This window comes from Pedobacter sp. AW31-3R, assembly GCF_052180285.1.
In the GTDB taxonomy this organism is placed as follows: domain Bacteria; phylum Bacteroidota; class Bacteroidia; order Sphingobacteriales; family Sphingobacteriaceae; genus Pedobacter.
Genome location: NZ_CP197475.1, coordinates 5,536,461 through 6,459,206 on the forward strand (window position 1 = coordinate 5,536,461; position 922,746 = coordinate 6,459,206).

General features: G+C 42.3%; 701 protein-coding genes, 23 tRNA genes, 12 rRNA genes and 1 riboswitch (1 of these 737 cut by a window edge). Of the genes, 308 read left to right on the forward strand and 428 right to left on the reverse strand.

Annotation, left to right across the window (positions count from 1 at the left end):
- Both hxlA and ACSBL2_RS22640 read left to right on the forward strand, forming a co-directional pair.
- On the forward strand, positions 1-129 hold the end of the coding sequence (gene hxlA / locus ACSBL2_RS22635; RefSeq protein WP_442588836.1) for a 3-hexulose-6-phosphate synthase. The gene continues 504 nt to the left of window position 1, outside the view; the window shows 129 of its 633 coding nt (coding positions 505-633); its start codon lies beyond the left edge, outside the window; the stop codon is at positions 127-129.
- Between the two features lie 223 nt (positions 130-352).
- Positions 353-724: a response regulator transcription factor gene (locus ACSBL2_RS22640; protein WP_442588837.1), complete on the forward strand. Its 372-nt coding sequence runs from the start codon at positions 353-355 to the stop codon at positions 722-724.
- A gap of 39 nt (positions 725-763) precedes the next feature.
- On the opposite strand, the gene lpxB is transcribed toward ACSBL2_RS22640, so the two are convergent.
- From lpxB to surE, 3 genes are read right to left on the reverse strand one after another with little or no spacing between them, the layout of a single operon-like run.
- Positions 764-1,882 carry a lipid-A-disaccharide synthase gene (gene lpxB / locus ACSBL2_RS22645; RefSeq protein ID WP_442588838.1) on the reverse strand — a complete coding sequence of 373 codons (1,119 nt, stop codon included), beginning with the start codon at positions 1,880-1,882 and terminating at the stop codon, positions 764-766.
- Positions 1,882-2,148, reverse strand: coding sequence for a stationary phase survival protein SurE (locus ACSBL2_RS22650; RefSeq protein WP_442588839.1), 267 nt, complete (start codon positions 2,146-2,148; stop codon positions 1,882-1,884). The genes lpxB and ACSBL2_RS22650 overlap by 1 nt, the downstream gene beginning before the upstream one ends.
- A gap of 10 nt (positions 2,149-2,158) precedes the next feature.
- A complete protein-coding gene (gene surE / locus ACSBL2_RS22655; protein ID WP_442588840.1) occupies positions 2,159-2,938 on the reverse strand; it encodes a 5'/3'-nucleotidase SurE in 780 nt (259 codons plus the stop codon).
- Between the two features lie 147 nt (positions 2,939-3,085).
- On the opposite strand from surE, the gene ACSBL2_RS22660 reads away from it, so the two are divergent.
- Positions 3,086-6,019 carry a M16 family metallopeptidase gene (locus tag ACSBL2_RS22660; protein WP_442588841.1) on the forward strand — a complete coding sequence of 978 codons (2,934 nt, stop codon included), beginning with the start codon at positions 3,086-3,088 and terminating at the stop codon, positions 6,017-6,019.
- Between the two features lie 148 nt (positions 6,020-6,167).
- Here the strand turns inward: ACSBL2_RS22660 and ACSBL2_RS22665 are convergent, their stop codons facing one another.
- Positions 6,168-6,353 (reverse strand): CsbD family protein, encoded by a 186-nt coding sequence (locus ACSBL2_RS22665; RefSeq protein WP_265833915.1) that lies wholly within the window; start codon positions 6,351-6,353, stop codon positions 6,168-6,170.
- A 324-nt stretch (positions 6,354-6,677) separates the two neighbouring features.
- Positions 6,678-8,573, reverse strand: coding sequence for an acetate--CoA ligase (acs, locus tag ACSBL2_RS22670; RefSeq protein ID WP_442588842.1), 1,896 nt, complete (start codon positions 8,571-8,573; stop codon positions 6,678-6,680).
- Positions 8,574-8,890: 317 nt separating this feature from the next.
- Here acs and rpmB point away from each other — a divergent pair, with 317 nt between their 5' ends.
- The 7 genes from rpmB to ACSBL2_RS22705 all read left to right on the forward strand — a co-directional run bounded on the left by rpmB (position 8,891) and on the right by ACSBL2_RS22705 (position 14,683).
- Positions 8,891-9,124, forward strand: a complete 234-nt coding sequence (rpmB, locus tag ACSBL2_RS22675) for a 50S ribosomal protein L28 (RefSeq protein ID WP_442588843.1) — start codon at positions 8,891-8,893, stop codon at positions 9,122-9,124.
- Positions 9,125-9,162: 38 nt separating this feature from the next.
- A complete protein-coding gene (gene rpmG / locus ACSBL2_RS22680; RefSeq protein WP_008242799.1) occupies positions 9,163-9,345 on the forward strand; it encodes a 50S ribosomal protein L33 in 183 nt (60 codons plus the stop codon).
- Between the two features lie 43 nt (positions 9,346-9,388).
- Positions 9,389-9,556: a DUF4295 domain-containing protein gene (locus ACSBL2_RS22685; protein WP_442588844.1), complete on the forward strand. Its 168-nt coding sequence runs from the start codon at positions 9,389-9,391 to the stop codon at positions 9,554-9,556.
- Positions 9,557-9,628: 72 nt separating this feature from the next.
- Complete coding sequence (ftsY, locus tag ACSBL2_RS22690; RefSeq protein WP_442588845.1) at positions 9,629-10,591, forward strand: signal recognition particle-docking protein FtsY; 963 nt, start codon at positions 9,629-9,631, stop codon at positions 10,589-10,591.
- Between the two features lie 31 nt (positions 10,592-10,622).
- Positions 10,623-11,957 (forward strand): 30S ribosomal protein S12 methylthiotransferase RimO, encoded by a 1,335-nt coding sequence (gene rimO / locus ACSBL2_RS22695; protein WP_442588846.1) that lies wholly within the window; start codon positions 10,623-10,625, stop codon positions 11,955-11,957.
- A gap of 47 nt (positions 11,958-12,004) precedes the next feature.
- Entirely contained in the window at positions 12,005-13,591 is a 1,587-nt protein-coding gene (gene bshC, locus ACSBL2_RS22700) for a bacillithiol biosynthesis cysteine-adding enzyme BshC (protein ID WP_442588847.1), read from the forward strand.
- Positions 13,592-13,600: 9 nt separating this feature from the next.
- Positions 13,601-14,683, forward strand: a complete 1,083-nt coding sequence (locus ACSBL2_RS22705; RefSeq protein ID WP_442588848.1) for an Ldh family oxidoreductase — start codon at positions 13,601-13,603, stop codon at positions 14,681-14,683.
- A 72-nt stretch (positions 14,684-14,755) separates the two neighbouring features.
- On the opposite strand, the gene lepB is transcribed toward ACSBL2_RS22705, so the two are convergent.
- From lepB to ACSBL2_RS22730, 5 genes are all read right to left on the reverse strand, one after another.
- Positions 14,756-15,946, reverse strand: coding sequence for a signal peptidase I (lepB, locus tag ACSBL2_RS22710; RefSeq protein WP_442588849.1), 1,191 nt, complete (start codon positions 15,944-15,946; stop codon positions 14,756-14,758).
- Between the two features lie 8 nt (positions 15,947-15,954).
- Entirely contained in the window at positions 15,955-16,695 is a 741-nt protein-coding gene (dapB, locus tag ACSBL2_RS22715) for a 4-hydroxy-tetrahydrodipicolinate reductase (RefSeq protein WP_442588850.1), read from the reverse strand.
- Between the two features lie 90 nt (positions 16,696-16,785).
- Complete coding sequence (locus ACSBL2_RS22720; RefSeq protein WP_442588851.1) at positions 16,786-17,361, reverse strand: DUF5683 domain-containing protein; 576 nt, start codon at positions 17,359-17,361, stop codon at positions 16,786-16,788.
- Positions 17,362-17,402: 41 nt separating this feature from the next.
- The gene (locus ACSBL2_RS22725) at positions 17,403-18,344 is read right to left on the reverse strand and encodes a ParB/RepB/Spo0J family partition protein (protein ID WP_442588852.1); all 942 of its coding nucleotides are present in this window, start codon (positions 18,342-18,344) and stop codon (positions 17,403-17,405) included.
- A gap of 10 nt (positions 18,345-18,354) precedes the next feature.
- Positions 18,355-19,158: a ParA family protein gene (locus ACSBL2_RS22730; protein ID WP_442588853.1), complete on the reverse strand. Its 804-nt coding sequence runs from the start codon at positions 19,156-19,158 to the stop codon at positions 18,355-18,357.
- A 181-nt stretch (positions 19,159-19,339) separates the two neighbouring features.
- On the opposite strand from ACSBL2_RS22730, the gene ACSBL2_RS22735 reads away from it, so the two are divergent.
- Positions 19,340-19,861, forward strand: a complete 522-nt coding sequence (locus ACSBL2_RS22735; protein WP_442588854.1) for an NADPH-dependent FMN reductase — start codon at positions 19,340-19,342, stop codon at positions 19,859-19,861.
- A 37-nt stretch (positions 19,862-19,898) separates the two neighbouring features.
- Here the strand turns inward: ACSBL2_RS22735 and ACSBL2_RS22740 are convergent, their stop codons facing one another.
- Complete coding sequence (locus ACSBL2_RS22740) at positions 19,899-20,354, reverse strand: hypothetical protein (RefSeq protein ID WP_442588855.1); 456 nt, start codon at positions 20,352-20,354, stop codon at positions 19,899-19,901.
- A 46-nt stretch (positions 20,355-20,400) separates the two neighbouring features.
- Here ACSBL2_RS22740 and ACSBL2_RS22745 point away from each other — a divergent pair, with 46 nt between their 5' ends.
- On the forward strand, positions 20,401-22,032 hold the full coding sequence (locus ACSBL2_RS22745) for an ABC transporter substrate-binding protein (RefSeq protein ID WP_442588856.1): 1,632 nt from the start codon (positions 20,401-20,403) through the stop codon (positions 22,030-22,032).
- Positions 22,033-22,068: 36 nt separating this feature from the next.
- On the opposite strand, the gene ACSBL2_RS22750 is transcribed toward ACSBL2_RS22745, so the two are convergent.
- From ACSBL2_RS22750 to ACSBL2_RS22785, 8 genes are all read right to left on the reverse strand, one after another.
- Positions 22,069-24,492: a TonB-dependent receptor domain-containing protein gene (locus ACSBL2_RS22750; RefSeq protein WP_442588857.1), complete on the reverse strand. Its 2,424-nt coding sequence runs from the start codon at positions 24,490-24,492 to the stop codon at positions 22,069-22,071.
- A 241-nt stretch (positions 24,493-24,733) separates the two neighbouring features.
- The gene (gene leuS / locus ACSBL2_RS22755) at positions 24,734-27,538 is read right to left on the reverse strand and encodes a leucine--tRNA ligase (protein ID WP_442588858.1); all 2,805 of its coding nucleotides are present in this window, start codon (positions 27,536-27,538) and stop codon (positions 24,734-24,736) included.
- Positions 27,539-27,696: 158 nt separating this feature from the next.
- On the reverse strand, positions 27,697-28,263 hold the full coding sequence (locus tag ACSBL2_RS22760) for an RNA polymerase sigma factor (RefSeq protein WP_442588859.1): 567 nt from the start codon (positions 28,261-28,263) through the stop codon (positions 27,697-27,699).
- Between the two features lie 159 nt (positions 28,264-28,422).
- Positions 28,423-30,681 carry a HEAT repeat domain-containing protein gene (locus tag ACSBL2_RS22765; protein ID WP_442588860.1) on the reverse strand — a complete coding sequence of 753 codons (2,259 nt, stop codon included), beginning with the start codon at positions 30,679-30,681 and terminating at the stop codon, positions 28,423-28,425.
- A gap of 25 nt (positions 30,682-30,706) precedes the next feature.
- Complete coding sequence (locus tag ACSBL2_RS22770; RefSeq protein WP_442588861.1) at positions 30,707-32,290, reverse strand: DUF6850 family outer membrane beta-barrel protein; 1,584 nt, start codon at positions 32,288-32,290, stop codon at positions 30,707-30,709.
- A complete protein-coding gene (locus ACSBL2_RS22775) occupies positions 32,281-33,483 on the reverse strand; it encodes a DUF4876 domain-containing protein (protein ID WP_442588862.1) in 1,203 nt (400 codons plus the stop codon). Before ACSBL2_RS22775 ends, ACSBL2_RS22770 begins: the two co-directional genes overlap by 10 nt.
- A 54-nt stretch (positions 33,484-33,537) precedes the next feature.
- Positions 33,538-36,573 carry a TonB-dependent receptor gene (locus ACSBL2_RS22780; RefSeq protein WP_442588863.1) on the reverse strand — a complete coding sequence of 1,012 codons (3,036 nt, stop codon included), beginning with the start codon at positions 36,571-36,573 and terminating at the stop codon, positions 33,538-33,540.
- Between the two features lies 1 nt (position 36,574).
- Positions 36,575-37,609 (reverse strand): FecR family protein, encoded by a 1,035-nt coding sequence (locus ACSBL2_RS22785; protein WP_442588864.1) that lies wholly within the window; start codon positions 37,607-37,609, stop codon positions 36,575-36,577.
- 361 nt (positions 37,610-37,970) lie between these two features.
- Between ACSBL2_RS22785 and ACSBL2_RS22790 the strand changes: the two genes are divergently transcribed.
- The 9 genes from ACSBL2_RS22790 to ACSBL2_RS22830 all read left to right on the forward strand — a co-directional run bounded on the left by ACSBL2_RS22790 (position 37,971) and on the right by ACSBL2_RS22830 (position 46,228).
- Positions 37,971-38,849: a cell division protein FtsX gene (locus ACSBL2_RS22790; protein ID WP_442588865.1), complete on the forward strand. Its 879-nt coding sequence runs from the start codon at positions 37,971-37,973 to the stop codon at positions 38,847-38,849.
- On the forward strand, positions 38,849-39,073 hold the full coding sequence (locus ACSBL2_RS22795; RefSeq protein WP_442588866.1) for a DUF3098 domain-containing protein: 225 nt from the start codon (positions 38,849-38,851) through the stop codon (positions 39,071-39,073). Before ACSBL2_RS22790 ends, ACSBL2_RS22795 begins: the two co-directional genes overlap by 1 nt.
- 6 nt (positions 39,074-39,079) lie before the next feature.
- Positions 39,080-39,874 carry an undecaprenyl-diphosphate phosphatase gene (locus ACSBL2_RS22800; protein WP_442588867.1) on the forward strand — a complete coding sequence of 265 codons (795 nt, stop codon included), beginning with the start codon at positions 39,080-39,082 and terminating at the stop codon, positions 39,872-39,874.
- Positions 39,875-39,922: 48 nt separating this feature from the next.
- Positions 39,923-40,672 carry a tRNA pseudouridine(55) synthase TruB gene (truB, locus tag ACSBL2_RS22805; RefSeq protein ID WP_442588868.1) on the forward strand — a complete coding sequence of 250 codons (750 nt, stop codon included), beginning with the start codon at positions 39,923-39,925 and terminating at the stop codon, positions 40,670-40,672.
- Complete coding sequence (locus ACSBL2_RS22810; protein ID WP_442588869.1) at positions 40,665-41,528, forward strand: YitT family protein; 864 nt, start codon at positions 40,665-40,667, stop codon at positions 41,526-41,528. The genes truB and ACSBL2_RS22810 overlap by 8 nt, the downstream gene beginning before the upstream one ends.
- A 10-nt stretch (positions 41,529-41,538) precedes the next feature.
- Entirely contained in the window at positions 41,539-42,474 is a 936-nt protein-coding gene (locus ACSBL2_RS22815) for a bifunctional riboflavin kinase/FAD synthetase (protein ID WP_442588870.1), read from the forward strand.
- 96 nt (positions 42,475-42,570) lie between these two features.
- Positions 42,571-42,888: a hypothetical protein gene (locus tag ACSBL2_RS22820; protein ID WP_442588871.1), complete on the forward strand. Its 318-nt coding sequence runs from the start codon at positions 42,571-42,573 to the stop codon at positions 42,886-42,888.
- A 57-nt stretch (positions 42,889-42,945) separates the two neighbouring features.
- A complete protein-coding gene (locus tag ACSBL2_RS22825; protein WP_442588872.1) occupies positions 42,946-45,174 on the forward strand; it encodes a cation:proton antiporter domain-containing protein in 2,229 nt (742 codons plus the stop codon).
- A gap of 16 nt (positions 45,175-45,190) precedes the next feature.
- Positions 45,191-46,228, forward strand: a complete 1,038-nt coding sequence (locus tag ACSBL2_RS22830) for a DUF2157 domain-containing protein (RefSeq protein ID WP_442588873.1) — start codon at positions 45,191-45,193, stop codon at positions 46,226-46,228.
- Positions 46,229-46,271: 43 nt separating this feature from the next.
- On the opposite strand, the gene ACSBL2_RS22835 is transcribed toward ACSBL2_RS22830, so the two are convergent.
- Together ACSBL2_RS22835 and uvrA are read right to left on the reverse strand one after the other, a co-directional pair.
- Positions 46,272-46,898, reverse strand: a complete 627-nt coding sequence (locus ACSBL2_RS22835; RefSeq protein ID WP_442588874.1) for a LysE family transporter — start codon at positions 46,896-46,898, stop codon at positions 46,272-46,274.
- 16 nt (positions 46,899-46,914) lie between these two features.
- Positions 46,915-49,716, reverse strand: a complete 2,802-nt coding sequence (uvrA, locus tag ACSBL2_RS22840) for an excinuclease ABC subunit UvrA (RefSeq protein WP_442588875.1) — start codon at positions 49,714-49,716, stop codon at positions 46,915-46,917.
- 266 nt (positions 49,717-49,982) lie between these two features.
- Here uvrA and ACSBL2_RS22845 point away from each other — a divergent pair, with 266 nt between their 5' ends.
- From ACSBL2_RS22845 to recA, 4 genes are all read left to right on the forward strand, one after another.
- The gene (locus tag ACSBL2_RS22845; RefSeq protein WP_442588876.1) at positions 49,983-50,558 is read left to right on the forward strand and encodes an RNA polymerase sigma factor; all 576 of its coding nucleotides are present in this window, start codon (positions 49,983-49,985) and stop codon (positions 50,556-50,558) included.
- A gap of 94 nt (positions 50,559-50,652) precedes the next feature.
- A complete protein-coding gene (locus tag ACSBL2_RS22850; protein WP_442588877.1) occupies positions 50,653-50,850 on the forward strand; it encodes a hypothetical protein in 198 nt (65 codons plus the stop codon).
- 68 nt (positions 50,851-50,918) lie between these two features.
- Entirely contained in the window at positions 50,919-51,581 is a 663-nt protein-coding gene (gene nth / locus ACSBL2_RS22855) for an endonuclease III (RefSeq protein WP_442588878.1), read from the forward strand.
- 139 nt (positions 51,582-51,720) lie between these two features.
- Entirely contained in the window at positions 51,721-52,734 is a 1,014-nt protein-coding gene (gene recA / locus ACSBL2_RS22860) for a recombinase RecA (RefSeq protein ID WP_442588879.1), read from the forward strand.
- Between the two features lie 169 nt (positions 52,735-52,903).
- Here the strand turns inward: recA and ACSBL2_RS22865 are convergent, their stop codons facing one another.
- Positions 52,904-53,077 (reverse strand): hypothetical protein, encoded by a 174-nt coding sequence (locus ACSBL2_RS22865; RefSeq protein ID WP_442588880.1) that lies wholly within the window; start codon positions 53,075-53,077, stop codon positions 52,904-52,906.
- Between the two features lie 27 nt (positions 53,078-53,104).
- Entirely contained in the window at positions 53,105-54,106 is a 1,002-nt protein-coding gene (tsaD, locus tag ACSBL2_RS22870; RefSeq protein WP_442588881.1) for a tRNA (adenosine(37)-N6)-threonylcarbamoyltransferase complex transferase subunit TsaD, read from the reverse strand.
- A gap of 116 nt (positions 54,107-54,222) precedes the next feature.
- On the opposite strand from tsaD, the gene ACSBL2_RS22875 reads away from it, so the two are divergent.
- Entirely contained in the window at positions 54,223-58,611 is a 4,389-nt protein-coding gene (locus tag ACSBL2_RS22875; RefSeq protein ID WP_442588882.1) for a translocation/assembly module TamB domain-containing protein, read from the forward strand.
- Between the two features lie 68 nt (positions 58,612-58,679).
- On the opposite strand, the gene ACSBL2_RS22880 is transcribed toward ACSBL2_RS22875, so the two are convergent.
- The 3 genes from ACSBL2_RS22880 to ACSBL2_RS22890 all read right to left on the reverse strand — a co-directional run bounded on the left by ACSBL2_RS22880 (position 58,680) and on the right by ACSBL2_RS22890 (position 61,997).
- On the reverse strand, positions 58,680-59,891 hold the full coding sequence (locus tag ACSBL2_RS22880) for a bifunctional 3,4-dihydroxy-2-butanone-4-phosphate synthase/GTP cyclohydrolase II (RefSeq protein WP_442588883.1): 1,212 nt from the start codon (positions 59,889-59,891) through the stop codon (positions 58,680-58,682).
- A gap of 182 nt (positions 59,892-60,073) precedes the next feature.
- Entirely contained in the window at positions 60,074-61,507 is a 1,434-nt protein-coding gene (locus ACSBL2_RS22885; RefSeq protein ID WP_442588884.1) for an LptF/LptG family permease, read from the reverse strand.
- Between the two features lie 109 nt (positions 61,508-61,616).
- Entirely contained in the window at positions 61,617-61,997 is a 381-nt protein-coding gene (locus ACSBL2_RS22890; protein WP_442588885.1) for an START-like domain-containing protein, read from the reverse strand.
- 104 nt (positions 61,998-62,101) lie between these two features.
- Here ACSBL2_RS22890 and ACSBL2_RS22895 point away from each other — a divergent pair.
- A tRNA-Met gene (locus ACSBL2_RS22895) sits at positions 62,102-62,175 on the forward strand.
- Between the two features lie 432 nt (positions 62,176-62,607).
- Here ACSBL2_RS22895 and ACSBL2_RS22900 read toward each other — a convergent pair.
- Both ACSBL2_RS22900 and ACSBL2_RS22905 read right to left on the reverse strand, forming a co-directional pair.
- Positions 62,608-63,003 carry a hypothetical protein gene (locus ACSBL2_RS22900; RefSeq protein ID WP_442588886.1) on the reverse strand — a complete coding sequence of 132 codons (396 nt, stop codon included), beginning with the start codon at positions 63,001-63,003 and terminating at the stop codon, positions 62,608-62,610.
- Between the two features lie 312 nt (positions 63,004-63,315).
- Positions 63,316-63,564 carry a recombinase family protein gene (locus ACSBL2_RS22905; protein ID WP_442588887.1) on the reverse strand — a complete coding sequence of 83 codons (249 nt, stop codon included), beginning with the start codon at positions 63,562-63,564 and terminating at the stop codon, positions 63,316-63,318.
- Positions 63,565-63,840: 276 nt separating this feature from the next.
- Between ACSBL2_RS22905 and ACSBL2_RS22910 the strand changes: the two genes are divergently transcribed.
- Entirely contained in the window at positions 63,841-64,839 is a 999-nt protein-coding gene (locus ACSBL2_RS22910) for a Hachiman antiphage defense system protein HamA (RefSeq protein ID WP_442588888.1), read from the forward strand.
- Positions 64,839-67,478: a DEAD/DEAH box helicase gene (locus ACSBL2_RS22915; protein WP_442588889.1), complete on the forward strand. Its 2,640-nt coding sequence runs from the start codon at positions 64,839-64,841 to the stop codon at positions 67,476-67,478. The genes ACSBL2_RS22910 and ACSBL2_RS22915 overlap by 1 nt, the downstream gene beginning before the upstream one ends.
- Before the next feature lie 105 nt (positions 67,479-67,583).
- Here ACSBL2_RS22915 and ACSBL2_RS22920 read toward each other — a convergent pair whose 3' ends face one another.
- The 3 genes from ACSBL2_RS22920 to ACSBL2_RS22930 are packed head-to-tail and all read right to left on the reverse strand — an operon-like array spanning position 67,584 to position 72,393.
- Positions 67,584-69,533 (reverse strand): response regulator, encoded by a 1,950-nt coding sequence (locus tag ACSBL2_RS22920; protein WP_442588890.1) that lies wholly within the window; start codon positions 69,531-69,533, stop codon positions 67,584-67,586.
- Positions 69,534-70,196, reverse strand: coding sequence for a hypothetical protein (locus ACSBL2_RS22925; protein WP_442588891.1), 663 nt, complete (start codon positions 70,194-70,196; stop codon positions 69,534-69,536).
- On the reverse strand, positions 70,186-72,393 hold the full coding sequence (locus ACSBL2_RS22930) for a reverse transcriptase domain-containing protein (protein WP_442588892.1): 2,208 nt from the start codon (positions 72,391-72,393) through the stop codon (positions 70,186-70,188). Before ACSBL2_RS22930 ends, ACSBL2_RS22925 begins: the two co-directional genes overlap by 11 nt.
- A gap of 1,046 nt (positions 72,394-73,439) precedes the next feature.
- Between ACSBL2_RS22930 and ACSBL2_RS22935 the strand changes: the two genes are divergently transcribed.
- From ACSBL2_RS22935 to ACSBL2_RS23000, 14 genes are all read left to right on the forward strand, one after another.
- Positions 73,440-73,991, forward strand: a complete 552-nt coding sequence (locus ACSBL2_RS22935) for a Panacea domain-containing protein (RefSeq protein WP_442588893.1) — start codon at positions 73,440-73,442, stop codon at positions 73,989-73,991.
- 11 nt (positions 73,992-74,002) lie between these two features.
- Positions 74,003-74,458, forward strand: coding sequence for a hypothetical protein (locus tag ACSBL2_RS22940; protein WP_442588894.1), 456 nt, complete (start codon positions 74,003-74,005; stop codon positions 74,456-74,458).
- A gap of 393 nt (positions 74,459-74,851) precedes the next feature.
- Positions 74,852-76,084: an acyltransferase family protein gene (locus tag ACSBL2_RS22945; RefSeq protein WP_442588895.1), complete on the forward strand. Its 1,233-nt coding sequence runs from the start codon at positions 74,852-74,854 to the stop codon at positions 76,082-76,084.
- 104 nt (positions 76,085-76,188) lie between these two features.
- The gene (locus ACSBL2_RS22950) at positions 76,189-76,956 is read left to right on the forward strand and encodes a polysaccharide biosynthesis/export family protein (protein ID WP_442588896.1); all 768 of its coding nucleotides are present in this window, start codon (positions 76,189-76,191) and stop codon (positions 76,954-76,956) included.
- 8 nt (positions 76,957-76,964) lie between these two features.
- The gene (locus ACSBL2_RS22955; protein ID WP_442588897.1) at positions 76,965-79,325 is read left to right on the forward strand and encodes a GumC family protein; all 2,361 of its coding nucleotides are present in this window, start codon (positions 76,965-76,967) and stop codon (positions 79,323-79,325) included.
- Complete coding sequence (locus ACSBL2_RS22960) at positions 79,318-80,664, forward strand: flippase (protein WP_442588898.1); 1,347 nt, start codon at positions 79,318-79,320, stop codon at positions 80,662-80,664. The genes ACSBL2_RS22955 and ACSBL2_RS22960 overlap by 8 nt, the downstream gene beginning before the upstream one ends.
- The gene (locus tag ACSBL2_RS22965; protein WP_442588899.1) at positions 80,661-81,587 is read left to right on the forward strand and encodes a nucleotide-diphospho-sugar transferase; all 927 of its coding nucleotides are present in this window, start codon (positions 80,661-80,663) and stop codon (positions 81,585-81,587) included. Before ACSBL2_RS22960 ends, ACSBL2_RS22965 begins: the two co-directional genes overlap by 4 nt.
- A gap of 1 nt (position 81,588) precedes the next feature.
- Entirely contained in the window at positions 81,589-83,016 is a 1,428-nt protein-coding gene (locus ACSBL2_RS22970) for a hypothetical protein (RefSeq protein WP_442588900.1), read from the forward strand.
- Positions 83,000-83,869, forward strand: coding sequence for an FkbM family methyltransferase (locus ACSBL2_RS22975; protein ID WP_442588901.1), 870 nt, complete (start codon positions 83,000-83,002; stop codon positions 83,867-83,869). The genes ACSBL2_RS22970 and ACSBL2_RS22975 overlap by 17 nt, the downstream gene beginning before the upstream one ends.
- Before the next feature lie 12 nt (positions 83,870-83,881).
- Entirely contained in the window at positions 83,882-84,982 is a 1,101-nt protein-coding gene (locus tag ACSBL2_RS22980) for a glycosyltransferase family 4 protein (protein WP_442588902.1), read from the forward strand.
- Entirely contained in the window at positions 84,979-85,716 is a 738-nt protein-coding gene (locus tag ACSBL2_RS22985) for an FkbM family methyltransferase (protein WP_442588903.1), read from the forward strand. Before ACSBL2_RS22980 ends, ACSBL2_RS22985 begins: the two co-directional genes overlap by 4 nt.
- Before the next feature lie 34 nt (positions 85,717-85,750).
- Positions 85,751-86,947: a glycosyltransferase family 4 protein gene (locus ACSBL2_RS22990; RefSeq protein WP_442588904.1), complete on the forward strand. Its 1,197-nt coding sequence runs from the start codon at positions 85,751-85,753 to the stop codon at positions 86,945-86,947.
- Positions 86,948-86,991: 44 nt separating this feature from the next.
- Positions 86,992-88,395 carry an undecaprenyl-phosphate glucose phosphotransferase gene (locus ACSBL2_RS22995; protein ID WP_442588905.1) on the forward strand — a complete coding sequence of 468 codons (1,404 nt, stop codon included), beginning with the start codon at positions 86,992-86,994 and terminating at the stop codon, positions 88,393-88,395.
- Positions 88,396-88,537: 142 nt separating this feature from the next.
- Entirely contained in the window at positions 88,538-89,161 is a 624-nt protein-coding gene (locus ACSBL2_RS23000; RefSeq protein ID WP_442588906.1) for a methylated-DNA--[protein]-cysteine S-methyltransferase, read from the forward strand.
- 127 nt (positions 89,162-89,288) lie between these two features.
- Here the strand turns inward: ACSBL2_RS23000 and ACSBL2_RS23005 are convergent, their stop codons facing one another.
- From ACSBL2_RS23005 to ACSBL2_RS23025, 5 genes are all read right to left on the reverse strand, one after another.
- Complete coding sequence (locus ACSBL2_RS23005; RefSeq protein ID WP_442588907.1) at positions 89,289-90,338, reverse strand: DUF5013 domain-containing protein; 1,050 nt, start codon at positions 90,336-90,338, stop codon at positions 89,289-89,291.
- Between the two features lie 25 nt (positions 90,339-90,363).
- Positions 90,364-92,136 (reverse strand): RagB/SusD family nutrient uptake outer membrane protein, encoded by a 1,773-nt coding sequence (locus tag ACSBL2_RS23010; protein ID WP_442588908.1) that lies wholly within the window; start codon positions 92,134-92,136, stop codon positions 90,364-90,366.
- Positions 92,137-92,147: 11 nt separating this feature from the next.
- The gene (locus ACSBL2_RS23015; RefSeq protein ID WP_442588909.1) at positions 92,148-95,498 is read right to left on the reverse strand and encodes a SusC/RagA family TonB-linked outer membrane protein; all 3,351 of its coding nucleotides are present in this window, start codon (positions 95,496-95,498) and stop codon (positions 92,148-92,150) included.
- A gap of 199 nt (positions 95,499-95,697) precedes the next feature.
- Positions 95,698-96,795 (reverse strand): FecR family protein, encoded by a 1,098-nt coding sequence (locus ACSBL2_RS23020; protein WP_442588910.1) that lies wholly within the window; start codon positions 96,793-96,795, stop codon positions 95,698-95,700.
- Positions 96,796-96,872: 77 nt separating this feature from the next.
- Complete coding sequence (locus ACSBL2_RS23025) at positions 96,873-97,436, reverse strand: sigma-70 family RNA polymerase sigma factor (protein ID WP_442588911.1); 564 nt, start codon at positions 97,434-97,436, stop codon at positions 96,873-96,875.
- A gap of 287 nt (positions 97,437-97,723) precedes the next feature.
- Here ACSBL2_RS23025 and ACSBL2_RS23030 point away from each other — a divergent pair, with 287 nt between their 5' ends.
- Together ACSBL2_RS23030 and ACSBL2_RS23035 are read left to right on the forward strand one after the other, a co-directional pair.
- Complete coding sequence (locus ACSBL2_RS23030; protein ID WP_442588912.1) at positions 97,724-98,197, forward strand: hypothetical protein; 474 nt, start codon at positions 97,724-97,726, stop codon at positions 98,195-98,197.
- The gene (locus tag ACSBL2_RS23035) at positions 98,181-98,696 is read left to right on the forward strand and encodes a hypothetical protein (RefSeq protein ID WP_442588913.1); all 516 of its coding nucleotides are present in this window, start codon (positions 98,181-98,183) and stop codon (positions 98,694-98,696) included. The genes ACSBL2_RS23030 and ACSBL2_RS23035 overlap by 17 nt, the downstream gene beginning before the upstream one ends.
- 395 nt (positions 98,697-99,091) lie before the next feature.
- Here the strand turns inward: ACSBL2_RS23035 and ACSBL2_RS23040 are convergent, their stop codons facing one another.
- Positions 99,092-100,096: a CsgG/HfaB family protein gene (locus ACSBL2_RS23040; protein ID WP_442588914.1), complete on the reverse strand. Its 1,005-nt coding sequence runs from the start codon at positions 100,094-100,096 to the stop codon at positions 99,092-99,094.
- Positions 100,097-100,385: 289 nt separating this feature from the next.
- On the opposite strand from ACSBL2_RS23040, the gene ACSBL2_RS23045 reads away from it, so the two are divergent.
- Complete coding sequence (locus ACSBL2_RS23045; protein ID WP_442588915.1) at positions 100,386-101,183, forward strand: response regulator transcription factor; 798 nt, start codon at positions 100,386-100,388, stop codon at positions 101,181-101,183.
- Here the strand turns inward: ACSBL2_RS23045 and ACSBL2_RS23050 are convergent.
- From ACSBL2_RS23050 to ACSBL2_RS23115, 14 genes are all read right to left on the reverse strand, one after another.
- Positions 101,174-102,004 carry an alpha/beta fold hydrolase gene (locus ACSBL2_RS23050; RefSeq protein WP_442588916.1) on the reverse strand — a complete coding sequence of 277 codons (831 nt, stop codon included), beginning with the start codon at positions 102,002-102,004 and terminating at the stop codon, positions 101,174-101,176. The genes ACSBL2_RS23045 and ACSBL2_RS23050 overlap by 10 nt on opposite strands.
- 202 nt (positions 102,005-102,206) lie before the next feature.
- Positions 102,207-102,318, reverse strand: a 5S ribosomal RNA gene (gene rrf / locus ACSBL2_RS23055).
- 170 nt (positions 102,319-102,488) lie between these two features.
- Positions 102,489-105,367: ribosomal RNA gene (locus ACSBL2_RS23060) — 23S ribosomal RNA — on the reverse strand.
- A gap of 234 nt (positions 105,368-105,601) precedes the next feature.
- Positions 105,602-105,678: transfer RNA gene (locus ACSBL2_RS23065), tRNA-Ala, on the reverse strand.
- A gap of 17 nt (positions 105,679-105,695) precedes the next feature.
- Positions 105,696-105,769: transfer RNA gene (locus tag ACSBL2_RS23070), tRNA-Ile, on the reverse strand.
- Positions 105,770-105,951: 182 nt separating this feature from the next.
- Positions 105,952-107,474, reverse strand: a 16S ribosomal RNA gene (locus ACSBL2_RS23075).
- The 16S, 23S and 5S rRNA genes sit together here with 2 tRNA genes alongside, the layout of an rRNA operon.
- 827 nt (positions 107,475-108,301) lie before the next feature.
- Positions 108,302-108,787, reverse strand: a complete 486-nt coding sequence (locus ACSBL2_RS23080; protein WP_442588917.1) for a hypothetical protein — start codon at positions 108,785-108,787, stop codon at positions 108,302-108,304.
- A 3-nt stretch (positions 108,788-108,790) separates the two neighbouring features.
- Entirely contained in the window at positions 108,791-108,958 is a 168-nt protein-coding gene (locus ACSBL2_RS23085) for a hypothetical protein (protein WP_442588918.1), read from the reverse strand.
- Positions 108,959-109,210: 252 nt separating this feature from the next.
- Complete coding sequence (locus tag ACSBL2_RS23090; RefSeq protein ID WP_442588919.1) at positions 109,211-109,408, reverse strand: hypothetical protein; 198 nt, start codon at positions 109,406-109,408, stop codon at positions 109,211-109,213.
- Between the two features lie 235 nt (positions 109,409-109,643).
- Positions 109,644-109,755, reverse strand: a 5S ribosomal RNA gene (rrf, locus tag ACSBL2_RS23095).
- 170 nt (positions 109,756-109,925) lie between these two features.
- Positions 109,926-112,804: ribosomal RNA gene (locus tag ACSBL2_RS23100) — 23S ribosomal RNA — on the reverse strand.
- Between the two features lie 234 nt (positions 112,805-113,038).
- Positions 113,039-113,115: transfer RNA gene (locus ACSBL2_RS23105), tRNA-Ala, on the reverse strand.
- Positions 113,116-113,132: 17 nt separating this feature from the next.
- A tRNA-Ile gene (locus tag ACSBL2_RS23110) sits at positions 113,133-113,206 on the reverse strand.
- Between the two features lie 182 nt (positions 113,207-113,388).
- Positions 113,389-114,911, reverse strand: a 16S ribosomal RNA gene (locus ACSBL2_RS23115).
- A gap of 1,796 nt (positions 114,912-116,707) precedes the next feature.
- On the opposite strand from ACSBL2_RS23115, the gene ACSBL2_RS23120 reads away from it, so the two are divergent.
- Positions 116,708-117,097 (forward strand): hypothetical protein, encoded by a 390-nt coding sequence (locus tag ACSBL2_RS23120; RefSeq protein ID WP_442588920.1) that lies wholly within the window; start codon positions 116,708-116,710, stop codon positions 117,095-117,097.
- A 147-nt stretch (positions 117,098-117,244) separates the two neighbouring features.
- Positions 117,245-117,595: a helix-turn-helix domain-containing protein gene (locus ACSBL2_RS23125; RefSeq protein ID WP_442588921.1), complete on the forward strand. Its 351-nt coding sequence runs from the start codon at positions 117,245-117,247 to the stop codon at positions 117,593-117,595.
- 450 nt (positions 117,596-118,045) lie between these two features.
- Here ACSBL2_RS23125 and ACSBL2_RS23130 read toward each other — a convergent pair whose 3' ends face one another.
- Entirely contained in the window at positions 118,046-118,618 is a 573-nt protein-coding gene (locus tag ACSBL2_RS23130) for a hypothetical protein (RefSeq protein ID WP_442588922.1), read from the reverse strand.
- 225 nt (positions 118,619-118,843) lie between these two features.
- Between ACSBL2_RS23130 and queD the strand changes: the two genes are divergently transcribed.
- From queD to ACSBL2_RS23185, 11 genes are all read left to right on the forward strand, one after another.
- Complete coding sequence (gene queD / locus ACSBL2_RS23135) at positions 118,844-119,197, forward strand: 6-carboxytetrahydropterin synthase QueD (protein ID WP_442588923.1); 354 nt, start codon at positions 118,844-118,846, stop codon at positions 119,195-119,197.
- Positions 119,187-120,233 (forward strand): COX15/CtaA family protein, encoded by a 1,047-nt coding sequence (locus ACSBL2_RS23140; protein ID WP_442588924.1) that lies wholly within the window; start codon positions 119,187-119,189, stop codon positions 120,231-120,233. The genes queD and ACSBL2_RS23140 overlap by 11 nt, the downstream gene beginning before the upstream one ends.
- A gap of 94 nt (positions 120,234-120,327) precedes the next feature.
- Positions 120,328-121,266 (forward strand): oxygen-dependent tRNA uridine(34) hydroxylase TrhO, encoded by a 939-nt coding sequence (gene trhO, locus ACSBL2_RS23145; protein WP_442588925.1) that lies wholly within the window; start codon positions 120,328-120,330, stop codon positions 121,264-121,266.
- Positions 121,267-121,392: 126 nt separating this feature from the next.
- A complete protein-coding gene (locus tag ACSBL2_RS23150; protein WP_442588926.1) occupies positions 121,393-124,293 on the forward strand; it encodes a triple tyrosine motif-containing protein in 2,901 nt (966 codons plus the stop codon).
- 390 nt (positions 124,294-124,683) lie between these two features.
- Entirely contained in the window at positions 124,684-127,731 is a 3,048-nt protein-coding gene (locus ACSBL2_RS23155) for a SusC/RagA family TonB-linked outer membrane protein (RefSeq protein WP_442588927.1), read from the forward strand.
- 11 nt (positions 127,732-127,742) lie between these two features.
- On the forward strand, positions 127,743-129,221 hold the full coding sequence (locus ACSBL2_RS23160; protein WP_442588928.1) for a RagB/SusD family nutrient uptake outer membrane protein: 1,479 nt from the start codon (positions 127,743-127,745) through the stop codon (positions 129,219-129,221).
- A 114-nt stretch (positions 129,222-129,335) separates the two neighbouring features.
- Positions 129,336-130,697, forward strand: a complete 1,362-nt coding sequence (locus ACSBL2_RS23165; RefSeq protein ID WP_442588929.1) for a glucoamylase family protein — start codon at positions 129,336-129,338, stop codon at positions 130,695-130,697.
- A gap of 137 nt (positions 130,698-130,834) precedes the next feature.
- Entirely contained in the window at positions 130,835-133,129 is a 2,295-nt protein-coding gene (gene bglX, locus ACSBL2_RS23170) for a beta-glucosidase BglX (protein ID WP_442588930.1), read from the forward strand.
- An 815-nt stretch (positions 133,130-133,944) separates the two neighbouring features.
- Positions 133,945-137,172: a SusC/RagA family TonB-linked outer membrane protein gene (locus ACSBL2_RS23175; protein ID WP_442588931.1), complete on the forward strand. Its 3,228-nt coding sequence runs from the start codon at positions 133,945-133,947 to the stop codon at positions 137,170-137,172.
- A gap of 89 nt (positions 137,173-137,261) precedes the next feature.
- The gene (locus ACSBL2_RS23180) at positions 137,262-138,968 is read left to right on the forward strand and encodes a RagB/SusD family nutrient uptake outer membrane protein (RefSeq protein ID WP_442588932.1); all 1,707 of its coding nucleotides are present in this window, start codon (positions 137,262-137,264) and stop codon (positions 138,966-138,968) included.
- A 375-nt stretch (positions 138,969-139,343) separates the two neighbouring features.
- The gene (locus ACSBL2_RS23185; RefSeq protein ID WP_442588933.1) at positions 139,344-140,141 is read left to right on the forward strand and encodes a dienelactone hydrolase family protein; all 798 of its coding nucleotides are present in this window, start codon (positions 139,344-139,346) and stop codon (positions 140,139-140,141) included.
- Positions 140,142-141,427: 1,286 nt separating this feature from the next.
- On the opposite strand, the gene ACSBL2_RS23190 is transcribed toward ACSBL2_RS23185, so the two are convergent.
- Positions 141,428-142,153: a YebC/PmpR family DNA-binding transcriptional regulator gene (locus ACSBL2_RS23190; RefSeq protein WP_442588934.1), complete on the reverse strand. Its 726-nt coding sequence runs from the start codon at positions 142,151-142,153 to the stop codon at positions 141,428-141,430.
- A gap of 42 nt (positions 142,154-142,195) precedes the next feature.
- On the reverse strand, positions 142,196-143,146 hold the full coding sequence (locus ACSBL2_RS23195) for an NAD-dependent epimerase/dehydratase family protein (protein WP_442588935.1): 951 nt from the start codon (positions 143,144-143,146) through the stop codon (positions 142,196-142,198).
- Positions 143,147-143,239: 93 nt separating this feature from the next.
- Between ACSBL2_RS23195 and ACSBL2_RS23200 the strand changes: the two genes are divergently transcribed.
- From ACSBL2_RS23200 to ACSBL2_RS23265, 14 genes are all read left to right on the forward strand, one after another.
- Positions 143,240-143,812, forward strand: a complete 573-nt coding sequence (locus tag ACSBL2_RS23200) for an RNA polymerase sigma-70 factor (protein WP_442588936.1) — start codon at positions 143,240-143,242, stop codon at positions 143,810-143,812.
- A gap of 161 nt (positions 143,813-143,973) precedes the next feature.
- Entirely contained in the window at positions 143,974-145,035 is a 1,062-nt protein-coding gene (locus tag ACSBL2_RS23205) for a FecR family protein (protein ID WP_442588937.1), read from the forward strand.
- Between the two features lie 402 nt (positions 145,036-145,437).
- Entirely contained in the window at positions 145,438-148,374 is a 2,937-nt protein-coding gene (locus ACSBL2_RS23210) for a TonB-dependent receptor domain-containing protein (RefSeq protein ID WP_442588938.1), read from the forward strand.
- 65 nt (positions 148,375-148,439) lie between these two features.
- The gene (locus ACSBL2_RS23215; RefSeq protein ID WP_442588939.1) at positions 148,440-149,360 is read left to right on the forward strand and encodes a sugar phosphate isomerase/epimerase family protein; all 921 of its coding nucleotides are present in this window, start codon (positions 148,440-148,442) and stop codon (positions 149,358-149,360) included.
- A 194-nt stretch (positions 149,361-149,554) separates the two neighbouring features.
- Positions 149,555-150,166: a gluconate 2-dehydrogenase subunit 3 family protein gene (locus tag ACSBL2_RS23220; RefSeq protein WP_442588940.1), complete on the forward strand. Its 612-nt coding sequence runs from the start codon at positions 149,555-149,557 to the stop codon at positions 150,164-150,166.
- 19 nt (positions 150,167-150,185) lie between these two features.
- On the forward strand, positions 150,186-151,889 hold the full coding sequence (locus ACSBL2_RS23225; RefSeq protein ID WP_442588941.1) for a GMC oxidoreductase: 1,704 nt from the start codon (positions 150,186-150,188) through the stop codon (positions 151,887-151,889).
- On the forward strand, positions 151,889-153,049 hold the full coding sequence (locus tag ACSBL2_RS23230; RefSeq protein ID WP_442588942.1) for a Gfo/Idh/MocA family protein: 1,161 nt from the start codon (positions 151,889-151,891) through the stop codon (positions 153,047-153,049). The genes ACSBL2_RS23225 and ACSBL2_RS23230 overlap by 1 nt, the downstream gene beginning before the upstream one ends.
- 5 nt (positions 153,050-153,054) lie before the next feature.
- Entirely contained in the window at positions 153,055-154,113 is a 1,059-nt protein-coding gene (locus ACSBL2_RS23235) for a sugar phosphate isomerase/epimerase family protein (RefSeq protein ID WP_442588943.1), read from the forward strand.
- Positions 154,114-154,206: 93 nt separating this feature from the next.
- The gene (locus ACSBL2_RS23240; RefSeq protein ID WP_442588944.1) at positions 154,207-154,608 is read left to right on the forward strand and encodes a c-type cytochrome; all 402 of its coding nucleotides are present in this window, start codon (positions 154,207-154,209) and stop codon (positions 154,606-154,608) included.
- Between the two features lie 52 nt (positions 154,609-154,660).
- Positions 154,661-156,109 (forward strand): Gfo/Idh/MocA family protein, encoded by a 1,449-nt coding sequence (locus tag ACSBL2_RS23245; protein WP_442588945.1) that lies wholly within the window; start codon positions 154,661-154,663, stop codon positions 156,107-156,109.
- Between the two features lie 98 nt (positions 156,110-156,207).
- Positions 156,208-156,909 carry a 3-keto-disaccharide hydrolase gene (locus tag ACSBL2_RS23250; RefSeq protein WP_442588946.1) on the forward strand — a complete coding sequence of 234 codons (702 nt, stop codon included), beginning with the start codon at positions 156,208-156,210 and terminating at the stop codon, positions 156,907-156,909.
- 50 nt (positions 156,910-156,959) lie between these two features.
- Positions 156,960-158,207 (forward strand): nucleoside permease, encoded by a 1,248-nt coding sequence (locus ACSBL2_RS23255; RefSeq protein WP_442588947.1) that lies wholly within the window; start codon positions 156,960-156,962, stop codon positions 158,205-158,207.
- A complete protein-coding gene (locus ACSBL2_RS23260; protein ID WP_442588948.1) occupies positions 158,207-159,091 on the forward strand; it encodes a hydroxypyruvate isomerase family protein in 885 nt (294 codons plus the stop codon). Before ACSBL2_RS23255 ends, ACSBL2_RS23260 begins: the two co-directional genes overlap by 1 nt.
- Before the next feature lie 16 nt (positions 159,092-159,107).
- On the forward strand, positions 159,108-159,977 hold the full coding sequence (locus tag ACSBL2_RS23265; protein WP_442588949.1) for a sugar phosphate isomerase/epimerase family protein: 870 nt from the start codon (positions 159,108-159,110) through the stop codon (positions 159,975-159,977).
- 57 nt (positions 159,978-160,034) lie between these two features.
- Here ACSBL2_RS23265 and ACSBL2_RS23270 read toward each other — a convergent pair whose 3' ends face one another.
- Positions 160,035-160,964: a lamin tail domain-containing protein gene (locus ACSBL2_RS23270; RefSeq protein WP_442588950.1), complete on the reverse strand. Its 930-nt coding sequence runs from the start codon at positions 160,962-160,964 to the stop codon at positions 160,035-160,037.
- Between the two features lie 129 nt (positions 160,965-161,093).
- On the opposite strand from ACSBL2_RS23270, the gene ACSBL2_RS23275 reads away from it, so the two are divergent.
- From ACSBL2_RS23275 to ACSBL2_RS23295, 5 genes are all read left to right on the forward strand, one after another.
- Entirely contained in the window at positions 161,094-162,086 is a 993-nt protein-coding gene (locus ACSBL2_RS23275) for an aspartate-semialdehyde dehydrogenase (protein ID WP_442588951.1), read from the forward strand.
- Positions 162,087-162,171: 85 nt separating this feature from the next.
- A complete protein-coding gene (gene dacB / locus ACSBL2_RS23280) occupies positions 162,172-163,578 on the forward strand; it encodes a D-alanyl-D-alanine carboxypeptidase/D-alanyl-D-alanine endopeptidase (protein WP_442588952.1) in 1,407 nt (468 codons plus the stop codon).
- A gap of 175 nt (positions 163,579-163,753) precedes the next feature.
- Entirely contained in the window at positions 163,754-165,697 is a 1,944-nt protein-coding gene (locus ACSBL2_RS23285; protein ID WP_442588953.1) for a beta-N-acetylhexosaminidase, read from the forward strand.
- Positions 165,698-165,767: 70 nt separating this feature from the next.
- Positions 165,768-166,508, forward strand: coding sequence for a tRNA pseudouridine synthase A (locus tag ACSBL2_RS23290; RefSeq protein ID WP_442588954.1), 741 nt, complete (start codon positions 165,768-165,770; stop codon positions 166,506-166,508).
- 70 nt (positions 166,509-166,578) lie between these two features.
- A complete protein-coding gene (locus ACSBL2_RS23295; protein WP_442588955.1) occupies positions 166,579-166,977 on the forward strand; it encodes an acyl-CoA thioesterase in 399 nt (132 codons plus the stop codon).
- Here the strand turns inward: ACSBL2_RS23295 and ACSBL2_RS23300 are convergent.
- Genes ACSBL2_RS23300 through ACSBL2_RS23315 form a run of 4 tightly spaced genes read right to left on the reverse strand, consistent with a single transcriptional unit; the run spans position 166,974 to position 170,245 of the window.
- The gene (locus tag ACSBL2_RS23300; protein ID WP_442588956.1) at positions 166,974-167,480 is read right to left on the reverse strand and encodes a shikimate kinase; all 507 of its coding nucleotides are present in this window, start codon (positions 167,478-167,480) and stop codon (positions 166,974-166,976) included. The genes ACSBL2_RS23295 and ACSBL2_RS23300 overlap by 4 nt on opposite strands.
- A gap of 1 nt (position 167,481) precedes the next feature.
- Positions 167,482-168,537: an ABC transporter permease gene (locus ACSBL2_RS23305; RefSeq protein ID WP_442588957.1), complete on the reverse strand. Its 1,056-nt coding sequence runs from the start codon at positions 168,535-168,537 to the stop codon at positions 167,482-167,484.
- A gap of 2 nt (positions 168,538-168,539) precedes the next feature.
- Entirely contained in the window at positions 168,540-169,691 is a 1,152-nt protein-coding gene (locus ACSBL2_RS23310) for a BT_3928 family protein (protein WP_442588958.1), read from the reverse strand.
- Between the two features lie 17 nt (positions 169,692-169,708).
- Positions 169,709-170,245, reverse strand: coding sequence for a DUF1599 domain-containing protein (locus ACSBL2_RS23315; protein WP_442592250.1), 537 nt, complete (start codon positions 170,243-170,245; stop codon positions 169,709-169,711).
- A 65-nt stretch (positions 170,246-170,310) separates the two neighbouring features.
- On the opposite strand from ACSBL2_RS23315, the gene folP reads away from it, so the two are divergent.
- Positions 170,311-171,171, forward strand: a complete 861-nt coding sequence (folP, locus tag ACSBL2_RS23320) for a dihydropteroate synthase (RefSeq protein WP_442592251.1) — start codon at positions 170,311-170,313, stop codon at positions 171,169-171,171.
- Positions 171,172-171,199: 28 nt separating this feature from the next.
- Positions 171,200-171,991, forward strand: a complete 792-nt coding sequence (cdaA, locus tag ACSBL2_RS23325; RefSeq protein WP_442588959.1) for a diadenylate cyclase CdaA — start codon at positions 171,200-171,202, stop codon at positions 171,989-171,991.
- A 97-nt stretch (positions 171,992-172,088) separates the two neighbouring features.
- On the opposite strand, the gene ACSBL2_RS23330 is transcribed toward cdaA, so the two are convergent.
- A complete protein-coding gene (locus ACSBL2_RS23330) occupies positions 172,089-172,499 on the reverse strand; it encodes a BrxA/BrxB family bacilliredoxin (protein WP_442588960.1) in 411 nt (136 codons plus the stop codon).
- A gap of 241 nt (positions 172,500-172,740) precedes the next feature.
- Between ACSBL2_RS23330 and ACSBL2_RS23335 the strand changes: the two genes are divergently transcribed.
- Entirely contained in the window at positions 172,741-173,178 is a 438-nt protein-coding gene (locus tag ACSBL2_RS23335; RefSeq protein WP_442588961.1) for a DoxX family protein, read from the forward strand.
- 475 nt (positions 173,179-173,653) lie between these two features.
- Here ACSBL2_RS23335 and ACSBL2_RS23340 read toward each other — a convergent pair whose 3' ends face one another.
- Complete coding sequence (locus ACSBL2_RS23340; protein ID WP_442588962.1) at positions 173,654-175,105, reverse strand: ATP-binding protein; 1,452 nt, start codon at positions 175,103-175,105, stop codon at positions 173,654-173,656.
- Positions 175,106-175,391: 286 nt separating this feature from the next.
- On the opposite strand from ACSBL2_RS23340, the gene ahcY reads away from it, so the two are divergent.
- From ahcY to ACSBL2_RS23365, 5 genes are all read left to right on the forward strand, one after another.
- Positions 175,392-176,708: an adenosylhomocysteinase gene (ahcY, locus tag ACSBL2_RS23345; protein ID WP_442588963.1), complete on the forward strand. Its 1,317-nt coding sequence runs from the start codon at positions 175,392-175,394 to the stop codon at positions 176,706-176,708.
- Positions 176,709-176,935: 227 nt separating this feature from the next.
- Positions 176,936-177,655 (forward strand): pyridoxine 5'-phosphate synthase, encoded by a 720-nt coding sequence (locus tag ACSBL2_RS23350; RefSeq protein ID WP_442588964.1) that lies wholly within the window; start codon positions 176,936-176,938, stop codon positions 177,653-177,655.
- A 76-nt stretch (positions 177,656-177,731) separates the two neighbouring features.
- A complete protein-coding gene (gene gcvP / locus ACSBL2_RS23355) occupies positions 177,732-180,620 on the forward strand; it encodes an aminomethyl-transferring glycine dehydrogenase (protein WP_442588965.1) in 2,889 nt (962 codons plus the stop codon).
- Between the two features lie 108 nt (positions 180,621-180,728).
- Positions 180,729-181,322, forward strand: coding sequence for a YceI family protein (locus tag ACSBL2_RS23360; RefSeq protein ID WP_442588966.1), 594 nt, complete (start codon positions 180,729-180,731; stop codon positions 181,320-181,322).
- 151 nt (positions 181,323-181,473) lie between these two features.
- A complete protein-coding gene (locus ACSBL2_RS23365) occupies positions 181,474-181,872 on the forward strand; it encodes a response regulator (RefSeq protein WP_442588967.1) in 399 nt (132 codons plus the stop codon).
- A 1-nt stretch (position 181,873) separates the two neighbouring features.
- On the opposite strand, the gene ACSBL2_RS23370 is transcribed toward ACSBL2_RS23365, so the two are convergent.
- Complete coding sequence (locus ACSBL2_RS23370) at positions 181,874-182,638, reverse strand: MBL fold metallo-hydrolase (RefSeq protein ID WP_442592252.1); 765 nt, start codon at positions 182,636-182,638, stop codon at positions 181,874-181,876.
- Between the two features lie 347 nt (positions 182,639-182,985).
- Between ACSBL2_RS23370 and recJ the strand changes: the two genes are divergently transcribed.
- From recJ to ACSBL2_RS23390, 4 genes are read left to right on the forward strand one after another with little or no spacing between them, the layout of a single operon-like run.
- A complete protein-coding gene (gene recJ, locus ACSBL2_RS23375; protein ID WP_442588968.1) occupies positions 182,986-184,689 on the forward strand; it encodes a single-stranded-DNA-specific exonuclease RecJ in 1,704 nt (567 codons plus the stop codon).
- Positions 184,690-184,697: 8 nt separating this feature from the next.
- Positions 184,698-185,432 (forward strand): LPS export ABC transporter ATP-binding protein, encoded by a 735-nt coding sequence (lptB, locus tag ACSBL2_RS23380; RefSeq protein ID WP_442588969.1) that lies wholly within the window; start codon positions 184,698-184,700, stop codon positions 185,430-185,432.
- Between the two features lie 14 nt (positions 185,433-185,446).
- Complete coding sequence (locus tag ACSBL2_RS23385) at positions 185,447-186,976, forward strand: GH3 auxin-responsive promoter family protein (protein ID WP_442588970.1); 1,530 nt, start codon at positions 185,447-185,449, stop codon at positions 186,974-186,976.
- An 11-nt stretch (positions 186,977-186,987) separates the two neighbouring features.
- On the forward strand, positions 186,988-187,704 hold the full coding sequence (locus ACSBL2_RS23390; RefSeq protein ID WP_442588971.1) for a GAF domain-containing protein: 717 nt from the start codon (positions 186,988-186,990) through the stop codon (positions 187,702-187,704).
- Between the two features lie 16 nt (positions 187,705-187,720).
- Here the strand turns inward: ACSBL2_RS23390 and ACSBL2_RS23395 are convergent, their stop codons facing one another.
- The 5 genes from ACSBL2_RS23395 to ACSBL2_RS23415 form a co-directional block, all read right to left on the reverse strand.
- Complete coding sequence (locus ACSBL2_RS23395) at positions 187,721-189,382, reverse strand: FAD-dependent oxidoreductase (RefSeq protein ID WP_442588972.1); 1,662 nt, start codon at positions 189,380-189,382, stop codon at positions 187,721-187,723.
- Positions 189,383-189,430: 48 nt separating this feature from the next.
- Complete coding sequence (locus tag ACSBL2_RS23400) at positions 189,431-190,831, reverse strand: ATP-binding protein (RefSeq protein WP_442588973.1); 1,401 nt, start codon at positions 190,829-190,831, stop codon at positions 189,431-189,433.
- Between the two features lie 209 nt (positions 190,832-191,040).
- On the reverse strand, positions 191,041-191,535 hold the full coding sequence (locus ACSBL2_RS23405) for a hypothetical protein (protein WP_442588974.1): 495 nt from the start codon (positions 191,533-191,535) through the stop codon (positions 191,041-191,043).
- Between the two features lie 126 nt (positions 191,536-191,661).
- A complete protein-coding gene (locus ACSBL2_RS23410; RefSeq protein ID WP_442588975.1) occupies positions 191,662-192,063 on the reverse strand; it encodes a Dabb family protein in 402 nt (133 codons plus the stop codon).
- Between the two features lie 64 nt (positions 192,064-192,127).
- Positions 192,128-193,450 (reverse strand): hypothetical protein, encoded by a 1,323-nt coding sequence (locus ACSBL2_RS23415; RefSeq protein WP_442588976.1) that lies wholly within the window; start codon positions 193,448-193,450, stop codon positions 192,128-192,130.
- Positions 193,451-193,601: 151 nt separating this feature from the next.
- Here ACSBL2_RS23415 and ACSBL2_RS23420 point away from each other — a divergent pair, with 151 nt between their 5' ends.
- Genes ACSBL2_RS23420 through ACSBL2_RS23430 form a run of 3 tightly spaced genes read left to right on the forward strand, consistent with a single transcriptional unit; the run spans position 193,602 to position 198,299 of the window.
- Positions 193,602-194,273: an RNA polymerase sigma factor gene (locus tag ACSBL2_RS23420; protein ID WP_442588977.1), complete on the forward strand. Its 672-nt coding sequence runs from the start codon at positions 193,602-193,604 to the stop codon at positions 194,271-194,273.
- A 7-nt stretch (positions 194,274-194,280) separates the two neighbouring features.
- Complete coding sequence (locus ACSBL2_RS23425) at positions 194,281-195,291, forward strand: FecR family protein (RefSeq protein WP_442588978.1); 1,011 nt, start codon at positions 194,281-194,283, stop codon at positions 195,289-195,291.
- A 5-nt stretch (positions 195,292-195,296) separates the two neighbouring features.
- Positions 195,297-198,299, forward strand: a complete 3,003-nt coding sequence (locus ACSBL2_RS23430; protein ID WP_442588979.1) for a TonB-dependent receptor domain-containing protein — start codon at positions 195,297-195,299, stop codon at positions 198,297-198,299.
- 22 nt (positions 198,300-198,321) lie between these two features.
- Here ACSBL2_RS23430 and ACSBL2_RS23435 read toward each other — a convergent pair whose 3' ends face one another.
- Complete coding sequence (locus ACSBL2_RS23435) at positions 198,322-199,182, reverse strand: AraC family transcriptional regulator (RefSeq protein WP_442588980.1); 861 nt, start codon at positions 199,180-199,182, stop codon at positions 198,322-198,324.
- Positions 199,183-199,266: 84 nt separating this feature from the next.
- Here ACSBL2_RS23435 and ACSBL2_RS23440 point away from each other — a divergent pair, with 84 nt between their 5' ends.
- A complete protein-coding gene (locus tag ACSBL2_RS23440) occupies positions 199,267-199,986 on the forward strand; it encodes a siderophore-interacting protein (protein ID WP_442588981.1) in 720 nt (239 codons plus the stop codon).
- A gap of 95 nt (positions 199,987-200,081) precedes the next feature.
- Here the strand turns inward: ACSBL2_RS23440 and ACSBL2_RS23445 are convergent, their stop codons facing one another.
- Positions 200,082-201,317, reverse strand: coding sequence for a helix-turn-helix domain-containing protein (locus ACSBL2_RS23445; protein WP_442588982.1), 1,236 nt, complete (start codon positions 201,315-201,317; stop codon positions 200,082-200,084).
- Positions 201,318-201,537: 220 nt separating this feature from the next.
- Here ACSBL2_RS23445 and ACSBL2_RS23450 point away from each other — a divergent pair, with 220 nt between their 5' ends.
- The gene (locus ACSBL2_RS23450) at positions 201,538-204,441 is read left to right on the forward strand and encodes a TonB-dependent receptor (protein WP_442588983.1); all 2,904 of its coding nucleotides are present in this window, start codon (positions 201,538-201,540) and stop codon (positions 204,439-204,441) included.
- 79 nt (positions 204,442-204,520) lie between these two features.
- Positions 204,521-205,333, forward strand: a complete 813-nt coding sequence (locus ACSBL2_RS23455) for a tyrosine-protein phosphatase (RefSeq protein WP_442588984.1) — start codon at positions 204,521-204,523, stop codon at positions 205,331-205,333.
- 176 nt (positions 205,334-205,509) lie between these two features.
- Here the strand turns inward: ACSBL2_RS23455 and ACSBL2_RS23460 are convergent, their stop codons facing one another.
- The 11 genes from ACSBL2_RS23460 to ACSBL2_RS23510 form a co-directional block, all read right to left on the reverse strand.
- Positions 205,510-207,585: a glycoside hydrolase domain-containing protein gene (locus tag ACSBL2_RS23460; protein ID WP_442588985.1), complete on the reverse strand. Its 2,076-nt coding sequence runs from the start codon at positions 207,583-207,585 to the stop codon at positions 205,510-205,512.
- Between the two features lie 192 nt (positions 207,586-207,777).
- On the reverse strand, positions 207,778-209,184 hold the full coding sequence (locus ACSBL2_RS23465; protein ID WP_442588986.1) for an alkaline phosphatase: 1,407 nt from the start codon (positions 209,182-209,184) through the stop codon (positions 207,778-207,780).
- Between the two features lie 212 nt (positions 209,185-209,396).
- Positions 209,397-210,941: a RagB/SusD family nutrient uptake outer membrane protein gene (locus ACSBL2_RS23470; protein WP_442588987.1), complete on the reverse strand. Its 1,545-nt coding sequence runs from the start codon at positions 210,939-210,941 to the stop codon at positions 209,397-209,399.
- A 17-nt stretch (positions 210,942-210,958) separates the two neighbouring features.
- The gene (locus ACSBL2_RS23475; RefSeq protein ID WP_442588988.1) at positions 210,959-214,090 is read right to left on the reverse strand and encodes a SusC/RagA family TonB-linked outer membrane protein; all 3,132 of its coding nucleotides are present in this window, start codon (positions 214,088-214,090) and stop codon (positions 210,959-210,961) included.
- An 87-nt stretch (positions 214,091-214,177) separates the two neighbouring features.
- Positions 214,178-215,197: a FecR family protein gene (locus ACSBL2_RS23480; protein ID WP_442588989.1), complete on the reverse strand. Its 1,020-nt coding sequence runs from the start codon at positions 215,195-215,197 to the stop codon at positions 214,178-214,180.
- Positions 215,198-215,254: 57 nt separating this feature from the next.
- Positions 215,255-215,863, reverse strand: coding sequence for an RNA polymerase sigma factor (locus ACSBL2_RS23485; protein WP_442588990.1), 609 nt, complete (start codon positions 215,861-215,863; stop codon positions 215,255-215,257).
- A 529-nt stretch (positions 215,864-216,392) separates the two neighbouring features.
- Positions 216,393-217,061 (reverse strand): hypothetical protein, encoded by a 669-nt coding sequence (locus tag ACSBL2_RS23490; RefSeq protein WP_442588991.1) that lies wholly within the window; start codon positions 217,059-217,061, stop codon positions 216,393-216,395.
- A 34-nt stretch (positions 217,062-217,095) separates the two neighbouring features.
- Positions 217,096-218,328, reverse strand: a complete 1,233-nt coding sequence (locus ACSBL2_RS23495; protein ID WP_442588992.1) for a hypothetical protein — start codon at positions 218,326-218,328, stop codon at positions 217,096-217,098.
- A 485-nt stretch (positions 218,329-218,813) separates the two neighbouring features.
- Positions 218,814-219,878: a nucleotidyl transferase AbiEii/AbiGii toxin family protein gene (locus tag ACSBL2_RS23500; protein ID WP_442588993.1), complete on the reverse strand. Its 1,065-nt coding sequence runs from the start codon at positions 219,876-219,878 to the stop codon at positions 218,814-218,816.
- Complete coding sequence (locus ACSBL2_RS23505; protein ID WP_442588994.1) at positions 219,875-220,603, reverse strand: DUF6577 family protein; 729 nt, start codon at positions 220,601-220,603, stop codon at positions 219,875-219,877. Before ACSBL2_RS23505 ends, ACSBL2_RS23500 begins: the two co-directional genes overlap by 4 nt.
- 247 nt (positions 220,604-220,850) lie before the next feature.
- Positions 220,851-221,072 carry a DUF4138 domain-containing protein gene (locus tag ACSBL2_RS23510; protein WP_442588995.1) on the reverse strand — a complete coding sequence of 74 codons (222 nt, stop codon included), beginning with the start codon at positions 221,070-221,072 and terminating at the stop codon, positions 220,851-220,853.
- Positions 221,073-221,113: 41 nt separating this feature from the next.
- Between ACSBL2_RS23510 and ACSBL2_RS23515 the strand changes: the two genes are divergently transcribed.
- Both ACSBL2_RS23515 and ACSBL2_RS23520 read left to right on the forward strand, forming a co-directional pair.
- A complete protein-coding gene (locus ACSBL2_RS23515; protein ID WP_442588996.1) occupies positions 221,114-221,383 on the forward strand; it encodes a transposase in 270 nt (89 codons plus the stop codon).
- Between the two features lie 38 nt (positions 221,384-221,421).
- Positions 221,422-222,561 carry a transposase gene (locus ACSBL2_RS23520; RefSeq protein WP_442588997.1) on the forward strand — a complete coding sequence of 380 codons (1,140 nt, stop codon included), beginning with the start codon at positions 221,422-221,424 and terminating at the stop codon, positions 222,559-222,561.
- A gap of 170 nt (positions 222,562-222,731) precedes the next feature.
- Here ACSBL2_RS23520 and ACSBL2_RS23525 read toward each other — a convergent pair.
- Together ACSBL2_RS23525 and ACSBL2_RS23530 are read right to left on the reverse strand one after the other, a co-directional pair.
- Positions 222,732-222,808: transfer RNA gene (locus ACSBL2_RS23525), tRNA-Asn, on the reverse strand.
- Positions 222,809-222,929: 121 nt separating this feature from the next.
- Positions 222,930-223,003 (reverse strand) — tRNA-Asn (locus tag ACSBL2_RS23530).
- 145 nt (positions 223,004-223,148) lie between these two features.
- On the opposite strand from ACSBL2_RS23530, the gene ACSBL2_RS23535 reads away from it, so the two are divergent.
- Entirely contained in the window at positions 223,149-224,069 is a 921-nt protein-coding gene (locus tag ACSBL2_RS23535) for a PfkB family carbohydrate kinase (RefSeq protein ID WP_442588998.1), read from the forward strand.
- A gap of 47 nt (positions 224,070-224,116) precedes the next feature.
- On the opposite strand, the gene ACSBL2_RS23540 is transcribed toward ACSBL2_RS23535, so the two are convergent.
- The 4 genes from ACSBL2_RS23540 to murB form a co-directional block, all read right to left on the reverse strand.
- Positions 224,117-224,353 (reverse strand): cytochrome b5 domain-containing protein, encoded by a 237-nt coding sequence (locus tag ACSBL2_RS23540; RefSeq protein WP_442588999.1) that lies wholly within the window; start codon positions 224,351-224,353, stop codon positions 224,117-224,119.
- Complete coding sequence (locus ACSBL2_RS23545) at positions 224,353-225,036, reverse strand: lycopene cyclase domain-containing protein (RefSeq protein ID WP_442589000.1); 684 nt, start codon at positions 225,034-225,036, stop codon at positions 224,353-224,355. Before ACSBL2_RS23545 ends, ACSBL2_RS23540 begins: the two co-directional genes overlap by 1 nt.
- Positions 225,037-225,191: 155 nt before the next feature.
- Positions 225,192-225,722 (reverse strand): RNA polymerase sigma factor, encoded by a 531-nt coding sequence (locus ACSBL2_RS23550; RefSeq protein ID WP_442589001.1) that lies wholly within the window; start codon positions 225,720-225,722, stop codon positions 225,192-225,194.
- A 172-nt stretch (positions 225,723-225,894) separates the two neighbouring features.
- Positions 225,895-226,911 carry a UDP-N-acetylmuramate dehydrogenase gene (gene murB, locus ACSBL2_RS23555; RefSeq protein ID WP_442589002.1) on the reverse strand — a complete coding sequence of 339 codons (1,017 nt, stop codon included), beginning with the start codon at positions 226,909-226,911 and terminating at the stop codon, positions 225,895-225,897.
- Positions 226,912-227,065: 154 nt separating this feature from the next.
- Between murB and ACSBL2_RS23560 the strand changes: the two genes are divergently transcribed.
- The 6 genes from ACSBL2_RS23560 to ACSBL2_RS23585 all read left to right on the forward strand — a co-directional run bounded on the left by ACSBL2_RS23560 (position 227,066) and on the right by ACSBL2_RS23585 (position 234,968).
- Positions 227,066-227,674 (forward strand): TetR/AcrR family transcriptional regulator, encoded by a 609-nt coding sequence (locus tag ACSBL2_RS23560; protein ID WP_442589003.1) that lies wholly within the window; start codon positions 227,066-227,068, stop codon positions 227,672-227,674.
- 145 nt (positions 227,675-227,819) lie between these two features.
- A complete protein-coding gene (locus ACSBL2_RS23565) occupies positions 227,820-228,431 on the forward strand; it encodes a TetR/AcrR family transcriptional regulator (protein ID WP_442589004.1) in 612 nt (203 codons plus the stop codon).
- A gap of 31 nt (positions 228,432-228,462) precedes the next feature.
- Entirely contained in the window at positions 228,463-229,788 is a 1,326-nt protein-coding gene (locus tag ACSBL2_RS23570) for a TolC family protein (RefSeq protein WP_442589005.1), read from the forward strand.
- Positions 229,785-230,849 (forward strand): efflux RND transporter periplasmic adaptor subunit, encoded by a 1,065-nt coding sequence (locus ACSBL2_RS23575; RefSeq protein WP_442589006.1) that lies wholly within the window; start codon positions 229,785-229,787, stop codon positions 230,847-230,849. Before ACSBL2_RS23570 ends, ACSBL2_RS23575 begins: the two co-directional genes overlap by 4 nt.
- 15 nt (positions 230,850-230,864) lie before the next feature.
- Entirely contained in the window at positions 230,865-234,056 is a 3,192-nt protein-coding gene (locus ACSBL2_RS23580; RefSeq protein WP_442589007.1) for an efflux RND transporter permease subunit, read from the forward strand.
- A 123-nt stretch (positions 234,057-234,179) separates the two neighbouring features.
- Positions 234,180-234,968, forward strand: a complete 789-nt coding sequence (locus ACSBL2_RS23585; RefSeq protein WP_442589008.1) for a hypothetical protein — start codon at positions 234,180-234,182, stop codon at positions 234,966-234,968.
- Between the two features lie 141 nt (positions 234,969-235,109).
- Here ACSBL2_RS23585 and lpdA read toward each other — a convergent pair whose 3' ends face one another.
- The 3 genes from lpdA to ACSBL2_RS23600 form a co-directional block, all read right to left on the reverse strand.
- Entirely contained in the window at positions 235,110-236,516 is a 1,407-nt protein-coding gene (lpdA, locus tag ACSBL2_RS23590; protein WP_442589009.1) for a dihydrolipoyl dehydrogenase, read from the reverse strand.
- Positions 236,517-236,646: 130 nt separating this feature from the next.
- Entirely contained in the window at positions 236,647-238,317 is a 1,671-nt protein-coding gene (locus tag ACSBL2_RS23595) for an ArnT family glycosyltransferase (protein WP_442589010.1), read from the reverse strand.
- A 31-nt stretch (positions 238,318-238,348) separates the two neighbouring features.
- Positions 238,349-238,795 carry a GtrA family protein gene (locus ACSBL2_RS23600; RefSeq protein ID WP_442589011.1) on the reverse strand — a complete coding sequence of 149 codons (447 nt, stop codon included), beginning with the start codon at positions 238,793-238,795 and terminating at the stop codon, positions 238,349-238,351.
- A gap of 150 nt (positions 238,796-238,945) precedes the next feature.
- Between ACSBL2_RS23600 and ACSBL2_RS23605 the strand changes: the two genes are divergently transcribed.
- The 3 genes from ACSBL2_RS23605 (at position 238,946) to ACSBL2_RS23615 (ending at position 243,511) form a co-directional block, all read left to right on the forward strand.
- Positions 238,946-240,823, forward strand: coding sequence for a CocE/NonD family hydrolase (locus ACSBL2_RS23605; RefSeq protein WP_442589012.1), 1,878 nt, complete (start codon positions 238,946-238,948; stop codon positions 240,821-240,823).
- A 76-nt stretch (positions 240,824-240,899) separates the two neighbouring features.
- A complete protein-coding gene (locus ACSBL2_RS23610) occupies positions 240,900-242,561 on the forward strand; it encodes a M1 family metallopeptidase (protein ID WP_442589013.1) in 1,662 nt (553 codons plus the stop codon).
- 215 nt (positions 242,562-242,776) lie between these two features.
- Positions 242,777-243,511 carry a head GIN domain-containing protein gene (locus ACSBL2_RS23615; RefSeq protein WP_442589014.1) on the forward strand — a complete coding sequence of 245 codons (735 nt, stop codon included), beginning with the start codon at positions 242,777-242,779 and terminating at the stop codon, positions 243,509-243,511.
- A gap of 128 nt (positions 243,512-243,639) precedes the next feature.
- On the opposite strand, the gene ACSBL2_RS23620 is transcribed toward ACSBL2_RS23615, so the two are convergent.
- The 5 genes from ACSBL2_RS23620 to ACSBL2_RS23640 all read right to left on the reverse strand — a co-directional run bounded on the left by ACSBL2_RS23620 (position 243,640) and on the right by ACSBL2_RS23640 (position 251,097).
- Positions 243,640-244,497: a hypothetical protein gene (locus ACSBL2_RS23620; protein ID WP_442589015.1), complete on the reverse strand. Its 858-nt coding sequence runs from the start codon at positions 244,495-244,497 to the stop codon at positions 243,640-243,642.
- A gap of 245 nt (positions 244,498-244,742) precedes the next feature.
- Positions 244,743-245,972, reverse strand: a complete 1,230-nt coding sequence (gene odhB / locus ACSBL2_RS23625; protein WP_442589016.1) for a 2-oxoglutarate dehydrogenase complex dihydrolipoyllysine-residue succinyltransferase — start codon at positions 245,970-245,972, stop codon at positions 244,743-244,745.
- 24 nt (positions 245,973-245,996) lie between these two features.
- Entirely contained in the window at positions 245,997-248,792 is a 2,796-nt protein-coding gene (locus ACSBL2_RS23630) for a 2-oxoglutarate dehydrogenase E1 component (RefSeq protein WP_442589017.1), read from the reverse strand.
- 54 nt (positions 248,793-248,846) lie between these two features.
- A complete protein-coding gene (locus ACSBL2_RS23635) occupies positions 248,847-249,725 on the reverse strand; it encodes a MerR family transcriptional regulator (RefSeq protein ID WP_442589018.1) in 879 nt (292 codons plus the stop codon).
- A gap of 103 nt (positions 249,726-249,828) precedes the next feature.
- Positions 249,829-251,097: a DASH family cryptochrome gene (locus tag ACSBL2_RS23640; RefSeq protein WP_442589019.1), complete on the reverse strand. Its 1,269-nt coding sequence runs from the start codon at positions 251,095-251,097 to the stop codon at positions 249,829-249,831.
- Between the two features lie 159 nt (positions 251,098-251,256).
- On the opposite strand from ACSBL2_RS23640, the gene ACSBL2_RS23645 reads away from it, so the two are divergent.
- Together ACSBL2_RS23645 and ACSBL2_RS23650 are read left to right on the forward strand one after the other, a co-directional pair.
- On the forward strand, positions 251,257-252,165 hold the full coding sequence (locus tag ACSBL2_RS23645) for a TIGR01777 family oxidoreductase (protein WP_442589020.1): 909 nt from the start codon (positions 251,257-251,259) through the stop codon (positions 252,163-252,165).
- Positions 252,162-253,463, forward strand: a complete 1,302-nt coding sequence (locus ACSBL2_RS23650; protein WP_442589021.1) for a cryptochrome/photolyase family protein — start codon at positions 252,162-252,164, stop codon at positions 253,461-253,463. The genes ACSBL2_RS23645 and ACSBL2_RS23650 overlap by 4 nt, the downstream gene beginning before the upstream one ends.
- 131 nt (positions 253,464-253,594) lie before the next feature.
- Here ACSBL2_RS23650 and ACSBL2_RS23655 read toward each other — a convergent pair whose 3' ends face one another.
- The 7 genes from ACSBL2_RS23655 to ACSBL2_RS23685 all read right to left on the reverse strand — a co-directional run bounded on the left by ACSBL2_RS23655 (position 253,595) and on the right by ACSBL2_RS23685 (position 263,089).
- Positions 253,595-254,497 carry an FKBP-type peptidyl-prolyl cis-trans isomerase gene (locus tag ACSBL2_RS23655; RefSeq protein WP_442589022.1) on the reverse strand — a complete coding sequence of 301 codons (903 nt, stop codon included), beginning with the start codon at positions 254,495-254,497 and terminating at the stop codon, positions 253,595-253,597.
- A gap of 8 nt (positions 254,498-254,505) precedes the next feature.
- On the reverse strand, positions 254,506-254,985 hold the full coding sequence (locus tag ACSBL2_RS23660) for an FKBP-type peptidyl-prolyl cis-trans isomerase (protein WP_442589023.1): 480 nt from the start codon (positions 254,983-254,985) through the stop codon (positions 254,506-254,508).
- A gap of 245 nt (positions 254,986-255,230) precedes the next feature.
- Complete coding sequence (locus ACSBL2_RS23665) at positions 255,231-257,021, reverse strand: acyl-CoA dehydrogenase family protein (protein WP_442589024.1); 1,791 nt, start codon at positions 257,019-257,021, stop codon at positions 255,231-255,233.
- A gap of 25 nt (positions 257,022-257,046) precedes the next feature.
- On the reverse strand, positions 257,047-258,225 hold the full coding sequence (locus ACSBL2_RS23670; RefSeq protein WP_442589025.1) for an acetyl-CoA C-acyltransferase: 1,179 nt from the start codon (positions 258,223-258,225) through the stop codon (positions 257,047-257,049).
- Positions 258,226-258,314: 89 nt separating this feature from the next.
- Positions 258,315-260,720 (reverse strand): 3-hydroxyacyl-CoA dehydrogenase NAD-binding domain-containing protein, encoded by a 2,406-nt coding sequence (locus tag ACSBL2_RS23675; protein WP_442589026.1) that lies wholly within the window; start codon positions 260,718-260,720, stop codon positions 258,315-258,317.
- A complete protein-coding gene (locus ACSBL2_RS23680; protein WP_442589027.1) occupies positions 260,701-261,159 on the reverse strand; it encodes a MarR family winged helix-turn-helix transcriptional regulator in 459 nt (152 codons plus the stop codon). The genes ACSBL2_RS23675 and ACSBL2_RS23680 overlap by 20 nt, the downstream gene beginning before the upstream one ends.
- Positions 261,160-261,304: 145 nt before the next feature.
- Positions 261,305-263,089 carry an AMP-dependent synthetase/ligase gene (locus ACSBL2_RS23685; RefSeq protein WP_442589028.1) on the reverse strand — a complete coding sequence of 595 codons (1,785 nt, stop codon included), beginning with the start codon at positions 263,087-263,089 and terminating at the stop codon, positions 261,305-261,307.
- 504 nt (positions 263,090-263,593) lie between these two features.
- Between ACSBL2_RS23685 and ACSBL2_RS23690 the strand changes: the two genes are divergently transcribed.
- A complete protein-coding gene (locus ACSBL2_RS23690; protein WP_442589029.1) occupies positions 263,594-264,079 on the forward strand; it encodes a hypothetical protein in 486 nt (161 codons plus the stop codon).
- A gap of 72 nt (positions 264,080-264,151) precedes the next feature.
- Here ACSBL2_RS23690 and ACSBL2_RS23695 read toward each other — a convergent pair whose 3' ends face one another.
- Positions 264,152-265,939: a M61 family metallopeptidase gene (locus tag ACSBL2_RS23695; RefSeq protein ID WP_442589030.1), complete on the reverse strand. Its 1,788-nt coding sequence runs from the start codon at positions 265,937-265,939 to the stop codon at positions 264,152-264,154.
- Positions 265,940-266,113: 174 nt separating this feature from the next.
- Here ACSBL2_RS23695 and ACSBL2_RS23700 point away from each other — a divergent pair, with 174 nt between their 5' ends.
- From ACSBL2_RS23700 to ACSBL2_RS23715, 4 genes are read left to right on the forward strand one after another with little or no spacing between them, the layout of a single operon-like run.
- Positions 266,114-267,187 (forward strand): efflux RND transporter periplasmic adaptor subunit, encoded by a 1,074-nt coding sequence (locus ACSBL2_RS23700; protein ID WP_442589031.1) that lies wholly within the window; start codon positions 266,114-266,116, stop codon positions 267,185-267,187.
- Between the two features lie 10 nt (positions 267,188-267,197).
- A complete protein-coding gene (locus tag ACSBL2_RS23705) occupies positions 267,198-270,302 on the forward strand; it encodes an efflux RND transporter permease subunit (protein ID WP_442589032.1) in 3,105 nt (1,034 codons plus the stop codon).
- Positions 270,303-270,320: 18 nt separating this feature from the next.
- The gene (locus tag ACSBL2_RS23710; protein WP_442589033.1) at positions 270,321-271,634 is read left to right on the forward strand and encodes a TolC family protein; all 1,314 of its coding nucleotides are present in this window, start codon (positions 270,321-270,323) and stop codon (positions 271,632-271,634) included.
- 20 nt (positions 271,635-271,654) lie between these two features.
- A complete protein-coding gene (locus tag ACSBL2_RS23715; RefSeq protein ID WP_442589034.1) occupies positions 271,655-272,509 on the forward strand; it encodes an N-acetylglucosamine kinase in 855 nt (284 codons plus the stop codon).
- 15 nt (positions 272,510-272,524) lie between these two features.
- Here the strand turns inward: ACSBL2_RS23715 and ACSBL2_RS23720 are convergent, their stop codons facing one another.
- Complete coding sequence (locus ACSBL2_RS23720) at positions 272,525-273,028, reverse strand: GAF domain-containing protein (protein ID WP_442589035.1); 504 nt, start codon at positions 273,026-273,028, stop codon at positions 272,525-272,527.
- Positions 273,029-273,405: 377 nt separating this feature from the next.
- A complete protein-coding gene (locus ACSBL2_RS23725; RefSeq protein WP_442589036.1) occupies positions 273,406-273,597 on the reverse strand; it encodes a hypothetical protein in 192 nt (63 codons plus the stop codon).
- An 87-nt stretch (positions 273,598-273,684) separates the two neighbouring features.
- On the opposite strand from ACSBL2_RS23725, the gene ACSBL2_RS23730 reads away from it, so the two are divergent.
- Complete coding sequence (locus tag ACSBL2_RS23730; RefSeq protein WP_442589037.1) at positions 273,685-274,041, forward strand: response regulator; 357 nt, start codon at positions 273,685-273,687, stop codon at positions 274,039-274,041.
- Between the two features lie 78 nt (positions 274,042-274,119).
- Here ACSBL2_RS23730 and ACSBL2_RS23735 read toward each other — a convergent pair whose 3' ends face one another.
- From ACSBL2_RS23735 to ACSBL2_RS23745, 3 genes are read right to left on the reverse strand one after another with little or no spacing between them, the layout of a single operon-like run.
- Positions 274,120-276,141 carry an OmpA family protein gene (locus tag ACSBL2_RS23735; RefSeq protein WP_442589038.1) on the reverse strand — a complete coding sequence of 674 codons (2,022 nt, stop codon included), beginning with the start codon at positions 276,139-276,141 and terminating at the stop codon, positions 274,120-274,122.
- Between the two features lie 11 nt (positions 276,142-276,152).
- Positions 276,153-277,148: a PorP/SprF family type IX secretion system membrane protein gene (locus tag ACSBL2_RS23740; RefSeq protein ID WP_442589039.1), complete on the reverse strand. Its 996-nt coding sequence runs from the start codon at positions 277,146-277,148 to the stop codon at positions 276,153-276,155.
- Positions 277,149-277,175: 27 nt separating this feature from the next.
- Positions 277,176-287,351 carry a putative Ig domain-containing protein gene (locus ACSBL2_RS23745; protein WP_442589040.1) on the reverse strand — a complete coding sequence of 3,392 codons (10,176 nt, stop codon included), beginning with the start codon at positions 287,349-287,351 and terminating at the stop codon, positions 277,176-277,178.
- A gap of 359 nt (positions 287,352-287,710) precedes the next feature.
- Here ACSBL2_RS23745 and ACSBL2_RS23750 point away from each other — a divergent pair, with 359 nt between their 5' ends.
- Entirely contained in the window at positions 287,711-290,221 is a 2,511-nt protein-coding gene (locus tag ACSBL2_RS23750) for an NACHT domain-containing protein (RefSeq protein WP_442589041.1), read from the forward strand.
- 18 nt (positions 290,222-290,239) lie between these two features.
- Here ACSBL2_RS23750 and ACSBL2_RS23755 read toward each other — a convergent pair whose 3' ends face one another.
- The 6 genes from ACSBL2_RS23755 to ACSBL2_RS23780 all read right to left on the reverse strand — a co-directional run bounded on the left by ACSBL2_RS23755 (position 290,240) and on the right by ACSBL2_RS23780 (position 297,031).
- Positions 290,240-291,481 carry a PAS domain-containing protein gene (locus ACSBL2_RS23755; protein ID WP_442589042.1) on the reverse strand — a complete coding sequence of 414 codons (1,242 nt, stop codon included), beginning with the start codon at positions 291,479-291,481 and terminating at the stop codon, positions 290,240-290,242.
- 195 nt (positions 291,482-291,676) lie between these two features.
- A complete protein-coding gene (locus tag ACSBL2_RS23760; RefSeq protein ID WP_442589043.1) occupies positions 291,677-293,275 on the reverse strand; it encodes a S8 family peptidase in 1,599 nt (532 codons plus the stop codon).
- A gap of 61 nt (positions 293,276-293,336) precedes the next feature.
- Entirely contained in the window at positions 293,337-295,109 is a 1,773-nt protein-coding gene (locus ACSBL2_RS23765) for a tetratricopeptide repeat-containing sensor histidine kinase (RefSeq protein WP_442589044.1), read from the reverse strand.
- Positions 295,110-295,415: 306 nt separating this feature from the next.
- The gene (cobA, locus tag ACSBL2_RS23770; protein WP_442589045.1) at positions 295,416-296,207 is read right to left on the reverse strand and encodes a uroporphyrinogen-III C-methyltransferase; all 792 of its coding nucleotides are present in this window, start codon (positions 296,205-296,207) and stop codon (positions 295,416-295,418) included.
- An 89-nt stretch (positions 296,208-296,296) separates the two neighbouring features.
- The gene (locus ACSBL2_RS23775) at positions 296,297-296,734 is read right to left on the reverse strand and encodes an RrF2 family transcriptional regulator (protein ID WP_442589046.1); all 438 of its coding nucleotides are present in this window, start codon (positions 296,732-296,734) and stop codon (positions 296,297-296,299) included.
- Positions 296,735-296,785: 51 nt separating this feature from the next.
- Entirely contained in the window at positions 296,786-297,031 is a 246-nt protein-coding gene (locus ACSBL2_RS23780; protein WP_442589047.1) for a hypothetical protein, read from the reverse strand.
- A gap of 161 nt (positions 297,032-297,192) precedes the next feature.
- On the opposite strand from ACSBL2_RS23780, the gene ACSBL2_RS23785 reads away from it, so the two are divergent.
- Entirely contained in the window at positions 297,193-298,521 is a 1,329-nt protein-coding gene (locus ACSBL2_RS23785; RefSeq protein WP_442589048.1) for a sigma-54-dependent transcriptional regulator, read from the forward strand.
- Positions 298,522-298,557: 36 nt separating this feature from the next.
- Here the strand turns inward: ACSBL2_RS23785 and ACSBL2_RS23790 are convergent, their stop codons facing one another.
- Positions 298,558-301,110, reverse strand: a complete 2,553-nt coding sequence (locus ACSBL2_RS23790) for an ATP-binding response regulator (RefSeq protein ID WP_442589049.1) — start codon at positions 301,108-301,110, stop codon at positions 298,558-298,560.
- A 199-nt stretch (positions 301,111-301,309) separates the two neighbouring features.
- Between ACSBL2_RS23790 and ACSBL2_RS23795 the strand changes: the two genes are divergently transcribed.
- Both ACSBL2_RS23795 and ACSBL2_RS23800 read left to right on the forward strand, forming a co-directional pair.
- Positions 301,310-301,897 (forward strand): GDSL-type esterase/lipase family protein, encoded by a 588-nt coding sequence (locus ACSBL2_RS23795; RefSeq protein WP_442589050.1) that lies wholly within the window; start codon positions 301,310-301,312, stop codon positions 301,895-301,897.
- Between the two features lie 64 nt (positions 301,898-301,961).
- A complete protein-coding gene (locus ACSBL2_RS23800) occupies positions 301,962-302,690 on the forward strand; it encodes an esterase family protein (protein ID WP_442589051.1) in 729 nt (242 codons plus the stop codon).
- Between the two features lie 2 nt (positions 302,691-302,692).
- Here the strand turns inward: ACSBL2_RS23800 and ACSBL2_RS23805 are convergent, their stop codons facing one another.
- On the reverse strand, positions 302,693-303,199 hold the full coding sequence (locus ACSBL2_RS23805; protein WP_442589052.1) for a hypothetical protein: 507 nt from the start codon (positions 303,197-303,199) through the stop codon (positions 302,693-302,695).
- A 394-nt stretch (positions 303,200-303,593) separates the two neighbouring features.
- On the opposite strand from ACSBL2_RS23805, the gene ACSBL2_RS23810 reads away from it, so the two are divergent.
- From ACSBL2_RS23810 to ACSBL2_RS23835, 6 genes are all read left to right on the forward strand, one after another.
- Positions 303,594-304,535 (forward strand): nucleoside hydrolase, encoded by a 942-nt coding sequence (locus ACSBL2_RS23810; RefSeq protein WP_442589053.1) that lies wholly within the window; start codon positions 303,594-303,596, stop codon positions 304,533-304,535.
- Between the two features lie 287 nt (positions 304,536-304,822).
- Complete coding sequence (locus ACSBL2_RS23815) at positions 304,823-306,952, forward strand: ribonucleoside triphosphate reductase (RefSeq protein ID WP_442589054.1); 2,130 nt, start codon at positions 304,823-304,825, stop codon at positions 306,950-306,952.
- Positions 306,930-307,115: an anaerobic ribonucleoside-triphosphate reductase gene (nrdD, locus tag ACSBL2_RS23820; RefSeq protein WP_442589055.1), complete on the forward strand. Its 186-nt coding sequence runs from the start codon at positions 306,930-306,932 to the stop codon at positions 307,113-307,115. The genes ACSBL2_RS23815 and nrdD overlap by 23 nt, the downstream gene beginning before the upstream one ends.
- Positions 307,057-307,773, forward strand: coding sequence for an anaerobic ribonucleoside-triphosphate reductase activating protein (locus ACSBL2_RS23825; RefSeq protein ID WP_442589056.1), 717 nt, complete (start codon positions 307,057-307,059; stop codon positions 307,771-307,773). Before nrdD ends, ACSBL2_RS23825 begins: the two co-directional genes overlap by 59 nt.
- Before the next feature lie 35 nt (positions 307,774-307,808).
- Positions 307,809-308,519, forward strand: a complete 711-nt coding sequence (locus ACSBL2_RS23830; RefSeq protein WP_442589057.1) for a class I SAM-dependent methyltransferase — start codon at positions 307,809-307,811, stop codon at positions 308,517-308,519.
- 194 nt (positions 308,520-308,713) lie between these two features.
- On the forward strand, positions 308,714-308,983 hold the full coding sequence (locus tag ACSBL2_RS23835; RefSeq protein WP_442589058.1) for a hypothetical protein: 270 nt from the start codon (positions 308,714-308,716) through the stop codon (positions 308,981-308,983).
- A 91-nt stretch (positions 308,984-309,074) separates the two neighbouring features.
- On the opposite strand, the gene ACSBL2_RS23840 is transcribed toward ACSBL2_RS23835, so the two are convergent.
- From ACSBL2_RS23840 to ACSBL2_RS23855, 4 genes are all read right to left on the reverse strand, one after another.
- Positions 309,075-309,146, reverse strand: a tRNA-Glu gene (locus ACSBL2_RS23840).
- A 37-nt stretch (positions 309,147-309,183) separates the two neighbouring features.
- A tRNA-Met gene (locus ACSBL2_RS23845) sits at positions 309,184-309,260 on the reverse strand.
- 46 nt (positions 309,261-309,306) lie between these two features.
- Positions 309,307-309,378, reverse strand: a tRNA-Glu gene (locus tag ACSBL2_RS23850).
- Positions 309,379-309,411: 33 nt separating this feature from the next.
- Positions 309,412-309,484: transfer RNA gene (locus ACSBL2_RS23855), tRNA-Met, on the reverse strand.
- 289 nt (positions 309,485-309,773) lie between these two features.
- Here ACSBL2_RS23855 and ACSBL2_RS23860 point away from each other — a divergent pair.
- The 4 genes from ACSBL2_RS23860 (at position 309,774) to ACSBL2_RS23875 (ending at position 315,992) form a co-directional block, all read left to right on the forward strand.
- A complete protein-coding gene (locus tag ACSBL2_RS23860; protein WP_442589059.1) occupies positions 309,774-310,181 on the forward strand; it encodes a hypothetical protein in 408 nt (135 codons plus the stop codon).
- A gap of 106 nt (positions 310,182-310,287) precedes the next feature.
- Entirely contained in the window at positions 310,288-311,370 is a 1,083-nt protein-coding gene (locus tag ACSBL2_RS23865; RefSeq protein WP_442589060.1) for an efflux RND transporter periplasmic adaptor subunit, read from the forward strand.
- Positions 311,371-311,395: 25 nt separating this feature from the next.
- Positions 311,396-314,581, forward strand: coding sequence for an efflux RND transporter permease subunit (locus tag ACSBL2_RS23870; RefSeq protein WP_442589061.1), 3,186 nt, complete (start codon positions 311,396-311,398; stop codon positions 314,579-314,581).
- A complete protein-coding gene (locus tag ACSBL2_RS23875; protein WP_442589062.1) occupies positions 314,556-315,992 on the forward strand; it encodes a TolC family protein in 1,437 nt (478 codons plus the stop codon). Before ACSBL2_RS23870 ends, ACSBL2_RS23875 begins: the two co-directional genes overlap by 26 nt.
- A gap of 301 nt (positions 315,993-316,293) precedes the next feature.
- Here ACSBL2_RS23875 and ACSBL2_RS23880 read toward each other — a convergent pair whose 3' ends face one another.
- The 8 genes from ACSBL2_RS23880 to ACSBL2_RS23915 all read right to left on the reverse strand — a co-directional run bounded on the left by ACSBL2_RS23880 (position 316,294) and on the right by ACSBL2_RS23915 (position 324,074).
- On the reverse strand, positions 316,294-317,097 hold the full coding sequence (locus ACSBL2_RS23880) for a hypothetical protein (RefSeq protein WP_442589063.1): 804 nt from the start codon (positions 317,095-317,097) through the stop codon (positions 316,294-316,296).
- A gap of 10 nt (positions 317,098-317,107) precedes the next feature.
- Positions 317,108-320,290 carry a TonB-dependent receptor domain-containing protein gene (locus ACSBL2_RS23885; protein WP_442589064.1) on the reverse strand — a complete coding sequence of 1,061 codons (3,183 nt, stop codon included), beginning with the start codon at positions 320,288-320,290 and terminating at the stop codon, positions 317,108-317,110.
- A gap of 214 nt (positions 320,291-320,504) precedes the next feature.
- Positions 320,505-321,515: a FecR family protein gene (locus tag ACSBL2_RS23890; protein ID WP_442589065.1), complete on the reverse strand. Its 1,011-nt coding sequence runs from the start codon at positions 321,513-321,515 to the stop codon at positions 320,505-320,507.
- A 181-nt stretch (positions 321,516-321,696) separates the two neighbouring features.
- Entirely contained in the window at positions 321,697-322,284 is a 588-nt protein-coding gene (locus tag ACSBL2_RS23895) for an RNA polymerase sigma factor (protein WP_442589066.1), read from the reverse strand.
- A gap of 1,335 nt (positions 322,285-323,619) precedes the next feature.
- Positions 323,620-323,691, reverse strand: a tRNA-Glu gene (locus tag ACSBL2_RS23900).
- A gap of 37 nt (positions 323,692-323,728) precedes the next feature.
- Positions 323,729-323,805 (reverse strand) — tRNA-Met (locus ACSBL2_RS23905).
- 83 nt (positions 323,806-323,888) lie between these two features.
- Positions 323,889-323,960 (reverse strand) — tRNA-Glu (locus tag ACSBL2_RS23910).
- A gap of 41 nt (positions 323,961-324,001) precedes the next feature.
- Positions 324,002-324,074: transfer RNA gene (locus ACSBL2_RS23915), tRNA-Met, on the reverse strand.
- Positions 324,075-324,184: 110 nt separating this feature from the next.
- Here ACSBL2_RS23915 and era point away from each other — a divergent pair.
- Both era and der read left to right on the forward strand, forming a co-directional pair.
- On the forward strand, positions 324,185-325,063 hold the full coding sequence (gene era, locus ACSBL2_RS23920; protein ID WP_442589067.1) for a GTPase Era: 879 nt from the start codon (positions 324,185-324,187) through the stop codon (positions 325,061-325,063).
- Positions 325,064-325,109: 46 nt separating this feature from the next.
- Entirely contained in the window at positions 325,110-326,411 is a 1,302-nt protein-coding gene (gene der / locus ACSBL2_RS23925) for a ribosome biogenesis GTPase Der (RefSeq protein ID WP_442589068.1), read from the forward strand.
- Positions 326,412-326,469: 58 nt separating this feature from the next.
- Here der and ACSBL2_RS23930 read toward each other — a convergent pair whose 3' ends face one another.
- Positions 326,470-328,077 (reverse strand): S41 family peptidase, encoded by a 1,608-nt coding sequence (locus tag ACSBL2_RS23930; protein WP_442589069.1) that lies wholly within the window; start codon positions 328,075-328,077, stop codon positions 326,470-326,472.
- Positions 328,078-328,318: 241 nt separating this feature from the next.
- Between ACSBL2_RS23930 and murQ the strand changes: the two genes are divergently transcribed.
- The 6 genes from murQ (at position 328,319) to ACSBL2_RS23960 (ending at position 336,092) form a co-directional block, all read left to right on the forward strand.
- Complete coding sequence (gene murQ, locus ACSBL2_RS23935) at positions 328,319-329,134, forward strand: N-acetylmuramic acid 6-phosphate etherase (RefSeq protein ID WP_442589070.1); 816 nt, start codon at positions 328,319-328,321, stop codon at positions 329,132-329,134.
- Positions 329,134-329,706 carry a hypothetical protein gene (locus ACSBL2_RS23940; RefSeq protein WP_442589071.1) on the forward strand — a complete coding sequence of 191 codons (573 nt, stop codon included), beginning with the start codon at positions 329,134-329,136 and terminating at the stop codon, positions 329,704-329,706. Before murQ ends, ACSBL2_RS23940 begins: the two co-directional genes overlap by 1 nt.
- Positions 329,707-329,758: 52 nt before the next feature.
- Positions 329,759-330,508, forward strand: coding sequence for a Bax inhibitor-1/YccA family protein (locus ACSBL2_RS23945; RefSeq protein ID WP_442589072.1), 750 nt, complete (start codon positions 329,759-329,761; stop codon positions 330,506-330,508).
- A 122-nt stretch (positions 330,509-330,630) separates the two neighbouring features.
- Positions 330,631-330,739, forward strand: a riboswitch (SAM riboswitch).
- Positions 330,740-330,862: 123 nt separating this feature from the next.
- Positions 330,863-334,522: a methionine synthase gene (gene metH, locus ACSBL2_RS23950; RefSeq protein WP_442589073.1), complete on the forward strand. Its 3,660-nt coding sequence runs from the start codon at positions 330,863-330,865 to the stop codon at positions 334,520-334,522.
- A gap of 93 nt (positions 334,523-334,615) precedes the next feature.
- Complete coding sequence (metF, locus tag ACSBL2_RS23955) at positions 334,616-335,572, forward strand: methylenetetrahydrofolate reductase [NAD(P)H] (protein WP_442589074.1); 957 nt, start codon at positions 334,616-334,618, stop codon at positions 335,570-335,572.
- 82 nt (positions 335,573-335,654) lie between these two features.
- The gene (locus ACSBL2_RS23960) at positions 335,655-336,092 is read left to right on the forward strand and encodes an META domain-containing protein (RefSeq protein ID WP_442589075.1); all 438 of its coding nucleotides are present in this window, start codon (positions 335,655-335,657) and stop codon (positions 336,090-336,092) included.
- A 169-nt stretch (positions 336,093-336,261) separates the two neighbouring features.
- On the opposite strand, the gene thrC is transcribed toward ACSBL2_RS23960, so the two are convergent.
- From thrC to thrA, 3 genes are all read right to left on the reverse strand, one after another.
- Positions 336,262-337,584: a threonine synthase gene (gene thrC / locus ACSBL2_RS23965; RefSeq protein WP_442589076.1), complete on the reverse strand. Its 1,323-nt coding sequence runs from the start codon at positions 337,582-337,584 to the stop codon at positions 336,262-336,264.
- 12 nt (positions 337,585-337,596) lie between these two features.
- Entirely contained in the window at positions 337,597-338,532 is a 936-nt protein-coding gene (locus tag ACSBL2_RS23970) for a homoserine kinase (protein WP_442589077.1), read from the reverse strand.
- Positions 338,533-338,735: 203 nt separating this feature from the next.
- On the reverse strand, positions 338,736-341,183 hold the full coding sequence (gene thrA / locus ACSBL2_RS23975; protein ID WP_442589078.1) for a bifunctional aspartate kinase/homoserine dehydrogenase I: 2,448 nt from the start codon (positions 341,181-341,183) through the stop codon (positions 338,736-338,738).
- A 385-nt stretch (positions 341,184-341,568) separates the two neighbouring features.
- Here thrA and rsgA point away from each other — a divergent pair, with 385 nt between their 5' ends.
- Genes rsgA through ACSBL2_RS23990 form a run of 3 tightly spaced genes read left to right on the forward strand, consistent with a single transcriptional unit; the run spans position 341,569 to position 343,343 of the window.
- The gene (gene rsgA, locus ACSBL2_RS23980) at positions 341,569-342,489 is read left to right on the forward strand and encodes a ribosome small subunit-dependent GTPase A (RefSeq protein ID WP_442589079.1); all 921 of its coding nucleotides are present in this window, start codon (positions 341,569-341,571) and stop codon (positions 342,487-342,489) included.
- 37 nt (positions 342,490-342,526) lie between these two features.
- Positions 342,527-342,979 carry a D-aminoacyl-tRNA deacylase gene (gene dtd / locus ACSBL2_RS23985; protein ID WP_442589080.1) on the forward strand — a complete coding sequence of 151 codons (453 nt, stop codon included), beginning with the start codon at positions 342,527-342,529 and terminating at the stop codon, positions 342,977-342,979.
- Between the two features lie 37 nt (positions 342,980-343,016).
- Positions 343,017-343,343: a nucleotide pyrophosphohydrolase gene (locus tag ACSBL2_RS23990; RefSeq protein ID WP_442589081.1), complete on the forward strand. Its 327-nt coding sequence runs from the start codon at positions 343,017-343,019 to the stop codon at positions 343,341-343,343.
- Positions 343,344-343,368: 25 nt separating this feature from the next.
- Here ACSBL2_RS23990 and ACSBL2_RS23995 read toward each other — a convergent pair whose 3' ends face one another.
- Together ACSBL2_RS23995 and greA are read right to left on the reverse strand one after the other, a co-directional pair.
- Positions 343,369-343,761, reverse strand: coding sequence for an HIT family protein (locus ACSBL2_RS23995; protein WP_442589082.1), 393 nt, complete (start codon positions 343,759-343,761; stop codon positions 343,369-343,371).
- Between the two features lie 3 nt (positions 343,762-343,764).
- Positions 343,765-344,238 carry a transcription elongation factor GreA gene (gene greA / locus ACSBL2_RS24000; RefSeq protein ID WP_442589083.1) on the reverse strand — a complete coding sequence of 158 codons (474 nt, stop codon included), beginning with the start codon at positions 344,236-344,238 and terminating at the stop codon, positions 343,765-343,767.
- Between the two features lie 265 nt (positions 344,239-344,503).
- On the opposite strand from greA, the gene ACSBL2_RS24005 reads away from it, so the two are divergent.
- Positions 344,504-346,381 carry a M1 family metallopeptidase gene (locus ACSBL2_RS24005; RefSeq protein ID WP_442589084.1) on the forward strand — a complete coding sequence of 626 codons (1,878 nt, stop codon included), beginning with the start codon at positions 344,504-344,506 and terminating at the stop codon, positions 346,379-346,381.
- A 95-nt stretch (positions 346,382-346,476) separates the two neighbouring features.
- Here the strand turns inward: ACSBL2_RS24005 and ACSBL2_RS24010 are convergent, their stop codons facing one another.
- Together ACSBL2_RS24010 and rsmA are read right to left on the reverse strand one after the other, a co-directional pair.
- Entirely contained in the window at positions 346,477-347,400 is a 924-nt protein-coding gene (locus ACSBL2_RS24010) for a 2-hydroxyacid dehydrogenase (RefSeq protein ID WP_442592253.1), read from the reverse strand.
- 70 nt (positions 347,401-347,470) lie between these two features.
- On the reverse strand, positions 347,471-348,256 hold the full coding sequence (rsmA, locus tag ACSBL2_RS24015; RefSeq protein ID WP_442589085.1) for a 16S rRNA (adenine(1518)-N(6)/adenine(1519)-N(6))-dimethyltransferase RsmA: 786 nt from the start codon (positions 348,254-348,256) through the stop codon (positions 347,471-347,473).
- Between the two features lie 363 nt (positions 348,257-348,619).
- Between rsmA and pdxA the strand changes: the two genes are divergently transcribed.
- The 13 genes from pdxA to ACSBL2_RS24080 all read left to right on the forward strand — a co-directional run bounded on the left by pdxA (position 348,620) and on the right by ACSBL2_RS24080 (position 361,937).
- Positions 348,620-349,699, forward strand: a complete 1,080-nt coding sequence (gene pdxA / locus ACSBL2_RS24020) for a 4-hydroxythreonine-4-phosphate dehydrogenase PdxA (protein ID WP_442589086.1) — start codon at positions 348,620-348,622, stop codon at positions 349,697-349,699.
- Positions 349,700-349,765: 66 nt separating this feature from the next.
- Positions 349,766-350,299, forward strand: coding sequence for a YceD family protein (locus ACSBL2_RS24025; RefSeq protein ID WP_442589087.1), 534 nt, complete (start codon positions 349,766-349,768; stop codon positions 350,297-350,299).
- 18 nt (positions 350,300-350,317) lie between these two features.
- The gene (gene rpmF, locus ACSBL2_RS24030; RefSeq protein ID WP_442589088.1) at positions 350,318-350,509 is read left to right on the forward strand and encodes a 50S ribosomal protein L32; all 192 of its coding nucleotides are present in this window, start codon (positions 350,318-350,320) and stop codon (positions 350,507-350,509) included.
- A 100-nt stretch (positions 350,510-350,609) separates the two neighbouring features.
- Positions 350,610-351,548 (forward strand): phosphate acyltransferase PlsX, encoded by a 939-nt coding sequence (gene plsX, locus ACSBL2_RS24035; protein ID WP_442589089.1) that lies wholly within the window; start codon positions 350,610-350,612, stop codon positions 351,546-351,548.
- An 11-nt stretch (positions 351,549-351,559) separates the two neighbouring features.
- The gene (locus tag ACSBL2_RS24040; protein ID WP_442589090.1) at positions 351,560-352,549 is read left to right on the forward strand and encodes a beta-ketoacyl-ACP synthase III; all 990 of its coding nucleotides are present in this window, start codon (positions 351,560-351,562) and stop codon (positions 352,547-352,549) included.
- 69 nt (positions 352,550-352,618) lie between these two features.
- The gene (accB, locus tag ACSBL2_RS24045; protein ID WP_442589091.1) at positions 352,619-353,098 is read left to right on the forward strand and encodes an acetyl-CoA carboxylase biotin carboxyl carrier protein; all 480 of its coding nucleotides are present in this window, start codon (positions 352,619-352,621) and stop codon (positions 353,096-353,098) included.
- Between the two features lie 37 nt (positions 353,099-353,135).
- Positions 353,136-354,476, forward strand: coding sequence for an acetyl-CoA carboxylase biotin carboxylase subunit (gene accC, locus ACSBL2_RS24050; protein ID WP_442589092.1), 1,341 nt, complete (start codon positions 353,136-353,138; stop codon positions 354,474-354,476).
- An 80-nt stretch (positions 354,477-354,556) separates the two neighbouring features.
- Entirely contained in the window at positions 354,557-355,432 is an 876-nt protein-coding gene (tatC, locus tag ACSBL2_RS24055) for a twin-arginine translocase subunit TatC (protein WP_442589093.1), read from the forward strand.
- On the forward strand, positions 355,419-355,856 hold the full coding sequence (rpiB, locus tag ACSBL2_RS24060) for a ribose 5-phosphate isomerase B (RefSeq protein ID WP_442589094.1): 438 nt from the start codon (positions 355,419-355,421) through the stop codon (positions 355,854-355,856). Before tatC ends, rpiB begins: the two co-directional genes overlap by 14 nt.
- 50 nt (positions 355,857-355,906) lie before the next feature.
- The gene (locus tag ACSBL2_RS24065) at positions 355,907-357,526 is read left to right on the forward strand and encodes a M28 family peptidase (protein WP_442589095.1); all 1,620 of its coding nucleotides are present in this window, start codon (positions 355,907-355,909) and stop codon (positions 357,524-357,526) included.
- An 85-nt stretch (positions 357,527-357,611) separates the two neighbouring features.
- Positions 357,612-359,003 carry a LutB/LldF family L-lactate oxidation iron-sulfur protein gene (locus ACSBL2_RS24070; protein WP_442589096.1) on the forward strand — a complete coding sequence of 464 codons (1,392 nt, stop codon included), beginning with the start codon at positions 357,612-357,614 and terminating at the stop codon, positions 359,001-359,003.
- A 6-nt stretch (positions 359,004-359,009) separates the two neighbouring features.
- A complete protein-coding gene (locus ACSBL2_RS24075; protein WP_442589097.1) occupies positions 359,010-360,986 on the forward strand; it encodes an alpha-ketoacid dehydrogenase subunit alpha/beta in 1,977 nt (658 codons plus the stop codon).
- 132 nt (positions 360,987-361,118) lie between these two features.
- A complete protein-coding gene (locus tag ACSBL2_RS24080; RefSeq protein ID WP_442589098.1) occupies positions 361,119-361,937 on the forward strand; it encodes a hypothetical protein in 819 nt (272 codons plus the stop codon).
- Here ACSBL2_RS24080 and ACSBL2_RS24085 read toward each other — a convergent pair.
- The 21 genes from ACSBL2_RS24085 to ACSBL2_RS24185 form a co-directional block, all read right to left on the reverse strand.
- Positions 361,886-362,500 carry a sprT domain-containing protein gene (locus tag ACSBL2_RS24085; protein WP_442589099.1) on the reverse strand — a complete coding sequence of 205 codons (615 nt, stop codon included), beginning with the start codon at positions 362,498-362,500 and terminating at the stop codon, positions 361,886-361,888. The genes ACSBL2_RS24080 and ACSBL2_RS24085 overlap by 52 nt on opposite strands.
- 18 nt (positions 362,501-362,518) lie before the next feature.
- A complete protein-coding gene (feoB, locus tag ACSBL2_RS24090; protein WP_442589100.1) occupies positions 362,519-364,636 on the reverse strand; it encodes a ferrous iron transport protein B in 2,118 nt (705 codons plus the stop codon).
- Between the two features lie 5 nt (positions 364,637-364,641).
- Positions 364,642-364,857 (reverse strand): FeoA family protein, encoded by a 216-nt coding sequence (locus tag ACSBL2_RS24095; protein ID WP_442589101.1) that lies wholly within the window; start codon positions 364,855-364,857, stop codon positions 364,642-364,644.
- A 72-nt stretch (positions 364,858-364,929) separates the two neighbouring features.
- A complete protein-coding gene (locus ACSBL2_RS24100; RefSeq protein WP_442589102.1) occupies positions 364,930-367,740 on the reverse strand; it encodes an outer membrane beta-barrel protein in 2,811 nt (936 codons plus the stop codon).
- Positions 367,741-368,016: 276 nt separating this feature from the next.
- A complete protein-coding gene (locus tag ACSBL2_RS24105; RefSeq protein ID WP_442589103.1) occupies positions 368,017-368,427 on the reverse strand; it encodes a VanZ family protein in 411 nt (136 codons plus the stop codon).
- Positions 368,428-368,430: 3 nt separating this feature from the next.
- The gene (gene gcvH / locus ACSBL2_RS24110) at positions 368,431-368,811 is read right to left on the reverse strand and encodes a glycine cleavage system protein GcvH (RefSeq protein ID WP_442589104.1); all 381 of its coding nucleotides are present in this window, start codon (positions 368,809-368,811) and stop codon (positions 368,431-368,433) included.
- A gap of 53 nt (positions 368,812-368,864) precedes the next feature.
- The gene (gene sprA, locus ACSBL2_RS24115) at positions 368,865-376,028 is read right to left on the reverse strand and encodes a cell surface protein SprA (RefSeq protein WP_442589105.1); all 7,164 of its coding nucleotides are present in this window, start codon (positions 376,026-376,028) and stop codon (positions 368,865-368,867) included.
- Between the two features lie 32 nt (positions 376,029-376,060).
- Complete coding sequence (ruvA, locus tag ACSBL2_RS24120; protein ID WP_442589106.1) at positions 376,061-376,645, reverse strand: Holliday junction branch migration protein RuvA; 585 nt, start codon at positions 376,643-376,645, stop codon at positions 376,061-376,063.
- Positions 376,646-376,994: 349 nt separating this feature from the next.
- The gene (locus ACSBL2_RS24125; RefSeq protein WP_442589107.1) at positions 376,995-378,332 is read right to left on the reverse strand and encodes a transglycosylase SLT domain-containing protein; all 1,338 of its coding nucleotides are present in this window, start codon (positions 378,330-378,332) and stop codon (positions 376,995-376,997) included.
- Positions 378,333-378,374: 42 nt separating this feature from the next.
- The gene (gatA, locus tag ACSBL2_RS24130) at positions 378,375-379,811 is read right to left on the reverse strand and encodes an Asp-tRNA(Asn)/Glu-tRNA(Gln) amidotransferase subunit GatA (RefSeq protein ID WP_442589108.1); all 1,437 of its coding nucleotides are present in this window, start codon (positions 379,809-379,811) and stop codon (positions 378,375-378,377) included.
- Between the two features lie 46 nt (positions 379,812-379,857).
- Entirely contained in the window at positions 379,858-380,067 is a 210-nt protein-coding gene (locus ACSBL2_RS24135; protein ID WP_442589109.1) for a Sec-independent protein translocase subunit TatA/TatB, read from the reverse strand.
- 6 nt (positions 380,068-380,073) lie between these two features.
- Positions 380,074-380,478 carry a Sec-independent protein translocase subunit TatA/TatB gene (locus tag ACSBL2_RS24140; protein ID WP_442589110.1) on the reverse strand — a complete coding sequence of 135 codons (405 nt, stop codon included), beginning with the start codon at positions 380,476-380,478 and terminating at the stop codon, positions 380,074-380,076.
- A 48-nt stretch (positions 380,479-380,526) separates the two neighbouring features.
- Positions 380,527-381,780: a murein hydrolase activator EnvC family protein gene (locus ACSBL2_RS24145; protein ID WP_442589111.1), complete on the reverse strand. Its 1,254-nt coding sequence runs from the start codon at positions 381,778-381,780 to the stop codon at positions 380,527-380,529.
- Positions 381,781-381,801: 21 nt separating this feature from the next.
- Entirely contained in the window at positions 381,802-382,593 is a 792-nt protein-coding gene (locus ACSBL2_RS24150) for a DUF4292 domain-containing protein (RefSeq protein ID WP_442589112.1), read from the reverse strand.
- Positions 382,571-384,022 (reverse strand): tetratricopeptide repeat protein, encoded by a 1,452-nt coding sequence (locus ACSBL2_RS24155; RefSeq protein ID WP_442589113.1) that lies wholly within the window; start codon positions 384,020-384,022, stop codon positions 382,571-382,573. Before ACSBL2_RS24155 ends, ACSBL2_RS24150 begins: the two co-directional genes overlap by 23 nt.
- A gap of 10 nt (positions 384,023-384,032) precedes the next feature.
- On the reverse strand, positions 384,033-384,464 hold the full coding sequence (gene dut, locus ACSBL2_RS24160) for a dUTP diphosphatase (protein WP_442589114.1): 432 nt from the start codon (positions 384,462-384,464) through the stop codon (positions 384,033-384,035).
- A gap of 86 nt (positions 384,465-384,550) precedes the next feature.
- Positions 384,551-386,050 (reverse strand): oligosaccharide flippase family protein, encoded by a 1,500-nt coding sequence (locus ACSBL2_RS24165; RefSeq protein ID WP_442589115.1) that lies wholly within the window; start codon positions 386,048-386,050, stop codon positions 384,551-384,553.
- Between the two features lie 30 nt (positions 386,051-386,080).
- Complete coding sequence (locus ACSBL2_RS24170) at positions 386,081-386,353, reverse strand: acylphosphatase (RefSeq protein WP_442589116.1); 273 nt, start codon at positions 386,351-386,353, stop codon at positions 386,081-386,083.
- Between the two features lie 125 nt (positions 386,354-386,478).
- A complete protein-coding gene (locus ACSBL2_RS24175) occupies positions 386,479-387,654 on the reverse strand; it encodes an amidohydrolase family protein (protein WP_442589117.1) in 1,176 nt (391 codons plus the stop codon).
- A gap of 51 nt (positions 387,655-387,705) precedes the next feature.
- Positions 387,706-388,329: a cupin domain-containing protein gene (locus ACSBL2_RS24180; RefSeq protein ID WP_442589118.1), complete on the reverse strand. Its 624-nt coding sequence runs from the start codon at positions 388,327-388,329 to the stop codon at positions 387,706-387,708.
- On the reverse strand, positions 388,317-388,868 hold the full coding sequence (locus ACSBL2_RS24185) for an RNA polymerase sigma factor (protein ID WP_442589119.1): 552 nt from the start codon (positions 388,866-388,868) through the stop codon (positions 388,317-388,319). The genes ACSBL2_RS24180 and ACSBL2_RS24185 overlap by 13 nt, the downstream gene beginning before the upstream one ends.
- A 253-nt stretch (positions 388,869-389,121) precedes the next feature.
- Between ACSBL2_RS24185 and rluF the strand changes: the two genes are divergently transcribed.
- The 3 genes from rluF (at position 389,122) to ACSBL2_RS24200 (ending at position 392,154) form a co-directional block, all read left to right on the forward strand.
- Complete coding sequence (gene rluF / locus ACSBL2_RS24190) at positions 389,122-390,180, forward strand: 23S rRNA pseudouridine(2604) synthase RluF (protein ID WP_442589120.1); 1,059 nt, start codon at positions 389,122-389,124, stop codon at positions 390,178-390,180.
- A gap of 149 nt (positions 390,181-390,329) precedes the next feature.
- On the forward strand, positions 390,330-391,379 hold the full coding sequence (gene rlmN, locus ACSBL2_RS24195; RefSeq protein WP_442589121.1) for a 23S rRNA (adenine(2503)-C(2))-methyltransferase RlmN: 1,050 nt from the start codon (positions 390,330-390,332) through the stop codon (positions 391,377-391,379).
- Between the two features lie 76 nt (positions 391,380-391,455).
- Complete coding sequence (locus ACSBL2_RS24200; protein ID WP_442589122.1) at positions 391,456-392,154, forward strand: ComF family protein; 699 nt, start codon at positions 391,456-391,458, stop codon at positions 392,152-392,154.
- A 194-nt stretch (positions 392,155-392,348) separates the two neighbouring features.
- Here the strand turns inward: ACSBL2_RS24200 and ACSBL2_RS24205 are convergent, their stop codons facing one another.
- Positions 392,349-394,439: a response regulator gene (locus tag ACSBL2_RS24205; protein WP_442589123.1), complete on the reverse strand. Its 2,091-nt coding sequence runs from the start codon at positions 394,437-394,439 to the stop codon at positions 392,349-392,351.
- Between the two features lie 16 nt (positions 394,440-394,455).
- Complete coding sequence (glyA, locus tag ACSBL2_RS24210; protein ID WP_442589124.1) at positions 394,456-395,727, reverse strand: serine hydroxymethyltransferase; 1,272 nt, start codon at positions 395,725-395,727, stop codon at positions 394,456-394,458.
- Positions 395,728-395,894: 167 nt separating this feature from the next.
- Here glyA and dxs point away from each other — a divergent pair, with 167 nt between their 5' ends.
- Positions 395,895-397,823 (forward strand): 1-deoxy-D-xylulose-5-phosphate synthase, encoded by a 1,929-nt coding sequence (gene dxs / locus ACSBL2_RS24215; RefSeq protein ID WP_442589125.1) that lies wholly within the window; start codon positions 395,895-395,897, stop codon positions 397,821-397,823.
- Positions 397,824-397,894: 71 nt separating this feature from the next.
- On the opposite strand, the gene glmS is transcribed toward dxs, so the two are convergent.
- The 6 genes from glmS to ACSBL2_RS24245 form a co-directional block, all read right to left on the reverse strand.
- Positions 397,895-399,733 carry a glutamine--fructose-6-phosphate transaminase (isomerizing) gene (gene glmS / locus ACSBL2_RS24220; protein ID WP_442589126.1) on the reverse strand — a complete coding sequence of 613 codons (1,839 nt, stop codon included), beginning with the start codon at positions 399,731-399,733 and terminating at the stop codon, positions 397,895-397,897.
- A 271-nt stretch (positions 399,734-400,004) separates the two neighbouring features.
- Positions 400,005-404,012: a malto-oligosyltrehalose synthase gene (treY, locus tag ACSBL2_RS24225; RefSeq protein WP_442589127.1), complete on the reverse strand. Its 4,008-nt coding sequence runs from the start codon at positions 404,010-404,012 to the stop codon at positions 400,005-400,007.
- On the reverse strand, positions 404,005-405,846 hold the full coding sequence (treZ, locus tag ACSBL2_RS24230) for a malto-oligosyltrehalose trehalohydrolase (RefSeq protein ID WP_442589128.1): 1,842 nt from the start codon (positions 405,844-405,846) through the stop codon (positions 404,005-404,007). The genes treY and treZ overlap by 8 nt, the downstream gene beginning before the upstream one ends.
- Positions 405,847-405,872: 26 nt before the next feature.
- Positions 405,873-407,999, reverse strand: coding sequence for a glycogen debranching protein GlgX (gene glgX / locus ACSBL2_RS24235; protein ID WP_442589129.1), 2,127 nt, complete (start codon positions 407,997-407,999; stop codon positions 405,873-405,875).
- A gap of 76 nt (positions 408,000-408,075) precedes the next feature.
- Positions 408,076-408,435: a response regulator gene (locus tag ACSBL2_RS24240; protein WP_442589130.1), complete on the reverse strand. Its 360-nt coding sequence runs from the start codon at positions 408,433-408,435 to the stop codon at positions 408,076-408,078.
- A gap of 5 nt (positions 408,436-408,440) precedes the next feature.
- Positions 408,441-410,903: an ATP-binding protein gene (locus ACSBL2_RS24245; protein WP_442589131.1), complete on the reverse strand. Its 2,463-nt coding sequence runs from the start codon at positions 410,901-410,903 to the stop codon at positions 408,441-408,443.
- A gap of 596 nt (positions 410,904-411,499) precedes the next feature.
- Here ACSBL2_RS24245 and ACSBL2_RS24250 point away from each other — a divergent pair.
- The 4 genes from ACSBL2_RS24250 to ACSBL2_RS24265 all read left to right on the forward strand — a co-directional run bounded on the left by ACSBL2_RS24250 (position 411,500) and on the right by ACSBL2_RS24265 (position 415,153).
- Positions 411,500-412,300 (forward strand): sensor histidine kinase, encoded by an 801-nt coding sequence (locus tag ACSBL2_RS24250; protein WP_442589132.1) that lies wholly within the window; start codon positions 411,500-411,502, stop codon positions 412,298-412,300.
- 98 nt (positions 412,301-412,398) lie between these two features.
- Positions 412,399-412,932, forward strand: coding sequence for a hypothetical protein (locus ACSBL2_RS24255; protein ID WP_442589133.1), 534 nt, complete (start codon positions 412,399-412,401; stop codon positions 412,930-412,932).
- A gap of 3 nt (positions 412,933-412,935) precedes the next feature.
- Positions 412,936-413,760, forward strand: coding sequence for a COG1470 family protein (locus tag ACSBL2_RS24260; protein WP_442589134.1), 825 nt, complete (start codon positions 412,936-412,938; stop codon positions 413,758-413,760).
- A complete protein-coding gene (locus tag ACSBL2_RS24265) occupies positions 413,702-415,153 on the forward strand; it encodes a hypothetical protein (RefSeq protein ID WP_442589135.1) in 1,452 nt (483 codons plus the stop codon). Before ACSBL2_RS24260 ends, ACSBL2_RS24265 begins: the two co-directional genes overlap by 59 nt.
- On the opposite strand, the gene ACSBL2_RS24270 is transcribed toward ACSBL2_RS24265, so the two are convergent.
- The 7 genes from ACSBL2_RS24270 to ACSBL2_RS24300 all read right to left on the reverse strand — a co-directional run bounded on the left by ACSBL2_RS24270 (position 415,154) and on the right by ACSBL2_RS24300 (position 424,520).
- Complete coding sequence (locus ACSBL2_RS24270) at positions 415,154-418,015, reverse strand: SdrD B-like domain-containing protein (protein WP_442589136.1); 2,862 nt, start codon at positions 418,013-418,015, stop codon at positions 415,154-415,156.
- A gap of 105 nt (positions 418,016-418,120) precedes the next feature.
- The gene (locus ACSBL2_RS24275; RefSeq protein WP_442589137.1) at positions 418,121-418,726 is read right to left on the reverse strand and encodes a LuxR C-terminal-related transcriptional regulator; all 606 of its coding nucleotides are present in this window, start codon (positions 418,724-418,726) and stop codon (positions 418,121-418,123) included.
- A 192-nt stretch (positions 418,727-418,918) separates the two neighbouring features.
- Complete coding sequence (locus ACSBL2_RS24280) at positions 418,919-420,004, reverse strand: FAD-dependent oxidoreductase (RefSeq protein ID WP_442589138.1); 1,086 nt, start codon at positions 420,002-420,004, stop codon at positions 418,919-418,921.
- A 2-nt stretch (positions 420,005-420,006) separates the two neighbouring features.
- Complete coding sequence (locus tag ACSBL2_RS24285; protein ID WP_442589139.1) at positions 420,007-421,170, reverse strand: pyridoxal phosphate-dependent aminotransferase; 1,164 nt, start codon at positions 421,168-421,170, stop codon at positions 420,007-420,009.
- 45 nt (positions 421,171-421,215) lie between these two features.
- Complete coding sequence (locus ACSBL2_RS24290; protein ID WP_442589140.1) at positions 421,216-421,605, reverse strand: response regulator; 390 nt, start codon at positions 421,603-421,605, stop codon at positions 421,216-421,218.
- Positions 421,606-421,607: 2 nt separating this feature from the next.
- Entirely contained in the window at positions 421,608-423,113 is a 1,506-nt protein-coding gene (locus tag ACSBL2_RS24295; RefSeq protein ID WP_442589141.1) for a sensor histidine kinase, read from the reverse strand.
- A gap of 183 nt (positions 423,114-423,296) precedes the next feature.
- Positions 423,297-424,520 carry a PAS domain S-box protein gene (locus ACSBL2_RS24300; RefSeq protein WP_442589142.1) on the reverse strand — a complete coding sequence of 408 codons (1,224 nt, stop codon included), beginning with the start codon at positions 424,518-424,520 and terminating at the stop codon, positions 423,297-423,299.
- A 96-nt stretch (positions 424,521-424,616) separates the two neighbouring features.
- On the opposite strand from ACSBL2_RS24300, the gene ACSBL2_RS24305 reads away from it, so the two are divergent.
- On the forward strand, positions 424,617-425,198 hold the full coding sequence (locus ACSBL2_RS24305; protein ID WP_442589143.1) for a methyltransferase domain-containing protein: 582 nt from the start codon (positions 424,617-424,619) through the stop codon (positions 425,196-425,198).
- 107 nt (positions 425,199-425,305) lie between these two features.
- Here the strand turns inward: ACSBL2_RS24305 and ACSBL2_RS24310 are convergent, their stop codons facing one another.
- The 29 genes from ACSBL2_RS24310 to ACSBL2_RS24450 all read right to left on the reverse strand — a co-directional run bounded on the left by ACSBL2_RS24310 (position 425,306) and on the right by ACSBL2_RS24450 (position 469,090).
- The gene (locus tag ACSBL2_RS24310; protein ID WP_442589144.1) at positions 425,306-426,214 is read right to left on the reverse strand and encodes a sugar phosphate nucleotidyltransferase; all 909 of its coding nucleotides are present in this window, start codon (positions 426,212-426,214) and stop codon (positions 425,306-425,308) included.
- 666 nt (positions 426,215-426,880) lie between these two features.
- Complete coding sequence (locus ACSBL2_RS24315; RefSeq protein WP_442589145.1) at positions 426,881-428,572, reverse strand: capsule assembly Wzi family protein; 1,692 nt, start codon at positions 428,570-428,572, stop codon at positions 426,881-426,883.
- Between the two features lie 11 nt (positions 428,573-428,583).
- Positions 428,584-430,200, reverse strand: coding sequence for a gliding motility protein RemB (locus ACSBL2_RS24320; protein WP_442589146.1), 1,617 nt, complete (start codon positions 430,198-430,200; stop codon positions 428,584-428,586).
- A 21-nt stretch (positions 430,201-430,221) separates the two neighbouring features.
- Positions 430,222-432,159, reverse strand: coding sequence for a polysaccharide biosynthesis protein (locus ACSBL2_RS24325; RefSeq protein WP_442589147.1), 1,938 nt, complete (start codon positions 432,157-432,159; stop codon positions 430,222-430,224).
- 23 nt (positions 432,160-432,182) lie between these two features.
- Positions 432,183-433,109, reverse strand: coding sequence for a UDP-GlcNAc--UDP-phosphate GlcNAc-1-phosphate transferase (locus ACSBL2_RS24330; RefSeq protein ID WP_442589148.1), 927 nt, complete (start codon positions 433,107-433,109; stop codon positions 432,183-432,185).
- A 47-nt stretch (positions 433,110-433,156) separates the two neighbouring features.
- Complete coding sequence (locus tag ACSBL2_RS24335) at positions 433,157-434,050, reverse strand: NAD-dependent epimerase/dehydratase family protein (protein ID WP_442589149.1); 894 nt, start codon at positions 434,048-434,050, stop codon at positions 433,157-433,159.
- A complete protein-coding gene (locus ACSBL2_RS24340) occupies positions 434,040-434,837 on the reverse strand; it encodes a glycosyltransferase family 2 protein (RefSeq protein ID WP_442589150.1) in 798 nt (265 codons plus the stop codon). Before ACSBL2_RS24340 ends, ACSBL2_RS24335 begins: the two co-directional genes overlap by 11 nt.
- Positions 434,827-435,891 (reverse strand): glycosyltransferase family 4 protein, encoded by a 1,065-nt coding sequence (locus ACSBL2_RS24345; RefSeq protein WP_442589151.1) that lies wholly within the window; start codon positions 435,889-435,891, stop codon positions 434,827-434,829. The genes ACSBL2_RS24340 and ACSBL2_RS24345 overlap by 11 nt, the downstream gene beginning before the upstream one ends.
- A complete protein-coding gene (locus ACSBL2_RS24350; RefSeq protein ID WP_442589152.1) occupies positions 435,884-436,840 on the reverse strand; it encodes a glycosyltransferase in 957 nt (318 codons plus the stop codon). Before ACSBL2_RS24350 ends, ACSBL2_RS24345 begins: the two co-directional genes overlap by 8 nt.
- A complete protein-coding gene (locus tag ACSBL2_RS24355) occupies positions 436,837-437,961 on the reverse strand; it encodes an O-antigen polymerase (protein ID WP_442589153.1) in 1,125 nt (374 codons plus the stop codon). Before ACSBL2_RS24355 ends, ACSBL2_RS24350 begins: the two co-directional genes overlap by 4 nt.
- A 173-nt stretch (positions 437,962-438,134) precedes the next feature.
- Positions 438,135-439,133 (reverse strand): glycosyltransferase family 2 protein, encoded by a 999-nt coding sequence (locus ACSBL2_RS24360; RefSeq protein WP_442589154.1) that lies wholly within the window; start codon positions 439,131-439,133, stop codon positions 438,135-438,137.
- Positions 439,079-440,074 (reverse strand): glycosyltransferase, encoded by a 996-nt coding sequence (locus tag ACSBL2_RS24365; protein ID WP_442589155.1) that lies wholly within the window; start codon positions 440,072-440,074, stop codon positions 439,079-439,081. Before ACSBL2_RS24365 ends, ACSBL2_RS24360 begins: the two co-directional genes overlap by 55 nt.
- On the reverse strand, positions 440,064-440,882 hold the full coding sequence (locus ACSBL2_RS24370; protein WP_442589156.1) for a DUF5672 family protein: 819 nt from the start codon (positions 440,880-440,882) through the stop codon (positions 440,064-440,066). The genes ACSBL2_RS24365 and ACSBL2_RS24370 overlap by 11 nt, the downstream gene beginning before the upstream one ends.
- Positions 440,872-442,335 carry a flippase gene (locus tag ACSBL2_RS24375; RefSeq protein ID WP_442589157.1) on the reverse strand — a complete coding sequence of 488 codons (1,464 nt, stop codon included), beginning with the start codon at positions 442,333-442,335 and terminating at the stop codon, positions 440,872-440,874. Before ACSBL2_RS24375 ends, ACSBL2_RS24370 begins: the two co-directional genes overlap by 11 nt.
- A gap of 2 nt (positions 442,336-442,337) precedes the next feature.
- A complete protein-coding gene (locus ACSBL2_RS24380) occupies positions 442,338-443,414 on the reverse strand; it encodes a Wzz/FepE/Etk N-terminal domain-containing protein (RefSeq protein ID WP_442589158.1) in 1,077 nt (358 codons plus the stop codon).
- 2 nt (positions 443,415-443,416) lie between these two features.
- Positions 443,417-445,912, reverse strand: a complete 2,496-nt coding sequence (locus ACSBL2_RS24385) for an SLBB domain-containing protein (RefSeq protein WP_442589159.1) — start codon at positions 445,910-445,912, stop codon at positions 443,417-443,419.
- A 41-nt stretch (positions 445,913-445,953) separates the two neighbouring features.
- Positions 445,954-447,090: a GDP-mannose 4,6-dehydratase gene (gene gmd / locus ACSBL2_RS24390; protein ID WP_442589160.1), complete on the reverse strand. Its 1,137-nt coding sequence runs from the start codon at positions 447,088-447,090 to the stop codon at positions 445,954-445,956.
- 145 nt (positions 447,091-447,235) lie between these two features.
- Positions 447,236-448,633, reverse strand: coding sequence for an undecaprenyl-phosphate glucose phosphotransferase (locus tag ACSBL2_RS24395; RefSeq protein ID WP_442589161.1), 1,398 nt, complete (start codon positions 448,631-448,633; stop codon positions 447,236-447,238).
- Between the two features lie 435 nt (positions 448,634-449,068).
- Positions 449,069-449,800: a tyrosine-protein phosphatase gene (locus tag ACSBL2_RS24400; protein WP_442589162.1), complete on the reverse strand. Its 732-nt coding sequence runs from the start codon at positions 449,798-449,800 to the stop codon at positions 449,069-449,071.
- 79 nt (positions 449,801-449,879) lie between these two features.
- The gene (locus ACSBL2_RS24405; protein ID WP_442589163.1) at positions 449,880-451,277 is read right to left on the reverse strand and encodes an undecaprenyl-phosphate glucose phosphotransferase; all 1,398 of its coding nucleotides are present in this window, start codon (positions 451,275-451,277) and stop codon (positions 449,880-449,882) included.
- An 851-nt stretch (positions 451,278-452,128) separates the two neighbouring features.
- Positions 452,129-454,480, reverse strand: coding sequence for a DPP IV N-terminal domain-containing protein (locus ACSBL2_RS24410; RefSeq protein ID WP_442589164.1), 2,352 nt, complete (start codon positions 454,478-454,480; stop codon positions 452,129-452,131).
- 2 nt (positions 454,481-454,482) lie between these two features.
- Complete coding sequence (locus ACSBL2_RS24415) at positions 454,483-455,619, reverse strand: thioredoxin family protein (RefSeq protein ID WP_442589165.1); 1,137 nt, start codon at positions 455,617-455,619, stop codon at positions 454,483-454,485.
- Positions 455,620-455,735: 116 nt separating this feature from the next.
- A complete protein-coding gene (locus ACSBL2_RS24420; RefSeq protein WP_442589166.1) occupies positions 455,736-458,159 on the reverse strand; it encodes a zinc-dependent metalloprotease in 2,424 nt (807 codons plus the stop codon).
- Positions 458,160-458,224: 65 nt separating this feature from the next.
- Positions 458,225-460,672: a zinc-dependent metalloprotease gene (locus ACSBL2_RS24425; RefSeq protein ID WP_442589167.1), complete on the reverse strand. Its 2,448-nt coding sequence runs from the start codon at positions 460,670-460,672 to the stop codon at positions 458,225-458,227.
- Positions 460,673-460,801: 129 nt separating this feature from the next.
- Positions 460,802-461,758, reverse strand: coding sequence for a hypothetical protein (locus tag ACSBL2_RS24430; RefSeq protein ID WP_442589168.1), 957 nt, complete (start codon positions 461,756-461,758; stop codon positions 460,802-460,804).
- 47 nt (positions 461,759-461,805) lie between these two features.
- Positions 461,806-463,329, reverse strand: coding sequence for a RagB/SusD family nutrient uptake outer membrane protein (locus ACSBL2_RS24435; protein ID WP_442589169.1), 1,524 nt, complete (start codon positions 463,327-463,329; stop codon positions 461,806-461,808).
- A gap of 12 nt (positions 463,330-463,341) precedes the next feature.
- On the reverse strand, positions 463,342-466,959 hold the full coding sequence (locus ACSBL2_RS24440) for a SusC/RagA family TonB-linked outer membrane protein (RefSeq protein WP_442589170.1): 3,618 nt from the start codon (positions 466,957-466,959) through the stop codon (positions 463,342-463,344).
- A 135-nt stretch (positions 466,960-467,094) separates the two neighbouring features.
- Positions 467,095-468,291: a FecR family protein gene (locus tag ACSBL2_RS24445; protein WP_442589171.1), complete on the reverse strand. Its 1,197-nt coding sequence runs from the start codon at positions 468,289-468,291 to the stop codon at positions 467,095-467,097.
- 205 nt (positions 468,292-468,496) lie between these two features.
- On the reverse strand, positions 468,497-469,090 hold the full coding sequence (locus ACSBL2_RS24450) for an RNA polymerase sigma factor (RefSeq protein ID WP_442589172.1): 594 nt from the start codon (positions 469,088-469,090) through the stop codon (positions 468,497-468,499).
- A gap of 392 nt (positions 469,091-469,482) precedes the next feature.
- On the opposite strand from ACSBL2_RS24450, the gene ACSBL2_RS24455 reads away from it, so the two are divergent.
- Positions 469,483-469,821, forward strand: a complete 339-nt coding sequence (locus ACSBL2_RS24455; protein WP_442589173.1) for a helix-turn-helix domain-containing protein — start codon at positions 469,483-469,485, stop codon at positions 469,819-469,821.
- 128 nt (positions 469,822-469,949) lie between these two features.
- Positions 469,950-470,810: an OmpA family protein gene (locus tag ACSBL2_RS24460; RefSeq protein ID WP_442589174.1), complete on the forward strand. Its 861-nt coding sequence runs from the start codon at positions 469,950-469,952 to the stop codon at positions 470,808-470,810.
- 457 nt (positions 470,811-471,267) lie between these two features.
- On the opposite strand, the gene ACSBL2_RS24465 is transcribed toward ACSBL2_RS24460, so the two are convergent.
- The 12 genes from ACSBL2_RS24465 to ACSBL2_RS24520 form a co-directional block, all read right to left on the reverse strand.
- Positions 471,268-472,518, reverse strand: coding sequence for a helix-turn-helix domain-containing protein (locus ACSBL2_RS24465; RefSeq protein ID WP_442589175.1), 1,251 nt, complete (start codon positions 472,516-472,518; stop codon positions 471,268-471,270).
- 305 nt (positions 472,519-472,823) lie between these two features.
- The gene (locus ACSBL2_RS24470; RefSeq protein WP_442589176.1) at positions 472,824-473,450 is read right to left on the reverse strand and encodes a hypothetical protein; all 627 of its coding nucleotides are present in this window, start codon (positions 473,448-473,450) and stop codon (positions 472,824-472,826) included.
- 108 nt (positions 473,451-473,558) lie between these two features.
- Positions 473,559-473,921, reverse strand: a complete 363-nt coding sequence (locus ACSBL2_RS24475) for a hypothetical protein (protein ID WP_442589177.1) — start codon at positions 473,919-473,921, stop codon at positions 473,559-473,561.
- A 387-nt stretch (positions 473,922-474,308) separates the two neighbouring features.
- The gene (soxC, locus tag ACSBL2_RS24480) at positions 474,309-475,520 is read right to left on the reverse strand and encodes a sulfite dehydrogenase (protein ID WP_442589178.1); all 1,212 of its coding nucleotides are present in this window, start codon (positions 475,518-475,520) and stop codon (positions 474,309-474,311) included.
- Between the two features lie 25 nt (positions 475,521-475,545).
- The gene (locus ACSBL2_RS24485; RefSeq protein ID WP_442589179.1) at positions 475,546-476,148 is read right to left on the reverse strand and encodes a c-type cytochrome; all 603 of its coding nucleotides are present in this window, start codon (positions 476,146-476,148) and stop codon (positions 475,546-475,548) included.
- Positions 476,149-477,480 carry a RagB/SusD family nutrient uptake outer membrane protein gene (locus tag ACSBL2_RS24490; RefSeq protein WP_442589180.1) on the reverse strand — a complete coding sequence of 444 codons (1,332 nt, stop codon included), beginning with the start codon at positions 477,478-477,480 and terminating at the stop codon, positions 476,149-476,151. It abuts the gene before it with no gap.
- 18 nt (positions 477,481-477,498) lie between these two features.
- Positions 477,499-480,498: a SusC/RagA family TonB-linked outer membrane protein gene (locus ACSBL2_RS24495; protein WP_442589181.1), complete on the reverse strand. Its 3,000-nt coding sequence runs from the start codon at positions 480,496-480,498 to the stop codon at positions 477,499-477,501.
- Between the two features lie 268 nt (positions 480,499-480,766).
- Positions 480,767-482,029: a YeiH family protein gene (locus ACSBL2_RS24500; protein ID WP_442589182.1), complete on the reverse strand. Its 1,263-nt coding sequence runs from the start codon at positions 482,027-482,029 to the stop codon at positions 480,767-480,769.
- 5 nt (positions 482,030-482,034) lie between these two features.
- The gene (locus ACSBL2_RS24505; RefSeq protein WP_442589183.1) at positions 482,035-483,480 is read right to left on the reverse strand and encodes a phytoene desaturase family protein; all 1,446 of its coding nucleotides are present in this window, start codon (positions 483,478-483,480) and stop codon (positions 482,035-482,037) included.
- Positions 483,481-483,579: 99 nt separating this feature from the next.
- On the reverse strand, positions 483,580-485,076 hold the full coding sequence (locus ACSBL2_RS24510) for a hypothetical protein (RefSeq protein WP_442589184.1): 1,497 nt from the start codon (positions 485,074-485,076) through the stop codon (positions 483,580-483,582).
- A gap of 113 nt (positions 485,077-485,189) precedes the next feature.
- A complete protein-coding gene (locus ACSBL2_RS24515; RefSeq protein WP_442589185.1) occupies positions 485,190-486,533 on the reverse strand; it encodes a DoxX family protein in 1,344 nt (447 codons plus the stop codon).
- Positions 486,534-486,974: 441 nt separating this feature from the next.
- The gene (locus ACSBL2_RS24520; protein WP_442589186.1) at positions 486,975-487,607 is read right to left on the reverse strand and encodes a LexA family transcriptional regulator; all 633 of its coding nucleotides are present in this window, start codon (positions 487,605-487,607) and stop codon (positions 486,975-486,977) included.
- A 320-nt stretch (positions 487,608-487,927) separates the two neighbouring features.
- Between ACSBL2_RS24520 and ACSBL2_RS24525 the strand changes: the two genes are divergently transcribed.
- Entirely contained in the window at positions 487,928-488,116 is a 189-nt protein-coding gene (locus tag ACSBL2_RS24525; protein ID WP_442589187.1) for a hypothetical protein, read from the forward strand.
- Between the two features lie 56 nt (positions 488,117-488,172).
- Here the strand turns inward: ACSBL2_RS24525 and ACSBL2_RS24530 are convergent, their stop codons facing one another.
- The 3 genes from ACSBL2_RS24530 to ACSBL2_RS24540 form a co-directional block, all read right to left on the reverse strand.
- Positions 488,173-488,775, reverse strand: coding sequence for a hypothetical protein (locus ACSBL2_RS24530; RefSeq protein ID WP_442589188.1), 603 nt, complete (start codon positions 488,773-488,775; stop codon positions 488,173-488,175).
- Positions 488,776-488,836: 61 nt separating this feature from the next.
- Complete coding sequence (locus ACSBL2_RS24535) at positions 488,837-490,474, reverse strand: hypothetical protein (protein WP_442589189.1); 1,638 nt, start codon at positions 490,472-490,474, stop codon at positions 488,837-488,839.
- An 87-nt stretch (positions 490,475-490,561) separates the two neighbouring features.
- Positions 490,562-490,870, reverse strand: a complete 309-nt coding sequence (locus tag ACSBL2_RS24540; RefSeq protein ID WP_442589190.1) for a hypothetical protein — start codon at positions 490,868-490,870, stop codon at positions 490,562-490,564.
- Positions 490,871-491,099: 229 nt separating this feature from the next.
- Here ACSBL2_RS24540 and ACSBL2_RS24545 point away from each other — a divergent pair, with 229 nt between their 5' ends.
- The 22 genes from ACSBL2_RS24545 (at position 491,100) to ACSBL2_RS24650 (ending at position 508,032) form a co-directional block, all read left to right on the forward strand.
- Positions 491,100-491,618: a CHAP domain-containing protein gene (locus tag ACSBL2_RS24545; protein WP_442589191.1), complete on the forward strand. Its 519-nt coding sequence runs from the start codon at positions 491,100-491,102 to the stop codon at positions 491,616-491,618.
- A gap of 3 nt (positions 491,619-491,621) precedes the next feature.
- A complete protein-coding gene (locus ACSBL2_RS24550; RefSeq protein WP_442589192.1) occupies positions 491,622-492,164 on the forward strand; it encodes a hypothetical protein in 543 nt (180 codons plus the stop codon).
- A 2-nt stretch (positions 492,165-492,166) separates the two neighbouring features.
- Entirely contained in the window at positions 492,167-493,408 is a 1,242-nt protein-coding gene (locus tag ACSBL2_RS24555; protein WP_442589193.1) for a DUF2586 family protein, read from the forward strand.
- Positions 493,409-493,411: 3 nt separating this feature from the next.
- Complete coding sequence (locus ACSBL2_RS24560) at positions 493,412-493,840, forward strand: hypothetical protein (protein WP_442589194.1); 429 nt, start codon at positions 493,412-493,414, stop codon at positions 493,838-493,840.
- A gap of 22 nt (positions 493,841-493,862) precedes the next feature.
- Positions 493,863-494,219 carry a hypothetical protein gene (locus ACSBL2_RS24565; RefSeq protein ID WP_442589195.1) on the forward strand — a complete coding sequence of 119 codons (357 nt, stop codon included), beginning with the start codon at positions 493,863-493,865 and terminating at the stop codon, positions 494,217-494,219.
- A gap of 205 nt (positions 494,220-494,424) precedes the next feature.
- A complete protein-coding gene (locus ACSBL2_RS24570; RefSeq protein ID WP_442589196.1) occupies positions 494,425-494,988 on the forward strand; it encodes a DUF6046 domain-containing protein in 564 nt (187 codons plus the stop codon).
- A 12-nt stretch (positions 494,989-495,000) separates the two neighbouring features.
- Positions 495,001-495,312 carry a LysM peptidoglycan-binding domain-containing protein gene (locus tag ACSBL2_RS24575; protein WP_442589197.1) on the forward strand — a complete coding sequence of 104 codons (312 nt, stop codon included), beginning with the start codon at positions 495,001-495,003 and terminating at the stop codon, positions 495,310-495,312.
- On the forward strand, positions 495,312-496,406 hold the full coding sequence (locus ACSBL2_RS24580) for a hypothetical protein (protein WP_442589198.1): 1,095 nt from the start codon (positions 495,312-495,314) through the stop codon (positions 496,404-496,406). Before ACSBL2_RS24575 ends, ACSBL2_RS24580 begins: the two co-directional genes overlap by 1 nt.
- A 5-nt stretch (positions 496,407-496,411) precedes the next feature.
- Positions 496,412-497,719, forward strand: a complete 1,308-nt coding sequence (locus ACSBL2_RS24585; protein WP_442589199.1) for a hypothetical protein — start codon at positions 496,412-496,414, stop codon at positions 497,717-497,719.
- A 92-nt stretch (positions 497,720-497,811) separates the two neighbouring features.
- Positions 497,812-497,988, forward strand: coding sequence for a hypothetical protein (locus ACSBL2_RS24590; RefSeq protein WP_442589200.1), 177 nt, complete (start codon positions 497,812-497,814; stop codon positions 497,986-497,988).
- A 1-nt stretch (position 497,989) separates the two neighbouring features.
- Positions 497,990-498,376 (forward strand): hypothetical protein, encoded by a 387-nt coding sequence (locus ACSBL2_RS24595; protein ID WP_442589201.1) that lies wholly within the window; start codon positions 497,990-497,992, stop codon positions 498,374-498,376.
- Complete coding sequence (locus tag ACSBL2_RS24600) at positions 498,369-499,334, forward strand: hypothetical protein (protein WP_442589202.1); 966 nt, start codon at positions 498,369-498,371, stop codon at positions 499,332-499,334. Before ACSBL2_RS24595 ends, ACSBL2_RS24600 begins: the two co-directional genes overlap by 8 nt.
- Positions 499,331-499,939, forward strand: a complete 609-nt coding sequence (locus tag ACSBL2_RS24605) for a hypothetical protein (RefSeq protein WP_442589203.1) — start codon at positions 499,331-499,333, stop codon at positions 499,937-499,939. Before ACSBL2_RS24600 ends, ACSBL2_RS24605 begins: the two co-directional genes overlap by 4 nt.
- Positions 499,936-500,232 carry a hypothetical protein gene (locus ACSBL2_RS24610; RefSeq protein ID WP_442589204.1) on the forward strand — a complete coding sequence of 99 codons (297 nt, stop codon included), beginning with the start codon at positions 499,936-499,938 and terminating at the stop codon, positions 500,230-500,232. Before ACSBL2_RS24605 ends, ACSBL2_RS24610 begins: the two co-directional genes overlap by 4 nt.
- A complete protein-coding gene (locus ACSBL2_RS24615) occupies positions 500,232-501,035 on the forward strand; it encodes a baseplate J/gp47 family protein (RefSeq protein ID WP_442589205.1) in 804 nt (267 codons plus the stop codon). The genes ACSBL2_RS24610 and ACSBL2_RS24615 overlap by 1 nt, the downstream gene beginning before the upstream one ends.
- Positions 501,032-501,514 (forward strand): hypothetical protein, encoded by a 483-nt coding sequence (locus ACSBL2_RS24620; protein WP_442589206.1) that lies wholly within the window; start codon positions 501,032-501,034, stop codon positions 501,512-501,514. The genes ACSBL2_RS24615 and ACSBL2_RS24620 overlap by 4 nt, the downstream gene beginning before the upstream one ends.
- Complete coding sequence (locus tag ACSBL2_RS24625) at positions 501,514-502,380, forward strand: hypothetical protein (RefSeq protein WP_442589207.1); 867 nt, start codon at positions 501,514-501,516, stop codon at positions 502,378-502,380. Before ACSBL2_RS24620 ends, ACSBL2_RS24625 begins: the two co-directional genes overlap by 1 nt.
- A gap of 761 nt (positions 502,381-503,141) precedes the next feature.
- Positions 503,142-504,134, forward strand: a complete 993-nt coding sequence (locus ACSBL2_RS24630; RefSeq protein WP_442589208.1) for a hypothetical protein — start codon at positions 503,142-503,144, stop codon at positions 504,132-504,134.
- Entirely contained in the window at positions 504,124-504,372 is a 249-nt protein-coding gene (locus ACSBL2_RS24635; RefSeq protein ID WP_442589209.1) for a hypothetical protein, read from the forward strand. Before ACSBL2_RS24630 ends, ACSBL2_RS24635 begins: the two co-directional genes overlap by 11 nt.
- The gene (locus ACSBL2_RS24640; protein ID WP_442589210.1) at positions 504,362-504,610 is read left to right on the forward strand and encodes a hypothetical protein; all 249 of its coding nucleotides are present in this window, start codon (positions 504,362-504,364) and stop codon (positions 504,608-504,610) included. The genes ACSBL2_RS24635 and ACSBL2_RS24640 overlap by 11 nt, the downstream gene beginning before the upstream one ends.
- Positions 504,611-505,077: 467 nt before the next feature.
- Positions 505,078-507,366, forward strand: a complete 2,289-nt coding sequence (locus tag ACSBL2_RS24645; RefSeq protein WP_442589211.1) for a hypothetical protein — start codon at positions 505,078-505,080, stop codon at positions 507,364-507,366.
- Between the two features lie 147 nt (positions 507,367-507,513).
- On the forward strand, positions 507,514-508,032 hold the full coding sequence (locus tag ACSBL2_RS24650; RefSeq protein WP_442589212.1) for an ankyrin repeat domain-containing protein: 519 nt from the start codon (positions 507,514-507,516) through the stop codon (positions 508,030-508,032).
- Between the two features lie 60 nt (positions 508,033-508,092).
- Here ACSBL2_RS24650 and ACSBL2_RS24655 read toward each other — a convergent pair whose 3' ends face one another.
- Complete coding sequence (locus ACSBL2_RS24655; RefSeq protein WP_442592254.1) at positions 508,093-510,312, reverse strand: catalase; 2,220 nt, start codon at positions 510,310-510,312, stop codon at positions 508,093-508,095.
- A gap of 12 nt (positions 510,313-510,324) precedes the next feature.
- Entirely contained in the window at positions 510,325-510,876 is a 552-nt protein-coding gene (locus ACSBL2_RS24660) for a YciE/YciF ferroxidase family protein (RefSeq protein WP_442589213.1), read from the reverse strand.
- Positions 510,877-511,154: 278 nt separating this feature from the next.
- Here ACSBL2_RS24660 and gmd (ACSBL2_RS24665) point away from each other — a divergent pair, with 278 nt between their 5' ends.
- From gmd (ACSBL2_RS24665) to ACSBL2_RS24675, 3 genes are all read left to right on the forward strand, one after another.
- Positions 511,155-512,267: a GDP-mannose 4,6-dehydratase gene (gene gmd, locus ACSBL2_RS24665; protein WP_442589214.1), complete on the forward strand. Its 1,113-nt coding sequence runs from the start codon at positions 511,155-511,157 to the stop codon at positions 512,265-512,267.
- Between the two features lie 127 nt (positions 512,268-512,394).
- On the forward strand, positions 512,395-513,408 hold the full coding sequence (locus ACSBL2_RS24670) for an acyltransferase family protein (RefSeq protein ID WP_442589215.1): 1,014 nt from the start codon (positions 512,395-512,397) through the stop codon (positions 513,406-513,408).
- 235 nt (positions 513,409-513,643) lie between these two features.
- Complete coding sequence (locus ACSBL2_RS24675) at positions 513,644-514,630, forward strand: DUF5050 domain-containing protein (protein ID WP_442589216.1); 987 nt, start codon at positions 513,644-513,646, stop codon at positions 514,628-514,630.
- 874 nt (positions 514,631-515,504) lie between these two features.
- Here the strand turns inward: ACSBL2_RS24675 and ACSBL2_RS24680 are convergent.
- The 3 genes from ACSBL2_RS24680 to ACSBL2_RS24690 form a co-directional block, all read right to left on the reverse strand.
- Positions 515,505-516,317, reverse strand: coding sequence for a hypothetical protein (locus ACSBL2_RS24680; RefSeq protein ID WP_442589217.1), 813 nt, complete (start codon positions 516,315-516,317; stop codon positions 515,505-515,507).
- 3 nt (positions 516,318-516,320) lie between these two features.
- Positions 516,321-517,169, reverse strand: coding sequence for a hypothetical protein (locus ACSBL2_RS24685; protein ID WP_442589218.1), 849 nt, complete (start codon positions 517,167-517,169; stop codon positions 516,321-516,323).
- Positions 517,170-517,996: 827 nt separating this feature from the next.
- Complete coding sequence (locus ACSBL2_RS24690; protein WP_442589219.1) at positions 517,997-519,178, reverse strand: hypothetical protein; 1,182 nt, start codon at positions 519,176-519,178, stop codon at positions 517,997-517,999.
- A 278-nt stretch (positions 519,179-519,456) separates the two neighbouring features.
- Here ACSBL2_RS24690 and ACSBL2_RS24695 point away from each other — a divergent pair, with 278 nt between their 5' ends.
- Both ACSBL2_RS24695 and ACSBL2_RS24700 read left to right on the forward strand, forming a co-directional pair.
- On the forward strand, positions 519,457-520,899 hold the full coding sequence (locus ACSBL2_RS24695; RefSeq protein ID WP_442589220.1) for a YihY/virulence factor BrkB family protein: 1,443 nt from the start codon (positions 519,457-519,459) through the stop codon (positions 520,897-520,899).
- A gap of 31 nt (positions 520,900-520,930) precedes the next feature.
- The gene (locus ACSBL2_RS24700; RefSeq protein WP_442589221.1) at positions 520,931-521,263 is read left to right on the forward strand and encodes a hypothetical protein; all 333 of its coding nucleotides are present in this window, start codon (positions 520,931-520,933) and stop codon (positions 521,261-521,263) included.
- A 41-nt stretch (positions 521,264-521,304) separates the two neighbouring features.
- Here ACSBL2_RS24700 and ACSBL2_RS24705 read toward each other — a convergent pair whose 3' ends face one another.
- From ACSBL2_RS24705 to ACSBL2_RS24755, 11 genes are all read right to left on the reverse strand, one after another.
- Positions 521,305-522,486, reverse strand: a complete 1,182-nt coding sequence (locus tag ACSBL2_RS24705) for an endo-1,4-beta-xylanase (protein WP_442589222.1) — start codon at positions 522,484-522,486, stop codon at positions 521,305-521,307.
- An 88-nt stretch (positions 522,487-522,574) separates the two neighbouring features.
- Positions 522,575-524,368 carry an ABC transporter ATP-binding protein gene (locus ACSBL2_RS24710; RefSeq protein ID WP_442589223.1) on the reverse strand — a complete coding sequence of 598 codons (1,794 nt, stop codon included), beginning with the start codon at positions 524,366-524,368 and terminating at the stop codon, positions 522,575-522,577.
- Between the two features lie 148 nt (positions 524,369-524,516).
- Positions 524,517-525,728, reverse strand: coding sequence for a hypothetical protein (locus ACSBL2_RS24715; RefSeq protein ID WP_442589224.1), 1,212 nt, complete (start codon positions 525,726-525,728; stop codon positions 524,517-524,519).
- Positions 525,729-525,762: 34 nt separating this feature from the next.
- Positions 525,763-526,647 (reverse strand): glycosyltransferase family 2 protein, encoded by an 885-nt coding sequence (locus tag ACSBL2_RS24720; RefSeq protein WP_442589225.1) that lies wholly within the window; start codon positions 526,645-526,647, stop codon positions 525,763-525,765.
- Positions 526,648-526,736: 89 nt separating this feature from the next.
- On the reverse strand, positions 526,737-527,834 hold the full coding sequence (locus ACSBL2_RS24725; RefSeq protein ID WP_442589226.1) for a glycosyltransferase: 1,098 nt from the start codon (positions 527,832-527,834) through the stop codon (positions 526,737-526,739).
- A 67-nt stretch (positions 527,835-527,901) separates the two neighbouring features.
- A complete protein-coding gene (locus tag ACSBL2_RS24730) occupies positions 527,902-528,855 on the reverse strand; it encodes a glycosyltransferase family 2 protein (RefSeq protein ID WP_442589227.1) in 954 nt (317 codons plus the stop codon).
- Between the two features lie 103 nt (positions 528,856-528,958).
- Positions 528,959-531,301 carry a GumC family protein gene (locus ACSBL2_RS24735; RefSeq protein ID WP_442589228.1) on the reverse strand — a complete coding sequence of 781 codons (2,343 nt, stop codon included), beginning with the start codon at positions 531,299-531,301 and terminating at the stop codon, positions 528,959-528,961.
- A gap of 53 nt (positions 531,302-531,354) precedes the next feature.
- Positions 531,355-532,179 carry a polysaccharide biosynthesis/export family protein gene (locus ACSBL2_RS24740; protein WP_442589229.1) on the reverse strand — a complete coding sequence of 275 codons (825 nt, stop codon included), beginning with the start codon at positions 532,177-532,179 and terminating at the stop codon, positions 531,355-531,357.
- A 29-nt stretch (positions 532,180-532,208) separates the two neighbouring features.
- Entirely contained in the window at positions 532,209-533,312 is a 1,104-nt protein-coding gene (locus ACSBL2_RS24745; RefSeq protein WP_442589230.1) for a hypothetical protein, read from the reverse strand.
- A 136-nt stretch (positions 533,313-533,448) separates the two neighbouring features.
- A complete protein-coding gene (locus tag ACSBL2_RS24750; RefSeq protein WP_442589231.1) occupies positions 533,449-533,931 on the reverse strand; it encodes a glycosyltransferase in 483 nt (160 codons plus the stop codon).
- Positions 533,928-534,374 (reverse strand): oligosaccharide biosynthesis protein Alg14, encoded by a 447-nt coding sequence (locus ACSBL2_RS24755; RefSeq protein ID WP_442589232.1) that lies wholly within the window; start codon positions 534,372-534,374, stop codon positions 533,928-533,930. Before ACSBL2_RS24755 ends, ACSBL2_RS24750 begins: the two co-directional genes overlap by 4 nt.
- A gap of 581 nt (positions 534,375-534,955) precedes the next feature.
- On the opposite strand from ACSBL2_RS24755, the gene ACSBL2_RS24760 reads away from it, so the two are divergent.
- On the forward strand, positions 534,956-535,489 hold the full coding sequence (locus ACSBL2_RS24760) for an RNA polymerase sigma factor (protein ID WP_442589233.1): 534 nt from the start codon (positions 534,956-534,958) through the stop codon (positions 535,487-535,489).
- Positions 535,490-535,623: 134 nt separating this feature from the next.
- On the opposite strand, the gene ACSBL2_RS24765 is transcribed toward ACSBL2_RS24760, so the two are convergent.
- A complete protein-coding gene (locus tag ACSBL2_RS24765) occupies positions 535,624-537,024 on the reverse strand; it encodes a UDP-glucose 6-dehydrogenase (protein ID WP_442589234.1) in 1,401 nt (466 codons plus the stop codon).
- A 449-nt stretch (positions 537,025-537,473) separates the two neighbouring features.
- Between ACSBL2_RS24765 and ACSBL2_RS24770 the strand changes: the two genes are divergently transcribed.
- Positions 537,474-539,003, forward strand: coding sequence for a capsule assembly Wzi family protein (locus ACSBL2_RS24770; protein ID WP_442589235.1), 1,530 nt, complete (start codon positions 537,474-537,476; stop codon positions 539,001-539,003).
- Between the two features lie 70 nt (positions 539,004-539,073).
- On the opposite strand, the gene ACSBL2_RS24775 is transcribed toward ACSBL2_RS24770, so the two are convergent.
- Positions 539,074-540,471 carry a UDP-glucose 6-dehydrogenase gene (locus ACSBL2_RS24775; RefSeq protein WP_442589236.1) on the reverse strand — a complete coding sequence of 466 codons (1,398 nt, stop codon included), beginning with the start codon at positions 540,469-540,471 and terminating at the stop codon, positions 539,074-539,076.
- Positions 540,472-540,793: 322 nt separating this feature from the next.
- On the opposite strand from ACSBL2_RS24775, the gene gmd (ACSBL2_RS24780) reads away from it, so the two are divergent.
- Positions 540,794-541,906 carry a GDP-mannose 4,6-dehydratase gene (gene gmd / locus ACSBL2_RS24780; protein WP_442589237.1) on the forward strand — a complete coding sequence of 371 codons (1,113 nt, stop codon included), beginning with the start codon at positions 540,794-540,796 and terminating at the stop codon, positions 541,904-541,906.
- Positions 541,907-541,933: 27 nt separating this feature from the next.
- The gene (fcl, locus tag ACSBL2_RS24785) at positions 541,934-542,866 is read left to right on the forward strand and encodes a GDP-L-fucose synthase (protein WP_442589238.1); all 933 of its coding nucleotides are present in this window, start codon (positions 541,934-541,936) and stop codon (positions 542,864-542,866) included.
- A gap of 61 nt (positions 542,867-542,927) precedes the next feature.
- Here fcl and rfbA read toward each other — a convergent pair whose 3' ends face one another.
- The 19 genes from rfbA to ACSBL2_RS24880 all read right to left on the reverse strand — a co-directional run bounded on the left by rfbA (position 542,928) and on the right by ACSBL2_RS24880 (position 564,638).
- The gene (gene rfbA / locus ACSBL2_RS24790; protein WP_442589239.1) at positions 542,928-543,788 is read right to left on the reverse strand and encodes a glucose-1-phosphate thymidylyltransferase RfbA; all 861 of its coding nucleotides are present in this window, start codon (positions 543,786-543,788) and stop codon (positions 542,928-542,930) included.
- A 9-nt stretch (positions 543,789-543,797) separates the two neighbouring features.
- Positions 543,798-544,658 carry a dTDP-4-dehydrorhamnose reductase gene (rfbD, locus tag ACSBL2_RS24795; RefSeq protein ID WP_442589240.1) on the reverse strand — a complete coding sequence of 287 codons (861 nt, stop codon included), beginning with the start codon at positions 544,656-544,658 and terminating at the stop codon, positions 543,798-543,800.
- Between the two features lie 30 nt (positions 544,659-544,688).
- Positions 544,689-545,225 (reverse strand): dTDP-4-dehydrorhamnose 3,5-epimerase, encoded by a 537-nt coding sequence (gene rfbC, locus ACSBL2_RS24800; protein WP_442589241.1) that lies wholly within the window; start codon positions 545,223-545,225, stop codon positions 544,689-544,691.
- The gene (gene rfbB, locus ACSBL2_RS24805) at positions 545,226-546,278 is read right to left on the reverse strand and encodes a dTDP-glucose 4,6-dehydratase (RefSeq protein ID WP_442589242.1); all 1,053 of its coding nucleotides are present in this window, start codon (positions 546,276-546,278) and stop codon (positions 545,226-545,228) included.
- Positions 546,279-546,288: 10 nt separating this feature from the next.
- Positions 546,289-547,395 carry a DUF1972 domain-containing protein gene (locus tag ACSBL2_RS24810; protein WP_442589243.1) on the reverse strand — a complete coding sequence of 369 codons (1,107 nt, stop codon included), beginning with the start codon at positions 547,393-547,395 and terminating at the stop codon, positions 546,289-546,291.
- A gap of 159 nt (positions 547,396-547,554) precedes the next feature.
- The gene (locus ACSBL2_RS24815) at positions 547,555-548,568 is read right to left on the reverse strand and encodes an acyltransferase family protein (RefSeq protein ID WP_442589244.1); all 1,014 of its coding nucleotides are present in this window, start codon (positions 548,566-548,568) and stop codon (positions 547,555-547,557) included.
- Between the two features lie 44 nt (positions 548,569-548,612).
- Positions 548,613-549,722 carry a glycosyltransferase family 4 protein gene (locus tag ACSBL2_RS24820; RefSeq protein WP_442589245.1) on the reverse strand — a complete coding sequence of 370 codons (1,110 nt, stop codon included), beginning with the start codon at positions 549,720-549,722 and terminating at the stop codon, positions 548,613-548,615.
- Positions 549,712-550,302, reverse strand: coding sequence for an acyltransferase (locus tag ACSBL2_RS24825; protein WP_442589246.1), 591 nt, complete (start codon positions 550,300-550,302; stop codon positions 549,712-549,714). Before ACSBL2_RS24825 ends, ACSBL2_RS24820 begins: the two co-directional genes overlap by 11 nt.
- A gap of 26 nt (positions 550,303-550,328) precedes the next feature.
- Positions 550,329-551,381 carry a glycoside hydrolase family 99-like domain-containing protein gene (locus ACSBL2_RS24830; protein ID WP_442589247.1) on the reverse strand — a complete coding sequence of 351 codons (1,053 nt, stop codon included), beginning with the start codon at positions 551,379-551,381 and terminating at the stop codon, positions 550,329-550,331.
- Between the two features lie 14 nt (positions 551,382-551,395).
- Positions 551,396-552,166: a glycosyltransferase family 2 protein gene (locus ACSBL2_RS24835; protein ID WP_442589248.1), complete on the reverse strand. Its 771-nt coding sequence runs from the start codon at positions 552,164-552,166 to the stop codon at positions 551,396-551,398.
- Positions 552,163-553,392, reverse strand: a complete 1,230-nt coding sequence (locus ACSBL2_RS24840) for an O-antigen ligase family protein (RefSeq protein WP_442589249.1) — start codon at positions 553,390-553,392, stop codon at positions 552,163-552,165. The genes ACSBL2_RS24835 and ACSBL2_RS24840 overlap by 4 nt, the downstream gene beginning before the upstream one ends.
- A 28-nt stretch (positions 553,393-553,420) precedes the next feature.
- Positions 553,421-554,548 (reverse strand): glycosyltransferase, encoded by a 1,128-nt coding sequence (locus ACSBL2_RS24845; protein WP_442589250.1) that lies wholly within the window; start codon positions 554,546-554,548, stop codon positions 553,421-553,423.
- Positions 554,549-554,577: 29 nt separating this feature from the next.
- On the reverse strand, positions 554,578-555,468 hold the full coding sequence (locus ACSBL2_RS24850) for a glycosyltransferase (protein ID WP_442589251.1): 891 nt from the start codon (positions 555,466-555,468) through the stop codon (positions 554,578-554,580).
- A gap of 14 nt (positions 555,469-555,482) precedes the next feature.
- A complete protein-coding gene (locus ACSBL2_RS24855) occupies positions 555,483-556,637 on the reverse strand; it encodes a polysaccharide pyruvyl transferase family protein (protein ID WP_442589252.1) in 1,155 nt (384 codons plus the stop codon).
- Positions 556,638-556,642: 5 nt separating this feature from the next.
- The gene (locus ACSBL2_RS24860) at positions 556,643-557,422 is read right to left on the reverse strand and encodes a nitroreductase family protein (protein WP_442589253.1); all 780 of its coding nucleotides are present in this window, start codon (positions 557,420-557,422) and stop codon (positions 556,643-556,645) included.
- A 278-nt stretch (positions 557,423-557,700) separates the two neighbouring features.
- Complete coding sequence (locus ACSBL2_RS24865) at positions 557,701-559,155, reverse strand: lipopolysaccharide biosynthesis protein (protein ID WP_442589254.1); 1,455 nt, start codon at positions 559,153-559,155, stop codon at positions 557,701-557,703.
- A gap of 92 nt (positions 559,156-559,247) precedes the next feature.
- Positions 559,248-561,620 carry a GumC family protein gene (locus ACSBL2_RS24870; protein WP_442589255.1) on the reverse strand — a complete coding sequence of 791 codons (2,373 nt, stop codon included), beginning with the start codon at positions 561,618-561,620 and terminating at the stop codon, positions 559,248-559,250.
- 47 nt (positions 561,621-561,667) lie between these two features.
- Positions 561,668-562,471: a polysaccharide biosynthesis/export family protein gene (locus tag ACSBL2_RS24875; protein ID WP_442589256.1), complete on the reverse strand. Its 804-nt coding sequence runs from the start codon at positions 562,469-562,471 to the stop codon at positions 561,668-561,670.
- A 220-nt stretch (positions 562,472-562,691) separates the two neighbouring features.
- Positions 562,692-564,638: an acyltransferase family protein gene (locus ACSBL2_RS24880; RefSeq protein WP_442589257.1), complete on the reverse strand. Its 1,947-nt coding sequence runs from the start codon at positions 564,636-564,638 to the stop codon at positions 562,692-562,694.
- A gap of 368 nt (positions 564,639-565,006) precedes the next feature.
- On the opposite strand from ACSBL2_RS24880, the gene ACSBL2_RS24885 reads away from it, so the two are divergent.
- The 3 genes from ACSBL2_RS24885 to ACSBL2_RS24895 all read left to right on the forward strand — a co-directional run bounded on the left by ACSBL2_RS24885 (position 565,007) and on the right by ACSBL2_RS24895 (position 569,769).
- A complete protein-coding gene (locus tag ACSBL2_RS24885) occupies positions 565,007-566,086 on the forward strand; it encodes a mannose-1-phosphate guanylyltransferase (RefSeq protein ID WP_442589258.1) in 1,080 nt (359 codons plus the stop codon).
- 507 nt (positions 566,087-566,593) lie between these two features.
- Positions 566,594-568,060 (forward strand): phytoene desaturase family protein, encoded by a 1,467-nt coding sequence (locus ACSBL2_RS24890; RefSeq protein ID WP_442589259.1) that lies wholly within the window; start codon positions 566,594-566,596, stop codon positions 568,058-568,060.
- A gap of 563 nt (positions 568,061-568,623) precedes the next feature.
- Positions 568,624-569,769: a hypothetical protein gene (locus ACSBL2_RS24895; RefSeq protein WP_442589260.1), complete on the forward strand. Its 1,146-nt coding sequence runs from the start codon at positions 568,624-568,626 to the stop codon at positions 569,767-569,769.
- Positions 569,770-570,402: 633 nt separating this feature from the next.
- Here the strand turns inward: ACSBL2_RS24895 and ACSBL2_RS24900 are convergent.
- The 5 genes from ACSBL2_RS24900 to ACSBL2_RS24920 all read right to left on the reverse strand — a co-directional run bounded on the left by ACSBL2_RS24900 (position 570,403) and on the right by ACSBL2_RS24920 (position 574,586).
- Positions 570,403-570,765: a zinc finger domain-containing protein gene (locus tag ACSBL2_RS24900; RefSeq protein ID WP_442589261.1), complete on the reverse strand. Its 363-nt coding sequence runs from the start codon at positions 570,763-570,765 to the stop codon at positions 570,403-570,405.
- A gap of 57 nt (positions 570,766-570,822) precedes the next feature.
- Complete coding sequence (locus ACSBL2_RS24905; RefSeq protein ID WP_442589262.1) at positions 570,823-571,323, reverse strand: zinc finger domain-containing protein; 501 nt, start codon at positions 571,321-571,323, stop codon at positions 570,823-570,825.
- 27 nt (positions 571,324-571,350) lie between these two features.
- Positions 571,351-572,469 (reverse strand): SPFH domain-containing protein, encoded by a 1,119-nt coding sequence (locus ACSBL2_RS24910; RefSeq protein ID WP_442589263.1) that lies wholly within the window; start codon positions 572,467-572,469, stop codon positions 571,351-571,353.
- 282 nt (positions 572,470-572,751) lie between these two features.
- Positions 572,752-574,380, reverse strand: a complete 1,629-nt coding sequence (locus tag ACSBL2_RS24915; protein ID WP_442589264.1) for a hypothetical protein — start codon at positions 574,378-574,380, stop codon at positions 572,752-572,754.
- Entirely contained in the window at positions 574,377-574,586 is a 210-nt protein-coding gene (locus ACSBL2_RS24920; RefSeq protein ID WP_442589265.1) for a hypothetical protein, read from the reverse strand. The genes ACSBL2_RS24915 and ACSBL2_RS24920 overlap by 4 nt, the downstream gene beginning before the upstream one ends.
- A gap of 664 nt (positions 574,587-575,250) precedes the next feature.
- Here ACSBL2_RS24920 and ACSBL2_RS24925 point away from each other — a divergent pair.
- Positions 575,251-576,300: a glycosyltransferase gene (locus ACSBL2_RS24925; protein ID WP_442589266.1), complete on the forward strand. Its 1,050-nt coding sequence runs from the start codon at positions 575,251-575,253 to the stop codon at positions 576,298-576,300.
- A gap of 35 nt (positions 576,301-576,335) precedes the next feature.
- On the opposite strand, the gene ACSBL2_RS24930 is transcribed toward ACSBL2_RS24925, so the two are convergent.
- Positions 576,336-577,241 carry a polysaccharide pyruvyl transferase family protein gene (locus tag ACSBL2_RS24930; protein WP_442589267.1) on the reverse strand — a complete coding sequence of 302 codons (906 nt, stop codon included), beginning with the start codon at positions 577,239-577,241 and terminating at the stop codon, positions 576,336-576,338.
- A 588-nt stretch (positions 577,242-577,829) separates the two neighbouring features.
- Between ACSBL2_RS24930 and ACSBL2_RS24935 the strand changes: the two genes are divergently transcribed.
- Positions 577,830-578,069, forward strand: coding sequence for a hypothetical protein (locus ACSBL2_RS24935; protein WP_442589268.1), 240 nt, complete (start codon positions 577,830-577,832; stop codon positions 578,067-578,069).
- Positions 578,070-578,186: 117 nt separating this feature from the next.
- Here the strand turns inward: ACSBL2_RS24935 and ACSBL2_RS24940 are convergent, their stop codons facing one another.
- Entirely contained in the window at positions 578,187-578,789 is a 603-nt protein-coding gene (locus ACSBL2_RS24940) for an FMN-dependent NADH-azoreductase (RefSeq protein WP_442589269.1), read from the reverse strand.
- 109 nt (positions 578,790-578,898) lie between these two features.
- On the opposite strand from ACSBL2_RS24940, the gene ACSBL2_RS24945 reads away from it, so the two are divergent.
- The 11 genes from ACSBL2_RS24945 (at position 578,899) to ACSBL2_RS24995 (ending at position 589,387) form a co-directional block, all read left to right on the forward strand.
- Entirely contained in the window at positions 578,899-579,276 is a 378-nt protein-coding gene (locus tag ACSBL2_RS24945; RefSeq protein WP_442589270.1) for a winged helix-turn-helix transcriptional regulator, read from the forward strand.
- 1,235 nt (positions 579,277-580,511) lie between these two features.
- Positions 580,512-580,793: a hypothetical protein gene (locus tag ACSBL2_RS24950; RefSeq protein WP_442589271.1), complete on the forward strand. Its 282-nt coding sequence runs from the start codon at positions 580,512-580,514 to the stop codon at positions 580,791-580,793.
- A 23-nt stretch (positions 580,794-580,816) separates the two neighbouring features.
- Positions 580,817-581,371, forward strand: a complete 555-nt coding sequence (locus tag ACSBL2_RS24955) for an RNA polymerase sigma-70 factor (protein ID WP_442589272.1) — start codon at positions 580,817-580,819, stop codon at positions 581,369-581,371.
- A 3-nt stretch (positions 581,372-581,374) separates the two neighbouring features.
- Complete coding sequence (locus ACSBL2_RS24960) at positions 581,375-582,346, forward strand: FecR domain-containing protein (RefSeq protein ID WP_442589273.1); 972 nt, start codon at positions 581,375-581,377, stop codon at positions 582,344-582,346.
- 8 nt (positions 582,347-582,354) lie between these two features.
- Entirely contained in the window at positions 582,355-584,499 is a 2,145-nt protein-coding gene (locus ACSBL2_RS24965; protein ID WP_442589274.1) for a hypothetical protein, read from the forward strand.
- A 116-nt stretch (positions 584,500-584,615) separates the two neighbouring features.
- Positions 584,616-586,034, forward strand: a complete 1,419-nt coding sequence (locus tag ACSBL2_RS24970) for an alkaline phosphatase family protein (RefSeq protein WP_442589275.1) — start codon at positions 584,616-584,618, stop codon at positions 586,032-586,034.
- A gap of 180 nt (positions 586,035-586,214) precedes the next feature.
- Complete coding sequence (locus ACSBL2_RS24975; RefSeq protein ID WP_442589276.1) at positions 586,215-587,309, forward strand: lysylphosphatidylglycerol synthase transmembrane domain-containing protein; 1,095 nt, start codon at positions 586,215-586,217, stop codon at positions 587,307-587,309.
- 236 nt (positions 587,310-587,545) lie between these two features.
- Positions 587,546-588,469, forward strand: a complete 924-nt coding sequence (locus ACSBL2_RS24980) for a hypothetical protein (RefSeq protein ID WP_442589277.1) — start codon at positions 587,546-587,548, stop codon at positions 588,467-588,469.
- Positions 588,470-588,519: 50 nt separating this feature from the next.
- On the forward strand, positions 588,520-588,771 hold the full coding sequence (locus tag ACSBL2_RS24985; protein ID WP_442589278.1) for a hypothetical protein: 252 nt from the start codon (positions 588,520-588,522) through the stop codon (positions 588,769-588,771).
- Between the two features lie 51 nt (positions 588,772-588,822).
- Positions 588,823-589,014: a hypothetical protein gene (locus ACSBL2_RS24990; protein WP_442589279.1), complete on the forward strand. Its 192-nt coding sequence runs from the start codon at positions 588,823-588,825 to the stop codon at positions 589,012-589,014.
- A 52-nt stretch (positions 589,015-589,066) separates the two neighbouring features.
- Positions 589,067-589,387 (forward strand): hypothetical protein, encoded by a 321-nt coding sequence (locus ACSBL2_RS24995; protein WP_442589280.1) that lies wholly within the window; start codon positions 589,067-589,069, stop codon positions 589,385-589,387.
- Here the strand turns inward: ACSBL2_RS24995 and ACSBL2_RS25000 are convergent.
- The gene (locus ACSBL2_RS25000; RefSeq protein ID WP_442589281.1) at positions 589,338-592,145 is read right to left on the reverse strand and encodes an ATP-binding protein; all 2,808 of its coding nucleotides are present in this window, start codon (positions 592,143-592,145) and stop codon (positions 589,338-589,340) included. The two genes, ACSBL2_RS24995 and ACSBL2_RS25000, sit on opposite strands and share 50 nt — an antisense overlap.
- Positions 592,146-592,497: 352 nt before the next feature.
- Here ACSBL2_RS25000 and ACSBL2_RS25005 point away from each other — a divergent pair, with 352 nt between their 5' ends.
- From ACSBL2_RS25005 to ACSBL2_RS25055, 11 genes are all read left to right on the forward strand, one after another.
- On the forward strand, positions 592,498-593,082 hold the full coding sequence (locus ACSBL2_RS25005) for an RNA polymerase sigma-70 factor (RefSeq protein ID WP_442589282.1): 585 nt from the start codon (positions 592,498-592,500) through the stop codon (positions 593,080-593,082).
- A 132-nt stretch (positions 593,083-593,214) separates the two neighbouring features.
- On the forward strand, positions 593,215-594,210 hold the full coding sequence (locus ACSBL2_RS25010) for a FecR family protein (protein WP_442589283.1): 996 nt from the start codon (positions 593,215-593,217) through the stop codon (positions 594,208-594,210).
- Positions 594,211-594,530: 320 nt separating this feature from the next.
- Positions 594,531-598,088 (forward strand): SusC/RagA family TonB-linked outer membrane protein, encoded by a 3,558-nt coding sequence (locus tag ACSBL2_RS25015; RefSeq protein ID WP_442589284.1) that lies wholly within the window; start codon positions 594,531-594,533, stop codon positions 598,086-598,088.
- Between the two features lie 3 nt (positions 598,089-598,091).
- On the forward strand, positions 598,092-599,570 hold the full coding sequence (locus tag ACSBL2_RS25020) for a RagB/SusD family nutrient uptake outer membrane protein (RefSeq protein ID WP_442589285.1): 1,479 nt from the start codon (positions 598,092-598,094) through the stop codon (positions 599,568-599,570).
- A 4-nt stretch (positions 599,571-599,574) separates the two neighbouring features.
- Positions 599,575-602,145 (forward strand): redoxin domain-containing protein, encoded by a 2,571-nt coding sequence (locus ACSBL2_RS25025; RefSeq protein ID WP_442589286.1) that lies wholly within the window; start codon positions 599,575-599,577, stop codon positions 602,143-602,145.
- Between the two features lie 397 nt (positions 602,146-602,542).
- Entirely contained in the window at positions 602,543-603,088 is a 546-nt protein-coding gene (locus ACSBL2_RS25030; RefSeq protein ID WP_442589287.1) for an RNA polymerase sigma-70 factor, read from the forward strand.
- 108 nt (positions 603,089-603,196) lie between these two features.
- A complete protein-coding gene (locus ACSBL2_RS25035) occupies positions 603,197-603,868 on the forward strand; it encodes a hypothetical protein (protein WP_442589288.1) in 672 nt (223 codons plus the stop codon).
- Positions 603,852-605,072, forward strand: a complete 1,221-nt coding sequence (locus ACSBL2_RS25040; protein WP_442589289.1) for a DUF4374 domain-containing protein — start codon at positions 603,852-603,854, stop codon at positions 605,070-605,072. Before ACSBL2_RS25035 ends, ACSBL2_RS25040 begins: the two co-directional genes overlap by 17 nt.
- Before the next feature lie 78 nt (positions 605,073-605,150).
- Entirely contained in the window at positions 605,151-607,550 is a 2,400-nt protein-coding gene (locus ACSBL2_RS25045; RefSeq protein WP_442589290.1) for a TonB-dependent receptor, read from the forward strand.
- A gap of 83 nt (positions 607,551-607,633) precedes the next feature.
- On the forward strand, positions 607,634-608,845 hold the full coding sequence (locus ACSBL2_RS25050) for a hypothetical protein (RefSeq protein WP_442589291.1): 1,212 nt from the start codon (positions 607,634-607,636) through the stop codon (positions 608,843-608,845).
- A gap of 63 nt (positions 608,846-608,908) precedes the next feature.
- Complete coding sequence (locus ACSBL2_RS25055) at positions 608,909-610,063, forward strand: PepSY-associated TM helix domain-containing protein (protein ID WP_442589292.1); 1,155 nt, start codon at positions 608,909-608,911, stop codon at positions 610,061-610,063.
- Positions 610,064-610,110: 47 nt separating this feature from the next.
- On the opposite strand, the gene ACSBL2_RS25060 is transcribed toward ACSBL2_RS25055, so the two are convergent.
- Positions 610,111-611,139 carry a glycerophosphodiester phosphodiesterase gene (locus ACSBL2_RS25060; protein ID WP_442589293.1) on the reverse strand — a complete coding sequence of 343 codons (1,029 nt, stop codon included), beginning with the start codon at positions 611,137-611,139 and terminating at the stop codon, positions 610,111-610,113.
- A gap of 511 nt (positions 611,140-611,650) precedes the next feature.
- Between ACSBL2_RS25060 and ACSBL2_RS25065 the strand changes: the two genes are divergently transcribed.
- Complete coding sequence (locus ACSBL2_RS25065; RefSeq protein ID WP_442589294.1) at positions 611,651-612,007, forward strand: helix-turn-helix domain-containing protein; 357 nt, start codon at positions 611,651-611,653, stop codon at positions 612,005-612,007.
- Between the two features lie 4 nt (positions 612,008-612,011).
- Here ACSBL2_RS25065 and ACSBL2_RS25070 read toward each other — a convergent pair whose 3' ends face one another.
- Positions 612,012-612,713, reverse strand: coding sequence for a CpsB/CapC family capsule biosynthesis tyrosine phosphatase (locus tag ACSBL2_RS25070; RefSeq protein WP_442589295.1), 702 nt, complete (start codon positions 612,711-612,713; stop codon positions 612,012-612,014).
- A gap of 333 nt (positions 612,714-613,046) precedes the next feature.
- On the reverse strand, positions 613,047-614,135 hold the full coding sequence (locus ACSBL2_RS25075; RefSeq protein WP_442589296.1) for a GAF domain-containing protein: 1,089 nt from the start codon (positions 614,133-614,135) through the stop codon (positions 613,047-613,049).
- Between the two features lie 274 nt (positions 614,136-614,409).
- Between ACSBL2_RS25075 and ACSBL2_RS25080 the strand changes: the two genes are divergently transcribed.
- Positions 614,410-614,616 carry a hypothetical protein gene (locus tag ACSBL2_RS25080; RefSeq protein ID WP_442589297.1) on the forward strand — a complete coding sequence of 69 codons (207 nt, stop codon included), beginning with the start codon at positions 614,410-614,412 and terminating at the stop codon, positions 614,614-614,616.
- 275 nt (positions 614,617-614,891) lie between these two features.
- On the opposite strand, the gene ACSBL2_RS25085 is transcribed toward ACSBL2_RS25080, so the two are convergent.
- Complete coding sequence (locus ACSBL2_RS25085; RefSeq protein WP_442589298.1) at positions 614,892-615,071, reverse strand: hypothetical protein; 180 nt, start codon at positions 615,069-615,071, stop codon at positions 614,892-614,894.
- 947 nt (positions 615,072-616,018) lie between these two features.
- On the opposite strand from ACSBL2_RS25085, the gene ACSBL2_RS25090 reads away from it, so the two are divergent.
- Positions 616,019-617,053: a PAS domain S-box protein gene (locus tag ACSBL2_RS25090; protein WP_442589299.1), complete on the forward strand. Its 1,035-nt coding sequence runs from the start codon at positions 616,019-616,021 to the stop codon at positions 617,051-617,053.
- Between the two features lie 50 nt (positions 617,054-617,103).
- Positions 617,104-619,575 carry a response regulator gene (locus ACSBL2_RS25095; protein WP_442589300.1) on the forward strand — a complete coding sequence of 824 codons (2,472 nt, stop codon included), beginning with the start codon at positions 617,104-617,106 and terminating at the stop codon, positions 619,573-619,575.
- An 80-nt stretch (positions 619,576-619,655) separates the two neighbouring features.
- Here ACSBL2_RS25095 and ACSBL2_RS25100 read toward each other — a convergent pair whose 3' ends face one another.
- The 6 genes from ACSBL2_RS25100 to ACSBL2_RS25125 all read right to left on the reverse strand — a co-directional run bounded on the left by ACSBL2_RS25100 (position 619,656) and on the right by ACSBL2_RS25125 (position 629,842).
- Positions 619,656-620,147: a DUF3347 domain-containing protein gene (locus tag ACSBL2_RS25100; protein ID WP_442589301.1), complete on the reverse strand. Its 492-nt coding sequence runs from the start codon at positions 620,145-620,147 to the stop codon at positions 619,656-619,658.
- Position 620,148: 1 nt separating this feature from the next.
- Complete coding sequence (locus ACSBL2_RS25105; protein WP_442589302.1) at positions 620,149-622,605, reverse strand: zinc-dependent metalloprotease; 2,457 nt, start codon at positions 622,603-622,605, stop codon at positions 620,149-620,151.
- A 91-nt stretch (positions 622,606-622,696) separates the two neighbouring features.
- Positions 622,697-624,130 carry a RagB/SusD family nutrient uptake outer membrane protein gene (locus ACSBL2_RS25110; RefSeq protein ID WP_442589303.1) on the reverse strand — a complete coding sequence of 478 codons (1,434 nt, stop codon included), beginning with the start codon at positions 624,128-624,130 and terminating at the stop codon, positions 622,697-622,699.
- A 35-nt stretch (positions 624,131-624,165) separates the two neighbouring features.
- Positions 624,166-627,624 carry a SusC/RagA family TonB-linked outer membrane protein gene (locus ACSBL2_RS25115; protein ID WP_442589304.1) on the reverse strand — a complete coding sequence of 1,153 codons (3,459 nt, stop codon included), beginning with the start codon at positions 627,622-627,624 and terminating at the stop codon, positions 624,166-624,168.
- 215 nt (positions 627,625-627,839) lie between these two features.
- Positions 627,840-629,006 carry a FecR family protein gene (locus ACSBL2_RS25120; RefSeq protein ID WP_442589305.1) on the reverse strand — a complete coding sequence of 389 codons (1,167 nt, stop codon included), beginning with the start codon at positions 629,004-629,006 and terminating at the stop codon, positions 627,840-627,842.
- 233 nt (positions 629,007-629,239) lie between these two features.
- Complete coding sequence (locus ACSBL2_RS25125) at positions 629,240-629,842, reverse strand: RNA polymerase sigma factor (protein ID WP_442589306.1); 603 nt, start codon at positions 629,840-629,842, stop codon at positions 629,240-629,242.
- 162 nt (positions 629,843-630,004) lie between these two features.
- On the opposite strand from ACSBL2_RS25125, the gene ACSBL2_RS25130 reads away from it, so the two are divergent.
- From ACSBL2_RS25130 to ACSBL2_RS25140, 3 genes are all read left to right on the forward strand, one after another.
- Positions 630,005-630,799, forward strand: a complete 795-nt coding sequence (locus tag ACSBL2_RS25130) for a DUF4142 domain-containing protein (RefSeq protein ID WP_442589307.1) — start codon at positions 630,005-630,007, stop codon at positions 630,797-630,799.
- Positions 630,800-630,920: 121 nt separating this feature from the next.
- Positions 630,921-631,289 carry a DUF1304 domain-containing protein gene (locus tag ACSBL2_RS25135; protein WP_442589308.1) on the forward strand — a complete coding sequence of 123 codons (369 nt, stop codon included), beginning with the start codon at positions 630,921-630,923 and terminating at the stop codon, positions 631,287-631,289.
- Between the two features lie 180 nt (positions 631,290-631,469).
- Positions 631,470-631,658 carry a hypothetical protein gene (locus tag ACSBL2_RS25140; protein WP_442589309.1) on the forward strand — a complete coding sequence of 63 codons (189 nt, stop codon included), beginning with the start codon at positions 631,470-631,472 and terminating at the stop codon, positions 631,656-631,658.
- Here the strand turns inward: ACSBL2_RS25140 and ACSBL2_RS25145 are convergent.
- Positions 631,655-632,377 (reverse strand): hypothetical protein, encoded by a 723-nt coding sequence (locus tag ACSBL2_RS25145; RefSeq protein ID WP_442589310.1) that lies wholly within the window; start codon positions 632,375-632,377, stop codon positions 631,655-631,657. The two genes, ACSBL2_RS25140 and ACSBL2_RS25145, sit on opposite strands and share 4 nt — an antisense overlap.
- A 322-nt stretch (positions 632,378-632,699) precedes the next feature.
- Between ACSBL2_RS25145 and ACSBL2_RS25150 the strand changes: the two genes are divergently transcribed.
- Entirely contained in the window at positions 632,700-633,770 is a 1,071-nt protein-coding gene (locus ACSBL2_RS25150; RefSeq protein ID WP_442589311.1) for a hypothetical protein, read from the forward strand.
- A gap of 67 nt (positions 633,771-633,837) precedes the next feature.
- Here ACSBL2_RS25150 and purL read toward each other — a convergent pair whose 3' ends face one another.
- The 8 genes from purL to ACSBL2_RS25190 form a co-directional block, all read right to left on the reverse strand.
- A complete protein-coding gene (gene purL, locus ACSBL2_RS25155) occupies positions 633,838-637,494 on the reverse strand; it encodes a phosphoribosylformylglycinamidine synthase (protein WP_442589312.1) in 3,657 nt (1,218 codons plus the stop codon).
- Positions 637,495-637,665: 171 nt separating this feature from the next.
- Entirely contained in the window at positions 637,666-638,673 is a 1,008-nt protein-coding gene (locus tag ACSBL2_RS25160) for a purple acid phosphatase family protein (RefSeq protein ID WP_442589313.1), read from the reverse strand.
- A gap of 21 nt (positions 638,674-638,694) precedes the next feature.
- Entirely contained in the window at positions 638,695-640,212 is a 1,518-nt protein-coding gene (locus ACSBL2_RS25165) for a RagB/SusD family nutrient uptake outer membrane protein (RefSeq protein WP_442589314.1), read from the reverse strand.
- 18 nt (positions 640,213-640,230) lie between these two features.
- Positions 640,231-643,227, reverse strand: coding sequence for a SusC/RagA family TonB-linked outer membrane protein (locus ACSBL2_RS25170; RefSeq protein ID WP_442589315.1), 2,997 nt, complete (start codon positions 643,225-643,227; stop codon positions 640,231-640,233).
- 17 nt (positions 643,228-643,244) lie between these two features.
- Positions 643,245-644,303, reverse strand: a complete 1,059-nt coding sequence (locus tag ACSBL2_RS25175; RefSeq protein WP_442589316.1) for a FecR family protein — start codon at positions 644,301-644,303, stop codon at positions 643,245-643,247.
- 57 nt (positions 644,304-644,360) lie between these two features.
- Entirely contained in the window at positions 644,361-644,891 is a 531-nt protein-coding gene (locus tag ACSBL2_RS25180) for an RNA polymerase sigma factor (RefSeq protein ID WP_442589317.1), read from the reverse strand.
- 159 nt (positions 644,892-645,050) lie between these two features.
- The gene (locus ACSBL2_RS25185) at positions 645,051-646,244 is read right to left on the reverse strand and encodes an inositol-3-phosphate synthase (protein WP_442589318.1); all 1,194 of its coding nucleotides are present in this window, start codon (positions 646,242-646,244) and stop codon (positions 645,051-645,053) included.
- Between the two features lie 256 nt (positions 646,245-646,500).
- Positions 646,501-647,781, reverse strand: a complete 1,281-nt coding sequence (locus tag ACSBL2_RS25190) for a nucleotide sugar dehydrogenase (protein WP_442589319.1) — start codon at positions 647,779-647,781, stop codon at positions 646,501-646,503.
- Positions 647,782-648,032: 251 nt separating this feature from the next.
- Between ACSBL2_RS25190 and ACSBL2_RS25195 the strand changes: the two genes are divergently transcribed.
- Positions 648,033-649,802 carry an ATP-binding protein gene (locus ACSBL2_RS25195; RefSeq protein WP_442589320.1) on the forward strand — a complete coding sequence of 590 codons (1,770 nt, stop codon included), beginning with the start codon at positions 648,033-648,035 and terminating at the stop codon, positions 649,800-649,802.
- Here the strand turns inward: ACSBL2_RS25195 and ACSBL2_RS25200 are convergent, their stop codons facing one another.
- From ACSBL2_RS25200 to ACSBL2_RS25210, 3 genes are all read right to left on the reverse strand, one after another.
- Positions 649,803-650,558: a hypothetical protein gene (locus tag ACSBL2_RS25200; RefSeq protein WP_442589321.1), complete on the reverse strand. Its 756-nt coding sequence runs from the start codon at positions 650,556-650,558 to the stop codon at positions 649,803-649,805.
- A gap of 1,318 nt (positions 650,559-651,876) precedes the next feature.
- Entirely contained in the window at positions 651,877-652,611 is a 735-nt protein-coding gene (locus tag ACSBL2_RS25205; RefSeq protein ID WP_442589322.1) for a LytR/AlgR family response regulator transcription factor, read from the reverse strand.
- Positions 652,604-653,677, reverse strand: coding sequence for a sensor histidine kinase (locus tag ACSBL2_RS25210; protein WP_442589323.1), 1,074 nt, complete (start codon positions 653,675-653,677; stop codon positions 652,604-652,606). The genes ACSBL2_RS25205 and ACSBL2_RS25210 overlap by 8 nt, the downstream gene beginning before the upstream one ends.
- A gap of 186 nt (positions 653,678-653,863) precedes the next feature.
- On the opposite strand from ACSBL2_RS25210, the gene ACSBL2_RS25215 reads away from it, so the two are divergent.
- The 4 genes from ACSBL2_RS25215 to ACSBL2_RS25230 are packed head-to-tail and all read left to right on the forward strand — an operon-like array spanning position 653,864 to position 658,391.
- A complete protein-coding gene (locus ACSBL2_RS25215) occupies positions 653,864-655,195 on the forward strand; it encodes a TolC family protein (protein ID WP_442589324.1) in 1,332 nt (443 codons plus the stop codon).
- Between the two features lie 3 nt (positions 655,196-655,198).
- The gene (locus ACSBL2_RS25220) at positions 655,199-656,416 is read left to right on the forward strand and encodes an efflux RND transporter periplasmic adaptor subunit (RefSeq protein ID WP_442589325.1); all 1,218 of its coding nucleotides are present in this window, start codon (positions 655,199-655,201) and stop codon (positions 656,414-656,416) included.
- Positions 656,416-657,159 carry an ABC transporter ATP-binding protein gene (locus tag ACSBL2_RS25225; protein WP_442589326.1) on the forward strand — a complete coding sequence of 248 codons (744 nt, stop codon included), beginning with the start codon at positions 656,416-656,418 and terminating at the stop codon, positions 657,157-657,159. The genes ACSBL2_RS25220 and ACSBL2_RS25225 overlap by 1 nt, the downstream gene beginning before the upstream one ends.
- 11 nt (positions 657,160-657,170) lie before the next feature.
- A complete protein-coding gene (locus ACSBL2_RS25230; protein WP_442589327.1) occupies positions 657,171-658,391 on the forward strand; it encodes an ABC transporter permease in 1,221 nt (406 codons plus the stop codon).
- A 68-nt stretch (positions 658,392-658,459) separates the two neighbouring features.
- On the opposite strand, the gene moaCB is transcribed toward ACSBL2_RS25230, so the two are convergent.
- The 9 genes from moaCB to ACSBL2_RS25275 form a co-directional block, all read right to left on the reverse strand.
- The gene (gene moaCB / locus ACSBL2_RS25235) at positions 658,460-659,371 is read right to left on the reverse strand and encodes a bifunctional molybdenum cofactor biosynthesis protein MoaC/MoaB (protein WP_442589328.1); all 912 of its coding nucleotides are present in this window, start codon (positions 659,369-659,371) and stop codon (positions 658,460-658,462) included.
- Positions 659,371-659,814 (reverse strand): molybdenum cofactor biosynthesis protein MoaE, encoded by a 444-nt coding sequence (locus tag ACSBL2_RS25240; protein ID WP_442589329.1) that lies wholly within the window; start codon positions 659,812-659,814, stop codon positions 659,371-659,373. Before ACSBL2_RS25240 ends, moaCB begins: the two co-directional genes overlap by 1 nt.
- Before the next feature lie 33 nt (positions 659,815-659,847).
- Complete coding sequence (locus ACSBL2_RS25245) at positions 659,848-660,969, reverse strand: ThiF family adenylyltransferase (RefSeq protein WP_442589330.1); 1,122 nt, start codon at positions 660,967-660,969, stop codon at positions 659,848-659,850.
- 1 nt (position 660,970) lies between these two features.
- Positions 660,971-661,204: a MoaD/ThiS family protein gene (locus ACSBL2_RS25250; protein WP_442589331.1), complete on the reverse strand. Its 234-nt coding sequence runs from the start codon at positions 661,202-661,204 to the stop codon at positions 660,971-660,973.
- Between the two features lie 110 nt (positions 661,205-661,314).
- A complete protein-coding gene (locus ACSBL2_RS25255) occupies positions 661,315-662,523 on the reverse strand; it encodes a molybdopterin molybdotransferase MoeA (protein ID WP_442589332.1) in 1,209 nt (402 codons plus the stop codon).
- Positions 662,524-662,543: 20 nt separating this feature from the next.
- Positions 662,544-663,524 (reverse strand): GTP 3',8-cyclase MoaA, encoded by a 981-nt coding sequence (gene moaA / locus ACSBL2_RS25260; protein ID WP_442589333.1) that lies wholly within the window; start codon positions 663,522-663,524, stop codon positions 662,544-662,546.
- A gap of 81 nt (positions 663,525-663,605) precedes the next feature.
- A complete protein-coding gene (locus ACSBL2_RS25265) occupies positions 663,606-664,214 on the reverse strand; it encodes a nucleotidyltransferase family protein (protein ID WP_442589334.1) in 609 nt (202 codons plus the stop codon).
- Positions 664,211-665,389: an XdhC family protein gene (locus ACSBL2_RS25270; protein ID WP_442589335.1), complete on the reverse strand. Its 1,179-nt coding sequence runs from the start codon at positions 665,387-665,389 to the stop codon at positions 664,211-664,213. The genes ACSBL2_RS25265 and ACSBL2_RS25270 overlap by 4 nt, the downstream gene beginning before the upstream one ends.
- Positions 665,390-665,541: 152 nt before the next feature.
- Entirely contained in the window at positions 665,542-665,757 is a 216-nt protein-coding gene (locus ACSBL2_RS25275; RefSeq protein ID WP_442589336.1) for a hypothetical protein, read from the reverse strand.
- A 302-nt stretch (positions 665,758-666,059) separates the two neighbouring features.
- Here ACSBL2_RS25275 and ACSBL2_RS25280 point away from each other — a divergent pair, with 302 nt between their 5' ends.
- Positions 666,060-667,838: an aminopeptidase P family N-terminal domain-containing protein gene (locus ACSBL2_RS25280; RefSeq protein WP_442589337.1), complete on the forward strand. Its 1,779-nt coding sequence runs from the start codon at positions 666,060-666,062 to the stop codon at positions 667,836-667,838.
- Between the two features lie 79 nt (positions 667,839-667,917).
- Here ACSBL2_RS25280 and ACSBL2_RS25285 read toward each other — a convergent pair whose 3' ends face one another.
- The 15 genes from ACSBL2_RS25285 to uvrB all read right to left on the reverse strand — a co-directional run bounded on the left by ACSBL2_RS25285 (position 667,918) and on the right by uvrB (position 684,304).
- Positions 667,918-668,790, reverse strand: a complete 873-nt coding sequence (locus ACSBL2_RS25285; protein WP_442589338.1) for an ROK family protein — start codon at positions 668,788-668,790, stop codon at positions 667,918-667,920.
- Between the two features lie 132 nt (positions 668,791-668,922).
- A complete protein-coding gene (locus tag ACSBL2_RS25290; protein WP_442589339.1) occupies positions 668,923-669,492 on the reverse strand; it encodes a DUF3109 family protein in 570 nt (189 codons plus the stop codon).
- A gap of 4 nt (positions 669,493-669,496) precedes the next feature.
- Positions 669,497-670,273, reverse strand: a complete 777-nt coding sequence (locus ACSBL2_RS25295) for a DUF3108 domain-containing protein (RefSeq protein ID WP_442589340.1) — start codon at positions 670,271-670,273, stop codon at positions 669,497-669,499.
- Between the two features lie 30 nt (positions 670,274-670,303).
- Positions 670,304-670,819 (reverse strand): DUF2480 family protein, encoded by a 516-nt coding sequence (locus ACSBL2_RS25300; protein ID WP_442589341.1) that lies wholly within the window; start codon positions 670,817-670,819, stop codon positions 670,304-670,306.
- A 169-nt stretch (positions 670,820-670,988) separates the two neighbouring features.
- Complete coding sequence (locus tag ACSBL2_RS25305) at positions 670,989-673,079, reverse strand: peptidylprolyl isomerase (protein ID WP_442589342.1); 2,091 nt, start codon at positions 673,077-673,079, stop codon at positions 670,989-670,991.
- 128 nt (positions 673,080-673,207) lie between these two features.
- Entirely contained in the window at positions 673,208-673,732 is a 525-nt protein-coding gene (locus ACSBL2_RS25310; protein WP_442589343.1) for a hypothetical protein, read from the reverse strand.
- Between the two features lie 47 nt (positions 673,733-673,779).
- On the reverse strand, positions 673,780-675,099 hold the full coding sequence (locus ACSBL2_RS25315) for a hypothetical protein (RefSeq protein WP_442589344.1): 1,320 nt from the start codon (positions 675,097-675,099) through the stop codon (positions 673,780-673,782).
- Positions 675,083-675,838, reverse strand: coding sequence for a type III pantothenate kinase (locus tag ACSBL2_RS25320; protein ID WP_442589345.1), 756 nt, complete (start codon positions 675,836-675,838; stop codon positions 675,083-675,085). Before ACSBL2_RS25320 ends, ACSBL2_RS25315 begins: the two co-directional genes overlap by 17 nt.
- Positions 675,839-675,927: 89 nt before the next feature.
- Positions 675,928-676,842: a DUF6427 family protein gene (locus ACSBL2_RS25325; RefSeq protein ID WP_442589346.1), complete on the reverse strand. Its 915-nt coding sequence runs from the start codon at positions 676,840-676,842 to the stop codon at positions 675,928-675,930.
- 96 nt (positions 676,843-676,938) lie between these two features.
- Positions 676,939-677,925 (reverse strand): glycosyltransferase family protein, encoded by a 987-nt coding sequence (locus ACSBL2_RS25330; RefSeq protein ID WP_442589347.1) that lies wholly within the window; start codon positions 677,923-677,925, stop codon positions 676,939-676,941.
- Positions 677,926-677,954: 29 nt separating this feature from the next.
- Positions 677,955-678,809, reverse strand: a complete 855-nt coding sequence (locus ACSBL2_RS25335; protein WP_442589348.1) for a UDP-2,3-diacylglucosamine diphosphatase — start codon at positions 678,807-678,809, stop codon at positions 677,955-677,957.
- Between the two features lie 269 nt (positions 678,810-679,078).
- Positions 679,079-681,559, reverse strand: a complete 2,481-nt coding sequence (locus ACSBL2_RS25340) for a YfhO family protein (RefSeq protein WP_442589349.1) — start codon at positions 681,557-681,559, stop codon at positions 679,079-679,081.
- A gap of 86 nt (positions 681,560-681,645) precedes the next feature.
- Positions 681,646-681,906 (reverse strand): DUF4834 domain-containing protein, encoded by a 261-nt coding sequence (locus ACSBL2_RS25345; RefSeq protein WP_442589350.1) that lies wholly within the window; start codon positions 681,904-681,906, stop codon positions 681,646-681,648.
- Between the two features lie 99 nt (positions 681,907-682,005).
- Entirely contained in the window at positions 682,006-682,209 is a 204-nt protein-coding gene (locus tag ACSBL2_RS25350; RefSeq protein ID WP_442589351.1) for a YwbE family protein, read from the reverse strand.
- Positions 682,210-682,252: 43 nt separating this feature from the next.
- On the reverse strand, positions 682,253-684,304 hold the full coding sequence (uvrB, locus tag ACSBL2_RS25355; protein WP_442589352.1) for an excinuclease ABC subunit UvrB: 2,052 nt from the start codon (positions 684,302-684,304) through the stop codon (positions 682,253-682,255).
- 68 nt (positions 684,305-684,372) lie between these two features.
- Between uvrB and ACSBL2_RS25360 the strand changes: the two genes are divergently transcribed.
- The 10 genes from ACSBL2_RS25360 (at position 684,373) to ACSBL2_RS25405 (ending at position 693,031) form a co-directional block, all read left to right on the forward strand.
- Entirely contained in the window at positions 684,373-685,500 is a 1,128-nt protein-coding gene (locus ACSBL2_RS25360) for a DUF7033 domain-containing protein (RefSeq protein WP_442589353.1), read from the forward strand.
- Positions 685,481-686,125, forward strand: a complete 645-nt coding sequence (upp, locus tag ACSBL2_RS25365; RefSeq protein ID WP_442589354.1) for a uracil phosphoribosyltransferase — start codon at positions 685,481-685,483, stop codon at positions 686,123-686,125. The genes ACSBL2_RS25360 and upp overlap by 20 nt, the downstream gene beginning before the upstream one ends.
- 44 nt (positions 686,126-686,169) lie before the next feature.
- Complete coding sequence (locus ACSBL2_RS25370; protein WP_442589355.1) at positions 686,170-686,859, forward strand: YjjG family noncanonical pyrimidine nucleotidase; 690 nt, start codon at positions 686,170-686,172, stop codon at positions 686,857-686,859.
- Between the two features lie 39 nt (positions 686,860-686,898).
- The gene (locus ACSBL2_RS25375) at positions 686,899-687,408 is read left to right on the forward strand and encodes a DinB family protein (protein ID WP_442589356.1); all 510 of its coding nucleotides are present in this window, start codon (positions 686,899-686,901) and stop codon (positions 687,406-687,408) included.
- A gap of 18 nt (positions 687,409-687,426) precedes the next feature.
- Positions 687,427-688,746 (forward strand): flippase, encoded by a 1,320-nt coding sequence (locus ACSBL2_RS25380; RefSeq protein WP_442589357.1) that lies wholly within the window; start codon positions 687,427-687,429, stop codon positions 688,744-688,746.
- Positions 688,743-689,390, forward strand: a complete 648-nt coding sequence (locus tag ACSBL2_RS25385) for an FkbM family methyltransferase (RefSeq protein ID WP_442589358.1) — start codon at positions 688,743-688,745, stop codon at positions 689,388-689,390. Before ACSBL2_RS25380 ends, ACSBL2_RS25385 begins: the two co-directional genes overlap by 4 nt.
- Before the next feature lie 4 nt (positions 689,391-689,394).
- Entirely contained in the window at positions 689,395-690,306 is a 912-nt protein-coding gene (locus ACSBL2_RS25390) for a glycosyltransferase (RefSeq protein WP_442589359.1), read from the forward strand.
- 48 nt (positions 690,307-690,354) lie between these two features.
- Positions 690,355-691,635, forward strand: a complete 1,281-nt coding sequence (locus tag ACSBL2_RS25395; RefSeq protein WP_442589360.1) for a glycosyltransferase — start codon at positions 690,355-690,357, stop codon at positions 691,633-691,635.
- Between the two features lie 12 nt (positions 691,636-691,647).
- Complete coding sequence (locus tag ACSBL2_RS25400; RefSeq protein ID WP_442589361.1) at positions 691,648-692,397, forward strand: glycosyltransferase family 2 protein; 750 nt, start codon at positions 691,648-691,650, stop codon at positions 692,395-692,397.
- A 70-nt stretch (positions 692,398-692,467) separates the two neighbouring features.
- Positions 692,468-693,031: a type 1 glutamine amidotransferase domain-containing protein gene (locus tag ACSBL2_RS25405; protein ID WP_442589362.1), complete on the forward strand. Its 564-nt coding sequence runs from the start codon at positions 692,468-692,470 to the stop codon at positions 693,029-693,031.
- Positions 693,032-693,105: 74 nt separating this feature from the next.
- Here ACSBL2_RS25405 and ACSBL2_RS25410 read toward each other — a convergent pair whose 3' ends face one another.
- The 3 genes from ACSBL2_RS25410 to typA all read right to left on the reverse strand — a co-directional run bounded on the left by ACSBL2_RS25410 (position 693,106) and on the right by typA (position 697,055).
- A complete protein-coding gene (locus ACSBL2_RS25410) occupies positions 693,106-694,296 on the reverse strand; it encodes a serine hydrolase domain-containing protein (protein ID WP_442589363.1) in 1,191 nt (396 codons plus the stop codon).
- 13 nt (positions 694,297-694,309) lie between these two features.
- Positions 694,310-695,026: a 3-ketoacyl-ACP reductase gene (locus ACSBL2_RS25415; protein ID WP_442589364.1), complete on the reverse strand. Its 717-nt coding sequence runs from the start codon at positions 695,024-695,026 to the stop codon at positions 694,310-694,312.
- A 223-nt stretch (positions 695,027-695,249) separates the two neighbouring features.
- The gene (gene typA, locus ACSBL2_RS25420; protein WP_442589365.1) at positions 695,250-697,055 is read right to left on the reverse strand and encodes a translational GTPase TypA; all 1,806 of its coding nucleotides are present in this window, start codon (positions 697,053-697,055) and stop codon (positions 695,250-695,252) included.
- A gap of 225 nt (positions 697,056-697,280) precedes the next feature.
- Here typA and ACSBL2_RS25425 point away from each other — a divergent pair, with 225 nt between their 5' ends.
- The 5 genes from ACSBL2_RS25425 (at position 697,281) to ACSBL2_RS25445 (ending at position 700,356) form a co-directional block, all read left to right on the forward strand.
- Positions 697,281-697,943 (forward strand): nucleoside-diphosphate sugar epimerase, encoded by a 663-nt coding sequence (locus tag ACSBL2_RS25425; protein ID WP_442589366.1) that lies wholly within the window; start codon positions 697,281-697,283, stop codon positions 697,941-697,943.
- 113 nt (positions 697,944-698,056) lie between these two features.
- A complete protein-coding gene (locus tag ACSBL2_RS25430) occupies positions 698,057-698,215 on the forward strand; it encodes a FeoB-associated Cys-rich membrane protein (protein ID WP_442589367.1) in 159 nt (52 codons plus the stop codon).
- 11 nt (positions 698,216-698,226) lie between these two features.
- Positions 698,227-698,820: a Crp/Fnr family transcriptional regulator gene (locus tag ACSBL2_RS25435; RefSeq protein ID WP_442589368.1), complete on the forward strand. Its 594-nt coding sequence runs from the start codon at positions 698,227-698,229 to the stop codon at positions 698,818-698,820.
- An 85-nt stretch (positions 698,821-698,905) separates the two neighbouring features.
- Positions 698,906-699,436: a YceI family protein gene (locus ACSBL2_RS25440; RefSeq protein WP_442589369.1), complete on the forward strand. Its 531-nt coding sequence runs from the start codon at positions 698,906-698,908 to the stop codon at positions 699,434-699,436.
- 44 nt (positions 699,437-699,480) lie between these two features.
- Positions 699,481-700,356 carry a pirin family protein gene (locus ACSBL2_RS25445; RefSeq protein WP_442589370.1) on the forward strand — a complete coding sequence of 292 codons (876 nt, stop codon included), beginning with the start codon at positions 699,481-699,483 and terminating at the stop codon, positions 700,354-700,356.
- A gap of 99 nt (positions 700,357-700,455) precedes the next feature.
- On the opposite strand, the gene ACSBL2_RS25450 is transcribed toward ACSBL2_RS25445, so the two are convergent.
- Together ACSBL2_RS25450 and ispF are read right to left on the reverse strand one after the other, a co-directional pair.
- A complete protein-coding gene (locus ACSBL2_RS25450) occupies positions 700,456-700,668 on the reverse strand; it encodes a hypothetical protein (RefSeq protein ID WP_442589371.1) in 213 nt (70 codons plus the stop codon).
- Positions 700,669-700,785: 117 nt separating this feature from the next.
- Positions 700,786-701,265, reverse strand: a complete 480-nt coding sequence (gene ispF, locus ACSBL2_RS25455) for a 2-C-methyl-D-erythritol 2,4-cyclodiphosphate synthase (RefSeq protein WP_442589372.1) — start codon at positions 701,263-701,265, stop codon at positions 700,786-700,788.
- Between the two features lie 209 nt (positions 701,266-701,474).
- Here ispF and ACSBL2_RS25460 point away from each other — a divergent pair, with 209 nt between their 5' ends.
- Positions 701,475-703,064 (forward strand): SUMF1/EgtB/PvdO family nonheme iron enzyme, encoded by a 1,590-nt coding sequence (locus ACSBL2_RS25460; protein WP_442589373.1) that lies wholly within the window; start codon positions 701,475-701,477, stop codon positions 703,062-703,064.
- 101 nt (positions 703,065-703,165) lie between these two features.
- On the opposite strand, the gene ACSBL2_RS25465 is transcribed toward ACSBL2_RS25460, so the two are convergent.
- The 29 genes from ACSBL2_RS25465 to ACSBL2_RS25605 all read right to left on the reverse strand — a co-directional run bounded on the left by ACSBL2_RS25465 (position 703,166) and on the right by ACSBL2_RS25605 (position 729,289).
- On the reverse strand, positions 703,166-703,825 hold the full coding sequence (locus ACSBL2_RS25465; RefSeq protein ID WP_442589374.1) for a DUF4159 domain-containing protein: 660 nt from the start codon (positions 703,823-703,825) through the stop codon (positions 703,166-703,168).
- Positions 703,822-704,526 (reverse strand): 16S rRNA (uracil(1498)-N(3))-methyltransferase, encoded by a 705-nt coding sequence (locus tag ACSBL2_RS25470; RefSeq protein ID WP_442589375.1) that lies wholly within the window; start codon positions 704,524-704,526, stop codon positions 703,822-703,824. Before ACSBL2_RS25470 ends, ACSBL2_RS25465 begins: the two co-directional genes overlap by 4 nt.
- Before the next feature lie 20 nt (positions 704,527-704,546).
- The gene (locus ACSBL2_RS25475) at positions 704,547-705,872 is read right to left on the reverse strand and encodes a hemolysin family protein (protein ID WP_442589376.1); all 1,326 of its coding nucleotides are present in this window, start codon (positions 705,870-705,872) and stop codon (positions 704,547-704,549) included.
- Positions 705,872-706,423 carry an inorganic diphosphatase gene (locus ACSBL2_RS25480; RefSeq protein WP_442589377.1) on the reverse strand — a complete coding sequence of 184 codons (552 nt, stop codon included), beginning with the start codon at positions 706,421-706,423 and terminating at the stop codon, positions 705,872-705,874. Before ACSBL2_RS25480 ends, ACSBL2_RS25475 begins: the two co-directional genes overlap by 1 nt.
- 15 nt (positions 706,424-706,438) lie before the next feature.
- Entirely contained in the window at positions 706,439-707,101 is a 663-nt protein-coding gene (locus ACSBL2_RS25485; RefSeq protein ID WP_442589378.1) for a DedA family protein, read from the reverse strand.
- A gap of 44 nt (positions 707,102-707,145) precedes the next feature.
- Positions 707,146-708,519: an NADH-quinone oxidoreductase subunit N gene (locus ACSBL2_RS25490; protein ID WP_442589379.1), complete on the reverse strand. Its 1,374-nt coding sequence runs from the start codon at positions 708,517-708,519 to the stop codon at positions 707,146-707,148.
- 4 nt (positions 708,520-708,523) lie between these two features.
- On the reverse strand, positions 708,524-709,990 hold the full coding sequence (locus ACSBL2_RS25495; protein ID WP_442589380.1) for a complex I subunit 4 family protein: 1,467 nt from the start codon (positions 709,988-709,990) through the stop codon (positions 708,524-708,526).
- Positions 709,991-710,011: 21 nt separating this feature from the next.
- On the reverse strand, positions 710,012-711,904 hold the full coding sequence (nuoL, locus tag ACSBL2_RS25500; protein ID WP_442589381.1) for an NADH-quinone oxidoreductase subunit L: 1,893 nt from the start codon (positions 711,902-711,904) through the stop codon (positions 710,012-710,014).
- A gap of 19 nt (positions 711,905-711,923) precedes the next feature.
- Complete coding sequence (nuoK, locus tag ACSBL2_RS25505) at positions 711,924-712,253, reverse strand: NADH-quinone oxidoreductase subunit NuoK (protein ID WP_442589382.1); 330 nt, start codon at positions 712,251-712,253, stop codon at positions 711,924-711,926.
- Complete coding sequence (locus tag ACSBL2_RS25510) at positions 712,253-712,750, reverse strand: NADH-quinone oxidoreductase subunit J family protein (protein ID WP_442589383.1); 498 nt, start codon at positions 712,748-712,750, stop codon at positions 712,253-712,255. Before ACSBL2_RS25510 ends, nuoK begins: the two co-directional genes overlap by 1 nt.
- Positions 712,751-712,800: 50 nt before the next feature.
- Positions 712,801-713,301, reverse strand: a complete 501-nt coding sequence (locus ACSBL2_RS25515; protein WP_442589384.1) for a NuoI/complex I 23 kDa subunit family protein — start codon at positions 713,299-713,301, stop codon at positions 712,801-712,803.
- 34 nt (positions 713,302-713,335) lie between these two features.
- Entirely contained in the window at positions 713,336-714,373 is a 1,038-nt protein-coding gene (gene nuoH / locus ACSBL2_RS25520; RefSeq protein WP_442589385.1) for an NADH-quinone oxidoreductase subunit NuoH, read from the reverse strand.
- A complete protein-coding gene (locus ACSBL2_RS25525; RefSeq protein WP_442589386.1) occupies positions 714,373-715,377 on the reverse strand; it encodes a 2Fe-2S iron-sulfur cluster-binding protein in 1,005 nt (334 codons plus the stop codon). Before ACSBL2_RS25525 ends, nuoH begins: the two co-directional genes overlap by 1 nt.
- Before the next feature lie 11 nt (positions 715,378-715,388).
- Positions 715,389-716,762 carry an NADH-quinone oxidoreductase subunit NuoF gene (gene nuoF / locus ACSBL2_RS25530; RefSeq protein ID WP_442589387.1) on the reverse strand — a complete coding sequence of 458 codons (1,374 nt, stop codon included), beginning with the start codon at positions 716,760-716,762 and terminating at the stop codon, positions 715,389-715,391.
- On the reverse strand, positions 716,762-717,274 hold the full coding sequence (locus ACSBL2_RS25535; protein WP_442589388.1) for an NADH-quinone oxidoreductase subunit NuoE family protein: 513 nt from the start codon (positions 717,272-717,274) through the stop codon (positions 716,762-716,764). Before ACSBL2_RS25535 ends, nuoF begins: the two co-directional genes overlap by 1 nt.
- The gene (locus tag ACSBL2_RS25540) at positions 717,267-718,481 is read right to left on the reverse strand and encodes an NADH-quinone oxidoreductase subunit D (protein WP_442589389.1); all 1,215 of its coding nucleotides are present in this window, start codon (positions 718,479-718,481) and stop codon (positions 717,267-717,269) included. Before ACSBL2_RS25540 ends, ACSBL2_RS25535 begins: the two co-directional genes overlap by 8 nt.
- A gap of 4 nt (positions 718,482-718,485) precedes the next feature.
- Complete coding sequence (locus ACSBL2_RS25545) at positions 718,486-718,986, reverse strand: NADH-quinone oxidoreductase subunit C (RefSeq protein ID WP_442589390.1); 501 nt, start codon at positions 718,984-718,986, stop codon at positions 718,486-718,488.
- Positions 718,986-719,528 carry an NADH-quinone oxidoreductase subunit B gene (locus ACSBL2_RS25550; RefSeq protein WP_442589391.1) on the reverse strand — a complete coding sequence of 181 codons (543 nt, stop codon included), beginning with the start codon at positions 719,526-719,528 and terminating at the stop codon, positions 718,986-718,988. Before ACSBL2_RS25550 ends, ACSBL2_RS25545 begins: the two co-directional genes overlap by 1 nt.
- 107 nt (positions 719,529-719,635) lie before the next feature.
- Positions 719,636-720,007 (reverse strand): NADH-quinone oxidoreductase subunit A, encoded by a 372-nt coding sequence (locus ACSBL2_RS25555; protein ID WP_442589392.1) that lies wholly within the window; start codon positions 720,005-720,007, stop codon positions 719,636-719,638.
- A gap of 77 nt (positions 720,008-720,084) precedes the next feature.
- Positions 720,085-721,812 carry a tetratricopeptide repeat protein gene (locus ACSBL2_RS25560; RefSeq protein ID WP_442589393.1) on the reverse strand — a complete coding sequence of 576 codons (1,728 nt, stop codon included), beginning with the start codon at positions 721,810-721,812 and terminating at the stop codon, positions 720,085-720,087.
- A 100-nt stretch (positions 721,813-721,912) separates the two neighbouring features.
- The gene (locus tag ACSBL2_RS25565; protein WP_442589394.1) at positions 721,913-722,818 is read right to left on the reverse strand and encodes a PstS family phosphate ABC transporter substrate-binding protein; all 906 of its coding nucleotides are present in this window, start codon (positions 722,816-722,818) and stop codon (positions 721,913-721,915) included.
- Positions 722,819-722,820: 2 nt separating this feature from the next.
- A complete protein-coding gene (locus ACSBL2_RS25570; RefSeq protein WP_442589395.1) occupies positions 722,821-723,048 on the reverse strand; it encodes a hypothetical protein in 228 nt (75 codons plus the stop codon).
- Positions 723,049-723,057: 9 nt separating this feature from the next.
- Positions 723,058-723,873, reverse strand: a complete 816-nt coding sequence (locus ACSBL2_RS25575; RefSeq protein WP_442589396.1) for an energy transducer TonB — start codon at positions 723,871-723,873, stop codon at positions 723,058-723,060.
- A gap of 28 nt (positions 723,874-723,901) precedes the next feature.
- Positions 723,902-724,438 (reverse strand): ExbD/TolR family protein, encoded by a 537-nt coding sequence (locus ACSBL2_RS25580; RefSeq protein ID WP_442589397.1) that lies wholly within the window; start codon positions 724,436-724,438, stop codon positions 723,902-723,904.
- An 11-nt stretch (positions 724,439-724,449) separates the two neighbouring features.
- Positions 724,450-725,058, reverse strand: a complete 609-nt coding sequence (locus tag ACSBL2_RS25585) for an ExbD/TolR family protein (protein ID WP_442589398.1) — start codon at positions 725,056-725,058, stop codon at positions 724,450-724,452.
- 87 nt (positions 725,059-725,145) lie between these two features.
- Positions 725,146-725,976, reverse strand: coding sequence for a MotA/TolQ/ExbB proton channel family protein (locus tag ACSBL2_RS25590; RefSeq protein WP_442589399.1), 831 nt, complete (start codon positions 725,974-725,976; stop codon positions 725,146-725,148).
- Positions 725,977-726,249: 273 nt separating this feature from the next.
- Complete coding sequence (gene pckA / locus ACSBL2_RS25595; protein ID WP_442589400.1) at positions 726,250-727,854, reverse strand: phosphoenolpyruvate carboxykinase (ATP); 1,605 nt, start codon at positions 727,852-727,854, stop codon at positions 726,250-726,252.
- Between the two features lie 132 nt (positions 727,855-727,986).
- Entirely contained in the window at positions 727,987-728,340 is a 354-nt protein-coding gene (locus ACSBL2_RS25600; protein WP_442589401.1) for a translation initiation factor, read from the reverse strand.
- Between the two features lie 52 nt (positions 728,341-728,392).
- Entirely contained in the window at positions 728,393-729,289 is an 897-nt protein-coding gene (locus ACSBL2_RS25605; protein ID WP_442589402.1) for a diacylglycerol/lipid kinase family protein, read from the reverse strand.
- 234 nt (positions 729,290-729,523) lie between these two features.
- Between ACSBL2_RS25605 and metK the strand changes: the two genes are divergently transcribed.
- From metK to ACSBL2_RS25620, 3 genes are all read left to right on the forward strand, one after another.
- Positions 729,524-730,792, forward strand: coding sequence for a methionine adenosyltransferase (gene metK, locus ACSBL2_RS25610; RefSeq protein ID WP_442589403.1), 1,269 nt, complete (start codon positions 729,524-729,526; stop codon positions 730,790-730,792).
- Positions 730,793-731,506: 714 nt separating this feature from the next.
- Complete coding sequence (gene treA / locus ACSBL2_RS25615) at positions 731,507-733,114, forward strand: alpha,alpha-trehalase TreA (RefSeq protein ID WP_442589404.1); 1,608 nt, start codon at positions 731,507-731,509, stop codon at positions 733,112-733,114.
- A gap of 74 nt (positions 733,115-733,188) precedes the next feature.
- Positions 733,189-733,536 carry a hypothetical protein gene (locus ACSBL2_RS25620; protein ID WP_442589405.1) on the forward strand — a complete coding sequence of 116 codons (348 nt, stop codon included), beginning with the start codon at positions 733,189-733,191 and terminating at the stop codon, positions 733,534-733,536.
- A gap of 189 nt (positions 733,537-733,725) precedes the next feature.
- Here ACSBL2_RS25620 and ACSBL2_RS25625 read toward each other — a convergent pair whose 3' ends face one another.
- The 4 genes from ACSBL2_RS25625 to ACSBL2_RS25640 all read right to left on the reverse strand — a co-directional run bounded on the left by ACSBL2_RS25625 (position 733,726) and on the right by ACSBL2_RS25640 (position 739,307).
- Entirely contained in the window at positions 733,726-735,855 is a 2,130-nt protein-coding gene (locus tag ACSBL2_RS25625; protein WP_442589406.1) for a DPP IV N-terminal domain-containing protein, read from the reverse strand.
- Positions 735,856-735,989: 134 nt separating this feature from the next.
- Positions 735,990-736,370: a DUF779 domain-containing protein gene (locus ACSBL2_RS25630; protein ID WP_442589407.1), complete on the reverse strand. Its 381-nt coding sequence runs from the start codon at positions 736,368-736,370 to the stop codon at positions 735,990-735,992.
- Between the two features lie 214 nt (positions 736,371-736,584).
- The gene (locus tag ACSBL2_RS25635; protein ID WP_442589408.1) at positions 736,585-737,652 is read right to left on the reverse strand and encodes a 2,3-butanediol dehydrogenase; all 1,068 of its coding nucleotides are present in this window, start codon (positions 737,650-737,652) and stop codon (positions 736,585-736,587) included.
- 149 nt (positions 737,653-737,801) lie between these two features.
- Complete coding sequence (locus tag ACSBL2_RS25640) at positions 737,802-739,307, reverse strand: aldehyde dehydrogenase family protein (RefSeq protein WP_442589409.1); 1,506 nt, start codon at positions 739,305-739,307, stop codon at positions 737,802-737,804.
- A gap of 162 nt (positions 739,308-739,469) precedes the next feature.
- Here ACSBL2_RS25640 and ACSBL2_RS25645 point away from each other — a divergent pair, with 162 nt between their 5' ends.
- The 8 genes from ACSBL2_RS25645 to ACSBL2_RS25680 all read left to right on the forward strand — a co-directional run bounded on the left by ACSBL2_RS25645 (position 739,470) and on the right by ACSBL2_RS25680 (position 748,647).
- A complete protein-coding gene (locus ACSBL2_RS25645) occupies positions 739,470-740,405 on the forward strand; it encodes an AraC family transcriptional regulator (protein WP_442589410.1) in 936 nt (311 codons plus the stop codon).
- Positions 740,406-740,462: 57 nt separating this feature from the next.
- A complete protein-coding gene (locus ACSBL2_RS25650) occupies positions 740,463-740,861 on the forward strand; it encodes an HYC_CC_PP family protein (protein ID WP_442589411.1) in 399 nt (132 codons plus the stop codon).
- Between the two features lie 176 nt (positions 740,862-741,037).
- Positions 741,038-742,333: an efflux RND transporter permease subunit gene (locus ACSBL2_RS25655; RefSeq protein WP_442589412.1), complete on the forward strand. Its 1,296-nt coding sequence runs from the start codon at positions 741,038-741,040 to the stop codon at positions 742,331-742,333.
- Between the two features lie 44 nt (positions 742,334-742,377).
- Positions 742,378-744,312, forward strand: coding sequence for an efflux RND transporter permease subunit (locus ACSBL2_RS25660; RefSeq protein WP_442589413.1), 1,935 nt, complete (start codon positions 742,378-742,380; stop codon positions 744,310-744,312).
- Complete coding sequence (locus ACSBL2_RS25665) at positions 744,299-745,582, forward strand: TolC family protein (RefSeq protein WP_442589414.1); 1,284 nt, start codon at positions 744,299-744,301, stop codon at positions 745,580-745,582. The genes ACSBL2_RS25660 and ACSBL2_RS25665 overlap by 14 nt, the downstream gene beginning before the upstream one ends.
- Complete coding sequence (locus ACSBL2_RS25670; RefSeq protein ID WP_442589415.1) at positions 745,560-746,825, forward strand: efflux RND transporter periplasmic adaptor subunit; 1,266 nt, start codon at positions 745,560-745,562, stop codon at positions 746,823-746,825. Before ACSBL2_RS25665 ends, ACSBL2_RS25670 begins: the two co-directional genes overlap by 23 nt.
- Positions 746,812-748,029: an efflux RND transporter periplasmic adaptor subunit gene (locus tag ACSBL2_RS25675; RefSeq protein ID WP_442589416.1), complete on the forward strand. Its 1,218-nt coding sequence runs from the start codon at positions 746,812-746,814 to the stop codon at positions 748,027-748,029. Before ACSBL2_RS25670 ends, ACSBL2_RS25675 begins: the two co-directional genes overlap by 14 nt.
- Before the next feature lie 60 nt (positions 748,030-748,089).
- Complete coding sequence (locus ACSBL2_RS25680) at positions 748,090-748,647, forward strand: DUF3347 domain-containing protein (protein WP_442589417.1); 558 nt, start codon at positions 748,090-748,092, stop codon at positions 748,645-748,647.
- Between the two features lie 74 nt (positions 748,648-748,721).
- Here ACSBL2_RS25680 and ACSBL2_RS25685 read toward each other — a convergent pair whose 3' ends face one another.
- From ACSBL2_RS25685 to ACSBL2_RS25790, 22 genes are all read right to left on the reverse strand, one after another.
- Positions 748,722-750,893 (reverse strand): IPT/TIG domain-containing protein, encoded by a 2,172-nt coding sequence (locus ACSBL2_RS25685; protein ID WP_442589418.1) that lies wholly within the window; start codon positions 750,891-750,893, stop codon positions 748,722-748,724.
- Between the two features lie 33 nt (positions 750,894-750,926).
- Positions 750,927-754,169, reverse strand: a complete 3,243-nt coding sequence (locus ACSBL2_RS25690) for a TonB-dependent receptor (RefSeq protein WP_442589419.1) — start codon at positions 754,167-754,169, stop codon at positions 750,927-750,929.
- 20 nt (positions 754,170-754,189) lie between these two features.
- The gene (locus tag ACSBL2_RS25695) at positions 754,190-755,200 is read right to left on the reverse strand and encodes a fasciclin domain-containing protein (protein WP_442589420.1); all 1,011 of its coding nucleotides are present in this window, start codon (positions 755,198-755,200) and stop codon (positions 754,190-754,192) included.
- A gap of 33 nt (positions 755,201-755,233) precedes the next feature.
- Entirely contained in the window at positions 755,234-756,511 is a 1,278-nt protein-coding gene (locus ACSBL2_RS25700) for a fasciclin domain-containing protein (protein ID WP_442589421.1), read from the reverse strand.
- A 16-nt stretch (positions 756,512-756,527) separates the two neighbouring features.
- Positions 756,528-757,649, reverse strand: coding sequence for a fasciclin domain-containing protein (locus ACSBL2_RS25705; protein WP_442589422.1), 1,122 nt, complete (start codon positions 757,647-757,649; stop codon positions 756,528-756,530).
- Complete coding sequence (locus ACSBL2_RS25710; RefSeq protein ID WP_442589423.1) at positions 757,646-758,848, reverse strand: hypothetical protein; 1,203 nt, start codon at positions 758,846-758,848, stop codon at positions 757,646-757,648. The genes ACSBL2_RS25705 and ACSBL2_RS25710 overlap by 4 nt, the downstream gene beginning before the upstream one ends.
- 8 nt (positions 758,849-758,856) lie before the next feature.
- The gene (locus tag ACSBL2_RS25715; protein ID WP_442589424.1) at positions 758,857-760,545 is read right to left on the reverse strand and encodes a DUF4397 domain-containing protein; all 1,689 of its coding nucleotides are present in this window, start codon (positions 760,543-760,545) and stop codon (positions 758,857-758,859) included.
- Positions 760,546-760,547: 2 nt separating this feature from the next.
- A complete protein-coding gene (locus ACSBL2_RS25720) occupies positions 760,548-763,976 on the reverse strand; it encodes a carboxypeptidase-like regulatory domain-containing protein (RefSeq protein WP_442589425.1) in 3,429 nt (1,142 codons plus the stop codon).
- Between the two features lie 290 nt (positions 763,977-764,266).
- Positions 764,267-765,337, reverse strand: a complete 1,071-nt coding sequence (locus tag ACSBL2_RS25725) for a FecR family protein (RefSeq protein WP_442589426.1) — start codon at positions 765,335-765,337, stop codon at positions 764,267-764,269.
- Positions 765,338-765,402: 65 nt separating this feature from the next.
- A complete protein-coding gene (locus tag ACSBL2_RS25730; protein ID WP_442589427.1) occupies positions 765,403-765,681 on the reverse strand; it encodes a hypothetical protein in 279 nt (92 codons plus the stop codon).
- A complete protein-coding gene (locus tag ACSBL2_RS25735) occupies positions 765,671-765,880 on the reverse strand; it encodes a hypothetical protein (protein WP_442589428.1) in 210 nt (69 codons plus the stop codon). Before ACSBL2_RS25735 ends, ACSBL2_RS25730 begins: the two co-directional genes overlap by 11 nt.
- 96 nt (positions 765,881-765,976) lie before the next feature.
- Positions 765,977-766,534, reverse strand: coding sequence for an RNA polymerase sigma factor (locus tag ACSBL2_RS25740; RefSeq protein WP_442589429.1), 558 nt, complete (start codon positions 766,532-766,534; stop codon positions 765,977-765,979).
- A 256-nt stretch (positions 766,535-766,790) separates the two neighbouring features.
- The gene (locus ACSBL2_RS25745) at positions 766,791-768,968 is read right to left on the reverse strand and encodes an IPT/TIG domain-containing protein (RefSeq protein WP_442589430.1); all 2,178 of its coding nucleotides are present in this window, start codon (positions 768,966-768,968) and stop codon (positions 766,791-766,793) included.
- Between the two features lie 51 nt (positions 768,969-769,019).
- Positions 769,020-772,262: a TonB-dependent receptor gene (locus tag ACSBL2_RS25750; protein ID WP_442589431.1), complete on the reverse strand. Its 3,243-nt coding sequence runs from the start codon at positions 772,260-772,262 to the stop codon at positions 769,020-769,022.
- A 17-nt stretch (positions 772,263-772,279) separates the two neighbouring features.
- Positions 772,280-773,284: a fasciclin domain-containing protein gene (locus tag ACSBL2_RS25755; protein ID WP_442589432.1), complete on the reverse strand. Its 1,005-nt coding sequence runs from the start codon at positions 773,282-773,284 to the stop codon at positions 772,280-772,282.
- Between the two features lie 7 nt (positions 773,285-773,291).
- A complete protein-coding gene (locus ACSBL2_RS25760) occupies positions 773,292-774,554 on the reverse strand; it encodes a fasciclin domain-containing protein (protein ID WP_442589433.1) in 1,263 nt (420 codons plus the stop codon).
- Between the two features lie 10 nt (positions 774,555-774,564).
- On the reverse strand, positions 774,565-775,653 hold the full coding sequence (locus tag ACSBL2_RS25765; protein ID WP_442589434.1) for a fasciclin domain-containing protein: 1,089 nt from the start codon (positions 775,651-775,653) through the stop codon (positions 774,565-774,567).
- 62 nt (positions 775,654-775,715) lie between these two features.
- On the reverse strand, positions 775,716-776,918 hold the full coding sequence (locus ACSBL2_RS25770) for a hypothetical protein (RefSeq protein WP_442589435.1): 1,203 nt from the start codon (positions 776,916-776,918) through the stop codon (positions 775,716-775,718).
- Positions 776,919-776,924: 6 nt separating this feature from the next.
- Positions 776,925-778,661: a DUF4397 domain-containing protein gene (locus ACSBL2_RS25775; RefSeq protein WP_442589436.1), complete on the reverse strand. Its 1,737-nt coding sequence runs from the start codon at positions 778,659-778,661 to the stop codon at positions 776,925-776,927.
- Complete coding sequence (locus tag ACSBL2_RS25780; protein WP_442589437.1) at positions 778,661-782,098, reverse strand: TonB-dependent receptor domain-containing protein; 3,438 nt, start codon at positions 782,096-782,098, stop codon at positions 778,661-778,663. Before ACSBL2_RS25780 ends, ACSBL2_RS25775 begins: the two co-directional genes overlap by 1 nt.
- Before the next feature lie 213 nt (positions 782,099-782,311).
- Entirely contained in the window at positions 782,312-783,340 is a 1,029-nt protein-coding gene (locus tag ACSBL2_RS25785; RefSeq protein WP_442589438.1) for a FecR family protein, read from the reverse strand.
- 151 nt (positions 783,341-783,491) lie between these two features.
- A complete protein-coding gene (locus ACSBL2_RS25790; protein ID WP_442589439.1) occupies positions 783,492-784,088 on the reverse strand; it encodes an RNA polymerase sigma-70 factor in 597 nt (198 codons plus the stop codon).
- 208 nt (positions 784,089-784,296) lie between these two features.
- Between ACSBL2_RS25790 and ACSBL2_RS25795 the strand changes: the two genes are divergently transcribed.
- The 14 genes from ACSBL2_RS25795 (at position 784,297) to ACSBL2_RS25860 (ending at position 810,467) form a co-directional block, all read left to right on the forward strand.
- The gene (locus ACSBL2_RS25795; protein ID WP_442589440.1) at positions 784,297-785,298 is read left to right on the forward strand and encodes a polysaccharide deacetylase family protein; all 1,002 of its coding nucleotides are present in this window, start codon (positions 784,297-784,299) and stop codon (positions 785,296-785,298) included.
- Positions 785,299-785,301: 3 nt separating this feature from the next.
- Positions 785,302-785,601: a hypothetical protein gene (locus ACSBL2_RS25800; protein WP_442589441.1), complete on the forward strand. Its 300-nt coding sequence runs from the start codon at positions 785,302-785,304 to the stop codon at positions 785,599-785,601.
- Between the two features lie 179 nt (positions 785,602-785,780).
- Positions 785,781-789,839, forward strand: a complete 4,059-nt coding sequence (locus ACSBL2_RS25805) for a hybrid sensor histidine kinase/response regulator transcription factor (protein ID WP_442589442.1) — start codon at positions 785,781-785,783, stop codon at positions 789,837-789,839.
- Positions 789,840-790,026: 187 nt separating this feature from the next.
- A complete protein-coding gene (locus ACSBL2_RS25810) occupies positions 790,027-793,053 on the forward strand; it encodes a SusC/RagA family TonB-linked outer membrane protein (protein ID WP_442589443.1) in 3,027 nt (1,008 codons plus the stop codon).
- Positions 793,054-793,064: 11 nt separating this feature from the next.
- On the forward strand, positions 793,065-794,717 hold the full coding sequence (locus ACSBL2_RS25815; protein WP_442589444.1) for a RagB/SusD family nutrient uptake outer membrane protein: 1,653 nt from the start codon (positions 793,065-793,067) through the stop codon (positions 794,715-794,717).
- Positions 794,718-794,768: 51 nt separating this feature from the next.
- Entirely contained in the window at positions 794,769-795,962 is a 1,194-nt protein-coding gene (locus ACSBL2_RS25820; RefSeq protein WP_442589445.1) for a SusE domain-containing protein, read from the forward strand.
- A gap of 39 nt (positions 795,963-796,001) precedes the next feature.
- Entirely contained in the window at positions 796,002-797,579 is a 1,578-nt protein-coding gene (locus tag ACSBL2_RS25825; RefSeq protein WP_442589446.1) for a DUF4832 domain-containing protein, read from the forward strand.
- Between the two features lie 13 nt (positions 797,580-797,592).
- The gene (locus ACSBL2_RS25830; RefSeq protein WP_442589447.1) at positions 797,593-799,683 is read left to right on the forward strand and encodes an alpha-galactosidase; all 2,091 of its coding nucleotides are present in this window, start codon (positions 797,593-797,595) and stop codon (positions 799,681-799,683) included.
- 8 nt (positions 799,684-799,691) lie between these two features.
- Positions 799,692-801,680 (forward strand): glycoside hydrolase family 97 protein, encoded by a 1,989-nt coding sequence (locus ACSBL2_RS25835; RefSeq protein ID WP_442589448.1) that lies wholly within the window; start codon positions 799,692-799,694, stop codon positions 801,678-801,680.
- A 14-nt stretch (positions 801,681-801,694) separates the two neighbouring features.
- Positions 801,695-803,482 (forward strand): glycoside hydrolase family 2 protein, encoded by a 1,788-nt coding sequence (locus tag ACSBL2_RS25840; protein WP_442589449.1) that lies wholly within the window; start codon positions 801,695-801,697, stop codon positions 803,480-803,482.
- 29 nt (positions 803,483-803,511) lie between these two features.
- On the forward strand, positions 803,512-804,717 hold the full coding sequence (locus tag ACSBL2_RS25845; protein WP_442589450.1) for a glycoside hydrolase family 88 protein: 1,206 nt from the start codon (positions 803,512-803,514) through the stop codon (positions 804,715-804,717).
- A gap of 5 nt (positions 804,718-804,722) precedes the next feature.
- Positions 804,723-807,467, forward strand: a complete 2,745-nt coding sequence (locus ACSBL2_RS25850; protein ID WP_442589451.1) for a sugar-binding domain-containing protein — start codon at positions 804,723-804,725, stop codon at positions 807,465-807,467.
- 12 nt (positions 807,468-807,479) lie between these two features.
- Positions 807,480-808,247, forward strand: a complete 768-nt coding sequence (locus tag ACSBL2_RS25855; protein ID WP_442589452.1) for a hypothetical protein — start codon at positions 807,480-807,482, stop codon at positions 808,245-808,247.
- 15 nt (positions 808,248-808,262) lie between these two features.
- Positions 808,263-810,467, forward strand: coding sequence for a glycoside hydrolase family 3 N-terminal domain-containing protein (locus tag ACSBL2_RS25860; RefSeq protein WP_442589453.1), 2,205 nt, complete (start codon positions 808,263-808,265; stop codon positions 810,465-810,467).
- Positions 810,468-810,542: 75 nt separating this feature from the next.
- Here ACSBL2_RS25860 and galB read toward each other — a convergent pair whose 3' ends face one another.
- The 6 genes from galB to ACSBL2_RS25890 all read right to left on the reverse strand — a co-directional run bounded on the left by galB (position 810,543) and on the right by ACSBL2_RS25890 (position 822,147).
- A complete protein-coding gene (galB, locus tag ACSBL2_RS25865) occupies positions 810,543-812,975 on the reverse strand; it encodes a beta-galactosidase GalB (protein ID WP_442589454.1) in 2,433 nt (810 codons plus the stop codon).
- 27 nt (positions 812,976-813,002) lie between these two features.
- Positions 813,003-815,150: a membrane or secreted protein gene (locus ACSBL2_RS25870; RefSeq protein ID WP_442589455.1), complete on the reverse strand. Its 2,148-nt coding sequence runs from the start codon at positions 815,148-815,150 to the stop codon at positions 813,003-813,005.
- A gap of 46 nt (positions 815,151-815,196) precedes the next feature.
- A complete protein-coding gene (locus ACSBL2_RS25875; protein ID WP_442589456.1) occupies positions 815,197-816,237 on the reverse strand; it encodes a glycoside hydrolase family 53 protein in 1,041 nt (346 codons plus the stop codon).
- An 11-nt stretch (positions 816,238-816,248) separates the two neighbouring features.
- Positions 816,249-817,370, reverse strand: a complete 1,122-nt coding sequence (locus ACSBL2_RS25880; protein WP_442589457.1) for a SusE domain-containing protein — start codon at positions 817,368-817,370, stop codon at positions 816,249-816,251.
- A gap of 213 nt (positions 817,371-817,583) precedes the next feature.
- Positions 817,584-819,185: a RagB/SusD family nutrient uptake outer membrane protein gene (locus ACSBL2_RS25885; RefSeq protein ID WP_442589458.1), complete on the reverse strand. Its 1,602-nt coding sequence runs from the start codon at positions 819,183-819,185 to the stop codon at positions 817,584-817,586.
- A 4-nt stretch (positions 819,186-819,189) separates the two neighbouring features.
- Entirely contained in the window at positions 819,190-822,147 is a 2,958-nt protein-coding gene (locus ACSBL2_RS25890) for a SusC/RagA family TonB-linked outer membrane protein (protein ID WP_442589459.1), read from the reverse strand.
- 210 nt (positions 822,148-822,357) lie between these two features.
- Here ACSBL2_RS25890 and ACSBL2_RS25895 point away from each other — a divergent pair, with 210 nt between their 5' ends.
- On the forward strand, positions 822,358-826,428 hold the full coding sequence (locus ACSBL2_RS25895; protein ID WP_442589460.1) for a hybrid sensor histidine kinase/response regulator transcription factor: 4,071 nt from the start codon (positions 822,358-822,360) through the stop codon (positions 826,426-826,428).
- Between the two features lie 106 nt (positions 826,429-826,534).
- Here ACSBL2_RS25895 and ACSBL2_RS25900 read toward each other — a convergent pair.
- The 3 genes from ACSBL2_RS25900 to ACSBL2_RS25910 form a co-directional block, all read right to left on the reverse strand.
- Positions 826,535-826,608: transfer RNA gene (locus ACSBL2_RS25900), tRNA-Asp, on the reverse strand.
- An 88-nt stretch (positions 826,609-826,696) separates the two neighbouring features.
- A complete protein-coding gene (gene prfA, locus ACSBL2_RS25905) occupies positions 826,697-827,770 on the reverse strand; it encodes a peptide chain release factor 1 (RefSeq protein WP_442589461.1) in 1,074 nt (357 codons plus the stop codon).
- 258 nt (positions 827,771-828,028) lie between these two features.
- Positions 828,029-828,784 (reverse strand): UDP-2,3-diacylglucosamine diphosphatase, encoded by a 756-nt coding sequence (locus ACSBL2_RS25910; protein WP_442589462.1) that lies wholly within the window; start codon positions 828,782-828,784, stop codon positions 828,029-828,031.
- Between the two features lie 349 nt (positions 828,785-829,133).
- On the opposite strand from ACSBL2_RS25910, the gene ACSBL2_RS25915 reads away from it, so the two are divergent.
- Together ACSBL2_RS25915 and ACSBL2_RS25920 are read left to right on the forward strand one after the other, a co-directional pair.
- Positions 829,134-830,144 carry an NAD(P)/FAD-dependent oxidoreductase gene (locus ACSBL2_RS25915; protein ID WP_442589463.1) on the forward strand — a complete coding sequence of 337 codons (1,011 nt, stop codon included), beginning with the start codon at positions 829,134-829,136 and terminating at the stop codon, positions 830,142-830,144.
- A 2-nt stretch (positions 830,145-830,146) separates the two neighbouring features.
- Entirely contained in the window at positions 830,147-830,473 is a 327-nt protein-coding gene (locus tag ACSBL2_RS25920; protein WP_442589464.1) for a 2Fe-2S iron-sulfur cluster-binding protein, read from the forward strand.
- A gap of 8 nt (positions 830,474-830,481) precedes the next feature.
- Here ACSBL2_RS25920 and ACSBL2_RS25925 read toward each other — a convergent pair whose 3' ends face one another.
- Together ACSBL2_RS25925 and ACSBL2_RS25930 are read right to left on the reverse strand one after the other, a co-directional pair.
- Positions 830,482-832,179, reverse strand: a complete 1,698-nt coding sequence (locus ACSBL2_RS25925) for a S41 family peptidase (protein ID WP_442589465.1) — start codon at positions 832,177-832,179, stop codon at positions 830,482-830,484.
- Between the two features lie 49 nt (positions 832,180-832,228).
- A complete protein-coding gene (locus tag ACSBL2_RS25930; protein ID WP_442589466.1) occupies positions 832,229-832,444 on the reverse strand; it encodes a hypothetical protein in 216 nt (71 codons plus the stop codon).
- A 200-nt stretch (positions 832,445-832,644) separates the two neighbouring features.
- Between ACSBL2_RS25930 and nagB the strand changes: the two genes are divergently transcribed.
- Genes nagB through ACSBL2_RS25945 form a run of 3 tightly spaced genes read left to right on the forward strand, consistent with a single transcriptional unit; the run spans position 832,645 to position 838,643 of the window.
- Entirely contained in the window at positions 832,645-834,564 is a 1,920-nt protein-coding gene (nagB, locus tag ACSBL2_RS25935) for a glucosamine-6-phosphate deaminase (RefSeq protein WP_442589467.1), read from the forward strand.
- Between the two features lie 26 nt (positions 834,565-834,590).
- Positions 834,591-835,733 carry an acyltransferase family protein gene (locus ACSBL2_RS25940; protein ID WP_442589468.1) on the forward strand — a complete coding sequence of 381 codons (1,143 nt, stop codon included), beginning with the start codon at positions 834,591-834,593 and terminating at the stop codon, positions 835,731-835,733.
- A gap of 54 nt (positions 835,734-835,787) precedes the next feature.
- Positions 835,788-838,643 carry a M16 family metallopeptidase gene (locus ACSBL2_RS25945; RefSeq protein WP_442589469.1) on the forward strand — a complete coding sequence of 952 codons (2,856 nt, stop codon included), beginning with the start codon at positions 835,788-835,790 and terminating at the stop codon, positions 838,641-838,643.
- A gap of 133 nt (positions 838,644-838,776) precedes the next feature.
- On the opposite strand, the gene ACSBL2_RS25950 is transcribed toward ACSBL2_RS25945, so the two are convergent.
- Complete coding sequence (locus ACSBL2_RS25950) at positions 838,777-840,309, reverse strand: glycoside hydrolase family 10 protein (protein WP_442589470.1); 1,533 nt, start codon at positions 840,307-840,309, stop codon at positions 838,777-838,779.
- Positions 840,310-840,525: 216 nt separating this feature from the next.
- Between ACSBL2_RS25950 and ACSBL2_RS25955 the strand changes: the two genes are divergently transcribed.
- The gene (locus ACSBL2_RS25955) at positions 840,526-841,434 is read left to right on the forward strand and encodes a hypothetical protein (RefSeq protein ID WP_442589471.1); all 909 of its coding nucleotides are present in this window, start codon (positions 840,526-840,528) and stop codon (positions 841,432-841,434) included.
- A gap of 4 nt (positions 841,435-841,438) precedes the next feature.
- Here the strand turns inward: ACSBL2_RS25955 and ACSBL2_RS25960 are convergent, their stop codons facing one another.
- The 4 genes from ACSBL2_RS25960 to ACSBL2_RS25975 are packed head-to-tail and all read right to left on the reverse strand — an operon-like array spanning position 841,439 to position 847,183.
- Positions 841,439-845,155 (reverse strand): ATP-binding protein, encoded by a 3,717-nt coding sequence (locus tag ACSBL2_RS25960; protein ID WP_442589472.1) that lies wholly within the window; start codon positions 845,153-845,155, stop codon positions 841,439-841,441.
- Positions 845,156-845,178: 23 nt separating this feature from the next.
- Positions 845,179-846,063 carry an ACP S-malonyltransferase gene (gene fabD, locus ACSBL2_RS25965; RefSeq protein WP_442589473.1) on the reverse strand — a complete coding sequence of 295 codons (885 nt, stop codon included), beginning with the start codon at positions 846,061-846,063 and terminating at the stop codon, positions 845,179-845,181.
- Positions 846,064-846,122: 59 nt separating this feature from the next.
- Positions 846,123-846,761, reverse strand: a complete 639-nt coding sequence (gene folE / locus ACSBL2_RS25970) for a GTP cyclohydrolase I FolE (RefSeq protein ID WP_442589474.1) — start codon at positions 846,759-846,761, stop codon at positions 846,123-846,125.
- A gap of 11 nt (positions 846,762-846,772) precedes the next feature.
- Complete coding sequence (locus ACSBL2_RS25975) at positions 846,773-847,183, reverse strand: 6-pyruvoyl trahydropterin synthase family protein (RefSeq protein WP_442589475.1); 411 nt, start codon at positions 847,181-847,183, stop codon at positions 846,773-846,775.
- 139 nt (positions 847,184-847,322) lie between these two features.
- Here ACSBL2_RS25975 and mqnB point away from each other — a divergent pair, with 139 nt between their 5' ends.
- Positions 847,323-847,955 carry a futalosine hydrolase gene (gene mqnB / locus ACSBL2_RS25980; RefSeq protein ID WP_442589476.1) on the forward strand — a complete coding sequence of 211 codons (633 nt, stop codon included), beginning with the start codon at positions 847,323-847,325 and terminating at the stop codon, positions 847,953-847,955.
- 34 nt (positions 847,956-847,989) lie between these two features.
- Positions 847,990-848,841: a menaquinone biosynthesis family protein gene (locus tag ACSBL2_RS25985; RefSeq protein WP_442589477.1), complete on the forward strand. Its 852-nt coding sequence runs from the start codon at positions 847,990-847,992 to the stop codon at positions 848,839-848,841.
- 25 nt (positions 848,842-848,866) lie between these two features.
- Here ACSBL2_RS25985 and ACSBL2_RS25990 read toward each other — a convergent pair whose 3' ends face one another.
- The 7 genes from ACSBL2_RS25990 to ACSBL2_RS26020 form a co-directional block, all read right to left on the reverse strand.
- Positions 848,867-849,247, reverse strand: coding sequence for a hypothetical protein (locus ACSBL2_RS25990; RefSeq protein WP_442589478.1), 381 nt, complete (start codon positions 849,245-849,247; stop codon positions 848,867-848,869).
- A 1-nt stretch (position 849,248) separates the two neighbouring features.
- Positions 849,249-850,481 carry an ABC transporter permease gene (locus ACSBL2_RS25995; protein ID WP_442589479.1) on the reverse strand — a complete coding sequence of 411 codons (1,233 nt, stop codon included), beginning with the start codon at positions 850,479-850,481 and terminating at the stop codon, positions 849,249-849,251.
- Between the two features lie 39 nt (positions 850,482-850,520).
- Positions 850,521-851,159 carry an MBL fold metallo-hydrolase gene (locus ACSBL2_RS26000; protein ID WP_442592255.1) on the reverse strand — a complete coding sequence of 213 codons (639 nt, stop codon included), beginning with the start codon at positions 851,157-851,159 and terminating at the stop codon, positions 850,521-850,523.
- A 14-nt stretch (positions 851,160-851,173) separates the two neighbouring features.
- Positions 851,174-851,761, reverse strand: a complete 588-nt coding sequence (gldD, locus tag ACSBL2_RS26005; RefSeq protein ID WP_442589480.1) for a gliding motility lipoprotein GldD — start codon at positions 851,759-851,761, stop codon at positions 851,174-851,176.
- A 1-nt stretch (position 851,762) separates the two neighbouring features.
- Positions 851,763-852,503 (reverse strand): shikimate dehydrogenase family protein, encoded by a 741-nt coding sequence (locus ACSBL2_RS26010; protein WP_442589481.1) that lies wholly within the window; start codon positions 852,501-852,503, stop codon positions 851,763-851,765.
- A gap of 18 nt (positions 852,504-852,521) precedes the next feature.
- Positions 852,522-853,289, reverse strand: coding sequence for a phosphosulfolactate synthase (locus ACSBL2_RS26015; protein ID WP_442589482.1), 768 nt, complete (start codon positions 853,287-853,289; stop codon positions 852,522-852,524).
- A 92-nt stretch (positions 853,290-853,381) separates the two neighbouring features.
- Entirely contained in the window at positions 853,382-854,785 is a 1,404-nt protein-coding gene (locus ACSBL2_RS26020) for a tetratricopeptide repeat protein (protein ID WP_442589483.1), read from the reverse strand.
- Positions 854,786-855,106: 321 nt separating this feature from the next.
- Here ACSBL2_RS26020 and amaB point away from each other — a divergent pair, with 321 nt between their 5' ends.
- A complete protein-coding gene (gene amaB / locus ACSBL2_RS26025; RefSeq protein ID WP_442589484.1) occupies positions 855,107-856,642 on the forward strand; it encodes an L-piperidine-6-carboxylate dehydrogenase in 1,536 nt (511 codons plus the stop codon).
- Between the two features lie 75 nt (positions 856,643-856,717).
- Here the strand turns inward: amaB and ACSBL2_RS26030 are convergent, their stop codons facing one another.
- On the reverse strand, positions 856,718-857,353 hold the full coding sequence (locus ACSBL2_RS26030) for a GIN domain-containing protein (RefSeq protein ID WP_442589485.1): 636 nt from the start codon (positions 857,351-857,353) through the stop codon (positions 856,718-856,720).
- Positions 857,354-857,879: 526 nt separating this feature from the next.
- Between ACSBL2_RS26030 and ACSBL2_RS26035 the strand changes: the two genes are divergently transcribed.
- A complete protein-coding gene (locus tag ACSBL2_RS26035; RefSeq protein WP_442589486.1) occupies positions 857,880-860,777 on the forward strand; it encodes an SNF2-related protein in 2,898 nt (965 codons plus the stop codon).
- A gap of 14 nt (positions 860,778-860,791) precedes the next feature.
- Here the strand turns inward: ACSBL2_RS26035 and aat are convergent, their stop codons facing one another.
- Positions 860,792-861,427, reverse strand: coding sequence for a leucyl/phenylalanyl-tRNA--protein transferase (gene aat, locus ACSBL2_RS26040; protein ID WP_442589487.1), 636 nt, complete (start codon positions 861,425-861,427; stop codon positions 860,792-860,794).
- 77 nt (positions 861,428-861,504) lie between these two features.
- The gene (locus ACSBL2_RS26045; protein WP_442589488.1) at positions 861,505-862,482 is read right to left on the reverse strand and encodes an App1 family protein; all 978 of its coding nucleotides are present in this window, start codon (positions 862,480-862,482) and stop codon (positions 861,505-861,507) included.
- Positions 862,483-862,533: 51 nt separating this feature from the next.
- Between ACSBL2_RS26045 and ACSBL2_RS26050 the strand changes: the two genes are divergently transcribed.
- Complete coding sequence (locus ACSBL2_RS26050; protein WP_442589489.1) at positions 862,534-863,409, forward strand: diacylglycerol/lipid kinase family protein; 876 nt, start codon at positions 862,534-862,536, stop codon at positions 863,407-863,409.
- A gap of 18 nt (positions 863,410-863,427) precedes the next feature.
- Here the strand turns inward: ACSBL2_RS26050 and ACSBL2_RS26055 are convergent, their stop codons facing one another.
- The 11 genes from ACSBL2_RS26055 to ACSBL2_RS26105 form a co-directional block, all read right to left on the reverse strand.
- Positions 863,428-863,823 (reverse strand): hypothetical protein, encoded by a 396-nt coding sequence (locus ACSBL2_RS26055; protein WP_442589490.1) that lies wholly within the window; start codon positions 863,821-863,823, stop codon positions 863,428-863,430.
- A 1-nt stretch (position 863,824) separates the two neighbouring features.
- Entirely contained in the window at positions 863,825-864,475 is a 651-nt protein-coding gene (locus tag ACSBL2_RS26060; RefSeq protein ID WP_442589491.1) for an energy transducer TonB, read from the reverse strand.
- Positions 864,476-864,478: 3 nt separating this feature from the next.
- On the reverse strand, positions 864,479-865,189 hold the full coding sequence (locus ACSBL2_RS26065) for a peptidoglycan DD-metalloendopeptidase family protein (RefSeq protein WP_442589492.1): 711 nt from the start codon (positions 865,187-865,189) through the stop codon (positions 864,479-864,481).
- Positions 865,190-865,192: 3 nt separating this feature from the next.
- Positions 865,193-865,576, reverse strand: a complete 384-nt coding sequence (rbfA, locus tag ACSBL2_RS26070; RefSeq protein WP_442589493.1) for a 30S ribosome-binding factor RbfA — start codon at positions 865,574-865,576, stop codon at positions 865,193-865,195.
- 20 nt (positions 865,577-865,596) lie between these two features.
- Positions 865,597-866,790 carry a GTPase HflX gene (hflX, locus tag ACSBL2_RS26075; RefSeq protein WP_442589494.1) on the reverse strand — a complete coding sequence of 398 codons (1,194 nt, stop codon included), beginning with the start codon at positions 866,788-866,790 and terminating at the stop codon, positions 865,597-865,599.
- Between the two features lie 22 nt (positions 866,791-866,812).
- On the reverse strand, positions 866,813-867,604 hold the full coding sequence (trpC, locus tag ACSBL2_RS26080; protein ID WP_442589495.1) for an indole-3-glycerol phosphate synthase TrpC: 792 nt from the start codon (positions 867,602-867,604) through the stop codon (positions 866,813-866,815).
- Positions 867,605-867,622: 18 nt separating this feature from the next.
- The gene (locus ACSBL2_RS26085) at positions 867,623-868,195 is read right to left on the reverse strand and encodes an anthranilate synthase component II (RefSeq protein WP_442589496.1); all 573 of its coding nucleotides are present in this window, start codon (positions 868,193-868,195) and stop codon (positions 867,623-867,625) included.
- 11 nt (positions 868,196-868,206) lie between these two features.
- Entirely contained in the window at positions 868,207-869,619 is a 1,413-nt protein-coding gene (locus ACSBL2_RS26090; protein WP_442589497.1) for an anthranilate synthase component I family protein, read from the reverse strand.
- Between the two features lie 220 nt (positions 869,620-869,839).
- Entirely contained in the window at positions 869,840-870,196 is a 357-nt protein-coding gene (locus ACSBL2_RS26095; RefSeq protein WP_442589498.1) for a cytochrome B, read from the reverse strand.
- A 408-nt stretch (positions 870,197-870,604) separates the two neighbouring features.
- Positions 870,605-870,748: transfer RNA gene (locus ACSBL2_RS26100), tRNA-Asp, on the reverse strand.
- A gap of 21 nt (positions 870,749-870,769) precedes the next feature.
- Positions 870,770-870,880: transfer RNA gene (locus tag ACSBL2_RS26105), tRNA-Asp, on the reverse strand.
- Positions 870,881-871,032: 152 nt separating this feature from the next.
- Between ACSBL2_RS26105 and ACSBL2_RS26110 the strand changes: the two genes are divergently transcribed.
- Positions 871,033-871,509, forward strand: a complete 477-nt coding sequence (locus ACSBL2_RS26110; RefSeq protein ID WP_090560120.1) for an Lrp/AsnC ligand binding domain-containing protein — start codon at positions 871,033-871,035, stop codon at positions 871,507-871,509.
- Between the two features lie 194 nt (positions 871,510-871,703).
- On the opposite strand, the gene ACSBL2_RS26115 is transcribed toward ACSBL2_RS26110, so the two are convergent.
- From ACSBL2_RS26115 to ACSBL2_RS26175, 13 genes are all read right to left on the reverse strand, one after another.
- A complete protein-coding gene (locus ACSBL2_RS26115) occupies positions 871,704-874,142 on the reverse strand; it encodes a glycoside hydrolase family 3 N-terminal domain-containing protein (RefSeq protein ID WP_442589499.1) in 2,439 nt (812 codons plus the stop codon).
- A gap of 18 nt (positions 874,143-874,160) precedes the next feature.
- A complete protein-coding gene (locus tag ACSBL2_RS26120; RefSeq protein ID WP_442589500.1) occupies positions 874,161-875,042 on the reverse strand; it encodes an alpha/beta hydrolase in 882 nt (293 codons plus the stop codon).
- 715 nt (positions 875,043-875,757) lie between these two features.
- Positions 875,758-875,869 (reverse strand): 5S ribosomal RNA (rrf, locus tag ACSBL2_RS26125).
- A 170-nt stretch (positions 875,870-876,039) separates the two neighbouring features.
- Positions 876,040-878,918, reverse strand: a 23S ribosomal RNA gene (locus tag ACSBL2_RS26130).
- A 234-nt stretch (positions 878,919-879,152) separates the two neighbouring features.
- A tRNA-Ala gene (locus tag ACSBL2_RS26135) sits at positions 879,153-879,229 on the reverse strand.
- A 17-nt stretch (positions 879,230-879,246) separates the two neighbouring features.
- Positions 879,247-879,320 (reverse strand) — tRNA-Ile (locus tag ACSBL2_RS26140).
- A gap of 182 nt (positions 879,321-879,502) precedes the next feature.
- A 16S ribosomal RNA gene (locus tag ACSBL2_RS26145) occupies positions 879,503-881,025 on the reverse strand.
- A 723-nt stretch (positions 881,026-881,748) separates the two neighbouring features.
- Positions 881,749-882,882, reverse strand: a complete 1,134-nt coding sequence (locus ACSBL2_RS26150; protein WP_442589501.1) for an ATP-binding protein — start codon at positions 882,880-882,882, stop codon at positions 881,749-881,751.
- Between the two features lie 639 nt (positions 882,883-883,521).
- Positions 883,522-883,633, reverse strand: a 5S ribosomal RNA gene (gene rrf / locus ACSBL2_RS26155).
- Positions 883,634-883,803: 170 nt separating this feature from the next.
- Positions 883,804-886,682 (reverse strand): 23S ribosomal RNA (locus ACSBL2_RS26160).
- Positions 886,683-886,916: 234 nt separating this feature from the next.
- A tRNA-Ala gene (locus ACSBL2_RS26165) sits at positions 886,917-886,993 on the reverse strand.
- 17 nt (positions 886,994-887,010) lie between these two features.
- Positions 887,011-887,084: transfer RNA gene (locus tag ACSBL2_RS26170), tRNA-Ile, on the reverse strand.
- A 182-nt stretch (positions 887,085-887,266) separates the two neighbouring features.
- A 16S ribosomal RNA gene (locus ACSBL2_RS26175) occupies positions 887,267-888,789 on the reverse strand.
- 1,810 nt (positions 888,790-890,599) lie between these two features.
- Here ACSBL2_RS26175 and ACSBL2_RS26180 point away from each other — a divergent pair.
- From ACSBL2_RS26180 to ACSBL2_RS26190, 3 genes are all read left to right on the forward strand, one after another.
- Positions 890,600-890,989: a hypothetical protein gene (locus tag ACSBL2_RS26180; protein ID WP_442589502.1), complete on the forward strand. Its 390-nt coding sequence runs from the start codon at positions 890,600-890,602 to the stop codon at positions 890,987-890,989.
- 143 nt (positions 890,990-891,132) lie between these two features.
- Positions 891,133-891,483 carry a helix-turn-helix domain-containing protein gene (locus ACSBL2_RS26185; RefSeq protein ID WP_442589503.1) on the forward strand — a complete coding sequence of 117 codons (351 nt, stop codon included), beginning with the start codon at positions 891,133-891,135 and terminating at the stop codon, positions 891,481-891,483.
- A 922-nt stretch (positions 891,484-892,405) separates the two neighbouring features.
- Positions 892,406-893,806 carry an RtcB family protein gene (locus ACSBL2_RS26190; protein WP_442589504.1) on the forward strand — a complete coding sequence of 467 codons (1,401 nt, stop codon included), beginning with the start codon at positions 892,406-892,408 and terminating at the stop codon, positions 893,804-893,806.
- Positions 893,807-894,057: 251 nt separating this feature from the next.
- On the opposite strand, the gene ACSBL2_RS26195 is transcribed toward ACSBL2_RS26190, so the two are convergent.
- The 4 genes from ACSBL2_RS26195 to ACSBL2_RS26210 form a co-directional block, all read right to left on the reverse strand.
- The gene (locus ACSBL2_RS26195) at positions 894,058-896,340 is read right to left on the reverse strand and encodes a Tex family protein (RefSeq protein WP_442589505.1); all 2,283 of its coding nucleotides are present in this window, start codon (positions 896,338-896,340) and stop codon (positions 894,058-894,060) included.
- A 172-nt stretch (positions 896,341-896,512) separates the two neighbouring features.
- Complete coding sequence (locus ACSBL2_RS26200) at positions 896,513-897,499, reverse strand: pyruvate dehydrogenase complex E1 component subunit beta (RefSeq protein WP_442589506.1); 987 nt, start codon at positions 897,497-897,499, stop codon at positions 896,513-896,515.
- A gap of 137 nt (positions 897,500-897,636) precedes the next feature.
- Positions 897,637-900,651: a PD-(D/E)XK nuclease family protein gene (locus ACSBL2_RS26205; RefSeq protein ID WP_442589507.1), complete on the reverse strand. Its 3,015-nt coding sequence runs from the start codon at positions 900,649-900,651 to the stop codon at positions 897,637-897,639.
- A gap of 2 nt (positions 900,652-900,653) precedes the next feature.
- Positions 900,654-903,890 carry a UvrD-helicase domain-containing protein gene (locus tag ACSBL2_RS26210; RefSeq protein ID WP_442589508.1) on the reverse strand — a complete coding sequence of 1,079 codons (3,237 nt, stop codon included), beginning with the start codon at positions 903,888-903,890 and terminating at the stop codon, positions 900,654-900,656.
- Positions 903,891-904,151: 261 nt separating this feature from the next.
- Between ACSBL2_RS26210 and ACSBL2_RS26215 the strand changes: the two genes are divergently transcribed.
- The gene (locus ACSBL2_RS26215) at positions 904,152-904,685 is read left to right on the forward strand and encodes a thioredoxin family protein (RefSeq protein ID WP_442589509.1); all 534 of its coding nucleotides are present in this window, start codon (positions 904,152-904,154) and stop codon (positions 904,683-904,685) included.
- Positions 904,686-904,777: 92 nt separating this feature from the next.
- Here the strand turns inward: ACSBL2_RS26215 and ACSBL2_RS26220 are convergent, their stop codons facing one another.
- Positions 904,778-906,484: a glycoside hydrolase family 3 protein gene (locus ACSBL2_RS26220; protein WP_442589510.1), complete on the reverse strand. Its 1,707-nt coding sequence runs from the start codon at positions 906,482-906,484 to the stop codon at positions 904,778-904,780.
- 354 nt (positions 906,485-906,838) lie between these two features.
- On the opposite strand from ACSBL2_RS26220, the gene ACSBL2_RS26225 reads away from it, so the two are divergent.
- Together ACSBL2_RS26225 and ACSBL2_RS26230 are read left to right on the forward strand one after the other, a co-directional pair.
- The gene (locus ACSBL2_RS26225) at positions 906,839-907,447 is read left to right on the forward strand and encodes a porin family protein (protein WP_442589511.1); all 609 of its coding nucleotides are present in this window, start codon (positions 906,839-906,841) and stop codon (positions 907,445-907,447) included.
- 127 nt (positions 907,448-907,574) lie between these two features.
- A complete protein-coding gene (locus ACSBL2_RS26230; RefSeq protein ID WP_442589512.1) occupies positions 907,575-907,745 on the forward strand; it encodes a hypothetical protein in 171 nt (56 codons plus the stop codon).
- A 75-nt stretch (positions 907,746-907,820) separates the two neighbouring features.
- On the opposite strand, the gene ACSBL2_RS26235 is transcribed toward ACSBL2_RS26230, so the two are convergent.
- The 5 genes from ACSBL2_RS26235 to ACSBL2_RS26255 all read right to left on the reverse strand — a co-directional run bounded on the left by ACSBL2_RS26235 (position 907,821) and on the right by ACSBL2_RS26255 (position 911,695).
- On the reverse strand, positions 907,821-908,717 hold the full coding sequence (locus tag ACSBL2_RS26235; RefSeq protein ID WP_442589513.1) for a sulfotransferase: 897 nt from the start codon (positions 908,715-908,717) through the stop codon (positions 907,821-907,823).
- Positions 908,695-909,240: an adenylyl-sulfate kinase gene (locus ACSBL2_RS26240; RefSeq protein WP_442589514.1), complete on the reverse strand. Its 546-nt coding sequence runs from the start codon at positions 909,238-909,240 to the stop codon at positions 908,695-908,697. Before ACSBL2_RS26240 ends, ACSBL2_RS26235 begins: the two co-directional genes overlap by 23 nt.
- A gap of 309 nt (positions 909,241-909,549) precedes the next feature.
- A tRNA-Ser gene (locus tag ACSBL2_RS26245) sits at positions 909,550-909,637 on the reverse strand.
- A gap of 44 nt (positions 909,638-909,681) precedes the next feature.
- The gene (pyk, locus tag ACSBL2_RS26250; protein ID WP_442589515.1) at positions 909,682-911,112 is read right to left on the reverse strand and encodes a pyruvate kinase; all 1,431 of its coding nucleotides are present in this window, start codon (positions 911,110-911,112) and stop codon (positions 909,682-909,684) included.
- A 163-nt stretch (positions 911,113-911,275) separates the two neighbouring features.
- Positions 911,276-911,695 (reverse strand): IPExxxVDY family protein, encoded by a 420-nt coding sequence (locus ACSBL2_RS26255; protein ID WP_442589516.1) that lies wholly within the window; start codon positions 911,693-911,695, stop codon positions 911,276-911,278.
- Positions 911,696-911,859: 164 nt separating this feature from the next.
- On the opposite strand from ACSBL2_RS26255, the gene ACSBL2_RS26260 reads away from it, so the two are divergent.
- Genes ACSBL2_RS26260 through rnc form a run of 3 tightly spaced genes read left to right on the forward strand, consistent with a single transcriptional unit; the run spans position 911,860 to position 914,139 of the window.
- Entirely contained in the window at positions 911,860-912,096 is a 237-nt protein-coding gene (locus ACSBL2_RS26260) for an acyl carrier protein (RefSeq protein WP_008508386.1), read from the forward strand.
- A gap of 29 nt (positions 912,097-912,125) precedes the next feature.
- Positions 912,126-913,379, forward strand: a complete 1,254-nt coding sequence (gene fabF / locus ACSBL2_RS26265) for a beta-ketoacyl-ACP synthase II (protein WP_442589517.1) — start codon at positions 912,126-912,128, stop codon at positions 913,377-913,379.
- 31 nt (positions 913,380-913,410) lie between these two features.
- A complete protein-coding gene (gene rnc / locus ACSBL2_RS26270) occupies positions 913,411-914,139 on the forward strand; it encodes a ribonuclease III (protein ID WP_442589518.1) in 729 nt (242 codons plus the stop codon).
- Positions 914,140-914,313: 174 nt separating this feature from the next.
- Here rnc and ACSBL2_RS26275 read toward each other — a convergent pair whose 3' ends face one another.
- A complete protein-coding gene (locus ACSBL2_RS26275) occupies positions 914,314-915,027 on the reverse strand; it encodes a hypothetical protein (RefSeq protein ID WP_442589519.1) in 714 nt (237 codons plus the stop codon).
- Between the two features lie 158 nt (positions 915,028-915,185).
- On the opposite strand from ACSBL2_RS26275, the gene ACSBL2_RS26280 reads away from it, so the two are divergent.
- The 3 genes from ACSBL2_RS26280 (at position 915,186) to nadD (ending at position 917,288) form a co-directional block, all read left to right on the forward strand.
- Positions 915,186-916,049: a YicC/YloC family endoribonuclease gene (locus ACSBL2_RS26280; protein WP_442592256.1), complete on the forward strand. Its 864-nt coding sequence runs from the start codon at positions 915,186-915,188 to the stop codon at positions 916,047-916,049.
- Between the two features lie 79 nt (positions 916,050-916,128).
- Positions 916,129-916,698 carry a guanylate kinase gene (gene gmk / locus ACSBL2_RS26285; protein WP_442589520.1) on the forward strand — a complete coding sequence of 190 codons (570 nt, stop codon included), beginning with the start codon at positions 916,129-916,131 and terminating at the stop codon, positions 916,696-916,698.
- A gap of 14 nt (positions 916,699-916,712) precedes the next feature.
- On the forward strand, positions 916,713-917,288 hold the full coding sequence (nadD, locus tag ACSBL2_RS26290; protein ID WP_442589521.1) for a nicotinate (nicotinamide) nucleotide adenylyltransferase: 576 nt from the start codon (positions 916,713-916,715) through the stop codon (positions 917,286-917,288).
- A gap of 21 nt (positions 917,289-917,309) precedes the next feature.
- Here the strand turns inward: nadD and ACSBL2_RS26295 are convergent, their stop codons facing one another.
- Positions 917,310-918,017 carry an SAM-dependent methyltransferase gene (locus ACSBL2_RS26295; RefSeq protein WP_442589522.1) on the reverse strand — a complete coding sequence of 236 codons (708 nt, stop codon included), beginning with the start codon at positions 918,015-918,017 and terminating at the stop codon, positions 917,310-917,312.
- Positions 918,018-918,678: 661 nt separating this feature from the next.
- On the opposite strand from ACSBL2_RS26295, the gene ACSBL2_RS26300 reads away from it, so the two are divergent.
- From ACSBL2_RS26300 to ACSBL2_RS26310, 3 genes are all read left to right on the forward strand, one after another.
- Complete coding sequence (locus tag ACSBL2_RS26300) at positions 918,679-920,301, forward strand: DUF6600 domain-containing protein (protein WP_442589523.1); 1,623 nt, start codon at positions 918,679-918,681, stop codon at positions 920,299-920,301.
- Positions 920,302-920,397: 96 nt separating this feature from the next.
- Complete coding sequence (locus ACSBL2_RS26305; protein ID WP_442589524.1) at positions 920,398-921,978, forward strand: peptide chain release factor 3; 1,581 nt, start codon at positions 920,398-920,400, stop codon at positions 921,976-921,978.
- 174 nt (positions 921,979-922,152) lie between these two features.
- Positions 922,153-922,731: a sigma-70 family RNA polymerase sigma factor gene (locus ACSBL2_RS26310; RefSeq protein ID WP_442589525.1), complete on the forward strand. Its 579-nt coding sequence runs from the start codon at positions 922,153-922,155 to the stop codon at positions 922,729-922,731.
- Positions 922,732-922,746 lie beyond the last annotated feature (15 nt).

The window sequence follows — 922,746 nt, forward strand, 5'->3', positions numbered from 1 at the left end:
AACCTGAACAATGTACAGGCGGTGATTAAGGCGGGTGCAATTGTTGCTGTTGCCGGTGCTGCGATCTACGGTGCAGAAGATCCTGCTGCAGCTGCAAAAGCATTGCGTGAAGCAATTGATGCAGTTTAATCAATGCTGATGTTACAGTATAGGAAATAAAAATTTCAATATACGGAATAAAAAACGGGCGATTCCTCTTCAGGTGATCGCCCGTTTTTTTACAGGTAAATTCATACGGATTTTTTTCTTTTTCCGGAAATAAGTTTAATTTTATAGGTAACTGCTAATGACCTCATTTGGAACAAATTTTGCTGTTGAAATATAAACACTATTTAACCCAATATAACTAGCTATGACCAAACGGATACACGTACTTGAAGACGACAATGATATCAGTTTTATCATTGAATATCTTTTGAAAAACGAAGGGTATGAATTACAGATTTCGTCTACGGTAAGCGAACTGAAAAGTAAATTACGGGACTCACTGCCTGACCTATTTATTATTGATGTGATGCTTCCTGATGGCAACGGCATAGAAATCTGTGACGATCTTAAGAATGATCTGTTTACGAAACACATTCCGGTTATTGTCATGTCTGCCAATCCACGCAGCAAACAGATGAGTACACAGGCTTGTGCAGATGATTACATCAGCAAACCCTTTGACGTGGATGACGTCGTCAAAAGAATCAATAACCTCCTGGTAAAGAAGACAGCATAAGTAAAGGCTTTGCAGGAGAACCTGTAAAACCCTTTCTTTTTATACCTTTTCTTTTTTCAGGTAAGCTACAATTAATTTAGCCGTTTTACCAGAGGCACCGGGATTGCCCATCAATTCCGCTAATACGTTATAGCTTTCCAGCATTTCTGCCCTTTTACTGCCGCTTAACAATCCTTTCAGCTGGTCTGCGATCTTATCGGTCGTACAATCTTCCTGTATCAGCTCAGTCACCACAGCACGGTTCATGATCAGGTTGACCAGTGAGATAAACTTTATTTTCACCAGTAAACGTGCAATGGCAATACTAATTTTCCCTCCCTTGTAGACCACTACCTGCGGAACTTTAAACAGTGCCGTTTCTAAAGTGGCCGTTCCGGAAGCGACCACTGCAGCCTTTGCGACATGCAACAAGTCATAGGTCTGCGAGAACACCAGCTTTACGTTTGCCGAAGATCCCATAAATTGCCGGTAATAATCCGCACTGAAACTTGGTGCGGCTGCAATGACAAACTGCTGATCGGGAAACCGGGCAGTCACACTTAACATATCGGGTAGTAAACGCTCTATTTCCTGCTTGCGGCTGCCAGGGAGCAAAGCGATGAGATCGGCTGCAGACAGCTTATTCTTCTGGCGGAAATCCGGCTGGGGAACAAACAACGCCTTTTCATCCAGCAAAGGGTTTCCAACATAATCCACTTCCATTCCCCATTCCTTATAGAAATCCACTTCAAATGGCAGAATACAGAACATCTTGTCGACCACCTTCCTGATTTTAAGTACCCGTTTCTGGTTCCAGGCCCAAACCTTTGGGGAGATATAATAACATACCCTTATCCCCTTTTCCTTCGCAAAACCGGCTATCTTCAAATTGAATCCGGGAAAATCTATGAGGACCAGCACATCGGGTTGCCAAGCCTGTATATCAGCCTTACAGGCCTTCATGTTTTTTAAGATCGTACGCAGGTTCAGGATGACTTCCGTGAAGCCCATAAAAGCCATTTCAGCATAATGCTTCACTAAAGTTCCTCCTTCAGACTGCATTTTATCGCCGCCATAATACCTGAACTCTGCTTCGGGATCTTCTGCCTTCAATGCTTTGATCAGGTTGGCCCCATGGAGATCTCCCGAGGCTTCACCGGCTACAAGGTAATACTTCATTACTGCGATATTTTATAGATAAAAAACAGGAAAGCCCAGATAAAGGTGGCACTCAGCACACCCCTCCCTGTATGCTCTTTATTGATTTTAAAAAAGTATTTCAATAGCAGGGCATTGACACCTATACATCCGATCAGAAGTAAATCTGCCTTGGCCAGAAAAGCAAACCGGTGCATGATCAGCCAAACGATGGATACCAGTACCCCCGGAATCGCGACACCTATTCCAAAACCTGCCCAAACTGTATTTCTAATCCGCTTTATCATCAATGTAGATTTAGTCATTAAATGTCCAGGTATTCAGGACAGGAATAGCATGGTGTGCTGTCAAATCAAATTGTACAGGGACAACGGAAACATATCCGTTTTCCAGCGCCCAAACATCTGTATCTTCCCCTTTATCGTTGTTCTGGAAAACCCCGGTTAACCAGTAATAAGGTCTTCCGTAAGGATCCTTGCGCTCATCAAATTCTTCTGCCCATTTTGCATTTGCCTGCCTGCATATCTTAATTCCTTTCAATTCGGCGCCATTCGGGAAGTTCACGTTCAGCAGTGTAGCCGGAGGAAGTCCATGTTCCAGTACCTGCTTTACAATCGTGCTGATATATTTTTTGCAATGACTGAAATCGGCATCTTCATTAAAGTCATCGAGAGAAAAACCTATAGAAGGAATGTTTTCAATAGCACCCTCCACGGCAGCCGACATGGTACCGGAGTAGATCACATTGATGGAATTATTCAACCCATGATTGATGCCGGACACACAGATATCAGGTTTTTTGCCTTTAAAGATCCTGTTCACCGCAAGCTTCACACAATCTACCGGTGTGCCAGAGCATTTATACATTTCCACGCCTTCATATAAATCGACTTTTACAAAACGTAAGGGTTTTCCGATAGTAATTGCATGTCCCATACCCGACTGAGGGCCATCAGGGGCAACCACCACCACTTTTCCTATTTCCTTAACAACGTCAATCAGGTTTTTGATCCCCGGTGCGGTAATTCCATCGTCATTTACCACTAAAATATTGGGTCTGGACTGGTCTTTTTTCATGTGTATCTTATTTGATTTTATAGTTGGGGAGCTGCTCTGCAAAATAAACCCCACCAGGTTACATATCGGTTAAAAGTAAAGAATATCGTATAATAATGAACGATAAATTCGCATTTCAGATTATATTTGACACCAAACTCATACATTATGAAAAAGACTTTACGCCTCTTATCCTGTTTACTGATCACGGGGTCAAGCCTCATGGCCCAAACCGGATATCAATGGAAAACGGCATCCTCAGGTGGATACACCTACAAATATGTTACAAACGACCCGAATAAGGCAAGGTTCTACCAGCTTAAAAATGGCCTAACGGTAATCCTTTCTGAAAACTCAAAATCGCCAAGCATAGAATACCGAATGGCAGTAAGAGCGGGTAGTAATACCGATCCGCGTACCAACACGGGACTGGCACATTACCTGGAGCATCTTTTATTTAAAGGAACGGATAAGTTCGGCACCATGGATTTTGCCAAAGAAAAACCCTTACTGGATAAAATTGAAAAACTGTACGAACAATACCATGCCACCAAAGACCCGGCAAAACGTAAAGAAATTTATGCGGAGATTGATCAAACATCCGGTGAAGCTTCCAACTATTCTATCGCCAATGAATACGATAAGATGATGAAGTCGCTTGGCGGACAATCGACCAATGCCCATACCTGGTATGAGGAAACCGTATACAATGAGGATTTCCCATCCAATGCCACTGACAAATTTTTAGCCCTGCAGGCTGAACGTTTCCGCAGTCCGGTCTTCCGTATTTTCCATACAGAGCTTGAAGCGGTGTATGAAGAGAAAAACCGGGGACTGGATGATGATTCATGGAAAGTGAGTGAAACCTTGTCGGCATTGCTTTACCCTACGCACAATTATGGTCAGCAGACTACCATCGGTACGATAGAAGATTTAAAAAACCCTTCCCTGGTTGAAATCCGCAAGTATTACAACACCTATTATGTACCCAATAATATGGCCATTATCCTTGCTGGTGATTTTAAGGCAGATGAGATGATCAAAAAGGTAGATCAGCATTTCTCGTACATGAAAAACAAACCGGTAGCCTTGTACAATCCTGCTCCTGAAAAACCACTGACAAAAATACAGGTAGCCCATATCAATGGACCAAGTGCGGAAAGTGTACGTATTGGTTACAGGGGGTATGCGGAAAGCACTAAAGAGAGTATGTTCTTGGACCTGATTTCAAGCATTCTTGCCAATGGAAAAGCAGGTCTGTTGGATATCAACCTGAATAAAGAGCAAAAAGTGCTTCGTTCCGGTGCCTATTACCAGCAAATGAAAGACTATGGCGACTTTATATTGGTGGCCACACCGAAACAGGGTCAGACCCTCGAAGATGCGCAGCAACTGTTAATGGGACAAATTGAACTGCTGAAAAAAGGCGAATTTGATGAAAGCCTGATCCGCGCCACAGTAGCGAATAATAAATTGGAAAACCTGCAGGCCTTAGATGATAACGGTGCCCGCGTAGAAGACATCACTACTGCATTTATCCTGAACCGTGCAGAAAAATGGGATACCCATTTAAATAAAAATGATGCCATGGCTGCGGTGACCAAAAAGGAAGTGGTAGACTTTGCAAATAAGTTCTTTAAGGACAATTATGTAGTTATCCAGAAACACCAGGGCGAAGATACCAGTATTGTAAAGGTAGAAAAACCGGCTATTACACCAGTGAAAACCAATACAAATGAAGTATCGGTCTTTACTAAAAACTTGCTGGCTACTCCATCAAAAGCTATTGAAGCGAAATTTCTTGATTACAATAAAGACCTTTCATTCGGTAAGGCCGGCATTGCTGAGGTAATTACTGTGCAAAATAAAGAAAACAGCTTGTTTAATTTGTCGTACCGTTTTGATATGGGTGCCTGGAATTATAAAAAAGCGCCTTATGCAGCACAGTACCTTGCCTTTCTGAGTACTGATAAATATACTGCCCAACAGATCAGTGCAGAGTTCTATAACATTGCCTGCACCTATTCCTTCAATGTGACCAATGAGGTGACTACCATAAATATTTCCGGTTTACAGGAAAACTTTGATAAGGCAGTGAAACTGGTGGAACATATTTTCGCCAATTGCAAAGCGAATGAAGCGGCCCTGGCACAGTTAAAAAGTAACCTGCTGAAGGCAAGGGAAAACAATAAACTGAACAAAGCGTCTATTCTTTCCGGCCTTACTTCTTACGCACAATATGGTGCGGTGAACCCGGCTAATTTCGGACTCAGCAATGATGAAATCAAAAATATGACTTCAAAAGAGTTGCTGTATATTTTGCATAACATCAACAACTACAAACATACCATTACCTATTACGGCCCACAGACAACAGCTGCATTTACAGCCGATATTGTAAAGACACATGCTTTGCCAAAGGAATTCACCCCTGCTGCACCTGCCCAAAAATTCAATTATGCGGAGGCGACAGGCAACCAGGTGTATTTTGCGAATTATGATATGGTGCAGTCGGAAGTACGCTGGGTGAGAAATGGCGGACTGTATCATCCTGAAGAAGCAGCAAAAATCACTTTATTCAACAGTTATTTTGGAGGCGGAATGGGTTCTATTGTATTCCAGACCATCAGGGAATCAAAAGCACTCGCTTATTCTACTTTTGCGGTATTCGCCAGTCCGGATAGCAAAGAGAAACAATACAGCATGATTGCCTATGTAGGCAGCCAGGCCGATAAAATGAATGAAGCAGTGGCAGGCATGAATGAATTGCTGAATGTTTTACCGGAATCGGACAAAAACTTTGCATCGTCAAAATATAGCGCAATGAATGCCATAGAGACTTCAAGGATTACCAAGAATGATATCATTGCAGCCTATTTCGCAGATAAGAAACGTGGAATTGACCATGATTCAAGAATGGATGAGTACCAAGCCCTGAAACCGCTTACGTTTGCTCAGATCCAGGATTTCCATGCAAGCAATGTGGCCAATAAGCCTTATAACTATTGTATTGTGGCTTCCGACAAAAAGGTTAAAATGGAAGATTTACAGAAGTTCGGTACGTTGAATACCCTCACTTTAGAACAGGTATTCGGGTATTAAAATGACCTTCCCGAATACCTGCGCATCAGGTACCAAATGAGCATTAAAAAGCCCGTCTCCATAAACAGAGACGGGCTTTTTAATGCTCATTTTAATTTTTGGCTGACTATATTTTTATATCCTGCCCTTTATAAACGGCAGGAACTGATTAGAGTGATTTCAACCAATCAACCACTTCATCACGGGTTTTACCTGTTTTCTGTTGTATCCTTCCATACAACTCATCATCTTTACCCTCTTCATGTTTCAAATCATCATCAGTAAGATCTCCGTAAGCCTGTTTCACTTTTCCCTTGATCTCGTTCCATTTTCCTTTTAATTCTAACTTATCCATGGTGTATGTTTTTAGGTATTCGTATTCATTTGAATTACCTTAACAACAACAGGAGGGCCAAATTGTTTTTAAACCGGATGCAGGATGCCTGTAGAACACTGCAAATGCTCCGGAGAATGGAAGGGCATCACAAATGCAACTGGACAGGAGACCTATAGGGAAAGAACAATTGCCAGGTGGTTGGCAGGCCATTGATAGGATATTGGTAGGGTCAGGAGACCTTACAATGACCTATCAACGACCTACCAACCTCAGGTCTGACTCAGGTGAGCTATAGCTTTACCCTTGTTCTGCCCCATACTGTCTTATCGTTTAGTGGGTGGTTTAAGATTCTTTAGACTTTTCGATAATCTCATCCACCACTCCCGGATCAAGCAGCGTACTTGTGTCCCCTAAATTGCTGATATCACCCTCTGCTATTTTTCTAAGAATACGGCGCATGATTTTGCCCGACCTCGTCTTAGGGAGACCGGTCACAAATAAAATCTTATCGGGCTTGGCGATGGCACCAATCACACGGGTTACCGTCTGCAGGATATCACGTTTGGTTAGATCCGCTTCACTGTGCAGGTTTGGAAAAATGACAAAGGCATAGATCCCCTGGCCTTTTACCTCATGGGGGAAGCCTACAACCGCACTTTCCACTACACCAGCGTGCATATTGATCGCATTTTCCACCTCTGCAGTCCCAATCCTGTGTCCCGATACATTGATCACATCATCCACACGTCCGGTAATTTTATAATACCCATCCTCATCACGCATACAGCCATCCCCTGTAAAATACAGGTTTGGATACGTAGAAAAATAGGTCTGCTTGCAACGCTCATGATCGCCATAAGTCGTGCGCAGCATTCCCGGCCATGGAAACTTGATACAGAGGTTCCCGTTTACGCCATTCCCCTCAATTTCATTCCCCTGTTCATCCACTAGTATAGGTTGTACACCCGGCAAAGGCAACGTCGCACATGCAGGTTTTAAAGGCGTCACAAAAGCAATCGGAGAGATCATCAGTCCCCCTGTTTCCGTCTGCCACCAGGTATCCACAATCGGGCAATTCTTCTTGCCCACTTCTTCATCAAACCAGTGCCAGGCCTCCTCATTGATCGGCTCACCCACAGAACCCAATACGCGGAGGCTGCTCAGGTCTGCCCCCTGAACAGGTTCCTTTCCAAAACTCATCAGGGAACGTATAGCCGTTGGGGCGGTATAAAGAATATTGACCTTATGTTTATCCACTACTTCCCATAACCTGGAAGGGCTGGGATAAGTAGGTATACCTTCAAACATGAGCGTGGTCGCACCCTGCGATAAAGGGCCGTATACAATATAAGAATGCCCTGTAATCCAGCCAATATCTGCCGTACAGAAGAAAACTTCATCCGGCTGGTAATTGAAAGCATTCGAGAAGGTATAACCGGCATACACCATATAACCCCCTACCGTATGGACTACCCCTTTAGGTTTCCCTGTAGAGCCTGAAGTATACAAAATGAACAGCATATCTTCCGCATCCATCTCTTCTGCAGGACAATTGGTATCCACCATTTTTATTTCATCCTCATACCATAGATCGCGTCCCTTCAGCATGGAAACCGGGGTACGGGTATGCGTCAACACAATCACTTTCTCCACTGTCGGACAGCCAATGAGCGCATCGTCAATCACTTCCTTCAATTGGATCTGTTTATTGCCGCGGAAAGATCCATCTGCCGTCAGCACCAGTTTACAGGCAGAATCATTGATCCGGTCGGCAATCGATTTGGCAGAAAACCCTCCAAAAATCACCGAGTGTACGGCACCAATACGTGCGCAGGCCAGTACGGCAACAGCAAGCTCGGGAACCATGGGCATATAAATACAGATCCGGTCGCCTTTCAGCACCCCATTTTTCTTCAGCACATTGGCAAAGCGGCATACCTGTTCGTGCAAAACGGTATAGGATAAAGTAACGCTGGGTTTCTCCGGATCATTCGACTCCCAGATAATCGCAGGCTTATCCCCATTTTTTGCCAGATGCCTGTCGAGACAGTTTTCTGTAATATTAAGCTTTGCTCCTTCAAACCATTTGATTTCAGGATCTTTAAAATTCCAGGACAATACATTATCCCATTTCTTTCTCCATTGGAAATTCTCGGCAATTCCTGCCCAGAACTCTTCTGGGTAGTCTAAACTGAACTGGTAAGTTTTTTTGTACTCGGCTAAAGATTTAATTTGCATAACGCTGTTCGATTTATAAAATATTTGGTTCGTGTCTGTAATACCCAAATATATAGTATTTGAAATAGGATAAAAACAATCCAGACGTGAAATTGTGATATAAATCATCTTTTATCTGTATTCCCATAAATCCCTGTCCGTTTGTATTTTGGCGGCAATTCTGTATATTCGCCCCACAATAAGAAAAGGGACTTCAGGTTTCTGCATAATATTTTGAAAATAATCACATGTACTCTTGATGGTTACAATTATTTTAGTGATATTTGCACACTCTTAAAAAATTAAGCGAATAACAATTAAAAATATATATTAAAGGCATGTCTAGAGTTTGTGATTTAACCGGAAAAATGGCAATGAGTGGTTTTAATGTTTCTCACTCAAACGTTAAAACTAAACGTAAGTTTTATCCCAACTTACAACTTCAGAAATTTTATATTCCTGATGAAGACCGTTGGATAACACTGAAAGTTTCTACTTCAGCTATCAAAACCATCAATAAAATTGGTATTACTGAAGCGATCAACCGTTTCGTGAAAAAAGGATTTTTGTAAAAACATTGTTGATGTGAATCAACTAAATAATTAATAAAATGGCTAAAAAAGGTAACAGAGTACAAGTTATTCTAGAGTGTACAGAACATAAAACTAGCGGCATGCCTGGTATGTCTAGATATATCTCTACAAAAAACCGTAAAAACACTACTGAGCGTTTAGAATTGAAAAAATTCAACCCTGTATTGAAAAAGGTAACTGTACATAAAGAAATTAAGTAATACATTACATTTAGTATTTAACTAAATACAATCTATTTAAATCATGGCAAAAAAGGTAGTTGCAACCCTTAAAACGGGTAAAGGTAAAGAATATTCAAAAGTTGTTACGATGACTAAATCACCTAAAACAGGTGCATATTCTTTCAAAGAAGTTATCGTTCACAACGATCACGTTAAAGATGCTATTGCTGGTATTCAACAAAGCAAGTAATTTTAATATTTAATCATATTAAAGCCGTCCCTTCTAATTGGGAGGGCTTTTTTTGTTTTCATCTACAGTACTATGGGATTATTTGATTTCTTCAAGAAAAAAGAAACTGCACCTGAAGCTCAGGAAGCACTGAATAAAGGACTAGAGAAAACTAAAGAGGGGTTCCTTAGCAAGATAACAAAAGCTGTTGCCGGTAAAACAACAGTAGATGATGATGTGCTGGACAATCTGGAGGAAGTACTGGTCACTTCTGATGTAGGCGTATCTACTACCCTCAAAATTATTGACCGTATACAGGACAGGGTTGCCCGTGATAAATATTTATCGACAAATGAGCTGAATCTCCTGCTCAGGGATGAGATCCAGCTCCTGCTTTCTGAAAATAACAGCAATGATTTCAGAAGCTTTGAATACGGAAACCACAAGCCTTATGTGATCATGGTAGTCGGGGTAAATGGCGTAGGTAAGACCACCACCATCGGTAAACTGGCGAATAAGCTGAAAGGCGAAGGCCTTAAAGTGGTATTGGGTGCAGCTGATACGTTCAGGGCTGCTGCAGTGGATCAGATTAAACTCTGGGCAGAACGCATCGGAGTGAGAATTGTTGCACAGGCCATGGGTTCCGACCCTGCATCGGTGGCTTTTGATACCATCCAGTCTGCCGTAGCCAATGGTGAAGATGTGGTGATTATCGATACCGCCGGACGTTTACACAATAAAATCGGCCTGATGAATGAATTGGGCAAGATTAAAAAGGTCATGGAAAAGGTAGTGCCCGGTGCACCGCATGAAATCCTGCTGGTACTGGACGGATCTACCGGCCAGAATGCATTTGAACAATGCAAACAGTTTACCGAAGCGACCGACGTGAACGCACTGGCCATTACCAAACTCGATGGTACCGCCAAGGGTGGTGTCGTTATTGGGATCTCCGACCAGTTTAAAATCCCTGTTAAATATATCGGGGTAGGTGAAGGAATCAACGACCTTCAATTATTTGATAAAAAAGCTTTTGTCGACGGCCTGTTTAAATAAGCCCTTCGCAAATAGTAAAATATACAACCATATGAATACAAAAACTGTCCCCAAGATTATCCCCCTTAAAAAACCAAAAATCAATGTCATTACATTGGGTTGTTCAAAGAATATCTATGATTCTGAGGTTTTAATGGGGCAATTGAGAGGGAATAACCTGAATGTTGTTCATGAGGCCAATGAGGTGAATAAAGATGATATCATTGTGATCAACACCTGTGGATTCATTGACAATGCAAAACAGGAATCTATTGATACCATCCTTCAGTACAGTCAGCTGAAAGATGAGGGAAAGATCAGTAAGGTCATCGTTACCGGATGTCTTTCCGAACGTTACAAACCGGAACTGGAAGCTGAAATTACCAGTGTTGATGCTTTTTTCGGTACCAATGACCTGCAAAATATTCTTCATTCCCTGGGTGCCAATTACCGGCATGAACTGATTGGGGAGCGTTTGCTGACCACCCCTTCTCACTTTGCCTATTTCAAAATTGCAGAAGGCTGTAACCGTCCCTGCTCTTTCTGTGCCATTCCCCTGATGCGTGGTAAACACGTTTCCACGGAAATGGATGCCCTGGTCAATGAAGCGAAGATCCTGGCCGCAAATGGCACCAAAGAACTGATCCTCATTGCACAGGACCTGACCTATTATGGCCTGGACATTTATGGTAAACGTAACCTTGATGAATTATTGAGACGCTTATCTGATGTGAACGGTATTGAATGGATCAGGTTGCAGTATGCCTACCCTTCAGGTTTCCCTATGGAGATCCTGGATGCCATGAATGAGCGCGACAACATCTGTAAATACCTGGATATGCCATTGCAGCACATTACAGACAATATGCTGAAATCGATGCGCCGTGGGATTACCAAGCAAAAAACGATTGATATCGTGAATCAGATCAGGGATAAAGTTCCTGGAATTGCCATGCGTACCACATTGATCTGCGGTTATCCCGGTGAAACGGAAAGGGATTTTGAAGAAATGCTGCGCTGGGTAGAAGATACACGCTTCGACAGACTGGGTTGCTTTACCTATTCCCATGAAGAAAAAACACATGCACACAGCCTGGTAGATGATGTGCCTGAGGAAGTGAAACAGGCAAGGGTGGATGCAATTATGGAAGTTCAACAAGGAATATCATTTGATATTAACCAGGAAAAAGTAGGGCAGACTTACAAAGTGCTGGTCGATCGCAAAGAGGGTGATTTCTTCATTGGACGTACAGAATTTGACTCTCCTGAGGTGGATAATGAAGTGCTGATTGATGCTTCAACAGGTTATGCGGCTAACGGTAGCTTTGTAAAGGTGAAGATCGACCGGGCAGAAGATTTTGACCTATATGGACAGATTGTAAAATAAAAGCCGGTGTTTGAAGAATTGAAGTTTATTAACTTAAATTCGTGGCAATGCAAGCCAAGTACATCTCTTATCAGCAAACAAATGCTTTTTCACCTGTTGTATTAGATTACATCGACGGAAAAGATACACTGGAGTCTTTTTATAAGTACTCCCCTACTATTCAGGGTTTTGAAAAAGCAATCACGGAACGTAAGGTTTCTGCTGATCGTGAGTTGCTACTGAGCAGCCTTAACAGACAATACGCACATTTACAGCCCTCCGCGCTGGTGCAATCCAATATCAATTTATTAGCCGATGACCGGACGTTTACCATAACGACCGGCCATCAGCTCAATATCTTTACAGGCCCCCTGTATTTTATTTACAAGATCATCACGGCCATTAACCTGGCGCGCGACCTTAAGCAACAGTTTCCTGACTTTAATTTCGTTCCGGTGTACTGGATGGCGACGGAGGACCATGATTTTGAAGAAATCAACCATGTGAAGGTAGAAGACAGGAAATTAAGCTGGGAAACAGATGAAACCGGTGCAACGGGCAGGATCAATACGGCCAGTATCGCCGAAACACTGGCGGCCTACAGGGGTTACCTTGGGATCAGCGAAAATGGCAGTGCACTTTCTAAAAAAGTAGAACAGGCCTATACCCGTAACCATAAGCTTTCGGATGCGACACGTGAACTCGTGGATGCACTGTTTGGCGACCAGGGGCTGATTTGTATTGATGCAGACGATGCTGCATTGAAAGCCCAGTTTGCCCCCCTGATGTACAAGGATATTACCGGACAGCATAGCTTTGAACTGATCAACCAAACCAACACTGCCCTGGAAGAAAAAGGGTACAAGGCACAGGTAAATCCGAGAGAGATCAACTTCTTTTATATGGATGATCAGCTGCGTGAACGTATTGTAGAGGAAGACGGCCTGTATAAAGTCATGAACACTTCCATTAGCTTTACACGCGAGACCCTAAAGGAAGAAATAGATACCCATCCCGAACGCTTTAGTCCCAATGTAGTCATGCGCCCTGTATACCAAGAAATTATCCTGCCCAACCTGGCCTATATAGGTGGTGGTGCAGAGGTGACCTACTGGCTGCAGCTCAAGGCAAATTTCGATTTTTATGGTATTCCCTACCCTGTACTGATACTGAGAAACTCAGCCCTGGTGATTGATGAGCGCAGTGCACGCAAAATGCAGATCCTGGGCATCAACCAGATCAGTCTATTCAGTGCCGATGAACAGCTGAAAAACCTGTGGGTAAAAGACCATGTAGGTGATTCCCTCTGTCTCGATGACGAGCAAAGGGCAATCAGGGCGGTGTTCGACCAGATTAAACTCAATTCCTATAAAGTAGACAAGACATTGTCCCTTTCTGCTGAAGCCGCCAAAATGAAAGCGTTGAAGCTGGTGACCAACCTGGAGAAGAAACTCCTTCGTGCGGAAAAGAGAAAACACACCACTTCCTTAACACAGATCGAGAACCTTAAACATAAATTATTCCCTTCAGGGGTATTGCAGGAACGGGTACTGAATATTGCACCGATGTATGTATTGTACGGCAGCGATTTTATCCAGAGTTTGTACCTGCATTTCAAGCCTCTTGACCATAAATTCACCGTATTGTACGCTTAATTATTTCCAATGACTTTCCATACTTTTCCCGAAGCGCATCTCAGAAAATTTACCACCGATGTTTTTCTTAAAATGGGCTGTACACCTACACATGCAGACCTTGCTGCCGATGTGTTACTGCGTTCCGATTTAAGAGGCATTGACTCCCATGGGGTAGCCAGATTGAGTGGCTACATCCGTTTATGGGAAAAAGAAAGGATAAATGCCACCCCGGATATCAGGGTGGTCCATGAGACGGCCACCACAGCTACTGTCGATGGTGACGCTGGCCTCGGATTGGTGGTTGCCCCATTTGCCATGAAAATTGCAATGGAAAAGGCAGCAATATATGGAAGTGGCTGGGTATCCGTTAAAAATTCCAACCATTTCGGCATTGCGGGCTATCATGCACTAATGGCTGTTGAAAAAGACATGATTGGGATCAGCATGACCAATGCCAGTCCCCTGGTGGCTCCAACTTATGCAAATGAAAGATTGCTGGGGACTAACCCGATGTGTTATGCTTTTCCGGCAGGGAAATATCCACCGGTTGTAGTGGATATGGCCACATCTGCAGCGGCAAATGGAAAACTGGAAATTGCCAGCAGGGCAAATAAACCTATTCCTGATGGATGGGTACAGAATAAGGATGGAAAAGGGTCTACTGATCCCAACGAGCTGAAAACAGGGGGCTCCTTATTGCCACTGGGTAGCGATAAAGACCATGGCAGCCATAAAGGATATGGATTGAGTGCAACAGTAGACATTTTATCTGCAGTGCTCTCCGGTGCCAATTATGGCCCCTGGGTCCCTCCTTTCGTTGCTTTCCTTGATCCTCCTTCAGATCCTGTTGGTGAAGGAATAGGTCACTTTTTGGGTGCCATGCGTATAGACGGTTTTCGTCCCGCAGCAGATTTCAAAAGTCATTTGGATAACTGGATTGAACGTTTTAAAAGTGCGGGAACGGTAGACCCCAATAAACAGGTGATTATCCCCGGAGAACCGGAATATGGTTTTGAACAGGAACGCGTACTGAAAGGCATTCCTTTAATTGATGCTGTGGTACAGGACTTGAATACCCTGGCAGATAAACTACAGATCGACAGGTTATAAAAAATAAAAAGGATACCAGTCGACCTGGTATCCTTTTTATTTTAGCTTCTGATTATCAGTTGACGGTTATCCTTAGTGAATACCTTTAAATATCCTGCTCCATCTGATCTTTCCAAAGAATGAAGCGTTGGTATCATAGCTCATCCAGATGAACAAAGCTTTACCCACCACATGGTCTTCAGGGACAAAACCCCAATATCTTGAATCCAGGGAATTGTGCCTGTTATCCCCCATCATCCAGAAATAATCCATTTTGAAGGTATAACTATCTGCTGGCTGACCATTGATCGTCCAGCCCTTACCTGCTTTCTCTATCTTATTCCCTTCGTAAATTGAAATGGCCCGCTGGTACATCGGCATAGTCAGGCTGTCAAGTTTCACCGTCCATCCTTTTTTAGGCACCTGAACAGGGCCCCAGTTATCTACATTCCATTTTCTGTTCGGATCCTGAGGAAAGATATTGGACTCATCCGCTTCCAGAGGAGAAGTCCTTGGTTTTACAGAAACCACAAAGTCAAGTTTTTTCACTTCTTCCATCATTTCCGGGGTTCCCAGGAAATCAAATGTATTTCCGCCTATACCCTGGATATCACTGATCACAAACCCCATATCTTTAAAGACCTCGAAATTGAAATCACTATTTTTCAATTCGACAAGATAATTGATCTGTCCTGTGTTTTCCATAGGTACCGCCTTGCCATTCACCGTCACCAGTCCGTCTTTCATACTCAAGACATCACCGGCAATACCGATACAGCGTTTGATGTAATTTTCCCTTTTGTCGACAGGACGGCTGACAATCGTATATTGGTTATGGATAGCCTCGCGTCCGTAGGAGCGTACCATTTCATAATAGTCCCTGTCCTGAGCTTCCAGGGCCACCGTATCCCCGTCGGGAAAGTTAAACACCACCACATCATTTCTCTTGATGTCCTGAATTCCAGGTAACCTGCGGTATTTCCACTGTATCCCATCATAATAGGCTTTTGTACCTGTCACAGGCATGGTATGGTGCGCAAAAGGAAAAGCTACTGGAGTCATAGGAATCCTTGCTCCATAATTTACCTTACTGACAAAAAGAAAATCACCGATAAGGAGTGACTTTTCCATTGATCCGGTTGGAATCGTATATGCTTCGATAAAAAATACTCTGATTACTGTCGCAGCGATGACAGCAAAAATAATTGCATCAAACCACTCTCTGCTTTTAGTTTTTTTCTTTGGCTGGGCATTTTTTTCTTTCTGCCAGAACTTCCAATTCATATGTTATGTTATTTAAAATTAAATATATCGGCAATATTATAAAATCCTTGCCTGTGTTCAAGCCATTCAGCTGCTACCACAGCCCCCAGTGCAAATCCGGCACGGTTATGCGCCGTGTGTTTCAGCTCTATTTCATCTACCTCAGAACTATATACTACCGTATGTGTCCCCGGTACATTTTCTATCCTGTCAGATGAGATCAATACCTGGTCCTTTTTCAGCACCTCTGTAGGCTCGATACCCTCTACCTCATTCACCCATTCCGATTTGCGATCCAGCTGGTCAATGATTCCTTCAGCCAGTGTCATTGCAGTACCACTTGGAGAATCCAGTTTCTGGGTATGGTGGATTTCTTCTACCTGTACGTCATAAGCAGGATAGTTGTTCATCAATTTCGCCAGCACTTCATTGATATGGAAAAACAAATTTACGCCTATACTAAAGTTTGACCCGTACAGGAGTGAATTGTTACTGCTGATACATTCATTTTTAATTTCCTGCAGTTGTCCGTACCAGCCCGTAGTCCCCACAACAAGCGGGACATTTGCATCAAAGCAGGCATGTATATTTTTAATGGCAGCATCCGGTGCACTGAAATCTATGGCTACATCTGCCTTCTTTAAATTAGCTGTAGTGAGCTCATCCAGGTTATCTGCGCTTATTTTAAGCACAATTTCGTGGCCTCTTTCCATAGCAAAACGCTCAATAATCTGACCCATTTTACCGTAACCGATTAAAGCTATATTCATTTTTATGTGTTTTTGATGTTCAAATTTATTTGTCTGATCCGGTATTGGTTGATTCGGTGTATGTTGATCTGCATGAAAGACCGTCTTTTCTCACAGTTTTATCGCCAGTTTTATTCCCGGGGAAAACGAATAATAACCATACATGTTACTGGAATTAATCACTGTCGGGCTAAGCTTAAGGACATTTTCATTGCCCACATCAAAATACTTCAGCCTGGCATCAACATAAGCCTCAATAATATTCACCGCATACAACGCGGCCATAGAGAAGATAATCACCTCCCGGTTCCTTCTGAAGATATCCTTTGCTGTAATCAGTCCGGCAGTATTGCTATACTGCTCCAGGCCATTTCCGGGCATAGGTACGTTATTGAGTGCACGGTATTGGATTTCCCTGAGGTACTGTTTGTAATTCCCGTTGTTCTGTATGTACGACAATGCGAGCAAGGTACCACCGGTATAAATGGCAGCCACCTTAATCCCGCGGTACACCGTAAGGCCATTTCCGATCTGTCCCCAGCCAGGAATGATTGCCGATCTCAGGATCGCTTTTTTAGCCGCTACTTTCCCCGGATTGACATAGACAGCAGTATCTGCCTTTTTTGGAGTTCTGACAGCGCTATCGCGCTGTATAGTAATAGGTTCCTGTCCTTTAACTATCTGCATAGAAAAAAACAATACAACCGATAACAATAATATTTTCGGCATTACCAGTCTAATAATTCTAATATTCTGCTCAGGTCATCATCAGAAACAAAAGGGATTTCAATTGCTCCTTTTCCATTTGCCCCGACTTTCAGCTTTACCTTGGTGGCAAACCTTGAAGCCAGGTCTTTTTGTAATTTCTGGTACTCGAAGGAAACACCTGCCGGCTGCTGTGCAGACTGAGGTTTCAGTTGCAGGCTATTGATACTTCTCACCAACTCCTCCACTTTACGTACCGACAAGCCTTTATCAATAATTTCCTGATGGATAAACAGCTGTTTCTCTACATCATCCACATTAACTAATGCACGGGCATGTCCCATAGATATTTTCTGGTCCCGGATAGAGACCTGGATGGCAGGTGGAAGTTTCAGCAAGCGCAGATAATTGGTTACCGTTGACCGGTTTTTTCCGACACGTTCGCCCAACTGTTCCTGTTTCAGGTTGCATTCATCCAGCATTCGCTGAAAACTCAGGGCCACCTCTATGGCATTCAGGTTTTCACGCTGGATATTTTCTATCAAGGCCATTTCCAGCATTTGCTGGTCATTCGCAGTACGGATATATGCAGGGATCTCATTTAGTCCTGCCAGTCTTGAAGCCCGTAAACGACGTTCTCCTGAGATCAGTTGGTACGTTCCCTTATCCGTTTTCCTCACCGTTATCGGCTGGATCAGTCCCTGTACACGAATGGAATCGGCAAGTTCATTTAAGGCTACCTGGTCGAATTCAGTCCTTGGTTGGTAAGGATTGGTTTCCACATCGTTGATACTGATATGACCTATAGGGGTGGTTCCGTTTCCGGCCTGGGTACCCTGACGTGGCTTCTGCTCGGTTTCACTTACCGGATTTATGGCATTTTTAGCAGGATAAGTAGAATCAGTGTCATCTAAAAGCGCACTTAAACCTCTCCCTAAACCTGTTTTTCGCTGAAAAGATGTCATCTAATTAATTTTAAATAGTTGCAGTAGTTAAACCTTCAATCTCTTTTACCAATCCATTTTTACGGACAATCTCGCGGGCAAGGTTCAGGTAATTGATTGCACCTTTACAGTTGGCATCATGCATGATGACAGATACCCCGTAACTCGGCGCTTCACTTAACCTGGTATTTCTTTGGATAATGGTTTCGAAAACCAAATCCTGGAAATGGGTCTTTACTTCTTCCACCACCTGATTGGACAGACGTAAACGTACATCGTACATGGTCAGTAAAATACCTTCGATCTCCAGGTCTGTATTCAACCTGTTCTGAACAATCTTGATGGTATTCAACAACTTACCCAGTCCTTCAAGTGCAAAATACTCACACTGTACAGGGATAATGACTGAATCTGCAGCCGTTAAGGCATTAATAGTGATCAGACCCAATGATGGGGAGCAATCTACAATAATGAAATCATACTGGTCTTTGATTTTCTCCAGAACAGCTTTCATTTTATATTCCCTGTTGGGAAGGTTGATCATCTCGATCTCTGCACCCACCAGATCAATATGTGCGGGCAACAGGTCAAGATTAGGTGTTTCTGTTTTCTGAATTGCTTCCGAAGGCTCCACATCATTAATGATACACTCATAAATGCTGTTTTTTATACTCCGCGGATCAAAACCAATACCTGATGTTGAATTTGCCTGAGGATCGGCATCTACTAATAAAGTTCTGTATTCCAATACGGCCAGACTGGCGGCTAAGTTTATAGATGAAGTCGTTTTACCTACACCACCCTTTTGGTTTGCCAATGCAATAATTTTACTCATTTAACCTGTTTAATAATTATTAATTATTTTCCTGAGAATTTGTGAACTAGATTTCTTTATCAAAAAATACTACTTTTACCTATATTTAGGGGCTTTTTAACAATTAGCTAAGATACAAACTAAATGACAATATTTGCGTTAAACACCTAAGTGTTTTAAACATCTTACTAACAATTTACACATGGTCACCATCATTTCCGGAACGAACAGACCCAATAGCAATACGCTTAAAGTCGCGAAATATTATCAGGATAACTTAGCGGTAAAAGGACTGCATACCCATCTGCTCGATTTAAGGAATCTTCCTGCTGATCTGATTGTATCTGATCTTTACGGCAAGCGATCAGCTCAATTCACAGCAATCCAGGAAATGGTCAGTCAGACCACCAAATTCCTCTTTATCATTCCGGAATACAACGGAAGCTTTCCTGGCGTATTGAAGACGTTTATTGATGCCTGTGGTTTTCCGGGAAGCTTTTATGAGAAAAAAGCCTGCCTGGTCGGTTTATCTTCAGGAAAATATGGGAACATCAGGGGCGTAGAACATTTTGGTGGGGTATGTGCGTATTTACACCTGCATGTCATGCCCTTGCGTTTGCACATTCCAGACATCAGGTCTGAATTGAACGAGCAACACCATTTTTATAAAGAAGACACCCTGAAATTCACCTCAGAACAAATGGACAAGTTCATCGTGTTTTAGCTTCAGGGCAGCCGCTATTTTAAATCCCAATGCACTGTTAAACCACAAAACCTGTCCAGCCTGAACCTTCATTACCGAATACAAAAAATCCCTGGTGCAGAATTTCAGCAACATCTTCCAGCGTATCCACAAAATGGAGGGGGTCACTGAGATAGGCCGACTGGTCGTCCATGATAAATACTTTCTTGTATTTCATTGCAGGCCATTCCGGGTTCAGCAGGGAAGGGATAATGCCCATCATTTCCAGCATCCCTACCCTTGGCTCATGGTAAATGACAATCTGTGCTTCCATCGGATCCTCTTTTCTTTCGCCCCCGGCAGATTCAACAACGACATCAAGCAGGCTGCTGGGATCATTATAACTGTCAAGTATAGCTACAGGCACCTTGTCCATAAACTTGATTTTATGCAGAATGATATCCACCCTTTCCTGAAGGGCTTCACGGAGTTCTTCATCCTCAACATTACTTAACACCGCATTTACAAAAGACATAACAATATTATTTATTATTTTGTGCAAAAATAGTATTCCTTAACTGATGCCTCTAATTATTAAAAATATTTTTTTCACTTTATGCATCATCAGTCTCTGGGGATGCCGCAGCAATACTGCCCCTCAGGATAAAAAAGTGTTCAACATCAATTTCGACCAGAGCCTGACCAGTATGGATCCTGCTTTTGCCAGGAACCAGCAGGCCATCTGGATGATCAACCAGATTTTTAACGGATTGGTACAGATCGATTCCAGCCTTAATGCTGTTCCCTGCATTGCAAAAAGCTGGGAAGTTTCTGCAAACGGACTGAATTATACCTTCCACCTGCGTAATGATGTGTTTTTCCAGGACGACCCCTTATTTAAAAATGGGAAAGGCAGGAAAGTCGTGGCGAAAGACTTCGTCTACAGCTTCTACCGCTTAATCGATCCTAAAGTAGCTTCCTCCGGAGGCTGGATATTCAGCGATAAGGTGAAGGACATCCATAACTTCGTGGCTTTAAATGACACAACGCTATCCATCAGCCTCATTAAACCCTTCCCGGCTTTTCTTACGCTATTGTGCACGCAATATTGCAGCGTGGTACCAAAAGAGGTGGTGGAACATTATGGCAAGGACTTCCGCAGCCACCCTGTAGGCACTGGGCCGTTTAGGTTCAAATACTGGAAGGAAGAAGAGATCCTCGTCTTGCTGAAAAATGAACACTATTGGGAAAAGGAAAACAATGTGCAGCTCCCTTACCTGGATGCTGTGAAAGTCACTTTCATCAGCGATAAGCAAAGTGCATTTATGAATTTCCTTAAAAAGGACCTCGATTTCTTTTACGGTGTTGATGGCAGCTACAGGGATGATATTTTAACTAAAAGCGGGAACAGGACCAAAAAGTATGCAGGTAAATTTCAGCTGATCAAAGGGGCTTACCTTTGCACGGAATACCTCGGAATATTGGTGGATACCTCTAAATCCATCGCAAAGAATTCAGCGCTGATCAATAAAAAGATACGTCAGGCCATCAACTATGGGATTGACAAAGAAAAACTGATCAAATACCTGCGCAATAGTATAGGCACACCGGCAACGTCCGGTTTTGTCCCCAAGGGAATGCCGGGATTTGACAGCACAAAAGTGAAAGGCTATCATTACAACCCGGTTAAGGCTGCAGCTTTACTGGTGGAAGCAGGGTTCCCCAATGGAAAGGGCTTACCGGAGATCAAACTGACAACTTCCACGACCTATAAAGATTTGATTGAATTCATTCAGGGGGAATTGAATTCACTGGGAATCAGGGTGAAGGTAGATGTTGCCCCCAGTGCAAGCTTACGTGAACTGATGGCCAAAAATGAGGTCAACTTCTTCAGGGGCTCCTGGATTGCAGATTATTCTGATGCGGAGAACTATCTTTCTGTATTCTATTCCAAAAACAAAGTTCCTTTCGGACCAAATTATACCGGTTATTTCAATAAAGAATTCGACCGTTTATTCGACCTCAGCTATTATGAGACTGACCGGGAAAAACGTTTTGCCCTGAATCAGAAGATGGACAATATGGTCATAGAAAATGCCAATATTGTCCCCATTCTTTACGATCAGTCGGTGACCATGTTGCAGAACAACATCAGTGGGTATTCCATTAACGGGTTAAGCTGGATGATCTTAAAAACGGTTAAAAAGAAATAGGGGGCAGCTCCCGTAAAGCTGCCCCCGGTTTTCCTGTTATTTTTCTTTTGGCATGCCACCGCCTAAACCTCCGGCATTATTTTCATCCTGTTTTAAGTCGTCATTGTTTACCCCTCTTTTCTTCTTCGGCTGCGGATTGAAATTCATTTTACCGAATTTATAGCTAAAGCTTACACCGAAGGAACGGAGCGGATAATAGATATTGGTGCGTTGTACGAAATCAGCCCCCTGGTTATTGTTTTCGATATGCAAATCGCGCGAGAACATGTTCAGCGTATTGACCCCTACGGTCGCCTTTTTCTTCATGATGTCTTTCTTGAAGGCCGCGCCATAAAAGGACATTGGTCCGCTGGTTCCCTGGAACGTTCTGTTAGACCCACGATACACACCGAACAATTCGGTATTCCATCCTCCTTTAAAGGCAATCGCCGAACGCATGAAGATATTGTAATTCGCATATACACCTGTCCTTACATTGGTGATTTCATTCCTGACATCATAGGTATTGATACTGAAGTTCCCCATCAGTGTCCATTTCGGCAATGGGTTGTAGGAAGCAAACACATTACCGCCGAAAGATTTATTGGTACCGATGTTCGTGTAGGTTGTCAGTTTCTGCTCCCTATAGAACAGGTTTTCAATCACATCCTGTGTTTCCCGGTAAAATATGGAAGCATTGATAATGGATCCCTTGATGAAAGTGGAATATCCGAGTTCAATCACATTACTGATTTCCGGTTTCAGGTTAGGATTACCCTGGGTCTGGTTCTGCGGATCGGCATTGTTCAGAAAGGGATTCAGGAAGGTTAAACTTGGGCGCTGTACACGCTTGTTATAACTTAACTTCAAGGTTGCCCCACCTTTCATTGTTTTGGAGAGTATAGCACTGGGGAACAGATTAAAATAATCATTCTTAAAGTTCAGCGAAGTACCTGATACCCCATTGATATTCGTATATTCAGCTCTTAGGCCTCCTTTTAAATCTATTGTCTTAGCCAGCTTGAAACTTAACACCCCATACGCGGCACCTACATCCTGGGTATAGTCAAAATCCTGTTCACTGCTTTCATACTTACTCTTGATCTCTCTGGAAATGCCTTTCAGTCCTGTTTCCAGGATAACATCCTTTGTAAAAGGATAGGTATAGTCGGCCTGCAAAGTGTATTCATTATTTTTCCCTGTATTGTCACCTTCAAAGGTTACCGGGTTCTCGGTATCCGGCGAAACCGTGTTGGTGAGGAAATCCGTATTGTTCCTTCCAAAACTTGCCTGTCCGGAAACTGAAAACTCCTCTCCCTGTTTCTTTGTCGTGTGCCTGTAATCGGCACTCCAATCCACATTGTTATTGCCAAAATTATTCTTTGAAGAGCGCAGGAATTTGGTCGTCTCGTCCTGTAATCTGCTGGTGACATTGAAGGTACCGTCAGATCCGTTAGAGAAATTGGTATATTTCACATTTGTGGAGAAACTATTATAGGCATTGACATCATAATCAAGACCAAGACCTCCATTGTAACTGTATCTTTTTGCTTTCGTTGTACCCGATTGCAGGAAAGTCGTACCGGCAGTGAAGTCCTCATTTAAAGCTTCAAAACGGGTATCCTGCGGAATGGCATATTGTCCGCCAAAATTGGCATTGATACCTAACCGGCCTTTTTTGGCATTAATGCTGAAATTACCGTTATTCTGCCTTGTTCCTGCAGATACCGTTGCATTTCCATTGATTCCCTGCGCCGTTTTTTTCTTGGTGATGATATTGATAATTCCTCCTGCACCTTCCGCATCATATTTTGCGGATGGACTGGTGATTACCTCTACGCTTTTGATCTCTTCTGCCGGAATCATTTTTAAGGCATCTGCCACACTGTTAGACATTGTTCCGGAGGGCTTTCCATTGATCAGTACGCGTACTGCGGCACCCTTTAAACTGGGATTACCATCAATATCTACGGTGACCATAGGCACCTTACGCATGAGATCACTCGCATTCATCCCTGCCGTGGTCACATCCTGGTCTGCATTATACACCATTTTATCAATCTTGCTTTCTACCAGTGGAGTTGTTCCTACAATAGCAACCTCTTTCAGGTTACTTTCTGTAGCCACCAGGTAAATCGTTCCATAATTAAGGTCGGGTTTTTCAGGGCTGGTTTTTACCAGTATTGATTTTGATTTGTAGCCCATAAAACCAATCGATAACTTGTACTGGTCGGGAGCCACATTCTGTAAATTGATCTTGCCTTTGCTGTCGGTTACGGCACCGTTCACCGATTTATTGTCTTTGACCCTCAGGAGCGATACTGAAGCATAATCGATCGGAGCCTTGGTGGCGGAATCCAGGATCACTGCCGTAATGCGTCCGGTGACTGTCACCTTTGGCGCCCCACCCCCCAGAGGGAACTGGGCCTTCGCCTGAAATACGGCACCAAAAAAAAGATATAATAGTAAAAAACGTTTCATCGATGTAGTTTTAATAGTTAATTAGTTTGGGATATTCCATCTTCGTTTAGTAAAACGAGGATTCACCCCGGTATTTTGAATTAGTACCCGCAAAATTAGTTTTGTTACAGCATTGCGAAAGCAAATTCTGTTAAAAGGGTTGGAATAGCCGGCGAGACCAGGAATTTTACCGGTAAAAAAAATGCCCTGGCAATATCCTGCCAGGGTATTCGTATAGAAACTGAAGAAATATATAGTTGAATTATATCACAATATTTACAATTCTCCCTTTCACCACAATCATCTTCTTCGGTGTTTTTCCTTCAAGGTATTTTTGTACCTGTTCATCGGCCAGCACTAAAACTTCAATAGCTGCTGTTTCCAGTGCCAGGCTCATATTCAGGTTCAACCTTGTCTTTCCGTTTATGGAAACCGGATAACTGAATTCATCTTCCACCATATAACCTGGATTGAATACCGGATAAGCTGCAGCTGATATACTTCCTGTATTCCCTAACAGGGCCCACAATTCTTCTGTAATATGGGGGGCATATGGGGAAAGGACAACAACAAGGTCCTGCAGAATGCTTTTCTTGTTACATTTCAGCTCTGTCAGCTCATTCACTGCAATCATAAAACTGGATACAGACGTATTGAAAGAGAAACGTTCAATGTCATCCTGTACTTTTTTGATGATCTTATGCAATGCCTTTAATTCTGCTTTGGTCGGCTCAGTATCAGCAACCTTAAATTCCCATTGGTCGTTATGGAATAAACGCCAGAATTTGCGCAGGAATTTAAACACGCCTTCAATACCATTGGTATTCCATGGCTTACTTTGTTCCAGCGGACCCAAGAACATTTCATACATCCGCAGCGTATCTGCGCCATAACTACCAATCAGCACATCAGGGTTGACCACGTTAAACTTCGACTTGGACATTTTTTCAACTTCCACACCGCAGATATATTTACCATTTTCCAGGATAAATTCCGCCTCAGCGAACTCTGGTCTGAAAGCCTTGAATTTATCGACATGTAGGATCTCATTTTCTACAATGTTTACATCCACATGCAAAGCCATGGTTTTATAATTACCTTTTAAGCCATGGGACACCAATGTGTTCGTACCTCTTCCCTCTTCATCAACTACGCGGTATACAAAATTACTGCGTCCCTGGATCATCCCCTGGTTGATCAGTTTTTTGAAAGGTTCTTCCTCGTTCACATAGCCCAGATCTTTCAGGAACTTATTCCAGAAGCGGCTGTACAATAAGTGTCCGGTAGCATGTTCTGAACCGCCGATATACAAATCGACATCCTGCCAGTAGGCTATCGCTTCTTTGGAAGCAAAAGAACCTTCATTCTGCGCATCCATATAGCGGTACCAGTACCAGCTTGATCCCGCCCAGCCCGGCATTGTGCTCAACTCATAGGTATACTGGTCTTCATAGCTCCAGTTTTCAGCCCTTCCCAAAGGAGGCTCTCCACTTTCTGTAGGCAAATATTTATCAATTTCCGGCAATACCAATGGCAGCTCTTCCTCTTGAATTAAATAAGGCAAGCCATTTTTAAAATAAACAGGAATAGGTTCTCCCCAATAGCGCTGGCGACCAAAAATAGCATCACGCATACGGTAATTGATTTTTGCTTTACCTACCTTTTGATCTTCCAGCCATTTATTCAATGTTTCTACAGCTTCTTTGTACTGCATTCCATTGATAAATCCTGAATTGATATATAATCCTTCCTTGGTCGGATCAGCCTGTACCTCAATATCTTTTTGTCCGTCCAAGATCTGTACGATAGGAAGGTTGAAGTGTCTGGCAAATAACCAGTCGCGCTGATCGCCGCTTGGTACCCCCATGACAGCACCGGTTCCATATCCGGCAAGGACATAGTCGGCAATCCATAACTGTACACGTTCACCGCTCACCGGATTGATTACATAGGTACCCGTAAAAGCACCTGATACTGTTTTTGTATCTGCCATGCGGTCCAGTTCAGATTTCTTTTTCGTCTGGTCGATATAATTTTTGATGTCATTTGCCTGCTCAGGAGTGGTCAACGCAGCGACCAGTTCATGCTCAGGAGCCAAAACCAGATAGGAAACACCAAATATAGTATCCACACGGGTAGTAAAGACTTCAATATCCTCTGCCGGCAAAACCGCAGCACCCGGTACCGTCTCAATCTTGAAACGTACACTGGCCCCTACGCTCTTACCAATCCAGTTGCGCTGCATTTCTTTTACGGGTTCAGGCCAGTCTATGGTTTTCAGGCCCTGAAGTAAACGCTCTGCATAAGCAGATATACGCATACTCCACTGCATCATTTTCTTCTGCTCCACAGGATGGCCACCACGCTCAGAAAAGCCATCTTTCACCTCATCGTTAGCCAATACTGTTCCCAGTGCAGCGCACCAGTTTACTGTACTTTCTCTCAGATAGGTTAACCTGTATTTGATCAGCTCTACCTGTTTTTCTTCGTCTGTCATCGCCGCCCAGTCGGATGGCATGAATGATTTGACTTCCTCATCACATACCGCCTTTACATCGGCTGTACCTGCAGCATTGAATTTCTCTATTAAGGTAGAAATGTCTTCTGCTTTATCGGTTTCCAGGTTATACCAGGAATTGAACAGCTGCATAAAGATCCACTGTGTCCATTTATAATAACCGGGTTCTGAAGTACGGACTTCCCTGCTCCAGTCGAATGAAAAACCGATCTGATCCAGCTGACGACGGTAGGTATTGATATTGACTTCAGTGGTCAGCGCAGGGTGCTGGCCGGTCTGGATAGCGTATTGTTCTGCAGGAAGTCCGAATGAATCGTAACCCATAGGATGCAAAACATTGAAGCCTTTTAATCTTTTGTATCTTGAAAATATATCTGATGCGATGTAGCCAAGAGGGTGCCCAACATGCAGCCCCGCTCCTGAAGGATAAGGAAACATATCCAGCACATAAAACTTAGGTTTATCAGAATCCTGTTCTGCTTTAAACGTTTGATGTGCGGCCCAAAACTCTTGCCACTTCTGCTCTATTTCTTTAAATTGGTAATCCATTACAGCTATTCCTTTGTATACGGCGAAAATAAAGAAATAAAGGGTGTTTCAGAAAGGTTATGAAAAGAAATTAGGGAAACACGCTGATTTCTGCCCTTTAAAATACCGCACACGATGTCAATGCCATACAAATAAAACTACGGTTTAACAGCTCCGTATCATTCGCAAACAATTTTCCCATGCTTTTCAAACTCTTTCACCTGCACTTTTATGCCAGACATAGCGCGGTAAAGCAGTTTATACGTCCCCCCAATTTTGATATTCAGTAGGTCTGCAATTTCTTTATAATTCATGTCTTCTACATAAAACAGGTAAACCGCCTCTTTCTGGTGGTCTGTTAATTTATACATGAATTTTTTAGACAGGTAATCCCATTGCTCCGTGCTGTCATCAGCAGAAGTGGATTCCATTTGTAAATCGAATGCCAGCATATCTGCTTCAGCACCGACATATACCTCTTTGGCGGATAATTTGATTTTATTGAGGATGGTATTTCTGAGCGCCTTGAACAGGTAATATTTTATATTTTCCGGCTGCTTGAGGTTACTTTTATTCTGCCAGAGTTTCACAAAAAGATCCTGGACGGATTCTTCAATAAATGAAATGTCTGCACTAAACTTTTTGGCATAATTCATCAAAGATTCATAGTGTAAGTCATACAGTAAAGAGAAGCACTTTCTGTCTCCCTTTACAAATGAATTCCAGTAATCCTGTTGATTATCCATTTACCCTTATCATTATTTAGATTTATTATTAATAGGTGCAATAATAGGGGTTTAAACTTAGTAAGAAGAAGATGCAACACATAAGTTGCATTTATATGACACAAAAAATTGTTAAATGAGATGTTTAAAAAATCTGTAAACATCTCATTTAAGCAAAGTTTATTCCGCAGCGAGGGAAGCCCCGGCTCCGCTGTTAAAAGCCAGCAGGTATGTTTTGGTACGCAATGCTTCATCGCGTAAGGTTACAGCGTTATTTTTATCAGCAATAATCTGATCACACATTTTTATGATCTCATTTTTCTGGTAAGAATACGGGAACCAACCCAGTGCTTCTACAGCCGACAATCTTAATTTCAACGCTTCGGCATGATCACCCGCAATCCGGATAGCTTCAGGCACCAGCTGGTGGTAGGTATAAGTCCGCAGCATGTTGACCGTGAAAGCGCGTTCTTTTGCCGATGCCTTGGTACTGGTATCAGACATCACTTTAGTTTCTTTTTCTATTTTGGCCATGGTGGCTTCCTGTCTTCTGATCATCCGCAGGATGTCCGTATCATTTGCATAACCAGGTTTTTGAAGTACCTGATGAAAGGCAGCGATGACTTGTTTCGAATCCATAAATGATAGGGAATTGCCGGAGTTATAGGACACACGTTTGGAGGCCCAGTCCTCTACGGCCGACTGTACCAGGGCAGGCACAAGGTCGTCCGTACCGAAATCTCCTATCATATTTACCGAACGGCGGCGCAGGTATTCATAAGGATCATTCACGGCATCTTTTAACACCGCTTTAAAAGCTGCATTATTCAGCTGACTTAATAATTTCCATGCCTGCATCCGGGTGCTTGAGAATGGCGAATTGTAATACGTCTGTTTCAGCAATTCACTCAGTTGTTCTGGTTTGGCAGCATATATTTTTGTTAAGGCGAGCGACTGTAAATCGGCATCATTTTGCTGTAGTAACTGCTGCCATATTTTGTCGCCACCAGCTTTATTGACGATAAGATCATTATAATCCACCTGATCCGCAGTGGCAAAAGCAAAAGCAGGATCGCCAATCAGATGCGTTTCCAGATAAGCCTGTTGTTTAAACCAATTTCCTGCACGGAGACCATGTTGCAGGAGACCAATCATATCTGTCGTCCATACATCCTGCAACACATTGATCGAATTTCCCATGGCCAGCACCGTTTTTCCTGCGCCGAAAACATAGTGCCCGCTCATATAGTCATCTTTATGAAAAGAGCCATTGTAACAGTTGTCGAGAATCAGCATACGGGCATTGGGCTGAATCAGGTCGATATCTTCCATCATGATATTCCCATTGGCCTCGAACAAAGAATCTGCCTTTACCACAGAATCTGTAAGTGCATCATCCATCCAGGCCATAGGCACCCCCAATGTCTTTTCAAAACGTTTTTTTGTCTCTTCTACATCTTGTTTTTTACGGTGAGCCATTTGCAGCTTACTCCGCAGGTAACGGCGTACATTCTCAATCGACGGCTGAGGAAAAGAAACGTTCGGATAACCACTGATCACCTGTACATCCGACTCTCCATGCTGGTGAAAAATAGCGATATCCAGTTCCGGCCGCTGTAATTCTGCCAGCAACCGCTGTTTCAGGTCGCCCTGCATTCTGGAATTCACAAATTTCACAGACGATCCCGGTTTAAACAGATCGGGCAGCTGTTCTCTCAATGCCACCTGCTCACTCGCCCAGGTGGTCTGGGATTCCGATGCATAACCCATTCCACTGTACACCATTAGGGTATTCAGGCGATTTTGTTCTGCTTTCAGCGCCACGACCTTCCTCAGGTAAGCTTTTAACATTTCATACTTATCTTTCCCTTTCACCAGCGGGGCTTTGATCCTGCTGGTATAAATCTCCATATCGATCATGACCGGAGAATCTGGTGCCAGACTGTAATAAAACTGGTTAGTTTTGGCAGAATCCCGTTTAATGAAGTTGAACTTCAGCCCAAAATCATCATAGAAACGATCGGATGGCACTGCAGCTCTCAGTCCGAATCTGGCCTGATCAAACTTATAGGCAGAGGTTAAGCGCTGTGCATCCATCACCATCGGAATGGGAATGTCCCCAATAAAGACTGCACCTTCCAGTGCCGGTTTCTGCGAATGGAGCTGTTGAAGGATAACTTTGATCTCTTCAGGTTTATTCCACTGCTGCGATACAATATAGGTACCCATTCCCTGTTTTTCCAGAGCAGCTTTATAGGCGTCGATTTCTTTCCGCGTTTTGCTTAGCGTAACCTTATCTACCACTATAGCAAAGGTTGTTGCAGTGCCTTTCCTTTGCGGTTTTTCTATCTGTTGTGCCTGAACTGAACTTCCGGTAAAAAGTCCCAGCACTATTCCTGCTGCTGAAAAGGCTAACTTATATTGATTAATAATATTCATGATTGATTCAATTTTTGTTCGGTATTTAATAATAGGCACCAATGCTCAGACTGAAATAACTGCGGTTCCCCGCTGCTGCAGGATAAAACAGGTCATCTTTAAGCGACTGCAATACATGAATTACAGTCCCCATAAAAAACTGGGTGCCTTTCACTTTTTTCATGTTGAAATTATACTGTCCCTCCCAGGTCATCATGAGGCGGTCGCCCGTCAGATAAGCATGGTCGGGATAAAGAACCTCCCGTGCAATCAGGTTTCTGTCGCTAGTGACCGGGATAAAAGATAAACCGTCGCTCAGCGACTTGGAATATCCAAGGCTAAGGCTGGTTTGCAAACTTGCATTTTTGCCTACCAGAAAATTCTTCCCGCCTTTCACACTGAAGTCCAAACGTTCGGTACGTGCTGAAGATGCGGGTACGGTATACGTTTTATCTGCCGACTGGTAATTGAGCGCAGCTGCTGCCAGCCAGTTGTAGACCATTTCATCCGACTGTTGAACAAACGTATAACTTAAGTCCGCCCGTCTTGTTTCTGCCAGATAAAACGGGGCTTCCAATATCGTCTGCCATTGATTGGCTGCTGAATTAAAATATTCGTGAAACTCTATACCGGTATCTTCCAGCAGCTGTCCCTCAAATTTAAGTTGCTGAAAAGTCTGTCCCCCATCAAAATGGAGCACACTGGTCACCTGATAACCTTTTTGCTTCCAGGTGCCCGCCTTTCGGGGAACGGAATTCCCATCGGATACTTCTTCACTATAAGTACGGTATCCCGCGGTGCTGAGCCAGTTCATCCGGTCTGTTTTCAGTCCGTACTGCAGATCAGCCCCATACTTGCTGCCTGCATAATTTCTGGAAGCACCGACTGAAAATATACCGGGCAATTCATACTGTCCGACCCCCAAAAGCTTGTACAGAAAATGGTTGATATAGGTATTCTTCACCTCTAAGGAAACTTCCTCCCGGTATTTCCCATACAAACCATTGATCCCCAAATGGCTATGGCTACCTGATTTCCAGATCAGCCCCGGCGTAATATTGATTTCATTGGACCTGTTTAAAGGCCGGGGGTCATTCTGTCTTGCCCCGGTTGCTACATTTAATTCCGCACCAATCCCGGCCATCAGCCTGCCCCCTGCTAGTGGCGGTGCCGCAGCTTTCAGTTTTAACGCATAAAGCTGTTTTTTCCAGTTACCCCCAATAGAATCTGCCAGTATATACGGCGTTCCCCGGTAAGGATCAAGGACATCCGAAAGCCGGATATTCCTGTCATCCTGCCCGGTATAGGAAAAACTGCCATAAAATATTGCTTTCCCCAAAGGCTGGTAGCGTTCTGAAATAAACTGTAATCGGTCTGTACTTTCAGACTGTTGTGCCAGTTTCATTCCGCCAGACAAATTGTTATACAGCAATGCCGTTTTTCCTGTCGGCCATAACCTGCTCAGCTGCATTCCCGCAGCATTCTCCGTCTGCAGCCAGTTATTTCGAAGGTTGAGCAATGCCAGGTTCATGGGCATGCTGCGCAACGAATCTGCCTGTTCCTCCTGTGCAACGGCACAGAAAGAAACCAGCAGTATCCCTGCGAACAACAGTATGCGTTTTATTGCCATCCCTTAGGTAAGATTGTTTTGGTCATCGTGAAATCGGCAGTCGAATTATTGGTATCCTGAAGTATCCTTCTTCCATTGATGGTAGAAGCTACCTTGCGTACAAAGGCCTCACCTGCATAAGTAGTTGAGCAGAACACAAATCCAGCATCCAGTGATGCAGGAATACGTTTGAAGTTTACGGCTGTTGCATTTGCCAGGCCTTCAAAAGCATCGATGATATCAGTTCCCGGAACTTCGATATACAGACGTGCATTGGTACTTCCCGGCTCCTGGAGTTTTTGTAAAACATCGATATCTTTTGTCTTGAAGATCACCATACCCGGGCCATACACAGAAGTGATCCAGCTGAAAGTAGAAGACGCAAAATAAACAAGGTCCATATTCGCTACCGCCGGATTGTCAACATCTCTTCCGGTAGAAGCCACATATCCTTCAAAATCAGCAATGCCTGCACCAAGGTCTACCGAATTTGGATTTCCATCCGTTTTATGATTTGCTGCATTGCTGGCAACCACAATCGACTCACCAGGCTGGATAGGGTGTGATTTCCCTGTACCCGGAATCATCCACACATTGGCCAGGTATACATTTCCTGCTGTTTTTGAAAATCCAAAAGGTGCTGAACTCGCAGAAATTCCCGGTGTACCACCGCTCTCTCCAATATAAAGGCTATCTGCATAAATCACATCGGTAGAGTTGTTATAGATTTCATAAAACTGGTCGGTCAGGTAAGTGCCCCCGGCAGCGGTTCTCGTGCAGTTGTAAAAAACCTGCTTAAATACCAGTCCACCCACGGTACCGCCCTGTAACTTCACCTCAAGGCTCGCATCGGTGCTGATCAGCAAGTTTGTTGCGGCAGCATTCAGAAAAACTTCCGTCTGAAAGCCCGTTAATGTCAGCGCTTCTGCAGCAGTCAGCGTCCTGCTCGCAGCCAGCTGATAATTTCCCGGCAATAAACCGGTGAATGATGCCACTCCCTCCGCATTGGTGACTACGGTAACCTTTGCATTGGTCGTGGAATTGGTCAGGACCACAGTGCTGTTGGTCGCCTTGCTATCCGCATAATTATCCGGATAAGCCACTTTAACAGTATAAGTTACGGTAGGGGTTTCAGTCCCGGATTTTTTACAGCCCTGAATGCCTGCAGCCAAGATGACCAGTAAGACAATGGAAGTGTAGATTGATTTTCTCATGATGTGTATGGATTAAAAATGATGTGTATTAAATTGGTGTGTGTGCATTTTAAATTAAAATTTGATGCTCAGTTCCGTTCCGAAAAATAAGGTGGGGTTTCTTCTGCTATACGTACCCGTCCATCGCGTACTTTCCTGAAGCGGCCTGTCCATCAATACATTATTGGCAAAAAACGAAAACCCTATTGCCCTGCCCAGCTCTTTGGTTAAGCGAAGATTAAACAGCCACAGGGGTTTCCAGCTTTCTGTCACGTAGTACTGGGGGGATACATTGAGGTTAAACTCGGCATTATTGACTACAGCCGGACTATTTCTTTCCGCCTCAGACAACCAGGTGATCTGGTTGTTGCTGGTACTTACATAGCCCACAGGGAGTGATTCGTACCCGATGTACTTATTCTTATCACTCCACACGGTCTGGGCAGAAAGGGTAATAATGAACCTCAGCTGCGGAATATGGTGGATCATCCGCAAGGTCGTGCTCATGCGGCTGTATTCATTTCCCCTGCCAGGTGCATAAAAAGGGATCTGTTCAGGTTCCTTATTGCTCAGTTGCCTTTTCAGGATATAATAAGAGGTATTTGTCGTGCGTGTATCCATCCAGGCACCATTGAAAACAAATGAAGTCCGCAAGGCTTCAAAACGGCCCAGGTCAAGATCAAACTCTACTCCTTTATTACGGGTCGACAGGTTATTGTCCGGGGTATTAAAAGGCAAAGCATAAATGGTAGTACTTACTGGAACAGGATTCAGGACTGGCTGTTGTCCCACAGGGGCGGAAAGGACACTATAGTTGTCCACCGCCACCATCTTCAGGCTCTCAAAAGTGGTATTAAAACTATATCCGTTTTTTAACTGCTCCTGATAAGCAGTTACCGTTAAGCGCTTATTTTCCAGAAATGTATAATCAAATCCGAATTCTGTTTTCCTGTTGGTCGCAATTTTAAGGTTTTCATTTTTGCTGTTAAATACCCTTGTCGTAACCACCACGAGTCGCTCTGCCGGATTATCCGCATAATAATTAAGGTTCAGCAGATCAAAATAAGCATCCTGAGGATACAGGTACAACAAGGTCGGTGCCTTGGCCGTCATCCCATAACCTGCCCGGATATGCAGTTGTGGTGCAATCTCATAGGAGAAATTAACCCGCGGAGCGAGAATCCTGCCCATATTAGAAGCAAACAAGCCTTTAGGCTGTACATTATCATATCGGAGTCCCGCCTGGATGTAGAGTGTTCTGTTGAAAATCTTTCCCGAGATATTGTCCTCCACATAAGCGGAAAGCTGATGAAGTGCCGGAATGTCCTTGTAAGAGAACAGCCTGGTCGAAGCATAGTTTGAAGTACGTGGCGGAAGATTGACATCATAGGATTTGCCGGCTCCAAAATTCACGTCGGTACGCCACTCGGCCCCCATCAGGAAACGGTGGTTAAAGCTGCCCGATTTCAGGTAAAAACTATTGGTCACCTTGGCAAAGACATTCATGGGTTTCCCTTCAATCCATACCTTACTCAGGTATTCATTCGGCACATACTGACCGGCCATGGTGGTATCCTTTGTCGCGGTAGACATAGGATAAGTATAATTGCTGAGCAGTTCCTGCTGGTAGCCCTTCTGTACAGCATAATTGACGCTGAAGTTATAGTTCAGCATTCTGGCGAAAACCTGATTCAGGCTCCATTTCCCTGAAGTATGGAAACGATACGCATAATCCTTTGCCCGGTGTTGTGTCTGTGTCGCGACATCATCCGGATCCTGCTTCTGTTCATCCAGGTTCATGGCATAAGAAAAACCTGTCGTTGTTGACAAGGGTTTCTCTTTAAATACGGTTTTGGAATAGAGCAAACCTCCTGTCACCCTGTTATAGGCATCAAAAGAATAGCGCTGATCACTGTATGCTTTGGTATAATCGATATCTGCATACAAACTCCCGCCCTTTTTCCCGAGATCAAAGCCCTGTCCGGCCCATAATTGCGTTAACACGGGGTTGATACGCGCCTTCAGCTGTAATGGCGATATCCCCGCTTTCGTTTTTACCAGTATGGCACCATTGGTCAGATCGCCATATTCTACCGAAGGTACCCCGCGGATCACCTGTACAGATTCAATATTATCAGCAGAGATCTGCCTCAGGTCTGTTCCGCTACCGGTACTCGTGGAAAAAGAAGCATTGGCACCAGCCCTGGCCGGATTGATGACCTGCAGGTTCGCATTGTTAGATACCGGAATCTCATTGATCAGGACTGCCGTACCCAGGCTTCCCATATTATCCGTATTCAACTGGCGGATGGAAGCTTTGTTGACGTTGGAGAAATCTGGATTACCTGCCAGCGCACCAGGGAGCAGCTGGAGCACATCGTTCAGGTTTGTCGCCTGTAAATGCTCTATCGCTTTCTGGGAAATCAGGGAGGCCGTGGCTGATCCTGCCTTGCTTTCCGAGGCAACAACTACTACTTCTTTCAGGTTAAGGACGTTTTCCTGCATCACGAAATCAAGCGTATAACTTTTCCCCTTTTCCAGCAGGAGTTCTTTTTCCTGTAAAACCATCGTCAGGAATTGCGCCTTTACGGTAACTTTTCCGGGAATGAGATCGGAGAAAAAATAAAACCCCTTTTCATCCGTGGTACGGCTGATCCCCAACTGACTGATCCCTACTGTAGCACTTTCAATGGGTTTTCCATCCTTATGTCTAAGGGTTCCCATGATGCCGATCTTCCCACCCGGAACCTGCGCAATGACTGCGACTGGATCATTCGCTGCAGCCAGTTCCGCTATCCCTGTCTGGCGGACTTCTTCCCTGACCGCACCGGCTTTCAGGATCGTAAAGAAATCTTTCCCGATAGATTGATAACTGAGTCCGGTATTTTGCAGCAAAACTGCCAGTGCAGCGGCCGTAGTTCCCGATTTCATGCCCACAGGGTCATAATTCACATAGATGTTAGCCACCAGCTTATGCTCATAGGCAAACTTCACCTTTCTGCTTTTCCCGAAAATTTCAAGGGCCTGTTTAAGACTACGCCTGGCTTGTGCATTTACCGCAAGGCTATGTAACAATAAAATTCCGCTCAGGAGACAAAGTATTTTCCTCATCTTAATTCGGAATTAAAGTAAGGGTATCCAGTTGCCTGCTGCTTTGCGTTCCGGTGATACTGTTCAGGATCAGCAGCGCACGCTGCTCATCATTCAGTGGAATACTCCCATCCAGCTGTTTGTCCAATATGGACTTCACAGCGACATTGATCTTAATTCCATAATTATCTTCCAGCACAGCAATGACTTCTTTTACGGAAGTCTTGTCCATCAGCAAAGTCTGGTTGTGCCATTGATGAACCAGTGTAGCTTGTTGAACTGTTTTCATCACGGTCACTTTTTTCCGGGCCATAACGGCAGATTCACCAGGTTTCAGCAGCAGCTGATTCTGAGGAGTGATCACCTTCACTGCACCAGACTCCAGGTTGACCATTGCCTTCCCACGGCGATCGTTCACGCTAAAGACAGTCCCCAGGACTTCGACATCAAAAGCGTGTTTCAGGTGTACCACAAACCGTTCTCCTGCATGGATTTGAGATGGGTTTTTATTGATATGCCGCACTTTAAACCATGCCTCCCCACTCACATATACTTCCCTGATCTTTTTCGAACCGGCTTTTTTAGCATAAGTAAGCGATGAATTCGCCGCCAGTTGTACCACAGAACTATCGGGTAACACTATGGTCTGACTTTCTCCGTTACCGGTATTTACCGAAACCATCCCTGAATCCTGTCTCAACCAAAAAGCCAATGATACCCCCACAACAAGCAGGGCTGCAGCAGCATATTTATATAATCTTTTTACCACTCCCCTTTTTTCTGCTGAAGGAAGGTCAGGCAGTTCATCAATCTCATTTTCAATATGGTCCCAAATTGCTTTTTTCCTGTCTGCAGCCGAAGGATTTTCCTTTTTTAAGGAAATGACAATCCGTTTGGCTTCCAGTATGAGCTGTTTTTTTTCAGGATAAGTGTGCATTACTGCCGACCAATAGTCGGCCGCATCATTGTCTTCCGTTAATGCCCAGTACTTAAAGTCCTGATCCATTAAAAAGTCGTAGAGGTCGTACCCGGAATAATCGTTAATATGTTGTGCCATAATCATGCTGTACACCTACTATACAGTTTCAAAAGGCTGTTTTATCCCATGCTTCAATTATTTTTGAAAAAAAATTACTTGCTCCCGGTTTGTCCCTCAATCACCGGGTTACAGCCCATGAAGCCGGCACTTCCAAGCCCGTTTCTCCGAAGTCTGAAGTTGAATGTAATTTTACCCTCCTTCCAAATCCAGACAAACAAACAAACAAACAAACACGATGCACCTTCAAAAACTATTTCCTTCAAACAGACGTTCTTACCTAGAAGAGAAATGAATCGACTATATTATCATTTATAAATGCCATATAATTTATATATAGTTGCTTATATTTTTTATTTTCGCAGAACATAAACACAATTACATGGAAGAATTTGAAGTTAGCGATGCTTCTAAAAAGACAAAAACCATATACATTTCTACTATATTCAGTATAACATTGGTTTTGTTAATGCTTGGGATACTGGGTTTAATACTGGTACATGCAAAGAACCTTTCTAACTACGTGAAAGAGAATATTGTATTGAATATCATTGTCGATGAAGGTGCCAAGGAAGCAGAAGTCTTGCAGTTCCAGAAAGAACTGAATGCAAATCCGGCGATCAAGCAGACACAATATGTGAATAAGGAGCTGGCGGCGAAAAACTTGACTCAGGACCTGGGGGAAGATTTCGTAGACTTTCTGGGATACAATCCCCTGCTCTCTACTGTTGACGTCTATATGAAGGCTGATTATGCCAACAATAAAAGTATTGATACACTGAAAGCACAGATCAGCAAAAACCCTGTAGTGAAAGAGGTGATTTATCAAAGTTCTTTAATTGATATGGTCAACAATAACATCAATACCATTGGTTTGATCATTCTGGGCTTTGCGGTTATCCTGCTGATCATTTCTGTAGCCTTAATCAATAACACGATTCACCTTGCCATCTATTCACAGCGCTTCCTCATCAAGAGTATGCAGCTCGTAGGGGCAACAAAAGGGTTCATCCGCAGGCCCTTTGTCCTGATTGCCATGCTGCACGGACTGATTGCTTCGATTATTGCCGTTATTCTGTTATTGGCCCTGCTTTATTATGCACAGCAGGAAATGCCTGAGATAATTATTCTAAGAAATTATACCGAGTTTGGCTTTGTCCTGCTCTTCCTGCTTGGTACGGGTATATTTATTACCGCTATCAGCACTTCATTTGCAGTGAGCAAATATTTACGATTGAAAATTTACGACCTTTATAGATAATGACAGAAAAGAAAGCAACTCCTGTAAACAGGGATCCGAAAAACGAATTGGTTTTTACCAAAAAGAATTATCAGCTGTTATTGATCAGCATCGCCATTGTTATCCTAGGATTTATTCTGATGATAGGAACAACAGATATTTATGATGTCAGGAAGACATTGGTTGCTCCAATGTTAGTCTTATTTGGTTTCGGTTTTGGCGTGTATGCAATACTAAAAAAGTAATTTTTAATGGATTTCTTACAAGCAATTATTCTCGCTGTTATAGAGGGACTTACCGAGTTTTTGCCTGTTTCTTCAACAGGACACATGATTGTAGCCTCGTCTGTTATGGGCATAGCTTCCGATCCTTTTGTTAAATTATTTACGATCGTTATCCAGCTGGGAGCAATCCTGTCCGTGATCGTATTGTATTTTAAACGTTTCTTCCAGAGCTTCAATTTCTACCTTAAACTTATTGTGGCTTTTATCCCTGCTGCGGTTTTCGGCCTCTTGCTGAGTGATAAAATTGACCAGATGCTGGAAAGCCCGATGACGGTAGCGATCTCGCTGGTGATAGGTGGAGTAATCCTGCTTTTTGTCGACAAATGGTTTAGCCATACAACGATTCATGAAGAGAAAGAGATCAACTACCTGACCGCCTTGAAAATAGGTTTTTTTCAATGTCTGGCCATGATCCCGGGTACTTCAAGATCCGGCGCAAGTATCGTTGGAGGGATGTCCATCGGATTGAGCAGAAAAGTTGCCGCCGAATTCTCCTTTTTCTTAGCTGTACCTACCATGTTCGCTGCTACGGCCAAAAAACTACTGGACTTTTACCAGGAAGGCCATACGATTACCAGTCAGCAGGTACAGGTACTGGCTGTCGGAAATATTGTGGCCTTTATTGTTGCCCTGCTGGCCATCAAAAGTTTTATCGGCTACCTGAACAAGAATGGATTCAGAATGTTTGGCTGGTATCGCATTATTGCAGGACTCATTATCATCGCCCTGTTACAAAGCGGTCATAATCTTCAGATTATATAGAAAATCTGAAAAATAACACCATATTTACCGCTTATTTAGATTAACGTTTTGAGTGTAGAAAAGTTACAGGAAAGAATCTTCGATTTTGCCGGGGGAGAGTTGTTACTCATCAACAAACCCTATAAATGGACAAGTTTCGACGTTGTGGGAAAGATTAGAAACTCCTTAAAGCCGCAAAAATTAAAAGTAGGTCATGCCGGAACCTTGGATCCCCTGGCAACAGGGTTACTGATCCTTTGTACGGGAAAAATGACCAAACAGATCGACACCTTTCAGGCAGAAGATAAAGAATACACCGGGACAATGGTCCTTGGTGCCACTACCCCTTCATTCGATATGGAGACCGCGGTGGATGCAGAGTTCCCTTTTGGTCACCTGAATGAGGAGGAAATTCATGCCGCAGCAATCCCCTTCACAGGAGATATCCAGCAATATCCGCCTGCACATTCCGCAGTGAAAGTCAATGGGGAGCGTTTGTATGTGAAAGCCCGCAGAGGGGAAGAACAGGAACTGAGACTTCGTTCCGTTACGGTATCGACATTTGAAATTACCAGAATTGCCCTTCCGGAGGTCGATTTCAGAATCGTATGCAGCAAAGGGACTTATATCAGGTCGCTGGTTTCCGACTTCGGGAAACACCTGAACAACGGGGCTTACCTGTCGAAGTTAACACGGACCAGAAGTGGTGATTTTCATTTGGCTGACGCTATTGAAGTAACCGATCTGGTTACTTATCTTCGTCAGAAGAGAGAAGAAGCTGCAATAGAACGACAGACCCTAAAAGACGAGAATGCATAACCACTTGAGCAACCAGTACCTGCGACACCTGAGGGAGTTCATCCTGATCGGCTGTGGGATTGTTTCCGCCTGTTTCGGACTGGAAGGATTTTTAATGCCCAATGGTTTTATTGATGGCGGGGTAACCGGAATTTCCCTTCTGATCAGTACCTTGACAGGCTTTAAACTCTCCTACCTGATCGTCCTGATCAACATCCCCTTTGTCCTTCTGGGTTACCGGCAAATAGGCAAAGTATTTGCGTTTAAAACGGCCTTTGCCATCGGTGTGCTTTCCTTGGTACTCGTTACCATCCCTTTTAAACCTGTTACCCATGACCCGCTGCTGGTGGCCTTTTTCGGGGGACTCTTTCTCGGCGGGGGTATCGGTCTCGCTATGCGGGGAGGATGTGTAATTGACGGGACAGAAGTCCTGGCCCTCTACCTCAGTAAAAACAGCATGTTTACCGTAGGCAATATCATCCTGATTTTAAACATCCTCATATTTGGGGTGGCGGCCATATTTCTGGGCACAGAAATCGCGATGTATGCCATACTCACCTATTTATCGGCTTCCAAAACCATCGATTTTGTGGTGAACGGGCTGGAGCAATATATTGGGGTAACCATTATCTCAGAATACAGGGAAGACATCAAACAATTCCTGATCAACGACATGAAGCGCGGAGTAACCGTATATAAAGGCGAAGGTGGTTATGGAGAAAAGAAAGATATCGACATTTTATATACTGTATTAACGAAGCTCGAAATAGGTAAATTACAAAGCGAGATCAGACAGATTGACCCTGATGCATTTATCGTGCAGCAGCAGATCTCTGATATCAAGGGTGGTGTGGTCAAACGCCAGTCTCTACATTAAATTTAAAGTTTTGAAAATATATCATCACCTGTCTGAATTTAAAAGGCTAAACAATGCCGTAGCCACTATTGGTACGTTTGACGGGGTTCATTTCGGACACCAGAAGATTATTAAACGCCTTTGTGAACTTGCAAAAGCCAGCGGGGGAGAAAGTGTGATCCTTACATTTTTTCCGCACCCGCGACTGATCATCGATCCGGAGAACCAGGACTTGAAAATGATCAACACCATTGAGGAAAAAGCAGAAATACTGGCCTCCCTTGGAGTTGACCACCTCATCATTACTCCATTTACACGGGATTTCTCGAACATGAGTCCGGCAGATTATATTGAACATATCCTGGTGCAAACGATTGGCATCAAACAGCTGATTGTGGGTTATGACCACCGTTTTGGTAAAGACAGGAAAGGAGGAACGACAGACCTGCTTGCCTATTCCGGGATTTACAATTATACGATCGAAGAAATTGGTGAACAGGATATCAATGACGTTGCCGTGAGTTCTACCAAAATCAGGGAATCCCTTTTAAACGGTAATGTAGCTTTGGCAGCAGCCTACCTGGGTTATCATTTTTCACTGACCGGCCCGGTCGTAAAAGGCGATAAAATTGGCCGTACCATTGGCTACCCTACCGCAAATATCTTTATTGAGCAGCCGTATAAACTTATTCCCTCAGATGGGATATATGCCGTTACAGTGGAAATGGAAAACGAAGTTTTCAAAGGCATGGCTTATATCGGTCAGCGCCCTACCATCAATGGCATGACCAGAAATATTGAGGTCAATATCTTCGACTTTAACCGGGAAATTTACGGGCAAAGCATAAAAATGAATTTCCTTGAATTTTTAAGGCATGATGTAAAATTCGAGGGACTGGAAGCACTTCAGCTCCAGCTGAGTAAAGACAAGGAAAATACACTGGCTTTCTTCGACAAACACCTATAGGACAAATTAGCCCCTGTTTTATAAAAAAAGGCACCTTATTTTTGTATATTTACAACAATGAGATGCTTTTTAACGATTGTTTGTTTACTTTTTATTATGCATTCATCCTTTGCGGCAAGGCCCGCGGATAAAAAGGCTGCCTATAGCGCTGCAATAAAAAAAAGATCAGGCCTCTTTCATTGCTTATTCAAGACCAGTCCCGATGACCACTCCAATGTCAGCAAGGATTATTTTGAACTCCCTACCTTAAACCGTCAGGACATCAAAAAAGTCATCGTTCCCTGTATCTTCCTATTTCATAGCCAGGAATATAAGGCAGAGCGTTCTGCACCTGTTAAGATTTATACGGCACAACCGCGGCTAAACTATAAGTTTATACAACAGTGTTTATATCCTAAACATGTATTCTGGTAATGTACAGCGATATATACCAGTTAACATGATTTTTTATATTTAAATAGCAATGCTTTTATGCTTCACCTACCCGTATTAATAACTGATTTAGGTTTAATACTCGCAGCCGCAGGAATAACCACGCTCCTGTTCAAAAAAATTAAACAGCCCCTTGTACTGGGTTATATTCTCGCAGGACTTCTTGTAGGTCCCCATATCAAATTCGTTCCTACTGTTACCGACAATGAAAGTGTTCATATCTGGGCAGAAATAGGGGTTATCTTTTTACTCTTCAGCCTCGGACTGGAATTCAGTTTTAAAAAACTCGTTAAAGTAGGAGGCTCTGCTTCGATTACGGCCATTGTGGAAGTTGTCTTTATGCTCATCATCGGCTTCGTAGCTGGTAAGGCCATGGGATGGGCGACGATGGACAGTATCTTCCTCGGAGGGATTCTATCCGTTTCGTCAACAACCATCATCATCCGGGCTTTTGAAGAACTTGGGGTAAAACACAAGAAATTCGCAGGACTCGTTTTTGGGGTCCTCATTGTGGAAGATCTGGTGGCCATCTTATTATTGGTACTCCTTTCCACGCTGGCGGTGAGTCAGCAGTTTGCCGGATCAGAAATGGTGTTTTCGATCCTCAAGCTCTGTTTCTTCCTGGTCCTGTGGTTTATTGGAGGGATCTTCCTGGTGCCTACCTTTTTAAAGGCCACACGCAAGCTCATGAATGATGAGACCATGCTCGTTGTTTCTATTGCCTTGTGTTTATTAATGGTGATGCTTGCCGTACAGGTTGGCTTCTCACCTGCATTGGGTGCCTTTATCATGGGTTCTATCCTTGCAGAAACTACGCAGGCAGAGAAAATTGAACACCTCACGAAGTCTGTGAAAGATCTGTTTGCTGCTATATTCTTTGTTTCTGTAGGTATGCTCATCGATCCGGGAATCCTCATCGATTATGCCCTTCCGATCCTGGTGATCACCCTGGCTACCGTAGCCGGAAAATTCCTGAGTTCAGGCCTCGGCGCCCTCCTCTCTGGCCAGCCCTTAAAAACAGCCGTGCAAACCGGATTAAGCCTGGCCCAAATCGGGGAGTTTTCTTTTATTATCGCCACCCTGGGACTAACTTTAAAAGTAACGAGTGATTTCCTTTACCCCATTGCCGTGGCTGTTTCAGCAATTACCACCTTTACCACCCCTTATCTGATCAAGGCATCAGAGCCTTTTTACCTCTTCCTGGAACGTACACTCCCTAAAAAGTGGGTTGCTGCAATCAGCAGGTACAGCTCAAGTACTGCGGGAATTACCACTTTAAGCGACTGGAAGATCTTGTTGAAAGCGTATACTTTTAATACCATTATCCACTCTGTGATCCTGATAGGGATTATATTTTTAAGTTCAAGGTACCTGCATCCTTTGATCACAAAAAACCTGATCAATGGCAACAAAGGGATCATCATCACCCTGGTGCTTTCATTGATTATTATGGCTCCGTTCTTATGGGCATTGGCAATCAGGAGAATTGAAAGGAAGGCCTATTCCCATTTATGGCTGAATAAAAAATATACAAGGGGACCATTGATCTCGCTGGAAGTACTCCGGATTGGCCTCGCTGTTTTTTCTGTCGGTTTCCTGCTTTTCCAATTTTACAATACCTGGATTGCAGTGACCATTGCACTGGCCTTAATTGTCTCCGTTATGACTATTTTCTCCAGAAAACTACAGCGTTTTTACGATACCCTGGAAAACCGTTTCCTCTATAACCTGAATGCCCGGGAGACCCAGAATGCACAGCCGGAAATCCTTCCCTGGGATACCCACCTTGCGGAGCTGAGTGTGGCACCGGAATCAAGCCTGGTAGGTAAGTCGCTCATAGAACTTGCTGTACGCGAAAAATACGGCGTAAATATTGCTATGATTGAGCGTGGAAAAATAATGATCCCTACGCCCAGCCGTGATGAACGCCTGTATCCGAACGATAAGGTATTACTAATCGGAACGGACGACCAGTTAGCCGCAGTGAAGGATCTTTTTGAAGGAAGTACTGAAGAAAACAAAGAAAATAACTTCCCTAAAAAAGATATGACGCTGCAGAAAATAGTGATCAACAGCAGTTCACCTGTGTTTGCGCAGACCATAAGGGATTCGGGAATAAGGGAAAAAACGCAGGGCCTTGTCGTAGGTATAGAACGCAATGGAAAAAGAATCCTTAACCCGGATTCTAACCTGGTATTTGAAAACGAAGATATTGTATGGATTGTGGGGAACAATAAAAAAATTCCTGATTTACTAAAGAAACTCTAATATAAATCGGCAATAAATGAAGATAGATCAGGAGAAAAGTGATTTTCTGGATGAAATGCTGGAACACTGGAAAGACGAAAAGCTGCTTACTGAAGCCGACCTGGTCCGGTTGAAAGGAAGTTATGAGGCGAAATCTTTCGACTGGCGCCGGCTTGCCCAGTATTCCTTCTGGATCGCTATGGCATGCGGTGTCATCTCCCTGGGCGCATTGCTGGTCGACAATAAAATGCTCGATTACCTGAAGAAGCTGTATGATACCCCGGACGGGATCATCAGCCTGCTTTCTGCTGCTGTTGCCGCCTTATTGTACTGGTTAAGCTTCCGCCGGAAGAAATCACTGCCCATGGAAGTGTTCAGCAATGATGCGATTATTTTCACCGCTGTCATGCTCACCGCCAATGCCATTGCCTACCTTGGTAAGGCAATTAATAGTAGTGGCACACACTTTTCCCTGCTCATCCTGTTCTCTGTCTTCATTTATGGTATTCTTGCCCATGTGTTCAAATCACGGCTCATATGGGTATTTGTATTGATTTCCCTGGGTACCTGGTTCGGCACCGAAACAGGGTATCTATCCAGGGGGAACCTCTACTTTCTGGGCATGAATTATCCTTTGAGGTTTGTGGTATTCGGCCTGGCCCTCACCTTGATTTCCCTTTTCCTTAAAAAGGTAAAATCCTTCCAGTTCTTTTTCCTGACGACTTACATCAGCGGAATGATTTATCTTTTCGTCTCCCTGTGGCTGATCTCCGTGTTCGGGAATTTCGTCACACTGGATGACTGGTATGGCATTAAACAGATCAGCCTGTTTTACTGGGCGATTATTTCTGCTGTTGCCTGTGTGATCAGCATTTTTGTGGGATTGAAATACCGTGATGATGTGGCAAGAGAGTTTGGTATTACCTTCCTCTTCCTGAATTTATATACCCGCTATTTCGAATATTTCTGGGACAGCTGGCATAAAGCCCTGTTCTTTTCTGTACTCGCCGCTTCCTTCTGGGTGATTGGCCGCAGGGCGGAAAAGATATGGAACGTGGAGTTTCTCAAAAAATAAGCGTACGGGCTTGCGGTTAACAGGACAGGGGGCCTCCAGCAGATCAATGGTGTTTGATCAGGAAGGTATAGCCCAGTTTAAATACATGATAACTGGACAGACAAAAGAATAACAAGGCAATTGCCCTGTTCAGGGTATAGTTATTCAGTGTAAACTTATCTTTAATATAGGCAGAAAAACGGGCGAAGCCATAGAGGGCAACTCCGGCACCTATGGCAGAACCTACACTAAATACAGACAGGGAGAGATAGCCGATATCTATCCATTCATGAGAGATCAGGTAGGTACCCACAAACAGCCAGTAAGGAACCTGCATAGGATTGAGTACCCCTAACAATAAACCATATTTAATACTGTCTTTATTCGAATAATCCTGCTTGGGCATTTGCTTCCTTGATCTCCAGGTGATGATGCCCAGTACAAGAAAAACAACAATCATGGCCGCATCAATGACACCTCCCAGGTCAATCTCACTGTCCAGCCAGCGGACAAAACGCATCACTCCGAACGTAAACAGCAGCTCTACAGATGCAAAAGCAAAAATAAAGTTCAAAGCCTGCTTAATCCCCCTGTTGATAGTGATCTGAACAACTGTAAGATTAATGTTTCCCGGTGGAATATAACCTATTGCATTTAAGATCAAACCCAGGAAGAATGTGAGAAAAAGCATGGGCGAATATATGTAATTATTTCAAATGCAATTTCAAATACTTTGCTGTATAAGAATCCTTTGATTGTACAAGCTCTTCAGGTGTCCCCTCAAAAACTAAATTCCCGCCTTTGTCGCCACCCTCAGGACCAATGTCAATGACCCAGTCGGCCGACTTGATCATGTCCATGTTATGTTCAATCACCAGTATCGTATTTCCCTGTTCAATTAATGTATTCAGCGCAATCAGCAATTTTTTAATATCATGGAAGTGCAAACCTGTTGTCGGCTCATCAAAGATAAACAGCGTCTTGCTCGCATTATTTCCCTTAATTAAGAACGAAGCCAGCTTGATACGCTGTGCTTCACCTCCTGAAAGGGTATTGGACGACTGGCCGAGGTGAACATATCCCAAGCCTACATCTACCAGCGGTTGAAGTTTATTTAATATTTTAGGTTCATTTTTAAAGAAGGCTACAGCCTCATCGATGGTAAGGTCAAGAATATCGGCTACGTTCTTATCCTGGTAAGTCACATCCAGTACCTGCTGCTTAAACCTTCTGCCACCACAGGCTTCACAAGGGAGATAAATATCAGCCATAAACTGCATCTCAATTTTCACTTCCCCCTCTCCCTGGCAAACATCGCACCTTCCGCCTTCCACATTGAAAGAGAATGCCGCCGGTTTTAACCCCGAAGCTTTAGCAGCCGGCAAGGCAGAAAACAGGGCACGTACATCATCCCAGGCTTTAACGTAGGTTACAGGATTAGATCTGGAAGAGCGTCCGATAGGATTCTGGTCGACCATTTCTACCTGACTGATCAAATCATAATTTCCAAAAATACCATCGTACAAACCTGTTTGCTCACCTGCATAATTACCAATTGCCTTTTGAAGGGCAGGGTACATAATCTTTTTTACCAGACTTGTTTTTCCAGATCCGGAAACCCCACTCACCACAGTAAATACACCCAGAGGGAATTTTACATCTATATTTTTAAGGTTATTCTCCCTTGCCCCCTTAATTAAAATATGATCGGCCCAGGCCCTTCGTTTTTTAGGGACAACAATCTGTTCCTTACCGGAAAGATACATTCCTGTCAGGCTCTTTTTATCTTTAATGATCTGGTCATAGGTACCGCTGAACACCAGGTTCCCTCCATGGGTTCCCGCTTCAGGACCAATATCTATGATATGGTCCGCGGCTCTCATCATCTCCTCTTCATGTTCCACCACCAGGACTGTATTTCCGACATTCCGCAACGACTCCAGTACTTCAATCAGTTTATTCGTATCACGGGGGTGCAGGCCGATGCTGGGTTCATCCAATACATAGATAGAACCAACCAGACTGCTGCCAAGAGAGGTGGCGAGGTTGATACGCTGTGATTCTCCACCAGACAGCGTATTGGATAGCCTGTTCAGCGTTAAATAACCCAACCCAACATTATTCAGGTAAAGCACACGGCTGACCACTTCGGCCAGCAAACGCCGCGATATTTTCTGATCGGTTTCCGACAGGTCGAGCTCATCAAAAAATTGCTGAATAGAAGACAGGGGCATCAGGACAATATCAATAATCGATTTCCCCCCTATCTTTACATAGGATGCATCTTTCCGCAAACGTGATCCCTTACAGTCCGGGCAGATGGTTTTACCACGGTAACGTGACAACATGACCCTGTACTGAATTTTATAGGTTTGTTCTTCCAGTTCTTTAAAAAAGGCATCCAGCCCTTCGAAATACTTATTACCTGTCCACACCAGGCGCTGTTCCTTTTCGGTCAGTTCACTGTAGGAACGGTGGATAGGGAAATCAAATTTAGCGGCATTTTTAATCAGCTTATTCAGCCATTCACGCATTTTCTCTCCGCGCCAGGGCGCAATAGCATTGTCATACAAGCTTTTGCTTTTATCCGGAATCACCAGGTCTTCATCAATACCAATCACATTTCCATATCCTTCACAGCGCTTACAGGCACCATATGGATTATTGAAGCTGAAAAAGTTTGGCGTAGGTTCTTCGAAACGGATATCATCCAGTTCAAAGCGGTCACTGAAATGACTGGTAGATCCTTCATGTTCGACAAAGCAATCCCCCTTACCCTCAAAAAAGGCAGTCTGCACCGAATCGGCCAGCCTGCTTAGTGTTTCTTCATCCTCATGGAAAACAATCCGGTCAATCAGGATCTTAATGGTAAACTCATCTTTCAGTTCCCTGTCTTTAAAGCCTTCATCTTCCAGGATAGATTCAATTTTATAGATCTTTTCGTCCAGGAAAATTCTCAGGAAGCCCTTTTGCAGTAAAATAGCAAGTTCCTCTTTAATGGACCTGTTGTTATGTGGAAAAAGGGGACAAAAGATCGTCGCCACGCTGTCCTCTCCAAGGCTGGAAACAAAATCCACCACGGTGCTCACGGTATCTTTCTTGACAAGATTTCCGGAAACCGGGGAATAGGTTTTTCCGATCCTTGAAAACAGCAACTTCAGGTAATCATAAATCTCGGTGGAAGTACCTACAGTTGAGCGTGGATTAGAGGTAATCACTTTCTGCTCAATCGCAATGGCAGGGGCGATACCTTTGATATAATCCACATCGGGCTTATTCATCCTGCCCATAAACTGCCTGGCATAGGAGGACAGACTCTCCACATATCTCCGCTGGCCTTCAGCATAAAGGGTATCAAAAGCCAGCGATGATTTGCCTGAACCTGACATTCCGGTAATCACTACCAACTTATTTTTAGGTATGGCAACATCAATATTTTTAAGGTTATGTACCCTGGCACCCTTTATGATTATGTTTTTATGTGAATCTTTCTCGATTTCCTTGCTCATTTATTTGCTGATAGATAGTCCTAATATAACTGAAAAAACCATGGATTGGTTTTCATAGCGGATGCAAAAATACTTCTCTTTAACTACTTTTAATTTTTTTTAGTACTTTTATTCTTTATTTATGATAAAAAAATGGTTCTTTTGAATTATCAACTCATTAGAACATCAATCCATCTTAAAACAACATAGGAGAAACGCTATCGATTAAAACCTCTACTAAGCATTTTTAGCACCGAAAAAGCAAGAATTTAGTATAAGATAATCCTATGAAATTACAATCATATAGTGATCAGGACTTGGTAAAGTTATATTTAGCCGGAGACGAGTCTGTGTTGGAAGAACTTTTAAGAAGACATAAATCAAAAATATACACCTCTATTTATTTACTGGTAAAAGATCAGTACCTGGCTGAAGACATCTTTCAGGATGCTTTCATCAAAGTCATCAATACGCTCAGATCCGGAAGATACAACGAAGAAGGCAAGTTTTTACCATGGGTAATGCGTATCGCGCACAATCTGGTGATCGATTACTTCAGAAGGGAAAAACGTGCACCGGTGATTACCAGTGCAGATGGAACAGACGTTCTCAATATGCTGCAGATTCATGAAGAAAGTGCAGAAGAAAGGATATTGAGAGATCAGACACACACTGACCTGAGGACACTGATCCAGTTACTTCCTGATGAGCAGAAAGAAGTTTTAATTATGCGTCACTATGCAGATCTGAGCTTTAAGGAGATTGCGGACCTGACGGAGGTCAGTATCAATACAGCTCTGGGAAGAATGAGATATGCCCTGAGCAATCTGCGTAAGATGATGAAGGTGAAAGAAGTAACCTAATCATTTCATAAAAAGATCAATAATAATATTGTTGGTGGGTTTGAAATAAATGTTAAATTGTTTCGTTAAATTAGGAAAAACAAACAGTTTTTATATGCTTATGATAACAACCTCTACTCCTATCAACAACTTAAATTACTTAAATCAGACTCCGGAGAACTTAAGTAATGAGACTTTCAACGACCTGGATTTAATGTTTTATGAAAGTTTAAAACCACAGTTGGAACAACTGCACAAGAACCCGGAAGAAGAAACGATAAGAAAGATCCTTGCCTATTCAAGGTCTTTATAATTCCTTCAGAAAAAATTTAAGCCGCCATAACCAGGCGGCTTTTTGTTTTTCCCGTATTATCTTTGCACATGCTAAAAAAAGAAAGATATAAACAGTTCGTCGCCCATTTTTCTGCTAAACAGCCTGATGCTGAGACAGAACTCCATTACAACAACCCTTTTCAGCTGCTGGTAGCGGTCATTCTTTCCGCACAATGCACAGATAAACGCATCAACCAGGTTACCCCCGCACTTTTTCAGCGCTTTCCGAATGCCAGGGCACTGGCAGAGGTGACCCCTGATATTGTTTTTGATTATATCCGTAGCGTGAGTTACCCGAACAATAAAGCCAAACATCTTGTCGGCATGGCCAATATGTTACTGAACGATTTTAACAATGAAGTCCCTTCAGATATAGACCAGCTTCAAAAAATGCCAGGGGTAGGCAGGAAGACGGCAAATGTAATTGCTTCTGTCATTTATAACGCACCTGCAATGGCAGTAGACACGCATGTTTTCCGGGTAGCCAACAGAATTGGGCTCACCAACGGAAAAACGCCGCTGGCAGTAGAAAAAGACCTGGTGAAGTATTTGCCGAAAGAAACGATACATATTGCGCACCATTGGCTGATCCTCCATGGAAGGTACGTATGTGTTGCACGCTCTCCAAAATGCACGGTTTGCGAGATTACGTCAATCTGCAGGTATTATGATAAGCTCAGCAAGCAAACTAATAATCTTAGTGTTATTTAATGATAATATTAAAATTTTATCCACATTATGCAGAAATACAAAAACATTGACTACTTTTGCTAAGTAATTTAGTTAAGGCTTTAATAAACAGACTTTATACAGATTAAATATTTTATATTTACTCCATCAATTTAATAAAATGAATCCAAACGCAGATAAATTAAAAGCATTACAACTGACTCTTGATAAGTTAGAAAAGTCTTATGGTAAAGGTGCCGTCATGAAATTGGGCGATTCTCCGGTAGAGTCAATTGAATCCATTTCAACAGGTTCCATCAGTCTCGATATCGCTTTAGGTATTGGTGGGGTTCCAAAAGGCCGTGTCATTGAAATTTATGGCCCTGAGTCATCCGGTAAAACTACTTTAGCGACGCATATTATTGCTGAAGCACAGAAACAAGGTGGTGTAGCTGCATTTATTGACGCGGAACATGCCTTCGATAAATTCTATGCGAAGAAATTAGGTGTTGATGTGGACAACCTGCTGATCTCACAACCAGACAATGGTGAACAGGCATTGGAAATCGCGGATAACCTGATCCGTTCAGGTGCAATTGATGTGATTGTAATTGACTCTGTTGCAGCCCTGGTTCCAAAAGCAGAGATTGAAGGTGAAATGGGAGATTCTAAAATGGGTCTGCAGGCACGTTTAATGTCACAGGCATTGAGAAAGCTTACCGGTACGATTGCCAAAACTGGCTGCTGCTGTATCTTCATCAACCAGTTACGTGAAAAGATTGGTGTGATGTTCGGTAACCCGGAAACAACTACCGGTGGTAATGCCCTTAAATTTTATGCTTCTGTACGTTTGGATATCCGCAGGACCTCACAGATCAAAGATTCTGATGAAGTATCGGGTAACAGGGTAAAAGTGAAAATCGTTAAGAATAAAGTTGCCCCTCCTTTCCGTATCGCGGAATTTGACATCATGTTCGGTCAGGGGATCTCTAAAGTCGGAGAAATTATTGACCTCGGTGTAGATTTCAATATCGTGAAAAAAGCAGGCTCATGGTTCTCTTACGGAGATACGAAATTAGGACAAGGCCGTGATGCAGTGAAACAATTGTTATTGGATAATCCGGAGTTGGCTGAAGAAATCGAGAAAAAAATCAGACAGGAAGTCACTGGTGAAAAACTGGAAGAACTGTTGTAATTCTTTCTTACAGATAGATTAAACTTCTAGATATATTAAAATGGCCCATAATGCTTGTCTTTATGGGCCATTTTATTTGAATAAATATAATTACTTGATATACCTCTGTTTAATGTAGGGCCATTAAAAGCAGATCAGCTTTTCTGTGTGCCAATACCAGTGCTCTGCACTATTGAGGGTTCATATATTTCATATCCACATTAATAGCCACATAAGCTGCAATGATAATCGCAACCACAAGGATGGCCAGCCCTATATAATTCTTTTTTTTATCCTGTTTGATGATCCATAGAATGAACAGTACAAAAGGGATTAACATTAAACCGAAAAAGAGAAAACTCATCGAATTCATAAAAGCTGATTATTATAATTAAAATTCCATTCTTGATGTTGGTGCAATTTCCTGCCCGACAAATTCTTTTTTGATATACTTATAATGTCCTGCAATAGCAATCATCGCCGCATTATCCGTACAATATTCAAATGCGGGAATATAGACATTCCATCCCAGTCTCTCTGCAAACTGTGCAAGTGTATTCCTCAGACCAGTATTTGCAGAAACACCACCGGCAATAGCAATATCTTTAATCTGATACTCCTGGGCAGCTTTCTTTACCTTATTCAGCAGGATATTGACAATACTATACTGTACAGAAGCACAAATATCATCCAGGTTTTCACTGATGAAATTAGGATTTACTTTTTCGTTGTCCCTTATAAAATATAGAATCGCCGTTTTCAATCCGCTAAAACTATAGTTCAGCCCTTTGATCTGTGGTTCCGGAAACTTGAAAGCCAGGGGATTTCCCGTTCTTGCGTGTACATCAATTAGCGGTCCCCCGGGATAAGGCAGATTCAGGATCTTTGCTGTTTTGTCAAAAGCCTCCCCTGCTGCATCATCCAGTGTTGAGCCCACAATTTCCATATCGAAATAATCCTTTACGAGCACAATCTGTGTATGTCCCCCGGAAACGGTAAGACATAAAAATGGAAATGAAGGTTTAGGGTCTTCAATAAAATGTGCAAGAATATGCGCATGCATATGGTTAATCGCAATTAATGGAAGGTCAAGTGCTAAGGCAAAGGACTTGGCAAAAGAAACACCAACCAATAAAGAGCCCAATAATCCAGGTCCGCGGGTAAAAGCTACCGCAGTTAGCTCCTTTTTGCTTACTTTAGCATCAATTAACGCTTGCTGTATTACGGGTACAATATTTTGCTGATGTACCCTTGAGGCCAACTCAGGGATTACACCGCCATAATTTTGATGAATTGTTTGGTTTGCGATAACATTGGCAGTAATTTTGCCGTTGTCACATATAGCAACTGAAGTTTCATCACAGGAAGATTCGATAGCAAGTATTACAGACACGTTGAATATTATTAAGCTACAAAAATATCAAAAAACTATTAAAAATACTCCTTTGGTTTGTCACATCAATCTTATTGCTGATTGCGATCATTCTTTTTTCGCTCCAGTTCAAACCTGTGCAAACTTATGTAGCTAAAAAAGCAGCTGATTATCTATCAAAAGAGCTCCATACGAAAATCTCTCTTAGTAGTATTTATATCAGGCCTTTTAAATATGTAATCATTGAAGACCTGCTGGTGCTCGACCAGCAAAAAGATACCCTGCTGAATACCCCTAAATTCATTGTAGACCTGAATAAACTCTCCTTAAAAGAGCGTATATTGGATGTAAATACCGTACAGCTCAATGATGGTGCTTTCTTTCTTAAATCCTATAAAGGGAAAGACAGTGGAACCAACATCGACTTTATTATCGATTATTTTGATTCCGGTACAACTCCGGTAAAAAAGAAGAAGAAAAAACCATTCCTGGTATCATTTGATAGGGTTATCCTCAACAACCTGCGTTTCAGGTATAAGAATTATGAAAAGGATACGGTCATCAAGGGGGTCAATTTTGATGATATAGAACTTACCCGCCTGAACGGGATCTTTCAACAGCTGAACACCAAAGACCACCTCATGCAGGCTGACATCAAAAATCTGACTTTCCATGAGAAAAGTGGTTTTAACCTGAAAAACCTGAGTGCATTTACCACGATAGATACCAACCAGATTGAGTTGAAAAAACTCTCGCTGATCACCAATAACAGCAGACTGTCTGATTACTTCAGGATGAAATTCAGCAGTTTCAACGACTTTAATGATTACATCAATAAGGTACGCATGAAAGCTGTCTTCAAAAACGGCCACCTGGCATCGAAAGATATTTCCTATTTCACTTCAGGGCTGGGGAAAATGAACCTTGATATTGATGTAGACGGAGAAATCACAGGGCTGGTCAATAACCTGAGGGCTAAAAAACTGGCAGTTAAAGCAGGGAAGGCGACCTATGTCAAGGGAGATTTTGCAGTGAAAGGACTTCCGTCACTCAAAGAAACCTTTATGGACATGAAAGTAGAAATGCTTTCCACCAATAAACATGACCTCGATGAGATTCTTGGCAATACCACCGGAAATAAGAAAAAGATCATCCCTGTTATCGTAGAAAAATTCGGCAATATCTATTTCAACGGAAACTTTACCGGTTTTATGAACGACTTCATTGCCTTTGGTGAATTTAAAACAAAACTTGGCCGGGTTGTTTCTGATGTGAATATGAAAATCAGTGCACAGGGTATCCCTTCCTATTCTGGAAATGTAAAAACATACGATTTCTATATTGGTGACCTCGTTGGTGAAAAAAGTGTGGGGAGGGTTACAGCTGCTGTATATATCAAAGGTAGGGGAACGGAGATCAAAGACCTGTCAGAACAGATCAATGGAGATATAAAATATATAGAATTTAATAACTACAGGTATTCCAATGTCAAAATAGACGGAACTTTTGATAAAAGGTATTTCGATGGCAGCCTGAGTATAAATGACAAGAATGTTCAGCTTGCTTTTGAAGGTGGTGTCAACCTGAATCCAAAACTGCCGGAGTTTAATTTCCAGGCAGTGATAAAAAATGCAAAGCTCAAAAAACTCAACCTGTTTAAAGACTCGCTGAAAGTTGATGCGATCTTCAGCACCAACTTCTCCGGAACCAACCTCAATAACATCCAGGGAAACCTCCTGATTCAAAAAATAAGGCTGGACAATGTGAAGGGCATTTATAACATTGATTCCGTACAGTTGCAGGCTCAGGGAATAGGTACTGAAAGAACACTGAGAATCAATTCTGATGTTTTTGATGCAAGTATCACAGGGCAATACGACCTGAATACCATCCCTTCCTATTACAAAGCACTGGCGAAAACATACATTCCTTCCCTGAAGGCCGATATTGTCAAATACAAGGATCAGATTTTTCAGTTTAACCTGAAAATCAAACGCTTTGAACCGGTAGCAGAGCTGTTGGTCCCGGGATTGGAAATTGAAGACCAGGCTGTTTTGATCGGAAACTTCGATTCCCGGAAAAATATTGCGACCCTCAACGGGTTCGTAAAAAAACTGACATATAAGGGGGTTATCGCAAACAATATTATTATTGATGAAAATACGACAGCCAATCAGCTACAAGCCATCATTACCTCTGATCGGGTTGACCTGAATGATAGTTTATTTATCAAAAACGTCAATATTTCAAATATCCTGAGGAACGACAGCCTCGCGCTGAACGTGAAACTGTCGAATGCTGACGATGCCAACCAGCTCGACTTAAACGGACTGGTGGAATTTGGTAAAGACACCACGGCAAGGATCAGTATCCTTCCTTCTTTGTTAAAGATCAATAATGAGGATTGGGCTATCCAAGAGAAAGTGCGGATCAACTTCAACAATGGGAAGACTGAAATTACCAACTTCGACCTCAGTAATGGCAGACAGTCATTGAGTATAGACGGTGTATTGTCTGCCGAACAGGATGATGTCATGGAGGTGGGCTTCAAAGACTTCAGCCTCAAAACGCTTAATCCATTCGTGAAAACATTAGGAATAAACCTGTCGGGTAACTTAAATGGCAAAACCAGGCTGTACAGTCTCCTGAAATCACCACGGGTGAATGATGATATCAAAATAGATTCCCTCACCTTCAATGAGACCTATATAGGGACACTGATCGACACCTCTTCCTTTAATCAGGACGCGAAACTGGCAAATGTATACATGCGTATCAATGCTGCAGACAAAGAGACTTTTAAAGTAGATGGCAGTCTCAATCTTGCTGAAAAAAATATGGATATCGCAGTAAAGATGGATGAGAGTGAACTAACGGTATTGTCTCCTTTTGTAAGCACCCTTGTATCCGATCTTAAAGGAAAGATTTCCGCAGATATCAGTATAAAAGGTCCCTTCAGCAAACCGGAAATTAACGGGGATATTACTTTGGATAAAGCGCAACTGACAGTAAATTATCTGAAGACCGCCTATACCCTATCCGATGACGTACATGTAGAAAACAGTATCATACAAATCAATGACCTTGGATTAAAAGATATTGGTAACAATGATGCCGTAGCAAATGGAACTGTAGACCTCAATGAGATCAATACCCCGACGCTGGATATCACCATCAAGGCCAAAAACTTTATGGCCTTAAATACCACGACAAAAGACAATCCGCTATACTTCGGGGTGGCCTATGCTACAGGAACCTTTATTTTCAAAGGACCAACCAATAAGATGTTTATTGGTATAGATGCCAAAACTGAAAAAGGAACAGTATTTAATTTGCCACTGAACAGTTCTGAGACCGTATCCAGTAAAGACTTCATCACTTTTGTAAGCAAGGATACGACCTTAAACAAAATCAAGAAGGCCACCAGCTTTGATGGTTTGACCATGAGTTTTAAGCTCCAGGTAGATCCCAACAGTACGGCGAACCTGTTCACCAACCTGGGAAACCTGAGTGGCAAAGGTAATGCAGACCTGAATTTGAATATCAATAGTCTGGGTGACTTTGAGATGTCGGGCGACTATATCATTGAATCCGGTAGTTTCGACTTTACTGCCCAGGAGGTAATTAACAAGAAATTCAATATCAGGCAGGGAGGTACTATCCGGTGGACAGGTAATCCCGTTCAGGCACAGATACAGTTAAAGGCTATTTATGAGTTAAGGGCAGGTTTAAGTGACCTGTACTCCGCCGCTAACAGGGACCTCAGCAGTAACAGTAATTTACGTGTTCCTGTGGAAGTGGAAATGGGACTCAGTGGGTTATTGATGCAACCGGACATTAAACTGGATATCTTTTTCCCCTCCAACCCCTCCATTAAAGAAGAGCTCCAGGCCTATTTCAACGATTCGAACAACCTGAACCTGCAAGCCTTCAGTTTGATCATTCGCCGCAGCTTTGCACCCGGAAATGGCAAACAGAACCTTGGGGAACAATTGTCCTCTGGCGTGACCAGTACCGCAACAGAGCTGTTATTTAACCAGTTCAACAATGTACTCTCTTCCCTGAATCTTGACTTTGTGGATATCAATATCCGCTCCCTGAGTGAGGCCAGTGCCTCCTTTAAGTTTTTCAACGAAAGGGTGATTGTGAATGCCGGAGTAGTCGACAACAGGAGTTCGAGCGACCTCTCCCTTGGCTTTACGAAAAGTAATGTCGGTGGGGAGTTTGAGCTTTTGGGATTAATTAAAAAAGACGGTACCCTCATTGGTAAGATTGCGAACAAACCGCCGACGCAACAGAGTATCTTCGTCAATGCAGGGGTGAGTGCGAATACAAATGTGACTTCACTGGGATTAATTTACTCGCAACAGTTTGACAACTTCCGTGAGTTTGTACAGAAAGTAACAGGAAAATACCGCAGGGATCAGCAAAAGAAAGCTGCTGAACAAGAACAAAAACCTAAAAAAGCGGTGCAATCGATGAACAAAGAAGCGGTACTAAACGAACAAAAGACGCCTAAAAAATAGCGTCTTTCGTTCCTTAATAGCAGTAAAACCCAGATCTCTGGTTTATTTTTATACTGTGTTTCTTTACTTTATCCTTTCATAATGGTATGGCCCATCTTATCCCGTTTGGTTTTCAGATAGGTTTCATTATGGGTATTGCTGACAATTTCGATAGGTATGTTTTCGATCACCTCCAGGCCGTACCCGATTAATCCTGCTCTTTTGGTTGGATTATTCGACATCAGGCGCATTTTAGTCACCCCTTGTGCCCTTAAAATCTGTGCACCAACCCCATAGTCGCGTTCATCACCTTTGAATCCCAGTTTAATATTGGCTTCAACCGTATCAAATCCGGCATCCTGCAGGTTATAAGACCTTAATTTATTGACCAGACCAATACCCCGGCCTTCCTGGTTCATGTAAATCACAATTCCTTTCCCTTCTTTCTCAATCATCTCCATTGCCTTGTGTAATTGCGGCCCGCAGTCACAACGGCAGGAACCAAAAATATCACCGGTAATGCAGGAACTATGTACCCTCACCAATACAGGCTCATCTTCATCCCATTCCCCTTTTACCAGCGCCAGGTGAGTTGCATTATCAGATAACTGGGTGTAGGCTGTCATTTTAAAATCGCCCCACTCTGTCGGCAAATTGATAGTCACTTCCTGTTTAATCAGGCTTTCCTTATTCAGGCGATAAGAGATCAAATCTTTAATCGATACTATTTTCAGCTGGTGTTGCGCTGCAATTTTCATCAAATCAGGCAAACGCGCCATTTCGCCATCATCCTTCATAATTTCTACGATCACTCCCGCAGGTTCCATACCAGCAAGTTTGGCCAGGTCCACTGCTGCTTCCGTGTGACCGGAACGGCGTAAAACACCTCCATTTTTAGCACGAAGCGGAAAGATATGTCCGGGACGTCCCAATTCTTCAGGACTAATGGTTGGATCAATCAGGGCTTTAATGGTCTTGGAGCGATCAGATGCCGAAATTCCGGTAGTACAACCATGGCCAATCAGGTCTACAGAAACAGTAAAATTGGTTTCATAAGCTGCCGTATTTTTACCGACCATGAGCTCCAGTCCCAGCTCATCACATCTTTCTTCGGTAATGGCTGCACAGATCAGTCCCCGGCCATAAGTAGCCATGAAATTAATAACTTCAGGAGTAGCATTTGCTGCTGCAGTTAAAAAGTCGCCCTCATTCTCCCTATCCTCATCGTCGACCACAATAATAACTTTTCCAGCTTTGATATCTGCTATAGCTTCCTCTATTGCATTCAGTTTAATTTCCATTTTTCAAGTATATGCTCAGCGATCAAAGCAATCCAGATTTTATCCTGTGAAGGACCTTCAAACGATCACCCTGAAAGCAGTAAACAAAGTTACAACCTTCCCCGATAATATATGGTGTAAAAATATCATGGATAAGTAATGAACGCAACAAATGGTATGGCGGTGATCAGCTCTTCGCCTGTCTATAAACCCGGTTTCTTTTTCTTGAACAGACCGACGATAAGCGATTTATAATAAGTAATATCAAACAAGGCGGAATCTGCTGTGGCCTTATAGGTTAAAAATGCACCTACAGGACTCAGGACAATGATGGCCAGCCATATTCCAAGTATAGGATTCAGCGTACCCTGGGTAGCCGATTTCTCGGATACAGTGGAAATAATATGGTAAATCAGGAAAAATACGATCGCCATAACCACGGGTAAGCCCAGTCCGCCTTTCCGGATAATTGCACCCAAAGGTGCCCCGATAAAGAACAAGAGGATACAGGAAACTGCCAGGGTAAACTTGCGCTGGTACTCAATCTGGATTTTGATCAGCATTTTTACACGCTCGGCATGGTCAGGAATACGGCCTTCGGTCATTTGTTTCACAGAAGTAGCCTGATCCAGTGCTGCCTGTAAGGCCGTAGTTTCCCGTTCTTTCGGCAGGGTTTTGATAATAGGGCCACTGATCTTCTGTTCAGGGACTTTCAATTTTGTATATCCTTTGGTATAATTATTAATCTTAAAATAGCTTCCTGTAGATACTGCTGCAAAACGATCTATACTGTCCAGTTCTTTTGTCAGAGAGTCGCCTTTATGCGTAAGGCCTTTTAGGTTCAGCATCGCATTATTGGAACGGAAACTGTTCTCATCAGTACGGTTCATCTTAAAACTGGAAAGATCGAACTTCTGTTCCGTTTGCACAAACCGCATCCTGGTGAGTTGCTGTCTGGGATTATATCCCCCTCCCTGTCCGCTGGATTCCTCATACCTGACCCCATCATTCAGTTTCAATACCAGGTATTGCTTATCCTTGGTGCTGTTCATCGTTCCATTCTTGGCAATAATGATCTTCGCTACACCACTTGTTCCGGTATGGTCGTAAATCATCACCCCCGTCAGGGAAACACCGTCCTTGCCCTTCTTTTCCACCCTGATGGAATAACCGGGGATACTATTATTAAATATTCCCTCTTTAATCAGGAAGGACAGTTTTTTATTTCTTACATCCCAGAGCAATGAGCCGAATTTAAGGTTAGCCTTGGGCAGCATGTATTCCGAGAAGAGGAAAGAGGCAAAGGCAATCCCGACAATCAACACCATCAGGGGTCTCATGGCTTTCTGTAGGGATATTCCTGCAGATTTTATGGCCACGAGCTCATAATTCTCCCCCAGGGTTCCAAAGGTCATGATGGAGGATAACAAGATGGCGAGTGGCAGTGCCATTGATACATTCGCTGCTGATGCATATAACATCAGTTCCAGAATAGTATACCATTCAAATCCTTTTCCGATCAGGTCATCCACATATTTGAAGAGGAAAAGCATCAACAGAATGAACATCACAATAAAGAATGTGACGAAAAAAGGCTTAATAAATGCTTTGAGCAGAAGTAAATGAATCTTTTTCAATATACAAATGTAGACAAAGCATCTGAAAAATTAAGTACTAAACATGCTGATAAATGTCAATATTACCGACACCTATCAAACATGGTTAAATACTAATCAAGATTAACTGTTAGGCTCCGATGACACTATGTAAATAGGTAATTGAATTATCCCAGATCTGCTTTTTCTCTTTCAGGGTATCTTCAGTTGCAAAATCCGTAATGGACAGGGCAACATCGTTGGTCAACTCGTCCTGGATAATCTCCATTTCAAAGTAACAATGTGGTTCGTCATCGATCCACTTAAATTTTACCAGCTTATTTTCTTTGATGCTAAGCATCTTTGCTTTCTGAACCTCACCATCCCATGTGAAAGTATACACCTGATCACGAAAAATAACATCGTCCGCAAACCACTGTGAAAGGCCATTTGGCTCACTTAGGAAGCTAAACAAAATACGTGGAGACGATTTTAACTCATATTCTAGGGTAAACTTTTTCTTTTCTGACATTTTAAACCGCTTATATCTTGTTGTTTGTAAATTATTTCAATTTATTTTTCTAAAGAAAAGTATTTTATTCTATATTTGCAACTCTTAAAAAAAGAACCTCACCCGGCGGGGTAGCTCAGATGGTTAGAGCGCAGGATTCATAACCCTGAGGTCGGCAGTTCGATCCTGCTCCCCGCTACTAGAAGAAAGCTCACAGAAATGTGAGCTTTCTTCATTTATAACATTCTCATTGTCTGATATTTGCATTTTATCATTGTTTATTTAAAAGAACTTATTTCACTTAGATTCTAATATATTTTAAGATCTCAAAAACATAAATTAAAAAATAATCAAACACTGTAATACAACAAGTTACATTCAAAAACACCGTTATAATTCTAGTAGTTCGACTTTTCGCAGACTTTAACCAGGGAAGGATCGAACTACAGAAACAGAACACAATACACTGATCATCAGTGATTTATAAAGTGTTTAAATTTGTATTCAGAAAAAGTACAGCTTATTCTTTTAATTTTAGCAATATTTGCCTCATTAAATTAGCATCAATATCCCTATTTTGCTCAGATTTTAACCTGGTAATTAGCAGGTTTTCAAATTTTGTTGTACTATCTTACTCATCATCAAAAACAAACGTTTCATCTGTTATTGTCATCTCACTATGAATACACGAATCAATATTGAATAAAATTTTCAGGGCTGGGTCAAACATCAACTTAATCTGCTCTTTATAAATAGTGCTATGAGAAAACATAAGAACAACAATTTGTCTTTTTGAGATAAGATCAGTTTTATCGTATAAACAAGCCATTTCATATATATTTTTTGACAGCTTCCTCAAATGATCCGTTTTAGTTAATTTTAAAGTGATTAGTTGTTGTAACTGAATACCTAATGTATTAATTCTTTTTTCGCAATTGTCTTTTATTGCTACAAAATCTTCGCTGTCAATCGCACCAGAATATAATGATTCTCTAGCTCTAACTACACGATCTATAAGTTGTTCCATAGCTTTAATTTTATGGGCTTGATCTATAGTTTTTTCTCAAACAATTCAAAATAAGTGTCCTGTAAGATCAGACTGAATATCTCACTATAAATTGGAAGAGGTGATAAGTGACTCAATGCATCTAAAAACCCTGTATTTACTTTATCAGCCCTTGTTCTGAAACGCCCCCTCGAACAATGATAATAGAAATACCATTCATCATATTCATGGCACGCCACGTGTTTTCAGCTTCGGGAACGGAAAGGTAGATGGCCAGCATCACCGAGCTCTCGGGAATGGGGAGAGGTCTATTTATTGATCGATGGCCATTGTCTATACATTGTGCTTTCTGAGGATGCCCAACATTTCGTACGCATACTGGATATTATGGCTGAACCTGTCCCATTTAATAAAAAGGATATTATTTTCCTCCTTAGCCCTACTCTTTCTCAATTCGAACACTAGCTTCTTCCATTCTGGTCGATTGAAGTCTTTTGCGAAGAATTCCTCCCGATAAATCACTTTTATATGAATATTGTTCGATTCACAGTATCTGATCAATCGATCTTCTTGCTCGGGCAATGATTAGCCCTTTCTTTTTTGTTCGTCAGTTCTAACACGGACGTATAGATAAGCTGATTTCATAACGTTCAAAAGCTAAGAATATTTATTCTTGAAAATTTGGAACAACATGCTATAGCAGGACAAGACACTTTATTATTGCATTTTCTTCTTTCAATAAAGTCGTTTAGCCATAAGACATTTCTCCATATCAGTGGAGATATGAGACTGATTGGCAAGCTGGAAAGTTAAATCATTAAGAATAATTATTATGTTTGCTATAAATCATTCTTCTAAATGACTCTTCTCAACTTAATAAACATTAACAAAAGCTGGATTGACCGTGAGCTCACGCATCATTATTCAAAAAATGCAAATAATAAGCTAAAGGTCAGGCTTTTCACCATTAAAGCCACCGGCACTACTATATCACCGAATTCGCTTGCGAACGCATTGCTGGATTTTCTACCCGACTATTTTAAGACCAAAGTTGAAATTAATGCAGAAATCAGGCGACAAATGGATGATTTTGTCGCTGAGGGGTCCACCGCCACTGAAATTGAGATGCACGAAAAAAGCATTGCTCTGGTCCAGAACCGCACCTATCGTCAGGCGTCGAAATTTTTTAATAAAAAATCAGCTAAAAATAAAACCGGAAAATATGGGGAACTATTGTTGTTCGCCTGTGCGGAGGCGCTCTTCGAGTGCAAAATGATAGCCCATAAGATTACCAATTTGACCAACTATCATGATGAGGTGAAAGGCGGGGACGGCATTTTCCTGGGCAACTATCTGCTGAGTGATTTCACAAAGAAAGCGGCTTACTTTATCGGCGAATCCAAGGTATGGAAACAATATGCTTCTGCCCAGAAAGATGCATTGGATTCGATAAATCGATTTTATGACGATGATGTACAGGCCACTTTTACAGGCCTTGAATTTTTTATTGCCAAAAAGGACATTAGTAAATTCGATGATGGCCAGATCGATATCAACCAGATTTATGACCGGCTAAACCCTACTTCGAGCGCTTTTAAAGATCAGATTGCCGTGCACCCTATCTTAATCATGTATGATTCTCCGAGTTATACCAAGCTGATGACGGCAGCTGTCGATAATGTTGCCTTGGAAGAATTGATTGCGGAATCGGTCAAAGCTAAACTGCTTAAGACACTTGAAGGCATTTCCTCAAAGGTCGGTGCTTACAAGCACCTCAATAAGGTTTATCTGGACTTAATTCTCATTCCTACCGAAAGCGTAGATGCGTTTAACAAAACCATGGACAGTCTCATTTGATGGAAGAAAATAGTTTATGTACGCAGGCTTTTAATCATCCGGATTTAAATGCAATCATCTCCGATTTATCTTTAAATCTGTTATCGGAACGTTTTAGCGCTATTGGAAAAACTAAGGTTGATCGGCAGAAATTAAAGAGAGCAGTTTGGCTGGCTTCTGTGCTTTCGACTAGTGAGGACAATCTGCACCAGAAAAGAGCGCAATTATTTGCCTCGTTATTGTTTCTGGCCTTTCAGGATGACATTGAGGTATTAAAGAGCTGTTATGTGCTTTTTTCCCGGCTGGGTAATTTGACCGGCACCAAATTTTTAGCAAACCTGTATATCGACTGTCAGCAGACTCCGGTCGATTTACAATCGAAGTATGCTTTCAATGATATGTTAAATCAGGAACTGCTCAGTCAGCGTGCGCGGCATATCATTAATACCTACAAAAATTCCTTTCTAGTCACCGAATTTCAAAAAGCACTCTGGACGAACCTGGGCACCGACAACAATCTTGCGATATCGGCACCGACCTCTTCAGGAAAGTCATTTATCATTAAGCAATTCTTGATCAATAAATTTCATGAAACCGATTCGTTTAAGGCACTTTATATCGTACCCTCGAAGGCATTGATCAATCAGGTAAGCGAGGAATTTTATCTGGAAATTGATGAGCAGACGCATATTAAAACCTCATATTTGGAGGAAGCGGAAAGGTTTGATAAGGAACTGTATATCCTCACTCCGGAAAGATGTATCAAATTCCTTGCCAGCGGAATTCCGATAACATTCATTTTCGCAGACGAAATACAAGGTGTAGAGGATCTCTCGGGCAGAGGATTGGTTTTTGAGTATGTTTATAATGAGCTGCCAATGGCCTTTCCTGAGGCTAAAATCATCACTGCAGGACCAAACATCAAGCTACCCGAAGCGACATTTTTAGAAATTTTTGAAAAACCCTGTACTAGAGTCGCTACCGCGGCCTCTCCGGTTTTCCAGCTTAAGATCATCTTAAAGTTAACAGATCACTTCAACTTTGCTGTTGAAGTGATCTCAGATAGCGGGAAGTCCCGAAAATTTATTCAGGATTTCGGTTTTAATTCCGGTTCAGTTTCGACAGAGGGTACTGCGGTCGCTAATCTGATCCATAAGATTGCGCCTAATGACATAAATATCGTTTACACTAAAGGCGGGGCGCTGGCTGAAAACTGGGCCATGAAGTATATCTTGATCGCCCCTCAGCTGGAAACCCGGGATACTGACATTAATGAACTCATCAGTTTTTTAAAAGAAGATATCCATCGGGACTATTACCTGGCTAAATGCCTTCAACACGGGGTAGCCTACCACCATGGAAGTCTTCCAGATCTGGTGCGAAAAGAAATCGAAGAGTTGTTTGCCAAGGAAAAGATTCAAACGATTTTTTGTACATCAACGCTTCTGGAGGGGGTGAATCTGCCGGCCAATAACCTATTTACGCTCCAGCCCAAAAAAGATAAATATGCTTTGAGTAAATTTGAGTTTGGGAATCTGATCGGCAGAGCGGGCAGACTCAACGCCTCCCTTTACGGGACCATATATTATATTGAACGACCAAAAGATGATATTGCGGCTTGGGAGTATTTTAATTCGGATTATAATAAACAAATCAGGACATTCTCCTCTGCGGCACTTAATTATCTTGATATCGGAGAACTGTCCCTGGAGATGAATCATATACAAAAAGAGGATGCCGAATCGACCTCCAGGGCCAGACAAATCAATGTTTTCTTAAAGCATAAGTTTATTAAGGGTGAAGAGGTTTTAATAAACTACCTTCAAAAACATGATTTTAACGAAGATCGGTTGACCCAGGTCCTATCAACCTTAAATGCGCATATGTCATCCCTGACCGTTCCAAAAAGAGTTTTGATGAATAATCCTTCAATCGACCCTTTATTACAGGACCGACTTTATAAAACCATCATTAACGGGGACATCCGGGAATGGGTCATAAATAAGAATGCTACTTTCAGTGATTATCTAAGTTTCGCAGAGGTGGGCAACACCCCTCACCACTTAAGGCCTTTTTATCTTCAGTTTGTTGCGATCGTAGAGAAGCTGGACGCCATTTTTCAGATTGTGGAAGAGTGTAAGGTCAAGTACCACCGCTGGATTTCGGCACGTTCGATGTGCCTGCAGGCCAAAAGATGGCTTTATGGCGATCCGATTGGCAAGATCATAAGCAGTAATATCGCATACCTGGAAAGTAAAAACCGTCTGGATACCAGCCAGCTGAATGAGGTTAACCGGGTCATCAATGAGACCATCAAATACAATTCGACCGTTACTACACATTTGCTTCCCAAATACATCAAAATTTTAATTGATGTACTTGATTCCATTTTGACTACAGCTCAAAAGGAAGAATATAAACTTACGCTCAGTCTGGCAACGATGCTGGAGCTAGGTACGCAGGAACCAGCGGTCATCAGACTTATTTCTGCAGGTATATCTCGAAATGTGGCCTTGAATATCTTTGATCTCTATAAGAAAAAAGTTCCCAGCTCTCAAAGGGAGAATGTCGATATTTTAAACTGGTTATCCGCGCAGCATGAAGTTGAGGGCCTGAAGCCTATTTATAACCGATACCTGAAACGATTAAAGCTATTGTAATTCTTTGCAAGAAACGGCTTGCGATAAGCTGTATTACAATGAGCCAGTAGTTAAGGTGTGTACTTAACATTAAACCATCGGCATCCTTAATAGCTAAAAGTATTGCTACATAACAATTTTTTTACCATTTTCTGTTAATAACAAGTATACAATATCGAATAAATCCTTGATCTTTTTATCAGGTAAGATTTGGCTAGTATTTCTTTTGTTTTCTTCTGTTTTCGCGTAAAAGCCAGCACCAATATCTTCACCATGAGTTAGGTACAAACCGTTTCTGACTTTGTTGAGTGCTAAAAGGTTTTGAAAATACAAAAGCTTATCAGCTGGATTAATTTTCTCTATCATAAACGCGATTTGACAGAAAAGCGCCTGTGTATAATGCTTTTTATCCTTAACGATCGTATTTTGGGTATTTATCGAAAAATATGGTGCTGTAAAACTATAAGAAGGCCGAGTTTGGAGTTTAATAAATTTGCTAGCATAGCATAATTTATAACTGAAAACTGATTGATGCATTGGAGCTCCATTTGGATCAAGCTCTACTACTACCTCCAGATAAGGGCTATTATCTTTCACATACAACCAGTTTTCAAAACCCGCAGGAACTACGCTACCACTTCTGGGTGCATTATAGCTTAATCCGTTTATATCTTTCAGGGGATAAGTAGCAAGAATTTTGTTAAATGCCACCTCCTGAATTTCATTAAAAGTGCTCCATAGGGTGATGAACGCAAGTTCATAATCGGAGTAAAAAAATGTATTTTTATCATAATCATATTGTTCATATCCCTTTTTCAACAACCCATAAAACATTTTGAGACGCTCTTGTAATCGATCCTTAAACATTCGTTGTCCCAAATTTTCTATCCCTCCAAAATTAGCATCAGATAGGATTTCTTCTATGGCGGTCCAATAAGGCTTAAGCACTTTGTACTTTTTTGCTACGCCTGTAATTACTCTTTTAAAGCTTACTAAGTTCTTTGCCGTGTAATCGGCATCGGAATAATAATTGGGCGATTCTTTGATGTACAGCTCGTCAGCGCCGTTGGAAAAGCACTCGTTAAGGCGGACAGCCTTTTCAGATGCAGTGAAAATGATAACCGGAACGTGTGGGAATTTTTCTTTAATGGCCCTAAGTAAGGCGATCGAAGGGGCCGCATTTGATTTTCCAGCTTCCAAATAAAGGTCGAGGAGGATAAGGTCAAATCCTTTAAAATATTGGATATTATTTAATTGCTTATCCTGTACTTTACTCAGATTTTCTAAAGGCGTTATTGTGGCTTTTAGCGCATGTTTAACCACATCTTCCCATCCTTGGGAGGCGTTGTCATCAATTAGCAAAACACTTTTGAAAAGGCCATGTAACGATACATCTTCAGCGGGTGTATTTTGAGCAATTTTGTTAAGGAGGTATTTAAAATACAGGTGTTGGGGGTATTTGAAAACAATCTTGTCATAGATACCTAAATTATGAGCCAACCTTATTGCACCCCATTCATTCGTAGCCTGATGCCGTTGATCGGTTTGAATCCTAATCTCAAAATCTGATGGTTTGGGTTTTTGAAATTTGTGGATAATATTATCTAAACGCATAGTACCCTCTGATATATTTAAAGGAAAAATATCTTGATAAGTCCTGAAATATACTCCCTTGTCCTGCATGAGATTATCGATGGCATTAGCCCTTAAGCTATTATTGGTGATTGTTATATCATCCCAGTCGGTAAGTATTATAGGTACATTGCTAATGTTGCAGTTGGAAAAATCTGAATATATAATGTGGCCGGCAAGCCCCATTGCACGAGACCAACCATCTGCCCCAAGATCTTTATCAATAATTAGGGCTGCTATTCCATCGTGTTCTTTTTTATCAATTGCTCTTGAAATCTGATGTTGGAAATATTCCTCACTATTTGAACTAAAAAGATGGTCGGTTTCATCAGTTTTGTTAAGTGTTTCCTCCACATTAAAAACGATTACTTTCTCTTCATCGAACCCCAATTCTGTCAATTGGGTACTGTTTTTTATAAATAAATATTTCTTACCATCCATCATCTAAAGCATATCCAAACTTCTAATAAAATCAATATCATCTTTCTTTGCAAACGTTTCGACGTACCCCGAAATATCTGTTATTTTCAAAAATTCAAGAAGTTTTTCCATGTTCACACCTCTAGCGGCTTTTTCTATTGACTCTTCCAAATCTACCATAATAGCTTTTTTGAGCTCCTCTTGAACAACTGAGCGAATTGGGTTTGACTTATCATAAAGGTGTATAATATCTTGCCTTCCTAAAATGGCAGAATCAAGGAAGTTATTCATATTTTCAAAATATTGGCTCCTATTTATCGCATAATAGGAGACATCTGGGTTAATATTTCTGAGACGTTCTTGTTTAGGGGTACGGCTTCTACTTCGGCTGCCACTGAAAAACACCAACTGCGTTTGAAAAGAAACCTGATTGATAAATGATTCTTTTAGGCTTGCTAGGATGAGGGGTTCGTTGAAACTATCGTGTATGAAGACATACTCATATTGGCGGAAGTCATGCAATAAAATCACATCATCACCTTGCTCATTTGCGCCCCATAACCCTTCAATATCAGCCCTAAGCGTCAAAAACTTTCGATGGCTTTCCTCCAGCTTAGAAATAAGCTTTGTGCTGCTTTCCGAGACTGAATGATCTTTATCATCAATAATGAGAATTTTAAATTTCATAAAAAGTAAGGATGTGTTTGAAACCTCCAACAGGCCTTGGCAATTCTTCGATTCTTTTCAATCCACCTTCATGTTCAGCAGACGAGAGCAGATGCAAAACCTTTGGCTCTTCTTCTGCGAAATCACAAGTAACCGACCAATCACAGAGTGACCTGAAATAAGTCTTATATGTAAGGGATTCTTTCAAAAAATAAATCAGCTTTTTACTATCTTTCATTGCAAGGCTTCCTTTATCGAGTATCGTAATTTCTATGGCATTACGCCCATTGTACTGTATCCTATTTGCATCGAATATGATCTCTTTATCCTCGTGCTTTACCACTTTTTCACCATTGATATTAGTATGGTCCGCAATTCCAGAAAGCAAGTATTTCAGGCCCTGGAAAATAGACGGTTGCCAAGAGTAGAATGAGGCCCTGATATCAAAAGTTCGAGGTTCTAGTTTGAAGATAATTTTATAAGTATTTATGCCTACTTCTTTAGAAACACGAAGCAGATCCTCGGTAAACCTTGTGTACTCATTCCCTAAACCATAGCGGTAATGTTGCTTTAATTTTTTTGCGTGTCCGGTGTACACAACTTCGTTATTGAAAGGATGGTTACCCGTCAATTTAAAGTATTTCTTGCCCACACCAGAAAAAAGCTCAATCAGTTTTGCTACTTCAAGTTGGACCTGTTTATTAACCCAATCAATTTCTGTGGTATATTGGCCATGAAATCTTTTTATAAAGTTTGGATGGGTGGTAACTTTTTTTATGATATCATTATACACACCTAGGTCTAACTCAGTGTCATGAACGAGTTCTTTGAAACCAGATCCATCTCCTACCTTAAACTGCTTTAAAAACATGACAGTGCTCAGAGGTCGATGGGGCAAAGGCTTGCTTGAAAACCTCTCACCCACCATATTATCGAACCGAAAAATTTCTGGCACCTTCGTACTTGCTGGGATGACCAAATCATGCTTAAGGAAACTACCAGATTTCATTCCTAGGCTACCTTCCAGCCTAACTACTAGTTGTCCAGAATTGTTCGTTTCACTTTCTATTCCAAAACCTCGATCAATTGTTTTGGAACTGCTGCTGGTGCCGGAGAGTTTCTCGAACCTTGAGCGTAACTTAAATAAAGTAGCATCATCTTTTCCTTTCACCATCATAAGATAATTCAACTTTCCTTCAATTACCTTTTCAAGCTGACGTTTTGAAGGTTTCACATACCCACGGTTTGCCTCTTCAGGTAATATAAAAATCCTTGTAGTTTCATCATATCCTATGGTTTCCCAATTTTTTAACCAAACACGGAGTTGCTTAATAAATGTGCTAGTAACATTTACCTTGTCATTTACAATGAGTCCCGTTACTTCTTGTCGAAACCCCCTTTTTTGTAAACGTGTTTTATCAGGATTAATCGAGAACCCATACTTGTTTATAATCCTATCTAGCTCTTTCATAAACTCACCATCTTTATGATACACATGGTGCATTGAGCTGAAAGTGAGATCGTCGGCATATCTCGTATATTTCAATCCGAAACGTTTGGCCACAGCAGTCAAATAGAAATCTAATTGCTGGCAAACAGCATTTGATATCAATGGGGATGTTGGCGCTCCCTGTGGCAGAACATTCCGCTTGCAAAATGAGGAAAATCCATTTTCATCTACTCTGCTTACCAATGCTTCTTGCGTTGTAATTACTGAAATGATATTTGCAACTTCAAGGCTTTTGCGTTTTTCATTGAGGTTGAATGGAGGTAGCTTTAAACGGCCCCAAATCCTTCCCTGCTCTATGGCGGTGAAAAAATCTTTAAGATCTAGGTTAAGGACATAATTTTTACCAAGGTGTGCACTGGCATTATCTAGGATACCCTTTCCTGTGATAAAACCCATCACAACATCTGAAGGCTCATAGATCGTTTGAAGAAGCAGGTTCAGGCTTTTTTGAATAGCCTTAAGACCTGCTACTGGAGCTTTGATCCTTCTTTTACTTCCGTTTTTTTTTTTAATAGAAAAACTCCTGTATCGAGCTTGGGAATCCCGGACATTAATGTAATAATTGAGTTGCCTTAGTTGGAACTCGTGAGAATGTTCTCCATAGATTATTTTCTTAGCATAGTTCAATAGCACCAGTAAATCAGCCTTGGTCTTCATTCTACCAAAGTATTTTACGATATGTGATTGTTGTCCTGGCGTTATTTTCATATGGATAAAAAAGTTCTTGAATGTTGCCACGTTTTCTTTGTATATGATTTACACAATTTCACAAAGTATAGAATCATTATTGTAATACTAAAAAGTCAGCTCAGTGTAATAGCGGTATAGCAATTACCAAAGTGACGTTTAGTCGGGAATTACTTCCTGACCACCAACCGGATACAGTTGACCAATTCAAAATCTTGGGCAACATTCAAAGAACCTTACAAATAAATATACTATCTGCGCAACTGATTTGCGTAGATAGTATATTTTATCATTTTTTTATTTGAGCCTAAAATATCCTTTTTTTTCGAGAATCTGCATAATTTCGTTATTACTCTAACGAATAAATGTTTTCATTGTGGGGATTTCAGGGATAGTAGCCATCTGATCTCAGTTCAAAATATTCAGTTCACTCTTGTTCCAGCAATGGGAAACTTTATGATAAGTTGCTGGTCAAGATAAACTTTCCCTCTGGAATTTTATCTTTTCTACTGTCAGCTCATTCCACAAGAACAATCCTACTGCAAGCTAAAATTTAGGATGGTGACTACAATAATCTCTTTTTTCTATACTGCCCCTCAATCTTGTTCTTCACCACTTTTTCAAAATTAACTATTGCCCCACAATGTTCATAAAAGTTCGACTTTACGCCTATTCCCGCTACTGAGAAAAGCCTTTAGATTTATTTCTAGAGGCTTTTATGTTTTTTAATCAGTCGGAGATCATAAGTGATGATGGTTAATCATTCCCGAACGTTTATCCCGAAGAACACACTAAAACATCACAACAACTAGTCTTGCAAAAAAAGCTAAAACGTCGCAATGATCGATATTACGACAAAATCAATCTATATTTATCGCAACACTAAAACCTGGTCACATAAAAAAAGTAAACATTCATACCCAAGAGCTATTAGAGATCAATTATTTCTATCGACCACTTCTTAGCCATACCTAATCACCTCTAAAGATCACAAACCCATTTTTCTCAATCTCTAAAAACTAATTATATTAGCATTGCATATTTAAAATATTTATTAACTTTGTATCATGCAAGCATTTAATGTAGATAAAGAGAAAACACTCAACGCTGCGCTGCTTATTCTGAATAAACTTGGTGAGGCAGACTATCATAAGATTTTCAAAATCTTATACTTTGCGGAACAGCAACACCTCAAAAATTATGGTCAGCCCTTAACTGGTGACACTTACCAGGCAATGCCCTATGGACCTGTCCCATCTTTTCTTTATGACATTTTTAAAGCCTCAGAAAACCAGAGTTCACCATTTGGTGAAGCATTGGAATTAGCTAAGGCTTTTTCCGTGAAAAGAAAAGATAAAATTCCTTTTGTAACAGCGAATAATAATGCAGATACCGATGAATTATCTGAAACCAATATCGATGCAATCCTTGCTTCTATTGAAGAAAACCATCAATTGAGTTTCAAAGAAATTACCGATAAATCACACGATACCGCATGGGCCAAGGCAGAACAAGCCGTTGAAACAGAAATGTCTTACCTGGATATCGCAGAATCCGCACAAGCTACACCTGAGATGTTAAAATACATTTCGTTGCATGCAGAAAATAATCATATATAAAGTATTCTGATATGTCCCTTTCTGATTCTTTTCCTGAACATCTCAGACAAGAATTTGCACAGCGTAATCTTAAAATTGGCTCAGTGATTCGTGTGTATGTTCAGGACACCATTCCGCCAAAAGAAAAGCGTTTTATCCTAGTTGGACAATCATATGATAAATTGATCTTTGCAACAATATTTATCAATTCAGAAATTAACCCAAACATATTTCCCCAGCAAGAGCTTAGGGATTTAAATATTGAATTAACAACCAAAGATAGAGCCTATCTTGACCATGATTCCTATGCTGATTGTTCCAATATCAAAAAGCGGAATGCAAGCTGGTTATTGGACATTATTAGCATAGATCCAGCCAGAGTTATTGGTGAAGTTTCTGAGGATGATTTAAAAACAATCAGAGAAAAAATTAAATCTGCCCGGACCATATCACCCGCCTTGAAGAAAACTTTTGGCCTTTATTTTTAACAAGTGTATCCTCACACTTAAGAAAAGCAATACTATCCCGGTAACCTGGACTTGTATACACGGTAAAATGTAACACAGACCGCCTTTAGAAATACCACCAATACTTCAATCCCGTTCACACCTGCATCCACCAAAATGCTCAAAATGAACATTCATCCTGAAGTCTAGCCTCCTACCCTCTCCCCTCACAAGCAGCTAATTATAAAATAACGTAATAAAATAAAAAACAAGCCTCTTGCTCCTGTTCATTCGCAAGGATTTCCATTCGTTTTATTCATTCCATTCATTAACCCCCTCAGCTTTAAAACTATAAGAATTCTGATTTAGATTTGAATTTACATAGTTACAAAGCTGAATATTATCGATTGACCCTTTTTATCATCTAAATACGGAATGAATATAACTCAAAGCCCCCCTCAGCATTTCTATGCCCTTGATGCCATAAGAGGAATCGCAGCTGTAATCGTTGTCCTGTACCACTGGCAGTTTTACTATTATGCAAATGACACCTGGGTAAAAGAAAGCATTGATAAGGCAGCGCTTCCCTTCTACCCTTACCTATCCGCCATCTACAATGAAGGTGCAGTCGCAGTCGACTTGTTCTTCCTCCTTTCCGGATTCATTTTCTTTTGGCTGTATGCCGAACGGATTGCCAATGGAAAAATGGACTTCCGTAAATTTATGGTCTTTCGTCTCAGCAGACTCTATCCTATCCATCTGGTGACCTTAATCTCAGTAGCCATACTCCAATGGCTGATGCTTAGGAATGCGGGACATTACTTTATCGTGCAATACAACGACACTTATCATTTTATATTGAACCTCTTTTTTATACAAAACTGGGGATTCGAGAAAGGTTTATCCTTAAACTCACCCTCCTGGTCGAGTTCTGTAGAAGTATTCCTTTACCTGGTTTTCTTCCTCCTTTGCTTCCTGAAACTACAAAACAAAAAATGGCTGTTATTCCTCTTTATCCCCGTAGGGATATTCATACAATATTATTTTAGCCTCATCGGGAAAGGAATGTACTCCTTTTTTCTGGGTGGCCTCGTTTACTACCTTTATGTCTGGATGCTGAAAGAAGACAAGGCAAAAAAATACCTGTCTGCATTGGTCATCCTTACCATTTTTATCTGGATTTTACTCTTTGCAGAATACTATTTCTCCTATCTCCGTGATATCTTCATGAAGCAGTACCTGGATATATTCCCCCATAAAACTGCTGAATCAGCACAGTCAGCCTTCGCACTGGGCAAGAACTTCGCATTCCGGACTTTCGTGTCCCCATGCACGGTATTGGCCATAACCTTGTGGGAAACCACCAAGGGCACGCTGAGTAAAAAATGGGCAGTGATCGGTGACTGCAGTTATGCCATGTATTTAATTCATTTTTCTTTAAATATTTCATTCGCACTCCTGGCTGATGCTTTTCATATCGACCGGATCGTACTCCATTCGCCCATCACTTTATTCATTTTCTTCCTGATTCTTGTGCCACTGAGTTTTTTCATACACAAACACCTGGAAGTACCTGCCCAGCAAAAACTCAGGGATAGCTTTTATAAAAGTAAGAACCGGGATGTGGGCATAGCTGAAATGAAAGTAAAAGCAGAACAAATTCCTTAGCGGCGCACCTGTTGCTTCCGCCCTGGTTAAAGCGTAATGAATGTAGTAAGATGCTGCATTCACGCTTCATTTTTTACAAAAAAACATTAATAACTACTCAATATATGGGATTGAAATTCAGCTTACCACTAATCTTGGTTTTGGCCATCATTACGGGATGCTCAGGCATCCGGAAACTTACTTACTTCAATGATATTGCAGCCACTACAGGTGTCGATTCCCTTCAGCGCATGCAGCAACTGAAAATACAATCAGGTGATATCCTACAAATCACCATTACCACGATGGATAAGGAAATATCGCAGATATTTAATCCCAACATTCCGGCTTCTGCTTCTGTTTCCACATCCGGTGGGGGGATAGAACAGGGATACCTCGTAGACAGCGCCGGTTATATCGCCTTACCGGTAATCGGGAAAATAAATGTAAAGGACAAGACCACTACCGCCATTAACGACCTGGTTACCCAGGAACTGGATAAAACCGCCCGTAATATTTTCGTATCCACACGACTGGTAAATTTCAGGGTATCCGTCCTGGGCGATGTTGCCCACCCAGGCTCCTTCCGTATAGGGGCAGAAAGGGCCTCCATCCTGGATGTGCTGAGCATGGCAGGCGATCTTAACCTCACCGCCAAAAGGGACGATATCATGGTCATCAGGGAAATCAATGGCATCAAAACCTATACTTCCGTCAACCTGAACGATAGCCAAATTTTCTCCTCCCCTTATTATTATCTCAGAAACAACGATGTCTTATATGTAAAACCCGGTCCCGACCGCAAGTTTGCGACCTCTAAAACCATACAACTTCTTCCAGCCATCATGGGCGTGATATCCCTCATTACCACCATTGTCATTTTAAACAGATGATCGATTTTATGAATCAGGAAAAAACAACAAACCACAAGAATACCGCAATAGATCTGAATGATCTATTCCAGAAGATCATATTCCATTGGCCACTGTATCTTTTGGTACTGCTGGTTACGGTTGCCGGTGCCTTCCTTTACCTGAAGTACACCACACCGATGTATATGTCTTCTGCCAAACTCTATCTGAAGGATGAAAAAAAAGGTGGAGAAGAAATGGATGCACTCAAATCCCTCTCACTTTTCAACAGCAATAAAAATATTGAAAACGAGATGGAGGTATTGAAATCTCCTGTACTGGTAGAAAAAGTGATTGCAGCCAATGGCTTTAACATCCGCTATGAGGTAAAAGGAGCTATAAAAAATGAAGAAATTTATAGCCATCCCCCACTCAGCATACGTGTGCTGAGCGATAGCTCTAAAGTTGGCACCTATATTTTTGATGTCACGCAGGAGAAGAATGTATTGAAGATAAAACAGGTGGATGCTGTCCATGGCAATAACGTCCAACTGACGGTCAGACCCGGCGAACCATTCCTCGTAGCGAAGGATAAATTTGTCATTAACCGCCCTTCTTCGGCCAATGCCGATGCAGGAGCAACCATCCGGATCAGTATAGACTCCGTGACGGAGTGTGCCTATGAAAAAATCGAAGAAATAGGCGCAGCCCTGGTTAACCGTGATGCCACGGTCATACTGCTCAGCTATAAAGACGCCGTGCCTGAAAGGGCGGCCCATTTCCTCAATGCATTGCTTGATGCCTATAATATTTATACCCTGAACGACAAGAACAGGACGGCCTTAAAAACGGTCGATTTCCTATCCGTGCGCATCGATTCGTTAAAACAGGAACTGGGACTGCTGGAAAGACAGGAAGAAAATTTCAAGATCCAGCGGGGCATCACAGATATTGATGCCGGCTCCAAACTGGCCCTGGAACAGGTAAAAGAAGCAGATATCCGGTTAAGTGAAGCGAATATGCAGCTTTCGGTTTTCGACCAGGTGGAAAGTTATGTGAACAATCCTTCTGGCGATTATCCCTTCGCGCCCGTACTCGGTAACGTTGACCAGACACTCACTTCAATGATCAACCGCTATGAGGAAATGCTCAGGGAAAAGAGACGGCTGTCACTCTCCCTCCGGCCTGCCAGCGAAATCCTGCAAAATTTAGAATCACAGATCACCGATGCCCGCAAAACCATCAGCGATTATATTGCCGGATACAGGAGGAATGCCGGCGTGGTGCAAAAAGAAACGCAGCAAAAGGTAAACCAGATACAGGGTAAAATATCCAATATACCGACCTACGCAAGAGAGTACATCAATATCAAGAGACAACAGGGCGTGAAGGAAAACCTGTATCTGTTCCTGTTAAAAAAGAAAGAAGAAGCTTCGGTGGCTTACGCCAGTAATGTGGTAGACAATAAGGTAATTGCCCCTGCTTTTGTACCGGACAAACCCATGTCTCCCAAAAAAACCATTGTATTCATTGCTTTTATCGCTGTCGGACTCCTACTCACCAGCGCCTACATCTACTTCAAATATTTCTTAAATCCCAGCGTCCTCCATAAAAAAGAAATCGAACGGGTATTTGATTTCCCTGTGATCGCCGAAATTTACCTGCAGGAAGAAGGAGAACATGATATGTCGCTCCAGAACCGTTCACTACTGGTAGAGCAGGCATTCCACATGCGTACGAACCTAAAATTCCTGCTTACAGGAGTTATCGGCAGCCCACTTATCCTCCTTACATCGAGCATTCCGGGAGAAGGCAAAACATTCCTTTCTGCCCATCTCGGAAATTCACTAACAGTGGGCAATAAAAAAGTGGTCGTGGTGGAACTGGACCTCAGAAACCCTAAACTTTCACAGTTTTTCGGGCTGGACCATAACATTGGTGTCACCAATTATATCGTTGGCAATAAAACCGTGGAAGAGATCATTAGAAAAGTACCTGGTGCAGATGAACTGTATCTCGTTTCTTCCGGAGCTATTCCACCCAATCCTATCGAATTGCTCGAAAGCAATCGCATGGGTGAATTGCTGAACAGGCTGAAAGAGCTGTTCGACTACGTGATTATTGATATGTCGCCTATCGGTATCGTATCTGATGCCAAAAGTATTGCAAACTACATAGACTGTACCCTCTTTGTGGTACGGTACAATTTTACACGCAAGTCTAAACTGGATGCGGTATCAGAAAACCTGAAAAAGGGCTTCTTTAAAAATACGGGGGTCATCTTCAACGGTATTATACAGGATAATTTCTCTCCGAATGACTATTACGGTCACTATTCGTACACAGGAAATAAACAACAGAATTATACATGGTCATCATTGGTTAAAAAAATAAAACAGCGCATTGGATAAACTACTTGAAAATAGCGGGTGGCTCCTGCTCGATAAGCTCAGTAAACTTTTTCCGGGCGTGATCATCGTGGCACTTATTGGCCGCCACCTGGGACCTGAAGAATTCGGGATGTGGAACTATGCGCTGGCACTGACCACCATTATCGGTAGTGTGGCCATACTGGGAATGGATAAGCTCGCCGTGAAAGAACTGATCAGTAATGAGCAAAGGCAGGGAACCATCGTGGCAACGATTATCCTGATGAGGATTATAGCCAGTATCATCTGCATGGCCATAGGCATAGGTATCGTACTGTTCAGCAGGCAACACCAGCAGATCTATTTGTACTGTACTATTTTTTCTGCGCTGATTATTGTCCTGCAGTCCTTTGATGTATTGGATTATTTCTACCAGGCAAAGAATGATGTAAAAAAAGTAATCATTCCGAAGGTGATGGTATTCATTACTTTCTGTGTAGTCAAACTCCTGATTATATTTCTTAACGGTACCCTGATGGTCTTTCTATGGGCATCGGTGATAGAAATGCTCCTCACCTATATGATCATCCTTGTCGTATTTGGTTACCAGAATGCTTCAGATTTCAGCTTGCGCATCGACCGGTCGCTGGCAAAAGCACTGCTGGCCAAAAGCTGGCCATTGATGCTGTCCAACCTCCTGGTGATCTTGTTTATGAAGATAGACCTGGTCCTGCTGGATGTCCTTTCCAACCCCACAGAACTGGGAAAATATGTGAGCGCTGCGCGGATTTCTGAGTTATGGTATGCCATTCCCATGGTGATATCCGTAGCCATTCTGCCAGGCCTCATCCAAAAGAAAAAGCTCAGCCAGCATGCTTACCTGCTCACCTTAGAGAAGTTGCTACGCTTGTCCTTCTGGCTAAGTACGGTGATCGCCGTTGTGATTACATTGACTGCACACCTGATTATTCCACTCCTGTACGGCAAAGATTATACGGCTGCTTCCCCAATGCTGATGATCCATATATGGGCAGGTATTCCCGTTTTTCTCAATATCGTTTTAGTGCAATATCTGTTTGTCGAAGGAGAGTATAAGATTTATCTGTATACCAACCTGGCAGGCCTGCTGGTTAATGTGGGCGTTAATTTTTTACTGATCCCGACCTATGGGGGGATTGGTGCTGCCATAGCCACTGTCGCGGCCTACCTGGCTGTAAATGGGATGTTGCTCCTGCTCGATAAAAGCGGTCAGGGATTCCAGTTCACCAAAAAAATGTTCCACCCTATACTGGCCTTTTCAGATACAAAACAAGTGTATGACAGCCTGATGGCTTTTACCGGCAATTTATTATCCACCAAACAAAAAAAGGAGTTCAAATGAGCAGCACTACACATACGCCAATCTTACTTCTGGTATTTAACCGTACTGAACAGGCAATGAAGGTGTTTGGGCAAATCAGGCTGCAACAGCCCGAACAGCTGTTTATTGCTGCCGACGGCCCAAGGCCAGACCAGCCCGGTGAAATGGAAGCCTGCGAGGCTGTCAGAACAGCGGTACTGACTGGGATCGACTGGCCCTGTAAAGTGGAAACACTTTTCCGTCCCCATAACCTGGGCTGCGGAAAAGCGGTAAGTACTGCGATCGACTGGTTTTTCAGCCAGGTGGAAGAAGGGATTATACTGGAAGACGATTGTTTGCCAGACCCTACCTTCTTTTCTTTTTGTACAGCCATGCTTGCGAAATACCGGTCAAACCAAGATATACTGCATATCAACGCAGGCAATTACCAGTCGGGCGCCTGGCGGGGAGAGGCCTCCTATTATTTTTCCCGCTATGCACATGTATGGGGATGGGCTACCTGGCGGCGCGCCTGGCAGTATTACGACTTCAGCCTTAACCGGTACAGCCATTTCCCTCCCCAAGGCCTGAATACCTTTCTTCAAGCAGAGCTGCAATCCATTTATCAGGCCCAGACCGACACCTGGGATATCCAGTGGTTCATGAGTGTGTGGTTCCATAAAGGATGGGTAATCACCCCCAATATCAGCCTGGTCAAAAATATCGGTTTTGGCAAAAACGCAACCCATACCCATTCTACCCCCAAGTGGTTCAACAAGATACGGTACGGCAAAATAGCGGAGATCAGTCACCCTGAAGGAAATTACATTGATGAAGAAGCAGACAGGTTCACTGTTCAGACCCTGTATAACCCTGGCAGCTTATCGATCAGGATCAAAAAAATAGTGAAAAACAATACCCTACTGTACAATTTCTACAAACGCATCTACAGACTAGCAAATTAATATGGAAACCGGGTACGATATTCTTCAGAGCAGTAATATATTCGTGGAATGTTTCAGGGAAGGTATGCCCCTGGTCATTGCCGCGATACTGTTGTATCTGTACTATAATAAGCGGATATCGATCATCGATATGCTGCTCTATGCCTTTGCTTCAGAGGCCTATACCTTACTGGCCATCGGCCCTACCTTTAATGCCACCCTCTTTGTTGGTATCTTCATTCTCCTTGAACAGGCACACCTGTTGGTTACCGGCAAGCAGTATATCAGGCCAGCGTATCTCTTTCTGCTGCTGTTACCCCTGTTATCAAATATTGTGGTCTTTCTGATCACACAATTGTACAAAGATCCTTTCAGTTATCCTGGTGGCAGGGTGTATGCTTTTTATACCAAACCCATCTATTTTTACCTCAAAACCTATCTGCCCTTTTTTGCCATCGGTGCTAAGATCGTGCAGGACAGGGAACAGCTTTCCTTCGAAAAATTCGGTGAAAGCATGAAAAAGATTGCGGTGATATCCTGCATCATTGCGCTTGTGCAGATCGCCGTACAGCTCATTTTCCATAATGTGGAACTCAGTGAGTTCCTGGGCCTGCAAAGCCGTTACCTGCAGGAGGAAATTAATGGTCCCCTCGGCATACGCGTGCAGGCATTGTTCGGGGAACCCAAAATGTTCAGCGCCTTTCTATCCCTGGCCATTCCTTTTTTTATGAAAGACCGGAATTACAAAATGGTGGTGTTCATGTTCATTATAGGGATCCTTACCTCTTCACAAACCTTCTGGATCAATATTCTGGGAGGCAGTATCCTTTTCCTGTGCCTACCCAGACTAATGCAGGTGAGATGGAAGATCATCACTACGCTGTTGGTCATTGTAGGTATTTTCCTTTCGTTCGCTGCATTCAAGGATTATTTCCTGAAGCAATATATGGCTAACCGCAACGACGCCACTTACCGGCTTCTCTTTGAAAGGTCGGCTTACCGCTACAACAACGAATTCTGGGGGAGGAGTAATATCATTTTTGGAATCCCGCTGCAAAGGGATATGGAATTGCCGGTGGTAGATTTCCTCCGGGAGGAACCTTATCTCTTTATCTCTGGATACGGAGCCGGAAACAGCACCTTCATTCCCCCGAGTTACTTTTTCGGGCAAATGAATTATCAACACAAACTGGCAGGTATTGGCGGTCAGAACCTCAATATGCGCTGGTTTTTCATCCTGGCAGAATTCGGCGCAGTTTCCCTGTTTTTCTTTTTCATGATCCTGACCAAAACGAGACCCGGAACTCCCCACTTTCAGCTGAGCTACCTGGGATATGTGGCCGTCTGTTTCTTTTTCAGCCAAATAGATCTTTTTCTCGTCATCGTAGCCTTACTCTGTGCCTATCATATTGGATTAACTAAAAAATTGGAGCATGAACAAATTACGTAGTATTCTCTGGGGAATTCAATTCCGGACCTCTTTATTGTCTCACTATCTTTTCAATAAAAAGATAAGGAAGAGAACGGCATGGCATGAAATGATATACCATCTGTTCTCCCCACGCATGTATGATGTAGCCAATGAAAAGGCCACGCTGATCAACAAGGACGAAAAGTACAATTATTACCGGATCAAAGGCCATGAGGATACCTTCATTTATCCCATATCCGCACCGTTCTACAGTTTCGCCATGGTCATGACAGAAGCCAGGCCGCAACACTGGCATTATTATGAGATCCCGCAGACAGCGATTGCACCCGGTGATGTCGTGGTCGACTGTGGCAGCGCGGAGGGATTTTTTGCCTTCAAGCACCAATACACTGCCAGCCGCATTTTTGTCATGGAACCTTTACCCCTGTTCATCGATTCCCTGCAGGAACTTTTCCGGCAAAAAGACAATGTAGAGATCCTGCCACTGGCTGCCGGTGATACCTGCCAGAAGGCCTATATCAACTTTACTTCTGATGACACCATACTGAATGGTACAATCGGGCAGGACGGCCAGGACGGGGAGGCAATTGAAGTCGATGTGGTTACCCTCGATAGCCTCTTCGCTGAAAAGGGAATCAAAATAGATTACCTGAAGGCAGATATTGAAGGCTTTGAAGAGAACATGATCAGAGGTGCACTGGAGACCATCCGGGAAAGCAAGCCCAAAATAGCGATCACCACCTATCATGAAGGACAGGATTATGAAAAACTGATCGAACTGATCAAAGGCGTAGTACCGGAATATAATTACCTCGTAAAAGGGATTCATTATCTCTCCGGAAACCCAGTAATGTTACATATGTGGATCTAAAACAATATCATCATGCAGTTATTTTTAGACAATAGTGTATTTTCTATTCAGAAAGCCGGCGGCGTCTCTACTTATTGGTATGAGCTGTTGTCAGGCATGTGCAAAAGCGGACTTTCCATTGGCTTTTTAAATGCGCAGCAAAAATCCAACAATATCCTTGAGCAGAGGATTGATTACAAGCTTTTCAATTGTATCCGGGAGAGCCGTATTCCCCTTAAATATCTCCGCTACCTGCCGCTGCGTTATTCCCTTCCTGCCGCTGCAATTTTTCACGGAGGATACCTGCGCGTGTCCCCACAAAAGAATATCCTGAATATCCTTACCGTGCACGACTTTGTGCATGAGCGGAAGCTGGCTTCTAAGTTTCCCTGGGGACTGGCAAATACCCTGCAAAAAGCATATGGGATACACCGTGCCGATGGCATTATCTGTATCTCAGACAGTACGCGCCAGGACCTGCTTCACTTTTTCCCTCAAATTAACCCGGCGAAAGTAAGGGTGATCCACCACGGTATCGGCAACTTCTACCCGATCGGCAAAGAACAACCCATCAGCTGTTCGCTGGATCTCAATCTTGAAGAGAAATTCATCCTGTATGTAGGCGCACGCAGGAATTATAAGAATTTTCACCTCGCGGTACAAACAATGGAACTGCTTCCCCCTTCCTTCCGCCTGGTCGCCATTGGTGGGGAAGCCTGGAGTAAAGAAGAAATGGGCATGATGGAGGAAAAAATAGCAGGACGCTACCATATTTTCCCAACAGTAAGCCAGGCCGACCTGAATGTATTGTATAACCATGCTTTCTGCCTCCTTTATACTTCGGCGTATGAAGGCTTCGGATTTCCTCCCGGAGAGGCCATGAAAGCCGGTTGTCCGGTAGTAACAACCTGCATGACGTCCATTCCCGAAGTTGTTGGGGAAGCCGGACTGATGGCAGAAAGTCCTGACCCGATGCTGTTTGCGGAAAAGATCAGGTCACTGGAAAATGAAACATTCAAACAACAGTTGATCAGCCGCGGACTGCAACAGGCACAACAATTCACCTGGGATAAAAGTGTACAGGAAACAATCAATTTTTATAAAGATAGCTGGAACCTAAAATTTTCGACATGAGTATGATCTACAAATTAACCGACGCAGTAAAAGTGTATCTGTCCTCCGGCAGGGGACTCAAATCGATGGTAGAAAAAGGCGCTTCGGTAGCCTCTACCCGAATACTGCATAACTGCAGGCATTATATACCAACCTTAGGCACAATTATAGATGCAGGCGCCAACCAGGGCCAGTTTGCCATTGCCGCCAGTCACTTTTACCCTGATGCGCACATCCATTCGTTTGAACCCCTTCCAGAAGTATATCCTATCCTGCAGCGCAATACCAGCCAGCTTTCCCGTATCAACACGTACAATATAGCCCTGGGGAACTCTACCGGAACGCTCGATTTTTACAGTAATGCCTATTCCCATGCCAGCTCGGCACTGCAGGTATCCGCATTGCAAAAAGACATGCTCCCGAAAACAGTCAGCTCCAACCGGATAGAAATTCCCGTGGAACGATTGGATGACCTGCAGGAACAGCTGCACCTGCTCTCCCCGGCATTACTGAAAATGGATGTCCAGGGATTTGAGAAGGAGGTACTAAAAGGCGCCATACATAGCTTGCCCCATATTGATTACCTCTTATTTGAAACCTCTTTTGTGCAGATGTATGAAGGTGAACCACTGTTCGATGAAATGCATGCGTTCGTGAAAGAACTGGGATTTGAATTCATTGCTCCTGTGGGTTTCTTTCAAACGGAAAACCTACAAATTTTACAAATGGACCTTTTATACAAAAGAAAAAAATGATGAACCTATCCTCACCAATAACAAATATATATAGATGAAAATTGTAGTTAATGATCACTCCGGCCATGCTTTCACCCTTCAGCTCAGTAAGCAGTTTGTCCAAAGTGGACATGAGGTATTACATGCGTACTCGGTTTCCTTCCAGTCGCCCAAAGGAAACTTTGAAGACCTTCCGCTTTCGGAATCCGGCTTAACGGTGTTGCCGATTACGATCACAGGTGACTTCGATAAGTATTCTCTTTTAAAAAGACGGAAGCAGGAAATTGAGTATGCACAACAGCTCGTCCATAAACTGGAATCCTTCAAGCCCGACGTGGTATTAAGCGGTACCACCCCCTTGTTTGTACAGCAGCATTTACAACAATACTGTATCAGGAAGGGAATCAAATTTGTCTATTGGTGCCAGGATATATATACCGTTGCCATCCGGCAAATCGCGCGGCAAAGGCTGGGTTTCATCGGCTTCCCCATATGGTATTATTTCAAACAGTTGGAAGCCGGACTGATGAGAAAAAGTTCGCATGTCATCAGTATTACCCCCGGCTTTAATCCGCTCTTTCAGGAATGGAAGATCAATCCGCAACAGGTAACCTGTATTCCCAACTGGGCGCCTATACAGGAACTCACACCTACGGGCAAGAAAAATGAATGGGCAAAGCGGCACCAGGTGGTTGATAAAACCTGTATTGTTTATTCCGGAACACTTGGATTAAAGCACAATCCATCCATCCTATCTGCTGCCGCCGAATATTTCCGCAAACATAAAGAAGTGGTTTTTATCATTATTTCTGAGGGTTTAGGGGCATCCTTCCTGCAAAAGGAAAAAGAGAAACTGCAGCTGGACAACCTGCTGTTGATTCCCTTCCAGGATTTCAGGGAGATGGGCCAGGTCTTTGGCACAGCAGACATCCTGCTGGCCATACTGGAAAATGATGCAGGTGCTTATTCTGTGCCTTCCAAAGTACTCGCTTACCTGTGTGCAGAAAAACCCATCGTTCTGGCCATGCCTCCCCATAACCTCAGCGCCTCTATTGTGCTGGACAATCATGCCGGCTACTGCATTGCACCGGATAACCTGCAAGGCTTTTTCGAGCAAATTGAAAAACTGGTCACTGATCCTGCCCTACGAAAGGAAATGGGCAGGAATGGCCGCGCGTATGCCGAAAAGAATTTCGACATCACGCACATTGAAAATCAATTCATAAAGGTGTTTAATACGATCAGCACCTAATTATCAGCCTGTTCAGTTCAGAACACGCTTTAACCATGCATCATATGAAAGCTAGCCACACTATTAATTTCCTCTTAAGACTCCTGATGGATTACCTCGTATTGATGCTGGCCTTTCTCTGTACTTATCAGCATATTTTTGGTTGGGGAGAAGTATTCTTTTCAGTCCCTAACCTGCTGCTGCTTGGGATCAGCATTATTGCATGGCCCGTTATTGGAATGTCAGTCCATTTGTATGAGGAATTCAGGACAAGGTCATTTTCCTATGAGTTTATAGCCATTCTCAAAACTACCTTACTCCATACCTGTTTCTTCACCTTCCTGTTCTTCTATTTTTTTGAGTATTACCCCTATCCCAGGACATTTACCTTACTCTATGCCCTCCTTATCTTTACAGGCATTACAGTAATTAAGTTCTTTATCAAACAGTCGCTGCTTCGGCTGAGGTCAAATGGGTATAATATCAAAAACATACTGATAGTAGGTACGGGTGATACCGGTATGAAATTCTATAACACCATCCGTTCTAATGACCATTTCGGATACAGGTGTGTTGGATTTTTGGATGAGCAGACCAATCCTTCTATCAACGGGCAATATCTGGGGAAAATAGCTGACCTCTCCAGGATCCTCGAAGATTATGAAATCGACGATGTCATTGTGGCCCTGCCGGAAACACAGAGCATGGAAATGGAAAAAATTATTATCATCAGTGAAAAAGAAGCCAAACGGGTAAGGATCATAGCGGATTACCACCGCTTCTGCACTTCTACGGCCAGCATGAATTTATTTGGTACATTTCCGCTTTTAACGATCCGCACCTCTCCGCTGGACGACCTGACGGAACAAAGGTTCAAGCGTATCTTTGAGCTTTGCTTTACCATCATACTGTTCCTGACTATATTCTGGTGGCTCTTCCCCATCATTGCCCTGCTGATCAAACTCACTTCACGTGGTCCCGTTCTGTTCAAACAGAACCGGCAAGGTTTAAACAACAAACAAATCAGCTGCTACAAGTTCCGATCTATGACCTATAACAGTGATACCGTCAATGCAAACGGGCAATACCTCCAGGCCACAAAAAATGATTCAAGGGTTACACCTATAGGAAGGTTCCTCCGTAAAACGAATCTCGACGAACTTCCCCAGTTTTTTAATGTTTTAATGGGAGACATGGCCCTGGTAGGCCCACGCCCCCACCCTATTCCTTTACACCAGGAATCAAGAAATACCATACAAAATTATATGCTGAGGCATGTAGTAAAGCCCGGAATTACAGGTTGGGCACAGGTGAATGGCTGCAGGGGCGAAACCACGATCTCCGGACAGATGCAAAAACGCGTTGACTTTGACCTGTGGTATATTGAACACTATAGTTTCTGGCTCGACTGCCAGATCATCTTCCAGACACTGATGAATATGATCAAGGGGGATAAAAACGCTTATTAGCGAAGGGGACTTCAGCACCACCAGGATTTTGTTTGATCCCTATTGAATAGGATTTCTTTGGTCTCCTACAGCAGCCTTACCTGCTGATTAACCGTCGCACATAATGGTATCAAATTATGAATTAATGTAATATCTTTAAATCATGAAAAATATACACCCATTGGCAGATGCGGAACTGACCGACCGCTATGCCTGGATATTTGATACCCCTGCTGAAACCCTGCCTGATGACCATAGGGTGATCAGCATAACTGAGCTCTCCACCCCCCTGGGACCGATGCTGGCCGGTGTAACCACAGAAGGCGTTTGCCTGCTGGAATTTACCGACAGGATCAGATTGGAAAAAGAGATCAGTGACCTGAAAAATTTACTCCATGCGACCATGCATCCGGGACGTAATCAGTATTCAGAACAATTGGAGCAGGAGCTGAATGAATATTTTGAGGGAAGCCGGAAAACATTTACCGTTCCGCTCCATACCCCCGGCAATGAATTCTCACAGACCGTATGGAAAGCACTCCAGGAAATTCCTTACGGGAAAACATGCTCCTATAAAGAGCAGGCCGACAGGATGAACAATCCAAAGGCAATCCGCGCAATCGCGTCTACCAATGGCAGGAACCGCTTAGCCATACTCATCCCCTGCCACCGTATCATCGGCAGCAACGGAAGTATGACAGGTTATGCCGCAGGAGTAGATAAGAAAAAATGGTTGCTCAGATTTGAAAGAGACCATTCTGAAAAAGAACAGGGCACCTTGTTCTAAACCCGTATATATTCCAAGAAATTATTGTCTTAACAAAAAAGCCAGTTCATCAGATGGATGAGACTGGCTTTTTTTGGCTATTGCATGGACAAACTTGAATATCCAAAACATTTGTCCCCGGTAAAAACTAATTAAAAGGGCTTACGTAACTGTAAAGCCTTACTCCCCTCACCCTGAAGTTCTGGTAGTCGTTGATGAAATTAGCCAGCACACCGATGGAAACCTGCTTATTCTCCGTCATCACAAAAGAAACTGATGGGCTCTGATGTCCTGAATACCCAATACTTGAATCAATCCCTGCCACATCAGGTAACGTATCCCCATTGGCCACAACAAGATACACCACATTACTTACACTTGCCGATTCAAAGTCCATCGTATATTCATATTTACCTTCCGGCAAATTAAAAGTCTGGTAAATTTTACCATTAGGTATGGCCGGGGTAGACCAGCGTTCCATGGCCATAAAAGCTCCCCCATTATAACTGTCAAATCCACCGACACCATTGATATTTTTTACTGCAGCATTTACCGTCCAGTCTTTCAGTAATCCAAAACGGCTGGAAGCATTATCGGCCCTGTCAAACCGTGTATTACCAGGATTTTTAAAATAGGTATTGGTCACCTCTACTTTACGTTCTTCAAATGAAGAAACATCTACAATGATCGTAGCGGCAGACAGCTGTTCATTGAGCTGATATTTATCCGGATTGGAAAGGACCACATTTAAGGCCAATTTCTTCCCTCTGTTTGCTTCCAGAACGGCCTTACTAATTTTAAAGTAAACAGCCGCCGAAGTCTTATCCGATGGGACTTCAATTTTTGACAGGGTTCCGGTACCCGGTTGTGAAGTATACAATTCGTAATCACCTGCAGCAAGGGCAACTGTTCCTGCCGGCAATTGATCCGTATTTACAGAAAAATTAACCGCATATGCCTCTTTGCTTTGTATACCGGAACGGTTAATGCCAAAGGTTTTGATCACCACCTGTGCTTCTTTATCCACCTGGGCGTTATTTACATTAACCATTATCTGGTTATCAACAGCACCAGAAACATAAATTACCGGTGGAACATTATCCGTTATGTACTTCAGTTCATCTTTTTCGCAGGAAGTGATTCCCCCGGCCAGAAAAAGCAGGCATAGGCCATATATATATTGTGAAACTTGTTTCATTTTGAGTTCAGTTTAAATGTTAAGATTACCAGCCCGGATTTTGAACCATTACTTTATTCCTGTCCATTTCAGATTGGGGAATTGGCCACAGGTAATGCTTTCTCTGGAATACCCTGGTTTCAAAAACCGAGCGCTGATAAAACTCCGTATCGGTGAAACTCGTTCCCCTGCTTACATTCATCCCATACATTTGTCCGCCATCGGTTTGTTCAGCAATCTTCCACCTCCTGGTGTCAAATAACCGGTGACCTTCAAAAGCAAGTTCTATTCTTCTCTCCCTGCGGATACGTTCACGCATATCCGACTGACTTAAATTGGCGGGCAAAGGTGCAATCCCTCCGCGCTGGCGGATAAGGTTCACATAAGTGGCAATATCCGGATGGCCGCCATCATAATATTCATTCAGCGCCTCCGCATAGTTTAAATAAATCTCTCCCAGCCTGAAATAGATATAAGCCATCTGTATGTGCCTTCCATTGACCAGGTCTGTATTCGGACTGGAAAATTTCTTTATCAGATATCCGGTGGTAGAAAAATCATGGGAGCCATTTTTACCGGAAAGTCCGGTGGCATACATTTGTATTTTGATCGTCCCGTTACCCACATATGGCCAGATCCCTCCGTTATACAAGACGGTCGCATAAAAACGTGGTTCCCTGTTCGTATACATATTCCAGTCGCCATTCTTACTGTATTTACCATCCGCAGTCGAAAAACCATTCTCTACGTAGCCCGATCCTTCATCATTTATCCTTAAACCATTCGCCATGTGGTAAGCATCCACCTGCATCTGGGTCACACAGCCTCCATTGTATCCGTTCACCTGGCGTGGGCCGATGTGTTTTTCCCATTGAGCGGAGGAATTTCCAGGACGGGCCCAGATCACTTCCCTGTTCCAGCGTTCAAAAAACAAATCCCTGTAGGAAATAAAAGGATCAAAATCAGCCGGATTATCAGAATTTTTATACAGACCCGCAGGTAAAAGATCGATTAACTCTTTTGCCACATCAGCGGCTTTCTTCCATTTTTCCTTATCAAAGGTTACATTGACCAACTGCTTGCCATCGGCATTCCTGAAATTTGAAAAATCAGTATTTCCATTCCAGAGCGGACTCGCAGCATACAAAAGAATACGGGATTTCATGGCCAGTACTACCCGTTGATCTACTTTTCCATAATCCTGGTCGGCCGTTATCCTTTGGGGAAGGACCGCCTTGGCGGCATCCAGTTCTGCAATGATGTAATCAATACATTCCTCATAGGAATTACGTGGAATCTGCGTAGCCGAAGCATCAATATCCACGGGCAAGACTTCTCTGATAATAGCTACAGGGCCATATTTACGCAGCAGCGAGAAGTAATACCATGCACGCAATGCCCTGGCTTCTGCAGCCCATATAGCCGTGCTACCGGGAACATAATTCTCACAGTCCCGGCATTCTGATACTTTATTGATGAATACACTTGCCGAGCGTATCCCCCGGTAATCTCCGCCAAATTCATCAAAAGGGATGGAAATCGGCGACCAGTTTCCCGTATTGATCTGGTTTGAAGTCGCCGCAGAAAAAATGATGTCTCCTTCATCAGAAATCCCGGAGTAATTCGAGAAGGGATAAATTTCATCAGGCAGATAGCTGTATACGTTACGGAGATACCGTTCAGTCTCCAGCCTGTTTTTAAAGACCTGGTCCAGGTCCAGCATATCATCCGGTTGCTTATCCAGAAAAGCTTTCTTGCAGGATGTAGTGAATACACAACTTAATAAAAGCAGCGATATATATAGTTTGATACTTGACATTTTACTTGAGATTAAAAATTCATGTTTACACCGAAATTTGCAGTACGTTGGATAGGATAGCGTGCACCATTGCCATTTCCCAATTCAGGATCCCAAAATTTGAAACCACTCCAGGTAAGCAGGTTAAAACCACTTGCATACACCCTCAGCGTATTGATCTTTAACTTTTGCGACCAGGATTTAGGAATGGTATATCCTATTTCCGCAGTTTTAAGTCGCAGGTAACTGGCCTTTCTCTGCCACCAGGTTGAGGGCTGGTAGTTATTCGGAGCAGCATTCTGGTTATTGGGATCATATCCCTGTCCATAAGACAGTCTGGGGAACAACACATCCTGACTCGGATTCTCTACGGTCCAGCGGTCCAGTGCATATTCACTCACACTCCCCCTGAATCCGGCTTCTGTGAAAGGAAAAAATCCGATCCCTCCAAGCATATAATCCATATTGCCCGATCCCTGGAAGAATACCGAAAGATCAAAGCCTTTATAGGCTATCGTTGTACCGAAACCATAAATAATCTCAGGAACATCAGGATTCCCGATGGCTACCTGATCGGATGCATTGACCACTCCGTCTCCATTCACATCTTTATACTTGATATCCCCAACGCGAACAGGGCCGAAGGTTTGGGTAGCCGAACTTGCAATTTCAGCTTCATCGGTGAATAATCCATCAGCAATCAGGCCAAATGGCTGTCCCAATCGTTTACCCTGTCTGTTCTGGTAAATATAACGCCAGTCAGGCTGGTCCATATTGATCAGCTTATTCCTTGCAAAGGTGAAGTTTCCACGGAAGGTAATATCTACAGCTCCCACCTTACGCCTGTATTCCATTGTGGCATCTACCCCTTTGTTACTAAATTCCCCCAGGTTTCCATAAGGATTATTGATCAAACCCATAATTGCAGGAAGTGAATTCCGGGAAACATAAATATCTTTACGGTGGCGGTGGAAGAAATCTGCCTGCAGGTAAAACCCATTCAGGAAACGTGTTTCAATACCTACGTTTACTTCACGCTCTGTCTCCCAGGTCAGGTCTACCCCCCATTGGTCTTCACCCCTTGAACCAATAGAGTTATTGTTATCAATACCAAAATTGTATCCTCCGTTACCCCCTCCAATAGTGGTGAGGTAGGCAAATCTACGGCCCCCAATCTGGTCATTCCCTTTATATCCGAATGAACCCCGCAATTTCAGGTACTTCATGAATGCTATATTGTTCTTGAAGAAACCTTCTTCTGAAACAATCCAACCGGCAGCAATGGAAGGAAAAAGCCCGAAACGGCTTCCCTTTTTAAAGTTTTCTGATCCATTATACCCTGCATTCAACTCGGCAAAATATTTGGATTTATAATTATAGGTCAAACGGCTCACCATCCCCTGAAGACGGAAGGGTAAGGCACCGATGGCCTGATTCGCCTCCGCATCCTGGTAATCCTGCTGGTTGTATAAAATTAATCCGCCAATGGTATGGTTTCCAAAAGTCCTGTTGTAATCCACATTCGCCTGGATATAAATACGCCTGTTTCCTCCCGATTGCTTACCGAAGCCCAGATCGGGCTGTCCTTCAGTCCACCTGGTCAACTGCAGATTGCCTTCGTCATCCCTTCCCGTTGCGATATATCTTGGTGACACACGGGTGCGTTGTATAAAATGCCGGTTATACCCATCAAAAGCAAACTTTGCCTGTGCCCTAAAACCTTTAACTATACCGGAAAGATCCTGTTTGAGGGTAATATCCGACTGAATATTGTTACGCCATTCCGTTGCAAACCCCCTTCCTGTTAACAGTTCATATGGATTCTCCACCCCATTGATTCCTCCGTAAAGCACACCTGAACCATCAGGGTTCGGATACGTGGGCGAGTAACCTACCGGTGTATTGAACATAATCCCTCCGCCAGTTCCCGTGCCCGGACCTCCAAGCCAGATATTGGGTGCACCCGTACCAGGATAATTCCCATTCACAAGAATACCTCCTAAACCGATACTCAGTTCCGTTGTCCTGCTGAGATTGATATCCGTATTCGCCCTGAAATTATAACGTTTCAATCCTACATTGGTATTGTAATCGTTCAGGTTGTCGCCTTTCCAAATCCCATCTTCCGCATAATAAGACGCAGATACAAAATATCTGGCAGTTTCACTTCCTCCACTGACATTCAGGTTCAGACGCTGGTTATTGGCTTTGTCTTTCATCATCAAGTCCAGCCAATCCACATTAGGATATAAATATGGGTCTTCACCAGAACGATATTTCTCAATCACCTCGGGGGTATATGGAGTAATGAAAGACGGGTTTGATGCCAGCTGTGCCTCATTATATAAATTCAGGTAAGTTGGGGCATCCACAAGCTTTGGCAGGCTTGTCGGTGCAGTAATCCCACGCTCATATTTAAAGTTTATACTTGGCTTTTCCTTATTTCCACGCCTGGTGGTCACAAGAATAACACCATTCGCGCCACGTATACCATACACAGCAGTAGCAGATGCATCTTTCAAAACATTGAAAGACTCAATCTCTTCCGGCTCAATATTGTTCAGGGGGCGTTCTACCCCATCGACCAATACCAGCGGATTCTGCCCTGCACCAAAGGTACTGATCCCCCTCACCCAAAATTGTGCGTCATCATAACCCGGTTCGCCACTCCGCTGAATAGCGATCACCCCGGCTACTTTCCCCACCAGGGCATTGGCCAGGGAACGTGGTGCCGCTGTCTTCAGTTCAGACATATTTACTGTTGAAATTGCACCAACAACACTTTCCTTTTTCTGCTGACCATAGCCCACTACAACCACCTCACCGAGTGACGACTGGCTCTCTTTCATCGTCACATTAATCACCGAACGGGAATTCACTGCAAGTTCCAGTGTTTCAAAACTCACATAGGAAAAGGTCAGGATCCCCGTCCCATCAGGCACGCTTAATGTATAGCGGCCATTTTTACCTGTCGCCGTAGCCGTTTTCGTTCCCTTAAGCCTAACCACCACCCCCGGTAAAGGTGCTCCGGTTGTATCGGTTACCAATCCACTGATCTGCAAAGCCCGGTGGTCCCCATCATCTTTCACAATAATGATCAGGTTCTCTTTCAGTTGCTGGTAGCTTAGTCCGGTATCTTCCAGGATAGTTTCAAGAATCGTTGAAACCGGTGTCTGTATCATGTTAATAGATATTTTTTTATCCGTTGGAAGCAATTCATCGCTGTAAAGAAAGCGGAGATTTGCTTTCTTTTCGAGTAAGGAGAGTGCGTTTTTAACGCTCATTTCTTTAAACTGCAGATCAACCTTCATTCCCTGCGAATAGCCATCCGCGGAGACTTCAAGGCAAAATACGAATGTCAGTAAAAACACTATTTTAAACATTAACAGGAAATTTATATTTGGTGTACTGGGCCGGGCATATTTAATAAAAAGACCTATACTAGAAAGTATATCTTTTTTCATAACTTTATCAATTAAGGTTAAACAATAAGTTTTTTGTAGAATACCTTGGTCAGCCTTGCTGATCAAGTCGTTGCGAGACCTTTTAGCGGGATATGTTGCAGCATCTCCCGCTTCATCTCTAATTTATAATCACTTCATTTTCTATAATTTTAAAGTCAAAGGATCGTATCAGTTTCATGGCAGTGAGTGCCTGGGCAACATTTTCATTTTCGAAAACTCCGGTAAAGCGGTAGCTGGCAGTCTTCTTGTTTTTCAGTACAATTTTAACGTTAAACCAGCTTTCCAGCTTTGGAACAAGCTCCTGTAACGAAGCATTACTAAATACCAGTTTATTACTTACCCACGCCGTTTCCTCAATATAGCTGGTATCCTGAACCTGGACAGGGACGATAGTTTCAATAAAAACAGTTCTGTTTTCTCCTTTTCGTGCGAGTTGTCCCCTCTCTGTTTCTCTTGTGTCAGACAAGGCAAGCTTCTCATTCGGACGAAGTAAAATCTTTTGTTTGGGCTGGTCATTGAGTGACAGCTCTATCAGGCCCCTGATCAGTGTAGCTTCCCTTTTTTGTTCATTTGCATACGCCCTGATATTAAAGGCTGTACCCAATACACGTATCGCAAACTTATCCGTATGGATAATAAATGGATGTTCTTTATCTTTTTTGATATCGAAAAAACCTTCTCCGGAAAGGGTAACCACCCTATTGTCATTACTGGTCAGGTTCTTGCTGTACCGCAATTTGCTTTCAGAGTTTAACCAAACCTGACTGCTGTCGGGTAGCAATATCATCTTACGAATTCCTTTACCTGCGGTAATTTCAATAAAACTATTATTCTCTGCATCAGACCATTGTTTATAGAGTCCGGCTCCCACAACAAGCAAGACCACTGCTGCAGCCATGAATGACAAAAGTTTAAAGCCATGATAGCGGGATCTTCTACCTTCGGATTCAGCAACAAATTCAGCATCAGCACTGTGCACAGCCGGTAGAGGAGAGTTAAAATCATCAGAAAATTTCAGTTGGTGTTTGGCAAAGGCATCTGCGGTATGCTGATCATCCTTGATCAAATCATTCTGCCATATCTCTTTAAATGCCTGCTCATAATAAACCGCATCAGGATTGTTTTTAAACAATTCCTCCAGCTCACTTAATTCTTCAGGAGTTGCTTCCCGGGCAAGTCTCCTGGTTAAAAGAATAATTATCCTGTTCTGGTCCATTCAAAATGAGATATACTTGGTTATACCTCAAGGACACACAGATCCGGGAAACTCCCTATAAGAAATAAAAATAAATTTTAAACCAGTTTATAAGCGGTTTGCAGTGCGGTAGCAATGCGTTTAAGTGCGGTTACCAGCTGTGCATCCACAGTTTTCGTAGAGACATTCAGTATCTGTGCAGCTTCTTTATAACTGAGCCCATCTTCTTTCACCAGTTTAAATATCCTTTTACATCTTGGAGGGAGGGAATTTATTGACCTTTCAAGAATTTTTTTAAGGTCATCTGTAATCAGGATTTGTTCTGGTGTATGGGTATTGATACTAATTTCGACATCAATTTCATCAAGGGAGATGGTATAACCAGCCTTTACGCGTAATGCATTTAGGGATAAATTCTTAGCCATCACAAAGGTATAGACCTGTATATTCTTTATATTTAGCAGGTTGTCCCTATTCCTCCATAACTGGATCATGACATCACCGGCAATTTCCTCAGCCAGTTCATGAGAGTTAACTATGGCAAAAGAAAACTTACTTAAGCCAGGGTATAAGGCATGAAATAATTGCTTATAGGACACTTCGCAATGATATGTCGCAACTTTATAAATCACAGCAGAGAGATCTTGCGTAAGTACTGGCATTAATTTGATTGAAATTTGGTTAGAATTGACAGTGTAATCTACACTAAAAAAGATAATATGCAAAATAATTTACTGAACAGCTAAATTCGGTAAACCATCACGGAATTTAGGATAAAAACAATTCAGCCCTAACATTCCCAAAAGCTCTAAACACCTGGCAATCAACAATCAATCGTATTTATTTTCTTAATATCGTAAACTTTCCATACTTTTATATCGACTATTCCCAAATAACTCTTGGAGAAAATCTTACGGATTATCGTAAAATTTGAACAAGAAATAATTGTATGCTGAAAATTGATCGACAAACATCAATACAAAAGCAGCCGGTAACTATACATAGTTTATATGAGAGCTATGGAGGAATGTTACTAGGCTACATTTTTGAAATTGTGAAAGACCGCAAAGTGGCCGATGAATGTTTGGTAAAGATATTTAGTGATGTTGCTTTGCATTTTGCCACCATGGACTGGGATAATGGCAGTAATTGGATGAAATTACAAAGATTTGCAAAAGAAAGGTTATCCACATTTATGGATAATCCTACACAGATTGAATCATCTGCAGCAGGAATAGTTAAACAAGCTAGTAATGAATACTTTGAACGTCTAAATGACGCACAAAAAACAGTATTTTGCAACGTTTACTATAAAAATAAAAAGATTGATGAAATTTCAATCGAATTAAATAAACAAGAAGATTCAATCCGGAAGACTTTAAAGGAGGCTTTCGCTATAATGAGAAATGATAGTGAAAATTAACGAATACATAGAAAGCGGAATACTTGAATCCTTTGTCATGGGTTCGGCCTCAGATGCAGAAACTGAAGAATTATTGAGACTTAAAGAGTTACATCCCCAAATTGAGGAAGCACTTTATCAGGTTGAAATAAATTTTGAGCAGATTGCTATGAATATGGCCATCCCGCCTACCCCCGCCATCTGGTCAAAGATTGAAACAGAAATCAATGAAATTGTCAGGACAAATGACTTCCAGGCACTGTCTATTGAAGCACCGGGCCGTAGAAACAATAATTCCAGAAGAGGTCGTAAAAGTGATCTCATTGACATCGAATCTACTTCCAGCCACATGCGTGTGCATAAACTGTGGAGATGGGTACTGGCTGCCATATTTATCTTAGGCAAAGTATTTCTCGCTTTTGCCATCTATTTCTATTTTGCAAACCGTCATTCTGAACAGCGAATCGAAGAACTTAAGACGGAATTGAAATTAGAAAAGACACGTTCGGTTCCTCAGTAATCCCTGAGCCGTTTATCAATTTCAGCACAATACAACGAAGTTTCTTCAATCATCTTTCTCATTCCGGACAAATGTTAACCATCCAGGCGGTATCGTGCTGGTGGTAAAAGGCATGTAGTTTTTAGTGTCGTGGAATCCACAGCTGAGGACAAAGAGAGCTATTCAAGTCTGCCAGATTCGCATAAATGAAAGCGGGATACCTCTCGTTCCGAAGTATCCCGCTTATCTAAATTAACGCTCTCAATATATAAAACTACATATACCCGTAAATATTGTGTGGCGTATAAATTATTTTTAAAATTCTTCTGATCCTTCACAGATGAGGGAGATCACAAACATGCCCGCCCATGTCTATAATTACAGTAAATTCATAATTACAGTAAAGATGCCACTATTTAAAAATCAAAGAAACCTCTTGGTTTTGCTCCTCCTGTATACTCTATCACCACAAGCTCCGGTGTTTTTGTCACCGCCTCCAGCAGCTGTAAACCATATTTCCCCGGCTTATACACCTCACAGGTTGAAGTACTGCTACTATTAACAGCGGTAATGGTAGCGATCCCAATATTATTCTTCTCTTCAACCTTTTTATTATTTGCCGGATTTACAGCATAGGTCAAATAAAATACTTCGACGACATCTCCCACTTTAATTCCATTTTCTGACCCACCCCAGAATTTAAAAGTACGCAGTACCTCCTGTTTTTTCTTCACATCTGTTAAGCCAACAGCCATAAACTTAAAGCGAAGTGGAAAATTAGCTGCAATGATCCTCCGTGTTATTCCATCAATACTTTGATAAGCTGCTCCTTTGGCACTGGCCGTACTGCCCCCACTTCCGGAGATGATGATCGATTCAGCGACTTTAATCAGGCCAGTTTCCACTTCAATAATTTTAAAGGCCACACTGATCGTAGTCTGATAACCAGAAAATTTATTTTGGGAATCGTAGGTCTCTCCCGTATTTGCTCCCGTAACGTGCCCGGTGATAATATACTTCGCCCCAAATTTGGCAGCAATCTTAACTATACTGGAAGTATTCACTTCTTTGAACTGCTCTTCCTTACTGATTGAACCAAACCGGTTCCGTTCTACTACGTTAAATCTCGTCGAACGGACGAATCCCGATTCTACGGCATTACCCACACTTTGTGCATAGTCATAATCATATCCTGTAGCGGAAGTGAAGGGATAAATAGCAACATTATCCTTCGTCGGATCTCCTGAAATGGGGACAATCTCTTCCTCCTTAGCTTTCTGAGCTGAAGCAACAGGAACTGCCTTCTTCACAATAGGACTGGACTTTTTTGCTTTTACCTGCGCCAGGGAAGGTAAACTGACCATACCTAATAGCATACACAGGCCTAAAAACAGCACCTGATGCCCTATAGGTAAACTCATCTTAATACTCCTGACAGTATATACAACACGACAAAAGCGTCGAAGAGCCTGTGGGAGAGAACATTGGAGAACGTTAATCATAAAAATCATAGATAAAACTTTTAACAAAAATAATTGAATTCCTGTCCCATTATATAGCGAGAACTCACCATTTATCACCTCATTTATATGCTGTAATTTTGGAAGGCCATATCAATCAACACATTAAACAACTTATATTTAGACAGTTGAAATATTTAAATGTATATTCATTACCAAATTTATAAACGCTCCTCAATCAACCTCTCTCATGAAATCCACTGCAAATTTTTCTGCATTTCTCCAGAGCATTCAGCAACATGAAGCCGGCGAATTAGCTGAATACATTAGAAACAGCCAGGAGACTACCCAACTGGTGAATAAATACAGCAGGTATTTTGGCAGATTGATGCCAGCTTTTTATATCCTGGATTATACACAAAAAAAATATGTATACGTCAATAGTAAGATCAGCACATTCATCGACCATCCGATATCCAGGATTATGGATGGGGGATTGGATTTTGCCTGGAGTATATTCAATCAGGTAGATCTTAAAATATACAGTGAACATATCATCACCAGTAACCTGAAATTCCTTGCTGGCATCCCGGTACAACATCACCAGAATTATGTTTTTTCCTGTAACTACCGGCTAAAGAATAAAAAAGGCCAATTCAAACAGGTTTTACAGCAATCTGTCTTTATCAAATCTACCCAAACGGGGGTTCCCCTTGCAACAATTGGATTTATATCAGATATCAGTACCTACAAATCCGATACAAGAATATTCCATACGGTAGAACCACTGTACCACGAGTCGGCCAAAGAAGACAGGTACCTGATCAATAATTTTTATTTTCCCAATGAGGAAGACAGTCTGCTGTCCAAACGCGAAGTAGAGGTCTTAAAATGGATCTGTGAGGGATTAAAAAGTATAGAGATCGCACACAAGCTGAAGATAAGTATCTTCACAGTGAATAACCACCGGATTCACATCCTACAAAAAACAGGCAGTCAAAATCTGGTGCAGCTCATCAGGTACGCGATAAAAAATAATTACCTGTAAAGTTGTGACTTTATATAATTTGTAATCAGCAGATCAGTACAAGTTCCCTGGTCAATGTTCACTAAATGTGCAGCATGGGGAAGTTTAAATAACTTTTCCTGCCATAAATTAAAAGGTATGGAGTTTAAAATCTCCGGACTAATGACACGGTCTTCTTGTCCAAAAATTATTAACAGGGGCAATTTAGTCACCTGAAGCAAGGAAACTTCATCTGAATACATCCCATCTATGGCGCTCTGCAGCAAATGTGTTCGGAATAAAGGATCACTATCCAGATAATCCTTCAAGAGCAGTTGTTCTATGTGCTCATCAAGACTCAAAGAAGCAAGATGAAAATATGCTTTGGCCAGCGCTATATCCCTATTGTCAGTAAATAAAACAGTAGACACCAACTCCTCATCAATGGAAGCATTCGGCGCTACACCAGTACCTACAATTGTTGGACTTAACAAAATCAATCCCTTTGGATGAACCGAATAGTTCAGCATTTCTGCAATAACATTGGATCCCAAAGAAAGTCCGGCCAAAAAATAAGGGTCATTGCCTGACAAGCTATCCACCACTCCGGCCATCAGTTCTCCAAATGCCTTCACCTGATAACGACACAAGTCATCTGTCTTAATTGGAGAGGACTCCCCATGTCCTGGAAAATCAACGGCTATCAGCCGGTATTCATTTAACAGGTGATCTGAAAATTGAAAAGACCAGAGACGCGCAGAATTTGAGTTGCCATGAAAAAAGAATATCGTGATAGCAGCCGAGGGATTCTGTTCCAGATAGCTAACCTTCAGCCCTGAAACAGTTATAAATTTTCTTTCCATTGTGTTGCGCGAACATAGCAATAAATGATGAGTATAAAGATAGATCAGCGGCAAAAGAGTAATCTGTATTTAAAACAATAATACATAATTAGAGCCATACCGATTGCTTATGAGGCACAACCACTCTATCCACAAAGTCCCAGGTACAAAAACCCCTGTAAACAAGAAAAGCCTCTCAGTTTCCTGAAAGGCTCTCTTTAAGATTTGGCACCGACCTACTCTCCCACGTGTTACCGCAGTACCATCGGCTCTGGTGGGCTTAACTTCTCTGTTCGGAATGGGAAGAGGTGGACACCACCGATATAGGCACCTAAATGTCTTTATCGTACAGCTTTTACGCTGTGCTTTTGTTTTTATGCGCTTGCGCATACAATATGTTAAATATGTTTTAGATTCGGATGATCCCTTTCGGAATCTTCCTGCTCTCAAACAATGACATGTTATTGAAAGAAGTTAGTTTGAAGAACAAACAACAGTGTATTGCTCTTGAAAGCTTCGGATGATTAGTATTACTCGACTATGGTGTCGCCACCTTTACATCTGTAACCTATCAACGTAGTAGTCTGCTACGGTCCTATATGGAATTCTCATCTCGTGGCTAGTTTCGCACTTAGATGCTTTCAGCGCTTATCTATTCCCAACGTAGCTACTCTGCAATGCCCCTGGCGGAACAACAGATTCACTAGAGGTTAGTCCAACCCGGTCCTCTCGTACTAAGGTCAGCCCCACTCAAAATTCCTACGCCCACAACAGATAGGGACCGAACTGTCTCGCGACGTTCTGAACCCAGCTCGCGTGCCACTTTAATCGGCGAACAGCCGAACCCTTGGGACCTTCTCCAGCCCCAGGATGTGACGAGCCGACATCGAGGTGCCAAACCTCCCCGTCGATATGAGCTCTTGGGGGAGATCAGCCTGTTATCCCCAGCGTACCTTTTATCCTTTGAGCGATGGCCCTTCCATGCAGAACCACCGGATCACTATATCCGTCTTTCGACCCTGCTCGGCTTGTCTGCCTCACAGTCAAGCAAGCTTATGCTATTGCACTCCTCATACGGTTACCAAGCGTATTGAGCTTACCTTTGAAAGCCTCCGTTACCTTTTTGGAGGCGACCACCCCAGTCAAACTACCCATCAAACAATGTCCCCCCCTAAAGGGGTTAGACACCGAATACAGAAAGGGTGGTATTTCAACGTTGACTCCACAACACCTGGCGATGCCGCTTCACAGTCTCCCACCTATCCTACACATCCTGTATCCAATGTCAATGTTAAATTGTAGTGAAGGTGCATGGGGTCTTTCCGTCCCGTTGCGGGTACCCGGCGTCTTCACCGGGACCACAATTTCACCGAGCTCATGGCTGAGACAGCGCCCAGATCGTTACACCATTCGTGCAGGTCGGAACTTACCCGACAAGGAATTTCGCTACCTTAGGACCGTTATAGTTACGGCCGCCGTTTACTGGGGCTTCGATTCAATGCTTCGCCTTGCGACTAACATCCCCTCTTAACCTTCCAGCACCGGGCAGGTGTCAGGCCTTATACTTCATCTTTCGATTTTGCAAAGCCATGTGTTTTTGTTAAACAGTCGCCTGGGCCTTTTCACTGCGGCTGACATTGCTGCCAGCGCCCCTTCTCCCGAAGTTACAGGGCCATTTTGCCGAGTTCCTTAGCCATGATTCACTCGAGCGCCTTAGAATTCTCTTCCCGGATACCTGTGTCGGTTTGCGGTACGGGTTTTTATAACCTGAAGCTTAGCGGTTTTTCTTGGAAGTCTGATTACCTGCGCTATCCACTTAGCCGAAGCCTCGCGGTACTATCGACTTTCAGCTAGGGTGGCGGATTTGCCTACCTCCCTAATACCTACAGTCTTTAACGATCTATTCCGTCAGATCGCGGCAGTGTCACTACTCCGTCCCCACATCGCAGTTATAAAAAGTACTGGAATATTAACCAGTTGTCCATCGAATTTCCCCTTCGGGTTCTCCTTAGGCCCCGACTAACCCTGATCCGATTAGCGTTGATCAGGAAACCTTATCCTTTCGGCGGGCAGGTTTCTCGCCTGCCTTATCGTTACTTATGCCTACATTTGCTTTTCCAGAAGCTCCACCACAGCTTACGCCATAACTTCGCTGCCGCTGGAATGCTCCCCTACCGTAATATAAATATTACCCATAGCTTCGGTATACTACTTAATGCCCGTTTATTATCCATGCACGATCGCTCGACTAGTGAGCTGTTACGCACTCTTTAAATGAATGGCTGCTTCCAAGCCAACATCCTAGCTGTCTGTGCAATCGCACCTCGTTAGTTCAACTTAGTAGTAATTTAGGGACCTTAGCTGATGGTCTGGGTTCTTTCCCTCTCGGCCCGTGACCTTAGCACCCCGGGCCTCACTGCCGTGTATATTTGATAGCATTCGGAGTTTGTCTGGATTTGGTAGGATTTGACTCCCCCGCACCCAATCAGTAGCTCTACCTCTATCAAACTCTACCACGACGCTGTTCCTAAAAACATTTCGGGGAGTACGAGCTATTTCCCAGTTTGATTAGCCTTTCACCCCTACCCACAGATCATCCGGAAACTTTTCAACGTTTATCGGTTCGGTCCTCCAGTACGTGTTACCGCACCTTCAACCTGTCCATGGGTAGATCACAAGGTTTCGCGTCTACCTCCCCTGACTATACGCCCTATTCAGACTCGCTTTCGCTTCGGATCCGTGTCTTAAACACTTAACCTTGCCAGAGAAGAGTAACTCGTAGGCTCATTATGCAAAAGGCACGCCGTCACGCCACCTGGACGCTCCGACCGCTTGTAAGTACACAGTTTCAGGTTCTATTTCACTCCCCTGTTCGGGGTTCTTTTCACCTTTCCCTCACGGTACTGGTTCACTATCGGTCTCTCAGGAGTATTTAGCCTTACCGGATGGTGCCGGCAGATTCCCACAAGGCGTCTCCGACCTCGCGGTACTCAGGATACTACTAGGCTAATGTCTCTTACGTGTACGCGGCTCTCACGCTTTACTGCCAGGCTTCCCATCCTGTTCCACTTCAATTCATTAATACCACATCGTAGTCCTACAACCCCAACATTGCCGTAACAATATTGGTTTGGGCTCTTTCCCGTTCGCTCGCCACTACTTAGGAAATCATTATTATTTTCTCTTCCTCTGCTTACTTAGATGTTTCAGTTCGGCAGGTTTGCGCACCGCAGTGCGACTGATCTTCAATCAGCCAGGTTGCCCCATTCGGAAATCTTCGGATTAAATCATATTTGCTAATCCCCGAAGCTTATCGCAGCTTATCACGTCCTTCATCGCCTCTGAGAGCCAAGGCATCCCCTGTGTACTCTTTCTTACTTTCTTCTCTCCATAGCCTTTTGCGCCTATGGAAATGCTTTTTTATTAATGTTGTTAACCTTTTTGATCAGTTCCCAGTGACGATTGCTCATCCATGGTTACTTTCCTAAGTGCTAACAACGTCTCTATTGTTGTTTGCTCTTCTTTATTAACTTCTTCCAATATGTCAAAGAACTTTTCTATCCCGGGTATTCCTTTCGGTTTACCTATTTCTGTATCTTTTGTATCAGATACCGGTGATGGTGGAGAATAACGGAGTCGAACCGTTGACCTCCTGCGTGCAAGGCAGGCGCTCTAGCCAGCTGAGCTAATCCCCCGTAAGATTATAACTATGTAGTCCCGAGCAGATTTGAACTGCTGACCCCTACATTATCAGTGTAGTGCTCTAACCAACTGAGCTACGGGACTATTTTTCTGTGGCTGCTGGTAATGCTGTTGAGTTGCTCATTCACATTGCCGTTTGCCTCAGTCAATACCTTCTTTCAGTCTGGTCAAAACATCTAGTTGATGTTTCATCCTATGGGTTGTCTTTTTGAGATTTTACTGTCATTTATATCATTTACGCAAACGGGTAGTTAGTCCTTCTCCAGAAAGGAGGTATTCCAGCCGCACCTTCCGGTACGGCTACCTTGTTACGACTTAGCCCCAGTTATCGGTTTTACCCTAGGACGCTCCTTGCGGTTACATACTTTAGGTACCCCCAACTTCCATGGCTTGACGGGCGGTGTGTACAAGGCCCGGGAACGTATTCACCGCATCATTGCTGATATGCGATTACTAGCGAATCCAACTTCAAGAGGTCGAGTTGCAGACCTCTATCCGAACTGTGAATGGCTTTTGGAGATTCGCTTGCTGTTGCCAGCTTGCTGCCCTCTGTACCATCCATTGTAGCACGTGTGTAGCCCCGGACGTAAGGGCCATGATGACTTGACGTCGTCCCCTCCTTCCTCTCTGTTTGCACAGGCAGTCTGTTTAGAGTCCCCACCTTAACGTGCTGGCAACTAAACATAGGGGTTGCGCTCGTTGCGGGACTTAACCCAACACCTCACGGCACGAGCTGACGACAGCCATGCAGCACCTAGTTTCGTGTGATTGCTCACTCATCTATCTCTAAATGATTCACTAACTTTCAAGCCCGGGTAAGGTTCCTCGCGTATCATCGAATTAAACCACATGCTCCTCCGCTTGTGCGGGCCCCCGTCAATTCCTTTGAGTTTCAATCTTGCGACCGTACTCCCCAGGTGGAATACTTAACGCTTTCGCTTAGCCGCTAACTGTGTATCGCTAACAGCGAGTATTCATCGTTTAGGGCGTGGACTACCAGGGTATCTAATCCTGTTTGATCCCCACGCTTTCGTGCCTCAGCGTCAATTAAACCATAGTAAGCTGCCTTCGCAATCGGTGTTCTGTGACATATCTATGCATTTCACCGCTACTTGTCACATTCCGCCTACCTCTAGTCCATTCAAGCTCTTCAGTATCAAGGGCACTGCGTTAGTTGAGCTAACGTCTTTCACCCCTGACTTAAAAAGCCGCCTACGCACCCTTTAAACCCAATAAATCCGGATAACGCTTGGATCCTCCGTATTACCGCGGCTGCTGGCACGGAGTTAGCCGATCCTTATTCCTTCGGTACATTCAGCTCATTACACGTAATGAGGTTTATTCCCGAATAAAAGCAGTTTACGACCCAGAGGGCTGTCTTCCTGCACGCGGCATGGCTGGTTCAGAGTTCCCTCCATTGACCAATATTCCTTACTGCTGCCTCCCGTAGGAGTCTGGTCCGTGTCTCAGTACCAGTGTGGGGGGTCATCCTCTCAGATCCCCTAGTCATCGTCGCCTTGGTGGGCCGTTACCCCGCCAACTAGCTAATGACACGCATGCCCATCTTAATCCTATAAATATTTGATCATTACACAATGCTGTGCTGTGATTTTATGCGGTGTTAATCCGAATTTCTTCGGGCTATCCCCCTGATTAAGGTAGGTTGCATACGCGTTACGCACCCGTGCGCCACTTTTCGATTAGAGCAAGCCCCAATCTATCGTTCGACTTGCATGTATTAGGCCTGCCGCTAGCGTTCATCCTGAGCCAGGATCAAACTCTCCATTGTAAAATGTTGTGTTTGAACGCTGACCATTCTTAACTTAATAAATTAATTTAATAATAATCTGTTCTTATTTGTCTGACAGATCTAACTTGAAAAACCCATGCGGATCATGTACTTTGATCTTCTACAGGATTACCCCGCTTACGTTTTATAAATGACATCTCTTTAATGAACTTCTCGGCACGTACCTCGCGGCGGCCTGTATATGTTGCGATCTCTTCTCTTCTTTCCCGCAGGTCTTATTGTTCCTGCATTCCAGCTGATCTTCTGATCGTTTCAGTCTTGTTTGTTTCCCTGCGACATCCGCCGCTGGGCTCCCGTTTTGTTGGGACTGCAAAGGTAGAAATCTTTTTTGATCTGGCAAGCTTTTTATTTTTTTTTATTTACCAGGCTTTAAAACCCTGAAGGAAGTTTAAACCTTCCTCTTAAAACAAAACCTTTACCGGATTTCTTTTCTTTACACGCCTTTCAAATTACTTCTTCTTTATCTCCTGCACTGTTTCCCTTCCTCCGAAGCGGGATGCAAAAGTAGGAAAAATATCCACCACACCAAACAATTATATACAATTAATTGTATCATAACGCTAACTTATTGTCTCACAGCCATAAATATTATAATAGAAACTACCCATCGTACATAGGCAACATCAAATGGATACAGCAAGAAGCTAACGTTGAGCAAATTTGAAGCAGATAGAGTATTACCTGGAATATTTAAACAAGAAGATTGCTATGCCAGAATAATCATAAAATGATTAGAGATTGCTTCTTCGAAACAATAATAAACCTAATTCATATTTAAAGTAACCTTTGTATGAATACAACAGGATTTAGGCCTCACCAGATTCTCTCAATTTACGGATCTGTTCCAGAGCTGATACATCTATCTGGTCCTTGGGCCTATTAACTATTTTTTTGTTTTCAATTAAATGGTTGATATGCAAGAATGGTACTGTGACATCTTCAATGTCCGCTAATGAAGCTAAATCAAGGCATTCATCAAATGTATATCCTTCAAGCCCCTTCATATCCACAAGTATATCAATCCTTAGACCATTATTCATATGAAAATCTGTCCAGCCAGGTATAAATTGCATATTATCTATCATTGGATAATCCCCCAAATCACATCTAACGAAAGCTTTGCGAAGTTGCTGCCTGTTTTCGAGAGTATCCTTTAGCCAAATATCAAGATCTCCGGTAAACCTTTGATAACCGTGCAGATTTGTAGCGTATCCACCAACCATTATGTATTTAACATTATATTCCTGAAGTGCTCTCCAGAATACAATTATCTCTTCATCAAAAATATCCACGAATTACTTATTTGGGAATGGCTTATGTGTTATTTTTGCCTTTTTCACGGTATTATTCAATTTAAAAAGTCTTGTTGCCATTTGAAATCTTTCCGTATAACTACGTTTCAAAGCTTCCTTTAAAAGAGCCAATTCTGCCTGATCAAATGTATTTGCTTCTTTTTCTATCATAAATACCAACCGTTAGAGGCTATAACAAATTTACAAAAATACAATTTAGAACCAATGTAGTATTTACATAAAATCAAGTGCACAGAATAAAATAATTTAAATGATCTTGAGAAAGATACCGTTGATAGGATTTTCCACTGTTAAATCTATAGTTACATTCTTATTCTGATAAAGAAGCAGAGATCAAAATACCAGCAGACCACGAGCCTAAAATAACAAATGCCAGTACTAAAAAACAGATCTGTACCATCTTTAACCTTCCTGCTTTTTGAGCATTTCTAGTATTTCTTTTGCAGGAACTGACTTGGCTTTTCCAAACTTATCTCCAATTATCAGATTTTCATCTTTGGCAGCAGCATCTTCTGCTAACTTACGTAAAGCTATTTTTAGTCCAATCATTACCTTATCAGTAAACGAGCCTTTTCGTATCAAAGGATTAGTTGTTTCCATTATGCTACAGTCTAAAGATCTTATTCCAAGATTCGGGATTTAAAATTGTTTTTCCAATATCGTCAGGAATGGCAATTTACATTAAATATCTAAGAGGTTAAAATACAGCTAACAATCCAATATGATTGCATTGTTAGTGTCGATATGAACAGCCTGCTCTATCCACAAAGTCCCAGGTACAAAAACCCCTGTAAACAAGAAAAGCCTCTCAGTTTCCTGAAAGGCTCTCTTTAAGATTTGGCACCGACCTACTCTCCCACGTGTTACCGCAGTACCATCGGCTCTGGTGGGCTTAACTTCTCTGTTCGGAATGGGAAGAGGTGGACACCACCGATATAGGCACCTAAATGTCTTTATCGTACAGCTTTTACGCTGTGCTTTTGTTTTTATGCGCTTGCGCATACAATATGTTAAATATGTTTTAGATTCGGATGATCCCTTTCGGAATCTTCCTGCTCTCAAACAATGACATGTTATTGAAAGAAGTTAGTTTGAAGAACAAACAACAGTGTATTGCTCTTGAAAGCTTCGGATGATTAGTATTACTCGACTATGGTGTCGCCACCTTTACATCTGTAACCTATCAACGTAGTAGTCTGCTACGGTCCTATATGGAATTCTCATCTCGTGGCTAGTTTCGCACTTAGATGCTTTCAGCGCTTATCTATTCCCAACGTAGCTACTCTGCAATGCCCCTGGCGGAACAACAGATTCACTAGAGGTTAGTCCAACCCGGTCCTCTCGTACTAAGGTCAGCCCCACTCAAAATTCCTACGCCCACAACAGATAGGGACCGAACTGTCTCGCGACGTTCTGAACCCAGCTCGCGTGCCACTTTAATCGGCGAACAGCCGAACCCTTGGGACCTTCTCCAGCCCCAGGATGTGACGAGCCGACATCGAGGTGCCAAACCTCCCCGTCGATATGAGCTCTTGGGGGAGATCAGCCTGTTATCCCCAGCGTACCTTTTATCCTTTGAGCGATGGCCCTTCCATGCAGAACCACCGGATCACTATATCCGTCTTTCGACCCTGCTCGGCTTGTCTGCCTCACAGTCAAGCAAGCTTATGCTATTGCACTCCTCATACGGTTACCAAGCGTATTGAGCTTACCTTTGAAAGCCTCCGTTACCTTTTTGGAGGCGACCACCCCAGTCAAACTACCCATCAAACAATGTCCCCCCCTAAAGGGGTTAGACACCGAATACAGAAAGGGTGGTATTTCAACGTTGACTCCACAACACCTGGCGATGCCGCTTCACAGTCTCCCACCTATCCTACACATCCTGTATCCAATGTCAATGTTAAATTGTAGTGAAGGTGCATGGGGTCTTTCCGTCCCGTTGCGGGTACCCGGCGTCTTCACCGGGACCACAATTTCACCGAGCTCATGGCTGAGACAGCGCCCAGATCGTTACACCATTCGTGCAGGTCGGAACTTACCCGACAAGGAATTTCGCTACCTTAGGACCGTTATAGTTACGGCCGCCGTTTACTGGGGCTTCGATTCAATGCTTCGCCTTGCGACTAACATCCCCTCTTAACCTTCCAGCACCGGGCAGGTGTCAGGCCTTATACTTCATCTTTCGATTTTGCAAAGCCATGTGTTTTTGTTAAACAGTCGCCTGGGCCTTTTCACTGCGGCTGACATTGCTGCCAGCGCCCCTTCTCCCGAAGTTACAGGGCCATTTTGCCGAGTTCCTTAGCCATGATTCACTCGAGCGCCTTAGAATTCTCTTCCCGGATACCTGTGTCGGTTTGCGGTACGGGTTTTTATAACCTGAAGCTTAGCGGTTTTTCTTGGAAGTCTGATTACCTGCGCTATCCACTTAGCCGAAGCCTCGCGGTACTATCGACTTTCAGCTAGGGTGGCGGATTTGCCTACCTCCCTAATACCTACAGTCTTTAACGATCTATTCCGTCAGATCGCGGCAGTGTCACTACTCCGTCCCCACATCGCAGTTATAAAAAGTACTGGAATATTAACCAGTTGTCCATCGAATTTCCCCTTCGGGTTCTCCTTAGGCCCCGACTAACCCTGATCCGATTAGCGTTGATCAGGAAACCTTATCCTTTCGGCGGGCAGGTTTCTCGCCTGCCTTATCGTTACTTATGCCTACATTTGCTTTTCCAGAAGCTCCACCACAGCTTACGCCATAACTTCGCTGCCGCTGGAATGCTCCCCTACCGTAATATAAATATTACCCATAGCTTCGGTATACTACTTAATGCCCGTTTATTATCCATGCACGATCGCTCGACTAGTGAGCTGTTACGCACTCTTTAAATGAATGGCTGCTTCCAAGCCAACATCCTAGCTGTCTGTGCAATCGCACCTCGTTAGTTCAACTTAGTAGTAATTTAGGGACCTTAGCTGATGGTCTGGGTTCTTTCCCTCTCGGCCCGTGACCTTAGCACCCCGGGCCTCACTGCCGTGTATATTTGATAGCATTCGGAGTTTGTCTGGATTTGGTAGGATTTGACTCCCCCGCACCCAATCAGTAGCTCTACCTCTATCAAACTCTACCACGACGCTGTTCCTAAAAACATTTCGGGGAGTACGAGCTATTTCCCAGTTTGATTAGCCTTTCACCCCTACCCACAGATCATCCGGAAACTTTTCAACGTTTATCGGTTCGGTCCTCCAGTACGTGTTACCGCACCTTCAACCTGTCCATGGGTAGATCACAAGGTTTCGCGTCTACCTCCCCTGACTATACGCCCTATTCAGACTCGCTTTCGCTTCGGATCCGTGTCTTAAACACTTAACCTTGCCAGAGAAGAGTAACTCGTAGGCTCATTATGCAAAAGGCACGCCGTCACGCCACCTGGACGCTCCGACCGCTTGTAAGTACACAGTTTCAGGTTCTATTTCACTCCCCTGTTCGGGGTTCTTTTCACCTTTCCCTCACGGTACTGGTTCACTATCGGTCTCTCAGGAGTATTTAGCCTTACCGGATGGTGCCGGCAGATTCCCACAAGGCGTCTCCGACCTCGCGGTACTCAGGATACTACTAGGCTAATGTCTCTTACGTGTACGCGGCTCTCACGCTTTACTGCCAGGCTTCCCATCCTGTTCCACTTCAATTCATTAATACCACATCGTAGTCCTACAACCCCAACATTGCCGTAACAATATTGGTTTGGGCTCTTTCCCGTTCGCTCGCCACTACTTAGGAAATCATTATTATTTTCTCTTCCTCTGCTTACTTAGATGTTTCAGTTCGGCAGGTTTGCGCACCGCAGTGCGACTGATCTTCAATCAGCCAGGTTGCCCCATTCGGAAATCTTCGGATTAAATCATATTTGCTAATCCCCGAAGCTTATCGCAGCTTATCACGTCCTTCATCGCCTCTGAGAGCCAAGGCATCCCCTGTGTACTCTTTCTTACTTTCTTCTCTCCATAGCCTTTTGCGCCTATGGAAATGCTTTTTTATTAATGTTGTTAACCTTTTTGATCAGTTCCCAGTGACGATTGCTCATCCATGGTTACTTTCCTAAGTGCTAACAACGTCTCTATTGTTGTTTGCTCTTCTTTATTAACTTCTTCCAATATGTCAAAGAACTTTTCTATCCCGGGTATTCCTTTCGGTTTACCTATTTCTGTATCTTTTGTATCAGATACCGGTGATGGTGGAGAATAACGGAGTCGAACCGTTGACCTCCTGCGTGCAAGGCAGGCGCTCTAGCCAGCTGAGCTAATCCCCCGTAAGATTATAACTATGTAGTCCCGAGCAGATTTGAACTGCTGACCCCTACATTATCAGTGTAGTGCTCTAACCAACTGAGCTACGGGACTATTTTTCTGTGGCTGCTGGTAATGCTGTTGAGTTGCTCATTCACATTGCCGTTTGCCTCAGTCAATACCTTCTTTCAGTCTGGTCAAAACATCTAGTTGATGTTTCATCCTATGGGTTGTCTTTTTGAGATTTTACTGTCATTTATATCATTTACGCAAACGGGTAGTTAGTCCTTCTCCAGAAAGGAGGTATTCCAGCCGCACCTTCCGGTACGGCTACCTTGTTACGACTTAGCCCCAGTTATCGGTTTTACCCTAGGACGCTCCTTGCGGTTACATACTTTAGGTACCCCCAACTTCCATGGCTTGACGGGCGGTGTGTACAAGGCCCGGGAACGTATTCACCGCATCATTGCTGATATGCGATTACTAGCGAATCCAACTTCAAGAGGTCGAGTTGCAGACCTCTATCCGAACTGTGAATGGCTTTTGGAGATTCGCTTGCTGTTGCCAGCTTGCTGCCCTCTGTACCATCCATTGTAGCACGTGTGTAGCCCCGGACGTAAGGGCCATGATGACTTGACGTCGTCCCCTCCTTCCTCTCTGTTTGCACAGGCAGTCTGTTTAGAGTCCCCACCTTAACGTGCTGGCAACTAAACATAGGGGTTGCGCTCGTTGCGGGACTTAACCCAACACCTCACGGCACGAGCTGACGACAGCCATGCAGCACCTAGTTTCGTGTGATTGCTCACTCATCTATCTCTAAATGATTCACTAACTTTCAAGCCCGGGTAAGGTTCCTCGCGTATCATCGAATTAAACCACATGCTCCTCCGCTTGTGCGGGCCCCCGTCAATTCCTTTGAGTTTCAATCTTGCGACCGTACTCCCCAGGTGGAATACTTAACGCTTTCGCTTAGCCGCTAACTGTGTATCGCTAACAGCGAGTATTCATCGTTTAGGGCGTGGACTACCAGGGTATCTAATCCTGTTTGATCCCCACGCTTTCGTGCCTCAGCGTCAATTAAACCATAGTAAGCTGCCTTCGCAATCGGTGTTCTGTGACATATCTATGCATTTCACCGCTACTTGTCACATTCCGCCTACCTCTAGTCCATTCAAGCTCTTCAGTATCAAGGGCACTGCGTTAGTTGAGCTAACGTCTTTCACCCCTGACTTAAAAAGCCGCCTACGCACCCTTTAAACCCAATAAATCCGGATAACGCTTGGATCCTCCGTATTACCGCGGCTGCTGGCACGGAGTTAGCCGATCCTTATTCCTTCGGTACATTCAGCTCATTACACGTAATGAGGTTTATTCCCGAATAAAAGCAGTTTACGACCCAGAGGGCTGTCTTCCTGCACGCGGCATGGCTGGTTCAGAGTTCCCTCCATTGACCAATATTCCTTACTGCTGCCTCCCGTAGGAGTCTGGTCCGTGTCTCAGTACCAGTGTGGGGGGTCATCCTCTCAGATCCCCTAGTCATCGTCGCCTTGGTGGGCCGTTACCCCGCCAACTAGCTAATGACACGCATGCCCATCTTAATCCTATAAATATTTGATCATTACACAATGCTGTGCTGTGATTTTATGCGGTGTTAATCCGAATTTCTTCGGGCTATCCCCCTGATTAAGGTAGGTTGCATACGCGTTACGCACCCGTGCGCCACTTTTCGATTAGAGCAAGCCCCAATCTATCGTTCGACTTGCATGTATTAGGCCTGCCGCTAGCGTTCATCCTGAGCCAGGATCAAACTCTCCATTGTAAAATGTTGTGTTTGAACGCTGACCATTCTTAACTTAATAAATTAATTTAATAATAATCTGTTCTTATTTGTCTGACAGATCTAACTTGAAAAACCCATGCGGATCATGTACTTTGATCTTCTACAGGATTACCCCGCTTACGTTTTATAAATGACATCTCTTTAATGAACTTCTCGGCACGTACCTCGCGGCGGCCTGTATATGTTGCGATCTCTTCTCTTCTTTCCCGCAGGTCTTATTGTTCCTGCATTCCAGCTGATCTTCTGATCGTTTCAGTCTTGTTTGTTTCCCTGCGACATCCGCCGCTGGGCTCCCGTTTTGTTGGGACTGCAAAGGTAGAAATCTTTTTTGACCTGGCAAGCTTTTTATTTTTTTTTATTTACCAGGCTTTAAAACCCTGAAGGAAGTTTAAACCTTCCTCTTAAAACAAAACCTTTACCGGATTTCTTTTCTTTACACGCCTTTCAAATTACTTCTTCTTTATCTCCTGCACTGTTTCCCTTCCTCCGAAGCGGGATGCAAAAGTAGGAAAAATATCCACCACACCAAACAATTATAACTAATTAATTGTATCATAACGCTAACTTACTGTCTGACAGCTATAAATATTTGGCGATACAATAGGGCACCGTCATTTCCACAGCAAAAACTGCAACAGTACATGCCCTTTTCAGGGCCCAGGAGCCCCAAATGGCCATATAAGATCCTGCAATGGCTGCTTAAAACAGCTGCATAGGCACAAATTGGGATGGGCAATGGGGCAGGTGGCACAGCCCCTGGCTTCGATTGGACAGTAGAAAACTATTGAGAAGTTCATGTAATCTCAGTTCCGCGCAGTTTCCTGATATATCTGGATCCAGCGCTAACACATCCCCTGCCTGCCATAGGCGCCTGACAGTATATATATAATAGCATGGCTTTTCCCCAACCGGCTCACAACCCGGAACAATTCCAGTAAACTTACAGAACTTGTATCATACCTGGCCAGAACTGTGTCTTGTCCTATACGAATATTAGTTTACAGTAGAAAAGTAAATTACTGAATTGGGTTTACAGTGATACCCAGGAAGCGTCGTGTATAAGATAATCCGGCAACGGCTGGGAAACCAGTTGCGGATTTACCATTCCGGCACATTAGTCTGCATACTGTACTTACACGTATAAAAATTTTGATTTTGTCCCCAGAAATCATGACAGAAAAAATATTTATTTTTTTGTTAACTCCGTACGATTTGGTGTGGTTACATTTACAACGTGGTAATCAGGCGATAGCTTTATTGCCAGATTTTATATCCTAATAGGTATTTAAATCAACGAAACTTTGTGATTGCAGACCTCGGAAATCTAACATAGCCAAAGTTACGGATGATAAAATGCCCGGTTTCTTTACCTTTGCAAGGGTTAGGGGCTATGGGCGCTCTCCGTACGGCTATACGAGAACAATGTTCTCGCCTCTCCGAGGAGGTGCAATCACGTACGGGGAGCCTCCATATCCTGGTCGCCCTAAGTTTTCATTGCTTTAAAGCCTTTATAAACGTAAAGCAATGAAAAACAGAGACAACAACACCGTCCTTCAAATCTCCTACCCAACTCCTGTTACGCATTTCATGGATAGCCTGCTCCTCAACAGGAACGGCCCATCTGGTTAATCTTCATTTTCTCAGGACACAAGGGAAACCACCCCTCCTGCCGTCTACATTTTACTAAGTTTTTAAACCGCATTTACTCCAGGATTCCATCCTGCAGGCCATGCTATGCCCCAAATTTTAAACTATCCACTATTAAATCCATCCTCATGATCAACGTTGCACTCATCGAGAAATATTACCTGGAACTCATTTACAGGCTCATCCTGAAAAGAATCGCCAAAGGTTACACCACCGCACAACTATCCCATATCATTGCCAGAGAGGCAGATTTCATGGATGCCATTGAAATGCTCCAGTTTCCCCTAAAATCCGATATTGAACTGCAGGAAATAGCCTGGGCACTGGGCGAAGAAGACATCCGGGTATTCCAGCCCAGGCACCAGGAAAAGACACTCCTCCATGTCATCATGGAGAAAGAGGTTTACCGGCATACCCGTATCCATTCCTGCGACATCATTATGCCCGGTAGCAATAAAGAGCGTCCCTTTTTCTTGCTTCAGGAAGACCTTACAGAACAGGCCAGGCTATTGGACTGAGCTAAGACCTTAATCCACAACATTCCAGCTGAACGTTGCGGATTAAGCTTATCTAAAGAAAACGCCCTTTTGATGAATCGCTCTCCATCCATTTAACGCTCAACGGATCTGAACTAACAGTGATTATTTAACATCATATTTTTAACAATGGAAGAGAAAAACAGTATAGGCAGAAAAATTGCCCGGGTAAGAGAATTGAAGGGAATTAAACAGGAAGGATTGGCAATCGACCTGGGCTTAAACCAGCAGGCGATATCCAAAATGGAAAGGAGTGAATCTATTGACCTAGAAATGCTTAGAAAAATAGCCAGGGCTTTGCAGGTACCGGTACAGATTATTGAAAACTTCGATGAGCAGATGCTCCTCGACTATTTCGATGACGGGGGACATTCCAGTTTCAAGTGTAATTTTAAGCTGATCGATAAGGTCTGGGAACTGTATGAACGCTTGATCCTGACAGAAAGGGAAAAGAATGACCTGCTCAGGCAGGATAGATAACCATTATGCAGGAAGCATGGTCCGGTTACCTGATATGATTACAGGTAACCGGATACCAGCAATAAACCTGTCCGGAACGTTGGGGTACCTCCGTGTATAGCTGAATCAGGATTAAAAAGACAAGGTGAATAGTCACCTTAAGCATAATTCGCTAACCGGTTTTATACGGATACAGCTATTACAGGTCAAGACAAGGATAAGACATGATTCGGAACGTCATCGTACACTACTCGGGCAAAGTCCCAGTAGAGTCCCACTTTAGTCCCAGTTGAGTCCCAGTTTTCCTACGATTTTACTGGGAAGCAGCTGGCAGTAAAGTGAGCGTATACTGGCAATCTGCCCGAACACGTTCCGACCAGTTATCGGGCAATAACAGACAAACGTATCCTCCTGAAATAATGATATCACCGGATTTTATCTCCTCCTGAGAACCACTGGTCCTGTAAACCTTTAAATTCTAATGATTCTGGCTTCAGGCTGTAAAGTCTGAAGAGATGAAGCCACACGTTTAATGAACAGATAATTAATAGATCCTCCAATTACACCTCCCACAACCGGTATTAATCTTTTCGCCGTTTTTGAACCCAGCGTTAACAATAGCTTCTGGGCAACTTCCTCCATAACGCCCTTACTCACGCTCATACTGGTATCCACTTTTAAAGAAGCCGCCACTATTTTAAAAAAATCTTCAAACCGAAGCTCATACTTTCCGGTATTATAATAGGAAATGGCCAGTGTCACCCTGAACTGTTGTGTGATCAGATTAATTATATCCAGGGGAACCCCGATCAGCATCGTAGATAGTCCCCCTGCACCAGCTATTACTCCGGAGCCAGCGGCAAACAAAGCACATTGGGTGATAAATTTATCAATCCCAATCTGATCAACTCCCTTTTTAATACCCAGCTGATCAATCTGGTGGAAAATTGTTCTAAAGCCACCCTGTGAAAACGAGCTAAGATTGTCTGCCAGGTCAGACTTAACTTTTCCGAGGTTAATACCCCCTAAACTAATAATTCTCATCTGCTGTCAATTTATTTGAGAAACAACGTACCATTTCCGTGCCACATCACCGTTCATCTGCGTAACCCTTGATAATCAGTATACATCCGTAAAAACACAACAAAAAGAAGATAAGCTGAGCTGATATGATCGCATCAAATCCTGAATCTTATTACATAAAATAATGATTCTCGTCATTTATCCATGTCTGGCAGATTAACAACTTTGTATTACAAAACACATATCATGATTATCTTCAAAACTTTTCAATTTGACTCCGCACATTATTTACCCAATGTGCCAACAGGACACAAATGCGGAGGAATGCACGGACATACCTATAGTTTAAAAGTAAGCATATCAGGCAAACCAGGGGAATACACCGGCTGGATTGTTGACTATACCGAAGTAAAAAAGAAAATCAAACCATGGATAGAGATGCTTGACCATCAAATCCTGAATACCATTCCGGGACTGGAAAATCCGACTGCCGAAAACCTGTGTTTATGGCTATGGAAAAGAATAAAAACAGACCTGCCCGGACTGTGCAGAATAGAACTGAACGAAACACCAACATCAGGGGTTATTTATGAGGGCTAAACCCAATAAGCAAGTTGCCATATGGTTATATTGCGGGGCAATTACGATCATTATTCAAATCATACTGGGGGGTATTACACGATTGACCGGCTCCGGTTTATCTATAACTGAATGGCAACCCTTATTAGGAACACTTCCACCAATGAATACTGCCGCCTGGCAGGATAGTTTCGATAAATACAAAGAGATCGCTCAATTCAAAGTCGTGAATCCACATTTTACGCTGGAAGATTATAAATCCATCTTCTTCTGGGAATGGCTGCACAGAAATTGGGCACGTTTCATCGGACTAGTTTTCCTGATACCTTTTATCATCTTTTTAATTAAAAATCAACTGAGTCGCAGACTGTTTTACCAGCTGATCATCATCTTCCTTTTGGGGTTATTACAGGCCGTTATCGGATGGATCATGGTTAAAAGCGGACTGAATGATACCAGTTTAGTTGTTAATGAAGTAAAACTCGCTATTCATTTTATCGCTGCAATCATACTTTTATGTTATATCCTATGGATAGCTTTCCATATCAGTATCAAAAGAAGCACATATAACTATTCCTCCGGGGTTTCAAATATATTAATTGCTACTATAGCGGTGATCTTTATACAGTTGTTCTTTGGAGGACTGATGGCCGGATCCAAAGCCGCACTGGCCGCAGTAACCTGGCCGGATATGAATGGTTATTTCATTCCGCCCGATTTATATCAGGCACAAAGTCCGGATTTAAACGCACACCTGCTGTGGATACAGTTTATTCACCGCATGCTGGCTTATGGATTAATCATCCTCGTGTCTATATTATACATCAAAACCACCTATTGGAGAAAAGATAAAAACTTGTCCAGATTGCGTCTTGCTCCCTTAATTATGGTTTGGATTCAGGCGATATTGGGTGTCGTCACTTTGTTAAATGTGCTGAACCCCAATTTCAAAATATATGCCATACTGCACCAGTTTGTAGCCCTCATTCTGCTGGCAGTCATTCTGCTTGGCTATTACCTGTGCAGCAAGAAAAATGGCTGGATTACCTTTGTATAATCCCTTTTGACCTGGCGGTGAATACCATTTTCGATAAATGGAATTTATTCTTAAATTTGCAGGATTAAACGCCGTTTGCAGCGGTATTAATCTTATGAAAAAATTCCAGACTTTACTTTACTATTGCTATAGTCCTATAGCAGATGCAGAACAATTTGCTGCCGACCATCTTAAATTTTGTAAATCGTTAGACCTTGTAGGCCGTATTATTGTGGCTGATGAAGGATTGAATGGTACCGTTTCCGGTGCTGTAGAATCGTGCGCGGCTTATATGTCGGCCATCCATGCGGATGAACGTTTTGCCAAAACAGAGTTCAAAATAGACGAAGTAGAGGAACCCTCCTTCATCAAAATGCATTGCCGCTATAAATCAGAAATTGTACACTCGGGCCTGAGGGATACCAGTATCATCAATCCGAATGAACGTACAGGAAAACACCTGGAGCCTGTAGAGTTCAAAGAAATGATTGATCAGGAAGATGTGATCATACTTGATGTGCGTTCCAATTATGAGCATAGCCTGGGCAGGTTTAAAAATGCAATTACACTCGATATTGAAAATTTCAGGGACTTCCCAGAGAAAATAAATGAGCTTGCGCAGTACAAGGATAAAAAAGTTTTAACCTACTGCACCGGCGGGATCAAATGCGAAAAGGCTTCAGCCCTATTGCTGCACCATGGCTTTAATGACGTTTACCAACTGCATGGAGGAATTATCAAGTATGGTAAAGAAGCTGGTGGAGAAGATTTTGAAGGTAAATGTTATGTGTTTGACAACCGTATAGCCGTTGATGTCAACTCAGTCAATCCAAGTGTCGTATCAAAATGTTACAACTGCGGAACGGTAACCGCTAAAATGATCAACTGCGCAAATCCAGAGTGCAATGAGCACATTACCCAATGTGATGCCTGTGGTGATCAGTTACAGGGCTGCTGCTCTGCTGCCTGTGTGACGAACCCACGGCGCCGGCCTTACGACGGTACCGGCTATTATGTAAAAGTACCACAACCAGTAAATGTGTCCTCGAAATAGGATAATCCATTTCTAAAAGAGAAAAACCAGGTCAAATACACCTTCCGAACAAAAAGGGTATTCAAATGTTTGTATTAAATAGCTAATTTGCGCTTCTAATCGAATATTTGAATACCTTTTGTATACATGAAAACCCGCGTCACCCTCTGTTTCCTTCTCCTTGTTTTTACCATTTTTTCTAATCAGGTTTTAGCAGATAACATAAAGAGTATTGGTGTTCCTTATGTCCAGAATTTTCCCAAATCAGTGTATCTTTCGGGGAACCAGAACTGGGCGATAACCAAGGACAGTAAGGGAATTATGTATTTCGGGAATACACAGGGATTGCTGACCTACGACGGCAAATACTGGCAGCAATATCAATTACCCAACAGACAGATCATAAGGGCTGTAGCAACTGCCAATGACGGTACTATTTATACCGGTGGATTTGGAGAATTTGGTTACTGGACCAATAAAAATAATCGCCTGCGCTATACTTCACTTATTCAGCTTATCCCTAAAGACTTCCAGTTGTCTGAAGAGATCTGGAAGATTTATGTAGATGGAAAAAGGGTAATCTTCCAGTCCTTTAGTGCCATCTGCATTTATGAAAACAATAAAATAAAGGTGGTTAAAGCACCCGGCACCTTCATGTTTCTGCAAAAAGCAGGGAATCATTTTTATATCGAAGTATTGTTGAAAGGCTTGTACGAGTTAAAAGGAAGCTCCTTACAAGCCCTTCCCCATGCTGCAGGGGCATTGCCTACCAATATCCTTACAGTACTCCCTTTTAAAGATGGAAAATTACTGATCGGCACAAGCAAAGACGGACTCTATATCTATGATGGCAAAAGTTATACCCCATTCAATACACCGGCAAATGCTTTTTTGAAGACTTACCAGCTGAATAACGGCAGCAGGATCAGCGATAAGTATTATGCCTTTGGAACGATTCTGAACGGATTGGTGATCATAGATCAGGATGGAAGTATCGTTCAGCATATCAATAAATCGGGTGGATTGCAGAACAACACCGTGCTGAGCATATTCACAGATAATGACAACAACCTCTGGACGGGACTGGATAATGGGATAGACCGTGTGGAACTCAATTCTTCCTTATATTTTTACCTGGATAAGGAAGGGCAGTTTGGTACGGTATATTCAGGTCTGATCTATAAAAACAATATCTACCTGGGAACCAATCAGGGATTATTTTATAGTCCCTGGACACAGGGAAACGGAAAGCGTTTCAATAATTTTGACTTCAAACTGATCCCGAATTCCCAGGGACAGGTATGGGACCTGAGTGTCATTGACAACCAGTTGCTTTGCGGACATAATGAAGGTACCTTTAGTGTAACAGGAGATCAGCTGACCAAAATTTCAGGATTCAGCGGGGGATGGACGGTGAAGAAACTCCACAGCAATCCGGATTACCTGATTCAGGGAACGTATAATGGACTCGTATTATTTAAAAAGGACAATAGCGGGGCATGGAAGCATTTTGTTAAAGTTGCCGGATTTGATGAACCTTCCAGATATGTAGAACAGGATTCCAGGGGTGATATCTGGGTAAGCCATGCTTACAAAGGATTGTATAAACTCACACTCAGTGCAGATTTTAAGAAAGTTGTAAAAACGCGTTATTATGATGAGAAAAACGGGCTGAAGGATAACTACAACATCAACATCTTTATGCTCGAAAATAAGGTCGTGTTTTCTTCTGAAAGCGGGTTTCAATTGTATGATGAGATTAGTAACCGTTTCAGTGCTTACCAGGAACTGAATAAAGGTTTAGGCAGCTTTGCGACATCCAATAAAATCATCAATGCGGGCGCAAAGAAATACTGGTTCATTAACCATGGTAAAATGGCGCTTATCAATTTCAGTGAACCGGGTAAACTGGAAGTCGATTCCAACCAGTTCAATATTCTGGATGGCCGCATGGTGCAATATTATGAGAATATCAGCAAAATCAGTGAGGATATTTATCTGATCAGTGTTGATGATGGTTTTGTGATTTACAATGGCCAGGATGTGCCTTCCTTCAGGAATAAAACCAAATTGCCGGAGGTGCTGATCCGCAAGGTGGAAGATGTGACAGATACCTACCGCCTGCTGACTGAAAATGGAGCTATACCTCCTGAAATGGAGATCCCTTTCAGCCGTAACAATATCAGGATATCTTTTGCCCTGCCCTATTACCGACAGTCGACCATAAAATTCCAGTTTTACCTGGAAGGATATTCCAGGCAATGGTCCGATTGGAGTACAGCTACGCAAAAGGATTTTACCAACCTTGCCAGTGGCACTTACACTTTTAAGGTAAGGGCAAAGATCAATGACCAGTCCGTAACAGGTATCTCCGTTTTTGAGTTCAGGGTGATGCCTCCGTTTTACCTGAGCAAATGGGCTATTCTACTGTATATCGTCCTGTTCATCCTCCTCGCGATAGAGACGAAAAAACGGTATGAAAAAAGACTGAGCAAACATGAACAAGCCATTGAAGCCAAACTGCAATTAGAGAAAGAAGAATTCCTTAAGAAAGAAGCCGAAGCGACAGAAAAACAAATCATCAACCTTAAAACGGAAAAGCTACAGGCGGAACTGATGAGCAAAAACAGGGAACTGGCGAATTCAGCAATGAGCCTGGTGTATAAGAATGAGTTGTTGCAGAAGCTGAGCCAGGAAATTGACAAGCTTAAAGATGGCGAAGGGAAAAAATTACCTGAAGATCAGTCGCGCAAAATACAAAAGGTCATTGATGAAGGTATGAACGATGAACGGGACTGGCATTTATTTGAGACGAGTTTCAATGAAGCACATGGAAGCTTCTTCAAAAGACTGAAAGGCAATTATCCGGACCTTGTTCCCAATGATCTTAAGTTATGTGCCTACCTACACATGAACATGACGAGTAAGGAAATGGCTTCCCTGCTGAACATCTCGGTAAGGGGTGTAGAGATCCGGAGGTACAGGCTGAGGAAAAAGCTAAATGTTCCCCATGATAAGAATCTCGTGGAATTCTTTATGGAACTATAAGGAGTACACCCCTCAGAAGTTATTTTTTAATGTTGCTCCAAGCACATCAGCGGATGTTGAGGAAATTCCTTAATTATTGCCTGTACGCGCTGTAATAATCGATTTCTTTACCTACACCTACAATTCAAACACTACATCACAGCCCCCAAGGACTACATCATTACTACACAAACACCAAATATTAAACACAATTTTTAAAAATTGATTGTTGTTTAACTGAATATCATTTATCCGTCTGAAATATGATTCATATCAGTTTACGCCGCAGCAAACACTTATTGTAAAAAATACACCAAGCATTCATGATGTATTTATGTAGAGGCGTAATCTTTGGTAATTCTTAAAAACGAACGGAGATTTGAGCAACAATTAACCAAATTCATAAACAGCATGAAACGAATCTTTACAAGAATCTCTGTTTTAACTTTTCTTAGTTTGCTTTTTATCAATGCAGCTTTTGCCCAGAACATCACAGTTACGGGTACAGTTTCAGATGGCGGGGATAATTCCACCATTCCATCTGTGAGCATTATCGTAAAAGGTACTACAAAAGGAACACAAACAGATGCTAATGGAAAGTATACCATTAGCGTACCGGCAAACGGAACATTAGTATTTACCTATATCGGTTACAATACACAAGAAGTTCCTGTCAACAATAGGACTACAGTTAACATTAGCATGGCATCTTCATCACAGCAATTAGAGCAGGTTGTGGTGGTAGGTTATGGTACACAGCGTAAAATTGATGTAACAGGCGCTGTCGCAACAGTAAAAGGCGATGACATAGCTAAACAGGCTTCACAAAATCCAGTAAGTGCATTACAGGGTAAGGTAGCGGGAGTATCTGTTACCAATGTAGGAACACCAGGTGCCTCACCTAAAATCACCATTCGTGGTACAGGAACTATCTATGGAAATACGGGTGTACTGTACGTTGTAGACGGGGTTTGGTATGACGAAATCAGCTTTTTAAATCCTGCAGATATTGCCAGTATGAGTATTCTGAAAGATGCATCAAGTCAATCCATCTATGGAATCAGGGCAGCAAACGGAGTGGTGTTAATTACGACGGTTCATGGTAAAAAAGGAGATCCGACAATTAACTACAATGGAACTATAGGTATTCAGCGTGTAACCAATCAGGTAGAAATGGCCAATGCCTCCGAGTATGCTATTGGAGTCAATGAACTTGTTTCTCACCTGAATAAATACAAGGCAGCAGATGATCAGGATGCTCCTGTATTTGCAAATACAAATCTTGGAGAAGGCACTGACTGGTATAAGCAAATATTAAGGACTGCAATGGTCACCTCACACCAGGTATCGATTAATGGTGCGTCTGAGAAATCCAGCTACAACTTTTCAGCAGGATATCTCAATCAGGATGGTATTGTGGAATCCAACAATTACAAAAGATATACGGTACGTCTTTCCAATGATTTTCAGGTATTTAAAAACTTAAAGATCGGATATAATGTTACCGGTATTTCCAGTACTTCCAGAGACATTCCATCTACCATATTCCGTGACATGTTTGCGGCTTCACCTGTAGTCCCTGTATTTAATGCAGATGGTTCTTACGGTGATCCGAATACGTACAACCTGGGTAATGGTAGCAACATGAATCCACAGGCAAGAATTGATTTTTACAACCAGCGTACTTCAAAGTATAAAATTACAGGTAATGCTTATGCAGAACTCAAGTTTGCAAAACATTTCACTTTTAAAACCAGTGCAGGTGGCGACTTTGGACAGGAAGAAGTGAGATCTTATACTCCTGAATATTATGCTACCCTGGCTCAACAATCGAATATCAGTTCTTTGGGTGTCGATAGAATTGAGACCAGAAACTGGATCCTGGAGAATACATTAACTTATGATAACAAATGGGGAGACCATAACTTAACTGTTCTGGCTGGACAAACAGCGCAGCGTTATAAAAGTTATACCATTAAGGCCAAAGCTTTTGATGTGCCTTACAGTAACGATGGAGATTTATACTTAAAGTTAGGTGATGCAGATCAAAGTACAATTACTGATGAAGGTGTGTTGACTACTGCTGCGTCTTACTTCGGAAGGGTGAACTACAGCTTCCAGAATAAGTATCTATTCAATGCATCCCTTAGAGCAGATGGTGCTTCTCAATTTTTTGGAGGAAGTGATTTATGGGGTTATTTTCCTTCTATTGGAGCTGGATGGGTAATCAGTAATGAGGAATTCATGAAAAACCAGACTATATTCAGCAACTTAAAACTTCGCGGAAGCTGGGGTAAAGTAGGTAACGCTGGTGTACCAATTAATCCAACCACACAAACGGTTTCTCAACTCCCTGAATTGATTGCCATTTATAACGGCATTCCTTATACTGGTGGTAGTATCAATACCATTGTTCCACCAGTTCTTTTCTGGGAACGCAGTGCAGGTACGGATATAGGTCTTGAAATGGGCTTCTTATCGAACAAACTGAATGTGGAAGTTGATTATTATAACAAAACTACACAGCAGGCTATTTTTGATATTCCAGTCTTGGGTTCACTGGGTACTAAGGATAGTAAAATCATCGGTAATCAGGCTGATTTCCGTAACAGAGGTTTTGAATTTATGGCTTCATGGTCAGATAAAACATCCAGTGACCTTACCTATTCCATCAGCGCCAATGTGGGTATGAATAATAACAAAGTATTAAACGTAACCTCAGGTGCCAACCCTATTTATTCCGGTGGTGATGGCTTAACTGGTGGTGCACTGGCAACCCGTACAGTATCAGGTGGTGCAATAGGTGAATTTTTTGGTTACAATGTGACAGGTATTTTCCAAACAGATGCCCAAGCTGCAGCCTCTGCACAACCTACGGCTAAGGCTGGTGACTTTATCTACGCAGATACAAATGGTGATGGTACAGTTGATGGAAAAGACAGGATTGTTCTGGGTAACCCCAATCCTAAATTCACTTATGGCCTGAATACAAATTTTGCCTATAAAAACTTTGATTTGACTGTTGATATTCAAGGTGTGGCTGGTGTAGATGTTTATAATGCAAATTTGGGTAACCGTTTGGGTAATGAAAATTTCACAAAAGAGTTCTTTGATAACCGATGGACAGGTGAAGGATCGAGCAACTCAAATCCCTCTACAAACATTGCCGGCTCTACCAACAACCTGGCGAACTCTTACTTTGTAGAAAGCGGAGCATATATCAGATTGAGAAATATACAACTGGGATACAGTTTACCGGAATCCATTACTTCTAAGTGGAAAATTAAAAAGCTGAGGGTATTTGCAAATGCACAAAATGCAGTGAATTTATTTGGCTACAGAGGATTTAGTCCTGAAGTAAGCAGTTCAACGAATACTTCTCCGACAAGTGCTGGTATAGACAACAATGTTTATCCGTTGTTCGCAACTTATAATTTAGGTCTAAACCTTACATTCTAATTGATCAGGATATGAAAACATATAAAAATATAAATAAGTGGTGTACAATTGGATTGGTTCTTACCATTCTCGTGGCACCTTCATGTAAAAAAAGCTTTCTGGACGTAGATCCACAAGGACAACAGGATTCTGAACAATTCTGGCAAAATGAAGCCGATGCAACTAAAGCCGTTAATGCCATATATGCAAATTTACGTTCATGGAATAATGTAGCCTTCAATGCACTTGTTATTGAAAGCACGGGTTCTGACGAAGCTGACAAAGGAAGTACTCCTGCAGATGCAACCTTCTTCAACCTGTATGATAATTTTACAGTTACTTCCACACAGGGTGCGTTACAGGATTTCTGGACCGGACAATATCAGAACATCAATTATTGCAATCAGGTATTGGATAATATTCCTGCAATTACTATGGATGAAACACTTAAAACACGCTACCTGGCTGAAGCTAAATTTGTAAGGGCATATTCCTATTTCAGATTGGTTAGAGCTTATGGCGATGTGCCTTTAAGATTAAAAGCTGCTACAGGCGCCCCGGAAGACAATATTCCAAGAACGGCTAAAACCGAAGTTTATGCGCAGATAGAAAAAGATCTTACAGAAGCTGCTGCTGTATTACCGCAATCATATGGTTCAGCAGATGTAGGACGTGCTACTAAAGGTGCTGCTTTAGGTATGCATGCGAAAGTAGCTATGTACCAACAGAAATGGACAGATGTATTATCATTAACTAACCAGGTGATTGGATTAGGATATAGCCTTTTTCCTGATTTTGAAAAAGGATTCCGTACACAAAATGAAAATAATTCAGAGTCATTATTTGAAGTTCAGGCTGAATTGGTTCCAGGAAATACTGCTGCTTCGAACTCACAATACAGTCAGGTTCAGGGTGTCGCTGGTGTAACTGGTGGCGGATGGGGATTCAATACTCCATCAACCGTACTTGCAGCCGCATTTGAAACTGGTGACCCAAGAAGGGATGCTACGATTATCTTCAGAGGTGAAACTACTCCGCAAGGTGATTTTATTCCCAGCACTGTTCCCAATACCATGTACAATCAGAAATCATATGTTCCGTTTAGCCAATTCGTATCTGGATTTAATGAAGGCTGTCAGCAGAATTTCAGAGTATTGCGTTTTGCTGATGTGTTATTAATGAATGCAGAAGCAGCCAATGAAACAGGAAATACAACTCTGGCATTAACATCGCTGAACAAAGTACGTGCAAGAGCAAGGGGCACCTTAACGAATGTACTTGCTGATATTACAACAACTGACCAGACTGCCTTACGCACAGCAATCTGGAAAGAAAGACAAGTTGAACTGGCTATGGAGAATGACCGTTACTTCGATGTTATTCGCCAAGGACGTGGCCTGGAAGTTTTTGGTCCTAAAGGATGGAAAGCCAACAAAAATGAAGTATGGCCAGTTCCTCAACAGGAAATTGACCTAAGTGGTAATTTATTAACACAGAACCCAGGTTATTAACATACTTATCCACATCCCTGTGGATAAACCCTATTCAAATCCTTTCCCGGATTATCCGGGAAAGGATTTATTACCTACCTCACATTAATTCATCAGCATCACAAATTCAGCCACATGAAATTAATTTCTTTACGTTTACCAAGCCTCTCCTTCTTATCTGTATTCTTGCTGTTAACTTTTACCCAGTGTAAAAAAAGTGAAGCACAACAGATTAAACCTGTAAATAAGATCCAGAAAAATTTGACTGATGACCAGTTACTGGACCTGGCACAAAAGCAGACCTTCAGATACTTCTGGGATTTTGGACACCCTGTAAGCGGAATGGCAAGGGAACGCAGTAATGTGGCCTTTGAATATGGCAATGAAGTCGTAACTACCGGTGGAACCGGATTCGGCATCATGTCGATCATTGTCGCTTCCGAACGTAAATTCATTACCCGTGAGCAAGCGGCCGCACGCACTAAAAAAATTGTAGACTTCCTGTATAAGGCAGATATGTTTCATGGTGCTTTTCCACACTGGTTAAATGGTGAGACAGGAAAGGTCATCCGTTTCAGTCCAAAAGACGATGGGGCGGATATCGTTGAAACCTCTTTCCTCTTCCAGGGCCTGCTGACTGCCCGTCAATATTATACCGCAGATAATCCGGTAGAAAATGACATCCGCAATAAAATATTATGGATGTGGGAAGGCATAGAATGGAACTGGTTTACACAACAACAAAATACACTTTACTGGCACTGGAGTCCGAACAACGGCTGGAGTATGAACCATCAGATCAAAGGATGGAATGAGTGTTTCATTACTTATATCCTTGCCGCCTCTTCCCCTAAATCGAGCATCGACAGAAGGGTGTACGAAGATGGATGGGCAAATAGCAATACCTTCTTTAACGGCAAGAAATTCTCAGGGATTACCCTCCCTCTAGGCTTCGATTACGGAGGTCCTTTATTCTTTTCACACTATTCTTTCCTAGGCCTTGATCCCCGTGGATTAAAAGACCGTTATGCCGATTACTTTGAGCAGAATAAAAACCATACGCTGATTAATCATGCCTATTGCGTAGAAAACCCTAAAAAATATAAAGGTTATGGAGAAAACAGCTGGGGCTTAACGGCAAGCGACAGCTGGCAGGGCTATGCCGCCCACTCTCCTACGGAAGATTTAGGCGTAATTACGCCAACCGCAGCCTTGTCTGCCTTCCCTTATACCCCGGAGTATTCCATGAAAGCACTGAAACATTTCTATTTCGATCTGGGCGACAAGATCTGGAGCGAATATGGATTTGTAGATGCCTTCAGTGAAGAACATAACTGGTATGCCAAGTCACACCTTGCCATTGACCAGGGGCCCATCATCTGTATGATAGAAAATTACCGCTCCGGTTTATTGTGGAAATTGTTTATGAGCAGTCCTGATATTAAAAACGGGCTGAATAAACTGGGTTTTGAAAGTGCGGTCACCAAAAAACAGTAAGGCAAAATCTATTTTAGCCCAGCCGGATGAACAGCAACCGGCCTGCGCAGGATCAGTTCAAACCCTAAACTGACTGAACAAATAAATCATCCGGCGATAGAAACACCTGGAGTTGAATCACACAAAGAAACAAATATATGAAAACAAAGACTTCCTTAATTTTACTCGCCGCTCTTTTCGGTGCGAACAGCTTGTTTGCGCAGCAGAAAAAGGCGGCAGGCACAGATCAGGAGATGAATACCTTCATCAACAACCTGATGGCTAAGATGACCATTGATGAAAAAATCGGACAATTGAACCTGCCAGCTGTTGGGTTTGATGTGACCGGGCCTATTTTAAGCGAGGGCGTGGATGAGAAAATCGAAAAAGGCCTGGTGGGTGGCGTATTCAATACATTTACCCCGCAGGCTGTGCGTAAGTTACAGAAGCTTGCGATCACCAAATCACGCTTAAAGATCCCTTTGTTATTTGGTTACGACGTGGTGCATGGCCACAAAACCATATTCACTATTCCTCTAGGGCTGAGTGCCTCATGGGATATGTCCCTGATTGAGAAAAGTGCCCGTATTGCCGCCAGGGAAGCTAGTGCTGACGGATTAAACTGGACCTTCTCTCCCATGGTAGATATTGCCCGTGACCCGAGATGGGGACGTATTTCAGAAGGTTCAGGCGAAGACCCTTACCTGGGCTCTTTAATTGCAGCTGCCATGGTAAAAGGTTACCAGACCAATAGCCTGGCCAATAAAGATGCCATTCTGGCCTGTGTAAAACACTTCGCCTTATATGGTGCGGCCGAAGCCGGAAGGGATTATAATACTACAGACATGAGCCTGATCAGGATGTACAATGAGTACCTGCCTCCCTACAAAGCTGCTGTTGATGCAGGTTCGGAGACAGTCATGGTTTCATTTAATGATATCAATGGTACACCAGCAACAGCCAACAAATGGTTGCTTACCGATCTTTTGCGTAACCAATGGGGCTTTAAAGGTTTTGTAGTGAGTGATTATACCGGAATTAATGAACTGGTAGCCCATGGCCTCGGAGATTTAAAAACGGTAAGTGCAAGATCACTGGATGCAGGAACAGATATGGATATGGTTGGTGAAGGTTTCCTGACTACCCTGAAACAATCGCTGGAGGAGAAGAAAATCACCCAGGAGGTGATCGACCTCGCCTGCCGCAGAATCCTGGAGTCGAAATATAAACTGGGGCTCTTTGCTGATCCTTATAAATATATTGATGAGAAGCGTGCAAAAACAGAAATCCTTTCTAAACAGAACAGACTGGATGCAAGAAAGATTGCTGAGGCTTCCATGGTATTGCTGAAAAATAACAATCAGCTGCTGCCACTGAAAAAGAATGCTAAAATCGCTTTAATTGGCCCATTGGCAGATAATAAACGCGACATGATAGGAAACTGGAGTGCTGCAGGCGACTGGAAACAGGCCATCAGCGTGATGGAAGGTTTAAAGAATATGGCACCTGACATGAATATCACCTATGCAAAAGGAGCCAACCTGGTGGATGATCCCGCCATCCTTAAGCAAATCAATGCCAATGGCGCAGAGATCACGGCCGATAAGAAATCTCCGGAAGAACTGATCAATGATGCGGTGGCCGCTGCTAAGAATGCAGATATTGCAGTGGTAGTGCTGGGCGAGAGCGCCATTATGGGCGGTGAAGCCACAAGCAGAACCAACCTCGACCTCTTACCTAATCAGCAGGCCTTACTGAAAGCCATCACAGCCACAGGAAAGCCTGTAGTCCTGGTACTGATGAACAGCCGTCCTTTGACCCTGAGCTGGGAGGATGCCAATGTTCCGGCCATTCTGGAAACCTGGTTTAGCGGTACTGAAGCAGGAAATGCCATTGCGGACGTACTGGTAGGAAACTATAACCCTGCAGGTAAGCTTACAGCGACCTTTCCACACAGCGTGGGACAAATACCTCTGTATTATAACCACAAAAGTACAGGTCGTCCGTATGACGGACAGTCGAATGAGAAATTCAAGTCCCGTTATATCGATAGCTCAAATGAGCCCTTATATCCTTTTGGGTATGGCTTGAGCTATACGACCTTCAGTATTTCACCGATACAGCTGAGCAGTAAAACGCTCACTGAGGGACAAGGCCTAACGGCAACTGTAGAAGTTAAAAACACCGGAAACTTTGACGGAGAGGAAGTGGTACAGTTATATATCCAGGATATCTATGGTACAGTAACCCGCCCTGTGAAAGAGCTAAAAGGTTTTAAGAAAATTTTTCTTAAAAAAGGAGAGGCGCAAAAAGTCACCTTTACCATCGATGCAGCGTTGTTGAAATTCTACAATACGGAATTAAAGTTCATCAATGAAGCGGGGGATTTCAACGTTTTCATCGGCTCAAATTCAAGAGATGTGGTAGAATCGCAATTTAATTTCACCAAATAAAGCGGTCTGATTATCCCATAGATTTGGGAGACATTAAAGACCAGACTCGCTAAATAATTACTTTTTTTAACAAAAAGGCCCGAGACAATTGTCCCGGGCCTTTTTATTATGTCAAATTGACAGTTATTTTTTGCTGTGCAGAACCCCTCTCCAAACACAAAAAAAAGGTGTTTTTAACCATAATTTTGAGCTTAACTGAATTGAAAATTATTATTAAAAATTCGTATCAAAATTCTTGCATTTCATTGTTCTAGTTATTAAATTAGTTATCAGTAAGATGATTGACCAAATATAAAAATGAGACTAACAGACATTCAGTAGAATATTCTGTATACTACTAAAACTTTTTAGTTGCCGCTTCTTTAAACTTCCTGAGCCCTTCACCCCTTATCTGTGCCCGATTTCAATTTTTTACCCCCACTACTATGGGTATACAACTATAACTAACCTAAATATTAACTATTAGCTAAAAACTGTTTTCCTAGAGACCAGGACATTCACCAGAATATCCCTGTCAGACCCAGATGACGATGTATCTTCCGGGCAGAAAAAATGAGCTGATACAGCTTCAGATGAATGCTGAATTGTCAGACAAAAAATTAACTATTTACTATTTATAAACAATTAACTATTTACTACTTATAAATAATTGACCATTTACGACTAATGATGCAATAGATACCCCGCTGTTCCTTATTCTTTTACCAGCCCTTCCCTCTTCCTGTCTTTTTGCATTCAACTGATTTCTAACTCAATCCTGAATTTATGTAACACCAATATATTAACCACTATTCACCAAAACCAAATATAATCTTATGCAACGAAATCTACCACTTATCAAGAGGATGGGCATCCTTTTGCTCATGAGTTTGTGCCTTGCTATTGGCGCAAGGGCTCAAACCACCATTAACGGTAAGATCACCTCCAGTGATGACAAGCTCCCGGTCATAGGGGCTTCCGTGAAAATAAAGAATGGTCCGGGCGGCACTACCACTGACGCAAGCGGCGCATTCGCACTCAGTGCACCAGCAAATGCCATACTGGTGGTATCATTTGTAGGCTATCAGACGATGGAAGTCCCGGTAGCCGGAAAAACCACTTTAAGCATTGTTTTAGTAGCAAATACCAATGACCTTACCGAAGTTGTAGTCACCGGTTATACCTCACAACGCAGAAAAGATTTGACGGGTGCAGTAGCAGTCGTGAATGTCGCCTCACTGAAAGCGCAACCCGCAGCCAGTGTCATCGAATCACTGCAGGGTAAAGCGACCGGGGTATCGGTCGTATCGGACGGAGCTCCGGGTTCAACCCCGCAAATCCGTGTCCGTGGTACATCGACTATCGGAAATAATGAACCTTTGTACATCATTGATGGGGTGCCTTTCCAAGGGAAGTTATCCTGGCTGAACCAAAATGATGTGGAATCCATGCAAATCTTAAAGGATGGATCATCGGCTTCCATTTACGGGTCAAGGGCAAACAATGGTGTCGTGATCATTACCACTAAAAAAGGTACTTTAGGAACCCCTAAAATTACCTTTGACTCCTTTTATGGGATACAAACCCCAAGAAAAAGTACCTTTCCAAAAATGATGAGCCCAATACAGTATGCTCAGTATCTTTTTGACGGATATAACAATGCCGGACAAACCGTTTCTACCGGTACCAATTACGGAACAGGCCCTACACCTACCTTACCGGAATATTTACTTGCCGGTTCTGCCACTGGACAGAACATTACCGCTGCAGACGCGGATCCTGCCAAGTACAATTACACACGTGACCCGGCGACATTCTATCAGATTACCCGTGCCAATCAACAAGGTACCAACTGGTTCAATGAGATTACAGAAAGTGCACCGAGTCAAAGTTACCAGATCAGTGCTACCGGTGGGGGCGAGAATTCCAACTACGCACTCTCAGGAGGTTACCTGGATCAGAAAGGTACCATTAAACACACAGGGTTTACCAGGTACAATTTCAGGTCAAACATACAGGTGACTGCACTTGACAAGAAATTCCGTTTTGGAACAAATGCCTCATACAGCTATTCTGAAGGATATGGACTGGGTGTGAATCCCAATGAACCAGGATCGTATCAGGATGAAGGCAGCGCCATCAGCTGGGCTTACCGTATTCCTACAATCATTCCTGTTTATGATATCATGGGAAATTTTGCAGGTAGTAAAGGAAGTGGATTGGGTAATGCTGAAAATCCATTGGCCTCCCTGTATCGTGCAAAAGATAACCTGAACAGAAGTAACTTCTTCTTTGGAAACGCCTATGCCGAGTATGACATTATCCCTGGTTTAACCGCCAGAACAAATTTCGGTATCCGTTATGAAAATTATAATGGCCAGTCTATGCGTTATCCGAACCTGGAGTTCCTTGAGGGGAACAACTCCAATAACCTGGCTGAATATCAGGGTTACACCACCGAGTGGACCTGGTCAAATACATTAAACTATAAAAAAGTAATTGAAAAACACAGCTTCAACTTATTGGCTGGTGTAGAAGCCATACGTAACCGCAACAGACAACTTGATGCAGGAAGAAATGACTTCTTTTTACTGGGGAACCCTGATTATTACTATTTAACTCCAGGGGCATCCAACATCAGTAATGCGAGTACAGGAAGAATAGGATCACTGTCCTCTTTATTTGCCAAAGCAGATTACTCTTATAATGATCGCTACCTGGCCAGCTTCACCATCCGTCGTGACGGATCATCAAACTTCGGGCCTGAAAATAAATATGGTGTTTTCCCTGCTGGTAGTGTTGCATGGAGGATCTCGGAAGAAGATTTCATGAAAGACTCCAAGCTGTTTACCGATCTGAAAATCAGGTTTGGTTACGGAGAAACCGGTAACCAGAGTATCCTTGCCTTCAACTATTTAGACAGGCTTGCGAGTAGCATCAGCGCTGGTGGGTATCCATATGAAGGAAAAAATGGTGTAACTTCAGGAGTATATCAAATCGGATATGGCAATCCCCAGGTAAAATGGGAGTCATTAAGGTCACTTAACCTTGGTGTGGATTTCACGCTGAATGGTGGAACTTTTGATGGATCCATCGATGTGTATGATAAAAGAACATCCGATATGTTGTATATCATCCCAAGACCGTCTACAGCTGTAGGTATGGGTGCTTCACCTTTTGTGAATGCCGGGGATATGAGCAATAAAGGATTTGAGATTAGCCTGGGATACCATTACGGAATAAAGGACAACAAAGAGTTTAAATTTGATGTCGCTGTAAACTTCTCCAGAAACGTGAATAAAGTCCTGAAACTTGCAGATGGTATCAGTCAACAACCCTACGGTAACTTCAGGAGTTTAACCACTTCCATCCTTAGACCGGGTGAAGTCTTCGGTGCCTTCTATGGGTATAAAGTAGCCGGGATTTATCAGAATGCCGGAGAGATCTCAGGAAATCCATCCTATACAGGAGCAAGGGTAGGTGGTCTGAGATATCAGGACATTGATGGCGACGGAGCCATCACTCCTGCTGACAGAACGATTATAGGTGATCCGAATCCAGACTTTATCTATTCCCTGGGACTGAATGCATCTTACAAAAACTTTGACATTTTTGCTTTCTTCAATGGTGTTCAGGGCAATGATCTTTATGAAGCCACCCGTTATTTTACAGACTTCCCAACATTTGACGGTGCAAGAAGCACAAGACTACTTGATGCATGGAGTCCTACGAATACATCAAGCATGGTTCCATCTTCTTACGTGGGTGTTTCTGATCTGGAATATGCCTCATCAAGTTATTATGTGCAGAATGGCAGTTTCCTGAGAATGAAAAACCTGCAATTAGGCTATAACCTGCCTGCGAAAGCTTTAGGTACCAAACTGGGGCTGAGTAAAGTAAGGATCTATGTCAGTGCAACGAACCTTTTCACCATTACAAAATATACAGGACTGGATCCTGAAGTAAGTCAGGAAATAGATGGGAACTTTTCTGCTCCGGGAATTGACCGTGGTATTTACCCATCTGGCAGACAGTATCAGTTAGGTGTAAGTGTTGGTTTCTAATTGAAGAGGAAACTGACCGCATCGCGATTGATAAACAGCAATAAAGGAGCAAATGATAGCTTCATAACAATTTTAAAAAATATAAGCTGATGAAAAATTTTAAATATATTATACTCGCAACTATTCTATGCACTGTTTTATCCTGCAAGAAGAGTTTTATAGGCGGTAACCCTCAGGGGGAATTAACTCCGGAACAGGTAACTACGCAGGAGGGTGTGGAAGCCCTGCTTACCGGAGCATACGGATTGCTCAATGGTAACTTAAATGGAACCTGGGGAAACTATGGTGCTGCACCAAGCCAGTGGTTGTTCGGTGAAGTAGCTTCAGACAATGCCCACAAAGGAAGTAGTAACGGGGATCAGCCGAATATGAACCTCATTGAACAACACTCTCCTACCAGTACAAATGATAACTTATCAAATCTCTGGGACAGATGTTTTGAAGGTATCCTTCGTTGTAACAATACCTTGAAAATACTTACCGCTTTGCAAAGTGGTTCAGGAAAAAAATTCGACGAAGCACGCGCTACACAGATTCAGGGCGAAGCACGGTTATTACGTGCACATTATTATTTTTTCCTGGTTCGGGTATTCAAGAATGTACCGATGATCACGGAGACCACAACAGAACAGGCGGTACCCAATACAGCAGATATTTATCCGGCGATTGAAGCCGATTTACGTTTTGCGGTAGCGAACCTGACTACAACAAAGTTTAAATCTGAAGTGGGTCGTGTCGACAAATATATTGCTCAGGCTTACCTGGGAAAAGTATTGCTCTATGAGAAAAAATATCCTGAAGCCTATACTGAGCTCAACGCAGTAATTGCAGCTAAGCCGGGACTCACCACACTACCGTATCAGAACAACTTCAATATCGATACTGAGAATGGGCCTGAGGCTGTATTCTCCGTTCAGCATGCCGTAGGCGGTGACGGAACAGGTGGTGACAATGGAAATGTGGGTGACATGTTAAACTTCCCTTATGCTGTGGCCTGCTGCGGTTTCTTCCAGCCAACAATAGACCTGGCCAATGCATTTAAGACAAATGCTGCGGGATTACCACTATTGGATGGCAGCTACCGTACCAATCCTTATGTATCTGACATGGGATTAACCGGTGCAGCAAAAACCAACTATCAGGTGAATACGGCATTGAGCTTTGATCCACGTATAGATTATACACTGGGAAGAAGGGGTGTAAATTACCGTACAGGTTACGGCCCTATGCCTGGGGATTCATGGATACGTGACGTAGGAAATGCGGGTCCCTTTGTCGTGGTTAAAAACGTACTCGATGCCGGACAGGTAGCTAGTGGGACTGCTCCAGGAAACTTAAACATCACAGGTCTGAATGTCAACCTGATCCGACTAGCTGATATTTACCTGATGGCTGCAGAAGCTGCTATTGAAAATGGTAATCTGGCAAGAGCGCTGGAACTTGTCAATTTGGTCAGGGCACGTGCGGCCTTACTTCCGGGTAAAACGACCGGTACAGGTACGCCGGCCGCCAACTATAATGTGGGTCAGTACCCATCATTCCCTAATCCTGATTATGCAAGATCTGCAGTACGTATGGAACGCAGGTTAGAGCTGGCTATGGAAGGTCACCGCTTTTTCGATCTTGTACGCTGGGGGATTGCCAAACAAACCCTGGAAAGTTATTTCGGATTTGAAGGGGGCTACTTCAGTTACCTGAGAGGCATTACGATAGAAACACGTGATGATCACTTCCCGCTCCCTCAGGATCAGATTGACAGAAGTCAGGGAATATTGACACAAAGTCCGGGTTACTAACAAAATTCTGGAATACGATGACTACAAAATCCCGAAACACCAGGAGAACACCCTTGGAACGTCATGGCAACAAACCCTTGGAACATCATGGCAACAAACCCTTGGAACATCATGGAAACAAATGCTTGGAACACTATAGGAATAAAACGCTAAAAATACCAATAGACTCCAGGACATCGTAGCACCAGAAGGATTAAAAGGATCATGAATATTAACATGAAATAAACAAACGCCATGATCGATACCATGGTAATAATTTAACTGGATCTTCAGGCTGAACAGTATCCCATTGGTCAGCATAATTAACATCTCTCAAATTATAATTTTTTCCAAAAACCCGCAGGTAATCCCTGCGGGTTTTTATACTTTAGCACCATGAAGAATTTTAAACTCATCCTCATACTTTCCGTGCTCTTAACCACCCTTCAATTACATGCACAGGATTACAAAAAATTTGACAAAGGAAGCTACATTCATGGAAAAGACAGCATCTCTTACAGAATTTTATTTCCCCAGAACTTTGATCCAAAATTAAAATATCCGGTTATTTTCGTGCTGCATGGACGTGGAGAAAGTGGCAGCGACAATGAAAAGCAATTAACCCATGGAGCATCCCTTTTCCTCCAGGAAAAAGTGCAAAAAAAATATCCTGCAATCGTCATCTTCCCCCAATGTACCGAAGACAGTTACTGGGCGAACGTAAACATTGTAAAAGATGCCACCGGAAAAAGAAACTTCAACTTCCAAAAAGGAGGTAAACCCACAAAAGCCATGAAAGCATTACTGGGTATGGTAGATCACATCCTTGAAAAACCCTACATCAACCGCAATCAGGTTTACGTCGGTGGTCTATCCATGGGCGGCATGGGAACCTATGAACTACTCAGAAGAAAGCGCAAAACATTTGCCGCAGCCTTTGCCATCTGTGGCGGGGACCACATCGCCAATGTCGACAAATACAAAAAAGTTCCTTTATGGATATTTCATGGAGGAAAAGATGATGTCGTCAACCCAACCTTCTCTACCCTCATTGCAAATCAGCTGAAAATCATTGGCAAAGAAGTCAAGTTTACACTCTACCCTGACGCTAACCATAACAGCTGGGACAGCGCCTTTAAAGAACCGGAACTACTCCCCTTCCTGTTCTCCCATACAAAAGATAAAAAACCTTAATCAGCTTAGACAGCAAAAAACAACCCGACAAACTCTGCTAAAACTTCCCCTATTTACAATAAACCAAATACGCCAAAAAGCTAACAAACATCTACCCGACAAACACTCCTAAAACTTCCCCTATTTACAATAAACTAAATACGCCAAAAAGCTAACAAACATCAACCCGACAAACACTGCTAAAACTTCCCCTATTCACAATAAACTAAATACGCCAAAAAGCTAACATACATCATCCCGACAAACACTGCTAAAACTTCCCCTATTTACCATAAACTAAATACGCCAAAAAGCTAACATACATCAACCCGACAAACACTGCTAAAACTTCCCCTATTTACAATAAACCAAATACGCCAAAAAGCTAACAAACATCAACCCGACAAACACTGCTAAAACTCCCCCTATTTACAATAAACCAAATACGCCAAAAAGCTAACAAACATCAACCCGACAAACACTGCTAAAACTTCCCCTATTTACCATAAACTAAATACGCCAAAAAGCTAACAAACATCAACCCGACAAACACTCCTAAAACTTCCCCTATTTACCATAAACTAAATACGCCAAAAAGCTAACATACATCAACCCGACAAACACTGCTAAAACTTCCCCTATTTACAATAAACCAAATACGCCAAAAAGCTAACAAACATCAACCCGACAAACACTGCTAAAACTCCCCCTATTTACAATAAACCAAATACGCCAAAAAGCTAACAAACATCAACCCGACAAACACTGCTAAAACTTCCCCTATTTACCATAAACTAAATACGCCAAAAAGCTAACAAACATCAACCCGACAAACACTCCTAAAACTTCCCCTATTTACAATAAACCAAATACGCCAAAAAGCTAACAAACATCAACCCGACAAACACTGCTAAAACTCCCCCTATTTACAATAAACCAAATACGCCAAAAAGCTAACAAACATCAACCCGACAAACACTGCTAAAACTTCCCCTATTTACCATAAACTAAATACGCCAAAAAGCTAACAAACATCAACCCGACAAACACTGCTAAAACTTCCCCTATTTACCATAAACTAAATACGCCAAAAAGCTAAAAAACATCAACCCGACAAACACTGCTAAAACTTCCCCTATTCACACCAACAAAAGCCCCCCAATTCTACCGGATGAGCGCAGTTTTGTTACAAGAATCTGTTAAAAAAAAGGGATATATACTTTGCGGACATGCGTGCCTTATTTCAGAGGCACGAGGACGCAAAATATATATCCCTTTTTTTTAGATTAACTCAACATTACAAGCGATTACTCTTGCATGTTATGATAAACCGCCTGCACATCATCATCCTCTTCCAATTTATCAATCAGTTTAATCACATCCACGGCCTGTTCTTCAGTAATCTCTGTAGTCGACAAAGCGATCCTTTCCAGTTTTGCGCTTTTCATTTCGAAACCTAAATCCTCCAAAGCCTTCTGCATCTTACCAAAATCTTCAAAAGCTGTCTGCACCACAGCGATATCGCTGCCATCCTCATCACTTTCAAGGTACAGTTCTTCCAGTCCGGCATCGATCAATTCAAACTCCAGCTCTTCCATATCCTTCTCTCCGGGAACAAACCTAAAGATCGACTTCCGGTTAAAAATAAAATCCAGTGAACCTGTTTTACCCAGCGAGCCACCAGTCTTACTAAAATAGCTGCGTACATTGGCCACAGTCCTATTCGTATTATCGGTAGCTGTTTCGATCAGGATAGCCACGCCATGCAGGGCATAACCTTCATAAACATGCTCCTCATAACCTCTTTCATCCTTATTAGAAGCACGTTTAATCGCTGCATCTACGGTATGCTTAGGCATATTCACTGCTTTCGCATTCTGAATTGCGGTACGCAGGCGTGAATTGGCATCCGGGTTTGCACCACCATCCTTCACGGCCATCACAATCTCCTTCCCTATACGGGTAAACTGCACTGCCATTTTGGCCCAGCGCTTAAATTTTCTCTCTTTTCTGAATTCAAATGCTCTTCCCATTGTGTATTTATTGAGGGGGTCAACCTTCCTAATCTGGAATAACTACCCCTTATTTTGTAAATTATTTAACATATCTGTAGTCAGTTTTGCCAGATCAAACTCAGGCTTCCATCCCCAGTCCTTCGCAGCAACCTGATCATCAATCGACCGTGGCCAGCTGGCGGCAATAAGCTGTCTGGGATCATTGGCTGTATAAGTTAACGAAAAATCAGGAATATGCTTTCTGATTTCTGCGGCCAGCACTTCAGGGGTAAAACTCACGCCTGCAAAATTATAACTTGAGCGTATAGAAATACGTGAGGCTTCGGCATCCATCAGTTCAATCGTCCCGCGGATCGCATCATCCATATACATCATTGGCAATTCCGTCTCTGCGGAAAGAAAAGAAGCATAACTTCCTTTCTTCAGGGCATCGTGGAAAATATGGATCGCATAATCTGTAGTTCCACCACCTGGGGCAGCCTTCCAGCTAATCAGTCCGGGGTAACGGATACTTCTCACATCCAGGCCATACTTCTGGTGATAATACTCGCACCATCTTTCCCCGGCGAGCTTACTGATTCCATAAACCGTATTCGGGTCCATCACACAATGCTGTGCCGTCTGGTCCTTCGGAGAATTCGGGCCGAACACTGCGATAGAGCTTGGCCAGTACACCTTTGCCGTTTTATATACAATAGCCAGATCAAGGATATTCAGCAGGCCATTCATATTAAGGTCCCATGCCAGCTTTGGATTCTGTTCGCCTGTGGCGGAAAGCAAAGCTGCCAGGAGATAAACCTGTGAAGGCTTATACTTATTAAAGATGCTATTCAGCGTCTCTTTTTCCAGGACATTAACGAATTCAAAAGGGCCTGAATTCTTAATATCATAATCAGGGCGTCGGATATCGCAGGCAATAACATTGTCTACACCATAGTACCTACGCAAGGTAGTCACCAGTTCTGTTCCGATCTGTCCGTTAGAACCTAATACAAGTATTTTTTCGCTCATTGGATAAATTTGATTTTGGCAAAGGTAAAAAAACGGAACAAACCTCTATAAATTTGTTTATTTATATTTACCTTCATCTCTTTGACCTCCTGTATGAACCACGATCCTGAAGAACATCAGCTGTTATTCGCACGCCTAAAAATGGGCGATGAGCAGGCATATGTGGAAATTTATCATGCTTACAGTAAATTTCTCCTCCAGGCTGCCTACCATAAAACCAGGGACAAGCTCATTGCGGAAGATATCGTCCAGAATATATTCATCAGCATCTGGGAGAAAAGGGAAAGTCTGGAAGTCAAAGATCCGCGTAACTACCTCATGGGATGTTTAAAATTCAGCATCATCAACTACATCCGGTCGCAGGTCATGCAAAACAAATACATCGCCTTTGCACAAAACAGCAGCCAGGAAAATGAGGACACCTCAGCCTCCCTGGAACTGAAAGACCTGTCCAGTATTGTAGAAAAAGGAATCAGCACCCTTCCCGATAAAACACAGGAAATATTCAGGTTAAGCAGGTTCAAACACCAATCGACCAAGAAAATATCCGTAGAGATGAACATCTCCGAAAAAACCGTGGAATACCATATCACCCGCTCCTTAAAGCTGATGAAAGCCTATCTTAAAAACTACCACATCTTACTGCTCCTCCTCTTCAAGTTATAGACACCTGAAACCAGCACCTTTCTTCATTTTTTTAACACTGTAAATCAGCAAGTTAAAAACTATCTAAAAATATTCATGTTCCAGCATTAGGGTTCAGTCTCATTTGTGTTACTTACCTATAATTAACCAGATATACGTTTGCCAACCAAAGTGTTTAAGCCATGAACAAGGAATCTTTTTTAGACTTATTAGACCGGTATCAACAAAACAACTGCTCAGCTGAGGAGGAATTATTTGTTGAAGAATGGTACGATTCGCTGAACAGTGACCACCGTTCCGGCTTAAGTCCCGTTGAGCTTTCCAGCATCAACGAAAGGATACTGGTCAAATTACGGGCAAACCTGCAGCAGCGTACCCGCTTACAGGCACATCTCCATCCATCACCTGAAAGACCGGTTAAATCTATACCGCTGAACAGCCGGTACAAAATTGGTATTGCGGCTTCAGTAACCATCGCCTTTGTATTCGCTGCTTTCTATACCCTCAATTATAACAATGCAGAACGTGCATTTAAAAATGAAAATGCGGCCAGCGAACTGTTGTCCACCAGGAATACCAGCGACAGCTTACTGCGGGTTTCTTTGAGCGACCACAGTATTGTCACCTTACAACCTAAGGCCACAATCACTTATCCTGCACAATTCAACAGTACCTCCAGAAATGTATACCTAAAAGGAGATGCATTTTTTGAGGTCAGCAAAAATCCGCGCAGACCATTTTATGTATACAACAACAAACTTAAAGTAAAAGTACTGGGAACCAGCTTCAGCATCAACGAAGCGCAGGCACAGGTATCGGTAAAAACCGGAAAGGTAGCGGTCAACGAAAACCACAACCAGGCTTTATTCACTTTCCGCAATAAGAAAGAATCCAAGGGTGTATTGCTAACACCCAACCAGAAAGCAGTATTTGATGCAGGGAAACACCAGATCAGGAAAACACTGGTCGACCGTCCACTGCCCCTACCTATCCAGGGACAGGAACCTGAAACAGCTGACTTTAAATTTTCAGAAACCCGTCTTCAGGAAGTATTCAGTACTTTATCCAAAGCCTACGGCATTGTCATCCAGCTGGAAGACGAGGGGGTAAATGACTGCACCTTTACGGGTGATATCGATAAAAAATGCCTGTATGACCAGCTGAACCTGATCTGCGAATCCATTACCGGTTCTTACCATGTAGACGGGACAACGATTCTCATCAAGGCAAAACGCTGTAATTAACAGGGCTGAACAGCATCATCCATTGGCATTTGTAAAATGCGGGACCAGCAGCAGGCAGGCGAATAGCCTGAAAAAAGACCTTTCAACCACAAGGCTGGGAGGCATAGGAGAAGAAACAACAAGAATAACCAAATTATAAATTGACAAAAACATGAACACGACAGCTACTCCCCCTTATCCCTAATTCAGGAACACCACAACACACCATATACATAAATAAAGCCGGCGATGTAGGGCATCACCGGCGATATTTTTTAATACATCCAGGATGTATCATGGTATTTCTATGTCCAAAAAACCGATTAATGAACCTAATAAAGTTAGGGATCCTGCAGGATATTTATGCCAAAAAAATAAAATAAATAGCTGCTGCATTCCGGACTTTATTGCAAACCAACTCCAATGACTAAAAAAACGTATGTTTCTATAGCAATCCATGCAATGAAATTTTCCATATACCAACTGATCGCCCTTACTGTATTCACCTGCACTTCTCTTGCGAAAGAAGTAGCAGGACAGGGCGTATTGGATAAACAGCTGTCCCTGAAAGCGGACCAGCAAAACATTAAGAGTATTATAGAGAAAGTAGAGGCCCTGACCCATGTGAAATTCGTGTACAGTCCGAAATCCATCAACTCTTCCCGCAGGGCTTCCATCTCAGCAGTCAATGTAAAACTGGGTGGCTTCCTGGAACAACTGCTAAAACCTTACGATGTAAGCTATAAAGTCATCAACGACAGGATCTTACTGTTCGCAGAAAGTGATGCAGCCGTACAGCTCGCCAACTATCCGATGGCGGATGCAATCGTTACCGGAAAAGTAACCGACGGTAAAGGAGCAGGGCTTCCAGGGGTAAGTGTATCCGTAAAAGGGACAACCAACGGCACCCTGACCAATGCTGATGGGGTATTTTCCCTGAAAGTGACCAGCAAGGATAACTATGTCCTGACTTTCACCTATATCGGTTACATGACCAAAGAAATCAACATGAATGTAGCCGAAGCCAATCAGCCGATCACAGTTTCCCTGTCCGAAGATGCCTTACAGCTGGATGGTGTGGTAGTCACCGGTGGTGGAAATCCGAAGAAAAAACTGGAATCCAGTGTTGCCCTGACCTCTATCAGCAGTAAAGATATCGCCAACAGAGCCCCGCTGAACAGTACCGACCTGTTAAAAGCAATACCGGGTTTAACGGTAGAAAGTACAGGTGGTGACGGACCGGGTAACGTATGGGTACGCGGGTTTCCGCAGCAGGGAGGTTATATCTTTCTGGGTATCCAGGAAGATGGTTTGCCGCTATTGCCGACAGGATTCAACTCCACTCCTTCTATCGACCAGTATTATAAAACAGATTTAACCACACAGAACATTGAAGCCATCAGGGGAGGTAATGCTTCCATCGTACAGGCGAATACACCAGGTGCGGTCATCAATAACATCAGTTATGCAGGTGCGGAAAAAGCGTATGGTCAATTCAAATTTACGACAGGACTTTCCCAGGGATTATACCGTGTAGACGGAAATACAGGCGGAAAAATCAACAATTCCATCAAATACAATATCGGTGGTTTTTACCGCAGGGACAATGGTGTAGTTAATCCGGGTTTCTCTCCAGCCAATGAGGGTGGACAGGTGAAGGGAAATATGACCTTCAGCTTCAAAAACAATAAAGGCTTCATCCGTGTGTTCGGAAAATACCTGAACGATAAAGTACAATGGTTGCTGACCAGCTATTATCCTTATGACGGAACAGGAAAACCTACCAAATATGGTTCCTACGACATGGTCACCCAATCCATTACGCCAATGCAGACCGCCTGGAACTATACAGATCCGAATGGTTCCGCACATGCGTTCGACCTGCAGGACGGAATGCATACCAAACTTGGTTCCGGTGGTTTCCAGTTCAATTATATGACCGACAATGGCTGGCAGATCGTCAACAATTTCCGTTACCAGGACACACATACGGCCAGTACTTCATCCACACCAACCGGTATCACTGCACGTACTGCAGCCGTACCTTACTACTATCCGGATGGTACCCCGGCACCATTCAGTGCAGGCGACCAGGTGATTACCTCCTCTTCAGGTGCACAGTTAAACAGCGATAAGCAGATTATCAACTACCTGGACATCAAAAAAACAGTTAAAAACCACAGCATCAGTCTGGGTACAGGAATTCACCAGTACAACCGTAACGACTTGCGCTATGCCTTCAGGACATTCTCAGAATTCAAAGAAAACCCAAGCATCCTGTTGCAGTCGCCTACAGCAAACACCAGAACGGTACAAACAAAAACAACCTTTATCGGTGATACCAGAACCCTTTCCCTATACGCCAGCGATGAGATCAAAATCAACGAGCAATGGAGATTAGATATCGGAGCCCGTGTAGACAACCAGAATGTAGACGGCAAAAGACCATTTTATGCTTTCAATGCTGACGGAAGCCCTAATTATAAAGCGGCATCCAATCCTGTGATTGCCGGTTATACCGATTACAGTGAGAATATCACCAACTGGGCAGCTTCTGTGGGAGTAAACTACAAGATCAATGCTACCGCAAGTATTTTTGCAAGGGCGACCAAAGCCTACAATGCACCTAACATTGGTGATTACAATGCGACGGCTTACAATCCTGCGAACATCAAAAACCGTCCGGTTTACTTAGCTGAAATCGGATACAAATACGCGAAAAACAACCTGGCCATCTTTGCTTCAGGAAGTTATTCCGCCATAAAGAACACCTCATTGACCATCAACGTACCTACCACAGCAGCCGGACTGCAGGCCCTGGTTGCCTTCGGATCTACACGTACCTGGAGTGCTGAATACGAGATTTCCTACAAAATACTTAAACCACTGGCCTTAAGATTCACGGGTACCATCCAGGATTCGAAATACACGGATTACACGGCATCAACACAATCCAACACTGCTGTTGTTGCGGAACTGGGTGACAGGATCTATAGTTTCACCGGCAACAGAACAGAAAGGGTTCCGGTCATCAATACTGAGCTCTCTGCTACTTACGACATCGGTAAAGCAAATATTTATGTAGCGGCAAACTATATCGGCAACAGGTTCACTTCTCCAAGTGCAAGCTATAAATTACCAGCCTACCTGATTATGCGTGGCGGTGCAGGTTATAAAATCACCAAACAGATTGATGCCAGGTTCTGGGTCGACAACCTGTTAAACGCCAGGGTACTCACTGAAGGTGATGTGCGTGGTGACCAGTTCAGGGATTTCTCCCAGCTTGCGCCAGGCACCCTATCCATCGGAAGGACCTTATTACAACGTACATTCTGGGCCTCTATAGCCTATTCATTCTAAACTTAAAAAGGGCGGAAAGCCATTTCCGCCCTGCATTGCAATTACAGACCTAAAAAAAAATAAACATGACCAGCAGAAGAAGTTTTTTACAGCAAACAGGCCTGGCGGCAACAGCAGCATTGTTGAGTCAGTCGGCCCTGGCCTCAGCACTTTCAGCCACAGCAAAACTTGCCGGAGTAAATAAAATAGGGATCCAGTTGTTCACCCTCCGGGAATTGCTGCAAAAAGATGTCAGAGGCGTCATTGCACAGCTTTCCAAAATCGGTTACAACCAGGTAGAAACATTTTACGGTTATCCGGGCGTGTATGCGTCGAAGGGTTTCTGGGGACTGGATGCAAAAGCATTCAAAGCCCTTCTGGCCGAGTATAAAATGACCACGCCAAGCGGGCATTACAATGTAACCGACTTCCTGATTGCCAATGGCACGGAAGATATATTGAAAAGCCATGTGGCCACTGCGGCAGAGGCGGGACAGGAATACTTTGTCATTCCTGGATTACCGGCAAACGTAAGAAAAGAAGGAACCATTGATGACTATAAAGCCATTGCAGCCAAGTTTAACCTTGCGGCAGAATTGTGTAAAACACACCAGTTGAAACTGGCTTACCACAACCATAATTTCGAATTTAAAGATCTGGGTGGAGGGGCGACCGGTTATCAGGTTTTATTGGAAGAAACCGACAAAAAACTCGTCAACTTTGAACTGGATCTTTTCTGGGCCATCAATGCAGGGATAGACCCTCTATCTCTTTTCAAAGAAAATCCGGGTCGATTTAAAATGTGGCATGTGAAAGACATGGACAAAACAGACCGGGATGTCTATACAGAAGTAGGAACAGGCAGTATCAATTTCAAGCCTATTTTTGAACAGGCCAAATTATCGGGATTAACACACCTTTTTATTGAACAGGATGTCATAAAAATTGATCCTTATGAAAGCGTAACGCAAAGTTTCAACTACGTAAAAGGCAGCTTATTAAGGTAAAAAACAGGGTTCAACCCTCCATAAAGCCCCTTTGTCACCATGCATCTTATTTAGAACAGATCTACCGTGTAACAAATGACATGAAATGCCAATATAATGATTGCTTCATAATGAAAATATGATGAGAATCACTATTTTTAAGTATTAGTTTGTACAACAACACACCAAAAACCAAAAACCAAAAAATAAAAAGTATGAATAGAAGAGAAGCAGTCAGAAATGTTGCCTTTTTAATGGGCGGCGCATTATCTGCGACCACAATAGGGGTATTTCTTGAGGGTTGCAACCCTACTTCAGATGAAAAGCATTCCGGTTTATTTACAGCAGATCAGACTGAGCTCATCACTGAGCTTGCTGATGTGATTATTCCGGCGACAAAAACACCCGGTGCGAAGGCTGCAGGTGTTGGCCCATGGATAGCAATGATGGTTAAAGATTGTTATCCGAAAGATGCTCAGGATGCTTTTGTAAAAGGAATCAAAGACCTTGATGACCATGCTAAAAAAGAATTCGGCAGTTCATTCTTAAAGATTTCAGTAAAAGAACGTGAGGAACTGATTGGTAAATTAAGAGATGAAACTGTGGCTGCACAAAAAGCAGAAGGTGAAAAAGCAATAAAAGACAAAACGCCTAAGGAAGAAATCAAACCTACTCCTTATTTCTTTGCCATTGCGAGAGACCTGACACTCCTTGGATATTTCACCTCAGAAATCGGTGCGACACAGGCTTACGAATACCTGGATATTCCCGGTCGGTATGACGGAGATGTAAAAATGAAACCAGGTCAGAGAGTTTGGGCAACATAAACCTTTTATAAAATCTATAATGAGCAATTTAAATACTAAAGCAACAGCACAGAATACCTACGATGCCATCGTAGTTGGATCAGGAATCAGTGGCGGATGGGCAGCAAAAGAACTTACTGAAAAAGGACTAAAAGTTTTACTGCTGGAAAGAGGCAGGAACGTAGAACATATAAAAGATTATACCACGGCAATGAAAAAGCCATGGGAATTTGAACACCGTGGTAAGCTGACGGAAGAACAGAAAAGAACACACCCGGTTCAGAAAAGAGATTATCCTTACCAGGAATTTAATGAGAGTTTCTGGGTGAATGACCTGGAATGCCCATATACAGAGGTCAAACGCTTCGATTGGTACCGTGGTTTTCACGTGGGTGGTAAATCACTCATGTGGGGCAGACAGAGTTACCGTTTCAGCGACCTGAACTTTGAAGACAATAAAAAAGACGGCCATGGCAATGACTGGCCTATCAGATATAAAGACCTTGAAACATGGTATGATTATGTAGAACGTTTTGCAGGGATCAGCGGCCAGGTAGAAAACTGGCCGGCCTTGCCTGACGGACAGTTCTTACCTCCCATGGACATGAATGTCGTGGAAAAATCTGTTAAAAAACGGATTGAGGAACACTGGAAAAAAGAACGTATCATGACGATCGGACGTACGGCCAACCTTACCGTTCCCCATGGTGGACGCGGAAGTTGCCAGTACAGGAATTTGTGCAGCAGGGGCTGTCCTTTCGGGGCCTATTTCAGTACCCAATCCTCTACCCTGCCTGCTGCCGTAGCTACAGGTAATTTAACCCTTCGTCCTTTTTCTCTTGTAGACCATATTATATATGACAAAGAAACGAAGAAAGCCAAAGGAGTAATGGTGATCGATTCAGAATCGAAGGAGAATATGGAGTTCTATGCAAAGGTGATTTTCGTTAACGGATCTACCCTGGGCAGTACCTTCCTGTTGCTGAACTCTACTTCAGCAGAACATCCCAATGGATTAGGTAATGCCAGCGGTGAGCTGGGACACAACCTGATGGACCACCATTTCCGTTGCGGCGCATCAGGCGAGGCAGAAGGATTTGATGATAAATATACCTATGGCAGAAGGGCAAATGGAATTTACATTCCCCGCTACCAAAACATGGGCAACGACAAACGCGATTACCTGAGGGGCTTTGGTTATCAGGGTGGTGCAAGCAGGACTGGCTGGCGTAACGATGTTGCCGAATTATCTTTTGGGGGCGACTTCAAAGATCAAATGACCGTGCCGGGCAAATGGACAATGGGACTCGGCGGATTCGGGGAGTCACTTCCTTACCATGAAAACAGGGTTTATATCGACAAAACCAAGAAAGATAAATGGGGCATGCCTGTTCTTGCCATTGACTGTGAGTTCAAAGGCAATGAAGAAAAAATGCGTGTAGCCATGATGAATGATGCTGCTGAGATGCTGGAAGCTGCAGGGATGAAAAATGTGAAAACCTATGATGGTGGTTCTACCCCGGGTATGGCGATCCACGAGCAGGGAACAGCACGTATGGGTAATGATCCTAAAACCTCTGTACTGAACAAATGGAACCAGATGCATGAAGTAAGCAATGTATTTGTTACAGATGGATCTTGCATGCCATCGATTGCATGTCAGAATCCTTCTCTTACCTTTATGGCCTTGACTGCACGTGCAGCCGACTATGCCGTAAAAGAATTAAAAAAAGGAAATATTTAATGGAAAACAGAAAACTGAGAATGGGCATGATTGGCGGTGGAAAGGATGCTTTTATAGGCGCCGTCCACCGCATAGCGGCCAATATTGACGGACAGGTAGAGCTTTGCTGCGGTGCACTCAGCGTAAATCCTGAAACTGCGAAAGAATCGGGACAACTTTTATTTCTTGATGAAGACCGTACTTACCTGAGCTATCAGGAGCTTTTTGAAAAAGAAAGCCTGTTACCGGCAGACAAGCGTATTGACTTTGTCACCATTGTGACCCCAAACTTCGCCCATTTTGAACCTGCCATGCTGGCCCTTGAAAACGGCTTTAATGTGGTCATTGAGAAGCCAATGACACTGACGCTGGAAGAAGCAAAATTGCTGCAGAAAAAGGTAGAAGAAACGGGTTTGACACTGTGTCTGACCCATACCTATTCCGGCTACCCTATGGTGAAACAGGCACGCCAGATGGTGAAAGACGGAACCATCGGCAGTGTACGTAAAGTCATAGTAGAATATCCCCAGGGCTGGTTGAGTACACTCACCGAACGGGAAGGGAATTCAGGTGCCGCCTGGAGGACAGATCCTAAAAAGAGTGGAAAAAGCGGCAGTATGGGAGATATCGGTACACATGCCGCCCAACTGGCAGAATACATTTCAGGACTAAAGATCACGAAAATGTGTGCTGACCTGAATATTGTCGTTCCCGGACGCGGTTTGGATGATGATGGAAATGTGTTGCTGAAGTTTGACAACGGATCAAATGGCGTACTCATTGCTTCACAAATTGCTGCAGGAGAAGAAAATGCCTTGAAAATTAAAGTATACGGTGAAAAAGGGGGACTGGAATGGCACCAGATGGAGCCGAATACCCTGATCCTGAAATGGCTGGATCAGCCTGCACAGGTATACAGAGCGGGACAAGCTTATTTATCCGATGTGGCGAAACACAATACCAGGGTACCGGGAGGCCATCCAGAGGGTTATCTGGAAGCTTTTGCAAATATCTACAGGAATTTTGCAGCAACCCTGAAAGCGAAACTGAATGGTGAAGCGCCTACCGCATTCCAACTGGATTTCCCCAATGCAAATGATGGGGTAAGGGGAATGGCATTTATTGAAAACGTAGTGGCCTCAAGCCAGTCTGACCAGAAATGGTTTGATTTCAACATTTAATTATCATGACGACACTTAAAGGACCAGCAGTATTTTTAGCCCAGTTCATAGGAGATGAAGCTCCGTTTAATTCCCTGGAAGGGATTTGTCAGTGGGCAGCAGATTTAGGGTTTAAAGGCATCCAGATGCCTACACTGGATAACCGTTTCATTGATTTACAACAGGCCGCGGAAAGCAAAACCTATGCAGATGAGCTGAAAGGAAAGGTGAATTCCTTCGGACTGGAGATTACCGAACTTTCCACACATATTCAGGGACAGCTGGTGGCAGTGAACCCTGCATTTGATGATGTCTTTGATGGTTTCGCTCCTGAAGCCTACAGGAAGAATCCGAAGGGAAGGACCGAATGGGCAGTACAGCAGTTAAAATATGCAGCGAAGGCTTCGGCCAACCTGGGACTTCAGGCACATGCGACATTCAGCGGATCACTGTTATGGCACATGTTCCATCCATGGCCACAACGACCGGAAGGACTGGTTGATGCGGCTTTTACCGAACTGGCCAAACGCTGGTTACCCATCCTGAATGCATTTGATGAAAACGGTGTGGATGTGTGTTATGAGATACATCCCGGTGAAGATCTCTTTGATGGTATAACTTATGAAATGTTCCTTGAGAAGGTAAATCACCATCCAAGGGCATGTTTGTTATATGACCCTTCCCATTTCGTCCTGCAGCAACTGGATTACATCCAGTACATTGACTTTTACCATGAACGGATCAAAGCCTTCCATGTCAAGGATGCAGAATTCAATGCGACAGGCAGACAGGGTACTTTTGGCGGTTACCAGAGTTGGGCAAACCGTGCCGGAAGATACCGTTCCCCGGGCGATGGACAGGTAGATTTTAAAACCATATTCAGCAAACTTGCGCAATATGATTTTAAAGGATGGGCAGTCATGGAATGGGAATGCTGTATTAAAGATTCCGATACCGGTGCCAGGGAAGGTGCTGAGTTCATTAAAAAACACATTATTCCGGTGACCTCAAGGGCTTTCGATGATTTTGCGGCGACAGGTGCAGATGAAACATTCAACAGACAGATCCTGGGTTTAAACAGTTAAATAATAAGGTGATGCAGATCACGCATAAATTTATTTGAAACAAAAAAGTTTATGCTAGCTTTATTACACTATAAAAAAAATAAAATATTAAGAATGAAAAAGTCACTATTAATTCTAAGCTGTGTTACTGTAGCACTGGCATCATGCGGAAATCCGGATTCATCATCATCTTCGACCTCAACATCATCTGCCCCTGCGGAAACAACCACAACACCGGCGGCAGAAGCTCCGGCAGCAATGTTACCAGGGGAGAAACTGGTTGCAATGTCTGACTGTGTAGGATGCCACAACAAAACCCAAAAAGTTATCGGGCCAGCTTATGTTGACATTGCAGCGAAATATCCTTCCAATGAAGAAAACATTAACCTGCTGTCTGAATCGGTGATCAAGGGAAGTAAAGGGAAATGGGGTGAATTACCCATGACTCCACATCCAAACCTGAGTAAAGACGATGCAAAATCTATGGTTACCTGGATTTTATCCCTAAAAAAATAAACATGTAACAGGAATACCTACATCCGCAACCCCAACCAAATATATCATGAGCATGAAAGAAAAAGAAGTAAATGCGGCCAGCAGGCGCGCATTTATCAAATCATCTGCAATTGCTGCAGCAGCATTTATGATTGTTCCCCGCCACGTTTTGGGCGGAAAAGGATATTTAGCACCGAGCGACAGGTTAATTGTAGCCGGCGTTGGTGCTGGCGGGAAAGGGGCATCAGATATTTCCGCTTTTTATAAAAGCGGAAAGGCGGATATAGGTTTTCTTTGTGATGTGGATACTCAACGGGCAGCAGCTACAGTGACGAACTTCCCGAAAGCGAAGTTTTATAAGGACTGGAGGGAAATGCTGGAGAAGGAACACAAGAACTTTGATGCAGTGAGCATCTCCACGCCGGACCACAGCCATGCCATGATTACCGTTGCAGCCATGCAGCTGGGTAAACATGTATATGTACAAAAACCACTTACCCATGATATTTATGAGGCCCGTAAGTTAACGGAAGCCGCAAAAAGATATAAGGTAGTGACCCAGATGGGAAACCAGGGGGCTTCCAATGACGGCGCCCGACAGATGAGGGAATGGTATGATGCAGGACTGATTGGTGATGTGCATACGGTTTATGCCTGGACTGACCGGCCGGTATGGCCACAGGGAATTCCATGGTCGGCCAATAAAGCGGAAATCCCTCAGAACCTGGACTGGGATCTGTGGCTGAACAGTGCTCCCTACAAGGATTATGTAGAAAAACTGGTTCCCTTTAACTGGAGAGGCTGGTGGGATTATGGTACCGGTGCTTTGGGTGATATGGGCTGCCACCTGATCGAAGCACCATTCAGCGTGCTGGGGTTGAAATATGCAAATGCTGTACAGGCAAGCGTGGGTTCTGTATATATCGATGAATTCAAACGGGGATATTTTCCTGACAGCTGTCCCCCTTCAAGCCATGTAACCCTTACTTTTCCCAAAACACCAAAAACCCAGGGCGAAGTTACGCTGCACTGGATGGATGGTGGCATACAGCCTACACGTCCCGAAGAACTGGAAGCAAACGAGGTCTTCGGTGATGGGGGCAATGGGACGCTGTTCATTGGTACAAAAGGAAAGATGATGAGCAGTACCTATAGTGCTGATCCGCGTTTACTCCCTTTAAGACTGAATAAAGATATTAAAGTCGCAGAAAAATTCGCCCGCGTTCCAGGCGGTGCGGAAGGGCATTATGCCCAGTGGGTAGAAGCCTGTATTGCCGGTTACGGCAAGAAAGAACTCAGTTCTCCCTTTGAAATTGCAGGGCCTTTAACAGAAGCATTACTCATGGCGAACCTGGCCATTCGTGGCAATGACATCCAGCGTACCGCCAATGGCAAGACGATTTATCCGGGCAGAAATATAGAACTGTTATGGGATAATGACCAGATGAAGGTCACTAATTTTGATGAGGTCAACCAATATGTGAAACTCGAGTACCGTAAAGGCTGGTCGCTGGGCATCTGATTGATTCGGTGAGGAATCATCCTAACCGATAAAGCCGCGGAAAGCAGCCTGAAGACCTTTAAAAAACAAGAACAACTACTGAAAAAAAATATTTACCAATGAAAGTTTATTCAATTCTTGCCCTCTCCTTCCTCAGCATCATGGGCTATCAAAGCACAAAGGGACAGGACAAAGGTTTTGTAGCGTTGTTTGACGGTAAAACAACCAAAGGATGGCATACCTACGGCCAAACCTTTGCCGGTAAAGGCTGGAAGGCCGAAAAAGGGGTATTACACCTCGATCCCAAGGCCAGGCAAAACGATGCAGGCGACCTGGTGACCGATAAAGAATATGATAATTTTCATTTAAAAATCGACTGGAAGGTAGCACCTAAGGCAAATAGTGCTATATTATTCCACATTCAGGAAGATACGGCCAAATATCACCAGACCTATAGTACCGGTCCGGAGATGCAGGTACTGGATAATGAGGGACATCCGGACGGAAAAATTATTAAACACCGTGCCGGAGATTTATACGACCTGGTAAAAAGTAGTTCAGAGCCTGTAAAACCTGTTGGAGAATGGAATACAGCAGAGATCATCAGCAACAATGGTTTACTGGAGTTTATCCTCAATGGGGTAAAGATTGTGTCCACTTCCCAGTTTGATGACAGCTGGAAGGCACTGATTGCAGGAAGCAAGTTTGCTGCATGGCAGGGATTCGGAGTCTTTCCAAAAGGAAAGATCTCTTTGCAGGACCATGGTGATGAAGTATGGTTCCGCAATATCATGATCAAAGATTTAAACAAGAACAAATAATATCCATAGGAATTGACAGAATAAATTAACTAAAAACAATAAAAGACCAAATGATAAACCTGAATACCCGTATTAAACTATCAACAATGATGTTCCTGGAATTTTTTATCTGGGGATCATGGTTCGTAACTTTAGGTACTTTCTTAGACAAGAACCTTTCTGCCACAGGCTCGCAGACTGCGGCTGTTTTTTCTACCCAGTCTTGGGGAGCAATTATTGCCCCTTTTATCATCGGACTGATTGCTGACAGATTTTTTAATGCAGAAAGGATCCTTGGCGTATTGCACCTGGTAGGTGCTTTACTGATGTACCAAATGTATAATGCCACAAATGTAGACGTATTTTACCCGTATGTACTGGGTTATATGATCCTGTTTATGCCCACACTGGCCCTGGTCAACTCTGTATCATTTAACCAGATGCAGGACGCAGAGAAAGAATTCTCAAAAATCAGGTTCTGGGGAACAATCGGCTGGATTGTAGCAGGCTTGCTGATCAGTTACCTGTTCCTTTGGGATTCAGCGGAAGGATTGAGCTCAGGATTGTTAAAAAATACCTTCCTGATGGCAGGAATTGCTTCCCTGGTATTGGGACTGTTTAGCTTCGCCTTACCGAAAACTCCACCAAAAGTGAGTAAGGATGAGAAAGTAAAATTATCGGATGTACTTGGCCTTGACGCCTTAAGCTTATTGAAAGATAAAAACTTCGCTGTATTCTTTATTTCAGCCATCCTGATTTGTATTCCACTGGCTTTCTATTATCAGAATGCTCACCCCTTTCTATCGGCAGTAGGTGTGGAAGAACCTACAGGAAAGATGGCCATTGGCCAGGCTTCCGAAGCCCTGTTCCTGTTATTGATCCCGGTATTCTTTAAAAGATTCGGTTTCAAAATCACGATCCTGGTCGGCATGATTGCCTGGGCTGTCCGTTATGCCCTGTTCGCTTATGGCAATGCAGGAGAACTCAGCTTTATGTTGATCCTTGGTATTGCATTACATGGGGTATGTTATGATTTCTTCTTCGTATCGGGACAAATTTATACCAACTCCAGGGCAGGTGAGAAATATAAAAGTGCTGCACAGGGACTGATTACCCTGGCTACCTATGGTGTGGGGATGCTGATCGGTTTTGAAGTTGCCGGTATGATTACCGATACCTATAAAGTAGCAGATGGCAGTGTAGACTGGAAAATGGTATGGATTATTCCTGCAGGCATTGCCCTGGCCGTATTCCTGTTATTCTCCATATTCTTTAATGACAAACAAAAAGCTGTTGAAGCAGCACCAAATCACTCATAATGGCATCAGAACTTAGTCGCCGAAAAGCATTGAAAACTATGATCACAGGAACAGCTGTCCTTGGCGTCTCTGCAGCTTTACCTGCACAGGCATTGGCACAGGACCTTCTTCCTGCCCCCCTAAAAGGAAATGTAAACCATGCGGTATGCCGCTGGTGTTTCAGTGGAATACCACTGGATGAACTTTGCGCAGCAGCAAAAAAGATGGGTATCAAGGCCATCGACCTTGTTGGTCCGGAGGAATGGCCTGTATTGAAAGCACACGGACTGGATTCATCGATGTGCAATGGTGCAGAGATCAATCTGGTGGATGGATGGAATGATCCTCAGTTCCATGCCCAGCTGATCGCGAATTATACAAAAATGATTCCCCTGGTTGCCAAAGCGGGTTATAAAAACCTAATCTGTTTCAGCGGCAACCGCCGCGGGAAAGATGAGGAAACAGGATTAAAAAACTGCGTGGAAGGGCTGAAAAAGATATTGCCGCTCGCGGAAAAACACAAGGTAGTGCTGGTCATGGAACTGCTGAACAGCAAGCTGAACCACAAGGATTACCAGTGTGACCATACGGCCTGGGGTGCAGAACTGGCCAAACGACTGGGCTCTGAGAACTTCAAGCTGTTGTATGATATTTACCATATGCAAATTGATGAAGGGGATGTCATTACCAATATCCAGACCTTCCATCCTTACATAGGCCATTACCATACCGCCGGTGTACCCGGAAGGAATGAGATTGATGATACACAGGAACTCTTTTATCCTGCGATTATAAAAGCCATACTGGGGACAGGTTTCAAAGGATACATTGCACAGGAATTTATCCCTAAACAGGAAGATAAACTTCAATCCCTGAGAAACGCTATTCAAATTTGTGACCAATAAAAAACCGATATACACTATGAACTCAAGAAGAACATTTATCAAACAGGTGGGACTTGCTTCGGCAGCTGCACTGGTTTTACCCTCATATGCCTGTTCGGCACCGAAAAAAATTGTTGGCCTGCAATTGTATTCCTTAAGGGAACAATTGCCGAAAGATGTACGTGGCGTGATTGCGAAAGTTGCTGAAGCAGGATATAAAGAAGTAGAAACCTATGGTTACTCTGCTGAAGGAAAATTCTGGGGACTTGCGCCGAAAGATTTTAAAACACTGTTGTCTGACAACGGGCTGACTTCCCCAAGCGGACATTACGGAATGGACAAATTCATCGTGGAAAACAACCAGGATGAACTTAAAAGTTATATCGAAGCGGCGAATATCGTTGGCGGCGAATATATAGTTGTGCCTTATTTAAATGAGGCGATCAGAAAAAGTCCGGATGACTATAAAAAAATTGCGGCGAAACTGAATGAAGCTTCCGCCATCTGCAAAGCCAGCGGATTGAAACTGGCCTACCATAACCATAACTTTGAGTTTGACAAATATGGTGAGGTTACCGGATATGATATCCTGTTGAAAGAAACTGATCCGCAAGCGGTACAGTTTGAGCTTGATCTTTACTGGGTAGTGAGATCCGGCAATGATCCGGCGAAATTATTCGAAGCAAATCCCGGCCGTTTCCCGATGTGGCATGTAAAGGATATGGATAAAGCCGATCATACCATTAATACGGAAGTGGGCAGCGGAACGATCAACTTCAAAGACATCTATAAACATGCGAAACTGGCCGGTCTGCAACATTTCATTGTAGAACAGGAAAACTTCTCTATGGATCCTTTTGCAAGTATCAAACAAAGTGCAGATTTCATCAAGAAAAATATCATTTAAGCAAAAAAGGCTGGCCGAAAAGCCAGCCTTTTTGTTTTAGCTGTTCCTGCGGGTCTTTCACAATGCTCCCACCAGGGCAAAAGCCTTTTTCTGCTGCAGGCTATTTCCAAGGGTATCGAAACTTTGGAAGACCATGACATAAATCCCGTAGGCTGCCGCCTGTCCATTTTCATTGATTCCATCCCAGCTCAGTGTTCCGGATGTAGCCACACTCTCATTCTTCAGTAATCTTCTAACCAGGACTCCCCTGTCGGAATAGATCGTAGCCGTAACGACATGGCCATGGTACTGCAATTGCCAGGAGATGGTCAGCACATCATCGATACCATCCCCATCCGGGGAGAAAGCCTTGCCGCTTAACTGAAAGACATCCTTTTTCAATGCCGGGTCTTCCTGCACGGAATTTGCATAACCCGGTGTCGCGAACCCAACAGATGCTGCCGCCGAGGTAAAGTTCCCTTCAGCATTTGCAGGCAACTCAAATGACACCCTTTCCAGGGATACTCCTTTAAAGATCTTCAGGAGTGGATGGTGCATTTTCTCCGTATAATCCAGCCGGTCGGTTACGCGTCCGCCTCTCAGCAGGATCACATGTCCGCTGTCATTGTTATACGCAGGCATACTGCTCAGGTCAATAAACCTGTCGGGATAAGGGCAATAATACTGTGACCTGATCACTGCAGCCCCCTTACTGATCACCCTGTACTCCCCGCTTCCGACCATCCCGGTACCCAGACTTTTAAGGTTTCCGATCTCCCCTTCCGCAGCTATATTTCCCAGGCTCAATCCATTCAAGGAAATTCCCCGGGAAGTAGGGTTATAGATTTCCACAAAATCTACCCCTCCGGTTTGGGGATTAAAAAGCACTTCTGAAATCAGCAGGTCATCGCTTTGATAATCATCCCCTAAGCGGCCAGCACTGGCTTCCGCCCAACAAATTGAAAGTTTATAGCTGATGAGCAAAAAAATAAGCAAAGTTTTTCCCATATTTGAAAAACGCCTTGTGGCGAATAGGGAAAACTACCCTTGTTTAAACAAAAGAAAAAACAAATATTTAATTAACCCGGAGCCCGGAACGGCTCATGAAAACAATAAATACCAATAAAATAAATTAAAATGAAAATCGCAGTTGTAGGTGCCACTGGTTTAGTAGGCACTGTAATGTTAAAAGTACTAGAAGAACGTAATTTCCCGCTAACAGAATTGATTCCTGTGGCATCTGAGAAGAGTGTAGGTAAAGAAATCACTTTTAAGGGTAAGAAGTTCAAGGTGGTTAACATGGAAACAGCGATTTCAATGAAGCCTGATGTTGCTTTATTTTCTGCAGGAGGTGATACTTCATTAAAATATGCCCCGCTATTTGCTGAGGCAGGAACAACAGTGATTGACAATTCTTCCGCCTGGAGAATGGATCCTTCGAAAAAACTGATTGTTCCGGAAGTAAACGCTTATGAATTGTCTATTGATGATAAGATTATCGCTAATCCGAATTGTTCAACTATCCAGATGGTAGTGGCCTTAAAGCCATTGCATGATAAATACAGAATTAAACGTGTGGTGGTATCTACTTACCAGTCGGTTACAGGTACCGGTGTAAAAGCGGTAGAACAAATGAACAATGAGCGTAAAGGGATTACTGATGGCCCAATGGCATACCCTTATCAGATCGATATGAACGTTATTCCACAGATCGATGTATTTCAGGATAACGGGTATACCAAAGAAGAGATGAAGATGATCAAAGAAACCCGTAAAATCATGGGCGACGAGAGCATCAGGGTTACTGCAACCACAGTTCGTATTCCTGTAGTAGGTGGCCACTCTGAATCGGTTAATATCGAATTTGAAAATGACTTTGACCTGGCTGACGTAAGGGCTGAACTGGAAAAAACTCCTGGCATCATTGTCGTGGATGATCCGGCAAACCTGAAATATCCAATGCCTAAAGATGCACATGAGAAAGATGAAGTCTTTGTTGGCCGTCTGAGAAGAGATGAGTCCATGCCGAATTCACTGAACATGTGGATTGTAGCTGATAACCTGCGTAAAGGTGCTGCAACAAATGCAGTGCAGATTGCAGAATTTTTATTGCAGAAAGAACTGATCTAAACGATCGGTTATCAATGTATACCATGTGGTATCGGAATAGCTTTTGGCTACGCTGATACCACATTTTTTTTAAAGCCAAATGCTGATGAAGTTATCCATCCTATCTCTTTTAATTGTTGCCAAGGGGGCTATTTTTAGTGGTACAGCTTATGCCCAAAGTACAAATCAGAAGCTGGAACAGTCCTTTAACACCTTTCTTTCAGACCCGCAAACGAAATATGCGGTTTCCTCATTATGTGTACTGGATGCCAGGACAGGAAAACTGATCTATGGTAAAAATGAGCAGATCGGTCTGGCAACAGCCTCCACCTTAAAAACGATCACCTCGGCTACGGCATTCAGTATCCTTGGAAAAGACTTCCATTATCAAACGACCTTAGGGTACAGCGGATCAATTGTCAATGGGGTATTGAAAGGCGACCTGATGATCTCGGGCGGTGGTGATCCGACACTGGCCTCCTGGCGGTATGAACGGAGCAAAGAGCAGCTGATCCTTGAGCAATGGGTAGCGGCCGTCAAGGCTGCGGGGATTACCAGGGTGGAAGGAAGAGTCATCGGTGACGACAGTGCCTGGGAAACCCAGGGTACGCCTGATGGATGGACCTGGCAGGATATTGGAAATTATTATGGGGCCGGCTCCTCGGCCTTGAGCTGGCGAGAGAATCAGTTTGACATTAAATTACGTGCGGGAAGCAAAGTTGCCGTCGTAAAAACCGTTCCTGCCATGCCTTACTTACAGCTGGTCAATGAGCTGCAATCCGGAGCAGCAGGCAGCGGAGACAATGCCTATGTCTTTCTTCCGCCATTGGGGAAAACAGCTTACCTGAGGGGAAGCTGGGGATTAGGGATCAGTAAAACAGGCATATCAGCAGCCTTGCCCGATCCGGCATTCGACGCGGCATTCCGTCTTCGGGACACCCTGCTTAAAGCAGGAATCTCCTGCAGCGGGGCGCCTTCCACAAGTCGTCAGCTGGTCGCTGAAGATTTGCCGCTGCCGGTCATCCAACAGAAAATCAGCACAATTACCTCTCCTGCCCTCTCTGAAATTGTCTACTGGCTGAATAAAAAAAGTGTGAACCTGTATGCAGAGCACCTGTTAAGGACCATCGCCTGGAAAGCGGGTAAATCGGCAACCACAGAGAACGGCATCCGCGAGGAACTCAATTACTGGTCGGCTAAAGGCATCGACAAAAAAGCGATGAACATTGTAGACGGCAGTGGATTATCTCCCGCGAACCGCGTTACCACTTCGGCTATGGCTTCCATCCTGTTCCAGATTCAGCAGGAAGACTGGTTCGCTGATTTTTATCAATCCCTGCCCGAAAATAATGGCATGAAACTGAAAAGCGGAACGATCAATGACGTTTCTTCCTTTGCCGGATATTACAAGGCAGGGAACGGCAATACCTATGTCATTGTCATTAATGTGAACAATTATTCAGGCAGCCGGATCAATCCGAAACTCTTCCGTGTACTTGATGCCCTGAAATAAACGTTTAATTGATAAGTACCGATACATTGGTGGCATATCCAGCTTTTGTAGCTGCAATTGATTAAATTGCAGCGATTAATAATTTATTGACCCATACTACCCTATCGTGTTTATGAACAAATTCCTATCTTTTATTTGCTGCCTTTTAGCGTATAATTTTGCCTTTAGCCAACAAATGGGATCTAAAAATGAGAATATAACAGAGAATTCAATTGCAGCCATAAAAGTGTTTTCGCCGGCGGACAGTAATGAAACCCTGGTCAGCAGGCCACCGGAATTTGCAATTATTCCTGAACCTGTTTCCTTATTGAAAACCGATGGCCATTTTACTTTGCCTGAAAATGTGGTGATCATGGCCCATAACAGCGATGAACTAAAGCCCGTGATAGATTACCTTCAGGAAAAGCTGAGTGTGCCCACTGGGAAGTTTATCTCTGTAGTCAGCAATTCGCCTGCTACGGCAACTATAAGACTGGTATTGAACACCAAGGAAAACCATATACTGGGTAAAGAAGGCTATCAGCTCTCTGTTGCCCCGCACCTGATTGTCATTAAGGCAAATCAGCCTGCAGGACTTTTCTATGGCGTACAGAGCCTGTTGCAACTGCTTCCGAAGGAAATAGAATCAAAAGAAGTGGTGGACAAGCTGGCCTGGAAAATTCCCTGTGTAGAAATTACGGATTATCCGCGTGTAGGCTGGCGGGGACTGATGTTCGATGTGGCACGCCACTTTTTCACCAAGCAGGAAGTGAAACAATACATTGATGCCATGGTTCGCTATAAATATAACCTGCTGCATCTGCACCTCAGTGATGATGAAGGCTGGAGACTGGAGATCAAGGGTTTGCCTAAACTGACTGAAGTAGGGGCATGGAACGTGAAGAAAGTAGGGGAATTCGGTACATTTAGTCCACCGGCAGCAGATGAACCGCGTACCTATGGAGGATTCTACACACAGGATGACATCAAAGAAATTATTGCGTATGCAAAGGACAGGTATGTGGATATCCTTCCGGAGATAGATGTGCCGGGACATAGCCTAGCTGCCATCGCTTCTTATCCGGAGCTTTCCTGTACGCCAGGTGCGGAAAATTACCGTGTACGCTCTGGGGAAAAGATTATGGACTGGTCCAAAGGAGCCCCTCCTATTGCCTTATTAGACAACACCCTTTGTCCTGCCAACGAAAAGGTGTATGTTTTTCTGGATACCATTATCACGCAGATTGCTGCTTTATTCCCTTTTGAATATATCCATATGGGTGGTGATGAGGCCCCGATCAATTTCTGGCAGAAAAGTGATGCCATAAAAGCATTGATGCTCAAAGAAGGGCTTAAGAACATGCACCAGGTACAGGGATACTTTGAAAAGAGGGTACAGAAAATTGTAGAGTCGAAGGGCAAAAAATTTATGGGCTGGGATGAGATTCTGAATGGGGATATGCCATCAAGTGCGGCCATAATGAGCTGGAGAAATGTCAGCAATGGGGTGCAGGCTTCCTTAAAAAAACATGAAGTCGTCATGAGTCCGCAGACCAACGTATACATCGACCTGATGCAGGGTGATGTGGTTACAGAACCAAAGGTCTATAACTCGGTAAGATTGAATAAGGCTTATGAATTTGATCCGGTTCCTGCAGCAGCAGATGCAAAATACATCAAAGGCGGACAGGCCAACTTGTGGACAGAACAGATCTACAATATCCGTCAGGCAGAATACATGACCTGGCCAAGAGCCTATGCCGTTGCCGAAGCGGTATGGTCACCGAGAGAGAAAAAAAACTGGAATAATTTCATTGGTAAGACACAGGTTCATTTTGAGCGGATGGACATTGCCGAAACAAAATATTCACCCAGCCTGTATGACCCGATCATTAAAGTCAGCAGATCGGCCGACAGGCAGCTCATGGTAGATTTAAGCCTGGAAATTGACGGATTGGATATTTATTACAGCTTTGACAACTCCTCGCCGGACAGATTTTATCCAAAGTACACGGAAAAACTGGTGGTGCCTAAAGATGCATCCCAGCTGAAAATCATTACCTATAGCGGTAAAAAGGTAACAGGAAGAATGATGACCATCTCCGTTGATGAATTGAACAAAAGAGCGGGAAGAAGATAAATTGAGATATTTCGTCCATATAGCCTATAATGGCCTACAATATGCGGGTTGGCAGCGACAACCCGGAATCATGAATGTCCAGGGTGTGATTGAACATGCCCTGAGCCAGATCTTTAAAACACCTGTGGCGATTAATGGCTGCGGAAGAACAGATGCACAGGTACATGCCAGCCAGTTTTTTTTTCATATGGACCTGGAAAAGGAATGGGATTTCGATCTGGTGTTCAGGCTGAACAAAGCCTTGCCAAAAAACATTGCCGTGTTTGATATTTTCCCCATGGAAGGTACACCACATGCCAGGTTTGATGCAGTACAGCGGTCTTATGATTATTTCATGCATACCTATAAGGATCCCTTTCTCAGTGGCCTCAGTTCCTTTTACCTGTTGAAAGATTTAAATTTTGAGGCGATGAAGGCGGCAGTTGCCCTGTTGCCAAAGTATAAGGACTACCGGGCATTTTGTACCAGTCCCGATAAATATGAACATACCCTGTGTTTTGTCCGTTCGGCAAAATTGCTGGTGGATGACAGCGGCGACAAACTCCGGTTCCAGATTTCTGCCAATCGTTTTTTGGGAAAGATGATCCGGATTATTATGGGGCAGCTGATCAAGGTTGGAAAAGGCATTTCAAGTGTGGATGAATTTGAAAGCTACCTGATTTCCCGGCAAACCCCGGCATTGATCACTCCGGCACACCCGGAAGGACTGTATTTATCGCGTGTGATCTATCCTTATCTTGATCTGGCACCAAGGGTTGACTTTTCAGCGATACTTCAGAAGCAGCACGACACCAATTGGAAGACATTTTAGCTGTTTTGTTGACGTTCACATGAATTTCGGAGTTCAGGAATACCCTATTTTTGTATAAAATTGACAAAACATGAATTTTCATACAAGAAAATGGGTAAAACCCGAAGACTTAAATCCCAATGGAACCTTATTTGGTGGCAGTTTACTGAAATGGATAGATGAAGAAGCGGCCATCTATGTCATTGTCCAGCTGGGAAACCCGCGGGTGGTGACAAAGTATATTTCTGAGATCAACTTCGTAAGTTCTGCAAAGCAGGGTGATATCATTGAAATGGGAATCACAGCTACAGCATTTGGTACCACCTCAATTACCATGCGCTGTGAGGTACGCAACAAGATCACGCGTAAAAGTATTCTCACCATAGACAGGATGGTATTTGTCAATGTGGATGAAGATCTCAATCCTGTGCCTCATGGAAAAACACAGATCAAATATATAGAAGAGCAGTTTGCCCTGGAAAATAACTAATGAAGGGCTAAAATAGCAGCACGAAGAACATCGGGAGTAAGGTTGATACCACTGATTTTTAACCTGGCATTTTCATAATACTTCCGGCGTTCTGCTAATTTTTCTTCAATAAAATTCACCAGTGCCTCCTCATTCAGCCCCTGTAACAAAGGGCGTTTCGCTGCACCTTTTTCAAGCCGTTTGGCTAAAGCCTGGGCAGGCATATCAATGTATACCGTTAGTCCGTTGGCATTCATCCAGTCCATATTGTCAAAAAAACAAGGGGTACCGCCACCTGTGGCAATTACGCTATTTTTTGGATAAGGAAAGCTTTGGAGCGTATCACGCTCCAGTTTACGGAAAGTTTCCTCTCCATGTTCAGCAAAATAACTGGCGATAGTACTCCCGGTTTTCTCTTCCACTTTATGGTCAAGATCGATCAGATCATAAGCCATTTTTACGGCGAGTTTTCTTCCCAGTGTACTCTTCCCGCAACCCATAAAACCTATAAGGAATATCTTCATCTTAAGCTAATTTTACCCTTGGATCTGCAAAGGCATACAATACATCTACTAAAATATTAATTACTACGAATACCAGGGCAATAAAAAGAATGGCCCCCATCACCACCGGAAAATCTGACATCTCCAGCGCCTTAACCGTCATTCTTCCCAGTCCGTTATATCCGAAAATATACTCCACGAAAAAAGAACCTGCAAGCAATGAGGCAAACCAGCTTGATATGGCCGTGATGACAGGATTCATGGCATTTTTAAGGGCATGCTTATAAATAATGGCCTGACGACCCAGCCCTTTAGCACGGGCGGTACGGATATAATCCTGTGCAAAAACATCGAGCATGGCCGAACGGGTCAGCTGCACAATAATTGCCAATGGACGCAATCCCAGGGTAAGCATAGGCAAGACCAGGTTCTTCAGGGTCAGCACTTCTCCATGAAAAGGATCATAGGTATACAAGCTGCCCGACATGTTTAATCCGGTATAAGGCCCAAGGACAAAGCCAAATAACCAGGCGATAATAATTCCTGCAAAAAAAGAAGGTGCTGACACCCCCAGGATCGCAAAAGCATTCGCACACCTGTCGATCCAGGTATCTTTATGAACGGCAGACAGCACACCCAGGAATACGCCGGTGATTGTGGCGAAAAACATGGCCGTTATAGCCAGTATAATGGTATTGGGAACAGTCTCCGATAAAATGGCCGTCACTTCCCGTTTCGTCTGATAAGAACGCCGTAAATAAGGCCACTTCAGCACCCCTACCTCCTGATTAAAGGATAGTATTTTCAGATAGTTATACTTCTGCTCTTCTTCCCTGGTATCGTGATGAAAGCTCAAAGGCGACAGGTCATTGATAAAAAGCATAAACTGTACCGGCCTGGAGCGGTCCAGTCCGAATTCCTTTCTCACCGCTTCGAGCGATTGTACATCTGCACGCTGTCCGAGTGTCATTCTCGCCGGATCACCGGGCAGTACATTAAACAAGACAAAGACGACGACAATCACACCCGCCATCACGACGGATCCATAAATCAGCTTCCTCAATGCGTACCACCACATGGTTATTTTGCGAAATAAGTTTCCGAGAGTTTTTCAAACGAAGGCATATTCCTGAAGCTCCATTTATTGATCACCACTCCATTTTTTAGCAACAATACACCGGGATTCGCTCTCACCATACTCTTCAGGGGAACAGCATCGGCATAGAAAACCTCTGCAAAAAGCTTCATTCGTTTACTGAAAGCATCGGCATCCTGAGCCGAATTGGAAGTAAGGAAAACAGTCCTGATATTGAACTGCTCCGTTGCATTCAGCGTAAGTGCATTCAGTTTGGCGACCCCCTCTTCATTGGTATCTTTAAGGTTATAAGCGACAATAACCAGGTTATAATAAGGGTTCTCAATCAGTTCTTTGGTATAATCTGTTCCGGAAGCATCACTGATCACCAGGTCTTTGATTTTCACTTCATATCCTTTTTTAATCAGCTTTTGTACAGGTTCTCCAACAATTTCCCAGTTATTGTCTTCCCAGATCCCTGTCTTCAGGTAATCTTTATCGCTCATCTCCTTTTTCTCACCGGTAGCCTTATTCTTCAGCTGGTACATGATCAGGTATTCATCAGGCACAGCGCCTGCAGGAATCTTCATCAGCTCCGGCAGGTTAGCGCCTACTTTATAGGGAAGGAAATCTACTACCGGCAGGTAGCTATAGGTATAGATACTGAAAATGGTCGATACCGCGACCACCGCAATCAGGCCAATTTTCTGTTTCCCTGCATTGCTGGTTACCGGCAGGATCTTATTCCGGTGAATAAACAGGTAAACAATAAGGACAAGTAAGACCAGGTCTTTTGAAAACGACTGCCAGGGGGTCAAAGGAATTGCATCCCCAAAACATCCGCAGGAAGTCACCACCTTGAAAGCTGCAGAGACAAAGGTTAAAAAGGTAAAAAATATAATAATCAGGAGCAATCCCGAAGTCACTTTCTTACTCCAGAAACCGAACAACAACAGGGCACCGAATACAATTTCCAGCACGCATAAAAACATGGCAATTGCTGTCGCGTAAGGATTAAAAAAAGAGAGATGGAAAACATCGAAATATTCTTCGAGCTTATAGCCAAATCCCAGGGAATCATTGGCCTTGATCAGGCCAGACAAAATAAAGAGTACGCCGACGAATATCCTTGAAAAATTTAAAGCAAGCTTGTTCATATAAAAATAATTTAACGCTATTTCACTTCCATCCTGATCAATGCAAAAACTGCATAGTTGAGCATATCCTGATAGTTGGCATGGACTCCTTCGGAAGCGAGTGTTGCCCCCTGGTTATCCTCAATCTGTTTCACCCTGAATATTTTCATGAGAATAAGGTCTGTCAATGAACTGATCCTCATCTCCCTCCAGGCTTCACCATAGTCATGGTTTTTGGCCAGCATCAGGTCTTTAGTTTCCTGAACCTTCTCATCAAATAGTATAGTCACCTCTTCAAGCGGCATCTCGTAAGGATCTGCCTCTGTAAGTTCAGCCTGAATCATAGCCATCACACAATAGTTGACGATGGCTATATATTCAGGAATAATGCCCTCACCTACCTTGGAGATTTTCTTCTCTTCAAGAGTGCGGATACGCTGTGCTTTGATAAATAGCTGGTCCGTAATAGAGGATAATCTCAGGATGCGCCATGCAGTGCCATAATCCTTTGTTTTTTTTAAAAAAAGCGATCTGCAAACTGCAATCACCGCGTCGTATTCTTTTGAGGTATCTATTGCCAAAACAATGAAAATATTTAGTTTAAAGCTGTTTTATTAAGTATTTTTGCACAACTATTATGATGGCTAAAGATACGTTTTTAAACCGAAAAACAACACTAAACCTTAAGGGCGAGCTGATGGACCTGGCTAAACCCTGCGTCATGGGAATACTGAATTTGACTCCCGATTCCTTTTACAGCCACAGCCGTATCAGCAGTATGGATGCTGCACTGGCCAGGGTGGAAGAATGCCTGAGGGAAGGTGCTTCATTCATTGATATCGGGGCTTACTCCTCCCGTCCGGGTGCAGCTGATGTAAGTGCTGACGAAGAGCTGCAGCGGCTTATTCCTGTGATTGAGCTGATCAGCCGGAAATTTCCGGAAGCAAAGCTCTCCATAGATACTTTCCGGGCGAAGGTAGCAAGGGAAAGTATTGAGGCAGGGGCACATGTCATCAATGACATTGCTGCGGGAAATCTGGATGAGGCGATGTTTGAAACTGTAGCAGCACTGAAGGTTCCCTATATTTTAATGCATATGCTGGGCACACCACAGAACATGCAGCAAAATCCGAAATACGCAGGAAATGTGAGTCTGGAGGTAGTGGATTATTTTTCTCCAAAAGTAGAACAGCTGAGAAAGCTCGGTGTGGCAGACCTGATTATTGATCCGGGTTTTGGATTTTCAAAAACTATAGCACACAATTACGAACTGCTGAATGATATGGAAAACCTGAATGTATTTGGCCTGCCTGTCCTGGCCGGTTTTTCAAGGAAATCCATGATCTACAAATTTCTGGGTACCACTCCGGAAACCTCCCTGAATGGCACCACAGTATTGAATACACTGGCCCTGCAGAAAGGTGCGGCTATTTTGCGGGTTCATGATGTAAAAGCAGCAGTAGAATGTATTACCTTGGTTGAAAAAATGCGGCAACCATAATATCTGGCTAAAATAATTAAATTGCAGGATGAAAGGCTTTGACTTTGATTTTCTAAAGATTACCCCAACGGATGTAGTGGACATTTTGTTCGTTGCCTTCCTCATTTATTACACTTATAACCTGATCAAAAATACACTGGCGGTGAATCTGCTGCTGGGCATGTTTATTATCCTGCTGCTGTATTTCCTGGTAGATGCACTCAACATGCGTTTGTTAACAGCGATCCTGAATAAGTTTATGAGTGTGGGAATCATCGCCCTGATCATCATCTTCCAGCCAGAGATCCGGCGTTTTCTGTTACTGATTGGTAAAAACACCTTCCTCCAGAAAAATAAAGCCTGGTGGGGTTATCTTTTTGGGACAAAGGAAAGTGAACGGGATAACCTGGTGCGGATCAAACCAATCATTGATGCCTGCAAGAGCATGAAGAAATCGAGGACAGGCGCCCTGATTGTTTTTGTGAAGTTTTATGATGACCAGCTTTTTGCCAATAGCTGTGAGATTATAGAATCTAAAATATCAAAACGCTTACTGGAAAGCATTTTTCAGAAATACAGTCCGCTTCATGACGGGGCTGTGGTCATCTCTGAAAATAAAATTAAAAGTGCGAGTTGTATCCTTCCCCTTACCGATAATGATAAATTGCCACCGCAATTCGGTTTACGTCACCGTGCAGGTATCGGGGTATCGGAGACTACTGATGCCGTCGCTGTTATTGTCTCTGAAGAGACCGGAGAGATTGCCTACGCAAAACAAGGCCGGGTTCGTATGAATGTTTCTTTCGGAGAGCTCGAAAAACTGCTGAACAAGGATTTCTAACTGAGGATGTAATGCCTCGCAGCAAAACCCTGGTCCAAAAAAAATCCGGCACAAGTCCGGATTCTCCTTCCGGCAGCTGCCGGTCATATTTTTCTGCTTAGCAATATTCGTCAAAAGCACCAATTAAGCTATTGGCAATCATTTGTGCAGGACGGCCTTCAATATGGTGGCGTTCAATCATGTGAACCAGTTTACCATCTTTAAATAAAGCCATTGAAGGAGATGAGGGAGGGAAAGGCAACATATATCCTCTTGCCCTGTCTACTGCATCTTTTTCCATACCAGCGAAAACGGTAACCAGTTTATCCGGATGTTTTTCATTTGCAGCGGCCATCTTGGCAGCAGGGCGTGCATTTGCAGCGGCACAACCACATACTGAATTTACCACGACTAAAACAGTTCCTTCTGAAGTGATCGCTTTGTCTACTTCTTCAGCTGTTTTCAATTCTTCAAAACCCACCGTAGTCAGTTCTGCACGCATAGGTTCTACTAAATATTCTGGATACATATCGAAATGCTTTTATATTAAATTTAAAATTTACTGTTACAAATGTACAGCAAGGTTGAGTAGCATCAAAGGATTACTATTTGGCGGCTCTGTTTTTTACCTTTAAATTACTTTGAACAGCAGCGAATTATTCCGGGAAGCTGTCCGTAGCCTGCTTCCGGCGGAAGCAAATTAAGCACTCAAAAATTAGGATAAATCTTTATTATTTTGTAAATTCAATCAACCAAATTATATAAAGCTTATGAACTTGCTCACAAAAATCCAAAAATGGGGGGATCATCATCACCCTAAATGGCTAGATTATTTCAGGATATTATTAGGGGTGATACTGGTCTGGAAGGGGATCGAATTCGCTGCCAATTTACATGCCTTTACCAACCTGATGAAAGGTGCATTTCTAGGTACGGCCATATCGATCAGCTTAATGGCACACCTGATTATTGTATTGCATATCATCGGGGGACTGTTGATTGCACTGGGTACGCATACGAGATTATTCTGCCTGTTGAATCTGCCGGTACTGATTACGGCTGTTTTCTTTGTCAACCTTTCTGAAAATATCTTCCGCCCGTATTCGGAATTCTGGTTATCCGGACTGGTATTGTTCGGGCTGGTCTGTTTTCTGGTTGAAGGTGATGGGGTATTGTCTATTGAACATGAGAAAAAGCTGGTTGCTTAAGCCCTATCCATAGTGGATATGTTCAAAGAAAGAATCATTCATTCTATAATTATTTAAGAAGCCCGGGTTAGTGTACCGGGCTTTTTTTTGTGAGGATTCCGGTGATTAATTATCTCCTTATAAATAAGGCTGTGTTAAAATCTTCATTGAAAAAGACAGACAAGCTTTGATCACTATCACAATATAATATAGAGGAACCTGTATCTCAGGAGAAGCTTTCGTATACTTACTAGATGGTCACCATATCAAAATCTTTCTGATATACCCAGACCCAATTATTTACGCTCTGCTGTAAAGAGTTACAAAGAGTTTAGTATTGTTCAAAAGATCTGCTATTATGGGGTATATGGTTTAAATACCCACCAACGTAAATTGCAAAATAAAAGATAGGGATTTCGCAATGAAATAACAAATACCTGTTTATCAGTCAATTAAAAACATTTAACTATAAATAGTCTTTCAAAACTAAATAAGATTATGTCCAAAAAGGCACGTAAGAAGCATACTTTTTGGAAGCGCTTTCTGGATCTGAAGACTTGATTAAACCTGAATCAATTGTTTCCGCAATTATTTTGGATGCGAAAGAAACATTGTTCTTTGATATATTAAAACGTTTACGAACTGATTGATTATTTACAGGTTGATTATTTACGTAATGTAAGCACGTATGCTGGTAACAAGCCCTTATTCTATCTTCGTTATTCATCCTTGTCAATTGAGTAGGAGCATACATAATAACTCTAGTATATCCATCACCTTTTATAAATTTAGGGGCGGGCAGTTGATAGTCCTCAATAGATTGCACAGCTCTATCCACCCCGCTACCTCTTTCCTCGCAGATATTTAACCTTCTCATTATTGAAGCTAAAATTTCATTTCTCGATTTAGGTGCAGCATCAATAAACCGATTGGTATCAACCAGAGGTGATCCGGGATTAGTAATTTCAATTCTATCATTGAAGATCTCGATCATAATTCCAGCACCTCGTATAGTAAGATCTTGATGAATGAGCGCGTTTGCTACAAATTCTCTAACAGCAACCTCTGGATACATTTTAACCTTCCTCCTCAAGGCCGTTTCTATTACCTCATTAGAAGGCAGTTGATCCATAATGTAACTGACCAATCCTTCAAACCCTGAAGCGTAGCCTTTAACTCCAACTTGTTCTTTTACTGCGTTCACCCTACTATCACCAGAATAAACAACTACCCTAACTGCTTTACGCCTTAAATCTTTGAATTTTTGCATGTCTTTCGTAAACATCAAAGCACCCAAATTAGTAATATCCCATAATTCATGAGACTTCCTGATCAAACCATCATTAGCTAAAATATTGAGTATACCCTTAGTTGTTTCTGGAAGCCTTTTCTCTTGCAAAGTAAAATAACTATCATAATCAAGAAGGGTAAAAACTTCGTCACCCCCCACGTTTGCCATGGCTATCTGATCTTCAAAATCAAACCCTGAGCTGGTTGCTAAAAGTTGTCCTACTTCATGCTTTGATAATTTTACAGTCTGGCCAGCACTTCGCTTGTAACTATCAAATAAATCGCCACCTCTTAAATAAACTGGCTTCTCAAGATGTTCAGGTATATGTATAAATAGGATAGGATCATTATTGAAATCTATAACAGCGTGGTCTACTCCAATAGGCTGAGCTAAATTATGCCTGGCAACATTACCTATTTTCTTAACGATGTCATCCACCTCAACTTTTGTCAATGGTTTTGAAACTCCTTCATTATTTATCCCAAAGGCAAGAAATCCTCCACCCTTGCAATTTGCAAAAGCAGAAATGTGCTGAGCAAGTCGTTCGCTCTTATCCGAAAGATTGGTTTTCCAATCCAATTCATTCAATTCTTGAGGAAGTGGCTTTAAACTATTTTTCAAAAGCAATACTGCTACATCAATCCAGTCATTCATCATCAAACTCACAATTAGTAATTCATACAGCTAAGGTATTTAAATTTAGTTTTTAAATGTCACAGATTTTACTCACAGTAATATTTAAGTCAAAACGCCTATTAAAAAGACGGTCTACTAGGTTATTATATTTATGCTTATCCTCCTTTTGAATTTGGTCAAACTAATGCTTAATTTTGTATCTTGTAAACAATTCGCATGAAAGCGGTGCCTGCGGAATTCAGCACCATCACTTTCCTAAAAATTCGTTTTACAGGGTAATCAATTTAGAAATTTAAACAATAAATATATGTCATCAGTAGAGACTACATATATCCCTTACAAAGTAAAGGATATTTCACTGGCAGAATGGGGCCGTAAAGAAATTGGATTGGCAGAGGCAGAAATGCCTGGCTTAATGTCCTTACGCGAAGAATTCGGACCATCAAAACCATTAAAAGGAGCACGTATTGCGGGATGTCTGCACATGACGATCCAGACTGCAGTTTTAATTGAAACCCTGGTTGAACTGGGTGCGGAAGTGACCTGGTCATCCTGTAACATCTTTTCTACGCAGGACCATGCGGCCGCAGCAATTGCAGCAGCAGGTATTCAGGTGTATGCATGGAAAGGTCTGAATGAAACTGAATTCGACTGGTGTATTGAGCAAACATTACACTTCGGTCCGGAGCAACAGCCATTAAACATGATCCTTGATGATGGTGGTGACTTAACCAATATGGTTTTCGATAAATATCCAGAGCTGATTGCAGCAATTAAAGGTTTATCGGAAGAAACCACTACAGGTGTTCACCGTTTATACGAACGTATGAAAAACGGAACATTGCATTTACCTGCAATCAACGTAAACGACTCGGTAACAAAATCTAAATTTGACAACAAGTATGGCTGCCGTGAGTCACTGGTAGATGCGATCCGTCGTGCTACGGATGTGATGCTTGCCGGTAAAGTTGCTGTTGTAGCAGGTTACGGCGATGTGGGTAAAGGTTCAGCTGAATCTTTAAGCTCACAAGGTGTGCGTGTAATCGTTTCTGAAATTGACCCGATCTGTGCCCTACAGGCAGCAATGGAAGGTTATGAAGTGAAAAAATTCGCCAATGCCGTGAAAGAAGCCGATATCGTAGTTACGACTACAGGTAACTGTGACATTGTGCGTGCAGAGCACTTCAAAACCATGAAAGACAAAGTGATCGTTTGTAACATTGGTCATTTCGACAATGAGATCGATGTAGCATGGTTAAACACAAACTATGGTGATACTAAAGTTGAAATCAAACCTCAGGTTGACAAATATACGATCGATGGAAAAGATGTGATCCTGTTGGCTGAGGGACGTTTGGTCAACTTAGGCTGTGCAACAGGACACCCAAGTTTTGTGATGTCTGCTTCATTCACGAACCAGACTTTAGCACAGTTAGAGCTATGGACAAACCCGGGTAAATATGAGAACAAAGTATATGTTCTTCCTAAATCCCTGGATGAGAAAGTAGCACGTTTACACCTGGCTAAAATTGGTGTGGAATTGGATGTTCTTGATCAGCATCAGGCAGATTATATCGGCGTACCAGTTGAAGGTCCGTTCAAAGCTGAAGCTTACAGATACTAATCCGTCACAGCAAATATATTTTAAAAAAGGGTGCGCTTCAGGGCGGCACCCTTTTTTGCTTTATTCATTCCCAATTTTTTCATTTCTATTTTGATGGGCGATATTTAACGGTACTGGTTCTTCCATGCAACATCAGCTGCATGCCGTTAATATGCAGGCTGTGCAGACATTCTCACCAGTTTACAATAAGATTATATCGCTTCATATTTTATACTTTATCTTTGTCCATGGCAAAACTATCAGTAAATATCAATAAAATAGCCACGATCCGAAACAGCCGCGGAGGAAACAATCCTGACCTGGTTAAGGTCGCACTTGACTGCGAACGTTTTGGTGCAGAAGGCATCACCGTACATCCGCGTCCCGATGAACGCCATATCCGCTATCAGGATGTTTTTGACCTGAAAGCTGTAATCGCTACGGAATTCAATATAGAAGGCAACTGTAAAGAGCAAAAATTCGTCGACCTGGTCCTGGCCAATAAACCGGCACAGGTTACCCTTGTTCCGGATACAGAGGGACAGATTACTTCCAATCACGGCTGGGATACCATGAAACACCAGGCTTACCTGAAAGAAATGGTCGCCCTGTTCCAACAGGAAGGGATCCGTGTTTCCATCTTTGTCGACCCGGTAAGGGAAATGATCGAGGCGGCACAAACCACAGGTACCGACCGGATTGAATTGTATACAGAGTCCTATGCAGCTAATTATGCAAAAAATCCGCTAAAAGCAATTACCCCCTATACACAGGCTGCACATACCGCCAATAAACTTGGACTGGGGATCAATGCGGGACATGACCTGGATTTGCAGAACCTTAAATATTTCGCGGATCATATTCCCAATTTACTGGAGGTATCTATAGGTCATGCACTGATCAGCGATGCCCTGTACCTGGGACTGGAAAATACCGTTCAAATGTATCTGAGACAATTGTCGAAGTAAAATTTGCAGGGCTATATTCCACTATAAAAAAAACTGAAAATTTAGTACCTTTGCGCAAATTTTATTGCTACACTTCATGAGCTTAAACATTCATTACAAAGAAGACTTTAAAGACCGTCACATTGCCCCTAATACGGACGATACTGAGGCTATGTTAGGCACCCTGGGTCTGGGTTCTGTTGCTGAGTTAATTGAACAAACTGTTCCTCAGAAAATCAGGTTAAAAAAGCCATTGAATTTACCGGCTGCAAAATCTGAGAAAGAATACCTGGCAGGCCTTAAGCAAACTGCTTCCTTAAATAAGGTTTTTACCTCTTATATCGGTCAGGGTTATTACAATACCACTACTCCAGGCGTAATCCTGAGAAATGTATTTGAAAATCCGGGATGGTATACACAATATACGCCCTACCAGGCTGAAATTGCACAAGGTCGCCTACAGGCGCTTTTAAACTTCCAAACCCTGGTAATTGACCTGACGGGAATGAAAATTGCCAATGCTTCTTTGCTAGATGAAGGTACTGCAGCTGCAGAAGCCATGTTTATGCAATACAGCTTGCGCAAAAACCAACAGGCTAAGCAATTTTTCGTTTCTGCATTGCTTTTCCCACAAACGATAGACATTTTAAAAACCCGTGCCCAGCCTTTTGGCATTGAACTGGTGATTGGTGACCATGAAACTTTTGAAGTGACAGAAGATTTCTTTGGTGCCATCGTGCAATATCCTGCTGGAAATGGACAGGTGTTTGACTACCGTTCATTTGCAGAACAATTACATTCAAAAAATGTAAAACTGACTGTTGTGGCGGATATTTTAAGCCTTACCCTTTTAGCGCCTCCGGGAGAATGGGGAGCTGACATCGTTGTCGGTACCACACAGCGCTTTGGTATCCCAATGGGATTTGGTGGTCCGCACGCTGCCTATTTTGCGACTAAAGAAGAATACAAACGTTCTATTCCGGGACGTATCATCGGTGTAACAATCGATAGCCATAACAATTATGCATTGCGGATGGCCCTTCAGACCAGAGAGCAACATATCCGCAGGGACAAAGCCACCTCAAATATTTGTACCGCCCAGGCTTTACTGGCTATTATGGCCGGTTTTTATGCGGTCTACCATGGTCCTAAAGGATTGAAGTTAATCGCAGAAAGAACACATGGCCTGGCCGTTGTACTTTCCGCATCGCTGAAAAGCATTGGTTATGAACCACTGAATGAGGTGTTTTTTGATACCATCCGTGTCGATCTTGGGGCTTTAAAAGATTCAATCCACAGGGAATGTATCGACAATGAAATCAACCTCCACTACAATGGAACGATTGCTACCATTGCCCTGGACGAGACGACTGCTATTGAAGATATCCAGTTGCTGAACAAAATATTTTCTAAGGTTAAAGCGATCGCAGCGGACAGTGTAGAATTGGTGAACGACAAAAACGTAGAAACTGTTATTCCTGAAACACTTCAGCGGACTTCAGCCTACCTGTCGCATCCTATCTTTAATTCGCACCATTCAGAACATGAAATGCTGCGTTATATCAAGTCACTGGAAGCAAAAGACCTTTCTTTATGCCACTCGATGATTGCTTTAGGTTCATGTACCATGAAACTGAATGCGACCACAGAAATGATTCCTGTAACCTGGGCTGAGTTTGGCCAGGTGCATCCATTTGCGCCGGCAGATCAGGTAGCAGGTTATTATACCGTTTTCAACGAACTGGATAAGTGGTTGAGTGAAATCACTGGTTTTGCGGCGATGAGTTTACAGCCCAATGCAGGTGCTCAGGGTGAATATGCCGGTTTAATGGTGATCAGAGCGTATCACCAGGACCGTGGAGATTTTAACCGTAACATTGCACTGATCCCATCCTCAGCACATGGTACCAATCCAGCTTCTGCTGCGATGGCAGGAATGAAAATTGTGATTGTAAAATGTGATGAGCAGGGAAATATTGACGTGGCAGACCTGAAAGCGAAAGCTGAAGAACATGCAGAAAACCTGTCTTGCTTCATGGTGACCTATCCTTCTACCCATGGTGTATTTGAAGAAAGTATCGTGGAAATCTGTGAAGTTATTCATGCAAACGGTGGACAGGTGTATATGGATGGTGCAAATATGAATGCACAGGTTGGCCTGACCAGTCCTGCAAACATTGGTGCCGACGTATGTCACCTGAACTTACATAAAACATTCTGTATTCCTCACGGTGGTGGTGGACCGGGTATGGGTCCAATTGGTGTAGCAGCTCACCTGGTTAAATATCTGCCAGGTCATGCCGTAGTCAACATCAATAATGAAAAATCCATTCCCGCAGTATCTTCTGCACCATGGGGATCGGCATCTATCCTTATCATTTCCCATGCGTATATCGCTATGATGGGCGGTGATGGATTGAAAAAGGCAACAGAATATGCGATATTGAATGCCAACTATATGAAAGCACGTCTGGAAGAGCATTACCCTGTTCTATACTCAGGAAGTAATGGCCGTTGTGCACATGAGATGATCCTTGATTGCCGCGGATTCAAAAACTTCGGTATTGAGGTTGTTGACATTGCAAAAAGACTGATGGATTATGGATTCCATGCGCCAACAGTATCCTTCCCTGTAGCAGGAACCTTAATGGTAGAGCCTACGGAGAGTGAGCCAAAACATGAGCTTGATCGTTTCTGCAATGCCTTAATTGCCATCAGACATGAAATTACTGCCATTGAAAACGGGGATCTTGACAAAAAAGACAACCCATTGAAAAATGCACCCCATACTGCGGCACAGATTACTGGTGATGAATGGGAGCATGCCTACAGCAGACAAACTGCAGCATTCCCATTGGCCTATGTTGCTGAGCACAAATTCTGGCCTTCTGTAGGAAGAGTAAATGATTCGCATGGAGACCGCGCACTGATTTGTTCATGCCCTCCTATCGAAAGTTATATGGAAGAAGAATCTGCTGTACTTTAATCCAGATTATCTATATATTTAGCTCAATATTTTTTGTCCTGTTTTCTCCGTTACACTTATAATGGAGAAAACAGGCAAATACTGAAAACGCTAAACAATATCCCATATATGAAATCAAAATTGACATCTGCAGCCTTACTATTATTTGTACTTGCTGCCTCTTCTTTTAAAGCGGCTTCCTTGAAAGAGGACGTTTATAAGGTTGATACTGAAAAATCCACACTTACCTGGGAAGGTAAAAAGTTTGCTGGTGCGCATAACGGCACGATCAAGCTGAAATCCGGCACCTTAAATTTTAACGGAAAAAGCCTGACCAAAGGTGGTTTTGTGATTGATATGGCATCGATTAAAGATGCCGATAACAGTGCAAATCTTGAAAACCATTTAAAGGCGGACGACTTCTTTGGCGTGGATAAATTCCCAACGGCTACTTTTGTGATTAAAAAAGTAGTGAACAGTGGTGCCAATAAAGTAAATGTAACCGGCGATTTAACCTTAAAAGGGATCACTAATGCGATCTCATTCCCTGCAACAGTGGCCTGGAATGCAGATGGTTCCCTGACAGCTGTAGCCGAGAAAGTTATGGTGGACAGGACCAAATATGGCATTAAATTTAAATCTAAATCGGCGATGCCGGATATAGGCGATAAATTCATTTACGATGAGTTCGAATTGAATATAAAACTGGTTGCTAAAAAATAATTATGAATTATTTTTAGTAGTAAAAGGACTATCCCATAAGGCGATAGTCCTTTTTTAGTAAATAATATCCACCATGTGAATACTTTACAGTTCTATTTTATATCTTTATTCATTCTGCTCTCACCATACCAATGATAAACTAAAAAACCTAATGAAATCAAGAATCAATCTCCTTGTAATTGACGATGATGATATAAATATATTCATTATTAAAAAAATTGTTGAAAAAACAGGGTACGATGCGCAGATGGTATCAAAAACCAACGGTCAGCTTGCTATCGACTATATTAAAGAATTGATAGATAACCAGCAGCCACTTCCCCATTTAATATTAATCGACATCAATATGCCGGTATTAAATGGATGGGAATTTTTGGAAGCTTATGAGGCATTGTCGATTGAAGACAGTATCGACATGTATATGCTTTCTTCTTCTGTGTATGAGAACGACATCGAAAAAGCGAAAACGTATAAAACAGTAAAAGGGTTTATCTCTAAACCCCTTTCTATTGAACGTCTGATTGAACTTTTCGAAGATAAACAGGGCTAGTTTAAACTATTTTAAACTGGCCTTCATGATATTCAATGTATCCGGTGGTCTTCGTTTTTCCGTGGTAAAAGAGGCAATTCCAGCTTTCAAGCGCAGCCCTTTTACCATATTCTTCCCTTAACTCCATCGCTTTACGGCCATCAAAGTCATACTTGGCAATAAACTTCCTCAGCAATTCTTCGGGTTCAGGAAGTACATCGCCACCAAAGAACACCTTATCATTTCCATCATCCAACAACCATGCCTGGTGATAGGGTGTATGCGCACCGGTGAGTTCATGGCTGATTCCTGGTATAAAAGATCCGGACTCATCTACAAATTCCAGCTGGGCATTACGCTGCAGGAATTCAAAGATCTCCGTTTTATAGGAGGATGATGCATTTGTAAATGCGCCTTCCCATTCTCCGCGCTGGATCACGTAGGTCGCATGTGGAAAACTAAGTTCCATCATATTCCCCACCTGGTGTACCATTCCTCCTGAATGATCGAAGTGCAGATGTGACATCAGTACATATTTCACCTCCTCAGGATCAAATCCTGCTTTCCTGATATTTTCGTGCAAAATCATATCTCCCTTTTCATTGCTGTAGCCCAAACCTGTATCCAGTAAAATCAGGGTGTCATTTAACTGAACAAGAAATGGCTGAACACTGATAAAAAGTGACGCAGGCCTGTCTTTGGGGTTATCTTTCTTAGGATCAAAAGGAAGGAACTTTTTATCTGCAGCTACGGAGTACGATCCTTCATATAAAGTAAAAACTTGCAATGGCATAGGTATTAGTCAAAAGAATAATTATGATATATTTACAAAGATATAGAACCTGCATGAACTTAAAGTCACGGAACTCTATAAACAGTAATTCATGCAAGCCCTGTCAGTAAAAATTAAAAAAGAGAAGAACATAATGTGACCTGCGTATAGTGCAAGCTCCATTACAGATGAAAAACAATAAATACTAAATGGAACCTGCAAAGCAAGCTCCATTACAAGTGAAAAACAATAGATACTAAATGGAACCTGCGAAGCAAGCTCCATTACAAGTGAAAAACAATAGATACTAAATGGAACCTGCGAAGCAAGCTCCATTACAGATGAAAAACAATAAATACTAAATGGAAAAACGATGGGTGCAGGCAATACAAGGCGATAAAGAAACTACAGACTCGCTTGCACAACAACTCAATATAGATACCAGCTTAGCACAGATTTTGGTACAAAGGGGGATTCTTTCCTTTGATGAAGCAAAAGATTTCTTCCGTCCGCAGCTGGCACAGCTGCATGATCCTTTCTTAATGAAAGACATGAAAAAAGCGGTTGACAGGATAGATAAGGCACTATCTGCCGGGGAAAAGATCCTGATTTATGGAGATTATGATGTAGATGGAACCACATCAGTAGCTTTGGCCTACAGTTTCTTCAGGCAATTCAGCTCAAACCTGGAATATTACATTCCTGACAGGCATAAAGAAGGATATGGGATTTCCACGGCTGGTATCGACTATGCACATACCAAAGGGATGACCTTAATTATAGCACTCGATTGCGGCATCAAGTCAAACGATAAAATTGCCTATGCGAATACCTTAGCCATAGACTTTATCATTTGTGACCACCATTTACCTGGAGACACCTTACCGGATGCGGTAGCCATCCTGGATCCGAAAAGACTGGATTGCCCCTACCCTTTCAAAGAGCTTGCGGGCTGTGGGATCGGCTTCAAACTGGCACAGGCCTATAGCATCACCCACCATCTCCCTGCGGCCAGCTACGAGCAATACCTTGATCTGGTTATGGTGAGTATTGCAGCAGACATTGTACCCATTGTGGATGAAAACCGGACCCTGGCTTATTTCGGACTGATTAAGCTCAACACCAATCCTTGTATTGGATTAAAAGCATTGATGGAAAGTTTTGGCAAAGCCAAAGACTTTACGGTGACCGATGTGGTCTTCACCCTGGCTCCAAGAATTAATGCCGCAGGAAGAATGGACCACGGAAATCAGGCCGTAAAGATGCTCCTTTGTACAGAAGACGAGCTGGCCAAGGAACAAAGCCTCTTTATCAATATCCAGAATACCGACCGTAAAACATCTGACCAGCACATTACTGCTGAGGCGCTGGCACTTATTGATGAGTCAGAAATCCTGATCAACAAGAAAACCACGGTCGTTTATAATGAAAACTGGAATAAAGGCGTTATTGGAATAGTAGCTTCCCGATTAACGGAAAAATATTACAGACCCACTATTGTGCTTACCCATTCCAATGGATTTCTTACCGGCTCCGCAAGATCGGTACAAGGATATGATTTATATGAGGCCCTCTTAGGTTGTGCCGATTTACTGGTACAATTTGGCGGACATAAATTTGCTGCCGGTCTGACCATGAAACCGGAAAACCTGGCAGCCTTCGCCGATCGATTTGAAGAGATCGTCTCTTCTACCATCACAGAGGAATTACTCTGTCCGGAGATCCAGATTGACAGCGAAATACAACTGAACCAGATAGATGGAAAGTTCCAGCGCATTATCGCCCAGATGTCCCCTTTTGGGCCAATGAATCCAGCTCCGGTATTTATCAGCCGAGACCTTGTGTACGTAGGTAAACCCTATGTTGTAGGATTAAAACATTTAAAGTTGAGTGTTAAACAACAAAATTCAGCTATTTTTGAAACGATAGGGTTTGGCCTGGCGGAATACGAAAGCCTCCTGCGGCCCGATCAACCCTTTTCCATTTGTTATACAGTGGAAGAAAACATATGGAAAGAGCAGAAACGCCTTCAGTTAAATATTAAGGCGATAAAAATTCATAATTAGGAATAGACATGATACTAAGAGCTGACCACCTCATCAAGAAATACAAGCAACGGACCGTCGTCAATGACGTTTCATTCAGTGTTAGCCAGGGAGAGATCGTAGGTCTTCTAGGCCCCAATGGAGCGGGGAAAACCACTTCATTCTATATGATCGTGGGTTTAATCAAGCCCAATGAAGGAACGATTTTCCTTGATGATGAAGACATTACAAAGAATGCAATGTATGAGCGTGCCCAAAAAGGAATCGGGTACCTGGCACAGGAAGCTTCAGTTTTCAGGAAACTCACGGTAGAAGACAATATTCTGTCTATTCTGGAGATGACGGATATGAAGAAAGAAGAACGCCAGGAAAAACTGGAGGAACTGATTGATGAGTTCAGTTTACACAAGGTAAGGAAAAACAGAGGGGACCTGCTCTCCGGCGGAGAGCGCAGAAGAACAGAAATTGCCCGTGCACTTGCTGCCAGTCCCAACTTCATTTTACTGGATGAACCCTTTGCAGGAGTAGATCCGATTGCTGTAGAGGAAATACAGACAATAGTTGCAAAACTTAAAAACAAAAACATAGGTATTCTTATTACTGATCATAATGTACAGGAAACGCTCTCTATTACGGACAGGGCCTACCTGCTTTTTGAAGGAAAAATATTAGAGTCTGGAACACCGGAAGTCCTTGCTGCCAATGAAATGGTAAGAAAAGTATACCTGGGTTCAAACTTTGTCCTTCGCAGTAAAAACTTATAATCGACTAACCAAATATGGCAATTGTAAATTCAATTTTCACCTGGTACATGAAGAAGCGCGTCCACCAGATAGAGCTTTTCATGAAATATCCATTGGATGTACAGGACGAATGGTTTCATACATTAATCTCTTCAGCTGAAAATACTGAATGGGGGAAAAAATATGACTACAAATCAATTGAGAATTGCGAACAGTTCAAAAAACGCGTACCCCTTCAGAATTATGATACGCTGAAACCTTATATAGAGCGGATGCTCCAGGGCGAGCAAAATGTATTGTGGCCGTCCGATATCAAATGGTTTGCTAAATCATCGGGAACCACCAGTGACCGGAGTAAATTTATTCCTGTTTCGCAGGAAGCCCTGGAAGAATGTCATTTCAAAGGAGGTAAAGACCTTATCTCTATCTTCTGCAAGAATAAACCGAGTAACCAGATTTTAACAGGTAAAGCCCTGGTTTTAGGGGGCAGTCACCAGATTAACCAGCTCAATGATGATTCTTTCTATGGCGACCTTTCTGCAGTACTCATAAAAAATCTTCCCATGTGGGCGGAATACTACCGTACGCCAAATATCTCGATTGCCCTGATGGACAATTATGAGCAGAAAATAGATCGTATGGCCGAAGCCACCATTAAAGAGAACGTCACCAATATTTCCGGAGTACCGACATGGACCATCGTCCTTGCCAAAAAGGTATTGGAAATGACCGGCAAAAAAAACCTGCTGGAAGTATGGCCAAATCTGGAACTGTATGTTCATGGAGCAGTCAACTTCAACCCTTATAAGGATCAATTCAGCGAACTGATTCCGAGCGAGGAAATGTACTACCTGGAAACCTATAATGCTTCGGAAGGATTTTTCGGCATTCAGGATCAGCTGAAGTCACAGGAAATGCTCCTTATGCTCGACTATGGTATTTATTATGAATTCCTTCCCCTTGACCAGCTGAACGAAGAAAATCCACAGACCCTTTGCCTCGGTGAAGTGGAGCTCTTTAAGAACTATGCCATTGTAATTTCAACCAATGCAGGACTTTGGCGGTATTTAATTGGTGATACGGTACAGTTTACTTCGCTGTCCCCTTACCGCATAAAAATCACTGGACGTACCAAACATTTCATTAATGCATTTGGGGAAGAAGTAATTATTGACAATGCAGAACAGGCCATTAGTAAGGCCTGTAAAGAAACCGGTGCTGCTTTCAGGGATTATACTGCTTGTCCGATATATTTCAAGGGAGCAGACGTTGGCGGACATGAATGGATTATCGAATTTGAGCAGCAGCCAGATAATTTTGAGAAATTCATCGACGTGCTCGACCAGACTTTACGGGAAGTGAATTCCGATTATGATGCCAAACGATTCAAGGATATGGCCTTGCGAAGACCTAAAGTACACAATGCACCCTGTGACACTTTTTACAACTGGCTGAAATCCAAAGGAAAACTGGGAGGACAGCACAAGGTACCAAGATTGGCAAATGAGCGAAAATATGTAGAAGAAATCTTACCCCTGCTCAAGCCAAAACCCCTCTCGATTTAATCCGCTGTAGCATGACAAACTATAAAATGCCGGAAAGCCTTATTCCAGAAAATGAGGAAGAAAGAATACAGGAACTGCATCGTTATGAAATTACGGAGACACCAGCAGAGGCTGATTTTGAGACCATTGCTCTACTGGCCTCAGAAACATTTGAGACTGAAGGTGCTTTTATAAATTTTGTCGACAAAGCGCATGTTTTTTCCAAAGCCAACACCAGCAGTCTCCTGCCCAAACATTCCGACAGGGCACACAGCTTATGCGCACTGACAATTCTGGGCGATGGTGTCACTGTCTTTCATGATACCCATGAGATTCAGGAATTTGCGGCTACTCCGTTTATATCTGTAGATGGCATACGGTTTTATGCGGCTGTACCCCTCAAAACAGCTGCTGGTTATGTGATAGGCACGCTAGGGGTAACCGATAATGTTCCCCATTTATCCATTTCGGAGCGACAGGTAAACGTATTGAGACATTTATCGGACTTAGTGATGGAAAAACTGGAGGTCCGGTTGAACCACACCACGATATTGCGCAATGATGAAGACACACTGCACCGCCTGGTACATGATATGCGGAGTCCCATTACCTCCATCACTTTATACGCACAACTGCTGGGCGCAAAAGAGATGAATGCGGAAAAGGTAATGACCATGGCCGGCAGAATAGAGAAATCAGCAAAAGATATAGAGGGAAAACTTCTCCAACTATTTAAGAAGGATAGCTGAGGGATCAACAAAGAACCTAGCCCTCAGCAAGGTACTTGTGGACAAAACTTATGGCCATAGAACCTTCCCCAACCGCAGAAGCCACCCTGTTCATCGCACCAGACCTCACATCTCCCGCAGCAAAAACCCCGGCACAGCTGGTTTCCAATAAAAAGGGATCACGCTTCAGCTTCCATGTCTTTGCGAAACCTTCATAATTCCGGAGTCCCCTTCCTGTTTCAATAAAATCCTTATTGTCTTTAATGATATCCAGCTTGATCCAATCGGTATAGGGCCTTGCGCCAATAAAAATATACAGGGCAACAGCTTCCCGTTCCTCCGTCTCTTTGGTTTTCACATTGATCAGGGTCAGCTTTTCCAGGCAATTCTGACCAATGGCTTCGATCACTTCTGTATTCGGTAAAACATGAATGTTGGGCGTATGGCTGATCTGATCAATCAGGTAGGCCGACATGGTTTCTGTCAGGCTATCCTTACGAATAATGATATAAATCTCCTTCGCGAATTTAGACAGATACATTGCCGCCTGTCCCGCAGAGTTTCCTCCCCCAATAATGTACACCTCTTTATCCTTACATGCGGAAGCCTCTGTAATTGCCGCACCATAGTAAATCCCGGCGCCGGTGAAACTATCCACACCTTTAACATCGAGCTTACGGTAATCCACTCCGGTAGTAATGACCACCGTCCGGCTGATGATTTCTGGCCCATCTTCCAGGATAATTGTTTTATAGCCATCCTTCTGTACAATATCTTTTACAGATTGCGGGGAAAGCAAACCTGCCCCCAGACGTGTAGCCTGGCTCATGGCCCTTCTGGTCAGGTCGGCACCACTCAGGCCAGCCGGGAAGCCAAGGTAGTTCTCAATCCTTGAACTTGTTCCAGCCTGTCCACCGGGAGCTTTACGCTCAATCATGAGTGTCTTCAATCCTTCCGACGCGCCGTAAACTGCTGCTGCAAGTCCTGCCGGGCCGGCACCAATAATAACGACATCATAGATATCATGTACAATTTGCGGGTTCCTGCCAATCTTGTCGGCAATATGTTTAATGGATGGTTTAGCCAAAAAAGATCCGTCTTCAAAAAACACCACCGGAAGATCAGTATGGTGGAGTTGATTCAACTCCAGTAATCCCGGAGCATCAGGATTTTTTTCGATATCCATCCAGCGGTAAGGAATGAGGTTGCTTGCCAGAAAATCCTTCACCACATGTGATTGCGGGGAAAACTGGAAGCCGACCAGCTTCATCCCTTTAAATTCCGGGATATAATCATTCTGCCAATCATCCAGCAGATCATTGATCACCGGATACAATTTTTCTTCCGGTGGATCCCATGGTTTAATCAGGTAATAATCGAGTCGCACATCATTTATCGCTTTGATCGCTGCAGCTGTATCTGAATAGGCAGTAAGGAGTACGCGTTTGGCCTCCGGAAAGATCTTCATTGCCTTTTCAAGAAATGCTACGCCTTCCATTTCAGGCATCCGCTGGTCGCACAAAAACAGGGCAACCACATCATCGCTATTCTTTAAATCGGTCAGGCTCTCCATGGCTTCCTGCGCAGAGGTTGTACTCAGGATTTTATATTCCTTACCGTATTGTGTTTTCAGGTCCCGGCTAATCGCACGTAACACCTGCGGATCGTCATCTATTGTAAATATTACTGGGCGGTTCATTCTTTTCTGGCTTTTAATAATTAAATGATAAGCATACGTATCAGCTGCTTATCCGTCAATGGGAAAACAGACTACAAATGCTGTATGTCCGTCTTTTGATTTCACTTTTACAGATCCGTTATGCTGATTGACAATACGCTGGACCACTTCAAGTCCCATACCTGTTCCCTTTCCCATAGTTTTCGTGGTAAAGAAAGGATCAAATATTTTCGGCAGGTTCTCCTCCTCAATATCCGGTCCGTCATTGATGATCGACACCTGGACAAACTCCCGGTCCCGCTCCGTTTTCAGCACAAGTATGCCCTGCCCATTTGCTTCCATGGCATCAATGGCATTGTCAATCAAGTTTGTCCATACCTGGTTCAGTTCTCCAATCAGAGCTTTTACTTCAGGCAGGGAATGATCGTACTCTTCCATGAGCGTAATATTTCCCTTTTTTAATTTATAACCGAGCATCGTCAGCGTATTGCGGATTCCATTGTGGATATCTGCATACTGTTTGTCCTGTGCGCGGTCCATATGGGTAAAATTTTTAACCGAGTTCACCAGGGTAGCGATCCTGTCTGAAGATTCCTGGATATCATCAACCATCCTTTCAGTAATCAGCAGGCTGCTGATCCTGTTGAACAGGGTAGACAGGTGATGTGGAGGAATATGTACGGCACAGGCCTTCAAATTTTCAACGGTAAAGTTAAAGTCCACATAGCTTTCTGCGATGGCATAGGCATTTTCCACTTCAATTTCATCAAACCAGTCGGCGATCTCATCTTCCCTTTGCGTACGTTGTTTCAGGGTAAGATATGGCCGGTGCTCTGCTGAAATCACTTTAAACAGTTCCTCATTGAACAAATCAGCCGCTGCTTCCTCTATTTTTATCGTCAGCATATTTTTAAGCACGCGCGGATCCAGCTTTAAATGTTCCTTTAAGGAGATCGAGTCGCGTACAATGGCCGATGCAGGATTATTCAGTTCATGTGCCAGTCCGGCCGATAACTTACCCAATGCCATCATTTTTTCATTTTGCTGGCGCATTTCGGTAAAATTCCGCACACGGTTACTCATGACATGGACAAAGGCCTGGGTAAGTTCAAAGTGTAGTTTGATCATATCCATTACCCGCTCTGTTGGGAAGCTCAGCAGTAGTGTATCTTCTTTTGCCTGTGCATATCCGATCCCGATTTTCCCTCTGGAATAAGGAAGGTATCCAATGATATCACCCTTCACAAAATCAGTATATTCACGCCTTCCGCCATTCTGAAGGATAAACATCTGAACCTTACCGGAAAATATCAGGTGGGGTCCCGTAATAGCCTGCCCAGGTTCAATGAGAAAATCGCCATTCTGGATTGCATTTTCATTGCTATTATCCAAAAACCATTGCAGTTGTCCGTCAGGAACGTTATGAAAAACCTCGAGTGATTGTAACCAGGGGAGTGTAACACTTTGCATGCTTAAATTTAAGTGTTATTATTCATATAAAGTTTGAAATATTTTGGTTTAGTGGACCATTGTATAAGTTTAGTAGATCATTGTATAAACAGTGCTGCTGATCTGGTCATTAAACTATTTAAAAACACCTCTCCTCTGAAAAAAAACCACAAAAAAAGGCCGATCATTTAAGATACGGCCTCCCTTGCATACACGGATTTTGACGAAACTTAATCCTTATCTTTAATAAAGTGGTCATCACCACCGGTAGGGATTGCAATATAGATACGGTCCCATTTGTCCCCATCCACTAAATCCCAGGTATGTCCTTTACCCTTACAATCTTCTGCAACAAGCACCACTCCAGGTTCAATCGTGAAGGTATCCCCATTGCTGACTTTAAACTTCAGCTTACCTCTTAGGGTAACTACGTATTGCATCCGCGGCGCAGGGTGAGCAACCTTTTCATAGGCATCTACTTTCGTCTGTGCGAAGAAATAACTAGCATCCATATGCACTTTAGTCTGTAGTTTACCGTACTCAAAGGAACAGTCACCATTGGGAAGGTTGATTAACCTTACTGCTTTTACATAAGTAGGTTCTTCATCTTCTTCTTTCATTTTCTGGTGACTTTTCTTTTTGACGTCTTTACCATGATCTTTTGCCGATACTGTTCCCAAACTTGCCAATGCGATTAAGGCCAGGGCTACTATTTTTGTTTTCATTGTATATAATTGATTTAATTGTTTCATTTAAGATGACCATCACGGGCATTGATATTTTCATACAGCACGCGATAGTCCCTTTCATCTGTTTGGTGTGTTATTTATAATTTTATAGTTGCTAGGTGGTTAGCTCAGAATCGAATCATGCACAATCATCCTGTCCCAGTAAACGCTATACTTCTTAATCGCAGCCAGATGTACCGGCAGTTTACCATAAGCTTCAAGGTCTTCCAGACTTCCAAACTGTATCACCAGATTATAGGTGAAAGAATTATCCACGACCTTGCGGGGACTTGAATTTGCAGGTTTCCCGTACTGAATAGATTTGACATAAGGCAGTGTACTCAGGATTTTAAAAAAACCTGTGAAATCTTCCACCTCTTTTTCTGACAAGTCTTTTTTAAGCCAGAAAAGCAGGTAATGGTTGTAAACCGGTCCTTTTTTTTCTGTTGTAGCTGCGAGGACTGTACTTATGCTACCTGCTGTAACGGCGACAGCGGTGGCCGTAATGAATTTTCTTCTTTCCATAATGAATATAATTTATTTTGAATTGATAGTAATGATTAGACATCTACTGTATTGGTACATTGCCTTAGTTGATATCTACCCTGTATTTCAACAGGTAGGTCAACTTTCTTTCTGAGTATTCAGCGGCATGATAAACATCTGCCGGTTTATCGAAAATCGGGCGGCTCTGCACATCGAAGGTAAACTTCGAAGCATGGCCATGCAGCAATAGGGTAACCCCGGCATCATAGGTAACCATAGGGTCGGCCAGCGCTTCAAACCTGGAATACTGCACAGAGACGGCAGGCATTAACTGGGCACCTGGTTTTTTCTGGTTAAAGTAAGGAAGAGTCCCTCCGATCTGCAGGTAATAGGTATTTCCTGTTCCCATCACCGGATAAGCATTACCCGCACCATTGTAACTTGAACCGGATGTTGCGACACCTGTTCCGGGGTTATTGGTTCCGATCATTCTGATATAATTTTTACCATAATCCGTTCTCAATGCAGCACCATAAATACTTAAAGAAGTACCTTTCTTTTTGTTCAGTGGGGCATCATAGAAAATATCGGCAGCAAAATTCCTCATGTTGCTCTGTACCGTGTCTTTTGTTGCTGTAGTATGCCACAAGGCATTTTTTTGAAATTCGGCTCCAATACCGATATTGAATACTTTTTTCTTTCCCAGGTATGTTCCTGCTGCAAAAGGAGTAGCATTACTTTCCTTATCGAAAAACTGCCATTTAAAGTATCCTGAAAACAGCTTCGCCGGAGCTCCGGTATTAAAAACTGACTGGTTTAGTTTCGGTGCAGCCTCCGCATCGGTATAGGGATCTGCTACAGCTACACGGTAATCGAACTTACCCAATTGCCCTTTCGCATACAGGCTAAGCATACGGACAGTTACATCAGTAATCCCGGCATTTGAAGTTGCGAAAGCGGGCATATCATACAACAGGGTTTGCAGAGGGCCAGTGGAAAAGCGGGAAAGTCCTCTCCAGGTAGAACGTCCACCACCTACGGCCAGGTAATCTCCAAACTTATACTCACCATAGGCATCAAGCAAATCCATATAGGTATTGGATTTAGCATTTGCATTTACATTGGATGGACCCATTTGTAAAACGACAAGAAAATTATCTGTAGGCTGGATGGTCGCCTTTACCCTGATCCTTCTGATGGACACATCAGAAAAATGATCCACCTGTGTATTGTTGATGATCGTTCCCGGATTCATATTGGTATAGCGTGCCCACAATTCCATGTAACCGCTGAACTTAATAAAGCGGCTGTGGTCTTTACTCAGGTAATAATTCAGCCGGCTGTCCTCAGGTTTATCCTGGGCCGACAATTCCAATGATCCGAAAAAGCAGAACAGGGAAGAAAGTAATAGTAATCTGTATTTCATTTTGTGTGTATTTTGATTCAATTGTAAGTAAGAGGGGGAGCTCCAGGAAATTACCCCATGGGAATTAAAAAAAATTTTTACGTAGTTTTGCAGGGTATTCAGACACTGGGGCATTATTGCGGGAAAGTGGTTCAGGAATATTTGATAATGCATGGAGAAGCTAATCACGGGTAGTATACCCGATTTTACTGACAAGGAAGACGCGGCACTTGTCGATCTGATCAACAGCGGAAACAGGGGGGCATTTAATGAACTATACCGGAGGCATGTGAAAATGTTAACGCATTATGGCTTTGGATTCACTAAAGATCTACAGGTGATTGAAGACTGTCTGCACGATCTTTTTTTATGGATATGGACAAAAAAAGGCACCTTGCTCATTCAGCATTCCATTAAAAGTTACCTCTTCAAATCATTGCGGACTTCGATAGTTCACCGTCTGGAGAAAGACCACCGTGTAGATCTCATGGCAGAAGATGAAGGAGAACTGGATCGCTTGTCTGATCTTGCATTTTCAGTAGAGCTGGCAAGTTTTTCGAAAGAAGAAGAAGCAATCAAACAGGACAAATTCAACCAGTTATTTAAAGACCTGACTTCCCGGCAAAAGGAGCTGATCTATTTGCGTTATAAGGAAGAAATGTCTTTTGAAGATATGGCACAGCACTTTAATATCAGTTTAAAGGGTTGTTATAAATTAATGGCTCGTGCGATATCCTCGTTAAGAGAAGCTGCAAAAGGCAAAAAGACAAGCTTTATACTGTTTCTTTTGACCCAACGTTTAAAAACAAATCCGGATGAAGTGATCACACTAAAAATCAATTAACAGAAAGATGGAAAAGGAAAAAGACTATCGGCAATTTGATTTAGAGGACTTCGTTACGGACGATCAGTTCATTGACTGGGCACAGGGGCGGAGGCCGGAAAAAAATGAATTCTGGGAGGAATACCTGCAGGCAAATCCTGCTCAACAGCAAAATATCACCCAGGCCAAAGCAATCGTTGCTGGTTTTAAATTTGAGGAGCCCTTAATTGAGGATGATTTCTTCGCGCGTTTAAACGGGCGGATCAACCAGTCTATCATTGCGGAAGAAACACTCCCGCAGCTCCCCGTAAAAGATAAAAACTACCGCCTGTTATACAGGGCCATTGCGGGCATAGCGGCTGCGGTACTCCTCATACTGGCATTTGTTTTTTATCCAAGGAATATTGTCATAGAAAACGGTTATGCAGGCATAAAGACAGTGATCCTGCCAGACAGTTCAGTAGTCATCCTGAACGCCAATTCCTCCTTAAGCTATCCTGAAAAATGGGACAAGCAAAACAGGGAGGTTCAACTTCAGGGCGAGGGATTTTTCAGCATCAGGCACCTTACCAGCAATAGCCATGTGGTTCCTTTCAGGGTTCATGCAGGAGAGCTCAACCTACATGTACTGGGAACCAGTTTCAATGTAAATAACCGGACGGCACAGGTGGAGGTAATTTTAAAAACAGGCAGACTGAAAGTGATACACGGTGACCAGGAAGTTTTTATGAAACCCGCTGATGGATTAACCTATAATCAGGAAAAAGGAACCCTCACCTTAAAAAAGGTTAAAGATTGTGATTATACCGATTGGACAAGATTGGAATACATCTTCAATGACCTTTCCATAGAGAAAGTGGCGCAGAAACTGGAGTATTTTTATGGTATAAAAATCAATTTTGAAGATGATACTTTCAAGAATGAAAAGTTAAGCGGCAGGCTGGGACTTTCCAGTCTTGGTGAAACCATAGAGACCCTGGAATTATTGCTGCACAAGAATATTGAGGTGAAGGATAAGCAGGTCACTATTTCCCGTTAGTCTGGATGAGGGACTTCCTGATTTCCAATAAGAACAACTCTTACTGCAGCATTTTATTGTTGCTTTGCCTGAATCATTTGTTATCGGTTGCACCAGTAATTGCACAACCGAAAAGGCCGGTACGCGAAGAAAAAATCACACTGCAGGCTGCATTAAACCGGCTGGAGAATCATTATGCGGCCAGACTGGTTTATATCGAGAAAGATATTCCGGATATGCATGTCCCTGCCATCAAGTGGAGCGGCGATTTTGGGACCGACCTGCAGCAACAGTTATTGAATTCGGGTCTGAAGGCGACCAAAATATCTGATAAGCAATATGTACTGAATAAAATAACCAGCAGTGACCATACCGTACTCACGAGCATCAAATGGACACAGGGAATTGTCCGCAGCCTGAATAAAAACCTGCCGCTTGAAGGAGCAACTGTCAGGGCAGAAAATTCCGGGATTATCGTACATACTGATAAAAATGGCGCCTTTAAAATTCCTACCGGGGATCACGAGACGGTGAAAATTGCGTATATCGGATTAAAACAACAGGTCTTGCTTCCAGAAGCCGGTATGCTGCTGAATGTTTTCCTGGCTCCGGAACAGGTACACCTCAATACGGTGGAGATCTTCTCCAACACTGACTTTATGGATTACATGAAGAAACCGGACCTGAGCCATGACCTTCAGCGGGTACAGCTCAATGAAACGGGCAGGTCCAGTCTTCCCCAATCATTGAATTTCAGCTATTCCAACATCAATGTTGGCCATTATGCCATTGATAATGTAGCATCATACCTGGATCCGATAAGGCTTAATGGGCAGGATGCAGATTATATTGTGGTGCTGATCGAAGGCAAAAAAAGGCACTTATTCTCCGGACTGAATTTAAATTATACCACTGGAATGGGGTTCTCCGGTGTTGACCTGGAGACAATCCCCCAGAACTTCATTCAAAAGATTGAAGTTCATCCCGCACAGCAAAGTATTATCTTTGGTTCAGAAAGTGTCGGCGGTGCAATAAATTTCAAATTTGATACTTTATTCAGGGGATTCAATTTCAGACAGCAGAGTGGGGTAACTACACGGGGAGATGGCCTGACCAATGTCAGCAGCCTTCGGTATGCAACAGGGCTACCCTGGTCGGACAAGGCTTTCCTTGATTTGTCTTTCACCTATAAAAACCAGCAAAGCACCAACCGTTCCAATGCTTACGGCGGACTGGTTTACCGGTCAGCGTCAGATACCAGCAGCCTGAATAAGCTGATCTTCAGCAATGCCGGCGAGAAGATCTCAGAAAACAAACGCCTGGATGATTCTCTGGTCAGTGCCAGACAGTTCAATAGAAATGTGGCCCGATACGGGGATGGAAAAAGTAACAACTTGTCGCTCTGGTTCCATACCAGCAATCCGATTGGTAAAACATGGAAGCTATATAGTTTCGGCGGTATTTCCTCACGTAATATCCGTACATATGGCTTTTACAGATTTCCGAATGATGCCAAAAGCTCCACTCCAATTTATCCTGACGGTTATCTTCCTGAAGACCCTGCTTCATTAAAAGATGCGGCTATCACTGCAGGTCTATCGAAAAATACTGGAGGGTACGCTATCGATGTCAGTACCACCTATGGCCGCAACGCTTTCAGTACCTCAACGGAGAATACCGTAAACCCTTCAATGGGCCTATCCTCCCCCACCAGCTTCTACCTTGGAAAAACAACATACAGCCAATTGGTCAACGATATCACGGTGAATAAAACTTATCGCTGGAGGGAACAGGTTCACCTGAGTACCCTTCATTTGGGGGGACAATTGATCAATAGCAGGTATCAGATTGAAGCGGGTGATGAAAGCTCCTACCTGGATGCCAATGCAGCGGGGACACCTGTTGAAGAACTCAAACTCAGCGGAACAAACGGCCACCTGGGCTTCTCTCCTTCCAATGCAGTCGACCAGCGGCGGAACCAGGCCGCACTTTTTGGCCAGGCCACCTTTTCCTTAAATAAATATACAGAAGCAGGAATGGGTTTGAGGTATGAAAATTCAACGCTTTTTGCCGCACAAACGGCATTATCATTTGACATTAAACGGGTTCTTGGACCATATGTTATTCTTCATGCCACCTATAATCAATCTTCGAAAATTCCGGGATTACAGCAGCTGTACTTCAGTCAGACCCAATACCAGTTCTTCCCCCGTGATGGAATTTCAGATGTATACAAGATCATGCAGGTCAGTTCACTCTCCCCATTGGCAGCTGACCTGGGAATACCGGCACTCCAGCCAGAGCGGGCCAGAGAATTCCATTTTTCAGTGAATTTCAGCAAAGACCGCTTTTCGCTCTATGCCTTGTACAACAGGATTCAGATGAACAACAGGTTAATGGTATCCGGAAGACGTTTGTCTCAGGAAGAAGAACTCCCTTTCCTGCGCGAGAATTATGGGGTCGATGCGATACAGTATTTCAGAAATATCCCTGGCAGTACGACCCATGTGTTACAACTGATTGGTGGATATATACTGCCCTTATCCGGATATTCAGAAAAGTTAGTTTTCCAGGGTGACCTGGCATGGAACAAAACAAGTTTGTATACTGGCCCGGCCACTACAGCTACAGCGGTTGCAGCTGACCGTACGTTTACAGGCATTGTTGAGGATGGACAGCCGAAATTAAAAGCCATAGGAAAAATCAACTACCAGTCTAAAACTATGAGTATCTTCCTCCGCGATACGTATTTCGGTCCTGTATGGTACAGGGACAGCCGTCCGGAATTAGATCAGTATTTCAAAGGTAAGGTCATTACCGATCTTGGTGCCAGCTGGCAAAAAAACAGGTCGTTGTTATTTACCCTTGCCTTTAATAACCTGTTTAATATTTATCCGGATAAAGTAGTTGAAAACAAGGCGCTGAATACAGACCGGACTTTCGGCAACCAGATTGTATACAGCAGGCAAACTTCCCAATTCGGGATCTACGGGACTTACGTGTCACTTTCTATAGATTACAAATGGTAAACTGAGTAAAGTTTATACTTAACTATTGGACAGGTTGTTTACCGGAGCGGTATTTCGCAGGACTGACTCCCCAGTATTTTTTAAAGCTTTTGTTGAAATGGCTCACATCAGTAAATCTGAAATCAGCTGCCAGCTGAGTGACCGACAGTTCACTGCTCAGCAATTTTCTGGCAATAATGGTCTGCCTGCATTTATTGATATAGCCCTGCAGGGTGATTCCGGCATGCTGTTTAAAATACAATCCGATATAATGTACCGACAGGCCGTGTTCTTCGGCCAGATGCGTCGCCGTCAGCATTTCCGGGTTTGAAATATGCCTGTTGATATAAGCAAGAAGGAATTCAACCGACTTCTTTTGTGAAGGTAAGGTATACAGGTTGACCACATTTGAATTGCCGTAAGAAAGGTTACGTTCTATCAGGGATACCAGAGCAATCAGCTGCACATAAATAATAGATTCGTTGCTTAATATTTCCTCCTTAAGCAGGCTGAACAGCTGAAATATTCCTTCAACAATTTCAACATCCCTTTCGGAGAAGGTCACTTTGATATTGAGCGGGGAACGTCCTTTTTTCAATCCCGAAAAATCTCCTTTCCATGCTTTTTGCATGGCCTTTATTCTGGCTTTAGCCTGTTCAGTAAACCGGATGCTGATCAGCACGGAGGAAACATCGATCTCCAGTGAATGCTGATCTGAAGGGCTGATAAAAAACAGGTTTCCCTTGCCGAATGCTGTTGTCTCTCCGTTGATATGGTGCAATCCGGAGCCTGACTTCACAAAAATAAACTCATAAAAATTATGCAGGTGAAGCACCTTATCCACATGCTCCACATGGTGTTCTAAAATCACGATAGATTCAAACTGTTTCTCCTGGTACATCATTAAAATATACCCAAAAATAGTGAAATTATACCGCTTATGACAAACTATGAATTGCAAACTTTGTCACATAATAAATCAAACAAGATGAATGATGCCAATCAGAAACCGGGCATACTGCGCGGTATATTTAAAGTCAAGCGAAAAGTATTTCTTACCCCTCATTATATCCGCGTCATATTGGAAGGCAGCGATCTTCAGTTGTTCTCCCAAGTCACTGTAGGCGTAAATAATAAAGTATTTATTCCGGTAGATGGCGCCGAAAAGGAAACGGTAAGGAGGACATATACCTTGAGGGCACTGGATATGAAAGCCGGGGAAATGACGGTTGACTTTGTTGCCCATGGCGAGGAAGGGCCTGCTTCTGCCTGGGCGATACATGCAAAACCAGGCGATACCATTGAAATTGCCATGAAAGACAAAAGTAATCCCTTGTATCCTGAAGCCGACTGGTACTTGCTGGCAGGTGACCATACCGCATTACCGGTTATCAGTGTTATCCTGGAAACCCTACCTGCAGCAGTTACAGGAATAGCGATTATCCATGTTTCAGGACTGGAAGATATGCTGGAAATTGAGACGAAGTCAAAAGTTCAGATCAAATGGATATTTGATAATCAGCATAAAGATTCCCTATTGGAGGCAGTTGCAAATGTGATTATTCCCAGGGAGGTATCTAAATATGTATTTGCTGCGGCAGAATCAGGTGTGATCAAAAGCATGAGGACTTACTTTACCGAAACAGGAATCACCCGTGAAGAACTTTCTGCCCAGGCTTATTGGAAACTTGGGGTTGCTGAAGATTAAACTTTTATCTTCCGGCACGACATTAACTGTATACATGAAGAGCCTGTTTTTCAAGAAAAATGGGACTCTTCATCCAGTCAGGGGCATCACCTGAATCAATCAGCCATTTCTATATTCTGAGAGAGCATTTTCAAATACGTTGTGGGGGTTTGGCCAACAAACTCTTTAAAATATCTGTTGAAGGATGACTTGGAATTGAATCCGGCATCGTAAGCCAGTGTCAGCATATTTACCTCAATGTCCATTTTCGATAAATACGCCAATCTGTTTTTTATATATTCAATACGGTACTCGTTTACAAAAGTGTAAAAAGGTTTGTGCAAGAAATGGTTCAGTGCTTCACTGATATGGTATTTATTTTGGTTGGTAAGTGCAGATAACTTATCCAAGGTAAGTTCACTATCCTTATAATAACCTTCTGTGGTCATGGCTGTTTCCAGCTTTAATACAATAGTTAACATCTCCTCTGTACCTAATAATTCTTTCCTTTTCTCCGACGATGGGGAAGACTTAAGCGCTATCCCCGTGCTGCCGTCTGCTGAAGAAAAGTCTGTCATTTTCGGCGAAACAGCACCAGTACGGCTTTGATTCAATACATTCCCCTGTTCGGCTTCCGCATAATAAGTATGACCAGCAAGTGCCATATCCGGAGCAATAATTTCCTGCTGCATATGGATAAAGGCGGAATACCTATAAGTGATAATCCTAATACAAATCACAATAAGGATGGTATAAATAATACTCCGTGCTACATAATTATAGCTGAGATGAAAAAAAAGTCCGAATATAAAAAACAGGATGGCAAGGACGCTTAAGAGGATAAATAAACCTGCAGTTTGAATAATTAACTTCTTCTCGTCTGATGTGGTCTGCAAATGTTGCCTGACCTGAACCATGATCAGACCAATAAGCATGAGGTCTAATGGTACCATTGTCCACATGGTAATTGTATTGTACCAATACAAGATATCATGTCCGGCATCAGGGCTGGCGATCAATACACTGGCGACAGAGAAATATCCAATTGCCCCCAGCATAAACGGGATAAAGACATACCATTTAGATGCCGGTATAAAATCAGGACGAATGATTTTAAGGGTATAAAGATAAAGTAAGGGTACGTAGCAAAATCCAATAAAAGTGTTCATCATATTTAACACTTCAACATCTGTAACAAAAGAATATATAAAGAATTTTACGGAAAGGTGGGAGCCTATACAAGCCAAAAGCATCACGAGCAACCCATCAGCTTGGTTACGAACACTGCTGCGCCATAGTAATATGATTGCTGCCACAGCCTGAAATATCCCGATCGCAATGATGTACTTCATCTTTTACCTGTTCTATAGCCAAAACTAGCAAACCAGTGTTACAGTAATGTTAGCTGTTGATGAACAAAAAACTCTCATCTTTTCACGAAACCCCATAACCAACTCACAATCAGCAATTAAAAGTAGCAACAAAATGACTGACACGCCTATTGGTAAGTGTCATTTGAAACGGTCGATCAGGGATTTTACCCACCATACTTTTGTCAAAAAAACAATAATCATGGTCATAAATTTTACTTTAAAACTTTGGACAACTTACAGGCTGTTGCTTCTTCAGTACGTCGCAATTACTGTCCTCATGGCGGGCACCAGCCTGCCTGCCTTCAGTCAAACCATAAAAGGTACTGTAGTGAGCGACGCGGGTACTTTACCAGGAGCTACTATCAATGGCAAAACATTCAAGCGGGCCATATCTTCAGATCTACAGGGAAATTTTACACTTATGGCACCTGACACCGGTATAGTCACCATTGAATTCAGTTACATGGGTTATCAAGCCAAATCCCTCACATTAAAACTTTTAAAAGGTGTAAATGACATTGGACTGGTAAAAATGTTACCGGATACCAGGAGTACACTTGGAGAAGTTGTGGTTAAAGGAACGATGGCCCCCTCACAGGCCAAAGCATATAGCATCAAAAAAAATTCAAATGCAATTATGGATGTGATGGCTGCCGATGCCATCGGTAAGCTCCCGGACCGTAATGCTGCAGAAGCCGTACAACGGATGCAGGGTGTAGCTGTGGCGCGCTATCACGGCGAAGCGGATCAGGCTGCGGTAAGGGGTACCCCTTTTGCATGGACATCGACGTTATTCAATGGTAACCGTTTGCCAAGTTCAAACGTAATGGGTAACCGTTCATCTGTATTGGATGTTGTGCCATCAGAAATTATTCAATTTGTGCAGGTGGCCAAGGCTATTACACCAGATATGGAAGGTGATGCGATTGGTGGTTCTATTAATTTCATTACCCGGACTGCCCCTGTTAAACGAACGCTCAATGTAAGTGCTGCAGGTGGTTACAATACCTTCAGTAAAAATGGAACCTACAATGGTTCAATGGTATATGGCGACAGGTTTCTGAAAGACAAACTGGGTATTATCGTTGCAGGTGCCATTTGGAGTAGACAGTGGGGTTCTGATGAGTTTGCGACGACCTACAACACTGGTCTGGCCGATGTACAGCAAAAGAACTCCATTAACACCGTGTTGTTTAAACGTTACATGGGCGAACGGGAAACCAAGGGTTTAAATGTAGGTGCAGAATATAAAATTGCCCCTTTGCACAAAGTATTTTTCAGGGGAATGGTCAATAAATTTGATGACATACGTCCTGTATATGAATCCTATGTTGACTATACAAACAGTCGTTTCCAGTACAATTACCGCTACTCGCATTACCAAACTACTTTAAAAGGTTTTGAAATGGGCGGAGAGAACCAGCTCAGTTCAAAAATAAAACTGGATTGGAGTTACAGTAACCATAAATCCAGGTACTTTTTAGAAACACCCCCAACAAGCGATGGAAAAGGTTTACCTATTGCTACGTTTCGTCAGAAAATCAACAGTGGCTTTAGCAATCTTTCCAGTGATGGTAAACGCTATTGGGGTTTTGATTCTCCAAATGGTGTAGGTGGAACTCCTGAAGATTTTCAATCGGGAATAAAAGATGCGAATGAGGTCATCAGTGCAGATAAATTATTGCTTTCGCAATTAGTTATTTCTCAGTTAGACAACAGCGAACATGATCAGATTGGTCAACTGAACTTAAAACTGGATGCAAGTGCCAAGGTACGATTCAAATTCGGCGGCAAGTACCGTCATAAAGAACGTATCAGTACTTACGGCTCCAACTTCGTTTATCTTCCGGGAGCTGCTGCAGGCGTCCCGAATGCGCCAGCCCTGCGTACCTTGTCATCCTTACAAACCACCTCTTTTCCTGAAGGTACGACCTTCTTTGGGCACTTGAATGGCAATTACAACCAGTATATTGTAAACCCGCTGGTAAAAGAGCAATTATTTGATATGTTCGGACCAGCTTTCCAGTCGGCCAACGGTATTGTGAATGCAACATCCAAAACAAACCCGACTGCCCTGTACACCGGAAATGAAAATGTAAGTTCCGGCTATGCATTGGCTGAAATTGATGCGACTGACAAACTAAAAATTATCGGAGGTATCCGCAATGAATATACCAGCATGACTTTAAATGGAATGAAGGCTACGACCACTGGTACTCCTGCGGTGGTGAGTGTTAGTCCGTCGAAAGTAGAGAATGATTACAATGCCTTCTTACCCATGTTGCACCTTAAATATACGCTGACAGAAAAAGCAAATATCCGTGCCGCTTACACCCGTTCCTTTGTACGTCCGAATTTTGGTGATATGACACCGGGTGGATCTACCAACACGACAACGGCGCCAATGACTATTTCGCAGGGCAATCCTGATCTGAAACCAACCTTCAGTAATAATTTCGACCTGATGGGGGAATACTATTTCAACAATATTGGCATTCTATCCGGAGGTGTATTCTATAAAGACATCACTGATGTCATCTTTACCGATGCCAATATGCAGAATGTGGGCGGAAGTGATTATTTAGTCACTCAGGCAAAAAATCTGAACAAAGCAACATTATTTGGTTTTGAAGCGGGTATCAACAAACGTTTCGACTTTTTAAGTGGTTTCTGGAGTGGTTTTGGTGTAGAGGTAAACTATTCATTTATCGACTCGAAGACAGAGGTGCCGCGTATGGGTACTACACCGGCAGTGATGGATAAAACCAGTCTGCCCAACCAATCCAAACACTTGTTCAATACCATTTTATTTTACGAACGCAATGGCGTAATGGTTCGTCTGGCCGGTAACTACAGGGGCAATTCAGTGGAGACCATCAACCAGCAGTTGGGACCCGATTTCTATATCTGGTCGGCCGCAAACTTTACCATTGATGCTTCAGCTACCGTATCGATCACAAAAAGGCTAAAAGCTTTTGTAGAGTTAAATAACCTGAGCAATTCACCTGTTAAAATGTATATGGGTGATAAACGCCGTCTTACCTCTTCAGAATCTTACGGACGCCGCGGTCAGGCTGGTATCCGTTTAGATATTTCTAGATAAACAAAGAGCTTTACCCTCCATTCAATATATCAGTACACGTTAAAAAAACAAATCAATTCATATCATAAAACCACCATTCATGAAAAAATTAATTATTGTCCTTACGATATTCATCCCTGCAATAGCTGCTGCTCAATTGGCTGATAGCAGCAAAAGACTGCTTCCTGTCCAGGCTGCAAATTTCCGTGACATCGGTGGTTACAAAACCACTGACGGGAGAGAAGTGGTATGGGGAAAAGTTTACCGCAGTGCCGCGATTGATAAACTGAGCGATGCAGATGTAGAATTACTTGGAAAGAAGGGAATCTATACTGTAGTAGATTTTCGCGGAACAGCTGAAGCAGCGGCAGCGCCGGACCGTTTGCCAAAAAATACAGATTATACGCTGAGTCCTGCCGGGAGTGAAAATCTGCCGGATGCCGCACATATGGTTACTTTGCTGAAAGAAGGTAATTTCCTGGAAAAAATGTATGGTGCAGAAGGGATCAAATATGCTGGTGACCGTTTTCGTCCTTTGTTTATGAAATTACTCACCGTCAACAAAAAGGAAGCAGTGATGTATCATTGTACCGGTGGCAGAGACCGTACAGGTATGGCGACAGCACTATTGTTATATATCCTTAAAGTGCCACAGGAAACCATCGAGGCTGATTACGTCGCCTCAAATGTCTATTTAGAAAAGATGTACAGGAACATGTTTGCGCCCCTGGCTAAGATGAGTGGTCTGACAGAAGAGGCAGTAGAAAAAGAGATGGCACTAAGGCCCGAACTCATCCGTAGTTTTTTCAAAGCGATTAACACGCAGTACGGCAGTGTCGAAAACTTTTTGCAACAGGAAATGGCCGTAGGCCCAAAAGAGATTGCCGCACTCAGAGCAACCTACACAAAATAACTCCTGCGGTTTCCACTTTACTGTTCAGGGAAAAGTAAAGCACCATTACAAAACCGGCCTGATCTTTAGGAGAATCAGGCCGGTTTTTGTGATTATCCACATCATGTAGTGCACCATCAATGTGGAAAAGTGGAAAACATGTGGATAAACCCATCCTGCTTCACACACGTATGCGGTTACTTATTTGCGAACAGGTCAGAAATCCATATATTATTTATTCCCAACACCTTATTGGGAACATCACTGGCAGTGATTACCAACTCCCCACCTTTCATGAGTTCCTCATGGCTAAGCCATAAACGGTCCAGCAGACGACCATTTAGCCTTACCTTATTGATATACTTCCGGTTTTCCACATAGTTTTCCACAGTAATGTGGAAAACCTTATTTTTAGCCACATGTAAACTGAGTTCCGGAAACAGGGGCACATTCAGGTAATAAACCGGCCAGCCCACACAAGCCGGAGAAAGACCAGCCGCAGCAAAAACATACCAGGCAGACATTGCACCGGCATCATCATCCATGGTACGGATATAGGCATCCGGGGTATTTTTATAGATCCGGTCGACAAATGGATCTATCCCCCTGCTGTTGTCATTAAAATAATACTGTACTACGGTATCTGAAGCAAGCTGGTGAACCAATGCCTGGGATTTCCATGCTTCAGCAGTAGCATTATACATAAAGGGAGCCTGGGTATCGGGTTCATTGGCATGGTTATACTGATCATTGTCAAAGAAATGATCCAATTGACGGATATAAGCAGCTTCGCCTCCCATGAGTTCCTTTAATCCTTTCAGGTCGAATGGGGCAAACCAACGGTACTGCAAAATCGTACCTTGATACAATCCCCTTGCAGAGACCCTGTCTACATCCTTTTTACTCAAATCTTCAAAATCTTTTTTCCAATACGTTTTATAGTCTGAAGCCTTCTTCAGGTACTTCGCGCTCAACTCATCTTTCTTCAGGATGCGCAGCACCTGTGACAAGGCCCAGGCATCATAACTCGATTCCAGTGCTTTGTCAGGGTGACTATAATCCAGGCTGTCCACATCGCTGATCAGTGAATCACAGATCGACTTCAGGTTGACCTGGTAACCCTTGCGATACGCATCGAGCAGCACGACAAGGGCATGTTCTGTACGCACCGTATTGGAAGGTTCATGCTGAGTGGCATAATCTCTTTTACCATAGGTATACAGATTGGAAATAGAAGTGGTAATCCCCTGGTAACGTTCCGGCTGAATGATAGACAACAGCGGAAGTTGCGTCCGGTAGTTATCCCAGATTGCCCAGCCATTGTATAAAGGATATTTTGTTTGCTGCAGACTACCGTCAGTCGCGCGGAAACTACCATCAGGTTCTGAGATGACATAGGGTGACTGCATGGTACGGTAAAGCAGTGAATAAAACAATTTCGCCCGTTCAGGATCTCCCTTCACTTCAATTTTCCCCAGCACATCATCCCAGGCAGTTGTGGCTGCATCACGCATTGCAGCATAGGCCTGATTGCCCAGATTCGCCTTTGCATGGGCGACATCTACAGAGGAGAACGCCATACGGATATTGACCTGGGTATCAGCGGCATCAAGCACGGCGGTAAGTTTATGATTGGAGCTATCTGACCATTTCACCGGGCGGTCAATGGTAAGTGCATAATAAATTTTATAGGTTCCTACGTTGCAAGTGGTTCGTGCTTCCACAAATCCATTCAATTGCTGTCCGGATACTTCATGTGATTCAGCCACAAAAGCATTGGCCAGCGTATGGCTCAGGTCGATGTAAAAGCCTTTTGCTCCCACAGGAAAGCTGTAGGCTTCGATTCCCTGTTTTTCCACAACGGCAAAATCTGCTTTGATCTGATTCGAGAAAGCGACACTATACCGCCCGGGAGCTGCTGATTCAGCAGTTTTAACCAGCCTGGAAGCTGAAGGATTATTCCCCAGAAAAGGCTTGATCAAAATATTCCCGCCGCTGCCTTTACAGCCCACGCCTTCAAAACGGTTATGTGTAAAGCCCAGAAAGAGTTTAGCCTTGTATTCATATCCGGCATGAAGTTGGGGATAAGTCTGCGGACCGATACTCAGCATGCTGAAGGGATAGCTGGCTGCAGGGGAAAGTTGTCCATGATCACCGGAAGTACCCAGAAAAACATTGGTCTGGCTTGCCGGAGAAGGCAATTGCGCACTGAGCTTTACCGGAGGAAACAAGGTAAAGGGCAGAACGAGTAGTGCGGTAACAAAAGATTTCATCGGAAAATTAAAGGTTTCGGGACGAAGTATTTCATCCAAATGGGAATTATGATAATTACTGACCGAATTTAAATATAAATGGAGGAGAAAACAGTTTTCCCCTCCATTTATAACAACATTGTGATTTAGTATAACAGATTTTGATGCGGTCTTACAGGGGTATCGTTACACCTTTCCTGCACACTAAATAGACTATGATAATTCCCCTGTAGCCTTAAGCATCAGGTTATGCAGATCGGTATTTTTAACAAAGGGTTTTAACAGTTCCGAACCCGGTCCATACATCGCTAATTCTACATAGTCTGCTGAGTGCCCCATAGATCCCCAGCCTACTGAAGTATGCTTGAACTGCATTTCTGCGAGTAACTTAAAGGGTAACTTTTTGGGATTGTATAAGCCATCTTCATCGAGCGTATGGTAATGTGCCAGCAAAGCTGTAGCCTCCGGATGGGTAAGCACAAGCTTCTGCCCTGCTTCAATTTTTTCAATCACCTGCTTTGCAGAATCATTTCTTCTAATGCTATTTAAAATATGGTCATTAGTTTGCGTAAAAGATTGCAGCTTATCAAAATTCACATTCACATCTCCACCTGCAGAAAACAAACCCGGATTGGCATTTCCATGGTCAGTAGTAATGATCACCAGCGTATCCTGGTGTTCATCGGCAAATTTCAGCGCCACACCAACAGCCTCATCAAAAGCCAGCTGATCGTGGATCAATCCGCCAATATCATTGGAATGTGCAGCCCAGTCTACCTTACCACCTTCTACCTGAAGCACAAACCCCTTCTTATTGTTTTTCATCATACCAATTGCCTTGGTCGTCATCTCAGCCAATGAAGGGATCTCTTTAATAAAAGATGGGTTCTGGTTTCTGTCGAGGCTAAAAGGTAATCCATCTTCATAAAAAACACCCAGCACAGGTTTATTTGCCGGAAGGTCCTTTTGAAAATCATTTCCAGTCCTTAATACTGAGAACCCTTTTTGTTCAAAAGACTTGAACAGGTCTTTTTTATCTTTTCTCTTATCGGCACTAAAGAACTCCGAGCCACCGCCCATCATCACATCAAACCTCAAATCAAGATATTGCTGGGCAATCCCCTCCTGATCACTGCGGGCATCACTGTTAACGCAAAAACCTGCAGGAGTAGCATGGGTAATAGGCACCGTAGTCACACAGCCAACAGATTTGCCGGCCGCCTTAAATTTTTGTAAAATAGGCTTGTGTAGGGTACCATCCGGACCAACGTTGATGGATCCATTATTGACCCTTACCCCACCGCCCCATGCAGAGCTGGCCGCAGCAGAATCCGTAACCAATGCATTTGCAGAAGCCGTATCCATAAATGCCCTGGTACCTTTTTGCTGTTCATAGAGTGAAATCCAGTTGCTTTGTTTTCCATCTCTACGCTGCAGAAAAAGATTAGCCATATTTAATGTACCGGTACTCATGCCATCGCTCACCAGAAATATGATATTCTTGGCTGTTTTACCGGCAAAATCTTTAACACTTTGCTCAGTTGCAAAGGAAGTAATGGGTGCCAGAGCTGTTCCAGCTACGATGATACTGCTGTTCTTAAAAAAATCTCTTCTTTTCATCTAAAATATATAATCCGATTAACCGGTTAAGAGATGCTTAATCTTCAAGCCTTTAAACCTTTATGCAAAATAATCAGGCTTATCTGCTTTGTTAATCTTTAAGTTGTATGTTGCTTTCCTGATTCAGTTTCTAAGCCCCAAAAATAACCTTAACATGTTATCCGCATGTTAAGGTTATGCAAAAAGTGCATGTAAGGGGATCTCCTATAGTTTTAGTAGCCAGGATTCTGGAGTAAATTACCGTTTAGATCAATTTCACTTTTAGGGATAGGAAACAGCTCCTGCTTCCCGGCAATAAATTTCCGGCCCAACTCATTAATGCCGTTTATCTTACTATCGGCAATGCCAAGTGTAACCAGATCGAACCACCTTTGTCCCTCAAAACCAAGCTCAACCCTGCGTTCGTGAATCACCTCTCCCCCAAAATCTGCTTTAGACAGCCCTGCCCTAACATGAGGCATTTTCACGCGGTTCCTCACCTGGTTTATCGCATCATAGGCAACAGCAGTGGCGCCATTCACCTGGTTTTCTGCTTCCGCCAGCATAAGCAATACATCTGCATAACGCAGTACAATCACATCCAGTCCCCTATCTCCGGAAATCAATTCTGCATAGGTATATTTCTTTAGCGCAAATTCGGTCTCCAATGAAGCATTTCCGGCATGGCCGGTATACGTACCGAAAAAGTAAGTAAGTCCCGGTAAGTACACAGTGGCCAGCAAACGTGGATCACGATTCGCATAAGGACTTAAAGCATTAAAATTAGAACCCGCAGCAGTTATCGCCAAACCATCAGTACCATAAAAATCGTCCGCGAAATTGGTATGGACAGATATCCTGCCCGTTTGGTTTGCCTGGTTGGGCGCATAATTATTATTAAGAGACTGCCCCTGTCCTATCGTCGCATCAAACTTAATCTGGAAAAGTACTTCAGCATTATCTTCATTGGTTTCAAGAAACAAAGCCTCATAATTGGCCTGCCCACTTGCCCCATTACCAGCCGTAAGTAATTTAGCACCCGCTGAGAGCGCTATAGTCTGCACCTCTTTTACCGCAGCCAATACATCTGGCCAGCTACCTTTACCCATGCGTGCCTCATAGAGCAAAACCTTGGCCCGCATGCCTAAAGCGGCCTGGCGGGTAAGTCTTCCAACTTGTGAACCAGCAGGTTTAGTATCCAGCTTCATCCCTGCATCTTTCAACTCACTGAGGATAAAAGCAACCAGTTCTTCATGTGATGCCTGCTTCAATGCCAATGCTTCATTTCGGGATATTGATTTTATAATCAGTGGTACTTTGCCATATAAATAGGTTAACCGCATATAGGCCAGTGCCCTTAATATCCTGGCCTCCGACTGGATGACCATCCGCTCTGCATCAGTTATATCACCGGGAGCATCGATATGGTCAAGCAAGGCATTCGCTCTTTGAACAACCTCATAATTATATAAATAGTATTCTGATAGCTTTTCATGGTTATCTGTTCCTCCTGTACCTTTAGAAAAACTGATAAATTCAGCTGCCCTTGTGTTTAAGATACCATTGTCTGATATCCCTTCCAGCTCAACGGGATTACCAAAAACAGCACCCTGGCGCAAGGAGTTATAAATCCCAAATAAACCGGGTTTTAAACTGGAGGCATCACTGTAAAACACTTCCGGGGATAAGGAATCCAGCGGTTGCTTTTCTAAAATATTCTTCTCGCAGGAAGTGACAACAAGTGCCATTAACAGTAGTATAAAATATTGAAATTTCATGTCTTGAATTTTAGAGATTAAAAAATTACGTTTATACCGCCAGTAATAATTTTTACCTGTGGTAATGAAGTAGTTACATAGGCTTCTGTATCCAGCCTTTCAGGATCGAAGTCTTTAAATTTGGTTTTTGCCCACAGGTTTTGCGCATTTACATAGAAACGGATGCGCTGTACCGGTAAGCGTTTAAGTGTAGTTTTACTTAAGGTATATCCCACCTGTACGTTTTTTAGACGCAGATAATCGCGGTGCTGCACCCAGAAAGAAGAAGGCAAGCTTTCTACAGTTTTACCATTATAACCACTCCTGTCTGACCATAAACTTGGCATTGTGGTACTTGGGTTTTCCGGGGTCCACCTGTCCTCCCATATTTTACGTAAACCAGCTCTTGGAAAAGGGCCATTAAGACGTGAAATAAAGGCATCGGCTTTTCCTATTCCCTGGAATAAAGCAGCAAAGTCAAACCCTTTATATTCGGCACTCAGGTTAAAACCATACAGCCATTTCGGCTGGCGGTTACCCATGACAACCCGGTCATTTTCTGTTATTTTGCCATCACCGTCGGTATCCTGTATTCTAAAATTACCCGGTTTTGCAGTACCGAACAAGGTATGGTCCGGTGCATTTTTAATTTCATCTGCGGTCTGGAATATTCCTTCTGTGATATAGCCGTACATTGAATTTATAGACTCACCACGAATCAGGTAAATATTATTTATGGCACTCACCTCTACACGGTCGTCTCCTCCGGACAAAGCAGGATTAATTGCAAGCACCTTATTTTTGATGTAAGTCACATTTGCCCCAAGGCCGATAGTTACCGCTCCGATATGGTCTTTATAATTGAACATCCCTTCCCAACCCTTATTTTCTACAGAAGCAGCATTTACGATAGTAGGGTTGACTACTCCTGTACTCAATGGATTGTTCAATGCCGTTAAAATATCATCCGTACGCTTCACAAAATAATCACCTTCAAGACTCAGCTTACCTTTAAAAAAGCTCATCTCCAGTCCAATGTCGGTCGTAGTCGTCGTTTCCCATTTCAAATCTGGGTTTCCGAGTGTAGACAATGCAGCACCAGAGACCTGGCCTGTACCAAATGCATAACCATTCTCCAAAGACATTTGAGAAGCAAATGGATAAAGGGAAGTATTCTGATTCCCCAGCTTACCCCATGATCCGCGGACTTTAAAATAGCTGATGACCTCTTTATTCCAGAACTCCTCATTCGAAGCTACCCAGCCTCCAGAAAAGGAAGGAAACATTGCCCAGCGGTTGTTTTTACCAAACCTTGAAGAACCATCTCTTCTCAAATTGGCTTCAAACAAATATTTCCCGTCATAGGAGTAATTCAACCTGCCAAAATAGGATTGCAATGCCCACTCTCCTTTAGTCCCTGGTGTAATTGTGGTACTCGCTCCGGTTCCATAGATAATTTGGCTTGGTGTAGCAAAATCCTGCTGATAAAGTGTATTTCTTTGTTGTTTTGATGTCTCCTGATTAAACCCCAGCAATCCTTTAATGGAATGTTTCCCAAAACTCTTTTCATAGGTAGCCTGCAACCAGCTGGTCACATTAAACAGACTGTATTGAATATCGGTCATGTTACTTCCCATATTCGTTAGACTCAACTGCGCGCCTGTAACCCAGTCGTATTGCTTAAACTCTCTGTTTTTATCTTCTATATGTTTTGTCTGATTGTTAAAAGCAACGGTACCTTTTATTTTAAAATCTTTAAAAGGCTCATAACTTAAAAATGCGCTACCCAATAAATCGTTGTTCAGAGACATGCTATGTTGATGATCTAAAATGGCACGGCTACTGGCGCGGTCATTACGTAAACCCAATATGGCTTCCGGACCTGCATAACGCCCCTGGCTATCATATACAGGCGTTAGCGGATGCTGCGTTAGACCACCTTCAAAGGCAAGACTTCCCTTTCCTGTGAGCTCTCCAACATTCTGCTGGCTGGCCAGGGAACTGTTTCCCCTTGAATACGAGAAAGAGATTCCAGCATTCAATTTGTCATTCAATTTCATATCCATATTCAAACGACTATTGAAACGGCGATACTTCTGGTTACCGTCCAGCAGTCCTGCCTGGTTCAGATAAGCGGAAGAAAAAAGGTAAGAAACTTTTTCTCCGCCTCCGTTTACAGAGATAGAGTGCTGACTTATAGGTGCAGCATCCCTGAAAGTAACGTCCATCCAATCGGTAGATGGCAATGTGGAATACCTGTCAATATCTGCATCAGTATATCCTACCGAACTGCCGGTATTTTGCATCGCCTCACGATAAAGCTCCAGGTAGGTTCTGTTATCCGTAACCATTTCTGGCAATACTGTTGGCGTAGAAATACCCGAATAAAAGTTATAAGCGATACCCGTTTTTTGTCCTAATTTTCCCTTTTTGGTAGTTACTAAGATAACCCCATTAGCCGCTCTCGAACCATAGATCGCGGCAGAAGAAGCATCCTTAAGAATACTCACAGAGGAGATATCAGCAGGATTAATATTATCCAGCGGACCTTCAATACCATCAATCAGGATCAATGGGTTTGCATCATTTAGTGTACCCGTACCGCGAATCCTTATATTTGCCTGGTCATTACCGGGTTCACCGGTATTGGCATTAATATATACTCCGGGAGTTAATCCTGCGAGGGCCTGCGACATTTGGGTTACCGGTCGACCGGCTATCTGGCCTTCCCTGATCACGCCGACGGATCCCGTTAAATTTTCTTTACGCTGTGTACCATATCCCACTACCACGACTTCATCCATCTGTTTAGCATCACTCTCCTCCATCTTTACCACGATCGTAACTTTCTGTCCTTTCTTTACCGCATAACCACATTGTATTTGAGACTGTAATCCTACAAATGAAACGGCAATACAATAGTTGGTATCGGTTGGTATGTCAGAAAATGCGGCTATCCCTTTGTGATCAGACACTACAGCCCTGGCAAATGATATTTTATTATTCGAGACATTCACTGATGCCCCCGGCAAAGTTTCTCCTTTTGTTGTCTGTACAATAACAGTAAGGTTACCCGCATCCTGTGCATGAAGTCCAGTAGTAAAAGTCAATAACAGTAAGGTAAGTTTGAAACACTTATACAGCATCTCTCTTATTCGTTTTTTAAGCATGTGAATTAAGTTTTTGGCATTAGAATTCCCTTACAGCCCATCGGAAGGCTGTTCGGCATCTTCTGCCCAATTATTATTTAAGGTTGTTTATTTTGAAATGATGAATACGTTATTTACTTTTTTAAGCGATAAATCATTGGCTGAAGCAATGGTATTTAAGATACTTTCCACTTTGTCCTTTTCAGAAAACTCACCATAGAAAGACATCGATTGAATTTCCGCAGACTTGTATTTAATTTTAACGTGATAGTAAGACTGCAAACGGTTCAGTGCTTCATGAAGCGGGGTATTATTAAAGATGAGCTGAGGAGAACTAGCGGTATATAAAATATCATGATTATCTATATCCGTTTTTTCTTTAACGACTTCTTTAATAGGGGCAATTAGTGCTTTTTTCGTAGAAACATGATAAGTTAATTGCTGTCCGGGCGTCAAATAAGCAAGGGGACTTTCAGATTTTCCTGAGTGGTATTTTACCATGACCTTACCGGTAATCAGTTTCACCTGTATCTGATCTTTAGCAACAGTTTTGTCGACCCAAAAGGAAGTTCCCAATGCTGTAGTAGAAATATTGCCGGAGAACACAGTGAATGGATGGTGCTTATCTTTGGCTACCTCAAAGAAAGCCTTGCCCTGGAGTTCGACTTTTCTGCTTCCGGCTGCAAATGGCACCTGCCATACCAACTCACTACCCTTTGATAATTTAACTACCGAGCCATCCTGAAGCTGAAGAACATAAGTTTCGGTACCCTTATTAATTACCCTTTTAAAATGTAAGGAGGCAGACAGGGTGGGCACTCGTTTTTGCATATTTTCTTTCTGAAAATATCCAGGAAGATACCATGTCGACAGGAATCCAATCAGCAGCAATACACTTGCTGCCGCATACCAGGTAGGATTAAACCAGCGAATGCTACGCAGCTGTTGCCCGTTGGCCTTGTCAATCTGCTGTTTCAACCGGATACCGATATCCGTACTAACGGTGACTTCACTTTCAGAATTATAGTGATCAATCCATCTTAAAAGCATTTGCTCTTCCGCGGGATTGCACTTTCCGTCAAGATATTTATCAATTAATTTTTGTAATGATTCCTTTTCTGGCTGCATATACCGTGTAGTTGCAGTAAATCAAAAAAGTACTATACCAGGAATGTTAAGGTTATATTAAGAAAAAAACCACATGATAAATAAAGACGCACTGGTTCCAGGCACCTGGTTATTGACTGCCTTGCGTAATTTTAACATCGCATTGGCCAACTGGTTTTTTACAGTTTGAGAAGAAATACCCAGGGTGGTGGCGATCTCTACAATACTCAATGATTGCTTGTATTTCAGGTTGAAGACCTCACGCATTTTTTCAGGCATCTCTTCAATAGTTTCGGCAACCAGACCGACAAGCTCAGTATATATAAACTCCGGATCATCTTCCGGCTCCATTACACTGGTACCATTTTGCACCTGTTCAAGAAAAGAGGCGTAGTTTTTAAGATGTTTCTCTTCCAGCCCCTTTCTCCTGAAATGCATAAAAACTTTGAAGAATAAAGAAGATACCAGGTAAGTCTCTACAGATTTTTCCACCTTTAGTTCCTTACGGCGCTGCCAGAAATCAATAAACAACTCTTGTACAATATCAAAGGCATCGTCATCTTTACCGGTCTTTTTAAGCGCAATACTAAAAAGCAGCTTCCAGTACCGGTCATAAAGTTCAGAAAATGCAGAATAATTGGATTCAGTAATTTGATGAATAAGAGCCTTATCAGATTTTTCTTTCATTAACCACCTCAGTTAAAATATTACTGCTGCAAACATAACTTTAGCATATTACCCTAGTATTAAGATTATGCAATGGACGTGTTATAATAAATTTTCCAGGATGGCTATCAACCCGAACAGATGCGTAGGGAAAAATCACATAGAAACAAAAAACCCCCTTTTTTCTTGCGAAAAAAGGGGGTTTAATTCTGCTCCCTCTGCTGGGCTCGAACCAGCGACCCTCTGATTAACAGTCAGTCGCCCCGTAGCTATATTAGTCTACCTATCAGGTAGGTATGGAGTCAAAGAAATTAACCGTGACGTATTTGTGACGGTTTTTATTATTTACATAAATATACCGTTTTATGTCTATAAGTCAAAGCATTTCTGGTCTTAAATGAAGGTAATATTCTAATTTTTTGAGTAATTAATTCAGCCGAACGGCTAAAAATTGTAATACTTTACGGTCAAGTATTTTTCTATATTATCTTTAAATACATCTCCGTTCAAAACTACTTCAGATGTCTTTTCCAATTCAAAATTTCCTTTTTCATTTTTGAAGTGCAGGATAATACACTATTTTACCGGAGTTCCAGCTAACATGCAAACTCATTCCCGTCTGTTTCATTATTTCATAAGCAGGATAGCATCGGGTATATATTGGAATTGGTTTGGACTTTTTGGGAATAGAATTTAAAGCTACTTCTGTGCTTGACTTATAGTCTTCAAAATCTACTTGTTTTGGTTTGCCGTCAAGAGCATAGCTTCCATTTGGACTTCTGGTTATCCTAACTTTATTGTAGAGTTCAAATCCAAACAGATCTTCGATACCAACGACCACATTATGAAAGGGATAATTTCCTTCATTTTCAATATCCAACTGCACCTCCACGAAATCACCTATTTCAGGCCTGTCGGTTCTTTTTATAGCACGAAGGTTCAATATGGGGAGATTGTTACCCCCTGTCATATATTTCCGGAATTCTTCTTCCTGTTCTGCGTTCTTTTTGTAAACCCCGGCCAGTTCCTCTAACGTTTCTTTTTGTTCTTTGGTTACCTGCTCTAGTTTTCGCTGAAAAGACTGTGCTTCTGCTTTGCTATCATCGGCATCTTTTTTGTCCTCTTTTGCCGCTAAATATTGGGCAAATCCTAAACCCAAGGCAGCTAACGAACTGACTATTGCAAAAATCAGAATGATAAGGTTTTTATCCATTTTCATTTAATGACTGTAATTAAGCTAAAATAGATGTTTCTCATTTAGGCAGATGAAATGAAATAATCGCCAAGTCTAGTTCCCTGTTTCTGTCGTCATTCAAATGGAACTTATAATTAAACCAAGTCTCATCTTTTTTACCAAGGTCTTTCAGATAATTTTCATGTTTTTTTGAGCTTGTTTCTATCTTATGCAAAACGTCCGTAAACTCATTGTTTTGTACAAAATTTATGATAGCAACCTTTGAATTCCTCCAGGTCAAATAGCCTAATAACTGATCTATGGTTTTTAAAAAACCCGATTCACCTTTCCAATATTTACATTCAGCAACAAATACGACACTACTATCATATCTTAATGAGATGTCCGTTCTACCTTTTTTATTGAAGGTTTCTCCTCCTGCACTCCCATATTCAAAATTAGGGTCAAGTACAAACAAGATATGATCTCTTATATCTTCTTCGCTCTTTCCTTTGTATGAAGATGGCATTCGTTCAAAATTCTTCCCAATATCATTTATCAGCTTAAGAATCTTAATATAATTTTCTTCGTCTAGCATTGGTTCAGGTGTAAATTTCTTATCCAAAACTACAGGCTTTACAATGATTTTATCTCTTAAACTAGGACTGGGCACGGAAAACGTATGAGATATATTTTCCTTCTTTCTTAAAGGCACACCGAGTGCAGAAACTAAATTATTCTTCTTTTCGATCTGAGTTTTTCTTGCATCTATGGTATATTTAAAATAGCTGCTTAAATTCTCATTGAATTTATTACAATCCCTGACAATCCCTCCATAATTGCTTTGAATGTTGCGCAACTTCTCTTCATACTGCCTCTTTATTTTTTCAGGATCATTATAAAAATTGACAACTTCAATCAAAAAACATCTTTGCCGTGGTTCTTCGGCAACATCAACTGTCATCATTGTCCACGGATTTGGACGATAAGCTAGTAAGCCAATATTTCCGGAATATGGCAAGTGATAAATCATAACCTCTTTGCGGTAAGATTTTGTATCACTATCTTCCATTCCGAATTCAAATCTAGGAAATCTGGATGCGGGGATATCACGCTCAACAGCATCCACAAATACTTCTTCAAATTTAATTTCAGGTACTGAAAGCCTAAATTTTTGGTATAAATGAGCTATGTAGTCATCAGTATTCACACCCAGTAAATATGTATCGGGCTGGTTGTTTATTTCCTCTATGATTGAGCGCCTGATCCCCTCAAAATATTCTTCTAGTGATCCTCCTGAATAAAATCTCATAATCTCAGGCTATAATTAAGCTGTATCTATTTCTCATTTGAACGAAGAAACTAATTAACAATTAAAATATCAAATATAATACTTAGGGGAAGCTCTTGCAAGCCCAATACTACCGCAAAACGCATCGATCTGGCAGTCGAGATCACATTTCGATGCGGTGACAGTAAACTGTGGGTGCTTTATCCACGATCAAACCACATGGAAGATTGCCCCTGCAACTGAAGGATTTTCCGGAGCCTGGGGTGCCGATAACCAGGCATGAACGTAGCACATTGATATTAATCCAGCCGTCCCGGACTTTGCCTTTAAAATTTCTCTGCTTTCTTCCATAAAGGGCTAGTTTTATTGGTGTCTTTAAATGATTTGGTCATCACCTAATTAGTGAGATTGGAGATAGGTCTCTAAGCATTGCGGAAGTTTCTGGAAGTAATATGATCTTTTTTATGCCCACTGTATAGAATGAGAATCCATACGATACATAAACGCTATTGTTCGCTTTCCATAATTGAGATCTGATGCCAGTAAAAGAATGCTTCCGGATTAGCCTTCTTCAATTTATTCAATTTTGAATTGAATGATTGGTCAATCGTTAAGTCTTTGATCTGCTCCGGATTCTCATAACACACAAAAGATTCCTTGCTGTGCTGTATCACTTTCGCCAGATATGCGGCCTTTGAAGCATCAATAATTGCCCTGTCTAAGTGGTAATTTTCGGAAAAGATGAAACGCCTGATTTGAGTTATCCCTTGCATAAGTAATTTATAATTACCTTTTCCTTCAAGTCCCCGGCTACAAATATGCAATGCCGTCTGATAAATATCTTCAGTAACTAAATTGATGTCAAGCTCACAATTCCGGTAGCCCAATTCGGTTTGAGCAAATACTCCAAAGGTCTTAGTAACTACACCAGTATCTTGTACATAGGTAAGCAAACTGCCAATATCATATAGCTGTTTGATGATCTCCATTGCACGGCTGTCTCCGTTCTTTTCATAAGGAATACCTGTTGTATTTGGCGCAAAAGCAGTCAATTTATCTCCCAGTATATCTTCGTAGCTTGGAATTTTAACCAAAATTGGATCACCATCCTGCATCAGGAAACTTGAATTGATCGGGAAATCCAGCACATTGATATAGTGTGGTTGTTCAAACAGAATATCGAGCAACACATAATCCTCAGTTTTACCATATTGGTGAATTGGCGAATAGAAGAATTTATAATGTGCCTTTTCAATATCTGAAGCAGCTTTTCTTTCGTGCAATTCAAATCTTGTAGATCCCTGCTCTGAGATCATCTTCTCAAAAAGCGCTTCCAGGTCTTGCTTTTCACTGATGATAATATCGATATCTATTGATAGTCTTTTAGTGCTGTCAACCAATAGCATTAAAGCCGTACCGCCTTTGAATACAAAATGAATATCTGCTTTAATCAATCCTTCCAACAGCAGCAGCGCACGTATAACTTTTTCAATCAGGATTTTGTCTGCCTTACGATTTTTAACAGACACTTCTTCCAGCCATTCGCTGGTAAGACTTTCGGAAGAAATCATGAATTGGCCTGTGTTTCTTTGTTTATTTTATTGATGAAATTACTGATCTCCTGTTTTTTTCCTTTTCGGGCAGCATATCTTAATAATCTGTTCATGTTAACCGTATACTTATAAAAGGCATCCAAATAAACTTCCGTTAACTCAGTTCCTCTGATGAAATCAAATTCAGGGTCGCAAAAAATATCGACCAGCAATTTTTCAATGGTGACTGTAGGAGTTTCATCAACCATATTCAGCGGACTTTCGGAAACAAGGTGCCTGACAATAATAGGATAGTTGAAATCAGGCAGCATATCATTCAATTGCTTGCTTTTTAATTTATAAAAGACTGGTTTGAAATCATCCTTTAATTGATAATAAGCCGATTCCGCAACTTCCCGTTCTACATCCACCAGAATAAACGGATAGCCACTCAGGTGTTGGGCAAACTCATTTAACACTAAAGATTCCCATACACAATATATCAAGGATGAACCAAAACGTTCTTTTAAAAAGTCGTTTACCTCTTTTACTTTAGGCGTACTGGCAGGTACGTACTCAACTCTTTCACCAAGTTCATAAAGACCCCGGCCAATACGTTTAAAAATAAAGGACTTTACCAGTTCATAAGCCCGCCAGTTGACTGTGCTGTCGCTGATCTCAGGCTTAATTCTCCTGTAAAAATTACGAAGCTCATCGAGGGTAATTGGCCCTTGATGCTTAGAAAAATAATTCCTTAGTTGCAATATGTCGTTATCCTGTCCGATATTCTTATCTATATATTAAAAACAAATTTACGGCAATAAATCGAAATTACTGCCGATAATTTGAAAAATAAGATTTTAATCTTAAAGGCTGAATTAGTTTGTCAAAACCATAGTTTTCGGTGATCATCGCCGAAAACTACTCAATTACATAAACCAATTATCGGCAATAAAACCATTTTACTGCCGATAATTTGAAATTTAAAAGGTGTCGGCTTCTAACAGTTTCTTATATTTTAATTTCAGGGTAACCGATCCTGCCGGACAGTTGCTTTTCACTGAGTTCTATTTTCAGCACTTTATGGCCTGGAAAAGTGAACTTTTTAAATACATATACATTGTGATAGTTTTTGCGGAAATTATGCTGATCAAACAGCACAAATTCTGGCTTGATCTTTCCTTCCCCCCAATAATTCCGCTTGAGGGGCTGTTGCACAACTAAATAAAACAACTATATTTTATTTATACCTCTTATTATCAGTATATTAGGTTATGCAAGGCAAAAAGATATATCAGGAGAAATTGTTCATCAATTTCCAGTTATCTGACCAGATTCCTGTCGATAACGTTTACCGTCACCTAAAAGAGCAGATCGATTTTAGCTTTCTGTACATCCTCACCAAGAAGTATTATGGGCAGGAAGGGCAAAAGAGCATTGACCCAGTGGTATTTATGAAGCTCATGCTGGCTGGCTATTTGGAAAATCTCAACAGCGACCGGCGGATCATTAATATTGTCGGAATGCGAATGGATATTTTATAGGCTACGACCTTGGAGAACAACTTCCCTGGCATAGTACCTTGAGTAGAACCCGGCAATTGTATGGCCAGGAGGTGTTCATGGAATTGTTCAAACGGGTACTTAAACAATGTATCGATAAGGGGATGGTCAGTGGTCGGAGACAGGCTGTTGATAGTGTTTACATCAAGGCCAATGCCTCACTGGACAGTATGGTCGAGCCGGAAATCTTATCGGATGCTGAGGTGTTTGGTGCAGAGCTATCTCGAGAAGAAGAATACACTAAAGAGGTCAAACTAGAACGACCAAGGGACTATAACGAGTTAAAGCCCAAAAAGAATCCCAGTAATAAAACACATTACAGTACCTCTGATCCGGATGCACGAATGTCCGTCAAGCCTGGAAAAGCTGCCGCGATGAATTATTTGGGACAGGTTGGTGTGGATATGGCTAGTCATGTGATTACCCATGTAGAGGTCTTCAGGGCGGACAAGAGGGATCAGCAGTGTCTCCCCGAACTGCTCCCCAAACTGGTAGAAACCCTAAAGGGAAACGGACTACAGATGCAGGAAGTTGTAGCTGATGCGGGCTATAGTAGTTTGCCTGCACTAAAGGCGATTGAGGACCAGGGATTGACCGGCTATATTCCCAATAACCGTAGGTTTATCTACAAGCGAGAGGGGTTTAGCTATCAAGCCGATGAAAATATATACCTATGTCCTACGGGTGGATCATTAACTTACAGAGGTACTCATCCTAGTCCAACAGGGCATAAACATGTGTATAAACTAAGCAAACTAGTATGCGGGGAATGCAGTAGAAAGAACGAATGTCCGGTTATGACCGTCAATGGTGGGATTATTAATGAGGTAGTAGGTAAACACTATTATGATCGTATGCATGAACGGATGCAGACGCGAAAGGCAAAGGTATTGATGAAAAAGCGCCAGAGTACAGTTGAGCCTGTGATCGGAACATTAGTGACTTATCTGGGAATGAAAAAGGTAGGATGCAAGGGGCTGGCAGGAGTAAATAAATGCTTGGCTATAGCCGCAGTAGCCTATAACCTCAAAAAGATGTTAAAATATGGATCCAGAAAAATCTTAAATCAAACGCAAGTGCTTGAAAGGAACCTGAAAAAAGCTGGATCACTTTATTCTCTTTTATTCAAAGGGTATAACCCATATAGCGAGCTAATATAAAAAGCTACAACTGAAGCTGAAATTAAACTAACCAAAATCTATCTTTTTCAAAAAAATAAATGAGCACTTAAAACGATGTTGTGCAACAGCCACTTGATCCCAATTCCGCTTGATCCCGTTAAAATCCTTATAAACCAAAAAAGCCTTACATTTCTGTAAGGCTCTTATTTTGGCTCCCTCTGCTGGGCTCGAACCAGCGACCCTCTGATTAACAGTCAGATGCTCTAACCAGCTGAGCTAAGAAGGAGTGCTGGCTATTTTAAAAAAGCTTTCGCTTGTTTAAAATGTTTTTAAGCGTTTTTGAAAACACAAGGTCCTCTATATTACAGAAAAACCGTTTCAACTGGTGTTGAAACGGTTTAAATCTGCTCCCTCTGCTGGGCTCGAACCAGCGACCCTCTGATTAACAGTCAGATGCTCTAACCAGCTGAGCTAAGAAGGAGTACTCTGGTTATCCACAAAACGCCTTTTTTTATATCTTAACAACATAAAGACTCGTTCGTTTTGGGAATGCAATATTAGGGCTTTTAAATTATTTATGCAATATTTGTAGAGAAAAAAATTAAAAAAAAATTAAAATAACTCATATGAGCCTGATAATCATTGGTACTGTAGCGTTCGATGCTATTGAAACTCCCTTCGGAAAAACAGATAAAATTGTTGGTGGTGCTGCTACTTATGCAAGTTTAGCTGCTTCTTACTTCTGTAATAAAGTAAAAATCGTTGGAGTTGTAGGCGATGATTTTCATAAAGAAGACATTGAAACCTTCAGCAAACACGGAATTGATACGGAAGGGTTACAGATCAAAGAAGGAGAAAAGTCATTTTTCTGGTCTGGTAAATACCACAACGACATGAACAGCAGAGATACGTTAATCACCGAATTAAATGTCCTGGCAGATTTCGATCCTATTATCCCTGAGAGTTATCAGGACTGCGAATATCTGATGTTAGGTAATCTTACCCCACAGATCCAGCAAACGGTCATTAAACGCCTTAAAAACCGCCCAAAACTGATTGTTCTGGATACCATGAACTTCTGGATGGACGTTGCAATGGATGATTTACTGGAAACACTTAAACTGGTTGATGTATTGACCATCAATGATGAAGAAGCACGTCAGCTGTCTGGCGAGTATTCTCTGGTTAAAGCAGCTAAAAAAATTCTTGCAATGGGCCCAAAATACCTGATCATTAAAAAAGGTGAGCATGGCGCACTGTTATTCCATGAAGACCAGGTTTTCTCTACTCCTGCACTGCCTTTAGCTGAAGTATTTGACCCAACAGGGGCTGGTGACACTTTTGCAGGCGGATTTATTGGTTACCTCGCTAAAGTAGGAACCATCAACTTCAACAACATGAAAAATGCAATTGTCTTTGGCTCTGCACTGGCATCATTCTGTGTAGAAAAATTTGGTACAGAAAAAATCCTGAACCTTACCGAAGAAGAGGTGGCAGCACGAATAAAAGAATTTGTGAACCTGAGTGCCTTCAAGATCGGATCATAATCCAACAATCATCAGCTAAGATAGCCTCCTGACCAAAAGGAGCTATTTTAGCTGATCATTTTCCCAACGACAGTAAATTTCTGGAAGACCGCTTCTGTATGTGGGGCATCAGCCAGTTCTGGTGTTAAATCCTGTCCTGCCCAATGCTCATAATGTTTCCCGTTCCTCCATAAACGGCTATCCGTCACCTCATAAATCAAACCTTTAAAGGCCACCCAGATCTGTGGTTTATCTTCTCCGTTTCGCAGGGCCAGCTGCTGTTTTGTGTATTCCGGTAAATCCATTACTTCAGACTCCTGCTTTTAAAGAGTTCGAAAAGATAAACTGTTAACAGCAGCATCCCCATAAAATAAAAAGTACTTTCAAAGGGTACTTTCAGCAGCTTAAGTATCAGTGTTTCTTCTTCTGTATACTGAATAACAGGCAAGGTATTCACCAGGACCATCGCACCATAAAAAGGAATCAAAGAGACGAGAAAAGCGCGGTAAAACCTGTACATAAACCTGATTTTATTGACATATTCAATGTAAAGTATAAACAGGAAGAGCAATACAAAAGTGATCAGGGTATACAGGTGATGGTAACCAAAATAAATGATGGCTATACAGATTCCCAGCAGGATATTGCTTAGGGCAAGGCTATACTTCTGCAGTTTATTTTCAGGGAAACGGATATTCAGAAAGATATAAATTGCCAGTCCGGTTAAAGGCATAGCAAGGGAGAAAAGCAATTCTTCCACCGGCAGTTGCCAGAGGTAATGATCAGTTAGATAAAGAGGATAAAAAACAATCGCCTTCATTTGAGTCAGGTATTCTGTGGGGACAGAAAACACAAACATGTTGATGAAAATAGCAGGAAAGACAAACTTCCATATGCCCTTTCCTGTGAGCTGGGATTTGAGCAGGAAAAACAACACTGATGGAATCAGCAACAGGAAGACATTGATAAACAAATACGTATAATTCATTATTTAGGATATGCAATTAAGGTTCAAAAATATACTTTTGGAACCGTTAAATCCTAGTATTTTTTTCCTTCCCTATTTTAGGGATCAAATCATAAGGTAAAAAAAAAGCCCAGACCATAAAGCCTGAGCATTCTCTCATAGGTAGGTGTAATATATTAAACGATATCTGCTCCCAAAATATCCTTTGAATAGGTTTTAAGGTATTTCTTCAATATCTGACGCGCCACATGTATTCTTGTTTTTACGGTACCGATAGGAATGTCAAGCATATCAGCAATCTCATGGTATTTGTATCCTTCAAAATATTTAACAAAAGGAACATAGTATTCAGGTTGCAAAGTAGCAAGCGCTTTATTGATATCGCCGATGACGAATTTACTGTCACTGGTATTCTTTGTGGAACTGTAGTGAAGGTTCGCAGAAGAGATGTCGTCAGACTGCGTAATCAAAGCATTGGTTTTAACCAGACGTCTATAATTGTTGATGAATGTGTTTTTCATGATCGTAAACAACCACCCTTTTAAATTGGTACCTTCCTTGAATTTACTGTAATAGGTCACAGCTTTCAGCATGGTATCCTGAACTAAATCGTTTGCATCTTCAATGTCTTTGGTAAAATTTAAAGCGAATGACTGTAAAGAAACAGAATGGTTGTCAAGCTGGAGGTTGAATTCATTTTTTGTCATAATGTTTTAAGTTTTAAAGGTTAAAAAGCTAACAAACAGGATTTTTATAGAGTGGCGCTGTCCAATTTGTTTAATTTTATATATTAACCTTTATACAACATATGTACCAAAAAACGAATTCTTGTTTAACCATTCATATTTATCGGGATAAACAGAATAATGGTAAGTTCTGTCACAGAATATTTACTTCACGCTCCAGATTAACCCCGAAAGTGGAGTGTACAGTGTCTATAATTTGTTCTGAAAAACTATACACTTCTTTACCAGTGGCATGGCCATGGTTTACTAAAACCAATGCCTGATTTTTCCAGGTACCAGTCTCTCCACTGATCCGCCCTTTAAAACCACAATATTCAATCAGCCAGCCAGCCGCCAGCTTAAATTGCCCGTTGCCCAGCGAAAAACTTACCATCTCCGGAAAATCGATTTTCAGGGTATGGTATTGCTCATCGGATACCACAGGATTTTTGAAAAAGCTACCTGCATTTCCTATGGTGGAAGGATCAGGCAACTTACTTACCCGTATTTCTGAGACAATTTTCGAAATATCCGCAATACCAGGTTCCGTAATATTCCTTTTGATCAGTTCAGCCTGTATGGCACCATACTGTATGTTAAGATCTGCTTTACTGCTTAATTTAAAACTAACTGAGGTAATAATGTACTTGCCTTTAAGCTCATTTTTAAAGATACTGTCGCGGTAAGCGAAATGGCAATCTGCATGTTCAAATTTCCTGATCTCTCCTGTAGCGATTTCATAAGCCAGACAAGATTCAAATATATCCTTTAGCTCTACCCCATAAGCCCCTATATTCTGGATCGGGGAAGCCCCGGCTGTACCTGGAATAAGGCTCAGGTTTTCCATTCCTGCAAAACCATGCGTTACACTATAATTCACCAGGTCATTCCATACGACGCCCGCACCAGCAGTCACCATAATATTCTCCCCTGTCACTGTATGTGTAATCCCTGGAATACTTATCTTTAATACAAGTCCTTCAAAATCTTCTGTAAACAACAGATTGCTGCCCCCGCCAATAACCAGGAGCCGTGCCTCTTTAAAAACGGGATAACGGCCAAGCTCCGCCAGTTGTTCAAGCGTAAAAATCTCAGAGAAATAACGGGACTTTACGTCAATACCAAAAGTGTTATAGGGCTTAAGAGAAATATTTTCTTGTAATAGGGGCATAAGGCTGTAAAAAGATTAATTTTAATGGCAAATGTAATTGTTCATGCTTGTAATAAATATGTTAAATGCAATATTTAATAATTATGCATAATTTACGTCCGATTATATATCGTTCAAGCCGAGATAAGATAAAATAAAAGCAAGCCGACCCAAGATGGAAAATCAAGATAAGAAAAGACTGTTAATCATCAATGCTGCACTGAACAGGTTTGCACATTATGGTCTTGCCAAAACAACCATGACAGAAATAGCAAAAGACATTGCATTTTCAAAGGCGTTGCTTTACTATTATTTTCCGGACAAACTGAGCTTGTATGTAAGTGTCATTGAACACATGATGCATACCATCAGCAGGGACGTGCTCAAATCTTTAGAGAAAACTTCTACAGCTTCAGAAGGAATACTCATGCTTCTCCATAAAAGACAGGCATTTGTACATAAATACTATAACCTCCTGGAATTTACCCAAACAATGGGTCCCGACTTGCCCGATGCCCTATTTGAAAAGTTTACGCGTGCCAGGGAATTTGAATTGAAAATCATATATGACCTTTTTGTAAAAGGCAATGCAAGTGGAGAATTTGAAATTGCCGATATCAAATTCATTGCAGAAATATTTGTTGAAGCGATTTCCGGAATTCGTTTCAATATAGTAAACCGTTCAAAAAGCATGTTCCCGGGAAAAGAACAGTTCAAACTGATCCTCAGCAAAGAGAAAAAATTCGCAGAGGTTTTTCTTAATGGACTGAAAACGAATAGCTAACCCCAACAACAAAGTCATATTAATGTCAAATTAAGCAGTTTAGAAGCATTCTTCTCCTTGTTTCTGCTGTACCTGTTTTTTATTCCCCCAATACGTCTTATTTTCGACTTTTAAATCAATAAAGTCAGAAAGTAGAAAAGTAGAAATGGCAGAAACAGATAAAAAGAGAGAGTTGATTATTGAAGGTGCGATAAAACGTTTTATCCATTTTGGCATCCAGAAAACTACAATGAATGAAATTGCGGAAGACCTTTCCGTATCAAAACCTTCTTTATACTATTATTTCCCCGACAAAAGCAGCCTGATATTAGGCGTAGTGGAAAAAATCTTTAACGACTATTTTGATGTACTCTCTAAAGACCAGACACACCAGGCGAACATAGAAAGCATCCTGTTGAACATTATTGAAATCAGGTATAAGTTCTTCCTAAAATACTATATGCTGCATTTGTCAGGCAATACCCCTGATCCTTCTTTTAACAGTGCCGAACTGAAAACATACATCATGAAAATGAAAGAGAAAGAGGGGAAATACTTTCAGCAAATATTTGAAACAGCCCTCAGCAATAAGGAAATCACAACTGAAGAGAACCTGGAAAAAACCGCCGATTTATACATATCCTGTTTATCCGGACTGACCTCACTCTGTGTCACCCATGGAAATAAGGAGCTTTTCCCGGATAAAAAAGAATTAAAAACAATGAAAGAGAAACAAATCAGCCTGACAAAGATCTTTATTAAAGGACTTAAAAATTAACCTCAGCCATCAACCTAAATGAAACGAAACAATGATTAAACGAATAAGACCAATCCCTCTTTTATTATTGGGTTTGTTATTTTCTAATCTTACTTATGCGCAGCAGCAACAACTTACGCTGAAGGACGCACTTAATTATGCAGTAGAGAATAATGCCAATGCCCGTAAATCCAAATTGGATATAGATGGTGGTAAATTTAAAACACAGGAAGTAAGAGCTCAAGCCTTACCACAGATTACGGGAAATGCCGCACTTAACTATAATCCGATTATTGGACAGCTGGTTTTTAATGGACAGGCAGTGCAGCTCGGAAACAAATGGGACAGTAATGCAAGACTGCAACTTAGTCAGCAGTTGTTCAATCAGCAGGTTTTTACGGGGCTGAAAGCAGCAAAGACAAGTGAAAGCTTCTATAACCTGAATGCTGATTTAACGGACGAGCAGGTCATTGAACAAGTAGCCAACGGATATTACCAGGTACTGGTGAGCAGGCAGCAACTGAATGTGATTGATACCAATATCAAAAATGTAAAAGTTGTGGAAAAGATCATCTCTAACCAATATGCGAACGGCCTGGCGAAGAAGATTGACGTGGACAGGATCAAGGTCAATTTAACCAATCTGCAAACTCAACGGGAACAGACGATCAATGCAGTGGTTCAACTGGAAAACCAATTGAAATATGCAATAGGAATGCCTGTTAACACGGATATTGTATTACCGGCAGATGAATTCTCAAAAATTGAGACGATGCCAGTACTTGCTGACAGTATTAATGTAGCTGGCAGGACAGAAATTAAACTGCTGAATGTACAAAAGGAATTATATGAACTGCAGCGTAAAGCATATGTAGCGGAATATTATCCTAACCTATCACTTACTGCAAATATTTCCACTACCGGGCAGAGTGGCAGATTCGACTTGTTCAGCAGAAATGGAAGTGCACTTTATTATGATGCTTCTGCCATAGGCCTGACTTTAAAGGTACCTATCTTTGATGGTTTTGCGACCCGCTCCAGAATTCGTCAGGCAAATGTTGATCTCAGGAAAGTAGACATAGACATCCGGGAGACGACCAATGGCCTGAACCTGGCTTATGAGAATGCCAAAATACAGCTCCGGAATAATATCAATACCATCAAAACGCAGCGTCAGAACGTACAGCTTGCCCAGGAAATCTATAACAGTACGCAAAATAACTACAACAATGGTCTTGCCGCATTAACTGATTTACTCGATACGGAGAATGCATTGACAGAAGCACAGAATAGTTATACACAGGCCTTATTAAATTATAAAATCGCCGAAATACAATTAATCAAATCTAACGGAAATATAAAATCACTATTAAAATGAAAAGAGGAATTATAACAGTTGTAACCATCATCGTTGTCCTTGGCCTTATTGCATGGGTTCTGAACAGCAATAAAAAGAAAAATGATGCACAAACAGCATTAGTTTCTGAAGGTAGTGGTGCTGTCAGCGTTCGTATCGCCGCAGTAAAAAAAGAACCTGTTGATTTAGATTTTAGTGTGAACGGAAATTTCGCACCTAAACAGGAACTGAACTTTCTCTCCGAAAATGCAGGTCGTGTGACTAAAATTTACGTGGATGAAGGTGATAAGGTGCAGAAAGGACAAATCCTTGCGCATATTGATGCCGAAATTATCAACACGGATAAAGAAACTGCCCAGGCAGCATTGGACAATGCGATTAGAGATGAAGCAAGATATGTAAGCTCTTTCGCTACGGGCGGTGTAACTCAGCAACAGCTGGACCAGGCAAAACTGGCTACCAGGAATGCAAGGTTAAGACTACAAAGCTCTTCCCGCAAAGTAAGTGATGCCAATATAAAATCGCCTATTACTGGTATAGTGAACAAAAGATATATTGAAGTAGGTGCTTTTGTCACTGCACAGGGTACCCAGATGTTTGAACTGGTAGATGTCTCAAAGTTAAAACTGAATGTAAATGTAAACGAGAACCAGGTAGCAAACCTTAAAATAGGCAACAGTGTACAAATCAGATCAAATGTATTTCCTGCCGATAAGTATACCGGAAAAATCACTTTCATTGCCGCTAAAGCAGACAATACATTAAACTTCCCGGTAGAAATTGAAGTGGAAAACAACCATACCAATACCATTAAAGCAGGAATGTATGGTACTGCCACTTTCAAATTTCCTGCACAGGCACCAACTATCACGGTTCCACGCGGATCATTTGTGGGGAGTGTCAGCAGCAACCAGCTTTTTGTACTGGAGAATGGCAATACTGCCAAAATCCGTAAAGTTGTGGCCGGCAGGATCATCAACGATAATGTAGAGATTATCGAAGGACTTAAAGAAGGAGAAACAGTTATAATCAGCGGACAAATCAATCTGATTGACGGATCTGCGGTTGCTCCTATTAAATAATAAAAGACGATATAGATGAAATTAACAGAAATATCAATCAAACGGCCTTCGCTTGTCATCGTAGTATTTACCGTACTTACTTTGCTGGGACTATTGAGCTACTTCTCCCTAAGTTATGAGTTGCTGCCTAAGTTCTCCAACAATGTGGTTTCCATATCTACGATTTACCCCGGAGCTTCACCCAGTGAGGTTGAAAATACCGTTACCAAGAAAATTGAAGATGCGGTGTCTTCAATGGAAAATATTAAAAAGCTGAATGCGGTATCTTACGAAAGTTTATCCACAGTGACCATTACGCTGAATGATAAAGCCAATGTGGATCTTTCCTTAAATGAGGCTCAGCGTAAGGTAAATGCTATACTGGCCGATTTACCCGAAGAAGTAAAACCACCATCCCTAGCCAAATTCTCGTTAGACGATTTACCGGTAATTACCATGTCGGCTTCCGCAAAAATGGATGACGCCTCTTTTTATGACCTGATTGATAAGCGTATTGCTCCCATCATATCACGCGTCACAGGTGTGGCCCAGGTAAATCTTGTTGGTGGACAGGAAAGAGAAATTGAAGTTGCACTGGATGCCAACAAACTGCAAGGTTACGGCCTTTCGGTGCCACAGGTACAGCAGTCTATTTTAACATCCAATCTGGACTTCCCTACGGGTAGCGTAAAAACCCAGGACCAGGATATCCTGATCCGTTTATCGGGTAAATACAAAGATGTTGATGAGTTACGTAACCTTGTGGTAAGTACAGGTAAAGACGGTGCCCAGATCCGTTTATCCGACGTAGCAGACGTACGTGATACCCAGAAGGAGGTGGAGAAACTGGCTCGTATTGACCGTAAAGGGGCTATTGCCATTCAGATTATTAAACAATCAGATGCCAATGCTGTAGAAGTAAGTAAAGGTGTTCACCTGATTATCGAAAAGCTGGAGAAGGACTATAAAGCCAATGAGCTGAAAATGATTATTGCGAATGACAGTTCCATCTTCACCCTGGAATCTGCCGATGCTGTTATCCATGATTTGATTCTCGCTATTATCCTCGTAGCCGTAGTGATGCTTTTCTTCCTTCACAGTTTAAGGAATGCACTGATTGTAATGGTTTCCATTCCAGCTTCGCTGATTGCAACCTTTATAGGAATGAGTGTATTCGGTTTTACCTTAAACCTCATGTCCTTACTGGGACTATCACTGGTGGTAGGTATCCTTGTGGATGATGCCATTGTGGTATTGGAGAATATTTACCGCCATATGGAGATGGGTAAGAATAAGGTACGTGCGGCATATGATGCAACAAGTGAAATTGGCTTTACTGTTGTTTCCATTACCCTCGTAATTGTGGTGGTGTTTTTCCCTATTGCCATTAGTACCGGACTGGTATCAAATATCCTGAGACAGTTTTGTGTGGTGGTAATTATTGCCACGATGCTTTCCCTGTTAACTTCATTTACTATAGTTCCCCTTTTATCGTCACGTTTCGGTAAACTGGAAAAAATAGAAGGTAAAAATGTATTTGGCCGTTTTATCTTATGGTTTGAAAATCAGCTTCGCAAATTCACGATCTGGATTACAGGTATTTTAACCTGGTCCCTAGCCAATAAATGGAAAACTATTTTACTCGTGCTGGTACTTTTCATTGGTTCATGCGGCCTCATCCCAGCAGGATATGTGGGAACAGAGTTTTTCCCTAAGAGTGATAAGGGAGAATTTCTGGTTCAAATAGAATTACCAAAAGATGCATCGATAGAGCAGACCAACCTCACCACACAAAAAGCTGAGGCTTTTCTGACCAAAAAGGATGAGATCATACAATTAATCACAACTGTAGGACAATCGAGTGGTGATTTTGGAGGAACTCAGGCGACAGCCTATAAATCAGAGATCAATGTAAAGCTGGTACCCCGTAATGAACGTGCGGATAATTCAAGTATCTATGCCACTAAGGTGAGCCGTGAGCTGGCGAAATACCTGGTAGGTGCAAAAGTAAAAACAGTACCGATCAGTATTCTGGGTATCGCTGAGAATGCCCCCATTGAACTTGTAGTGATGGGCTCAGACCTGGACAGTGCCATGAAATATGCCGAGGGAGCCAAAGCAGTCCTTGCCCAGATCAAAGGTTCTGCAGAACTTAAATTATCTGTGGAAAGTGGTAGTCCTGAAATTAATGTACAGGTAGACCGTGATAAAATGGCTGCTCTGGGCTTAACGCTGCAAACTGTTGGGGCAACCATGCAGACGGCCTTTAGCGGTAATACCGATGGGAAATTCCGCCGGGGCGAATACGAATATGATATCAATATCCGTTACCAGACCTTTAACCGTAAGAATATAGATGATGTAAGGAACCTTATTTTTGTCAACACTGACGGAAAACAGATCAAGCTTTCCCAATTCGCGGAAATCAAAGAAGGATCAGGGCCAAGTCAGCTGGAACGCCGTGATAAAAGTACTTCAGTATCTGTCAAAGCGCAATCAATTGGTCGCCCAACAGGAGATATCGTCACCGAATTCCAGGAAAAACTGGATAAGCTGGAAGAGGAAGGTAAATTAAAGAAACCTGTTGGCGTAAGTTATGTATGGGCAGGTGATCAGGAGAATCAGGGAGAAGGATTCGGAACTTTAGGAATTGCTTTACTGGCATCAATTATTTTGGTCTACCTGATTATGGTTGCCCTGTATGACAGTTTTGTTTATCCGTTTGTGGTGATGTTCTCCATTCCTTTATCTGTTATCGGAGCCCTACTTGCACTCGCCTTAACCAACAATGCCCTGAATATATTTACTATTCTGGGATTGATCATGCTCATCGGACTGGTAGCGAAAAATGCGATTATTCTGGTCGATTTTACCAACCAGATGAAAGCGGAAGGCAAAACAACCCATGAAGCCCTTATTCTGGCTAACCATGCACGTTTAAGGCCTATTCTGATGACTACCATCGCCATGGTGATTGGGATGATGCCAATTGCCCTTGCAGGCGGTGCAGGTGCGGAATGGAAAAATGGATTGGCATGGGTAATTATAGGAGGGCTATTGAGTTCATTGTTCCTTACCCTAATTGTCGTACCTGTGATGTACCAGATCTTCGACCGTATACTGGATCGTTTAGGGTTCAACAAAAAAGGAATTACCATGGCAGAATTAATGGTTCAACCTTACGACCATAAGGATGTCCATGAATATGACCTGGGCGATAAGCACTAAAATCTGTTTAACTACCAAATATTTTAAAAAGGAACCGGAAATGGTTCCTTTTTTGCTTATTATTAACCTATCAATCAGGTAATCAGATTTTTTATGGTCCCGAAATACTTATTTCTAAGCTTCATGCTGACAATTCCATTTATTGCAAATGCCCAGCATCCTCCAGTCTTTGAAGGAATGGCAACAGACACTTCTTATATTGTTGCTGGTGATTTAAATATCAACCTGATAAAATATAGCCACGGCGATCCCGAAATCCATTTCCTTACCATACATGACAATGAAGATACCGGTGTGAAAGCCGCATTCCAGTTTATCAACGTCAATGGAGGTTCTATAGTTGATTGTCAGTATGGTGGTGTCAGAAATTACAAGTTCATTTACAATGAACAAACCTATCAGTTAGATCCGAATAGCATTTATACAAAAAGGGGCATTAAACTGGGGCTTGAAAAATACGGCCCTTCCAGTGAGGAAGTGATTCTGGAGATGGAAAAAGCAGGAAAAACCATCATGAACCACTACAATCCGGCAATGCATGGATATATCTTCACCTTACATAACAATGGTGATGGCGGCTTCGGCATCAGAAGTTACCTCAAAGGATATGAACTGGAAAGTGCCGCAGACTCCGTACACATTAACTTTGAGATGGATCCTGACGATATGGTTCTGGTGACAGAATTGGACCTGTTTAACCGTTTAAAAAAAGCCAATGTGAATGTTGTTTTACAATCGAAAGATGCGCCTGACGATGGTTCACTTTCTATTTATGCCATGCAGAACAAGATCCCCTATCTGAATGTAGAAGTACAGCATGGCCACCTGGATGAAAACCTGAACCTGATTAATATCTGTGCAGGCATGGTTTCGGAACTCTATCCCCCACCATTAAAAAAAGCTGAAAACTAATAGCGGTGCCATCTCATTTTACGAATGGCAAAGAGATATCAACATCACAAGGAATAAAAAACCCGGATTCACGATCGTGAATCCGGGTTTTTGTATTTAATGGGCTAAAAATAACAGATTTATTTCAACACCCGACAAAGCTTACATGTGTATCGCTCTATTTTCTGTCGCAGCCATTGCTGCTTCCTTAAATGCTTCCGTATAGGTTGGGTGCGCATGGCAGATTCTCGCAATATCCTCAGCCGACGCACGGAATTCCATGGCAACAACAGCCTCTGCAATCATATCTGCAGCACGTGGGCCAATCATGTGCACACCCAGGATCTCGTCCGTTGCCGCATCAGAAAGTACTTTTACAAAACCATCCGTATCCATACTTGCTTTGGCACGTCCGCTTGCTTTAAATGGAAATGATCCTGCTTTATATTTGGTTCCTTTTTCTTTCAATTGCTCTTCAGTATAACCAACTGACGCCACTTCAGGCCAGGTATATACCACTCCTGGAATAAGGTTATAGTTGATATGTGGTTTTTGTCCCGCAATGGTCTCTGCCACGTATACCCCTTCATCTTCGGCCTTATGTGCAAGCATAGCACCAGCTACCACATCTCCAATTGCATATACACCTGGAACACTGGTCTCCAGATGTGCATTTACAGGAATCTTGTTGCCACGCTCTTCAGTTTTAATACCGATGTTTTCTAATCCAAGTCCTTCGGTATAAGCCGTACGGCCTACAGCAACAATACAGTAATCAGCTTCCATGGAAACTTCTTCACCTTTTGCATTTTGTGCAGTTACAGTAACTGTTTTTCCTTTGGTAGTCGCTCCGGTAACTTTATGTCCCATATAGAACTCCATACCAAGGGATTTTTTCAATACCCTTTGCAATTCTTTTCCAAGACCAGCGTCCATGGTCGCGATAATAGAAGGCAGAAATTCAATAACAGAAACTTTTGTACCCAAACGCGCATAGACAGAGCCCAATTCCAAACCAATCACACCACCACCGATCACGACCATTGTTTTTGGTACCTCAGTAATATTAAGGGCTTCAGTAGAAGTGATGATGCGTTTTTTATCTACCGGCAAAAATGGTAACGCTGTTGGTTTTGATCCGGAAGCAATCACCACATTTTTTGCCGTAATTTGCTCTGCCGTACCATCAGCCTTTGTTATTTTTATCGTGTTTTTATCTACAAAAGAACCTACACCTTCAAAGCTGTCTATTTTATTCTTTTTGAAGAGGTAAACAATACCTGCAGTATTCTGTGCAACGACATCATTCTTACGTGCAATCATTTGCGGCATATTTACCTTTAAACTTTTAAGGTCGATACCATGTGTAGTGAATGTGTGCGCAGCATTATGATAATGCTCTGAAGAATCCAGAAGTGCTTTTGAAGGAATACAACCTACATTTAGGCAAGTACCTCCAAAAGTTTTATATTTTTCTATAACTGCAGTTTTCAAGCCTAATTGTGCACATCTGATTGCACTTACATACCCACCAGGACCAGAACCAATAATAACGACGTCGTATTGCATATTTGATTTTTTTGTTGAGCAAAGTTAATAAACCTCAATAAATATATGGCATCGGATAAAGCCTTTATTGATAGTTGTTTTTAATCTGAATGATAACTATTTCTAATCAATAACTGAGCAGTTCAGACAGTTAATACACTTCAACCACTTCATTTATGGTGAGTGTCTCTTCTCTTGTCTTGTGATTCAGGAATTTCCCTTTGACCATGGTGATACGGTAACTCGGAAAGGCATGTAATCTTTTCACCCGGAGGTTTTGCGTACCAATCAGCTGATCAATATTTTCTTTTTCTCCATAGAGTAAATAAGGCTGTTGAGGCAGTAATTTTTCTTCTCCATCCCTGTAAAAATACACAGGTGCGTGGGTATAATACTCCAGGGGGTAACCGAATGCAATTCTGGTTTGTACCACAGGCAGGTTTCTGCTGTTATGTGCATTGATCCAGAAGGCGGCTTCACTGTCTGCCTGATATTTCAACAGTCCCGGATAATAGGCCAGGTTAAAGTATAGGTTAACAAAAAAAGCGACCGCACTTATCTGCAGGAAAATTCTGAACCGTCCATGATCTCCTTTGTAAGAAACCAGAATAAACAATATCACAGGAACGAGCAGCAGGAGTACCTTAATCACGTTCAGGTTATCCGGACGGAAAAAGTAGTGAAGCGCAGCCACAAGCAGCACCATAATGGCACCCACAACGAGCTGAACAATTCTGATCACCTTTATGGATTTCACTTCTTTGATACCGCAAATGTATTGTGCACAAAGAATAGAGAAAAATGGAAATACAATCGTAATATAAAACGGAAGCTGGAACTTTGAAACAGAGAAAATAAATAAGGTAAGCAAGGCTCCGGAAATACAATACCATTCCGCCTGTGCCGGCTGTTTAAAGTTCTTCCGGAAAAACTGAAAAATGGCAGCATACAACAGCAATGCCCAGGGCAGATAAGCCCACAATATGGTATGTAAAAAGAAAGTAGGATCACCACTTGCCTTTTTTATAGGCCCTGTATTGAAGAAACGACCAAACTGGCTATCCCAAAAAAAGAATTTAACTCCCGAAACGCCGGTACGCCCGAAAACAAGCTTCTCAGGGTGTATATCAAACTGAATATAGAGCGTATATATTTCCGGAGTAACGAAAATAAGAATTAGTACGAATGCCATTACCCACCTGAAGTTAAACACCATTTTCCAGTCCTTCTTAATCAGCAACTCCCCTGCAACCGCCCCTCCTATCGGAATTAAAGCAAAAATTCCCTTGGTCATTACTGCACAGGCAGCAAACACACTGGCCAACAGCAAAGGAAAGAACCATTTCCCCCCGAGCGACCGATAAAAATAATACACACTGCCCATAATAAGCCCCGTGAGGTAAGGCTCAGCCCGCACATCCATATTATTAATCACAATATGCTGGGAGGTAAGCAGGATGAGAACGGCCCATAATCCCACCTCAGGACGATATAAATGCTTCGCAAGCCGATAGGTATACCAGGCAGCCATGAGGACAAATAGAATACCCGGAAGTTTATATGACCAGTTATGTACACCAAATATCTTGAAGGATAGGGCTGTGATCCAAAATGGGAAATGCGGCTTATCCAGCCAATCCTTGCCCTGTACAAACAGATCTGCAAAGTTATTCTGATGTGCCATTGTTTTGGCAATGGAAGCATACAATGCTGCGTCAGGCCCCATAATGGTGACAAACAATCCGCTAAAATTTAATAATACGGCTAAGCCAATAAAAAGATATAGCCATTGTTTTCGCTGATCAGATAATACTTCTTGCATAGAGGAATGGAGAGTTTGGTGAATACCTTGATTAAGATAGGGGTTTGTTTGCCGAAGACCTGAAGACAAAGAAGTAGTTTGCACTGAAATTCCAAAAGAATACGATGAATATTGCAGCTGCTTTACTCAGGTAGAAATTCAGCAGTAACACGTTATCAAGCAAATAAATAATTCCGGAGTTCAACAGCAAACCAATTACTGAAACAGTAACAAAAGCAGTAAACTGTGGCCCGGCTTTAGCCTTATTCCCTTTGAAGGTCCAATTCCTGTTGATCAGGTAATTGCTGATGACTGCAGCTGAAAAACCAATTGCATTCGCCACAAACTTATTGAGATGCAGTTCATCTTTAAAAAGCCAGGTAAGTGCGAAATCGATAATGAGCCCCGAAAACCCCGTAATACCGAATTTAATAACCGCCATCAGCCTATCCGGGAACAATGATGAAACAGATGAAAAGCTATATTTTTTATCGCCCATAAGGTATTTTATCAATCGGGGACAAAGGTACAAGGATTCATTAGAATATAATTGAATTTTTAGTGCAAAGATTTTAGGATACAAAAAGCAGCTTCTTAAGAAAAAAGCAGCGATATCCCCTATATTTATAGTCTATTAATATTATTTCCTATGGTCACTCGCTTTAAATTGTTGTGCATAGCATTATTATCGCTCACAACGGGTTATTCATCGTCTGCGCAGGTTACTGATTCTGCTTTTGTGCGCGACAATTACACTAAAATTGAAAGAAATATCACCATGCGTGATGGAGTTAAACTCTTTACCGCTATTTATATTCCAAAAAACAAGGATAAAAAGTATCCTTTTATGATTAACCGCACACCTTATACCAGTTATCCCTATGGGGAAAATAAGTATAAGCTTAGTTTAGGCCCGTCTTCCCTGTTTCTGAAAGAAGGTTTCATCTTTGTTTACCAGGACGTACGTGGAAAATGGATGAGTGAAGGTGAATATGAAGACATCAGACCCCATATAGCCAACAAAAAAAGTAAAAAAGATATAGATGAAAGTTCGGATACTTATGATACGATTGAGTGGCTGGTCAAAAATATTCCGGGGAACAATGGTAAGGCGGGTATTTATGGGATCTCCTATCCCGGTTTCTACTCCACCGCAGCATTACCGGGAGCACATCAAGCACTTAAAGCCGTGTCACCGCAGGCACCTGTAACAGACTGGTTTTTGGGAGATGACTTTCACCATAATGGTGCACTCATGCTCTCCGACGCCTTTAATTTTTATTCCACCTTTGGGGTACCCCGCCCGAAACCCATTACACCTGACAAAGGCCCGAAAGGAATTAACTTCCCTATCAAAGACAACTACAGATTTTTCCTGAGTTTGGGTGCCCTGAAAAATGTGAAAGAAAAATATTTTGGAGATACCATCAGATTCTGGAATGACCTGATGGCCCATGGCAACTACGATGAATTCTGGAAACAGAGAAATATACGCCCCCATTTAACAAATGTAAAACCGGCAGTGCTGGTGGTTGGTGGTTTTTTTGATGCTGAAGATGCCTATGGTACCTTCCACACCTATAAAGCCATAGAAGACCAGAATCCCAAAGTGAACAATAAACTGGTCATGGGTCCTTGGTTTCACGGCGGATGGTCAAGATCAGACGGTTCCAGTTTTGGCGATATCGGATTTGACCAACCTACCAGTACCTGGTATCAGGAAAAAGTAGAATTTCCATTTTTTATGCAATACCTGAAAGATGCTGCGCCGGCAGATCTTGCTGAAGCCACTATATTTATTACAGGGAGCAATCAATGGAAAAATTTCAGTAAATGGCCACCAAAGGACATAGCGTCCAGAACGCTGTATTTCCATGAAAATGGAAAGTTAGATTTCAGTGCACCAACAGGCAGCAACAGTTATGATGAATATGTCAGCGATCCTAACCATCCGGTGCCTTATCAGGATGGTGTACAGGAAAGAAGGACACGTGAGTATATGATCGACGATCAGCGCTTTGCAGCACGCAGGCCGGATGTTAAAGTATATGAGACCGAAACACTGACTGAAGACATCACCCTCACAGGGCCTTTACTGGCAAAACTCGCTGTATCTACTACAGGTACTGATGCCGATTATGTGCTAAAACTTATCGATGTCTATCCCGAAGATGCCCCTGCCTCTCTGGTGAATCCCAAAGTCATTATGGGCGGTTATGAAATGCTGGTCCGCGGAGAAATCATGCGTGGTAAATTCCGTAACAGCTTTGAGCACCCTGAACCCTTTGTTCCGGGACAGGTTACACAGGTGAATTTTACCCTGCCAGATGTAGCGCATACCTTTAAAAAAGGCCATAAAATCATGATCCAGGTGCAAAATTCATGGTTCCCCCTGGCAGACAGGAATCCACAGCAATTTATGGATATCTACCATGCCGGGGACAAGGATTTCCAGAAAGCTACACACCGCATTTATCATGATCAGGCAAATACCTCATCACTTACTGTCACCGTATTGAAACCCTAACGATATCCCACTTATCCTTCAGCCGAAAATCATCATGCTTCCGACTAAAGGGTATACAGAAATAAAGCAGCCCCAAATGAAAAGAATTTTTAGCAGCGTAATCTGTTTATTGCTACTGATCTCTGTTGCGCAAGCGCAACTGTTACAGAAAAAACCTGCATTTACACGAGCCGATACCCTGAGAGGGATGTTAACTCCTCTGCGTAGTTGTTATGACCTGAACTATTACCACCTTGATGTGAAGATTGACATCGATCAAAAGTTTATTAGTGGCAGTAATGAATTTAATTTCACTGCCACAGAAGATTTCAGTTTACTGCAATTTGATCTCTTCAGCAACCTCAAAGTGGAAAAGGTCATCCATAAAAACAAGGAACTTCCCTTCAAAAGAGAATTTAATGCCGTCTTCGTCACCTTTCCCGAGACCATTAAGAAAGGAACAAAGGATAAATTCACCGTTTACTATTCCGGGAATCCTGTGATTGCACGCAGACCACCCTGGGACGGAGGTTTTATTTTCAGTAAGGATAAATCCGGAAATCCATGGGTATCTGTGGCCTGCCAGGGCTTTGGCGCAAGCTGCTGGTGGCCGAATAAAGATCACCAAAGTGATGAAGTGGACAGTGTGCTGATCAGCATCAGCGTCCCCAAAGGTCTGCAGGAAATTTCCAATGGCCGTTTACGCAGTCAGACAGCGCGTTCTGATGGTTATACACAATTCAACTGGTTTGTCAGCAATCCCATCAACAATTATACTGTTACGTTTTATATTGGAAAGTACACACACTGGACGGATACATTTAAAGGAGAAAAAGGCAACCTTAGCCTGGATTTCTGGTCGCTCAAAGAAGACAGTACACAAGCCCGGCCACATTGGGATGCCGATGTTAAGCCCATGCTAAAAAGCTTTGAACATTGGTTTGGCCCTTATCCATTTTATGAAGATGGGTATAAACTGGTACAGGCACCACATTTGGGCATGGAGCATCAGAGTGCTGTTGCCTACGGAAATGAATTTAAAATGGGATACCTCGGAGAAGATCTTTCCTATTCCGGATGGGGACTGAAATTTGATTACATTACCATACATGAGAGTGGCCATGAATGGTTCGGTAACAATATTACCACTAAGGATATAGCAGACATGTGGGTACATGAAAGTTTTACCGACTATTCTGAAGCCTTATTTACAGAATCACAGCATGGAAAAGATGCGGCCTCCGCCTACGTAATAGGTTTGCGTGCAAATATCTCCAATGATATTCCTATTATCGGCCCTTACGATGTCAACAAAGAAGGCTCCGGTGATATGTATTATAAAGGAGCCAATATGGTGCACACCATCCGGCAGTTGATCAATAACGACGAAAAATTCAGGGATATCTTACGGGGACTGAATAGAACCTTTTACCATCAGACCGTAACTACTGCACAAATAGAGAATTATATTGCTGTCCAAAGTGGATTAAAGCTCGATAAAATCTTCGATCAGTATCTTCGGACAATAAAAATCCCGGTACTCTCTTATCAAATAAAAGATGGAAAACTCTCCTACCGCTGGAAAAACACCGTAAATGGTTTTGACATGCCAGTAAAGGTGATGCTGAAAAAAGACTCCTACACACTCATTAAACCAGGTGCTGTAATAAAAACGATCAGTATTGACAAGGACATCAGCGAAAAGAATTTCAAAGCTGACCCCAACTATTACATAGAATTGAAAAAAGAGGACTACTAGATGCAACTTTTCTATTGTTCAGGTGTCTTGTTATAAAAAAAATGGAACCATCATAAGCCTACCGCTTACAAACAGCAATGAATAGGCACATGATAGCTTCATCACCTTTAAAAAGAAAATATTCACTGATGAAACCATCATAAGCTTACCGCCTACAAACCGTAATGAATAAGCTTATGATCGCTTCATCACCTTTAAAAAACAATTATATTCTGATGAAAAAACTAAATACACTTCTCCTGCTGGTACTGATGAGCATGTATCACATTGCCAGCGCAAAAGAACCTGTAAGGACTGGAAATGCTTCCCTCCTTCAGGAAGAAAAACCGACGGGTAGTTTTAAAGGAATTGCTGGCGGCGGACCAATAAACATTAAAGTAACTTTAGGCAATAAAGAGGCTATTCGTCTGGAAGGCGACCAGGATGCTATTGATGATCTGGTCACCGAAGTTGAAAAAGGTGTCTTAATCATCAGGCCGAGTACAAGAAAATGGAATGACTGGTCAAGACGCCACAAAAATGCCCGGGTAACCGCTTACATCACAGCAAAAAAACTAACTTCCCTAACCATGAGTGGCTCTGGAAGCCTGACTGTCGAAAATACCATCAGCACAGCTGAACTCGTAGCCACCCTTAGCGGTTCAGGAAATATCAAAGCAGCAGCAAACTGTAAATCATTTGTAGGGGTAATCAGCGGCTCAGGATCATTGAATGTTCAGGGTCAGGCTAACGAATCCAATTTGACCATCAGCGGTTCAGGCAACTTCGCCGGAAAAAGCTTCTCAGTAGATCACCTCTCTGCACAGATCAGTGGTTCTGCATCTATCTATATTCGTGCACAGAAAAGCATTGAAGCAGTCATCAGCGGATCGGGTAATATTTTGTATACCGGTGATGCGACAATAACCAAAACCATTATAGGATCAGGAAGAATAAAGAAAGTATTATAATACCCTATATAATAAATAGTTCATTTTCTATATACCGCTATAAAAAAAGACGTTTAATTTTCTGGTCCTATTTGCATGAACTGTAAAAAGGATTGAAAAATTAAACGTCTTTTTTCTGAAGTCTAATACTAAAACTGAAAACCTACAGCAAAGAAATTCTCTATGTAATTGATGTTTTGTCTGGCTTTATCATAATCATTCCGACCGGTAGTATGTATACGTGTTAATTTTGTTGTGCCCACTTTCGTTGTATTCTGGATATACCATCCTTTAGTGAGATAAAACTTTAATCCCGCCTTTGCAGAAACACCATATCCAGCAACATTAAAGTAGTTATTCTGCCCGACACCAAACAAACGTACATCGGTTCTAGGAACAATCAGTCCGACACCCAGACCAGTCTCCAGCGTCAATGAGGTTTTCTGTGAAGGAGCCACCCAGATATCATCATAACGTTCCACTTCGATATTAGCATAGTTGAAACCATCCGTATGTTCAAAAGTCAGCATATCAGCCTTCACATCAATCATTTCGCCATTATACGTTCCGGCATAATCCCCGGTAGGAATCCCGGGCGTAGAAATCTCCGGATCAATATAACCGGTAATGGATACACGTTGAGGAATATCCATGACATATTTCATGTGGTCCCAACCGATAGATATACTGTAATTGTCTGAGATAAAATAACCTACACGAAGGTTATATTGAGGAATAGATAACTTGCCGGGATCAAGATACTCCCAGCCCATCTTTGACTGCCTATCATGCGCAACCACATCTTTCAGGGTAAAATCATAACCAGGCCCCTTAAAATTAATGTCACTTTTTCCATACCAGGAATGGTTATAGCCCCAGTGTACATAAAAATCTCCCTTTCGGGAGAAATTCCTCTTTATCTCATTTGAAAACAAACTTTTTCCGATGTGGAGCGTTTGACCGGACTGGTCTGAATTATCCTGTGCTTTTGTATTTTCAGTTATCAAAAGAACAAGTAATAAGAACAATAATAAGTACTTTTTTTTCACCCCGCAAAAGTACTAAAAAAGCATGTTTAAACGCTTAGTTCTCATTATATGACTTCAAAATGTCTATTTTCCAAAAATCAGAAGATCAAATACAAAAAAGACAGGCATCAAAAAAGCCCAAACATTTTTAAGGATGTTTGGGCTTTTTAAAAGGTTGGTCAGTCTGAAAATTTTAAGCCGTTTCCAAAACCTGACATTGAATGTTAAACACCCAGCAATAAACGTGCAGGATCTTCCAGCAATTGTTTTACCCTTACCAGGAATCCAACAGACTCTCTTCCATCGATGATCCTGTGATCATAAGATAGGGCGAGGTACATCATCGGACGGACAACCACTTCGCCTTTAATTGCGATAGGGCGTTCAATAATATTGTGCATCCCCAATATGGCTGACTGAGGTGCGTTAATAATTGGGGTAGACATCATGGAACCGAAAACACCACCGTTGGTAATGGTAAAAGTACCGCCTGTCATTTCTTCAATTGTCAATTTGCTGTCGCGTGCTTTGGTAGCCAATTCGATCACAGATTTCTCAATTTGTGCCAGACTAAGGCTTTCTGCATTTCTGATAATTGGCACTACCAATCCTTTAGGAGCAGAAACAGCGATAGAGATATCTACAAAATCATTAAATACCACAGCATCCCCATCGATACGGGCATTCACTGCAGGAAAATCTTTCATCGCCTCACAAACGGCTTTGGTAAAGAAGCTCATGAACCCTAAACCAACACCATGTTTCTCCTTGAATTTATCCTTATATTTTCCGCGAAGGTCCATAATAGGCTTCATATCTACCTCGTTAAAGGTAGTCAGCATAGCTGTTTCATTTTTCACTGCTACGAGACGTTTGGCAACAGTCTTACGTAAAGGAGACATTTTTTCCCTGCGTTCATTTCTTGCACCAGCTACAACCGGGGCAGCTGCAGGAGCAGGAGATGATGCTTTAGCAGGAGCAGCAGCAGGTTTTTCTGCTTTCAGTGCATCCTCTTTCGTGATCCTTCCGTCAACACCAGAACCTTTTACAGCACCGGCATCAACACCTTTTTCGGCAAGTATTTTACCCGCTGCAGGAGATGGTGTACCGGTAGCATAACTTTCGCCATTTTTTTCTGCAACAGGGGCTGCTGATTTATCCTCTGCCACTACTGCTTTTTCAGCTGCAGGTGCTTCATCTTTAGCTTTTGGTGCTGCACCGCCATCTTCAATACTGCAAACAACGGCACCGATAGGTAAGGTATCCCCTTCATTTGCTACTATTTTCAAAGTTCCAGCTTGTTCAGCAGTTAACTCAAAAGTTGCTTTATCAGACTCTAATTCGGCAATCACTTCATCCATTTCTACTGCCTCACCATCATTTTTCACCCAACGTGACAAAACAACTTCGGTAATTGACTCTCCTACTGGCGGAACTTTTATTTCTAGACCCATAACTGATTTATTATATTTATTCTATTAATCTACATTATAAACTTTACTCACTGATTTTTTAGCAATCTTCTTCTCTTCTTCCGTAACGGGAGTTTCAAAAGACTTTGCTAAAATATAAGCCTGCTGATCAGCATGTTGTTTCGCAAAACCTGATGCTGTACTGCTGCTTTCTTTTCTTGATATCACTTCCATGGCACTGAAAGCTGTTTTTCTGGTTTTACGCAGTAAGTAAGGCCAAGCCCCCATGTTTTCAGGTTCTTCCTGAACCCAAATGGCCTCTTTTGCATTTTTATAGCGTTTGTATATGGTTTCCATCTGATCGAGCGGAGTTGGGTACAATTGTTCCACACGTACAATAGCAACGGCATGATTGTTATCTTTTTGTTGTTTTTCCAACAGTTCATAATAGATTTTACCACTGCAGAACAACACTCTTTTTACTTCTGCTGCTTTTACATTGGTATCATCAATCACTTCACGGAACTTCCCTTCAGTAAACTCCTCTAATTTTGAAACACATGCAGGATGGCGCAACAAGCTTTTCGGCGTGAATACCACCAATGGTTTTCTGAACTCACGTTTAAACTGGCGGCGGATAGCATGAAAAAAGTTAGCCGGGGTCGTACAATTGGTTACCTGCATGTTATAATCTGCACAAAGCTCCATAAAGCGCTCAATCCTTGCAGAAGAGTGCTCAGGTCCCTGTCCCTCATAACCATGTGGCAATAACATCACCAATCCGTTTGCACGCTGCCATTTTGTTTCTGCACTGGCAATGTACTGGTCTACCACAATCTGTGCTCCATTAAAGAAATCACCAAACTGGGCTTCCCATATCGTCAATGCATTCGGGTTTGCCATGGCATAACCATATTCAAATCCCAAAACGCCATATTCAGATAAATGGGAGTTATACACATCAAATGGAGCCTGCTGATCAGAAAGGTTAGACAGCGGAGTATACTCCTCTTCTGAATCCTCCAGGGTAACTACGGCATGGCGGTGAGAGAATGTTCCTCTTTTCACGTCCTGTCCACTTAAACGAACCCTTTTACCTTCTGAAAGCAAGGTAGCATAAGCCATTTGCTCGCCCATGGCCCAGTCAAAGACATGGGTTGAAACCGCCATTTTATTCCGTTCAGCAAACAGCTTTTCAATCTTCTTGAAAAACTTCTTGCCTTCGGGTAAAGTACTGATACGCTTTGCAATTTCCAACAGTGTAGTTTTCTTTACAGAAGTATCAGGTGAAACCTTAAAGTCATCTGCATTGGCCAGGCGAAGATCAGCCCATGCACCGGCAAATTTCACATCCCTGTAAGTAGAAGTAAGTTCTTTCGCCTCATTTAACCGCTCCTGTAAAATACCCCGGAATTCTGCTTCCAGTTCTTTGGCCAGACTGGCTTCCAGTTTACCCTCACCTATCAGTTGTTTGATATAGATATCTCTTGGGTTAGCATGTTTTTCAATGAGTTTATACAATACCGGCTGTGTAAATTTCGGTTCATCAGCCTCATTATGACCAAATCTGCGGTAACACAGGATATCAATAAACACATCATTTTTATATTTCTGGCGGTATTCCATGGCCAGGTTAATGGCATACACCAGGGCTTCCACATCATCTCCATTCACGTGGAATACAGGCGATAAAGTTACCTTGGCAATATCAGTACAATACGTACTGGTACGTCCGTCTTTATAGTTTGTGGTAAAACCTACCTGGTTATTGATCACCAGGTGAATTGTTCCTCCTGTTTTATATCCGTCCAGGCCTGCCATCTGTATCACTTCATACACAATACCCTGTCCTGCAACAGAAGCATCACCATGAATCAGGATAGGGGCAATACGTGAATTATCACCACCATATTTGAAATCAATTTTTGAACGGGTCATCCCTTCTACCACTCCATTAACTGTTTCCAGGTGGGAAGGGTTAGGGCAAAGACTCAGGTGAACATTTTTTCCATCATTGGTCGTTACATCTGTAGAATAACCCAAATGATATTTCACATCCCCACCGAAAGGTGAATCCGCGCTGTACCCTTTACCTTCAAACTCCGCAAAGATATCCTTATAAGTTTTCTGCATGATATTGGCTAAGACGTTTAAGCGTCCACGGTGAGCCATACCAATCACAAACTCCTCAATCCCAATCGCAGCACCTTTTTCAATCACAGAATCCAGTGCAGGAATTAATGCTTCGGCACCTTCCAAGGAAAAACGTTTCTGTCCCAGGAACTTCGTTCCCAGAAAATTCTCAAAACTTACCGCTTCATTCAATTTTTTCAGGATACGTCTTTTCTCATCAATAGAGAAGTTAGGGGTATTCTGAACACTCTCCATCTTATGCTCAATCCATCCCAGAACTTCAGGATTACGGACAAACTTATATTCTGCTCCGATAGATCTGCAGTAAGTCTTTTTCAGAAAAGCAACAATATCACTTAATTTTGCTGCCCCGATCCCGATTTGTACACCTGCATTGAAAACAGTATCCAGATCTGCATCACTTAACTTAAAATTTTCCAGGTCAAGTGTAGGTAAATGGTGACGCCTTTCCCTTACCGGATTGGTTTGCGTAAACAAATGCCCGCGCTGGCGGTATCCGTTAATCAGGTTTAGCACATTTACTTCTTTTAAAAATTGTTCAGGGGTCCCTTCACTAACTGCCGAAGCATCAGCCCCACGTCCAAAATCAAAGCCTTCAAAGAATTTCTGCCATCCAAATTCAACCGCATTTGGGTCTTGTTTGTAAGTTTGGTATATAGAATCGACGTAATCGGCACTTTCGCCGTTGAGATAAGATAAATTATCCATTGTTTAAGAATTGGTATAAGTATGGCAAAATTAGGATTTTACCTTATAAAACAGTTATAATTCTTCAAGAAATTCAACAATATCGCAAACGTTTTTCAAAGGTTTCAAACCATCCTGAACGAGAATATCAAATTCAGAGATCAGACTGCCGGCAACCAGCAAAGGAACATTCACATGATTCATCAATTTTGCTATTATTTTATTCACACTCTTACCCAGGTTTAAGGAAGTAAGAACAATAAACGCATAATCCGGCTTATACGATGCAATCACGCGTTCGATATCATTGTACGGAATCTCCTGTCCAAGGTACAGGGTATCCATTCCACATTTCTTCAGCAAATACCGTGCAAATAATAATCCTGTTTCATGCATTTCCGTCTCCGGAAGAAACAACAGGAACCTTTTGGCATCATCCTTCTGTGGTTTGACTACTTTATCAATTTCAACAATAATCCTGTCACGGATTAAATTGGAAGCAAAATGTTCATGGGAGGGATCAAGCGTTCCCGTTTGCCACAGCATACCAACCCTTTTCATAAAGGGAAAAAGTACCGTATCCATGGTTTTAGTAAGTCCCATTTCGTCAATACAGCCTGCAAGGATAGAAGCAAAAGCAATCTCATCATACTTTAATGTAGCTTCTGAAAGCCCCAGCAACTGGATAGAATCATTACTCCATTTCGACTGCAGCTGCAATACGATATCAGTAATGTGCTTCTTGCTCATTTTGGCAATACGGCTGATCTTAAAACCGTTTGAATTCAATGCGACAATATTCAACAGCAGCTTAAGGTCCTCTTCATCATAATATCTGATGTTGGTGGAGGTCCGCTTTCCTGGAACTATATTGTATCGCAATTCCCAGGCCCTTAAAGTATGTGCTTTTATGCCTATAAGGCCTTCGATATCACTGATTGAGAATTTTTTCAAAGTATTCTAACAACAAAAGTTAAACAAAATTGTTTGGTGAAACATTTTTGTCGAACATAATAAAAATTAAGCATACTCTACATCAGAAAAGAATATTCTGTAATTAAATCGAAACAGCCAAGGGGTTGTTTGCCTCTGTTACAAGTATTTTCAGGTGTTTATCTAAATCAAATATACTTTTGGAAAGTGTACTCTTACCCCCATCTGCAACTATAGCCCAATTGCCCCAGTTACTCGCAGGTGAATAGTCAATTAGTGCCTCTTCAAAATAAATCGCCCCATCCATCCATTTAACTTTCATTACATGGATCAGGTAAGTAGCCACCAGTAGTCTAGCCTGATGTGAAATAAATCCGGACGCATTCAGCTCCTTCATATACAAATCAACCGTAGCATTCTCTGTACGGCCGCTCTTCCACTTTTGAAGCTGTAAAATTTCCCGCTCCTGATTGTATGTACTTTCTATAGCAATGCCTTCCTCTTTCAGAAAATTACCATTATGTTTTTTAAACATAAACCTGAAATAATCCCTCCAAAGCAATCCAAGAACCAGCTGATTAAAATTTGCATTCAAGCCAAACTGACGCTCGGCCTCTTTTATTGCCCAGTATACCTTACGGGGCGATAAACAGCCCAAGGCCAGCCAGGGGGAAAGAGCAGAAGAATAGCGGGGCTTAATTCCTTGCGACCTATTGCTGACTTTAGCGTAGATGTCGGCACCTTCCCTGAATAGTTCATCCAGATGAATAAGACCTTCCTGCTCGCCTCCGCATCTTCCATCAGACTGATTCATGTGATATTCCGGTAATACACCCCAGTCATCAGCCTCAGTAAAAACAATAGCCTCAGGAACCGGAAAACACTCTTTTACAATTGCATCCCGCTCCGTTTTCTTTTTAAACTGAGCAAAAACATCAGGAATATCTTTTATTGGAAACGGGAGGTCTTCTTTATTGTACAGGGTATGACCAACAAAATGTTTGAGGTTAACCTTAATCTTCCACAGGGCATCTTCAACATTTGAAGAAATCACAGTTTCTTTTGTCGCCACTTCCCTATGGTGATAAACCTCAGCAATATCATACTGCTCTACCAGCTGAGGTAAATGATCTTCAGGTTTACCTTCAATAATTAAAAGGTTCCCCCCAGATTTTATTAATGACTCTCTTAAGGCACCCACACTTTCTATTAAAAACTGAACCCTGTTATTTCCGGGCTGGATTTTATGATCTTCAGTGAATTCGTAATAACGCGGATCAAAGAAATAAACAGGCAGGATACTATCAGATTTGGCAATTGCTTCTACCAGCATCTCATTGTCATGTAACCGCAGATCGTTCCGAAACCAAACAAGTACTTTCCTCAATTTCATTAAGTTTATAATGGTGTATGTGAATAGAATTCAAAAATATAGCATTTTTTTTCCAGGAACTAATCAATGAAGTAATATTTACATAAGCAACACAAAAGTTGTGAGCAAATAACAGCATTTTTACAAAACTTAAAAATAAGATTCTGGTTATAATAAAATATGGGAGAACATATCTTGATCACCGGAGCTACTGGAATGCTGGGTAAGGAATTAATGACTACCCTGCTGGCCCGTGGATACCGTATTTCCATTCTTGCCAGAAAACCACAGACTATTCCAAACGTGAATGTTTACCTCTGGGATGTATACCGGCAAAAAATTGATGCCAACTGCCTGAATGAGGTAGACAGCATTATACACCTTGCTGGAGAGAATATATCCAAGGGAAAGTGGACTGAAAAACGAAAAAAACAGATTATAGACAGCAGGGTATTATCTGCTGGCCTGCTGTATCAAACCATAGCTGCACATAAAAATCAGGTCAGGGATTTCATCTCTGCCTCTGCTGTGGGATATTATGGCGACAGGGGAGAAGAAATCCTGAATGAAGAAAGTGCAGCGGGAGATGACTTCCTTGCCGAAAGCTGTCTTCAATGGGAGTTTGCTGTAGACCAGGGCAAAGCCATGGGTTTAAGGGTGGTAAAAATCCGCACTGGTGTGGTCCTGAGTAAAGAAGAAGGTGCATTGCCTGCGATGGCAACACCGGTAAAATGGTTCGCAGGAGCAGCACTGGGTACAGGAAAACAATGGATTCCATGGATCCACCACCATGACATGACGCAAATTTATCTCCATGCCCTGGAAAATAAATCCATGAAAGGTGCTTACAATGCCTGTGCGCCGTTCCCTATCACAAATGCCTGTTTAACAAAAGCCATTGCTGCGAAATTGCACCGCCCGGTATGGCCATTTCATGTTCCTGAAAAGGTGATGAAGATTCTTCTTGGAGAGATGAGTGCAATCGTACTCAACAGCACCAACACTTCTGTTCAACATTTACTGGATACCGGATTTATATTCAATTTTACTTTGCTTGATAAGGCTTTATCCGATATTTACGGAGAATGAAGAAAGAAATAAACATTTGCTGGTTAAGAAGAGATTTAAGAATAACCGATAACGCCGCATTATATCATGCCTTAAAATCGGATAAACCGGTACTACTGGTGTTTATATTCGATAAAAATATCCTGAGCGACCTTACTGATAAAAGAGATCCCAGGGTAACTTTTATTTACCAGCAGTTGCTGAAGATCAAAGAAGAACTTCAGCGTAAAGGCTCCTCTATTTTAATCAAGTATGGTACCCCGGAGCAGGCATGGCAGGAAATCCTTAAGGAATATACCCTGAAGAGTGTGTACACCAATCATGATTATGAGCCTTATGCCCGGGAGCGTGATGATGCCCTTGCCGAATTTTTACGCTCGGAATCTATTCCATTTTACAGTTTCAAAGACCAGGTGATTTTTGAAAAAGATGAAGTCACCAAAGCCGATGGTAAACCCTATACAGTATTCACCCCTTATTACCGTGTATGGCAGAAAAAACTGGATGACTTCTATATGAAAGCTTATCCGGTAGAAAAATTCATGAAAAACCTGTTTCAGACCGATCAACTGACTTCACCATCCTTGTCAGATATAGGTTTCATTACATCAGATCAGCCATTCCCTTCAGCCAGCTTTGAGAAAAAATTAACCGCCTATGAAGAAAGAAGAGACTTCCCTTTCGACGATGCCACCACACATATTGGCTTACACCTGCGTTTTGGTACGGTAAGTATAAGAGAAGCCGCAAGGAAAGCAATGGAAGTTAAAGCAGATAAATGGCTTTCAGAACTGGCTTGGCGAGACTTCTATATGATGATCTTATGGCATTTTCCACAAGTAGCTACAAAATCATTTAAACCGGCATACGATAATATCAGATGGTTGAATGATGAAAAAGACTTCGAAGCCTGGAAAAATGGTAAAACAGGTTATCCTATTGTTGATGCAGGAATGAATCAGCTGAACCAGACCGGGTATATGCATAACCGGGTACGTATGATTGTAGGAAGTTTCCTTACGAAACACCTGCTGATAGACTGGCGTTGGGGAGAAGCTTATTTTGCAGAAAAACTGCTCGACTACGAAATGGCGAGTAACGTAGGCGGATGGCAATGGGCATGTGGTTGCGGCAATGACGCAGCTCCATATTTCAGGGTATTCAATCCGGAGCTACAGGCCAAAAAGTTTGATCCACAAAATAAATATATCTATCAATGGGCTCCTGAGTACAAGGAAGGAAAACAGCCAAAACCTATCGTTGACCATAATTTCGCCAGGGAAAGGATTCTGAGGGTATTTAAAGAAGCTTTAAACTAAAAACGAGGCCGTGTATTCATCGGCCTCGTTTTCTTTTATATGTCGCGTACTCCAAAGGAATTTTCCAACTTTTGAATGCTTAACGACAGCTTTTCATTTATACTATTCTCATTTTTTTATTGTAAAAACAACTAGTTATCTACGTCAGTAATTTCCACATCAAAATCTAAAACAGCATTGGCAGGAATAAGAACGCTACCCCCTGAATTTCCACTTGTTCCATAGCCGAGACGGGAAGGAATAAGCATTCGCATTTTACCACCTTTCTTTAGCTTTCCAGGAATAGTTTTGATCCAGCCCTGAATAGTAGAACTCAAAATCGTGGAGTATGAAGTACTGCTATCAAATACAGTTCCATCCAATAATCTTCCTGTAAAGGCTACGGAAATCTTAGAAAATCTATCTATGACCGCACTATCTCCTACTGCTGTTATGCTGTAGTTTACACCTGACTCATCAGCAATCATTGTGTTCAAGCCCTTTTCAGCAATATATTCTCTGATAATCCTGTCATCACGATCTGCCTGATTTTCATTATAAGTCGTAATGTAAAGATCGATATTTTCATTTGAGGAGATATTATAGGTCGTATTTCCATTCTTACCAAAAGCAAGATAGGAAGGCAACAAGATCCTTGCAGTTCCTCCGGGTTTAAGCTTCGTCATGACATCACGGATGGCAGGTATACTAAAGCTATTAAATGTATTCGTATACCCCACAAAGGTACGCAGATTACCATTCTTAGGCGAAGTGAAATAGGTGGTGCCATTATCCAGACCTTTTAATACGCCGTCATACAACACCGTATCTGTATTGGTGAAATAGGCATCGCCAGTACCTTCAGTTAAAACCTGATAATAATAACCTGTTTTATTGGGATCTTCCAACATACTGGTCAGGTTATTTTTTGCGATATAATCCTTTATTTTTGTGGCATCTACACTTTGAATTGACTCATAGTCTTTTTTACATGACCCCAAAAGAACTGTTAAGCCCAACAAGGCAAGTGTAAATCCTGATAACTTTCTAAGCATTATTTATATTAATTTATTGTTGTCTGTTTTTTTAAAGGTATGACTCTGATCAATCTGATATTGAAATCAAAGATAGAGTTCGCTGCTAAAGTATCTTTCGGGGCCCTCGGTGCTTCAATATTCTGATAGGCCATCGTTGAAGGAACGATAAGGCGTATCCTTCCTCCGGTTTTAATGAAAGGAATGCCTTTCATCCAGCCTTCTATAGCTGTATTAAAAACAAACCTTGTCGCAATGGAATCGATTTGAGTGGCAGTAGAATCATACAACCTTCCATCCAGATATCTCCCTACATAATGTAACAATACCGTATCCGTAAGGTTAGCCACCGTCACCCCAGTATCAGGCTCATTCAGGATCTGATAATACAGTCCATCACTGGTCCTTCTGAAATCTGACGATGATGCTCCTAGAAAAGTCCTGATGGAATCATCATCAATTGCTGCCTGAGCATCCCTGTCATATGGAGGATCACTCTTGCAGGCCATAAAAAAGCAAGCAAGCAACACTAACGCCCAAAAAGTTCTACTTTTCAACATATTGCACAAAAATACTCTTTTATTAGGGATGGCACAATATTTAACCAATTTTAACAAATAACAAAATTGCCCCTGCAAAACAGGGGCAATTTTGAGATCGGCTTTGAATCGTTTCTTATTGCTCGAATAATCCTTCCTACATCCAGGGGATAAAGGTTCCGAACCATCATTTTAAGAAAACCCAATTTTATAATTTAATAACAATATTTATTCGCAGCAATCAGTTGCTGTGCTACTTTTTGCCTCGCCTCTTTCACATTAAAAGCATCCATTTTGGTAAAGCGTTTCAATCCCACCAGCATCATCCGCTGTTCATCTCCTTCCGCAAAAGCCCATAATGCTTCTTTTCCGGCTTTAAACAAGGCATCAACTGCTTCCACAAAATAAATACGCATCATATGGAGCTGACCCTCACAGGCATCCTCACCACGCAGGCTCACCAATTTCTCTGTCCTCAACATCGCGGATTCAGCCACATATACATAACTGGCCATATCGGCAATATTCATTAAAATCTCCTGTTCTTTTGATAAACTCATCATCAGCTTCTGTACCGCAGCACCGGCAACCATTAAAGTTGCTTTCTTCAGGTTTTTAATCATCTTCTTTTCCGCCGCGAATAACGTATCATCTTCTTCGGCAAAATCGGGAATAGACATTAACTCCGCAGCTACAGCGGTAGCCGGTGTCATCAAATCTAACTCCCCCTTCATGGCACGTTTGAGCATCATATCTACGGTTAGTAACCTGTTGATCTCATTCGTTCCTTCAAAAATCCTGTTGATCCTGGCATCACGGTAAGCCCTGTCCATTGGGGCATCGGCAGAGAAGCCCATACCTCCATAAATCTGTACACCTTCATCAACCACATAATCCAATGCTTCAGAGCCCCATACTTTCAGAATTGCACATTCCACAGCAAACTGTTCAGTCGACTTCAGCTTCGCTTTGCTCGCATCCATACCTCCGGCAACCAATGTTTCATAGGCATCATCAATATTCTGGCCTGCACGGTAGTTGGCCGACTCCACAGCATATACTTTAGCAGCCATCTCCGCCAGTTTAAAACGTATGGCACCGTATTTTGAAATAGGACGGTCAAACTGAATTCTTTCGTTTGAATAATTAATTGCGGTACTGATTACCCCTTTAGAAGCACCAACGGCTGCTGCAGCAAGCTTAATCCTTCCAATGTTCAGGATATTTACTGCAATCTTAAACCCATTCTGACGATCAGAAAGCATGTTCTCAACAGGAACCTGGCAATCATTGAAGAACACCTGACGGGTAGAGGAACCTTTAATTCCCATTTTATGCTCTTCAGGATTCATCGTCACTCCGCCAAAATCACGTTCCACAATAAATGCAGTCAGGTTTTTATCATCCTCAATTTTAGCGAAAACAATAAAGATATCGGCGAAACCGCCGTTGGTGATCCACATTTTCTGTCCGTTGATCACGTAGTGTTTACCATCGGCAGAAAGCGCAGCTTTAGTTTTACCGGAATTGGCATCAGAACCTGAATTGGGTTCTGTCAGACAATAAGCGGCCTTCCATTCGCCTGTTCCCAATTTAGGAATATACTTTGCCTTTTGTTCTTCAGAACCATAATACAGGATAGGCAAGGTGCCAATACCAGTATGGGCAGATAAAGCCACCGCAAAAGAATGCCCGGCACCAATGACATCGGCAACCAGCATAGAAGTGTTAAAATTTTTGCCAAATCCACCAAATTCCTCCGGAATAGAAACCCCCAGTATTCCCAGTTCACCGGCTTTAGTCAGCAATGAAGGCATTAGTCCTTCTTCCAGTTTATCAATACGATCCAGATTCGGATACACTTCTGCCGTCAGAAAGTCACGGCAGGTTTGCGCAATCATCTGTTGTTCTTCATCAAATTCTTCAGGAATAAATACATCCTGGTAAGTGGTTTCCTTGATCAGGAACTCGCCACCTTTAACTGTTACTTTGTCTGTAGTTTCCATTATCTTATTTAATATGATCAATTATTTAAAGCATCTCAAACACTCCGGCCGCACCTTGTCCACTGCCCACACACATGGTAACCATCCCATATTTGCCCTGTGTGCGTTTCAGTTCATTGAACAACTGAACCGTAAGTTTCCCTCCTGTACAGCCCAGGGGATGACCAAGGGCAATGGCACCACCATTCACATTGAGCTTTTCTGTATTTAGCCCCAGGGTACGAATAATCGCCAGAGACTGGGAGGCGAATGCTTCATTCAGTTCAATCAGGTCCATTTGCTCCAATGTCAGTCCGGCTTTCTTTAGTGCCAGTGGAATCGCATCGATAGGTCCTATTCCCATAATTCTCGGAGGGACACCCACCACACCATAACTTACCAATCGTGCAATAGGATCTACACCAAGTTCCTTCAGTTTACTTTCTGAAACAACCAATACAAAAGCTGCCCCGTCAGATGTTTGGGAGGAATTACCGGCAGTAACGCTTCCAAAAGCATCAAATACAGGCTTAAGCTTCGCCAGTTTTTCGATACTGGTGTCTTCCCTCGGACCTTCATCGGTATCTACCACATAGGTTCTGCTTTTCTTTTTCATATCGCTGTCCAGATAATTTTCTGTTACAGTAACCGGTGCCACACCAGCCTTAAGGTGTCCGTTTTTTATTGCTTCAATTGCTTTCTGATGTGAATAATAGGCGAACTCATCCTGATCTTCCCTGCTCACTTTATATTCAGTGGCCACGGCCTCCGCAGTTAAACCCATTCCCCAGTACCAATCCGGATTTTTCTTTGCCACTTCCGCATTAGGAACTAGCTTCCAGCCGCCAAAAGGCATGCCCGACATCACTTCTACGCCTCCGGCAATAATACAGTCGGCCATTCCACTTTTAATTTTCGCCACTGCTGTAGCTATGGTATCCAGTCCTGATGCACAATATCTGTTTACGGTGACCCCCGGTACCTTATCCGTATCCAGCCCCATCAGCGACACCATACGACCAATATTTAGCCCCTGTTCTGCCTCCGGAGTTGCATTGCCTACAATCACATCATCTATTTGTTCCTTGTCCAGGTTGGGAACCGAAGCCACCAACTGTCTTATGACTTCAGCCGCCAGATCATCGGCCCTCGTAAAACGAAATACACCACGCGGGGCTTTGCCCACTGCTGTACGTAATCCTGCTATGATATATGCTTCCTGCATTGTCTTCTTTGTTATTTGGTTAAAACCTTTTAAAAATTACAGATCAAATATTTTTTAATCCAGCTCAAAAAAAATCACACCTCAAATGGTTAATTGCGGAGTGGTTTTCCTTTCGTTACGATACTCTGAATCCGCTCCAATGTTTTTCTTTCCCCGCAAAGTGATAAAAATGCTTCCCGCTCCAGGTCAAGCAGGTACTGCTCTGTAACTTCCGTTGGAGAAGACAAATCCCCCCCACACATAACCCAGCCCAGTTTTTCAGAGATCTTTTTGTCATGCTCAGAAATATAATGTCCGGAGTACATGGTATTTGCACCGGCATATACAATACCAAGTCCCTGTTTTCCCAATACCCTGATATCCTTGCGGCGCACAGGCTGCGTATATCCGGCATCTGCCAGCTCAATTGCCTTAGCCTTCGCATCTGCAATCAGCCTGCTGCGGTTCATACTGATCGCATATTTATCTTTCTGTAAATACCCAAGTTCAAAAGCTTCCACAGCTGAAGTGGATACCTTTGCCATACCAATAGTGAGAAAACGGTCTTTCAGGATATTCTGAACAATCTGATCGTCACTATATTCATCAGAGGCACGCAGCGCGAATTCCTTGCTGCCACCTCCACCAGGGATCACCCCAACACCAAATTCTACCAGACCCATATAGGTTTCTGCATTCAGTTGTACATGGTCGGCATGGAGGCTAAACTCACAACCACCGCCAAGCGTAAGGTTATGTGGTGCCACCACTACCGGAATTGAGGAATACCGGATACGCATAGAGGTATTCTGAAACATCCGCACGGCCAGATTCAGTTCTTCCCATTCCTGTTCCACAGCCATCATGAAAATCATTCCCACATTCGCCCCTGCTGAGAAATTAGCACCATCGTTACCAATCACCAAGCCGCGGTAATCTTTCTCTGCCATATCAATCGCCTTATTGATCGCCTGCAGTGTATCCCCACCAATCGTATTCATCTTGGAATGGAATTCCACATTCAGGATACCATCGCCCAGGTCAATGATTGATGCACCGGAATTTTTCCATATCGTTTTGTTCCCGCGTATATTGTCGAGGATAATAAACTCTTCCGCTCCGGGTAATGCCTTATAACTTTTCGAAGGGATATCATAATATTTTTTAATGCCATCCACCACCTTATAAAAAGCAGTATTTCCATCAGCAAGCATTTCATGAACCCATGCGGCTGCCTGATGGCCATATTTTTTCATGCCTTCCAGTGATTCGGCAACACCAACGGCATCCCATACTTCAAAAGGACCAAGCTCCCAGCCGAAGCCGGCACGCATGGCATCGTCAATACGATAAAGCTCATCAGAAATTTCAGGGATACGGTCGGATACATATTCAAACAATCCGAAGAAAGAATGTCTGAAAACCTCAGCAGCCTTGTCCTTGCCCGTTGCAAAAACCTTCATCCGGTCCCTTACATTTTCAATCGGCTTGGTCATTTCCAGGGTGGCCGATTTTATTTTCTGCTGCGGACGGTATTCCAGTGTTTTTAAATCCAATGCCAGGATCTCTGTTTTACCATCAGCTGTTTTTGTTTTTTTATAAAAGCCCTGTTTCGTTTTATCGCCCAGCCACTTGTTTTCTTCCATCTTCTTCACATATTCAGGAAGACTGAACAATTCATGGGCCTTATCATCAGGACAGTTGTCGTATAATCCTTTCGCGACTTTAATCATTGTATCCAAACCAACAACATCTGAAGTACGGAAAGTAGCCGATTTAGGCCTGCCCAATGCAGGACCTGTATATTTATCCACTTCCTCTACCGTCAACTCCAGTTTATCGACCAGGTGAAGCAAGGCCATAATAGCGTATACCCCCACTCTATTGGCAATGAAAGCTGGTGTATCTTTACACAATACGGTAGTTTTCCCTAAAAACTTATCCCCATAATGCATAAGGAAATCCACCAGCTCCGGTTGGGTATATGGAGTTGGGATAATTTCCAGCAGTCGCAGGTAACGCGGGGGATTAAAAAAATGGGTACCACAAAAATGTGCTTTAAAGTCATCAGACCGGCCTTCTGCCATCAGGTGAATCGGAATACCTGAAGTGTTTGAAGTCACCAGCGTACCTGGTTTACGGTACTTTTCTACCTGTTCAAACACCTTTTTCTTGATATCCAGGTTTTCTACTACGACTTCAATAATCCAGTCGTAACCGGAAATCTTAGCCATGTCATCGTCGAAGTTCCCGGTGCTGATTTTGCTGACTACCTTTTTAGAATATACAGGCGAAGGGTTAGTTTTAATCGCATTTTGTAATGCTGCATTGACCACACGGTTTTTCACCGCAGGTTGTGCCAGCGTCAGTCCCTTACCTTCTTCTTCAGGAGTCAGTTCTTTCGGTGCAATATCTAACAACAATACTTCTACACCTATATTCGCAAAGTGACAAGCAATGCGTGAGCCCATAATGCCGGAACCCAATACCGCTACTTTATTTATCTTTTTGTTCATCGTTTTCTGTAGTTACTGTATATGCTAACGTGAGTTTATTCAATTTCTGTAATACCTGTGTAAGGTTGTTTTTCTCCTGCACAGTCAGGTTGGCTGTCAGGTAATCGTTAAAAGATCTTACGACCCCTTTCGCCATCTGTCTTTTTTCTTTTCCGAAGTCTGTCAGGAAAACTTTGACGGATCTTTTATCTCCCGCGGAAGTTTCCCTGTAAATTAACCCATACTCTTCCATATTGTTCAGCATGCGCGACAGGCTGGTTGCCTTCACGCCAAGCAAGGCGGCAAGCTGTGATACTGCAGTACCTTCCTGATCGATGTTAATCAACATATAGCCAATAGCTTGTGTAATACCAAATCCCGAGGCAATCTGGTTGTAACTGTTCGACATGTTTTGCCAGACTACCTTCAACAGGTAATCTATTGTCTCTTGTTGTTTCATGAATTAATTGTCAATTTACTATGCTTGCATAACAAAGCTATCAAATAAAACGATAGCATCCAAGTGCGGAAAGAAAAAATAAAGGCCTTAAAAAAGGTTCAGGAATTCCGTCCGGAACACTAAAAAACGGGCAACTAACCTTTTGTTAATTGGTTGCTGGAGCCTTATAATCTTCAGCATCTTTATATACTTTTTCTATCAGTTCCTTGTTCTTCTCTAAAATAACTTTACGCTTCAAACTTAATTTCGGGGTAAGCTCACCACCTTCAATGCTCCATTCTGTGGCGAGCAGTGCAAAGCGTTTGACCTGCTCCCATTTACCGAAACCGACAGAACCATGTTCAATCTCTTTTTCAAATTTCTCCAGAACCTGCGGATTTTTGAGCATATCCTCATTACTGGAATAGTTGATTCCCTTGAACGATGCCCACGATTTCAACGCCGCGAAATTCGGCACAATCAAGGCCATAGGGAATTTACGGTTTTCACCCAATACCATGATCTGTTCGATGACTGTAGATTCCTTGTATTTATTTTCCAGCGTTTGCGGAGCGACGTATTTACCACCGGCAGTTTTAAAGATTTCTTTTTTGCGGTCTGTAATTTTCAGGAATTTTCCATCTATCAGTTCACCAATATCACCGGTATGGAACCATCCCTCAGCGTCAATAGTTTCAGCCGTAAGGTCGGGACGGCCATAGTATCCTTTCATGATATGATGTCCCCGTGTCAATACCTCGCCATCGGCTGCAATTTTAACTTCTACGCCGTTAATTGCAGGGCCTACAGTGCCAAACATGGTATGATCAAAGTAGTTTACTGTAATTACCGGGGATGTTTCGGTTAAGCCATAACCTTCAACCACCGGCATTCCTGCCGCCCAGAATATACGTGCAAGCCGCGGATTCAATGCGGCTCCACCGGAAACAATCACAATGATCTCGCCACCGAGGGCTTCCCTCCATTTTTTAAATACCAGTTTACGTGCAATGCCAAGCTGAAAATTATACCACCAGCTGTTTTTCATTTCGTACTTTTCAGCAAGTGCAACCGACCAGAAAAAGATCCTTCTTTTCATTCCGGTAAGCTCTTTGCCTTTCTCCATGATCTTATCATATACCTTTTCCAGTAAACGGGGAACCGTAGAAAAGGCATTGGGTTTAACATACTGGATATCGGCTACTATAGTTTCCATACTTTCTGCATAATACAACGCACCATCAGTAAAGAGATACAGATAGGTAATCATACGCTCAAAAATATGCGACAGCGGCAGGAAGCTGAGCACCTTTCTTACATCCTCCGGAAAGATCAGGGCCAGGTTTTTGAAATTCTGAACCAGGTTATTGTGTGTCAGCATCACCCCCTTCGGTGTACCTGTCGTTCCTGAGGTGTAAATCAGCGTAAGTACATCATCAGGCGTAACTTCAGACCGGTAGCTATCCAGATCAATATTGTTTATTGCCGCACCTGCATCTACCAGAGACATCCAGTTTTCTACGCCTTCCACTTCGTTGAAAGTATATAATTTAATAGCAGGGTTAACGGCGTCACATACCGGCTTCACTTTTTTATACAGCGCTTCATCGGCCACAAAGACGATGCTCACCTCTGCATTTTCCAAAATAAACTTGATGTCATGTTCTGCTAAAGTCGGATATAAGGGTACCTGATAGGCACCAAGTTGAGTGATGGCAAAATCTGTAACGTTCCACTCAGGCCTGTTTGAGGACATAACCGCTACCCTTGAAGTTTTTTTTACGCCCAAACTGACCAGTCCCTTACTGAGATGATCTACAGTATCGGAAAATTTCTGTGTACTATAGGTATTCCATACACCGTTTATTTTACCGCTAATAAATTCTTCTTTGGGAAATTTTTCTAGATTGTATTTGAGCAGATCAAATACTCTGGTTACAGTTACAGGCATAAAACGTTTATTAGTATTTGGTTAAATCTTATTATACAAACATATAAATTGGGAATATGTTGTCTTCCAAATCTAACAAATTATATCCTTTATCAAAATCTCTGTAAGCTGCACTTATTCTCTCAGCGCCGGACTAAAAACAGCGTTGAATAAAAGCGAAGCCCAATATAAAACAATGTTAATTTATATACCTGTATGATGAATGCCTGGAAAAGGTACAGAAATAGTTCGGTACTGGAGGATTAATAAGCAGATATTCAACCTACATTGCAGGAGGTTGAGCACTCCGCAGACGTTCAAGTACGGTTTCTCCTCCGCCGGTTTACCCTAAACCAAATACGAGTAGTTACCAACCAACATATAGACATTTCCCCCTCATTTCAATGGGCATCTGTTATGATTCCATGGTCATGCGCAGAGAATTCATCAAAATCCCTCCAAAAGAAGCAAACGGCATAATAATTGTTAACACGAAAACATACATTAAAACAAACCCAATTAATTATGAAAAAAGTATTTACTATACTTTGCTTAGCCGTAATCGCAACGTTTGCGATTCAATTTTCTTCTAAAGCTCAGGACTATGACAACGCAATCGGTGGTCGTTTTGGTGCCGCAAATGGTGTAACCTTCAAAACTTCACTTGGTGATAATAAGATGATTGACCTGATTGCTAACTTCAGATCAAATGATAATTACAGGTATTTCAGAATCACAGGTTTATATGAAGTATACAAACCTATACAGAATGCTGCAGGCTTAAACTGGTACTATGGTGCAGGTGCAAGTATCGGTACAGCAAAATGGAGACACTTTGATAACCGTTCGAGTGACCTTTACCTTTCGGTAGATGGTGTATTGGGTCTGGATTACAAATTTGTCGATGCCCCTATTAATATTTCATTGGACTGGAAACCTGCAATTGAATTGACACCAGATACAGACTTTGATGCCTCAGGTGTTGGACTGTCCCTGCGTTTTACGTTCTAGGAAAGTACGCCCATAAAAAAAGAACCTGTGACAATGATGTTACAGGTTCTTTTTTTGAATAGACAGAAGGAATTAAACCCCCAGCCACTTCTTTAATACCGCAAGCTGTTCATCATTCACATTTTTATCCATTAATGGAACAAGACTAACATTAGGTGTTGTTTTCAAGGTCACACTGATCATCTTCTCTATTCCGTCCCTGCTGATTTTAATCTTTACCACATCGCCGACTTTTTTGTTAACAATTTCAGGCATTCTTTCCACTGGTCCCTGAGGAGCTACACCATCCACGCTGATCACATCATCATTTACATTCAATCCATCAACCCAAGCTGCAGATCCACGCGACACAGAAGCGACTGCCACTCCCAGAGCTGATCTTTTAGAAGAAATCCCAAGGTAAGGAATCGGCTTTCCGGCATTCTGGTCTTCTAGTTTAATACCAGCATACCCGAAATATTTAGCATACTCCACAGGATGGGTACCATTTACATACTTCGCCCAGAAATCCGTAAAGCTGATACCGCTGATTTTTTCTACCATGGCTTTAAACTCTGAATCAGTATACCCTTTTCCTGTAGCTTTACATTGCAGGTACATTGCCTTCATTACATCATCCAGACTAGACTTGCCTTTGGTTGCATGTGCAATCTCCAGGTCCATTAATAATCCGACTACCTCCCCCTTACTGTAGTAAGAAACGCTGGTATTATTTGAATTTTCATTAGGCCTGTATTGTTTTATCCAGGAATCAAAACTTGCTTCAGCAGCCGACTGCACCTTGGCACCCGGGGTATTCATCACCGAGGATACGTTATTGGTAAGTACACCAATAAAATTCTCAAGCTTCCAGAATCCTGCCCGCAGCATAAACTTGTTCTCATAATAAGCGGTAAAACCTTCAGCGATCCACAGATCTGTAGTATAGTTCTCATTTTCATAATCGAACGGGCCTAATGCTACAGGGCGTAATCTTTTCACATTCCATAAATGATGGTATTCATGGGCCACCAGGCTTAAAAAGCCAAGGTAACCTTCTTCATCTTTGTACTGATCTCTCGAAGCACCCAGAACCGTAGAGTTTAAATGCTCCAGGCCACCGCCCCCACTGGAGAAATTGTGTACAATAAACGTATAATTCTTATTCGGATTTTCTCCATAAACAGCAGTGATCTTATCAATAACTTTCGGCAAGTCCTTTTGTAACCGCTTGATGTCATAATTACCACCACCGTACATCGCCATTTCATGTTTTACACCTGAGGCCATAAATTCAAACACTTCCTGGTTCCCAACTTCTATAGGGCTGTCAAATAAGATGTCAAAATCCTTTGCGATATAGGTAAATTCCTGACCTGGCACCGCTGGCAAACCCGTAGAAACTTTAGTCCAGCCTTTGAAAGGAATAATTTTTACTGTACTCGGAGAAGACAGCAGCTGATCAGGATACATGAAAATTCCTGTAGAGGAAAGGAAAGCATGACTGTCATCTATGAACGGAGTACGCACAGAGACTTCATTGCCATATACCCTGTAATTGATCTTTACCGATTTTTCATTGCCATTGTAGATTCTCCAGGTATTCTTTTTTGTTTTCTCCAGCTTCAGGGTTTTACTTCCGGAAACGGCTTTAAAATCTTCTACATTTTTAGAGAATTCGCGTACAAGATAAGATCCTGGTGCCCATACCGGCATTTTCACATCTACATAATCTTTCGTTAATCCGGAGAGGTTCATCTCTACTTCCGCATAATGTGCCTGCGGTTCTTTAAAACTGATTTCATATCCGATTTTCACTTGTGCCCAGGCTGTAACAGCAAACGAACATAAAGCGAAAATTCCCAATGCGATTTTTTTCATTGATATAATGGTTTAATTTTTGTGTAATGGCTTTATTCTACGCAACAAATTTAATACTTATCCTTCTTTATACCCCTTAAAACGGGCAATAAGCTGTAACATCCTTAATACAAGTAAAACACACGCCAATATTTGAATATTTTTGACTTCTTAATATCGTTTTAATCACACACAATGAAACTAAAATACATCATTTATTCCGTCCTGTTTATTGGGATTGCTTATTTAATTTATCACAGGATAGCTGAAAATAAAAAAGTAGAAGGTGCCGGAGGAGGGGGAGGATCTAAAGGAGGGGCTGCATCAAGCTTAACAGTGGATGCTATAGTAGTAAAACCCGCATCCTTCATAGATAAACTGGAGGTAACCGGAACACTGGAAGCAAATGAATCGGTTTCTTTACAAAGTGAGGTTGCCGGACTTGTTACCGGAATATATTTTAAAGAAGGAGCCAGCGTGACCAAAGGCAGTTTGCTGGTAAAAATTAATGACCGTGATATTCAGGCACAGCTTCAGGAGGCCATGACCCGGCAAAGCCTGTCTTCCTCTAATGAAGACAGGGCAAAACAGTTGCTGCAAAAAGGAGCCATTAGCCAGGAGGAATATGATACTTCACTGGCAGATTTAAAATCTTTAAAAGCACAGGTACAACTCATCAGGGCACAACTGGCCAAGACCTCTATTATTGCCCCCTTCAGTGGAAAAGTAGGTTTACGCTCCATCTCAGTTGGTGAATATATTACCCCTACCTCAGTCATAGCCAATTTACTGAGCACAAATCCGATCAAAATCAACTTCTCTGTCCCTGAAAAGTATATGGGACAGATTAAGCTGAACTCTACCATCACCTTCCGTGTAGATGGTTCCAGACAAATTTATACTGGAAAAGTCTTTGCCCTGGAACCAGGGATAAATGCACAGACAAGAACCCTGCAGATCAAAGCACTTGCACAGAACAGCAACAATGAACTTTTACCGGGTTCATTTGCCAAAATATCCCTCGCACTCAGCACCGTTGAAGATGCAATTATGGTACCCAATGAAGCGATAATTCCCGTACTTAAAGGAAAAACTGTCTTTATCAGCAAAAATGGAAAAGCCAAACAGGTAGATGTTCAATCCGGTACCCGTACCGAGGAGAGTATCGTGATTACTTCAGGATTGAATCCCGGTGATACCGTATTAACAACTGGTGCCCTTTCCCTGAAAGAAGATGCAGCAGTAAAAGTTCACCTGGTTAATAATTAAGTTTTAGAAAATGAGTATTTCAACCACCAGTATAAAAAGGCCGGTACTGGCTATTGTCATGAACCTTGTCATCCTGCTTTTCGGGATTATCGGCTATAACTTTTTAGGTGTACGTGAGTTTCCCAATATCGATCCGACAGTAGTTTCTGTACGTACCTCCTACCCGGGGGCGAACTCCGACATTATTGAATCCCAGATCACAGAAGTACTGGAGAAATCTATTAATGGGATTGATGGAATCAGGAATATTTCCTCTTCCAGTAATAATGGAACAAGCAATATTACCATCGAGTTTAACCTCAATAAAAATATTGAAGAGGCAGCCAACGATGTGCGTGATAAGGTATCACAGGCCGCCAGAAGTTTACCGAGCGATATTGATGGTAACCCCGTGGTGAGTAAGGCCGATGCCAACTCCGATCCTATCATCACAATGACAGTTCAGAGTGCCAAAAGGAATCAGATGGAGTTAAGTGATTACGCAGAAAATGTAATCGCCGAAAGAATACAGACTATTCCCGGAGTCAGTGGTGTGCAGATTCAGGGCCAGCGGAAGTATTCCATGCGGATAAGAATTGATCCGGCAAAACTGGCCGCTTATGGATTAACCTCACAGGATATTGTTACCGCACTGGACAATGAAAATGTGGAGCTCCCTTCAGGTAAAATTACCGGAGCGAATACAGAGCTTATTGTAAAAACACTGGGTAAACTGACGGATGCCAACCAGTTTAATAACCTGATTTTAAGAAATGACAGCAATAATGTGGTCAAATTGAAAGACATAGGCTATGCAGAACTGGGTTCTGAGAATGAAGAAACTATCCTTCGGGAGTCCGGACGACCAATGGTGGGTGTCGCCATTATTCCGCAACCAGGGGCCAATTACCTGGAAATCTCAAAAGAGTTTGAGAAAAGATTTGAGCAGCTGAAAAAGGATATGCCAAAAGACCTGAAGCTGAACGTTTCTATTGACAATACCTTATTTATTAAGAATTCTGTGACCGAAGTTGCAGAGACCATCATCCTTTCCCTGGTTCTGGTGATCCTCATTATTTATCTGTTCTTCCGGGATTGGGCAATTGCCTTCAGGCCACTGATTGATATCCCTGTTTCACTGGTCTTCACCTTCTTTATCATGTATGTTTTCGGATTCTCCATAAATGTGCTGAGTTTACTGGCCATTGTGCTGGCAACAGGTCTGGTGGTAGATGATGGGATTGTGGTTACAGAGAACATCTTTAAAAAAGTGGAAGAAGGGATGTCACCTTTCGAGGCAGCCATTAAAGGAGCCAATGAGATCTTTTTCGCCGTTATCTCCATCTCCATTACGCTGGCGGCAGTATTTCTACCTGTGGTATTTCTGGAAGGATTTGTGGGAAGGCTTTTCAGGGAGTTTGGCATTGTGATTGGTGCCGCTGTACTGATTTCAGCCTTTGTATCATTGACACTAACGCCCATGCTGAATGCCTACCTGATGAAAAAAACCGGTCATAAGAAGTCTAAGTTCTATGAAATGACTGAACCTTATTTCATGAAACTTAATGATAACTATGCAGAAAACCTGAATAAATTCCTGAAAAGAAGATGGCTGGCTGCGCCTATTATTGTTGCCTGCCTGGGACTGATTGTGCTTTTCTGGGGTATCCTTCCCAAGGAAACTGCTCCATATGATGACAGAAGTGCGATCAACATGAATGTCACTACACCGGAAGGGGCTTCATTTGCCTATACGGATAAGTTTATCATGAAAATTGCCCAAATGATCCAAGACTCTGTTCCGGAGAAAAAAGTAGCGATTACCATTACCTCCCCCGGTTTTGGTGGATCCGGTTCGACCAATAGTGGTTTTGTGAGAATGGTACTGACGGAACCTGGAAAACGCGACCGCAGCCAGGCAGAAATAGCGGATCAGCTAACCCGGATTACCAGGAAATATACCGAAGGAAAAGTATTGGTGACCCAACAACCAACCATATCTGTAGGACGAAGAGGGGGCTTGCCCGTGAGTTATATTATCCAGGCCCAGAACTTCGAGAAACTGAGGGAGAAAGTTCCCTTGTTTATGGATGAAGTGAGTAAAGATCCAACTTTTACCGTTTCTGATGTGAACCTTAAATTCAATAAGCCGGAAATCAACCTGACTATTGACCGCGATAAGGCCAGAAACCTTGGTGTCTCGGTCTCTGCCATTGCCCAGACCTTACAACTGGGATTAAGCGGACAGCGCTTTTCTTACTTCTTTATGAATGGGAAACAATACCAGGTCATAGGACAGTTTGATGTGGATAACCGTAAAGATCCGTTGGATTTAAGTTCCGTATATGTACGGAGTGAAAAAGGAGAACTGATTCAAATGGATAACCTCGTGACCGCAAAAGAAGAAAGTAGTCCCCCGCAACTCTACAGGAATAACCGTTTTATTTCCGCCACGGTATCGGCAGGCTTAGCACCCGGCAAAAGTATTGGTGACGGAATTGCAGCAATGGACAGAATCAGGGACAAGATACTGGATGAAACATTCTCGACAGATTTAAGTGGTGAATCACGCGATTTCCAGGAAAGTTCTTCTAACACCATGTTTGCCTTCGGACTGGCTATCCTGTTGGTATACTTAATTCTCTCCGCCCAGTTTGAAAGCTTTAAAGATCCTGTGATCATTATCCTTACTGTCCCTATGGCTGTTGCCGGAGCTTTTCTGTCCCTATGGCTATTCGGACAGAGCTGGAACATCTTTAGCCAGATCGGTACGATTATGCTCATCGGACTCGTAACGAAAAACGGAATCCTGATTGTAGAATTCGCCAACCAGCTGAAGGAAGAAGGAAAAAGTGTACATGATGCCATCCGGGAAGCTTCTGTTGCCAGGTTGAGGCCAATCCTGATGACGAGTCTTGCCATCGCTATTGGTGCACTGCCTATTGCAATGGCCTTGGGTGCCGCAGCAAAAAGCAGGATGGGTATGGGTATTGTGATTGTTGGGGGAACGATCTTTTCACTGGTACTAACCCTCTTTGTCATCCCATCAATTTATTCTTACTGGTCTAAAGAACACAAAACAAATAACGAATTGCAGGAATCATTAAAAGCAGCATTAGCTGAAGAAAACAATTAACTGCTTAATCAGAACCGCATGAATATCAAAAATTTCATCTGCTCCTTAGCTTTCCTTTTTACGGGCACGCAGTTCGTAATGGGACAGGATACACTCAGTCTGGAGCAGGCCATTACTATGGCACTTCAAAATAACTACGACATTAAACTGGTGAGTAATGATGTACAAATTGCAAAAAATAATGTAAACATAGGTAATGCCGGAATGCTTCCAAACATAGGGGGTACTTTTGATAATGGCGGGAGCATACAAAATACGATTCAAACACCTGCTACGGGAGATGAAAGAAGGGCAAATGGCGTACGCAGTACCAATTTTGGATACGGTGTAGCACTGAACTGGACTATCTTTGATGGTTTCCAGATGTTTGCCAACTATGATCGGCTGAAGGAACTGCAAAAACAGGGCGAAGTGACAGCTAAAGCAACCATATTGAGCACAGTCTCTGCTACAGTCTCTTCTTACTTTGCCGTAGCAAGACTGCAGCAACTGGTACATGCGACTGACAGTGCCCTGATTATTTCAAAACTAAGGGTAACGATTGCTGAAAATAAACTTCAGATTGGCAGGGGCTCCAAGCTGGACGTGCTCACAGCAAAAGTAGATTACAATACTGACACCACTTTATATCTGCAGCAAAAAAACCTATTACAAACAGCTATGGTCACCCTGAACCAGGTAATGGCACGTGATCTCAATTCCACATTCACAGTAAAGGAGAAGATGAGCATTGATGCTCATCTGAAGTTGGCTGATCTTCGGGTGCAAACAACGCAGTTAAACCCCGATCTACAAAATGCTTTTATCAATAAAAAAATTGCTGAGCTAACGTTAAAACAGGTAAAGGGACAGCGTTACCCTGTCATTGGTGTTACCGGCGGATTAAACCATTCCAAAAGTACCAGCCCTACAGGATTTAACCAGAAATTCAGGGCCGACGGATTTACCTATGGGCTAACGGCGAGTATCAATGTCTTTAATGGTTTTTTACAAAGGCAAAACGAAAGAAATGCAAAAGTTCAGATCAGCTCTTCAGAATTGAATCTTGAAAAAACCAGTCAGGATGTCACTGCGCTCTTACTTTCAACCTACAATAATTATACGACCAACCTGGATTTGCTCAAAGTAGAAACCGGCAATGTAGAACTGGCCAAACAGAATCTTGATATCACATTTGATAAATACAGGCTCGGAAATATAAGTCCCCTGGAATTAAGGGAAGCGCAAAGAAACTCCATTAATGCCATCATCAGATTTCTGGATGCAGAATACCAGGCAAAACTGACTGAAATCAGCCTCAAAGAGATCAGTGGTACTTTAAATATTCAATAAGATGATTACTTTTGATAATTATGATATTAGTAGCAGATAGCGGATCCACTAAAACCGATTGGATGGGATACTCCCCTGAAAAGAATATAAGTTTTAGTACTCAGGGCATCAATCCGTATTTTTTAAATGCACAGGACATCTTCAAAATTTTTTCAAAAATGAAAGAGCTGGAAGACGTTGCAGCCACTGTAAAAGAAATTTATTTCTATGGTGCAGGCTGTTCATCACCAGATAAACATGAAGTGATCTCCAATGGCCTATCCTTGTTTTTCACCAATGCATACATTAGTGTAGATGATGATCTCATGGGATCTGCTTATGCCACCTGCGGAGATAAAAAGGGTCTCATTTCTATTCTGGGCACCGGATCCAATGTTTCCTATTTTGATGGCATGACGGTATCTGAGAGTAATTACGGACTTGGTTATATCCTGGGTGATGAAGGAGCCGGAACGTATTTCGGAAGAAAGATGATCACCAGCTATCTGTACAACCAGATGCCGGAAGAATTGAGGGTACAGTTTGCTGCTGAATTCAATGCCGACAGGGAAACCATTATTACCAATGTATACCAGAAACCCTTCCCAAATACTTATCTGGCAGGGTTCAGCAGATTCATGTATAAACACAGGGAACATCCTTTTATCATCAGCACCCTGATGGATGGCTTTCAATATTTTATAGATACCAATCTCAAGAGTTTCCAGGATTACCAGGAACTGAACTGTCACTTTGTAGGATCCATCGCTTTTTACTACGAAGACATCCTAAGACAAACTTGTGAGAAGAATGGGATACATGTTGGAAAAATCCTTCAGAAACCTATCGAAGGGATTTTCAATTATATTTTAAAGAGAGAAGGTATAACCGTATAGGTTATACCTTCTCTCTTATATTCTTTTTTCTATTTCAATCCGTACTGTTTCTGCAATACATTCCAGTTGTTTTTGCTCTCCGTCTGTAAATTTCCTAGGTTTTGTATCTAGAATACAGACCACACCAATATTGAAACCCTCACTGGTTTTAATGGGTGCTGCCGCATAAAAGCGGAAACCATGTTCCCCCGCAAAAAGAGGATTCGATAACAGCAAAGGATCTGTCAAAAAATCTTCAAAGACTGTTACCCGATCCTTAAGGATAGCCAATGAGCATAAACTCGATCCGCGTTCAGCACCTCCATCTATATCGTCATCATTATTTGCCTTCATCCACACATTGTCTTTATCAACGAAATTGATCATGGCCAATGGAGCGCCGAAACTCGTTGCGGCACCCGCAGCCAGCTGATCTAAGATAGGATCTGACTGGGTATATAGGATTTTGTATTTTTTCAGGTTCTCTAAACGCTCTTCCTCATTTTGTGGAATGATGTTCTTTCCAAATGTATTCTCCAAAATTAATTTGTTTTTATTGTTTTGTTTAACTTCTCATAATGATGCAATTACTATACCTTTTTTAAACATTCAAAATTAAATCCAACACCATAATAGAGTATACAGGAGGCCATTAACTCATTTTTCCCAATAAATTGTTTTAGTAAAATCAGTTTAAACGTCCTTTTACTTCATGAGGTTCTAAGTTTTTATCGTGCCTACATAAACATCCATACTCTAGCTATAATAAAACCCCGTTATTGTGTGATTTTTTACATCTTCCAGGGATAATCAATTTTTTGTCAAATATTTGTTTCAGGATCAAAAAAGACATATTTGACGGACATCAATACGAACAGATAATTGATGTCCATATAAATAATCATTCATTTTTCAGGTCATTCCTGGCCCGCTTCTTCGAAACCTATGAACTGCCAGATACCTTTCGCATCTTTCCTGAAAAAAACTTTGTAACTTGAATTGGGAGGCAGGGTAAAATGAAAATATAATTCCTTCTGCTCTTTATCCTTAGGTATAAAGCTGGGAAGTAATGTATTAGCTATCGCTTCGATTTTTTGTTTAATTTCCATATAAGAAGGTTCTTTTCTGGCGGTAAAAGTATAAATTCTTTAAACAGCTTCATGGCATTAAAGTTGTTAAGGAATGATTTTTAATCTATGGGCAGAATACTTGTTGTTGAAGACGATCCCGATCTACTGGAGGTCGTCCAACTAATTTTAGAATCAAATAATCATAAAGTTTTCCCTTTAATGAATGGAAGGCCAATATTCAGAATTATTGAAGAATTTAAACCTGACCTTATTCTAATGGATATTAAGCTTGATGGTATGGATGGAAGGGCTATTTTTAAGGAGATAAGAACGAGAGAGAATACTGCTCATCTTCCGGTGATCCTCACTTCAGGAGGTTTTTCTGAGGACTATATCATGAGGGAACACCATACTTCTGATGGTTACCTAAAAAAGCCTTTCGAAATGTCTGCCATGCTGGAGAAGATTGACAGTCTCCTCTGACAATAGCTACAAAATTGATTTCTTATTTAAAAATGGAACAGGACGTTTAAAAACGCCCTGTTCTGCTATGATTGGGTGTTATTTTCTAGTGACTTTAAATTCTGTTCTTCTGTTCAGCTGACGTCCTTCCGGATTGTCAGATCCGTCCTTATGCTGGTTCGGTGCTACCGGCATACTAAGTCCATAGCCTTTACTTCTCATCCTGCCTGCAGAAATTCCTTTAGCAATAAGGTAATCTACACATGACTTTGCCCTTCTGTCTGACAAATCGAGGTTATATGCTGCAGAACCTATATTATCAGTATGTGCACTCAATTCAATCTCCATAGTCTCATTATCTTGCATAATCAGATACAGCTGATCTATGATTGCTCTTGAAGTTTCGGTAAGTTCCGCACTGTTAAATTCATACAATACATCCTTCAGCACAATAGGGATTCCGATTTTGAATGGTGTAAGACAAAATTCAGTGTTCATCAGCGTATCCATTTTGGCAAGGTCATCATAACTATAGGTCAACACCTTTTTAAAGAAGTTTTCCTTTTCACCGCTGAGTTTAACCTCCCTGTTAGAGTTGATCTTAAATCTGTATTTCCCATCGGCACCTGTGGTCATGCGCATCTTCTGCGTAGAATCTGACAATGTGACCAATGCACCTTCCAGGGGAAGTTTGGTCTTACAATTAAATAAGGTTCCCTGTATAGTGATATATTCTTTTTTTACATGGAATATTTCCAGGCAGCATACCGACTCCCTGTCGGAACTGATATAACCTTCCGCGTCCTCATCATCAAGAGGGGTAAAATAAACGTCGTCTTTTGAAGAGTTGAAAGGATATCCAAGGTTCCGGGGTTCCGTCCAGCTGGTAAAATTCCCTTCACTTTCATAAAAATCAAGTCCGCCCATCCCTACTTTCCCATTACTGCTATACAACAGCTTTTTCGAAACGTAATTGTAATAAGGAGCCTGTTCATCTTCATCTGTATTAATCGTATTACCCATATTTACGGCCTGGCCCAGCGTACCGTCATCCCTTAACGAACAATACCAGAGATCATATTTCCCAAATCCTCCGGGCCTGTCTGACGAAAAAATCAGGTATTTACCATCCTTCGTGACAAAAGGCTGCATCGCATTAAAGCCGTTTACATTTACCTCAGGTCCAAGTTCTTTGGGCGCAGACCAGGTTTTGCCATTCCCCGTTCCAATATTTACGAGATAGATTTTGCGGGTTCCCTTATTTGTCCAGCTGGTCAGAAACATTAATTGTCCATTGGGATGGAATGCAGGGGCAGCATATTCCCTACCCTTCTCCACAGTACCTAACCGTTTTACTACGGTTGCTGCCTCGTTCGGGTTTCCTGAGGCCTCATAGATCGCGTTTAAGAAAGGGGTTTCCTTATGTGACACTTTCGTATTTGATTTTTCATCATCCAGCACAATCGTTTTATTTCCTACAGAAACAGGTCTGGAAGAGGTGAAATAAAAATTCTCATTGGAAAGAAGGGGGGTATAATTGGAACCTTTATCGTTAATCTGATTCATCAGTTTACTGAACTTGTAAAGACGGGGGTAACGCATTTCATAAATAGCAAAATTGCAGGAAGCAATCTCCAGTTTTGCTCTTGCTGAAAAATCATCCTTACTGGGATACTTCTTTAGAAACTCATTAAAAGCAACCAGTGCTTCAGAAAATTTTTGGTTAGAGCGCAGGCTTTCCCCATAATAAAAGCTGCCGAGTATATATTTGGCATCCCTGAAGTTTTTCGCTACGGCGTACCATTCTTCAGCCCCTTTAAAGTCATTGTACAACCTTAAAGAGGAAGCCAGCTGGTAGACACAGTATTCATAATCCGCACGTTTGGGACTTTCTTCTTTCACCTTATTTTCTGAGGCATAGGGAACGATAATCCCTGAGCTATCGGGTTTAAGATTCAATGCTTTTTTATAATATTCCGCCGCAGCATAATACTCTTTATTCTGGAAGTATACATCTGCAATTCTTTTGTTATTGGTTAAAGACTGCGCACTCACTGTAACGCAGGTTAAACCCAGGAGGAGCATTGAGAATGTGGAGAACAATATTTTAAATAGTTTCATACTGGGTAAGATTATAGACGTGGACAAAAGAAGTTGGGTCCTGAAATACCTTTACGGCTCGTAAAGGAAAGTGACAATTCCAATCCTCCTCTGCTGCCTGTGGCACGGTTTAGGTTTGAGGTATTAAAATCATAACTCAGCCCGAATACCACATTTTTGATGTGCATTCCAAAGAAAGCAATAGCAGCATCATCGAACCTGTAGTTTGATCCGAAAAGGATATCGGATTCAGGATTGATGTAATATTTAGCATATGCTCCCGCAGATATTTCCCTTGCATTTCCCTGTTTCATATATAATCCATTCGGGGTAATATCAAAAGCATCAGATACTTTTATGCGTGCTCCCCCATGCCCCGTAAACCGGATAGGGATCCTTACATTATTGCCAATAAATTTGTCTACCGGACGTGTAAGGTGTGCGCCACTCACTCCTGCAAAAACATTTACTGTTTTATCCGCATCGCCATCAAAATACATCACACCGGCATTTACATCCGGCACCAGTGTATTTGTAGAACTAAAGGACTCATTAAATGGCAGGGAAGGGTCATACCCTGTAACCGGGTTATATTGATTTCCAAGGGTGATTTTTGAGGGATCAAAACTCTTATTCAGGATACCCGCCTGAATCCCGAAGTTCACCATATTCAATCCCGCTCTGCCAAAGCGGATCCGGTAGGCCGCCGAAGCCAGGGCATTTAAATAGTTATAGCTGATATCTCCTGCATTCTGGTTAAGGATCATTCCCCCAAAGGCCAGATTTTTTGTGGGTGCCATATCAAAGGAGGCACCCGCAGTTAAGTAAGCATTCGATAAGGAACTCCATTGTTGCTTCGCATTGATGGAAACCCTGTAATCGCCATCCACTACTCCCGTCAATCCCGGGTTAAGCCATAGCGGATTGGCATAATATTGAGAAAAGTGCGGATCGATCTGTGCATTAACCCTGATCGCAGCTGTAATGCCCAACAATCCCAAGCAGATAATTTTTGATAGTTTCTTCATGATATTCATAATTCAGGTTAATGGATCTTAACGTAATAGGGTTATGGTTCCTTTTCTCATTGTTTTTGTACCGTCTGTCAGTTCAAGATCGATGTAGTATACATACACCCCATTTGGCTGCATCTGTCCTCTCCATGTTCCATCCCATCCATTCTGTACCTGTTGTGACTCAAACAGGAATTGTCCCCATTGGTTATAGATGCGCATTTTCACTTTTGCAATTGCAGCACCATATACATAGAAGATGTCATTTCTTCCATCACCATTAGGTGTGAAGGTATTAGGGATATAGATTTCCAGGGATACCGGTGGTTTACCGTCTGTGGCTATACCGGTTACCGACCCAGAAGCACTTGTCTGACAAGCAATTGTTCCAATTGCCCTTACCAATAAGGTAACAGAAGCATCTTTTTGAAGGCCGGAAATTAAATGGGTATTTCCATTTGCTCCGGAAGAAGCTGTTGCCCATGTGCTGCCGTTGTCGACCGAGATTTCATATCCTGCTGCCCCTCTTACAGTAGTCCAGGTAAAGAGGATACTGGAATTGGTTGCCGTTTCTACTGAAACCAACGGTGAGGAAAGAACAGAGATAATCGTAACTGTTACTGCAGTTCTGCTACTTTTCGCAGACCCTGATTCGCCTTCTACATAATAAGTGGTAGTGGCAGTAAGAACCGGGGTAAGGAAGGATGTACCTGTATGCAATATACTTCCACCTGTAGCATTCGCATACCAGTTATAGGTTACGCCATTGACTGGACTGGTTACTGTTAGATTGGCACTGCTGCCATTACAACTTTCCAATCCGGCAAGCTGTGGTGCAGGAACCCTGATGGCAATGGTATAGTCCTGCGTTGCTGTCAGTCCATTAGCATCAGTTACGGTTACAGTTATCGTAAATGTTCCGCCAAGTGTCGGAGTTCCGGTCAGTTCCCTTGTGATAGGGTTAAATGACAGTCCCGGAGGTACTCCAGTCGCAGTATACGTGAATGGTGACGTTCCCCCGATGACAGCAGGCAGCGTTTGAGGCGCGTATATTGAGCCTACCATTCCGTCTGGCAATGTCGCAGGTGGCAACGTCATGGTAATTGTAGTGACGTTTAAAGTAAATATTGCTACGGCTGTACAACCTTTACTGTCTACAGCAATGATAGAGAAGGTATAATCTCCAGGCATCGTTGGCCTGCCCGATAATACACCCGTAGGGGAAAGTGTAAGCCCTGCAGGTAATGTGCTTCCTGATGCTACACCATAAGTGAAAGCAGGTGAACCACCAGTTGCAGGATTGATCTGAACAGAATAGTTGCCGGAAGTTACGCCATCAGTTAACGTTCCTCCATTGAAGACAATTGTAGGGTTTACAGCTAATGTAACCACAAATGCTGTTCCTGATAGGTTTTCACATTTGTTACTGCCCTCTACAGTTACATAATAGATCGTATTTGCATTGAGTCCAAGGACGTTGAAGATCGCTCCGGTGTGTACAGCGTTGGTCAGTGCGGCATCAGTATACCAGGTAAATACCGGATCGTTTACTGTAGTTGTACTGGCTGTTAAGGTGAATGCTGTACCTGCACAGATGTTAGCAGGGATACCACTAATAGTGATATCCGTTGCTACTGCTGCTGGTTTAATTATTACTGTTATTGTTTTTGCTGTACCCGGTGCATTCTCACATTTGTTATCACCACTTACTGTTACATAATAAGTAGTCGTAACGGTTGGTGATGGGCTGTAGACCGCTCCGGTAAATACGGCATTGGTCAAAGCTGCATCGGTGTACCAGGTGAATACTGGATTGGTTACAGTTGTACTGCTCGCTGTTAAAGCGACTGCTGTACCTGCACATACACTTGTTGGATTACCATTCAGGGTGAGATCTGTAGCTACCGCTGCTGGTTTTACAGTTACCACGACAACTTTTGCATCTGCTGGCAGACTCTCACATACATTGTCTCCGCTTACGGTTACATAGTAAGTGGTGGTTGCTGTCAGTGTTGGGCTGTAAGTTGCTCCCGTAAATACAGGGATAGTTAAGGCTGCATCACTGTACCAGGTAAATATTGGGTTGGTAACCGTTGTGCTGCTTGCAACTAAACTTGCCGTTGTCCCTGCACAGATCGGCGTTCCATTACCGGTTACGGCAAAGTCCCCTGATGTACCGGTCGGGTTAACCGTTACCACGACAACTTTCGCATCTGCTGGCAGACTCTCACATACATTGTCTCCGCTTACGGTTACATAATAAGTAGTCGTAACAGTTGGTGTTGGACTATAAGTTGCTCCTGTAAATACAGGGGTGGTCAAGGCTGCATCACTGTACCAGGTAAATATTGGGTTGGTAACCGTTGTGCTGCTTGCAACTAAACTTGCCGTTGTCCCTGCGCAGATCGGCGTTCCATTACCGGTTACGGCAAAATCTCCTGATGTACCGGTTGGGTTAACCGTTACCACGACAACTTTCGCATCTGCTGGCAGACTCTCACATACATTGTCTCCGCTTACAGTTACATAGTAAGTGGTGCTTGCTGTCAGTGTTGGGCTATAAGTTGCTCCCGTAAATACAGGGGTGGTTAAGGCTGCATCACTGTACCAGGTAAATATTGGGTTGGTAACCGTTGTGCTGCTTGCAACTAAACTTGCCGTTGTCCCTGCGCAGATAGGCGTTCCATTACCGGTTACGGTAAAGTCTCCTGATGTACCGGTTGGGTTAACCGTTACCACGACAACTTTTGCATCTGCTGACAGACTCTCACATACATTGTCTCCGCTTACGGTTACATAGTAAGTGGTGGTTACTGTCAGTGTTGGGCTATACGTTGCTCCTGTAAATACAGGGGTGGTTAAGGCTGCATCACTATACCAGGTAAATATTGGGTTGGTAACCGTTGTGCTGCTTGCAACTAAACTTGCCGTTGTCCCTGCGCAGATCGACGCTCCATTACCGTTTACGGCAAAATCCCCTGATGTACCGGTTGGGTTAACCGTTACTACGACAACTTTCGCATTTGCAGGTGTATTCGGACATCTATTAGTTCCCTCTACAGTGACATAGTAATTGATAGAAGCAGGAACTGAAAGAATTGAATATACTGGCCCTGTAAATACAGCAGTTGTTAATGTCGCATCAGTATACCAGGTAAATACCGGGTTGGTAACCGTGGTCGTACTTGCAGTTAATATGACTGGCGAACCGGCACAAAGGTTATCAGTTACACCTGTAACAGTGAAATCTGATGCCAGTGCCGGCGGATTAACCGTTAACACCACTGCTTTGGCTGTCCCCGCATTATTTTCACATTTGTTATCTCCTCTTACGGTAACATAATAAGTAGTTGTTGCCGATATCGACGTAATCGCAAAGGTGGCTCCTGTAAATACTGGATTAGACAGTGCAGCATCTGTATACCAGGTAAATACCGGATTGGTAACAGTAGTACTGGTAGCTGTCAGACTTACCGGTGCTCCCGCACAGAAGGAGAGGTCTGCACCGGTTACATTGATATCATTTGCTATTGCAGGTGGATTGACTGCAATAGAAATTGGCGTTCTGTTTCCAGCCGTTACACATGCACTTGCATTTGTTGCCTCTACATAGAAGGTTGTAATACCTATACCCAGATTTGCCGGAGTAGTATATTGGCTGGTATTGGCAGCAAGCAGGTTTCCTGCAGTAGCAGCATCATACCAGTTATAAGTTACCCCTGCCACCTCCTCAACGCGAAGTTGAACAGGTGTATTCAGACATGTTGAGACAGGATTTCCTGTACTGGCAATAGGTGTTGGTGCCAAAGGAGTAACCACTACTGTTACTGGTGTTTTTGGGCTTTCGCAACCATTACGAAGTGCGGAAACAGCGTAATTATAGGTTCCCCCAGGTAAGTTCGCCAGGGTTTCATAGGTATTGCCAGTACCAACCAGATCTGCATCCCTGTACCAATTGTAGGTTACGCCTGTTGCCGGATCAACAACTGCAAGAGTAGCTGAGGTTCCCTCACAGGTAGTTACATTCGCACTTGCTACAGCCGGAGCAGTAATAATTCTTTGTGCATAATTGAAGTTAACAGAAGTAAAGGCACTCACAAGACCAGAGTTAATTCTAACTTCTACGGCATCGAATAAGGTTGTTGGTGTAAATTCTACAGTGGCAGTCTGCCCACCATTTAACAGTTGTAAACTAATAAGCGGGTTATTAATTACCATCTCCGCACCCTTCACTCCTCCATTATAAGTAGCCACCGTTATACTTGGTGCAACAGCCAATGAAAGTAAACCGGCAGAAGATGACAAACCTACTTTAACTTTATCGCCCAATTTCGAAGGGCCATTAAAGGCTGCTTTTTGGGATACAAAAGTTCCTACTCCCAGAGGAATAAACAATGATGAACTTGTAGACGTCAAATTGTCAACTGCCAGTCCGGGATTAGATACCCCAGCAAGTAAGAACAGGAGCCCTCCTCTATCTACGGTCTGTGAAACCGCATTTTCACATGGCACTTCACCAGGTGTTGTTGGTATCGGGTTAACGGTAACCGTTACTGATGCTGTCGCCGAGGTACAACTTCCCGGCGCATTTCCTTTTGCAATTACATAAAAGGTAGTCGTTTGTGTTAATACAGGGGTCAAGAGTATTCCATCTGTAGAAGGAAGAGCTGATGCGCCCGGATTGCTGGCAGGATCTACCAGGTACCATTCAAATGTTAAATCTGAAGTGGATGAAGTTGCAGTGAGCACTGTTTGTCCGCCACTGGTTATTATCACTGAAGCAGGCGTAATCACTGGAGCTGCCAATGAACCTACAGTAACCGTAATACTTGCCTGGTCAGATTTAGTACCGCAACTGTTAATCGCTTCCACAGCATAAACTGCTCCTGTCGTTATGTTACTAATACTGTATGTTGGACCAGTAGCTCCAGGGATAAGCATTCCACCACTATACCATTGGTAGGTCACATCTGACTGTGGATTTTGTACTTCCAGTATCAGATTAGAGCCAGCACATGTCTCCGTTGCCGAAATCAAGTCAGGAGTTTGTGGTGCAGGGATAAGGGTCACATCCACTGCTGTTCTTGACCCTCCGCAGGTACCTCTTGAGGCTTCTACAAAAAATCTGGTATCCGCAGTAATTACAGGAGTGACGAAGGTAGCCCCATCGTTACCCAAATAGTTGTTATCAGCATCATACCACTTATATATTATTCCAGTCTCGGGATTGGTTACGGTTAAGGTAGCCGTTGCATTTAAACAAGCTGCTACTGAAGCCGCAGCAACAGTAGGTGCCTTAATGATTCTGCGTGCATAATCAAAGTTCACCGCGGTTAAAGCCCCCAGCAACCCTGAATTCAACCTTAATTCCACACCGTCAAACTGTTTAGTGGGAACAAAGGTCAATACCGCGCTTGTACCACCACTTAATAATTGAAGGTTAATCAGCGGATTATTGATGACGGTGGCATCACTGTTACTCGTTGATCCCTTGTAGGTAGTTACTGTAATACTGCCCAGAATAGCAGCTGATAATAACTGTGCATTCCGACTGATACGGATACGTAAGGTATCACCTTCATTGGATAAACCACTGAAATTAACTTTCTGGAAGACAGATGCAGCCAGGCCAACTGGAATAGTCAGTGTTGACCCTGTAAGCTGATCGCCATCAATCGCAAGGCCAGGATTCACTACCCTTGCCAGAACAAGAACCGTACCTGTAGCCCCATTGGTCTGACTCAGGGGTGTTTCACATAAAACAGGTATGGGTGTTCCATCTCCGTTTACTGTAATGGTTTGCTGAACTCTTGAAGCAGAAGCACATCCTGTACTATTAAATACGGCTTCTACATAATACGTAGTTGTTGCTGTTAATGGAGGCGTGATATAAGTAGCACCTGTAAATACAGGAGTAGTTGCATTTGCTGCATTGTACCATCTGAAAGTAACATCAGCAGATGCGGATGTTGCCGTCAGGCTTACCGATTGGCCCTGATTCACCGTCGTTACCGATGCCTGGATCTGAGGAACCAAAGGTAATGGATTAACAGTCACATTTGCTACTGCCCTTGCAGGCGAAATACATGTACCATTTACGCCTTCTACATAATAGGTGGCATTGGCTGTAATACCGGTGATCGTATATACAGGGCCTGTAAATACCAGGTTGCCCCCTACTGCTGCATCATACCAATTATAGGTGATCCCTGTTTGCGGAGTACTTATGGAAAGTACTGCTGTGGACCCTGAACACACAGGAGAAACAGCAGCAAGGACAGGTGTAGTTATCAACGGTGTTACCGTTACTGTCACCGGAACACGTGTGGGATTGGCACATCCGTTTTTGCTTACTTCAATATAATAAGTTGTGGTAGCCGTTAATTCTGGGGTAGTGTAGGTATTTCCATTGGCTAAAATGTTTCCACCTGTTGCCGCACTATACCAGGTTAATGTCGTACCTCCAAGTGGAGTCGCGCTTAAGCTTGCAGTAGTTCCCGAACAGATGGTCTGGTTTCCGGCAGCCACTGTTGGATTGGGGAAAATTACTTCAGCACCATAAATACGCAGACTCGTCAATGCGGATACCAAAGGGCTGAATCTTACTTCGACTCTGTCATACACTCCTCCTGCGGAAACGGTTGCCTCGAAACGGTTGCCCGAAAGCAGTCTCAGACCGATGAGTGGGGAACTTAAAGTATAAGCTTTTACCACCACATTATTTCTCATTACATTGACCGTAACACCACCGAGGACAGTCAAATCCAAAAGGCCGGTAGGGATTTCCAGATCAAGACGAATGCTGTCAGTTGCAACACCTTCACGCTGGAAGATTAAGCGCTGATAACCTGCTGCTGCAACGCCCACACTCAAGGTAATCTGGGTGAAGTTTGCCGGATTGGCATCTACAGAGAACAACGGATTAGAAACGTTACAATTGATACACAAAAGGGAATTGGCAATACCGCTTTCCTGCGAGGTCGCGGCATTACAATTAGGATTTGGTGTACCGTTCACTACAGTCACCAGAACAGGTACCCGGCTTGCACTTGTACAACCAGCAGCACTTTCTGTTCCTACATAGTAGGTGGTATTTGCTGTAAGTTCATCTGTAGTATATGTTGTACCTGTAGCTAAAGCACTAGTACTGGTTGCCGTAGCATACCATTTAATGATTGCACCGCCCATGGCAGTAGCCTGTAAGGTTGTCCTTTGCCCACTGCTGATGTTAATGTTTGTTGTTGTCACTATCGGCAGAACCGGTAATGGATTTACCGTAACTGTAACCGCAACACGTGTACTTTTTGCCGTACCAGAAAATGCCTCTACATAATAAGTAGTAGTTTCTGTTGGACTCACCGTGTATGACGAACCCGTGGCAAGGACTGTATTTCCTGTGGCCGGATAGAAACGGTAGCTAACACCTGTGATCGCAGTGGATACGGCAAGTGTTGCCGGACTTCCGCTACAAACAGTGATTCCTGCAATTACCGGAGGAGCCACATTAATATTAAGTGTATAGTCTGTACTTGTGCTCGATCCGCCACTATCAGAAACACTCATGGTAATGGTGAAAACACCACCCAGTTCAGGAGTTCCTGTAATGACCCTCGTGGCAGGATTAAAGCTTAGTCCTGCCGGCAGGTTCGCAAGAGCATAAGTATAAGGAGCTGTTCCCCCTATTACTGCCGGTAAAGTTGTAGCAGGATAACCTGTACCTACTGTACCTGTCGGTAAGGTAGCGGCAGGAAGATTTAGTGTACCTGTTACCCTGATCGTGTAAGGAACAGTTATTGTTCTGTTCTGACTATCGGTTACCTTTACCTGTACAGTAAATGTGCCTGATTGCGTGGGTGTCCCCGATATCACTCTCGTACCTGGTGTGAATGACAGTCCCGGAGGCAGGTTCGTTGCAGTATACGTATATCCTGGAGTACCACCGGTAGCGGCAGGAATAGTTTGTGGAGGATAGGTTACACCGACAATACCATCAGGCAAAGCTTTAGGAGCCAACATTAAGGGATCAATAATAGCTATAGTATAGGTTGCAGAAGCATTACGCCCTTCATTATCTGATACATTTACTGTGATCGTATAGGGGCCAGCCAGCGTTGGTGTTCCTGTGATCTGCTGGGTTGCCGCATTAAATGTCAATCCCGGTGGCAGGTTGGCTGCTGTATACGTATATATACCACTCCCTCCTGTAGCTGCCGGAATGGTCTGCGGCCCATAAACCGTATTTGTAGTTCCTTCCGCGAGTGTACCTGAGGCCAGTATAAGGGGATCCCTGACAATGATGGTAAAATTAGTCACCACTGTATTCATATCTGCATCAGTTACCGTTACCGGGAAGGTAGTGGTTCCTTTAACTGTTGGTGTCCCGGTAATCTGTCCGGTGGAAGGATTAAGCGTAAGTCCATCAGGTAAATTGGTGGCAGCATAGGTATAAGGTGTAGTTCCTCCCGTTACCTGAGGAAGATTTGTTGGAGGATAAACCGTACCTACTGTACCTATAGGTAATACAGTTACCGGTAAAGTAAGTTTAGGATTTACCCTTAATGTATATGCTGTGGTTACTTTACAATTCGCAGCATCCGTAGCCGTAATGCTAAAAGTTAACGGAGTAGCTGAGGAAACTGTAGGTGTTCCTGTAATCAGACCTGCCGCTGAAATCGTCAGTCCGGCCGGAAGTGTGCTTCCTGCAGCCAGTGCATAGGTATATGTTGGAGTTCCGCCAGTAGCTGCTATAATTTGCTGTGAATATACGGAGCCTACTGTCGCATTTACCAGTGTTGAAGTGGAAAGCAGCAACACTGGTCTAACAGTAACGATAATACTGTCAAGATCTGACTCGGCTATACAGCCCGTTTTTTGTGCCGTTATATAATAGGTATAAGATCCGGCAGCCAATCCTGTCTCGGTATAGGGAGAAGTCGTCGCCCCTTGTACCAGTACAGGTTGCCCCGCAGCACCTGTTACTTTTTTATAATAGTTATAGGTATAACCTGCATTGGCATTTTGCGGCGAAAGCGTAAGTCCACTGCCACCGCATAGATTGAGGGTACCTCCGACCGTGCCTGCAAACAATGGCTTGGCAACGGTACGCTGCACCTCATGGATATTCAATCCGCCGGCTAAAATATTGCCCCCGACATTTAAAGTATTGTCTACCGTAACCTTTATCCTGTCGAATATTCCGGGGGGACTATAAAATACAGCAAACCTATTGTTGGATAAAGAAGTGAGCAATTCAAGATTGAGCAGATTTGATGCACTTTGTGCTGTACCTACCAGTGTATTCCCATTATATGCCTGTATGGTTATTGTTTTTAAAACATTCAGATTTAAGATCGTTCCGCTTTGAGATAAAACAATTTTAGCCACATCTCCTGTGGAAGACTGGCCATTAAAATATATAGTTTGTGAAGTAGCAGAGGCTAAACTGACTACTCCAGGCTGAAGTTGGGAAAAGGTTGCTAAATTTCCGTCAATGGCATTTTGGGGGTTGAGAACAAGGTCCGTGAGGGAAACATTTAGTCCGGCATCACCCACATTTGTAAATATTGAAGTGCCACAATCATCAGTATCCATGTGATATGGTGTATAGACATTCATATTTATACTGGCCCCAAGAGCCAGTCCGAGCAGGTTTCCTCTGAACCTGAGCCTTACCCTCACGGAATTATAGGGAACGGATGACTTTACAGCGAAGAAGTTCTGCCCAGCAGCATTCTTTACTATAGTCGTCGTAACATTTGCATCAGATATTTTAGTTCCATTACTGCCACCACTTACGGCTCCGGTATAGGCATCAACCACCACGAGGTTTTTACTTAACAGGCCAGTCAAGTCGCCAACAATATCAAGGAGGTCCAGACTAATCCCTGAAGTTGTCGGATCGTCGAACCTGATATATGTTGTTTTACTCGCGGCGACAGTAGTGGCATACTTGAGCTGGATCCAGGCCTCACCTTCCGCCTTGATTAAACCAAGAAGGTTAAAATAATTTGCCTTCAATGCAGCACTGTTCGTGGGGGGATTTACTGCGGCGTTTCCGGCTGCGGTTACGGAACCTGCATTTGATGGGTTTGCCATATCAGTTCCCGTACCCGAACCCGAGTAAGATACGGTACCTGTTGTTGGTGTACCTATTGCATAATTTTTGATTTGAGCATACGATACATTATATAATAGCGTTATAGCTATTACACAGATCATCTTAAAAAGAATGTTTTTCAGCATTCGAGGCGTAGAAGTCCGATTCATACGTGGAGCTTTAGAGGTTAACTTAAATATCTACGGCAATTTTAAGTATAGAAGCCACCCCTTCGGTCATTCAAATCATTCATTAATTTCAGCAAGGAAATCGAACACGCTATTCATTATGTTCATTTTTACCCTGATTTGTTCAGTCCTTACTACTCTTAGGCCTATACGGGCTAAAAACCAGGATATTAATTTTGTAATTAAAATTGTTACAGCATTTATTTAAAACCATTTCGTTCATTTATAACGTAGATGTGTTATATTGAATCTTGATTTACTTATTGAACTGATACCTACTAAATATAAACCTAATGGAATACAACGACCGTCTGAATGATCTTAGGCATTTGATACTATTAAAAAGTGGTATTAAATTTATAACTCCGGCAGATTGTAAAAGGATCTCCATAGAGATTAGTAGGCAATTAAATAAAAACGTAAGTGAAACAACAATAAAGAGATTATTTGGCTTTGCAGTTGTAAAACATAAGTTTTCAAATTTTACATTAACTACTATTGCAGAATATGTAGATGAGGGAAGTATTAAACAAAGTATGCTTCCTGAACGCGAGTCCAAAACCAGCGGATGGCAGAGTGTTAAGGATAAAGTAGAAAAAATAACAAACTTTACGCTGAAGACGATCAGGAACCGTTCAGGGCTTCCCTATGAGATGACCATCGGGAGAAGATTTGCGGAACATGATTTTGATGATTTCTACCAGGGAGATTACGTTTTTACCAGTTTGATTTCCCAACCTGGTTATGGAAAGACTACATTGTTAGCCCATTTAACAGAAAAGTTGTTTCTGGCTCCCAATGCCCAATATCAGACATCGACCGTCTTTTTTGTGAAGGCATATAATTTTTTCAACCTTGAACAACTTAACCTGAATCTGGAAGATCAACTTAAAAGTCAACTGGAAATTGATTCCGATGAAAATACTTTAGCATACATTAATAAACACCAGACAAAACAGGGTGGAAAGTTTATTATTATCCTGGATGGTCTGGCAGAACTCCTTTTAAAGAAGGAACAAAAGAATCAGTTGTTTGACAGCATCATCAACCTGATCTGTTCCCTGGAGGGGTATAAGAATATCAGGTTGATACTGAGCATGCGATCTACAACCTGGGTCAGGTTTTATGAACGTATCCGCCATTCCATTTTCCTTAAATCGGCCTGGTACGCCGGACATTATTTCAACTTGCAGGACCTTTCCAATGTCCCGCCCCTTTCAGAAAAAGAAGTGGAACTGATTATCTCGAAAATCAATAATCTGAATGACAGGAAATTCAATCCGAAGTTAAAATCACAATTGAGATTCCCTTTCCATATCCATTTATTCTACCAGCTTAAAGAAGAGGATCCTAATTTTAATTACTATTCCAATATTACCTTCTACGAACTGGTTTCCAGATATATTCAGGAAAAGATCTACCGTTCAAACTATTATACAGAAAAAATCCTCTTCCTTAAGAAAGTCATCCAGCTCACCTCCTATGGGAACAAAACTAATGTTGTACCCAAAAACAGTTTGATACAGGAACTTTCAGCATTTAAAAATGCCTATATGGAATTACTGGCAGATGGAATTCTGATTGAAGAGAAACGTTATGAAAATGAACATCCTACGGAATATGTCCGTTTCCTGCATACCCATATGTTCGAGTATTTCCTGTTTGTGGAAATACTGGAGAAATTCCACCTCCAGGTAAATGCTTCATTTTTTGAATATATCAATACACAATACGACAGCAACCATGTCCGTTTTCAATTGCTGCAATGGACGATCAGGTTTTTAATTAAAACCGGCAATTTTGAAACATTAAAATCAATTTTCAGCCTCAAGCTGAATAACTACGAAATCAATTACCTGATCCTGTTTATTGCTGAAGAAATTAAATACAGATCCAAATATAATCCAGGTTTGGCTCTTGCTGTAGATGACCATAATTTTCATGATCTCGTCATTGCCGAACTCAGTAATTTTGATTTTATTGACTCCTGCTACAGGGAAGCGATAGGTACCCTTATTGATATTGCCAACAAAGATGAGCATCTCAGTATTTACAATGCATTATTAGGAATTATTGATGTACTATCTATAGATAAAGCTGAAGTAAAGAAAAGAATTGACAATTTAAACACGCTCAATATTGGGGAATGGACCGCAAATCCATTGGATGCCCTTCATATTATACATAAAAGACTAAATGCGACATCAGTTGGATACAACAGGTTACTGATGCAGATTGATGCTTTTAAGAGTGGGGAGAATCCCTTCGGAATAAATGCAAATGTTCCCATGGATACCAAACAGGGGATCTCCTTTATCCTTATCCTCTTTGCTAACTTCTTCACCAGCGATTACGAGGGTAATATTACTATTATTGAAGCTTTTGCAGAATTCAGACCTGATCTTTTCTGTAAGAACAATACATTTGTGGTTTTTCTGCTCAGTATATACGGGATATCTGAGTCCAAACGGAGTCCCTCGAAAAGGGCTCCTCAGATTGAGCAGTTGTACAACGATATTTCAGATCTCAACAACCCTAATTTCACGAAATATCAGGAAGCCATATTAATGATGCACCAAACAAAAGAATTACTACATCTCAGGAAGTTCGAGCAGGCCGCAGAGCATGCAAAAGAGTGCCTGGAACTATTTAAAAGAAATGAAATGATATTTGATGCCATAGCCTGCTATAATCTACTGATCAATATCGCTGAAATCATCAATGATCAGCATATGGTAAATGAGTACAGATATGAAAAAATACTGCTACTGGATGAACGTCAGATTTCAGGAAGCCTGTTCTAAAGTGTAATGGGCCGGTGATTACCTAAACCGACTTTTAGGAGTTTTATCTGCGATATTGATGATAATGGAATCCAATTCCTTTGCGGAACTTGCCAGGTGCGTTAAAAGTTCGTCCGTTTCATCTCCCGGCACAAAATTCTTCAGCAGATCGACCAAGCCCATTACCCTTGCTAATGGTGCACGGACAGAATGTGACTGTATCCAGGCAATTTCCTTGAATATCTTATTCTGCTCTTCTATTTCAGTTACATATTTTTTATTCTGTGAAATATCACGCTGGATCGAGATCCAATGGGTCACCACCCCATTTGCATCCGCTATCGGGGCATGGCTTTGGCTTACCCAATATTCTTTACCCTGCTTGGTATAGTTGATCACTTCTATCTGGCAGGGCATTTTATTCTCTATAGCACTTTTCAACTTCTTTATTTCAAGGATGTCTGTTTCGGGTCCTTGTGATATTCGCGGAGACGATCCTATCAATTCATATTTGCTATAGCCGGACATCTTGGTATACGCCTCATTGACATAAATAATAGTCTGCCCGCTACCTTCAATATTTCCAGTGCAGATCAATACGGCATCTGTTGCATTGATAACAACCGATTCCAGTAACCTTGACCATTCTTCTTCCTGCTTACGTTGAGAAATATCCTGCATGCTACCAATGATCCGGACAGATACCCCTGCATCATCAAAGACCATAAACCCTCTGTCTAGCACATATTTATACGATCCATCTGCACACCTGAACCTGTATTCATCTTTCCATCTGGCGATCTTATCCCTGATATGTATATGCAAATTGCCCATTACCCGCTCACGGTCCTCCTGGTGAATTTGTGTCGTCCACCATTCACCACTTGTTGTATTTTCCGGCAGATGTTTATACCCAAAAATACCATTGATCCCTTTATTCCATACAATTTTATCTGTAATCAGGTTCCAGTCCCATATGGCGTCACTTGTTGCCTTGGAAATAATATTAAACTTTTCTACAGTCAGCTTCATCTTAGCAGCATTATTAATCCGCTCGGTGACTTCTCTTGTAATATCAAGAGATATCACAAGGATTGCCTGCTGATCATTAAAAACGATAGGACTGCTCTCCACATTAACATAAATCACCTCACCATTTTTCTTGATGTGTTTGATATCTGCCCCTTCTGTAACAGGCATGGGTTGGATATCTAGCAGGTTAATCAGTGCAAACTCTTCCGGCGTGTAACCATAATTCTTTACAGCGGCGGCATTGGTCATTATGAAGTTAAACGTTTTAGTATCATAAACCCACATCGGGACAGGAGAAACCTGAAATAAATAGTCAGAAATTGTCATTCTTAAAAGATCAGTGAGTCTGTGCTTGTATACCGTAATATTACAAAAAACTTAAAACAAAACAACCCTTCTTTTGAGGAAGGGCTGTATTATTAAAATTACAAAGAAATATTTTGCCTACTTGTAAGTTGCAGCAAGTTTTAGGGCATCATAAGCATTTACAACACCTCCTGTAATACACAAATCTGAGAAGGGAACTGAAGTTGAAGTACCATCCTCACCTTCAAGATTAACATTATGATTCACTTTCACTACAGATTTCATAATGATTTCCTTTACTTTCAGTGCAGAAAGTTTTGGGTAGTATTCTCTGATTAGAGCAGCAATACCTGCAACAACAGGAGCAGCCATACTTGTACCATTAAAGGCTTCATATTTAGACTCTGGCGTAGTTGAATAAATCTGAACTCCCGGAGCAAACACATCTACTGTAGTTTTTCCATAGTTCGAAAAGTTGGCTTTTAAAGTATTGTCATCTTTAGGGCCTGAAGCACCAACAACAAGATAGGCATCTGCGATACCACCACCTTCATACCTGCGGTCAGGGAAGCTCTTGTTGATATCAAGGTTTTTATTGTCATTTCCTGCGGCCTGAACAATCAGCACATCTTTAGACATGGCATATTTAACAGCATCATCTACAGATTTTTTATCCCATGAATATCCTTTACCGAAACTCATATTGATGACCTTAACACCATTTGCAACAGCATAACGGATAGAGTTAGCAACGTCTTTGTCACGCTCATCACCATTAGGCACGGCACGGACGCCCATGATCCTTACATTGTCTGCAACGCCCATGATACCGATCGCATTGGTACGGTCTGCAGCAATAATACCAGAAACGTGGGTACCATGACTTGCATCAGGGCCTTTTACATCATTTACGCCATAGTTCCGCTCATTGCTGTCAGCATAGTTGTCACCAACCAACTCCGGTCTAGGATCAAAATCCAGGTTCAGGTTATATTTCAACTGGTCATTATAATGATCCAGCCCTTTAACAATCTGGCTGTCATAGAATTCTTTAAAAGTAGTATTCTGAAGTTGACTTGCCATCATATTTTTCAATTGTGACTCCGGACCGGCTTCAGCTTTGAAAGCCTGGAAATCAGCAGCTGTTGGATTTTCCTTACCAATCTTGGTGACAATACCATCCAAAACCTGCTTAAACCCATTGATATTCTGAACTACGGTTTTCGCTTCAGCAGTTTTCTCATCATATTCAGCAAGTGCAGACTGGTATACTTTGAAGGCAGCACTATCCGCTGGTTGGACAGTTTCTGCTGTCAGCCCCTGGAATTTTGCTTTGTCCCTGCGGATGATACGTGTCAGTTCTAATGTTTCCTGCTCCACTGATCCTTTGGCAGAGCCTAAGAAATTCCATCCATTCACATCATCGATATATCCGTTTTTGTCATCGTCTTTACCATTACCCGCAATTTCTTTCTTATTCACCCAAATAATGCGGCTCAGATCTTCATGTTTTGTATCCACACCACCGTCTAAAACACCAACAAGAACTTGTTTTGATTTTTTACCTTTCAATAATTCCTTATAAGCCTTTTCAGTACTTACACCAAAGGTAGAGTCAGTTTTTAGATCAAGGTTTTGCCAGTTTTTTTCTTGTGCTGATGAATTAAATCCAAGGGCTGCCACAAAGGTTACACTAAGTAACCCACGTAACATCACCTTATTGTTTACTGTAGTCATATTTATTTTTATTAGTTTAATTTGGGAACGAAAATAAAGAGAATTCATTACACTGTTGCATCTATTTATATTTCAGTTTAAAAAAGAACTCAGATCCTTTGCCCTGGATACTTTCCACCCATATCATTCCATTATTGGCCAAGATGAATTCTTTACAAACGACCAATCCAAGATTAGTTCCCTTTTCATTGTTTGTCCCATTAGTGCTTACACTATCCGTGCTGAAAAGTGTAGAAATACGCTCTGGAGCGATGCCAATTCCATTATCCTTTACCAGGAAGAGCACTTCAGCATCTAACAGATCCTTTTGGGCAGAAATATAGATCCGGCCTCCTTCAGCAGTAAATTTTATAGCATTCGACAACAGGTTGCGGATAATGAAATCCAGGTGATCCGCATCAGAAAAGACAGTAAGATCTTCCGAAACATCGTGTTTGATCACAATGGACTTCTGCTCAGCAGCTGCAGCAAGAAGGGATACATTCCTCCTTATTGTTTCCACTGGATGCAGGATTACCTGATTGATCAGTACCCCATTAATTTGCATCTGCCCCCAGCGAAGGAGCAAATTAAGGGTTTCCATGGAAGCAATATTCTGGGCAGATAATTTTGACAGCATGGCTGATTTCTCTTCTTCTGTTAACCACCCTTCCCTGATCATATCCAATATTTTTATCCCCGAAGCGAGAGGAGCCCTCAGGTCGTGGGCAAGAACAGAAAAAAGTTTATCCTTTACCGTATTGGAAGAGGTAAGCGCAGTGTTTGACTTCTCCAGCTGTCTGTTTAAATCACGTATTTTGAAAAAATTAAAGCCCAGAACCAACAATAAAGTGATACTTCCGGCAAGGATAAATAACATGATTTTTTGTTCCAGTATCTGTTTACTGTTGATAAACTTAAGTTCCTGAACACGCACCTGAGATTTATTGAGTTCATATTGCGCCTGTAGGTCCGCTATTTTTCCTGAGATATCTTTGAAATAAAAGCTATCGGCCAGATTGTATTGTTTATTTTTTGTCTCATAAGCCGACTTGTAATCTTTTAAACCGAAGTGGATGGCAGACATCCGGTCCAATACTTCAAGAACCTGTTTGTTGGTTTTATGCACAGTTGCAAGTGATAAGGCTTCTTCCAGATATTTAAAGGATATTTTGATATCAATTTTTGCATAACTATCAGCCAGAGCCACCAAACACTGGTATTCCCTAATGAAATTATCTATTTTCCTCGACTTTAAAAGTGACAATTTCTGAAGTTCAATAGCTTTTTCAATATCGCCAGATTGGTCATATACTTTACTCAAGCCGATCTGGATAGAAATATTCAGCCCCATCATTTGTGGAATATTACTTTGATCAATTCCTTTTTGAAAATATTTAATGGCTGCTGCAAAATTTCCGGTCTCCCGATAGGAAATTCCAAGGTCATTGTACATATTTAACCTGATACTGGAAAATGGCAGAGTGCGGCTAATCTTTTCGGCTTTCAGGAAATAAGCAATTGCTGTCCTGTGGAGTTCCTGACTTGCATACACCTCCCCTATCGTGACATAAGACTCCATGATGCCGGCATTGTCCTTATTCTTTTCACTTATTTTCAGGGAATGCAGGAAATAGGCACTGGCTTTATCATAATTGCCTTTTCTTTTCTCTATGACACCAAGACGAATGTTTTCTTTAACAATCCCCTTCTTATCGTCCAGTCGTTTATAAATTTCCAGCGCCTCCAGATATTTCTGACGCGCTTCATCCGCTTTTCCAAGATTATCATCAATCATTCCCAGCTGATGGAGCATTCTTGCAATGCCATTTTCATCATTGTGCAATCTGGCCATACTGAGACCTCTTTTAGCAAAAAAAATAGCGGAGTCCGGCTTATCGTAACGATACCGGATGGTGAGGGTTTCAAGTGTATTAATGTCTGTAACAGGATTTTTTTGATGCTGACTACCGTATCCAAAAAAGCAATAAAGTGTCAGGAAAAAAAAGAACACAATTCTGTTAAATAACATATAATGGACTAGCAGGTTATAAAAGTAGATAATCCAAAGATACTAGTTTTGATGTAATTATAAATTCAAAAAGCCAGGTTGTTACCTGGCTTTAAATATAAATATCGCTAATTTCTTTTCTATCATAAACTATTCTTCAGATAGTATATGGTAGAAATCGCGGATGCGTGAAAATGAAGGATGGAGAGAAACCACGTCACCAAATACCAGCAATGCCGGAGAGGAAATATGGTGATCTTCAATAAGCTCCCCTATAGTATCCACTATACCAACAATAATATTTTCATTTGCCGTTGATCCATTTTCGATTACTGCCACTGGCAAACGGTGTTTACCTTCCTGCTGAAAAATGGCTGCTATTTCTGCAATTTTTTCTATTCCCATCATCACTACTACCGTTGCATTCGATTTAGCGGCACCGTATAGGTCTGGTGACAATTCACCCTTTGCATTTGTCCCTGTCAAAACCCAGAAACTCTCACTTAAATCGCCATAAATCATGGGTATTTTCTGTAATCCCGGTACACCTGTCGCACTGGAGATACCAGGAACAATTTCCGTCTGAATACTGTAGGATTCAGCAAAATCCACTTCTTCAAATCCGCGTGCAAAAACAAAAGGATCTCCACTTTTGAGACGTACAACATGACCATAATTCAGGGCATAGTCAATCATCAGTTTATTCACCGCATCCTGTGAAAAAGATTCATCATCAGATTTTTTACCTACAAATATCTTTATTGCATTTTCTGGCGCATGGTTTAACAAGGCACCATTTACCAGTGCATCATACAATACCACATCAGCAGTGTTCAATGCTTTTACCCCCTTTAAACTAATTAAATCAGGATCTCCAGGGCCAGCGCCTACTAATGTGATTTTAGGTTCAAGGACACTGTTTTTTATTTTATTTAAAATCATAACCGACTCATTTAAAGGTTTACCATACTTGCATTGAACAAATATAATAAAGTCTATCGATAAAGTAGTCTTTATTTTAAAATAATTGTCTAACTCATCAGTTCCCCGCTGTTCTCCCTTGCAATAACGTCGGCCACAGAGGTCTTGGACAAAACTTCCAGTGTCGCATTCCTCACATCAATGAACGTTTTTCTTATTCCACAGGTCACTTCATCATGACATTCATCACATTTGCGGTAAAATTTAATACTCGCACAGGGTACCATGGCAATAGGCCCGTCAGTAATACGAAGGATATCAGCCAGGTATATGTCCGCAGCATTTTTATTCAGGCTGTAACCTCCCCCGGCACCTTTCTTACTGTATAAATAACCGGCATTCCTCAGATCCAGTAAAATCTGTTCAAGAAATTTACGTGGAATCATCTCCTGCTCTGCCAGTTTACTGATCTGCATAGGAGGATTTTCGATGTTTTTACCTAAAGCGACCAGCGCCTTGATGGCATATTTCGTTTTCTTAGACAACATATTAATGCAAAGCTAAGAAAAGATTCAGGTATTGATAAGCAATGGGAAAAATCATGCGATAAAGTTCTCTTCGTAATTGTCCGGTGCTTCTTCATTTAGCGTGTTATTCTTTTTAATGGTGGCCAATAAAGCAATTAGCTTCTTTTCCAGGCGCTCATATTCTGCCCTGTGCTGCTCTGTTTTGTCTGCCGAGAAATCATCATTGTTAGATAATGTAGCAATTTTAGCTTCCAGATAAGCCTGGTAAGTACTTACTGACCTTGCAGCAACTGAATTTAAAATATCTTGATAAGTCATAATAATTTGATTTTAATATATGCCTATAACGCTTGGGGTTTGAGTTTTGTTCTTGCTTTATTGGAAGAAGCAGCCGGGAACCGGAAATAATTTATCCGCTTATTAAAAGCAGGAAGTCATCCGTCTTTTGTATTTTTGCATAGATTACAACCCGGATACCTATGGCGAAAATACTGATTATTGAAGACGATGTAACCTTTTCACAACTGTTGGAAGGCTTTCTGAAGAAGCATGACCATGAACCGCATCTTACTCATAATCTGAAGAATTCATTAAAAATTATAGCTCAGGATACATTTGATTTGATGCTGGTTGATTACCGCCTTCCGGATGGTACAGGACTGGATATTTTATCCCATGTACGTGAGAAGGGCATAAATTGCCCTATTGTCATCATGACTAGTTTTAATGATGTGCGGACTGCTGTTAAATCCATTCAGCTTGGTGCAGTGGATTATATTACCAAACCCGTGAACCCGGATGAACTTTTGATGATTATTAAAGGATCACTTGGGAAAAGAGAGGAGAAAGCAGTGACGCCAACAGTATTACAAACTGACTTCATTAAAGGAAAAAGTGCCACAGCGGATAAACTTTATGCACATATTGATCTGGTCGCACCAACAGATATGTCGGTGATTATTCAGGGAGAAAGCGGAACGGGTAAAGAGTATGCCGCCAGAACCCTGCATACGCAAAGTAAGCGGAGTAAAAAACCTTTTGTCGCAATAGACTGTGGTGCACTGTCAAAAGATCTTGCTGCAAGTGAATTGTTCGGTCATGTAAAAGGGGCTTTTACAGGAGCCCTAACTGACAAGAAGGGACAATTCGAAACTGCTGAAGGAGGGACATTGTTTCTTGATGAAGTAGGTAACCTGACCTATGAAGTCCAGGTAAAACTCTTAAGGGCTTTACAGGAGCGGGTGATCCAGCCTTTGGGAAGCACCAAACAAATTCCGGTCAATGTGAGGATTATTACGGCTACAAATGACGACTTATTAAACAGCATACAGAATGGAGAGTTCCGGGAAGACCTGTACCATCGTTTAAATGAGTTTAAAATCCAGCTTCCACCGCTGAGAGAACGTGGGAAAGACCTTGAGTTATTCATAGATCACTTTATCCGTCTTTCCAATAAAGAACTGGAAAGGAATGTCAGCCAGTTATCGCCCCAGGTGAAAGATCTTCTATTGCAATACGACTGGCCGGGGAATTTAAGAGAGCTCAAAAATGTGATCAAAAGAATGGTTTTACTCAGCCCTTCAGATACGGCAGGGATTGAATCCTTACCTGATGAAATGATTTTAGCCATTAACCATACACCCAGACCTACTGGATCAGACCTGAAAGCCATCAATGAAAGCAATGAAAAAACATTGATTATGGAGACCCTCATAAAAGTGAAATACAATAAATCCAAAGCCGCAAAACTGCTCAATATTGACAGAAAAACACTCTATAGCAAGATGGAGCGTTATGAAATTGAATAAACTGGTCTTATAGCCGTGTACAGCCTTAATTATGATCTAGGAACTGATCGTTTCGTCAACCAATGTCATCAGAAAATTTAAGGCATCAATCAGGTTATGGATTTTCTCTTTCAAAGTTGCCGTGAGGATATGGTTTTCGGCAATTTCCATTTCCATCTGCCTGAATTCAGCGGCCAGTTTTCCTGAGCCCATCTGAGCTGTACGGCCGGCAATACGGTGAACGATCAGTCTCGCCATGGGCTGATCATTTTCTTCCAGGCTGTTTTGAAGTTCCAAGGAATCATTTGCACAATCTACCTTAAACCTGTTTAGAATTTTGTGCAGCAGTTCCCTGTCTCCGAAAGTCATTTTCTCAATTACAGCAATGTCCAGTTCCACCTCCGGATAAGCATGATTTTCTTTTTCCATTGCTGCAGCTTTAGATTCCTCTACTAAAATGGGTTCCACTTTTGATCCTTCTAAAGGACTTTCCACCTCCAGCACAGCAAGCAGGTCAGTTTCACGGAAAGGTTTCATAATCAAGCCATCGAATCCCTGACTCAATACGGCTTCAAGTTCTTCCGGTAACACCTGTGCTGTCATTGCATAAATCTTCACATCGGAAGGTATCCTCTCCTTCATCAGTTTACACAGGGTTACACCAGACATCTCAGGCATTCTCATATCCATGAATATATATTTCACTGAAGGATCCCAGCCTGTGTTCAACATGTTTCCAGGTGAATTAAAGGTTTGGTGCGACAAGCCTCTTTTTGCAAAGATAATATCACATAAATCCAGGATAAGCTGATCATCATCCACCACCCAGACGGTAGCTTTGGTATAGGCTTTGGCTGTAGCCACCTTTTCCTCTATCACCTGCTGAGGGGCAATAGTAAAAGTAAGATAAACTGTAAATGCACTTCCCTCTCCTTTTTTACTTTTCACATAAATACGTCCATCCTGGTTTTCGATCAACGACTTAATGATGGATAATCCCAGTCCTGCACCTGCCTTATTGATCACTTCCTTTTCCGGAGAATCCACCTGTTCAAATTCATTAAAAACCCTGCTGGTATCTCCCTCAGATAACCCAATGCCGGTATCTTTCACAATGAATGTAAAATGCAGGTTCTCCCCCTGTCTTTTATAAAAAACAGACAGCACGACTTCACCTGTTTGTGTAAACTTAATGGCATTGCTCAGCAGGTTATATAGAATCTGTTTCAACCGGAAGGCATCGCCCACAATGTATTCCACGTCATGTAATTCTATCTCCGTACGCATGCGCAACTGTTTGTGTTCTGCCTGTGGCTTCATGACAGAAATAACTTCTTCAAGAAGCTTCCTAATCGGAAAAGGTTGATTGGCAAAAGTAAATTTCCCTGATATAATTCTGTTGTAATCCAGGATTTCATTGACAATCTGCAACAAATGTTCTGAAGAATGATAAATTGCATCAACATCTTTCTGCTGAGGATGGGGCTGATTCCTTATGATTTCCGCATATCCAATAATAGACTGCAAGGGAGTGCGTATTTCATGGCTCATGTTGGAAAGAAACCGCTGTTTAGCCATTCCATGATATTCTGCTTCATCCCGGGCGGCCTCCAGCTCTTTTCTGTATTTATTGCTATGTGTAATATCCGTTAATATCAGGTAGAGGAGGATGACCGTCAGCAGAAAAAAACCAACCATGATCACACTTATCCTTGTGATTCCAGTATTGACTACAGCTTTCGCTTCCACCCCATTCTGCTCAATCTGTGCCACGACTTCCAATTCTACTTTCCTTAGAATATCCAGCATTTGGTTGATCAACAAATTATTTGCATTTGCCAAAACTGCTTCCCTGTTCAAAAACCTTGCACTTTTAATTCGCTGCTCCTGCTGAATAGTCAGCAGTGAATTTTTCACCCCACTTGCAATAACGGTATCAATAGACGAAGCAATCGTATCCCGCTTGATATTCTCCTCATTCGTCAGCTGATAAGACTGGTTGACTTCTTCAGTTTTCTTTTTACCAAATAGCCGGTTAAAAAAACCTTTTGGCTTTTCTTCTTCAGAAGGGAAAATAGTCACTGTTGAAGTTTTTTTCTCCGTAGTAACTACCGTACTGTCCTGTTGCTGAGGTCCCCGATTGACAAGCTCATTCAGTTTTTTTACTTCATTGGTAAAAACGCGGTCATTTACCAACTTTTCACGCACCTTCAGGTAATTGACGAACTGCTTATCCCTCTCCACCAATAACAGCTTTATAGTCCCTATTCTGGCCGTCTGCAAAGAATCTGTACTGTACATTCCTGCAAGGCTATCCAGTAATTGTCTCAGGTGTGTGGATTCCCTGAAAAACTGGTCATAATTTCCTGGCGACTTAAATGCAAGATTTTTTTGCTGCTGGTCCAGGCTTCCTACTTTCCTGGATACAGCATTCACCATCCGCAATTTTGCATTTGGAGTAGAAATCGCATCCACAGTGTCAAGCATCTCATTAAATGCTATTTTACTTACCCCCCAGGCCAGAAAAAGGGCTAAGAAAGCAAGGGTAAATCCAATAATGATTTTGCCTTTAGCAGCACTGAGAAAACTTTTTCGGGGTTGACCTGTCATTCTTAAAAGGGGAGTTTTTACGGTAAAGATAACAATACGTCAAAGCTTTTTGTTTATTATATGGCCAGCTCATCCATCCCTGATTAAAATCCGAAATATCGAAAGGGACCCCTCCCCGATCAGGTCAACGTTACAGCTATCTCCAATTTATCCTCAAGAACAGTTCTTATTGAGTTGAATTATCCTTAAAATTGCAGTTATGTATTGGTATGAAGAAGAGGTGAAGAGTTTAGTTCTAAAAAAAGAAACACTTACAGCATCTCCAAAAACAATTTTTTATGGGAGTTCCACGATCCGCTTATGGGAAAGTTTAACTGCTGATTTTGCACCTATTTCTCCGGTGAACCTGGGTTTTGGCGGCTCTACTTTGGCTGCATGTGTATGGTTTTTTGACAGGATAGTAGGCCCTTATGCCCCAGAACGGATGGTCTTGTATGCAGGTGATAACGATTTGGGGGATGGAAGAACACCTGAGGAAGTATTTATTTTCTTTTTACAACTGATAGAAAAGGTAAATGAAAGATTTGGCCCTATCCCCTGTTATTTCATTTCCCTTAAACCCAGCCCTAAACGCTGGAACTTAAATCAAAGTTTTGAATATACCAACAAACTGATCTCCGAGGAAATTGCCAGAAGAGACAGCAATTGGAAATTCATCAATATCTTTCCCCATATGATAGGTCCGGATGGCCTTCCCATTCAAAGCTATTATGACAAGGACGGCCTTCACCTCAGTCTGAATGGCTACAAAGTATGGAAAGATATCCTCTTAAAAGAACTGTTATAATCGTTACCAGATTTTAACAGTTTTTTAATGCGAATGTGGATTTCCATGCTTAGCTTTATTGGGGATGAAAAGAGTTTATCAAAAATGGTTCAGTAAGGCAGTTAACCGCGACATGGAATTGCTGGCTTTTGGCCATGGCGGTGCTGCAGTCTTGTTTTTCCCTACCCGTTCTGCCAGGTTTTTTGATTATGAAAACTGGGGAATGATCGATGCGCTCAGGTCAAAGATAGAAAATGGACAACTGCAGTTATTCTGTGTGGACAGTCTTGATCAGGAAGCTTTTTATGATATGCACTCCTCCCCGGAAGCCAAAATCGACAGGCATCTTCAATATGAGCGTTATATTCTTGAGGAGGTGATTCCTTTCATCAACAAAGAAAGTAAGGACGCTTACCTCATTTCCGCAGGTTGCAGTATGGGTGCCTTCCATGCACTTAATATCGCATTTAAACACCCGGGGAAATTCAATAAGGTAGTGGCGATGAGCGGCCGTTATGATATCACCCTTCAACTCGGCGCCTTCCAGGACCTGTTGCAGGGATACCGCAATATAAACACGTATTTTAATTCACCAACACAATACCTGTCCAACCTGGATGATCCTGCCATACTGGATGAGCTGCGTCAATTATCTATTATCATCGCTATAGGAGAGAAAGATGCTTTCCTGGATAACAACTACCAGCTGGATCATATCCTCCACAGCAAAGGGATCAACCATGAATTCTATGTATGGAATGGGGAGGCGCATAAGCCCAAGTACTGGAAGCAAATGATCAACATTTATCTTTAGTATTATTTGTTTACGGTTCCGAGATCGTTGATTTCTTTCATGTATTGAAGATAGGCCTGTTTATAGGATAATTTACGGTGCTTCCGTTTCCCTATAAAATGCCTGAAATCTTCTAAGTCACTCGCGGTAAAACCCAACTTCACAAAGAGGGCCTGGTCATTTTCCCAGTTTTTTAAATTGATCTTTCTGTTTTCCAGCTCCCTGAACAATACAACACCGGATATAAAATCAGTATAGGCACTGGTGCGCTTGAAATCCTTCATAAAATCAATGACCGTACGGTATGTTGCAGGCCTGTTCCTTTCTATTTCGCCGGCCAGAATCTCTTTCAACAGCGGTGCTTTTAACAACTCCGCATCTACCCCTTCAAAACTCCCGGAGCTTTTTAAGATATTGATATCCTTTAAAAAAAGTGAATCTGTAGTCTTTACCTGATGGTCTGCAAAATAAGGTTTCTGGTCAAGCACTGCTTCATCAGGAATTGATTGGCGGAGAACAGTATTCTTCATATGTTGGCCATAAAGTTCATTGCAGATAAGAACAGAGCTCAATTGAACCAGCATAACCATTGTATATTTTTGGCTGAACAGCCGAATTTTCATAAACATAGGACAAAGGTAGACATCCGCTATCAAAGAATCATATTTTTGAACTGAACAAGCTCTGCTAAAAAAAGAGGAACATTTCTGACTGATTGTTTTTTTATATACTGCCATTAAATGTTAAAACCTTTTATATTTGCTTCATAACGAAGCAATCGATTGTTTCCACCAACTTAATATAAATATGATGAAGCGAAGTCCGTACATTTTTACCCTGATTTTTTGTTTATTGTGCCTTAATTTATCTGCACAGGACAAAAACAATCAGAGAAACAGCAAACAGCCATCTTTCCTCGAAGGAATGATCAAACCGCGCATACGTGTCATTATCGACAATGATTTCAGCGGTGACCCGGATGGTTTATTTCAACTTGTCCACCAGGTACTCTCTCCTTCAGCAGAGATCAGTGCGATCATAGGTTCACATTTAAAGCCGGGAGATGGATTTGATCCTTCCACTACGACGGCCACCAATGCAAAGAAAAAAGTGGAAGAAGTTTTAAAAGTAATGAACTTAACAGGTGCTTTCCCATTATATGAAGGTTCAAATGCTGGCTTATTAAATGACAGCACTGCCCAAAACTCTGCCGCAGCACAGGCAATTGTAAAAGAAGCGATGCGTACGGACACGAACCTTCCCCTGTATGTCGTATGTGGCGCAGGATTGACTGATTTAGCCAGTGCTTATCTGTTAGAACCTAAAATTGCAAAACGTTTAACCCTTGTATGGATTGGCGGCCCTGAATATACAGCACTAGCCACTCCTCCCCCCGGATATACCAGCCTAGAATACAACTTAGGTATCGACATCAAAGCGGGACAGGTTATTTTTAACCATTCCGACATTCCGGTATGGCAAATCCCGCGTAATGCTTACCGCCAGACTCTACTCTCTTATTCCGAATTGCTACTTCGCGTAAAAACACAGGGAAAGACAGGCACTTACCTTGCAGAAACCATTGAAAATGTGATGAAGATGACGGCCAAATTCAATTTAAATATTGGAGAAACCTATATCATGGGAGATAGCCCACTGGTACTCCTGACCGCATTAACCTCCTCCTTTGAAAGAGATCCGTCTTCGAGCGAATTTGCGCTCGTACCTTCACCACTGATCAACAACCAGGGACTTTATGAAACCAATACATCCGGAAGAAATATCAGGGTGTATACCAAACTGGATACACGTTTAATGTTTGAAGATTTTTTTGCTAAACTCAGTCTTTACAATAACAAAAAATAGTTATTCCCTCCTTATTCTTTGATAACCCGGAGCTGTATTTCATCTAATCCTTTTCAAAATACAGCTCCGGGTTATCCCTTATTCCTCCCACAAAATAGTAACGAGGATCATATTTTCCCCTACAAAATCTAACCCGTTGATTGTTTAAAAGTTAGAAAACCCAACCCGCATATCTCTCTGCTAAAAAAATATTAGTTTGAATTTTATGCTTACCGTCATATTATTCCACCGCCTCTCCACTTATTTTTGGTGTATCGACAGCTGTTACGCTAGCACAAAAAATAATCATGATGGAGAAGAATGTTATCAAAAGAAGCGGAGCATACAGCCCGTTTGAAAGCTATAAAATAGAAGATGCAATTGTCAAAGCCTTTCACAGTGCATCTGTAATGCCGGATGGCAGTGTATTCCAAGCTGTCATGGCACATCTTGAGGATAAAATTACCTGGGCGGTAGAAGAGATTCAGGATTGCATAGAAAAAACGCTGTTTGATAAGGGTTACTTTGAAGTCATGCGTTCATTTATGCTTTACCGGCACACCCGAAAATTACAGCGGGAACATACAGGCAACCTGCAGGAAGATACGACTTATGTCAACAGCACACAAACTATTGAAGAATACATCAGGCAGACCGACTGGCGCATCAATGCAAATGCAAATACGTCGTATTCCAATGCTGGCATGGTCAATAATGTCGCTGGTAAAATCATTGCAAATTACTGGCTGGACAAGGTATATAACAGAGAAGAAGGGTATGCACACCGAAATGGGGATTTCCATATCCACGACCTGGATTGTCTGACAGGATATTGTGCAGGCTGGAGCCTTCGGGTCTTGCTGAATGAAGGATTCAATGGTGTACGCGGGCGCGTAGAAAGCAGGGCGCCAGCACATTTCAGGGAAGCACTTGGACAAATGGCTAATTTCCTTGGTATCCTGCAAAGCGAATGGGCGGGAGCCCAGGCATTCAGTTCTTTTGATACCTACCTGGCACCTTATGTCTTCAAAGACCAGTTGGAATATACAGACGTTTTAAAAGCGGTCAGAAGTTTCGTCTACAATCTTAACGTTCCAGCCAGATGGGGACAATCGCCCTTTACGAATATCACCCTGGACTGGGTTGCCCCTGAGGACCTGAAAGAACAGATTCCTACAAAAAAAGACCTCCATCTTTTCACTGATGTCACCGATGAAAACCTGCTCAGGTTAGGTAAAGAACGTGGGGCAGAAAAGCTGACTGATTTATGTTACGGACACTTCCAACAAGAAATGTCCATGATTAACAAAGCGTATTATACCGTGATGACTGAAGGTGACGCCAATAGCCAGCCTTTCACCTTCCCGATCCCTACAGTCAATATCACGGAAGATTTTGACTGGTATGGAGAAAATACTGACTTACTTTTTGAAAATACGGCCAGGATAGGATCATCCTATTTCCAGAATTTCATCGGCAGTCAGTATTTCACAGATGAGAGCGGGCACAAGGTGGAAAATCCGGAAGCTTATAAACCGAATGCGGTAAGAAGCATGTGCTGCAGATTGCAGCTTGACCTGAGAGAACTTTTAAAGCGTGGCAATGGCCTGTTCGGAAGTGCAGAAATGACGGGAAGTATTGGTGTGGTGACGATCAATATGGCACGCCTGGGCTACCTCTATCCCGGCGATCGTTCAGCATTATATGCCCGCCTGGATAAACTCCTCGACCTTGCGCAGTCCACACTGGAAAAGAAAAGAGTTTTCATACAGGAAATGTATGACCGTGGACTTTACCCTTATACAAAAAGATATTTATCGCATTTCAGGAACCACTTTTCCACCATTGGGGTGAATGGGATGAATGAGATGATCCAGAATTTCAGCAAAGGGAAAGATGAAATTACCAGTAAAACGGGAATCTCCTTCGCCTCCGCTATCCTGGAACATATCCGCATGCGCCTCAAGGCCTTTCAGGAAGCAACAGGTAACCTGTATAACCTTGAAGCCACGCCGGCAGAAGGAACAACCTATCGCTTTGCTAAGGAAGATTTCAAACGTTACCCTGATATCATACAAGCAGGAGCTGAAGGCAATATCTATTATACAAACAGTTCTCAGATACGTGCCGACCATACCGACGATCCTTTTGAGGCATTAATGCTTCAGGATGACTTACAGTGTAAGTACACCGGAGGCACTGTCCTGCACCTGTACATGCGGGAGAAAATCAGTAGCCCGGATGCCTGCCGCAATTTTGTAAGGAAAGTACTGACCAATTTCAGACTGCCCTATATTACCGTAACCCCGGTCTTCAGTATTTGCCCTGTCCATGGATATCTTCCGGGTGAACATGGTTTCTGCCCTAAATGCGATGAACTAATCATATTAAAACATACTTTAAAATCAGTCGACTATGAACAAATTACAGCACCATGAAGCCATCCTGGCGCAATATCAGCAGCAACGTAACAAATGCCTGGTTTATACCCGAGTAATGGGGTACCACAGGCCGGTAGAGAGTTTTAACATAGGTAAAAAAGGTGAGCACAAACAAAGAATACATTTCACAGAACAAGGCAGCAGCAAAGCGGCTGTATAACATCACTCCTTTTACATTACTTGATTATCCCGGAAAAATAGCCTGCATCCTTTGGTTTGCAGGCTGTAATATGCGCTGTGTCTACTGTTACAATCCGGACATCGTACTGGGAAAAGGAAATATCAATTACAGCGAAGCTTTAGCCTTTATACAATCGCGAAAGCATCTGCTGGAGGGTGTGGTACTCAGCGGTGGAGAATGTACGCTACATAAAGGCATTGCCGCCCTAATACTGGAAATCCGGAAACTGGGGATGCTGATCAAGATCGATACCAATGGTTCGAATCCCCCTATGCTCAATATCCTGTTAAGGAAAGGCCTGGTGGATTATGTAGCCCTGGATTTCAAGGCAACTCCGGAAAAGTTTTTTGACATGACCAGGTCAACCCTTTTTAATGGGTTTGAGAGTACCTTATCCTTGCTGATCAATTCAACGGTAGACTTCGAAGTGAGGACCACCGTTCATGCTGAATTGCTCAGTGAGGAAGACCTGAAATGGATGGTTACTTTTCTGGAAGAGAAAGGATATAAAGGAACTTACTATATCCAGTATTATATCAACAACACCAGAACGCTGATGGATTTGAATTACTCCGTTCAGAGAATCAATTTTGAAGCACTTTCTACCCCGGATATAAGGATAGTCGTAAGAAAATAAAAACATTAGCTTTGATAAATAAAATCAAAGATGCTATGAAATCAACTATCCAAGAGATCGAAACACGTTTTGATGCAGATGTAGAACGTTTCTCCAACCTGGAAACCGGACAGGCAACCACCCTGGATGCTACCCTGAATATGAAACTGATCACAAAAGCAATAGCCCAAATTTATCCCGATTTGACGAGTGTACTGGACATCGGTTGCGGTGCAGGAAACTATGCCGTAAAACTCATGGAGGCAGTAAATAACCCTGAGGTGACTTTGCTGGACCTGAGCAGACCAATGCTGGACAAGGCTCAGGAACGGGTTAGCGCAGCGACCAATGGGGAAGTAAAAATAATGAAAGGCGATTTCAGAACGTTGGATTTTGGGAATAACCAATATGAAGTGATTATCGCGACTGCAGTACTGCACCATCTCCGTGACGATGAGGATTGGGAAAGTTCATTCAAAAAGCTCTACGGGCTCCTGAAACCAGGAGGAAGTATCTGGATTTTTGACCTGGTACACCAGGCCAGCCCAGCTTTACACCACTACATATATACCGATCTTTACGGAGATTACCTGACTTCCCTAAAGGATGAATCTTACAGGGACCATGTATTTGCTTACATTGAGAAGGAAGATTCGCCCAGAAGCCTGATCTATCAGTTAGAACTGATGCAAAAGGTAGGTTTTACAGCTGTAGATATCTTACATAAACATTTATGTTTTGCATCTTTTGTAGGTTTTAAGAAATAGGAATGACCAATTGTACACCTAACGGTTATTTCTATTGATCAGGCTTTTCCATCATCAATTAATTCGAATTAAAAAATGTCCCCATCATAGCAAAGTCTTATCGGTAACATTTTTGACGCGTAGTGTATTCAACTATTTTTTCCTTTCAAAACTTCCTAACTTTAGTGTACACACAAAAACAAAATAGGAAGAATATGAAAATTACTTTAGACACAAAATCTTTATCCATTGGTTTTCTGGCAGCAGCCATTGGCTTTGCTACAATTAGCAGTAAATCTGTTACAGATACCGGTGGCGGTAGGTTCCGCACCGAAATAAATAACAATAATGCAGTTGTGATATTGGATACTGAAAACGGAAATTACATCATCGCTAGCGATATGATAGACGCCGCGCGTGGAAAGTGGATAAAAGGGGAGTTCTATAACACATTTAAGACGGCGAAAGGCAACAAAAAAGAATAACCTGTCTTAAAGAATCCTGCCTGATCACAAATAAGAAACTGATGGATAAAAAAAGGGGAAAGATTCTGTTTAAAGAACCTTTCCCCTGATGTAGCCCGTAGGGGAATCGAACCCCTATTTCCAGAATGAAAATCTGGCGTCCTAACCGGTAGACGAACGGGCCATTTGAAGCGACCAACCTTTACAGGTTCTGCTTCTCCTGGGTAGCGGGGACCAGACTCGAACTGATGACCTTCGGGTTATGAGCCCGACGAGCTACCAACTGCTCCACCCCGCACTATATTTTATTTCAGACTATTCCTGCCATCCTGCAAGAGTTCGAGTAGCCCGTAGGGGAATCGAACCCCTGTTTCCAGAATGAAAATCTGGCGTCCTCACCCCTAGACGAACGGGCCATTTAATATGAAGTGTCTTCTCCACTTCTCCGGTAGCGGGAACCAGACTCGAACTGATGACCTTCGGGTTATGAGCCCGACGAGCTACCAACTGCTCCATCCCGCACTATGTTCCTCCAACAATTACTATGTTTTAGGGAGTGCAAAGGTAGGATTTTATTCCGAAGATCAAAATCGAAAATGTAATTTAATTACTTATTTTAGATCTAAATATTTTTCTACGTTCCAGAAAGCGGAAATCATCTCACAATGGGGCATTAATATCACAATAAGAGGCTTTTTATGCCCTTTTTTCGCGAATAATTTTCAGAAAATTATTATTGACGTAATTCTGACAATAAAATATGATTCCGATCACTTAAAATTCTTCCTTAATCCTATTTTTGACACGTCTTATGAGAGCTGCAGTTGTTTTGTTCCTGATTATGTTTTTACTGGTATTAAAGGGATCCAATTCCTTTAATGCAGGATCACATCATCATAAAAAAGTAAGCTATCAGCCTGCACAGACCATTCAAAAAAAACAGCAGAACAAATCCTGGTACGCAAACCAGATCTTCCCTGTCATCAAACATGATAACCTGACGGAAAAAAAAGACGAATTTATCAGTATCGCCGATGAAGATGAGGATATTGTTTTCAGCAGAAAATATGTACTGCTAACGAAAAGCCATGTTGTACTTGCTACTGCTTCTGTTCTACATCATTTTTATAGTTATACACGGAACCGTCTGCCCTTCTGCAGCCATTTTTCCTATACCTCTTCTTACAAATACATCACACAACGCGTTTTAAGGCTATGATCAAATAATAGGCTTTAGTGATTTCAACACTACAGTCACCCACCTATTATTTATTCAAAGGAATCATCGATTCCAGATCATTATATCCCTTAATTACTATAATACCGTGAAGAGAATTAGTATACTCATGGGTTTGTGTGGCCTGTTGTGCCATACCAGCTGTACCTCTAAAAAAGAAGAAAAAGAAGAAGCCGCTAAATATGCGGTGACTTCCCCACTAAAAATTGACACCTCTTTTACCAGAGAATATGTGTCCCAAATCAAATCAGTAAGGAACATTGAAATCAGGGCACTGGAAAAAGGATTCCTGCAAAATATCTATGTCGATGAAGGCCAATCCGTAAAAGCCGGTCAGCTCTTGTTCAGGATTATGCCTAAAATGTACGAAGCAGAATTACTGAAAGCCCAGGCAGAAACCAGGGCGGCTGAGATCGAGCTGCAGAACACAAAACTGCTGTCTGATAAAAATGTAGTCTCACAAAATGAGCTGGCCATGGCGAAAGCCAAACTGGATCAGGCAAAGGCAGAAACCTCACTGGCCAAATTCCATCTTTCCGCTACGGAGATCAGGGCTCCTTTCGATGGTACCATAGACCGGATCCCCCTGAAGCTGGGAAGTCTGGTGGATGAGGGAGAACTGCTGACCAGCCTTTCGGATAACAGCCAGATGTTCGTCTATTTTAATGTTTCAGAACCAGAATACCTGAATTATGAAACAGATACCAAAGGCCGTGGAAACAAACAGGTAACCCTTCTCTTGGCAAATAACCAGCCCCTGAAATACAAAGGGGATGTGGAAACCATTGAAAGCGAGTTTAACAGTGAAACAGGAAATATTGCTTTCCGGGCAAGGTTTCCCAATCCGGATAAGCTCTTAAAAAACGGAGAAACCGGGAAAGTTCAAATGATCGTACCCCTCAGAAATGCACTGATCATCCCACAAAAAACAACCTATGAAATCCAGGATAAAGTCTATGTTTTCGTGGTAGACAAAAAAGGCGTGGTGAGGTCGAGAAATATCACTATAGCCAGTGAAATGTCCGACCTATATGTAGTCGGAAGTGGATTATCTGCAGATGACAAGGTGCTGCTCGAAGGAGTTCAGACGGTGAAAGACGATGATAAGATCAAGTATGACTACGTCTCCCCTAATGAAGTCATTTCTCATTTGCGGTTAAAAGCAGAATAGTTTTCCACTCCTAAACAAGTAAATCATGTTTAATAAATTCATACAGCGCCCCGTGCTGTCCATAGTCATATCGCTGATTATTGTATTTCTTGGGGTTTTGGCCATGACCCATTTACCGGTCACACAATTCCCTTCCATTTCACCCCCAAAGGTGAACATCACCGCAGAATACCCCGGAGCGAATGGTGAGCTCATGATTAAATCGGTCATCATTCCCCTGGAAAGAGCAATTAACGGTGTTCCTGGAATGAAATACATGGCCTCCGATGCCGGTAACGATGGTGAAGCCACCATACAGGTGATATTTAACCTGGGGACAGATCCCAACCAGGCCTCTGTAAATATTCAGAACCGTGTAGCCTCGGTGGTCAATAAACTTCCGCCATTGGTGGTACGTGAAGGGGTGAAAATCACCCGCGAGGAATCGAATATGCTTATGTACATCAACCTGTACAGTAAAGATCCAAAAATGGATCAGAAATTCCTCTTCAACTTTGCAGATATCAACGTATTATCAGAATTAAGACGTGTAGATGGTGTAGGTGTCGCCGATATCCTGGGTAACCGGGAATATGCCATGCGAATATGGCTGAAACCTGACCGTATGCTGGCCTACAAGATCTCTGCCGACGAAGTCCTTGAGGCACTAAATCAGCAAAGTCTGGAAGCCTCACCAGGAAAAACTGGTGAAAGTTCCGGAAAGAGATCCCAGACATTTGAATATGTACTGAAATATCCCGGAAGGTTTACCACTAAAGAGGGCTATGAAAATATCATCCTCAGGTCCAGTCCGAATGGAGAAATCCTGCGCCTCAAAGATGTGGCAAATATAGAATTCGGAAGTTCAATGTACGATATCTATTCCAACCTGAATGGAAAACCTTCCGCAGCAATTACCGTAAAGCAATCTTATGGCAGTAATGCAAGTCAGGTCATTAAAGATATCAAAACCAAGATGGAAGAGATCAAAAAAAGCTCTTTTCCTAAAGGAATGGACTATGAGATCAGTTATGACGTATCCAAATTCCTCGATGCCTCGATTGAAAAAGTAGTACATACACTGGTGGAAGCCTTTATCCTGGTAGGCTTGGTGGTGTTTTTATTTTTAGGCGACTGGCGGTCGACTTTAATTCCCGCCATTGCTGTACCGGTATCGCTCATCGGAACATTTGTATTCATGCAATTTTTCGGTATTACCCTCAACCTGATCACCTTATTCGCCCTGGTACTCGCCATAGGGGTTGTTGTCGATGACGCCATCGTTGTAATTGAAGCTGTACATGCCAAAATGGAAGAAGAGCATCTTTCTCCTTTGAAGGCCACAAAAAAAGCGATTGGAGAGATCAGTGGTGCCATCATTGCCATCACCTTTTTAATGGCAGCGGTGTTCATTCCTGTGGCATTTATGTCAGGTCCCGTCGGTATTTTTTACCGGCAGTTTTCCATTACCATGGCCACAGCCATTATTCTCTCCGGTATTGTCGCACTAACGCTGACTCCTGCACTCTGTGCAATGATATTGAAGAATACACATGGAAAACCGAAAAAGAAAAAGGGACTGGACAAATTCCTTGATGGCTTTAACAATGGCTTCAACAAACTTTCAGGAAGATATCAGAAACTGCTGGGCACTATTGTCAACCGCAGGATGGTTACCTTTACCATGCTGATTGCCTTCTGTGCCGGAATATATTTCATTAACAATACCCTGCCATCAGGCTTCATTCCCAATGAGGACCAGGGGATGTTTTACGCAATTATCCAAACCCCACCGGGTTCTTCCCTCGAGCGAACGAATGAAGTAGCGGAACGGTTGCAGAAAATTGCAGAACACGTGGATGGCGTGCAGTCTGTTTCTTCACTTGCAGGTTATGAAATCCTTACTGAAGGAACAGGTTCCAATTCCGGAACCTGCCTGATCAACCTGAAAAGCTGGGAAGACAGGAAACATTCCGTGCAGGAAATCATCCAGGAACTGGAAGAGGAGTCAAAAGACATCAAGGGAGCTACGATAGAATTTTTCCAGCCCCCTGCAGTACCTGGTTATGGAGCAGCCGGTGGATTCGAACTGCGTCTGCTGGATAAAGCGGGATCAGGGAGTTATAAGAAAATGGAAACGGTAAGCAGGGACTTCGTAAAAGCGCTGAGCAAGCGGCCGGAATTGTCCTCCGTATTTACCTTTTACAGTGCCAGCTTCCCGCAATACATGCTGCGCGTTGACAATGATATTGCCCAGCAAAAAGGGGTAACCATAGAAAATGCCATGAACACCCTATCAACACTGGTAGGTAGTAATTATGAAACCAACTTCATTAAATACGACCGCCAGTATAAGGTCATGGTGCAGGCTTCACCAGAATATCGGGCATTACCTGAGGATATCCTGAAGTTATATGTGAAGAACGACCATGATGAGATGGTTCCCTTCTCTGCTTTCATGAAGATGGAGAAAGTATACGGTCTGTCGGAAATTACACGGCACAACATGTACAATGCTTCGGAAATCAGCGGTTCTTCTGCACCTGGTTACAGCAGTGGCGCAGCCATACAGGCCATCAATGAAGTCGCCGAAAAAACCTTACCGAGAGGATTCGGAATAGACTGGGCAGGGATCTCCAAAGATGAAGTATCCCGCGGTAACGAGGCTATTTATATCTTCCTTATCTGCCTGGGTTTTGTCTACCTCATCCTGGCAGCGCAGTATGAAAGTTTCATCCTGCCCTTAACGGTTCTCCTTTCCCTGCCAGCTGGTATTTTCGGCGCATTCCTCTTGCTGAAATTATTGGGACTGGAGAATAATATCTATGCGCAGGTATCCATGGTGATGCTGATCGGGTTGCTCGGCAAGAATGCCGTACTGATCGTCGAGTTTGCCGTTCAGAAACATGGCGCTGGAGCGACCGTTCTTGACGCAGCCATGGAAGGTGCAAAAGTGAGGTTCCGTCCTATCCTGATGACTTCCTTCGCCTTTATCGCGGGATTGATCCCATTGGTGATCGCAACCGGCCCAGGTAAAATCGGAAACAGAACTATTGGTACTGCAGCTGCAGGAGGTATGCTTTTCGGAACTATTTTCGGGGTCATCATCATTCCTGGCTTGTATTATATCTTCGGTAAAATAGCCGAAAGATATACGCTGGTCAAAGACGAAGATGAAAATCCATTAACTGAAGAAATTGATCACAATGAACAAACAACACACCATATATAAGTATGCTGCCATGCTGGGCTTTTGTCTCAGCATGGCCAGCTGTAAGATCCCTGTGATCGTACAACCGAAGGAAAACACCACAACTCCCGGATCATTCACTGATCAGCGGGATACCACCAATATAGGAGCCCTGCAATGGCGCAGTTTTTTCAGTGATCCGCATCTGGCCAATCTGATAGACACCGCCATCACAAGGAACCAGGAACTGATGATCACTTTGCAGGAAATTGAAATGGCAAGGAATGACATCAAGCTTAAGCAAGGACAGATTTTACCTACTGTAGGAGCAAAACTGGGCCTGGGTGTTGAAAAAGTAGGGCGATATACCAGTCAGGGAGCCGGCGATGCCTCTACGGAAATCGCTCCCGGAAAGGAAACACCCGATCCACTAATGGATTATTCTGCAGCTTTGTATGCGAACTGGGAAGTAGATATCTGGAAAAAACTCCATAATGCCAAAAAAGCTGCAGTGACCAGATACCTGTCTTCCGTGGAGGGTAAAAACTTTGTGCTCACGAATTTAATTTCCGAAGTTGCCAATTCCTACTATGAATTACTGGCACTGGATAATCAACTTGCCATCGTACAACAAAGTATCCAACTTCAAAAAAATGGTCTGGAGGTCGTAAAAGTCCAGAAAGAAGCCAGCAGGGTGACAGAACTTGCCGTGCAGAAATTCCGGGCAGAGGTACTCAGTTCAAGAAGTCTTGAGTTCGACATCCTTCAAAAGATCAAGGAAACAGAAAACAGGATCAACTTCCTGCTGGGACGTTATCCGCAGGAAATACCAAGAGATAAAAGCAACTTCGTAGATTTGGTTCCTGCAGCAGTGCATGCAGGTATTCCTTCCCAACTGCTGGCCAACAGACCGGATGTTAAACAGGCAGAACTGGAACTCAGTGCAGCAAAACTGGATGTCAAAGTGGCAAGAGCCGAATTTTATCCTTCTTTTGGCATTTCCGCAGCATTCGGATTCCAGGCATTTAATCCCTCCTATCTGGTAAAGTCACCGGAATCCATGCTTTATTCCCTCGCAGGAGATCTTGCCGGCCCGCTGATCAACAGGAATGGGATCAAAGCTGAATTCCGTAATGCCAATGTACGCCAGCTTCAGGCGATGTACAATTATGAAAAAACAATCCTGAATGCTTACATCGAAGTATCAACACAACTCTCCAATATCAGTAACCTGGAAAAAAGTTACGCGCTGAAATCAGAACAGGTAGAAGCACTCAACAAATCCATTGAGATTTCGAATGATTTGTTCAGGTCTGCCCGTGCAGACTATCTGGAAGTACTGATGACACAGAGAGATGCCCTGGAATCAAAACTGGAACTGATAGAAACTAAAAAGAAGCAGTTGTGTGCAGCCATTAACATCTATCAGGAATTGGGTGGAGGCTGGAAGTAAATTTTCACTGGAGGTTTTCCACCATCAATTTAGGGAAATAGTACACGCTAAAATAGCTGCATTGCCGCTAAAAAGGAGTGCCTGCACTATTATTTTTCACCTGCAATCATTATGAAAGCGAGGCCGTATCATTGATCGGCCTCGTTTTTTATACGCCCTACCTATAGTGAAATAATTTAATATAATATGAAGTAATTAACAAGCCTGCAATCCTATAATAATTCGATCTCAATTAAGGCCACCCGCTGCCGGTGCTGCCTTAATCGAGATCGAATTATTATTGATATGACCAGAATTGAATTTACTGAAAGTCTTCCGCTAAATCTATGATATTGTACCCGTCACCTATGTACTCGTCATCCAAGATATTTGGAGAAATAGACAGTAACTTACTGGATCCCGCTGTTAATGATCCAATGATCTCTCCATAATTAACTGTCTGATCGCTAATATTTACTTTATCAAAACTACGGTAAGGCAATTCAGTAGTACCTGCTTTATAAACTTTAACCTGGTAAGATTTAATGAATCCCGGTTCTTCTACTATCGCAGGTAACTCATAAAAGCCACTCAGTGCTCCGGTTACACTGCTGACTAATTTTATGGAGGTATACGTTGTAACCCTTGGACGGGTGGTTGTTCTTGTCATTAAAAAGAACTCCACATCAACAGGCCCACCATAAAAATCAGGGAAACTGGTCACAAACCTTAACCGAAAGCCTACATTATTGGGGTTACTAACGGGTATCAGTTCTACCTTATCCATCAATTTTGTGCCATCATAGAATATTTTTTTAACCTGATTATAAGGCTCACTCTCAACAACATATTCTCCCAACACCCTTCCATCAGCCTTTTTGCGGAAGTGTATTTTCTTACCGGGTGAGTATAATCGGTCGGCAATGCTAAATTTAGATTCAATTGCCTGCCCAATCACTACGTTGTCTAAAACAAATTCTAATGTATCTGCCAGTACCAGGCCTTTTATTTCTACCTTAACAGGAATCGGTACATTAAGGCCATCTACTGGCGTTATTTTTTCACATGCATATAACAGAAGCATGCATAGGCCAACCAGGCTTAACTGTATGTTTTTTGTTTTCATTTGTATCTTTTTAAAAATTATAACTTATAGAAGTGCTATAGGTACGTCCGAATCTTTGGCTAAACGTAATCTGGTCACCTTCTTCATATTTATTGGAAAAACCAGGTTTCAGTCTTAAGACGTTGCTTCTGTCGCCATTAACCTCAGTATAATCGGGATTAGCCTCATAACTTTGCGTATTTCTATAAAATATGGAAGCCTTGTTTAACAGGTTGGCCGCATTTAATTTAATTTCCATTTTCCCCTTCAATAGTTTGAAACTGATTTGGGCATCAATCTGCTCCCGTTCTTTCTCATATTCAATGTCAGTTGGTAATTCCCCGACAACCAAAGTTTTAAAGCCAGATTTGTTATACATGACATTAAAGCCAAATTGCTGTCCGCTGTATTGAATACCTCCATTGATCAGGTAAGGCGATTGGCCATACATGGAGCGATTTTGGGTACTGGTTAAGTATTTAGGTCCCGTAGGTTGTGTATTTACATAGGTGCCTTTTACTTTAGAATCCTGTAAGGTAAGGTTACCATACAGGTACAAGTTATTGAGTATTTTGCTGTCCGTCATAAAGCCCATATTTTTTCTTGCTTCCAGCTCCAGTCCATAGACTTTGGCATGATCTGCATTCATGATGTAATAGACAATGTTGCCTGAAAGTGTATTCAGCGTCAGCTCTACTGGCTTGTCAAATTCCTTGTAGAATGCACTGGCAGAGAATATTTCTCCCAAACCTGGAAACCACTCCACCTTTACATCAAAACTGTTGATCCTGGTGCTGGTTAAGCCCGAATTACCAAGTTGAGCTCCATAAAACGGACTGTATCTCCAGAATTTACTGTTGTCTATTAATTCTGGCCTAACTACACTGCTGGAAAATGCCGTTCTTAAATTTAATGAAGAAATAGGGCTGTAAGTTAGATTGGCAGAAGGCAGCCACTGCCATTTCTGATCACTTTTAGGTTCATATACATTGGTGTTTTCATTATTTGGATTCTTGATTTCTGTGTAATCAAAATACTCTACCCTTAGTCCGTACACAAAACGCAATTTTTCCAATAGCCTGCTGTCTAGCATGAGGTAACCCGCATGCGATTCACTTTTTCCGGCAAAACCATCAAGGCCCCCTGGGGTAACCTCATAAGAGAAACCATTTACACCCATATTTTCTGGCTTTATCATTTCCGAAAGTGGGATATTGCTAAGGTTTTGCGGCAATGATGCGGATTGCGCAAATTTTGCAATCTGCCAGTCAAACCCTCCTTTTTTTCTGATGCCAAAATATCCCACTTTACCCGTATTATTGATTCCAGCCAGCATAAAAGGTACACTTGCATCAGCTGCCCATGAGTAATGGTCTTCGTGTATGTTATAATTGTGGCGTGACATGGGCACTACTTTAGGTTCAGAAACACTGCCTGCATAATAGAAAAACTGATAATCATTGTCAACTAATTTAGTTGTAGCTGTGGCAATACTTAAATCCTTTTCCTTGCGGTCTATTGAAGTTCTGGCGATATTCCATTCTATCTTAACTTTCCCGGCATGGTGTTGCCCAGTGATTTTGTTTTGCAATAAATCTGTAAATGTTGGATCATCCACTTCTTCTCTACGGTCTGGAATGCCTTCGGCTCCATTCGCTGAATCATCAAATCCTGTCATCCTGATCAATGTATTGTCGAACATATGGGTATACGTGTTGCGCAGGCTGAAGCGGTTTTTACCCAATTGCAAACCGGCATTAAATAATGCGCCCCAAGTGGTATTAAAGCCATAAGATTTGCCATGATTATCGTATCCATCTCTCCATGATGATCTTTCCTGGCCTTCAAGAATATGAATAGTTTGTGTGTTTCGGTAACTTAAAGATCCGGTAAAACCAAATTTATTATGGTTCAGCGTATCAAGGGTCATCAACCTACCGATGCTAAATTGATAGTTTTGTGATGGAATAGCCTTGGTTTCATATACTGTAAAATTGTCTTTGGTAAACCTTCTGCTCTGCTCGTCTACTATTTTCTGTAATTCAGGTGCAGGCATTTGGTTATTCGGAAATGTAGTCCGGTCTGTAATTACCAACCCTTGCGGAAAATTCCTGCTACCATCGTCAAAGCCCAGGTAATCATATTTTCCACGTTTATGGGTTAAGAATTGCTTGCCGGTAGTTTGATCATTAAAAGAAGTACCTGCGGTAAAGCTTATAAAGTTTTCGTTCGGAATGTCCTTCGTGTTGATCTGGATCAATCCACCTCCAAAACTCGCGTTCATATCAGGTGTTACCGTTTTACTAACCACTACATTATCCACCAGATTTGATGGGATCAAGTCGAAAGAGAAGTTCCTCGTTTGCGGCTCAGTACTGGGCAAGACGGTACCATCCAGCGTTGCCGCATTATAGCGTTCGCCAATACCACGCACTATTACAAACTTATTATCTATAGAACTTACTCCGCTGATCCGTTTTAAGCTTTCCCCGATATTCTTATCTGGCGTTCTGGAAATCTGCTCTGCACTAATTCCATTACTGATTTCCGAGGCATTTTTCTGGCGGGCAAGTAATCCTTCTGTAGAAGCTTTTTTATAATTTGCAGTCACGGTTACCCCTCTTAAACTTTCAGATACTGGTTTCAGTGCGATGTTAAGCGAAGTGTTTTTACCTTCACTAACCACCACACCGGTAACCCTTTGGGTTTGAAAAGAGAGATAGCTGATCTCTAAAGTATACGTGCCCGGGATAAGACTTAAAACGTAACTTCCATCTACACCTGTTTGCACAGCTTTGCCGCTTTCAACAATTTTAACAGAGGCGCCGGGCAAAGTTTCCCCTTTATCATCTGTGATCTTACCTGAAATACGACCTGGCTTTGCCGGAATTGGCCTGGCGTCGATAATGATAAAATCCTTCACCAGACGGTAGCTGAGTGTGGTGCCTGAAAGGATTTTCCGAAGGGCATCACCGGCAGTCATGTCATTGCCGTTTAGCGTTACCTTTTTTGCTTCTTTCTGTAGCAGTTCATCAAAGAAGGAAATACGTATCCCACTTTTACGCTGAAGGGTTAGCAGGCTTTCCTGAAGGGTTGCCTGTTTTAGTGACAGGTCTACTTTAACCTGATCCAGGTTCTGGCTCTTTACCTCTGCTGCCAGCAATAACCCTGCGAAGGTTAACTGTATTGCTATTATGATGAAAGAACACCGCATAATAAATAGTATATAAGGACGTAGTTGTACTACATTTTGCATATTTTTGAAATGTTAGAGTTGTTTTTTAATAAAATGCTTTAATCACGCCGCCGACCTGGTCGGTAGCTTTCCCCATTAGCAAAGGGTCTTCGAAAACTGTAGCTAAGGGAGAAAAGAATGACCGTTCCCTTTTGGGGAGCGGTTTTTTATGGTATGGTCAAGGTCTAAATCATCATCCTCCTTTTTTCGTTATGGTAATTATTCTACCCTTGATCTTGTAGTGCAGATGTGTAGTGTTGCAAATAATGTCCAGCGTATGGGCCAAAGGATCCGTACCTTTTACAATCAGGGAAACATGGTACTTTGCGATCTTACGCTCCTGGAAATTGATTTTTACATTATACCAGCGTTCCAGGTTTTCTGCAATGTCACCAACTGAAGCGGCAACGAAGGTCATTGTTCCGTCTTTCCAATCCCTTACCCCCTCTGCGTCTATCCTATCAACTGCCGCTGTTTGAGTTTTCACGTTCCATTTCACCTCTTGTCCCGGTATCAGCACTGCCAATGACTGCAATGAATCCGTACCGGCTATTTTCCTGCCCACCTGCACTTTTCCGGTTGCTACTGATACGCTCAAGTCTTTACCATCAAATGCGTTAACTTTAAAGGAGGTTCCCAAAACTTTGGTCTGCACTTCGCCGGTATGAATAATAAAAGGGTGGGTGTGGTCTTTGGTGATCTCAAAAAATGCTTCACCCGTCAAAGAAATTTCCCGGTTGCCTGCACCAAATTTTTCGGGGTACCTGATGCGGCTGTCTGCACCTAAATAAACAACCGAACTGTCCGGCAACAAGATTTTTGAGCGCTGTCCCCTGGGATTTAGCGTTTCGAGCATGGCGATTGCGGCTTCTTTTTTCCCGGCTATTCTATCTCCATTGAAAAAATACAGACCTATACTAAGCATTAAAATGCAGGCGGCAGCATATCCCAGCCAGGGACGACGCCACATCGGGCGAACGGGCGAAGCGATGTATTTTTCCTGGAAACGCCTGTTCCAATCTTTACTAAGCCTGTCATCCGGCAGTCCGACTTCAAAATTTCTGAAATCCTCTTCCAACAGCTCGTCAAGTGCCTGTTGCCATTCGGGTTTCAGCAGGAAATTTTTCACCAGCCTGGTTTCTTCCGCATTGCATTTGCCCTGCACAAACCTGACCAGTAACTTCCTGCCCATTGATTCTTCCATATTAAAACTCTTATTAAGCGTCTCTGAAAGGTATACCGTAAGAAACAGGAAAGTTCCGGGTGCCAAAATTCATTTACTTTAGAGAATAATCATAAAACAATGATTATCAGTTAAATAAAATAATAAAAAAAATGAATCAGTTTTAGGGGCAGGACAAGCGGCTAACCGGAAAATGGGAATATTAGAAAGTGAAAAGGACAAGGATCAGAAGGGTAATATCGGTATGTTTCCTGAGGTAGTTCCTGACGTGCAAAACGGATTCACTCAGATAGGAATCCACCGTTTTGACAGAAATATTAAGCTCAACAGCGATCATTTTATAGCTCATGCCCTGTTCCTGCCGCATCTCGTAGACCAGTCTTTTTTGGGAACTCAGATAAGCAAGGCTGGCCTGGTAGAGATCCCCCAGCTCGGCAGCAAGAAGCTTATCGTCGGATTGTGCGGGATGTCCCGGTTCCTTGGTGATCTCTGCGATATCGACCAGGGCTATCCTTTTTTTGCGGTAGTTGTCAACAATGGCCGCCTTCAGGGTATGAAATAGAAAAGGAGCAATAGAGACTTGTTCCTGCTCGAGTTCTGCTCTTTTTTGCCAAACCTTGAGCATCATATCCATCACCAGTTCCTCGGAAAGCTCTGGATCATTGGTATGTCTGATGGCGAACTGATGGAGCTTGTAAAAGTGGAGCTTAAATAACTGGTCAAAAGCCTTATTGTCCCCGTTTTTCCAACCGGAAATCAACTCATACTCGCTTTTGGATTTTGGAAACATGATGACCTATATGATAGGTCCAAAAGTACAGCACAGGCGATAACAGCGCATTAAACCTATGTTAACTAATTATTAACAACAATCAGAATCAGCCAATTTCTCCTTTTCTTGTCCTCCTGTTTTACAGTAAGGTAAAAACGAATCAAGACCAAAAGTTGTGGGGAGCATGTTAAAGTAGATATAAATCCGTGTTCACCTCTATAAGAAGAATTTGATCTTTCTCCTCCACCTGAATTGACTTCTAATCGCTTTGAGTTTTTGCATTAATTTTCTATAGAAATAGCATCTAAGCAGCTTGAGAATTGATCACCATTTTTTACTCTTACACATTCATCTTGCTCAAAAATATCAATGATGCCCCCACAGTACCGGGAAGCAAATACGAAGCCTCCAAAAAAGCAGATTGATTTTAAATCGGGAACAGGTGTAGATTTTATGTGCTTATCAGAACTTACAAAAAGAAACATACAATCCGTTATTAATTATTTTAATATCATATATGTCATAAATTTAAATCAAACAAACACAGATTTTAAGTAATTGTATTTACTATCTGTTCGATACGTCCTCGGTCAGAGAGCGACTCAGGTGTATATTATTTCCGTGAAAAGTCCGTGTAAAAATAACTAGTGTTTTTTACACGCTCAAAAGTCGCAGTCAACTCGCAGCTGACACGCAGCTTGCCCGAGGACATATCGAACAATTTTAAACCCATTACCAAGTTCTAAATACAGCCAATCACAAACTATTGCCAGTTTTGCGCAAAATGAAAATACTTCATATAATGACCTCTGAGCGAATTAATAATTCAGCACAGGTTACAATATAAATGCTAGCATTTAAGTGCACAGCAAAGCTTTAAATAGCCTAAAAACGTAAAATCATCAATTCTTATACAGCGCCCGGCACAATAGTCGACATCTATCACCGGATTGAGGTGGTTTCTGATCAATTACAAATCCGTTTACCCTACATATTTCCATGGTCAGGGATCGAGAAAATTTCAGTCTGATTTGTATTTTTAATACAGCTGCCATCCGCTGAGCTATAGTTAACCAATAGTTAAATAAAAAGAAATCATATCTTCAGCATCAAAATCTGTATTCCTTCCTCTTTCTGGACGGACTTTGATTCAGTTTATTTGAGACAGGATCATTAAGTATAAAACACAACAGGTGTTCATCTCGTGATCACCTCGGGAGAGTTCAACACTTTCAAGCTGAACATCTTGCCTCTGCCCACAACTTTTGACCTTGATCCACAGCCACTTGATCCCAAGTTTTGGGCTTTGGTACAAAACAAAAAACCCGCTCTACTTTCGTAAAGCGGGTGATGTAGCCCGTAGGGGAATCGAACCCCTATTTCCAGAATGAAAATCTGGCGTCCTAACCGGTAGACGAACGGGCCATTTGAAGCGACCAACCTTTACAGGTTCTGCTTCTCCTGGGTAGCGGGGACCAGACTCGAACTGATGACCTTCGGGTTATGAGCCCGACGAGCTACCAACTGCTCCACCCCGCACTATATGTTCAACTGCTTCCTACGAAGCCAATGTATCCATTTAAAAAATAAAATCCGCTCTACTCACATAAAGCGGATTTTTGTAGCCCGTAGGGGAATCGAACCCCTATTTCCAGAATGAAAATCTGGCGTCCTAACCGGTAGACGAACGGGCCTTTTCAAAACAGCTAACCTTTGCAGGCGCTGCTTCTCCAGGTAGCGGGGACCAGACTCGAACTGATGACCTTCGGGTTATGAGCCCGACGAGCTACCAACTGCTCCACCCCGCACTATTTATCAACTTAAATCACTAAAAGAATAAATCTTCCTTTGTTTTAAATTGGTCTGCAAAGATATATTTCGTTTCTTTGCAATGCAAATTTATTTTAAAAAATATTCAATGTCGCATAAAGCAGGTTTTGTAAGCATAATTGGTAAGCCAAATGTGGGTAAATCCACGTTAATGAATGCCCTGGTAGGGGAAAAACTCTCCATCATCACACCTAAGGCCCAGACTACACGTCACCGTATTCTTGGAATAGTAAATGAAGAAGATTTTCAGATTGTATTTTCTGACACTCCCGGCATCATCAAACCACGCTACGGACTACAGGATTCCATGATGAATTTTGTAAAGGGAGCTTTAAGTGATGCTGACTTAATCCTGTTTGTTACAGACATCAATGAACAGCATGATGAAAATGATGTGCTGGAAAAAATCATTACTTCTACCATCCCAATGATTGTACTGATCAATAAGATTGACGGGGCAACACAGGAACAGGTAGATGAAAAACAGGCATACTGGCAGGAACTGCTGAAACCAAAACATATTTTCGCCATTTCTGCCCTCCATAAATATAACCTGGAAGGAATTATGCCCATGGTACTGGATTACCTTCCTGAACATCCCGCCTATTATGATAAAGAAGAACTGACCGATAAAACCCAGCGTTTCTTCGTCTCTGAGATCATCAGGGAAAAAATCTTCAACAACTATCAGAAAGAAATCCCTTACAGCACCGAGGTAATTATTACAGCGTTCAAGGAAGAAGAAAAGCTGACACGCATCAGTGCCGAGATCATTGTGGAACGCGACTCGCAAAAAAACATCCTGATTGGCAAGGGCGGCTCCATGTTAAAAAAGGTTGGTACTGAAGCCCGTAAGGATATTGAGAAGTTTTTAGACCAGAAAGTATTCCTCGAAACCTTCGTTAAAGTACTGCCAGACTGGAGAAGTAAAAAGAATTATTTAAAAAGTTTCGGGTACGAAAATTAAACCTACCTTTGCAACCCCTTAATAATTAATACAATTAATAAAATACATGAGTAATATTATCGCAATCGTCGGAAGACCAAACGTAGGCAAATCTACCCTTTTTAACCGCTTAACTGAAAGTCGTAAAGCAATTGTAGATGATTTCAGTGGTGTAACGCGTGATCGCCATTATGGCACCGCAGAATGGACACACAAACAATTTACCGTTATTGATACCGGTGGTTATGTGGCCAATTCTGAGGATGTTTTTGAAGCCGCTATACGTGAACAGGTAATTATTGCTATTGAAGAAGCTTCTGTTTTACTATTTATGGTAGATGTAACTACCGGTATTACAGATCTTGACGATGAAATAGCACAATTACTGCGCAGAAGTAAAAAACCGGTTTTTACCGTTGTAAATAAAGTAGACAACAATGCTTTGGAAAACGAAGCAGCAGTATTCTATGGCTTTGGTCTGGGAGATATCTATTCGATCTCTTCTATGTCCGGATCCGGAACAGGTGATTTACTGGATGATGTGATCGCTCACTTTGAGGATGACGTTATTGAAGAAAATGCATTACCGAAATTAACTATCGTTGGAAGACCAAATGTTGGAAAATCTTCTTTAATCAATGCCCTGATGGGTAAGGAAAGAAACATTGTAACCCCTATTGCAGGTACTACACGTGACTCTATCCACATCCACTATAACCAGTTCGGACATGAATTTATGTTTATTGACACTGCTGGTCTCCGCAAAAAGACCAAGGTGAAAGAGAACATAGAGTTTTACTCTGTCATGCGTACCATTAAAGCCCTTGAAGAGGCTGATGTGGTCATTCTGATGGTAGATGCCGTGGAAGGATTAGAGTCGCAGGATGTGAATATCTTCCACCTTGCAGAGAAAAACAAAAAAGGTATCGTGATCCTGGTGAATAAATGGGACCTGGTAGAAAAGGATAATAAAACGATGAAGGCCTTCGAAGACCAGATCCGTACAAAACTACAGCCTTTCACTGATGTGCCGATCGTATTTACTTCAGTGCTGAACAAACAACGTATTCATAAAGCTGTTGAAGTAGCCCTGGAGGTATTCCAGAACAGAAGCAAAAAAGTTCCTACTTCCAAACTGAATGATGTGATGCTGCCAATCATTGAAAACTATCCTCCACCAGCATTGAAAGGTAAGTATATCAAGGTAAAATATGTAACCCAGATCAATGCATCGTCACCCATGTTCGCTTTCTTCTGTAACCTTCCCCAATATATAAAGGAACCGTACAAACGTTTCATTGAGAATAAATTACGTGAGCACTTCGACTTTTCCGGGGTACCGATCCAGATCTATTTCAGACAAAAATAAGAAGGATTGTTTCAAGCAAAAAATTAAGATCAGCTGCTGATAAAAATGACAGTATGGATTATTGCAAGGCGGATAAAGCCTGCTTTACCATGCTGTCATTTAGGTTTACAGCCTTATAATAACCGGCTTCCCCTAAATGGTATTTAAATAGCAATGCCTTTAGATCTGAGCAGATCATGGGTTTTGAGGCAGACAGCTGTTTATAATCAATCGCCATCTTTTTGTGCTGAATGAACCGCACGAAGTCTTTATAATCTTCTTCCTTAATATTGAACGATAGCAGGTTTTGTTCCAGATAGGAAGCTTTATACCTGTTGGCCAGCACATCAAATACATAATCGAAGATGAGTTTTTGGGAAAGCAGTGTATTGTAAAATTTATTCATTCCCGTCGTATCCATTTTCACATAGATATCAGGCTGAATACCCCCACCTCCAAAAACCTTTTTCCCCATGCCGGTTACAAATACAGTGCTCTTCGCAAGGGTATCTTTTGTACTGAGTGATTTTTCAGTTAACTCTCCGTCAGCAAAACGGTCTTCTATCTCATTCTGATAAGCAGTATACCCCTTTTTATAGGATTTCTGGATGCTTCTTCCAAGCGGGGTATAATACCTGGCAATCGTTAAGTTTAAGGCAGAGCCATCTCCAAAGGGAAATTGTTCCTGTACCAAACCTTTACCAAAGGAACGGCGGCCAATAATCACCCCCCTGTCCAGATCCTGTACTGCACCAGCAAGGATTTCACTCGCAGAAGCAGAATTTTCATTGATCAGAATGGCCAGTTTTCCATCTTCAAATTCCCCTCCACCGGTAGCAATATAATCTGTCCGTGGTTCATGCTTGCCCTGTGTATAAACAATCAGCTTGTTCTCCGGCAGCAATTGGTTCGCCAGTCCGGTTGCGGCAGTCAGGTACCCACCACCATTATCACGAAGGTCAAGGATCAGCTTTTTCATTCCCTGTACCTTGAGTGTCCTTACCGAAGAGATGAAATCTTTATCCGTATTTGCACCAAATTCACTGATCCTGATATAACCGGCATCGGGACTGATCATATAAGCGGCATCAATACTGCTCACATTCACACGTCCACGTTTAATATTCATTAATACCGGCAAAGTATTCCCGGAATGCAGCACCAGTAATTGTACAGACGTTCCCTTACGTCCCTTAATCCTTCCGATCATCTTTTCGCGCGGCAGGTGTTTTCCACTGACAAACAGGCTGTCAATCCTCAGGATTTTATCTCCAAGTTTTAATCCCGCAGCAAAGGCTGGACCGTCTTTAATGACATTGGTCACGAGTAAGGTATCTTTCAGCACATAATATTCTATGCCTATCCCATCAAAACTTCCGTCAAGTAATTCCATTTGTTCGTCAGCTGTAGCTGGCGGCAGGTAAACGCTATGCGGGTCGAGCTGGTGCAAAAGGCTATCAATCTCCCCACGGCTCAGGGTGTCTGCATTAATTTCATCCACATAATTCCTGTTGATGAGGTTAATGATCTGATCCACCTTTTCAGCATTGTTGTCAGCAAACTGTACATTACGCTCAAAAGTGAAGCCCTGATCCTTTAAAAACTTGTAACCCAAGAACATCCCGCCAATTAAAGTGACAGAATACGTAAGGGCTATCAAAAGATTTTGACGGGTAGTTGGTTTCATGGATGAGCTGTTTTGCAAAGCTATAAAATTACAGTGTCATTATTAATTAACCGTTCGTATTTATATTTTGTTTTTTTTCAATCCAACTCATTTTCACTGATAATCAACGGAGTTCCCTTTTTCATCTGTAGTTTTGTATTCAGATTTCATGATTAAAAAGAAATTGACGATTTTTACAAAGCTATACCTGGGAGGAAGCTCAGCTTTTTTCACAATTGAAGGATAAACTCAAAATAAAACTATGATACGCGTAACCGAACAGGACTCAACATACCATGACATTGACCAGATGAGTGTAATGGATATCCTCAGAAGCATCAATAATGAGGATAAAACGGTTCCACTCGCTGTAGAACAATGTCTCCCACAAATTGAAAAGCTGGCGACTGCAGTTGCGGAAAGAATGAAAAATGGGGGACGTCTTTTTTATATTGGTGCAGGCACCAGTGGCCGTCTGGGCGTGGTTGATGCCTCTGAGTGCCCACCTACTTTTGGTGTGCCTTTCGATGAGGTTGTCGGCATTATTGCCGGAGGTGACAAAGCCATCAGGAAAGCGGTAGAAAATGCAGAAGATGACGATCAGCAGGCCTGGGCCGACCTGAGCGAATTTAATATCAATGAAAAAGACTGTCTGGTGGGGCTTGCCGCATCAGGCACAACTCCCTATGTGATCGGTGGATTACAAAAAGCCGCTGCGCAGCAGGTACTCACGGGGTGTATTGTCTGCAATGCAGGTAGTCCGGTAGCTGCAGCCAGTGAATTCCCGGTGGAAGTGGTTGTGGGACCAGAATTCCTGACAGGCTCCACCCGGATGAAATCCGGAACAGCCCAAAAGCTTGTCCTCAACATGCTCAGCACCACGGTAATGATTCGGTTGGGCCGCGTGAAAGGCAATAAAATGGTAGATATGCAGTTAACCAACCATAAACTGGTGGACAGGGGAACGCAAATGGTGATGAATGAATTAAATATTGCTTACCAGGAGGCCGAAGCCTTACTGATCCGTTATGGAAGTGTAAGAAAAGCAGTACTGGCCGGCACTAAAACAAAAGAATAATGCACGAAATAGAACCCTATTACCGTTGGCGCGACGACTATATTGCCGCCGAAGATCCGCGATCTCCGTTTTTCAATACGGAATATTCAGAGTTTTACTTCGATAAGCAGCTGTATAATTTCTTAATCCATCCCCAGTGGGACGATTTCGGCTCTTCCACCCTTTACATCAAAGTCCTTTATGTAGATTATGACCACAGCTATGCAATCATAGAATTCATAGGGGAATGGAATGATGCCATTTCAAATGATATTATGCTATTGAAACGTGAAATCCTGGAACTCATGATAGATGAAGGCATCAATAAGTTTATTCTTATTGGAGAAAATATCCTGAACTACCATTCCTCGGAAGAAGACAGCTATTATGAAGAGTGGTTCCAGGATGTGGAAGACGGCTGGATTTCAGGAATCAACTTTAACCCGCATGTGATTGAGGAATTCAGGAGCAGCAACATTGATTACTATATCAATTTTGGTGGTGAACTTGACGATTTGGCATGGAGGACACTTAAACCCTTACAGTTTTTCAGGAAAGTTGAAGAAATTCTGACAAAAAGACTAGGGGCATAACTTTTGCTTAGATCAATAGAACTTGTATATTTAAATATAATTTTAAAAAGAAATGGATAACAATAATTATAACTGGTCAGAAAAGTCCGTATTTGTAGAAAATCAGACAGGCGCAGTAGCGAAAAAATTCTTTGCTAACGTGTTTTTATGGATGTTTATCGCTTTAGGTATTTCAACTGTAGCTTCGGTTTACATGGCAAATACCCCCGAAATGTTAAGTTACCTGATTAAGGCTGATGGTAAAGGATTATCAATATTGGGTTACGTAGCGATGTTCGCTCCGCTGGGATTGGTTTTACTCATGAGTGCCGGATTAAGTAAAATGTCTTATAGTGCACTGATTGGGGTTTTCATCCTATACTCCTTGCTTACCGGTGTGAGCTTAAGCTTTATCCTGCTGATTTATACCACAGGATCAGTTATCGGCTGTTTTGCCGCTGCTGCTGGTATCTTCGGCCTGATGGCAGTCCTTGGTTATACCACAGATACTGACCTGAGTAAATTCGGCCCTATCCTGATGGTAGGTGTAGTAGGTTTAATCATTGCGAGTGTGGTGAATATGTTCCTTCAAAGTTCAACCTTCGATTATATCATGAGCTTCGTAGGTGTGGCAATCTTTACTGCCTTAACCGCTTATGATGTGCAGAAACTAAAAAGAATTGGTGCAGGCATCGAAGAAAACGGCGATAGCATCGCAGCTGATGACAGCAAGAAATTAGCGATCATGGGTGCTTTATCCCTGTACCTTGACTTCCTGAACATCTTCCTGTTCTTATTGAGAATATTTGGCGGAAGAAAATAGTCACACGACAATTTACAGTATATGATACCGAAAGCCACGCAGTTTTGCGTGGCTTTCGCAATTTTATGGGGTTTAACCCGCTAATACTTGGAATTGATTTTTCTTTATTGCATTTTTGTATTCGCTTATAAAGAAAGACGGAGGGATTAGACCCAACGATGTCTTAGCAACCTGTGCTTACAAGGTGCTACATTCTACTCGAACATCATGTATGTTCCTGAAAGATAAGTTAGAGTCGGTCCATCACGGAATTCTCATAAGCCTATATTAGTACCTTTTTACTTCGCATCATCTATTGTCATTCAAAACAAATGGACATGCGCCTGTACAAAAGCCTACGCATTAACTGATATAATGAGCATTAGAGAAGAGTTAGAAAAGCGAATATTAATTATTGATGGTGCTATGGGTACCATGATACAACGCTATGTCCTTACAGAAGAAGACTTCAGGGGCGAGCGTTTTAAAAACCACCCATGTGATGTGAAAGGGAACAATGACCTGCTGAACATCACCCGCCCTGATATTATCAAAGCTATACACCTTGAATACCTGAAAGCCGGTACTGATATTATTGAAACCAATACCTTCAGTACGCAACGCATTTCCCTGGCCGATTACCAGATGGAAGAGCTGGACTATGAGATGAGCTATGAAGGAGCAAGAGTTGCCAAAGAAGCGGTAACAGAATTTATGGCAGCCAACCCTGGCCGTAAATGTTATGTAGCCGGTGCTATAGGTCCTACAAACAGGACACTCTCTCTGTCTCCTGATGTCAATGATCCGGGATACCGGGCACTAACCTTTGATGAGCTTCATGATGCCTATTACGAACAGGTTAAAGGTTTAATAGATGGCGGTGCAGACCTGCTCCTGATTGAAACCATTTTCGATACACTGAATGCCAAGGTAGCGATTTTTGCCATCAAAAAATATGAGGAAGTGATTGGCCGTAAAATAGAGATCATGATCTCCGGAACCATTACCGATGCTTCCGGAAGAACACTTTCAGGACAAACGGTAGAGGCATTCCTGAATTCTGTTGTCCATGCAAAACCTTTAAGTATCGGTTTTAACTGTGCTTTAGGTGCCAAAGATATGAGGCCGCATATTGAAGAACTTTCCGCAAAGGCGGGATGTTTTGTCTCTGCCTACCCGAATGCCGGTCTGCCGAATGAATTTGGTGCCTATGATGAAATGCCCAATGAAACCGCTACACTGGTAGATGATTTTATTCAGCATGGATTTGTAAATATTGTAGGTGGTTGTTGTGGCACCACACCAGAGCATATCGCTGCCATCGCTGCCAAAGCTAAACATATAAACCCACGAAAAATACCTGTCCTGGAACGTTACATGCGTTTAAGCGGACTGGAGCCGGTAACCATCACTCCGGAAAGCATGTTTGTCAATATTGGGGAAAGGACCAATATTACCGGATCCCCGAAATTCTCCAAATTAATCCTGAGTGGTGACTATGAAGCGGCCCTTGCCGTTGCGCGCCAGCAGGTGGAAGGCGGAGCCCAGGTGATCGATGTGAATATGGATGAAGGAATGCTCGATTCCGAGGCGGCAATGACGAAATTCTTAAACCTCATTGCCTCAGAACCGGATATTTCTAAACTGCCGATCATGGTCGACTCCTCTAAATGGAGCGTTATTGAACACGGCCTGAAATGTCTGCAGGGAAAAGGTATCGTCAACTCTATTTCGCTGAAAGAGGGAGAAGAAAAATTCAGGGACAGTGCCCGCAAAATCATGAATTATGGTGCCGCAGTGGTGGTCATGGCTTTTGATGAAAACGGACAGGCAGATAACTTTGAACGCAGAAAAGAGATCTGTAAGCGCTCTTATGATATTCTGGTAGATGAAATTGGCTTCCCTGCGGAAGATATCATCTTTGACCCGAATATCTTAACCGTTGCAACCGGTCTCGAAGAGCACAATAATTATGCGGTTGATTTCATCAATGCCACGAGATGGATCCGTGAGAACCTCCCCTATGCGAAAGTTAGCGGCGGGGTTTCCAATATTTCCTTCTCTTTTAGAGGGAACAATACCGTTCGTGAAGCCATGCACTCTGCATTTCTGTTCCATGCCATTAAAGCGGGCCTGGGAATGGGTATCGTGAATGCCGGAATGCTGGAAGTGTATGAGGCTATTCCGAAAGAGCTGCTGGAACGCGTAGAAGATGTATTGTTAAACCGCAGGGAAGATGCTACCGAACGTCTGGTAGACTTCGCTGAAACCGTAAAATCTAAAGGCAAAGAACTCGTAAAAGACGAGGAATGGAGAAAAGAATCCGTGGAATCGCGTTTATCCCATTCCCTAGTTAAGGGAATTATAGAATACCTGGATGACGATGTGGAAGAAGCAAGACAGAAATATCCACGCCCTATTCATGTGATCGAAGGCCCTTTAATGGATGGGATGAATATTGTAGGCGACCTTTTTGGTGCCGGAAAAATGTTCCTGCCACAGGTGGTGAAGTCTGCACGTGTCATGAAAAAAGCCGTAGCGTATCTCCTCCCCTTTATTGAGCAGGAAAAGCTGGATAATCCGGATGGTGACCAGAGTTCTTCCGCTGGAAAAATATTGCTGGCCACTGTAAAAGGAGATGTGCACGATATCGGAAAAAATATTGTCGGGGTCGTACTGGCCTGTAATAACTTTGAGATTTTTGATCTTGGGGTCATGGTGCCTGCACAGGAAATCATTAAAAAAGCCAAAGAAATTAATGCCGATATCATCGGATTGAGTGGCCTGATTACCCCTTCATTAGATGAAATGGTTCATTTTGCCAAAGAAATGGAACGTGAAGGATTTACGGTGCCACTGCTGATTGGCGGAGCAACAACTTCCCGAATTCACGCTGCAGTAAAGATAGCCCCGAATTACTCTGGTGCAGCAATCCACGTACTTGATGCCTCAAGAAGTGTTACGGTGTGCAGTACACTGATGAACCCAGATGCACGTGTGGCTTATATGGATACCATCAGGGAGGAATATGACAAGGCACGCGAAGCCCATTTAAATAAACGGTCAGACAAGCGTTTCAAAACCATTGAAGAAGCCAGGAAAGATAAATTTCAGATCGACCCTGCACTCGTGGCTCCTGCCCCTGCTTTCACCGGAACAAAAACCTTTGAAGATTACCCGCTGACGGAACTCGTTCCCTACATCGACTGGACACCATTTTTTCATACCTGGGAATTGAGGGGCAGTTATCCGAAAATATTCAATGATAAATCAGTAGGTGATGAGGCCCAAAAGCTTTTCGATGATGCACAGGTATTGCTAAAAAGAATTGTGGATGGAAAGTTATTGACGGCAAAAGCTGTCATTGGATTCTGGCCGGCAAATGCTGTCGGTGATGATATCCTGCTGGAAGCTGAAGGCCAGGCGATCACCATACATACCCTCAGACAACAGGCGGAAAAAGTCGCAGGACAACCGTATTATGCATTATCGGATTTTGTTGCCCCAAAAGAATCGGGAGTACAGGATTACTTCGGGGGGTTCGCCTTAACCACAGGTATCGGCTGCGATGAGCTGGTCGCTGAATTTGAAGCCAATCATGACGATTACAACAGCATCATGGCAAAAGCTCTGGCAGACCGCCTGGCGGAAGCCTTTGCTGAGCGTATGCATGAGCTGGTACGTAAAGAATACTGGGGGTATGCGCAGGATGAGCAGCTCAGCAATGAAGACCTGATCAAAGAAGAATATGCAGGTATACGGCCTGCCCCAGGATATCCGGCCTGTCCGGATCATACCGAAAAGGAAACCCTTTTTGAGTTGCTGGGTGCGGAAAAGAAAATCGGACTGCGTCTGACAGAAAGTTTTGCCATGTACCCTACCGCAGCAGTCAGCGGATTCTATTTTGCACACCCGCAGTCCAGGTATTTCGGCCTTGGTAAAATCACCAAAGACCAGGTAGAAGACTATGCCCTGCGTAAAGAAATGTCACTCGAAGATACCGAAAGATGGCTTAGCCCTAATTTAGCCTATTAACCTATACCATGAAACCGCCATTAGCATACCACCTACCCATACAATGAACCTGCTGATGATCGCTTCATCACCTTTAAAAAGAAACCTTCACTGATGAAAATCACCGACCATATTATTAACGCAAAGGGTAAAACCCTGTTCTCTTTTGAATTATTACCGCCTATTAAAGGACAAAGTATTAAAGGTATTTTTGATGCAATTGACCCTTTAATGGAGTTTAATCCTCCATTTATAGATGTCACCTATCTCAGGGAAGATTATATTTATAAACAGCATGAAAATGGATTGCTGGAAAAAGTAGCCTACCGGAAACGCCCAAGTACTGTCGCTACCTGCGCTGCGATAATGAATAAATATAAGGTAGATGCTGTCCCGCATTTAATTTGTGGGGGCTTCACTAAAGATGAAACAGAAAATGCACTGATCGACCTGCAGTTTTTAGGGATAGACAATGTACTTGTTCTACGTGGAGATGCCCGGAAAAGTGACAGCATGTTTATTCCGACACCAAATGGACATGCCTATGCTTCTGACCTGGTACAACATGTAGGGGATATGAACAATGGCCGTTACCTGCATGATGATATGGAAAGCTCGGAAAAAACTGATTTCTGTATCGGTGTTGCCGGTTATCCTGAAAAACACTTTGAATCCCCTAACCTGGATACCGACTTTAAATACCTTAAACTTAAAGTCGACATGGGTGCAGATTTTATTGTCACACAAATGTTTTTTGATAACAATAAATATAAAGAATTTGTAGACAAATGCAGGGCAAATGGAATCATGGTACCTATCATTCCGGGACTTAAACCGATCACCAACAGCAAGCAACTGATGAGTTTACCAAAAACCTTTCACCTGGATATTCCCCTGGCCTTAAGTGAGGCTATACAAGCCTGTAAGAATGAAAAAGAGGTGAAAGAAGTGGGTATCGAATGGATGATCAACCAGGGTAAAGAATTAAGGGAAATGGGTGCCCCGGTATTACATTTCTACACCATGGGAAATCCGGAACCGACAAAACGAATCGCCCGCGCTATATTCTAATATCAGGTTAATTTATCTTTAACTATTATTTTTGGCAGATTCTTTGTACATTTCCTACATTACCTATTTAAAGAAAAAGGTTATGAGAAAAGTGGCAATATTAGTTCTTGCTATACTCAGTACGCTTTCAGCATGCAATACGCTGAAGAATGCTGTTGAAGCAAGTTCTGATTTATCAAAGTTAGGCGGTACCTGGCAACTGGATTATATTTCCGGCCCAAGGATAGCGTTTAACGGTTTATACCCGGGAAAGATACCGCAAATGGCATTTGATATACAGGGAAAGAGGGTTAGCGGAAACAGTAGCTGTAACGGCTTCTCAGGCAAGCTCGTGGCAGATGATACCTCCATTAGCTTTAATGAACCTCTGGCTTCCACAAAAATGGCGTGCCCAGGTGAAGGAGAAGCCATCTTCTTCGAAACACTAAAGAAAGTAAATAAATATACCATCACAGGCGATACTACGCTTAATTTCCTGAGTGGCGATATTGCCATCATGCGTTTCAGAAAGATAAAATAAGCTATCCTACCCATATTGAAAGGAGTGGATGAGGACGGAACAATTGAAAATACCTTCTAAGGGTGTAGGTGTGAAACCAAGGGATAAATAAGTAAAAACAATAAAAAGAGGGTGACCATGTGAAAATGATACACCCTCTTCAATGCATTACCTGCTTTACAACAACTGCCTAGGCCTCATCTGCTGTCAGCAAAAAAGTTTTAAAGGCTGAAAAATCGACCTCCATCGCTGTTGCCTGTTTAGTCTTGCTTTTTAGGACTTCCACCTGCTCAGGGATATCAATTTTGGCCGCCATCTCCGCATTGAAAATATCAGGAAACTTACACGCATGGGCAGTAGAAAGGAATACAAATGCAGATGTTCCCGCTACATCCGGATACTGCTTACGGTAGTCCTGAATAGCTAGCCATGCAATTGCAGTATGTGGACAAGCAATATAATTAAATGCAGAATAGATGTCCGTAATCCCTTTAACCGTCTCTTCATCAGTGTAACGGAAACTGCTTACCAATTCCTTCACCTTATCCCTGTCGCCTTTAAACAGGTCCATAATCCTCACCCAGTTGCTTGGTGCACCTACATCCATCGCATTGGAATAAGTCTGTACAGATGGCCGCGTTTCATACACACCCGATTCAAGGAAACGTGGTACAGTATCATTTACATTCGTGGCCGCAATAAATTGTGAAACCGGCAGTCCCATTTGATAAGCCAGTAATCCGGCAGCAATATTTCCGAAATTCCCACTCGGAACAGAAAATACGATTTTTCTCTTCCCTGCCCTGTAAAGCTGTGCTACGGCATTGAAATAATAAAACGTCTGGGGAATCAGGCGGGAAATATTTATAGAATTGGCTGAAGTAAGCCTCATTTTACGGTTCAGCTCTTCATCAGCAAAAGCCTGTTTCACCAACAGTTGGCAATCGTCAAAGGTGCCATCAATTTCTATCGCCCTGATATTTTGTCCGTTGCTGCACAATTGCAGCTCCTGAATATCACTCACTTTTCCTTTGGGGTATAAGATCGTTACCCTGGTATTGGGAACACCAAGAAATCCCAGAGCCACAGCACCTCCGGTATCTCCTGAGGTAGCCACAAGTACATCCAGCAAAGCTTCATCTTCCTTCAGGAAATAGCCCATGATACGGCTCATAAAACGTGCACCGAAATCTTTAAAAGCCAGTGATGGCCCATGAAATAACTCCAAGACATAGGTATTGTCATCCAATGGCTGTACAGGAGCAGCAAAATTGATGGCCTCATCAATGATCGCTTTCAGGTCATCTGCCGGAATATCATCCTGAAGTAATGCGGAAGCTACTTTATAGGCAATTTCAGGAAGGGTATACCGATCCAGGTGCTGAAGAAACTCTTCATCAAGCACAGGAATGAAAGTTGGCATATATAAGCCTTTATCCAAAGGCATGCTGTTAAAAACAGCAGATTGGAAATCTACCCTCAAATCAGGGTTATTGGTACTGTATAATTTCATCAGTATTATGTTTTAATCAAGTACTACCGGTCCTTTTTTATTCACCGATGATACAAATGAGAGACTGTTTATCTGGATATCTTTTAATAATTTTTGAAGCGCCTGTGTGATTAAATGCGCTGTCCCCTCGTCTTTGGTGAGGGCAAAAACAGAAGGACCGGAACCCGAAATTCCGAAACTTATGGCTCCCATTTCCATAGCGATACTGCGCATTTTGTAAAACTCAGGGATCAGGATAGAACGTGTTGGCTCTACCAATCCGTCAACCATACTGCGGCCGATCAGATCGTAGTCTTTCATAAACAGACCTGTCACGAGTCCGGCTACATTCCCCCATTGTTTTACAGCATCCTTCAGCAATACTTTGGAACGGATCATCTGACGGGCATCTTTAGTAGGTACATCTACTTCCGGGTATACAATTGCAGCATACAATTCCTCTGGAAAAGGCAGGGCAATCACATCCAGGGGCTCATAACTTCTGATCAGTACAAAACCTCCCAGCAATGCGGGAGCAACATTATCCGCATGTCCATAACCGCAGGCCAGCTCTTCGCCTTTCATGGCAAAAGGTACCAGCTCCATATTCGTTAGCTGGTGATCAAATAGGGCATTCACGGCGAACAATCCGGCTACCGTACTGGCCGAGCTGGAACCCAGTCCGCTGCCAATAGGCATTTTCTTGTGCAGCTCAATATCAATCCCTACGTCTGTACGCCCAATATGTTTCAGGTAGTCCTGCACACTTGCACTCACCGTATTCTTATCAGGATTCAAAGGCAGTCGCCCTTCGTCACCTGTTATTTTTGAAATGATTACTCCAGGCTTATCCGTAATACGCATAATCACCTCATCACCAGGCTCATTCACCGCGAATCCCAATACATCGAATCCACAGACTACATTTGCCACAGTTGCGGGAGCAAAAACCTTTATCGAATTTTTCATCAGTAAATATTTGTTTTTTATCGGTTATGAAGCGATCATAAGCTTATTCATTGCTGTTTGTTAGCGGTAAGCTTATGATGGTTTCATCAGTAAATATTTGTTTTTTATCGGTTATGAAGCGATCATAAGCTTATTCATTGCTGTTTGTTAGCGGTAAGCTTATGATGGTTTCATCAGTAAATATTTGTTTTTTAAAGGTTAAACTATTTTTTACCTACATTGATGATATCAGCAAATACACCAGCGGCAGTAACTTCAGCTCCTGCTCCGGGGCCTTTAATCACCAGCGGACGCTCTTTGTAACGGTCAGTAATAAAGGATATGATATTATCACTACCTGAGAGCATATAGAACGGATGCGAATCATCCACCATCTGTAAAGTAATGGTAACTTTTCCAGCTTCCAGCTTACCAATATAACGTAAGACTTTCCCTCCATCCGCAGCCTGTTTTTTCAGGTCTTCAAAATAAGCAGCATTATTTTCCAGCTCCTGGTAGAAATCAGCCACACTCTCTGCCGCCAGACATGCCGGAGGTAACATGCTCTGAATCTCTACGTCAGCCTCCTCCAATGGATAACCTGCATCACGGGCAAGAATCAGCATTTTACGCATAAAATCCTTTCCGTTCAGGTCATCACGCGGATCAGGCTCAGTATATCCATTGTCCTGCGCCTCTTTTACAATTTCATGAAAGCGTGCTTCGCCTTTGAAATTGTTGAAGATATAGGATATGGTACCCGACAGGATCGCTTCAATGCTAAACAGGTTGTCGCCACTTAACATCAGGTCTTTTAGCGTCCTGATGATGGGTAGCCCCGCACCTACGTTGGTTTCATAGTAAAAATCAACGCCGTATTTTCTTGCGGCATTCTTAAAGGCTGCATATTGTTCATAATCTGCAGAGTTACCTATTTTATTACAGGTGACTACAGAAATACTTGATTCCAGGATTTCTTTATAAAAATGAACAGGGTAGCTGCTTGCAGTATTGTCTACAAATACACAGTTAGGCAGGTTCATGGCCTTCATCTGCTGCACAAATTCTTTTAAATCGGCCGGCTCAGCATAAGTATTCAACTCATTTTCCCAGTTGACCAAATCAATGCTTTCCTGGTTCAGGTACATCTGACGGGTATTGCTGATTCCCATCACCTTTACTTCCAGGTCATTGTTCTTTGCAAGGAGCGGACTTTGGATCAGCAGCTGACTGAACAGGGTTTTACCGATATTTCCTGTTCCGAGGCAGAAAATATGAAGTGTTTTCTTCAGGTTAGCGAAGAATGCATCATGTACTGCGTTCACTGCTTTCGACAAATCAGTTTTTGAAATGATCACAGAGATATTGTATTCTGAAGAGCCCTGTGCAATGGCACGTACATTGATCCCGTTTCTGCCCAATGCATTGAACAACTTGCCCGACATGCCGGGAGTATGTTTCATATTCTCCCCCACAACGGCCAATACCGATAATCCATTTTCTACTTCAGGATACTCCAGTTTTTTCGCCTGTAATTCCAGTTCAAACTCTTTACTGATCAGCGCAAGGGCCTTCAGCGCATCTGCAGGTTTTACCGCGAAAGTAATGCTGTGTTCAGAAGAGGATTGTGTAATTAAAACCACATTGATCTGTTCACGGGACAGCAGTGAGAACAAACGTCCGCTGAATCCTGCTTTACCCACCATACCACTTCCCGACAGGTTCAGTATGCTGATTTCATCAATTGACGAAATGCCTTTGATCGGGAGTTCTGAGGCATGTGCACCATGCCTGATATAGGTACCTTCGAAGCCTGGATTAAAAGTATTTTTAATTACAATAGGGATCTTTTTAAGAAAGGCCGGGATCATGGTAGGCGGATAAATGACCTTCGCACCGAAGTAGGATAACTCCATCGCCTCGGTATAACTTAATTCTGGCAGGGAGAATGCCTTTTCTACGATCCTTGGATCGGCAGTTAACATCCCGTCCACATCTGTCCAGATTTCAATCTGGTCGACATGGAGTGCCGAACCCCATATGGCGGCAGTGAAATCACTTCCTCCCCTGCCCAATGTCGTAATCCTGCCTTCATTGTTACTGGCAATAAATCCGGTCACGAATAAAAGCTGGGTACTGTTCGCCTGGTAAAAGTCCTGGATCAGCATTTCTGTAAGCTCCGTATTTACTTTTGCCTGTCCGAAATTGCTATCTGTTTTAATCAGTTCCGCACCATCAACCGCTACAGCAGCAGGGAAGTGCTGTCTGGCGATATGGCTGACCATAAAGGTAGAGCAGCGTTCGCCGTAGCTCAGGATCAGATCTTTGGTCTGCGGACTTAACTCTTTAAGGTGATATACCGAAGAAAGAATATCTTCAAGTTCATTGAAATAGATTTTAAGTTTGGTGAATACAGGATTCTGGGCTGAAGCTGGCAGCAGCGTTTTCACTACGTGGAAATGCTTCTCTTCGATCTCTTTTAAATCCGCTGTATAATCTCCGGCGGCAAGTGCTTTTTCAGCCATTGCCTGCAACAGGTTAGTTACGCCGTGCATGGCAGATAACACAACAACGGGATGCTCTTCATCGCCGGACTTTAGCAGGATATCAATCAGGGTACGGATACTGTCCGCCGAACCTACCGATGTTCCTCCAAATTTTAAAATCTTCATAACTTTTTCTTCAAGTGTTTATTTATTATTCTTCAGGTACTAAGTCTGCAGGGGCTGCTGAGCGTTTCATGTGGTTAAGCTCCTGCGGGTTATTTGTAAAAAAAAACGCGCCTTCCTGTTTAGAGGAAGGCGCGTTTTGTGGTTTTTATATTTTTCATTACCCCATTACTTCACCTGCCTCCGGAATTCCCCGGTGGTGGTAATAATAATGGATGTAATCATTGAATTATTTATCATATTGTGTACAGCAATCGTATCTGTTTTTGCTATACCGTAAAGTAAAGTTATATTTTCATCAATATCAAGTGATTTAACAAAAAAATTTTGAAAAGCTGCGGCGCTGGTAGGTATCCTCCTTTTTTACTTACCTTTACTGCATAATAATATGCAGGGATTAGTAATAAAATCAACAGGGAGCTGGTACCAGGTACATGGGGAAGACGGCGGGAATTATGATTGCAGGATTAAAGGAAAATTCCGGATTAAAGGAATTCAGACCACCAATCCTATAGCAGTTGGCGATCAGGTGGAGTTTGAGATGGAACCCAATGCGGATACCGGGGTTATTTTTAAACTTCATGAAAGAAAAAATTACATCATCAGGAAGTCTATCAACCTGTCCAAACAGGCGCAGATTATTGCAGCCAACCTTGACCAGGCCTTCCTGGTAGTTACTTTAGTCTCTCCGCGAACTTCCTTAGGATTTATCGACCGCTTTCTGGTCACTGCCGAAGCCTACCGCATTCCGGCGGTATTGATCTTCAATAAGCTGGATCTTTTCAATGAAGATGGTCTGGCCGTTCTGGCAGAATATAAAAGCATTTATGAAAACATCGGATATCCCTGTTATGAGGTTTCTGCCCTGGAGGGAACAAACATTCCTTTGATAGAAAGTTTGTTAAAAGATAAAACCACACTGTTCTCCGGACACTCCGGTGTCGGCAAATCAAGTTTGATCAATGCCCTTTTACCCGACAGAAATATAAAAACAGGAGAAATATCGGAATCGAGTGATAAAGGGCAGCATACCACCACCTTCGCGGAAATGCATACCCTCCCCTTTGGTGGTTACCTCATTGATACCCCGGGCATCAGGGAGCTGGGTATCTACGATATCAAACCGGAAGAATTAAGTCATTATTTCAGGGAAATGATGGAGACCATGCATTTGTGTAAATTCCACAATTGCCGGCACATCAATGAACCCGGCTGTGCCGTATTAAAGGCTATAGAAAACGGAGACATCGAACTGAGCAGGTATGAAAGCTACCTGAGTATGTATCATGGTAACGAAACCAGGGCCTAAATAAACGATCACCTCAAAAAAACAAGTATCTGTCCACATGAGAGCTGTTATACAAAGAGTAACTGAAGCATCCTGCAAAGTAGAAGGAAAAATTACCGGTGCCATAGAGAGCGGATTCCTGGTATTACTGGGTATTGAAGATGCCGATGGGCAGGAAGACCTGGAATGGCTGGCACAAAAGATCGTTAACATGCGCATTTTCAGTGATGAAAATGGACTGATGAACAAATCGTTATCAGATATTGACGGCAATATTTTACTGGTCAGCCAGTTTACCCTATTTGCCTCCACAAAAAAAGGAAACAGACCTGGCTTCACCAGGGCAGCAAGACCCGAAAAAGCGATTCCATTATATGAAGCGATGATTGAAAAACTGGATACTTTATTGTTACGCAAAGTAGAAACAGGGATATTTGGTGCGGATATGAAAATCAGTTTGGTGAATGATGGGCCAACGACTATCCTCATCGACACAAAAACCAAGGAGTAAAGCATTACTAAACCCAAAATACAGTAAAAATCAGGATATGACGATAAAGGAAGCACAGGAAGCAGTGGACCAATGGATAAATACCACGGGAATCCGTTATTTTAATGAACTCACCAACACTGCTATTTTAATGGAAGAAGTGGGTGAAGTCGCCCGCATCATGTCACGCAGATATGGAGAACAATCCTTTAAGAAAAGTGATGAAGCGGTGGATCTTGGTGATGAAATGGCAGATGTGATGTTTGTCCTCATCTGTCTGGCTAACCAGACGGGGATCAACCTGACTGAGGCACTGGAGAAAAATATGGTCAAGAAAAGTATCCGGGATGCCGACCGGCATAAAAACAACGAGAAATTAAAATAATGCCATGTGGGCAAAAAAGCGCAGTTTATAACTGCGCTTTTATTTTTTGTGCTGCTTCCGCGAGTTCCTCCTGACCAGGGCTCAGCTTGGGCAGGCTAAAGTTCATATCGCTCACCGAATTCATAGGAATAAGGTGAATATGTGCATGATGCACTTCGAGGCCAATGACTGCCATCCCTACTTTAATACATGGAAAGGCTTTTTTTACTCCTTCAGCAACAATCTTCGCAAATAAGGTAAGACCGAAATAACTCTCTTCGTCCATATCAAATATATAGTCGATTTCCTTTTTGGGGATAACAAGTACATGTCCCATGACCAGCGGATTGACGTCCAGAAAAGCAAGAAACTCAGTCGTTTCTGCGACTATATGTGCTGGAATTTCTCCGGCTACGATTTTGGAAAATACACTTGCCATAATCTATCTGCTGATTTCTAATATTTCAAACTCTATTTTACCTGCAGGCACTTCAATTTCAGTTTTATCACCTACAGACTTACCCAGCAAACCCTGGGCAATGGGAGATTTAACGGAGATCTTGCCCGTCTTTAAATCCGCTTCAGATTCTGCCACCAGCTGATAGCTCATGGTAGCACCGTTCTTCACATTTTTAATTTTAACAATCGATAATGCCAATACTTTCGAGGCATCCAATTTTGATTCATCAATAAGCCTTGCAGAAGCAAGTGTAGCATTCAACTTTGATATTTTTGCTTCATGCAAACCCTGCGCCTCTTTCGCTGCATCGTACTCTGCGTTCTCCGAAAGATCGCCTTTGTCCCGAGCTTCAGCAATGGCTTTCGAGATCAATTGTCTTCCGGTAGTCTTTAAGTAATGTACTTCTTCCTTTAGCTTATCTAATCCTTCCTGAGTGTAGTATGTTACTTCTGTCATAACTTTATTATTATTTCTAACTTCCTATAAAACCAAACAAGACTACATCGGCATAAAAACCTACATAGTCTTGCTTGAATTTTAACGAAGATAACTGGCAATTCTTATATAAACAAATCTTTTAATTTGAATTTATATAGAAAGACAGTAATTCTTTTATTTTTGGAAAAGAAACAATTAAATATTTATTTAGAAACCATACCGTGTAAGACCCCATCGCTGGATATGTACACGGTGCAGCTTCATAATCTTTAAAAACAATTACATGCTGATAAAAAACACTTTTGGCGTTATAGCTCTACTCTTACTCGCACATGCAGCTAACGCTCAGGATCTGTATATGCCTAGAAATGTTAAAAAGGCTTATGAAAATGGAACCCGCTCTTTAGATGGAAAACCCGGAAAACGATACTGGCAGAACAAAGGGAAGTATGACCTTTCCCTAACCGTTACCCCGAAGAACAAAACGGTTGAAGGTAAGGAGAAGATTGTGTACACCAACAATAGTCCCGATACCCTGAAACAGGTCACCATACGTTTTGTGAATAATGTCCATAAACCGGAAGCCCCAAGGGCAGGTTATACCAGTCCGGATTACCTGACCAAAGGATTGACGATAAGTTCATTCGCGATGAACGGACAGAAATATGATATAGATACCAGAAACTGGGGCACCGCTGAAGATGTGGAACTGAAAGAGGTGATCTTACCTGGTAAAAGTGCGGAGTTTGATATTGACTGGAGTTATCCCTTGTCGAAAGAAAGTGGCAGGGAAGGACAAATTGATAGTACAACCTATTTTATCGCTTATTCTTTTCCGAGGATCGCTGTTTACGACGATTATAATGGCTGGGATAAAATTCCACACACGGACAGGGTAGAATTCTACAACGATTTTAATGATTATACATTGGCGGTCAAAGCTCCTAAAAACTACGTGGTCTGGGCTACGGGCGATTTAAAAAATCCGGATGAGGTATTGCAACCCAAATACGCAGAACGCCTTAAACGTTCTTATACTTCCGATGAAGTGATTTCAATTGCCACAGCAGAGGAAATCCTGAAAGGGGAAGTCACCCGCCAGAATAAATGGAATACCTGGAAATTCAGCGCAAACCACATTACTGATGTGACCTTTTCTATGAGTAACCATTACAACTGGGATGCGGGAAGTGTCATTGTGGACAGTAAGACAAAAAGAAGGGCGAGTGTACAATCGAGCTATGACACTGAATCTAAAGATTTCGCACATACGGTCACCTGGGGAAAACAGGCGCTGGACTGGTTTTCGAATAACTGGCCGGGCGTACCCTATCCCTTTTCAAAGCTGACTGTAGTGCGGGGTTTTGCCGATATGGAATTCCCGATGATGGTCAATGATTCCAGTACACCCGATCTCGAGTTTACTCAATTCGTATTGAACCATGAAGTTGCCCATACCTATTTCCCTTTTTATATGGGAACCAATGAAACCCGGTATGCACACATGGATGAAGGCTGGGCAACCACGCTGGAATATTTAATCGGCCAGTCCCAACTGGGCAAAGAAAAAGCAGATGCCAATTATAAAGCGTTCAGGGTGGAACGCTGGATCAATGATCCATCCGCAGAAGAAGATCAACCGATTATCTCTATGTCCACACAACTTTCCGGTTCAGGTTATGGAAATAATGCTTACGTCAAACCTTCTCTGGCCTACTTGGGATTGAAGGATATGTTTGGAGATGAGGCTTTCAAAAAGTATTTGCTGGCCTATATGGACAGATGGAATGGTAAACACCCTATTCCATGGGATTTCTTCAATACCCTGAATGACGTATCCGGACAGGATTTAAACTGGTATTGGAACAATTGGTTTTTCAGCAATAATTACATCGACCTGGTGATTGATAAAGTAGCGATTAAAGGCTCTGGTTATACCCTGTCATTAAAAAATACAGGCGGTTTTGCGATTCCGTTTGATGTGAAGATCACCTATCTGGATGGCACTACAAAGGTGATGCACCAGACCCCGGCATTTTGGAAAGCCAACCAGAAAGCTGGAACGGTACAGTTTTCAGGAGGCAAGGGTATCGCTTCAATTGTGGTTGACGGAGGCATATTTATGGATGCGACCCCGGCAAATAACAGCTGGAAAAAATAGTTAATGCTTCAGGTATGACGGCTGTCTTACCAGGATCGGTATAGGATCGTATCACCAGGTTGCGAACTCTCTCTGGTGATACGATCCTTCCAGGTTTATAGGGTATCCAGCTTATCTGCCAGTACTTCTGATATTTTGCGGTAAGACTCAAAAGTCCAGCCCCCAACATGCGGAGTAAGAATAACCTTTTCCGATGTCCTCAATTCCTCGTACCAGTCCTGATTGCTCAGGTTAGGGAATTTTTCCGCTTCCAGCACATCAAGTCCTGCGCCCATAATTTTACCCGACTTAATTGCATCCAGAACGGCTTTTGTCTGCACCACTTCCCCTCTTGCCGTATTGATAAAAAAGATATTCTTTTTGAAGTGGAAGAAATACTCCCCGTCCACCATCTGCCTGGTTTCTGCTGTCAGTGGGATATGCAGGCTCAATACATCACTATGTTTCACAATCTCCTCCATACTTGCTTCCTGGGCATAGGCATCGGAAAAACCGGTTTTATATTTATCGTAGGCCAACACCCTGACACCAAACCCGGAAAGTTTCTCTGCAAAGCTGCTGCCCATAAATCCATAGCCAATAATGCCTACAGTTTTACCCTTTAGCTCCCAGCCACGGTTTCCTTCACGGTCCCATATCCCATGACGAACCTCAATATCTGCCTTACGGTGGTTATTGATCAGGGAAAGCAACATTCCGACAGCGTGTTCTCCAACGGCATCCCGGTTCCCTTCAGGTGCATTCATCATTTTGATGCCTTTACTGCTGGCATAACCTTCATCGATATTATCCAATCCGGCACCTGCCCTTGCAATAAACTTCAACTGGGCTGCGACATCCATCAATTCCTTATCGATCCTGAATTTTGTACGTACAGCAATGCCAACATATCCTGAAATAATTGCAAGGGTTTCTTCCCTGGTGATTTTTGGCAGGTCGTCTACCTCATATCCTGCTGCAATTGCCCGCTCTTTGAAAACAGGATGCAGGTCATCAATAATTAAAATTTTACCTTTCATTTGTGTAAGTTCATCTACAGGCCGCTGTTTGATAGCGGCCAATATACTGCGTTTCGTTTTTAACCTGTAGCTATACGGCAGCCAATGCCGTTACGTGTTGGGTAAGCATGATAAAATCATCTACACTCAACTGTTCGGCACGTTTTTCAAAAAAAATATGGTCATCCATCTTATCTTTAGGAAGCACACCCGACAAAGCATTTCTCAGTGTCTTTCTGCGCTGGTTGAATCCTGCCTTTACGACTCTCCAGAATAGCTTTTCGTCACATGGCAGCGTCTCCACCGTATTTCTGCTCAGGCGGATGACCCCGGAATTTACTTTCGGAGGAGGATTAAACGTCCCCGGTTTCACCGTAAACAGGTAACTGATATCGTAATAGGCCTGAATCAGCACACTTAAAATCCCATAATCCTTCGTACCCGATTTGGAGGCACAGCGTTCCGCTACTTCTTTCTGGAACATCCCTACCATTTCCACGACCTGGCTTCGGTGTTCCAATACCTTAAAAAGAATCTGGGAAGATATATTATAAGGGAAATTGCCAATAATGGCAAACTTTCCTGGAAAGACTGCCGTTAAATCCATCTTCAGGAAATCCCCATTAATCAGCCTGTTGCCCATCTGGGGGTATTTCTCGTTCAAAAAATGATAAGATTCCACATCAATATCGATCATATGTGTCTCCAGATCCTCTCTCTCCAGCAGGATATCCGACAAAATCCCCATTCCCGGCCCTACTTCCAGTACCTGGCGGTATTGATCTGTATGGGTAAGACCATCTACAATTTTAGCAGCAATCTTTTTATCGGTCAAAAAATGTTGCCCCAAATGTTTTTTCGCCTTCACCAAACTCATATGCTTATTTTTATTAGTATCAAAAATCCTGCTTTACCAATGGTAACACAGTCTACCTTTACATTACCCTTTGGTAATGCGAGGTAATGTTTGCAAAATAACTAAAGTTTTACGAGTAACAGGTAAACACACTAAATTTAACCCCCTGTAAGCATCCGATTCCTACCGGTTTTTTCAAAGATTCTTTCCTGCGTCTGCAGTCTTCGTTCAGGCTGAGTGTAGAATGAGTTGTGCAAGTAGTGCACAAACGGTGTACAAGCTAGCACTAAGGCTGCCTGGCAGCATAGGCACCGACCTCATCCCAATAAAATCAATCACATTCCGATGAAATTCTGTATTTTGCAGCCAAATTTTAACCTGAATATGAGTAATAAAATAAAAATAGGTATCAGTATAGGTGATGTCAATGGAATCGGACTGGAGGTTATCCTTAAAACATTAGCTGAGGTCAGAATTCTTGACTATTGTACACCTATCGTTTATGGACATACTAAAGTAGCATCGTACCATAGAAAAGCACTAGGTATCAGCGATTTCAGCTTTAATGTCATCACTGAACCTTCAGCAGCCAATCCTAAAAAGGCAAATATGATCAACTGCTGGGAAGAAGATGTGAAGATTGAATTGGGCACTGCCAATGAGACTGGCGGAAAATATGCATTGCTTTCGCTGGAAAGGGCGACCAATGACTTGGTTAAGGGTGAAATTGATGCCCTGGTTACTGCGCCGATCAACAAACACAACATCCAGTCGGACACCTTCAAATTCCCTGGACATACAGAATACCTGCAGGAACGCAGTGGAAGCAACGACGTATTAATGTTCCTGCTGAGTGAAGACCTTCGCGTAGGTGTAGTGACGGGGCATATCCCTATTTCCGAAGTCGCACAAAGTGTGACCAAGGAAAAAATTGTCAAGAAACTACAGCTGATCAATGACAGCCTGAAAAAAGACTTCTGGATAGAGAAACCAAAAATTGCTGTACTGGGATTAAATCCGCATGCGGGCGACAATGGTTTGCTGGGGAAAGAAGAGCAAGACATCATCATTCCCGCTATACAGGAAGCATTTGATAAGGGGATCATCTGCTTTGGCCCTTATCCGGCAGATGGATTCTTTGGCAAAGGCAGCTATAAGCAATTTGATGCAGTGCTGGCCATGTACCACGACCAGGGTCTGGTTCCTTTCAAGGCATTGGCTTTCGGGACCGGAGTAAACTATACCGCAGGTATGAAATATGTGCGTACCTCTCCTGATCATGGTACCGGGTATGACATCGCGGGAAAGAATGTAGCCGATCCATCCTCCTTCATCGAGGCCGTGTTTGCTGCAGTGCATATTGTGACACACCGCCGTGAGCAGGCAGATTTGCTAAGCAACCAGCTCAGAACCGGAGGTAAAATTATAGAAACCGCTGCGGATGTGAAAGATGATGCAAATTAATATTTGAATTAGATTTCAGAAATGTAAAATTAATTCATACATTTGCGGGCTAAAATTTTGTTACAATTGAAACCGTTAAAACAGTATTCTATTCCGTTTACAGGCTTAAAAATTGGCAAGCATCAATTTGATTTTGAGATTGATAACGGCTTTTTTGATGCATTCGAGTACTCTTTGGTAAAAAAGGGTGAGCTCAAAGCAGCAATAGAATTGGACAAGCAGGAGACAATGCTAATTTTACAAATCCACATTGCTGGAACCATAGAATTGGAATGTGACAAGTGTTTATCCAACTTTAATGCTCCGGTTGACATTAAAGAAAGGCAGATTGTAAAATTTGCTGAGGATGATTTACAGAGTGATGATTTAGAAATCATTATGCTGAATAAAAAAGAAAGTGAACTGGATATTTCTGAGATTCTTTATGAATTGATCAATGTATCCGTACCCTACATAAAAATTTGTTCACAGAACGGCGTTAATGCCCAATGTGACGAAGAGATGATCGCCAGGCTGGAAAGTTTGTCGGGTGACGCTCAACACGAACAAGAAAACAATACAAGCGACCCACGCTGGGAAGCGTTAAAAAAATTAAAATAATAATTAAATAAATCAGCAATGGCACATCCAAAACGCAAGATCTCTAAAAGTAGAAGAGATAAAAGAAGAACACACTATAAAGCGGTAGCTCCTTCTTTAGCTACTTGTCAAACTACTGGTGCAATCCACATTCCTCACCACGCATATAACGTTGAGGGTAATCTATACTACAACGGTAAATTAGTTATTGAAAACACCTCAATAGGGTAATTTCCTGAGAAATTGTTTGTGTTTTCAATCTGTTTAAGACTAACTTAGGAGCTTGAAAAAAAAGGCAATTAATGCTTTATTCACAAACTGATTTTTTACTATGAAAATAGGTCTCGATATAATGGGCGGAGACTATGCTCCCAAAGCCAACGTTTTGGGAGCAATAGCTGCTCATGAATTACTTTTACCAAATGAACATTTGGTACTTATTGGCGATACGCAGCAAATTAAACCTTTAATTGCTGAACAGGGATTTAATCCCGATCACTTCGAATATGTACATACCGAAGAAGTTATTGGTATGGGCGAACATCCCACAAGAGCCATTTCCCAAAAACCAAATTCCAGTATTTCAGTAGGGTTTTCCATGCTTAAAAAAGGCGAAATTGATGCCTTTGTAGGTGCAGGAAATTCTGGTGCAATGATGGTTGGTGCAGTATTTAGTGTAAAAACAGTCCCTGGTATTATCAGGCCTTGTTTATGCACGATTGTACCCAAACTAAGTGGTGGGCGGGGATTAATGCTTGATGTGGGTGCCAATGCAGACTGCAAACCTGATACCCTCTTACAGTTCGGTATTGTGGGTAGCCTGTATGCAGAAAATGTGATGCAGATTGACAACCCGAAAGTAGGGCTGATCAATATTGGTGAAGAGGATGAAAAGGGGAACATGCTGAGTCTTGCTACTTTCCCATTGATGAAAGAAACGAATTTTTTCAACTTTATTGGTAATATTGAAGGACGCGATTTATTCAATGATAAAGCAGATGTGATCGTTTGTGATGGTTTCACAGGGAACATTATGCTGAAGCTCGCTGAATCGTTTTATGTCATGACCATCAAAAAAGGGTTGAAAGATGAATTCTTTGACAGGTTCAATTATGAAAATTATGGCGGAAGTCCGGTGCTGGGTGTGAATGCCCCAGTCATTATCGGTCACGGTATATCTACCCCTACTGCCGTAAAAAACATGGTTTTTCAGGCAAGAGATATGATTAATACCGGTCTTGTACAGAAGATACAAGCTGCTTTTAAATAAATTTACATCAAATGAATAAAATTCACGCTGCTATTACTGCGGTTCAAGGTTATGTTCCCGAATATGTACTTTCTAATAAAGAATTAGAAACAATTGTTGACACTACGGATGAATGGATTACCTCCCGAACGGGTATTAAAGAGCGAAGAATATTAAAAGGTGAAGGTCTTGGCACCTCCGATATGGCAGTTCATGCAGTCACCGGACTGCTGGAAAAACGTGGGATCACTGCTGAAGAAATCGATCTGATTATCTTTTGTACCACCACGCCAGATATGCCTTTCCCTGCGTCTGCAAATATCCTGGCCGATAAGATCGGTGCTAAAAATGCATGGGGCTTTGACCTGAATGCGGCATGCTCAGGTTTCATTTTCGGACTTTCTACAGCTACACAATTTATTGAATCCGGTAAGCACAAGAAAATAGTGGTAGTAGGAGGAGATAAAATGTCTTCTATTATTGACTATACTGACCGTACGACCTGTATCATTTTTGGCGATGGTTGTGGTGCCGTGTTACTGGAACCCAATGAGGAAGGTAACGGAATAATTGATACCGTACTAAAATCAGATGGCTCCGGAAGACAATTCCTGCACCAGAAAGCTGGTGGGTCAGCGCGACCTGCATCTCATGAGACTGTGGACAACAGAGAACATTTTGTTTATCAGGAAGGAAAATCTGTATTTAAATTTGCCGTAACCAATATGGCTGATGTAGCTGCAGAGATCATGGAAAGAAATTCACTCACCTCTGAGGATGTGACCTGGCTCGTTCCCCACCAGGCCAACAAAAGAATAATTGATGCGACGTCATCAAGAATGGGTGTTGGCGCTGAAAAAGTAATGGTGAACATTGAGCGTTATGGCAACACGACCAACGGCACTATTCCCCTTTGTCTGTGGGAATGGGAATCAAAATTAAAAAAAGGAGATAACATCATTCTTGCCGCTTTTGGCGGTGGTTTTACCTGGGGTTCCGTTTACCTTAAATGGGCCTACTAATTTTATATAATAAAATCCTAACTTAGCATTTGCTATAGGACAACAATCTTTTCAACAAAAAACCAAAAAATGGATATAAAGCAAATTCAGGAACTTATTAAATTTGTTTCTCGTTCGGGCGTAAATGAAGTTGCAATTGAACAAAAGGACTTCAAAATTACTATCAAAACTAACCAGGCCCCTACAGTGATCACAACAACGGTACCTGCAGTTGCAGCACCGCAGGTGTTACCCGCAGCTCAGGCGGCTCAGGCTGTTGCCACAACAGTGGAAAGTGCTGCTCCAGCAGTTGCTGATGACAGCTCAAAATATATTACCATTAAATCTCCAATGATTGGTACGTTCTACCGCTCATCCAGCCCTGACAAAGCATCATTTGTAAATGTTGGCGATGAAGTGAGCGCAGGTAAAGTGATCTGTATCATTGAAGCAATGAAGTTATTCAACGAAATTGAAAGTGAAGTTTCTGGAAGAATAGTTAAAGTACTGGTGGAAAATTCTTCTCCGGTAGAGTACGACCAACCATTATTTTTAGTAGAACCTATGTAATATTTGCTTCTGGCAAATTTATCATCTTATCAATTATATGTTTAAAAAAATATTAATTGCCAACAGGGGCGAAATTGCGTTGAGAATTATCCGCACCTGTAAAGAAATGGGCATTAAAACTGTCGCTGTTTACTCTACTGCAGACCGGGAAAGTTTACACGTACGTTTTGCTGATGAGGCTGTCTGTATTGGTCCCCCACCAAGTAAGGACTCTTATCTGAGTATCCCCAATATTATATCTGCTGCGGAATTAACCAATGCAGATGCAATTCATCCGGGCTACGGCTTCCTTTCTGAAAATGCAAAATTCTCCTCTGTATGCAGGGATTACGGAATTAAATTTATCGGTGCCACTCCAGAGCAAATTAACTCTATGGGTGATAAGGCTTCAGCTAAAGAAACCATGAAACTGGCCGGAGTACCTACTATTCCTGGTTCTGAAGGTTTATTGGACAGCGTTAAGGAAGGGATAAAAATTGCCAATGACATGGGTTATCCTGTAATCCTTAAAGCTACTGCCGGTGGTGGTGGCCGTGGAATGCGTGTGGTATGGAAAGATGAAGATTTTGAAAATGCATGGGACAGCGCTAGACAGGAATCCGGTGCCGCTTTTGGCAATGACGGTCTGTACCTTGAAAAATATATTGAAGATCCACGCCATATTGAAATCCAGATTATTGGTGACCAGTATGGTAAGGCCTGCCACTTATCAGAACGTGACTGCTCTATTCAGCGTCGTCACCAGAAGTTAGTGGAAGAAGCCCCTTCTCCTTTCATGACTCCGGAACTGAGGGAAAGAATGGGTGAAGCAGCCATTAAAGGTGCTGTAGCTGTAGCCTATGAAGGTGCCGGAACAATTGAGTTCCTGGTGGATAAACACCGTAATTTTTACTTCATGGAGATGAATACCCGTATTCAGGTAGAGCATCCCGTAACGGAAGAAGTTATCAATTATGACCTGATCAAAGAACAGATTAAAGTAGCCTCAGGTGTCCCTATTTCAGGAAATAACCACCTTCCGAATATGCATGCCATTGAGTGCAGGATCAATGCTGAAGACCCCTATAACAACTTCAGACCTTGTCCTGGAAAAATCACTAATTTCCACTCTCCGGGCGGACATGGTGTACGTGTAGATACACATGTATATGCTGGTTACCAGATCCCTTCAAATTATGATTCCATGATCGCTAAGTTGATTTGTGTAGCACAAACACGCGAAGAAGCCATCAGTACCATGGAACGTGCCCTAAGTGAGTTTGTGATTGAAGGAATAAAAACCACCATTCCTTTTCACCTGAAACTGATGAAGGATCCGAACTTCCGGGCCGGAAATTTTACTACTAAATTCATGGAAACTTTCGTTTTCTCTGAATAGAGAAAAATCTAATTCCTATATTTAAAAATGAATACCATTCTCATAAAATAGAATGGTATTTTTGTTTACAAATACTATTCATGAGCGATAATAAAACAAAGGACCTTATAGGTGCCATAAAGAGCAAAGGAAAGACACTGGAATCTGAAATGTCTTTCTTCGACCATATTGACGTGTTAAGAAAGCACCTGTTGCGCTCATTGCTGGTTATTGTCTTACTCACCGGTGCTGCCTTCTGGTTTTATGAGTTTATTTTCGATAAGGTAGTGATGGGGCCAATGAGCGGTGATTTCTGGACCTACCGTATGATGTGTAAACTTGCCCAACACTTTCCTTCCCTCGGATCTGACTTCTGCATCACAGAAATAAAAGGCAAAATTATCAACACAGAGATGGCCGGCCAGTTTACACTCCAGATCAATTCGTGTATCATGACGGGGATCGTCTTCGGTGTACCTTACCTCCTTTTTGAGTTATGGTTATTCATTAAACCGGCACTGCATGACAAGGAAAAGAAATCAGCACGCGGCTTTGTGTTTTTTGCGTCCCTGCTTTTTCTCATTGGAATCCTCTTTGGTTATTTTATCATCTGTCCACTTTCCATTAACTTCCTGACCAACTATTCGGTAAGCTCCAGGATTGAGAATACTTTTACGATAGATTCTTATTTATCCTCAGTAGCTACACTGACGATAGGAACCGGAATTATTTTTGAACTCCCTGTGCTGATTTATATCCTGTCTATGTTCGGGATTATGACCCCGGCTTTTATGCGGGCAAGCCGCCGTTATGCAGTCGTAATTATATTGATCATTTCAGCTGTCGTAACACCAACACCAGATATGATGACCATGCTCGTGGTTGCCTTCCCATTATTTATTCTTTATGAGTTGAGCATATTTATATCGGCAAGCATCGAAAGAAAGAAAAACAAAGAATTGTATGGAACCAAATAATATAAAAATTGCTCTCGGCGCTGACCATGCCGGATTTACTTACAAAGAGATGCTCAGGTTATTCCTTTCAGCGTATGAGCTGAAAGATTTCGGGGCTTATTCTGCAGATTCAGTAGATTATCCTGATTTTGCCCACCCGGTGGCGGAAGCCGTAGAAAGCGGTGAATGTACTTTCGGCATCCTGGTTTGCGGAAGTGGCAATGGTATCGCCATCGCAGCCAATAAACACCAGCAAATCAGGGCAGCCATCTGCTGGGAAACTGAACTTGCAGCCTTGTCAAGGTTACACAATAACGCCAATATCATTTGTATTCCCGCCAGATTCGTTACGGAAGAACTGGCAAAAGAAATGGTGATGACATTTCTGAATACAGTGTTTGAGGGCGGAAGACATGAGACCAGGGTAAATAAGATTTCCTGCTAGGATTAAAAAAACAATTTTACAGACCTAAACCATTAAAGCCTAACTAAATAATGAATAAACACTTTCTAAGTACCAGCTTAGCCTTAATGCTCTTTTGCAGTGCAGTCGCACAAAACAAAAATGCCATTACCTACAGCAAACCGATCAATAAGGACAATGCCTACAAACATTTGTCTATCCTTGCATCTGATGAATATGAAGGCAGGGAAACCGGTAAAAAAGGTGCCTGGATGGCTGCCGATTATATCAAAAAACAATTTGCCGGATTAGGCCTAAAAGGCCCTGTGGATGGCGATTATTTCCAGTCCATCGGAATGGTGAGTTATAACCTTACCCAAACGGTTTTCACGATAGAGGGACAAGCCAAAGAAAACCTGAAGGATTTTGTTATTCCTGCAGCCAATGTTACGCTTGCAGGTTTTACTTTTAATGCCAATGAAGTAGTTTTTGCGGGATACGGATTAAACAAGGATAACTATAATGATTTTGCAGGGATTGATGTAGCCGGAAAAGTAGTGTTGATTTTCGCTGCCGGAGACCCAACAGTTCCTGCAGGAACACCCGTTCCAACAGACAGGGCATCCAGAAGAAAAGCAATCCTGATGCAAATGGAAAAGGTGAAATACCTTGCTGACCATCAGGCGCTGGCAGTGATCCAGATCGACCCCACACTAGACACGATCACAGCAGATAGAAAGGCCATGTACAGCGGAACAGGTGAGCCCATGCTGAAAACTGCGGAAAGTGTGGCGAAAATGGAAAGACAAAAATCCTTCCCTTCCATCCTGATCAATACGGCAACAGCCAATGAACTGCTTAAAGGTGCAGGAACTACTGTAGCGGCGCTGCAAAAGAAAATTACCACTGCTGTTCAACCCGCTTCACAGCTGATCAAAGTAACCGTATCTGCGAGCGCTAAAAAAAATGAGGAAAAAGTAAGGGCAGAGAATGTACTTGGATTTTTAGAGGGAGCTGATCCCAAACTGAAAAATGAAATCCTGGTTGTTACCGGACATTATGACCATATTGGACTGACCAATTCAGGTACGGATAAAGTAAACAATGGGGCTGATGATGACGGTTCAGGTACTACTGGTGTGTTGATGCTTGCCGAGGCTTTTGCAAAAGCTAAAAAAGCCGGGCACGGACCAAAACGCAGTATCCTGTTCATGACTGTCGTTGGGGAAGAAAAGGGTCTTTTGGGCTCAGAATGGTATTCTGAACATCCAGTTTTTCCATTGGAAAAAACGATTACAAACCTAAATATCGATATGATTGGCCGCGTAGATGAAGCACATGCACAAGACCCGAATTATATCTATATCATCGGTTCCGATATGTTGAGTTCTGACCTGAATGCAACCGGGATCAAAGCCAATAAGGATTATGTCAATATGAACCTGGATATGAAATACAATAACCGGACAGATCCTAACCAGTTTTATTACCGTTCCGACCATTATAATTTCGCCAAACATGGAATTCCTGTGATCTTCTATTTCAGTGGTGTCCATGAAGATTACCACCAGCCCGGAGATGAAGTCAGTAAGATTCGTTTCGACCTGCTGACAGAACGTTCAAAGCTGGTTTATTTCACCGCATGGGAGCTGGCAAACGGCCTGAAGCGTCCAAGGGTAGATAAAAATGAAGACGGTACTCCGAAAAATTAAAATCTTAAAAAAATAATACAAAAACCTGCCACAACCGGCAGGTTTTTTTGTTTAGCTATAACATTATCTTTATTTATATTTGAACATGACTAAGATTGCGGAGGATTTTTTGGTAAAGGCGGATGAGAAGGCATTTGATCTGAATCATCGGAACACGATTAACCATAACATTGGGAAATACAATGTTGCGGTTGAACGGGGTTTAACGAAATTTGAGAATTTGGAGAACTCCAAGAAAAAAGCCCATGTCATTAAGTGGCGGGTTATGGAGAATCTTGATAAATACCTGCCGGAGTTTGAAGCCAATTTCCAGAAAAGAGGCGGCAAGGTCATCTGGGCAAATGATGCGGAAGAAGCACAACAGGAAATATTGAATATCATTCAGAAAAGTGGTGGAAAGACGGTGATCAAATCGAAGTCTATGACCACGGAAGAGATCCATATCAATTCTTTCCTGGAGCAATATGGCATTACTTCCCTGGAAAGTGATCTTGGAGAATATATTGTGCAGCTGCTTGGCCAGAAACCCTACCACATTGTTACGCCAGCTATGCACCTCTCCAAAGAAGAAATCGCAAAGTTGTTTCACGAGAAATTCGGAACCCCAATAGATTATACCCCTGAACAACTCACCCAAAAAGCAAGGGAATTGCTGAGGGAAAAATACCTGACCGCCGATATTGGCATTACCGGAGGTAATTTCCTGATTGCCGATACCGGCAGTATTGCGCTGACAGAAAATGAGGGAAATGCCCGTCTGAGCACCACTTTCCCAAAGATACATATTGCTATTGTAGGCATTGAGAAGATCATCCCTTCTATGGCAGATCTTGACCTTTTCTGGCCCTTGTTATCCAGTCATGGTACCGGCCAGAATTTAACGGTATACAATACGATACTCAGTGGCCCCCGCCAGCCCAATGAAACCGACGGTCCGGAGGAAATGTATGTCATCCTGCTGGACAATGGCCGTACCAACCTGCTGGCACAAAAAGACCAGCGCCAGGGTCTTTACTGTATCCGCTGTGGTGCCTGTCTGAATGCCTGCCCTATCTATAAAAATATTGGGGGACATACCTATGCAACGACCTACAGTGGCCCCATTGGGTCTATCATTACCCCGCACTTAAAGGGAATGAAAGACTTTAAGCACCTGAGTTATGCTTCCAGTCTCTGTGGCAAATGTTCGGAAGTCTGTCCCGTAAAAATAGATATCCATAAGATGCTGCTGCTGAACAGAAGGGATGCCGCAGCCCAGCATGAAAACACCACGACAGAAGAACTGGGCTGGAAAGCCTGGAATACCGGAATGGCCAAAAGATCGCGCATGGATATGGTTGGCGGAAAGATCAAAAATTTCTTTCTGAAGCTATTCTTCAAAAAAATGTGGGGTAAATACCGTAATATGCCTGAAGTAGCACCGAAGTCATTTTCGAAGTTATGGCAGGAAAAAAATAAGAATAAACCAACTAGCTAGCCAGATATGCAATTCAACCGCCAGGATAAAGATGATGCCACATTATTGATGTTGTACAAAAAACTTCTTTATCCAAGAATGGTGGAAGAAAAAATGCTGATCCTCCTGCGCCAGGGGAGAATAGGAAAATGGTTTTCAGGTATTGGCCAGGAAGCTATTGCCGTAGGGGCAGCCCTGGCCATGCAGGCCTCAGAATATATCCTTCCCATGCACAGGAACCTGGGTGTTTTCACCACGCGTAATATTCCATTGCGACGGCTGATGGCACAGTGGCAGGGAAAGATCAGCGGATTTACCAAAGGAAGGGACCGCTCTTTCCACTTCGGTACCCAGGAGTTTAAGATTATTGGCATGATCTCCCATCTGGGGCCTCAGATGGCATTGGCAGATGGCATTGCACTGGCAGACCTGATTGCCGGACGTGCACAGGCTACACTGGTATTTACCGGTGAGGGAGCGACCAGTGAGGGCGATTTCCATGAGGCCATTAATGTGGCATCGGTATGGAACCTGCCTGTGATCTTTCTGATAGAAAACAATGGATACGGGCTTTCTACCCCTGTAAACGAACAGTTCAACTGTACACAACTGACAGATAAGGCTATAGGTTATGGAATTGAAGGCTACCGTATCGACGGCAATAATATCCTGGAGGTGATGGATACCTTTAACAAAATTGCCGGTGAAATGAGAATTTCGCCTAAACCGGTACTCGTTGAATGCATGACCTTCAGAATGAGAGGCCACGAAGAAGCATCAGGTACCAAGTATGTACCCGCCCATTTATTTGAAGAATGGAAATCCAGGGATCCAGTAACAGCCTTTGAGAGTTTCCTGCTTTCGGAGGGAATCCTCAATCCGGACCTCATCCAAACCATCAGGCATAACTTCAAAACAGAAATAGACACTGAAATTGAACTGGCTTTCGGTGATGCGGAACCCCCTGCTTCTGAAGAACAGGAATTGTCAGATATGTATTTTCCCTTTCTTCAGGTACCTTCCCCTCCACAGGGAGGGACTAAGGAAATGCGCTATATTGATGCGATAAGTGACGGACTAAGAACCGGTATGGAGCGCTACCCGGAGCTGCTGATTATGGGGCAGGATATTGCTGAATATGGAGGTGCTTTCAAGATCACTGCAGGATTTGCAGAAGAATTCGGCAAGCAAAGAGTGCGTAATACGCCCATATGTGAATCTGCAATTGTAGGTGCCGCACTTGGGCTTTCGATTAATGGCTGCAAGGCAATTGTAGAAATGCAATTTGCTGATTTCGTAACCTGCGGTTTTAACCAGATTGTGAATAACCTGGCAAAAACACATTACCGCTGGGGAGAAAAAGCAGATGTCGTTATCCGTATGCCTACCGGGGCAGGTTCCGGCGCCGGGCCTTTTCACTCCCAAAGCAATGAGGCCTGGTTTACCAAAACCCCGGGCCTAAAAATAGTGTATCCGGCCTTTCCAAGGGAAGCCAAAGGATTACTGCTCGCAGCCATTGAAGATCCGAACCCTGTGCTCTATTTTGAGCACAAGAATTTATACAGGAGTTTAAGCGGGCAGGTTCCTGAAGGTTACTTTACCACAGAAATAGGAAAAGCAAACACCTTAAAAAAGGGGACACAGCTGAGCATCATTACTTATGGACTGGGGGTACACTGGGTATTGGCCTACCTGGAAGAACATCCTGGACTATCACTTACCCTGGTAGATTTATGTAGTCTGCAACCATGGGACAAGGCCGCCGTTCAGGCAGCTGTAAAAACTACAGGACGTGTAATTGTTTTACATGAAGATACCCTGAGCAGTGGTTTTGGTGCAGAAATAGCCGCATGGATAGGAGAACACTGCTTCCATGACCTGGATGCCCCTGTAATGCGCTGTGCCAGCCTGGATACCGCCATTCCGATGAGTAAGCCGCTGGAAGAACTCTTCCTGGCTAAAAGCAGGCTGCACACCTGCATTACAAAGATGCTTGCCTACTGACCTGATCCACCTTCAACAGGTTATTTCCCGGCATACAGGTCTATAGTCCCGCCATCAGGTGCCAGGATTCCTTTACTACGCATTGGCACGATAATAGATCGTTACAGGATGATTGCTATTTACAGAAACACCATGAAGATCAATATCCTGTCATTCGCCCTGCTTTGCCTGCTACTTTTTCAGGGCTGTAATTCTAAACCCAAACACCCTCAGGCCGGCATGGCCAGTGGAGAAGGGGCAACTGGCATGAATGACAAGTCCATTCTTTCTTATAGTGCTTCCATTGACAGGAATATCAACCATTTCAATAAACAATACAGTCTGATTTATACTTCCGGCGACCTTTCCATGTATGCTGAAAAGTACAGCGGGCATAGCGATGGAATGTTGTATAAAACTTTTTCTGCCAATGGTACGCTCACAGAAACGGTGAAAAGTTTTTATTTTAAAAATGACAGCCTGATTCTGGTCAAGGAGCACACGCAGCTTTCCAAGCCCGAAGGGCAGGTACAGAAAGATACGCGAACCTATCTGCGTAACAATATCGCTTTCAAAATGGAAAGCCGCACAGCCTCTTCTCCTGAAGCCATACGTACATTGCCCTACCTGCTGATACAGCCGGCAGACCAGGAATATGCTACAGAGAATTATCCGGAACAAATCAGCATGCTGGAGAATGCGATAAAGGGGACTGATAAATTCGAAATGATATTCCAGAACGTCAGTACTTACCCTGATGCCAGTTATATCCTGCTGAAAGGGAAAAACGCAGCCAATTATACGGCCAGTATACGGGTTAAGGATAAAGACGCCTTTATTGACAGCCTACTCCATACGCCCTCCATTTTTAAAGAAGAAAAGCTCAGGCTGAAATGGAAAATAGCAGATAAAGAAGCTGTTTATGTTCCTGTGGCGGATACTGTCACCTCTGCCAGGGGGCTGAACAGGTAAACATTTCCATTGTCCAGACACACGCAGCGGAATCTTTTCCGCAGCTGCTCCCCTTTTTTGAATTTTCTGCCATCCTTAATCGTAAATACAGTATTGTGCGGCAGCTCTTCAAGACGGGAATGGCCCATTGCCATATCATACTTTTTAAGTGCCCTGGATAATTTAAGATCTGTGCAGCTGGAGGCGGAAGGATTGGTCAGGTAAGCCGTAATCGCCTGGTGTACATCTGCAGGGAAAATATCCTCCTCCAGAAAAGGAACCATCATCCTTTTAAAATTATGCTTCCATTCCTCACCATGGGGCTTTACGCAGTTTTTATGATCATTCCAGGTCAGCAAATGGGCAAACTCATGTACGGTGGTGACCAGGAATGCGTATTCATTCAGGTTATTATTAACAGAAATCTTGTGTCCCAGGCCCCGGAAAGGGTGACGGTAATCGCCTTGCTTGGTAGCCCTGCTCTTGGATATCTTAAATTCACACTGAAAGTAGTCAATCCATTTAGCAATCACCGGCGCGGCCGAAGGAGGCATGTACTGTGCTAAAACATTGACTTTTTCCACAGCACTAAGTTAATTAATTTACTTCAAAAGCTGGTAAGCAATTAAACTTGCCACATAAGCCAGTAAAGTCATGTACACCAATTGGATCACAGGCCATTTCCATGACTTTGTTTCCCTGTAAACAATGGCTACGGTACTCATACATTGCATGGCAAAAGCATAGAATAACATCAGCGAGAAACCTGTGGCAAACGTAAAGATGGGCAGTCCCGTGGTGGCATCTGTTGCTACCCTCATTTTATCCCTCAGGGTGCTTTCCTCTTCATCACCGCTGTCCACACTATAAATGGTTGCCATCGTGCCTACAAAAGCTTCGCGTGCAGCAAAAGAGGTAATTAAAGCGATTCCAATCTTCCAATCGAACCCCAATGGCCTGATGACAGGCTCCAGCGTTTGCCCAAGGATACCTGCATAGGAATTTTCCAGCTTTTCAGCGGCTTTATCACGTTCCAGTGTACTGATCTGTACACTGTCCTTCTGCAGTTCAATCTGGGCATACTTATTTTCTATCTTCTCAAAACGTGCAGATGGCCCGTAGGAAGCCAATACCCATAAAACAATGGAAATAGCGATGATCACCTTACCTGCTTCCAGGACGAAGGTCCTGGACTTTTCGTACATCGTATACAGCACATTGGTCCACCTTGGCATTCTGTACACAGGCAATTCCATGATGAAGTAAGATTTCTCTTTGGATTTGATGATCAGTTTCATCACAAAAGCAACAATCACTGCAGCAAGGATACTGATCAGGTACATCCCCATTAAGGTCAATGCCTGCAGGCTGATAAACCCCCAGACATTTCGTTCCGGGATGATCAAAGAGATCAGCAGGGTATACACGGGCAGCCTTGCAGAGCAACTTACCAATGGGGAAACCATAATCGTAATGATCCTGTCTTTCCAGTTTTCAATGGTACGCGCACTCATAATTGATGGCACCGCACAGGCAATACTTCCGATCATTGGTACAACAGAACGGCCGCTGAGTCCAACTTTCCTCATGATCTTATCCATCATAAAGGTCACCCTGGCCATATAACCGGTATCTTCCAGAATAGAAATGAAAGCAAACAGAATCGCAATCTGCGGAATAAAAATGACGATCCCCCCCAGTCCGGCAACAATACCATCCAGAAAAAGATCTGTTAAAATCCCGGCGGGCAAGTGTTCATGCCCATACGACGTTAACCAGGCAAATGACCCTTCAATCAAATCCATCGGATATGAAGACCAGGAGAATATGGCATTAAATACAAAAAACAGGATGAGCAGGAAAATAAGAAATCCTGAGAAACGGTTGGTCAGGATGGCATCGATACGGTCGCTCATCGCAAACTTCTTCAGTGCCCCTGTATCTTCAATTACCCCTGTCAGGATGGTACTTAAATACCGGTAACGTGCAATGGTTTCAGCAGCCTGCAATTTAGACGATTCGAAATGATGTGTCCTTTCAATCTCTTCAAACCGCTCGTATTGTTCTTTTGTATATTTCTCTATATGCTCATGCTGGTGCAGGAGCTGAAGTGCGAAATAATCATTTTCAGTACCGATCATGGCTTTCACCTCGCCGATGGCTTCAGATGCGAGGATATTCATATCCGCACCTTTTACCTGGGTGGCAATAGGAGTCGTATTGGCAATCGCTTCCCTGAGTTCTTTCAATCCGGTGTTACTTCTCGCAGAAATGGCGACAACCTGTACCCCAAGACGTTCAGAAAGCTTATCAATATTGATATTGATCCCTTCTTTCACCGCCATGTCGGTCATGTTCAGGGCAAGGATCACGGGGATGTTTAAATCGGCAACCTGGGTATAAAGTAATAAATTCCTCCGCAGGTTAGTCGCATCGGCAACAATGACAACCAGATCAGGGTGACTTACATTTTGCTGATCTGCCAGCACCTGGAATACGATACTTTCATCCTTGCTTTTGGGATATAAACTGTAGGTACCGGGAAGGTCTATGATTTCAGCTTCCTTACCTGTGGAGAGTTTGCAATAACCCAGTTTCTTATCAACGGTAATACCAGGAAAGTTACCAATCTTCTGATTTAAACCGGTAAGCAAGTTAAATAGGGTTGATTTTCCTGTATTGGGATTACCAACCAGTGCAATTTTAATATCGGCCGCCAAATTATTTAGGATATGATAATAACAGAAGCTTCGTTTTTACGCAGGCAGAGTTGATATCCTGCTACACGGATAGCCATAGGATCACCCAGAGGGGCGAAACGTTCCACTTCCACTTCTTCCCCAGGCAAGCATCCCATCTCCATTAATTTTACAGACATTTCTAGATCTGTAAAAGCTACAATAGTGCCACGTTCTCCTGGATTTAACTGTGAAAGTTTCATCTGTTTTTATGCTGTTTAATGAATTGAATTTGGCCGGCAATTTAGCCTTTATCCATAATAAATCCAAATAATTTACATCCTGCCCCTGCCTCCACCGAAGCCTCCGCCACCAAAACCACCCTGGCCTCTTCCCTGCTGCATGTCGCCTCCAATGTTTTTACCGCCCATTCTGGTCAATGCGTAAGTAAATGAGAACATAAAATATCGTCTGAGTACATTATACCTTAAATCCGTAATTGTATTGTTACTTGATGTTCTTGCAATTCCCTGACTTTGATTCAGGATATCATTCACAGATAATTTGAAAGTACCCCTGTTTTTAAAGAATTGCTTACTCATGTAACCGTTCATGATGGTATAGTTTACATCAAATGCTTCACCCCTTCCCGTATTCTGGTAATAGTTTGCATCTACAGCTAAACGGATCTCTCCAGGAAACATGTAACTCACATCAATTGTAGGATTCAATGTATAGTAAGTAGTATTCTGCCTTGGTTGGGCAGAATAAGTAGCCCTGTTGATGGAACCGCCAATGCCTGCTGACAAATCAAGTTTGTCCATTGAAGTCACTAACCTGTATTTATTGGTCACAGAAAAATCATTGGTAATGTTATCAATTGAGTTGGTGAAGTTTACCCCTCTTGCATATGAACCACTCAGGTCAATATTCAGGTTCAGCTTGTTATCCTTGATCACAGGAAGCCCCAGGGAGGAACCCAAACTTGCCTGATACACTCCATCCACATTAATTGGAATCACCGCCAGTTTACCTTTGTTTTCACCACTTTCAATCGTAGTGGTATTGTTTCCAAAAGCGTTGAAAGTCTGACTTAAATTGGCAAATACGAATAAGGAACGGAACTTTTCAAAATTGAAATTATTATAAAGGATATTCAGGCTGTTGGTAAATGATGGTTTCAGGTCAGGATTACCAATAGGAATACTCTGCGTATTGGTATTGTCGGCAATAGGTTGGATCTGTGTAATGGAAGGCTGTTGTGTATTTCCCCGGTACCTGAAGATCAATCGTTTACTTTTACTGAACTTATACCTTAGCTGTGCCGTAGGTGTAATGTTGAAAAAACTTTGATTCAGCACATCACCAGTGGTGATATTGTCATTCTTTCTGTCCGTATGCTGCACTGCAACTCCAATATTCCAGTTGTACAGCTTCTCATTCTTATTGATACTTGCCCCCAGTGAATTGGTCAGCGTGGTATTCTCATAGAAATTGGAATAGGTAAAATCAGGAATGTCATATCTCGAAGTTACTGTATTGTAGTCAAAGACATACCGTTCACTTTTGGAAAAACTGTATCCATTTTCAAAGTTGGTTTCCAGGTTTAAGGTTTTGGAAAGTGGTTCCGTATACACCAATCTGGTATTGTTACTGATCGCCCTGGAGGTTTGGTCATTCAGCTGATCCGTCAGGCTCCGGGTAACCACGCCTGCAGAATCAGTAGTGTTCTGGATATAATTGTAATTATCGGCATTACTGTTATTCACATTTGTCCGCACGTTCAACGACAAGGTACGTCCTCTTCTTAAAAACTTCTTACGCAACAAGATAGCATTGGAAATTGTCGGTGTAGTCCCATCTGTAGTATATTTTTGTTCCCCATCGGTAACGTTATCCACATAGTTATTCACATACTTGCTGTTACTGATGGAATTGGTCTTGGAATAACTGATATTGGGTTCTATACGAATAGTGGTCGACGAATCAATCTTCGTATCGAGCATAAAATTGAACCGGTGGTTGAGGTTATCCGAAGTACTGGTCTGGTCTTCATCAAAGGTAGTCGTCTGGTTTCCCAATAAATTCTGCCTGTAACTTGACTGCTCATTGAACAGGGAAGTTTTATTGAAAAAATAACTTGCAGTAATTTTTGTTCCGTTGGCATATTCATCGGCAAAATTCAGTCCCAATGCATCGGTAGTGGTTATTCCCTGCTGAGGGGCATTGCTATTGGAACCTCCTCGCCCGCCACCACCGCGGGTACCACCCCCGCCACCGGAACCGAAACTCTGTTTATTCACATTGTTGATTTGTCCAACGACAGAAAACTGCTGGTTATCTTTGAATTTGTTCACATTCAGGTTGACATCATAACGGTCATCGGTACCATAACCGGCGGTCGTGTTCCCGAAATATCCGTTTTTCATCCCTGCTTTGGTCGTGATATTGATAATCTTTTCCCTGTTTCCATCATCTACACCCGTAAATTGAGCCTGTTCAGACAAAAGGTCAATCACCTGAATTTTATCAATCATATCTGCTGGCAGATTCTTGGTAGCCAGCAGAGGGTCATTCCCAAAAAAGTCTTTTCCATCCACACGTACACGGGTAACGGTTTCTCCCTGGGCTTTAATCGAGCCATCCTTTGCCACCTCTACTCCGGGTAATTTTTTCAATACGTCTTCCACTACTGCATTCTCTCTTACTTTAAATGCTGCAGCATTATATTCAACAGTGTCTTCTTTTACCACCACAGGTACCACCGCACCTTTAATTTCTACGGTCTTCAGGTTAAGTCCTGTATCTTCCATGGGAAGATCGCCAATGCGTACAGCCGGAGCTGTAGCCGTTACCACAAAAACTTTATTATAAGTTTTAAGTCCAAGATAAGCCACCGATACCCGGTAAGAGCCGGGTGCCAGCCCTTTAATCTCAAATGTCCCGTCGGGAAGTGAGTTGGTCACTCCAGCGACGCTGGAATCACTCAAATTTTTGATCGCTACAGAAGCAAAATCGATGGGTTTAAGGTCTTTGGCATTTACAACTTTTCCGGCTACTGAGCCTGGCTTATTTTGTGAATACGAGGTATAACTGATAAAAAACAATAACGCAAGAAGCGAAAAACTTTTGGAGAAACTAATCATTTAGAATAAGTATATGTTGTAAATATATCCTATCAGACTCGTGCAGGGCAGAATAGTTTGTTAACGAATGTTAAAAGAAGTGTAACATTCAAGATACAATAAATCACCAGGATTATTCTCTGATGATTTATAGCAAGGAAGAGGAAATAGCCTTAGGATTTTTTGTCGTTCATTTTTTGTAGTACGTTGATATAAACTACTTTAGGGCAACCACAGCCCCTTTTAAAGATGCCGCAGCCACTGCTGGCCATGCAGAATAAAATTAAAAGCAGCAGACTAAGGTTTCTTTTCATTATAATTCCATTTATGTAAAATAACGTAGCTGAATACACCCATGAAAACACCGATCATATCACATGCCAGATCCCACCATTCCGCAGAGCGGTAAGTAAAGATTTTCCATTGAATCAGTTCAATTGCGCCACCAAGACAAAAAGTAAGGACAATGATCTTAAATATAGTGAGTGAGCGGAAGCTATAACTCTTATGCTGATTGACGATCTTCCCGTAAAACAGCAGTATAGTCAGCACATAGAAAAATCCAAGGTGCACGACTTTATCAAATCCTTTAAAAAAAAAGCCCGTTCCATCGGAGTCGGGCATTTTAATATTACAAAGAATTAAGATCACTACGGTCCACAGAAGTGCCCAGCGCTGATATTTTATTCTTTCCAGTCTTTTATTCATTGATTATGCACCAACCAGGGCCTGATAAGCTTCTGCAGTCAATAATCCGTCCAAATCTGATACATCAGCTAAAGTTACCTTCACCATCCATCCATCACCATAAGGATCTGAATTCACAAGCTCAGGACTGTCATTCAATGCAGCATTAATTTCTAAAACAGTTGCAGTAACCGGCATAAATAAATCAGACACTGTTTTCACGGCTTCTACCGTACCGAAAACATTATCTTTACCCACTTCTTCACCAACGGTATTGATATCAATATAAACGATATCACCCAACTCACGTTGTGCAAATTCAGTTATACCTACAATAGCTACGTCGCCTTCAACTTTAACCCATTCGTGGTCTTTAGTGTACTTTAATTCTGATGGAAAATTCATTATGATTTGATTTGATTTTTCAAAGGTAATTAATCTCCCGATTTATCCCAATGCTAATTCAGTGTTATCCTCAAACTAAACCCGAAATTACTGTAAGAGGTATTAAATGTTTGTGAGGTATAAGGTTTTGTAATGTTCGCATCATAAAATACCTTCACATTAAAGCGCTGGTTCAGAATATAATCGACACTTGGGCGGTAAGTAATATTTTTAGCCCCTGATGACACCTCTGCTTCCAGGATATCTGCCCGGTAGATCACTGTTTTATTGTCACGAACTGCGATATCCAGTTTAAAATCCATATTGTTATCCATTTTCAGTTGCTTAAACAAGCCGAATGGGAACCTGAACTTTGTGGTCCTGTAACCAATGCCGAAAACCATATTGTTCTCTGACAGCTGCGCCAGCTGACTGTTGGACAGACTCAGCCCCAGCAGGCGGGTTTTGCCCATCTCAAAGCTGGCTGTAAGGTTATTCTTCAAACGGGTATCTATCCCGATCAGTGGGGAGAACTGCTCTGCAATGGTCACCTGTGTAAACTGGTAAAAGGGCAGGAAGTTATTGTTATCATCCCTGCTGTTCACAAACCCGTCGGTTTCCTGGTAACGGATGAGTGAATTGAACCCGTTTACGCTATAAACGGAACGGTAGGAATGCCTCAGGTCTATCGATTTAAAATTTTCCTGTAAAAGCGCTATCCTCGATAATCCACCATAGTTAATTCTCCAGTTGGGCAGCGGTATTTTGGGGAAAGCATTTAAGCTGATGGAAGATGCACTTTTACCGGTATAGGCAGCCATGAAAGCAGAAATGATTACATCCTGCGAATTCCGGTCATACCCATCTGCATAACCACCGCTGCTGCCGGAAGAATTGGTATTCAGGGCTCCCAGGCGCTGTGATATGATTTGCCTGTTGGCCATAAACTTATTAAATAGTTTTGACACGGTACTTCCGTTTTTATCTGAAAAGGCAGTACCAAAAGTAATATAGGAAATACTGTAATCACCCGTGGTCGTCGGACTCAGATTACGGAAGCTGTCTGAACTGTTGTCGTACCTGAAATTGGTAGAATAATTCATCGTCTGGTTACGGTTTGCCGTCAGGGTAATACGGAAATCACGGAAAGGCTCCAATACACTGGTGATACTTAAGTCCTCCCGCAGGGTATTGATATACAATTGGGACTGCAATGTATCTGTGGTGATCCATCCATTGGTCAGGGCCATCTGTCTGATATCACGCTGGCTTCCAAAAACGAAGCCCAGCCCCGGAGATCCGGTGACAGCATCAATACCCAGATAATCTGTGGTTGGCAGATACCCCGGTAGGAATATCCCTTTGGTTTCTGTATAGGCAGCATTCACATTCTTGATACTCGTGAGTAACCCCAATAGAAACCCTGGTCCACCCTTATCATCCGCGGCATTACTTTTCGCACGTTTCAGGAATCCGATCTTGTTGTATAAACTGGCAAAGTTCAGTGTAGGATTGATCTGTACCGTACGTGAGTTCTGTATCGTATTGCCCAGGTTAATTAAAGGATCCTGGAGGGTGGACAAAGCTTCCGTCTGCCAGTTAAAGCTGGTACCGTAGCGGGTAGCTACATTCACCCAATCCATTCCCGGTATTTTATTGATCGGCAGGGCATAGGCAATATTCAGGTTATGGGTATAATCCGTCGTCCTGCCCAGGCGTTTCATATTCTGCCATACCGTATCCCTCTTCATCCCTTCAATCTTTCCATCGGGTTCATCGATGATGGAATAATTGGTCGCATCAAAATCCAGCGTCAGTGAACGGGTAAGGTTCCAGGAAATACCATACACCCTGGTCACCAGGAAGTTTTTATTGTAGGTGGTATTAATCGGGATTGCATTGAGCGGATCATTATTCCGCAAGGTATTCTCTGCATAATAGCGGTCAACGTCCACCCTGAAATTAATGGCATTCGGCAGCAGGCTGAAATTGATCTCCTTCAGCAAAGCCAGGGTATTTGCCTTGATGATCTTCTCGAAAGGCTTGTATACCTTCGACTGTCCGGAGTAATTATAAGCGAGTGAGCCCCGGTAAGTCCTCTGGATTGTTCGCTCATTGATAAAATCATGTGCCATCAGATTGGAATAAGAATAGCTGGCACTCAGGTTTTCCACATCCCATACTTTTGGTGTTTTCTCCAGATCTACGCGTTCCTTATGCACATTGGTAAAATTGACACTATTCCGTGTCACCACCTCCTGTGCATAATCCAGGATTTCCTTCTTTTCCTCTTTCGTGGCTGATTTCAACACCCTTTTGAGTTCTATATCCGGCATCTTCGGATCAAATTGTGGCGTACTTACCTGCCTTGAATAACTCACATAAACAGGAATTTTTATCCCTGTACTTACCGGCAGGAACTTACCCAGCTCCATACTGGTAGATACATCAATAAAAGTGTTGTCTGATCTGTTCCTGTCACTCACTTTTGAATCCAGCACTCCAAAACCAATGGTCGCTTTGCTGCCGGAAACATTAACCTCTGCAAAATCTGCCAACTGGACATTCATCCTTGCTGCTGCCGCCCAGCCCCCACGCTGGTCAAACTCTGTCAGCCTTAATTCATTGAACCAGATCTGTGCACTTTTCTCCATTCCATCATCAGCAGGTCCTGTTTTTAGCGGATTTTTTACCCCCAGCATATACACCCTCACCTGCCCCATATCCGGTTGCCCTTTTATAGTGATGGTCTTACCGTCCACCATATAACTGAAGGGTTCACTGATATCCCATGCATCTCCGTTTGCTGTTCTCGCCTTATTTCTCGCAATTTTAATATCCTGGAAGAGTTTCAGCTCAATATCCATTAAATTGGCATCTGGCCATATGGCATAAGGATCACTGGTATTCGGCTGCGTCACATTTAAAGGCTGCGCATATTCATAATAATTATCCCGGTTATCCGTCCCGATCCTGATGAAAGCACTGAGGTCCCCATCATTCAATAAAGTATTCCCGAAGGCTTCTGCATGGACAAACATCTTCAGCCTTTTGTAAGAACGGAAATCATTTAATGCAGTCTTGAAAGCAGCCCGGCCATAACCGTCACGCAGGTTACGGAGAGTGAAAGAAAGCGACTGCTCATTCTGCTGCGTATTGCTGTTGTAGTTCGTATAATCGAGTTCTCTTACAATCCCCGGCGGAACAACATAAGGAATGGGACTTCTTTTACCATTTTCTTCAATATTCACAGTAGTGATATCCAGGGTAGAATTATCGGGCACTACCGTTGTTAACCCCGGATCGGTAATCAGCTCCGTCCCGATATTCTCACTGTTATATTTCCTCCAGTCGCCTCTCACCAGTTGTATTTTTGCAAAGCGAAGTACCGCAGTATCAGCAAAATTAGTCAGGAACATCCTGAAGAAACGGATGGACCTGAAATCCTGTATGGTACCTACCTTCTGTTCATAATCTGCCAGAGGAATCCTGATCTGGTACCAGGTGACCGCCTTTGTCTGTCCATTGGCCAGTTTCACCTGCGAGGTCACCGCATCGGTCACGTAGTTCTTTCCGACTTCGAGGTCTCCACGGCGCATGGACACTTTATACTGAAAATACTCATCCGACTGGGTCATGTTATTATCCCTGTTCACATCCTCCCCATCAGGCAAAGAGGTAGAAGCCGAATTCTCTATACCCAATTCTTCTAAAGATTGCTGTGCCGTTTTCGAGTTCCCTTCGGGGCCGTTGTATTTTTCATAGCGCTTCAATATTCCGGCATTGGCCTGGTCCTGCGCCGGGCCTTTATAATACACATAATCATCGGAGCTGGGATCATTATCCAGTTCCTGGGCAGCAGTAGTATTCAGCTGACTTTTGATCTGGTTAAGTGCAGGGGCAAACTTCAGCTTTTCATTGTTGTTCCCCAAACCGTCCAATCCCACATCCTGCAATTTTCTTGCCGCAGGGTCATTATCAAACGACTGTATCACAGGCTGTAACTTCGGCACACGACCCCAGGTTGTTTCATCATATTTCGAGGGATCTTCATTGGGAGGAAGACCGTTCTCGAGCGATTTCCGGCCATCCTTCAATATATCTTCGGAAATATTCCCCAAATTAAAATACAGATCACCACCCAGCGAATTGGGTTTATCAATATTCGGATCCATTACCCACAGTTCTATATATTCAATATTCAGTGCCTGAAAATCATTGGCATCAATCTTTCTGAAAATACCTCCCCAGCGGGAACGCGGATTCAATAGTTCTCCATCCTGGTTAAAACCATTGGTCACATAATTATAAGGCCCGCGTTTATTCGGATAAAAGGCCACATTCAGGGTCGGCAGGGACACCGCTTGCCCGATCACATTTTCCTTAAACGGGAAAACCTCCTGCTCAATGACTTCCCTCACCTGGTGGTTAGATAACTCTGTCCTGTTATTCCGTAAATTATCTGGAATATTGTTTCCTGTGCGGTTATAAAAAGTAGGGTCAATATTATAAAAAGCGATCCGGGCCCTGTTGTACCCGTAGGCCAGGTCATCCGTTAACTGTGCTTCTGAAAACAACTGCGGGGTACCCGATAATTGCCAGGCAATGGCTGCTTTAAGGTCTATTACAGAACGGGCAGCTTCGAAATCATCGATATAACTCACACCACCTTTATCAAGGCCATTATTCAGCACCGCAGGCTGCCCTGGAACCAGCTGGGCAAACTCACCTGAGAAGGTAAACCGGGAAGGGACTTTTGTGGAAATAAAAGGCAGCTTATCTACCAGTTTCGTCAGGTAGCGCGACGAGGAGCTATAGTTCAGGTCGAAGCCATAAATGGTATTTGAAATGGGTTCATCTCCTAAATTCACTTTCGCCGTAAGCGGCTTTTCTGAAAGGTTCATGTACGTTGCACCGAGGTTCAGCTTATTATTTACCTTATAATCGAACCGTGTGCCAAACAAAGACCTTTGCTGTAATCCGAATAACTCGGAATTCTCTGTCGTGATCCGGATCGGTTGCCCGGAGATCAGCAAACCTGTATTGATAATCTTTACCCTACCACTCAGGTAATCTACAGTGAAGTCCTGCCCCTCTTGCAGGGGAATGGTACCGGAAAACACCTTTACTGAACCCTGCGTCACATTGATGGCATTCAGACTGAATTCTGATGCCACTTCAGACTGGTAAGACCCTTTAATGATAAACCTGTTCTGGCTGCTGAACAATTGCTGGGCAACCACCTTGGTAGAATCATACAAAGCCGGATAAGCATATTTATCAATCAGGCTTTGTTCAGCGGGATTAAACTGTGTGGCCAGGTCAAGCCCGAAAGGCTCCAGTACAGGGAAAATAATGCGTCCGTTTAAAGGGTCGATAGTCACGTAACCCGTTGTCAGGTTCGATACCATCGAGGAGAGGCTTGTTCCTGTGAGGGAAGAGGTGATGCTGGAACTTGTGGTACTGCTAAAGGGTTTATCCTCTGCAATGAAGTCGAATACCCCATCGGGCTTACGCTCTTCCCGCTGATTCAGCCTGTCCAATCCGGTCACCTGCAGCCATAACTTTCCCTTCAGTGGAATCCTGTTTGCATCCAGCTTTTCTCCTTCAGGTATGGCCGGACTTTCAAAACCCGTTTTATTGTCAACCCGGTATATATCAAGTTTAAAATTCTCTCCACTAATCTGATACCCTCCTATGGAGTAGATATTCTTCATCATCAGGTCCCAGGTAGGCAGGCTGGTTTTGATGGTTTCATTCTTTAATAATTTTGCATATAACACTTTGGGGGAAGCCTGATCGAAACTGACATCGGTAGAAAACTCGCCCACCTGATATTCCACGCCATTAAAAGTATACCTGAAAGCCACAGCAAGGATCTCATCTGCATTCAGCGCATTATTCAGGGAGATATATCCCAGTTGAGGATGAAAAGTATACTCCTTATCAGCCAGCTTACGGGCATAAGTCAGCTTGGCGAAATTGTCTGTACCTCCATTGCCCTGGAAAAAGGAAATGATGTCATTGGAATTCGTCAGTCGTGCATTTGCAGGAATTTTAGAAAGCAGGTCATTGGATTGGCGTGGCCCCTGTGTAAGGCTGAAACCTGAAGGCAAAGCCGAATAGCCATTACCCCCAATCAGCTGACTGGTATTGAAAGGTTGGTTCTCTCCCAAATCTATAAATCCCAGGACATCCCTTGAATCCGTTGTATTTCCTGTCTTATTGGTAATCCATACCTCTATCTTGGTAATATTTATACTTGTTGTTAAGGTTGGCGGGGTAGAAAGTGCCTTATTGTAATTGTTCCTGAAATAGGCGGCAAGGAAATAGTGTTTATTGGCTTCATAATTATCGCCGCCAATCCTGAATTCATTTTGTTGTGCCCCATTATTGATCTGAATCTCCCTGGTCTGTGATTTCTGCTGGGCAAAAACACTGGTTACACTTAGTTTGCCGAACTGCAATTGAGTTTTCACCCCAAATAAAGCCTGGGTTCCGGTAATGAGTGAGGTACTTAGGGGCATACTCACATTACCGACTTCCAGTTTTTTAATAATGTCATCCTCACCACCGGTATAATCGAGTTTCACCTGATTCTCAAAATCGAACTGTGCCTCGGTATTGTAGTTCATGTTGAGTTTCAGTTTGGTTCCGATATTGCCGACCAGGTCCATTTGAATACGTTGCGTGAAATCAAAATTACTTTGTACACGCTGATTTTCATTAAACAGTGGATTTTCATTTCTGTTCACCCTTCCCACAAAGGTCAGTTCCGCTTCCCCCCTTGGCTGAATATCAATCGTAGTTCCCCCAAATATCCGCTCAAATGATTTGTTATAAATGTTCATGCTGGGGATGATTCCTGTATTTCTTACAGAATCAATCTCAGCATTAGATCCCACCCTCCAGTTGGATCTTTTAATCTCACTGTTGACCAGTCGCTGGTACTCTTCAATAGAAAGATATTGTGGGGGATTAAAAAACCTTCCCCCTACTACATCCCTTATAATGTATAATTTATTGACTGCATCATACTCCACTTCTCTCTTTACATTATCAGGAAGGGGATTAAATGACCTGAAAGGATTGCCAATACCGAGTCTTTGTTTTTCCTTAAGGCCAAAGGAATTTTTCACAGAATCGCGGACATTCGTTCCCCGCCTCACCTGTGAAAATACATGCTGCCCCAAAAAGGAAAAAAACAAAAAAGCGACCAGGGTAAAGCTATTTCTCAAAGGCAGATCCAATTATAAGTTCGCAGATATTATTATAAGTTCTTTAAAGCAATTTTAATCATTTGTTCTACAGAGAGTTCTCCCACAGCATTTTTAACTGCATTATCCAGTGCCTTCTCTGCTGGTGCCTTGGCAAAACCAAGCATCATCAGTGCGGACATTGCTTCTTCACGAATGGTATTGTTCAATGGAGCAGAAATTAATGATCCTGTACCTTCTTTCTTTAGCTTATCCTGTAATTCCAATACCAGGCGTTGTGCTGATTTCACACCAATACCTTTGATCCGCTGTATCAATGGCAGATCTGCATTTACTATTGCCGTCTGGATTTCATTTGGGGTAATGGAAGATAGCATCATACGTCCCGTATTAGGGCCTATACCAGACACGGAAATCAGATGCAAAAATAACCTTCTTTCCCCTTCGTCCATAAAACCATACAGGGTATGGGCATCTTCCTTAACGTGCAGCCATACATATATTTTACATCTTTCCTTATCCCCTAAACTACTATATGTATTTAAAGAGATATTAATATGGTATCCTATCCCACCCGCTTCTACAACTATATAAGCAGGACATTTAAAGGTCAACCTGCCGTCGATATAATCAAACATAAATTATTTTTTCTATTTGTATGTATTCATTTGTTGTGTTCTACCACATGGACCAAGTTACAACAGTTTTAACACTCCTTAAAATAAAAAATAGGCTCCAAAATAGCATATCAGACGATTTTTAACTCATACCCTATTCAATTACACAAATACACAACAGACCAGCAAACCTAAGAAAATACGCAGCAGGAAAGTCCTCCAATAAACGAATATGAAGAAATATTTTAGAAAAAAATAGTAACCACGTAATGATGAACAAAAAGAATAGGCACTATAATTTCTGTGATTTGAACAAAGACATTTCGCAAATGAAACCAGGAAGGGATATAGCCATACGGTTTAATAAACCCTAAAGTTTACCCGTCGCCTGGGAATGGCGGCTATTTCCTGAACGGTAAGAAATATATTTTTTACCTTCTTTAGTTTCCGGAGTTGCTGTAGCCTCCGTACGTTTAGAAACAATCAGACGTTGTCCGGGAAGGATACTGTTCCCTTTGAGTTTATTCCAGGCCTTTAGATCTTGAACTTCAACATGATACCGATCTGCAATCACACTTAAGTTCTGTCCTGCACCAACTTTATGATAAACGATTGCAGGCTGTTTGGCTACGGCTACCGCTTTAACCTTTTTAAAGGTTCTTCTGTCGTCATTTGAAGCCTGAACAACCCGCGTATCTACTTCTATAGGCATACTGTTGTTCAGCACGTCATATACCATTGCAAAATTAGCCAGACTGGCACTAGGCATGATAATCCGCTTGGGCAATTCCATAGACCCATTGACAATCTTTTTCTTATAGGAAGGATTCAGGTTAACGATCTCATCCTCACGGATAGAAAGTGCCTGCGCCAGATCTGAGAGTGATATCACTTTACTCACCTGTACCGTATCTGTTTTAGCCGCGAAAGCAGATTGCTGCGATTTAATCTGGTGCTTCTCAGGGCAGTTCATCACATAAATAGCGGCAATCAATGCAGGTACATAATTACGTGTTTCTAAAGGTAAAAAAGGACGGATTTCCCAGAAGTCTCTCGAATGTGCTTTATTTATTGCCCTGTTGACATTACCAGTACCGCAGTTGTATGCAGCAATGGCAAGCAGCCAGTCGCCCAGTTCCGCATAAGCATCTTTGAAATAAGCTGCAGCAGCAAAGCTTGCCTGTATAGGGTCTTTACGTTCATCAACGAAATTATCAATATTCAGTCCGTATCCTTTGGCTGTAGAAAACATAAACTGCCAGAGACCTGTTGCACCAACCCTTGAAACGGCATGAGAATTCATGGATGATTCAATAATAGGAAGGTATTTTAACTCTGAAGGAATATCATAAGCTTTCAGTGCATTTTCAAAAATAGGAAAGTAGTATTCTGAAAGGCCAAGCATTTTGCCCATCATGTCTTTCCTTCCCGCATACACATCAATATAGCGCTGTACAGCTTCGTTATAGGTTAGCGGAATATCACGCTGAATAGAATCAAGTCTCTTTTTGTAGGTGAAATTATAATTATAGAATAGTGGATTCTCAATAATCGCGGGAACGGGCGTAGTATCTGCTGCTACCAGTGCTGAAGAAAAGCCGGATAAACGGCGTGCAGAATCTAAAAGATTAACCTTTTGTTGTGTGTAGCCTTTAGCGGCGATAAGCAGTAAAACACAAAATGAGAGCAGGAGTACAGTTCTTTTCATAGGCGTTTATTGCATTCTGCAACAAAAATATATTAATTAAAATTAAACCTTGTCGGACATAACATCCATAAAACTATTTGATAATGAAAGCAGTACCTCTTCATCAAAGTGTTTTGCCATCAACTGGAGACTTAACGGCAAACCACTGGCATTATTGCCCAGTGGAACTGATATTGCCGGAATACCTGTTAAAGAAGCAAGCACCGTAAAGATATCAGCCATATACATCACCAGCGGATCCTGCATATGTTCTCCCAGTTTAAAAGCAGGCGTAGGAGCTACAGGAGTTAAGATCACATCATAATCAGCAAACAGGGTTTCTATTTTATCCCTGATCAGGCGACGTACCTGCTGTGCTTTCTGATAATAAGCGTCATAATATCCGGCACTCAGTACAAATGTACCCAACAGGATTCTCTTCTTTACCTCTTCTCCAAAGCCTTCGGCCCTGGACTTTTTATACAATTCATTCAGGCTCTTCGCTTCCAGGTTTCTGTGTCCATAATGTACACCGTCATACCTCGAAAGGTTGGAAGAGGCTTCAGCAGTAGTCAGAATATAATAAGCTGGCACAAGGTACTCCAGCAAATCAAAAGAGACTTCATCTACAGTATGTCCCTCAGCTTTAAACCGGGATATAGCCTCAACAATAGCCTGTTTAATATCCGGATCAAGTGCTTCACTTTCCAGTGTTTCCCTTAATACGGCAATTTTCTTCGACCTGGAATCTTCCAGTTTATCTGTATATGCCGGGACAGGCAAATTGGAAACCGTACTGTCGTGTTCATCGGCACCAGCCAAAACCTCCATTAACAGGGCGGCATCAGCTACAGAAGAAGTCAGTGTTCCTACCTGGTCAAAAGAAGAAGCATAGGCAATAACGCCATACCTCGAAATCCGTCCGTAAGTAGGCTTAAATCCAATACATCCGCAAAAAGCGGCGGGCTGGCGCACCGACCCACCAGTATCTGTGCCCAGTGCAGCCAGACATAAGTCTGCCTGTACAGCTACAGCAGAGCCCCCGGAAGATCCTCCGGCCACACGTTCCGTATCGGCTGCATTACGCACAGCACCATAATAAGAAGTCTCATTGGAGCCTCCCATGGCAAACTCATCACAGTTCGTACGGCCAATAATGATGGCGTCTTCCTGCAATAACCTTTCAACCACCGTAGAGGAATAGGGAGACACGAAATCCTCCAGCATTTTTGAAGATGCCGTAGTGATATGGTCTTTAAAAAGAATATTGTCTTTGATTCCTATGACCATTCCCGCAAGTCTTCCTGCAGTACCCTTATTTATTTTTTCCTGCACCAGGATGGCCTGGTTTTTTGCAGAATAAAAAAACACCTCATTGAAAACATTGAGGTGTTTATGGGTTTCAATTTGTGTAAAATAATAATCAAGCAACTCGGGTAAGTCAAGTTGTTTTGTACTGATCAGGGCCTGTATTTCCGCTAAGGAGCTATACTTCTTCAAAAATTGAAAGGAATTAAAGGGTTAAAAAATTCTGTAACAGCTAAACCTATAAAGGTTTACGTGTATTGGTACGGTTAGGGTCAACAGCATCATTTTCATCTGCTCCATCCTTACCATCTTTGAATTCTTTAATACCTTTACCCAGACCACGCATAAGTTCAGGAATTTTTTTACCCCCAAAAAGCAATAATACAGCGACTAAAATAAGGATAATCTCTGTTGTGCCCAGGGCTGCTAATATTGTTGTGTTTAACATGATCTTTTAATTAGTTTTATTTTTTTCTGTTTCCATTTTCTCCGCAGCCGCTGCAATATCCGTAGTTTCTGCCGGGGCAGCCTCTTTATTCAAATCAATGGGTTCCTTCACTTCAGTTTTAGGATACATCTGATCTTCCAGCGTCTGGGTAGGCGTGCGTGTACTTGTTGAAGTACTTGCCGTACGTTCTTCTGCCCTCAGCTCATCATCAATATCCATTGCATTTATATTCCGGTGGATTTCCCGCTTTACACCTTCAGATGCATCCTTGAAATCCCTGATCCCTTTTCCCAGCCCGCGTGCAAGCTCAGGTAATTTTTTACCTCCAAATAACAATAAAACAACAGCAAGAATCAGCATGATCTCACTGCCACCCATGTTTAAGAATTCACCTATTATTCCCAGATACATTTTGACTCAATTTTTTTAGTATAACAAATATAGACATTTTAGATCCAATTATTTAGCAATCCATGCTTCAGGATTCAGCTTTGTCTGTCCCCTCATGATCTCAAAGTGTAGCAATGCACCGTCAGAGGTGGTCGCGACAGTACCAAGACTCTGCTTCGTTTCCACTTTATCCCCCTTGGCTACAGTGGGAGATTTCAGGTTCTGATAAATGGAAAAGTACTCCCCATGACGCACCGCAACTACGTAAATTCCCTGAATAACCGTAACAAACAGAACCTCCCCTCCAAATACGGCACGTACCGTTGCCCCATCGCTGGTCAGGATATTCACCCCGTCATTATTGTAAGATGCCTGCCCTTCAGTATGTTCACCGAAACTCTCAGTAATGGATCCCTGACCTACGGGCCATGGCAAGCGTCCCCTGTTATTTTCAAATCCTGCAGACAGCTTTGCCGCTTCCGGAGTAGCCGTAAGGAAACTACTGGTGGTTTTAGCCCGCTCTACCGGCACAGGTTTATTATCAGCCTTTGCTCTTGCTGCAGCCAGTCTTTCGGCCTCTTCTGCCTGCTTCCTGGCCAGGGCAATCTCTCTTTGAATTGCATTCCTGATCTGCCGGTCTATGGCCGATTGCTGCCTTTTCCGCTTAACTATATCCTGGCTGAACTGGCGCTCCTGTTTCTTAAATTTATTTAATACGGAAGACTGTACATTCTTATTTTTTGCCAGTTTGTTTTGCTCCGATTCCTGTTCACGCAGTAAGGTACTTTTAGCTTTCAGGCTTTTGTCTAAAATGACAATTCTATAACTCAGGTTCTTCTCTGTGCCCTGGATATAGTCGGCCTGTTTTTTACGGTACTGCCCAAACTGTTGCAGGTATTTAATTCTTTTATACGCCTGATTGAAATCCTGTGCAGCGAAGATAAACATCATCTTGTCATACGCATTCTTATTCCGCTGCGCGAACCTGATCATCCCAGCATACCCCTTTTTAAGCCGGGACAACTGATCCTGTAGAGAATGTACGGTATTCGTATTTTCATGGATTTCATTATCCAGGTTTTTAATTTCGGAATTGATCACTGAGATTTTGCTCTGCATGAGCCTGATCTTCGTATTCAGCGCACGGATTTCACTTAAAGTAAGCTTTTTGCTTTGTGCCGCTTTATCCAGATTACGCTGTAAGAGCTCGATTTCACGCTCCAGTGCCTCTTTTTTCCTTTTAAGCTGAGAGCTGCTTTGAGCTGTTGCTGTTGATGCAAAGGTGACAAACAGCAGTAACAGAAGTAATTTGTGTAGCTTCATTACATCAAAAGTATAAAAAAATTAGTTTATTATCTCAAACCTTTTAGGAACCGTATAAGGGAAATCAAGCGGTAAATTGCGCTCTATTTTGGAAAAATCAAACACAATGTTCACCTTTCTCTTGCCCGACATAGAGTTTACTTTCACTGTTGAAGGGAACAATACCGCATCAACCAGCTGATAATTTGCGTAGTCAACCTTTAAAGCCTGGCCTGCCCTCACATCATTCAGGTGAACCAAAGCGGGTTTGAGCAGGTTATTGAACATTATCATATAAGCGAGGTTGATCTTTTCACCTTTCAGCGTGAATGCACCTTCTTCCTGGGTCAGGCTCGCTGGTTCAGCCATAAATTCAGTAATGGTGTTTCCGGTGAGTACAGATTGCAGCATCCTGAAGGTAATCTGCCTGTTTGCAAAATTATAGATATAACTAAAGGGTTTTTTCAATGCCGTACCTTCCAATCTGCTCAACACCAGCAAACTGTCAGGAGTAATCATTGCCCTCGCTACCTCAAGTCCCGCAATTGCTGTGATGCTGATCCATATCACCTCATCCTTCTTCATCCTTACATTCATGCTCACCCCCATCTCATTCCCATCAATACTAAGATCTGCTTTCGCTTTTAAGGAAAGAGTGGAGTAACTGAAATCCTTGCTTTTCAGCAGTCGCAGATTTTCACTGGTTTTATTGGTCGCCACTTTTTCATCAATGACTTTGGAGGGATTGTTCACCACATTCTTCTTCGTTTTGCATGATGCGGTAAGGAACAGCAATACGATGACCAGAAGGCTATTTAATGTATTTTTTTTCATTTATCTTTTGATTTAACAGAGCCGAGTCATTACCTGTCTCTTTTGATCTTTGCCATTGGGAGACAGCTTTTTCCTGTTCACCTAAAAAGAAGAGGATATCCCCATAGTGTTCAAAATAAACGCTATTGTCAGCTTCATTGTTTTTAATCGCCTTTTCAATCCAGGTTCTGGCCAATGCATATTTCCCCCGTTTAAACAAAACAAGGGCATAGGTATCGGCTACAGACTCATCGGCAGGCATGGCTTCTGCCGCTACTGCAATTAGTGATTCTGCCTTCGCCAGTTGCCTGCCCCTTAAAGCAAGGTAATACGCATAGTTATTGATAATCAGGTAATTTTCTGGATCTGCTTCTACTGCCTTATTAAACGCAAGATCTGCCTCCGGAAGTTTATTCTCATCAATTAATATTTCAGCCTGCAATGCGAAAATCAATGCCTGAAGGCTCCTGTTTTCTCCGTCAAGTTGCAAAGAATTTTTAATATATGACAATGCTTCTGTATTTTTTGCCTCCCTGTGGAGAGAAAAAGCCATATAGTAATAAAGGATGGCCTGGTTTGGATATACGGACAGTGCTGCTTCTCCCATCTCTATCATCTCCTTATACTGGCCCATAAGGATCTGGATATTGAGGGATTTCTCCCATACTACATACAACTGATCAGTTAATTTCAGCGCTTTTTTATAATACGACAAGGATTTAGCCAGATCCCCCGCTTCAAATAACACATCGCCATAGAGAGCAAGAAAAAGCGGATCATCTTCAAAAGTAGCGGCGACACTCTCCAGTTCATGTGCGGCCGATTTAAAATCATTTTTTGCCAGAAAGGCTTTTGCCCTTAATACCGGATCATTTTCCTTGTCAATCTTGCTGCTTCCTGCAGGTGCAGCGACACCGGTTGCACGTTCACGTGCCTCTGCCAGGCCCTCAACATCACCGAACTTCTTCTCTATGGCATCATATCCTGCCAGTGCCTCCATTTTTTTACCCTGTATCAGAAAAGCATTAGACTTGTCAAAATAGAAAGATTGCTCTTCAGGCGACAGTGCGATCAGCCGGTCAAACACAGCAACAAGTGCTGTCATATTTCCATTGCGCTTGTAAAATTCAGCAAGCAGCTTTAGGTACCATATGTTATTCCCATCTACAGTTATTGCTTTTTTTATAGCGGCTTCAGCTTCTGTAAATTTACTCATCCGGTAGTTCAGCAGGGCAATTTCATACCATGCCGCAGCATTACCCGGATCTATTGCCGCCGCTTTTCCAAAATTCAGTACCCCGCGGTTGTAATCTTCATTGAGCTTATTGCGCAAACCTGCAAAAAAAAGTTGCTTTACAGCAATACTGTCTGAGGACGTTAAGGGCACCTGTTGTGCAAATAAGCCAATTCCTCCACTGAGTATGCACCATAAAACAACGATCCTCTTCATGTTTGGTATTTTATTTTCCTGTATGTCCGTACCCGCCTTCACCTCTGGCAGTATCACTCAGTTCTTCCACAGATTCCCAGGTGATCGTCTCATGTTTGGCAATCACCATTTGTGCAATCCTATCTCCATTTTTCACGACAAAATCTGTATCTGAATGGTTGATCAGCAAGACCTTTATTTCACCCCTGTAATCCGCATCGATTGTACCCGGAGCATTCACGATACTAATTCCGTGTTTATAGGCCAGGCCGCTGCGCGGGCGTATTTGTGCTTCATAACCCACTGGTAATTCTATATGTAAACCTGTAGGTACAAGGATACGCTGAAAAGGTTTAATAACAATTTCCTCAGGCGTAAAAGCACGCATATCCATTCCTGCAGCATGTGCCGTTTCATACTGAGGTAAAGCAAGTCCTGATTTGTTAATGATGTTAATCTTCATTATTTTTTTATTGTTTTATGTGTGTATATTATTTTTCGGGCTGCTCCCGATTTCATGTTTAATGTCTTCCTGATAAATCTCCACCACTACTTTTTCAGCAATGCTTTAAGCTCCTTCTTTTCTACCCCCACAATGGCAGCAAAAAATAGCAGCAACAGCGCATTTCCAATATATATATTTCTATGGAAAACCCAGAATGACAATACGACCAAGATAACTGAAGTCAGCAGATAAATCAGTATCCGTTTCAGGTTATAAGGAATAGGATAATACTTCTGCCCCAGGATATAGGAAATCACCATCATCACGGCATAGGTGAACATAGAGACCCAGGCAGAGCCCATATAACTGTAACGTGGAATAAGTACAAAATTAAGTGTTACAGTGATTACGGCTCCGATTAGAGAGATATAGAGTCCGAACCTGGTCTGGTCTGATAACCGGTACCAGATGGAGAGATTCATATAAATACCCAGGCAGACATACCCAAATAACAGGTAGGGAACTGCTGGTAAACCTGCCCAGTATTCTCCGCGATTTCCACTTTTCCCACTGATAAAATATTTCAGTAATTCGATATTGGCAATCAGCGCCAGAAATAATAGCGCAAGGGCAATGACGAAATAATGAAGGATGAGTGCATAAATTTTACGGGCATTCTCATTCTTTGCATAACTGAAAAAGAAGGGCTCTGCACCCAGGCGGAAAGCCGTAATAAAGATACTGATGAAAATAGCAATTTTACATACAGCACCATAAATCCCTACATCAGTATCTGCAATCGACTTTGGCAGCAGCTCGCTCAGGACTATTTTATCCAGGTTTTCATTTACAATGAAGGAAAGGTTAGCCACCAGAATAGGCCAGCTGTAATGAAACATCTTAAAAAACAAGGCGCTGTCAAACTTCAGCCGTATCTTCAGAAACTCCGGGAGCAACAGGAGGAATGTCACTATACTTGCGATCAGGTTAGATATAAATACGTATCCCACCCATTGTGGGCGGTACCATGATGATAACCAGGTTGACAAGGGCCATTCCTGCCTGATCGCAAAAGGGATAAGCAACAGGAAAACCAGGTTAAAACCGACAAAACTTCCAATATTGGAAAACTTAATGACACTGTATTTGAAAGCTTTTTCCTCTGCACGTAACCGCGCAAAAGGGATGACACAAATGGCATCTACAAACAAAATCCAGACAAAAAACCTGATGTACTGCCGATAATCGGCATACTGAGCCCTTTCTCCGTTGTTCAGCCAACCGGCAATGGTATCGGAGAAAACACAGCCCGTAATTAAGAACAACATGGAAATAAAGGCGATACAAATAAATGAATTGTTGTATACCTCCTGCTTTTTGTCCTCATGTTTATTCAAATACCTGAAATAGGTACTTTCCATTCCAAAGGCCAGCACTGCATTGATCAGCGAAGCATAACTATACAGCTTCGTAAATATTCCATAGGTACCCGCCGCATACACCTTGGTATATATTGGCGTTAAAATAAAATTGAACAAACGTGAAAAGACAGTACTTAAGCCATAAACGGCCGTCTGCCCTAAAAATTTCTTTATAACTGACACATGACAGGATTAAACGGTAATAAAGGCAAGCTATTTTTTAACGACTTCAAAATTACGATAGTTTTTTAGTTCTCCCGGCGTAATGGTTATGTTTTCTATTTTAGCCCTGTCAGGCCCTTCATTACACCATTCCAGAAATACTTCCAGTAAAGTGTCATCTCCTTCCGCCTCAATATAAAGACTTCCGTCTTTCTCATTTCTAATGATACCACGTACCCCCATCTGGTCGGCCACCACCTTCGTTGTATACCGGAAGGATACACCCTGCACTTTTCCTGTAATTTTTATTGCGATATGTTTCATATGTATGATGTTTAATTGTAATGGAGCTATGGTGATTTTATCTTTTCTATTATTCCTTGTAAAACCGCAACTGCTTCATTGATTAGTCATTTGATTCTATTCCTTAAAGGAATAAGTTTAATATGCTAAAATAAACGTTTAATGCGCGTATTATTATTCAGCATCCCATTTCCCATAAATTCGATGAGATTGATCCCTGGTTTTTTTCCGGTTTCTAAACTGCCAAACTGATTTTCCAGGCCCAGAAACTCCGCTCCATTCAGGGTAGCCCAACCCAGTAATTCTTCGAATGATAGCTTAAAATATTCCTGAAGCGTTTTCATTTCAGCGAGGATACTTAATTGATGATTACTTGCCAGACTATCTGTACCTAAGGTAATCTTCACCCCCATTTCCCGCAGCAACATGAGGTCAGGTAACCGGTTTTCAATGTACAGATTGGCATTGGGGCACAAACACCAGAAAAGATGGGGATGAATATTCTCCGCAAATGAGACATCCTCCCGACTGGTGAAAGTATTGTGCACCAGCAATGTACGTGGGAGTGTTGATAAAAAAGGCAAATAGGTCTGTAAAGAGGTCTTACCCCCGCCCTTAAAAAAGGAGATATCAAGGCCAAGGTAGGCGTACAACTTTAGAAAATGCCCGCTCTTACTTTCAAAGAAAGCATTCTCCTCGGCCGTTTCCTGGTTATGAATCGTGATACACTCATCGGCTCTACCGGAACTGGCATTGATTTCCTTAAAGAGTTCCGGAGAAACAGAATAAGGGGCATGGGGAACAATTGTCGCTTTCAGTGGGGAAAAGTCATTTCTTGTGGCGATGGCCTGTTGTATGATAGCAGATGCTCGTCCGGGATCAAATCCCATGGCCTCCACAAAGGTATGGTAGTATAGTTTACTGTCGAGTTTACTCTTCCGGGAGACAGGCTGATTGGAAATATCTCCTGTTGCTACAATTCCATTGGTATACATCTCTTCATCTGCATTACGCATTGCCTTTTCTATCTCCGTTGGTGTGGCAGCACGCTGTTGCATTACCTGCTGAACAAATCCCGGAAGACCGGTATGCATAGGAATTTTACCCGCAAGATGAGACAACTCCAGATGGCAGTGCGTATTAATGAATCCGGGCACCAGCATTCCTTCATAATAAGTTATGGGTGACAAGTTATGTCGTTTTGCTTCTTCAGCAGTGAATACAGCAGAAATACTTCCATCATCTGAAATTGCAATAACCCCATTTTTTAAGGGGGCAGAAGTAACCGGATAAATCCATGATGCGGACAGATAAGAACTCATAATTACAAATTACGGTTATTCTGATGAAAGCATATACAGGAAAGGTAATTTTTATGCCGCAAGACGTTGCAACAGGGCTTTACAGGGGATATCTGATGTCACCCGCACCGCGTGATTTTTATGAAGCGGAACCTGGAAATAATCGCCGGATTTCAGAGAAAACAACTCTTCTTCCACCGCTATATCACAAGTACCTTCAATAATCAGGAACCTTTCAAACTCATTGTTGTGCGTCTCCTCAGGTGCCATATCTTTAATCCAGATCAGTGCACTCAGCAGTTGAGGTGTATGGCCTATGATTTTAGCAAAAACTCCTTCAAAGTCCCTGTCGTCGGGGGCCATATCAGCACGGTTAATCCACTGCTCGTAATCTGCAATTTTGGAAGATTCGGATAAAAGCGGAACATCATCCAGTACTTCCCCGCCCAGCAGACGTTCTGTCAAATCGATAGTAGACATTAGCAGGGGGCGTAAAATAGGATCAGGAATCACAGCATTCGCAGCAGCATATTTTTCCAGTGCCAACTGAATAGCCAATACTTCCTCCCAAAGCGCCGGATGCAGCAAAGCCATTTTCTCCACCTCCCGGTTTTCTTCAGCAGAAGTGTACCCCAATACATAGAGTTCCAGGATGCCGGAGTTGATAAATTCTTTATAACGCCTCATGACAGCCATTCTCCTTTCAACTGTTTGATATTTTTTATCATTCCTGCCCTCAACTGTTCCACCGATAATCCAAGATGTTCTGCCGCCGCCGAAAAGCTATATCCCTGAAAATAGATGAGATTGATCGCTTCCCTGATTTCCGCAGTTACCTTCGATGCAAAACTGGCTCCCTCCATACGCTTTTTTTCCTTCAGGTATGCTTGTATATCCATGGCATAAACGAGGTCTATTTCTTCCCGGATTTCATCATCCAGATATTTCTTTTCACTTAAACAGGCGCACTTCGCACAAGTCCTCGAGATTTTCAGCATCCAGGTAAATAAACGTTCCTTTTCTGGGTTGTAACTCAATCTCCGCGACCAGATTTCAAAAAATGCATTATTGACACACTTCTCCGCTATTTCCTTATCACCCAAAGTCCTAAGTAGTACACCCATCACTGCCGGCGCATATTTATTATACAATTTCAGATAATCTTTATGGTCGCCCGACTTAAACATCGCAACCGCATTATTATCCAGTTCATCTAAAGGAGAAATGAATGACATAAAGCTTAATATTTGGTTGATATAAATGTAACGAATAAGATATTCTATATCCTATTTATTTCTAAAAAATAAAGGACAGTATGAACGTAAATAACAAGCTCCTGTCATATGATTTTGAACACTATACTTAAACAATGCATTTCAACACACACACCTTTAACCAACTGAACAATAGCACATTAATTTATTTTGATAGTTTATATGCGTATAAATTGATTACTTTGTAAAAAATACCCCATTAATTCAACTCTTTATGTCTGATTATACCACCCGATTAAATAAATACATTAGTGAAAGCGGTCTGTGCTCAAGAAGAGCAGCAGACAGATACATAGAACAGGGAAATGTAATTATTAATGGCAAAAAAGCTAAAATCGGTGATCTGGTTTATTTTGGAGATATCGTGTCTGTTAATGGACAGACTATTGAGCCCAAAGAAGCAGAAAATACGATTCTTTTAGCTTTCAACAAGCCTGTTGGGGTTACAAGTACTACCGAAGCTGGAGTAAAAAGCAATATTGTTGACTATGTAAACCATAGTGACAGGGTTTTTCCTATAGGCCGGCTGGATAAAGATTCCCAGGGACTTATTTTCATGACCAACAATGGTGATCTGGTGAATAAAATCCTGAGGGCAGGAAACAACCATGAAAAAGAATATCTGGTTACCGTAAACAAACCCGTTACTGAGCAGTTTATTACAGGTATGTCTAAAGGGGTGCCGGTTTTAGGGGTCATGACGAAAAAATGTAAAGTAACTAAAGAAAGTCCTTTTATTTTCAAAATCACCTTAATCCAGGGACTGAACAGACAAATCCGACGTATGTGTGAGCATTTCGGTTTTGAAGTTACCAAACTGGAGCGTACGCGCATCATGAATATCAGCCTGAAAGGATTGCCGGTTGGCGAATGGCGTGAGCTGACTCCAGAAGAGCTGACAGAAATTAACACGCTGGTAGCCAAATCCAGCTCTGAACCAAGTGCGCTTCCACGGAGAGTCACTAAAAAAGCAAAGGCAATACAACCTAAAGAAGATCTCGAAGAAAACGTTACTCCGGGACGGGCAGCAAGGAAAAGACCTGCAGGCCCCACAAAAGGAAAAGCATATACACCGAAACCAAGAGCATCAGGTGCTGGCAGAGGCGGTGAAAAAACGGAAAAAGAAGGGTCAGCAAGAGGAGGATCTGCCTACAAGCCTGCAGGTGCCAGTACGGATTGGAATAAAACCAACGGACCAAGCAGAAGACCTGTACGGCCTTCACGTGGTAAATCTGGTGCCCCTGCCGGTAAAACCAAAAGTCCTAAGCGTTAAAAACTACGCAATCAAACACTTAACATATTGGTCATAAGTCTGACTATTTTACAGAAAAATGGTCAGACTTATGCAAACTTCTCTGTCTACAAGTACAGTATACCCTTCTAAAATTTGGCGACTTAGTTATTTTAGGTAACTTTGCAACAATGCTTGCAACAACTAAAACGGATATCAGGGCCTTGGACCTGCCACAACTTCAACAGCACTTCACGCAAATGAAAGAACCTGCGTACCGTGCTAAACAAGTTTATCAATGGTTATGGGAAAAATCTGCCCGTTCTTTTGAAGAGATGAGTAACCTTTCCAAGGACTTAAGAAAGAAGCTTGATGAAAACTACTCTATCAATGTGGTTGCGGTAAACAATTCCCAGTTCAGTAATGACCATACCATCAAGAGTTCTTTCAAATTATACGATGGAAACATTGTTGAAGGTGTTTTGATCCCTATGGAGGAAAGAATGACGGCTTGTGTAAGCTCACAGGTAGGCTGCAGCTTAACCTGTAAGTTCTGTGCAACGGGTTACATGGACCGCAAAAGGAACCTGAATGCTGATGAGATCTATGATCAGGTTGTACTTATTGACCAGCAGGCAAAGAAAAACTACAATGCCCCCCTCACCAATATTGTGTATATGGGTATGGGGGAACCGTTGCTGAATTATGCGAATGTAATGAAATCCATCGATCGCATCACTGCACCTGATGGGTTGAATATGTCTTATAAAAGAATAACGGTATCTACTGCCGGTATTGCTAAAATGATAAAAAAACTGGGTGACGATGGGGCTAAATTTAACCTTGCCCTCTCCCTGCATGCAGCAAATGATACCAAAAGAAATGAAATTATGCCTATCAATGAGGCCAATTCATTAAAGGCATTGGCTGAAGCACTGAGGTATTATTTTGCCAAAACAAAGAATCCTGTTACGTACGAATATATTGTCTTCAACAACTTCAACGATGAAATTGAGGATGCCATGGACCTTGCTAAATTCTGCAAACATGTTCCATGTAAAGTAAACCTGATTGAATATAATCCTATTCAGTTCGCAGATTTCATTAATGCCGAAGGTGATAAAATTGATGCCTTTTCCAATTACCTAAAAAGTCAGGGAGTAAACACCAATATCAGACGCAGCCGCGGCAAAGATATTGACGCTGCCTGTGGACAACTGGCTGTTAAAGAACAGGCTTAGAAAGCAATAGCTTTTCCCTGCATCCTTATTTTCAGAATGGTTATCTCTGTTTAAAGAAATGAGAATAACTTAGGCCATGCATATCATTGGCCGTCTGGCAAAAGATTTTCTGGGTTTATTGTATCCCGACCTGTGTAATGGCTGCGGTACCCTGCTCTTTCAGGGAGAAAAGCAGATCTGCACCAAATGCCTTTATGACCTGCCTTTTACCGGTTTTGAGACATATGCGGCAAACCGCGTACACCAACTTTTCTGGGGAAGATTATCTTGTGACCAGGCAATGGCGATGCTTTATTTCAGAAAAGGCAGCAGGGTACAACAGCTCATTCACCAACTGAAATACAATGATCAAACTTCTTTGGGTATTGCCCTGGGCAGCATGCTAGGCTATAAACTCTTAACCTCCCCTGCTTACTGTACAGTTGATTTCATTATCCCTATTCCGCTGCACCCTAGCAGACAGCGTAGCAGGGGGTACAATCAGAGCGAATATTTTGCCCGGGGAATTTCCATGGCCATGGGAATCCCGGTCAGCAATACTCAGCTTATCCGGCAGAAGGAGACTTCATCCCAGACAAAAAAAACCAGGTACCAGAGATTTGAGAATATGCAATATGTATTTAAGGTAGTGCATCCTGAAAGTTTAAAAGACAAACATGTACTCCTGGTTGACGATGTGATTACCACGGGATCAACCTTTGAATCAGCAGGACAGCTACTCCTCAACTGTGGGATCAGCAAATTAAGCATCGCAGCGATAGCATTTGCAGAATAATTCATGGACTATATAATATTTGAAATATAGCACCGTTTATATTTCTGAGAGCGTTAATTTAGATGATAAGAGCCGGTATTTTCTTCATAGAATTACCGGCTCTTTATCGTTTAAAAAGGTTAATATTGATCATAGCAATGCGCTGTGCCATTGTATGTCCAGAAATTTTAATTGCTTCTATCTTGGAAGATAGGTTATTTATTCCCTGAAACAGGATATGCTGAAAAAAGGTTAAATAACAGCACTTTGATTTCATCAGGATTAAATGGCTTGAGCACATGCCCGTTCATACCACATTCCTCAAATTTATAGAAATCATTCTTTAATGTCGATGCGGTAAGTGCAATGACAGGAATATGGTTTCCTTTTTTTTCAGTCCTGATCAGACTGGTTGTTTCAAAACCATCAATTCCCGGCATTTTTATATCCATGAAGATAAGATCATAATCACCCGTACGGACTCTTTCTATAGCCTCATACCCATCAGTCGCAGAATCAACTGCAAGTCCCCATTTACTTAAAATACGCCTGATAATCATGATATTGATCTCATTATCATCAACTACCAATATTCTTTTATTCAAAAAGACTGTCAGATCCGTAGCCGGAACCGTCATCATACTGGTTTCATTTGCTTTCTGGAATTCAATTTTAAAAGAAAAACTCGTACCCTCACCCTCTACGCTATCTACTTTTATCTGGGCATTGTACAAAGTAAGCAACTTCTTTGTAATGGCCAGTCCCAGTCCGGAGCCCCCATATTTCCGGGAGATGTCCGTTTTTGCCTGGGTAAAAGTCTCAAAAATGTAGTCGTGCTTATCTTTGGGAATCCCTATACCGGTATCCTCAATCACAAATTTAATCGCAGTACGCTCATCATCCTCAGTCAGCAAATGGATCTTTAACTTTATAAATCCATTATTTGTAAACTTAATGGCATTACTCAGGAAATTCATCAGGATCTGATATAAGCGGTTCTTATCGCCATAAAGGAAATCAGGAATGGCGGGATCGAGCAAGAGTTTAAGGTCATTGTGGTTTTTCTTTACATTGACCCGTAAAGAATTCACGATATCATTTGCTAACGATTTCAGGTTAAAAGGCGCCTCTTCCAGCTCCATATTTCCTGTCTCAATCTTATTGAAATCAAGAATATCATTGATGATGTGTAGAAGATTTTCGCCGGAGAACCTCAAAATATTTAAATCGTCTACCTGTGATGGTTTAGGTTCATTGTCGAGCAACAGGTGTGTCAGCCCAATGATTGCATTCAGCGGAGTCCTGATTTCATGGCTCATCACCGACAGGAACATTTCTTTGGCCTGACTCAGCTTCAATGCCTGTTCTCTTGCGGCTATCATTTCCTGTTCAATCTGCTTGCGCAGGGTGATATCAGAGATCAGATCGATCTGCCTTTCCACCACTCCTGTATTGTTGATCACAGGTGTATTGGAAACTTCCAGCCATATTTGTGAACCATCCTTTTTCTCTGCCGGCACTTCTATCGCATAAGACTGATTGTTCTTGCTCATCATTCTTGATTTATCCAGAAGCTCCTGATCATAAAAATTAGCAGACAGGATATTGCCCAGCTGATTTCCCTTTAACTCTTCCAGGGTATAACCGGTCAGTTTTTCCAATGAATGGTTAACCCAGGTGGTAATGCCTTCATTATCCATGATATTAACACCTGTATTGGTTTTACTGGCGACCAATGAGAGTACCTGCAACTCTTCCTCAGCCTTTCTCTTGTCAGTAAGGTCTGCAATACAATCATGCAGGTCATGTGTCATTCTTTTCAGCTTCAGCAGGGCGAGGACTTCAGCAGCCAGATTGAGCAACATTTCTTTCTGCACCTCGGACAACCGTCTGGGCAGATAATCAAACACACAGATTGTACCTAGTTTATTGCCATTTTCATCTATCAGAGGAGCGCCTGCATAGTAACGGATATGTTTGGCAAGAACCAATGGGTGATCTTTAAAATGAAGGTCAGCCTCTGCATCAATAATTTCAAAAACGGTTCCTGCCTGAAGGGTATGTTCACAAAAGGAAAGATGGCGTGGAATATCGGTAGCACAGGCCCCGAAAGAACCTACAAAATATTGCCTTTGTTCATCTATAAGAGAAACAAAGGCAATAGGGATAGCCAAACACTTTGAAGTAAGGTTCAGCAGGTTATCAAATGTAGTGTCGGCAGCCGTATCCTGAATATGATAAGTATTTAATGCATTCCATCTCCTGTCTGCAAAATCATCTGATATATCCGGGCCAGCCAACATCATTTTAAAACCTTAAGATCTATTTATATAGCGGAAAACGGGATACCAGTTCAAGAACCTGTTTTTTAATGGCCTGTAAATGTGCTTCATCTTCAGGATTCGCAATAACCTGGTCAATTAAGTCCACAATCTGTTCCATATTTTCTTCCTTAAATCCTCTTGACGTAATTGCTGCAGTACCCACACGGATACCTGAAGTTACAAAAGGAGATTTGTCGTCAAATGGAACCATATTTTTATTTACGGTAATATCGGCTTTTTCCAATGCATTTTCAGCCAGTTTACCAGTAATATTTTTATTTCTTAAATCGATTAGCATCAAATGGTTATCTGTACCTCCGGAGATAATACCATAACCTTTGGCAACAAACGCTTTAGCCATAGCCTGTGCATTTGCCTGTACCTGTTTGATATAAGTCAGGTAATCATCACTAAGTGCCTCCCCAAAAGCAATAGCTTTAGCAGCTATCACATGTTCTAGTGGCCCGCCCTGGGTTCCAGGAAAAACAGCCATATCCAGAACTGAAGACATCATCCTGACCTCGCCTTTAGGAGTTTTCAATCCAAATGGGTTTTCAAAATCTTTACCCATCATAATCATTCCGCCACGTGGACCACGTAATGTTTTGTGAGTGGTAGTGGTCACAATATGACAATGTGGAAGTGGGTTGGCGAGTAATCCTCTTGCAATCATCCCAGCAGGATGTGAGATATCAGCAAGCACCAAAGCACCAATTTTATCGGCCACACTACGGATAAAGGCATAATCCCATTCTCTTGAGTAAGCGGAAGCCCCACAGATGATCAACCTTGGGCGTTCAGCTAAAGCAATTTCTTCCAGTTTAGCATAATCAATCAGGCCATCTTCTTTTTTTACACCATAGAAAAGCGGGGTATACAGTTTTCCGGAAAAGTTTACCGGGGAGCCATGTGTTAAGTGTCCGCCATGGGAAAGATCAAAACCTAAAATTTTATCTCCCGGTTGAATCACGGCAAGCATTACTGCTGCATTGGCTTGTGCACCTGAATGTGGTTGTACATTTACCCATGCTGCACCAAATAATTTTTTAGCACGCTCAATAGCAATAGTCTCGATTTCATCTACTACCTGGCATCCGCCATAATAACGCTTTCCGGGCAAGCCTTCAGCGTATTTATTGGTTAATACAGAGCCTGCGGCCTCCATAACCTGTTTGCTCACAAAATTTTCTGATGCAATAAGCTCTAGACCATTCTCCTGACGGTCTAATTCCCTATCAATCAAATCAAAAATTAAAGTATCTCTTTCCATTTATTAATGTATATTTCTGTAAAAATAATGATTTTCAATTTGAATTGAAGGGTCTAATTGCAGGTGAATGCAAAATGAACATTGTTTTATGTACTGGTATATCTAAAATTTTGCTGTTTTATTAACAAAAATCACGTACTTTGTAACTTCTTGTCCAAAAAAACTGCATGGAAAATTCTACCCCTCCATTACTACCCAACATAAATTACCCTGCTGATCTTAAGCAGTATAAAGATGATGACCTGGAACAGATCAGCCAGGAATTACGTCAGTATATCATTGATGTAGTGAGTGTTAACGGCGGACACTTCGGTGCAAGTTTAGGCGTTGTAGAACTTACCGTTGCCCTCCATTACGTATTGAATACACCTTATGATAAGCTGGTATGGGACGTTGGCCACCAGGCTTATGGCCATAAGATCCTTACCGGAAGAAAATCTGTCTTTCATACCAACCGTGTACTCAACGGCATTAGCGGATTTCCCAAGATCAGTGAAAGTGAGTACGATACTTTTGGCGTAGGCCATTCTTCAACTTCTATTTCTGCTGCGCTGGGTATGGCTGTAGCCTCTCACTACAAAGGAGAGAAAGACCGTCAGCATGTAGCTGTCATCGGTGACGGTGCCATGACTGCTGGCCTGGCTTTTGAAGGCCTTAACCATGCCGGGATTGAGAATTCAAACCTTCTGGTGATCCTCAATGACAACTGTATGTCGATTGACCCCAATGTAGGTGCATTAAAAGAATACCTGACAGGCATTACAACCTCTAAATCCTATAACAGATTCAGGGATGATATCTCCAGTGTACTCTATAAATTATCAGAGCTGGGGCCTAATGCCCACAAGTTTGTCAAGAAAATTGAAAAAAGTATCAAGGGCACACTGCTTAAACAGAGCAACTTATTTGAATCCTTAAATTTCAGGTATTTTGGTCCTGTAGATGGCCATGATGTTAAAAATCTGGCTGCCATCCTTAAAGACCTGAAAGAAATTCCCGGCCCTAAATTATTACACTGTGTAACCGTTAAAGGTAAAGGTTTCGCCCTTGCAGAAAAGGATCAAACCAAATGGCATGCACCAGGTTTGTTTGATAAAATTACAGGAGAGATCAAAAAATCTGCTTCTGACAAACCGCAGCCTCCAAAATATCAGGACGTATTTGGCAATACGCTCGTTGAGCTTGCCCATGAAAATAAAAAAATTGTAGGGATCACCCCTGCCATGCCCTCAGGCTCTTCCATGAATATCATGATGAAGGCAATGCCTGAACGTGCATTTGATGTAGGCATAGCAGAACAACATGCAGTCACTTTCTCTGCAGGTTTAGCCACCCAGGGATTGCTGCCTTTCTGTAACATCTATTCCAGTTTTATGCAGCGTGCTTACGATCAGGTGATTCATGATGTGGCCATTCAGAACCTGAATGTTGTTTTCTGTCTTGACCGTGCAGGTCTTGCCGGAGCCGACGGTGCGACACACCATGGTGCTTATGATCTTGCGTATATGCGCAGTATTCCCAATATGACTGTTGCTGCACCGATGAACGAAGAAGAACTCAGAAACCTGATGTACACTGCGCAATTGGATAACATGGGGCCCTTCTCTATCCGTTACCCAAGAGGAAACGGCATGATGGTAGATTGGAAACGTCCTTTCAAAGCACTGGAAAAAGGTAAGGGACGCCAGATTTGCGATGGAGAGGATGTGGCAATCCTTACGATTGGTCATGTCGGTAATTTTGCTGTTGATGCCTGTAAAGAGCTGAATACAAAAGGGATTCACCCGGCGCATTACGATCTGCGTTTTGTAAAGCCATTGGATGAAGCCTTATTACATGACGTATTCAAGCGCTTTAAGAAGGTCATTACGATAGAGGATGGATGCCTTCAGGGGGGCATGGGTTCAGCCGTGCTGGAATTTATGTCTAATCATAACTACTATGCCCGCGTGGTACGTTTGGGTATTCCTGACGAATTTATTGAACATGGAGAGCAAACAGAACTCTGGAATATATGCGGTTATGATACTACTGCTATCATCAAAACAACAGAAGAGATGACAGTTACACGTACGACGTCAACTATTGCTTCTTAAAGCAAAAAATAAATTATGAAAAAAGCCGTCTCCTGATTGGAAGACGGCTTTTTTTATCAATGGGTTTCTTACTATTCCACCGTAACAGATTTGGCGAGATTTCTTGGCTGATCTACATTACATCCTCTCATTAAAGCGATATGGTAAGAAAGCAACTGAAGTGGCACTGTTGCCAATAATGGCAGGAATGCCTCACTTGCATCAGGGATTTCAATACAATAATCCACCATTTTTTTCACTTCTATATCTCCTTCAGTGACGATAGCCAGGACAATTCCTTTTCTGGCCTTCACCTCCTGAATATTACTGATGACCTTTTCGTACGAAGAGTTCTTTGTAGCGATAACGACTACAGGCATCTCTTCATCAATCAATGCAATAGGGCCGTGTTTCATTTCTGCCGCTGGGTAACCTTCTGCATGGATATAGGAAATCTCCTTCAGCTTTAATGCTCCTTCAAGCGCTACAGGGAAACCACTGCCCCTGCCAAGGAAAAGGCAGTTCCTTGAATCTTTAAATTTAGCTGCAATTTCCTGAATCAGCTCATTGGAAGCCAGTGCCTGCTGTATTTTTTCCGGAATAGAATCCAGTTCTGTCAGGAGTTCCACCAGTTTGGCCTGGGTGAGTGTACCCTTTTGTTGTGCCATATAAAAAGCCATCAGGGTAAGTACCGTTACCTGTGCAGTAAAAGCCTTAGTGGAAGCTACACCAATCTCTGGCCCTGCATGGGTATATACTCCGGCATGGGTTAATCTCGGTATCGATGCACCAACTACGTTACAGATACCGAAAATTGTGGCTCCCCTTTCTTTTGCCATCTCTATAGCAGCCATGGTATCAGCAGTCTCACCCGATTGTGAAATGGCAATCACCACATCTTTTTCTGTAATGATTGGGTTCCTGTAACGGAATTCTGAAGCATACTCCACTTCTACCGGAATTCGTGCATATTCTTCAATTAAATATTCACCTACCAAACCTGCATGCCATGACGTGCCGCAGGCCACAATAATAATCCGGTCAATATTTTTTAGCTTATCCGCATATTCTTTTATTCCACCCAGCTGAACCCGGCCTTCATTCGGATAAATACGTCCCCTCAGGCAATCCCTGATAGACCTCGATTGTTCAAAAATCTCTTTCAGCATAAAATGCTCAAATCCACCTTTTTCCAGCATCTCCAGTTTAATCTCCAGTTCCTGGATATAGGGAGTCTGAACCACATTGTCCAATCGCTTGATGATCAGATCATCTCTTTTCACCAGGGCAATCTCATTGTCATTCAGGTAAATTACATTCTTGGTATATTCAATAATCGGTGTAGCATCAGAAGCAATGAAATACTCTCCTTTACCTACTCCAATTACCATAGGGCTACCTTTTCTTGCTGCAATAAGCTGATCGGGCTGTTCTTCATCCATAATGACGATGGCATAAGCTCCGCTCACTCCTTTCAGTGCCAGGCGTACCGCTTCAAAAAGATCAACATTTTCTTTTTTGTAGATCTCTTCAATCAAATGAATAAGTACCTCGGTATCGGTATCGCTCTTGAATTCATGTCCCCTGGATAACAATTCTTCTTTCAGTACAGCATAGTTTTCTATAATTCCATTATGGATAATAGACAGTCTACCGTCATTGGAAGTATGCGGATGTGAGTTTCTGTCTGAGGGTTCACCATGGGTTGCCCAACGTGTATGGCCTATACCAACACTGCCAGAAAGATTTTTACCTGCACTGAAGTTTTCCAGCTCCTGAACTTTTCCCACCTTTTTATAAATGTTCATATCACCACCGTTAATCAGTGCAATACCTGCACTGTCATAACCGCGATATTCTAATCTTTTCAGACCTTTTAAAACAATTGGCCAGGCCTCTCTATGCCCTATGTATCCTACAATTCCACACATATTATATAATTGATATAAAGTGTAAAGCTAGTCAATTACTTGTTGATTTTCTCCATTGGCCAGCACAGCGAACAGGCCCTGATTGGAATATTTAACGGGTAGAAAAAGTCAAAAAATAACAGAGGGCCAAGCAGATAAAAAAATTAAACAACTGTAAAACAAATATTTAAACCATAATCACCTTAGTTACCTGCCCAAATTATTCAATATCATCTCTTTATCAGAAGTAAAAAACGACAAAATAATAACAATGAATTTGCGACAAATGCCTTTAAACCCTATTAAAAACTTCAGTCCAGAGCCTCAGCTGCATTTCTTCAAACAAACCGGGCTGCCCAGCTTTCATTCTCCACTGCCAGTTTCCATTTAAAGAAGCCGGAACATTTATCCTTGCGCTTTCATCAAGGCCAAGGATATCCTGGAACGGTAGAATAACCATTTTTGCAACAGAAGCATAAGCCAGCCTTCCCAGCGTACGGTGTACATTCCTCTTCGTTACAGTATGCCCTGCATAATCCTCAATCCGCTGACGTTCTTCTCTCGTCGTATCGTTCAGGTACCAGCCTATACTCGTGTTGTTATCATGTGTACCGGTATAAACCACAAAGTTTGTGGAACTATACCTATGCGGAATATGTTGCGAGACCGGCATATCTTCACCAAACGCAAACTGCAGGACCTTCATCCCCGGCAGTTCAAATTCATCCCTTAAGACAGTTACCCCCAGGTTGATATCTCCAAGATCTTCCGCTACAAAAGGCATATGGGGGAATTCCGCTTTCAATACCTCAAAGAAATCTTTTCCGGGCCCTTTCTTCCAACTACCATCAACGGCGCTTTCAGCATCTCTTGGAATTTCCCAATAATCGTAAAAGGCACGGAAGTGATCAAGCCTTATCAAATCATATAATTCCAGGTTCTTTCTGATGCGCTGCAGCCACCACTCATAATTACGCTCTTTTAATACCTCCCATTGATACACTGGCATCCCCCATCGTTGTCCCCCGGCATTGAAATAATCTGGCGGCACTCCGGCAATACCGATAATTCTACCCTCTTTATCGAGACTGAAAAGATCACGGTTTGCCCAGACATCGGCAGAATCAAGTCCTGCATAAAAAGGAAGGTCACCATAAAACTTTACCCCTTTAACATGGGCCAGCGATCTCAGCTTTGTCCATTGCCTAAAAAAGATAAACTGCTGCCAGCGTATCCTGTCCAGCGCAACAGTATAATTCTCCGAAAATTTCCGAAGGGCTCTCTCCTGCCTGTTCTTGAACGCATCTTCCCATTCATACCATGGCATATCCTGATGATACTGCTTTAAGACCACATACAGTACAAAGTCGTCCAGCCATACTGATTCCTTCTTACAGAAATCTGCAAACTCCTGTGGCATGACACCGGAAGGATGGGTCATAAAATTGGCATAAGCCTTATCCAGTAAGTCGTTCTTTAAATCGACTGTCAATTCATAATCAATTTTACTTTTTACCCTTAACTTCAGTTTCCTGAGCTCTGCCTGATCCAGCAACCCTTCTTCGGCCAGCATATCCGGACTAATCAACAAACTATTTCCCGCAAAGCTGGAAATAGAGCTGTAGGGTGACCATAATTCAGCCGATATGATAGGATTTAATGGCAACAACTGCCAATATTTTTGACGTGACCTCGATAGGAAATCAATAAATCTACCTGCTTCTGTACCCATATCCCCTATGCCATAAGGAGAGGGAAGGGCAGTTATCGGCATTAAAACTCCCGCGGACCGGGTATTACCGGGAAGCGCCAAATGCAGCAGTGCCAAAGGAAAGCCATTAAAAATCTCCGTAGCGGCTATCCCTCCGTTATCAAGTTTCCCTCGGCCCTGATCAAGGATATTCCTCCATTCAAAAGGAGCCTCTGGTGGAAGGATGATAGAAGTGTCTTTCCAGTTGAAGCTCAGGTCTTCCAGCTCATGATCTGCCATACCGGCTAAGCCTACAGGGACGGCAATAACAAACCACTGGTCTTCAAACCTGCGGGCGAAGGCAAAAATATGTTTGGCGTACCTGCCTTTCACACTCAAGGGAACATAAGTTCCTATAGTAAATAAATTGCCATGGATCTGGCGCTGCCTGAGCAGTATATGTTGTAACCATAGTTTAATCTTTCCTGAATAACGGTCTTTCCACAATTCTTGAAAAGAGAGGTCCATACCTTCCATTTCCTGCAGCAGATCTTTTCGCTGTATATAGTCCACCGGACGCCTATTGTCTGGATCCACCAAACTTAAATCCCATAGTTCCGTACCCTGGTAAACATCAGGTACTCCCGGACTGGTGTATTTCAGCATCAGCTGAGCCAGAGAATTGAGGATACCGTAATCAGCTACTTTACGATGTAGGCCGGAAAATACAGACCAGAAAGGCGCAGATTTATCCAACAGCGAAAGTGCAAAGTCTTTCACTACACTTTCATAGGCAATATCAGCATCTGCCCAGGAAGAATTGGTCTTCCCCTCACGTAATGCTTTCTCCAGGTATTCCTGCACCCTTTGCAGATAATTGTCTTCTTCAGCTCCCGGCATTGGATAACTGCCTATCAGTGTCTGATAAATAAAATATTCATCATTTGCATCAGGAATATGAGGAAGGACAGCATTCACAACTCTCCATTCCGTAACTGCTTTCGTCCATTCATCAGCAATATCCGTCAGCACATTTAACCTTGCCCGGACATCTTCCCCTCTCTTGGTATCATGCGTGGAGGTTGCATTCAGGCTGTATGGCCAATGGTGTTGCCTCCTGAGCATCTTATCGTGAAAATCAGCTTTTCTCATCCCAAAGGCATCGGGGGAATCTCCCACATCATTATGTCCAAGAAACCTATTGTACGTATACATCAGCGTATCTTCCACACCTTTGGCCATTAAAGGTCCACTGAACTGCATACACCTTAAATAAAAAACAGCAGCTCTCTTTCGGTAATCATCATCTTCCTCACGCGATTCTTCCAGCCATATCTTCTCTAATAAAGCCGCCACAGGCAGCAGGTCTTTTTCCTGGCCAACCTTCCTCAGTATATGTTTGATATGGTCTCTTTCTTCACCCTTTAATGGTATACTGCTTCCGTAATAACGGTAAACAGGGCAATACACCAGAAATGCGGCAATAGCCTTTTTCAATTGACCGGGATGCAGGGAAGGAATATTCTTACCCCTGATCAAATTGAGCGACAGAAAAAGTTGCATTAAATTATCAAGCTCTCCTCCCATATAATCTTCAAGGATGGCCTCTTTTTTCGTTAAAATCTGTTGATGAACATCGGTATGGTCATCTGTCAAACGTTGATAATATTTTGTAAACTCTTTCCTTGCACCCGCATCAGTAAAGAGGTTGTTGACATCAGAAAGAAAATCATATCCCGTATTTCCTTGTACAGGCCATAATAAGGGAAGTTCCTCCCCTTCTTCCAGGATTTTCTCTACAACAATATAAGTATCCGATCCTACGAGGTTCCGCAGGCGCACCAAATATTCTTCCGGATGATACAACCCGTCGATATGGTCTATCCTTAATCCCTGGAATACACCTTGCCTGACCAGCAGGGCTATAAATTGATGATAGGCCTGAAAAGTATCCTCATGCTGCATATTCATACAGATCAGACTGTTGACAGTAAAAAAACGCCGGTAGTTGATCCTTGAGTCTGTTTCCTGGTGATGACACAACCTGTAGTACTGCAATGCCAGTACTTCATCTAATGGCATATCCAGACTAGTCACTTTCTCATTGACAGGCCATTCACTCTCAAAATACTTCAGGTAGAACTTACCCTCTTTACCGACCAGCTCGAGTTCTCCTTTAGAGAGCGTTTCTTCCAGTGAAGCACCCAAAAAAGGAACCATCAATGGCACATTCCCAGTACCTGACCAGTTGATATCAAAAAAGGCAGCATACCTGGATGATGCGCCTTTTTCCAGCACATCCATCAGCCATATATTGGCCGGATGGAAAGCCATATGATTGGGCACAATATCCTGAATCCAGGAGATACCCAGCATTTTCAGTTTTTTTGCTATCGCTTTCAGCTCTGCCAGTGTACCTATTTCCGGATTAATGCGATCCGGGTTAACCGTATCATATCCATGCATACTTCCGGGAGCCGTTTCCAGCAACGGAGAGGCATAAATTGTGCTGACGCCCAACTCCTTTAAATAGGGAAGGATCTTATTGAGATCCCTGAACGTGAACTCTTTATTAAACTGTATACGGTAGGTTGCTATCGGATTAAACATGTTTGCTTGTATAAACTAAAAAGGATTCGGGTTGAATAATTAAGGATTGCAATGCATCCACCAGTACAGGAGCAGAAACAGGTCCATTCCAGCGGGGGTCTGCAGAGTCAAATATTTTTTTCCAGTACGGCCTTTCTCCGGAAATACGCAGGTGCTGGGGATCAATGCTAAAATTGAGCATACATACGATATATTCTGCGTCATCCCAACGGTGCAGGATCAGGCAGTTCTTGCCTGTATCACTGGAGACATCCATCTGTTTCCTATCGTTATTGTTCATTGCCGTATGCTTCTTTCGCAGAGAAATCAACGCCTGATAATATTTTAAGCGCTGCTGATGGCCTTCTTTGTCCAGCAGTTCCCACTGTAGTACAGCGCGCCGGAAGGTATCATCTGCCTGTGGGTCAGGCACCTCACCCTTGGCATGAAAAGCAGCAAATTCTGCTTTCCTTCCTTCACGGACGTTAGCGATCAATTCAGGATCGCTATGGCTGGTAAAAAAAAGAAAAGGGTTCGTTTCGCCCCACTCTTCGCCCATAAACAACATGGGCAAAAAAGGACTGCAGAAAACAGCTGCAGCCATCAACTTTTGCATCTCATTGCTATAAAGCTGACTGCCTCTTTCACCCAACATCCTGTTGCCCACTTGGTCATGGTTCTGGGAAAATACGATAAACTGCTGTCCCGGATTTTCATCAGCATGGCTGCCAAATATTTTTAGGCGATGCGGAGAGTAGATGCCATCATAGATATAGGCATTACGGTAAGCTTTTTCCAGATGTGTAATCCCGGAAAAATCACTGTAATATCCCCTTGGGGGTTCTCCGGCACAAACACGTAACGCATGATGAAACTCATCAATCCATTGCGCATCCATCCCGTATCCATTTTCAGACAAAGGATTGATATACTTAGGATCATTTAAATCCGATTCTGCAATCAGGTAAAACTTGCGGCGACACTGATTCATCAATACTTCCACTTCTTTTTTTATCTGCTGCAGCAAATGTACAGCGCCGAAATCCTTGATGGCATGTACGGCATCCAGCCTTAATGCATCAATATGAAAATCACGGAACCACATCAGCACATTTTCCACAAAGAAATTACGCACACCATCACTCCAGGCATCATCGAAATTAATGGCACTTCCCCATGGGGTGTGATATTTAGTGGTAAAATAAGGCCCTGAACTTTCAAAATAGTTACCCTCGGGTCCCAAATGGTTATATACCACATCCAGGACAACAGCAAGCCCCCTTTTATGGCATGCATTTACAAGGCGTTGTAAACCCTCAGCTCCTCCGTAGCTCTGTTGTACAGCAAATGGAAAAACTCCATCATAGCCCCAGTTTCTTTCACCGGGAAATTGCGCTACAGGCATCAGCTCAACAGCGGTTATCCCCAACTCAACCAGGTGATCCAGTTTTGCTATGATTCCATCAAATGTTCCTTCAGGCGTAAATGTACCAGCATGTAGCTCATAAAAAATATAACTGCCCAGGGGGATGTTTCTCCAGTCAGCATCAGTCCATTCAAAAGCATGGAGGTCGACCACTGCTGAAGGGCCATGTACACCTTCAGGTTGTTCTAAACTTGCGGGATCTGGAATAGCCTTGCCATCCACTATAAATTGATATGATGCTCCCGACTGCAGCTGATCTGTATACAGCTCCCAGTAACCGGCATCAATTTGCGTCATCGGGAACACTTCAGCACACACATACAATTCTACTCTCTTAGCCAACGGTGCCCATAGGGTAACCACAGCAGCTCCATCTTCTTTAAAATTAACCCCTATATTTCTCCGTAAAGCCACCTTATACGCTGTCATATTCTTCAATAAGTATGCTGCAAAACCTAATGCAGCTGTTTTAAAAGTACAATTGATCTTCCCTCTACACGAACCGTTTCACTCGTGAAATGCCTGCTGTAAGTTTCGCTTACCGTACTGATACTCGTATCCAGTACCTTTATCCATTCCTTACCATAACGCTCCTTAGGCAGTTGGTAATCAATAAAACCATCATGGGCATTGAACATGATATAGAAATTTTCATCGCTGATTTTCCTGCCTTGGGCATCAGTACTTCTCAGGTCATTCCCATTCAGGTAGATGGCAAGCGATTTGGCAAAATCTTCATTCCAGTTGTGTTCCTCCATTTCTATGCCTTCCGGCAGAAACCAGGCAATATCTTCCAGCCCTATCCCCTTAATCGGCACCCCCTGGAACCACCTCCTCCTGCAGAAAATAGGATGCCTTTTACGGAGCGCGATCAATGCCTGTGTGAAAGTAAAAAGTTCCGTATCAGCGTTTATCCAGTCTAACCAGGAGATCTCATTATCCTGGCAGTAGGCGTTATTATTCCCTTGTTGGGTGCGGCCAAATTCATCACCGGCCACCAGCATCGGCACACCCTGGGAAAGGAACAGGGTCGTCAGCAGGTTACGCTTTTGCCTTCTCCTTATTTCATTGATCCCTGTATCTTCTGTCTCTCCCTCAATACCGTAGTTATAAGAACAATTGTGATTTTCTCCATCCATGTTATCCTCACCATTGGCATGGTTGTGCTTATAATTATAGGTCACCAGGTCATGCAAGGTGAAACCATCATGAGCAGTAATGAAATTTATACTTGCCATCGGGCTCCTGTAATCACCCTGGTACAGATCCGGACTTCCGGTAAAACGTTGTGCAAACTCCCCAAGCATACTATCCGCACCACGCCAGTAATCGCGAATGCAGTCGCGGTACTTCCCATTCCATTCTGCCCATTCCGGAGGAAAATTACCCACCTGGTAACCGCCTTCACCCACATCCCAGGGTTCAGCGATAAGCTTCACCTGCGAAATCACCGGATCCTGATGTATAATATCAAAAAAAGCACTCAGCTTATTCACATCATGGAGTTCCCGTGCCAGGGCAGGCGCAAGATCAAACCGGAAACCATCCACGTGCATTTCTATAATCCAGTACCGTAAACTATCCATAAACAGCCGCAGCACATTGGGTAAATTGGCATTCAGGGTATTGCCCGTACCAGTATAATCCATGTAATACCTTCGGTCTTCTGTCAACCGATAATAGGAAGCATTATCTACCCCCTTAAAAGACAGGGTAGGCCCAAGGTGATTGCCTTCTGCAGTATGGTTGTATACCACATCCAGGATCACTTCAATCCCAGCCTTATGCATGGCTTTCACCATTTCCTTAAACTCATTCACCTGGCTTCCCCTTTCATTCCCAGAGGAATAGCGGATATCAGGAGCAAAAAAACCTATGGTATTATAGCCCCAGTAATTACTCAATCCCTTTTCCACCAGATGCCTGTCATTGACGAACTGATGAACCGGCATTAGCTCAATAGCGGTAATACCCAAGCTTTTCAGGTAGTTTAGGGTCACTTCATGCGCAAGTCCCGAATACGTACCCCTTATTTCCTGCGGAATATCTGGGTGTACCATGGTAAAACCCTTTACATGTGTTTCATAGATAATAGATTGATGGTAAGGGATATCCAGGGGCAATTCTTCTTCCCAATTAAACGAAGGGTCAATCACCACTGCTTTTGGAATAAAAGGGGCACTGTCCTCTTCACTGAAACCGAGATCCATTTCAGGTGATCCAAGTTCATAACCAAAAAGGGCATCATGCCAATCAATTACTCCGGAAATTGCTTTGGCATAAGGATCAATTAATAGTTTGTTGGGATTAAAACGGCAGCCTTCTTCCGGCTTAAAGGGGCCATAGATACGATAGCCATACAATTGTCCGGGCTGGATCCCAGGCACATATCCGTGCCATACATGGTGTGTACGTTCAATAAGGCTTAGTTTAACCACTTCTTTCCTGTCGCTTTCTTTATTAAAAAAACAAAGTTCAACAGCAGTAGCATGATCAGCAAAAATAGCAAAGTTAACTCCCTTTCCATCCCAGGTAGAGCCCAGCGGATACGGACGTCCCGGATATACGTTAATGTTGTTCATCAACTATATCAATAGAAAATAAAAAGAAATGTTTTAGGAAATTTGAAAATGGAAGCCCGATGATCCTTTAAAGGATTTATAGGATATATTTACGTGTAAGCTGTATTAATTCACTGATATCAAAAGGTTTCGGCAGAAAATCATTTGCTGAACAATTCCTGGCAATCGCAGTAATATCTTTATTGGCAGACACCAGTACAACGGGAATATCCCTGGTGTCCGGTGTACTTTTAAGTTTACGGCAAATCTCACCTCCGTCAGAACCAGACATACGAATGTCCAGTAAGACCAGATCAGGAATTACTTTTAATCCCTCCTGAAGAGACTTGCCATCACTGGAGGTTTCTACCTCAAAACCTTCATCTTCCAGGATCATCGTAATAATTTCTAATATTGCAGGATCGTCATCTGCAACATATACACGCTTTTTCAACATTCCTGCTATTTGATCAGTGGTAAACTAAAATAAAACACAGATCCTTTACCTTTTTCACTTTCCAGCCACATGGCTCCGTTTTGCCGACGGATAATCTCTGCTGAAATATATAATCCCAAACCTAGTCCGGGAAAAGAATTAGAGCGTTCATTTTCTAAAACCCTGTAAAAGCGTTCAAATAAGTGTGTTTGTTTTTCTGTAGCAATTCCAATTCCAAAATCTCTCACACTACATATTAAGGTTTCATTTCCGATATAACTGCTCACTTCTATTTGATCCGCTTCCGGAGAATATTTGATGGCATTGGACAACAGGTTAATTAAAACCTGTCCTGTACGGTCTTTATCAGCACAAATCAGGAATTCAGACAAATCGGATAAGATAATTATTCTTTTTGTGGTGGTCCGTTGCAATTCTTCCACCGTATCCTTAATCAGCAGCATAAAGTCAAACTCCTGCTGATGCAATTTCAGTACACTCCCTTCAATCATGGTCAGGTCTACCAAGTCCTGGATCAGGAGGGTTAGTTTATTGATCTGGTTTCCCATCTTTCCCAACATTTGTGCGGATCCGGTGTCTCCTGACTTGTTGAACCTTTCTTCCAGGAACTGCGCAAAAGCCTTGACAGAAGTGACTGGGGTTTTCAACTCATGTGCGATCACCCCCATGAATTCATCTTTTCTGTTCTGCTCATTTTTTGCTTCGGTGATATCCTTCACGGTTCCGATCATTCTTACGGGGGAGAAATTCTCATCAAAAATCACTTTTCCTTGTGTATATACCCACTTAATGCTCCCATCAGGCATAATAAACCGGGCATCATACCTGTAATCTCCGGTCAGCATCGCTACCTGAAATGCTTTCTCAACAATATTTACAAGATCTTCCGGATGAATACGCTTGCGCAGGGTGGAAAAACTAAGCGTTTCTGAAGCTTTGAAGCCAAATAACAAGGCCATTTGCTGGGTACAGATTAAATCTTTAGTGTGGAGATCCAGTTCCCATGAGGCAGTATTGGTATAGTCCAATGCCATATTCAGCCTGTGCTCACTTTCCTCCGCTTTCTTCCGCGCGACGACCTGATCAGTAACCTCAAAACCTACAGTGACCACACCGGTTACCTGATGATTGATATCTCTCAAGGGTTCATATACAAAATTAAAATATGCCGGAGATATCTTCCCTTGCCGGAAAAGGTTAACCTGCGATTCATTGGCAACAAAAGCTACACCAGTATGATATACTTGCTGCAATGGTTTTATCGTCCCCTGGTTTTCCACTTCAGGAAATACCTGTGCAAAATGTTTGTCTTTAACCTGTTGCCTTGTTCTGTCCCACATCGACAGCGCTTTGTCATTCACCAACTCCACGGTTAAATCAGGGCCTTTAAATATAGAAATCGCCACAGGTGCCTGCAACAGTATATTATTAAGGTTCTCTTCCGATGCCCGAATCACATTTTTTTCCTGTTCTCTTGCATTGATCGCACCCATGATGAGGGAAATCTTTGATGCAATCAGTTGAAAAAACTGTTGGTAATTATTATCAAATACCAAGTTAGGACTGATCCCGAATACCATAATACCTATAGCGTGGTTATCTGCTGGCCTGAATACAGGCATACATACTGCATTTTGAGGAATATCTCCCAGCAGTGTATGATGAAGACTGGTAATTTTTTTACTTACACCTTCAATAAAAGCAGGCATACTGGTTTCAATCACACGTTCGAAATTCCAAAAATCATCTCCATTTTTAAGATCATAATATAGAGGAAACTCTTCGTGCCCCTGAAATAATGAAGTAGATTTTCTAAGCATCACCCGACCTTCTGGATCCAGAAGATATAGGGCACAGAAAGGGATATCCTTAAAATTTTTTTCGATGATACCAAAGGTGGCATCCAGCACTTCATTGATAGAATCTGCCATCCATGATGCGGTATTAATTTCAGTAGACATCTGCATTCTGCGCTGCTGTAATACCTTTTTTGTTTCTTCATGACAGGCACAAAATAAACCGCCAACCTCTCCATTTTCTATAATTATAGGGCTGTAAGAAAAATTATAATATCCTTCTTCCCTGAAGCCTTTACGCTCTAGGATCAGCATCAAGTCCTGCCCATAAATTGATTCCGTCTGATCAAATACCATGTTTTTCATTGGCAACAGATCTGTCTCCCATATTTCAGCCCATAATTCATTTGCTGGTTCGACCAAAAATCTTGGATGTTTCACACCCATAAGTGGTATGTAAGCATCATTATGGATATTGATGATGGTATCCCTACCCCACCATAAAAACATAGGATACTTGGAATGCAGGATAATACTTACCGAAGTTTTCAGGCTTTGGGGCCATAAATTCGGTTCTCCAAGAACAGAAGTTGACCAATCATAGTTTCTCAGCAACCTTCCTGTTTCACCGCCACCAGTAAGAAAAGACAAGTTCAAATTATCCTTTTCCATTGCATTCCAATTTGAGCATTTATTTAGTGTAATATAGATATTTACCAGTCCATTTGTCCCTTAAAGGAAGGAATAGCGGAACAAATATCTTATTTTGTTCAAATAAAACAAGTTATTCAGACAATGAACAAAAAAAAGACGAATACCTTCAGGCATCCGTCTCTTTGCTTTTCATAGGTTAGAGTTATTTCTTTCAGTAAAAGAACACCCGTTACTTTATAAATGTTTCATTTTGTCGTTCATTCCACCTGAGTTCAATAACTAAATACTATTTTTTTAAATACCAAAGGAGTTGGACAATGGTAAATGTTCACCTATTTATTCTTTTTGCTGATGCTGGGGACAGAACGAACCGTTGCCTGGTTCTATACTCTTTTAATGAAGTTAAATCTATCTGGGACTTTCGATAAAATTCCTGAAATCACCGCTATAAAAAATCCAGGTCTCTTATGTCATGATCAAAAACTAAAGAATATTCATAAAACTAAAAACGCTAAGCACAATCAGGACAGAGCTTTACATGTTTGTCACAACTCTCAGTGCTATGGCAAGATGTTTGTATTTAAAGCCTACAAGAATCTACCAAGGAAAAACATATGACAAATATCTTTAATAATAATGTATCTAAGAAAAGCGACTTCAATACTCTGGTGGACAATTTCAGGGAATATATTGCACACGGCAAATCAGAAGAAAAAAATGAAAAAATAATAGAAGAATTGACATCCCGCAATCATCATCTCAGTCAGTTCGCCTATATCACCTCTCATAATTTGAGGGCTCCATTGTCCAATTTAATCGGTTTAATAGATATTTTAAACTATGAACATCTGGATGAGTACAATAAATCAATTGTAGATATGTTCAGAGAATCAGCAGATAAATTAAACGAGACAATATACGATCTTACCCAAATGCTGAATTTAAAAAATACTAAAAACATCAAAATTGAAAATTTGAACATTTACCAAATCTTCAAAAAGGTAAGTCATTCATTCTCCCCCCAGATACACACATTGGGAATAACTATACACACTGATTTTCAACAGGAAATGATCCTTTTTAATAAAAGTTACCTGGAGAGTATACTTACTAATCTTATTTCCAATGCCATAAAGTACTGTTCAGTAAACAGACCACTCGCCATTAATGCAAGAACCTTACTCAATGAAGATGGAGATACTGTGCTTACATTTTCAGATAATGGAATGGGTATAGACCTGATTAAACATAAAGACCGAATTTTTGGGCTGAATGAAAGATTTCACAACCATGTCAATGGTAACGGTGTAGGGCTATTCATTACAAAAACACAAATCACCTCTTTAGGGGGTACTATAGATGTGGAAAGTGAAGTAGATAAAGGCTCAACTTTTATCATTACCATAAAAAAATAAACCTAAAGCTTATAGTTGTAACATCAAGATGTGTCTTTCTGAAGGAGGTTTGAAGGGGCTTTGTACCTAATTTTGGATATTATAAATCCAGAAAGAAAATGAAAAAAAACCTACTTACCTTCACAGCTTTATTGGCTGTAATTACCTTCAGCAACTTCCATGCTAAGGCCCAAACCAGTGCAGGACCTGTTGCTGTCACTATTGATTTAAGTGATGCATTTTCTATCGTGCTGGGCCCAGCACCACAGGCTGTTACTTTTGTATATGATGATGCAGCAGATTACGCTGCGACAAAGAATGTACTGATGTCAAATCATTTCTCCGTAATCAGTACGAAAGCGTATACGGTTTCTGTGACGGGAGGTGGCGACTTTGCAGGGCCGGGTGTAGCTATTCCACTAAATACCGTATCAGTGAATGTCGCAAGTGCATCACCTGTTACTGGGATTGGAACCTATCCTGTTGTACCTTTAGCCCCAACAGCTAATCCTATTGCAGCAGCTGCAAGTCCAACAACAACGACACAGTACAACATTAATTATGCAATTTCACAGGCAAATGCGTCTGCATTGCTGAATAAAACACCAGGTTTATACGTGTCTTCTGTTACTTATTCAGTAACACAGCCCTAAGGTATGCCTATAAGATTTAAGAATATACTATTAATTACCCTCAGCCTTGTCCTTTTGCTTATACACACAGCTCTAGGACAGGGTATTTCCCTGTCTCCCAGCCGCCTGTTTTTTAGCGGAAAGCCAGGAGAAACCCTAAGCCAAACTATCAATTTCAGTAATACCTCGGAAAAGGTATTTACATTTACAACGCGGATCCAGAATTTTGAGAGAGATTCCTTAGGTATTAAATACTATTTCTCTGGTGATACCATCGCAAATTCAAATGTTAAATGGTTATCCCTATCTTCTGGCAATATTGTCATCCAGCCGGGAGAGAAAAAATCAGTTACAGTGACGATGAATGTCCCCAAGGAAGTGCCAAAACAAACGCATAGCATGGTATTTTTCACACAGGCGGCTGAACAAACTCCAAGGCAATCCTCCGGAGTAGCCCTGGGAATGGTTGTCTTATTGGAAATGGGCGTACAGGTATATTACACCCCTTCAGGATTACCTGCCGGAGACCTGGAATTCATTTCTTTCACAGATTTGGGTAATCATCTGGATGAAGCACACAAAAGAAGCCGCAGACTTGCCATTAAGATACACAATACGGGAGCCATTAACAAGGATGCTTTTGTCCGTTTTGAACTCACCAATAAAGATACGGGTGAGGAAATAAAAATTAAACCAGAAAACGTTGCCATGCTTCCTGATGCAACACAAGTGGTCATCCTGAACCTGCCTGCAGACCTGAAAGGAAAGTTTCTTGTCGTAGCGCTTCTGGATGCAGGGGAATCTTACGACCTTAAAGTTGCTGAAAAAGAAATTACATATCCGCTTTAGCCTGGTAGTATACTGCTTTATGGTCATCTGTGATGTCCATGCACAGGCCGTGGTCACAATTCCTGAAGCAACAATCAGAACAGGTAGTGCCTTAACAACCAGCACTGTAGGATTTGGAAATTCGGCAGTGCTTTCCTTACTGGGTATCAACAAGATAACATTAGCCACTGCTTCTACCTCTTCACCGATACAGCCAACCGACCCGGCAACCATATCAACCGTTCCTTTAAATATCATTCAGATGCAGGTGGATAATATTAGTGGTGCATTGACTATCGTGGCTTCTAAACCCCTAATTACTTTAACTACAGTCGCACAGGATATCTTTGTCCCTGTGCTTTCGTTAAACCTGGGATCCGGCCTCCTCACCATGAATGTTTTTATTGCCTCACATCCTAGCGGCTGGGTCGCAGGAACCTATAGTGCAGACCTTATTTTTACAGGTATGATAGCACCTCTTACCAAAAAGTTCAGCATTACCGTTCCCCCCTTAATTGAAGCCGGTGGTATTCTTCCTTTGAATACGACCATTTCCCTAAGCAATGCTGCAGCTTTCAATACCGATAAAACCGTGGTCAATAGCTTTAACTATATTAGCAGCCTTCCTACTCAACTCAGTTTAAGTAGTGGTACAGCAACATTCGGGTATACGAAACCAGCATCCTATTCCGGCTTACCCAACCTGAGCACACTGCCCGCATCCAGTTTGCTCGCTGCAAAGGTAACTGGTGCTACAGGACTTACCGGGCCTCAAATACAACCATCTACTACGCCCACTTCACTGACCGGAGGCAGCGCCATTCCGGTTAGATCGACTAATCAACGAACCATAGAAACCTCTTACACGCTCACAGCTGTCCAGTTAAAGGCTAACTTCGTGCAGGCGGGAACCTATACCCTACCGGTAAAATATATTGCTTCAAGAAATCCTGCATCTTATCCGGTGACCTATAACGTATCTCCCGAGATAAATAGCAATATCATCATAGAAGTATCTCCTTTCCAGGATATTACCGCACAGACCACCGCAGTAACCCTAAACATGAACACCGCAGCAAGTTACAAAAATGGGACAACAACAACTGTTAATTCACAGTTGATGGCCAATAGTACGGTGCCCTATAGTGTAACAGTAAGGGCAACAACATCTTCATTCAGTAACTCAGGAGGCACGAGCACAATAGACCTGGATGTGCTGTCTATTAAGGAAACAGGAGCTGCCAATTCAGTTACCCTCAGTACTGTCGCTACACCCTTATTTACCAATGCAGCGCCACAACTAGGACGTAACATCAGTATCGATTATACCATACCGGCAACTAAAACCGGCAAATTATTAAATAAAACGGGCAGCCATTCTGCTACTATAGTCTATAGCATTACCGGACTCTAATCAAAAACGAGTCACACCAACCTTTCTGCGCTCATCTCTATAGATAAAGGTAAGCACCTCTACAGGAGCGCCTGCAAGCAGCACCTGTTCATTATCATTTTCAATGGAGAAAGGCAGACCTGCAGTTTCTACATAAACAATATAAGTATTGCGCGGCAGATAAAAACAGAATGAACCATTATCGTCTGTCAGTGTGTGATGAACCTTTCCATTGGCATCTTTAGCATTTATCCTGATTCCGCCCAACACCGAAGCCGATTCACTATATTTGTTGCTTACAGTCTTTAGTCTCCCATTTAAAGCCTGTGTTTTCACCAATGGAATCATCAGCTGTTTATTCTTATCCAAAAATACTGTTGTGGGTTCTTCCAGGCTCCAGCCCTTCGTATTGGTCACCATTACGGTATAGGATTCTTTATTCATATTTTTAAAGGATACTATCCCTTTTGTATTGGTCAACGCCGCTTCGCCGTTTATTTTCACCAGTACCCCGGCTATTACAGCCTCATTGTTATCTTTTATTCCATTACTATTATGGTCTTCAAAATAAGTAAGCTCCAATTTTTTCGAGCCTGGGGCACGCCTGATTCCAAATTGTTTTTCTACACCTACCCGAAATTGTCTGTTATTGTAACGATAGTCGCCCTGAAGATCAGTGGCCCCGTTAGGTATTCCCGTATTCAATTCAAAGGCCACCGCCTGTTTAGTTACCGCATATTGCACATCACCTGTTAACGACCAGTTTCCCTTTGTTAAAAACCTAAAACTACCGGAAATTGAATAATTATCCGTTTCAGAAGCGGCGTAATAATTGTACATTCCACCAAACTGTACCGATAGCCTACTTTTGAGGGCATCAAAATGGACATTTGGCCCTATTGTATATAACCTGTACCTTGAATTGGTACTGCTGGAAATCACATCTGTTAAATAATGGGGATTGAACTGCATAAATGCTGTTAACCCTATAAAAGCAATATTATAGTTACTGTTTATTCTCAATGACTGAAAAGGCGCCGGGGGTTTATCAGAGGTATTCAGGTAAGTTAATCCATAATCCGCCGTAAGCGATAGATTATGAATCCTTCCATTGTAACTGGCACTACCAATCGTACGTAATGCAGACATTCGCCAATCTACCCTTTCCGGCGGCACTTCATAGAAACTTAATCCCTCAAGGCGTTGATGAAAGAAATATGGCGAAACACTCCATTGAAATTGCCCGATACGGTTACTGTATTTTAGTTCAATAATAGCATTCGCATTACTAGTAATATACCTATTGAATACTGTTAAAAGATTATCCTGATAACGTGGCTGGCTCTTTTGAACGCTGATTCGCAGCTGAAGATCATTACTAGCATCAAATTTACGCATCAAATTTACATCTGCAGAAAAAATACCTCTTCTGATCCCTGTATAATAGGGACTGCTATAAAAACCATTTATTAAAAATTTATAACTGCCCTGATCTTTTGTAAAGTTAAGTCCTCCGTAAAAACCAGCTTGACTGTTCCTGGATCCGAACGTCTGATTTTCCCTGGAAACTCCTGCTTCCAGCCCAAGCCAGGTCGTCTTTTCCAGGAGGAATCCAATTTTGCTGTTCAGCTGTGAACTTTCCAGCCCCCTGGCTTCATCACTGGAATGGGATAACGTTAATCGCTGGTCTTCTCTTCCACCCTTCTCTACAAAATAATCTATTGCAGCGGTTTTCGCATTGGTAGTTGAAGCATAAGGTGATTGTCGTAACTGCGTGTACAACATGAAATTGTTCTCCACTCCCAAAAGGGAAAGTACTCCCTTATTTTTAAGCTTAGCACTGAGTTTTATTCCGCGCCCACTCAAATTGAAATCTACATTTTCATAGATATTTCCAAGTTTTACCCCCCAGCTCTTCTGCTGATAGTCCAGGAAACTGCTGTAAATATTAAGTCCGCTATATCCGCGCTGCCTGATCAAGTCGCTATTAAAACTATAGTCCAGGGACTTGTCTTCAGCGAAACCTATCTTTCCATTGGCCTGTAGATGTGTATAAGAGAATCCTTCTGATAAACTGACGTAACTCAAAGAAACGGTATTCGGATTACTGGTTCCAAATTGTCCTGCTCCCATCCTTCTATATTCCGTTAGATTCAGTATCCTGATGGTCTTCATCGCCAGCTGGATCTGCTGTTCATCTACCGCTTTAATCGTCACCGTATAATCACCGGGGTGACGTGATCCTCCCTTATTTCGCGCCATAAAAGGCAGGAGTTGCTGGGCACCAGGTTGCAGGGTCAGCTCCATGGTTTCCCCGATAAACTCCAGACCTTCAGGAATACCATTCAGTAAAAGTTTAAAAGTGATAGGTACAAAACCATTATTGGCACAACGGATCATTACCTGAGCCTGATTGGAAACCTGATTGAGATAGATTTCACTTTCCTCAGTATCTATGGTCAGTCCTTTCACATCGACCAGCTGAGTTAAAAAAACTGCAGCCTGCTGAACCTGAACAGCAGGATCTGCAGTCACCAAACGTAAACCAAATTTTTGGATATTACGATTAATCGTCTGCCTGTCGGCCATATATTTCACAGGGAACAGCCTGGTTTCACCTGCTCCAAGCAACAGACTATCAGGCAAGTTAATCAATCCCCCAGGTAGTCCTTTTTCTTTATCGTCCTGTCTCAATACAACAGCCTTTCCATAAGGGTTCAATACCCTGAGTAAATTAGAAAAAGTTTCTCCTCCTTTAATGCGCACTGTATCTTTAGAGAAACTGTAACTCACCTGGGCAATAGAACGGGATGAACCAAACAGTAAACAGAAAAGTAGAATAGATGACTTAAAATAGCCCATTAATGTCCGTTCTCTCACCATACAAAAATCCGGTTTACTGCAGCATTTAAGAAAGCAGGAATGTCACATCTTAGTGTGTCATTGTGCAGCGCTTCGGTTTTGAATCCAATTTTCTCTTCACAGAAACTACCTGAACTGAGCCAGCAACTCCCCTTTACTATTTACATTCAGTTTCTTATAGGTACGCTTAATGTACTGCCTTACCGTATCCAGGGATATCCCATATTTATAACCTATTAATTTATAGCTCAAGCCGTTCATTAATCCTTCTACAATCTGTTTTTCCCTGAAACTCAGGCTGGCCTGATAGTCAAGTGTCTGCTGCACATGACGTATGACATTCCTTGATATGGACGGACTAAATACAGAACCTCCCCTATGGGTAGCCATGATACTTGAAATTACATCATTTACACTGGTATCTTTAGTAAGATAACCTACAGCTCCGGCTTTAACACATTCTAACACAGTATCTGAGTCCTGGATATCGCTATATACAATCACATTGGTATGTGGAAATTTGCGGTAAATAGCCGGAATAGCATCAACGCCTGCATGAGCAATGTCCAACAACGTCACATGAGGTTCTTCATTAGGCTTAACCTTTTTACAGCCACCAATGGAGTCCAGCGCGAGTGTCACTTTAAAATTATACAGCTGCTGATGATTCAATAACATACTCATCATTCCACGGCTTTGTTGATTACTATCGATGATTCCTACTTTGATCATAATGCCTCCTTGTTATAAACTAATCCACAAATAAAATATACACTGTCCTGAATTTACGCAAAACCTATAGTTGTATAGCCGTTCATTCCGTTCAATGCGATGAATAAAATGAACAGGTGGATTCATAAAAAAGAATGCCCGATACAAGAAACATGTATCAGGCATTAAAACATTGATATTTAGACAGATGTACTATTCAGATTGATCAACAATCAGTGGGAGCGCAAAACCAGCCATCCCAGTGTTTAAAAACGCATCACGCAGCTGCCGTCCCAGCAATACATGTCCTTCCACCTGAGCCGCCCTGTGATCATAATAACAGAAAAAAGCTGCCGTATAATCCTTTTCTTCCTTGAGACACTTTGACAATACCTTTGCATCTACCATCGCATTGGTCGTACCGGCACTGGTAAATGGTAATGCCAGATGAGCAGCATCTCCAATCAGCACCACATTATCCCGATGGAAAGAAGGCAAAAGATCAAAATCTCTTGTATTCCAGACGTAACTTGTACTGAAATCATTATTATCCATCACTGTTTCCACAACACTGGGAAAACCTTTTAGCAACGCCTTGCAAAACGATTCTAAATCTTTTGGGGAATCCCCTTCAACATCTCCAAGCGTTTCTGGGTCATATTGTATATACCATACCAACTCCGTAGTGGTTGTAGGAATTAGACCAAAGGCAAGCCCTTTATTCTCATGTTGGAACTTCGTAAACTTCCCAGCATAACCTTCGGCCAGATCGGGGTGCTCCACCACACCCACAATCTCCTTCACTCTTCCGGTCTCAAATTTGACTTCTCCAAAAATCTCCCTTCTCACCATAGAATTGGCTCCATCGGCACCAATAAACACATCTCCATATTCTTTCTCCCCATTTAAAAATTCCGCAGCCACAATACGTCCTCCTTCATAAATGAAATGGGAAAAGCTGCGTTCATTGTATAGTTTTTCCTCTGGCATAAGTCTTGATAAATAAGCCGTAAGATCTGTTCGCTTAAAACATTGCCATTCATCAAGGGGCAGTTGATTGACGAGTTCCCCATTGGGGCGCCTGAACACAAAAGTATCCACCAATTTACCTGGTAAAACATCAGCTTCAGTCTGCAGCTCATTCAGGATAGAGATACCTTCATGATGCATTAAAAAAGCATGTCCGCCACCAGAAACGCTTCCTTTTCTTTCATTAACAATTGCCTCAAGTCCATACTGATTCAGGTAAATACCCATACATAAACCAGCAATACCACCTCCAATAATAACAACTTTCATAATTAACGAATCGTGTTTTTTATCCTAGACAAAGCTTCTCTCAAAATATCTTCAGAGGTCGCAAAACTCATTCTGATGAAGCCTTCAGCACCTTCACCAAACCATTCCTTAGCACCTGGCACAACAGCAACTTTAGCCTCCTCCAATAACAGTTGATGAATTTCCTTACTACTCCTTCCCGTTCCTGTAACATTTGTAAATGCCACATAACATCCCTCAGGTTCGATGCATTTAAATCCCGGAACAGCATTCAGCTCAGACACACAAAGGTCTCTCATCCGCTGCAAATGGGATACAAAATCCTTTAGCCAATAATCACAGTCATTCAGTGCCGTAAGGGCCGCAACCTGTGAAAGCACATTCGCACCGTGGATGGTAGAATTATGCAGTGATGCAGCAAACAAGAGCGTGTAATGTTCAGGATTCGAAGCCATCACCGTACCAATCCTTAAACCGGCAAGGCCATAAGATTTACTGTAGCCAGTCACCGTTACCGTTTGGTTTCTGATCTCTTCATTCAAGGAGGCTATGCTGGTAAACACATGAGGTGTATAGACAATATCACTCCAAATTTCATCAGATAAAATGATGAGGTTATATTTACAGGCAATCTCCCCCAGTTGCAGTAATTCCTGTTTCGTAAATACTTTACCCGTAGGATTCAATGGATTACATAAACAAATCATTCTGGTTTTAGTAGTGATCAGTCTTTCAAGTTTATCAAAATCAACTGGAGTATCACCCGCAGGAATGGCAAAAGGAACTGCTATCCCCCCTATAGCTTCTGTTGAATACCTAAAAAGAAAATCTACAGGATCAAAAATGATCACTTCATCACCAGGCATGATGAAAGTCTTACAAGTCAGGTAAATACCAAAAGCAGCACTATCGACAGGGAAAATGAATTCTGGGTTTGCAGGAATATTACGCTTATGCGTAAAAAAAGAAGCTACGCTTTCTTTAAATTCGGGTAAACCTGCTGGCGGTCCATAAGAAAGATACCTGTCTTTGGTAAAACGGATAATAGCCTCAGCAATTTCTGGGGCACTCGGGAAATCAGGATCAGCAGCAGTCAATGGAATTACTCCTTCCGGCACTGTCGCCCATCTCAAATTAAATGCCCTCTTTTTTAAAATATCAAGATTAACGGAGCTGTGTTCAAACATTCTCCTAAACTAGAGATTTTTAAGAATTATTAAAAGTTCTTAAAATTATAATCCTTGCAAAATCTCAAGAAACTTCTCTTTCACCAAAGGTTTGATAATAAAAGCAGATACCACCGGTATATTAGCAGACCTTTCCATCTCATGGGGAGAGATAGATGAAGATACAATATACAATTGGATCTCTCTTGCCAGTGAATTGTAGAGTTGCTCATATTCAGCCAGGAATTCCCACCCATCCATTACAGGCATATTCAAATCCAGGAATATTACATCAGGTAAGGCATCTTTATCACCTGCTATTTCATTTAAATGAGTTATAGCCTGATATCCATCAGAAAAAACTTCAACTTCAACATGATCACTTACTTTTAAAATTGTCTTTTTAGTAAGGAATACAAAGATGTCATCGTCATCTATCAAATAAACTTTCTTCATTATCAAGTTACATTTTGATTCACAAATTCAACTGAAAACTTAGCTCCCTGATCCGGAATACTTTCTACCCATATCCTACCGCCCATTGCTTCCACCTGCGTTTTTGTCATGAATAACCCCAGGCCTTTTGCATCAGGATGCCTATGAAATATCTTCCCAATTTTAAAGATACTGTCTTTATGTTTCAACATATCTATTCCTAACCCATTGTCCTGTACAGTAACCACAATATTCCCCTGCTCCTTTCGGGAAGCAAGTTTCAAGGTGAGTTGCCTTTCAGGCGATTGATATTTTATGGCATTACTGACTAAATTATAAAATATACTTGACAAATACTTATGCGGATAAATCACTGAAGGTGCTTCTTCAAAATTCACATCAATTTTTGCCCTGGCTTTTTTTATTTCCATGTGCAAACCATCAAGGGTTTCCTGCAGACAAACGGTCAATAACAGTTTATCCGATTGTATATCCGTATTTTGTCTGATCTGTATCGATTCTACCAGTTCATTAAAAGTATTCTTCAGGTTTTCTATTACCGGTTCCAGTTTCGTCACCAGCAATCGTTGTTCCTCGATATCCTCAGTCTCCTGTATAAACTCTACCAGCATTGACATATTGATTAGCGGGCCTCTCAAGTTATGGGATACAATGTTACAAAAATCCAATAACTGTGTATTTTGCATGGAGAGTTGTTCCATGATACGACTTTGCTTTTCTTCCAGCAGTTTCCGGTCGGTGATATCAATTCCAAAACCAATTGCCATGATGAATTCACCGTGTTCATCATGCACAGGAAACATTCTTCGCAGGTAGGTCAGCCTGTTTCCATCCGGATCCAACTGACTTTCTTCCCAGCCAATAGTTTTCCCCCTTTTCTTCACTTCTAAAAACTGCTCACGCCTCTCCAGCGCAATGATGGGGTCACGGTTCCTATAAGCCGCATATTCAAAATCATCCTTACCAATAATAAATTTACGGAACTCTTCATTTTTAATCGCTCCCGGATTGGCAAAAAGATATTTATGGTCACTATCAAAAACGACAATATCAGAAGGGATATTATTCAGAATACTTTCATAGAACTCTTTGATACTGCTATTCATAATCGGAAGCCTCATCTGCAATAATGCAATGATCTGTTGCGACAGTAAAGCAAGACCTTCATTTTGTTCTGCCGTAAGGCTTAGCGGCTGATAACTGGCTACACTTAGATGCCCAATAATTAAATCACCATAAACAATAATAGGGATAGCCACATAAAAAGGGAACTCTTTATGTTTCGGTTCATTCCTCGGGGTTTCTTTATAAGTCACCCCCATTTTTGATTTGTACCAGATACGGTCTTCATCAATAAACGTAATCGTCCCAATAGGAGAATGTGCAATAATACAAGCAAGCTTCACAATATTATCGAATTCAACCTCCTCATTTGTATCAAGAATTTCCAACACATAAAGCGCAGAAAGTCTCTCAGCCTCATTTTTAAGTATTGGTAAATTAATCATAAGCAGTTTTTCGTCGGTAATTTAGAGAGCACAAAGCTAGTTATAAGATTGATAGTTTCACTAAATAATAATTAAGACAATATTAGTACAACCTAAGATAGACTTTTTTCTGTACATACACGATGTACACAATTAAAATTCAGTTCAAATATTCTTATAAATCCAAGCTATGGGGAACAACGGTCAGGAAATACGGGAACTTTCGGCCTGCCCCACGATTGATTTGATGGCTCCATTTAGTTTATGAGAAGAATCCTTGAGAAACCGAAGCGTCTCACTCGTATCTTCATCTGGATAATTGATCAGAAACTCAGTGAGGCTCATGATATTTGCCAGTGGTGCACGTACCATATGGCTTTGAATCCAGGCGATTTCCATCAGGTCATGGTTCTGCTGTTCAATTTTATGAATATAATTAATTCTTTCCGATACATCAGTTGCAAGCACCAAACGGGCCTCTCTATCCTGATAATGGATGACATTTGTCTCAATTTCCACAGGAAAAGCGTGTTTTTGTTTATCCATATGAATCAGCAACCCCGAATAATCTCTTGATTTGATCATACTGTGCAGATCCATCAGTTTGCCCGCCTCATTTTCCGGTCTGATTTGCATAATATTCATTTCCATAAACTCTTCCCTGCTGTAACCATATTTTGCACATGCAGCATTATTCACCTGGAGAAACTTTCCTGTTTCCAGGTCAAATACATACATCGGTACAGGATTAGCCTCAAAAGTATTACGGTAATACTTCTCCGATGCATCCAGCTTCGAAACTAAATTGGCCTCATTTACGATGGTGACCTCCAAACCTTTCAGCACCTTATTGATCAGCATGACACTAATCAGCGATACAAAAACAAGATTTCCTGAATAAGAAATCCATAAAGGTAAATCGTAGGTATCCTTGAGTGGGCTATCAAAAAAACCAAATCCAATAACTACTCCGAAGGCACTGCAGATCAATGCATTCAATGCGACCAGCCAATAGGCCATATTACGTGGCAATATAATGGCAGAAAAAACTGTAATCATCAGCAGATACAATACGCCTGGTCCTTCTGAGCCTAAGGCAGCCATGTATACTATGGCGAGTACATATAATAAAAACAAAGCAATCAGCTTCCTTCTATGGATCATCATCTTTTTATTGAAAACTATAAGTAGAAATACGCATGCAAATCCAACATTAAACCATTGAATAAAACTATTACCAGCAAAGAAGCCGTAGGTTATAGAAGATAGAAAAGCAATTACGCTGGCAGCGAAACCATAACTGATGAAAGCAGATAAGAGTCGCTTCCTCCAAAATATACGGTTATCAAGAGGAAAATCATCCTTCTTCAGAACAGCACGCTCTATAGCAAACTGATATCTAAACCACCAACCTTTAATATGAAACATTTATTATTACACGGTTAAACCACTTAGGAAAAAGAGCAAAAGTTAATCCATTTTTTTAGATTTACTTTTCCTATGGAAAGTATAACTAAATCCCAGATGCCAAACAACCTATTTTCAAGTGATGCTGCTTTTGACAGCCTGTACACACTCAGGGCACAACAGCTATCTTCTATTCACTGGACCCCTCTTAAAATTGCATTAAAAGCCGCTCAGTTTCTCACAGAAGGTCCAGGGAATCATATCCTTGATATCGGAAGCGGTGTCGGAAAATTTTGTCTTATTGCTGCACACTATTTTCCTGACCATAATTTCCATGGGGTAGAGCAACGGAAAACCTTAATCGACGAGGCAATTTTTGCCCAAAATGCTACAGACATCACCAATACAACCTTCATTCACACAAATTTCACAGAACTGGATACAGCTCTATATGACCATTTTTATTTTTATAATTCATTCAGTGAGAATATCTTTCACTATAAGCCAATAGACAATCTCATTGAGGCTTCTGCTCAACTTTACGACAGTTACCTGGATCATCTGTACCGAATGCTCGAAGAAAAGCCTCCAGGCACACGATTGGCTACTTATCACTGGCAGCACCACCAGATTCCGACAGCCTATAAGAGAGTACAGCACATTACGGGTCAGGACCTTAAATTCTGGATCAAATCTTAAAGCATTCCTTCGTTCAGGATCCAGGCTTGCTCTATATAACCCCTTATAAAAATAAAAAACCCTCTTAACAGAGGGTTCTATAAGCTAAATAGTCATATGATATTAGGTTATACCCACAAATTGGAAGGATAAACTTCATCATCGATTAATTTCTGAAGCGCAGCTTTTACTACCGGTGCATCTTCTTTGAAAGTGACACCAAACCATTTGGCTTCAGTAGGGATCATTTTCACCACACCATTACCAGAATTAATCAGTGTATCTGCGACTTCCGGAATAAGAAATTCAGCTTTCAGTTCAGTAGTATTTTCATCTCTGAATTTGTAATACTCTTCTTCCGACCAGTTGACGAAAGCAGGTGTAAAACAGAAAAAATTCATACTTACCTTGGTATCCAATGGCAATTCAATATCCGCATCGGCTTCCTTGGTAAAGGCTTTTCCATCTTTCTTATAAATTTCTTTACGCTCTGTAATACTTATAATATTCTGCGCTGCATCCACATTAATCTCACCTCTGGTTACAGAACCATTATCACTTAATGTATTTTTCAGTTCATAACCTATACAAGCATATTTTCCATCTTCAATACCCGCTGTCAGGTAATCAAATGATTGTTTAAAGGCATCAAAGCCATAGAAATCATCTGCATTAATTACTGCAAAAGGTGTGTCCAGCACATCTTTACAGCACAATAAAGCATGCATGGTACCGAATGGCTTTGTACGCCCCTCAGGAATAGCACGCCCACCACTGAAACTTTCCAGCGATTGATAAACGTAGTCTGTTTCAATTTTTCCAGCCAGTTTAGGTTCAATAACTGCTTTGAAAGAGTCAGAGAATTCTTCACGAATGATAAAAATCACCTTACCAAAACCCGCTTTGATTGCATCGTAAATAGAATATTCCATAATAGTCTCTCCAGAAGGGCCGAAAGACTCAGTTTGTTTGTTCCCTCCGTAACGGCTTGCCATGCCGGCAGCCAGGATAACCAGGGAAGGTTTGGTTGTTGCCATAAATTTTAAAGATTTATTATAAAATTAGCAAAAGTTACTCCATTTTTTCCAAATACTGTATAATAATGTGAAAAAACGTTTTTATAGAGTATATATATAGAATTAAATCTTCCCTTTTCGGGACATATATACCGAAATCCTCAAAACCTATGAATCCAAATATGAATTAAACAATACAATAGTTTAAATAAAACATTATTTTTTTTATCAGCAACACAGTCCCAAACACATGCGCATAAACAACTCATCAATAATGAATTAAATATTCACTCAGCTATTTGAATCCTGAAAATAAATTAATACTATTACAAAAAAATAACGCTCCAGATACTTACAAGAAGATGCTTATCTATTTACAGGTATTCTCCCCAGGCATTATAGAACCAAAAGATATTTTTTATTAAACACACCTTCAAAAAATTATGGTTTTAAATTCGACCACGAACAAAAATGATGTAGCTTGGCTCAGTCAGGTTCAAACGTATAATAAATGTCCGCATTGTGAAAAAGGACAATTGGATACCAGGGTAAAAAGAAGTTTTTTAATTAAGTACGTATTCGTATGGAAAGATGTTAAAAGATATGAATGCAATACTTGTGGAAAGAAATCATATGTAAGAAGAGATAAGTCTGGTAATTAGCCGGGCTTATCTCTTCTTACATATTTTACCAGACGTACATTAAGCCAATTTTGGCACTTATATTATTTACGTCTTTCTTATCCCAGTCCCAGTATTCTGTTCCTGTTGCCCATTGATATTGGTAATTTAATGACCTGATATAGGTAAGTTGTGCATTCATTACAACTTTCTTGTAAGTCCAGGCGAACTTACCTGCAACTGAAAGATCTACCCAATGCCTGTTAATATATTGTGACTTATCAGCAGAAGCATAAGCAAAATTATAGAACAAATCATTATTCACTACTTGTCTCTCAAACTGCAGCCCAATTTTTCTTAATCCTTTTACCCAATTTACATCCAGTGATTGCAAATTACTACCCGGACCTATCCCAGCACCAAGTACCTGCCCTCTATTCGTATAGCCATCTTTAACCTGATAATGGGTATACCAGGTCTCGCTTGCACGGGTATTACGTGTAGTGCTCTTTTCCAATTGGGTGAGTTCTACTCCAACCTGAATAAACTCATCATTAGCTCTTAAAGGAATCAACTTTCTAAAACCAACAATATATGCACGGGTATGTTCCGGTTCTACAATACCATCCCTAAGGTCATAGCTATGGTCATTACGTCCGAATTCAAAATAGATCTCGGCCTTACTTTCAGGTAATACATATCTTGTAAAAAATGCAATGTATTGATCTGTTGCAGCCTGGTCACTTGCATTTGTTCCATCATCATTTACAAAGGAAGCTTTTTCCACAGAACTAAAAATAGGCATATAATCACCAAAACTTCTTCCCATATTCCTCCGGTTAACAATAAATGTACGGTCAAATCCCAGGAATAATCCAGGTACCCATTTTGGTTGATACGTAACGATCATCCCATTGATATACCGCCAATCAGCAGGCCGCTGAATCATTTCATTACCTTTTGGCTGTGCTACACCAGATTGATCCAGCCTCCCGCCAATAATTTGTGCCTCAAATGATCCAATATATGTTTTTACGGGTTTAACAGTATTTAATGTTAAATGTCTGAATCCAGAAGCATTGTTACTCATTAATAAAGAACTTCGAACTCCAGGTCCCCACCAAAGATTCTCATTGGAAAACCCAGCAGATACCGGACCTACATTTAAACGTATGCTACTTTGGCCAAGACTCAGTTTGCTATATGGGTCATCACCAAAACGATCAGGAAGATCGATAGTATTGTAATATTTCGACATTGAAGTTGTCCAATAAACCCCATTCGGCACGTCACTTAGTTTCTGAAACTCTTTATTTTCTGCATACACATATTCCGGTCTGAATTGAATAGTTAAGGGCCCTACTTTCGCAAATAGTCCTGCAGAAATCTGAGTTTCATATCCTTTGGCCTGCACCATTGAACCATCATTCATTCCATACGGGTGGTGAGTGTTGACCTGATTTTGCCATACTAAAGGTAAAGCATAAACTTCCATCTTTAACTTTGTGTTCTGATAAAGTAGCTTTCTCAGGCTGTTTACCGTAAATGCAGAATCTCCAGTGAAGGAGAAATTTTTCTGTTCAGACATCACCATTGGCCTGATCATGTAAGAACTGTTTGAAGTATCCCTTCCCAGCAACTGTTGCCTTCGATAAGCATCTTCTACATTTTCAAGTAAGCCGACAGGTACAGTTTGAGCAATTAAATGATAGCAGCTTACCGAAAGGAAGATGCCTAAGAGTACAATTTTTTTTTTCATATTTTTTCCGCTTAAAAGTCTGTGTAAAGATTCCTGAAAGTACTTCGCAAACCAATTGTAATCATTCCAGTATTCGTATGACCTAGGGTATTACTTTCATTCCTGTAGATGCCCCCCAATTCTATTCTTAAGTTATATTTTGGATTAACTACATAGGATGCCTTTAGTTCTCCATAATAAAGATCAGTACCTATACCCTGCCCTATTTTATTTCCATACTCAGCAACCCTTGTTTCATAATTTTTAAAAATATCACCCCCATAATTCATGCCCTCCGGATCTATTCCATATCTGGCATACATCAGCTCAGTACTAAAATCAAATCTTTTGAAGGTATAATTCAAATGCCCCAACACCTCTCTGAAATTTGCACCCAGCGGGTGAGCTAACGGCTGATTCATAGATGAGTAATTTGACAGCCGATTAAAATGTGAATAAGTATAAGGCCTAGCCGTATTAAATTCGGCAAGGTAATTCAAGCTATTTACATTGAAAAGATCTGACCCTTTGAATCCAATTTGTAATGCCCATTTATTAGCCCAATAGCCATTTCCGGCAAATACCTCCTTTGCTGTAAATTCGTCAAACATAAACTGCCCATAAAGTGCAGTTTTTTTAAGCAATTCATATTTAAGATTAAAACCAATACGCATTTTATCGGGAGATACGCTATTTGCTCCTTCAACAGATCGAAGAAAAATAAATGGATGTACATAGTTAAAATCAAAACCACGTTTTCCTTCAACTTCTGCATCAGCCCAGGTAACGGCCTGGAAGAAACCTATTGAAAAACGATTTGTTGCATTCCAGTCCAAATAATGCATGGCCATCCATTTTCCCCGGTCTCCAAGTCTTCTGTCGGTTGTTAACTTTTCTGCTCCCGGATCAAGCATATATGCAAAAATAGTTTGATATTGAACACTTCCAAGTGTAGCCCTCACCCTTAAAAAAGAATAAGGAGCGGTATTATCACTTAAAAGAACAGAACGGTAACCATCCCCGATAAAGTTTTTATCATACCCTAAAGCCAGGTTAAGATGTTTGTTGGGCGTATAGGAGATCAAAGCTGTCACATAAGAATAGTCTTTTGTTTTCTGTAATAACTTATCTCCTCCTGCTTGTGCAGGAACAATTCCATTTTTCTCAATATAAGTGGTATAGTAGTTAGAAAATACTCCCTGATTTTCATAACCACTGGTATAAAAAGAAAATTGCTTACCTACATTTCCACCAAATTGAAAGCCCCTAGTATTCAGCCAGGTACTTTTACTATCTTTAAAATCCCGACCAATCTGGAGGTCAGGTAGAAAATCCGCATAAACGGTATAGTCATCTCCAGTAAACTGCAGCAAATGTTCCTGGGTCAGTTTTCTTCGTGCCCAACTCCTGTGTACAGTAGAGTCTATCCCCAAATTCATCAATTCCCGATAACGGCCAACTAACAGCGTGTCATCACTATAATAACCCTTAATAGAACTATGAAACTTAGTCTCTGGGTCATAAGCAGATTTATTAAATTTCTGATAATATTGAAATGAATAGGGCAGATTCTGGTTTGGAGTAGGACTTTGTGCATATGTAGAACTTACAAGTAGCAAAAGAATAGACAGTAGTAAGGTTTTCTTCATGCGTTTATCATTTGAACCGACTTAATTATTAGAATGGTCAAGTTCTTCAAAAATAGAGTTTTTACTTTTATATTCCTCCACCAGCAGTTTCATTTTAATGACCACCTGCCGGTCATCATTCAGTTGGGCACATTGAATCAGGCTACTGATATGGGAAGCGATTTCATTGAAGATGTATTCTCTTACCTTTCCAATCATAATCTTATCATGATGTGTTGGCATCGTATTTTCATTGTCATTTAACAATTCTTCAAACAACTTCTCTCCGGGTCTTAGGCCTGTATACTGAATTTTAATATCATGATTGGGCACTAATCCAGCCAGCCTAATCATCTTTTTCGCCAGTTCAACTATCTTAACCGACTTACCCATATCAAAAATAAATATTTCTCCACCTTTTCCCATGCAACCCGCTTCCAGAACCAGTCGGCATGCTTCAGGAATAGTCATAAAATATCTAGTAATTTCCGGATGTGTCACGGTCACTGGCCCACCATTTTCAATCTGCTGTTTAAACCGTGGAATAACAGATCCATTGGAACCAAGCACATTGCCGAAACGCGTAGTGATGAAGCATGTAACAGGTCTAATATCCAGTTCATTAATGTAGCTCAACCCATTACTAAATATGAAATTATCAGCGTGCAGGGATTTGTTCAGTGACTGTACATATATTTCAGCGATCCGTTTAGAGGCTCCCATAACATTCGTCGGATTCACCGCTTTATCAGTAGAGATCATTACAAATTTCCGCACTCCATATTTAACAGAGAGATCAGCGATATTTTTTGTACCAAAAACATTTACCTTAATCGCTTCAGAAGGATTATCTTCCATTAATGGTACATGCTTATAGGCTGCAGCATGATAAACATAATGAGGTTTGTAAGTTTCAAAAAGGCATTCCATACGCTTCTTATCCCTTACATCACCAATAAATGCATGGAAATTTTTAATATTGTGGGAGTCACTAAGTTCGAGATATAAATTATGAAGTGCCGTTTCTGAATGGTCATTTAAAATAATGAGTCCGGTTTCAAACTTCAGCAGCTGTCTGACAATTTCACTTCCAATAGAACCAGCGGCTCCTGTGATTAAAATTCTTTTTTGATACAGTTCGTCCTGAATACTATCCACATCTATTTCGATTGTCTTTCTGTTCAACAGGTCTTCAATCTTCATATTCTGTATCTGCGTATATTGCATCTTACCTCGATGCCATACATCTAAGGGAGGGATATTCATCACCAGGATATCCTCTTCAAGACAGGATGACACAATATCATTTTTCCTATCCATTGGAATCGTGTAGGAAGCAAAAATCACCTCATCAACAAGATGTGACTTAATCAGTCTCTGCAAATTGCTCGCATGTAAAATAGTAACTCCATCTATGGTATTGCCTACTTTCCTGTCATCGTCATCAACAAAAGCAATAATATTTTTGTTTACCCTAGGATCATTATCAAAAGTACGTTTAGCAGCAACTCCAGCCTCCCCTGCACCGTAAATAATAACTCTTATCTTATCCAGATTGAGATTTCGGATATAAAGAAAAAAATACTTGACCATGATTCTGTAGCTCACCAAACAGAAAAAACTCAGTAATGATGAAAGCAGAAGAACTGATAGAGGAATTAATCCCTTATTATAAATAGCTGCCGCTATCAAGTTAAAAATGACAGCGCATACGATACTCAAAACAATGGCATTCAATACACGGAAGGTATCCTGGGCACTTGTATATCGGATAATACCAGAATAACATTTAATATATGCAAACACAGCGGAATTGATCACTGTGATCATTAATATACCTCTGAAAATCTCCGTTGGTTCTGTGAAAGTTAAACTAAAATTATTAATGAATAGGTAACTTGTTGCCATAGCAAGTACTGAGATAACAATATCCAGTAAGAAGATAATCCACCTTGGAACAATTTTAAAATCGACAAACAAAATATAAAATTCTAAATCATAATTTAAATACTACCCAAAAGCCTGCTTCTTCCTTCAAGCATTATTCTGACATTAACAAATACTATGCCTGAAAAGAAAATTAATATTGATAACAGGATGTTTGAATTAAAATCAATATTTACCAATATTACATTAACTATTATTTGTACAAAAACATATATAAATGCAACGGACAGCTGGGCAAGGCCATATTCATTCGCCAAAAATTGATAAAAATGAGTTCTGTGGGGCTCCAAAATACGTTCGCGCCTAATTATCCTAAAAAATATAGTCGACACGACGTCTAATCCGTAGATTAACAGGAGTAATATATACTTTAAATCCCCGCTCTTCATCATTAATGATATAATCAGATAAACCAGCGTAAAACCAACAGCAACACTGCCCACATCACCGGCAAAACATTTCGCCCTTTTCCTAAAGTTAAAGAAAATAAAAACAATTACTGAAAAAACCGAAAGAAAAAGCAAATTAGTATCAATAAATTTGATGTGATAATAATTAATGTAAAATAGAGTCAGGAGTGTGACCAGACTATAGCCCCCAGTAATTCCATTAATACCATCCATAAAGTTAACGGCATTTATTGTACCAATGGTGAAGAAAAAAGCCATGGCAATTAAATACCATTCCATCATAAATAAATCAAGCTGGTAGAATAAAAAAGCAACAGAAATCAGGTGTATCACCAAACGGACTTTATTATTCACTTGTTTGATATCGTCTATAAAACTGACCATACTAATTAAAAAAAGACCTGCAAGGAAGAAAACATAGGTACTTTCAAAATAAACTGCGTAAAGAAATATGGCAAGGGGAAAGATAATACCACCACCCCTTATTGTCATATGTTGATGAGAACCACGTACATTGGGAAGATCAGTAATCTTATAATGGTCTGCAACTTTAAAATAAAGTAGTTCAGCCATATAAAGTATCGCAATGGTTATTAAAGATAGCGTAAACGTCATTCTGATTAATATAATTTAAGGTTATTTATGACATGATGAGGAAGCCATCCTAACAACTGCACGGCCTTGGAATCGTCAAAAGTCAGATCATTTGTCATCTTTTTCAGTTTTCTTGAATTCACAGGCGCACTACTTCCGAATATATTTCCACTAACTGCCAGAATTCCCGCTAACCATGCGGGGATACTTAAAGGAGTTTTTTTATTTAGGGCAACTGCTATTGCAGAGGATAGCTCTGTAAAAGAAGGATGGTATCCATCAGTTAAATTATATATCCCTCCAGTTATGGCAGCCATTGGAATTATCTTTGCCACATCGTCAGCCAGTACCATACTTCTTCTTGCCTTTCCACCTGCAATAGTCATATAATAACCATGTTTAATTCCTTCTATCATGGCTTTCAAATTACCCGGCGGATTCGGCCCTATCAATAAAGGTAAACGTAGAATGGTACATATTACACCATTTTCCTGACACCATTCCTGGACGATTTTTTCTGCCTGAACCTTACTTAATCCATAAGGATCCAATGCTGTAAGCGGATGTTCTTCATTAATCATCAAGCCATTTTCCATACCATAAACAGCTACAGTACTTATAAACACAAAAGATTTTGGTAGGCTATTTTTTAATCCCATTAATAAATTAATGGTTCCCTGAACATTCACATCAAAAAAAGCCTGCTTTTCCTGTGCTGTATGTGGAACGGTATGTGCCTTCCCAGCAGCATGAACTACGATGTCTGCAGCAGGCATGCAAGTATTTCCTTTTACCAGATCGATAGAAATATCAGCATGGGATCTCCCCGTAGTAATCATTGTATGTTTAAATAAATTGCGCTGAACAGCTCTTCCCAGAAAGCCAGATGCACCCGTCAACAGAATTGTATTATTTACCATCACCTGTCCACCCCCATTTATTAAAATATACCCATGCACCATGAACAGAATACATGGTGAGCCGCCAATTCTTGTGAGATCCCTTAGCAAAATGATGATACACAATTGCTTCAGGAAAATAGGCTGTCCTTGCAATGGCCAGCATTCTTCTGGTGATATCTGCATCTTCAATATACATGAAAATTCTTTCATCAAAAAAACCTGCAGCCTTCAGTGCCGATGTCCTGAAAAACATGAAACACCCGGATAAGTATGGAATATCATACATCATCTGATCGTAATCCTTATCTTTATATTCATATTCATCCATTCTTTTTTTAAAAATAGGATGTATAAATTTCGGCATAAATCTTCTTGCAAATAGGTCAAATGGCGTAGGATTTTTCTTACATAAATATTGCATCGTACCGTCGGGATATAAGACCTTGGGCATCACCTGACCAATGTCCTGATGAAGCTCCATGAACTCATAAAGCTTCTCTAATGTACCTCTACTAAAATAAATATCCGGGTTTAACACCAGATGATAGGAAGAAACCTCCAGTATTTTCTCTATAGCCAAATTATGGCCGGCACCAAAACCAGGATTGGAGGGATTGTGAAAATATTCAACATCAGCAGACTGATCTGCCAGAAATGAAAGCAAACTTGTCGGCGAATTGTCAATCAGATAAAGTTTAACTTTTAAATCTGTATCCAAAAAACTTGAGATCGCCCTTTCTAATAAATCGATATCATTTTTATAAAGTACAATGCAGGCAGAGACCTGTATCCTATTATTTCGCATCCTGCTTTCCGACAAAATTGTTATTTATTAACTCCATAGTTTCCGTTGCTGCCCTTTCCCAGGTATAGGTCAGCAGTAGCTTGTTGAACTGTCTTTTATAAACCTCAGTATTTATCCTGTCCTCGATCAGGAGATTTATTTTTGCAGCCATATCAACTGTATCATAAGGATCAGTATACATCACTGTTTCCCCATAAATTTCAATAAGTGCAGGAATTGCTGACACTAGCGAAACGGTATTAAGTGCCGCAGCTTCCAAGGGAGGAAAACCAAAACCTTCATACAAACTGACATAGATATTGCACACTGCTTTTTTATATAAGGCCTGCAAGAAAGAATCATCGACATAATCCAACAACACTACGTTATGGAGTTGCCTGGTCTGAACCTCATTCCTTACGGTGTCAAAATAGGCATTTTCCTTACCAACAATAACAAATAAATGGCTTTTGTCTAGTAATTGAATGGCCTCCAGCAATCGGTGTATATTTTTGTGGCTATAGGCTGCGCCAACACAAAGGAAGTATGGTTTGCCTTTCGTCAGATGGAACACCTGCTGATCTGCATCCTCATTATATACCATACCCCTATAATTCGCCCCATTCCTGATCACCACAACCTTATCTGCAGGAATCTTATAATATCTGATCAATTCAGCCTTTGTAAATTCAGAGATGGCCACCACTTTAACACATGATTTTATGATCCATGGAACTATATATTTGAAATATAAATACTGCACCTTATGCTGTTCAGGAAAGTTTAAACTGATCAAATCATGTACAGTGATAATTTGTCTCTTTATAAAAGGACTACCATGGGTAGAAAAGGAAAAAACAAGATCATCTTTCCTAGTCCTCCAGGGCAAAGCAAATATATTCCACAATAAACGGTAAACAGCTATCACTCCCCCCCTCAACTCTTTTATTCTGTAGATGCTATAATCTGCTGGTCTCAGATGTATTTTCAAGACCTTCATTAAATGTTGCGTATAAATACCTACGCCAGATGGTTTATCTGTCAGCATTGAAGTATTGAATGCTACCCTACCCATGCTCCACAATCTTATTCCTCAACTGTATCAATACATAATAATGCGCAAGCGTTTGCATGAAACCTACCTTATGCATTCCATTCCTTATCATGAAAAAAATTAGTGAAAGAGTCCCCTTTCTAAAAGCATATAGATACCCAGAAACCAGGGTACTGTCCTTTTCTTTGAGGGAACTTAGATAGGTATTGTAAAAAAGCCCTATCATCTTGAAATTCTTACTAAGGACAGGAAACATAAAATCTTTATTTTCTACATACCTGTGTAACCTTGACGATAAATTTCTTTTCTCCACGTTTCCACTAACATTATTATTATGTTGCCTGTAATCGATTAATTTCTCCGGATTGAATATGGCCTTCCCAAAAGCACATGCAACAAGTGAAACCCAGTAATCATGGTTTTCAACTGAATGAGGGATATGCACCACCTTATCCACCAGGGCTCTGTTTAAAATCATAGTACAACCATAAGCATGGTTTTCATTTAAAAGAACCTTGAAATCGAGTTTCTCAGGAATGTTCAATTCCTGATCAATTTTCCGGCCATTTACATCAATATATTGAAATGCTGAATAAATCATTACAGGAAACCCTTTACCTTCATTAAACTCTTTTTCCTGAATAAATGCTACAGAGGAACTAATTTTATCAGGATGCCATATATCATCCTGATCCGCAAACATCAGGTAAGATTGTTTACGCATACAGGCCAGATCAAATAAAGCGCTGAAATTTATAGCCGCAGAACCATGTTCACCTTCAGTTCCCATCAAAATAATTCTGCGATCTCTCGCAGCATATATTTTCAAAATATCAACAGTCGTATCTGTAGATAAATCATCTCTTATCAGTAATTCCCAATCAGTAAACGTCTGAGAAATGATGCTATCCAATTGCTGTCTGATAAAATGTTCGCCCTGAAAAGTGGCCATCATTATAGTTACCTTCATTTGAATGCAATACGGTTTACAATAAAGAAAAACACCACAAAAAACATATGGAAGAAATTTGTAAATGAACACATAAATAAACAAAACATAAACAAAGCCCATTCCACTATATAGTATGGAGATTTCCTACTTAAGTAATTTTTAAAAGAATTCATCGATAAAAACCCATATAAAAAATTCAGGACAATTACTCCAGGCCATCTGAAATCCATAAAAGGATCGACAAGATAAGTTCCCAGCAAGTTATAGGAACTATATTGAAGCGGGTAAACTATTGATTTATCAATAGGCAGTGGCGTAATCACTGGCCTTAACGTATAACGCCCCCAACCAACATAACCATCTTTACTACTCAGGTTAATTAACTGATCAGCAGTACTAAAATTTACAGCCCCGTATAACGAGAGATAAGTTTCCAGAAGATTCGTTGGCTTTTTAATCCCTGTATATCCCTTAATAACATCATTAATAGCTGCAGCACTCGAATCCTCAGTCGAGCTGCTCCTCAGCTCTCCCAGGCCAATAAAGACAACTACAGTAACTATACCGATCAGCAATAACTTCAAGAGCGGCACCTTATTAAAGTAATTAACAGCAAGCAGTAAGGAAAAAAATAATAAGATCAGCATCTGCCTGCTGAAAAAATTAATGAGGATAAAACAGCTAAGAAATGCAAGGATCAGAAAAATATACGATGGAATACATTGCTTTTTGTAGAGAATATAGAACATCGCAGGCAAAACAGCATTCAATACAACTAAGTTATGCAGTGCGGAAACTGCATTCTCATTCAAATCATCATAGACTGACATACTATTGAGATTTAGCAAAGGCAAATACCCCAACTGCCTGATCTCCATAACAAATACGACTACACCAGCAATAAACAACCCCAGTAGTAAACCAAAGGAAAATCTCGGCGTTATTGATGGGAAGAAGTTTTCCAGGGAAAATTTAGTTGTCCGCTGCGACAACCACCCTCCAAGTATAAAAAAAAAGACAGATACAGATAGAAATGCAATAAACAATGAGGAATAAGTGATCTGTTTATCTGCAAAATTTAAAAATGAATACCCTGCCGTATACAAGAAGATACTATATACAGCAAAAGGATTAATCATATGCTCAAAATGAAAATATGACCAACAAAAAAGGCACTCCGCAAGTATAACAAAGGTAAGGTAAGGAATCACCTGGTCCATTGGTATTTCCCATGATAAATACCGTAAACAAAGGAACACATCAAACAGGATGAATAATATTCCCATTATAATGGTAACAACCTGCTTATTTTTCATCGACCGGTCCATTTTTTAAAATACCTTACACCAAGTTTAAACCCTCCATTTAACAACAGTTTGTAATTGCGGTGTGGCAACCTGATAAAATTACTGATAATCCACCACATTCCTTTTCTGATTTCTACTGAACGCACATGGTGCAGCGCCAGAAGGTCTTTATTTAGCTTACGAAGAACTATAGCTTCGCTACCTGTCCACTGATCCTGTAACAGCACATCCATTTCCTCCCTCACTTTTATCTCTCCTAAAAACATTTGCTGATGTTTGTTCATTGCACTTTTTCCATGTATACGAACCATGACATGGGAATCCGGATGATGATCAAAATAAAAGGAAGGATGAAGTAACGCAACAGTAAACCACAACAGCCAGTCCTCATTATACCGAAGAGTATTTATAAAGCCACCGCTAAGATGTAATAGTTCCGTTTTCACTAAAGGGCTGCCAATAGTAAACATATTATTGGTCACCAATTTTTTAAGTAAAGGAAATCCTGAAAGTGCTTCCTCTGATAAATAACCTTCAGGATATTTATTAAATTTCTTCACCTGATGGTCTGTCTGTGTAAAAAATAATGAGCGGGAAAACACTAAAGCACCACCTGTCTTTTGTAAAATTTCTACCTGAACCGCTAACTTATGGGTGGACAACAAATCATCAGCATCCAAGAATTGTACAAACTCCCCCTTAGCCTTTTTTATTCCCGCATTTTTAGCTGCAGAAGTTCCGCCATTAGGCAGCTTTATATACGTTACAGGCAAATCCGGATGTATATTTAAGAAATCCTGCATGATACTTTCTGTATCATCTGTAGAGCCATCATCAATGACCAAACATTCCCAATGCGTATAGGTCTGATTAACGACGCTCATCAGTGTCTCCACAAGCAAATGTCCATAGTTAAAGGAGGGAATAATGATAGAAACCAAAGGATCTGTCATATCCTGCTTTCCTCCATTACTTCTTTGATGATCTTCCATCTGTTCAGCCATTGATGTTCGCTTTTTACCCGCTCGTAATTTCTTTCTATTAAAGGAAGGTAATCATTATAATGATCCAGTACTGCAAGGATCTGCTTAGCAGCATTACTCATGTCTATCTGTACAATAGGAACATATCCAAATATTTCCTCCATATCTGAAGGTAAAAATCCAACAATCAGACATTTCGAAGCCATAGCCTGCAAGTACCTTAAGGTCATCGTTGAGATATACTCCGCCCGTTCGGGATGAGAAATATCAGATGGGATACAGATCACAATCCTGGAATCTGACAAGGCTGCTGTGAATGATGCCTTTCCAGGAAACAAAACCTTCCTATCCGGTGTCTTGTATACATGGTTTTTGCTATAACTTTTCAGGGGCTCAACAATCAGATCATGGTATGCAGCATAGTTCCTTCCAAACTCAAGAACGTCGATTGTTCTCTGATGATGTTCTTTCCACTGGTATTCTGCAATGGTCAGCGCTTCAGGAAGCCACATTGATTTACATCGATTCTTTGGAAACTTTCTTATATAATCCTCATGAACCTGTTTAGAAGAAAAGAATACCCACCTCACATTAAAAAAGTCGAGCAACGGAAAAATCCAGTGATGAAATCGCGGCCATGCATCATACATATAAATATAATTATTTGGCGACAGGAAAGCTGATGGAATCATTAACCTGAAGTCACCACTGATCATCGCCGCAAAATTAATATTGCCATCTCGGGCAACCTGCATCGGTTTCAAACTGGGTATAAACGGAAGCATGGTAAGCAAACGAACCAGATATGACTTCAGTTGTCCATAAGTATTCATCACCCTCCTTACCTTAAAACCATTGTTCGCGAATTCTATGGCGGAATAAAATTCATCCACACAATCCAAGAAATAATCATTGTCTCCAGTTTGGAGCAGACGGAGTTCAGTTTTCTTCTTATCTTCCATATCCACCATCCTCTATATATTTTTCCCAAAAATCAGGATTATACCTCCGCCATGCATGACAGCCGAAAGGCAATCTTTCATTATTCATCTCAAACAACACCTGTGGATTCACTTCAAAACTAAAGCCAATTGCTGTCAATGGATCCGCATTTACAAAATCAGGAAAAACAACCGGAACCACTTCTGCCCAAAAAAGGTCTTCATTCATAATAGGTTGAAAAGGATAGCGGGAATAGTTAAAAATCAGATCATGTTTGATGTATCGGTATATGCGTTTGATGAGCGAAGGATGTTGGTCAGCAAACTTTCTTTTATAATGAAGTCTTCTCCAGGTTCTTGTAATTTCATAACAGGATTTTACCTTTCTTAAACAAAAACCGCCGTTCCCCTGTCCCACAATTGGGCTATTGGTAACAGCCAGTTCATGTCCTTCAAAAAGAGGGGCTCCGATATTATCCAGATTCAGGGCACACCAATATTTCAGCTCATCCTTAAAAACAAATGCATCAAGCTGGTAAAGCAATATAAAATCATAATCAAGAAACGCCTGATAAAAAACAGAGGATTTCATTAATCTGTTATATGCTGGAATACCAGAAAAAAAAGAATTGTCAAATGTAGTATAGGAAGCCTCCCCAGACAATATATACTTGTTACGCACAATAAAATCCTCTAGTCGTTCAGGAACGACAAAACAAATATCATGATCCCGCAAAACACGGAAACACTGATCCATAGATAGCTGTTCAAAAAAAGACTGATCCTCTTTATACACAGGAATAACTACTTTACACACCTTATTGTTCATGACCAGTATACTTTTTTAAAAAATCAAGAGCAGTAAAACGCGATAAAATATCGGATAAAATGGGACTTCGCCATACAAATAACTGCATCACGAAATAAAACAATATGGAAACCACTACCGTTCCTGAAATCACGATCAATGGTACGCTGCTAAACTGCAAAATCCCATACCTGAACATAAAGAAAAACAGCGCAGTAAATATACTTTGTAAAAACTGCTTTATGGGAAATGTTAAGCGGATTGCTTTATAAGCATAATAAAACAAAATAACTGTCACCATGGCTTCCGTAGTTAAAGAGCTAATTGCGGCCCCCACATGCTTAAAAACAGGGATCAATGAAAAGTTGAGAAGCAAACTAACCAGCATACCCATAACCGAAGCATACAAAATTTTCTTTTCCATATGTAAAGGCAGTAAAATCTGCGTACTATATACCTGTGCAATACCTATTATCACCACGATAAAACTCAGGATGTATAAGGCATCAACAGCAGCTGTATATTTGTCTCCCGCAAACAAGAGAATGATTTCCTGTGAAAGGCATAACATCCCCATAGCAATGGGGATACTCAATATAATCACAAAATCAAGCGACCGTGCAACCATAGCTCCCGCCTCTGTCAGATCAGTCTTCTGAAAAGCCAGGGTGAGCCTGGGTAACAATACTGTACCGAGGGCACTTATAACCGCAATCGAAACCTTACTGATCCGCATTGCCGCAGAATAATAACCTACATGTATATCATCAGTTAAAAATCCAAGAATAACCGTATCGAAGATCAGGTATACACTTGTCACGATGCTATTTGAAAAGATGATAAGTAGTGGTCTGAAATGTCTTTTGAATGAAGTATTCCTATAGGAAATTTTAATCAGCTTAACAATTGCAAACATATTTATAGCGGCGCCAATCACAATTGCAATCAGGTTTAGCGCATAATAGATATCCCTGTCCCCCACATCATGCACCAACAGAAATAATAAACAAATTGTAAAAAGACGTATGCAAACACTTCGAATGGCAATAAACCTAAATTTTTCCATTCCCTGAAAAAACCATTCCGCCATAAAAACGCTGGTCATCAGTACAGCCATACCAATCTGGTACAGCGTGAAATTATCTTTGAGTTTATCAGTAAAGAAAGCGATAATAAACAAGGTCAATACAGCAATTAAGGACGTAAAAAAGTGTATAATCAGCAATTCAGAAAACACAATTCCTAATTTCTCCTTATCGTGCTTTACTTTCGCTATTTCTCTTACCCCGTATAATGGAATACCCAGGGCGGCGAATATTAAAAAATAAGTAGTAAAATTATCTGCGAAACTAACGGCTCCTATCGCTTCGGGACCTAATATCCTTGAGGCATAAGGAAAGGTGACCAGTGGAAAAAGAATCTGGGATACCGACAGAAAAATATTAAAGATGATATTCCTTCTGATCAGCGACATGCCTAAGCTAAAATTGCGTCCACTGACCTGCGGATACTAAGCACAATCACGATAACAAGACCTCCTAAAAATGCACCCAGCACGGTCGCGAACGCTTTTCCCTTTCCTTTAAATGGCAAAGGATAAACAGGCTCGTCTATAATCTGGATCAGTGGGGTTTCTTTTCTGAGTGTTACTTTCGAAAGTTCCAGATTTTTCACCAGCTCTGTCAATATTGCGGTATTGGCCTGTACATCCACTTGTTTCTTTTGTGAGGGAACACCTAGCGTATTTCGTAATGCAGGATTCACATTAGGGTTAACGGCATTTACCGCAACACCTGTAAGCGCATTATTCAGCATTCTACGAACAGAATCTGTTTGATGCTGCAAAACGGCCAAATTCCCAGCCGATTTTTTAGTCTTCGTTTCCAGATAAAAATTGTTTACGTTTTTAACGAGCGCATTGTTAAACTCTTTAGCAAATTGTTCATCGGCAGAACTCACTTTGACCTCTATAATATTTAATTTTTTATCTGGTTTATTGACCATCAGGTCATTTTTACTTATTTCATCAGAGAATGCAGAAAGCAGGCTATCCTGAATCCGGGTGAAACCTTCATATTTTCCATGCGGAAATACAATCTGCTGTAACTGCTCATTGTCTTTCCATTCCTCCTCTTTTAATCGATTAAAAAAAATGTACCTGTTAATTAACAGCTCTTGCTTTCCGTCAATCAGGGAATTGCTCAGCAATGTTTTCTTAATCATCATTCTGGACTTATATAATTCGAGGATATTATCCCCTTGGAAAACACCGCCGCCACCGCCATCAATATCAAGGCCAATCATAGAGGCAAGTCCCGCATATTGTCCTAATGCACCTCCCTTATCCCCTTCTTCAGTAACAAAGGTTGTTGCTGCCACATAACTAGGTTTTTTAAACCATGCATAAGTAAAACCGATACCAGCTCCAATTATGACAAAAGCCAAAATCATCATCCATCTTGCACCCAAGTAAATATACAACTCACGCAAGTTCAGTATCAGTTCCTTAAAAGTGATTTCCTTATCACTACTAACAGTTGATTTATCTTCCATGATTAAAACACACTAATTAATACTGCGGCCAATGTGGCAAGTGCACTGGAAATACCTACCAAACCAGATAAACCAATTTTTTCACGGGGGGCTCGTTTAGGGACAAACACTTCAGCTCCTGGTTTTACCTGAGGATAAACATTAAAAAATAAAAACTTTCTTGTCGCGTCAACAGAACCATTGGCATACTGGATATATGTCCCCTTTCTATTCGCATTGTATGTAAATCCACCTGCACCGTTAATGTATTGCTTCATACTTCTCCGGGTATCGTACACTACATTAATAGGTCTCAATACTTCTCCGGTAATCCTTACGGTCTGCAATTGTTTGGGTACCCTGATGACATCTCCGTCTTCCAGTAACAAATCGGCTCTCGAACCTGGTTTTTTAAGGATACGAATCAAATCTATACCTACCAAATCACTTCCCAGTATCCTGGCATCTTCCACTAACTGTGCTGTGTCTTGCACTCCTGCCCCCTGAAGCCGTTTCAGGTTAGCCATTTTCTGCCGCTCATCCTCTCTTTTCTCCTGGACACTCTTGCTTAAGGAGCCTGTATCACTAAGCGATTCTGACCCTGGCCTTTTTAAGGAAGCTCCTTCAGCAAAAGACAATGCGGTAAGGCCACCAGCCCTTTTCACCACATCAGAAATACGTTCATTTTTATTGGTAATCGTGTAAATTCCGGGATAAAGTACTTCTCCTTCAACCCTAACCTGCTGCTGCAGTAAATACCCTTCAGCATTCCTTATAGATACGATATCAAAAGGCTTTAGAATAAAAACAGAATCCTGCAGCTTAAGGCTTGGTGAAACCTTCACATTAAACACTTCAGCAGTTCTTGCAGTGACAGACTGGGCATCACTATCCTTTATTCTTCTCGCTATTTCTACACGATCCGGTGTTGCCCCTTCTTTAAAACCACCAGCCATCTGTATAAGTGCTTCAAGGGTCATCCCTTCAGCATAAGTAAAAGTTCCAGGGGCTCTGACTTCTCCTTTGATATCCACTTTATACTCATCCCGTAAATCAAAAATAGAGGAAATACTTACCTTATCTTCCCTACGTAAAACAATATCCTGTTGGGCACCATTCAATACTTTATCCAACTCAAAAGACAACAATGAAAGCGTATTATCTGCATTCAATCTTGAAATATATCCACGGTTTAAAAAAGCATCTTCTTTCAAGCCTTCTGCTTTTTCTATCAACTGTTTTAGGGTAAGTCCATCTGTCAAAGCATATTCACCAGGTCTGAAAACGGCTCCATTTATTTCTACCCTATTGGTATAACGGTTTAAAATCTCCTCGACCACATAAGTATCTCCATTTAAAGGGCTATACTTTTCGAATTCCTCAGCCGATATATCTGTTATGCGTCGTTCCTTGTTTGTATTTTGCAAAACCTTAATCCTGGCGGTATATGCTTTATTAGAAAAACCACCTGCAAAGCCGATAACATCCTGCAAAGTCTCTCTACTGGTCACTTCAAAAAAAGCTGGTCTTTTTACTTCCCCCTTCATCTCTACCCTGGTCACATAGACCGGTACGTTTATGACATCCTGATCCTGCAGGCGGATATTGGCAGACTGCATTCCTTTCAACAAGAAATCATACACATCAAGTGTACTGACTACTTTATTATTACGTATCAGCTGAATATTACGGAAAGATCCATTCTCTGATGGTCCCCCGCAAGCATACAATACATTAAACAAATTGGATAAGGAAGATAAGGTATAGGTACCGGGTTTAATTGCATTCCCCACAACTGTCACTTTAATACTTCTGATATTTCCCAAATTCACAGCCACCTGGCTACGTCCATTTTTAAGGCCGGGATAAATACGCGACATGGCACTTTTCACTTTGGCAGAAGCCTGTTCAACAGATAGGCCATTCACAGCAACCAAACCAACATATTCTATCCTTACATTTCCATCCGGACTAACTTTTAACCTGTAATTGGCCTCATTATCCCCGGTCAAATCAATCAGTAATTCATCATCCGGCCCAATAATATATCCTCTTGGCGTAGCCATGCGCATATTTGGCTCAAACTTAAGGTTATTGTTTGCAAATAATTCAGCTCCAAATATCTTCGGATTAATATCGGCTACCCCCTGGCTTTTGTTCATCACAGTATCACCAGGATAAGTCCTGCCATTCTGCGTAACATTGCCCTTATCAGTAACCTTACCAGAAGAAGACACCGAAGAAGCAGTCCCATTGCTTACATTATTCGCCCTTATTCCCTCCACCCTCATCCTCAGCTTTTCGATCTCAGTAATTTTCATTCCCTGAGCCTGTGCCATCTGTTCCAGCTGGGCATCAGTATATCCCATAGATTCTGCCCGCTGCATCATAGATTTAATTTGTACATCGGTAAGTTCATCTACTTTAACATTGGCATAATTCGTTTGTGCACACACAGTGTCAGTGAAAAACAGCAATAAAAGAAGCGCAAAAAGGGGTAATATATTTTTATATAACATAGTCAATAATTGTGTTGTCAGGATAAGGCGAAGCAAACCTATTATTCAAAATAATTCAGTGTTTCAAAACCTCCGGTTTTTAAATGCTCATCCTTCTTCATTAATTGCAAATCAGACTGCATCATATCCTTAACCAACAAAGGCAGATCATATTTGGGTTCCCAACCCAGTTTGGTTTTAGATTTGGTAGGGTCGCCCAATAATAAATCTACTTCTGTAGGCCTAAAGTATTTGGCATCCACACTCACTACTGTTGTACCTGGTTTCAAATATGTATCATTTAATCCCAATGCAGCAATAATTTCGGAATCCACATCAATAATAACCCCACGTTCATGTTCATCCTTTCCGCTAAACTCAATCTCGATGCCCAATTCAGCAAAACTCATCTTTACAAAGTCCCTTACCGTTGTAGTTACACCCGTGGCTATGACAAAATCTTCTGCTACATCCTGTTGTAAAATCAACCACATCGCTTCAATATAATCTTTTGCATGCCCCCAATCCCTTTGTGCTGATAAATTACCGAGGTACAAGCATTTCTGCAATCCCAAGGCAATCTTACAGGCCGCGCGCGTAATCTTCCGGGTCACGAATGTTTCTCCCCTAAGTGGGCTCTCATGGTTAAAAAGGATACCATTGCAGGCAAACATCCCATAGGCCTCCCTGTAATTCACTGTAATCCAATAACCATATATTTTAGCCACAGCATAAGGTGATCTTGGATAGAAGGGAGTGGTTTCACTTTGTGGTACTGCCTGTACCAGGCCATACAGTTCAGAAGTTGAAGCCTGGTAAATCCTCGTCTTCTTCTCCAAACCAAGAATCCTCACTGCCTCCAACAATCTCAATGTGCCAATACCATCTGCATTCGCCGTGTATTCAGGCATTTCAAAACTTACCTGCACGTGGCTCATTGCTGCGAGATTATAGATCTCATCAGGCTGTACTTCCTGAATAATACGTATGAGGTTGGTTGAATCAGTCAAATCGCCAAAATGCAGTTTAAAATTTACATTATTCTCGTGCTGATCCTGATAAAGATGATCAATACGATCCGTATTAAACAAAGATGAGCGTCTTTTTAAACCATGTACCATATATCCCTTTTTTAAAAGAAATTCGGCCAAATAAGCTCCGTCCTGGCCAGTTACGCCCGTAATTAAAGCAACTTTCATATCAATAGTTAGATTATACTGTTTTAAAAAGTAAATATAGAGCAAATATTCGGGGTTTTGGAAATTTATGATACTATCACTCCAATCATTTATCTTTCCTGAAACCTTCAGTCTTCAATAAACTTATGATACAACATCTTCATGATCAATAGGCATTTTTATTGCCTTTCATCATATCTGTGATCGTCATAAAGATAATCTTCACATCCAGCATGGCCGTCCACCTTTCCAGATAAAAGATATCACATTCCACCCTTCTTTGCATATCCTTCAATTCTTTTGTCTCCCCCCTTAATCCATTCACCTGTGCCCAGCCAGTTATTCCCGGTTTCAAAAAGTGTCGTACCATATACTGATTAATAATCAGCTTGTATTGTTCTGTATGTTTCAGCATGTGTGGCCTCGGCCCCACGATACTCATATCCCCCTTAAAAACGTTAAAAAACTGTGGCATCTCATCCAGGTTAGTCCTTCTTAAAAAACGACCTATGGAAGTCACCCGCAGATCATCTTTTGTTGCCTGCACCTCATCACAGTCTTCGTTCAGTTGCATACTCCTAAACTTCAAACAAACAAAGGCATCATCATTTCTTCCGCTTCGCAATTGCCGAAACAATACAGGCCCCCTGCTTTGCAATTTGATCAGCAAAGCAATAATAGGATATAACCAACTCATAATCAAAACAATTACGAGCCCACTGAATACAATATCAAAAGCCCGTTTTTTAAATCTGTTATTGAGATCCTCCAATGGTTCGTGCCTCAGGGTGATCACCGGAAACTCACTACCCATGTAATGTACCTTATACGGGGCAGATAAAGGGCCGCCCAGATTAGGGACAAATTTCAGACGAATGCACAACCTGTCAGCTTCCTTAGCCAGTGGCCCAATTTCATTGATCCTGTGATTGGCAATTACTACATATACATCCTTTACCCCTATCCCTGCAGCCGCTGCTAATTTACCGGAGAAAACCGGCGATAGCGGAGTTCCATTCCGGGAGTAAAAAGATTCATCATCAGCAATAAAACCATAAAAATCAACATTACTCTGATTTTCAAAATAGAGGGCTAAACGAGAAGCGGTATGGTCAGTCCCGATAATGGCTACTTTTCTTGTTGCATTAAACTTATGGAGGATCAGGTAGCGAAAGGTTGTCCCAATGAACCGGCTTAAAATAAATCCGGTACACAACAGGCAATAAAAATATACCAGGAATGTCCTGGAGAATTCCGCATTTCCGGTGAAAAGCAAATAAACCGCGAACAATCCCAAATGAAGCACCACACTCTTCCAGGTACCGCGGTAAATCTTCTCAAGTTTACCTACTCCATGTGCATTTTGGAGACCAAAGAAGGAAGCACTGAATAACCAGACCAGGTTACAGACCACCACATGATGATAATTTGTTTCATGGCTCAGTGTTTCCCCAAGCTGTGAGGTAATTAGGTAGGAAGAGAAATAGACCGCATTCAGCAACAACAGATCAGTAACCGGTAAAATATATCTCAACAGATAAATATAACGGGTCTGGATAGCCATAATCTTAAGAAGACTCTTATTTAATTATGACTTTTTGGAAGAGGAAGGAGATGAGCTATTTACATATGCCTTAGCAGTATATTCTGAAGGCCTGTTTTTTAGTGCACCCCAGGTGTACCTGCCAGTTACACAACGTGGACAAAAATATTTTCTAACCGGCAAAAAAAACAATACATTTTTGATTACCCATGGCCGGGGAATCTGATAATGGTATTGTGTGCTGCATTTCCAGCAGTGTGGGTAAGGATTTGACATTAACAATCTATTTATTCCCTATTAAACAAGTATTGAGCCAAAGTTTCAAACAGTAATCATAAATTATAAAACTGCTATTCAAAAATAAAAACCCAATTTTATTTGATATACGAGAATAACATGCAAAAAGTTTATCCGAACATCGTTTTATCTGGCAACAACTCAAATACAGCTTCCCAACTACAAAAACAATTCTTTATTCTTAAATTCATAGTTGCCCAGTAATTGGTACAGTTTGCCACTTTTCACCGCATTGCTGAACATCCCCATATGTTTATCATGGTGCATATCAGTACCCGCAAGATCATACAGCTTTTGCTGAAGTAAATACTCTGCAGCAACCTTGACTGATTTACCATAATATCCAACTATAGAAAGTAAATTGAGCTGGAAAAGGCAACCCATTTCTTTCAACCTCTGGTAACGGGCTGTATTCGCATGGTAAAAGTTATACCTTTCAGGGTGCGCGAGTACAATCTGGTATCCTTTTACCTGAAGATCGAAAATCACCTGCTCAATATCGGGTGTTTCAGACAAGTATGACATTTCAATAAGCACATACCTATCCTTCAAACACAACAGCTCATCTGTCATCTCAAATCCGTCATCAATCATATATTCCGCAGCTGCCCCCATTTCAACCGAAATACCTTCAGTTTTCAATTGGCTTTTCACACTTTCCAGGACCGGAAAAATTGTTGCAGGAGTATTTGGATAAAAATCTTTAAAAATATGGGGAGTACAGATCAATTTTTCAAAACCGAAATTGTTTAATTTCCTGATATAGGACATAGATTGTTCAAGATCAGCTGATCCATCGTCTATTCCCGGAAGCAGATGCGAATGAATATCAACACCTAGCCAGTTGACATGATCAATAATGGGAGTTTTTTTTCTAAAAATGGAAAACATTAACGGTTATTTTTAACTACATAAACGTTATTCAATGATAAAAAGTTCAAAGTATATAATAAAAAGAAACCAACCTGAACTAAAAGGCGTTTTCCTCACCTCTAACTGCATTAATAACCGTCATGAAGATGATCTTCACATCAAGCATTCCTGTCCAGTTCTCCAGATAGTAAATATCACATTTCACACGGTTTTCCATGTCAACTTTCTCTTTTGTTTCCCCTCTGTAGCCATTTACCTGTGCCCATCCGGTAATCCCGGGTTTCATGAAATGACGCACCATAAACTGACTAACAATCGCTTTATACTCTTCTGTATGTTTCAACATGTGCGGACGAGGGCCTACAACACTCATGCTTCCTAAAAACACGTTGAAGAACTGAGGCATTTCATCAAGGCTGCTTTTCCTTAAGAAGCGGCCAATAGGGGTTACCCTTGCATCATTTTTAGTAGCCTGTTTGTTATCACTTTCCGAATTGACCGTCATACTCCTGAATTTAAAGCACCAGAATGGTTCATCGTTCCTGCCACTTCTCAATTGCTTAAATAAAACAGGTCCTTTACTCTGAGCTTTAATCAGTAAAGCAATGATAGGATATAACCAACTGAGGACAAACACAATCACAAAAGCACTGAACACCAAGTCAAATGCCCGCTTTTTAAACCTATTGGCTACACTTTCCAAAGGCTCATTTCTTAAGGTAATGATAGGGAATTCACCTCCCAGATAACTTATGGTATAGGGAGCAGATAATGAACCTCCCAGGTCAGGAATAAATTTAAGCCTTACACATAAACGATCTGCTTCCTGTACCAGGGCTTTCACATCCGACATTCTTTCGGGTGCTACAGCTACATATACATCTTTTACTCCATTCTCTGACGCTGCAGCAAGTGTATTGGAAACAGACTCAGAAACAGAACCCCCAACTTCAGAATAAATGCTGTCGTCATCTCCAACGAAACCGTAGAAGCTCAAACTGCGTTGTTTTTGCAAATAATCAGATATCCTGATGGCCGTATCATTTGAACCCATTACGGCAACCACTTTTTTTGCCTTAAATTTATTTAACAATACATATTGAAAGGAAGTACCAATAAACCTGTTTAAAATGAAAGCGATAGTCAGCAAACCATAAAAGACCAATAAAAAGGCCCGCGAGAAATCACCATTCCTGGAAAATAACAGGTAGACAGAAAAAATCAGAAAGTGTAATACCACACTTCTCCATGTACCCCTATAAATACGTTCTAATTTTCTGGCATTATAAGAGCTATATAATCCGAATAGTGCAGTCGTAAATAACCATATTAAATTACACACCACTACATAATGCTGGTTGATCTCCGTAGTAAGTGACCTCCCCAGATCTCCTGTAACATAAAAGGATGTATAATACACCAGATTCAGCATTAATACATCTGTTACCGGTAGAATGTATCTCAAAAGATAAATGTAACGGGTTTGAATGGCCATATTTTTGAATTATTGATGTTAAATTAAACGTTATACTTTGCTCCGCACCGTATTTTACTAATCTCCTATTCACAAAATGGACAAATCTGATTTTTTTAAAGTATTAAAGGATAATACGTTTAAATTTTATTCACTTTGTTCATTTTTGTTAGGAGCAAATTTAGATTAAAAAACTTTACAATACAACTAAAAGTATATCCACAAATTATAAAATTCAAGAAACAATGATACCAGTCACCAAACTTTTTGTTCTTAAACAAGAATTTCAAAGAATAAATCCAGTTAAAACTGGATAAAGCAATCCTCACATTATACTCGAATTAATGCTTTTTGATTGAAAACATTATATAAGATAATTTGTTTCTACACCTTTTAACAAAAAGAATGCCAAGACCGGTATCTTAATTTTACCAAAAACTATAAATTATACAATTTTAACCTCTTTGTAACACAGAATACGCATAAAAAATGAACTGTTCAGCTTATTCAGCGCTTAACAGTATCATTTCCTGCCTTAATCAACTATTTAGATTTTATCCAAAATAGATGATATCATATATTGATTGGATTACGTTTATAAAAACATAACCTGATTAGCACCAGAATAATCACGGCAATCATCCCAATTTTATGAATGTAGTCCTGAATTCAATTCAACAACACACACAGACTATATACTGCTTTTTTAAAAATAACGAAAGGCATCAGGGTACTGAATTGCTCTTCCCGAAGACTGCCGTGTGGGGAGGAAGAGATTTATGCTTTTCACAAAAAATCCTGTTTCATAATGAATTCCACCCCCATTGGGAGCAATAATCCACCATAAAACAGGAAATTATTCTGTCTCCAAACTAATTTTTCAACAGATATTTAGCAAAGTACGCCCGTAAACGTTTTTGGAAATACGTTTTATAGGGTTCTTCATAGGTATGACTCTGTCCCGGTAAGATCAACATATCAAATTCTTTGTCTGCTTTAATCAATGCATCAGCCATTCTGTAAGTGCCCGCAACATTGACATTGGGATCCGATTCACCCGAAACCAAGAGCAGGTGACCTTTTAAGCCCGCAGCCAGACTTTGGTTTAAATCTACCGGTTTATCTAAGCCCTGATAGCTTTCCCCCCATGTCCGGTTATAAATCCGGTTGTCATGGTTTCCCGAAGAAGATACAGCTACTTTATAGAAGTCAGGATAGGTACAAATGGCAGCGGTAGACATCATTCCCCCCCCGGAATGCCCAAATATTCCAACTTTATTTGAATCGATGAAAGGATAACGTGCAGCCAATTGCTCCAATCCATATTTATCATCCTCTAAAGCATAGTCCCTCAAATTCCCATGTCCAAATTTATAATACTTCGCATTTCGGTATGGCGAACTTCCACGGTGCCCCATAACGACAACAATAAAACCTGTTTGTGCCAGGGAAGTATTGTTATAACGGTCAATCACCGTAAATTCCGTCCACACCGTTTCTGTAAAAGGTCCAGGATAAACCTGTGAGATGACAGGATATTTCTTTTCAGGGTCAAAATGATAAGGCTTCCACATTAACCCATACAAATCGGTCACGCCATCTTTGGCTTTAACCGTAAACATTTCGGGTTGCTTCCATCCATAGGCGTACAGTTTACTAAAATCAGGCTTAAGCACCTCCTTTATAAACTTACCATCGGTGCTTCTTACTACCGTAACAGGCTCAAGGTCTATCCTGGAGAAGTTATCTACGATATAATCCTTAGAAGGCGATACAAAAACAGCATGTGTAGCATCTTCAGGAGTGATGAGTTTATCCCCACTCCCATCAAAGTTTACCTTATACACAAAAGCATAATTAGGGTTCCGTTCCTTCTCTTTGCCATATCCATAAAAATAGATACAGTGTCTCACATTGTCAGTAGCGACAAGCTTACCTGCCGTCCAATCTCCAGCTGTAACTGTATTCAGCAGTTTTCCACTGATATCATACAGATAATAATGCCCCCAGCCTGTACGGTCACTCCACCACAAGATGTTCTTGCCATGATTTATAACAGACACATTGAACAGGTCTTCATTGATAAATGGCTTGCTCACTTCATGGATCACCACACGCAATATTCCCGTACGGATATTTACGGCACAAAGCTCCATCTCATCACGGCTCCTTTTTCTACGCAGTAAAAACACCTCATCCTGACTTACTCCACCACGCACCAGTTCTACATCCTGATCAGGCCAGCGGTCTATGTTTACCTTCTTCAGTTTGCCGGCATCCGTATTCCCTACAAAAAACTCAAACTGGGTTACATCATGATCTCCCGGAAGCTCATATTTATAGGTATTAAGGTAGGGTCTTGGATCTGACAACGAGTTGATCACCGTCATCGTCTGGACTTTCCTGGTATCCTTCCGCAGGATATAAAATGCTTTTGAATCAGCAGACCATACCGCATCTGTCTGCGCATTTACATCAGCGAACCGATCTTCATCATTGATAGAAAATGAAAAATACTCAGCTCCATCTGCAGACAAGGCCCGCTCTGTAGTATCAGCCGTACCGGCAATATTTTTGAGGTATAAATTATGGTGACGCGCATACAACAACCATTTTTTATCCGGAGAACTATTCCCACTGAGATAAACAGCCGGTGCTTTCTTTATTTCCTTATGTTTAATCAGCTTCCTGCCCTTATAATCATAATCGTAATCCACAGAATTATAGCTTAGCCGTACCATAGTCTCATCCTCAGAGAAGTCAGCCGAATAATTTATCATTCCTTCATCCACAGGTTTACCAACCAGCTTTGTCAGCGATTTTACAATAGACTTTCTATCAAACAGTAGTTTTTTCTCCTTCTTCTCCATATCCACCAGGTAATATTCCCGTTTACCCTCCGTCGCGCCAGCAACCAAAGGTTGATGTTGAACCTCATTGGCAGGGCCGGAAGGCGAGTGGTCATCGAGCATCCAGAACCTGTTGCTTTTCTTTAAAAAAAAGGGGATCACTTGTGTGGTACCCATTAGTTTCTGCAGGTTAGGGGCATCGAACTTTTCTGCAGCGGCGAAATCAGGCTGCTGCGCATACAGGTATACGGGAGAACCCAATGACAGAAATAAGGACAAAAACAGTAAACGACATAAAAATATGCGCAATAACCTGTAAGAGCCGATGGAGGAAGCAGCAGAGGTATTCATTAATTGATCATTTACCAGGTTCATCACTATTTACTTTGATCTTCTTTAACAGGTTTATTCGCACGAACCTGTTGTTCTTTCAGCATCTCGCAGGTGGAAACCAGGTAAGGATTTTTTGTTTGTTTGATCACCTTATTGGCAATTTCTTTGGCACGCGGATATTTATATCCCGGAATCAGGGAACACATGGAAACATAAGGCCAGGTAATCCTTAGGTTATCCTCAGAAAAAGTAGGTATATTTTTTTCAAACAGCGAAGTAACCCGCTTATAATCTTTCTCCCCGGCAGCCTGCGCCATTTCAATCAATACCAAAAGCTGGTTTTTATCCGGCATTTCCGTGGCTGTTATCTGTGCCTTATACCGTTCAAAGTCTGCTTTATGGTAAGGCGTATTTTTAAAATGATAGCCATCCAAACACTCACTGGCAAGTTTTCTAAAAATATGCGACATTTTCTTGTCTACCGAATCTTTATGGTTTGTCGCTGCAAAATCCCTCCAGTTGTCCGCCAGGTAATTGAAATTGCGTGTGTCTACATTAGAAAGATACATTGCATACCTATTCTCTTCAAACAGCACCCAGTTTTCCGGCAAAGCACGTTGCTCAGGAGTCAACAGGTCCATCAATTCTCCATTGATATGTTTTCCCACCTCAATTTCCATGATACGCAGCTTCAAGAGAACAAGTGCCCTCAGCAAATCCGGCTGACGCTCACCAGCCGCATATCTAGCCAGCATTCTGGCTTCTTCATTATCAGCTTTCATTCCTTTCCTGATGTGTACCATAAACTCCTCAGCAGGCATACCACCAACAAATTTATACAGCACCTTTCCATCTCCATCGATCAGCAGGTAGGAAGGAAAAGCACCAATATTATAAGTCTTAAGAACTTCCGGCCCCTCCCCTTTCTCCATGTCTATCTGCAAATTTACCAGTTTACTGTTAAAAAAAGCAGCCACACTATCCGTCTTAAAAACGGTAGCTTCCATCTGCTTACAAGGGATACACCACTCGGTATAACAATCAACAAAGACCAGCTTATTCGTTGCTTTAGCTTTTTTCAAAGCATCCGATAAGGAAACCGGCTCAAAATTAATCTTCTGGTTCTGTGCAAACACGGTGGTTCCCAGTGTCAGCATGATCAACATTAATATTGCTTTCATTTTATGTTTATTTTCTGTTTGAATATATTTAGGTGATATAGTTATGGTCAATCACCTCTACCACATTAAATTTCAGTTAAAGGGTTAATCACAGTGAAGGACTAACCCTTTAAAATTTAATTTTGCTTCTGGCTCAGATCGCGTTCAATTTTCATTCTTATCATTTTATAACGCTCACGTGCAGAGACATCTTCATGTTTTTCTCCCAGCACAGCCAGGTGGTCCAGTGTCCTGATGAAATACAAGTGAAGAACTTCACTCGAATCGTTCAATCCGCCCGTAATATTATTTTTTGCCACGGCATCGGCCAGATCGTACACAAAATTCGTCTGCATCAGCAATCTGTAAGCATCAACCTTATCTGTCGTATTGAAATCCTTGAACAGGTAACGGTCAAAGTCATTAAACAGGTCGCTCACCGTATACGCATCTTTACCCAAAGCATATTCTGCCTTAATCAGGTTATTCAGGACCTCACGGCTAAGAAATTTCCGCAGGGCATCCTGTGTACTCCTGCCCATTTTCATCGACTCCGATTCGCTATTTAACAGATTCATTTTTTTGCTCTGCATCCATGAAGGTGCTCCGTTAAAAAACCATTCATTCAACAATGACATTGCTTTCTGCTGATCTTTCTTAGAGGTAAATACGACAGGCACATCATTGTAATTTTTAAGTACCGGACGTACAGACATTCCCCCAATATAACTCACTACGTTATCGGTATACAGCTGGTAAGTTTTCTGAAAAGCATTCGAGAGCAATTTGAAATTCGACCAATCCTCATCTTTATCATTCATGGCAGCCGTCCGCTCTTCTGTCTGAAGATAAAAAAGCTTAACATTTTTCATTCCCAGTTCCGATGCCTCCAACAGGTCAGCTGACAAATCCCCCTTACGTGTAAAAGGGTTACTTTTGTCCTCTTCCAGGTAAAGTAATTCCGCATTTGAAGGCTTAAGAAAGGCCAATGCATTTTTCTCTGCACTACGGTCTGCAAAAATACGGTAAGCCCAGCCAATCGCCATTTTATCATAGCTGGAAACACGAGGCATTAAGTCTGCCACCTCTACCTTATCCTCCGGTTGTACAACATAATTAAACTCTGTCACATCAGTCACCGAGGAGGAAAAGCTATGCTCCTTTAACCATGCAGCAGACCTCAGCTGTTTCGTCGTATAAGCGGCACTGCCGTGAAGGTTAGGCTCCATACCTAATAACTCACCTAAATGCTGTGCAACCTTCCATTCCATAATTTCAGCCCTTACCTCAGGATCATACAAGTCTTTCATGATACGCGGATCCTTGAAACCACATTTCGCAAAATAGGAAGGAAGTAAATCATTCACTACATTGTCTCCTATATTCATCTTCGCTGCCAGAATTTCCCCCGTACGCGGATCTGTTACGACATTGGTTTGAACGCCATTAACCGCATTCCCCCATTTAATCAGGATCTTACCAGAGGACAACCAGTTGTCATTTCCCGCTGTCACCACCACCAATGCATGTTTAAATCCTGCTGACTGAAAAGCAGTATTCCATTGCGCTACAGCTTTTTTAATAGCAGGGACAAAGAGTGCCGGAGTTAGTGGATCAATATAAACCTTTAGTGGTTTCAGCGGCTCCACCAGCTCACCAGCAACATATTTTTTCCAGTCGGCAGCTTTCACTCCAATATTCCATTTTGTAATCACCTTCACATTTCTTACCCCATATGGATTCTTTCCGAAATCATTATAATTGACAGTTCCAAAACCTATCCTCACATCGGCTTCCCTCACTTTCATCTGGGATGCCGGCAAACGCTGGATCACCATGTTGAGCACAAAGGCCACTGCTTTATCCACCGCCTTACTGCCATTCATACTGTTTCCTGGCCGTGTCTCTGTGCGCAACACCGTAAAAACCACTCCATCCTGTGATGCCTTAACCTCCTGCACACCCGAACGCGCAGCATCGGAACTGTTTAAGTCACTGATATCTTTGAAAGAGAGCAATTCACCGCCCTCCATCAATTGCCGGGTGATATCTATGATATAACTTCCCTTTACTTTTCCTGCAGCCTCTACAGGCATCACAAAACTTACAGGAACCAGGTTCGACTTTTGTACCAGTCCTTCAAATCCCTGGTTATAGTCGGCCGACACCGCCTCTTTATATACTTCTTTGGTCACGTTCAGGTTATTGCCTGTGCCCTTACTGAAACGGATCACCCCGGAAGACTGTGCAATATTATTGGCATATCCACGTACAATATCGCCAAGAACCAATACATCACTATTCAATACCGATGCAGAAATTTCCAGGAAATATTTTGAGCCATCCTGGTAAACAGGAAACTCACCCGGGATAACCTTCATGGTTTTCTTAAAGAACTTTTCAAAAGACACCAGCTCATCCGCAGGTTTTTCTCCTGTCGGTGCAGCTACCGCTACCGCTGTCTTTCCTTTTGTTTTTACTTTTGTCTTTACCTGTGCCTGCACCTCAGCAAATGGAGTGCTTAAAGAGGCAATGAACAGGATGGATAGAATGTACTTCATTTTTATGTTTAATAGTATTGGTTCAGTAAAATAGGGGATGCTTTTTGAATTTTTCATACCCTTAATTATTTCGTTAAGTAGGCATTATTCTTCCCTGTATTCCATACCTCAAGCATATTTACAATGGAAGTAAGGTGGCTTTTAGAAAGGAAGTCCGTCTGTTTCGCTAGTCCGGCCCTGGCTTGTTTCTGGATGAGCAACATCAGATTAGTCATGGTAAAACCTATGTTATTGCTGAAGTTTCCAGGATTGTCCACATGGATGAGTATACTGTTGATCAATGACCGCTGCAGCATCCTGTTATAGCGTGATATCGGTTTACCATTTTCAATGTCCTTATAAATGATCTGCTGTAAATCTGTAAGAAATTCAGTTGCAGGATAATCGCTTTTACCCATCACATTCTCTATGTTGGCCATCTGCGAATATTTAGACATCAGCCTACCCAAAAGGTCACTGTAAGTTGACTCCACATCCGTATCAAAATTGAACCTGGTTTTCGTCATGATATCTGCAGGATATAACCATTTCGGCTCTGTAAACATAAACTCCGTCAAATACGCCATCGCCTCTTTTTGTTGTGCGCGACTCACGGGAATATAATTGCTCTTGTTTTCCGAACGCAACGCATTGTCACTATATACCCCGCCAATATTTTTTACAACATGCTGCAGATATTGGTAATATCTACCTTCTACGGCACGGTACATCGACCTTAAGGTGGTATAATCATCATCTTCGCCCATGTTCCACTCGTGAAGGCTTGCCATAATCTTTTTCAGGTTTTCTACGCCCCATGCATTTGCCTTCATATTGTTATCACCAATATCTTCACTCTGTACCCTTGGATCATAGAAATCGCCTTCCTCAAAATAGAAAAACCGCGGGTCTTTTCTTTTCTCAGAAACCCAAGCAGTCAGGTATTCCGCAGCAGCTTTTGAATCTTTCTCTGGCATATATTTATACCCCCATTCAATCGCATAATCGTCATACACACCAATTACCGGCAACAAATCTGAAGGCGTCATCTTATCTTCCGGCTGTGCCGCATAATTAAACCGCATGTAATCCATCACCGAGGGACCGAAGCTATTTTTACGTACAAAATCCTTATTACGGATACTGTCTACTGCATAGGAAGAGCTACCCGCAAAATTATGTCTCAAACCCAGCGTATGTCCCACCTCATGGGTAATCACATTCTTCAGCATTGAACCCATCAGGTCTTTACTCATCGGAATTTTACGTGCCCCCGGGTCGGTAGCCGCACACATAGAAAAATACCAGCGCTGCAGCAGTTCCAGAATATTATGGAACACGGCAATATGCGAAGTCAAAATCTCACCCGACCGCGGATCCACAATCTGTGGTCCATAAGCATTGGCCATCTCCGAAGGTTTATAAGAGATATAAGAATACCTTGCATCTTCCATGCTGTAATCCGGGTCTTCTGCTGCTGTAGGGGCAAGTTTACCCGTTATGGCATTCTTAAAGCCTATCTTCTCAAAGCTCTTGCGCCATGCGTTCACTCCTTCAATCATATAAGGAATCAAATAATCCGGGGTATTGCGGTCAATATAAAATACAATAGGTTTTGCCGGTTCTACCAGTTCACCATTCCTGAATTTCTGCATATCCTCAGGTTTAGGCTCCAGACGCCACCTATTGGCTACCGCTAAATATTCGTTTCTTTCAGGATTCTTGTCATAATTTCTTAAACCAGTCAGGAAATAACCCAATCTTTTATCTGCATAACGTTGTGCCATAGGCACCTCCGGCAATAAAAACCAGGAAGATCCAACCTCCCACATCGTAGGGTTATTCTCCGGTGCTTTAGCCGGCGCTTCTCCGGGTGCTGCAGCTTCCATTTGTGGTGGCGCTCCTTCAGCATAACTTTTTATAGAGCGGAATACAACGTTATTCTCAAAACTGCTTACGCCCAGGATCTTCGATTTGGCAGGTTCAAAAGAACCCAGCTTTAGTTCTGTAGCGGCTCCCTTTAAAGAAAACAAATCACTGTCACCCGCAAATAAACTGGTGATATCAATTAGTGAACTTGAATTTCCGGTAGCAATAATGTCAAATGCCAGCAAACTGGGTACAAGTTCCGCTTTGAGGGAGTTAAAGTACATACTCAGGGTATCTGTAGCCTGTATAAATTCAGGCGCAATCAGGTTCATCTTTCCGTTGATCCCTTTTTTAAAGCGGATTACCCTGTCATTTACGGCATCCCCGGCAAAACCGAAGCGCATTGCAGGATTACGTTTACGCTGTGCAGATCCGCTGATAATAGTCACGCTGGTCAGGATTTCCCTGCCCAGTAGTTGGTCAGGTATCTCTATCAGATATTTGTCATCCTGTACATAGATGTTAAACATCCCTTTGTACTGTTTGGCTCCCGGCTTAATGTACTTAGTAATTTGGGGGAGTTCATTTTCTGTCTGTGCCTGAAGGTGTAAACCAGTCGAAACCAGCAACAACAGGCCTAGCAATAGTTTGCTACAATAGTTCATTTTTCGATATTAGGTTATTAATGTAAAGGCATATCATGTGCCTGCTCCCTAAAAAACAGGAGCAAGCGCATGAAGGATTCATAAGTGTGAGCGTGTGTGTTTGTTACAAGTATTGAATCAGGATATTATTTAATTTGAAGGATTAGCAGCATTCCCAATCGTCTGCAAGTCAATTCCATATTCGCTGATAAAATAGTTTCTTACAATAGTGTAGCGTTTTTGGATCTGTCCATTGACGTCTATTTTTGGATTTAGAATACCCACTGGTGCAGGTGCTGGATAAATCCATGATTCTGGCATCTCCACATCCTTATTCAGTTGTGTTTCCGATAAGGTTACCATAGCTTTAATATATAAACCCCAATCCGTCAGTGAAGTAACACCTGAGTAACCAGCAATAATACCCCTGCCATAAGACTGTGCATAAGTAGTCATTGAAGTGGCATAATCTGCAGAATTGTTAAAATCGTTCGTCGGCGTTGTTAAACTACGTAACATGATACTTTCAACCAACATTGTATTCACCTTTTTTGTAAAGGCAGTCCTATCCGCAGCAGTCATTGTAGTCACATTAACATTCCCATAATTCACACATATACTGTTGTAATAAGTATAGGCCCCAACATTCCGCTGTATTTTTACATACTGGAAATTTTCATTAAAGCCCATAGCAATAGAGTCGATCTTACTGCAAAGCAAAATTTTAGAAGGCAGAAACTTTTTCAGGAATTTTTCCGAATATAAATCAAATAAGCTGGTTTTAAGCAGTGCCAGCTGTGCAGGAATATAAGCTTCCTCAGCCATAAGCACTTCATGCCCCGGAGACCAGTAACCATTACTTAGAGTAGGTATAGTGTAGCCTATTGGCGTCCAGTATATGTCTTTGCGATCAAACTTGTACAATAAATAGGTATTATACTTTTTGTAATAATCTACAATAGTATTGTCGAAATCATTGTTTCCTTGCGGCAAAACATAACCATCGGTTATTCCAGAAGGAGTTAGCGTCTCCTCGTCCTTTTTACAGGAATTTAAAATAAGCAGAGCGCAGGTCGCTATCATGCTTAATATATATTTATAGTTCATCGTTATTATTCTTTAGGTTAGGCTAACGAAAGCGGTAAAACGAATTATTATTTCGGGTTTTGAACCAGATCAGGATTACTCAGAAAAGCAAAATAAGGTATTGGTAATGCATACAGCGGACTATTCGCTGGAAGTATATGTTGCGTAGAAGAATCATCCGTACCTATAAAATTATGCGTAACGGATAAACCCCATCTTTTAATATCTACCCAACGGTGTCCGTCTTCCAGACAAAGCTCTCTTCTGCGTTCGTCCTGGCAAAACTTAAACAATTCATTACCATCAGTAATCTCTACCGGAGCATAAGCAACATTACGTGTATCAAAACGGCTCCTTCTCAATTGATTGAGATCAGCCAAAGCAGCAGTACGATCTGCCAGATTACCACTTTGAACAAAACGTTTCACATATGCTTCTGCCCTATTCAGGTAAACTTCTGCTACACGAAGCCCCTTTCCACCATAACTAGCATTCTGGGGTGCTTTATTAGCTTTGTATAAAAATTCATTGCCATTGAAATAAGTAATAAAATATGATCTGTAACGCAAATCACCCTCATATGTGGAGCCCGTACCATTTCCCCTGTCATATAAAGAAGAAAGAGAAGTTGATACTGCATAAGGTGGATAATACCCCATATTATCAGGAAAATAAGGTTTAGAATTGATCGTCGTAGAACTACCATACCCCCACAATACTTCCGGACTCGTAGAAAGATAAATACCCTGACTAACGAAATTTCCGGTGGAAAAAAAAGTACTCATCTGGGTTAAAGAGGATCTGATTGCAAGAACACGATTGGCATAATCTATAGACTTATCCCAATCCGAATTCAATCCTCTGTATAAATAAAAGCGCGAAAGTAATGCATTAGCAGTCGGTGCACCGACTCTAAATGAACTTGGTGGTTCGAAATTAGCGTTCAGCAAATCGGTAGATTTTAAAAGATCAACCTCAATCTGATCATAAACCTCTTTGAGCGTATTTCTTTTTAATCCACCATCCTTAACCTGACTCGAAATGACCAATGGCACACCCAAATTAGTTTCAGGATTTACGCCATCGCCGCTATAAGGTAATCCATACGTAGTTACCAGTTTCAGGTAGTAAAAAGCCCTTAAGAACAAACATTGACCTAATATTGCATTTTTCTCAGTTTCCGTTCCAGATACTTTATCCAGATAATCTATCACCACATTACAACCCTTGATTTTATTATAATAACTGGAATATACATCCGCTCCTGTAGGAATAATGGACTGTGCTTCAAACATCATCGGATCAAACTTAAACATGGCCATCCCATCTTGTAACGCAGTTACATAAGTTCCGACAGGCACATCCTGATATCCCTTAGCTGCACCATTGCAGAGAACATCGTCCGTCAACATATCGAAGGTGTCAAAAGGCACATTATAGGGATATGCATCACTGTACATCAATGCTGACAGATCTGCTGTGGTTGTAGGCCTTATTTCATCCTGACTGTATTCTGCAAGAAATTTTTTGCAGGAGCCAAAAACTGTGCATAACAGTATGAGGCAGTATATAGTGAATCTTTTTACATTCATAATCTTATAGAATTAAAGGCTGATATTTAAATTAAGTGAATAGGCCCTGGTTCTTGGTTGTCCGCCTGTTGCAACCTCAGGATCAAGTCCTTCAAAGTCTTTGCTATTGATCCAGAATGGATTGCTTACCCCGGCACCAATGCTGATACTTTTACATCTTAATTTCCTGGTGATATCATTACTCAACGAATAAGCCACATTGATATTCTGACAGCGCAGGCTGGAAGCACTCACCACACGATCTGTACTGTTATTATATGCTTCGTAGCGTGTTATTGTATTGTTAGCGTTTCCTCCTGGTAAAACAAGATATGGAATAGTATTATCTGGCAAACCAGGCACAGACGATGTCGTATTTGTTGGTGTCCACCTATCCAGTAAATTTCTGGATGTATTCTCATACTCCGTCGGTAAATTCTGGGTAGCATCATATAGTGGTGTAAGGAATTTTTTACCACCCACTTGCAGATAGAAACTGCTATTAAGCGATAACATCTTATATCTAAAATTCATACCCAGACCCGAAGTAAAATCCGGATCCAGTTTACCCATATATTGAAGATAAGCAGTAGGATCCGTAGCCGGATTTTTACCCTCATTAACACTTAAATCAATTTTAGGATAACCGGTAGCTGCATCAACACCATCAAACTTAAATGCATAAAAACCAGAAACAGGGTCACCTGCTTTATTCAATGCACCTCCCACAGCCGTTCTCCAGGTGGCGAGTTGCGCGCCTGTCTCTATGATTTTATTGGTGTTTTTTGATGTATTTATACTTACAGACCAGTTAAAATTCCTGGTTCTCACCGGAACAAAATTTGCTGAGATCTCATAGCCAGAATTGTTCATCGAACCACCGTTTACAAGCATTGAAGTTACACCGTACTCACGTGGCACATTGAGTGAAGTAATCAGGTCTTTACCTTTTTTCGAATAATAAGAAAATGCACCCTGAACCTTACTGTTAAACAAACTGAAATCCAATGCCAAGTTTAAGCTGCTATTTTGCTCCCAGCGTAAATCGCCATAAGGCAGGGAGCTGATGGTTAGCAATGTTTCCCCAGTATTCTGATCCACAACTACATTGGTATTGGTTGAACCAGCACCGGGGGTTTTAATAATCAAATCCGGACTAATGCTGGTAGATATATTTCTCTGGTAGCCAAAAGAGCCACTAAGACTTAAATTAGACAACCAGTATGAGGACTGGAACCATTTCTCATTGGCCATATTCCATCTTAGACCACCAGCGTAAACAGGATTAAAATTCTCATTGGTGAACTGTCCAAAACGGTTGGAACGATCATTACGTACACTCAAATTAGCCACATAGCGGTTATCGAATGTATAACTGGAAGTAAAATACAAACCTGTAGTATTCGTCCGTGTATCCGTAATTTTAGGGACGAACTTAGTTGTAAAATCATTCACATTGGTGTACCCATAGCTCAATGTAGTCAGCGGCAATGTTGCAAAAGACTTCCCCCTGTCTCTTAAATAACCAAGTGTGGTATTTGTATAACCAGTGTATCTCGTACTGTTCATTTCCTGACCGAACATTAAAGCCATTACATGTTTCTGGTTAAACACTTTACTATAAGAAATACTATTACGCCAACTCCATGTATTGCTATTGTTCTGATCCAAATTATATTCCCCACCAATAGGCATTTTACTTGCCTTATAGGCTGCGTCGGTCGACTTATATAAACCATAGTCATAGTATCGGTACTCTCGTGCGACATATTCAGTCTGCTCAGTTGCATAACTCTCTCCTACAGTTGCTGTGGCATTATAGCTAAATAAACTCTGTAATTTCAGCCCTTCTATAATTTCATAATTGGCATCAATTGCGGCATTAGCAGAAAGTACTTTATTAGAATTCCCTGTATTAGCCAATTCATTAAGAATATTATATTTTAAATTCGACAGACCAGTTGGGTAATAAAAAAGAGAACCATCAGCATTATAAGCACCAAGCGCCCTGTTAATTTTCGAGGAATAATTATAAGGGTCATTCTTGTAGAAACCATCAGTAGTTTTCTGAGAGGCAGATAGTCTGGCAGATAAGTTAAACTTCTTTGTAACCTGGGAAGTCACGCTCATATTTCCTGTAAATCCTTTACTATCATTACCTATGGCAGTTCCTTTTGTATTGTTATAACCGAAAGATGAATAGTAAGATGTATTATTACTCCCACCAGAAACACTTAGATTATGGTTCATACTCAGTGGTGTTCTAAACAAGATATCAAACCAATCCATGTTGACAGTTTCCAATGCACTGACACGCGTATTAAACTCTTCGCCATTAATTGTTTTATTATATAAATAATCATTTAGCGCACCAGCGTAACCAATATTATTTTTTACATTATTCGAAACCAATCCGCGGTTATAAATCTCTCTTGATAAAGACACCCTCTCTTTTGAATTCATCAGGTTGAGTTTATCATATGTCACTCGTTCATTGGTACTCATTGAAGTGGAGTAGTTGATGGAAACAGGCCCGGTTTTACCTCTCTTTGTGTTAATGACGATCACCCCATTGGCAGCCCTAATCCCATAAATAGCAGTCGCAGCAGCATCTTTTAAGACCGTGATATCCTCAATATCATTCGGATTTAACCAAGCGATGGAATTACCGACAAAATTCCTGATAAAATCAGTGTTATCGGGTGTAATTCCACCGAGGGTATTTAGCTCCTGCGCTTTAAAAGGAAGTGGGTCTTCCTGAATAATCCCATCTACCACCCAAATCGGCTCCGCAGAACCAGAAAGTGTAGATGTACCACGCACCCTCACCGTCTGGCGTGTACCCACCATACCGCTGGTATTGGTAATATTCACCCCTGTAAGTTTACCCTGCAGCATCTGCTCAATAGAGCTGATCCCGTTATTATACAATTCAGACATCTTCACCGAAGAAGTAGCCCCTACCATATTGCTTTTCTTCAATATCTGGTAACCTGTACTTACGGTTACCTCCTGAAGGTCACTTGCTTTGGTCTTAACGGTAACGGTAATACTCGTCCTGCCCTCTACCTTGATCTCCACTTTTTCTCTTCCTACGGCACTGAAAATAAGTACGGCATCTTCATCCACATCTGCCAGCATAAAATGGCCAAGGTTATTCGTCACCGTATTTCCTGAAATACCTTTGATCGCTACCGTAATCCCCGGTAAAATCTTCCCATTTTCATCGATCACCGTACCGGAAACCGTAATCGTCGTAAAGAATCTTTTGATCTTCTCAATAATGCCCGTTTCTTTTTCCTTTACAATAACCGTCTTCTCATCCAATGAATAGATAAAAGGCTGATTAGCGAAGCAGGAATTCAGCGCATCTTCCAGCGTGGCATTCTTAAGGTTCACATTTACAGGTTTTGCTTTTAATAACAGCTTGCGGTCGAACACAAAATCATACCCGCTTTGGCGGCGGATTTCCTTAAATACCTTTTCAAGTGGCACACTCTTTTCCGACAACGATATGCGCTGTGCGAAGCCAGAGGCACTCACCTGCATGATGGTAGCTACGAGCAGTAGTGTGGTTAACCGCATAATAAGCAAGAATTTATGGACGTGCCTGTTCGGCACCCCGAATGGTTTAGTATAAATTTTATACATTTGTTAAGTTTGGTTGTTCTAGTTGATAAGAATGCAATTTTATTCAGGCAATGGCCAAACAAATCTGCCGGAGGTGTTAGCGCACTTCTGGCTTCTTTGTTAAAGAGGCATTACCGCAAAGATGATTAGGTAGAATTATTTAATCACGGCGATCCTCCTTCCCTGTACTTTAAAGTGAACTTTTCCTGTTGATTCCATGACCTTCAGCACTGCTGAAATATTTTTCTTACGCGATACCCATCCTCCCAGTTCCAGGTCATCTGGTGCCGACTCATCATATACCACCTCCACATCATACCATCTTGCTATCTTTCGCATGGTGGTCTTAAAGTCTTCATCCTTTAAAACGAAATCTCCATTCTTCCAGGCCACTGCAGTTTCTGTATCCACATCAACCACTTCAACCTCTTTTCCTACCTGCGCCTGCTGTCCGGGTTTCAAAACCAAGTCCTTCTCTCCCTGCAGTTGTTTTATACCTACAGATCCTTCAAGTAAAGTAGTTTTGGTATCAGGTTCATTGCCATAAGCATTCACATTAAAATGTGTACCCAATACCTTCAACACCTGTTTACCTGTCACGACCAGGAAAGGGGAATGTTGATCATGGGCGACTTCAAAATAAGCCTCTCCTTCTAAAATCACCCGGCGTTCCCTTGCAGCAGCAAAACTGGTGGGGTATTTCAGGGTAGAGGCTGCATTGAGCCATACCTTCGTTCCATCAGGAAGATTAACCTGGTACTCTCCGCCTTTCGGCGTTTCCAAAGTATTGTATGTCTTTATATCATCTTTATTATCCGAGGGAGAATCCGAAACCGTGTACACCAATCTCCCTTCTGCTGTCTTGGATATACTGATGCCCGACTGTTCAGCCAGTTTTCCCTTTTTGCTTGCATCCAAAGTAATCTTTCTTCCATCGGCCAGGGTGAGTATCGCTTTGCTTGTCCCAGGGGTAACATCATTGGCATAATGATTTCCCTCCCAACCAGGATAAATTTTTGAGACATACACACCCAAAGCAACAATGGCAATTATTGCTGCCGCCGCGCTGATGGTCCGTCTGTTGAACCAGCTGAATTTCTTCACACTGCGGTTCAGGTGCGGGGCAGCAAATCTTGGGTCGGCCAGTACCTTATGGTACACCAGTTCCTGGTCAGCAGCAGTCAGGAGCGACTTTATCTTTAGCCTCTGCCATTCCTGATCCATGGATTCATAAAGGACCTCAGTATAGGTATCATCATTTATATAGCGCAATAATTCATCGTACTCCTCCTGATCCAGTGTATCATTCAGGTAGCTAAACAACAAATCTTTTAATCTTTCTTTATCCATCATCTTCCATCAGCAACATTTTCTGGTTGCCGGTTTAATAGTAATACACGCCACAAAGAAGAAAGAAGTAGTAGAAAATGATTTTTTTATAAAAAAAATAAACAAATATTTCATCAGACTGTTTAATACAGCTTAATCACACCAGAAAACAATGATTTTTTTAAATAAAAAAGGAAAACAAAAGAATCAAAAACAGCACTTTAGACTATTATCTCTTCCAAAAAGAAAACAAAACAAGAAAAAACAGATAATAACGAACAGTAAAATGCTTTCTTATGGCTTTTAGCGCTTCCGACAAATGTTTTTTCACGGTATTCTTCAAAATCCCCAAAACATCGGCAATTTCATCAAGGGAAAGTCCTTCATTCCTGCTCATCCTGTATACCTGTTGTTGTTGTTTGGGCATCAGCACAAGGGCTTCCTCTGTAATTCTTTTCAGTTCAGCAAGGGATACAGCCTCTTCTGTTGTATTTACAGCATCCTTAAGGTCAGCAAAATGTCGTTCCGAGGCCGACTTCGAGGTAGCAATCTGCCTTAAACTATTTAAAGAAAGCCTGCGGGTAATGGTAAACAGATAAGGAGAAATCGGATAACTTTCATCCAGCTTCCCGCGTGTAAGCCATAACTGCAGCATGGTTTCCTGCACCACTTCTTCCGCATACTCCCTGTTTTTAAGGTATCTGAAGCTAAAATGGTACAATTTCTTAAACCACAGGTCAAATACTACCTTAAAGGCAGACTCATCTCCAGCCTTTAACCTCTGAATAAGGTCATGGTCGGTCAGGGATGAATTGTTCTTCATAAGTTGGTAATGGTTAATCAGGTGATGCTAATCTAAAATAAATAACTGAACTGGGAGCCTTAAACACACAAATTGTTGAACAAGAAATCATAAATCACCATAAACTTCAAAAATTTTCATCTATATGTACTAATCATTTGGTGATATTGCTTTAAACCCTTATTCCTTATTTCTCATCTACCTGTCATTTAACAAAACCTGTAATATTCGATAAATAAAAACTGATCAGGATCATTATTTAAATCAAAATCGTTCATTATCAAATAATAGCAATTATTAACATAACAAATAAATTACACCCAACAAAAAGGCACACAAATAAATAAGAAGTAAATTATACCACATTTTAAATAAACACGTTAACATAAATACACAAACACCATATAAAAGAAATGCAAAAAATTGGACACACCATCAAGAAACTACGGCAGTCAAGCAACTGGAAACAAAGGGAAATCGCTGAGAAGTTGAATATCAGTATCCCAGCGTATTCCAAGATTGAAATGGGCGCCACAGACATCAATATCAAAAGGCTCAGGCAACTGGCGGCTATTTTTAAGGTCAACCCAAGTGATATCCTAGCACCCGAAGAGGAGATTATCGCATCAACGGGTCTTTCTGACAGGGAAGAAGTTGAATTACTGAAAAACAAACTTGCCGAAAAAGATGAGCAGGTCAACCAGCTCCGGTCCAAACTGATTGACCTATACGACGAAGTAAGAGGACAGTAATTACAGTAACAACAGGCATTTTACACATTATCCGAATAAAAAAGGCTTTTTTTTGTAATGGCACGATCTATGCAAAGGACAGCTATCTACCTTAAGCATAAATCCAATTATTCATTAAAAAAATAATTATGAAATTAACAATAATCCCAGTAGCCCTATTCTCAATTGTGTTGTTATCTCAAGGTTGTGTAAGTACAAAGAAGTATGGGGCATTGCAAACCAGTTATGCTGATCTGCAAACAAAAACCAGCGACCTGAGAAAACAATACCAGGAAAGCCAGCGTGACCTCTCTTCTGCGAATTCCAGGGTCAAAGGCCTCGAAGAGCAATTGGCTTCAGAGCGATCTAATGTTACAGCCTTGCAGGCTGCCCTTGACAAATGTCTAACCACAAGCGGCCAGGGAAATGTGAACATATCCAAACTCGTCGATGAGATCAATGCTTCCAATAAATACATCCAATACCTTGTCAATACCAAAAATAAAAGTGATTCCCTGAATGTGGTCTTAACGAACAACCTTACCCGTTCCCTAAGCCGTGAAGAATTGAAGGATGTAGATGTCCAGGTATTAAAAGGTGTGGTTTACATCTCCCTGTCAGATAACATGCTTTACAAATCCGGAAGTTATGAAATCTCTGACCAGGCGGGACAAACGCTTGATAAAATTGCCAAGATCATAAAAGATTACAAAGACTACGACGTACTCATTGAGGGTAATACGGACAATGTACCGATTTCAAAAGCCAACATCCGCAACAACTGGGATTTGAGTGCACTCAGGGCCTCATCAGTTGTCCAATCCTTACAGGCCAATTATGGAGTAGACCCTAAACGGTTAACTGCAGGAGGACGCGGGGAATACAATCCAATTGCCAGCAATGACAGCGAAGCAGGTAAAGTTAAAAACAGACGCACACAGATTATCATCACCCCTAAACTGGATCAGTTTATGGAACTGATCGATAAAGCGCCTGAAAGTAAACCATAAAATAACAGGTTACTGAGGCGGGTCGCAAGACCTGCCTTTTTTTTGGATCCCTTAAAAAAGCAACGGATCTCTGGTTAGGGAGATCCGTTTTACACACCTTAAAAAAAAGAAATAACATAGTAACGGACTAAGATACCTTCACGTAGAAACGGTTGAAACATTTCGGGCACCAGTATCTTTTCACGCTAATAAAAGGCAAAATTGTTTTAATGAGTATACCTCTGGGAATCCTATAATCTGTAGAAGTACCACATTTGGGGCACTTGTACATAGGGATTTCCTCGTGAGTAACGGAACTAAAAACTGATAGCGGCATAAATACGATTAAAAGTATAAAACATCCAATAATTACCTGTTCCACAAATGTAGGCATGTAAAAACCGCGTTCAAACGGTTGTTTGTACTGTTTTTAGAAGACAGGACAACTAAAAGGAGTAAATAAAGGCTTTACAGGGAGTTAAGAAGACAGCTGGTTCAGGTATTCAGATGGAGTCATGCCCGTAATTTTTTTAAAGGCGGTATAAAAAGGAGTACGGGAAGAAAAACCCGCAGTTTTAGCCAGGCCTTCTATCGTATATTGCCTGGAAGTATGGTCAGATTTGATCAATTCAATGACATAAGAAATCCTGTATTGATTGATAAAATCAGTAAACCTTTGGTTATAGTGGTTATTCAAGACTGCCGATAAGACATGTGGGGTAACGTTCAACTTCAGGGCAACTTCATTTATTGTTATTCCCTGTTGTTTGAAGACCGCACTATGCTTCATCAGGTCTTCCAGCCTTGGTATAAATTCTGCAAGGAAATCGGGCGACAAATCCTGTTTCTGTTCATTTCTGGACTTAGGCAGCGTTGGCTCTTCCATGGAAGCTTCATTCGGAGCCTCCGGTTTCCCTTCAGCTAATTTTGTAGAATGGTACTTTAGCTGGGGAGCCGTTGCCGGGCGTGTGATGGCAGCGATGGCTTCATATAAAATAGTGGGGCTGGTAAAAATAAACATACACATCACCATCAGCCCGATCAGCATCAGAAAAATGGAAAGGTTATAAAAGGAATGCAAATCATAAAAAGCAGCCCAGCTTTTATTAATCACCAGCGCTTTTAAATTCAACACATTCCCGACATACAAAAATGTAAACATGCTGGTGAAAATTTTCGCATCCTTATCTTCAGTACGCATATTTTTCTTTCCTTTAAAAATCACTTTCCAGGTAAACATGATATATACCATCCCCATTAATCCCCTAAAGACATAATGAAATATAGGAGCAATAAACCCTCTGCCCAATACCAATACCATGGAAGGATTAGCATTGCAGATAATTAAATCGGCGCGTTTTACGGCAATATCAGTTAAGAAAAGATAAGGAAAGATATCAATGAAGCTGAGTACTGCCGGGATAAAGTGGAGCCAGTCATATTTCTGAAATTGTTTTTGCTCCTTATAGATAGACCTTACATAGATATATATAAGCGGTGGAATGAAATAGAAGAAAGGAACCCCTGCCCGGAACATGTAAGCATATTTCATTACGGTACCCGATAACATCAGCAAGGCGATACATACATACCAGGCAAGAATAATAAAAATAGCCCCCAGCACGCGCCTTCTGAAGACAAATGCAGAAGGTTTAAAAAGGAGAACTAAACCAAATAGAAAAAAACAGAATCCTGTGCCAGATAGCAGTACATAAACGAGTTCCTCCATCTGGCAAAATTATAAGATATACCCTTTGATAACAACCTCAAATAGTGGTTTAAGGCCGATTTAAACAGAAAGAGTGTAATTTAAGTGAGGGTTTTTATAATTTGTAGAAATCGGCAGCCCTATTACTCAAACAAAAACTATCATTATAAACTATACTGAAAAATTATCTTATGCTTTAGCTTAAAAGATGATTAGATGATATTCCCTTGTCATTGAGCAGATAAACAGGAGGCGGTGCCCTAACAGAAAAAAAGCGAAACACCTGTTAAAAGCAACTCATTCAGCGGAACACCATCCTGGAACACTTATTTCGCGTTCAGGAAATAAAGATCCATTAAAAAACTTTCCATATTTCTCAGATACGCGACAACTGACCTTTCCAAATGTTTCATTAGCGCAAAAAATTGAGTGTGCCCGGGATGTATATCGTCTGGCATACAATACACAGCTGAGGTATGTTTACAATCCTCAATTTTCAGCTTTCCATCCTTAAGCAAGTTGCAGAACAGCGGCATAAACATAGAAACAGAGCCAAAATACACATACATATTGTTCACACTTTTATTGTATCCTTCGGCATCATCAATGTAACAGGCAGTAGACCAAAAGATAGGTTCCGCCAGCTCAATCAACCTCTTGTCATTCACTACCTCTTCAATATTCAACTGGTGCATAGCAGCCAGGCCTTCCATGCATAACAGCATCTCGTCAACTAAAGTCAATGACATTTTTACGGCATCATCATCACTTTGTATCAACAACCTAACGCTCTCGGCATCTACACTATCCGCTTTCACCAAACCCTGCAGATCTGCATATTCCTCTTCAAAAGTAACCAGTAACATCTGTCCTACTGAAAACTTAATGATAAAACTCAACACATTTAGCACCAAAGGAACTATATCATCCTCTGCATATTTAACTGTTGTCATCTTTTTATGATTATTCAAAAATTTATAGGTCGAATAACCACATAAAAAGAGGAAACAAAAATGACACAGATCACATCTCTACAGTGATTACCAGCAAATAGTAAAATATTACGGAGTTGTCTTGCCCAGCCTGCTCAGCAGTAAGGAATTGTACTGCTCCAGAAGGTTCACATACTTGCCTTTCCACATTTCAGCTTCCAGTATCTTTTCTGCATCAGCACTGCTGCTCGTTGTGATCGTATTCATACTCCTGCTGAAATGTTGGGGACCAAATAAATGCGGGAACTCAGCAGAAAAATCATACTTAATGCCGTTACCAATTCTATAAATAATATCGGGTTTAAGGTGTGGCTGATTAAACCAGTTATACACCGAGCGTCTGTTTACCTGGGTAGCCCTTGCAAGTTCAGTGATCGAATAACCATTTCTTCTAATCACCTTTTCAACAATCTGTCCATAATGTAATTGCATAAAATTAATCGTTTTAGTCATTCCATTTTTAAAGGCTACCCCGGCTATCCACTACCAGAATATCACAAAACCTTAAATTGGAATTCAATATACAACGGGCTGAGACAAATACCTATACCCTTAAACAGGTATTTGGAATAGCCCAGCCACAATGTGGTTTTAAAGCCACATTTATACACCAACGTACATATTATGGGACATTTATCCTCCATCCACCCGACTGCTATCCAGCAACAGGCAATAGCAATCCATCAAATTTGATTAATTATGGGTACATGGCCTTACAGATATATTTCTGCATTTGCTGAACTTTGGTGCAGGTGTTCAAATAAATTACCACACTTTGAATAACCAGTAGTAAAATACGAGCACAGTTAGAAAAATAACTTATTTTCCCCCGTAAATCACCTTACCACTCCTTTGCACATTCCACACCGCAATCGGATTAAAATGATATCCTCCTTTACTCCCCCTGGCCTCCACTAAATCCTGGTAGGCCGGCTGCACGTATCCCGTCTCGTCAATAGCGCGACTCATGATCTCCGTTTCTGCACCCTGCCATGCCCATAAATAACGGAAAGCAGTATGTGCCTTATCCAATACCGGCCCCAGCAAGGTTGCCGGTGCCCAGTTGCGCCCTCCATTCACACTTACCTCCACAGCTGTAATTTTACCGCGGCCACTCCAGGCAATTCCCCTGATCTCCACCCATCCTTTTTCCAGCTGTACCGGGTAGGCAGGAAAGGTAATAATCGAGCGTGCATCCATCACAAAACTGAACTGCCTTATCTTTCCGTCTTTTATATTTTCCGTATACTTCGATGTTTCCTCGCGGGTCATAAACGGCGCATCAGAAAGTTCAATCCTCCTGATCCACTTGATACAGGTATTGCCTTCCCAGCCAGGGAGTAAAAGTCGTGCGGGATAACCCTGTTCCGGACGAATAGCCTCTCCATTCTGTGCGTATACAATCATTGCATCCTCCCAGCCCTTACTTACCGGAATACTTCTGGTCATCACCGCCGCATCTCCTCCTTCCGCTAAAAACCAGGAAGCAGCATTTTTCACACCAACCTCCCTGAATATCGTGGACAGCATCACCCCTGTCCATTCACTCTGGCTCGTTAGTCCGCAAATCTCCTGGGGTGTCATGTGTTCATTTCCCGTCCTGAAGTTCCCGGAACACTCAATAAAGCAGGTACGTGTAACCGAAGGAAAGCGTTTAAGCTCAGCCAGTGTAAATGTCAGCGGCTTATCCACCATCCCATGAATCGTCAGTTCATATTTCGCCGGGTCAATCACAGGAATACCTCCATGATGACGCTCAAAATGCAATGCTGAGGGGGTGATCGTTCCGTATAAATCCTGGAGTGGTGTCCTTGAGGAAGTCAAAGACGGTATCCGCACCGGATGCTCAAACGCAGAAGGAATACCGGAAGGACTGGGACCTGCGCCAATAACTTTCGTCGGATCAGCCAGGACATCCGACTCCGGTACCGCTGCCTGCACCATTTTACCGACCGAGGTCTGTACCAATACCACCGCTGCCGTTGCTGCCCCCCCCAGCCATAAGCGGCGGCTCATCTTCTTTTCTTCCATTATTTAAAATAATTAATTGATTTCTTTAGCGAATCTCCTTGCCCCCTTTACGGTCATCATCCACATACTTACTTTTGGCAGGCATCACCACCTTAGGCAATGAAGCCTGATCAAGGGTAGCACCGGCAGCAATAATCCGATTCGCATACAGCAGGTAGGCCGTCAAATGATACACTTCCTGATCCGTCAAAGAACCGGGTGCATTATATGGCATTGCCCTGCGCACATAATCAAAAATCGTTGTTGCATATGGCCAGTAAGTGCCTATAGTCTTTGTTTTAGGTGTGGGCTGAGCTATAAAAAGTGCTCCTCCCGGTAGGGGGAAATCTGTCTTCTCCCCATTGCCATGGCAGGAGATACACTTCGCCTCATAAATCAGCTTCCCTGGCTCCACTTTTCCTGTTCCGGCAGGCAATCCCCGGCCATCCGGCATCACATCAATATCCATTGCCGCAACCTGAGTTACAGCTGCCGGTCTGCCAAAGCCAAACCTGCCGGGGCCGGTAATACCGGCAACCTGCGGAGACATTTCTTTATCAAAAAATCGCGAAAGGAATAAACCACCTGCCAGCAAGCCCGTCGCAAATGCCATAGCCAAACCGGCAAATAACAAGGTGCGCGACTTCATTTAGTAGCCTGGGTTTTGAATCAATGCTCCATCAAGCTGTAATTCCGACACTGGGATAGGCAACAGCAGCTTCGTCTCATCCGTAAAATTAAGCACCGTGGTAGCCTTTCCGGTACGCACCAGGTCGAACCAGCGCTGGGCTTCAAAAGGGAACTCCAATCTACGCTCTGCTGCAATAGCCGCTAGCAGGCCGTCCTCCGTCGTTGCCGCAGAAAGTCCCAATCCTGCCCTGTCACGTACCTTATTCAGGTCCTCCGCCGCCCCTGTCAGGTTATTCTGTTCCGCACGTGCTTCTGCCCTAATCAGGTACAGCTCGGCAATGCGTAAAACATAGGTAGGGTCTGTCGCCGGACTACGGTAATACAGTGTCGCATACCAGCGGCTTTGGTTATCCAATGCCACCAGCGTGCTCCTCGTCCCGCCCTGCAGCGGATCATTCAGCGAAGCCACCAGTGCGCTGTTCGGCGCCCATTGCCTTGTCCCTCCCCTTTCCTGCGGAAGCCATTGCACCCCATGTGCATTCGTTTCATTTGTACTGTGGAAAAACTCAAATACAGATTCCCTGGTTCCTTTCGCATTATCCGGTGAATAGAAACTGTTAAAAGGTTTCAGCAAGGCATAATTATTATCTCCAATCAGTTTGGAGGCATATTCCTCTGCCTTTGCCCAGTTTTTTTGATACAGGTAAAAACGTGCTTTCAGTGCCCATACCGTCTTTCGGGTAGCCCTGAAGCGGTCTGTTGTCTCCGGCAGCAGCAATTCCGCCGCTTCCAGATCGCTCAATACCTGCGCATAGGTTTCCGCAACCGTACTTCTTGGAATTCCACGGTTACCTGAAGCCGATAAAGTTGGCGTCGTAATCAGGGGTACACCTCCCCAAACCCGTACCAGGTCGAAATAATTCAGTGCCCTAATAAAATAGGCCTCCCCAGTATACTGGTTCTTTAGCGCTGTAGTCAGCAATGGATCTGTTACACCCGGAACCTTAGTAATCACATGGTTCGCCCGGTTAATACTCACATAAATACCCTTCCACACCGTAGAAAGCGTAGAATTTTCGGCATTCACCCTGTGGTTGATAAACTCCTGAATCTGTGACTGTGATCCTGTCCATTGAATATCACCACCAGACAGGTAGGCAATAGACTGAAAACTCACATCATAATAGCTCCGTGCCCCATTATAAACACCATTAATGGCTGTCCTTGCCGAGGCAAGGTCTATAATCGTTGCCTCATCAGAAATAGAATCTCTGGGATCCACCTCAAGGAACTTCTTGCAGGACGTCGCTGTGAAAATCAGCAGTATTGGAAGTATATATTTTACGTTCATCTCTATGTCTGTTAATTTTTATAATGTCAGATTAATTCCCACCTGCACTGCCCTTGGCTGTGGTGGCGTACCCAAATCTATCCCCTGCTGATTCTGATCACTGGAAGCACTAGATTCCGGATCAAGGCCCTTATATTTTGTAAACAACAACAGGTTAGTCCCCGTCACAAACACCCTCAGACCCTCCAGCCTCACACTCCGCAGCAGTGGCTTAGGAACCGAATAACCCAGCGATACCGCTTTCAACCTAAGGAAAGAACCATCTTCCAGCCACCTGCTGCCACCATCCTTGTAATTGTTATTATTGATACCATCAGGCCTTGGTGTATCCGTCACATCGCCAGGCTGTTGCCATCTGTCATTATTGCTCGCAAAAATGATCCTCGCCGCATCCCTCGCGCCCCCGCCTTCACCAAAAAAGCGGTTATGGTTATACACCTTATTGCCATAAGAAAAAGAGAAAAACACATTCGCATCAAAGCCCTTGTACGTAAAACTATTCGTCAGTCCCCCGAAAAACTTAGGCCAGATACTTCCCATAATCTTCCGGTCGGCCACGGTAATCGCCCCATCGCCATTCACATCCTCATACACAGAATTTCCCGTCTGCGCATCCACATATAGCTCATTATACACCCAGAAGGAATACAGCGGTGTACCCTGTTGCTGTAAGATCAGGTCCCTGCTGCCATACCTCAGCGGCGTAGCCAGCTTTTCTACTTTATTTTTATTCTGTGCCACATTAAATGAGGTATTCCAGCTAAACTCCTCATTCTTCACATTCACCGAACTGATGTTCAGCTCAAAACCATTGTTACTAATCTCCACTGCATTGCTCGTAAATGTGCTAAAACCTGTCGTACCCGGCAGTGCCATAGCCAGCAATCCATTGTCGGTATACTTGCGGTAATAGTTAAATTCGACCGACAGGCGATCCGCAAAAAAAGAAATATCTGTACCCATGTTAAACTGCTTCGTACGCTCCCATTTTAAATCCGGATTGGCCAGCTGCAGTGGCGCCGTACCCGGACTATCCTGGTAAGAACTGCCACCACTCCATAATCCAAGCCGGGCAAAATCATCTATCCCATTTTGGTTACCCGTAATCCCGTAGCTGGTACGGATCTTAAAATCACTGATAAAGCCAACATCACTCAGGAAATCTTCCTTCTTCAATCGCCAGGCCGCCCCTACAGAGGGAAAATATCCCCATCGGTTATTCTCCCCGAAACGGGAAGACCCATCTGCTCTCACAATCACGTCAAACAGGTATTTGCCCTCATAATTGTAATCTGCCTTAGCGAAAAATGAAGCCAGTGTATTCTTCGACCAACCCTGCGTACCCGTTGTTGTCGACGCAGAAGAAATCTGTTTAAAAGAATTATTGGCAAAACTCCTGCCTGTAGCCCCGGTAAAGGTAGCCACATCACTTTGCAGCGTATTACCGAGCAACAAACCAATAGCATGTTTACCCAGACTCTTGCGGTAAGTCAAAGTCTGCTCATTGATCAGGGAAGTCGACTGGCTAATGGTAGAAGTAGCCAATCCTGCCGGACTACCCGAAATCAGGAAAGTATTCCAGTATTCAGATTCATCATAATTGTTATAATCTACACCCACACTCGAGCGGAAACTCAGGCTTGGTGACAGCTTAATCTCGGCATATAAATTCCCGATATAGCGGAGACTGGTAGAATGTACATCATAATATTGCAGCAACAGATCGACATTATCAAACCCTGCCCTGCCCACCGGCACACCCTGGTCATTCAATGGCGACAAATACGTTGGCGTATGTAAAGCTGCCTGAAGCAATCCTCCTGCGGGGCCATCCCCGGCACGTGCCTGGTTACGGTGTGTCCTGCCGAAAGTATTGCTTACACCAATCGTCACCTGGTCATTAATCTTCTGGTCCACATTCACCTTAAACGTTGCACGTGAAAAAGTAATCGGCCTTAAAATCGACTCCTGCTCATTGTAACCACCGGCAATATAATACTTCGTCCCATTCGTTCCACCCGATAAAGACAGGTCATAATTCGCTAAACCTGCAGTACGGAACACCTGGTCCAGGCGGTCATACGTCTGCTGTTCCTCCGGTGTTCCTCGTCCACCTTCCGCCACAGGGCGAAAAGGGCGTGATGCAAAAGCGCCTCCGGTATTCAGCCAGTTCTCATTCACCAGCGTCGCATGTTCCGGTCCCGTCGTCAGCTCCCACAGCTCTGCAGCCTTCGCCCAGCCGAAAGAAGTATTAAAATTAATCTTGGGCTTCTGGTTATACTTCCCCCTTTTGGTCGTCACCAGAATCACCCCATTGGCGCCACGCGAACCATAAAGTGCGGTCGCATCGGCATCCTTCAACACCTCCACCGACTCAATATCCGAGGGGTTAATATCCGCTATCGGTGAAGTCGCCTTGCCACCGGTACCTATCGTCTGCAAACTATTGCCGTTAATAAATACGCCATCCACCACATACAGCGGACTATTTGCGGCATTGATAGAAGTAGCACCGCGCAATCTGATATTAATCGCCTCACCGGGAACACCCGTATTCGAGGAAATCTGTACACCAGCCACCTTCCCCTGCAATTGCGCATCAAAACTTCCCGCCGGAATATCCTTCGTATCGGTCAGCTCCAACTTTGTAATTGAGCCAATCATATTCTTGCGCTGCTGGGTCACATAACCCACCACTACCACATCATTCAGTTCATTATTCAGCTCCTTCAACTCAATATCAATATAACCGCCATTGGCAATCACCTCCCTCCTCTCATAACCTACAAAACTAACAATCAGCGTATAAGGAAACTTCTGTCCGGTAACAAAGCTAAACCGGCCATCGCCATCAGCGGAAACCTCATGGGTAGTTCCCTTGATATGGATTCTCGTCCCTGGCAGGGGACTACGTGTCTTGGCATCTAAAATCCGCCCATTCAGGGTAGAGTTTACAATAGGCCTGGTCTGCTGCGACCAGGCAAAAAAGGGTGTAAAAAACTGGAATAGCAGGAACATAGCAGATCCTCTAGCTATCAAAGCTGTTATTCTGAAACTTTGCATACTTTTGCATTGGTAAAATTTATGGATAAAAGCAGGACTCAGGTCCAAGTGAAACCTGCTTTTTAGAATTAAGCCTGGGGGGATACGCTTGTATTCCCCTATTTTATGACAGCCAGGCACTGTTCGGGTAATTCTTCTCTTATATTTTCCTCCTATATATTAGTCATCCTTTCCTATATATTCATCCTCACTTCAGCATACTTTCTTCATCCGGCATTCATCGCTACCTTCCAAAAAGCAACCAGGCAATAACCAGCGTCACGATCACATTAAACAGCTGGGCAATCAGGAAAGCATACAATGGTTTCTTATTCTCATTCTTAAACAAATCCTTAAAATTTGTCTCCAGTCCTATACTCGTAAAAGCCAGTGTAAACCAGGCATTCTGCATATTCTTCAGGCTATCCTTCACGCCTGCAGCAGTTTCGGGGCTCAGGAAAAAAGAAAACAACACCGAAGCCCCGATAAAGGCAAGTACAAACTTTGGAAAACGCTCCCATATCACCTTCAGCGTAGGCTTCTCCACAGCATCAGCCCCCTTGGCGGTCTTGTTATACGACCAGTAAATACTAATTGCAAAAGCAGCTATACCCAGCAGCACATTCTGTGAAAACTTCACAATCGTACTGATCTTCAGTGCTTCCTCACCCACCAGCGTTCCCGAGGCCACCACTGCACCGGTCGTATCAATACTACCACCCAGCCAGGCCCCCGTCACTTGCTGCGGGAACGAAAAATAAGCTGCTATATAGGGCATAAAAATCATCATTGGAATCGCCGTAATCAGCACCATAGAAATCACATACGACAGCTTTTTCGGATCCCCTTTAATGGCACCTGAAGTCGCAATAGCCGCAGACACCCCGCAAATAGATACCGCACTGGAAATCATCATCGTCAGTTCATCATCTACTTTCAGTCGCTTACACAGCCAGAAAGCGAAATACCAGACCGACAAAACCACCACCAGCGCCTGGATCAGTCCCAGCGAACCCGCTTTCAGGATATCCGAAAAGATCACCGTCGTACCCAGCAGCACCAATCCAATCTTCACAAAAAGTTCTGTAGAAAGACTATCTCGGAACCATTGTGGCAGCTTAAACAAATTGCCGATCACCAGGCCAATCACCAGACTAAAAATCACGGCTTCCAGGTTCAGCGACTTCACAAACGTATTTCCGGCAAGCACCAGTGCAAAAACCGTCAGGACATAAATTGCGGGAAAGCCAATCACAAAATTCCGAAGTGACTTCCCTGTCAGCAGGGCTCCTAAAGACCCCACAACCAACACAAACAACAGCTGAATCACCAGCGTCAGCACATTGGCGCCATTAAACACGGTAGTCAGCAATTCCTCAGTACTACTCCATTTATAATGGGGTACCGGCACAACATAAAAAAACAAAGAAACGGCAATCACCAGTGCGCCCAGCGCCACAACTGCCCAATCCTCATGAAGTATAAATAATTTGTTTTTAGTGGTCATTCGTATTAAAATTTAGGTGATTTCAAGTTAAAAATATCGGCCAATGCCTGTTTTGCGGCATAATAACCGCACATTCCGTGCACCCCACCACCCGGAGGGGTAGAAGAAGAGCAGATATACATTGCCTTTGCCGAGGTTCTGTAGGGTGAAATACGTAGTGCAGGGCGGGTATATAGCTGGCGGACATCAATCACGCCGCCATTGATATCCCCTCCAACATAATTCGGATTATACGCTTCCACCTGTACCGTATTCATCACCTGTTTATCCAGTATCGTATCCTTAAACCCGGGGGCGAAGCGCTCCACCTGGTCCTCAATAGCTTGGGTCATATCCTTCGTCGATCCATTAGGCACATGGCAATAGGCCCATGCCGTGTGCTTCCCTGCGGGTGCCCTGCCCGCATCAAAAATACTCGGCTGTGCAAGCAGCACAAAAGGCTTTTCAGGATGTACTCCCGATGACGACAGCTGTTCTGTACGCTCGATCTCTGCGAAAGTATTCCCGATATGTACCGTGCCGGCCTCCCTGCAGGCTGCTGCAGTAAAAGGAATCTGCTCAGACAAGGCCCAATCCACCTTAAACACCCCCATTCCATAGCGATAATTCTTCAGCTGCCACTTATACAGCCAGGAAAACTCCTCAGCGGCAATGTCAAGCAACTGCCGTGGTGTCAAATCAAACAGCACCACCTTTGTGGGGGGGAGGTCGGCAAGCGACTTCAGCATATGCCCCGTTTCCACCTTTCCGCCAAGGGCAATAAAATACCTGGACAGGGCATCGGCTACCGACTGTGACCCTCCTTTGGGAATAGGCCAGCCATGAACATGGCCCACAGCAGAAAGCACCATCCCTATGGCTGCCGTAGTATAATTCGTCAGTGGCTGAATAGAATGTGCCGTCATTCCCGCCCAAAGTCCTTTGGCCTTCTCAGTTGAAAACCGATGGGCAATAGATCGGGCAGACTGCAGTGCTTTCAGGCCAAACCTCGCCATCAGCATCGGATGGTCAGGAAAGCGGAAAGGTGCCAGAATACCTCCCACCAGCTTATCCCAGTCGCGCACCAGCGGGCCAATCAAATCCAGGTAAGCCTGTTTATCCACCCCCAGGTCAATAGCCGTATCCTGCAACGACCTGCTTAAAAAAGCTGCCGTTCCATCATCAAAAGGATGTGCCGCAGCCAGGGCAGGTTGAATAAAACGAAGACCATACTGTTCCAGGGGTAGTGAATCAAAAAACGGGGAGGCCACTGCCATCGGATGGATTGCAGAACACACATCATGTCTGAATCCTGGCAAAGTCAGCTCTGCCGTCCTCAGTCCCCCGCCAATCGTATCCTTCCCCTCCATCAGTAACACTGACAAGCCCTGCTGCTGCATTGTAATCGCCGCAGCAAGTCCATTGGGGCCAGAGCCCACTACCACCGCATCATATTCCTTTACTACTCCCATTTAACACCTTCTCCTATTATACACCAATTCATATCCATCACCTTAAACCTTACCGTAAAAGCAACATCCAGCATCCTTATCCTAAAGAATAACATCAGATCAATACTTTCCAGCATTCAAGGTACTAGTTTTCAGTGCATACTTTCTATCCACCCTATTTAAAACTATAGAAACAGAATCCCTGTTCTCATCCAGTCCTTTCAGCAGCACCTGCCTACCATCTGTTGTCGTATAATGCAGCACCATCCTCTTTCTTGCCTTCTCCTGCTTGCGTTCTGCAGTAATCCCCTTCAGGCGTCTACCTGTTAATCCACGCGCATCAACCTGCGCATACTCCTGCGCGTCAGTAAGGAAGTTAGGCTGCGGAGCCTCCTTCTTCAGCTTTGAACCCTTTTTGCGGGAAGCCGAGAAATCACTGGCGCGATACTTATCCTGTAAATACAGCACCTTATTCACGGTATCTGCTTCATAATAAAAAACCCTTCTGCCGCCACCCAGGCCTGCAATCTCAAAAGTCCTGTTGATATCCCGCATAGGCGAACCGCCGCCATTAGACAAATCCAGTGGGGTAGGTTTATTCTGGCGGAACGTCAGTGTAGTCCAGTTCTCGAACGTCACCTCCTGCCAGCGCAGTGAATCCTGTGGAGAAAAAGGAATCAGCTCATTATTCAGCCTAAACTCCGACACACGGTAATATCCTCTCAGTTGAACCACTCCTTTTGCTGCCGGTTGTTTATAGGGATCATACAGGAAATTATTCAGCTGTAAATAAAAAAACACACCCAGAAACAACACAATCACGCCAGTCTTCAGCACCACACGTGTCGTTTTCAACCAAGGTTGCGTAAAGCGGATATTAAAATCAACCGGCACCGTAAACTTCTCGCGAATAAAAAGATCATAAATCCTTGGCATATCCACCGCCAGCAGAAAGGCCGCATACAAGACAAAATAACTGCTATACACATGCACGCCGCCATCATAGGCAAAATTCACATACACAATATCGCCCAGTGCGCCGAACAGGATAATTGCCCCCAGGGTAGTCGTCTTTCTGAAAAACAACAAAGCCCCGGCCGTCAGCTCCACAATACCGGCAAACACCTGGTACCAGGGCACAATACTAATCGACAGCCAGTAAATCTTCTGCGCGGTAAGGTCGCCGAAATTGGTATTCAAAATCCCTAACGAGGGATAAGGCATCTGCACGGGCAGCACCTTCGTAAAGGCAAAGCCAATAATACCTATCGCTGCCCTGTAACGCACCACCACCGTAAGCCAGTAATACAGCTTATTGTAATTCGTATTCCGCTTATCCAGCAGCGTCCATATCGTTCCTCCTACCACTGCAATCCCCAGGATAATCAGCCAGTCGCCATACCCATAAAATCCGGACCCGCGCAGATACACCGGTTGAAAACGTGCGATATCATACAAATCCCTATAGTGCAAGCTAGTCCAATCAAAATGAAAGGCCTGCGTATACCAACCGGGATTCGTCGGTATCGTCATCAGCACAAAAAATATAAAAGCTATACGGAAAGCCACCCTTTGGTAAGGCTTCCAAATTAATTCCGGAGAGTTACTCATCATCATATTTCATTAGTCATATCCATAGGGCATTCATCAATCAAAATTGAATTCATCCTATTACCATATTGGTTATTGCACTGTTATATTCTTCATCCTGCCAGTTCTTATGATGGGCACTATAAAGTCAAGCCCTCGCGGCGTCCTACCTTTTTAGCTGCTTCAAGCAGGTACACCTTATTCTTCTTCTGTAACACCACTTCCACCTTAGTACCATCCAATCTTCCATTCAGCCGCAGGGTAGCATCCGGCTGCAGTATATAATGCAGCTGCCCCACGTTCTTATGTGTCCGTTTATTGCTCAGCAGCAACACGTGTTTAGCGGTATCCACTGCATAATCATAATAGCGACGGCCTGTAGTTCCGGATGTTTCAAACACACTCAGGGAATCGGCCAAGGGCACCTGTTCCACATTGTCATTCCATACCGTATCGGTTTCATTCACCTTCACACTCAGGGTCGCCCACTGCTCAAAAACCATATCCTGCCATTGCAGGCTACCGGCAGCATCATCCGATTCAAACTTCGTCACCACATACCATCCTTTCAGGTCCTTCAATCCAGGCTTGGCACTAAAAAGATAACTTCCTTTCGCAGCAGACCGCTGTACACTAAAACCATACAACACCACAAAAACCAGCACCAGTGCAGATTTCAGCACCAGTCGCGCTACCCGCTGTTGTTTATTCCATTGCAACACCTTGCCTGCCGGTGCTACAGGAACATGCAGCACAATAAGCTTCACGATACGTTCCGCATCATAGGCCACCAGGAACAAAGCAAGCACCACCAGATAAAAACTATACACCACCTCGCCGCCTTCATAGGCCAGGTTAGACATAAACACATTCCCGAGGAAGAAAATAATAATCGTTGCCCCAATAACAGACGTTCTTCTGAACAGCAACAGCCCCCCTGCGATCAGCTCCACCGCGCCCAAAAAAGACTGGTAACCGGGCACAATCCCCAGGCTTAATGAGAACAACTTCCAACTGGTGAAATCTCCATATGGCGTATTCAGGCTACTGATACTTGGATACGGCGCCTGCAATTGAAAAAGCTTAAGAAAGCCATAAGCAATCACTGCAATAGCCAGCCTGTAGCGTACACCAATACGGAGATAAGCATAGAGCTTTTCCTCATTCTGGCTATGCTTATCCAGTGCAGACCAGATTAGGGCGCCCAACAGGGCAAGAACAAAAACAAATCCCCAGTCGGCGAAAGTAGCCAGCCCCCAGTCATTGGGATCATAGGTAGCTGAAAGAAATTGGGGGGTATATTTAGAGAGCTGGAAAATCTCCCGGAAGCTTAGGTCCAGCCAGTTCAGTGAAAACAGGTGGCGATAATACTTCCAGTCCAGCGGAAAAACCTGAAGTACAAAATAAATAAACGTTATTCTGAAGATCAGCTTATCTGAGCTCCTCCAAACTTTATGTTCGGGCGTAATGGTAGTATTTAACATCTTATCATCTTGTTAAGGTGTGGAATAATTCAGGCATAGTTATCCAGGGGCAACCTTACGGGAGCCTATACATTCAGTAGAAAAAATTGGGGGATAAGATTTCTAAAGCACTGTTAGCAGATTAGCAACAACAGAACATTTTTGTAGAGGGGTATTGATATTGGCGTGCAGAAAGCACAAATTCATTTTCAGACATTAATAGCCTGGTTCTCACATAATTTGTCAAATTATCCATACACAAATATATACGGATTATGATCAAAATCAAATTAAGACTACCATTTTAGTATATTATAACCATATTGTTACATAAATATCCAAAGAAGCTCATTATTGGCAGCTAAACAGTCGATTGTAATATTCAATTGACCTGTTGCAATTTAAAAGCCAAGTCCATTACTCTTTGTAAGCGGCAGGTCTGTAATCATTTCATCATTCAGGTTATTCAAGACGAATCACCCCAACAACAATTGCAATACCGTCAATTTCTGTCCATGGGATATCAAAAGGATCATAATCTTTATTATCACTCACGGCTGTTACACTCTTGTCATCCTCCGATTTCTTTAACCGTTTGATCAGTATCCCCTGATCTTTAGTAGATAGTATATAAGTTTTGTTCCACTGAATAAACTTATAATCGTTAAGAATCCTGCAGGCCACTACATCACCACTATTGTACTTGGGTGTCATACTATTTCCCTTCACCCTGATCATAAAATCGACATTATCAAAATCAGGCACAATATACCGGGATTGAATATTCTTCTCTTCTATTGAAAAAGACACATTGCCAATTCCAGCAAATGCCTGAATGTTCACCAGAGGAATACCTGTTGCATGTAATTCCGCAGTTCCTTTTTGTGTGTTTTTAACAACAGCTTTGACTTCAGCATCATCTTCCACATCAGATAATAGCCAGTCGAGACTTACCCCTACGCATTTTGCGATCACTTTATCGTAATCAATAGAGTTTCTGGAATACCAGGAAGAAAGGGTTGTAGGTCCAATTTCAAGAAAACTGGCCAATTCAACATTTGATTTCAAATTATACTTCAATTTTATTTTGTTCAAAATCAAAGATTTGTCTAAATATAAACTCATTTTGCGTATTTAATATTTCAAATATACGCATAATGCGTTATACTTGTATAAATATTTATTGATATGTAAATGCTTATACAAGTATAACCATTATGGAAACCCAAAGCAAAAAAATAAAACGTCCAGAAAATACGCCATCAGGAAAATCAACAATTGCGTATAAAAGAATCAACTTCTGTAAAAAGAGTGATTTGATCGATTCCATTTATAAACAATGAATAATTATTGACGCTAACCCTCAAGTACCAGTTTACTGGCCGTACAATCATTCAAACTTAAATCCTTACCACATGCGCGACAAAACCCTTCTAATCAAAAAGTATTCAAAAATAGTATCAAGGTATAACGAAATGTATTTCGGCTTAATGATGAGAGATGAAGAAATCTACAAGACGCTGGAAAAAGAATTTGACCTGAAGCCTAAAACCATATACGGAATCGTCTTAAAGATGAGTAAAGTAGCAGCAAACGAAAATTAACACACCTCCGTAAAACATAAAAAAGCCCTTGAGACAAATCTCAAAGGCTTCCTTGTTTAGGTTAAAAATGCGGGTATCTCCACCGCCGGAACCGGCCTCGAGCTTTCCTCTTTATACTTCACCTCCAGCCCAGGATTTGTAACCATAACATGGTTACGCGTTCTGCTGGTGGAATGATCAAAAATCGTCGTATTGTAGGAAATAACCGAAAAGACCACTCCATCAGGAGCAAGGTCCTCTTCGTCCAGCACGCGTGTTAAAGGACTCATCACATTTTCAATCTGTAATCCCTGCAACACCTGATGTACAGCTGCAACGAAATCAAAATGCTGCAATGCCAAGTCCCGGACCGGAGATCCCGGAAACGAGTCAGCAAGATGTTCACAATAGATGGTAAATTTTAAATTTCCGCTGCCTTTCTGGGTATTCCCTCCTGTAGTCTGCCAGGCAAACGGTTCATATTCCATTAATACCGCCGGAAGAGGCAGGGAAATCCCTGCTTCAGGAGTTCCCCCTGCAGTGTCATCTGTTTCGGGAGGAACAAACTGCCCCATTTGTTTATCAAACCACATTAGGTCAGGTAAACCATCAGGAAGGTTCTTCAACTTTTCCATCAGTAAATCCCCTATCGTTTTTAATATTTCTTTTTTTATACTCATTAGTTTTCAGATAATATGGCAAATGCCGTTTAATATATTCTTTAGAATGCCAAAATGATGGCTAGCTCCCTAAAACCAACTCACTGTCATGCACTGCGCCCGTCAAGATCTCAGTAATAATCCGTTTGATATCCATCGAGCCATTGTCCTGCAAAGTGGTGGTGGCAATCGTTAGGTTCTCCACAAGTTTTCCTATGGTTACCTGTACATTTCGCACCTGACTACCTACAGGCACGGCTGTGGAGACTGTTTCAGCAACAGGCACTGGCCTACCTCCTGGCAAACCGGTGGTGTTATTTCTTTTGCCCGTATCGGCATCGCCATACGTAAATGTCGAAGGCGGGGTAGTCAATGTAGCTCCGTTAACTCCCTGAGTAATTTTCCCTTCTTTTTCTTTTTTCTCTTTTTCTGCCGCCGCACTTTTAGCCATACTCTTATTATAGCCTTCGGTATATGCTTCACCTAGACCACCATTAGCTATCTTTCCTAATGCGGTAGACGTTTCTTTTAGTCCTTCAAAAAACATATCCTTATCAGAGAATGCCCCTCTGAAAATTTTCCCAAGTCCTGTAAAAACCTCTCCTGCAAGTAAACCAGCATTCCAAACTCCTTCAACCATAGCCCGAAAGTTATCCAAGTGTTTATACGCAACAACGACTCCTACTCCGAGAGCTGCCAGTGCAGCGATTGCAAAACCGATAGGATTTGCATTGAGCGCGGCATTCATAGCCCATTGGGCCGCAGTGAGTATAGTCATTGGAGCCTGAGTTAGCAAAAGATATCCCTGATAGGTCAGAAGTCCAGCACCAAGTGTGGCAAGCCCAACAGTAAGAGAACCAGCGACTTCCTTATTGGCTACAAACCAGTCCACTGTTGATTTTAAGGTATCCACCAGGAAACCAGCGAAAGAAAGAAAAGGTTTCAGTCCGGTCTCCAGCAATCCTCCTAAACCAACCTGCAAATTCTTGACCGACATATCAAAATCTGCCTGACCTCCTGCCGCTTCCCTCGCAGCAATAGCAGAACCACCGAACTGTTCTTTCAATGTATTCAGAATCAATCCCTGTGCACCGGCAAGGTCTTTTTGCTCAGTCATCTTCAAGATAGCCTCAGTTTGGGAGTCAGAAAAATCTGCCCCGGCATCCACCAGTCCTTTTAGCCCTTCCTTCGGATTATCCAGTGCTGCTCCTACTCTCTCCGCTGCTCCTTTCAAATCCGCCTCTCCACTACCGGCCATGCTCTGAGCCATATCCTGAATTGCGGGTATCGCCTGATCAAAAATCACTCCTCTTACCTTACCAAAGGCAAGTACCGCATGCTGGGCTTCTGCCGTAGCGGCCGGATCAAATAGCGTTGTATTCGAAAGTGCATTTGCTGAATTCTTCAGATCTGTAAGTGTTCTGCCAACCGCTCCCCCGGAATTCGTAAGCGTTACCATATTTTGCGCATCAATATCTCTCAATTTCTGATAAGCAGAAACCGAATCACCCACAAAGGCAACAATTGCTTCCGGTAATTTATTCTTAAGGTAATCCCTTGTTCCATCAATCATGCGCTCAAACAAAGTCATATTTCTACCTGAGTCCGCTACAGCATTGCTAAACCTGTTCACCGCAACTATCGCAGTATCTACACTGCTACCAAACTCCCGAATAATCCTATTGGTCTCCGGGAGTGCATAATCTAATCCTGTTGCCATAATTCCTCCATTTTTACTTTTTTAAATTTTAATTGTGTTGTGTTATTCATCTTTTGTTAATTATTGGGTTTATGATTAAAAAATATCCTACGCTGTAGTCTTATACTGTTTATTGAATCTTTCCAGTTCATGGGTCACTTTTCTCAGTTCCTCTGAAAGTTTATTCTTCTCGTCCAGTTCTGAGTAATACTTATTCCTCCAATTGTCCACCTCTTTTTTAAGGCTCTGGATTTCCAGGTTATTCGCATTTACATTTTCCTGCAGCTGCTTTACAAGTAATAGGATATAATCATTCTCATCTTTCTTACTCAGGGTAAACCTGTCGAATATTTTTATGGCTGCCCCTCCCCCGAAAAAGGGAACAATCAGCGTAGCGATAGTCTCAAATAGCGTCATTACAATATGGGTTTTAAGGGTAAAAATTTCTGCCTGCAGAACAAAAGTGCAGTAAAGGGAGCGCCAAAATAAACCCGTTTTCCCATCAATAGACAAACCAGTCTATTGAATAGATAAAGCTCTCTATTCGTGGGAATAGCGGTTTTGATACCGCATTTTATCTCTACACTTTTGGACATGCAAAACGGTAGCGCTATTAAATCTGCCGCTAAAAAACGAACAAAATAACATGACAAGAGCACAAAAAATTATTGCGGAAGCAGAGAAATATATAGGCCTCACCGAGCGCCCCGGTAACAAAGGTTTTTTCAATGCACCATTCGAAAAACTAATGAAGTCAAATGGATTTTATTCAGGAGCCCCCTGGTGTGCATTCTTCACAAAAATGATCTATGCAAATGTATATGCCGATCATCAAACACTGGAAGAAATTATTAGAAGATGCAACACCGGGGGTGCACTGGATACTTTAAAAAGACATGAAAACAACGGTACATTTTCCGTGGGAGAGGTACCAAAACCCGGAGCCATCGCGGTATGGAGAAATGGAAAAGGACCTGCCGGTCACCACGGCATCGTGAAAAGTGTCGATCTCAAAGCCAATACCATGGTCACCATTGAAGGGAATACCAATGCCAGTGGCAGCAGGGAAGGCGACCGGGTGGCCGTAAAATTAAGAACCATCACCAGGACTTTCAAAAATGATGGCTTAAACATCGAAGGTTACATCTATGCTTTGGAGGACTAAGTTATGCTACTCATAAAAATTACCTATCTAACAGCTCTTCTCTTCCTGACTTTACTCTTCTCCTGCAAAGTCATCAGACCAGAAAGCAGTTACACCAAAACCGACAGTACATCGGTACAATTCAGCCCCGTAGAAGTAACTGTCAGGGGAGGCAAAGTAGGCACATCCTTAAGTGTCGACAGTCTGCTCAGCGTATACCAGGCACAACGGCAACGCCACCTGGCCGACAGCAGCAGTGCTGTCCAACAGGGGCGGAAAATTCCGCCCCCACCGGAAACGGAAAAGCAAAGTTTTACAGATCCTGAAACAAAAGCACAGCTCACGTACTGGATCGACAAATATGGAAAACTGCAGCTGGGCTGCGAAAGTAAAGATCAGACCGTCACCTTTTTAACAGCGGAAATCACCCGTCTCAGCAAAGAGGTATCCACGCAAAAGGAGCTTATCAAAGAGCTCCCCACCTGGGCAGTAATGCTTTTTGGCAGCCTTGGCGTACTGCTCTTACTCTCTATACTCTTGAATATCCTACTATTTAAAAATCAATAAAAATGTCAAAACACAACGTTAACATTACAAAACGCAACGGTGCATTGGGCAGGCGTTCCCCAAATCAGGACGGAGTATGCGGACTGATCACTACCGGAGTAGCAATCGCAGGAAAACTAGTGCTGGACACCGTTTATCCCATGCGTTCCATCAGGGATGCCGTATCCATTGGTATCACTGCAGAATATGATGCTGCCAATGCCGTGCTGGTCCATCATGTGATTGATCGTTTCTTCAAAGCCAACCCCTCAGGAACGCTTAACGTCATGATTGCCGCACAAACCAATACGCTGGCCGATCTGGTAGATCCATCCAAAGACCTGGCTAAAAAACTCTTAAGAGAATCGCAGGGACTCATTAAATTCTGCGGCGTTTCCCGCAATCCCGCAGCTGCTTATGAGCCAACATTGCTCAACGGGCTGGATGCAGATGTACTTACCGCTGCTGCCAAAGCACAAAGCCTGTACGAATCGGAATTCAATGCCTTCAGGTATGCAGGTTTCCTTCTGGAGGGACGCAGCTTTAACGGTACTGCCGCAGCGGCGAAGGATCTCCGTACGCTGAACACGCCGAATGTAAGCATTACCATTGCCGCTGATCCTGCCATCAGTAAAGCCAATGCCAGATACGCAGGTTATGCTGCAGTAGGCGATGTACTCGGATTAATCAGCAAGGCATCCGTAAGTCAGGACATCGGTGAGCTTACCAGCGACTTTGATCTACAGGACACAGGCAATGGCGTTTTCGTCACAGCAGGTCTCAGTTCCGGCCAGGAGATCTCCACTTATAGTGAAGCCGATCTGGATGCCCTTGATGACAAAGGATACATCTTCCCTACCGCCATTGCCGGTATTGCGGGCTTCCACTTAAGTGACAGTCATACCGCCAGCACCCTGCAGAACAATGACTATGCCTACATCGAAAACAACAGGACCATTGAGAAGGCCATCTTCCTGGTAAGACAAGCCTTATTGCCTAAAATCAAGAGCAGGATCAAAGTAGACCCAGCTACAGGTTACCTGGAAGATGACGATGTAAAAGCATTGGAAGCAACAGGAGCAAAAGCACTTGCAGGCATGGAAACCGATGGCGACATCAGCGGGGGAATAGATTGTTATGTAAATCCTGAACAGGATATTCTATCCACCTCCGTCCTGGAAATTGAAGTCACCTTCATTCCGGTATCCATTGCAAGAGAAATTACAGTAGCCATCGGGTTTTCAAACCCTTTTAAATCAAACTAAACCATGGGAGTAGAAAAAGTAATCAACGCAGAGATCCATAGCTGGTCCAGTGTAAAAGTAAATTTATTAGGCCGCAGCATCGTTGGCTTAAAAGGCATCGAATACAGCGACAGCCAGGAAACAAAAGGTGTCAAAGGCAGAGGCAAGAAAGACATCGGTTTTGTCACCGGCAATTATGCTGCCACAGGAAAACTCACCCTGGAAATGGCAGAAGTAGAAGCCCTGAACAAATTGATGACAGACGGCATCAGCATCTACGATATCCCCGCCTTTGATATTATTGTGTGTTACAGAACCGGGAATGAACTGGTTACACATAAACTGAAGAACTGCCGGTTCACCGGTCAGGGCCGTACCGGAAAAGCAGGCGAAGTAAAAGAGTTTGAGGTAGAACTGCCTTTATATGTAGGTGACATCGACTGGAATGCTTAACAATTAATATTCATTTATACCAATGGCAAATACAACAAAAAATAAAGAAACAACTACAGAAATGATCGCCGGTGAGGTAGATCAGCGAACGCTGGAGTTATGGAAGGCACAGCACAAACAGGTCATCATCATTGACGTGGAACTGGAAGACAAATCAAAAATCAGGGGTTACTTTAAAAAACCAGGCAGGGACATCATCGCCAACTGTGTCAATGATGCCACCGCCGGACAGATTTTTGAAGCCCGGGAGTTCCTGGCAAACAGCACCTGGCTGGGTGGCGACACTCAATTCCAGACAGATGAAGATGTAGCCATTACGGCACAGGTACAACTCTGGAAATCGCTAAATTTTCTAAAAGCGGAAGCAGTGAAATATTAAATCTTTGCCCGTCAATTGCTACGGGCAAAGATCTCGATCTCTTTCGCAAGGCAAATGCACTGATCAGGTATCATTTCAAAATTGATCCTGATCAGTTAACAGATGTCGAATTTTCAGAAATATGGCAGCAATTATTATATGCATTACACTTTGAGAGCAAGCGCCTGTCGGGCGATGGCAAAACACCAATTTATTTATAAACAACATGGGCAATATAAATTTTAATTTGAATGAATTATATGCTAAAGTATTCGGAATCAGCGGCACAGAAATAACCTATAATGGCCTTGATACTTCCGGAGCATCGGTAGCCACAGCATCAGCATTACTTGGCCTTCCAGTCTATGATCAGGTTACCTTAAAGTATCTGGATAAACCACTCCTCTTACCGGGCTCACCGATGATTGATATCACTGCCACCAAAAGTATCGTCACCACCCCTATAAAGGGAAGGAACGGAACGGTGAAAGAATATATCAGTATTGACGATTACCAGATCAATATCAGGGGAGTAATCATCAATTATGAGAGCGACGAATACCCGGAGCTCACGGTCCATAACCTGCATAACATCTTTAAGGCAGATACTGAAATGCAGGTTACTTCTGCCCTGTTGAACTTACTGGACATTCATTACCTGGTCATTAAGCAGATCAAATTTCCGGAGGTGGAAGGCTATAGAAACATGCAACCTTATGCCTTGCAGTGTTTAAGCGACATGCCGCTGGAGCTGGTGATCAAAGACGCTAAAAATCAAACCCCCAACTAAAAAAACAGCAGTATGATTATACAGGTAATTTATGGACAAACACTAATGGACATTGCCGTTCAATACTACGGAGACCCCAGGGCATTGGCCGACCTGGCAAATGACAATGGACTCAGTATCAGCACAGATATCTTCGCTGGACAAAGCCTGCTCATCAGTGATACCTATCCGGAAACAGCATTAAGTATCTATGCCGATTACATGAAACAGGGAAATATCAGCGTAGTCAGCAGTCAGGGTGGGGAAACTGAATCTATCCGCGTACTGGCAACAAATGACAATACAGTTTTGGCCGATAACAATAACAAAAGCATTCAATTATAATGTGGGACTTAATTAAAATATGGCAGCTTATCCAGGGCAATAACTTGCAGGATGAGCACGAATTGCCGCTTAGCGAAGGCCAGGGGGCCGGACAAACGAAAAAATACAATATCGGACAGCTGAAGCAGTATCTATTAACTTTTGTAATGGACAGAATTTCGCTGATCACCAAAGGAGACAAGGGCGAGAGGGGTGATACAGGTGCAAAAGGAGAAAGGGGAGACCGGGGAGATCGCGGTGAGCAGGGTACAGCCGGCATCACTGGTTTGAAAGGCGATCAGGGAATTGCCGGCCCATCAGGTATTCAGGGTGCAAAAGGTGATAAAGGCGATCAGGGAATGCCTGGTCCTGAAGGTATGCAGGGAATGCAAGGTATACAGGGCATTCAGGGCGAACAGGGTGTTCCCGGAATTCAGGGAAATATGGGTGATACCGGAGAGCAGGGTGAACAGGGACTGCAGGGAATTCCAGGTACGCCGGGAACGGCAGGTGCAGGTGTACCTGCAGGTGGTACCACGGGTCAGTTTCTGGAAAAAATAAACTCCACCAGCTACAACACACAATGGGCCGATCTGGGTACAAGGGTCAGGGCACTGGTGTTATCCGGCCTTGTCACCACCACAAACTCTGCAATCACTGCCGCGGATAGTGTTTTGACTGGCCTGGGCAAAATACAGGCACAGCTAAACAACAAGCAGGCCACCATGGGCATAGCTACTGATGCCGACTTACAGAATGGAACCGACAATGCAAAGTATGTGACGGCGCTGAGGAATAATAGCTGGTGGACATGGGTTAAAGCCCAGTCGGCTCAATGGGTATTGCCTGCATTTTCCGGCAGCAATACCAGGATAGCCGAATTCGCTGCAGATGGTACTTTATCAGCCAGCAAGCAAATCATTGATGCCATCAACAGTGATCAGGATATTATTAATGCCATTGCTACGGTGACCTTCAACGCAGCGAACAATTACAAAGTAATTATCGCTCCGGAAAACAACAAGATCATCAGCTTCGGACAGGTTTTGTATGTGGGTAATTACAAATATGAAGCGGTATCAGATAATCAAATCGTACGTATTCCCTTAGGCTAAATAGAATGAGCATCAATCAATTCAACAACAAAATTGTGAGATTTGGTCAAAGTTTGATCAATTATCCTGCAGGAATTACGCTGAATGGGAGAGGCTTGTCTTTTCCAAATTCAACACCATCTAATACTGGATCCTTCATATTGATATTCAATGAAGCCACACAGGTAAGTATTAATTATGGGAATGGGATAGTCATTAACTATCCTACAACACAGACAGCAGTCGGGTCACATACTTTTCACATCTATGCAAAAGGGAGTAATACCTTTTCTACTCCACCAGCATATGCTTTCACTAAATATGTGTATCCAGATGGTTTAACAGATGCTGATAGAACTGTGAATATTCAATACAGAAGGGATCTCTTGAAACAATTTCTGAGTGTATCCAACACTTTTCTTATCGTGCAGGATCTGGCTTTTGAATTTGCTAAACACCCATCACTGGAGATTTTCCAAATGACACTGACTAATATTGTCAATCGTTTTAATCTCAAATCAGTAAATGCAATTTCTAATCCCAAACTTATCAATCTGTTTATCAACAGTAGCTTTGCAAATACCTCCCCATACTATACTCAGATCCCGATAGAGATTTTCGATTTACCGCTAACAAATCTCACCATGGGTGGAATTGGTTATAAATCCGTAACCTTTGCTAAAAATAATTTTGATAAACTCCCATTGTTAAAAAATACCCTAACAAATTTAAGTTTAGCTGAGACCAGTCTTGCGGATACGAATAATGGGGAGGGACCACTGCCAGAGCAAATAACTGAATTATCAAAACTAAGGTATTTAGCTTGTATAAATACAAGGCACACCGTTATCCCAGCAATGATCAATCAGCTAACCGGACTTACTACGCTGAGTTACAATTACACTTCCACTCTTTTAAGTGTCGGTGATATCAGTGCACTTACCAATTTAAAGACAATTAATCATACCAATGCATATAGTATCAGTACAGACATTCCTTCCTATTATGCACAAACAATGGTCAAACTAGTCACTTGGACATTCTCGGGAGCATTCAGGACACAAGAAAGGATGTTATCATTCATTGATAATATGTATTCATTTATTACAAGTAATGCTGCAATTAGCGCTTCCGGAAGCTCATCATTCCGCACAATGGTTATTAGTATCAATGAAACAACGAACAATGATGGTACAGTCATCCCTGAAGGAATTTATCAGCAACCTACTGAGTACATCAAAGATATATCGAATGGCAATCCCTCATCATCACTAGAAAAGATCTGGGTATTGGTTAATCAATATGCGCATACATGGACCTACAGGGCCACCTAACAAAAGTCCTGGTTAATTATGCTAATCAACAAAAGAGGATCAACCCTTATTTTAATCATATCCCTTCTTTCTCATCATTAAAAAACCAAAAGATGAAATACTTAATTATATATACTTCTTCAACGGTACTGGGCATTTCTGAATTTACTGCAGGCACCGCCGTAGTCACCCCATACAACTTCCTGGTCGAAACCCTGGAAAACGCAGCCACTATGCTCGGTACCCTCAGCATAGACACTACACTCCTCACCGAATTTAATCCACAATAATATGGAACAACTATTCATGAAACAGCTTTTAGGAGGACAGGATCTGGTCATTTATCTTGCCGGTTTTGTCTTCGCCTTAATCGGCGTAGCCATCAGGTTACTCAACGGGGCAAAAAAAAGAGACAAGCTCAGCAAACACACACCCTACAATTTCTCCTGGAAATTCCTGGTGCTCGACAACCTCAGGGATCTTATCCTGGGACTGTTAATGGCCTTCATTCTCTTCAGATTCACCAATGTACTGATCTCTGCCGGCTTACAGCGGCTCATCGGCTTCGACATTGAGGGGGTAGACAAAATGTTTTATGCTTTTCTGGTAGGTACAGCCTTCACTACCGTTTCACAATGGTTCAAGAGGCTGGAATTAAATGCAGGAAAACATGCTTAAACCAATCGTACATATTGCTATCACCAATCCTGTTAGCGGCAAATTGCTCGAATTCGATTTCGTCAATGAAGTGCAGATACAGAAAAGTTTAAATGCCCTTACCAAAACCTGTAACATCAAATTGCCCAGAAAGTTGCTGGTATTACAGGGAGACATCAACACCATTTTGAAACGTGGTTCAACAGTAGTGGTTAAACTGGGTTATAATGGCGAGCTGCGGACAGAATTCACCGGGTATATCGCGCGTTTGGGTGCCAAGACGCCGATGGAAATATTTTGTGAAGACGAGATGTGGATACTGAAACAAAACTCCTTCAGCAAAGCCTGGAAAAACGTACAGCTGGCAGAGATTATCAGGTACGTCTATAAAGGCAGAATCCGTGTTCCAGATCATAAATTAGACAGTTTTGTCATTAAAAAACAAAGTACGGCCGAAGTATTGGAAAGCCTGAAAAACAAGGCGAAAATAAGGTGTTATTTCGACAGTGACAACGTATTGGTTGCCGGTTTTAATACGGCTACATCCACTAAAACCGATCTCAGTCAACGGGCTATCTATGACTTTAATGTAAACGTAATTGAGAATGATCTGGAGTACATCATCAATGATACCCTGAAGATAAAAGTCACCGGCATCAGCAAATTATCCACCGGGAAGATCATTGAACATGTAATTGGCGATGCTGATGGGAAAAATACAGATAGGAAATATAACAATATAAATCAAAAAACCCTTGAGGAAAATGTAAAGCGGGAATTTGAAAAGCTGAAGGGAAACAAGTATAAAAATAGTTTTAAAACGTTTGGTATCCCTTACACAGAACCCGGTTTCACCGCCGTCATGAACGACAAAAAATATCCTGAACGGGAAGGATCTTATTTAATTGAATCCGTGAATACCACCTTTGGCACAGGAGGGTTCAGGAGACAAATCACCTTAGACACCAAAACAGCATGAGCGACTTAAAACGAGCAATCCAACGACTTTCCAAGAAAAGCACAGGCTTCGATGCCACCATGGAACTGGCTATTGTACAGCAGGTAAATGAGAAGGAAATGACCTGCAGCGTTATTCTGTATGACGATAAGGATCTTCTTCTGGAGGAAGTAAAGTTAAAACCTATCGTGCCGGAGGCAGACTTTACCACCATGGGTATAGTCACCTATCCTGCTGTGGGCAGCTATGTTATCATAGGGCAAATTAACAATAGTGAAGATGACCTCTTTGTGGTGGCATGTACTCAAATAGATAAGCTATCCTGCGATGCAGGGTCTGAGTTTAAACTGCTGCTCAATACGAAGGAAGGAACAATGGAATTATCCACACCCGAATTGACTTTGAATGGCGGCAAACAAGGCGGCCTTCCATTAATCAACCCACTGCTGGACAAAATCAATCAGCTGGAAGAGAAAGTAAACGGGCTACTGTCCGATTTTAAAGTACACAAACATCTGGGAGTAATGTCAGGAGCAGCAATCTCCGGCCTGTCCGATAAGTTAGGGCCTTCTGCTATCGAAATGACCAAACTCGCCGACTTGGAAAACAAATCTATAAAACAATGAAAGACATATTACTGGACGACAACTTAGACCTGGCTTTTGAGGGAGGAGATTTTATTGTAGGCGATGCAGAAGATCAGCATCAGCAATTGATCCTTCTTGCTTCACAAGGGAGCTTCAGGGAAAGCCCGCTAACGGGTATCAACATCATCAGCTACATGAAAACCGGCTTCAACCGTACACAGGTAGACGAGCTTAAACAAAAATGCAGGGTGCAACTTCAGTATGACGGGTATGCAAACGCATTCATACAAATTAATTCATTTGAAGATATACAAATAAACGCAGAAAGATAATGGCAAGGACACCAGAAGAAATCAGGGCACAAATGCTCGCCCAGAAAGAACTACAAACAGAATTAAGCGCATTAAACAGCCTTAGCAATACTGCTATATGGCGTCTGTGGATATTTATTACGGTAATGACCATCTATTATTTCGAAGTGGCGCTTGATGCCTATAAAGCATCGGTACAACTCATTATCGACAATAACCAGTATGGAACATTAACCTGGTGGTACAATCAGATCAAAGGCTATCAGCATGGCGATTTACTCAGCTTTATCAACAATGTTTACAAGTACCCCGCAGCGGATACAAGTAAACAGATCATCAAGTACTGCAGCGTAACCGATAACGGTGGGAAAGTACAGATCAAAGTAGCCAAGCAATCGGGAAACGAACCTGTTGTGCTTACAGCCGATGAAATCAATGGCGTGGTAGATTACGTCAGCGACATCAGACCTGCGGGCACACAAATTACAGTACAAAGTCTTGCGGCAGATCTGGTCAGAATAAAGCTGAATGTATACTACAATGCCAACGGCGATATCAACCTCATCAAACCCGCCGTTGAGGCTGCGGTCACCAATTACCTGGCGAATATACAGTTTGACGGCGTCTTGTATCTCAATAGACTAATTGATGCCATCCAGTCAGTTCCCGCCGTGGTCAACGATCAGGTCGAAATTCTGGAAGCCGCTGCCCAGGGAAGTGGCGACCCTTATCAAACATTCAGCAGCAGATATGCTGCCAAGTCGGGCTATTTCAAGGTCGATCCAGATTATCCATTAAGTACTCAAATAAATTACCTCACATGATTTTTGACATTGATTTAAAGAAGATTGTAAAGTGGCTTACTCCCTATTTCTTATGGAAGCCGAAACAAACAGCATGGCTTACCATATTGCTCTTTCCGCTGATCTGGCTTTATGAACAGTTTTTAACTTACCGCACAGCGATGTTAAGAGAAGCCACTACAAATAGTCAGGTCATCAGACTCACGAGATCGCTAAGAGACCGATACAATAACGAATCGATTTATATCAGTCATTTTTCCGACTATATCAATCAGGCCTTCGTCTACCTGGAGCTGGAAGGATCATTTGATACTTTCGACTACCTGTCAGGGGAAGCACATCTACCTGCCGACTACGATTTCATGCAGACAGAATATGAAGATCAGTTTGATTTTGTCGTCAGAATTCCTGCTGTCCTTACCGCGCAGGCAGATACCATCACAGCCTATGTGAATAAATACAAATTAGCAAGTAAACGTTTTAAAGTAGAAATTATATAATGAAGAATTTAAGGACATTACAAGGTGGCTATCCACGTCAGATGGATTACATGCTGACCTTGCAGAATGAATTGATGACCGTTACGAACGCCATGTTCGGCAAACTGGGACAGGATATGGTACTTAGCGGCTGTGAGGTACTGAACAATGGCAATGGCACGGTGAATATCGCCGCGGGACTGGTATTTGTCGGAGGCGAAGTTATCCGCTTCGACGGGGCCAGTAATGTTGCAGCAGACCTCACGAAGGCTTTTGTTAAAGATGCACCGGTTTCAACCGACCCCAGAACCTTCGGTGATGGCATAGAAAAACCAGTCTATACTGAAGTAAAAGCGATCATTGGTAACAGAACAACCATCAAGCAAATTGCAGTAAACACAGAATTGTATACCCTGGCCACCTATATCCGTGATACTGCCGCAGGTTATGCAGTAAAAGGTGAGTACAAAGACATCTACGATTTTGATGGTTCCTTTCTGCAAAACTTTGACAACAGCGGCCTTGGTATTACAGCCCGCTATGCAGATTGGGCATTGGACAATGGCAACAATGGCACTCCGGGCAGTATTGGTCGTGTGCTCATTGGTGCCGGGACTTACACTGACCTCCTGAGAGGTATTCAAACAGTTTACAGCAATGGTACAACCGGTGGAGAAAAGGAACACCGCCTAACTATTGCAGAAATGCCAAATCACTCCCACCCCTTTAATCCTGGTGATAACAATGGCCGCAGTGATAATGCAAACGACAGAGATGTCATGCTTCCCGGTGGTACAAACAGAACCACTGGATCAACAGGCGGAGATCAGTACCATAACAATATGCAGCCTTACCTCGCTGTTTACAGGATTATTAAAATCAGGTAACACCACTGGTATCATGAAATAACATTCCAAACCCACCATATATCATTTCATTTTAAATTATCACCACATGACAGAAGCAGTAGTTACCGTCACAGAACAACTCAACATTCCAATTAAAGACATCTACACCACTGATGCCGCAGGTTCCATCGCCCTAGGGTCAGCTAATAGAAAAGAATAACAGGTGGTTGGTTAGAGGCGCCAATAAGTAAAAAGGTATAAAAAAATCCAGTGACCCTAATCAGACAACTCTAGGAGTGTCCTAAAAGGCTGGACACCCATTGTCATCTTATCAGATACCTACAGGTTTAACATCCGGTTACAGGCACACACCTCTCATTAATAACAAAGAATGTAATAAACCGTCTTTAATTACGGTTTATTACATTCTTTGTTATCAGTAAATATTAATTTTTCAGTAGTTCTTATTGTTGTTCATTGGTCTTCAAGCTACCTCCGGTGGTTTTCAGTAGTTCTTATTGTTGTTCATTGGTCTTCAAGCTACCTCCGGTGGTTTTCAGTAGTTCTTATTGTTGTTCATTGGTCTTCAAGCTACCTCCGGTGGTTTTCAGTAGTTCTTATTGTTGTTCATTGGTCTTCAAGCTACCTCCGGTGGTTTAATGTTTATAAAATATCACAATCCGATTTTATTGATTTTTGCATTCAAGAATTGCGAAATCCATTGCTGTTTGTAAGGAGTATACTTATGATAATTTTATTTAAATAAACAATTATTGAAAAATCGGCAGTAAACTTCCGCCATGATTGATAGAAAAGATAAAATGTGGAAAAGTGTATTTAATGATTTTCCTGTTGACGGAATAAAGTTCTTTTATCCCAAAGACTATGAAACACTTGATCTGGAGCGAAAGCCAGAGTTTCTCAACACTGAACTTATTCCTACTGAAACTTCAGGTGAAGCTGAATCCGGAATAAAAATAGCCGACATGCTGATAAAATTCTATACCAGAAAAACTAAAGATGACTGCCTGATCTTCCACTTCGAAGTACAGGATAAGTATAACCCAAATTTTGATTCAAGAATGATCACTTACAACCTTCGCGGACGTGACAAATTCGGGAATGTCGTTATCAGTTGTGCTATCTTTACCGAAGTGACCAATAAAAAAAGATCTGGCATCTATAAATCTGCCGAACTTGGAAACCTTTTGTATTACCGGTACAATACCTATAAAGTATCGTCACAATCAGACGAAGAGCTACTGGCTAACCCTAATCCTTTTGCCATCATTATCCTTACTTCCAGAATAGTAAACCTGGGCAGAAACATTCAGGATGGAATAAAACGCGATCAGTTACTGATGATGAAGAAACTGGAGCTCTTTAAAATCGTTTATGGCAGAACAGACCTGAGTTATGAGAATAAGAAAAAGTTACTTATTTTCATAAATTCATACATCATTATCCTAAATAAAGAAATTAGCATTACATTTGATAAAGAAATTTATAAATTAAATTTAAAACTTACAATTATGGGAATTGAAGAAGTAGTATTGGAAGGTATGTTGGAAGACGCAAAATTGGAAGGGAAAGAGCTAGGGAAAGAGATAGGCATAAAGCTAGGGGAAGAGATAGGAATAGAGTTAGGCGAATTAAAAAAGCAGAACGAGATTATAGCTGAAATGTTAAAAGCGAACCTCCCTGATGAAATTATAGCGCTTACTATAAAGCTACCAATTGAAGAAGTGAATGCATTATCCACCAAATTTAAAAGTAATACCAATGGGAATTGAAGAAGTAGTATTGGAAGGTATGCTGGAAGATGCAAAACTGGAAGGGGAAGAGCTAGGGAAAGAGCAAGGCATAAGGCTAGGGAAAGAGATAGGTGAATTAGAAAAGCAGAACGAGATTATAGCTGAAATGTTAAAAGCGAACCTCCCTGATGAAATCATAGCGCTTACTATAAAGCTACCAATTGAAGAAGTGAATGCATTATCCACCAAATTTAAAAGTAATGCCAATGGGAATTGAAGAAGTAGTATTGGAAGGTATGCTGGAAGACGCAAAATTGGAAGGGAAAGAGCTAGGGAAAGAGCAAGGCATAAAGCTAGGGGAAGAGCTAGGCGAATTAAAAAAGCAGAACGAGATTATAGCTGAAATGTTAAAAATAGGGTTATCGCATGCTATCATAGCGAACATTGTAAAAATTCCAATTGAAGAAGTAACAACCTTATCTATTCAAGTCCAAAATAACAACCGTGACAATTGAGGAAGTGGTATTGGAGGCTTAAAATCTAACACCTTATACATCATTTGGCAATAGTGTGCAAATTGTTCATCATGATGATTTAAGCGATTCCATTAACCTCATAAGAATCATCCAACAGGTTCAGCCCGACTAATTATACGAATCCTGATTTACTAATATCATATCCAAGCATAACTAGCGGTCGGTTAGAGGCGCCAATAAGTAAAAAGGTATAAAATAATGCCATGATCCTAATCAGGCAATTCCAGGGTGTCCTAAAAACATGGAATCCCTATTGTTATCTACTCAGATAATCCACTCACAAACAAAGGTATTTTCTCATCAATAGATAGATTAGTCTATTGAATACATCAGTTTTCCTATTGCTGGGAATAGTGGTTTTGAATCGAATTTTTAGATCTACACCTTTGAAAAACAACAAAGTACAATCATTAATACGAGTCTTAAATAAATTTAATTATCACCCCATGACAGAAGCAGTAGTTACCGTAACAGAACAACTCAACATTCCAATTAAAGACATCTTCACCACAGATGCAGCAGGCTCCATTGCCCTAGGGTCAGCGAACAGGATCAAGACAAAAGGAAGTGACAATATCGTAAGAGAAATTGCCAACCTGGAAGAAACCATTCCATTATCACAAAAAGATGCTCCTTCAGGAGTACCTGCATTAGATGAGCATGGCAAATTAGACCAGCGATACCTGAAATCCATTACCAGCATTGCCCAGTTAAAAACTATTCCAGGCTTATCAGAAGCTGACCGCGTATTTGTCTCTGGTTATTATGTATCAGGCGACAGAGGCGCAGGAGAATTCAGATGGAGTGCAACCTCCACTGATAATGATAATGAAGGAACCGTTATACAGGTTACCGGTGTGTCAACAGGCAGATGGGTCAGGATTTTTGATGGCATGCACAGACCCGCCTATTTCGGTGTAATGGGCAATGGAACAGATGAAGGCGCTAAATTACAGGCAATCATTAGTCTTGGACGCGACATGATTTTCGAGGGAAGCAGAAGGGAATACCGTACAAAGCAGACATTGGTGCTATCCAGACCCCGTCAGGTGTTGAATTTCAACGGTTCAGAATTACTGGCAGCAAATGATTCAAATTTTGAAACTGCACCTGGTAGTGGCATATATCATCCTTTGATACGTATAGACGGAGAGTTTTGCAGAATAGACAACATTGTGATTACAGGATCTGCTACCAATAAATCGGGTGGCATACAAGTTAATGGCTTACGTTCTGCTGTAGAACATTTTTACATAGGTGGCGTCATTCAGGGCCATGGAATCAACCTTACCGCGCTGGAAGCAACATTAAGATTTGGAAGAATTAGAGGAGCACTAGGAAACGGGGTCAACGTAACAAATTACGATGTGAATATTATGGATGTCTTCTCCGAGCATAACGGATCTTCAGGATTTGCGACATCTAATCATGGTTCAATGGTTTTATACAATTGCCATGCATTACTTAACAGAATCGGATTTTATATTGGTGGAGCAGGCTTCTGTCAAATTTCCTCCTGTTATGCTGACACAAACAGCTATCTGGGCTGGCACATTCTCAATAGTTCTTCCAACAAGTTTGTAGACTGTTGGGGATTCCAAAGTGGATCCGGGGAAAATGGTCAGGATATTCTTGAGCAAGGCACTTCAACCAATAACATGTTTATTGCCTGCAGTACAAGTAAAAACGCATCTATCGATCCCACAACACCGGATTGGATAATGACCAATACGAGCACTTACCTCGGCTGTTCTTCCCTAAGAACACCCGCCGGATACTCAACTGCCAAAACCATTATTGGCTGTTATGGAGCATTGGCACAATATAATCAGGTAAAGGGAATAAATACAGGCGATGAAACAGTCCTAACCGTTGCTGCTAAACTTGATTTAAGACAAACCTGGACAAAATCTGCTCTCGATGTTCCTGTTATCAACGGTTTATATACCATTGCCATTCCGGAATTACTCAATAGAAGACCTACCAGAGTAACAAAAGACTCCATTCCTTTCAGACCAATTGCCATTGAAAACATCACGTCAGGTCAGGTATATTATGATTCAATTGCAGGAACATTATCATTTTTAACACCTGTCCTTTCCGGAGACATTTTTGAGATTGACAGTATACCGATGATCATTACAGAAAGCCCACAGGTAGCGGATAAATTTGAGAGAACAGCAGCGACCTTAGACGGCAGTATTGCCACTGACGGACAGATTGAAAGCACATGGGCAGTAACGAGCAGTGACGGTCTTGGGGTGTGGAGTATTTCTGCATCACGTGCAAAAGCCACAGCTGGTGCTAACACTACTTTACTACTAACTGAAGGAACAGCAAATGGATACATAGAAGCTACGGCTACCCTTGTTAAAACATCAGGTACCGTAAATGACAGGTACATGGCGATTGCATTCAGAACCCTAGACCTTGCCAATACCTTCTTCCTTTCCTATACCAATACGGCATACTGGACTTTAAGAAAGTCAATCAACGGGGTGGGTTCTACGCTTGCGATCATCAATAGTGTTCCGGCAACAAGCGGTGATTTCATAAAAATTGCTTTTAATGGAAATAAGATCCTGGTTTACATCAATGGAGTATTACAGGCATCCGTTATTGACAACGACTTAATCACTAATACCAAATTTGGATTTGCAGGAAGAGGTAATACAGACAGCAGCAGTGCATGGGGCGATATCAGTTTTTATGACACCTCTGCCGGAGCAGTTTAACATTCCAGGTACTGCCAATTTATATTTTCCCTTGCTGACAGCATGCAAGACACACAACTTTCAGGATCAGGCATATATGTTATAGAAATATCAGATTTCCTAAACAACCAGGTGGTTTGAGATGTTGAAACCCATATATCTACTCCTATGTCAGACATGCAAAATACCAATTTAGCGGCAGTGACCATTCACGCTGCACGGTTAGGAAACGTTGAAGTATTAAAAGAGCTCGTTAATCAGCAGGCCGACTTAAATGTAAGTGATGAAAAAGGGTATACCCCATTGATCATTGCCTGTTACAACAACAGGTATGAAGCGGCGGAATTTCTACTCGATTCCGGTGCACACATTGATGCACAGGATAGTGGGAGAAACACCGCTTTAATGGGCATTGCCTTTAAAGGGTACCTGGACATCGCAAAACTACTAATCGACCGGGGAGCCAATCTGGACCTGCAGCATGGAAATGGTGGTACCGCACTCATGTTCGCTGCTATATTCGGAAGACATGAACTCATACAATTGTTACTGGATTCCGGTGCAGATATGGGTATCCTTGACCATCGGGGGCTGTCTGTTTTTGATCTTGCAGCGCAGCAGGGGAATACAACAGCTATTGAAATACTCGAATCCTGGCATGACAGCAGGCAGAGAGCTACAGGCTAAATAAAAAAATAGGGAGCAGTGAAAAATTTCATGGCTCCCTATTTTTTTATTTACCTGCCTTTAAGCAGGAACCTTACGCGGATTCTCCCGGTTCCAGAACCGGTGTTGAGCAATCGCTTTGATAAACAATTTTGCCAACTTCTTCGAATCCTCAGTTACAACAATCCCTTCCCTTAGTACCGTCTCCTCTTTAAAATCAGCAGGTAACTTTCTGCTGAAATACGTAGCTTCCAGCACCTGCATCGCTTCTCCATCTGCTGCAATAGCTTTACAATGCTTGAAAGCTTCATTTAGAAAGTGGACAGCATTCGCTTCAGCCTCAATTGTTGCCACACTATTCGTTCCTCCGGGTACATATACCGCATCAAACAAAACTGATGCTGCGGTTAAGAATGACTGATCCACAGCAAGCATTGAATTATCTTCGGCAATAATCCCACCTAATCTTGGGGCAATCACTTCCACTATGGCGCCCTCCGCTTCCAGGGCCGACTTTACATGTTTCAAAGAAGAACCATTCACCCCATCTGCCGCCAGAATAGCAATTTTCCTACTCCGGATACTATCTTTCACTGTTCCTGCCATACTCAAAGCAGTAGAAGCGGATAGTGATCCTTCACGCAACACCGACTCATAGGTGGACGGATCCTCATCTGCTCCGAAGCTTTTATTCAGGGGCTGTTCCGGCTCCGGAACATGTAGTCCGAGTCCATATGCCACCTCTGCAGCCAGTCCTTCATCTACCAAAGATAAAATACCCAGCATACGTTCCCTGATCGCTACGGTCTTCACCTTGCCCAGTTCAAACGTAAATGCATCAATCATATGGTTCTTTTCCGGTTCCGATTGACTATTAAAAAATAACTTTGCCTGACTAAAATGATCCAGGAAGCTCTTACTTCTTGCCCTCACTTTTCTCGCATCAATCCTTTCCGGATAAACTGCAAAACCTCCGTCGGCCGCTTTCACCTGCGCAGGGTCATTGCCACCCAGAGAATTGGGATTATAACTTACCTTTCCCCTATTAATCGTCTGCCGCATATGTCCATCGCGCTGATGGTTATGTACTGGCACTACAGGACGATTGATCGGAATTTCATGGAAATTCGGCCCTCCCAAACGGATCAACTGGGTATCAGTATAAGAAAACAATCTGCCCTGCATCAGCGGATCATTGGTAAAATCAATTCCGGGCACAACATGTCCGACATGGAAAGCCACCTGTTCCGTCTCTGCGAAAAAATTATCCGGATTTCTGTTCAGTGTCATCTTTCCAATAATCTCTACCGGCACCAATTCTTCAGGGATAAGCTTAGTCGGATCGAGCAGATCAAAATCAAATTTAAACTCATCTTCCTCAGCAACCACCTGAATTCCCAGTTCCCACTCTGCAAAGGCACCTGCTTCAATAGCATCCCATAAATCACGGCGGTGAAAATCAGGATCCTTACCGGAAATATGCTGCGCTTCGTCCCAAGCCACCGAATGTACTCCCAAAACCGGCTTCCAATGGAATTTCACAAAGCTCGACACCCCTTCTGCATTGATAAAACGGAAAGTATGAACCCCAAAACCTTCCATCATCCTGTAACTGCGCGGAATAGCCCTGTCACTCATCAGCCACATCACCATATGGGTAGATTCAGGCATCAGTGAAATAAAATCCCAAAACGTATCATGAGCAGATGCAGCCTGAGGCATTTCATTATCAGGTTCTGGTTTCACTGCATGTACCAGATCAGGAAACTTAATTGCATCCTGAATAAAAAACACCGGCATATTATTACCGACAAGGTCAAAGTTACCCTCCTGCGTATAGAACTTCACAGCAAAACCCCGTACATCCCTTGCCAGGTCTGTAGAGCCACGGGATCCTGCAACGGTAGAAAAGCGCACAAATACTGGTGTTTCCGTTTCTGTATCATTCAAAAATGCAGCTTTCGTAAAAGCAGACTGCGATTTATACAACTTGAACACTCCATGAGCACCCGAGCCTCGTGCATGGACAATTCGCTCAGGAATACGTTCATGATCAAAATGTGTAATCTTCTCCCTGAGGATAAAGTCTTCCAGCAAGGTAGATCCCCGTTCCCCTGCTTTCAGGGAATGCTGATCGTCATTGATCCTCACCCCATGGTTCGTTGTCATTAATTCATCAGTACCGTCTGCAGTGAATTCTTCCAGCTTTATCGTCTTGGCAGTTTCCTGTTCCGGTAATTGTAACTTTTTATCTATTGCTGTCTCGGTACCCGATTTTGGCGGTGTATTTTTCTTCTTCATCATCATGTTTGTTTAAGCTTCTTCAGCTGCTTTATAGTTCACACTATTTTCGGCCACCTCTGTTAAAATGAGATCGGCATCCTTCTCTTCAGCCAGGGTCTGAGCCAGCAAATCTGCTACCTCATCCAAGCCCAGTGTTGTGGCAAGCTGGGTTAAACCGCCATAGGTAGCGATTTCATAATGTTCCACTTTCTGTGAAGCCAGGATAATTCCCACATCCCTTGTTGCCGTTCCGGCCTCTGTACTTTCAACAATCCCCTCCCCCTCTTTCGCCAAACCTTCCATTGCATCACATTTCTTCGCCTGTGGTGCTACTCCCAGTAGGGTAAACACCCCTTCCAGTCTGGCTACATGACCCTGGGTTTGCGTCAGGTGTTCATCAATAGCAGCAGCTAATTCCTTTGAAGTCGCGGCCTCCTTCATCTTTGGCAACGTAATAACCAGATGTTTTTCAGCCCAATAGATATCCTTGATGCTGTCTGTAAATAATTCCAGTAATGCTGGCTCAGCTCTCCCAGAGGTCTTGGTGCTGAATTTTGGTGCAGATGTTGATTTGGTTTCCATAGTTAGCTGTATTTGAGTTTGAATCATCAGTTGAGGTCTGATAAGGCGATAACAATCGCTAGCAAGAGATGTTTTTTATTCCCCATATTTCCATCATTTACTCTCGCCTACATTTGCCCAGAAATATATACATAAGATACTTCCCAAACTGCACAGGTTGTTATACATAATCAGGCAATACTGAGTAAAGGCTGCACAATAGACCATCTGGGCTTTCCTCTAACTATTCGGGGTCTTATATTTATAATTATATCCTATTCACCTCAACCTTCATCGCCATGAAAAAAGCACTCATCACCGGTATCACAGGACAAGACGGGGCCTACTTAGCAGAACTGCTTTTAGAAAAAGGATACGAAGTACATGGTATCAAAAGGCGCAGTTCCTTATTCAACACCGATCGTATCGACCATTTATACCAGGATCCGCACGACAGTGACATCCGTTTCATTCTTCATCATGGTGATTTAAGCGACTCCACTAACCTGATAAGAATCATCCAACAGGTTCAGCCCGATGAAATATACAATCTTGGCGCCATGAGTCATGTACAGGTGAGTTTTGACACCCCTGAATACACTGCCAATGCAGATGGCATCGGCACACTCAGAATCCTCGAAGCCATACGCATCCTCGGACTTGTACATCGAACAAAACTATATCAGGCATCCACTTCAGAACTTTATGGTATGGTACAAGCTGTACCCCAATCAGAAACCACCCCCTTCTATCCGCGCTCTCCCTATGCGGTAGCAAAACTATACGCTTACTGGATCACTGTAAACTACCGTGAAGCCTATGGGATATTCGCCTGCAATGGTATCCTCTTCAACCATGAAAGTCCATTAAGGGGCGAAACCTTTGTCACCCGGAAAATCACGCGTGGAACAGCCAAAATAGCCTTAGGCCTGCAGGAAAAACTATACCTCGGAAATTTAGATGCCCGCCGCGACTGGGGCCATGCAAAAGACTACGTAGAAGCCATGTGGTTAATTCTGCAGCAGGACCAGCCTGAAGACTTCGTTATTGCTACCGGTATCACCACCACCGTTCGGGACTTCATCAGCATGGCCTTCCTGGAAGTAGGCATCACACTAGAATTTACAGGTGAAGGAATCGCGGAAAAAGGACTGGTCATCAGCTGCAGCAATCCAGATTACCAGTTAGCCACCGGAAAAGAAGTTGTAGCGGTAGACGAACGTTATTTCCGTCCCACCGAAGTAGAACTCTTAATCGGGGATCCGGCAAAATGCAAAGCAAAGTTAAACTGGGAGCCAAAATATGACCTTCGCGCATTAGTGGAAGACATGATGCAGTCAGATATCACCTACTTCATCAAAGAAAGGATGTTAAAAGAAGCAGGATACAGTGTAAAAAACCAGTATGAATAAAACTTTATCCCTGAAATTCCGATATAATTATTTTCCCCTGTCAGCCTTCCGCAAAAATTTCCCTTATATTTGAGAACAGTCAATTGCATAAACACACAATTGACAGTCAAAAAATGAACGTTCACCAATGAACCAAACCATAGGGGCATCATTAAAAGGCAGGGAAAACAACTTTGACTTCATCAGGTTTTATGCTGCCCTGGCGGTGATATTTTCGCATTCATTCAAACTCAGCACTCCTGCAGAAGACCCCCTATTTAACTTTTCCTCAGGCAGGGTAGATTTTGGTACCCTATCCGTTGCCATATTCTTTATCATCAGCGGACTCCTCATCACCCAAAGCTTCCACCGCAGCTCCAGCACCCGCCGGTTCATCAGTGCCAGAATCCTTAGAATATACCCGGCCCTGGTCATCACCATAGGGTTAACCATTCTTCTTTTGGGACCACTATTCACCACTTTACCAATACCTGAATACTTCTGGCATCCACTTACCTTGAAATACATCGTCAACATCTCCGCCATAAAAACACAGTACTTTTTACCGGGGGTATTCGAAAACAACATTTACCCAAAAACGGTAAATGGAAGCCTGTGGACTCTACCTTACGAAATAGGATGTTACGCCTCAGTCCTTGCCATCGGACTCATGCTCAGAAAAAAATACATGCCAGCAACCATAGCCCTCGTTTTTGTGATCCTGTTATTCTGGCTAACGGGAATTTCGGTAAATATCTTTTACTTTGCCATTGGGTCATTGGCCTACCTCTGCAGGGAAAAAATTGTGCTCAACAAATACCTGGCTATACTTGCGCTTTCCACTTTCGTCCTCAACATCTACGCAAATCCTAACCCCTATCCAGGGGCAATCATCACAGGAATTACATTCAGTTATTTCCTGCTATTTGCAGGTTTTATAAAAACCAAAAGCTTAAAGAACTTCGCAAAAAATGGCGACTTCTCTTATGGCTTATACATTTTCGCCTTCCCCATTCAGCAAACCATAGCTGCAAAAATTCCTGCACTGAATCCTTATACGCATTTCATATTAAGTGCAACTATTGCTTTTATCTTCGCCTATGCCTCCTGGCACCTTGTAGAGAAACAGGCACTAAAATTAAAAAAGCGGACACAAACGTAAAATAACAACATCAGATAACAGAACGAATCATGCCCATCATTTTAGGCAACTTCCCCTCCTCCAGTGCATATCTGTGCAATTCATTATATAAAAAATACCTACATCTAAGTATTTCCCATAGACTATAATTCTTGTATTTTTAAAACAATTAAAATATGACAAAGGTAAACACCCATCCCTAAGTCCTGCTCAGGTGAATGTTACCCTCCCCAACCAAATGCCAAAAATAACCACCATGAAAAACAACCTCTTCAAAAAAGCCCTGATTACAACCTCTATTTTAACCCTTATACTCTTCCAGACCAGCTGTACAAAATCCGACTCTCCTGTAACTCCCTTGCCAGAAGAAACGGTAATCACGCCAATCCTCATCTATCGCATCATCAATGGAAACAATCCAAACAGCCTTTGGACTATCAAAGCAGATGGCACCGATAAAAAACAGCTTACTATTTCGCTGCCAAGCACAATGGAACTTGCCTATGAAGACCTTGCCGAAGTAAGTGGCGACGGTAAAACCCTGGTGTTCCTGGCAGAAAGCACCGTCACCAACAATAACAGCATTTACAAGTGCAATATTGATGGAACAAACATTACCAAAATTTTTGATATCCCCGGTTTTACCACAGGCTTACAGGCTGTAGTAAATAACAACTTCGTATTGTACACTCAATATCCTTCAAGTTTGGAACTATGGTCGGTAAACCTCGATGGAAGTAACAACCATAAAATAAACATTGCCTTACCTGCAGGGATATCTCTGGAAGAAGAAGAGCTGGCAAAGGTAACTACAGATGGAAACACCATTATTTTCATTGGCACCAACATAAGCAGCGGAGCCAATATCATCTACAAATGTAATCTGGATGGATCGGGCGTAACAGCAGTGGCTACCGAAACGCCGGAGTATACCTTAAGATTACAATCCTTAAGTCCAGAAAATGCCATTATATATGGAAAAGAAGGATCAACCACCAACGAACTATGGTCGGTAAAGCCTGATGGAAGCAATAAACATCAAATCAGTTTATCCCTACCTGCAGGCACAGTACTTCAAAGTGAAGAAATGGCAAATGCAAAGGCTGATGTCTTATTCTTCGCCGTTTATAAAACTTTAACAGGTACAGAAGCAATTTATACAGCGAAAACGGATGGTTCTAATGTTAAATTACTCACTGAAGAAAGTGCAGGCAAGGAGATTGCGCTACAGGCAACCTACTAGACTTAATTATTTTATCCGAAGTATTTATTAACTTTACACGGTAACTTGTGGTACAAAATTGTCACCAGAAACCTGAGGAAATAGCACCATTAAGTAAGAAATAAACGAATAATAAGCTTGCAATAATAAAATTCATACTATGCATTAATGATGGCATAAGAACCCTTTGGAACAAATTATTTATTCACTACATATACAAAAAATGCGACAAGAAGCAGAATAACACTCAATCCGGGGATGATATTTTGATCATCGTTAAAAGCTATTTTTAACGATTTGTCATTACCCTTTTTAATCTCATTTTTGACAATAAATAATTTCCTAAAAAAGAGCTGAATCTTTCTAACACTATAACCACAGACGAGGAGAAGCCATCTGCCATATATAATTGAAAATATTTCTTCCATAAATCAACCAATGGTTTGCCTAAATAAATAAGTAGAATATTGTGTCAATTCTCCAAAAATAATCATAAAACTTCAGCTTCAAGAATGATTAAATTCATTTTACCATATTAAAAATCATAACAGAAATGAAATAATTTAACTTACAACCATACTATTCTTCAAATAAGACCTATAGAATGTATTCATCCGATTTATCAGCATTTGTTTTATTGCCCTGGGTAACCAAACCTATACTCATTTGCAGACAAGGTTAATGAACTACCAAAAGAATAAGAAACCGCAAATACGTTTATGAAATTTTAACACAACCAGTGTAAACAACAATTAAATACTCAATGATAATCCACTCTAAAGACGAGGGAACACCATCATGCTCTTTTCAGCAATCTAACACAGACACAATGTATCAAAACCTGGAACAGGCAGGCCATCATCACACCGCCTATTCCGGGTTATCATCAACAGCCTCATCCTTCAACAGCCGACTCTAGTTTCCGGGCACATACCGCTTCGGCATGGCCAATAAACCTCTCGCAGCAATCGTATAGATCCAACATACGTGGCTCCATCATATTCACTTTGCCTTTCCTCCAGGATCCCTTCAACAGCACCTTGTAATGGAAAATATCCCTTTGGGTAAACCTTGGAATCAATTCATTGAACCTTGGGTCAATGCTGTCACACAGGTCCAGCAGCTGCTCCAGGGAATATCCCTCAGGTTCATAACCCATACACACATAAACGACCTCCCTGCAAACCTCTACCAAGCTTTTCGTATACAGCGGGATGGCAGAAAAATTGAAGATGTTTTTGTAGTTCATTGTAGAAAATACACTTTTCGCTCCCCTGGCCGCACAATTCTCCCTGTAAGCCCTTATGGCCTCAAGGTCACGTTCTTCATCAAAACCCGCAGGCAGAAGGGCTGCGGTTCCTGTTTTACCATATACCAACCTGCCCTTGCTGATCACTGTATGGTAAAAACGGTTATTGTGCAGCAAGGCATCATCCAGTGCCGCCCGGGTACACACCATGAGGCAGACGGTAACCTCCATTTCTTCCATGTTTTCCAGCCTGCCAATAAAATCGGGGCGTGGACAAAGGTTGTCTGTCACCACCAGCAGGTCGAAATGGACAGCCCTCTTCAATCCTTTCAGGTCTCCAAAAACAGACTCGGTTTGCTGTTGCAGGTACCTGGAGCCAAAACAGTAGATGTGCTCGGCTTCCATCACCTCATTGATGTAGTTAATGGCCATGGCCATCAGTTCAGTTTGAATATTCATGATTTAATTTATTATGCATTGGTTTTTTTTAACAAGATTGGACACCATCAGTAGCCTGCTCCCGCAAATCTCTTCGGCAAGGCTGCTAAAATCATCAACTGCCTTGTGCAGGTATTCCATGATCGGCTCCCTGTCCCGGCCATATTTCCCCTTCCATACGCCCTGCATGAGCACTTTATAATGGTAACAGTCGGCCTCGGTAATCCTGGGGATAACCTTTTCGAAACGGCGGTCAATGCCGGTGCAGAGGTTGACCAGCCCTTTCAGGGTATAGCCCTGTGGTTCATAGCCCATCATCACGTAGATAAGCCACAGGCAGACTTTCTCCAGCTGCCGGCTGATCAGCGGAACACAGATATGGGGTTTTTGGCTGGAATAGCGGAGCTGTTCATACGCTTCAATGTCCGCATAAAAGGCCTGGCTGCGTTGCAGTACATCTTCCTGGTCTGCCTCCTTATCAAAGGGGATGGTGAATAGCCCAGCCAATAATTTATCATGCCCAGGTACATGTTCCACGGTATTGATCACGGTATGGAAAAAGCGGTTGTTATCCTTCAATCCCTGCTCTACTTCCTCCAGGGTGTGTACAACCAGTGTGCAGTCCACCTCTTCCTGCACCATCAGTTCCTTTATCTTCATCCTCTTCCCGGGCTTCAGTCCTGTTTTAGCTGAGGTAACCACCAGGAAATCATAGTGCATGGAGTTGAAATACCTTCGCTGCTGGCTGCTGAAGAATGAGCAGGAGGTTTTATGGTTTGTGGCTTCGCCGAAGCAGAAAACCGACTCGGCATTCATTTTTTCCTTTATAATGGTAGCGGCAAGCTCCATCTCTGCATTTTTATATTTATCCATTGTCGTAATTTTTTGGGCATAGCGATCCCATGGGGATCAAATCCTTATGTTAAGTGTAGAAATTAATTGGAAAAAGGCTGGGCAGGCTAAAACCTTGCAAGATCAGCCATCAGTACAAAATAGAAGAAAGGGTGGGGACAGGCCACATAGCCTAACGAATAGGGATGCGGAATGCTCATGGCAGGCATCCGGAAGCAGGAGAAGGAAATAAACAGGAGTTGAAAAGGTTTCCATTGCTTTAATCTTTATGGCATTAAAACAAAGGAAACCCGGGAAGGGTCATAAAAAAACATGGAGGCTCCCCGTACGCCTGAACACCCCCTACGAAGGGAAGAGAACAAGTTCTCTAAAGCACGCAATACGGGGAGCGCCCATGTTTCTATAGCCGCAAAGATACAGAAACCGGGCATTCTTTTCATCCGTAACTTTGCGTCCTTATAGATTCGTAGGTCTGTTCAGGCAAAGTTTCTTTGATCAAATGCAGTTTACAATTTAATCCGGCACTGAACTTCATAGCTCAATTACCGTATGGTAAATATAAACATAAAACGTTTTAAAATTCCTATAAAAGTAAAATATTTTATTAATAATTATTTTTAAAATTCTAAATAGAAATTACCAACTATTCAGGAAAAATAGGTATAGGTAGCCAGAAGTATAAAGCTATGTAAAGAAAAGCATTCCCAATAAAAACAGCTGGTTTATGCAGGATATAGTTAAGATGCAGGGCTAAGAAAATCTCATGCCAAAGGCCATATATAAAAAGAGCTACCCTGTTCACACCTGGTAGCTCATTCCATCCTCGGCTATTCCGAGACTATTTATTACTATAGGCGCTTAAACACTCTTATTGCACGGGCATATATATCACTCACAATAACTTCCTCATCACTATTTACAGCCAGCCCTGTTATTTGATTATAAAACTCCCCCTCGCCAATCTTTTCCCTTATCTCTCCAGACTCATCTGTTTTCAGCACATGGGTGTCACAGTTGATATATAAATGTGTTTTAAATGCTTTAATGGCATAACAATTACTTCCGGCATCCCATGCTTTAAGATATTTACCCTCTTTATCAAACACCCTAATCAGGTGATTCCTTGTAGAAGTCACAAACAGTTTCCCATTATAAAAACATATACCGTATGGATAAGCCTTTTCAATCTGGTCGCTAACACGGACTGCTGCATCAAATTTTAACAGGAAATTACCATTCTGGTCAAACTTCTTCACCGCATTATTTTGCCCATCCACAATGTAAATGTTATCCTCATCATCTACTGTAATTTCTTCTATGTTAGAAAACTGCGCATTACCAGTTCCATAAGTCCCCCACTGTTTTACTACCTTTTTTTGTGCATCCAGGATGAGTACATAAGAACTGCTTTGAGTTCTCGTGACCACTGTATTGCCATTTTTTAAAAATGCAATTGCCCGCGCACCATTCCCTTCGAAGAAAATCTCTTTGAAATTTCCATTACGGTCAAATTTTTGCACCCTATTGCTGCCATCATCACTCGTATAGATATTGTTTTCACGATCAACTTCAACATGCATCACAAACTCAAATAGCCCAGGAGCCGTCCCTTCATATCCAAAAGAAAAATACTTACTAAAAGTACGCCCAGAGGTATATCCATAATTCACATCACTAAAATCACTGAATTCAGTAGTACTATTCACCACCTTTACCTTGTAAAAAACCTTTTTATAGGGTTCAAAAACTGTCAAATCAGTATAAAGGGTATCAGCACCTTCAGCAATTAAATTATACTTATCACTGCTTTCATCATACCTGAACAGCTGATAATTCTTAGCAGTAGGTAGTGGTGTCCAGGTGACTACTATACGTTGTCCAAAGGCTCCTTTAGTTGCCGCTAAATTTATAGGACGATCTACTTTAGTTTCCTGCTTTGGTTCTTCGTTACTTTTTTTACATGAAATTATCATGAATAAACTCATCACAAATAATGATAAGACAACAATTTTAGAGTGTCTGAAACGCATATCGATATATTTTCTGCAAATTTAATTTATTCATTCAAATAATTAACAAAAGAAAACAACTATACCTTAAAAATTCCGAAGTAAGTCTCAGTTAGATGACTTGAAAGATCTTTCCCAGGCTTATCAGCACTATGGATAGCAGCCAACTATTTTCACCGCCCAAAATTTCTCCATTGTATAACTTAAAAACAGCTCACAGAACCCACAACCCTCAGGAATAAAAACACCAGCAGGAAACCTTTTCTTAAATCATCGGTTAAACAAACAGACCTATGCATATGGAAAAACAACAACCTAACCACCTGAGCGCCCTGTGGGCCGATGTAAAAGAATATATAACCATCTACCTGGAACGTGCAAAACTAAGCGCAATAGAGAGAACAGCCAGGCTGGTAGCAGACCTGATGACCAATACCATCATGATGCTTTTCCTATGTATTGCATTTTTCGCTTCTACAATAACCTTAGCTTTCTACCTTTCCCAACTGCTCGGCAGTTACACAGCTGGCTTTGGCTGTGCAGTCCTCTTTTTCACCTTAACGGGTTATCTTCTTGTATGGAAAAAGAATGCCTTTGAAAGCTATATCAGGAATATCACCATCCAGCGCTATTTTGTAAAACAACACCGGCAGCAGGAACAAGACGAAGAAGACAGCGCAGAAAATCTAAGAAAGCCTGAAAACACAAAAAAAATAGCAGAAAAACTAAACGTACACTCCCTGGAAAAAAACACAATGGCAGCAACAGAAAATCAACAACAGCACAAAAATGAGCAACATCGAATCCATAGAAAAATTACCTTTAAGGGCATTTGGGAAGTCCTGAAAAATTCCTTCACGGGTTTTGGCGACCATAAGGTGACCAAGCTTAGCGGATCACTTGCCTATTACACTGTTTTCTCCATGGCACCCTTACTTGTAGTCATCATTTCCCTATGTGGTATTTTCCTGGGGCAAGAAGCCGCACAGGGACAAATCTACGGGCAGCTCGCCGGTTTCATGGGTAAAGAAACCGCCCTGCAGTTACAGGACATTGTCAGTAAAGCCGCTATTGGCGACAAAAGCACTGTAGCGTTTATTATTGGAATTGTCACCCTATTGGTAGGTGCAACAACCGTATTCGGAGATATCCAGGATTCCATCAATACCATCTGGGGATTAAAACCGAAACCCAAACGCGGCTGGTTGAAAATGCTACAGAACCGGTTTCTTTCCTTTTCAGTCATCATCAGCCTGGCTTTCCTGCTCCTTGTCTCGCTAGGTATTACTACCATACTTGATGGTTTCAGTAACAGCTTGAAAGCTCGTTTTGCGGATATATCAGTCGTATTATTTTACATCATTAACCAGATCGTCACTCTCGCGGTGGTATCACTCATCTTTGGGGTAATCTTTAAAGTTCTGCCAGATGCGCGGATCAAATGGCGTGATGTCATTTATGGAGCAGTAGTTACCGCCCTGCTTTTCATGCTGGGTAAATTTGGTATCTCCATTTACATTGGGCAAAGCGATGTGGGTAGTACCTATGGCGCTGCTGGTTCACTGGTTATCCTGCTCCTGTGGACTTACTATTCTTCCATCATCCTTTATTTTGGTGCAGAATTTACTAAAGCGTATGCCATAGCGTACGGATCAGAAATTCATCCGTCACATTATGCAGTTACCACCAAAGAAGTAGAAATAGAAACCGGGAACAACTCCATCCAGGACAATGAATCCTAATGAGGATGATTTACTCCATCAAACGAATGCTATGAAAAAATACAACGATATCAATAACTTAGAGGAACTCAAAGCCAGGCAAGCCATCCTTGCAGGAAACCAAGCTTTTCTGAGTAAAAAAATTATTAGGCAAGCACCAAGAACATTGATCACTTCTCCGGTAGCAAGCTTTTTAACGCCAACAGATCCTCTATCCTACCTCAAAATAGACAGAAAAACAAATGTTCCTGCCAAAGTTCTCACCTACCTGCTTCCGTTGATCATCAATAGGACATTGTTACGCCGATCGGGGTTGATGACAAAACTGATTGTTGGAATTGTCATTTCAAGACTGGTAAAAAGACGTTTTCCCGAGGAACATTAAAGCATAAAATTGATATCAACCTACATCAACTGATACTACATTTAAAAAATGCTTAAGACTGCCTTAACAGCTGCCTTGGGTTGATAATCAGGGTCAAATAAAATCGGATATTCATGGTTTTTAAGCTTCGCATTCCTGAAGGAATCCTGATCACCCACTCCCCAGGTCGTAATACCAAACTGCTGTCTGGCTGGAATAGTACTGTATGCCTTAAAAATCATTTTATACTTCTGACCCTGACGCTGGTTCAAATCATCAGTCAACTGAAATACCGTTGGCAAACCATGTCCAACAGTAATTTCCAGTTCAGAAATATGGATCATCAATCCTGTAGCGGCCACTTCTTTCAGCGCATCCTGAATCTTCTTGTCAACTATGCGCAGCTTTGTGTGCATCTGCAACCCAAGCCCATCTATCGGAACCCCTTTATTCCTCAAATCTTTTACCATCGAGATAATTGCCCTTCGCCGTTTAGCGCTATACTCATGTCCGTAATCATTGTAAAACAAAATAGCATTTGGATCAGCTTCATGGGCATATTGAAAGCACCTTGCTATATAACCGGGCCCCAACTTCTGTAACCATATATTTTTCTTCAGCCTACCATCATCTCCCATAGCCTCATTCACTACGTCCCAGCTGGCCACTTTACCTTTAAAATGTTTAACCACCGTCTGGATATGTCGCTTTAAAAGTCCCTCCCAGGCCACGCTGTCCCCTTGAAATTTCTTTACCCATTCCGGATTGGATTTTGGCCAGAGCAAGGTATGCCCATGCACCCTCAGTTGATGCTTAATCGCGAAAGCTACAATTTCATCCGCATCCTTCCAGCGGTACACGTTTTCTGAGGGATGCAAGGATCCGAACTTCATTGCATTTTCTGCAGTAATACTGCTAAACTGTTTGATCAGGACATTACGGTAGGCGGCACTATTTCTTAGCGGCTTAATTTTCACCGCAGCCCCTACAGGAAAAGGAACCCCGGTTTTCAAGGTACCATCTGAAAGGATACCTTTAAGGATAGGAGTAGTTGCTGGTGTTGCTTCCTCTTTTACTGTTGTTGATCTTGCCGATGTGGTTGTTTTTATAACTCTGATAGCAGCCGTATCCGAAACCGAATAAACCACTGGGGGAACAGCTATCTCTGAAGCAACCGCAGCCTGATCATAAAAAACGATAATGCCAATCATCAATACAGTTTTACACCTGATATTTATTTTCATAAGCCTTGAAATCATTATTACTTTAATCTATACCACCTTTAAGTCCCTATCACAAATCCCTAAAGATCCCCCCCTCCACTGAATCCAGTTATAACTGCTGCAGGGAAACCATTTTCATAAACCGAGGTGATGCAGCGATAAGTTCATCAAACGTTCCGCTATGGGTAATCTCCCCTTTGTCCATCACGTAGATCATGTCCGCATTCTTAATAGTCGATAACCTGTGTGCAATAATAAACATCGTATATTTTCCCTGAAGCTTCTCAATATTCTGCTGAATCATCATCTCCGTTTCCGAATCAAGTGCAGAGGTAGCCTCATCGAGGATGAGAATATCGGCCCGCTTAAACAATTCACGGGCAATGGAAATACGTTGCTTCTGTCCTCCGGAAATCAGCATTCCTTTATCTCCCAGCGGGGTTTTCTCCTGATCAGCCAGATTATTCACAAACTCAGTCAATGACGACAGTTCAATCACTTCCCAAAAACGCCTGATATTCTCTTCATTATATGGAGCCCAGAAAGTAATATTGTTAAACACGTCATCTTTAAAAATCACTGCTTCCTGGGAAATATAACCAATCTTTTCCCGGTAAGAATCCAGATTATAAGCAGATATCGGTACCCCATCAAATGAAATACTTCCTTCCGCAGGCGGTAAAATACCCGTTATCATATTCGCCATGGTAGTCTTTCCAGATCCACTCTCCCCCACAAAGGCAATGGTATGATTCTTTGGTATCGTCATGTTCACCCGGTTCAGTACCGTCTTCTCTCCATAATTGAACTTCAGGTCTTTGATCTCCATTACCGAACGGAAGGCTGGGAATGGAACCTCGCTCTGTACTTCCCTGCTTTTCTTCATCTCCTCCGAAAGGTCAGATACCGATTGCATGGCTCCAATATTCTGAATAAAATTCTGCCATGACTTCTGAAAATCCATCAGGAAGGACAGCGCCCTGTAAAACAACAATAAACTCAATATAATAGAACTGAGGTTTCCTCCCATCCACCTGATTTGAAGAATTATCACAATCACTACGATCAGCATTACCAATGGTTCCCTAATACTCGCTGTAATCGCCTGATTATTGCCAATTTGGCGATCAAGTACCTCGGTTTCATCAATGACCGTACGGATCTTACCAGAAAAACCTTTAAACTGACTTGTGGCCTTTAGGTATTTGAAATAATGGACCGCCTCAATCAGGTAGGCATTGAACACATTGCCCTTACCAGAAATTTTGAGTGATGCCGCTTTAATAGTTTTCACAATTCCACTAAAAATCAGGTTAGACAATGCAGATCCAATGGCAACAAGGAAGGCAAACTGCCAATTCGCCAGAAATGCCATCACCACATACGTGAATAACATGGCCACCCCACTCACCGAATTCAGGTAATGCAGTAAAGCCAGGTGCAGTTTCTGAACCTCAGTGGTGATAATATTTTGCAACTTCCCAGCATCCTGTTTAATAAAACCAACATAACTCAAATGTTGTAAATCTGAGGTCAACTCATAACGAACACCTTTTGTAAAAGTTTGTCGCAAGGAAACCTGGCTCCTTAACTGGGCATACTTTAATACCCCCTTAAATATAAACAGCAAGGCCAGGGCTATCAGTACCGTATAAATATTCAATGGAATGTGGGCATGATCAAAAAGATCGGTAAAAAAATGAAGCTTACCCATGGAATCAGCCCCTCCAGGTTTTCCATTTTCGTCCATAGACTGTAAAAGAGGAATAAACATCGCCAGACCAATACCATCCAAGAAACTGACTGAGATACTCAGAAAAATATCAAAGATCAAGCGGGAGCCCAATACCCCGTAAAAAAATGCGAAATATCCCTGGAAGTTATGTTTTAAAGTTGTCTTCATTTAACGTATATGTTTATGCTATTATTTATTGAGCTACTATCTTTTAATTTTATTATGATCTTCTTACTGTACTACTTTCCTCTTGCCTTACTACTTTTTTGCATTATTATTCATCATCCTTCAGCTCATCAATTTCATTCCAAACAATCTAGCGCAGAGCAGTCGCTGCTTCGCCCTCAGTTTCTTTTTCCTCAATTTGCTCCTGTGCCTCTTCCTCTTTAGGAAATTCCATATTTGTAGTCATCAGGAACACCATGCTAATAGCAAAAAACAGGTTATTAAAAGAGGAAACCGAAAGGCCATTAATCAGCACAATAGTAATAAACACCAAAATAATTTTGGGGGCAACCTTATTTTTTGCCATCAATGCCCAGGTAGAGCCGACAACAAAAACAAGCCCCAACAAACCATGGTCGTATATAATCCTGAATAAAAAAGAATGCAGCACCACAGAATAACAACTTCCATCATGCGCATAACTAAACAAATTCACAAAATATCCCATTACCCTACAGGAGTATGCACTTAAAGGAGTAATCCGCTCAGCGCCCACCAACCACTGTAAAATATTCCAATCGTGTATATTCGACCACCATACCAGCATGAACTTATACCTGTCCACTTCTTCCAGATTGGCATCGCGCTGTGTAAAAATATAATATACCACAGCACCCAACACCATGATGGCACCGGGGATAAAGAAAACCCTGGTCTTTTTAAATGAATCATAAATCACAAACAACACGATCACCGAATACATCAGTAACGAAGCCCTGGATAAAGACAAAATCGTAATCAGCCCCACCAAACCCAGAAAATGCAGGTATTTTCCCTTCGTAGCCGAATACCGAACCAGGAAAAGCGCATAAATCAGCATGAGTTCAAAATTGTTCTCCATGTATAGCGTAGGCCTATCCTCCTTCATAATTACAATCAAGGCCACATATTTCAGAATAAACAAACCCAGTAGGATGATAAACATCCAATTGGTCGTTTTAAAGGCAATTAGTGTTTTACCAGAAAGGAAGGTTAGGAAAAACAGGTAAAAGAAACATTTGTAGATCATGATGAAATCGAGTACGTTTCGCTCTTTATACACCACAGCATACACATAGGAAATGACGACATAAAAAAACGACGACCAGCGTATCGTGATCATCAAAGGGGAGTCTGTTCCCCTTGTCCATAGGTAAGATGCCACCGCATAGAACATAAAAGTCACCTCCAATACCGAAACTGTGAATTCAGACTGATGGTGATCCAGTAACAGGCACAATGAAGTGAGGCCAAGGATCACCAGGCACAAGACGAAGAAATTCTTGAAAAAAAATGATTTAACGGTTTGCCGCTCTTTTTGCACTTGTCTCTTTATTTAAATTGTTTAACTCCTGTCCTCAACTTACACTACCCGTATATACAAAATCATTCTTCCACCTTTTTCGCATAAAAGCCTTCACGATCTTTACTTCATCTGCAGTAATCATCGGCTTTTGTGAAAGCAATGCAATTACACTGTAATAGAAAAATAACCAACTGTGGTATAACCCTTTATCCTTAGCCAATCGCAATGACCTGAAGATACACATATACATAGGATATCCTATATTCCGGTATCCTTTTGCTTCCCTCCGTAATCCCTGCGCAAATCCGCCCTCTGTTGTCCGTGTTTGTGTAGGGTAAAGGTGGAGCACTTCCTGTTCAAAAAACTTTTCTGTAATATATCCATTCGAACGCGCGAGCATATTATCAATCCCGTCCCATCCTTTAAATGGGCGAAGACCTCCAATAGCCAGTAGACACTCTTTTCTGTAGAACTTTGTAGGCCCTTGGGTATGCCATTTATGCTTGGATTCTATTACCTTCACACCCTCCTTTTCAATATAAGTAACGCCACTTGCAATACCCAATAGTGGAAAAGAGGCAAATTTGCCTAGAATGAACTTGTAGTAATCACTGCGCTGTATAATAATATCCGCATCAAACTTAGACACGATATCCCATTCCACACCCAAACTGTCAGCAACCTGCAATCCTTCATTGAATGCATCCACCACATTATTTCCAGTTGCCCTCGCCCCTCCGGTTTTCTCCCGGCGGTGATAATGAATAAAAGGATAACGCTCCTGGTATTCCTTTACTATAGCTGGCGATTCATCATCAGAACAGTCATCCATCATAATCCATTTCACCGGATGAATCCCCTGTTTGATGACAGATTCGATATTCATCGCAATAGAACCCTGTTCGTTCTTAAAAGGAGTAATCACTAATAACTTCATCGCCTTTATTTTTTTGTTAAATCACATTGTATCTCATTTCTCACACCCCCCCAATGGGCACCTGTCGCTATCAACTTTCCCTGCTCCTATTATTCCAACAGCGACTTAAACAACCGGGAATACTGTTCCATAATATGGTCTAAACTAAAATCCTGTGCCCTGCTCCGCAATTTCAGCTTATCAATTGGGTGATCCAGTGCATAATCAATCTGTCCAGCAAGTGAACGGGCATCTCCGGTTGGCGTAAGATAGCCGAAATCAGTACCGACAATCTCTGCAGGCCCATAATTACAGTCCGTCGAAACAATCGTAGTCCCGGCAGCCAATGCTTCCACCAGCACATTCCCAAAACCCTCATAATCTGATGAAAGAACAAACACATCGGCCGATTTCATCCAAGCCACAGGGTTCAACTGGAAACCTGCCAACTCTACCACTCCACCTAAATTATAAACCTGGATTTTGCGTTTCAATACATCCCTCATCGGGCCTTCCCCTACAATAATCAAGCGTACCGGTCGTTTTGACCGCAGTAAAGTCATTGCATCCAGCAATAATACATGATTTTTAGCTTCTGTAAGCCGGCCTACCGTGACAATCACCGGGACATCTTTATCCTCAAACCAGTCATGCACTACCGGAATTTTCAGCTGATCATCCAACAAAGGGGGATACGCAGGATTATAGATGACAGTAATACGCTTCTCCTGCAGTAAGGCTACATTTTTGAGCCCTTTCTTCACTCCTTCAGATACCGCCACAATTGCATCTGCATAGCGGTACAAGAAAGGAATGGTCAGGAAACTCAGCTTTGACAGGCTCCACTTCATGTTTTTGAAAAACACCAGGGTATTGTTCCTTTCAGAGATCACCACCTTAGTCTTCGTTCCGGAAAGCATCCTCGCCAGAATTGTAAAACCATTCAGGTCTGGTGTAGCAGTATACAACAGATCAAAATTTCCCTTTTTTAAAATCCCACTCAGCTGCCCAACCAGGCGCAACTGACTAATCGTTTCAAAATAAATCACTTTCACCCCCGTATTCAGAAGCTCATGGTAAGCCCCACCCGGTTTGATCAGGATCAGCGTAACCTCATGGCCATGGTCATTGAAAAAATTGGCGCAATTCACGATCATGCGCTGAATGCCACCCTGACCCAATTGTCTGTAAAAAAAAGCTATCTTCATTAGTGGGTAATTGTATTTTAATGGTTCTGAAACCACCACAATTCTCATTGTAGTTTCTTATCAGCGTTTAAATCTTATGATTTGTTGCGGCCGGGTGTTGTTCCACAGATTTGAAAGTATATTTTACTTTATTATACAATAACTTCCCCATCATCGGCATCACCTCAGGAGAAAAATTCAGACTTCTGATCAGCTCATAATCCAGCGGTTGCCGCTCAATAATTTGCCACCTCAGAATAGTATAAATTCTGTTATTCTGAAAACTTTTAATGGCATCCACTAACTTCACATTCTCCGAATCCTTTTTAAGCTTCAGTAAAAAAGGGGAAAAAATATAAAGCGACTCTCTCTTTATGGTCTTCGTGACCATATTCACGGCATCCTGATAATAAAAAGACATCACCTTATTGATCCACACATTCCCCTTACTATAATACAGGCACCTGATCCAGGTATCCACATCTCCGCCACGTTTAAAACCCGTTTCAGGAAACATACCAGCACGTGTGATCAGACCTTTCTTAAAACACACCGCCCCCGTCCATAAAGTATGGCGTTGATTAAATAAATCCTTCAAATCAAAATTTCGGAAAGGATAGTTGGTGTTTAGCCTCGACGTCTTATCCACTACCTTTTTCTCTCCATTTACATTCATCCATCCCCAGGTAATACACTCCATTCCCTGGTGCAGCAAAACCGTATCCTTAATCGTATTTAACAAATTCAGGTTCCATTCATCATCGGCATCCAGAAAGCAAATCCAGTCGTGCGCTGCATGTTTAATACCAAGGTTTCGCGCTGCGTAACCTCCGGCGCCGGGAACATTCCGCTTCAGCAAAGTCAAGCGGGGATCGGTAAACTCCATCAACTTCTCTGACGATCCATCAGACGAGGCATCATCAACAACAATCAATTCCAGGTTTGCATACGTTTGCTTCAGCACAGAATTTATTGACCGCTCCAGGTGTGGCAACTTATTGTGCACCGGAATAATAACTGAAAAAAAAGGGGAAGTATCCATAAAAACTATTGTTCTAATTACTCTTGTTGTATACTATCGTTTTAAAACTTACATCCTAAAAACACACTGTTAAAACTGCACTATTCAACCACGCTGTTAAAAATTAGGGGCGTTTAAAACGGGAGAAAAGTTTCTGCCATATCGTAGGTGTAACCGTATGGCTATAATCGCCATAATTATAACCGTACCCATATCCCGATCCTTGCTGTGAGGTGATATCATTCACCAAAATCCCGATGTTCTTCATGCTTTTATGACGTTTAAGATCCTGAACAATAGAAATTTGCGATTTAAGCGTATAATTCTGCCTCACTACATATATACATAAGTCGGCATAGTCGCCAATCAATTGTGCATCTGTCACAATCCCTATCGGTGGGGCATCCATAATTACATAATCATATTGCGTCCTTACTTCCGCGAACAGCTGTTCAGCCCGGGGACTAATGATCATCTCTGCGGGGTTCGGTGGTAAGGCACCCGAACTCATAAAAAACAAATTATTTAATGCTGGAAGCGGTTTCACAATATCTTCCACCTTCAAGCTGGTATCTATAATATAACTGGTAAAACCAACATTTCCACGAATATTCAGCTTGCTTGACACACCAGGTTTACGCAAATCCATTTCCATCAGCAACACCTTCTTTCCTGAAAGCGCTAAAATGCTTGCCAGGTTAATCGAACCGAAAGACTTCCCTTCTCCCGACATGCTCGACGTAAAAAGGATCACCTTCTCGGCTGGGTTTTTTAAAAAGAACCGCAAGTTCGTACGTAAAGCACGGAACTGTTCAGACATCACGTCACGCGCTGTATCCGTAATAATTAATTTAGACTGATCCGTATTGCGCGAAATCTCGCCCATAATCGGAACATTCGTTCTGTCGGTTACATCGGCCTTCGAATCTATTTTGGTATTCAGCAAAAAGCGCAGATAAATCAATGCCGCAGGAATCACCAGTCCTAAAAAGATCCCTACAAAATAATACACCCCCTTCTTCGGACTGAATGGGCTCGTCTCCGCTTTCGGCGGATCAATATTAGTTGAGTTTGAAATATTATTGGTCTTCGAGATGGCCGTTTCCTCACCCTTTTGCATTAAAAAGATAAAAAGATCCTCTTTAATCTTCTGCTGGCGGGCGAGATCCAGGTAATTGCGTTCCGTAGCCGGCACGCCTTGTGCACGTCCTTCCACTGTCTTAATTCTCCGTTGCAATGAAGCGCGGGTAATACCAAGGGAATTCTTGCTGCTGCTTAAACTCGCCATCATATCACTACGCAAATTGGCGATCCTTTTATCCAGATTAATAATCATCGGATTTTCCTCTGTCACGCCCATCATTCTTCTGTCGCGTTCCAGCAGCATTGTATTGTACTTCTGCACCAGTTCACTAAATGTAGGATCGCTCACCACCAATGAACTGGGCACCACCCTCCCTTTATCCTCCTGCAAGTATTCCTGCAGACTCGTCAGCACGCTAATCTGAGTCTCCACCTGCGACAAATCATTTACAAATTGTGCATTATTGGAAATCAGCTGTGTAGCCTGTTGCGACATCTCTGTCAACTTATTATCCTGCCTAAACGTCTGGATATTACCTTCCAGGCTTCCCAGTTCCCCACCTAAATACTTCAGCCGGTTCTGGATAAATGCATAGGTAGTATCTGCTACCTTATTCCTATTCTCCAGGCCTTTCCTTACATAATTATTCAATAAAGTATTCATAATATCTACGCCTTTTCCTGGTAGGGGATAATTAAACGTAATATCAATTACAGAAGCAGCTTTATTCGGAACCAGCACAATCATTGCCGTAGTCAGCTTTTCCACGGCCTTATCCACAGAAGTCACTGTGAATATATAATCACCAGATTTCGGTGCAGTACTCGTCTTCAAGATCTGCATCAAACCCAATCCTTTCACCTTCAAAGGCTTGCTATAAGAAACAACCGTATCCATCAAGTCATTCGTCAGCCTTATTTTTCCGCTGGAGAGGAACTCCACATCCATAGTCGTAGAGGCAATTGTATCTGCATATTCCACCACATCCACAATAAATGGCGAAGCATACAACTCTTCATCCCTAAACCTCTCTTTACTGAAATATGTGATATTCAGCTTCATCTCCTTCACCACACTCTCCATCAGAAAGCGGGTACGCAGCACTTCTGCCTCATTCTCTACCACAGATCCTGTCATGCCCGTCAAAGACCCCAGGGCTCCGTCGCCTGCTGAGGCACCTAACTTAGGATCATTGATCAACACCTTGGCATCAATCAAATGCATTGGCGTCTGTATTTTGGCAATATACCAAGTCAGCAGAAAACCTAGAAAACAGGAAATCACAAACCAATACCAGTTACTGACAAACTTACTCAACAGGTTCTCGAAACCGCGGTCATTATCGAACTCATCCATCACCTGATCAAACTTTTTATTACTCATATAGCGGTCAATTATGTACTTAAGCTGCTACGCAGCAGGAACTTTATAAATTATTAAATACGGGTCAATATTAAAACGATAGTAGAAATGGCTCCGATAACCGCTACAATAGTTGTACGGGCTGCACTATTCAAGGACAATACCCTGGCCTTATTCGGCTCGACATAAATCACGTCATTCTGTTTCAGGTAGAAAAAAGGACTCGAAAAAATATCAACCGAATTCAGGTTCAACCGTCCTACCGTTTTCTTTCCGCCAGCATCCCTAATCACCGTAATATTATCCCGTTTGCCATAAATCGTCAGGTCACCCGCCAGACTCAATACATCCAGCACCGATGCCTTTTCATTCGCCACCGTATAAGAAGCAGGTTTTGCCACCTCTCCTATCACTGAGACCCTGAAATTGGCAAAACGCACATTCACGCTTGGTTCCTGTAAATACCGCTTGGCTTTCTCTTCGATCAGCTCCCTGGCCTGAAATGTCGTTAATCCTGCCACATGCACTTTTCCAACAATAGACAGGCGGATATCCCCGTTACGGTCCACCATAAAACCAGTAATCTCTTCCCTTGCCAGGTTAGACGAGGTACCTCCCCCCATTTGGGTACTGGACTGGTTCACCACCGAAGCACTTTCCGGATCAACAGTATTGATTGTCACCGACAATAAATCATTATTCTGGATTACCGGTTCATTAAAACGGGCAACAGAATCGATCACCGACTGGTCGGCCATAGACAGGTTCTGGAAATAAGTTACCTTTTTGGTATTCACACAGGAAGATGCCGTAAAAAGGCAAAAAACGAAGGCTACATAAGTAAGGGATTTCTTTCCCTTCAGGTTTTGAATCATGGTATAATTCTTAAAAATTTTCAAATCAATTGGTAAAAGCACAACATCCCACCCTATATAGGTAAAGGCTTTTGCAAATAGGGGATAGCAATTTTCAGCTCTTCCCGATCAGAGGCAAAAAAGGAATTTATCTTATCTATAATCACCTCGGTGGCGATATATGTATCATAATAGAGGCACACATTTCTTTTCATTCGATCCATTTCCTCATCCTGCATTGCCAGTGCCAATACCATCATTGCATCTAACTCCTCCAATGTATTATACATAAGGCAATCCACCATATGTGTAAGCGGGGGACTAAACAAATTGCCATACTGGATAATTGGGATTGCACCCACGCACATCGCTTCCACCGCATTATGCGACCATGGCATCCTCACGCCTGGAAGGCATATATAGAAATTAGCCTGTGCCATAATCGTCAGCCAATCCCCATCTGGAGTCCTGGCCTCACTTCGCACAAACTTATCTGCTGCCAGACCATTCTTAAGCACATCGAAAAAAGCATGTTTGTCATAGATCATGTGTACCTGTTCACTGTCCTTAAAAGTCAGCTCCAAGTGGTCAAGCACCTCCACCCTCGAAATTATGCCCTTAAAATTATCCTTCAACACCGTACTGTCATACAATGTCCTATCTGCATTTCCGGCAAAAAAAATACGCATATTACATTTCATCTCTCTATATCCAGCCAATGCATAGGTTGAAAGAAACTCCTTGTAAAATCTTGGGTGAAGTGTAAAAGGAAGATACCAAGTATCCTTCATCGGCGTATCCAACAGCTGGTAGCCATTGTAAAAACTAATCTTCTTGAGATTACCATTAGGCTGAATTAAAGTAACTGTACGTGGCTCCGTACCGGTATTTCGGGTTAAGGCATACTCCTGTTCAAGCAGCAGCTCTTTATAGGGACCCTTTCTCAGGAAAAACCGCTGATCCAGTTTAATTACCAGTTCAAATCCGCTAAAACAAAAAAACTGACTGAGAATAAAAGAAAAACGGCCCTTATCTGTATTCAATAAAAAGCCGCCAAAATTAATCACAGCAGCTTTCGAACGAATAGCAACACCGGTATTTATCGCCGGCAAACGATAATATTTCAATAAACCATAAACCTTCACTAAAACCGTCTTCGCCCTTTTTATTATATACATATACTGTGTGTCTTTAAATCAATTAGCCTGTAAATACATCTTAAACCACTTTTGCACATTATCCGTCATGCCTAACCTTTATTGGAAGTTTCAGATAAACATTCAAAACACTTCTGTTTGCAAATCACAAACCCACCTAAGAATTGATAAAACTTTTAATAGAGTTGAGTAAATCGGCTGAAGCCATATCAGTCACCTGATGTAAAGCCACCAAACCAGTTTTCATTGCGGTGTCCATTAACTTCAACAACTCCACTTTGTTATTCGCCAGATACACATACTTTAGCTGTTGCAGTTTTCCTGAGGTTGCCAGCTGGTGTTCATTGCGGTGTTCGCCAAGGGCGGCAATTCTGGGAACTACAATTATAGGTTTACCAGCTGTAAGCGCTGAAAGAATCGTTCCCATACCGGCGTGGCTAATAACAATACGTGCTTCCGTAAACAACTCCTTATACTCCTCTGGTGTTAAGAAAATACGTGCTTCCATATGCTGTAACACCAATTCTGACTCGTACACCTGGGCAATAAACCTCTCCTCCGGATACATTCCTGCAATCTCATCCATCATCCCGATCAGTCGGTCAAATGGTTCCTGAGTTCCTATCGTTATAAAAATCATAAAACGTTTCCTGCAAATTGTACATCGGCCTCCACCAGATCCGGCCATTGTGTATATACTTTAGAAGCGAACTTCCTTGCAATTTTTCCACTCAGCGAAAGTTCTTCCGCATTGGCAATACTATCCACCCAAATTGTTCTAATTCCTAATGACTTTCCAATCACCAGCCCCATTAAGCCTGGTGCGGCTCCGGTAGTAATAATCACATCCGGCAACTCTTTCAGCACCACTTTAAAAATTTCCCCGAAGGTCATCATCATCCTCCTCTTGCTCTTTCTGTTCGAATCGGTAACAGCATAGAACTTATGATCCGGCACCATCGTTGCAAAACTCTTCTTGGTAGTGAGAAATACGACATTCATATCCTCAAATGCTTGTTTCAGTCGTAAAAGCTGAATCCAGTGTCCCCCCACCGAAGCGATAGCTAGTATTTTCTTTGGCATATCAATGTTATATTATAAGTAAACAATTGGAATTTTCAATCAGGTAAAAGCTTTTCTTTCCTCATGCCCGTGTGGCGGAACGCGTGCATAATCGCAACAGCTGAAAAAAATAGAAGTAATCTCTGAGTGTTAATTGCTTATCGGCAACCACCAACCATGCCAAATCAGGGTTGTAACAACTTTAATAGGCATAAAGTCGAAAGAATGCAGGGATTGATTATTCAAGAAACGGAATCAAACTATTTAAGAAATTAGTAGTCGTAATTAAACACAACCAGAGGCTCTATTTAAACAGTTTAGTGATTCCCTCCATTTTGTTTAACTTTTTGACATTTAAAATAGACGTACTGAATATTTAAACATACAATTGCCATTCATTACCTTCCATGCCGAAATTCAGTTTAAGCCTTCTTTTTTCATTATATCGTAGTAAAACATCTTCAAAAAGTCCTTTAATCACATAAAAGGGCACTTATCGATCATTAAAAGCATAAATTCTAACAAAATTTTAAATAGAATACTATTTTTAATGGTACATAGATTGTGTTTCCAAAGATATCTCCCCAATTTATCTAAAACCTATGAAAAATCTCACCTTCAGTGCTCAAATCTGTAATCACAAATCGGCCCTTCAGCTATTCGCCATGAAGTTTACCCATAATCTTGATGATGCAGACGACCTGGTGCAGGACACCCTACTTAGGGCGATGCGTTATGAAAACATGTTTAAAAGCGGAACCAATATCAAAGCCTGGTTATACACCATCATGAAGAATACTTTTATCAACAATTACAGATCTAAGAATATAAAAAGGGGAATCATAGATACACGGGAAGAGCTCAATTATGAGCAACTCTCACAAAGTGCAACAGATAACCTGGCGACTTACCATTTTATGGGAAAAGACATCAGCAAAGCCATTAGCCTGCTGGGTACTCAATATTCTATTCCATTTCTCCGGTACTTTGAAGGTTATAAGTATCATGAAATCGTAGTGGAACTCAATATCCCAATTGGGACAGTAAAAACCAGAATCCATGTAGCCAGACAATTGTTAAAAGCAAGCCTGAAGATATATAATGAGGAGTTTAAAAAAAGTAATAAATGCAATTAAGATCCATATCTTAAATCATTGATTAATTCCAGAAGCCTGCTCATTCAAAAAGCAGGCTTTGTCACATTTGAAGTCCATCCAAAAAGAAAAGGGCTGAATCCATGGATTCAGCCCTTTTCTTTTTGGATTTAAAATTAATATTTTACCCCTATTGACTGGACTTTAAATCCTATTGTCCTCAACTTTTCAGCATCCAATAAATTCCGGCCATCAAATACCTTTGCAGGCTTCAGCATATTGTCATATATCCGTTGCCAATCGTAATCCTTAAATTCATCCCATTCTGTTAAAACAGCTATGGCATGGGCATCCTTACAAGCTTCATAAGGATCATCAAACACCGACACTCCTCTTGAATTTACTTCGGGTTGTCTGGAACCCAAATAATCCAGATCACCATAAATCTGAACATCCGTAACCTTCGGATCATACACCTTAATTTCTGCCTGCTCATTCAGCAACTCATCGGCCACGTAAATAGCTGCAGACTCCCTGGTATCGTTCGTATCCTTTTTAAAAGCCCAGCCCAGAAACGCGATCTTCTTGCCAGATACAGTATTGTATAAGCTACGCACAATATTCAACGCGAACCTTTTCTTCTGATGGTCATTCATAATAATCACCTGTTCCCAATAATCTGCTACTTCAGGCAAGCCAAAAGAACGTGAAATATAAACCAGATTTAGAATATCCTTTTGAAAACAAGATCCCCCAAAACCCACAGAAGCTTTCAGGAATTTCGGACCAATACGGCTATCTGTCCCAATGGCTCTTGAAACCTCATTGATATCTGCCTCCGTTTTTTCACACAGTTCAGAGATTGCATTGATAGAAGAGATCCTTTGCGCCAGATAAGCATTGGCTACCAGTTTAGATAATTCCGACGACCATACATTCGTTGTCAGGATTCTTTCCCTCGGAATCCACTGTGCATAAATATCAACCAAAGCTTGTATCGCTTCCTGGCCATCTTCTGTACTATCCCCACCAATCAAAACGCGATCGGGGCTTAGCAAATCTTCCACTGCCGTACCTTCCGCAAGAAATTCCGGATTAGACAATACCTGGAACTTAACGCCACTCCCTGTACTCTGTAAAATATCCCTTACCGCTTCAGCAGTCCTTACCGGTAAAGTAGATTTCTCTACAATAATCTTATCTGTTTTCGATACTCTTGCAATTTGCCTTGCACACAATTCAATCCACTTTAGATCGGCTCCCATACCTTTTCCGGCACCATAGGTTTTCGTTGGTGTATTCACAGAGATAAAAATCATCTCTGCCTCCTCAATTGCCTGATCTACATCTGTAGAGAAAAACAGGTTCCGTCCACGTGCTTCAGCAACTACCTCACTCAAACCCGGTTCGTAGACAGGAATGTTATTTACATCGGGATCATTCCAGGCAGCAATACGTGCCTCGTTCAAATCTACAATGGTCACTTTGATATCCGGACATTGTTTAGCTACTACGGCCATAGTAGGTCCGCCCACGTATCCGGCACCTATGCAGCAAATCTTTGTAATCTTAGTCATGTTATATTAATAATTTAAGCGTTAAATCTTCAGGCTACTCCCCAAAGTAGTAATGGTGTTTTGGTTAAAAATTTCTTGTTCAATCGGTTGAGGTAGGTAATATCCTTGTTATCTACCCTGCCCTTCCTAATCGCCGATATAAAAGATAGCCAGTCCCTATAACAGAGCGATGGTAATTTTGTGTTATAAATTATAAGAGTTAATTGCGGTAATGTAGAGCTATCAGCTATGATTACCATTTCAATGTCATCATTCTGTTTTATTATAGCCCTTATCCTTATCAGGATATATAGTTAACACCATTCAAACCTTTACTGCAATAAAGACTTTCATAATACCAACTTAACATAGTTTTCATACTATAAATCAAACGATTTATGTAATATTTACGTTATACAAAGAATATTAGCTATTAACCTACAAGTATTTACACTTTTCCCTGACTAATTATGATTAAAATCCTACTGGAGATCAATCCAAAAGCCATTTTTACATTTTTACTTACCACTCTTACTTTCAACACTATTTTTGCCCAGAAAAAACCTATTAAATTTGAGATAGAATCTCAGTCCATGGGTACTACGAACGACGAAGTACCATTTTGGATGCGATCAAATCAATTTGGTTCAGTTCCTTTAACAGGTATCTCTCAAAGTTTTATTGGTCGTGCTTATAAAGAATTTAGCCCTTTATCTACAACAGATAGTATCCATAAGAAAAGAAAATTACTCGACTGGGGATTTGGTTTTGAAGGCAGGGCTAACATTGGTAAAGGATCCAACCTCCAATTGATAGAAGGATATGCCAAAGCCAGAATAGGTGTCCTTAATATTACTGCCGGAAGGAGCAGAAATGTAATGGGGCTGAATGGAGACACTACACTTAGCTCTGGAAATTTTGCTATCTCTGGTAATGCTCCAGGTGTACCTAGAATAGAATTATCAATTCCTGAATATTATTCCATTCCAGTATTTGATGGTTTATTCTCTGTAAAAGGTAATTTCCTACACGGATGGTTCGGTAGAAAGTCAATCTATAATGCAGTCAATAGTACAGCACATTATCAGGACACTTATTTTCACCAGAAATCTTTATATGTGAGAGTAGGAAAAGCAGACTGGAGATTTAAGTTTTACAGTGGATTTAATCATCAGGTAGTTTGGGGTAATGAAAGGGAAATCTATGGATCGGCATTCAAACTATCAAACCTGGAAACGTTCAAGTATGTATTGACCGGGCAGGCCTACGGGGGTAAAGGGACCCCAAGATCTAAAATTGGAAACCAAATAGGATCTTTAGATCTTGGCGTGGAATATAATTTTGATGCTGTTAAACTGAGCCTCTACAGGCAAAACTTTTATGATGTAGGTGCATTATCCAAATTAGCCAACATCAAAGATGGATTGACGGGAATTACTATAGAGAACAAGAATTTTAATACACAAAAAAATCTCATCAAGTGGAAAAAAGTTCTAACCGAACTATTTTACACAAAAGACCAGGCGGGGTATCCGTGGTCAAAACCGACAAAATCGGGTGATGAAGATTATTACAACAATTATTATTATAGAAATGGATGGTCGTACATGAATATGGGATTGGGAAATCCGTTAATCACAAGAAGAGAGGATGCCAAAGACGGACAGGAATCTAGAAATGAATATTTTATTAATAATCGGGTTGTTGCCATTCATCTAGGATTGGAGGGGGCAATCAAAGACTGGTCAGTACTCACAAAAGTTACTTACTCACATAATTATGGCACTTTTGGCACCAGTCAATATGGACGTGTTACCGGGCCAATAGTAGTACCTAATAATGGAAATGTATTTGAGAAAGTTAAACAACTATCTTTCTATCTTGAAAGTATGAAGCCCTTAAAGGATGGGATTAATGTGGGTTTTGCTACATCCTTTGATAAAGGAGAACTCTTAAATGATTCCTTTGGATTAATTTTAAAGATCAATAAATCCTTTTAAAAAAGAATGATAAAAGTAATAAGGTCGCTTGATAGAGCGACCTTATTACTTTTATCATTAATGAAGTATATTACTTCACACCAATAGCCTGAACTTTGAAGCCAATCGCTCTGAGCTTTTCAGCATCAAGTAAATTACGTCCATCAAATATTTTTGCTGGTTTAAGCATATTGTCATAAATCCTTTGCCAATCGTAATCTTTAAATTCATCCCACTCTGTTAGAACAGCTATGGCATGTGCATCCTTACATGCTTCATATGGATCCTCAAAGACAGACAAACCTTTGGTATTTTCCTCTGGTTTCCTAGTTTCAAGGTAGTTCAAATCATCATAAACTTGCTTTTCACCTACTTTAGGGTCGTAAACCTTAATCTCAGCCTGTTCATTTAACAGCTCATCTGCAACGTATATAGCCGCAGATTCACGTGTGTCATTTGTATCCTTTTTGAAAGCCCAACCCAGGAAAGTAATTTTTTTGCCAGATACCGTATTGTATAAACTACGGACAATATTCAATGCAAATCTTTTCTTCTGGTGATCATTCATAATGATAACCTGCTCCCAATAATCCGCAACTTCGCGCAAACCAAAGGAACGTGAAATATAAACAAGATTCAGAATATCCTTTTGGAAACAAGATCCACCAAAACCGACTGATGCTTTCAGGAATTTAGGGCCAATACGGCTATCGGTCCCGATCGCTCTCGAAACTTCATTGATATCTGCCTCTGTTTTTTCACACAGTTCAGAAATGGCATTAATTGATGAAATTCTCTGTGCTAAGAATGCATTAGCTACTAACTTGGAAAGCTCTGATGACCATACATTGGTAGTCAGAATTCTCTCCTGTGGAATCCACTGTGCATAAATATCAACCAATGCCTGAATGGCTTCCTGTCCTTCTTCAGTTGAATCTCCCCCAATTAAAACACGGTCCGGAGCTAACAAATCTTCTACAGCCGTTCCTTCAGCAAGAAATTCTGGGTTAGATAATACCTGGAATTTAACGCCATTACCTGTGTTTTGTAAGATATCCCTAACCGCTTCCGCAGTTCTTACCGGTAAGGTAGACTTCTCAACGATGATTTTATCTGTTTTTGATACTCTTGCAATTTGTCTTGCACATAGCTCAATCCATTTTAAATCGGCACCCATTCCTTTTCCGGCACCATAAGTTTTTGTTGGCGTGTTCACAGATATAAAAATCATCTGTGCCTCATCGATTGCTTTATCCACATCAGTTGAGAAGAAAAGATTTCTTCCACGGGCTTCGGCAACAACATCACTTAGTCCAGGCTCATAAACAGGAATATTATTTACATCAGGATCATTCCAGGCAGCTATACGCGCCTCATTTAAATCAACTATTGTAACCTTAATACCCGGACATTGTTTAGCAACAACTGCCATTGTCGGACCACCTACATAACCAGCACCTATGCAGCAAATATTAGTGATATTCTTCATATTTTATAAAAATGTTGTTTCCTTTTAAATTACATGCAATATATACAAAGACAGCCAAAAATTACACTGACCGTATGTTTTGTTTTTTATATGTTTCTATAAATCATTAGTGTGAATTATACACGAATATAGATATTTAAGTAGAAATGAATATATTTGTTGAAGATAAATGTCACTTTTTTTTATAAATATTAAGAAATCATCAAGTTTTCATGAAAATAATCTTAATGATAATTAAAGTTTGACCTTATAATCATAATTAATTTTTCAATTCATCGCAACCCGTTACAAAACTGATATAAAAGAATTAAATTGTAAACAAATGAAAAAAGCTCTAATTACAGGTATCACAGGCCAGGACGGCTCTTATTTAGCAGATCTATTGTTAAAAAAAGGTTATGAAGTTCACGGTATTAAACGTAGAAGTTCATTATTTAACACAGATCGTATTGATCATCTATATCAGGATCCACATGAAAGCAATGTTCGTTTTGTTTTACACTATGGCGATTTAAGTGACTCTACTAACTTAATCAGAATTATTCAACAAGTTCAACCTGATGAAATCTATAATTTAGGTGCAATGAGCCATGTACAGGTAAGTTTTGAAACACCTGAATACACCGCTAACGCCGATGGGATTGGAACGCTTAGAATTCTGGAAGCCATCAGAATCCTTGGTCTGGTTAATAAAACTAAGGTTTACCAAGCTTCCACTTCAGAATTGTATGGATTGGTACAGGCTGTACCTCAGTCTGAGACTACCCCATTCTATCCACGCTCTCCTTATGCAGTTGCTAAAATGTACGCTTACTGGATTACAGTAAATTACCGTGAAGCTTACGGCATGTTTGCTTGTAATGGTATCTTATTTAACCATGAAAGCCCACTACGAGGAGAAACATTTGTCACCAGAAAAATTACTCGTGGAACAGCTAAGATTGCGTTAGGCATGCAGGATAAATTATATCTTGGAAACTTAGATGCAAGAAGAGACTGGGGACATGCAAAAGATTATGTTGAAGCCATGTGGTTAATCTTACAACAAGAAACTCCTGAAGATTTTGTTATTGCAACAGGCGTAACTACAACTGTTCGTGACTTTATAAAAATGGCTTTCAATGAAGTTGGAATCACTTTAGCCTTTACAGGTGAAGGTGCAGAGGAAAGAGGTACAGTAGTTTCCTGCAGCAATCCAGACTATCAGGTTGAAATTGGTAAAGAAGTAGTTGCAGTAGACAAACGTTATTTCCGTCCTACTGAAGTTGATCTATTAATTGGAGATCCAGCGAAATGCAAATCAAAATTAAACTGGGAACCAAAGTATGATCTTGCCGGTTTAGTTAATGATATGATGACATCTGATGTTGAATATTTCCGTAAGGAAAAAATGTTAAAAGAAGCTGGTTATTCAGTGAAAAATCAATTCGAATAAGCCGCCGTTGATCATTTAAAAATTATAATGGAAAAAGATTCTAAAATATACGTAGCCGGACACAATGGTATGGTTGGCTCTGCAATAGTAAGGAAACTAAAGCAGGAAGGCTTTACCCAGATCATTACACGAAACTCAAAAGAACTTGATCTTCGCAATCAGCGTGATGTGGAAGATTTCTTTGCAGCGGAAAAACCTGATTACGTTTTTCTTGCAGCAGCAAAAGTTGGTGGCATTCTTGCCAACAACATTTATCGCGGGGAGTTTCTTTATGAAAACCTGATGATCCAGAACAATGTTATTCACTCTTCGTATCTTAACGATGTGAAAAAGCTTATGTTTCTGGGCTCATCATGTATTTATCCGAAATTAGCTCCACAGCCTTTAAAAGAAGATTACTTGTTAACGGGCGAATTGGAACCTACCAATGAACCCTACGCTATGGCCAAAATCGCTGGTATAAAAATGTGTGATGCCTACCGTACTCAGTATGGTTGTAATTATATTTCTGTTATGCCCACAAATTTATATGGCCCTAACGATAATTATGACCTGAACAATTCTCATGTATTGCCAGCGATGATCCGGAAAGTCATCACAGCTAAAAATACAAATGCACCTTCAGTTACCATATGGGGTACAGGTACGCCAAAAAGAGAGTTTCTTTATGTTGACGACCTGGCTGATGCCTGTTTCTATCTGATGGAAAATTACAATGAAGAAGGACTTGTGAATATTGGTGTTGGAGAGGATATTTCTATCATTGACCTGGCAGAACTCGTTGTTAAAATTGTTGGCTATGAAGGTGAAATTATCAAAGATTTATCCAAGCCCGACGGAACGCCAAGAAAACTAATGGACGTAAGTAAACTCCATTCAAAAGGATGGAAGGCTAAAATATCTTTAGAAGATGGTATAGAGAAAGTTTACAATGAAGTTAAAGACCTGAACTGGAACTAACAACTCTTTTTAATGAAAAAGGCAACCAATGGTTGCCTTTTTCATATACTCACTAAATGGGTTACTTAATCAATTTGAGTAAATACTGTCCGTATCCGCTCTTCACCAGAGGAGTAGCTATCGTTTTCAGTTGCTCCGCGTCAATGTATCCCATACGGTATGCAACTTCTTCAATAGAGCCTATTTTAAGTCCTTGTCTTTCTTCTATTACCTGAACGAACTGACCAGCCTGCATCAACGAATTAAACGTTCCTGTATCCAGCCAGGCAGTTCCTCTGCTCAATACACCAACTTTCAATTTCCCTTGTTCCAGATAAACTTTGTTTACATCAGTAATCTCGTATTCACCTCTTGGGGATGGCTTAATATTTTTGGCAATTTCAACTACACTGTTGTCATAAAAATAAAGACCAGGAACGGCATAGTCAGATTTAGGTTGAACCGGTTTCTCTTCAATGCTGATTGCTTTTTTATTTTCATCAAATTCTACTACACCATAACGCTCCGGATCGGAAACCTGGTAAGCAAAGACAACCCCACCTTCAGGGTCGGCACTTGCCTGCAATAGTTTTGACATGCCTTCACCATAGAAAATATTATCACCTAAAACCAAGGCCACCTTATCATCACCTATAAAATCTGCCCCAATAACAAATGCCTGCGCCAATCCATTTGGTTCAGCCTGAACTGCATAAGAGAATTTACATCCTAGTCTACTTCCATCTCCCAATAGTTTTTCAAAATTTGGCAGATCGTGAGGTGTTGAAATAATTAAAATTTCACTTATCCCCGCAAGCATCAGGGTAGATAATGGATAGTAAATCATCGGTTTATCATAAACCGGCATCATTTGTTTACTCATCACTAAGGTAAGGGGATGTAATCTTGTTCCGCTTCCTCCTGCTAGAATTATACCTTTCATGTTATATTTTTAAGCGTTAATGTTTAATTGTTTTATACATTCAACTAAGCTATCTCTCCAATAAGGGACTTCTATTCCAAACGTCTTCTTAATTTTTGTCTTATCCATTACTGAAAATTTAGGGCGTTCAGCTCTTGTTGGGTATTGAGAAGTAGGAATAGGATTCGCTTTTACCTGAGTATTACTAATTTCAAAAATTGCTTTCGCAAAGTCAAACCAGGAAATCGCACCTTCATTACTATAATGGTAAACTCCGTATGCAGAATTACCTGATGCTATGATATCCAGAATAGCTCCAGCCAAATCGATAGCATATGTAGGCGTACCAATCTGATCAGCTATAATATTCAGTTCATCCCTGTCAGCCCCAAGCTTCAGCATCGTTTTTACAAAATTATTCGCAAACTCCGAATACAGCCAACTGGTCCTTAAGATATAGTGTTCAGGAAGGATATCAACTACATCAAATTCACCTTCCAATTTGGTAACACCATAAATACTGATCGGTTCAGCAACATCATCCTCCTTTAAAAGCTCAACCCTGTCGCCTTTAAAAATAAAGTCAGTAGAAACATGAACCAACTTCGCATTAAAGTCCTTACAAGCCTTTGCTACATTCGCTGCGCCATCTTTATTCACCTTTCTACAAAGATCAATATCATCCTCCGCCTTATCCACTGCAGTATATGCCGCACAGTTAATTACAAAGTCGGGCTGCTTTTCCTGGAATAAAGCTTTCAGGGCATCATTATTCAGAATATTACCAGCAGTTTCATCCGGAAATTCCAGACCGTTGATTCCTCTTCCTGAAGAAACGGCCTTTAAACATTGTCCAAGTTGACCTGAAGCACCTAATACTAATATTTTCAAGATTTCTAAGTTTTAAAATTTATATATCTATTAAGATTTCAAGAATGGAAGGATAAGGTCTTTTTCAGACAAGTTCATTTTATCCTCCGGGATCCCCCAATCAATACCTAAATCAGGATCATTAAACCTCAGTCCGCCTTCCGATTCTTTATGATAACCATTATCACACTTATAAGCAAACACTGCAGTTTCACTTAATACGGAAAACCCATGAGCGAAGCCTCTTGGCACATATAACTGCGTATTATTTTCAGCAGAAAGCTCAACCCCCACCCACTGACCATAGGTTTCAGATCCTTCTCTGATATCTACAGCAACGTCCAGAACTTTACCTTCAATTACCCTAACCAATTTGGCCTGGGCATGCTCACCTTTTTGAAAATGTAATCCCCGGATTACACCATAGGTAGAAGCGGATTGGTTATCCTGAACAAAATGTCCATTCTCACCCGTTAAAGCCTCGAACTTCGGTTCATTAAAGCTTTCAAAGAAATAGCCTCTTGCATCCTTAAAGACCGTAGGCTCGATTATAAAACAGCCTTTTAATTTTGTTTCCGTTACTTTCATTTATCTTTCTGTGTATTGGTCTTCGTAATATTTCTTGTATTGGCCAGAAGTAACATTTTCCAACCATTCTTCATTCTCTAAATACCAGTCAACTGTTTTGGCCAAACCTTCTTCAAACTGAAGGCTTGGCACCCAGTCTAATTTTTCCTGTAATTTAGTAGAATCAATGGCATATCTCAAATCATGACCTGCCCTGTCAGTAACATACGTAATTAGTTTCGCTGAAGAACCAGGTTCACGTGCTAACTTCTCATCCATGATTTTACATAGCAGCATAATCAGGTCAATATTCTTCCATTCATTATGTCCACCAATATTATACGTTTCACCGGTTTTTGCCTGGTGGAAAATAACATCTATGGCACGCGCATGGTCTTCAACCCATAACCAGTCGCGAACATTCTCTCCTTTTCCATAAACAGGAACAGGTTTATTATTTTTAATATTATTAATGGCCAATGGAATCAATTTTTCCGGGAAGTGGTGAGACCCATAATTGTTTGAGCAATTAGAGATCACAACATCTAATCCATAAGTATCGTGGTACGCTCTTACGAAGTGATCTGAACTCGCTTTAGAAGCAGAGTAAGGACTATGCGGGTCGTATGCAGTTGTTTCAGTAAACATGCCCGTTTCACCTAATGCACCATACACTTCATCAGTTGATACATGATAAAATCTTTTTTTATCATAATCACCTTTCCAGAATTCCCTTGCGGCATTCAGGAGGTTTACTGTACCGATTACATTGGTCATCACAAATGCAGTTGGATCGGTAATTGAACGGTCTACATGAGACTCGGCAGCCAAATGAATTACAGCATCAAAATTCTCCTCTCTAAAAAGAGCGTTAATTTCTTCCGAATCAGTGATATCAGCTTTTACAAAGCGATAATTTGATTGCCCTTCTATATCATTCAGATTAGCCAGGTTGCCGGCATAAGTTAATTTATCCAGGTTAACAATCTCAATGTCAGGATAAGTATTCACAAATCTTCTTACAACGTGAGATCCAATAAATCCGGCTCCGCCGGTAATGAGGATTTTTTTCATGATTAAGTATCTATCTCGTTAATTTTCCTTTAATTGACTCAAAATGCTCTGCGTACTGGTCTACAATTTTATCCCAAGTATAAATAGCATTTATTTTTTCCGTATTATTTGACAAGTAATGCTGAAGACTAGCATCCGTTTTATTTACCTCCTGTAACACCTTACAGACCTCATCGGGTGTATTAAAGTACAAGGCATCGTCACCCAGAATATATCTGTTAAACGGATTGTCATTTGCGCACATCAAGCTATTGGAAGCCATCGCTTCCAATAACGATGGATTAGTTCCACCAACTGTGTGCCCATGGAAATATATATTCGAATAATACCTTATAGTATTCAGTTTATCAATGTTATAGATACCTCCAACAAACCTGATGAGTGGATAGTTCTTAAACTTATCTTTCAAGTATTCACCATATGTAGTTAGATGTTTTCCTATCACAAGAAATGGACGGCCAGCATTTGCCTTAGCCACTCCATCCAAAATAATTTCAATACTATTTTCTGGTTCTAATCTCGCAATTAACAAATCGTAATTATTCTGCTCCAGATTATATTCAGTCAATACGGATAAATCAGGATTTAAAAACACATCTGCACCATATGGAATAAAAGTAGAATCTTTTCCATACTTATCCTTTAAATAATCCTGAATACCTATTGAATCTGAAATCAGGTGATCACTATGTTTCACTCCAAGTTTTTCAGCTACCAATAAGAATTTTTTCACCTTTTCAGAATACTTCGTACGTTTCCACTCCAGACCATCCATATTGGTTGTGACAACGGTTTTTCTAGGCAATATCTTACCCCATACAGAGCTACTTGTATAACCGAGCTGAAGAATGATATCAACTTTTCGTTTTCGCACATCCATAATACAATTAAAATCGTATATAAACTGGCCTGCGGTTCCTAAACTATCTTCAGGATCGTAACAATGTTTCAACTGAACACCATTCCATTCGCTTTTTTGATAAGGATGATTATGAGAATTATACACTAAAACCTCATAACCTTTTTTCACTAAACCGAGTGCGAGGTACTCTGCGCATTGCTCAAATCCGCCATAATGATTTGGTATACCTCTAGTTCCAACTATTGCAATTCGCATATTATTTTATAAGTTTAAATCGTTATCCTGTAGAAAAAAATGAGGAGTAGAATTCCAATAAATGATTTATATTATTTGCCAGAATCAAAAATAACACAATAATATCAGGTTCCAAATAATGGTTCTAATTCTATCCATGTAATTTGTGATAAACAACACCTAATACCTACCACCAAATAAAATCCGACTCAAAAAAGGTATCCTACCCATTAATTTTGTGATAGAGATACTCATTATAATCAATACACACGCTAAAATTATGGTATATATAAAAGTATATACATAAACGTTTGAATCATGGATCGGAGAATAGAATTTAACTATATAATACAGAACAGTTTGTATGATATAAATGCCTAAACTAAAAACCCCCATGGTTGTAATAAATTTGATCTGAGGAAAGTACAAGAATTTCCTTATCACTGTTACCATGAGAACAACTCCTGTAAATCCAATTAAATATCTAAATAGAACTATCCACAAATGTTCTTTCGTTGCAGAATGATAGAATGACATTTCAGTAAAATATATAAGATCAATCTTCGACCAACTGAGAAGACAGAGAGGAAAAATCACAGCAGAAGCATAAATAAAATACTTTTTTACCTTTTGCAATTTCTCTACATTTAAATTGTAAAAATATCCCATCATAAAAAATGGATACATAAACTTAACATAGGAAAAACCAAAATTATCGGGAGTAAAAAGAAGAACCAAGAATATCAATGAATGCAACATCATTTCATTCTTCTTAACTGCGAAAAATGATACAATCAGCGATATTACAAACAATGACCACAGGAACCAAAGATGATAAGGTAAACTCCTAATATAAAGCCACATATAGCGCAGTATCATCTCCTTATTACGCAGAGCATCAAGTTCTTTATAGTAAACCAACCAGGTAAATAATAAACCCCAACATAAAATCGGATAAAATAATTGTTTAAACTTGATTTTAAACATTTCAGTAAACGGTTTCTTTTTGGCACTAAAGGCGAATAGATATCCACTAATACACATAAACAATGGCATATGGAAGGAATAAATGAATAGAAAAACCGGATTTTGATAACAATTATATTGGGTATCCAGAAATTGTAGTCCATGTCCCCAAACAACCAAAAAAATCGCCACTCCTTTCAAATAATCTATAAATAGGTTTCTGCTCATATTATTTTATATAGAATCTGTATTTAAACCCTTTGATATGCACATTATGATTTAATCTCTAAAACATCCTTGTAAGCTTCGTAAGTCTCTTCAGCAGCATTTAGCCAGGTAAATTTATCTAGTAATAATAATTTTAGTGAAGGATCAAATGGTTTGTTATAGGCTTCATCAACCGCCTTTCTGATAGAATCAATATCATCGGGATCACAATAAGAAGCCATGTCACCAAAATATTCTTCAGTATCTCCCTTCCGACTGACAACAAGATTACAGTCCATTACAGCAGCTTCTAAAGAACTTAAGCCAGTGGTTTCAAACCAACTTGCCAAGACATGCACTTTAGCAGCTTTATATATGGACGATAACTCTTTATGATCAATATGATCTATCATTTGTAAATTAGGATATTGAGCGATGATCTTTAAACAATCCTCGTAATATCCCTTATGGTTGGGTGATGGCTTACCTATTAATGTAACTTTATAGTCTGTATCTTTAAGAGCTAATAATAAGTTCAATTGATTCTTACGCCCTTCAATTCTTCCCACACAAATGATGTGATTCCTATAGCTTTCATTGGGCACTACATTCTCATCAAATGTAGATGTATCAATAGCATTGGGGATTTTTCTATATATACCATTCGTATCATAAAGTTTAGCAAACCTATTAAACTCACTATGTGAATTTGGTAGTAACATCTTTGCTTTACGGGACACATAATTGATTGAGGATTTATGACCACTCCATAGATAACGCATGGAGTTAATCTTATCGCCATTCACAACATATCTGGCAATGGCTTTAATATATTCCATTTGATCGCCAGAAAACACCCTTGCGACCAGTCCCTGAATACCTTGTCTATTCAATTTTTCATATTCACTATAATCAACGAAGATTGTAGAGATTACAAATGGCAGTTTATTCTTCTTTATGTGTGCAAGGATATCATCTGGTCTAATGACATTAAAGAAATGGATCAAATCATAACTTTCATAATTGATCTTTTCATGGGAAAGCTTAACATCAACATTAACACCCAGCAGTTTTAGATACTTCGCTGTAGAATACAATTGGACGGAATCGCCACCTGGAGACGAATCTAAAGTTGATCGCCCGATCATAAGTATATTCATTCTTTTAATTTCCATTCACTTCGTTAATTATTTTCTTTATGAAACGTGCTGGATTTCCACCCCAAATTTCAAAGGGAGGGATACTTTTCGCTACAACAGAACCTGCAGCAACAATGCTCTGTTCTCCTATTTCTACCCCTTTAAGAATAATTGATTGAGTTCCTATAAAAGCTCCTTTTTTTATAACTATCGGGGATGACTTTACAAATTTCTGATCCAATCTTCCCGTTCTGATGGTATAGTCTAAGCTATGGAAATCGTTATCTAATAGCTGACAACCACCACCAATTCTTACGTCATCCTCTATAGTTATTTTTGACCACGCAAATAGCAATGCATTAGAGATTCCCACATTGTTACCAATTATTATTTCAGCGCCCGGATTTAGGCAGATATAGGTATCAGAGCTTAATCCTACCGGATTTGCCCATTTGCTGGATACAATTGAAACCTTATTGCCAAAAGTGATCTTGCCCCTCAATCCCTTAACTTTGATACAACCTGTAATTTTAGGCAGCTTCAAATATTTAGCATTGATCAACTTTAGCATTATAATGTTCCACAGATAGCTCCTTAATATTAAATATTTATGCATTTTAAAAGAGTTAGATAATGTATAACTTAGTTATTCAAAGCTTTTATTATTCCTTCTGCCAAATTTTCCCCATTTTTAGTTGGAGTTAAATATGCACCTTCTCCGTATTCATTCCACGCATATAACAATCCGATTTTTTCAGGTGTAGTATTGCTGGTGTTTTTTTGCAACCAGTCAGCACAGCCCTTAACCGAATTGTATACCGATTGCTTTGAATACCCTTTATAATAAGGCGATGTCGAGTATCTATTACTTTTATTCGCCCAAGGCCTAGGATCCCAGTTCAAAGTACTCACCGGTATGTATTGTAGATTTGTCAAACTCTTAAATGAATTCCACATCTGCCTCTCAGTACTGGCCATTTTTTCTATAGGTACACTCCCTGATTGACGAAACAAACCCACATCATGATAATTGTACCCGGTAAGGATATCAACACCACATCTCTCTGCTAGTAAAATATTCTTCGGATCATTAGATACACAGCCCGCAATACTTACACCTGCCAATCCCTCTCTTCGTGCCTGTTCTCTCAAACTTTCAAAAGCAATAGCCACTTTCTCAGCTGAGCCAAACTGCTTAATCAGTGTTTGCAAACTAAAAAAGACAATCAATGGTTTATTGTTGGCCTTAACATATCCAGGTAATTTGAAGAGATTAATGGCCCTTGTCTGAAAGTCTCTCCAATTTGAAGGACCGATTTCATATCCTTCATGATTGGAAACCAACAAGCTAAATTCAAGCAAACTTCTATTCGGTGATTTTAAATAAAGATTAAGTGCATTATTTAAAGGACTGTCCCCACCCTTTTTATAAAACCAGCAGAAACTAAAAAAGCTTAAACCATTTTTTGAAGCCACCTTTATTTGCTCATCAACAATCTTTTGTGTACTGGTAACCCAACCCCATTTCGGTTGCCTGGAGGAGAAATTATTAACCAGGGAAGATGTCAAATGTACGGAACGGATGTTCCGCCAACCATCAAAATAATACGCCCCCATTTTTACTCTGGTTTGGCTATAAGCTTTACAATTAACAAGCTGAAAAGCGATAATTAGAAGGAGATACATTCTTTTCATATTCATCAGTTTAACTACTTTTTCAAATAAAGATTGAGCCCAAGTCTCTTAGTGGTTTTTTTAGATAAAAATTTAAATCCAACCCAATAGGAATTTAAATAAGCTACAAATGGATTTGCTCCTCCAGTCTTTATAGCCGCCCTACGATGCTCCTCAATGCCCAGAAAGCTGTCACTCATCCCACCTTCTAACATGATCACTGTTAACTGGTCAAAGAATCTACCATTTAACTTGGATTTAGGTCTTAATAAGAGTTCATAGTCCCCGGAACTTCTATAGGAAGGATCAAACAGTCCAAAGTCACGAAATAATTTAGGTGAATGTAATGAACCAGGATGTGCAACGGTCATCTCTTTTAAAAAGAACGGCCATTCCCAAGGCCATCCTTTGATACGTATCATTTTTCCAGAATCGTCTATTATCTGCATCTTTGATGATATATATAGACAGTTATCTTCTGTTATGGTATTATCAATAATGTATTTTTTATAATCTTTCAGGGCTCCAGTTACCAATTTATCATCGGCGCCCAAAAACATGATCCATTCGCCCGATGCTTTTAACACTCCTTTATTCCAGGCATCATAAATACCCTTATCTGGCTCACTAATCCAATATTTGATATACTTACTATATGATTTAATAATCTCGACACTGCGATCCTTTGAGCCACCATCAATAATAATAAGTTCATAATCATCAATATCATGTGATTTGATGCTTTCAAAAAAGTCTACCAAGAACTTCTCGGCATTATATACAGCTGTTATAATGGATATTTTCATACTGATTTACGTTTACTAAAGACTAAAAAAGAAAAAGGGAATAAAAGAAAAAAGGCCGTATTTGTAATAGGTTCAGAAATAGTAGTCAGCGTAATTATTAAATAGAATACGAGTTGGGGATACCCGGAACTCATCGAAAATCTATTCCTATAGAAGAGGATATTCAATAGAAGACCCGCAGGTACACCAAACCAACAAAATATTCCTAGCAAACCATTGGTAAAGCCTCCGGAAAGCTCATCTACATCAGCTAAATACTCTGTAGTAAAAACATTAGATTCAATTATCGATACATATGGAAGAGTTGTAAGGTACTTGGTTTCAAAAAGACCATGTCCGAGTAAGGGTCTATCCGCAATTAAACTCATCCCTATTAAATAATCTCTATATCTCACAAGCCCGGAAGTATTACTTCCACTGATCTTGTCTTCAATATTATCTTTTATAAAAATAAGACTCCCAGACAGCAAAAATGTCAAAATGATAAGTCTTATAATCAACGAAGTCCGTTTCTTAAAGTTATGAAGGATAAAATATATGTAGTTAAAGCCCAAAATAACGAAACCAACGGTCGAAAGTGTACTGAATATAGTTAATGTTATCAATACCAAAACCCAGATTGGCGCATTTCTCTTGATGCTATAAAAAAGATATATATTTAACATCATCTGCAATAATCCAGGCTCCCAAAGTAAACCAGTATTCCTAATCGCTCCATCTGGATTGGCGATATAAAATAAAAAAGCAAAAGTCCTATATGGGTAACCAAAAGCAGTTGTAGCCATGTACAATGGTCTTAATAAGATATATAAGGCGAAACCTATTAAGGCATGGAGAAATATGAAGTGGAGGGCTCTGTAAAATCTGTCTAATAAAACATCAAAACCCTTTTTCTTATAATACAGAAGAAAGACATAAGATTCTAAAACCAATCCATACTGAAATATAAATTTAGAAATCGAAAAGTTTGGTCCGAAGATGTTGTTAATAAATAGAAAAATGAAAATAATGAACAAATTTCCAAAGTCCTTTTTTGATAGTGCTTTGAATCCATCTCTGGAAAGAAAGAGAACTAATGCAATTAATAAACTTCCTTGCCCAGGGATAAATCGGATACCACAACTTTGGATGATCACCAACAACAGCGTAAAAATCTCTATGCGTTCTCTTCTCAGAACACCAGCAGATTTTATGGGCTTAAAAATTTTATTGTTGTCATTATCCATTGAATGTTGAATATAAGTATTAATTAAACTATAATTCTTTGATTAGATTTTGTATAAGAGCTCCTGAAACCCTCCAGTTTAACCTTGATTCATATTCATTAAAAGAGGTATTGCACAAAGCAGTGTAGCGTTTCTGATCATGAAATACATCACGTACATATAATGCAATATCCTGAGTATTGATATTGGGATCGAAACAATATCCATTGACATCACTTAATATTACAGAAGCAATTCCGCCAACATTAAAAGAAATAGCGGGTAAGCCAAATGAATTGGCTTCAGCAAATACAATTCCAAATGTATCAGCCACAGTGGGTAGCAAAAAGAAATGGGATTCCAGGTAAAGATTGTTAAGAATCTCATTTTGAGATGAATCAGACTTATTTAGAAAACCATGATTAATTATGTAATCCGGCAATGGATCTAAAGGAATCGATTTTAATCCAACTATGTGTAATTCTGCCTTTATATTATTATCATTAAGGTATTTAACTATCTCATATGCTTTATCCCCACCTTTTCGATGCCATTCTACTCCAACAAAAAGTAGTTTTATAATCTCCTTTGATCTATTCGCTACAATTTGTTTAATGTCTTCAGCTGATCTATCACAAATTATATTAGCACCTCGCGGAACAACTTTAATCTTAGCTGAATTTATACTGTAATCATTTATAGCTGAATCAGCAGCCCATTTTGAGGCATAGATCGCCAGATTCGTATTGTCCAGTGCCTTCTTTTCTATCAATGTTCCATTCCTAATGGAATCACCAGACAAATTATTAAAATAGAAGCCAATCATTTGGGCGAAAGTAGCATCTGTGTAAAATACTATTGGTTTATCACTTTTCAGAAATGCAATAGGTTGTGAACTCAGCGAAAAAAACAAATCAATATCATCATCCTGTTCTTTTGAAATGTATTGTGCGAATTGTTTTGCATACCATTTTTCACGTAGAAAATCGAATCGTTGCTTTTTTAACCTATAAAATACCTTTTTTATATACGCCGATAGCGGAGGTTTCGGATTAAATTTATCCAAATATTGTAGGGTATTTGAATTCTGTTTCAAAGCAGATGCAATATTTACTCCCAAACCTGATCTCTTCGTAATATCTGTCGTATCAAATTCTGCAATATATCCTATTTTCATAATGAATTTTATTAAAATGACCAGTAAGATTAAAACCTTTCGGCAGATTGTCCCCTTCTCAACTTAAAGAGTGTATAATTATAAATGAACTGCAATTTATATCTTGTATAAAACACCTTCATTTTTTGGGAGATTGACAAATGCTCCTTAGAAAAAATTAAGCCTATCTCACTACCTACGGGAATTAATTTTTTAAACAAGGAAAGGTAGAATTTGACAAATCCTTTTTTCACTTCATGCGTATTATAATGTCCTCCTGCTACTCTTCTGGATTTTTGAGCAAGCTCCTCAAAACGATATCTCGCAGGATGATTAACGATAACATTTGCGCCAAATATGATTTTAACATTTGCCTGAGTCGCTCTATTTCCCCACTCAAAATCACCTCCTGACATTAAAGAATCATTGAATACACCAATTGAATCAAAAGCCTTTCGTGTTGTAAAAAGATTTCCGGTAACACAGGTACCATATTCCTTAACGTAAAGATCTTGTTGAAATGCAAAGACTGTTTCATAAAGTTCAACGGAATTATAGATATCAGGAACTTTAGAAAATATATCTATCCGCCCCCCTATTCTTTGAAGAGTAGAATCTTCTTTAAATAGATCAATTGCGTTTTTAACCCAATTTGCATCTGGAATACAATCTGAATCAGTAAAACCAATATAGCTTCCTTTGGCAAGGGCCAATGCAGCATTTCTAGCTGCATAAGAGCCACTTTTACCTTCCGTTATTATTCTACAGTTACCTGGAACAATAAATTGATCAGGAACGCTATCCTTAGGGTTATTGTTAACAACAATAATCTCCATATTATCCAAAGGATAACTTTGACGAGACAAAGCCTCCAAACATAATGACAAGCGATCCCAATCATTATAGGTAGGAACGATAATACTTACAAACGGAAGCTCCATAATTAGACGATTAATTATTTCAACTTATTTAATAAAGTGAATATTTCCTCCCAGGTACTTTCACTCAATTTCTTTTGTTCGATACTATTTTTCTTAAGTTTTTCGATGATGGTGATTCTTGAAGAATCGTCTAAAATTGAGTCTAATTTTTGTAATAAAATGGTATCGTTACTAGATACATCCACGAGGGCTTCAGCATATCCATAATCCTCCAAAAGCATCTCATATTTATGACTCCATCCTGTAGCTAAACAAGGAACGGCCTGCGCGAGACAACTTACAAGTCCATGAAATCTTGAGGTAATAACAGCTTTACTGGATCCAATAATTCCTTTGACATGTAATGGGTTATCTTCGATAACAACCGGAACTTTTTTCTCAATCGAATTGTTCGTATTAACTGCTAAAGCCAGATCTTTTTTTCCTTCATGAATTAAAAAGAAAGGTTTATAGCCTTTATCTTGAATCATTTCTACCATTTTCTTTAACATGGAAACATATGCCAGCCCAGCCTCTTCAGATGCAGTTTCGATCATTTTATTATTCGGGATAATCGCAACTTCACAGGTTTTAGGATCAAAAGAGGAGGGAATACTACCTTTGATAAGATTAGTAAAATCCGGCCTAAGTTTGATATTCTTTGCATTCGGATTAAGCTCTAACATATATTGAAAAGAGATTCTATCTCTCGCAAAAATGAGGTCACTGTATTCAATAATTGTTCGCATTTTTGACACTAGCTTTTGTTCCGTAAATGGTCCGAGTGCTTGTGGCATCATGATAACTTTTTTACCACTTTTTTTCCATTTAATAATATGATCCGCTAATCTATAACCAGCTTTCCACGCACCCCATTGATCTCCAAATGCAAATCCAGATCCATCTATCACCACATCGATTTCACTTTCATTTATGAAATAATTGCTTCTTCTCATAGATTGAGGGACAAGAGCAAAAACATATTTAAGAGGGAATTTGTATAACTTAAAATTTGTCTTGGTAAAGATTCCAAATTCCTGTTGTTTGTTTCTCGGAGCAGATGGAGTTTTCTCCATAACAAAGATCACATCTGGGAATTTACTTTTGATCTTTTCAATAATAGCATGAAGCATCAGCTCAGCACCTTTGTTGTGAAACTCGACTCCACGTAATTCAATAATCATAGCCATATCTATTATAAGTTATATTTTCTAATTTGCGTTAGGTTTCTCTTTTCCGAAAAAGCAACTAGTCCATCAGGATCAGGATAGCCAACACCCATACACATAATGGTACGCTGATGTGGTTGAAGATTTAGAAACTGAGACATCTTATATTCTCTATCATTTATATCTGGCCAATTGATTGCACAGCTACTTAATCCTAATGTTTCTAAAGCAAGCATCATTGACATTGCAGCTAAAGAGGCATCTATATATATCACATGTCTGTCTCTTTCGTCAAAATAGGCATCAAGATTGCCGACAATCACAACCATAACTGGTATGGAATGACCATATCCCGTGGTGCCCATAGGATATTTTATCACTTTACTCACCAATTCAGGATCATCAATTATACGAAATTCGAAAGGCTGACGATTACAGGCACTAGGGGATTGATTTGCTGCCAGGATAGCCTTATCAATTAATTCTCTTGGTACAGGCTTTTTTAAATACCATCTTACTGATCTTCTTTGTTTACTTAACCTGAAAAATTCATCATACGAAATATTACTTCTATTTTCATGAAGTCTTTTATAAGGCACAGACTTAGTTAAGTCATTACAGTCAGCATTTAAATCACTGGAAAGTATGGTATTGAACCGCTGACCCAAACTCTCTATAAAAGCATCATTCGATGCAATATGAGCAAAATATTCGCTGATGACATCTTTAAACCACTTTAATTGTGGATTTGAATTATCTTGATTATGAATTTTCCAAATACCTTCAAATGAGTCAATCGTCTCCAAGATATAATCTTTTGCAAAGACTGTACGCCGAGGTATCATCAGTAATCCCTTCTCTAACCTATGCGTATTCCTCACTAAGAGGAAGTAATTCCCATTTGAATCCTTCGTTTCCTTTAAGTGCTTGACCTTACCTGCGAGTACTGCATTATGTTCTCTCCTAAAGGCTGAATCAAAAAGAAAATAATAGACGGATGACAAGAAATATGATTTATATAAATACCCAGGCAGCTTATTCTTAATAAACCCCTTGACAGTTGATTTTAGCTTCCTTAAAATGCTCATACCGATGTTTTCCTTAATGATTTAATTTGAGTGAATTCCCTTTTAAGTTCATTTCCCATAGACAAGTAGATGATTAAAAAATATGAAATAAAAATTGTAGTTCCTGTAATCATAAAATGAACGTGTAGTATTTTATCCATCAATAATGCAAGGCCATAACTTCCTATTGCAGCCAACCATGGTCGCTTGACGGAGTGAAAAAACTCCATAGTTGTTAGTTTAATCATCAACAAATAATTAAAAGTATATTGACCTATGATGACTGCGACAACCTTATTGATCAAGACTGCATATGCTGCCCCGGCAATACCCCAATACACTATTCCGTAGTATAAAGTGGGTATAAATATTACAGATTTAATGATTTGTAACTTGAATTCAAGTCCAGGTCGTCCCATTCCCCTAATGAGGGCTGTATTACTGTTGATCAACATATGCACCATTACAGATACAGCCAAAATCTTCAATGCAACGACAGATTCAATCCACTTTTCGCCAAAGAATCGTATGATGAAAGGTTGTCCAACAGCTAACATAAAGATCATAATTGGATAGACAATGATACTATTATAGCTGATGACTTTAAGATAATACTTTTTTAAGGCCTGAGGATCCGATTGATTCTTACCATAAATTGGGTACATTACGTTATTAATTACAGCCATGAGTCTGCTCCTAAATGTATCTGTAAGTACAAAAGCAAAAGTATAGGCTCCTAGTGCTCCTGCACTAAGCAACTTCCCAATTAGCAAATAATCGACATTATTGATCAAATAATTAATGACGTTAGTACCAGTAGTATATGCGCCAAACCCAAATACATCATTAAATGCATCCCTATCCCAAATGAATTTGGGATACCATCGCGAAGCCCAAAAATATAATGGGATCGAAATAATAATTGTAGCAACAGAGTTAAACACTAGAGCCCATACCCCTGCTCCCATATAAGCTAATATCAAAGCAATACAGCCAGAAATAATATTCGATGTATTGTCAATAAATGCCATTTTTTTAAAATTCATTACTTTAGTAAGTAATGCTTTATGAACAAGATTAATAGGGCTAAACAATATTCCAATACTCAAAACGGGAATTATGGATTTCAACATTGGCTCCTTATAAAAGCTAGCCGCAAAAGGTCCAAGTAAGAAACTCATTATCAAAAATAATCCAACAGACCAGATTACACCTGTCCAAAATGCAGTATGATAGTGTGCTTCCCGTAAATCTTCATCCTTTCTCTGTACCAATGCTGCTGCAATACCGAGATCATTCAAAACTTGAACAAATCCGGTAAAGATCATTGCCATTCCAATTACGCCAAATTGCTCAGGAAATAAAAGCTTAGCAAGAACTAATCGAATAATAAAAGTAAAAGACTGATTAATTATCAGCTGGACTCCATTCCAGAAAATACCAGTTATAGCTAATTTTTTATGGCTACTCATTTGTAAGTTATCAGTTTAAGCATATATAATTAATTTCAGTATCATAACAATTCAACTTACGCAATCACCAGAAAATCAATAATTCATTAGCGTTAACGTCGCTTGAATTTACTTAGGAAGCCTTTCTTATCACTTTCCTGTTCATAAGAACCATATCCATAACCACTGCCATAACCGTAGCCATAGCCATAGCCACTTTTGGTGTCAATATCATTCACGATAATTCCCATTCTCTTCATTTTATTTGACAAGGCAAGATTTTTAACAATATTGACCTGATCTTTATAAGTATATCCCTGTCTCATCACATATAGACACATATCAGCAAAATCTCCCAAAAGCTGCGCATCTGCTACAAGCCCTATAGGTGGAGCATCAATAACGACATAATCAAATTGTCGCTTTAGCTCATGTAATAATTCTGTAGAACGGCCACTCATTAGCGTTTCTGCAGGATTAGGCGGAATAGGTCCCGAACCTACAAAGAAGAGATTTGGATGGAGGTCCAGAGGTTGAATAATGTCCTTTGGAGTAATATCATCGGAGATAATATAATTTGTAAAACCAAATTTATTATCAATATTCATCTTTGCAGACAAACCAGGCTTTCTGAGATCCAATTCCATTAACAATACCCTTTTTCCTGACAATGCAAGTATAGTAGCAAGGTTAAGTGCGATGAATGATTTTCCTTCTCCTGACATACTAGAAGTTATAAGCGTAACTTTTTCGTTCTCGCCTTTCAGGAAAAAGGAAAGATTGGTTCGCAACCCTCTGAACTGCTCGGCAATGATGGATCTGGAATTATTAGCAATTATCGAATTATCAATATCATCATTATGGCTTATTTCACCAACAACTGGTACGTGAGTAAGACGAATAATATCATCCTTGGATTCAATTCGGTCATTCAACAAATCTTTCAAGAAAATAATACCTAGAGGTAACAAAAATCCAAAAACCAAAGATCCAAGGTATACTACTGATTTTTTTGGAGCAAATGGTTTATTATCTGCTCTTGGCTGATCAATAGTTTTAGAATTCGCGATATTGGCAGTTTTGGAAATCGCTGTCTCTTCACTTTTTTGCATTAAGAAGATGTAGAGTTCTTGCTTAATTTGTTGTTGCCTAGCTAATTTTAGATAATTACGCTCAGTTTCGGGAACTTGTCTAATTTGGCTATCTGCACCTGCGATTTGTTTTTTAAGCTTATCTTTAGTTATTTCAAGTCCGTCAAGCGTACTGCTCAAATTAGCCTCTATATCGGATCTTGCATTGGAGATCTCCTTATCCAAATTTACGATAATTGGATTATCTTCGGTTAAGCCTATTAATTTCCTACCTCTTTCCAATAATAGGACATTATATTTTTCAACTGCCCCACTGTAAACCATACCAGTTTGCATTAACGGACTAGGGAGCACTCTCTTATTTTTCGTATTATCTTTTAAATAGTCCAGAATACTGTTGACTATTGAAATTTGCGTCTCAGTTTTGGCTAACTCATCAGTATACTGACCTGTTGAGGTTACTAATAATTTGCCTTGCTCACTCATGTCAGCCAGACTGTTTTTTTGCTTAAAATTCTGAATGTTCCCTTCAGCACTTCCAAGTTCACTACCTATAATCATTAACCTCCTTTGAATGAAGGCTATCGTACTGTCGGCGATCTCATTTTTATCTTTGAGGTTTTCCTGAACATAATTATAAATTAAACGAGTCAAGATATCTTCCCCTTGATCTGGAATCGAACTGTCGAGAGATAAATCAATGATGGTAATCAATTTACTACCTACAGAGACCGTTAAATCATTGATCAGACTTGATGCTTTATCATCTACTGACTGGACTAAAAACCCGTACCCTTCCTTCGCTATCTCAATATTAGGATTTCTAATAATTCGAATAGTCCCTACACCTGGAATGTTAATTGGTTTATTGAAACTAACCACAGTATCCACATCATCATACTTTAGTGAGATCCTGTTGTTATCAAGAAAAGTAAGTTCTGAGGGCACAAACTTGACAGTCTCTGCTAAAATTATTGGTTCAACAATAAAAGGGGCTTTGTAAATTTCGATATCTTTAACAGGAGCCTTTTCAAAATAAGTGACATTTAACTTTAAATCTTCAACAACACGCTCTATTAAATGACGCGTTTTCAAAATCTCAACTTCGTTATCAACACTACTTTTTCCTCCAAGTAATCCCCCTAAATCGCCTAAGACTTCAGATCCTGTAGCCAATCCACCCCCCTTTTTTTCGTCATTAACCAACACCCTAGCCGATACCTTATACATAGGGGTAGCAAATTTATTATATGTATATGCTATAATTAAACAAGCAATTACCGACAAAAGGAACCATGGCCAATTCGAAAGGTATCTAAATGCAATCTGGCGAAAATCTATATTATCGTTTTCGACCGGCTGTGATATCAATTGATTATCTGATGATGTATTCATGTAAATTTAATAGATTGATGTAAAATTATTTATCACCATCCTCAGAATTAAAAAATTCTGGTTGCAAGCGTGATCAATACTGTCAACGCGGTACCAATTAATGCAAAACTTTGAGTTCTAGCCGTATTCAAGGATGCAGCTTTTCCTTTGTTTGGTTCTACATACAGCACATCATTTTGCTTCAAATAAAAAAATGGGCTATTGAACAAATCAGCTGAATTTAAGTTTAACCTGGCAAATTGCTTTACTCCATTACCACCTCTAATTAAAAGTACATTTTCCCTTTTTCCATATATTGTTAAATCACCAGCCAAACCTAGTGCGTCTAAAACAGTGAGCTTTTCATTAGGAACGGTATAGGTAGCTGGACGTGCAACTTCTCCCAAGATGGTCAATTTAAAATTTGCATACCTGACCTGTACATTGGGATTATTATAACTCTTTGAGGCAATATCTCTAATAAGGTCTCTTGCTTCGAAAGTAGTTAAACCCAGCAATTTAACTCTGCCGATAACTGAAATTTCAATCTCACCATTTTTATCGACTAAAAATCCATTTATAGCAGAACTCCCTGGGGCTCCAACTTGTCCACTACTGAGAGCTTGAGTGCCCAATTGATTAATAACCATAGATGTGGTCGGATCTATGGTAAAAACAGATATTGACAAAATATCGTCTGGTTGGATTGTGGGCTCATGGAAAACAGCAGTTGCTGATAAAGATGAGCTATCCGCAATACTAACATTTTGGAAATAAGGAACGTTCTTCGTTGTTCCACAAGATGAAAGTAGGATGATTGCAAATAAACACAATAATTTAGAGAGCTTATTTGTAGTACTAATTCTAATCATAAGGTGAGTGTAGTTTGCGCAACCATTGTAGTTGTTCAACTGTAAAACTAAGCTTTTTATAATATTTGACCTAAAATATTTAAATTATTTTCAAACATATCGAAACTTTGTCTTTTCAAAAAAATTCTATCATTAATCAAAGGTCCTTATCAAATAAATGTTTCAATCAATGAATTAAACCTATTCCTAAATCCTCTTTTCTATATTTTACGATAGATTTTCAATTCGAAATCGTAGGAAATTGACCAGAAACGAATGCCATGGAAGAATTATAAAGTATGTTTTCCTTTACATCCATCTTCTTTAAAAAACTTATCGTTATCGGGTCTGAAAAGACCTTCTTGATTGCTATATCAGCACCATATAATGTGAAATGATTTTCATCAAACATATAAGGACTATTCGTTTTTGACAAGGGGGGAATGTTAGTGCTATGAATAATATTAATATAATTTGATTTAAACTGATCTTCCAGAATCTGATTAATGGTGAAAGAATCCTTATTTATCTGACTGTCCCTTAATTTGATATTATACTCAATCTCTTTTGCCAATATTGATGCATAACGCATGTAATAAGTTTCATTCTGACCAATTAATAAAACAGGAATACCCAATTCATTTAGATATTGAATTGTATTTCTAATATCATTAACCATCCTGTCATTATCTCCAGCAGCCCTTCCTACCCAGTTTGCACAAATAAAAATTCCATCAATCTTTTTCGAATTATTTACAATGAAGTCATTATAAATGTAATCCATGATCTCACTGCATCTCAATTGACCATTCATTCTTTTTATCGGTGAGCATCCACTAGAGGTAGCCTGCAATAAGTTAATGTTATACTGGCCTAAGACATTTCTGAGTGATAATGAAAGCTGTGCAGCATGACTATCTCCTATTAAAAGAATATTCTTCTTATCCTCCTTAATACTGAGACATTCCATTTTTTTAAAATCCTTCATTCCAGAGTGGAGACTTGACATGAAGCAACAACCAGAACTAAATTGACTCTTTTTATCGACTTTTTCACTCTCATAATTGGTGAGGTAAATTGAAAGTGGCTTAAACATGAAGCTATTCGTACTTACAAATCCAAGATAACAAGTAATCGCAATTAAACCGATCATTCCAGACAAGATAAAAGTGTTATTTTTAAAATTTATGGATTCTACATATCTATATGAAAGATAGCCCAGTATAAAAGAGACAGCCAATAGGCTGAATACTGAAACCCATGTTGTTTCGACCCCGAAATATTTAGAAACAACATACACTGGCCAATGCCAGAGGTACAAAGAATAGGAAATTTTTCCTAGAAACTGAACGGCACTACTTTTTAAGAACTTGAAATCATTATAATTCGAAGTAATGATTAGGAATGTCACTACAACCGGGATTATGGTGAAAAATCCTGGCCACTCCATTTCTGTTCTCAGCAAGCATAATCCAGCGAGCAATAGGATATAACCCAATAAGGATATTAGTTTTCTTACTCTAACATCTTTCAAGAAACCTTCTAAAAGAAATGCTATACCCCCAAACATCATTTCCCAAGACCTGCTTGGCAAAAGGTAAAAAGATGCTGTGGGTGATTTCTTAGTAAGATAAATAGAAAATAGCATTATTAAGAATGTCGAGGCTACGAAAAACCCGGTAAACCTTGACTTGGTTTTAAAAAGCTTTAATATAATTAACAGAACTACGGGATAAACAAGGTAAAATTGCCATTCTACAGATAATGACCATGTGTGTAATAGAATATTCGTCTCAGAAGAAGGATCAAAATAGCCGGAATTCTTCCAATAGAACATGTTAGAAAGGAACAATATGCTGGCAGTTGCATTTTTTTCATTTAACATAAAATCAACAGGAAAATAAAAAAAGAAACCTAAGCAGGAGAGTACAATAATTAAAACCAGTAAAGCAGGAACTATTCGCTTAAGTCTTTTTCCATAAAATTCAACGACCGAAAACTTATTGTTCTCTATTCCGTTTATAATAATCCTTGTCATTAAATAACCAGAGATAACGAAGAAGATATCCACTCCTGAAAATCCTCCATTAAAATAAGGCACCTTAAAATGAAAAAGTAAAACCCCAATAACTGCGATTGCTCTTAAAGCATTAATATCATATCTAAATTTTGCGGAAGTAGCTGTCATAAATTTTATACAGTAACAAAAATAGAAAAAAAAATGATCTACAGCACATCACAACTATTAATTTTGTATAAAACTTTAAAATTTAATATTTATTCAGGCTTAAATTAACACACCTATTGTCAAATTAGAGGACTAATTCGCAGATGGTAGAATATATTTTTAGCAAATATTAACTGCATGAGATATGCAAACATATACAATAACTTTTTTTGGGTCAAAACACAATCCAAACAGTCAAAAATGTTTTAAAAAATACATTTATTAATGAAAATACTATATTTACACGTCAACCACAACAATCAAGAATAAAACATTTCTATGTCATCAATGCTCTCCTTACAGCAAAAAAAAACCATAAGTACTAACTAATGAAAAATAACAACTACGTTTTAATTATGGCAGGCGGCGTAGGCAGCCGTTTCTGGCCTAAAAGCCGCAATAATTTTCCAAAGCAATTTCTTGATGTATTAGGGATTGGAAAGTCTTTACTTCAGTTAACTTATGAACGTTTTTTAAAGCTCTGTCCACAAGAAAACATTTTTATTGTAACAAATAGTCAATACCGGGACATTATTAAAGATCAGCTATCTGGAATCACAGACAATCAATTAATCTGCGAGCCAAGCCGCAACAACACCGCTCCGTGTATTGCCTATGCCTCCTTCAAGGTTGCCGCATTAGATCCTGAAGCCAATATTGTCGTAGCTCCATCAGATCACTTTATCTTATATGAAGACAAATTTCTTGAGAAAATCGAACAAGCTTTAGCTTATACAGAACAGCATGAAGCACTGGTAACCCTAGGAATTGCACCGACCAGACCAGACACAGGTTACGGTTACATAAAATATGAGTCGGCTGCTTATGATGGGGTATACAAAGTAGCTCAATTCAAAGAAAAACCATCGTTAGAAAAGGCAAAAGAATTTTTAGCAGAAGGCAATTATGTTTGGAATGCAGGAATATTCATCTGGAAAGCCAGTTCCATCTTAAGCAGCCTAAAAAAATACTCTACCGACATACATACCTTATTTGAAAAAGGATGTGAATTATATAATACAGATGCAGAGCGTGCATTTATAGATGAATACTATCCTACTTCGCCAAACATTTCCATTGATTATGCAATCATGGAACAAGCCGATAATGTTTACACCATTCCTGCTGAATTTGGCTGGTCCGATTTAGGCACCTGGGCTTCTTTATATGAAGCTGCGCCCAAAGACGAAGATGACAATGTTATTGCTGCTAAACAGATTAGTGTAAGCGATACTACTAACAGTATTATTCATATCAATGGCGAAAAGCTTGCCGTGATCAGAGGCCTGGAAAACTTTATTGTGGTTGATGAGGGAAACGCTTTACTTATCTATCCTAAAGAACAGGAGCAGGAGATAAAGGAAATTGTAAAACAAATGAGTATCCAGTTTGGAGAAAGCTTTATTTAAAATTAAAATAACTTATAGATTATGGGCTGTGTCAGAAAAGCAGGCATAGCCCAGTAAGTCGAAGCTGATTGATAGCGTGATCATGTTATAGGCAATTGGTAATATATTTTTATCTCAATAGACGGTAACATGATGAATCACAATTAAAACCTAGTTACAAGCAAACGGACACTTACGCTAAAATATCAAAATAGTATTTCAGTAATAATTACACAATCTCAGCCAAGTCATAGTGTCAATCCTCCTTAAATTTCATCTTCAGTGAACTTTAATATTACCCTAGAAAGATTTCCTTAAAGAAAGCTAACAAAAGGCGGAGAATCTATCCTACTCCCCTTTTTCCTTCTACATTGCAAAATCCTCTTTCTATTTCTATGTGATATTTAGCAGCGGAAATAGTACAAAAAAGGGCTAAATAAATCTCAACCAAAAAATCATTCGTATATTTTGACAAACAATGTATTCTATTATAATATATATTTGTTTTCTATTTGTGATTGACGCTCAATGCATAATAAGAATTTGGCATACGATGCTATAGTAGTTGGATCAGGACCAAACGGACTTTCTGCAGCTATTGCTATGCAGCGAGCTGGTTTATCTGTTTTATTAGTAGAAGGTAAAGATGTTATTGGTGGAGGTCTCAGGACCAGCGAATTAACGCTTCCTGGATTTAAACATGATGTCTGCTCCGCAGTACATCCAATGGCTTTGGCTTCACCATATTTTTCTTCTCTTCCACTGCAGGTACACGGCCTAACTTATATTGATCCCAATATACCTGCTGCTCATCCACTAGATGACGGCACTGCCGCAGTTCTCTATAGATCTTTATCAGAAACTGCGAATTCACTCGGTACGGATAAACAAGTTTATCTTGATCTGATTGAACCTGTTGTTCTGAATTGGAGTAAATTAGTAGGAAGTCTATTATCCCCCCTTAGGTTTCCAAAATATCCTATACCACTGGCAAAGTTTGGTTTGAATGCGTTGCAATCTGCCACAATGATTTCACAGAGGTTTTCTACCGAAAAAGCAAGAGCATTATGGGGAGGTATGGCTGCACATTCCATTCAACCTCTACATAATTTAACCACTGCTGCGATAGGAATGGTATTATCGGCCGTAGGACATATTCATGGTTGGCCAATTCCAAAAGGTGGTTCTCAATCGATAGCGTCGGCTCTGGAATCATATTTCATTTCTCTTGGAGGAACCGTACAAACAGGTTTTATGGTAAGTGACCTAAATCAATTACCCCCCTCAAAGACCGTGCTCTTAGACGTAACTCCGAAACAACTACAACTGATTGCCGGGAAAGCATTATCTAAAATTTACAATTGGCAACTAGAAAATTATCGCTATGGCATGGGGGTATTTAAAGTTGACTGGGCACTATCAGAAATGGTACCATTCAAAGCTAAAGAAGCGCGCCAAGCGGGAACCATACACCTAGGTAATACTTTTGAGGAAATAGCACAGTCTGAACAATATTCTTCGAAAGGTCAAATTACTAAAAGTCCTTATGTCCTGATGGCTCAACCCAGTGTTTTTGATAGTACCAGAGCTCCTTCTGGGAAACATACTGCATGGGCATACTGCCACGTTCCGCATGGTTCCATAACCGATATGACAGCAATTATAGAGAATCAGGTTGAAAGATTTGCTCCTGGCTTCAAAGATGTTATTATTGGAAAACATACAATGAATACACAGCAGCTAAATGTTTATAATCCCAATTATATTGGTGGGGATATAAATGGAGGAATATTAGATATTGGTCAATTGTATACCCGACCAGCATTGAGATATTCCCCCTACAGAACCTCAAAAAAAGGACTTTATATTTGTTCATCGAGTACACCACCCGGAGGAGGTGTTCATGGAATGTGTGGTTACCATGCTGCCAGGCAAGCCCTCTCTGATATGTTTAATATTAAAATAGCAGTAGTACCTGAAAATGAGGGTTGGTAGCCCAATATGATCAATATCTATTTATTCTATAAATAGCCGAACAAATAGTTCGGAAGAAACGCTCTAACCAAATAAACATATGAACAAAAATTCTTTGAATCAGATGATAATTATCAGTTATTTGATTGTCCTGCTACTTCATTTTCTGGTCGGGAGGAAGCATAACATTTATCCTTCACTTGTATTTCCGGCGTTCTCTTATGCGCCCATAGTGCAGGATAACATTCAATATCCTGATATTCTATTTTATGCAATCACTAATCAAAATCAGCTGATCGCTATTGATAAAAAAAACTTTTTTAATGGCTATAAAAAACATGTCAACTATTTTTTATCCACTATCATTTCAAATGAGAAGAAGTTTAAAAATGATCCTTCGCTTCTGCGTGCGAGAACTGCCTTTATTTCATACTCCATAAAACAGTTGATGAAACTTTATCCAAAACGAAGTTTCAAGGGCCTTCAAATCAACAAAACAACAAAGATCTACAATACTAGAAAATTAGTATTTGAGAAGGATATAAATAACGAACCTGATATAAAACTTTATTTTAAAGACTAATATGAAATTTGAAACCATCTTAAATGATTATTATATAGACCCCAAATACCTATCTATATATCGGATAATATATTGCTTTATAGTGCTGTTTTTGATTGGACTTCCTTCGTATAGCTGGATCGCAGGCAGTTTAGATTACTTATTCAACCCACCTGTTTTAAGCTTTTCAGCCTTATTCTCCCATTTTCCTGCAGGCTGGTTCTTTATAACATTAACCTTATTAAACCTATGTTTTTTTATGCTAATGTTTCTTGGAGTTGCATCCAGATGGACCTCCTTATTATTCTCTATTACATGCATAATCGGACATAATTTTTGGTATTCCTTCGGCAAAATTGATCACTTACTATTGTGGTATCTTGCTCCTGCATTTTTGGGATTCGCAGGGTGGGGAAAATATTTTAGCCTTAATTTGTTCACACAAAAACATACGAGTTACAAAATTTCATCAAATACTAATGCAATGATTATATTAATTTTTGCATTAGCAATAGGATTTTCTATGTTCACTTCTGCCGCTGAAAAAATGATAGGAGGTTGGCTAAGTTGGAAAGGTGAAGGAGTTAGATTTCATTTCTTAAGAATTTATAATACAATCGATAGGAATGATTTCCTTACCCCCATTTTACAATCATTTGATAATCACATATTTTGGAAAATGATGGACTATTCTGCTTTGATTTTAGAATTTGGTTTTATATTTAGCGTGATAAGGATTAAATATTTCAGATTCTTTATCGCAGCAGGTGTAGTTTTTCACATGCTAGTTTTATTGATGTTTAACATTCCATTCTATTCGAATCTCATTGTTTATTTAATTTTCATTGATTGGAATCTTTTAACCACCAAATGGAATTTAGAATCTGTATTTATCAAGAATAAAAAGGAAAGAACCATCGTTAATATTATGGGGATAACCGCTACATTTTTTACAATATATTGGTTAGTTATACTCTGTAAGAATATACATTTCTTTACTTTTCCCGGTCTCTTAGAATCTATGTTAAGAGGGTTTTCTATCCCAAATTCGTTTGAAGTGTCTCTGACAGTATTTTTCTTGATTATATTTCTATTTGCTATTTACATGGCAATTCGCCATTTCAATGCATATATAAAACTACATAACAATAAGCCTAAAATTAGATGACAATATAGATTGACTTGCTTTAAGCTATCCGCTTAGTTTTTAAATCTCTTTCTTATGCAATAGGTTATGTCAGTCAGGAAACTAATCTGTAGCTTCAATCTTATTTAACAGATTTTAATATTTCTGCAATCAAAAAAACACCACCATAACTGCTAGAGGGATGATAGTGGTTTATTCTTTTTCTTAGGGTAGCTATTGGCTTTGTCCCAATTAACTCCATACACATTAGCCTAAGGGAATGTGATTACTTCAATATTCTCCTCCGAAACTAACTTCTCCATATCCAGAGGCTTGGTTTAACGAGGATATGCGACTCTAATTAAATTGGGTTGAACTCATATAACAGCCATACAATTTTTACACTTTGTAAATTTATATTCGGCAAAATCAAGTGAGAGAATGTTAAACAATGATAGATCAGATCGACCTATTGTCTTCCGTTTAACTACGATTCCATTTTGTACCCCACAATATTCACACTTTACCTGCGATGAGCATGGCGTCTACTCTAAACGAGCAACATAACCTTGATAGGCTCCTAAGACACCATTAGTTTCTTTTTGTGTATTTGACACTACTATCCTTCTACAAATAAGAACAAACTGATTTTATAGGTTAAAAGCCCACAAATATTTATCCTTTAGCTTTGTAAATAATCATAAAAATGAAGAAAAAGAACAGAACAGCAAGCGGTATTACTATCAAATAAAGAAAAATTGCAAAACATCCATTTCTTGGTTTCTTAACTTGTCCGTTGGACAAAGATCTATCCCATTCTCTTGTCTTAACTGGAGAAAATATAATTTTATTTCCTTTAGATGAACTTTCAATAGAAGACGCAGCCTGATTTACCCCAGCCCATTTAACTGCGATTTCATTTTGTACCCCACAATATTCACACTTTACCTGTGATGTACCCGGTGTATAATCTAAATGAGCACCACAACCTTTACAGGCTCCTGTGGTATCACTTGTTTCCTTTCTTGCACTTGACATTAATTATTATTGTAGGTATAAAATGAACTGATATTACCTGTTAACAATTCCCAAAGCTTATCCTTCAGATTTAGACATAAAATATGCAACTAATAGAATAAAAACAAAAATACCACCTATTATTATGAATAAATATTTAAAAAACTGAAGACATCCACGCTTTAATTGTTCAGCTTGTCTTTCTACCTTAGCCTGGTCTACATCACTCAACTTACCTGAAGACGCTCTAATCCTATTTCCTGTAGACGAACTTCCAATATTTAAAGGCGTGGCACAAAGAGGGCATGTAGCAGCTTTTGTATCGGGATGAATACTAACGTTAGATTGACATTTTTGACACTTTATGGACTTATAGCCACTTGTATCAATTGAAAGGTGCTCTTTCAATATTGAAAATGGGTCTGCAGCACGATTTACATTCTCCCGATTAACTACGATTTCATTTTGTACCCCACAATATTCACACTTTACCTGCGACTTACCTGGCGTATAATTTAAATGAGCACCGCAACCTTTACAGACTCCTGTGGTACCATTTGCTTCTCCTAACGTTGACATTTATTTTTCTTTTTCAGTATTTTTCATTTAGAGTCCAGGTAGTGGCGGAGGAACTGCCCCGAATACAGACTTCAATTCCGGCGACTGGCTTGCAGGGAGCCAATTCTCCATACCTTCACGCCACACCAAAGTATCAGTTGTAATTTGACGTTGTACTGCCAACTGCTTTAAAGCATTGATATCATATGGACCGGCCTGCTGCCCATTTACAACTGCATAGAAAACAACCATATTGGGTAGAGGAGGAGGCGTTGTAGTAGCGTGATGGAAGGTGCGACTTGTAGTATTCCCCTGCTGTTGGTTGGCACCGGAAAATATCTGTCCCATCATATTGGCCATAGCGAATTCCATCCCTAATCCTGTACTGGTGTTGCCATTCTCAGCAACACTTTGCATGGCTTTAGCGGCTTTCATTTGACTGAACTTATTTAAGTCCACAGCATTTAAACGGCTAAGTTCAAACAGTTCTTCTTTTACTTTTTCAGGCATCGATACGTTTTCAATAAGGAAACTCATCAATTCGACACCGAATTTTTCAAATTCTTTCCCAAGAATTACATGAACAAGCTCAGCAATTTCTGTGGTTTGTGAGGCAAATTTTTCAATCGTGATGTTTGCCTCTCCTGCAGCATCGGTAAATCGTGAAACGATGATACTTCTTAGTTGGTCTGCAATTTTACCCATAGTAAAATTGCCATCCGTCCCAACGACCTGTTTGATGAAAACAACTGGATCACTAACACGGAGAACATATGACCCATAGGCACGAACTTCGGTCATTCCAAACCGAGGATCAGAAAGAACAATGGGATTTTTAGTACCCCATTTTTGGGTTGTATAATTACGCGTATTTATAAAATAAACCTCTGCTTTAAAAGGACTGTTAAATCCGTATTTGAAACCTTCCAAAGTAGAAAGGATAGGCAGATTATCCGTAGTTAAGGAGTACATTCCAGGCGCAAAGACATCAGCAATTCTCCCCTGATTAATGAATACAGCCGCTTGACCTTCTCTTACAATTAGTTTTGCACCATTCTTTATCTCATTTTTATAACGATCGAAACGGTAAACCAAGGTATCATCTGACCCATCAAGCCATTCAATAATATCGATAAGTTCACCCCGTAATCTGTCAAATAATCCCATGTATATTATAGCGTTTTTATTAAAAATAGATTGCCATTACCCTTGTCGAGTTTCAGGTGAGAAATATACAATTTATTTTTCATGAGCATTTATTTTTGAAATAAAATAACTCAAGGGAGATAATTTTGAATTAAATCAAAATTACCTCCCTAAATATTCACTTCATCTAACATTGTCTGTGTATACAGCACATGAAGACTGGATTTAAATAAAAAGTAATTCAGTTTAATTCCGGACGATGCCAAATTATGCTTGACTCTTCCGTAATTACAAGAAAAAAAATTATCCAACCAAAATATCTCCCTTAGCCTGAACAGCGAAAGTAAAGTCACCTGCAGTAAGCCCAACAGGAGTAGCTATCAGTGCATTATTTGCTGCATCTAAACTGAATGTAAAAGAAGGGTGATTTGCGGCTCCACCACTGGTTAACCCCATCTTCGATACCTCCGTAATTGAATTTCCAGCTGAAGAACTTCTTCTATACACCTGCAAATAATATTGCGAAAGATTGGAGGTCGAAGAAGCACCACTTGTAGCCCTTACGGTTACCTGAAGTTCTCCGGAATAGATCAGTCCGGAACCAGAGCCACCTGCAGAATTAGAAAAATGAAGTACGGTACCGGGAGTAGATGCCACGACCCCAAGCACTTTCAGCGTCCAGGATTCAGCATAAAAGAGACCTCTCTCCAGAATATTTAACTCCAATCCGGCAAAACTTGAAAGCATATACCGATTTACTTTTGTTGACACCTTTTCATCAGTAAAATCAGCAATTAATGCAGAACCGTCATTACTTTTATTCTCCACATAATAATGAGGAGATGCACTTAGAGACTCCGTACCATAATAGGAAAGGAAATCTGATATACCAAAGTGAAGTGCATTGCCCTTACAATTAACTACGCCTCCACGGACAGAGACCTCCACGAAGTGTTTCGAATAAAAATCGGCTGTATTTCCAGTGATACTCGCGAAAACATCAATAGTAACACCTGTCAACACGATGCAGGAAAACAAATTTCTTTGGCCTATTCTTGCGAAATTATTACCGGTAATGGTCACTTTTTTCGGTATACCGAGGTAAATGCTTTCCGTACCCGATTCAAAAAAATTGTTTCCGGTTATCACTACGAAATTAGACTGGCCAATATATACATGCCGTTCCTTGATGTCTGTTTCTCCAAGAAAAAACAGCGTTGAATTTGACAATACAAAACCATCGCACCCGGCTAAATGGAAATGGGTTATTCTGGCATAATTACTAATTATTCCTGTGCAGATGATATCACTGACACTGTCCCATATGGCATGATCAGCAAAGACATTATAATCTACAGTAGCGAAAGTACCACGAATAACAAGCTGAGCGACACTATGGACGATACCAGTAGCAGTACCTTCGGGATTTAGGTATATGGCTTTAGAAACATTTTTGTGGATACAGTCAATAGTCATTCTCCGAACATTTCTAATTTCCATCATACAATTATCAAATACAATATCAACAATTGACGTATTCCAATCTCTTCTCACAGCAGTCCCTACCCAGAAAATACCATTTTTAACTGTACAATGGTTCCCCTTTATAGAGATAATGTTATTTACATTAACAGTGGCACCGCCAAGATCAATCACAGATCCGGGATCCAATTCCAAAGTGTTCCGATCCGGACAAACATCCAATGCTTTTTGTAAGTTGACTGCATTTAAAGGCCCAAACCATTTTACATTCATGGGGCCTGTAAAATTCCTTCTGAAATATTCCGTCCCCAACTTGCGATAAATCACACCATCTGTTTTTCCATCAGTCATAGGTGTCCCGTCTGAATAGGTTGTCACCTTATTATACGTGAGATATTCTCCTGTATATTGATCTAATACATTGTACAAGGTATCAAGAACTCTGTTCATATCGTAAATATTGTATTTGAAAAACTAGGAACACTACTGGCACTAAGATCTTCTATATTCGTTAATTCCCGAACCTGAAGATCAGTACCCTTGATTTTAATTCTATTTGCCGACCCAAGAGCGATTGATCCCGCAATATCTCCTGTAAAATCGTCTTTCACTGGAATATCCAGTTCATCGGTAACCGTTATTACTGCCTCTGTCATAATATGTTAATTAAGGTTCAAAAACTAAAACCTAAGTTACCATATTGCGTGTAATTATAAGAAGATTGGAATAGGTTATTTTAATTAACTCATCTCGTCATTATCTGAAATAATCATTTCTTTATAAGAACTTTAAATTTTGAATAAATTATATAGACTACAGTTGATCAATACAATAAATGATTAACTAGTGCACCAGTGTAAGCAACAAGATTCTCTTCTAAAGATCCAATTGCGATGAACCATTTACAGCGGTAAAGAAGGTGAAGGCTTACTTAACTCAGCAGGCCGAACAGGTAAATAAACATCCACATGCTTATCCGTTGGTACTACATCCGCTTTTGGTCTGTACCTTTAGGGCGTCTGTTCCTAAAAAAACTATACCCATGGTCTTGTACAGGAAACTATACAGTCGTTCGGGTAGCTGCGACTTGGGTGCGTGCTGAGTCCGACCTGAGTCCGACCAAAAACAACTAGTTAAAAATAGTCGGACTCAGGTCGGACTCAGGCCGGACTTACTACGGACCTACCCCAATGACGCTCCCTTAAATGTTTAGTAATTAAGGTATAGCTGTAAAAACTGAAGGATGGATAGTTATCTATAACTTGCTCGGGCATTTTACCTTTTTAAATCCCTACCTTTAGAACTTGCGTATACCTACCTATGAAGATTCTTTTCTACCCCTCAGACCACTCAGCCAATAAATATGGAAGCATTATTACAGAAGGCCTTAAATCTAAAGGAGTGGAATTGATCACCTATAATAATGCCTTTAAAAATTATCAATCCTTTCGAAGTATAAATGTAGTTCACTTGAATTGGTTTGAATCTCTGGGGAAAAGTACCAGCACTGATATCCGGAAATTTATAGCCCGCGCAGGCAAATTAATCGCTTTTAAAATAGCCGGAAAAAGAATTGTGTGGACTATGCACAATAGGACTATGCACGACCAGAAAAATAAATGGCTGAAAAAAACTTTTTTGAAACTGATTGTGACCAGCGCAGATGTTATTATTGTACATTCAAAATTATCGGCTGAAATACTGCTTTTGGAATACCGACTTGACCGACAAAAGATTATATATATTCCCCACCCTGATTATATTGGTAGCTATAAGGCCGCCCCTGAATCTTCTCTAGTAAAAAAGGATGAAACGAAGTTAAACCTGCTTTTCCTTGGTGCGGTAAAACCCTACAAAAATATAGAATTGCTGATTGATGTTGTTAAACAATTTCAAGGGGAGGTAATACTTACCATTGCAGGAAATGCCAAATCTGCTTATAAAAAATACATCAGTGAATATGCGAAAGACCTGGCCAATATTAATCTTGACCTACAATTTATTCCTGATGATCTCCTTACCTCGTATATCAAAAACTCCGACTTGCTGATACTTCCATACGACCTAAAAAGTAGCCTGAATTCAGGAACGGTAATTCTGGCTTTTTCTAATGCAAAAACTGTAATATGTCCAAGGATAGGCACAATTACCGACCTTCAGGACGACAGCCTGGTTCTTTCCTATACCTATGCAGACGATAAAGATCATGCTCAAATCTTAACTGCAAAAGTTCAGGAAGCCATTGCTATGAAGAAAGCAAATGCCTGGATATTCGACGAACTGGGCAATAAGGTGTTCCAGGAAGTAGCTTCACACAACAGTAAAGTATTGGTGATCGATAAACTGTTGCAGGTTTACAGTACCCCATAGGATAAAAGCCGTGGGTAGAAATTGCAGACCGGCATTTACGGTTTGTTAAAGGTATAGATTTGATTGCCAATTTTATTGTCTATTTCATCCATCACTTGATCAGCAGATAAGTTATAATCTTTTATGTTTTTCAAGGTATGTGAAACGTCTTTGAAAAGGCGTTGTTTTCTTAGCAGTTCAACTTTTACCATGCCGTTGGTCAGCTTTTGAACCCAATGGTTTACTACAGCTCCACGGTAAAATTTGATTTTTGTCGCATGGATATGCCCCAAACCTATGGAGTACATCCAATCCATCCACTTGAACTCTGACACCTGTGGTCCTTCATTGTAAGGGGTAGTTACCGTAATTCGGTGCCAGGGAACCCGTAATACATCTGCCAGGATTGCACCATGCATGGCCTCTGTAATCACATATTCAGAAGCAGCAATTTCCTGTAAGGTGGAGGCAACACCATTTTCAGAGAAGGGAGAGATGTAATGATACCCTAAATCCTGACAAATCCTTCGCCAGTCCAGGGATCCCACAGAATGGAAGTAGGGCATGACACTGATTTTATACTTTTTTGGGGTTTTTAATAAATCATTAAAAGTTTCTAGATGACGTACGGCATAAGCTCCATCGGTAATATACTCATGTGCATTGTTCAGCGAATGCGCCGACAACGGCCCCCTTAGAAATTTAATATCCCAGGAATCATTCAGCACCAATTTCCGGTAGTCGGTACATGGACGAACACCTGTCCCAAATACTATCTTTTTACTGATGGAATCCTTCAAATCAATAATTTTACTTACAGGATGCAGTATTGACCCAATGCCAATAAAGTAGTCGGCATTCCTTGCCTGTTCCGAAGTCGTGTTCAGCAATTGAGGCCAAAGCCAGGGATTAAGATCATCACCAAAATTACCCTGTGCTGATTTGAAGTATAAATATTGCATAATTTTTTGAAATGTTAGTAGATAATAGGATGGTTTTATTCTTCAATCACAATAATGCTGCCCCGAATTACATCATTCTCATTCATCAGGACAATCCGGAAACCTTTATTGTTTATTTTACCTCTTAGAATGTTCAATCTCTCCAAAGAATTTGATGAATTTGAAAATAAAATCTTCTGTTAGGTGGTTAGCATAGCATACGCGAACTTTCAACATCCGGATCTTTTAAAATGATTATATCATGCTGTGACGGAAATACCAGTGCCCCTTTATTTAGTTTGTTTTATTTCTTGGTGAAAAAAGCATCCAGAGTGGCACAGCTATTAATTGATGATAAATCTGACTTAAAACACAACATTGTAAATTAACATAGATATAAATTACAACATACTATAAAATGTAATCATTGATGAAGGTAAAATATCTTCCACTTTATACAACTTTGGTGGAAATGATCCTGCTATGGTGGTAAAGCGAATTATGGAGGAGTGAAGAGAACTAGCCGGAGAGTTGGATGATCTCAGGTATGTGAACCAGCTAAGCATCCTTTCACAATTAAGAGCATTATCACATTTAATAAAATTAGATATGAATTATGATCCAAGATTAGTAATTGAAAAAAATGCATTCTTTCAATTAGGAGAAGAAAGAGGCAGTACGCAAGGGATAACGCAGAGGATAATAAAAGGAGCATATGAAAACTCCCGGGAAATTGCTGTCAAACTTAAAGAAAATGGAATGCCAGATGACAAAATAGCTTCTATAACAGCGCTTCCATTAGGGGTAATAAAGGAACTTACTCACACAATTACCCCAAAATTGAAATAGATTGATCTCATTTGTACACCACAAACAGAAATACCAGAGTTTATAATCAAAAGGCTGAGATTCTTACTCCTACCTCAACATGTTCAAATGAAAAGGTAGGAATAAGAAGTGATGCCACTATATGATCTCGATACTGTCGATAGCTTTCTCCATTGCATGTTCCTTCAATCCCTCAACTTTTAATCCTTCAGCACGAACTACGGTTAAATCCGTGATACCCAAAAGGCCAAGAAAGGCCTTCAAATAAGGGGCAACAAAATCGTTGGCTTTGCCAGGACCCTCTGAATAGACACCACCTGATGACATGGCCACATAAATTTTCTTTCCCGTTACCAATCCAACAGGACCATTTTCGCCATACCCAAAAGTTATTCCAGGCCGGGTAATATAGTCAATCCACGCTTTGAGTGATGAGGGAATAGTAAAGTTGTAAAGCGGCGCGCCAATCACAATAATATCTGCAGCAAATAACTGTTTAACAAAATCATCGGATAGGCGTATGGTTGCTTTTTCCTCTTCGGTAAGCTGATCGCCAGGAATAAAGAATGTGCGAAAGAGAGCAGGGTTAAGATGCGGAATTTCCATTTCTGCCAGATCTACTTCTTCCAGGCTGCTGCCCGGATATTTATCTTGTATTTTTTCTACGATAGCATCGCCGAGCCTGATGCTGTATGATGCGCTACCTAGTATGCTCGATTTTAAATGAAGGATATGTTTCATGTCTTGTATGATTATTACACCGGCAAAACTACAGTTAGCAGCTGGTAAAATGTAAGTACTTACCTAAAGGAAAGCGGTTACATGGAGGTAAGTGATTACCTTTACGGTTATGAAAGTGATTATAAATGAACCTCTTCCAACCAAGGCAGAGTGTAACAGCTCACTCCGGAATATCCTCGACTCGCTATATGTGATTAATGGAAAATGGAAGCTTGCAGTGATCCTCTGCCTGATGCACTCACCAAAGCGTTTTAACGAGATTCAACAGGAAGTAACCGGCATATCTGCCAAGGTATTGGCCAAAGAGCTGAAAGATCTGGAACTAAATGAGTTTATTACACGGAATGTGTACCCAACCACCCCGGTAAGCATTATTTATGAAGCAACGGGGTATAGCCATACCTTGAAAGATGTGATGAGGGAACTGAGCGCATGGGGCGAACAGCATCGGGAAAAAATTAAGCAAAGTATGCGAAGACAGTCATGATACGGCCTATTTTTTTTAAGATTCAGGCCGCTGCATACTGATGATTAACCTCCAGAGTTTAATTCATAAAAGTATTAGCAACCTGATTAATTCCTTGTCTACTGGTGGACAGGTCTGCCCTTATCGAATCAAGACCAAAAGTTGTGGGGAGCATGTTAAACTAGGTATAAATCGGTATCACCTCTATAAGAAGAATTTGATCTTTCTCCTCCACAGGAATTGACTTCTAATTGCTTTGAGTTTTAGCATTAATTTTCTATAGAAATAGCATCAAGGCAGCTTGAGAATTGATCACCATTTTTTACTCTTCTACATTCATCTTGCTCAAAAATATCAATGATGCTCCCATAGAACCGGGAAGCAAATACGAGGCCTCCAAAAAAGCACATTGATTTTAAATCTGAAACCGGTGTAGGCTTTACGTGCTTATCGCAATTTCCAATAAATAGACAACATACTATTAATTACTTTAATATCATATGATGATCATAAATTTAAATCAGACGCACGTATATTTTAAGTAATTGTACATGATATCTGTTCGGTACGTCCTCGGTCAGAGAGCGACTCAGGTGCATATTATCTCCGTGAAAAGTCCGTGTAAAAATCACTAGTGTTTTTTACCCCCTCAAAAGTCGCAGTCAACTCGCAGCTGACACGCAGTTTGCCCGAGGACGTATCGAACAATTCTAAAACCGTTACCAAGTTCTAAATATACCCAATCCTAAACTATTGACAGTTTTGCGCAAAATGAAAATACTTCATATAATGACCTCTGAGCAAATTAATAATTCAAAACATATAATTATGTAAATGCTAGCATTTAAGCGCACAGCAAAGCTATAAATAGCCTAAAAACGTAAAATTATCAATCGTTATACAGAGCCCGGCACAATAGTCGACATATATCACCGGATGGAGGTGGTTTCTGAGCAATTACAAATCCGGTTATCCTCCATATTTCCATGGTCTGGGATCGAGAAAATTTGAGTCTGATTTGTATTTTTAATACAGCGGTCATCCACTGACTCAGTATTAATCAATAGTTAAAAAAAAGACATCGCATCTTTAGCATCAAAATTGGTCCATCTTCCTCTTTCTGGACGGACTTTGATTCAGTTTATTTGAGACAGGATCATTAAGTATAAAACATAACAGGTGTTCATATCGTGATCACATCGGGAAAGTTCAATACTTCAAGCTGAACATCTTGCCTTTGCCCACAACTTTTGATCTTGATCCGAGATAATTTTGGATGGAATATTCTATCCCATCTTGGAACTTTTGAAGGAGTGGCACCGATTTACAGATACCACCATTCCAAGTACGCAAGATTGTATACCAATAATTTTGCTGAGTTGGGTTACAGCCCATCCCTCATTACCACTGCTCAGTTCTCATCGGCAGACATCAGCCCGGCAATGATTCCACTCTCCCCCACTCCGGTCAAAAATTTATTTCTCTATCCAATGGCGGTAAACCGTACTTTGGTTGTCTTATCACTAAAGCGCATTTAACCGTACACCCGAATGAGAAACAAATGATAGCAGAAACAAAGCAGCAGGACCTGCCGGCCGACTTTGATGAAATTTATCTGATGTATTATCCTGCACTGAACCGCTATGCCAGCAGTATGGTCAGGGATGATGCCATCGCGGAAGATATGGTACACAATGTCTTTTTAAAACTCGTGGAAAATGGAGAAGCCCTAAACAATTCCACTTACCAGAAAGCCTATTTGTACCGCGCCGTATATAATGAATGTATGAATCATCTTAAACACCAGCAGATTGAAAGCACATACCAAAAACACAGTCAGCCGCGGACAGAAGAAAATCAGGAGAAAGCAGAAAAATCAGTACAATACAAAGAACTGCAGCAGGCCATTAACAATGCATTGAACCATTTACCAGAACAATGTAGAATGGTATTTCAGTTGAGCAGATATGAACAGCTGAAGTACAGGGAAATTGCCGGGATGCTGGAAATTTCCGTGAATACGGTGGAAAAACACATGGTTAAAGCATTGAAAAGATTGAGAATACAACTGGAAGATTACCTACCCCTTCTTATTTTTTGGCTCCTAATTAATTGAAAAATGAATATTGATACATTAATTCATTACGTGACAAATGAAGCTAGCCCCGAGGAGAGGATTGCCGTGGAACAATGGTGCCGGCAAGACAATAAAAACCAGCAGGAACTGGAAAATCTTCAGCAGGTATGGAACATCACTGCCCCAACCCTTTCCAGACCTCCTGCAGATGCTGTAGCTTCCCTTATCCGGTTTAAAGAGAAAGCCGCCACACATAAAAAAACAAGGGTTATCCCCTTAAGGAAAAAATACGATTGGCGTACCTGGATGAAAGTTGCTGCGGTGTTCGCTGGCATTCCGCTGATGATCTGGTTTTTTATGCTCCGGACCAGCCCTGTAAAGGAGTTAACCGCAACGACCTCCAGCCAAATACAGACCACGCTGTTAGCGGACGGGTCAACCGTAGTGTTGAACAAGAATTCGATGTTAAAGTATCCGGAATCTTTTACAGGCAAGACCAGGACAGTAAGCCTGAATAAGGGGGAGGCTTTTTTTAAGGTGAGCCACGATAAGACCAGGCCTTTTTTTGTCCGCGTAAACGGAATGCAGATTAAGGTTGTTGGAACAGCGTTTAATGTAAAAGTGAACAAGGGAAGAACAGAGGTGATTGTGGAATCGGGTAAGGTTGAAGTGGATAACCATAAAAACCACATCCTCCTGTCGCCTGCAGAAAGCGTTCTTGTCCATCCGTCAGATGTGCGCCTGCAAAAAGAAAAACATACCGATCTCCTTTACAATTATTACCGCAGCAAGGAGTTTATAGCCGATGGCACCCCCCTCTGGAAACTCTGCGAAGTGCTGGAGGAAGCCTATGAGGTGAAGATTTCTTTTCAGCAGACCGCACTAAGAGACCTGCCCATGAATGCGACTTTTAAAAATGAATCACTGGATGATATTCTTAGTGTGATTGCCAAAACCTTCAACCTGAAGGTAACCAGAAAAGATAAACAGATCCTATTTAACCTAGCGAAATAACCCCCGGGATGACCTTTACACCAATAAGCAGACGAATCACTTTAGCCATTATTTTAATTGCCAGCCTGTACAATAGTCTTCAGGCCCAGCAAATCCTGGAGCGCAGGATAACGATTGATATGCGACAGAAACCATTGCTACAGGTGTTTAAACAATTGGAGAAAGCCGGAAATTTCAGCTTTTCCTATAACAGTAACCTGATTCCAAAAGATAGCCTGGCCACGGTGAAAGGAGAGGGGATTACCCTGGGCGATGCCCTGGAACTCCTGTTTCACCATAAATATGAGTTTACAGAGAACAAGAATTTCCTGGTGATTACCCCTCCCCTGAGATCCCTGAAGATTATTACGACCGATGTAATGTCAGAACAGCAGAGCTATTCTATCAGTGGACTGGTGGTTGATGCCCTTTCCGGTGAACGCCTGATGAATGCCAGTGTTTATGAAAAAGAGTTGCTGGTGGCAGCCATGACAGATGAACACGGATATTTTAAACTGAAATTTAAGACCGGACAAGCCAGGGAAATTACGCTTACTGCAAGTAAACTGTTATTTAAGGATGCCTCGATCAATTACCTGCAGTCGGTTGCCATTACCGACAGGATCCGCGCCGCCGATTACCAGCATGCTGCAGAAAATAGCAGAGGTATAGAAAAAGAAGGGCTCGGCAGGTTCCTTATCGGTGCAAAACAAAGGATACAGAGCCTGAATATCCCCGATTTCTTTGCCAACAGGGAGTTCCAGGTTTCCCTGACCCCGGGATTAAGTACCCGCGGGATGATGAGTCCGCAAGTGGTGAATAAGTTTTCTTTTAACCTTCTGGGCGGCTATACCGCCGGGGTGGAAGGTGCTGAAATTGGTGGGGTTTTTAATATCAACCGCTTTGATTCGAGGTATTTCCAGTTCTCCGGAGTGTTTAATTTAGTGGGGGGAACAGTGAATGGTGTACAACTCGCAGGGGTAAGCAATAAAACGCTGGGCGATGTGAAAGGAGCACAAATGGCAGGATATATCAATAAGACGGAAGGTACAGTGACCGGCGTTCAGTTCGCTACCCTGAATAATGAAACACGAATGCTGAGAGGGTTGCAGATCGGGTTGGTGAATGTGGCCGATACTTCTTATGGCGCCAGTATCGGATTGTTGAATATCAGCAGGAATGGATTTTATAAGGTCGGCCTGTTTGCCAGTGATGTAATGAATACCAATGTGTTCTTTACTTCCGGTACACACCGCTTTTATACAACAGTGCATGCTGGCATGAATGTGGGACAAGAGGAAAGGACTGTTGGACTGGGATTGAGCATTGGACATGATTTTATGTTCAGCGACCGGCTATACCTATCGGCCATTGCAGGTTACCAACGTTTTGGCGTTAAGTCACTCCGGGAGAACTGGAAACAGGGAAAGTTGCTGATGAATGCACAGCTGACCAAAAACATCAGCGTGTTCGCAGGCCCTACAGTCAGAAGGTATTCCCAGCATTCCCAGTTAAATTTTACCCCGGAGGCACCTGATGAATACGGATATTCCAATTATTCCATAACGGTCACCACGCATAAGAACAAATTCGGATGGGAAGCCGGACTTGCTTTTAATTCTGTTTTTAAACCGATTTCCAGGACTACACATACTTCGGAAAACTGGTTCCTGGGGATGGATGTACTTGCCGGAACAGAACTCAATGCCTCAAAGCCGGTTTATGGAGGAGAAATTTCTGTGCTCCGTGAATTCAATGACCGCTTTGCCGCCAGCCTGACTACCGGAGTGATCTTCCATGAACAAGAAGCAACCTATAGACAGCCTTACACCTCCGATATGTGGTACCTGTCTTATTATGACTATAAGACATTGGTAGGCATGCCACTGAAACTAGGAATACGGACCTATACGTCGAAACACTTATTCTTCGCCGGGGAGATGGGGATGTTGGTGGGCTTGAATAAGCCAACAGAATTTGTGGAAGTGCACAAGGACCAGTCAGAAACACGGTTTAAGGTGGATGACAAAACTTCATCGATGATCGTCTCGGCTTCTGCAGGTTATGTGTTGGGCGGGGGACTGGAAACCAGCCTGAAATACGATAGTTATTTCAGCCTGAATATGCAGCTGGTGACCCTGCGTCTGGGCTATAAAATCAAATTGAGTAAATAATACCAACCAGTTAGCAAGGTTAACCTACTGTCTTTTATACCCTTCTTATGATCAGTTCGCGCGTCTTTTTAAGACGAGCTGGATAAATAGTGTACAAACAAAATCGCATATAACTTATGAGTAGCCCTAAAAAAAGAGTACTTTTCTACCTGCTGGATGGTGCCCGGCCGGATATATTAAACGGACTGATGGCAGAAGGCAAACTTCCGCACCTGCAGCAGCTCGCTGAAGAAGGTACCTTCCGCACCGCCACCACCTGTTTCCCTTCTACCACCGGCCCGGCATACCTCCCCTTTCTTACGGGGCATTTCCCTGGTACGATGAATATCCCCGGCATCAGGTGGTTCGACAAACAGGAGTTTAAACGCACAAGATGGAATAAAATGGCCATGCGTTCGTATTGTGGTCCCGAAGCCAACTGGTTTAATACCGATATGCCTGCCGAAATACCTACCCTGTTTGAGGTGATGGGCAAGTCTTATAACCTCTATAATATGATCACCAGGAATATCCCCGATGCATATGACCTGGGCAAAAAAGGTAAAAGCTGGTTGTACATGCGTGCCCACTTCATGAAAAGACACCATCCGGTTGACCTCCAGGGACACGAAAGGATCATGGCACTGTTGAATAGTGGTAAAGATTTTGATTTTCTCTTTGCTGTATTTCCCAGTGTGGACTGGGATTCTCATTACCACCATATCAGGGATTACCGCACGGTGGAAGCTTACCAGATTGCAGACAACAGTATTGGTGAAGTGAGGGCCAACCTGGAAAAGAAGGGCTGGTGGAAAGATACACTGTTCATGCTGACCTCCGACCATGGCCTGACGCCAAGCCATACGCATTTCGACCTGGGCGACTGGATGACGGAACAGGGATTGAAATCGGTGGGTTATCCTGTGATCTGGCGCAGAAAGCCAAAATCTGCCGTGATGATTTCGGGAAATTCTTTCGGCAGTATACACCTGCTGAACCATGACGGGGCACAGGTACTGAAAGAACAGGAACTGATGATACATTTCGGTAAAACCAGAATGACGGAACTACTTAGGGAAAAGGCTGTCGACTTTGTCGCTTACCGCGGAAACCGGCCAGGGGAATATATGGTGCAGAACCAGCATGGAAAGGCATTGATCACTCAGCAAAGGGAGAACTATTCCTACCAACCTTTGGATGCCGATCCTTTGTTTTTAGGCCATATTCCTCCTGTTACCCACCGCGAAGCCCTGGAAAGTACCTTTAACAGCCTGTATCCCGATGCATTGGTGCAAATCTCCCAGCTGTTGAAATGCCGACGCGCCGGTGATGTGGTGGTGAGTGCAAGAAATGGCTATGATCTTCGGGATTTCTGGGAGTACCCGGAACATAAGGGTTCCCATGGATCCCTGACCAAGGAACATATGCATGTCCCTATGATTTACAACCAAAAAGGATGGGCAACTCATTCCGCAAGGACAGCAGATATCTTCCCTAGCCTACTGAAATGGATGAATAAGCCTGTTCCTGCGAATGAAGGTAATGCCCTGAATTGATTAAAATGGATTGAATAATTGATGATACAGGGGTAGTGCCAATCATTTCATTACCTGTACAGAACTGATGGAATAAAAAATAATCATGCAGAGGTCATGCCAATCATTTCATAACCTATACAGAACTGATGACACCAACAAAAAATCTTCCAGGTAAAAATTTATATGGTAAAAAATAACATGTCAGATACAAATAACAGCATTCCTCCCGCACAGGAAGGAAGCACAGTGATAAAAGAAAAAACACTAGACGCCGTTTTCAATAAACAGATGATCTACAAAGGCGGTTTATGGTTATGTCTGATTACGGTTTCGTCTATTGCAGTAGTTTTTTTCTATAACCATACCGGCGATACCCTGAAGGCCCTATCCAGTATCAATATCAGCTATATCTTCCTTTGCTTTGTCATGGTTTTTATCGACCTGATGCTGGGCAGCTGGCGCAATCATATTTTTATCAGAAAATTAGCTCCCGGATTGTCGCATTGGGTAAGCTTCCAGGCAAACGTAGCCAATATGTTCATGGGGGCAATTACCCCTTTTCACAGTGGCGCAGGGCCGGCTCAGTTGTATGTGTACCATCAGCATGGCCTGAAATTACTGGACGGATTTATAGTGAGCCTGATCAATATGGGAGCTACCCTGTTGTTTATGCCCATCGCAGGATTATTTGCCATGCTATTGATGAATGGTCAGCTGGAAAGCGGACTGGTACTGACACTACTGAAATATGGCTTTTCGGTATTTTCCATTTTTCTACTGGTGTTTATGCTGGCTTTCTGGAAGCCGCTGCTGGCAGGAACCCTGATCAGGAAAATGGCCGGCCTCTTCGGCAGTATCTTCCCCTCCAGGAAAGATAAGGCGGAAAACTGGGGGGAACGTTCCTATTCCAAGGTGGTAAACTATCAGCAGATCTGCAGGAAGTTACTCGCAGAAAACCCCTTTCTGTTCCCTTTGAGCTTACTGATCACCACCTTGCTATACCTAAATAAATATGCGATGCAGTATGTGATTCTTCTTGGACTAGGCGTTCAAACAGAACTATTACAGGTGGTCAGTATCCAGATCTTGATCCAGTTTATGATCTATTTTGCCCCGAGTCCGGGTGGAAGTGGTTTTGCAGAAGCCAGCATTGCTGTGCTCTTTGCCCAGATTGTGCCTGCTTCGGTTTTATCACTATTTACCTTACTGCAACGCTCTTTTCTTTTATTTTTTCCGGCACTGATTGGTGCTGTGGTAGTGGTCCGTTTGTTGAAAAAACAGACCATTAAATAGGTGTGGTGTGAAATTAAAAATGCTGTGCTGGTCCTGTTGTGCGTATCATCTGCATGGTGAGAAATAAAATATTTTAAATTTTTCATGAGTTTTTACCCCCAAAAACTCAAAGAAATTTAGTTATTGAAATAAATGACCACATATCCATCAGACCATAATAAATTAGCTTGTCTATTCAGGGGAAATTTTTTGCCTTTTGATGGAATGAAAGAGGCTTTAAACACTAACCTGAATTTATGCAGTCACGAACCATCCGCAGCACAAACAATAGCGATTATGATCGAATTTTTAAAGAGAACATTGATGTCATGCTGCCCAGCATTGCCGGAAATATGTTGAATATGGATATCCTTAAGGAAGAAGGCCTGCCTACAGATATTCAGCATACAAAAGAACGAAAACCTGATTTCCTGAAAAGAGTGTGGAACAGGGAAGGTAAGGCTTCTATCTTACACATCGAATGTCAGACAAGGCCTGATCCAAAAATGCGCTTTCGGATGGCAGAGTATTATATCATGTTATTGCGTAAATACGAGATTCCGGTTAAACAGTATGTGCTGTTCCTGGGAAAGCAGGAACACCAAATGGAAACCGATATAAAAATGGGCAACTTTGAGTTCAACTACTCCATAAAATCGTTTATAGATATAGATTATAATTATCTGCTAAATAATTCATCCGCAGAAAGCAAAGTATTCTCTATTTTATGTAACTTTAATGGAGATAGTCTTGATGTAGTGGTAGGACGGATTATTCAAGGATTGAGAGAAGTGACAACGGGTATTACCTATAATAAATATTTAAACCAACTGGGGATACTCTCCCAATTACGAAAAAACAACAATTTATTTGAGATCATTATGAATTACGAACCAAGATTTACAAAAGAATACAATCCGTTTTACCAGGGAGGTAAAGCAGAAGGATTAGTAGAAGGCAGAGCAGAGGGATTAGTGGAAGGCAGAGTAGAAGGATTAGTGGAAGGCAGAGTAGAGGGATTAGTGGAAGGCAGAGTAGAAGGCATGATTAAAGGAGCAAAAGAAACTTCCAGAAAGATTGCCTTGAGGCTAAAAGAAGCAGGGATACCCTTCGAACAGATTGCTAAGGCAACTGAATTGTCACCAAGTGTTATCAAAAGATTAAAGAACACTGATCAATAAAATAGTGAAGAACTCAGTTAACGAAAAAACAGCAATTATTTGAGATCATTATGAATTACGAACCGAGATTTACAAAAGAATACAATCCGTTTTACCAGGGAGGTAGAGCAGAAGGATTAGTAGAAGGCAGAGCAGAGGGATTAGTGGAAGGCAGAGTAGAAGGCATGATTAAAGGAGCAAAAGAAACTTCCAGAAAGATTGCCTTGAGGCTAAAAGAAGCAGGGATACCCTTCGAACAGATTGCTAAGGCAACTGAATTGTCACAAAGTGTTATCAAAAGATTGAAGAACACTGATCAATAAAATAGTGAAGAACTTCGTTAACGAAAAAACAACAATTTATTTGAGATCATTATGAATTACGAACCAAGATTTACAAAAGAATACAATCCGTTTTACCAGGGAGGTAAAGCAGAAGGAGCAAAAGAAACTTCCAGAAAGATTGCCCTGCGGTTAAAAGAAGCAGGGATACCCTTCGAACAAATTGCTAAGGCAACTGAATTGTCACCAAGTGTTATCAAAAGATTGAAGAACACAGATCGATAAAAAGAGACCAGTAATGTGTTGAAGAATTCTGCTGAATGTACATACAGCTGTTATGGAACTGAATGTAGCTTTCAAACTAAAACAATCCCCGGATTGTTACTGGATGATGGAGGAATATAAAATTAAGATCACCAACGAAAATCACACGACCCAGAATATTGTGATTACCGCCCCAACAGATGATTCCGGGCAATATACCGTCATGATTGATGGAGAAAATAGTTCGGGTTATATTTTTGTAGATGGAATTGACGAGAGCGGCCAGCCTATCTGGAAGGGCTCCAATACGATCCTCGACATGCTTTCCGGCAAACTTGGCGAAGTTATTCAGCAGGGGAAGAACCAGGCAGCCACTTCTTCAGGATCTCAATGATCCTGTCTTCAATAATCGGCTTCACCATAAAATCGTCCATCCCCACCCGAAGGCATCTCTCCCGTTCATGTTTAACATTTCCGGCAGTAAGCGCTACAATCGGCACATGGATTCCATTGTCCATCTCCCGGATCTTGGTCGTAGTCTCATAACCGTTCATTTCAGGCATCTGGATATCCATAATAATTAAATCAGGGATCTCCTTCCTGCAAAATTTAAGAACCTCCAGCCCGTTCACCGCTTCAAGAACACGGGCATGAGCAGCAACCCTTTTCAGAATTGTCCGCACCAGCAGCATATTTATCGGATTATCTTCCGCCACCAGAATGGTTACCCCAGCCCGCTCAAGCCTATCGCCTATAGGAAGCTTCTGTTGAACCAGGTGGGTTTCAGCTTCGTTCTGCACGTCACCATGTTCAGCTTTCATCGTTAGTGTGAAAAAGAACACACTTCCCTGCCCGGCATCACTATACACCCGTAAGTTACTGCCCATCAATGTGAGTAATTTACTCGTAATACTTAATCCTAAACCCGTTCCTCCATATTTTTTAGTCGTAGAACCATCTTCCTGTGAAAAAGCATGGAAAATTGTTTCCTGCTTATCAGTCCGGATGCCTATCCCTGTATCCTTCACGCTAAAACATAAGGTAGCTTGCCCGTCCTGCTGCGCTACGACCTCCACCTTCAGCTCTATCAATCCCTTTTCAGTAAACTTTACTGCATTCCCCAACAGGTTAACCAGGATCTGTTTCAGGCGCAACGCATCTAGCCAGACATATGCAGGCATATCTTCCGGCATAGTGATCAACATCGACAAACCCTTTTGCTGAACCTGGAAGGTAACCAGCGCTGTGGCCTGGCGACAGATTTCATACAGATCATGCCGTTCCAGGTCGAGCTCCATCTTGCCCGCTTCAATTTTTGAGAAATCTAAAATGTCGTTTATAATGACCAACAAGATATTAGCCGACTGGTTAACGATAGAGAGATATTCCTCCTGGTCCTTGCTCAGCGAAGTCTTTAACACCAGGTCGGTAAAACCGATCACCCCATTCAGCGGCGTACGGATTTCATGGCTCATATTGGCCAGGAATTCAGATTTAGCCATGCTGGCTCCTTCAGCCGCTATTTTTGCCTGCTCGAGCTCAGCCCGCTGGGTAACCAGCTGTGTGACATCCTTCGCAAAAATCATCATCCCGCCAATCTTTCCCTCTTTTTCATACCAGGGCCGCATCTCCCAGCTGTCGTAGTGGGTCTCCCCCGTCACTTCATCGTAATGCAAATCCTCCTCGGCAATTTCTACCGCCCCTTTCAGGATCTGCTGATGTCTGGCCTTCCGTATCTGATCATCCGCGGTATTGCCATACAACCCGTAATAGGAAGTACCGATCAAATTGCCCGTCAGTTGATAGTCTTCCTTCCAGCGACGGCTGTAAGCAATGTACCGCATTTCATTATCCATCATGGCCACCGCAGCAGGAGTGTATTCAACAAATGAAGTCAGGATAGCCTTGGAACGGATAACCTCCAGCTCCGTTTTCTTCCGTTCGTCAATGTCCTGAACAGAACCATATATCCGCACACATTTCCCGTCTTCCAATACACTGCGTCCAATGTTTTTTATCCATTTTTTCTCTCCCTCAAGGGTGATGATCTCCATTTCCACATCCCAGGGAGTTCCCTTTTCTATGGCTTCCACCATGACCCGCGTGATGAGATCAAGGTCCCGCCCAGGCTGATAAAAATCAAACACATTATCCATTGCAGGCAGGAAATCGGGCCCGGCGCCATGGATAATCCTGGTCTCGGATGTCCAATAGATGCTCTCCCCAGGAATATCATACTCCCAGCCCCCCACTTTCGCCACATGGTTGTTCTGCTCCATCATCTCCTCGGTACGCTGAAGCGCAATCTCTAACAACTGCCATTCACTGACATCTCTTCCCACACCAAAAACGTTCCCGGTGGCAGGTTCAAGCGTCAAGTTCCATTGGATAAAATTATATCCTCCGGTGGCAATTTTTAAGCGGTGGACGAAACTCACTGTATTCTGCCCTTCCTGCAAGGGCTGCATTTCCTGCACCGTGAGGTCTTCATCGTCATGATGCGCAAGCTGTGGAATAGATTGTACCAGGAGTTCCTTTATATCCCAGCCTAATTGGTTACAGAAAGCATCATTCACCTTCTTGAAATTCCCTGCAATATCCGTAATGCAAATCAGGTCGTCTGAAAATTTAAAGACTTTATCAAAATTCCGGATGTCCTCCTGCTGACGGTGTGCAAGGATATGCCGCATGACTTCAGCCGCTAACAATTCCAGCCCCCTCTGCTGACCGGCATCGAGTTGTTTCGGCTGATGATCCATCACACTAAGTGTCCCAACAGTGTATCCTTTTGTATCCACCAGTGGAAATCCGGCATAAAACCTGACATAGGGTGCTCCGGTAACCAGTATATTGGTATTGAAACGTTGATCAGCCATGGCATCGACCACCTCGAAAACAGTGGTTCCCATAATGGTATATTGGCCGAAAGAACTTTCCCTCGCCATTTCATGAAGTGTTATTCCTCTTTTCGACTTGAACCATTCTTTTTTTTCATCAACGAAAGTGATCACCGAAATCGGAGCCTGACAAATGAGAGCTGCGAGCTCTGTAAATCTGTCGTATTCAATTTCTGAAAACGAATGGAATAAATGATAATTTTCTAGTGCCTGCAATCGCCCATCTTCATTCACTGGCACCGGTATATTCTCCATAGTTGTAACGAAAAAATAATAATAATGATTGGTAATCTGACTAATTTTATTGTGTTGTAAGTTAATTTAAACTGTCCATCTACAATCATCATGCCTTCAATAGCTTGTAAATGTAAATAAGGCCTTTTGAACCTATAAATACACATTAGTAGTATCTTTAGATGCACAAATTCAAAGATATTTTTCACAAAAATTAATAAATCCCAAGCTTTTAAAGCGAATAGAAATAAATTGCAGGAAATAATTGCAGCAAAAAGAATAAATAATGACGATTTATAGTTTTTGTACCCCATCACCCTTCCTACACCCATCTTTTTCCTATATTCGTTCTTTAGCGGATTAGGAAGGTATAATGAACAACAAAATAAACTCTGATGAGGATTTATTGCTTTTACTCAGACAGGATGACCGTTCTTCTTTCGATCAGATCTACCACAGTTATGCCAATCCGCTTTACCAGTCGGCCTTTAAACTCTTACAGGATAAGGAAGCAGCGGAAGATGTGGTACAGGAAGTGCTTTTTGAACTGTGGACAAAACGTGCTACACTTAACATTATCAACCTTAAAGCCTATTTACATCAATCCACCCGCTTTCAGGCATTTAAAATTATCCGCCACAATAAAGTGATTGCCAAAAACCTGGAAAAGGATTTCGTCTTCGCCTTCTGCGCTAACGATGGCGACCATCTGCTGGCACAACAGGACATCAGGACCCTGCTGAAAAACACCCTGGATCAGCTGCCAAAGAAATGTGCAGAGATTTTTTACCTGAGCAGGAACGAGCAGCTTAGTCACAAAGAAATTGCCGAACGGCTGAATATTTCCCCAAAAACGGTCGAGAATCAGCTGAATACTGCATTAAAAAAAATAAAGAAAGCTTTTTCTAAGCTAATTGTACTTTTTGAATTGATCATCCTGCTGTACCTCCTGTTATAATTCCCATTTTCTAACCCCAAAAACGAAAAAATGTAATTTTCTCAAAATTTTTATGGGGGGCAAGTCCACCTATAGGGTACATGTAATAAAGGGACAGAAATACCTGTTGCTGTTTATTATAAAATCTACGTTGTGGCAGACTCAAACATTTTAAGAAAACTGGCCGGAAAATACACCAAAGGTAAAGCCAGCCGGAAAGAGCAGGAACTCCTGGAGAGTTACTATGCTTATAAACAAACGCATGGCGAAGCGCAGCCCGACATCGATCCTGAAATGCAGAGCAGGATGTACGATAGGATCATTCAGCGCATTGATCGTGCACAACCCGAAAAACAATCCCTGAAATATTGGATCGGTATTGCAGCAGCACTGCTACTGATTACCGGTTCAATCGCTTTCCTGCGGTATAAAAGCAATCCCCTTTCATCTAAAGGCCTGATTTCCGTAATGACCAAAAAAGGAGAACGCAGAAAGCTGGTGCTGCCCGATAGCTCGGTTGTGATGCTGAATTCCGACAGCCGTCTTACCTATCCTCAAAAATTCAATGGACAGCAAAGAGAGGTCAGTTTAACTGGTGAAGCCTTTTTTGAGGTGACCCACCATGCCAAAAGACCTTTTATTGTGCACAGTGCACAATTCAATATTAAAGTACTGGGCACCCAATTCAATGTGAGTGCCTATGCCAATGAACAACAGGAAGCTTACCTTTTTAAAGGCTCCATCCAGGTACTGCAACCCTCTTCCAATCAGCTCCTCGCCACACTTCAACCCAGGGAGAAGTTTATTGCAGGCAAAGGACTCAGCAGCCGGCCTAAGGCCCGGGAACCGCAGCGCCTCCCGGATACAAAGCTGATCCCGAAGGAAATCATGCCGGAAAAAGAACCGGAGATCACTGAAATTGCCTGGACACAAAACCGCCTCGCTTTTGAAAATAAAGATTTTGCCGGAATGGCACGTTTACTGGAACGCTGGTATGATGTTAAAATCAATATCACCAATCCTGCCTTACTAAAGTATCGCTTTACAGGTACCTTCAATAACCTGCCACTAGACGATGTATTAAACGCATTAACCTTAACCACGAATTTTAACTACAGAAAGGAGGACAAGACAATCAACATTTACTAAAGCAATGAAACCATCATCAGCTTACCGCTAACAAACAGCAATGAATAAAGCTTATGATCGCTTCATAACCGATAAAAAACAACTATTTACTGATGAAAATACAGGGATTACTTGCTGGTAATTCCCTGTAAGACCCAATTAACGAAGCATAAAAATTTGCCGTTCGAATGCTTCAATTATTAAAAATCTCCTTAAAAGTAACAAACAAGGTTGAGCAAACCTAACCTGCTTTTGAGAAAAACCGTATCAACTAAATGAAAATAAAAATTACAGGCAGCACAGCAATGTGTCCGCCTCTATTTCGTAATATCCTAAAAATTATGAAACTAACCTTAATACTGTTGATAGCCGGACTGATGCATGTGACAGCCGCAGTCTATCCACAGGATAAGAAAATCAGCTTGAACCTCAGACAAACCAGTATCCATCAGATCATGAAAGCCATGGAACGCGAAACCGGCTATTCTTTCATGTATGGAAACAATAACTTTCCGGCCGAACAGAAACTGGACCTGGAGGTGAAGGATAAAGCGATTGCAGAAATCTTGAACCAGGTGCTGCAAAATACTGGCTTTACCTATAAGTTGATCAATGAGAAACTGATTGTTTTTACCAAACTGAATGCTCCTGTACGCTTCCCCGTTAAAGGAAATGTGAAGGATGCCCAGGGACTTCCCCTGGCCGGCGCCTCGGTGAAAGATGCCAATGGAAAGATCCTGGCACAGACCGATGTGAATGGGAATTTCAGGATTGCCGATCTTCAGGAAGATGAACAGCTGACCATAAGTTATATCGGTTATAAGGATCAGCCTATCGTGCTGAAAGGAAACAGCAGCAATGAGCTATCCATCAGCATGGAGGAAGACAGCGCTATTCTAAAAGGGGTCTCTATCGTATCTACAGGGATCCAGACCATCTCCAAAGAACGGAGTGCGGGCAGCTTTGCCAAACCTGATATGAAGATTATCAATGCCCGTACCGGTACCATGAATATTGTGCAGCGGCTCGATGGATTGATTCCCGGCCTGACCATCAATAACGCACCTTCCGATAACAGGTATTCTTCCAGCCAGGTTTTATTAAGGGGGGTGACCAGCATTAATTCCACCAGGGGACCGTTATATGTTGTAGACGGATTTCCGATAGACAATATTGCCTCTATCAATCCCAATGATGTGGAAGATATTACGGTGTTGAAAGATGCAACAGCGGCCTCCGTTTGGGGAGCGAGAGCATCAAATGGAGTGATCGTGATTACCACCCGCAAAGGGAGGGCAACCAGGGGTATCGAAATTGAATACGATGGTTTCGTAAATTTCAAAGGGATCCCCGACCTGAACTATGCAGGAATGATGAACAGTACGCAGTTTATTCAGTCTGCCCGCGAAATCTTCAATCCGGTGTTGAATCCTGCCGGATCAATTGTACCAAACGGAAGTTTAAGTCCGGTATTGCCACCACATGAACAGATCCTGTACAACCTGCATGCAGGTACCCTCTCTGAAACGGCAGCCAATAGTCAGCTGGATGCCCTGGCTTCCATGAATAACCTCAGCCAGATCAAGGATACCTGGTACCGGAATGCCATGTTAATGAACCAGACCCTGTCTCTTCGCGGCGGCACAGAGCAATATGCCTTTTATGGTTCCATGGCGTATACCAATAACCAGAGCAATACGGTAGGTACGTCCGACAATACCTATAAAATTAATGTGCGCCAGGATTATAAGTTCAACAAAGCCATTAGTGCCTACCTGGTGACCGACCTGACCAACGGTTTGCAAAGTGCAAAAAATGCCGTTTCACCCGACAGCCAGTTTCTGCCTTATGCCATGTTCAAAGATGAGGCAGGGAACAGCCTTCCCATGTCATGGCTGAACTACAGCGATGCGATAAGAACCAGCTACCAGAACAGAAGCCTGCTGGATCTCTCCTACAATCCTGTAGATGAATATTCCAGACGCAGCTACAAATCGGACCAGATGATCAACAGGATCGTGGCTGGCCTTACCGCCAATATCTATAAAGGACTGAAGTTTGAAGGCGTATACGGATTCTATAAATCGACCCAGAAAAACACCACCTTCCTGAACCAGAACAATTATGCCGTAAGAAGTGAACTGGCTTCCTTTACTGTGGCTCCCAGCACGACAGGCGGAACACCAACCTATTACCTGCCGGCAACCGGTGGCCGTTATACCGTAGCAAACCAAAGTCAGCGCAATTGGAACGTGAGGAACCAGCTGAGTTACGATCAGAACTGGAATGCACAAAAACACCAGCTCACCGTATTGTTCGGACAGGAAATACAAAACCAGCTGAGTGTGAACAATACCAATGTACTCCGTGGTTATGACCCCGACCTGCTTACCTTCGGCGCAATAGACTATAAAACCCTTGCTGCCGGAATTAACAATACTGTTTATCCCAACAGCGGATCCAGAAGCGTCTTGTTCAACAATTCCTATGCGGGAACAGAGCTTGAAAACCGCGTTGTGTCTTATTATGCCAATGCGGGATATACCTTTATGAACAAGTATACCATTAACGGAAACTGGAGACTGGATAAATCCAGCCTGTTTGGTAAAGACAAATCTGCACAGAGCAGGCCCGTAGGCAGTGGGGGACTCAGCTGGTATGCCAGCAGGGAAGACTTCCTGAAGGAGATTGGCTGGCTGAACCGCCTGATCGTCCGCGGAACCTATGGCATCACCGGATTATCGCCTTCCCCGGGAACCGCGGCTTCCTATGACATTGTCATTGCCCAGAACAATAGCATCTTCCCTGATGGAAGGGGACTGATCCTGGGAACCCCGGCAAACAGAAGGTTAAGCTGGGAATCAACAAAAACCGTTAACCTGGGACTCGACTTCTCGGTATTCAACAGACTGAGCGGAAGCATTGACCTGTACCGGAAAAATACAGATGAGCTCATCGGGCAGCTTCCTACAAATCCTTTTACAGGTTATGACAACATCACCGGAAATATGGGTAGCATGACCAATACCGGGATTGAGGCAAGTTTAAACTCCATGAATATCCAAAGCGGAAAATTCAGCTGGAGTACCTTACTGAACATCGCTTACAATAAAAACAAAATCACTTCCCTATCTAATGCCATACCTATCAGCACAGGAAATGGACAGGTAGTACAAAACTACCTGGAGGGCTATTCCGCATTCTCTGTATTTGCCTATAAATACGCAGGCCTGGACAATGAAGGGAATCCACAGGTATACCTGGCCGATGGCAGCATGACGAAAGAAATCAATGCCACCAAACCTGGCGATATTATATACAAAGGCACTTACCAGCCAGTATGGAGCGGAGGCTTGACCAACGTGTTCAGCTATGGCCCATTCAGCCTCAGTGCCAATGTGATTTATAACCTGGGACATGTGATGCGCCGTGATGTCAACACCCTTTTCTCGGGCGGCCGACTTGTTCCGGGACAGGGATCCTTTACCGGGAATGTCCATCAGGAATTCGTTAACAGATGGAAAAACCCGGGTGACGAGGCCTTCACCGATATCCCGGCCTATATTGCGGAGAATGGATTGAGTGATAGTGAACGCAACCTGGACTATTATACGCTGGCAGACAGGAACGTGCTGAGCGCAAGTTTCATCAAACTGAGGGATATTACCCTCTCTTATGAACTGCCGAAAAACATGCTCAGTAAAATCAATGTCAAAGGCATTACGCTGAGGGCACAACTGTCGAACCTGATGTTATGGAAGGCCAACCATTATGGGATAGACCCTGAGTTTCAGGACCCCACAGGTTATGCCGTCTACAGCAGCACCGCCAATGGAGGTGCCAGGACAATGCCCCTTAACCAGAAGACCATATCATTAGGTGCTCACATCAACTTTTAAACCATGAACTTATTAAATACATATAATTTTACAGTGCTGAGGCTACTTTTGTTATGTACCCTGTTGTTTTCCTGTAAAAAAGATTACCTGGATTTAACTCCAAAAGGGAAGCTGATCGCAAAAGCAACCTCCGATTATAACCTCTTATTCAACAATACCTCACTGATCAATACGGGTGTGGATGTCAGCTCTTTTCCTAATGGCCAGTTGGTCATGGGCGATGAGGTGCTGGCCACAGAACCTTACTTCTCTGGCGGAACACTGCGCATGCAGCGGCTTTTCAGGTGGGAGAAAGACATTTACAATCCCGAGGACAATGGAGCTGAAATGAAAGGCATCATGACCCAGCTGTACACCTACAACAAAATAGCCGTAGAAGTGCGGGAATCGACCGATGGGACAGAAGAACAAAAAAATGCTTTGTATGCGGAGGCCATTGCCAACAGGGCCTGGTGTTACTTTATGCTGACCAATTTCTATGGCAAGCCCTATAATCCGGCAACAGCAGGGACTGACCTTGCCTTCCCGATTATCAGGGTGGCAGATGTGGCAGAAACTAAATTTACCAGGGCCACCGTTCAGGAATGTTATGATTTCATGATGGCCGATCTCCGGGAAGCGATTCCCCTGTTACCCCGGAATTCTTCCATGCGCGGCCGGCTGAGCAAAGCTGCTGCTGAAGGACTTATGGGAAAAATATTGGTGTTCATGGGAAAATTCAGTGAAGCCCTGCCCTATCTGAACAGTACCATTGCCGATTTGCCCACCAATTATACGGTAAGCCTGTACAACTTAAACGTGACGATGGCAAATGCGGGGACAGCAGGTGCCTGGGGTTATGATCCGCAATGGAACCTCCCGGGATACCAGAGTTTGTATCCTACAGCATGGTTAAATACAGAAAATATTTTCTGTAAACAGGTAAATGCTGGTGCATGGGCGGCCGACAAGTCGGAGATTTTACTAACACCCGAGGCTGTTGCCTTATTCAAGCCATCTGATATGCGTTTAAGGTTCTTTAGTCCCCAGGCAAGTGGTGGAGTCCTATTGCCCCTGGCCAATACCCTGCGAAGAAACAGCGGCACTGTGGTACAGATTGGGATCCGTCTCGCAGATATACAGCTGCTGCGTGCAGAATGCCTGGCCAGGGCAAACGATCTGGGTGGCGCAATTGCCATACTTGAAGATTTCAGAAAAACCAGGATGCCTGCAGCTGACGCCAGCGTGGAGATCAGCGACCAGCATAGCCTTATCAAATATATCATCGATGAGCGTACACGGGAATTTGCCATCAATGGATTCAGGTGGTTTGACATGAGAAGATTGTCGACCGATCCGCTTTTCTCTGATGTGGTCTATACACACAAGTATTACAACAGCAATGGGGTCCTGACAGAATATACCTTAACGCCGGACCGGTTTACCTTACGTTTTACACAGAAAGTGCTGGATCAAAATCCCGGTATGCCTAATAATCCATAAGTCGATGAAGTATTACCTGATCTCGATAAAGTACTACCTGATAGGTTTTCTACTGCTTGCCGCATTCTTTGCAGATGCGCAGGAAGTGAAAATCTCCGGGATTTTCAAAAGTTCCCAGAAGGAGTTAAAAATAGAAGATATTTCAGAATTTCAGTACCTGCAGCCACAAGAGGAAAATCTTGTGGCTGCTATGGATGAACAGGGGAATTTCAATATGCAGTTTGCTTTGAAGAAGCCCGGTTACTATCGCCTGGGCCGTAATATCCTGTACCTGAGTCCTGGTGACCAGTTAAAGGTATTGATCGACCATAACAATCCTTCGCTATCCACATTTGAAGGCAAAGGGTATGAAGCCAATAGCTACCTAAAAGATACGCCCTTCCCTAAGGGTGGTTCTTACCTGAATGCAGGCAAACTGATAGGAGAAAACCCGGAAGGAACACTTCAGGCAATCCTGACACAAAGCCATCACCGCCAGCTGAGCTTAGCAGAAGTCAGGAAAGTATCCCCTGTATTCAGGGAGCTGGAAACTGCAAGGATCCAGTCTGACCTGATCAACAGTATCCGCTCACTGAAATATTATCTTCCCCGGAAACAGCAATTGGGAGCAGAAGGAATGAAGAAGTACCAGGAAACATTCGATGCACTGGCATTGCCGGTCTTGCAAGACTGCAAAAATAATTTACTGCGATCAGCTCTCCCGGAATCAAACAGACAGAGGAAATCAGGAAGACAGAGAAAACCAGGCGAACGCTTGCGACAAAAAAAACCGGGGGACTCAAAAGAGCAGTTGTCAGTAAATGATTTCCTAACATTAACTGTATTCAGGGACATTGCCCCATACCTCCTGGAGGAAACCAGAAAATCCGGTCAACCGGAATCTCCTGCCCTCAACAAAATATCCGACTGGATCAAAGCAGATTCCATTGTCCAGGTAATGGTCGGCACCAGCAATAAACAAATACTGCCGGGATTCCGTTCAAGCCTGTCTACGCTGGAAACTTCGGCTTACAGCGTCGCAGCCACATCCCTACTGGAAAGTCTGCTGACCTACGGAAACGCTGATACCGCAAAAGACTTTATGGCGACAGACCAATATGGGAATACAGTTCGTCTTTCTGACTTCAGGGGCAAAATCATTTACATTGACCTCTGGGCCACCTGGTGCGGCCCGTGCATGGCAGAAATGCCCGCTTTTGAGCAACTGAAAAAACAATACAGGGACAATCCTGAGGTCGTATTCATTTCCTTATCCATTGATGAAAGTATGGATAACTGGAAGAAAAGCCTCGGATCCAGAAATGCCGAAGGGGTACAATGGCAGGTGACCAGAAGTACATTAAAAGATTATCAGGTGATCAATATCCCCAGAACGATTGTCATCGATGATCATTTTAAGATCCATGATTTTCAGGCCCCGGTTCCTTCAAGTCCTTCAACGGTGTTGATGCTGAATACCCTTTTAGCGAATAAACAGCAGCGGGATAGCCGTCTTCATCCCAAAAATCCTCATTTCATCATCCAGGGGAAGCTGGAAAACGTAGCTGAAGGTTCGGTGCTCTTTCTGAGTTATACGGACGGAGACAACAGTCTGAAACGGGATTCAGTGAAAATCAGTAATGGTCAATTTACCTTCAGTGGCCAGGTTCCCGGAACCACAAGGGCCAGTCTGATGTTAAGCAGGGATGGCAGCAGTCGCCAGAAGAAAAACTCAGACCTCAGTTCACTATACCTTGGCCTTGATCAGGCTGAAATAAAGATTACAGGAACAGATTCCATTGCCAGTGCAGACATTGTTGGAGGTAAGGAAAATTCGGCGAATCAAAGCTACAAGAAGCTGATAAAGCCAATTGAAGCATCCATCAAAGCCCTTTATGCCTCCTTAACACCAGAAACCAGGAAAGACAAAACATTCATTGCCCGGTTAAAAGAACAATTGCAGGTTTTGAATGAACGTAGAAAAAGAACTGATCAGCAATTCATTGCCGATCATCCAGATGTGATGCTTAGTCTCGACGTATTGAAAAACCATGCGGGTCCCATATTTGATTCTTCCGAAATCCTCAGGTTGTTCCGCCTGCTGGCTCCTGAAGTCAGTACCTCCAAAGCCGGCATTGCTTACGAAAGCGAGTTAAACCTTCGTACAGGACTCGAAAGTGGTCAGTTGGCGCCCGACTTTGAACTGCCAGATTCCAATGGAAAAAGGGTTAGGCTTTCCTCTTTCAGGGGGCAATACGTTCTCGTTGATTTCTGGGCAAGCTGGTGTGCCCCCTGCAGGGCTGGCCATCCGGACCTGGTAAAGCAGTTTCAGAAATTCAAAGACAGGAATTTTACGATCATCAGTATCTCTATGGATGCATTACCTGCAAAACAAGCCTGGCTGAAGGCCATTAAAGATGATGGATTGACCTGGACAAATGTAAGCGACCTCCAGGGCTGGAACAATGCGGCGGGGAAGCGCTACCAGATCAAAGCCATTCCGCAGAATTTCCTGATTGCTCCCGATGGGAAGATTGTAGCAAAAAACCTGCATGGGGAGCAGCTAACCAGGATACTGGAACAGCTAATTCTGTAACTGCATCAGGTTACTTCGCTTTATTCGGGCTGGCCGGTTTTACTGAAGTGCGCAGTCATTAAAAAACAAGAGGGTGTATCATCAATCATGACCACCCTCTTTCTAGTTGTTTTTACCCATACTCTTCTACGGAAGCATTTGCAAATATTCAATTCTCAGCGGCTTAGTTTCGTTAATGATACAGTTTCTTGTTTTTTAAACCCGGATAAGATTACTCTTCTCCCGCACGCAATCAGATTCAGGCCGATGTCATCAATTTTTAATATTGGGGGTTAAATCCAATCCATATGAGCTGTTTACCCCGCTATAAAACACCTGGTAACATTTATTCTACTCCAGTTGTTTATATTAAATCTAAATAACTATATTTGCCCGAAGGAACAAAAAATAAAGGGAGTTGTCAGGAAACAAGGCCATTACAGAAAATCATGATTTGATACGTATCGATAAGCAAACCTTCGAAACGGTATATCATATGTATTGGGAAAAAATATACGCCATTTGTTACAACAACATCCATGAAACGGAACCGGCCAAAGAAATGGTGCAGGATATTTTCAAATCCCTGTGGGAACGCCGTGCGGAACTGGAACTCGGAAACATCAACAATTACCTGATCAGGGCGGCAAAGTTTAAGGCTTTTGAATACATCCGGAATAAAGTAAGCCAGCAAAAGCACATCTGCAATAAATTTGAAGGCTGCAGTCACTCTTCCAACTGTACGGAAGAAAAAATAAACTACAACAACCTCAAAGAAAAAGTCAATGTTTTAGTGGACACCCTTCCCTGCCAGTGCAGACGTGTATTTAAGATGAGCAGGGAACAGGGAATGAGCAATAAACAAATTGCTTCCTCGCTACTGATCAGTGAACGTGCCGTAGAATACCACATGACCAAGGCCCTGGGTGTCCTCAGAGTGAACCTTTCGAATCATTTTACCTAAATTTCCAGGTCAACTTACGGAAAAGACCTTATTATGCTACCTATATTTTATATAAGTTTGCATAAGTAATGCCTTATCCGGTTTGTTCCGGAAATCATGAAGAAAAAAATGAAAATTAACAAGGATCTCATAGAAAAATACCACAGGCAGGAATGCAGTCCGGAGGAAACCGAGGCTGTAGAACAATGGCTGTATTCTTCAGACAGTGACGAGGCATTACAACTTCCGGCCATTGAAGACAAGCAAATGCACAAACAGGAAATCTGGGCCGGCATTGAAGAATTCATCAGTAGCCAGGAACCTGCTGCAGCGGAAGCCCCGAAACCTGCAGCAAAAAGGAAATTCCATACTACATTCTGGTATGGTGCCGCCGCAGCATCACTATTCCTGGGCATGCTCATTTTTATCGGCAATCGGTTCAGGAAAAACGAACAGGACGAAAATATTCAGTTGCTGAATGTGAGCAATACTTCATCTGTTGACGTCAAACAACTGCAGGCGAGCATGTATGACCTCTCTATTGGCACCAATACTTCTGGCAGCATTGACAACCTTACCGGAACAGTAGACCTGGCAGGAAGCCTGCTCATCCGTCCCAAGGAAAATATAGAACTTCAGTTTGAAGGAAGAAATGATAAAACAAGCCTGGAAAAAGGCCAGACCTATATTATTCTTAAGGGTAAGAACGGACATAACAAAGTTATCGTTATCAATGAACACAACCTGATGGATCTTCCTCCGGTAATGCAAAAGCAGATCATCAATGAGTTTAAAATATAACTGTCCGCCACTCCTGGTCTTACTCCTGCTTTGCGTGTTTTCCTGCAAGCAAAAAACTGTCATCTCAAAAAAGCAGTCTCTCCACCATTACAGCATCTACATTCTTGGCAAAGACGATAAGGAATATATCCTGGAAACAGATACACTGGACCAGGGGATCATTTACCCGGAAAAAGAGGGAGCCATGCTGAACAGCAAAGATCTAGACCGGGATGTGATTGTCCATAAAGGGTATTATTACCATATCAACAGGAAAAAAGGCTTTCTGTACAAATATCAATCAGACCACAACCTCTTCGTAACCATAGATTCACTGGAGCTGAAGAACTTCTCTATTGAAAACCGTAAATGGCTGGGCGGCGATACGCTGATGCTTACCGGATTCACAGCTCCTGCATTCGGCCAGATTAAATATGTACTGCTCAGGACAGACACCCTGAAAATGCTTGCTTATGGCAACATGGATATTCCTGCTTCCGCAGGTAAGTACAATAAGACTTCTGTAGGCTTTGTCAACCTCCGCTATCCGAAACTCTTTGTGGGTTATACCTATCACCAGCAGTCGAGTACCTCAGACTATATCACCAGCGATACGACCTATGTTACGGAACTGAACTTCCCTGAGATGACAGCAGTGAAAACGGATAAAGATACCCGGTCTACCTATCCGGGAGGTTTAAACACCATTCAGCCTTATGCCTTCAATGATGAAAAGCTCGATTATTACTTTATGGTCTGCCCCGGTATTGCACTCGGCAACCGCCCCGAACTGCCAAGCGGTATCATGAGGATAAAAGCTACTGAAAATCATATAGACAAAAACTATTTCATTAACCTGTCCTCATCAATTTCACACAATCATGCCTATGGGATGTGGTACCTGGGCAAGGGAAAAGCCATCATCAGGAGCGAACGGAAAGACCTTTTCAAAGGCCTTGAAGACCATTACAGTGTGGCACAGTTTGAGTTTTACCTGGTAGATATTATAGCAGGAAAAGTACTGAAGAAACTTGATCTGCCCCTTGATAAAGGCACCAGGAGAGAATGTGTGATTGTAAAAGGGGATATTGCCTACATATCGGTAAACTCCTCCACTGAAGGTAATTATATCTGGATCTATAATATCCTCAGCGGAAATCTTAAAAAAGGCCTTCAACTCGCCGGAACTACTGATTTCATCATGAGAATAGACGAGTTGAAATAAATAGTATTTTTTTTGTCCCTGACCTTCGGGTGTTGTGCAGTTGTGCTACTTAATGGTATAACGGTACAAACTAAAACGATGTCATACGGAAAAACTCTACTCATTATTTTAATCGGCACACTTTCATTCGGCGGATTAACCTTCAATGCCTTCGCTCAAACTACAGGAGTCCTGTCGGGCACTGTAAAAAGTAACGATGGCCCCATTATGGGGGCTACTGTCGTATTGAAAGGCACAACAATTGGTACCACTACCGATGCTGCAGGAAAATATCAGCTGTCAGGCATCAAAAATGGCACTTATACCCTGCAAATCAGCAGCGTAGGTTTCATTGCTGAAAATCAGCGCATCAACATAGGCCCAGGCCAGCCTTCGGATTTTCATTTTCAGCTGAAAAAAGACTCCCGGGTGCTGGATGATGTCGCCATTCAGGGCAAAACAAAAACACAAGAGGTGAAAGAATCCGGTTTTATGGTCAATGCCATTGAAACCAGGAAATTCGCAAACAGTTCATCCGATTTAAACCAGATCCTGAACCGCAGCACAGGGGTGAAAGTAAGGGAACAAGGGGGATTGGGATCTGACTTCAATTTTTCTATCAACGGTTTATCCGGCAAACAGGTTAGGTTTTTTATTGACGGGATTCCTATGGAAAGTTTTGGTGAAGGAATGTCACTCAATAATATTCCGGCAAACCTTGCAGAACGGATAGAGGTGTACAAAGGGGTGGTTCCTATAGAACTGGGCGCAGATGCACTGGGTGGTGCAGTCAATGTGATCACCGATCAGCATACCAAAAAATTCCTTGATGCAAGTTACAGTTATGGTTCTTTCAACACCAGTCGCGCAGCACTGGCAGGAAGGTTTACAGAGGAGAAAACGGGGCTGATTTTCAATTTCAATGGTTTCCATAACTATTCGGACAATGACTACCTGATGCGGAACAATCCCAAATACAATGCGCCGGTGAGTGTAAATGAAAACAATCAGGTGGTATACAAGGATGTTCGTCGTTTTCATGATGCCTACCGCTCGTCTATGGCACAAATGGATGTAGGCATAGCGAATAAATCATGGGCTGACCTGTTTACCCTGGGATTCTCCTACAATAATTTTTACAAGGAAATACAAACCGGGGCCACGCAGAACAATGTATATGGCGGGGTGAACCGTAAGGGTAACTTCTATATGCCTTCCGTAAAATATAAGAAAAGTAACTTCCTGATTGATGGTCTTACCGCAAACATCACCGGATCTTTGTCCCTCGACAGATCAAGTGCCGTCGATACCTCTGATTATATCTACGGATGGGGCGGGATCATCAAATCTTCTTCCGTTTCGGGAGAAATAAAAGACATCAAGACCTTTTACCATTATAAAAACAATACAGGTCTCATTAGGGCAAACTTCGCGTATGAGATTGATGACCATCAGAGCCTGAACCTGAATTATATGTACAGCCGCTTCTCAAGGACGGCCGTAGACGAAATTAAATATGTAGACAATAATCCTTTTGACAAGCCCAACAGGATTAATAAAAGCATTGTCGGACTGGCCTATCAGACCAACTTCCTTGACAAGCGTTTAAACACCACATTATTTGCAAAATATTACGGACTGGGAACCCTGGTGAGAGAAGCCGTTTTTGTGAGCAACGGGGTATATTCCAGAACAGACTCGAGTACGAATGGCAATTATTACGGATATGGACTGGCTTCCAGATTCAAGATTACCGAAAAGGCGGGACTTAAACTTTCTTATGAACATGCCTACAGGCTTCAGGAAGCCGTGGAACTGCTGGGTGACGGGATTTTGTATGCTTCAAACATCGATCTGAAACCGGAACACAGTGACAATATCAATATTGGTGGTTATTATGCCCATCAGCAAGGCAGACATAAATTCACAGCAGAAGCAGGTTATTTTTTCAGGAATGTGAAAGACCTGATTTATGCCACTCCCGGAGGGAAATTCTCACAGGTAGACAACCTGGGAACCGCACAGATTAATGGTGTAGAAGGTGAACTGGGCTATCAATACAACAATTTGCTGGAGGCATCTGTGAATGCCAGTTACCAGAAGGGGATCAATAAAGGGAAAATAGATGTACTGAACGGCCTGCCCGACCCAACTTACCTGGACAGGATCCCGAACCAGCCTAACTTCTTTGCCAATGCTAACTTTGGGATAGGCAAGAATGATCTTTTGGGCAAAGATACACGCCTCCAGTTTAACTGGTCCTCACAGTTTGTCAATTGGTATTATGTGAGCTGGGAAAGCAGGGGCAGCAAAGAAACCATCAATAAGATCCCCTCCCAGCTGGTGCACAATGTATCCCTTTCTTACTCCCTGCAGAATGGAAAGTATAATATTTCCGCGGAATCATTTAACGTGACCAATGAACTGGCCTATGATAACTTCCGTTTGCAGAAACCAGGCAGGTCGGTATTCCTGAAGTTAAGGTATTTCATCAGGTAAGTTCCAGCACCGCGTTAAACTATAACACAGCTCATTTCAATAAACAAGTACCATATATATTCAATCAAAAATCAAATATCATCATGTTTACAACCCACAAAAACCTATTCATTGCACTGGGACTGGCTCTTTTAAGCTTCAGTGCCTGTAAAAAAGACAATACTGAAGACACGACAGTTACCGAACCAACCGATAAAACATATAGCTTCCTGGTTTCGGCAGGTACACCGGCAGGAACTTACCTGGTACAAAGCGGTTCCCTTACCGAAGGTACCTTAACTACTGCAGGTACAGGTATAGCACTCGATTATGGAATGATCACCTCAAGAGCTGGCTATAATTATGCTGTAGATAACAGCAACGGCAACCTCGTTAAATTCACTTCCGACAATAAGACAAAAACTATTGTAAAAGAAATTCCTTTCAGCCAGATCAGCTGGGCCGGATATTCCAGTTTTTATGCCTGGAAAGATGAAAAAACCCTCGTTTTATTCAGTATGCCGGCAGGAAGGCAGTTTGAATATGCCATATTGAATGCAGAAACGATGACGATCACCGCAAGCGGAAACATCAATATCCCTGTACCTTCAGCACAAAATGACAACTATTGGGGAAACAATGTAGTTTTTGTAGGCAATAAACTGTACATCAACTATTGCCTGGAAGTGGCTGCTAATGATGGCCAGTCTGACGGAAAAACCTATGTTGCTTCAATGGATTATCCGAACATGACCAATGTTACCATCAGCACAGACACAAGAAGCCAGTACCCAAGCCCATATAACTTAAATACACCTGGTGCGATTGCTTACAACGGATCTGCTTATTTCCTTTCTTCACCAACCATCTGGGCCGGTGGCGGAACAGGTTCTGCCTATGGTATTAATCGCGTAGCGAATGGTGGAACTACGTTTGACAGCAGTTATTTCTTTGAACTGACTGACAGGACAAAAGAAGAAACCATAGGCCTGTTTGATCTGGGCAATGGGAAAGCAATTGTAAAAATTTTAAACAAAACGCTGTTGTCGACCTATGCTGATTACAGTGGGGTAAACGCCGCAAGTTATTATGTAGTAGACCTGGTCAACCAGACAAAAACTAAAATCGATATCCCGGCAAGCAGAAGTGGTTCTTATTCACAAAACATATTGGTTGAAGACGGTAAAGCTTATATTGTCACCAATACAGGTGATGGCTTTTATGTTTACCAATTTGACCCGGCTACCAATGCCGTTAAAAAAGGTTTGAAACTGGACGGTGTTAGCACTGTTGGCCGAATAGACAAAATTAAATAATATACGCCCCTGATGGATATTGCTGTCCGGATACACCGGACAGCATGACCTAAATCCGATTCCATGCTGTTTAAAAAGATTAATGCCTGGCTACATTTATGGCTGGGGCTTGTCTCCGGGATTATCGTAGTGATCCTAAGTATCACAGGCTGTATCCTTGTATTTGAGCAAGAGATCAGGGTATTCAGCTCTCCCTGGCTGCATGCAGAAAAACCTGCTGGCAAAGCAGTGCTCCCCCCTTCTGTACTGTACCAGGCTATTCATCAAACCTTACCCGATAAAAAGATCCATTCTGCCTGGTACAATGGTGAGGGACGTACAGTTCAGTTTTCCCTGAACTCCGATTCCATGGTGTATGTCAACCCTTATACGGCAGAAGTAGTGGCCATGATTGATCATGAAGATTTCTTCCATATCATAGAAGAAGGACATTTTCACCTCTGGCTACCGGAGAAAACAGGCGACTTACTGGTTGGTTCCGGCACATTGATATTTTTCTTCCTCCTCCTTAGCGGCATCATTTTATGGTGGCCGAAGAAATGGAATAAGAGAAGCCGGGAACAAAGTTTCAGGATACGCTGGAATGCCAAATTTAAGCGCTTGAATTATGACCTGCACAATGTACTGGGGTTTTACGCACTTACCATTGGCCTACTCCTCGCTTTCACCGGTTTAATGATGAGTTTCAGCTGGTTTAATCAGGGCGTTTACTGGCTGGCTGGTGAAAAACAGGCAGCCCGGCTGAAACCGGTATCTGACAGTACCTTTAACAGGCCAACAGTAATGCTGCAACAGGTGGATAAAGCCTGGAATATGGCGAAAGACGAAATCGGGGAATATCACCCTGATGAGGTGATCATCAGTTTCCCGCATCAGCCATCAGATGCGATTTACCTGTGTACTGATATGTATCATGGCAAATGGAGAGATATTTACCTCGATCAGTATACGTTGAAACAGCTGCCTGCTTCCCAGTCAAAAATCGGGGAAGCAGCATTGGCAGCCTGGCTGCGCCGCTCCAATTTCTCCCTGCATGTGGGCTCTGCTGGTGGATTGACGACCAAGATCCTTTATTTTCTGGCGAGCCTGATCTGTGCAAGTTTACCGGTTACAGGATTTTATATCTGGTGGGGTAAGAAAAAGAAATCCCCTGCCTCTAAAAAAAGCAGGGGGAGTATAGGAAGTGGCAAATATAGGTTAAGCCATCATCAGCCTTAAGACAATAGTGTTGAAGGCAAATGGTATAGATAATTAATGCTTATGGATTACTTACCTATCTTTTTCAATAAAAGTTCCGGTTCATTTGTCGTAATAAAATCGGCATTTTCTTTCAGCAGCCAATCCATGATCTCTTCATCATTCACTGTCCATACATTAATGGTCAGATTTTTTGCTTTGGCTTCAGTGATCCATTCCGGATGTTTTTGCATCACGCTGAAATGGTAATCAAGACCATACATGCCATCGGCAACCAGTTCTGCTGGTGCTTTATCGCTCTTCAGGTAAGAAACTTTAGCATATGGAGCAAGCTTCAGCAACTCCTTGCAGACATCATAATCAAAGCTGATATAATCTACCCAACCTTCAGCTTTAAGATCGCCCACCAGCTTCACTACACGTTTAGTCAGTTCCAATACGCGTTCCGTACTTACGATGGAAGGTTTGATTTCCAGGATAAGCTTAGTTTTATTCTGTTTGATTCCCTCCTTCAGGTACATTTCAAGGGTGGGGAAAGCTTCACCGTTGGTTAACTTCAGGCCAGCAAGCTGCTTTGAATCTGTTTTCTCAATAGTCAGTCCCTGGATATGTTCATCATGGTTGACAAACATCACTGAATCTGAAGACAAGTGGACATCAAACTCAGCACCTTCACAGCCAATACGGATAGCATGGTTCAATGCGGCAATAGAGTTTTCAGGCGAATTGGTATTCTTCCATGCACCCCGGTGTGCAATCACCTTATTGCGGATAAATTCATCATTCACCAGCTTCACGCGCTTAACTACTGTTCCCTCAGCTGTTTTAGCTTTCAGGGCAACCTCCATATACTGCGCTTCTGGCTTCATTTTTTTCAATAGCAGCGTATCTGCATGAAGTTCAAAAAAGGCAGCATCGGGTCCGCTCAGACTGACCGATTTAATTCTACTGTTGGCCATACTTTTTATTACGCCCACTGTTTTATTTTTGGCAGAATAGCTGTAACCAGTTAGATATAACGAGGGAGCCTGTTGGGCGAATACTGGGGTAATTGCTGCCATAACAGGAATTAAGGTAGAGATTATTATTCTTTTCATCTAATTTTGTGTTTCATTTTCGTATAAAAAAAGATGAACCCTATAGGTATGGTCCTATAGAATTCCTCTATATCTTTTCAGATGGATGATTTAAAGGTCAGAAACTATAACGTACACCTGTGTATCCCTGGTATGGGAAGGTGATAAACCTGCAGCAATTGCATTGTTTACCCGGTACACCTGTTATTTAGTTTTTTTGCAGGGGCAAAACTAGGTTGTCAATGTTAGCCATAAAACAACATTACATTAAGAAATTTATTCCCTATGGTTAACAAAAGCTGGGTCAGGCGACCAAAAAATACATTTAAAAAGCTGGCAGACCATACAACCCATTTAAGAATTTAAACTTGGGTAGATAAACTCTAAAAAAGAATAAAAATCAGGTTCATTTTGATGGGATAGCGATTCCCGGAAGGGCTTATGGAGAAAATTATAAAAAATATAATTTACTTAAAACAAAATCCAGGCTTAAGCATTATAGGCATATTTAATTAATTTATAATCATTCAATATGCGTAGAAAGATGGATAATACCGTAGGTGATAATGTAAAACGCCTGAGGATCAGAAATGGCTGGATACAGGCAGAAATGGCGACTAAGCTCAAGATTTCGATACCTGCATATTCAAAAATCGAAACTGGTTTAACCGAAATTAACATTGCACGGCTACATAGATTGTCGGATATCTTCAATGTTGGGCCTTCTGAAATTCTGTTTCGCCCGGAAGAACTGGTCAAGCAACCTCTGGGAATAGAGGCAGAGGAACTGAAGACAAAAATCAGCGGGCGGGATACAGAAATTGTAGAATTACAGCGCAAATTGATTAGCCTATATGAAATCGTGCTGGGAATGATTAAAAAAATATAGGGACTTATCCGAATAAATCTTTATTCTTAAACGCATATTCCGTCGTATCATGAAACATAGCTCCGTCAATTACATTCTTTAGAAGAAGTGACAAGTGGTTTTCATCCAAGGCTTCAGTAGCTGCAAGTTCGTAATATTTCTTTTCTAAGAGAAAATCTGTAGCTTGCTTAGCAGCTTTGCCATAATGCCCCATAACGGAAAGAAGGTTCAGCTGGAAAAACACGCCCAACTCCTTTAACCTATTATAACGGAAACGGTTGTGATGGTAATAGGAATAAAGCTCAGGCCCAGCCAGAATAACTTTATAACCAAGGATCTGGAGATCAAAAATGATCTCTTCCAGGTTGCGGGGTTCCTTTAATGGGGAAAGCTCCAGGAGGATATATTTACCGGGAAGGGTGATCAGGCCGTGTCCCACTTCAAACTTCTCATCGACCACATATTTCGCACCTGTAGTCACTGCAATTGACACCCCGGCTTTTTTTAAAGCTTTCTCTAAATTTTCTTTCGCAGATGAAATGACAGTATCCAATCCCTGAAAATTAGGGTCAGTTACAGCGGGCGTACAGTGAATTTTAGCGATGCCTTTCTCACTTAATTCTTTAATATAAGCAACTGCATCCATTAGACCCGGAGATCCTTCATGAATTCCAGGAAGCAGGTTCGAATGTATGTCGGTACCCAGCCATTCGAGGTTAGTTACCACGTTTTTTTTACGAAAAAATGAGAACATGAATCAGCACATAGTTTTAGTTCTCTAAAAATAATCAAAAAAAAATGATTTCTATCATATTACAAGTCTTAATTTTAAATAAAAATATGAAATTAAATATTCTTATATATATTTATTACTTCTACAAATAATCAATGTTACCCGCTGATATATCTTATTTAAGTGATAACAAATAAAAAAGATCATGTGAGAACCACAATATGGAAAAAACAAGAAATAGTGTGAAGATGAATAGACACTATGCTGTTGAACAAATGACTTGCATCTAATAAAGGGGTAAAACCAATGGCGGATTAATTCAGCAAGTTATTTTCCAGGGGTATGACTCACAATTCCACGGATTTTATCATCAAGTTCCTTTACTGCAAGTTCCAACATATGAAACTCTTCCCTATCAAACTGGTAATTATTGAGCTTAAATAAATCTGTCAGACCAATGATAGAAGCTACAGGCCGTCTGATTTCATGGGACTGGATCAATGCAATGGTATGTAAAGCCTGATCTCTCTCCATAATCTTTTGCTGATACAATTTGAGGTCAGAAATATCCGTAGCACAATAACTTACACCGATGATATTATTTTCGGCATCATATGCAGGATCATAGGTGATATGCCACCAGGCATCGGCATCAGGATACGTGTACCTCACTTCTTCCACCACATGTTCCCCCAGGCGTGCCTTGTTAAAATTCAGTAAAAACTGATACATAAAATCATCAGATACGATATCGGTAATGACGATTCCTGCCTTAAGTGGTTTCTTAAAACTTTCCACCATGATATCTGAAAGGACTTTATTATAAAACAGCACTTTTAAATCAAGGTCTACCAGAAGCAAACAAGATTGAGAACTTTCGAACAGGGAACGCAGGGTAATCTCTGTGTTATGGGCTTCACGAATATGCTCCTTTAACATCTGAACGCTATTTTCAAATTCCATAATATTAACTACCTGTTTTGATAAGGATGCCAGCATCATGGTCTGCTGTTCGGACAGTTGGTAAGGTTCAGGGCCAATAACACATAAGCTACCCAGTTTCAATCCGTCTTTCGTGATCAATGGAGCCCCGGCATAAAACTGTATATCCAATTGTTCCCTCAGCGGGTGATTCACAAAGCGTTCATCCTTGCTGGTATCCGACACCACCAGTACCCCATCTTGTTTAATGGTATGGTTACAAAAAGCATGTTCCCGGCTGGTTTCCATTTCCACTGTCCCCACTCCCATTTTGAAGTATTGGGTATTTTTCCCCAGTAAAGTAATAAGTGCAATTGGCGCAGCACATATTTTTGCAGCAAATTCCAGAATTTCCCTTAATTCATCTTCCTTACTGATTTCAAGCTTTAAAAATCTATCCACAGCAAAAAGACGATCCATTTCTCCATTATCCATATGACCTGATACGTTATTCCAGTGAGTGCTTTTATAAACAGTTGAGATTCCCTGAAATTAAATAGAGACAAAATTTGTTAAAAAAACAAATACACCGCAAGTATAGTACATTATTCTGTGTAATGTATTTAAGAAAATGTTAATTCAACCGTATAGACTGTTTTATGGCCACTTATTCGGGAAAAAGTGCGGACAACTATAATTCAGATATAAATACGCTTGCGAAAAATTTATAAGGAAAATAAGTTTGTGGTATATAATAGAATAGTTTTGTATGTATAGAATAGTATTTGTCAATCGTGAGGGAAACTACGGTATTTTGGAAAGTAAAAATTATATGGTTATTCCCTCTTCTCATATCTACCTGAAACGACATGGCCATAAGATCATCTGTATTATAGATGAAAGTCACAGAAAACTGATCTATCAATGCCATGATTACAATTGGTACAAAGACCGTGTAGAACTGATGATCATTTAGATTTTATTCCCAAAACAAAACAGCTCACAGAAAAAGAAAGGAACTCACCTTAAAGGCTTATCCACATAGTTATACACATTCCAGAAAAGCATCCACAAAAAAACAAACCCCTTAAAATCAGATAATTGTACAGAAATTACACTCCCTAAGGAAGTGAAAATTAGGGAACCTACCTATCATAGATGTGAATAAGTCGGGAAAATTCTGAAGGGGCGATTAGTGGAAAGCAGAACCAGAATTTCTGGCACTGCTAAAATTCAAGACAGCTGTAAATGCTAAGCTGCCCTTTCAGCATCAGCAGTCTGCTTGCGTTTTGGTTGAGCAGTTCCAGCGGTCTGTTCCTGTGAAGTACGAGCTGCTGTCGTGCGTTCAGCAGCTATTTTATAATCATCTTCACTTAAGGTATTGTAAGTGATACCCGTACCTTTTTTCGCCCATACATATCTATTTTTCATGCAACGCGGGCAAAAATAAGATTGTAGGGGTAGAAAAAACAAAAGGTTTTTAACAGCCCATGGTCTGTGAGTTTGAAAGTGATAAGGTGTTTGGCACTTCCAGCAACGTGGGTTTAGTTTTGACATATTCGATTACTTATAACCAGGTAGATAATGTTTATTAAAAATATACGAGGCGCTATAACACTGCAAATTTAATCAAATAAACTAAACTTACACTACCAAGATAATTTAATTACCTTGATACTGATCACATTCAGCTATTATTTAATGTTTTAGCTGTATTTAGATCTATCTATTACAGAACAATGTAGACCTAAATCCATACACAAAGTTTAGGCCATATTTAATTGTGAAGCACAAAAAAAATTACTTCGGGGAAATTGTTACATTATTGCCCCTATCAAACAGGAGGAGAAGGTGATCAGTAGGCACAGGCCATTAGAAAAATGAATAACCGGCAAAAGTAGGCAAGCACCACTGCCTACAAAACTATACACCCTGCCACCTACACAACTTCATCAATTCACCACCAAACACTTGAAAAACATATAAGCAGGATAAGAAATAGCTTTCCCAATACTGCCCGGGTTTCAGCCATAACTTAACAAACTGACAGAATCTCCTCTCCATTTTATAAAGAACCGGTCAATTTTTATCTCTTGGCCAAGAGAGGGAACAGTTTAGTCCCAGACAAAAACATTCATTTTTTATGCCCAACAACTTTGAGGATTGATTTTTCAAAATGAATATTCATTTTGTTCAAAATAGCCCTGCCTGAACTATTTAATTAAATAATGGTTTAATTAGAACTGATGAAATATAGAGCTGCAAAATCGATTTATAATAAACGGAAAAATAAAAGATCCGCCATCCTATAAAAAGACATAAACATCTGACCTGAAGAATATTGTAAATCAACAGAAGAATTTAAGCACAAGACTCAAATGTTATCGATAGAAAATTTACGCCCCGCCTTTGAGTTCTCTCCAAAACCATGCATTATTTTAATGAATGATGCTCCCCGGTATACCATTGTATATGTAAACAGGGCGTTTATTAAGGAGGTAGATTGTTTTGTTGATACCATGATAGGAAAAGGATTATTTGAAGCCTTCCCGGCGGATGATACGCATAAGGCCTTTATTGTTCATTTATTTACCAGCAGGACGACCAATGAACAGATTTATCCAATAGTTGATAAAAATAAAACCGTTCAGTTTTTTATGTATTGCCCCTACGATATCAATGAATTCTTGGCCGGCAGCAAGATGAGAAAAGATTACAGGGATCTTCATGATGTGCTCAAGAATAAAACCAATACAGATGAACTCTATGAGCGAAATGACATCCTTGAACGTGTAACCAATGCTTTGTTCAGAAATGAACAGCGCTTTAAATCACTGGTACAGGAAGGTGCGGATATGATAGCCATTATTGATGCACATGGCCGGTGCATGTACATGAGCCCTACGATAGAGAAAGTACTCCAGGTTGCCCCTGAATTTTTCATTGGCAGGGAAGCTGCTGCATATATACATCCGGATGACAGGAAACGTGTTTATAAAGAATTCCTGCTCATTAAACAGCAGAAACGCATCTTCATCTCCCCTTATCGTTTTGCCGATCAGCATAACCATTACCACTGGGTGGAAACCGTGGCGACAGACATGTTTGATGAGCCCAGCGTGGCTGGCATCGTTGTAAATTCCAGGGATGTAACCCAGCGCATTGAAAACGAACTCCGGCTCAGGGAAACTGTACATGAGTTCGAAGAGCAAAATTGCCGTCTCCGCGAAATTTCATGGCTGCAATCCCACGTCGTCAGAGCCCCACTCGCAAGAGTAATGGGTTTGGCTGAATTATTGGGCTACAATGAGAACGATGAAAACAAGAAGGAGCTGATAGACCACCTGAAAGACTCAGCAAATGAAGTGGACCAGATTATACGGGAGATCATAAAAAAATCTGAACGCTTGTGATACCACTGAACTTTGTTTAATTTAAGATGACCATAACTTATTAAATCCGTATGAACTTTCCCATTCCAGAGAACGAAACAGCGCGACTTAAAGCCCTTTATAGTTATGATATACTGGACTCTTTGAAAGAAGATGAGTTTGACCGCATTACGGAACTGGCCTCAATGATTTGTAATGCTCCCATCTCACTGATCTCCCTTATTGATGAGAACCGCCAATGGTTTAAATCGAGGGTGGGTATTGAAGACAAGGAAATGCCCCGGGAATTTTCTTTTTGCCAATACGCGATTATGGAAGACCACATCATGGAAATAGAAGATGCCAGTACTGATGAAAGGTTTGCTTCATTTGATGCCGTTACTCATGATCCCAATATTCGTTTTTATGCAGGGGTCCCCCTTTTAGATGAAAAAGGCTTTGCCCTGGGTACATTGTGCGTGGCCGATAAGATACCGGGAAAGTTAAGCAATAAACAGAAAAAAATGCTGAAGCTGCTGGCAGAGGAAGTCATGGCCCTGATGATTTCCAGGAGGCAACGTGAACTCAAAGCAGGGCAATTGATACGGAGTGAAGCGGAATTGCGTGCTTTTTTCGAGAATTCACAGGGACTGATGTGTACACATGACCTTGAAGGAAACCTGTTATCTTTTAATCATGCCGGAGCGGAGATGTTGGGATACAGTGCTGAGGAATTGCAGGGACGAACACTATTTGACATCATTCCACCGGAACGACAGGCATACCTGGAGGCATATTTGAAGGAGATCAGGGTCACCGAAAAGGTGAAAGGGCAAATGATGATTCTGCATAAGGACGGATCTACCCGCATATGGATGTTTAATAATGCCAGGGCACTGAGTCCCGACGGAACCCCCTACGTGATTGGGAATGCGATCGATGTGAATGAAAAATATCATTTGATGAACGACCTGCAGCGTACAAATGAACTGCTTCAGGTGGCAAAGATACAAGCTGAAGAAGCCAATATAGCGAAATCGGAGTTCCTGGCCAGTATGAGTCATGAAATACGCACCCCTTTAAATGGAGTGATTGGTTTTACAGACCTCCTGCTGAAGACCACACTCAATGAAACCCAGCGTCAGTACCTGGGTATGGTTAACCAATCAGCGAATTCACTGATGGCCATTATTAATGATATTCTGGACTTTTCAAAGATTGAAGCTGGCAGGTTGGAGCTAGACATTTCCCGTTGTGATTTATATGAAATGGCTGGCCAGGCCATTGATATTATTACCCATCCCTTGCAGAATAAAGACCTGGAGATGTTGCTGAACATACCGGCTGACCTACCACGTTTCATCTGGGCTGATAGCGTACGGCTGAAGCAGATCCTGATTAACCTGCTCAGCAATGCATCCAAATTTACGGAGAAAGGAGAAATTGAACTGAAGATTGAAGCTTTACCCGCTGAAGCTGAAACCATACGGTTAAGGATGGGAGTTCGTGATACCGGGATTGGTATTGCTCCGGAAAAGCAGCAAAAGATTTTTGAGGCTTTTACACAAGAGGACAGCTCCACAACAAAGCGATATGGGGGAACCGGACTAGGGTTGACCATATCGAATAAACTACTTTCCATGATGGGGAGCAAACTCCAGCTGGAGAGTATACAGGGTAAGGGTAGCTGGTTTTATTTTGATGCCGACTTCAAAGCGGAACAGGGCAAACCGATCGTATATTCCCGTATAGAGAAAATCAAGAAAGTGCTTATTGTTGATGACAATGATAACAACAGGCTGATTTTAAAACAAATGTTACTCTTAAAAAACATAGTGAGCACAGAGGCCAGGAATGGATTTGAAGGATTACAGCAGCTTGCTGAAGGCCACCAGTATGATGTCATTGTGATGGATTACCACATGCCCTATCTGGACGGACTGGAAACCATCAGAAAGATCAGGGAGGGCTTTTATGGAGCTTCGAATGATCAACCGGTGGTGTTGCTCTACAGTTCTTCAGATGATGAACTAGTGATGAAGTCCTGTGAAGAACTGAACGTCCGGCACCGCCTCGTAAAACCTGTCAAGATGCAGGATATTTATGAGGTATTATCGAAAATTTTTGTGGAAGAACGCCACACACCACCAAGTCCTGTGATGGAAGACAGGGCAGTCGGATATCCACACCTGAATATTTTAATTACCGAGGACAATCCGGTGAATATGCTGCTGGCAAAAGTGATCATCCGGAGAATTGCACCAGATGTGACGCTACTAGAGGCCAATAATGGATTTGAGGCACTTGCAATTTGTGAGCTGCAAACGCCCGATTTGATTTTTATGGATGTACAGATGCCTGGCATGAACGGTTACGAGGCGACCAGAGGGATCAGGGAACTGAAAAATAAAGGGCATATCCCAATTATTGCACTTACAGCGGGGAATTTGAAAAGTGAAAGAGAGCAGTGCCTGGAAGCCGGTATGGACGATGTGATCCTCAAACCCTTTGTGGAGGAAAATATCGTAGCTGTATTTGAAAAATGGCTTAGCCTAAAAAAATAGCCCTGCGGCTGAAACAATTCAGCGGCCCTTTCATTAAAGAAAGCAGCCGCTGAAAGCCTTGGTGTAGGCGATGGATGAGTTTATTTACTTTCTGCACTTTGCCCTTTTACTTCTCCGCAGGTCAGCATATTTTTCGGATAGTAAGGATTTCTGATTTCCTTCTCTTTACTTATCCATTTTTCTCCTGTCATTGGACATACCTGAAGATATAATGGCTGATTAAGTACTGATTTCTCAACGATAGGCCAGTAGAAACGGGACAATGAAGAAAATGATTTACGCTGGTGGTTGATGTTTGTTGTCCCAGCAATCTGGCCGGCATATTTGCTCAGCGAATCGAGACTGCTGCTGTATTCCTTTCTTGATTTCTTAGGAAGAGAAGCTATAGCGCTCAGCAGGGAGTCTGCTCCTTTGGCTGCATTGTCCTTATCGGAGATGATCAGGCTGTTTTTCAAGTTCAGGTAATAGCCTGCCAGTTGTCCTGCTACAGGTTGTGCAGCTTTATTTTTTTGTGCAAAGGCATTGCTGAACAACAGTGCTAATGCCAGGATGAGGATTGATTTTAATTTCATGTTATTTGTATTTAATAATTTGATCCAGCTGTGATTTCATTTCTTTCACATGTGTTTTATCAATTGCATCTTTAGCTTTCAATCCGCCAAGGTGTTTACGCAACCACAACGCATGCTGACGAGCATAAAGATGCACATCACTGCGGTCGGCTTCCGTTACGATCTTAGCATCAATTATACTTTTGGTATTGATTAATGCAGCCAAACGTTCTATATACACACGCTCAACATTTCTGCGGTACATATTCTCTACAGGATTCCCGTTGAACTCCTTCCATACTGCATGGTGCAGGTCTTTAAGGTATTCCGGCACAGGATAGTTGTAACCCGATTTCATATCAATCTGGAACATATTGTACACCATTGCGGGACTAAAAAACATCATCAGCATCTGGTTCTGCTGGGCCATAATATCTTTTACAGGATCAACATTGATTCTGCTGGTGATTTCCTTAGGGTAAAGCCATAAAGGGGCATTGAATACATTTCTCCCAACATAATCGATCACCTCTTTTACTCTTTCCTTTTCGATGACCTTAAAAACAGGTCCGGTTTCTTCTACACTTTTTTGTGTAACATATTGTCCAGCCATATTTTTCATCACATGGTAGAGGAACCTGCTGAATTCTGCCGTTGCACCTTTATGTGCTTTTTTAAGGTTTTCATAAAGATCTCCATCCTCTGCAGTCCAGCTGATCAGCTGAGGAACCACACGTTTCAGGTTTTTCAATCCGTAATCACTTGCTTTCATGGCATTATCACCAAGGTCTTCTGTCTGGCTCCGTGGATCCTCATTTTTACCTTCCCCCCCAAACCATAATTTCGGATTGGCCGCAAGACTATCTACAATCAGCTTATTCAGGATTTTCCGGTCGGCTTTTTCATCGTTTGTACCGAACAGGTTTTTATATCCCCATTCTATTGCCCATTTATCATACATACCAATACGTGGATAGATGCCTTCCTTTCCAATATGATCTTCAGGCTGTGCAACATAGTTAAACCTTGCATAATCCATAATAGACACGGTATGGCCATTCGCTTCCACCCATTTTTTATTGCGCAGGTTCTCCACCGGAGTCTGGCTACTAGCACCCATATTATGGCGTAGACCTATGGTATGGCCGATTTCATGTGAAGACACAAAACGGATCAGGTCGCCCATCAGTTCATCATCAAAAGTATTCTTTCTTGCCCTTGGGTCTATCGCTCCTGCCTGCAGCATATACCAGCTATGCAATAAACGCATCACGCTGTGGTACCAGCCTACATGACTTTCAATGATTTCGCCGCTACGGGGATCACTGATTCTTGGCCCATAAGCATTTGCCTTTTCAGATGCGAAATAACGGATAACCGAGAAACGTGCATCTTCAAGGCTCATGGTCGTATCGCTCTCCGGCCATTCTTTACCGATAATTGCATTTTTAAATCCCGCCTGTTCAAACGCTTTCTGCCAGTCATTCACACCGGCGATAAGGTAAGGCCTCCATTTTTTCGGCGTTGCCGGATCAATGTAATAAACGATTTGTTTTTTAGGCTCAACAAGCTCACCACGTTTATATTTTTCGATGTCTTCCGCTTTAGGTTCCAGGCGGTAGCGCTGAATAAAAGAGAGTTTCTCCACATCCTGTGAATCGTCAGCAAATACACTGTAAGAATTGGTGAAATACCCTACTCTTTCATCAAACAGGCGTTTACGCATAGGCACTTTGGGAAGAAGTACCAGTGAGGTATTCAGATCGAGGGTGACAGAACCCGTTAATGCCGCAGCAGGAATCCCTGTGGCGGTTGACTGATACGTTTTTGTCGTCTTGATTTCAATATTAATCGGGTATGACCTGATCGTGTTCAGAAATGACCTGTCATCAGCTATAGAGCCCAATTTCGTTTCTGTTTTTACACTGTTGCTTAGCGAAACCACCGGACTTTCTTTCCTGAAGAAGTCGGTCACCTCAATAACCATATTGTTATTCTCAGGATTCACCGCTTTGATATCAAAGATGGCGACAATAGGATTTACATTAGAATTATTGACAGCTATACGGATTGCCTGGTTCGTATCTGCAGCAATTTCCTTGTAAAGGCAGGCACGCAGAAGTAGCTTATTTCCCTGTCCTTTTTCAAAGTAAATCGTTTGCTCATTTGCTTTTTCACCACCATAAAGGTTCATGCCCTGTGGCATACTTACATAACGTGTAACTGCGAGGATGTACCTTTTAAGCAGGGTATCAGGGATTTCAAAATACCATTTACTGTCGACTAGATGTGTGCTGAACATTCCCGACATAGATTTTGCCGAGGAAGGAATAACTTTACTGTAGGTACCTAACTTACTTACAGTTAAAGTTTTTTGCACGCTATCGATGGTTTTGACGGGCACCACTACTGTCTTTTGCGCGTAGGTGTGTAGCGCAAGAGAAAGGGAGAGGGTAAAAACTAAAGAGGTTCGTTTCATTGGTTTGTTTTTGTGTGTGTTGTTTTATAAAAAAGAGAACTCCTGACCGGTCTTATGACCCATCAGGAATTTTCTTATCGTATTTCAGCAGTTACCAGGGCATGGCTTCGTCGGTATTTAAAGTCAGACCAGGATTAAGTTTTAAAACATCCTGTGCAAATGGTATGGTATACAATTTCGAATCTGGTTTTAAGGTATACGTAACCTGTGGCACCGTTTTATTCACCAGTGGAAATACCCTGACAATAGTTTTGGCATAATCAGGTTCCGTGTTAAACCTGCGCAGGTCCCAAAAGCGGTTAAAGCCAAATAACAGTTCTTTACGGCGTTCCTGAATCAGAAGGTCCATTGTCTCCTTAATAGTTGCCGGAACAGCCAGTGTAGCTTCTGCGGTATTGGTAATTCTTTTCACCCTGATTTCATTCATGAGCCTGATCGCTTCAGTTAAGTTACCTCCCCTTGCTTCACATTCCGCCAGCATGAGCTGTACTTCGGTAGTTTTCATCCCTACTGTAGGATAGAAAAAAGCGGTATATTTAATGTTCCACCATGCTGTACCTGCCGCCATGTCAAGCCAGGTGGCATTGGTAGTATTGAAGAACAGGTTAAAACGTGCATCATTGGCACCAAATAAGGTTCTTAATTCAGGACTGATAATATAACTGTATCCGAAGTTCAATTCATTGTATCCGGTCATATAGACCAGATTTAATATTTCAGGATTGCTGGTTACAGGAACATTTACTTTAGCAGGCCCACCGGCAGCAGTATAAGCAACAAGATCATAAATATCACTTTTCAGCGCAAGGGATGCTTTCGCTGCTGCTTTAGCTTTTTCGAATTCCTTTTTGAATAAATGTACTTTTGCTTTTAGCGCATAGGCATAGGCAAGTGAAGGATGGTAAGGATTTTCCGGGTTAGTCTGTAAAAATGGAATGGACTCATCCAGGTCTTTCTCTATAAAGGCATAAACCTCTGCTACTGTAGATTTTACTGGTTTCGCTTCCAGGTTGTATTCATCCATGATACAGATTCCCCCCTGTGTACTTGCCTTTGCCGGGTCATAATGTTTGGCAAAAGTATTCAGAATGACGAAGTGATCGAAAGCACGTAATACTCTTGCTTCAGCCTTCGCCAGTTGTTTTACACTGACTTCTCCTTTACTGTCATCTACCAGGGAAATGATCGTATTCCAGCGGAGTATGTATTTGTAGGCCTGATTATACAGACTGGAGGAAGTCATGATATTTGGTCTGTTGATACTCTCATTAAAAGTAAAATTGAGGACATTTATGTTTGTTGCAGGCAGTCCGATCACATTACTTTCCTTTAGGTACTGGTCATCTACCAGGTACTGAAAGTTATTGATCGGATAAGCACGGTTTGGAAAGGATACCATGTTATAAAACTGGTCCGCATTTTCTATGATTTCCTCACCTTTAGGCACAATGTCCAGGTACTTTTCACAAGCCGTGCTCAACAGCAGCAGCACCAGGGAGAGGATATAGGTAAATTTCGATTTCATCTGTTTAATTTCTTAGATATTTTCAACTCTAACATTTAAAAAGTAACGGCAAGGCCCATTAAGAATGATCTTGGCGTACTCAGGTTCCTTGTCCCACTATTCAGGCTATAGGTTTCAGGATCAATATCATCACCCGCAGCGGCCCATAAGAAAGGGTTGTTCACTTGTGCAGTAACTTTAATTTGCTGCATTTTCAGTTTCCGGAGTGCTGATTGCGGCAATGAATAAGACAGTGAGATATTACGCAGGCGTACATAAGTCGCACTGGCCACATTTGAATCTGAATACCGGTAATAAGTGGATAAATAAGTGGCATAAGATTGCCAGTTTTCAGGATAGTCATAAATTAAACGTGTGAAGCCACTATTAGGGTTCTCAGCGGTCCATCTGTTGACAATATTCTCATTCGTTTGCGTATAGCTGGAGAAATCTATCAAATCTTTTCTTAGCTTATTTCCCCCATAAAATACAAATAATGCACCCAGATCGAAGTTTTTGTATTTCACCCGTTGCTGGAATGATCCATTAAATACAGGAGTGATATTTCCCACTCTGACCAGTGCAGAAGGACTGGTAATCTGTTTCATGCTAAGCGGATTCCCACTTTCATCAAAAGTGACATTTGGATTTCCATTTTCATCATAAAAAACCGGGTAACCATTGGTAATGCCTGAATATTTATAAGCATAAAGAGAGTTATAAATCGTATTGCTGTAGAAGTAATTAGAAGGTGAAGTAACATAACTTGTGGCTACTGTACTTGACTGCTCCACTTTATCTACTTTATTCTTGTTGAAGGCAATGACCATCGATGAACTTAAAGTCCAGTCTCCACGGTGGAACCAATCTGAAGATAAACTAAGTTCAATCCCCTTATTAATTAATGATCCGTTGTTGATCGTCTGGGTTGATGTCCCCACAGTTGGATCAAGATTAGAGGTCACCAGCAGGTCTGAGCTATATTTACGGTAGAGGTCCAGACTTCCCGACAGTTTATTGCCGAACAGACTGAAATCAGCCCCAAAATTGGTAGATGCTGTTTTCTCCCAACGCAACAAGGGATTTGGCAATTGCGATATCTCCAGATAAGGAATATCAGTGTATAGTTTTTCACTTTTCAGCGCTCCTACCAAATTTGTAGTACCCGACTGATCTATATTACCATTTATACCATAGGTAAGTCTTAACTTCAGGTAATTCAACCAATTGTGACCTGCCAGAAATGTTTCATTAGTGGCATTCCAGCCTGCTCCTACAGACCATAGCGGGCGATATTGATCTTTAATATTGGCACCAAACAGATTGGCCTGATCTAAACGGATACTTCCTGTTAAGTTATATCTGTTATTTAAGGTGTAACTTCCATTTGCATAGGCGGACGCATATCTGTTGGTCACATCGGTATGAGAATCCGGACTGCCCAGATAAAGCCTGTTACCAGTCATATAACTTATAATTCCATCGGTATCCAAACTCCTTAGGTTGAGCAATTGCGAACTTAAAGTAACCGGGTTATAACCATATCTGATGTCACTTACAGCGACAGGTATTCTTGTCTGACGCATCTCAAATCCGGCAAGAAATATAAAATCATTTCTTGTTTTACCGATATCTACAGAAGTATTATAATCCAGTTGATTTCTTATGGTAAATGCCTCTGATTTTGTATTCAGCTGGGTAAGTCTTCCGCCATCAGGAACATAGTGGGTATATGTAGTTCCATCATAGCTGGTCATGGCATTATACAGGTAACGCATGGCATAGGAATCGGCCTGACTGTAATTATAAGACTCTTTTCTGCCAAGCTCATACTGCATCATTAAACTATACTTCAGACCTTTAGTAATTTTATAATCCAGATTGGTAAAAGCTCTTACATTGAGAGATTTCGTCTTTGTCTGATTTTTATCCAGTTCATCCAGAACATTAAACTTTACCGATTTGAAGTTTGGGTTGGCTTCCAGGGCTGCAGCGACGTTGGAATTCATTATTCCGGCAGAAGAAAGGGTAACATAATCACTCAGCACACGGTTTCCATTGTCATCTGTTATAGTGGCATACCGTGGTTGAAGTTCATAGCTGTCTAAACCAGTTGCTGTAGATACTGCTCTGTTATAAGTTGCATTGACACCAAATGTTGCGGTAAAACGATCTGAAACATTAAAAGTAGATTTCATATACATCTTCATATTATCGCTGGTATTATTACGGACCTGTCCATTCCCTTTATCATAATTAAAGGAGAAGAAAGTATTACTTTTATCTGATGCAGAGCTTAAAGAAAGGTTATAACGCTGACGCGTTTCTTCCTGCCATACCTGCTCTGTATATTGTTTCAGGTAATCATTATTGCGCCATCCGCTGAGTGTATTGTTGAACTCATCTGCAGTTATTGTACCCTCTGCCTGATCACGGTATAATCCAAACAGTGGACTGTAATTCCGGGGTGCACTGTTCATACCTCCATAATATTTAAAAAGATCCGTAACAGAGGAATACCTGTCCAGCTCACTCTGATAGTATCCCATCTCATAGTCAAGCACCTGGCTGGTTGAAGCATAATGCATTTTATCCAGGTCTGGTTTTTCGGTAACAAAGAAATCGGCATTAAAAGAAACTTGTGTTTTACCCTTTTTACCTCGTTTGGTACTGATAACAATTACTCCATTGGCAGCTCTTGCTCCATAAATTGATGATGCGGCCCCATCTTTAAGCACAGTAACCGTTTCAATATCATAAGGATTGATGTCTTCAAGAGCTCCTTCTGTAATCAATCCGTCAATCACCAGCAGAGGAATTGAACCCACCGTCACGGATTGAAAGGTACTTGTTCCACGAAGAACCGGATTACCTCTGTACATACTTAATCCTGCCACTTTCCCTTCCAATGCAGAAACCAGATCAGTATTTAAGAAAGCATTCAGCTTCGTTTCATTCACCTGACCAACCGATGCGGTAGAACGGTCTTTCAGTATAGTCTGAAAACCGGTGACTACAACATTGTCAAGGGCCATGGTATTTTGTGAGAGTACAATATTCATAGACTCCTTACCTGTAATAGGCATCTCGCGGGTTTTATACCCCATATACCTGACAACAATCGTATTGCTTGCACCCAGGGAACGCAAATAGAAATGTCCTGATCCATCTGTCTGTGTAGTTCCCGGACTGCTTTTAAAGGAAATGATTACGCCCGGCAATGGTGTTCCGGTACTATCGGTAACCATACCATGGATAATCTCATCCTTTACACTTTCCTTTGCTGCACCAGCAGTTTTTTTATCCTTAATGATAATCGATTTATCACTGATCTGATAGCTGAATGTTTGTTCTGCGAAAATCAGGTCAAGCACCTGCTGTAGCGGGGCTTTATCTACAGCTATAGTTACCGGGCGCGCTTTTTCAAGAAAGCTGGCATCATATAGAAAATTATAGCCGGTTTGTTTAGAAACTGAATTAATGACTGTTCCTATAGGAGCAGATTTATATTTCAATGTAATGTTTTGTGCACTTGCTATTCCTGGAAGAGCAATGCATAGTATAGCAAAAAGGAATGAAATCAGTTGACGATGGCCATTTGAACCTGCTGATTTTTGGCCTGTAGTTCTCCTTGAACTTCTATTTTTATAGAAATTTTTCAAATTAATGGTTTGGTTAAGTTGTGGTGTGTGATTGGTTATTTGGTAGGAAGCAGATGTATTCAGGAGTATCAATTTACCATAGTAACCCTCCTTCCTTCAATTTTAAATTGGATGTTACTGGTCACCTGCAGCATATTCAGCACTGCTGATAATTTCACATCCCTGGAAATTCTTCCATAAAATCTTTTGTTGGGTAATTTTGCTGCGGTGATATCCACATCATACCAGCGCTCCAATTGGAGGATGAGTGTGGGCAGGTCTGTATTGTTAAAGATGAAGAGGTCATTTTTCCAGGCCAGACTTTCTTCGGTGTTTGCTTCAGTTACGTCGATTGTATGCCCCTTCAGACTTGCCTGTTGCCCGGGTAAGAGTTTCTTAGCTATTCCTGTGGCCTCTTGACTAAGAAGAATACTTCCTTCCAGTAAAGTAGTTTTTACTACCGATGCCGGATAAGTATTGATATTAAAATGGGTACCGAGCACCTTTACGATTTGTCCAGCCGAGTGTACACTAAATGGTTTTGTTTGATCATGGGCGATTTCAAAGTAAGCTTCCCCCATTAATTCGACATCCCGTTTGCTCCCTGTAAAAACAGCAGGATATTTTAAGGAAGACTGGGAGTTCAGCCATACTTTACTTCCGTCGGGAAGGATAAGCTGATATTTACCTCCGCGAGGCACTGATATGGTATTATAAGCCAATGGTGTAGTGTTATCTTTACCCTCCGTATGCTGATATTTGATAGCACCATCAGCTGTTTTAACTATTTGAGATTGCTCCTGACTGGCAAGCACTCCATTTTTGCTATCGTTTAAGTAGATTTTCGTTCCATCGGCCAGGGTTAAAATAGCTTTGTTCGTCCCAGGATTGATGTCATTTAGATGTTTTACTACTGTTGGCCCATTAACTTTTGACTGGAGCAGAGAGTTATAGAAAGTTAGACCAGCAGCAATGACAAGCAACATGGATGCGGCAATACCAATATATTTCCAGTTAAACAGATATGTTGTTTTTGTGGGAAGAACAGTTGCAGTAGTCGACTCAATCCCAATATTGATTTTTTGCAACATCCTTTGCTGCACCCGAAATTTTTCCGCATCGCTCAGATTTCCGGTAAAGCCTGCATCCTTATCAAAGCTTGCATACCACTGGTCGAGTTCCTCCAGTTCTGCTGCTGAAGCCTGCTGTTGATTACAGATCGTTATTAAATAAGTTAAGCGTTCCTTGCTGATCATATGGTATAAAGTATAACTTGAATATTGCCGCTACATAAAACATATCGGTTCAGAAACAGAAAACCCTTGGTCTTTTCAAAAAAAAATAAAACAAAACAGACTATTATTGACAATCTTCTATTTTTTCTTACAAAAAAGCTTATTCCGAACACGATTACACACCTCCGATTGGAGATATTAAGATTTACAGCATTAATTCAAAAGGTTTTATTTAAAATTTCATAGCGATTACATTATTTCAAGAGCGCCAGACAGAGAAGAATAGAAAGAAAATCTGAAGGATAATCTTTTAATAAATTTTTAAGTGTCTTTCTGGCCGTGCTGATGTGTCCCTCCACCGTTTTTTCTGCAATCTTTAAGCGCTCAGCAATCATTTTATTGCTCAGTTGTTGCTGATGCCTGAGTAAAAAGACTTCCTTACATTTTGGGGCAAGCTGATCGGCCAGGGAAACAATCAAGTCTGACAGTTCCTTTTTTTCAAGGAGCGTATGTGCGTCGGCAGCAAGTAAAGGTGGCCTGTTGAGCCATTCCTCCCGGTAATTGTTTCTGACCAGGCGTGCCCTGATTTCATCCAGTACTTTATATTTCAATACAGTATGAAGATAGGCTGCGATTGTGGTAGTAATGGTTAATGTTTCCCTTTTCAGATAAAGATTAAGGAATACTTCCTGAACCAGCTCTTCGGCAATGTCTTCATCTTTGAGTCTTTTAAAAGCAACATCCAATAAACCCGACCAGTGTCTTTTATAAAGCTCATTAAATGCAGAACGGTTTTCTTTCCGGATTAAATCCATCAGTTCTCCATCAGTACAAAGCTCTATTTCAATCGGATCCATAATTCTCTTACGTTACAATATTAACTATAATTTTTAAAAATATGATAACAATAAGGTCTGCTGAAGGACAACCTAGCATTCAAATGATAATCCTTTAGAAGAAGAACTGAAGAATAGTTAGCACGCTATTTGTTAAATATGAACTACATCAAAATACCTCATATGAAACATATAAATAAAATAGCACTTCTGGCGATCACAACCCTGGTACTTCAGGCCTGTGCAGGCCAGAGAAACACTTCAGGCAATGTGGGCCCAAGTGGCCCAATTACTCCGTCTACAGGCAGTGCCTCGAATATAGCCGCAGGCAGGAATACAGCCGCAGTTCCAGTTTCAGGGAGCCAGGGAGGAATTGCCGCAAGTTCCACAGGCGTTAATCCCAGTTCAGGCGTGAGTGGTGAAACCGGAGCCAATAATGGCACGAGAGCAAGCAGTAGCAGCAATGGAAGCGGCAATGCAACCCAAGGGGAAACTACCGCGACAGCACTTGCAGATGCAGATTCAGAACAAAAGAAATTAGCTAAAGCAAAAAACAGTCCTGCGTATTTCATAGACCTTGCAGCAATTACAGGACTGAGTGATGTAAAATTAAGTGAGTATGCACTATCAAGGGCAACGACCACTGATGCAAAAGCTTTAGCGATGATGGTAGTCAAAGAACGGGGTGATATCAATACAGCACTCTTGGCATTGGCCGCTTCGAAGCAAATCAGCCTTCCCAATCCGGATTCATTGGGTACGGATGCAGAGATCAGGATGAAGACTTTATCTGCCACCTCAGCAAATGAATTTGATGGAGCCTATATACAGATGATGATTACGGATCATGAAAGTGCAATTGATATTTATGAACAGGGAACAAGATCGAAAGATCAGGAAGTTAGAGATTTTGCGAAGAAATACCTGCCCCTGTTAAGGCTTCATCTTAAAAGTGCAAAATCACTGATTGGCGGTTAGATCGAAAATATAATCAATAAGCCTACTGTAAAGCTGCAGCTTTACAGTAGGCTCTTTATAATTTTTGCAGTATCTTTAACAGGATTTGCTAGACTGAAATAGTAAACCTCAATCCCGCATAATGATGGAGTATGTTTTGGAATTTCTTATCGGATGTATTGCAGTGGAACACCTGTATATCTTATGGATGGAAATGTTCGCCTGGGAAACCCGGGGTAAAAAAACATTTGGAGGTAAGATCCCAGCCGATGTCTTTAAACATACCAAATCCCTTGCTGCCAATCAGGGATTATATAATGGCTTTCTAGTTGCAGGATTGTTATGGACTTTCTTTATAGATGATGTAGAATGGAAGCAGCATATTTCTGTTTTCTTCCTGGGATGTGTTGCTGTTGCCGGGGTGTATGGAGCTCTTACGGCCAGTAGAAAGATATTCTTTTTACAGGCTCTTCCAGCGATCCTTGCACTGGTTCTCCTATCCTTAATGTAAGTCAAATCACCTATCCTACCCACATATAGTCAAAATATTTGATTGTTAAGTCTATAATTTAATTATTCAACATAAAATTTTGATTAAAATTTCTTAATTTAGTACCAATTAGAGCTTAAAGTTGTGAGTCTATCTAGCATTGCAGCTAATTGGCATAATTCCAGCTAAAATTTAAGAGATATGCTAAATAAAAACAAAACACATGGGGAAGGCAATAACTTATTGGAGGATTATCTGTCTAAAAATAGTTCACTTTCCAGGAAGAATCCGAAGCTTCAAGTCAAATTTAAAATGATAGGAATCAAGGAAACCAGGATTACCAGTATGGCCATACATAACTACATGAAGAAATTGAACGACAAAAATTAATTTGACAGCAGTTCGTCACACCATTGCTTGTAAAAAGCCTGATACGCTGCCACACGTTGATCAAAACTTTTCACTTTACTCATCCTGGTATGGAGAGCCGTAAATTTCTTTTCATATACTTCTCTTATCTCTCTTTTATCCTCTGGCAGGGAATTTTCGGCAATATATGGTCTTTTCCTGTAGGAAATATAGGGATCAAACTGGTGATAGGCCTGAATATTAGCGATAGAAATCTCGTCCATAAACTGAGTTAATGCACGTTCCGGTTTCATGTGGCATAACGCACACATCAGATTAAATTCAAAACTGATTTTTACGCAGTTATTCTGCTCCAGTTTTATCCTTCCAGGAATCCTGATAAGAGAAGGCAACTCTTTTTTCCATTCTTTCATCAGGAGCTTACTTTTTGAAGACCTCTCTGCATCTGTAAGGCATTTATCATTTTTCAAACAATGAATCCGCTTTAAATACGCAGAACTGAGCCCACGGTAGGCCGGTGTTGTCAAAGGGGAATACCAATGGTAATATTGTTCTATAAGATCTATAATTCCAGTTGACACAAAATCATTGTCTGTACCGATCTGCGGGCTATAAAAATCATAAAAAGAAAACTCGTCGATAAATTGCTGCAGCACCATTTCTGCATCAAGGTTGGTGATGACTACCGACACCATAAAATTATCAGGATATTTCAAGGGTAAGGATTTTCTGTTGTTCATAACTTAAAGTTTATAATGATGCAACAAATATATTGCTAATAATATTAGCAATTAAACCAAAGATTGAAATATTCTGAATTAAGCGAACATAAGCGATTATAAACTCATCTATGGCTCTTTTTAAAAAAAATACCTACATATGGGTATTTTTTTAACTTCCTACAATTGATATATTTGATAAGCAAAAAAAACGTTTAACCATAGCATAAATGCACATCCAGGCAGGATTTCTTAGCATTTGGATCTCCGCCTTATTTGTCTCCTGAAGTTTCGATGTTCCCTGAGTAGTCAATAAATGTCGCCTGGCGTTTACCTAAAAAGTATGGAAAGATTAAGTGAAGAAGAGCATTTTTTTAAATCAGGAACTGGCCAGGAACAGGAATTACAGGAACTTGTTGCCCTTGCAGGAGAAATCTGTCAGGTTCCAACTGCCTTTATTACCTTATCTAAACAGGGTAAACAAGTAATCAGCTATACCTATGGGGAATTGTCCCATCCAGCACAGTTAAATGAAGTATTTATTCAGCGGGTCATGTCGCAGCCTGAGCTGGTACTCATACCTGATTTATCAAAGGATAACCAATTTACGGAGATACTTGCTGCAGATAGAAATCTTCCCTTCCGTTTTCTTGCCGGAATTCGTCTGACTACAGCTTCCGGGGAACATTGCGGCTGCCTATGTATGATGGGCTTATCTCCACAAAAGTTGAGCCCTGTACAGAGAAAGATGCTTTTATTGCTGGCTAGGCAGGTGACCTGCTTTCTGGAATCCGAGAGGGGTAACACCGTATGGAAAGAACAGCTGAATTCCATGGAAAATATTGCCCATAAATTCCAATCCTTATTTGACAGTTTTAGCTCATTCCACTTATTGCTTGACAAAAAGATGTCCGTTATCGCGTTTAATAAGGCAGCAGCACTATTTTTTGAGCACGAACGTGGTGTCAACATCGAAAAAGGCATGAATATCCTTTCCTGTGTACACCCCGATTACAAAGAAGAATTCACACACCATTATAAGACTGCCTTAAGCGGGAAACGTGTGGAATCACAGCGTCAACTTAGCTATCAGCAGCAGGCAATTATATGGAATATTGTATATGAACCTGCTTATAATTCATTGGGACAGATTATTGGGGTATCCAGTAATTCTACTGATATCACCAAAACAGTAGAGCGTGAAAAAACGATATTATTACAAAATGAATCCCTTAAAAAGATAGCTTTTATCCAATCCCATGAATTGCGTAAACCTGTAGCTTCACTGATCGGTTTTATGAATATTTTTAAAGCAGAAGGCTATAAGGCCAATAAGGAAGAGCTCATGATGATGGAAAAAGCAGTAAATATGCTGAATGTGAAAATGCAGGAGATCATCGATTTTACACGTTAAATACAAAAGGCCCGGAGAGTTTATCTGATTTCAACTCTCCGGGCCTTTCACAATTTCAATTTATATTTTAAGCTTCCAACCACTTTCTGGCATTCACGAATGCTTCAATCCATGGAGAAACCTCATCTTTACGACCTTCCGGATAATTAGCCCAATGCCATTGGAACAATGAGCGCTCGATATGCGGCATCATCACCAGGTGTCTTCCTGAATGGTCACACATCATAGCTGTATTGTAATCCGATCCGTTAGGATTGGCTGGATAACTTTCATAAGCATATTTGGCAACAATATGATATTGATCTTCAGCATATGGAAGCTGGAATTTACCTTCACCATGCGAAATCCATACACCAAGGGTACTGCCAGCAAGCGTAGATAGCATGATCGAGTTATTCTCCTGAATAGTCAATGAAGTAAACCCACTTTCGTGTTTATGGCTATCATTATGAAGCATTTTCGGCTTTTCAGCATGGTCTTCATTAATCAGTCCAAGTTCCACGAATAACTGACAGCCATTACAGATACCTACTGAAAGGGTATCTTCACGTTTGAAGAAGTTCTCCAGGGCTAAACGCGCCTTTTCATTGTATAAAAATGCTCCTGCCCAGCCTTTTGCTGATCCAAGGACGTCTGAGTTAGAGAATCCGCCCACCGCGCCGATAAACTGGATATCTTCAAGGGTTTCCCGGCCTGATATTAAATCGGTCATGTGGACATCTTTTACATCAAAACCTGCGAGATACATGGCATTTGCCAGCTCCCTCTCGGAGTTACTACCCTTTTCGCGGATTACCGCAGCTTTCGGTCTCGGTTTTGAAGGATCAATCACCGGTTTTTTACCATCGAATTGTAATGGGAACTTGTATTGAAGTACGTGGTTTTTGTAATTGTCAAAACGCTCTTTTGCTTTAACTGTACCACTTTGTTTCTGATCCAGCAGGTAAGAAGTTTTGAACCATACATCACGCAGGTGATCAATATCGAAGTTCCAGCTTCCCGACTGATTGCTGACTGTTAATTGAGCAGTGGAGCCTACCGTACCTATTTGATGATAAACCACTCCTGCAGCGTCCAGGATAGCTTCTGCTGCATGTTCAGCCTGGAAGACCAATGCAATGTTTTCTGCAAATAAGGTTTCAATGATATCCTGTTCACCTAATGAAGACAGGTCTATTGAAGCACCCAGGTTACGGTCAGCGAAACACATTTCCAGTAGTGTAGTGATCAGACCGCCGCTGCCGATGTCATGTCCTGCCTGTATTTTCCCTTCTTTGATCAATTGCTGAAGGGTATTAAATGTATTTTTGAACTGAGCGGCATTAAGGATGTCAGGAGTTTCAGTCCCTACTCTATTCAGGATCTGGGCAAATGAAGAGCCACCCAGTTTGTAAGTGTCGGCAGAAAGATTGATATAATATATAGCACCACCATCCTTGTGTAACACAGGTTCTACTACTGCTGTGATATCATCACAGTGACCGGCGGCGGAAATAATTACTGTACCTGGTGCAATGACTTCGCTATCTTTATATTTCTGTTTCATAGACAGGGAATCTTTTCCGGTAGGGATATTGATTCCAAGATCTATGGCAAATGCCGAACAAGCTTTTACTGCGGCATACAAACGGGCATCTTCACCTTCGTTTTTACAGGCCCACATCCAGTTGGCCGAAAGCGATATACTTTCCAGGCCATCTTTTAGCGGTGCCCAGACAATATTCGACAGAGATTCTGCAATGGCATTACGGCTACCCGCAGCAGGGTTGATCAAGGCAGATAAGGGTGCATGACCAATGGAGGTCGCGATACCATCTTTTCCCTGAAAATCCAGTGCCATTACTCCACAGTTGTTTAAAGGCAGCTGCAAAGGGCCTGCAGTTTGCTGCTTGGCCACACGGCCACCTACACAACGGTCGACTTTATTGGTCAGCCAGTCTTTCGAAGCCACAGCTTCCAATTGCAGTACCTGCTCCAGGTAATGGTTCAAGTTTTCAGTATCATAGGCTACCGGCTGGTAGGATCTTTCAACTGTTTTATCCTGCATCACAACTTTAGGTGAACTGCCAAACATGTCTTCCATATTCAGGTCCATAGGTTTTGCACCCGTAGTAGCAGATTCAAAAGTAAAGCGATGGTCACCTGTTACACGACCGACAGTATACATTGGCGACCTTTCACGGTCAGCAATTGCCTGCAGGGTATTTACATTTTCCTTACTGATCACAAGTCCCATACGTTCCTGTGATTCATTCCCTATAATTTCTTTGGCAGACAGGGTTGGATCACCTACCGGAAGCTGATCCAGATCGATCTTACCACCGGTTTCTTCCACCAGTTCTGACAGACAGTTCAGGTGGCCACCTGCACCATGGTCATGGATCGAAACAATAGTATTGTGGTCACTTTCCACCATACCACGAACAGCATTGGCAGCTCTCTTCTGCATTTCCGGATTGGAACGCTGAACAGCATTCAGTTCAATGCCAGTTCCGAGTGCACCGGTATCTGCTGAAGAAACAGCCGCTCCTCCCATTCCGATACGGTAGTTTTCACCACCAAGGATAACAATTTTGTCGTCCACTGAGGGTTTTTCTTTTTTTGCCTGGCTTGCCTTACCATAACCTACTCCACCTGCCTGCATGATCACTTTGTCGTAACCCAGGGTTCTTGAGTTTTCTTGATGTTCAAAAGTGAGTACAGAGCCGGTAATCAAAGGTTGACCGAATTTATTTCCAAAATCTGATGCTCCATTGGAAGCTTTGATCAGGATGTCTGTTGGAGTTTGATATAACCATTTTCTTTCCGCTACACCTTTTTCCCATTCCCGGTTTTCTTCCAGACGGGAAAGAGAAGTCATGTATACTGCGGTACCTGCAAGTGGCAACGACCCCTGTCCACCAGCAAGCCTGTCCCTGATTTCACCACCTGCACCTGTCGCAGCACCATTAAAAGGTTCTACCGTGGTAGGGAAATTATGCGTTTCTGCTTTTAGGGAAATTACAGATTCAAAGTCTTTGATTTCGTAGTATTCCGGTACATCGGCACGTTTAGGTGCAAACTGTTGTACCGTTGGTCCTTTTACAAAGGCTACGTTATCTTTATAGGCAGAAACAATTCCATTAGGATTGGCCTCTGAAGTTTTACGGATAAGTTTGAACAGGGAAATAGGCTGCTCTTCCCCATCGATAACGAAGGTTCCGTTAAATATTTTATGACGGCAGTGTTCTGAATTCACCTGTGAGAAGCCAAAGACTTCTGAGTCGGTTAATTTCCTGCCAAGTTTTTCTGACAGGTTATTTAAATAATCTATCTCTTCGCTGCTTAAAGAGAGTCCCTCCTGCTGGTTATATTCAGCGATATCAGTGATTTCAAGGATCGCTTCCGGCTGCAGGCTAATGGTGTAGATCTCCTGCGTGATTTCTTCATACTTTTGGAACAACATAGGGTCGAAGTCGGTAAAAGCCGCTTCCACCTGATGGAATTCTTCAATTCTGATTATTCCTTCAATCCCCATATTCTGGGTAATTTCTACAGCATTAGTGCTCCATGGTGTAACCATTGCCGCACGGGGGCCGATAAAAAAATCTGTTAAGACTGTTTCCTCTTTCAATTGTGCGCCGCCAAACAGCCAGTTTAACTTTGAAATGTCTGAGGGTGTGAGAGTTCGCTCTATTTGTAAAACAAAAACAGTATTGAGCTGACCTTGGAAGAAATAAATCATAGTGTGTTTTTATGGCGCAAATTTAATTTAAAATTTTTTATGCTCTTCCATAACAGCTGAACAGAATGATCTTTTTTTTGTAATAACATTAAAATCATGGGTTTAGATGCCCGTAAAATGCAAAAGAGAGCCACAATGGGCTCTCTTTCCTCAGCAAATAAAATTATACGCTTACTTTTTCAAAGTGGTTTCATAAATCATTTTCCCGGTGTGGTTGATGATTTTGGTATTCAGTCTGTTTTTATCCACAGAAAAATACATAAATCCATAATCTGCAGCTTCAAAGCGGCTATAGCTTACCCCGGCAGTTACCGGAGTGACTTCAGAACCTGAACCTGAAATAAACTGATGGGTAAATCCTTCAGGCTTAAGATGCTGCTGGGAGTGGTCGTGGCCCGACAGGTATACGTCAACTTTATGTTTCTCAAACACGTCCTGTAGCACCTTACGCACCGCAAGAGTATCGTAGTTTTTAATCCTGGGACCTACAGTGTAGATTGGATGGTGGCCAATTACCACTTTCCAGCGAACATCGGCAGAGGCATTCGCCAGTGTTTCATTCAGCCATTCCAGTTGTTTTTCCGGCTGCTGTCCCGCAACATGGGGACCATATTCTGAATTTTGGTAAAATTCAGGGATCATAGGATTGGTATCAATAAATACCATCAGCATTTTACCTCCATCTTTCCCTTTCAGGGAAACCTCTTTGGAATAATAACGTGCCGGCATTTTCCAGCGCCTGCTGATATTGCTATAGCGCACCTGTGCATCAGGATCTGATTTATAATCGTGGTTCCCCAGGATAGGGTACCAATCCCATTGCAAGGCAAACTCTGTGTACACATTCTCGTAAGAATAGTGCCACAGCGGATCATGTTCACTGGTTACGCCGCTTGGATAGAAATTATCCCCCAATGAAACAATAAAATCATTGGGATTCTCTGTAGCCCATTTCCCCATCTGCCTTGCGACCTGCAGCTGGTGATCGGCACCATTACGTCCCCAATCTCCAATAGCTAGGAAGTGAACTGGGTAGTCATCATTCAATTCACTGCGCGGAGAGATGTCTTCGCTTTCCAGTTCTGTTTCTACAGGGGTGGCCAATGAGTTTAAGGGAGCCAATATCGTGGCTCCCAATGCAGTAATTGCAGTACTTTTAAAAAATTCTCTTCTTTTCATGTTCAAGGATTAGCTATTGTATTAGTATCCAGGATTCTGAACCAGTTTCGGATTTAGCACCAGTTCTGTTGCAGGAATAGGGAAAATTCTGCGGTAAACACCTTCATTCCCTTTTTTAAACTGCCATGCATTTTCATATTTACCATAACGGATCAGGTCATTACGTCTCCAGCCTTCCCAGGCCAGTTCTCTTCCCCGCTCCACAAAAATATCTTCTAAGGTAACACTGTTCAATATTGGTGCTTTTGCACGGATACGGACTTTATTCACAAGTTCCAATGCATCTGCTGAACTTCCTCCTTGTCTTAATAGTGCTTCGGCCTGCATCAGGTAGACATCAGCAAGCCTTAATACTGGCATGTCGTTATTTTGAAAACGGGTGCTGCTATTGGTATTCGGATCTGGTGCATATTTAACAGAACGAACACCCCGGGATATTCCGCCAACCTCAGCCCCAACATCCATCGTCGCTTCATTGGTCAATACAATTTCCGGTGTAAAATTCAACTGGAAATTACCTGTCTTTACCGGTGTTCCATCCGCAAGGGTTTGTGGGCCGGCCAGCCAGGTTGCATTACGCACATCGTCCTTAAGATTAAAGGTATTGTAGAAATCGGCTATGGTACACATGGCATTACTCGGACTAAAAGGAAGATTATATTTAGCTCTTAAAGCACTATGCAGTGAGTAACGGGTCATTGCATTACCATTGGAATAATTGGCATCATAGGTCGCAGCAAAAATCGTTTCTGTATTTGCAGTATTTGTTGGCGAAAACAGATCGTTATAATTACTCATTAAAGCCAGGGAAGATTCGTCCATGATTTTATTACCGTATGTTATCGCCTGGGTATACATTGCCGTACCTGTATATTGTTCCGCGTTTAGATACATTTTTTGCAATAGCGCATAAGCCATCCATCTTGTAGGACGCCCGTAATTGGCAAGCGTAACTGTAGGGGTAGCAACCAATGTCTCTGCTGTTTCCTTTAGTTCATTTTCAATATACTCAAACACCTCTTTTCTTGTGGATTGTACAGGTTGTTCTGAATCACCAAAATATATAATAGGTACGTTACCATACAAATCCATCATATAGAAATAGAAAAGTGCACGCATAGTTCGTACTTCGCTGACATAGGCAGTTTTAACCGGCCCATCCGCTGATTTCTCTAACAGGTTAAGCACCCTGTTGCAGTCGCTAATCCCAGCATATCCCCATTCCCAGGTAGATTGCACAAAAGGGTGATCTACTGTCCAGCTATGTTTATGAAGAAACATATAACGTCCGTTATCATAATAACCTACATTCCGTGCAGGAATAATTGCTTCGTCGGTCGCTAATTCCTGAGTCCAGAATACACTCACCCCATAGTTTGTTGTAAATTTTGGGTAGATCGTTCCAGTTGCAGCGCGATAAGCATCCTCAGTGGTAGGAAAATTCTTATCAGTATACTGCGATTCTACACCTATATCTAATTTGGTACAACTGCCCAAAGCCAATGCAGCCAGGGTAGCAATAGTATATATTTTTTTCATTTTAATAAGTATTATGGATTAAAGACTCATGCTAAGTCCAAACATGAATGTGCGTGTTTTGGGATAAAAATTACGGTAGTCAATACCTGGTGTCTGTCCTGCCATATCAATCTCTGGATCTACACCTTTATATTTAGTGATAATAAACAGGTTATTAGCGCCACCGTAAATACGGAATGATCTCGTTCCTTTGATATTAAAAGTATATCCTAGGGTTGCGTTATCCAGTCTCAGATAAGAACCGCTTTCCAGGTACCTGTCCGATACAAAGTGTGCATTAATATCCTTGATAGATTCATTGAGTGTACTTGCCAGAATATTTGTTTGTGCGGCATAAATCGGCGCATTCATATCTGCCATAGTAGCATTCAGGATTTTATTACCGTATACGCCACGGATAAATACATTTAAATCGAATTGTTTATATTTAAATGTGTTATTCCAGCCATATAATAATTTAGGCTGTGCAGAACCTGTTACAGTGAAATTATCAAATCCGCTATTGGTTGCAGAAGCATTGCCGTCTTTATCATAAAACATAGACACGCCCTCTTCATTTTTACCCGCATATCTTAAAGTATAATAAGATCCAAGAGGCAAACCTTCCTTAATGATCTGATATCCGCTACCTGACTGTCCTCTGCCACCCAGATTAGCCGTATAAATTTGCTCGGCAAAAAACTTCTCATTAGAGATTGAGGTAATCTCATTCTTATTGTGTGACAAGTTCAGTGCAGTTGTCCAGCTGAAATCCTTAGTTCTTACCGGTGTAGTTTTCAGCGAGAGTTCTATCCCTTTATTGCTCATCGAGCCTACATTCGTAGTAAGTATATTGAATGGATATCCCTGAGAAAAAGTAACTGCATAAGAACCAATAAGGTCCGTAGTTTTTTTATCATATACATCAAGGGCACCAGATAGCTTTCCTTTAAACAATTCGAAGTCTAAGCCTAGGTTCATGGTGGCAGTACGCTCCCATTTCAGGTTAGGGTTTGCATTTTGCGCAGGCCCAATTCCTGGAAGATACCCTCCATTATAAGGAAAATACTCAGATTTCCCATTAAGATATTGAGCAGTAAAGGCATTGAAACCAATGGAGTTACCAGAGACACCGTAACCTGCACGGAATTTCAAGGCGCTTACAAAATTAATATTGGCCATAAAGGCTTCCCGGTCGATATTCCATCCGGCAGATACAGAAGGGAACATTCCCCAGCGATTATTGGCACCGAAGGCTGATGAACCATCACGACGCAGTGTTCCCTGCAATAAATATTTCCCTTTATAGTCATACATGGCGCGACCATAGAAGGAAATCAGTCTCAGTGTTGAGATATAAATATCACCATAGTCAACTACAGTACCCCCATTTCCATTACCGAGACCAAGATTATTCCAGCCGAGCTCATCCGAAACAAAACCCTGTCCCGAAGTCTGGAAACCGTCTCCATCCCGGTTTTCCTGCCACGAATATCCGGCAAGGAATTTTAAATTGTGGTCACCAAAAGATTTGTCATAGTTGAAATAACCCTCTATTACTTTCTGGGTATTGGTAATAGAAGAACGTTTGGCATAACCACCCAATCCCTGCATGAGCATAGATGACCTTTTATAATACAAATTTTCTTCAATCTTCTCCCTCTGGATAGACCCCATAGTGGTAAAGTCAAGTCCCCTCAGGATATTCACTTTTGCAGATCCATTGATCAGCGTTAGGTTCGTTTTGCCCTGAATGGTATTGTCATTTAATAAAGCTACCGGGTTATAATATCCTCCTGTACCCTTGGTTCTTGAAGGATCCTCAGAATAACTACCATCTGCTGCGTAGACACCTACCGTAGGAAGGAAAGTAAACATATTATTGTATACTTCGCTGGCAATCTTATTATTGGTGATGCTGCTGTTGGTTACATTCAGGTTTAATTTCAACCGGTTGTTCAGCATACGCTGCTCCATATTTCCACGTACAATAAAACGCTCTGAGGAAGAGGTTTTAATAATTCCTTCATTATCAAGGTAATTTACACTGGCGCTGTAAGAAGAATTTTCTCCGCTACCAGCTAAACTCAGGTTATGGTTGTGGGAAAAACCTGTTCTGGTCACCTCCTTAAGCCAGTCTGTATTGCTGCCATCATTATTTACCGCATCAAGGGTTTTACCATTATCGGCAAGGTAGGTGCGCAGTTGGTCACCACTGGCCATATCGATTGCGTTAGAAATTGATTCGGTAGCTGCATAGGCACTGTAACTTAATGTCGGCTGACCTTTAGATGCCCTGCGGGTAGTGATCATGATTACGCCATTTGCCGCCCTTGAACCATAAATTGCAGTAGAAGAAGCATCTTTCAAGACTTCCATACTGGTAATATCATCTGGTGCGACTACATCGATTGATGCTCCGGGAACTCCGTCAATGACATAGAAAGGCTCTTGTGCCCCATTCCTGAAACTTGACGGCCCCCTCAGGATCACTGAAGGTTTGTCGTTCGGATTTCCACTGCGGGTAATATTCATACCAGCAACCTTACCTTGTAAAAGCTGCCCGGGAGAACTCACCACGCCCGCGTTAAAGTCTTCCGGTTTTACGGAAGTCACCGATCCTGTCACTTCATTCCTTTTACTTTTTCCATACCCGATAACGACTTCCTGGAGGTTATTCTGTTGTTCCTTAAGCTTCAGATTTAAGGCTACCTGCTGACCGGCACTCAGCGTATAATTAGACAAGGTGTCTGTCTGGTATCCCATATAACTGAAAATAAAGCGGTATGGCCCACCAGCAGGAAGGTTACTGAAACTGAACAATCCATCTGATGAGGAACGGGTATTTACCACTTTCTTTGTACCCTGGTGTTCGGCCCTGATGCTCACTCCGGGAAGTGGCTGCCCTGATACGTCTAATACCACACCTTTTACAGGGGTTTGCTGCGCAGAAACCTGCGTTGCTGAGCACACCAGTGCAAGTGCGGCTAGGCATCTGAGGCTCTTTAATTTTTTTAAGTACATAATTGTGTTCATGAATATGTGTTTGTTATTTATTTGACTGTTGTGTTTGTATTTTTTTGAATGATATATTCTTGTTCCGCACCTCTGGATAAAGCCATGTTATTGATGAGGCAAATCACCTGCAGGACACTTTCAATATTCTCCTTGTCGATATTGACCTCTCCTGTATAAGTGATGTTTTTGATGTCTTTATTTTCTGCTGTAATTTTAACCTGATAAGCAGTGCTGAGAAGTGTGATGACCTCTTTTAGCGGGATATTTTTCATGGTGATGATATTGCCTTCCCTGACAAGAGAAACTTCCGGAAGTATTTTCACCGGAGCCGGCACCTTCACGATACGGGACAATTGCTCCTCTCTGTTGTAGATCAATTCTGATTCCGCCTTTGAAAGGTACATCGGTCCTTGTTTTGAAGATGCGGATTCAGGAATGACAACAATTTTACCGGTATGCAGCTTTACAGAAGTATGCTGTTTGCCTGCTATGGTGTTAATGGTAAAAGAGGTTCCCAAGGCAGTAGTTTTCAGTCCCCCGGCATAAACACTGAAAGGGCGTTCCGGATTTCGTTTCACCTTGAAATAAGCCAGGCCGGTAAGGTATACATTACGCAAAGGTCCGGTCAATCCTCTTTCATACTTCAGGATACCTTCAGGATAAAGTGTGACTATAGAAGAATCGGGCAGTTGCACCATTTTTTTTGTATGGTTGCTATTCGTCACCACTTCCCATACTTTCGGTTGCGGCACAGGTAATACCGTTGATGCAAGTTCTTTATTCTGCTGTACAGTAGCAGGTGGGCGGCTCAACCATATACCAAATGCAATCACGAGGAACACAGCAGCGGCAGCGGCATATTTTCCCGTCCTGAAGACAAGCGCTTTCAGCTTATATTTCTTATTTTCCTTCTCTGTAACCTGTAATACCTTTTGCAGGATCACACCATACATTTTCTCTGATGTTCCTTTCGGTAGCTCCTGCTGTTGTTGGTGTTCATTCCATTCCTCATCACTAAAGATTTCCTGAATTTTTTTTGTGTAATCAGAACCTTTAGAGCGGAGTGTAAAGTAATGACGTTTTTTAGCCTTCATACTAACATTACGTATGCCAGGCAGCTATCCCTTACGAGTTAACAATTACTTAATATACTACAAAAAAATGCTGTACATGTACTGGCGGAGTCTGGAAAGTACTTTACCAATATGTGCTTCTACGGTTTTAGGGGAGATGGAGAGAATTTCGGCAATTTCCTTGTGACTGAGTCCTTGCTTTCTGCTCAGGTTGAAGACCATCTTACGGATGCGAGGAAGATTTTCAATTTCATCTTCAAAATGTTTAAGCATATCCCTGCTTTCGATCATTTTCATCAGACTATCGGAAAAAGGATTTAGCGCAGATTCGCTGTTATGTCTTGAACGGGTGGCTTCTTTACGTAATTCATCAATCATTACCTGCCTGGCCATCCCAAACAACTGAATGTTCAGTTCTACATTTTCCTGTAGCGCTTCACGCTGTTGCCATAACCTGATAAAGGTCAATTGCACTACTTCTTCCGCTAGAAAATCTGATTGTGTTTTGTGATTTATGAAACTATATATCTGTGGGTGATACAACTCGTAGACAGTATTAAATACAGTAAGGTTGCCTTCTCTAAGGTTGCTTATAATCTTAGTATCCATAAGAATACAAAATTATTGGCCACTATTTGGAGTTTTTGACGGAAAAGATTAAGCTTATGTAAAGTTTAGGTGAAATATATTGAACCATATTTCCCATAAAAAAGAAAAAGCCGCAGCAGTCATCCTGTTGCGGCAAAAAAAATCATACAATAGAAAGAATTATTTCTTTAGTTGTTTTTTAGTAGATTCTGTCAGCTGACGTTTGGCCAAAGAGTGGCATTCATAAATCGCATCACTGAACATCATTTGCTCTGGTGGTGTTTTTTGGGTTGAAGCTGATGGGCCTCTCAAAGCACCTACCAAACCCAATTCCCTTGCTACATATACGTATCTGATGGCATCGATAACCACACCAGCAGAGTTCGGAGAATCCTGAACCGACAACTGTGCATCAAAGATTACCGGAGCCCCCATAAAACCTTCCAATTCCAGACGGAAGTTGGCTACTTTATTGTCTCCATAAAATGCAATATATTCTGAAGGACCTGCATGTAAGAAACTATCTTCAGTTGAAATACCCCTGATATCATTCTGGGCCCTGATTACATTTTCTTTAGAGATCTTTTTAGACTTCAGTCTGTTTTTATCTTCCATATTAAGGAAGTCAGTATTTCCACCAACATTTCTTTGGATATGTGCTTTTACATGGTGGCCTCTTTCAAAGGCAAGTTCCTGAAGCATCTGTGAAACAATACTTGCACCAAACTGACTGCGCATATCATCACCAATAATAGGAATTCCTGCAGTAATGAATTTTTGTTCCCAAACCGGATCTGATGCAATAAATACAGGGATACAGTTCACCAGGGAAATACCCAATTCTATACAGATTTCTGCATAAAACTCTGTAGCTAACTGAGATCCTACTGGCAGGTAGTTAATCAGAACTTCAGCTTTATGCTTAAGCAATTGCTCAATAATTTCAGCCCTTAAAGTACTTACAAGATTTCTATCGTAGTCTACACCATCAATCAGTGAATCTGTTGTTTTAAGCTCTTCTTTAACTAAAAACCTGTTTGCTTCAGGATAAGCAATCATTTGTGGAGATACACCGTCGATTACAGGAGACCTGTATACGGGTGCCTCAGTTTTAATGTTCGCATTTAATACGATCGTACAATTTGGTTTCGCGAAGATAGCGTCTTTAAGAGAAAGACCAATCTTTCTGTCGTCTACATCAAAGGCGCAAACAAATTCAATGTTTGCTGCTTTGTAACCACCAATGTCATCAGCCATTAAGCCTGATGTTTTATCTGTAAATTCTGTATAATACTCTACACCTTGTACAAGTGAGCTGGCGCAATTACCCACGCCCAGGATTGCAACTTTGATTTTATTTTCTTGGTTTTGCATTATTGATTGGGTTATTCTTTATTTATAAGTAGGCTAATAAATTTGTCAACCGTTCTTAATCAGCGCAAAAATAGAAATCAACTTGTAATTTCAATCATATATCAGCTAATTAATAGATAAAATTAGCTGAATTGCTGAAAGTTTTACATTCTGACAACTTTCAATTTATAGTCAGTACTTTCCCTTCCGGCAAATTTCAGCTAAAAAGCTTATGCTCAACTACAAAAAGAGCGATACAATGATTGTTCCAACAGGATTAAAGTCTGGCATCTGCAAATTTACGGTCAATAAAAGATTTTGTATCAAATACAATTGTGCCATTATTTTTATAGGCCTGATAATCTATTTCCAGAAACTCACGATGTGCTACAGCAAGAATGATAGCCTTATAATCTTTCCGGAGCAACTGAGGCTGAAGCACTATCCCGTATTCTGATTTAACCTCTTTAGCATTTGCCCAGGGATCATATATATCCACAATTACACCAAATTGCAGGAGTTCTTTGTAAATATCAAGTACCCGCGTATTCCTGATGTCGGGGCAATTTTCTTTAAAGGCAAAGCCCAGGATCAGTACTTTATCCCCCTTCACCCTATCGTTACGGGCAATAAGCATTTTCACTACCTTACTGGCTACGAAAATACCCATATTTTCATTCACATTTCTACCAGAAAGAATCACCTGTGGGTTATATCCCAGTGCATTGGATTTATAGGCAAGGTAATAGGGATCCACCCCAATACAGTGGCCGCCGACAAGTCCGGGTTTATATTTCAAAAAATTCCACTTAGTCGCCGCAGCTTCAATGACATCGGTGGTATCTATGCCCATCTTATCGAAAATCAGGGCCAGTTCATTTACAAAAGAGATATTCACGTCGCGCTGTGCATTTTCAATTGCCTTGGATGCTTCGGCTACTTTTATACTTGGCGCTTGGTGCGTTCCTGCGGTAATAATGCTTTTATAAAGGGTATCTATCTGTTCAGCAATATCAGGTGTAGAACCTGAAGTCACCTTTACGATTTTAGTAAGCGTATTGATTTTATCTCCCGGATTTATTCTTTCCGGAGAATATCCACAGAAAAAATCAGTATTAAATGTTAATCCGGAATACTTCTCCAGCACTGGCACACAATCCTCTTCCGTACATCCAGGATATACGGTAGATTCATAAATCACAATATCCCCCTTTTTAAGGAAACCGGCAACCAGCTTACTGGCACTAAGCAATGGAACTAAATCAGGAACTTTAAATTGATCAATCGGTGTAGGAACAGTAATAATATATATTCGGCAATCTTTCAATGTCTCAGGTGCTGAAGATAAGGTGAAAGCAGGGTGGTGTGTCAATAAATTCCTTAAACTTTCCAGATCAGCTTCACGGGTACTGTCTTCAAAATTCTTTAATTCACTGATGCGCTCAGGATTAATATCGAATCCCAGAACAGGGTATTTTTTCGCAAACGCTATGGCAAGAGGGAGACCAACATATCCCAGTCCGAGAACGCCAATTTTTGTTTGAAAATCTATATGCATGTGTGAAATTTGGGAACAAACATACTAATAAAACTTGTTTACTCTATTTTACAGCACCTAAAGAACAGAAGAAGCCTTATTTTTGTTATACGAGAAGAACAATTATTTGCAAAGTATTCCAAAAAGGAGTAGATTGCTCTAAATAATGGTTTTATTAACTAATTATTTGAATTGACGAACAAAAGATCTCGCGTAACGATTATTTCGTAATAGAGATACACATACACAGTCCTATGGTTTTTTTTAGCAATTTGACAGACAGATACAAGAGCCTGCTTAAAAACAATGAAGCGCCTTTACAACAGGCAAGGATAAGAATTTTAACTTTCGGCTTATTGTTGTTGATCCTCTTGGCCGTATTTGTTTTGGGAATATTAGCCATCCATCCGCATCCGGTTATCGTAACCAGGGTTGTTGTATTCATAGGAGCTTTAATTTATGCGGCATACCTGTTGATCTATAAGGAAAAATGGAAGAGTTCGGCACATATATTTTTAATCTCGCTTTGTATTTTCATATGGACAAACATCGTATTATATAAACACGGGGTCAACGTTGTCATGATCCAACTTTCTCTCATTGTCATTTCTTCCAGTTTTTACATCCTCGGAAAAAACTGGGGACTTATTTATGCAGTCTGTAATGTATCTCCTGTAATCATATATTTGTTGTTTACCCGTTTACAGGACGGCAAAGTTTACCTGACCGATTCACAGATCAACAACAATACCTTCATGCTGACCATGATTGCCAACTTCATCCTGATTATCGTCATGCACAATGAGTTCTTTAAATCATTTTATTTAAGTCAGGCAAAAGAGCGGGAACTGAATGAACAATTGCAGTCGGCATTAAACGAAGCCAACGAAGCGACCAGAATGCGATCCGATTTTCTTTCTTCCATGTCTCATGAATTGCGCACCCCATTGCATGCGGTAATTGGCATGACAAATCTATTAAGTGTGGAAAATCCAAGAAAAGACCAGGAAGAGAGCTTGGCCGTACTGCGTTTCTCCACTGAAAATCTGCTCGCATTAATTAATGATACGCTGGATTTCAGTAAAATGAATGAGAATAAAATATCGCTAAATAAAGCGGCTTTCAATCTAAACCTACTTCTTCACAATATTTACTCCTCCTTTCGCGCCAAAGTACAGCAAAAGGGTTTAAACATGATGCTGAATATAGACCTTGACAATGACCTGCCCTATGTGATAGGAGACCAGACCAGGCTCATTCAGATCCTGAATAACCTGGTTTCCAATGCCATTAAATTTACGGATGCAAATGGGCTGATACAGATCAACATTAAAACGATCAGCAGGACTAAAGAACAAATATCACTTTCCTTTGCTGTAATTGACAATGGCATAGGAATACCGGAAAGCAAGCAGGACATCATATTCGAACCTTTTTTACAGGCAAATAATAACATTACCAAGAGATATGGTGGTACTGGCCTTGGTTTGGCCATCGTAAAAAGACTTATTGCACTCCATGGAAGTGAATTAAAGTTAAAAAGCGAAGTCAATAAGGGTTCCAATTTCTCTTTTGACCTGACCTATGAGCTCACGGCAGAAGAATACCAGCCAACCGACCTGCTGACCACAGCAAAAAATGTAGTCGATATCAGTAATCTCCATGTGCTTATTGCAGAGGACAATATGATCAATGTAATGGTGCTGAAGAAAATCCTGGATCAGTGGAGCTGTACCTATGCCGTGGCCGGGAATGGGATGGAAGCATTGGAAATGGCTAAAACAGGTGTATTTGATGTCATACTCATGGATATTCATATGCCAATAATGGACGGATTTGAAGCCTCCAAACAGATTCGTGCACTTGCCAATGTAGAGATTGCGAATATAAAAATCATTGCCCTTACGGCTTCGAGCGAAGTCGATATTCAGCAATCTTTCAGTTATACCTATCTCGACGATTATTTAACTAAACCGTTTTCGCCGGATTCATTGAAGAAAAAACTAGACTCACTGGTACAAAAATCCATACGTAGAATTTGATCAAAGAGGTTTTTTATTTTTCTTCATGCCCCCCACATTGATCACGGCACCAATACTAAAAATGGAGTTGCCGGCGGTCATATACTTCCTGTTCTTCAGTCCAAAATTCCCGCTGCTGGTATATTGAAGCTGTACAGCATCACTCAAACGCATTCTGGTAAAGAATATAGGTTCAAGGTAAATATTATCCTCTTTAGGCCGTGCAATACCGTCAATTAAAAAAGCATCCATCCCTACATGGCTGATGCGCAGTGCTGTCCCATAATTTATGGGATAATCATTCCCGAACAGATGCAGGTTTTTATTCTTTTTTGAACTATAATTCACCTGCAGGAATGTTTTACTATAATCAACCTTTTGCAATTCCGTACGCACCAATACCCCGGAATCAAACTCACGGTAGGTACGCAAAGTCTTTCCGGAGCCTATTCCTGCGTACACTTCTATGATCCTGTTCTTATTCGGCCCAAAGGTGTCGAAATATCCGGCACCAGCTTCTATGAGTTGATGTTCAAAATCTTTCCTGTTACGTTCATATTTCATGTAAGCCCCGCTGAGCAGGACACCAATATGGTTTGATACGGCATATGCACCATTAAAGTTTCCATTTCCTTTTAAGGAGATGTGGGCACCCCCGCTAAATTCTCCTTTTGTGGTCAGCATAGGCGTATTGGGTACATTGGGCATATAAACCGAAGAACAGGAATACAGAAAGGTCAAAAGGGAAAATGAAAGGAATGTGAGAAGTCTTGACATATGGATGGTAGGAACAATTGTTTTTAATTTTTCCTAAACTACAATTTATGCGCCAATTTCTTCCTTAGCAGGCTAACGGGAACATAAAAAATCCGGGAAAGCATTTGTGGATCATTATGCTCCCCCGCTCAGTATCCCTCCGCATCCATCGAAAGTTCATGAGATGGACTGTTTTTAACCAGGGTTCAATAAGGACTCTGCCCTTGCATTTCCTTAAGCCGGATCTAGACCCGAAGCAAAATAATATTTAACTGCTTTTGTTTCCTGCCATTGTCATACTTATATAAAGGGAATAGGCAAAGTAAACTGCCCAGCCGTCTGTACCCTTGCCTAGAAGGATCAAGACTACATCCGGCAGGTGAATCTTTCGCTGAACCTGCTAAAACTTCTCGCTGGCAAAAACTATGCTTCATTAAAAGTTGTTCAGAGATTCTTTGAACAGTTCATCATTGCTGTGCGCATGTTTGGGGCAGGTGAGAATCTTTACAACAGTTTTGTCCTCCTGGCATCAGCTCAAACCCGTTGAATTTATCAATTTATAAATAAATTTAACGGGTCTTAAACAGGGGTAAAATGGAGTCCAAATCTTCTTATTATTGGGCTCAATTCTCCAAAAAAAGTATTTTATTCGCGTTTACACGATTTTAGCCCCTTTTAATAGGATTTTATCCCCTTTTATTAATAAACGTTAAAGAAACGTTTAAAAATTTTAGCCGATTTTACGCCCAGCAGACATCCTTTGATCTTTAATAGGTAGTAATACTATTTTAACATAGTGTACATATTACACCATCAAAATGATTCAAAAAACAGGCTTAAAAACACACTAAAAGACATGAAAATGACACTTATTTTAATTTTATAACACTGATATACAGAATATTACATTTTATTTTAACAATTTTTAACAATTATAGTTGAAGCTATTAAAATAAATTTTAGCTTTGACTTAGTGTTACGGAAACAACGACACAAACTAACCAAATATAAACCGTATGATGATTTGACAAACTTTGTACAATATTAGCATACGGGAAAAGTAAACTAAAAACAACCAAATAAATACGCGGTGTGAGAGCAACGCAAAAACAAACCTTTTCTAACCAAAAAGAAACACTTTGCGTAAAAGCAAAGTAACTACAACCTTTTCTAACCAAAAAGAAACGCCTTGTGTAACAGCAAAGCAATGAAGACCTTTTCTAACCAAAAAGAAACACTTTGTGTAAAAGCAAAGAAACAACAAACCTTTTCTAACCAAATAGAACAGTATGAGCTTTCACCAATGTATACAGGAAACTGTATACATTGGTTTTATTGACTACATCCACTTACTCAGATAAGCAGAAAATGCATCTTTGTACAGCTCTCCGATAGTGATGGTCTGTTCAGCAATTGTCAAACTATTTTTCGTGACTGCACTGACCTTATCCAGCGATATAATATAAGATCTGTGGATACGCATAAATTTTTTTGCAGGAAGCTTTTGTTCAAGTGCTTTTAAACTCGTTAGCGTAAGTAAAGGTTTGTCTGTATTTTCAAGGTATACTTTTACATAATCTTTTAACCCTTCGATATATAAAATATCTTTTACTGCAACCCTTACAAGCTGATATTCCACTTTTAGAAAGATATAACCATCCTCCTCTACAATTGAAGTGACAGCAGGAACCTGAGGCCTGATCAATTCCGCATAAGCCCTGGCTTTATTCGCTGCCTTAAGGAATTCTTCATAATCAAAAGGTTTCAGCAGATAGTCAAGGGCATCAACCTTATATCCCTCCAAAGCAAAATTATTAAATGCCGTAGTAAAGATAACCCTTGGCTTACCGCTTCCAGGTTGTCCTTCCAGTAAACGGGCCATCTGTATCCCTGTTAAATCCGGCATCTGAATATCAAGGAAGATCAGATCCACCTGTTCTCCATGCAGCATCTCCATTGCTTTGATACCGCTCGAAAAACTCGCTGTCAAGTTAAGGAATGGCGTTTTTTCAATAAAACTACAGAGGAGTCCCAATGCCAGGGGCTCATCATCTACCGCTATACATTTAAGCATTGTCCAACATTAAAGTTAAATTTACAATAAATTCATTCGTATCATCAGCTTTAACAGCCGAGAAGGTATGCCGACCGGGATATAACAAATCCAGTCTCCTCTTGGTATTGGTCAGGCCTATTCCACCATATTCATCCGCGGTAACCGTGTGGTCACTGAAGATCGTGTTTCTCACCGTCATAGAAAGCACATGATCTTCTATTTTCATTTCTATAGCGATAACGGATGGAAGCGTAGTACTGACCCCATGCTTAAAAGCATTTTCAATATAAGGCAAAAAAAGCATGGGTGCGATCTGTACATCATTAACAATCACAGGCGCTACAAAATTGACAATGGTGGTATCATGCAGCCTGAGTTTCATCAATTCCATATAATCTGCGATAAAAGAGATCTCCTTGCTTAAAGGGGTGATACCAGCTTGCGTATCATATAATAAATAACGCATCATCCTTGATAATTTATGCAATGCACTTCTTGAAGTTTCAACATCCACATGGGTGAGCGCATAGATGTTGTTTAAGGTATTGAAAAAGAAGTGGGGATTGATCTGTGATTTCAGGTAAGAGAGTTCAGATACGATTTTCTCCTTTTCCAGTGCCTCACGGCTTTGCTTATCAACCTGCCAGGTTTGGATAAGCGTAACACTTGTACTGATACCAATCGTTGCGAAGCTTACCATGACCTGAAAAACATCAATACTTTCTTCTCTTTTGGGCTTAATAATGCCTATTTCAAGAAAAGCTTTCTCCATCAGCTGGGGCAAGGATAACAGGTGATCGACCTCCTTTACCGCCGCACCAGCCAACAGGCATAGGATCACAACGAAGAGCACAAAAAGAAGGTTATCATTCTTCAACAGCACTTTTGGGACGAGGATATAACTGTTGAAATAAAATACCAGCACCAATACCGCCAAAATAAACGCCTGCTTCATCCAGAATTCAGGAGGAAACCTGATGTTCCATGAAAACGGAAGATAAAAAAGGAGAATAAATGCAAATACTGTCCACAATAAGACGTGAAGCAAAACGGTAATATACGAACGGCTTTTCAATGCTATCATCTGTTTCTAAATTTAAGCCTGCTTAGGTGGGTACAAGGTAACGAACATGTTCAGAAAACTCCAAATCTCTACATCCTGAATAATTGCCTCCCTGTCGGTTTGTTTAGGGCATCTGTCTATTCGATTTTTTTTATCAGGTAAAGAACTGTTGATTTGACCAGTTAACAACGATTTTAATAGCAGTATATGTCACAATTCACAATTAAAAGCCTGCTCCTGATCTTCCTTAGCCTGTCTTTTTTTAAAGGATTCGGCCAAGATACAACAGCAGCAAAGGGAATTCCCCCGGTATGGGACCTCGAGGCTTGCCTGCAATATGCAAAGCGCAATAACATTACGCTTAAAAACCTGCGGCTCGATAAGCAAAGTGCCGAAGAAGATAAGCTGCTGGCAAAGTCAGCCCTGCTTCCGGATCTTGCCGCATCGGGTTCATTATCTTATAACCATGTCAACCTGAACAACTCCGGATCAGGAATTAACTCTTCAGGTTCCTACGGACTAAGTTCTGCATGGACTTTATATCAGGGAGGGTATCTTAAAAAAGATATTCAGCAGAAAGACCTCTCTGTACAGTCTGCAAACTTTAGTGTACTGGAAAGCGAAAATGACATTACCCTACAGATTACACAGGCTTACCTGAATATCCTGGTAGATAAAGAGAGTATCATCTACAATCAGGACCTGGTCAAGACTTCCAGGGCACAGCTGGCCCAGGCACAGCGCCGTTTCACTGCAGGTAGTGTAGCAAAAAAAGAGGTCATTCAGTTCGAAGCACAACTGGCAGGAGATAATTATAACCTCACAACGGCTGTAAATGCAGAACGTCAGGATAAGATCACCCTAAAACAATTGTTACAGCTTCCTGAATCCCGTGATTTTGATGTCGTTAAACCAGATACGGTATTATCTGACGGCATTATTCCGGACCTGAGCAGCGTACAGCAATATGCCCTGGAAAATCGTCCTGAAATAAAAAATGCAGAACTGGGGGTACGTATTGCTGATCTGAATGTACAAAAGGCAAAAACAGGCTACCTGCCTACCCTCTCCCTTGGAGCAGGTATGGGAACCAGCTTCGCAAATGACCCGACATACAATACCTTCAGGCAGTTTGATAACAATTTTTATCAACAGGCCGGACTAACCCTTTCTATTCCAATCTTTACCAAAAGACAAAATAAAACAGCAGTCGCGAAGGCGAGAATAGTGATGGAACAATCCAAAAACACCTTGCAAAACGCAAAAACCGCATTAGAACTAACTACAGAGCAGGCGTTTATCACCGTCCAGAATGCAAAGAACCAATTTGTATCTGCGACAGAACAACTCAACTACAACAAGGAACTTTACCGCATTTCGAATGAAGAACTGAGAATAGGGTCAGCGAATATTTATGACTTCTATCAGCAAAGGAATTTGTATGTACAGGCCTTGCAGTCTTTCATACAGGCAAAATACAACGCTGCACTCGCAGCCAGAATTTATGAGTTTTACATTGGAATACCTATAAAATTATAATATATGAAGTCTAAAAAAATTATCCTGACCATAGTTTCCATTGTTGTCCTTTGCGGACTGATATGGTACTTCTTTTTAAGGAAAACAGAACAACCTGTAACCCTCAGCACAGAAAAGCCAACCATTGGAGAGATCTCCACCAGTGTAACAGCAACAGGGACGATACAGCCCGTTGATACGGTTACTGTAGGTACACAGGTATCAGGTACTGTTTCTGCCATGTACGCCGATTTTAACTCTACTGTTAAAAAAGGACAACTACTTGCGCAGCTTGACCCGGTATTGTTACAGGCTACCGTAGACCAATACAAAGCCGGGCTGCAGCAGGCGCAAAGTACAGAAATTTACCAGTCGGCGAACTTCAAACGCCAGCAGCAACTATTTGCCACAGGTGCGATCAGTAAAGCAGATTATGATCTTGCCCTCAGTACTTACCAGGCTGCTAAGGCAAGTGTGAACAGTGTAAAAGCACAACTTCGTTCAGCAGAAAGAAATGTATCATTCACACAGATCTACTCTCCGATAGACGGAGTTGTGCTGAGCAGAAGCGTAAGTGTGGGCCAGACTGTTGCTGCAAGCTATAGCACACCAACGATTTTCACGATAGCGAAAGACATCACAAAGATGCAGGTTGAAGCTGATGTAGATGAAGCTGATATAGGTGAAGTAATTAAGGGATTAAGAGCCACCTTTACAGTAGATGCCTTCATTAATGACGTGTTTAACGGAACAGTGAAAGAAATTCGTTTAAATCCGGCCATTTCATCGAATGTGGTCACTTACACTACCCTTATTGAAGCACCGAATGATGATAAAAAACTAAAACCGGGAATGACAGCAAGTATTGTAATCTATACCAAAGAGGTAAAGGATGCCTTGTTGATTTCTGCAAAAGCATTAAAATTCAGTCCAGATTCCAGCTTGACCAAACAGTATACCATCGTGCCTATTAAGGATCTGGCCTCTGCAGCGCACAAAACCGCAGCAGCTCAGACCAAGGGAGAAACGACCAAAGTTGCCGATAGTTATGTGTGGGTGATACAGGGCAGTAAACTGATTCAGAAGAAAATCACGGCAGGATTAAATGACAATACACATGTACAGGTGCTTGACGGACTTACATCAGAAGAAATTGTAGCTACTGGTACAGAGACTGTAGCGGCTAATGTGCCTCAGGCAGGCTCCAGTCCTTTCATGCCCAAAAGACCAGGAAAAAAATAATGGGTAAGATTCTTGAGATCCATGACGTAAAAAGGGAATTTACGATGGGCACCGAAACAGTAAGAGCATTGAAAGGAGTCTCGTTTGATGTAAATGCAGGGGAATTTGTGACCATAATGGGCAGTAGCGGATCAGGAAAAACCACCTTGCTGAACATGCTGGGTTGTCTTGACAAGCCCAGTCATGGCACCTACCTGCTCGATAAGGTAAACGTAAAAGAACTTTCAAGGGACGAGCTGGCAAAACTAAGGAACACCAAAATCGGATTTGTTTTCCAGGCGTATAACTTGTTGCCACGTACTTCAGCCTTGGAGAATGTAGAGCTTCCTTTACTGTACAATCCATTGATCAGTTCCAAAGAAAGACAGGAAAGGGCTATAGCCGCATTACAGGCCGTAAAGCTGGACGGAAGATTTGACCACACCCCCAACCAGTTATCTGGTGGCCAGCAACAACGTGTTGCCATTGCCCGTGCCCTGGTGAATGAACCGGTGATGATTCTTGCAGATGAGGCTACAGGAAACCTGGATACCCGTACCTCCTATGAAATCATGTCGCTGATGCAGGAGTTGAACTCAAATGGTAAAACCATTGTTTTTGTCACCCATGAACCAGATATCGCAGGATTCAGCAGCAGGACTGTGATGTTAAGGGACGGAAAAGTCCAGAAAGATACAGAGAATATAAACCGTCGTTCTGCCAGGGAAGCACTTGATGCGCTTCCTGAAACGGACGATTATTAATTAGTTAGGATATGAAGATTATTAACCTCATCATGCTTGCAATTAAAGCACTGCAACGAAATAAATTACGTGCATTGCTGACGATGCTGGGCATAATTATAGGGGTAGCCTCTGTAATTACCATGATGTCTATTGGCGAAGGCTCCAAACAAAGCATCAATGCTTCGTTATCCAGTATGGGCTCAAATATGATTACCATCATGCCTTACAGCAATGAACCTGGAGGCGCAAGAATGATGGGCAGCAGCATCAACAGCCTGACAATTAAGGACGTCAATGCCTTGCAGAAAAATGCAGCTGACATTGCACTGATTTCTCCGCAGGCGAGTTCCAGCGGACAATCGATCAATGGTGCCGCAAACTGGCCCACCAGTATCTACGGCGTAAGTCCGGAATACCTGGACATCAGGAAGCTTACCGTAAAAGATGGGATTGTTTTCTCAGAACAGGATGTAAAATCTTCAGCAAAAGTATGCCTTTTGGGGAAGACGGTAGTGGATAATTTATTCCCCAATGGAGAATCCCCGCTGGGTAAAGTTATCCGTTTCGGAAAAATCCCCTTCCAGGTGATTGGGGTACTCACGCCAAAAGGGACAAGCAATTTCGGTCAGGATCAGGACGATATCATTATTGCTCCCTATACCACAGTACAAAAACGGGTACTTTCGTCCATCTATTTTGGACAGATTTATGCTTCAGCGACTACAGAAAGTGCATCTGATGCAGCCGTTTCAGAAGCCACTGAAATCTTGAGGGAATCTCATGGACTAAGAGCCGATGAACAGGATGATTTTCAGATCAGGACACAGGCAGAGCTGATGACGATGCTGAATTCCACCAGCAGCATGATGACCACCTTGCTGACAGCAGTAGCAGGTATATCGCTGGTGATCGGTGGTATTGGTATCATGAACATTATGTATGTATCCGTAACGGAAAGAACCCGTGAAATAGGTTTGAGAATGTCTATAGGGGCAAGAGGAATAGACATATTACTTCAATTCCTCATCGAGGCCGTTATGATTAGTATTACGGGAGGGGTCATTGGGGTGATCCTGGGTGTTTCCTCTTCGCTCATCGTTTCCTCCCTGCTCAACTGGCCAACCGTGATATCTGAATCATCTATTGTGATCTCCTTCCTGGTATGTGCCGTTACCGGAATATTCTTCGGCTATTATCCAGCGGTAAAAGCATCGAAACTTGATCCGATTGAAGCCTTGCGCTACGAATAAGATCCGCATAAAAATACTCATTTCTCATATCTACGGCCTGGTCAGCAATGATTTGGGCCGTTAAAGATTTATTCGTGACCAGCGCCCTCCCGCACTTTAAATACGTGCAAGACAGCTGGAAATAAAGCATCTATGCTTTCCTCAGCGCCCTTTACACTTCCAGGCAGGGTAATGACCAGGGTTTGCTTAATAAAGCCCGCTACGCCTCTGGAAAACATAGCATAAGGCATCCTCTCCTGTCCATAGTTTCTCGCAGTTTCCATTATACCAGGAATTTCGGTATCCAGCAAAGGGCGAATAGCATCAGGGGTAACATCCCTTGCAGATAATCCTGTACCTCCTGTAAACAGCACCAGATCAAAATCCTTTTCCACCAGCTCAAGCACTTTTTGCTGAATCTTTTCAAACTCATCAGGGATCACATCATAATGATTGGTTTCCTGTTTAAACTGCTCCAGTCTGCTGATGATCGCCTTACCAGACCTGTCTTGTTTTTCAGCTGCACTTACACTGTCAGAGCAGACAATTACAGCGCAGCTTAAAGCATGTCCAGTCACAGCAGGGTATTGACTTTTCCCCCCTGATTTGTGTTCCAGCCTGATATGTTCGATTTCTATTTTTTTATCTATTGGCTTGAGCATATCATAGAGCGTAAGTGCTGTTACAGCAGCTCCATGCATGGCTTCCACCTCTACCCCTGTTTTATAAATGGTATGTACTTCCACACGTATCACAATATGGAGACCTTCCACTGCGTAGGTGATCGCCGTATATTCTACCGGAAGTGGATGACAATCAGGAATCACATCGCTGGTTTTTTTTACAGCAAACAATCCTGCCACCCTTGCAAATTCAAAGACATCGCCTTTGGGCACTTTCTTCTCCAGGATGGCATCGATGGTGTCCTGGCTGGAAACTTTTACCATGGCAATCGCTACTGCTTTGCGCAGGGTATTGGATTTATGTGTGATGTTGACCATTATTTATTTTCTTTCCACTGATGTGATTCATTTGTTAAGATCTCTTTTCCCCAGATGGGCAACTCTGCCTTGATACGTTCTACCAGTTCATCACAGGCCTCCATGGCGGCTTTGCGGTGCGCAGAAGAAGTAAAAATAAAAAGGCAGACTTCTCCAGCAGGCACTAAACCCAAACTATGGTGGACGTGCATACAGCTGAGCGCATATTTTGCGAAGACCGCTTCTCTTATCCCATACATTTTCTCGAGGGCCATCTCTTCGTATGCAGTATAATTTATTCCTGTAACCTGCTCCTCACCTATCTGGTCGGCACGTACCTGACCAAGAAAGATACTGTGGGCACCGATCTTTGTATTGGATTGGTGTTTCAGGATACTTTCTGCAATAAACTGTGCGGAAATAGCACCACTGGTGAATATATTTTTAAGTTTTTTCTCTCTCATGTGTTGTTTAAAATCCTGTCAGATTGATGGGCTTCATGTCGCGCTTTCTCCCTCGTTCAATTTCAATATCCCGCCTCTGAGGCTGCTGATCTCCTTTTCGGGATAGGCACTGGCAAGGACTTCAGCAGCAATTACACTTCTGATCCCTGAATAACAGAGCACGATAACCTTCTCGCCTTCAATGGGAGGGACTTTTAATTTTAATGCCGATAAGGGCAATTTGAGATGTTCGAATGCAGTGAGTTCAGGCAATTCACCTTCTTCACGGACATCAATAAGCGTGTAATCGGCATCGGCGGCCAACTCCCGGAATTTTTCCGGATCGATTTCAAAAATGCCGCCCACCGGTGTTTTAATCCCGCAGAACCAATTGTAATCCATTTTCATAAAAGCAGCAGCATCTTCCGGTAAGGAATCCACTTCCGTATTGCTGTTTAAACTCAGCTTATACGTATGCTGTGAATACAGGTTATAGATCAGCAACTGATTAATTAATGGTGTTCCGATTCCGGTAATCAGCTTAATTACTTCGGCAGCCTGCATCGTTCCCACAATACCTGGTAAAACTCCAAGCACACCCGCTTCAGCACAATTTAACACCTCTCCCGGTTTCGGTGCTTCAGGGAAGACATCCCTGTAATTTACCTTTGTACCCGAGGAGTCCGGTACATTAAATATAGCCAGCTGCCCTTCATTCACCGATAATGCTGCATATACCAAAGGTTTATCCAACAATACACAGGCATCATTTACCATGTAACGGGTAGGAAAATTATCCGACCCATCTATCACCATATCAAATTCACGGATAATTGAAAGTGCATTCCTGTTATTTAACTGTAGGCAATAAGGTATAACTTCAATTGCCGGATTCAATTGAAGCAGACGTTCTGCAGCACATTCAGCCTTTGATGAGCCTACATCTGCTACGGTATATAAAATTTGCCGGTGCAGATTACTCAGCTCTACCGTATCATGGTCTACAATCCCCAGCGTCCCTATACCTGCCGCAGCAAGGTACTGCAAAGCAGGGCAGCCCAATCCCCCAGCCCCTATAACCAATACCCTGGCATCGGCCAGCTTCTGCTGTCCGCTAAGTCCCAATTCTTTCAATAAAATCTGTCGCTGGTATCTTTTTGTATCTAAATTCCCCATGTTATCCTCCCGAAAATGGTGGCATAAATGCTACTGTCATTGTTTCTGTTAAAGTTGTATTGCCACGAACCAACTCGTGGTTAATGGCGATGAAGTATTTCAGCTCCTTTAATCCCGGAAACCGCTGTTGCATCTTCAGGTTCAGCGCATCGGTATCGGCCACATCCTGAATACTCAGCTGTGTCTTCCCAATAATTTCTGTAAGTTGTCCGAAGACCAGAACTTGTATTTCCACTTTGATCAAAGGTTAATGTTTAAATGCTGTTTTTAACAAGCTATGATAAATTACTGAATGTATATATTTTTACAGGAATAATATAGGATATTGATATCTTCCTTGTGTAACTATTCCGGTAGGATATACACTGGCACAACAGATCCGGCAGTAAAAACTGTTTGCTCTTCATTCAGTTCTATCATGCAATTTGCTGCTGCGAAAGAACTCATTCTGAACGACTCCTGCGCATGCAGCGGAGTAACATTTCCATCATGGCAGTGTGCTTTCAGGAAATGGGTAAGGCCTGCCGGTTTCTCATAAGAATGTGTCAGCACGGCATCAGTAAGCCTTATCCTGCCTGAATATCCTTTATGGGTAGTCACTATTCCGTTATAATTTGTCAGTATTTCCAGTGCGGGCAAAACATACTGATAATAACAGCTGAGTACAGAAGAAGGATTTCCTGGCAAACCAAAGATCACTTTATCTCCCTTTTTACCAAAGTACAGTGGCTTCCCGGGTTTTTGCCTCACCTTGTGAAAAATCTGTGTCACCTCAAGCTGCTCAGCCGCCCGGATCACAAAGTCATAATCACCCACGCTCACACCACCGGTCAACAATACCACATCATTGATGTGCAATGCCTGCCGGAAAATTTCTGCAAGCTCATCGAGGTGGTCATCTGCGGCGTACAGGTTAATCTTGGTAATATTCGCCTGTTCAAGAGCAGCAGTAAGCGCATATGAACTGGATTCATAAACTTGTCCGAAAGCCAAATCTGCTCCCGGTTGCTGCAATTCTTTACCCGTTATAATGATACCAACCATCGGTGTACGGTAGACTTCCACTTCCGTAAAACCAATGCCTGCCAGGAAACCTATTGCAGCAGGCGTGAGCTTACTCCCTTTTACCATAGCTAACGCTCCTTTTTTTGCCTCTGCACCGATATGGCGTACATTGTTGCCCTGCTTTAATTCAGCATCCGGAATGCTCAGTATCCCCTCATTGATGACCACCTTTTCCTGCATAATCACGGTATCGGCTCCTTCAGGCAAAGGGGCACCGGTAAAAATCCTCGCAGCTTGCAAAGGCTTCAGCGCAAAACCACTATGGGCGCCAGCCTGCATTTCGCCGGCAACAGTCAATGGTTTGTCTGCATCCGCAAACCGGATGGCATATCCGTCCATTGATGATTGCTCAAAAGCCGGAATATCTGTTGTTGCATACACATCTGCACCAAGCGTATATCCTGCTGCCTGTGAAAGCGGTAATCTATGGATCGATAACGGGATCATATTATCTTTAACAAGTGACTTTGCTTCTTTTACGGAAATCATATTAAATCATCAAATATGCATTAACCACCAATGGTAATCATGCTTCTGTTATGAATAGAACTTGCTTCAATATTTTCAAATAACCCGGAGAATTGTCCCCCAAGTGATTTTGCTTTTTGACCTATACATTCGTGTATAAGTGGCAGAACATCTTCCCCCCTTCTTAAGGGCCCCAGTAAATCAGTTTCTGAAACCGAAAAAAGACAGTTTTTCAATTTTCCATCAGCTGTTAAGCGCATCCGGTTACAGGTACTGCAAAAAGGTTCGCTCATGGTACTGATAATAGCGAAAGACCCCATATGGCCTTCTGCCCGATAATGTTTAGCGGTATCATGTAATCCTCCCGGCACAGCCGTATAACGGTATGCTGGCGCAATATATGCCAGAATTTCTTCCATAGACACGACCTGATTGCTCGTCCAGCGGTTGCCTGCAAAAGGCATAAATTCTATAAACCTGACTTCCAGTGCTGCCGATTTTGTCCAGCCCACAAAATCTACGATCTCCATATCATTCATCCCTTTCATCACCACCATATTGATCTTCACCTGAATGTTGTTCTGCAACAGAAGGTCTATATTATTTTTTACCTGTGTAAAAATATCCCTCCTGGTAATCAGCTGGAACTTATCTGCATCCAGGGTATCGAGACTTATGTTGATACTTTTAATCCTGGCTTCAATCAACACCTCCATAAAATCATGGATTCTTGCCCCATTCGTAGTCATGGAAAGTTCAACTGGAAGCCTCGCTAGTGATGAAATAATCTGTGCCGCATCTTTCCGCACCAATGGTTCACCACCGGTAAGCCGTATTTTAGTCACCCCTTGCTGTACAAATGTGCTTGCAAGGGCTTCAATCTCTGAAGGCTGCATTAGCCGCGACAAATGAGTGAATTCATAATCCTCTTCCGGCATGCAATAAAAACAGCGAAGGTTACAGTTATCTGTAAGCGATATCCGCAGGTAGTTGTGCACACGGTTGAAAGAATCTTTTATCATTATTCCTGTATTTTATTGTTCAGCACTATTTCCTTATCCGTTTTTACTGATTGACCAGAAGTTATAGCGCCGGTCGAAGACTTATTTATTCTTTATCAATAACCTCATGTAATCATCAACAGTATCAATATCAATCCCTCCATTTTCAAAGGGAACAGCACTTACTTCTTCCCTGTATTTTCGAAGAAGGGTTTTAGCGCCCTCTTTACCTTTCAATCCTGCCAATTCTCTGAAATGCTGTTGATGAAACAGTACAGGAACCCCCAATGTTTCGTCATAAGCACTGGATACGATACTTTTTCCCTCAACTTCTGCTTTTCCAATTAAAGTCTTCAGCAAGCCGCTGCTGATATAAGGCTGATCACATACTGTTAAAATTACTGCATCAGGGTTATTTTCTTCCTCCAGGAAGGCTGTTATTCCAAGTCGGATGGATGAGCTGATGCCTTCTTCCCAGTCTGGGTTAAACATGAACCTCACCTCCGGTTGTTTAACAGCACTCTCTATCAATTGATGATTCCCACCTAATATAACAATAATACGACCTGTCACAGCCCCTTTCGCTGCATCAATTGTAATATCCAATAAACTTTTATGCTGAAATGACAAAAGCTGCTTTGGTGACCCTAATCGGGAAGATGAACCTGCCGCCAGCACCAGCACTCCAATATTTCCCAGCTTGGCCCTCATTCCGCAATTCTATTTTTCCATCCGTAATGATGGATAGCTTCATCCTTATCTCTCAGGGAGGCACCATTACGGTAACTCATCACTTTTTTAATTTCGGCAGTAACAGACAATGCTATTTCTTCCGCAGTTTCTGCTCCCAGGTCAAGCCCTACCGGCCCATATAGCTTTCCAAGTTGCTCTTCCGTTAGCATCAAACCTTTTTCTTCCAGATCAGCGAGCATCCTTTCCAGCTTTTTCCTTGGTCCCAGACTTCCGATATACCGGCATTTCTCTTTTGTGACCAGCTGTGCCAAGACAGCAAGGTCATAGTTATAATTATGGGTCATCAACACAAAAACTGTTTGCTCATCGATGGTGATGCGGGATAAAAGTTCATCAGATTTTGCGACAAGGATTTGTTTCACCTGCGGAAACCGGATGGATGTTGCATGGGAAACACGTCCATCAGCAACCGTAACCTGCCAGCCCAGCACCATTGCCATATCCACCAAAGGCATCGCATCATTCCCTGCACCCACAATCACAAGAGAAAGCGGCGGACTGATGAACGCTACAAAAGCAGTAAATTCAGCACCATTGATGACATATTTTTTGATAGAAGACCGTCTGCCAGAAATAGCAAGGTCGACATCAGTGAGCAGTTCCCCCTGCAGGACGAGGTCTAATGATGTCTTATTTTCTTTATCATAATGAACCATTTCTTCTTCACTAGCCGCGGATAATTTCAGTAAACAGGTTCCGGGGACATCCGATACAGAATTCTGGAAAGAAAATAGGGTAACCAATACGCTCTCCTGCCTTTTGGCAGACAGCAACTGCAGCAAACGGACGGGATGCGTTGCATTATTGGGATCTATAGGCTCAAATAAGATATGGACAATCCCGTTACAACCGAGCTGAACGCCAAATACGGCATCGTCATCATTTGTGGTATCATAGGTAACCAGCTTATTCTGCTGCTGATTTATTGCCAGTAAGGCTTTACGTAAAGCATCCCCTTCCAGACAGCCCCCACTTATTGCACCGGTAAGCTGTCCGTCATCAGTAACCAGCATTCTTGCTCCCGGTCTCCGGTAGGAAGAACCATCCACATGAACTACTGTAGCCAGCGCCATCCGTTTGCCTTCCTTCAAAGCGGTTTCATACGCGCAAATGATATCTGAGATTTCTTTCATAAGCTTGCATATCCATATTAACTATTCCGTGTCAGGCTTAAACAGCTGGTGACAGCGCCCATCTCATATAGATGAAATCAGAACAGACAGCCTACTGAAATGTTTGGGATATTATGGAGTCTTGTTGGATTCACAGGACGGGGTACTGTCTTTTACATCCGGTAGCGCAGCGATACAGACCTTCCCAGGGCCTGAGCAAAATCGGGTTCAATAGTGATTTCTCCATCCTGTATCCATACCTTATTGATATTCTTTAAGGTAACCGGCTCGCCATTTAAAATTATCTTGATTTCAACTGTTTCTTTATTTATTGCAGCACCATTTTCAATCTCATACACATAATCTGTGTCATTATACGTTATACGCATCTTCAATCCCATAATATTCTCCTCAGTTCCAAAGGTAATTTAAAACTCCTATAACACAGCGATTTTGTTTTTATTGCGAAAATCTGCACAAAAAAACCTTTGCCCCCTCCTGAGCAGGGCAAACAACGCTCAGGATTGGACAATGGTATGATTATTACTGGGGGTAAGATAGTTTTTCGCAGATACTTTACGAAATAAATTATAATATTTTTATTACTTAACCCCAAAATTTTGCTTTGTCTAAAGGGTGTAAATAAATTCTTTAGATTTGGACTTCAAATTTGAATAGAGAACATTTGCATATGACATATCAGGAAAAACTAAGCGAAATACGTAAACAAATGAAGGCCGATAATGTAGAGGCTTACATTATCCCTTCTGCGGATCCGCATATAAGTGAGTATCTGCCAAAACATTATAAGTGCATCCCTTTTGCTTCAGGCTTCACCGGATCTGCCGGAACGCTGGTGATTACCCATGATTTTGCGGGGGTATGGACAGATTCCAGATATTTTGAACAAGCCGCAGAGCAACTTCAGGGCAGTGGATTTGAATTGGTTAAACAAAAAGTGCAGCATGCACCGGAATACATACAATGGCTTGCAGAAAAACTGGAAAAAGGTGCGGCCATAGCTACCGATGAAAAACTGCTTTCAATTTTACTGGGAGATCTGCTGACACAGCAATTGTCTTTAAAGGACATGGTTTTACTGAACAAAGATTATTTAAGCCCGATCTGGGAAAACCGCCCCTCACTTCCGGCAGAGCCTGCTTTTCTCCTTGCTGAAGAACATACAGGAAAGTCTGTAGCAGCAAAACTTGCAGCGGTCAGGGAGGCCTTAACAAAATACCGCGCAGATTACCATTTGATATCCTCACTTGATGATATTGCATGGTTATTCAACATTCGTGGAAAAGATGTCAGTTACAACCCGGTAGTACTCAGCTTTGCACTGATCAATCAGGATCATGCCACCCTGTTTATTGACACGGACAAACTCAGTGAAGAGGAAAAAGTTACGCTGCTGAAAAGTGGAACAGAAATACTTCCTTACGAAGATATTGAGCATGCCCTAGCCCATATCCCTGCCGGCAATTCCATATTCATTGACCCCAAACGTAACTGTTATGCTTACGCCAAACTTGTTCCTGCGTCTGTCAAGATTATTAAAGATACCAACCCTTCCACAAATTTTAAGGCCGTTAAAAACGAAATTGAATTAGGAAATACGCGCAAGGCTATGCTCAACGATGGAGTAGCCATCACGCGCTTCCTGATCTGGTTACAGGAAAACATTGGCGTTATCAAAATAACAGAACTTTCGGCAGCAGCGCAATTGCGCAAATTCAGAACCGAACAGGAAGGTTTTGTAGGCGATAGTTTCAATACCATCAGTGCCTATAAGGCACATGGTGCTCTACCACATTATGCGGCGTCCGCAGAAAGTGATGCAGAAATATTAGCTGAAAGCCTGTTCCTTGTAGATTCAGGAGGTCAATATTTGTATGGAACTACAGATATTACCCGTACCATTCCAATGGGAACCACAACAGAACAGGAGCAAACAGATTATACCCTTGTACTTAAAGGCATGATCGACGGTTGTAAAGCAAAATTCCCTAAAGGTACCTGTGGTTACCAGATTGATGCCATCACCAGGAAACCGCTATGGGACTATGCCATCAACTATGGACATGGCACCGGGCATGGTGTTGGATTTTTCCTGAATGTACATGAGGGGCCGCAGGTATTCAATCCGACAAACACACCTGTTCCAATTGAACAAGGTATGATTACCTCCATCGAACCTGGCGTATACCGTCCCGGCAGACATGGCATCCGCATAGAGAACCTGGTGCAGACAGTAACCCTTGAAGTAAATGAGTTCAATGAATTCTATGGGTTTGAAACCCTGACTATTGCACCTATAGATACCACTATCGTAAAAACAGCCTTGCTGGAAAAATCCCAGATAGATTGGCTAAACAATTACCATGCAGCTGTTTTTGAGCAACTCAGCCCTTTGCTCGGCGCAGAGGAACGCAACTGGTTAGAAGAAGCGACGAAGGCAATATCATAACCATAAAACGCTGCTGTCGACTAAGACAGCAGCGTTTTAAATATATACAGGTCTGTATCCAGAACTATGGAAACAAATGTTAATGGTGCATCCAGCTAAAGGCTGCGCCCACCAGGGCTGCGTCTTCCCACATTGCACTTTGTTTGAGCACCACCTTTTTATCCTCCAGGTGTTTCAGGACAACGGGGATAAAATGATCCCAGGTTTTGGCAATATTCCCGCCAATAACCACTACTTCAGGATGCTCTTCAGCAATAAAGGTATTTAGAAAAGAAGCCAGGTTAATGCCAAATTCTTCAAAAAGGGCATCAATAATAGTCTGGTCATCTGATGCCAGCAAGGCTTCCACATTTTTGATCTCTTTCCCGGTAAGTTCCTTATACCTGTTGGAGAACCATCGTGTTGAAATATACTCTTCTGCTATACTATCCTTAAAAGGAAGAAAAGCACGGTCAGCATCCACCGTTGTTCCCTGGCAATTACTTGCCGATCCCAGTCCGGTGCCAAGCGTCACACCAACAGCACGTTTTTCACCTGCTACTGCACCAGAAGCAAGTTCCCCATGAAGAAAAGCTTCGGCATCATTCCTGAACAGGATATGGTCTGCAGGAATCTGAAGGCGTTCCGCCAAAATTTCCTTTACATTCATTCCGTACAAAGAATCATATTTCTTCATTCCCTTCATCAGGGAAATACCCTTTTCATAATCAAAAGGACCTGGCATGGCAATGCCTATTCTGGTTACCTCTTCACCCTCTCTTACAATAAGAGGAGCCAATGCAGCAACCCAATCTTTAAAAATAACTTCCGGTCCTTCTGTAGAAGCAACCCTTGTTCTGATCAATGAACTCTTCACAATTTTGAAATCAGCCGAATCAATATGTGCGGCAGTAATGTGTGAGCCTCCAATATCTACTCCAATATAAGGTAGTCTGGGCGATGTTAAATCCATTCGTAATATAAATATAGGGCGAAAACTATTTGATTAATTTCATTAAATAAGCACTAAATCCAATTTAAACGGTGGTCTAATAATGGTGTCACTACCCCCCTGCTAAAATTATTCCCTTCAAATTGGCAACTATCAGACTTCGTTTGAAGATACGCTCTCTTCCAGTTCCGCATACCAGTCTTTGCCATATTTCCTGATCAGCGGCCCCTTAAGGAAGCTGTAAACAGGCACTTTTAGCTCCCGGCCGAAAGTACAGGCGTCAGAACAGATATGCCATCTGTCATAGTTTAAAACATCAAATTCAGGATATTGGGTAATTCTTATCGGGTAAAGGTGACAGGAAATAGGTTTCTGCCAGTCAACGATCCCCTGCTCATGTGCTTTTTCAATGGCACATTTGGTTATTCCGCCTTCAAAAGTCACATAGGCACATTCTTTATTGCCATCCACGCAAGGCGTGGTCAGGTCCCCGTCTTCATCAACTACCGAGGTGCCGAACTGTTCAATTGCCGCAATGCCTTTAGGAGCCAGTAAATGCTTAATCTTTGGGTATATCTCTTCCAATATCGCTGTTTCAGCTACATCAAGCGGAGCCCCTGCATCACCTTCCACACAGCAGATCCCTTTACATTTATTCAAATTACAGACAAAGCTCTCGCGGATGATGTCTTCATGTATAAGGGTATTCTGTACTTCTATCATCTTGTTATTTTTCTTTGGCTAAAGGATATTTCAATCCATCGGCCGATTTAATTTCCATGGTAACAGCGCCTACCAATATCTCCACCTGTGCTTTTACAGGCACTCTATTGCCATCATCGGTGATCCAAAGATACAAATTACTATCCTTTCTAAAGATTCGGCCTGGTTCAATAGAGGGGCTGAATTTTAAACAGCGTATTTTACCCAGCTTACTGTCTACCACTTCCTTCCCCACATATTTGATCTCCAGCTGATGGATCTTTTCCCCCAGGAAATAGTTCAGCTTAAAGGTATCACCCACCTTCATTTTGGCAATATCCAGGCTACGTGAAAAATAATAGGCAGAAACCAGGTCGAATGTCTGATCCGTTGGTGCTGTAAAATTACCACGGTTGGAAACGACCTTTTTTGTAGTCTGTGTAAACCTGGCCTTGTCCTGTCTTCTGTATTTTGCCTCCCGTACATTTTCCTGATAGAAATATGGCAGAAGTGTTTTTTTATCGATGTAGGAATCATAATGGTCCCTTATTTTATAGAACACATCAAAAGTTCCGGAGGTACGTGCATCTACCACCAGTTTATAGGTAGGCTGATTATCAAACTTTAAATCTGAATTAAGCACCTGTAATGTCCCTTCTGCAGCAGTAATAAAGCCGTACTTGAGTTTATACTGCAATACCTCACCGGCCTGAAATACAGGTTCCTTTGTCAGGGGAAGCTCCTGTCCGGAAACGTTTAAAACGGCAATAAAAAATACAGCTAACAAAAATAATTTCCTCATACCGTGTAATTAAACAAAAAGCAATCCAATTTAATCCTTTCGTTTGTATAATGGTACGGTAGAACAAGGCTCTCCATACATGATACTCTTCACTACTGGGGTTAAAATACGTGTAATTTCCACATAGGCTGATACTGGCACATCCAGATCCCCACAGCCTTTAATCACAACCCGCTGATCCCTGAATGCCTCCAGGTCAATCTTCTGGATCGCCTGTGTGAACAATACCGTCTCCAGTACTTCCAGTCCACCAAAAACAACCGCATTCGCATAAGGCTGTAATTTTATGGTCAGCAGCATATAAGCCCAGGTTGGGACAATGGCATCAGCACTACAGGTTACTGCCACATTTTTACCGGAAAAAGCGCTCCAGTCGTTCGTTTTGACAAATTCCCTGAAATCCTTTTCCCTGAGCATCAGGCCATGGAAAAGGTTATCTTTGATATCATATACCACACGTTCTCCATGGTCATAATAGCGTTCCAGATTTAAGGTTAATAACCCACTGGCCGCTACTTTATTCACTATATTTTCCTGAATATCCATTTTCTTTAAAATCAAGGTTGCAGAGACTTACCATTAACAAGGAATGAAGGTGCCCATGATCCCTTCAACCTAAGCAAATGAACAGCGATAAGATCGCTGCACACAAACAGCTGTAAAATAAAAAAACCGGAAGCTTACACTTCCGGTTTCAAAATTACGTAAAATAAGATTAATAGAATTTCACCCTATTGTCTTTTATATCACTTTTATCCTGCAATGCCTGGAATGCAGCGCCCAATGAACGCTGGGCAATCCCCTGAAGCATACTTTCTTTTTGTTTGTACGTATTGCCCATTGGGGCCGGATTAGTAAAACCGTTTACTGTGAACACAAATACACCATTCTCACCAGTCACAGGTTTAGATAATTTACCTGCCTGAGATCCGAATACGCTACCGATCAGTTTATTCTCCTGCCCTGCTCCTGGAACGATAGGATTGGCAAATACAATATTCTGTACCGGAAGTACTTGTTTGCCTAATTTCTGAGCCAGCTGATTTAAGTTCGAAGCACCTGCTTTACTGATTTTTTCAGTCAGCATTTTAGCCTTTACCGCATTGATCACCATTGGCTCAATATCTTTCTTCACAGCTTCCAGTGGCAATAAACCTTTAGGTTTAATATCTGTTACATGCGCGATAACGTAAGCATTATCCATCTGATAAACCTCAGTCAGTACATCTCCTTTTTCAGCTGCATAGGCATCACGGATCAGCTGACGTGGATTGTCCAATCCCGGAGCATAGCCCTGGCTTGCAGTAATCCTGTCAGCCATACCCACAGTATATTTTTGTTTTTTCGCCAATTCAGCAAAGTTATCACCTTTAACTTCATTAAGGAAGTTGGAAGCTTTTTTGTAAGCCTCAGCTTTAGTTTTGCTGCTTGGCGCAAGATTTTTCTCTACATAAGCCAGTTTAGCGACTTTAGAAGAACCGATCTGGTTTTCAATTTTGATCAGGTGAACACCGAATTGTGAAGTAACTACTTTTAAATCTCCGGTTTTACCATTGAAAGCAGCATTCTCAAATTCCGGCACCATTTGTCCACGGGAGAACGTACCCAATTCACCGCCTTTATCTTTAGAACCATCAACACTGTACATTTTAGCAAGAGCGGAAAAATTAGCCCCATTCTGTACCAGTGTTTTTAAGGAATCAGCAAACTTTACGGCTTTATCTGCACCCCCCATTTTAGCAGCATCAAGTAAAATATGGCTTGCTTTAACAGAGTCAGGTGAAAAACGAACATCAATCACTTTAGCCATTTTGTAGCTGTTACCTGAGAATACAGGACCATAGAAGCTGCCTGCAGGTAAAGCGAACACTGCCGAATCAACCACAGGATCCAGTTTGCCTTTAGTGATGTATGTATAAGGAACTTTCACGTCTGAATTGATTGCAGCAAAAAGAGAGTCACTTTTTGATACTTTGAAGTCATTCGCCAGTTTATCAACCTGTGCTTTAGTTGCAGCAGAGTCTGCTTTGGTTGGGTTTATACTGAAAGAAACATATTCAAACGAGCGTGTTTCAGCCGGATTGTCAAAGCTCTTTTTATTTTCATTGTAGTAATCTGAATAATCTGAATCAGAAGGTTTAACTGAAGCATCTGGAATGCTTGCATAATCAAGGCTTACATAATTGAAGTTCGCCAGTTTATTTCTGTTCTGATATTCATCATTGGCTTCAAGGGAAGTAACGTAAACAGAGTTTTTGATTAAGTTCGCATATTTCTGTTGCAATGCCTGTTTCTCAATTTCCGCCTGTAACAAATCCCACTGTTGTTTGAGCTGAGGATTTGAAGCTTGTTGTTTTAAAGAGTTGATCACTGCAGCACGGTCAATCTGACCAGTTTGGGGATTACCGAAATATTGTACGATTAATGGGCTTGGGTTTTTACCCTGATAAAGGTCGAATAATTCATCACTGGAGATATCAAGACCTAAGCGGCTATATTCTTTGCCCAGTAAGATTGCAGCCAGTTCACCTTGCCAGGCATTATCAACAGCCATAGCTGTCATCTGAGGATTGGCACTCCCACCATATTGTTGTTTGAACTGCTGTAAATTCTGATCTACCTTAGTTCCGAATTCATCGATATTGATTTCTTCACCATCAACAGATCCTACAACCTTTTGAGATGCTGCCCAGAAAGGCTTTCCTACGTTAATTGCATCACCTACTAAAAATGCAACAATTGCAAAACCGATCGCCCCTATCAAGATAAAGCCTGCGCGATTCCGCAAAAATGTCATTAAACCCATAATATTAATTAATTTATATTTTTTTTAAGAGGGCGCAAGATACAACTTTTGCGAAAAAAAGAAAACAATAAAATGTATTTGAATAAGTATTTATGAATTAAGGAAATAGGACAGCAAAAAGGGAGGTATTATTGAACCAATTCCCCGTTCACATAGGTCTGCCCGGATCCCTGTTCAAAATCAAGAATACTGAAATCTTCCGGGGCACTGAAGTTAATCGCATTAAGGATGGTACCGTCAGGTTTGGTGACTACCCCCTGCGGAGAGAAGAACATATGTTTGCGCGTATCCCAGGTCAGTTCTTCGGTATTGAAAGTTAGCCCCTCGCGTACCACAACCACATGTTTTTTGAAGATCGTAATCTGTTCTGTTTCTTTTCTTATGGCATAATCAGACACCAGGGTACCCGTAATTTTCTGCAGCGGATCATAAAAAGTAATCTTCACCCCTTCAGGCATTTCCTGGTATTTCGATCCCGCAGAAGGATTCACCTGATCAAGAATAGGTGCAAAACCTTTCGCTTTTACAATTGCAGAATCACTAAAGATGATCTCTACTCCCATCGACCTGTCCTTCGACAGGGTCACTTTCTTGGAGGAAATAGTTGCTGCCCTCTTCAGGTCATCTTCATTACAGGCAACAAAAAGGAGCATAAAAAGGCATAGTATACCAATAATTGATCCTATACCCGGCCTACGCATTAGTCAAATTTAAACTGTCTGAACCACCTGTCATTGATCATGAAACTCACATGGAAGTTCATGTAATTTTCCTGTAACAGGCCGTTGTTTGTCGTTCCTCTTTTACCTACCTCAGCCGTTAGATTAAGTCTGTAGGCTGTCCTGGTCGGAGAGCTTGCCAAGGGTAAGCCTACACCGAAAGCAATGCCCATTTGTTTGATATCTTCTCCTCCCTGCTGGATATAGGTCTTGTCATAGTTTACACCTAAACGGTAATCCACTCTTTTAAAATAATTATTGATGGAAGTAAAGTCAGGCGTAATCTGTCCGCCAAGAGATGCACCATAAGTATCCTGTAAGCCCATACTCTGGGAATTCAGGGTTAGTCCCGACCATTTACCTGTCCTGAAATCAGCACCGATCAGCCATTTATTATCCTTTTGTAAGGCAATCCCGAAGTTATGTATCAGCGGTAATTTAAGCTTTTGTTTCGCCCCTCCAACAGAGTCTATAGTTTCCAATGCACCCCCATCATCACCTACCGCGTCAGTAATGTATTTTGTCGCCAGATAGGTTTTTGTAGAATTAATAGAGGAGGATGAAGATCCGGAATAACCAAAATTAAGTGATGTTTTTGAATCCAGACGGATATCATATTGTACACCATACGAGTAGGCAAGTCCACCAATACTGTTTTTGTTCTGTAGCCTGGCCGCAAGAAAATAACCATCATCCCTGTAATCAACGTCCCTGTTTTCGATAATATTTCCGAACAGGTATTCCACATTTGCACCCAGTCTCAGGTGATCCCAAAGCTGAAAACCATATCCTAAATAAGCCTTATTCAGTCCGCCTTCGCCAGTATTGGTATACGTGGCATTTCCTACTGAAGGGTTTGAACCTGAGCTAACTGTTCCTTTGGATGAATAGTTATACCCAACCTGAGAGTAAGGGATTAAACCAAAACTAAAAGCAGAATGTGGCGTTACAGGAAAAGCAAAAGCCACATGGCTCAATGCACCATTAAAGCTATTGTCTTTCTCAGAGCCCATTTTCAGCGTTGTCGCTCCAACTGAAATCCCTACATCAATAGTAGTCAGGTTGATCCCCGCATAAGATGCAGGGTTCTGTACGTTGATGTTGCTTTGCAGGTTGAAGTTCACCGGCTTGTTCACTGCCGTAGATACTCCCCCCATTGCCCGGAATTGCGGGAGCTGTGATCCGGTAAGATTTCCAAGTCCGAATCTCGAATAGGGTGATTGTGTAGTAATTTGTGCGTTAACAGAAATGCTGATCAGCAGAACCAAAACTGCAGTAATATAATTAATCTTTTTGTACATATTCAAATGCAATGACTTCGTTTAATCCTTTTAATACCAGATAAGGATCGTGTATAATGTGAGGCGCAAAGATGCTATTTTTTAATTGTTCTAACAAGAACATCGCATCCCCACCGGTTATAACTACCTTAAGGTCTTTATTATTTGTATAATTAAGGGCGATAAAGCCTTCAACTTCATTAATTATTCCCTGCAAAACACCATTTGTAATGGCCTTTTCCGTGTCAGTTCCCTGAGGAACAACAGGATCTTCCCTGTTCCATTTCACCAGGGGGAGTTTACCCGTATAATGGTTCAATGCTTTAAACCGCATACTGATACCGGGGCTTATACTTCCTCCATAATAGGCACTTTCAGTGTTTAATACATCATAGGTGATACAAGTTCCTGCATCTATGATTAAACAATTCTGCCTGTTATAGGCATAGTGGACGGCAAGTACCTTCGCCCACCTGTCCTGCCCAAGGCTGGAGATCGTTTCATAATAATTTTTCACACCGGTATTCAACCGGGTAGAAAACTGAATATAATTGGTATTGGCAATTAAAAATTCTATTAGTGCAACAGATTCCTGTTTTACACTGGAAACAGCTGAATTTACAATCGCATAAACAGAAACCAGCCCGGCAATAATTTTCAGATCAGGCTGTTCAAGACTTTGAAAAAACACCAGCTTTCTATCCTCAAAAACAGCTACTTTACTGTTTGTATTGCCGATATCTATAACCAGATTATGCATTTACCTTCCCCAACTTGGATACGCCAGTCTTCATGTCACAAATCTATTAATCTTTGACAAGTTTCAAGACTCCTATTTGTTAAAAAAAGTTAAAGAAACAAAAAGAACTGGATTGCCAATACCAGAATAAGAAAAAGACTTTCATAAAACCAGCGTTTTGTCGCATTGGAAAAATAATAAGCCAATAAAACTGCACCCGGAGGAACACACAACAGAAAATGGTAAAGCTTAAAATTTGGTTTCGTATAAAAACTGGCTATGGCAATGATAAACATAAAAAACAGCATCTGAAATGCTTTTCTGGTGCTGATAAAACTACGGAAGAAGTTTTCCCGCAGCTGAATGGCCGCCAGTACCATCATAATGCCTACTGGTACCAGGACGAGATAATCGTCATACTGGATCTTAAATGCGGAAGGGAACTTATTCTTCAGGGGCAGCCATATCTTATAAAACATGCCGATATTATCGTTCAGGTAATAAAATACCGCCAGAAAAAAGAAGATGGATAAAAAACCAACCAGTCCGGAGACCCATTCACGCCAGTGAAAAGAGCGGTATAACAATAGGCTCAACCAGATCAGCAGCAACATCACCACAAAGGGGAAGTAGATCAGTGTGCCAATTGCAATGAAAATCCCGACATCAAACATAATCATAATCACCGTCTGGGATTTCCCTATCCGCAATAACTTATCCATGATCAGGATCAGCAGGAAATTACAGATCAGGGTAGGACTCAATACCAGAAAAGGCTCAAATAAACTTGCTCCGGTAATGTACAGCAATGCAGGCAGATAACTCGGCTTCGACAGCAGCGAATGGTTATTGACCACCCTGTTGAAGATAATTGCCTGAATATAAATCAGGATTCCTGCAATAAAAATATTAGAGGTAACAGAAAAAATATCTCCGATAGGTATCGCAATCAGGAACTTGGAATAAGATTCCAGGAACTCAAAATTTAACCTTTCTGGCGGACGGATGAAGATCACTATGCGCATAAAAAATGTATATGCGAATAACAATAGCAGGTTAACTGGATTTAATGTTTTAAATTGATTGATCATGCCTCTAATAGAACGGCAAAGTAAAGAAATTTATCTGGCAAACTGGTTGACTACTTTTTCAATCAGCTCTGCGGTTTCATCCCTGAAATGAAATTCATGCTGCTGTGGATTGCTGACCCACGCTCTGATTACAGGAAGCCAGTTTTTAGTATTCCCCCAGATGACAGGCAGCCCCATTTCTTCCAGGGCATACGCATTGCACTGCTGCTCATACTGGAACTTCATGGGAACAACAAGCAGTTTTTTTCCCAAAAACAAGGCTTCAGAAGGGCCTTCAAATCCACCTCCGGTAAATAAACCTTCACAACTGGCAAGGCTGATATTAAACTTTTCATTGTTGACCGGGCACACACTTACATTCTGATCAGTAAAACTTTTCTTACTGTGTTTAGAGAATATCTGCCATTTGACTTCAGGTACCTGTTTGAGGATAGGTACCAGAATCTGGTCATCTATGGCAGGAAGGTATACCGTATAATGCCCAAGGTTGCTGGTCTGCAGATTCCTGATTTCCGACCTGATTACCGGGGTATGGATAAAATCATCATAAGGCTTGAAATGAAAACCCACATAATGTGTGGCCGGTGCATAATACTTCATGACCAATTGTGCCCAGTTTACACTTTTTATTTTGGGCACCCTGGGCGACTGGAAAGAGGCCTGGTGACTTAAACCTACACTTTCTATTCCTTTAAGTTTACAGGCCCAGGCAGTTACCGGCTCAAAGTCGTTCAAAATAAGGTTATAATCCTTTAAAGGAAGCTTGCGCATATCTTTAATAAACCTGGTCAGGTTCATGGACTTCCAGGTTTCATAATGGTTTACCCCACCCTTCTTTCCGAAAATAAAACTGAATCCGTGTAACTGATACGCAATATCCTGGCTAAGCTTCACATCTGCCTGTGTTCCGCTGATCAGCAGGTCCACCTCGCCATGTTTCTGCAGCAGGGGTACAATTTCACGTGCACGGCTGATATGGCCGTTTCCAGTACCCTGAATTGCGTAAAGTATTTTCATTCTGACCGAATATCTGTAATTTTTATCCTTTAGACAATTTCTAATTTTATCTTTTTCAATAAAATATTGATATCCAGCTTACTGTGCAGATCTTCCCCGTCAGAAAGCACACCATCTTCCACTTCATCGATCACAAAATCCTTTTGATCATATTTAAAGATAGTCCATTGTTTGTCCTGGTACTCCAGTGCAGTCAGGTTCTCTACCCAATCGCCGCTATTCAGGTAAGTAATTTTACCCTGTTCGGTCGTTACCTCTCTCATTTCAGGTTGGTGAATGTGTCCGCACACCACGTATTTATAATTATTCTCTGCCGCCAATTCCGCAGCAGTTTGTTCAAAGCTATTGATAAACTTCACCGCATCTTTAAAATGTGCTTTCACTTTTTTAGAAAAACTCATTTTCTCCCGGCCAAATAATTTAAGGCACCAGTTGACAAAACTGTTGATCAGGATTAGACTGTCATATCCCACGGCACCAAGTTTAGCCAGCCATTTGGAATGCTGCATGGTCACGTCAAAGATATCTCCATGAAAAAACCAGGCCTTTCCACCGTCCAGTTCAAGTACAAGTTTATTCTGCAGGTGAAATGCCCCAAGGTGCATATCCGCAAACTTGCGCAGCAGTTCATCATGATTACCGGTAAGATAGTATACAGGTACACCCTCTGCCACAAATTTCATCAGTTTCCTGACAACCTTCATGTGCGTCTCCGGCCAATACCTTTTACTGAATTGCCATACATCTATAATATCACCATTCAGGATCAACATCTTGGGCTTAATACTTTTCAGATATTTAAGCAATTCTTTTGCATGGCATCCGTAGGTACCCAAATGAACATCCGAAATTACGGCAATTTCTACTTCTCTTTTACACGTCATCTTCTTCCATGGTCAATTCATAAGGACTGAAAAAGAAAGCCAGTAAGGCTATAACGCATACTATAACTACTATTTCTTCCATATGAGTGTATATGATGTACACAAATGTGCAAAACACAGGTTAAGAACGTGTTAGGAGAATATTATTAAAAAAAAGATATCCTTGTGCACTGCTACTGTAGTTTAATTACGGTAGCAGTGCACAAGGATATCTTTTAAGAGCAGTTGCTCCGGAACAGGAAGTATGGTGCAGGTTTCCTGTTAAATAACTAGGCTGTTTTTATCCTGGCACCGCCTTTTTCTTTTTTATAGTCACTGTAAAAGGCAAAGCCCAATGCAGCCAACAACAGAATAGAGCCAATAAGTGATATTTTCTCACCTGTATAATAAGAATTTGGGTGGAATACAAATTCCAGTTTATGGTTTCCGGATTCCAACTGTGCTGCACGCAGTACATAATCAGCCCTGAAATAAGGTTTTTCTTTACCATCGATCAGCATCGTCCATCCTTTGTCATAGTAAATTTCAGAGAAGACTGCAATGACATCCCTTGGTGCACTGTAAGAATACACCATATGATCCGGATGATAGCTGTCCAGTTTGATGAAAGCTGTCGGCCCACCAATTCCTGCTCGTGTGGTATCCATCGCACTTTTATACCTGATATCTACAATAGCTTCTTTTTTAGGGTCGAAACTACTGATAGCCTGCATTTCCTCATCAGAATTTTTGACGAACTGCACTTTATCAACAATCCAGGCATTACCAGCTGCTGTAGCATTCCGCTGCATTTTGTAAGAGCCGTTCTGCTGATCCTGGGTAATGATGTATTTGGTATTCAGCATATCCAGTACATCTTGATTTACGCTTTTTGTAAACTGATGATCAACAAGTTCCTGAATACGTTTTAACCGTGCTGAATGTGCACCACCCACCGTTTTATGGAAGTAAGAAGCATCCGCACTCGTAAACGTTGGTATAGAAGCATCATATACCCTGAAATCAGGATCTTTATCTGCCAATATGAAAGTATCCACATCCCTTGGCTGGTAATGTGCATTCAAAGAAGCCTTAGGAACGAAATTTAGGTTATTCAGGTAACGTTTATCTACCTGCCACATATCAAATAATATCACTACACCCAAAATACCAAAGACCACTTCAGCCTTCATTTTCTTAGTGATCAATGCCCAGATCAGTCCAAAACCAATCAGCACAAATACGAGTGTACGCCAGGCATCACCTCTTGCAAAATCGACCCTGTCCTGGATCAACGCATTACCAATAGTGTTCGCAATGGTATTATTTCCTCCGAAATTCTGCGTCAGTGCATCCAACAACTGCTGATGTTCCTGTGTCCTGAAACTGAAAAATAAAGTTGGGGCAATCGCAACAATCAATGCAAAACCTCCTGTGATTCCGGCCGACCAGGTTAGTTTTTTAACCAGGTATTTCTGGTCATATTTACCTTCCTGAACTTCTTTGATCGCCAGCAGGGCAAGGATAGGGAATAATAATCCTACCACCGCCAGAATAGATTCTACCGCCCTGAATTTGTTATATAAAGGAGCATAATTAAAGAAAAGATCAGAGATAAATGGTAAGTTCTTACCAAATGACAGGAACATAAATAAGATCGTTGTCGATAAGATCCACCACTTCATGCGGTTGCGAACGATAAACAAACCGAAGACAAACAGCAGACAGATGACTGCCCCGAAGTAATATGGTCCGGCAGTACCTGGTTTTTCACCCCAGTACAATGGTAACTGCTGTGCGAAACCTGCAGCCTGTTCCGGCGTTGCACCAACAGACTGAATAGATTTAGCGACATTGGAATTCTGATCCAGACGATCTGCTCCACCACCATAAAGATTTGGGATCAGAAATGTCAGCGATTCCTGTACCCCCTGGCTCCACTGATAGGCATAATCCCTTGGCAAACCAGCATCCGGCTCTGCTTTATCAATAGTCAGGTTAGATTTACCGCGGATAGTCTCCGTACCATACTCATAAGTCGTCCATAAATTACTCGCATTTACCATTAATGACAACACAATGGCCGCACCAAGAAACGCAAATGACTTGCCCATTTCCTTTAGCTTGCCATCTTTATAGGCATGATAGATTTCAATACCAATATATATCAGTAAGGCCATCATGAAATAATAGGTCATTTGAATATGGTTAGACCTGATTTCCAGTGCCAGGAAAAGAGTGGTCAGACTCGCGCCCATCCAATATTTACCCCTCAGGGTAAGAAGGATACCAGCCAGTATCGGTGCAAAAAAACCAATAGCCAGTGCTTTATTGCTATGCCCTGCGGCAATAATCTGAAAATTATATGAAGTAAAAGCGAATGCAATAGCTCCTGCCGCCGCAAGCCAGGGATTTATTTTTAAAGTGCAGAATAACAGATAGGCACCCAGAAGATAAAGCAAAACCGTCCCTACCGGGTCAGGAAAAATATCTTTAACCAGGGAAATTCCATAGGTAGTCAGATTTAGCGGATATTGCACCCAGATCTGATAAGCGGGCATCCCGCCGAACATCTGATTGGTCCATAAAGGACCTTTGCCATCCTTAGCCTTATAGTCCATGATTTCTTTTTGCATAGCTTTCGCCTGCAAAACATCACCCTGTGCCGGAGCTTTCCCCTGAAGTACCGGACTAAAATAGATGAAACAGATAATTACAAAAAACGCAATGATGGAAAGGTGAATACCATTCCTTTTTAACCAGTTATTCATTAAGGTTTGTTTATGATTTAAACTAACCCCAAAAATATAAAATTGATGCAGATTAAGAAGGATAATTATCGATTAGTTGAAATTGTTTATTTCAACTCTTCATAATCTACAAAATCACCGAGTTTATCTGCATTTCCCTTTTTAGGCTGAGGCGGAACATAATCAATCGATATTGAACCTTCAGGTTTACGCGGTGCTTGTCGCGGTTGCGCTCCCTGCTCTGCCTGCTGCTGCATCTTTCCAAATAGATTTTTCAGTACAATGGGAAAAACCAGTCTCAGCAAGATCCTGATCAACCAAAGTATCAGTACAGTTATGAAAAGAAATTTAAGAATTCCAACGCCCATTTAATATTTTTTTATGTAGTGATAAGACGCGGCCGCATTGATTTTATTACAGCCGCATTCTCATTAAAATGTAATGTTTAACCCTGCAAAAATAGGATTTTAATCAATATCATCAACAATTGCAGCCACCCGGCCCACCTGTCCATCTTCCAGCCTCACCTTAATTCCCCTGGAATGATAAGGGGAGGAGGTCAGCAGATTGGCAACAATTCCTCTGGTTAGCTGACCACTGCGCTGATCCTTTTTTAAAATAATATCTACTTCCAGTCCCGGGTAGATGTCTGCTCTGTTTTTACCGTCCATACCTCAATTTATGCGCAATTGTTACCAATTCACGCCCTTTTTTCTATTTATTTAATACTTTACTGCTAAACCGTTCCTCAAACACTTTTTCCATGGCGAACATTTCATCACGCAAACGTGCAGCCAGCAGGAAGTCCATATCTTTCGCAGCTTTTGCCATATCCTTGCGGGTTTTATCAATCGACTTCTGCATCTCCGGTTTCGTCATATACTGTACAATAGGATCTGCAACCATGCTCACCTGGTCTACTTCAACATAAGCCTTATTCCGCTCTGCATTAGGTGCAAAATCCAGTACCGACGTTTGCTCAAGGATCGCCTCTTTACTCTTCCCAACCGTCTTGGGAACAATTCCATGCTCCAGGTTGTAGGCGATCTGTTTTTCCCGGCGGCGATTGGTTTCATCCATGGTCTTTTCCATCGATTCCGTGATCTTGTCAGCATATAGAATCACACGCCCCCTGTCATTACGTGCGGCACGTCCAATGGTTTGGATAAGTGAACGCTCCGACCGTAAAAACCCTTCCTTATCTGCATCTAAAATAGCCACAAAGGATACTTCAGGTAAATCCAGTCCTTCACGCAACAGGTTGATCCCGATCAGGACATCAAACTCCCCTAACCTGAGTCCCCTCAAAATTTCGACACGTTCCAGTGTTTTCACTTCCGAATGGATATAGCGGCACTTGATGTTCAGTCTATCCATATACTTGGTGAGTTCTTCGGCCATCCTTTTGGTCAGTGTGGTCACCAATACCCTGTCGCCCATTTTAATGGTCTTATCAATCTCATCCAACAGGTCATCCACCTGGTTGATTGCCGGTCTGACTTCAATCAGCGGATCCAGCAACCCCGTAGGCCTGATCACCTGTTCAGCAATGATCCCATCCGATTTCTCCAGCTCATAATCAGCTGGTGTAGCACTCACATATATCGTTTGCGGTGCAAGCCGCTCAAATTCTTCAAAGTTCAGTGGCCTGTTGTCCAGTGCTGAAGGCAAACGGAATCCATACTCTACGAGCGACATCTTACGCGACCTGTCGCCACCATACATGGCCCTGATCTGTGGAACCGTCACATGGCTTTCATCAATAACCATCAGGTAGTCGTCCGGAAAATAATCCAGCAGACAGAAAGGGCGCATGCCCGGAGCACGACCGTCAAAGAACCTGGAATAGTTTTCAATGCCGGAGCAATACCCCAGCTCTTTCATCATTTCAATATCGAAATTCACCCTTTCCTCCAGGCGCTTGGCCTCCAGCAACTGCCGGTCGCCGATCAGCTGGTTCTTCCTGAGTTCCAGTTCTTCCTGTATGCTCCAGATGGAGGAGTTGAACCTGTCTTTAGGCGTAACAAACAGGTTCGCCGGATAAACGGCCATATCTTCGAGTTTTTCCAGCGTCTTCCCCGTTGCCGGGTCAATCACACTCAATTCCTCAATATCGTCCCCAAAAAAAGAGATGCGGTAAGCATTGTCAAGATAGGCAGGAAAAATATCTACGGTGTCTCCCTTTACCCTGAAGGTACCCCGTTTAAAATCATTTATTGTCCTTGAGTACAGAATCTCCACCAGGCTGTGCAGAAAAGAATTCCTGGAAATTCTTGTCCCTACAGCAAAGCGGAATACGGACCTGGAAAAATCTTCCGGGTTTCCCATACCATAGATGCAGGAAATGGAAGAGACGACAATGACGTCCCGGCGACCCGACATTAATGCCGATGTTGTCCGGAGTCGTAGCTTTTCGATCTCTTCATTGATACTCAGGTCTTTTTCTATATAGGTATTACTGCTGGGCATATAGGCTTCCGGCTGATAATAATCATAATAAGACACAAAATAGTTCACGGAATTCTCCGGAAAGAAATTCTTGAACTCCCCGTACAGCTGCGCTGCGAGCGTCTTGTTATGGCTGAGGATCAGTGTCGGTTTCTGTGTCTGCTGAATCACATTTGCAACCGTAAATGTCTTTCCTGACCCGGTTACACCGAGGAGGGTCTGGTAATGTTCTTCCGCATTTACACCTTGTACAAGTTGCTCAATAGCAGTAGGCTGATCGCCCGTTGGTTTATAATCTGAAACAAGTTGAAATTTCATAGAATATCAAATATAAGAATTATTGAGGTATTGATTTGTCGGGATTATATCCTAAATTTATAGGCATCATGAAACTACTGGTTTATGTTCCGCTGCTGACGCCGAGAATAAGGTATGTTTTTAACTTTATTTTCAATGATATTCTGAAAACACAAGTTGGCTTTAGTTCCAATCTTGCAGAATTCAGGTCTTCTGCCCTGCCTAAGATTACGTATTCAGACCATCCGGTTGCCAATGAGCTGTTTTTTAAGAATACCGATTTCCTGCTTTCCCATGAAATTGTCAAACCAAGTTTTAAAACGACTTCTTTTGGCGATATGATTGTACCCTTTGCAGTAGATAACAGCAGTTTACCCTTCGATGTTTTTGCTGCCTCATTTTATTTTCTGAGCCGCTATGAGGAATACCTGCCCTTCCAGCCGGAAGAAGATGGCAGTTATCCGGTAGAAAAAAGCCTGCAATACCGCTTAAAATTACTGGAGTTTCCTGTGATTGACGGATGGGCATTAATGTTGAAAAACATGTTGCTGAAACGTTATCCTGATCTTTATTTCGCTAAAAAAACTTTTGTTTTTACCCCCCTGGTCTGCCTGTATAAGGCAGACAGTCTGGGTGCAAACAGCCTGCTCAGGCGTTTTATGGATTTCATCAACAAATTCTCCAACCGCGGAAAAACTCATGCAGAGCTGCCCAAAAAGACCGGACTACAGCTTTTTCTGGATGAGCACCACCAGCAACATGAGCTGAACCCTATATACTTTTTTAAACCAACAGCAGAGATCGACCAGGATTGTAACCGGCCTATTTCTTTGCCCAAAAGTTACCTTCAGCTCTTAAAGCACCATAAAATAAAGGACTATAGAATGGGCTATCCGGAAACCATTGGTTTCAGGGCCGGCACCTGTACACCTTTTTTCTGGTACGACCTGCAACTGGAGAAAACTACCCACCTGCTTGTCCACCCCATTGCCATCAATGACGTGATCCTGCGGAAGAACAGGACATTTAATATGGATGAGGTCCTGGCCAAATGGGGACCCCTCATCAGCAATGTAAAATTGCTGAAAGGAAATTTTTACATTCTGTGGCATAAAGAATCCCTGCCAGATTATGGAAAAGGGAAAGTTGGCCGTAAGCTTTACACACAATTACTCTCCAATTTTTTATCTTTACCAGATGATATTCGACCTGAGTAAAACCGATTCAATAGCCAATACCTTTATTGCGGAACTGCGCGATGAAAAGATACAGCAGGATTCGATGCGTTTCCGAAGGAACCTGGAACGTTTAGGCGAGTTTTTTGCCTGGGAAATCAGTAAGTCCCTCAGTTATGTCACTTCAGAGACACAAACACCCCTTGGTATTGCACAAAGCAGGAAACTGGAGCAGCAACCCGTACTGGCTACCATCCTCCGTGCCGGATTACCCATGCAGCAGGGACTGCTCAATATTTTCGATTGCGCAGAGTCCGCTTTTATTACCGCCTACCGTAAACCGCATACCAATGGCCCACTGGAAATCCAGGTCGATTATATTTCTGCACCGGACCTGACAGATAGGGTGGTGATTATGGCAGACCCAATGCTGGCCACCGGCCTGAGCATGGTCTTATGCTGTAAGGAGTTAATTGCAGAATACAGGATCAAAGAATTGCATATCGTTGCTGCAATTGCCAGCACAGATGGTGTAAAACATGTCCGTGCCAATTTACCTGCAGCAAAACTATGGCTTGGCGCCATAGATGAAGAAATGACGACCAAATCTTATATTGTACCGGGACTAGGTGACGCAGGTGATCTTGCCTATGGCACAAAACTCTAACCTGTCCCATATTTATACTTCTTTATTCTCCCCTTACCCACAAAATGATCAAACATATCTTTTTCGACTTAGACCATACCCTATGGGATTTTGATAGAAATGCACAGGAAACACTGACAGATTTATATGAGGAATACCAGCTTCATTCGCTGGGCCTCCACTCCTGTACCGAGTTTATTGAAACCTATACAGAAAACAACCAGTTGTTATGGTCTGAATACCATATGGGCAGGATTACCAAAGAAACACTGAGGGCAGAAAGATTCCATAAAACCTTTGTTCAGCTCGGTGTCCATCCTGAAAAGGTACCGGCACAGTTTGAAGATGATTATGTCCGCATTAGTCCTACCAAAAGAAATCTTTTCGACGGCTCAGAAGAAGTCCTGGCTTACCTGAAAGAAAGATATACTTTACACATTATCTCCAATGGATTCAAGGAAACAACCCTGACCAAAATGGACTTGTGTAACCTGAACCCTTATTTTTCCAATGTGATCATTTCGGAAGATGTAGGGGTGAATAAACCCGATAAAGCTATTTTTGAATATGCCCTGCAGAAAGCAGGCGCCTTAAAACAGGAAAGCATTATGATCGGTGACAGCATTGAGGCAGATATCAGGGGTGCCCAGGCATATGGAATAAAAGCCATTTTCTTTAACCCCCTGAACAAGGAAAAACCGGAAGATGTGAGCTGGCAAATCACCCGTCTCGACGAATTACTCCAACATTTCTAGTCTCCTGCTGTTCTTATACTGAAGAAATTAACAATCCGCATGACTGAACAGGTGTATTCCGCTATTCAAACGCTATCTGCTGCTTACCAGAAAAAATTAGCTGGCATGACTGAAGAACAGTTTCAGCTGACCCCGCCTATTGGGGGATGGTCATACAGCGAAGTGTACGCGCATATATTTGATGCCAGTATTCTTTCCTTAATTCCCCTCGGGCAATGTATTCAGGGGATCGGAGAACGTAAACCTACTTCATTTACCGTGCGGCTCCTCCTCCTTTGGGGGCGTTTTCCTCCCTATGCAAGGTATAAAGTTCCGGAGAAGCTGGCTTCAAGGGTGAAGAAAATCAATAGGCAGGAAGCACAATTTCTGATGGAGACATTCCACAAGAGACTGGAGGCCGATTATAGCCATATCCATGAAGCCGATAAAAATATCAGGAACCTGCATCCCCGATTGGGCTATCTGAATGCGACATCATGGCTGCGTTTTATTCAAATCCATTTAAATCACCATCTGCAGCAGTTAAAACGGATTGAGAAGAGCTTTTAATTTTACATCTTTGCGGGGATGAAAATACCAGGATTAAAAGGTTTTGATCAGGAATCCTTAAATAAGTATATTAAGAATACCGGCTGGCTGATGTTCGGGAAAGTCCTGAGTATGGTCGTGGGCTTCATGATCGCAAGATATCTCGGTGCAGCTTCTTTCGGAGAACTCAGCTTTGCGGATGCCTTTACCGCTATTTTGGCCGCCGTTGGGGCATTGGGATTGGATACTTTTATCATCAGGGAAATTATCAATGAACCACTGAAAAGAGACGAAATTCTAGGAACCTCTTTAATTTTACGTTTAGGGGTTAACCTGCTGCTGATCCCCTGCACTATTGGTATATATTTACTGTTTCATCATTTCTCCGATCGTCCGGGCGACTCCCTTACCTGGATTGTACTGATCCTCGCTTTCGCTTCTTTTTTCAAATCATTCAATGTGATTGATTCTTATTTCCAGTCACAGGTCGCTTCCAAATATGTGGTCCAGGTACAGAATATCTGTGTCATTTTATCTGCAGTGATTAAAATTCTCCTGGTCGTATTTGATATGCCGCTTTTCTGTTTCGCCCTGGCACTCACGGGAGACAGTGTGATGCTGGCCCTGGGATTAGTTTTCATGTATCAAAAAAGAGGGCTGCATATGCGGAACTGGACCTTCAGCAAATCGAGGGCTATGGGTCTCTTACAAAAATCATTTCCCCTCATTCTTGCAGCAGTAATGATCTCGATCTACATGAAAATTGATCAGGTCATGTTGAAAAGTGTGGGCAATGTGGAAGTCGGGATTTATACCGCAGCCGCCAAAATCAGTGAAGCCTGGTATTTTATTCCTGTAGCCATTGTGACTTCGGTATTTCCGGCAATTATCAACGCCCGGAAAACGGATCTTGAACGGTATCAGAAAAGGTTGAAAAACCTGTATGACCTGTTGGTATTCATCAGCCTTCCCGTCGCACTCTGCATCAGTTTCTTTGCCAATGATATTATCCATTTATTATATGGAAACGCTTATGAAGGTTCTGGTATTATGTTATCTATCCATATCTGGTCAGGCATCTTCGTATTTCTGGGCAGTGCAAGCTCACAATACTTACTTGCTGAAGGATACACTATGATTTCATTCCAGCGTACCACCCTCGGAGCCATCATCAATGTCCTCCTGAATTTATGGCTTATTCCACTATACGGTGGAGTTGGGGCATCTGTAGCCACCCTCTTTGCCTGTATGTTTAGTACATTTTACCTATTATTTATTCCCAAGACCAGACAGCAGGGTTTTCTGATGGTAAAATCATTATTTTTGGTGACTGTCTTTAAAAAAATATTTAAACATTGAATAAATTAGAAGCATTTATAACACTGCTAGAAAAGCCCAACAGATTAAAGGCACTGCTTTCCTATGGACATAAAGGGTACCTTGTGAATATTGGATGGTTCAAATCTTTTGATACCCACCAGGCAGTAAATGAGAATGGCGACCCCCTTCCATGGGTTACCTATTCATTCATAGATTTTATTGGCCCACGCCTGAATAAAGAAATGACGATATTTGAATATGGATCGGGTAATTCTACCTTATTTTATGCCAAACGGGTTCAACACGTTATATCTGTTGAACATGATGAATTATGGTACAATAAGATAGTAAGTAGTAAACCGGAAAATTCAGAAATGATTTTTTGTAAACTCGAAAAGGATGGCGAATACTCCTCGAAAGCGGCATCGCTCCATAGGAAATTTGATATCATTATTGTAGATGGCAGAGATCGTGTAAATTGCTGTAAAAAATGCATTTCAGCACTAAATCCGGGAGGTATCATTGTTCTCGATGATTCAGACCGCAAGCACTATGCAGAAGCCTTTACTTTCTTAAAAGAAGCCGGATTCAAGAACATTCCCTTTACTGGAATTGCCCCTGGTCTATTCTATTTAAAATCAACTACAATATTTTATAAACAGGAGAACTGCCTGCAAATCTAAAATTATGCAAACATTCGCCCCTATAGCTTTATTTGTCTACAATAGGCCTAAACATACGGAACGCACATTAAAGTTCTTAAAACAAAATGAACTTGCTTCAGAAAGTCGGCTTTTTATCTTTTCTGATGGCTCAAAGGACGAATATAATCAGGAAAAGGTTGAAGAAGTACGTGAATTGTTAAAAAATATTGAAGGATTTAAATCTGTCGAGGTCATTGTAAGAAACGAAAATATGGGACTGGCAAAGTCTATTATTTCCGGGGTAAGCAGGCTAATTAAAGATTATGGGCAAGTCATTGTCTTTGAAGACGACCTTATCACTTCTCCTTACACGCTCAATTATTTTAATGATGCACTTAATCTCTATCGCAGCCAGCCTAAAGTGATGCATATAGGGGCATACATGTATAATCTTAAAGATAAGACGCTCCCTGAATCCTTTTTTTACCGTGCGGCGAGCAGTTGGGGCTGGGCAACATGGGAAAGAGCCTGGCAATATTTTGAGGAAGACATTGATGTACTTATATCCCATTTTAATGCCAAAAAAAAAGCAGAATTTTCAATTGACCATACCATGAACTTCTGGAAACAGATGAAGGAATTCAAGAACGGGAAGAATAATTCATGGGCAATAAGGTGGTATGCCTCTATCTTTTTACAAGGTGGGCTCACACTGAATCCATCTCATTCTCTGGTCAATAATATAGGTCATGACGGAACAGGTGTGCATTCGGGTATAAATGATATTTATAATGTGATTATAAATCCAAAACCGATTACCGTTTTTCCCAGCAAAATTGAAGAAGACCAAGCCGCTTACAATGCCATTAAAGCATTTTTAAGCACCAGAAAAGGGAATCTATGGACGAGGATAAAAAGATATTTCCATGAGCATATAAACTTACCTGCGAAGTAGGCACCGAAATAATCAAAATATCTTGATTGATAACAATTATATGTAATTTTGACGCATTTGAAAGTAGTCCACATCAATACGTACGAAGGAAACGGAGGCGCCGGAAGGGCATGCCTGCGGCTAAGCGATGCGCTGAATGCCAATGGCGTTGACTCCAGTGTGATGGTATATTATCAGTTTAAAGAAAGCAATAAGGCCCTTGCCTTTAGCAAAACACCCTTTCAGAAAGCAAAAGCAGTAATCAATATTCTTTCTGAACGATACCTTGCCAAAGGGCTTACCAAAGCACTGAAGACTCCTTTTTCTTTACAATGGTTCGGTCGTTCTATCATCAAACATCCGGCATTGAAAGATGCTGACCTCATTCATTTACACTGGATTAACCATGGTTTTTTACGCCCTTCCGACCTTGCTGAACTGGAAGAACTCGATAAACCTATTGTATGGACATTCCATGACAGCAATGCTTTCACCGGTGGCTGCCATGTGCGTTATGCCTGTGAGAACTTTCATAAACAATGCGGTTCCTGTCCCCTGCTGAAAATCAGTGGGAAGAATGATATCTCCCACCAGAACTGGCTGAGGAAGAAAAAAGGATATGCCAATCTCGGTTTTCATATCATTGCCCCCAGCAACTGGATGGCAAAATCCATCAAATTCAGCAGTTTAATGGGGGTTCGCGAAACTGCAGTCATCCCCAATACCATTGAAACAGCGGTCTTCAAACCTTACGTCAAATCAGAAGCCAAAAAACTACTGCAGATCTCAGCCGAAAAATTCGTCCTGATGAGTGGTTTTATGCCTTCGAAGGACGATAAACATAAAGGAGCTTCTTACCTGATCGAGGCCCTGAATGATTTGGCCAGCCGCCCCGGAATAATCAGGGAGAATATCGAACTCCTGATCTTCGGAAATAAAGACAATGCCGAAATGCCGGTTTTTCCCTTTAAAACCACCTTTCTGGGTACCATAAATAATGATGCCCACCTGGCGAAATGTTATTCGGCAGCTGATGCCTTTATCACGCCATCACTGGAAGATAACCTGCCCAACACAGTAATGGAAAGCCTCGCCTGCGCAACGCCTGTGGTGGCCTTTAAAACAGGGGGCATCCCCGACATGGTGAATCATCTTGTTAATGGTTATTTGGCCGACTATGAGTCTTCCGAAGACCTAGCTACCGGTATGGAATGGCTTTATCATGAAGAAAGTGCTGCAGAAATACAGAAACAGGCAAGATTAACTATCCTCAACCATTTTTCTGAAGATATTATTGCGGAGAAACATATCCTTTTATACGAATCCCTGATTAAACTTCATCCCCATTAACCTTATCTATCCATGCAGCCAAAGCTAAGCGTAATTACTATTGTATATAATAATGTAAGGGATATTGAGCGGACAATGCTTTCGGTACTGAACCAAAGTTATCCCGAAATTGAATATATCCTGGTCGATGGCAACTCCACTGATGGAACAAAGGAGGTGATTGACAAGTATAGTCACAGACTTGGGCACTATATTTCTGAAAAGGATAAAGGGATTTATGATGCGATGAATAAAGGCCTTGCCCTGGCTACAGGAGATTATGTATTGTTTATGAACTCAGGGGATGAGATCTATGGTCCTGAAACGGTATCTAAGGTGGTTGACACCGCCCCTGGTGCTGATATTTATTACGGGGAGACAGAGATGTACAATGATAGCTGGGAAAGTTTAGGACAACGAAGACACCATGCCCCGAAAAAGTTCAGCTGGCGCAGTTTCAAATATGGAATGAATATCAGTCACCAGGCGATCTATGTGAAAAGAAGCCTGGCCCGCCCCTATGACCTGCAATACAAATACAGTGCTGATATCGACTGGATCATCAGCATAGCAAAAAAAGCTTCCAGCATCGTCAATACCCACCAGTATGTGGCGAAATACCTGGTCGGTGGGGTTTCCAAGCAAAAACACCTGGCCAGCTTAAAAGAGCGCTTTCACATCTTTACCAAATACTATGGTTTTGTTCCCAATGTAATCAACCATTGCTGGATTGCCTTAAAACTTGCTGGATATTATATCCGCCATAAAAAGACGAATGATTAATCCGGCATAAATTTATAAAAACAATACTTTTCCAGGTTTGTAGTTTAAGGGTAACAAAAAAATTATAAACATGGGAAGATTAAGTAATCGTAGTATAGCTGTATTGGCAGCAAACGGGTTTGAAGAATCTGAATTAACAAGCCCTGTGCAAAGACTCAAAGAAGAAGGTGCCGAAGTACATATTATTTCTTTAGAAAGCGGTAAAATTCAGGGCATGAAACATGACCGCGAATGGACTGTAGAAGTAGACGTTGATAAAATCGTTACAGCAGCAAATGCTGATGATTATCATGGACTGCTGATTCCCGGCGGCGTGCTTAACCCGGATTCTTTAAGGAAAGACGAAGATGCCCTGGCCTTTGTAAAATCATTTTTCGAAGCCGGTAAACCTGTAGCTGCCATATGCCATGGCCCCCAGGTGCTGATCTCTGCAGAAGTGGTTGAAGGACGCAAACTCACTTCGACAAAAACTATAAAGATTGATCTTGTTCATGCAGGCGCACTATGGGAAGATGCGGAAGTAGTGGTCGACCAGGGACTCGTCACCAGCCGTAGTCCTAAAGATTTACCTGCATTTAATGACAAAATCGTGGAAGAATACGCCGAAGGCGTACATGATGGTCAGCATGCCTAATTAAATGCAGTCAAGGGTTGTATTCAGCTGAAAACTGGCTAAAACTATGAGAGCACCTGTTATAACGGGTGCTCTCATAGTTTGGGATAAGAGAAAGGCAATCCGGACAAGTACCTGCTTATTTTCCTATATGGATAATTCCCGGCACCCCGGTAGGCAAGCTGTACAATAATTGTATTGGTCAGGGGATCCACATATAAACGCTGTCCACGCATCCCCTCAGCGGCAAAGTCCCCCTTTACACCCTGTTGTGGGATCCACCAGAGATAGTGTTGCGCAGTTTTCTGCCAGCCTTTTGACGAAGAAGGGAGCTCTCCTTTTAATTCGAGAGAGCGTCTTACCCATCCTTCAGGGATAACTTGCTGACCATGATAATTTCCATTTTTTAAATATAACCGGCCAATCTTTGCCAGATCAATGGCAGTAGCCTGGAACCTGCTTGCAGTATTTGCTATCCCTTTGGAATGATCCAGACCAAAGCTGGCCGGGTATTCACTGCCTATTCTTTTCCAAATTTTATCCTCAAAATAGGTAGAGATCTTTATCCCCGTCGTATTTTCAATGGCCCAGGTCAACAGAAAGACATCTATACTTTTATACTTCCACACTGTACCCGGACGGTTGACCAGTTTTACCCTTTTCAGTTCTTTTTTGATATCTTCTGTATAGTAATATTTCGCCTCATCAGATAAAAAAGCAGCGACATACCCTCCGTCTGTATCCTTAAATTCCAATCCCGATTTCATACTGAGCAAATCCTTTAAAGCAATATCCCGGAATGCAGGATTCACATTCAGCTCAGGTATATACTTCAGGAGTTTATCTTCAACACTGCCTATTTTACCCTCTTCAACAGCCTTTCCAAGCAATACAGAAACCATCGTTTTTGCTACAGAGTATAAAGTCGTTAAGGTCGTATCGCTATAACCAGAATCGAAATGCTGATAAATGACCGTATCATTTCTAATCACCATAAAGAGGTTGATCTTCCCATTCACCAGATAATCTTTGAAGGAAACGAGCGTATCAGCACCGTCAAGTACGCTGAGCGTATCCAAATCCGTCCTCATCTGTTCTGCCTTCGCAAAATGGAAAGCGGTATCAGCAGGAGAAATTAGGGCCTGAGGGAAAATTTTATACGTTTCACTATTGGGTACCTGATAGCGCAACACCCTGACCAGCTCCGGTCTCCAGGTAAACAATACACAGCATACCAACAGAAAAAGGGATAGCAATAGTGCTACCCCGTACAGTAATTTCCCCATTATATTGTTGATGTTATGGATTGGTAGACCATAAACCTGCTTCTTTTACAAACACCCTGCGGTTGAGTTTCAGCTGACTCACGATAAACTCCGCAAAATCTTCCGGTTGCATTACACGTTCCGGATTACCATCGGTCAGCTTTAAGTCCTTCGCCATATCAGTAGCAATCGTACTCGGGGTTAAGGTAGTCACGCGGATATTATGCTTCCTTACTTCCTGCATCAATGACTCTGAAAGACCAATAAGGCCAAATTTGGAGGCACTGTAAGCACTGGTTACCGCCGCGCCACGCTGCCCTGCCGAAGAGGAGATATTCACAATATCCCCGGTTTTGCGTTCAATCATTTCCGGAAGGACGGCACGGGTCACATAATACACCCCAAACAGGTTCACTTTCACAATTTCTTCCCATCTTGATGGTTCCAGTTCCATAAAAGTTCCGAATGAGCCTGTACCCGCATTATTTATTAAAATATCAATCACACCCAATTCCTCCTTAATTTCTGCTATAGCAGTATTTACGGAGTCCATCGAGGACACATCAGCAGTCGCGATAGCCGTTTTTACACCCGAGGATGACAGTTCTTCAGCGAGATTCTTTAAATCCACTGCTGTTCTTGCAATGAGACCTAAATTTACACCTTCACTGGCTAATGCTATTGCCAATGCACGACCGATTCCTTTTCCAGCACCCGTGATAAGGGCAGTTTTTCCTTTTAATGATTCCATGACGTATCTTTCTTGAATAAGAACAAAAATAATAAAAAAGAGGAGGGGATAAAGTGCATAAACGTCATCCTGTTTTCATTATTTATAGTTGAAGCTGAGGTCTTTCAATCGTAACCCTTGTCCCAGTCCATAGGTACAGGAAAGGTCACAAATTGTCAGGGTACAAAAAAAGCCCGTCAGCAAATGCTGACGGGCTCAATATATGTATTCAAGACGCTAATCCCTATTGGAATTGTTTGCCTTTTATTTTACGCTCATTTTCAGTTAAGTAAATTTTACGTAAACGCATGCTTACCGGAGTAATCTCAATGTACTCATCAGCCTGGATGTATTCCATAGCCTCTTCCAGTGAGAATTTAATTGCAGGAGCAATACGCTGACTATCATCTGTACCTGAAGCACGCATGTTTGTCAATTGTTTACCTTTTACAATGTTTACCACCAGGTCATTGTCACGGATGTGCTCACCCATGATCTGTCCTTCATAAACTTCAACACCCGGATCAACGAAGAAACGTCCACGATCCTGTAATTTATCAATTGAATAAGCTGTAGTGCTACCTTTTTCCATAGAAACCAATACACCGTTCAATCTTCCCGGAATAGTCCCTTTCCAAGGCTCGTAAGCTTTGAAACGGTGTGCCATAATCGCTTCACCACCTGTTGCAGTTAACACGTTATTTCTTAATCCGATGATACCACGTGCAGGAATCTCAAACTCTAAATGCTGAAGATCACCTTTTGGTTCCATAATCAGTAATTCACCTTTACGCTGAGTAACCAGTTCAATTACTTTACCGGCAACATCACCAGGAACATCAACGATTAAAGTCTCAACCGGCTCACATTTTTTACCATCAATTTCTTTGATAATTACCTGTGGCTGTCCTACCTGAATTTCGTATCCTTCACGACGCATGGTCTCGATCAATACTGATAAATGGAGAATACCCCTTCCGTATACCAGGTAAGCATCAGGAGATTCTGTTTCTACCACTTTCAGGGCAAGGTTTTTTTCCATCTCTTTGTACAAACGTTCTTTGATACGCTGAGAAGTCACAAATTTACCTTCTTTACCGAAGAATGGAGAGTTATTGATCGTGAACAACATGTTCATGGTAGGCTCATCAATTTTGATAACCGGCAATTGCTCAGGAGCTTCAAAATCAGCAATGGTATCACCAATATCAAATCCGTCAATACCTACAACAGCGCAGATATCACCCGATTTCACTTCAGTTACACGCATTTTACCCAAACCTTCAAAAGTGTACAGTTCTTTTACTCTTGATTTTACGAACTTACCATCACGTTTGATTAAAGTTACCGGTTGGTTTTCTTTAATTACACCACGGTGAACACGTCCAACAGCAATACGACCCACAAAAGATGAATAATCTAATGAGGTGATCTGCATTTGCAACGTACCTTCCAGCATTGGAGGTGCAGGAATATTCGCAACAACAGCATCAAGTAAAGGGAAAATATCTGTAGTTGGCTTCGTATAATCTGTACTCATCCATCCTTGTTTAGATGAACCGTAAATTACAGGGAAATCCAACTGGTCTTCTGTAGCTTCAAGGTTGAAGAACAATTCAAAGATTTGCTCATAAACCTCTTCAGGACGACAGTTTTCTTTATCTACCTTGTTGACAACAACAATAGGTTTTAATCCCAATGCCAGTGCTTTCTGTGTTACGAAACGAGTTTGAGGCATTGCACCTTCAAAAGCATCACATAATAACAATACACCGTCAGCCATTTTCAATACCCGCTCAACCTCACCACCGAAATCGGCGTGACCAGGAGTATCAATAATGTTAATTTTTACGTCTTTATACATTACTGAAACGTTTTTGGATACGATAGTAATACCGCGTTCTCTCTCCAAATCGTTATTGTCAAGTATTAAATCACCTGTTTGCTCGTTGTCACGAAAAATAGAACAAGTGTGTAAAATCTTATCAACCAATGTAGTTTTACCGTGGTCAACGTGTGCTATAATAGCTATGTTTCTTATTTTTTGCATAAAATGCGCCCTAATTTTGGCGCAAAGATAACGAAAAATATTGACATTCCAATGCATTAACTATAAGCATGTCACTAATTTATAGAAAAACACTATATTATGACCGGCAATATTTTATACCTTAAAATGCTTACTCCCGATAAATTCATTTTAAATCAGCTTATAAATATCATATTGCTATTTTTATTTCAGAACTTACAATGCGTTATTAATTAATCAGAGAGCATGGAAAAAAAAGCGATTCTAGCAGGAGCAAGCGGATCTATAGGCACGAGTTTATTACAACAGTTATTAACAGACGCTGATTATAGTGAAGTGCTGGTGATCGCCCGTCAGAAACTGGCAGTGGATCACCCCAAACTTAAACAGCTCATCGTTAATTTTGACCAGTTGAAAGACCATGCAGCAGAAATTACAGGAACTACCGTTTTCTGCTGCCTCGGTACCACAAAGAGCCAGACGCCCGATGAAGTGCAGTACCGGAAGATAGATTACCAGTATCCACTGGATATGGCCTGGATTGCGCATAAAAACGGAGCAGAGAGTTATCATCTCGTATCCGCCATGGGGGCGAATATCGATTCTTCCATCTTCTATAATAAAACAAAAGGGGAAACAGAACAGGATCTTAAGACTGTTCCCTTCAGGAGTATCCATGTTTACCGTCCCTCCCTCCTGAAAGGCCAGAGGACGAAAAAACGCTTCCTGGAAGGCCTGATGAATATCATTATGCTTGTCATTAACCCCCTGCTGATTGGAGGCTTAAAGAAATACAGGAGTATTAAGGTGGAAGACGTGGCCAAAGCGATGCTGCGGCAGTCACTGGTAGACAAAAAAGGATATTTCATTTATGAATCGGACAGGATTCAGGAACTAAGTAATAATTAATGGCTGCAGACTGATGATAATTCCTGCGATGCAATAAACAGTGAGCATTTTGATCACCCTGTAAATTTACAATTATACGACTCCCTGTCCTATTGAATTAATTATATTTGTGTATGGATATTCAAACTATAGTAGTCGGACTTTTATTTGCTGCCGCCTTGTTTTACATAGGCCGTATCATTTATCGTGCTGTATCCCCTAAAAGCGGAGGATGCGCATCAAACTGTAAATGTGGTGTAGATTTTTCCAATATCGATGTCAAGAATAAATAGTTTTTATCTATATGTCAACGTTCGATCAGTTTAAAGCGTACTTAAGTAAAAAAATTACCATAACCGATGAACAATTTGATTTGATATCGGGAGACATCAAGATCAAAACTTTCGAAAAAAATAAGGTTATCCTTTCTCCCGGCGATCTCAATGCCAAAACATTTTTTGTGACCGAAGGATTGATGCGCTGTTATTCTATCGATGCCAAAGGCAAAGCCAATATCATCCAGTTTGCTCCTGAACTATGGTGGATTTCGGAAAGAAACAGCTTCTTTAATGCCCCCTCCGATTTTTATATCGATACCATAGAGCCAACCACAGCCCTGATTATTCCAAGAAATTATTTCAATGACGCTGCAGTACATGTGCCCTGTATGCATGACCTGAACAATAACATGCTGAATAATTCTATCCGCTTTATGCAGAAAAGAATCAATATGCTGTTAAGTGCCACTGCAGAAGAGCGGTACCTCGATTTTATCAAACTCTATCCCAACCTTACCCTCCGGGTACCACAATGGATGATTGCCTCCTATCTGGGTATCACCCCGGAATCCCTAAGCCGTGTACGTAAAGACCTCGCCAACAAACACTTTAAAGCTTAACCATTTCTTATCATACATCAACGTATAGCTGCCGGCAGAATCCTAATTTTGGGTATATCAATTACCAATTCTAAAAAAACAAATTATGGCAACTACTAAATGGGTATTGGACCCAACCCACAGTGAACTTCAATTTAAAGTGAAACATTTAATGATCACTACCGTGACAGGAAGCTTTAACGAATTTTCAGCAGAACTGACGACCGACAGCGAAGACTTTGAACATTCAGCGATCTCTTTCCAGGCTGGCGTGAATTCTATTGATACAGGTAATAAAGACAGGGACGGTCACCTCATCAGCGCAGATTTCTTCAATGCAGAAGAATTCCCTGCTGTTTCTTTTGTCTCTACTTCATTTAAAAAAGTGGATGGCGACTATAAATTAGAAGGCGACCTGACCATTAAAGGCGTGACGAGAGCCGTTTCTTTAGCCGTTGAGTTTGGTGGTACTGCACAGGATCCATGGGGAAATATCAAGGCAGGATTTACTTTAAGCGGTAAAATCAACAGGACTGATTTCGGTCTTACCTACAATGCTGCTTTAGAAACTGGTGGCGTGATGTTAAGTGAAGACGTACGCATTTTAGGCGAATTGCAATTTGCAAAACAAGCTTAACGATCAAATTCATCTGATACCGTTCAACCTAAAAAATTAATCTCATGGAACCCAATTTAAAAGCAGTTTCGGCAGTTTTGAAAACCCCTGCCCCTCATATGGTAGGTGACGGCTTCAATATGAGCAATTTCTTTCCGGGAGGGAACAAAATCAAAATGAGTCCTTTTTTTCTGCTTGACTACCATGTAAAGACCGTATTACCACCCTACGATCAGCCAAAAGGTGTGGGCGTCCATCCCCATCGTGGTTTCGAGACAGTCACCATAGCCTATCACGGTGCTGTTGCCCATCATGACAGCGCAGGCAACAGCGGCATTATTTATCCCGGGGATGTCCAATGGATGACTGCCGGGAGGGGAATACTGCACAAGGAATACCATGAGCAGACATTTTCTGAAAATGGAGGCCCCTTCCAGATCGTTCAGCTATGGGTCAATCTCCCCGCTAAAGATAAAATGACAAATCCCAGGTACCAGCCTATTAAAAAGGAAGATACAGGAAAATATATCTTACCGGAAAATGCAGGTACCCTTGAAGTGATTGCAGGTACTTATGAAGGGATCACAGGGCCAGCCTCTACTTTTACGGATATACAGGTTTATAATGCACAGTTGAGAAAGGACTCAGAACTGACTTTCAGTTTTCCGGAAGTATACAATACCGGTATGTTAATGATAGAAGGCAGTGCAATTATCAACGGGAAGCATCATGCTGCGGTAAATGAGTTCATTCACTTCAGAAATGAGGGAACAACCATCCAGGTAAGGGTTCCTGAAGACAGTGTGATCCTTGTCCTGAGCGGACAGCCGATCAATGAACCCATCGCCCAATACGGTCCCTTCCTGATGAACAATCAGGCAGAGATCAAACAGGCGATCAGCGATTACAACCAGGGTCTCTTCGGGTATCTGGAAGAATAAATCGGGTATCTGAAAGGATAAGAAATAGTCAAACACACATCAATTATAAATCTGCTGAAGGATATACGTTCAGCAGATTTTTTTATTTCAAAAAGGCCATTAAGGTTTCACTCCGGCTTTAGTGGTGTCTGTCTGCAGGCTGTCAATAAGTGTCGTATCAGAAGGAGCCTGTGCAGGCTGCGCTGGTGTAATCGTCGTATCGATACTTACTGAATCAGGGACTTTCTCACTCCCTTTGTCTCCCATCGTACAGGACGACATCAAAAGAACTCCCGTTATTGCGGCTAAAAAATAGGTTGCTGAACTTCTCATCTCTGGTGTTTTCTATAGGTGATCAAACTTATCCGGCTAAAGGCCGGTATTTTTCCTTAAAAACCCGTTAAACGAGTAAATTGTTTTATAAAACCGCTTTCGGCAGTTCATGTGAACCTAAGCTTTCTCTATCAGACAAACGGCATAAGCCACCACTCCTTCTTCCCTGCCAATAAAACCCATCAGCTCATTGGTCGTTGCCTTGATAGAAATATCCTCGACGGAAATATCAATTGCCCGGGCAATATTCTCCTGCATTTGAGGGATATGCGGATTGATCTTTGGTGCTTCCAGACACAGCATCGCATCAATATTCCCTATAGTCCAGCCTTTTTCCGCCAGCAGTTTCACCGTTTCCTGCAGCAAGATCACACTGCTGATCCCCTTCCATTGCGGATCTGTATTCTTGAAATGAAACCCGATATCCCGCAGGTTCGCCGCGCCCAGTAAAGCATCACATATGGCATGCAGCAACACATCAGCATCGGAATGCCCGAATGCTCCCTTATGGTGTTCAAGCGTTACTCCCCCAATAACAAAAGGATGATTATCCTTCAATTGATGTACGTCAAAACCAAATCCTACTTTAATCTTCATGTTGATGTTCTCTTTAAATGTCGAATCCCAAAATTGCACAATAAACTAAATCTTACAGGTATCTGCCTGCAAAAAAATTATGGTTTCTGTAGAAAATTAGCATGGTAAGTGCATGGCAAGGTTAAGCCAGGATGATATTATACAATAATTTTGGTGTATGGACAATTTTTTACGTAATTTTAACAATCAGAATGTACCAATACCTATTTATGAAAAAAACATACTTATATACCTTTGCATTTTTTATAACCTCCTCGGTTCTGATCTCCTGCAAATCCAAAAACGGAGCATCCGAAAAAACGGGTTTGGAGTATAACAAACAGGAAAACGGGGGATTTCAGGTGAATAACAAATTCAGACGTGGTCCGGGTCCGGGCCTTGTTGAAATTGAAGGCGGTGTGTTTGTGATGAGTGGCAGTGCCATCAATATGCCGGGTGAAGAACTGGCAAACTATAACCACAAGCGGGAAACCACAGTATCTTCATTTTACATGGATGAAACTGAAGTGTCCAACAGGGACTGGCTGGAATACCTGCATGCTATCCGCAGAAATTATCCTACAGATTACGAATATTACTACAATGAACTTCCGGATACCCTGGTATGGAGAAGACCATTGTCCTACAATGAACCTTATGTCGACAACTACCTGAGACACCCTGCTTACCAGGATTATCCCGTAGTAGGCGTGAGCTGGGAGCAGGCAACACGTTTTTGTGAATGGAGGACGGATGTCGTTAATGAATCCTTACTGAGAAGTCAGAATATCATGGCCAGCTACAAAGAAGTGAATGGCGATGGCAAAAGACCGAAACAGGCTACTGCAAATGCAACACCAAGACCTGCCGGACAATTCAATACCGATATGTACCTGAATGGCCAGTATGATGACAAGGGAAAAAATGCGCCAAGGGACCTTACTCCTAATGCGACTGCCGCAACAGGTGCTGCAGCTCAGAAAGGTGGCCCGCGCAGAACGGTCAGACTGGAAGATGGTATCCTTAAACAACCTTACCGCCTCCCTACAGAAGCGGAATGGGAATATGCTGCTTTAGGCCTTATCGGTAATACCCAATACGAAAACATCAATAACAATAAAATCTATCCATGGGATGGTTTAGGCATCAGCTCTGCAAAAAGCAAAACACGCGGATTAATCCTGGCCAACTTTAAGCGGACCAAAGGGGATTATATGGGGGTTGGCGGATCCCTGAATGATAAGGGAAGCATAACAGTTTCCGTTCATGCTTATGTACCAAACGATTTCGGATTGTATAATATGGCAGGGAATGTCAATGAATGGGTAAATGACGTTTACCGTACCAATACCTTCGAAGCGGCAGATGCACTGAATCCTTACAGGGGAAATTATTATATGGATAAACAAGTGGCAGATCCTGCAACGGGGAAACTGGCAAAAGACAAATATAACAGACCTGTAATGACCGCTGCCGTATCCGCTAAAAAACAAACATGGGCACAGAAACAAGCTGCTGATAGTGCGGCAAAGGTAAATACTTATGCCGATCAGCGTGGATACCGTGACAGGGACAACCAGTTATATGGTGAAATTACCTTGGTCAACGATAAATCAAGAGTATACAAAGGTGGTTCATGGGATGACCAGGCCATGTGGTTAAACCCGGCTTCAAGGAGATTCCTGCAACAGGATGAGGCGACCGCCGATATCGGCTTCCGCTGTGCCATGACCATGCTGGGCGCATCTGAAATCAGCCCGTATGGTAAACCACAGTTTAAACCGAAAAAACAAAAACCTTTTAACGCCAGGAGGCAATAAAACAGAGAAAATAAAAAAGGGCTGCATCAGATTTTATGATGCAGCCCTTTTTTATTTGATCAATATTTTTACAAGGCCATTTACCTTTATTTTACATCCGGTTAATTGGTGAATACATATTCCACAAGATTGGCACCCATTTTAAGCGCTTCAGCTCTCCGTTCTTCACTATCCCCGGGGTAAGTACCGGAATCCTCCCAGCCATTGCCCAGATCGCTTTCATAACTATAAAAACAAACGATCCTTCCCTCCCAGATCAGTGCAAAGCCCTGGGGCCGCTTGCCATCATGTTCATGTACTTTGGGCAAACCATTGGATAACCTGAACTGCTGGTTGTATAACTTATGGCTAGCCGGCAACTCTACAAAAGACAATTCAGGGAATACCTTTTTCATTTGTATGCGAATGAACTTATCCAGTCCATAATTGTCATCGATATGGAGAAAACCTCCGCCAGTCAGATATTTACGTAAATTCTTTGCTTCCTGATCAGAGAAGACCACATTCCCATGCCCCGTCATATAAACCATCGGATAACTGAACAAGTCGGCACTTCCTACCTCTACCACTGCTTCTTCCCTTGCAAAGTTCGTATGGAGTACCTGGTTACAGTAAGCAATTAAATTGCTGAGCGCAGTAGGGTTACCATACCAGTCGCCACCACCATTATATTTTAATCGTGCCAGTTTGTAAGTAGGCGGCTGAAAACTATACAGCACACACAAGACTACAGGAATGATGAGTAGAAATCTAAATTTCATCGGTTTAAGTAATTCACTTCAAAACAGGCCGCTAAAGCAGCAGTTTCCGTTCTGAGACGTGTATTACCTAAAGTTAAGGGATTAAAGTTATTTTGCAAAGCCAGTTCGATTTCAGCGGCTGAAAAATCACCTTCGGGACCGATAAGAATCAGGTAGCTCCCTCCGGTCTGCGTAATCTGGCTGATGAATTGCCTCGGCTCTCCATCCACACAATGCGCTATCATTCTATAGTCAGCTGTAGCCGTAGCAATGAAATCTTTAAAATTCACCATTTCATTCAGTACAGGATGGTAAGCCTGCAGAGATTGTTTAACCGCTGAAGTAATGACTTTATTCAGCCGATCTTCCTTCACAACCTTTCTTTCTGAACGCTCACAAAGCAAAGGTGTGATCTGGTCTATGCCTATCTCAGTTGCTTTCTCCAGAAACCATTCAATTCTGTCGATATTCTTCGTCGGTGCAATGGCAATATGAAGATGGTGATTTCTCTTTTGGTAACCTGTAGTCGTCTTTAGTACACGAAGTGTCACACTCTTCTTAGACTCTGTGATAATTTCGGCTTCATATAAACCGCCACGCCCGTCAATCAGGTGTACCACATCACCCACTACCAGCCGAAGCACTTTTGTACAATGCCAGCTTTCTTCCTGACTAAGTACATACGTTTCTGAGTTGATATCCGGGGTGTAAAATACGTGCATAGCTGTACTGGAAAAAAAGATTAGTGGTTATCTACCATGTCATTTTTGGCAATGACCAGCTCAAGCTTAATGGTTTCAATATTCTGTTCCGTTTTCTTTAGAATCGTAAACAGGTAACCATAACATTCTTCGCTGTCACCCACCTCTGGTATTTTACCAAAAGCATGTGATACCAATCCGCCCACCGTGTCAAAATCAAGATCTTCGGGCAAATCATGTGGTAAATGTTCATTCACATCATACACCGTAGCATAGGCATTGATGATAAACTCCGTGTCAGACACCTTCTCTACTGTCGGTTTTTCTTCATCATATTCATCCTGGATTTCTCCAACGATCTCTTCCACGATATCTTCCAGCGTCACCATACCAGCAGTTCCGCCAAATTCATCGATGACTATGGCAATCTGGATACGTTTCTGCTGCAGTTCGCTCAGCAGGTCATTGATCTTTTTCGTCTCAGGTACGAAATAAGGCTTTCTGATGATGTCTTTCAATGACCAGTCCATATTTCCCGCCAGCAAAGGCAAAACGTCCTTAGCATGAATAATACCAATGATCTTGTCAATGATATCATCATATACCGGCATACGTGAATACCCTTCGCCAATAATCAGCTGGATAACCTCCTCCTTTGCCGTGGACAGTTCAATACCTGATATCTTGGTACGGGGTACCATGATATTCTTTACCACACGTTCATTAAAATCGAATACATTACGGATCAGCTCATGCTCATTCGTATCCAGTGCCCCACTTTCCTTTCCCTGGTCCAGCAAATAGTACAGTTCTTCCGTACTGTGAACAGACTCGTGCCCCCCTACAGAAGAAATCCCAAATGCCTTCAGGATGATATTTGCGAAACCATTCAGCAGCCAGATAAATGGCCTGAAGACCACATAAAAAACCTGCAGGGGTAAAGCAACAAATAAAGTAGTGGCAACTGGGCGTTGAATAGCAATCGACTTTGGTGCAAGTTCCCCGAAGGTAATGTGCATCACGGTGATAAAACTGAAAGCGATAATTGGTGAGGCCGTTTTAGAGAAGGATTCTATGAATTCCGGATTCTGGCCCAGTGAAGTGAGTAAATTGTGTAACAGATGTTCCATTACGGATTCTCCAACCCAGCCTAGTCCAAGTGATGCCAGTGTAATACCCAGCTGCGTTGCAGCCAGGTAACCATCTAGGTGTTGTGTAATATATTTAGCTATGTTAGCTACCCTATTACCGGATTTAGCTTTAATTTCAATTTGCGACGCCCTGACTTTAACGATTGCAAACTCTGCTGCAACGAAAAAGCCGTTAAGGACGACCAGGAAAAAGGTTAAGAATATCTGCCAGCCCATTAAGAGTTGTTTCTAAATGTTGTATTATAAAGTTCTATACTTTCTTCAATTACCTTATAAGCATAAGACACGCCCATTAGTTTTTCAATAGTAACGTTCTTTTCTTCCAAAGCTTTATAATCCTGAAAAAATCTTACAATTTCTTTCATGGTATGCGGAGGCAATTCAGAGATGTCATTGATATAGTTTACTGACATGTCATTTTTAGCTACGGCAATAATTTTATCATCCTGCTCTCCATTATCCACCATATGCATCACACCAATCACTTTGGCTTCAACAAGGGATAAAGGATATACGTCAACTGAACATAAAACAAGGATGTCTAAGGGGTCATTATCATCACAGTACGTCTGAGGGATAAAACCATAGTTAGCAGGATACATTACTGAAGAGAAAAGCACTCTGTCTAATTTAATCAAATTAGAATCTTTGTCAATTTCATACTTCGCTTTTGATCCTTTAGGGATTTCGATAATCGCATTTACAGATTCCGGCAGATTAGCACCTGGTGAAACATGGTGCCATGGATGGGTAGGGTCTATGTTCATTAATTCGTCAATTATTTATTCGTCAATTTTAGATATATCTTGATTTTTATTTACCACGACCTTCTTTTTTACAAAAGTAATGATCAGTGGAATAGTTGTGATTACAATAAAACCTACTATAATATACAGCAGATAGGCGTCAATTTCTTTTTCAAATCTTTTACCGAGAAAATATCCCAACAAAGTTAAAGATGTTATCCATAAAAACGCACCAGAAATATTATATAGTGCAAATCTTTTGAATTCAAGCTTCACCACACCTGCAAAGATAGGGGCAAAGGTCCTTACAATAGGAACAAATCGTCCCATAATTAAGGCAAAAGCACCCTGTTTGTTGTAATATTCTTCGGCAGCTTTAAGATAACGTTTTTTGAAAAAGAACGTGTCTTTTCTTTCATACAATACAGGCCCCGTTTTTTTACCGAACCAGTATCCTGTGAAATTACCTGAGACAGCACTAACGATCAGGCCAAAAATAAGCACATATATGTTTACATCCAGTTTTCCGGTTGCAACAAACATGCCGGCAAGAAAGAGTAAATAATCTCCTGGCAGAAAAAACCCAAAAAATAACCCAGTTTCAGCGAAGATTACGAACATTACAACGTAAAACCCACCTTCTTTGAGCAATTTTTCAGGATCAACGAATTGATGTAAAGAAGTCCAGAAGTCGTGCATAGTTCAAGTATTCGTAAAACTACAAATAATTTTCTTGAATTGGCTTATATCAGATTTAAAATTACTGAAGGGTAAACTCCTAAAAATACGGTGATTATAACAGAAAGTACCAGGACAACTTTATACTGGAAGGGTGTATCCAGCTCAATTTCCTTACCTTCTTTGAAGTACATGGCTACAATTACTTTCAGGTAATAGTAAAAACCTACCAGTGCATTCAATATCGCGAAAGCCACCAGATAAATCTGGTATTCGTTCATGACATTGAGGAACATCAGGTATTTACCGATAAACCCTGCAGTAAGCGGAATACCCGCCAGTGACAGCATCGCAATCGTCAGTACCAATGCTGCTAAAGGATTACGTTTAGCCAGTCCGTTGAAGCTCTCAAAGCTATCTCCACCAGTCTTCTGTTTCACCAGGATCAGTACGGCAAAAGCAATGATACTTGCAAAGGTATAGGCAGCGGCATACACCAGTACATTGTTCGATGAAGAAGCCGTTAAGGTAATCAGGGAGAACAATAAGTAACCCGCATGAGAAATACTGGAATAGGCAAGCATCCTTTTGAAGCTTTTCTGAAACAAGGCAGTAACATTACCGATGAACAGGGTCAGGCAAACGATGGCCAGCAATGAAGGCATCCAGAAATCGTGCAGCGGTGCAAAGGTTCCTGCAAATAAGCGCAGAAATGCAGCGAAACCGGCCGTTTTCACGACAGTCGACATAAAAGCGGTAATCAGTGAAGGAGCCCCTTCATATACATCAGGCGTCCAGAAGTGAAATGGTGCCGCACCGATTTTGAAGCACAGTCCAATCATCATCAGGATCAATCCCGGATAGAACAATGGAGAAATGGTCTGATGGTGGTTCACCAAATAATCGTTGATCACCTTCAGGTCAAATGAACCTGTAGCACCATACACCAGTGTAATCCCGAACAACAGGAAACCTGTAGAGAAAGCACCCATTAAAAAGTATTTCAGGGAAGCCTCATTCGAAGCAAAATTATTTTTACGGATACCTGCCAGGATATACAGGGCTACAGACATGATCTCTATACCGATAAACAGCATCGACATATTGGTATAGGACACCATGATAATGATCCCCGACAAGGCAAACAGGATCAGCGTAAAATATTCCGCTATATTTTCACTGTTTTTCGCAAAGTAGTTCTGCGTCAGCAAAAAGATAAAAATAGTTCCCAGGATCGTAAGAGACGAAAAAGCCAGAGCGAAATTATCCATTTCCAGCATCCCATAGTAACTGGTCTCAGTATTCCATGAGGTAAAGGCAAAAGCCAGGGAAGTAAGTAATCCAACTAAGGTAAGCGGCAATAATGCTTTTCCAGCTTTAAACAAACCTGCGTAAAGCACTACTAAAGCTGTGACAGCAATGGTTATAATGATATTCATTTCCTTAATTTACCGATGTTAATTTTTGGTTCACGTGTTCTAATAATTGTTGCACTGAGGCTTCTGATAAATGCAGAATTGGTTTTGGATATACACCAAGTACAATGATCAGGGCACAGATAATAAATAAGACAACCTGCTCCGATCCTTTGATATCGGCAAAACCCAGGGTAAGCTCATTCGTTTTACCGTACATGATGTGCTGATACATTCTCAGCATATAAACGGCACCGAAAATAATCGTTAATCCCGCAAATACCACCATCCATATATTATACTGATAAATACCTATCAGCAACAAAAACTCTCCGATAAAACCGTTTGTTCCCGGCAAGGCAACTGTACCGAAGACAATAATTAAAAATGCGATGGCCAGTTTTGGTGCTTCCTTAGCGATACCACCCAGCTCAGCAATCTTATTCGTTTTCAGCCTTGAATAGATAATATCCAGAACGAAGAACAAACCGATCACATTCACCCCATGGCTCAGCATCTGGATCATGGCCCCCTGTAATCCCTGAATATTCAGGGCAAAGATACCGGCAGAGATCAGGCCAACGTGCGCAATAGAAGAATAAGCCACCAGGCGTTTTGCATCCTTTTGCATGAAGGCAATAACCGATGCATACACCACACCAATAATGGATAAGATAATGGCCAGGTGTCCCCATTCCTGCACTCCTGCCGGAACAATAGGCAATAGCCATCTGATCACCCCATAAATACCCATTTTCAACATGATACCGGAAAGCAGCATCGTACCTGCGGCAGGTGCTTCCGTATAGGTATCAGGCTGCCAGGTATGGAAAGGAAAAACAGGCATCTTAATCGCAAAGGCAATGAAGAAAGACCAGAAGATCCATCCCTGCTGTACAGGATCGAGGTTCAACTGATAAAAAGCCTGGATATCAAAATTATTAGCCGGGTTCTGCAGGTACAGGTAAATGATACCCAGCAACATAAACAATGAACCCGCAATGGTATACACAAAGAACTTCATGTTTACCGCAATACGGTCTTTTCCGCCCCATATCGCACAGATAAAGTAAATCGGAATCAATGCCGCTTCCCAGCCAATATAGAAAAGAAAAGCATCCATCGCAGTAAACACCACCAGCAGGCCGGCCTGCATAAACAGGATCAATGCGAAAAATGCAGAAGGGTTTTTATACTCATGCTGATAAGAAGCAAGGATAATAATCGGCACCAGGACATTGGTCAACAATACCGTAATTAAACTGATCCCGTCAATCCCGGCATGGAAATGAATTCCCAGCTCCTGGATCCAGGGAAGGTTAACCATAAACTGTGTGCTTGCATCAGGGCTAAACTGACCGGCAGCAACAAGTGCCAGTGCCAATGAAGCTACAGCGAAAACCAGGGCCGTATGTTTTGCGGCATTGCCGGTAAATGCTGTAACCAGCGCACCAACTAACGGTAGAAATATAAGAAGTAGTAACAGCTGTTCCATTATGTTTTTTTGGTCGATCCTTTATAGAGATAAATAAGTATACAATAACAATGAGATGATTCCGGCTACCATCATGAAAATATAGAAGCCAACATTACCCGATTGCAATAACCTGACTCCTTTACTCGCTTCTGAGGTACCCCATCCTAATCCATTTACAATACCATCTACTATCTTCTTGTCAAAAACACGGTAGAAAAATATGGAAATAGCATCCAGAGGTTTTCTGATCAATGCATCGTAAACCTCATCGATATAAAATTTATGGTAAGAAAGTTTGGCAAGGAATGAACGTTCCCCTTCATCTGCCACAGGCACATGATTTTTCTTCACATATTTAGCATACGCAATACCAATCGCAATCAGCACACCAACGACAGACACCGCCATCAGGGCATATTCTGTAGCATGGTCAGGTGCTTCACCATGGTGGCTGATTACCGGAGCCAGCCAGTGCGATAACCAGTGGCTTCCCCCCAGTGATTCCGGAACACCCAGTATCCCGCCAATGGCAGAAAGAATGGCCAGGACAATCAATGGGATCGTCATGCTTTTAGGCGACTCATGAATTTTCTCTTCTGCATGGTGCGTACCGCGGTAGGTACCAAAGAAGGTCAGGAAAATCATCCTGAACATATAGAATGCGGTGAGGAAAGCGGTGAAAACACCTATTGCCCACATCACCTTATTGTATTCAAACGTATGTGCCAGAATCTCATCCTTAGAAAAGAAACCCGAGAACGGCGGTAAACCTGCAATGGCAATCGTACCAATCAGCATCGTCAGGAAAGTCACCGGCAGTTTTTTACGCAACCCACCCATATGACGCATATCCTGTTCATGGTGCATCGCATGGATGACAGATCCTGCACACAGGAATAACAAGGCCTTGAAAAAAGCATGGGTAATCACGTGGAAGAAAGAACCTGTATACGCACCAACACCTAAACCAAGGAACATATATCCCAGTTGTGAAACGGTAGAATAAGCCAGAACTTTTTTAATATCTGTTTGTGTCAGGGCAATAATCGCCCCCAGCACTGCAGTAGCCAGACCCACAATAGCAATCAGCTGCTGTACCACAGGAGCCAGATCAAACAAGACATTGGAACGGGCAATCATATAGATACCCGCAGTAACCATTGTCGCGGCATGGATCAGCGCAGAAACCGGTGTTGGTCCTGCCATCGCATCCGGTAACCAGGTAAATAGAGGCAGCTGTGCAGATTTACCGCAAGCTCCTATAAACAGGCATAAAGCGATTAAAGCAATCGTCCCATCACCCGGAAGCATATTTGCTGCCAGCGGGAAAACCTTTGCAAATTCCACACTACCAAAAGTAGTGAAGATTAAAAATACAGCGATCAGGAAGCCAAGGTCACCAATACGGTTCATGACAAAAGCCTTTTTTGCTGCCGAAGCATAACTGCTGTTGGTATACCAGAAGCCGATCAGCAGGTAAGAACAAAGTCCTACGCCCTCCCAGCCAATAAACATCACAATATAATTCGATCCCAGTACCAGTAAAAGCATGAAAAAGATAAACAGGTTCAGGTACGCGAAAAACTTGCCGAAACCAGCGTCATCATGCATATAACCTGTAGAATAAATATGGATCAGGAATCCGATACCTGTTATAATCAACAGCATGATCGAACTCAGCGGATCAATTAAAAATGAAAGCGGAATTTTTAATCCACCGGCATTGATCCAGTCGAACAGGAAGATCTCATGTGATTTGGTCACATCACTGCCCAGTTCAAGAAAAATGCCCACACTAATAAGGAAAGACAGGAATATCACCCCACTTCCAATAAAGCCGATTACGCCTTTAGACAGTGTGTTTCTTCCGAGACCGTTGATTATAAAGCCTATAAAAGGGATTAAAGGAACCAGCCAAACTAAATTTATCATCTTGTATTATTCTTTATAATTACCACTTAAGGCGATTCAGTACATTAATATCTGTAGATTGTGTATTTCTGTAGACCATCACGATAATACTCAGTCCTACTGCAACCTCTGCAGCGGCCAGAGCCATGATGAAGAATACGAATACCTGACCCGAAGGATCATTGCTATGTACAGAAAAGGCGGTTAACAATAAATTGACCGAATTCAGCATTAATTCTACCGACATAAAAATCACGATTGCATTTCTGCGGGTCAATACCCCGATCACCCCAATCGTAAAAATAATTGCACTTAGCCAGATGTAATGGTTAAGTGGAACTCCCTGTAAATCCTGAGTTAAATTCTCCACTATACTTTTTCTTTTTTAGTTAACAACACTGCACCCACCATAGCTGTAAGCAATAAGATTGATGACAACTCGAAAGGCAGCATAAAAGGACCGAACAATTCCTTACCCAGGTTCTTTACCAGACCAAGGTTCGGATTTCTTAACACCAAAGGGTCAGAAATAGCTGTAGCCTTCAGTGATCCTGCCAGGGTCACCAGCAGACAGCAGCCGGCAACAATACCCACTACCTTTAGTAAATTAGACTTAAATGCCTCATTCTCCTTATTCAGGTTCAGCAGCATCAGTACAAACAGAAAGAGTACCATGATAGCGCCCATGTAAACAATAAAGTTTACTACAGCTAAGAACTGTGCGTTAAGCAGAATGTAATGGACCGTGAACGTAAAAAAAGTTACGATCAGATAAAGCACACTGTGTACCGGGTTCTTTGCGAAAATCACCATCAGTGAAAAGAATATGCTTAAAGTAGCGACCAAATAGAATACCGATGTACCCATTTATTATGTTTGTTTAGATTTATATACAAAGCCACATGGCTTCAATTCTTTTATTTCTTCTCTAAAGGCTGTTCAACCAGTTTATCTTTCCCGTAAATGAAATCTTTACGCAGATAATCTGCCGGAACAATAGGTCCATCCAGGTAAATGGCTTCTTTCGGACAAGCTTCCTCACACAGGCCGCAGAAAATGCAGCGCAGCATATTGATCTCATATACCGAAGCATACTTCTCTTCCCTGTATAAAGCTTTCTCCTCTGGTTTACGTTCTGCAGCAATCATCGTGATCGCTTCCGCAGGACAGGACAGTGCACAGAGTCCGCATGCGGTACAACGTTCACGGCCATCCTCATCCCTTTTCAGGGAATGCATGCCTCTCCAGTTGATCGACATTTCACGCTGAACCTCAGGATATCTTACCGTTGCTTCTTTTTTGAAAAAGTGGCTGATGGTAATACCTAAACCTTTGGTAATTGCCGGCAGGTAAATACGCTCGGCAAAGGTCAGCGGCTTTTGTATTAATACTTTCTTTTTATTGGTCAATGGTTCCATTAAACCTCCTTGTTATATTCCGCAGGGCGGATAGTTAAAACTTCTCTACAATTGCAATCACAATACCTGTGATAATGACGTTCGCTATGGCTAAAGGCATCAGTACTTTCCATCCCAGGTCCATCAGCTGATCGTAACGGAAACGGGGAATCGTCCATCTTACCCACATAAAGAAGAAGATGAAAACAAATATCTTGACAAACAGCACTACAGTACCGATCAGCGGTGCAATCACCGGACCTGCCATTTGTAATACCCAGTCCATACCCGGATAGTTGTAGCCACCGAAATATAAAGTAGCCATTACTGCTGAAGAAACAAACATATTGATATACTCTGCGAACAGGTAAAAACCAAGTTTCATGGAAGAATACTCCGTATGGTACCCGCCAATCAGCTCCGTCTCACATTCAGGTAAGTCGAATGGTGCCCTGTTTGTTTCCGCAAAAGAACAGACAATGAAAATGATAAATCCAAGTGGCTGGTACAGCACATTCCAGTGCCAGCCATGCTGTCCTTCCACAATCTCTTTCAGGCTCATGGAATTGGTAACCAGTAATAATGCAATGATAGAAAGTCCCATGGCGATCTCATAACTGATATTCTGTGAAGCAGCACGTATCGCACCCAACAGGGAATATTTGTTATTGGAAGCCCATCCACCGATCATGATACCATATACACCCAGGGAAACCACACCAAAAATGTACAATACACCTACGTTGATATCTGTTACCTGCAAAGGGATCACTTTACTTCCGATCTGGATATCACTGCCCCATGGAATCACGGCAGTACCGATACAGGCGGTAAAAATAGCCAGTCCCGGTGCCATCATAAACAACCATTTGCTCGACTCCTGAGGAACAATCTCCTCTTTCATCAGCATTTTCAGACCATCGGCAAGGGGTTGGAAAATCCCGAAAGGGCCCGCTCTGTCTGGTCCAAGCCTGTCCTGAAGGAAGGCAGCCACTTTTCTTTCCGCATATGTAGAATACATCGCGATTACCAGACTGATAGCGAAAATAATCACTACCAGTAAAAACTTTTCGATGACGAATGAGATCTCCATTAGAATTTAGCGGTTTTTTCCAGTTCAACTTTATTGGCTTGCTGCAAACGCAGATCTTCCTTAATGACAGGCAATGGGATCATCGTTTCATAGTGGTTAGATGCAATCACGGAACCATCACTGATATGTGTAGGATGTTCAATCACCCAGTCCGACGTTGCTTTTTTATCGAAACGGCAGGTATTGCAGATAAACTCCTCCACCTCACCATAAATATCTTTGCGGGCAGTTACCCTTAATACATTTTCTCCTTTATACCACAGAGTCACTTTACCACTGCAGGTAGGGCAATCACGGTGCGCATCTACAGGTTTGGTAAACCATACCCTATTTTTAAAACGGAACGTTTTATCGGTCAATGCACCTACCGGACACACATCAATCACGTTTCCGGAGAAATCATTATCAACTGCAGTCTGTATATAGGTAGAGATTTCAGAATGGTCACCGCGGTTCAGGATACCATGTACCCGTTTATTAGTGATCTGGTCTGCTGTAAACACACAACGGTAGCATAAAATACACCTGTTCATGTGCAACTGGATCTTGTCACCGATATCTATACGCTCAAAAGTACGGCGTTCAAATTCATATCTTGTTTTTTGCAGTCCGTGCTCATAACCCAGGTTCTGCAGATCACATTCTCCGGCCTGATCACATACCGGGCAATCCAGCGGGTGATTAATCAATAACATTTCCACGACCCCGCTACGTGCTTCCAGCACTTCCGGCGAAGTAATATTCAGGACTTCCATTCCGTCCATCACAGTGGTACGGCAGGAAGCAACCAGCTTCGGCATGGGTCTCGGATCCTTTTCAGATCCTTTACTTACTTTTACGATACAGGTACGGCACTTTCCACCACTGCCTGCTAACTTGGAATAATAGCACATGGCAGGCGGAACGATGTCCCCCCCGATTTGCCTTGCAGCATTCAGGATAGTTGTACCGGGCTCTACTTCAACGGATATACCGTCTATGGTTACCTTAACTTTTTCACTCATTGTTAAAGGATCTAATCTTTAATATCTGTAGTCACTTCTGCTTTTGCAATCGGTTCCGCATACTTGGCGATACCGTAATTTGTCTCCTGACTTTTCGAAGGCTCTTTCACATGCCATTCAAACTCATCTCTGAAGTGCCTGATCGCACTGGCCACAGGCCATGCAGCAGCATCTCCTAGCGGACAAATGGTATTGCCTTCAATCTTTTTAGACACATCCACCAGCAAATCAATATCACTCATTTTACCGTGTCCGTATTCAATCCTGTGCAGTACCTTTTCCATCCATCCTGTACCTTCACGGCAAGGTGAACATTGTCCACAGCTCTCATGGTGATAGAAGCGGGCAAAGTTCCAGGTATTTCTTACGATACACTGGTCTTCATCAAAGGCAATAAAACCACCGGATCCCATCATGGTACCCGTGGCAAAACCACCTTCAGAAAGCGATTCATAACTCATCAGCCTTGGATCACCATTCGCCAGTTTCAGGGAAAGGTTAGCCGGTAATACCGGAACAGAAGAACCTCCGGCAACAGTAGCCTTCAGTCTCTTGCCATTCGCCATCCCTCCACAGTACTCATCAGAATAAATGAACTCTTCCACCGGAAGGCCCAGTTCAATTTCATACACTCCCGGACGGGCCAGATTACCTGAAGCAGAAATCAGTTTTGTCCCTGTACTTCTGCCAATACCAATTTTTGTATATTCTTCACCACCATCATTAATGATAGGCACCACGGCAGCAATAGATTCCACATTGTTCACTACTGTAGGACAGCCATACAAACCTGCGATAGCAGGAAATGGTGGTTTAATCCTCGGATTACCCCTTTTTCCTTCCAGTGATTCCAGTAAAGCCGTTTCTTCCCCGCAGATATAGGCGCCGCCACCCGGCTGCACATACAACTCCAGGTCATAACCCGAGCCTAAAATATTTTTTCCCAGAAAACCGGCGGCTTTTGCTTCTGCAATGGCACGTTCAAGGATCCTGATCTGAGGCATCATCTCCCCTCGTACATAGATGTACGAGGTATTGGCACCCAGTGCAAAGCTCGATACAATCATTCCCTCAATCAATGCATGGGGAATATGTGTCATCAGGTAACGGTCCTTAAAAGTTCCGGGCTCTGACTCATCGGCATTACACACCAGGTAACGCGCCACCCCCTCAGGTTTTGCAAGGAAACTCCATTTCATTCCTGTAGGGAAACCAGCACCACCGCGTCCGCGTAAACCCGACTTCTTTACCTCTTCCACCACTTCATCGGGTGTAAGGGTTTTCAAAGCCTTTTCCACAGCACGGTAACCGCCTTTCTGGCGATACACATCAAGGGTATTGATGCCCGGTACGTTTATATGTTCTAATAATAGTTTACGTCCCATTATTTCTTGCGTAATTCTTCAATCAATGTATCCACCTTTTGTGCATCAAGGTTTTCATAAAATGTGTATTCAGGACCTATTTGTAAAACAGGGCCGAAACCACAGGCAGCAAGGCACTCTACACCTCTCCAGCTGAATAATCCATCCGCCGTCACTTCTCCCTCTTTCACGCCCAGTGTCGCCTCAATATGGTCCATCAGTTTCTCTGCACCCACAAGCGAGCAGGGTCCCGTACGGCAAACCTCCAGCATATACTTACCTTGCGGTTTTAAGAAATACATACTGTAAAAGGAAGCCACTTCATACACTTCAATAGGCTCAATCTTTAAGTATGCCGCTACTTTATCCATTGCATTGGCACTCAACCAGCCCAACTCTGCCTGCACTTCGTGAAGTACCGGTAAAAGCGCCGATTTTTGTTTTCCTTCTGGATATCTACTTGAGATTTCATCAAACTTTGCAGTCAAAGCTGACGAAAACTCCACAGGTTGTTGTTCTTCTACTTTAAGCATCTAATTCTCCGGCAATAATATTCATACTACTCATATTGATAATGGCATCTGATAACAACATGCCTTCGCTCATGTGCGCAAACATGGAATAATTGATAAAACTCGGTCTCCTGAAGTGCAGGCGGTAAGGAGTCCTTCCCCCATCATTGATCAGGTAAAATCCAAGCTCCCCGTTTCCACCTTCCACAGCGTGATAAACTTCAGCTTTTGGTGCATCAATCTCCCCCATTACAATTTTGAAATGGTAAATCAGTGCCTCCATGTTATTATAGACTTCCTCTTTGGCAGGCAGGTAAAAATCGGGCACATCTGCATGGAAAACTCCTGCAGGTTCACCTTTCAGTTTCTCCATGGCCTGTTCAATCAGGCTTACACTCTGCCACATCTCCTCATTACGTACCAGGTAACGGTCGTAAATATCTCCGCTGGTTCCTACAGGAACCTCAAAATCAAATTCATCATAAGAGCAATAAGGCTCACTCACACGCACATCGTAATCCACACCGGTAGAACGCAGTAAAGGTCCGGTCCAGCCGAAGCTCAGCGCATCCTCTTGTGTCACACAAGCCACACCGGCAGTACGGTCAATAAAAATACGGTTACGGTTAAGCAGGCTTTCAAACTCTCTCAGCGCTACAGGAAACTCTTTCAGGAACTTATTGATCTTGGCGAATGCAATCTCATTGAAATCCCGCTCGAAGCCTCCTATACGGCCAATATTGGTCGTTAAACGCGCTCCGCATACTTCTTCATAAATTTCATAGATATGCTCTCTGAACTGGAAGAGGTAAAGAAAGGTAGTCGTGGCTCCGGTATCCTGTGCAATAATGGTATTGCAAATGATATGGTCAGAAATCCGTGCCAGTTCCATCACAATGATACGCAGGTAATCCACGCGCTTAGGAACTTTTATATTTAATAATTTCTCTACGGTCATGTGCCATCCCATATTGTTGATAGGAGACGAACAGTAGTTCAATCGGTCTGTTAAAGGGGTAATCTGATAAAAAGGCCTGTGTTCAGCTATTTTCTCAAATGCGCGGTGGATATATCCAATCGTAGAGACACCGCTGACGATCCGCTCTCCGTCTAACTGGAGTACGTTCTGAAAAACACCATGTGTAGCGGGGTGGGTTGGACCTAAGTTTAAGGTGACCAGCTCTTCCTGTGGATCGTTGTCTGTATATACCGGGTGATTGTGTTCCATATGTTTATCTACCGAAGTATTCGTCTTTTTTATCAACTCTGTTTGGATCTTCTAAAGGATACTGTTTCAACATCGGGTGAACATTCAGTTCGTCCATGTTCAGTATTCTTTTCAGGTTCGGATGGCCTTCGAATTTCACCCCGAAGAAGTCGTATGTTTCTCTTTCCATCCAGTTGGCACTGTTCCACAGTCCTGAAGCGGTAGGAATAGTTGGATTTTGTTCCTGGATAAATACTTTCACCCTGATCCTGATCTGCTTCACCATGCTGTGCAAATGGTACACCACTGCAAGATGTTTGGTTTCCGGATAGTGTACCGCAGTAATATCGGTCAGGAAATTCATATTGGCCACTTCACTTTCTTTAAGAAAAGCAAGCACATCGATGATCACATCTTTTGTGGTGCTGAAAGTAAGCAAACCATAAGGTTCATTAACCGCAGTTATTTTATCGCCAAACCTGGCGCCTAATAATTCTATTAATTCGTTATTGGTTACCTTTGCCATTATTCTATTCCGTATGAAGCTAACATTTGTTTATACTGGTCTGAATGTCTTCTTCTGCCGGATTCATTTTTCACCAGCTCCTGAATTTTACCGAAACCATCCAAAATAGCTTCAGGCCTTGGCGGACAACCCGGAACATATACGTCCACAGGAATAATCTCATCAATGCCCTGTAAAACAGAATAAGTATCAAAGATTCCTCCGCTGGAGGCACAGGCACCCACTGCAATGACCCAGCGTGGCTCTGCCATCTGTAAATAAACCTGCTTCAAAACAGGGCTCATTTTCTTTGCAATCGTTCCCATTACCATAAGCAAGTCAGCCTGACGTGGCGAAAAACTTAAACGTTCAGAACCAAAACGGCCAAGGTCATAATGTGAACCCATAGTAGCCATAAATTCGATACCGCAACAAGAAGTTGCAAAAGGCAGGGGCCATAATGAATGTGACCGGGCTAACCCGATAACCTTATCTAAAGAGGTGGCAAAAAATCCAGATCCTTCAATGCCTGGAGGCGCGTCTACTATATTGATGTCACTCATAATATAAAACAAAAAAGGCTCATTCCAATACCAGAATGAACCACAAATTTACGACAAAAAGCCGCAAAAAAGCTACGCTATAGCGATTTAGAACCGATCTAAATAAATTAGTCCCAATCCAGCGCTTTCTTTTTGATAATATAAATGAAGCCTAACAAGAGGGTTCCCATGAAGATAAACATCTCTATAATTCCCGGCCATCCGAGTTCCCTGAAGTTCACTGCCCATGGGTACATAAAGATTACCTCCACATCAAATAAAACGAAAAGAATGGCAACCAGAAAATACTTGATGGAGAAAGGCTGACGGGCATTACCGATCATCTTTACACCCGCTTCAAACGTTGATAACTTATCGCTGGTCTTTCTTGCAGGACCAACAAGGTGCGTAGCCACCAATGTCACCACGGCGAAGCCTAAGGCAACGATTACCTGGAAAACGATAGGTAAAAAATCTGAAGGCAAGCTTTGAGTTTCCATAAAATTATAATTTGGAACAAAAGTAAAACAAAAAGGCAGGATATCAACCCTGCCTTTTCAATTAATTGTTATTTAGATTACTTTTTCTTAATCGGAGCTTTTGCCTTTGGAGCAGGAGCTGTCAATTGTTTCAATCCTTGTGTTGCATTTGCATTTGCCGGATCAATTGCTAAAGCTTTATTAAACAATTCAGTTGCTTTTGCTTTATCTGTCGGAGAATAATAGAAAGCTAAATAGTTATAAGCTTCTACCTGATTTCTCTTTTCAGGAGCTGAAGCACCCAATTCTGGTTTTTTAACGGTTACCAGGTCCAGGTAAGCTTCATATGGCGCTACAATCAGTCCCTTAGGGCTGTTTGGATCATCCATTAAGTTTGCCACACGTCCTCTGAAGATATAAGCCAGAGTAAATTCAGGCTGAGTCCTGTTGATGAAAGCAAATGCAGAATCTGCTTCTACCAAAAGTTTTTTATCAGGATTAGTATTTGCACTTAAAGCAGCACCATACTGGAAGTATTTAGCTGTTCCCATGTAGTAATAGTTCGTCAATGAACCTTTACCATTAGGGTTTAATTTAATTGCGTCTGCATAAACAGCAGCAGACTGGCCATATTTTTTGTTGGTATATAAAGCTTTACCCACTTCTTCCAGCGCTTCTACGTTAGTAGAATCTTTCTCTACCGCAGTTTTGATGCTGATTAAAGCTAAACTATCCTGGTTAGCCGCCAATTGTGCTTTACCCAGATACAGGTAATCTGATGCGATTAAACGTGAAGTATCGGCAGAGTTCTTCGCAAAGAAATCCTGCAATAATTTCAGGCTTTCAGGGCTTTTGTTTTCTGCAGCTGAATAGGCCTGAAGACGGTTAATGACCAATGCTTTCTGGTTATTCGGATACAGGGTAGCCAATTCTTTGGTTTCAGTTTCCAGTGTTGCATAATCTTTTACATAATACAGGAACTGTGCATAACGCAGTCTTTTCTCGAAAGACTTGTCAGTCAGGTCCAGATATTTTCTGTAGTTGGTAATCGCCTCAGCAGCTTTGGTCTGGAAACTTGCAGGTTCAAAGTTTGCCCATTGCATATACAACTCAGCGATCTCACGGTAAGCCGGTCCATAGTTAGGATCTGCCGCGATTACTGCTTTCAGTTCATTTTCTGATTCAGGAAATGCCCTTGATTCTTTGTACATTCTACCGATCTGAACTTTAGCCCTTAACAAAGCTTCGTTCATATTTAATGCACGCAGGTAATTACTTAAAGCCTCAGAATTTTTTTTCTGAGCAGCATATAAATCACCTAAAGCTACAAATGTTTCAGGATCTTTATCGTTAGCATCTACTTCATCTGCTTTTTGCAAGGCAGTTAAAGCAGCAGTAAAATCAGGTTTATCCTGAGCTACATAAGCTTTACCGATATACAGGTAAGGCGTATGGTCTTTTTTAGAAGCTAAGTCAATCGCTTTATCAAAATTAGTCTTAGCGCCGGCTGCATTATTAGCAGCAAGCTCTGCCTGACCTAAACCTACATAGTTCAGGGCATACTTCGGTGCCGCGGCGATTCCTTGAGTAAAAACTGCCTTTGCCGAATCAACATAATCATTACGCAGGTAGACATCACCTAAACTAAAGTAGTTTTCTCCTTTGTTTGCTTGTGAACTTACCAGTGTTTTAAGCATTGATGTAGCTTTCGCGTATTGTTCTGCATCAATTGCTTTCTTTGCGTCATCTAAATTCTGAGCAAAAGAGGCAGAACCCATCGCTACTAAACCTAAACTTAAGGTTATTGCTTTCTTTGTCATTTTCATGGTTCGGATTTATTTGTTTTTTTAAATGTAATCGGGTTGACGGCTACGTTTTCTTGTTAATTTTGTTGAAACCGTCGTTTTAATCTGCTAAATATAAATTTTAGTTGTCACTTTTTAAATTAAAATCTCTAGAAGTTATCTTATGAGGGGCAAGTCCTGATTTTAAGACAATCAATTGACCCCTCTGGCTGCGTAACCAGGTTGCAAAACCTGTGCCTAATCCTGTTCTTCCTTCCGCATTGATAAAATAGACACTCCTGACGAAAGGATATTTGCCATTGATCAGGTTACGCTGCTCCGGTTTATAAAATTCGTCGTCCCCTGTTTTACCTTTGACATTCTTTACGCCCATAAGTTTAACCTGGGGAATGAAATCATTCATATCCCTGTCGCCGCGCAATAACCAGTTGACACCCGCTACCCCAATGTAATCCGGATGGGCAGCAACATATTTGATCACATCATTGTTGTTGTTCAGTGTATACACTCCTGTCTTCGGCACTGCTGTAATATTGGCCAGTGCCTTAAAATAACGGAAGGTACTGGAATAGGCATTGTCAAACACCAGCTTCTTTCCGCGGGGATTGTTTCCCTGTAAGATAGAGATCACCTCATCCACTGTAATGGTACTGTCAGGACTGTTGTTCCCTGTGAACAGGGCAATGCCATCAAGTGCAAATCTTGTTGTGGTGATCTTGATGCTTCTCTTGGTATAAAAGTTGGTTTCTTCCGGCGTAAGCATCCTGGATAAAACGGCAACCCTTACACTGTCGTTCAAAAAGGTGGGTACGATTTTATTTTCATTGCCTTGCAGCATCTCAAATTTCGTATCCGGATAATCAAGTCTGAAAACTTCAATCTGATCTGCGAGCACAGCAGCAAAACTTTCATCAACAACCATTTTAATGGTTCCCGTAGTAGGTGTTTCAGCAACAGGTTCTTTTTTTGCTTTTTGTTTACAGGCAATAAAGAAAAACAATGGCAGAAGAAAAATTAGTTTTCTCATATTTAATCCTCTTTTTGATTCATCAAACGTAAGAATCTGATGACCGCATAAACGATCAGTAAAACTCCCATGGCCAGACGTGCCCACAAGGGAAATTTCTCCGGGTCAAGCTCGGCAAAGAAGATAAAAAACACTCCCAAACCCAGGTAAACCACGAACATGACCAGGCCTAAAATGAACAGAAATCGCTGTTGAGGCGATTTCTGTTTAAATGTATTGAAGTTTAACATTATACTTTTCTAGTTTGACAGGGTAAAGCTAATTGGAATATTATACTTCACACGTACCGGCTTACCATTCTGGATACCAGGCGTCCATTTCGGACTTGCCTTCAATACACGAATAGCTTCTTCGTCAGTACCACCACCTAATTTACGCTCTACTTTAATATCCGTCAAGCGACCGTCTTTCTCTACTACGAAAGACATAAACACTTTACCCTGGATATTATTTTCCTGCGCCATAGGAGGATATCTTACACTTTTCGACAGGTAAGCATAGAATTTATCCATACCTCCAGGGAATCCTGGCTGAGTCTCGATACTAACGAAGTCATACACTTTAGTATCTTCCACTACTGCTGCCTGTTTCGGGCCTTCACCAACCGGACCAACTACAACGATGTCCGCACCTGGATCACCTTCAATAGTTTTCTGACCTGGATCTGCTGCCTTCAGCTGCTCAATCTGTGGTGGTTCTTCATCACGCACCTCATTATCCGGTTTTACAATCGGAGGAGGGAACTTGATCTGATCCGTTTTTGGTGGCGGTGGCTCTACCGGTGGCGGAGGTGGAGTCTTAGGATCCACCGGTGGCGGCGGAGTCATCACAACTTCCACTTGTTTCTCTACAACCTCTTCAGGCATCTGACCTTTGATCAAACTCACGATCTTAGGTACAAGGAACAAGAATATGAAAACTGCTGATGCCCATAGTAATGCCTTGGTTGTATTTGCGCCATTGTCCCTGCGCAGCTCGTAAGCTCCGTAAGACTTGTTCTTTTTTGCAAAAACAACATCAAGCCATTCTTTATTGAATATATCTAATTTAGACATTGCTTGTTATTTAAAAATGTACATAATATTATAAAATCCCTTGCTGCTTCATGAACGCTTTCTCATTATCGAGAATGTTCTCATCATCAATTGCGGGAGCTGTTTTAATTCCTGCGATTAACAATTCATCCATGATGTCAACAAAGTTTTGGAAATTGGCACCCTCAGTAGGTTTGATGACCATAACGATATCTTTACCTGTTGTTGATTTTACTTTTTCCTTATTGTCCAGAATCGTTTGTCTGATCTGAGAAAAACTTTGAATTTCAGGAGCTGTCTTACCAGCTTCGCCCATGTACCAAGCTACTTTATTACCTTTTCCTAATAAAATAGTCATTGTTTGTGAGGCCCTTAATTCTAATCTCGTCTCGTTCTTTTCATCCTTATCTGGCTTAGCAATATCCATTGCTATGGGTTTACTTAGCGTAGTGGTGAGCATGAAAAAGGTAATCAGTAAGAAGGCCAAATCCACCATCGCAGTTAAATCTACTTTGGTATTGGATTTCTTGGTCCTGACTTTACCACCTTTTTTGCCACCCCCGCCGGAGGTATCTAATTCTGCCATGATATCTTATTTTATCCGCCTTCAGCGGTAGTAATTAAACTGAACTTGTTGATTTTTTGTTTTTGAAGGATATCAACGACTTTCTTAATGGCAGGATACTCTTCTTTAGCATCACCCCTAAGACTCACGCGCATTCCTTCCCCGTGAAGCTCTGCAACAGACTTACGCGACTGCAGCAGCCATTCCGCTAATTGGTTATTGGTAGAATCTGCAGGGATACCTGATTCCAGTCCTGATTTTTTTCTTCCGTCACCATCCATCATGATGAATTGTTTCAGACTCTGAACGGGTACACCAAAAGAGCCGATTACGCTAAACCGTTTTTTCTCTTCCTCTGTAAATTGAATTTTATACTGCTCGCCCATTTTTTCCAGGGTAGCCCTTTTGATATCAGGACCTGCCACTTCAAAAAACACCTTTCCGTCACCGATAGACAAAATGGCGATATCCTTTTCAGGAACTTTCATTTTATAGGTAGACGATGGAAGATTAACTTCCAAAGGGTCTGGTTGTTTGGCCGTAGCTGAGAGTATAAAGTAAGTAAGTAACAGGAAAGACACGTCGCACATGGCGGTCATATCAATCGAAGTACTCTTTCTTGCAACCTTTGCTCTTGACATAATATTTAAAAATTACTTATGTTTTATGTAATGATGTTAATTCTTCCGGTTTTCCATAAAGTCCGGTAAAAAAAATAACATTATTTTTTATTTATGCGTAGAAGCATAAGTTTGGATGATGCTAAAACCAGCTTCATCAATTGCATAAGTCAATTTATCAATTTTTGAAGTAAGGATGTTGTACATGATAATCGCTACAGTAGAAGTACCGATACCTGTTGCAGTGTTGATCAATGCCTCAGAGATACCTGTTGCTAACGCTGCTGAATCCGGAGCTCCAGAAGCACCCAGACCACCAAATGCCTTGATCATACCTGTTACTGTACCCAACAATCCCATCAAAGTACCAATGGATACTAAAGTTGCGATAATGGTTAAGTTTTGCTCTAACATTGGCATTTCCAAAGTAGTAGCTTCTTCGATATCCTTTTGGATAGCTAAACATTTTTGATCCGTATCCATGTTAGTTTCCACTTCCATTTCACGGTATTTTTTCAGACCTGATTTAATTACGTTAGCAACTGAACCTTTTTGTTTATCACACTCAGCGATAGCAGATTCGATGTTGTTAGAGTTTAAAAGCGCCTGGATTTTTTTGATAAAAGTATCTAAGCCAGAAGTACCAGTTGCTTTTCCGATAACGATAAAACGCTCTACAGAGAAAACGATTACCATTAAAAGCATACCCATAAGGATTGGTACGATCACACCACCTTTGTAAGCCATACCTGCGTAGTTACCGATTTTAGGTAGGTTTTCAATGTTGTCATCAATAAAGTTTTTTGGATCTCCAAGTACAAATTTGTAAAGTAAAGCTCCGATAATAAGGCAGATTGGAATAACTAGTGTAGCGAATAAATTTGAAGCTGTTGCCGAGCTTTCGTTTTTAACTGTTGTTGGTTTTGGTGCGTTTGCCATTTTTTTAGTTTTTGAGTTTTTAGTACTTTGTTTTTTTATAAATTAATATTCTTGTAATACACACAACGACGAATAAGGTCAAATGTTGCGATAACAAATCTATGACTTTGATTTAAATTCCAAATTAAATCTTTAGTCATTCTACGATTATCTTCACATTATTCTTTTTTGCAGCGATATATATCAAAAAAGATTGCCTCGTTGGGGAGACAATCTTTCACAATGAAAACTAAAAAAAAATTGAAATGCAAATTTTTCCTCAAATAAATTGATTTAAACCGTGTTTTCGACCACTTTTGGGAATGAAGTCAGGATTTCCTCGTTTGCGAAGGCTTCAAACTGCCGGAAGTTGTCCAGAAATGCCAGCGCAAGCTCATTCGCTTTCCGGTCATATTGCTGCTGGTCAGGCCAGGTTTCCCTCGGATCGAGGATTTCCCGAGGGACACCGGGACAGGAAACCGGCATTTGCAGGCCAAATACCTTATGTTCCTTATAATCAACATTTTGCAGATCACCACGTAAAGCAGCAGTAATGAGTGCGCGTGTATAACTTAATTTCATTCTTTTTCCTTCTCCATAAGATCCGCCAGTCCAACCGGTATTCACCAGCCATACATTTACCTGTTCCTTTTCCATTTTCCGGCCAAGCAAGGCCGCATACCTTGCCGGGTGCAAGGGTAGAAAAGCTTTGCCAAAACAGGCAGAAAAAGTTACCTGCGGTGCTATTATCCCAGCTTCTGTCCCAGCAACCTTCGCTGTATAACCTGAAATAAAGTGGAACATGGCCTGTCCCGGACTCAATTTAGCAATAGGAGGCAATACGCCAAAAGCATCTGCGGTAAGAAAGAAAATATTTTTTGGTGATCCCGCAACAGAAGGCAGGACCGCATTATCAATATAGTCGACAGGATAAGCCACCCTTGTATTTTCAGTTTTTTCTATGTTGGCGTAATCCACCGTTCGTGTCGCAGGAAAATAATTGACATTTTCCAACAATGCGCCGTATTTAACGGCAGAAAAGATCTGGGGTTCTTTCTCCTGCGTCAGGTCCACACATTTGGCATAACATCCGCCTTCAAAATTAAAAACAGTATGGTCACCCCAGCCATGCTCATCATCCCCGATCAAGCCACGCAAGGGATCGGCCGACAAAGTCGTTTTCCCTGTTCCCGAAAGCCCAAAGAAGATTGCCGTATCTCCCTCCTCCCCTACATTGGCAGAACAATGCATAGAGAGGATATCTTTCTCTTCCGGCAGAATAAAGTTCAGTATAGAAAATATACTTTTCTTGATTTCACCGGTATATCCGGTACCTCCGATAAGAATGATTTTCTTTGAGAAATTCAGGATGGCGAAATTCGGTTGCCGCGTACCATCTGTAGCAGGGTCAGCTTCAAAACCCGGGGCAGCAATAATCGTCCATTCCGGTTTTTCAGGCATTTCAGTTTCTTCAGGCCTCAAAAACAGGTGGTGTGCAAAAAGATTCTGATAGGCGGTCTCTGTAATCACCCGGATCCCGATACGGTAAAGGGGGTCAGCACAGGCATAGGCATCCCTCACATAAAACTTACGTGCATCCAGATAAGCACACATCTTTTCCTGAAGGAGCTCAAAGTCAGCCGGAGCGAAAGGAATGTTGATATCACCCCACCAAACGCTATCGCGGGTAACATCATCCAGTACGATAAACCGGTCTTTTGGAGAACGACCGGTAAATTTCCCTGTATCAATTGCGAGTGCACCCGTAGAAGTCAGGCTACCCTCCCCATTCTTTAAAGACTCTTCTATCAGTTGGGACATGTCCAACTGATACAATGCCTTTTCAGTACCCAGATTTAACCACTTAAGGTCCAATCCGGGCAATAAATTTTTGCTCATACAATGAATATTTGGTCTTCAAAGCTAAGCAGATATTTATTCAAAAATAATTATTTCCAGTGAAAAATTTTACTTATTGTCGCCACTACACTAACACACAAAACACTGTTAAACAAATAATTACACTCATTTTTAACCACCAGATTTTTTCACTTTATACCCTTCTTTTTGCAGCATCAAAACAACCTTATCCCGGAAATCTCCCTGGATAATTACCTCTCCGTCCTTTGCTCCCCCACCTACGCCGCATTTGGTTTTCAGCATTTTTGCCAGCTGCTCCAGTTCTTCTGCTGTACCGCGGAAACCGGTGATTAAGGTTACTGCTTTCCCCCCCCTGTTTTTCTTGTCCAGCATCACCCTCAAGTCCTGCTGCTGGTGAGGAACAGCTCCCTGTGCTGTAGTCTCTTCTTCCTCAAAATTAAAGGAAGGATCAGTGGAATACATAATTCCACCAAGGTCACTCAGTGATTTCTTCTTCGGTTTCATTGATTTTATTTTTTGTCCATATGCCCTGATTGATAGCGGTTATGGAGCCGGTTTATTTCTTTTGTTCTTCAGGTGGTACAATGATATTTAAAGAAAGGGGAACAATAGACACGGCTATTTCCCTCCCCATAAAATAAGGTTCCCCATCAATGTGTATTGCTCCGTCGTCTACCCTTGTGATCGTGATGTCCCTGCCCTTAATAATTTCCACCATATCCGATTGATCCGTTTTAGCACTCATCATATACCAGGCCAGCAACGGTATTTTGTACAGCGGGAAAGCCTTGATCACACATACATCCAGTAAACCATCTGTCACAGATGCCTGAGGGGATACATGGGCATTGTTTCCATACTGGGAAGAATTGGCCACACTCACCACAAAAGCTTCACGGGTATACTGTTTGCCATCAATCAGCAAATGGTAAGTCTCTGGTTTGTAATTGATCATCTCCCTTAAACCCAGTTTTACATACCCGGAAAGTCCTCTCTTTTTATTCCCCACAAAAACAGAACTGATATGTGCATCAAAGCCCATTCCCGCCATGTTAAAGAAAAACTTTTCGTTAAAGGTACCAGTATCAATCTGAATCGTATGCATGCCATTGAGCACCTGAATCGCTTTAGCGGTATTCATCGGGATCTTTAAAAAACGTGCCAATCCGTTTCCAGAACCAAAAGGAATGATTCCCAGTACCTTTTGCTGCTGCATCACTTTCGCCGCAATCTCATTGATCGTCCCGTCTCCACCCACAGCCACAATCACATCAAAGTTTTTGCTCGCTGCTTCTTCGGCGATTTCGGCAGCATGCCCTACATACTCCGTGAAACTATAGTTTGGGTTAAATTTCGACCGATCCAGATTCGCATCGATGAGAGCTGGGATTTTCAGCTTATCCTTTCCACCGGAGATAGGATTTATGATAAATAGAATGTTCGACTTTGCCAATTGGTTTGGAATTAATTACGGTACAAAATAATTGATATTTTTTGACTAATTTGAATATATATAGTAATTTTGAAACTTAAGGTGGACTGATTTGCGATGTTATGTGTTACATAACGGGATTGCAACCACGTAAAAAAAAGTGCTAACCATTTCTACACTTCCTTTTACTGCCTGTTTTGCAGGGTCATTATCCATTTTAATAATTGTATATTTTTTAAAATTTAATTATTTAAAATGTCATACTTATTCACATCAGAATCGGTTTCGGAAGGCCATCCCGACAAAGTAGCAGATCAAATTTCAGATGCATTGATTGATAATTTCCTTGCATTCGATCCGGAATCGAAAGTTGCATGCGAAACTTTAGTGACTACCGGACAGGTTTTCCTGGCAGGTGAGGTAAACTCAAAAGCATATCTTGACGTACAGAAAATTGCCCGTGAGGTGATCAATAAAATTGGCTATACCAAAGGTGAATATATGTTTGACGGAAATTCATGCAGTGTGTTATCTGCGATTCATGAGCAATCGCCGGATATTAACCAGGGTGTGGAAAAAGAAGATAAAACAACACAAGGTGCCGGCGACCAGGGAATGATGTTTGGTTATGCCACACGTGAAACAGAAAACTATATGCCCCTGGCATTGGACCTTGCCCATAAAATATTAATTGAACTGGCAGCGATCCGACGTGAAGATACTGAAATCAAGTATTTACGTCCCGATGCCAAATCTCAGGTTACCCTGGAATACAATGATCACAACGAGCCGGTAAGAATCGACTCCATCGTTGTTTCCACACAGCATGATGACTTTGATGAAGAGCAGGCAATGCTTGCAAAAATCAAGGAAGACATCATCAACATCCTGATTCCGCGTGTATCAAGTCAGTACCCGCAGTTCAGCAAGTTATTTAACAAAGACATCAAATATCACATTAACCCAACCGGTAAATTTGTGATTGGTGGCCCGCATGGTGATACCGGTCTGACCGGAAGAAAGATCATTGTAGATACCTATGGTGGTAAAGGTGCACATGGCGGAGGAGCTTTCTCTGGCAAAGACCCCTCAAAAGTAGACCGTTCAGCAGCGTATGCAACACGGCATATCGCCAAAAACCTGGTTGCAGCAGGTGTTGCAGATGAGGTGTTGGTACAGGTATCGTATGCGATCGGCGTAGCACAGCCTATGGGTATTTATATCAATACCTATGGCACGGCCCAAGTTAAAGACGCTGCCGGTGTGGTACTTACTGATGGTGCTATTGCAAAGGAAGTAGAAAAAATCTTCGATATGACTCCTTACAGCATTGAAACAAGATTCAAATTGCGCAATCCTATCTATTCAGAGACTGCCGCCTATGGCCATTTTGGTAAAACCAATGAGGTGGTCACTAAAATATTCAAAGCTTCAAACGGAGAAGAAAAAGCTGTTGAAGTGGAATTATTTACCTGGGAAAAATTAGATTATGTAGATGCGGTTAAATCAGCATTTGCATTGTAAGCCAGGTTAATCTTTTACCAAAGGTCAAAAAGCCGTATGCCATGAGGAATGGTATACGGCTTTTTTGTGCCATCAAGGGTATAGGTTCTATGACGGTTCTGATAGAGAAGCATGCAAGTATGAGTTTGCTCCGGGTTTACACTTGGTTTTATCCGTACCAAGTATACCCCATATACCCCCCAACTAGGCCCCAACTAGGCCCCAACTAGACCTAAGTGGTATAATTGGGGCCTAGTTGGGGGGTAGTTACAGTCTACTTGGGGTATACTTGGTACGGACAAGACCCGGTTTAGACCAGGCTTAATCCCATGCTAAGGCAGAACGGTTACCGCAGCATAGTTAACGATGGTCCTAAGTGTTCATTTAATATTTAGTGAGAATCAGATAAAATCCAGGCAATTTCAATCCTTTTGTATATGCAGGAAATGGAAAGGTGATCCTTACCACTTCTTCTTACCCATTAACTGAAAGCAGTGATTACTCTGTGGCAGATGTATATGATAAAACAATGAAACCTCCTTGTTGGAAACACCACGTCTGCTTACTGTATGCTTAATAAAGGAAAAAGCCAAAAATACCAGCAACTATAATCGTGTGTCAAAGAACTGTGTCCTTCATCATTCGTATCTATAGATTCTGCAAACTATAAAATTTAAAACCTTCCTGCCCCTGCTCAGGTTATTTTAGTATTGCTAATTATAACCCTGTACCATCATGCGTAAACTTATACTCGCCTTTATCATAGGACTTCAGTTCGGAATTGTTAATGCCCAGCATAGACGCACAGGAATTCAGCCGACCATTACACCTGACTTGCTGTACGGACAATTGTTTATAGACGTACAAATGCAAAATGCCTTAAAAGATGGTAAAACCTTCGTCGACTGTCTGCCAAAAAGAGATCCGCAGCTCATTGTCCGGGATTACCTGAAACTGAAAGCCACAGCAAACAAGTTCAACCTGAAATCATTTGTGGAGGCAAATTTTGTACTCCCCGATTCAGGGATTTCAGCGACACCAGAGGCCGCAGCGCTGTTGGATAAAACCCCTGATAGCACTGCAAACCAACCTTTGGTCACACATATCCACCAGCTCTGGACTGCATTAGGAAGAACGCCCAAAGACAGGTTACAGCACAGTAGTCTGCTGGATCTGCCACACCCTTACATTGTTCCGGGCGGACGTTTCAGGGAGATCTATTACTGGGACAGTTATTTCACCATGTTAGGACTACAGGTGTCCGGGGAGAATGAAACGATTGAAAATATGGTGAAAAATTTCGCCTTCCTGATTGATCAGTACGGGCATATCCCCAACGGAAACAGGAATTATTACCTCAGCAGGTCGCAACCTCCATTTTTCTCGCTCATGGTCGACCTCCTGAAAGAAACGCAGGGAGAAGAGGTTTACCTCAGCTACCTGCCGGCGCTGGAAAAAGAATACGCGTACTGGATGGACAAATCGGCACCTACAAAACACGTGGTGAAAATGTCAGATGGAAGCCAGCTGAACCGTTACTATGACCAGCTGAATACCCCCCGCCAGGAGTCCTATAAGGAAGATGTGCTGATCGCACAGGAACAGGGCAATAACAATCCGGAGATTTACCGCGATATCCGTTCCGCAGCGGAAAGCGGATGGGACTTTAGCAGCCGATGGTTTCGTGATCCGGCACAACTGAAGACGATACAGACCACACAAATTGTTCCGGTAGACTTAAACTGCCTGTTGTACCACCTGGAACTGACCCTTGAGAAATGTTATGCACTAAAAAAAGACATCCCTAAAGAACGTCTGTACAAGAGCCTGGCGCTGAAAAGGAGAAATAGCATCCAAAAATATTTTTGGTCGCCAAAACAGGGGTTTTACACCGATTACAACATCAGCACCAAAAAATTATCCCCGCAGCTGAGTCTTGCAGGTACCTTTCCTTTATTTTTTAATATAGCGGATATCAAACAGGCAAAAGCTGTTGGGACACTATTGAAAAAGCAGTTCCTGAAACCGGGCGGACTCATCACCACGCTTCAAAACTACCATCAGCAGTGGGATGCACCCAATGGATGGGCACCCCTACAATATATTGCTATAAAAGGTATGGAAAACTATGGGTACAAGGAAGCAGCAAAAGACTTCGCTTCCAGGTGGGTAGCACTGAATGCAGCGGTTTACAAACGAACCGGAAAGCTAATGGAGAAATATAATGTGGTGGATACACATCTGGAAGCAGGAGAAGGAGAATATACCGCCCAGGACGGATTTGGATGGACAAATGGAGTCTTGCTTGCCCTGATTAAACATTATGATTTAACGGTTGAATAAATGAACTCAATTATTAAGGCAGATCAAACCATTTGCCTGTGCCATTGTTTAACAATAGAAAAACAATCTTTATTATGGAACACTCAACAGAAATGAACACACTTAGCCAGATTTTGGAAAAATTAAGGCAGAAAGGTTTAGATAACGAAATAAAGATGACTGACCATGGCAAAATGCAGGGAGTTGGCCTGAACAAAATTTACAATCCGGAAGATCTTAAGATCATCAAAACATATCGGTTCGAGGGTGACTCAGATCCTGGCGACAACTCTGTCTTATACCTTTTAGAAGATAAAGACGGAAACATAGGGTATATCATGGATGCCTATGGCATGTACAGCTCCCAGGGAAACCTGGGATTTGATGATTTCCTGAAGAAAATCCCCACCGCCGACAGGGATTTACAGGAATTATTTAAATAGCTTTCTTATTTCGCTGATAAGCACAAAGGGTTCTCCGTTTTACTGGAAGAACCCTTTGTGCTTTTTTCATCAGCATATAATTATTTTTTAGAGGTGATGAAGCGATCATGTGCCTATTTATTCCTGTTTGTAAGCGGTAGGCTTATGATGGTTTCATCAGCATATAGTTGTTTCTTAATGGTGATGAAGCTAAGGTTTAGGAACCGTGATTTGCTGCTTCCAGTTCCATTCAGGAGGATCTACCCCCAATAAATGTTTCACAAAGAAATCCCTTCTTTTGTGCTCACCATAATCTCCACCAAGAGAATGTCCCATTCCCGGAATTTCCAGGAAATCGAAATTCTTATTGGCCTTTACCAAAGCATTGATCAGCTGTATCGTAGAAGAAGGATCTACATTTTCATCCAGCTCACCTAAAATAAGCAGCAGTTTACCCTGTAGCTGATGGGCATTGGTCACATTGGATGATGCTGCATATTGGGGGCCAATCGGGTAACCCATCCATTGTTCATTCCACCAGATTTTATCCATCCGGTTATCATGGCAGCCCGAAGAGGAAACTGCGACTTTATAAAATTCAGGATGAAAAAGTAAAGCACCGGCAGAATTTTGTCCCCCAGCCGAGTTGCCAAAAATACCCACCCTCGTGGTATCCATATAACTATACTTTTGTGCAGCAGATTTTATCCACTTTATCCGGTCCGGGAAGCCCGCATCTTTTAAGTTTTTCCAGCACACATCGTGGAAAGCTTTGGAACGGTTAGCGGTGCCCATTCCATCAATCTGTACCACAATGAAACCCAGCTCGGCAAGTTCATGCAGCGATCCGCGTGAGTCGGTCACGAAGTTTTTCGGCACAAAGGAATCCTGCGGACCGGCATAGATATATTCTATAACAGGATATTTTTTGGCGGGATCGAAGTTTCGGGGACGGATAATCATTCCCCAGATATCCGTTTTCCCGTCACGGCCTTTAGCAGTAAAGACTTCCGGCATTTTCCATCCTGTTTTCAGCAACGGAGAGATATCAGCACTATCCAGTTTCATCATGACCTTGCCATCCACAGCATTTCTTAACACAGTAACCGCTGGGTTGTCTATCCTGGAATAGGTATCCGTAAAGTATTCGTAACCGGGCGAAAATACGGCCTTATGATTTCCATTTTCTGTTGTTAGTGCCTTTAAGCCGGAACCGTCGAAATTGATACAGTAGTATTGTATAAAATAAGGATCCTGGTCTGCGCGGTAACCACTTGCCTCAAAGATAAGCTGTCTCTTCTTTTCATCTACATGGATCACCTTCCGCATTACCCAATTCCCCTTGGTCATCTGATTCTTTAATTTCCCTTTACCATCATACAGATACAGGTGGTTCCATCCATCCCTTTCCGATGCCCAGATAATTTCCCTGCCATCCTGTACATCATAGCGGTAATTTCTGCCGCTGTAATTGATAAATGTCTTACTTGTCTCTTTGATCAGGGTATTCAGTTCTCCGGTTAGTCCGTCTACTTCCATCACCTGATACTCCTGGTGTCCGCGTTTGTTGTACTCAAAAGTAAAAGCACGGCTATCTTTACGCCACTCCAGCGAAGAAATTTCGTATTGATCAGGAATCAGCGATACATCCACGGCGACCTGCTTTTTGGTGGCAACCACAAAAAGGGAAGGTTGCTTTTGGGAAAGTGCATCTCCGGGTTTCAGGTAATTACGGCTGTGTAGTTTGGGTTGAAGCTGATCTGCAGGAGAGGATTCAATCAGATAAACCATATGCGGCTGGTTGGCACGAACATGATTTGTGGCCAGTTTTTTACTGTCGGGCGACCAGACGATAAAAGGGGAATAATAATACCCTTCCGATCCGTCAAAGCTCAACTGGGATTCTTCATTGGGTTTACCCACCGGACAGATGTACACATTATAGTTTTTGATATAGGCCGTCCAGGCCTTATCCGGAGAAATGATACTTTTCCCGGTTTTGCGGTCTTCATAGCCATAATCATAGTTTGATCCGGGAATATCCTCCTTAGCAGGTTCGGGATAATCCTGGCTGGTTTTTGCGATGGGATCTACAAGCACATAACGGAGTCCGCTTCCGGTATATATACTATAATAAAATTTGTTCTGCCCTTTTATCCAGGTAATATTCTCCGGTGCATGGTATATGGAATGTTGCATCTCTCCATTTAACGCTTCTGCTCGCTGGTAGTCCTGCAAAGTCCCCTGTGCAGAAAGCGCAGCAGGAAAGAAAATAGAAATCGTAAGAATACGTATCTCTTTTTTTAAATTATTTATAACAGGTAAAAAATGTAAGGCCATATTTCAGTGATTAACAATCAGTATTCCCATGAAAAAACTGAATAAGTAAAAATAGAAGCAAAGACCTTAGGGTTCAAACCATAAATTGGTTGTTAATAGCAGTTTATTAACTGTTTTTTTTCACATTTCTCCTTTCAACTCTCCTCCAGGGCAATCAGTGGCTCCAGGTTGTTCAGTTCTTCCTCAGTAAATAACCTCGACTGAATCAGAAATGCCACATCAATGGTAGATTCGAGAGAGTAACTGGCAGCCCGCCCTTCCATCACATCCAGTGTAAGCTGTGTATGTTTCCAGTATTCAAACTGGTCGCCTGCCATGAAGAATTTACATCCCTCAATTTCGCCTATACACACATCATTTGAACCGATCAGGAAACCTCCCTTCTCAAAACAATGCGGATATGAGCCTTCACAGCAGCCTCCGCTCTGATGAAAGAATAATTCTCCGTATTCAGCTTTTAAGCGCTGAATAATGGCGACTGCCGCCGGTGTGACTAAAACTCTTTTTGTATTCATGGATCCATATTTAATTATGATGCCTTCCAGGCAGTTTATGCTTCCTGTTTTTACTTCAACAGGCAGCTGATCTTTATTACACCAGCAGTACATCAGAGTTCATCTTTAAATAAACCGCCAGTTTATCTTTCATTGTAAGCAGCGCTGTTTCATGCAGGGATCACCTGTCCAACAGCGCTGCTTATATTAAAAAACATCAACCCTTAGCACAAGGTTATCCGGCAATATTTACCAGTATTTTAACATGTGTAGGGTTGCCTAACAAAGCATCAAAACCTTCAGCAACGATATCATCAAGTTCGATATTTCCCGTCACCAGTTTTTCAACCGGCATCCTGCCTGTAGCGATCAGCTGCATCACCTCAGGAAATATATTCCTGTAGGCAATTGTACCTTTAATCGTAATCTCACGTACCACCTGGTCGAAGGCATTGGTCGTTACCGGTTTACCAAAGAGTGCCACTAATAAAGCAGTACCCCCATTTTTCAGACTTGCAATCCCGGCTTCATAAGTCGCCTGTACACCTGCCGCATCAATAAATACATCTGCTCCACCACCAGTCAGCTCCCTCACCTGTGCAACCACATTTTCTTCCTTACCATTCACGACTGCCGTTGCACCAATTTCCATGGCTTTCTCCAGGCGTTTATCAGCCACATCCACTACCACCACTTTAGTGGCACCGTTTGCTATCGCCGCCTGTACACAGAGCAACCCAATTGGTCCTGCACCAAAAATAACACAGGTTTGTCCCAGTTTTAATCCGCTGCTTTTCACTGCATATACCGCAACTGCTGCAGGCTCTACCAGGGCACCCTGTTTAAAAGTCATTTCATCCGGCATTTGATGCACCATGTAATCTTCCACGACCACATATTTTGCAAAACCACCATTCGAGGTCAGTCCCACAAAACCGAGTGGTTCCGACAAATTGTATTCGCCAGTCGTAATAAACGCACTGTCAGGATTTCTGAACAAAGGTTCAACGACCACCCTGTCTCCCACTTGAATATGTTTAACCTCTGCACCAACTTCCGTAACTATACCAGAAAATTCATGTCCCAATGTGGTCACCCCAATATGTCCGTTTAACGGATAAGGCTTGTCTTTAGGAATTAACATAGGCCCATGGGAATACTCATGTAAATCGGAACCGCAGATACCTGCGTACTGAACCTCTATTTTAACCTGTCTGGCTTCTGCTACCGGGATTGGGGCATCCTCTACTCTAATATCTTTCGCTGCGTACCAGCGTGCTGCTTTCATCGTGTTCTCTGACATCTTAAAATTGTTTTTTGTGTTTATATAATTTGGTATCGTATTCGTTATCAGTATCGTATAGTCAAATAAAAAATTATGATCTGTTTGCAGGGCATTCCTTTTATAAAAATAAAAAAGCACCGGATTCCCCGGTGCTCCCCTAAATAAACCTAAAAGAAACCCAATTTGTTTTTATCATAAGAGATGAGCATGTTCTTCACACTTCTATAGTGGTCCAGCATCATCTTGTGGTTTTCCCTGCCAAAGCCGGATTTTTTATATCCGCCAAAGGGTGCATGGGCAGGGTAAGCATGGTACTGGTTCACCCAGATCCGCCCCGCATCAATGGCGCGCGGCACCTGGTACAGTTCATGCGCATCACGGGTCCATACCCCCGCACCTAATCCGTATAAAGTATCATTGGCAATTTCTATCGCCTCTTCCACCGTTTTAAAGGTGGTGACACAGACCACAGGCCCGAAAATCTCTTCCTGAAAAATACGCATCTTGTTATGCCCTTTAAATATCGTCGGACTGATATAGTAACCCTTCTCCAAATCTCCCGGCAATGAATTGATCTCTCCGCCAAGCAAGACCTCTGCGCCTTCTTCCTTCCCTATTTTCAGGTAGGAAAGTATCTTTTGATATTGCTCATTGGAAGTTTGTGCGCCCATCATACTGTCTTTATCCAGCGGATGTAGGGTTTGAATTGCTTTGCTGCGTTCAATCACCCTGGCGATAAACTTCTCATAAATACTCTCCTGGATCAGCAAGCGGGATGGACAGGTACAGACTTCTCCCTGGTTTAACGCAAAAAGAACAGCTCCTTCCACTGCTTTATCAAAGAAAGCATCATCTTCATCCGCTACTGATTCAAAAAATATATTAGGCGATTTTCCGCCCAGTTCCATGGTAGAAGAAATGATATTCTCCGCAGCATACTGCATAATCAGTCGCCCTGAAGTGGTACTTCCGGTAAAAGCAACCTTCGCAATGCGCGGGGAAGTCGCCAGTGGTTTACCCACCTCAATTCCATACCCATTGACGACATTCAGTACCCCCGGGGGCAACAGATCGCCGATAAGTTCCATCAGCACCATAATCGACACCGGTGTCTGCTCTGCCGGTTTCACCACTGTACAGCAACCTGCTGCCAGCGCAGGCGCAATTTTCCAGGTGGCCATTAACAAAGGGAAATTCCAGGGTATAATTTGTGCCACCACACCTATAGGTTCATGAAGGACCAGACTCACCGTATGTTCGTCATGCTCGGCAAGTGTACCCTCATCCCCACGGATCACCCCGGCGAAATACCTGAAATGATCTACAACCAGCGGCAAATCTGTCGCCAGGCATTCCCTCACGGCCTTTCCGTTGTCTATCGTCTCTACAATAGCCAGGTATTCCAGGTTATCTTCTATCCGTTGTGCAATTTTTAACAGGATATTGCTCCGTTCTGTGGCTGATGTTTTACGCCAGGTCTTGAAAGCTTCATGCGCAGCATCGAGCGCCAGATTCACATCTTCCTTCCCTGAGCGTGCAGCTTTGGTGAATACCTGACCATCAATTGGTGAAATATTATCAAAATATATCCCTTTTACCGGAGGGACGAATTTACCCCCGATATAATTATCGTAATGGGGTTTAAATACCGGCTTTTCAAATAATTGTGACATGTGTATATATATTTGGTTAGTACAAACTTAATCCCCGGCCGGCTCAGCCGGTAGCATAATCGTTGCAAACCATAGCACAATCGTTTCAGTTAGTGTAACAGAATTGAAATAAACTTATATTTGATACAATAAATTGATTTCCTGACCAAAATAATACTTCCTATGCGCCATAATCCAGCTCTGATCGATCTGAGTAAGGGAGCAAGTCTACAGACCCTGGTAGAAAACAGAACAGCGTATACGCTGCAACGTTGTGAGCTGAATGTCTTTGAGACCTATGCCACGTCCTACGAGGTGCCCTTAACCTTTAATGATTTCGTGATTACCAGCATGCTGAGGGGTAAAAAAGTCATGCACCTGCTGGACAAGAAGGAATTTTATTACCTGCCCGGCGAGACGGTGATTGTGCCTCCTGCGAACCTGATGCGGATAGATTTTCCCGAAGCAACGGATGTAAACCCTACACAATGCATTGCCCTGGCGATAGACAATGACCAGATTAAACAAACCATCAGGTACCTCAATGAATATTTTCCGAAAGCTGACCAGCAGCACAAATGGTCATTGAACTATGATGAGTTCCACTTTCACAACAATGAAGAAATTACCTTCCTCATCAACAAGATCATCCGCATCTGCGCTGAAGGATCGAGGGAGAAGGATGTGCTGGCCGACCTTACCTTAAAAGAATTGCTGGTCAGGATCATGCAGACCCAGAACCTGCAGGTGATGGACGGCGCAAAACATGCTGCCAGTAATAACCCTTTGGCTTATGCCCTGGGATACATTAAAAACAACCTGGGGGAAAAGATAAATATTGCGCACCTGAGCAATAAAGCCTGTATGAGCAAGGCAACGTTTTACCGTTTGTTCAAGCGTGAGCTGGGGATCAGTCCGAATGATTATATCCTTACCGAAAGGATCAAACGTGCCAAACAATTGCTGTCAAAACCGGGATCCAAGATTGCAGCCATCAGCTATGAACTGGGTTTCAGTGATGCCAATTATTTCAGCAGGGTATTCAAAAAGCTGGAAGGCATTACTCCCGGAGGGTACCAGCTTCAGCGTGACCAGGTACAGACAAGCGGATATTCATAAAAAATAATCGTAATTATATAAAAATAATTTCTCTCTATTCCTTAATATTGCAGGGTGATGAAAAGAATCCTGCTCTGTATCCTTGCCTGCTTTTACCTGGGAATTTCCAGTGGGGCAACAGTGCATTTTCATTACTGTATGGGTCAGCTGGTTAAACTCGGCCTCTCTGCCCCACAAAAAACACCCTGCCCCTTCTGTGGCATGGAGAAAAAAGAAGCCAGTAAAAAATCATGCTGTAAAGATGATTATACCCAGGCTAAGGTCGATCAGTCACAAAAAACTGATCCGGTTCAGCATCAGTTCCAGCCTTTGTGCCCTGTACTTTCTCCTGCATCAGACTGGAAAAGCTGTGTAGCGGTTTTACCTATTGGGAGCCACAGCATTAATTTAAAGAATGCCCCTCCGGAAAAGGAACCTGTTCCTGTTTTTATCCGCAACTGTACCTACAGAATTTAGCCGCTGGCCGCTGATTTCCTTTCGAGAGCTCAGCCACACTTCCACCATTCCTGAAGCACCATTTATAAAATCAGCAGATTTTGTAAATCTCCTGCTGAATCAAACATTTGTCAACAGCATACAAACCATTCCCCCTGCCTTCACAGGACAGGGGGTAACAAGTATTGAACAACAATATGGTACATAAAATTATAGCATGGTCATTACGAAACCGTTTCATCGTCCTGCTGCTGGCAGCAGGATTACTGGCATGGGGGGTAATTTCAGTCCGAAAAAATCCCATAGATGCGATACCCGACCTCTCCGAGAACCAGGTTATCGTGTTTACAGAATGGATGGGTCGCTCTCCGCAATTGATCGAAGACCAGGTTACCTATCCACTGGTCACCAACCTGCAGGGAATCCCCAAAATCAAATACGTCAGGGGTTCTTCCATGTTTGGCATGAGCTTCATTTATGTCATCTTTGAAGATGATGTAGACGTATACTGGGCAAGGGAGCGCGTCCTGGAACGCCTCAGTACAGTCAGCCGCTCCCTGCCCGAAGGCGTGTCTCCGCAACTTGGCCCTGACGGCACCGGTGTGGGACATATCCTGTGGTATACCCTGGATGCTCCTGAGACCGACCTGGGGGAGCAGCGCGCCATACAGGACTGGTATGTCAAATTTGCCTTGCAGAATGTTCCTGGTGTCAGTGAAATCGCTTCCTTCGGTGGTTTCCAGAAACAATACCAGGTATCGGTGGATCCCAATAAACTCCTGTATTACAAATTGTCCATCCCGGAAGTGATCTCTGCCATACGGTCGAACAACAACGAATCGGGTGGAAGGAAATTCGAGATGAGCGACATTGGTTACATCATCAAGACCTCTGGTTACCTGAAATCGCTGGAGGAGATTGGCAATATCCCGGTGAAGAACCAGCAGGGTACTCCCATTAAAGTAAAAGACGTCGCCACGGTGCAAATGACGGGTGACAGCCGCCTGGGCATATTCGATCAGGATGGTGAAGGGGAACGTGTGGGCGGTATCGTTGTCATGCGCTACGGAGAAAATGCCGCGGCAGTCATCGACAGGGTAAAAGCCAAAATGAAGGAAGTGTCCAAAGGACTGCCTTCAGGCGTGAAATTCGATATTGTTTATGACAGGGGGAAACTGATCCAGGAATCGGTCGACTCGATCACCCATACCCTTATTGAAGAAATGATTGTCGTCTCCCTCGTGGTCGTCATCTTTCTTTTCCACTGGAGGAGTGCCCTGAGTATCATCATACAAATCCCGATCACCATTGCTGCCAGCTTTATCTTCTTAAACGCATTTGGCATCTCTTCCAACATCATGTCCCTGACGGGGATTGCCCTCGCTATCGGTGTGATCGTTGACAATGGGATCGTCATGAGTGAAAATGCCTACAAACACCTCGCAGAGCGCTATGAACAATGGCAGAATGAACAACAAAAAATTAAAGAATAATGAGCAGCCGGATCACACGAATATTCAAAAAAAGCCCATCATGGATGAAAACCCGGGGTACCACAAATAAAAAGGATCGGGAATGGATCTCAGAAGAAGAAAGGCTGGCGATCATAGAGAAATCCAGCAAACAGGTATCACGCGGGGTTTTCTTCGCCACGATTATTATCATTACCTCTTTTCTTCCGGTATTCCTCTTAACCGGACAGGAAGGAAAACTGTTCCATCCCCTGGCCTATACCAAAACATTCATCATGATTGTAGATGCTTTGCTGGTACTTACCCTTGCTCCGGTACTGATCTCCTTTTTTATGAAAGGGAAATTCCGCCCGGATACCGCGAACCCGGTCAACAGGGTGCTGGAAAAAGTTTACGAACCGGTCATCAGGACGGTACTGAAATGGCGTAAAACAACGATTGCCATCAATGTCATCGCTTTACTGATCACCATTCCCCTGCTCAAAAACCTGGGTACGGAATTTATGCCACCCCTCGATGAGCAGAGCATTCTGTTTATGCCCGTTACCCTGCCCGATGTGAGTAACAATGAGGCCAAAAGAATCCTGCAGGTTCAGGACAAGATCATTAAATCGGTTCCTGAAGTAGAAAAAGTACTGGGTAAAGCGGGAAGGGCAAGTACGGCGACAGACAACTCACCGATCAGTATGATCGAAACGATTATCATGCTAAAACCCCATACGGAATGGCGTGAAGGCTGGACAAAAAAGGACATCATTGATGAACTGGACCGAAAGCTGCAAATTCCGGGTGTGGTCAACGGCTGGACACAACCGATCATTAACCGGATCAATATGCTGGCTACGGGTATCCGTACCGATGTGGGCATTAAAGTTTACGGACAAAACCTGGATACCATTGCGGCGGTCTCGGCACGTGTAAAAACTGCCCTGGAAGGCACCAAAGGAATCAGTGATTTATATGTAGACCCCATCACCGGCGGCAAATACCTCTCGGTTAACATTCACCGGGAAGAATTATCACGTTACGGTCTAACCATAGATCAGGTGAACCAAACGGTAGAATCTGCCCTGGGGGGTGCCACTATCGGCAATACCATTGAAGGCAGGCAGCGCTTTTCCATTGGCGTACGCCTGGCGCAGGAATTCAGGAACAGCATCAGCAGCATTAACCGGATACCGCTGCAATCTTCCGCCATGGGCGAAATTCCCCTGTCTGCCGTAGCTGATATACGTTTTGAGGATGGTCCGCCAATGATCAATTCTGAAAATGCCCTGTTAAGGGGAGCAGTCATGTTCAATGTGCGTGACCGCGACCTGGGCAGTACCGTCAAAGAGGCCATAGAACAGCTCAATAAAGCGCAGGGCATTCTTCCTGAAGGATATTTCCTGGAATGGAGCGGACAATATGAACAGCTGATCCGCGGTCAGCAAACCCTGTTATGGATTGCCCCCATCGTTTTGCTGATTATCTTTTTCTCCCTCTATTTTGCTTTCAACTCCTTACGGGAAGCATTTCTGAGCCTGATTACCATTCCCTTCGCCCTTATTGGTGGGGCCTATATCATTTATTTCTGGGGAGTCAACCTCTCTATTGCCGTTGCAGTAGGCTTTATTGCCCTGTTTGGTATTGCTGTAGAAACGGGGATTGTGATGGTGATCTACCTGAATGATGCCATGCAGCAACTGATCGCCATCAAAGGAAATTCCAGCGCAACCATCACTACAGAAGACCTGCGTGAGTATGTCGTACGCGGAGCAGCGAAAAGATTACGTCCAAAGCTGATGACGGTCTGCGTATCGCTTTTCGGACTTGTCCCTGTGCTCTGGGCAAACGGAGTAGGTACCGATGTGATGCAGCCTATTGTACTGCCCATGATTGGCGGAGTACTGACTTCATCTACACACATTTTACTGGTTACGCCATTGATATTTTTAATGGCAAAGGAATATGAATTAAAGAAATACGGAAAACTGGAGGTACACAATGTTCATCATTAATCAACACCAGGGCATACATCAAACCGGAAGGCTGCTGCTGGCCATTTCGCTGTTACTGCCTTTCACTCTTGCGGCGCAGCAGCAACAGCCTGCTATCAGTCTGGACAGCCTGCTGAAACGTGTGGAAAACAACAATATCTCTCTGCAGAAATATGCACTGAAAGCGGAGAGTTACGGCTATAAAGCCAAAGCTGCTACAGCATGGATGGCACCGATGATTGGTGCGGGAACCTTCATGACCCCTTATCCGGGACAGGAAGTGATGGACGACAGGGATAAAGGTTCCCTGATGTTCCAACTCGAGCAGGACATTCCCAATCCGGCAAAGCTCAATGCACAAAGACGTTATATTGCTTCCCAGGCCGATGCAGAACTGAGCGGACGCCATATTGCCCTGAACACCCTTAAGGCACAGGCAAAAAATCTTTACTATACCTGGCTCATTGCCCGGCAACGCATCCATGTCCTCCGGAAAAACGACAGGATTATGCAAATGATGAAGAAGATTGAGGACATCCGCTATCCCTATAACCAATCGAAGTTATCAGGCGTATACCGTGCGCAGGCAAAAATAGAAGAAAACCAGAATATGATCCGCATGCAGCAGGGTGATATCGCAAGGGCAAGGGCATGGCTGAACAGCCTGATGAATGCCCCTGCCAATCAGCCCCTGGAAATAGACAGCACCACTGTCCCGCAATTTAATGCTGAAGCAGTGATCGATACTGCTAGTCTGGCCACACAGCGCAAGGATATCCTGCAGATGGAACAGAACATCCGTTCCATGAAACTGGGCATCACAGCCATGAAGGCACAGGCAAAACCCGACTTCAGGATCAGGTTCGACCATATGTATCCCTTAAATAAAATGATGCCCAAAGCCTACAGCGTGATGGGAATGCTGAGCATCCCTATCGTACCATGGGCTTCAAAAATGTATAAATCAGAAGTGAAAGCGATGAGCTATGATATCCAGGCCATGGAAAAAGAACGTACAGGCATGTTACAGGAATCGCAGGGCATGTTATACGGAATGCAATACCAGATCCAATCGATGTCTGACAGGATCGACGCCATGGAAAAGAAAATCGTTCCAGCCCTGCAGCGTAGCATGGATGCCGACTTCGTCTCCTACCAGGAAAATAAACTGGCACTGCCGGAAGTCATCAGTTCATGGGAGGCCCTGACCATGATGGAAACCAATGTACTGGATGAAAAATTGAAATTATATCAGATGATCGTTGATTATGAAAAGGAATTATACCGTTAAGAGGAATTACCTGCCAGGTCTGCTGATAGGATTAATGATAGGGGCAGCTGCCTGCAAACAAAAAAAACAAACGGACACCACACAGGCAGGACAGTCGGCGGCCCAGCACCATAGCCCGGCAGATACCAGTTTGAATGACCTGCTGAAACCGGTCAACGAGCGGGTCATTGCCAGCATCCCTGTCATCAGGGCCAGCAAAGGGCCGTCGGTATACATCAGGGAAATATCCGGACGTATCGCCTACGATTCACGCAACCAGGTCAGCGTATCAAGCCGGGTATCGGGACGTATAGAAAAAATCTATATCAGGTATAATTATCAGCCGGTAAAAAAAGGACAGCTGATTTTAACCTTATATGCTCCCGATCTCGCCGCAGCACAGCGCGAACTGTTGCTGATCGGAAACACGCTGAACAGCGGGAATTCCGGACAATCCGGCACCGAAGATCGCCGGTTGCTGCAATCGGCAAAACAAAAACTGCTGCTGCTGGGCATGAGTGCTGCACAGGTAAACAGGGTATTGAAAACGGGACAGATCAGTTATACCATTCCTGTATACAGCAATGCCACCGGTTATATCCTGGAACAAAGTACCGGCAGTGCAAGTGTACCGTCAGCCGCTCCGGTTCCCCCGCCTTCCTCTGCTATGGATCAGATGAACAGCGGAAGCAATGATGCCGGAAACAGCCTAAGCTCCAGCCCTGTGGCCTCTTCAGCAGTCCTGCTCCGTGAAGGACAATACCTGAATGCCGGGCAGCGCATTTTTACGATTTATGAGTCCTCAGCCCTGGTGGCGGAATTTTTCCTCCCTCCACAGGACGCCGCCCATGTCAGTACACAGGCGAAAGTCATTATTCAGCCTGCCGCTGGCAGCAAGGAAACCTTAACAGGAAAAATTGGCCTCATCCAACCGGTGATCAATGCCGGGGAGAACTTCGTACTGGCAAGGGTTTACCTTGGCAGGAACAAGCTGCAGGTTGGAGAACTGGTGAACGGGAAGCTGCCATTGATCACAGAAAGTACCTACTGGTTACCGAAGGAAGCGGTACTGTCGCTGGGTAACCAATCGGTGGTCTTCAGGAAAGAGGGGAAATCCTTTATCCCTGAAACCGTAAAAACCGGGATTACTCAGCACAATCAGGTGCAGATACTTGACGATATCCGGGATTGGGCCATTGCCAGAAATTCCTGGTACCTGGTGGACAGTGAAAGTTTTATTAAAATCAAAAATGAAAGGGATTAAGCATATGGAAAGGAAAGAATTTATCAGAAGCCTTGCATTTTTTGCACTGACACCAATGGCCTATCTCGCCTCCTGCACAGAGGAAAAAAAAGGGAAAACGGGAGCCGCAACACAGACCTATACCTGCCCTATGCACCCCCAGGTTGTGCAGGACAAACAAGGTACCTGTCCGGTATGCGGAATGGATCTCGTTCCTTTCAACCGGAATGAAACGGCTGCTTACCTGATCCTGGACGACAGTCAGCGTGCCTTAGCCAATATTACCACCTTAAGCGCAGGAACAGGCGCTTTACAGACTTTCAAACAATTGAACGGCCGCCTGATCGTAAACCCTGAAAAAACGGAAATTATTTCCAGCAGGGTTGCCGGAAGGATAGAACATTTATATGTGAGGCAAACGGGAGAAAAGATCAGCAAGGGACAGCCGCTGTACCAGATTTACTCGGAAAATTTATTGGTTTTACAACAGGAATACCTGCTTGCCCTTACCCAGGCGGCAGCTTTTCCGGGCGACAACACCTTCGCACGCCTGTTGCAATCCGCTGTACAAAAGCTAAAACTTTACGGGCAGTCGGCCAGCCAGATCCAACAGCTTCAACGGGCAAAAAAGACCAATCCTTACATCACCTTTACTGCCCCTGCAAACGGGACGGTCGCAGAACTGCCGGTTACCGAAGGGGAATATGTAGCAGAAGGTGGTCAGGTGATGCGACTGGAAGGCTACCAGTCATTATGGGTGGAAGCCGACCTCTATCCTGCCGAAGCAGGCAGTATCAGGGAAGGTCAGCAACTTAAAGTAGTGATCCCCGGATGGGAAAACCAGCCGCAGCTGATGACAGTAGCCTTCACCAACCCTGCGTTGCAGGCCAATAGCCAGCTTACACAAATCAGGGGAGCTATTCCCAACCCCAACCTGCAATGGCAGCCCGGACTTCAGGCCAATATATTTCTGCCTTTAATATCCACTGACCAGACCAGGAGTTTACCTGTTGGTGCGGTGATCCGTGATGGAAAAGGAGCACATATATGGATAGAAAGAAGTAAAGGCCGGTTTGAGCCGCAGGTCGTAAAAACAGGGACTGAAGACTTTGACCGGGTGGAAATCACTGAAGGCTTAGCGGATGGCGATCAGGTGGTTGTTACCGGAGCTTATCTTCTTTACAGTGAATATATCCTGAAGAAAGGAAAAAACCCAGTTGAATAGCCAATACCATTCAGGAACAGACCGCATTCAAGAACAGAAACAACCCATAACATACACGAAATGATGAACACACGCAGCTACCTATTTTTATGGACTACAGCAACACTATTATTCGCGGCATGTAATTCCAGCCAGACTTCCACAGCCACAGACAGTACCGGCCATCGTGCTGACACGTCAAACAAGGAGGTAGCCACCAGTACTGCCCTTAAACTGAAAGATGACCATTTGAATGCCATTGTGCCCTTTTATTTAGATTTATCGAAAGCACTGACCGACGAAGATGCTACCGGAGCCCAGGTTGCCGCAGCCGCAATGGAATTGGGGTTGAACGAGGTAAAAGGGGGACAAGGGGCTGCCCTTGCCAAAGCAGCTGCTGAACTGACGGCTGCAGCTGATATTGAGTCCCAGCGGAAGTTATTTTCAGCATTCAGCGATGGCTTTATTGCCTTGCTGAAACAAACCGGAATGGCAGGAGGTGAATTATTTATCGTACACTGCCCGATGGCTATGAATAACACGGGTGCCAACTGGATCAGTGCGACCAAAACAGTGAGGAATCCATATTACGGAGAAAGTATGCTGACTTGCGGGTCGGTGAAGGAAACCTTAAAATAGGCAAGAAAAAACCGGGTTGGCATATATGCCGGACCCGGTTGAGAAAATTAAACTGAGAGCGCTTAACTTAATTTTTATTTCAGGAAGATCTTCCTCACTGCATTATTGGTCATATCTATAAAATACAGATTGCCTTGCTTGTCAATGGTCATATCTCCGATCCAGCCAGATTTAGCCTCGGTCAGTGATCCATCAACATTACTGCCACTTCCAAAACTTACAACCGTAGTCTTCTCTTTGGAAGCAATGTTAACTTTACTGATGATACCGTATTTATCTGCCACATACAGGTTGCCAGCACCATCTGCTACCACAGCAGTAATCGTTGAGAAGCCACTTGCAACATAATTTACCACATTCGAACCTAAGGTATATGCCTGAACTGAAGCCTGATTATAATCTGCTGTATAAGCCACGTTGCCAGCAATAACAAAACGTGCCTCTTCAGCATAACCAGATCTTCCGATCTGCGTGGCCGTTGCTACACCCGTTTTACTCACCATATATGCACCGTCAAAAGCACCTCTGGCTACATACAATATTCCATTCTCATCGAAAGTCGACTTCAGTAACGTGCTCAGCGCAGGTGTAAAAGTGCTGACCATACCCTGTGGAGTTATTTTACGGATTCCTTTATAATCACTCACAAACAGGTTGTCATTGGCATCTATTGACATTCCCGGATTGTAGGCGAAAGAAAACGATGCCGCACTGCCTTGCCCATCGGCATTACCAGACACACCGCTACCTGCAAATAAGGTCACCGTACCATCTGTAGCAATTTTCTTGATGCGGTATTTTTCTGTTTCTATGACGAATACGTTGCCTTTGCTATCTACGACCAGACTGCTTGTTTTATAGTTTATTAAACTCAGGTCTGTATTGCCAACTCCACCAGCAAGTGTGATTACACCCGCACGGTTGAAATCAACAGGAGCAATTGCAGTTACACCATTTACGACAACTTTTAACGGTCCTGAAGTAAATCCTTCCGGTGCAATAACAACCAGGGTTGTGGCTGAGGCACTCTCTACAGTTGCTGCAGTACCATTAAAGGTAACGGCATTCTGAGCAGCAGCAGCATTGAAACCAGTACCTGTTATCGTCACCCGTGTACCAGCTAAACCGCTCTCCGGACTCAGCCTGGCAATTCCCAGCGTCTGATCTTTAAATTCAGGCCCTTCTGCCAGCTGATCATTTACACGAAGCAGGATTTTACCACTGCCCGTTCCTCCCGGAATATCCAGTGTGAGTTTAAAGGCTGTTGCTGTTTTCACAGGCACATTCACCCCATTGATGGTTACTTTGTTCTCCTCAGTTAACGTACTGAAAGTGGTTCCTGTAATGGTCATTTCTGTTCCTGAAGGCCCACTCAGAGGGGTCACATTTAAGATCGCAGGCGGCACGACAACGGTAAATACAGGCCCTGTCACTTTTTGTCCGTTTATCGTTACAGACAGCGCACCTGTACTCACCTCATCCGGTGCAATAACGATCAGGTGATCTTCTGCAGCTTCCTCAACCACTGCCACTTTTCCATTAAATTCAACCGTGTTACCCGCTGCCAGTTCTTCAAAACCAGCGCCGGAAATACGTACCTTTGTGCCTTTACCCCCTGTTAATGGTTTAACTGCAGCAATAGACTGGAATTTGAAAGACTGCCCGGAAGCTTCCTTCCCGTTCACCTTTACCATCACTGGCCCGCTGCCTGCATCTACAGGAACTTCAGCCACGATAAGGGTATCACTTGCACTGACCACCGCGGATAGCTTACCGTTGATATACACTTCAGCCGGACCGGTTAAACTTCCAAATCCTGCCCCCGAAATACGGATATGCGTACCCGCTGAACCATTTGCCGGACTAATTTTGGTGATGGTCAGGTCCTGGTAAGTATACTTCCCTACCGTAACAGATTCTTCATTCACTTTCATCACGATATCCCCGGTTGCTCCACCAGATGGAGCCCTTAAGACAATCGCACTGGAAGTGGCACTCACCACGTCCGCCTTGGTACCGGCGAAAGTCGCCGATACTGCATTGATGTTACTGCTTAAACCAGTTCCTTCCACCGTAACCAGGGTACCCTGGTTACCACTGTTCGGATAATAATCTGTAACTGCAAGAGGTACGCGGACCACCTCAGTTTCATCTTTTTTACAGGCTGCAAACAACAGCAACAGGATAGCGAAACTGCAAAGTCCCCTGTATAGTGCAGATGTATTCAATAGGCCTTGATTCTTCATTTTCTTATCTATATATAGCTTCATCTTTTTTCGTTAAAAAGTATACCTTAAACCCAGCTGCATTTGTGTTCTTGAGCCATAATAATCGATGCTGTATGGCGTACCCGGATCATCAAACGTATACACCGGATAACCACCAGCATTTTGCTGTGGCGGGAACAGGGTTGGCGTCAGGCCTACGCTGGAAGTGGAATTGAACGTATTCGGAGAGAAGTACTGGATCCCCCATTTTTTGCTGATCAGATTCGTCAGGTTCATCACATCAGCAGTCAGTGTGATAAAGTGTTTATTATCTTTCGTTACGAACAGATCATGGGAAAGATGAAGGTCTGCCTGCACATTCCATGGGGTACGGCCTTTATTACGTTCCGTAAAATCACCCCTCCTGCTGCTCAGGTAATCATTCCCGTCAATCAGCTTGTTGAATGCGTCTGCCTGTTGGAGGGCTGTTCCTGCAGTATTGTTCTTAAAGAAAAGGACGGCCTCATCCCGCTGCGGAATATAGGCAAGACTCACCTGTTGTGGCAATCCCTGTACACTGTTGTTCACAATTCCGTAAGTAAAAGGACTGCCTGACTGTGCACTGAAGAACAGGGAAACGTTGGTCTTTCCTGCCCTGTTCCAGCTCTTGTTGTAGCTGATACTGCTGACAATGCGGTTCCTGATATCAAAATTACTGTTGGCCAGGGAGGGATTATTCGGAACCAGCGACTGGTTCAACTGCCAGTTCGACTCCATGGAGTTACGTACGCCATTGGACAAGTCTTTGGACTGTCCGTAAGTATAAGATACTGAAGCCTGCAATACATTGGCAATAGTCTTGCTGATGCTTCCCGTTATGCTATAACGGTATCCTTTACTGGTATTGCTCAGCAAATAAGTATTAGAGAAACGCTGGTCGACCGTTCCACTATAAATAGGCTGCTGACGTAATTTATCATAGTTATAATAAGTCGGATTATCCTGTACATTCAGTTGTTGGAAAAGCACATCCTTGATATTTTTTGTATAGGTTCCTTCCAGCGTAAATTTCCATTGATCTGGAGTTGAATAATCTACTGCCAGATTTGTCCTTAACACCTGTGGCATCACAAAATCATTATCAATCAGGTCTACCTGGGTTTTGCCACTGTTTGGATTATTCATCACCGCACCATTGGCCTGGATAAAATCACCGATACCGTTCGGGCCACCTTTCAGCGGGTTTGAACCCGGTACAAAAGGTTTCTGGTCTGCCTTCTGGTCAAAACCACCAAAGCTATCCCCTGTATTGTAGAAAGCATAAGCCAGCCACGCCATAGGGATTCTTCCTGTAAACAAACCGGCACCACCTCTTACAATTACGCTTTGATCTCCCAGCCAGTCATAACGGAAACCTACCCTTGGAGAAATCTGCACCTTGTTCAGGAATTTATTATTGATCTTGTTGAGTGGAGTATACGTGTACGTCGTACCAAAATAAGGATCTGCCAATGCAGTTTGTGTTTTGTTACTCAGTACCGGCATCTGCGGCAGGTCGGTCATGTCCGCCCTTAATCCCGGGATAACCTTTAGCTTGTCAGAGATGCGGATTTCATCCTGAACATATACACTGTACATGTTCACATTAAAAACAGCACCAGGATTTTCAAGCAGATTATCCCTGTTATTGTTGCCATAACTGTAAGCTCCTCTTACACGGTAAGGTGTATTACTCAGGTAATCTTCAATGCTCAGGTAATCTACCCGGCCATTCCATGAGTTGACAAAACCATAATTGATCTTATACAGCTCATTGTGTGTACCTACAGTAAAGTTATGTTTGCCCAGGTTCCAGTTCAGGTTACCGGTCAGTTCCAGTGTACGCTGTTTCATGTTAAAAATACTGGCTTCCCTGTCTGTCCCCAGATAAATGGTTGTTCCGGGTGTACGCCCTGCAATTTGTACCTGTGGTGCGCTCGGATCTCCCAGAGGATCCCGGGAATCATTTACACGGGTATATCCTACCAGTAAATTGCCTGACAGCCTGTTATTGAACCTGCTTTTCAATTCGGCTACAGTAGCCGTCTGGTTGTTTTTTTGCAGGAAGGCCATACTGCTGAACCTGAAATCCTGCTGGTCACGGTCCATATGCGTGGCCTCAGAAATAATGGTATTGTTACGTACTGCCAGCTGATGTTTATCATTGATATTCCAGTCAATACGGTTAAAAAACTTGTGCGATTTGGCATAAGTGGTAAACTCATCCCCTGTACCGGCATCCATATGCCCTGCAGCGCTGATGGCGTTTGCATCGGCGATGCTCAGGATGCGGCTTGTTTCTGCCTGCCCTACGTTCAGCTGTGTAGGATCATTCCGATGTGTGAACTCTTCCGTACTGAAAAAGAACAATTTATTTTTAATGATAGGGAAACCCACACGGAAACCTGCCTGGTAGTCGTGGAAGTCGCTGTTCATTTTACCGAGCGTTCCTACCCTGTCTTTGCCCGTTAACGTGGCATTACGGCCAAAACCATAAACAGAGCCGGTAAGGGTATTGGTTCCGCTGCGTGTCACTGCATTCACAGATCCGCCGGTAAAATTACCGATCTTCACATCAAAAGGGGCAAGGTAAACCTGCATGTCCTCAATCGCATCCAGTGAAATCGGGTTGGTACGCGTAGAACTTCCTGCCATACCGGAGGTACCTGACTGACCACCCAGGGAAGGACTAAAACCGATGGCATCGTTGTTCACGGCACCATCAATCGTTACGTTGTTGTAGCGGAAGTTGGCACCGCCAAAACTGTTGTCCTTGCTTCCCTGTGGTACCAGACGGGTAATATCAGTAATACTTCTGGATACCGTAGCCATGTTACGTACCTGATCTGCACTGATATTTTTTCCGGCACCATAGGTATTGGCCTGTGCACCTCTTTTTGTCGCCTTAATGGCGATCTCTGCCAGTTGCTGGCTTTGATCTCCTAAAGCAAAATTGAGCTGTATGGCCGCACCTAACCTGACCGTTATCCCTTCCTTTTTATCATTTTTCATGCTGATCATTGCGGCCTCTACACTGTAAGGGCCGCCAATGCGCAGGTTTGGAAGGTAATATCTTCCGTTTTTATCGGCCGAGGTAGCATATTTTGTACCTGATGGCTGGTGGATCGCAACTACTGTAGCACCGGGCAGGGGCAGTCCGGTACTGTCATACACCGTTCCGCCCAGCGTACCGCTGGTTTCCTGCGCCATCCCTGCAAAAGGAAGCAGCAGGAAAAGGAACAGGATATTTGTTCTGAATATTTTATATAATGTCATCTGTAAAATCTTAATTATGTTTACTGTGTGATCTTCAGCACACTACCAATAGTATGCAATACCCCATTTCCAGCAAGGACGTCCCTGTTTGTTAATAATATTGCGCTTGTATTTCCTGTACCCTGTACCGAGATGCCATTATAAGTACCCGGAACAGATGGATTTGCGATGAGCTTTACTGTCACCGAGTTCCCATCTAACATGGTCTGTTTACTGAGCAAGGTTGTACCCGTACTCAGCACATAATCGTACACAAAACGGCGGTCTGCCAGGATATGGTAACGCATCAAACGACTGAGTACTGCCGGATCTGCCGCTTCTATGTCCTGCAGGGAGGAAAGTCCGTAAGCTTTCATGGCTGTATTCTCCGGCGCAAATACCGTATAGGTTTCATTTTTGCTAAGCATCTCTGTAAGTCCGGCTTTCTGCAGTGCCTGGTAAAATAAACTCAGGTTACGGTCGTTCGCGATTGCTTCCAGCACATACGCAAAAGCATAAGGCTGTAGCACACGGTCAATTACCTGGATCACCCCGTTAGAAGCAGGGATGTTTTTTGACAGGATTACTGCACCATTGATCGTAAGTACCGTATCCGGACCTTTTACCCAATGGGTGACAAACAGCTTACCGCCATTATAGGAACGGATCTCCTGGTTGAACAAAAAAGGTAAGCGTTTAAAATCGTAATTTCCATCTATAATATGGTACTGCATGAGCGCTGATATTTTTGCAGACTCAGCAGCAATAAGTGTCGCAGCATCAGGATAACCTGCCGTTACGAAAGCATCATCACTTGGCGCAATGACTGTAAAAGGCCCTGTTTCCTGCAGTTTACTGTTTAAGCCACTCCGAGTTAATCCGGTATTAAATACAGACAGGTTAAAATTATCGGCCACTACCCTGCTCAGGTTACTGGCATCAGGTTGTACGACTGTATCCTCCTCTTTCTTACAGGCTCCGGCACCTACAAGGAGAGCTAACAGCAGCAGAAAAAGGGATAAAGGCTGTTTGAATATGGTGTTATTGTTCATTTGTCTTTGATCTTGTTGAGGAAAATATCCCGGTTAAAACTTAAAATCTGCCGTGGGTATCAAGTGGTCTACCGCATGGATTGGCCCCATGATGGTATTGATATCACCATCCACAACTACCGCTGGAAGGTGTGTTGACCCTTTGGCCTTAATGGTAACCGCACCCGCTGCATTTTTACCGAATTCAAGTGGCATTACCATAGGGGGAAAACCTAACGAACTGTTACTCGTGCGCAAAACATAGTCTGACAGTACATCATTATTAAGGTCATTGCTGTAAAAAGTTGTTGGAGTGGTCCTCCCCGCACCGCCATACGGCTCCATTGGATAAATCAGATCCGACCAGCGGTGTAGGGTCAGCATATAATCAGATGCAAAGAGACCAGATACAACCCCAAGATCATAGTCTATTTGGGGTATGGGATGCAACCTGTTCATAGCCATTACAGCATCGGCATCGGCAAAACCAGCGGCATGAAAAGCCTCGTCTGTTGGGGCCAGCAAAGAACCGAAAACAATGTTTGCATAAGGCGGCCCCTGTGTGGCGTCAACAACCCATCCGCGGGTCCATGGCCGCTCTAAATATCCTTCAGCAATTTCAAAATACCAGTCTGCACACTTTTGCATGACATCCAGATATATCCCAAAACGGCCATCTTCCTGCAATGCTGCCAGGATGGTTTTTGTAGGTTTGTGCTGAACATGGTCTATCGGCCATAAGGTACCGTTAGTGGCCAGTATCGGGGCGATGTTCCCTACATTTTTTCCATTGACATACAAACCATCTGCCAGCACTTTCAGGTAATGCCTGTAAAAATATGGGTCGGATAACCCAGAACCCGGCTCCAAGGGCTGCACGCGAAGTGCAGGATTGGGCACCAGCGATTTCGTAATGGTATTGTCCAGCCTGCCATTCAACTCCCTCGGGTTGAGTCCACTTGCAATGGTATGGTACATCAGCATGCTGTCCAGCAATGCAGGAGTGGTACTATGAATCACCTCCAGTGTCAATCCATCCGCAATAAAAGCGGCATCTGTAGGTACCAGAAGCGTAAATGGTGTTCTGTCTCCATAATCTTTTAATTTAGCCTCCATTGTACTGCGTGCCCATGCCGCTTTAAACAGCGTATAGGAAGAAGCATCCAATGCCTCTTTAAGGTTCACCGTTGGCCGCTCAGAAGGAACTACTTCACCTTCCGGCACGGGCATAAATTCTTCCTTTCTGCAGGACGCCATACTGAAGATCAGCAGGCAAAATATCAGCAGGTTAAATGCCCGGTATATTGTATAAGTTTTTCTACTCTTCATCATTTCTGTTATTAATGCGCTAATTCTGTGTGATTGGTTTTCTTGCATTTGCCAGTGAGGCCATGATTCTGATACTCGAATGAACAATCCCATTATCTGTCAGATGATCCAGGGTCTCTATTGCTGTGCCTCCTGCTGCAGTACCAACCGCTGAAGAGTTAGTTGACCTTGCAGTCCTCAATCTCATTGTATATGTCATTGTAAAACGATCATTATTTTTTGAACCAATAAGATTTACAAACATGACGTCATTTTCTACTTCTTTCACATAAGTCCCCGACTTTGAAATTGAATTTAATGCAATGATATCTGAGACAAAAAAATGCTTGCCATTTAAGATATATGCGCCAAAAAGACGGGCTCCATAATATTGTTCAGGGACGAGGGCTTCAATATTTGCAGCGGTGATTCCCGCCGTTGCAAAAGCGGCATTGGTTGGTGCAATAACGGTATAAGGGCCTGCTCCGGCCAACTTATCCCATAGACCAAACTTCTTTAAACCCGTCACGAAAATGCTGTAGTCTGGGTGACTGCCCAACCAGTCCTGCACAGTTCCCGGTGTATATTTCATCACCTTATTCAGCAATTGCAGACAGCCATTGGCCAGTTGTACATCTTTGCGGGTTACCGTTGATCCATTATAAAAAAGGTCACTTTTGGAATTGCCACTGGTCGAGTTTGCAGTACTTGCCAGGGTGCAGTATACCTGCGTGCCGGCCAGTGTCCTGTAACGGACATCCACTCCATTCACAGGAATATCTTTCTCCAATATCCGCTGGTCCAGTACATGGCGCTGAACCAGGAGTTTCAAACTATCCGGATTCATTTTATCGAAATCTGATGGCCTTAAAATACCAATTGCATTAAATGCGGCATCTGATGGTGCCAGCAGGGTAAAGGGACCTTTACCATTGAGTTCTTCTGTCATTCCTGCCTTCTCAATGGCTGCAGAAAACAGGGTCAGCTGGTAATTGTTCTTCACAAAATCTGCCGCCGCCCGGATATTCTCATTTTCTTTGACAATTTCCAAGTTATCGTGCTTACAGGAATTTAAAACCAGTAAAAGCAAAACCGGTAAATAGAAGGATAAATGTTTTAATGATCTGATCGCTTTCATCGTATAATATCTTCTTGTTATCATTTATAAATTGGTGGTGCATACTTTCTCTGAACGGTAGTGAGGTAAACATTTCCGTTTACAAACTCAATGGTATTTACCGTAGCAAAAGAACGCGGATTATAATTACCTGAATGGATGTTTACAATCATGTTAGGCAGTGTAACATTATTGGACTCATTAGGAATAGCAGGGGCAACAGTGCCATTGGAGAAGAAGGAAACAGGAGCCCAGTTGTTATCCGTGTTCAGGTCAGTAAGCCCATAAGGTTTATTGGCCGGATCCATGCCCGGTGCCATCACATCCAGTCGCTGCCATACATCGGTATAGATACCATCTGACAACGGATCTGCGAACAATGGAAAACTATAATAAGGACTTGGGGCAAGTTCGCCGGTGGTGCGTCTCACCTCACCAAGATAATTACCTGTGAAATTGGCTACAGGTGATTTTGCATCATTTTTCCTGTACAGGGTATAAAAAACATTCACCTTATCCCGGATACCATTCCCCATTGCGCCTTTCGCAAAATTATTCCCACCCTTTTCTACATTATCAGCTTCCCAGAAACCTTTGGCGCTCAGGTTATAGAAATTCACGTACACCAGGGAGTCTGACAAGGGAAGTTTGTGAAAATTCTCCTGTCTCAGGAAGACACCATTTTTCTTAGTCACATAATCTTTCTGCAATACATGCAGGGTATACACTTCCTGTGCATCCAGCACCATGGTGGTATCAATCAAGACTTTCGTTTTGAGCCTGGATTCAAGACTGAAAAACGGAATGGTATTTTTAGGCCTGAACATAAAAACAATGCGGTGGCTTCCCGACGGAATCTGTGCCCAGCTGCTCAAGTCGAATCCGTTTAATACCGGTCCGATCAGCACATCTTCCTTACCCGGATATTCCGGATTATTGACCGACGTACTATTTCCGATATGGGATGGGTACGGCGGGGCATATGGAGCACGCTGATCAAGGAAATCGCCAAGGATGGCGGTGGAGACAGGCATCCCGTCCTGATCCATTACCGGATCAATCAGCATGGCAAGAAAAGGAACTTCCTGGTCTTTAGTATCCAGTGACTGCACATAGTTAAGGTCATTAAAAACCCTTAAATAAGCAGGGCTATCCACTTTACGGTATTCAACTTTACTACAACCTGTCAGGAAAACCAGGGCAATCATGCAAAATACAAGCTGTTGTATTCTTAATAATGACATAATCAATTTTATTTATTGTGTTTCAGAATAATCATTTTTGCCTTTTGTGCGGCAGCTGCGGTTGCCTTGGTGCTACCAATCAGCGCTACGGTATAAATACCTGGCTCATGGTTTGGTAAACCCGTCCTCACATACAATTCAGGTCTGGCAATGAGGTCCTGTCCGGTAAGTACCGGAATATCTTTTGCCCAGGTACCAGGAATAATTGCGGGCGTAGAACGGAAAGCCATAAACTCATAGGCACCACTCTCCGAACGTAAGCTTAAATATGGGGCTTCCGTAGGTGGAACACCCGGCATCAGGTTATTGACCGCATTTGCATCTACAGGGAATAAACCAGCGAAAGCCTGTCCGTCATTTCCGGTAAAGGTGAGATAGGGCACATCTGCACAGAAGTTCAGGAAACGGACCTGGAAAGGAAAAGCCTGGCTCTGGTAGCCATATAGATTACCCATCTCCGCACCGTAGTAATAGGTACCACTCAGGTCGTTTACCACAGCTTTGACTGCGGCATTGCCATTTGCATCCGGATAGACCCATAAACTGAAGTTTTTATTCGCTTCCAGTTTTAAAGAGGTTTCTGCCAGCCTGGTACCTGATGCATTCTGTACTTCAATTTTATAGTCGCCCAAAATAAAAGCCTGGTAATCGGTATGTGCTGCATAAGCCATTGCTGTTCCCAATGCCTGGCCATTGACCATAATCTTAACGCCATCCATACCTGGCATTGCATTTACACCCTGCATACGGCTATACGTTAAATTTTTAGGCTCAGCGATATCATTGATCACCTGGAACACATTCTGGTAGGCAGTAATGGTCTCACCGGTAGAGGATCCCGGATAGGGAATTTTCAGCTCCTTTGCGCCGATCACTATCGTATAGATGCCACCCGGGAAATAAGTCTTTACCGGAGCATAAGTCAGGTTTGGCGAATTAACCAGTGTAGAGTTAAGCGCATTGATCACCTCTGCACTGCTGCCTGGAACCTGATAACCTTGTTCAGTGAGGACTTTAAATTGCGCAGCACCATAAGGCAATTCAATATAGTCTGAATATTGACCCGGCTGAATGTTGTTCGTAGTTGAACTGACCAGGGTACCATCTGCCCAGGCCAGGCTCAAGGGGCCTCTCAGATCTTCCACGTTATCTGATGAATTCACGATTGCTGAAAGATTAAGGATCCTGATTTTAAATTTAGCAGGATCTGCCGGCGCCGCAATAGCACGTGGTACCTGCATATATTCTGGCTGGCCTTCCAGGAGCTTAGAAAGCAGGTAATAATCTACCGGGGTCTGCTCGTCTTTTACTAAAAATTCTGTGTGGGGACCTTTACCGGTATAGTTAACGGCTTCCGACAGCAGGTTCAACGTACCGTTCACAAACAGGTCCTGCTGGATTGTCCAGGTATTACCCAGCCTGCCATTGGTGAGAAAGTAAGGTGTAGCCGGATAATTTACACTCAGACTGCCATTCGGATCCCTGACTACATAATTGGTAAGCGTATCTCCATTTACCTGCACCTGATTGTAACCGGCCAGGTTAACAATTCTGACTGTAGAACCTTTACGCATATCGGTAACTGCCCTGTTGTCGTAATCCATATTCAGCTTGTCTTTTTTGCAGGCACTGAAAGCCAGTATAAAAAGGAGACATAAGGCTGAAGGATGTTTGATATATTTATTTAATACTTTCATAATTAATACAGGTTATAAGTGAATCCCATCATGATTTCTGCTCCGCGCTTATAACTACGGTTAATGTATTCATTGCCATACCAGCTACCGCCTGTGCCAGGATTGGCATAAACCGTTTTAATAGCCGGGTTAAGTATATTTTTTGCGTAGCCTTTAAAAGTGACCCTTTTAACGATACGCTGACTGAATACAAAATCGAGCACAGGCACGGGACGGGTATATAAATCCGGTTCACCAGTCAGGTTGATCTGGATCAGGCGCTCCCCAACCATGTTAAAGGTTCCGGTCAGACTTGTTCCTGAGCGCTTGTTGTCATAATTCAGCCATCCGTTGATCGAGTAAGGTGCCTGTTCAAACAGCGGACTGTTCACAGGGGCATGACGGTCCAGAGAGCGGTTTGCCTTTAAACGTTCAGGAGATTTTTTAATCTCACTTTGTGCCAGTAAAAGGTTTGAGCCGACAAAGAAATTGCGGAGCGGATCCCAGATACGGCCAAGATCTTTTACGATTTCTACTTCTACTCCCCATACTTTACCGATGTTCGGATCATTCTCAAACCTGATCGTCGGGTATTCCGGATAGGTGGAGGCAAGACCGCTGGTCTGCAGGTTGAATACTTTGTACAACTGATTTTTAATCCGTTTACCAAACAGGGAAACAGCGATAACCTCGCCCGGATTAGGGAACCATTCCCAACGGAAGTCCAGATTTTGTGTACTCTGGTTAATCAGGTTAGGGTTACCGACTACGAGCCCCATCTGGAACGCATCAAATTCAAATACGTTGGTAATCTCCCTTAATTCGGGCCTGGCAAGGGTCGTATTATACCCTGCACGGAAATTCATGTTTTCCTTGTAATTGTAGGTTGCATTTAAGGAATAGTAAGGTTTATACCCTACTTTATAAACCGAGTTCGGAGTAGTCAATGACAGCGGGATCTGTGTGCCACCACCACCTGAAGTGGTGAGTGAAGGATCAAGAAAGACACCCGAGGTATCTACGGCCGACTGGATATTGGTCGACTCGAAACGAAGTCCGCCGGTAACCCTCAGGTCTTCCGTAAGCTTGAGGTCCATCATTGCATACCCGGCTTTCGTTTCAAAGAAACCAGTATAGTTGTTAGGTGATTTCTGACTGTTGTAGATGAAGCCACCCAGTGCTCCCACCCCTTCACCATCGGTAGTTGGGGGACGGATACCGATGATTTCATTGCTCACCAGACGGTTCAGATTTCCTTCTACTGTATATAAAGGCATCACCGTAAGCGGAGCGAAATTAGAGCCCGGCAGGAAAAGCACGTTCTCTGTGAACTCACGGTCGCGGTTCAGGTAATTTACCCCAGTTTTAAACTCCTGTTTCTTCCCAAAAAGTTTGAAAGGTAAGGTTACATCTGCCTTGTAATTGTAATTTTTTTCATCCAGGTTCCTGAAACGACGGCCATTGGGCTCTGCCTGGATAATACCATAAGGCCCAAATCCGTTGACATAACCAGAGGATAGTGCATACAAATGCTTGGTATAAGCACCAGGTGTAGTGGTTCCGTTGGAATTAGGGATTTCTATATATGCACCCCCATTTGGCGTATAATCAATCAGGTTGGCATAGCGGTAATCCGGATCATTCTGCCCGGCTCTTGAGCTGGCCACATTATAGCTTAACCTTGGGGAATATTCCCCTTTCAGGAATTTATGTTCTCCCTGTAAATTGAAGGTATTGAGCTTACGGTACGATTGTCTTAAGGAATAAATTGTACTGTTGACGTCACCCGGTAAGTCTGTATATTCATAACTTCCGCGCATATTGCTGGCCTGTGTTTCGCCACCCCAGCTACCCAGGTACTGCATACTGATTTCATGCTGCGGATTAAAGCGGTACGTTAATCCCAGGAGCGTTCCATAATTCAGGGTTTCAGTACCTGTGTTTTCTTTATAAGTCTGGTATTTACCCATAAACAGACTGTTCGGGGTAATGTAATTTGGGATGTTACGCGGACTTTTGATCTGCGGATTCCCGGTGACCACACCCTGGTAAATACTGTATTGCAGGATATCACCGCCGGACACATCAGTAGTCCTGCGGTAATAGTTTGCCCCTGCAATCACACCTAATTTATGTTTTTTGAATACGGTATAGCTATTGCCAAAACTTAGAGAATAAAGCTGGTTTAGCGGAGTTTGTTTATAACCCGTGGTCAGTACCGGATCAAAGCGCTGCATAATTCCATTGATGCGGTTGACCTCTGCTTTTATAGCGGGGTTATAATCGCTGTTGGCAATCATTTTTTGTATTTGCGTAGCCCCTCCCTTGTATTGTTGTGCAAGGTTCAGGAAGTCTGCCGACAGGTTCTTTTTATTGATATTTTTCCCTAAGAAACCCATGTCACTATTGTAGAAACTGTTGTGCTGCCCGCCAATTCCGATATTGGAATTAAAACCAGACTGCATGACAAAGTCGACCACCATACTGTCCGGTACCGATTTGGTTTTCAATTCCACAATACCTGCTGCTGCATCTGCAGGTTTATCCGGAGTTACCGTTTTATAAATCGTCACATTATCCAGCAGGGAAGCAGGAACAAGGTCCAGAGGAATAGAACTGCGGTCAGGATCAGAGGAAGCCAGACGTATACCGTTCAGCTGTCCCACCACACTCCTGTCGCCCAAACCACGGATGGCGACATACTTATCGTCAGTGACCGTTACGCCGGATACACGCTGTAAGGCCTGGGTAGTAGTAATACTACCAGTACGTTCAATCTGCAGGGCAGAAATCGCATCCTGTACAATGGCCGATTTTTTACGTTCATCCAGTACCGCAACTTCCGTATTGGTCCTGCGGCGTGCCTGTACGGTCACCTCCGTCAGCGCAGTGCTGGAAGGCGCCAGTGACACCGTGATATTCACACTGTTTTTATCTGCCGCAACTTCCCTGGTATTGTAGCCCATATAGCTGAATACCAGCGTAATCTTTGGCTCTGAAGTGCTGAGGCTGAAATTACCGTTAATGTCTGTCGTTGTACCACCCTGTGCGCCTTTAATCCTGACAGAAACACCAGGCAAGGTTTCCTTCGTGCTGGCATCCACCACCTTACCGGTAATGCGCTGCTGCGCGGGAATTGCTTCAATAAGGACATAATTGTTCAGCAGGGAATATTTTAACCCACTGTTTGACAGAATTTTATTGATGGCCTCAGCAACAGTAATGCTTTTGGCATCCAGTGTCACTTTTTTCGGGGCTTTATCCAATACCTTCTGCGGAAGCATAAAGCGTATGTTGCTTTTTCCTTCAATGAGGAGGAGACTTTCCTTAATTCCTGTGCCTTTCAGTTTAAGATCCAGTTTCTGGTTCAAATCCTGACCTGTTACCGGATGGGCATATAAGACCCCGATTAAAGTAGAATAAACAAGAGACAGGATAAATGAACACTTCATCAGCAAATAAATTATTCTAAAAATTCTGGAATCCTTAAATTCCGTAAAAAGTGAAGGATTAGCTATTGATCCTTTTTGCATATATTTGAATGTTTTACTGTTTATTTTGCCAGCAGGCAAATAATAGGTTTAATGAGCCGGATTTTCCGGCTATTCCTTTCATGGAGGCCCTGTGTCGTCGAAAACTGGGGGCCTTTTGAAATACGATAAGCGTTCCCTGCGGGTCTTAACATCCGCGGGAGCGTTTTTTGAGTAACTGCTCTATGCCATAACCAACCTTTCTGTTTTTATTATTTAATCGTGATATTCTTTCCGTTTTTATGGAAACTGAAATGCGTTCCCTTGCTCAGCAGCTGCAGGGTTTCCTGCAAGGGCACATTCAGCTGTAGGCTTATAGTCACCACTTCCCTGGCTTTTTCAGCATTGCTGAACCTGATACTGACATCATATGCACGCTCCAGCTCTCTGGCAATTTCCTGGAGGGTATTATCCCTGAAGACCATTTTTGAAGCTTTCCAGCCCAGGACTTCCGATACCGGCAGCTGCGCTAAAACAGGTTCACTGTCGGCCGTAGGTAACCTCACCAGCTGACCCGGTGTTAATATGGCCAGATGACGGACAATGGAATGGTCTGTACGGTCTACACGTACTTTACCTGTAGCGACTTTCACTTCGAACATTTGTCCTTCAAAGGCATTCACCTTAAATGAAGTCCCCAATACGGTAGTCCTGAGTTTGCCCGACTGGATACGGAATGGTTTTGCTGGATTATGGGCCACTTCAAAGAAGGCCTCCCCTGTTAAGGAAATCTGGCGGCTTGTCCCTTTAAAAGTTTCCGGGTATTTCAGGATACTTTCCGGTCCCAGATAAATCACCGTACCGTCGGATAGGGTCAGCGTAGCACGCTCTCCTGTTTTCGTACGAAATTCTTTAAGTATGGCCGATGCGGTTTCCTGTGTGGCCAAAGGGGTTTTGCTGCGGAACTGTTGTACGGCATAAAAACCTGCACCCGACAGGAGCACCAGCCAGACAGCCGCATACTTCAGGATAAAAGTGTACAGCCCTTTTGCGGGCTGCAAGGGTATTGATCCTTCCTCCTGTTCTCCTGTTTCAATTACCCTACTCCGGTCATTTTTTCTTTGTTCAAACCTGGTCTCCCAATCCATCATCTGCTGGTCGGCATTTACCGGTTGTTCCAGTAAGGCGTCCCATTCTTCGCTGGATTCTTCCAGGATCAGTTCGTCCAGTACTTCCTGTGAACCCGGCGTTAACAGAAACTGCCGGACCAGTGCCAGCTCCGCAGCGTTACATTGGCCCTGAATATATTTTTTTAGTATTTCTTTATCTATTGATTGGTGCATATGCGATATCCTTCAATAGGTATAGCGCAAAAAAAGGAAGGTAGGGTGATTGGAAACAAAAAAAATTAATCCTGCAATTGGGAAAGCAGTTCTTTAAGCTCTTTATTGCTTATATTCTCCTGCTGTGATTTATCATAAATAGTCAACAGATATACGATTTCATCCGATATGATGATATGGGTAATCACCTTGCTCCAGTTATTTCCAAGTGAAGTACCTTGTTCAGGGTTTTGCACCAGATTTTCAATTAGTCTGGCGAATTCATCTTTTAGTGAAGTGTATTTTTTTACGAGTTTTTTAATCTCACGTTTAAACCTTGGGGTAGCGATTATCTCAAAGCTCATTTAGCAATGCTTTAGCTGGGATACCCTCTAATTTTCCTTGCTTTATTAATTTCAGCTCATGTATGGCCTCTTGAATTCCATCAAACACCTCTGCCTTATAAGCAGATAAAGGTTTCGCCTCCTTAATATCTTTGAAATTCTTAAGTACTTCCATTATAAAAGCGGCTTTATCGTCGCGTATATCTAAGATTATTTTCATGATACATCCCTTGTATTACAAATTTACTAAACTTATCTCACAAAATCAGAAATTGTGAGCTGTACAATTGACGGATTAAAAGGAGAAATATTGTGTCTATACTGTAGTATCCAGGTTCTCCCGTAAATGACTCAGGGAAAAGCTCATATGGCTTTTTACAGTATTTTTAGACAGGTTAAGCTTCCGGGCAATTTCAGGATAGGTCATCTCCTCTTCCCTGCTCATCTGGTAAACCGTTCTGCGCTGCGGACTCAGCTCTTCAAGCTTCTGCAGGAAGGACGCATTCAGTTCTTTAGACCGGTAGTCATGGTCAGCAGACCTGGAATCGCTCAGCGTTTCTTCATGTAACAGGTCAATGGTTTCCGTCTGCAGGGTCTTTTTCCGGAAGAAACTGATGATACTGTTTCTCATGGCCTTGTAGATATAGGCGCTAAAATTACCCTCAGGACAAATGTCAGTTTTTCTCTTCTCCCAAACCCACATCAATAGATCCATGACAAGTTCTTCCGCGGTTTCGGGATGATTTACATACTTCAGGCTGAGCTGGTATAAGGGCCTGAAATAGCGGCGAAATAAGATATCAAAAGCCTTATCATTACCTGTACGGCAGTATTCCAATAGCTGCTGGTCTGATAATTCTTTTACTATTTTCATAATCATCCTGAAATTATTCAGACAAACCTAGCAGGATAAGATAAGCTTAAGGTTAACGATAGATTATCTGATTATTAATACTAAAACACACCACAATGAACAACGCAAACATAATCAACTACTTAACCCTTCATATTGAATTATTATCGTGTAATCACCATCAGAGCAATGTAATAAAAAACCGGGCAGGCAATTCTGCCTGACCCGGTTTATCGGAAAAATGAGCGTTAATCCTGGTATGAAATGAGTTTACAACTTATTTTAAAAGTACTTTTCTTACGGCTTTATTTGTCGCGTCAAGGATATAGATATTTCCGTCCTTATCGACAGCAGTATCACTCATCGCGCCAATTTTGGCACTGCTGAATGCACCATCCACAAAACCATTGCTGAGTTTAAATATCGTTGTCACACGTCTGGTTGCGATATCAATTTCCCTGATGGCATAATTATTCGCATCACCCGCAATCATTTTACCGTTGCCAATGAAGGTCAGTCCACCCAGAAGATTACTGAATCTCGCCGTTATCCCTGTTCCATCTGCATACCCTGGCTCAGAAGAACCCGCCCACAGTAAATCATTTGGATTCACAGCATTTGGTGTCGAGATCCCATTGTTACTCGTACCGCTTCCATCAACATAGAAAAGTTTACCTGTAGCGTCTACTGCAGGACGCACATAAGACCACTGCGGGCCAGCTACCCTTGAAAGGACACTGGCAGTATTGATCCTGTTCATCCCTGAGCCAAAACCAACTACATTGACATACATATTTCCATCATTGTCAAAAGTCATCAGTCCCGGTGCAAAGCCTGAAGCAAACACCGTATTTTGTCCTGACGGAGTGATTTTTCTAATTTCCCTGCTGCCCTGATCGGATACGTAGATATTGTTTTGTTTATCGGCAACCACCCCCATCGGCATGTTGAATACGATATCAGCGCCGTTTGATTTCAGGGTACTCAGCACTCCTTCCGGAGTGATTTTCTTAACGACCTTCTGCTGTCCGTCGACTACGTACACATTGCCGTTATGATCTACGGTCAGGGCAGTTAAAGAACCTCCAAAAACAGTACTGTTTGGCCCTCCGGCAAGGGTAATGATTCCTGCCCTTCTGAAGTCCTGAGGAGCCAAAGCTTCCTGGCTACCTACTACAACCTTCAGCTCACCGGTACTTAAACCCACAGGTGCATCAAGCACCAGCTTGTTTTCCGTCGCAGTTTGAACTGTTGCCGGCAAGCCATTAAAATAGACCTTGTTATTTGCAGGCGTAGTACTGAAACCAGATCCTGTGATCGTAACCGTAGTCCCAGCCAGACCATTGTCCGGACTGACAGCAAGAATACTCAGCGACTGGTCCTTAAATACCGGGCCATTGGTCGACTGGTCATTCACCACGACCTTAACAATCCCGCTCCCGGTGCCACCTGGCACGACCAGCTTTAACTCATTTGCGGTAACCGACTGTATGGCAACCTCAACACCATTGATGAAAACTTTGTTCTCATCCATGATCGCGCTAAATAAAGATCCGGAGATCGTCATTTGAGTCCCCTGCGGTCCGCTCAGCGGTGTGACTACATGAAGGACAGGTGCGGCCACGACCGTAAACACCGGGCCTGAAAGTTTCTGCTGATTAATGGTCACCGATAAAAGGCCTGTACTTACCTGGTCTGGCGCAACCACCAACAGGTAATCTGCGGCAGCTTCCTGTACAACCGCCGTTTTACCATTAAACTGAACCGTATTGCCTGCTGCCAGCTCTTCAAATCCGGATCCATTGATCCTTACCACAGTACCTTTACCCCCGGTAAGTGGTTTAATACTGGTGATGGACTGGTATTTGAAACTTTGTCCGGATGCCTCCTGCCCATCTACCTTTACCGTTACGGGTCCCGCTCCGGCATCTGCAGGAACTTCTGCAATCAGCAGTGTTTCACTCACCGAAATCACCAGGGCGGCTTTTCCGTTGATAAAAACCTCGGCAGGTTTAACCAGACTGCCGAAACCGGCACCTGAAATCTGTATGTGCGTTCCCGCTCCCCCATTTGAAGGACTGATACTGGCCACGCTCAGCTCCTGATAGGTATATGGGCCTACTTTCATCTCTTCACCATTCACTTTGAGCAGAAGATCTCCTGTCTTGCCATTTAGGGGTGCCCTGAGGACAATCTCCTCCGGCGTGACACTCACGACATCTGCCCCGGTGCCGGCAAAAGTAGCCGACACCTTTTCCGGCTCATCTCCAAATCCGGTTCCCTGGATGGTTACCAATGTTCCCTGATTACCACTGTTCGGAAAATAATCCTTTACTGCAAGCGGTAATTTAATGACTTCAGTATCGTCCTTTTTACAGGCACTGAACATCAGGATGAACAGGCCAAGCATGGCCGTAAGTACCACCCTTACCTTAAATTTTCTCTGATATTTCATATCACACGTTATGTTTCGATTGATCTTCATTTTTTGAATTGACCTTCCTCCTTAAAAAGTATACCTTAATCCCAGTTGCACCTGTGCCCTTGATCCATAATAGTCTATACTGTATGGCCTTCCGGGAAGGTTAAACTCATACACCGGGTAATTGCCTGCATTCTGTGCAGGAGGGAACAACGTTGGGGTAAGGCCCACACTTGATGTGGAATTGAATGTATTCGGAGAGAAATACTGGATTCCCCATTCCCTGCTGATCAGGTTGGTCAGGTTCACCACATCGGCAGTGAGGGTAATCAACTGTTTCCCTGTTTTGCTCAGGAACAGGTCATGGGAAAGATGCAGGTCAGCCTGTATGTTCCATGGCGTACGTCCTTTGTTGCGCTCGGTGAAGTTCCCCCTCCTGCTTTGCAGGTATTCATTGCCCTCCACATACGCGTTAAAGGCCGCAGCCTGCTGTGCAGCTGTACCATTTGCATTATCCTGGAAGAAACGGATGGCCTCATCCTGTGCAGGAATATAGGCGAGACTTACCTGTTGCGGCAATCCCTGAACACTGTTGTTCACAATTCCGTAAGTAAAAGGGCTGCCCGACTGCGCGCTGAAAAACAGCGACACATTTGTCTTTCCTGCTTTGGCCCAGGACTTATGGTAACTGAAAGTACTTACAATCCGGTTCCTGATATCAAAATTACTGTTGGCCAGTGCCGGGTTGTTCGGGATAAGCGACTGGTTCAACTGCCAGTTCGACTCCATCGAGTTCCTCACCCCATTGCTCAGGTCTTTCGACTGTCCGTAGGTATAGGACAGGGAGAACTGGAAGCGGTCGGCTATACTCTTATTCACGCTACCAGTCAAACTATAGCGGTAACCTTTACTCGTATTGCTCAATAAATAAATATTGGAGAAACGCTGATCTACCGTACCGCTGTAGATCGGCTGCTGATGCCCTTTGTCATAAGCATAATAACTAGGATTGTCCTGCACATTCAATTGCTGGAACAGCACATCCTTCAAACTCTTGGTATAAATCCCTTCCAGGGTAAATTTCCACTGGTTGGCTGTAGTATAATCTACGCCGATACTTGACCGCAATACTTGTGGCATCACGAAACCATTGTCAATCAAATCCACCTGGGTCTTGCCACTATTTGGATTGTTCAGCACTGCACCGTTCTGACCGATAAAGGTACCGATTCCGTCGGCTCCTCCCTGCAGCGGGTTGCTCCCCGGTACAAAAGGTTTCTGGTCTGCCTTCTGGTCAAAACCACCAAAGCTGTCGCCGGTATTGTAATACGCATAGGCCAGCCAGGCCATAGGGATACGCCCGGTAAACAGTCCGGCACCACCACGGATAACCAGGCTCTGGTCACCATTCCAGTCATACCTGAAACCAAGCCTTGGGGAGACCTGTACCTTGTTCAGGAACTTGTTCTCTATCCTGTTCAGGGGCGTATAGGTATAGGTACGGCCGAAGTTGGGATCTGCCAGTGCCGTTTGCACCTTTTCACTCAACTGCGGCATTTCCGGCAGATAAGCCATATCTGCCCTTAAGCCCGGGATCAGCTTTAACTTGTCAGACACCCTGATTTCATCCTGAAGGTACACACTGTACATATTCATGTCGAATGCTGCCGCAGGATTGTTCAGCAGGTAATCGCGGCTGTTGTTGCCATACGCATTGGCCCCACGTACGCGGTAAGGATTATTGTTGATATAATCTTCAATACTCAGGTAGTCTACCCTACCGTTCCAGGCATTTACAAAACCATAGGAGATATGGTAAAGCTCATTGTGCGTACCCAGGGTGAGGGTATGTTTACCTGTCGTATAGTTCAGGTTAGCGGTCAATTCCAACGTGCGCTGTTTCATATCAAAAATACTGGCTTCACGGTCCGTTCCCAGGTATATGGTCGTTCCCGGTGTACGTCCTGCAATCTGCACCTGTGGCAGGCTTGGATCACCCATCGGATCCCTGGAATCGTTCACCCTGGTATAACCCACCAGGAGATTGCCGGAAAGCTGGTTACTGAACCTGCTTTTCAGCTCCGCAACGGTAGAAGTCTGGTTGTTCTTTTGTACAAAGGCCATGCTGCTGAACCTGAAATCCTGCTGGTCGCGGTCCAGGTGTGAAGCTTCAGAAATGATGGTATTGTTGCGGATGGCCAGCTGATGTTTATCACTGATGTTCCAGTCCAGGCGGTTAAAGAATTTCAGCGATTTGGAATAGGTATTGAAATTACCCCCTGTACCGGCATCGATATGGTCGGCCGCAGTAATCGCATCTGCATCTGCGGCACTCAGGATATGGCTGGTCTCTGCCGATCCGGCCAGTAATTGCTGCGGGTCACGCCTGCGTGTGATCTCCTGATTGCTGAAAAAGAACAGCTTATCTTTGATGATCGGTAAACCGACACGGAAACCGCTTTGGTAATCATAAAAATCACTGTTCATCTTCCCCAGGCTACCGACACGGTCCTTCCCGGTCAGGGCTGCATTACGGCCAAAACCGTATACAGAGCCACTCAGGGTATTGGTACCGCTTTTGGTCACCGCATTCACGGAACCCCCGGTAAAGTTACCGATCTTCACGTCATAAGGAGCCAGGTAGACCTGCATATCCTCAATGGCATCCAGCGAGATTGGATTGGTACGGGTAGAACTTCCGGCCATGCCTGAAGTTCCCGACTGGCCGCCCAATGAAGGACTGAAACCGATCGCATCGTTATTGATAGCCCCGTCAATGGTCACATTGTTGTAACGGAAGTTGGTACCGCCGAAACTGTTGTCCTTGCTGGCCTGTGGCACCAAACGGGTAATATCGGTAATGCTGCGCGAAACGGTCGCCATGTTCTTCAGCTGGCTGGCGCTGATATTTTTCCCTGAACCATAATTACTGGCCTGAGCCCCTGCCCTGGTGGCCTTGATGGCCACTTCTGAGAGTTGCTGCGACTGGTCGGACAGCGCAAAATTCAGCGTCACCGAGGCGCCGAGCCGGATGGTAATGTCTTCTTTTTTATCCGTTTTCATACTCACCATTTTTGCCTCAATGCTGTAAGGCCCGCCGATACGCAGGTTGGGCAGGTAATACCTTCCTTTCTGGTCTGCAGCAGTAGCATATTTAGTCCCGGAGGGCTGGTGGATCGCAATAATGGCCGCGCCCGGCAAGGGTTGCCCCTGGGCATCCAGGACCGTACCGTTGAGTGTACCACTGGTTTCCTGTGCGCTGGCTGCAAAAGAGAAACACAACAGCAACAGGAAAATAATTGGTTTCAATATTTTATATAATGTCATTGCTCAAATCTTTTTTATTACTGTGTAATTTTTAAAACTGCATTAATGGAATGCAACACACCATTGCCGCTTAGCACATCCCGTTTTACCAAACCCACTGCCGAGGTATTACCCGTTCCCAGTAAGGTGATTCCCAGATAATCCCCCGCAACGGATGGATCAGGAATAAGGGTTATTCTTACCGAATTGCCATCCAGCATGGTTTGTTCACTGGAAGTAGTCGTTCCGGCAGAAAGCACATAGTCATAGATAAAGCGACGGTTAGGCACGATATGGTATTCCAGTAAGGTCTTCAGCATTTCCGGATCCATTACATTGATCGCTTCCACAGAAGAAAGTCCATAACTGGCCATGGCGGCATTCACCGGGGCGAACACGGTAAAAGAAAAATTGCCACGCAGGGTTTCCACCAAGCCGGAACGCTTCAGTGCCTGATTAAACAGGCTCAGGTTACGGTCAGCAGCGATAGACTCCGTGATCAGTTCATGCACATAAGGTTCAAGCACCCTGTTGGTCACCTGGATAATCCCGTTGGTCGCTTTAATGTTCTGGCTCAATACACGGGATCCGTTTAAGGTTAGAATTGTATCCTGATTTTTGATCCAGCGGGTAGCAAATAACTTTCCTCCATTGGAGGAGCGGATCTCCTGGTTAAAGAGAAAAGGAAGCTTATTCAACTCATAGGCACCCCTGAGGATATGGTAATTCACAATAGCCGAAACCCTTGAAGTCGGCGCCTGAAGAATGCTGACGGTGTTTGGAAAACCGGCCAGGCCAAAAGCCACATCTGAAGGGGCAATGACCGTAAAGGGGCCTTTCTCCAGCAGGAGGTTATTTAGTCCTGCATGTTTTATAGCCGTATTCAGAAGGGAAAGGTTAAAATTATCTGCAATCACCGCATTCACGGTACCGTTGGCACTTTCGGATTCAACCACATCTTTCTTACAGCCCTGCAAGCACAAGGCACAACCCAGCATCAGCAGTACAGAAAAAGCAGCTGTTATATTTTTTAAATGTTTCATTTTTCGATTATCTGGATCCGTTAACGGTTACATCAAACTTGAACTCTTTGGTAGGGATGAACTTGTCAATCACATGTATTGGTCCCATCAGGGTATTGATCTGTTCCACAACAGTTGCCGCAGGATGCGGAGATCCCTTGGCCTTCACCGTTACCCTTCCGCTGGCATCACGCCCAAATTCCAAAGGCATTACATAGGGGGGAAAGGAAAGTTCAGTCCCTGCAGTCACGTTAAATTCCGAGAGGTTCTCATTGGTAAAATCATTGATGTAAAATACCATTTGATTGTACCGCGGACTAACATTGGGATCTGTCGGAGCCAGAAGGACACCGAAACGGTTCAAGGCGAGAAGACTGTCTGCCGCATAGCCACCTACCACCTGGTACGTATCCCAATCAAGGTAGGGTACCGGGCGACTTCTGTTAAAAGCCTGCAGCGCTTCCAGATTTTCGAATCCTGCCTGATGGAAAACTTCATCTGTCGGAGCGAAGATCGTGGTCAGGTCCATATTCACATTGTCACCAAAATAATCTTCCTTCACTACCCATCCATTCTGAAAAGGAGCCCTTGGAAGGACACCATACGTATCATTTAACCAGTCGGCATCCATGGTTTCCAGCATTCCCAGGTACATTCCAAAACGTCCGTCCTGCTGTAAAGCAGCCAATATAGTTTTTGTGGGCCTGTGCAATACTTTATTTATCGGCCATAAAGTTCCGTTCTTTGCCATAACGGCTGGTAATTTTCCACTTTTTGCCCCATTGATCATCAGTTCACCATCCACAATACCCAGGTACTGCCTGTAGGCGTACTGGTCCGTGCGGTTTGCGATCTCAGTTGCAGGGAGCCTGAGGTTCATATTTTTTAACATGGAAATCCCGGGTGAACTGCCTGTTTTCCCGCTTACACTCCGGGGATCATAGGTACCGATCAGCGTATGGTACAACAGGATGCTGTCCAGCAATGCCGGCTCCATCGTGCTGACCGCGGCCAGTGTTAACCCATCCGCGATAAAGGCTTCATCGGTAGGCACCAGCAAAGTATGTGGCGTTTGCTTTCCCCCTGCAGTAACGATACGCTCCATATTGCTCCGTTGCCAGGCCGCTTTAAATATAGTATAGGAAGAAGCGTCCAGCACTTCTTTCAACAGGATGGTAATTTCTTCGTGAGGTATAGTTTCCCCTTCAGCAACCTGTTTAAATTCTTCCTTCCGGCAGGATGCCAATACGAATAAGAACAGGAAGAAGGTAAGTAATTTATGTATGTTCATCTTTCTACTGTTAGTTTTGTTTAAGTGCCTGGGCTGGTAAAACCAGAATCCCCTTCAGGTTATGGATCAGCCCGTTATCTGCCAGAATATCTATGCCCGACTGCAGGTTGCTACCGGAGATGGAGGATATCATTTCATAAGGGTAATTGGCAGCTGTATTCACTGTGACGTCATAACTAAAGTAACCGGCAGGAAAACTCCGCTGACTACTGATCATCATATGCCAGGAATCATTCTCCAGGGCTACATTGAAAGCAGTACTGCTAATGATATCCAATGCCCGGAAATCTGAAATAAACAGGTGCCTTTGCGGTAAAACATACACCCCAAACAACCGTTCTGCAGCATAAAGCGCAGGGTCAAGTGCCGCAATACCCTCCGTGGTTAAACCTGCATTTTCAAATTGCGTATTATCAGGTGCAAATACCGTAACCGGCCCTTCAGCAGCAAGCAGCTCCCAGAAACCAAATTTCTTTAATCCCGAAACCAGGATGCTGTATTTTGGCTGGCCCGACAGCCATGCCTGTACGGTATTTCCAGGAGTCGACTTCATGACCGCACTCAGCACGTGTAACACACCATTGGAAATGGTTACATCCTTCCTGTTCACCGAAGATCCATTGAAGTAGAGTTCATTGTCAGGAAAAGCACTGTTTCCCTTCCTGTAGCTGGCCAGCGTACAATAAACCTCTGTTCCTGCAAGTGTACGGTACCGCGTATCGACACTATTTTCAGGAATATTCTGCAGCAATAGGCGCTGGGTGATCACATGACGCTGTACCAGGTGTTTTAGGCTGTCCGGATTCATCTTGTCAAAATCTGCAGCCCTGGTAATGCCTATGTTTTTGAAAGCCGCATCATCCGGTGCCAGTACGGTAAACGAACCGGAAGCATTTAATGTGGAGGAAAGTCCTGATTTTTCTATCGCAGCAGCAAAAAGGCTGAGGTCATAGTTATTTTTAATAAAATCGGCCGCAGGCCTGAAATTTGCATTTTCCTTCTCTACCGTAAGTTCCTCATGTTTGCATGAATTGAAGAACGGCAGCAAACCTGCCAGAACCAGTAAGAAGAAAATATGAAATGATTTTTTACGTTTCATCTGTTTATATATTGTTCATCAGTGAATAGTTGTTTTTCATCGGTTATAAGGCTAGGATACCCTTAATAAACCGGCGGTGCATATTTCCTTTGCACTGTAGTGAGGTAAACATTTCCATTGACAATCTCAATGGTATTCACCGTGGCAAAAGATCGTGGGTTGTAGATTCCTGAATGAATATTTACAATCATATTTGGCAGGGTCGCTCCCTTATCATTACTCAGCCTGGTCTGCCCATTGAGCATACAGTTGATGGGTGCCCAGCTGTTATCATTATCCGAATCACTGATGGAATAAGGGATATTGGTAATGTCCATTCCCGGTGCCAGCAGGTCAAAACGCTGCCACATATCAGTGGTAATGCCTTCTGCATTCCCGTCGGCAAACAAAGGAAAACTGTAATACGGACTTACTTCCACGGCATCGGTATTTCTACTGAGTGTCCCCATCAGTAAGCGGGTATGCCCGGCTATGGTTATTCTCGACTCAGGTGCGCCCCTATAGAGGGTGTAAAATATATTCATCTGGTCTTTAATACCGTTGGCAATAAAGCCTTTCTCATTGTTCAGTCCATTCCCGGTCTTGGTGTAGTTATCAATCTGCCAGAAACCTTTTGAACTCATATTGTAAAAATTAACATAGACCTCAGAATCTGAAAGCGGGCGCTTATGGAAATCTTCCTGTCTCAGTAAAATTCCATTTTTCTTCGTTGCCACATCTTTTTGGAGCACATGCAGGGTGTACACTTCTTTACCATCCAAGACCAGGGTCGTATCAATCAGTACACTTTTCTTATACCTGTCTTCCAGGCTGAAGAAAGGAATGGTATTTTTAGGCCTGAACATAAACACGACACGGTGTTTCCCTGAAGGAATCTGTGCCCAGCTGCTCAGGTCAAATCCGTTTAGCACCGGGCCGACCAATACATTTTCACGACCGGGGTATTCCGGATTATTTAAAGATGTTCCGGTACCGACATGTGAGGGATATGGTGGGGCATAAGGTTCCCGCTGATCCAGGAAATCACCTTTGATGGCTGCACTCAGCGGCATTCCATCCTGATCCATTACCGGATCAATCAGCAGGGTTAAAAAAGGGATAGGTTCATCTTTATTGGTAATCCCTACTTCATAATTCAGGTTATTGAAAACCCTTAAATAAGCAGGGTCTTCAATTTTAGCGTAGTTTATTTTCTTACATCCTGCAACAAGAAACAGCAGTATAAGTCCACAAAATCCTACGTATTTTACTTTAAATGCTAGCATAGCTGTTTATTTATTGTGTTTCAAAACGATCATTCTTGCTTTCTGCGCTGCGGGTGCCGAGGCACTGGTATTACCGATCAGCGCGATGGTATAGATACCGGGTTCATGGTTTGGCAACTGGCCCCGCACATACAATTCCGGTCTGGCAATAAGGCTTTGACCGGTTAACACCGGAATTTCATCTGCCCATTCCCCGGGAACTATTGATGGCATAGAACGGTAGGCCAGGAACTTGTATGGATTACTGTCGCGGAAGATGCTGACATAAGGGTTCTGTATAGGAAAAAGACCTGGAACCAGGTTGCTTACCACAGCCGGATCAAAAGCATAGTTCGCGTTGAAATTCTGTCCGTTATCAGTTGTAAAAGTCAGATAAGGCATATCGCTCATGTTCAGAAAACGTACACTTACCGGGAATTTCTGCAAATACCCACTGTTCGTGGCGTCATCATCTCCGCCAATACCAAAAATTCCGCTAAGGTCATTGGCAACCACACTGATTTTTGCCTTTCCCGCAGCATCACGACAGATCCATAAACTCAGGTTCGTATGGGCTTCCAGTTTAAGTTGTACGGTAGCCAGCAGCTGTCCGGAGGCATCAACTGCATCGACCTTGTAATTCCCGGTGATCAGGGTTTGCTCTTCTGCATGCCCGCCATAAGGAATCTCAGTACCTGCCGCCTGTCCATTCAACAGCAATTTCACTTGGTTTACACCTGGCAGGGCATTGATGGCCTGCACTTTTGCATAGGTCATGTTCAATGGCTCTGCAATATCATTGAGGAGACGGAAACCATTTTGATAGGTATTTATCGTTTCTCCTATTTCACTTCCGGGATAAGGAATGGTGAAACGGTAAGGCGATACGACAATGGTATATACTCCACCAGGCGCATAAGTTTTCATGGGTGCATACGTCAGTCGGATGCTGGGCATCATACTTGTCCCGGAAGACTGATTGATTATCTGGGAAGTTTCCGCGGAGATGACCTCGTCAGATATGCCAGAGACTTCCGTTCCGGATTTGGAAAGCACTTTAAATTGTATAGTGCCATAGGGAACCTCAATGTATTCCGAAGCTTCACCGGGAGCAATATGGCTTGTTTTCCCGCTGACAGGAGTTCCATCGGCAAAAGCCAGGCTCATCGGCCCTAACAGATCTTCCTGATTTTGCATATGACCTACTTTTGCAGCGAGATTGATGATCCTGATTTTAAAGTTACCCGGATTTGCAGGGGCAGTAATATCCCGCTTAAATTGTACATAGTCCGGACCTCCGTCATTTTCCAGACCCATCGACTCCTCCGGCTGTGTGATGAAATAATCTGTAGGCTGGTTAACCTGCTCTTCTACGGAAAGGCTTGTTTTACTGTTAAAGCCCTGGAAAGATTTTTCTTCTATTAAGAGCGAGGCACGCCCCTGATTGAGCAGGTTCTGAGGAATATTCCAGATGGTACCCAGCCTCCCGTTATCGGGAAAGTATTCCGTTCCAGGATATTTACCTGACAGGGGATCATTGATGGTTCTGACCACATAATTGGTTAGTGTATCACCGTTTGCCTGTACCTGGTTAAAGCCACCCAGGTTGATAATCCTCAGGCTTGAATTACTACGGGTTTCAGTCACCGGACGGTTATCGGTAGTGATATCCAGTTTATCCTTCTTGCATGATGCAAGTACCAGTAGCATACCGCTAAAGGTAAGCAGCAGGCTATTTTTATAGTGTTTGATTGCTTTCATCATTAAAACAAATTATAAGTGAATCCCATCATAATTTCACTGCCACGTTTGTACGAGCGGTTCAGGTATTTGTTTTCATACCATACCCCACCCGTTCCAGGATTTGCATATACTGTTTCTATAGCTGGGTTAAGCAGGTTTTTCATATAACCTTTGAACAGCAGACGTTTGGTCAGGCGCTGACTGAATACGAAATCCAGCATCGGCACAGGACGGGTATAGAGGTCTGGCTCCCCGGTAAGGTTGATTTGTACCAATCGTTCTCCCACCATGTTAAAGGTTCCGGTCAAGCTGGTTCCTGATCTTTTGTTATCATAATTTAACCAGCCATTGATGGAATAGGGAGCCTGCTCAAATAAAGGACTGTTGTCCGGAGCATGGCGATCTATGGAGCGGTTCGCTTCCAGTCTTGCGGCCGATTTTTTAATGTCACTTTCCGCCAGCATCAGGTTGGTACCGATGAAGAAATTACGAAGCGGATCCAGTAAGCGCCCCAGGTCTTTCACAATCTCAATCTCCATTCCCCATACTTTACCAATATTCGGATCATTCTCAAACCTGATGGTCGGATATTCCGGATAGGTAGCGGCAAGACCGCTGGTTTGCAGGTTAAATACTTTATACAATTGGTTTTCTATTCTTTTACCAAACACGGATACGGCAATCACCTCCCCTGTATGCGGGAACCATTCCCAGCGAAAATCAAGATTCTGGGTAGATTGGTTAATTAAGTTCGGATTACCGACAACCAGTCCCATCTGAAAAGCATCAAATTCAAATACATTGGTAATTTCCCTCAATTCAGGCCTGGCCAGTGTGGTATTGTAACCTGCACGGAAATTCATGTTTTCCTTATAATTGTAGGTTGCATTTAAAGAGTAATAAGGTTTATACCCTACTTTATATACAGAGTTCGGGCTGGTTTGTGACAATGGAATTTTCACCCCTCCCGCACCCGGTGTAGTTAAACGCGGATCAAGGAATACATTTGCCGTATCTACTGCCGATTGGATATTGGTCGATTCAAAACGTACCCCGCCGGTCAGTCTCAGGTCTTTCGTTACCTTAAGGTCAAGCATGGCATATCCGGCTTTGGTTTCAAAGAAACCGGTATAGTTATTTGGGGATTTTTGACTGTTGTACAGGAAGCCTCCCACCGGTCCGGCACCTTCAGCACCACCCGCAACAGGCTGATGAATACCAATGATATCGGCACTCACCAATTTGTCCAGGTTACCATATACCTGGTACAAAGGACAAGCACCCTTTGAAGAAAAATTAGACCCTGGCAGAAACAATACATTCTCGGTAAATACACGGTCGCGGTTCAGGTAATTGATCCCCGTTTTAAATTCCTGTTTTTGTCCGAATAGCTTAAACGGAAGGGTGACATCTGCTTTATAGTTATAGTTTTCCTCTTCCAGGTTTCTGTAACGCCGGCCATTGGGCTCGGCCTGGATAATGCCGTAGGCACCAAAACCATTGACATAACCTGACGTTAATGCGTACAGGTGATCCGTATATACCCGTTCAGGTATAGTACTTATGGGGCCAATAACTGGTTTATCATAATAGGCACCGCCTCTTGGGGTATAATCGGCAAGGGTGACGAAACGGTAATCCGGATCATTCTGCCCAGCTCTGGATGAGGCCACATTATAGCTCAGTCTTGGGGAATATTCGGATTTCAGAAATTTATGCTCTCCCTGAAGGTTGAAGGTATTCAGTTTACGGTAAGACTGTCTCAAAGAGTAAATCGTGCTGTTCACCACTCCCGGTAATCCGGTATAATCATAACTTCCACGCATATGGGTAGCCATGGTTTCACCACCCCAGCTGCCCAGGTATTGCATACTGATTTCATGCTGCGGATTGAAACGATAGGTTAAGCCCAGCAGGGTTCCGTAGTTTAAGGTTTGTGTTCCTGTATTCTCTTTATAGGTTTGGTACCTGCCCATAAAAAGGCTGTTGGGGGTAATGTAGTTGGGAATATTTCGCGGACTGCTGATCTGAGGGTTTCCGGTGACTACCCCCTGATAAATACTATACTGCTGTACGTCACCATCTGTCACATCCGTAGTACGGCTGTAATAGTTGATCCCGGCAACCACCCCCAGTTTATGTTTCTTAAATAAGGTATAACTGTTACCGAAGTTGGCAGAATACAACTGGTTTAAAGGGGCTTGTTTATATCTCGTGGTCAGCACAGGATCAAAGCCCTGCATGATCCCGTTGATACGGTTCACTTCCTGTTTGACTTCCGGACTGTAACCGCTATTGGTAATCATGCTTTGGATCTGCGATAATCCGCCCCTGTATTGTGTAGCCAGGTTCAGGAAATCTTTAGACAGGTTTTTCTTGTTGATATTGCTGGCGAAAAAGCCCATATCACTGTTGTAAAAGCTATTGAACTGTCCTCCTACCCCAATATTGGAATTGAAACCAGACTGCATCACCACATTAAATACCATACTATCGGGTACTGATTTGGTTTTCAGTTCCACAATACCGGCAGCCGCATCGGCAGGTTTATCTGGTGATACAGTTTTATAAATTGTGATATTGTCCAGCAAGGCAGCAGGCACCAGGTCTAATGGAATAGAACTGCGATCAGGATCTGAAGAAGCGAGACGTACCCCATTCAGCTGTCCGATCACACTTCTGTCGCCCAAACCACGGATGGCCACATACTTATCATCGGTAACGGTGACACCAGATACCCGTTGTAAAGCCTGTGTAGTCGTAATACTTGCTGTACGTTCAATCTGAACTGCAGAAATAGCATCCTGTACAATGGCCGACTTCTTTCTTTCATCCAATACAGCGACTTCAGTGTTGGTCTTTCTCCTGGCCTGCACGGTGACTTCACCCAATTGTGTAGAAGAAGTTTTCAGGCTGATATTGATTTCTTTAGTACCGCCTTCTATCTTGATTTCCCGGGTTTGGTAACCGAGGTAAGAAATCACCAGTACGGCCCCTCCTTCAGGGACTACAATACGGTATTTTCCATTTACGTCCGTTGATACGGCAGCACCGCTGGACTTAATTTTCACACTCACCCCAATCAGGGTTTCTTTGGTTTTATCGTCGGTAATTGTTCCGGTAATCACAATAGGAACAGGTTTGGTATCCACCACGATATACCCTTCTATCAGTTTGTACTGTAATCCTGTATTGCTGAGCAGCCTTCTCATGGCTTCCCTCACGGTAATCTGGGGGTCAACTAAAGTAAAACTCTTTTTTACAGGCTTCATGGATTGCTCTCTCACAGAGAACTTAATATTACTTTCCCTGCTTATAATCGCTAAGCCTTGTGCTACAGTAACATTTTCCAGATGCAGGTTTATTTTTTGATCCAGGTCCTGACTCTTTACATTATTGGCCAATAGGATACTCATAAAAGTAAGCTGGGCCACAATGATAACAAAAGAGCATTTCATAATAAATTGAATTGAAGGATATTGATTTAATCCTTTTTGCATATTTTTGAGCATTACGGGTTAATTCGCTGCGAGGCGATGATCTGTTTGCTTAAACCGGCAGACGTCGAAATCACACGGTTTATGTATCTTAAATGAGTTCCCTGGCTTTTGGCAGGGAACTTTTTTTGTGTAAATAACTATTACATATACTTCCTTTCCCTCGTTGCGCTGTTAATGAATCGTGACCTGTTTATTGTTTATTTTATAATTGAAATGACCAGTGGCACCAAGTACCGTCATGATCTTACTTAAAGGAATATTGGCCTGCAAAGTAATCGAGATGACTTCACCGGCTTTGGCTTTGTTGCGGTAATTGATTTTTACATCGTACCATCTTTCCAGCTCAGCCGTAATATCTTTGAGCGGGCGTTGGTTGAAGACGAGCCTTCCATCTTTCCAGGCTTCTACATCTCCGATGGCTGCCGCAGCAAGCACAGGTGCACCTTCATTATAAATAACCTTTTGACCCGGAGTGAGTATAGCAAGTGATTTTTTATGGTTGCCCGCATAATCGTCTACCCTTACTTTTCCTGTAGCTACTGCCACGACAAGCGGATGGTTTTTGAAAGCTTCAATTTTAAAGGATGTTCCCAGTACCATCGTCTGTACACTCCGGGTATGAATAATGAAAGGTTGTTTCGGATTTTTTGTCACCTGAAAGAAGGCTTCTCCTTCAAGGCTGACTTCACGGTTCCCCGATTGGAATTGTTTGGGATAACGGAGGGTACTTCCTGCACCGAGGAAGACTTCAGAGTTATCGGGCAAGGTGATTTTGGAGCGGTGTCCGTACGGATTCGTCAGCTGCTGCATAGCGAACTGCTTTTGCTCAGGAGTTTTTTTAAACTGCAAAAGTTTGTATGCTGTAATGCTAAGAATAGTCAGGGCAAGTACTGCCGCATATTTCAGATAGCTGGAACGCCGCTGTAATAAGAGCGGTGTGATCGTATCTTTTTCCTGCACTGCTTTTTCTTCCGCAGCCGATAACCGGTCGTAAAAGTGTTGCAGTTTGATATTCAGCCTTTCCTGATCGGTATCTTTTTCCTGTGCTAAACCCGTCCAGTTTTCTGAAAGTACTTCATCAAACCAGGCCTGCGCACCGGGAAGCGACATCAGTCTTCTGATTTGCTCCAGTTCTTCCGCGGTACATTCTTCATGAATGTATTTGCGTATGAGTTGTTTATTTATGTTATCGCCTTGCATTCCAATTGTCGTTCAATAGGGAGAACACAATTTTTGAGGGGTACCACCTATGGATTGGAAAAAAAATAAAAAAAAAGATTGGAGCAGCTAAATCCGGGCTAAACAGGGAGATTGGGAGGAAATGGAAATTACCTACAATTGTTCATAACAACTAAAAGAAGAAAAGCGAGATAAAAAAGAGCAGTGTAAAATCGGCATGTTCCTTTAAATGTTTGCGGAAGAAGCTAAGTGAGGCCACCATATAGTTTTCAACAGTGTTTACAGAAAGGTCCATGTCTTTTGCAATTTCTGCATAAGTCATGTTTTCTTCCCTGCTCAGTTCATATACCCTGCGCCGTTGTGGGCTGAGCTGACTTTTTTTCTGATGGTACAGGTTTTCCAGTTCTTTGCGGTTCAGTTCCTGGTCTATGTTGTTATGGGTTAGACTGTGGTTATCCTGAACAAGCTCCAATGATACGGTTGGCAGTATTTTTTTCCGGTAATGATTGTAGATTGCATTTTTTACTGAACGGTAAAGGTAGGCTTTGAGGTCGTTCTCTATTTCAATCTCGCCTTTCTTTTTCCATAAACCCAGCATGACATCCATAACCAGTTCTTCAGCGATGAAGGAATCTTTCAGATTTTTTAAAGCGTACTGGTATAAAGAATCAAAGTACCGTTTGAAAAGGATATTATACGCTGAAGTGTTACCATTCCGGTATTTTTCAAGCAGTAAATTATCTGGCAGTTCGCTTATTCTGTTTGACATGTATGACCAAAGAAACTCTACGCAGCAAAAGTAGGCGTGTAAAAGGTTGCCTATATTAAGGTAATATTAAATTATGAAGAGGAGGAGGTAACAAAGCGGAACATACACGGGATGGCAGAGATCATCTTTCCCGGATATTCATTGTGCCGATTATTTCTGCAAATTAAGATTATAGTTTACATTTATATCTCATTTCACAATGAACAGCATGAATATAACCACAGGATTTAGTGTGAGATTAAAAATATGTTTTTTACTGACCTGGAGCTGCCTTTTCTGTCTTGTACCTGGTTTTTCCCAAACCAATATCGCCAATTACAAAGTATACCTCGCCACTTCGAACTATCGGGGAAGTGAGGTGATGATTATCCGGAAATTTGAACAAAACGGGACACCAAGTTATTTGTATGTAGACTTTAACACCCTAAAAAGTGGTATTTTACCCGTTTCCAAGCTGGCTGCAAAGCCTGGCAGCTGGTCTCAGGTCATGCATACATTTTCAGGCACTGCTTATGTCAGATCACTGGAGGAAGTTCAAGGACAATCCTTTTCCATGCAGAATGCCGGTATTATACATGGTTATCCGAAAGAAAAGGGAATCACGCTTACCATTGATCTTTGTCCTTCTCATAAACCACTGGACCGGGTAATCTTCAGTTCATTAATTAAGGAATTTAAGAAAATTGAAAAACCTGTACCCCTCGCTTTATCCGTTTCCGGCAGATTTATGCTTACGCATGGCGCTGACCTCAACTGGTTGAAAGGGCTGGAAAAATCTGGAGACCTCGAAATTACCTGGGTCAACCATACCTATAACCATCATTATAACCCCAATGTGCCATTACAGGACAATTTTCTGCTTGCTCCCGGAACGGATCTGGATTTCGAGATTCTGGGAACAGAGATCGCCATGCTGCAAAATGGGATGATGCCAGCTGTGTTTTTCCGTTTCCCCGGACTGGTATCGGATAACCGTATTGTTTCTAAGGTCACTGCTTATGGATTAATCCCGATTGGAAGCGATGCATGGCTGGCCAAAGGACAGGCTGCACAGGCTGGAAGCATCGTGCTGATCCATGGCAATGGCAATGAGCCTATCGGTGTGCAGGATTTCCTGAAGCTTTTGAAAAATGAACAACAACAGGTACAACAAAAACAATGGTTGCTGTATGACCTCAGAGAGAGTGTCGATAATGAATTTAAAGAATAGACAATGGCAAAGACAACTTCTCAGCATATCCTGAATACGGCAGCGAACCTTTTAGGGTTCTGTCTTTTTGTGATCACCTCACTACATATTGCAAACATGACAGAAAACCATCTCATAGATGAGTTTACTTCTGTGATTGCTGTACTTTTAACTTGTTCCTGCCTTTTCTCTTTCGCCTCTCTAAGAACTTCAGATCTGGAAAAAGAAAGAAAGCTGGAAACAATTGCGGACTACCTGTTCATCATCTCTCTCGTTGGCATTTTAATCATTATCCTGCTGATCACCTTGAATTTTCTTAAATAATAAATGTTTCAGAATCATCATCGGGGTATTTTATGCCTAAGAACTTTTTTATCTATATTGCAGTTAGCAAATAACCAAATATTTCAACCACCTGTATTTTACCTGAGTTGCAGTCATTGCGACCAGTTTAATGAGTTGGCCTGTAATTGCAGGTGATGCCTACCCTTGACGTTTGACCAATGAGATTTGCACTTACAATTTTACTTTTCATTTTATTGCCGTGGCCTGGTTTTGCAATAGATATATCGAACTACCGCTTTCATCCCATGCGGGAAACATCTTATCATGGAGGCATACACAGTATTACCAAAGACAGCATAGGAAGAATTTGGTTCAGTGGGTACGATGCCTTATTTGTGTATAACGGCAACTCCTTTACCCAAATGAACGATCTTGTTACCGTACATGCCCCAAGATCATACTGGAACTACGGACAAGTCATTACCGATCAATCCAAAAGATTATATGTGGCAACCAACCGCGGACTCTTACGCTTCAATTATCAGAAACAAACTTTCGAGCGGATTCTAAAAGGGAATATCGGAACAATTACCCTGGGAGATGATGGGGCGATCTGGTTAATTAGGGATAACCAGATCGAATCTTTCCAGCCCGACCGCCCGACTGTAGTCACGAAATATCCTCTAGCCTCGAAAGAGGTGATATCGGCATTGGTTTATACCAAAAATCAGATCTATGTTGCCGCAAAAGGAAAGGTATTCAAATTGAACAAAGAAAGCAGGCAATATAGTTTATTTGCTGACCTGGGAAATACCAGTTATGTGATCAGGGATTTATTGATCCACCAGGGTTCTACCTATATTCTCACCCATATGAATGGGTTATATGAATGTTCCAGTGACGGAAAAATAGTAAAACGGTATCATCTCCCGCTCAGGTACGGAAAAACCACCAGTACCAAAAGCCTGTACATTGATGCTTCCAACACGATCTGGGTAGCTACCCAATCCGGACTTTTCTTATTGGACCCGCTGACAAAAGCAACGCATCTGCTCCGGTCAAATCTTCATTACCCCTATTCCCTCCCGAATAATTCAGTATGGTCCATTTATCCCGATCCCGACGGAGGGATATGGATCGGCACCTTTGGAGGGAAATTGGCCTACATGAGTTTCTTCGACAATGATGTCAACTATTTCAAACCCAGTTTAGGCGGGCTGAATCACCCTATTGTGAGTTGCTTTGAAGAAGATGATAAAGGCAATTTGTGGATTGGTACCGAAGGCGGAGGCTTAAATTATTGGGACAGAAAGACCGATCATTTTTCCTATTATACCCAGGACAATAAGATAGGCATTACCTCAAACATGATCAAAGCCCTGCATTATGATAAAGAAAAAGACATACTGCAGGTATCCACATTCAACGGGGGAATGGAACAGTTTGACAGCAGGCGCCAGCATTTTGTCGACCTGCAGATGTACCACCCTGTGACCTCAGAGCAGCTCAGCATTTACGATTTCGCCATGGAAGCTGAATCCGGGATCTGGATGACGAATCCTGATTCGGAACTGATTTACAAGGATAAGAAAAAAGGAACGACAGAAATTGTTGCCTTTTATGATGCCAAAGGTCATGTGGTCAGGATGCAAATTGAAACCTTATTCCGCGATAAAGGGGACAATTTATGGCTGATTACGCATAACGGCTTATACATTGTAAATGTCAAGACCCGGCGAATTGTTAAACATTATTATATTCCCAATGCCCCATATGCGGTAAATAATCTCTGCTCCTATTACATCACATCAGATGCAGATGTTTGGCTGGGTACACGTGGCGGTGGGGTGAACAGGCTGGATAAGGACGGAAACTACGTCAACTTTGCTGAAAAAGAAGGTTTACTGGGGAAAACTGTTTTCGGTATCCTGGAAGATGACCGTTCAAAGGACCTGTGGTTCAGCACCAATGACGGATTGTATGCTTACGACGATAAAGACAGGAAAATCAATAAGTTTCCCCTCGATATCCCGAGTCTTTGCGGAACTTTTTATGTGCGGTCCTGCTTTAAAACCGCAAAGGGCGAAATGCTGTTTGGCGGAACGAATGGATTTATCATGTTCACCCCGGGCAGGATCAAACAAAACAATCAGAAACCAAAAGTCTTCTTTACCGACCTGTTGATTAATAACAAGAAGGTGATTCCGGGCGACAAAGATTCCCCGCTGCCACAGGAAATAGCGACTTTTTCTTATACAAAAGAGAACAACAACAGGATTGTACTTTCCCATGAACAAGCAAATATAGAAATCAGGGTTTCTGCAAACAGCTACCTGCAGGCCGGAAAAAATCAGTTTGCCTACAAGATGGTTGGCCTCTCGGACAAATGGTATACCCTGCCCGAAGGGCAGAATTCCGTGCAGTTCTTTAATCTGCCTGCCGGAAACTATATCTTCAAAGTCAGGGCAGCCAATAATGATGGTCTTTGGGGTAATGAGGTTTCTTCCCTGTACTTCCAAATCAACCCTTCTCCATTTTTCTCGGTCTGGGCATACATGGTGTACACCATCCTGGCGATGGGTATTGTGTACTTCATCTGGCGGTATTTTACAAATAAAAAAATATTCGAACACCGGCTTGAAATGGAACAGCTGAAAGAGCAGAACCTGAAAAAACTGAGTCAGGCAAGGATTAACTTCTTTACCCATATTTCACACGACCTGAAAACACCCCTTACCCTGGTGGTTGATCCCCTGAAACAACTGAAAGAACTGTTACCCGAACACAAATCGGCCAATGCGAATGCCTATGTCATGCTGATTGAAAAAAATGTGAACCGGATTCAACGCATGATCAGTCAGCTGCTCCAGTTCAGGGAAATAGAGAGCCAGAAAATCACACTCAACCAACAACCCGGTGAATTGATCCAGTATATCAACGACATCTTTTCCTTATTTGATTTGTATGCCGGCAAAAAAGACATAGAAACGGAGATCCATAGCGGAATTGAAAGCTTTTATTCCAAGTTTGATCACGATGTAATTGAAAAGATTTTCACCAACCTGTTCTCTAACGCGATAAAGTATACGACTGAAAATGGATATGTGGGGGTAAAAATCAGGGAAAGCAGTCTGGAAGAGCTTGCCACGCTGGGACTGCCGGCAAAGAGCAATACCACCTATCTCTCTTTTGCGGTCACCAATACCGGGACGGAGATTCCCGATGATAAGAAAGAGCTGATCTTTGAATCTTTCAAGCGTTTAAAATCTGGTGAACTGGCTTTTGAAAAGAGTACTGGGCTGGGATTAACAATTGTGAAAGAACTGGTGACCTATCTGGAAGGAAGGGTGACTTTACAGTCAGGGGATTCGAAAGTGACTTTTACTGTCGTCCTGCCCTTTAGTGTAAATGCCGGGAAAACGGACAATAATGCAGGCACCTACAAGTACACCATTTCCGAGATCGACAATATTTTCACGGAATCAGAAGAGATGAATCTGCGCGATAAAAGGAGCCGTAAAGCAAATAGCATTGTGGTGATTGAAGATGATGCCAGTCTGCGAGCTTACATGGAACAACGCTTGTCAGAACATTACAATATCTATACGGCTACGAATGGCAATGAGGGCATCGCCAAAACAGAAAAAGTATTTCCGCAGGTGGTAATTACAGATATCATGATGCCGGAAGCCGATGGATTTGAGGTGTGCCGGAAACTGCGTTCCAATATCAAAACGAGCCATATCCCAATTGTGGTGCTCTCTGCACTGGGCAAGAATACGGAAAACAAGATCAAGGCACTGGAAAGCGGCGCCAATGTGTTTATCGATAAGCCGATAGATATGGATTACCTGTTGAAGCAGGTAGGCAACCTAATCAAAAACCAGAATGAGCTGAAGGAATCGTACAGCAAGAAATTTATTGCTGAGCCTTCTAAAGTCACGACTTCTTCAGCCGATGAAGCCCTGCTGAAAAAGGCCATGGAACTGATTGAGAAGAACATCAGCAATATCGATTATAATGTCGAATCTTTCGTATCGGATATGGGAATAGGGCGCACGCTCCTGTACCAGAAAACCAATCACATCCTCGGCATGTCGATCAAAGAATTTTTAATGGATATCCGGCTTAAACGCGGCGCACAATTGTTAAAAGAATCTGACCTTACCGTGTCCGAGATCTCCTATTTAATCGGCTTCAATAACCCCAAACATTTCAGTATTTGTTTCAAAAAACAATTTGATATTACACCGACCGACTTCAGAAAGAAACCTTAAAGCCTCATTTTGACGCAATAAACCGGGAATTTCTGCGGAGTGTACAAAACAGAACCATTTCTGTACAAACGAATACCCTCATGAAATCGCCTTGTTCTACTTTTGTGTAAGGCCAAAGTACCACTCTCGCTTTGGCCCATGAACGAGAGTACTTTTTAAGATTAACCAAATAATAAACCAAAACTAAATGATGATAGAAATTCGCACAAGGCTGAAGGGCTTTCTGGTGCCTCTAGCTTTGCTCCTGTTGTCGGCAAACCCGATATATGCACAACAGGATCTGATTAAAATTACAGGAAAAGTAATTGATAAAAGTGGAGAAACCCTGATCGGGGTGACCGTTCGTGTAAAAGGCAAAGCTGGCGGAACGGTAACCAATCAGGATGGAAATTATACCTTACAGGCTCCCCCCGCTTCAACACTGGTCTTTTCCTATGTCGGGTATACCGATCAGGAAGTTAAAGTGAGCCCTTCCGGAGTGGTCAATGTAACCATGAGTGGCGATAAATCACTCGAAGAAGTGGTCGTGGTGGGCTATGGTACCGTACGCAAGAAAGACCTCACCGGAGGTTTGGCTGTTGTGGGGAAGGAGAAGCTGAATATGGTTTCTACCAATAACCTGATGGACAGGCTGGCGGGACAAGTGGCGGGATTTAGTGTTTCCACTTCCAATGCCGCTCCGGGACAGGATCAAACCCTTCTTATCCGTGGTGAAAATTCCATATCAGCCAACAATTCCCCATTAATTATCCTTGACGGTATTCCATATAGCGGTTCCCTGGTAGACCTCGATCCGAATATCATAGATAACCTTACCGTACTGAAAGACGCTTCTGCAGTGGCGATCTATGGGTCGCGCGGATCCAACGGGGTGATCCTCATCCAGACCAAAAGAGGATCCACCGGAAAACCACAGGTGGGGTATAAGGCCCAGCTGGGTGTAGCGGAACCCATGCAATGGATTGAGGTCATGGGGCCCAATGAGTATATACGCCTGCAGCAGGACATCGGCCGTTTGAGGGAAAGCTATTCAGGAGACCAGCTTGACCCAATTGCCGGAAGCATCATCAGTTTAACAGAACGTAAGAATTACATCAATGGGGTGACCAACAACTGGCAGGATTACATTTTCCAGAGAGGCTTTACAATGGACCACCAGGTTACGGTGTCGGGAGGTACGGAGCATACGAAATACATGGCTGCTGCTGCCCACCTGGATCAGGATGGCGTGGTATACAATACCAAATTATCCCGTACCAATATTTCACTGAACATTGACCAGGAGTTTAACAACTGGCTGACGACCGGTATAGGAACCCAGTTTGTACAAAAAGAAAATGGTGGTGTGGCACCAAATATCGAACATGCCATTAAACAGAGTCCATTCGGACAGTATAAAGATGATTCAGGATATTATGTGGCCGAGCCTATGGAGTATTCGCTGATTACCAACCCAATGCTGAATGTGAATGCCGACCAGGCACGAACTGACCGCAACTTTTTCCTCAGCGCCTATGCGAATATCCTGCTGCCGGTTAAAGGTTTGTCCTTCCGTTCCAATTACGGATACAATTACCGGAACAGCTTTATCGGTACCTATTATGGCCGGGATACCTTTGAAGGCCGAGAACAAGGGGGACAAGTTGGCGGAAAAGCAAGTATCAGTAATGGCCAGTACTCAGATTATACCTTTGAAAATATCCTCAAGTATGAACGTGAAATCGGTAACCACCGCTTCGACGCTACCGGATTGTTCAGTATGCAGGAGACTAAAAACGTGACTTCTGCACAGAGCGGAGCCGGTTTTGTAACCGATGATACCAGTTATTACATGATGGGCAGTGCGGAACGTAACCAGGTGATTGCTTCAGGGCTGTCCGAGACGAGTATGCTGTCTTACATGTTCCGTTTAAATTATGCCTACAAAGGTAAATATATAGCCACTTTAACGGGCCGGACAGATGGTGCCTCTGTGTTTGGGATCAACAATAAATATGCGTTTTTCCCTTCTGCCGCCTTTGCCTGGAATATCGCAGAAGAGGGTTTTATCAAACAAAAGGTGAACTGGCTGGATCAGCTGAAATTGCGCCTTTCCTATGGTGTAAATGGCAATCAGGCCATTAGTCCGTATCAGACACTGGACCGCCTGTATTCAAAAGTGAAGTATGTATGGGGAGACGGTGGCTCGGCCATCAATACCGCTTACCTGGCTGGCGACGGAATCGGCAATCCTAACCTGAAATGGGAAACAACCTATACCGCAAATGTTGGACTGGATTTTCAATTGTTCAACAACCGTCTTGGCGGAAGTATTGATATGTATCTGTCCAATACCCACGACCTGCTGATGCTGCGTACAGTACCGATCATGAATGGTTACAGTAAAATCTGGGACAATGTTGGCCAGACCCGCAACAAAGGGATTGAGATTACACTGAATTCCGTGAATATGGAACGTAAAGATTTCAGGTGGACTTCCAGTCTCAATTTCTCCCTGAACCGCGATAAGATCATTGACCTGCGCGGAGACAAAATTGATGACATTACGAATAAATGGTTTATAGGCCGCCCCTTAAGGGTTTATCATGATTACCATATGGTGGGCATCTGGCAAAAGGGCGATAACTATTTTACGACGGATGCCAATGGAAATGAACGGGAAATTCAAACCGGGGCCGCTCCGGGATCGGCTAAACTGGAGGACGTGGACGGCAATGGGTATATCGATGCCAACGACAAGAAAATTATCGGCTCCAGAATGCCAAGTTTCGCGGCTTCTATGGGTAACCGGCTTACCTATAAAGATTTCTATTTCTCCTTTCTGTTTAACGGGGTATTTGGGGTCTGGCGCGAGGACAATCTGGCCAATATAGGTTCATGGACCTATGGGATAACAAACTATGTACATGGCGCAGATTATTGGACACCAGAGCATCCGGATGCTGAAATCGTTTCTCCGGGTTATCTCAATAATTACGGACACGGCTATTACAAAAAGCTTTCTTATGTACAGCTCAAGAATGTGACCCTGGGTTACAGAATGGGTTCAAAGATTGCCGGCAAGATAGGTTTGAACTCAATTGACCTCAACCTGAGCGTCAATAATGTACATACTTTCTCCAATGTGCGGCAGCTGCTTAACTACGATAACAGCTGGATGGCCTCTTATCCTACCGCCCGTTCCTATATGCTGGGATTGAATTTAACTTTCTAATTGAACAGAACATGAAGACTAAAAATATAACAAGAGCAGTGCTGATGATCATGTTCATCACCACTGTAAGCGGATGTAAACGTTTTCTGGATGAAGACCTGAAATCGCAGCTGGCTCCCACCAATACCTTTACAAGTACCTATGGATTTGAGGTAGGTACTGCCGGACTGTATGCGCTTACCCGATCGGAATACAATACCTTTGGTGAAGAGGGCGCATTTTTACACAATGGTGCCACACCTTATGAGGTGTTACAGGCGGCGACTGATATTGTGGAAGTGATCAATAGTGATGCTTCACTCACCGCATTTGCCCAGTTGACACTGACTCCTGACGAACGTTTTGTAGCCTCGTACTGGAACTGGGCCTATGGCTTGATCTCCTCGGCAAATGAGGTCCTGATCTTTGCCGACAAGAACAACAATTGGGATAAGCCGACAGATAAGGCCCGTTTTCAGGCCGAAGCACGCTTTTTCAGGGCTTATGCTTACCGTACTCTCACCTATCTCTATGGTGATGTCCCTTATGTGGAAACCATTTTATATGATTTCAAGCTTGATTTTACCCGTACTCCTAAAGCCGAAGTGCTCGCACACATTGTAGATGACCTGAAGTTTGCTACAGAAAACCTTCCTGAAAGTCCGGACCAGGTGAAAGATGGAAAACTGACCAAATGGGCCGCCTTCCATTTATTGAGCGAAATGTACCTGATGCAGGGAGATTTTGCAGCGGCAGAACAAGCTGCCTTGGCCGTGATCAATAGTGGTTATTACGGCCTGATGAAAACACGTTACGGTGCAGCGAAGGATAAACCCGGCGATGTGTTCAGCGATCTGTTTATTGAGAATAACCAGAACAGACTGAAGAATGGCAACAGGGAGAGTATCTGGGTATTGCAGTTTGATTTTAACACTGTTGGAGGAGGGGTGAATTCAGATGACTGGACACGCAGGGCCTGGAGTCCGAAATATGCGGAAATAGCGGGATTTGTTCTGGCCGATAGTTTAGGTGGCCGCGGTCTGGCACAGATTGTTCCGATGAAATGGTGGATTGGTACCAATGGCACGAATGCGACCGGCAATGTACCCGGTATTTTTGATGCCACGGATATCCGTAATTCCAATTACAACATCAAGCGCAACTGGTATTACAACAATGTGAATGATGCTTCGCTGTATGGCAAAAAGTCGAATATCACCGAACAAACCTGGTTCTCTACCAAATCGTTATTCCCGGCACTGACCAAGTTTTTCTATGGACGTATAGAAAACCTGAGTCTCACCGGAAGCTATAGGGACCGTATGAAATTCCGCCTCGCAGAAACCTATCTGCTGCTTGCGGAAGCCTACCTGGGCCAGGGCAACCCTTCAAAAGCAGCTGATGCCGTAAATGAGGTACGCAGACGTGCAGGGGCACAGGTGATTGGTGCGGAGGCCATGACGATGGACTTCCTGCTGGATGAACGCATCAGGGAACTGGTAGGTGAGGAAAGTCGCCGCTTTACCCTGATACGGACGAAAAAACTGGTGGAAAGGGTGAAGACCTATAATACGGGGCTGAAGGATAAAATCAGGGATTTTCATGCTTTATGGCCTATCCCACAAGCCATCATTGATGCCAACCGGGATGCCGAATTCCCTCAGAATCCTGGATACGGTAAATAATCATTTTATGAAACTTAACATATGAAAAGGGTGAAATATTTATATAAAATAATGCCGTTGTTCTTAATCGTCCTGGGTCTGAATGCCTGCAAACCGGAGATTATGGACATTGAGAAACCTGTAGAAGGTTTGGAACTGAAGGCTTCTGCTACAGATATTGTACTGGACGGAGATGACATGACCAAAGAGATCCTGACTTTCAGCTGGAAGGAAGGCGGGCCGGTGTCTGGCGACCATGTGGTTTCTTATACTTCCAAACTGGACGTGGTGGGAAATAATTTCGGTTCGTCGACCATGATCCTCAGCTATGAGGAAGATGGTATTTTCCAGAAAAGTTTTACCTCTGAGCAATTGCAGAACTGGGCAAATGAAAAATGGGGACTGCCGGTAAACAAGCCTTTTACGATTGAGTTCCGGATCATTATTCAATGGGAAGGCGGAGCTACTTTTAAGGCACCGGAAGTACGTACCGTTACGGTGAATGTACAACCGATCAAGTCTATCGTTTTTGATGCGGACAAAATGTTCCTGGCAGGTTCTGCCGTTCCGGGAATGAGCAAAGTGGAGATCAGTAAAACACTGGAGAATCCAAACCAGTATGCCTACCTGATTGACCTGCAGGCCGGAGAACTACAGGTTCCCGTAGCGTTTAATGGGGAAACCAATTACATCGCCCCGGCTGATGGGGACGGAACCCTACAGGACGGTGTTGCCGTAGGCGTGAAAATGCGGGATGTTCCTGTTTCCTGGAATATAGAGACCGCAGGAAAATACCGTGTGGTCGTCAATATGCAAAAGGCAACAGCAACGATTTATTCTCCCGCAAAAGCCCTTAGCCCGAAAACGGTGGTCTGGAACAATGATGCCAGTGTACCGGTGACCACTGAAATTAATGAACTGTGGATGCACGGAGCCATTAACAACTGGGGAAATCCTATAAAGTGTAATGCCACGGTGAGTCTGGCCGATCCGCAAGTGCTGGTGTATACCGGAGGATTGACTGGCAAAGCAAAATTCATTGTTTATGGCGGAACAGACAACAACAAGAACCTTGCTTATGCTTTTAGCTGCGAGCCGAAATCCGAAACCGATGGACAGGAAATGTCGCTGACGCTGGGTAAAATCGCTACCCTTCATGGAAGCGCAGGGAGAGGGCAGCGCAACTCCTATTATACAATTCCGGGAGGCGCAAACTTCGTGGTGTTTGACTTAAGGAACATGACCATCATCGCAGAAAAGCGCTAGAATAATTCAGTACAACAGAAATTTTTAAGGTTAAGAAATATGAAAAACTTAAAGTATAAGACCATTACAAAATTTGCCTTCATGGCATTTGTTTGTCTCTCTTCATTTGCCTGCTCTTCAAAAGACAATGACATCGGCGGCAAACCGGAAGGAGTGGATAAAAACAATACGTTGGTCAGTCCAAAATACAATAGAACCGCCGTATTACGCAATCCTTTAAACGGTTGGGTGATGTATGGCGCACGTACTGCAGATGAGTCTTACTGGGATACGGAGTATTATGTATCGGATCTGGGTAAAAAGGTAAAAGCCATAGATTATGCTTCCGCCTGTTATATCCGCACGAGCTGGGCTTCGCTGAATCCCAGCGATGGGGTGTATGCCTGGAATGATCCCAATTCGCAGATCGCGAAATTGATTAAAGGTGCAGAAAAAAGAGGGGTTCCGGTGGCTTTCCGGATAGTGGTAGATGGACGCGATCAAGGCATGAATACCCCGAAGTTTGTATTTGATGCCGGAGCGGCCTATTACCTGGAGAATACAGCTTTTCCGACCCGCATTACGCCAATCCCCCAGGACCCTATTTTCAGAAGTTATTATGCCAAGTTTATTGAAGAACTGGCCAAAGAATTTAATAACCCCGACCGCACGGCATTTATTGATGCGTATGGATTGGGTAAATGGGGAGAAGCACACAATGTGATTTATGAAAACCCGGGGACTTCTACAGGTCAGAATACTGAAAAACTGAAAGAGGAAGTATTGGATTGGGTGACAGATCTGTATACCCGTTGCTTTACCAAAGTGCCGCTGGTGATCAATTATCACCGCGTTATCGGCGATCCGATAAGCTGGGGGGCACCAAATCCCAATAGTGACAGGCTGCTGGTGAAAGCGATCAACAAAGGATACAGCCTGAGACAGGATGCTTTCGGCATGACCGATTATTACCAAAGCTGGGAAAAACAGTTTGCCAAAACCTGGAACAATAAACGCCCGATCCTGATGGAAGGCGGATGGATTACTTCCGGCACACACCGGTACTGGACAGATCCAAGTAATAAATACAGGGAGGGACACCCTGAGGATGTACGTCAGGGTGAATTTGATGCTGCTGCAGAAGCCTGTGTGAATATGATGGACTTCCGTGCGGGTGATACAGACTCCTGGTTTGAAAAAGCATTTAACCTGGTTCAGCGTTTTACGTCTGAAGGAGGTTACCGCTTGTATCCCGATCAGGTGTATATACCCGAAAAAATAAAAAGCGGAGCCGAAACGACCATCACGCATCGCTGGAGAAATATGGGCTGGGGATATTTTCCCAACAACATTCCACAATGGAATTTTAAGTATAAAGTTGCTTTTGCCTTGCTGGATGCAGAGAACAATGTCAAACAGATTTTTGTGGACAAGGAGGGGGAACCTTCCGCCTGGCTGAAGAATAATCCGGTATCCTACAATTTCAAAACTGCGGTGAATGTACCTGCCGGAACTTATTCATGGGCGATAGCGATTGTGGATACCACAAAGGAGAACCAACCGGGAATTAAGCTTGCCGTTAACGGGGAGCTGACCAGCGAAGGATGGCTGAAACTCCTTAACTTACAGGTACAGTAAAAACTATTCAGCGATGGCTTTAATTTCCCCTTATCTCAGCAATATGAAACGTATCTATCTAACACTGCTGGCTCTCCTTCCTGTATTGACGGTTGAGGCCCAAAATGCATCATACAGCCGTTTGAGCAATGACACACTGGTGATAGGTAATGCCTTGATAGAACGCAAATTTATCTGGAATAAGGGGAACCTGATTACTTTTAGCCTGACGGATAAATCGTCAGGCCGCAGCTTGCTGAACAAAGCAGGGATTCCTGATTTCCAGCTTCCAGGCGATCCTGTGACGGCATCGAACCCTTCGTACGCGTCAAGAGCTATACCAGAAACAGCGATCCACCCTGCTTATGCAGAGACAGAAGTCCGTTTTTCACTGGGGACTTTACACCTCAGAAAAGTGTACCGGGTTTACAGTGACAGCCCTGTGATTGCCTGTGAGATTTACCTGAAAGGCAGTACCGCTGCGCTGACTGAAGGAACAGACCTGAACCTGGCCGACAGGAAGAATATCGAATTTACGGAAGATATGAAATCCAAACAGGCGACAGCAATATTGGATCAGATGAAACTCGACGGATTTCACTGGAGAACAAAAATTGTAGAATTTCATGATGTCACAGACTGGAACAATAACCTTGTATTTGAGCGTAACCTTATTCCATACCGCAAGAATTCCTATAAAGGGAACCTGCTTTTTGCCCACAATATTGAAAATGACCAGGGGATCTTCTTCCTGAAAGAAGCACCTTCATCGGATGTGCAACTGGCTGCTAATGGCTATGATTTCACGACGGAGTTCGGACATTTTAGTGTATGCGGACTGGGAATGACCCAAAAGGATATCCTGACTGATGAATGGAGAAAAGCCTATGGAAGTGTGATTGGCGTCTATAGCGGGCCTGAACTGAATCAACTGAAGGCCCTGCGAAGCTACCAGAAAAACATACGGAAGTTACTGCCTGAAAGAGATGAGATGGTGATGATGAATACCTGGGGTGACCGCAGCCAGGATTCAAAGGTAAATGAAAAATTCAGCCTGATGGAAGTGGAAAGAGCGGCACAGTTGGGAGTGTCGCATTTCCAGATAGATGATGGATGGCAGATCGGGAAAAGCCCGAATTCTGCAGTTGCCAAAGGTTCGTTTAAAAACATCTGGGACAATCCCGATTATTGGAAACCCGATCCGAAGAAATATCCGGAGGGTCTGCATCCCCTGGTGAAAAAGGGCAGAAAGCTGGGTGTAGAAATATGCCTTTGGTTTAATCCCAGTGTGCAGAACGATTATGCCGACTGGGAAAAAGACGTGCAGGCCATCGTGGGTTTGTATAAGGAATATGGAATCCGGATGTTTAAAATTGATGGATTGGCAATTCCGAACAAGCAATCGGAGATTAACCTTCGTCGCCTGTTTGATACGGTACTCGAAAAAACAAAGGACAAGGTGGTGTTCAATCTCGATGCCACAGCCGGACGTCGCGGAGGTTATCACCTGTTTAATGAATATGGAAATATCTTCCTGGAAAACCGTTATACCGATTGGCAGAACTATTACCCTTACTGGACTTTGCGCAATTTGTGGCAATTGTCGAAGTATGTTCCTGCGGAGAAAATACAGGTCGAATTTCTGAATAAATGGAGAAATGCCGGTCAATACGGCAGCGATATTTTTGCCCCGGGAAATTATTCTTTCGACTACCTGTTTGCGACAACCATGGCCGGACAACCTTTGGCATGGTTTGAAGGAACTGGCTTGCCGGAAGAAGCACTGAATACCAGCAAACTGATCAATACCTACAAAGAAATTCAGCACGATTTCCATACCGGCGTTATCCTGCCCATTGGAGAAGAACCATCAGGCAGATCCTGGACAGGTTTCCAATCGGTGAAAGGGGATCGGGGTTATTTCCTCTTTTTCAGGGAAAACACGCCTTCCAGGGATGGACTGGTGAAAACCTGGTTACCCGAAGGTGCCAAAGTGAAATGCACACCGGTTTTAGGACACGGAAAAGCAATGACCGCCACGATCAGTCAGCAGGGAATGATCAATGTCACCCTGCCTGATGCAAACGATTTTGTGATGTACACATACGAACTCATTCAACCTTAAAAGAAAACATGAAGTATCCCTTTTTTATTATTTGCTTACTTACCCTCGCCACTTCTGTGTGTGGACAAAAACACTATCAGCTGACCTCGCCGGAAGGTAAACTCAACGTGTCTGTTTCCGTAACGGACCGGTTAAGTTTTTCTGTCACACATGAGGGGCAGGTCATCCTTAAACCTTCCAGCATTTCCATGGAATTGGACAATGGTACAATTTGGGGAACAGGCGCTCAATTCCGGAAAGCGAAAACAACCACTGTAAACCGGGAGATTGCTACACATTTTTATAAAAAGAATAAAATTACTGACCATTATAATGAGCTGACGCTGGATTTTAAAGATTTCAGTGTGGTATTCCGGGCTTATAACGAAGGCATGGCCTATCGTTTCATTTCCACCGGCCATAAGGATATCGTGGTAAAAAATGAAGAAGCGGCATTCCGTTTCGATAAGGATTACCAGGCTTATATTCCCTATGTAAAAGGGAAATTCAACACCATAGAGGAGCAATATTTCAATTCATTTGAGAACGAATATACCTATACGGCATTGAGCAAAATGGATGAAAATAAACTGGCATTTCTGCCCCTGGTGCTGAGCCTGGAGAGGGGCAAAAAGGTTTGCCTGGCTGAATCAGACCTGGAAAGCTATCCGGGAATGTTCCTGGCCAACAGGGACGGGTCTGCTGCGTTAAAGGCGAGTTTCGCCCCCTGCCCTGTGGCTACGGCACAGGGCGGTCATAACCAGTTGCAGCAATTGGTGACTTCACGACAGCCCTATATCGCAAAGGCGAAAGCCAAATCCAGGTTCCCCTGGCGTATCGTTATCGTTTCCACACAGGATAAAGCACTTGCAGATAATGATATGGTGTATAAGTTAGCGGCACCTGCACGAATTACTGATCTCTCCTGGATAAAACCAGGTAAGGTTGCCTGGGAATGGTGGAACCATTGGGGATTGTCTAACGTGGATTTCGAAGCCGGAGTAAACCAGCAGACGTACAAAGCATATATTGATTTCGCCTCAAAAAATGGGATTGAATATGTAATCCTGGATGAAGGCTGGGCGGTAAATCTGAAGGCCGACTTATTCCAGGTGGTACCGGAAATAAATTTAAAGCAGCTTGTTGCCTATGCAAAATCGAAAAATGTAGACATTATTTTATGGGCCGGATATTATGCTTTCGACCGGGATATGGAACGGGTGTGTAAACAGTATTCCGAAATGGGGATTAAAGGGTTCAAGATCGATTTTATGGACCGTGATGATCAGCAGATGGTCGACTTTCATTACCGTGCCGCCGCCACTGCCGCAAAGTATAAATTGCTGGTTGATTTTCATGGAACCTATAAACCTACGGGAATCAACCGTACCTATCCCAATGTAATCAATTTCGAAGCCGTCCATGGCCTTGAACAAATGAAATGGACCGGCACAGAGCTGGATCAGGTGACTTATGATGTGACAATGCCTTTTATCCGTATGGTAGCCGGCCCTGTAGATTATACCCAGGGCGCGATGCGCAATGCGACGAAGAGAACCCACAGGGGCATTAATGATGAACCGATGAGCCAGGGAACGCGCTGCCGACAGCTGGCGGAATATGTAGTTTTCGAATCTCCGCTGAATATGTTATGTGATAGCCCCACGAACTATGAGCAGGAACAGGAATGTACCGATTTTATATCAGCGATCCCTACCGTCTGGGACGAGACCATTGCACTGGACGGAGAGATCGGCAAGTATATATCCATAGCCCGACAGAAAGCTGGGATTTGGTATGTCGGCGCCATGACCAATTGGAATGCACGCAGCCTGGAACTTGATTTATCCTTCTTACAGGAAGGGAATTATACCGCTGAAATTTACCGTGACGGTGCCAATGCCAGCCGGATCGCATCAGATTATAAAAAGGAGAACATCACTATTCCCTCTGACCGTAAATTAACGGTGGCGATGGCACAAGGTGGCGGTTTTGCCATGAAGATTTACAAAAAATAATATCCCCGATGCTTATGAAGTTGAAAATATATATAACCCTGTTGATCAGCTTGTCTGCTTTGTGGTTTATACCTGCTCAGGCACAGCAAACGATGATCAACGTATACGGACGGAACCTGCAATCACTGAATGGCAAATGGGAGGCTGTAATCGATTTATACGATCAGGGACGAGGAAATAAGATTTACCTGAATAAAAAACCGGAAGGAAAGACAGATTTCTATGAATATTCCTTTGAAAACGGACTTCGCTTAAATGTTCCGTCTGACTGGAACAGTCAGCTGCCGGAACTTAAATATTACGAAGGAACAATCTGGTACGCGCGCAAATTCGATGCTGCCGAAGAGATTGGCAAACGCCGGTTCCTCTATTTCGGAGCGGTGAGTTCCCGCTGCCGTATCTACTTGAACGGACAGGAAATAGGGCAGCATGAGGGTGGCTTTACCCCTTTCCAGATCGAAGTGACCGAACAGTTGAAAGAAAAAGATAATTTCCTTGCCCTAGAAGTCAACAATACCCGCAGGGTGGAGTCCATTCCGGCGATGGCTTTCGACTGGTGGAATTACGGAGGTATAACCAGGGATGTATTCCTGGTGAGTACACCTGCCGCTTTTATTGAAGATTACTTTGTACAATTGGATAAATACAAAGCCAACAAAATTGACGCCCGGGTTCAGCTCTCAGAAAAACTGGGTAATGAAAGGGTGACGATTGAAATTCCGGAATTGAAAATTAAACAGGTCTTGAAGACTGATGATAAGGGCAGGGTAAAAACATCATTTCAGGCGAATAAACTGGAACGTTGGTCGCCCGCCTCCCCCAGGCTTTATACTGTGATCATTTCAACGGAACAGGATCAAGTGGAAGAAAGAATTGGTTTCCGCAATATCACAGTTAAAGGAGAAGACATTTATCTGAACGGCCAGCCGGTCTTCCTGAAATCAATCTCCTTCCATGAAGAAATACCACAACGCATGGGACGGGCTTTCTCTGAAGCTGATGCCGTGATGCTGCTTTCTGAAGCCAAAGCTCTGGGATGTAACATGATCCGTCTGGCGCATTATCCACAGAATGAACATACGGTAAGAATGGCGGAGAAAATGGGCTTCTTGTTATGGGAGGAAATCCCGATTTGGCAAGGTATAGATTTTAAGAATGACAACACCAAAGCCAAAGCCCTGAAGATGATCCAGGAGATGGTGAGGCGTGATCAAAACCGTTGCGCATTGGGCTTCTGGGGAGTGGCCAATGAAACACAGCCTTCAGCACCGCGCAACGCATTTTTAAAAGACCTGATTGCCAGCTGTAAGGAAATAGATACCACACGACTGATTGTTGCCGCATTCGACCTGGTTCGTTTTGATAGCAAAAGACAGGCTTTCACGATGAACGATCCTTTTATCAAAGAACTGGATGTGGTGGCGGTGAATAAATATATGGGCTGGTACCACCAATGGCCTGTAACACCGGACAAAGCGGTCTGGGATGTGGCCAGGGGGAAACCACTGCTCATTTCTGAATTTGGAGCGGAAGCCCTGTATGGCAAAACAGGTGAAGCCGATGTTGCCAGCTCATGGAGTGAAGACCATCAGGCAACACTATACAAAGACAACCTGAAGATGTTTAAACACATTCCCAACCTAAAGGGAATCTCACCCTGGGTACTCTTCGATTTCCGCTCTCCGTTCCGCTTACATCCGACCCATCAGGAGGGCTGGAACCGCAAGGGGCTGGTATCGGATCAGGGTTACCGGAAGAAAGCCTGGTACCTGATCAGGGAATATTACAACCGCAGCAATTAACTACCTAACAATTTAAACAAACATTCAACATGATGAATAACCTTTTATTGATTTGTCTACTTTTTTTCTCAGGATTGTTTTCCTCTCCTGATACCTCAAAAACGGATCCGGGTAAATCCCTGAAATCTGTTGTTGACAATGCTTTTATTTTCTCCGGCAAGCAATCTTTACTGATGGCCAGGAGGTATCGGGACAAAGAAGGGAGTCTTCCACGGACTTACCAAAATGGCAGGGATGTGTCTTCTGATTCCCGCTGGTGGTGCAGTGGTTTTTTCCCGGGGTCACTTTGGTATATTTATGAGAATAACCGGAATCCTGAAGTATTGACCTATGCACAACAATATACGGACCAGGTAGAAAGAGAGAAATATACCACCGACAATCACGATGTAGGGTTTATGATCTATTGCAGTTTTGGCAATGGTTACCGTTTAACCCACAATGAACATTATAAAGAAGTGATGCTTACGGCCAGTAAATCTTTAAGCACCCGTTATAACCCTGCTGTCGGACTCATCCGTTCCTGGGACCACAATAAAGACAAATGGCAATATCCTGTGATTATCGATAACATCATGAACCTGGAACTGTTGCTTTGGGCAGCGGACAATTCGGGAGATGCCAGGTTTAAAGAGATCGCTTTATCCCATGCGGATAAGACCATCAAACACCATTTCCGCCCGGATTACAGTTCCTATCATGTCGTATCTTATGACACGACCACAGCACTTCCCCATCTGAAACAAACCCACCAGGGTTACGCTGATGAATCGTCCTGGAGCCGCGGACAAGCATGGGGACTTTACGGTTATACCTATCTGTACAGGGAAACCAAGGACAAGCGCTACCTGGAACAGGCAAAAAACATAGCAGCATATATCGTTAACCATCCCCATATGCCGAAAGATTATATCCCCTACTGGGACTTTGATGCACCTGATATTCCGAATACCTTCCGCGACGTATCGGCTGCTACGGTCATGGCTTCAGCCTTGATTGAACTCAGTGGTTTTCTCGACAAGCCTCTTGCCGCAAAGTATATGAAAGTAGTGGAAACACAAATCAGGACACTGGCTTCACCGGCCTATACTGCCAAATTGGGAGAGAACGGATGTTTTATCCTGAAACATAGTGTGGGCTCCCTTCCCGGCAAGTCGGAAGTTGATGTCCCCCTTACCTATGCAGACTACTATTACCTGGAAGCCCTGAGCCGGTTAAAGAAAAGATTAAACTAAATGATTTGAAGCCGAAAATTGAAATGAATTATAAAAGATACTTCAGCCTTATCGCTTTCCTCCTCTTACTGATACAGTCACATTCCCTTGAGGCACAAACCCAAACCATCGATTTATCCGGCACCTGGAGATTCCAGACCGATGTGATGGATTTCCGCCGCGGGTCGCTTTCTCCACGGTACAATCATGTATTGCCGGAAAAAATTGAACTCCCAGGCATCACCGATGATCATCAGATTGGTTATCAATCGCCCTACCGTCATATAGATCGCCTGACAAGGAAATATGAGTATATGGGTCCGGCATGGTACCAACGAGATATCGAAATTCCCGCCGCATGGAAAGGTAAACGTATATTCATGTATTTTGAACGGACCCATTGGCTGAGTTCCATTTATGTGGATACCAGGGAAGTCAGTAAAATAGATTACATCAGCGTTCCCCATAATCACGATTTAACTGCATTTGTTACTCCCGGGAAAACGCAGCGCATCACCATTTGTATTGATAACCGGTTTCAGTACAATACCCATAAATGGAACCATGCGCATACCGAGTTTACCCAGATCAACTGGAATGGCATACTGGGGGAAATGAAACTGATTGCCCTGGATCCGGTATACATCAATGACCTGCAGGTGTATCCCAATGTGGCAGATCATTCCGTAAAGGTGAAACTCCAGATCAATAACACGACAAAAAAAGCTATAAACGGGATTGCCGTATTGACCATAGCGGGAAAAAACTATAAGCTGAACCATACTGTTCCTGTCAATTGCAGGGATTCGGTTGCGGTTGTGGAAAGTACCATCCCATTGGATAAACATGTGAAGCTATGGGATGAGTTTAACCCTAATCTTTACCAGATCAGCTGTCAGTTGAATACTGGGGACAATAAGGCCAAATATCAGCATGAACAATCCACTACCTTCGGCATGCGGGAAGTGCGACAGGGCAAAAACCATGTGATGCTCAATAACCGTCCGCTCCACCTGAGGGGGAATGTTGAAAATGCCGTTTTTCCTAAAACAGGTCATGTTCCGCTGGATGATGCTTCCTGGGAACGTATCCTGTTACTCCTAAAAGCATATGGTTTAAACCACCTTCGTTTCCATTCCTGGTGCCCGCCAAAAGCAGCTTTCCGCATGGCGGACAAACACGGCATTTATTTCGAGGTAGAAATGCCCATGTGGGGAAAGGATGCCGAACCCGATGAAGCGCGGTACAACTTCTTCCGCAGGGAAATTAAAGCCATCCTAAAAGAATATGGCAATCATCCTTCTTTCATCCTGTACTGTAATGGGAACGAAATTACCGGCAATTTCGATTTCATAGAAGAACTGACTGCCGAAGGCAGAAAAGCCGATACAAGACATTTATACAGTGGCTCTACTGCCCGGACCCGTGTCAAATCGGATCAGTATTATGTTTCGCAGCAAACGAACAAAGGGCCGGTAAAGGTGTACGAAGGTTTGCCTGGTACGAATTGGGATAGAAATACGGAGTCGGATGTGGACGTACCGGTCATCTCTCATGAATCGGGGCAACGTTGTATTTATCCCAATTTTGAAGAGATAAAGAAGTATGCCAATAGTCCTGTCGAAGCCCGCAATTTTGAGGTCTTTCAGGAACTACTGGACAAGAACGGGATGCTCGATCAGGCGCATGACTTCTTCCGCGCATCGGGTGCACTGACGGTACTGGAGTACAAGGCTGTTATTGAAGCCCTGTTGCGTTCTTCTAAATCTGCGGGTTTCCAGTTATTGTCCCTCAATGATTTTCCTGGACAAGGATATGCTCCTGTAGGTATACTTGACCCCTTCTGGGATTCAAAAGGTTTGGTTACTCCGGAAAAGTTCAGGGAATTCTGTGGCCCGACAGTCGCCTTGTTACGCTATGAAAAAAGTGCCTATTTCACTAATGAAGCTTTTACCGGTAAAGCCGAGGTATATAATTTCAGCAAGTCCGCCATCAAGAATGCCAAATTGAAATGGTGGGTAACAGATGATGCCGGTAAAGTGCTTAAGAGAGGAGATCTTAAGACGCAGACGATAGCCAATGACGATGTTTCAGCAGTTGGAGAATTCTCTTTTCCTTTAAACGATATCCCCACTGCACAACAACTGACGGTACACCTGTCGGTCAATGAAGAGATCCGGAACAGCTGGAATATCTGGGTATATCCTCAACAGGAAACGCTCATGCAATCGACCCCTGAGGTACACTATACTACTGTATTCGACGATGCAGCCAAACAACAGCTTACCCAGGGAAAAACCGTAGTCCTTTGCCCCCTACCGGACAAAGTAAAAGGGCGCAAATCTATTTTCCACAACCATTTCTGGAACCCGATCATGTTTGCCTGGGCACCCATGACCATTGGTGCTTTAATCCATCAGGATGAACCCGTATTCAAGGATTTTATCACTTCCTATCATACCGACTGGCAATGGTGGGATATTTTAAATCATGCAAAAGTTATTGAAATGAAAGATGCACCAGGAAAGCTTCGCCCATTTATCCAGGTGATTGATAGCTATGACAATAATGAGAAACTGGGTATAGGATTTGAAGCCCGGGTGAATGGCGGGAAGTTATTGGTGCTGGCAGTAGACACTAAAACTGAGATGGACAAGCGTCCGGCTACCCGGCAGTTGTTAAAAAGTATAGACAACTATGTAAAAAGTGATCAGTTTTCACCGAAGGTAGTTGTTGAAGCTTCCTACATCGATTCCTTTTTAATGAAATAAGCATTGGATCATATGATAAGAACTTCCGTATTTATCCTCGCCACTTTTTTCTCTATCCCCCTGATGGCGCAGGAAATCACTTTCAGCAAAAAAGCCGCTTTGGCACAGGTATACCTGGATTCCGTTAAAGCTGAAGGTCTACTGCCGATGAATGAGTTAAATGTAGAATCAGGATATGTGTTATACAAAGCTGAAATTACCATTGAATCGGAAGGGGCCGTACTTGAACTGGAAAATGTACGTGACTATGCTGTAGTATTTGTAGATGGCCTGTTACAAGGGACTATGACCGACAATGGTAAAAAGATCAACCTGGAAGCCTTACCAGGAAAACACCAGTTGCAGTTGTATGTAGAGAACATTGGACGGATCACCTATGGCCCTGAGATTTTAGATAATTCCAAAGGTTTATTCGGCAGGATTACGCTGGATGGACAGGCTATTGAAAACTGGACAATGATCCCCCTGAACATCAGGAATTGTGAGGTTAAAGACCTGACTTTCGACAGCACGGCACTGGGGGTGCAAAGCCCTTGTTTTTATAAAGGGACATTTCGTATGGATGTACCGCAAAATACGTATCTCGACATCTCTGGTTGGGGAATGGGGGAAGTATGGATCAACCATAAATATTCAGGTTCCTATTGGGAACAGGAAAAACAACAGTCCCTGCAAATCCGATCAGAAGATTTGGTACAGGGTGAGAATGAAATTATTATTTTTGAAGTGAAAAATCAGCAAAAATACATGAGCCTATCGAAAACCCCTGTTTTTAAATAATAATAATTTAACATCATGAAAAATATCATCACCTATTGTCTGCTGTCTTTAATGATACCTGCGACTTCCTTGTTTGCAGATCAGGAAGAAAAGCCCTTGTATAAAGATAAGAAGCAAGTTATAGAAAAGCGTATTGAAGATTTATTATCGCGCATGACTTTAGCAGAGAAAGTCATGCAGCTCAATCAATATACCCTGGGAAGAAATGACAATGCAAATAACATGGCCGACCCTGTAAATGATATCCCGGGAGAGATCGGTTCACTCATCTATTTCAGCAGTGATCCTGAATTGCGCAACAGGGTACAGCACAAGGCGATGGAGCAGACGCGCCTGGGCATCCCTATCCTGTTTGGATATGATGTCATCCATGGCTTCCGGACCATCTACCCCATATCCTTAGGTCAGGCCTGTTCCTGGAACCCGGGATTGGTGGAGCAGGCCTGTGCGGTAGCTGCACAGGAAACAAGGATGTCGGGTGTGGACTGGACTTTCTCACCCATGATCGACGTGGCACGTGACGGGCGCTGGGGAAGGGTAGCTGAAGGATATGGTGAAGATCCTTATACGAATGCTGTGTTTGCAGTGGCCTCAGTTAAAGGATACCAGGGAACCAGTTTATCTTCTAAAAAGAATGTAGCGGCATGCCTGAAACACTATATCGGTTACGGTGCCTCAGAAGCCGGACGCGATTATGTGTATACAGAAATTTCAAAACAGACGCTTTGGGATACCTATATGCTGCCCTACCAGGAAGGTGTAAAAGCCGGAGCGGCCACACTGATGAGTTCCTTTAATGACATCAGCGGAACTCCTGGCTCTGCCAATAAGTATACGCTAACCGAGGTTTTAAAAAACCAATGGAAACACGATGGTTTTGTGGTTTCGGACTGGGGATCTATTGAACAGCTCAGGCCACAGGGTGTTGCTGCTGATAAAAAAGATGCAGCATTTAAAGCATTCCAGGCCGGGGTGGAAATGGATATGATGAATCGCTGTTATGACCAGCATTTAGGCGACCTGGTTAAAGAAGGAAAAGTTTCTCAGGACCGGCTGGATGATGCGGTGAGGCGTGTACTTCGGGTGAAGTTCCGTTTGGGGCTTTTTGATCAGCCTTATACAGCTGTGACTAAGGAAAAGGACCGGTTTTTCCTTCCGGCAAGTTTAGCCATAGCAGAAAAACTAGCCGAAGAATCGGTGGTTCTTCTTAAAAATGAGCATAAAATACTGCCGCTGACAAATGTGTCTAAAATAGCCGTTGTCGGGCCAATGGCAAAAAACCAGTTTGATTTGCTTGGTTCCTGGGCTGCACATGGAAATCAGGACCGTATGGTGACCATTTATGAAGCATTGAAAGCGGAGTACCAAGGCAAAGCCGAAGTTTCGTATGCCCAGGGCTGCAACTTCGATGGCGACCTTACATCGGGATTTGAAGAAGCGAAAAACCTGGCTTCAAAGTCTGACGTCGTTGTACTCTGTTTAGGTGAAAAAAGAGGCTGGAGCGGAGAGAATGCATCGCGGTCGACCATTGCCCTGCCGGCCATACAAGAGCAATTGGTGATGGAACTGAAGAAACTGGGTAAGCCGGTCATCCTGATACTTTCCAGTGGCCGCCCACTGGACCTGACCAGATTAGCGCCACTAAGTGAGGCTATGCTGACCATCTGGCAACCGGGAACTCCGGCGGGTAAACCAGTTGCAGGAGTGGTATCGGGACGGGTAAATCCATCAGGTAAATTATCGATGACCTTTCCTTATACCAGCGGACAGATTCCTGTGTATTACAATCAGCGACAAAGTGCACGTCCCCATCAGGGTAAATACCAGGATATCCCAAGTACGCCGCTGTATGAATTTGCACACGGCCTGAGTTATACCACATTTCAATACGGAGATATTAAGGTTTCTGCTGCCCAGCTGAAACGCAACACGCCGTTAAAGGTGGAGGTTTCGGTGACCAACACGGGAGACAGGGACGGTTATGAGACTGTACATTGGTTTATATCAGATCCTGTGTCGACCATATCACGTCCTGTGAAAGAGCTGAAACATTTCGATAAACAATGGATAAAAAAAGGAGAAACGGCAACCTATCAGTTTGAGGTGGACCTGGAACGGGATTTAGGCTTTGTGGATGGTGAAGGCAAACGTATCCTCGAATCCGGCGACTATTATGTGATGGTAAAAGATAAAAAAGTCAAGATAGAAATAGTGGATTAAAATTCAGCATTTGACTGTACAAAAGGCCTTCAATCTTATGATTTGAAGGCCTTTTGTATTTTGTTGTATAATTTATTACTGCTTTGAGCGCAGTTTGATTTTACCGCTTTTAAGTGTGCTGCCACTCACCGTTAACCCGATATCTCCGGCTTTCGTTCCCGACTGAACCAGCACCACCAGTTTTCCACTAAAAAGTTTCATCTCCGGCATTTCAAAACTTTCCACTGAGGTCGCGTCACCATTACATACGGCTTTGAAGCTTCCTTCCCCGCTCACTTTAAACTTTAAGGGAAGTGCAGCTGTGGGACATGGGTGACCTGCTTTATCCAGCACCGATACCGTTACATAGGAGATGTCTTTTCCATCCGCCTGGATTTCATTCCTGTCCGCTTCCAGTACAATCTGATAAGGCTTGCCTGCAGTGACTACCTTTTCTTCGGCAACGGCCCTCCCCTCACTGTCAAAAGCAACCACCTTCAACTCACCCGGCATATACTTCACCTCATTCCACATCAGTCTGTATCTGTCCTGAGGGGTATCTTTATTTTTTTTCCTTAGCCCCAGACTTTTTCCATTCAGGAACAACTCTGCACTATCATAGCTCGTGTACACAAAAACAGGCGTTATTTGCCCTTCTCTCCCCTCCCAGTTCCAGTGCGGCAGGAGGTGAAGTGTAGGCTTCTCCTTATTCCAGCGGCTGCGGTAGAGATAAAAGCGGTCCTTAGGCAATCCTGCGAGGTCAGATATCCCGAAATAGGAACTTCTTGAAGGCCAGTATTCATCGTATGGTGTAGGTTCTCCAAGGTAATCAAAGCCTGTCCACACAAATTCACCAATTACCCATGGCATATCATCCTGAAGTACGAAATCATCATCCGGAAGGTTAGACCAGGAACAGTATTCCAGATCATAGGAAGAGCTTTGTAGGTCGGGATACCTTTTATCTTTAGCGATCACGGCCGGAAATTTATACACCCCCCTTGAACTCACTGTGGAGGCCGTTTCAGAGCCCAGAATAAAGCCCTGAGGGAAGGTCTTGTAAGCTTCAGGATACAAATGAACCCTGTAATTTAGCCCCGGAACATCAAGAAGTGCCCCGAAACCGGATTCCATGGTTGCCTTTACCTGATCCATGCCTACAGTGACCGGCCGGGTCGGATCTTCTCTATGAAAAATATCCTGTAACCATTTGGCACGTTTTACACCTTCGGCACCCCATTGATCAGGCACTTCATTCCCTGAGCTCCACATGACGATACAAGGATGGTTACGGTTGGCCCTCACCAGATTGACCACATCTTTTTCCGCATCAGTATCAAAATAAAGGTGGTATCCGTTTTCTACTTTGGGTTTTGCCCATTCGTCAAAACTCTCTGCCAGAAACATAAAGCCCATCTCATCGCAAAGCTCCAGTTGTTCAGGTGAAGGCATATTGTGTGAACTCCTGATGGCATCACAGCCCATGTCTTTCAATATGGTCAGTTGCCTGCGAAGTGCCGCTACATTTATCGCAGCGCCCAGCGGGCCGAGATCATGGTGCAGACATACGCCTTTAAACTTACGTACCTTTCCATTAAGGCTAAACCCCTTATTCGCCTCATAGCGTATTTCCCTGATACCGAAACGCGTACTGATCTGATCTTTTACCTCGGTGCCTTCATATACTGTGGAGATAGCCGTGTACAGGTATGGACTTTCCGGACTCCAGAGTTTCGGCTCGGCTACGGAAATATTCTGATCAAATTCATTCCCGAATGGTTGATCTGCCGTTCCGCTAGCCACTTCCTTTCCCTCGCTGTTGAGAATCCGGGTAACCAACCTAAGGTCATTACCGGTGACTTTGGTTTTAATATTCACTTTGGAAAAAGCAGCAGACACCACCGGGGTGGTAATAGAAACACCCCAGTGTTCGATGCTTTTCTCATCTTTCACAATCAGGTGCACATTCCTGTAAAGACCCGCCCCCGGATACCAGCGTGAAGATTTCGGATGATTGTTCAGGTGTACGGCAAGGGTATTCATTTCACCTGGCAGCGCCTGTTTGGTGACATCGAGCACAAAGGAGTTGTACCCATAATTCCATTCCCCTACAGCTTGTCCGTTTAAAAACACGCGCGCTTCACTCATCGCGCCATCGAACACCAGCAAGGTACGCTGACCCTTGCGAAGTAAAGGAATTTTTAGGGTATTGCGGTACCAGCCTTCCCCGGTATAAGGAAGTGCCCCAGTTCTGCCGGTCTTTTCGGTCGCCTTTTTTTCCCCATTCTGGGTAATCGCGACCATTTGCTTATCAATTTCTTTGTCGAATGGACCAGAGATGGCCCAATCGTGCGGAACAGTAACGCTTTTCCATTTAAGGTCATTGAAATCTTTCGAGAAAGCTTGTTCATTTTGGCCTCTGAAAAATTTCCAGTTATCCGTTAATTCAATCTCCACCCGGTTTTGCGCCTGAGTGGATAATACAGTAAAAAGTGAAGTGACCAGCAATAGATTTTTTATAATGTTCATGGGCTTGTAAATAACGGCTTTAATGAATTACTTGAGATAAACAGAGGAGAGTTCTAAGCCCTGTCTGAAGGTGACTTCCAGTTTTTCAACCAGATTAAGGTTAAAACTGGCCATTCCGGATGGCTGATGGTAAAGTGGAAGAAAACCTGGGTATGGTCTTGGCAGCAACAGCTGCGCACTTTTTTTAAGCGCTTTTAAAGGGATTTTTATGGTTTTCAACTCCTTCGAAAGTGAAACTTCAGTTGCAAAAAAGTCCGCATTGACATCAATAAGGCCAATTTTTATCCTGGAGGAATCGCCTTCAATAGTCCTGGCGCGGATCACCAGGGTGTCCAAAGTAATTTTCCTGCTGTCGGAGACACTAATGATCCGGTCGCCACAAAAACTTTGAAAACCCAGCATTGGTGTTTCTGCATTTCCCGGCATATTCAATTTCACAAAAGGGTTTTCTGCTGAAGGAGGGCTGACTGCCCTGTGTTTCCAGTCTGGATTGTATACCATCATACGTTCAGTATCTTTCACTGCACTGAACAGGTCTATCACCGGACTTTGTGTATCTTTTGGAGCTACAAATTCACCCAACCGAATATTCGACCATGTGCTGCCGGCATTGAAGCCGGAGTGCAGCCGGGCACGGGTTAACAGGTAGGTTCCGGGACTGACCTGAAACTTCCCCCCACTGGCGGTGCCGGTAAGATGATTATTTGTATTTAAGCCCTTAATGTCAAAAGCGGTGCCCAGATCAGGTAATTTAAACTCCATATCGTGTTTCCCCCAATGGATTCCGGTAACTGTCTTATCCGCAGCCGTACGCTCAAAGGGATCACTCAAATATACAGCATCGGGCATGACTTCCAGTCTCCAGACCCCATCTTCGATCCTGTCCAGGAAATAGGCCCCACTGCCAGTATAATGCACCACAGGAGAACTTCCAACCCCTGCAAGGTGACGCAGCCGATCAATATTGACCGGAACAGTATGGGTCATATTGGAATGATAGAATTCCTCTTCAGCATTCATTTCACTTAAGGAAGCGGCGTAGCTCAGCCTGAACTCAGCGAACACACTATCGGATTGTTGCTCCTGTAACCTGGGCAAACGATGAAATACCCTGGAAGCAATCAGCAAGCTGATGGCTTTTGAAGGGGTATAGGCCATATTCAGGTAATGCGTTTGGTATTCTGTATTTTCATGGGCTGTAGCCATAGGATCGTAAGCAAACTGAGTGGCCCATTGAAAACCTGCCACCCTGAAACTCCTGGCCATTGCCGGATACATGTAGGAATCCAGCACATCGCCGGCATCAAATTCATACACCATTTTTGCCCGATTTTTAAATGCCGGAATGGTATCAAAAGGAATGCTGTATTTCGATACATGTGGCAGGTAGTTTCCTTTTAGCGTATGGCCGGAGACCAATCCCGTAGGATACCATTGAAAGCTATGCCCCTGTACATTTGCTTTTACAATGGCATCGGCATATGTAGGAGATTCACTGATGTTGTAAAATATGGGCTTTTTCCAGCCTGTTCCCCGGATGGCTTTGACCATCCGGTTGATATACGCTGTTGTCAGTGCTTTCGCACCGCTGTGCTGCGGTTCATTGTTCACCTCTGTAGCGATGATATCGGGATCATTTTGATAAGTAAGCCCGGTATAAGGATTTTTATGCTGGAAAAACTGTTTCAGGTAACGCTCCTGAGCCAGGAAAGCCGCCTCTTCTGTCAGTGCCTTTTGTTTTCCGTACCTGTAGGAGAAGCTGCCTGTGTTGATATCCTTTTCGGGATAGCCATTTCCCCAGTAAGCAATGGGTGTAATCAGGGTTTTGATTTTTCTTTTCTTGAGTTCAGCGACCAGGAAATCAAACAGCCTGAGGTGTTCATTATTGATCAGGTTACCCAGGCTATCTGAGATTTCCACATCCCAGACATGAACCCGAAAAGCATCGAGGCCTAAACGCGAAAAGTGGTAAACATCATCCTTAATCGCCTGTTCGACAGTGATTCCACTGCGAAGAATAGACCGGTATCCGTAGGCAAAGGGAGCTGTATAGTTCAGACCAAAAAAGGTAGCTTCAGTCCCATCCTTCTGCCAGCGCATTACCCCCTTTTTATCAACAAAAATCCCCGTCCTTGAAGTCTTCGTCTGAGCTGAAGAGCAGAGAGTAACCATCATGGTCAACACAAAAATCAAAAAACCTCTGAAAAACATCATCAAATTATTAAGGTAAAAAAGCGTCCATTGCTACAGTTGGTTTACCCGTATCATCAAAAGCACCCAGCCCATAACCATTCCAGCTGCCATAAGATTGCGGTTCCCAGTAAAATACCCCCAAACCTTTCTGGTTCGGCAGTGATTTGTTTTTTGCTATCAGATCGCTAAGGAATGCTTTCGCAGCCACAGCCTCTGATACCGGCATCCCCACTTCACAGATCATCACCTCTGAACCATAACGGCTCACCATGTCATTCATGTTTGTCAGACACTGATTATTTTTAGTTTGCCAGTCGCTTGCCGTTGGATATAAAGACATTCCGATTACATCCCATTTGGCGCCATTGTTCTTCAGTCCGTCAAACATCCACCTGAACAGCCCATTGTCATAACCATTGGAAATGTGCACGATCACTTTGGTATCCGGGTTGACTGATTTAACTGCATTATACCCGGAAAGTACCAATTCAGCAAAATTTTTCATGTTTACTGAGGCCTTACCTTCTTCCCATAACATCCCATTATTGGTTTCATTTCCTACCTGCACCCATTCAGGGACAATTTTATTATCCTTTAAAAGGGAGAGTACTTCAACAGTATGGTTAAAAACAGAAGTTTTCAAGGCTGTTATATCCTGTCCGCTCCAGGCAGCAGGTTTGGTCTGCTGTCCGGGATCGGCCCAGGTATCGCTGTAATGAAAGTCGATCATCAGGCGCATGTTGGCAGCCTTCACCCTTCTGGCTTTGGCCAGTACATCGGCCATAGCGGAATAGTCTGTGGCAGGGTTCACCCATACCCTCAACCGAATTGCGTTCACTCCTTTGGCAGCCAGGATTCTCAATAAATCCTGTGACACGCCTTCACTGTTATAAAATTTCTTGCCTGAAGCTTCCATTTCCGACATCCAGCTCACATCTGCGCCTCTGGCATAGGTTCCGGGCGGCTCTGGCTCCGGATAAAAATGTGTAGCGCCTTCCGGATTTTTTTTGCAGGAAGCACCGTACACCAGCAACGAACAGAACAGTAATAACCATTTGGTTTTTTTCATTTTCTAAATCTTTATTTCAAGGAATAAGTATAATTTCCATCACCTGCACTCAGGTCTAAGGTAACCGTGAATACGCCAGTTTTTGCAACGGGGATATTCACGCCACCCCATGCCGGGGCACCTGCAAATGTCAGTACACCATTTTCTGCTTTATCCAGCTTATAGCTGATGTCATAGTTCCCATTGCTACTAAAAGCGAATGTTTTTCCGGCAGTAAGTGCAACATTGCTTGCTGTCCAAACCCTGGTTTCTGCATTATAAACCATCGGGGTGGACGAGGTACTCCAGCCATTGTCGTCACCCGAAATGAAGAAATGTACAGGTGTATAATTGATCGTCATCGCAGCCAGATCCACATTTACTTTCATATAATTCGGTGCAGGGGTTAACCAGAACCCATCAAGTGTTGTAATGGCAACTGTAGTGGCACTGCCTCCCCATCCATAAGATACGCCATCTTTGGTAGAGATCAGATTAAATTTATCACCACCCCATCCATCTGCATTTGGAAGATCAAGGTAACCTTCATATTTGTCATTGAATTTAGCAGAGGCCAGCAGATAACCATTTGTTCTTTCAGCAGGTGTTCTCCAGGAATTACCTCCTTTGACCAATAAGGCCGGATATTCTACAAATGAACGGTAAGGTTTAACCATCATGGTCAGTGTGGCATAAACAGATGCCACTGACGAGGCTTGTCCGCTGTTTTGATGCACATCTGATTTTAAACGGACAGCAATTTTGCTGCTGACATCTACAGGCAATAAAAGCTGCAGGGCGAGCAGTGCATTGAAATCAGCCCCTTTAAAAGTCTTTCTCAGGCTGTCTGTCGCCACCTTTACCTCGATTGCATTTGCCCAGGCTTTATCTCCTGAGGTATCAGCAGGTAAAGTAAACTGCAAAGTGTATGATGGGATCACCTTCACCCCATAGTCGGGTGCATTAAAGCTAAAGGTAACGACATTGAGATCCGAGTTGCTTTCAGATAAGCTAAGATCTGTAGCAGAAGCAACAAAACCTTTTATTCCCGTAGCGGGAACAGTAATCACATAGGCGCTGTCCTGCTTCTTACAAGCGAAAAAAACAGCTGTGATCAGTATCAAATAAAAATATTGTTTCATTGAAATTTTCATCAGAATAATTGTTTTTTAAAGGTGATGAAGCTATCATATGCCTATTTATTGCTGTTTGTTAGCGGTAGGCTGATGATGGTTTCATCAGTATATAATTTTTTTAAAGGTAATGAAGCGATCATGTGCCTATTCATTGCTGTTTGTTAGCGGTTAGCTTAGGATCGCTTCATAATTTCTATCATTTATCAGTATCCCTGGAGATCTCACCATTGATCAATAACCTGTATTTTGAATTAGATTGGGATTCGCGGAAAGGTCTGTTGGTGGTAAAGGAAAAAGATTAAACTTGTCTGCCACCGCAGATCCTCCTTTTAGGCCCCCCTTCCATGCCCATAAATAAGCACCGGTAGTAAATTTACTGAATCTGATCAAATCTGTTCTTCTTACCGCCTCATAGTACAGCTCACGTCCGCGTTCATCCAGAATAAAATCCAGGTTGAGGGCGGTACTGCTGATGTTACCCGTTGTGCTACCGTTATAGGCACGTGTCCTTAAGGCATTGATATAACCCAGTGCAGTTCCCAGGTCGCCACCTGTACCTCCGCGCAATACGGCCTCTGCATAAGTCAGGTAAATTTCTCCCAGGCGAAACAAAGGGAAGTCGATATCTGAAAAATCCTTCGCTGCATCCTGATTGGGAGCCGGAGCACCCGTACGGGTTTTATTCCGGTATTTGGTACTGGAGTACCCTTCTGTTTCCACGTAGAGCTCGTTCATCTCCAGGCTTTGTCCGGTCATATAAAACTGGGCACGGCTGTCTGTATTACCCGATTTATCAGCAAAAAGATTCACAAATTGCTGCGTACAACGCAAACCTCCCCAGTCGCCATTAGAACCTGAAACATCAGCAGGTACATTCGCAGGGCCATGCATCAGATAGGTAGTTCCGCCATAATTCTGGGTACGGGTTCCATCATAATTGATGGTCAGGATATTTTCATCCGTATTCAGGTGATTGTCTGCAATGGTAAGTTCCCTGTATTTGTTATGAAGCGTATAACCCGCAGCAATAATCTTATTGCAATAGGTGATGGCCTCCGTATATTTTCCGGTTCCGGTATATACCGAAGCATTCAGATAAAGTCGCGATAACAAAGCCCAGGCCGCTGCACGGTCTGCCCTGCCATATTCATTGCTTTTTGGTTCAGCCAGATCATTTTCGATAGCCAGCAGTTCAGACTCTACATAATTAAAAAGATCCTTCCTTACAATCCGTTTGGGAAACTCCTTGGTCGCAATCGCCGTTTCTTCCGTAGCAAATGCCGGGTTACCATACAGATCAAGTAATATCCAGTACTGGTAAGCCCTGATGAAACGTGCTTCTGCCCTGAATTTGCGGATATCCTCCGCATCAGTACCAGTAATGCCTCTTTTGGTTATATTATCATCTGTAGATTGCCTGATAAAATCATTGCACAGGGTAATCTGAAAATATGAACGGTAATAAAGTCCATTGATAATGGAATTGATAGAGCCCCAGCTGAGTTCGTGTAAGCCCTGGATACCTGCATCACTTTGCCATGACCAGGCGGCCTCATCAGTAGTCAGTTCCTGCAGGTTCCAGTAAAGCCTCAAAAAATCGGAGTTACCTTCATCCTTGATGATCTCTGCAGGAATGTCCTGCTGACCGGTCGTCGCATTACCGGTGAGTGCAAATGCGCCGTATACTTTAGCCAATGCCTGCTTATAACCCAGCGGGCTGGAATATACCTTGTCGGCCGTCAGGTCATTGGTAGGGGTTAGATCCAGCTTATTACATGCGGTAAACAAGACCACCAGCAAAAGCGTAAAGAGTTTATTTATGTTCTGATTCATCGTATTAATAATTAAGATTTAAGCCCAGAGAGAATACACGTGGTCTTGGATAAAGGTTGTTATCTACACCGGAAGGAACCTCAGGATCAAGTCCCTGGTATTTGGTGATCACAAAAACATTCTGCACGCTGGCATTGAGCTGCAGGTTCGCTTTGTTCTTTAAAAACGAGCCGAACTTATAGCCAAGGTTGATATTGTCCATCCTTAAAAAAGAAGCATTTTCCACATAATAGTCGCTCAATAGTTGCTGGGTTTTGAAGTTCGTCACCAGATAGTTTGGCGATGCATTGTTCAGCGTTGCTGTACCCAGAATCTGCGCTTCATTGCCACGCTGGCTGAAGGCATTATTGTACAGGTAATTACCCAGATTGGCCCGCAGCGTAAAACTCAGGTTCCATTTTTTATACGCAAGGTTGTTGCTAAAACCAAGGAATACCTTTGGATCTGCTGATTTGCCTTTGGTAAAATCATTCTCCGAAATAATACCATCACCATTCTGATCCACATATACCCCCTCAACCGGATTACCCGAAGCATCATAGACCTGTTGCAATAAGTTGAATGTACTCTTAGGCGAGCCGACTGCATTGATAAAGGCATTTTGTCCGCCTACTCCTCCGGCTATGGTTCCTGAAGGGAACCCTTTGTAATTCGGATCATTTGGGATCACGGTCAGATTAGTGATCGTATTTTTATTGTAGGTTGCGTTGATGCTGAAATCCCAATTAAAATCATTGCGTTGAACCGGAATAAAGTTCACATTTAGTTCCACTCCCTCATTTCGCATATCTCCGACATTGATAATCGCCGTAGCGTTGAAGTTTGTACCCGCTGGCTGGGGAATCTGGTTCAATAAATCGCTGGTCTTACGTCTGTAGAATTCCACACTGGCAGTGATCCTGTTCTCGAAGAATCCTCCGTCGATACCGATATTGGTGGTTGCCGTTTCTTCCCATTTGATATCCGGAATATAGGCAGTGGGGCGGTACATCTGGTAAAACGTATCACCAAACTGGTAAGAAGCATTTGGTGTGCTTAATCCGTAGGTAGATAAATAACCATAATTTCCAATACCTTCCTGCTGACCGGTAATTCCATAACTCGCTCTTAATTTCAGGGCAGAGATCGTCTTATTGTCCTTCAGGAAAGACTCATTTTTCAGGGTCCAGGCCAAGGCAACAGAAGGGAAATAGCCGTATTTATAACTTGGGCCGAACCTTGAAGATCCATCCCGACGGATTGTACCTGTCAGCAAAAAGCGTTCATCATAATTGTAGTTTACACGGGCAAAATAGGAGATTAACCTGTTTTGAGGGGTATAGAAAGGGAAGTCGGGATCAGTTTTTGCGATCTTATTGCCATAGGCATCAAAATCGGCAAAATTGTAAAATTTGGTCTGGTAGTCATTATAAGAATAACCCGCAGTTGCATCTACCCTGCTTTTAATAGACTCGAACTGCTTTACATAGTTCAGGTAAAAATCTGCAAGCGTATTCATCCGGTTTTGTTTATACTGGGTATTGACTCCTTTTCTGTTGATCAACTCCGCTGCATTCCCGTCCACAAACACGGTTCCTTTACCGAGTGCGGCATCATAACCCAGGTTGAGGTTGGCACGCAGTTCAGGTAGAAAATGAAACTTATAATCCAGTTGCACGTTACCGATACTCCGGTAAGGATTAGAGCGGTCTTCACGCTGTTGCAACAGCCCCAGTGGGTTTCTGCCCACCAGATTAACCAGTCCGCTTGGGTTAGTCGCATCCAGCCATTCCCAGTACCCATTGAAATCTGACCTGTTGGTATATACTGCCTGGGTTGGATCAAAACTTACCGCAGCACCTATGGCGGCCTGGTTGGCAAACCTGGTTTGCTGGGTACTTCCTTTCAGGTTAACATCAAGCTTAAGGTGCTGATCAAAAAAAGTAGGGTTCAACACAAAAGCCATGGAGGTCTTTTCCAGTTTATCGGTTCTCAATACCCCGGTTTGGTTCTGGTAACCTACCGACAGGCGGTATGGAAATTTCTTTATCCCCCCGCTAATGCTGAGGTTATTGTCAGTTGCAAATCCATCCTGATAGATCATATCCTGCCAGTTGGTGTCATACGCTCCAAGCTGCTCTTTTTGCACAGTGGTACCTTTCAGGTTCACGATCTCCCGGATCTGAGCGGCACTAAGCACATCCACCTGCTTGCTGAGCTTGGTTACGGAATTGACCGAGCTGAAACCAATTTTCAGGTCGCCCGACAAACCTTTCTTGGTGGTGATGATCAGCACACCATTAGAAGCCCTTGCACCATAAATCGCTGCTGCAGAAGCGTCTTTTAATACCGTGAAAGATTCAATATCATTGGGATTGATAAAACTCAGCGGGTTCGAGGCTCCACCTAGGGCACTGTTTTCCAGCAATACCCCATCAATTACGATCAATGGATCATTACTTGCACTGAGGGAAGAACCTCCCCTGATGCGGATGGTGCTTCCGCTACCAGGCTGGCCACTGTTGGAAGTGATGGCTACCCCGGCGACCTTACCGGAAAGCATTTGCTCTGGTGTCGTGATGCTACCCTTCTGAAAATCTTTTGCCGTAACGACGGCTACAGATCCTGTCAGGTCCTGCTTTCTGGTGGTACCATAGCCCACCACAACGACTTCATTGAGTGCCGCGGCATCGTCTTTAAGCAATACTTCCAATTTTCCGGATAAAGTGACGGTCAATTCCTGCGTGATATAGCCGACAAAGCTAAACTGCAGGGTGCCTTTTCCCCCCGGGACATTTAAGCTGAAACTGCCGTCCTGACTGGTCACTGAACCAATTTTAGTGCCTTTTAACAGCACACTTACCCCAGGGATACCCTGTTGGTCAGTCGCGGACCTGACCGTTCCTGTAACCTTGAGGGGCTGTTGTGCCTGAAGGTTGGTTGTGGTGAAAAGAAAAAGCGCCAACAATAAGTTGAGCTTCATACTAAAAGTAAAAATGTGCATACAGTATTTGGTTGATAATTTACTGATACAAATGAAAACTTTATTCCCATTTTCCCCTTGTGCTATTGTGTTTTTTTTTGGTTCTATTTAACATATTTGCATGTTAAATCCATAAATAAAGGGCAGAAAGGCATTTACATCCCAATTTCTCTTAACTTTATAAAAAACCAAATCCTGTATCTACTGCTGATGAGTTCAATCCTTAAAAATGTCTTTTTCATTTTTTTATATTTTACCTGTCAGGTCTGTGTTGCGCAAAACCTGAAATTTAAGCACATTGGTCTGGACGCGGGTCTTTCCAACAGTACCATTGAATGTATATTCCAGGACCACCGGGGGTTCATCTGGTTTGGGACACGCGATGGGTTAAACAAATATGATGGAGAACACCTCACTGTTTACCGGACCGGTAAAGATTCCAGTACCTTATCCGACAATTTTATCCGGCATATTTTCGAAGACCGTAATAAGAAACTGTGGATAGGAACTTCTAATGGATTGAATCGCTTTGATCAGGAGACTGACCGCTTCAAGCGCTATTCAATATCATCAGACAGCAAGAAGTCTTTGGGTAACAACGACATCAGGGTAATTGAGGAATACCGCAACGGGCTCTGGGTGGCTTGTGCAAACGGTCCGCTTAATTTTCTGGAGAAAGGGACAACGACCTCCCGTGGATTCAACTATCACACCAACGATATACATACCGACAGTAAAGGAAACCTCTGGATAGCCACCGATAAAGGTTTATATGTACTGGACGGGAAACGTTTCAAATTCCTCGAAATTAAAGGCTTATCGGGCTATCACATCCGCGTTATTTCAGAAACAGCAGATGGTACTTTATGGCTCGGAACTGAAGAACAGGGAATGGTGGCCTATCATCACCAGCAACACCGCATTCAACTGTACCGGCACCAGGAAAAGAACAGCAACAGTCTGGGAAGCGACCTGGTAAGGGCAATTATTACAGACCAGGACGATAACCTTTGGATTGGAGGCATCAACGGGGGCTTAGACCATTTCAATCTCCGTACCGGCACCTTTACCAATTACAAGAATGAACCTGGTAATCCCCAGAGTCTTTCCCAAAGAACCGTATCCGCAATATTCCGGGACAAACAAAATAACTTATGGGTAGGTACCCATCGCGGAGGTATCAATTTATATGCGCCTGGCGGGGAAAGGTTCAAACTGGTGCAACAGGAACTGAACAAGAACAGCCTGAGCTATAATGATGTCAAGACCTTTTTTGAAACTAAGGAGGGGAACCTCTGGATTGGTACGGATGGTGGGGGACTAAATTATTACGACAGAAAAAGTCAGCGGTTTTACCATTACAGGTTTGATCCGTTTCGCCCCGAAAGCCTTGGTTCTGATGCTGTGCTGCACATCAACGAGGATCGCTTCCAGCAGCTCTGGATCGGTACCTGGGCTGGGGGACTGAATTTAATGAATAAAAAATCAGGCACCTTCACCCGTTTTATGAACCATCCTGATGATCCCGGATCGATCTCCTCGAACTATGTGCAGAAAACATTTGAAGACAGCAAAGGCAATTTATGGGTTGGCACCTATTATGGCGGATTAAATCTTATGGACAGGGCCACCGGGAAGTTTACCCGCCTGATCCAGGGTGCTGCCCAAACGCAGATCAGTGGAGAAAACATCATCTCCATTGAGGAAGACCAGCATCAAAACCTGTGGATTGGCACAGATGATGGCGGACTGAACTGTTACAATCTGAATACCCGCATATTCAGCCATTATTTTCTGACAGAGGAGAAAAGGCCGGACCTGCGCATCATTTTTATAGACCGCAAAAAAAGACTGTGGGTTGGTCAGGCCGGATTATATTTATTTAACCCTAAAAGGAACAGTTTCTCTATTTATACTGACAAGGCTGGATTGGCTACAGATTTTATCAAGGGCATTACTGAAGATGAGCGGGGTAACTTCTGGATTGCTACCTCCGGGGGGCTTACCAAATTCAATCCCGAAACACTGGAATCCAGCTCTTATAGTAAAGCCGATGGCTTGCAGGGGCAGGAATTTGAGGCGAACGCATTCTTAAAAACCCGTAAAGGGGAAATGTTGTTCGGAGGAGTAAACGGCTTCAATTCTTTCTTCCCCGAAGCCATTAAAACCAATGACTTTATTCCACCGGTATACATCACCGAGTTTCAGGTCTTCAACAATAAAATGCTGCCCGGTGAAAAAGGATCCCCATTGGAGAAAGACATCAGTTTCACCAGAGACATTTACCTTAGCCATAAGCAGTCGACTTTTTCCTTCAGTTTTACCGGACTGAACTATACCGCTTCAGCAAACACCAGATATGCTTATATGCTGGAAGGTCTTGACAACAACTGGAACTACGCAGGGAATACCACTAAGGCATTTTACACAAACCTGGATCCCGGCGATTACATCTTCCGTGTGAAAGCCTCCAATAGCGATAACAATTGGAATACCCCTGGCACCTGGATCAATATCCACATTTCTCCCCCCTTCTGGGCAACCTGGTGGTTCCGGCTCCTGCTTACAGGATCCATTATTGGTATTGCCTATGCAGTACTTAGTTTCAAGCGAAGAATGGAACTGCGTGCACTGGAGGAACAGAAGCGTGAAGAAATGCACCAGATCCAGCTACAATTCTTCACGAATATCTCCCATGAATTCAGAACCCCGCTTTCTTTAATACTGGGACCAATAGACCGGCTATTGAAAGAGGATTCGAAGGCTGCTTTCCTTAATTATTATAAAACCATCCATCGAAATGCCAACCGCTTGCTGAGCCTGATCAATGAGCTCATGGATTTTAGAAAAATTGAATCCGGTGCACTCCAGCTGAAGGTCATCCAGGGCAATATTAATCTGTTTATCGAGGAAGTGCAGGAAGAGTTTGCCGAGATGGCTCAGGAGAAAAACATTAGCTTTAAGGTGAAAAATACGGTGCAGCCTACTGACACCTGGTTTGACAGACAGGTGATTGAAAAGATCGTCCTGAACCTGGTCAACAATTCCCTGAAATACACCAAACCGGGTGGAGAGGTCCTGGTGGAAATTTTAGACAGCCTGGACCAATTTCAGCCAATGTTTGAGAACCAGCTGCACATCCATAGCCCCTACCAGGGTAAGAAATATCTTTATATCCGTGTGGCAGACAATGGCATTGGGATCTCTAAAGAGTCTATAGCGCATTTGTTTGAGCGTTATTACCGCATTACTGAATCGCATTTGGGTTCGGGCGTAGGCCTGGCATTTGTTAAAAGTCTCACGACATTGCACAAAGGAAACATACAAGTATCCAGTGAGCGTCACCAGGGGACGGAGATTATTATTGGATTGCCTTGCAGCAAGGAAGACTACCTGCCCGAAGAGTTGTGGGGATTAAGTAAAGAACAAGGCGGTACCCGACTGGAAAGCATCAGCTACAGGTCTGACCAGATTTTAACTGTCCAGCCCCCCTTACCTAGTGAGGTACTCCCTGTCAGTAAACACATTTTAATTGTTGATGATAACCAGGAACTCAGGTTCTTCCTAAAAGAGACCTTAAGTCTTTCTTACCACATCTCTGAAGCCGAAGATGGCTTTGCAGGTCTTCAAAAAGCCAAAGAAGAGTTCCCGGATCTGATCATCAGCGATGTCATGATGCCTGGAATGACCGGCACACAATTTTGCAGGGCTTTAAAGGAAGATATGGAAACCAGCCATATTCCATTTCTGATGCTTACTGCCAAAAATAGTGTAGAGGCGGAGATAGAGGGGGCGGAATCGGGAGCGGATCTCTATTTCACGAAACCTGTAAATATCAACTTATTGCAGATTACGATTAAGAATATCTTCGATCAGCGCCAGAAGCTAAAAGACCGTTACTCCAAAGATCACCATACCGAAATTATCGACCTGATTCATTCTACGAAAGACAAGGAATTCATGGAGAAACTACTCGCCATTATTGATGACCATCTGATCAATCCGGAAATGGACATTGAATTTCTGTGTGCAGAGATCGGCATGAGCCGTACCAAGCTTTACCAAAAGATTAAAACGATTACCGGGCAATCGATTGGAGAATTTATCCGTTCCATCCGTCTGCGTAAGGCAGTAGAAATTATGACCCGGGAAGATGTGCTGATGACGGAAGTGATGTACCGGGTTGGGATTCAGACGCAGTCTTATTTTACCAAAGCTTTTAAAAAGGAATATGGGAAAACACCGACTCAATACCTCCAGGAAAGAAATGGACAAGGGTAACCGATAATATCCGTTCTTGGCATCCTGATCCATTAAGAAAAATTGACTGTTCCGGGAATACGGTAAATCAAAAAAGCCTCAACTTTTTCAAGTTAAGGCTTTTTAGCGGACCGGACGGGACTCGAACCCGCGACCTCCGCCGTGACAGGGCGGCATTCTAACCAGCTGAACTACCGGTCCGTTTCTCCCTTTCGGGATTGCAAATATAGGAACTATAATTGCAATCCAAAATTAAAATATCAAATATTTTCAATTAAAATGTAAGCCCTTAAGCTACAGAACCTTCTTTCATCTTTTCTGCATTCTCAGCAAACTGTAATGCATCAATCAGCTCCTGAACACCGCCATCCATTACCCCATTCAGGTTATATAAGGTCAATCCGATACGGTGATCTGTTACCCTTCCCTGAGGATAATTGTAAGTTCTGATCTTTGCTGAACGGTCTCCTGTAGACACCATCGTTTTACGCCTTGCAGCAATGTCTCCATTTTTCTTCTGCAATTCAATATCATACAACTTACTACGCAACATCTCCATTGCAATCTCCCTGTTTCCAAGCTGAGAACGCTCCTGTTGACAAACGACAACTAATCCTGATGGTCTGTGGGTCAACTGAACCTTCGTCTCTACCTTATTCACATTCTGTCCACCTGCACCACCTGAACGGGAGGTCTGCAGATCAATATCAGCAGGGTTTAAGTAGAAATCAATTTCCTCCGCCTCAGGCAACACGGCAACCGAAGCTGCAGAAGTATGTACCCTGCCCTGAGTTTCTGTATCAGGCACGCGCTGAACACGGTGTACGCCCGACTCATATTTCAATTGTCCGTACACATCTTCACCAGAGACCTTCATGATCACCTCTTTGTACCCGCCGGCGGTTCCTTCCGTCACATCAACAACTTCTACTTTCCAGCGTTTTTGCTCAAAGAAACGGCTGTACATCCTGTATAAATCACCCGCAAATAATGCAGCTTCATCACCACCAGTACCACCCCTGATCTCAAACACGGCATTTTTAGCATCTTCAGGATCAACAGGGATCAGCATTAAACGAACTTTTTCTTCCAGTTCTTCCTGCTGTTTCAAGAGCTCTTCCATTTCCTCCTTAGCCATCTCCCGCATTTCTGCATCCTTTTCGGTCGCTAAGATTTCCTTGTTGGCTTCAATATTACTCATCACATTCTTATAGACTTTATACTCGTCCACAATTTTGTTCAGATCTTTATATTCTTTATTCAATTGTGCAAAACGCTTCATATCCTGCATGGTATCAGGATTGCTTAACTGCTCTTCAACATCTTCCCAGCGCAGTTTTATTGCTTCTAATTTCTCTAACATAATCTATTTATTCAGAACCTTAATGTGTTGTGCCTTCAGTAAATACCTTTTAACAACATATTTATAATTTCAATGTTTTTTCACATAAATATGTTGTGCATTCAGTAAATGCGTTCAATAACCGACTGAACCAACGATAAGCTGGCCTTTGGTTTTATTAACGCAGCATACTGAAGCAGCTGTATTTTATAGGATTACAAAAATAAGGAATTTCTTTCTATTTTTCTTCAAGCGACAGCGCTTGTCTAATTTGAGCAGTTAAGCACCTCCCTTTTCAAAATACTTCAGGCTGAGCTCTTCCCCATCAAAAACAACGTAAGAATTGTTCGTAAACCACTCTCCTGTGTTATAGTATTGACTATTGTTCCCTAAATCAATGACCATTGGCAGGTGGCGGTGTCCATAAATAAAATAATCATAATGCTGCTTTGACAATATTTCCTTTGAATAGATGGCCAGCCATTCCTTCTCTTCCCCGATAAACACCTCATCGCTAACGGTATTGACCTTACGGCTTTTACGCGACCAGCCATTGGCAATCCCCAGGCCTATGCGCGGAGGCAAAATGGAGAACAACCACTGACATAAGGGGTTCCTGAAAACTTTCCTCAATATCCTGTAATTTGCATCTCCAGGCCCTAGACCATCTCCATGGTGCAGATAAAAACTTTTACCCCCCCTGCTGATCACCAGTTCATCACTGACAATCTGGATCCCCATTTCCTTTGTGAAGTAATCGTCCACCCACATATCGTGGTTCCCTTTGAAAAAATAAATCTTTATTCCAGCATCAGACATCGCCGCAAGTTTCCCTTGTAAACGGATGTATCCCTTGGGAACCACCATCTTGTATTCAAACCAGAAGTCGAATACATCGCCCATCAGGAAAAGTTCCGAACAACTGTCCTCAATGGAAGTTAACCAGCGTACAATCCTGTCTTCACGGATACGACTTTCCGTATGATTAGGAGAGCCTAAATGAAAATCAGAGGCAAAATATATTTTCTTTGTCATCAATAACCAAAGATAGTCAACCATTTTAATCTACAGCAGTTAAACCTGTTTTTCTTAACATGTCCTGAAACCCCTGTTAAAATAGACCTGCGAAAACCTCCATAAACTTATCCTGATAAACAGATTAATCCAAGTGCTATCAGCCTGCAGTGATGAAGATCCTCCATCCAAAAATTGTCTCCAGAAAACACTACCAGCTGGCAAATTTTGTACGCATGAGATTATTCCAAATTTCGTAAAGTCAAGTAAATCGGTATACATTGTCAAAATTGCCTCAATTTTTAACCAATTTCATACAATCGAGAACGATTACAAACTATTTTTGTATTTTCGCAGCAAATTTAAATACATGATTTCTACAGATATAGCCATCATTGGTGCCGGGCCCGTAGGTTTGTTTGCCATATTCGAAGCGGGTTTACTTAAAATGCGTTGTCATTTAATTGATTACTTACCTCAGATCGGAGGTCAGCTTTCCGAAATATACCCTAAAAAACCAATATATGATATCCCCGGTTATCCTAGTGTACTTGCTCAGGAACTGGTAGATAATTTATTAGAACAAGCGAAGCCTTTTCACCCTGGATTTACATTGGGCGAACGTATCGAAGGATTAGAAAAACGCGGTGAAGGTGATTTTGTACTGACAACAAATATGGGGACAATCATAGAATCCAAAGTTGTGGTTATTGCTGGCGGATTAGGCTGTTTTGAACCGCGTAAACCTGTTGTTGAAGGCCTTGAGCAATTTGAGAACGGACGTGGTGTGAACTACATGATCCTGGATCCGGAACAGTACAGAGGTCAGAAAATGGTTATTGCCGGTGGTGGTGACTCTGCCCTGGACTGGACAATTTTCCTTGCTGATATTGTGGAAGAACTGACACTTGTTCACCGCAGCGAAAGTTTCCGTGGCGCACCTGATTCCGTAAACAAAGTAATGGAACTTGCAGAAAGCGGAAAAATCAACCTGGTACTGAACAGCAACCTTAAATCTGTAGGCGGAACAGGAAAACTGGAAACCGTTGAACTGGTACATAGCAAAACTCTTGAAAGTACGGTGATTGAAGCAGACCACCTGATCCCTCTTTTTGGTTTAAGCCCGAAATTAGGCCCGATTGAAAACTGGAACCTGAACGTAAGCAAAAGTGCAATTGAAGTGGATACAGACGATTATTCTACCAATATCCCGGGAATCTACGCCATTGGCGATATCAATACATATAAAAATAAATTAAAGCTTATCCTATGCGGTTTCCACGAAGCAGCATTGATGAGTCATAGCGCTTACCAGTACATGAACCCTGGTGTGAAGTATACCATGAAATATACTACAGTTAACGGCGTAGCAGAATTTTAATAATGGAAGACAATAATATTACCGTACACCTCCAGAATCCGGACGGCACATTAACTGCTCTGGAAGCACCCGTAGATATGGGACTCAGCCTGATGGAGTATCTCAAAGCATGTGAATATGATATTTTAGCCACATGTGGCGGCATGGCTTTATGCGCCACATGCTGTGTAGACGTTTTAGAGGGTGAAGAAAAGTTAAGGGAAATGTCAGATGATGAGTATGCCATGCTGGATACCCTTCCTGATCTCTTACCCAACTCAAGACTTGCCTGCCAGTTGCAATTAAATCCGGAAATGGACGGACTGGTTGTTAAACTGCACGGAACTTAAGAAATGGATTAATCCTTATCGGTGACCTCAGCAATACTTTTCAAGGGATCACCGATAGTTTTATAATCCCCCTCACCTTTTAATATTGCAAGCATTTTAGTGGAATTCCGCAAGACTGACTTTGCCGATTCCAATTCTTTATCATACTGGAATGCTTGCATTATTTTACCTTTCTCAAAGTAATAACGGCTTACAATCTGTGTCTCCAGGATCCGTTTAATTTCCTCTTTGTGCAACATCAGATCGGTTTTTTTATTCACCAACAGTTTGTCCTGCAGGTTCTCCAGATCCGCTTTTACCGCTGCCAGTTTATGTTCTTTTTCTGCTTCCGTCCGAAGGTTAGTCAGTAATCGCTCCGTCTGGGATACATAACTGTAATCTTTATCTTCCAGTGTATTTACAAATGCAGCATAATCTTCATCAGAGATCCTGAAAACCTTTGCTTCAGCGACAGAAGGGTGTTTTTTCCAGTAGTTATTGGCAAAATCAAAAAACATGCTCTTGCTGACCAGCGATAGGATCAAAGGACTCGGTTTTGTATTGTGCACCGTAATATCCGGGTAAATACCATTCCCATTGTATACGCTTCTCCCGGTGCGGGTATTGAACTTCGTAATTAAGGAATCAGCGAAGCGGTCATTCTTTCCGCCTTCATTTTTATGGGAATAATCTATCGCCTGGATACAGCGGCCTGAAGGTGTAAAGTATTTGGCCACAGTTACCTTCACCAGGCTGTTATAAGGCAGGTTAAAAGTTTGCTGCACCAATCCTTTGCCATAGCTCCGCTGGCCAATAATTACAGCCCTGTCAAGATCCTGCAACGCACCTGCTACAATTTCTGAGGCAGAAGCGGAAGAACCGCTGATCAGTACGGTTAAAGGGAGATCGGGCAATACCGGCTGGTAGATTGTTTTATAATTGATGGTCTTTTCTACGTTCCGTCCCCTCTGGGTAACAATCAACACATCTTTAGCCACAAAAAGATTGACAATTTTTACTGCTTCCTGTAAGATTCCACCGCCGTTATAGCGCAGGTCAAGGATCATCCCGGCAGGGTGCTGTTTGTTCAGTTCCAATGCTGCATCTTTTACCTCCTGGGCAGAGTTCTCCAGAAACTTATCCAGCCTAATATAGGCAAGTCCATCAATTATTCCCGAATAGGAGACATTGGGCTGTTTGATCTCATCGCGTGTGAGCTCCTTGCTCAACTGTGCACCATCCCTCAGAACCAACAGTTTCAATAAAGATCCTTTCGGCCCGCGAAGGAGCTGGCTGACCGAGTTCCGGTCTTTGCCCTTCACATCGACATCATTGATCCTGAGCAGCTGATCCCCAGGCTTGATTCCCTGGTTGAATGCAGGATATCCCTCACTTACTTCATTGACGAAAAGTTTACCGCCAATAAAAACAGTACTTGCCCCTATGCCACCAAACTGGGTGCTTACATATTTTAGTTTATAGTCTTCAATTTCAGACTCAGGAATATAAGAGGTATAAGGATCAAGATTATCCAGCATAGCATCTATACCGGTTTTCATGAGATCTGAAGGATCTGTTTCATCCACATAATTGATGCTCACTTCTTTGTACACCGCAGCAAAGATGTCCAGGTTTTTTGAAACCTGGAACAGGTCCTCCTTAAACGACCATGTGAAAGAAGCGAATGCAATAATAACTACTACAAGAGCATACCTGGTCTTTTTCATGGCGTGATATATTTTATGTTTCAGGTGCCGGTTTACACACCCTAAATGACTAAAGTCTGTTTCCGTTCGGATCAGCTAATGCTTTCTGAATGGTGAATTCAACATATCTCACATCTCTCTTCAGCAACTGTGTTAAACGATTAACCAATTCATCTTCCTGACCAGGGGTAAACGATAAATTCTCTTTCGCCAGTTCTCTGTATTTCCTCAGGACTTTAGTTTTCACTCGCTGTGCAGATTCTGTAGTCAGTGTAAAGCTTGCCATAGTTTTTTATTTTCTACAAAAATAGAAAAAAAAACAGCAGATAGTTAATTCTGCCCGATAAGTGCTTAATTAAAATATGTTTTGAATAAAAACAGACAATATCGTTGGAATACAGGGCCAAAAGACACAAAAGTATGCTCAATCCTGAAATACTTTTTTATATTTACTGCTCCCTTAAATCCTAAAATTATCAATTTAGAATGGCAAGATTAAATCTTTTGGAAGAAACACGTTTCGAAAAACTCCCTGTTTCTGTATTTGACAACCCCTTAACAGCTTCTGTAAATGTTGCACACCGCATTGCTGATATCATCAGACAAAAACAGAAAAACAATGAGCATGCAGTACTTGGCCTGGCGACAGGAGCAACCCCAATTGCTGTTTATGCTGAACTGGTTAGGTTACACAAAGAAGAAGGATTAAGCTTCGGTAACGTAATTACCTTCAACCTTGATGAGTACTATCCGATGAAGCCAGATGCGGCCCAGAGTTATGTCACTTTCATGAAGGAAAACTTATTCAATCACATTGATATCCCTGCAGAAAATATCAATATTCCTGACGGTACACTCAGCCTGGAGGAAATCCCTGCATTCTGCCTGAACTATGAACGCAAAATCGGTGAACTGGGTGGTCTGGATATACAGATCCTGGGTATCGGCCGTACCGGTCACATTGGTTTCAATGAACCAGGCTCTGCACCAAATTCAGGTACTCGCCTGGTTACTTTAGATGACCTGACCAGAAAAGATGCTGCACGCGATTTCGGAGGTAAATCATTTGTACCGGCAAAAGCCATTACCATGGGAATCGGAACAATCTTCAAAGCCCGTGAAATTATCCTGATGGCATGGAACAGGAAAAAAGCTTCTATCATTAAAAAAGCCGTTGAAGGTGAAATTTCAAGTGATGTTCCTGCTACTTACCTGCAGCTGTCGCAACACGTAGAATTTATTCTTGATACGGAGGCAGCTTCAATGCTGACCCGTTTTGATACACCATGGTTGGTTAAAGACTGTGTGTGGGATGAACTGCTGACCAGAAAAGCAGTGATTTGGCTGGCAAAAACATTAGGCAAGCCGATCTTAAAGCTTACGGAAGATGATTTCAATAACCATGGCATGGCACAGCTGGCACTGGAAAAAGGGCCTGTTTACAATATCAATATCCATATTTTTAATAAACTGCAACATACGATTACAGGTTGGCCGGGGGGGAAACCTAATGCAGATGATTCGCAGCGACCAGAAAGGGCAGCACCAGCAAGAAAACGCTCGGTGATTTTCTCCCCACATCCGGATGATGATGTGATTTCTATGGGCGGAACTTTTATACGCCTGGTAGATCAGCAGCACGATGTCCATGTGGCTTACCAGACTTCAGGTAATACTGCGGTTTGGGATGATGATGCGCTGCGTTTCGTGGAGTTCAGCATTGACTTTGCAGAGAAAATGGGGCTCGATCAGAAAGAGCTTAAAAATATCTACCAGAATATGCGCGCTTTCATTGAAAAGAAAATCCCTAACCAGATAGATACTCCGGAGATCCAATCCGTTAAAGGACTGATCAGAAAAGGGGAAGCCATAGCTGGCGCACGCTTCAGCGGACTGGAAGATGATCATATCCATTTCATGGCCCTTCCTTTTTACGAATCAGGAAAAAGCCAGAAAAACCCGGTTACACAGGTTGATGTACAGCTGACCATGGAACTGCTGCAGAAAATTAAGCCAGAGCAGATTTTTGCAGCAGGCGATTTTGAAGATCCACATGGAACGCACCTGGTTTGCTTTAACATTATTGTTGCAGCCTTAAGGGAATTGGGTAAAACGGAAGAGTGGGTGAAGGATTGCTGGTTATGGATGTACCGTGGCGCATGGCATGAATTTGAAACCCATGAAATTGAAATGGCCGTTCCACTGAGCCCGCAGGAAGTATTGAAGAAGAAATATGCCATCTTCAAACACCAGTCCCAAAAAGACAGGGCCGTATTCCCCGGAGATGATGCCAGGGAGTTCTGGGAACGCGCAGAAGACAGGAATAGGGAAACCGCTAAAGCTTATGACGATTTAGGTCTTGCTGAATACGAAGCAATGGAGGCTTTTGTTCGTTTTAAATTCTAAGTCCCTTCACCACTCAAAACATCAACATGGATCAAAACAGTAACCGCTTATTATCGCTGGATTTTTTCAGAGGCGCTACAGTAGCAGCCATGATCCTGGTGAATAACCCTGGCGACTGGGGCAATATTTATAGTCCACTTGAACATGCAGTATGGAATGGGTGTACGCCAACGGATCTTGTTTTCCCTTTCTTTCTCTTTATTGTAGGCGTATCTATTGCCTACGCTATGGGTAGCAAGAAAAATGATCCGGCATTACACCGGCAAATTATAATGAAAGCGCTTAAACGCGCTTTCATTCTTTTCGGTCTAGGGATTTTCCTGACACTGTTCCCGGAAATCTTTACCGACCCTGTTGAAGCCATCAAAACCGTCAGGATTCCCGGTGTATTGCAACGCATAGGTATTGTTTTCTTTATCTCTTCGGTACTCTTTCTTAAAAATTCTGAAAAGAACCTGTTTAAAATAGCCGTAGCCATTTTAATTGTCTACTGGGCCTTGATGACATTCGTTCCGGTACCAGGGGTTGGCTTCGCCAACCTGGAGAAGGAGACCAATCTGGGGGCATGGCTGGACAGATCTGTTTTAACGGAAGCACATTTATGGGCAAGTTCCAAAACATGGGATCCCGAAGGTATTTTAGGGACACTTCCTGCGGTAGCTACCGGTCTTTTCGGTGTGCTCGCCGGACTCTGCCTCCGGAGAAAGGATATGGATGCCGGAACAAAGGTATCCTGGTTATTTTCCGCAGGCGTGATTGCAGTAGTCCTGGGTTTAATCTGGGATTTACAGTTCCCCATTAATAAAGCCTTATGGACCAGTTCCTATGTGTTGTTTAGCGGCGGACTGGCAACTATTATGCTGGCCTTAAGCTACTGGATGATCGATGTGCAGCAGTATGCTGGTTTTACAAAACCATTTGTGGCCTATGGGACCAATGCAATTACCGCCTACTTTTTATCAGGTTTATTGCCTTCCCTGCTCAACATGGTGAAGATGAGCACTCCCCAGGGATCAGAAACCGGACTACATTCCTGGTTGTATGATACCCTTTATGCGCCCTATTTTTCAGCACTCAATGCCTCTCTGGCCTGGGCCATATCCTTTGTGCTGGTGTTATTCCTCCTCCTTTGGATCATGTACAAAAGAAAAATTATTATCAAGGTTTAACATTTTTGATGCATTTGCGTCTTAACACTAACAACATATATTAAAAACTGAGAAATGAACAAGAAAACGAGTTTTGTCGTACTTGGACTATCTGCGTTTATCGCAATAAACAGTCCGGTATTTGCACAGAAAAAAGCCGTTAAAGCTAAACAAACTGCCCCTGTCGCCTCCCAGGGAAAAGTTATCCCCAATGATCCTGCCGTGAAAATCGGCAAACTGCCAAATGGCCTTACCTATTACATCAGGAAAAATTCAGAGCCGACAAAAAGAGCGGAACTTTATCTTGCCAACAAAATCGGGTCGCTCATGGAGAATGACGACCAGCAGGGATTAGCTCATTTTACCGAGCACATGGCATTTAATGGAACAAGGGATTTTCCAAAAAATGAAATCATCAATTACCTGCAAAAAGCAGGTGTACGTTTTGGTGCAGATTTAAACGCATCGACAGGTTTTGACCAGACCGTTTATCAGTTGCCCATTCCGACAGATAGTGCCGAGGTTTTCAAGACCGGATTTAAAATCCTTTCCAACTGGGCAGGACGAATTTCAATGGATGGAGAAGAGATCGATAAGGAACGTGGTGTAATCATTGAAGAAGAACGCCAGCGTGGTAAAAATGCACAGGATAGAATGAGCAAACAACTTTTACCGCTACTGCTGAAAGATTCCCGTTACGAAAACCGGATTCCGATTGGCAAGCTCGACTTGCTGCAGACCTTTACCCATGATAAGATCAGATCGTTTTATGCCGACTGGTACAGACCAAACTTACAGGCTGTCATCGCAGTAGGTGACTTTGATGTAAATGAAGTGGAAAAACTGATTATCGCTAATTTCTCCGACCTCAAAAATCCTACAAAAGAAAGGGAAAGACTGAAATATGACCTGCCGGACAACAAAGCGCCATTGGTTAAGATTATCACCGATCCGGAACAACAGTACAATGTGGCCATGGTCATGTGGAAACAACGCGGACGTGGCAATAAAACCACAGACGATATCAGAAAGAGTTTGGTGTATAGCATGATCAACAGCATGCTGGATTCCCGTTTTCAGGAAATCATGCAGAAAGGCGATGCCCCCTTCCTCTTCGCAAAAAGTTCTTTCGGTCCTTACCAGGGTGGATTAATTCCCGGGTTGAATGCCTTCCAGACGGTAGTAGCGAGTAAATCGGGCAAAGATCTTTTACCTGCTTTCACCGCAGCTATTGCAGAAAGTGAACGGGCTGTTAAGTTTGGATTCCTGGCTTCCGAGCTGGCCGTAGTCAAAAGGAATCTTGAATCGGGAAATGAAATGCAGTTTAAAGAAGCCAATAAAACTGCTTCTTCGGCATTTGTACAACAATATTTAGAACACTTCCTTAAAGGTAGCCCGATAGGTTCCATGGCTTTCAATTATGAGGAGGTGAAGAAACAGCTGGCAACAATTACTCTGGCAGAAGTAAACAGTATGGCAAAAACACTGATTACAAAAGACAACCAGATCCTGATTGTACAGGCCCCTGAAAAAGATAAAGCAGATCTTCCTACAGAACAAGCTTTATTGGCTACGCTAAGCACTGCCGGTGCCCATGTAAAACCTTATGTGGATGATGCAGTGACCAAACCATTATTGGCGACAAAACCTGTTGCCGGGAAAGTAGTTGCTGAAAAGAAATTTAATGAGATTGGTGTAACGGAATGGACATTGAGCAATGGCATTAAAGTGGTGCTGAAGCCGACCGATTTCAAGAACGACCAGATCATGTTCAACTCTTTTTCCAAAGGAGGAACTTCTGTTGCCGATCCTAACGATTATCAATCGGCAGACTTCTCTTCCCTGATTCCTCAAAGCGGACTGGGTGATTTTAATCCTTCTCAGCTGAATAAGCTCCTGGCAGGAAATACAGGAAGAGGCGGTGCTTATATCGATGAGTTATACCAGGGCTTCAATGGCGGTTCAAGTCCGAAAGACCTGGAAACAGCTTTCCAGATGGTGTATGCCTCTGCAACAAATCCACGCAAAGACGCTGAAATTTTCAACAAAAACATCAGCGATTATAAAATAACACTGGCCAATAAAAATGCCAGTCCGGAAAGTGTTTTCGGAGATACTGTCCAGGCTGTACTTTCCTCGTATAACAAGAGAAGTATGCCAACTACCCTGGCCGATGTAGAAAAAGTATCCCTTGATAAGTCCTTTGCTTTCTATAAGGAGCGTTTTGCTGACCTTGGAGAGCAGACTTTTGTGTTTGTGGGTAATTTCGAGCTGAATACCATTAAACCGCTTATAGAGACTTATATCGCGAGTCTGCCTACCCAGGGTAAAAAGCAGAATTTTGTGGATATCGGTGCAAATCCGCCTAAAGGTGTGGTGAGCAAAACGGTATACAAGGGATTGGAAGATAAGGCCAGTGTCCAGCTATATATCCATGGTGATTTTGACTATACGGCCGAGAACAATGTTCAGCTGAGCGCATTGAAAGCTGCCCTGGAGAATAAAATCCTGGAAAGACTGCGGGAGAAAGAAAGTGGTGTGTATAGTCCAAGTGTAGGATTAAGTGTGGGTAAACTCCCTGCTGCACATTATTATTTCACGATCTCTTTTAGTTGTTCAACAGCAAACGTAGAGAAACTGGTTGCTGCAGCTTTGGATGAAGTTAAAAATATCAAAGCCAGCGGTGCAACAGCTGAAGATGTGGAAAAATTCAAATCTGAAGAGCACCGCCAGATGGAGCTGAGCTTACGTAACAATGGTTACTGGTTAGGTTACCTGACCACGAGACTCAAATATGAAGATAACCTGGATCTGATGCTGGGCAATAAGAAACGTGTTGATGCGGTAACGGTAGAGTCTACTAAAGCCACAGCCCAGAAATACCTGAATGAGAATAACTATATCCGTTTGGTATTAGTTCCTCAGAAATAGGCCTGATCAATATAAAAAGATCAGATTGATCTGTATACATGAAGAGGATGAATCAAAAAAACCGGGCAATGAATCATTGCCCGGTTTTTTTATGGCTGCCCAATGGTATAACTGCTCAAATGATCAGCTTAAACTATTTAGCTTCTACCCCCACAGGTCCGCTGGCTTCGCTTTCATTTTTAAGCCTGTCCAATGCAGTGACCAGGTAATTATATCTCTTGCCTTTCTCTATACTGGTATCTAAAAAGAAGGTAAAGTCTTCAAAACTGATATGAAGTATATTCTCCGCATTCAGGACATCAATCTTCTCCCCTTCCTCAAAGCGATAAACAACATAACCCGATGCCGTTTCTCCATCTTCAGCCTTTAAAGGGGCTTCCCACTTCAGCTGCACACCCACAGGAATAGCGACAGCACTTAAATTCTGCGGTTGATTAGGCACCACTTCATCCAGCCATGGCATTTGTGGTGGCAAGGCAGGGTATTTATAAAGGTCATTCCTCAAAGAGTCCTGTGTTCCCCGCGCTACCGTAGAAAGGGATTTTGAGCTGAAGAAGATACTTCCCTGCACACGGTTATTCTTTCTCAGGTAACGGATCTGCTCAGGAATCTGGTTTGGTACCCTCCAGGCCGCTTCCATCTTCTGGTTCACCAAATATGCCGCCTGCCCGATATACAAATGGCGGCCATAGGTATTGTCACTCCACCAGTCAACAAGGGTTCCAAATGGTGCAGCCCTCCTGGTGAAACTGAAATAGATCTGTGGATTGATATAATCCACCCAGCCCTCTTTAATCCATTTGCGCGAATCGGCATACAGTTCATGATAATTAGAAAGGCCATGCGTGTCGGATCCCAGCTGATCATCGCTCTGGTTTTTCCAGATACCAAAAGGACTGATTCCGAACTTCACGTACTTTTTATAAAAGTGAATACTGTCATCCAGCTGTTTGATCAATACATCTACATTGTTCCTCCGCCAGTCTTTGATATCATCAAACGCTTCCCCATACTTTTTAAAAGTTCCTTCATCATTGATCCGCTGACCAGCAAGAGGGTAAGGGTAAAAATAATCGTCGAAATGAATACCATCCACATTATATCCCTTTACTACATCCAGGATCACCTGTACAATGTATTCACGTACTTCAGGTAAACCCGGATCAAACTGTTTCTTTCCCCCATAGGTGAAAAACCATTCGGGTTTCTTGCGGGTCATGTGGTCCGGACTCACAAATGAACTGCTACTCATCGTTGCACGGTAGGGATTGAACCAGGCATGAAGCTCCATCCCGCGGGAATGTGCTTCCTTAATCGCAAATTCTAAAGGGTCATAACCTCCGGCAGGTGCTACACCCTGTGTTCCGGTAAGCCATTGGCTCCATGGCTCCCTCGATTTTTTATAAAAAGCATCCGCAGCAGGCCTTACCTGCAGGATGATCGCATTCATTCCACTTTTTTTATGCTGTTCCAGCAGCCCTATAAACTCCTGTTTCTGCTGGTCAGCAGTCAATCCAGGTCTCGAAGGCCAGTCAATATTAGTCACTGTAGCCACCCACACCCCTCTGAATTCCCGTTTTGGAGCAATTTTTGCTGTCGACTGTGCGTAAATAAAGTTAGAGCTAAGTAAGGTTGTGAAAGTTGCCAGAACTATCTTTTTCAGCATTATTTGTTGTTTTTGGTCGTGTACATTGTCTGATAAATGAGAATATCAAATCTACAGATATCCCTAATGTTAGCAAGTAAACGATTTTTTTCAAAGTCTCATACAATTACATTGTACTTTTTACCAAAAATTACATTATTTATCTTATGTTCGTTTTTTTTTAGAAAAACCGTAATTAAAGGTATTTACTGCTGATAGCTCAACTTTTAGATTCAAATGTTAGACTCCAAGGAAACCGTAAATAAGGGAGACCGCAATAAGATATACTTTTTAATAGTCGTAATAGCAGCGCTATTGGGGACTAATCTTTTTCTGTATGTGAAAGACAGACATGAGAAAGAACGTTTTGTTACAGCAAGCACAGAAAAAGACCGCTTAAAACTGGAAGTAGAGAAAGTAGAAGTAGAATTTGACAAAGTAAACCAGCTGAACGTAGCCCTCACAGAGAAACTGCAGACGGAACAACTCCTTGCCAGAAATAAGATCGCCGAGCTGAAAAAAGCCTTGCAAAAAGGACAGTTTACCCAGGGCGAACTTCTAGCTACCCAAAAAGAGCTGATACAGCTTAAGACATTTATTGCCAATTATAAGGAAGACATTGCGCGACTGGAAAAGGAAAACACCTACCTAAAGGCCGAAAGAGATAGCCTGGAGAAATCAGTCACCAAGGTAAGTGCCAGGGCTCACGATTTGGAAATAAGGAATTCTGCATTGGATGAAAAAGTAAAAATAAACGCTGCACTGAAAGCCTACAATGTTCAGCTCCTGGCCTACAAAGTAAAAAACAGCGGTAAAAATGTAGCGGTAACCAAAGCCTCAGCTTCCAAGAAACTGATTACCTATTTCAGCATCATCCCAAACCAGCTGGCAAGGAAAGATTACCATAAAATCTACCTGCGTGTATTTGACCCTACGGGGAATTTAGTGGCCAACGAGAACAACATGTTTGAAGCTGACGGACAGGAAATGCAATACAGTGACATGATCACCATTTCCTATAACAATGATGATACCGCTTACCAGATGGAATGGGTAAACCCTCAGCCATTCATTAAGGGTACTTATTCCATTATTCTGTATGCCAATGGATTTACCATGGGAAAAACATTCATTGACCTCAAATAGGATATTATATCAAAGGAAAACTTAAATAGAAAGTCGTTCCTGTATCCGCAACAGATTTAAAATCTATAGTGCCTCCGGCATTTTCTACGGCCTGTTTAACAAAAGCAAGGCCCAAACCTGTGCCGGAAGATTTGGTCGTGAAGTTAGGTACAAAAATTTTGTCCTGTAACTCAGGGTCTATTCCTTTTCCATTGTCATCAATCTCTACCCAAACCTGCCGGGCATCGTTGGTGATTTTAATGTAAATAAGACTTTTACCAATGCCCACAGAAGCTTCAATTGCATTCTTCATCAAATTGTTAAAAGAACGCAACAACTGATCTTTATCACCCAGAATATGCAGTTCCTTGCTGGTCAGGTTGGAGATATAGATCTCTGCATTTTTGGTATTGGTGAACACATCCCTGCTCTGCTCAATAATTGGGATAAGTAGTAATTCCTCCAGTTTGGTATCAGGCATTTTGGCAAAATTAGAGAACTCGGATGCTATCGTAGCAAGACTGTCAATCTGCTCTACAAAAGATTTATAGAAACGCTCAAACTTAAGTTCAAAATTCGGATCTTTTTCTTTCCATGATTTCTCCAGGAGCTGGACACCCAGCTTCAAAGGCGTAAGCGGGTTCTTGATCTCATGCGCCACCTGCTTGGCCATTTCCCGCCAGGCACTCTCCCGCTCCGATTTGGCCAGCTTTGCTGCACTTTCTTCCAGCGCAGCAATCATCTTGTTATATTCCCTGATGAGGGAACCAATTTCATCATGTCTCGACCATACAATTGGCTGGTTCTTTTGCCCCAGTTTCGTTTTTCTGATACTTTCCTGAATAAAAGTTAAGGGACTGGTAATCTGGTTGGCAAGGAATACAGCAAGAATTCCAATGGCAACAAATACCAGTGCATAGATATTAATCAGTGTATTGATAAATAAGCTGATCTTTGTTTCATAATCGGCTTCATTGCCATAGTATGGCAAGCCTATAAAAGCAACAGTCTGGTTCTGTGAATTCCGGATAGGCGCATAGGCTGAAGAATACTGAAATTCACCAATCGTTTCTACCGGATTTGAATATTCTGAGCGCTGCAGCTGCTTCACGAAAATATAAGCTTTAGGCCCCATCTTTGTGCTCAATATCCCATAATCATACATCTTGGGTAAAGAAGTGAACAGCAGGTTCCCTTTCACATCAAACAGGTTCAGGTACGCAGAATTGACATCTGCAAACTGGTTGAAGTTCACTATGGCCTGGTCGGTAAGTGCCGGAATTCCGGTATTGAAAATCTGCTTCTCATAGGAAAGCTGCACCTTTCTGATCTTTTCCCTGATGACATCTTCCTGTTGCCTGCGGTATTCATCCCGGATATAGAAGAAAGTAGACCAGCCCACAATCAGCAATGTGGCGACAACAGACAAGACGATGGACAGCTGTATCCTTGTTTTATAAAGGATCTTATTCGCATTAATCATTAAAGACCGGTTGATATTGAACCAGCCTCCCCAGCTTTCATCAATATTTTTCAGCAGCCAGATCAATACATATAAAGCCGACGCAAACATGATAAACACGAGAAAGAAAAAAGAGAGTGTGGCCAGCCTGACAATATAAGTCACCTTTTCCTTGCTGATGACAATAATCCGGGAATGTGTAGGCGCATAAATCAAATGACTATACCCCAATTTGGCATCATTTACAATAATACTCTCCTGCGGCTTGCTTTTAAACTCATTGTTTGCAAGCTTATAGGTGTATTTCCCGGATTGTTTAATGAGCTTATTATTGCTGTAAAAGGCAAAGGAATAATTGGCATAATCCTCATCAGTCTTCATCTTTCCATCAATAAGGATTTCCGGAAACTGACTATTGTAATTATACTGCTGCGATTTTAACTCAATAACGATAGTGCCCAGTAAATGATTGTCATCGAACACCGGGATGATCCCAAAGTAGTTCTGGTATCCGAAAGTATCGATCAGCCGGTAAAAGAAATTGGATATCTTGATGGTTCCTGACTGTACCAATTGCTGGTAATGCCTTAGTGATACATTATTATGGTTGATGACTGTGGAATCGCTGGCCTTGAATTCATAGAAATTATATTCAAACTGCGACAGGTAACCATCCAGAAAAGTCTTTGTGATATAATTTTGCAGGGCAAGCTGCCGGTTTCCACCAGGACTTTTAAAGTAGTCGGTAATAAACAGGTCATTGGAAATCCCATTTCCGAGGTTTTCAATGGAGTTGATTACTTTAGGATCATCCGGAGAGTTGAGTTTTGCAGCAATTACCGCGCGGTTGGCCCGCTCCTTGATGTCATTAAACTTCAGGTATTTAATAGAAGAAACAAAAGCCAGACAAAAGAATATCGCCGCAAAAAGCCCTATCGAAAACTTATTGTCATTGATATAAATATTATAGGAAATGATAAAGATGAACAGGGCATAGGCAATAAAAAAGATCGTAAATGAAGTACATGACATGTAAATAAAATACATGAAAAACATCCCTAAGAATACATACAATCGCTCTTTATGGCTTACATGGAGCTGTTTACTGAGTTCGGTAAAAAAGCAGACAATCAGGTAAACATTAAACCAAACCAGGCACAGGATCACGATACATACCCAGCTCATCCAGCTCAGGTTAATAATATTCGTGATATCGAAGTTAATCTTGGAATTGTAGATCAATCCAAAAAAGACTTCGTTCATCAATAGTGCAATACCTGCAAAGAATAACAGGAGCACGATATGGATGCACAAACCCGCCGTTTTATTTTTAGCAATGCGTTCAGGGATTCGATAATGGTCTTTGTAGGTATAAACGAACAATACGATCCAGGTCAAAGCCAGAACGTTTAAGAGAAAATCACCCAATGAAGGCAGGAAGAAGCTTTCTGCATAAATCGATGGGTTGAACGCAGGAACATTAAACTGGTGATTGAACCATCCGTATTCCAGGTCTGTAAGTCGGATAGCTGCAAAAAATGAAATGAGCAACAGGGTACTCAGCCATAGCCGATCCTGCTTGACCAGCCAGGCACATAATGAATTGACAAATAGGGAGAAGCTGAATAAACCAATTACCCAAAGCCAGATTTGCACTGTAGCATATATACTTTGCGTATAGTCGGCCTTAAGCTTTACCTCAAACAGCAGCTTGCCTTCATGGTTATTGATCCCATAAATGTCCTCGTCTATGAAGGAGGCAATATCCAGGGAGTTCGTGGAGGAAAGCTTTTTATCAATCCCATTTTTCAGGTAACGGTTTTGGATGCTGTATTGCCTTTTGACGTCAATTAAGAAAATAAGCGTATAGTTATCGCGCGTTCTCTTGATCACCTCATACCAGCCATTGGGAAACTGCACAAAGGAGGAGCCTTCCCTGATGGACTCCATATCTAATGGCACCGCTTTATACGAACTCCAGAACTTTAATTCCGACTGTTCATAGACCAGCAAATTGATTCCTTTTGTACGGTAATTATTTATGAATGTTAAAGCAGCACCCTGGTTCAGGTGAAACTGACTCGCTTTCTGGACCTGTCCGGGATCTGACAGGAAATCATAGACTTTATTTTCTGCTTCTGCCAGGTTTTTCTGAAGCTGCCCCGCTTCATATTTAAGAAGGTCTTTTTTTGTAATGGAATGTTTTAAAGATATGGCGGTGACTATACAGCACACCCCCAGTATCAATAAAAGAAATCTTATTTTCCCTCCTAAATTCACTCCATTTTTATTTTATGATGAATTTATACAGGAACTGCCGCAGAACTTGTTTGTGCTGCCCTGTTTACCTTTTTTACCAAACCCTGCAGTACATTTCCCGGACCTACTTCAACAAATTCGTCAGCACCATCAGCCAGCATACGTTCTACTGTCTGTGTCCACTTCACCGCACCGGTAAGTTGTGTGATAAGGTTGAACTTTATCTTCTCAGGATCAGTTTCTGCTACCGGGTCCACATTTTGATAAATCGGACATACCGGAGGAAGGATAGTTGTATTTTCGATGGCTTCTTTCAGCTCCAGTCGCGCAGGCTCCATTAATGGGGAATGGAAAGCACCACCAACACTTAATTTTAAGGCTCTTTTTGCACCGGCTTCAGTGAGTTTCTGGCAGGCAATATCTACCCCCTCAATACTTCCTGAGATCACCAATTGTCCAGGACAGTTATAATTTGCCGCCACAACCACTTCATCGATATCCGCACAAATCTGCTCTACGACCTCATCTAGCAATCCCAATATCGCTGCCATGGTAGAAGGCTGCAGTTCGCATGCCTTTTGCATTGCATTTGCACGTGCAATCACCAGTTTCAATCCAGCTTCAAAAGAAATTGCCGAAGCGGCAACAAGTGCTGAAAATTCTCCCAGGGAGTGTCCCGCAACCATATCCGGTTTAAAATCATCCCCAAGCGACTTGGCAAGGATTACAGAGTGCAGGAATACTGCCGGCTGCGTAACTTTTGTTTGTCTCAATTCTTCGTCAGTTCCGGAGAACATGATATCACTGATACGGAATCCTATAATCTCATTTGCTTTTTCAAATAATTCTTTCGCTATCTCATTTTCATATAGCTCTTTGCCCATACCTGAAAATTGAGCCCCTTGTCCTGGAAATAAATATGCTTTCATTTATATATTGTGTGTAATAAAAATCTATCGTCGCCTATTGAATTGTGTATTTTTGACTACTAATGTAACCTTGCAGTGATTAAGCGCAAAAACTCTGCCCTTGTTTTATCATTTGCAAATTCACCTGTAAATGCAGAAGTCGTGGTCACGGAATTCTGCTTCTGAATCCCCCTCATGGCCATACATAAATGCTGGCATTCAATAACAACGGCAACACCTGCAGGATTCAACGTTTCCTGGATACAATCCCTGATTTCATTGGTAAGACGTTCCTGAACCTGTAACCTTCTGGCATAAGCATCCACCACACGAGGAATTTTACTCAGTCCAACGATATGGCCATTAGGAATATACGCCACATGTGCTTTCCCAAAGAAGGGCAGCATATGGTGCTCGCACATGGAATAGACTTCTATGTCCTTCACCACAACCATCTGGCTGTAATCTTCCTTAAACATCGCCGAGCGAAGAATCTCTGCAGGTTTAAGGTCATAACCATGGGTAAGGTACTGGAGTGACTTGGCCACGCGCTCAGGCGTCTTTAATAAACCTTCACGGTTAGGATCTTCACCCAGCTGACTTAAAATATCTGTATAATGGCTGGAGATGGCTGCAGTTTTATCCGTATTATAGCGATCTATTTTAATATATCCTTCGTTCTCTTCTTCAAAGGAGTCTTGTGTATGATTGTTATTCATGTGTATGTGGATTAACCGAAATACTCTACGAAATTATTTTCGGTCTCGTAAATTTTTATACTGTGCAGGATGGCACCCCCGGCGGTAATATGCGGGATTAATTGTTCCCAGATGGCGATAGCCAGATTTTCTGTGGAAGCGAGCTTGTCTTTCATGAAATCTACATCCAGATTCAGGTTTCTATGGTCAAGTTTATCAATAATATGTTCATTGATAATATGTTTTAACCATTTAAGGTCTACCAGGAAACCCGTTTCCGGATTGATCTCTCCCTTAACCGTCACAAACAGCTGGTAGTTATGTCCATGCCAGTTCGGATTCGCACATTTGCCATAGACCTCTAAATTCTGATCTTCCGACCAATCAGGGCGCGCCAGCTTATGTGCAGCATTAAAAGATTCTTTACGGGTTATATAAATCATTGTAATCGTATTTATTCGTTTTTGAAGATCGGCAGTCCCCTTCATACTTAGCCATTTACAGGCAGGACATGCTGATACATTTAATAATTGACTGCAAATATACGCAGAAAGGTTTAAGTAGAAAGTTTAACTTCGTCTCATGAAGATATTGGTCGTTGCAGCTACCAGAGCCGAGCTTACAGGATTATATGAAACTTTTGGATTACCGGAAGACAATTTCGTGCAAACGCCGGAATTCGATGTACTGATTACCGGTGTTGGGATGACTGCCACCGCATTTGCCCTTGGGCAACATTTATCAAAAGATTACCGTCTGGTCCTTAACCTGGGTATTGCCGGCTGTTATGACTTTTCTATTCCCTTAGGCAGCCTGCTGAACATTACAGCCGATGAATTTTCTGAACTGGGTGCCGAAGATAAGGAAGAGTTTCTTTCTATAGATACCCTTGGCTTTGGCACCAGCCACTTTACTTCAGGGGAGCCGGTAAAATCCCCATTACTTGACCACCTCAAAAAGGTGAATGGCATCACGGTAAATAAAGTCCATGGCAATAAAAACAGCATTGCCGCCATCCGCAGCAGACTTCAACCTATCACAGAAAGTATGGAAGGTGCGGCAGTATTTTACTGTTGTGCACAAACAGCGATCCCATGTCTGCAAATACGGAGCATCTCCAACTACGTGGAAGAACGCAACCGGGAAAGCTGGAAAATTGGCCTGGCCATAAAAAACCTGAACCAATGGGCGATTGAATTTTTGACAAAGGATTAACCAATGCCTTTCCGATTAATCTTACATTTAGCGCATGAAACTTTCACTCGGCTTTTCCCCATGTCCTAACGACACCTTTATTTTCGATGCCCTCATTCACCATAAAATTGATACGGAAGGACTGGAATTTGAAGTTTTCTTTGATGACGTGGAAACACTGAACCAGAAAGCTTTAAATGGAGAACTGGATATCACCAAACTGAGTTTTCATGCTTTTGCCCATGTAGCCGATCAGTATGCCTTACTGGATGCGGGCAGTGCATTGGGATTTGGCGTAGGCCCGCTGCTTATTTGCAAAAATGAGGAGCTGATTGACAGTCCCGAATTACAGGCAACACCCTCTGAGTTAAAGGTTGCCATTCCGGGAGAATTGACCACAGCAAACTTCCTTTTGGGTATTGCTTTTCCCAATTTACAGCGAAAACAGGTCATGGTTTTCTCTGAAATACAGGATGCCTTGCTGAACAATACCATTGACCTGGGACTGATTATCCATGAAAACAGGTTTACGTATACGGAAAAAGGACTGCATAAAATTGTAGACCTGGGCAGTCACTGGGAGCAGCTGACTGGTTGTGCTATCCCTCTGGGAGGAATTGTCATTAACCGTAAGCTTGACAAAGAGATACAGCTTAAAGTAAACAGGCTGATCAGAAAATCAGTTGAATTTGCTTTTGAAAACCCAAAATCAGGCATAGACTTTATTGCTTCCCATGCACAGGAAATGGAAGAAGCAGTCATGTACAAACACATTGAACTGTACGTCAACAAATACTCTGTCCATTTGGGTGATGAGGGGCGCAAAGCCATAGACATCCTGTTTGAAAAGGCGCAGGAAAAAGGAATTATCCCGGCCGTGACAAAAGATCTTTACGTTACCTCCTAAGGAAAAGCCTAAAAATACGATCTGTTTACTGGTTACAAGGCCCCTCAGGAATTGTTTTTAAAATCTTGATCAACCTTGTCACCACCAAAGTGGAATCAAAATCTGCTGAAACCATTAAACTATCAGATTTTATGGCATGGCATTCTGCTTCTATATATACGGGTTCATAGGGTTTCTCAAAATTGAACTTGCTGTAAGAAAGTTCCAGTGTTTTGGCACTGTCAGCCACCCAATATTCACGGCCTTCTTCACAATCTGTAAAACTCTTGATTTCTGGTCCATAACTATACAAGCCTTTTATTATTCTCGTCTTGCTTTTCGTCTGACCTGCTTGTTTGTTATCACAGGCCACAAAAAAAACAGAGAGTATACATAAAGATAAAATTGCAGGCTTTAAGGATTTCATGTTATAGATCTTGATTTAAATTATTAATGTTCTTAACGCTCAAATTAGATGACAAAGCTGATGCCATAAAAGAGAAAACACTCACCGTAACGAAGACTAATATAAAATCTGTGAATTTGAGGCCAATTGGGTAAGCATTGCTCATCAAAAGATTTTCCTGTGACATCTTTACCATTCCGAATTTCTGCTGCAGGAAGCAAAAGATGAAGCCTACTAAAAGACCTGATATACAGCCAGTCATGGTAATCATCATCCCCTCGAACAGGAATATTCTTCTGATCAGCTTTTTGCCGGCGCCAAGACTTGTCAAAATGGCAATATCTTTTAGCTTATCGATAACCAGCATTGTCAGTGAGCCGATGATATTAAAAATAGCAATAATCAGGATAAAAGTGAGGATGATATATACCGCCCATTTTTCTGTGCCCAATATATTATACAGCGCTTTATTCTGTTCTATCCTGTCCTTCACCAGGTATTGCCCGCCAATCTCCTTTTCGATTTTACGTTTAAATCTGTCAGGATCAACGCGCTTTTGCAGGTTAATTTCAATGGATGATATTTTCTCTTCTTCCTGAAGCAGGCTTCGGGCGAAGCTTAAAGGAACAATGGCAATATTGTCGAAATCCTGCTGCACCTCAAAAACGCCTGAAACAGGAATAGACAGGTTCATAAAATCATCTGCAGGATTAACAGAGCTGGTCGTTACTCCTCTTTTAGGGGAAAAGATCTGTAACTGCGTGAAAGGGTCATTGGTATTCACCATGAGGTAACTCTGAAGGGCAGAACCGATGACAGCGTTCGCCCCACTGCTGTTCTCAATGACAAATTTACCCTGGATCGTGATGGTATCCAGGCTTTTATTATTCAGGTAAGCCGCGCTTACTCCCTTTATTAATCCAACCGACTGCTTATCGTTATACCTGAGCAGGGCATTCTCAGACAGGACTTCTGTATATGAATAAATAGCACTGTCCTTCTTCAGCTGCTTAAAATAAGCCGTATTGGGATTAAAGGTTTTTCCTTTAACCGGCGAAATAATCAGTTGGGGAGTAATGGTATTGAACATCTTAAGTACAACGTCCTCAAATCCGTTAAAAACAGAAAGGATGATAATTAATGCGGCACTACCCACAAATACTCCCAGTACGGAAATCGTTGAAATGATATTAATAGCATTGGTAGACTTCTTGGCAAAGAGATACCTGCGGGCAATATAGAGGGCTGTGTTCAAAAGTTTGATCGTTTTATCAAATATCTAAATATAATTAAGTTAATTTAGAAATGGATTATTTTGCTTCTCATATCCTATGGTAGTGGAAGGCCCGTGTCCAGGAAAAACTTCAACAGCATCTGGGAGGACAAAAAGCTTCTCCCTGATATTGTTCAGTAATTGTATATGATTTCCACCCGGAAGGTCTGTACGGCCAATACTGTTGTAGAATAAGACATCACCCCCGATCAATAAGCCCTGTTCTTTGATATAAAAACACAAATGTGCAGGGGAATGGCCCGGAGCGAAGATCAGCTCCAGTTCACTATTTCCGAAAGTCACCCTTCCTGTTTCTTCCAGAAAGATTTCAGGCTCAGGAGAAAGTTCATAGCGCAGTCCCATCTGAGGGGCATATCCCGGTACAGACTGTAAAACATTCAATTCACCTTTATGGAACTGCGGTTTTAAAGACCAGTTGTCATAAACGAACTTATTTCCAAAAACATGGTCAATATGGCAATGGGTATTCAACAGCAGAACAGGCTTCAGATTTCCTTCTTTAATAAATTTAACCAATGTATTCTGCTCTTCCGCCTCATACATGCCCGGGTCAATAATTACACATTCTCCGGTTTCATCATACAAAACATACGTATTTTCCCGGTAAGGATTAAAAGTGAACTGCTGAATAGTGATCATAGTTGAAGTATAATTTAGTTTTTCCATTTAAATGAATGGATCATACGGTCGATATCTTTCTTTATAAAAGATAAAACGGGTGCAATAGAGTCGTATTGCGGTCGCTCATTAAAATATAATGCCCCGCGGAAGTAGTGTTTGGCGCTGTCTGTCAAAAAGAACTGTACAGAGGAAGCCGTATTGCCTTCAATGGCATAATAAACGCCATATAACTTTTTCTCCGGGTAGTTGATCAGTTTCTGATCTATTGCATTGGCCTTAACGGTGTGTTTAAAGGCCAGTGTTCTGGCATCTTCTACGAGGCCATTATAGGCCGCAGCAGAACCAACATCATAATAAGTCAGGTGAAGCCGGGCATTAAACTGCGGAAAATTAAGGTTATTCCAGCAGCCATTGCCATCATCCTGCTGATCTGCTTCTATACGGGCATACTGTGGATAATCGAATGTAAAAGGACATCCTGAACTGTAAGTACGGTATTGCTTCTTTGGGAACTTGATGTTGAAATATCCCTTTGGCTTTGGGGAATAGTCGGGTGAAGACGTACAGGCGGCACAAAGCAGGATAAAAAAACACAGACAGTGGACAGAAAAAGCTTTCATATCATGAATTCCAGATGTACCAGGAACGATCTGCCTGAAGATATAACATTTCCATACCATTTTTTGTGGCAGCGCCCTGCGCCCTAGCCTGCTGTAAGAAGCTGGTTTCTTCAGGATTGTAGACCAGATCGTATGCCAGGTGTTCTGCCCTAAGAAAATGATAAGGTATAGGGGCTGAAGCTTCCACATTAGGGAAAGTACCCAGCGGAGTCGTATTGATAATGATTTGGTGCGTCCGGAGGATCTCTTCCGTCAGGTCTTCATAAAGGATCGCCCCTTCTACAGCCTTCCTGACTACCGTAATAAACGGGATCTGAAGCTGGTTAAGCACATATTTCACCGCTTTCGCTGCGCCACCATCACCAAGGATGAGGGCTTTCTGATGAAAAGGCTTTAACAGCGGCCTCAGCGATTCCTGAAATCCGTAGGCATCTGTATTGTATCCTTTCAAAAAGGGTTTTCCTTCTTTTTCTCCGATAGCAATACAATTCACGGCCCCTATGGCTGCTGCTGCTGCATCCAGCTCATTCAGATAAGCCATGACCTCAACTTTGTAAGGAATGGTCACATTCAATCCGCTGATTGCCGGATTTGCAAGAACACCAGTCAGGTCAGCTATTTTTTCCAGGGGAAAAAGCTCATAATTGCAATCTGCTATCTGATCCCTTTCAAACTGTTCAGTAAAATACTTCTTTGAAAAAGAATGTGCCAGCGGGTACCCAATTAATCCGAATGTTCTCACCTTATAAAATCGTATTGGCTATTTATTTAAATCCAGGAAATAATCAAATGTATCTCCTCTTAGTCCTAAACGGATGGTTTCCAAAGGAATAACTTCTGCAGGAGCGATGTTACCCAGGTTTACATTGGACCCAATTAATTTGATGAACCATACCTGTTGTTCCTTCTGTGGGGCTTCCCAGATAATCGTTTCCTGGGGAATTTGTGTGAGTATCTCATCCACAAGCCCTTCCCTCACCTCTCCTGAGCCACGGTAAATACCTACGTTTCCACCTTCTCTGGCTTCTGCGATTACTTTCCATGATCCGGCTTCAATTTCCGCCTTCATCAGTTTAATCCATTTATAGGGTGCAAAAATCTTCGTTGCATCTTTAGATCCAACTTCAGAGATGACCGTCACATATTTGGACAGTTTGCTGATATATTCGCATTTAAGATCATGATTGATTTCTATTGATCCGTCTGATACTTCTGCATATTCCATACCGAATTGCTCCAGTACGCGGATATAATCTTCAAACTGGTTGCGGATCACAAAAGCTTCGAATAATGTACCTCCAAAATAGGTAGGGATATTCGCACTACGGTATATCGCCAGTTTCTCTTTAAGTTTTGGGGTGACAAAAGAAGTAGCCCACCCGAGTTTCACGATGTCGGAATGGACACCAGCTACATCTATAAAATCTTCTGTCTGTCTCAGGCTCAGGCCTTTGTCCATCACCATGGTAATGCCGCTCTCGCGTGGTTTTACTGGACGTTCCGGAATATTATTCAATGGGTAATTCATATCTGCTGCAAAGGTTAAAAAAAATAAGCCTAATTTCACTGATAAAATGCAATTTTATCAGTGACCAAGCTCATATTTAGCATGCGGCCATGCTATTTGATGTATTTGTTAATGACTTCAATGATCACAGTATTGTCCTGTAACTGCGGCAAATATTCAAATAGGATATAATGTTTTTCAGGGTCGGTGACCAAGGCCGTCTCCAGATAGGCAATGGCTTCCCTGTTTTGTCCCAGCGCAAACAGATAAGCAACCATACGGTAATATAGCTCTGCAGCATCGGGATTATTCTTGATGGCATCAGATATCGTTTCAGCGGCTTCTACCAATCTCCCCTGCTCATACAAGACGGTAGAGAAATCAAGCCATGCCTCCACATCCAGTGGGTTATAGTCCAAAACCTTATAATAAGCCTCTATGGACTGTTCAATTTGTCCGAGTTTATAATAGGCATCCGCCATGGCAAACCAGAATTCTGAATTTTCCTCATCCAGTTCCAGTGCCTTTTTATAAAAATGCAGCGACTCAAAATACCGTTCCTCAAAATTCAGTGTAACACCGATACCAAACCAGGCATCAGCCATCTTCGCATCCATTTTCACTGATTTTTTATAGTAGGAACGGGCTTCGTCCATCTGTTCCAGTTTCTCATAACATTCCCCAATGGCACAATACGTATCTGCATTGGGCTGCTCATATTCCCAGGTTTGTTTGTAGACCTCAATAGCTTCTGCGTAGCGGTCAAGCTGTACCAGTGCATTCCCTTTGTTATAATAGGCTGAAGCAAAATTATCCTTGATAAGAATGGCATAATCATAGGCATCTATCGCCTTTTCAAACAGGTCCAGTTTATGGTATGAGTTGGCCAGGTTGTACCATGCCGCATACGAATAAGGATCATTATCAATATATTCCTGATAAAACTGTATGCTTTCCTCCTGTTTATCCAAGATATCGTAACAGAAAGCCAGCTCATACAACCCGTCTTTGTTTTCCATATTCTGTTCCAGGCTGAGCTTGATGTACTTTACAGCACTTTCATAATCCAGCATATTCTGGTATACATAGGCAATCTGAAGCAGAATTTCATCTGTAGTTTCTGCCAGTTCCAGTGCTTTCTGGAAATTGTCCAGTGCTTCGCTGAAGCGCTCCAGATTGTTGTATATATTGCCACGCAGGATATAGATCTCCGCTTCCGACGCTTCCAGCAGTTCAGCCTTCTGCAGCGAGAAAAAAGCACTGTCCGTCTGGTCAGTAATAAAAAACAGCTGTGCTTGTTTGATCAGAAATACCGCAGCATAAGGATGCTGGTTAAGGGCATATTCTATCACCTGGAGTGCCTTTACAGGATCACTCTTTTCAATATAGTAGTCGATGATATTTTCAAAGGCCGAGGCATCAAAAAAATACTGATCCTGGTTCCTCAACATCTCTTCGTAACGCTCTACCGAACGTTGCGCATCATCACTAAAATCAAAGTAAAATTCCTCTTCCATTGTCTCAAATAATTAAAGAACACCTCCCTTTTCTAAAAATACAGTATAAGTTTGCACTATTATAGCGCATTTACTGAAATAATTTTCAACATCCAAACAACTTGCACTGTAATTAGCTGATAATATTATTCTTAGCGAAGAAATAAACACGACCAACTGAATTGGCCTTTTTGCTGTTTTTACCGGGATTTCTTTAAATACGTACAAAAATACCACAAATTAAATTAAGCATGGTAAAATACGGGTCAGGAAACTGCGATTGTTCTGTTCGCCCATCCGGTATTTTTTTTGTTGATTTGTATAAATCAATACCAAATATTTATGCAAACTCATATCAGTTCTGTTTTAAAAAATCTGGGTATCCTGGAATTAAATTCAGCTTACAGTACAGGTAATACCTGGGGAGGGAATGATGCCCATATCATCGACAGCTTCTCTCCGGTAGATGGCAAAAAGATAGCGGCTGTTCAGACGGCAGGTAAGGAAGATTATGAGCAGGTGATCGGAACCGCTGAACTTGCTTTCAAGACCTGGCGTACGATTCCTGCCCCAAAACGTGGGGATATTGTTCGCCAGCTTGGAGATGCTTTACGCCGGCATAAAGAAGACCTGGGAACATTGGTTTCCTATGAAATGGGAAAGAGCCTGCAGGAAGGTTTCGGTGAAGTACAGGAAATGATCGACATCTGTGATTTCGCTCTTGGCCTGTCACGTCAGTTGTATGGATTAACTATGCATTCCGAACGGCCAAATCACCGCATGTACGAACAATGGCACCCCCTTGGAATTGTAGGTATCATCTCAGCCTTTAATTTCCCTGTTGCTGTATGGAGCTGGAATACCGCCCTGGCATTGGTCTGCGGAAATGTATGTGTATGGAAACCTTCTTCAAAAACGCCATTGTGTGCCATAGCCTGCCATCGCATTCTCGCCAAGGTTCTGGCGGATAATGATTTGCCTGAAGGAATCAGTTCCCTGATTATCGGAAATGCAGCGGGCGACCTGATCAATAACGACAAAAGAGTGTCACTTGTATCCTTCACCGGCTCTACACGCATTGGCAGGATCGTGTCTGCGGCTGTGGCTTCCCGTTTCGGAAAAAGCATCCTGGAACTTGGCGGCAATAATGCCATCATTATCTCCAAAGATGCTGATCTGGATATGTCTATCATTGGTGCTGTTTTCGGTGCCGTAGGTACGGCAGGACAACGCTGCACATCGACAAGAAGACTGATTATCCACGAAGATATTTATGAGGACTTTAAAAACAAACTGGTTAGCGCATATGGACAGCTCAGGATAGGTGATCCCCTGGATCAGCACCACCATGTGGGGCCGCTGATTGATCAGGCGGCTGTAGAAATGTATACCAAAGCCATTGAAAAAGGAAAAGCCGAGGGGGCCGTTTTTGTCGTAGAAGGGGGTGTACTGAGCGGGCATCCCTATGATTCCGGGTGTTATGTAAAACCATGCGTAGCCGAAGTGGAAAACCATTTTGAAATTGTGCAGGAAGAAACCTTTGCCCCTATTCTTTACCTGATCAGGTACAAGACACTTGAAGAAGCTATTGCATTGCAGAATGATGTCCCCCAGGGATTATCTTCAGCCATCATGACACTTAACCTGAGGGAAGCCGAATTGTTCCTCTCTTCCTTAGGATCTGACTGCGGTATTGCCAATGTAAACATCGGTACATCGGGTGCAGAGATCGGTGGTGCTTTTGGCGGGGAAAAAGAGACAGGGGGTGGCAGGGAAAGTGGCTCCGATGCCTGGAAAGGCTACATGAGAAGGCAAACAAATACCATTAACTATGCAGCGACCTTACCGCTTGCACAGGGGATTAAGTTTGACCTGTAAACAGACATTCCCCACAAAGGCGGATAGGTATCCGTCTTTGTGGGGAATGTCTTACTCTCCTTATGATATCACTTACTAATTGTAATTTTTTATTCCCTCTGCTTTTTTAGTTACAGAACCGTTTATCTCTGTATGTAAGGCCATTTCATCATGTGACACATGCTCTGTTTTCAAAGCAGCAAACCCTTCCGTGTTTAAAGTTGCTATTCCATCAGATTTTAAGATATGGTTATCTGTTGTCCCCAATAATTCCAGATTGGCATTGCCTTTAATCACGGTGTACAGACTTTCTGTATTGGCTTTTACACGTGCACGTGCATCGTCTTTAAGCATAACCTGCAGACATTTTAATTTAAAACATCCTGTTGTTCTCACTTCTGCCGCATCGCAGGCATCAATACGGTAAATATCATTCACATATACAGTAACAGTTACACGTTCATCTCCTTTAGAGCCGATAGTCAGTGTATTCCCAACTTGTTTAATAGTAATCTTATCGGCCTGATCTTCATAATAATTTACCCACTCTCGCTTGCTTTTAACAATGGTTACTTTGGCGTTACCGGTTACGACAACTTTTTTGATCTCCGGATTTGATGGCGACAATTCCAGTCTTCTGCAAACGGATGCAGCAGTTGAAGTAAATGCTGAGGCTGACAATACAAGTATTGCCAGGGTTGATGTTAGTAATGTTTTTAATGAAGTTTTCATATGTTTGAGTTTTAAGCTTTTTATAAAGCGTTGTATTTAATTAGTTTACCAAAAGGACAGATTCTCCTAAGTGACGTTGCGTGAGGAATGGGACTTTTATACCATAATGCTTTTTAATCCGACAAACTGCCCTTATTTTTCGACCAACTGACACCAAATATTTGGGCGGGTATGAAGACACAGCAGCGGAATGGGGATTTATGGTACTGCCGAAGCAGCCATGGATTTCTTGATGGAAATTCCGGAAAGTTGTAGAGACGACGTTTTCATATATTTCTGGTTTTGAACCTTTTATTAAAGGTTATTCTTAAATCATTTATAATAAGATCACCATAAGCCCTCAACGTTTCAGCCAACTTCGCCCTATTATACCACAGGGCGGTAACAGGCGACAAACGGGTGTATTTTTTCGACCAACAGGAATAAAAAACAATCTTTATTTCAATGAAATTTGACAGCAAATCAAATTTGATGTATGTTTAAAGATTTTATAAGCCTAAAATCCCTTCTTTTTTAATATTTAGCCATGTTACGTGTAGATAGTTCAAAGCCATGCAAAATCGTTTATTCTCTGTGTAAGCATGAGTATCTGGGCTATTTAATTGAACCGCATATCGTTCAGCTGAACCCGCAGGGAGATTTTTCCCTTACCTATCAGCGCCTTTTTAGCCATACTGCGGAAGAGTTCACGCGGCATCTTACCGATTCGGATATAAAAATTATAAAAATCCTGGATGAGACAGAGCAGGACCATGTGATCAAAAAATACCATAAGAAGGCATTAAGACCATTTGAATTTTTCAGTAAGTTTTATGATGACCGCTTTTATGACACCGTACGCCCTAAAATTGAAAAGCGACTGGCAGAGGTACTGGCCATCCTTAAAGATAAGGAAGCACTATATTTAATGGACAAGGACGGCTGGCCTGCAGAACGTAAAATTGAACTGGCTGCGACTCCGGCGACCATCCTGTTCCATTTCCGCAGAAATGAAACAGAAACCCGCTATTTTCCGACAATAAAATATGAAGGCCTTCGTATAGACTTCATGTTCAAAGAGGCCCAGGTGGTGAGTAATCAGCCGGCATGGCTGTTATTAAATGATGTGCTCTATTTCTTTGAACAGGATATTGAAGGCAAAAAGCTTTCTCCATTTTTGAACAAACGGTACATTACCATTCCTACCGCAAAAGAAGAAACCTATTTCGAGAAGTTTGTTGCTCCCCTGATTGAAAAATACCATGTATATGCAGAAGGATTCGATATCAAAACGGAAAAACATGAGCCCTCTGCAATCATCAAGGTCATCTATGTCGAGAATGGCATTTCACAGCTTCAGTTGCATTATCAATACGGAGAGCATACTTTCCCCCTTGGATATGAGAAAAAGATCACCGTAAGCCTGCGGAAGGAAGAAAGCAATTATGTTTTTACCAGAGTCAAGAGAGATACTGCCTGGGAAAAAAACAAGTATGCGGAGCTGGTTAAATTGGGCTTAAAAAAGGTAAGCCCTACGGTCTATCACCTTGAACTGAGTCAGGCAACAGATGGATCCGATAATGCTTATGCTGTGATTAACTGGATAAATGACCATATAGATATCCTTAAGGAACATGGTTTCCATATTGCACAGGAAACCGGTAATAAACGGTTCCTGTTTGCTTCCAGCAAAATAGATTTTGAAATTAAGGAAGATAACGACTGGTTTGATATCAATGCTATCGTTTACTTCGGCCATCATCCCGTTCCTTTTATTTCTTTGAAACCTTATATCCTCCATAAAAAAAGGGAGTTCCCTTTACCCGATGGTTCCCTGGCAATTATCCCGGAGAAATGGTTCTCCCAATACAGCAGCCTTTTTAGTCTTGCAGACGCAGGTAAAACGTTAAAGCTAAAGAAACACCATATCGGTCTCATCAATGACCTGGCGGAAGATGGAATTGCCAACGTTACCCTACAGCGGAAACTTCAAAAACTGAATGATTTTGAGGACATCGCCGATACGCATATGCCTGTCCATTTTAAAGGTGAATTAAGAAGTTATCAGAAGGCGGGTTACAATTGGTTCAGCTTTTTAAGGGAGTATAACTTCGGTGGCTGTCTGGCAGATGATATGGGATTGGGTAAAACCATTCAAACCCTTGCCATGCTGCAAAAGCTGAAGGAAGAGGATGAGCTCAACAACACACACAGCACTTCGCTGATTGTTATGCCTACTTCTTTAATTTATAACTGGCTCAATGAAGCCAAAAAGTTCACCCCAAAACTAAAAATCCTTGCCCATACGGGTGGATCCAGAAATAAGAATGTAGGCCTGTTTATTAAATATGACATCATCATCACGACCTATGGAATTACCAGGGTAGATATCGCATCCCTTCAGGATTTTTATTTCAATTACATTATCCTTGATGAGAGTCAGAATATCAAAAATCCTTCATCGAAATCTTTTAAAGCGGTAAGATTGCTGAAATCCAGGCACCGTCTGATCCTCAGCGGTACTCCGGTAGAAAACTCGGTGAGTGATTTGTGGACACAGCTGACCTTCCTGAATCCCGGACTTCTGGGCACACAGTCCTTCTTCAATGAGGAATATGTTCAGGGAATCGAAAAAAGAAAGGATGAAGAAAAAGCCAGGAAACTACAGGCCATTATCAAACCTTTTGTCCTGAGAAGAACAAAGGAGCAGGTGGCAGAAGAGCTCCCGGCGAAAACAGAGCAGATTATTTACTGTGCCATGAGCGAAGATCAGGCATCTTACTACGAGAAGACCAAATCGGCTTACAGAAACGATTTACTGAGCAGCATGGATGATGGCACCTATGCCAAAAAGCAGGTGCAGTTGCTGCAAGGCTTAACCGCTTTACGCCAGCTTGCCAATCATCCGGTCATGATTGATGAGGAATATGTATCAGACTCCGGAAAGTTTGAGAACGTGATCCATACGCTGGACAATGTCTTAAAGGGAGGCCATAAAGTACTGATCTTCTCTCAGTTTGTGAAACACCTCAGCATCTTTAAACATTATTTCGAACAGGAAAATATACCTTTTGCCTATCTCGACGGCACCACCAAAAACCGTGGGGAGATTGTATCGGAGTTTCAGGAAAATACGGCACTGAAAGTATTCCTGATCTCTATTAAAGCTGGTGGTGTAGGACTAAACCTCACTCAGGCTGACTATGTGTTTATTTTAGACCCATGGTGGAATCCTGCAGTAGAACAGCAGGCGATAGACAGGTCACACCGTATCGGGCAGGAAAAAAAGGTATTTATCTACAAGTTCATTGCGAAGGATACTGTCGAAGAAAAAATCCTTGCCCTGCAGAACCGTAAAAAACGGCTGGCCAGTTCATTGATTACTACAGAAGAAAGCTTCTTTAAATCGCTGAGCAAAGATGATATCCGGGAAATCCTCAATTGAGGACACCACCGGACTCAGGGGGATTGAAGTATTTCCATATACAGCGCCCTCGGCAGCATTTCTGCCCCCAGGCTCATCAGGTGGTCATTCGGAACCTGACAATCAATTAAGCTGTAATTATTGGTCTGGCACAACCATATGAGCGCCGTCTTAGAGGCATTACTCATCCTGCTGAACATACTCTCTCCACAGAAAACATGGTTGACATGGATCCCGTAAAGTCCACCCACCAGCTCTCCATTATGCCATACTTCAACACTATGTGCTTTTCCTGTTTGATGTAAACCAATATAGGCCTGCTGCATGGCTGAAGTAATCCATGTACCCTCCTGATCTTTGCGTACCGTATCTGCACAGCTTGTGATCACACGTTCAAATGCCTGATCCATCGTTACCGTAAAACTCCCGGAAGCCAGTACCTTGCGCATACTTTTGCTGATCTTAACCTGATCAGGGTAAATGACACAGCGTTCGTGGGGAGAAAACCAGCAGATAGGATCGCCCTCACTAAACCAGGGAAAAATCCCGTTCTCATAAGCTAAAGCCAATCTTTCTTTGCTTAAATCACCCCCCAATGCAAGTAAACCATCTGGTTCAGCATGGGACGGATGCGGAAAAACAAGTTCATTTTCATCCAACTGAAATATCATCGTACAAAAATAAAAAAAATCAGCAGGTTAACAGGCATGAGCACTGAGCTGAGAAGGATATCGGTCGCCGGATGAGCTCAGTCACCGATTAAACCGATGCTCTCAGAATGGGTAATCGCTTCCTGACTGGTAGAAAAGAGACAGGTATGGATCTGCAATGCTTCCGCTTTTACCAACAGTTCCCGCGTAGCCCCTTCCCTTTCCGGCCGGATGTTCCTGATATAGATAGCCTCTATATTTTTTGGATATTTTATAGCTATTGCTGAATAAATCTCCGGATCCTGTTGTGAATTGTCTCCAAAAAATACAAACTTCTGATTTGGAAAAGCATCAAGAATCCGCATTACACGAATCAATTTGCCTTCATGACCAGTTTTACCGGTTTTGATCAGATTCTTCCAGCGTTTGATCTGGTTCAGCAAAAATGCGCCTTCCGGCAGTTTGTTAAATCTGAAAATTTCTACCAGGTAGTCGTATAAATTCCATTCACTGCTCGATACATAAAAAAAAGGATTGGGATGATCAGCATCAGTATGGGATAAAGCCAGCAAATTGTAATGTGCCGCGGCATAGGGAAAAGTTTTCCGCGTACGCGGATTTTTAATAAACAGTTCCCGCATTCTTCTGCCTACGGTTGCAGAATGAGAAACCATTACGGTATCATCAATATCAGAGATAAATGCGTATTGTGTAATATGGGGAACGTATACACTTCCTGTATTTACAGCAAGCACTTCTCCATCCTCAGCAAGCACCTCCACTTTTACCGGATGCCAGCCAGCTTCCACATTCTCGGCTGCTTCCCATTCAAACTTAAAAAAACCATCATATTCTGTCGTTTGATACACTATTTGTTTGTAAAAGGTAAGACGGACCCCAACAAAGGCATAGGGTTTTAAGACAAACAGCTTAAACAGGTGGACGATATTCACGAATAGATTATTGCTATACTTCTGACCTGCCTTTGCCCTGAACTTAAAAGCATGCCCATATACGACCAGGTTATGTGTATGGCCATAGCCATGATATATTTTTACACTAACAGAATTATTCATTATAAATGAAACAGAGTATCCGTACAGTTGTTTGTCTGAGTAAAGAATAACATGAATCAAGCGCCAGGCACACTTAAATTACTTTTCATCGTAAATCCGGGTTCAGGCAGTGACAATACCGATTTTGAAAAAGAAATCAATGATTTTTTCGATCCTCTGGATCATGATGCTGAAGTTTTCCTGCTGCCTGAAGACTGTATCCCCGACCAGGTTAAACAAGTCATCGAAAATTCGAGGGCCGACCGTGTGATTGCTGTTGGTGGTGACGGAACATTAAAGCTGGTTGCCGAATGCCTGAACGGAAAGAACACCCCCATCGGCATTATTCCTGCAGGCTCTGCAAACGGAATGGCGAAAGAACTGGGAATCCCCCTGGATGTTAAAGAAGCCCTGCAGTTAACTGTCAGTGGCAGCCTCAAAAAGATCCATCTGGTGATGGTCAATAATGAGCTGTGCATCCATTTGTCAGATATCGGGTTCAATGCCTATATCGTTAAAAAGTTTGACGACCTCCCCCAGCGCGGAATGTGGGGATATGCCAGGGCCACATGGAAAGCTCTGTGGAGCCACCATAAAATGGAGGTGGAATTTGATATTGAAGGAGAGACCATCCGCTCCGAAGCGGCCATGGTTGTTGTTGCCAATGCCACCATGTACGGAACCGGCGTTAAAATAAATCCCGAGGGAAGACTTGATGATGATGTCTTTGAGGTGATCCTCGTGAAGAAATATGCAGTGATGGAGATCCTGAAGATCCGCTTTACCAACCTGCCCTTTAACCCCGAAAAAATCCAGTTATTTCATACGAAAAGTCTGCGGATAAAAACCAGGCATAAGGTACATTTCCAGGTAGACGGAGAATATAAAGGAAAAGTAAATGAAGTTCATGCGAAGATCCTGCCTGAGGCCATTTCAATAATAACCTGACAAGTCGAAAGGCCTGTCTTATTTCCTGATCAGGCTCCGCTGAGCCTGGATGGTATAGTAAATCCTGAAGAATTCTGCAACAATACAGATCCTGAAAAGGATGCCAAACCACTGGTTCTCCTGATGAAAAAGCTCTGGCAGGAAAGTAATGAAACCAATGGAAAACACCCACAGAATTAACCGGAATGGGAATTGTACATAATAAGTGATCATGCCATATTTTTTAAACTGAAATAATCCGGCAGCGGAGACAAATAAGGAAAGAAAAATAGCTGAGGTAAAGACCACTTTGAACACCGACAAAGCTTCTTTAGGTATGGTATCAAAATGATTGAGGATGATCCAGATTTGCGGAACCATAAAACAGATGCTGATCACATCAAGCAGTGCAAAGATTTTAAATAAAAGACGCATATTATTTACAGTAACGTTCCAGCAGCTGATCAGCTAGTGATGAACCCATATATTTTACCATTAGAAAATCCTCACAGGCACCCTGGTAGTCTTTCTGCCTGAGTTTCTTTTGTCCTTCCTGTATTTTAGCTTCCATCCATTCCTCATCATAGCCCAGTTCCTTTTTTAAGGCAATGATCCGGGTTTCATCGGCTTCATTGTATTTACCAGCAGATTTATTACGGTAGAAATTGATAATGGCATCCGTAAGCCCTTCATTCGCCTTGTAGGCTGCAATGGCCTTTTGCATTTCTCCTTCCCTTATTCCGGTACAGTTGCCACCGGTAATCCTGAAATTAACAGGTACGATCAGCACATAAGTCGTATCATAACCGGCAGGCATGTTCCACTTGCCGCTGCTCAGGCGAACTAACCTCAGCGCTTCTTTATCCAGGTCTATTCCGGGGCCTTTGCTCACTGCTGAAAAGTAAACTTCACCAGCCCTGTTCAGTTTGAAACTTACATTGATCGTGGCCTGAACACAATTCTGCCAGGAATATGCAGGATAGATAATATTGGTTTTGATAAAAGCTTCAAGTCCGCCTTTCAATGCAGGCTGCGCCTGAACTGAACATCCGAACAATAAAAAAATCAATGCAAATAATCTTCCCATACCCTAATTTACACAATTTAATTTAAAGCTGTGGTTAAGAATGAGCATGGGATCGGGACAATTGTGCAAATAGCCTGCCCGTTTGGAAAACTGGCATACCCCAGGATAATCGCCCTCCATGCCCTGCATAGCGAACATCAATTGAAAGTGCAAATGTGGAGGCCAGTTTCCATTTTCAGCAGGAATACCCAGTGCAGCAAATTGCTGCCCGGCGGAAATATGTTGTCCCACCCGGAGGCCCTCCAGGGAAGCAAGACTTAAATGACCATACAATGCGTACAGGTCGAATCCGTCCAACCGGTATTTCAGGATAATGGTTGCCCCGTAATCGCCGGACTGAGGATTATTTTTAAAGCTGTGCACTTCTGCCTCAAAAAAATTGTATACCGGAGTTGATGCAGGTCCCCAGATGTCTACACCAAGGTGTAAGCGCCTGGGTTCTTCAGCTGTATCAAAATGCGCACTCCGGCGGTAGATCGTCCGGTGTTCATTGTAACCACCAATTCCATAGCGGCAATCTTTCTCTGATAGTTGTTGCGCTACCCAGTTAGAAAAAGCGGCAGTATCATCCAGGATTTCATCGGTAAGGTCCGTATTTGCTGCCGTAAAATCCATAGGCAGCACCTGGTCCTCCAGTGGATTAAAGTCCACCACCTGCCGGATACCAGCCTTTTCCCTCTCCTGCCAGGCATGGAACCTTTCCAGCAAATCCATCACTTATTCCTCCGTTGTTTCCCCGTCCGTATCTTTACGTTCCTTAGAAATTTTATCGAAGATCTTGTCCATATGTTCAACATACGTATTGGTATCATCTATAAAAAACGAAAGGGTAGGTACCACTCTTGCCTGGTGGCGTATGCGCGTACCTAATTTATATCTTATTTCTCCTGCGTGAGAATTAACCGTATTAATTGATAACAGTGTATTATTGGTGCTTAAGAAGCTCAAATAAACTTTCGCAACAGCTAAATCAGGAGATACCCTTACTTTAGTGATCGTAACGAGGGTATTTGGCAGATACTCTGCCCCTTCCCGCTGAAAGATTGATGCTAGTTCTTCTTGTAGTATACCCGCAAATTTCTGCTGACGTTTACTTTCCATGATATTTGTGCGCTTAAAATTTAGTATAATAATTTGTCATACGGATAACGCTCGGTATGCAGCGCAACAATCGTGTCGTATAACAGTTGTTTGAACTCTTCCAGGTTCTCTTTATGCAAGGCAGAAATAAACAGTGCAGGCGCATTGTGCTGTGCCATCCAGCTACGTTTAAAATCTTCCAGGGTTAATGTCACCTTTTCCTCCTCATGCTGTTCTTCAGCTTCAGGACTCACATAAGCATCAATTTTGTTGAATACCATGATGGTCTGTTTGTCACGTGCCCCCAGGTCTTTCAGCGTTTCGTTGACCACATTGATCTGATCTTCAAAGTTAGGATGGGACACATCCACCACATGTACAAGAACATCAGCTTCCCTCACTTCATCCAGTGTAGACTTAAAACACTCCACCAGGTGATGCGGGAGTTTGCGGATGAACCCTACAGTATCCGACAGTAAAAAAGGGAGGTTATCAATCACTACTTTTCTCACCGTAGTATCCAGCGTCGCAAAAAGTTTGTTTTCAGCAAACACTTCCGATTTGGAAATCATGTTCATGATGGTAGATTTTCCTACGTTGGTATATCCGACAAGGGCAACCCTGATCAGCTGAACACGGTTCTTCCGCTGCGTTTCATTCTGTTTATCGATCAGTTTCAATCTTCCTTTCAAGAGTGATATTTTCTCCAGAATCATCCTTCTGTCACTCTCAATCTGGGTTTCTCCAGGACCACGCATACCAATACCACCCTTCTGGCGCTCAAGGTGAGTCCATAAACGGGTAAGTCGTGGCAATAAATATTGCAGTTGTGCCAGTTCCACCTGTGTTTTCGCCTGTGCAGTCTGCGCCCTTCCGGCAAAAATATCCAGAATAAGGTTACTTCTGTCCAGTATTTTCACTTCCAGTTCACGTTCAATATTCCGCAATTGCGAAGGTGACAGTTCATCATCAAAAACGACCATATCGATCTCTTCCGATTTCACGTAGCCTTTTATCTCTTCCAGTTTTCCTGTGCCTACAAATGTAGCACGCTCCGGACGAAGCATTTTTTGCGTAAAGGTAGTCTCTACCACACCCCCGGCAGTATCTACCAGAAATGCCAGTTCATCCAGATATTCTTTTGTTTCCTCCGGTTTTTCTCCCGGCCTGATTACGCCAACAAGGACAGCCCGTTCCTGTTTAAGCGCGGTATCATAAGTTTTCGCTTTTCCCATGTAAAGTACAAAGATACAAAAGTTATACCGAGATCAGCCCATCTGCAAAAGCTTGCATGGCAGCACCCGGATTTGATGTTTTCATGAAGTTCTCTCCAATAAGAAATCCATTGAAACCTGCCTTTTTCAGCTGTTTTATCGTCTCAACATCACTTATAGCACTCTCCGATATTTTTAAAAATTCTGCAGGTATCTCCTCTGCCAGTTGGAATGACGTCTGGATGTCAACAGAAAAGTCTGCCAGATTGCGGTTATTGACACCAATAGCATCTACAAGCGGATGAATACTCCGCTGTAATTCTTCCAGGTGATGGACTTCCAGCAATGTATTTAAGCCAAGGCTCTTTGCCAGACCTGCAAAACGGGCAATTTCCTCTGGAGTAAGAATGGCAGCAATCAACAGGATAATATCTGCCCCCATCGCTTTTGCTTCTATGATCTGGTACTCATCAATCATAAAATCTTTCCGCAATACAGGGATTTTATTCACATCCCTGGCCGCAAGCAGGTCGTCCAGATCCCCACCAAAAAAATCATTGTCCGTCAATACGGATAAAGCAGAAGCACCGGCGGCGGCATAACCGGACGTTACCTCTTCCACGGTTGAATGTCCGTTAATCAGTCCTTTGGACGGAGAACGGCGTTTGAATTCCGCGATAATCCCTGTGCGGTCTTTTGCCATCAGGAAATCGCGGAAAGAATATGGGCTACGGTTAAAGTGCAGTCCCTTTTCCAATTCCTGTACAGTCACTTTAGCCTTTGCCAAGGCAACTTCTTCCTTTTTACGTATGACGATTCTGTCTAATATATTCATCTGTTGATCTTAATAGGATTAGTTTTCCAACCAGTTTTGTATCATTTGTTTACCATACTCTGTAAGTACACTTTCAGGATGGAACTGAACGCCACGCACATCATAAGTATGATGCCTTAATGCCATAATTTCGGTATGGCTATCTGTAGCGGTTACGGTAAGGCAGCCAGGAAGGTCATTTTGGTTCACTACCCATGAATGGTAGCGGCCAACATTAATGCTTTTGGGACATGCCCTGAACAAGACTTCTTCGCTATCCAGTACATCTATTGGCGTAGCAATCCCATGCATCGGACGGCCAAGATTAAATAAAGTACCCCCAAAAGCTTCGGCAATCGCCTGCTGCCCCAGGCAAACGCCAAGTATACTTTTTGTTGGTGCATAGGTACGTATCACATCCAGCAGTAAGCCAGCTTCCTGCGGAATACCAGGCCCCGGGGACAATAAGATCTTATCAAACTGATCCACATCTGCCAGTTCAAACTTATCATTTCTCCACACTTCCGCTTCCCTGCCCAATTCATTAATTAAATGTACCAGATTATAGGTGAATGAATCATAATTATCTATAACCAATATTTTCTTTTGCATGATTTCTTAACTTAAATATGATTGATTCCTTTAGCCATTTCAATCGCTTTACGCAATGCGGCAATTTTGTTATTTACTTCATTCAGTTCATTCTCCGCGATGGAATCTGCAACAATGCCGGCTCCAGCCCTATAATGAAGCTGGTTATTCTTACTCATAAATGTTCTGATCATGATGGCATGATTGAACTCACCGCCAAATCCCATATATCCCAGTGCGCCGGCGTAGAAATTGCGTCCGAGTCCTTCATACGCATCAATCAGTTGCATGGCCTTATATTTTGGTGCACCGCTTAATGTTCCTGCGGGATAAGTATCTGCCACCACTTTAAAAGCAGAAACGTCCTTTTGCAGATCGCCACTCACCTTAGATACCAAATGAATTAAATGTGAATAATACTGTACCTCCTTAAAAGATTTCACCTGTACATTTCTGCAGTGTCTGCTCAGGTCATTCCTGGCCAAATCGACCAGCATCACATGTTCAGCACTTTCCTTAGGATCCTGTTCCAGTTTTCTTGCCAGCTCAGCATCTTCCTCATCATTTCCTGTCCGCTTAAAAGTTCCGGCAATAGGGAAAATATTGGCAACTTGCTTTTTAATGGTAATCTGTGCTTCAGGTGAAGATCCAAAAAGCTTGAAACTGCCATAATCGAAATAAAACAAATAGGGAGATGGATTAATAGACCTTAGGCAGCGGTAGACATTAAACTCGTCTCCTGAGAAACCCTGGGTATACGCTCTGGAAGGGACAATCTGGAACACATCTCCACGCAGGATATGGGTTTTCATTTTTTCTACGATTTCCATGAATCCCTCATTGCTAAGGTTCGATTGCTCTTCTCCTACCGTATCAAAAGTATATTCCGGGAAGTTTTTATTCTGTATCAGATATTCAATTTTTTCCAGCCCTCCACAGATTTCTTCATCAAAATTATTCCTGAAAAGCGTAACCTCATTTTTAAAATGATCTATTGCAATAATGTAGCGATAAACATGGTACTGCATTACAGGAATCTCTTCATCCTGGGGAACAGAAGAATTAAATTTAATATCTTCAAAATATTGGACGGTATTCCAGGTAAAATAGCCAAATAGTCCTGTAGAAATGTAACGCTGCTCTTCTACGGGCTGCGCATCAAACCGGGATTTAAAAGCTTCAATTTCATCCGTTAGGACAAAATCTTTTTTTGTTTCTCTGCTGCCGTCCGGGAAGTAGGTCGTCAACTCTCCTTTCTGTAACATGATCCCGGCTACAGGATCTGCACAAACATAACTTACCGAGTTCTCCCGACTATGGTAATCTGAACTCTCCAGCAGGAGTGTGTTCGGAAATACATCTCTCAACCTCAGGTAGATACTTACCGGAGTGGTCGTATCTGCCAACCTTTTTTTATAAATTGTATTGATATTAATCTTCTTCATATCTGCTGTAAAAAAATGCTGTAAAAACAAAAACCCGACGCGGTTAACGTCGGGTTTAGTATGTGTGGTTTGGTTTAGGTTGATAAACTATAAGGTACACAAGGAAGCGACGATATCCCGTTCAGAATTACCGCGCCATTGCCAAGTATGTATATTGTTAATCATGTAGAAGCAAAAATATAAATAAATCTAATAAACCAAAATTAAATCGTAAAAATAATTACATGCCAAATAAATGACGGCTTAAATCAATGTTGACCATATTGATGATGGCAGCAGTAATAATCAGGAGTGCCAGGCCAAAAAACAAAAAGATTGAGCGGTGTTTCAGGGCAGGATTTGTTCCTTTTTTTGATTTTGCATTACCGATAGTAATCAACACAATAGCAAGAACCATCATCGCAAGATGTTCTACTTTCCAGTATCTCTGGATCGCTATAGACATGTCGCCTTTATACCAATCGTGCATAAAGTAAATAATTAATCCCAAAAGCAACTGGATATGTGAGCTGATCAAAGCGAATACATTTAATTTTCGGTTACCTTCAGTGTAAGGTTTTTTTCCGATGTAGCCCATCAATGCATTAATAAACGCTACAAGTAATAAGATGATTACCAAATAACGCCATCCAGAGTGTGCACTCTTCAAGATTTCATAAATACCCATAATTCTTTTTCTTTCAAAATTAATCAAATCCCTGCTCTTCCATAAAAATCATCTTTAATAAAGATTATTTATAACGATTTTAAACAAATGAACATTCAGGGCCATTATTGGAACAGAATGAGGCGGGTAATTTTAAGAATGCGGGAATAAGCAGGAAGAAAACCTCTTTTCAACACCTGCATTAGAATAGCTAATTGCCCGTAGGTTTTCTTTTCAGAAGGAGGATTAAAACATTCGCTTCAAAATGGAATATCCATAAAATAAAAAAGGTGAACCGCCTCCGGAACACCTAAATTAAACTAACTTATTATAAAAAACTGGCTGTTGGGGAAGGAGTCGAACCTTCAAGGGGAAGTTAGCCGCAGTTCAAAATTAATTTGTGGTCAACCCATAAACTGTGTTTATCCCATGATCCCCACCACCGAGACAAGAAGGTGTGTCTGCCAATTTCACCACCCAACATTAAATAAAGAACTCAATCTTTGGCTGTAGGGGAAGGAGTCGAACCTTCAAGGAGTGGTTAGCCTTTACAGGTTTCCCAAATTCTCCACCACCGAGACAAGGAGGTGCGTCTGCCAATTTCACCACCCTACAGAGTATAAACAAGCTTTAAAGAACTGCTTTTTGTTACTTGCTTGATACAAATGTAACAAGACCTGGTATATGTTGCAAATATTTTAATCATTTAATTTTATTATTATGATATTAATATTTATATTCGTTATTCATTAACATATCTCAAAATCATGCTTAAAAAAGAAAGCCAAAATTTAGAAATTGACAACCTCGATATTGACATTTTAAAACAGTTGATGCAGGATGCCACCAAACCATACACAGAAATAGCCAAAGATTTGATTGTTTCCGGTGGTACAATTCACGTTAGAATGAAAAAACTGCAGGAAATGGGCATTATCAAAGGCTCCCATTTAATCATTGACCCTCAAAAAGCGGGTTATGATATCTGTGCATTCCTGGGAATCTATCTTGAAAAGGGGATACAGTACAAGGATGCCGTAGCACAGCTCAGCAAAATTAAGGAAGTCGTAGAATTACATTACACTACCGGTGCTTACAGCATGTTTGCAAAGATCATCTGCAGGGATACCAATCACCTCAGACATGTATTGAATGAAGAGATCCAGGCAGTAGCAGGGATTCAGCGTACAGAAACCCTGATTTCACTGGAAGAAAGTATCAGAAGACAAATCGAACTGGGCTAAATTCAAGCCGTTGTGCAAGCCGCACAAAAGAAAAAATAGCGAAGGAAATTAAATGAGCAGAAACCTTCGCTATTTCATCAGAATATCATTGATTTTTGCATTTGAAGAAACCATCATGAGCCGTACTCTGTCTGCAGAGGATAAAGACCCATGATAGCTTCATCAGTAAAAAACAATATGTACTTATAGAAGGCCTATTTGGCTTTCAACTCATTAATTGCTTGTGTAGTTTGAAAAGCTTTGTTTACTTTTTCTACCACAAGTTCCTTAGCCAGGGTAAACTCTGCTGTTTTCTTAATATCTAAGGCAGAAGCTGCAATCGCTACTTTATACTTACCCGCTTCAGCAATCCATGCAGACTTACTTTCAAGGAAAGAGGCAAGATCTTTTGGAAGAAGTGTGAGTATAATTGTTTCACTTTCTCCCGGTTTAAGTTCTTTAGTTTTTGCAAACGCTTTTAATTCCTCAACAGGTTTATCGATAGATTTTGAGGGTGCAGAAAGGTATAACTGTACAACTTCCTTACCGGCAGTCTTTCCGGTATTTTTAACCGTTACTGTAGCTGTGATTTTTCCATTAAATGAAGCACTGCTCAACTTAAGATTAGAATAATCAAAAGTAGTATAGGATAACCCATAACCGAATTCGTAAGACGGTTTCACTTTAAAGGTATTGAAATAACGGTATCCTACATAAACACCTTCTTCATAAGTTACATCTTTTGGATTATCAACAGGAGTACCCATCCAGTTCTTTGCAGAAGGCGTATCTTCATATTTCGCAGGGAAAGTCATGGTCAGTTTACCTGAAGGATTCACTTTTCCGGAGAACACATCAGCAACAGAGTTTCCACCTTCCTGACCTGGCTGCCATGACAACAAGATCGCATCAACTTTATCCTTCCAGCTGCTGGTTTCAATCACACCACCAATATTCAGGATCACCACTACTTTTTTACCTTTTGCATGGAAAGCTGCTGAAACGTTATTGATCAGTTCAACTTCATCAGCTGCCAGATTAAAATCGTTATCTACTGTGCGGTCGCCACCTTCACCAGAATTTCTTCCCAGGGTAATAATGGCCAGTTCAGAAGAAGCTGCCTTTTGTGCAATTAAATCTTTCTCCAGTTTAAGTTCCGGAAGACGCTCAGGTAAAGCAAGCATACCTCTTTTTTTACGGCTCTCCAGTTCAGCAGCTTTTTCTTTCGCAGCAAATGGAGTATACATGGTTTTTAACTGCTCATCAACTGCAAATCCGCCATTAGTTAAGCCTTCAATCAATGAAACGGTGTAAGCTTCATTTACATCACCACTACCTGTTCCACCAGCAATAAAATCATAAGAAGTCACACCAAATACGGCAAGAGGAGATGCTGTTGAAGTGTAAGGCAATACCTGATTATTTTTCAGGAGCACCATACCTTCAGATGCAGCTTTTCTTGTCACTTCTGCATTTCCTTTTAAATCTGGTTTATCTGAATACTTATAGTTTTGCATAATTGGTGAACGCAGTACGAGTTCAACAATTCTTTTCACATTTAAATCAACAACAGCTTTAGTTAGCTTGCCATTTTTCATGTTTTCTATCACACTTGCTTCCTGCTCAGGTAATCCCGGCATCAACAGGTCATTTCCTGCAGTCAGCTGCTCAGTTACATTACTTGTACCCCCTTTCAAAGATTCAAATCCTGCATAACCACCAAACCAGTCGGTCATTACAATTCCTTTGAAGCCCCATTCCTTACGCAGGATATCTGTTAATAAATCCTTTCTTGCAGAAGTATATGTTCCGTTAATCAGATTGTAAGATGACATGACTGTCCATGGCTGTGATTCCTTTACAGTGATCTCAAAGCCTTTAAGATAAAGCTCACGCATAGCACGCTCACTTACATGTGCATTGATCGACAGACGGTTTGTTTCCTGGTTATTTGCTGCATAGTGTTTGATGGAAGTACCCACGCCATTCGACTGGATCCCTTTTACCATAGCAGCTGCAATTTTACCTGAAACGAGCGGATCTTCAGAATAATATTCAAAGTTTCTTCCGTTTAGCGGATTACGGTGAATATTCAAGGCTGGTGCAAGCAACACATCCACTCCATATTCCTTCACCTCATTACCCATTGCCTTACCAACAGATTCGATCAGGTTCACATTCCAGGTGGAAGCCAGTAAGGTTCCTACAGGAAAAGCAGTACAGTAGTATGTATTTTTATCATTATCCCTGATCGGTTTGATACGAAGTCCTGCGGGTCCGTCTGCAACGATAATAGAAGGAAGGCCAAGACGCTTGATTTCATAAGTTCCCCCAGCGGCACCAGGTACGCGTCCTTCAATTGCTCCAACTACCGGTGTTAGTCCGTCGAAACCCGGCATACCTGTACCCAACATCATCTTCGCTTTTTCCTCATCGGTCATCTTAGATACCAGATCTTCCGCTCTTTCAGCAATAGAAAGTCTATAATCCTCATACTTATCAAGCATACCATTCCTGTTCAGATCTTTAAAGGTAAAACCTTTAATAGTAATTACAGGCTGATCCAGATTAAATGGGGCAGGTGTCCATGAAATTCCGGAAAACACCATCGCTGTCAGTAAGGACAGGCCGGCTGTTTTTTTTATCCTATTCATTGTTATATAATTTAGTAATTAGTTTAATATTTGTTGTTGTTTCATCCATTCTTCAAAGCGGACGATCCAGCTATCCACAGGAAGATGCTGTTTTCCCATACCAAAGCCGTGTCCCCCTTTCGCATACATATGCAGTTCCGTTTCCGCACCGGCATTTAGCCATTTGTTATATAACTGGATACTGCGTGGTGCCAGTTTCAACTGGTCATCACTTGCAGCACAAATGAACATTGGGATCTTTTTATCGGGCATTGGTTCACTGAGTAATTCCTCCCTTGGTCCACCGTACATGGAAGCCGCAAAATCAGGTGCATCAGCAGTTGAATTATTCAGCACCGTCTCTAGTGCTACGGTACTGCCAGCAGAGAAGCCAATGACGCCAATTTTAGTTTTTGTGATCCCATATTTAGCCGCATTGTCCTTTACATATTTTAAAGCACGTTTACCATCGGCAGCAGCCATCTGAATGACCGGCAAGGTACTTTTCTCAAATGCAGAGCGATCTTTTAGTTTCTCCATCATTTCGCGTGCAGGATCACCGGATAGTGTTTTTACCAGACGGTATTTGACTACAAAAGCAGAAATCCCGCGTTCACTTAAATATTTTGCTAAATCTATCCCCTCCCGGTTAATAGAGAGTGACTGGAAACCGCCACCCGGAAAGATCACAATGCCTACGCCGGTATTTTTTACGTTTGCAGCGGGTTTAAAAACTAAAATGGATGGATCAGTTACATTGAAGACTACTTCTGTCTTAAAAAGATCTGAGTAGATCTGCGCTTCTTTCTGCGACCAGTTTTCAGATCCCGGAGCTTTTCCAGGATACACCCGAACTGTTTCATCCTGCGCATAACCACAGAAGCCTGTCAGTAATAAAAAACTAAAAATTATTCTTTTCATTATACATGATTTTTAAGGTTCTTACAGTATCCAAAGGAATTAATGCGCCAATTAAAAAAGCGCTGTACTTTTCACAAGACAAGAATAGAATATGGGCTAAAGACTGAAAGCTTACATTCCTTTTGGCCATTAACCAGACAAAATATATGGAAAGACTGAAAAGAACAGCATCTAATAGATTAGATTGATAAGAGATAGGTATTGAATCAATTTCGGAGGCTTCAGCAGCGTTTCTCTTCCTATCTTTCCAGATCATAGGAGCTACAGCCGGCATTAAAAAAATGCAGCAAAAACTTCCAATAAAAGGAATCGATATCAACACACGTTCTGACACTAGATAGATCTCATGATTTGGTTAGACAAATAAGCAAAATACCTTTGCTTCCTTATGAAGCAATAGTAGTAATAAGTTTTGAGGAAAACTAGAAGAATCTGATTTTTTTAAGAAAATAGTGGCATTATAGGCCAAAATACCGCATATCATTTCCAAATGAAGGAGTCAGAGGAGAGAGAATTAGAAGAAGGTAAAAAGAATATAATAAGTCAGGTAGACTTACTATGGCATTCATAAGAGAAAGCATCCCGATCAGAATGTGTGATAAAGTTCATTGTGAATGTAGATATGAACAGCCTGCTGTATCTATCAGCAATGCACAGGTACAAAACCCCTGTAAACAAGAAAAGCCTCCCAGTTTCCTGAAAGGCTTTCTTTAAGATTTGGCACCGACCTACTCTCCCACGTGTTACCGCAGTACCATCGGCTCTGGTGGGCTTAACTTCTCTGTTCGGAATGGGAAGAGGTGGACACCACCGATATAGGCACCTAAATGTCTTTATCGTACAGCTTTTACGCTGTGCTTTTGTTTTTATGCGCTTGCGCATACAATATGTTAAATATGTTTTAGATTCGGATGATCCCTTTCGGAATCTTCCTGCTCTCAAACAATGACATGTTATTGAAAGAAGTTAGTTTGAAGAACAAACAACAGTGTATTGCTCTTGAAAGCTTCGGATGATTAGTATTACTCGACTATGGTGTCGCCACCTTTACATCTGTAACCTATCAACGTAGTAGTCTGCTACGGTCCTATATGGAATTCTCATCTCGTGGCTAGTTTCGCACTTAGATGCTTTCAGCGCTTATCTATTCCCAACGTAGCTACTCTGCAATGCCCCTGGCGGAACAACAGATTCACTAGAGGTTAGTCCAACCCGGTCCTCTCGTACTAAGGTCAGCCCCACTCAAAATTCCTACGCCCACAACAGATAGGGACCGAACTGTCTCGCGACGTTCTGAACCCAGCTCGCGTGCCACTTTAATCGGCGAACAGCCGAACCCTTGGGACCTTCTCCAGCCCCAGGATGTGACGAGCCGACATCGAGGTGCCAAACCTCCCCGTCGATATGAGCTCTTGGGGGAGATCAGCCTGTTATCCCCAGCGTACCTTTTATCCTTTGAGCGATGGCCCTTCCATGCAGAACCACCGGATCACTATATCCGTCTTTCGACCCTGCTCGGCTTGTCTGCCTCACAGTCAAGCAAGCTTATGCTATTGCACTCCTCATACGGTTACCAAGCGTATTGAGCTTACCTTTGAAAGCCTCCGTTACCTTTTTGGAGGCGACCACCCCAGTCAAACTACCCATCAAACAATGTCCCCCCATTAAGGGGTTAGACACCGAATACAGAAAGGGTGGTATTTCAACGTTGACTCCACAACACCTGGCGATGCCGCTTCACAGTCTCCCACCTATCCTACACATCCTGTATCCAATGTCAATGTTAAATTGTAGTGAAGGTGCATGGGGTCTTTCCGTCCCGTTGCGGGTACCCGGCGTCTTCACCGGGACCACAATTTCACCGAGCTCATGGCTGAGACAGCGCCCAGATCGTTACACCATTCGTGCAGGTCGGAACTTACCCGACAAGGAATTTCGCTACCTTAGGACCGTTATAGTTACGGCCGCCGTTTACTGGGGCTTCGATTCAATGCTTCGCCTTGCGACTAACATCCCCTCTTAACCTTCCAGCACCGGGCAGGTGTCAGGCCTTATACTTCATCTTTCGATTTTGCAAAGCCATGTGTTTTTGTTAAACAGTCGCCTGGGCCTTTTCACTGCGGCTGACATTGCTGCCAGCGCCCCTTCTCCCGAAGTTACAGGGCCATTTTGCCGAGTTCCTTAGCCATGATTCACTCGAGCGCCTTAGAATTCTCTTCCCGGATACCTGTGTCGGTTTGCGGTACGGGTTTTTATAACCTGAAGCTTAGCGGTTTTTCTTGGAAGTCTGATTACCTGCGCTATCCACTTAGCCGAAGCCTCGCGGTACTATCGACTTTCAGCTAGGGTGGCGGATTTGCCTACCTCCCTAATACCTACAGTCTTTAACGATCTATTCCGTCAGATCGCGGCAGTGTCACTACTCCGTCCCCACATCGCAGTTATAAAAAGTACTGGAATATTAACCAGTTGTCCATCGAATTTCCCCTTCGGGTTCTCCTTAGGCCCCGACTAACCCTGATCCGATTAGCGTTGATCAGGAAACCTTATCCTTTCGGCGGGCAGGTTTCTCGCCTGCCTTATCGTTACTTATGCCTACATTTGCTTTTCCAGAAGCTCCACCACAGCTTACGCCATAACTTCGCTGCCGCTGGAATGCTCCCCTACCGTAGAATTAATTCTACCCATAGCTTCGGTATACTACTTAATGCCCGTTTATTATCCATGCACGATCGCTCGACTAGTGAGCTGTTACGCACTCTTTAAATGAATGGCTGCTTCCAAGCCAACATCCTAGCTGTCTGTGCAATCGCACCTCGTTAGTTCAACTTAGTAGTAATTTAGGGACCTTAGCTGATGGTCTGGGTTCTTTCCCTCTCGGCCCGTGACCTTAGCACCCCGGGCCTCACTGCCGTGTATATTTGATAGCATTCGGAGTTTGTCTGGATTTGGTAGGATTTGACTCCCCCGCACCCAATCAGTAGCTCTACCTCTATCAAACTCTACCACGACGCTGTTCCTAAAAACATTTCGGGGAGTACGAGCTATTTCCCAGTTTGATTAGCCTTTCACCCCTACCCACAGATCATCCGGAAACTTTTCAACGTTTATCGGTTCGGTCCTCCAGTACGTGTTACCGCACCTTCAACCTGTCCATGGGTAGATCACAAGGTTTCGCGTCTACCTCCCCTGACTATACGCCCTATTCAGACTCGCTTTCGCTTCGGATCCGTGTCTTAAACACTTAACCTTGCCAGAGAAGAGTAACTCGTAGGCTCATTATGCAAAAGGCACGCCGTCACGCCACCTGGACGCTCCGACCGCTTGTAAGTACACAGTTTCAGGTTCTATTTCACTCCCCTGTTCGGGGTTCTTTTCACCTTTCCCTCACGGTACTGGTTCACTATCGGTCTCTCAGGAGTATTTAGCCTTACCGGATGGTGCCGGCAGATTCCCACAAGGCGTCTCCGACCTCGCGGTACTCAGGATACTACTAGGCTAATGTCTCTTACGTGTACGCGGCTCTCACGCTTTACTGCCAGGCTTCCCATCCTGTTCCACTTCAATTCATTAATACCACATCGTAGTCCTACAACCCCAACATTGCCGTAACAATATTGGTTTGGGCTCTTTCCCGTTCGCTCGCCACTACTTAGGAAATCATTATTATTTTCTCTTCCTCTGCTTACTTAGATGTTTCAGTTCGGCAGGTTTGCGCACCGCAGTGCGACTGATCTTCAATCAGCCAGGTTGCCCCATTCGGAAATCTTCGGATTAAGTCATATTTGCTAATCCCCGAAGCTTATCGCAGCTTATCACGTCCTTCATCGCCTCTGAGAGCCAAGGCATCCCCTGTGTACTCTTTCTTACTTTCTTCTCTCCATAGCCTTTTGCGCCTATGGAAATGCTTTTTTATTAATGCTGTTAACCTTTTTGATCAGTTCCCAGTGATGATTGCTCATCCATGGTTACTTCCCTAAGCGCTAACAACGTCTCTATTGTTGTTTGCTCTTCTTTATTAACTTCTTCCAATATGTCAAAGAACTTTTCTATCCCGGGTATTCCTTTCGGTTTACCTATTTCTGTATCTTTTGTATCAGATACCGGTGATGGTGGAGAATAACGGAGTCGAACCGTTGACCTCCTGCGTGCAAGGCAGGCGCTCTAGCCAGCTGAGCTAATCCCCCGTAAGATTATAACTATGTAGTCCCGAGCAGATTTGAACTGCTGACCCCTACATTATCAGTGTAGTGCTCTAACCAACTGAGCTACGGGACTATTTTTCTGTGGCTGCTGGTAATGCTGTTGAGTTGCTCATTCACATTGCCGTTTGCCTCAGTCAATACCTTCTTTCAGTCTGGTCAAAACATCTAGTTGATGTTTCATCCTATGGGTTGTCTTTTTGAGATTTTATTGTCATTTATATCATTTACGCAAACGGGTAGTTAGTCTTGCTCCAGAAAGGAGGTATTCCAGCCGCACCTTCCGGTACGGCTACCTTGTTACGACTTAGCCCCAGTTATCGGTTTTACCCTAGGACGCTCCTTGCGGTTACATACTTTAGGTACCCCCAACTTCCATGGCTTGACGGGCGGTGTGTACAAGGCCCGGGAACGTATTCACCGCATCATTGCTGATATGCGATTACTAGCGAATCCAACTTCAAGAGGTCGAGTTGCAGACCTCTATCCGAACTGTGAATGGCTTTTGGAGATTCGCTTGCTGTTGCCAGCTTGCTGCCCTCTGTACCATCCATTGTAGCACGTGTGTAGCCCCGGACGTAAGGGCCATGATGACTTGACGTCGTCCCCTCCTTCCTCTCTGTTTGCACAGGCAGTCTGTTTAGAGTCCCCACCTTAACGTGCTGGCAACTAAACATAGGGGTTGCGCTCGTTGCGGGACTTAACCCAACACCTCACGGCACGAGCTGACGACAGCCATGCAGCACCTAGTTTCGTGTGATTGCTCACTCATCTATCTCTAAATGATTCACTAACTTTCAAGCCCGGGTAAGGTTCCTCGCGTATCATCGAATTAAACCACATGCTCCTCCGCTTGTGCGGGCCCCCGTCAATTCCTTTGAGTTTCAATCTTGCGACCGTACTCCCCAGGTGGAATACTTAACGCTTTCGCTTAGCCGCTAACTGTGTATCGCTAACAGCGAGTATTCATCGTTTAGGGCGTGGACTACCAGGGTATCTAATCCTGTTTGATCCCCACGCTTTCGTGCCTCAGCGTCAATTAAACCATAGTAAGCTGCCTTCGCAATCGGTGTTCTGTGACATATCTATGCATTTCACCGCTACTTGTCACATTCCGCCTACCTCTAGTCCATTCAAGCTCTTCAGTATCAAGGGCACTGCGTTAGTTGAGCTAACGTCTTTCACCCCTGACTTAAAAAGCCGCCTACGCACCCTTTAAACCCAATAAATCCGGATAACGCTTGGATCCTCCGTATTACCGCGGCTGCTGGCACGGAGTTAGCCGATCCTTATTCCTTCGGTACATTCAGCTCATTACACGTAATGAGGTTTATTCCCGAATAAAAGCAGTTTACGACCCAGAGGGCTGTCTTCCTGCACGCGGCATGGCTGGTTCAGAGTTCCCTCCATTGACCAATATTCCTTACTGCTGCCTCCCGTAGGAGTCTGGTCCGTGTCTCAGTACCAGTGTGGGGGGTCATCCTCTCAGATCCCCTAGTCATCGTCGCCTTGGTGGGCCGTTACCCCGCCAACTAGCTAATGACACGCATGCCCATCTTAATCCTATAAATATTTGATCATTACACAATGCTGTGCTGTGATTTTATGCGGTGTTAATCCGAATTTCTTCGGGCTATCCCCCTGATTAAGGTAGGTTGCATACGCGTTACGCACCCGTGCGCCACTTTTCGATTAGAGCAAGCTCCAATCTATCGTTCGACTTGCATGTATTAGGCCTGCCGCTAGCGTTCATCCTGAGCCAGGATCAAACTCTCCATTGTAAAATGTTGTGTTTGAACGCTGACCATTCTTAACTTAATAAATTAATTTAATAATAATCTGTTCTTATTTGTCTGACAGATCTAACTTGAAAAACCCATGCGGATCATGTACTTTGATCTTCTACAGGATTACCCCGCTTACGTTTTATAAATGACATCTCTTTAATGAACTTCTCGGCACTTACCTCACGGCGGCCTGTATATGTTGCGATCTCTTTTCTTCTTTCCCGCAGGTCTTATTGTTCCTGCATTCCAGCTGATCTTCTGATCGTTTCAGTCTTGTTTGTTTCCCTGCGACATCCGCCGCTGGGCTCCCGTTTTGTTGGGACTGCAAAGGTAGAAATCTTTTTTGATCTGGCAAGCTTTTTATTTTTTTTATTTCTAAGGGTTTTAAAACCCTGAAGGAAGTTTAAACCTTCCTCTTAAAAAACAAAACCTTTACCGGATTCCTATTCTTTACACGCCTTTCAAATTACTTCTTCTTTATCTCCTGCACTGTTTCCCTTCCTCCGAAGCGGGATGCAAAAGTAGGAAAAATATCCATGGCCGCAAACAATTATATACAATTAATTGTATCCTATTCTGCAACAACATTTTAAAGTTATTTCAATGTCTATTTATCAAGCTCCAAGACCTTGAAAGCGTCATTCATCAGGATAAGCATTTTGAAAAATCGGCGAGTTGCGCCGAAAACCCAATCCAATAAAATCATTTTACAGTAGGTTATTCAGATTTAGGCAATAAAAATTCCTCTACGTTCTCAGGTGAAACAATAAAAGCAGATGAACCAGGATAATTGTCAATAAAAGTTTGTGGTAGCCTCACTTTGGCATTTTTATTCCATTTAAACTCAAAAGCAGCTAAATGCTCGCCGGAATCCTCAATCAAATCTATTTCCTGCTGCTGGACCGTACGCCAGAAGTATTGATCCACATCCTGATTATTGTAACGCAAAAACTTGATCCGCTCAGAAATCACATAATTTTCCCACAGTGCACCTACATCGGTTCGTGAGGAGATAGATCTAAAGTTATTGATCACGGCATTTCTAATTCCACAATCCAGGAAATAAACTTTCTTCCCTTTCTTGATTTCATTTCTGACATTGCGGCTGAATGCTGGTAATCTGAATACGACAAAGGTCTTCTCCAAAAGGTTGATGTACTTATCTACGGTCTTACTGTCACTACCTATCGTCTGCCCCAGTTCCTGATAGCTGATTTCACTCCCGACCTGTAATGCGAGTGCTTTAATCAGCTTTTCAAGGATAAGCGGTTTTTTCACCTGCTCAAGCATTAACAAATCCTTATACAAATAACTTCCCGCAAGTAATTTTAACAATTCTCCCTCCTCACCGACTTTACTTACAATTTCAGGATAATAGCCATAGATCATACGCTGTTCTATTAAGCGCTTTTCATGAATTAGTCCATGATGATTAACAAGTTCTGAAAAGCTAAGCGGATAAAGCATAAACTCGTATTTACGTCCTGTTAGCGGTTCATTAACCTGGCTCGATAATTCAAAAGCGGAAGAACCTGTCGCAATGACCTGTACATCCTTAATCTGGTCAGTAAATAGTTTTAATGTTAGTCCGATATTAGGAATACGCTGAGCCTCATCAATGAATAATATTTTCTTACTGCCAACCACACTCTTTAACTTTGTAGCTGTCGTGTTGGTTAAAATATCCCTGACATCGGCATCATCCCCATTTAAATACATGTGATCTTTATTCTCCAGGATCTTTTCAATCAAAGTGGATTTACCAGACTGACGCGGGCCAAATAACAAAATGGCTTTTCCTTTGAAAAGTCTTTGCTCGATAATATCGTGTAATGCTCGTTTAATCACCATATTCAAAATTACATAATAATTCCGGATTTCATTCCGGCAATATTATGATAATTCAGGATTCAATTCCGGTAATATTATAATGTTACCGGAATACATAAAAACTTAACTCAAAAAGCATTGATAATCAACCACTCAACAAAAAAGATGAATATAAGAATGTATGATTAACAATCCTCAACCAAATTTAGGGAAAGACAATAAATATCCCTGAGAAGATATTGATAATTTATATCACACTTTCATCTTCTAATAGCTAGGTGATGACCACTTTACTCATTCTAGATTGCAACGCGCTTTCTTGCAATACCGGGGGAGCTAAGCTAAAAGCATACAAAGTACAATCCAAAGGCAAAATCAGCCCTCTCCTGCAATAACTCCCGAATATGAAAGTATAAATGAGTCAACATTCAAATGTCACACTGCCCGCATTAAAAGGGGATAAACCTGTTACAACATTCAGTCATTCATAAATTATAAGCTGCAGAGAATTTATGAAGGGCTGAAGTCGATCAGAATGTGTGATAAAGTTCATTGTGAATGTGGATATGAAACAGCCTGCTGTATCTATCAGCAATGCACAGGTACAAAACCCCTGTAAACAAGAAAAGCCTCCCAGTTTCCTGAAAGGCTCTCTTTAAGATTTGGCACCGACCTACTCTCCCACGTGTTACCGCAGTACCATCGGCTCTGGTGGGCTTAACTTCTCTGTTCGGAATGGGAAGAGGTGGACACCACCGATATAGGCACCTAAATGTCTTTACCGTACAGCTTTTACGCTGTGCTTTTGTTTTTATGCGCTTGCGCATACAATATGTTAAATATGTTTTAGATTCGGATGATCCCTTTCGGAATCTTCCTGCTCTCAAACAATGACATGTTATTGAAAGAAGTTAGTTTGAAGAACAAACAACAGTGTATTGCTCTTGAAAGCTTCGGATGATTAGTATTACTCGACTATGGTGTCGCCACCTTTACATCTGTAACCTATCAACGTAGTAGTCTGCTACGGTCCTATATGGAATTCTCATCTCGTGGCTAGTTTCGCACTTAGATGCTTTCAGCGCTTATCTATTCCCAACGTAGCTACTCTGCAATGCCCCTGGCGGAACAACAGATTCACTAGAGGTTAGTCCAACCCGGTCCTCTCGTACTAAGGTCAGCCCCACTCAAAATTCCTACGCCCACAACAGATAGGGACCGAACTGTCTCGCGACGTTCTGAACCCAGCTCGCGTGCCACTTTAATCGGCGAACAGCCGAACCCTTGGGACCTTCTCCAGCCCCAGGATGTGACGAGCCGACATCGAGGTGCCAAACCTCCCCGTCGATATGAGCTCTTGGGGGAGATCAGCCTGTTATCCCCAGCGTACCTTTTATCCTTTGAGCGATGGCCCTTCCATGCAGAACCACCGGATCACTATATCCGTCTTTCGACCCTGCTCGGCTTGTCTGCCTCACAGTCAAGCAAGCTTATGCTATTGCACTCCTCATACGGTTACCAAGCGTATTGAGCTTACCTTTGAAAGCCTCCGTTACCTTTTTGGAGGCGACCACCCCAGTCAAACTACCCATCAAACAATGTCCCCCCCTAAAGGGGTTAGACACCGAATACAGAAAGGGTGGTATTTCAACGTTGACTCCACAACACCTGGCGATGCCGCTTCACAGTCTCCCACCTATCCTACACATCCTGTATCCAATGTCAATGTTAAATTGTAGTGAAGGTGCATGGGGTCTTTCCGTCCCGTTGCGGGTACCCGGCGTCTTCACCGGGACCACAATTTCACCGAGCTCATGGCTGAGACAGCGCCCAGATCGTTACACCATTCGTGCAGGTCGGAACTTACCCGACAAGGAATTTCGCTACCTTAGGACCGTTATAGTTACGGCCGCCGTTTACTGGGGCTTCGATTCAATGCTTCGCCTTGCGACTAACATCCCCTCTTAACCTTCCAGCACCGGGCAGGTGTCAGGCCTTATACTTCATCTTTCGATTTTGCAAAGCCATGTGTTTTTGTTAAACAGTCGCCTGGGCCTTTTCACTGCGGCTGACATTGCTGCCAGCGCCCCTTCTCCCGAAGTTACAGGGCCATTTTGCCGAGTTCCTTAGCCATGATTCACTCGAGCGCCTTAGAATTCTCTTCCCGGATACCTGTGTCGGTTTGCGGTACGGGTTTTTATAACCTGAAGCTTAGCGGTTTTTCTTGGAAGTCTGATTACCTGCGCTATCCACTTAGCCGAAGCCTCGCGGTACTATCGACTTTCAGCTAGGGTGGCGGATTTGCCTACCTCCCTAATACCTACAGTCTTTAACGATCTATTCCGTCAGATCGCGGCAGTGTCACTACTCCGTCCCCACATCGCAGTTATAAAAAGTACTGGAATATTAACCAGTTGTCCATCGAATTTCCCCTTCGGGTTCTCCTTAGGCCCCGACTAACCCTGATCCGATTAGCGTTGATCAGGAAACCTTATCCTTTCGGCGGGCAGGTTTCTCGCCTGCCTTATCGTTACTTATGCCTACATTTGCTTTTCCAGAAGCTCCACCACAGCTTACGCCATAACTTCGCTGCCGCTGGAATGCTCCCCTACCGTAGAATTAATTCTACCCATAGCTTCGGTATACTACTTAATGCCCGTTTATTATCCATGCACGATCGCTCGACTAGTGAGCTGTTACGCACTCTTTAAATGAATGGCTGCTTCCAAGCCAACATCCTAGCTGTCTGTGCAATCGCACCTCGTTAGTTCAACTTAGTAGTAATTTAGGGACCTTAGCTGATGGTCTGGGTTCTTTCCCTCTCGGCCCGTGACCTTAGCACCCCGGGCCTCACTGCCGTGTATATTTGATAGCATTCGGAGTTTGTCTGGATTTGGTAGGATTTGACTCCCCCGCACCCAATCAGTAGCTCTACCTCTATCAAACTCTACCACGACGCTGTTCCTAAAAACATTTCGGGGAGTACGAGCTATTTCCCAGTTTGATTAGCCTTTCACCCCTACCCACAGATCATCCGGAAACTTTTCAACGTTTATCGGTTCGGTCCTCCAGTACGTGTTACCGCACCTTCAACCTGTCCATGGGTAGATCACAAGGTTTCGCGTCTACCTCCCCTGACTATACGCCCTATTCAGACTCGCTTTCGCTTCGGATCCGTGTCTTAAACACTTAACCTTGCCAGAGAAGAGTAACTCGTAGGCTCATTATGCAAAAGGCACGCCGTCACGCCACCTGGACGCTCCGACCGCTTGTAAGTACACAGTTTCAGGTTCTATTTCACTCCCCTGTTCGGGGTTCTTTTCACCTTTCCCTCACGGTACTGGTTCACTATCGGTCTCTCAGGAGTATTTAGCCTTACCGGATGGTGCCGGCAGATTCCCACAAGGCGTCTCCGACCTCGCGGTACTCAGGATACTACTAGGCTAATGTCTCTTACGTGTACGCGGCTCTCACGCTTTACTGCCAGGCTTCCCATCCTGTTCCACTTCAATTCATTAATACCACATCGTAGTCCTACAACCCCAACATTGCCGTAACAATATTGGTTTGGGCTCTTTCCCGTTCGCTCGCCACTACTTAGGAAATCATTATTATTTTCTCTTCCTCTGCTTACTTAGATGTTTCAGTTCGGCAGGTTTGCGCACCGCAGTGCGACTGATCTTCAATCAGCCAGGTTGCCCCATTCGGAAATCTTCGGATTAAGTCATATTTGCTAATCCCCGAAGCTTATCGCAGCTTATCACGTCCTTCATCGCCTCTGAGAGCCAAGGCATCCCCTGTGTACTCTTTCTTACTTTCTTCTCTCCATAGCCTTTTGCGCCTATGGAAATGCTTTTTTATTAATGCTGTTAACCTTTTTGATCAGTTCCCAGTGATGATTGCTCATCCATGGTTACTTCCCTAAGCGCTAACAACGTCTCTATTGTTGTTTGCTCTTCTTTATTAACTTCTTCCAATATGTCAAAGAACTTTTCTATCCCGGGTATTCCTTTCGGTTTACCTATTTCTGTATCTTTTGTATCAGATACCGGTGATGGTGGAGAATAACGGAGTCGAACCGTTGACCTCCTGCGTGCAAGGCAGGCGCTCTAGCCAGCTGAGCTAATCCCCCGTAAGATTATAACTATGTAGTCCCGAGCAGATTTGAACTGCTGACCCCTACATTATCAGTGTAGTGCTCTAACCAACTGAGCTACGGGACTATTTTTCTGTGGCTGCTGGTAATGCTGTTGAGTTGCTCATTCACATTGCCGTTTGCCTCAGTCAATACCTTCTTTCAGTCTGGTCAAAACATCTAGTTGATGTTTCATCCTATGGGTTGTCTTTTTGAGATTTTATTGTCATTTATATCATTTACGCAAACGGGTAGTTAGTCTTGCTCCAGAAAGGAGGTATTCCAGCCGCACCTTCCGGTACGGCTACCTTGTTACGACTTAGCCCCAGTTATCGGTTTTACCCTAGGACGCTCCTTGCGGTTACATACTTTAGGTACCCCCAACTTCCATGGCTTGACGGGCGGTGTGTACAAGGCCCGGGAACGTATTCACCGCATCATTGCTGATATGCGATTACTAGCGAATCCAACTTCAAGAGGTCGAGTTGCAGACCTCTATCCGAACTGTGAATGGCTTTTGGAGATTCGCTTGCTGTTGCCAGCTTGCTGCCCTCTGTACCATCCATTGTAGCACGTGTGTAGCCCCGGACGTAAGGGCCATGATGACTTGACGTCGTCCCCTCCTTCCTCTCTGTTTGCACAGGCAGTCTGTTTAGAGTCCCCACCTTAACGTGCTGGCAACTAAACATAGGGGTTGCGCTCGTTGCGGGACTTAACCCAACACCTCACGGCACGAGCTGACGACAGCCATGCAGCACCTAGTTTCGTGTGATTGCTCACTCATCTATCTCTAAATGATTCACTAACTTTCAAGCCCGGGTAAGGTTCCTCGCGTATCATCGAATTAAACCACATGCTCCTCCGCTTGTGCGGGCCCCCGTCAATTCCTTTGAGTTTCAATCTTGCGACCGTACTCCCCAGGTGGAATACTTAACGCTTTCGCTTAGCCGCTAACTGTGTATCGCTAACAGCGAGTATTCATCGTTTAGGGCGTGGACTACCAGGGTATCTAATCCTGTTTGATCCCCACGCTTTCGTGCCTCAGCGTCAATTAAACCATAGTAAGCTGCCTTCGCAATCGGTGTTCTGTGACATATCTATGCATTTCACCGCTACTTGTCACATTCCGCCTACCTCTAGTCCATTCAAGCTCTTCAGTATCAAGGGCACTGCGTTAGTTGAGCTAACGTCTTTCACCCCTGACTTAAAAAGCCGCCTACGCACCCTTTAAACCCAATAAATCCGGATAACGCTTGGATCCTCCGTATTACCGCGGCTGCTGGCACGGAGTTAGCCGATCCTTATTCCTTCGGTACATTCAGCTCATTACACGTAATGAGGTTTATTCCCGAATAAAAGCAGTTTACGACCCAGAGGGCTGTCTTCCTGCACGCGGCATGGCTGGTTCAGAGTTCCCTCCATTGACCAATATTCCTTACTGCTGCCTCCCGTAGGAGTCTGGTCCGTGTCTCAGTACCAGTGTGGGGGGTCATCCTCTCAGATCCCCTAGTCATCGTCGCCTTGGTGGGCCGTTACCCCGCCAACTAGCTAATGACACGCATGCCCATCTTAATCCTATAAATATTTGATCATTACACAATGCTGTGCTGTGATTTTATGCGGTGTTAATCCGAATTTCTTCGGGCTATCCCCCTGATTAAGGTAGGTTGCATACGCGTTACGCACCCGTGCGCCACTTTTCGATTAGAGCAAGCTCCAATCTATCGTTCGACTTGCATGTATTAGGCCTGCCGCTAGCGTTCATCCTGAGCCAGGATCAAACTCTCCATTGTAAAATGTTGTGTTTGAACGCTGACCATTCTTAACTTAATAAATTAATTTAATAATAATCTGTTCTTATTTGTCTGACAGATCTAACTTGAAAAACCCATGCGGATCATGTACTTTGATCTTCTACAGGATTACCCCGCTTACGTTTTATAAATGACATCTCTTTAATGAACTTCTCGGCACTTACCTCACGGCGGCCTGTATATGTTGCGATCTCTTTTCTTCTTTCCCGCAGGTCTTATTGTTCCTGCATTCCAGCTGATCTTCTGATCGTTTCAGTCTTGTTTGTTTCCCTGCGACATCCGCCGCTGGGCTCCCGTTTTGTTGGGACTGCAAAGGTAGAAATCTTTTTTGATCTGGCAAGCTTTTTATTTTTTTTATTTCTAAGGGTTTTAAAACCCTGAAGGAAGTTTAAACCTTCCTCTTAAAAAACAAAACCTTTACCGGATTCCTATTCTTTACACGCCTTTCAAATTACTTCTTCTTTATCTCCTGCACTGTTTCCCTTCCTCCGAAGCGGGATGCAAAAGTAGGAAAAATATCCATGGCCGCAAACAATTATATACAATTAATTGTATCATAACGCTAACTTATTGTCTGACAGCTATAAATATTTGGCGATACAATAGGGCACCGTCATTTCCACAGCAAAAACTGCAACAGTACATGCCCTTTTCAGGGCCCAGGAGCCCCAAATGGCCATATAAGATCCTACAATGGCTGCTTAAAGTGGATGGATGGGAACAGAACGTGGAAAGGGAATTTGGGACCTTGCACAGCACCCGGCTTCAATTGACCAGGAAAAAACTATTGAGGGACCCATGTAATCGCAAGGCTGGCCTGTTTCCAGATATACATCAATCTGCTACTACCACATCCGCTACCTGCAAAAGACGACTAAATAATGTATATATATAATAGCATGGCTTACCTTTTACTTACGCTTAATACTCCCCGATCTGCCTAACCTGAAATCAATACAATACTCACATAGATTCCACTTAAAACCAATTTCAAGGCAACACCAAATACAGATTATTGCCGGACAAAAGCCCAAAGCATGAGTCTGCCTTATCCCTGCTTCAATGTCTACCTGCCTATGGTCACTGTGATAGTAGGCACAAACCATATATAGAAGGCGCGGGGTAACAAACCCATGCCACTATCGCATACTGCCCTTACAGGTATAAAAATTTTGATTTTATACCCAGAAATCATGACAGAAAAAATATTTATTTTTTTGTTATCTCCGTACGATTTGGTGTGGTTACATTTACAACGTGGTAATCAGGCGATGGCTTTATTACCAGATTTTAAATCCTAGTAGGTATTTAAATCAACGAAACTTTGTAGTAACAGACCTCGGAAATCTACAGCAAAACAAAGTTACGGATGATAGAATGCCCGGTTTCTGTACATTTGTATAGTTCCATGGGCGCTCTCCGTGCGTTTTGCTAAGAGAACAATGTTCTCGCCCTCCGAGGGGTGTTACTGCGCACGGGGAGCCTCCATATCCTGGTCTCCCTAAGTTTTCATTGCTTTAAAGCCTTTATAAACGTAAAGCAATGAAAAACAGAGACAACACCACCCTTCAAATCTTCTGCCCAACTCCTGTTACGCATTTCATAGATGACCTGCTCCTCAACCGGAACGGCCCTTCTGGTTAATCTTCATTTTCTCAGGACACAAGGAAACCACCCCTCCCTGCCGTCTACACTTTTCTAAGTTTTTAGCTGCATTTACTCCAGGATTCCATCCTGCAGGCCATGCTATGCCCAAAATATCAAACTATCCACCACTAAATCCAACACCATGGTCAACGTTGCACTCATCGAGAAATATTACCTGGAACTCATCTACAGGCTCATCCTGAAAAGAATCGCCAAAGGTTACACCACCGCACAACTATCCCATATCATCGCCAGGGAGGCAGATTTCATGGATGCCATTGAAATGCTCCAGTTTCCCCTAAAGTCCGATATTGAACTGCAGGAAATAGCCTGGGCACTGGGCGAAGAAGACATCCGGGTTTTCCAGCCCAGGCACCAGGAAAAGACACTCCTCCATGTCATCATGGAGAAAGAGGTTTACCGGCATACCCGTATCCATTCCTGCGACATCATTATGCCCGGTAGCAATAAAGAACGTCCCTTTTTCTTCCTTCAGGAAGACCTTACGGAACAGTCCAGGCTATTGGACTGAACTAACAATCCACAACATATCATCTGAAGGCTGTGGAGCTAAGCCTGTTTAAGGAAAACGCCCTTTTGATGAATCGCTCTCCACTCATTTAACGCTCAATAAATCAGAACTAACAGTGATTATTTAACATCATATTTTTAACAATGGAAGAGAAAAACAGTATAGGCAGAAAAATTGCCCGGGTAAGGGAACTGAAGGGAATTAAACAGGAAGGATTGGCGATCGACCTGGGCTTAAACCAGCAGGCGATATCCAAAATGGAAAGGAGTGAATCTATTGACATAGAAATGCTTAGAAAAATAGCCCGGGCTTTGCAGGTACCGGTACAGATTATTGAAAACTTCGACGAGCAGATGCTCCTCGACTATTTCGATGACGGGGGACATTCCAGTTTCAAGTGTAACTTTAAGCTGATCGATAAGGTCTGGGAACTGTATGAACGGTTGATTCTGACAGAAAGGGAAAAGAATGACCTGCTCAGGCAGGAAAGATAACCATTATGCAGAAAGCATGTTCCGGTTACCTGATATGATTACAGGTAACCGGATACCAGCAATAAACCTGTCCGGAACGTTGGGGTACCTCCGTGTATAGCTGAATCAGGATTAGTAAATTAAGTGTATAGTTAACCAGGATTAAAAAGACAAGGTGAATAGTCACCTTAAGCATAATTCGCTAACCGGTCTTATACGAATATAGCTATTACAGGGCAAGACAAGGATAAGACATGATTCGAAACGTAGCCGTACACTACTCGGGCAAAGTCCCAGTAGAGTCCCACTTTAGTCCCAGTTGAGTCCCAGTTTTCCCATGATTTTAGTGGGAAGCAGGTGGCAGGAAAGTGAGCGTATACTGGCAAGCTGCCCGAACACGTTCCGACCAGTTATCGGGCAATAACAGATCAGTCCCCATAATTTCTCCGGTCAAACCGCAGCATGGTTCTGCCGATACATTACATTGCCCAAGATGATATCTCAGCCAATTTACACACCCAACGCACAGTAGACAGCATAAGATCATAAAACCACTGCCCTTACAAAGAAAAAAATAAACTTGCACTTATCACTTTTGTTATCATACCTTTGCATCAATTCCTGAGGATTAAATCATTTTAAAATTATAGGAATCATGACAGAACGTATCAACATATCGCCCCTATCGCTCATTGCCTAAAACAGGCTGACGTATATTCCTATAACTAAATTTCATGGAATAGATAAAAATCAGGCTAAATAACTTAGTCTGAAGCATGCGTTTGCCTTCAATTTCAGCTTATTCAGATCGTGCCTGGGGTATTCTCAAAAACCATCATTTGAATATAACTGACCTATCAATTATTTCAATCCACATCACCATCATGTTGACTGGAAGAGGATCACTGTCCTCTGATGTCGGCAACACAGAAATTTAAACGCAATGCGTATATTAAAAACAAAAGAATTAAGTAAACTCGGCTATACAAATGACAAAGCAAGAAGCCTGGTAATCAACATCATTGCCAAGCATTTCAAACATCATTCCCATGCAGAGCTTACAGAACTATTCATACACATAAAAAACAATCCTGAATCTTATCTTGATCATGAACATTTGGGGAAAATTGCAGAAACCTTTGTGGAAAGGGAGGTGGCTTGCAATTTCCAGTCATTTCCACTTTTACAGGAAACCGGATTATTAAAAATCTACGGCAAAAAGGAAATAGATAATGGAGCAAAGAAACAAATGGAACTAGCGATGTCGTTACCTGTCGCCGTCCAGGGAGCATTAATGCCCGATGCCCACACGGGTTATGGACTACCTATTGGCGGTGTTCTGGCAACCAGCAATGCTGTAATCCCCTATGCAGTGGGTGTAGATATTGGCTGCAGAATGTCTCTCTCTATCCTGGATGAAGGAGAAAGTTTTTATAAAAGATATGCTCATCAGATGAAAGTATCTTTAAAAAATCTTACCCATTTCGGTATGGAAGGTTCACTGGAGATACAGCCCTACCATGAAATACTGGACAGTCCATTATTCAATGAGACTGACTTTCTAAAGCGATTGCAGGGGAAAGCAGCACGGCAACTGGGAACTTCAGGGGGAGGAAATCATTTTGTGGAATTCGGAGAGATCGAATTGTTCGAAAACAATTCGCTTCAGCTCCCTGCGAAAAAATATATAGCCCTCCTGTCCCATTCCGGAAGTCGGGGTTTGGGAGCCAACATCGCCGGCTACTATACAAAAATAGCCATGGACAAATGCAGGCTGCCCCGCGAAGTCCAGAAACTTGCCTGGCTGGACATGGACACCGAAGCTGGTCAGGAATACTGGATGAGCATGAATCTTGCAGGTGATTATGCAAAGGCCTGCCATGATACCATACATCAGAGCCTGCTGAAGTCTTTAGGATTACAATCGCTCGCAAATGTCGAAAACCATCATAACTTCGCATGGAAGGAGAAGACTGCTGAGGGAAAAGATATCATCGTCCACAGAAAAGGAGCAACTCCTGCACATGCCGGTGAAATGGGGATTATTCCGGGGAGCATGACCACCGCGGCATACCTTGTAGCTGGGAAAGGTGTAGAAAATTCACTAAACTCTGCAGCACATGGTGCAGGAAGAGCCATGAGCAGAATGAAAGCGAAACAGAATATGACGGCTTCTGCACTGAAAAAAATCCTAAACAATTCAGGGGTAACACTGATTGGCGGTAGCGTGGAAGAAAATCCAATGGCTTACAAAGACATCGAAAAGGTAATGTCGGCGCAAAAAGAGCTTATTGAGGTTCAGGGTAAATTCCTGCCCCGCATCGTGAGAATGAACAGGGATTAACAGAGAAATCAGACTCCGCTCATCAAACAGCAAGAGAACTGCATCCGAAGAATTCAAAAGGTGTACAGTTCTCTTGCTGTTATCGTAAAATAGAAAGAGAGCTGTCCCTTTGTACTGCCCCCAAAATTTAGACAAATTGGGGGGCAGTTCAATCAGGGTACAACTCTCTTTATTTAATTTTATTGGAATATCTGTCGCATAAGGATCAATTCAATAAACAATCGACCTGCTACAATTTCCAGCATGAATAGCTATTTGAATTTATTTTTCAAAGCTTCCAGTTTCATTTGTAAATCACCTTCAGGCTGTGGCTTAGCCTTAGGTTTGTGCTCCGGTTTCCTGGATGCAGCAGGTCTACTTTGTTTTGAAGAGGAAGCCGTTTTGCCATGTGACTGTTGCTTAGGTGCATTTTCACTTTTCATAGACAAGGAAATACGCTTGCGTGCCACATCAATTTCCTTCACCGTCACTTCAACCTTCTGGCTCACTTTTACAATATCATTGGGATTAGCGACAAACTTATCCGCCAGCTGGCTGGTATGTACCAATCCATCCTGATGAACACCGATATCAACAAAAGCTCCGAAATTGGTAATATTGGTCACTATACCTGACAATTTCATTCCCACCTTAAGGTCGCCAATTTCATTCACGCCTTCAGTAAAACTAAAAGCTTCAAACTGCTCCCTTGGATCACGTCCTGGTTTTGCCAGTTCGGCCATGATATCTGTTAAGGTTGGCATCCCTACAGTCGGACTCACATATTGCTGCAGTTTAATCTGTTTTTGCAATTTCACATCCTTCAATAGTTCGTCTACGGAATGACCGAGATCTTTTGCCATCTGGTTCACCAGGGAATAGCGCTCAGGGTGAACTCCGCTGGAATCCAGTACATGGGCAGCATCCCTGATGCGCAGGAAACCCGCAGCCTGTTCGTAAGCTTTATCTCCTAAACGGGGTACTTTCTTCAGGCTCTCCCTATTTCTGAAAGCTCCGTTCTCATTCCTATAGGTTACAATATTTTGTGCCAGCTGTGGTCCTAATCCGGATACATAGGCCAATACCTGTTTAGATGCCGTATTTAATTCAACACCTACAGCATTTACACAGCTCATAACAGTATCGTCCAATGATGCCTGCAACTTCGACTGGTCAACATCATGCTGGTATTGTCCTACACCAATAGATTTAGGATCAATCTTCACCAGCTCAGCCAGGGGATCCATCAAGCGGCGACCGATGGAAACGGCTCCACGAACGGTAATATCCTGTGTAGGAAACTCCTCACGGGCAACCTCTGAAGCAGAATAAATAGAAGCACCATTCTCATTCACCATCACAACCAGCACCCCCGGTATGTTCAGTCCACGGATAAACACTTCCGTTTCACGTCCTGCTGTACCATTGCCAATGGCAATGGCTTCAATCTCGTGTTTAGTACATAATTTATGGACAATATCTGCTGCAGCTTTTACATTTCCCTGTCCGGTATGCGGATAGATCGCTGTATTTTCAAGCAATTTACCCTGCCTGTCCAGACATACCACCTTACATCCGGTACGGAATCCAGGGTCTATGGCCAAAACATTTTTCTGTCCCATCGGGGCAGCAAGTAACAGTTGCCGTGCATTTTCAGCAAACACACGGATAGCCTCTTCATCTGCCTGTTGCTTTGACAGTACACGAAGTTCCGTTTCCATTGCCGGGCCCAACAACCGTTTGTAGCTGTCGTGCATAGCCAGCTCTACCTGTTTTGAGCAGGCATTATTTCCATGGATCACATGTTTCTCAAGGATGGCAATAGCGCCATCCTCTTCCGGTACAGCCTCCACTTTAAGAATAGATTCATTTTCACCGCGCCTCATGGCCAGCACACGATGTGAAGGAGCCGTTTTTGCAGACTCTTCCCATTCAAAATAATCCTTATATTTAATTCCTTCTTCTTCTTTCCCTTTGATCACAACAGATTTCAATACGGCTTTCTGCTGGAAATATGTCCGCATATCCGTTCTTACTTCCGCATTCTCATTGATCATCTCTGCAATAATATCCCTTGCACCTGCCAATGCATCTTCCAGGGAAGAAACACCCAGTTCAACATTCAGGTACTTATCTGCTTCCACATCAGGATCGGATTTTCCTTGTTCAAAGATCAGCAAAGCCAGTGGTTCCAGTCCTTTTCTTCTGGCTTCTGAAGCCCTGGTTTTACGTTTCGGCTTGTAAGGAAGATAGATATCCTCGATGGTGGCAATGTTTACCGCAGCATTTAACTGCTGCTCCAGCTCCGGTGTCAGTTTACCTAACGATTCCAATGCTTTCAGTATAGCCTCCCGTCTTTTATCCAGGTCACGCAACTGTTGGAAACGATCACGGACAGCAGCAACCTGTACTTCATCCAGACTCCCTGTAGCCTCTTTACGATACCGGGAAATGAAAGGTACTGTAGCACCTTCATCTAACAATTCAATAGTAGCAATGACCTGTTTTTCTGCTACCGCAAGTTCTGCGGCGATAATTTTTGAGTGATCACTCATGATAAGAATATTGTATAATTTTTATTGGTAAAAAACCATATCAGCCTAGCCCTGATGGTACTGCAAAATGCAGCTTTTTCTGGATTTAAACACTGAAAACAAATATAATATAAATAAAAAATCCCGCAGGTATCAACCGACGGGATTTATATAACTTTTAATGGAGATAAACTTATTTTGCTACGTATAACACTTCTTTCACTGCTTTCACTACGCGTTCTGCGTTAGGTAAGCTAGCTGCAATTAATGTCGGTGCGTAAGGCAACGGAACATCTGCACAAGTGATACGTAAAACTGGTGCATCTAAATGATCAAAAGCATTTTTCTGAACATTGAACGTAATCTCAGAAGAGATCGATGCCAAAGGCCATGCTTCTTCAACAATCACTAAACGGTTAGTTTTTTTAACTGACTCGATGATCGTTGCATAATCGATAGGACGTACAGTACGTAAATCGATAACTTCAACATTGATACCTTCTTTCGTTAATTCTTCCACAGCAGGGTTCACTACACGGGTAAGCATTTTACCGAAAGTTACGATGGTTACATCTGTACCTTCTTTAACAATTCTGGCTTTTCCGATTGGAAGGTAGTATTCTTCCTCAGGAACTTCACCTTTATCACCATACATCACCTCAGATTCCATGAAGATAATCGGATCCGGATCAATAATAGCTTGTTTCAATAAACCTTTAGCTTCATAAGGAGTTGAAGGTACAACAACTTTTAAACCTGGGCAGTTTGCAAACCAGTTCTCAAAGTTCTGAGAGTGTTGTGCACCTAACTGACCTGCGTTACCTGTTGGTCCGCGAAATACAATAGGAACTGAAAACTGACCACCGCTCATAGATAAAATCTTAGCAGCACCGTTTATAATTTGATCAATCGCTACCAAAGAGAAGTTGAATGTCATGAACTCTATGATTGGCACTAATCCATTCATTGCAGCGCCGATACCGATTCCGGTAAAACCTAACTCAGCAATAGGTGTATCAATAACGCGTTTGTCGCCAAACTCATCAAGCATACCCTGACTTACTTTATATGCACCGTTGTACTGCGCAACTTCTTCGCCCATTAAGAAAACGTTTTCGTTCTTACGCATCTCTTCGCTCAAAGCTTCACGCAAAGCTTCTCTAAATTGAATCTCTCTCATTGTATATTCAAATGTTAACTGCTGGCAAATATAACTATTGTAACTTAATAATAAAGTAGTGTTTTTAATACATTTCCCAGGTTTACACTACAAATTGACTTTTCTTATATACATTTTGCCATTTCAGCCACCTGGTTTTAATGTCCACACAATGATGTATATGGGCAATACTTACAGTTCTCCATCACCGGGGTATGTATAAAAGGGATCTCAGGATTGAACAACTCTTCCAGCTTTTCCTTCAGCAACTCACTGAAGTTTTGTTTCAACCCTTCCAAATGTTCTGCCTGCAGCTGAATCTTTTTCCCCCTGCTCTCTGAAAACTGAAAGAGTGTCCCCTCTTTACGCATCTTACGGATAAGGTAAAGATTAGGTTCCAGGCCACTCATGCCCCTCGACTGCTCATATACATAGGTATAAAACAAGGTTTGCACCAAAGCCTTATTCTGTTTACCAGACGTGATATCAAAAAGATCTGCCAGGGAAGTAAACTGCAGTTCATCCCTGCCTGTTTTGTAATCAACTACACGTGTTGTCCCATTTTTCTGGTCTATCCTGTCAATAATTCCATGAAGGGTAATTTCATGCTGAGCCCCGGATACTTCTATTCCAAACTTAATCTCATCCTTATTTTCCAATCCCAGGATGGTAAAGGGAGCTTCTGTCAGGTCATGATCCAGGATAACATCAGCATATTCAGCTACGATAGCCAGCACCACCTGCTGCATTCCATTATGAACAAGGTGTTTTTCAGGTGGTAATGCAGACTGCTCTTCACCATACATCACCTTGGCAAAAGCCGCCTTACTTAACCTATCCAGATGCTTACGCTGTGCAGTGATCCGTTCAGGAGTAATATACGGACTTTCCGCTTTGAGCTCCCCATAGAAACACTCCAAAACATAGTGAAGCATGGAGCCGATATTATTTGCTTCCAGATTTTCCGCCAGTTCTTCAGGCTCTTCAATTTTGGCGATATACTTAAAGAAAAACTGGACCGGACAATTCATATAAGTGGTGATTGCAGTAGCAGATAATCTTGGGGTCAGTTCTTTTGCCCCATTTGTTGCTATATGATTGCCTGAATTTTCTACTGGAGTGTCCAGCGTATCCTTAAGATCTGTATGCTTAAGATAGGCATGTAAACGTTTCAAAATGTCTCCTTCTTTCTTCACATCCATAGTTTTGGGATGTTCCGTACTGACCGACTGCAGCTGATTGTAATATTTAAATTGATAACCGCTTTCGAATTCGAGCTGACGCAAAAAGCGACTGGGTTCGCCGGTAGTATTGTCATCTGCCTGGCCATTATACACCAGGCTGATCTTTCTTGACCGCTGTAATAAACGGTAAAACATATAGGCAGAAATCGCATCCTGATTCTCAATTACGGGCAATCCGTATGCCCTGCGGATACTATCAGGAATAAAACTCGGCGACACATTAATCTGTGGCAGGATACCTTCGTTAACCCCTAAAATATAAACATGGTCGAAATCAAGGCTCCTGCTTTCCAGCAATCCCATGACCTGAACACCCTGCAAGGGCTCACCCGTGAGAGGAACCGCAATTCCCTGTACCGCTTTCTGGATAAGGGAAAGCACAAAAGGCAGGGGAAGATGTGAGGCAAACTGGGCCAGTGTATCATGCAGGCGGTTCAACTCCTTTATCGTGGCAATAAACAAATCAACCTCTGTCTGTTTCAGTGTTTTTTCTTCCAGTTGTTGTTCAAGAACCTGTTTGAAGACCTCCTGGAGGTGATTGATCACAGCGGAACCGGTATGTCCTTTGGTGAAGAATAAAGCTGACAATAATCCTGCTCCTTTTAAAAGGGGAAGGCCGACTTCAATAAGCTGTTTGCTTAAGATTTCCTGTTGCAATGCATGTCTTTGTTCCTGCGGGATACCAATCAGCGGATGTGATAAAAAGGCTTCCACATCCTTGTGGTATACCGTATCTTTTTTCCCTTTTGCCAGCTGCGCCTGAACAGTAAGCCATAAATCAGCCAGTCCAAAAATAGAGGATGCCAGTAGTGGATACCCCATCGTGACATTCAGGTTAACGGATTGTGCGACTGATTCCTGTCCCTGGCGGACTTCAGGACTATAGTGCGTAGGAATGGTTTGCAATACCGGCAGCAGCAGACTCTCATCGGCAAGAATCAGTGCAATTTTGCCGGCATTATCCTGGGCATCCAGCATTGGGTAATCCTCTTCCAGCTCTTTCTGCAGAATTTTGGCCTGTGCAGTTTGCCCCTGTGTTTTAAATACTTTAATCTCCTTCTGCAGGGACTTGATTAAGGGGCGGCTTGCACCTAAAGCATTGGGAAGTCCGAGGCGCTGTATATTTTTTCTCAGGAACAATCCCGCCTCCTGGGTATCGTCCTCCATATAATATGTATCAGTATCGAAGTAGAAGAGCGCCTTTTCTTCCTCATTCCAGCGTTTAAAGATGGCGGCTTCGGCATTGCTCAGCGCATTAAATCCGGCGAAGACCAACTTACCCTGCTCAAAGGCATCGATAAATCCGGGTTTTTCTGCTCTTCCTCTGGCAAGTTTACGGTACACATGTGCCATGGTGGTCTGCCCATTCTGTCGCAGTGCTTCATGAAAACCATGATATAACTTTGGCATTCTCCGCCACATGCGGATAAACTGCTCCTGATAGTTTTTCTGTTTACCTGTTGAAAAGGAAGTCCAGAATTGCTCCAGGAAAGCCTGCTGTTCCGGACTAAGGTGCTGGAAGTTTTTTTCAATCACCGCAATATCTTCCAGTTCTTCAAACAGCTTGTCGGCATCCACCAGGTCATTGTCAATCTGGGCAAAATCACTGAGGATAATCCTGGCAATGGGATAAAACACATCGGGATGGATCGCTTTTGCATTTTCCTGTACCAGCAGATGATTGTATTGCTGCAACAAGGTAAAAAACTGGGTGAAGCCATCGGCGATCTGTAAATCGGTAGACAGGGAAAAAAATTCCTGAATGGTATAAAATGAGGGACTCCAGAAAGGTTTCCCTATGGCAGCGGCGAGGTGCTGCTGTAAATAGGCTACCGGACGCTTATTATTAAATACAATCGCGGCATGGTGAAGGTCTTTTCCCAGTCTGCCAACTAAATCTTCTGCAACTTCTTTTAAAAATGCTTTCATCGTTACACTAAATTCAATTCGCCACTTTGGGCATAAAATAAATACGTACTCACCCTGGTATACCCCATCTCCTGTAAAAGATCCCGGTACCCGTGTACTTGTTTAACGTGGTTCCGGCTCTGTTTTTTCGTAAACTTATAATCAATAACCACCACCTCATCTCCATTGAACAACACCTTATCAGGACGGTAACTCTTTCCGTTGATATCGATGATGCTCTTTTCGTTGATGGTCTGCGTACTGTTGGCCAGCAGGTGCTGCAGGTCTTCATGTGTCAGCACATTCATCGCCTGAAGTTTCAGCGCAGCCCTCTCCTGTTCTTTAAAAAATCCCGCCGTTAACATTTCAGAAAGAACGAAGTCTATATCTTCCACATCCTCTGCCCTGGCCAATACTTCATGAAGGATCGTTCCTTCCCTTCCGGCTGTATTGTTCAGCAACATTTCGATCTCTCTTCTTTTGGGGTCATTATTGAAAACTTCAGTTAAACGTCCTGAGGTCGGATATCCGGAAAGACTGATCAGTTCCGTGCTGTCCGGCTGTACTGGTTTTATCTTCACTTTTTCCGGCACCTCCTCTTCCAGCAGGAACTGGCCTTCCCCAGAAAGCTGTTCTTCCAGTATTTTAATCAGTAAATCACCTATCGTGCTCAGACTATCCGACTTCTTCCCGAGACAGTTGATGTATAAATATTCCTTTGTACGTGTGGTGGCAACATACAGCATATTCAATGCATCCATATTATTGTATAACAACTCTTCATAATAGGGAATGGCCACAGTAGAAGAACCCAGACTTGAATTATACTTCAGTGGAATACTTTGTAACTGGTGATACGGTGTGTCAGCCGAAGGAACCCAGAATATGGTATTGATCTTTCCATTGATATCCCAGTTACAGAAAGGGATCATGACCACTTTAAAAGCGAGGCCTTTGGACTTATGGATGGTAATCACCTGCACTGCATCGGCATTCTCAGAAGACGGAAGGGTTTTCCGGCCACCTTCTTCGTCCCAGTATTTTAGAAATGAGCTGATTCCCTTTTCTCCCTGCCGGCTGATATTGCCGGTAAGGTCACGCAGGGCGAAAAGATAAGGAAGATGGTGGCTATAGCCCTCTTCATTCAGCCCATAGGCAGTGATCAGTTTTTCCAGCAGTTCTGGCAATGGCTGCTGCATCCAGCTGCGCCAGTTGCGGCACAATTCTTCCGGCAACACCTCCTTTAACTCTTCGAGCTGTTTCAATTTCAGGTTGAACAGTGCTGCCGGATCAGCATGCCGGTTTTGCAGCTGTGCATATAAACTGATACAATTTGCCTTATATAAAGCCGTATTAGATGGCATTCCTGCCATCATTTTCAGTGTGTTAATTAATAGTTTTATAGTGGTATTGTTATTCAGCAACAGGGCCTCTCCGGAAATTACATTGATATTGTTTTCCATGAGGGTATCCACAACGGCAACTGCTTCAGCATTGGAACGCACCAGTACACATACATCACCTGCCTGATACCGTTTTTCTTCCACCAGAAGTTTTTGCAGAAGAGTCACTGTCCTGCGCAGGGTTTCTGCCTTGAAATTCGTTCTGTTCAATGCTGCTCCCCCTTCATCGGTGGTCAGGACATTAAAATCAATCGTTCCACCATCAGGGGTCCGACCGGTTGTTTTCTGCGCTGCTGTAGCATATACATTGGGAATAATCTGGTCATACCCTTTTTCTGCCCACCAATCCAGCAACAGTTTATTGTCCTCCTGTTCTGCGAGCATTGCATTTAAATTCGCCTGCATTTTCAGCGGCAGCGCTTTATACAGAAAGTTATTGAACTCTATAATATTTTTTGTACTCCTGTAATTTTCTTCCAGACTGGAGTCGGTCACGTAAGCAGCACCAATATCTTTTTTTGCCTGCTGGTGAAGGATGTTCCAGTCACCATTGCGCCAACGGTAAATTGACTGTTTTACATCACCGACAATCAGGTGGTCAATCAGCTGACCGTTTGCTTCAGCCATGGCATTTTTCAGCAAAGGCCTGAAGTTACCCCACTGATTGGCCGAAGTATCCTGGAACTCATCGAACAGAAAATGACGGTATCTGCTGCCTGTCTTTTCCCAGATAAAGGCCGGGTTATCATCATCCTCCCCAGTGATGCCTTTTAACAGGTTTTGGGCATCGCTGATCAGCAGGCTTCCGCTTTCTTCCCGGTATGTTTTTAAGAGTACGGCCATTTCCTGCATCAGGCGCAGGTAGTATAAGTTTTTATTGAAAGCCCCGGCCAGGATATATTGTGGCAGCTGGGCAATATAACTCGTATTCAGTTCCCGGATAATAGGGTTCAGGGATTCGTAAAGCGAACTATCACCTCCCGGCTTCATCCATTCGTCCGGTTCATCAATTAGTTTTTTCAGGCTATCGACCTTATCCAGGTCACCCGCCGCAATCTTCTTCAGGTTATTCAGTGGTGATCTTGATTTCCCTTTCAGCTGATCAGGATGAACGCCTGCCGATTCAAACACTTCCATTGCTTTAGCGGAAAGCTTGCTGACCATTTCCTCAAATGCGGAGATATTTTTTTTGGTCTCTTTTCCATAATTTATAAAGAGTTCATCCAAATCATTTTCTTTGATGAGGTCCTGAATGGCATGATCAAAAGGCTGATAACGTTCCTTAAATATTTCACCGGCAAGGTCTGTCAGTTCTGTCCTGTAATTCCAGCTGATGTTATTGCTGATCCGGTCTAATGCGAGATCAATAATCCACTGCAGCAGATTTGGATTGTTATCGAGTTGCTCATCCAGCTTATCGGCAAGTTCATTTTTAACTTTATCAAAGTTCATTTCCAGGGTATACCCGGAATCGAGCCCTAGTTCAAAGGCAAAGCCGCGGATTACCTTTTGCACAAATCCATCGATCGTACTCACTGAAAAACGACTGTAATCGTGCAGAATGCGTTTATATATCCGTGCAGAAAGTTGCTGAAGAGTATCCGGATTCAGCTCAGGGTGAGCCGCCAGAATCAGCGTCCGGTAGTCATTCACGTCCTCTTCCCCTCTTGCAAAGCCTTTCAATACTTCCATAATCCGGGATTTCATCTCCTCCGTAGCCTTATTGGTAAAGGTTACAGCGAGTATTTCCCGGTATTTCGTTTCGCCTGACAATAAGAGGGTAAGGTAATGCGCGGTGAGGCTGAATGTTTTACCAGAGCCAGCAGAAGCTTGTAATATTTTGAGGGGTTGCTGCATGAGGTGAAGTTAGCTTTTTTTATACTTCCGTTACAAATGTCCCTTTAGGATTCTATACATTTACCTATAGAAATTGTTTACACAGGGAAATGTTAAATAAGTGTTACTGCCTGAACTGTACTTGAATAAAAGATCACAACCAGGCCGGATACCAAAAAGACTTACATCTTTAACTGTCTGAAACATCCTGAAGACAATTTTGAAACATCGCGACGACAATCAAATAACTATTAAAATTCACAGAATAATAATCAAATGCAAATGAAAACATTTTCAGTCCTTTTGTTTATGCTCATGGCTGCTTCTACTGCAACCTTTGCTCAGGATACAAAAACCGCAGAAAAAAAAGAGGCCGTAAAAATTTATAATCCTGATGCAAATGCACAGGCAGATATCGATGCAGCTGTATTGCGGGCCAGGAAATTGGGCAAGCATGTTTTTATCCAGGTAGGTGGAAACTGGTGCCCCTGGTGTATTGCATTCCACCAACTGGTGGACCGCACACCGGAACTGAAAACTTATCTGAACCAGAACTATGAAACGGTACTGGTAAATTACAGCAAAGAAAACAAAAATGAAGCGGTTATGGCGGGGTTGAATTACCCGGGCCGTTTTGGTTATCCCGTATTTGTCATTCTTGATGGAAAAGGGAAAGTGCTGCACATCGAAAACTCCGCTTACCTGGAAGAAGGAAAGGGACACAGTGTAAAAAAGGTAACCGATTTCCTTAAGAACTGGACCTATGCTGCTGTAGATCCGCAGACTTACGCTAAAAAAGAGAACACTTCAAAATAGGGTATTTCATCGCCCATCCACTGAATACAATGCTTCAACATAAAGTTAGCTCATCCCAAGCTATTCCTTATGCTGAAGCATTTCCTTATTCTCTATTCTCCCGCACCGTATTTGAAAAATTCATTCACTGTAACCGGTAATTTTCCTGTTGGGACCAACTGATTTTTTATCACCGCTGCCGCAGCTTTCTGCATAAAGTCTTCTTTCTGATAGGCAACGATCAGCGACTGGCTTCTTTCTATTCCTGCAAATGAAGCCAGGTTATAAGGATTGGCGAACAAAGCGAATATGGCATTGGTTTTTGACATATCCTTAATCATCAGTTTGAGATCTGCGCTTAGCACCATCCCATTTCCAGGGCGGGTACGGGAATCATGAATTCCGATAACCACCTGGTCGAAACCTTTGATATCGCGCATCACTTTAGCGACAGCATTCGCATTAGCTGTTTTATCCAAGCTGAAGAAAACCGTATTTTTGTAGAACGCACCGAGTTCACGCTGAAATGTGGTAATTCCGGGAGTGCCGATACTAATCACCGCCGTTCTTTTAGCTACGGACAATGCTTTTATGGCTCCCGGACCGTTTAATAGCGTCATTGTGGCATTCGCCAGTTGTTGCACCAAGGCCAGGCTTTCTTTCCTGTTCACCTCTGCAGCAACATTGGCTTCATTGATGGAATCCTTCAGGTTTAATCCGGCCCAGTATTTGGCCATAAGGATCCTGCGGACACTCGCATCGATCTGATCCATGCTGATCCGTTCTTCCCTGATGGCATTCCTTACCAGCTTAACCGCTCTGGCACTGTTTTCAGAAAGTTCCAGAATATCGTTACCGGCAATCACCCCCAGGACATCGGCCTCACCGTCTTTAAAATGTTTAACCACACCTTTCATCTCCATTGCATCAGAGATGATCAGCCCCTTAAATCCAAGTTCTTCCCTTAAGATACCCGTAACTATAGGTTTTGATAAAGTCGACGGCAGATTTGGCGTATTATCCAGTGCCGGAATATTCATATGCGCAATCATGACTCCGGCAGCACCTTCAGCAACCAGGGCCTTGAAAGGATAAATTTCCAGACTATCCAGCCGTGCCTTGCTGAAATTCAGTTGTGGCAGGTCATAATGAGAATCCACATCCGTATCACCATGACCAGGAAAATGTTTGATACTGACCAAAAGTCCGCCATCCTGCATTCCTTTCATATACGCTGCAGCTTTCGTCGCTACATTATATTTATTCTCACCGAATGAGCGGTAATTGATGATCGGGTTTTTAGGATTATTGTTGATATCTACATCAGGTGCCAGGTTCATGTGCATCCCGATCCTTCTGTAATCTTTAGCGACCTCCAGCCCCATTTTATAGATCAGCTCTTTATCCTGTATAGCGCCCAATGCCATTTGGTAAGGAAAAGAAATGGTGCTGTCAAGACGCATTCCCAGGCCCCATTCGCCATCTGAAGCAATGAGCAAAGGGGTACGGGCCAATGCCTGATATTTATTCGTCAGGATTGCCTGTCTTCCAGGACCTCCCTGAAAAAAGACCAATCCTCCAATTCGTTCTTTCCTGATCACCCTCCCCACAGAATCCTCATAGGCTTGTCCCTTATCGGTATGTGCCCTTACAAAAAACAGTTGTGCGATCTTCTGTCTCCTCTTCAATTTATGAAATACAGAATCTACCCATTCATTGGGCTCTTCTAAAGACTGGATGTATGATTTTTTTTGTGCCTGTGCGGAAAATACAGTGGTGAAAAGCAGAATAAATAGGAGGTAATAATTTTTTTGGACCATGAAAACCGTTTTGTTTGTCTCTCAAAGTTAAGGAAAAGGACTGAAGGCAGATGGATTCATCTATATTGCTCAGCTCTTTTGGGAATAAAACAGCAACAGGAATACAGGTAAACACCTTCATTGTATCAAATTTGATACACTTTGTTGTGCCCACTGAAGCCTTCTGCTTTCAGGAGTAAATATTCCTCAAAACACTTTAACGCACTGATATCAAACATTTAATAGACAATTCTAAATTTTGAACTGCGCTATTCCTGAGAATGGCACATTTCTTTCAATGCCCTCCCCGTTGAACATAAAAACCGGGACGGCGGGTTTAACAAGAAATTAGAGTGATCAGTAAATTAAAAAATTATGAAAAAGATATTTATTCTGGCTATAGGCCTATTCATCGCTACAGCAGCGAACGCACAGGACGGAATTAAGTTTGGTGTTAAGGGAGGTTTGAACATTGCAAACATCATTAAAGATGATGGAAATAATGATTTTGATACCGAATCGAAATTAGGTTTCAATGCGGGTCTTACTGTTGAGATTCCATTAATTGCAGGTCTGGCATTTACACCGGAGGTATTGTACGCCCAAAAAGGATACAAACAAACTTCTTCATTTGGTGAATTTACCAGGACAACTTCATTCATTGACGTACCAATTTTAGCAAGTTTCAGATTGGGGAGTTCATTTAACATTGTTGCCGGTCCGCAGGTTTCCTTTTTGTTATCCACTAAAAACAAGTTCGAGAACGATTTTGGCAGTGTAGAACAAACTATTGACGAAGAATCGGACAGGTTCAAGAAAAGTCTGGTAGGTGGTGTAGTGGGTTTCAGATATGACATCAACCCTAAATTCGACATCCACGGACGTTATGCCTTGGACTTCCAGAAAAACAACGAAGACGGAAGCACCAATACACCGGAATTCAGAAACCAGGTGTTCTCTGTTGGTGTAGGTGTGAAATTCTAAAAATACTCCATATCCTATGGAAAACCGGCCCTGGCTTCTTTAATTAGAACCGGGGCTATTTTTTGACAAACCTTTTTAAGCCTTGATCGTTGTTTATGGTATCTATTGATCATTAAAACATATAGTTATGAAAAATCAGGATTTAAAACAAACTGGAAAATCACAGGGAAATCCAACATCAGACCGTGCGAATCATGCAGTAAGGGATGATAAAAAACAACAGGGAATTACGAATGGTGGTGGACAGCGTTCTGATCAGACCTCTAACAAGGACAACCAACGCAAACGCGGGGAATAGTTTCCCATAGGGGATTTAGACTGCATAAGAGTCATATTCAAATCATCATTAATTTATACATGGTATTGGGTTATTCTAAACACGGAATAACCCATTACCTTCCACATCCAGCCGCTCTCTGGCATCGCTCAGATAGCCATTAAAAAGATCATTAATTCGATTGGCATCCTTTATGGTCTGGTAGTTCCTGATGTAAGGTTTGAAATCAAATGTTTTGCTGATCAGATTTTCTTTATACACAGTCAGGAAACCACGGTAATCTAAGCTAAACCCCCATTTGTGGGTTAGGTATTCAAATACTTCCACACTTTTCTTTTTGAGCAGATCAGAGCTGACCACAAGGTACTGCTCTTGGTTCAGGTTCCTGATATAATTCAAAATTGCAGTATTATAAGCAATCCATATCTTAAGAAACCTTTCTGAGTGCGCATTGTAATATTCATCCATACGCTGCTGTCTCCTGAACAATTTCCAGCCTATGCGTTTGAACCAGTTTCTGGATAGATATTCCTGTTCAATGGGCTGGAATTCTCTACGCAGCAGGGAGGTGACCACCGCATGGTAGTCGCGAAAAACAATCAGGTATTTTGCAGAGGGCAACAAATCCTTATAGGTATCCAGGAACAGGCAAGTCCGGGGTTCTTTCCATCCCCATTGTCTGTAAAACTCATTCTTCACCTTCAGAACGGCACTAATCTTTGCTTTTGCATACGTGCTGGGGGTAACTTTCCCCAATGTACACAGTCCTGAAGAAGGCAGGCCTTGCTGGGACAAGGTGTCTTCATGTAAGCTTAAAAACTCCAGGTCTTCAAAGTGACCGTCACTGTTCCATTCATTTCCACCCAAAAGCCGCTCACCCACATGCAACCCACAGAGATGAAGCCATTGTGTGACCAGCGAAGTACCGGAACGGTGCATTCCGGTGATGATTAGTGTATGCGCTGCGGCATCAGGCTGTTCTTTTACTGGCATTGCTGAATTGATTGATGATGTAAGTAAAAATTTCCCTGCTGCAGTCATTTAAGGATGAACATCCAGTATTCACATATACATCAGGAAATTGAGGGATCTCAAAGGGATCATTTACCCCTGAGAGGTTAAGCAGCTTATCAGGGTTGCCATGGGGTAAAGCTGCACGGGCATATAAACCTTTGGTATCTCTGATTTTCAGTTGTGCTAACGGACAGTCGATATGAACAATTTTAGCGTTGGAGAGGCTATTTTTTAGCTCTATCCGCATTTCTTCATATGGATTTATCGCACTGACAATGGTAAGGATGCCATGAGTTGCAAATTTCTCAGCGATAAATCCAAGTCTTCTCATATTTTCGAGCCGGTCTTCTTTAGTAAATTTCAGATCAGTAAATAATCTTGTACGGTATTCATCCGCATCGATAATTTCCAGCTGCATTCCGTATTTAATCAATTCGGCCTTTATGCTTTCGGCCAGAGTGGTTTTACCCGCTCCTGATAAGCCGCAAAAAAATAAGATCATCTGTTCTCTTTTTGAAAAATCATTCTCCTTCATTGTTACGAAAAGCAGGGGATATGCAAGCCATGACGTGATGCCATCATGACGATTCAGACCACTTTTCAGTAATAAAGGTTTATAAAATATGCCAAAGAAAAGAGCCGCATCGCCATACAGGGTGATTGTGTAGATGAAGCAGTAGATAATGGAGATGAAAGGATGGCAGCGCGGTTGATATGGTTTGATAATAGGGTAGAGAAGAAAACCCTTCTAACATAAAAAAGCGCCTTAAACTTACGTTTAAAGCGCTCTTATGTTTTTACTTTTTAACCGCGGAGAGAGAGGGATTCGAACCCTCGATACCCTTTTGAGGTATACACACTTTCCAGGCGTGCTCCTTCAACCACTCGGACACCTCTCCATTGGGGTTGCAAAAGTAATATTTTTTTTGGATGTTAAAGAACCTTATTCAACAACAGTTACTTTTAACATGTTAGTTTTTCCTTTATTCTCCATTGGAACGGAAGCAGTATTGATCAGGATATCTCCTTTTTTGATCAATTTCGCTTTCACCAACAGGTCATTCACGTCAGAAATCGTTTTATCAGTGCTTTCAAAAGCATCATAATAAAATGCCTGTACACCCCAAACCAATGCCAGAGTATTGATCAGGCTTCTGTTGTTCGTGAAAATATAAGTCAAAGCTTCCGGCCTGTGGCTTGAAATTTCAAATGCCGTATATCCGCTTACAGTAAGGGAAACAATACCTACTGCGTTAGTTTGTTTAGCTAAGAACACAGCTGAATCACATACTGCATCGCTTAAGAAAGTCTCAGACTTAGGTTTAAGGTGTTTCTGTGCGTTGAAAGGATAGTTGTTTACCTCAATGTTAGTAATGATCTTCTGCATGGTTTCGATAACGATCAGCGGGAATTCACCAACTGATGTTTCACCACTTAACATCACTGCATCTGCTCCATCCAGTACGGAGTTGGCCACATCATTCACCTCGGCACGTGTTGGTCTTGGTGTAGTGATCATACTTTCCAGCATTTGCGTAGCAATGATCACAGGTTTAGAAGCCGCACGGCATTTCTGAACGATCATTTTTTGCAACAAAGGAACTTCTTCCATTGGCATTTCCACACCGAGGTCACCACGGGCAACCATGATACCATCTGAAACAGCGATAATTTCATCGATGTTAGCGATAGCTTCAGGTTTTTCAATTTTAGCAATCACCCTTGCATGTTTACCTCTTTCTTTGATCACATCTTTTAATTCGATGATATCTCCTGCATTACGAACAAATGAAAGACCTATCCAGTCCACATCATTTTCCAATACAAAGTCAAGATTTTTACGGTCTTCAGGAGTTAATGAAGGAATAGAAACTTTAGTATTTGGAAGGTTTACACCTTTTCTTGAAGTCAGGATACCCCCATGAACAACCTCGCAAACCACCTCATCTTCAAGGTTGGTTTCAATCACTCTCATTTGTAGTTTACCATCATCCAAAAGGATAATTTCACCTGCTTTTACATCCTTAGGGAAAGTTGTGTAGGTGATATAAATACGTTCCTCATTACCAATACATTCTTTTGTAGTAATAATTGTACGCGCACCATTAACCAACTGTATACCACCATCTTTAACCATTCCGATTCTGATTTTCGGACCTTGTAAATCTGCTAATATACCCACATTGAAATCGTATTTTTTGTTGATTTCCCTGATCGTATCCAGAACTTCCTGGTGATCAGCTTGTGAGCCGTGTGAAAAGTTAAGTCTGCAAACATCTAATCCGGCATTGAACATGCTGTATAAAACGTCTGGTTTTGCCGAGGCTGGGCCTAGGGTGGCTACAATTTTGGTTCTGGAATGAAAGGGTTTCATCTTGAGTTACTTTTATTTAATAATGGCCAACATAATTGGGGCTTTAGATTTAAAAACCGATGTTAGTCTTGTTAATTCTGTTATTTAACTAATAAAGTGAGCTTCAAATATAGTGTATTTAATACACGTAGCACATATAATTCACATCACTAAATTGTATAATCTACATCACTAAATTCTCTTTTGACCGTAACTTTATTGGATCAATTTGCGCAGCTACCTGAATATCAGGCAGTTTATTCAAGCCCGAAATTATATTGTTAACATCTTCTTTATCAATATAAGACTGAATGATCATAAAATAATCGACCTTATTCATCTCCGGAATCAAAAAACCTTCACTGTTGCGGTTGCTCACCATAAAAAATTCATTGTCCCATTGCTCAATATAAAAATAATATTTTGAGAAGGCACGCGGAGGCTCATCAACATTAAAAAACACCTCATGATCTTCCATTTTTTCAAAATTTAAATTAAGATTTGTATTTATCTTATGACAGATCACATAGTCCTTTAAAGAGGCTGTAATGGCGATTAGGACGAAATCCAGGTCTAAAGAGAGTTTTAAATACGTTTTGTTCAAAGCAGATTCTTAAGAATATTTTAAGATGCGAAATTATAAAACTATTTTTGCTTTCCCGTTTGAAATAAAAACATTAAAATTGGTAGAGAAATAAAAACATTTGAAATGTGTTAGAATTTATTTTTCTTTGCACTGAATTATTTAACCCATTAAATTATAACATTATGTCTGATATTGCTTCAAGAGTTAAGGCTATTATCGTTGAAAAATTAGGTGTGGATGAGAGCGAGGTTACCCCAGAAGCTTCTTTCACTAATGACCTAGGTGCGGATTCTTTGGATACTGTAGAACTTATCATGGAATTCGAAAAAGAATTCAATGTAGCGATTCCTGATGATCAAGCTGAAACAATCGGCACTGTAGGTCAAGCCATTGCTTACTTAGAGAAAAACGTAAAGTAGAACATACGGTCTCCGTATAATCCGTATAAATGGAATTAAAAAGAGTAGTAGTTACAGGTTTAGGTGCGCTCACTCCAATTGGCAATACTCTCCCGGAATACTGGGAGAACCTGTTAAATGGTGTGAGCGGCGCTGCGCCGATTACAAGTTTTGACACAGAAAAGTTCAAGACAAAATTTGCATGCGAGCTCAAAAACTTCAATGTTGAAGACTTTTTAGAGAAAAAGGAAGCCCGCAAGTTAGATCCATTTGTTCAGTATGCGATTGTTTCTACAGATGAAGCCGTAAAAGATGGGGGATTTGATTTCACAAAGTTGGATACAAACCGCATCGGCGTAATCTGGGGTTCTGGTATTGGCGGAATCAAAACATTTCTTGAGGAAATGAGGGTATATTTTGCAGGTGATGGAACTCCCCGCATTAACCCGTTTTTTATTCCAAAAATGATTATTGATATCGTTACCGGCCATATCTCTATAAAATATGGTCTGCGCGGTCCCAATTTTGCAACAGTATCAGCCTGTGCATCATCTACAAATGCGATGATTGATGCGTACAATTACATTCGCCTGGATATGGCTGATGTGATCATCAGCGGTGGTTCTGAAGCAATTATTAATGAAGCCGGGATTGGTGGATTTAATGCAATGCACGCTCTTTCGACAAGAAATGACGATCCTTCCACAGCCTCAAGGCCGTTTGACAGAGACAGAGATGGATTTGTTGCCGGTGAAGGTGCAGGAACGATTATCCTTGAAGAACTGGAACATGCAAAAGCACGTGGTGCAAAAATTTACGCTGAATTAGTTGGTGGTGGTATGAGTGCTGATGCAAACCACATTACAGCTCCGCATCCCCAGGGATTAGGTGCGAAAATGGTGATGACCAATGCATTGAAAGATGCAGGCATGACTACCGCTGATATCGACTACATTAACGTTCATGGAACGTCTACCCCGCTTGGAGACATTAGTGAAACCAAGGCAATTGTAGATTTATTTGGTGAAGATGCTTACAAATTGAATATCAGCTCAACAAAATCAATGACCGGCCACCTGCTTGGTGCTGCTGGCGCTGCTGAAGCTATTGCTGCTATTCTTGCCGTGAAAAACGACATCGTTCCCCCAACAATTAATCACTTTAATGATGATCCTGCTTTCGATCCAAAGTTGAACTTTACCTTCAATACCGCTCAAAAACGCGTGGTTAGGGCTGCGTTGAGTAATACTTTCGGCTTTGGCGGGCACAATGCTTCAGTGATTTTCAAAAAGTATGTAGAGTAAATCTCCAGAATGTCGATTTTTTATAAGATTAATGCCGCTATTTGACCTGTATAAACTTTATTTATCACCTGATAAAGAGTTTATTAAAAAGCTGAAAAATATGTTAGGCTTTGTGCCTGGAAATACCGTTTTGTATAAAATGGCATTCAGGCACAGGTCTGTGGCTAAAGTTCTGAAAAATGGCAGCCGCAGCAGCAATGAAAGACTCGAATTTTTAGGTGATGCCATTCTGGGTGCTGTTATTGCGGAACTTCTTTTCAAGCATTATCCTTACAAAGAAGAGGGATTTCTTACCGAAATGCGTTCCAAGATCGTGAACAGGGCTAACCTGAACCAGCTCGCCAGAAAAATGGGCTTCGACCAACTGATTGTATTCGACCAAAAAATGGTGAATATGCAGACAAAACATCATTCTATGCTGGGTGATGCCTTTGAGGCACTTATCGGTGCCGTCTATCTGGACAAGGGATATAACTTCACCAAGGAGTTACTGCTGAAACGCATTGTAAAGCCATACATCGATATCCATACCCTGGAGCAGACAGAAACCAATTTTAAAAGTAAACTGATTGAATGGTGCCAGCGCCATGCCAAAGATATTACTTTTGATATGGTGCAGAACAGCGAAGGAGAAAGTGCCAAACTTTTCACCGTACAGGCGATGATTGAAGGAGAAAGTTTTGGTGTAGGAAGAGATTACAATAAGAAAAATGCCGAAAAACAGGCTGCAGAGAAAGCATGTGAGGCTTTGTCTATCTAATGATTATCCCGCTCCGCTAATAAAAAAGAATACCTGCTCCTGTTTGATTCCCACAGACAAATTAACAACACCTTCTCTTCAGGGATCAGCCATGTGTTAGCCATTAACAGACGTACCTATCCAGGATCTGTAAGTCCGGATTTATCCTGAATGCTTAGGTGCTTCTGTCTCGTCTTACTTTTTCTTTAAGGTATCGGTGTACTGCTTGTAGGTATCCCTGATGTATTTTACCGCATCGTACTCTGTCCAGTTTTTGGATTTCTCATAATCGGGACGGTAATTCAACATGTAATTCTCCAGTTCTTTTCCCTTCAATTCTGTATTTTTCTGAATCAGAGACTCATTAAAAAAACCATCTATGGTCGTTTGCTGCAGTTCCGAAGTATAGTATTTGCCAAATCGCCTCGCGTTCTTAGGCGTTTTACCAAACAGTTCATAAATAGCCGTAAGGGGCGTAAAAAGATAAGAGAGCAAAGGTGGTTTTCCTTCATGGTACACGCCCTTATTTCGGAATTCCTGTTTGATATCATCAAGTTCAGCCTTTTTAGACTGTCCCCTGATGTCTACCTGATTCAGGGTAGTGCCCATATTCAGGTAAATGATCATATCCCGGTTGGATAAAACAACGATCTCCTTGTCAGAAAAATTCCTTTTAATCACCAACAGCGTATCCCCCACAAGGGCCTTCATCTGGAAAAGTCCAAGATCATTGCTCCCTACCGTAAATTTGGTCCTTTTATTGGTGATCTCAGCAAGAGCTACACGGTTTGTTGATCCGCTTTCCATCACCACACCATTTAACAAAAAGTCCTGCTGGGCAAAAGCTATCGATGAATACGCTACCAAAAGCGTGAAAGATAGAATCCCTTTTAACGTGTAACTGCTCATGTATCTGCGTTCTATGTGACGTAAATTTAACTATTGTTAATGAATCTACACGTTAAATAATGTAAAAATCCGTGTATATGACTGATTTCCGGATGAATAATCATTATACATCTTAAGCATTTTAACAATAAATTATATCTTTGCACATGATAAAATCAATGACAGGCTATGGCCTGGCCTCTGCCGATCAGGAAAATATTAAGTTTGCCGTAGAAATTAAATCCCTGAACAGTAAGTTTCTGGAACTTAACTTAAAATTGCCAAGAGCATATGCCGATAAGGAACTTATGCTGAGAAATATCTGCAGTAAAGAGATCGAACGCGGAAAGGTAAATGTTTCCATCAATATCGAACGTAGTGAAGAAAACCTTAAGGGTGCAACGATCAATGCCGCCTTATTGAGCAAATACTACAAACAATTACAGGAGATCAACATTGATTTAGGGGCAAATTCCTCAAACCTTTTACAAGCTGTCCTGAGTTTCCCGGATGTAATTTCCTATACAGAGGAAGTCGTAAATGAGGGAGAATGGGACACTTTGTACCAAACATTCAACACTGCCCTGAAAAATTTCAATCAGTTCAGGGAAACTGAAGGAGCTGTTTTAAGGGCCGACCTTGAATTAAGAATCAAAAATATAATGGACTTCTTTGCGCAGATTGAATTATTGGCTCCGCTGCGTATTCCACATATCAAGGCCAGGTTAAGTCAGTTCCTAGAAGAAAATGTAGGAAAAATCAATGTAGACCAGAACAGACTGGAGCAGGAATTGATCTATTACATTGATAAGCTGGATATTACAGAAGAGAAAATCCGCTTAAAGAGCCATTGTGATTACTTCATGGAAACCTTAAAGAGTAAAGATGCCAACGGGAAAAAGTTAGGTTTTATCTCACAGGAAATCGGAAGGGAAATCAACACTATGGGTGCAAAAGCAAATGATGCACAGATCCAGCAACTGGTTGTTGGGATGAAAGAAGAGTTAGAAAAAATTAAAGAACAATTGCTTAACGTTATTTAATACGTTAAAAGTTCGCCCAATCCCCCAGTCTTTGCTTGTACGGCAGATTCAGGGAAATACTATAAAGAATACAATTCAAATGATACAAGGTAAACTTATTATATTTTCAGCTCCGTCCGGCGCAGGTAAAACAACGATCGTTAAACATCTGCTGAAAAAATTTCCGTCACTCAGTTTTTCTATCTCTGCAACAACCAGGGAGTTACGCGGTGATGAAGTACATGAAAACGATTATTATTTTATTTCACAGGAAGATTTCCTCCATAAAGTTGCCCACCAGGAGTTTGTAGAATTTGAAGAAGTGTATACCGGTACCTTTTATGGTACCCTCCGGTCTGAGATCCAGCGGATATGGAATGAAGGCAAGCATGTAATTTTTGATATAGACGTGGAAGGCGGATTACGTTTGAAACGTAAATATGAAGACGATGCACTGGCTATTTTCGTTCAGCCGCCTTCATTAGAGGTGCTTAAAGAACGTTTAAGCGGTCGCGGGACTGACAGCCCGGAAAAACTTCAGGAAAGGTTTGTAAAGGCGGAAAAAGAGCTTAAATACGCCGACAAATTTGATGTGGTACTAAAAAACTTTGATCTTGATACCGCCTGCGCGGAAGCAGAGCAACTCATTTCAGATTTTATCAATTCCTAAAATTCGTTGTCAGGATGAAGAAGACCGGTCTGTTTTTTGGCTCCTTTAACCCTATTCACATAGGCCACCTCATTATCGCAGGTTATATGGCCGGTTTTACCGATCTGGATGAGGTTTGGCTGGTGGTATCCCCACATAATCCCCTGAAGAACAGAAAAGGACTGGCAAACATGTATGACAGGCTGGAAATGGCAAGGTTAGCCACGGCTTCGGCTGACCACATTAAGGTGAGCGACATCGAATTCAACCTGCCACAGCCCTCTTATACGGTTGATACCCTCGCTTACCTGCATGAAAAATATCCGGACAGGGAATTCAGCCTGATCATGGGTGCAGACAACCTTTCCTCCTTCAAAAAATGGAAGAATTATGAAGTACTGCTAAAGAATTATGCCATTTTTGTATATCCGCGTCCGGGTGTAGACCTTTCCGAATGGGAAGGCCATCCTTCGGTTACATTAACAGAAACCCCTCAAATGGAGCTTTCTTCTACTTTTGTCAGAAAAGCTCTTTTAAATAAAAAAAGTATCCAGTTTCTGGTTCCTGATAATGTAATCGCATTTATGGACAGTAAAAATATGTATCGATAACCTTCCTTGCCGCTGAAAAGATTAGCGGTAGATCAGGAAGATCGTCGGTTTTTTATGCAGGTCAATCCGCTCCTGACGCCATTGTCCAATAGACATACTTTTTATAAATTCGTCTTCTCCCGTGATGTTACACGCTACACAAAGCTGTGTCTGTGCGGAGGTATTTTTCAGGATATCTTCAAACAGGTGATTATTCCGGAAAGGTGTTTCGATAAACAGCTGCGTTTGTTTATGTTTCTCAGAAAGTTGCTCCAATTCCTTGATCCGCTTTACCCGCTCTGCCTTATCTATCGGCAGGTAGCCATGAAAAGTAAAGCTCTGCCCATTAAATCCTGAGGCCATCAAAGCCAGCAGGATGGAACTTGGCCCAACCAACGGTACAACTTTAATTCCTCTCTTATGGGCTTCTGATACGATTTCAGCACCAGGATCAGCAATTCCAGGACATCCGGCTTCACTCATGAACCCCACATCCTTACCTGTCATCAATTCTTTGAAATAAGGTACCATGGAATCATTACGTTTATGTTTACCATAATCATGGATGGTGAGGTCACTTTGCGGAATCCTGATCCCTGCCTCCTTTAAAGACTTCCTTGCTGTTTTTTCGTTTTCTACGATATAGGTATCAATGGCATTGATAGTTTCGATCAGATACGGAGTAAATGATTTCGCCGAAACATTTTCTGACAAGGTTACCGGAATGAGGTATAATACGCCTTTTTTCATTAGTGAATATTGTTTTTTAAAGATTAGAAGCTATCATAAGCATTTTTCATTAGCTCTTATTGTTCTTTATTTGCATTCAAGAACTCGCAAGCTCGGTTTTTCATTAGCTCTTATTGTTCTTTATTTGCATTCAAGAACTCGCAAGCTCGGTTTTCATTGCTGTTTGTAAGCGTTAAGCTTATGATAGTTTCATTTGAATATAATTGTGTTTTATTTGAATTCATGAACGCGCATGCCCGGTTTTCATTGCTATCTGTAAACAGTATGCTGATGATGATTTCATTTGATATTTATTTATAGCTACGGAATCTGTCTGCCAGCCTGATCTTTTTGCATTTCTAATCCTGCAGGTTTCCTGATCTATTTTTTATTTTATTACAAAATAAGAGAATAATAACCTCTAAAAAGAAGTTTGGCTCAAATATTGGATACAATAAATTATATCAGGTGCAAACTTAACTATTATTACCATTTATACTTACATTGCCTGGAGGGCGACTAACAAATATAAACACTGAAGAAAGAATCATTGATCATCCGCTATTGGGTAATCTTCCAGTGATCTTATCATCATATTTCATAGACAATTAAACTATTACAGAGCTTTCAGCTCTCATTGATATAAAACTAAGAGGTTAGGTTTATTTTAATACACACACAAATGAAAAACATGATCAAATTGCCGGCGATATTGCTTGGGCTACTGCTCCTGCTCACCGGAATCACACAGAAGGCAATGGCACAGGATGATGACATTAGCCTTGAAACGTTTTATGACGAATTATCTCCCTACGGACAGTGGATACAGGATCCAGATTATGGATATGTATGGCGGCCCGACGTGGATAGGAATGATTTCAGGCCATATTATACCAATGGCCATTGGGCAATGACAGAATACGGCAATACCTGGATCTCTGATTATGACTGGGGATGGGCACCATTTCATTATGGCCGTTGGGTACTGAACAGTTTTAATGACTGGATCTGGATCCCTGATACGGTATGGGGACCAGCCTGGGTGACCTGGAGAAGCGGTGGTGGTTATTATGGATGGGCTCCCTTACGTCCAGGACTTGGTATAGATATCAGTATCGGCAGCGGGGGTTACGACATTCCTTTCAGCTGGTGGGTATTTATTCCTCAGCGAACCATTTATAGCAGCTATTATCCAAGATACTACGGTCGCAATAGAAATATCTATAACCGTACTACTTATATCAATTATACGTACAGAAGTGACAGACATGTTTATTATACCGGTCCAAGGGCCAATGATATCAGGCGTGTAACGAACAGAAATGTAACGGTATATAATATTAACAGATCAACCAGACCTGGAAGAACAAACATTTCAAATAATAACATCAACATTTACAGTCCTCGCGGAGGAAGATCAGGAGTGAATACCGGACGTCCTTCACAACCAGACAGGAACAATCAAGGGAATGCTGTTCGCCCCGGACAACCAGGAAGAACCAATAACAGAAATAACGAATCTGGAAACCCTGCCAATAATGCAACCCGTCCAGGACAACCAGGGAGAACCAATAATAGAAATAACGAATCTGGAAACCCTGCCAATAATACAACTCGCCCAGGACAGCCAGGGAGAAATAATAATAGAAATAACGAATCGAGAAACCCTGCCACAAACCCACGTACTCGCGAAGGTGAACCACGTCAGGAGCAGCAACAACAGCAACGTGAAAACCAACAACGCCAGCAGCGTGAAGGGCAGCAACGTCAGGAGCAGCAACAACAACAGCAACGTGAAAACCAACAACGCCAACAGCGTGAAGGGCAGCAACGTCAGGAGCAGCAACAACAACAGCAACGTGAAAACCAACAACGCCAACAGCGTGAAGGGCAGCAACGTCAGGAGCAGCAACAACGCGAACAACAACAGCAACGTGAAAACCAACAACGTCAACAGCGTGAAGGGCAGCAACGTCAGGAGCAACAGCAACGCGAACAACAACAACGCCAACAGCGTGAAGGGCAGCAACGTCAGGAGCAACAGCAACGCGAACAACAACAACGCCAACAGCGTGAAGGGCAGCAACGTCAGGAGCAACAGCAACGCGAACAACAACAACGCCAACAGCGTGAAGGGCAGCAACGTCAGGAGCAACAGCAACGCGAACAACAACAACGCCAACAGCGTGAAGGGCAGCAACGTCAGGAGCAGCAGCAACGTGAAAACCAACAACGCCAGCAGCGCGAAAGTCAGCAACGAAGTTCAGAAGGACAGTCTTCAAGGACTGGCAGGAGCAGAGGATAAAACAACAGATAAAAACCGGTTATGATTAGCCGGTTTTTATTTTATATATTATATTTATCTTTGCAGCCTCAATCAAGCAAATACGCTTAACTCTTTATGATCCACCCCGAAATAGAAAAAAGAAAAACATTTGCCATTATCAGTCACCCCGATGCGGGGAAAACAACATTAACAGAGAAATTTCTGTTGTTTGGCGGGGCAATTAATACAGCTGGCGCTGTGAAGCGCAATAAAGCCAACCAAAGCAGCACATCCGATTTCATGGAAATCGAAAAACAGCGTGGAATATCTGTTGCCACCTCTGTGATGGGCTTTGAATACAAAGATAAACGCATCAACATTCTGGATACCCCAGGTCACAAAGACTTCGCGGAAGATACTTACAGAACATTATCCGCTGTGGATAGTGTGATCCTTGTCGTTGACTGTGTTAAGGGTGTGGAGGAACAAACCGAGAAGCTCATGGCCGTGTGCCGTATGCGGAATACTCCGGTAATTATTTTCGTGAATAAAATGGACCGTGAAGGTAAAGATGCCTTTGATCTTCTTGACGAAATCGAAAACAAATTAAGCATCAGCCTCTGTCCCCTTTCATGGCCTATCGGCCAGGGACACACCTTCAAAGGCGTTTACAGTATTTTCAACAAACACCTCAACCTGTTTGAACCTGATAAAACTAAAATTGCCGATCCGGTAATCGAGGTAGATGACCTGAATGATGATAACCTCAACAACTTCCTCAAACCAAAAGAACTGGAAACATTAAAAGGCGATCTGGAACTGGTTGAAGGTATCTATGGTACATTGGATCCGGTAATGTATACGGAAGGATTGCTGGCACCTGTTTTCTTTGGGAGTGCAATCAACAACTTTGGAATCAAAGAACTGCTGGATACCTTCATTAAAATTGCCCCTAGCCCAAGAAGCAGGGAAGCAGAACAAAGAGAAGTACTGGTAGAAGAAAAAAACTTCTCCGGATTCGTCTTTAAGATCCATGCCAACCTTGATCCCAAACACCGTGACCGTATTGCCTTCCTGAGAATCTGTTCAGGCAAGTTTGAAAGAAATAAATTCTACTACCATACCCGTCAGGATAAAAAACTGAAATTCTCCAATCCCATGGACTTCATGGCCAATGAAAAAAGTATTGTGGAAGAAGCATGGCCGGGAGACGTTGTGGGATTATACGATAGCGGAAACTTTAAAATTGGCGATACCCTGACTGAAGGTGAGAAATTACAATTTAAGGGCATTCCGAGCTTCTCTCCTGAAATATTTAAGGAAGTAGAGAATATGGACCCACTTCGTACAAAACAGCTGGAGAAAGGCATACAACAGCTTACAGAAGAAGGTGTCGCCCAGTTATTCACGGCACAGCCGGGGAACAGAAAGATCATCGGTGCTGTCGGAGATCTGCAATTCGAGGTGATCGCCTTCCGTTTAGAGCATGAATACGGGGCAAAAGCACGCTTCCGTATGTTAAGTTACAGCCGGTCCAACTGGGTAACTTCTACAGACAAGAAGAAGATGGAAGAATTTCTGAAACGGAAACAACAGCATATTGGACAGGATAAAGACGGTAATCCTGTTTTCCTTGCCGATAATGACTTCATGATCAACATGACAAAACGCGATTATCCGGATATCGAATTCCATAAGACCTCCGAATTCAAATAAGATAATACCTACCACGCTGTTTTACCTGCAGGCCAATGATCAATCATCCCTCGCCTGCAGGTCATACTTATCCCCCTCTGACTAAGCCTACTCCCCCACGCGCTTATTTTAATTGCTTAACATTATCGTAATATTAAAAGCTGACTTTTGCAGCACGAGATCAGGTTTTATCAGATGCAAGAGGAAAATAAGCAAGCTATTGGTGAGATATATGAAAAGTTCTGGAAGGAACTCTACCTGGTGGCCTTCCGTCACCTGCGCTCTGAAGAAGATGTAGAAGATATCTTACATGACATTTTTCTATCCCTGCTTACCGGAAACATTATTCTGGAGAAAGATGAATCGATCAGGGCATTTCTTCATATGCGCCTGAAAAGCAGAATCATAAATTTCCACAGGAAACAATTCATTCAGGCCAGCTATAAAACACAGGAATCCAACAGGGAAGAAATAGCCCATACCGATAGTGAGACCAAGCTCATGGCCCGCGAGTTGGAAGGCCTGGTACAGGAAGAAATTGATCGTATGCCTGAAAAAATGAAGCAGATTTTCCTGCTGAGCCGGAATGAATTCCTCAGCAATGAAGAAATAGCCAATCAGCTGAACCTTTCCAACCAAACGGTCAGAAACCAGATGAGTTCCGCAATAAAAAGAATCAGGATCGCCGTGAACCTCTATGGCCAGGACACGATCTCCCCTGCCGCACTTCACACCTTGATAACAATCAGCACCCTACTGTTAATTCCACATTAACAAACGGTACCATTC

Excerpts from the sequence above, each read along its gene's own strand:
- ACSBL2_RS22640 (WP_442588837.1), top strand. The coding sequence starts at position 353 with ATGACCAAACGGATACACGTACTTGAAGACGACAATGATATCAGTTTT.
- lpxB (WP_442588838.1), bottom strand. The coding sequence starts at position 1,882 with ATGAAGTATTACCTTGTAGCCGGTGAAGCCTCGGGAGATCTCCATGGG.
- ACSBL2_RS22650 (WP_442588839.1), bottom strand. The coding sequence starts at position 2,148 with ATGATAAAGCGGATTAGAAATACAGTTTGGGCAGGTTTTGGAATAGGT.
- surE (WP_442588840.1), bottom strand. The coding sequence starts at position 2,938 with ATGAAAAAAGACCAGTCCAGACCCAATATTTTAGTGGTAAATGACGAT.
- ACSBL2_RS22660 (WP_442588841.1), top strand. The coding sequence starts at position 3,086 with ATGAAAAAGACTTTACGCCTCTTATCCTGTTTACTGATCACGGGGTCA.
- ACSBL2_RS22665 (WP_265833915.1), bottom strand. The coding sequence starts at position 6,353 with ATGGATAAGTTAGAATTAAAAGGAAAATGGAACGAGATCAAGGGAAAA.
- acs (WP_442588842.1), bottom strand. The coding sequence starts at position 8,573 with ATGCAAATTAAATCTTTAGCCGAGTACAAAAAAACTTACCAGTTCAGT.
- rpmB (WP_442588843.1), top strand. The coding sequence starts at position 8,891 with ATGTCTAGAGTTTGTGATTTAACCGGAAAAATGGCAATGAGTGGTTTT.
- rpmG (WP_008242799.1), top strand. The coding sequence starts at position 9,163 with ATGGCTAAAAAAGGTAACAGAGTACAAGTTATTCTAGAGTGTACAGAA.
- ACSBL2_RS22685 (WP_442588844.1), top strand. The coding sequence starts at position 9,389 with ATGGCAAAAAAGGTAGTTGCAACCCTTAAAACGGGTAAAGGTAAAGAA.
- ftsY (WP_442588845.1), top strand. The coding sequence starts at position 9,629 with ATGGGATTATTTGATTTCTTCAAGAAAAAAGAAACTGCACCTGAAGCT.
- rimO (WP_442588846.1), top strand. The coding sequence starts at position 10,623 with ATGAATACAAAAACTGTCCCCAAGATTATCCCCCTTAAAAAACCAAAA.
- bshC (WP_442588847.1), top strand. The coding sequence starts at position 12,005 with ATGCAAGCCAAGTACATCTCTTATCAGCAAACAAATGCTTTTTCACCT.
- ACSBL2_RS22705 (WP_442588848.1), top strand. The coding sequence starts at position 13,601 with ATGACTTTCCATACTTTTCCCGAAGCGCATCTCAGAAAATTTACCACC.
- lepB (WP_442588849.1), bottom strand. The coding sequence starts at position 15,946 with ATGAATTGGAAGTTCTGGCAGAAAGAAAAAAATGCCCAGCCAAAGAAA.
- dapB (WP_442588850.1), bottom strand. The coding sequence starts at position 16,695 with ATGAATATAGCTTTAATCGGTTACGGTAAAATGGGTCAGATTATTGAG.
- ACSBL2_RS22720 (WP_442588851.1), bottom strand. The coding sequence starts at position 17,361 with ATGCAGATAGTTAAAGGACAGGAACCTATTACTATACAGCGCGATAGC.
- ACSBL2_RS22725 (WP_442588852.1), bottom strand. The coding sequence starts at position 18,344 with ATGACATCTTTTCAGCGAAAAACAGGTTTAGGGAGAGGTTTAAGTGCG.
- ACSBL2_RS22730 (WP_442588853.1), bottom strand. The coding sequence starts at position 19,158 with ATGAGTAAAATTATTGCATTGGCAAACCAAAAGGGTGGTGTAGGTAAA.
- ACSBL2_RS22735 (WP_442588854.1), top strand. The coding sequence starts at position 19,340 with ATGGTCACCATCATTTCCGGAACGAACAGACCCAATAGCAATACGCTT.
- ACSBL2_RS22740 (WP_442588855.1), bottom strand. The coding sequence starts at position 20,354 with ATGTCTTTTGTAAATGCGGTGTTAAGTAATGTTGAGGATGAAGAACTC.
- ACSBL2_RS22745 (WP_442588856.1), top strand. The coding sequence starts at position 20,401 with ATGCCTCTAATTATTAAAAATATTTTTTTCACTTTATGCATCATCAGT.
- ACSBL2_RS22750 (WP_442588857.1), bottom strand. The coding sequence starts at position 24,492 with ATGAAACGTTTTTTACTATTATATCTTTTTTTTGGTGCCGTATTTCAG.
- leuS (WP_442588858.1), bottom strand. The coding sequence starts at position 27,538 with ATGGATTACCAATTTAAAGAAATAGAGCAGAAGTGGCAAGAGTTTTGG.
- ACSBL2_RS22760 (WP_442588859.1), bottom strand. The coding sequence starts at position 28,263 with ATGGATAATCAACAGGATTACTGGAATTCATTTGTAAAGGGAGACAGA.
- ACSBL2_RS22765 (WP_442588860.1), bottom strand. The coding sequence starts at position 30,681 with ATGAATATTATTAATCAATATAAGTTAGCCTTTTCAGCAGCAGGAATA.
- ACSBL2_RS22770 (WP_442588861.1), bottom strand. The coding sequence starts at position 32,290 with ATGGCAATAAAACGCATACTGTTGTTCGCAGGGATACTGCTGGTTTCT.
- ACSBL2_RS22775 (WP_442588862.1), bottom strand. The coding sequence starts at position 33,483 with ATGAGAAAATCAATCTACACTTCCATTGTCTTACTGGTCATCTTGGCT.
- ACSBL2_RS22780 (WP_442588863.1), bottom strand. The coding sequence starts at position 36,573 with ATGAGGAAAATACTTTGTCTCCTGAGCGGAATTTTATTGTTACATAGC.
- ACSBL2_RS22785 (WP_442588864.1), bottom strand. The coding sequence starts at position 37,609 with ATGGCACAACATATTAACGATTATTCCGGGTACGACCTCTACGACTTT.
- ACSBL2_RS22790 (WP_442588865.1), top strand. The coding sequence starts at position 37,971 with ATGGAAGAATTTGAAGTTAGCGATGCTTCTAAAAAGACAAAAACCATA.
- ACSBL2_RS22795 (WP_442588866.1), top strand. The coding sequence starts at position 38,849 with ATGACAGAAAAGAAAGCAACTCCTGTAAACAGGGATCCGAAAAACGAA.
- ACSBL2_RS22800 (WP_442588867.1), top strand. The coding sequence starts at position 39,080 with ATGGATTTCTTACAAGCAATTATTCTCGCTGTTATAGAGGGACTTACC.
- ACSBL2_RS22810 (WP_442588869.1), top strand. The coding sequence starts at position 40,665 with ATGCATAACCACTTGAGCAACCAGTACCTGCGACACCTGAGGGAGTTC.
- ACSBL2_RS22820 (WP_442588871.1), top strand. The coding sequence starts at position 42,571 with ATGCATTCATCCTTTGCGGCAAGGCCCGCGGATAAAAAGGCTGCCTAT.
- ACSBL2_RS22825 (WP_442588872.1), top strand. The coding sequence starts at position 42,946 with ATGCTTCACCTACCCGTATTAATAACTGATTTAGGTTTAATACTCGCA.
- ACSBL2_RS22830 (WP_442588873.1), top strand. The coding sequence starts at position 45,191 with ATGAAGATAGATCAGGAGAAAAGTGATTTTCTGGATGAAATGCTGGAA.
- ACSBL2_RS22835 (WP_442588874.1), bottom strand. The coding sequence starts at position 46,898 with ATGCTTTTTCTCACATTCTTCCTGGGTTTGATCTTAAATGCAATAGGT.
- uvrA (WP_442588875.1), bottom strand. The coding sequence starts at position 49,716 with ATGAGCAAGGAAATCGAGAAAGATTCACATAAAAACATAATCATAAAG.
- ACSBL2_RS22845 (WP_442588876.1), top strand. The coding sequence starts at position 49,983 with ATGAAATTACAATCATATAGTGATCAGGACTTGGTAAAGTTATATTTA.
- ACSBL2_RS22850 (WP_442588877.1), top strand. The coding sequence starts at position 50,653 with ATGCTTATGATAACAACCTCTACTCCTATCAACAACTTAAATTACTTA.
- nth (WP_442588878.1), top strand. The coding sequence starts at position 50,919 with ATGCTAAAAAAAGAAAGATATAAACAGTTCGTCGCCCATTTTTCTGCT.
- recA (WP_442588879.1), top strand. The coding sequence starts at position 51,721 with ATGAATCCAAACGCAGATAAATTAAAAGCATTACAACTGACTCTTGAT.
- ACSBL2_RS22865 (WP_442588880.1), bottom strand. The coding sequence starts at position 53,077 with ATGAGTTTTCTCTTTTTCGGTTTAATGTTAATCCCTTTTGTACTGTTC.
- ACSBL2_RS22880 (WP_442588883.1), bottom strand. The coding sequence starts at position 59,891 with ATGGAAATTAAACTGAATGCAATAGAGGAAGCTATAGCAGATATCAAA.
- ACSBL2_RS22890 (WP_442588885.1), bottom strand. The coding sequence starts at position 61,997 with ATGTCAGAAAAGAAAAAGTTTACCCTAGAATATGAGTTAAAATCGTCT.
- ACSBL2_RS22900 (WP_442588886.1), bottom strand. The coding sequence starts at position 63,003 with ATGGAACAACTTATAGATCGTGTAGTTAGAGCTAGAGAATCATTATAT.
- ACSBL2_RS22910 (WP_442588888.1), top strand. The coding sequence starts at position 63,841 with ATGACTCTTCTCAACTTAATAAACATTAACAAAAGCTGGATTGACCGT.
- ACSBL2_RS22915 (WP_442588889.1), top strand. The coding sequence starts at position 64,839 with ATGGAAGAAAATAGTTTATGTACGCAGGCTTTTAATCATCCGGATTTA.
- ACSBL2_RS22920 (WP_442588890.1), bottom strand. The coding sequence starts at position 69,533 with ATGATGGATGGTAAGAAATATTTATTTATAAAAAACAGTACCCAATTG.
- ACSBL2_RS22925 (WP_442588891.1), bottom strand. The coding sequence starts at position 70,196 with ATGAAATTTAAAATTCTCATTATTGATGATAAAGATCATTCAGTCTCG.
- ACSBL2_RS22930 (WP_442588892.1), bottom strand. The coding sequence starts at position 72,393 with ATGAAAATAACGCCAGGACAACAATCACATATCGTAAAATACTTTGGT.
- ACSBL2_RS22935 (WP_442588893.1), top strand. The coding sequence starts at position 73,440 with ATGCAAGCATTTAATGTAGATAAAGAGAAAACACTCAACGCTGCGCTG.
- ACSBL2_RS22940 (WP_442588894.1), top strand. The coding sequence starts at position 74,003 with ATGTCCCTTTCTGATTCTTTTCCTGAACATCTCAGACAAGAATTTGCA.
- ACSBL2_RS22945 (WP_442588895.1), top strand. The coding sequence starts at position 74,852 with ATGAATATAACTCAAAGCCCCCCTCAGCATTTCTATGCCCTTGATGCC.
- ACSBL2_RS22950 (WP_442588896.1), top strand. The coding sequence starts at position 76,189 with ATGGGATTGAAATTCAGCTTACCACTAATCTTGGTTTTGGCCATCATT.
- ACSBL2_RS22955 (WP_442588897.1), top strand. The coding sequence starts at position 76,965 with ATGAATCAGGAAAAAACAACAAACCACAAGAATACCGCAATAGATCTG.
- ACSBL2_RS22965 (WP_442588899.1), top strand. The coding sequence starts at position 80,661 with ATGAGCAGCACTACACATACGCCAATCTTACTTCTGGTATTTAACCGT.
- ACSBL2_RS22970 (WP_442588900.1), top strand. The coding sequence starts at position 81,589 with ATGGAAACCGGGTACGATATTCTTCAGAGCAGTAATATATTCGTGGAA.
- ACSBL2_RS22975 (WP_442588901.1), top strand. The coding sequence starts at position 83,000 with ATGAACAAATTACGTAGTATTCTCTGGGGAATTCAATTCCGGACCTCT.
- ACSBL2_RS22980 (WP_442588902.1), top strand. The coding sequence starts at position 83,882 with ATGCAGTTATTTTTAGACAATAGTGTATTTTCTATTCAGAAAGCCGGC.
- ACSBL2_RS22985 (WP_442588903.1), top strand. The coding sequence starts at position 84,979 with ATGAGTATGATCTACAAATTAACCGACGCAGTAAAAGTGTATCTGTCC.
- ACSBL2_RS22990 (WP_442588904.1), top strand. The coding sequence starts at position 85,751 with ATGAAAATTGTAGTTAATGATCACTCCGGCCATGCTTTCACCCTTCAG.
- ACSBL2_RS22995 (WP_442588905.1), top strand. The coding sequence starts at position 86,992 with ATGAAAGCTAGCCACACTATTAATTTCCTCTTAAGACTCCTGATGGAT.
- ACSBL2_RS23000 (WP_442588906.1), top strand. The coding sequence starts at position 88,538 with ATGAAAAATATACACCCATTGGCAGATGCGGAACTGACCGACCGCTAT.
- ACSBL2_RS23005 (WP_442588907.1), bottom strand. The coding sequence starts at position 90,338 with ATGAAACAAGTTTCACAATATATATATGGCCTATGCCTGCTTTTTCTG.
- ACSBL2_RS23010 (WP_442588908.1), bottom strand. The coding sequence starts at position 92,136 with ATGTCAAGTATCAAACTATATATATCGCTGCTTTTATTAAGTTGTGTA.
- ACSBL2_RS23015 (WP_442588909.1), bottom strand. The coding sequence starts at position 95,498 with ATGTTTAAAATAGTGTTTTTACTGACATTCGTATTTTGCCTTGAAGTC.
- ACSBL2_RS23020 (WP_442588910.1), bottom strand. The coding sequence starts at position 96,795 with ATGGACCAGAACAGGATAATTATTCTTTTAACCAGGAGACTTGCCCGG.
- ACSBL2_RS23025 (WP_442588911.1), bottom strand. The coding sequence starts at position 97,436 with ATGCCAGTACTTACGCAAGATCTCTCTGCTGTGATTTATAAAGTTGCG.
- ACSBL2_RS23030 (WP_442588912.1), top strand. The coding sequence starts at position 97,724 with ATGCTGAAAATTGATCGACAAACATCAATACAAAAGCAGCCGGTAACT.
- ACSBL2_RS23035 (WP_442588913.1), top strand. The coding sequence starts at position 98,181 with ATGATAGTGAAAATTAACGAATACATAGAAAGCGGAATACTTGAATCC.
- ACSBL2_RS23040 (WP_442588914.1), bottom strand. The coding sequence starts at position 100,096 with ATGAGTTTACCTATAGGGCATCAGGTGCTGTTTTTAGGCCTGTGTATG.
- ACSBL2_RS23045 (WP_442588915.1), top strand. The coding sequence starts at position 100,386 with ATGAAATCCACTGCAAATTTTTCTGCATTTCTCCAGAGCATTCAGCAA.
- ACSBL2_RS23050 (WP_442588916.1), bottom strand. The coding sequence starts at position 102,004 with ATGGAAAGAAAATTTATAACTGTTTCAGGGCTGAAGGTTAGCTATCTG.
- ACSBL2_RS23085 (WP_442588918.1), bottom strand. The coding sequence starts at position 108,958 with ATGATAGAAAAAGAAGCAAATACATTTGATCAGGCAGAATTGGCTCTT.
- ACSBL2_RS23090 (WP_442588919.1), bottom strand. The coding sequence starts at position 109,408 with ATGGAAACAACTAATCCTTTGATACGAAAAGGCTCGTTTACTGATAAG.
- ACSBL2_RS23120 (WP_442588920.1), top strand. The coding sequence starts at position 116,708 with ATGATCAACGTTGCACTCATCGAGAAATATTACCTGGAACTCATTTAC.
- ACSBL2_RS23125 (WP_442588921.1), top strand. The coding sequence starts at position 117,245 with ATGGAAGAGAAAAACAGTATAGGCAGAAAAATTGCCCGGGTAAGAGAA.
- ACSBL2_RS23130 (WP_442588922.1), bottom strand. The coding sequence starts at position 118,618 with ATGAGAATTATTAGTTTAGGGGGTATTAACCTCGGAAAAGTTAAGTCT.
- queD (WP_442588923.1), top strand. The coding sequence starts at position 118,844 with ATGATTATCTTCAAAACTTTTCAATTTGACTCCGCACATTATTTACCC.
- ACSBL2_RS23140 (WP_442588924.1), top strand. The coding sequence starts at position 119,187 with ATGAGGGCTAAACCCAATAAGCAAGTTGCCATATGGTTATATTGCGGG.
- trhO (WP_442588925.1), top strand. The coding sequence starts at position 120,328 with ATGAAAAAATTCCAGACTTTACTTTACTATTGCTATAGTCCTATAGCA.
- ACSBL2_RS23150 (WP_442588926.1), top strand. The coding sequence starts at position 121,393 with ATGAAAACCCGCGTCACCCTCTGTTTCCTTCTCCTTGTTTTTACCATT.
- ACSBL2_RS23155 (WP_442588927.1), top strand. The coding sequence starts at position 124,684 with ATGAAACGAATCTTTACAAGAATCTCTGTTTTAACTTTTCTTAGTTTG.
- ACSBL2_RS23160 (WP_442588928.1), top strand. The coding sequence starts at position 127,743 with ATGAAAACATATAAAAATATAAATAAGTGGTGTACAATTGGATTGGTT.
- ACSBL2_RS23165 (WP_442588929.1), top strand. The coding sequence starts at position 129,336 with ATGAAATTAATTTCTTTACGTTTACCAAGCCTCTCCTTCTTATCTGTA.
- bglX (WP_442588930.1), top strand. The coding sequence starts at position 130,835 with ATGAAAACAAAGACTTCCTTAATTTTACTCGCCGCTCTTTTCGGTGCG.
- ACSBL2_RS23175 (WP_442588931.1), top strand. The coding sequence starts at position 133,945 with ATGCAACGAAATCTACCACTTATCAAGAGGATGGGCATCCTTTTGCTC.
- ACSBL2_RS23180 (WP_442588932.1), top strand. The coding sequence starts at position 137,262 with ATGAAAAATTTTAAATATATTATACTCGCAACTATTCTATGCACTGTT.
- ACSBL2_RS23185 (WP_442588933.1), top strand. The coding sequence starts at position 139,344 with ATGAAGAATTTTAAACTCATCCTCATACTTTCCGTGCTCTTAACCACC.
- ACSBL2_RS23190 (WP_442588934.1), bottom strand. The coding sequence starts at position 142,153 with ATGGGAAGAGCATTTGAATTCAGAAAAGAGAGAAAATTTAAGCGCTGG.
- ACSBL2_RS23195 (WP_442588935.1), bottom strand. The coding sequence starts at position 143,146 with ATGAGCGAAAAAATACTTGTATTAGGTTCTAACGGACAGATCGGAACA.
- ACSBL2_RS23200 (WP_442588936.1), top strand. The coding sequence starts at position 143,240 with ATGAACCACGATCCTGAAGAACATCAGCTGTTATTCGCACGCCTAAAA.
- ACSBL2_RS23205 (WP_442588937.1), top strand. The coding sequence starts at position 143,974 with ATGAACAAGGAATCTTTTTTAGACTTATTAGACCGGTATCAACAAAAC.
- ACSBL2_RS23210 (WP_442588938.1), top strand. The coding sequence starts at position 145,438 with ATGACTAAAAAAACGTATGTTTCTATAGCAATCCATGCAATGAAATTT.
- ACSBL2_RS23215 (WP_442588939.1), top strand. The coding sequence starts at position 148,440 with ATGACCAGCAGAAGAAGTTTTTTACAGCAAACAGGCCTGGCGGCAACA.
- ACSBL2_RS23220 (WP_442588940.1), top strand. The coding sequence starts at position 149,555 with ATGAATAGAAGAGAAGCAGTCAGAAATGTTGCCTTTTTAATGGGCGGC.
- ACSBL2_RS23225 (WP_442588941.1), top strand. The coding sequence starts at position 150,186 with ATGAGCAATTTAAATACTAAAGCAACAGCACAGAATACCTACGATGCC.
- ACSBL2_RS23230 (WP_442588942.1), top strand. The coding sequence starts at position 151,889 with ATGGAAAACAGAAAACTGAGAATGGGCATGATTGGCGGTGGAAAGGAT.
- ACSBL2_RS23235 (WP_442588943.1), top strand. The coding sequence starts at position 153,055 with ATGACGACACTTAAAGGACCAGCAGTATTTTTAGCCCAGTTCATAGGA.
- ACSBL2_RS23240 (WP_442588944.1), top strand. The coding sequence starts at position 154,207 with ATGAAAAAGTCACTATTAATTCTAAGCTGTGTTACTGTAGCACTGGCA.
- ACSBL2_RS23245 (WP_442588945.1), top strand. The coding sequence starts at position 154,661 with ATGAAAGAAAAAGAAGTAAATGCGGCCAGCAGGCGCGCATTTATCAAA.
- ACSBL2_RS23250 (WP_442588946.1), top strand. The coding sequence starts at position 156,208 with ATGAAAGTTTATTCAATTCTTGCCCTCTCCTTCCTCAGCATCATGGGC.
- ACSBL2_RS23255 (WP_442588947.1), top strand. The coding sequence starts at position 156,960 with ATGATAAACCTGAATACCCGTATTAAACTATCAACAATGATGTTCCTG.
- ACSBL2_RS23260 (WP_442588948.1), top strand. The coding sequence starts at position 158,207 with ATGGCATCAGAACTTAGTCGCCGAAAAGCATTGAAAACTATGATCACA.
- ACSBL2_RS23265 (WP_442588949.1), top strand. The coding sequence starts at position 159,108 with ATGAACTCAAGAAGAACATTTATCAAACAGGTGGGACTTGCTTCGGCA.
- ACSBL2_RS23270 (WP_442588950.1), bottom strand. The coding sequence starts at position 160,964 with ATGGGAAAAACTTTGCTTATTTTTTTGCTCATCAGCTATAAACTTTCA.
- ACSBL2_RS23275 (WP_442588951.1), top strand. The coding sequence starts at position 161,094 with ATGAAAATCGCAGTTGTAGGTGCCACTGGTTTAGTAGGCACTGTAATG.
- dacB (WP_442588952.1), top strand. The coding sequence starts at position 162,172 with ATGAAGTTATCCATCCTATCTCTTTTAATTGTTGCCAAGGGGGCTATT.
- ACSBL2_RS23285 (WP_442588953.1), top strand. The coding sequence starts at position 163,754 with ATGGGATCTAAAAATGAGAATATAACAGAGAATTCAATTGCAGCCATA.
- ACSBL2_RS23290 (WP_442588954.1), top strand. The coding sequence starts at position 165,768 with ATGAATGTCCAGGGTGTGATTGAACATGCCCTGAGCCAGATCTTTAAA.
- ACSBL2_RS23295 (WP_442588955.1), top strand. The coding sequence starts at position 166,579 with ATGAATTTTCATACAAGAAAATGGGTAAAACCCGAAGACTTAAATCCC.
- ACSBL2_RS23300 (WP_442588956.1), bottom strand. The coding sequence starts at position 167,480 with ATGAAGATATTCCTTATAGGTTTTATGGGTTGCGGGAAGAGTACACTG.
- ACSBL2_RS23305 (WP_442588957.1), bottom strand. The coding sequence starts at position 168,537 with ATGTGGTGGTACGCATTGAGGAAGCTGATTTATGGATCCGTCGTGATG.
- ACSBL2_RS23310 (WP_442588958.1), bottom strand. The coding sequence starts at position 169,691 with ATGAACAAGCTTGCTTTAAATTTTTCAAGGATATTCGTCGGCGTACTC.
- folP (WP_442592251.1), top strand. The coding sequence starts at position 170,311 with ATGGCTAAAGATACGTTTTTAAACCGAAAAACAACACTAAACCTTAAG.
- cdaA (WP_442588959.1), top strand. The coding sequence starts at position 171,200 with ATGAAAGGCTTTGACTTTGATTTTCTAAAGATTACCCCAACGGATGTA.
- ACSBL2_RS23330 (WP_442588960.1), bottom strand. The coding sequence starts at position 172,499 with ATGTATCCAGAATATTTAGTAGAACCTATGCGTGCAGAACTGACTACG.
- ACSBL2_RS23335 (WP_442588961.1), top strand. The coding sequence starts at position 172,741 with ATGAACTTGCTCACAAAAATCCAAAAATGGGGGGATCATCATCACCCT.
- ACSBL2_RS23340 (WP_442588962.1), bottom strand. The coding sequence starts at position 175,105 with ATGATGAATGACTGGATTGATGTAGCAGTATTGCTTTTGAAAAATAGT.
- ahcY (WP_442588963.1), top strand. The coding sequence starts at position 175,392 with ATGTCATCAGTAGAGACTACATATATCCCTTACAAAGTAAAGGATATT.
- ACSBL2_RS23350 (WP_442588964.1), top strand. The coding sequence starts at position 176,936 with ATGGCAAAACTATCAGTAAATATCAATAAAATAGCCACGATCCGAAAC.
- gcvP (WP_442588965.1), top strand. The coding sequence starts at position 177,732 with ATGAGCTTAAACATTCATTACAAAGAAGACTTTAAAGACCGTCACATT.
- ACSBL2_RS23360 (WP_442588966.1), top strand. The coding sequence starts at position 180,729 with ATGAAATCAAAATTGACATCTGCAGCCTTACTATTATTTGTACTTGCT.
- ACSBL2_RS23365 (WP_442588967.1), top strand. The coding sequence starts at position 181,474 with ATGAAATCAAGAATCAATCTCCTTGTAATTGACGATGATGATATAAAT.
- recJ (WP_442588968.1), top strand. The coding sequence starts at position 182,986 with ATGGAAAAACGATGGGTGCAGGCAATACAAGGCGATAAAGAAACTACA.
- lptB (WP_442588969.1), top strand. The coding sequence starts at position 184,698 with ATGATACTAAGAGCTGACCACCTCATCAAGAAATACAAGCAACGGACC.
- ACSBL2_RS23385 (WP_442588970.1), top strand. The coding sequence starts at position 185,447 with ATGGCAATTGTAAATTCAATTTTCACCTGGTACATGAAGAAGCGCGTC.
- ACSBL2_RS23390 (WP_442588971.1), top strand. The coding sequence starts at position 186,988 with ATGACAAACTATAAAATGCCGGAAAGCCTTATTCCAGAAAATGAGGAA.
- ACSBL2_RS23395 (WP_442588972.1), bottom strand. The coding sequence starts at position 189,382 with ATGAACCGCCCAGTAATATTTACAATAGATGACGATCCGCAGGTGTTA.
- ACSBL2_RS23400 (WP_442588973.1), bottom strand. The coding sequence starts at position 190,831 with ATGCAAAGTGTTACACTCCCCTGGTTACAATCACTCGAGGTTTTTCAT.
- ACSBL2_RS23405 (WP_442588974.1), bottom strand. The coding sequence starts at position 191,535 with ATGAAAACAAAAATAGTAGCCCTGGCCTTAATCGCATTGGCAAGTTTG.
- ACSBL2_RS23410 (WP_442588975.1), bottom strand. The coding sequence starts at position 192,063 with ATGGAAAGAAGAAAATTCATTACGGCCACCGCTGTCGCCGTTACAGCA.
- ACSBL2_RS23415 (WP_442588976.1), bottom strand. The coding sequence starts at position 193,450 with ATGAAATACAGATTACTATTACTTTCTTCCCTGTTCTGCTTTTTCGGA.
- ACSBL2_RS23420 (WP_442588977.1), top strand. The coding sequence starts at position 193,602 with ATGGAGAAGCTAATCACGGGTAGTATACCCGATTTTACTGACAAGGAA.
- ACSBL2_RS23425 (WP_442588978.1), top strand. The coding sequence starts at position 194,281 with ATGGAAAAGGAAAAAGACTATCGGCAATTTGATTTAGAGGACTTCGTT.
- ACSBL2_RS23430 (WP_442588979.1), top strand. The coding sequence starts at position 195,297 with ATGAGGGACTTCCTGATTTCCAATAAGAACAACTCTTACTGCAGCATT.
- ACSBL2_RS23435 (WP_442588980.1), bottom strand. The coding sequence starts at position 199,182 with ATGATGTACCAGGAGAAACAGTTTGAATCTATCGTGATTTTAGAACAC.
- ACSBL2_RS23440 (WP_442588981.1), top strand. The coding sequence starts at position 199,267 with ATGAATGATGCCAATCAGAAACCGGGCATACTGCGCGGTATATTTAAA.
- ACSBL2_RS23445 (WP_442588982.1), bottom strand. The coding sequence starts at position 201,317 with ATGAAGTACATCATTGCGATCGGGATATTTCAGGCTGTGGCAGCAATC.
- ACSBL2_RS23450 (WP_442588983.1), top strand. The coding sequence starts at position 201,538 with ATGGTCATAAATTTTACTTTAAAACTTTGGACAACTTACAGGCTGTTG.
- ACSBL2_RS23455 (WP_442588984.1), top strand. The coding sequence starts at position 204,521 with ATGAAAAAATTAATTATTGTCCTTACGATATTCATCCCTGCAATAGCT.
- ACSBL2_RS23460 (WP_442588985.1), bottom strand. The coding sequence starts at position 207,585 with ATGAAATCTTTTGTTACCGCACTACTCGTTCTGCCCTTTACCTTGTTT.
- ACSBL2_RS23465 (WP_442588986.1), bottom strand. The coding sequence starts at position 209,184 with ATGAAAAGAAGAGATTTTTTTAAGAACAGCAGTATCATCGTAGCTGGA.
- ACSBL2_RS23470 (WP_442588987.1), bottom strand. The coding sequence starts at position 210,941 with ATGAAATTTCAATATTTTATACTACTGTTAATGGCACTTGTTGTCACT.
- ACSBL2_RS23475 (WP_442588988.1), bottom strand. The coding sequence starts at position 214,090 with ATGCTTAAAAAACGAATAAGAGAGATGCTGTATAAGTGTTTCAAACTT.
- ACSBL2_RS23480 (WP_442588989.1), bottom strand. The coding sequence starts at position 215,197 with ATGCAGCCAGAAAAGGAATCATTACAAAAATTAATTGATAAATATCTT.
- ACSBL2_RS23485 (WP_442588990.1), bottom strand. The coding sequence starts at position 215,863 with ATGAAAGAAAAATCTGATAAGGCTCTTATTCATCAAATTACTGAATCC.
- ACSBL2_RS23490 (WP_442588991.1), bottom strand. The coding sequence starts at position 217,061 with ATGAAAATGGATAAAAACCTTATCATTCTGATTTTTGCAATAGTCAGT.
- ACSBL2_RS23495 (WP_442588992.1), bottom strand. The coding sequence starts at position 218,328 with ATGAGATTTTATTCAGGAGGATCACTAGAAGAATATTTTGAGGGGATC.
- ACSBL2_RS23500 (WP_442588993.1), bottom strand. The coding sequence starts at position 219,878 with ATGATTTCTTCCGAAAGTCTTACCAGCGAATGGCTGGAAGAAGTGTCT.
- ACSBL2_RS23515 (WP_442588996.1), top strand. The coding sequence starts at position 221,114 with ATGCAAGGCAAAAAGATATATCAGGAGAAATTGTTCATCAATTTCCAG.
- ACSBL2_RS23535 (WP_442588998.1), top strand. The coding sequence starts at position 223,149 with ATGAGCCTGATAATCATTGGTACTGTAGCGTTCGATGCTATTGAAACT.
- ACSBL2_RS23540 (WP_442588999.1), bottom strand. The coding sequence starts at position 224,353 with ATGGATTTACCGGAATACACAAAACAGCAGCTGGCCCTGCGAAACGGA.
- ACSBL2_RS23545 (WP_442589000.1), bottom strand. The coding sequence starts at position 225,036 with ATGAATTATACGTATTTGTTTATCAATGTCTTCCTGTTGCTGATTCCA.
- ACSBL2_RS23550 (WP_442589001.1), bottom strand. The coding sequence starts at position 225,722 with ATGACAAAAAATGAATTCAACCTCCAGCTTGACAACCATTCTGTTTCT.
- murB (WP_442589002.1), bottom strand. The coding sequence starts at position 226,911 with ATGCCCCTATTACAAGAAAATATTTCTCTTAAGCCCTATAACACTTTT.
- ACSBL2_RS23560 (WP_442589003.1), top strand. The coding sequence starts at position 227,066 with ATGGAAAATCAAGATAAGAAAAGACTGTTAATCATCAATGCTGCACTG.
- ACSBL2_RS23565 (WP_442589004.1), top strand. The coding sequence starts at position 227,820 with ATGGCAGAAACAGATAAAAAGAGAGAGTTGATTATTGAAGGTGCGATA.
- ACSBL2_RS23570 (WP_442589005.1), top strand. The coding sequence starts at position 228,463 with ATGATTAAACGAATAAGACCAATCCCTCTTTTATTATTGGGTTTGTTA.
- ACSBL2_RS23575 (WP_442589006.1), top strand. The coding sequence starts at position 229,785 with ATGAAAAGAGGAATTATAACAGTTGTAACCATCATCGTTGTCCTTGGC.
- ACSBL2_RS23580 (WP_442589007.1), top strand. The coding sequence starts at position 230,865 with ATGAAATTAACAGAAATATCAATCAAACGGCCTTCGCTTGTCATCGTA.
- ACSBL2_RS23585 (WP_442589008.1), top strand. The coding sequence starts at position 234,180 with ATGCTGACAATTCCATTTATTGCAAATGCCCAGCATCCTCCAGTCTTT.
- lpdA (WP_442589009.1), bottom strand. The coding sequence starts at position 236,516 with ATGCAATACGACGTCGTTATTATTGGTTCTGGTCCTGGTGGGTATGTA.
- ACSBL2_RS23595 (WP_442589010.1), bottom strand. The coding sequence starts at position 238,317 with ATGCAAGAAGTATTATCTGATCAGCGAAAACAATGGCTATATCTTTTT.
- ACSBL2_RS23600 (WP_442589011.1), bottom strand. The coding sequence starts at position 238,795 with ATGGGCGATAAAAAATATAGCTTTTCATCTGTTTCATCATTGTTCCCG.
- ACSBL2_RS23605 (WP_442589012.1), top strand. The coding sequence starts at position 238,946 with ATGGTCACTCGCTTTAAATTGTTGTGCATAGCATTATTATCGCTCACA.
- ACSBL2_RS23610 (WP_442589013.1), top strand. The coding sequence starts at position 240,900 with ATGAAAAGAATTTTTAGCAGCGTAATCTGTTTATTGCTACTGATCTCT.
- ACSBL2_RS23615 (WP_442589014.1), top strand. The coding sequence starts at position 242,777 with ATGAAAAAACTAAATACACTTCTCCTGCTGGTACTGATGAGCATGTAT.
- odhB (WP_442589016.1), bottom strand. The coding sequence starts at position 245,972 with ATGGGTCTAGAAATAAAAGTTCCGCCAGTAGGAGAGTCAATTACCGAA.
- ACSBL2_RS23630 (WP_442589017.1), bottom strand. The coding sequence starts at position 248,792 with ATGGATAATTTATCTTATCTCAACGGCGAAAGTGCCGATTACGTCGAT.
- ACSBL2_RS23640 (WP_442589019.1), bottom strand. The coding sequence starts at position 251,097 with ATGAAATTGAGGAAAGTACTTGTTTGGTTTCGGAACGATCTGCGGTTA.
- ACSBL2_RS23645 (WP_442589020.1), top strand. The coding sequence starts at position 251,257 with ATGGGAGAACATATCTTGATCACCGGAGCTACTGGAATGCTGGGTAAG.
- ACSBL2_RS23650 (WP_442589021.1), top strand. The coding sequence starts at position 252,162 with ATGAAGAAAGAAATAAACATTTGCTGGTTAAGAAGAGATTTAAGAATA.
- ACSBL2_RS23655 (WP_442589022.1), bottom strand. The coding sequence starts at position 254,497 with ATGCTTAGAAAGTTATCAGGATTTACACTTGCCTTGTTGGGCTTAACA.
- ACSBL2_RS23660 (WP_442589023.1), bottom strand. The coding sequence starts at position 254,985 with ATGGCCTGCAAGAGTGATCCTCCATATGACAGGGATGCTCAGGCAGCA.
- ACSBL2_RS23665 (WP_442589024.1), bottom strand. The coding sequence starts at position 257,021 with ATGGAAACTACAGACAAAGTAACAGTTAAAGGTGGCGAGTTCCTGATC.
- ACSBL2_RS23670 (WP_442589025.1), bottom strand. The coding sequence starts at position 258,225 with ATGCAGGAAGCATATATCATAGCAGGATTACGTACAGCAGTGGGCAAA.
- ACSBL2_RS23675 (WP_442589026.1), bottom strand. The coding sequence starts at position 260,720 with ATGAACAAAAAGATAAATAAAGTAGCGGTATTGGGTTCCGGCATTATG.
- ACSBL2_RS23680 (WP_442589027.1), bottom strand. The coding sequence starts at position 261,159 with ATGAAACAACAAGAGACAATAGATTACCTGTTGAAGGTAGTCTGGCAA.
- ACSBL2_RS23685 (WP_442589028.1), bottom strand. The coding sequence starts at position 263,089 with ATGCCTGTAACTGTAACCAGAGTATTTGATCTGCTCAAATACAATCTA.
- ACSBL2_RS23690 (WP_442589029.1), top strand. The coding sequence starts at position 263,594 with ATGAAAAAAGTATTTACTATACTTTGCTTAGCCGTAATCGCAACGTTT.
- ACSBL2_RS23695 (WP_442589030.1), bottom strand. The coding sequence starts at position 265,939 with ATGAAAAAAATCGCATTGGGAATTTTCGCTTTATGTTCGTTTGCTGTT.
- ACSBL2_RS23700 (WP_442589031.1), top strand. The coding sequence starts at position 266,114 with ATGAAACTAAAATACATCATTTATTCCGTCCTGTTTATTGGGATTGCT.
- ACSBL2_RS23705 (WP_442589032.1), top strand. The coding sequence starts at position 267,198 with ATGAGTATTTCAACCACCAGTATAAAAAGGCCGGTACTGGCTATTGTC.
- ACSBL2_RS23710 (WP_442589033.1), top strand. The coding sequence starts at position 270,321 with ATGAATATCAAAAATTTCATCTGCTCCTTAGCTTTCCTTTTTACGGGC.
- ACSBL2_RS23715 (WP_442589034.1), top strand. The coding sequence starts at position 271,655 with ATGATATTAGTAGCAGATAGCGGATCCACTAAAACCGATTGGATGGGA.
- ACSBL2_RS23725 (WP_442589036.1), bottom strand. The coding sequence starts at position 273,597 with ATGGAAATTAAACAAAAAATCGAAGCGATAGCTAATACATTACTTCCC.
- ACSBL2_RS23730 (WP_442589037.1), top strand. The coding sequence starts at position 273,685 with ATGGGCAGAATACTTGTTGTTGAAGACGATCCCGATCTACTGGAGGTC.
- ACSBL2_RS23735 (WP_442589038.1), bottom strand. The coding sequence starts at position 276,141 with ATGAAACTATTTAAAATATTGTTCTCCACATTCTCAATGCTCCTCCTG.
- ACSBL2_RS23740 (WP_442589039.1), bottom strand. The coding sequence starts at position 277,148 with ATGAAGAAACTATCAAAAATTATCTGCTTGGGATTGTTGGGCATTACA.
- ACSBL2_RS23745 (WP_442589040.1), bottom strand. The coding sequence starts at position 287,351 with ATGATCTGTGTAATAGCTATAACGCTATTATATAATGTATCGTATGCT.
- ACSBL2_RS23750 (WP_442589041.1), top strand. The coding sequence starts at position 287,711 with ATGGAATACAACGACCGTCTGAATGATCTTAGGCATTTGATACTATTA.
- ACSBL2_RS23755 (WP_442589042.1), bottom strand. The coding sequence starts at position 291,481 with ATGACCAATGCCGCCGCTGTAAAGAATTATGGTTACACGCCGGAAGAG.
- ACSBL2_RS23760 (WP_442589043.1), bottom strand. The coding sequence starts at position 293,275 with ATGACTACAGTAAACAATAAGGTGATGTTACGTGGGTTACTTAGTGTA.
- ACSBL2_RS23765 (WP_442589044.1), bottom strand. The coding sequence starts at position 295,109 with ATGGCCAGATTGCACAATGATGAAAATGGCATTGCAAGAATGCTCCAT.
- cobA (WP_442589045.1), bottom strand. The coding sequence starts at position 296,207 with ATGATTTTAAATAAAATAAAAAACAGTGTCCTTGAACCTAAAATCACA.
- ACSBL2_RS23775 (WP_442589046.1), bottom strand. The coding sequence starts at position 296,734 with ATGTTGTCTAAGAAAACGAAATATGCCATCAAGGCGCTGGTCGCTTTA.
- ACSBL2_RS23780 (WP_442589047.1), bottom strand. The coding sequence starts at position 297,031 with ATGACTTATCAAGATATTTTAAATTCAGTTGCTGCAAGGTCAGTAAGT.
- ACSBL2_RS23785 (WP_442589048.1), top strand. The coding sequence starts at position 297,193 with ATGGCGAAAATACTGATTATTGAAGACGATGTAACCTTTTCACAACTG.
- ACSBL2_RS23790 (WP_442589049.1), bottom strand. The coding sequence starts at position 301,110 with ATGACAGGTCAACCCCGAAAAAGTTTTCTCAGTGCTGCTAAAGGCAAA.
- ACSBL2_RS23795 (WP_442589050.1), top strand. The coding sequence starts at position 301,310 with ATGTATTGGTATGAAGAAGAGGTGAAGAGTTTAGTTCTAAAAAAAGAA.
- ACSBL2_RS23800 (WP_442589051.1), top strand. The coding sequence starts at position 301,962 with ATGAAAAGAGTTTATCAAAAATGGTTCAGTAAGGCAGTTAACCGCGAC.
- ACSBL2_RS23805 (WP_442589052.1), bottom strand. The coding sequence starts at position 303,199 with ATGAAGAATACTGTTCTCCGCCAATCAATTCCTGATGAAGCAGTGCTT.
- ACSBL2_RS23810 (WP_442589053.1), top strand. The coding sequence starts at position 303,594 with ATGATCAAACCGCGCATACGTGTCATTATCGACAATGATTTCAGCGGT.
- ACSBL2_RS23815 (WP_442589054.1), top strand. The coding sequence starts at position 304,823 with ATGATGGAGAAGAATGTTATCAAAAGAAGCGGAGCATACAGCCCGTTT.
- nrdD (WP_442589055.1), top strand. The coding sequence starts at position 306,930 with ATGAACAAATTACAGCACCATGAAGCCATCCTGGCGCAATATCAGCAG.
- ACSBL2_RS23830 (WP_442589057.1), top strand. The coding sequence starts at position 307,809 with ATGAAATCAACTATCCAAGAGATCGAAACACGTTTTGATGCAGATGTA.
- ACSBL2_RS23835 (WP_442589058.1), top strand. The coding sequence starts at position 308,714 with ATGAAAATTACTTTAGACACAAAATCTTTATCCATTGGTTTTCTGGCA.
- ACSBL2_RS23860 (WP_442589059.1), top strand. The coding sequence starts at position 309,774 with ATGAGAGCTGCAGTTGTTTTGTTCCTGATTATGTTTTTACTGGTATTA.
- ACSBL2_RS23870 (WP_442589061.1), top strand. The coding sequence starts at position 311,396 with ATGTTTAATAAATTCATACAGCGCCCCGTGCTGTCCATAGTCATATCG.
- ACSBL2_RS23875 (WP_442589062.1), top strand. The coding sequence starts at position 314,556 with ATGAACAAACAACACACCATATATAAGTATGCTGCCATGCTGGGCTTT.
- ACSBL2_RS23880 (WP_442589063.1), bottom strand. The coding sequence starts at position 317,097 with ATGAAAACAAAAAACATACAGTTAAGCCTGGTTGGCCTATGCATGCTT.
- ACSBL2_RS23885 (WP_442589064.1), bottom strand. The coding sequence starts at position 320,290 with ATGCGGTGTTCTTTCATCATAATAGCAATACAGTTAACCTTCGCAGGG.
- ACSBL2_RS23890 (WP_442589065.1), bottom strand. The coding sequence starts at position 321,515 with ATGGAAGAATCAATGGGCAGGAAGTTACTGGTCAGGTTTGTGCAGGGC.
- ACSBL2_RS23895 (WP_442589066.1), bottom strand. The coding sequence starts at position 322,284 with ATGTTTCCAAAATCCAAAAGCGAGTATGAGTTGATTTCCGGTTGGAAA.
- era (WP_442589067.1), top strand. The coding sequence starts at position 324,185 with ATGTCGCATAAAGCAGGTTTTGTAAGCATAATTGGTAAGCCAAATGTG.
- der (WP_442589068.1), top strand. The coding sequence starts at position 325,110 with ATGAGTAATATTATCGCAATCGTCGGAAGACCAAACGTAGGCAAATCT.
- ACSBL2_RS23930 (WP_442589069.1), bottom strand. The coding sequence starts at position 328,077 with ATGAAACCAACTACCCGTCAAAATCTTTTGATAGCCCTTACGTATTCT.
- murQ (WP_442589070.1), top strand. The coding sequence starts at position 328,319 with ATGATACGCGTAACCGAACAGGACTCAACATACCATGACATTGACCAG.
- ACSBL2_RS23940 (WP_442589071.1), top strand. The coding sequence starts at position 329,134 with ATGCACGAAATAGAACCCTATTACCGTTGGCGCGACGACTATATTGCC.
- ACSBL2_RS23945 (WP_442589072.1), top strand. The coding sequence starts at position 329,759 with ATGGATAACAATAATTATAACTGGTCAGAAAAGTCCGTATTTGTAGAA.
- metH (WP_442589073.1), top strand. The coding sequence starts at position 330,863 with ATGAGCATTAGAGAAGAGTTAGAAAAGCGAATATTAATTATTGATGGT.
- metF (WP_442589074.1), top strand. The coding sequence starts at position 334,616 with ATGAAAATCACCGACCATATTATTAACGCAAAGGGTAAAACCCTGTTC.
- ACSBL2_RS23960 (WP_442589075.1), top strand. The coding sequence starts at position 335,655 with ATGAGAAAAGTGGCAATATTAGTTCTTGCTATACTCAGTACGCTTTCA.
- thrC (WP_442589076.1), bottom strand. The coding sequence starts at position 337,584 with ATGAAATTATACAGTACCAATAACCCTGATTTGAGGGTAGATTTCCAA.
- ACSBL2_RS23970 (WP_442589077.1), bottom strand. The coding sequence starts at position 338,532 with ATGAAAAATTCGATAAAGGTTTTTGCTCCCGCAACTGTGGCAAATGTA.
- thrA (WP_442589078.1), bottom strand. The coding sequence starts at position 341,183 with ATGAAGATTTTAAAATTTGGAGGAACATCGGTAGGTTCGGCGGACAGT.
- rsgA (WP_442589079.1), top strand. The coding sequence starts at position 341,569 with ATGCAGGGATTAGTAATAAAATCAACAGGGAGCTGGTACCAGGTACAT.
- dtd (WP_442589080.1), top strand. The coding sequence starts at position 342,527 with ATGAGAGCTGTTATACAAAGAGTAACTGAAGCATCCTGCAAAGTAGAA.
- ACSBL2_RS23990 (WP_442589081.1), top strand. The coding sequence starts at position 343,017 with ATGACGATAAAGGAAGCACAGGAAGCAGTGGACCAATGGATAAATACC.
- ACSBL2_RS23995 (WP_442589082.1), bottom strand. The coding sequence starts at position 343,761 with ATGGCAAGTGTATTTTCCAAAATCGTAGCCGGAGAAATTCCAGCACAT.
- greA (WP_442589083.1), bottom strand. The coding sequence starts at position 344,238 with ATGACAGAAGTAACATACTACACTCAGGAAGGATTAGATAAGCTAAAG.
- ACSBL2_RS24005 (WP_442589084.1), top strand. The coding sequence starts at position 344,504 with ATGCTGATAAAAAACACTTTTGGCGTTATAGCTCTACTCTTACTCGCA.
- ACSBL2_RS24010 (WP_442592253.1), bottom strand. The coding sequence starts at position 347,400 with ATGAAAGGTAAAATTTTAATTATTGATGACCTGCATCCTGTTTTCAAA.
- rsmA (WP_442589085.1), bottom strand. The coding sequence starts at position 348,256 with ATGAGTTTGGTGAAGGCGAAAAAACATTTGGGGCAACATTTTTTGACC.
- pdxA (WP_442589086.1), top strand. The coding sequence starts at position 348,620 with ATGAGTAATAAAATAAAAATAGGTATCAGTATAGGTGATGTCAATGGA.
- rpmF (WP_442589088.1), top strand. The coding sequence starts at position 350,318 with ATGGCACATCCAAAACGCAAGATCTCTAAAAGTAGAAGAGATAAAAGA.
- plsX (WP_442589089.1), top strand. The coding sequence starts at position 350,610 with ATGAAAATAGGTCTCGATATAATGGGCGGAGACTATGCTCCCAAAGCC.
- ACSBL2_RS24040 (WP_442589090.1), top strand. The coding sequence starts at position 351,560 with ATGAATAAAATTCACGCTGCTATTACTGCGGTTCAAGGTTATGTTCCC.
- accB (WP_442589091.1), top strand. The coding sequence starts at position 352,619 with ATGGATATAAAGCAAATTCAGGAACTTATTAAATTTGTTTCTCGTTCG.
- accC (WP_442589092.1), top strand. The coding sequence starts at position 353,136 with ATGTTTAAAAAAATATTAATTGCCAACAGGGGCGAAATTGCGTTGAGA.
- tatC (WP_442589093.1), top strand. The coding sequence starts at position 354,557 with ATGAGCGATAATAAAACAAAGGACCTTATAGGTGCCATAAAGAGCAAA.
- rpiB (WP_442589094.1), top strand. The coding sequence starts at position 355,419 with ATGGAACCAAATAATATAAAAATTGCTCTCGGCGCTGACCATGCCGGA.
- ACSBL2_RS24065 (WP_442589095.1), top strand. The coding sequence starts at position 355,907 with ATGAATAAACACTTTCTAAGTACCAGCTTAGCCTTAATGCTCTTTTGC.
- ACSBL2_RS24070 (WP_442589096.1), top strand. The coding sequence starts at position 357,612 with ATGACTAAGATTGCGGAGGATTTTTTGGTAAAGGCGGATGAGAAGGCA.
- ACSBL2_RS24075 (WP_442589097.1), top strand. The coding sequence starts at position 359,010 with ATGCAATTCAACCGCCAGGATAAAGATGATGCCACATTATTGATGTTG.
- ACSBL2_RS24080 (WP_442589098.1), top strand. The coding sequence starts at position 361,119 with ATGAAGATCAATATCCTGTCATTCGCCCTGCTTTGCCTGCTACTTTTT.
- ACSBL2_RS24095 (WP_442589101.1), bottom strand. The coding sequence starts at position 364,857 with ATGAAACTTTCACAGTTAAATCCAGGAGAACGTGGCACTATTGTAGCT.
- ACSBL2_RS24100 (WP_442589102.1), bottom strand. The coding sequence starts at position 367,740 with ATGATTAGTTTCTCCAAAAGTTTTTCGCTTCTTGCGTTATTGTTTTTT.
- ACSBL2_RS24105 (WP_442589103.1), bottom strand. The coding sequence starts at position 368,427 with ATGAATAAAAGACTGGAAAGAATAAAATATCAGCGCTGGGCACTTCTG.
- gcvH (WP_442589104.1), bottom strand. The coding sequence starts at position 368,811 with ATGAATTTTCCATCAGAATTAAAGTACACTAAAGACCACGAATGGGTT.
- ruvA (WP_442589106.1), bottom strand. The coding sequence starts at position 376,645 with ATGTTTGATTATATCGACGGCAGGTTGACCTTTAAATGTCCTGCTTAT.
- ACSBL2_RS24125 (WP_442589107.1), bottom strand. The coding sequence starts at position 378,332 with ATGAAAAGAACTGTACTCCTGCTCTCATTTTGTGTTTTACTGCTTATC.
- ACSBL2_RS24135 (WP_442589109.1), bottom strand. The coding sequence starts at position 380,067 with ATGTTAAACACAACAATATTAGCAGCCCTGGGCACAACAGAGATTATC.
- ACSBL2_RS24140 (WP_442589110.1), bottom strand. The coding sequence starts at position 380,478 with ATGTATCTGGGAATAATAGGTGAATTCTTAAACATGGGTGGCAGTGAG.
- ACSBL2_RS24145 (WP_442589111.1), bottom strand. The coding sequence starts at position 381,780 with ATGAAGCTACACAAATTACTTCTGTTACTGCTGTTTGTCACCTTTGCA.
- ACSBL2_RS24150 (WP_442589112.1), bottom strand. The coding sequence starts at position 382,593 with ATGAAAAAAAATACATTAAATAGCCTTCTGGTCATCGTATTGCTGTTC.
- ACSBL2_RS24155 (WP_442589113.1), bottom strand. The coding sequence starts at position 384,022 with ATGAAGAGGATCGTTGTTTTATGGTGCATACTCAGTGGAGGAATTGGC.
- dut (WP_442589114.1), bottom strand. The coding sequence starts at position 384,464 with ATGAAGATTAACATCATTAACAAATCAGGACTTGCTTTACCTCAGTAT.
- ACSBL2_RS24170 (WP_442589116.1), bottom strand. The coding sequence starts at position 386,353 with ATGAAACATATCGCAATAAAAATTACAGGAAAAGTGCAGGGTGTATCC.
- ACSBL2_RS24175 (WP_442589117.1), bottom strand. The coding sequence starts at position 387,654 with ATGAGTTCTTATCTGTCCGCATCATGGATTTATCCGGTTACTTCTGCC.
- ACSBL2_RS24180 (WP_442589118.1), bottom strand. The coding sequence starts at position 388,329 with ATGGCTGTCATGAGGCGTTATAAAGAATTTATCAACTCCGGCATCCTG.
- ACSBL2_RS24185 (WP_442589119.1), bottom strand. The coding sequence starts at position 388,868 with ATGTCATTCATTTCTCCTTTAGATGAACTGGATAATAATGCGGTTGCG.
- rluF (WP_442589120.1), top strand. The coding sequence starts at position 389,122 with ATGTCTGATTATACCACCCGATTAAATAAATACATTAGTGAAAGCGGT.
- rlmN (WP_442589121.1), top strand. The coding sequence starts at position 390,330 with ATGCTTGCAACAACTAAAACGGATATCAGGGCCTTGGACCTGCCACAA.
- ACSBL2_RS24200 (WP_442589122.1), top strand. The coding sequence starts at position 391,456 with ATGCATATCATTGGCCGTCTGGCAAAAGATTTTCTGGGTTTATTGTAT.
- ACSBL2_RS24205 (WP_442589123.1), bottom strand. The coding sequence starts at position 394,439 with ATGATGTTGGCTGGCCCGGATATATCAGATGATTTTGCAGACAGGAGA.
- glyA (WP_442589124.1), bottom strand. The coding sequence starts at position 395,727 with ATGGAAAGAGATACTTTAATTTTTGATTTGATTGATAGGGAATTAGAC.
- dxs (WP_442589125.1), top strand. The coding sequence starts at position 395,895 with ATGGAAAATTCTACCCCTCCATTACTACCCAACATAAATTACCCTGCT.
- glmS (WP_442589126.1), bottom strand. The coding sequence starts at position 399,733 with ATGTGTGGAATTGTAGGATACATAGGGCATAGAGAGGCCTGGCCAATT.
- treY (WP_442589127.1), bottom strand. The coding sequence starts at position 404,012 with ATGTTTAATCCGATAGCAACCTACCGTATACAGTTTAATAAAGAGTTC.
- treZ (WP_442589128.1), bottom strand. The coding sequence starts at position 405,846 with ATGACAGCGTATAAGGTGGCTTTACGGAGAAATATAGGGGTTAATTTT.
- glgX (WP_442589129.1), bottom strand. The coding sequence starts at position 407,999 with ATGAACAACATTAACGTATATCCGGGACGTCCGTATCCGCTGGGCTCT.
- ACSBL2_RS24240 (WP_442589130.1), bottom strand. The coding sequence starts at position 408,435 with ATGTTGAAAAAGCGTGTATATGTTGCAGATGACGATCCTGCAATATTA.
- ACSBL2_RS24245 (WP_442589131.1), bottom strand. The coding sequence starts at position 410,903 with ATGGAAAAGGATAATTTGAACTTGTCTTTTCTTACTGGTGGCGGTGAA.
- ACSBL2_RS24250 (WP_442589132.1), top strand. The coding sequence starts at position 411,500 with ATGACAAATATCTTTAATAATAATGTATCTAAGAAAAGCGACTTCAAT.
- ACSBL2_RS24255 (WP_442589133.1), top strand. The coding sequence starts at position 412,399 with ATGAAAAAAAACCTACTTACCTTCACAGCTTTATTGGCTGTAATTACC.
- ACSBL2_RS24260 (WP_442589134.1), top strand. The coding sequence starts at position 412,936 with ATGCCTATAAGATTTAAGAATATACTATTAATTACCCTCAGCCTTGTC.
- ACSBL2_RS24265 (WP_442589135.1), top strand. The coding sequence starts at position 413,702 with ATGCAGGGGAATCTTACGACCTTAAAGTTGCTGAAAAAGAAATTACAT.
- ACSBL2_RS24270 (WP_442589136.1), bottom strand. The coding sequence starts at position 418,015 with ATGGTGAGAGAACGGACATTAATGGGCTATTTTAAGTCATCTATTCTA.
- ACSBL2_RS24275 (WP_442589137.1), bottom strand. The coding sequence starts at position 418,726 with ATGATCAAAGTAGGAATCATCGATAGTAATCAACAAAGCCGTGGAATG.
- ACSBL2_RS24280 (WP_442589138.1), bottom strand. The coding sequence starts at position 420,004 with ATGAAAGTTGTTATTATTGGAGGTGGTATTGCTGGTTTATGTATGGGT.
- ACSBL2_RS24285 (WP_442589139.1), bottom strand. The coding sequence starts at position 421,170 with ATGTTTGAACACAGCTCCGTTAATCTTGATATTTTAAAAAAGAGGGCA.
- ACSBL2_RS24290 (WP_442589140.1), bottom strand. The coding sequence starts at position 421,605 with ATGAAGAAAGTTTATTTGATAGATGACGATGACATCTTTGTATTCCTT.
- ACSBL2_RS24295 (WP_442589141.1), bottom strand. The coding sequence starts at position 423,113 with ATGATTAATTTACCAATACTTAAAAATGAGGCTGAGAGACTTTCTGCG.
- ACSBL2_RS24300 (WP_442589142.1), bottom strand. The coding sequence starts at position 424,520 with ATGTTTCATATTAAAGGTTGGTGGTTTAGATATCAGTTTGCTATAGAG.
- ACSBL2_RS24305 (WP_442589143.1), top strand. The coding sequence starts at position 424,617 with ATGCCAAACAACCTATTTTCAAGTGATGCTGCTTTTGACAGCCTGTAC.
- ACSBL2_RS24310 (WP_442589144.1), bottom strand. The coding sequence starts at position 426,214 with ATGGCAACAACCAAACCTTCCCTGGTTATCCTGGCTGCCGGCATGGCA.
- ACSBL2_RS24315 (WP_442589145.1), bottom strand. The coding sequence starts at position 428,572 with ATGAAAAAAAAAATTGTACTCTTAGGCATCTTCCTTTCGGTAAGCTGC.
- ACSBL2_RS24320 (WP_442589146.1), bottom strand. The coding sequence starts at position 430,200 with ATGAAGAAAACCTTACTACTGTCTATTCTTTTGCTACTTGTAAGTTCT.
- ACSBL2_RS24330 (WP_442589148.1), bottom strand. The coding sequence starts at position 433,109 with ATGGCTGAACTACTTTATTTTAAAGTTGCAGACCATTATAAGATTACT.
- ACSBL2_RS24335 (WP_442589149.1), bottom strand. The coding sequence starts at position 434,050 with ATGGTAAATAATACAATTCTGTTGACGGGTGCATCTGGCTTTCTGGGA.
- ACSBL2_RS24340 (WP_442589150.1), bottom strand. The coding sequence starts at position 434,837 with ATGCGAAATAATAGGATACAGGTCTCTGCCTGCATTGTACTTTATAAA.
- ACSBL2_RS24345 (WP_442589151.1), bottom strand. The coding sequence starts at position 435,891 with ATGGGTAGGGTAGCATTCAATACTTCAATGCTGACAGATAAACCATCT.
- ACSBL2_RS24350 (WP_442589152.1), bottom strand. The coding sequence starts at position 436,840 with ATGAAGGTAACTATAATGATGGCCACTTTTCAGGGCGAACATTTTATC.
- ACSBL2_RS24355 (WP_442589153.1), bottom strand. The coding sequence starts at position 437,961 with ATGATTAATCCTTTTGCTGTATATAGTATCTTCTTGTATACGGCAGGG.
- ACSBL2_RS24360 (WP_442589154.1), bottom strand. The coding sequence starts at position 439,133 with ATGGCTGAACAGATGGAAGATCATCAAAGAAGTAATGGAGGAAAGCAG.
- ACSBL2_RS24365 (WP_442589155.1), bottom strand. The coding sequence starts at position 440,074 with ATGGAAGATAAGAAGAAAACTGAACTCCGTCTGCTCCAAACTGGAGAC.
- ACSBL2_RS24370 (WP_442589156.1), bottom strand. The coding sequence starts at position 440,882 with ATGAACAATAAGGTGTGTAAAGTAGTTATTCCTGTGTATAAAGAGGAT.
- ACSBL2_RS24375 (WP_442589157.1), bottom strand. The coding sequence starts at position 442,335 with ATGTCGCTGATCAGAAGGAATATCATCTTTAATATTTTTCTGTCGGTA.
- ACSBL2_RS24380 (WP_442589158.1), bottom strand. The coding sequence starts at position 443,414 with ATGGAAGATAAATCAACTGTTAGTAGTGATAAGGAAATCACTTTTAAG.
- ACSBL2_RS24385 (WP_442589159.1), bottom strand. The coding sequence starts at position 445,912 with ATGTTATATAAAAATATATTACCCCTTTTTGCGCTTCTTTTATTGCTG.
- gmd (WP_442589160.1), bottom strand. The coding sequence starts at position 447,090 with ATGAAAGTTGCTTTAATTACGGGCGTAACTGGCCAGGACGGAGCTTAT.
- ACSBL2_RS24395 (WP_442589161.1), bottom strand. The coding sequence starts at position 448,633 with ATGGCTATCCAGACCCGTTATATTTATCTGTTGAGATATATTTTACCG.
- ACSBL2_RS24400 (WP_442589162.1), bottom strand. The coding sequence starts at position 449,800 with ATGTTTTCCATTTTTAGAAAAAAAACTCCCATTATTGATCATGTCAAC.
- ACSBL2_RS24405 (WP_442589163.1), bottom strand. The coding sequence starts at position 451,277 with ATGGCCATTCAAACCCGTTACATTTATCTTTTGAGATACATTCTACCG.
- ACSBL2_RS24410 (WP_442589164.1), bottom strand. The coding sequence starts at position 454,480 with ATGAACCTGGTAAATGATCAATTAATGAATACCTCTGCTGCTTCCTCC.
- ACSBL2_RS24415 (WP_442589165.1), bottom strand. The coding sequence starts at position 455,619 with ATGAAAGCAATATTAATGTTGATCATGCTGACACTGGGAACCACCGTG.
- ACSBL2_RS24420 (WP_442589166.1), bottom strand. The coding sequence starts at position 458,159 with ATGAAGTACATTCTATCCATCCTGTTCATTGCCTCTTTAAGCACTCCA.
- ACSBL2_RS24425 (WP_442589167.1), bottom strand. The coding sequence starts at position 460,672 with ATGAACTATTGTAGCAAACTATTGCTAGGCCTGTTGTTGCTGGTTTCG.
- ACSBL2_RS24430 (WP_442589168.1), bottom strand. The coding sequence starts at position 461,758 with ATGAACTATAAATATATATTAAGCATGATAGCGACCTGCGCTCTGCTT.
- ACSBL2_RS24435 (WP_442589169.1), bottom strand. The coding sequence starts at position 463,329 with ATGAATGTAAAAAGATTCACTATATACTGCCTCATACTGTTATGCACA.
- ACSBL2_RS24440 (WP_442589170.1), bottom strand. The coding sequence starts at position 466,959 with ATGTATAAAATTTATACTAAACCATTCGGGGTGCCGAACAGGCACGTC.
- ACSBL2_RS24445 (WP_442589171.1), bottom strand. The coding sequence starts at position 468,291 with ATGATGGATAAAGAAAGATTAAAAGATTTGTTGTTTAGCTACCTGAAT.
- ACSBL2_RS24450 (WP_442589172.1), bottom strand. The coding sequence starts at position 469,090 with ATGAAGAACAATTCATCCCTGACCGACCATGACCTTATTCAGAGGTTA.
- ACSBL2_RS24455 (WP_442589173.1), top strand. The coding sequence starts at position 469,483 with ATGCAAAAAATTGGACACACCATCAAGAAACTACGGCAGTCAAGCAAC.
- ACSBL2_RS24460 (WP_442589174.1), top strand. The coding sequence starts at position 469,950 with ATGAAATTAACAATAATCCCAGTAGCCCTATTCTCAATTGTGTTGTTA.
- ACSBL2_RS24465 (WP_442589175.1), bottom strand. The coding sequence starts at position 472,518 with ATGGAGGAACTCGTTTATGTACTGCTATCTGGCACAGGATTCTGTTTT.
- ACSBL2_RS24470 (WP_442589176.1), bottom strand. The coding sequence starts at position 473,450 with ATGACAACAGTTAAATATGCAGAGGATGATATAGTTCCTTTGGTGCTA.
- ACSBL2_RS24475 (WP_442589177.1), bottom strand. The coding sequence starts at position 473,921 with ATGCAATTACATTATGGACAGATTGTTGAAAAGGTGATTAGAAGAAAT.
- soxC (WP_442589178.1), bottom strand. The coding sequence starts at position 475,520 with ATGGAAGAAAAGAAGATGAGCCGCCGCTTATGGCTGGGGGGGGCAGCA.
- ACSBL2_RS24485 (WP_442589179.1), bottom strand. The coding sequence starts at position 476,148 with ATGAAGTCGCGCACCTTGTTATTTGCCGGTTTGGCTATGGCATTTGCG.
- ACSBL2_RS24490 (WP_442589180.1), bottom strand. The coding sequence starts at position 477,480 with ATGAACGTAAAATATATACTTCCAATACTGCTGATTTTCACAGCGACG.
- ACSBL2_RS24495 (WP_442589181.1), bottom strand. The coding sequence starts at position 480,498 with ATGTTCCTGCTATTCCAGTTTTTTACACCCTTTTTTGCCTGGTCGCAG.
- ACSBL2_RS24500 (WP_442589182.1), bottom strand. The coding sequence starts at position 482,029 with ATGACCACTAAAAACAAATTATTTATACTTCATGAGGATTGGGCAGTT.
- ACSBL2_RS24505 (WP_442589183.1), bottom strand. The coding sequence starts at position 483,480 with ATGGGAGTAGTAAAGGAATATGATGCGGTGGTAGTGGGCTCTGGCCCC.
- ACSBL2_RS24510 (WP_442589184.1), bottom strand. The coding sequence starts at position 485,076 with ATGATGATGAGTAACTCTCCGGAATTAATTTGGAAGCCTTACCAAAGG.
- ACSBL2_RS24515 (WP_442589185.1), bottom strand. The coding sequence starts at position 486,533 with ATGTTAAATACTACCATTACGCCCGAACATAAAGTTTGGAGGAGCTCA.
- ACSBL2_RS24525 (WP_442589187.1), top strand. The coding sequence starts at position 487,928 with ATGCGCGACAAAACCCTTCTAATCAAAAAGTATTCAAAAATAGTATCA.
- ACSBL2_RS24530 (WP_442589188.1), bottom strand. The coding sequence starts at position 488,775 with ATGAGTATAAAAAAAGAAATATTAAAAACGATAGGGGATTTACTGATG.
- ACSBL2_RS24535 (WP_442589189.1), bottom strand. The coding sequence starts at position 490,474 with ATGGCAACAGGATTAGATTATGCACTCCCGGAGACCAATAGGATTATT.
- ACSBL2_RS24540 (WP_442589190.1), bottom strand. The coding sequence starts at position 490,870 with ATGACGCTATTTGAGACTATCGCTACGCTGATTGTTCCCTTTTTCGGG.
- ACSBL2_RS24545 (WP_442589191.1), top strand. The coding sequence starts at position 491,100 with ATGACAAGAGCACAAAAAATTATTGCGGAAGCAGAGAAATATATAGGC.
- ACSBL2_RS24550 (WP_442589192.1), top strand. The coding sequence starts at position 491,622 with ATGCTACTCATAAAAATTACCTATCTAACAGCTCTTCTCTTCCTGACT.
- ACSBL2_RS24555 (WP_442589193.1), top strand. The coding sequence starts at position 492,167 with ATGTCAAAACACAACGTTAACATTACAAAACGCAACGGTGCATTGGGC.
- ACSBL2_RS24560 (WP_442589194.1), top strand. The coding sequence starts at position 493,412 with ATGGGAGTAGAAAAAGTAATCAACGCAGAGATCCATAGCTGGTCCAGT.
- ACSBL2_RS24565 (WP_442589195.1), top strand. The coding sequence starts at position 493,863 with ATGGCAAATACAACAAAAAATAAAGAAACAACTACAGAAATGATCGCC.
- ACSBL2_RS24570 (WP_442589196.1), top strand. The coding sequence starts at position 494,425 with ATGGGCAATATAAATTTTAATTTGAATGAATTATATGCTAAAGTATTC.
- ACSBL2_RS24575 (WP_442589197.1), top strand. The coding sequence starts at position 495,001 with ATGATTATACAGGTAATTTATGGACAAACACTAATGGACATTGCCGTT.
- ACSBL2_RS24580 (WP_442589198.1), top strand. The coding sequence starts at position 495,312 with ATGTGGGACTTAATTAAAATATGGCAGCTTATCCAGGGCAATAACTTG.
- ACSBL2_RS24585 (WP_442589199.1), top strand. The coding sequence starts at position 496,412 with ATGAGCATCAATCAATTCAACAACAAAATTGTGAGATTTGGTCAAAGT.
- ACSBL2_RS24590 (WP_442589200.1), top strand. The coding sequence starts at position 497,812 with ATGAAATACTTAATTATATATACTTCTTCAACGGTACTGGGCATTTCT.
- ACSBL2_RS24595 (WP_442589201.1), top strand. The coding sequence starts at position 497,990 with ATGGAACAACTATTCATGAAACAGCTTTTAGGAGGACAGGATCTGGTC.
- ACSBL2_RS24600 (WP_442589202.1), top strand. The coding sequence starts at position 498,369 with ATGCTTAAACCAATCGTACATATTGCTATCACCAATCCTGTTAGCGGC.
- ACSBL2_RS24605 (WP_442589203.1), top strand. The coding sequence starts at position 499,331 with ATGAGCGACTTAAAACGAGCAATCCAACGACTTTCCAAGAAAAGCACA.
- ACSBL2_RS24610 (WP_442589204.1), top strand. The coding sequence starts at position 499,936 with ATGAAAGACATATTACTGGACGACAACTTAGACCTGGCTTTTGAGGGA.
- ACSBL2_RS24615 (WP_442589205.1), top strand. The coding sequence starts at position 500,232 with ATGGCAAGGACACCAGAAGAAATCAGGGCACAAATGCTCGCCCAGAAA.
- ACSBL2_RS24620 (WP_442589206.1), top strand. The coding sequence starts at position 501,032 with ATGATTTTTGACATTGATTTAAAGAAGATTGTAAAGTGGCTTACTCCC.
- ACSBL2_RS24625 (WP_442589207.1), top strand. The coding sequence starts at position 501,514 with ATGAAGAATTTAAGGACATTACAAGGTGGCTATCCACGTCAGATGGAT.
- ACSBL2_RS24630 (WP_442589208.1), top strand. The coding sequence starts at position 503,142 with ATGATTGATAGAAAAGATAAAATGTGGAAAAGTGTATTTAATGATTTT.
- ACSBL2_RS24635 (WP_442589209.1), top strand. The coding sequence starts at position 504,124 with ATGGGAATTGAAGAAGTAGTATTGGAAGGTATGCTGGAAGATGCAAAA.
- ACSBL2_RS24640 (WP_442589210.1), top strand. The coding sequence starts at position 504,362 with ATGGGAATTGAAGAAGTAGTATTGGAAGGTATGCTGGAAGACGCAAAA.
- ACSBL2_RS24645 (WP_442589211.1), top strand. The coding sequence starts at position 505,078 with ATGACAGAAGCAGTAGTTACCGTAACAGAACAACTCAACATTCCAATT.
- ACSBL2_RS24650 (WP_442589212.1), top strand. The coding sequence starts at position 507,514 with ATGTCAGACATGCAAAATACCAATTTAGCGGCAGTGACCATTCACGCT.
- ACSBL2_RS24655 (WP_442592254.1), bottom strand. The coding sequence starts at position 510,312 with ATGAAGAAGAAAAATACACCGCCAAAATCGGGTACCGAGACAGCAATA.
- ACSBL2_RS24660 (WP_442589213.1), bottom strand. The coding sequence starts at position 510,876 with ATGGAAACCAAATCAACATCTGCACCAAAATTCAGCACCAAGACCTCT.
- gmd (WP_442589214.1), top strand. The coding sequence starts at position 511,155 with ATGAAAAAAGCACTCATCACCGGTATCACAGGACAAGACGGGGCCTAC.
- ACSBL2_RS24670 (WP_442589215.1), top strand. The coding sequence starts at position 512,395 with ATGAACCAAACCATAGGGGCATCATTAAAAGGCAGGGAAAACAACTTT.
- ACSBL2_RS24675 (WP_442589216.1), top strand. The coding sequence starts at position 513,644 with ATGAAAAACAACCTCTTCAAAAAAGCCCTGATTACAACCTCTATTTTA.
- ACSBL2_RS24680 (WP_442589217.1), bottom strand. The coding sequence starts at position 516,317 with ATGAATATTCAAACTGAACTGATGGCCATGGCCATTAACTACATCAAT.
- ACSBL2_RS24685 (WP_442589218.1), bottom strand. The coding sequence starts at position 517,169 with ATGGATAAATATAAAAATGCAGAGATGGAGCTTGCCGCTACCATTATA.
- ACSBL2_RS24690 (WP_442589219.1), bottom strand. The coding sequence starts at position 519,178 with ATGCGTTTCAGACACTCTAAAATTGTTGTCTTATCATTATTTGTGATG.
- ACSBL2_RS24695 (WP_442589220.1), top strand. The coding sequence starts at position 519,457 with ATGGAAAAACAACAACCTAACCACCTGAGCGCCCTGTGGGCCGATGTA.
- ACSBL2_RS24700 (WP_442589221.1), top strand. The coding sequence starts at position 520,931 with ATGAAAAAATACAACGATATCAATAACTTAGAGGAACTCAAAGCCAGG.
- ACSBL2_RS24705 (WP_442589222.1), bottom strand. The coding sequence starts at position 522,486 with ATGAAAATAAATATCAGGTGTAAAACTGTATTGATGATTGGCATTATC.
- ACSBL2_RS24710 (WP_442589223.1), bottom strand. The coding sequence starts at position 524,368 with ATGAAGACAACTTTAAAACATAACTTCCAGGGATATTTCGCATTTTTT.
- ACSBL2_RS24720 (WP_442589225.1), bottom strand. The coding sequence starts at position 526,647 with ATGAAGTTATTAGTGATTACTCCTTTTAAGAACGAACAGGGTTCTATT.
- ACSBL2_RS24725 (WP_442589226.1), bottom strand. The coding sequence starts at position 527,834 with ATGAAGATAGCTTTTTTTTACAGACAATTGGGTCAGGGTGGCATTCAG.
- ACSBL2_RS24730 (WP_442589227.1), bottom strand. The coding sequence starts at position 528,855 with ATGGATACTTCCCCTTTTTTTTCAGTTATTATTCCGGTGCACAATAAG.
- ACSBL2_RS24735 (WP_442589228.1), bottom strand. The coding sequence starts at position 531,301 with ATGAGTAATAAAAAGTTTGATCAGGTGATGGATGAGTTCGATAATGAC.
- ACSBL2_RS24745 (WP_442589230.1), bottom strand. The coding sequence starts at position 533,312 with ATGTATATAATAAAAAGGGCGAAGACGGTTTTAGTGAAGGTTTATGGT.
- ACSBL2_RS24750 (WP_442589231.1), bottom strand. The coding sequence starts at position 533,931 with ATGATTTTTATAACGATAGGAACTCAGGAACCATTTGACCGACTGATC.
- ACSBL2_RS24755 (WP_442589232.1), bottom strand. The coding sequence starts at position 534,374 with ATGCCAAAGAAAATACTAGCTATCGCTTCGGTGGGGGGACACTGGATT.
- ACSBL2_RS24760 (WP_442589233.1), top strand. The coding sequence starts at position 534,956 with ATGAAAAATCTCACCTTCAGTGCTCAAATCTGTAATCACAAATCGGCC.
- ACSBL2_RS24765 (WP_442589234.1), bottom strand. The coding sequence starts at position 537,024 with ATGACTAAGATTACAAAGATTTGCTGCATAGGTGCCGGATACGTGGGC.
- ACSBL2_RS24770 (WP_442589235.1), top strand. The coding sequence starts at position 537,474 with ATGATTAAAATCCTACTGGAGATCAATCCAAAAGCCATTTTTACATTT.
- ACSBL2_RS24775 (WP_442589236.1), bottom strand. The coding sequence starts at position 540,471 with ATGAAGAATATCACTAATATTTGCTGCATAGGTGCTGGTTATGTAGGT.
- gmd (WP_442589237.1), top strand. The coding sequence starts at position 540,794 with ATGAAAAAAGCTCTAATTACAGGTATCACAGGCCAGGACGGCTCTTAT.
- fcl (WP_442589238.1), top strand. The coding sequence starts at position 541,934 with ATGGAAAAAGATTCTAAAATATACGTAGCCGGACACAATGGTATGGTT.
- rfbA (WP_442589239.1), bottom strand. The coding sequence starts at position 543,788 with ATGAAAGGTATAATTCTAGCAGGAGGAAGCGGAACAAGATTACATCCC.
- rfbC (WP_442589241.1), bottom strand. The coding sequence starts at position 545,225 with ATGAAAGTAACGGAAACAAAATTAAAAGGCTGTTTTATAATCGAGCCT.
- rfbB (WP_442589242.1), bottom strand. The coding sequence starts at position 546,278 with ATGAAAAAAATCCTCATTACCGGCGGAGCCGGATTTATTGGATCTCAC.
- ACSBL2_RS24810 (WP_442589243.1), bottom strand. The coding sequence starts at position 547,395 with ATGCGAATTGCAATAGTTGGAACTAGAGGTATACCAAATCATTATGGC.
- ACSBL2_RS24815 (WP_442589244.1), bottom strand. The coding sequence starts at position 548,568 with ATGAGCAGAAACCTATTTATAGATTATTTGAAAGGAGTGGCGATTTTT.
- ACSBL2_RS24820 (WP_442589245.1), bottom strand. The coding sequence starts at position 549,722 with ATGGAAATTAAAAGAATGAATATACTTATGATCGGGCGATCAACTTTA.
- ACSBL2_RS24825 (WP_442589246.1), bottom strand. The coding sequence starts at position 550,302 with ATGCATAAATATTTAATATTAAGGAGCTATCTGTGGAACATTATAATG.
- ACSBL2_RS24830 (WP_442589247.1), bottom strand. The coding sequence starts at position 551,381 with ATGAAAAGAATGTATCTCCTTCTAATTATCGCTTTTCAGCTTGTTAAT.
- ACSBL2_RS24835 (WP_442589248.1), bottom strand. The coding sequence starts at position 552,166 with ATGAAAATATCCATTATAACAGCTGTATATAATGCCGAGAAGTTCTTG.
- ACSBL2_RS24840 (WP_442589249.1), bottom strand. The coding sequence starts at position 553,392 with ATGGATAATGACAACAATAAAATTTTTAAGCCCATAAAATCTGCTGGT.
- ACSBL2_RS24845 (WP_442589250.1), bottom strand. The coding sequence starts at position 554,548 with ATGAAAATAGGATATATTGCAGAATTTGATACGACAGATATTACGAAG.
- ACSBL2_RS24850 (WP_442589251.1), bottom strand. The coding sequence starts at position 555,468 with ATGGAGCTTCCGTTTGTAAGTATTATCGTTCCTACCTATAATGATTGG.
- ACSBL2_RS24855 (WP_442589252.1), bottom strand. The coding sequence starts at position 556,637 with ATGGCTATGATTATTGAATTACGTGGAGTCGAGTTTCACAACAAAGGT.
- ACSBL2_RS24865 (WP_442589254.1), bottom strand. The coding sequence starts at position 559,155 with ATGAGTAGCCATAAAAAATTAGCTATAACTGGTATTTTCTGGAATGGA.
- ACSBL2_RS24870 (WP_442589255.1), bottom strand. The coding sequence starts at position 561,620 with ATGAATACATCATCAGATAATCAATTGATATCACAGCCGGTCGAAAAC.
- ACSBL2_RS24875 (WP_442589256.1), bottom strand. The coding sequence starts at position 562,471 with ATGATTAGAATTAGTACTACAAATAAGCTCTCTAAATTATTGTGTTTA.
- ACSBL2_RS24880 (WP_442589257.1), bottom strand. The coding sequence starts at position 564,638 with ATGACAGCTACTTCCGCAAAATTTAGATATGATATTAATGCTTTAAGA.
- ACSBL2_RS24885 (WP_442589258.1), top strand. The coding sequence starts at position 565,007 with ATGAAAAATAACAACTACGTTTTAATTATGGCAGGCGGCGTAGGCAGC.
- ACSBL2_RS24890 (WP_442589259.1), top strand. The coding sequence starts at position 566,594 with ATGCATAATAAGAATTTGGCATACGATGCTATAGTAGTTGGATCAGGA.
- ACSBL2_RS24895 (WP_442589260.1), top strand. The coding sequence starts at position 568,624 with ATGAAATTTGAAACCATCTTAAATGATTATTATATAGACCCCAAATAC.
- ACSBL2_RS24900 (WP_442589261.1), bottom strand. The coding sequence starts at position 570,765 with ATGTCAAGTGCAAGAAAGGAAACAAGTGATACCACAGGAGCCTGTAAA.
- ACSBL2_RS24905 (WP_442589262.1), bottom strand. The coding sequence starts at position 571,323 with ATGTCAACGTTAGGAGAAGCAAATGGTACCACAGGAGTCTGTAAAGGT.
- ACSBL2_RS24910 (WP_442589263.1), bottom strand. The coding sequence starts at position 572,469 with ATGGGATTATTTGACAGATTACGGGGTGAACTTATCGATATTATTGAA.
- ACSBL2_RS24915 (WP_442589264.1), bottom strand. The coding sequence starts at position 574,380 with ATGAACAGAGTTCTTGATACCTTGTACAATGTATTAGATCAATATACA.
- ACSBL2_RS24920 (WP_442589265.1), bottom strand. The coding sequence starts at position 574,586 with ATGACAGAGGCAGTAATAACGGTTACCGATGAACTGGATATTCCAGTG.
- ACSBL2_RS24925 (WP_442589266.1), top strand. The coding sequence starts at position 575,251 with ATGAAGATTCTTTTCTACCCCTCAGACCACTCAGCCAATAAATATGGA.
- ACSBL2_RS24930 (WP_442589267.1), bottom strand. The coding sequence starts at position 577,241 with ATGCAATATTTATACTTCAAATCAGCACAGGGTAATTTTGGTGATGAT.
- ACSBL2_RS24935 (WP_442589268.1), top strand. The coding sequence starts at position 577,830 with ATGAATTATGATCCAAGATTAGTAATTGAAAAAAATGCATTCTTTCAA.
- ACSBL2_RS24940 (WP_442589269.1), bottom strand. The coding sequence starts at position 578,789 with ATGAAACATATCCTTCATTTAAAATCGAGCATACTAGGTAGCGCATCA.
- ACSBL2_RS24945 (WP_442589270.1), top strand. The coding sequence starts at position 578,899 with ATGAAAGTGATTATAAATGAACCTCTTCCAACCAAGGCAGAGTGTAAC.
- ACSBL2_RS24955 (WP_442589272.1), top strand. The coding sequence starts at position 580,817 with ATGATAGCAGAAACAAAGCAGCAGGACCTGCCGGCCGACTTTGATGAA.
- ACSBL2_RS24960 (WP_442589273.1), top strand. The coding sequence starts at position 581,375 with ATGAATATTGATACATTAATTCATTACGTGACAAATGAAGCTAGCCCC.
- ACSBL2_RS24965 (WP_442589274.1), top strand. The coding sequence starts at position 582,355 with ATGACCTTTACACCAATAAGCAGACGAATCACTTTAGCCATTATTTTA.
- ACSBL2_RS24970 (WP_442589275.1), top strand. The coding sequence starts at position 584,616 with ATGAGTAGCCCTAAAAAAAGAGTACTTTTCTACCTGCTGGATGGTGCC.
- ACSBL2_RS24975 (WP_442589276.1), top strand. The coding sequence starts at position 586,215 with ATGTCAGATACAAATAACAGCATTCCTCCCGCACAGGAAGGAAGCACA.
- ACSBL2_RS24980 (WP_442589277.1), top strand. The coding sequence starts at position 587,546 with ATGCAGTCACGAACCATCCGCAGCACAAACAATAGCGATTATGATCGA.
- ACSBL2_RS24985 (WP_442589278.1), top strand. The coding sequence starts at position 588,520 with ATGAATTACGAACCGAGATTTACAAAAGAATACAATCCGTTTTACCAG.
- ACSBL2_RS24990 (WP_442589279.1), top strand. The coding sequence starts at position 588,823 with ATGAATTACGAACCAAGATTTACAAAAGAATACAATCCGTTTTACCAG.
- ACSBL2_RS24995 (WP_442589280.1), top strand. The coding sequence starts at position 589,067 with ATGGAACTGAATGTAGCTTTCAAACTAAAACAATCCCCGGATTGTTAC.
- ACSBL2_RS25000 (WP_442589281.1), bottom strand. The coding sequence starts at position 592,145 with ATGGAGAATATACCGGTGCCAGTGAATGAAGATGGGCGATTGCAGGCA.
- ACSBL2_RS25005 (WP_442589282.1), top strand. The coding sequence starts at position 592,498 with ATGAACAACAAAATAAACTCTGATGAGGATTTATTGCTTTTACTCAGA.
- ACSBL2_RS25015 (WP_442589284.1), top strand. The coding sequence starts at position 594,531 with ATGAAACTAACCTTAATACTGTTGATAGCCGGACTGATGCATGTGACA.
- ACSBL2_RS25020 (WP_442589285.1), top strand. The coding sequence starts at position 598,092 with ATGAACTTATTAAATACATATAATTTTACAGTGCTGAGGCTACTTTTG.
- ACSBL2_RS25025 (WP_442589286.1), top strand. The coding sequence starts at position 599,575 with ATGAAGTATTACCTGATCTCGATAAAGTACTACCTGATAGGTTTTCTA.
- ACSBL2_RS25035 (WP_442589288.1), top strand. The coding sequence starts at position 603,197 with ATGAAAATTAACAAGGATCTCATAGAAAAATACCACAGGCAGGAATGC.
- ACSBL2_RS25040 (WP_442589289.1), top strand. The coding sequence starts at position 603,852 with ATGAGTTTAAAATATAACTGTCCGCCACTCCTGGTCTTACTCCTGCTT.
- ACSBL2_RS25045 (WP_442589290.1), top strand. The coding sequence starts at position 605,151 with ATGTCATACGGAAAAACTCTACTCATTATTTTAATCGGCACACTTTCA.
- ACSBL2_RS25050 (WP_442589291.1), top strand. The coding sequence starts at position 607,634 with ATGTTTACAACCCACAAAAACCTATTCATTGCACTGGGACTGGCTCTT.
- ACSBL2_RS25055 (WP_442589292.1), top strand. The coding sequence starts at position 608,909 with ATGCTGTTTAAAAAGATTAATGCCTGGCTACATTTATGGCTGGGGCTT.
- ACSBL2_RS25060 (WP_442589293.1), bottom strand. The coding sequence starts at position 611,139 with ATGAAAAGAATAATAATCTCTACCTTAATTCCTGTTATGGCAGCAATT.
- ACSBL2_RS25065 (WP_442589294.1), top strand. The coding sequence starts at position 611,651 with ATGCGTAGAAAGATGGATAATACCGTAGGTGATAATGTAAAACGCCTG.
- ACSBL2_RS25075 (WP_442589296.1), bottom strand. The coding sequence starts at position 614,135 with ATGGATAATGGAGAAATGGATCGTCTTTTTGCTGTGGATAGATTTTTA.
- ACSBL2_RS25080 (WP_442589297.1), top strand. The coding sequence starts at position 614,410 with ATGTATAGAATAGTATTTGTCAATCGTGAGGGAAACTACGGTATTTTG.
- ACSBL2_RS25085 (WP_442589298.1), bottom strand. The coding sequence starts at position 615,071 with ATGAAAAATAGATATGTATGGGCGAAAAAAGGTACGGGTATCACTTAC.
- ACSBL2_RS25090 (WP_442589299.1), top strand. The coding sequence starts at position 616,019 with ATGTTATCGATAGAAAATTTACGCCCCGCCTTTGAGTTCTCTCCAAAA.
- ACSBL2_RS25095 (WP_442589300.1), top strand. The coding sequence starts at position 617,104 with ATGAACTTTCCCATTCCAGAGAACGAAACAGCGCGACTTAAAGCCCTT.
- ACSBL2_RS25100 (WP_442589301.1), bottom strand. The coding sequence starts at position 620,147 with ATGAAATTAAAATCAATCCTCATCCTGGCATTAGCACTGTTGTTCAGC.
- ACSBL2_RS25105 (WP_442589302.1), bottom strand. The coding sequence starts at position 622,605 with ATGAAACGAACCTCTTTAGTTTTTACCCTCTCCCTTTCTCTTGCGCTA.
- ACSBL2_RS25110 (WP_442589303.1), bottom strand. The coding sequence starts at position 624,130 with ATGAAATCGAAATTTACCTATATCCTCTCCCTGGTGCTGCTGCTGTTG.
- ACSBL2_RS25120 (WP_442589305.1), bottom strand. The coding sequence starts at position 629,006 with ATGATCAGCAAGGAACGCTTAACTTATTTAATAACGATCTGTAATCAA.
- ACSBL2_RS25125 (WP_442589306.1), bottom strand. The coding sequence starts at position 629,842 with ATGGATCCGATTGAAATAGAGCTTTGTACTGATGGAGAACTGATGGAT.
- ACSBL2_RS25130 (WP_442589307.1), top strand. The coding sequence starts at position 630,005 with ATGAAACATATAAATAAAATAGCACTTCTGGCGATCACAACCCTGGTA.
- ACSBL2_RS25135 (WP_442589308.1), top strand. The coding sequence starts at position 630,921 with ATGATGGAGTATGTTTTGGAATTTCTTATCGGATGTATTGCAGTGGAA.
- ACSBL2_RS25140 (WP_442589309.1), top strand. The coding sequence starts at position 631,470 with ATGCTAAATAAAAACAAAACACATGGGGAAGGCAATAACTTATTGGAG.
- ACSBL2_RS25145 (WP_442589310.1), bottom strand. The coding sequence starts at position 632,377 with ATGAACAACAGAAAATCCTTACCCTTGAAATATCCTGATAATTTTATG.
- ACSBL2_RS25150 (WP_442589311.1), top strand. The coding sequence starts at position 632,700 with ATGGAAAGATTAAGTGAAGAAGAGCATTTTTTTAAATCAGGAACTGGC.
- purL (WP_442589312.1), bottom strand. The coding sequence starts at position 637,494 with ATGATTTATTTCTTCCAAGGTCAGCTCAATACTGTTTTTGTTTTACAA.
- ACSBL2_RS25160 (WP_442589313.1), bottom strand. The coding sequence starts at position 638,673 with ATGAAAAGAAGAGAATTTTTTAAAAGTACTGCAATTACTGCATTGGGA.
- ACSBL2_RS25165 (WP_442589314.1), bottom strand. The coding sequence starts at position 640,212 with ATGAAAAAAATATATACTATTGCTACCCTGGCTGCATTGGCTTTGGGC.
- ACSBL2_RS25170 (WP_442589315.1), bottom strand. The coding sequence starts at position 643,227 with ATGAACACAATTATGTACTTAAAAAAATTAAAGAGCCTCAGATGCCTA.
- ACSBL2_RS25175 (WP_442589316.1), bottom strand. The coding sequence starts at position 644,303 with ATGAAGGCTAAAAAACGTCATTACTTTACACTCCGCTCTAAAGGTTCT.
- ACSBL2_RS25180 (WP_442589317.1), bottom strand. The coding sequence starts at position 644,891 with ATGGATACTAAGATTATAAGCAACCTTAGAGAAGGCAACCTTACTGTA.
- ACSBL2_RS25185 (WP_442589318.1), bottom strand. The coding sequence starts at position 646,244 with ATGCAAAACCAAGAAAATAAAATCAAAGTTGCAATCCTGGGCGTGGGT.
- ACSBL2_RS25190 (WP_442589319.1), bottom strand. The coding sequence starts at position 647,781 with ATGCATATAGATTTTCAAACAAAAATTGGCGTTCTCGGACTGGGATAT.
- ACSBL2_RS25200 (WP_442589321.1), bottom strand. The coding sequence starts at position 650,558 with ATGTCAAGACTTCTCACATTCCTTTCATTTTCCCTTTTGACCTTTCTG.
- ACSBL2_RS25205 (WP_442589322.1), bottom strand. The coding sequence starts at position 652,611 with ATGCTTAAATGTATAGCGGTAGATGATGAGCCCCTGGCATTGGGACTC.
- ACSBL2_RS25210 (WP_442589323.1), bottom strand. The coding sequence starts at position 653,677 with ATGATAGCATTGAAAAGCCGTTCGTATATTACCGTTTTGCTTCACGTC.
- ACSBL2_RS25215 (WP_442589324.1), top strand. The coding sequence starts at position 653,864 with ATGTCACAATTCACAATTAAAAGCCTGCTCCTGATCTTCCTTAGCCTG.
- ACSBL2_RS25220 (WP_442589325.1), top strand. The coding sequence starts at position 655,199 with ATGAAGTCTAAAAAAATTATCCTGACCATAGTTTCCATTGTTGTCCTT.
- ACSBL2_RS25225 (WP_442589326.1), top strand. The coding sequence starts at position 656,416 with ATGGGTAAGATTCTTGAGATCCATGACGTAAAAAGGGAATTTACGATG.
- ACSBL2_RS25230 (WP_442589327.1), top strand. The coding sequence starts at position 657,171 with ATGAAGATTATTAACCTCATCATGCTTGCAATTAAAGCACTGCAACGA.
- moaCB (WP_442589328.1), bottom strand. The coding sequence starts at position 659,371 with ATGGTCAACATCACACATAAATCCAATACCCTGCGCAAAGCAGTAGCG.
- ACSBL2_RS25240 (WP_442589329.1), bottom strand. The coding sequence starts at position 659,814 with ATGAGAGAGAAAAAACTTAAAAATATATTCACCAGTGGTGCTATTTCC.
- ACSBL2_RS25245 (WP_442589330.1), bottom strand. The coding sequence starts at position 660,969 with ATGGGGAATTTAGATACAAAAAGATACCAGCGACAGATTTTATTGAAA.
- ACSBL2_RS25255 (WP_442589332.1), bottom strand. The coding sequence starts at position 662,523 with ATGATTTCCGTAAAAGAAGCAAAGTCACTTGTTAAAGATAATATGATC.
- moaA (WP_442589333.1), bottom strand. The coding sequence starts at position 663,524 with ATGATAAAAGATTCTTTCAACCGTGTGCACAACTACCTGCGGATATCG.
- ACSBL2_RS25265 (WP_442589334.1), bottom strand. The coding sequence starts at position 664,214 with ATGAGGGCCAAGCTGGGAAATATTGGAGTGCTGGTGCTGGCGGCAGGT.
- ACSBL2_RS25270 (WP_442589335.1), bottom strand. The coding sequence starts at position 665,389 with ATGAAAGAAATCTCAGATATCATTTGCGCGTATGAAACCGCTTTGAAG.
- ACSBL2_RS25275 (WP_442589336.1), bottom strand. The coding sequence starts at position 665,757 with ATGCGTATAACGTATAATGACACAGATTATGTGTATGAGATTGAAAAT.
- ACSBL2_RS25280 (WP_442589337.1), top strand. The coding sequence starts at position 666,060 with ATGACATATCAGGAAAAACTAAGCGAAATACGTAAACAAATGAAGGCC.
- ACSBL2_RS25285 (WP_442589338.1), bottom strand. The coding sequence starts at position 668,790 with ATGGATTTAACATCGCCCAGACTACCTTATATTGGAGTAGATATTGGA.
- ACSBL2_RS25290 (WP_442589339.1), bottom strand. The coding sequence starts at position 669,492 with ATGATAGAAGTACAGAATACCCTTATACATGAAGACATCATCCGCGAG.
- ACSBL2_RS25295 (WP_442589340.1), bottom strand. The coding sequence starts at position 670,273 with ATGAGGAAATTATTTTTGTTAGCTGTATTTTTTATTGCCGTTTTAAAC.
- ACSBL2_RS25300 (WP_442589341.1), bottom strand. The coding sequence starts at position 670,819 with ATGGATATTCAGGAAAATATAGTGAATAAAGTAGCGGCCAGTGGGTTA.
- ACSBL2_RS25305 (WP_442589342.1), bottom strand. The coding sequence starts at position 673,079 with ATGGGTTTAATGACATTTTTGCGGAATCGCGCAGGCTTTATCTTGATA.
- ACSBL2_RS25310 (WP_442589343.1), bottom strand. The coding sequence starts at position 673,732 with ATGCTCCTTTTTGTTGCCTGTAATGAAGATGACCTGAAGAGGGCAGCA.
- ACSBL2_RS25315 (WP_442589344.1), bottom strand. The coding sequence starts at position 675,099 with ATGTACAAAAAGATTAATTATATTACTGCAGTTTTGGTTCTGCTGATC.
- ACSBL2_RS25320 (WP_442589345.1), bottom strand. The coding sequence starts at position 675,838 with ATGCATAATCTGGTTATAGATATCGGCAATACAAACAGTAAAGTAGCT.
- ACSBL2_RS25325 (WP_442589346.1), bottom strand. The coding sequence starts at position 676,842 with ATGCGCATAGTGATCTTCATCCGTCCGCCAGAAAGGTTAAATTTTGAG.
- ACSBL2_RS25330 (WP_442589347.1), bottom strand. The coding sequence starts at position 677,925 with ATGAAAATACTTTACGCAATTCAGGGTACTGGAAACGGCCATATCAGC.
- ACSBL2_RS25335 (WP_442589348.1), bottom strand. The coding sequence starts at position 678,809 with ATGACGTGTAAAAGAGAAGTAGAAATTGCCGTAATTTCGGATGTTCAT.
- ACSBL2_RS25340 (WP_442589349.1), bottom strand. The coding sequence starts at position 681,559 with ATGAATAACTGGTTAAAAAGGAATGGTATTCACCTTTCCATCATTGCG.
- ACSBL2_RS25345 (WP_442589350.1), bottom strand. The coding sequence starts at position 681,906 with ATGGGCGTTGGAATTCTTAAATTTCTTTTCATAACTGTACTGATACTT.
- ACSBL2_RS25350 (WP_442589351.1), bottom strand. The coding sequence starts at position 682,209 with ATGGACGGTAAAAACAGAGCAGACATCTACCCGGGACTGGAAGTAGAT.
- uvrB (WP_442589352.1), bottom strand. The coding sequence starts at position 684,304 with ATGAAATTTCAACTTGTTTCAGATTATAAACCAACGGGCGATCAGCCT.
- ACSBL2_RS25360 (WP_442589353.1), top strand. The coding sequence starts at position 684,373 with ATGAAACTACTGGTTTATGTTCCGCTGCTGACGCCGAGAATAAGGTAT.
- upp (WP_442589354.1), top strand. The coding sequence starts at position 685,481 with ATGATATTCGACCTGAGTAAAACCGATTCAATAGCCAATACCTTTATT.
- ACSBL2_RS25370 (WP_442589355.1), top strand. The coding sequence starts at position 686,170 with ATGATCAAACATATCTTTTTCGACTTAGACCATACCCTATGGGATTTT.
- ACSBL2_RS25375 (WP_442589356.1), top strand. The coding sequence starts at position 686,899 with ATGACTGAACAGGTGTATTCCGCTATTCAAACGCTATCTGCTGCTTAC.
- ACSBL2_RS25380 (WP_442589357.1), top strand. The coding sequence starts at position 687,427 with ATGAAAATACCAGGATTAAAAGGTTTTGATCAGGAATCCTTAAATAAG.
- ACSBL2_RS25390 (WP_442589359.1), top strand. The coding sequence starts at position 689,395 with ATGCAAACATTCGCCCCTATAGCTTTATTTGTCTACAATAGGCCTAAA.
- ACSBL2_RS25400 (WP_442589361.1), top strand. The coding sequence starts at position 691,648 with ATGCAGCCAAAGCTAAGCGTAATTACTATTGTATATAATAATGTAAGG.
- ACSBL2_RS25405 (WP_442589362.1), top strand. The coding sequence starts at position 692,468 with ATGGGAAGATTAAGTAATCGTAGTATAGCTGTATTGGCAGCAAACGGG.
- ACSBL2_RS25410 (WP_442589363.1), bottom strand. The coding sequence starts at position 694,296 with ATGGGGAAATTACTGTACGGGGTAGCACTATTGCTATCCCTTTTTCTG.
- ACSBL2_RS25415 (WP_442589364.1), bottom strand. The coding sequence starts at position 695,026 with ATGGAATCATTAAAAGGAAAAACTGCCCTTATCACGGGTGCTGGAAAA.
- typA (WP_442589365.1), bottom strand. The coding sequence starts at position 697,055 with ATGCAAAAAATAAGAAACATAGCTATTATAGCACACGTTGACCACGGT.
- ACSBL2_RS25425 (WP_442589366.1), top strand. The coding sequence starts at position 697,281 with ATGGAAAAAAAAGCGATTCTAGCAGGAGCAAGCGGATCTATAGGCACG.
- ACSBL2_RS25430 (WP_442589367.1), top strand. The coding sequence starts at position 698,057 with ATGGATATTCAAACTATAGTAGTCGGACTTTTATTTGCTGCCGCCTTG.
- ACSBL2_RS25435 (WP_442589368.1), top strand. The coding sequence starts at position 698,227 with ATGTCAACGTTCGATCAGTTTAAAGCGTACTTAAGTAAAAAAATTACC.
- ACSBL2_RS25440 (WP_442589369.1), top strand. The coding sequence starts at position 698,906 with ATGGCAACTACTAAATGGGTATTGGACCCAACCCACAGTGAACTTCAA.
- ACSBL2_RS25445 (WP_442589370.1), top strand. The coding sequence starts at position 699,481 with ATGGAACCCAATTTAAAAGCAGTTTCGGCAGTTTTGAAAACCCCTGCC.
- ACSBL2_RS25450 (WP_442589371.1), bottom strand. The coding sequence starts at position 700,668 with ATGAGAAGTTCAGCAACCTATTTTTTAGCCGCAATAACGGGAGTTCTT.
- ispF (WP_442589372.1), bottom strand. The coding sequence starts at position 701,265 with ATGAAGATTAAAGTAGGATTTGGTTTTGACGTACATCAATTGAAGGAT.
- ACSBL2_RS25460 (WP_442589373.1), top strand. The coding sequence starts at position 701,475 with ATGAAAAAAACATACTTATATACCTTTGCATTTTTTATAACCTCCTCG.
- ACSBL2_RS25465 (WP_442589374.1), bottom strand. The coding sequence starts at position 703,825 with ATGAAATTTAGATTTCTACTCATCATTCCTGTAGTCTTGTGTGTGCTG.
- ACSBL2_RS25470 (WP_442589375.1), bottom strand. The coding sequence starts at position 704,526 with ATGCACGTATTTTACACCCCGGATATCAACTCAGAAACGTATGTACTT.
- ACSBL2_RS25475 (WP_442589376.1), bottom strand. The coding sequence starts at position 705,872 with ATGGGCTGGCAGATATTCTTAACCTTTTTCCTGGTCGTCCTTAACGGC.
- ACSBL2_RS25480 (WP_442589377.1), bottom strand. The coding sequence starts at position 706,423 with ATGAACATAGACCCTACCCATCCATGGCACCATGTTTCACCAGGTGCT.
- ACSBL2_RS25485 (WP_442589378.1), bottom strand. The coding sequence starts at position 707,101 with ATGCACGACTTCTGGACTTCTTTACATCAATTCGTTGATCCTGAAAAA.
- ACSBL2_RS25490 (WP_442589379.1), bottom strand. The coding sequence starts at position 708,519 with ATGAATATCATTATAACCATTGCTGTCACAGCTTTAGTAGTGCTTTAC.
- ACSBL2_RS25495 (WP_442589380.1), bottom strand. The coding sequence starts at position 709,990 with ATGGAACAGCTGTTACTACTTCTTATATTTCTACCGTTAGTTGGTGCG.
- nuoL (WP_442589381.1), bottom strand. The coding sequence starts at position 711,904 with ATGATAAATTTAGTTTGGCTGGTTCCTTTAATCCCTTTTATAGGCTTT.
- ACSBL2_RS25510 (WP_442589383.1), bottom strand. The coding sequence starts at position 712,750 with ATGGGTACATCGGTATTCTATTTGGTCGCTACTTTAAGCATATTCTTT.
- ACSBL2_RS25515 (WP_442589384.1), bottom strand. The coding sequence starts at position 713,301 with ATGGAACCATTGACCAATAAAAAGAAAGTATTAATACAAAAGCCGCTG.
- nuoH (WP_442589385.1), bottom strand. The coding sequence starts at position 714,373 with ATGGAGATCTCATTCGTCATCGAAAAGTTTTTACTGGTAGTGATTATT.
- ACSBL2_RS25525 (WP_442589386.1), bottom strand. The coding sequence starts at position 715,377 with ATGAGTGAAAAAGTTAAGGTAACCATAGACGGTATATCCGTTGAAGTA.
- nuoF (WP_442589387.1), bottom strand. The coding sequence starts at position 716,762 with ATGGGACGTAAACTATTATTAGAACATATAAACGTACCGGGCATCAAT.
- ACSBL2_RS25535 (WP_442589388.1), bottom strand. The coding sequence starts at position 717,274 with ATGCTTAAAGTAGAAGAACAACAACCTGTGGAGTTTTCGTCAGCTTTG.
- ACSBL2_RS25540 (WP_442589389.1), bottom strand. The coding sequence starts at position 718,481 with ATGGAACACAATCACCCGGTATATACAGACAACGATCCACAGGAAGAG.
- ACSBL2_RS25545 (WP_442589390.1), bottom strand. The coding sequence starts at position 718,986 with ATGGCAAAGGTAACCAATAACGAATTAATAGAATTATTAGGCGCCAGG.
- ACSBL2_RS25550 (WP_442589391.1), bottom strand. The coding sequence starts at position 719,528 with ATGAGTGACATCAATATAGTAGACGCGCCTCCAGGCATTGAAGGATCT.
- ACSBL2_RS25555 (WP_442589392.1), bottom strand. The coding sequence starts at position 720,007 with ATGGAAACTCAAAGCTTGCCTTCAGATTTTTTACCTATCGTTTTCCAG.
- ACSBL2_RS25560 (WP_442589393.1), bottom strand. The coding sequence starts at position 721,812 with ATGAAAATGACAAAGAAAGCAATAACCTTAAGTTTAGGTTTAGTAGCG.
- ACSBL2_RS25565 (WP_442589394.1), bottom strand. The coding sequence starts at position 722,818 with ATGAGAAAACTAATTTTTCTTCTGCCATTGTTTTTCTTTATTGCCTGT.
- ACSBL2_RS25570 (WP_442589395.1), bottom strand. The coding sequence starts at position 723,048 with ATGTTAAACTTCAATACATTTAAACAGAAATCGCCTCAACAGCGATTT.
- ACSBL2_RS25575 (WP_442589396.1), bottom strand. The coding sequence starts at position 723,873 with ATGTCTAAATTAGATATATTCAATAAAGAATGGCTTGATGTTGTTTTT.
- ACSBL2_RS25580 (WP_442589397.1), bottom strand. The coding sequence starts at position 724,438 with ATGGCAGAATTAGATACCTCCGGCGGGGGTGGCAAAAAAGGTGGTAAA.
- ACSBL2_RS25585 (WP_442589398.1), bottom strand. The coding sequence starts at position 725,058 with ATGTCAAGAGCAAAGGTTGCAAGAAAGAGTACTTCGATTGATATGACC.
- ACSBL2_RS25590 (WP_442589399.1), bottom strand. The coding sequence starts at position 725,976 with ATGGCAAACGCACCAAAACCAACAACAGTTAAAAACGAAAGCTCGGCA.
- pckA (WP_442589400.1), bottom strand. The coding sequence starts at position 727,854 with ATGAGCAAAAATTTATTGCCCGGATTGGACCTTAAGTGGTTAAATCTG.
- ACSBL2_RS25600 (WP_442589401.1), bottom strand. The coding sequence starts at position 728,340 with ATGAAACCGAAGAAGAAATCACTGAGTGACCTTGGTGGAATTATGTAT.
- metK (WP_442589403.1), top strand. The coding sequence starts at position 729,524 with ATGTCATACTTATTCACATCAGAATCGGTTTCGGAAGGCCATCCCGAC.
- treA (WP_442589404.1), top strand. The coding sequence starts at position 731,507 with ATGCGTAAACTTATACTCGCCTTTATCATAGGACTTCAGTTCGGAATT.
- ACSBL2_RS25620 (WP_442589405.1), top strand. The coding sequence starts at position 733,189 with ATGGAACACTCAACAGAAATGAACACACTTAGCCAGATTTTGGAAAAA.
- ACSBL2_RS25625 (WP_442589406.1), bottom strand. The coding sequence starts at position 735,855 with ATGGCCTTACATTTTTTACCTGTTATAAATAATTTAAAAAAAGAGATA.
- ACSBL2_RS25630 (WP_442589407.1), bottom strand. The coding sequence starts at position 736,370 with ATGAATACAAAAAGAGTTTTAGTCACACCGGCGGCAGTCGCCATTATT.
- ACSBL2_RS25635 (WP_442589408.1), bottom strand. The coding sequence starts at position 737,652 with ATGTCAGAGAACACGATGAAAGCAGCACGCTGGTACGCAGCGAAAGAT.
- ACSBL2_RS25640 (WP_442589409.1), bottom strand. The coding sequence starts at position 739,307 with ATGTCACAATTATTTGAAAAGCCGGTATTTAAACCCCATTACGATAAT.
- ACSBL2_RS25645 (WP_442589410.1), top strand. The coding sequence starts at position 739,470 with ATGCGCCATAATCCAGCTCTGATCGATCTGAGTAAGGGAGCAAGTCTA.
- ACSBL2_RS25650 (WP_442589411.1), top strand. The coding sequence starts at position 740,463 with ATGAAAAGAATCCTGCTCTGTATCCTTGCCTGCTTTTACCTGGGAATT.
- ACSBL2_RS25655 (WP_442589412.1), top strand. The coding sequence starts at position 741,038 with ATGGTACATAAAATTATAGCATGGTCATTACGAAACCGTTTCATCGTC.
- ACSBL2_RS25660 (WP_442589413.1), top strand. The coding sequence starts at position 742,378 with ATGAAAACCCGGGGTACCACAAATAAAAAGGATCGGGAATGGATCTCA.
- ACSBL2_RS25665 (WP_442589414.1), top strand. The coding sequence starts at position 744,299 with ATGTTCATCATTAATCAACACCAGGGCATACATCAAACCGGAAGGCTG.
- ACSBL2_RS25670 (WP_442589415.1), top strand. The coding sequence starts at position 745,560 with ATGAAAAGGAATTATACCGTTAAGAGGAATTACCTGCCAGGTCTGCTG.
- ACSBL2_RS25675 (WP_442589416.1), top strand. The coding sequence starts at position 746,812 with ATGAAAGGGATTAAGCATATGGAAAGGAAAGAATTTATCAGAAGCCTT.
- ACSBL2_RS25680 (WP_442589417.1), top strand. The coding sequence starts at position 748,090 with ATGATGAACACACGCAGCTACCTATTTTTATGGACTACAGCAACACTA.
- ACSBL2_RS25685 (WP_442589418.1), bottom strand. The coding sequence starts at position 750,893 with ATGAAGAATCAAGGCCTATTGAATACATCTGCACTATACAGGGGACTT.
- ACSBL2_RS25690 (WP_442589419.1), bottom strand. The coding sequence starts at position 754,169 with ATGACATTATATAAAATATTCAGAACAAATATCCTGTTCCTTTTCCTG.
- ACSBL2_RS25695 (WP_442589420.1), bottom strand. The coding sequence starts at position 755,200 with ATGAACAATAACACCATATTCAAACAGCCTTTATCCCTTTTTCTGCTG.
- ACSBL2_RS25700 (WP_442589421.1), bottom strand. The coding sequence starts at position 756,511 with ATGATGAAGAGTAGAAAAACTTATACAATATACCGGGCATTTAACCTG.
- ACSBL2_RS25705 (WP_442589422.1), bottom strand. The coding sequence starts at position 757,649 with ATGATAACAAGAAGATATTATACGATGAAAGCGATCAGATCATTAAAA.
- ACSBL2_RS25710 (WP_442589423.1), bottom strand. The coding sequence starts at position 758,848 with ATGTCATTATTAAGAATACAACAGCTTGTATTTTGCATGATTGCCCTG.
- ACSBL2_RS25715 (WP_442589424.1), bottom strand. The coding sequence starts at position 760,545 with ATGAAAGTATTAAATAAATATATCAAACATCCTTCAGCCTTATGTCTC.
- ACSBL2_RS25720 (WP_442589425.1), bottom strand. The coding sequence starts at position 763,976 with ATGAAGTGTTCATTTATCCTGTCTCTTGTTTATTCTACTTTAATCGGG.
- ACSBL2_RS25725 (WP_442589426.1), bottom strand. The coding sequence starts at position 765,337 with ATGCACCAATCAATAGATAAAGAAATACTAAAAAAATATATTCAGGGC.
- ACSBL2_RS25730 (WP_442589427.1), bottom strand. The coding sequence starts at position 765,681 with ATGAGCTTTGAGATAATCGCTACCCCAAGGTTTAAACGTGAGATTAAA.
- ACSBL2_RS25735 (WP_442589428.1), bottom strand. The coding sequence starts at position 765,880 with ATGAAAATAATCTTAGATATACGCGACGATAAAGCCGCTTTTATAATG.
- ACSBL2_RS25740 (WP_442589429.1), bottom strand. The coding sequence starts at position 766,534 with ATGAAAATAGTAAAAGAATTATCAGACCAGCAGCTATTGGAATACTGC.
- ACSBL2_RS25745 (WP_442589430.1), bottom strand. The coding sequence starts at position 768,968 with ATGAAATATCAGAGAAAATTTAAGGTAAGGGTGGTACTTACGGCCATG.
- ACSBL2_RS25750 (WP_442589431.1), bottom strand. The coding sequence starts at position 772,262 with ATGACATTATATAAAATATTGAAACCAATTATTTTCCTGTTGCTGTTG.
- ACSBL2_RS25755 (WP_442589432.1), bottom strand. The coding sequence starts at position 773,284 with ATGAAACATTTAAAAAATATAACAGCTGCTTTTTCTGTACTGCTGATG.
- ACSBL2_RS25760 (WP_442589433.1), bottom strand. The coding sequence starts at position 774,554 with ATGAACATACATAAATTACTTACCTTCTTCCTGTTCTTATTCGTATTG.
- ACSBL2_RS25765 (WP_442589434.1), bottom strand. The coding sequence starts at position 775,653 with ATGAAACGTAAAAAATCATTTCATATTTTCTTCTTACTGGTTCTGGCA.
- ACSBL2_RS25770 (WP_442589435.1), bottom strand. The coding sequence starts at position 776,918 with ATGCTAGCATTTAAAGTAAAATACGTAGGATTTTGTGGACTTATACTG.
- ACSBL2_RS25775 (WP_442589436.1), bottom strand. The coding sequence starts at position 778,661 with ATGATGAAAGCAATCAAACACTATAAAAATAGCCTGCTGCTTACCTTT.
- ACSBL2_RS25780 (WP_442589437.1), bottom strand. The coding sequence starts at position 782,098 with ATGAAATGCTCTTTTGTTATCATTGTGGCCCAGCTTACTTTTATGAGT.
- ACSBL2_RS25785 (WP_442589438.1), bottom strand. The coding sequence starts at position 783,340 with ATGCAAGGCGATAACATAAATAAACAACTCATACGCAAATACATTCAT.
- ACSBL2_RS25790 (WP_442589439.1), bottom strand. The coding sequence starts at position 784,088 with ATGTCAAACAGAATAAGCGAACTGCCAGATAATTTACTGCTTGAAAAA.
- ACSBL2_RS25795 (WP_442589440.1), top strand. The coding sequence starts at position 784,297 with ATGAATATAACCACAGGATTTAGTGTGAGATTAAAAATATGTTTTTTA.
- ACSBL2_RS25800 (WP_442589441.1), top strand. The coding sequence starts at position 785,302 with ATGGCAAAGACAACTTCTCAGCATATCCTGAATACGGCAGCGAACCTT.
- ACSBL2_RS25805 (WP_442589442.1), top strand. The coding sequence starts at position 785,781 with ATGAGATTTGCACTTACAATTTTACTTTTCATTTTATTGCCGTGGCCT.
- ACSBL2_RS25810 (WP_442589443.1), top strand. The coding sequence starts at position 790,027 with ATGATGATAGAAATTCGCACAAGGCTGAAGGGCTTTCTGGTGCCTCTA.
- ACSBL2_RS25815 (WP_442589444.1), top strand. The coding sequence starts at position 793,065 with ATGAAGACTAAAAATATAACAAGAGCAGTGCTGATGATCATGTTCATC.
- ACSBL2_RS25820 (WP_442589445.1), top strand. The coding sequence starts at position 794,769 with ATGCCGTTGTTCTTAATCGTCCTGGGTCTGAATGCCTGCAAACCGGAG.
- ACSBL2_RS25825 (WP_442589446.1), top strand. The coding sequence starts at position 796,002 with ATGAAAAACTTAAAGTATAAGACCATTACAAAATTTGCCTTCATGGCA.
- ACSBL2_RS25830 (WP_442589447.1), top strand. The coding sequence starts at position 797,593 with ATGGCTTTAATTTCCCCTTATCTCAGCAATATGAAACGTATCTATCTA.
- ACSBL2_RS25835 (WP_442589448.1), top strand. The coding sequence starts at position 799,692 with ATGAAGTATCCCTTTTTTATTATTTGCTTACTTACCCTCGCCACTTCT.
- ACSBL2_RS25840 (WP_442589449.1), top strand. The coding sequence starts at position 801,695 with ATGAAGTTGAAAATATATATAACCCTGTTGATCAGCTTGTCTGCTTTG.
- ACSBL2_RS25845 (WP_442589450.1), top strand. The coding sequence starts at position 803,512 with ATGATGAATAACCTTTTATTGATTTGTCTACTTTTTTTCTCAGGATTG.
- ACSBL2_RS25855 (WP_442589452.1), top strand. The coding sequence starts at position 807,480 with ATGATAAGAACTTCCGTATTTATCCTCGCCACTTTTTTCTCTATCCCC.
- ACSBL2_RS25860 (WP_442589453.1), top strand. The coding sequence starts at position 808,263 with ATGAAAAATATCATCACCTATTGTCTGCTGTCTTTAATGATACCTGCG.
- galB (WP_442589454.1), bottom strand. The coding sequence starts at position 812,975 with ATGAACATTATAAAAAATCTATTGCTGGTCACTTCACTTTTTACTGTA.
- ACSBL2_RS25870 (WP_442589455.1), bottom strand. The coding sequence starts at position 815,150 with ATGATGGTTACTCTCTGCTCTTCAGCTCAGACGAAGACTTCAAGGACG.
- ACSBL2_RS25875 (WP_442589456.1), bottom strand. The coding sequence starts at position 816,237 with ATGAAAAAAACCAAATGGTTATTACTGTTCTGTTCGTTGCTGGTGTAC.
- ACSBL2_RS25880 (WP_442589457.1), bottom strand. The coding sequence starts at position 817,370 with ATGAAAATTTCAATGAAACAATATTTTTATTTGATACTGATCACAGCT.
- ACSBL2_RS25885 (WP_442589458.1), bottom strand. The coding sequence starts at position 819,185 with ATGAATCAGAACATAAATAAACTCTTTACGCTTTTGCTGGTGGTCTTG.
- ACSBL2_RS25890 (WP_442589459.1), bottom strand. The coding sequence starts at position 822,147 with ATGAAGCTCAACTTATTGTTGGCGCTTTTTCTTTTCACCACAACCAAC.
- ACSBL2_RS25895 (WP_442589460.1), top strand. The coding sequence starts at position 822,358 with ATGAGTTCAATCCTTAAAAATGTCTTTTTCATTTTTTTATATTTTACC.
- prfA (WP_442589461.1), bottom strand. The coding sequence starts at position 827,770 with ATGTTAGAGAAATTAGAAGCAATAAAACTGCGCTGGGAAGATGTTGAA.
- ACSBL2_RS25910 (WP_442589462.1), bottom strand. The coding sequence starts at position 828,784 with ATGACAAAGAAAATATATTTTGCCTCTGATTTTCATTTAGGCTCTCCT.
- ACSBL2_RS25915 (WP_442589463.1), top strand. The coding sequence starts at position 829,134 with ATGATTTCTACAGATATAGCCATCATTGGTGCCGGGCCCGTAGGTTTG.
- ACSBL2_RS25920 (WP_442589464.1), top strand. The coding sequence starts at position 830,147 with ATGGAAGACAATAATATTACCGTACACCTCCAGAATCCGGACGGCACA.
- ACSBL2_RS25925 (WP_442589465.1), bottom strand. The coding sequence starts at position 832,179 with ATGAAAAAGACCAGGTATGCTCTTGTAGTAGTTATTATTGCATTCGCT.
- ACSBL2_RS25930 (WP_442589466.1), bottom strand. The coding sequence starts at position 832,444 with ATGGCAAGCTTTACACTGACTACAGAATCTGCACAGCGAGTGAAAACT.
- nagB (WP_442589467.1), top strand. The coding sequence starts at position 832,645 with ATGGCAAGATTAAATCTTTTGGAAGAAACACGTTTCGAAAAACTCCCT.
- ACSBL2_RS25940 (WP_442589468.1), top strand. The coding sequence starts at position 834,591 with ATGGATCAAAACAGTAACCGCTTATTATCGCTGGATTTTTTCAGAGGC.
- ACSBL2_RS25945 (WP_442589469.1), top strand. The coding sequence starts at position 835,788 with ATGAACAAGAAAACGAGTTTTGTCGTACTTGGACTATCTGCGTTTATC.
- ACSBL2_RS25950 (WP_442589470.1), bottom strand. The coding sequence starts at position 840,309 with ATGCTGAAAAAGATAGTTCTGGCAACTTTCACAACCTTACTTAGCTCT.
- ACSBL2_RS25955 (WP_442589471.1), top strand. The coding sequence starts at position 840,526 with ATGTTAGACTCCAAGGAAACCGTAAATAAGGGAGACCGCAATAAGATA.
- fabD (WP_442589473.1), bottom strand. The coding sequence starts at position 846,063 with ATGAAAGCATATTTATTTCCAGGACAAGGGGCTCAATTTTCAGGTATG.
- folE (WP_442589474.1), bottom strand. The coding sequence starts at position 846,761 with ATGAATAACAATCATACACAAGACTCCTTTGAAGAAGAGAACGAAGGA.
- ACSBL2_RS25975 (WP_442589475.1), bottom strand. The coding sequence starts at position 847,183 with ATGATTTATATAACCCGTAAAGAATCTTTTAATGCTGCACATAAGCTG.
- mqnB (WP_442589476.1), top strand. The coding sequence starts at position 847,323 with ATGAAGATATTGGTCGTTGCAGCTACCAGAGCCGAGCTTACAGGATTA.
- ACSBL2_RS25985 (WP_442589477.1), top strand. The coding sequence starts at position 847,990 with ATGAAACTTTCACTCGGCTTTTCCCCATGTCCTAACGACACCTTTATT.
- ACSBL2_RS25990 (WP_442589478.1), bottom strand. The coding sequence starts at position 849,247 with ATGAAATCCTTAAAGCCTGCAATTTTATCTTTATGTATACTCTCTGTT.
- ACSBL2_RS26000 (WP_442592255.1), bottom strand. The coding sequence starts at position 851,159 with ATGATCACTATTCAGCAGTTCACTTTTAATCCTTACCGGGAAAATACG.
- gldD (WP_442589480.1), bottom strand. The coding sequence starts at position 851,761 with ATGAAAGCTTTTTCTGTCCACTGTCTGTGTTTTTTTATCCTGCTTTGT.
- ACSBL2_RS26015 (WP_442589482.1), bottom strand. The coding sequence starts at position 853,289 with ATGAATTACCCATTGAATAATATTCCGGAACGTCCAGTAAAACCACGC.
- ACSBL2_RS26020 (WP_442589483.1), bottom strand. The coding sequence starts at position 854,785 with ATGGAAGAGGAATTTTACTTTGATTTTAGTGATGATGCGCAACGTTCG.
- amaB (WP_442589484.1), top strand. The coding sequence starts at position 855,107 with ATGCAAACTCATATCAGTTCTGTTTTAAAAAATCTGGGTATCCTGGAA.
- ACSBL2_RS26030 (WP_442589485.1), bottom strand. The coding sequence starts at position 857,353 with ATGAAAACTTCATTAAAAACATTACTAACATCAACCCTGGCAATACTT.
- ACSBL2_RS26035 (WP_442589486.1), top strand. The coding sequence starts at position 857,880 with ATGTTACGTGTAGATAGTTCAAAGCCATGCAAAATCGTTTATTCTCTG.
- aat (WP_442589487.1), bottom strand. The coding sequence starts at position 861,427 with ATGATATTTCAGTTGGATGAAAATGAACTTGTTTTTCCGCATCCGTCC.
- ACSBL2_RS26045 (WP_442589488.1), bottom strand. The coding sequence starts at position 862,482 with ATGAATAATTCTGTTAGTGTAAAAATATATCATGGCTATGGCCATACA.
- ACSBL2_RS26050 (WP_442589489.1), top strand. The coding sequence starts at position 862,534 with ATGAATCAAGCGCCAGGCACACTTAAATTACTTTTCATCGTAAATCCG.
- ACSBL2_RS26055 (WP_442589490.1), bottom strand. The coding sequence starts at position 863,823 with ATGCGTCTTTTATTTAAAATCTTTGCACTGCTTGATGTGATCAGCATC.
- ACSBL2_RS26060 (WP_442589491.1), bottom strand. The coding sequence starts at position 864,475 with ATGGGAAGATTATTTGCATTGATTTTTTTATTGTTCGGATGTTCAGTT.
- ACSBL2_RS26065 (WP_442589492.1), bottom strand. The coding sequence starts at position 865,189 with ATGGATTTGCTGGAAAGGTTCCATGCCTGGCAGGAGAGGGAAAAGGCT.
- rbfA (WP_442589493.1), bottom strand. The coding sequence starts at position 865,576 with ATGGAAAGTAAACGTCAGCAGAAATTTGCGGGTATACTACAAGAAGAA.
- hflX (WP_442589494.1), bottom strand. The coding sequence starts at position 866,790 with ATGGGAAAAGCGAAAACTTATGATACCGCGCTTAAACAGGAACGGGCT.
- trpC (WP_442589495.1), bottom strand. The coding sequence starts at position 867,604 with ATGAATATATTAGACAGAATCGTCATACGTAAAAAGGAAGAAGTTGCC.
- ACSBL2_RS26085 (WP_442589496.1), bottom strand. The coding sequence starts at position 868,195 with ATGCAAAAGAAAATATTGGTTATAGATAATTATGATTCATTCACCTAT.
- ACSBL2_RS26090 (WP_442589497.1), bottom strand. The coding sequence starts at position 869,619 with ATGAAGAAGATTAATATCAATACAATTTATAAAAAAAGGTTGGCAGAT.
- ACSBL2_RS26095 (WP_442589498.1), bottom strand. The coding sequence starts at position 870,196 with ATGGGCTACATCGGAAAAAAACCTTACACTGAAGGTAACCGAAAATTA.
- ACSBL2_RS26110 (WP_090560120.1), top strand. The coding sequence starts at position 871,033 with ATGCTTAAAAAAGAAAGCCAAAATTTAGAAATTGACAACCTCGATATT.
- ACSBL2_RS26115 (WP_442589499.1), bottom strand. The coding sequence starts at position 874,142 with ATGAATAGGATAAAAAAAACAGCCGGCCTGTCCTTACTGACAGCGATG.
- ACSBL2_RS26120 (WP_442589500.1), bottom strand. The coding sequence starts at position 875,042 with ATGAAAAGAATAATTTTTAGTTTTTTATTACTGACAGGCTTCTGTGGT.
- ACSBL2_RS26150 (WP_442589501.1), bottom strand. The coding sequence starts at position 882,882 with ATGGTGATTAAACGAGCATTACACGATATTATCGAGCAAAGACTTTTC.
- ACSBL2_RS26180 (WP_442589502.1), top strand. The coding sequence starts at position 890,600 with ATGGTCAACGTTGCACTCATCGAGAAATATTACCTGGAACTCATCTAC.
- ACSBL2_RS26185 (WP_442589503.1), top strand. The coding sequence starts at position 891,133 with ATGGAAGAGAAAAACAGTATAGGCAGAAAAATTGCCCGGGTAAGGGAA.
- ACSBL2_RS26190 (WP_442589504.1), top strand. The coding sequence starts at position 892,406 with ATGCGTATATTAAAAACAAAAGAATTAAGTAAACTCGGCTATACAAAT.
- ACSBL2_RS26195 (WP_442589505.1), bottom strand. The coding sequence starts at position 896,340 with ATGAGTGATCACTCAAAAATTATCGCCGCAGAACTTGCGGTAGCAGAA.
- ACSBL2_RS26200 (WP_442589506.1), bottom strand. The coding sequence starts at position 897,499 with ATGAGAGAGATTCAATTTAGAGAAGCTTTGCGTGAAGCTTTGAGCGAA.
- ACSBL2_RS26205 (WP_442589507.1), bottom strand. The coding sequence starts at position 900,651 with ATGAAAGCATTTTTAAAAGAAGTTGCAGAAGATTTAGTTGGCAGACTG.
- ACSBL2_RS26210 (WP_442589508.1), bottom strand. The coding sequence starts at position 903,890 with ATGCAGCAACCCCTCAAAATATTACAAGCTTCTGCTGGCTCTGGTAAA.
- ACSBL2_RS26215 (WP_442589509.1), top strand. The coding sequence starts at position 904,152 with ATGAAAACATTTTCAGTCCTTTTGTTTATGCTCATGGCTGCTTCTACT.
- ACSBL2_RS26220 (WP_442589510.1), bottom strand. The coding sequence starts at position 906,484 with ATGGTCCAAAAAAATTATTACCTCCTATTTATTCTGCTTTTCACCACT.
- ACSBL2_RS26225 (WP_442589511.1), top strand. The coding sequence starts at position 906,839 with ATGAAAAAGATATTTATTCTGGCTATAGGCCTATTCATCGCTACAGCA.
- ACSBL2_RS26230 (WP_442589512.1), top strand. The coding sequence starts at position 907,575 with ATGAAAAATCAGGATTTAAAACAAACTGGAAAATCACAGGGAAATCCA.
- ACSBL2_RS26235 (WP_442589513.1), bottom strand. The coding sequence starts at position 908,717 with ATGCCAGTAAAAGAACAGCCTGATGCCGCAGCGCATACACTAATCATC.
- ACSBL2_RS26240 (WP_442589514.1), bottom strand. The coding sequence starts at position 909,240 with ATGATCTTATTTTTTTGCGGCTTATCAGGAGCGGGTAAAACCACTCTG.
- pyk (WP_442589515.1), bottom strand. The coding sequence starts at position 911,112 with ATGAAACCCTTTCATTCCAGAACCAAAATTGTAGCCACCCTAGGCCCA.
- ACSBL2_RS26260 (WP_008508386.1), top strand. The coding sequence starts at position 911,860 with ATGTCTGATATTGCTTCAAGAGTTAAGGCTATTATCGTTGAAAAATTA.
- fabF (WP_442589517.1), top strand. The coding sequence starts at position 912,126 with ATGGAATTAAAAAGAGTAGTAGTTACAGGTTTAGGTGCGCTCACTCCA.
- rnc (WP_442589518.1), top strand. The coding sequence starts at position 913,411 with ATGCCGCTATTTGACCTGTATAAACTTTATTTATCACCTGATAAAGAG.
- ACSBL2_RS26275 (WP_442589519.1), bottom strand. The coding sequence starts at position 915,027 with ATGAGCAGTTACACGTTAAAAGGGATTCTATCTTTCACGCTTTTGGTA.
- ACSBL2_RS26280 (WP_442592256.1), top strand. The coding sequence starts at position 915,186 with ATGACAGGCTATGGCCTGGCCTCTGCCGATCAGGAAAATATTAAGTTT.
- gmk (WP_442589520.1), top strand. The coding sequence starts at position 916,129 with ATGATACAAGGTAAACTTATTATATTTTCAGCTCCGTCCGGCGCAGGT.
- nadD (WP_442589521.1), top strand. The coding sequence starts at position 916,713 with ATGAAGAAGACCGGTCTGTTTTTTGGCTCCTTTAACCCTATTCACATA.
- ACSBL2_RS26295 (WP_442589522.1), bottom strand. The coding sequence starts at position 918,017 with ATGAAAAAAGGCGTATTATACCTCATTCCGGTAACCTTGTCAGAAAAT.
- ACSBL2_RS26300 (WP_442589523.1), top strand. The coding sequence starts at position 918,679 with ATGAAAAACATGATCAAATTGCCGGCGATATTGCTTGGGCTACTGCTC.
- ACSBL2_RS26305 (WP_442589524.1), top strand. The coding sequence starts at position 920,398 with ATGATCCACCCCGAAATAGAAAAAAGAAAAACATTTGCCATTATCAGT.
- ACSBL2_RS26310 (WP_442589525.1), top strand. The coding sequence starts at position 922,153 with ATGCAAGAGGAAAATAAGCAAGCTATTGGTGAGATATATGAAAAGTTC.